The organism is Paenibacillus sp. FSL R7-0189 (genome assembly GCF_037969925.1).
GTDB classification, from domain to species: Bacteria; Bacillota; Bacilli; order Paenibacillales; family Paenibacillaceae; genus Paenibacillus_AQ; species Paenibacillus_AQ odorifer.
In genome coordinates this window covers 3,921,660-4,844,405 of record NZ_CP150223.1, presented here as the reverse complement: position 1 = coordinate 4,844,405, position 922,746 = coordinate 3,921,660, and the positions used below count along the sequence as shown (strand labels likewise).

General features: G+C 44.6%; 800 protein-coding genes, 4 tRNA genes, 1 other RNA gene, 8 pseudogenes, 4 riboswitches and 3 other annotated features (2 of these 820 running past the window's edge). Of the genes and pseudogenes, 180 read left to right on the top strand and 633 right to left on the bottom strand.

Features of this window, described 5'->3' with window-relative positions; genetic code table 11:
• From MKY63_RS21090 to MKY63_RS21055, 8 genes are all read right to left on the bottom strand, one after another.
• On the bottom strand, positions 1-1,185 hold the 5' portion of the coding sequence (locus tag MKY63_RS21090; protein ID WP_076275427.1) for a fibronectin type III domain-containing protein. The gene continues 663 nt to the left of window position 1, outside the view; only the first 1,185 of its 1,848 coding nucleotides appear in the window; its start codon is at positions 1,183-1,185; its stop codon lies beyond the left edge, outside the window.
• Between the two features lie 324 nt (positions 1,186-1,509).
• Positions 1,510-2,118, bottom strand: coding sequence for a 50S ribosomal protein L25 (locus MKY63_RS21085; RefSeq protein ID WP_076275428.1), 609 nt, complete (start codon positions 2,116-2,118; stop codon positions 1,510-1,512).
• Between the two features lie 210 nt (positions 2,119-2,328).
• Positions 2,329-3,294, bottom strand: coding sequence for an oligopeptide/dipeptide ABC transporter ATP-binding protein (locus tag MKY63_RS21080; RefSeq protein ID WP_036685744.1), 966 nt, complete (start codon positions 3,292-3,294; stop codon positions 2,329-2,331).
• Positions 3,287-4,270 carry an ABC transporter ATP-binding protein gene (locus MKY63_RS21075; RefSeq protein WP_036685742.1) on the bottom strand — a complete coding sequence of 328 codons (984 nt, stop codon included), beginning with the start codon at positions 4,268-4,270 and terminating at the stop codon, positions 3,287-3,289. Before MKY63_RS21075 ends, MKY63_RS21080 begins: the two co-directional genes overlap by 8 nt.
• Positions 4,271-4,281: 11 nt before the next feature.
• Positions 4,282-5,205: an oligopeptide ABC transporter permease gene (gene opp4C / locus MKY63_RS21070; RefSeq protein ID WP_036685740.1), complete on the bottom strand. Its 924-nt coding sequence runs from the start codon at positions 5,203-5,205 to the stop codon at positions 4,282-4,284.
• 16 nt (positions 5,206-5,221) lie between these two features.
• Complete coding sequence (locus MKY63_RS21065) at positions 5,222-6,175, bottom strand: ABC transporter permease (RefSeq protein WP_036685739.1); 954 nt, start codon at positions 6,173-6,175, stop codon at positions 5,222-5,224.
• A gap of 64 nt (positions 6,176-6,239) precedes the next feature.
• The gene (locus MKY63_RS21060) at positions 6,240-7,988 is read right to left on the bottom strand and encodes an ABC transporter substrate-binding protein (RefSeq protein ID WP_036685737.1); all 1,749 of its coding nucleotides are present in this window, start codon (positions 7,986-7,988) and stop codon (positions 6,240-6,242) included.
• A gap of 233 nt (positions 7,989-8,221) precedes the next feature.
• Positions 8,222-9,124, bottom strand: a complete 903-nt coding sequence (locus MKY63_RS21055; RefSeq protein WP_076216097.1) for a winged helix-turn-helix domain-containing protein — start codon at positions 9,122-9,124, stop codon at positions 8,222-8,224.
• A 1,736-nt stretch (positions 9,125-10,860) separates the two neighbouring features.
• Between MKY63_RS21055 and MKY63_RS21050 the strand changes: the two genes are divergently transcribed.
• Entirely contained in the window at positions 10,861-11,154 is a 294-nt protein-coding gene (locus MKY63_RS21050; protein WP_036685732.1) for a GNAT family N-acetyltransferase, read from the top strand.
• 82 nt (positions 11,155-11,236) lie between these two features.
• Complete coding sequence (locus MKY63_RS21045) at positions 11,237-12,082, top strand: GNAT family N-acetyltransferase (protein WP_036685729.1); 846 nt, start codon at positions 11,237-11,239, stop codon at positions 12,080-12,082.
• A 97-nt stretch (positions 12,083-12,179) separates the two neighbouring features.
• Here MKY63_RS21045 and MKY63_RS21040 read toward each other — a convergent pair whose 3' ends face one another.
• The 4 genes from MKY63_RS21040 to MKY63_RS21025 form a co-directional block, all read right to left on the bottom strand.
• Positions 12,180-12,947 carry a hypothetical protein gene (locus MKY63_RS21040; protein WP_051491404.1) on the bottom strand — a complete coding sequence of 256 codons (768 nt, stop codon included), beginning with the start codon at positions 12,945-12,947 and terminating at the stop codon, positions 12,180-12,182.
• 1 nt (position 12,948) lies between these two features.
• Positions 12,949-13,401 (bottom strand): flavodoxin, encoded by a 453-nt coding sequence (locus MKY63_RS21035; RefSeq protein WP_076274739.1) that lies wholly within the window; start codon positions 13,399-13,401, stop codon positions 12,949-12,951.
• 171 nt (positions 13,402-13,572) lie between these two features.
• On the bottom strand, positions 13,573-13,938 hold the full coding sequence (locus MKY63_RS21030; RefSeq protein ID WP_076104466.1) for a VOC family protein: 366 nt from the start codon (positions 13,936-13,938) through the stop codon (positions 13,573-13,575).
• Between the two features lie 85 nt (positions 13,939-14,023).
• Complete coding sequence (locus tag MKY63_RS21025) at positions 14,024-14,854, bottom strand: helix-turn-helix domain-containing protein (protein WP_076274740.1); 831 nt, start codon at positions 14,852-14,854, stop codon at positions 14,024-14,026.
• Between the two features lie 231 nt (positions 14,855-15,085).
• Here MKY63_RS21025 and MKY63_RS21020 point away from each other — a divergent pair, with 231 nt between their 5' ends.
• Both MKY63_RS21020 and MKY63_RS21015 read left to right on the top strand, forming a co-directional pair.
• Entirely contained in the window at positions 15,086-15,949 is an 864-nt protein-coding gene (locus tag MKY63_RS21020; protein WP_036685718.1) for a class I SAM-dependent methyltransferase, read from the top strand.
• A 3-nt stretch (positions 15,950-15,952) separates the two neighbouring features.
• A complete protein-coding gene (locus MKY63_RS21015; protein WP_076274741.1) occupies positions 15,953-16,699 on the top strand; it encodes an RluA family pseudouridine synthase in 747 nt (248 codons plus the stop codon).
• Positions 16,700-17,396: 697 nt separating this feature from the next.
• Here the strand turns inward: MKY63_RS21015 and MKY63_RS21010 are convergent.
• The 6 genes from MKY63_RS21010 to MKY63_RS20985 form a co-directional block, all read right to left on the bottom strand.
• Positions 17,397-17,828, bottom strand: a complete 432-nt coding sequence (locus MKY63_RS21010; protein ID WP_036685713.1) for a MarR family transcriptional regulator — start codon at positions 17,826-17,828, stop codon at positions 17,397-17,399.
• Positions 17,829-18,020: 192 nt separating this feature from the next.
• Complete coding sequence (gene gyrA / locus MKY63_RS21005) at positions 18,021-20,462, bottom strand: DNA gyrase subunit A (RefSeq protein ID WP_036685712.1); 2,442 nt, start codon at positions 20,460-20,462, stop codon at positions 18,021-18,023.
• Positions 20,463-20,640: 178 nt separating this feature from the next.
• Positions 20,641-22,623 carry a DNA topoisomerase IV subunit B gene (gene parE / locus MKY63_RS21000; RefSeq protein ID WP_036685709.1) on the bottom strand — a complete coding sequence of 661 codons (1,983 nt, stop codon included), beginning with the start codon at positions 22,621-22,623 and terminating at the stop codon, positions 20,641-20,643.
• Between the two features lie 169 nt (positions 22,624-22,792).
• Complete coding sequence (locus tag MKY63_RS20995; protein ID WP_036685819.1) at positions 22,793-23,782, bottom strand: ABC transporter permease; 990 nt, start codon at positions 23,780-23,782, stop codon at positions 22,793-22,795.
• The gene (locus MKY63_RS20990; protein WP_036685707.1) at positions 23,775-24,755 is read right to left on the bottom strand and encodes an ABC transporter ATP-binding protein; all 981 of its coding nucleotides are present in this window, start codon (positions 24,753-24,755) and stop codon (positions 23,775-23,777) included. Before MKY63_RS20990 ends, MKY63_RS20995 begins: the two co-directional genes overlap by 8 nt.
• 102 nt (positions 24,756-24,857) lie before the next feature.
• Positions 24,858-25,697, bottom strand: a complete 840-nt coding sequence (locus MKY63_RS20985; protein WP_076274742.1) for a GDSL-type esterase/lipase family protein — start codon at positions 25,695-25,697, stop codon at positions 24,858-24,860.
• A gap of 239 nt (positions 25,698-25,936) precedes the next feature.
• Here MKY63_RS20985 and MKY63_RS20980 point away from each other — a divergent pair.
• Positions 25,937-26,009 (top strand) — tRNA-Lys (locus MKY63_RS20980).
• Between the two features lie 133 nt (positions 26,010-26,142).
• On the opposite strand, the gene MKY63_RS20975 is transcribed toward MKY63_RS20980, so the two are convergent.
• On the bottom strand, positions 26,143-26,859 hold the full coding sequence (locus tag MKY63_RS20975) for a CAP domain-containing protein (protein ID WP_036685704.1): 717 nt from the start codon (positions 26,857-26,859) through the stop codon (positions 26,143-26,145).
• Between the two features lie 304 nt (positions 26,860-27,163).
• Complete coding sequence (locus MKY63_RS20970; RefSeq protein WP_339809767.1) at positions 27,164-29,740, bottom strand: WG repeat-containing protein; 2,577 nt, start codon at positions 29,738-29,740, stop codon at positions 27,164-27,166.
• Positions 29,741-30,038: 298 nt separating this feature from the next.
• Here MKY63_RS20970 and MKY63_RS20965 point away from each other — a divergent pair, with 298 nt between their 5' ends.
• Positions 30,039-30,191 carry a hypothetical protein gene (locus MKY63_RS20965; RefSeq protein ID WP_155288159.1) on the top strand — a complete coding sequence of 51 codons (153 nt, stop codon included), beginning with the start codon at positions 30,039-30,041 and terminating at the stop codon, positions 30,189-30,191.
• A 286-nt stretch (positions 30,192-30,477) separates the two neighbouring features.
• A complete protein-coding gene (locus MKY63_RS20960; RefSeq protein WP_076274743.1) occupies positions 30,478-30,723 on the top strand; it encodes a hypothetical protein in 246 nt (81 codons plus the stop codon).
• Between the two features lie 328 nt (positions 30,724-31,051).
• Here MKY63_RS20960 and mglC read toward each other — a convergent pair whose 3' ends face one another.
• The 17 genes from mglC to leuC all read right to left on the bottom strand — a co-directional run bounded on the left by mglC (position 31,052) and on the right by leuC (position 55,914).
• Positions 31,052-32,059, bottom strand: coding sequence for a galactose/methyl galactoside ABC transporter permease MglC (mglC, locus tag MKY63_RS20955; RefSeq protein ID WP_036685697.1), 1,008 nt, complete (start codon positions 32,057-32,059; stop codon positions 31,052-31,054).
• A gap of 92 nt (positions 32,060-32,151) precedes the next feature.
• Positions 32,152-33,663 carry a sugar ABC transporter ATP-binding protein gene (locus MKY63_RS20950; protein ID WP_076274744.1) on the bottom strand — a complete coding sequence of 504 codons (1,512 nt, stop codon included), beginning with the start codon at positions 33,661-33,663 and terminating at the stop codon, positions 32,152-32,154.
• 146 nt (positions 33,664-33,809) lie between these two features.
• Entirely contained in the window at positions 33,810-34,880 is a 1,071-nt protein-coding gene (locus MKY63_RS20945) for a galactose ABC transporter substrate-binding protein (RefSeq protein ID WP_143759021.1), read from the bottom strand.
• 198 nt (positions 34,881-35,078) lie between these two features.
• Positions 35,079-36,101, bottom strand: coding sequence for a substrate-binding domain-containing protein (locus tag MKY63_RS20940; RefSeq protein ID WP_036685687.1), 1,023 nt, complete (start codon positions 36,099-36,101; stop codon positions 35,079-35,081).
• On the bottom strand, positions 36,098-37,927 hold the full coding sequence (locus MKY63_RS20935) for a sensor histidine kinase (protein ID WP_081383399.1): 1,830 nt from the start codon (positions 37,925-37,927) through the stop codon (positions 36,098-36,100). Before MKY63_RS20935 ends, MKY63_RS20940 begins: the two co-directional genes overlap by 4 nt.
• 2 nt (positions 37,928-37,929) lie before the next feature.
• Positions 37,930-39,582 (bottom strand): response regulator, encoded by a 1,653-nt coding sequence (locus MKY63_RS20930; RefSeq protein ID WP_076274745.1) that lies wholly within the window; start codon positions 39,580-39,582, stop codon positions 37,930-37,932.
• 194 nt (positions 39,583-39,776) lie between these two features.
• Positions 39,777-40,241: a GNAT family N-acetyltransferase gene (locus MKY63_RS20925; protein ID WP_232061416.1), complete on the bottom strand. Its 465-nt coding sequence runs from the start codon at positions 40,239-40,241 to the stop codon at positions 39,777-39,779.
• The gene (gene purT, locus MKY63_RS20920) at positions 40,231-41,421 is read right to left on the bottom strand and encodes a formate-dependent phosphoribosylglycinamide formyltransferase (protein WP_076274746.1); all 1,191 of its coding nucleotides are present in this window, start codon (positions 41,419-41,421) and stop codon (positions 40,231-40,233) included. Before purT ends, MKY63_RS20925 begins: the two co-directional genes overlap by 11 nt.
• Positions 41,422-41,570: 149 nt before the next feature.
• Positions 41,571-45,257 carry a dynamin family protein gene (locus MKY63_RS20915; RefSeq protein WP_339809764.1) on the bottom strand — a complete coding sequence of 1,229 codons (3,687 nt, stop codon included), beginning with the start codon at positions 45,255-45,257 and terminating at the stop codon, positions 41,571-41,573.
• 343 nt (positions 45,258-45,600) lie between these two features.
• Positions 45,601-45,867 carry a hypothetical protein gene (locus MKY63_RS20910; RefSeq protein ID WP_036676334.1) on the bottom strand — a complete coding sequence of 89 codons (267 nt, stop codon included), beginning with the start codon at positions 45,865-45,867 and terminating at the stop codon, positions 45,601-45,603.
• Between the two features lie 32 nt (positions 45,868-45,899).
• Complete coding sequence (nth, locus tag MKY63_RS20905; RefSeq protein ID WP_036676333.1) at positions 45,900-46,580, bottom strand: endonuclease III; 681 nt, start codon at positions 46,578-46,580, stop codon at positions 45,900-45,902.
• A 313-nt stretch (positions 46,581-46,893) separates the two neighbouring features.
• Positions 46,894-49,626: an S-layer homology domain-containing protein gene (locus MKY63_RS20900; protein ID WP_339809762.1), complete on the bottom strand. Its 2,733-nt coding sequence runs from the start codon at positions 49,624-49,626 to the stop codon at positions 46,894-46,896.
• Between the two features lie 87 nt (positions 49,627-49,713).
• The gene (locus tag MKY63_RS20895) at positions 49,714-50,373 is read right to left on the bottom strand and encodes a GerMN domain-containing protein (protein ID WP_036676330.1); all 660 of its coding nucleotides are present in this window, start codon (positions 50,371-50,373) and stop codon (positions 49,714-49,716) included.
• 116 nt (positions 50,374-50,489) lie between these two features.
• The gene (locus tag MKY63_RS20890) at positions 50,490-51,929 is read right to left on the bottom strand and encodes an N-acetylmuramoyl-L-alanine amidase (protein WP_038572397.1); all 1,440 of its coding nucleotides are present in this window, start codon (positions 51,927-51,929) and stop codon (positions 50,490-50,492) included.
• Between the two features lie 149 nt (positions 51,930-52,078).
• Entirely contained in the window at positions 52,079-53,671 is a 1,593-nt protein-coding gene (locus tag MKY63_RS20885) for an N-acetylmuramoyl-L-alanine amidase family protein (RefSeq protein WP_081386864.1), read from the bottom strand.
• A 186-nt stretch (positions 53,672-53,857) separates the two neighbouring features.
• Positions 53,858-54,460, bottom strand: a complete 603-nt coding sequence (leuD, locus tag MKY63_RS20880) for a 3-isopropylmalate dehydratase small subunit (protein ID WP_036676325.1) — start codon at positions 54,458-54,460, stop codon at positions 53,858-53,860.
• Between the two features lie 29 nt (positions 54,461-54,489).
• On the bottom strand, positions 54,490-55,914 hold the full coding sequence (gene leuC / locus MKY63_RS20875; RefSeq protein ID WP_036676324.1) for a 3-isopropylmalate dehydratase large subunit: 1,425 nt from the start codon (positions 55,912-55,914) through the stop codon (positions 54,490-54,492).
• Positions 55,915-56,791: 877 nt separating this feature from the next.
• On the opposite strand from leuC, the gene MKY63_RS20870 reads away from it, so the two are divergent.
• On the top strand, positions 56,792-57,703 hold the full coding sequence (locus MKY63_RS20870) for a LysR family transcriptional regulator (RefSeq protein WP_076127566.1): 912 nt from the start codon (positions 56,792-56,794) through the stop codon (positions 57,701-57,703).
• Positions 57,704-57,788: 85 nt separating this feature from the next.
• Here MKY63_RS20870 and MKY63_RS20865 read toward each other — a convergent pair whose 3' ends face one another.
• Positions 57,789-57,986 carry a hypothetical protein gene (locus tag MKY63_RS20865; RefSeq protein ID WP_076192175.1) on the bottom strand — a complete coding sequence of 66 codons (198 nt, stop codon included), beginning with the start codon at positions 57,984-57,986 and terminating at the stop codon, positions 57,789-57,791.
• Between the two features lie 432 nt (positions 57,987-58,418).
• Here MKY63_RS20865 and proB point away from each other — a divergent pair, with 432 nt between their 5' ends.
• Genes proB through proC form a run of 3 tightly spaced genes read left to right on the top strand, consistent with a single transcriptional unit; the run spans position 58,419 to position 61,725 of the window.
• Complete coding sequence (proB, locus tag MKY63_RS20860; RefSeq protein ID WP_076101454.1) at positions 58,419-59,522, top strand: glutamate 5-kinase; 1,104 nt, start codon at positions 58,419-58,421, stop codon at positions 59,520-59,522.
• Between the two features lie 36 nt (positions 59,523-59,558).
• Entirely contained in the window at positions 59,559-60,806 is a 1,248-nt protein-coding gene (locus MKY63_RS20855; protein WP_339809761.1) for a glutamate-5-semialdehyde dehydrogenase, read from the top strand.
• A gap of 49 nt (positions 60,807-60,855) precedes the next feature.
• Positions 60,856-61,725: a pyrroline-5-carboxylate reductase gene (proC, locus tag MKY63_RS20850; RefSeq protein ID WP_339809760.1), complete on the top strand. Its 870-nt coding sequence runs from the start codon at positions 60,856-60,858 to the stop codon at positions 61,723-61,725.
• A 51-nt stretch (positions 61,726-61,776) separates the two neighbouring features.
• Here proC and MKY63_RS20845 read toward each other — a convergent pair whose 3' ends face one another.
• The 26 genes from MKY63_RS20845 to MKY63_RS20720 form a co-directional block, all read right to left on the bottom strand.
• Complete coding sequence (locus MKY63_RS20845) at positions 61,777-62,502, bottom strand: hypothetical protein (RefSeq protein WP_248548501.1); 726 nt, start codon at positions 62,500-62,502, stop codon at positions 61,777-61,779.
• Positions 62,499-63,605 carry a hypothetical protein gene (locus MKY63_RS20840; protein ID WP_036676314.1) on the bottom strand — a complete coding sequence of 369 codons (1,107 nt, stop codon included), beginning with the start codon at positions 63,603-63,605 and terminating at the stop codon, positions 62,499-62,501. The genes MKY63_RS20845 and MKY63_RS20840 overlap by 4 nt, the downstream gene beginning before the upstream one ends.
• Before the next feature lie 15 nt (positions 63,606-63,620).
• On the bottom strand, positions 63,621-64,118 hold the full coding sequence (locus MKY63_RS20835) for a hypothetical protein (RefSeq protein WP_339809758.1): 498 nt from the start codon (positions 64,116-64,118) through the stop codon (positions 63,621-63,623).
• Entirely contained in the window at positions 64,109-64,564 is a 456-nt protein-coding gene (locus MKY63_RS20830; protein ID WP_254924542.1) for a sigma-70 family RNA polymerase sigma factor, read from the bottom strand. Before MKY63_RS20830 ends, MKY63_RS20835 begins: the two co-directional genes overlap by 10 nt.
• A 223-nt stretch (positions 64,565-64,787) precedes the next feature.
• Positions 64,788-65,540 carry a DnaD domain-containing protein gene (locus MKY63_RS20825; RefSeq protein WP_076302747.1) on the bottom strand — a complete coding sequence of 251 codons (753 nt, stop codon included), beginning with the start codon at positions 65,538-65,540 and terminating at the stop codon, positions 64,788-64,790.
• A gap of 31 nt (positions 65,541-65,571) precedes the next feature.
• Positions 65,572-66,870, bottom strand: coding sequence for an asparagine--tRNA ligase (gene asnS, locus MKY63_RS20820; protein ID WP_036676308.1), 1,299 nt, complete (start codon positions 66,868-66,870; stop codon positions 65,572-65,574).
• A gap of 21 nt (positions 66,871-66,891) precedes the next feature.
• On the bottom strand, positions 66,892-68,100 hold the full coding sequence (locus MKY63_RS20815) for an acetate kinase (protein ID WP_036676305.1): 1,209 nt from the start codon (positions 68,098-68,100) through the stop codon (positions 66,892-66,894).
• The gene (locus tag MKY63_RS20810) at positions 68,097-68,969 is read right to left on the bottom strand and encodes a 3-hydroxyacyl-CoA dehydrogenase NAD-binding domain-containing protein (protein WP_036676304.1); all 873 of its coding nucleotides are present in this window, start codon (positions 68,967-68,969) and stop codon (positions 68,097-68,099) included. The genes MKY63_RS20815 and MKY63_RS20810 overlap by 4 nt, the downstream gene beginning before the upstream one ends.
• Positions 68,970-69,102: 133 nt before the next feature.
• Complete coding sequence (locus tag MKY63_RS20805) at positions 69,103-70,605, bottom strand: AAA family ATPase (RefSeq protein ID WP_339809757.1); 1,503 nt, start codon at positions 70,603-70,605, stop codon at positions 69,103-69,105.
• A complete protein-coding gene (locus tag MKY63_RS20800; protein ID WP_076297402.1) occupies positions 70,598-71,140 on the bottom strand; it encodes a hypothetical protein in 543 nt (180 codons plus the stop codon). Before MKY63_RS20800 ends, MKY63_RS20805 begins: the two co-directional genes overlap by 8 nt.
• Before the next feature lie 410 nt (positions 71,141-71,550).
• A complete protein-coding gene (locus tag MKY63_RS20795) occupies positions 71,551-72,069 on the bottom strand; it encodes a DUF5590 domain-containing protein (protein WP_036676299.1) in 519 nt (172 codons plus the stop codon).
• A gap of 172 nt (positions 72,070-72,241) precedes the next feature.
• Entirely contained in the window at positions 72,242-73,543 is a 1,302-nt protein-coding gene (locus MKY63_RS20790; protein ID WP_339809754.1) for an amidohydrolase, read from the bottom strand.
• Positions 73,530-74,183 (bottom strand): redox-sensing transcriptional repressor Rex, encoded by a 654-nt coding sequence (locus MKY63_RS20785; RefSeq protein ID WP_036676294.1) that lies wholly within the window; start codon positions 74,181-74,183, stop codon positions 73,530-73,532. Before MKY63_RS20785 ends, MKY63_RS20790 begins: the two co-directional genes overlap by 14 nt.
• Before the next feature lie 130 nt (positions 74,184-74,313).
• Positions 74,314-77,175 carry an ATP-dependent DNA helicase DinG gene (dinG, locus tag MKY63_RS20780; RefSeq protein WP_076134667.1) on the bottom strand — a complete coding sequence of 954 codons (2,862 nt, stop codon included), beginning with the start codon at positions 77,173-77,175 and terminating at the stop codon, positions 74,314-74,316.
• Between the two features lie 126 nt (positions 77,176-77,301).
• Positions 77,302-77,943 (bottom strand): hypothetical protein, encoded by a 642-nt coding sequence (locus tag MKY63_RS20775; RefSeq protein WP_339809751.1) that lies wholly within the window; start codon positions 77,941-77,943, stop codon positions 77,302-77,304.
• 113 nt (positions 77,944-78,056) lie between these two features.
• Complete coding sequence (gene panD / locus MKY63_RS20770) at positions 78,057-78,440, bottom strand: aspartate 1-decarboxylase (RefSeq protein WP_339809749.1); 384 nt, start codon at positions 78,438-78,440, stop codon at positions 78,057-78,059.
• On the bottom strand, positions 78,433-79,323 hold the full coding sequence (panC, locus tag MKY63_RS20765; protein WP_339809747.1) for a pantoate--beta-alanine ligase: 891 nt from the start codon (positions 79,321-79,323) through the stop codon (positions 78,433-78,435). Before panC ends, panD begins: the two co-directional genes overlap by 8 nt.
• Positions 79,324-80,190, bottom strand: coding sequence for a 3-methyl-2-oxobutanoate hydroxymethyltransferase (panB, locus tag MKY63_RS20760; RefSeq protein ID WP_339809745.1), 867 nt, complete (start codon positions 80,188-80,190; stop codon positions 79,324-79,326).
• Positions 80,191-80,526: 336 nt separating this feature from the next.
• Positions 80,527-81,327, bottom strand: a complete 801-nt coding sequence (locus tag MKY63_RS20755) for a biotin--[acetyl-CoA-carboxylase] ligase (protein WP_339809744.1) — start codon at positions 81,325-81,327, stop codon at positions 80,527-80,529.
• A complete protein-coding gene (locus MKY63_RS20750) occupies positions 81,317-82,678 on the bottom strand; it encodes a CCA tRNA nucleotidyltransferase (RefSeq protein WP_339809743.1) in 1,362 nt (453 codons plus the stop codon). Before MKY63_RS20750 ends, MKY63_RS20755 begins: the two co-directional genes overlap by 11 nt.
• Before the next feature lie 10 nt (positions 82,679-82,688).
• Positions 82,689-83,849, bottom strand: coding sequence for an N-acetyl-alpha-D-glucosaminyl L-malate synthase BshA (bshA, locus tag MKY63_RS20745; protein WP_036676278.1), 1,161 nt, complete (start codon positions 83,847-83,849; stop codon positions 82,689-82,691).
• A gap of 236 nt (positions 83,850-84,085) precedes the next feature.
• A complete protein-coding gene (bshB1, locus tag MKY63_RS20740) occupies positions 84,086-84,778 on the bottom strand; it encodes a bacillithiol biosynthesis deacetylase BshB1 (protein ID WP_038572419.1) in 693 nt (230 codons plus the stop codon).
• A complete protein-coding gene (gene mgsA, locus MKY63_RS20735) occupies positions 84,775-85,197 on the bottom strand; it encodes a methylglyoxal synthase (protein WP_036676275.1) in 423 nt (140 codons plus the stop codon). Before mgsA ends, bshB1 begins: the two co-directional genes overlap by 4 nt.
• Positions 85,198-85,212: 15 nt before the next feature.
• Entirely contained in the window at positions 85,213-86,016 is an 804-nt protein-coding gene (dapB, locus tag MKY63_RS20730; RefSeq protein ID WP_036676273.1) for a 4-hydroxy-tetrahydrodipicolinate reductase, read from the bottom strand.
• Between the two features lie 34 nt (positions 86,017-86,050).
• Positions 86,051-86,572, bottom strand: a complete 522-nt coding sequence (locus tag MKY63_RS20725; RefSeq protein ID WP_036676272.1) for a tetratricopeptide repeat protein — start codon at positions 86,570-86,572, stop codon at positions 86,051-86,053.
• Positions 86,573-86,631: 59 nt separating this feature from the next.
• Positions 86,632-86,961 (bottom strand): nucleotide pyrophosphohydrolase, encoded by a 330-nt coding sequence (locus MKY63_RS20720; RefSeq protein ID WP_036676271.1) that lies wholly within the window; start codon positions 86,959-86,961, stop codon positions 86,632-86,634.
• A gap of 167 nt (positions 86,962-87,128) precedes the next feature.
• Here MKY63_RS20720 and MKY63_RS20715 point away from each other — a divergent pair, with 167 nt between their 5' ends.
• Positions 87,129-87,998 (top strand): YitT family protein, encoded by an 870-nt coding sequence (locus tag MKY63_RS20715; protein WP_076127532.1) that lies wholly within the window; start codon positions 87,129-87,131, stop codon positions 87,996-87,998.
• A 60-nt stretch (positions 87,999-88,058) separates the two neighbouring features.
• Here the strand turns inward: MKY63_RS20715 and MKY63_RS20710 are convergent, their stop codons facing one another.
• The 11 genes from MKY63_RS20710 to MKY63_RS20660 form a co-directional block, all read right to left on the bottom strand.
• The gene (locus tag MKY63_RS20710; protein WP_339809742.1) at positions 88,059-88,961 is read right to left on the bottom strand and encodes a sporulation protein YpjB; all 903 of its coding nucleotides are present in this window, start codon (positions 88,959-88,961) and stop codon (positions 88,059-88,061) included.
• A gap of 155 nt (positions 88,962-89,116) precedes the next feature.
• The gene (locus MKY63_RS20705; RefSeq protein ID WP_051490910.1) at positions 89,117-89,764 is read right to left on the bottom strand and encodes a DUF1405 domain-containing protein; all 648 of its coding nucleotides are present in this window, start codon (positions 89,762-89,764) and stop codon (positions 89,117-89,119) included.
• A gap of 91 nt (positions 89,765-89,855) precedes the next feature.
• Entirely contained in the window at positions 89,856-90,728 is an 873-nt protein-coding gene (locus tag MKY63_RS20700) for a menaquinol-cytochrome c reductase cytochrome b/c subunit (protein WP_076141309.1), read from the bottom strand.
• 26 nt (positions 90,729-90,754) lie between these two features.
• Positions 90,755-91,426, bottom strand: coding sequence for a cytochrome b6 (locus tag MKY63_RS20695; RefSeq protein WP_036676266.1), 672 nt, complete (start codon positions 91,424-91,426; stop codon positions 90,755-90,757).
• A 5-nt stretch (positions 91,427-91,431) separates the two neighbouring features.
• Positions 91,432-91,986, bottom strand: coding sequence for a ubiquinol-cytochrome c reductase iron-sulfur subunit (locus MKY63_RS20690; RefSeq protein ID WP_076127525.1), 555 nt, complete (start codon positions 91,984-91,986; stop codon positions 91,432-91,434).
• A gap of 239 nt (positions 91,987-92,225) precedes the next feature.
• Positions 92,226-92,645 (bottom strand): DUF2487 family protein, encoded by a 420-nt coding sequence (locus MKY63_RS20685; protein ID WP_248548495.1) that lies wholly within the window; start codon positions 92,643-92,645, stop codon positions 92,226-92,228.
• 184 nt (positions 92,646-92,829) lie between these two features.
• Positions 92,830-93,009: an IDEAL domain-containing protein gene (locus MKY63_RS20680; protein WP_036676261.1), complete on the bottom strand. Its 180-nt coding sequence runs from the start codon at positions 93,007-93,009 to the stop codon at positions 92,830-92,832.
• A gap of 245 nt (positions 93,010-93,254) precedes the next feature.
• Positions 93,255-94,340, bottom strand: a complete 1,086-nt coding sequence (locus tag MKY63_RS20675; protein WP_076101463.1) for a hypothetical protein — start codon at positions 94,338-94,340, stop codon at positions 93,255-93,257.
• An 89-nt stretch (positions 94,341-94,429) separates the two neighbouring features.
• Positions 94,430-95,017, bottom strand: coding sequence for a histidine phosphatase family protein (locus tag MKY63_RS20670; protein ID WP_076127520.1), 588 nt, complete (start codon positions 95,015-95,017; stop codon positions 94,430-94,432).
• 178 nt (positions 95,018-95,195) lie between these two features.
• Positions 95,196-95,642 carry a hypothetical protein gene (locus MKY63_RS20665; RefSeq protein WP_051490909.1) on the bottom strand — a complete coding sequence of 149 codons (447 nt, stop codon included), beginning with the start codon at positions 95,640-95,642 and terminating at the stop codon, positions 95,196-95,198.
• Positions 95,643-95,794: 152 nt separating this feature from the next.
• Positions 95,795-96,382 carry a sigma-70 family RNA polymerase sigma factor gene (locus MKY63_RS20660; RefSeq protein ID WP_036676255.1) on the bottom strand — a complete coding sequence of 196 codons (588 nt, stop codon included), beginning with the start codon at positions 96,380-96,382 and terminating at the stop codon, positions 95,795-95,797.
• 921 nt (positions 96,383-97,303) lie between these two features.
• Here MKY63_RS20660 and MKY63_RS20655 point away from each other — a divergent pair.
• The 4 genes from MKY63_RS20655 (at position 97,304) to MKY63_RS20640 (ending at position 100,965) form a co-directional block, all read left to right on the top strand.
• The gene (locus MKY63_RS20655; RefSeq protein ID WP_038572428.1) at positions 97,304-97,870 is read left to right on the top strand and encodes an XRE family transcriptional regulator; all 567 of its coding nucleotides are present in this window, start codon (positions 97,304-97,306) and stop codon (positions 97,868-97,870) included.
• A gap of 217 nt (positions 97,871-98,087) precedes the next feature.
• The gene (locus tag MKY63_RS20650) at positions 98,088-99,392 is read left to right on the top strand and encodes an MFS transporter (RefSeq protein WP_081383403.1); all 1,305 of its coding nucleotides are present in this window, start codon (positions 98,088-98,090) and stop codon (positions 99,390-99,392) included.
• A gap of 380 nt (positions 99,393-99,772) precedes the next feature.
• Entirely contained in the window at positions 99,773-100,090 is a 318-nt protein-coding gene (locus MKY63_RS20645; RefSeq protein WP_036683594.1) for a transposase, read from the top strand.
• The gene (locus MKY63_RS20640) at positions 100,039-100,965 is read left to right on the top strand and encodes an IS3 family transposase (RefSeq protein WP_143758705.1); all 927 of its coding nucleotides are present in this window, start codon (positions 100,039-100,041) and stop codon (positions 100,963-100,965) included. Before MKY63_RS20645 ends, MKY63_RS20640 begins: the two co-directional genes overlap by 52 nt.
• 179 nt (positions 100,966-101,144) lie before the next feature.
• Here the strand turns inward: MKY63_RS20640 and MKY63_RS20635 are convergent, their stop codons facing one another.
• The 39 genes from MKY63_RS20635 to MKY63_RS20445 form a co-directional block, all read right to left on the bottom strand.
• On the bottom strand, positions 101,145-102,239 hold the full coding sequence (locus MKY63_RS20635) for a prephenate dehydrogenase (RefSeq protein ID WP_036676253.1): 1,095 nt from the start codon (positions 102,237-102,239) through the stop codon (positions 101,145-101,147).
• Positions 102,240-102,285: 46 nt separating this feature from the next.
• Complete coding sequence (gene hisC / locus MKY63_RS20630; RefSeq protein ID WP_076141350.1) at positions 102,286-103,383, bottom strand: histidinol-phosphate transaminase; 1,098 nt, start codon at positions 103,381-103,383, stop codon at positions 102,286-102,288.
• Between the two features lie 60 nt (positions 103,384-103,443).
• Positions 103,444-104,268: a tryptophan synthase subunit alpha gene (trpA, locus tag MKY63_RS20625; protein WP_076147359.1), complete on the bottom strand. Its 825-nt coding sequence runs from the start codon at positions 104,266-104,268 to the stop codon at positions 103,444-103,446.
• Positions 104,265-105,464: a tryptophan synthase subunit beta gene (gene trpB / locus MKY63_RS20620; RefSeq protein ID WP_076101466.1), complete on the bottom strand. Its 1,200-nt coding sequence runs from the start codon at positions 105,462-105,464 to the stop codon at positions 104,265-104,267. The genes trpA and trpB overlap by 4 nt, the downstream gene beginning before the upstream one ends.
• Entirely contained in the window at positions 105,461-106,138 is a 678-nt protein-coding gene (locus tag MKY63_RS20615; RefSeq protein ID WP_076147357.1) for a phosphoribosylanthranilate isomerase, read from the bottom strand. The genes trpB and MKY63_RS20615 overlap by 4 nt, the downstream gene beginning before the upstream one ends.
• Positions 106,131-106,961: an indole-3-glycerol phosphate synthase TrpC gene (gene trpC, locus MKY63_RS20610; protein ID WP_036676246.1), complete on the bottom strand. Its 831-nt coding sequence runs from the start codon at positions 106,959-106,961 to the stop codon at positions 106,131-106,133. The genes MKY63_RS20615 and trpC overlap by 8 nt, the downstream gene beginning before the upstream one ends.
• Complete coding sequence (gene trpD, locus MKY63_RS20605) at positions 106,951-107,991, bottom strand: anthranilate phosphoribosyltransferase (RefSeq protein ID WP_170914202.1); 1,041 nt, start codon at positions 107,989-107,991, stop codon at positions 106,951-106,953. Before trpD ends, trpC begins: the two co-directional genes overlap by 11 nt.
• A 41-nt stretch (positions 107,992-108,032) precedes the next feature.
• Positions 108,033-109,598 (bottom strand): anthranilate synthase component I, encoded by a 1,566-nt coding sequence (gene trpE, locus MKY63_RS20600; RefSeq protein WP_036676243.1) that lies wholly within the window; start codon positions 109,596-109,598, stop codon positions 108,033-108,035.
• Positions 109,599-110,030: 432 nt separating this feature from the next.
• Positions 110,031-110,405 carry a chorismate mutase gene (aroH, locus tag MKY63_RS20595; protein WP_036676241.1) on the bottom strand — a complete coding sequence of 125 codons (375 nt, stop codon included), beginning with the start codon at positions 110,403-110,405 and terminating at the stop codon, positions 110,031-110,033.
• Complete coding sequence (aroB, locus tag MKY63_RS20590; protein WP_076147355.1) at positions 110,399-111,502, bottom strand: 3-dehydroquinate synthase; 1,104 nt, start codon at positions 111,500-111,502, stop codon at positions 110,399-110,401. The genes aroH and aroB overlap by 7 nt, the downstream gene beginning before the upstream one ends.
• A 2-nt stretch (positions 111,503-111,504) precedes the next feature.
• Complete coding sequence (gene aroC, locus MKY63_RS20585; RefSeq protein WP_036676238.1) at positions 111,505-112,674, bottom strand: chorismate synthase; 1,170 nt, start codon at positions 112,672-112,674, stop codon at positions 111,505-111,507.
• 192 nt (positions 112,675-112,866) lie between these two features.
• The gene (locus MKY63_RS20580) at positions 112,867-113,028 is read right to left on the bottom strand and encodes a hypothetical protein (protein WP_169744788.1); all 162 of its coding nucleotides are present in this window, start codon (positions 113,026-113,028) and stop codon (positions 112,867-112,869) included.
• Positions 113,029-113,133: 105 nt separating this feature from the next.
• On the bottom strand, positions 113,134-113,937 hold the full coding sequence (locus MKY63_RS20575) for a protein-glutamate O-methyltransferase CheR (RefSeq protein WP_036676236.1): 804 nt from the start codon (positions 113,935-113,937) through the stop codon (positions 113,134-113,136).
• Between the two features lie 27 nt (positions 113,938-113,964).
• Positions 113,965-114,408, bottom strand: a complete 444-nt coding sequence (ndk, locus tag MKY63_RS20570; protein WP_036676234.1) for a nucleoside-diphosphate kinase — start codon at positions 114,406-114,408, stop codon at positions 113,965-113,967.
• A gap of 99 nt (positions 114,409-114,507) precedes the next feature.
• Positions 114,508-115,476, bottom strand: coding sequence for a polyprenyl synthetase family protein (locus MKY63_RS20565; RefSeq protein ID WP_036676233.1), 969 nt, complete (start codon positions 115,474-115,476; stop codon positions 114,508-114,510).
• Complete coding sequence (locus MKY63_RS20560) at positions 115,473-116,333, bottom strand: menaquinone biosynthesis protein (protein ID WP_076101474.1); 861 nt, start codon at positions 116,331-116,333, stop codon at positions 115,473-115,475. The genes MKY63_RS20565 and MKY63_RS20560 overlap by 4 nt, the downstream gene beginning before the upstream one ends.
• A gap of 4 nt (positions 116,334-116,337) precedes the next feature.
• Positions 116,338-116,940, bottom strand: coding sequence for a flavin prenyltransferase UbiX (locus MKY63_RS20555; RefSeq protein WP_036676229.1), 603 nt, complete (start codon positions 116,938-116,940; stop codon positions 116,338-116,340).
• On the bottom strand, positions 116,940-117,812 hold the full coding sequence (locus MKY63_RS20550; protein ID WP_036676227.1) for a UbiA-like polyprenyltransferase: 873 nt from the start codon (positions 117,810-117,812) through the stop codon (positions 116,940-116,942). The genes MKY63_RS20555 and MKY63_RS20550 overlap by 1 nt, the downstream gene beginning before the upstream one ends.
• On the bottom strand, positions 117,805-118,557 hold the full coding sequence (locus MKY63_RS20545) for a demethylmenaquinone methyltransferase (RefSeq protein WP_094901689.1): 753 nt from the start codon (positions 118,555-118,557) through the stop codon (positions 117,805-117,807). Before MKY63_RS20545 ends, MKY63_RS20550 begins: the two co-directional genes overlap by 8 nt.
• Positions 118,558-118,560: 3 nt before the next feature.
• Complete coding sequence (locus MKY63_RS20540; RefSeq protein ID WP_036676391.1) at positions 118,561-119,430, bottom strand: heptaprenyl diphosphate synthase component 1; 870 nt, start codon at positions 119,428-119,430, stop codon at positions 118,561-118,563.
• Between the two features lie 115 nt (positions 119,431-119,545).
• Entirely contained in the window at positions 119,546-120,088 is a 543-nt protein-coding gene (locus MKY63_RS20535; RefSeq protein ID WP_038572433.1) for a hypothetical protein, read from the bottom strand.
• A gap of 92 nt (positions 120,089-120,180) precedes the next feature.
• The gene (gene mtrB / locus MKY63_RS20530) at positions 120,181-120,429 is read right to left on the bottom strand and encodes a trp RNA-binding attenuation protein MtrB (RefSeq protein ID WP_051490908.1); all 249 of its coding nucleotides are present in this window, start codon (positions 120,427-120,429) and stop codon (positions 120,181-120,183) included.
• Between the two features lie 115 nt (positions 120,430-120,544).
• Positions 120,545-120,817: an HU family DNA-binding protein gene (locus MKY63_RS20525; RefSeq protein WP_036676223.1), complete on the bottom strand. Its 273-nt coding sequence runs from the start codon at positions 120,815-120,817 to the stop codon at positions 120,545-120,547.
• Between the two features lie 377 nt (positions 120,818-121,194).
• The gene (gene spoIVA, locus MKY63_RS20520) at positions 121,195-122,673 is read right to left on the bottom strand and encodes a stage IV sporulation protein A (RefSeq protein WP_036676222.1); all 1,479 of its coding nucleotides are present in this window, start codon (positions 122,671-122,673) and stop codon (positions 121,195-121,197) included.
• Positions 122,674-123,124: 451 nt separating this feature from the next.
• The gene (locus MKY63_RS20515) at positions 123,125-123,871 is read right to left on the bottom strand and encodes a DUF3939 domain-containing protein (protein ID WP_256718582.1); all 747 of its coding nucleotides are present in this window, start codon (positions 123,869-123,871) and stop codon (positions 123,125-123,127) included.
• A gap of 30 nt (positions 123,872-123,901) precedes the next feature.
• Complete coding sequence (locus MKY63_RS20510) at positions 123,902-124,270, bottom strand: 2Fe-2S iron-sulfur cluster-binding protein (protein WP_036676220.1); 369 nt, start codon at positions 124,268-124,270, stop codon at positions 123,902-123,904.
• A gap of 34 nt (positions 124,271-124,304) precedes the next feature.
• Positions 124,305-124,484: a DUF2768 family protein gene (locus MKY63_RS20505; RefSeq protein ID WP_036676218.1), complete on the bottom strand. Its 180-nt coding sequence runs from the start codon at positions 124,482-124,484 to the stop codon at positions 124,305-124,307.
• Positions 124,485-124,681: 197 nt separating this feature from the next.
• Positions 124,682-124,957, bottom strand: coding sequence for a stage VI sporulation protein F (locus MKY63_RS20500; RefSeq protein WP_038572437.1), 276 nt, complete (start codon positions 124,955-124,957; stop codon positions 124,682-124,684).
• Positions 124,958-125,023: 66 nt separating this feature from the next.
• A complete protein-coding gene (locus MKY63_RS20495; RefSeq protein ID WP_036676214.1) occupies positions 125,024-126,064 on the bottom strand; it encodes an NAD(P)H-dependent glycerol-3-phosphate dehydrogenase in 1,041 nt (346 codons plus the stop codon).
• Positions 126,057-126,674, bottom strand: a complete 618-nt coding sequence (plsY, locus tag MKY63_RS20490; RefSeq protein WP_036676213.1) for a glycerol-3-phosphate 1-O-acyltransferase PlsY — start codon at positions 126,672-126,674, stop codon at positions 126,057-126,059. Before plsY ends, MKY63_RS20495 begins: the two co-directional genes overlap by 8 nt.
• Before the next feature lie 12 nt (positions 126,675-126,686).
• Positions 126,687-128,012, bottom strand: a complete 1,326-nt coding sequence (der, locus tag MKY63_RS20485) for a ribosome biogenesis GTPase Der (protein WP_036676212.1) — start codon at positions 128,010-128,012, stop codon at positions 126,687-126,689.
• A 176-nt stretch (positions 128,013-128,188) separates the two neighbouring features.
• Positions 128,189-129,511: a 30S ribosomal protein S1 gene (gene rpsA, locus MKY63_RS20480; RefSeq protein WP_170914203.1), complete on the bottom strand. Its 1,323-nt coding sequence runs from the start codon at positions 129,509-129,511 to the stop codon at positions 128,189-128,191.
• Between the two features lie 175 nt (positions 129,512-129,686).
• On the bottom strand, positions 129,687-130,274 hold the full coding sequence (locus MKY63_RS20475; RefSeq protein WP_036676211.1) for a lysophospholipid acyltransferase family protein: 588 nt from the start codon (positions 130,272-130,274) through the stop codon (positions 129,687-129,689).
• The gene (cmk, locus tag MKY63_RS20470) at positions 130,271-131,011 is read right to left on the bottom strand and encodes a (d)CMP kinase (RefSeq protein WP_051490907.1); all 741 of its coding nucleotides are present in this window, start codon (positions 131,009-131,011) and stop codon (positions 130,271-130,273) included. Before cmk ends, MKY63_RS20475 begins: the two co-directional genes overlap by 4 nt.
• A 176-nt stretch (positions 131,012-131,187) precedes the next feature.
• A complete protein-coding gene (locus MKY63_RS20465; protein WP_339809732.1) occupies positions 131,188-131,841 on the bottom strand; it encodes a flagellar brake domain-containing protein in 654 nt (217 codons plus the stop codon).
• Between the two features lie 135 nt (positions 131,842-131,976).
• Complete coding sequence (gene ypeB / locus MKY63_RS20460) at positions 131,977-133,335, bottom strand: germination protein YpeB (protein ID WP_036676206.1); 1,359 nt, start codon at positions 133,333-133,335, stop codon at positions 131,977-131,979.
• A gap of 322 nt (positions 133,336-133,657) precedes the next feature.
• Complete coding sequence (gene prsW / locus MKY63_RS20455; RefSeq protein WP_038572438.1) at positions 133,658-134,353, bottom strand: glutamic-type intramembrane protease PrsW; 696 nt, start codon at positions 134,351-134,353, stop codon at positions 133,658-133,660.
• Positions 134,354-134,506: 153 nt separating this feature from the next.
• The gene (locus MKY63_RS20450) at positions 134,507-135,121 is read right to left on the bottom strand and encodes a genetic competence negative regulator (RefSeq protein ID WP_036676203.1); all 615 of its coding nucleotides are present in this window, start codon (positions 135,119-135,121) and stop codon (positions 134,507-134,509) included.
• Between the two features lie 234 nt (positions 135,122-135,355).
• Positions 135,356-135,727, bottom strand: a complete 372-nt coding sequence (locus MKY63_RS20445) for a hypothetical protein (protein WP_036676200.1) — start codon at positions 135,725-135,727, stop codon at positions 135,356-135,358.
• 94 nt (positions 135,728-135,821) lie between these two features.
• Here MKY63_RS20445 and MKY63_RS20440 point away from each other — a divergent pair, with 94 nt between their 5' ends.
• Positions 135,822-136,718 (top strand): polysaccharide deacetylase family protein, encoded by an 897-nt coding sequence (locus tag MKY63_RS20440; protein WP_076101548.1) that lies wholly within the window; start codon positions 135,822-135,824, stop codon positions 136,716-136,718.
• Positions 136,719-136,869: 151 nt separating this feature from the next.
• Positions 136,870-138,428, top strand: a protein-coding gene (locus MKY63_RS20435; protein ID WP_094903917.1) for an IS3 family transposase whose coding sequence is annotated in 2 segments (ribosomal slippage) — positions 136,870-137,503 and positions 137,503-138,428 — 1,560 coding nt in all. Because the reading frame shifts where the segments join, the coding sequence is not laid out codon by codon here.
• 115 nt (positions 138,429-138,543) lie between these two features.
• Here the strand turns inward: MKY63_RS20435 and MKY63_RS20430 are convergent.
• Genes MKY63_RS20430 through MKY63_RS20420 form a run of 3 tightly spaced genes read right to left on the bottom strand, consistent with a single transcriptional unit; the run spans position 138,544 to position 140,374 of the window.
• Positions 138,544-139,386 carry a metallophosphoesterase gene (locus tag MKY63_RS20430; RefSeq protein WP_052097190.1) on the bottom strand — a complete coding sequence of 281 codons (843 nt, stop codon included), beginning with the start codon at positions 139,384-139,386 and terminating at the stop codon, positions 138,544-138,546.
• Positions 139,380-139,784 (bottom strand): hypothetical protein, encoded by a 405-nt coding sequence (locus tag MKY63_RS20425; protein ID WP_038572439.1) that lies wholly within the window; start codon positions 139,782-139,784, stop codon positions 139,380-139,382. The genes MKY63_RS20430 and MKY63_RS20425 overlap by 7 nt, the downstream gene beginning before the upstream one ends.
• Positions 139,781-140,374, bottom strand: a complete 594-nt coding sequence (locus MKY63_RS20420) for a CPBP family intramembrane glutamic endopeptidase (RefSeq protein WP_036676197.1) — start codon at positions 140,372-140,374, stop codon at positions 139,781-139,783. The genes MKY63_RS20425 and MKY63_RS20420 overlap by 4 nt, the downstream gene beginning before the upstream one ends.
• A gap of 115 nt (positions 140,375-140,489) precedes the next feature.
• Between MKY63_RS20420 and MKY63_RS20415 the strand changes: the two genes are divergently transcribed.
• Entirely contained in the window at positions 140,490-141,395 is a 906-nt protein-coding gene (locus MKY63_RS20415) for a hypothetical protein (RefSeq protein WP_339809728.1), read from the top strand.
• A gap of 110 nt (positions 141,396-141,505) precedes the next feature.
• Positions 141,506-141,736 (top strand) — a binding site (T-box leader).
• A gap of 243 nt (positions 141,737-141,979) precedes the next feature.
• Positions 141,980-143,572, top strand: a complete 1,593-nt coding sequence (serA, locus tag MKY63_RS20410; protein WP_036676193.1) for a phosphoglycerate dehydrogenase — start codon at positions 141,980-141,982, stop codon at positions 143,570-143,572.
• A gap of 354 nt (positions 143,573-143,926) precedes the next feature.
• Here the strand turns inward: serA and MKY63_RS20405 are convergent, their stop codons facing one another.
• Complete coding sequence (locus tag MKY63_RS20405) at positions 143,927-144,760, bottom strand: SDR family NAD(P)-dependent oxidoreductase (protein ID WP_076274147.1); 834 nt, start codon at positions 144,758-144,760, stop codon at positions 143,927-143,929.
• A 159-nt stretch (positions 144,761-144,919) separates the two neighbouring features.
• Between MKY63_RS20405 and MKY63_RS20400 the strand changes: the two genes are divergently transcribed.
• The 6 genes from MKY63_RS20400 (at position 144,920) to MKY63_RS20375 (ending at position 151,299) form a co-directional block, all read left to right on the top strand.
• Positions 144,920-145,876, top strand: coding sequence for a YafY family protein (locus tag MKY63_RS20400; protein ID WP_036676190.1), 957 nt, complete (start codon positions 144,920-144,922; stop codon positions 145,874-145,876).
• 121 nt (positions 145,877-145,997) lie between these two features.
• Entirely contained in the window at positions 145,998-147,248 is a 1,251-nt protein-coding gene (locus MKY63_RS20395; RefSeq protein ID WP_036676188.1) for a HAMP domain-containing methyl-accepting chemotaxis protein, read from the top strand.
• 174 nt (positions 147,249-147,422) lie between these two features.
• Positions 147,423-147,519, top strand: a riboswitch (cyclic di-GMP riboswitch).
• Between the two features lie 155 nt (positions 147,520-147,674).
• Entirely contained in the window at positions 147,675-149,315 is a 1,641-nt protein-coding gene (locus tag MKY63_RS20390) for a thiamine pyrophosphate-binding protein (protein ID WP_141118482.1), read from the top strand.
• A gap of 10 nt (positions 149,316-149,325) precedes the next feature.
• Complete coding sequence (locus MKY63_RS20385) at positions 149,326-149,694, top strand: carboxymuconolactone decarboxylase family protein (RefSeq protein WP_036676184.1); 369 nt, start codon at positions 149,326-149,328, stop codon at positions 149,692-149,694.
• A 207-nt stretch (positions 149,695-149,901) separates the two neighbouring features.
• Positions 149,902-150,252, top strand: coding sequence for a hypothetical protein (locus tag MKY63_RS20380; protein ID WP_051490905.1), 351 nt, complete (start codon positions 149,902-149,904; stop codon positions 150,250-150,252).
• A 54-nt stretch (positions 150,253-150,306) separates the two neighbouring features.
• Positions 150,307-151,299, top strand: coding sequence for a ketoacyl-ACP synthase III (locus MKY63_RS20375; RefSeq protein ID WP_339809727.1), 993 nt, complete (start codon positions 150,307-150,309; stop codon positions 151,297-151,299).
• Between the two features lie 76 nt (positions 151,300-151,375).
• On the opposite strand, the gene MKY63_RS20370 is transcribed toward MKY63_RS20375, so the two are convergent.
• The 21 genes from MKY63_RS20370 to mscL all read right to left on the bottom strand — a co-directional run bounded on the left by MKY63_RS20370 (position 151,376) and on the right by mscL (position 170,495).
• Positions 151,376-151,591, bottom strand: coding sequence for a DNA-binding protein (locus MKY63_RS20370; RefSeq protein ID WP_339809726.1), 216 nt, complete (start codon positions 151,589-151,591; stop codon positions 151,376-151,378).
• Positions 151,592-151,605: 14 nt separating this feature from the next.
• Positions 151,606-153,099 (bottom strand): glycerol kinase GlpK, encoded by a 1,494-nt coding sequence (gene glpK, locus MKY63_RS20365; RefSeq protein WP_339809725.1) that lies wholly within the window; start codon positions 153,097-153,099, stop codon positions 151,606-151,608.
• 118 nt (positions 153,100-153,217) lie between these two features.
• Positions 153,218-154,654, bottom strand: a complete 1,437-nt coding sequence (locus tag MKY63_RS20360; protein WP_339809723.1) for an ATP-binding protein — start codon at positions 154,652-154,654, stop codon at positions 153,218-153,220.
• Positions 154,655-155,371 carry a response regulator transcription factor gene (locus MKY63_RS20355; protein ID WP_036676174.1) on the bottom strand — a complete coding sequence of 239 codons (717 nt, stop codon included), beginning with the start codon at positions 155,369-155,371 and terminating at the stop codon, positions 154,655-154,657. It abuts the gene before it with no gap.
• A 76-nt stretch (positions 155,372-155,447) separates the two neighbouring features.
• Positions 155,448-156,710: a cytochrome c biogenesis protein CcsA gene (gene ccsA, locus MKY63_RS20350; RefSeq protein ID WP_036676173.1), complete on the bottom strand. Its 1,263-nt coding sequence runs from the start codon at positions 156,708-156,710 to the stop codon at positions 155,448-155,450.
• Positions 156,707-158,392, bottom strand: a complete 1,686-nt coding sequence (locus MKY63_RS20345) for a cytochrome c biogenesis protein ResB (RefSeq protein ID WP_076141320.1) — start codon at positions 158,390-158,392, stop codon at positions 156,707-156,709. The genes ccsA and MKY63_RS20345 overlap by 4 nt, the downstream gene beginning before the upstream one ends.
• Positions 158,392-158,913 (bottom strand): redoxin domain-containing protein, encoded by a 522-nt coding sequence (locus MKY63_RS20340; protein WP_038572444.1) that lies wholly within the window; start codon positions 158,911-158,913, stop codon positions 158,392-158,394. Before MKY63_RS20340 ends, MKY63_RS20345 begins: the two co-directional genes overlap by 1 nt.
• Before the next feature lie 120 nt (positions 158,914-159,033).
• Positions 159,034-159,792 (bottom strand): pseudouridine synthase, encoded by a 759-nt coding sequence (locus tag MKY63_RS20335; protein WP_036676166.1) that lies wholly within the window; start codon positions 159,790-159,792, stop codon positions 159,034-159,036.
• Positions 159,793-159,812: 20 nt separating this feature from the next.
• A complete protein-coding gene (locus tag MKY63_RS20330; RefSeq protein WP_036676164.1) occupies positions 159,813-160,157 on the bottom strand; it encodes an N-acetylmuramoyl-L-alanine amidase in 345 nt (114 codons plus the stop codon).
• A gap of 60 nt (positions 160,158-160,217) precedes the next feature.
• Positions 160,218-160,751: a spore maturation protein gene (locus MKY63_RS20325; RefSeq protein WP_036676158.1), complete on the bottom strand. Its 534-nt coding sequence runs from the start codon at positions 160,749-160,751 to the stop codon at positions 160,218-160,220.
• A 7-nt stretch (positions 160,752-160,758) separates the two neighbouring features.
• The gene (locus MKY63_RS20320) at positions 160,759-161,424 is read right to left on the bottom strand and encodes a nucleoside recognition domain-containing protein (protein ID WP_036676157.1); all 666 of its coding nucleotides are present in this window, start codon (positions 161,422-161,424) and stop codon (positions 160,759-160,761) included.
• A 36-nt stretch (positions 161,425-161,460) separates the two neighbouring features.
• Positions 161,461-162,660, bottom strand: coding sequence for a D-alanyl-D-alanine carboxypeptidase family protein (locus MKY63_RS20315; protein WP_175618935.1), 1,200 nt, complete (start codon positions 162,658-162,660; stop codon positions 161,461-161,463).
• Positions 162,661-162,909: 249 nt separating this feature from the next.
• Positions 162,910-163,398, bottom strand: coding sequence for a GerW family sporulation protein (ytfJ, locus tag MKY63_RS20310; RefSeq protein WP_036676154.1), 489 nt, complete (start codon positions 163,396-163,398; stop codon positions 162,910-162,912).
• 89 nt (positions 163,399-163,487) lie between these two features.
• Positions 163,488-164,195, bottom strand: coding sequence for a DUF2953 domain-containing protein (locus tag MKY63_RS20305; RefSeq protein WP_076213565.1), 708 nt, complete (start codon positions 164,193-164,195; stop codon positions 163,488-163,490).
• A 181-nt stretch (positions 164,196-164,376) separates the two neighbouring features.
• A complete protein-coding gene (scpB, locus tag MKY63_RS20300; protein ID WP_036676149.1) occupies positions 164,377-164,979 on the bottom strand; it encodes an SMC-Scp complex subunit ScpB in 603 nt (200 codons plus the stop codon).
• Positions 164,948-165,739 carry a segregation/condensation protein A gene (locus tag MKY63_RS20295; RefSeq protein WP_036676147.1) on the bottom strand — a complete coding sequence of 264 codons (792 nt, stop codon included), beginning with the start codon at positions 165,737-165,739 and terminating at the stop codon, positions 164,948-164,950. Before MKY63_RS20295 ends, scpB begins: the two co-directional genes overlap by 32 nt.
• Positions 165,740-165,875: 136 nt before the next feature.
• Positions 165,876-166,343 carry a 6,7-dimethyl-8-ribityllumazine synthase gene (gene ribE / locus MKY63_RS20290; RefSeq protein ID WP_076104483.1) on the bottom strand — a complete coding sequence of 156 codons (468 nt, stop codon included), beginning with the start codon at positions 166,341-166,343 and terminating at the stop codon, positions 165,876-165,878.
• 36 nt (positions 166,344-166,379) lie between these two features.
• On the bottom strand, positions 166,380-167,633 hold the full coding sequence (locus MKY63_RS20285; RefSeq protein WP_076213568.1) for a bifunctional 3,4-dihydroxy-2-butanone-4-phosphate synthase/GTP cyclohydrolase II: 1,254 nt from the start codon (positions 167,631-167,633) through the stop codon (positions 166,380-166,382).
• A gap of 62 nt (positions 167,634-167,695) precedes the next feature.
• A complete protein-coding gene (gene ribE, locus MKY63_RS20280) occupies positions 167,696-168,364 on the bottom strand; it encodes a riboflavin synthase (protein ID WP_076213571.1) in 669 nt (222 codons plus the stop codon).
• A gap of 54 nt (positions 168,365-168,418) precedes the next feature.
• Positions 168,419-169,519, bottom strand: coding sequence for a bifunctional diaminohydroxyphosphoribosylaminopyrimidine deaminase/5-amino-6-(5-phosphoribosylamino)uracil reductase RibD (gene ribD, locus MKY63_RS20275; protein ID WP_076213574.1), 1,101 nt, complete (start codon positions 169,517-169,519; stop codon positions 168,419-168,421).
• A gap of 218 nt (positions 169,520-169,737) precedes the next feature.
• Positions 169,738-169,911, bottom strand: a riboswitch (FMN riboswitch).
• Positions 169,912-170,099: 188 nt separating this feature from the next.
• Positions 170,100-170,495: a large-conductance mechanosensitive channel protein MscL gene (gene mscL, locus MKY63_RS20270; RefSeq protein WP_036676141.1), complete on the bottom strand. Its 396-nt coding sequence runs from the start codon at positions 170,493-170,495 to the stop codon at positions 170,100-170,102.
• 459 nt (positions 170,496-170,954) lie between these two features.
• Between mscL and MKY63_RS20265 the strand changes: the two genes are divergently transcribed.
• Positions 170,955-171,665, top strand: coding sequence for a response regulator transcription factor (locus MKY63_RS20265; protein WP_076213577.1), 711 nt, complete (start codon positions 170,955-170,957; stop codon positions 171,663-171,665).
• Positions 171,662-172,765: an ATP-binding protein gene (locus MKY63_RS20260; protein WP_339809719.1), complete on the top strand. Its 1,104-nt coding sequence runs from the start codon at positions 171,662-171,664 to the stop codon at positions 172,763-172,765. The genes MKY63_RS20265 and MKY63_RS20260 overlap by 4 nt, the downstream gene beginning before the upstream one ends.
• Before the next feature lie 429 nt (positions 172,766-173,194).
• Here MKY63_RS20260 and MKY63_RS20255 read toward each other — a convergent pair whose 3' ends face one another.
• The gene (locus MKY63_RS20255) at positions 173,195-176,662 is read right to left on the bottom strand and encodes an LPXTG cell wall anchor domain-containing protein (RefSeq protein WP_076213583.1); all 3,468 of its coding nucleotides are present in this window, start codon (positions 176,660-176,662) and stop codon (positions 173,195-173,197) included.
• A 243-nt stretch (positions 176,663-176,905) separates the two neighbouring features.
• Between MKY63_RS20255 and MKY63_RS20250 the strand changes: the two genes are divergently transcribed.
• Positions 176,906-177,661 (top strand): TIGR02206 family membrane protein, encoded by a 756-nt coding sequence (locus MKY63_RS20250; protein WP_036676136.1) that lies wholly within the window; start codon positions 176,906-176,908, stop codon positions 177,659-177,661.
• Between the two features lie 55 nt (positions 177,662-177,716).
• On the opposite strand, the gene MKY63_RS20245 is transcribed toward MKY63_RS20250, so the two are convergent.
• The 12 genes and pseudogenes from MKY63_RS20245 to MKY63_RS20190 all read right to left on the bottom strand — a co-directional run bounded on the left by MKY63_RS20245 (position 177,717) and on the right by MKY63_RS20190 (position 195,560).
• The gene (locus tag MKY63_RS20245) at positions 177,717-178,148 is read right to left on the bottom strand and encodes a peptidylprolyl isomerase (protein WP_036676135.1); all 432 of its coding nucleotides are present in this window, start codon (positions 178,146-178,148) and stop codon (positions 177,717-177,719) included.
• Between the two features lie 145 nt (positions 178,149-178,293).
• Complete coding sequence (gene lysA, locus MKY63_RS20240) at positions 178,294-179,628, bottom strand: diaminopimelate decarboxylase (RefSeq protein WP_036676133.1); 1,335 nt, start codon at positions 179,626-179,628, stop codon at positions 178,294-178,296.
• Between the two features lie 126 nt (positions 179,629-179,754).
• A pseudogene (locus tag MKY63_RS20235) lies at positions 179,755-181,293 on the bottom strand (spore germination protein); the annotation flags it as partial.
• 810 nt (positions 181,294-182,103) lie between these two features.
• A complete protein-coding gene (locus MKY63_RS20230; RefSeq protein ID WP_036676132.1) occupies positions 182,104-182,529 on the bottom strand; it encodes a stage V sporulation protein AB in 426 nt (141 codons plus the stop codon).
• 2 nt (positions 182,530-182,531) lie between these two features.
• Positions 182,532-183,188: a stage V sporulation protein AA gene (locus tag MKY63_RS20225; protein WP_036676129.1), complete on the bottom strand. Its 657-nt coding sequence runs from the start codon at positions 183,186-183,188 to the stop codon at positions 182,532-182,534.
• Between the two features lie 318 nt (positions 183,189-183,506).
• Complete coding sequence (locus MKY63_RS20220; protein WP_076104427.1) at positions 183,507-184,385, bottom strand: carbohydrate ABC transporter permease; 879 nt, start codon at positions 184,383-184,385, stop codon at positions 183,507-183,509.
• A 27-nt stretch (positions 184,386-184,412) separates the two neighbouring features.
• Entirely contained in the window at positions 184,413-185,303 is an 891-nt protein-coding gene (locus MKY63_RS20215) for an ABC transporter permease subunit (protein WP_036676126.1), read from the bottom strand.
• A 233-nt stretch (positions 185,304-185,536) separates the two neighbouring features.
• Entirely contained in the window at positions 185,537-187,255 is a 1,719-nt protein-coding gene (locus MKY63_RS20210) for an extracellular solute-binding protein (protein ID WP_038572454.1), read from the bottom strand.
• 107 nt (positions 187,256-187,362) lie between these two features.
• A complete protein-coding gene (locus tag MKY63_RS20205; RefSeq protein ID WP_076213587.1) occupies positions 187,363-189,003 on the bottom strand; it encodes a response regulator in 1,641 nt (546 codons plus the stop codon).
• 18 nt (positions 189,004-189,021) lie between these two features.
• On the bottom strand, positions 189,022-190,767 hold the full coding sequence (locus MKY63_RS20200; RefSeq protein ID WP_076213590.1) for a histidine kinase: 1,746 nt from the start codon (positions 190,765-190,767) through the stop codon (positions 189,022-189,024).
• Positions 190,768-190,906: 139 nt separating this feature from the next.
• A complete protein-coding gene (locus MKY63_RS20195) occupies positions 190,907-194,359 on the bottom strand; it encodes a glycosyl hydrolase 53 family protein (RefSeq protein ID WP_339809718.1) in 3,453 nt (1,150 codons plus the stop codon).
• A 244-nt stretch (positions 194,360-194,603) separates the two neighbouring features.
• On the bottom strand, positions 194,604-195,560 hold the full coding sequence (locus MKY63_RS20190; protein ID WP_036676118.1) for a DMT family transporter: 957 nt from the start codon (positions 195,558-195,560) through the stop codon (positions 194,604-194,606).
• Positions 195,561-195,686: 126 nt separating this feature from the next.
• Positions 195,687-195,835, bottom strand: a riboswitch (FMN riboswitch).
• Between the two features lie 209 nt (positions 195,836-196,044).
• On the opposite strand from MKY63_RS20190, the gene MKY63_RS20185 reads away from it, so the two are divergent.
• Positions 196,045-197,217, top strand: a complete 1,173-nt coding sequence (locus MKY63_RS20185; RefSeq protein ID WP_036676115.1) for a substrate-binding domain-containing protein — start codon at positions 196,045-196,047, stop codon at positions 197,215-197,217.
• 207 nt (positions 197,218-197,424) lie between these two features.
• Positions 197,425-198,927 carry an N-acetylmuramoyl-L-alanine amidase family protein gene (locus tag MKY63_RS20180; protein ID WP_036676366.1) on the top strand — a complete coding sequence of 501 codons (1,503 nt, stop codon included), beginning with the start codon at positions 197,425-197,427 and terminating at the stop codon, positions 198,925-198,927.
• Positions 198,928-198,975: 48 nt separating this feature from the next.
• Here the strand turns inward: MKY63_RS20180 and MKY63_RS20175 are convergent, their stop codons facing one another.
• From MKY63_RS20175 to MKY63_RS20160, 4 genes are all read right to left on the bottom strand, one after another.
• Positions 198,976-199,380 (bottom strand): VOC family protein, encoded by a 405-nt coding sequence (locus MKY63_RS20175; RefSeq protein ID WP_036676109.1) that lies wholly within the window; start codon positions 199,378-199,380, stop codon positions 198,976-198,978.
• A gap of 23 nt (positions 199,381-199,403) precedes the next feature.
• Positions 199,404-200,876 (bottom strand): carboxylesterase/lipase family protein, encoded by a 1,473-nt coding sequence (locus tag MKY63_RS20170; protein WP_036676107.1) that lies wholly within the window; start codon positions 200,874-200,876, stop codon positions 199,404-199,406.
• Positions 200,877-200,895: 19 nt separating this feature from the next.
• Positions 200,896-202,050, bottom strand: coding sequence for an AI-2E family transporter (locus MKY63_RS20165; RefSeq protein ID WP_036676105.1), 1,155 nt, complete (start codon positions 202,048-202,050; stop codon positions 200,896-200,898).
• A 243-nt stretch (positions 202,051-202,293) separates the two neighbouring features.
• Entirely contained in the window at positions 202,294-202,653 is a 360-nt protein-coding gene (locus MKY63_RS20160) for a (2Fe-2S) ferredoxin domain-containing protein (RefSeq protein WP_036676102.1), read from the bottom strand.
• A gap of 149 nt (positions 202,654-202,802) precedes the next feature.
• Between MKY63_RS20160 and MKY63_RS20155 the strand changes: the two genes are divergently transcribed.
• The 3 genes from MKY63_RS20155 to MKY63_RS20145 all read left to right on the top strand — a co-directional run bounded on the left by MKY63_RS20155 (position 202,803) and on the right by MKY63_RS20145 (position 205,882).
• Positions 202,803-204,389, top strand: coding sequence for an AraC family transcriptional regulator (locus MKY63_RS20155; protein WP_051490902.1), 1,587 nt, complete (start codon positions 202,803-202,805; stop codon positions 204,387-204,389).
• A gap of 103 nt (positions 204,390-204,492) precedes the next feature.
• On the top strand, positions 204,493-205,509 hold the full coding sequence (locus tag MKY63_RS20150) for an ABC transporter substrate-binding protein (RefSeq protein ID WP_339809715.1): 1,017 nt from the start codon (positions 204,493-204,495) through the stop codon (positions 205,507-205,509).
• A gap of 142 nt (positions 205,510-205,651) precedes the next feature.
• Positions 205,652-205,882, top strand: a complete 231-nt coding sequence (locus MKY63_RS20145) for a hypothetical protein (RefSeq protein ID WP_036676096.1) — start codon at positions 205,652-205,654, stop codon at positions 205,880-205,882.
• Positions 205,883-205,888: 6 nt separating this feature from the next.
• Here the strand turns inward: MKY63_RS20145 and MKY63_RS20140 are convergent, their stop codons facing one another.
• The 9 genes from MKY63_RS20140 to MKY63_RS20100 form a co-directional block, all read right to left on the bottom strand.
• On the bottom strand, positions 205,889-206,986 hold the full coding sequence (locus tag MKY63_RS20140; RefSeq protein ID WP_038572462.1) for a GerAB/ArcD/ProY family transporter: 1,098 nt from the start codon (positions 206,984-206,986) through the stop codon (positions 205,889-205,891).
• A gap of 36 nt (positions 206,987-207,022) precedes the next feature.
• The gene (locus MKY63_RS20135) at positions 207,023-208,228 is read right to left on the bottom strand and encodes a Ger(x)C family spore germination protein (protein ID WP_038572463.1); all 1,206 of its coding nucleotides are present in this window, start codon (positions 208,226-208,228) and stop codon (positions 207,023-207,025) included.
• Positions 208,225-209,739, bottom strand: coding sequence for a spore germination protein (locus MKY63_RS20130; RefSeq protein WP_094902289.1), 1,515 nt, complete (start codon positions 209,737-209,739; stop codon positions 208,225-208,227). The genes MKY63_RS20135 and MKY63_RS20130 overlap by 4 nt, the downstream gene beginning before the upstream one ends.
• Before the next feature lie 156 nt (positions 209,740-209,895).
• Complete coding sequence (locus MKY63_RS20125; RefSeq protein WP_339809714.1) at positions 209,896-210,909, bottom strand: iron-hydroxamate ABC transporter substrate-binding protein; 1,014 nt, start codon at positions 210,907-210,909, stop codon at positions 209,896-209,898.
• Between the two features lie 132 nt (positions 210,910-211,041).
• Complete coding sequence (locus MKY63_RS20120) at positions 211,042-212,667, bottom strand: helix-turn-helix domain-containing protein (RefSeq protein WP_339809712.1); 1,626 nt, start codon at positions 212,665-212,667, stop codon at positions 211,042-211,044.
• 144 nt (positions 212,668-212,811) lie between these two features.
• Positions 212,812-213,852 (bottom strand): NAD(P)/FAD-dependent oxidoreductase, encoded by a 1,041-nt coding sequence (locus MKY63_RS20115; RefSeq protein WP_036676089.1) that lies wholly within the window; start codon positions 213,850-213,852, stop codon positions 212,812-212,814.
• A 42-nt stretch (positions 213,853-213,894) separates the two neighbouring features.
• The gene (locus MKY63_RS20110; protein WP_076179717.1) at positions 213,895-215,610 is read right to left on the bottom strand and encodes an ABC transporter ATP-binding protein; all 1,716 of its coding nucleotides are present in this window, start codon (positions 215,608-215,610) and stop codon (positions 213,895-213,897) included.
• Positions 215,611-215,652: 42 nt separating this feature from the next.
• A complete protein-coding gene (locus MKY63_RS20105) occupies positions 215,653-216,690 on the bottom strand; it encodes an iron ABC transporter permease (RefSeq protein ID WP_036676084.1) in 1,038 nt (345 codons plus the stop codon).
• Entirely contained in the window at positions 216,690-217,748 is a 1,059-nt protein-coding gene (locus tag MKY63_RS20100; protein ID WP_036676077.1) for an iron ABC transporter permease, read from the bottom strand. The genes MKY63_RS20105 and MKY63_RS20100 overlap by 1 nt, the downstream gene beginning before the upstream one ends.
• A gap of 213 nt (positions 217,749-217,961) precedes the next feature.
• Here MKY63_RS20100 and MKY63_RS20095 point away from each other — a divergent pair, with 213 nt between their 5' ends.
• Complete coding sequence (locus tag MKY63_RS20095; RefSeq protein WP_036676075.1) at positions 217,962-218,969, top strand: ABC transporter substrate-binding protein; 1,008 nt, start codon at positions 217,962-217,964, stop codon at positions 218,967-218,969.
• 88 nt (positions 218,970-219,057) lie between these two features.
• Here the strand turns inward: MKY63_RS20095 and MKY63_RS20090 are convergent, their stop codons facing one another.
• From MKY63_RS20090 to MKY63_RS20030, 13 genes are all read right to left on the bottom strand, one after another.
• Positions 219,058-219,279: a hypothetical protein gene (locus tag MKY63_RS20090; protein WP_042190339.1), complete on the bottom strand. Its 222-nt coding sequence runs from the start codon at positions 219,277-219,279 to the stop codon at positions 219,058-219,060.
• Positions 219,280-219,325: 46 nt separating this feature from the next.
• The gene (locus MKY63_RS20085; RefSeq protein ID WP_339809711.1) at positions 219,326-221,287 is read right to left on the bottom strand and encodes an ABC transporter permease; all 1,962 of its coding nucleotides are present in this window, start codon (positions 221,285-221,287) and stop codon (positions 219,326-219,328) included.
• 4 nt (positions 221,288-221,291) lie between these two features.
• Entirely contained in the window at positions 221,292-222,059 is a 768-nt protein-coding gene (locus MKY63_RS20080; RefSeq protein ID WP_339809710.1) for an ABC transporter ATP-binding protein, read from the bottom strand.
• 134 nt (positions 222,060-222,193) lie between these two features.
• A complete protein-coding gene (locus tag MKY63_RS20075) occupies positions 222,194-223,609 on the bottom strand; it encodes an MFS transporter (RefSeq protein WP_339809709.1) in 1,416 nt (471 codons plus the stop codon).
• Positions 223,610-223,808: 199 nt separating this feature from the next.
• On the bottom strand, positions 223,809-224,813 hold the full coding sequence (locus MKY63_RS20070; RefSeq protein WP_038572467.1) for a helix-turn-helix domain-containing protein: 1,005 nt from the start codon (positions 224,811-224,813) through the stop codon (positions 223,809-223,811).
• A gap of 165 nt (positions 224,814-224,978) precedes the next feature.
• Positions 224,979-226,082 (bottom strand): chemotaxis-specific protein-glutamate methyltransferase CheB, encoded by a 1,104-nt coding sequence (gene cheB / locus MKY63_RS20065; RefSeq protein ID WP_339809708.1) that lies wholly within the window; start codon positions 226,080-226,082, stop codon positions 224,979-224,981.
• 41 nt (positions 226,083-226,123) lie between these two features.
• Positions 226,124-227,722 (bottom strand): methyl-accepting chemotaxis protein, encoded by a 1,599-nt coding sequence (locus MKY63_RS20060; protein WP_339809707.1) that lies wholly within the window; start codon positions 227,720-227,722, stop codon positions 226,124-226,126.
• A gap of 208 nt (positions 227,723-227,930) precedes the next feature.
• The gene (locus MKY63_RS20055) at positions 227,931-228,593 is read right to left on the bottom strand and encodes a response regulator transcription factor (protein ID WP_076104408.1); all 663 of its coding nucleotides are present in this window, start codon (positions 228,591-228,593) and stop codon (positions 227,931-227,933) included.
• 37 nt (positions 228,594-228,630) lie between these two features.
• Positions 228,631-231,561 (bottom strand): PAS domain S-box protein, encoded by a 2,931-nt coding sequence (locus MKY63_RS20050; RefSeq protein WP_339809705.1) that lies wholly within the window; start codon positions 231,559-231,561, stop codon positions 228,631-228,633.
• 96 nt (positions 231,562-231,657) lie between these two features.
• Complete coding sequence (sigF, locus tag MKY63_RS20045; protein WP_036676059.1) at positions 231,658-232,413, bottom strand: RNA polymerase sporulation sigma factor SigF; 756 nt, start codon at positions 232,411-232,413, stop codon at positions 231,658-231,660.
• A gap of 11 nt (positions 232,414-232,424) precedes the next feature.
• The gene (gene spoIIAB / locus MKY63_RS20040; RefSeq protein WP_036676058.1) at positions 232,425-232,880 is read right to left on the bottom strand and encodes an anti-sigma F factor; all 456 of its coding nucleotides are present in this window, start codon (positions 232,878-232,880) and stop codon (positions 232,425-232,427) included.
• A complete protein-coding gene (gene spoIIAA, locus MKY63_RS20035) occupies positions 232,877-233,230 on the bottom strand; it encodes an anti-sigma F factor antagonist (protein WP_036676057.1) in 354 nt (117 codons plus the stop codon). The genes spoIIAB and spoIIAA overlap by 4 nt, the downstream gene beginning before the upstream one ends.
• Before the next feature lie 175 nt (positions 233,231-233,405).
• Positions 233,406-234,542, bottom strand: coding sequence for a D-alanyl-D-alanine carboxypeptidase family protein (locus MKY63_RS20030; protein WP_235219379.1), 1,137 nt, complete (start codon positions 234,540-234,542; stop codon positions 233,406-233,408).
• 364 nt (positions 234,543-234,906) lie between these two features.
• Between MKY63_RS20030 and MKY63_RS20025 the strand changes: the two genes are divergently transcribed.
• On the top strand, positions 234,907-235,920 hold the full coding sequence (locus MKY63_RS20025) for a serine hydrolase (RefSeq protein ID WP_339809702.1): 1,014 nt from the start codon (positions 234,907-234,909) through the stop codon (positions 235,918-235,920).
• A gap of 110 nt (positions 235,921-236,030) precedes the next feature.
• Here the strand turns inward: MKY63_RS20025 and MKY63_RS20020 are convergent, their stop codons facing one another.
• The 9 genes from MKY63_RS20020 to MKY63_RS19980 all read right to left on the bottom strand — a co-directional run bounded on the left by MKY63_RS20020 (position 236,031) and on the right by MKY63_RS19980 (position 244,312).
• Entirely contained in the window at positions 236,031-237,362 is a 1,332-nt protein-coding gene (locus MKY63_RS20020; RefSeq protein WP_036676056.1) for a pyrimidine-nucleoside phosphorylase, read from the bottom strand.
• Between the two features lie 161 nt (positions 237,363-237,523).
• Complete coding sequence (locus MKY63_RS20015) at positions 237,524-238,342, bottom strand: purine-nucleoside phosphorylase (RefSeq protein WP_036676055.1); 819 nt, start codon at positions 238,340-238,342, stop codon at positions 237,524-237,526.
• A 49-nt stretch (positions 238,343-238,391) separates the two neighbouring features.
• Positions 238,392-239,570, bottom strand: coding sequence for a phosphopentomutase (gene deoB / locus MKY63_RS20010; RefSeq protein WP_036676054.1), 1,179 nt, complete (start codon positions 239,568-239,570; stop codon positions 238,392-238,394).
• A gap of 242 nt (positions 239,571-239,812) precedes the next feature.
• Positions 239,813-240,706: a site-specific tyrosine recombinase XerD gene (gene xerD, locus MKY63_RS20005; RefSeq protein WP_036676053.1), complete on the bottom strand. Its 894-nt coding sequence runs from the start codon at positions 240,704-240,706 to the stop codon at positions 239,813-239,815.
• Between the two features lie 159 nt (positions 240,707-240,865).
• A complete protein-coding gene (locus MKY63_RS20000; protein ID WP_036676052.1) occupies positions 240,866-241,099 on the bottom strand; it encodes a DUF4227 family protein in 234 nt (77 codons plus the stop codon).
• 162 nt (positions 241,100-241,261) lie between these two features.
• Positions 241,262-241,726 carry a Fur family transcriptional regulator gene (locus MKY63_RS19995; RefSeq protein ID WP_036676051.1) on the bottom strand — a complete coding sequence of 155 codons (465 nt, stop codon included), beginning with the start codon at positions 241,724-241,726 and terminating at the stop codon, positions 241,262-241,264.
• Positions 241,727-241,816: 90 nt separating this feature from the next.
• Positions 241,817-242,467, bottom strand: a complete 651-nt coding sequence (spoIIM, locus tag MKY63_RS19990; RefSeq protein WP_036676050.1) for a stage II sporulation protein M — start codon at positions 242,465-242,467, stop codon at positions 241,817-241,819.
• An 82-nt stretch (positions 242,468-242,549) separates the two neighbouring features.
• A complete protein-coding gene (locus MKY63_RS19985) occupies positions 242,550-243,749 on the bottom strand; it encodes an endonuclease Q family protein (protein WP_339809698.1) in 1,200 nt (399 codons plus the stop codon).
• A complete protein-coding gene (locus MKY63_RS19980; RefSeq protein WP_036676048.1) occupies positions 243,740-244,312 on the bottom strand; it encodes an NUDIX hydrolase in 573 nt (190 codons plus the stop codon). Before MKY63_RS19980 ends, MKY63_RS19985 begins: the two co-directional genes overlap by 10 nt.
• Before the next feature lie 77 nt (positions 244,313-244,389).
• Between MKY63_RS19980 and MKY63_RS19975 the strand changes: the two genes are divergently transcribed.
• Entirely contained in the window at positions 244,390-244,563 is a 174-nt protein-coding gene (locus tag MKY63_RS19975) for a hypothetical protein (protein ID WP_155288161.1), read from the top strand.
• Between the two features lie 1,049 nt (positions 244,564-245,612).
• Here MKY63_RS19975 and MKY63_RS19970 read toward each other — a convergent pair.
• The gene (locus tag MKY63_RS19970) at positions 245,613-246,740 is read right to left on the bottom strand and encodes a tripeptidase T (RefSeq protein WP_036676047.1); all 1,128 of its coding nucleotides are present in this window, start codon (positions 246,738-246,740) and stop codon (positions 245,613-245,615) included.
• Positions 246,741-246,834: 94 nt separating this feature from the next.
• Between MKY63_RS19970 and prli42 the strand changes: the two genes are divergently transcribed.
• Positions 246,835-246,936 carry a stressosome-associated protein Prli42 gene (prli42, locus tag MKY63_RS19965; RefSeq protein WP_094872112.1) on the top strand — a complete coding sequence of 34 codons (102 nt, stop codon included), beginning with the start codon at positions 246,835-246,837 and terminating at the stop codon, positions 246,934-246,936.
• A gap of 70 nt (positions 246,937-247,006) precedes the next feature.
• Here the strand turns inward: prli42 and lipB are convergent, their stop codons facing one another.
• The 5 genes from lipB to lpdA (MKY63_RS19940) form a co-directional block, all read right to left on the bottom strand.
• A complete protein-coding gene (gene lipB, locus MKY63_RS19960; protein ID WP_036676046.1) occupies positions 247,007-247,726 on the bottom strand; it encodes a lipoyl(octanoyl) transferase LipB in 720 nt (239 codons plus the stop codon).
• Between the two features lie 54 nt (positions 247,727-247,780).
• Positions 247,781-249,151 (bottom strand): dihydrolipoamide acetyltransferase family protein, encoded by a 1,371-nt coding sequence (locus MKY63_RS19955; RefSeq protein ID WP_076104402.1) that lies wholly within the window; start codon positions 249,149-249,151, stop codon positions 247,781-247,783.
• A 144-nt stretch (positions 249,152-249,295) separates the two neighbouring features.
• On the bottom strand, positions 249,296-250,282 hold the full coding sequence (locus MKY63_RS19950) for an alpha-ketoacid dehydrogenase subunit beta (protein WP_036676034.1): 987 nt from the start codon (positions 250,280-250,282) through the stop codon (positions 249,296-249,298).
• Between the two features lie 3 nt (positions 250,283-250,285).
• Complete coding sequence (locus MKY63_RS19945) at positions 250,286-251,317, bottom strand: thiamine pyrophosphate-dependent dehydrogenase E1 component subunit alpha (RefSeq protein WP_036676031.1); 1,032 nt, start codon at positions 251,315-251,317, stop codon at positions 250,286-250,288.
• A 141-nt stretch (positions 251,318-251,458) separates the two neighbouring features.
• On the bottom strand, positions 251,459-252,880 hold the full coding sequence (lpdA, locus tag MKY63_RS19940) for a dihydrolipoyl dehydrogenase (RefSeq protein WP_038572484.1): 1,422 nt from the start codon (positions 252,878-252,880) through the stop codon (positions 251,459-251,461).
• A 167-nt stretch (positions 252,881-253,047) separates the two neighbouring features.
• Between lpdA (MKY63_RS19940) and MKY63_RS19935 the strand changes: the two genes are divergently transcribed.
• The gene (locus MKY63_RS19935; protein WP_036676028.1) at positions 253,048-253,353 is read left to right on the top strand and encodes a DUF2627 domain-containing protein; all 306 of its coding nucleotides are present in this window, start codon (positions 253,048-253,050) and stop codon (positions 253,351-253,353) included.
• 242 nt (positions 253,354-253,595) lie between these two features.
• Here MKY63_RS19935 and MKY63_RS19930 read toward each other — a convergent pair whose 3' ends face one another.
• From MKY63_RS19930 to MKY63_RS19920, 3 genes are read right to left on the bottom strand one after another with little or no spacing between them, the layout of a single operon-like run.
• Complete coding sequence (locus MKY63_RS19930) at positions 253,596-255,455, bottom strand: ABC transporter ATP-binding protein (protein ID WP_339809693.1); 1,860 nt, start codon at positions 255,453-255,455, stop codon at positions 253,596-253,598.
• Positions 255,436-257,169, bottom strand: a complete 1,734-nt coding sequence (locus MKY63_RS19925; RefSeq protein ID WP_339809691.1) for an ABC transporter ATP-binding protein — start codon at positions 257,167-257,169, stop codon at positions 255,436-255,438. The genes MKY63_RS19930 and MKY63_RS19925 overlap by 20 nt, the downstream gene beginning before the upstream one ends.
• A gap of 17 nt (positions 257,170-257,186) precedes the next feature.
• A complete protein-coding gene (locus MKY63_RS19920; protein ID WP_036676022.1) occupies positions 257,187-257,417 on the bottom strand; it encodes a hypothetical protein in 231 nt (76 codons plus the stop codon).
• A 136-nt stretch (positions 257,418-257,553) separates the two neighbouring features.
• Here MKY63_RS19920 and MKY63_RS19915 point away from each other — a divergent pair, with 136 nt between their 5' ends.
• Entirely contained in the window at positions 257,554-258,123 is a 570-nt protein-coding gene (locus MKY63_RS19915; protein ID WP_036676019.1) for a thymidine kinase, read from the top strand.
• A gap of 64 nt (positions 258,124-258,187) precedes the next feature.
• Here MKY63_RS19915 and MKY63_RS19910 read toward each other — a convergent pair whose 3' ends face one another.
• Positions 258,188-258,706 carry a DinB family protein gene (locus MKY63_RS19910; RefSeq protein WP_076213649.1) on the bottom strand — a complete coding sequence of 173 codons (519 nt, stop codon included), beginning with the start codon at positions 258,704-258,706 and terminating at the stop codon, positions 258,188-258,190.
• Between the two features lie 137 nt (positions 258,707-258,843).
• On the opposite strand from MKY63_RS19910, the gene MKY63_RS19905 reads away from it, so the two are divergent.
• The 3 genes from MKY63_RS19905 (at position 258,844) to MKY63_RS19895 (ending at position 260,490) form a co-directional block, all read left to right on the top strand.
• On the top strand, positions 258,844-259,509 hold the full coding sequence (locus MKY63_RS19905) for a hypothetical protein (protein ID WP_139332061.1): 666 nt from the start codon (positions 258,844-258,846) through the stop codon (positions 259,507-259,509).
• A gap of 504 nt (positions 259,510-260,013) precedes the next feature.
• Positions 260,014-260,133: a cyclic lactone autoinducer peptide gene (locus MKY63_RS19900; protein WP_139329854.1), complete on the top strand. Its 120-nt coding sequence runs from the start codon at positions 260,014-260,016 to the stop codon at positions 260,131-260,133.
• 21 nt (positions 260,134-260,154) lie between these two features.
• The gene (locus MKY63_RS19895) at positions 260,155-260,490 is read left to right on the top strand and encodes a LytTR family DNA-binding domain-containing protein (protein ID WP_036676016.1); all 336 of its coding nucleotides are present in this window, start codon (positions 260,155-260,157) and stop codon (positions 260,488-260,490) included.
• 574 nt (positions 260,491-261,064) lie between these two features.
• Here the strand turns inward: MKY63_RS19895 and MKY63_RS19890 are convergent.
• The 5 genes from MKY63_RS19890 to MKY63_RS19870 all read right to left on the bottom strand — a co-directional run bounded on the left by MKY63_RS19890 (position 261,065) and on the right by MKY63_RS19870 (position 264,738).
• Positions 261,065-261,373: a hypothetical protein gene (locus tag MKY63_RS19890; RefSeq protein WP_036676014.1), complete on the bottom strand. Its 309-nt coding sequence runs from the start codon at positions 261,371-261,373 to the stop codon at positions 261,065-261,067.
• A gap of 122 nt (positions 261,374-261,495) precedes the next feature.
• Complete coding sequence (locus tag MKY63_RS19885; protein WP_036676012.1) at positions 261,496-262,155, bottom strand: helix-turn-helix transcriptional regulator; 660 nt, start codon at positions 262,153-262,155, stop codon at positions 261,496-261,498.
• 918 nt (positions 262,156-263,073) lie between these two features.
• Complete coding sequence (locus MKY63_RS19880) at positions 263,074-263,190, bottom strand: S-layer homology domain-containing protein (protein ID WP_235219374.1); 117 nt, start codon at positions 263,188-263,190, stop codon at positions 263,074-263,076.
• A gap of 99 nt (positions 263,191-263,289) precedes the next feature.
• A complete protein-coding gene (locus MKY63_RS19875) occupies positions 263,290-263,703 on the bottom strand; it encodes a hypothetical protein (protein WP_038572498.1) in 414 nt (137 codons plus the stop codon).
• A 117-nt stretch (positions 263,704-263,820) separates the two neighbouring features.
• Positions 263,821-264,738, bottom strand: a complete 918-nt coding sequence (locus MKY63_RS19870; protein WP_339809687.1) for a LysR family transcriptional regulator — start codon at positions 264,736-264,738, stop codon at positions 263,821-263,823.
• A gap of 164 nt (positions 264,739-264,902) precedes the next feature.
• Between MKY63_RS19870 and MKY63_RS19865 the strand changes: the two genes are divergently transcribed.
• Positions 264,903-265,652 (top strand): SDR family oxidoreductase, encoded by a 750-nt coding sequence (locus MKY63_RS19865; RefSeq protein WP_036676006.1) that lies wholly within the window; start codon positions 264,903-264,905, stop codon positions 265,650-265,652.
• Positions 265,653-265,730: 78 nt separating this feature from the next.
• Here MKY63_RS19865 and MKY63_RS19860 read toward each other — a convergent pair whose 3' ends face one another.
• From MKY63_RS19860 to mobB, 4 genes and pseudogenes are all read right to left on the bottom strand, one after another.
• Positions 265,731-266,021 (bottom strand): MazG nucleotide pyrophosphohydrolase domain-containing protein, encoded by a 291-nt coding sequence (locus MKY63_RS19860; RefSeq protein WP_036676004.1) that lies wholly within the window; start codon positions 266,019-266,021, stop codon positions 265,731-265,733.
• Positions 266,022-266,175: 154 nt separating this feature from the next.
• Positions 266,176-266,661: a molybdenum cofactor biosynthesis protein MoaE gene (locus tag MKY63_RS19855; RefSeq protein ID WP_036676344.1), complete on the bottom strand. Its 486-nt coding sequence runs from the start codon at positions 266,659-266,661 to the stop codon at positions 266,176-266,178.
• Positions 266,662-266,901: 240 nt separating this feature from the next.
• A pseudogene (locus tag MKY63_RS19850) lies at positions 266,902-267,231 on the bottom strand (NTP transferase domain-containing protein); the annotation flags it as partial.
• Entirely contained in the window at positions 267,215-267,886 is a 672-nt protein-coding gene (mobB, locus tag MKY63_RS19845) for a molybdopterin-guanine dinucleotide biosynthesis protein B (protein WP_339813580.1), read from the bottom strand. The gene mobB and the pseudogene MKY63_RS19850, both read right to left, overlap by 17 nt.
• Before the next feature lie 134 nt (positions 267,887-268,020).
• On the opposite strand from mobB, the gene MKY63_RS19840 reads away from it, so the two are divergent.
• Entirely contained in the window at positions 268,021-268,734 is a 714-nt protein-coding gene (locus tag MKY63_RS19840) for a YwiC-like family protein (protein ID WP_169744792.1), read from the top strand.
• Positions 268,735-268,925: 191 nt separating this feature from the next.
• Here MKY63_RS19840 and moaA read toward each other — a convergent pair whose 3' ends face one another.
• From moaA to MKY63_RS19785, 11 genes are all read right to left on the bottom strand, one after another.
• On the bottom strand, positions 268,926-269,942 hold the full coding sequence (gene moaA, locus MKY63_RS19835; RefSeq protein WP_339809683.1) for a GTP 3',8-cyclase MoaA: 1,017 nt from the start codon (positions 269,940-269,942) through the stop codon (positions 268,926-268,928).
• A 25-nt stretch (positions 269,943-269,967) separates the two neighbouring features.
• Positions 269,968-271,218, bottom strand: coding sequence for a gephyrin-like molybdotransferase Glp (gene glp, locus MKY63_RS19830; protein WP_076141338.1), 1,251 nt, complete (start codon positions 271,216-271,218; stop codon positions 269,968-269,970).
• A 42-nt stretch (positions 271,219-271,260) separates the two neighbouring features.
• Entirely contained in the window at positions 271,261-272,751 is a 1,491-nt protein-coding gene (locus MKY63_RS19825; RefSeq protein WP_036675998.1) for a nitrate/nitrite transporter, read from the bottom strand.
• A gap of 261 nt (positions 272,752-273,012) precedes the next feature.
• The gene (locus MKY63_RS19820) at positions 273,013-273,540 is read right to left on the bottom strand and encodes a hemerythrin domain-containing protein (protein WP_339809680.1); all 528 of its coding nucleotides are present in this window, start codon (positions 273,538-273,540) and stop codon (positions 273,013-273,015) included.
• A gap of 23 nt (positions 273,541-273,563) precedes the next feature.
• Positions 273,564-274,211: a response regulator transcription factor gene (locus tag MKY63_RS19815; RefSeq protein WP_038572504.1), complete on the bottom strand. Its 648-nt coding sequence runs from the start codon at positions 274,209-274,211 to the stop codon at positions 273,564-273,566.
• Between the two features lie 7 nt (positions 274,212-274,218).
• Positions 274,219-275,283 (bottom strand): sensor histidine kinase, encoded by a 1,065-nt coding sequence (locus MKY63_RS19810; protein WP_036675994.1) that lies wholly within the window; start codon positions 275,281-275,283, stop codon positions 274,219-274,221.
• Entirely contained in the window at positions 275,283-275,741 is a 459-nt protein-coding gene (locus tag MKY63_RS19805) for a GAF domain-containing protein (RefSeq protein ID WP_036675992.1), read from the bottom strand. Before MKY63_RS19805 ends, MKY63_RS19810 begins: the two co-directional genes overlap by 1 nt.
• 52 nt (positions 275,742-275,793) lie before the next feature.
• Positions 275,794-276,480, bottom strand: coding sequence for a respiratory nitrate reductase subunit gamma (gene narI / locus MKY63_RS19800; protein ID WP_036675990.1), 687 nt, complete (start codon positions 276,478-276,480; stop codon positions 275,794-275,796).
• A complete protein-coding gene (narJ, locus tag MKY63_RS19795; protein WP_036675989.1) occupies positions 276,477-277,043 on the bottom strand; it encodes a nitrate reductase molybdenum cofactor assembly chaperone in 567 nt (188 codons plus the stop codon). Before narJ ends, narI begins: the two co-directional genes overlap by 4 nt.
• The gene (gene narH / locus MKY63_RS19790; RefSeq protein WP_036675987.1) at positions 277,036-278,607 is read right to left on the bottom strand and encodes a nitrate reductase subunit beta; all 1,572 of its coding nucleotides are present in this window, start codon (positions 278,605-278,607) and stop codon (positions 277,036-277,038) included. The genes narJ and narH overlap by 8 nt, the downstream gene beginning before the upstream one ends.
• Positions 278,597-282,271 (bottom strand): nitrate reductase subunit alpha, encoded by a 3,675-nt coding sequence (locus tag MKY63_RS19785; RefSeq protein WP_038572510.1) that lies wholly within the window; start codon positions 282,269-282,271, stop codon positions 278,597-278,599. The genes narH and MKY63_RS19785 overlap by 11 nt, the downstream gene beginning before the upstream one ends.
• A gap of 387 nt (positions 282,272-282,658) precedes the next feature.
• On the opposite strand from MKY63_RS19785, the gene MKY63_RS19780 reads away from it, so the two are divergent.
• Entirely contained in the window at positions 282,659-283,078 is a 420-nt protein-coding gene (locus tag MKY63_RS19780; RefSeq protein ID WP_036675981.1) for a hemerythrin domain-containing protein, read from the top strand.
• Positions 283,079-283,355: 277 nt separating this feature from the next.
• Here MKY63_RS19780 and MKY63_RS19775 read toward each other — a convergent pair whose 3' ends face one another.
• From MKY63_RS19775 to MKY63_RS19760, 4 genes are all read right to left on the bottom strand, one after another.
• Entirely contained in the window at positions 283,356-283,751 is a 396-nt protein-coding gene (locus tag MKY63_RS19775) for a DUF488 family protein (RefSeq protein ID WP_094901922.1), read from the bottom strand.
• A 339-nt stretch (positions 283,752-284,090) separates the two neighbouring features.
• Positions 284,091-284,444: a cyclic-phosphate processing receiver domain-containing protein gene (locus MKY63_RS19770; protein ID WP_076141343.1), complete on the bottom strand. Its 354-nt coding sequence runs from the start codon at positions 284,442-284,444 to the stop codon at positions 284,091-284,093.
• Positions 284,445-284,482: 38 nt separating this feature from the next.
• Complete coding sequence (locus MKY63_RS19765) at positions 284,483-285,259, bottom strand: RNA ligase family protein (RefSeq protein WP_076141344.1); 777 nt, start codon at positions 285,257-285,259, stop codon at positions 284,483-284,485.
• Between the two features lie 418 nt (positions 285,260-285,677).
• The gene (locus MKY63_RS19760; protein WP_094901924.1) at positions 285,678-286,151 is read right to left on the bottom strand and encodes a hypothetical protein; all 474 of its coding nucleotides are present in this window, start codon (positions 286,149-286,151) and stop codon (positions 285,678-285,680) included.
• 386 nt (positions 286,152-286,537) lie between these two features.
• Between MKY63_RS19760 and MKY63_RS19755 the strand changes: the two genes are divergently transcribed.
• Positions 286,538-288,280 carry an ATP-binding cassette domain-containing protein gene (locus MKY63_RS19755; RefSeq protein WP_094901926.1) on the top strand — a complete coding sequence of 581 codons (1,743 nt, stop codon included), beginning with the start codon at positions 286,538-286,540 and terminating at the stop codon, positions 288,278-288,280.
• Between the two features lie 168 nt (positions 288,281-288,448).
• Here MKY63_RS19755 and MKY63_RS19750 read toward each other — a convergent pair whose 3' ends face one another.
• The 27 genes from MKY63_RS19750 to MKY63_RS19620 all read right to left on the bottom strand — a co-directional run bounded on the left by MKY63_RS19750 (position 288,449) and on the right by MKY63_RS19620 (position 311,484).
• Positions 288,449-289,168 (bottom strand): hypothetical protein, encoded by a 720-nt coding sequence (locus tag MKY63_RS19750; protein ID WP_076274221.1) that lies wholly within the window; start codon positions 289,166-289,168, stop codon positions 288,449-288,451.
• Between the two features lie 283 nt (positions 289,169-289,451).
• The gene (gene spo0A / locus MKY63_RS19745; protein ID WP_036682806.1) at positions 289,452-290,267 is read right to left on the bottom strand and encodes a sporulation transcription factor Spo0A; all 816 of its coding nucleotides are present in this window, start codon (positions 290,265-290,267) and stop codon (positions 289,452-289,454) included.
• A 197-nt stretch (positions 290,268-290,464) separates the two neighbouring features.
• A complete protein-coding gene (gene spoIVB / locus MKY63_RS19740) occupies positions 290,465-291,601 on the bottom strand; it encodes a SpoIVB peptidase (RefSeq protein ID WP_036682809.1) in 1,137 nt (378 codons plus the stop codon).
• Between the two features lie 114 nt (positions 291,602-291,715).
• Positions 291,716-293,443 (bottom strand): DNA repair protein RecN, encoded by a 1,728-nt coding sequence (gene recN / locus MKY63_RS19735; protein WP_038572526.1) that lies wholly within the window; start codon positions 293,441-293,443, stop codon positions 291,716-291,718.
• Between the two features lie 46 nt (positions 293,444-293,489).
• Positions 293,490-293,939 (bottom strand): transcriptional regulator ArgR, encoded by a 450-nt coding sequence (gene argR, locus MKY63_RS19730; protein WP_036682813.1) that lies wholly within the window; start codon positions 293,937-293,939, stop codon positions 293,490-293,492.
• A 31-nt stretch (positions 293,940-293,970) separates the two neighbouring features.
• On the bottom strand, positions 293,971-294,444 hold the full coding sequence (locus MKY63_RS19725) for a hypothetical protein (protein WP_232061423.1): 474 nt from the start codon (positions 294,442-294,444) through the stop codon (positions 293,971-293,973).
• Positions 294,445-294,706: 262 nt separating this feature from the next.
• Complete coding sequence (locus tag MKY63_RS19720) at positions 294,707-295,609, bottom strand: TlyA family RNA methyltransferase (RefSeq protein WP_036682815.1); 903 nt, start codon at positions 295,607-295,609, stop codon at positions 294,707-294,709.
• Positions 295,610-295,654: 45 nt separating this feature from the next.
• Entirely contained in the window at positions 295,655-297,559 is a 1,905-nt protein-coding gene (gene dxs / locus MKY63_RS19715) for a 1-deoxy-D-xylulose-5-phosphate synthase (protein ID WP_036682816.1), read from the bottom strand.
• Positions 297,560-297,658: 99 nt separating this feature from the next.
• The gene (locus MKY63_RS19710; protein WP_076098644.1) at positions 297,659-298,606 is read right to left on the bottom strand and encodes a polyprenyl synthetase family protein; all 948 of its coding nucleotides are present in this window, start codon (positions 298,604-298,606) and stop codon (positions 297,659-297,661) included.
• Positions 298,593-298,850, bottom strand: a complete 258-nt coding sequence (gene xseB / locus MKY63_RS19705; protein ID WP_036682818.1) for an exodeoxyribonuclease VII small subunit — start codon at positions 298,848-298,850, stop codon at positions 298,593-298,595. The genes MKY63_RS19710 and xseB overlap by 14 nt, the downstream gene beginning before the upstream one ends.
• Complete coding sequence (xseA, locus tag MKY63_RS19700; protein ID WP_076104386.1) at positions 298,828-300,207, bottom strand: exodeoxyribonuclease VII large subunit; 1,380 nt, start codon at positions 300,205-300,207, stop codon at positions 298,828-298,830. Before xseA ends, xseB begins: the two co-directional genes overlap by 23 nt.
• 11 nt (positions 300,208-300,218) lie before the next feature.
• On the bottom strand, positions 300,219-301,076 hold the full coding sequence (folD, locus tag MKY63_RS19695; protein ID WP_036682821.1) for a bifunctional methylenetetrahydrofolate dehydrogenase/methenyltetrahydrofolate cyclohydrolase FolD: 858 nt from the start codon (positions 301,074-301,076) through the stop codon (positions 300,219-300,221).
• 42 nt (positions 301,077-301,118) lie between these two features.
• A complete protein-coding gene (gene nusB, locus MKY63_RS19690) occupies positions 301,119-301,571 on the bottom strand; it encodes a transcription antitermination factor NusB (protein ID WP_036682824.1) in 453 nt (150 codons plus the stop codon).
• Between the two features lie 257 nt (positions 301,572-301,828).
• Positions 301,829-302,062 (bottom strand): DUF2273 domain-containing protein, encoded by a 234-nt coding sequence (locus tag MKY63_RS19685; protein ID WP_036682825.1) that lies wholly within the window; start codon positions 302,060-302,062, stop codon positions 301,829-301,831.
• A gap of 15 nt (positions 302,063-302,077) precedes the next feature.
• Positions 302,078-302,617 (bottom strand): alkaline shock response membrane anchor protein AmaP, encoded by a 540-nt coding sequence (amaP, locus tag MKY63_RS19680; RefSeq protein ID WP_036682827.1) that lies wholly within the window; start codon positions 302,615-302,617, stop codon positions 302,078-302,080.
• Positions 302,618-302,691: 74 nt separating this feature from the next.
• Positions 302,692-303,108, bottom strand: coding sequence for an Asp23/Gls24 family envelope stress response protein (locus tag MKY63_RS19675; RefSeq protein ID WP_036682829.1), 417 nt, complete (start codon positions 303,106-303,108; stop codon positions 302,692-302,694).
• A gap of 115 nt (positions 303,109-303,223) precedes the next feature.
• On the bottom strand, positions 303,224-304,567 hold the full coding sequence (gene accC / locus MKY63_RS19670) for an acetyl-CoA carboxylase biotin carboxylase subunit (protein ID WP_036682831.1): 1,344 nt from the start codon (positions 304,565-304,567) through the stop codon (positions 303,224-303,226).
• Positions 304,568-304,621: 54 nt separating this feature from the next.
• Positions 304,622-305,131: an acetyl-CoA carboxylase biotin carboxyl carrier protein gene (accB, locus tag MKY63_RS19665; RefSeq protein WP_036682835.1), complete on the bottom strand. Its 510-nt coding sequence runs from the start codon at positions 305,129-305,131 to the stop codon at positions 304,622-304,624.
• A gap of 147 nt (positions 305,132-305,278) precedes the next feature.
• Positions 305,279-306,196 carry a SpoIIIAH-like family protein gene (locus MKY63_RS19660; RefSeq protein WP_036682837.1) on the bottom strand — a complete coding sequence of 306 codons (918 nt, stop codon included), beginning with the start codon at positions 306,194-306,196 and terminating at the stop codon, positions 305,279-305,281.
• Positions 306,197-306,263: 67 nt separating this feature from the next.
• Complete coding sequence (spoIIIAG, locus tag MKY63_RS19655; RefSeq protein WP_036682839.1) at positions 306,264-306,908, bottom strand: stage III sporulation protein AG; 645 nt, start codon at positions 306,906-306,908, stop codon at positions 306,264-306,266.
• A gap of 43 nt (positions 306,909-306,951) precedes the next feature.
• Entirely contained in the window at positions 306,952-307,728 is a 777-nt protein-coding gene (gene spoIIIAF, locus MKY63_RS19650) for a stage III sporulation protein AF (RefSeq protein ID WP_076214487.1), read from the bottom strand.
• A 27-nt stretch (positions 307,729-307,755) separates the two neighbouring features.
• Positions 307,756-308,988: a stage III sporulation protein AE gene (spoIIIAE, locus tag MKY63_RS19645; protein ID WP_036682845.1), complete on the bottom strand. Its 1,233-nt coding sequence runs from the start codon at positions 308,986-308,988 to the stop codon at positions 307,756-307,758.
• Between the two features lie 44 nt (positions 308,989-309,032).
• Positions 309,033-309,422 (bottom strand): stage III sporulation protein AD, encoded by a 390-nt coding sequence (gene spoIIIAD / locus MKY63_RS19640; protein ID WP_036682847.1) that lies wholly within the window; start codon positions 309,420-309,422, stop codon positions 309,033-309,035.
• Between the two features lie 7 nt (positions 309,423-309,429).
• A complete protein-coding gene (spoIIIAC, locus tag MKY63_RS19635; RefSeq protein WP_036682849.1) occupies positions 309,430-309,633 on the bottom strand; it encodes a stage III sporulation protein AC in 204 nt (67 codons plus the stop codon).
• 13 nt (positions 309,634-309,646) lie between these two features.
• On the bottom strand, positions 309,647-310,165 hold the full coding sequence (gene spoIIIAB, locus MKY63_RS19630) for a stage III sporulation protein SpoIIIAB (protein WP_036682851.1): 519 nt from the start codon (positions 310,163-310,165) through the stop codon (positions 309,647-309,649).
• A complete protein-coding gene (spoIIIAA, locus tag MKY63_RS19625; RefSeq protein WP_038572536.1) occupies positions 310,158-311,159 on the bottom strand; it encodes a stage III sporulation protein AA in 1,002 nt (333 codons plus the stop codon). Before spoIIIAA ends, spoIIIAB begins: the two co-directional genes overlap by 8 nt.
• Positions 311,160-311,241: 82 nt before the next feature.
• Positions 311,242-311,484, bottom strand: a complete 243-nt coding sequence (locus MKY63_RS19620) for a YqhV family protein (protein ID WP_036683194.1) — start codon at positions 311,482-311,484, stop codon at positions 311,242-311,244.
• A gap of 322 nt (positions 311,485-311,806) precedes the next feature.
• On the opposite strand from MKY63_RS19620, the gene MKY63_RS19615 reads away from it, so the two are divergent.
• The gene (locus MKY63_RS19615) at positions 311,807-312,673 is read left to right on the top strand and encodes a YitT family protein (protein WP_081382367.1); all 867 of its coding nucleotides are present in this window, start codon (positions 311,807-311,809) and stop codon (positions 312,671-312,673) included.
• A gap of 135 nt (positions 312,674-312,808) precedes the next feature.
• Here the strand turns inward: MKY63_RS19615 and MKY63_RS19610 are convergent, their stop codons facing one another.
• From MKY63_RS19610 to MKY63_RS19590, 5 genes are all read right to left on the bottom strand, one after another.
• Positions 312,809-314,062, bottom strand: coding sequence for an aspartate kinase (locus MKY63_RS19610; RefSeq protein WP_036682855.1), 1,254 nt, complete (start codon positions 314,060-314,062; stop codon positions 312,809-312,811).
• Between the two features lie 193 nt (positions 314,063-314,255).
• The gene (locus tag MKY63_RS19605) at positions 314,256-314,804 is read right to left on the bottom strand and encodes a dihydrofolate reductase family protein (RefSeq protein ID WP_036682857.1); all 549 of its coding nucleotides are present in this window, start codon (positions 314,802-314,804) and stop codon (positions 314,256-314,258) included.
• Positions 314,805-314,951: 147 nt separating this feature from the next.
• Positions 314,952-315,509 carry an elongation factor P gene (gene efp / locus MKY63_RS19600; RefSeq protein WP_038572538.1) on the bottom strand — a complete coding sequence of 186 codons (558 nt, stop codon included), beginning with the start codon at positions 315,507-315,509 and terminating at the stop codon, positions 314,952-314,954.
• Between the two features lie 47 nt (positions 315,510-315,556).
• Entirely contained in the window at positions 315,557-316,627 is a 1,071-nt protein-coding gene (locus tag MKY63_RS19595) for a Xaa-Pro peptidase family protein (RefSeq protein ID WP_036682862.1), read from the bottom strand.
• 74 nt (positions 316,628-316,701) lie between these two features.
• A complete protein-coding gene (locus tag MKY63_RS19590; protein ID WP_036682865.1) occupies positions 316,702-317,193 on the bottom strand; it encodes a YqhR family membrane protein in 492 nt (163 codons plus the stop codon).
• A gap of 156 nt (positions 317,194-317,349) precedes the next feature.
• Here MKY63_RS19590 and MKY63_RS19585 point away from each other — a divergent pair, with 156 nt between their 5' ends.
• Together MKY63_RS19585 and MKY63_RS19580 are read left to right on the top strand one after the other, a co-directional pair.
• A complete protein-coding gene (locus MKY63_RS19585) occupies positions 317,350-318,348 on the top strand; it encodes a DUF1385 domain-containing protein (protein ID WP_036682868.1) in 999 nt (332 codons plus the stop codon).
• A 7-nt stretch (positions 318,349-318,355) separates the two neighbouring features.
• Positions 318,356-318,694, top strand: a complete 339-nt coding sequence (locus MKY63_RS19580; RefSeq protein WP_036682871.1) for a hypothetical protein — start codon at positions 318,356-318,358, stop codon at positions 318,692-318,694.
• Positions 318,695-318,781: 87 nt separating this feature from the next.
• Here MKY63_RS19580 and MKY63_RS19575 read toward each other — a convergent pair whose 3' ends face one another.
• From MKY63_RS19575 to mntR, 3 genes are all read right to left on the bottom strand, one after another.
• Positions 318,782-319,711, bottom strand: coding sequence for a patatin-like phospholipase family protein (locus tag MKY63_RS19575; protein ID WP_036682875.1), 930 nt, complete (start codon positions 319,709-319,711; stop codon positions 318,782-318,784).
• A gap of 88 nt (positions 319,712-319,799) precedes the next feature.
• On the bottom strand, positions 319,800-321,488 hold the full coding sequence (locus tag MKY63_RS19570; RefSeq protein WP_036682877.1) for a family 10 glycosylhydrolase: 1,689 nt from the start codon (positions 321,486-321,488) through the stop codon (positions 319,800-319,802).
• A gap of 262 nt (positions 321,489-321,750) precedes the next feature.
• Complete coding sequence (gene mntR, locus MKY63_RS19565; protein WP_036682880.1) at positions 321,751-322,176, bottom strand: transcriptional regulator MntR; 426 nt, start codon at positions 322,174-322,176, stop codon at positions 321,751-321,753.
• Positions 322,177-322,369: 193 nt separating this feature from the next.
• Between mntR and splB the strand changes: the two genes are divergently transcribed.
• Complete coding sequence (splB, locus tag MKY63_RS19560) at positions 322,370-323,446, top strand: spore photoproduct lyase (RefSeq protein ID WP_076184169.1); 1,077 nt, start codon at positions 322,370-322,372, stop codon at positions 323,444-323,446.
• A 20-nt stretch (positions 323,447-323,466) separates the two neighbouring features.
• On the opposite strand, the gene MKY63_RS19555 is transcribed toward splB, so the two are convergent.
• The 8 genes from MKY63_RS19555 to MKY63_RS19520 all read right to left on the bottom strand — a co-directional run bounded on the left by MKY63_RS19555 (position 323,467) and on the right by MKY63_RS19520 (position 333,008).
• Positions 323,467-324,180, bottom strand: coding sequence for a cytochrome c biogenesis protein CcdA (locus MKY63_RS19555; RefSeq protein WP_036682883.1), 714 nt, complete (start codon positions 324,178-324,180; stop codon positions 323,467-323,469).
• A 191-nt stretch (positions 324,181-324,371) separates the two neighbouring features.
• Complete coding sequence (locus MKY63_RS19550) at positions 324,372-325,175, bottom strand: metal ABC transporter permease (RefSeq protein ID WP_036682884.1); 804 nt, start codon at positions 325,173-325,175, stop codon at positions 324,372-324,374.
• A gap of 310 nt (positions 325,176-325,485) precedes the next feature.
• The gene (locus MKY63_RS19545; protein WP_036682888.1) at positions 325,486-326,235 is read right to left on the bottom strand and encodes a metal ABC transporter ATP-binding protein; all 750 of its coding nucleotides are present in this window, start codon (positions 326,233-326,235) and stop codon (positions 325,486-325,488) included.
• A gap of 34 nt (positions 326,236-326,269) precedes the next feature.
• A complete protein-coding gene (locus MKY63_RS19540; RefSeq protein WP_076274222.1) occupies positions 326,270-327,268 on the bottom strand; it encodes a zinc ABC transporter substrate-binding protein in 999 nt (332 codons plus the stop codon).
• A gap of 199 nt (positions 327,269-327,467) precedes the next feature.
• On the bottom strand, positions 327,468-329,480 hold the full coding sequence (gene metG, locus MKY63_RS19535; RefSeq protein WP_076274223.1) for a methionine--tRNA ligase: 2,013 nt from the start codon (positions 329,478-329,480) through the stop codon (positions 327,468-327,470).
• Between the two features lie 47 nt (positions 329,481-329,527).
• Positions 329,528-329,788, bottom strand: a binding site (T-box leader).
• A gap of 40 nt (positions 329,789-329,828) precedes the next feature.
• A complete protein-coding gene (yidD, locus tag MKY63_RS19530) occupies positions 329,829-330,092 on the bottom strand; it encodes a membrane protein insertion efficiency factor YidD (protein ID WP_036682893.1) in 264 nt (87 codons plus the stop codon).
• A 2-nt stretch (positions 330,093-330,094) separates the two neighbouring features.
• Positions 330,095-330,556: a transcriptional repressor gene (locus MKY63_RS19525; RefSeq protein WP_036682896.1), complete on the bottom strand. Its 462-nt coding sequence runs from the start codon at positions 330,554-330,556 to the stop codon at positions 330,095-330,097.
• Positions 330,557-330,776: 220 nt separating this feature from the next.
• Entirely contained in the window at positions 330,777-333,008 is a 2,232-nt protein-coding gene (locus MKY63_RS19520; protein ID WP_038572549.1) for a stalk domain-containing protein, read from the bottom strand.
• Positions 333,009-333,354: 346 nt separating this feature from the next.
• On the opposite strand from MKY63_RS19520, the gene MKY63_RS19515 reads away from it, so the two are divergent.
• Genes MKY63_RS19515 through MKY63_RS19505 form a run of 3 tightly spaced genes read left to right on the top strand, consistent with a single transcriptional unit; the run spans position 333,355 to position 337,683 of the window.
• A complete protein-coding gene (locus MKY63_RS19515) occupies positions 333,355-335,124 on the top strand; it encodes a sensor histidine kinase (protein ID WP_036682901.1) in 1,770 nt (589 codons plus the stop codon).
• Between the two features lie 12 nt (positions 335,125-335,136).
• Positions 335,137-336,381, top strand: coding sequence for a response regulator (locus tag MKY63_RS19510; RefSeq protein ID WP_076274224.1), 1,245 nt, complete (start codon positions 335,137-335,139; stop codon positions 336,379-336,381).
• 18 nt (positions 336,382-336,399) lie between these two features.
• Complete coding sequence (locus tag MKY63_RS19505) at positions 336,400-337,683, top strand: extracellular solute-binding protein (RefSeq protein WP_076274225.1); 1,284 nt, start codon at positions 336,400-336,402, stop codon at positions 337,681-337,683.
• 74 nt (positions 337,684-337,757) lie between these two features.
• Here MKY63_RS19505 and MKY63_RS19500 read toward each other — a convergent pair whose 3' ends face one another.
• The 19 genes from MKY63_RS19500 to MKY63_RS19410 all read right to left on the bottom strand — a co-directional run bounded on the left by MKY63_RS19500 (position 337,758) and on the right by MKY63_RS19410 (position 368,190).
• Positions 337,758-339,356, bottom strand: a complete 1,599-nt coding sequence (locus MKY63_RS19500; protein WP_038572551.1) for an ABC transporter substrate-binding protein — start codon at positions 339,354-339,356, stop codon at positions 337,758-337,760.
• 94 nt (positions 339,357-339,450) lie between these two features.
• Entirely contained in the window at positions 339,451-340,413 is a 963-nt protein-coding gene (locus tag MKY63_RS19495) for a carbohydrate ABC transporter permease (protein WP_235219483.1), read from the bottom strand.
• A 15-nt stretch (positions 340,414-340,428) separates the two neighbouring features.
• Positions 340,429-341,406, bottom strand: coding sequence for an ABC transporter permease subunit (locus tag MKY63_RS19490; protein WP_235219484.1), 978 nt, complete (start codon positions 341,404-341,406; stop codon positions 340,429-340,431).
• Positions 341,407-342,237: 831 nt separating this feature from the next.
• Positions 342,238-343,029, bottom strand: a complete 792-nt coding sequence (locus MKY63_RS19485) for a response regulator (RefSeq protein ID WP_036682908.1) — start codon at positions 343,027-343,029, stop codon at positions 342,238-342,240.
• Entirely contained in the window at positions 343,007-344,860 is a 1,854-nt protein-coding gene (locus tag MKY63_RS19480) for a sensor histidine kinase (protein ID WP_036682911.1), read from the bottom strand. The genes MKY63_RS19485 and MKY63_RS19480 overlap by 23 nt, the downstream gene beginning before the upstream one ends.
• A gap of 28 nt (positions 344,861-344,888) precedes the next feature.
• A complete protein-coding gene (locus MKY63_RS19475; RefSeq protein WP_036682912.1) occupies positions 344,889-345,719 on the bottom strand; it encodes a carbohydrate ABC transporter permease in 831 nt (276 codons plus the stop codon).
• Positions 345,719-346,603, bottom strand: coding sequence for a sugar ABC transporter permease (locus tag MKY63_RS19470; RefSeq protein WP_036682917.1), 885 nt, complete (start codon positions 346,601-346,603; stop codon positions 345,719-345,721). The genes MKY63_RS19475 and MKY63_RS19470 overlap by 1 nt, the downstream gene beginning before the upstream one ends.
• 128 nt (positions 346,604-346,731) lie before the next feature.
• Positions 346,732-348,138 carry an extracellular solute-binding protein gene (locus MKY63_RS19465; protein ID WP_036682919.1) on the bottom strand — a complete coding sequence of 469 codons (1,407 nt, stop codon included), beginning with the start codon at positions 348,136-348,138 and terminating at the stop codon, positions 346,732-346,734.
• Between the two features lie 437 nt (positions 348,139-348,575).
• Positions 348,576-349,313 (bottom strand): pyruvate formate-lyase-activating protein, encoded by a 738-nt coding sequence (gene pflA, locus MKY63_RS19460; protein WP_036682920.1) that lies wholly within the window; start codon positions 349,311-349,313, stop codon positions 348,576-348,578.
• A 205-nt stretch (positions 349,314-349,518) separates the two neighbouring features.
• The gene (pflB, locus tag MKY63_RS19455) at positions 349,519-351,780 is read right to left on the bottom strand and encodes a formate C-acetyltransferase (RefSeq protein ID WP_036682923.1); all 2,262 of its coding nucleotides are present in this window, start codon (positions 351,778-351,780) and stop codon (positions 349,519-349,521) included.
• Positions 351,781-352,032: 252 nt separating this feature from the next.
• Positions 352,033-354,654 (bottom strand): bifunctional acetaldehyde-CoA/alcohol dehydrogenase, encoded by a 2,622-nt coding sequence (adhE, locus tag MKY63_RS19450; RefSeq protein WP_038572553.1) that lies wholly within the window; start codon positions 354,652-354,654, stop codon positions 352,033-352,035.
• A gap of 406 nt (positions 354,655-355,060) precedes the next feature.
• Complete coding sequence (locus MKY63_RS19445; RefSeq protein ID WP_036682927.1) at positions 355,061-356,527, bottom strand: extracellular solute-binding protein; 1,467 nt, start codon at positions 356,525-356,527, stop codon at positions 355,061-355,063.
• A 132-nt stretch (positions 356,528-356,659) separates the two neighbouring features.
• Positions 356,660-357,532, bottom strand: a complete 873-nt coding sequence (locus MKY63_RS19440) for a carbohydrate ABC transporter permease (RefSeq protein ID WP_036682930.1) — start codon at positions 357,530-357,532, stop codon at positions 356,660-356,662.
• A gap of 1 nt (position 357,533) precedes the next feature.
• Positions 357,534-358,454: a sugar ABC transporter permease gene (locus MKY63_RS19435; RefSeq protein ID WP_076141626.1), complete on the bottom strand. Its 921-nt coding sequence runs from the start codon at positions 358,452-358,454 to the stop codon at positions 357,534-357,536.
• A gap of 117 nt (positions 358,455-358,571) precedes the next feature.
• The gene (locus MKY63_RS19430) at positions 358,572-359,900 is read right to left on the bottom strand and encodes a response regulator (protein ID WP_076141627.1); all 1,329 of its coding nucleotides are present in this window, start codon (positions 359,898-359,900) and stop codon (positions 358,572-358,574) included.
• A 19-nt stretch (positions 359,901-359,919) separates the two neighbouring features.
• Entirely contained in the window at positions 359,920-361,713 is a 1,794-nt protein-coding gene (locus MKY63_RS19425) for a histidine kinase (protein ID WP_036682936.1), read from the bottom strand.
• A gap of 1,221 nt (positions 361,714-362,934) precedes the next feature.
• A complete protein-coding gene (gene pgmB, locus MKY63_RS19420; RefSeq protein WP_051491264.1) occupies positions 362,935-363,573 on the bottom strand; it encodes a beta-phosphoglucomutase in 639 nt (212 codons plus the stop codon).
• Between the two features lie 25 nt (positions 363,574-363,598).
• The gene (locus MKY63_RS19415; RefSeq protein ID WP_076141628.1) at positions 363,599-365,887 is read right to left on the bottom strand and encodes a glycosyl hydrolase family 65 protein; all 2,289 of its coding nucleotides are present in this window, start codon (positions 365,885-365,887) and stop codon (positions 363,599-363,601) included.
• Entirely contained in the window at positions 365,884-368,190 is a 2,307-nt protein-coding gene (locus MKY63_RS19410) for a glycosyl hydrolase family 65 protein (protein WP_076141629.1), read from the bottom strand. The genes MKY63_RS19415 and MKY63_RS19410 overlap by 4 nt, the downstream gene beginning before the upstream one ends.
• Before the next feature lie 422 nt (positions 368,191-368,612).
• Here MKY63_RS19410 and MKY63_RS19405 point away from each other — a divergent pair, with 422 nt between their 5' ends.
• Complete coding sequence (locus tag MKY63_RS19405) at positions 368,613-369,338, top strand: Crp/Fnr family transcriptional regulator (RefSeq protein WP_036682945.1); 726 nt, start codon at positions 368,613-368,615, stop codon at positions 369,336-369,338.
• A gap of 178 nt (positions 369,339-369,516) precedes the next feature.
• On the opposite strand, the gene MKY63_RS19400 is transcribed toward MKY63_RS19405, so the two are convergent.
• The 9 genes from MKY63_RS19400 to MKY63_RS19360 form a co-directional block, all read right to left on the bottom strand.
• On the bottom strand, positions 369,517-370,308 hold the full coding sequence (locus MKY63_RS19400; RefSeq protein WP_036682946.1) for a formate/nitrite transporter family protein: 792 nt from the start codon (positions 370,306-370,308) through the stop codon (positions 369,517-369,519).
• A 52-nt stretch (positions 370,309-370,360) separates the two neighbouring features.
• Positions 370,361-370,681 (bottom strand): nitrite reductase small subunit NirD, encoded by a 321-nt coding sequence (gene nirD, locus MKY63_RS19395; protein ID WP_076104367.1) that lies wholly within the window; start codon positions 370,679-370,681, stop codon positions 370,361-370,363.
• Positions 370,682-370,713: 32 nt separating this feature from the next.
• Complete coding sequence (gene nirB, locus MKY63_RS19390) at positions 370,714-373,137, bottom strand: nitrite reductase large subunit NirB (protein ID WP_036682952.1); 2,424 nt, start codon at positions 373,135-373,137, stop codon at positions 370,714-370,716.
• 231 nt (positions 373,138-373,368) lie between these two features.
• On the bottom strand, positions 373,369-374,079 hold the full coding sequence (locus MKY63_RS19385) for a hypothetical protein (protein WP_036682955.1): 711 nt from the start codon (positions 374,077-374,079) through the stop codon (positions 373,369-373,371).
• A 150-nt stretch (positions 374,080-374,229) separates the two neighbouring features.
• Entirely contained in the window at positions 374,230-374,925 is a 696-nt protein-coding gene (ric, locus tag MKY63_RS19380) for an iron-sulfur cluster repair di-iron protein (protein WP_038574702.1), read from the bottom strand.
• Positions 374,926-375,222: 297 nt separating this feature from the next.
• Entirely contained in the window at positions 375,223-375,948 is a 726-nt protein-coding gene (locus MKY63_RS19375; RefSeq protein ID WP_076098623.1) for a hypothetical protein, read from the bottom strand.
• A 211-nt stretch (positions 375,949-376,159) separates the two neighbouring features.
• Complete coding sequence (locus MKY63_RS19370) at positions 376,160-376,477, bottom strand: helix-turn-helix domain-containing protein (protein WP_036682958.1); 318 nt, start codon at positions 376,475-376,477, stop codon at positions 376,160-376,162.
• A gap of 124 nt (positions 376,478-376,601) precedes the next feature.
• Complete coding sequence (locus tag MKY63_RS19365) at positions 376,602-376,925, bottom strand: hypothetical protein (protein ID WP_036682960.1); 324 nt, start codon at positions 376,923-376,925, stop codon at positions 376,602-376,604.
• A gap of 23 nt (positions 376,926-376,948) precedes the next feature.
• A complete protein-coding gene (locus tag MKY63_RS19360; protein ID WP_036682963.1) occupies positions 376,949-377,884 on the bottom strand; it encodes a Gfo/Idh/MocA family oxidoreductase in 936 nt (311 codons plus the stop codon).
• A gap of 163 nt (positions 377,885-378,047) precedes the next feature.
• On the opposite strand from MKY63_RS19360, the gene MKY63_RS19355 reads away from it, so the two are divergent.
• Positions 378,048-378,668, top strand: coding sequence for a VTT domain-containing protein (locus MKY63_RS19355; RefSeq protein WP_076098621.1), 621 nt, complete (start codon positions 378,048-378,050; stop codon positions 378,666-378,668).
• Between the two features lie 98 nt (positions 378,669-378,766).
• Positions 378,767-379,753, top strand: coding sequence for a peptide-methionine (S)-S-oxide reductase MsrA (gene msrA / locus MKY63_RS19350; protein WP_038572566.1), 987 nt, complete (start codon positions 378,767-378,769; stop codon positions 379,751-379,753).
• A gap of 91 nt (positions 379,754-379,844) precedes the next feature.
• On the opposite strand, the gene MKY63_RS19345 is transcribed toward msrA, so the two are convergent.
• Positions 379,845-380,960 (bottom strand): DUF4349 domain-containing protein, encoded by a 1,116-nt coding sequence (locus tag MKY63_RS19345; protein WP_076141630.1) that lies wholly within the window; start codon positions 380,958-380,960, stop codon positions 379,845-379,847.
• 428 nt (positions 380,961-381,388) lie between these two features.
• Between MKY63_RS19345 and MKY63_RS19340 the strand changes: the two genes are divergently transcribed.
• Positions 381,389-381,541 (top strand): DUF1540 domain-containing protein, encoded by a 153-nt coding sequence (locus MKY63_RS19340; protein ID WP_076098619.1) that lies wholly within the window; start codon positions 381,389-381,391, stop codon positions 381,539-381,541.
• A 146-nt stretch (positions 381,542-381,687) separates the two neighbouring features.
• On the opposite strand, the gene metE is transcribed toward MKY63_RS19340, so the two are convergent.
• The 8 genes from metE to MKY63_RS19300 all read right to left on the bottom strand — a co-directional run bounded on the left by metE (position 381,688) and on the right by MKY63_RS19300 (position 391,099).
• A complete protein-coding gene (gene metE, locus MKY63_RS19335; protein ID WP_076104363.1) occupies positions 381,688-383,991 on the bottom strand; it encodes a 5-methyltetrahydropteroyltriglutamate--homocysteine S-methyltransferase in 2,304 nt (767 codons plus the stop codon).
• 154 nt (positions 383,992-384,145) lie between these two features.
• Positions 384,146-384,352, bottom strand: a riboswitch (cobalamin riboswitch).
• 99 nt (positions 384,353-384,451) lie between these two features.
• Positions 384,452-385,312, bottom strand: a complete 861-nt coding sequence (locus MKY63_RS19330) for an undecaprenyl-diphosphate phosphatase (RefSeq protein WP_036682972.1) — start codon at positions 385,310-385,312, stop codon at positions 384,452-384,454.
• Between the two features lie 50 nt (positions 385,313-385,362).
• On the bottom strand, positions 385,363-385,986 hold the full coding sequence (locus tag MKY63_RS19325; RefSeq protein WP_036682974.1) for a DedA family protein: 624 nt from the start codon (positions 385,984-385,986) through the stop codon (positions 385,363-385,365).
• Positions 385,987-386,004: 18 nt separating this feature from the next.
• Complete coding sequence (locus MKY63_RS19320; RefSeq protein ID WP_076098617.1) at positions 386,005-387,954, bottom strand: FtsX-like permease family protein; 1,950 nt, start codon at positions 387,952-387,954, stop codon at positions 386,005-386,007.
• Complete coding sequence (locus MKY63_RS19315; RefSeq protein WP_036682980.1) at positions 387,929-388,699, bottom strand: ABC transporter ATP-binding protein; 771 nt, start codon at positions 388,697-388,699, stop codon at positions 387,929-387,931. Before MKY63_RS19315 ends, MKY63_RS19320 begins: the two co-directional genes overlap by 26 nt.
• Before the next feature lie 85 nt (positions 388,700-388,784).
• On the bottom strand, positions 388,785-389,792 hold the full coding sequence (locus MKY63_RS19310; RefSeq protein ID WP_036682982.1) for a sensor histidine kinase: 1,008 nt from the start codon (positions 389,790-389,792) through the stop codon (positions 388,785-388,787).
• Positions 389,789-390,490, bottom strand: coding sequence for a response regulator transcription factor (locus tag MKY63_RS19305; RefSeq protein ID WP_036682984.1), 702 nt, complete (start codon positions 390,488-390,490; stop codon positions 389,789-389,791). The genes MKY63_RS19310 and MKY63_RS19305 overlap by 4 nt, the downstream gene beginning before the upstream one ends.
• 162 nt (positions 390,491-390,652) lie before the next feature.
• Positions 390,653-391,099 carry an NlpC/P60 family protein gene (locus tag MKY63_RS19300; protein ID WP_076104478.1) on the bottom strand — a complete coding sequence of 149 codons (447 nt, stop codon included), beginning with the start codon at positions 391,097-391,099 and terminating at the stop codon, positions 390,653-390,655.
• Positions 391,100-391,487: 388 nt separating this feature from the next.
• On the opposite strand from MKY63_RS19300, the gene MKY63_RS19295 reads away from it, so the two are divergent.
• Positions 391,488-392,141 (top strand): hypothetical protein, encoded by a 654-nt coding sequence (locus MKY63_RS19295; RefSeq protein ID WP_339809656.1) that lies wholly within the window; start codon positions 391,488-391,490, stop codon positions 392,139-392,141.
• 354 nt (positions 392,142-392,495) lie between these two features.
• Here MKY63_RS19295 and MKY63_RS19290 read toward each other — a convergent pair whose 3' ends face one another.
• The 3 genes from MKY63_RS19290 to MKY63_RS19280 form a co-directional block, all read right to left on the bottom strand.
• Positions 392,496-392,621 (bottom strand): hypothetical protein, encoded by a 126-nt coding sequence (locus MKY63_RS19290; RefSeq protein WP_339279381.1) that lies wholly within the window; start codon positions 392,619-392,621, stop codon positions 392,496-392,498.
• 117 nt (positions 392,622-392,738) lie between these two features.
• Positions 392,739-392,891 carry a hypothetical protein gene (locus MKY63_RS19285; RefSeq protein WP_339279383.1) on the bottom strand — a complete coding sequence of 51 codons (153 nt, stop codon included), beginning with the start codon at positions 392,889-392,891 and terminating at the stop codon, positions 392,739-392,741.
• 170 nt (positions 392,892-393,061) lie between these two features.
• Positions 393,062-393,856: a TIGR00266 family protein gene (locus tag MKY63_RS19280; RefSeq protein WP_038572584.1), complete on the bottom strand. Its 795-nt coding sequence runs from the start codon at positions 393,854-393,856 to the stop codon at positions 393,062-393,064.
• A gap of 302 nt (positions 393,857-394,158) precedes the next feature.
• Between MKY63_RS19280 and MKY63_RS19275 the strand changes: the two genes are divergently transcribed.
• The gene (locus MKY63_RS19275; protein WP_036682991.1) at positions 394,159-395,055 is read left to right on the top strand and encodes a rhodanese-related sulfurtransferase; all 897 of its coding nucleotides are present in this window, start codon (positions 394,159-394,161) and stop codon (positions 395,053-395,055) included.
• Positions 395,056-395,310: 255 nt separating this feature from the next.
• On the opposite strand, the gene MKY63_RS19270 is transcribed toward MKY63_RS19275, so the two are convergent.
• The 5 genes from MKY63_RS19270 to MKY63_RS19250 form a co-directional block, all read right to left on the bottom strand.
• On the bottom strand, positions 395,311-395,982 hold the full coding sequence (locus MKY63_RS19270) for a YitT family protein (RefSeq protein WP_339279385.1): 672 nt from the start codon (positions 395,980-395,982) through the stop codon (positions 395,311-395,313).
• Positions 395,983-396,297: 315 nt separating this feature from the next.
• On the bottom strand, positions 396,298-396,798 hold the full coding sequence (locus tag MKY63_RS19265) for a Crp/Fnr family transcriptional regulator (protein ID WP_036682996.1): 501 nt from the start codon (positions 396,796-396,798) through the stop codon (positions 396,298-396,300).
• 176 nt (positions 396,799-396,974) lie between these two features.
• On the bottom strand, positions 396,975-398,903 hold the full coding sequence (locus MKY63_RS19260; RefSeq protein WP_339279738.1) for a fructose-specific PTS transporter subunit EIIC: 1,929 nt from the start codon (positions 398,901-398,903) through the stop codon (positions 396,975-396,977).
• A gap of 38 nt (positions 398,904-398,941) precedes the next feature.
• Positions 398,942-399,853 (bottom strand): 1-phosphofructokinase, encoded by a 912-nt coding sequence (pfkB, locus tag MKY63_RS19255; protein WP_339279386.1) that lies wholly within the window; start codon positions 399,851-399,853, stop codon positions 398,942-398,944.
• 117 nt (positions 399,854-399,970) lie between these two features.
• Positions 399,971-400,735: a DeoR/GlpR family DNA-binding transcription regulator gene (locus MKY63_RS19250; RefSeq protein ID WP_305953507.1), complete on the bottom strand. Its 765-nt coding sequence runs from the start codon at positions 400,733-400,735 to the stop codon at positions 399,971-399,973.
• A 251-nt stretch (positions 400,736-400,986) separates the two neighbouring features.
• Here MKY63_RS19250 and MKY63_RS19245 point away from each other — a divergent pair, with 251 nt between their 5' ends.
• Positions 400,987-401,259 carry a hypothetical protein gene (locus tag MKY63_RS19245; protein ID WP_036683002.1) on the top strand — a complete coding sequence of 91 codons (273 nt, stop codon included), beginning with the start codon at positions 400,987-400,989 and terminating at the stop codon, positions 401,257-401,259.
• A gap of 191 nt (positions 401,260-401,450) precedes the next feature.
• The gene (locus tag MKY63_RS19240; protein ID WP_036683003.1) at positions 401,451-402,560 is read left to right on the top strand and encodes an AI-2E family transporter; all 1,110 of its coding nucleotides are present in this window, start codon (positions 401,451-401,453) and stop codon (positions 402,558-402,560) included.
• Positions 402,561-402,670: 110 nt separating this feature from the next.
• Here MKY63_RS19240 and MKY63_RS19235 read toward each other — a convergent pair whose 3' ends face one another.
• The 3 genes from MKY63_RS19235 to MKY63_RS19225 are packed head-to-tail and all read right to left on the bottom strand — an operon-like array spanning position 402,671 to position 404,474.
• Positions 402,671-403,075 (bottom strand): hypothetical protein, encoded by a 405-nt coding sequence (locus MKY63_RS19235; protein WP_036683006.1) that lies wholly within the window; start codon positions 403,073-403,075, stop codon positions 402,671-402,673.
• 30 nt (positions 403,076-403,105) lie between these two features.
• A complete protein-coding gene (gene ung / locus MKY63_RS19230; RefSeq protein ID WP_036683009.1) occupies positions 403,106-403,774 on the bottom strand; it encodes a uracil-DNA glycosylase in 669 nt (222 codons plus the stop codon).
• Between the two features lie 43 nt (positions 403,775-403,817).
• Entirely contained in the window at positions 403,818-404,474 is a 657-nt protein-coding gene (locus MKY63_RS19225) for a ribonuclease H family protein (protein WP_076215337.1), read from the bottom strand.
• A 208-nt stretch (positions 404,475-404,682) separates the two neighbouring features.
• Here MKY63_RS19225 and MKY63_RS19220 point away from each other — a divergent pair, with 208 nt between their 5' ends.
• Entirely contained in the window at positions 404,683-405,276 is a 594-nt protein-coding gene (locus MKY63_RS19220) for a hypothetical protein (protein ID WP_339809653.1), read from the top strand.
• Between the two features lie 65 nt (positions 405,277-405,341).
• Here MKY63_RS19220 and MKY63_RS19215 read toward each other — a convergent pair whose 3' ends face one another.
• The 4 genes from MKY63_RS19215 to MKY63_RS19200 all read right to left on the bottom strand — a co-directional run bounded on the left by MKY63_RS19215 (position 405,342) and on the right by MKY63_RS19200 (position 408,095).
• A complete protein-coding gene (locus MKY63_RS19215; protein WP_038572592.1) occupies positions 405,342-405,914 on the bottom strand; it encodes a type 1 glutamine amidotransferase family protein in 573 nt (190 codons plus the stop codon).
• Entirely contained in the window at positions 405,911-407,029 is a 1,119-nt protein-coding gene (locus tag MKY63_RS19210) for a hypothetical protein (RefSeq protein ID WP_339809649.1), read from the bottom strand. The genes MKY63_RS19215 and MKY63_RS19210 overlap by 4 nt, the downstream gene beginning before the upstream one ends.
• Before the next feature lie 97 nt (positions 407,030-407,126).
• Entirely contained in the window at positions 407,127-407,660 is a 534-nt protein-coding gene (locus MKY63_RS19205) for a hypothetical protein (protein ID WP_339809647.1), read from the bottom strand.
• A gap of 120 nt (positions 407,661-407,780) precedes the next feature.
• Complete coding sequence (locus MKY63_RS19200) at positions 407,781-408,095, bottom strand: hypothetical protein (protein ID WP_036683022.1); 315 nt, start codon at positions 408,093-408,095, stop codon at positions 407,781-407,783.
• A 205-nt stretch (positions 408,096-408,300) separates the two neighbouring features.
• Between MKY63_RS19200 and MKY63_RS19195 the strand changes: the two genes are divergently transcribed.
• Positions 408,301-408,510 (top strand): hypothetical protein, encoded by a 210-nt coding sequence (locus tag MKY63_RS19195; protein WP_036683023.1) that lies wholly within the window; start codon positions 408,301-408,303, stop codon positions 408,508-408,510.
• 77 nt (positions 408,511-408,587) lie between these two features.
• Here the strand turns inward: MKY63_RS19195 and MKY63_RS19190 are convergent, their stop codons facing one another.
• From MKY63_RS19190 to MKY63_RS19180, 3 genes are read right to left on the bottom strand one after another with little or no spacing between them, the layout of a single operon-like run.
• Positions 408,588-409,601, bottom strand: a complete 1,014-nt coding sequence (locus MKY63_RS19190; protein ID WP_339809644.1) for a Gfo/Idh/MocA family oxidoreductase — start codon at positions 409,599-409,601, stop codon at positions 408,588-408,590.
• A gap of 31 nt (positions 409,602-409,632) precedes the next feature.
• Complete coding sequence (locus tag MKY63_RS19185) at positions 409,633-410,646, bottom strand: Gfo/Idh/MocA family oxidoreductase (protein WP_076146737.1); 1,014 nt, start codon at positions 410,644-410,646, stop codon at positions 409,633-409,635.
• 20 nt (positions 410,647-410,666) lie between these two features.
• Positions 410,667-411,515, bottom strand: coding sequence for a sugar phosphate isomerase/epimerase family protein (locus tag MKY63_RS19180; RefSeq protein ID WP_076104352.1), 849 nt, complete (start codon positions 411,513-411,515; stop codon positions 410,667-410,669).
• A gap of 183 nt (positions 411,516-411,698) precedes the next feature.
• Here MKY63_RS19180 and MKY63_RS19175 point away from each other — a divergent pair, with 183 nt between their 5' ends.
• On the top strand, positions 411,699-412,604 hold the full coding sequence (locus MKY63_RS19175; RefSeq protein WP_076098612.1) for an AraC family transcriptional regulator: 906 nt from the start codon (positions 411,699-411,701) through the stop codon (positions 412,602-412,604).
• A gap of 469 nt (positions 412,605-413,073) precedes the next feature.
• Here the strand turns inward: MKY63_RS19175 and gnpA are convergent, their stop codons facing one another.
• The 4 genes from gnpA to MKY63_RS19155 form a co-directional block, all read right to left on the bottom strand.
• Positions 413,074-415,233 (bottom strand): 1,3-beta-galactosyl-N-acetylhexosamine phosphorylase, encoded by a 2,160-nt coding sequence (gene gnpA / locus MKY63_RS19170; protein WP_339809640.1) that lies wholly within the window; start codon positions 415,231-415,233, stop codon positions 413,074-413,076.
• Between the two features lie 26 nt (positions 415,234-415,259).
• Positions 415,260-416,114, bottom strand: a complete 855-nt coding sequence (locus MKY63_RS19165; RefSeq protein WP_081384465.1) for a carbohydrate ABC transporter permease — start codon at positions 416,112-416,114, stop codon at positions 415,260-415,262.
• Between the two features lie 9 nt (positions 416,115-416,123).
• On the bottom strand, positions 416,124-417,065 hold the full coding sequence (locus MKY63_RS19160) for a sugar ABC transporter permease (protein ID WP_244886367.1): 942 nt from the start codon (positions 417,063-417,065) through the stop codon (positions 416,124-416,126).
• A 90-nt stretch (positions 417,066-417,155) separates the two neighbouring features.
• Positions 417,156-418,631 (bottom strand): carbohydrate ABC transporter substrate-binding protein, encoded by a 1,476-nt coding sequence (locus MKY63_RS19155; protein WP_036683041.1) that lies wholly within the window; start codon positions 418,629-418,631, stop codon positions 417,156-417,158.
• A 347-nt stretch (positions 418,632-418,978) separates the two neighbouring features.
• On the opposite strand from MKY63_RS19155, the gene MKY63_RS19150 reads away from it, so the two are divergent.
• Both MKY63_RS19150 and MKY63_RS19145 read left to right on the top strand, forming a co-directional pair.
• Entirely contained in the window at positions 418,979-420,718 is a 1,740-nt protein-coding gene (locus tag MKY63_RS19150) for a sensor histidine kinase (RefSeq protein ID WP_036683043.1), read from the top strand.
• Between the two features lie 4 nt (positions 420,719-420,722).
• The gene (locus MKY63_RS19145) at positions 420,723-422,339 is read left to right on the top strand and encodes a response regulator (RefSeq protein WP_339279389.1); all 1,617 of its coding nucleotides are present in this window, start codon (positions 420,723-420,725) and stop codon (positions 422,337-422,339) included.
• A gap of 92 nt (positions 422,340-422,431) precedes the next feature.
• On the opposite strand, the gene MKY63_RS19140 is transcribed toward MKY63_RS19145, so the two are convergent.
• The 3 genes from MKY63_RS19140 to MKY63_RS19130 form a co-directional block, all read right to left on the bottom strand.
• A complete protein-coding gene (locus MKY63_RS19140; RefSeq protein ID WP_038574709.1) occupies positions 422,432-422,965 on the bottom strand; it encodes a DinB family protein in 534 nt (177 codons plus the stop codon).
• 67 nt (positions 422,966-423,032) lie between these two features.
• On the bottom strand, positions 423,033-423,980 hold the full coding sequence (locus tag MKY63_RS19135) for a YafY family protein (protein ID WP_038572601.1): 948 nt from the start codon (positions 423,978-423,980) through the stop codon (positions 423,033-423,035).
• Complete coding sequence (locus tag MKY63_RS19130) at positions 423,977-425,173, bottom strand: macrolide family glycosyltransferase (protein ID WP_076148253.1); 1,197 nt, start codon at positions 425,171-425,173, stop codon at positions 423,977-423,979. The genes MKY63_RS19135 and MKY63_RS19130 overlap by 4 nt, the downstream gene beginning before the upstream one ends.
• 147 nt (positions 425,174-425,320) lie before the next feature.
• Between MKY63_RS19130 and MKY63_RS19125 the strand changes: the two genes are divergently transcribed.
• The 3 genes from MKY63_RS19125 to MKY63_RS19115 all read left to right on the top strand — a co-directional run bounded on the left by MKY63_RS19125 (position 425,321) and on the right by MKY63_RS19115 (position 428,522).
• Positions 425,321-426,511, top strand: a complete 1,191-nt coding sequence (locus MKY63_RS19125) for a coenzyme F420-0:L-glutamate ligase (protein ID WP_339809639.1) — start codon at positions 425,321-425,323, stop codon at positions 426,509-426,511.
• Between the two features lie 91 nt (positions 426,512-426,602).
• Entirely contained in the window at positions 426,603-427,502 is a 900-nt protein-coding gene (locus MKY63_RS19120; protein ID WP_339809637.1) for a LysR family transcriptional regulator, read from the top strand.
• A gap of 78 nt (positions 427,503-427,580) precedes the next feature.
• Positions 427,581-428,522, top strand: a complete 942-nt coding sequence (locus tag MKY63_RS19115; protein ID WP_038572607.1) for an NAD(P)H-binding protein — start codon at positions 427,581-427,583, stop codon at positions 428,520-428,522.
• A gap of 441 nt (positions 428,523-428,963) precedes the next feature.
• Here MKY63_RS19115 and MKY63_RS19110 read toward each other — a convergent pair whose 3' ends face one another.
• The 4 genes from MKY63_RS19110 to MKY63_RS19095 all read right to left on the bottom strand — a co-directional run bounded on the left by MKY63_RS19110 (position 428,964) and on the right by MKY63_RS19095 (position 431,904).
• Positions 428,964-430,103 carry a 5-methyltetrahydropteroyltriglutamate--homocysteine S-methyltransferase gene (locus MKY63_RS19110; protein ID WP_076098609.1) on the bottom strand — a complete coding sequence of 380 codons (1,140 nt, stop codon included), beginning with the start codon at positions 430,101-430,103 and terminating at the stop codon, positions 428,964-428,966.
• 172 nt (positions 430,104-430,275) lie between these two features.
• A complete protein-coding gene (locus MKY63_RS19105) occupies positions 430,276-431,040 on the bottom strand; it encodes a GNAT family N-acetyltransferase (protein ID WP_176462640.1) in 765 nt (254 codons plus the stop codon).
• A gap of 244 nt (positions 431,041-431,284) precedes the next feature.
• The gene (locus MKY63_RS19100) at positions 431,285-431,476 is read right to left on the bottom strand and encodes a hypothetical protein (protein WP_036683062.1); all 192 of its coding nucleotides are present in this window, start codon (positions 431,474-431,476) and stop codon (positions 431,285-431,287) included.
• A gap of 77 nt (positions 431,477-431,553) precedes the next feature.
• A complete protein-coding gene (locus tag MKY63_RS19095; protein ID WP_036683066.1) occupies positions 431,554-431,904 on the bottom strand; it encodes an MmcQ/YjbR family DNA-binding protein in 351 nt (116 codons plus the stop codon).
• Positions 431,905-432,090: 186 nt separating this feature from the next.
• Here MKY63_RS19095 and MKY63_RS19090 point away from each other — a divergent pair, with 186 nt between their 5' ends.
• Positions 432,091-432,288, top strand: coding sequence for a hypothetical protein (locus MKY63_RS19090; RefSeq protein WP_036683067.1), 198 nt, complete (start codon positions 432,091-432,093; stop codon positions 432,286-432,288).
• Positions 432,289-432,429: 141 nt separating this feature from the next.
• Here the strand turns inward: MKY63_RS19090 and MKY63_RS19085 are convergent, their stop codons facing one another.
• The 11 genes from MKY63_RS19085 to MKY63_RS19035 form a co-directional block, all read right to left on the bottom strand.
• On the bottom strand, positions 432,430-433,005 hold the full coding sequence (locus tag MKY63_RS19085; RefSeq protein WP_038572611.1) for a dihydrofolate reductase family protein: 576 nt from the start codon (positions 433,003-433,005) through the stop codon (positions 432,430-432,432).
• A gap of 199 nt (positions 433,006-433,204) precedes the next feature.
• A complete protein-coding gene (locus MKY63_RS19080) occupies positions 433,205-434,677 on the bottom strand; it encodes an amidase family protein (protein WP_339809634.1) in 1,473 nt (490 codons plus the stop codon).
• A 28-nt stretch (positions 434,678-434,705) separates the two neighbouring features.
• The gene (locus MKY63_RS19075) at positions 434,706-435,164 is read right to left on the bottom strand and encodes a GNAT family N-acetyltransferase (RefSeq protein ID WP_076215349.1); all 459 of its coding nucleotides are present in this window, start codon (positions 435,162-435,164) and stop codon (positions 434,706-434,708) included.
• Between the two features lie 154 nt (positions 435,165-435,318).
• Positions 435,319-436,428 (bottom strand): hypothetical protein, encoded by a 1,110-nt coding sequence (locus MKY63_RS19070; protein WP_038572617.1) that lies wholly within the window; start codon positions 436,426-436,428, stop codon positions 435,319-435,321.
• A 114-nt stretch (positions 436,429-436,542) separates the two neighbouring features.
• Positions 436,543-437,607: a serine hydrolase domain-containing protein gene (locus tag MKY63_RS19065; RefSeq protein ID WP_036683217.1), complete on the bottom strand. Its 1,065-nt coding sequence runs from the start codon at positions 437,605-437,607 to the stop codon at positions 436,543-436,545.
• A gap of 202 nt (positions 437,608-437,809) precedes the next feature.
• The gene (locus tag MKY63_RS19060) at positions 437,810-438,994 is read right to left on the bottom strand and encodes a glycosyltransferase (protein WP_036683080.1); all 1,185 of its coding nucleotides are present in this window, start codon (positions 438,992-438,994) and stop codon (positions 437,810-437,812) included.
• Between the two features lie 308 nt (positions 438,995-439,302).
• A complete protein-coding gene (locus tag MKY63_RS19055) occupies positions 439,303-439,743 on the bottom strand; it encodes a DUF6678 family protein (protein ID WP_051491267.1) in 441 nt (146 codons plus the stop codon).
• A 122-nt stretch (positions 439,744-439,865) separates the two neighbouring features.
• Positions 439,866-440,309, bottom strand: a complete 444-nt coding sequence (locus tag MKY63_RS19050) for a GNAT family N-acetyltransferase (RefSeq protein ID WP_036683081.1) — start codon at positions 440,307-440,309, stop codon at positions 439,866-439,868.
• A 178-nt stretch (positions 440,310-440,487) separates the two neighbouring features.
• Positions 440,488-441,342, bottom strand: coding sequence for a hypothetical protein (locus MKY63_RS19045; protein ID WP_036683084.1), 855 nt, complete (start codon positions 441,340-441,342; stop codon positions 440,488-440,490).
• A 405-nt stretch (positions 441,343-441,747) separates the two neighbouring features.
• On the bottom strand, positions 441,748-442,530 hold the full coding sequence (locus tag MKY63_RS19040) for an SDR family oxidoreductase (RefSeq protein ID WP_036683085.1): 783 nt from the start codon (positions 442,528-442,530) through the stop codon (positions 441,748-441,750).
• A gap of 286 nt (positions 442,531-442,816) precedes the next feature.
• Positions 442,817-443,584, bottom strand: a complete 768-nt coding sequence (locus tag MKY63_RS19035) for a nucleotidyltransferase domain-containing protein (protein ID WP_036683087.1) — start codon at positions 443,582-443,584, stop codon at positions 442,817-442,819.
• 352 nt (positions 443,585-443,936) lie between these two features.
• Between MKY63_RS19035 and MKY63_RS19030 the strand changes: the two genes are divergently transcribed.
• On the top strand, positions 443,937-445,139 hold the full coding sequence (locus MKY63_RS19030) for an IS110 family transposase (RefSeq protein WP_076121959.1): 1,203 nt from the start codon (positions 443,937-443,939) through the stop codon (positions 445,137-445,139).
• Positions 445,140-445,511: 372 nt separating this feature from the next.
• Here MKY63_RS19030 and MKY63_RS19025 read toward each other — a convergent pair whose 3' ends face one another.
• Positions 445,512-446,015, bottom strand: coding sequence for a DinB family protein (locus MKY63_RS19025; RefSeq protein WP_036683089.1), 504 nt, complete (start codon positions 446,013-446,015; stop codon positions 445,512-445,514).
• A 966-nt stretch (positions 446,016-446,981) separates the two neighbouring features.
• On the opposite strand from MKY63_RS19025, the gene MKY63_RS19020 reads away from it, so the two are divergent.
• Positions 446,982-447,440, top strand: a complete 459-nt coding sequence (locus MKY63_RS19020) for a hypothetical protein (RefSeq protein WP_036683092.1) — start codon at positions 446,982-446,984, stop codon at positions 447,438-447,440.
• 1,407 nt (positions 447,441-448,847) lie between these two features.
• Here the strand turns inward: MKY63_RS19020 and MKY63_RS19015 are convergent.
• The 5 genes from MKY63_RS19015 to MKY63_RS18995 all read right to left on the bottom strand — a co-directional run bounded on the left by MKY63_RS19015 (position 448,848) and on the right by MKY63_RS18995 (position 455,079).
• A complete protein-coding gene (locus tag MKY63_RS19015; protein ID WP_036683097.1) occupies positions 448,848-450,023 on the bottom strand; it encodes an MFS transporter in 1,176 nt (391 codons plus the stop codon).
• Between the two features lie 24 nt (positions 450,024-450,047).
• Positions 450,048-450,866, bottom strand: a complete 819-nt coding sequence (locus tag MKY63_RS19010) for a helix-turn-helix domain-containing protein (RefSeq protein ID WP_036683098.1) — start codon at positions 450,864-450,866, stop codon at positions 450,048-450,050.
• Positions 450,867-451,908: 1,042 nt separating this feature from the next.
• The gene (locus MKY63_RS19005) at positions 451,909-452,886 is read right to left on the bottom strand and encodes a phosphotransferase (RefSeq protein ID WP_038572637.1); all 978 of its coding nucleotides are present in this window, start codon (positions 452,884-452,886) and stop codon (positions 451,909-451,911) included.
• Between the two features lie 249 nt (positions 452,887-453,135).
• Positions 453,136-454,059, bottom strand: coding sequence for a helix-turn-helix transcriptional regulator (locus tag MKY63_RS19000; protein WP_076317236.1), 924 nt, complete (start codon positions 454,057-454,059; stop codon positions 453,136-453,138).
• Between the two features lie 318 nt (positions 454,060-454,377).
• A complete protein-coding gene (locus tag MKY63_RS18995; RefSeq protein ID WP_339809626.1) occupies positions 454,378-455,079 on the bottom strand; it encodes a type II CAAX endopeptidase family protein in 702 nt (233 codons plus the stop codon).
• 91 nt (positions 455,080-455,170) lie between these two features.
• Here MKY63_RS18995 and MKY63_RS18990 point away from each other — a divergent pair, with 91 nt between their 5' ends.
• Complete coding sequence (locus MKY63_RS18990; RefSeq protein ID WP_038572641.1) at positions 455,171-455,914, top strand: MerR family transcriptional regulator; 744 nt, start codon at positions 455,171-455,173, stop codon at positions 455,912-455,914.
• A gap of 49 nt (positions 455,915-455,963) precedes the next feature.
• On the opposite strand, the gene MKY63_RS18985 is transcribed toward MKY63_RS18990, so the two are convergent.
• On the bottom strand, positions 455,964-457,136 hold the full coding sequence (locus tag MKY63_RS18985) for an MFS transporter (protein WP_036683107.1): 1,173 nt from the start codon (positions 457,134-457,136) through the stop codon (positions 455,964-455,966).
• A 183-nt stretch (positions 457,137-457,319) separates the two neighbouring features.
• Between MKY63_RS18985 and MKY63_RS18980 the strand changes: the two genes are divergently transcribed.
• The gene (locus MKY63_RS18980; protein ID WP_339809623.1) at positions 457,320-458,180 is read left to right on the top strand and encodes a LysR family transcriptional regulator; all 861 of its coding nucleotides are present in this window, start codon (positions 457,320-457,322) and stop codon (positions 458,178-458,180) included.
• Positions 458,181-458,264: 84 nt separating this feature from the next.
• Complete coding sequence (locus tag MKY63_RS18975; RefSeq protein ID WP_036683113.1) at positions 458,265-458,666, top strand: VOC family protein; 402 nt, start codon at positions 458,265-458,267, stop codon at positions 458,664-458,666.
• Between the two features lie 737 nt (positions 458,667-459,403).
• Here MKY63_RS18975 and MKY63_RS18970 read toward each other — a convergent pair.
• From MKY63_RS18970 to MKY63_RS18960, 3 genes are all read right to left on the bottom strand, one after another.
• A complete protein-coding gene (locus MKY63_RS18970; RefSeq protein ID WP_036683116.1) occupies positions 459,404-460,105 on the bottom strand; it encodes a YetF domain-containing protein in 702 nt (233 codons plus the stop codon).
• Positions 460,106-460,347: 242 nt separating this feature from the next.
• On the bottom strand, positions 460,348-460,701 hold the full coding sequence (locus tag MKY63_RS18965) for a VOC family protein (RefSeq protein WP_036683117.1): 354 nt from the start codon (positions 460,699-460,701) through the stop codon (positions 460,348-460,350).
• Positions 460,702-460,850: 149 nt separating this feature from the next.
• Positions 460,851-461,462: a DedA family protein gene (locus MKY63_RS18960; RefSeq protein WP_076272182.1), complete on the bottom strand. Its 612-nt coding sequence runs from the start codon at positions 461,460-461,462 to the stop codon at positions 460,851-460,853.
• Between the two features lie 54 nt (positions 461,463-461,516).
• On the opposite strand from MKY63_RS18960, the gene MKY63_RS18955 reads away from it, so the two are divergent.
• Entirely contained in the window at positions 461,517-462,962 is a 1,446-nt protein-coding gene (locus tag MKY63_RS18955; RefSeq protein WP_339809621.1) for a hypothetical protein, read from the top strand.
• Positions 462,963-463,208: 246 nt separating this feature from the next.
• Positions 463,209-463,421, top strand: coding sequence for a hypothetical protein (locus MKY63_RS18950; protein ID WP_038572647.1), 213 nt, complete (start codon positions 463,209-463,211; stop codon positions 463,419-463,421).
• An 83-nt stretch (positions 463,422-463,504) separates the two neighbouring features.
• Here MKY63_RS18950 and MKY63_RS18945 read toward each other — a convergent pair whose 3' ends face one another.
• The 22 genes from MKY63_RS18945 to MKY63_RS18840 all read right to left on the bottom strand — a co-directional run bounded on the left by MKY63_RS18945 (position 463,505) and on the right by MKY63_RS18840 (position 491,632).
• On the bottom strand, positions 463,505-463,816 hold the full coding sequence (locus MKY63_RS18945; RefSeq protein WP_036683223.1) for a hypothetical protein: 312 nt from the start codon (positions 463,814-463,816) through the stop codon (positions 463,505-463,507).
• 120 nt (positions 463,817-463,936) lie between these two features.
• Positions 463,937-464,812: a cysteine ABC transporter substrate-binding protein gene (locus MKY63_RS18940; RefSeq protein WP_036683125.1), complete on the bottom strand. Its 876-nt coding sequence runs from the start codon at positions 464,810-464,812 to the stop codon at positions 463,937-463,939.
• A 19-nt stretch (positions 464,813-464,831) separates the two neighbouring features.
• Entirely contained in the window at positions 464,832-465,587 is a 756-nt protein-coding gene (locus MKY63_RS18935; RefSeq protein ID WP_038572651.1) for an amino acid ABC transporter ATP-binding protein, read from the bottom strand.
• Between the two features lie 22 nt (positions 465,588-465,609).
• Positions 465,610-466,287 carry an amino acid ABC transporter permease gene (locus tag MKY63_RS18930; protein ID WP_036683130.1) on the bottom strand — a complete coding sequence of 226 codons (678 nt, stop codon included), beginning with the start codon at positions 466,285-466,287 and terminating at the stop codon, positions 465,610-465,612.
• Positions 466,268-466,933: an amino acid ABC transporter permease gene (locus MKY63_RS18925; RefSeq protein ID WP_339809618.1), complete on the bottom strand. Its 666-nt coding sequence runs from the start codon at positions 466,931-466,933 to the stop codon at positions 466,268-466,270. The genes MKY63_RS18930 and MKY63_RS18925 overlap by 20 nt, the downstream gene beginning before the upstream one ends.
• A 222-nt stretch (positions 466,934-467,155) precedes the next feature.
• Positions 467,156-468,271: a glycoside hydrolase family 88 protein gene (locus MKY63_RS18920; protein WP_076272186.1), complete on the bottom strand. Its 1,116-nt coding sequence runs from the start codon at positions 468,269-468,271 to the stop codon at positions 467,156-467,158.
• Positions 468,261-470,126, bottom strand: a complete 1,866-nt coding sequence (locus tag MKY63_RS18915; RefSeq protein WP_339809615.1) for a DUF2264 domain-containing protein — start codon at positions 470,124-470,126, stop codon at positions 468,261-468,263. The genes MKY63_RS18920 and MKY63_RS18915 overlap by 11 nt, the downstream gene beginning before the upstream one ends.
• Positions 470,127-470,150: 24 nt before the next feature.
• Positions 470,151-471,749 carry a helix-turn-helix domain-containing protein gene (locus tag MKY63_RS18910; protein WP_339809612.1) on the bottom strand — a complete coding sequence of 533 codons (1,599 nt, stop codon included), beginning with the start codon at positions 471,747-471,749 and terminating at the stop codon, positions 470,151-470,153.
• Positions 471,724-473,523, bottom strand: coding sequence for a sensor histidine kinase (locus MKY63_RS18905; protein ID WP_339809610.1), 1,800 nt, complete (start codon positions 473,521-473,523; stop codon positions 471,724-471,726). Before MKY63_RS18905 ends, MKY63_RS18910 begins: the two co-directional genes overlap by 26 nt.
• A gap of 104 nt (positions 473,524-473,627) precedes the next feature.
• Positions 473,628-474,992, bottom strand: coding sequence for an extracellular solute-binding protein (locus MKY63_RS18900; protein WP_339809607.1), 1,365 nt, complete (start codon positions 474,990-474,992; stop codon positions 473,628-473,630).
• Positions 474,993-475,132: 140 nt separating this feature from the next.
• Positions 475,133-475,915 (bottom strand): carbohydrate ABC transporter permease, encoded by a 783-nt coding sequence (locus tag MKY63_RS18895; RefSeq protein WP_052097522.1) that lies wholly within the window; start codon positions 475,913-475,915, stop codon positions 475,133-475,135.
• Between the two features lie 63 nt (positions 475,916-475,978).
• Entirely contained in the window at positions 475,979-476,884 is a 906-nt protein-coding gene (locus tag MKY63_RS18890) for a sugar ABC transporter permease (protein WP_036683142.1), read from the bottom strand.
• A 193-nt stretch (positions 476,885-477,077) separates the two neighbouring features.
• Positions 477,078-478,460 carry an MATE family efflux transporter gene (locus tag MKY63_RS18885; protein WP_339809603.1) on the bottom strand — a complete coding sequence of 461 codons (1,383 nt, stop codon included), beginning with the start codon at positions 478,458-478,460 and terminating at the stop codon, positions 477,078-477,080.
• Positions 478,461-478,478: 18 nt separating this feature from the next.
• Positions 478,479-478,910, bottom strand: coding sequence for a MarR family transcriptional regulator (locus MKY63_RS18880; protein ID WP_339809600.1), 432 nt, complete (start codon positions 478,908-478,910; stop codon positions 478,479-478,481).
• Positions 478,911-479,066: 156 nt separating this feature from the next.
• A complete protein-coding gene (locus MKY63_RS18875; RefSeq protein WP_339809595.1) occupies positions 479,067-481,997 on the bottom strand; it encodes an insulinase family protein in 2,931 nt (976 codons plus the stop codon).
• 71 nt (positions 481,998-482,068) lie between these two features.
• The gene (locus MKY63_RS18870) at positions 482,069-484,210 is read right to left on the bottom strand and encodes an S-layer homology domain-containing protein (protein ID WP_339809594.1); all 2,142 of its coding nucleotides are present in this window, start codon (positions 484,208-484,210) and stop codon (positions 482,069-482,071) included.
• Positions 484,211-484,377: 167 nt separating this feature from the next.
• On the bottom strand, positions 484,378-486,183 hold the full coding sequence (locus tag MKY63_RS18865; protein ID WP_339809592.1) for a glycoside hydrolase family 20 zincin-like fold domain-containing protein: 1,806 nt from the start codon (positions 486,181-486,183) through the stop codon (positions 484,378-484,380).
• 26 nt (positions 486,184-486,209) lie between these two features.
• Positions 486,210-487,370, bottom strand: coding sequence for an amidohydrolase family protein (locus tag MKY63_RS18860; RefSeq protein WP_339809590.1), 1,161 nt, complete (start codon positions 487,368-487,370; stop codon positions 486,210-486,212).
• On the bottom strand, positions 487,367-488,143 hold the full coding sequence (locus tag MKY63_RS18855) for a glucosamine-6-phosphate deaminase (protein WP_339809587.1): 777 nt from the start codon (positions 488,141-488,143) through the stop codon (positions 487,367-487,369). Before MKY63_RS18855 ends, MKY63_RS18860 begins: the two co-directional genes overlap by 4 nt.
• 46 nt (positions 488,144-488,189) lie before the next feature.
• A complete protein-coding gene (locus MKY63_RS18850) occupies positions 488,190-489,752 on the bottom strand; it encodes an extracellular solute-binding protein (RefSeq protein WP_339809584.1) in 1,563 nt (520 codons plus the stop codon).
• Positions 489,753-489,796: 44 nt separating this feature from the next.
• Entirely contained in the window at positions 489,797-490,666 is an 870-nt protein-coding gene (locus MKY63_RS18845) for a carbohydrate ABC transporter permease (RefSeq protein WP_036683160.1), read from the bottom strand.
• 15 nt (positions 490,667-490,681) lie between these two features.
• Positions 490,682-491,632 carry an ABC transporter permease subunit gene (locus MKY63_RS18840; protein WP_051491278.1) on the bottom strand — a complete coding sequence of 317 codons (951 nt, stop codon included), beginning with the start codon at positions 491,630-491,632 and terminating at the stop codon, positions 490,682-490,684.
• 293 nt (positions 491,633-491,925) lie between these two features.
• Here MKY63_RS18840 and MKY63_RS18835 point away from each other — a divergent pair, with 293 nt between their 5' ends.
• Positions 491,926-494,214, top strand: coding sequence for an AraC family transcriptional regulator (locus MKY63_RS18835; RefSeq protein WP_339809581.1), 2,289 nt, complete (start codon positions 491,926-491,928; stop codon positions 494,212-494,214).
• Between the two features lie 75 nt (positions 494,215-494,289).
• Here the strand turns inward: MKY63_RS18835 and MKY63_RS18830 are convergent, their stop codons facing one another.
• From MKY63_RS18830 to MKY63_RS18810, 5 genes are all read right to left on the bottom strand, one after another.
• Positions 494,290-496,293, bottom strand: a complete 2,004-nt coding sequence (locus MKY63_RS18830; protein WP_339809579.1) for a beta-galactosidase — start codon at positions 496,291-496,293, stop codon at positions 494,290-494,292.
• A 26-nt stretch (positions 496,294-496,319) separates the two neighbouring features.
• Entirely contained in the window at positions 496,320-497,762 is a 1,443-nt protein-coding gene (locus MKY63_RS18825) for a family 43 glycosylhydrolase (RefSeq protein WP_339809577.1), read from the bottom strand.
• Between the two features lie 86 nt (positions 497,763-497,848).
• Positions 497,849-499,522, bottom strand: a complete 1,674-nt coding sequence (locus MKY63_RS18820; protein WP_076100980.1) for a hypothetical protein — start codon at positions 499,520-499,522, stop codon at positions 497,849-497,851.
• 41 nt (positions 499,523-499,563) lie between these two features.
• Positions 499,564-500,439: a carbohydrate ABC transporter permease gene (locus tag MKY63_RS18815; protein ID WP_036683169.1), complete on the bottom strand. Its 876-nt coding sequence runs from the start codon at positions 500,437-500,439 to the stop codon at positions 499,564-499,566.
• A gap of 36 nt (positions 500,440-500,475) precedes the next feature.
• On the bottom strand, positions 500,476-501,360 hold the full coding sequence (locus tag MKY63_RS18810) for an ABC transporter permease subunit (protein ID WP_036683235.1): 885 nt from the start codon (positions 501,358-501,360) through the stop codon (positions 500,476-500,478).
• A 300-nt stretch (positions 501,361-501,660) separates the two neighbouring features.
• Between MKY63_RS18810 and MKY63_RS18805 the strand changes: the two genes are divergently transcribed.
• From MKY63_RS18805 to MKY63_RS18795, 3 genes are all read left to right on the top strand, one after another.
• On the top strand, positions 501,661-503,391 hold the full coding sequence (locus MKY63_RS18805; RefSeq protein ID WP_076219545.1) for a histidine kinase: 1,731 nt from the start codon (positions 501,661-501,663) through the stop codon (positions 503,389-503,391).
• On the top strand, positions 503,372-504,727 hold the full coding sequence (locus tag MKY63_RS18800) for a response regulator (RefSeq protein WP_339809573.1): 1,356 nt from the start codon (positions 503,372-503,374) through the stop codon (positions 504,725-504,727). The genes MKY63_RS18805 and MKY63_RS18800 overlap by 20 nt, the downstream gene beginning before the upstream one ends.
• A gap of 75 nt (positions 504,728-504,802) precedes the next feature.
• A complete protein-coding gene (locus MKY63_RS18795; protein ID WP_036683178.1) occupies positions 504,803-505,681 on the top strand; it encodes an AraC family transcriptional regulator in 879 nt (292 codons plus the stop codon).
• Positions 505,682-507,416: 1,735 nt separating this feature from the next.
• Here MKY63_RS18795 and MKY63_RS18790 read toward each other — a convergent pair.
• Positions 507,417-509,606: an alpha-galactosidase gene (locus tag MKY63_RS18790; protein WP_339809571.1), complete on the bottom strand. Its 2,190-nt coding sequence runs from the start codon at positions 509,604-509,606 to the stop codon at positions 507,417-507,419.
• A gap of 235 nt (positions 509,607-509,841) precedes the next feature.
• On the bottom strand, positions 509,842-512,307 hold the full coding sequence (locus tag MKY63_RS18785) for a glycoside hydrolase family 2 protein (protein WP_339809569.1): 2,466 nt from the start codon (positions 512,305-512,307) through the stop codon (positions 509,842-509,844).
• Between the two features lie 134 nt (positions 512,308-512,441).
• On the opposite strand from MKY63_RS18785, the gene MKY63_RS18780 reads away from it, so the two are divergent.
• The gene (locus MKY63_RS18780; protein WP_036683185.1) at positions 512,442-513,293 is read left to right on the top strand and encodes a helix-turn-helix domain-containing protein; all 852 of its coding nucleotides are present in this window, start codon (positions 512,442-512,444) and stop codon (positions 513,291-513,293) included.
• Between the two features lie 69 nt (positions 513,294-513,362).
• On the opposite strand, the gene MKY63_RS18775 is transcribed toward MKY63_RS18780, so the two are convergent.
• The 3 genes from MKY63_RS18775 to MKY63_RS18765 all read right to left on the bottom strand — a co-directional run bounded on the left by MKY63_RS18775 (position 513,363) and on the right by MKY63_RS18765 (position 516,957).
• Positions 513,363-514,976 (bottom strand): extracellular solute-binding protein, encoded by a 1,614-nt coding sequence (locus MKY63_RS18775; protein ID WP_036683237.1) that lies wholly within the window; start codon positions 514,974-514,976, stop codon positions 513,363-513,365.
• 107 nt (positions 514,977-515,083) lie between these two features.
• Positions 515,084-515,974 carry a carbohydrate ABC transporter permease gene (locus MKY63_RS18770; RefSeq protein WP_036683186.1) on the bottom strand — a complete coding sequence of 297 codons (891 nt, stop codon included), beginning with the start codon at positions 515,972-515,974 and terminating at the stop codon, positions 515,084-515,086.
• Positions 515,975-516,000: 26 nt separating this feature from the next.
• Positions 516,001-516,957: an ABC transporter permease subunit gene (locus tag MKY63_RS18765; protein ID WP_051491272.1), complete on the bottom strand. Its 957-nt coding sequence runs from the start codon at positions 516,955-516,957 to the stop codon at positions 516,001-516,003.
• 257 nt (positions 516,958-517,214) lie between these two features.
• On the opposite strand from MKY63_RS18765, the gene MKY63_RS18760 reads away from it, so the two are divergent.
• On the top strand, positions 517,215-518,939 hold the full coding sequence (locus MKY63_RS18760) for a sensor histidine kinase (protein ID WP_162164272.1): 1,725 nt from the start codon (positions 517,215-517,217) through the stop codon (positions 518,937-518,939).
• Between the two features lie 1,591 nt (positions 518,940-520,530).
• On the opposite strand, the gene MKY63_RS18755 is transcribed toward MKY63_RS18760, so the two are convergent.
• The 3 genes from MKY63_RS18755 to MKY63_RS18745 all read right to left on the bottom strand — a co-directional run bounded on the left by MKY63_RS18755 (position 520,531) and on the right by MKY63_RS18745 (position 530,013).
• Entirely contained in the window at positions 520,531-525,525 is a 4,995-nt protein-coding gene (locus tag MKY63_RS18755; protein ID WP_051491279.1) for an S-layer homology domain-containing protein, read from the bottom strand.
• Between the two features lie 382 nt (positions 525,526-525,907).
• Positions 525,908-527,449 (bottom strand): response regulator, encoded by a 1,542-nt coding sequence (locus tag MKY63_RS18750; protein ID WP_036683251.1) that lies wholly within the window; start codon positions 527,447-527,449, stop codon positions 525,908-525,910.
• Positions 527,450-527,691: 242 nt separating this feature from the next.
• Positions 527,692-530,013 carry a glycoside hydrolase family 95 protein gene (locus MKY63_RS18745; protein ID WP_036683253.1) on the bottom strand — a complete coding sequence of 774 codons (2,322 nt, stop codon included), beginning with the start codon at positions 530,011-530,013 and terminating at the stop codon, positions 527,692-527,694.
• A gap of 213 nt (positions 530,014-530,226) precedes the next feature.
• On the opposite strand from MKY63_RS18745, the gene MKY63_RS18740 reads away from it, so the two are divergent.
• On the top strand, positions 530,227-531,096 hold the full coding sequence (locus MKY63_RS18740) for an AraC family transcriptional regulator (RefSeq protein WP_036683254.1): 870 nt from the start codon (positions 530,227-530,229) through the stop codon (positions 531,094-531,096).
• 53 nt (positions 531,097-531,149) lie between these two features.
• On the opposite strand, the gene MKY63_RS18735 is transcribed toward MKY63_RS18740, so the two are convergent.
• The 10 genes from MKY63_RS18735 to MKY63_RS18690 all read right to left on the bottom strand — a co-directional run bounded on the left by MKY63_RS18735 (position 531,150) and on the right by MKY63_RS18690 (position 547,938).
• Complete coding sequence (locus MKY63_RS18735; RefSeq protein ID WP_036683256.1) at positions 531,150-533,204, bottom strand: alpha-galactosidase; 2,055 nt, start codon at positions 533,202-533,204, stop codon at positions 531,150-531,152.
• Positions 533,205-533,452: 248 nt separating this feature from the next.
• Complete coding sequence (locus MKY63_RS18730) at positions 533,453-535,837, bottom strand: glycoside hydrolase family 95 protein (protein WP_036683258.1); 2,385 nt, start codon at positions 535,835-535,837, stop codon at positions 533,453-533,455.
• 11 nt (positions 535,838-535,848) lie between these two features.
• Positions 535,849-536,010, bottom strand: a complete 162-nt coding sequence (locus tag MKY63_RS18725; RefSeq protein WP_178420309.1) for a hypothetical protein — start codon at positions 536,008-536,010, stop codon at positions 535,849-535,851.
• Between the two features lie 13 nt (positions 536,011-536,023).
• Positions 536,024-536,290, bottom strand: a complete 267-nt coding sequence (locus tag MKY63_RS18720; RefSeq protein WP_076099831.1) for a hypothetical protein — start codon at positions 536,288-536,290, stop codon at positions 536,024-536,026.
• Between the two features lie 65 nt (positions 536,291-536,355).
• A complete protein-coding gene (locus MKY63_RS18715) occupies positions 536,356-537,489 on the bottom strand; it encodes an SGNH/GDSL hydrolase family protein (protein WP_076099832.1) in 1,134 nt (377 codons plus the stop codon).
• 96 nt (positions 537,490-537,585) lie between these two features.
• Complete coding sequence (locus MKY63_RS18710; RefSeq protein WP_094903309.1) at positions 537,586-539,211, bottom strand: extracellular solute-binding protein; 1,626 nt, start codon at positions 539,209-539,211, stop codon at positions 537,586-537,588.
• Positions 539,212-539,348: 137 nt separating this feature from the next.
• The gene (locus MKY63_RS18705; protein ID WP_036683268.1) at positions 539,349-540,251 is read right to left on the bottom strand and encodes a carbohydrate ABC transporter permease; all 903 of its coding nucleotides are present in this window, start codon (positions 540,249-540,251) and stop codon (positions 539,349-539,351) included.
• Between the two features lie 15 nt (positions 540,252-540,266).
• Positions 540,267-541,199, bottom strand: coding sequence for an ABC transporter permease subunit (locus MKY63_RS18700; protein ID WP_244886372.1), 933 nt, complete (start codon positions 541,197-541,199; stop codon positions 540,267-540,269).
• 272 nt (positions 541,200-541,471) lie between these two features.
• On the bottom strand, positions 541,472-543,682 hold the full coding sequence (locus MKY63_RS18695) for a helix-turn-helix domain-containing protein (RefSeq protein WP_339809561.1): 2,211 nt from the start codon (positions 543,680-543,682) through the stop codon (positions 541,472-541,474).
• A 338-nt stretch (positions 543,683-544,020) separates the two neighbouring features.
• Positions 544,021-547,938 (bottom strand): X2-like carbohydrate binding domain-containing protein, encoded by a 3,918-nt coding sequence (locus tag MKY63_RS18690; protein WP_143768001.1) that lies wholly within the window; start codon positions 547,936-547,938, stop codon positions 544,021-544,023.
• A gap of 365 nt (positions 547,939-548,303) precedes the next feature.
• Here MKY63_RS18690 and MKY63_RS18685 point away from each other — a divergent pair, with 365 nt between their 5' ends.
• Positions 548,304-549,146, top strand: coding sequence for a DNA-binding protein (locus MKY63_RS18685; RefSeq protein WP_141118619.1), 843 nt, complete (start codon positions 548,304-548,306; stop codon positions 549,144-549,146).
• Positions 549,147-549,241: 95 nt separating this feature from the next.
• Entirely contained in the window at positions 549,242-550,264 is a 1,023-nt protein-coding gene (locus MKY63_RS18680; protein ID WP_339809558.1) for a hypothetical protein, read from the top strand.
• 329 nt (positions 550,265-550,593) lie between these two features.
• Here the strand turns inward: MKY63_RS18680 and MKY63_RS18675 are convergent, their stop codons facing one another.
• Positions 550,594-552,204 carry a mannitol dehydrogenase family protein gene (locus tag MKY63_RS18675; protein ID WP_038572720.1) on the bottom strand — a complete coding sequence of 537 codons (1,611 nt, stop codon included), beginning with the start codon at positions 552,202-552,204 and terminating at the stop codon, positions 550,594-550,596.
• On the bottom strand, positions 552,205-553,281 hold the full coding sequence (gene uxuA / locus MKY63_RS18670) for a mannonate dehydratase (RefSeq protein ID WP_038572722.1): 1,077 nt from the start codon (positions 553,279-553,281) through the stop codon (positions 552,205-552,207).
• A 219-nt stretch (positions 553,282-553,500) separates the two neighbouring features.
• Here uxuA and MKY63_RS18665 point away from each other — a divergent pair, with 219 nt between their 5' ends.
• Complete coding sequence (locus MKY63_RS18665) at positions 553,501-554,154, top strand: GntR family transcriptional regulator (RefSeq protein WP_036683283.1); 654 nt, start codon at positions 553,501-553,503, stop codon at positions 554,152-554,154.
• A gap of 156 nt (positions 554,155-554,310) precedes the next feature.
• On the opposite strand, the gene ascB is transcribed toward MKY63_RS18665, so the two are convergent.
• The 11 genes from ascB to MKY63_RS18610 all read right to left on the bottom strand — a co-directional run bounded on the left by ascB (position 554,311) and on the right by MKY63_RS18610 (position 566,759).
• Positions 554,311-555,771 (bottom strand): 6-phospho-beta-glucosidase, encoded by a 1,461-nt coding sequence (ascB, locus tag MKY63_RS18660; protein ID WP_339279417.1) that lies wholly within the window; start codon positions 555,769-555,771, stop codon positions 554,311-554,313.
• Positions 555,772-555,789: 18 nt separating this feature from the next.
• Positions 555,790-557,088 (bottom strand): PTS transporter subunit EIIC, encoded by a 1,299-nt coding sequence (locus MKY63_RS18655; protein WP_076148309.1) that lies wholly within the window; start codon positions 557,086-557,088, stop codon positions 555,790-555,792.
• 3 nt (positions 557,089-557,091) lie between these two features.
• Positions 557,092-557,397: a PTS sugar transporter subunit IIB gene (locus tag MKY63_RS18650; RefSeq protein ID WP_036683292.1), complete on the bottom strand. Its 306-nt coding sequence runs from the start codon at positions 557,395-557,397 to the stop codon at positions 557,092-557,094.
• 1 nt (position 557,398) lies between these two features.
• Entirely contained in the window at positions 557,399-557,737 is a 339-nt protein-coding gene (locus MKY63_RS18645; RefSeq protein ID WP_038572728.1) for a PTS lactose/cellobiose transporter subunit IIA, read from the bottom strand.
• A 29-nt stretch (positions 557,738-557,766) separates the two neighbouring features.
• Positions 557,767-559,689: a BglG family transcription antiterminator gene (locus MKY63_RS18640; protein WP_339809554.1), complete on the bottom strand. Its 1,923-nt coding sequence runs from the start codon at positions 559,687-559,689 to the stop codon at positions 557,767-557,769.
• A gap of 393 nt (positions 559,690-560,082) precedes the next feature.
• Complete coding sequence (locus MKY63_RS18635; protein ID WP_339809552.1) at positions 560,083-561,513, bottom strand: YfcC family protein; 1,431 nt, start codon at positions 561,511-561,513, stop codon at positions 560,083-560,085.
• Between the two features lie 2 nt (positions 561,514-561,515).
• Positions 561,516-563,096, bottom strand: coding sequence for an amidohydrolase family protein (locus MKY63_RS18630; protein ID WP_339809550.1), 1,581 nt, complete (start codon positions 563,094-563,096; stop codon positions 561,516-561,518).
• A gap of 90 nt (positions 563,097-563,186) precedes the next feature.
• Entirely contained in the window at positions 563,187-563,900 is a 714-nt protein-coding gene (locus MKY63_RS18625; protein WP_339809549.1) for a GntR family transcriptional regulator, read from the bottom strand.
• A gap of 97 nt (positions 563,901-563,997) precedes the next feature.
• The gene (locus MKY63_RS18620; RefSeq protein ID WP_339809545.1) at positions 563,998-564,810 is read right to left on the bottom strand and encodes a fructoselysine 6-kinase; all 813 of its coding nucleotides are present in this window, start codon (positions 564,808-564,810) and stop codon (positions 563,998-564,000) included.
• Between the two features lie 16 nt (positions 564,811-564,826).
• Positions 564,827-565,795 carry an SIS domain-containing protein gene (locus MKY63_RS18615; protein WP_339809543.1) on the bottom strand — a complete coding sequence of 323 codons (969 nt, stop codon included), beginning with the start codon at positions 565,793-565,795 and terminating at the stop codon, positions 564,827-564,829.
• Between the two features lie 445 nt (positions 565,796-566,240).
• A complete protein-coding gene (locus tag MKY63_RS18610) occupies positions 566,241-566,759 on the bottom strand; it encodes a TetR/AcrR family transcriptional regulator (RefSeq protein WP_038572774.1) in 519 nt (172 codons plus the stop codon).
• Positions 566,760-566,912: 153 nt separating this feature from the next.
• On the opposite strand from MKY63_RS18610, the gene MKY63_RS18605 reads away from it, so the two are divergent.
• The gene (locus MKY63_RS18605; RefSeq protein ID WP_038572776.1) at positions 566,913-567,938 is read left to right on the top strand and encodes a 2-dehydropantoate 2-reductase N-terminal domain-containing protein; all 1,026 of its coding nucleotides are present in this window, start codon (positions 566,913-566,915) and stop codon (positions 567,936-567,938) included.
• A 199-nt stretch (positions 567,939-568,137) separates the two neighbouring features.
• Here MKY63_RS18605 and MKY63_RS18600 read toward each other — a convergent pair whose 3' ends face one another.
• Complete coding sequence (locus tag MKY63_RS18600) at positions 568,138-569,730, bottom strand: sensor domain-containing diguanylate cyclase (RefSeq protein ID WP_038572778.1); 1,593 nt, start codon at positions 569,728-569,730, stop codon at positions 568,138-568,140.
• Positions 569,731-570,365: 635 nt separating this feature from the next.
• Here MKY63_RS18600 and MKY63_RS18595 point away from each other — a divergent pair.
• From MKY63_RS18595 to MKY63_RS18565, 7 genes are all read left to right on the top strand, one after another.
• Positions 570,366-571,157, top strand: coding sequence for a ParA family protein (locus tag MKY63_RS18595; protein ID WP_076222712.1), 792 nt, complete (start codon positions 570,366-570,368; stop codon positions 571,155-571,157).
• Positions 571,147-572,166, top strand: a complete 1,020-nt coding sequence (locus tag MKY63_RS18590; RefSeq protein ID WP_076222714.1) for a ParB N-terminal domain-containing protein — start codon at positions 571,147-571,149, stop codon at positions 572,164-572,166. Before MKY63_RS18595 ends, MKY63_RS18590 begins: the two co-directional genes overlap by 11 nt.
• A gap of 19 nt (positions 572,167-572,185) precedes the next feature.
• Entirely contained in the window at positions 572,186-572,614 is a 429-nt protein-coding gene (locus MKY63_RS18585) for a DUF6075 family protein (RefSeq protein WP_042139129.1), read from the top strand.
• 762 nt (positions 572,615-573,376) lie between these two features.
• Positions 573,377-573,751, top strand: coding sequence for a TnpV protein (locus tag MKY63_RS18580; protein ID WP_143760452.1), 375 nt, complete (start codon positions 573,377-573,379; stop codon positions 573,749-573,751).
• A 95-nt stretch (positions 573,752-573,846) separates the two neighbouring features.
• Positions 573,847-579,204 (top strand): N-6 DNA methylase, encoded by a 5,358-nt coding sequence (locus MKY63_RS18575; RefSeq protein ID WP_143760456.1) that lies wholly within the window; start codon positions 573,847-573,849, stop codon positions 579,202-579,204.
• A gap of 249 nt (positions 579,205-579,453) precedes the next feature.
• The gene (locus MKY63_RS18570; protein WP_179087726.1) at positions 579,454-582,072 is read left to right on the top strand and encodes a hypothetical protein; all 2,619 of its coding nucleotides are present in this window, start codon (positions 579,454-579,456) and stop codon (positions 582,070-582,072) included.
• Positions 582,073-582,156: 84 nt separating this feature from the next.
• Positions 582,157-582,630: a hypothetical protein gene (locus MKY63_RS18565; RefSeq protein WP_076222720.1), complete on the top strand. Its 474-nt coding sequence runs from the start codon at positions 582,157-582,159 to the stop codon at positions 582,628-582,630.
• A gap of 235 nt (positions 582,631-582,865) precedes the next feature.
• On the opposite strand, the gene MKY63_RS18560 is transcribed toward MKY63_RS18565, so the two are convergent.
• The gene (locus MKY63_RS18560) at positions 582,866-585,247 is read right to left on the bottom strand and encodes a DUF2726 domain-containing protein (protein ID WP_076222723.1); all 2,382 of its coding nucleotides are present in this window, start codon (positions 585,245-585,247) and stop codon (positions 582,866-582,868) included.
• 116 nt (positions 585,248-585,363) lie between these two features.
• Between MKY63_RS18560 and MKY63_RS18555 the strand changes: the two genes are divergently transcribed.
• The 30 genes from MKY63_RS18555 to MKY63_RS18410 all read left to right on the top strand — a co-directional run bounded on the left by MKY63_RS18555 (position 585,364) and on the right by MKY63_RS18410 (position 609,018).
• Positions 585,364-586,353, top strand: coding sequence for a DUF3991 domain-containing protein (locus tag MKY63_RS18555; protein WP_076222725.1), 990 nt, complete (start codon positions 585,364-585,366; stop codon positions 586,351-586,353).
• Between the two features lie 198 nt (positions 586,354-586,551).
• Positions 586,552-587,034, top strand: a complete 483-nt coding sequence (locus MKY63_RS18550) for a ribbon-helix-helix protein, CopG family (RefSeq protein ID WP_081386843.1) — start codon at positions 586,552-586,554, stop codon at positions 587,032-587,034.
• A complete protein-coding gene (gene mobP3 / locus MKY63_RS18545; protein ID WP_076222729.1) occupies positions 587,015-588,250 on the top strand; it encodes a MobP3 family relaxase in 1,236 nt (411 codons plus the stop codon). Before MKY63_RS18550 ends, mobP3 begins: the two co-directional genes overlap by 20 nt.
• A gap of 35 nt (positions 588,251-588,285) precedes the next feature.
• Positions 588,286-588,453: a hypothetical protein gene (locus MKY63_RS18540; protein WP_179087727.1), complete on the top strand. Its 168-nt coding sequence runs from the start codon at positions 588,286-588,288 to the stop codon at positions 588,451-588,453.
• Positions 588,440-589,090 (top strand): hypothetical protein, encoded by a 651-nt coding sequence (locus tag MKY63_RS18535; protein WP_076222731.1) that lies wholly within the window; start codon positions 588,440-588,442, stop codon positions 589,088-589,090. Before MKY63_RS18540 ends, MKY63_RS18535 begins: the two co-directional genes overlap by 14 nt.
• Before the next feature lie 23 nt (positions 589,091-589,113).
• A complete protein-coding gene (locus MKY63_RS18530) occupies positions 589,114-589,821 on the top strand; it encodes a hypothetical protein (RefSeq protein WP_076222733.1) in 708 nt (235 codons plus the stop codon).
• 33 nt (positions 589,822-589,854) lie between these two features.
• Positions 589,855-590,694 carry a hypothetical protein gene (locus tag MKY63_RS18525; protein WP_076222736.1) on the top strand — a complete coding sequence of 280 codons (840 nt, stop codon included), beginning with the start codon at positions 589,855-589,857 and terminating at the stop codon, positions 590,692-590,694.
• On the top strand, positions 590,691-591,206 hold the full coding sequence (locus MKY63_RS18520; RefSeq protein WP_076222738.1) for a hypothetical protein: 516 nt from the start codon (positions 590,691-590,693) through the stop codon (positions 591,204-591,206). Before MKY63_RS18525 ends, MKY63_RS18520 begins: the two co-directional genes overlap by 4 nt.
• A complete protein-coding gene (locus MKY63_RS18515; protein ID WP_081386844.1) occupies positions 591,163-592,713 on the top strand; it encodes a type IV secretory system conjugative DNA transfer family protein in 1,551 nt (516 codons plus the stop codon). The genes MKY63_RS18520 and MKY63_RS18515 overlap by 44 nt, the downstream gene beginning before the upstream one ends.
• Entirely contained in the window at positions 592,650-593,105 is a 456-nt protein-coding gene (locus MKY63_RS18510) for a hypothetical protein (protein WP_256716987.1), read from the top strand. Before MKY63_RS18515 ends, MKY63_RS18510 begins: the two co-directional genes overlap by 64 nt.
• Positions 593,106-593,170: 65 nt before the next feature.
• Positions 593,171-593,401, top strand: a complete 231-nt coding sequence (locus MKY63_RS18505) for a DUF6133 family protein (RefSeq protein ID WP_076222740.1) — start codon at positions 593,171-593,173, stop codon at positions 593,399-593,401.
• A gap of 54 nt (positions 593,402-593,455) precedes the next feature.
• Entirely contained in the window at positions 593,456-594,292 is an 837-nt protein-coding gene (locus tag MKY63_RS18500) for a conjugal transfer protein TrbL family protein (protein ID WP_076222742.1), read from the top strand.
• 4 nt (positions 594,293-594,296) lie between these two features.
• Positions 594,297-594,506, top strand: coding sequence for a mercury transporter (locus MKY63_RS18495; RefSeq protein ID WP_076222744.1), 210 nt, complete (start codon positions 594,297-594,299; stop codon positions 594,504-594,506).
• 10 nt (positions 594,507-594,516) lie between these two features.
• Positions 594,517-594,855 (top strand): hypothetical protein, encoded by a 339-nt coding sequence (locus MKY63_RS18490; protein WP_076222746.1) that lies wholly within the window; start codon positions 594,517-594,519, stop codon positions 594,853-594,855.
• Positions 594,852-595,292, top strand: coding sequence for an A24 family peptidase (locus MKY63_RS18485; protein ID WP_179087728.1), 441 nt, complete (start codon positions 594,852-594,854; stop codon positions 595,290-595,292). The genes MKY63_RS18490 and MKY63_RS18485 overlap by 4 nt, the downstream gene beginning before the upstream one ends.
• A gap of 27 nt (positions 595,293-595,319) precedes the next feature.
• Entirely contained in the window at positions 595,320-596,072 is a 753-nt protein-coding gene (gene cpaB / locus MKY63_RS18480; RefSeq protein WP_076222750.1) for a Flp pilus assembly protein CpaB, read from the top strand.
• A complete protein-coding gene (locus MKY63_RS18475) occupies positions 596,065-596,931 on the top strand; it encodes a hypothetical protein (protein ID WP_076222752.1) in 867 nt (288 codons plus the stop codon). The genes cpaB and MKY63_RS18475 overlap by 8 nt, the downstream gene beginning before the upstream one ends.
• The gene (locus MKY63_RS18470) at positions 596,928-598,277 is read left to right on the top strand and encodes a CpaF/VirB11 family protein (protein ID WP_076222754.1); all 1,350 of its coding nucleotides are present in this window, start codon (positions 596,928-596,930) and stop codon (positions 598,275-598,277) included. Before MKY63_RS18475 ends, MKY63_RS18470 begins: the two co-directional genes overlap by 4 nt.
• The gene (locus tag MKY63_RS18465; RefSeq protein WP_076222756.1) at positions 598,274-599,212 is read left to right on the top strand and encodes a hypothetical protein; all 939 of its coding nucleotides are present in this window, start codon (positions 598,274-598,276) and stop codon (positions 599,210-599,212) included. Before MKY63_RS18470 ends, MKY63_RS18465 begins: the two co-directional genes overlap by 4 nt.
• A gap of 15 nt (positions 599,213-599,227) precedes the next feature.
• Entirely contained in the window at positions 599,228-599,464 is a 237-nt protein-coding gene (locus MKY63_RS18460) for a hypothetical protein (RefSeq protein ID WP_076222758.1), read from the top strand.
• Positions 599,445-600,194: a JAB domain-containing protein gene (locus MKY63_RS18455; protein WP_076222760.1), complete on the top strand. Its 750-nt coding sequence runs from the start codon at positions 599,445-599,447 to the stop codon at positions 600,192-600,194. Before MKY63_RS18460 ends, MKY63_RS18455 begins: the two co-directional genes overlap by 20 nt.
• A gap of 15 nt (positions 600,195-600,209) precedes the next feature.
• The gene (locus MKY63_RS18450) at positions 600,210-601,085 is read left to right on the top strand and encodes a secretion protein F (protein ID WP_256716988.1); all 876 of its coding nucleotides are present in this window, start codon (positions 600,210-600,212) and stop codon (positions 601,083-601,085) included.
• A gap of 34 nt (positions 601,086-601,119) precedes the next feature.
• On the top strand, positions 601,120-601,512 hold the full coding sequence (locus MKY63_RS18445) for a DUF4320 family protein (protein ID WP_076222762.1): 393 nt from the start codon (positions 601,120-601,122) through the stop codon (positions 601,510-601,512).
• The gene (locus tag MKY63_RS18440) at positions 601,509-602,048 is read left to right on the top strand and encodes a hypothetical protein (RefSeq protein ID WP_076222764.1); all 540 of its coding nucleotides are present in this window, start codon (positions 601,509-601,511) and stop codon (positions 602,046-602,048) included. Before MKY63_RS18445 ends, MKY63_RS18440 begins: the two co-directional genes overlap by 4 nt.
• 117 nt (positions 602,049-602,165) lie before the next feature.
• Positions 602,166-602,741: a DUF6550 family protein gene (locus MKY63_RS18435; RefSeq protein WP_076222766.1), complete on the top strand. Its 576-nt coding sequence runs from the start codon at positions 602,166-602,168 to the stop codon at positions 602,739-602,741.
• Positions 602,742-602,807: 66 nt separating this feature from the next.
• Complete coding sequence (locus MKY63_RS18430) at positions 602,808-604,550, top strand: hypothetical protein (protein ID WP_076222768.1); 1,743 nt, start codon at positions 602,808-602,810, stop codon at positions 604,548-604,550.
• Positions 604,551-604,567: 17 nt separating this feature from the next.
• Positions 604,568-605,248, top strand: coding sequence for a hypothetical protein (locus MKY63_RS18425; RefSeq protein ID WP_076222770.1), 681 nt, complete (start codon positions 604,568-604,570; stop codon positions 605,246-605,248).
• 4 nt (positions 605,249-605,252) lie between these two features.
• Entirely contained in the window at positions 605,253-606,086 is an 834-nt protein-coding gene (locus MKY63_RS18420) for a C39 family peptidase (protein WP_076222772.1), read from the top strand.
• Positions 606,087-606,090: 4 nt separating this feature from the next.
• A complete protein-coding gene (locus MKY63_RS18415; protein ID WP_256716989.1) occupies positions 606,091-607,905 on the top strand; it encodes a DUF87 domain-containing protein in 1,815 nt (604 codons plus the stop codon).
• Between the two features lie 96 nt (positions 607,906-608,001).
• Positions 608,002-609,018, top strand: coding sequence for a hypothetical protein (locus tag MKY63_RS18410; RefSeq protein ID WP_256716990.1), 1,017 nt, complete (start codon positions 608,002-608,004; stop codon positions 609,016-609,018).
• 79 nt (positions 609,019-609,097) lie between these two features.
• Here the strand turns inward: MKY63_RS18410 and MKY63_RS18405 are convergent, their stop codons facing one another.
• The 3 genes from MKY63_RS18405 to MKY63_RS18395 form a co-directional block, all read right to left on the bottom strand.
• Complete coding sequence (locus tag MKY63_RS18405) at positions 609,098-610,723, bottom strand: ATP-dependent helicase (RefSeq protein ID WP_081386847.1); 1,626 nt, start codon at positions 610,721-610,723, stop codon at positions 609,098-609,100.
• On the bottom strand, positions 610,716-612,485 hold the full coding sequence (locus tag MKY63_RS18400) for an AAA family ATPase (RefSeq protein WP_076222776.1): 1,770 nt from the start codon (positions 612,483-612,485) through the stop codon (positions 610,716-610,718). Before MKY63_RS18400 ends, MKY63_RS18405 begins: the two co-directional genes overlap by 8 nt.
• A gap of 276 nt (positions 612,486-612,761) precedes the next feature.
• Positions 612,762-613,508 (bottom strand): hypothetical protein, encoded by a 747-nt coding sequence (locus MKY63_RS18395; protein WP_076222778.1) that lies wholly within the window; start codon positions 613,506-613,508, stop codon positions 612,762-612,764.
• A 486-nt stretch (positions 613,509-613,994) separates the two neighbouring features.
• On the opposite strand from MKY63_RS18395, the gene MKY63_RS18390 reads away from it, so the two are divergent.
• A complete protein-coding gene (locus MKY63_RS18390; RefSeq protein ID WP_076222781.1) occupies positions 613,995-614,372 on the top strand; it encodes a hypothetical protein in 378 nt (125 codons plus the stop codon).
• A gap of 200 nt (positions 614,373-614,572) precedes the next feature.
• Here the strand turns inward: MKY63_RS18390 and MKY63_RS18385 are convergent, their stop codons facing one another.
• The 6 genes from MKY63_RS18385 to MKY63_RS18360 all read right to left on the bottom strand — a co-directional run bounded on the left by MKY63_RS18385 (position 614,573) and on the right by MKY63_RS18360 (position 620,979).
• Positions 614,573-615,451, bottom strand: a complete 879-nt coding sequence (locus MKY63_RS18385) for an NAD(P)-dependent oxidoreductase (protein ID WP_076222784.1) — start codon at positions 615,449-615,451, stop codon at positions 614,573-614,575.
• Entirely contained in the window at positions 615,357-615,761 is a 405-nt protein-coding gene (locus MKY63_RS18380) for a DUF3830 family protein (RefSeq protein WP_076222786.1), read from the bottom strand. The genes MKY63_RS18385 and MKY63_RS18380 overlap by 95 nt, the downstream gene beginning before the upstream one ends.
• Before the next feature lie 194 nt (positions 615,762-615,955).
• Entirely contained in the window at positions 615,956-617,878 is a 1,923-nt protein-coding gene (locus MKY63_RS18375) for a hypothetical protein (protein ID WP_076222788.1), read from the bottom strand.
• Positions 617,879-617,920: 42 nt separating this feature from the next.
• Complete coding sequence (locus MKY63_RS18370) at positions 617,921-618,763, bottom strand: carbohydrate ABC transporter permease (RefSeq protein WP_256716991.1); 843 nt, start codon at positions 618,761-618,763, stop codon at positions 617,921-617,923.
• Positions 618,760-619,641: a sugar ABC transporter permease gene (locus MKY63_RS18365; RefSeq protein ID WP_254924529.1), complete on the bottom strand. Its 882-nt coding sequence runs from the start codon at positions 619,639-619,641 to the stop codon at positions 618,760-618,762. The genes MKY63_RS18370 and MKY63_RS18365 overlap by 4 nt, the downstream gene beginning before the upstream one ends.
• A gap of 57 nt (positions 619,642-619,698) precedes the next feature.
• Positions 619,699-620,979, bottom strand: coding sequence for an ABC transporter substrate-binding protein (locus MKY63_RS18360; RefSeq protein WP_076222792.1), 1,281 nt, complete (start codon positions 620,977-620,979; stop codon positions 619,699-619,701).
• A gap of 220 nt (positions 620,980-621,199) precedes the next feature.
• On the opposite strand from MKY63_RS18360, the gene MKY63_RS18355 reads away from it, so the two are divergent.
• From MKY63_RS18355 to MKY63_RS18345, 3 genes and pseudogenes are all read left to right on the top strand, one after another.
• Complete coding sequence (locus tag MKY63_RS18355; RefSeq protein WP_076222794.1) at positions 621,200-622,726, top strand: response regulator; 1,527 nt, start codon at positions 621,200-621,202, stop codon at positions 622,724-622,726.
• Between the two features lie 6 nt (positions 622,727-622,732).
• Positions 622,733-624,361, top strand: coding sequence for a histidine kinase (locus tag MKY63_RS18350; RefSeq protein WP_076222796.1), 1,629 nt, complete (start codon positions 622,733-622,735; stop codon positions 624,359-624,361).
• 459 nt (positions 624,362-624,820) lie between these two features.
• Positions 624,821-625,460, top strand: a pseudogene (locus MKY63_RS18345) (transposase); the annotation flags it as partial.
• Here MKY63_RS18345 and MKY63_RS18340 read toward each other — a convergent pair.
• Positions 625,454-625,777: a hypothetical protein gene (locus tag MKY63_RS18340; RefSeq protein WP_179087725.1), complete on the bottom strand. Its 324-nt coding sequence runs from the start codon at positions 625,775-625,777 to the stop codon at positions 625,454-625,456. The pseudogene MKY63_RS18345 and the gene MKY63_RS18340 sit on opposite strands and share 7 nt — an antisense overlap.
• Positions 625,778-627,104: 1,327 nt before the next feature.
• Here MKY63_RS18340 and MKY63_RS18335 point away from each other — a divergent pair.
• On the top strand, positions 627,105-627,473 hold the full coding sequence (locus tag MKY63_RS18335; RefSeq protein ID WP_076222802.1) for a hypothetical protein: 369 nt from the start codon (positions 627,105-627,107) through the stop codon (positions 627,471-627,473).
• A 392-nt stretch (positions 627,474-627,865) separates the two neighbouring features.
• Here the strand turns inward: MKY63_RS18335 and MKY63_RS18330 are convergent, their stop codons facing one another.
• From MKY63_RS18330 to MKY63_RS18295, 8 genes and pseudogenes are all read right to left on the bottom strand, one after another.
• Positions 627,866-628,297 (bottom strand): MarR family transcriptional regulator, encoded by a 432-nt coding sequence (locus MKY63_RS18330; protein WP_229696339.1) that lies wholly within the window; start codon positions 628,295-628,297, stop codon positions 627,866-627,868.
• Between the two features lie 103 nt (positions 628,298-628,400).
• The gene (lpdA, locus tag MKY63_RS18325; protein WP_081386849.1) at positions 628,401-630,095 is read right to left on the bottom strand and encodes a dihydrolipoyl dehydrogenase; all 1,695 of its coding nucleotides are present in this window, start codon (positions 630,093-630,095) and stop codon (positions 628,401-628,403) included.
• Between the two features lie 50 nt (positions 630,096-630,145).
• The gene (locus MKY63_RS18320) at positions 630,146-630,586 is read right to left on the bottom strand and encodes an OsmC family protein (RefSeq protein WP_076222806.1); all 441 of its coding nucleotides are present in this window, start codon (positions 630,584-630,586) and stop codon (positions 630,146-630,148) included.
• A gap of 501 nt (positions 630,587-631,087) precedes the next feature.
• On the bottom strand, positions 631,088-631,432 hold the full coding sequence (locus tag MKY63_RS18315; RefSeq protein WP_081386851.1) for an OsmC family protein: 345 nt from the start codon (positions 631,430-631,432) through the stop codon (positions 631,088-631,090).
• 91 nt (positions 631,433-631,523) lie between these two features.
• On the bottom strand, positions 631,524-632,252 hold the full coding sequence (locus MKY63_RS18310; RefSeq protein ID WP_076222808.1) for a DsbA family oxidoreductase: 729 nt from the start codon (positions 632,250-632,252) through the stop codon (positions 631,524-631,526).
• Between the two features lie 24 nt (positions 632,253-632,276).
• On the bottom strand, positions 632,277-632,936 hold the full coding sequence (locus MKY63_RS18305; RefSeq protein ID WP_143760453.1) for a carboxymuconolactone decarboxylase family protein: 660 nt from the start codon (positions 632,934-632,936) through the stop codon (positions 632,277-632,279).
• Between the two features lie 197 nt (positions 632,937-633,133).
• Positions 633,134-633,475 carry a thioredoxin family protein gene (locus tag MKY63_RS18300; protein ID WP_076222812.1) on the bottom strand — a complete coding sequence of 114 codons (342 nt, stop codon included), beginning with the start codon at positions 633,473-633,475 and terminating at the stop codon, positions 633,134-633,136.
• 85 nt (positions 633,476-633,560) lie between these two features.
• Positions 633,561-634,470 (bottom strand): annotated as a pseudogene (locus MKY63_RS18295) (FAD-dependent oxidoreductase).
• 304 nt (positions 634,471-634,774) lie between these two features.
• Between MKY63_RS18295 and MKY63_RS18290 the strand changes: the two are divergent.
• Complete coding sequence (locus MKY63_RS18290) at positions 634,775-635,443, top strand: metalloregulator ArsR/SmtB family transcription factor (protein ID WP_076222815.1); 669 nt, start codon at positions 634,775-634,777, stop codon at positions 635,441-635,443.
• 132 nt (positions 635,444-635,575) lie between these two features.
• On the opposite strand, the pseudogene MKY63_RS18285 reads toward MKY63_RS18290, so the two are convergent.
• A pseudogene (locus MKY63_RS18285) lies at positions 635,576-636,304 on the bottom strand (6-phospho-beta-glucosidase); the annotation flags it as partial.
• A 224-nt stretch (positions 636,305-636,528) separates the two neighbouring features.
• Here MKY63_RS18285 and MKY63_RS18280 point away from each other — a divergent pair.
• Positions 636,529-636,627, top strand: a pseudogene (locus MKY63_RS18280) (helix-turn-helix domain-containing protein); the annotation flags it as partial.
• A 542-nt stretch (positions 636,628-637,169) separates the two neighbouring features.
• Here the strand turns inward: MKY63_RS18280 and MKY63_RS18275 are convergent.
• Positions 637,170-637,541, bottom strand: a complete 372-nt coding sequence (locus tag MKY63_RS18275) for a VOC family protein (RefSeq protein WP_076222823.1) — start codon at positions 637,539-637,541, stop codon at positions 637,170-637,172.
• A gap of 147 nt (positions 637,542-637,688) precedes the next feature.
• Between MKY63_RS18275 and MKY63_RS18270 the strand changes: the two genes are divergently transcribed.
• The 3 genes from MKY63_RS18270 to MKY63_RS18260 all read left to right on the top strand — a co-directional run bounded on the left by MKY63_RS18270 (position 637,689) and on the right by MKY63_RS18260 (position 641,672).
• Positions 637,689-638,102, top strand: a complete 414-nt coding sequence (locus MKY63_RS18270) for an Lrp/AsnC family transcriptional regulator (protein WP_076222824.1) — start codon at positions 637,689-637,691, stop codon at positions 638,100-638,102.
• 71 nt (positions 638,103-638,173) lie between these two features.
• Entirely contained in the window at positions 638,174-640,687 is a 2,514-nt protein-coding gene (locus MKY63_RS18265) for an excinuclease ABC subunit UvrA (RefSeq protein WP_076222825.1), read from the top strand.
• A gap of 202 nt (positions 640,688-640,889) precedes the next feature.
• Complete coding sequence (locus MKY63_RS18260; protein ID WP_076222826.1) at positions 640,890-641,672, top strand: MBL fold metallo-hydrolase; 783 nt, start codon at positions 640,890-640,892, stop codon at positions 641,670-641,672.
• Between the two features lie 31 nt (positions 641,673-641,703).
• Here MKY63_RS18260 and MKY63_RS18255 read toward each other — a convergent pair.
• Positions 641,704-641,799 (bottom strand): annotated as a pseudogene (locus MKY63_RS18255) (IS5/IS1182 family transposase); the annotation flags it as partial.
• A 164-nt stretch (positions 641,800-641,963) separates the two neighbouring features.
• On the opposite strand from MKY63_RS18255, the pseudogene MKY63_RS18250 reads away from it, so the two are divergent.
• Positions 641,964-642,131: pseudogene (locus MKY63_RS18250) on the top strand (transposase); the annotation flags it as partial.
• Positions 642,132-642,351: 220 nt separating this feature from the next.
• Here MKY63_RS18250 and MKY63_RS18245 read toward each other — a convergent pair.
• From MKY63_RS18245 to MKY63_RS18190, 12 genes are all read right to left on the bottom strand, one after another.
• Entirely contained in the window at positions 642,352-645,588 is a 3,237-nt protein-coding gene (locus MKY63_RS18245) for a glycoside hydrolase family 2 (RefSeq protein WP_076222828.1), read from the bottom strand.
• 44 nt (positions 645,589-645,632) lie between these two features.
• On the bottom strand, positions 645,633-647,729 hold the full coding sequence (locus MKY63_RS18240) for a glycosyl hydrolase 115 family protein (RefSeq protein WP_339809499.1): 2,097 nt from the start codon (positions 647,727-647,729) through the stop codon (positions 645,633-645,635).
• Between the two features lie 41 nt (positions 647,730-647,770).
• Entirely contained in the window at positions 647,771-650,560 is a 2,790-nt protein-coding gene (locus MKY63_RS18235; RefSeq protein WP_143760454.1) for a glycoside hydrolase family 2 TIM barrel-domain containing protein, read from the bottom strand.
• Between the two features lie 4 nt (positions 650,561-650,564).
• Entirely contained in the window at positions 650,565-651,413 is an 849-nt protein-coding gene (locus tag MKY63_RS18230; protein WP_076222832.1) for a carbohydrate ABC transporter permease, read from the bottom strand.
• A gap of 5 nt (positions 651,414-651,418) precedes the next feature.
• Positions 651,419-652,324, bottom strand: a complete 906-nt coding sequence (locus MKY63_RS18225) for a sugar ABC transporter permease (RefSeq protein ID WP_076222834.1) — start codon at positions 652,322-652,324, stop codon at positions 651,419-651,421.
• A 65-nt stretch (positions 652,325-652,389) separates the two neighbouring features.
• Positions 652,390-653,733 (bottom strand): ABC transporter substrate-binding protein, encoded by a 1,344-nt coding sequence (locus MKY63_RS18220; protein WP_081386852.1) that lies wholly within the window; start codon positions 653,731-653,733, stop codon positions 652,390-652,392.
• Between the two features lie 158 nt (positions 653,734-653,891).
• The gene (locus MKY63_RS18215; protein ID WP_076222839.1) at positions 653,892-655,451 is read right to left on the bottom strand and encodes a response regulator; all 1,560 of its coding nucleotides are present in this window, start codon (positions 655,449-655,451) and stop codon (positions 653,892-653,894) included.
• The gene (locus tag MKY63_RS18210; protein ID WP_076222841.1) at positions 655,444-657,201 is read right to left on the bottom strand and encodes a sensor histidine kinase; all 1,758 of its coding nucleotides are present in this window, start codon (positions 657,199-657,201) and stop codon (positions 655,444-655,446) included. Before MKY63_RS18210 ends, MKY63_RS18215 begins: the two co-directional genes overlap by 8 nt.
• 428 nt (positions 657,202-657,629) lie before the next feature.
• Complete coding sequence (locus MKY63_RS18205) at positions 657,630-659,060, bottom strand: 6-phospho-beta-glucosidase (protein ID WP_076222845.1); 1,431 nt, start codon at positions 659,058-659,060, stop codon at positions 657,630-657,632.
• Between the two features lie 42 nt (positions 659,061-659,102).
• A complete protein-coding gene (locus MKY63_RS18200; RefSeq protein WP_076222847.1) occupies positions 659,103-661,007 on the bottom strand; it encodes a beta-glucoside-specific PTS transporter subunit IIABC in 1,905 nt (634 codons plus the stop codon).
• Between the two features lie 110 nt (positions 661,008-661,117).
• Positions 661,118-661,960: a PRD domain-containing protein gene (locus MKY63_RS18195; protein ID WP_076222849.1), complete on the bottom strand. Its 843-nt coding sequence runs from the start codon at positions 661,958-661,960 to the stop codon at positions 661,118-661,120.
• Positions 661,961-662,482: 522 nt separating this feature from the next.
• A complete protein-coding gene (locus MKY63_RS18190) occupies positions 662,483-663,805 on the bottom strand; it encodes a 6-phospho-beta-glucosidase (RefSeq protein ID WP_076222852.1) in 1,323 nt (440 codons plus the stop codon).
• Between the two features lie 158 nt (positions 663,806-663,963).
• Here MKY63_RS18190 and MKY63_RS18185 point away from each other — a divergent pair, with 158 nt between their 5' ends.
• Entirely contained in the window at positions 663,964-664,929 is a 966-nt protein-coding gene (locus MKY63_RS18185) for a LacI family DNA-binding transcriptional regulator (RefSeq protein WP_076222854.1), read from the top strand.
• 70 nt (positions 664,930-664,999) lie between these two features.
• Here MKY63_RS18185 and MKY63_RS18180 read toward each other — a convergent pair whose 3' ends face one another.
• Positions 665,000-665,422, bottom strand: coding sequence for an Lrp/AsnC family transcriptional regulator (locus MKY63_RS18180; protein ID WP_076222857.1), 423 nt, complete (start codon positions 665,420-665,422; stop codon positions 665,000-665,002).
• A 163-nt stretch (positions 665,423-665,585) separates the two neighbouring features.
• Here MKY63_RS18180 and MKY63_RS18175 point away from each other — a divergent pair, with 163 nt between their 5' ends.
• A complete protein-coding gene (locus MKY63_RS18175; protein WP_076222859.1) occupies positions 665,586-666,347 on the top strand; it encodes an MBL fold metallo-hydrolase in 762 nt (253 codons plus the stop codon).
• Between the two features lie 134 nt (positions 666,348-666,481).
• Here MKY63_RS18175 and MKY63_RS18170 read toward each other — a convergent pair whose 3' ends face one another.
• The 6 genes from MKY63_RS18170 to MKY63_RS18145 all read right to left on the bottom strand — a co-directional run bounded on the left by MKY63_RS18170 (position 666,482) and on the right by MKY63_RS18145 (position 669,751).
• Entirely contained in the window at positions 666,482-666,817 is a 336-nt protein-coding gene (locus MKY63_RS18170) for a thioredoxin family protein (protein ID WP_076222861.1), read from the bottom strand.
• Between the two features lie 38 nt (positions 666,818-666,855).
• A complete protein-coding gene (locus MKY63_RS18165) occupies positions 666,856-667,422 on the bottom strand; it encodes a TlpA disulfide reductase family protein (protein ID WP_256716993.1) in 567 nt (188 codons plus the stop codon).
• 9 nt (positions 667,423-667,431) lie between these two features.
• On the bottom strand, positions 667,432-668,154 hold the full coding sequence (locus MKY63_RS18160) for a cytochrome c biogenesis protein CcdA (RefSeq protein WP_081386855.1): 723 nt from the start codon (positions 668,152-668,154) through the stop codon (positions 667,432-667,434).
• Positions 668,147-668,830, bottom strand: coding sequence for a hypothetical protein (locus MKY63_RS18155; protein WP_076222864.1), 684 nt, complete (start codon positions 668,828-668,830; stop codon positions 668,147-668,149). The genes MKY63_RS18160 and MKY63_RS18155 overlap by 8 nt, the downstream gene beginning before the upstream one ends.
• Positions 668,831-668,941: 111 nt before the next feature.
• Positions 668,942-669,262, bottom strand: coding sequence for a thioredoxin (gene trxA / locus MKY63_RS18150; RefSeq protein ID WP_076222866.1), 321 nt, complete (start codon positions 669,260-669,262; stop codon positions 668,942-668,944).
• Positions 669,263-669,304: 42 nt separating this feature from the next.
• The gene (locus MKY63_RS18145) at positions 669,305-669,751 is read right to left on the bottom strand and encodes an OsmC family protein (RefSeq protein WP_076222868.1); all 447 of its coding nucleotides are present in this window, start codon (positions 669,749-669,751) and stop codon (positions 669,305-669,307) included.
• Positions 669,752-669,956: 205 nt separating this feature from the next.
• On the opposite strand from MKY63_RS18145, the gene MKY63_RS18140 reads away from it, so the two are divergent.
• A complete protein-coding gene (locus MKY63_RS18140; RefSeq protein ID WP_076222870.1) occupies positions 669,957-670,637 on the top strand; it encodes a GntR family transcriptional regulator in 681 nt (226 codons plus the stop codon).
• A 174-nt stretch (positions 670,638-670,811) separates the two neighbouring features.
• On the opposite strand, the gene MKY63_RS18135 is transcribed toward MKY63_RS18140, so the two are convergent.
• Complete coding sequence (locus MKY63_RS18135; RefSeq protein WP_076222873.1) at positions 670,812-671,711, bottom strand: NmrA family NAD(P)-binding protein; 900 nt, start codon at positions 671,709-671,711, stop codon at positions 670,812-670,814.
• 138 nt (positions 671,712-671,849) lie between these two features.
• On the opposite strand from MKY63_RS18135, the gene MKY63_RS18130 reads away from it, so the two are divergent.
• Positions 671,850-672,191 carry a helix-turn-helix domain-containing protein gene (locus MKY63_RS18130; RefSeq protein ID WP_303396588.1) on the top strand — a complete coding sequence of 114 codons (342 nt, stop codon included), beginning with the start codon at positions 671,850-671,852 and terminating at the stop codon, positions 672,189-672,191.
• Between the two features lie 51 nt (positions 672,192-672,242).
• On the opposite strand, the gene MKY63_RS18125 is transcribed toward MKY63_RS18130, so the two are convergent.
• From MKY63_RS18125 to MKY63_RS18100, 6 genes are all read right to left on the bottom strand, one after another.
• Positions 672,243-673,019 (bottom strand): response regulator, encoded by a 777-nt coding sequence (locus MKY63_RS18125; RefSeq protein WP_076222875.1) that lies wholly within the window; start codon positions 673,017-673,019, stop codon positions 672,243-672,245.
• The gene (locus MKY63_RS18120; protein WP_339809484.1) at positions 672,994-674,760 is read right to left on the bottom strand and encodes a sensor histidine kinase; all 1,767 of its coding nucleotides are present in this window, start codon (positions 674,758-674,760) and stop codon (positions 672,994-672,996) included. Before MKY63_RS18120 ends, MKY63_RS18125 begins: the two co-directional genes overlap by 26 nt.
• Before the next feature lie 117 nt (positions 674,761-674,877).
• Complete coding sequence (locus MKY63_RS18115; protein WP_339809483.1) at positions 674,878-676,479, bottom strand: extracellular solute-binding protein; 1,602 nt, start codon at positions 676,477-676,479, stop codon at positions 674,878-674,880.
• Between the two features lie 43 nt (positions 676,480-676,522).
• Positions 676,523-677,404, bottom strand: coding sequence for a carbohydrate ABC transporter permease (locus MKY63_RS18110; RefSeq protein ID WP_076222883.1), 882 nt, complete (start codon positions 677,402-677,404; stop codon positions 676,523-676,525).
• Between the two features lie 38 nt (positions 677,405-677,442).
• A complete protein-coding gene (locus MKY63_RS18105) occupies positions 677,443-678,393 on the bottom strand; it encodes an ABC transporter permease subunit (protein WP_076222886.1) in 951 nt (316 codons plus the stop codon).
• Positions 678,394-678,519: 126 nt separating this feature from the next.
• A complete protein-coding gene (locus tag MKY63_RS18100; RefSeq protein ID WP_076222888.1) occupies positions 678,520-681,231 on the bottom strand; it encodes a glycoside hydrolase N-terminal domain-containing protein in 2,712 nt (903 codons plus the stop codon).
• A 153-nt stretch (positions 681,232-681,384) separates the two neighbouring features.
• Here MKY63_RS18100 and MKY63_RS18095 point away from each other — a divergent pair, with 153 nt between their 5' ends.
• Positions 681,385-682,269: an AraC family transcriptional regulator gene (locus tag MKY63_RS18095; RefSeq protein WP_256716998.1), complete on the top strand. Its 885-nt coding sequence runs from the start codon at positions 681,385-681,387 to the stop codon at positions 682,267-682,269.
• 270 nt (positions 682,270-682,539) lie between these two features.
• Here MKY63_RS18095 and MKY63_RS18090 read toward each other — a convergent pair whose 3' ends face one another.
• Positions 682,540-682,695, bottom strand: coding sequence for a hypothetical protein (locus MKY63_RS18090; RefSeq protein WP_179087730.1), 156 nt, complete (start codon positions 682,693-682,695; stop codon positions 682,540-682,542).
• Between the two features lie 538 nt (positions 682,696-683,233).
• Here MKY63_RS18090 and MKY63_RS18085 point away from each other — a divergent pair.
• From MKY63_RS18085 to MKY63_RS18070, 4 genes are all read left to right on the top strand, one after another.
• Complete coding sequence (locus MKY63_RS18085) at positions 683,234-683,620, top strand: sigma-70 family RNA polymerase sigma factor (protein ID WP_176462551.1); 387 nt, start codon at positions 683,234-683,236, stop codon at positions 683,618-683,620.
• Between the two features lie 74 nt (positions 683,621-683,694).
• The gene (locus tag MKY63_RS18080) at positions 683,695-683,895 is read left to right on the top strand and encodes a helix-turn-helix domain-containing protein (protein ID WP_076222895.1); all 201 of its coding nucleotides are present in this window, start codon (positions 683,695-683,697) and stop codon (positions 683,893-683,895) included.
• A 575-nt stretch (positions 683,896-684,470) separates the two neighbouring features.
• The gene (locus MKY63_RS18075) at positions 684,471-684,740 is read left to right on the top strand and encodes a helix-turn-helix domain-containing protein (RefSeq protein ID WP_179087731.1); all 270 of its coding nucleotides are present in this window, start codon (positions 684,471-684,473) and stop codon (positions 684,738-684,740) included.
• A 76-nt stretch (positions 684,741-684,816) separates the two neighbouring features.
• Positions 684,817-686,028, top strand: a complete 1,212-nt coding sequence (locus tag MKY63_RS18070) for a site-specific integrase (RefSeq protein ID WP_076222898.1) — start codon at positions 684,817-684,819, stop codon at positions 686,026-686,028.
• 168 nt (positions 686,029-686,196) lie between these two features.
• On the opposite strand, the gene MKY63_RS18065 is transcribed toward MKY63_RS18070, so the two are convergent.
• From MKY63_RS18065 to MKY63_RS18055, 3 genes are all read right to left on the bottom strand, one after another.
• Positions 686,197-686,282: transfer RNA gene (locus MKY63_RS18065), tRNA-Leu, on the bottom strand.
• A 159-nt stretch (positions 686,283-686,441) separates the two neighbouring features.
• Positions 686,442-686,918 carry a WGxxGxxG-CTERM domain-containing protein gene (locus tag MKY63_RS18060; RefSeq protein WP_052097266.1) on the bottom strand — a complete coding sequence of 159 codons (477 nt, stop codon included), beginning with the start codon at positions 686,916-686,918 and terminating at the stop codon, positions 686,442-686,444.
• Between the two features lie 75 nt (positions 686,919-686,993).
• Complete coding sequence (locus MKY63_RS18055; protein WP_076275661.1) at positions 686,994-687,680, bottom strand: M15 family metallopeptidase; 687 nt, start codon at positions 687,678-687,680, stop codon at positions 686,994-686,996.
• Positions 687,681-687,797: 117 nt separating this feature from the next.
• Between MKY63_RS18055 and MKY63_RS18050 the strand changes: the two genes are divergently transcribed.
• Entirely contained in the window at positions 687,798-687,962 is a 165-nt protein-coding gene (locus MKY63_RS18050; RefSeq protein WP_169744799.1) for a hypothetical protein, read from the top strand.
• Here MKY63_RS18050 and MKY63_RS18045 read toward each other — a convergent pair.
• Together MKY63_RS18045 and MKY63_RS18040 are read right to left on the bottom strand one after the other, a co-directional pair.
• Positions 687,959-688,294, bottom strand: coding sequence for a YolD-like family protein (locus MKY63_RS18045; protein WP_036683341.1), 336 nt, complete (start codon positions 688,292-688,294; stop codon positions 687,959-687,961). The two genes, MKY63_RS18050 and MKY63_RS18045, sit on opposite strands and share 4 nt — an antisense overlap.
• 207 nt (positions 688,295-688,501) lie before the next feature.
• Complete coding sequence (locus tag MKY63_RS18040; RefSeq protein ID WP_038572817.1) at positions 688,502-689,062, bottom strand: hypothetical protein; 561 nt, start codon at positions 689,060-689,062, stop codon at positions 688,502-688,504.
• 117 nt (positions 689,063-689,179) lie between these two features.
• Between MKY63_RS18040 and MKY63_RS18035 the strand changes: the two genes are divergently transcribed.
• Positions 689,180-689,668 (top strand): PH domain-containing protein, encoded by a 489-nt coding sequence (locus MKY63_RS18035; RefSeq protein ID WP_036683346.1) that lies wholly within the window; start codon positions 689,180-689,182, stop codon positions 689,666-689,668.
• Between the two features lie 73 nt (positions 689,669-689,741).
• Here the strand turns inward: MKY63_RS18035 and MKY63_RS18030 are convergent, their stop codons facing one another.
• Together MKY63_RS18030 and MKY63_RS18025 are read right to left on the bottom strand one after the other, a co-directional pair.
• The gene (locus tag MKY63_RS18030; RefSeq protein WP_076275662.1) at positions 689,742-691,217 is read right to left on the bottom strand and encodes a glycosyl hydrolase; all 1,476 of its coding nucleotides are present in this window, start codon (positions 691,215-691,217) and stop codon (positions 689,742-689,744) included.
• Between the two features lie 174 nt (positions 691,218-691,391).
• Positions 691,392-691,808 carry a cytidine deaminase gene (locus MKY63_RS18025; RefSeq protein WP_038572821.1) on the bottom strand — a complete coding sequence of 139 codons (417 nt, stop codon included), beginning with the start codon at positions 691,806-691,808 and terminating at the stop codon, positions 691,392-691,394.
• 106 nt (positions 691,809-691,914) lie between these two features.
• On the opposite strand from MKY63_RS18025, the gene MKY63_RS18020 reads away from it, so the two are divergent.
• The gene (locus tag MKY63_RS18020) at positions 691,915-692,346 is read left to right on the top strand and encodes a NucA/NucB deoxyribonuclease domain-containing protein (protein ID WP_036683407.1); all 432 of its coding nucleotides are present in this window, start codon (positions 691,915-691,917) and stop codon (positions 692,344-692,346) included.
• An 81-nt stretch (positions 692,347-692,427) separates the two neighbouring features.
• Here MKY63_RS18020 and MKY63_RS18015 read toward each other — a convergent pair whose 3' ends face one another.
• Positions 692,428-692,577 (bottom strand): hypothetical protein, encoded by a 150-nt coding sequence (locus tag MKY63_RS18015; RefSeq protein ID WP_155288175.1) that lies wholly within the window; start codon positions 692,575-692,577, stop codon positions 692,428-692,430.
• 149 nt (positions 692,578-692,726) lie between these two features.
• Between MKY63_RS18015 and MKY63_RS18010 the strand changes: the two genes are divergently transcribed.
• The 3 genes from MKY63_RS18010 (at position 692,727) to MKY63_RS18000 (ending at position 693,847) form a co-directional block, all read left to right on the top strand.
• A complete protein-coding gene (locus MKY63_RS18010; RefSeq protein ID WP_076098563.1) occupies positions 692,727-692,903 on the top strand; it encodes a YjfB family protein in 177 nt (58 codons plus the stop codon).
• Between the two features lie 164 nt (positions 692,904-693,067).
• Positions 693,068-693,619 (top strand): ImmA/IrrE family metallo-endopeptidase, encoded by a 552-nt coding sequence (locus MKY63_RS18005; RefSeq protein ID WP_076275677.1) that lies wholly within the window; start codon positions 693,068-693,070, stop codon positions 693,617-693,619.
• A 66-nt stretch (positions 693,620-693,685) separates the two neighbouring features.
• Positions 693,686-693,847, top strand: a complete 162-nt coding sequence (locus tag MKY63_RS18000) for a hypothetical protein (RefSeq protein WP_155288176.1) — start codon at positions 693,686-693,688, stop codon at positions 693,845-693,847.
• A gap of 83 nt (positions 693,848-693,930) precedes the next feature.
• Here the strand turns inward: MKY63_RS18000 and MKY63_RS17995 are convergent, their stop codons facing one another.
• Entirely contained in the window at positions 693,931-694,077 is a 147-nt protein-coding gene (locus MKY63_RS17995) for a hypothetical protein (protein WP_155288177.1), read from the bottom strand.
• Positions 694,078-694,186: 109 nt separating this feature from the next.
• Between MKY63_RS17995 and MKY63_RS17990 the strand changes: the two genes are divergently transcribed.
• The 5 genes from MKY63_RS17990 (at position 694,187) to MKY63_RS17970 (ending at position 698,077) form a co-directional block, all read left to right on the top strand.
• Positions 694,187-694,522 carry a hypothetical protein gene (locus MKY63_RS17990; RefSeq protein ID WP_036683354.1) on the top strand — a complete coding sequence of 112 codons (336 nt, stop codon included), beginning with the start codon at positions 694,187-694,189 and terminating at the stop codon, positions 694,520-694,522.
• A gap of 445 nt (positions 694,523-694,967) precedes the next feature.
• Positions 694,968-695,462: a sigma-70 family RNA polymerase sigma factor gene (locus tag MKY63_RS17985; RefSeq protein ID WP_076275663.1), complete on the top strand. Its 495-nt coding sequence runs from the start codon at positions 694,968-694,970 to the stop codon at positions 695,460-695,462.
• On the top strand, positions 695,459-696,448 hold the full coding sequence (locus tag MKY63_RS17980) for a hypothetical protein (RefSeq protein ID WP_081389421.1): 990 nt from the start codon (positions 695,459-695,461) through the stop codon (positions 696,446-696,448). The genes MKY63_RS17985 and MKY63_RS17980 overlap by 4 nt, the downstream gene beginning before the upstream one ends.
• A gap of 25 nt (positions 696,449-696,473) precedes the next feature.
• A complete protein-coding gene (locus MKY63_RS17975; RefSeq protein ID WP_076275664.1) occupies positions 696,474-696,731 on the top strand; it encodes a hypothetical protein in 258 nt (85 codons plus the stop codon).
• Between the two features lie 671 nt (positions 696,732-697,402).
• Positions 697,403-698,077: a hypothetical protein gene (locus MKY63_RS17970; protein WP_036683363.1), complete on the top strand. Its 675-nt coding sequence runs from the start codon at positions 697,403-697,405 to the stop codon at positions 698,075-698,077.
• Between the two features lie 288 nt (positions 698,078-698,365).
• On the opposite strand, the gene MKY63_RS17965 is transcribed toward MKY63_RS17970, so the two are convergent.
• The 14 genes from MKY63_RS17965 to lspA all read right to left on the bottom strand — a co-directional run bounded on the left by MKY63_RS17965 (position 698,366) and on the right by lspA (position 715,484).
• The gene (locus MKY63_RS17965) at positions 698,366-698,869 is read right to left on the bottom strand and encodes a hypothetical protein (protein WP_076098561.1); all 504 of its coding nucleotides are present in this window, start codon (positions 698,867-698,869) and stop codon (positions 698,366-698,368) included.
• A gap of 698 nt (positions 698,870-699,567) precedes the next feature.
• Positions 699,568-699,641: transfer RNA gene (locus tag MKY63_RS17960), tRNA-Ile, on the bottom strand.
• Positions 699,642-699,685: 44 nt separating this feature from the next.
• Positions 699,686-699,762: transfer RNA gene (locus MKY63_RS17955), tRNA-Met, on the bottom strand.
• A gap of 359 nt (positions 699,763-700,121) precedes the next feature.
• On the bottom strand, positions 700,122-701,609 hold the full coding sequence (locus tag MKY63_RS17950) for an extracellular solute-binding protein (RefSeq protein ID WP_076275665.1): 1,488 nt from the start codon (positions 701,607-701,609) through the stop codon (positions 700,122-700,124).
• A 1,061-nt stretch (positions 701,610-702,670) separates the two neighbouring features.
• Positions 702,671-703,309 carry an orotate phosphoribosyltransferase gene (gene pyrE, locus MKY63_RS17945; RefSeq protein ID WP_036683370.1) on the bottom strand — a complete coding sequence of 213 codons (639 nt, stop codon included), beginning with the start codon at positions 703,307-703,309 and terminating at the stop codon, positions 702,671-702,673.
• Positions 703,306-704,052: an orotidine-5'-phosphate decarboxylase gene (gene pyrF, locus MKY63_RS17940; RefSeq protein ID WP_036683371.1), complete on the bottom strand. Its 747-nt coding sequence runs from the start codon at positions 704,050-704,052 to the stop codon at positions 703,306-703,308. Before pyrF ends, pyrE begins: the two co-directional genes overlap by 4 nt.
• 111 nt (positions 704,053-704,163) lie before the next feature.
• Entirely contained in the window at positions 704,164-707,391 is a 3,228-nt protein-coding gene (gene carB / locus MKY63_RS17935) for a carbamoyl-phosphate synthase large subunit (RefSeq protein WP_036683372.1), read from the bottom strand.
• A gap of 1 nt (position 707,392) precedes the next feature.
• Entirely contained in the window at positions 707,393-708,574 is a 1,182-nt protein-coding gene (locus tag MKY63_RS17930; RefSeq protein ID WP_076275666.1) for a glutamine-hydrolyzing carbamoyl-phosphate synthase small subunit, read from the bottom strand.
• Positions 708,575-708,689: 115 nt separating this feature from the next.
• Positions 708,690-709,973: a dihydroorotase gene (locus MKY63_RS17925; protein WP_076275667.1), complete on the bottom strand. Its 1,284-nt coding sequence runs from the start codon at positions 709,971-709,973 to the stop codon at positions 708,690-708,692.
• A 109-nt stretch (positions 709,974-710,082) separates the two neighbouring features.
• Positions 710,083-710,988 carry an aspartate carbamoyltransferase catalytic subunit gene (locus tag MKY63_RS17920; RefSeq protein WP_036683376.1) on the bottom strand — a complete coding sequence of 302 codons (906 nt, stop codon included), beginning with the start codon at positions 710,986-710,988 and terminating at the stop codon, positions 710,083-710,085.
• Between the two features lie 4 nt (positions 710,989-710,992).
• Complete coding sequence (gene pyrR / locus MKY63_RS17915) at positions 710,993-711,556, bottom strand: bifunctional pyr operon transcriptional regulator/uracil phosphoribosyltransferase PyrR (protein WP_036683379.1); 564 nt, start codon at positions 711,554-711,556, stop codon at positions 710,993-710,995.
• A 992-nt stretch (positions 711,557-712,548) separates the two neighbouring features.
• Positions 712,549-713,802, bottom strand: a complete 1,254-nt coding sequence (locus MKY63_RS17910; protein ID WP_038572841.1) for an LL-diaminopimelate aminotransferase — start codon at positions 713,800-713,802, stop codon at positions 712,549-712,551.
• A gap of 205 nt (positions 713,803-714,007) precedes the next feature.
• The gene (locus MKY63_RS17905) at positions 714,008-714,979 is read right to left on the bottom strand and encodes an RluA family pseudouridine synthase (protein WP_076275668.1); all 972 of its coding nucleotides are present in this window, start codon (positions 714,977-714,979) and stop codon (positions 714,008-714,010) included.
• Positions 714,972-715,484 carry a signal peptidase II gene (lspA, locus tag MKY63_RS17900; protein ID WP_036683603.1) on the bottom strand — a complete coding sequence of 171 codons (513 nt, stop codon included), beginning with the start codon at positions 715,482-715,484 and terminating at the stop codon, positions 714,972-714,974. Before lspA ends, MKY63_RS17905 begins: the two co-directional genes overlap by 8 nt.
• Positions 715,485-715,730: 246 nt before the next feature.
• Between lspA and MKY63_RS17895 the strand changes: the two genes are divergently transcribed.
• Positions 715,731-716,453, top strand: a complete 723-nt coding sequence (locus tag MKY63_RS17895) for a TraR/DksA C4-type zinc finger protein (RefSeq protein WP_036683605.1) — start codon at positions 715,731-715,733, stop codon at positions 716,451-716,453.
• Positions 716,454-716,545: 92 nt separating this feature from the next.
• On the opposite strand, the gene MKY63_RS17890 is transcribed toward MKY63_RS17895, so the two are convergent.
• The 37 genes from MKY63_RS17890 to MKY63_RS17710 all read right to left on the bottom strand — a co-directional run bounded on the left by MKY63_RS17890 (position 716,546) and on the right by MKY63_RS17710 (position 759,161).
• Positions 716,546-716,842 (bottom strand): DUF5665 domain-containing protein, encoded by a 297-nt coding sequence (locus MKY63_RS17890; RefSeq protein ID WP_051491300.1) that lies wholly within the window; start codon positions 716,840-716,842, stop codon positions 716,546-716,548.
• 329 nt (positions 716,843-717,171) lie between these two features.
• Positions 717,172-720,264: an isoleucine--tRNA ligase gene (gene ileS / locus MKY63_RS17885; protein WP_036683608.1), complete on the bottom strand. Its 3,093-nt coding sequence runs from the start codon at positions 720,262-720,264 to the stop codon at positions 717,172-717,174.
• Positions 720,265-721,004: 740 nt separating this feature from the next.
• Positions 721,005-721,279: a binding site (T-box leader), on the bottom strand.
• A gap of 185 nt (positions 721,280-721,464) precedes the next feature.
• Positions 721,465-721,977, bottom strand: a complete 513-nt coding sequence (locus tag MKY63_RS17880; protein WP_051491297.1) for a DivIVA domain-containing protein — start codon at positions 721,975-721,977, stop codon at positions 721,465-721,467.
• 227 nt (positions 721,978-722,204) lie between these two features.
• A complete protein-coding gene (locus MKY63_RS17875) occupies positions 722,205-722,987 on the bottom strand; it encodes a YlmH/Sll1252 family protein (RefSeq protein ID WP_036683613.1) in 783 nt (260 codons plus the stop codon).
• Positions 722,988-722,996: 9 nt separating this feature from the next.
• On the bottom strand, positions 722,997-723,212 hold the full coding sequence (locus MKY63_RS17870) for a YggT family protein (RefSeq protein ID WP_051491301.1): 216 nt from the start codon (positions 723,210-723,212) through the stop codon (positions 722,997-722,999).
• Between the two features lie 58 nt (positions 723,213-723,270).
• Positions 723,271-723,711, bottom strand: coding sequence for a cell division protein SepF (gene sepF / locus MKY63_RS17865; protein WP_036683619.1), 441 nt, complete (start codon positions 723,709-723,711; stop codon positions 723,271-723,273).
• An 11-nt stretch (positions 723,712-723,722) separates the two neighbouring features.
• The gene (locus MKY63_RS17860; RefSeq protein ID WP_036683622.1) at positions 723,723-724,409 is read right to left on the bottom strand and encodes a YggS family pyridoxal phosphate-dependent enzyme; all 687 of its coding nucleotides are present in this window, start codon (positions 724,407-724,409) and stop codon (positions 723,723-723,725) included.
• 3 nt (positions 724,410-724,412) lie between these two features.
• Positions 724,413-725,270, bottom strand: a complete 858-nt coding sequence (pgeF, locus tag MKY63_RS17855; RefSeq protein WP_036683625.1) for a peptidoglycan editing factor PgeF — start codon at positions 725,268-725,270, stop codon at positions 724,413-724,415.
• Between the two features lie 104 nt (positions 725,271-725,374).
• Positions 725,375-725,719 carry a YlmC/YmxH family sporulation protein gene (locus MKY63_RS17850; RefSeq protein WP_036683628.1) on the bottom strand — a complete coding sequence of 115 codons (345 nt, stop codon included), beginning with the start codon at positions 725,717-725,719 and terminating at the stop codon, positions 725,375-725,377.
• A 130-nt stretch (positions 725,720-725,849) separates the two neighbouring features.
• A complete protein-coding gene (sigG, locus tag MKY63_RS17845) occupies positions 725,850-726,632 on the bottom strand; it encodes an RNA polymerase sporulation sigma factor SigG (RefSeq protein WP_036683631.1) in 783 nt (260 codons plus the stop codon).
• A 78-nt stretch (positions 726,633-726,710) separates the two neighbouring features.
• Positions 726,711-727,433, bottom strand: a complete 723-nt coding sequence (sigE, locus tag MKY63_RS17840) for an RNA polymerase sporulation sigma factor SigE (protein WP_036683937.1) — start codon at positions 727,431-727,433, stop codon at positions 726,711-726,713.
• A 92-nt stretch (positions 727,434-727,525) separates the two neighbouring features.
• Complete coding sequence (gene spoIIGA / locus MKY63_RS17835) at positions 727,526-728,473, bottom strand: sigma-E processing peptidase SpoIIGA (RefSeq protein WP_036683940.1); 948 nt, start codon at positions 728,471-728,473, stop codon at positions 727,526-727,528.
• Between the two features lie 269 nt (positions 728,474-728,742).
• On the bottom strand, positions 728,743-729,864 hold the full coding sequence (gene ftsZ / locus MKY63_RS17830; protein ID WP_076129065.1) for a cell division protein FtsZ: 1,122 nt from the start codon (positions 729,862-729,864) through the stop codon (positions 728,743-728,745).
• Between the two features lie 61 nt (positions 729,865-729,925).
• Complete coding sequence (gene ftsA, locus MKY63_RS17825; protein ID WP_036683637.1) at positions 729,926-731,188, bottom strand: cell division protein FtsA; 1,263 nt, start codon at positions 731,186-731,188, stop codon at positions 729,926-729,928.
• A 343-nt stretch (positions 731,189-731,531) separates the two neighbouring features.
• On the bottom strand, positions 731,532-732,287 hold the full coding sequence (locus tag MKY63_RS17820) for an FtsQ-type POTRA domain-containing protein (RefSeq protein WP_036683639.1): 756 nt from the start codon (positions 732,285-732,287) through the stop codon (positions 731,532-731,534).
• 64 nt (positions 732,288-732,351) lie between these two features.
• Entirely contained in the window at positions 732,352-733,635 is a 1,284-nt protein-coding gene (gene murA, locus MKY63_RS17815; protein ID WP_036683642.1) for a UDP-N-acetylglucosamine 1-carboxyvinyltransferase, read from the bottom strand.
• A gap of 206 nt (positions 733,636-733,841) precedes the next feature.
• Positions 733,842-734,954 (bottom strand): undecaprenyldiphospho-muramoylpentapeptide beta-N-acetylglucosaminyltransferase, encoded by a 1,113-nt coding sequence (gene murG, locus MKY63_RS17810; RefSeq protein ID WP_036683645.1) that lies wholly within the window; start codon positions 734,952-734,954, stop codon positions 733,842-733,844.
• A 5-nt stretch (positions 734,955-734,959) separates the two neighbouring features.
• Positions 734,960-736,057, bottom strand: a complete 1,098-nt coding sequence (gene spoVE, locus MKY63_RS17805; RefSeq protein ID WP_036683647.1) for a stage V sporulation protein E — start codon at positions 736,055-736,057, stop codon at positions 734,960-734,962.
• A 49-nt stretch (positions 736,058-736,106) separates the two neighbouring features.
• Positions 736,107-737,528 carry a UDP-N-acetylmuramoyl-L-alanine--D-glutamate ligase gene (murD, locus tag MKY63_RS17800; RefSeq protein ID WP_036683650.1) on the bottom strand — a complete coding sequence of 474 codons (1,422 nt, stop codon included), beginning with the start codon at positions 737,526-737,528 and terminating at the stop codon, positions 736,107-736,109.
• Between the two features lie 3 nt (positions 737,529-737,531).
• A complete protein-coding gene (gene mraY, locus MKY63_RS17795; RefSeq protein ID WP_036683653.1) occupies positions 737,532-738,497 on the bottom strand; it encodes a phospho-N-acetylmuramoyl-pentapeptide-transferase in 966 nt (321 codons plus the stop codon).
• Between the two features lie 21 nt (positions 738,498-738,518).
• Entirely contained in the window at positions 738,519-739,925 is a 1,407-nt protein-coding gene (gene murF, locus MKY63_RS17790; protein ID WP_036683655.1) for a UDP-N-acetylmuramoyl-tripeptide--D-alanyl-D-alanine ligase, read from the bottom strand.
• Positions 739,922-741,409 (bottom strand): UDP-N-acetylmuramoyl-L-alanyl-D-glutamate--2,6-diaminopimelate ligase, encoded by a 1,488-nt coding sequence (locus MKY63_RS17785; protein WP_036683658.1) that lies wholly within the window; start codon positions 741,407-741,409, stop codon positions 739,922-739,924. Before MKY63_RS17785 ends, murF begins: the two co-directional genes overlap by 4 nt.
• A gap of 55 nt (positions 741,410-741,464) precedes the next feature.
• The gene (locus MKY63_RS17780; protein ID WP_036683661.1) at positions 741,465-743,390 is read right to left on the bottom strand and encodes a stage V sporulation protein D; all 1,926 of its coding nucleotides are present in this window, start codon (positions 743,388-743,390) and stop codon (positions 741,465-741,467) included.
• Positions 743,391-743,469: 79 nt separating this feature from the next.
• Positions 743,470-745,704: a penicillin-binding transpeptidase domain-containing protein gene (locus MKY63_RS17775; RefSeq protein ID WP_339809459.1), complete on the bottom strand. Its 2,235-nt coding sequence runs from the start codon at positions 745,702-745,704 to the stop codon at positions 743,470-743,472.
• A 46-nt stretch (positions 745,705-745,750) separates the two neighbouring features.
• Complete coding sequence (locus MKY63_RS17770; RefSeq protein WP_036683668.1) at positions 745,751-746,143, bottom strand: septum formation initiator family protein; 393 nt, start codon at positions 746,141-746,143, stop codon at positions 745,751-745,753.
• A 23-nt stretch (positions 746,144-746,166) separates the two neighbouring features.
• A complete protein-coding gene (rsmH, locus tag MKY63_RS17765; RefSeq protein WP_036683671.1) occupies positions 746,167-747,120 on the bottom strand; it encodes a 16S rRNA (cytosine(1402)-N(4))-methyltransferase RsmH in 954 nt (317 codons plus the stop codon).
• A gap of 36 nt (positions 747,121-747,156) precedes the next feature.
• On the bottom strand, positions 747,157-747,594 hold the full coding sequence (mraZ, locus tag MKY63_RS17760; protein ID WP_036683674.1) for a division/cell wall cluster transcriptional repressor MraZ: 438 nt from the start codon (positions 747,592-747,594) through the stop codon (positions 747,157-747,159).
• Between the two features lie 263 nt (positions 747,595-747,857).
• Positions 747,858-749,129, bottom strand: coding sequence for an adenosylhomocysteinase (locus MKY63_RS17755; RefSeq protein ID WP_179087734.1), 1,272 nt, complete (start codon positions 749,127-749,129; stop codon positions 747,858-747,860).
• Between the two features lie 164 nt (positions 749,130-749,293).
• Complete coding sequence (gene bshC, locus MKY63_RS17750) at positions 749,294-750,925, bottom strand: bacillithiol biosynthesis cysteine-adding enzyme BshC (RefSeq protein ID WP_036683679.1); 1,632 nt, start codon at positions 750,923-750,925, stop codon at positions 749,294-749,296.
• A gap of 230 nt (positions 750,926-751,155) precedes the next feature.
• On the bottom strand, positions 751,156-752,076 hold the full coding sequence (locus tag MKY63_RS17745) for an ATP-binding cassette domain-containing protein (protein WP_036683682.1): 921 nt from the start codon (positions 752,074-752,076) through the stop codon (positions 751,156-751,158).
• Positions 752,073-753,068, bottom strand: coding sequence for an ABC transporter ATP-binding protein (locus tag MKY63_RS17740; protein ID WP_036683686.1), 996 nt, complete (start codon positions 753,066-753,068; stop codon positions 752,073-752,075). Before MKY63_RS17740 ends, MKY63_RS17745 begins: the two co-directional genes overlap by 4 nt.
• An 11-nt stretch (positions 753,069-753,079) precedes the next feature.
• On the bottom strand, positions 753,080-754,015 hold the full coding sequence (locus MKY63_RS17735; RefSeq protein WP_036683689.1) for an ABC transporter permease: 936 nt from the start codon (positions 754,013-754,015) through the stop codon (positions 753,080-753,082).
• Positions 754,016-754,018: 3 nt separating this feature from the next.
• A complete protein-coding gene (locus MKY63_RS17730) occupies positions 754,019-754,951 on the bottom strand; it encodes an ABC transporter permease (RefSeq protein WP_036683691.1) in 933 nt (310 codons plus the stop codon).
• A gap of 221 nt (positions 754,952-755,172) precedes the next feature.
• The gene (locus MKY63_RS17725) at positions 755,173-756,882 is read right to left on the bottom strand and encodes a peptide ABC transporter substrate-binding protein (RefSeq protein ID WP_036683694.1); all 1,710 of its coding nucleotides are present in this window, start codon (positions 756,880-756,882) and stop codon (positions 755,173-755,175) included.
• Between the two features lie 150 nt (positions 756,883-757,032).
• Positions 757,033-757,419: a DUF3397 domain-containing protein gene (locus MKY63_RS17720; RefSeq protein ID WP_036683696.1), complete on the bottom strand. Its 387-nt coding sequence runs from the start codon at positions 757,417-757,419 to the stop codon at positions 757,033-757,035.
• Positions 757,420-757,440: 21 nt separating this feature from the next.
• The gene (locus MKY63_RS17715; protein WP_076213938.1) at positions 757,441-758,403 is read right to left on the bottom strand and encodes a 2-dehydropantoate 2-reductase; all 963 of its coding nucleotides are present in this window, start codon (positions 758,401-758,403) and stop codon (positions 757,441-757,443) included.
• A gap of 107 nt (positions 758,404-758,510) precedes the next feature.
• Entirely contained in the window at positions 758,511-759,161 is a 651-nt protein-coding gene (locus MKY63_RS17710; RefSeq protein ID WP_036683702.1) for an RsfA family transcriptional regulator, read from the bottom strand.
• 345 nt (positions 759,162-759,506) lie between these two features.
• Between MKY63_RS17710 and MKY63_RS17705 the strand changes: the two genes are divergently transcribed.
• A complete protein-coding gene (locus MKY63_RS17705; RefSeq protein ID WP_036683705.1) occupies positions 759,507-759,743 on the top strand; it encodes a DUF2626 family protein in 237 nt (78 codons plus the stop codon).
• Between the two features lie 140 nt (positions 759,744-759,883).
• The gene (locus MKY63_RS17700) at positions 759,884-761,011 is read left to right on the top strand and encodes a hypothetical protein (protein ID WP_235219499.1); all 1,128 of its coding nucleotides are present in this window, start codon (positions 759,884-759,886) and stop codon (positions 761,009-761,011) included.
• On the opposite strand, the gene MKY63_RS17695 is transcribed toward MKY63_RS17700, so the two are convergent.
• Both MKY63_RS17695 and MKY63_RS17690 read right to left on the bottom strand, forming a co-directional pair.
• Positions 761,003-762,229, bottom strand: coding sequence for an extracellular solute-binding protein (locus MKY63_RS17695; protein WP_038572874.1), 1,227 nt, complete (start codon positions 762,227-762,229; stop codon positions 761,003-761,005). The two genes, MKY63_RS17700 and MKY63_RS17695, sit on opposite strands and share 9 nt — an antisense overlap.
• A 208-nt stretch (positions 762,230-762,437) precedes the next feature.
• Positions 762,438-763,769: a PhoH family protein gene (locus tag MKY63_RS17690; RefSeq protein WP_036683710.1), complete on the bottom strand. Its 1,332-nt coding sequence runs from the start codon at positions 763,767-763,769 to the stop codon at positions 762,438-762,440.
• 107 nt (positions 763,770-763,876) lie between these two features.
• Here MKY63_RS17690 and MKY63_RS17685 point away from each other — a divergent pair, with 107 nt between their 5' ends.
• A complete protein-coding gene (locus MKY63_RS17685) occupies positions 763,877-764,452 on the top strand; it encodes a YhcN/YlaJ family sporulation lipoprotein (protein ID WP_036683713.1) in 576 nt (191 codons plus the stop codon).
• Positions 764,453-764,508: 56 nt separating this feature from the next.
• On the opposite strand, the gene MKY63_RS17680 is transcribed toward MKY63_RS17685, so the two are convergent.
• From MKY63_RS17680 to MKY63_RS17655, 6 genes are all read right to left on the bottom strand, one after another.
• Positions 764,509-764,961, bottom strand: coding sequence for a pyridoxamine 5'-phosphate oxidase family protein (locus tag MKY63_RS17680; protein WP_036683715.1), 453 nt, complete (start codon positions 764,959-764,961; stop codon positions 764,509-764,511).
• Positions 764,962-765,062: 101 nt separating this feature from the next.
• The gene (locus tag MKY63_RS17675; RefSeq protein WP_036683718.1) at positions 765,063-766,163 is read right to left on the bottom strand and encodes an LCP family protein; all 1,101 of its coding nucleotides are present in this window, start codon (positions 766,161-766,163) and stop codon (positions 765,063-765,065) included.
• Positions 766,164-766,245: 82 nt separating this feature from the next.
• Entirely contained in the window at positions 766,246-766,542 is a 297-nt protein-coding gene (locus MKY63_RS17670) for a YlaH-like family protein (RefSeq protein ID WP_036683721.1), read from the bottom strand.
• 129 nt (positions 766,543-766,671) lie between these two features.
• Positions 766,672-768,513, bottom strand: coding sequence for a translational GTPase TypA (gene typA / locus MKY63_RS17665; RefSeq protein WP_036683723.1), 1,842 nt, complete (start codon positions 768,511-768,513; stop codon positions 766,672-766,674).
• A gap of 205 nt (positions 768,514-768,718) precedes the next feature.
• Positions 768,719-769,228, bottom strand: coding sequence for a hypothetical protein (locus MKY63_RS17660; RefSeq protein WP_076103779.1), 510 nt, complete (start codon positions 769,226-769,228; stop codon positions 768,719-768,721).
• 220 nt (positions 769,229-769,448) lie between these two features.
• Complete coding sequence (locus MKY63_RS17655) at positions 769,449-770,108, bottom strand: TerC family protein (protein WP_036683728.1); 660 nt, start codon at positions 770,106-770,108, stop codon at positions 769,449-769,451.
• Between the two features lie 172 nt (positions 770,109-770,280).
• Between MKY63_RS17655 and MKY63_RS17650 the strand changes: the two genes are divergently transcribed.
• Positions 770,281-770,973: a TerC family protein gene (locus MKY63_RS17650; protein WP_076098540.1), complete on the top strand. Its 693-nt coding sequence runs from the start codon at positions 770,281-770,283 to the stop codon at positions 770,971-770,973.
• Positions 770,974-771,039: 66 nt separating this feature from the next.
• On the opposite strand, the gene thiI is transcribed toward MKY63_RS17650, so the two are convergent.
• The 6 genes from thiI to MKY63_RS17620 form a co-directional block, all read right to left on the bottom strand.
• Positions 771,040-772,320, bottom strand: a complete 1,281-nt coding sequence (gene thiI / locus MKY63_RS17645; RefSeq protein WP_256721462.1) for a tRNA uracil 4-sulfurtransferase ThiI — start codon at positions 772,318-772,320, stop codon at positions 771,040-771,042.
• A 9-nt stretch (positions 772,321-772,329) separates the two neighbouring features.
• Positions 772,330-773,481, bottom strand: coding sequence for a cysteine desulfurase family protein (locus MKY63_RS17640; protein ID WP_076213934.1), 1,152 nt, complete (start codon positions 773,479-773,481; stop codon positions 772,330-772,332).
• 82 nt (positions 773,482-773,563) lie between these two features.
• A complete protein-coding gene (locus MKY63_RS17635) occupies positions 773,564-774,268 on the bottom strand; it encodes a lytic transglycosylase domain-containing protein (RefSeq protein ID WP_038572880.1) in 705 nt (234 codons plus the stop codon).
• A 187-nt stretch (positions 774,269-774,455) separates the two neighbouring features.
• Entirely contained in the window at positions 774,456-774,866 is a 411-nt protein-coding gene (locus MKY63_RS17630) for a hypothetical protein (RefSeq protein WP_036683759.1), read from the bottom strand.
• Between the two features lie 12 nt (positions 774,867-774,878).
• Complete coding sequence (locus MKY63_RS17625) at positions 774,879-775,100, bottom strand: DUF1540 domain-containing protein (RefSeq protein ID WP_036683762.1); 222 nt, start codon at positions 775,098-775,100, stop codon at positions 774,879-774,881.
• A 165-nt stretch (positions 775,101-775,265) separates the two neighbouring features.
• Positions 775,266-775,763 carry a YpuI family protein gene (locus MKY63_RS17620; protein ID WP_036683764.1) on the bottom strand — a complete coding sequence of 166 codons (498 nt, stop codon included), beginning with the start codon at positions 775,761-775,763 and terminating at the stop codon, positions 775,266-775,268.
• A gap of 316 nt (positions 775,764-776,079) precedes the next feature.
• On the opposite strand from MKY63_RS17620, the gene MKY63_RS17615 reads away from it, so the two are divergent.
• Positions 776,080-778,014 (top strand): S8 family peptidase, encoded by a 1,935-nt coding sequence (locus tag MKY63_RS17615; RefSeq protein WP_076213929.1) that lies wholly within the window; start codon positions 776,080-776,082, stop codon positions 778,012-778,014.
• 5 nt (positions 778,015-778,019) lie between these two features.
• Here the strand turns inward: MKY63_RS17615 and MKY63_RS17610 are convergent, their stop codons facing one another.
• The gene (locus tag MKY63_RS17610; protein WP_076275674.1) at positions 778,020-779,450 is read right to left on the bottom strand and encodes a PLP-dependent aminotransferase family protein; all 1,431 of its coding nucleotides are present in this window, start codon (positions 779,448-779,450) and stop codon (positions 778,020-778,022) included.
• Positions 779,451-779,543: 93 nt separating this feature from the next.
• Here MKY63_RS17610 and MKY63_RS17605 point away from each other — a divergent pair, with 93 nt between their 5' ends.
• Positions 779,544-780,764 (top strand): PLP-dependent aminotransferase family protein, encoded by a 1,221-nt coding sequence (locus MKY63_RS17605; protein ID WP_038572889.1) that lies wholly within the window; start codon positions 779,544-779,546, stop codon positions 780,762-780,764.
• A 1,309-nt stretch (positions 780,765-782,073) separates the two neighbouring features.
• Here the strand turns inward: MKY63_RS17605 and rnpB are convergent.
• The 30 genes from rnpB to MKY63_RS17455 all read right to left on the bottom strand — a co-directional run bounded on the left by rnpB (position 782,074) and on the right by MKY63_RS17455 (position 820,518).
• Positions 782,074-782,476: RNase P RNA component class A (rnpB, locus tag MKY63_RS17600), an RNA gene on the bottom strand.
• A gap of 64 nt (positions 782,477-782,540) precedes the next feature.
• Positions 782,541-783,656, bottom strand: coding sequence for a Nif3-like dinuclear metal center hexameric protein (locus tag MKY63_RS17595; protein ID WP_036683794.1), 1,116 nt, complete (start codon positions 783,654-783,656; stop codon positions 782,541-782,543).
• Positions 783,632-784,402 (bottom strand): class I SAM-dependent methyltransferase, encoded by a 771-nt coding sequence (locus tag MKY63_RS17590; RefSeq protein WP_076213990.1) that lies wholly within the window; start codon positions 784,400-784,402, stop codon positions 783,632-783,634. The genes MKY63_RS17595 and MKY63_RS17590 overlap by 25 nt, the downstream gene beginning before the upstream one ends.
• A 5-nt stretch (positions 784,403-784,407) precedes the next feature.
• Positions 784,408-785,232 carry a hypothetical protein gene (locus tag MKY63_RS17585; RefSeq protein ID WP_076141828.1) on the bottom strand — a complete coding sequence of 275 codons (825 nt, stop codon included), beginning with the start codon at positions 785,230-785,232 and terminating at the stop codon, positions 784,408-784,410.
• A 110-nt stretch (positions 785,233-785,342) separates the two neighbouring features.
• Complete coding sequence (gene rpoD, locus MKY63_RS17580; RefSeq protein WP_036683799.1) at positions 785,343-786,476, bottom strand: RNA polymerase sigma factor RpoD; 1,134 nt, start codon at positions 786,474-786,476, stop codon at positions 785,343-785,345.
• A gap of 40 nt (positions 786,477-786,516) precedes the next feature.
• On the bottom strand, positions 786,517-788,337 hold the full coding sequence (gene dnaG, locus MKY63_RS17575; protein ID WP_036683805.1) for a DNA primase: 1,821 nt from the start codon (positions 788,335-788,337) through the stop codon (positions 786,517-786,519).
• Positions 788,338-788,382: 45 nt separating this feature from the next.
• A complete protein-coding gene (locus MKY63_RS17570; protein WP_036683807.1) occupies positions 788,383-788,856 on the bottom strand; it encodes a DUF188 domain-containing protein in 474 nt (157 codons plus the stop codon).
• Positions 788,857-789,018: 162 nt separating this feature from the next.
• Entirely contained in the window at positions 789,019-791,094 is a 2,076-nt protein-coding gene (glyS, locus tag MKY63_RS17565; RefSeq protein WP_036683816.1) for a glycine--tRNA ligase subunit beta, read from the bottom strand.
• Positions 791,087-791,974, bottom strand: a complete 888-nt coding sequence (gene glyQ / locus MKY63_RS17560) for a glycine--tRNA ligase subunit alpha (protein WP_036683820.1) — start codon at positions 791,972-791,974, stop codon at positions 791,087-791,089. Before glyQ ends, glyS begins: the two co-directional genes overlap by 8 nt.
• Before the next feature lie 420 nt (positions 791,975-792,394).
• Positions 792,395-793,150: a DNA repair protein RecO gene (gene recO, locus MKY63_RS17555; protein ID WP_036683821.1), complete on the bottom strand. Its 756-nt coding sequence runs from the start codon at positions 793,148-793,150 to the stop codon at positions 792,395-792,397.
• Positions 793,151-793,186: 36 nt separating this feature from the next.
• Positions 793,187-793,330: a YqzL family protein gene (locus tag MKY63_RS17550; RefSeq protein WP_076098533.1), complete on the bottom strand. Its 144-nt coding sequence runs from the start codon at positions 793,328-793,330 to the stop codon at positions 793,187-793,189.
• Positions 793,331-793,443: 113 nt separating this feature from the next.
• Positions 793,444-794,337, bottom strand: a complete 894-nt coding sequence (gene era, locus MKY63_RS17545; protein WP_036683823.1) for a GTPase Era — start codon at positions 794,335-794,337, stop codon at positions 793,444-793,446.
• Between the two features lie 674 nt (positions 794,338-795,011).
• Positions 795,012-795,431 carry a cytidine deaminase gene (locus tag MKY63_RS17540; RefSeq protein WP_036683825.1) on the bottom strand — a complete coding sequence of 140 codons (420 nt, stop codon included), beginning with the start codon at positions 795,429-795,431 and terminating at the stop codon, positions 795,012-795,014.
• A gap of 305 nt (positions 795,432-795,736) precedes the next feature.
• A complete protein-coding gene (locus MKY63_RS17535; protein WP_339809442.1) occupies positions 795,737-796,063 on the bottom strand; it encodes a diacylglycerol kinase family protein in 327 nt (108 codons plus the stop codon).
• A 68-nt stretch (positions 796,064-796,131) separates the two neighbouring features.
• Positions 796,132-796,629 carry an rRNA maturation RNase YbeY gene (ybeY, locus tag MKY63_RS17530; protein WP_036683829.1) on the bottom strand — a complete coding sequence of 166 codons (498 nt, stop codon included), beginning with the start codon at positions 796,627-796,629 and terminating at the stop codon, positions 796,132-796,134.
• On the bottom strand, positions 796,626-798,881 hold the full coding sequence (locus MKY63_RS17525; protein ID WP_036683831.1) for an HDIG domain-containing metalloprotein: 2,256 nt from the start codon (positions 798,879-798,881) through the stop codon (positions 796,626-796,628). The genes ybeY and MKY63_RS17525 overlap by 4 nt, the downstream gene beginning before the upstream one ends.
• A gap of 14 nt (positions 798,882-798,895) precedes the next feature.
• Entirely contained in the window at positions 798,896-799,867 is a 972-nt protein-coding gene (locus MKY63_RS17520) for a PhoH family protein (RefSeq protein ID WP_036683834.1), read from the bottom strand.
• 15 nt (positions 799,868-799,882) lie between these two features.
• Positions 799,883-801,064, bottom strand: a complete 1,182-nt coding sequence (gene yqfD / locus MKY63_RS17515; RefSeq protein WP_036683842.1) for a sporulation protein YqfD — start codon at positions 801,062-801,064, stop codon at positions 799,883-799,885.
• Positions 801,061-801,354, bottom strand: a complete 294-nt coding sequence (yqfC, locus tag MKY63_RS17510; protein WP_036683844.1) for a sporulation protein YqfC — start codon at positions 801,352-801,354, stop codon at positions 801,061-801,063. The genes yqfD and yqfC overlap by 4 nt, the downstream gene beginning before the upstream one ends.
• Positions 801,355-801,526: 172 nt before the next feature.
• On the bottom strand, positions 801,527-802,105 hold the full coding sequence (locus tag MKY63_RS17505) for a hypothetical protein (protein WP_076098529.1): 579 nt from the start codon (positions 802,103-802,105) through the stop codon (positions 801,527-801,529).
• A gap of 18 nt (positions 802,106-802,123) precedes the next feature.
• A complete protein-coding gene (gene floA, locus MKY63_RS17500; RefSeq protein ID WP_036683849.1) occupies positions 802,124-803,128 on the bottom strand; it encodes a flotillin-like protein FloA in 1,005 nt (334 codons plus the stop codon).
• A gap of 55 nt (positions 803,129-803,183) precedes the next feature.
• A complete protein-coding gene (locus tag MKY63_RS17495) occupies positions 803,184-804,569 on the bottom strand; it encodes an NfeD family protein (protein ID WP_076141827.1) in 1,386 nt (461 codons plus the stop codon).
• A 118-nt stretch (positions 804,570-804,687) separates the two neighbouring features.
• Complete coding sequence (locus tag MKY63_RS17490) at positions 804,688-805,131, bottom strand: GatB/YqeY domain-containing protein (RefSeq protein WP_036683862.1); 444 nt, start codon at positions 805,129-805,131, stop codon at positions 804,688-804,690.
• Positions 805,132-805,146: 15 nt separating this feature from the next.
• Complete coding sequence (gene rpsU / locus MKY63_RS17485) at positions 805,147-805,320, bottom strand: 30S ribosomal protein S21 (RefSeq protein WP_036657994.1); 174 nt, start codon at positions 805,318-805,320, stop codon at positions 805,147-805,149.
• Positions 805,321-805,459: 139 nt separating this feature from the next.
• Entirely contained in the window at positions 805,460-805,819 is a 360-nt protein-coding gene (locus tag MKY63_RS17480; RefSeq protein ID WP_036683863.1) for a histidine triad nucleotide-binding protein, read from the bottom strand.
• A gap of 354 nt (positions 805,820-806,173) precedes the next feature.
• Positions 806,174-809,590, bottom strand: coding sequence for an AAA family ATPase (locus tag MKY63_RS17475; protein WP_339809437.1), 3,417 nt, complete (start codon positions 809,588-809,590; stop codon positions 806,174-806,176).
• Between the two features lies 1 nt (position 809,591).
• Complete coding sequence (locus MKY63_RS17470) at positions 809,592-810,773, bottom strand: exonuclease SbcCD subunit D (protein WP_036683873.1); 1,182 nt, start codon at positions 810,771-810,773, stop codon at positions 809,592-809,594.
• Positions 810,774-810,813: 40 nt separating this feature from the next.
• A complete protein-coding gene (addA, locus tag MKY63_RS17465; RefSeq protein WP_339813560.1) occupies positions 810,814-814,875 on the bottom strand; it encodes a helicase-exonuclease AddAB subunit AddA in 4,062 nt (1,353 codons plus the stop codon).
• Positions 814,876-814,877: 2 nt separating this feature from the next.
• Positions 814,878-818,390: a helicase-exonuclease AddAB subunit AddB gene (gene addB / locus MKY63_RS17460; protein ID WP_339809434.1), complete on the bottom strand. Its 3,513-nt coding sequence runs from the start codon at positions 818,388-818,390 to the stop codon at positions 814,878-814,880.
• 703 nt (positions 818,391-819,093) lie between these two features.
• Positions 819,094-820,518, bottom strand: a complete 1,425-nt coding sequence (locus MKY63_RS17455; protein ID WP_076297524.1) for a class I SAM-dependent rRNA methyltransferase — start codon at positions 820,516-820,518, stop codon at positions 819,094-819,096.
• A 99-nt stretch (positions 820,519-820,617) separates the two neighbouring features.
• Here MKY63_RS17455 and MKY63_RS17450 point away from each other — a divergent pair, with 99 nt between their 5' ends.
• The gene (locus MKY63_RS17450; protein ID WP_036683880.1) at positions 820,618-821,604 is read left to right on the top strand and encodes a Na/Pi symporter; all 987 of its coding nucleotides are present in this window, start codon (positions 820,618-820,620) and stop codon (positions 821,602-821,604) included.
• 54 nt (positions 821,605-821,658) lie between these two features.
• On the opposite strand, the gene MKY63_RS17445 is transcribed toward MKY63_RS17450, so the two are convergent.
• The 4 genes from MKY63_RS17445 to MKY63_RS17430 form a co-directional block, all read right to left on the bottom strand.
• Complete coding sequence (locus MKY63_RS17445; protein WP_036683883.1) at positions 821,659-822,489, bottom strand: energy-coupling factor transporter transmembrane component T; 831 nt, start codon at positions 822,487-822,489, stop codon at positions 821,659-821,661.
• A complete protein-coding gene (locus MKY63_RS17440; protein WP_339809427.1) occupies positions 822,486-824,192 on the bottom strand; it encodes an ABC transporter ATP-binding protein in 1,707 nt (568 codons plus the stop codon). The genes MKY63_RS17445 and MKY63_RS17440 overlap by 4 nt, the downstream gene beginning before the upstream one ends.
• Positions 824,193-824,274: 82 nt before the next feature.
• Positions 824,275-824,835 (bottom strand): ECF-type riboflavin transporter substrate-binding protein, encoded by a 561-nt coding sequence (locus MKY63_RS17435; RefSeq protein ID WP_036683889.1) that lies wholly within the window; start codon positions 824,833-824,835, stop codon positions 824,275-824,277.
• Between the two features lie 151 nt (positions 824,836-824,986).
• Complete coding sequence (locus MKY63_RS17430; RefSeq protein ID WP_339809425.1) at positions 824,987-827,212, bottom strand: hypothetical protein; 2,226 nt, start codon at positions 827,210-827,212, stop codon at positions 824,987-824,989.
• A gap of 209 nt (positions 827,213-827,421) precedes the next feature.
• Between MKY63_RS17430 and MKY63_RS17425 the strand changes: the two genes are divergently transcribed.
• Both MKY63_RS17425 and MKY63_RS17420 read left to right on the top strand, forming a co-directional pair.
• Positions 827,422-828,156 (top strand): AzlC family ABC transporter permease, encoded by a 735-nt coding sequence (locus tag MKY63_RS17425; protein ID WP_076275676.1) that lies wholly within the window; start codon positions 827,422-827,424, stop codon positions 828,154-828,156.
• Positions 828,147-828,473, top strand: coding sequence for an AzlD domain-containing protein (locus MKY63_RS17420; RefSeq protein ID WP_339809422.1), 327 nt, complete (start codon positions 828,147-828,149; stop codon positions 828,471-828,473). Before MKY63_RS17425 ends, MKY63_RS17420 begins: the two co-directional genes overlap by 10 nt.
• 340 nt (positions 828,474-828,813) lie before the next feature.
• Here MKY63_RS17420 and mtaB read toward each other — a convergent pair whose 3' ends face one another.
• The 7 genes from mtaB to MKY63_RS17385 form a co-directional block, all read right to left on the bottom strand.
• Complete coding sequence (gene mtaB, locus MKY63_RS17415; RefSeq protein WP_339809418.1) at positions 828,814-830,157, bottom strand: tRNA (N(6)-L-threonylcarbamoyladenosine(37)-C(2))-methylthiotransferase MtaB; 1,344 nt, start codon at positions 830,155-830,157, stop codon at positions 828,814-828,816.
• A 3-nt stretch (positions 830,158-830,160) separates the two neighbouring features.
• The gene (locus MKY63_RS17410; protein ID WP_076098522.1) at positions 830,161-830,925 is read right to left on the bottom strand and encodes an RsmE family RNA methyltransferase; all 765 of its coding nucleotides are present in this window, start codon (positions 830,923-830,925) and stop codon (positions 830,161-830,163) included.
• A gap of 179 nt (positions 830,926-831,104) precedes the next feature.
• Positions 831,105-831,788: a site-2 protease family protein gene (locus MKY63_RS17405; RefSeq protein WP_036683904.1), complete on the bottom strand. Its 684-nt coding sequence runs from the start codon at positions 831,786-831,788 to the stop codon at positions 831,105-831,107.
• Positions 831,789-831,790: 2 nt separating this feature from the next.
• Positions 831,791-832,843: a 50S ribosomal protein L11 methyltransferase gene (gene prmA, locus MKY63_RS17400; protein WP_036683907.1), complete on the bottom strand. Its 1,053-nt coding sequence runs from the start codon at positions 832,841-832,843 to the stop codon at positions 831,791-831,793.
• Between the two features lie 209 nt (positions 832,844-833,052).
• Entirely contained in the window at positions 833,053-833,631 is a 579-nt protein-coding gene (locus MKY63_RS17395) for a DNA-3-methyladenine glycosylase I (protein ID WP_339809417.1), read from the bottom strand.
• A gap of 104 nt (positions 833,632-833,735) precedes the next feature.
• Entirely contained in the window at positions 833,736-835,412 is a 1,677-nt protein-coding gene (locus MKY63_RS17390; protein ID WP_339809416.1) for a DUF4179 domain-containing protein, read from the bottom strand.
• Positions 835,372-835,932 (bottom strand): RNA polymerase sigma factor, encoded by a 561-nt coding sequence (locus MKY63_RS17385; protein WP_076128962.1) that lies wholly within the window; start codon positions 835,930-835,932, stop codon positions 835,372-835,374. The genes MKY63_RS17390 and MKY63_RS17385 overlap by 41 nt, the downstream gene beginning before the upstream one ends.
• 154 nt (positions 835,933-836,086) lie before the next feature.
• On the opposite strand from MKY63_RS17385, the gene MKY63_RS17380 reads away from it, so the two are divergent.
• Both MKY63_RS17380 and MKY63_RS17375 read left to right on the top strand, forming a co-directional pair.
• Positions 836,087-836,542, top strand: coding sequence for a hypothetical protein (locus MKY63_RS17380; protein WP_339809415.1), 456 nt, complete (start codon positions 836,087-836,089; stop codon positions 836,540-836,542).
• The gene (locus MKY63_RS17375) at positions 836,539-836,667 is read left to right on the top strand and encodes a hypothetical protein (RefSeq protein WP_268748658.1); all 129 of its coding nucleotides are present in this window, start codon (positions 836,539-836,541) and stop codon (positions 836,665-836,667) included. The genes MKY63_RS17380 and MKY63_RS17375 overlap by 4 nt, the downstream gene beginning before the upstream one ends.
• Before the next feature lie 87 nt (positions 836,668-836,754).
• Here MKY63_RS17375 and MKY63_RS17370 read toward each other — a convergent pair whose 3' ends face one another.
• The 4 genes from MKY63_RS17370 to MKY63_RS17355 form a co-directional block, all read right to left on the bottom strand.
• The gene (locus tag MKY63_RS17370) at positions 836,755-837,666 is read right to left on the bottom strand and encodes a methyl-accepting chemotaxis protein (protein WP_036683918.1); all 912 of its coding nucleotides are present in this window, start codon (positions 837,664-837,666) and stop codon (positions 836,755-836,757) included.
• Between the two features lie 756 nt (positions 837,667-838,422).
• Positions 838,423-838,794 carry a hypothetical protein gene (locus MKY63_RS17365; RefSeq protein ID WP_076272672.1) on the bottom strand — a complete coding sequence of 124 codons (372 nt, stop codon included), beginning with the start codon at positions 838,792-838,794 and terminating at the stop codon, positions 838,423-838,425.
• A 96-nt stretch (positions 838,795-838,890) separates the two neighbouring features.
• Complete coding sequence (locus tag MKY63_RS17360) at positions 838,891-839,070, bottom strand: YfhD family protein (RefSeq protein WP_036683923.1); 180 nt, start codon at positions 839,068-839,070, stop codon at positions 838,891-838,893.
• 38 nt (positions 839,071-839,108) lie between these two features.
• Positions 839,109-839,468 carry a hypothetical protein gene (locus MKY63_RS17355; RefSeq protein WP_339809412.1) on the bottom strand — a complete coding sequence of 120 codons (360 nt, stop codon included), beginning with the start codon at positions 839,466-839,468 and terminating at the stop codon, positions 839,109-839,111.
• A 283-nt stretch (positions 839,469-839,751) separates the two neighbouring features.
• Here MKY63_RS17355 and MKY63_RS17350 point away from each other — a divergent pair, with 283 nt between their 5' ends.
• On the top strand, positions 839,752-844,314 hold the full coding sequence (locus MKY63_RS17350) for a S8 family serine peptidase (protein WP_339809410.1): 4,563 nt from the start codon (positions 839,752-839,754) through the stop codon (positions 844,312-844,314).
• A gap of 1,364 nt (positions 844,315-845,678) precedes the next feature.
• On the opposite strand, the gene dnaJ is transcribed toward MKY63_RS17350, so the two are convergent.
• The 16 genes from dnaJ to gpr form a co-directional block, all read right to left on the bottom strand.
• Positions 845,679-846,803, bottom strand: coding sequence for a molecular chaperone DnaJ (dnaJ, locus tag MKY63_RS17345; RefSeq protein WP_036677487.1), 1,125 nt, complete (start codon positions 846,801-846,803; stop codon positions 845,679-845,681).
• A gap of 253 nt (positions 846,804-847,056) precedes the next feature.
• The gene (dnaK, locus tag MKY63_RS17340) at positions 847,057-848,904 is read right to left on the bottom strand and encodes a molecular chaperone DnaK (protein WP_036677488.1); all 1,848 of its coding nucleotides are present in this window, start codon (positions 848,902-848,904) and stop codon (positions 847,057-847,059) included.
• Between the two features lie 175 nt (positions 848,905-849,079).
• Positions 849,080-849,661 carry a nucleotide exchange factor GrpE gene (grpE, locus tag MKY63_RS17335; protein WP_036677491.1) on the bottom strand — a complete coding sequence of 194 codons (582 nt, stop codon included), beginning with the start codon at positions 849,659-849,661 and terminating at the stop codon, positions 849,080-849,082.
• Positions 849,662-849,710: 49 nt separating this feature from the next.
• Positions 849,711-850,742: a heat-inducible transcriptional repressor HrcA gene (gene hrcA / locus MKY63_RS17330; RefSeq protein ID WP_036677493.1), complete on the bottom strand. Its 1,032-nt coding sequence runs from the start codon at positions 850,740-850,742 to the stop codon at positions 849,711-849,713.
• Positions 850,743-850,845: 103 nt separating this feature from the next.
• Positions 850,846-851,337, bottom strand: a complete 492-nt coding sequence (locus MKY63_RS17325; protein ID WP_051490987.1) for an N-acetyltransferase — start codon at positions 851,335-851,337, stop codon at positions 850,846-850,848.
• Positions 851,338-851,430: 93 nt separating this feature from the next.
• Positions 851,431-852,603, bottom strand: coding sequence for a radical SAM family heme chaperone HemW (gene hemW, locus MKY63_RS17320; RefSeq protein ID WP_076105910.1), 1,173 nt, complete (start codon positions 852,601-852,603; stop codon positions 851,431-851,433).
• Between the two features lie 184 nt (positions 852,604-852,787).
• Positions 852,788-855,064: an FAD-dependent oxidoreductase gene (locus tag MKY63_RS17315; RefSeq protein WP_339809407.1), complete on the bottom strand. Its 2,277-nt coding sequence runs from the start codon at positions 855,062-855,064 to the stop codon at positions 852,788-852,790.
• A 19-nt stretch (positions 855,065-855,083) separates the two neighbouring features.
• Entirely contained in the window at positions 855,084-855,911 is an 828-nt protein-coding gene (locus MKY63_RS17310; RefSeq protein WP_076129699.1) for a carbohydrate ABC transporter permease, read from the bottom strand.
• 61 nt (positions 855,912-855,972) lie between these two features.
• Entirely contained in the window at positions 855,973-856,857 is an 885-nt protein-coding gene (locus MKY63_RS17305; protein ID WP_249267723.1) for a sugar ABC transporter permease, read from the bottom strand.
• 91 nt (positions 856,858-856,948) lie between these two features.
• The gene (locus MKY63_RS17300; RefSeq protein ID WP_076141557.1) at positions 856,949-858,253 is read right to left on the bottom strand and encodes an extracellular solute-binding protein; all 1,305 of its coding nucleotides are present in this window, start codon (positions 858,251-858,253) and stop codon (positions 856,949-856,951) included.
• Positions 858,254-858,348: 95 nt separating this feature from the next.
• Entirely contained in the window at positions 858,349-859,116 is a 768-nt protein-coding gene (locus MKY63_RS17295) for a response regulator (RefSeq protein WP_339809404.1), read from the bottom strand.
• Positions 859,101-860,906 carry a histidine kinase gene (locus MKY63_RS17290; protein ID WP_339809402.1) on the bottom strand — a complete coding sequence of 602 codons (1,806 nt, stop codon included), beginning with the start codon at positions 860,904-860,906 and terminating at the stop codon, positions 859,101-859,103. The genes MKY63_RS17295 and MKY63_RS17290 overlap by 16 nt, the downstream gene beginning before the upstream one ends.
• 105 nt (positions 860,907-861,011) lie before the next feature.
• Positions 861,012-862,826, bottom strand: a complete 1,815-nt coding sequence (lepA, locus tag MKY63_RS17285) for a translation elongation factor 4 (protein ID WP_036677511.1) — start codon at positions 862,824-862,826, stop codon at positions 861,012-861,014.
• A gap of 140 nt (positions 862,827-862,966) precedes the next feature.
• Positions 862,967-863,452, bottom strand: a complete 486-nt coding sequence (locus MKY63_RS17280; RefSeq protein WP_339809398.1) for a hypothetical protein — start codon at positions 863,450-863,452, stop codon at positions 862,967-862,969.
• A gap of 35 nt (positions 863,453-863,487) precedes the next feature.
• Positions 863,488-864,828: a stage II sporulation protein P gene (locus MKY63_RS17275; protein ID WP_339809395.1), complete on the bottom strand. Its 1,341-nt coding sequence runs from the start codon at positions 864,826-864,828 to the stop codon at positions 863,488-863,490.
• A gap of 156 nt (positions 864,829-864,984) precedes the next feature.
• On the bottom strand, positions 864,985-865,986 hold the full coding sequence (gpr, locus tag MKY63_RS17270) for a GPR endopeptidase (protein ID WP_036677518.1): 1,002 nt from the start codon (positions 865,984-865,986) through the stop codon (positions 864,985-864,987).
• A gap of 304 nt (positions 865,987-866,290) precedes the next feature.
• Here gpr and rpsT point away from each other — a divergent pair, with 304 nt between their 5' ends.
• Positions 866,291-866,563: a 30S ribosomal protein S20 gene (gene rpsT / locus MKY63_RS17265; RefSeq protein ID WP_036677521.1), complete on the top strand. Its 273-nt coding sequence runs from the start codon at positions 866,291-866,293 to the stop codon at positions 866,561-866,563.
• 158 nt (positions 866,564-866,721) lie between these two features.
• Here rpsT and MKY63_RS17260 read toward each other — a convergent pair whose 3' ends face one another.
• The 6 genes from MKY63_RS17260 to MKY63_RS17235 form a co-directional block, all read right to left on the bottom strand.
• Positions 866,722-867,210 carry a hypothetical protein gene (locus MKY63_RS17260; protein ID WP_038572946.1) on the bottom strand — a complete coding sequence of 163 codons (489 nt, stop codon included), beginning with the start codon at positions 867,208-867,210 and terminating at the stop codon, positions 866,722-866,724.
• Between the two features lie 36 nt (positions 867,211-867,246).
• Positions 867,247-868,266, bottom strand: coding sequence for a DNA polymerase III subunit delta (holA, locus tag MKY63_RS17255; protein ID WP_036677525.1), 1,020 nt, complete (start codon positions 868,264-868,266; stop codon positions 867,247-867,249).
• Between the two features lie 276 nt (positions 868,267-868,542).
• Positions 868,543-869,805 carry a zf-HC2 domain-containing protein gene (locus MKY63_RS17250; protein ID WP_339809392.1) on the bottom strand — a complete coding sequence of 421 codons (1,263 nt, stop codon included), beginning with the start codon at positions 869,803-869,805 and terminating at the stop codon, positions 868,543-868,545.
• The gene (locus MKY63_RS17245; protein ID WP_036677530.1) at positions 869,802-870,350 is read right to left on the bottom strand and encodes a sigma-70 family RNA polymerase sigma factor; all 549 of its coding nucleotides are present in this window, start codon (positions 870,348-870,350) and stop codon (positions 869,802-869,804) included. Before MKY63_RS17245 ends, MKY63_RS17250 begins: the two co-directional genes overlap by 4 nt.
• A gap of 308 nt (positions 870,351-870,658) precedes the next feature.
• On the bottom strand, positions 870,659-870,895 hold the full coding sequence (locus MKY63_RS17240; RefSeq protein ID WP_038572950.1) for a hypothetical protein: 237 nt from the start codon (positions 870,893-870,895) through the stop codon (positions 870,659-870,661).
• 238 nt (positions 870,896-871,133) lie between these two features.
• The gene (locus tag MKY63_RS17235; RefSeq protein WP_038572952.1) at positions 871,134-871,775 is read right to left on the bottom strand and encodes a bifunctional 2-keto-4-hydroxyglutarate aldolase/2-keto-3-deoxy-6-phosphogluconate aldolase; all 642 of its coding nucleotides are present in this window, start codon (positions 871,773-871,775) and stop codon (positions 871,134-871,136) included.
• A 346-nt stretch (positions 871,776-872,121) separates the two neighbouring features.
• Between MKY63_RS17235 and MKY63_RS17230 the strand changes: the two genes are divergently transcribed.
• Positions 872,122-873,072 carry a sugar kinase gene (locus MKY63_RS17230; protein ID WP_036677538.1) on the top strand — a complete coding sequence of 317 codons (951 nt, stop codon included), beginning with the start codon at positions 872,122-872,124 and terminating at the stop codon, positions 873,070-873,072.
• A gap of 476 nt (positions 873,073-873,548) precedes the next feature.
• Here MKY63_RS17230 and MKY63_RS17225 read toward each other — a convergent pair whose 3' ends face one another.
• The 7 genes from MKY63_RS17225 to MKY63_RS17195 form a co-directional block, all read right to left on the bottom strand.
• Entirely contained in the window at positions 873,549-874,565 is a 1,017-nt protein-coding gene (locus tag MKY63_RS17225; protein WP_339809391.1) for a LacI family DNA-binding transcriptional regulator, read from the bottom strand.
• A 72-nt stretch (positions 874,566-874,637) separates the two neighbouring features.
• Positions 874,638-875,756 (bottom strand): hypothetical protein, encoded by a 1,119-nt coding sequence (locus MKY63_RS17220; protein WP_339809389.1) that lies wholly within the window; start codon positions 875,754-875,756, stop codon positions 874,638-874,640.
• Positions 875,753-876,292, bottom strand: coding sequence for an RNA polymerase sigma factor (locus MKY63_RS17215; protein ID WP_052097267.1), 540 nt, complete (start codon positions 876,290-876,292; stop codon positions 875,753-875,755). Before MKY63_RS17215 ends, MKY63_RS17220 begins: the two co-directional genes overlap by 4 nt.
• Before the next feature lie 133 nt (positions 876,293-876,425).
• Positions 876,426-878,489, bottom strand: coding sequence for a glycosyl hydrolase 115 family protein (locus MKY63_RS17210; RefSeq protein ID WP_256719530.1), 2,064 nt, complete (start codon positions 878,487-878,489; stop codon positions 876,426-876,428).
• Positions 878,490-879,355: 866 nt separating this feature from the next.
• Positions 879,356-882,031 (bottom strand): ComEC/Rec2 family competence protein, encoded by a 2,676-nt coding sequence (locus MKY63_RS17205; protein WP_076147689.1) that lies wholly within the window; start codon positions 882,029-882,031, stop codon positions 879,356-879,358.
• A gap of 113 nt (positions 882,032-882,144) precedes the next feature.
• Positions 882,145-882,663 (bottom strand): dCMP deaminase family protein, encoded by a 519-nt coding sequence (locus MKY63_RS17200; protein ID WP_036677545.1) that lies wholly within the window; start codon positions 882,661-882,663, stop codon positions 882,145-882,147.
• 113 nt (positions 882,664-882,776) lie between these two features.
• A complete protein-coding gene (locus MKY63_RS17195) occupies positions 882,777-883,514 on the bottom strand; it encodes a ComEA family DNA-binding protein (protein ID WP_339809387.1) in 738 nt (245 codons plus the stop codon).
• A 187-nt stretch (positions 883,515-883,701) separates the two neighbouring features.
• Here MKY63_RS17195 and comER point away from each other — a divergent pair, with 187 nt between their 5' ends.
• Positions 883,702-884,553 carry a late competence protein ComER gene (gene comER, locus MKY63_RS17190; protein ID WP_036677548.1) on the top strand — a complete coding sequence of 284 codons (852 nt, stop codon included), beginning with the start codon at positions 883,702-883,704 and terminating at the stop codon, positions 884,551-884,553.
• A 61-nt stretch (positions 884,554-884,614) separates the two neighbouring features.
• On the opposite strand, the gene leuS is transcribed toward comER, so the two are convergent.
• From leuS to MKY63_RS17160, 6 genes are all read right to left on the bottom strand, one after another.
• Complete coding sequence (gene leuS / locus MKY63_RS17185) at positions 884,615-887,065, bottom strand: leucine--tRNA ligase (protein ID WP_036677550.1); 2,451 nt, start codon at positions 887,063-887,065, stop codon at positions 884,615-884,617.
• Between the two features lie 516 nt (positions 887,066-887,581).
• Positions 887,582-888,649, bottom strand: a complete 1,068-nt coding sequence (locus MKY63_RS17180; RefSeq protein ID WP_036677553.1) for an AI-2E family transporter — start codon at positions 888,647-888,649, stop codon at positions 887,582-887,584.
• Positions 888,650-888,828: 179 nt separating this feature from the next.
• On the bottom strand, positions 888,829-889,038 hold the full coding sequence (locus tag MKY63_RS17175) for a hypothetical protein (protein ID WP_036677557.1): 210 nt from the start codon (positions 889,036-889,038) through the stop codon (positions 888,829-888,831).
• A 14-nt stretch (positions 889,039-889,052) separates the two neighbouring features.
• Positions 889,053-889,574, bottom strand: coding sequence for a PRC-barrel domain-containing protein (locus tag MKY63_RS17170; RefSeq protein WP_038572961.1), 522 nt, complete (start codon positions 889,572-889,574; stop codon positions 889,053-889,055).
• A 92-nt stretch (positions 889,575-889,666) separates the two neighbouring features.
• Positions 889,667-890,818, bottom strand: a complete 1,152-nt coding sequence (locus MKY63_RS17165) for a cysteine desulfurase family protein (RefSeq protein WP_038572963.1) — start codon at positions 890,816-890,818, stop codon at positions 889,667-889,669.
• Positions 890,819-890,946: 128 nt separating this feature from the next.
• Positions 890,947-891,402: a DUF523 domain-containing protein gene (locus MKY63_RS17160; protein WP_036677566.1), complete on the bottom strand. Its 456-nt coding sequence runs from the start codon at positions 891,400-891,402 to the stop codon at positions 890,947-890,949.
• A 156-nt stretch (positions 891,403-891,558) separates the two neighbouring features.
• Here MKY63_RS17160 and MKY63_RS17155 point away from each other — a divergent pair, with 156 nt between their 5' ends.
• Positions 891,559-892,227, top strand: coding sequence for an SOS response-associated peptidase (locus MKY63_RS17155; protein ID WP_036677569.1), 669 nt, complete (start codon positions 891,559-891,561; stop codon positions 892,225-892,227).
• 113 nt (positions 892,228-892,340) lie between these two features.
• Here the strand turns inward: MKY63_RS17155 and MKY63_RS17150 are convergent, their stop codons facing one another.
• The 3 genes from MKY63_RS17150 to MKY63_RS17140 form a co-directional block, all read right to left on the bottom strand.
• Positions 892,341-893,438 (bottom strand): glycosyltransferase family 4 protein, encoded by a 1,098-nt coding sequence (locus MKY63_RS17150; protein ID WP_036677572.1) that lies wholly within the window; start codon positions 893,436-893,438, stop codon positions 892,341-892,343.
• Between the two features lie 26 nt (positions 893,439-893,464).
• Positions 893,465-894,673 carry a glycosyltransferase gene (locus MKY63_RS17145; protein WP_076105882.1) on the bottom strand — a complete coding sequence of 403 codons (1,209 nt, stop codon included), beginning with the start codon at positions 894,671-894,673 and terminating at the stop codon, positions 893,465-893,467.
• A gap of 159 nt (positions 894,674-894,832) precedes the next feature.
• The gene (locus tag MKY63_RS17140) at positions 894,833-895,207 is read right to left on the bottom strand and encodes a hypothetical protein (protein WP_036677578.1); all 375 of its coding nucleotides are present in this window, start codon (positions 895,205-895,207) and stop codon (positions 894,833-894,835) included.
• Between the two features lie 167 nt (positions 895,208-895,374).
• Between MKY63_RS17140 and MKY63_RS17135 the strand changes: the two genes are divergently transcribed.
• Positions 895,375-896,619 carry a sialidase family protein gene (locus MKY63_RS17135; RefSeq protein ID WP_051490984.1) on the top strand — a complete coding sequence of 415 codons (1,245 nt, stop codon included), beginning with the start codon at positions 895,375-895,377 and terminating at the stop codon, positions 896,617-896,619.
• Positions 896,620-896,823: 204 nt separating this feature from the next.
• On the opposite strand, the gene MKY63_RS17130 is transcribed toward MKY63_RS17135, so the two are convergent.
• Entirely contained in the window at positions 896,824-896,973 is a 150-nt protein-coding gene (locus tag MKY63_RS17130) for a hypothetical protein (protein ID WP_155288181.1), read from the bottom strand.
• 288 nt (positions 896,974-897,261) lie between these two features.
• Between MKY63_RS17130 and MKY63_RS17125 the strand changes: the two genes are divergently transcribed.
• A complete protein-coding gene (locus MKY63_RS17125; RefSeq protein ID WP_036677583.1) occupies positions 897,262-897,705 on the top strand; it encodes a carboxymuconolactone decarboxylase family protein in 444 nt (147 codons plus the stop codon).
• Positions 897,706-897,872: 167 nt separating this feature from the next.
• Here the strand turns inward: MKY63_RS17125 and MKY63_RS17120 are convergent, their stop codons facing one another.
• Positions 897,873-898,325, bottom strand: coding sequence for a MarR family transcriptional regulator (locus MKY63_RS17120; RefSeq protein ID WP_036677586.1), 453 nt, complete (start codon positions 898,323-898,325; stop codon positions 897,873-897,875).
• 128 nt (positions 898,326-898,453) lie between these two features.
• Here MKY63_RS17120 and MKY63_RS17115 point away from each other — a divergent pair, with 128 nt between their 5' ends.
• From MKY63_RS17115 to MKY63_RS17105, 3 genes are read left to right on the top strand one after another with little or no spacing between them, the layout of a single operon-like run.
• Entirely contained in the window at positions 898,454-898,900 is a 447-nt protein-coding gene (locus MKY63_RS17115; RefSeq protein ID WP_038572966.1) for a GNAT family N-acetyltransferase, read from the top strand.
• Positions 898,897-899,541, top strand: coding sequence for a YitT family protein (locus tag MKY63_RS17110; RefSeq protein WP_036677593.1), 645 nt, complete (start codon positions 898,897-898,899; stop codon positions 899,539-899,541). The genes MKY63_RS17115 and MKY63_RS17110 overlap by 4 nt, the downstream gene beginning before the upstream one ends.
• Positions 899,542-899,583: 42 nt before the next feature.
• Positions 899,584-900,039 carry a GNAT family N-acetyltransferase gene (locus MKY63_RS17105; protein ID WP_036677596.1) on the top strand — a complete coding sequence of 152 codons (456 nt, stop codon included), beginning with the start codon at positions 899,584-899,586 and terminating at the stop codon, positions 900,037-900,039.
• Between the two features lie 191 nt (positions 900,040-900,230).
• Here the strand turns inward: MKY63_RS17105 and MKY63_RS17100 are convergent, their stop codons facing one another.
• Positions 900,231-900,650, bottom strand: coding sequence for an Rrf2 family transcriptional regulator (locus tag MKY63_RS17100; protein ID WP_036677599.1), 420 nt, complete (start codon positions 900,648-900,650; stop codon positions 900,231-900,233).
• A 294-nt stretch (positions 900,651-900,944) separates the two neighbouring features.
• On the opposite strand from MKY63_RS17100, the gene mnmA reads away from it, so the two are divergent.
• Positions 900,945-902,066: a tRNA 2-thiouridine(34) synthase MnmA gene (gene mnmA / locus MKY63_RS17095; protein WP_036677701.1), complete on the top strand. Its 1,122-nt coding sequence runs from the start codon at positions 900,945-900,947 to the stop codon at positions 902,064-902,066.
• A gap of 363 nt (positions 902,067-902,429) precedes the next feature.
• On the opposite strand, the gene MKY63_RS17090 is transcribed toward mnmA, so the two are convergent.
• The 13 genes from MKY63_RS17090 to aspS form a co-directional block, all read right to left on the bottom strand.
• The gene (locus tag MKY63_RS17090) at positions 902,430-905,414 is read right to left on the bottom strand and encodes a glycoside hydrolase family 48 protein (protein ID WP_081388133.1); all 2,985 of its coding nucleotides are present in this window, start codon (positions 905,412-905,414) and stop codon (positions 902,430-902,432) included.
• A 32-nt stretch (positions 905,415-905,446) separates the two neighbouring features.
• Positions 905,447-908,179, bottom strand: coding sequence for a glycoside hydrolase family 9 protein (locus MKY63_RS17085; RefSeq protein WP_076214765.1), 2,733 nt, complete (start codon positions 908,177-908,179; stop codon positions 905,447-905,449).
• A 292-nt stretch (positions 908,180-908,471) separates the two neighbouring features.
• Entirely contained in the window at positions 908,472-910,322 is a 1,851-nt protein-coding gene (locus MKY63_RS17080; RefSeq protein WP_036677608.1) for an oligopeptide ABC transporter substrate-binding protein, read from the bottom strand.
• Between the two features lie 19 nt (positions 910,323-910,341).
• A complete protein-coding gene (locus MKY63_RS17075) occupies positions 910,342-911,247 on the bottom strand; it encodes an ABC transporter permease (RefSeq protein ID WP_051490985.1) in 906 nt (301 codons plus the stop codon).
• Between the two features lie 27 nt (positions 911,248-911,274).
• Complete coding sequence (gene opp4B, locus MKY63_RS17070) at positions 911,275-912,237, bottom strand: oligopeptide ABC transporter permease (RefSeq protein WP_036677612.1); 963 nt, start codon at positions 912,235-912,237, stop codon at positions 911,275-911,277.
• A 4-nt stretch (positions 912,238-912,241) separates the two neighbouring features.
• A complete protein-coding gene (locus MKY63_RS17065; protein WP_036677615.1) occupies positions 912,242-913,177 on the bottom strand; it encodes an ATP-binding cassette domain-containing protein in 936 nt (311 codons plus the stop codon).
• Positions 913,164-914,180, bottom strand: a complete 1,017-nt coding sequence (locus MKY63_RS17060; RefSeq protein ID WP_036677618.1) for an ABC transporter ATP-binding protein — start codon at positions 914,178-914,180, stop codon at positions 913,164-913,166. The genes MKY63_RS17065 and MKY63_RS17060 overlap by 14 nt, the downstream gene beginning before the upstream one ends.
• Positions 914,181-914,560: 380 nt before the next feature.
• On the bottom strand, positions 914,561-915,865 hold the full coding sequence (locus MKY63_RS17055) for a replication-associated recombination protein A (protein WP_036677622.1): 1,305 nt from the start codon (positions 915,863-915,865) through the stop codon (positions 914,561-914,563).
• Between the two features lie 295 nt (positions 915,866-916,160).
• Complete coding sequence (locus MKY63_RS17050) at positions 916,161-916,442, bottom strand: CD3324 family protein (RefSeq protein WP_036677625.1); 282 nt, start codon at positions 916,440-916,442, stop codon at positions 916,161-916,163.
• 391 nt (positions 916,443-916,833) lie between these two features.
• Complete coding sequence (locus MKY63_RS17045) at positions 916,834-919,017, bottom strand: UvrD-helicase domain-containing protein (RefSeq protein WP_076214761.1); 2,184 nt, start codon at positions 919,015-919,017, stop codon at positions 916,834-916,836.
• A 1,212-nt stretch (positions 919,018-920,229) separates the two neighbouring features.
• Positions 920,230-921,528 carry an NCS2 family permease gene (locus MKY63_RS17040; RefSeq protein WP_036677630.1) on the bottom strand — a complete coding sequence of 433 codons (1,299 nt, stop codon included), beginning with the start codon at positions 921,526-921,528 and terminating at the stop codon, positions 920,230-920,232.
• Between the two features lie 238 nt (positions 921,529-921,766).
• Entirely contained in the window at positions 921,767-922,522 is a 756-nt protein-coding gene (locus tag MKY63_RS17035; RefSeq protein ID WP_036677632.1) for a tRNA threonylcarbamoyladenosine dehydratase, read from the bottom strand.
• Between the two features lie 61 nt (positions 922,523-922,583).
• Positions 922,584-922,746, bottom strand: the end of a protein-coding gene (gene aspS, locus MKY63_RS17030; protein ID WP_038572979.1) for an aspartate--tRNA ligase. It continues 1,622 nt past the right edge of the window; the window shows 163 of its 1,785 coding nt (coding positions 1,623-1,785); the start codon falls outside the window, past its right edge; the stop codon is at positions 922,584-922,586.

The following is a 922,746-nucleotide window of genomic DNA, read 5'->3' as shown; positions in this document are numbered from 1 at the left end:
CTGCGCCATCACCCAATAACTGTTGCTGGACCCTTTCAGCGAGTAGGGAATACCCCCGAGCGAAGCACCGCTTGTGCCTTGTTTTTTAATAATCTCTGTATTAATGGCGTCTGCCTTTGAGGCATTGCCTTGCAGATAATAAGCGAGTGACATGAATGCGCTTCCTTCAAACCATACGTCAGCACCCGTATTGCCAATTTGATTTCCGTTATCGTCATACGCCGGCAATACTTCGTCTGTCCAGTCAAAATCGTATCCGGTGAGCGTATTCCCAGCATCATTGTAAGTAAGCGTCTGCTTGTAACGCGGATTTGCTAGTGTTCCCGGGGTGCCGGAGGCATTTTCCACATAGGTTAAGCTTGCGCCGTAGTTATGGGCCCCGGATACGCCTAAAGCTAACACTCCCCAAGGGTTCACGTCTAAAGGTATTTTGGGGTCGATCAGATTTGTATCGTTTTTCCAGCCCCCCTTGAAACGTTTGACAGTGTCATCCCACACATAATTATCCAGGAAGGTTTTGACTCCAGAAGCCGCACTGTTATAAGTGGCTGCCTTTGAGGAATCCACCGAAGCATAATACTGCAATACCCGGTAAATATCGATATTGTGCTCGGTTGAGCTCCAAGGCTCATCGGAATTACTCCAACCACTCCATCCTCCTGCAATACTGCCATTAGCCTTTTTATACTGTAAACTCCAATCGAGTGCTTTAAGTGCCATCGGACGATACCGTGTATCATTATATTGCTTCTCATAAGCCATAGCAGCCATTGCCATCCATACAACGGGTCCCACATGTTTACGGATTTCTTCTCCGAAGCCGTTGTTATACCAATAAGAATTCAGCCAGAAGCCGGAAGGATCTTGAATGTCCCGCATTTTGTTCAAAACCTGCTCTGCCCGCGTCCGTTCACCCTTTACAATAAAGGCGATAGCTGCAACCGCTTGATCATACGTGTATACAATCTGTTTGGGGTTGTTTGGTCCCCAGAAATCTTCAAAGCTATCTACCAGTCCCTCAAAAGCATACCCCGCTGTTGCATCCTGCTGGGCTTTCAACCAGATTAAAGCACGATTTGAAGCGTCACTTGCAGCATCTGCATTCGCTTTTCCACCAAAGGGTAGAGCTACCCCAAGCACCAGCAAACTTGTCATTAAGATCGAAAACAGCTTCCTCATCTTCATAACTTTCCTCCTCTTAATCATGATGAACTAGGCAATGAGAGTTCTTTGAAGCATAAAAACTAAAGCGTTTTCAAACAGCAACAACAGGGACTTTTGAATATTTCACCATGGTAATTGTCCTCATTTTCAGGCTTAGAAACCCGTTCGTCAACGATTTTATGTAAATTTTTAACTAAATGAGGCGAAACAACCAAAATTGCCATTTGAGAAACCATACGAAAGACCAGCATATTTTTTATGAATTCATATTTATGAAGGCAAAACAAAAAGAGCAGACAGCTCCTTTATAAGGATTCTATCTGCTCTTTACTATTTATCTCTATACTATTCTGCTTTATCTTCGCCAGCAGTTTCAGCTGCAGCGGGTTCAGCAGTATCTTCTTCTGTTGGCTCTTGCGCTGCTGGAGGTGAAATACGGACAATCAAAGTGTCCTCAGGCGTTAATACTTCCCAGCCTTCATGCTTCGGCAAATCAGATACCAGCAATTGATCACCAATATCTAGTCCACTGATATCCACTTCAAAGGATGCAGCTATTTTATCTGGAAGTGTGCGAATATCCAGCTCATGCAATTCAATTTGTTGCACGCCGCCGCTCTTCACACCTACTGGTTCACCTGTAAAGTGGAACGCTACTTTGGTATCCAATTTGGCCTTCATATCAATCTGCTGAAAATCAATGTGCAGCAGTTGTTTGGAGATTGGCTGACGTTGGATTTCTTGAATAACCACGTTCTTTTTGCCCGCGTCTGGCAATTCCAAAGTAAGAACAGCCCGTGGGTTGCTGGCTAAAATACCTGAAATTGTCTTAGCATCCGCTGTAAAGGACTGGCTATCTGAACCTGCACCGTACACGACTACCGGTACAAAGCCTTTTCTGCGCTGTGAAGAAGTCGAGCCGGATCTTTCTGTCAAACGTACTGTTGTATTCACGATGATTCCTCCTAAGTAGGGATTTTATACTAGACCGATTAGATATGTACGCCTAACCTAACCACTCTCTAATTACCCCATTGACCTGGCTTTGAAACCTCTCAAGACTTTTGAGCCCAGGCAAAAATAAGGTCAAATTGTATTATTATACAATTCAACATTAATTATTCATGTCTTAGGAGTAAATCATTGCTATATTTGTGACAACTATCAAACTAAATGACAAGCTACAAAATGGTTACTGCCAACATCACGAAATACCGGGATTTCAGATCTGCAAACCTCTTGCGCAAAGGGACAACGGGTATGGAATTTACAGCCAGAAGGCGGGTTCACCGGACTCGGAATATCTCCCTTAAGTACAATCCTTTCCCTTTTCAGCTTTGGAATAGGAATCGGAACAGCCGACAGCAGCGCTTTGGTATACGGGTGGAGCGGATTCTTAAACAGTTCATCTCTTGATGCCGTCTCCATCATAGAGCCCAGGTACATGACACCGATTCTTGAACACAAATGCTCCACAACACTCAGGTCATGGGAGATGAACAAATACGTTAACCCTCGACTCTGCTGGAGCTTACTGAATAAATTAATAATCTGTGCTTGGATGGAAACATCCAGTGCTGAAACTGGTTCGTCTGCAATAATCAGCTCAGGATTCAAAACAAGCGCACGGGCGATCCCGATCCGCTGCCGCTGCCCCCCGGAGAATTCATGCGGAAAGCGATCAATATGATAAGAAGATAAACCGCAAGCCGCTAGCGCTTCAAGCACCAGATCTCGCACCTCGGACCTTGAGCATAAACCATGATCTAGTAAAGCTTCACCAATGGCATCACCTATACGAACCCGTGGGTTAAGAGAGCTATAAGGATCTTGGAAGATCAACTGCATTTGGGGTCTAATATTGCGCAATTCAGCGGGCGACAGGGAGTGAATGTCTATCCCTTTGAATTTGATCTCACCTGCCGTTTTATCCGTTAGCCGTAAAATCGTCCGTCCGACTGTACTTTTGCCGCTCCCAGATTCCCCTACAAGCCCAAACGTCTCCCCAGGTTGAAGTGTGATGCTAATATCATCAACAGCCTTCACATGCCCAACGGTTCGATTAAGCAGCCCCTTAGTAACAGGGAAATATTTCTTTAAATGATTGACCTCAAGCAGTGCCTCAGGCATGAACAACCGCCTCCTCATACAACCAGCAAGCTACCTTTTGTCTGCTGGCCACCTCTTTAAGCCGGGGCTGCTGGCTGACACATACAGGCATGCAATGCTCACAGCGGTCATGAAAATAACAAGAGGGCACCAGCTCAAGCGGATTTGGCACTTGACCTGGAATGGAATACAGCTCATCCTGTCGCTGATTGATTACCGGCTTCGATTTGAGCAGCCCTTTTGTATAGGGATGTTTGGGGTTGTTGAACAATTCAACAACTTCCCCCTCCTCCACAATCTTTCCGGAATACATAACAATCACATAATCGGCCATCTCTGCCACTACACCAAGATCATGGGTGATTAGTAGAATGGACATGCCCGAGCTATCTTTAATTTCACGCAGCATATCCAGAATTTGCGCTTGAATCGTTACATCCAGCGCCGTGGTCGGTTCATCAGCAATCAATAGCTTTGGACTGCAGGCAATGGCAATAGCAATCATAATCCGCTGCAGCATACCTCCACTTAATTCATGCGGGTAACTATCAGCAATTTGCTCTGGTCGTGATATGCCTACCTGCTTAATCAGTTCAATCGCCCGGATACGCGCCTGTTTCTTGTTCATCTTCAGATGTACAATCAGCGGCTCCATGATTTGCTCACCGATCTTGATTACAGGATTAAGGGAGGACATGGGCTCCTGAAAGATCATCGCGATCTCATTCCCGCGGATGGTTCGCAGTGTGTTTTTGTCCATTTTCAACAAATCTTCACCCTGAAAATCAATTTTCCCTTGGGCTACCTTGCCCCCTGGTTCCTCGACAAGTCCCATGATGGACATCGCAGTCACGCTTTTGCCGCAGCCTGACTCTCCAACGATACATACCGTCTCTCCCTCGCGAACACGGAAGCTTACATCATCAACGGCTTTCACTTTTCCTTCTTCCGTGAAGAAGTATGTACTTAGACCGTCTATATTCATTAAATCACTCATCTGAGGGTCACCTACCTCTTCTGTTTAGGATCAAGCACGTCCCGGAGTCCGTCTCCAAAGATATTGATCGCGATCACTGTCGCAAAAATCGATAACCCTGGTGGAATCCACAGCCACGGCCGATCCTGAAAGTCGATCATATTATTCGCAGCATCAATCATATTGCCCCAGGTTGGAGTTGGCGGCATAACACCTAGCCCAAAAAAGCTAAGAACCGATTCACTCAATATAGCGCCACCGATGTTAAGTGTAGCCATAACGATCAGTAACGGAACGATATTCGGCAGCAAATGATTAAATAATTTACGTCGGTCACGGAGGCCTAATACTACCGCCGCCTGCATAAACTCACGTTCACGCAGGCTAAGCATTTGCCCCCGTACCATACGTGCCATACCCGGCCAGCTAACAATACTAAGCATCAGCATAACGATATACATCCGATAATCCGTTGGAATCTTCCACTCCGATAATAACGCACCAAAAATAAAGAGCAGTGGCAGACTCGGGACCGTCAATAAAAGATCCGCAATCCGCATAATGATTTGATCGGCAATACCGCGGTAATACCCAGCAATAGCCCCCAAAAGAGCACCGATGAACACCGAAAGAACCATTGATGCTAGTCCTACGGTCAGTGAAATGCGCCCCGCCTGCATTACCCGGGTCAGAATATCTCTGCCCAATGCATCAGTGCCCAGCCAATGCTTCATATTGGGTGCCTTGTTCATCATAGCCATATTAATTTTGTTATCCGTATAAGGTGAGAACAGCGGACCAATAAAACAAAGCGCAAACATAAAGATCACCACCACAAATCCGGATACCGCCAGCTTGTTCTTCAGCAACCTCCGCATGGATTGCCGGAATAAAGAGGATTTTCCTTTGGTGGTCTGCGGCTTCGCGATCCCAGCTACATTACTTTGAACTGCCACGTCAGCTTCCTCCTCTCTATAGCCGAACTCTAGGATCGGCAATCCGGTACAAAACATCCGAAAGCAACGTTCCTATGACGGTAAGTATGGCAATAAACATCGTAAAGCCCATCAGCAAAGGATAATCCCTTAGTCCGAAGGACTGCATATACAGTTGGCCAATCCCAGGCCAATTGAATATTTTCTCAATAATAAGTGATCCACCAAATAGTGCTGGAAGCTCAAAACCAACCAGTGTAATTGCGGGCAGCAAGGCATTACGTAAGGCGTGTGTAAAGAGCACCTTGCGTTCTTTTAGGCCTTTGGCGCGTGCCGTACGGATATAATCCTGTTTTAAGACATCAATCATATTGCTGCGGAAATAACGGGTGAGCGAACCTAATCCCAGAAGGGTCATAACTACAACCGGCAGGGTCATATGCATTACGATCTCCTTAAAGTAAGCCAAACCCGTAGCATTACTACCCGTGGTGATTATTCCACCTGGAGGCAGCCACTTGAGATCGACGGCCAGGATTTTGATCAGGAATAAGCCTATAAAAAATGACGGCAGCGACATTGCTGCAAATATAGCGATCATCACTAGTGTATCGAACCAGGAATATTGCTTATAGGCAGAGATGACGCCAATAATGACCGCAATCACCCACGTTAGAAACGTAGATACGGCAGCCAGCAAAAAGGAATTCCAAATATAATCATTAAAAAGCTGCAGCACAGGCTTTTGTTGAGCTAAGGAATACCCGAAATCACCATGCAGCGCATTCTTCATCCAGATCCCATACCGTTCAAGCACAGGCTTGTTTAAGCCGTAGATTTCACGAAGCTCAGCTTTGCGTTCAGCGGTCAATTTAATATTTCCGGTTATGAAATCACCGGGAGTTGAAGCATACAGACAGAAGATCAATAATGATGCCGCAAATAAGATGATGACCATGTACAACAGTCTTTTCGATAAATAAGCGCTCATGACAGACTCCTTATGATTCGTCCCCTGCCCTTGAATCCAGTCAGGGCAGGGGACACTGGTTTATTTATTTCAGGCTCCAAGTTGGCAGACTGCCAGCAAGACCGATGAACGGGCTGACCGAGAGATTCTCAATACGTCCGTTATAGGCGTATACTGTCTTTTTATAACTTGTAAAAATAATAGGCAGTTCATCATTGAAAAGCTGATACAGCTCTTTATATACCGCTTTGCGTGCCTCAATATCAGTAGTGGCCAAGGCTTTGTTGTACAGCTCTAGGAATTTCGGATTGTCATAATCCGTGATTTCTCCATCGAAGAATTGCATGAACCCGTCAGACGGATCAGTCAACATGCTTGTGGAGAAGGATACGAGATCATAGTCCCCACCTTCTACTTTCGATACCAGTGAGTTAAAGTCTGCGAAAACCTCAGGCTGGAATTCGATACCCAGCGCTTCAAAATTCTCTTTAGCTACAGCGATGAAAATATCTGTGTTTTTGCTCTTCGAACCGAGGTAATGGATGCTCAGCGGTTTGCCATCTTTTTCACGGATCCCCCCCGCGCCTACCGTCCAGCCAGCTTCATCGAGCAATTGTTTTGCTTTTTCCGGATCATATTTGTAAGGATTAATACCTTCCTCAGTGTAAGACCAGGAAATCGGCGATGCCGGGATGTTGGCAATAGAACCTGCACCTTGTGCTGCATCCACATAAATACTCTGACGATCCAAACCGTACACAATAGCTTGACGTACAAGCTTATCCTTGAGCTGCTCATGCTTGAGGTTAACTTGCAAGTAACCATAGGTACTTGGAGTGTATGGAATAATATTCACAAAACCAAGTGCTTTCAGCTTCTCGATATTCTCGTCTGTCGCACTAAAGGAAGCGTAGTCCACTTCACCAGTTTCTACGAACTGCCATACGTCGCCTTCCGTAGTTTTGTAGATGAAATGCTCCGTCTTTGGTTTACCTTTGAAATAATTCTCATTCGCTACAAAACGCACTTCTTGACCTGGAATAAATTTTTCCAGCTTGTAAGGTCCATCGCCAAGTGGCTTCTCATGCAGCTTTTTAATGTATTCAAGATTTCCAATTTTATAGTCCTTGCCATAGTAAGCTTTCGATAGTACATTCGAGCCGAGCTGTACCAGCGCCGTTGCGTTTGGTTGCTCAAGGGTTGCTGAGATCGTCTGTGGATCAATTACTTTAATGCCCTCAACTGTAGGGGATGTACCTTCCTTATAGGCTTTGCCGCCTTTAACATTTAGCGATGGAAGCTGGGAGCTACCGTCATACGATTTGTCGTATTGGATCGTCCATGTAAATGCCACATCATCCGCTGTTAACGGTGAACCGTCGCTGAATTTCAAATCTTTTCTCAAGTGGAACGTGTATGTAAGCTGATCATCTGAAACATCCCAGCTCTCCGCAAGCTCCGGCGTTGGAACGCCTTTGTCATCAACAGTTACGAGAGAAGCGTATAGCAGTGAAGAGACATTGCCATCATAACCACTTTGTTGAAAATAAGGAGTGAACGCTCCGCTTGGGTCCGTAAGCCCGACGATAATGGTATCTGTACGTTTCTGGGCCACCGCTGGAAGTTTGGATAAATCCGTGGCAGTAAAAGGTTCGCTTAGAGCACCCGCAGGAACAATCTCTGGTGCAGTGGTTGCTTCCACATTGGTTGAATTGGAGCCTGCAGCCGCATTATTTGCGGATGAGGATTCGTTATTACTGTTGTTAGCGCAAGCAGAAAGTAACAGTGACCCCGTAAGCAGTAATGAAGTGATTACAATCGCATTTTTTCTCATGTACCTATCTCCCTTTTCTCTCTGATAGAATAATAACTATAATTCCTACCCGTTAAGTATGAATAACATCTGATGTTCATTATAGAAAGGTTTTCGAGTTCTGTAAAGAGAGAACTTCAAAAAAATTCTCCATAAACAGAATTAGGCGATAATTAAAACAAATAAAAAAGCCAAAACCCCTCTCTGCATAAGAGAAGCCCTGGCTTTCAGACGGTTATTTTTTTTCGAAATCATTATTTCAAATACTCGAATAGCTGCTCGTTCATCCGATGAATACCTTCAAGACGCAGACTGTATCCGGTGACATTCTCTCCTTCAATATAGGCATGAAGCAAACCTGCACAACGAAGATTAAAAATATGATCATGCACAATCCCCTTCGAGATCCCCGCATGCTTAACAATTTCGGTAAACGTCTTACGGCCATCACTAAGGGCTTGGAGGATTTTTAGCCGGCTTTTTTCACTCAGACTACGGATCGCTCTGTACATAAAAGGGGAGATTTCCTCATTCTCCATCGATATCCACGCCGCATAATGGCAGATCGTTAATTCCCCATAGCAATAGATAATATTAGCAGGCTGAAAATGATACTGTGGAATCAGTACGAGCTTCTTAAGCCCATCCGTAGGCATGAAGTAAAATCCGTTGGTCGTCTTGTTCACGAAATCCGCAGTGTCCAGTTCATTAAGCTCCGTGTTCTTCGAATCCGCATGCTGCTGCAGTTTGCTCAAAATCGCAGGATTGCATTGGCTAAAGTACTGGCGGTTCCACTCGGAAAGTAAAAATACTACGCGGTTACGGTAATCCTCCATATGGCTTGGAAATACCTTTACATACTTTGATAAGGTCTCATATAACTCACCAACCGATAACCCTTCAATCCATTTCAACACACTGTCTACATCATCTTTAAATGGACAACAGTAAATGAGCAGATTCAACATTTTCCACTCATTGTTTAGTTCGGTTTCTTTCAGACGGGATAACAGCTCTTCACTGAGCGTGCTTTCAATTTCATTAGCCCATGCTACCCCTAAATCAATCTTCTTATAGGATTTTTTGCAGAGATAAGTATGTAAGCTGTTCAACAACTCATAAATCGATCCAAATTCAACCTCAACCTTGTATTCCACAATGATTCCTCCTGCTAGCGGTTCTTTTCAGTAGTGAGATATTCTCTTAATCTTATTGTATTATCCTGAGAATACGCAAGCTACTCTATAAACGGGAGTGCATAAAAATTCATTAGCTGCTATTTCAGCACCGAATTTCCTGTATTGCACGCTGGTTTAGTCGTCATTTCCGCGAGCGTGGGCGCTATCGGATACAGCTGAGCTTGTGCTAATAGCGTTTGCTCGATCCGCAGGCTTCAGCGGGAGATCAGGACTCTGCGCTATCGGACTCAGTTGACCTAATTCGCAGTATTATCTCCTTTTCAGCATGCTATCGGACTCCATAGGCACTATGGGCATTAAAAATACCTATTTCGTGCCTATTCCAAAGGAATAGCTGCTCTGGTGTCCGAAAATTTACTCAAACGGCTAAATATGTGCAAATAGCGTCTGCTGGGTCCGAAAGCATCAGTGAGGAATTAGGATTCTGGTCCGTAAGCTTCTGCGAAGAATTAGGATCCTGCGCTATCGGACTCAGTTGACCTAATTCGCAGTATTATCTCCTTTTCAGCATGCTATCGGACTCCATAGGCACTATGGGCATTAAAAATACCTATTTCGTGCCTATTCCAAAGGAATAGCTGCACTGGGGTCCGAAAATTTACTCAAACGGCTAAATATGTGCAAATAGGGTCTGCTGGGTCCGAAAGCATCAGTGGGAAATTAGAACTCTGGTCCGAAAGGTTCTACGGAGGATTAGTATCGGACACAGTTGACGTTACGCTATCGGACACAGTTGACGTTATTCGCAGTATTATCAAACCTAAATATGTTTTTGGGTCCGAAAGCAATGGGAAATTAGAACTCATGGCGAAAGGCTACGGAGGATTGTACTACGCTATCGGACACAGTTGACGTTATTCGCAGTATTATCCCATTTTTTGTGAGCAATCGGACTCCATAGGCGCTATTGACACTATAAATGCCTATTTCGTGCCTATTCATAAGGAATAGCTGCACTGGTGTCCGAAAATTTACTCAAACGGCTAAATATGTGCAAATAGCGTCTGCTGGGTCCGAAAGCATCAGTGGGAAATTAGAACTCTGGTCCGAAAGGTTCTACGGAGGATTAGTATCCTACGCTATCGGACACAGTTGACCTTATTCGCAGTATTATCCCCTTTTCAGCATGCTATCGGACTCCATAGGCGCTATTGACACTATAAATGCCTATTTCGTGCCTATTCATAAGGAATAGCTGCACTGGTGTCCGAAACTTTGCTCAAACGGCTAAATATGTGCAGATAGCGTCAGCTGGGTCCGAAAGGTTCTGCGGATAGGAAAACCAAGGGTTCGGAAGTTCGGGGGTCGGGGTTACGGGGTTACGGGGTTACGGGGTTACGGGGTTACGGCATTCCAGGGTTACGGGTTCCGGCGTTCCAGGGTTCCGGCATTCCGGGGTTACGGGGTTACGGGGTTACGGGGTTCTGGCATTTCGGGGTTACGGGGGTCCGGGGGTTCCCAGCGTTCCCAGTTTTCAGCTTACCAAAACAAATACTTGAAGTTAGTTAACTCTCACTTGCTATATTCTGCTTGACCAAGTTGCCCACATGAACAAAAAATACAGCGCAGCGATCCACGGGTAACAAGGAAAGCAACATTCAGCCCGAAGAACAATCAATCTGGTTCGTTCCTCGCTTTTTGCAATTCATGGTAGTAAAATATAGGCAATAACTAATTAGGAGTGAAGCCATAAGATGCAAATTCAAAATGAAAACGGACGTTTTTTTGTTGCTAATGACGGTAAGGACCTTGCCGAAATCACATACAGTTTGGATAAAGAAACCGGGGAATTGGTCATTGACCACACTCGTGTCTCCGAAGAACTGCGCGGGCAAGGTACTGGACAAGAGCTTGTACGTGCTGTTGTGGACAAGGCTCGGAATGAGAATTTAAAAATTGTACCCGTGTGCTCCTATGCTGCGCATCAATTTGAGAAGCACCCGGAGTACAAAGACGTGCTGAGCGGGAATACTGGCGGGAGAGCTTAAAACCTGCTCCCGTTTCCGCGAAGCTTTTTTAGTAACTATGCGAACTTATAATAGTTCAAATACACTTTAGGGGGAAACGGGTTTGACGACTGCCGACACTTTTAAGAATATTGAGGAATTGCAACAACGCTGTGAGCAATATGAAGGAATCTCATTAAAACTGAATTGGGATATGCTCCGCCAGCCATCAAGCGCAGGTGATACGGAATGGCTTGTGACTTATGAGGACGAATTACTGGTCGGTTTCTTGGGACTCTATGGTTTTGGAAGCGATATGGAGGTCTGTGGCATGGTTCGGCCAGGCTACCGTCGACGCGGAATCTTCACCTCTCTGTGGAACCGAGCACAAACCATAATCAAACGCAATAAAGTCTCTACTCTTCTTCTAAATGCACCCGCCGCTTCTTCATCTGGAACTGCTTTCCTGCAAACCTTGCCTCTACAGTTCAATCACGCTGAATATCAAATGAAATGGGATGGCAATTCCATGGTTTCTTCTGATGTTAGCTCAGCAACAGGGACTGTGGTCTTACGGCCAGCTCGTGAAGAAGAGGCACATATTCTGGTCGAACTGGATTGTGGAGGTTTTGATATGAAGACAGAAGATGCTGCCGAGCAGTATGAGTTGCACAAACAGGAAGGTATGCAAGAGAATATTATGATCGAGATGGACGGCAGGCCTGTTGGGAAAATGCGAGTGTGGACTGAAGATAATGAATCCTGGATCTATGGATTTACAGTCGACAAAAAGCTACGTGGGCTTGGCATTGGCCGCAGCGCCCTTCTTCAGACCATCGAACGAGAGCGCCAAAATTATAATGGTGTAAATCTGGAGGTCGCACTGGATAATCCCAATGCACTTAAGCTGTATGAGAGCTGCGGCTTTGTCATTCAGAATAAACAGGATTATTACCGATTTATCGGCTAATCCCCCGACCTAACTCTTGAGATTTTAATAAAGCAGTAACAATAAGACCTCCTTACTTGCTGGTGTTCTAACCTGCAGATAAGGAGGTCTATATTTATTATAGTAAATAATTCGCTTCGCCTCTCTCATTTCTACGATCGCTGCAGCTTAAGGAACCGTCAGCTAACACTTCACGCTCAAGAAATACGGATAACAAACGCACATAATCCAGTGACTCCATAAGCGAGATTGCCTCTCCAGCAAAGCAGTATTTACGTCCATCCAGCAGCGAGAAAACTTCCACGGTCTCCGCTGGCTCACCATAAGCATGATGGCAAAAAACATTGGCCATATGCATAAATCCAGTGATGATATCCTCATTGCCATTAACCATAAACTTCTGAATGTTCACGCTCCGGCCACTTTTTGAAGAGTTCCAAGCCAGCTGCGTAATCATCGATAACTCCAAATTCAGCGCTGGAACTGGGACATGCCACTGTTCATATAACATCACTGGAATCTCCTGTAGATGATTGCTTGAAACGATACGCATAAGCTCATCAGCTACACTCGTTTTGATATCCCAATATTGCAAAAGGGAGGGAAAAGCATCTCCCCTAGGAGGCCACCGGCGTTCTAACAGAAATTGTATAGGTGTCTCTCTTCGCACTTCCGGCAGCAGACTATAGAAGTCATTAAGTGTATGCCCCACAGCATATTGAACCTGCTGGCGCCAGCGTGGGAGCCCCGTCGCTGGAGCTCCGCTAGCTAAATTCTCAGTCCCGCCCAGCATAATATGCTCCATGCGATAATCGTGCAGCCGTTTATACGGAGGGGTATGTACATCCCTTGGTTTGTTAAACCAACTTCCCACTGGCCCACCCATCTTAGTTTACCGCCATACAGACTTCGATAAATTGACGGCCGAATTGACGGCAGGCTTCTTTTTCGGCAGCATTAGGGCCATACTCAATCTTTAGGCTATCTTGCAAAATGACTGCTCCACGCTCCTTTAACTTCTCCTCGATAACATCCACTGCCCCACAATAAATGGCGTAGCCTGTATCCCCACTACCAAAAACTGCTGACTTCATGGCAGTCAAATCAAGTTCATCCATCTCCTCATAGAAATCAAGAGATTCATCCGGCAACTCTCCGTCTCCCCAAGTATATGCCCCTAGCAGAACGCCTTCATATGATTTTATCTCAATCGCATTACATTCAGTGACCGACTTCAAAACAGCCTCACCGCCTGCTTGGCGTATTCCTTCTACAATCAATTCAGCCATTTCTTCAGTGTTACCAGTTAAACTAGCATATGCCACAAGCACTTTAGCCATAAACTCCTGTTCCTCCCCTACTAACACCTTAAATTTAAATCATATACGCTTCACCTCATTCTATTTGATAATGATTATCATTGTCAATAAATAAAGTTAAAAAAACGCAAACTCCCCGTTATTACACACGGTTGAAGTTTGCGCTCCGTCTCATTTTTCTTAAAAAGAAGCTTAATAAGCACCTTCCAGCAAGGTTATGTGATTCCCATCAGGATCACGAAAATTCATTTCTTTACCGCCATATTCCATCGTAACAGGTGGCTGACAATCCAGTCCCTTAGCTTTCAACTGCTCGTATGTCTCATCAAGATTATCACAGCCGAATACTAAATTAACAAAACCTGTCGTAAGATTTTCCCACTTTGCAGCATCCCAAATAATAATTCCCGGCTGTTTCTTGTCAAAACCAAGCTTTGCCCCGTCGAAATTACCGTAGCCTTCGAAAGGCATAGGAATTCCCAGTACCTCCGTATAAAATTTAGCTGACGCCGCAGTATCTTTAGTGTAAATGTTAGTCCCTTCAAAAGACGAAATCATAACTTGTCCCCTCTCATTTTCATAATATGTCTCATTTCTTACATGGGTTTAGTCTAACAAGGTTAACACGCTTTGTATTGCAAAATTACGACATTCTTCGGCCTGCATAGACCAAGGCTTCAAGTGGGGTTCTTCCTGCATATTTTTTGAAATTATTGATAAAATGGGACTGGTGACTGTAACCATACGCGAAAATAAGATCCTGCATATTCTTTGTCTGCCCAGGTAAATGACACATCTCCCGCCATACATTCTGAAACCGCACGAGATCTGCTGTTTTTTTGGGCGATACACCTATATATTCTTGAAAAAGCCGTTCAAGTTGTCGTCTGCTTAAATTAGAACTGGTCTCCAAATCCTCAGAGGTCACAATCCCTTTTTGTTTTACCATAGTATAGACTGCGTTCATCATCCGATCGTTAGTCCGCCCTCTACGCTCAAGACGACGAAGCAGATAGGCTTCAGCGGCTGCAATCCTTTCGTCCATCGAGTTTACTTTCTCCAATAGATGACCAAGCTCTTTTTTAAAAGTGCCAAAATAATGTTCTACATCGACATGTGCATTCAAGACATTCCGCAGATGATCATCTGCAAAAAAATGAACCGCCCAGAATTGAAACCGGATACCAAAGGTTGAACTCCCCCCTGGCTTTCCGTCTGAAGAGACTTCAAATGGAGTGTCATTGATACCGGAGAAAAAAGTGTTTGTATTGCCTGATTCTCTATCCAAATCCCAAATAATATCCATACAGGTATCCGGAATTATTGTCTCCGTCTCAGGTTGTTGTATAGACTCCACATCTACAGAACCCCAAAAACAGCGAATAAACGGCTGCAAGGCATGGCTGGGCAGAAACTCACTAGTGTGGTTGGGTTTTGCAGTTATAGGGAAATACAGCGGTGAGAGATTGAACATAGCTTTAGTTCTCCGATCGTAAATAGGGTAAGAACTCTACTATCTGATCATACACAATCAAGTCTTGCAGCACCAGTTGAATAGCCGCATAAGCATGGGAATATTATACACCTCATTAGCATTGGACAAAATAATTGGTGAAGCTGGCTGAGGCGTAATTTGTTTGTAGCAATCAGGTGAAATGTTGTACAATAAAGGCTAAATGAATTTTTTTGAAGGATGGATTAAATCATGTATATAGCGAGCGATTGGAAAGACTATGAAGTAATTGATACAGGCGGTGGAGAAAAGCTCGAACGCTGGGGCGATATTATCTTGCGTCGTCCTGATCCACAGATTATTTGGCCTCTAAATAATGAGACCGCTAAATGGCGTGATGTGCACGGACATTATCACCGTTCCTCCGCTGGTGGCGGACAATGGGAAATGAAAAAAACCATTCCGGACGATTGGAAGATTAGCTATGGTAAATTAAAATTCCACTTACGTCCTACAAACTTCAAGCATACAGGACTATTCCCGGAACAAGCAGCCAACTGGAGCTGGATGATGGACAAGATTGCTGCGGCTAACCGTCCAATCTCAGTGCTGAATCTTTTTGCTTACACAGGTGGAGCTACTGTGGCAGCGGCGAGTGCCGGTGCGTCTGTCGTTCACGTAGATGCAGCCAAAGGTATGGTGCAGTGGGCGAAAGAAAACGTTCAGCTGTCTGGTCTTGGAGAACGTCCAGTCCGCTTTATCACGGATGATGTATTCAAGTTCGTACAACGTGAACAACGCCGCGGCAGTAAATATGACGCGATTATTATGGACCCTCCTTCTTACGGAAGAGGACCTGGTGGAGAAATGTGGAAGCTTGAATCAAGCTTGTACCCTTTCCTTGAGAGCTGTATGGAGATTATGAGCGACAACCCTTTGTTCATGCTCATTAATTCCTACACCACAGGAATTTCTCCAACTGTACTGCGCAACATGTTGTCCATGACCATGGGCAAACGTTATGGCGGAAAACTTACCTCCGGCGAAATCGGTCTTCCGATCACCTCCTCCGGCATGAATCTGCCATGTGGTATCCTGGGTCGCTGGGAGGCGTAAGCCATGACACAACATAGTTCCGGCAACAATGAGGCTGTAAGCGGCGGATCGCAACGCTTTGAAGTGTTGTACGAAGACAACCATCTTCTGGGGATTGTAAAACCCGTGAATATTCCTGTTCAGGAGGATGCAACAGGCGATCCTGACCTGCTGAACCTGCTGAAAGAAGATGTGAAGGAACGTTTCAACAAACCCGGCAACGTCTATATAGGTCTGGTCCACCGTTTGGACCGACCGGTTGGGGGAGCAATGATTTTTGCCAAGACTTCAAAAGCGGCTTCAAGACTATCCGAGAGTGTCCGTACTCACGGCTTTCATAAGGTGTATTTAACAGTCGTGCATGGTAAACCGCCAGCCACTCGTGGCCGTCTTACAGATACGCTGCTTAAAGACGCAAAGAGTAACACCGTCACTGTGGTTCGAAAAGGAACTCCCGGCGGCAAGGAAGCAATTCTGAATTACACAGTGCTTGACAGTGCAGAAGGATACAGCCTGCTTAAGATTGATTTACTTACAGGGCGTTCCCACCAAATTCGGGTGCAGCTGAGTTCGATCGGCTGCCCATTATACGGTGATCAGAAGTACGGGGCTTCAGTGAACAGACCGGGGCAACAAATTGCGTTATGGTCAGCACTTGTAGGATTCCCTCACCCTGTTACTAAAGAAGAAGTGGAACTCATCTCTCTGCCCCCACAAACCCATCCTTGGGATCTGTGGCCGCGGGAAACACTAAAAAAAGGGCTGTTCTAAAGCAGCCGTTTCTAGGCATTGAAACGATAAAAACGAGGCAGTGATTCTCCGGTTAGTGGAGAATCACTGCCTCGTTTTTGGTTCTGCGTCTGCTACTTGAACAGACTATGGGAAGAGGGTCCACGTTGGAGTGTTCTTCCTAGCTCCGCAGGATATGCTTAGTCCGATTATTCCAGCCGGGCATTGAATATCCCTTTGAGATTAAACATCCTTTCGAGATTAAACATCATTTTGAGATTAAACATCTCTTCTACCTTCCAACCTGAACTTAGCCAACTGATCCACCGCTCTGTTTAGCAGTGGATCAGTAGTGGATCAGCAGTGGATCAGTAGTGGATCAGCAGTGGTTCAGCAGTGGTTCAGCAGTGGTTCAGCAGTGGATCCTAGATGGAATCTGAAATGAAAAGTAAGATAACTGCATTCTATACACTTATTCCGAATAAAAAAGCAGTAGATCGGATTTTAAGTGTACTTTTTACAATTAAAAATCAGGGAAACTGCAAAAAGAGAAGTAAATCAAGAAAATAGTTGTATAAAATACAGTTATATTTCATCAATCGAGTAATTAGCAAACAATAGCTGTACAAAATACAACTAAATGCATCTAGATGCATCTAGGTGCCTCTAATTGCTCTAAAACACTCTAAATGCTTCTACATACTCTAAATGCACTAGTGATACAGCAAAGCTATTTGCTTCAAGGTGTTGAGCCCTCCGGTGTGGTTGTAACAACCATTTTGCCCATTAAGTAGAGCAGTAACTGTTGGTTATGAGAGGAGATCGGATCAAGCGCTTCCGCAAAAAAATCACTGCGGATCTTTAGACCACGTGCAGTTTCTTCCTTTCCAGTCTCCGTTATGCTCACCCATACAATCCGCCGGTCCGAAGCATCTCTTTCCCGCACAATAAGCTCATGCTTCTCCATCCGATCAAGTAACATCGTAACCGCTGCAGGACTGGTCGCCAAATGTGGAGCCAGATCAGAAGGCTTCATGGCGTCGCGTTCCTGAAGCAGTTCAAGTACAGTAAGTTGGGCATCCGTCAGCGTTGGAGCAAGATTACTGTCCATATGTAATTTATAATCTTTTAAAATCTTATGCCAAATTTTACTGAATTCAGAAGCATGCACACTTATTCCTTCCTTTCCTCGCGGTTCTATCCGGTATATCTACATTTTCGCGAAACAACTTCCATTTCCTGCAAAAGAAGAAAAAATAAATCTGCCGGACCTTCAGCATAAAAAAATAAAAAACGACGCTTAGTCAACCCTCCAAAAGAGCGGACTAAACGCCGTTATAAAATCACTTGTTAATCGCTAGTTTTAATGAACCGATGGGAAAAGATTTATGATCTCATCCTTTTTCTCCACAGCTACAATCTGTTTGCCTGTAGAACGACGCTCGCCCAGCGGCGCTGATTCAGAGGAGAACGTATGGTGGGCATTCTCACGAGTAACGGCATTCAGTTCCAATGGCTCCTTGCAATAGAAAGCCCCTGCTAACCTGCTGCCATTTGGACGTATTCGTTTGCCTTCCTTGAATTCGAAGGTTGGCATTCCTTTGCCACCACGGCTTTGTGATGGATAATCCACAAGTAATGAACGTTTCGCATAACCAATATCAGAAATAGCAAGGATTTCGCCTTCATCTTCGCTGACCCAGAAGCAGGAAATCACCTCGTCGCCCTCGCGCAGCTGAATTCCTCTTACACCAGATGCAACGCGACCCATAGGGTTAACCTCATTCTCATGGAATCGGATACTCATTCCCTCACGGGTAACCAGCACAATGTCCTTGTCATTCGTACTGGAAGCCACTGTAATGATCTCATCACCCTCGGCTACCTTACAGGCCGCTACAGCTCCAGAACGGCTTGTAGAGTATTCCTTGAGCTCTGTACGCTTCACCTGACCCCGACGGGTGACGAACACAAGACTTTGCTGCGGATCATCTAGATTATTAACCGGAATCACACTAACGATTCCATCTCCTTTAGACAATCCAATGACATTCACAATCGCTGTACCAGGCTCTTTCCATTTAAACTCCGGAATCTGGTGCACAGGAAGCAAGAAGTATTGCCCCTTGCGGGTAAATACCAGCAGACTGTCACGGGTATTCACATCCAGCAGCCTGACGATATGGTCACCTTCTTTGACGCCTGAGGTATGACGCTCCCCACCTGAACGGGTGAAGGAAAGCATACCAGTCCGCTTAATATAACCATCTGCTGAAAGAGCAACTAGCACATCCTCCGCGTTGACCAGAGCTTCAAGGCTAACCTTGAGCTCCTCTACTTCGCCTTGGATCAGAGAACGGCGATCAATGCCGTATTTGTCGCGAATCTCCAGCAGTTCCTTACGGATTACAGAAACTAGCTTTTTGTCGCTTTCCAAAATGCCGCGCAGATGTGTAATCTTTGCCATCATTTCATCTAACTCTTTCTGGAGTGAAGTGATCTCCAGATTGGTCAGACGATACAATTGCAAAGTAAGGATCGAATCGGCTTGGCGTTCACTGAAGCCGAACATCCATACGAGATTGTTCTGAGCATCCTGACGGTTTTTCGACGCTTTGATCGCAGCGATAACCTCATCCAGAATGTTCAGTGCTTTAACTAAGCCCTCTAAGACATGAGCACGGTCTTCTGCGCGTTCCAGATCGAACTGGGTGCGATGAGTCACAACTTCACGCTGATGCGCGATATAAGCTTCCAGGATGGCTTTTAGACCAAGCTGCTGAGGCGCTTTGTTAACAATAGCAACCATATTGAAGTTATAGGTAATTTGAAGATCGGTTTTTTTGAGCAGATAGGCCAACACGCCTTGAGCATCAGCCTCTTTTTTGAGTTCGACTACAATCCGCAATCCCTCACGGCCGCTCTCATCACGAACCTCGGCAATGCCATCGATCTTTTTCTCCAGCCGAATATTCTCCATGGAAGTAACCAGCCGTGATTTTACAATCTGGAATGGAACTTCCGTAATCACTATTTGCTGCTTACCGCCCCGCATATTCTCAATCTCTGTCTTGGAGCGCAGGTAAATACGGCCTTTACCTGTGCGGTAAGCATCCATGATGCCGTCTCCGCCCATGATCGTGCCGCCTGTAGGGAAATCCGGACCTTTCATAAAGGTCATAATTTCTTCCAGCTCAATATTTGGCTTCTGCATCACTGCGATACAAGCGTCAATTACTTCACGCAGATTATGTGGCGGAATTTCAGTAGCAAAACCCGCAGAAATCCCACTCGTGCCATTTACGAGCAGATTCGGATACCGGGAAGGAACCACAACAGGCTCTTTGGCGGTATTGTCAAAGTTATCTTTAAACAAGACGGTCCGCTTCTCGATATCACGCATCATCTCCATTGCAATGGGAGACAGCCGTGCTTCTGTATAACGCATTGCCGCAGCTGGGTCATCGTCCATGGAGCCCCAGTTGCCGTGACCGTCAACTAGCACATGCCCCATCTTCCAAGGCTGTGCCATACGTACCATACCATCGTAAATAGAGGAGTCACCATGTGGATGGTAATTACCCATTACATCTCCGACGGTTTTGGCTGACTTGCGGTATGGCTTGTCAGGTGTGTTGCCGGAGTCGTACATCGCGTAAAGAATCCGGCGCTGCACGGGTTTAAGTCCATCACGGACATCGGGGATTGCCCGGTCCTGAATAATATATTTGGAATACCGACCAAAGCGGTCACCGACGACCTCTTCCAGAAATGCCGGCAAAAATTGTTCTGATAAACTACTCACTTTGCTCACCTTCTGTTCCTCAAACTGCCCGTTTTAAAATAGTGTGGTGATTCTCGGGTACTTCAGGGATTTTTGGAATTCCGGGCACTATCGCTCCTACAGTTCCAAAAATCTTCTAGGTCCCATAAATCACCAAACTCTTAGAAAATCGGGATTATCGTCACTTGCAGCACTGACATTACTCTACAATTTCGGTGAAATCGACATTTTCAACAATCCAGCGTTTACGTGGATCGACTTTGTCACCCATAAGTGTTGAAACACGGCGCTCCGCCTTAGCGGCATCCTCAATCTGTACCTGAAGCAGCGTACGCGACTCTGGATTCATCGTTGTCTCCCACAGCTGATCAGGGTTCATCTCACCCAACCCTTTATAACGCTGAAGCTCGAAGTTTTTGCCGAATTCCTTTAAGTAATTTTGCAGCTCTTCATCACTCCAGGCATACCTTACGGTCTCCAGCTTACCCGTTTTGCGGGTCAACTTATAAAGTGGAGGCTGAGCGATAAAGACCTTGCCTGCATCTAATAAAGGCTTCATATAACGATAGAAAAATGTCAGCAGCAGCACCTGAATATGCGCTCCATCGGTATCGGCATCGGTCATAATGATAATTTTGGAATAATTGCTGTCTTCGACAGTGAAATCCGGACCAATTCCAGCGCCTATCGTAGAAATAATTGCTTTATACTCGTCGTTCTTCAGGATGTCCAGCAGCTTAGCCTTCTCCGGATTCATCGGTTTACCTTTTAGCGGCAATATCGCTTGAATCTTAGAGTCACGGCCCTGCTTAGCTGAACCACCAGCGGAATCACCTTCCACGATGAACAGCTCCGTACGTGTAACGTCCTTTGATTGTGCAGGAGACAGCTTACCGCCAAGATTCGAGCTTTCGCTGCGTTTCTTGCCTGTGCGGATCTCATCGCGGGCTTTACGTGCCGCTTCCCGGGCTTTCGACGCTTGAATCGATTTCTTCAGCAGGCTCTGCGCAACTTGTGGATTTTCTTCCAAGAAACGCGCCATATTTTCAGAAACAATATAATCTACTGCACTACGGGCGGAAGCACTGCCAAGCTGATCCTTCGTCTGTCCAACAAATTCAACCTCGGACATTTTTACACTGATGACAGCCATCATGCCTTCCCGCAGATCATTACCTTCCAGGTTTTTATCCTTTTCTTTAAGCAATTGCGTGCGGCGGGCATATTCATTTAATACACGAGTGTACGCAGTTTTAAAGCCGGTCTCATGTGTGCCCCCGCTGCGAGTTGGAATGGAGTTTACGAAGGAAGCCAAGGTTTCTGTGTAGCCTCCGTTGTATTGAAGAGCTACTTCTACCTCGATATCATCCTTTTCTGCACTGAAATGAATAACATCATGGAGAACATCCTTACCTTCGTTGAGGAACTGCACAAATTGACTGGCTCCACCTTCATAAAAGAACTCATCCTGACGGTTGCTCCGCTCATCTTGCAGTGTAATACGCAGACCGGAATTCAGAAAAGCAATCTCCTGAACCCGCTCTGCCAGCGTGTCATAATTCAGAGCAATTCCATTTGGGAAGACACGAATATCTGGCTTGAAAGTAATTTTCGAACCAGTTTTATTGGTGTTACCCAAGATTTCAAGACCAGTTACAGGTTCGCCGACATGCTCTTTGCCCTTCTTGTCCACCCAGTACTCAAACCGCTGACGATGGATTTTGCCCTCACGATAAATCTCTACTTCGAGCCATTCAGACAAAGCGTTTGTGACAGAAGCCCCTACGCCATGCAAACCGCCTGATTTTTTATAACCCGATCCACCAAACTTACCGCCCGCATGCAAAATTGTAAATACAACTTGCGGTGTAGGTACCCCTGTCTTATGCATTCCAGTCGGGATCCCCCGTCCATTATCGCTAACGGTTACCGAGCCATCCTTGCGAAGCAGTATGTCAATCTTTGTACAATACTTGGCTAAATGCTCATCTACGGCATTATCTACGATTTCCCATACTAAATGATGTAGTCCTGAAGAACTCGTACTGCCGATATACATGCCAGGTCGTTTGCGTACTGCAACCAGACCCTCGAGCACTTGAATGTCGTCAGCATCGTATCCAGTACGGCCATTCTCGCCGTTATTAGAAACTTCAGCAAACATATCGATCTGTTCGAGCATTCATGCTCCTCCTTCTTTTCTCTATACTAAGAAGAAACGGCTTGGCCGTCCTTTTTGTTAAGAACGGTATCCGTTACTGCCAAAAACCTAAGGATAGAATATAACGTGAAATTATACTCTCCTATATTTCTAAGAAATGCAAACAAACGTTTTGGTCACTTTGTTCATTCTAATTCAAAATATCCCTTTTCGTAAAGACGGCGAATGAAATGATCACCGAAGCGGCTCCCCATACAGCCAGCACAGCCATGGAAAATGACAAGGACATCCCTTCAATGGGGGCGGGAGTACCAGACAAATAGCTGGTCAGTCCAAGATTTACCATAAATAAATATTTCGCTGTTGTCCAGGCAGAGGCCATATTGGTCAGTATACTACCTGCAATCAGCGCGGCCATCATAACTACTATACTCGCGGCAGTACTGCGAACAAGCACCGAGATCATGAACGCGAGCAGTGCAACCACTACGCTGACGAACCAAATCAAACCACCTTGCATAAGCATATATTTCCACTGGGGCACTGCATGTACAGTAGACATATCTAGCGAATCACCACTTATTTTAAAGCCTGTGAAAACAGGAATGTTAAAGCCTTTAAAACCAAAGGCGAGACCAGAGATAAAGTAACTGATTGCAAATGTGGAAAGTACGATAAGCGAGACAAACATTAGCAGTGCTGTCATTTTGCTAAAAAGCACCTTCCAACGCTTGACCGGCCTAGTCAACAGCATTTTGATAGTTCCAGTTGTCCTTTCGGCCGAGACCAAATCTGAGGCCACCGCCATAATAAGCAACGGAATAAATAATGTAACCGAATTATCCATAAATTCACGGGTAAAAGTAACCCCGCTAGGTTCATTCGGATTAACGTCATGGTGAAGATAATACTGAAGCTGTTGTACAAATATTCGCCGATAAGTCTTCCATTCCTCTGGAATCCGGTCACTGCCCAGTGAATTTTGATTATCGATAATCTGCTGCTGGATCTCAAGCCGCCAATCGGAATTAAACTTCTCCCGGCTCCGTTCGGCTGAACGCATCTGTGCATAGGTGAACATAGGCACCAGTACAATCAGAATCAGCAGTATAACATAAAACCGTTTCTTTTTTATAATCTTCAAGCACTCATTACGGATTAGCGGAAGCAAGTTACTCAACATTCTCACCCTCCGTTAGTTTCAAGAATAGCTGTTCCAGTGTCGGATTAATTTTATGCACAGCCCTCACCTCGATTTCAGCAGTAACCATTACGGCCACAATCTCGGGGATCAGATCCTGATCCATGATCGTTATTAAAGAATTGGGGCCCATCCCTGCAATAATGGAGTCATCTAATGTGACGTCTTCTAGTTTCTGAATCTGAATATCTGAACGATCAGCCAGCATTTCCCGAGCCTCAGCAAAAGGCTCCAGCTCCCAAAGTACATACGGCGAATTACGAGCGATCAGCTCATCTACCGCACCAACAGCCAATACACGCCCTTTACTAATTATCGCTACACGGTCGCAAAGAAGTTGAATTTCGCTTAGCAAATGGCTCGATACGAACACCGCCAGCCCTTCATCCGCCAGCTTGCGAATGAATTCTCGCAGCTCCTTAATACCTTTAGGGTCAAGTCCATTCGTCGGCTCGTCCAAAATAAGCAACCGTGGACGTCCCAACAGTGCCTGCGCAATGCCTAATCGTTGTCTCATCCCAAGCGAGTATGTACTTACCTTATCATGTATCCGCTGATCTAATCGAACAATATCTACCACTTCGCTAATACGTTCATTGTCTACACCAGGCTGCATCCGGGCAAAATGCTGCAAATTCTCCCACCCGGTCAAATAGGTATATACCTCAGGATTCTCAACGATAGAGCCTACATATTGCAATGCTTTTTCCGGATTTCGGTTCACATTGTACCCACATACTGTAATCTTGCCCTCAGTAGGACGAATCAAATCCACAAGCATGCGGATCGTGGTCGTCTTCCCAGCGCCGTTAGGGCCGAGAAAGCCGAAAATCTCCCCTTTTCTCACATCGAAAGTAACATCATCTATTATCCATTTCCGTCCTATTTTTTTACGTACCCCGTCCACAGACAAGACGACTGTGCCGGAGTCTTCACTATTCGCTTTTGTCATATTTAATTTAGCTCCTTGTGACTGTCATTTTCTCGGTTTGTACTTGCTCAAAGGGCATTTACCTACATGATCTTACTGCAAAATTTAACACTCACCTATATACTACTGCACAGCCTGTATGAACCGTTCTCCGATTCGCTGATAGCCATCACCATTAGGATGAAAATGATCGGTGGATAGATACTTGTCCAAATGTCTGTTAAACAAGTCAAACGTAGGAACCAAGGTCATGTTGCTATGCTTATTAATAATATCCATTGCCGTATTATTCCACTTCGTTACCGCTTGATTGCCTGGTACCAGTAATTCTGGAATATCGCCAAAGGGATTATACAGCCCCATATAGTAAATTTGCGCATTTGGATTGATCTGTGAGATTTTATCGAGAATCTTCTCCAGTCTAGCTGCTGCCTCTGGCAGAGCGGCTAATAAAGACTCTGGAGTCAGCTCCTGCTCAGTGGTTGATGAAGTTGTGTTTCCTTGCTGCGCCCCATTATTCTCAAGAATATCCGAATCCTTAAACAGATCATTTCCTCCGACAGATAGCAAAACAACATTCGACATGCGCAAGGCATACTCCACACCATCTTCGTTCAGTTTGCTTAACAGCCCGGCAGTAGTCAACCCGTTAATCCCCATATTGCCTAAAAAGTCTACTGTGACACCTTTTGCAGATAAACCAGTAACCGTACGCTTAACAAACCCTTCTCCGGTGTTATCACCAGTCCCCTTGGTAAGCGAATCCCCGAGCGCAACAATTTTGAGGAGCTTGACAGTCTCCGTCACCGGTGCGGCTGTTTGCTGAGGCAAGCTGCTCTCGGTAACCTCTCCGACCGGATAGATAATATCTTTAACCGCATAAACTAAACCAACCATCAAAACTATAGTTGTTACTATGGAAATCAAGCTGACGCTGCGCCATGTCCATTTCGAATCCTTCAAAGCTATCCCTCCGTATGCCGTTCTATTATGTATTGTTCCACAATTTACAAAGATCTTAACTATGTTACATAAACATAATTCTTCCATAGAAGTTTTGCAAATGTCTAGCAAAGAAATAAATCCCGCTGTTACAGTGTTTATGCCGAGGAGCGAGTGTGGACTTTTTTGAAAATAAAAAAATACTGGCTTTTTAATTAATGCCATTATATAATATTTCCCGTTGACTCTTTAGACATTACGGGTTATTAGCTTAGCTGGTAGAGCAGCCGACTCTTAATCGGCAGGTCGCAGGTTCGACCCCTGCATAACCCATAGAGCTAGACAGAAGAAGTAAGGACAAGTTCCTTGCTTCTTTTTTTGTTGCATTTTTGATCTTCACCACACAAAAAAAACCGCTCCCCGACTTACATCGGAGAACGATTTCTTCCTGAAGCATCTACTCGTATTATTTACCAATAAACTCTTGAACCCAGTAATTATTATCATAACCTACACCGATATAATTGAAGTTAGCATTCAAAATATTAGCGCGGTGACCTGGACTATTCATCCATGCCTTCATAACTTCTTCTGGTGTTTTTTGTCCCATTGCGATGTTCTCGCCTGCGGCTTTATAAGTGATGCCAAAGGATTTCATCATATCAAATGGTGAACCATACGTAGGTGAAGTATGTGAAAAATAGTTATTCGAACGCATATCCGTAGCTTTTGTAGCGGCAACTTTGTGCAGGCTGTCCAATCCAGCTACAGGTGACAAACCAGCTGCTGCACGTTCTTTGTTTACCAGCGTTACGATTTGCTGAACATAGGTTCCTTTATTGCTCACAGCACCTGTTGTAGTTGTATTATCTGTCGGCTTAGTTACAGTAGTTGTGTCTGCTGGCTTTGTAACCGGTTTTGTAGTTGTAGTTGTGGTCGTGTTGTCTTTGTTTGGTACTGTTCCAGTTTGCGGCTTAGTCACCACGATTGTGCTATTCGAAAAAGGGAATCCCTCAAGATTAGCTTGTTTAAAATATTGTAATATTTGCTCATAACTTGTGCCTTTTATTGTTACTGTCGATTCATTCGATGCCGCATTTGCTTCCAATGGAAGAGAAATACTAAGTGCCATAACAGCTGCCACACTACCACCGATGATTGCTTTTAATGTCTTGTTCTTCAATCTGCCATCTCCTTTTTTCTTGCGTGTAATATATGCTTGTGCCTAGAGTGACCATCTACAAATGTTACAAAGTTGTAATTTGTTCCTCAGTCATTGTAGCATAAATCTCTCAAATGTGCGCTTCTAATTTTTTACATATAATAGTCTTGACTGTAAGATTTCTGATTCCTAGATACATTCGCTTTCTTTCGCTGTTTTCCTGCCTAAAAATACCAATTCATCTATTATTCGCGAAAGAAAGCACAAAAAAAGTCGCCCTCCCCGAAAGGACGGCAACTTCAGCAAACCTATGGATAGCTGTCAATTAATGAAACGACTGCCAGAACTCGCCCTCCGTAGAGATCAATCCCATGATCTCCGCATAAGGAATCCGGAAGGTTGGAAAACCTGCAGAATACGGAGCGATCTCATAAGGTGCGAAATACAGATACAACGCTTCATTATCCACAAAGAAGGGTTGATCCGAGGTAATTCCTTTATACGTATCCGGAAAAACATATGAATATTGTGGATCGTTCTCGATCTGTTTGCCCACAATTTTACTGAGCTTCTCCACATATCTGCTGCCCGGCTTGAACAAATCTCCCAGCTTATAGAACCTGCCGCTGCGCAAATTAATATGCGGATAGATTTTGGTAGGCATTCCATGTGCTGCTCCAAAAGGAAAACGATATCCGGTCAGCTCCAGCACCAGCAGGTTTTTACGGAAGAAAGAGACTGAAAAATCACCATTATAACTAAAGTCCTGGGAAACCCCTCCACTCCCAACGTCTTCAGCAAGGGATAGCTTGCGCAGCTTATCGTTAACCTCTCGCGAAACTTCCGCACTGGCAATCCCTTCAACGACCGGATAATACACCAGATAATCCCTGTTCGGTTTGTATTTCTTCTCCACTACGGAATAGGGAGGTCTCAGCGGAATGACTCCATTTTGGCGCCAAACCTGCTTTCCCTGCCGATCATAATAAGAGGTGCGTTGATCTACATCTGCTCTTATCAAACGTCCGCTAAGGGTGAGTGTTCCTGCACCTGGAATAACTGGAGGCTGGGCTGCCTTTTTTCCACTTCTATCGATAAAATAGGTATCTTTAGCATCAAATACAGACGCCAAGCCTTCCTGATAATTGTTCACGCCAAGCAGGGTGTGATTGCTCAGGACCGCTCCCGTTTCCGCATCTGCAATTACATAACGTGATCCGCGATAAGGCTGGCTGGGGAATACAGGCGTTCCTATGGCTACTCTGCCTTCACCTAGCTGCAATACTTCATAATATTTTGCCGGGATGATCATTTTCCCTTGTTTATCAATCAGCCCATAGGCGTTGCCATAATTCTCAGCGGTATTCACCACCGCACGTCCCTCTGAAAAAGGTAAAGCAGAGGTGAATTGCGGCTGAATAGCTACAGAACCATCCGTATTTAAATAGCCATATTTACCGTTTTCAGTCGCTTGATAGGCGAGTAAACCTTCTCCCGGACTTCCTACAAAAGGATGGTTGTAAGTATGCAGGATGTTCCCAGCCGGATCGATGAGCGCATACTCTCCTTCTTTGATTTTAACCAAAGCCACGCCGTTCATAAAATCATTGGCATCCACATAAATCGCGGGCAGCACCTCTTTACCTTGCGCGTCCACATATCCATATAGCGATTGGCCACCGGTTGTATTTTGTTTTGAAAATAGTGCACGCCCCTCATGTAATGAGTTCAGATAATCATACCGGGCGGACGTCACTTCTTTGCCTTTTTCATCAATAAAAGTGTACCCCTTGGCATCCGACACGACCGCGCGCTCTTCCGAAAAAGGCGCAATAAAGGAATAGATCGGCTTCACTCGTTCTCTTCCAGTGCTGTCAATGAGCCCGCTGCTATTTTTTCGCTGAACTACAGCAAGACCGTTCTTTTGAAAATCCTCAGCATATTCGTACCGAGGTTCAATCTGAACACGGCCTTCGTCATTAATATATCCCCAAAGTGTGCCCTCTTTGAGATTAAACGGCGCCGGATGCAGACCCGTGGTCCGCAGATCGTCCCCCACCCACTCCGGCAATAAGTATGGCGCCTCAAAAGGCTTATTAGAGTAATCTACACGATATAATCCCGCTTCTGCCGGAATCGTGACAAATAACTCCTCTTCCGTGCGTATGAAATCCTCATCCTGCTGAGTAATATATTCGTTCCAGCCAATGCCATCCCATTTCCATACATCCGCCTGTATCAGACCATTGTCATTCCCTTTCCCCAGCTCATTCAACCTAATCCTTAACATCCAGTCGCTCCCCTTTAACAAAGGCATTTGCCTATAGAATATGGGAGAACGTTGGTTTATGTGCTTTTTGATCTTTGGGGTTGGGGGGAGAGGAGCTTTGGTGGGGAATCCGCAGAGGGGGTAGGCGTATTCTAGGGCATTTTCGCCTCTCTTTCGTCCTCTGTATATCATTTCAGCTAATTCTGCGGGATTTTTACCGTTCATTCGCCTCACATAGCTCAGGTCGGATAGTTCTGCGGGATTTTTACCGTTCATTCGCCATACATAGCTCGTTTCAGCCAATTCTGCGGGATTTTTACCGTTCATTCGCCTCACATAGCTCGTTTCAGCCAATTCTGCGGGATTTTTACCGTTCATTCGCCATACATAGCTCGTTTCAGCCAATTCTGCGGGATTTATACCGTTCATTCGCCACACGTAGCTCGTTTCAGCCAATCCTACGGGATTTATACCGTTCTTTTTCCTCACATAGCTCAGGTCGGATAGATCTGCGGGATTTTTACCGTTCATTCGCCATACATAGCTCGTTTCAGCCAATTCTGCGGGATTTATACCGTTCATTCGCCACACGTAGCTCGTTTCAGCCAATTCTACGGGATTTATACCGTTCATTCGCCTCACATAGCTCGTTTCAGTCAATTCTGCGGGATTTATACCGTTCTTTCGTCCCACATAGCTCGGTTCAGCCAATTCTACGGGATTTATACCGTTCTTTCGCCCCACGTAGCTCGTTTCAGCCAATTCTACGGGATTTTTACCGTTCTATCGTCCCACATAGCTCAGGGCGGCTAATTGTACGGGATTTATACCGTTCTTTCGCCTCATGGTGCTTCTGTTCTGTTACTAATATTAGTTTGTTGATATTGTTGGGGAGCTATGATGAATATGATGTGTTTTCGTGGTGCTCCTGATGGCGATGGTCGTGTTATTGCTGCTGATATTGATTTGTGGCCGTGATTGCTGTGTTCATGCTGATAATATTGAGTGGAGTGTGATAGCCGTGTTTGTGTTGATGACATTAATTGGTGATGGTAATGATGCTGTAGATGTTCCGTGGCGGTGAAGGTGCAACTATTGGGTCGAGTAAATCCTATTGGTGGAATATTAGATTTGATGGAGCAAGGGTGGCAATGTTGATTGAAGTTTGTGGTGGTAAATAATGTTGATGTTGATGTTGATGTTGATGTTGATGTTGATTTTAGTGTTGCTGGCGCTGTTTAGTTGTGGTTACATTTTCGCGGGTAGTTTTTGTGGTGTGTTTGTTTCATGTTGGTAGTAGCCATTGTTAATCTGTGTGTTGGTGGTGTTGACGCTATTTGGTCGTGGTGTCATCTTAGTGGGTATTTTTGGTGTTGTGTGTAGTTGGTAGTACTTTAGTTAGTGGTGTTTTGGTTGACAGTCCTGTGGTTGACAGTGCTGTGGTTGGCAGTACCGTAGTTAGTAGTACTTTAGTTAGCAGCGCTGTAGTTAGCAGTGCTGCTAGTGGCATTATTGGTGTAATTGATATTATTGGTGTAATTGATATTATTGGCGTAGTTGATGGTGGTGCCAATGGTACAAGTGGGAGCGGAAGTGGTTTATCCCCAACTAATTAAACCAGTTTTTGTGTGTAGTTTTTCATACATAGTTATGGTGGGTAGTGCTCGTGCGTAGTTTTTCTATGCGAGGAGGAAGGGGGCGACGTTAAGTACTTGTGAATTGGTACTTGTGAATTGGTACTTTTAAATTGCATCTTATGAATTGGTACTTTAAATTGGTTCATATGAATTGCATCTTATGAATTGCTTCTTATGAATTGCTTCTTATGAATTGCTTCTTATGAATTTCTTATGAATTGCTTAATCTCAGCAAGCGAAATGGACAAACCAAAAAGCGTTTGCCATAAATAGCAAACGCTATGATCACCATACATCCAACACGCAACTATTTCTTCGAAGAATACTTCCGCATATCGAACGCGACGGCGGCAATGATGATTAGACCTTTGATAATCAACTGATAGTAAGGGCTGATGCCAATGAAGGTCAGGCCGTAGTTGATTAAGGTAAAGATAATAACACCGACCAGGACACCTGGCACCGTTCCGATACCACCGGTTGTAGACACCCCGCCCACGACGCAAGCAGCAATCGCATCAAGCTCATACATGTTCCCGTAGTTATTGGTTGCGCCACCTGTTCTTGCAGCCTCTAGCACACCCGCCAGACCATAGAGGGCACCAGCAATGGCATAGATATAGATCAAGTTCTTGGAAACATCGATGCCAGATACTTTAGCTGCCTGTATGTTACCGCCGATAGCGTACATGTTCTTACCCAGCTTGGTTTTATTGAACACCACCCATACGATGGCGGCGACACCCAAGGCTATCAGCACAATATACGGGATTGAATATTGCCCCTTGCCAATAAACCCGGAACCGATTGTAGTGAAATCTGGACGCAGACCGCCAATCGGCTGCGATTGGTTCGGATCCATGTCAAAGTACAAGGAATTCAAGCCGTAGACGATAACCATCGTACCCAGTGTTGCGATAAACGGCGGGACGTTCAGCTTGGAGACGACAATACCATTGACGAGTCCGCAGAGAAGACCAGCGATGATAGCTATAAGGATCGGAAGCCACACTTGCACCTGCGGCAGATCAGGAAAAAACCGCCGGGAATAATCCGGAATTTGCAGCATCGAAGCAGAGATTACCGCCGTAAAACCAACCACACGTCCAGCAGACAAGTCCGTCCCAGCTGTGATAAGGATGAAGGCAACACCAAGCGCGATGATAATCCGTGTTGACGATTGAATAAGAATGTCCCGTAAAGTATTTACAGAGATAAAGGCCGGCTCATATAAGGCAATACCCATAATCAGAATTACCAAGACAATATAAATGGCATTTTGAGTAATAAAAGATTGGGCTCTTTTAGCGTTCATTAGTAGTGTTCCTCCTTAAAGTTACGCGAAGAGTAATTCTCTTCGTAAACCAATCTAGTTTCGCCCAGCAAAACTATCATTGAAATCCTATCCTAATGCTGTGCAGCGAGCCGCATAACTTCGGTTTCCGTAGCTTGCCCGCCTTCTAGTATTCCGGTAAGCTTACCTTCCGACATGACCATTACACGGTCAGACATTCCGAGCAGCTCCGGCATTTCTGAGGAGATCATAATGATGCTTTTCCCTTGCTGCGCCAAGTCGGCAATAATCGAATAAATCTCGAATTTAGCCCCTACGTCGATACCGCGAGTCGGCTCGTCCAGAAGCAGGATTTCGGGCTCGGTTAGAAGCCATCTGGCGAGAAGCACCTTTTGCTGATTACCACCAGAAAGATTCATGATCAGCGTTTTGGTTGTTGGAGTTTTGGTCCGTAATTTTTCAATCATTTTATCGACTTCTTCTTTTTTCTTTTTTCCATCTAGTAAAAGTAGTAGTTTCTGGTATCGATGCAGATTAGCGATTGCGCCATTTTCATGAACAGACAAGACTGGAAAAATACCAGTGACACGCCGTTCCTCGGTAAGCAAGGCCATTCCGTGTTTCTTAGCATCCTTGGGAGAATGGATATGAATGCGCTTACCATCGATAGAAATCGTCCCCGATTTAATAGCCCGCAGGCCGAATAATGCTTCAATAACCTCTGTTCTCTGAGCGCCTACCAGACCACCAATCCCTAAAACCTCACCTCGTCTTAATTCAAAAGAAACATCTTTAAACGATCTTTCTTCAGGGGAGGTTAATCCTTCCACCTTCATATATACTTCGCCAGGTACGTTAAAGCGTTCTGGGAAACGATTGGTCAAGTCGCGGCCAACCATTTTGGAAATGATAAGATCTGTGGTCAATTCCGACGCTGGCCAGGTTCCGATTTTTTTCCCGTCCCGCATAATGGTAACTTCGTCAGAAATTTCGAGAATCTCTTCCATTTTGTGAGATATATAAATAATAGCTACGCCTCTACTCCTAAGATCCCGTATGATCCGAAATAAATGCTCCACCTCCACACTGGTCAGGGAGGAAGTAGGTTCATCCATTACAATAACGCGGGAGTGAAAAGAGACAGCCTTCGCAATTTCAATGGATTGGATTTTGGATACAGACAGCTTACCCACTAATGTCTCGGGATTCAGATCGATATCCAGATCTTTAAACAAATTCTCCGTGTCAGTGTACATTTTCTTATGGTCAACAAACTGAAAAGGTCCAATCCCTTTGGTTGGGAAACGTCCTAACCAGATATTCTCCATCACACTTCGGAACGGCACGGGATGCAGCTCCTGGTGAATCATGGATATCCCATTTTTCAAAGCGTCATTTGAGCTTCCGATAGAGGTCTTCTCACCCTCCAAAAAAATCTCACCGGCATCCGGTGAATAAATACCAAAGAGACATTTCATTAAAGTGGACTTACCCGCACCATTCTCGCCCATAAGGGCATGCACCGAACCTGGTCTGACCTTTAAACTAACTGCATCCAGCGCTTTGACGCCGGGGAATTCTTTAGTAATGTCATTCATTTCTAGCAAAAACTCAGCTTTTTCCATGTTGTTACGCCCCCTACGCTTTTTTCTTTTTTCATGAGAGGCACAGCGGTTTCATCCTGTTCCCTGCCTGAAAGAAATCCGAGGAGCGAATATCCGCTCCCCGTTGCTGCTATATGATCATGAATTCCATCTAGATTAGAGCGTTATTATTTGGCGTCATCGATATTATCTTTGGTGATCTTTTTATAGGAAATCCACACGTATTGGTTGTCTGTGATATCAAAGCCTACGTTATCTTTTGTAGGTGTTTCTCCTTTAGCAAGCAGAGCAGCAACTGTGATCGCAGCTTTACCTTGGTTGTTCGCATCATTCAGCACGGTACCAAGCATCGTTCCATCTTGCAGCGCTTGAATCGCAGGAGCAGTAGCATCTACACCTACTACCGGCATAAATTTATCACCCGTGAAGTAACCTGAAGCTTTCAGAGCTTCGATTGCACCGAGAGCCATATCGTCGTTGTTCGCAAGCACAGCTTCAATTTTGTCGCCATGGGAGCCAAGGAAGGCTGCCATTTTTTCTTGCCCTTTTACGCGGTCCCACATCGCAGTATCTTCAGCCAGCTTTTCTACCTTGATGCCGGCATCTTCAATTGCTTGGATGGAGTAAGTAGTACGAAGCTCAGCGTCTTGGTGCCCCGGTTCGCCTTTTAGCATAACGTATTGGAGGACACCGTCGCCGTTTTTATCCGCTTCAGGATGTGCCTTCCAGTAGTCCACGATCAGTTGACCGGACATAGTTCCGGATTCTTCCGCTTTAGCGCCTACATAATAAACCTTATCCCATTTCTTCATATCTTCTGGCAGCGGCTCGCGGTTCAGGAAGACCACCGGAATATTTGCCGCTTTTGCTTTTTCGATAATAACGCCAGCCGCAGTACGATCAACCGGATTGATCAGCATGCCTTTATATTTTTTGGTGATGAACAAGTCAACTTTGTCATTTTGTGTGGGTTGAGAATTTTGGCTATCTACGATATCTACAGTAGCAATGCCTTTGGCAGCAGTGTCGATTGCGTTCCGAACACCTGTCATGAAGGTATCGTCAAATTTGTAAATGGCTACCCCTACTTTTGGCGATTCAGTGGAAGAACCCGCATTTTCAGTTTTTGGAGCATTGGTAGCTTTACCACTGTCTGCATTATTGTTGCTATTGCCACAGCCTGCCAGAGCGGCACCCAGTATTGCGCTTGCTAAAAGAACGGAAGTGATTTTTTTCATTATTCATTGACCTCCTGTTTATACTTCTTTTTTTTGGTTTAACCCCGAATTCTCTCGGGCACATCCATATTATGCCTTAGGTGAAAACGGTTTCGAATATAAAATCCTACTCACTTTTATAAAAATTCTACTGAACCCAAAAAACGAATACCTCCCATTTTAAGGATGGCATTCGTCTTTTCAAAAATAACCCGTCCACTATCTGACGAAGGGAAATAACAATTTTTGATTCTCAGGCCACAGCATATTGTCCAAATCAATGAGTTTAGTGCCCGTATCGACACGTTCAGGAACATCCATTCCTTCGATTACCTCAACGGCATGTTTTACGGCTAAATACCCGTTACTAAAAGGATTTTGGATTACGGTCGCTTGAACCGTCCCCTCCTGCAGCAACTCCATCATTGACGGGGAGCTGTCGAACGCAACCATTTTAATATTATGCAGCCCTCGGCTCTGGATAGCTTTTGCCGCCCCTTGTGAAGCTGTCTCATTCAAGCTGGCGATCCCGCGAAGATTTGGATGTTTCAGCAGCATTAACCGTGTCAGCTCTTCAGCATCACTAATACTCGAAGTGGTATAAGAAATCTCTACTACCTGTATGTTCGGATATCGGGCAGCGTAATTTAGAAATCCCTTTTCCCGTTCCTCTGCATCTCTTGCACCATATTCAATGCCGTTTGAAGACTCCTGCTCCGCCCCCAAAGATGAATTTGTGAAGTTAATGATGCCGACCTCCCCGTATCCATTTAGCAGCTGAATGAGTCTTTCTGCAGACTTTTGTCCTGCTTCATAGCCGTTTGAACCCACATAGGCTCTTACTCTGGCCGAACCGACTTCTGCATCCACAGACAATACGGGAATCTTGGAATATGCCGCCCGATCGACTACTTGTGCAAGTCCCATGTAGCTACTGGCAGCTAAAATAATTACGTCCGCCTTCTCTTTTATGGAGTCTTCAACCATTCTGACCTGTTCCGCAATATCGCTCTCAGCATTCGGAGCTTTGAACGTTAGTTTCACATTAAATTCCTGTGCCGCGGCTTCTGCACCCAATCTAACTGTATTCCAATAGTCGCCTTTGTTCATTTTCACAATAAGATGAATATTGCGGGTTTTGTTCGTATTGATATAATTAGGTGCCGAATTAAAACAAGACGTGATCGTGGTCCATAACACCACACATACCAGCAGGGTTAGCCAAAAACGAACGATTCTCATACCGATGTCTCATCCTCCTCATGTCCAGGATTGCCCTCGCCTGCTGCGAGTGCCGGGAAGATAAGAGTAACCGTAGTGCCTTCTTCAATTTCACTTTCAAAAGAAAGACCATAATCACGCCCATAATACAGCTCAATACGCTCGTTAACATTTCTAACGCCTACCCCGGAGCCATGCATACTCTTACTGCCGCCAGTTAAAAGAACCTTCATAGTCTCCTCGGACATACCCAGTCCATTATCACGAATGCGGATGATGACAAGATCATCCTTCAGCTCCGCTTGGATCGAAATAAAACCTTCATCAGGCATCATTTCAATCCCGTGATACAGGGCATTCTCCACAATAGGTTGTAAAATTAGCTTAATAGTCTGACACTGCAGCACTTCATCCTGAGCCTCGATCTCGTAGCGGAACTTATTTTTGAACCGAAAGCTCTGAATCACAAGGTAATGACGAACATGATCAAGCTCTTCCTGCACGGTAATCATATTATTCCCTTTACTAAGGCTAATCCGGAAAAACTTCGATAAGGACTGAATCATCGTGACTACCTCCTCAGTCTTGCCGCGTTCAGCGAGCCGGATCACAGAATTCAGGGTATTGTACAGAAAGTGCGGATTGATCTGGGATTGCAGCACTTCAAGCTCACCTTTACGTTTGGTTTCCTGTTCATAAATAATCTGATCCATCAGTTGGCGGATACGTTGCAGCATAAGGTTAAACCGTTTGGACAGCTGTTCCACCTCATACGCCCCGCTGACATCTATTCGAGTGTTGAGATCTCCTTCGCCCACCTGCTGAAGCGTCCGTTCCAGCTTGCGGATAGGGCGGGCAATACGTGCAGACAAAAAGACGGATACAATAATTACGCATAAAATGACTACCGCTAAAAACCAGGATAAAAAAGTGTTTAGATCACGTTTGGTGGTTACAATCTCATCGTAATAAGCCACGCCCACGATCTTCCAGCCTGTCTGTTCCAGTGTCCTTACGGTGATAAAACGTTTTTCACCCGTAGACTCATCCAAATAGCTACGAAAAGCATATTCCAGTACTGGCTCCACATTCTCATATTTTAAGCCAGCGTAAATCAGCTGCTGCTGGGGATGGTACACAATATTTCCTAGCTGATCGAGGATGTAAGCGTATCCTCTTTTGCCAAGCTTAACCTGCTTGCTCAGCTCATCAATGGTTCGAAAGTTAAAATCCATCAGCAGGATGCCGGTTTTTAAGACTCCGTTCTCCTTATATTGAATTAATTTGCTGATAGACACGACCCAGATATATTGACCTTTGAATAAATTCTGAATATGAGGTGCGGAATAGGAGAGCTCTGATGTTCTTTGCGCCGTCGTAAACCAGCTCTGAGTCTCCAGCTGTGTGTTGCTGCGCAGCTTCTGACCGGGTGTACCCACGACATATTTCCCCTGTGGTGTAAAAACAGCCGCCGAGACCAGATCCTCTCTGCTCCCCATTAGCATAGCCATTCTTTCCGTCAATAAAGCGGAATCCACGGAAGGGCTATTCGTAATCTGCTCCTCCGCTGTCTCAAAAATATTGCGCATTCCCTTAACATAAAGACCCAGATTGTAATTCACTTGCTCAATGATCTGCTGCATATTCATATTGGCATTCTCTTCTGCGGTCTTGGCAAACTTGTTGTACAGCATAAGACTGACAACGACAGCTACTAGCACGGCAACAGATGTAAAAGTGAGTGTAATCGTAACTTGAATGCTTCGGAGCTTGGAGGACAACCGACGTTTTCCGCCTTTGGGATGCTGCGGTCTTAGAGGAAAGGAATATGGTTTATCCTTCAGCATCTTTACCCTCCTCTGGAGCTGTTTTTATACTCTTTAGGAGATTGGCCATATTTTTTGCGGAAACAAAAGCTGAAATAGTTAGGATCGGCAAAACCTATTTTTTCTGCGATTTCAAAAGCCTTTAGCTCTGTGGACCGCAAAAGTTCCTTGGCTGCCTCTAACCTAATTTGCAAAAGATAACTAACGAATGTCATTTTCATTTCCTTCTTAAAAATACTGCTAAAATAGCCGGTACTTATATGTAAATGCTGACAAACCTTGCCGATGGAAATATCAGATTCAACATAGTGGCTGCGTATATATTCTTTAGCTTCATCAATAAGCAGCTTATAGGAAGATTGACGTTCTAATGCAATCGTATCCATCAAACCGCTACAGACTGCAATAATCCATTGCTTGGCTTCGGCCATACTATTAAATTTATTGATGGCAGTTAGCGACGAAATGCCAGAACCAATATACTTTGCAGCTTCACTGCCGGATTCTTTAGCCACTCGCAGGATAGATGTAAAAATCTCCAGCAAAAAAATCTGATAATCCTGTGTAGACACCTGCTCTGCGTCAAGACCGGCAAATAACTCCTCAACAACCTCTTTAAGTTCTTGCACCGTACCTAGTTTAATCGTCCGGATTAAGGATTGCTGGGTTAGTTCATCATAGGTTAGCAGTGTGCTGGAACGTGACTCAACGTCCTCAATCCAGATCACCCGGTTATTGCCGAGAATAAGCCGATAATCTAATGCCTGCAAGGCATCCCCAAAAGAATTAAATAACAAAGCAGGCGATGAACAGACCGTTCCGGAGCCTGCCGTTACCGTCAGCTTCAGAAAACGCTGTACGTTCTGGCGGATTTCTTCAAGAAGCTCAAAAGTCTTTCCAGTGATATCAGTTTCTTCCCCTTCTTCATGGATTGTGAGCAATACGACCTCATCACGATGAATAAACACCCTTCCAAAACCATGCTTCGAGCATATTTCTTCAGCAATATTCAGCACAGCGAATAGCTGTAAATTCTTTTCACCAGTGTCTCGTAAAGAAATTTGCCTGCCTGTTGCACCCCCAGCAGATTCCCGCTCAGGACGAATATAATCCACACTAATTACCGAAGCCTGAAACCACCGTCCCGTTAATTTTATGCCATATTCAGTGCTTTTCTCAGCAATTTCATCCGTACGCAATCTACGCGAAATAAGGGACGATAAAAATTGCTCCCTTAACACAGGCAGACTTTTCCGGTAATGCTCACTGAGTACAAATACATTTTCTTTTTCTGCAATTTCAGCCTCGATAGTGGCTCTAACCTTAAGCAATACTTCAATTAATTCCTGCGAAGAGAACGGTTTCAAAATATACTCATCAATTTGCAATTTTATCGCCTTCTGAGCATATTCAAATTCATCATACCCAGTCAAAATGATAATCTTAGTGTTAGGATGATGACTACGAATCCATTCAGCCAGCTGAAGTCCATTCATAAAAGGCATTTGGATATCGGTAACTACCACATCCGGCAGCAAACGGTCTATGGCATCCGCAGCTTCCCGTCCATTCTCCGCCTGCTCAACAATCTCAAATCCGTAACGCTCCCAGTCAATCTGCCCGATAACGCCTTCCCTAACGTCTTCTTCATCTTCAGCAAGAACTAACTTATACATGTCTCATCCCTCTTTGGAAACGTTTTAGATGTCATAAATTTTATTGTATATGATTCAAACCAATCCATCTATGGTTAAGTTATTTAAATAGTTTTAGGTATTAATATATTAAATACATATAAAAAAAGAGTCCCAGAGCAAAAAAAAACCATCCCGCCGTAGCTGGGATGGGGATGATCGGTAACCTATAAGTATTATAGCAACGCTTTGTTAAAGCGATAGCCTGCTGTCTTTTCGAAACCGATATGACGATAAAAAGCATGTGCCGGTGCGCGTTCTACGCGGTTGCCACTTCTAAGGAAAAGCTGACAGCAACCTTGCTCACGTGCCCATTCTTCTGCTGCGGCCACAAGTCTTTTACCGAGTCCGTTTCCTCTGAGTTCTTCTGATACGATAAGTGCAGTAATCTCAGTGATACAATCTGTCTGTTTGTAATACGAGCTTACCTGTCTAAGGCCGATCATACCCACAACTTCATTGTTCAGCTCTGCTACAAGTGTGCATTGGAGATTGCTGTTCTCCATGCTTTCCAGTCTCTCTTTCATCACGCTTAGCGTTGTTGGATAGCCGAATTCCCGCAGAAGCGCTGTAACTCTCTCCAGATCATTCAAGCCGCATTTGCGAATTTCCAGTACAGGTGCCATGGTACTACTGTTCATCCTCATATACCTCCACTTTTAGCATAGACGCCGCCTGCTTGGCTATCGTCCGCGCGATTTCCACATCTTCCGCCGCACTTAACGCTACTGCCATCCGCCGACCAGGACGAACTTCCGGTTTACCAAATACGCGAACCTGAGTCCTGGACAGTTCCAAAGCTTCACTAATTCCGGTCACAGCAAAGGCTCGTCCTTCTCCATCAGCCTTCAGCGTAGCTGAGGCACCGGGTGTCAGCAATTGTACTGACTGGACAGGAAAACCAAGAATAGCTCTGACATGCACTGCAAATTGAGATAAATCCTGCGTAGCCATCGTGACCATCCCCGTATCATGGGGTCTAGGTGACACTTCACTGAACAATACGCCTCGATCTGTCAAAAAAAGTTCCACTCCAAAAATACCGAAACCTCCGAGCTGATCCGTTACTGCTTTTGCAATAGATTGCGCTTCTTCAAGCAGCTCTGGCTTCATAAAGTGAGGCTGCCAGGATTCCACGTAATCTCCATCCTTCTGAATATGTCCAATAGGTGGACAAAATACCGTACCAGACACAGAACGCACCGTCAAAAGAGTAATCTCGCTCTCAAAAGTAACAAAAGCCTCCACGATAACCCGTGTTCCTTTAGCTCTCGCTCCATCCAAAGCAGTGTTCCAGCAGTTTTCTGCATCCTCAGGGCTTTTGCATACGCTCTGACCCTTGCCAGAAGAACTCATAATCGGCTTAATGACACATGGAGTGCCTAGCTCGGCTATAGCTTGTTGCAGCTCTTCCAGACTATCCGCAAAACGGTAATCAGCGGTTGGCAGTCTAAGGTCTTCAGCCGCAAGACGACGAATCCCTTCTCTATCCATGGTCAGCCGAGCCGCCCGCGCCGTCGGAACAACGAAAAAGCCTTCTTCTTCAAGCTCTTGAAGAGCATGAGTGGCAATTGCCTCAATCTCCGGAACAATGACATCCGGTTTCTCAGAGCGAATCAGCGCTTTCAGCGCCTCTGCATCCAGCATATCAATTACATGTGAACGATGAGCTACACCCATCGCCGGTGCATCGGTATAACGGTCTACAGCTACGGTCTCTACGCCAAGGCGTTGAGCTTCAATTATGACTTCCTTACCCAGTTCCCCGCTGCCCAGCAGCAACAGCTTGCGGCTTTGAGCTGAAAAAGGAGCTCCCCACATTGTCGATTCCAACCTCTTTCGGCAAATTGACTGTCTCGTTTTTATGAATTTCAGAAAACGTAACAGTTTCATTGTATATTTTCAGGCTTCTTTATTTTCATCCATCATACGCCAGATTGCAAGTGTTCTTCGACATTTTCCTACAAACTTCACAGAACTTTGTCGACTTTATCAACGAAAGTTTGTTCTAGACGTGATAATTGGTGGCTTATTTGGCCCCAATGATCTGCAGTCTCACCCCCTTTAAGGAGATCTAACATCGCTTTCTCTTGCTCCGCAAGCCCTTCTTGCAGGCTTTCGGCAGCAGATTTTAATTCTCTGCTGATATTCTCGACGTAATGAGCAATTAATTTTTCCTTCTGCACTGCCGCTGCAAGATTAACCGCTTCTTTCAAAAGCGGCTCTGCCGCACCTTTGACCAATTCCCGCCCAGTTCCCTCAAAGAAATAACGCGGGGATTTGAAATGGCCCCATAAAGCGGACCACTGCACAGGCTGAAGCTGGCATTCCAGACCCTTAGGAGATGGCCAAGCCTGCTCCTCATTCTCCATAAGATGAAATTCCTCCGTGGAAAAGAGTAGCTCTGTAGCTGCCGCTTCAGCAGCTTCATGAACAAGCCTGCGTCCCGTGCTCTCTAGCCGCAGCGTTGTTGCCCATAGCTCTTGCTCAAGCTCGCGCTGAGTAGTACGCATTAGTTCGGCACCACAGGCAGAGAAAATGGCTTTTAAATTCCCTGCATCCTCACGCAGTAAGGAGGGATGAAAAGATTCCTGAAAATTTCTATTGAAGGAGAAGCTAATCCGCTGGCACACATGATAGATCAGTTCTTCACTTTCGTGAATAAGATCTCTGCTAGGACGTTCCTCAGTCTCCAAAAGAGACAACCGCTTCATGGCGAACTGACGCCGTTCCTGCAGTTCTTTTAACCCGGCTTCACGCTCGCCCGCCGCCTTGGAAGCCAGATTCTGCCATTCCTCAGCCCGGCGCCGAACCGATGCGATACTCTCAGCAGCTGCGTTAAGTGAAAGCTGAGGAAGCTCATCACCAGCAAAGCTGGATAATGCTTGCTCAAATTCATTGAAGCGGGAGGTTCCATAAAGATCGTGATTATGTTGAGTTTTAGCTTCTAGAGCAAGCAAGCTGGACAAAGCATAGATTCTCGGAGACCGCAAACCTCCGGCACGCAGATTTTGAACGACATGTGCTTTAACCTCATCTAGTTCTTCTTCGCTTGAAGCGAGATCGGAGGCATTAATAATAAAGAACATTTTATCGAGAGCAAAGCTGTCTTTAATGCGGCCCAGCTGGGCCAAGAGGCCGCGATCCGCCTTCGAAAAAGCGTGGTTATAATAGGTCACAAAACAGATCGCATCCGCATTTTTCATGTAACTAAAGGTTACGCCAGTGTGACGTGCATGCAGTGAATCTGCTCCTGGTGTATCTACGAGCACAATCCCGCTCTCAGTCAAAGGACAGGCATAATAGAGGTCAATCCCTTGCACAAAGCAAGCTCGGGTCTCTTCCGCAACTAGGTTTCGATATTCTTCCAAATCAACCGTCCGCACCGTTCCTAGCAACGGCTCCGCTTCAGCCCAACCGGATGCTGCGGCTCTTAGAAATCCTGCATGCGGCAGCGCAGAGGGGTGGATTCCCCGTGTTGGCAGGTTCGCAAGTACTGCTGTCCACGTATCCTGTTGCGGCTCTCCAAGCTGCAGCACGCTGAAGGAATGGCAGATGTCATCCCAGAAATCCGCCATGCTCTTCATCGTTACAACCGCGCTGGCATGGCGGAAGTCTCCTTCCGGCGCCAATATGCGGTTAACTGCGGCCGTGGCAGGGTGTGGCGACACGGGCAGCACTTCTTCGCCGAGCAAAGCGTTGGCGAAGGAAGATTTGCCTGCGCTGAACGCACCGAACAGCGCAAGGGTAAAGCGGCCGCCGGCGAGATCCTCCGCCCGTGCGGCCAGACTGCGCGCCGCCGATGCCATCGCTGGCTCGCGGCGCAGCAGCTCTGCCGCAGCCGCCAGCGCGTCAGCGGCTGCCGAGAGCCGGCGGCGTCCGCCCGCCGGCGAAGCCGTTCCCGCCGCCCAGCTTGCGGCGGCGGCACTTCCAGCCGCGGCGCGTTCGCGCGGCTGGGTCTCCCGCGGTGCGGCGCTCTGCGCAGCCGCACGCAGGGTGACCTTCACCTCCGGCAGGATGCCGGGGGTGAGGGTCCGGCGCGGCGGCAGCAGCGCCGCTAGCTCGTGCGCGCGGGCGTCAGCCGCGCGGTCCAGGGCGGCTAGCGCGCGGGCAGCGCTCGCCTGCCGCGTAAGGGCCTGTTCGCGGCGCTGGAGTTCCGCGCGCTGCTCCTCGATAAGCGATGGCAGCTTCTCCAGCAGCTCATCGCCAACTAACAGCGCAGCGCGGCGGAATTGGCTCTTCAGATCTGCCGCAAGTGTGCGGCAGAAATTGAGCAGCGCCTCGCCGCTATACCCCGTTCCCGGCTTAACTGCAGCCGCCAGCCATTCCTGGCTCACCGCCGGGAACCCTTGCTTCAGAGTCGTCTCTGCCTCCTCTGCCCACAGTCCGAGATTCTCCGCCCATTGACGTACCAGCTGAATCAGATGCCATTCCAGCTGTGCGGAAACCTCTCGGACCAGTAATCCTTGCCAGGCATCCAGTCGTTTGTCTTGTTCCTTCTCCCGCCGTCCGGCTGTAGAGAACAAACCTAAGCGGAAGCCTGGGCTGACACTCTCCACATAGCTCCCTGCCGCCTCTCTAACATCCGCAGGCATTAAGTTAGCATTATTGAGTAAGGCATCAAGATCACTTCGCAGGCTAGCTCGTGATTGCTGAGGCAGCTCCTCAAGCAGTGCCTTCTCTTCTTCCAGCGATTTCAGCTCTTCCATCACAACTGTAACCGCTGCACCCTCTAGCTCAGCTAAAAAAGTTTCCCGTTCCTCCTGCTGGTCTTCACGGAACGCGGTTAGCGAAGAATCTGCTGTATGATGAATGGAACGTGACAAGCTATATTGAAGCAATTGTTCCCTGTGCTCCAACAGCTCTGTTATAAGGTTCTGCAGATTATCCCAATGATTCAGTGGGTGCTCTTTCATTTTGAGTGAGGTAAACAGAATCCCCGCACAATGAATCCCCCACTGCTCAAAAGCATTTTCAAGCTGGCGTTTATATTCTTCAATGGAAATTTCTTGTTCTCTGTGCTTGTCTATCTGATTAACAATAAGATAGAGCGGTTTGCCCCAGTCACTAAGATTTTTGGCAAATGCTAAATTATTCTCTGACTGTACATGGTTATAATCCATAACATAAAAGACGACATCAGCTAAATGCAGCGCGGAACGAGTGGCCGCCTGGTGGCCATCATCCGTCGAATCCACGCCAGGTGTATCCAATAGAACACCATGCTTCCCTAGAAGAGGAATCTCATTCCAGACTTCAATAGCGGAATATTCTCCGCCATTTCGACAATATTCCTGTAATCTTTCTGGTGTTGTCTCTACAGGGTCAGGTTCATTTTCACTTCCCTCAACCCTTGGATAGATAAGCACTCGTGGAGTCCCGCTGCGGATTGAAACAATATTGGCACTAGTCGGCACAGGTCCGGAGGGCAACACTGAGCTGCCGCATAAAAGATTAATCATGCTGGATTTCCCTGCCGAAAAATGCCCACAAAAAGCAAGGGTCAGTTCATTCCCACCCTCTTTATTTTGTAAATCTTCATATATTCGTTCAGCGCTCTCATCGCGCCAGTGGCGCATTAAATCTTTCAGTTGGGAAAGCAGCGATGCTGTTTCACTTAATGTCTCTCTCTGAATTCTAACCCGTTCCGCTCCCACAGACATTCCACCTCCACAGTTACCTTCTAATCATGCACTGATCTTAATCCATTCATGAATACTGATTTAAGCTCTTTTTTATGCAAAACTTATATAGGTGCAATTTCTGAAATTTAGCGCGGAACATTTTTATAAATAATAATTACAGTTTATCACCAGTTTGACACAAATTAAATACACACTACTTACAAAATAACCTATCATCTCCTACGAAATGATACAAAAAAAGAAGCGACGTTGTCGTCCTGTAAAGCCAACAGTCGTTTCTCGTAGAAATATAAGGATATTCAATAAAAAAAGGAGCCAGCCCCAAGGGCTGACTCCATTTCAGGTCACTTCTCAATTATGCAGTTTCCAAAACAGGCAACAGAATTTCGAATACTTTTCCGTGCTGCAGAATAGTCAATCCACGAGATTTGTCTCTCATTACGACAACCTCTGGTTTTACAGACATACGCTCCAGATAGTGCTCAGGCACATCACCGGAATGACTGATCGTAATGCCCTCTACTTCTTGCTCTTCATTTTCTTCCAGCGGGCTTTCCACTACGCGGTCAAAAATATCCGAGAATACCTCAAAATTATCTGTGTATACAGAAATGCATTTCATCTCTATCCCATCCTCTTCTTCAACTCTAACTTTTAACTTTTTGGCGTATGATCTTTAGCTTTCCTGACGACAGCCGTTTTCATACGTTTTTTGCCCTCTCGACATACATCAAGGAGCGGACAAACCTGACATTTTGGATTCTGAGCCTTACAGTGATATCGTCCAAAAAAGATTAGCCGGTGATGCGTGAGCGTCCATTCATCACGTGGCACAGCCTTCATCAGCTTTTTCTCCACTTCCAGCACAGAATCTTTCCAGCCTGCCAATGCAAGTCGTTTAGCAACCCGCTCCACATGAGTGTCCACAGCAATGGCAGGAACTCCAAATGCGTTGGACACTACTACGTTAGCGGTTTTACGACCTACTCCTGGCAACGTTACAAGTAAGTCATGTGCCTCAGGCACTTCTCCGCCATACTGTTCTATGAGTATAGAGCACAGGCTTTGGATATGCTTAGCTTTGTTACGATATAAGCCGATGCGCCGGATATCCCCCTCCAATTCCTCCAGCGGCACAGAAATATAATCGATGGGGGCTTTGTACTTTTGGAACAGGTCCTCGGTCACTTTGTTCACCGTTGCATCCGTACATTGGGCTGACAGCAGCACCGCTATTGTTAATTCAAAAGCGTTACTGTGATTTAGCTCGCAATGTGCATCCGGAAACAAATCTCCAATCGTATCCAAAATGTGGCGGACGTCTGCAGCTTTCATAGTGTCCCCTCCACGGAGCAAAAACGCTCAGAAAATTCTAACGAGCGTCTCACCTCAAATGTTAGAAATATAAGCAAAGTACGTATTATAACGTATGGATTCATACATTTCAACACATACGATACTGGCATTATATTTCAAGTATTAACGCCTTGAATGTCCTTATAAGAACAGTAAGCGTTTAAGCGAGAAATATAAGACATACAGTATAGGAGCAATACTTATACTTTCTTATATTTCAAAAAAAACGTCTTGACGCAGGTAAAGCCCCCTGTGTCAAGACGGTGATTCACTCAGAAATCCACCATTGCAACTATTGTTTCACAATTTCAACCAAAATATCATTATTGAAATACATTATAATATTATCATTTTCTTTCAAAGATTGCACGGATAAAGTCGAATCTCCCTGATGAATATAAACATTAGCAGGAACAAAGAATTGATATTTATCGTTCAAATTAGGTCTCTTCGTCACCAATGAGTTTGTTGCACTCTCATAACGTGAGAATGTTCTACTGAGCTGAGACATAATACGAATCGTTGTAGATCCATCCGGATCCTTGCGAATCTCTACTCTGTCCCCTGCTGTCAAGTTGCTAAGAGCAGTCGTTGTCGAACCATCACGAATGATTTTGACTCCTCCACTTACCGCTAAGGTCTGTGCTGCTCCAGCATAATCCTTCACAACTACACTATTCCCCGCGGCATCTACAGAACTTACCTGACCTGTTGTAAGCTTAACTGCTTGAATAGCCAGCGGTGAGCTACCATCAAAAGTCACATTAAGATAATCTCCCGCTTTTAAATCCGTTAGCTTAATGCTCTCACCAGCTTCATTGGTCAACGGGATTGCCAAAGTATTAATATCACTGGTTCCCCCATTCCATTTGATGCCCAAACGGTTGGTTCCAGAATTCACGGTTGCCGCTTCAACTTGCAGCACAGTCTTCACTTTCAATACCGCTATCAGATCCTGACCTGTAGTCAGTGAAGCCGTTACATTGCTTCCAATAGGAATATCACTTAGGGAAGGACTAGTCTTACCAAAGAGATCAACAAGTTGCGGATAAGGCATCGTTAAACTTTGTCCATCATTAAACTTCAAAACAAGAGTTTTCGACGTAGAATTAACAGCTGTTAAAGTTCCTTCGTACTTTGTGACAATTTCCAAAGACAAAGCCCGCTGTCCTATTGCCTTCAGATTAACTTTGCGGTTCTCGATAAGTTTCGCACCCATATTAGTTAAGTTAGGCAATGCACCTTCATAAATCAGCTTTGTTTTCTCATCCAACTGAACCACATGGGCTTTTTTGCTGCTATCCATAACTGTAAGGAGCTGTGTTTTGCTATTATAATCCACAATTGTTGCTCCACTATACTGCTCAATTTGGCGGCTTAACACTTCAATTTTGGTGACTTGATCGCTGCTGTTTAAGGTAACCTGAATCTTGTCCCCACCTACTGCATCAGCAATAAGATCATCAGCTACTGCTCCACTCATGTTCGGAATAACAATCGTCGGTTTAGTGCCAAGCAGTTTAACCTCACGATTTCCGTCTGCTTTTTTGTAAACAACTGTGGAACTAGTCAGCTCGGTAAGTACCCCGTCAACTGTCCGTTCAACACCTTCTGTCACTTCTACAGTGCGGATCACATTATCTTGAATCGTATATTTGACCGCATTACCTGTCTTCAAATCTGCAGGTTTCAGCACTGATGCTTGAGAGCTGAATAATGAAGTCCCATCTTCCCATTTAAAAGTTTCTACAGTACCCGCAGTATTTTTGAAAGTAATGCTTTTACCAGTAAGATCTACACTTTGAATAGTGCCTGTTGTTGTTTTGTTAACAACCCCTGAAGTCACTTGAACCTTTACTACTTTATGTGAACCACTATACGTTTCACGTTGCAGTGAAACTACACTATCTGTTACCAGCGAAGCAGGTTCAATTCCAGCTCCATTTACATCCACAAAGGAAGTAGTCTCATCGTAGTAGTATTCTGTGAACCCTGTTGGTGACTTTAACCAAAGCTTATTACCTGGAGCTACCATGGCGAAGTTTCCTGACAGAGTCTCTACTTGTTGTGTAGGGTCAGTCACTTCAACATAAGCCGCGTTATATGTCGCGCCAATTACAGTAACCTTAGTGTAGGGTTGGACATCACTTAGATTGATTCTGCTTTCAGAAGCACTTGTGTAATAAGCAGTGCTTGCTCCCAGGGTATATGTAGAAGTCTTTCCGTTGTTATAGACGGATAGTTTCCCATCTGCTAATTGACTGATCGTTCCTGATACCGTGTTGTCGTATTCAACCGTATTGTGAGCTTCAGCGCGACTGAAAAAAGTCGCCAATTGCGCACGTGTTACAGCGCCTTGCGGATCAAAACGATTGCCATCAAGTCCATTGGCTAGGCCTAAATCAACGGCAACGTTGATGTAACCACGTTTGTTGGCAGACACTTTGGTATCATCTGCAAAGCCAGTTGGCTCACTAGCAGCCCCTGCTGCATCTGCGCTTTTTCCAAGGGAGCGGATTAACAGCTCCGCAATCCATTCCCGGGATGCTTTACGCTCTCCCCAAGAAGTCTTCAGATTATCTGGAGCCATTTCGGTTGCTTTATCGAGTAATCCTTGTTGAAAAGCCAACACAACATAATCCTTGTAATAATTCGTAACCTTAAAATCGGTAGGCAATGCTACCGCAGAAGAAGCATCCACTTTATCCTGCAACTTCATAAACCGCAGGGCCATAAGCACTGCTTCCTGTTGAGTTACAGAATCTCCAGGACGGAACAATCCATTATTCCCAACCACAATTCCTTGTGAAGCGAGTTTGTAAATATGTTTTTCAGCCCAGAAGCCTGTCTTCACATCGCTAAAAATCCCTACAGATTGAGTAGTGGTTGATGTCGGTGTAGTGGCAGCTGTGTCTGCAAACACTGCACTTGCACCACCAAAAACCATAACACCAGCCATAACAGCCGACACTGCTTTATTAGAATAAGCCTTCAATGGACGTTTTGACCTTTTTTGCGCGGACAATAGATTATTCCCCTCTCTATGACTCAAATAAATAGTATGTTTAAAAATTCGTCAGCTAGATGCCTAATTCCTTTGTTGCATGACCAATTAAGAATTATCTCTAGTCATAGGATGCAATAGGTCCACATGGCCCATCAGACTTTCTACCTTTTCACCATCAACTAAAACTTCGATACTCTTTACTTCCGCAAATTGAAAATAAGTTTTGGCAAGTGAAGTAATGGCAAAGGATTCTCCACCCGCACCAAGCTGAGCTTCATCTGGTTTATGAATATCCATTACGATTTGACCCTCTACGAATTTCAATGATTTCAGCTCAATTTTACCCCATAAAGGTACAAGATCTGTATTCTCATTACTTTGCAGTGCTTTGAACGTCTCTGTATATTTCTCAACATCGTCAGAGTAGTTAATCGTAGTCTTAGCAGGCACTAAATCCATAATTTGCGAATCTGTGTAATAAACTTCAATACTCTGGCTTTGCTTTTGTGTCTCATTTTCTACCGGCTTCGATGACGGCTGTGTTTCTGCATTAGTATTATCTGCTGTCGGTTGCGGAGTGCTAGCCACTTCGCTTTCCTGATCATCAGACGGAGCTGGGGTACTTTCTCCCGCACCACTTACAACGTTTGTAGTATCTTGCTCCACTCCATTAGCAGGAGCTGCAGTAGGCTTATCTCCACAGCCAGCAATCACTAGTAGAAGCAGCGCAGCAACCCCAACCATAGTCCATTTTTGTTTAAACATTAATAAACGCCTCCTCTAGATGAATACGGGCAGACAGGTACCGCAAAACCACTTCTTGCCTTTTTATAGATAAAAGCAGAAAGCTGACTTTGCGGCGCTCGTCTGCCACTGGTCTGTTATTTTATACCCAAATATTCCTTGATTCCACTCACTATTGAAGCAGCAACTTTGTTTTGTAATGCTTCCGTAAATAGCAATGTCTCATCCTTCTTATTGCTAAGGTATCCTACTTCAAGTAGAACAGCAGGCATTTTCGTTTCACGAATGACATGGAAATTCCCGTATCGTACACCGCGATCACTAAGCCCTGTAGCCTCAACTAGATACTTATGCATCACTTTCGCTAAGGCCTTACTGGCTTCCCGCTGATAATACGTTTCTGTCCCGCTTGCCGCAGAAGATGCGGAACTGTTGGCATGTACAGAAATGAATAGATCTGCTTTTAAATTATTAGCCATAGCCGCCCTATCCTTGAGCTCCAAGAATGTATCGTCACTGCGTGTCAGTACGACGTCGATATTACTTTCTTTTTTCAGCAATGCTGCTGTCTTAAGTACTATAGCTAAATTAAAATTCTTTTCGTATTTTCCTGTTACTCCTACTGCACCAGAATCTTTAGCTCCGTGCCCTGCATCCAGTACTACGAGCTTCTTGCCATCATTACCTGGCTGTGTTGAAGTATCATCCGTACTTTCTGCATTCAGGTCAATGATGACCAACTTAGAATCAGTTCCAGATACGCTGATGTTATAATTCTTAGGATAATTCAAATCAATTACAAAACGTACAGTATAAGGGTTGGAGCTATAAAGCGAATACCGTACGCCTGATACATCAGGATAATCCTTCACTTCCAGTTTGCCATTCAGATCAGGATCAAGAACTTGTCCCGTACCAAACAGATCTGAGAAAGTGGCATTAGGAAAATCAATAACTAACCGATCCGGCCCTGTCATTACACTTACTTTTGGCGCTGAATTACCTTCCATCGCAATGCTCAAACGATTCTCACTAAAGCTCAAACCATTTATCATGGTTAAATTCTTAGTAGGATCTACCGGCGGAACAACCTCAGATCCACCATTTCCAGAGTTTCCATCTGAACTTCCGTTTTCATTTGAGGATCCTGGGGTAATAAGGTACACGATCTTCTTTGCATTATCCCAAGTGACGGTGAGACCAAACTGCTCACTTATGAACCGTATAGGTACAAGTGTCGTATCACTCCGCAGGACAGGTGCAGTGGTAAGCTGTACTGTTTTGTCATCAACCGAAGCTGTCTTTTGATTAACAATAAGTTTGATGACCTTACCTTGCTGTTCAATCGTCACCGTTTTGCTTTTTTGATCCCAGCCCACGGTATAACCAAGACTCTCGGAGATCAATCTCAACGGTACCATGATAGTATCATTCACATTTTCAACCGGTACTTTTTGCCCTGCAGTAATCTCTTTGCCGTCCAGATAAATCTTGCTATTCGCGGCAGCAGCATGTCCATGCTCAGGCAAAACCAACACAAAGAGCAACAAAAACAACATCAAACTGAATTTCTTCATTCTTCACCTCTAAGAATCTAGTATTCGCCTGTGAATGGCGATCGTGGTGCCCTGTCTCCGTCAACCTCAGACCTCTATTAGACGCTGGTAATCTATAAAGGTTGCGAATATATTCCATAAAAATTGAGAAATCTCACCAACCTCAAGTCTTAAAGCCCCAGATATTCCTTAATCCCGGCAACAATTTCTCTCGCTAATTTCTCTTGAAGCTGCTCACTATACATCGCCGACTCATTCCCTGAATTTGTAAGATATCCTACCTCCAGCAAGACTGCCGGCATAGTAGTTTCTCGTGTAACATGTAGGCTTTTCGTACGAATCCCGTTGTCTTTAAAACCAGTAGCGGCTAATAAATGCTTATGCATAATCTGAGCAAGAGGCAGACTATCACTGCGAGAATAATAGGTTTCACTGCCATTTATTTTATCTCTATTTGGATATCCAACATCTAGCGAATTCGCGTGCACTGAAATAAAGAGATTCGCTTTAGCAGCCTCCGCAATTTTCACGCGATCCTGAAGCCCCAAGGTAGCATCATCCGTTCGAGTAAAGACCACGTCAACTAATGCTTCCTGCGTTAATAGCGTTTGTACTTTGCGGATGACGGCCAGATTGAAGTCTTTTTCCAGCTTGCCTGTGAGACTGACAGCTCCAGATTGAGTTCCGCCATGCCCCGCATCTAGAACTACAATGGGTTTACCTAACGTTCCATTAGCCCCTGGGGTGTTGCCTCCGCTGCTAGTTACATTCAAATCAATCGTAACCAGCCCGGTGCTTTCATCCGTACTAAGCTGGTACGGTTGATTTCCAACCGTTTGAATTACGAATCTGACAGTGGACGGACTCACACTGAACAGTGCATAACGGATCTCAGAAACGAGCGGGTAGCCGGCAACGTCCAGCTTACCTTGTGGACCGCCAGTGGTGGTAACACCCGTAAGACTTCCAATGAAATCCGGATCGAACGCAGCACCCGGAAAATCTACGACGATTCGATCAGGGTTGCTCATTTTTGTAACGTTTGGCTTAGTAGCCCCCGACACAGCGATAATAAGCCGATTCTCAGTGAATACTGCCCCGTTTACTAGAGGGCCTGTTGGAATTCCTGCTGTGCTTCCTGGTGCCGTAGTTGTTTGTGGAACTGGTGTCGGGCTGGGTGAAGTTACTACACTGCCAGCAGTTGTCCCGTTATCACTTCCCGGCGTAGCACTTGGAGTTGGGACAGGTGTATTAGTTGCTGTTGGATTGGTAGTATTCCCCTCAGGTGTCATTGCAGAATTGCTAACTTGTCCACCTGTCAAATAGACAGTTTTATCAACATTATCCCAGCCCACCTTTAAGCCGAACTGCTCGCTTACGAAACGAATTGGAACGAGTACTGTGCCGCCACTCTGCTTAGGAGCTGCATTTAAATCAAACGTCACCCCATCTGCATCAGCTGTTTTCCGTCCTACCGCCAGCTCAATGCTTTTACCATCCTGGTGAACGGTTACTTTCCGGGTCTGCTGCTCCCATAACACCTCGAATCCAAGATTCTCTACTACCACTCTGACCGGAATCATAACGCTACCATTTACGTTTTCGAGCTTAATTCCTTTTGGCAAAGCAAGTTCCTGATTGTCCATAATAATTCTGCCTGCGCTGCTACCAGCTGCGGCAGCTTCTTGTCCGGTGGATGATAATAATAATAATGGCAGTAACAAAAGCAGCAATATACGAAGCCCAGCTCTTCTCATTCTCATTTTCCGCTCCTTCTGCAAGTAATAGATCCTAGATAAGTATTTAGACGACAGAAATCACCAAATGTTTCCTTAATGACCAATGAATATATCGATTATAGCAAAAAAACTTCCATTTCCGACACCCGGAAATAGAAGTTTTGCGTATTTTTTGTAAAGTTTAAGAATCAGACCAGTTATATCCTCTTTTTAAGAGAATAGCTTGGCAGCATGACGCTCTTCATAAGCAGCAATTTCATCCGCATGTTGAAGGGTCAAACCGATATCATCCAAGCCTTGCAGCAGGAATTGACGACGGTGCTCATCCAGATCAAAGTTGATGCTCAGTCCGAATTCATCTTGTAAAGCGTTGTTCTCAAGATCAACTGTCAGCTTGTAGTCCTCATGCTCAGCTGTCCGTTTGAACAATTCATCCACTTGCTCTTCCGAAAGCTTAATCGGCAGAATGCCGTTCTTAAAGCAGTTATTGTAGAAGATATCCGCATAAGAAGGTGCAATTACAACTCTGAACCCGTAATCCATAATCGCCCATGGTGCATGCTCCCGAGAGGATCCACAACCAAAGTTAGCGCGTGAGATCAGAACAGAAGCCCCTTGATAACGTGGTTTATTCATTTCGAAGGCTGGATTATCGTTACCTTCTTCATCAAAACGCCATTCATAGAACAAAAACTGTCCAAATCCCGTCCGTTCAATCCGTTTCAAAAACTGTTTCGGAATAATCGCATCCGTATCTACATTTACCCGGTCAACTGGTGCAACAATTCCTGTTAATTTTTTAAAAGCATCCATAGTTTTATCCTCCCGTGTTCTCTCTAGTTCTATGAGCTGACGGCTTCCGTCTTATAATTCCAATCACGTACATCAGTGAAACGACCTTTGATCGCAGCTGCGGCTGCCATAGCTGGAGATACCAGATGTGTACGTCCTCCGCGTCCTTGGCGTCCTTCAAAGTTACGGTTCGAGGTAGATGCACAGCGTTGTCCAGGCTGCAGAACATCCGGGTTCATGGCCAAGCACATGCTGCATCCCGCTTCACGCCATTCAAAGCCAGCTTCAGTAAAGACTTTATCAAGTCCTTCTTTCTCAGCCTGCATCTTAACACGGCCCGAGCCTGGAACAACAATGGCAGTAACCTTTTCAGACACCTTATGACCTTTAGCTACCACTGCTGCAGCTCTCAAATCTTCGATCCGTCCGTTAGTGCAGGAACCAATAAATACATAATCAATCGGAATTTCAGAAATAGGTGTTCCAGGAGTCAAATCCATATATTCAAGCGCTTTTTCAGCAGCTTTACGTTCATTTTCAGTGGTGAAGTCAGCCGGATTCGGTACGCTGGAGTTGATGTCAGTACCCATGCCCGGGCTAGTACCCCAGGTCACTTGTGGAATCAATGTTTCCACATCAAATTCAACAACCGTATCGTACTGAGCGCCCTCGTCGCTTACAAGACTCTTCCATGCTTCTACAGCAGCATCATAAGCCTCGCCTTGCGGTACGTATTGACGTCCACGCAGATAATTAAAAGTAGTTTCATCAGGGGCAATCAAGCCAGCTCTTGCTCCACCTTCGATCGACATATTGCAGACAGTCATACGTTCTTCCATCGACAATTCACGAATAGCTTCGCCTGTATACTCAATTACATAACCTGTGGCAAAATCAGTACCGTACTTAGCAATAACACCTAGGATCATATCTTTTGCTGTTACGCCAGGATTACGTTTGCCTGTAAAGCGTACTTCCATTGTCTTAGCTTTGGATTGCTGCAAACATTGCGTAGCCATTACATGTTCAACTTCACTAGTTCCGATACCGAATGCCAGTGCGCCGAATGCACCATGCGTGGAGGTATGGCTGTCGCCGCAAACGATAGTTTTGCCAGGATGTGTCAAGCCGATTTCAGGACCCATTACGTGTACAACGCCTTGATCAATATCATTCAGATCGAACAGTCTTACACCAAAATCAGCACAGTTCTTAGAAAGGGTATCAATTTGTTGCTTGGAGATTGGATCTTTAATGTTAAAACGATCTTTAGTTGGTACGTTATGATCCATCGTTGCGAAGGTCAGCTCAGGACGGCGAACCTTCCGGTTGCTGAGACGAAGCCCTTCAAAAGCCTGTGGAGAAGTAACTTCATGAACCAAATGCAGATCAATATAAATAATGCTAGGTTTACCTTCCTCTTGATGAATAACGTGATTCTCCCAAATCTTCTCAAACATTGTCTTGTTGCTCATAATTTCACCTCATTAATAGAATCGTTCATTGGAAGAGAGCGTGGAGTCTCTCTTGAATGATCTAAATATAACACCCCTATCTTTATAATTCCAAGATATGATATCTATAAAAGTGATAGCCTGAACCTATAAGCTGAGTTAGGGTATGTTGAGGCGCAATATGTAGAAGCGATGCGCAAGCGGGGTATGTAGCAGCGTTGCACAAGCGGGATATGGAGCAGCGTTGCGCAAGCGTAGTGTGTAGGTGCGATGCGCAAGCATAGTGTGTAGAAGCGATGCGCAAGTGTGATGTGTAGGTGCGATGCGCAAGCATAGTGTGTAGAAGCGATGCACAAGCATAGTGTGTAGAAGCGATGCGCAAGTGTGATGTGTAGGTGCGATGCGCAAGCGTAGTGTGTAGAAGCGATGCGCAAGCGTAGTGTGTAGAAGCGATACGCAAGTGTGATGTGTAGGTGCGATGCGCAAGCGTAGTGTGTAGGTGCGTTTAGTTGTATTTTGTACAGCTATATTCCTGTGAATCATTCGTTAATGAATATAAGTGTATTTTGTGCAGCTATTTTCTTGAATTATCGCCCTATAGCTGGGAACTCTGCTTTTTAGTTGTATAGAATACACTTAAAACCAAAATCATCCCTTTTGCATACGAAATAGCTGCACAGAATGCAGTTATCTCATATTTACTCTCAAGATCCGGCGCAATAAATATATTGTGAGAGGATATCGGATACTTCGATCAGTGTAGTAGGGATAATTCTTGAAAACAGGACCGGCAGATTCTGGGGAGTGAAGAAGTGAATGCTCCTTCGGGTTGCCTATACAAAACTATAATCCAATAGGATATACTTATAAGTAAATCATTTCCCTAAGGAGTCCATATATGGAACTGAGACAACTGCAGTATGTGCTGCAAATCGCAGCCGAAAAAAACTTTTCACGTGCAGCGGACAAGCTGCATATTGCCCAGCCCTCGCTCAGCCAGCAGCTTTCCAAACTGGAAAAAGAGCTCGGCGTAATGCTTTTTCAGCGTAATACCAGCTCAGTTGAGCTGACCTACGCAGGTTCTAAATTCGTTGAACAAGCCCAGATTATCATTGACGCAGTGGAGCTGCTGCGACAAGAGATGTCCGACATATCAGAACTGCGCACTGGACGTGTAGTTGTGGGCAGTATGCCGATTACAGGTGCACATCTTCTGCCGCATGTGCTTCCAGTTTTCAAACAAAATTATCCTGAGGTAGAAATTACGCTGCTAGAAGACTCGTCGATGAACCTAGAGAAGCTCACGGCAAGTGGTCAGACCGATTTAAGCCTGCTCTCCTTACCCCTCGAAATTCCTGCTCTAGCTTATGAAGAGCTTGGAGAGGAAAGAATTGATCTTGCCGTCCCTCCTGAACATCCGCTCGCTAAACGAATCATAGATGGAACACGGACCTCACTTGAAGAGCTTAAGGACGAACCTTTCATCGTACTTAAGGAAGGTCAGGGCTTCCGCAAAATGACTGTGGAGCTGTGCCGGAAAGCCGGATTCGAGCCACGAATCGTTTTCGAGAGCAATAATATGGAAACCGTTCAATCCCTAGTGGCAACAGGTATGGGCGTGACTCTTGTTCCTCGTTTTATCGCTCGTGCACCGCGGAGTGAATTTGTTCCAGTCTACTTACCGCTCGCTGATCCGGTGCCTAGTCGTACGCTAGTTGTAGCATATCGACGCGGACGATATTTATCCAAGGCCGCAAAGGCTTTTGTAGAAACATTCAAATCAACCGTGTCTGAATTAACGGAAGAATAGAATATATACAAATAAAGTGCCCCAGTAACCATTCGCGTGGTTGTCGGGGCACTTTTTCAGGTAAACCTCTTTTAACAGTACTAGATTATTTACGCAAATTACGCTGTGTAATCAGGCGGTTCTGATCATCCGACACACGTGCTTTACTTGAATCAGTCAATCCCTTATCAACTGGAGCCCCGGTGTGCTCTTCCACAAATTCACGAGTCACACTATTCTGAAGCTCTGCTACTTCGTTTGAATCTTGATTCTGTCCCTGCTCGGCATTGTTGTCTTTAGTCAATTTAATCCACCTCCTGGTAACAGATTATAAGTTCTTTACCCCTTCTCTTTGAGGTTAAACATAATATATAGAGCTTTCTGCATGAAGAAATATATCCTACGTTTTCCCTTTGCAATGCAACCAGCTCCATGGTATTCTATTGAAAATAAGTGAAACGTGCAGACGGGACCAGTAAGAATGAGTCTAACCGCGCCTAGAGAGTAGATTCCGACAGGCTGAAAGAATTTACCGCGGTTTTCGTTCCGAATCCTACCCCCGAGCGGCCTGTGTCTAACAGGACGGATCCTCCCGTTATGAGAATGAAGTCGGATGATCCCTCATCAATGAAGGTGGTACCGCGGAAGTTTATAAGCTTTCGTCCTTTGCTAAGTCTAAGGATGGGGGCTTTTTGTTGTTTTCAGGACTTAATAAACGAAGAGGATGTGGACAGAAATGACGACGCGAATCGTGGTCAAAATAGGCAGCAGCTCGCTGACCGGACCCGAGGGCGGTTTGAATCGTGAAGCAGTCTCCTTTTTTGCCTCAGAGATTGCCGAGTTGAAGAAAAACGGCTGTGAGGTGTTGTTAGTAACCTCTGGTGCGGTAGCCGCCGGCTTCCGCAGTATCGGTTATCCAGCACGTCCGAAGCTGCTGCATGAGAAGCAGGCCGCTGCGGCTGTGGGTCAGGTACTGCTGATGCAGGCTTATCAGGAAGCTTTTGCCCAGCATGGAATTACTACCGCGCAAATATTGCTGACTCGCACCGATTTCTGCAGCCGCAGAGCCATGAATAACGCTATGATGACTGTAGAAGAGCTACTTCGCCAAGGAGCGGTGCCCGTATTTAACGAGAATGACACTGTCTCCGTAGATGAACTGAAATTTGGCGATAATGATACCCTCTCTGCGCTCGTAGCCAACCTGTTAAAAGCCTCTAGACTGCTTGTCTTAACCGACATGGATGGTTTATACAGTGGAGATCCCCGCAAGCATCCGGATGCTGTCCGTTATCAGTTCGTAGATGACATTACACCGGAGATATATGCTATTGCTGGTGGAGCTGGCTCTAGTGTTGGAACAGGCGGTATGCGATCCAAAATCGATGCGGCCAAAATTGCTACTCGGGGTGGTGTTCCTGTCTTTGTCGGAAGAGCCACCGAACCTGGTGATTTACAGCTTGCTGCAACGGGAGAAGGCAGGGGCACTTATTTTGCAACGAAGCTATCCTCTCTTCCCGTCAAAAAACAATGGCTAGGCTTTATGTCTACCCCTCTCGGCTCCCTATACGTGGACGAAGGGGCTGTAGAAGCTTTGCTACATGGCGGACACAGCCTGTTGCCTGTAGGCGTCAAACAGACAGAAGGTAGTTTTCACGCAGGAGATGTTGTAGAAGTTCTTGGACCCGACTCCAAATTGCTTGGACGTGGGATTGTAAATTACGATGATGCTCAGCTGCGCAGCATTCAAGGTCTGCCAAGCCGTGAAATTGTACCGAAGCTGGGAGAAGTACACCGGCTTGAGGTCATTCACCGTGACGAATGGATTACACTGAGATAAACATTTTTTTCAATTCAAATATAGGGAGGAAACGTCATGAGTGAAGTTATTAATAAGAGTAAATTAGCCAAGGAGACAACAGGAGTTCTAGCAAGCTTAACAACTGGCCAGAAGAATGAAGCACTGCTGGTCATGGCCGATGCACTTCGCCGCGAAGCTCCCGCCATTATCACCGCCAACGCGGAGGATTTGGAACGAGGAAGACTTAATGGAACTCCGGAATCCATGCTCGACCGGCTGGCATTAGATGTTGACCGGATTAACAGCATTGCCGAAGGCTTGCAACAAATCGCTGTATTACCGGACCCTATCGGTGACACGCTAGAAAGCATTGAACGTCCTAACGGCCTCAACATCCAGAAGCTGCGTGTTCCGCTTGGTGTGATCGGCATCATCTACGAAGCACGTCCCAATGTGACTGTTGATGCTGCGGGTCTATGTCTTAAAACCGGCAACGCTGTTGTGCTGCGCGGTGGCTCCTCTGCCCTGTCCTCCAACCGTAAAATTGTCGAGGTTCTGCACAATGCTCTTGCTGAAACCTCAATGCCGCCTAACGCGCTTCAGCTGATTGAAGACCCAAATCGTTCTTCAGTAGATGAAATGCTAAAGCTGAACGGACTTTTAGATGTGATTATCCCGCGCGGAGGCAGCTCTCTTATTCAAAATGTAGTCCTTAACGCAACCGTTCCCGTAATTGAAACTGGAGCAGGCATCTGCCATACTTATCTCGACGCAACTGCCTTGCCAGAAATGGCACAGGACATTAGTTTAAATGCCAAAGCTCAGCGCCCTTCGGTATGTAACTCTATGGAAACACTACTCGTTCATCAGGATTACGCGAGCAAATATCTGTTATCCTTAGCCGAAGCATTCCGTGAGGTTCATGTAGAACTTCGTGGCTGTCAACAAACCCTCTCTCTTGTCCCATGGGTATTACCTGCAACCGTAGAAGACTATGCTACAGAATACAATGATTATATCCTTAATATTAGAATCGTCAGTGATATGGAAGAAGCTATGCTGCATATCGCCCAGTATGGCACGAAACATTCGGAATGTATCGTAACGGAAGATCAGGAGAACGCCACACGCTTTTTACAAGAAGTGGATGCTGCCGCTGTTTATCACAATGCCTCAACCCGCTTCACGGATGGCTTTGAATTTGGATTCGGTGCAGAGATTGGTATTAGTACCCAGAAACTCCACGCACGTGGCCCGATGGGTCTGCCTGCACTAACTTCAACCAAATATAAGATCTTCGGAACGGGACAAATTCGGGGTTAGTATACACGTTTAAGTATTCTATCACACAACTTTTAGGAGGATTTTAGCCATGTGTCAGCAACCTTCAGTTCCACTCATGAATCATAATATTGTTTTTTATGGCGCAGGCTCCATGGCAGAAGCCATCGTTCGCGGGATGATTAGCCGCAATATCGTAAAGCCCGATAATGTCATCATGCTCAATCGCAGCAGCAGTGAACGTCTGGCAGAATTAAAAAGCCGTTATGGTGTAATAGGCACAAATGATCCCGAACAAAAAGTAGAATACTTACGGAACGCACCAGTAATAGTACTGGCAATGAAACCTAAAGATGCTGCCGAATCCTTACGCGGACTAGGCCCGCTTCTTTCTCCGGATCAAATCGTAGTTTCTATCATTGCAGGTCTATCTATTCGAACCATGCAAGGTCTACTTGGCAAAGCACAGCCTATTGTTCGCACAATGCCTAACACCTCCAGTTCCATCGGTCTGGGTGCCACTGGTCTAGCCTTCTCCAAAGAAGTAGACGAAAGAGGCCGTCGCCTTGCTCTTAATATCTTTGAGGCTGTCGGGCTTACAACAGTCATTGATGAGGAACGTATGGAAACCTTGACTGGAATTTCAGGCAGCGGGCCTGCGTATATCTATTACATGATGGAAGCCATGATCGCCGCTGGTATCCGTGGTGGGCTGCCACTTGATCAAAGCACCGAATTAACTGTTCAAACTGTGCTGGGAGCTGCCCGAATGGTACAACAGACGGGAGAAGAACCCGCAGCACTTCGTAAGAAGGTTACTTCCCCTAACGGATCAACACAAGCAGCTATAGAAGTGCTTGAACGAGGGGAATTCTTTGAAACTGTGATTGCAGCAGTTAACCGATGTGCCGAACGCTCACGTGAAATGGGTGCAGCCCTAGAGAAAGAGCTTCGTTCTTAACCAAAAAAAGATCGCAGCCCATCCCCTTAGCGGGTGGGAAGCGATCTTTTTTTATCTTGTTACAACATTTCCATAATTATCTCTTACGATTACCTTTAGATTTACAGGAGCCGCAACGGTCACGTTCAACGCACTCCTGGAGTTATCGAATACTAGATGTCTAGGTATGTCTCCTAAGATGACGTAAAATGTGTCTCCGACTTGCTTAGTTTGCAACAGCCGCTTCTCTTGCTCTTGCTTGAGTTGCCCTTCTGCCGTGGAATAACTCCCAAATACATTCAACTCGTTCCCAGCCGTTCGATCAACCATAATTCCATAAGGTTCGGCAGCCTGGATTATAAGTGTGCCTACACCCTGTGGAACATTCCCCTTCCATTCCGGCAAGGAATAATTCTCCTCCGTAGAGGAGATCACATGTCTAAGTTCCTGTGTTAATCCTAAAGAGCTGACTCCTGCGAATACTAAACAGCACACTGCCAGAAATCCGACGAACAGAACACTTAGCACATCATAGTACATTTTCCCTTTACCACGGAACCATAAGGTGTAAATCACAATTTCTAAACCAAGTAAGATAAAAATGAGCGGCCACCAAGCAAGTGTTGTCTCGAACACATCCGCTCCTTTCCACTGCGAGACCATTATTAATGCCCCGAGAAATAAAAGGCTCAGTCCCATCGACAACGTACCTACACGCCAACTTCTAGACTTCCCTACGTTCACTGGAAACTCGCTAGTTACCATGACTCCCGGCTCTACTTCTATTGGATTATTCAAGATTGACCCCCCGCCCCTTTTCTACTCTTATTATTCTTACTTCCAGTCATCAGCTTCACCCCGCCACCAATCAATAACACGGAGACGACAATGGTCTTAAAATATTCATTTACGCGATATTCCAGCCGCCATTCTGGAAATCTGATATCGATGGCAGGAACTGCGACATTCACAACAATAAAGTATAATCCGAGACACATCAGGACTGCTCCGAGCCAGCCTTGATGATTTAAGAAACCTTCGATAACCGGCTTATCCTGCAAAGGTTCACGTCCATATCGGCTAACTAACTGTAAGCCATCGAATAAGCTATAGAACCAAATGACCGGGATAAGGAAAAAGAGCAATGTTAACCGCAATAGATCCATGACATAAATACTTCCTAAGAAAAGAAGCATGAGCTGGAGCCCTCTTTTTTGCAGTCCCAGATACATCTGTCCAGCACCAGGAAATGCGGATAGTAATGTCGCTAATACTTTGCTGCGTCGTCCTTCCTCACGTCCAGCCTCCATCTCTTCGAATAATGTGCGGTCAACAAGCATTTCTCCTGCTTGTTTACGATGGATCAACTGAACTGCATCAAACATGCAATACAGCCAAATTACTGGCAATACTCCAAACAGCAGCAAAAATGCATCACTCGAAGTAATTCCAGCCAAGAATAACATAACGGTCATGAATCCGAAAAATGAAATCAGAAAGGATAGTCCACGCTGCATCAGCCCCATATGAAAATGACCCAATCCAGGAATGAAAGACAATAAGATGACATGCACACGTTCATTATCCTCCGTCTTTACGGGCATAGTAGAACTAAAATCCAGCATTGATCCATCAGGCGCTACAATTGGAGTGGGCATTTGCAGTAATTTAATCACCAGATGAATCATCGAAAGAATCCATAGAAGTAAGAATCCGATCACTCCCAATGCCAGAATCCCCTCATCCCCTTCAGCCATAGCGATTAAGAATGACATAAATAACACACCAAAGCTTAGCAAAAAATAAACAATCCCTTGTGGGCGTCTTCCCATATAATAATGACCTGCTCCAGGAATCATATTAAGAAAAAGACCCTTAATTTTATTACGCTGCTGTTGCATTGTTCATTTCTCCTCTCATTTCTGTCTTCCGTCCATAATCCGGCTCAACCATCCGCTGGTGGCTTGCATGAATTGTTCGCTATAAGATGGCGAATTATCTTTCTTAGGGACAATAAGCTCCATTTCACCCGTGAGTAACTTATCAAACATCCCGGAAGACATAATCAACAGCGTTAACGAAGCAGCAACGGCATAATGAAAGATTGTTTTATCATACCAGCGATAACGCCGTGATCCTTCTTCTTGCCCCGCTACTTCTTCTATGACTACTGAAGATCTCACCGTAGCCACCCAATCTCCCATAACTCTCTCTGTAAAAGCAGACGAATTCTCCAATGAAGGCAGATCCTCCTTTAGCTCATCCAGCATCTCCATGTATGAAACAAATGTGTCTTCATCCTTGAGCAGCAATTGTTCCCATTCATCTCGCTCTATACTATCTTCTTGCCCTTCAAGATAAGCTTTTGCCTGCTCGCGGCGAATTAGGTTTTCTCCACTCTTCATCATAGCCATTCGTCCTCCTTCCAATGTTTTCGCATCCATTGTCTCGCCCTATATAGTCTGGACTCCACCGTCTTCAGAGTAATTTCATTTTCAGCAGCAATTTGCTCATATTTTTTATTTTCCAGATAATAAGCCACCATAATTTCCCGATGACCCTCCGGTAAATTGTTGATCTCACCCGACAGACGATTCATCCGGTCACGACGGACAACAGTAGCTAGTACATCCTCCTCATTAGAAGGTGTCTGGCTCAGCACAAGCTCATAGTCAACAGGTAACTCTCGTAGCCGATCACGTTTACGTTTGGCATCAATAGCCTTATTTAAGGCGATCCGCGTAATCCATGATTTTAAGCCTTGATAACGGTAGTCAGGGAGAGATTTATACATCTGAAGAAAAGCTTCCTGAGCAGCGTCTTCAGCCCCTTTGACTTCACGTAATACAGAATAGGTGATTTTGTATATGTGCTGACTGTATGTATTTACAAACTGGCGAAACGCGTCTTCGTCTCCTTGGCAAATCCGCTTGATTAATAGCTCTTCCTCAATGACTCTCCCCTCCTTCCCACAGCAATAGACGCTGAGTTCTTCGCCTACCCCTGCACTTATCTAAAAAAATAAAAAAAGAACCGTACAGACTCTAGCATAGCTAAAGCAATACGGTTCTCTCCTAAACGATCTATCTTCCACCATTGCGGAATTTTTGTGTATACGTCTTAACATCCTGAGCGTTCTTGACCCGGTTACGGGCCCATTCCAGCAATATCCGGTCGATATAACGAAAATGAACCTTCCCCGCAAATACGGATTCCTTGAGTGCTAACAGAATCAGCTCCTCAGGATATCGGTCTTGATCCACCCAGCTGGAAATCGTCTCACATTCCATTGGAGACAGCGGGCGCCCGAATTCCTTCTCGAAAATACTGAATAGATTCCGGCTCTCCTCTTTATCTCCAAGTGAAGAAGGAGATGTGGGGGGAGTTCCGAATCCTCCACCTGAAGCAGCAGCCCGGGGAGCTGATGTTGCATATGCTCCCTTGTCCTTATCTTGCTCATTTTCTTGTACAGCTGTCGCAAGATAAGCACCTAGCTTTCCATATAGCCCTGAGAAATTGTAGCGTTCATAATGGATATCTCTTAGTTCATCGTTGTCTCCATCGATGCTAATGAAACCTTCCTTCATGAGCTTCTGCAATTCTCCGGCGAGAACGGAAATGCTACGACCAGTTACGACCTGAAGCTCCTCCAGAGAAGGGAACTCAATCCCTTCCACTTGCCTGAAGGAGAGCAGATGAATCAGCAGCATCGCTTCACTTCCGCTTAAATTCAGCTTCCGGTAATACTTCAGTAAAGCGTAAGGTATGACGGCCATTCCGTTCTCCAGACCGAAGGAGACGCCTTCGCTCCAGGTACTCCATGTCTTGCCGTCCATGTGCTTCCCCCTTTGTTCAAATCCTAAGAACTTATGGGTAGAGGCGGTACAGTGTACGTGGGAATGGAATAGTCTCACGTACATGGTCAAGACCACAGATCCAAGCTACAGTACGCTCAAGCCCAAGTCCAAAACCGGAGTGAGGTACAGATCCGTAAGTACGCAGATCCATGTACCATTTATAAGAATCCATCGAAAGATTGTGCTCTTTATAACGCTCTTCAAGCAGCGCAGGATCATCGATCCGCTGTGAACCCCCAATAATCTCTCCATAACCTTCAGGAGCGATCATATCAGCACACAGTACGACTTCAGGACGATTTGGATCCGGCTTCATGTAGAACGCTTTGAATGAAGCAGGATAATGAGTAATAAATACAGGTTTATCGTATGCTTCAGCGATTGCTGTTTCATGAGGTGCACCGAAATCATCACCCCAAGCAATATCTTCAAAGCCTTTATCATTCAAGAACTTGATCGCATCGTCATAAGTAATGCGTGGGAATGGTGCTTTGATATTCTCCAGCTTGGAAATATCGCGGCCTACCGCTTCCAACTCCGCACGGCAATTCTTCAATACGGATTGTACTACGAAGCTAATAAACTCTTCCTGAACCTTCAAGCTTTCTTCATGATCTGTGAAGGCCATTTCAGGCTCGATCATCCAGAACTCGATCAAGTGGCGACGAGTCTTAGATTTCTCCGCACGGAAGGTTGGTCCAAAGGAATATACACGGCCCAGTGCCATAGCTGCAGCTTCCATGTATAACTGTCCGCTTTGGGTCAGGTAAGCATCCTCATCGAAGTATTTCGTGTGGAACAAGTTAGTAGTTCCCTCTGCTGACGTTGGCGTCAGAATCGGAGGATCCACCTTTGTAAATCCGCTCTCGTTGAAGAACTGTTGGATTGCCCGGATAATCTCCGCACGAATAACCAGAACAGCCCGCTGCTTCGAGGCACGGAGCCAGAGGTGACGGTGATCCATCAAGAAATCAACGCCATGCTCTTTCGGAGTAATTGGATAATTCTCTGTAAGGTGCAGAACTTCAATTCCGGTAACAGTCATTTCAAAACCGGATTGACTGCGAGGCTCCTCACGAATAATACCGGTCACATACAATGAGCTTTCCTGTGTGAGGCTCTTAGCTGCATCCCATACCTCTTCAGGCACTTCTGATTTCACTACAACTCCCTGAATATAACCTGTACCATCGCGAAGCTGCAGGAACTGAATTTTACCACTGGAGCGCTTGTTGTTTACCCAACAACCGATAACAACACTTTCTCCAACATGTTCATTCACGTTCTTGATTACACTCTTGTTAGCCATGCCTTCAATCTCTCCTCTAATTTAGCCGTTAATTCCTTGCACAATACGGTTTGTATCACGTGCGATGACAAGTTCTTCGTTAGTCGGAACTACAAGCACCTGCACTTTGGAATCTACCGTAGAGATACGACGCGGGTCGCCGGAGCGAACTTTATTAGCTTCAACATCCAACTCAATACCCAGGAACGTAAGGTTATTTAGCAGTTTCTCACGTAGCAATGAAGCATTTTCACCAACACCAGCAGTGAATACGATAGCATCTACACCGTTCATAGCAGCCGCATAAGAACCGATATACTTGCGCAAGCGGTACTCATACATTTCAAAAGCTAGCGTGGAATTAGGCTCACCTTTTTCCATACCCTCAATAATATCACGCATATCACTGCTTACGCCCGAAATTGCTAGAAGTCCACTATGTTTGTTCAACATGGAGTTAACTTCGCCTACGGACAATTCTTCCTTGTTCATCACGTAAGGTACAATTGCTGGATCAAGATCACCACTGCGAGTCCCCATCATCAAACCTTCCAGAGGAGTCATACCCATCGAAGTATCCACAGACACTCCATCTTGAACTGCAGTTACACTACCTCCGTTACCGATATGACAAGTAATGATCTTCAGATCTTCCAACGGACGCTCCAAGTACTCCGCAGCAGCTTTGCTTACGAAGTCGTGTGATGTACCGTGTGCGCCATAACGACGAACTTTATATTTATTGTACAGTACTCTAGGAATCGCGTACATATAAGCTTTTTCAGGCATTGTTTGGTGGAATGCAGTATCGAATACAACAACCTGCGGTACACCCGGCATATTTACTTCAGAAGCCGTAATCCCCATCATTGCTGCTGGGTTATGCAGGGGTGCAAGGTCAAACAATTGACGAATTTTAGTCTTGGCATCAGCGTCCACAAGTGCGGAAGCTTTGAAGAATTCACCACCATGTACTACACGGTGACCCACAGCATTGATTTCTTTAATGGATTCAATAACGCCATGCTCTTTATCCGTTAGGCAAGCTAGAACTTTACGAATCGCTGTGTTATGCTCCAAAATTTCACTTACTTCTGTTACTTCAGCTTTACCAGTAGGTTTATGGTTCAGAATGGAGGAATCCATCCCGATACGTTCCACCAAACCTTTAGCCAAAACGGATTCATCAGCCATATTGTACAATTGATATTTTAAAGAAGAACTACCGGAGTTAATTACTAGAATATTCATATACGGTCACCATCCTTGTCGTACTGGAAGAAGCCTTCGCCTGATTTCATACCTAATTGTCCTGCACGCACCATCTTCTTAAGGATCGTGGAAGGACGATATTTCAGCTCACCATATTCACGGAACATATTTTCGAGTGCAGCAAGGACCGAATCCAGACCAAATCTGTCAGCCATTTCAAGCGGTCCATATTGGAATTGATAACCAATACGCATAGCATCGTCAATATCCTGTGCGGAGGCAACGCCCTCTTGCAGTACATGCATAGCTTCGTTGATAAACAAGCAAATGAGGCGTGATGTTACAAATCCTGGGGATTCATAAATCATTACACCTTTTTTCTCAACAATTTCATCAACAAAGGATTTTGTATCTTCAAAAGTAGCATCTGAAGTTTTCAGACCGCGTACAATTTCAACAAGATCCACTTTAGCTACAGGGTATATGAAATGCATTCCGATCACGCGTTCCGGATACATTGTAGAACTTGCAAGTTCAGTCAAGCTAAGTGTTGACGTATTGCTGGCAAGAATAATGTGGTTTGGACATACTTGATCCAGTTGATTCAATATTTTTTTCTTTTCTTCTAAATCCTCAACGATTGTTTCGATAACCATGTCACAAGAGCTCAGCTCTGCGAAATGTGTCACTTTTTGAATGCGGCTAAGAATCAGCTTTTTCTCAGCTTGAGTGATCGCCCATTTCTCCAGTTGCTTATCTAGACTTGTCTCGATCATTTCGTAGGAGTAGTCCAGTTTCTCAGGGGTTTTCTCCACCAGCAATACATCCAGGCCCTTGGCTGCCAGCATTTCGGCAATCCCTTGTCCCATTGTGCCACCGCCGATGACACCAATTTTCTTGAAATTCATAAAAAAGTCTCCATCCTTTCAGGTATCTATACTTTTGTATTGTACCTTGTCTGTCGCAAAAATTTATAAAGCCCGACATATAATGATATCTTAGCATGCCTGAAAAGTAAAAAAAAATAACCAGCATAAATATTTATGCTGGTAAACGCACGCTGTCACGAAATTGACATCGAAATTGCTCTCCGGAGAGCACTTCTTCCTTCATTAAAATGTCAAGGGAGTAATCAAATACATTTCGTTGCTTTTCAAGGTGGTCGTGAGTACGTACTATCAACTCATCCAATATTTTACTGTTTTCCTTCATAAGTTCTTCAGTGGTAACCATTTCCAGCTTGGCGATACCCAACGAAGTCAATCCGGATTTCATCATGGTTTCGACAATATTCAGGGCCTGATCAAAATCGCCACGCGAACCTGTGCTTCGTCCGCCATAATACATTTCTTCTGCAGCCGCTCCACCAAGTGCGATCATAATCTGATCTTCTAAATAATCCTTGGTGTACAGATACTGCTCTTGCTGAGGATTGTGACGTACATAACCAAGGGCTTGCCCCCGCGGAGTCAGTGTAACCTGACTAACACTTCCCGGACGCAGCAGCTCAGCCATAATGGCATGTCCCAATTCATGGATTGCCACCCGCTTTTTCTCTTCGTGGTTAGTTTCTCTGTCCGTTTTTTCCCCCATCATAACCTTGTCAATCGCCATCGACAGATGCCGCTGCTCAACCTCTGTCAATTCCTCACGCATCATATAAATTGCTGCCTCATTCATAACACTTTCGAGCTGAGCACCGGAAAAACCATAGGCTTCTTCGGAAATTTTGTCGAGGTTCACATTTGCATGAAGCGGCTTATTTTTGGCATGCAATTCGAGAATCGATTTACGGCCTTTTTTATCAGGCATGTCGACTTGAATATGACGGTCAAACCGGCCAGGACGCAGCAATGCTGAATCAAGCATTTCTTTACGATTAGTGGCTGCTACCAGCAGAATGCGCGGCGTTTCGTTGTTATAGATCCCGTCCATCTCGGTCAACAGCTGATTCAAGGTCTGATCATATTCTCGCTGCTGTCCGCCTTCACGCTTACCGCCAATTACGTCAATTTCATCTATGAAAATAATAGCGCTTTGCTTGTTTTCCTTAAGGGCGCGGGTACGGGCATCCTTAAACAAATCGCGGATACGGCCGGCACCGACACCTACGTACATTTCTACAAACTCACTGCCTGATGCTGCCACAAATACAGAGTTCGTATAATGTGCTGCTGCTCTAGCCATAAGGGTCTTACCTGTTCCTGGAGGGCCTGTAAGCAGAATCCCTTTCAAAGGCCGAATCCCGAATTTGCTGATTTCCTCATGCCGGATCAAAAAATCCAACGCTTCACGAAGCTCCTGCTTTGCATTGTCTTGCCCGCCAATTTCTTCAAAAGTGAGCTTTGAAGGTCCATCCTTCTTGCGTTTCTTCCCGGCACCTGCATTTACCGCAAGTCCGCCTCTTAAATGAGCAATGATAAGTAAAGCCGTGAGCATCCCAGCAGCAATTACAATCGGGAATATATTAATGCCTAGAAAAGCCATAAAAATAAACAAGACAGGAACAAATCCGATTAGAATTTCTTTAAGGTATTTAGGCATTATTCCATACCCCCAATGTCGCAGGTTTACGCGGCAAAATAATAAATTTGCTTTCTTTTCCATTACTCAAGCTTACATAGACATTATTGTCGTCAATTTCTGTTGAGGCTATCACATTTTTATATTGCGGATATTGCGCTTTGAGTCCATCAAGTTCTGTGGGTATAAGTGTATATTTACGGCTCTCCATGGCTTCAGCTACAGAGAACATCGCTTTATCCCAGTATTCATCCAGCAGTTCACTGGAGTTCTGTTCTACATCAAGTTTCAGTGTACGTCCATCAATCATCGATTTTCCTTCTTTGGAGACGTACTGAACCAGTTCACGTAATTTCGTGCCTGGCTGGAGATCAAGTTTCAAAGTGACCTCATTGCGGTTAATACTGATATGAGAATTATTGACGCCCTCATATTGAGATACAATCTTCTGAAGTGGTTCCTGCATTGCAAACTGACGATACAAAAAGAAGCCACCAAACAATAGAGTAGCCGACAGTAGAGACGTTATCAGCACAGGTACAAGACGTAATTTCAAGAAACGTCCTCCTCTCAAAGATGACAAAATATAAAGCTCATTATAATAATCTATAGCTATTTGAGAGCTCATCAGAGAGACTGAAGTCTCTTATTGCTGTTCTAATTACAAGTAGTAGTATATCACAGGTGTATATACTAATTTCAAAATAAATGTGAATATATTTAAAATTTAATTTTTTAAAAATTTCCATCAATACCAAATATATTCCTCACTTTCGACAAAACCGGCCTTGATTTTTAATCAATCGGCTTATTTTTGTATGTGAATTTAAAAGAATATTCGGTGATAACTACCCATTCAGTATATCACTTAGTATATCACTTTTGTACATCAAATAAATGTAAACAAGCGAACTTATAATAAGTTCGCTTGTTTACTATGCCACCCTTAATTTCCTTATGTTCGGCTTAACTTTTAGGTAAACTGTAACCTTCACCCATTCGGGACCCATCCGAAAACCGATAAAATTGATAATAATACCGACCGCTCTGTTTATAAAAAAGCTGCCAAGCATACTCTCCGTTATATACTCCCGGCAGCAAGCGTTCAATCGTTATGTCCGGAAGATCAGCTTTGATAATGCCGCGTATTTGGGCTTCCGAGGTTCCTTTACTTAGTTCCTCAGCAAACACTGCGTCGTCGCCTTCAGCAAATTTTCCATCTACCGTAAAGCGGACCCAGACCATAAGAGCAGTCCCGGCTTCATTTTTTCCTGTTAAAACCCAGTACACTGCATTTTCATCCCAAACCGATTTTTGTGCTTTGGTTACCTCTGTTAGACCCGCTCTGGTTTTGGCAACATCCTTAGCGATATCACGCTCGTTCCATTGATCTTTCATAATATAGGCATAGAACTGGATAAGTCCAAACCCCAGGAGCAGAATCAGAACTGACCCCAGGAGGATCCATTTTTTCCTTTTCTTCAAGGTACAGCTCCCTTTCTAGTAATATATCTTTTTTGATTATATAACACACCTGCGTGTTTATCCAAAATTTCATAATTTTCTAGCTTTCCCAGTCTTAAAAATGCACAAAAGGCCGCAACTTTTGCTAAAAGCAAAAAGTCGCAGCCTATTATTTATTCGTTATTCTCCAGACTTAACGCTTCAATAAACCTTCGAAGGCTTCTTGCGCTTTACGCCGGATAGCTTCCTCATCCAGGGTTAAGCATTGTCCATGCTTGATGACCTGTTTACCATTCACCCACACATGCTCAACATCCTTAGCGCTAGCAGAGTAAACTGCATGAGACAACAGATCTGTGTGTGGCAGCAAATGCGGCTGATCGATATCAATAGCAATGAAATCAGCTTTCATCCCTACAGCAAGTCTGCCTACATTATTTAAAAAGATGGACTGCGCGCCATATTCTGTAGCCATACGCAGAGCTTCTGGAGCAGGGACAGCCGTTGGATCACCGCTGACACCCTTATGAATGAGAGCTGCAAGCCGCATCTCTTCAAACATATCCAAGTTATTGTTACTTGCCGCGCCATCCGTGCCAAGAGACACCTTCACACCAGCTTTTAGAAGATCAGTAACCCGAGCCACTCCGCTAGCCAGCTTCAAATTACTGCCCGGATTATGAGATACACCCACATTATGGCGAGCCAAGATCTCAATCTCTTCATCATTTAAATGAACACCATGTGCAACTATCGAGGGACGTGTGAACATTCCAAGCTTCTCTAAGTGAGCTACAGGACGCAACCCGTAATCCGCCACATTTTGTTCCACTTCACGTTTCGTTTCGGACATATGCGTATGCATCGGTAAATCCAGATCATGCGCTGCCTGCACGAACTTAACCAGGAAGGCAGGAGGGCAAGTATAAGGGGCGTGTGGCGAGATCATAGTAGTAATTCTACCGTCAGCCTTTCCATGCCAGTTACGGGCAAAAGAAATCGCTTCCGCAAGCTTGTGATTCTGTACATCCTCTGGACATAACCCGATCACACCACGCATCAATACGGAACGGATACCTGATAACTCAGCTACCTCGGCTACTCGGTCCATATGATCATACATATCGAGGAAGGTCGTAGTTCCACCCTTCAGCATTTCCAATACAGATAAGGAGGTTCCCCAGTATACATCATCACCGGTGAACTTTTCCTCCATCGGCCACATTTTCTCCTGAAGCCACACTTGTAGCGCTAAATCATCTCCATATCCACGCAGCAAAGACATCGCCGCATGACCATGTGTGTTTACAAGTCCAGGCATGAACAGCAGACGGCTGCCATCAACCACTTGCACTCCAGCTTCCATCTGAGGCTCTTCTTTTCCTATGTAAGTGATTAAATCATCTTCAATAGTCATATATCCACTCAGAACCGGCTCATCCGTTCCCGGAGTCAGAAAATACCCGCCCTTAATTATCGTTTTATTGTTGTTCATGTTCGCTTTCTTCCTTTCCATCCCGCAAGTAATAAGCAAGACTTTGCAGATCAGTTGTAAAATCAGCTGCATGCACCCGGATATTCGGTGGTGTCTTCAGAATCACAGGGGCAAAGTTCAAAATCGCTTCAATCCCAGAAGAAATGAGGATATCTGCTACATTTTGAGCTTCTGAATCAGGTACGGTAATAATGGCAATGCGAATACCTTGCTCACGAATTGTGCTGCCTAGTTCATCCATCGGTTGCACAGTAAGGGAGTTGATCTTACGTCCAACCTTAGGAGCGTACGAATCAAATATAGCCGTGATTTTCATAGTATCTTTGAGATATGCATTGTAATTAGACAAGGCATGTCCGAGATTACCTGCTCCAACTAAAGCTACATTAAGCTGTTGATCCAGCTTCAGGATATGACGGATTTTCTCAATAAGATACGTTACATCATAGCCGATACCTTTTCTGCCGAAGTCACCAAAATATGCTAAATCCTTACGAATCTGTGCGGGATTAAGATCAAGCTTTTGCCCAAGTTCCTGAGAGGAAACTGTTAATATTTCGCGATTCTGGAGATCATTCAAAAAACGCAAGTACACAGGCAGTCTGCGAACAACGGCTTCTGATATTTTATCCGATTTCATATTTTCCCTCCTAAAAATAGTAATGTTCTTGTGAAAATCCATATTCAAACGTCTACCTCTCCTTATTAAGGACGGTACTGTAACACACCGCCCTTAAGGATAAGGAGGAGCTAAACTGAAGACGAGCGTTTTAAGAAGCGCCGCCATCCTCTAGCCATTCCGCTATGCGAGGGACCATTTGATCAGTAAGCATATGCTCCATTTTGGGACCAGGCAATGAATAAAGGAAATACTTCCCGTAATGAGATTCAATAACCCTCGTATCATAAACAATAACTATTCCGCGATCCTGCGCCGTGCGAACCAGTCTTCCGAATCCCTGCTTAAAACGAATAACCGCTTGAGGAACAGATAATTTCATGAACGGATTCTTCTTCTGGGCCTGCAATAACTCAGACTTCGCTTCCGCCAACGGGTGATTCGGCGGTTGAAACGGAAGTCTCACGATGGCCAGGCAAGTCAGTGCTTCACCTGGAATATCTACACCTTCCCAGAAGCTGCTCGTCCCCAGCAGAACGGATGCTGCACTGTCCTGAAAGCGGCGGATCAGCTTGCTCCGGCTGCCACCTTCCACGCCTTGACCAAGCACCGTAATCTCTTGTGAGGCTAAAGCCTCTTTAAGCGGATCATATACCTGACGCAGCATTTTATAAGAAGTAAACAGAACCAGCATCCGCCCACGTGTTGTTTTAGCAGCTTCCGATAATGACTGTACGAGTGTATCGACAAATCGAGCATCGCCCACACTCCCCTTCACACTAGGAAAATCACGCGGTATAACTAGCAGTGCCTGCTCGCGATACTTAAAGGGGGATGGAAGGAGTGAGGTCATTAGACGTCCCTCTTCCGCAGCTTCGTTAAGTCCGAGATTATCAATCATAAATTGAAAAGATTTATCTACAGACAGCGTCGCCGAGGTAAGCACGATGCTTTTTTTCTTATCGAAGAACAACTCTTTAAGCTGGCTGCTAACATCCACAGGGACGGCATACAGCTGTAGTGATTTGCTGCGGTAATTTCCATTTGCCTCCAGCCAATATACTACATTATCGTCATTCAGCCCCATAAAGAATCTTACTTGCTCACGGATGGAAGCCAAATCCTTAAATAAACCGCTAATATCAGTAACAAGACTGTCTGCTGAGGATTGGCTTTCCTGGTCACGCATCTCGTTAAGCATTTTATCACCCTTACGGATGATATCGCTTAACGTCAGATTCATAGTGTTCTCTAGCGCAACTAATTCATCCCAATCCTTCGGCTTACGGGCGGGAAGCAACCGCATAACCAGTTGTCCCGCTTCCCCCGCCCCTGCATCACTGCGTTCCGGCAAAAGGCTGAACAGCTTGTCGCTGAGTGCATCCCAGGTTTCTTTGACGGTAAGCAGATCCGGGTAAATCCGATCGATGACTCCGCTCCATTCTGAAGCCTCTTCACTGCCTGACGACTGTAATATCTGGCGCAGAGCAGGAAGCTGTCCGTTTCGGCTATCTTTATACAGTCGCGATAACGTGTGTGCCACAGTGAAATGCTTCATATGCATGCCAAGATGTTTACCAGCCACATCTTCTAAATGATGTGCTTCATCAATGACAAGATGCTCGTAAGCCGGAAGCAGCTGGTGCCCAGCCTTAACATCTGCGAATAGCTTAGAGTGGTTTGTAATGACCACGTCAGCAATCCCAGCTTCATGCTTAGCCCTATGATAATAACATTTGCGGAACCACGGACAAGAACGGCCCAGACAGGAATCGGTATCGCTTGCCACCGTCTCCCAGAAATCACCGCCCCGGCCGCTTAAATTCAGCTCTTCATCATCCCCTGATTCACTTTGAGTGAGCCATACGATCATCTGAGCGGCAGTAAGCGCATCTTCCCTTGGGCTTATAAAGTCCTTTTTATTAATTTTATGCTCAAACTTACGCAGACACAAATAATGTCCTCTTCCCTTAAAAATAGCAGCTTTAAACGGAAAAGGAACTACCTGCGTTAACAAAGGGATATCCCGCTCGCGCAATTGGTCCTGCAGATTAATGGTATGAGTGCTGACCATGACTTTTTCATTGGTGCGAACGCTTTGATAAATGGCAGGCAACAAATAACCGAGCGATTTACCGGTTCCTGTGCCCGCTTCAATCAGTAGGTGTTTGTCTTCGGCAAGTGCCGTCATCACCTCATTGATCATAATATCCTGAGCTTCCCGGCTTTCATACTGCGGTAATGTGTCTTTAAGTCGTTTGGTTACTTCGTCCATATAATCAGTAAAAGATAAATTCGCTAGCGGATTCTCAGCATGCTCATCTCTAGGTGGCGCTAACTCCGTCCAGTCTCCTACTGCAAGCGCTAATTGACGATAGAAAGTCAGATCACCTTCGGGCTGTAGCGTCTCCGCTTCCCGCTCTCGCAGCAGACCATCAAAGTACCAGCCCAGATCACTATCCTCTTCGGTAAACAACTCACAGAGTCTCTGGATCGTAAGCAGCGGCAGCTCGTAGAGCTCCTCCAGACATTTCAGCAGCACTAAAGCAGTCGCAAGTGCATCACTATCTGCCTGATGCGGACGATCATGCGTCACTCCAAAATGAGCGCTGACAGAGCCTAGCTGATAAGATGTGAGCGAAGGAAAGCAAATTTTCAGAAAATCAATCGTATCCAAAATCCGCCCTTGAAATGGCAAATAACCACAACGATCTAAAGCATTTTGTAAAAAATGGAAGTCGAAAGCGACATTATGCCCTACGAGCACAACATCATCCAAGAGCGGAACAAGCTCCATCATCATCTCATCCAGCTCAGGCGCATCCTTCACATCATCATCGGTAATCCCCGTCAGACCTGTTATAAAAGGAGGAATCGGCGTTCCGGGCTTGACATAGGAACCATATACCCGGGAGATGGACCGGTCTTCTTCTATAATTGCAAGGCCAACCTGGATAATTTCACCCACGGATTGGGTTCCTGTTGTTTCAAAATCAAGCACGGCAAATTTCATTATAATTCTATTCCCTTTCAATTGAGACTCTTAATCAGCATAACAGAAGTTGCGAAAAAAGGCGATGCACACCACTGGTTCAGGGGATGCATCGCTTGAATGGAAATTTCCAAAACCGTTATTCTTTTACAAAAGGGAAACCAGCTGATTTCCAAAATGCAGCTTCCCTCCACGACGGCGGCATACCTCTAAGTTAACGTTTGGTTCCGGAAGCGCAGGATCATGCTGCAAAGCAAGATCAAACAATTCCTGCGCTTCATTGAAACGTTCCTGTGAGGCTCGTATGCAGCCTAAAGCATTATAAACCATGGCTTTCAGCTTGGTTTCCCGTATCAAGCCCAGCATATGGTTCAGATGACTCCAAGCGGACTCACCGTCACCTTCCTGCAGATAAGAGATGGCCAAATATAATCGAGCAGCCAAGCTATCCGGGTATTGCGCAATAACTTCTTTAAACTGATCAATACACTTTCCATACATCAGCAGCTTATAATACCCCTGACCTCTTACAAAGGAATCCATACACAGCTCTGGTGCTTCCTGTTCCGGCACTTCCTCTTCGACCACTGCTGTAAAATCCGTACTTTCGCGAAAGGAACTAAGCTTCTCAGCAAAAGCGAGCCATTCATCCATCACTTTATCGCTCAGTCTATGCAGCATATTATAATTGCATAAAAGCTCATTCCGGCGGGCACCCTCCGCTGTAGGGTAATCTGTTACGATCTCCTGAAGCACCTTGTTCATTTCAGCAAACAAATGTTGAAACATGGGCTATCCCCCCCCTTACTGAAGATGAAATCAGTTCAGCTTGCCTGACTTCATTTTCTGCGAGATCGGGGTCTTTCATCCCTGCCATTCATTACATGGCGTAAGTCCATACATTAAGCGATTGTAGCATGCAATTCATGATCAGCCAGCTTCACTGGTTTGTTATTCTCATCCACGAATACCACCGTTGGCTTATGTGAATCCAGTTCTTCCGAGGACAACATCGCATACGAAATGATAATTACTGTATCGCCCGGCTGAACAAGACGAGCCGCGGCACCATTAAGACAGATCACTCCGCTTCCACGCGGTCCAGGGATTACATAGGTTTCCAGTCGCGAACCATTATTGTTATCCACAATTTGAACTTTTTCATTCTCAAGAATGTCCGCGGCTTCCATCAAGCTCTCATCAATGGTAATACTGCCCACATAGTTCAAATTCGCTTCCGTTACTGTTGCGCGGTGAATTTTGGATTTCATCATATGTCTAAACAAGTGCAGCAACCTCCTTTGGAATAAATACATTATTATCAATCAAGCGTGTTCTGCCAAACTTCACGGCGAGCGCTATTATAATTTCCCCATCCACTTCTGATAAAAGAGCTTCATCCTCTAATCCTTCAAGATCAGGGAATTTTAGGATCTCCGCATAATCAATCACCGCTAGAGGAGAGCTGGAAATAACCGATGTCAACAATTCCCGCACTTCAGCAACGGTTCTTACTTTTCCTTCTTCAATGGACTGACGTGCTTCACGTAAGGAACGAGATAACACCAATGCCTGACTACGCTCCTCTGGAGACAAGAATACGTTACGTGAGCTGAGTGCAAGTCCATCCCCTTCACGAACGATCGGACAAGGGATAATTTCGACATTCATATTAAGATCGGACACCATTCGGCGAAGCACAGCAACTTGTTGAGCATCCTTCAGCCCAAAGAAAGCATAATCCGGCTGTACAATATTGAAGAATTTATTAACCACTGTGGTTACACCATCAAAATGCCCAGGGCGGGAAGCCCCACAAAGCCGGGTAGTAAGCTCCGAGACCGAGACCGTAGTCCGAGTAGGCTGCGGATACATTTCTTCCACACTGGGGATAAATACAATATCTACTCCCTCACGTTCAGCGAGTTCCAAATCTCGACGCTCGTCACGCGGATAGGAATCATAATCCTCGTTTGGCCCGAATTGCAAAGGATTCACAAAAATGCTCATTACCACTGTGTTGCTCATTTCTCCAGCCCGGCGAAGCAGACTGGCATGTCCGTCATGCAAGTATCCCATCGTAGGAACGAACCCAATCGGGGCGTGCCCGCCTTGTCTCATATACTCCAAAGCTTCGCGCAGCTGCTCAATGCTTCTGACGACTCTCATTTATTTTCCTTCCTTTCTTGCAGCGCCATATAAAGAATCCAAAACCGTTACATCTGCATTAAAAACGTGACTTTCATCTGGGAAGGAACGTTCCTTCACTTCCTTCACATATTGGCTGATGCCCTCACGGATTACATTACCCACATCCGCATAGGTTTTGACAAAACGTTTCTCACGGTAAGGTGAGGCATACCGCAGCAAATCATGGAAAACCAATACCTGTCCATCACAGTAACGGCCTGCACCGATCCCAATGGTTGGGATGCTAAGCGCTTCAGAGATCGCTTGGGCTACTTCTTCCGTTACCAGCTCCAGAACGATTGCAAAAGCACCTGCGGCCTCAAGCGCCTTAGCTTCATCCATCAGACGTTGAGCATCTTTGGCATCTTTGCCTTGAATCCGGTAGCCACCAATCATATTCACGGATTGAGGCGTAAGCCCGATATGTCCCAGTACAGGGACTCCCGCAGCTACAACCGTAGCTACAGTCTCACAAATCTCGAGTCCGCCTTCCATTTTGACGGCATGAGCCCGCCCTTCCTGCATTAATCTGCGCACTCCCCGCAGAGTTTCATCTACACTTCCGTGATAAGTCATAAATGGCATATCGGCCACGATAAAGGTGCTTTGTGCTCCTCGGGTTACCGAGCGGGTATGGTACACCATATCTTCAATCGTTACCGGTAAAGTTGTATCGTATCCAAGGACTACATTCCCAAGAGAGTCACCAACCAAAATAAGGTCGATACCTGCTTCTTCTGCAAGAACTGCAGACGGATAATCATAAGCGGTCAGCATGCTCAGGGGCACACCTTCTGCTTTCATTTTTTTCATTTTTACAATATTTAGCGCTTGTTTGTTTGCCATTTCTCTTTTCGTCCTCCTTTTTTAAGTAACCTGCCCGTAAAAATCGCAACAAAAAAACCTTTTAGCAATCATTTGCTAAAAAGGTCCGAAGGGCAAAAAAGAGTCACTTGCGATCGTCCCTTCTGTCTCGGTCCTTACGGCTCAGAGCAGAATCCAACGTAACCGTCAAACGCAGTTATGAAGGTATTTCCAATAATAAAAATATAAAAAAGTTCTTCAGTTCAAGAGTACAGTTCGTTAAACGATACCGCCTCCGACCCATAGTATAACAAAAAAAGCTCGGAATTACACGAAAAAAATATGACAAGGGATGATACCCTTGTCATATAAAAAATATTATAAAAGTTCAATCTCACCTGAGCATACGTTAGAGATCTCTCCCAAGCTGTTTTTAAGCAGCAGACCACCTATTTCATCCAAACCTACTACCACACCTTCAGAACGCCCCTGAGGGCTATTCAGTGCGATCTGGCGGCCCAAAGTCACTGACATGGACTCCCAGAGCTCTTTGATGGGTTTGAAACCTTGCTTCATGTACAAATTGTAATGCATCTCCAGCTCGTCCAAAACCGCTTTTACCAGCTCAGAACGGTCAACTGGAGCACCACCCCGCTCAATCCGAAGTGAAGTCGCGACCTCCTGCAGATGATCAGGATAATCTTCCTCTGTCATGTTCGCGGAAATGCCAATTCCAGCAATGCAATAATGAAGCTCCCCTTCTCTTAGAGAAGATTCGAGTAAAATCCCACAAATCTTACGACCGCCTGCAAGCAGATCATTCGGCCATTTGATGCCGGCATCTACACCTGTTACCCGTCGAATTGCCTTACAGACGGCAACCCCAGCCAGCAATGTCAGCTGCGGAGTCTCCGACAAGGGTAATTGGGGCCGTAACACAATACTCATCCAAATGCCCTTGCCACGGGGAGAGAACCACTTTCTTCCCATTCGGCCTCGGGCACCCGTCTGTTCTTCTGCGATGACGGTTGTTCCTTCCGGCGCGCCGTTTTCCGCTAAAAACTTAGCTTCTTCTTGTGTGGACACCACAGATTCCAGCAACTGAACGTTGCCTATCCAATTCGAAGCGGAGGTCTCTCGCTTCAGCTCAGTTAGCGACAGCGCTTTATCATCGCTCATGTCCATCCATCCTTTTTGCTTCAAGCAGCAATAATTGTTTATCGTTAGGTAAATCACCTGAAGCGACCGCTTGCAGGAGTCCATTTAACATTTTGCCTAGCCATGGCCCCGGACGTTTGTCCAAAGCCTCCACCAGCTCATTGCCTGTAATCTCAAGCTCTGAAAGGCTGGTTAGCGGCATTTGAGCGATCCATTCTCTTGCCGCTTGTATATTTACAGCGGCAGGTGAGGTTGAGGCCTCTGACGATTCCACGACGGAAAAGGCAGAAGAGGCCGCTGGTGAAACCACAGCGGGAAGCGCAGGTGCGACGGCTGGCAGGATCGCCAGCAGCGAGAGCCACCCTTCGGCAGCTTCCACGCCGAAGGCCAGCACGGCGGCGATCCATTGCCGCCGCAGACCTTCCATGCCGCCCATATCCGGCGGCATGGCCTCTAGCGCAGCGGTCCAAGCTTCGCGGACCCGCAGCACCTGGACGATGCCGGTCCGCATCGTCCCCGAGAACGTCCATGCCCGCAGCAGCACATCGGCCTCTTGGGCCGATTGCTTCAGGGCATGGAGGAGAAGCGCCCACCGCAGGCGGGCGCTCTCCAGTTCCCCGATCCCAGCCGTTGAGGCGGCAGCAGCCGCCATATCGGTTCCGGTCCAGGGGAACGGGGCTTTGCCGCGCGCCAGCAGCTCGCAGCGCGCTAGCATGCCGAGGCCGCGCAGAGGATGCGGCCCCTCGACGATGCGGTCCAGCTCCGCGCGGACACGCTCCACAGCAATATGCGCCAGCTTATCCCGCTGGCGCATCAGGCCCCTCCACGTGTTCTTCGCGATGGAGAAATCCAGCACCGATGCAAAACGAATGCAGCGAAGCATGCGAAGCGCATCTTCGTCAAACCGCTCCTCCGCATCGCCTACACAGCGAATCACCTGCAGCTGTAGATCCTTCTCACCCTCAAAAGGATCAATAAGTTCCCCATTTAATCCACAGCAAATCGCGTTGATCGTGAAATCACGACGACGAAGATCCTCCTTCACATCGTTGACGAAAAAAACATGCTCAGGACGACGGTGGTCTACATAACCACTCTCTGTCCGGTATGTCGTCACTTCAAACCCACAGCCATCCTGTATCACGGTGACCGTACCATGAGCTAATCCTGTTGGCACACTGCGCGCAAAGATAGCTATCACTTCCTCTGGCAGTGCTGAGGTTGTAATATCCATATCATGCACTGGCCTTCCCAATAGCTCATCGCGAATACATCCTCCAACCCAATAAGCCTCGTGGCCATTTTGGGTTAACTCGGAAATTACAATCTCCGCTGCAATTGCCATCGCAGAAGGTGCCATTGTCCATTCCATATATGACTCCTTACCCCCGAACTGGGTCCAGTCCAAGTACCTTGCGCCCCAGCACCCGGTAATAAATATCTTCATATTGTTTCGTTATTGAATCCTTACAGAAATCTTTGCAGGCTGTTTGTAAACAAGCTTCTCTGAACTGTTGCACCATACGTTCATCCGAAAGGAGCTTAACTGCATATTTAGCCATAGCTGTTGTATCGCCAATCGGTGCAAGGAATCCAGTCTTTCCATGCTCTATAAGCTCAGGGATGCCTCCGGTTTGCGAGCCAATAGTCGGTACGCCACAAGCCATTGCTTCCAGAGCAACCAGACCAAAGCTTTCCTTCTCGGAAGGTAGCAGAAGCAGATCAGCTAAAGAGATCACCTGAGCGATTTCATCCTGCCTTCCCAGAAAACGAACTTTATCTTCCAGACCCATTTCGCTAATTTTGGCTTGAATTTTGGGAAGATCCGGACCTTCACCTACAAGCAGCAGGCGTGAAGGCAGTTCACGATTCACTTTGGCAAATACGTCAACAACATCGCTGACTCTTTTTACAGGACGGAAGTTACTGATATGCATCAGAATCTTCTCATCAGGCGCTGCGAAATCTCCCCGCAGATCCGTTACATCACGCGGATAATAAACCCGATGATCCACGAAGTTATAAGTGAGATCAATGTCGCGGGTAATATCGAGTACGTCCCGTGTTTCTCTAATAAGATCCTGAGAGACCGCTGTAACAGCATCACTTTCATTAATCCCCAGACGAATCAAATCTTTAAGCGATTCATCCTGACCAAGCACCGTTATATCCGTACCATGCAAAGTCGTTACAACCTTCATATCGTTCCCAAGCATTTGCTTTGCAAGGAAAGCACACACTGCGTGTGGCACTGCATAGTGGACATGGAGAAGATCCAGATTTTGCATTTTGGCAACCTGAGCCATCTTCGTAGCAAGCGCTAGATCGTACGGGGGATAGCGGAATACATAATAATCGTTTACTTCTACCTCATGGTAAAAAATATTTTTCTGAAACGTTCCCAACCGGAACGGGATACTATGTGTAATAAAATGAACTTCATGACCCTTCTCGGCCAAGAGTTTACCTAATTCAGTCGCAACTACGCCTGAACCGCCAAGAGACGGATAACAGGTAATTCCTATTTTTAGCATACGATCCATCTTCCTGTCTCCTTCTTCTCCAGTATTGATTCGTGTAATGAATCATCTATTGTTTGTCGGCCGCTTTCAAAAAAGCGAAGCGAACACCGTTTCTTTCAAAATCACACAGGACTTCATTTCTCTAAGCTGTTCAAAAAAAGCTCTCAGGAGCGCAATGGCGTATTAATTCCAAGCGCTCCTGGATCAATCATAATCAGCTTATTATATTATCATACAAACTTCGTTATATCCGTTCCTTAAGTAAACAATTCCACCGTATGAGGTACCTTGGTTGCAAACCCTTCTGCATAAGGAATCAGCCTGCGCTGGCCAAGCAGCATATCTCTCGAACGGACTCGTTCAATGTAGCCTTCCGTTAACGGTGTGGATACAGCATCCTCACCCGGAGGTTTGGTGAACTGCGAGCGATAGCAGGACAACGCCTGCTCCTTCAAGCCATATTGCTCAGTAACATCAACAATAAGATCGGTACGTCCTAAATCATTGATAAAATAGAAGTACAGCTGTGGAGCAGGAATTGCCGGCTTGTCCGGCATATATTTACGTAGCTTGGCATTAAAAACAGCCTCTTCCACCAGCTTGCTACAGGCGATATGATCGGGATGACGATCCTCCCAATAAGGAGCAAAAACTATCGTAGGAGAAAAGCGGCGAATTTCAGCAGTCACAGCCGCCACATGCTCTGCTGTAATAAAAAGCCCTCTATCCGGCAGACCCAGGTTTGTCCGCACGGATGCTCCGAGAAGGTCTGCAGCTTGCTGCGCTTCTTGCTTGCGAAGTTCTACTGTACCGTTCGATGACATTTCGGCGGCTGTTAAATCGCAAAGTCCCACCTTAAGTCCCGCAGCGGTATGTTTCGCAATTGTTCCTGCCATACCAATCTCCGCATCATCTGCATGCGCACCAAATACAAGAATGTCCAGCTTCATTCATCAACACCTGGTTTGTATTTGTGAACCAGTGCACGCCAAGCAAAATCACCACGATCAATCGCCTTCACAAGAACCTCCGCTGTGGCAATATTCGTAGCTACCGGTATCCCGTATACGTCACACAGACGAAGCAGAGCTGAAATATCAGGTTCATGTGGCTGCGCCATTAATGGATCACGCATGAAAATAATAAGATCCAGTTCATCCTGTGCTACCATTGCACCGATTTGCTGATCTCCACCTAATGGACCAGACATGTAACGATGAATTTTTAAGTTAGTTACATCCATAATCCGTTGGCCAGTAGTCCCTGTAGAAAAAAGTTCATGACCTTCAAACACATGTTCATAAGCTAGTACAAAATTTACGATTTCATCTTTTTTACGATCGTGGGCAATAAATGCGATCTTTAACATGGTGTTCTCTCCTGTCTATTCTATAAAGTGCTCGAATCCATAGATCAAGCCTGTATATCCCATTACCTTTTCAATACCCATCTTAACGCCTGGCATATATCCTGCACGCTCATAAGAATCATGGCGAATCTTCAAGGATTGTCCGAATCCACCAAAAATCACTTCTTCTTGAGCAAACACACCAGGAAGACGGACACTATGTATCCGGAATCCGTTATAGTAACCACCACGGGCACCTTCAATGGTTTCTTCCTCTTTAGGATTACCTTGACGAAGTTCCTCACGAACTTCCGAAATCATTTCTGCGGTTTTGACCGCAGTTCCGGATGGAGCATCCAGTTTCTGGTCACCATGATACTCTATAATTTCCAGATGCGGGAAGTACTTTGAAGCTTGTGCCGCAAATTTCATCAATAGAATAGCTCCAATGGAGAAATTCGGAGCAATAAGTCCGCCAATCCCCTGTTCTTGACACTGCTTGTCCAGTTCCACCATCTGCTCCGGTGTGAATCCGGTTGTACCGATAACCGGACGCACTCCGTACTTAATAGCTAGCGCTGTATTCGTATACGCTGACTGCGGTGTAGTGAAATCCACAAGGACATCTCCATTGCTTCCCGCGAGGGCGGCCTCAAGATCAGAAGTTACAATAACGCCTGAGTCTTCCAGACCTACCAGACGCCCTGCATCAATATCGCCCGAAGAACGATCTACTGCTGCTGCTAACTCCAGCTCTTCGTCCTGCAATACAAGTTTAACAACCTCTTTACCCATTCTTCCGCCTGCGCCGGATACAACGACCCTGATCTTGTTATTCATATTTTTTCCATCCTCGCTCTCACTAGTTATATAGTTATTGCATATACGATTGTATGGATTTCTGAAGGTCTCTCATCAATTCCCGCAAGCCAGAATCATCCGGATGTAACGAAATCACTTCTTTTAAGGCAGTCATAGCTTGTAAATGTTCATTCACTCGGCTATGCGCGATAGCAAGCCATACATAAGCATCCCCATATAATGGATCAAGGGTAATAGCCTCTTTGAGCAGTGTAATCGGATGATAAGGGTTGCGAGTTTTGTTGTCTTCATCTTCTATCAACCGTTTGGCTTCTTGTACATGCATCATAGCCTGCAAATGCTGCAGATGCAGACTATACTCAGGTTTGCTGGTGTCCAGCTTTACAGCAGCCTGAGCATGAACTAAAGCTTTATCTAGCATACCACTGCGGGCATACGTTATGGAACAACGATATCTAACCTCGGCATCAGCAGGGCTTGCTGCAATTGCAGACTCGAAGCAAACAATAGCTTCGGCAAAGTCACTGCGCAATATCGAGCGGTAAGCCTCTCTTACATAATCCTTATGATCCATATACACACCATCCTCACGGCTAAATCCCGTTCGTTTGGTACAGCATATGTTATAGAGGCCTAATCGGTGTCTTTCGGTGTCCAACGTCCCGCATCACGGGTATTAAATTTATGCATTACCTTATTATGCGCTTCCGTCAGGTCTATCCCTAGAGAATTTGCAAAACAAACGGTAATAAACAGAATATCTCCCAGTTCAAGTTCAATGGAATTCTCAGCTTCATCAGACTTCTTAGGCTTCTCGCCGAACTCGTGATTGACCTCTCTAGCCAGTTCTCCGACTTCCTCGGACATGCGGGCCAGCATAGAGAGTGGACTGAAGTACCCTTCCTTAAACTGCGATATATAAGCGTCTACTTCACGCTGTATGTCACCAAGACTTTTGTCCATAAAATGTAACTTCTCCCCCTCTGTATATCTTGCCTTCTGTTTGCCCCTATGTTATCGTAAAGACGTTTTGAAGACAATCTTTTTTGAATATTTTAACACACGCAAGAAAAGGTATACTTATTATAGGAAAAGAAAAACTGCCTACAAAAGGCCTAACGAGGGATTTCATGAATTCAAAAAAGGTAATTACAATCAGCAAGACAGTCGCTCCCATCTTGCTCGGAGCCGCAGTATATGCCTTCGGGCTACTGTATTTCATCATTCCTAATCAGTTGATGGAAGGCGGCGTAACCGGGATCACACTTCTCCTTAATTATGCCTTTAGTATTCCCATCTTTTTATCCACACTGCTGATCAACCTTCCTTTGTTTCTGCTGGGCTGGAAAGTCCTAGGCGGGCGGCAAATTGTGTATACAGGTGTAGGGATCGGGGCGCTGACCTTTTTCCTGTGGGTTTTCGAACGAATGATTACTGCGGGATGGATTATCCCCTTCAGTACCGAACACGACTTTATTCTTGCGGCACTGTACGCAGGAGTAACGCTTGGAACGGGGCTTGGGCTTGTATTCCGATTTGGGGGTACAACAGGTGGTGTTGATATTGTCGCAAGAATTCTGGGACGGAATTTTGGCTGGAGCATGGGGCAGATTATTTTGGCCATCGACATTATTATTATTGGCTCTTCCATCCTCTACATTCCTAAAGAAAAAATACTTTACACACTCGTCGCAGTTTTTATCTCATCACGAGTGATAGATTTTATCCAAGAAGGCGCCTATGCTGCCAAGGCATTTACAATTATCAGTGATGAAGCACCACAAATTGCCGATCTGATTACAGCCGAAATGGACCGTGGTGTAACCCTCATCCCTGCGATCGGTGCTTATTCCAAGCAAGCCAAATATATGGTGTACTGTGTAGTCTCAAGGCAAGAAATCCGCCGGCTAAGTCTGCTGGTCAAATCCGTTGATCCACGCGCCTTCGTAATTATTAGCGATGTACACGACGTACATGGAGAAGGCTTTCGAGAAACCTAAATAAAAAGGAGTGTAGGCCATTTCAAGCCCACACTCCTTTTTACTGTTTATAATTTCACCCTACGGAATCGGCTTCCAATGCTGATTCTGACCACGGTACTTGCGATAGGCTACATAGGCTAACGCAGCTATAATGAAGCTTGCGGCTAACCCTCCCCAAATCCCAAATTCTTGCGATGCCAGCGGCAAGGACAAAGCAGGTTCATCCTTCTCTTTTCCGAACATTACTCTTACCGCATCCTGACCATAAGATACAATTTCAAGCAGGCGGGCACGTTCAACCTTTTGTGAGGACGAAGGAATGCCGGCCGCATATGAGAGCCAGGAATCAAAAGCATTCACAACTTCAGGCTGGCAGGAGACAATCACTGCCGGCCGGATGTTATCATACCTGCCCTGCAGTCTTTCCAGAGCTGTTTTCCAGCCCGCCAAATCATTTGCAACCGCACTTTGCTCCATCGCATTTAAATCCTCGCGAATCAGCTTGTAGTACTGAAGCCAAATAGGCTGGCGCGGATGATTAAGACTGTTGGCAGCTAGACGTAGCTTGGCGGCTGCCGCTTCCCATTGCTGTGGATTTATTTTCGCGCCTGCCACGGTAGCCTTCAGGTCCATAATGACCCCTGACAATGCATTAATACCCTCCACAGAGGTCATTCCTTCAAAGGATGAGGACACAAAGATCTTGGAGATCGCTTCGGTCTCCTGTCGGACCTTCATTACATCCCCTTCCAAAACATACCCATACAATGCCTCAGCAGCTTGTTCCAGCTGCTGCGCTCCGGTCTTTCCGCTCATTACTGCCAAACCGTTGCCCGAACTAACGTTGGCGCTTTGCTTCGAAGCTTTGCCAGACCCTTCACCAGCATCCCCTAGCGCTGCTGAAGCCTTTACAACATCCATACTGGACAGCAGCCAGCAGAATACTAGAACAACCACTACATAATATCTCCCGCGGAGCATGAGACATCCCCCTCCTACTTAAGAAGAAACGACGTTGTCGTCTTTTAAAGACGATATTCGTTTCTCGTAAAATTATAAGGATAAAGCATAGTATAAAACTTATACTTCTTATAATTCTAAATGTATGGCAGGGGGACAAGGGATAGAACTGCTTACTAACGTCTATTCTTGAACTGATAGATTGACTCTACCGGTCTTTGTCTTCTACTAAACAACCAAGCAGCTGCAACACTAAGCAGCGTAAGCGCCATTGTAAAGTACTGTACCTGTATAACATAATCGTTCAAAACAGAAGGTAACCACGGATAGATTCCGTAAGAATAATCCAGCATATCGTTGGCGAGTGTCCAAAGCAGGGCTAATGGAATCATTTTGCGGAAAGAAAAAAACCTCGCATAAATCAATGCTTCAACTGCCATCCCCGTATGGGAGATTACCAGCATCCAATCTTTCCAAACCAAAACATCACCGTGATAACCCCCGGCAAAAATAATACTCACTGCCCATATCCCGTACTTCACTGACGTAACGACCGCCAAAGCCTCAATAAGTTCCCTTACATTGTTTCCTGTGTAGCTTTTTGGAGGGAAAAGCATCAGCAACAGAGCCAAGGTAAAAAACAAACTTGCGGTTGGACTATCCGGAACAAATGGAAGCAGCCAGTGTGGATAATTAGCCGCAGTGAACTCCAGTTGATTGCCATACCATATGTAACCATAAATTGTACCCAGGAAATTTACGATAAATAACAACCAGATAATTCCCCGGTTCTTAAACAGTTTGTTAAACCAATGAACTGGCATACAGATTATTAACCTCCCCAAGTAATGGCACTTCGCATTTAGACATACAAAAACCTGACCGCATGCACGATCAGGTTGCGTTATCATTATTTTACTGTTCGCTTTTTTGTTTGGCAAGCCAGCCGGCCAAGGTATCAATATCCGCTTCTGATAGACCTGCTCCCAAAGCGGTATCGTACATTTTTGGCATCTGCCCTTGACCCTCTTTTATAATAGTAAGGATTGCTTCTTTGTCATGGGTGTCTCCAACTCCACGAAGTGAAGGACCGCCCGCCCCTTTCAAATCTGCTGCGTGACAGGAGATACAAGTGGCTTGCTTGAAGAGTCCCATAGCAGGATCATCCTTGTCCACAATCGCTACTTCTTTTGACTTAACGGCACTGGAGGTTGGAAGACCCTTAGCCCTGTTCTCCGCCGCCTTTTCTTCCCGTTGAACATCTTCAGGAATCTGACCCGTTTCAGCCATTTCATGTTTGTATTCAGTCCAGGCTGTATTGGTCAAATAAACAATCGCTGCAAGTGACAAGAACATTAAAGATGAAGCAATCGGTCTACGGTAAAAGCGACGCTCTCTACCCGTATCCAGAAAAGGAGCCAACAGAAGTGAACCAAAAGCCACACCAGTAACTCCTAGTGTACCCAGAACGATATAATCGCCTGAAGCATATGGGAGCTTCAAATACTGATAGAGGAACAAGAAATACCAGTCAGGAATCGGGATAACCGTAGCACTAGCATTTGCTGGAAAACCTAGCGGAGCTGGCTCTGAAATAGTAAGGACTAATATTCCTACAAGTACAACGACTCCGACCATCCATTCCTTCAGTAGAAAGTTAGGGATAAAGGCTTCCGATTTGCCGGGGTAAGCCGTGTAGTCCGGAGGTGTGATAAATCCGTTCCCTCTGCGAACTCTGGAATCACCGACATATACAACCTTTTCCTTAGAATTGTTTCCATGCGCCATCCGTATTCCTCCTCTCTCAGATTAACTTACAACGGTCCGGAAATCCCTTGTCTGCGGATCATAATAAAGTGTCCTACGAGCAGACTAAGAAGCACCGCTGGGAGGAAGAATACATGTAGTGCGAAAAAACGAGTTAAGGTTTCGGCACCAACAATCGTTCCACCTTGCATCAGTTCCTTCAGCACCGGCCCCATCACTGGAACAGAATTGGCTATTTCAAGAGTTACCTTTGTTGCAAAATAAGCTTTATTATCCCAAGGCAACAAGTAACCTGTTAAACCAAGTCCCAACATTACGAAGAAAATCAGCATTCCAACTACCCAGTTCATCTCGCGCGGCGCTTTGTAAGAGCCTGTAAAGAAGACGCGCATTGTATGAAGGAACATCATAACAATTACTAGACTTGCGCCCCAGTGATGCATCCCGCGGACAATCTGTCCAAATGCAACACTTGTCTGCAAATACTCAACACTAGCATAAGCATTAATAATGTCCGGAACATAATACATCGTTAAGAACATACCTGATAAAATCTGAATGACAGTGATAAAAAAGGTCAGTCCGCCAAAGCAATACACGAACGCAGAGAAATGATGGGCCGGATTAACATGCTCAGGAACCTCGTGATCGGCCACGTCTCTCCAAATCGGCGTAACATCCAGACGTTCGTCAATCCAGTTATAGACATTTTTAAACATCAGAACTACGCCTCCTCACGAGCTACTGTATTTGGCACAATGTCTCCCAAAAGCACCCACCCGTTATCGAATTTCGTTTTATACTGGTCAAGCGGCTTAGGAGCAACTTCGAGATTTTTGCCAAGCTTTGTATAACGTGCACCATGGCATGGGCAGTGATATTCGTCCGGATGAGCTTTATCGTTGTTCCACCCGACCGTACATCCCAAATGTTTACAGATCGGTGAAAGCGCATAAATATCACCCTTCGCGTCTTTCCGGATCCACGCAGTGAGTGTCGCTGTACTGTCGTACCATCCGTCCTTCTGTTTCAATTCAAAAGTAAATTCCTGGGGCTCTTCGGTGATTTTGCTTATCTCAGCAACCTTGATAAAATCTCCAGCACCCTTCTTATGTAATATCGGATCCACGACAAAACGGACCATGGGGAGAATTGTACCCGCCCCCATAAAAGCAGTGGCGCCACCAAGCGTGTAGGTCAAAAATTGCCTGCGCGACATCTCTTTACGGCTGGGTGGTTGTTCAGGCCATGTCTCCTGTTGTTCATTATGGCTGCTCATACTGTTATATAACCCCCTTCTCAAGATATAAGAAAGTATCTGTGGTGTCCGATCAGAGATGTCTCAATATAAATAATCCGTTTTCAAATCTTTTCAATGAAATACATCACATACCATTTGGATTCAACCTAATAATAGCTTAGGCTCCAAAACCCGTCAAGAATATTGTCTAATTTGTGACAGGCTAAAAAGCGATTTCAACCTATAATTGTTGATTTTCTGTCACATTTATAAGGAGTTCATCTCCGCCACATGTCTTGAATTTTCATCCTAATTTCACTGTCATTCTTCCCTTCATGAGAAGCCTCAATGATAGGCAGAGAGAGAACTAAATCGCTTTCATAGATTTGGCCTTCTTGGAGAGGTACATCCGCTGTCAACACCACTACATGCTGGAAACCACTGGATTTGACTTTTTGGCAAATCTCATTAATTAAATTCACATAGCCCTCTCCAGCGTACTGAATGGCTGGGTAAGTCACGATCCGCCCTTTGAACGGTATTTCCACCATATCCATGAAATTACGTAATCTTTCGAGTGCCTGAACGGTCTCAGGAGGACTCTCAAGTCCACTTAATCCTGTAAAAGGTATGAGACATGTATCATAGAATTTTTGATTTTCTTCCCAAGTGTCCACTTCAAAATCGCTGAATTTCATTCCCATTCATCTCCCTATGTATAATTGTTAATTTTTCCGTACTTTCGCAAAGCTTCCTGAAGTTATAGAACCCATTATATTGAAGGAGGAGGAGGAACGTCCAGATTTAGATTTTATATTTTCGTTCGATTAAGCAAATTGAGTAGATTATAAGCAAAAAAAGAAATGCGCTAAGCGCATTTCTTTATGCCAAACTTTTAAGTTCCTCAGTAAGATTTCGGAAAGCCATCTCATCTCCGGTAGCCAGCGCCGTGTCAATCTCACGGTGCAAGATGTCGGAGCGACGCTTTCGCAGCGCTTCATCCCACACCATTTCTGCCGCAAGTCCTAGCATCACTTCATACGTAGCCTTCATTTTGTCCATTCGATACACCTCCGCTGTTTAAGAGATCCTTTTTTCTTGTTATTTGATATTTTGATATCCATCAAGATGATTATGTTTTCGGTTTCAAGAGAATCGGCACCTACTAAAGCATATTCATCAATCCTGTCTTCGTTCTACATATTTGCCCATTCCGCTCAATACTTCCTCTATTGTACCCATCAGCAACAATAACGGATTCCTACATCTGCGTATGTAATCCCCATAAGCATTTCGCACACGCACCTCTACCGAAGATACTTAGGCACGGCTGTCTCTATCCCCCATGGCGTCATCATCACAGCGAGTCCACCAGAAGTCTCGCCCAATTTAAGCATCCCTAGGTGCACCATCATCCGTATTATACGTTGCTCTAGAATAGAAGCAGCACTGTCATAATAAAACGGTTTAATTAGCCACCCCACACCATCCACTAAAGAAGGTACTGTCACCCAATTACCGGCGCTGATGCTTATCCAATACACAAGTGAAGGTAGATTTGGCACAGCCCCTTTATATAGTCTTAACCAAAAAGAGAATATCTGCATCAACGAATCACATTTTCCATCGTTTAACACAGCCTCACCGGTCGCAGTAAGCCTTAGCCGGAAGCCTTCCTCAGAGATCCAGCGGCGGTGACGAATATAGTCATACAAAAGCGCAAATCTTGGAGGATAATGCTCACAAGCTCTCCCATAACCAAACCTCCAACCGCCTTTGCTAAGAAGCTCCTCCGGAATATGAAGCGCGTTCATCACACCTTGCTGATAACGCCTATACATTGCCCCTTCCTGATTCAGTTCTGGCTCATTGTCCTTAATATATCTCAGCAGCATTACCAGATCACTGATCATTAATTCTCCTTCACTGCGATACATCACAGGTTCAGGGCTAGTTGCGATGCTCTCTTTGATATGCGCACTCATCGTCTCCCGGAAACGCTCTTTTAAATCTTTGGGTACCTGGTACAAATATCTGGTCTGCTGTGAGGAACCACTAAAGAGCCAGCCTCCACTCTTGAAGCGAGAGACCATCTCCCGGAAACCTCCAGTTTTTCCTTCAGGTGCATCAAAAGACGCTTGCCTTGCCACAGCCAACAAATCCTCAAGACTAAAGTAGGTGCGTTCATCAAAAAGCAATGTATTCAAAAACCTTAAATCCTCCGGAGCGCATTCCCGGATATGAGACTCCATAAAACTTCTGCTTCCAAGCATAATCAAAATACTTTGGATCAAGTCGTGTTTGGAATTCTGTTTGCATTCACACCGGTAGCGGCCCGCTATGGCGGTCAGCTGTCCAATATCTGCATAAGTAAGCATATCCGCCAGATTCATGTTTTATCGCCTCACCGTTTTACTACCATTATGGGGAATACTGCCTATTTTATTCCCTTTATTGCAAAAAAAATAACCCGAAGCCCGGGTTAATGCTGATTTTGCAGGATATGGCGAGTACAATTATATAAAATAGGGTTCCATTCCCGCTCTTTCTTCTCCAGAATCGTCAAGGATAGATTGCCAATTCGTTCAGAATACTTATCCTTGTAAAGAGCAGTATACAGCTGAGCAAGAAATCCTCCATGGGATATGACGAGTATATTCCGATTGGGATGCAATGCAGAAATATCTTCCATAAAAGCAAGAGCCCGCGCCTGAAGCTGTTCGTCGGTTTCTTGACCGAGGGAGAGCTGGCTCCATTCCTTACCCCACTTCTCTTCACGTTCTGCGGCAGTAAGCCCTTCTACCTGCCCATAAGCACGTTCCCGGATACGCTGATCAGGTTCTAATAGCGGAATCCCTAACTTGTCAGCAATAATCTTACCGGTCTCAGCAGCGCGGGAAAGATTACTAGTAACGCAGCAGTCCCAGCTGTACGGTTCCTGTAATAAGCGGTCAGCAAGCATTGCAGCTTGCATCCGTCCTTCATCATTAAGTGGAATATCACTTTGTCCCTGTATTTTCCCTATCGCGTTCCAGTCCGTCAATCCATGGCGTATCAAGCCGATTAGCATGTTGCCTCCCCCTTTTCAGCAAAGTATTTGTCTCTTAATGTAACATGGATGAAATAAAAAGTCTTCTTTTTATGAGTTTTACAATGCAAAAAGCCCCTCATTACATTAAGTAAAGGGACTCATTCAATGTTCTGAATATTATAAACAACGGAAGCAAAGACATACGTCTAATAACCCTCTATGATCGGCGATAACGATTCAGCCTAGTTAATGAAAATACTGCAAAGCCTACACCTAACATTGATAACATCATCCAGTATTGAGGATGAGTGGGTCCCATACTTACTACAAGGGGTTCAATGATCCCACCTTCAGAGCCCAAAATTGGATACGTTGATTGCCATTCCATCGAGGATCCAGCGACACCTGTCTCCACAATTCCACTCTGAGCAACAACTGCATCACCTGGAGTTCTGAACATCGTAAAATAAAGAACGCTGGACAGAAATATTGCCAGAAAGCATGCGATCCATAAGCTAAGCCGATGGCGAACAATAGCAGAGGTCCCAGCAGATTTCCCGTCACCGGGCATCAACCATGGACTCTCTAAATAAATCCGCTCCATGACCTTAACATTTATGGCTTCAGCACGCTCTTCACTGATCTCTTCCCTCAAATCTTGCATAAGCAGGCTGCTCTCTTGCCATAGAGCCCATTCTGCAGCGCAGTAAGGACAAGTTTCAATATGTCTTTCAAGTAAAATCCGCCTAGGATGTGTGGGGGGAGCGTCCCACAAGAGCGGAATACATTCTTGCGCTTCCCTGCAATTCATTCGCCTTACACCCTCTCAACCTGCTCTTCAACTTCAGGCTCATTGAAATAGGATTCGAGTTGAAGCTTCACACTACTCCTGGCACGAAACAATAATGATTTCACTGAGCTTACACTCTGATCTAAAATTTCTGCGATTTCTTGATAGTCCATTTGATCATATTCACGTAGGATAAGTGCAGAGCGTTGTTTTTCGGGAAGATTATTTATCGCCTCACGGACCAAATTCATCCGTTCATTGCGCAATGCAGCCTGCTCGGGTGCAACTTCAAACGGTGCTACTGGTGTATATCCACTCTCTTCCAGAGATACATTACCGGCACGGTTCTTGCGAAGCTCACTTAGAACAGTGTTGCGGGCGATAGTGTACAGCCATGTTGAGAATGAAGCATCTACCTCTCGAAAGGAATGCAAGCTACGAAATGCCTTGTAGAAGGTCTCCGAACAAAGGTCCTCTGCGATAAGCTCCATATGTGAATTTCTAAGCATATGATATACAAATGCTAGTATTTTACGTTGATAACGACGCATTAATTCTGAATATAATTCCGTGTTTCCTTGTTTGATTTGCTGGATCAACTGGGAATCCGTCATGGTGAGATTGGCCCTCCTCGCCCTTGCACGTCTTTTCCCATCCGGTCCGTACTTATTATACCGGTTTGGGCTTTAAAAGTTGCGGTGTTACTGCAAATTTTTAGTTTTTTTATGAAATACACCTATGTATATTCAACTACCCGATAATTAAGGCATGATGTATATGAAGAAGACAAAAAGAAATAAGGCATACTTCTAATTTTACATAAATATAGAAACGAATCTAGAAACATACCTGCTCTATTGTACCACATATTCTCATAGGATGACATTAATAGACTTTAGATAGGTCGACTCGCCAGCAAGACCCGACATTGGATTTCTGACTTAGAATCCGGCTTTAAAAATAACACATTTATCAATTTTTAAAAACTGTTGACAAAATGTAAACGTATACATATAATAAAAGTACAGTATGGTTTCTCTCCACTCCTATCCAATACTTAACGGTTCCAATTTATTGTGAACTGTAGCCGCTTACTTTGTAAGCGGTCTTTTTTTGTCCTGAAAGCGCTCTACCTTTTTTTAGATGATCTATATTAGATTATTTTACTATAGCGAGCGAATTAGCTTCCACAAATCCCCACAATTATCTATTACCCCGTCTACGTCCACTTGAAGAGGGATATGCTCATTACATTTCCAAATGTCTTGCAGCCCTGCGTTACGGCTCTCTTGTACGTCATTCATTGGATGATCACTACAAATATAGCCTCCTCTGCGCTCACCCCATTGGTATCCTTCCTTTTGCAAAAATAAAGGATTAAACCGGGGAAGGTGATAAGCCTACGGGCAGGTTCGTTACATAGACGTCATTTGCATAGCTGCGTGTGTAATCCACCCTCTAATCCTAATCGTATGGAAAAGAGTCAGGATAAACAATATACTAGCTATAAAGTTATTTGTTGAGGTGAATTTGAAATGGATGAAATCGATGAATCAAAACAACTGGTACTACAAATCGGCGGTGCCTTGAAAAAGTACAGAAAAGAAAAAAACATGAGCTTAGACGACTTAGCGGAATTAACGGGCGTAAGTAAACTTACTCTGGGGAATATCGAACGTGGCGAGACAAACCCAACTTTGGCGATAATATGGAAAATTTCAAAAGGCATATCTTTGCCCCTATTAGCTTTGTTCAAATCTGAAGACCCTGTTAGTTTGTATCGAGCAGGCGAAGGTCTTCGGTTTTCTAATGATCAAAAGAATTGGATCATAGAACCCGTCTTTAAAAATGTAAGCAACGATATTGAAATGTGTCGGGCTTACTTACAGCCAAATAGTTCGTATCACCCTGAAGGTCATCATGTGAATACAACTGAAATTGCGACAGTAATGACTGGTTCCATTGAAATACGAGTCGATGGAGAGATGTACACATTGAATCAATATGATACGATCAGTTTTCGTGCAGATCGCCCTCACTCTTATACCAATCATACGAATAGCGAAACAGTGCTCCATATCTCCTTAAAATATGGTTTCTAAAAGTCGAAAATTTCACCTATTACATGCAACTCAGTATTCCATTCTAAATGGAAACTCTGAGTTGTATTTTTTTATCTAATATAAGCATTTCAATTTATAGAACCATCTCAATAAAGTAAACTTTAAAATACTTATTGTTAAATTTAATATATTATACTATACTTTCATTGTCCGCGCGGATATTAGTACGCATTAATTCTGGGAGGGAAAATGAAGAATGCCGAATAAAAAATTCGTACCATCATCTTTAGGGCTGCTACTACTCGGCATTATTATTATTGCCGCAAATTTACGTGCTCCCTTAACCTCGGTCGGTCCTTTAGTGGGTCTCATAAGGGATGACGTTCATATTTCCAATACTTTAGCAGGCTTGATCACAACGGTACCTTTACTTACCTTTGCTTTATTATCGCCTCTAGTACCAAAACTAGGACGTAGGTATGGAGTTGAACTTTTAATTTTGTTTGCCCTGATCTTTTTGACTGTTGGAATTGTAATACGTTCTTTATCTGGGGCTGCAAATCTGTATATTGGAACTGCAATTCTTGGATTTGCAATTGCCGTTTGTAATGTATTAATGCCAAGTTTAATCAAACGTGATTTCCCTAATAAAATCGGTGCCATGACTGGTGTATTTGCAATTTCAATGAGTTTATCTGGAGCGATCGCCTCGGGAATCAGTGTACCGCTAGCTGCAAACGCAGGTTTAAAATGGCAGGGTGCATTGGGAATTTGGGGGATCCTAAGCTTTGTATCGATCCTCTGCTGGTTGCCTCAATTAAGGAAGCGTACGAAGCAAACAGCCTCGACGAGTCAACAGATGACCGGCAATGATGTGAATGTTTGGCGTTCCCCTCTTGCCTGGCAAGTAACCTTGTTTATGGGGATGCAGTCTATGATTTTCTATGTGCTGATCGCATGGTTGCCTGAAATTTTAAAACAGCAAGGCATTGACTCAAGCCAATCAGGATGGTACCTCTCAATAATGCAGTTAGCACTGCTTCCATTTACCTTTATTGTCCCCGTTATTGCAGGGCGAATGTCAAATCAACGTTCGTTAGTGTTCATTACAACCATTTTGCTTTTGACGGGAACGCTCGGACTGCTTTACGGAAGCTCCAACATCATTCTGTTGTGGATCATCATACTCGGAATTGGTGGAGGCTGTGCCTTTAGCTTGTCCATGATGTTTTTCGGTTTACGTACTAAAAATGCGCATCAAGCAGCGGAACTGTCTGGTATGGCGCAATCGATCGGATATCTGCTTGCCGCAATTGGTCCTGCCCTTATAGGATATTTGCATGACACGACAAATAGTTGGAACGTGCCACTTTTCATACTGCTTGGAGCTTCGGTCTTACTCTTTATTGTCGGTCTAGGAGCAGCAAGAAATCGTTTTGTAGGTAGCCAAGCTAGTTACGAAGAAACAAACTCAAGTACCAGAGAATTTCTTGGAAGAAATACTGATCGAAATGAAGAAAGCGAGTTGGGGAACAGTTGCAACAAACCAAACCTAAATTAGAGTCTTCGGGTATTAATCCGGAAGCATTTTGCGGCACTCCTTTCTTTGCTTCGTTGATCAAAAAACATTTAGCTTGTACTAAGACGCTATCGGACACAGTTGACCTTAAATGCAGCATTAATCCGCATTTGGGATGCTAACGGACCGCATAGTAGCTATTGGCACGAAAAACACCCAATATAAGCCTCTTTATGTGAAATAGCGTCTGTGGAGTCCGAAAGACTGCTTCAAAGGCAAAAAACGAGCAAATAACGTCATTAGGGTCCGTAAGTACTAGGTGGTACTTATACTGGTACTTATGGTGGTACTTATGAAGCTAGAATAAAAAGTGGACAGTAGTTAACAGACTGGCGATAATGAGTCCACGGAGGTGTGTTCACATGGGAGAACATCGACAACGGTACAACGAAGAATTTAAAAAACAGACAGTGCAGTTCATTCAAGAGCAAACAAAGACAGTGGGCGACTTGGCGGAAGAGCTCAACATCCCAAAAAGTACCCTGCATCAATGGATGAGTCAGTATCGAGAACTAAAGAATGAACCGGCAGCTAGCGTGGATCGAGTACGGGAACTCGAGGCACAGTTGAAAGAAATGAGCCGACAACTTCAAGAAAAAGATAACAAGATTGCTGATGTGGAAGAGGAATTAGCGATCGTAAAAAAAGCAGTGCACATCTTCAGCAAACCAAGGAACTGAGATTCCAGTTTATTGAAAAACATCGCTCCGAGTTTCTCTTGGAGAAGATGTGCATGACCCTACATGTGTCACGGAGCGGGTACTACAAGTGGCGGACAGAAAAAACCAGTACGCATATGCTTCGTAAGGCTGCGATAATGAAGCGAATTCAGTATCATTTTGCAGACCATCAAAAGCGGTATGGGAGTCCGAAGATCACCCGCCTGTTGCATCAAGAAGGTTATACCGTTACCGAACGCACGGTGAGTGTGTACATGCGACATATGAAGCTTCGCTCCATTGTCTCCAAAACGTATCGCGTACAGACCACCGACTCCAATCATGACCATCCGATTGCCCCGAATACGCTGAACCAGCAATTTAAAATACTCAAACCCAATTCAGTATGGGTTACCGACATTACGTACATTCCTTGCCGGGGAGGGCGCTTGTACCTGGCTAGTGTGATGGACCTTTGCACGCGTGAAATCGTGGGGTGGCGCTTGGAGGACCATATGGAAACTAGCTTAATTTCGGGCGCCTTACAAGATGCTTACGAAGCTAAACAACCGGAAAAGGGTCTATTACATCACTCCGATAGAGGTTCTCAATATACTTCTCATGAATATACGAAGCAGTTGAAAGCGTATGGCATGGAGTCCAGCATGAGCCGCAGAGGTAACTGTTATGATAACGCCTGTATCGAGTCGTGGCACAGCATTTTGAAAAAGGAGCTCATTTATTGTAATCCACGATTCAAAACTAAGGAGCAAGCCTACCAGACACTTTTTCAATATATTGAGTTTTATTATAACCGCAAGCGAATGCATGGCGCGCTGGGGTATCTTTCTCCAGTTCGTTTTGCTGAGCAATTGACTAGAATGTCTGTTGCGTGACTGTCCACTTTCTTGACAGAGATCCATTATAGTGATACCGATGGCGATACCGATGACGATACTGACGGCGGCATGTTGAAGTAAGCAGCCAACAAAAAAACAGCGATTCTCTATCAACATGAGGATCGCTGTTTTGCTGTTTATTACGATTTGAAAATGAACCTGAGCGAACCTTAATACTACACGTATACCGTATAATCATGATGCTGCAACAGGATCTTCGCCCGCTCCATATCGTTCTCCTGACGGAAAGAGAGACGCATAATCCCCGGCACATCTTCACGGCTTTCGATAATTTGTACGTTGCTAAGGTTAATTCCTTGATCCCCCAGCTCTGTAGCAATACGACCGATAATCCCCGGATGATCGGGTACATCAATATGTAGGTCAAATAAAGGTGCTATCATACCTTTACGCCGTTCAGGCAATTGACTACGGAAGCCATTAGCTTCATGAAATGCCTCTTCAATCCCAACACCATCTTCACTTTCCAGCAAACGAACAAAAGAAGAAACTTCCTCGTTCCAATCCTTCAACAATCGAAGCATCACTGAACGATTGTTTAACAAGATATCACGCCAAATAATTGGATCACTGGACGCAATCCGTGTAATATCCCGAAAGCCCCCTGCAGCTAACGTACTATACAAGGAGTCAGTATCATCATAAGCTTTAATCTGATTTACCAGTGCAACGGCAATTATATGTGGTAAATGACTAATGGCGCCTACAATCTCATCATGACGTTCTGGATTAAGGCGTACAATCTGCGCTCTAGTAAGGTGGAGTAAGGACTCCAACGCATGATAAGCCTCGTCTGGCACTCCCGGTGGAGGCGTTAATACGTAATAGGCATTCTCAAACAACAGCGATGAAGCTGCCTCAACACCTGAACGCTCTGATCCTGCCATAGGGTGACCGCCGATAAAATGTACTCCAGGAATATCCAAAGAGACCGCGCATGCGGCAATACTAGCCTTCGTACTTCCAACATCTGTAATGATGCAGCCGGGCTTGAGCGGCAATTTGCTTAACTGCTGCAAATAATCCTCTAGCATACCCACCGGCACACATAAAAAAATGAAATCGGCATCGATTGCCGCTTCCTCCACAGACAATGTGGCACTATCGACCACACCTCTGCTAATATACTTACTCGCGGATTCAGGACGGTGGGCATGGCCAACGACGGTCAGGCCCTCCTTGCCTTTAAAGCAAAGGGCCAGTGAGCCTCCGATCAGACCGACACCGAATATTGCTATTTTTGTCGTCATGTTCTTTGAACTACCTGCCTTCTTTAGTCTTGACTTGCTGTTATTACTAGGCGCGTACTCCACTCTCTATAAGAGTTTGTTCCAGCGCGGTGATAAAAGCTGTATTCTGCTCAGCCGAGCCCACAGTAACCCGAATATAAGTCGGATAAACCTGATGACCTGCTCTTACGATGATTCCTTTACGCATCAAAGCATCAAAGACCTCTGCAGCAGGCTTACGAACATCTACCATAATGAAGTTACCGTGTGCCGGGAAGGATTCTAGGCCCAGGCGTTTGAATTCACCTTGCAATTGAACAATACCCGCGCTATTAAGACGACGGCATTCCTGCACATAATCTTGGTCAATCAAAGCAGCAAGAGCTGCAGCTTGAGCAAGACGAGAGGTATTAAATGGCTCGCGTACCTTGTTGATCAACGAAATGATCTCAGGACTCGCAACACCGTATCCAATACGCAATGCAGCTAAGCCATAAATTTTGGAGAATGTACGAAGCACAACCAAATTCTTGTAACGAGTCAGTAACTGGATGCCATTGGAGTATGAAAGATCTGTTACATACTCACAGTATGCCTCATCAAGGACAACCATTACATTGGAAGGCACAGCATCCAGGAAAGAAACCAAAGCTTCCTCTGGTACAATCGTACCTGTTGGGTTATTTGGATTACAGATCCAGATAACCTTAGTACGGTCTGTTATACGGGCCAGCATTCCATCCAGATCATGTGTCCCTTTTACAAGTGGCACCTCAATAGATACCGCACTTTCGATGTCTGCGTTACTCTTATACACGGAGAAGGTCTGGTCCGCCATGATGGTCTCATCACCTGGCAAGAAAAAGGCACGAGCAATAAGTGCAATAATCTCATCTGAGCCACAGCCAAAAATAATATTGTCGTTATTTACGCCAAGACGGCTGGAAAGTGCTGAAGTCAATTCAACGGCTGAGCCGTCCGGATAAAGATAAAGATTCTCAAGTTCTGCTAGAATTGCCTCTTTTGCACTCGGTGAAGCTCCATACGGGTTCTCATTGGATGCAAGCTTAATAACCTCACTTAAGCCAAGCTCCTTCTTGACTTCGTCTATAGGTTTCCCTGGTTTGTAGACAGGGAGATTAACTATATTCGGTTTTGGATTCATTGAATAGTCCTCGCTCTCCATAGTTGATTACTCCACTATACACAGGTCAGAATGACACTGTTATGGTCTTTTTAATTGTGCCACAAATTCTCGAATTTGCAACAGCCCCTCATTCCGCGTAGCAGGATGATCGAGCAGCGGAATTACTTCTTCTATTTTGCGGACAATGGCACTCCCTACTACAACACCATCGCAAATCTGAGCAAAACGGGCAACCTGTTCGCCAGTAGAGATCCCAAATCCTACAGCCACTGGCAGATCCGTAGCTTGACGAACGGAAGCAATAAAGGCTTCTACATCCGCATGGAAAGAGGATCTTTCTCCAGTCACCCCTAATGAAGATACACAATAGATAAACCCGCTCGCACCGGATACAATCTTTGCAATACGTTCGCTTGAGGTTGGTGCAACTAAAGGAATGAGGTTGACTCCAACTTCATCACTACGGCGCCGCATCTCCGCTGATTCCTCAACGGGAAGATCCGGGATAATAAGTCCACTAATTTCATGCTTGTTCAGATCAGCAAAAAACGTATCAAGACCCATTTGCAGGATAGGATTGTAATAAGAAAACAAGATAAATGGCAAACTGCTGCCGGCTTGACGAGCCTTTAGCGCGGTCTCCATGCAAGTGCGCAGGTGAACTTCACCCCGCAGTGCCCGGGCAGATGCTCTCTGAATTACAGGGCCGTCTGCAAGCGGATCAGAGTAAGGTACTCCCAGCTCCAGAATATCTGCACCTGCTGTCTCCAGTTCAGTAATGATGGCAAGAGTAGTCTCCAAATCTGGATCTCCAACAGTCAGAAAAGGAATCAATGCGGTCCGGTTCTCAGCTTTAAGCTTCCGGAATACCAAATCCATCCGGTTTGTAGTTTGGGTTGTCATTCAGTTCCCTTCCCTTCTGTATACGCCATAATGGATTCTACATCTTTGTCTCCCCGGCCTGACAGGCAGATGACAACAATATCATCCTTGGTAAGGGTTGGACCCAATTTCACTACATGAGCTATCGCATGTGCTGATTCTAACGCTGGAATAATACCTTCCGTTACGCAAAGCAGCTTCAGTGCATCTAGCGCCTCTGCATCTGTAATCGGTACATATTTTGCGCGTTCGATATCTTTTAGATAGGAGTGTTCAGGACCCACACCAGGATAATCCAGGCCTGCGGAGATGGAATGTGCTTCTGTTACTTGTCCATGCTCATCCTGCAGGAGATAACTCATCGAACCCTGGAATACGCCATGAGTTCCTTTACTCATTGTTGCCGCATGAAAAGGGGTATCAATGCCTTTACCAGCCGCCTCTACACCAATCATACCGACACTTTCATCCTCAACGAATGGATAGAACATACCGATGGCATTACTGCCACCGCCTACAGCAGCTACGAGCAGATCCGGCAGCCTTCCTTCAGCCTCCAGAATCTGGCGCCGTGTTTCATCCCCAATAACCCGCTGAAAGTTACGGACCATCATCGGATAAGGATGCGGTCCTACAGCTGAACCCAATATATAGAAGGTATCGTCTACATTACTAACCCAGTAGCGAAGCGCTTCGTTGCCGGCATCTTTTAAAGTGCGCGATCCGGAAGTAACGGGAATCACTTCTGCACCAAGCAGCTTCATCCGGAATACATTAAGGGCCTGGCGGCGCGTATCCTCTTCCCCCATAAACACCTTACATTCCATACCTAGCAGAGCTGCAACTGTAGCTGTGGCTACACCATGTTGACCCGCGCCAGTCTCAGCGATTACCTTCGTTTTTCCCATCATTTTGGCCAAAATCCCTTGACCAATCGCGTTGTTAATCTTATGGGCACCTGTATGATTCAAATCTTCACGCTTCAAATATATTTTAGCTTCTCCCAGATGTTTGCTCAGACGTTCCGCATAATACAGCGGGGTCTCCCGTCCGGAATACTGCTTTAATAGATAATCTATTTCTTCCTGAAAAGCTGGATCTGCCGAAAACTTACGGTAGGCCTCCTCCAACTCAATCAATGCATTCATCAAAGTCTCGGGCACGAAGCGGCCTCCGAATGAACCGAAACGTCCATGCTGGTCCGGTACTTGTATCATGATTGCTTCACCCTTTCCACAAAAGCTGTCATTTTTTGAATATCCTTAATGCCGTCAGTCTCTACTCCACTCGATACGTCTACCCCATACGGGACATAGGTATCAAGCAATTCACCAACATTATCTGAATGAAGCCCTCCAGCCACAAACAAGGGCAAGCCATGTCGTACTGCAATTTCTTGGTACTCAGGTAATTTGTTCCATGCGAAGGTTCGGCCAGAGCCGCCGCTCTGCAATGGATCATAAGTATCTAATAAAACCGTATCTACTGCAGCTGCGTAATCTTCCAAGGTATATTCATTTTCAGCTTTATCCCGCTCTTGATCAGCAACGGACAGTGCCTTCCATACCTGAACCTGTGGATAAGCTTGGCGAACCTGCTGGCAAAAAGCCGGGCTCTCCTGTCCATGGAGCTGAATTACATCTAAATGCACCACAGACAACAATTCCTTCAACTCATCCAGCTCCGGATTAACAAAAACTCCTGCAGCCTTAGGAATTTCACCAGTCTTCCAATTTGGAAGTTCTGCAATCAGTTCGGCAGCACGCTCTATGGATACCTTCCGGCGGCTAGGTGCAAAAACAAATCCGATATAATCTAGTGGTAAGTGTAACATAGATTTTAGCACTTCAACGTCCTGAAGTCCACAGATTTTTACTAATGTCTCAGCCATGCCGGACACGGTCCTTTCCGTTAGGAAGCTCACCGAGCAAACCGTTAACCGCATCCTCTACGTTAGCTTGACGCATTAGATACTCCCCAACGAGCACTCCGTGAGCACCAGTAGTTCTTAGGTAGCCGATGTCTTTTGACCCGGAAATTCCACTTTCGCTGATCACTGGAACACCTTGCGGCACAAGAGCTGCCAGCTCGGCTGTTGTCTCCAAAGAGGTCTCGAAGGTACGTAGATTACGGTTATTAATTCCTAGCAGGACGTTAGGTTGGGTTATCTTTTCTGTGCTCAGTACAACCGCCAGTTCATTTCGGTCATGCACCTCAATCAAGATATCCAATCCAAGCCCTGAAGCTATATCTATAAAATGAGACAGTTGTGCCGGTGTCAAAATAGCGACGATCAACAACACGGCATCCGCTCCGAGAAGACGTGCTTCGTAGATTTGCTTCTCATCGATAATAAAATCTTTGCGAAGCAGCGGCAGATTTACAGCTTCCTTCACTTGCTGCAGATAAGCTGCGCTGCCCTGGAAATATTCTGTGTCCGTCAGAACAGATAAACAATCAGCGCCTCCAGCTTCATATCCTTTTGCAATGGAAACAGGATCAAAATCTTCACGGATCAACCCTTTGGAAGGAGAAGCCTTCTTCACCTCAGCGATCAAGCCCATATCTCTGTTCTTCCCTTGGGTCAGAGCCTTACGAAAGCCTCTTGTTGCCGGAAGAAGCGCAATATCACGCTCTGCTTGTGCCAACGAAAAGTTTTTACTGAGCAATTCAACCTCTTTAATCTTAGTCGCGACAATTTTATCAAGATACATAATTAAGTTCCTCCGTCATAGCTACAAGCTGATTAAGCTTGGATAATGCCTTGCCTGAATCCACTACATCTTTTGCTCTCTCTACGCCTCCGGCCATGGTATCTGCCAGACCAGCAACATATATACAGGCTCCGGCGTTAGCAAGAACGATATCGCGATAAGGATTAATCTGCCCTTGAAGGACCGAGGTAATAATCGCCGCATTTTCAGCTGCATCTCCACCCAGCACAGCTTCCAGTGGATGTCTGTTAAGACCTAATGCCTCTGGCGTTACCTCATACGTGGTTACGGTGCCCTCTTTTAGCTCAGACACTAATGTAGGGGCCGAGATGCTGATTTCATCCAGACCATCCAAGCTGCTAACAACCATCGCACGCTTGGACCCCAGCTCCTTCAGTACATTAGCCACCGTCTCTGTCTTATTCCGATCATAAATCCCCAGCAGCTGACGGTCAGCACCCGCGGGATTCGTAAGCGGACCAAGCATATTAAAAATCGTCCGCACTCCAAGCTCTTTACGCGGTGCCGCCGCATGCCGCATCGAAGGATGATAGATTTGCGCGAATAAAAAACAAATGCCGATTCGATCCAAGCATTCCCGAGCCTGATCCGCATTTAGATGAATGTTGACGCCCAAAGCTTCAAGTACATCTGCACTTCCTGCTCTACCGGAAGCTGAGCGGTTGCCATGTTTGGCAACTCGTACAGAAGCCGCTGATGAAATAATCGCTGAGGCGGTAGAAATATTAAACTTATGGATGCCGGAACCGCCCGTACCACATGTATCTAGCAGACGCGCTTTTTCAGTAAGGACAGGTGTGCCGAAACCTCTCATGGCTTCCGCAAACCCCGTAATTTCCTCCACGGTCTCTCCCTTAATCCGTAAAGCGGTCAGCAGTGATCCGATTTGCGCCTGAGAAGCATCTCCCAGCATGATTGCACCCATTATATCCCGTGCTTCTCCACGTGTCAGACTTTTGCCTTCGATTAGTCCAGCGATTCCTGATTGTATCAATTTTGTTGCATCCATAATGTTCATCCTCCCAGCCTTAATGTAATCTTTTATATTAATCAAACCACCTGTTCAGGGGTATATGTGTACATGTAATCTTGATTGATGACTTGTTTCTCTTTTATCTCGGGTGGGAACATAGCCTCTGCCATACGAATAGCTTTTAGCATGCCCTTCGCTTTATTCACCGTCTCTTCATACTCTTTCTCCGGAACCGAGTCCCAAACGATACCCGCCCCAGCCTGCACATATGCTCTGCCCTTACGGAAGATGATTGTACGGATGGTGATACATGAATCCATATTTCCCGAGAATCCCAAATATCCAATCGCCCCCGCATAAGCACCACGGGCTTCTCGCTCCAATTCAGCAATAATCTCCATTGCCCGTAGCTTAGGTGCTCCTGAGACAGTACCGGCTGGCAGACAGGAGAGAAAGGCATCAAAGAAATCTTTATCCTCGCTAAGCGTGCCTGACACATTCGATACCATATGCATGACATGAGAGTATCTTTCAATTTCCATAAAGGAGTCGCATTTTACAGAACCAAATTTGGACACTCTTCCTAGATCATTACGACCTAGATCAACTAGCATCAAATGCTCTGCACGTTCTTTTTCATCCTCCAGCAGCTCCGCGGCGTAAGCACGATCCGAAGCTTCACTTTCACCTCTTGGTCTTGTTCCGGCAATCGGCCGTGTCTCCACACGGTTTCCATCTACCTTTACGAGCGCTTCCGGTGAGGTTCCAACAATAATCTCTTCATCCATTTTCAAATAATACATATATGGAGATGGGTTAAGCGTCCTGAGCATCCGGTATACATGCAGTGGAGAAACCTCCGTTTCAATATGCAGGCGCTGCGACAACACCACTTGAAAAATATCGCCAGCCCGAATGTATTCCTTCGCTTGTTCTACGTTGTTGATATATTGTTCTTTAGTCAGGTTGGAATGAATCTCACCCAGCTCAATATCCTGCGGAATGCTGCGGCGGTTCACATTTTCCTTTGGCCCTTCCTTTTGCAGCTCTTCGGCCATATCCTCAAGCTTACGACTTAAGCTTTCGTAATTAGATTTGATATCTGAGTCCGTATCACCGTCTTTAACATGCAGGTTGCCAACTAGGAGAATTTGTTGTTTCACATGATCAAAAACAATGATGCGATCACAGAACATAAACCGGATATCATCCATTTGGAGATCATCTACTGGATGCTCAGGCAGCTTCTCATAATATTGCAGCAGATCATATCCAAAAAATCCGATAGCTCCTCCAGTAAATGGCGGCATCTCATCCAGCTTAGGGCTACGGTATGAACGAAGCAGTGCTTTAAGCTCCTCAATCGGCTTTCCATGCAGCTGTTTTTTCTTACCGTCGATCTCTACGTTAATTGCACCCTTTTTTCCCGATATCATTAAAAAGGGATCGCTGCCGATGAACGAATACCGGGCCCATTGTTTGCCGCCCTCTACACTTTCTAGTAAGAACGCGCGGTCACGTTCAGCAAAACGTTGGAATAACCGGATAGGTGTTTCCATATCAGCCAGCAGCCGCTTCACAACAGGAATCAGATTATAATCCTGCGACAGCTTTACCACCTCTTGAACACTCGGATTCGTCATTTTTAGATGCCCCCTTAGTTATATAAATCTTTCCGAAACACAGAAAAACCCTCTACCAAAGTAGAGGGTTTGTGTAAGTAAGTATATGTTTTTGAGCAATGATCAGCATCGTTATGTTGTGCCTACAGACTTATCTCTAAATAAGATACATCACGGATGTGAAATAACACTCCAGTACATATCAAAATAAAGACTCTGCGTACACAAAAACTGCTAATCAGGCATAAACGTCTTCAGCGTCCTTATAAGGACGGTAAGCGTATATGCGTGAAATATAAGAATGTATAGAACAAAGCTTATACTTTCTTATATTCGCAAAAATTTCTTGCACTCTGCTCAACTATACTCATCTCAACTCAACTAAACTCTTCTATACTCGGCTAATTACACTATACATGATGACAAGGGTCATTGACAACCCACAACTCAAATTTAAGACTTACTCTGCGACAAATCCGGACGAAGCTTCTGAGCTTCATTCAGATATACATGGCGGATCTCACGCTGTGATTTATCCGTATTAAACTGCACCATTAACCGAATACACATCGGCAGACTGCCTTTAACAGGGATCTCCGTTGAACACATAAGTGGCACCATTTCCCAGCCCTCAATCTCACGAATGGCTCTTGCCGGAAAAGTAGCATCCAGATCATTGGTCATCGTAATCCATACATTGCTAATATCCTCAGCTATAACATCATTACGTTCTACGATCTCCCGCAGCAGCACAACGGTTTCACGCAAAATCTCTGTTTCTTCGTTATTAATCACGGTAGTTGCTCCGCGAATCCCTCGATTTACCACGGTTTCCCCTCCTTTTTAAGCTCTGCGAGAACCTCTCGCACAAGCGATTCCTGTACATCGTTTACAATGCTTACGGCTCCTATGGCATCAGGCACAATAAAAGTCATTCTGCCTTCTTTGAATTTCTTATCATGCATCATTGCTTCCATTAGCTCAGCTTCATCATATTCAGAAGGAAGCTGTATAGGCAATGAAAGTGCAGATAACATAGATACTGTATCCTCATAAATGGATCGATCATGTCCAAGCTTTACAGCCAGCAGCGCCGAACCCGCCATACCAATCGCAATCGCTTCACCGTGCAAAAATACGCCATATCCGCCAACCGCTTCAATAGCATGTCCGATCGTATGTCCTAAATTCAGAATCGCCCGAAGTCCATGCTCACGTTCATCGTTCGCTACGACATGAGCCTTGATTGCACAACCGCGCTCAAGGGCATAGCCGAGTGCTTCAGCATTCAGAGCAAGCAGCTCATCAGCATGTTCACGGCACCAATATGCGAATTCTTTGTCCGTAATCAGACCATGCTTCACTACTTCGGCCAGGCCAGAAGAGACTTGGCGTGGCGGAAGCGTGCGAAGGGTATCCAAATCGTAAAGCACCAGCGAAGGTTGATAGAACGCACCAACCATATTTTTGGCTAGTGGATGATTGACAGCCACTTTGCCGCCTACGCTGCTGTCATGGGCTAGAATCGTCGTTGGAATTTGTAGAAATCCTATTCCGCGCATGTAGGTAGCTGCTACAAAACCAGCTAAATCACCAACAACCCCGCCACCTAAAGCCAACACAGCTGAGTTGCGATCCAGTCCCGCTTGAATCGCGGTCGTCATAACCTCTTCATACACGGTTAATGATTTGGATGCTTCCCCTGCCGGCATAATATGGCTGACTACGGTATAGCCTTGCTGACGTAGAGCTTCTTCAAGCGACGGTAAATACAGTGGAGCTACTTCACTATCACTCACAACCAGTAGTGGGCTGCGAGTGGACAGTCCAGCCTCAGCACAGTACTGGCCAATGTTCTGCAGCAGACCACTACCGATGTGAATTGGATAAGAACGATCTCCTAAATCTACATTGATCGTACGCATGATTAATAACTCTCCAATTGTGCAAGATAGTTTTCATAGTTCGCTTTAATTTCTTCGAGAGAATCCCCGCCGAATTTATCAAGAAAAGCTTTGGCAACTTCCCATGCCACTACGCTTTCCAGAACCACACATGCCGCTGGAACTGCACATGCATCCGAACGTTCTACTTGAGCTGTAAAAGGTTCTTTCGTATCGATATCTACACTTTGAAGTGGCTTATACAAGGTAGGAATAGGCTTCATAACACCACGAACCACTATCGGCATACCATTCGTCATCCCGCCTTCAAAACCGCCTAAACGATTGCTTGCGCGATAGTATCCTTTAGAAGCTTCATACATAATTTCGTCATGGACTTGCGATCCACGCAATTTACCTGCTTCAAACCCAATGCCGATTTCAACGCCTTTGAAGGCATTAATCGACATCACTGCCCCAGCGATCGCACCGTCCAGCTTCCGGTCTGACTGTACATAGCTGCCAAGTCCGATGGGCAGTCCTTCGACGATACATTCAACGATTCCACCGATGGAGTCGCCCTCTTCCTTGATCTGATCTATGTAAGCCTCCATTTTCTGTTCCGTTTCTTTGTCGACAACTCTGACAGAAGACTGTTCTGTGCGTTCAATCAGCTCATCGATAGGCAGATCATTTGCAGGCGCTTCAATTTCACCAATACGAATGACTTGGCCTGCTACTTTCACACCAAAAGCTGCCAGCAGCTGTCTGGCTACAGCGCCACATGCAACTCTGGCTGCTGTTTCGCGGGCACTGGAGCGCTCCAGAACATTGCGAAGATCCGTATGATTGTACTTCAATCCACCATTCAAATCTGCATGTCCAGGACGCGGCCGATTTACCCGGCGTTTTTCTTCATCACTGCCTGGAATAGGTTCAATATTCATTATGTTCTTCCAGTGAGTCCAATCCTTGTTCTCTACTACCAAGGCTACCGGAGCACCTGTAGTATAGCCGTGACGTACTCCACCGACTATTTGTGCCGTATCTTTCTCAATCTGCATGCGGCGTCCACGTCCGTATCCCTTTTGTCGACGATGCAATTGAAAGTTAAGCTCTTCAAAATCCAAAGTTAAATTACTTGGCAATCCCTCAATAATAGCCGTTAGCTGGGGGCCGTGCGTTTCCCCCGCTGTTAAATAGCGTAAACTCATGATGTCTTCCCCCTTTTATACTTTTAAACTGTAAACCGCTAAAATCCTATGATCTTTGCTCATTATAGTATAGGGAATCCGCTTTGACAAGAAAGGGCTCTCCCTAGAAACACTCTATGTATATCGAAATAAAAAGCGCCATCCATACCCTTAAGAGTATGAATGGCGCTCCTCGGCTGGGTCCTCAGCTTGTTAGCTGCCGAGCCGCTGACTTGGTGGAGGGAATGTAGACTTACGCTCTTCCAGCTGCAGAAGGCGCTCCAATTGCATTTCTTCCACACCGAGAATTTGCCCGCACTCACGAACGGTGATAAAGCCTCGTTTGTACGCGGCAATGACCTTGCTTTTGTCCATCGGTTTAACTTTCCTTTCACTTAGCGTACAGATTCTACTATCCAGTATCACTGAACTTTTGCGAAAGTATACCTTTGAAGTTAATGGCGAAGGAGCAAAAAATATTTATTTTTTACGATAGAAAAAAGTTTCCGTCGATTCAAAACCGTATTGAGCCGGTGTAAAGATTTGCTCTGTGCTACCCACAAACAAATAACCACCCGGACGTAAGCTAGCCGAAAACTTATGATAGAGCTTGTTCTTCGCCTCTTCAGTAAAATAGATCATTACATTGCGACAAATAATAAGATCAAAACCTTCGTCGAACTTGTCCAAGAGCAGATTCTGTTTGCGGAAATCTATGTTTTTCTTAAGTGAATCGCTGACCTTGAAAACAGGGCCTTCCGGTGTAAAGTAACGTGCTGCCACGTCTTTTGGCACATCCTTTAAAGAACGTTCCAAATAAAGACCTTGCTTTGCTTTAGATAAAGCGCCATCATCAATGTCAGTGGCAAGAATGCCTGTTTGCGCCAATATATTCTTGTCCGACAAAATCATAGCCAGCGTGTAAGGCTCTTCGCCAGTGGAACACGCCGCGCTCCATAGCTTTAATTTGCGGCCTGACTGCTGGAGGTCAGGAAGGATAATATCCCGCAAAACTTCCCAGCGATTCGGATTCCGCCAGAACTCAGAGACATTGATCGTCATTCGATCTAAAAATTCATAAAATAAGTCCTTATTTTTCATCATCGCTGCAAAAAAATCACTGAAGGTATGATACCCATTCTTCATCCGAAGAGTCGTCAAACGCCGCTTCATCTGCGCTTCTTTATATTGAGCCAGATCAATTCCGGTGCTTTGTTTAACGTTGTGAATAAATCCGCTATAATCCGGATCTGTTGTTAATGCTGCAACATTACGATCAGACATGTTAATCCCCTGCCTCCCACCTGGACCTTACATCCAGACTGCGATGTCTTTGTTATACTGATTCAGTTCATCTGGAGCAAAGAAATTAGCAATTTCCCGTTCTGCACTTTCAGGCGAGTCTGATCCATGAATTAGATTAAGTGGTGTATGGCTGGCAAAGTCGCCACGAATCGTGCCTGGCAGAGCTTCTCCAACTTTTGTCTTGCCTATGAGTGTCCGGGATAACGTTACAACATCATCGCCTTCCCATACCATTGCAAACACTGGACCTGAAGTGATGAAAGAGACCAGCTCCGAAAAAAAGTCTTTGCCTGCATGCTCAGCATAATGTCTTTTCGCTTGATCCTCACTAACTGTAATCAGCTTAGCAGCGACCAATTTAAACCCCTTATCCTCAAAGCGGGTAACAATACGCCCTATTAATCCACGTTGAACTCCATCAGGCTTGACCATCAGATACGTCTTTTCCATAGAAGCACTCTCCATTTTCCCATTTGAAGGGTTGTTTTGACGCTATCTTAACAGAAACATTGCTTTCTGGAAACGTTTAATTTCAATCTCACCAGAAGATCAATAACTTCTTCCTGTTATAAAATAAGCAATATCACGCAGATTGCGCTTAGTCTTATTATTAGGCAATTGTTCCAGCGCCGCCAGCGCCTTGTCAATATAACGTGAAGCGAGCTCCTCAGAGCGGGCGATTCCGTCTCCGGAAAGTATAAGATCAATCGCACGTCCTACCGTGCTATGGCCCTCACGTATAGACTTCAGTTCCTCAAGCAATGACTCGCGCAGCCGCTCATCCTCAAGACTATAAATCACTGGAAGTGTAATGTTTCCTTGACGCATATCACTGCCCGGAGGTTTACCGATCTGTTTCTCTGTGCCTGAGAGATCCAGTAAATCATCACGAATCTGGAACGCCATACCCACGTTATATCCATAATTATAAAGCAGGCGAGCTACTTCTGGATCTGCCTCAGCAGCAAGTGCGCCGAGTTGGCAGCTAACTGCAATCAGCAGGGCTGTTTTGCGGCGGATACGCCGTAGATAATGACGTACACTTTGCTCACTGTTGAAAAAGTCACGAATCTGCTCCATCTCTCCGATCGACATTTCGATCATCGCCTTAGACAGAATTTGATGAATTCGTGGATTCTTCAGCTCCGTAGTCATAACCAGCGCTTTTGCATATATGTAGTCACCAGTGTACATGGCAATTTTATCGCCCCATTTTGCTTTTACGGTGAGTTCACCACGGCGCAATTCTGCATCGTCGATCACATCATCATGGACCAGTGAAGCGCTATGGATCAACTCTAACGGTATCGCTACCCGTTTCAGCTTTTCCAGATCATACTTACCGAATTTCCCGCCCATCAGGACAAATACGGGACGTAATCTTTTGCCGCCTGCCTTTAATAAATGCAGGGAGGTTTCTGTAAGCAGATCGTCATCCCCCTGTACACTGCGGTACAGCTCTTTTTCAATCTGATCCATATCTCTGTTCAGTAATCCGAATATTTGCAGTCGTTTCATTCTTTCACCCGTGTCAACAGTTTATGGCTCCAAATCTCCATCTTCACTTCCTGCGGCAGCAGGCCCATCTCATAGGCATAGCGGAAATAGAGGTTCAAACCTTGCTGCTGCCTTTCTCCAAAATCATAACATAAATTGCGGAAGTACCCTTCCCAATAAGACTTTGTTCCTCCAATGTTAGAACAAGCTGCTTGTACAATAGGATCTAAATCTCTCAATCCCCGCATTTTACTCTCGGCAAAAGCCTCTGCAATCTCAGAAATAGCCTCCGGTTTGTCCTCAGCAGCCTTTCGGTTCACTGCCCAGACCGCAAAGGTCATCCCTAAGCCCGTCCATTCCTTCCAAACCTCAGCTAGATCAGTAACGATATAACCTTGATCCTGCCATGAGGCTTTAATAGCATTATCACCAATTAATAAGCAGGCATCCGCTTCATGCATCATGGCATCCAAATCAGGATTAGCGCTAATATATTCCGGTTTATTGCCAAAAGCTTTTTCCATTAAAATTTTCAGCAAATTTACCGAGGTTGCAGAAGTATTCGTAACAGCAATCTTACCGCTACCAATCTGAGCAAATGGCACCCTAGAAAAAAGGAATATTGATCTCACAGGACCGTCCGCGCTAACCGATAAATCAGGTAGTAGTAATAATTTGTCACTGGCCTCAGCATAAGCAAAAGAGGATAACGCACCTACATGAATAGTTCCACGGCTCATCCCCTGATTAAGAATGGCAGGTACCTCACTCACCATCTCTGCAGGATATTTTAATGCAGAGGGATGAAAATTGTGAAATACCGGCCATGAGTTGGTATAGCTGATTTTGCCGATGATGGTGTGGCTGTTATTGTCCATCCTTTCAATCCCCCCATCTTCGAAATAAATTGTGTTCAATATTAAAGCTGTCAAGCACTTTGCCCACCATGAAATTAATCAGATCATCCATACTTTGCGGCCCGAAATAAAAAGCCGGCATTGCGGGAATCATCCGAACTCCCAGACGGGACAGCTTCAACATATTCTCTAGATGAATGGCATGCAGTGGAGTCTCACGAGGAACAAGCACCAGTGGGCGTCCTTCCTTGAGCATAACGTCAGCAGCACGTGTCATCAGATTATCAGAGGTCCCATTCGCTACCGCGGACAATGTTCCCATAGAGCAAGGCATAATAATCATCCCTTCCACACGAAACGAACCACTTGCAATGGATGCGCCGATATCCGCAACAGGATGATAAAGCAGAGAACCGGGATAGCCTTTGAACCTTTCGTTCAAAAAGCCCTCCCGGTCTGATGCGATATAGCCAAGTTCTTCTTTAAATACGCGCCAGCCCGCATTGCTAACTACCAAATGCACGGAGTAGCCTAGTGACAGCAAGGTTTCAGTTAGACGAACACCATATATCGCACCGCTTGCTCCTGTAATTCCAACCACGATATTTTTCGGTTTAGTAAGCGTCATTAGTAGAACTGCACCACCAAGTCAATCAAAGTGAAAGAGAACACTACGATGCTCAATACGCCGTTCATAGTGAAAAAAGCAGTCTGCAGACGGCTCAGGTCACTCGGAGATACAATGTAATGCTCATAAAAGAGAATAATATATGCGATGATCATGCCTGCTACATACCACCAGCTTAAATCCGTCATAAACAGCAACGATACGAATCCAATCGCCGTGAGAATGTGAAATACGCGGGCAATAATGAGTGCACCTTGAACCCCGAACCGAACCGGAATGGACTTCAAGCCCTCTTTTAGATCAAACTCAACATCCTGACAAGAATAAATTACATCAAAACCTGCAGTCCAAAACACAATAGTGAAGTAAAATACCATTGAAGTCCAATTCACGCTACCGGTCACAGCTACCCAACCGCCTAAAGGTGCAAGCGCAATGGTCAGACCGAGGATAAGATGGCAAGCCCATGTAAAGCGCTTCGTAAATGAATAAATAACAAGAAGGAAAACTGCGATTGGCAAGAGCTTGGCCGACAAAGGATTCAGCTTAAAGGCTGCCCAAAAGAGTAAGAAAAACGAAATGCCAATAAAAATGACGACTTCACCGATCTTCAATAATCCTGCAGGAATAGCCCTTCCCGCTGTGCGAGGATTCTTAGCATCACTTATCCGGTCAATCAGTCGATTCAGCCCCATAGCAGCGCTCCGTGCCCCAAACATAGCCACTACGATCCAACCAATCTGGCTCCAGGAAGGTAGCGTGCCAGACATGACAACGGAACCAAGTAAAGCGCCCATAAAAGCAAAAGGTAAAGCAAATACCGTATGTTCAAACTTGATCATTTGTAAAAAGATACCGATTTTCTTAAACATTCCCGTTCTCCTTGAGCCCAATATGTAATGCCGCGATGCCTCCGGTCAAGGGGAAGGATTCCACTTTTTGCAGTCCGGTTTCACGGAAAATAGCAGCTAATTGCTCCCGGTCAGGGAACAGCGCCAGCGATTCTGGCAGCCATTTGTATTGCTCATACCTTTTAGCGAATAACTTGCCCAGCAATGGAAGTACACGCTGAAAATAAAAGAAATAGATACCTTTAAACGGTTGTTTCATCGGCTTGGAAAGCTCCAGGCAGACCACCATTCCTCCGGGTTTTACCACGCGTTTCATCTCGTTCAGCACTTGAACAAGATCCGGTACGTTGCGGAGTCCAAAACCAATCGTTGCATAATCGAATGCGTTGTCTTCAAAAGGCAACTCCATAGCATTGCCCTGTACGAGAGAGATCCGGTCCTGAAGCTTGCGCTCCTCCACCTTACGGCGCCCCACTTCAAGCATGCCAGCACTAAAGTCAAGTCCTATCACATTCCCTGTCTGTGTGGCTTCTGCCAAGGCAATGCTCCAATCGCAAGTGCCGCAGCATAAGTCTACAGCTGAATCCCCGCGCTTCATGCCCATCTTCTTCATCGTGAACTTGCGCCAAGCCTTATGGCGGCGAAAGCTTAAGATATCATTCATCAAATCATATTTACCTGCAATACTCTCAAACACCGAGTGCACAAACTGTTCCTTCGGCTTGCTGTTATCACCCACAGCAGTTGTAGTTTTGTCCATAGTCATCCACTAACCCTCCACGGCTGCTTGTCCTGAGACTTTCATCTGCAGGAGAATACGATCCAGCGCTATCTCAAGCTCTCTAAGCAGGCTTTCGTCTTTAACGCTTTGTAATAGTCCCTGAATCGACTGAATCGACTGATGGAGCTTGTCCGTCAGCAGAGAATCACATTTATATTTCATCTTCAGCATCTTCCAGTCCTTCTGATCAAGGTTCTGGTCTTGAAGCTGTTTGCGTTCTTCCTCTGTCGCTGACTCCAGCATCTTCCAGTAGCAATAACCATTGCTAGCATTCTCAAGGTTATCACAACGCTGAAGCTCTATGGCAACAGTTTCGCACTGACTGAATTCTGTCAATAACTTCTCCCACAACTCCACTAAGGAATTCTCGATCATGGGTGTAAAAGAAAGGAACAGCCGCATATTGAGCTGTACCATGTGCCGCAAGTATTGTTCAGCCGAAAGACGGATTCCTCTCATCTTCACATAGAGGTTCGCTTTCAAGACATTAAAATCAGCAATCGCCTTACTCAAGATTCCAACCATCTCAATTTGATCACTCTTTGCAAGCAGATGGTAAAACCAGCTACTGAAATAATCGCCAGCCAATACCTTTAATTGACGGGAACGCATAGGATCTCCACCGCGTCTATCATTCGAGCGGTCAATTACCTCATGTGTATCTAGTCCAAGTTGAATAAGTGCTGTTACGAGCGTATACAACTCACCAGCATTTCCTTTAACAGAAGATCCATGGTTTAGAAAAATATATAACAAATGACCCCGGCCATCAGAAAACGGCGGCAAATCCGTATGCTTCTGAATCATGTCGTAGTCGGTGTAGGGTTTTGCCAGTTGCGGTATGCAGTACGGTTTCATTTCAGCCTCCGAAGCCATTGACATTAATAATAATTCCTTTGTTCACAATCTTGTCTATTATATCACATGTTTTTTTGTCACGCACTGTGGTACGACTGAGTTTCTTTTATTCTTCTCAAGGATAAATGAACTGCTTCTTCCAGAGCTCAGTCTCACTAATACGGAAGCCCGTCTTGAGTCGCTCGGATATGGGGAGATTACCCGCAGACTGAAGTTCATTCTGGAGTTCAGCCGACCACTCCGTGCGTCTGATATCCCCTGCTAGCAGCAGCCGGCGGCTATCCAGCCATTTATCCATGACCACGATGCGCAGCAAAAGCTGATCCACATTCGAGGTTTCTTGAAAAGCAAAAGAAATAGCCTGCGCCATATTTCGATAAAGCTCCTGGGGTTCATGATCATTTCCGCTCACTTTTAAATCCAGTGACAGAACGTGATCCTCCCAGCCTACGCTATCAATGGATAAGGTCAATGGAAGTGCGCCAAGAACATCAACAAGATTATCATTGTCTAGCACTGTGTTATGGCCGCCAGTAAAAGTCTCTACTGCACCATTGCGTTGCTGTAAGGTAGAATCCATATCTGCCACTTTGGGCAATATTACAGCAGAGGTTGCAGTCAAGAGTAATACGGCTCCGACCCACCAGGCCTTGTTCATGAACACGCCTCCTTATCCATAATTCCCACTCTTAGCTAATACGATCATTTATCTTTACTATATTTTGAAAAAAAGCAGGCTATGCCTGCTTTTCAGCTTTCACTTTCCAATTGTCCGTGCTTTGTCCATATTTCAGCCTTACCGCGAATCTTCATCGCTGAGGTATGATCAGTAAACTGGGCAATCAATACCTCGCCCTTATCCAGCTTCTCTGTATGATGAAAACGTGTATCTGTACCTCTGGTTAGCCCAATGACCTGAACGCCATTATCTTTAGCTTTAACCACAATATAGTCGCTGCCCGTTGGAAGCGGAGTAGTACCCGTATTTTTATCCATCATCACTCATCCTCCTCTAAACCTATTATACAGTTCATAGTATTTCAAAAAACAAATGCCGCCTTGGAGGGCGGCATAGTTGTTCTTAAAAGACTATGGGATAGGTATGTAGAAATCTTTATTTGATTCCGTCTTTCAGCGCCTTACCGGGTTTGAATGCCGGTACCTTGCTTGCAGGAATTTCGATTTCTTCACCAGTTTGCGGGTTACGGCCTTTACGTGCAGAACGCTCACGCACTTCAAAGTTTCCGAATCCAACCAGTTGTACTTTATCACCGCTTTGCAGTGCTTCTGTAATTGCTTCGAAAACCGCATCTACAGCTTTAGTAGCATCCTTCTTGGGAAGTTCAGTTGCTTCTGTAACTACATTGATCAAATCTGATTTATTCATGTTTTCTCACCTCCCTGAGTAAATTCTCCGGTATCATACACTGTTTCCGTTTCAACGTAAAATATACGTGATAATCCCGTTTAAAACTTAACTTTGGCGCCCTTAGACCTTGAAGCGCAACAAACTTATAGTAATACAGCCCATCCATAAATTCAAGCTGTTACTCAAAAAAGGAGCAGAAATTATCATCTATCCGTGCATATTTATCTAAATTCGATCTAATTTGTTAGACCTATAGGAGCAGTTTAGGTCTTTATTTCATCAGAATAATTGAGTCAGATTCACCGTTATTATAGGAACTAGGAATCAAGTTTTAGGATATATACAAATAAAAAGAGCAGGATTTCTCCCACTCTTTGAATTTATTTATATTCAGCTTAGAGAATAATTGCAATAAGTCCGCCGGAACCCTCGTTAATAATGCGGCCAAGCGTTTCTTGCAGCTTGTAGCGTGCATTATCCGGCATCATAGCTATCTTGCCTTGAATGCCTTCTCTAACAATGGAGTGCAGGGAGCGGCCAAAAATATCGGATTCCCAAATCTTAATAGGATCATTCTCAAAGTCCTGCATCAGATAACGAACCAGCTCTTCGCTTTGCTTTTCCGTTCCGATGATTGGCGAGAATTCAGACTCCACATCCACCCGAATCATATGAATGGACGGTGCAGTAGCCTTTAAGCGAACCCCGAAGCGAGAGCCCTGACGTATCAGTTCTGGCTCGTCGAGCGCCATTTCGGCTAAGGATGGAGCCGCGATACCATAACCTGTAGTCTTGACCATTTCCAATGCTTCTGAGAATCGGTCGTATTCTCGTTTCGCATGCGAGAACTCCTGCATAAGCTGGAGCAAATGATCTTTACCGCGGATCTCAACCCCGACCACTTCCATCAGAACTTGATCGTACAGCTCTTCTGGAGCATACAGGTCGATCTCTGCTACGCCCTGACCCATGTTCATACCACTTAGGCCAGCTTTATCAATAAAGTCATATTCGGTGAACTGAGATACGAGGCGGTCAACATCCCGCAAGCGGCGAATATCTTTTACCGTATCGCGAACGGAGTTCTCATAACTACTACGCAGCCAGTGGTTTTCTCCAAGCACCATAACCCAGCTTGGCAGGTTTACATTTACTTCATGCACTGGGAATTCATAAAGCACTTCCCGCAGCACACCAGTTACGTCATCTTCGCTCATGTTTGCGGCGCTTAGCGTCATAACTGGGATATCGTATTTGATGGCTAGCTCGTTACGGAGCTGCTGCGCTTCCTCACTGCGTGGCCGGGTGGAGTTAATGACAAGCACAAATGGCTTACCCACTTCCTTCAGCTCTGCAATGACGCGCTCTTCAGAGTCCACGTACGAGTTCCGCGGAATTTCTGCAATCGTACCATCTGTTGTTACCACTACACCTAGCGTTGAATGCTCCTGAATAACCTTACGTGTCCCGATTTCTGCCGCTTCCTGAAAAGGAATAGGCTCTTCAAACCAAGGTGTAGAGATCATTCGTGGTCCATTTTCATCCTCGTAGCCTTTTGCACCTTCTACAGCGTAACCCACACAGTCTACCAGACGAACATTAACCTCAAGCCCTTCCGCAACCTTGATTTGGACTGCGTTGTTAGGCACAAACTTCGGTTCTGTCGTCATAATCGTTTTGCCTGCTGCGCTTTGCGGAAGCTCATCCACAGCTCTTACTCGATCAGCCTCATTCGTGATGTTTGGCAGGACAATTGTTTCCATGAAGCGCTTGATAAATGTCGATTTCCCCGTGCGAACCGCGCCGACGACGCCAAGATAAATGTCTCCGCCGGTACGCTCGGCAATGTCCTTGAAAATATCCACTTTTTCCAAAAGAGATCCCCTCCTCATATTACTCCGAAGAAAAAATGCCTGAAGAGCATCGACTTCGCGTTCCGCCGGTAATCTGACCCTTGCAGGACATCAACCGGACTTATCGTATGCCCGCCCGAAGCCTAGCTGCTTTCGACCGGGACGTACTTGCCCCGCGCTAAACTCCGAATGCTCGGACATGCATTTGGACTAGTATCATCATATGTATCCGGAACGAATTTATGACCCGTATTCGCGCATTTCCCAATGTAATTTCAAAAAAGTTAAGTCTGCGCGCCGCAAGGCGTCTGACGCCCGGAAGCTTACTCATCCATCTTATGAGCTAGGATTCTTTGATAGAACTATTTTTAGTGGATGCTGAGATTACAGGACTTGGTGTAAAAGGATATAAACAAAAAAACGCCTAATACCCCGGATAAAACCGAAGCTTAGACGCTCTTAAACTTTCACTCTAACTTGGAGGCTGCGGGATTGGCTGATTGTTAATCCATAGATACGGCAAAGACTTCACGGGAACGTAATATGAAGCTTCCTCCAGATCCAGTCGCAAGTCCTGATTCTTATCGTGCTCTCCACCCTTCTTATCGACGGCAGCCATGATATCAAAAACATAATCTACGTAAACAGTTCCATCCTTATCCATGATGAAATCAAGAACCTGACCGGAATAGACGCTCGTTAATGTTATAGAGCTTGTACCCGCCTGCTTATGATTAATGGTATACAATCCGGGGTATAGCTCATCAAGCACAGGCAGGTTGCCGCCATGAGCTGATTTATAGCGGTTAACCTGTCGTTGCACGTCATTCACCTTTTGAACAGTAACAAGGTCCATCACCTTCACCACAGGATCAATTTCCTCATTCAAAATAAGAAAATAAGCACTTCCACCCTGCTCAAAGGCGGTAGCCGGTATATCATCCAAATACCCCTTATTATTCAGCTTCCCCAGGTCTATACGGAACTTCTCGTACCTTGGAGTAGTTTCATCCGCATTAAGAATGGGCAGTACCCCTTCCTCCTGTTGATAATCATCAACGGCTGCTTGTATCCGTTTAACACTTTCCCGATAATTAACACTGGCCCGCTTCTCTTCACCTGGGTATAGACAGCCCGAAAGCGTAAGCGCGAGCGATACCATCCCTAGCAAAAGCTTGGCCCCTGCCTTCAGTTTCATTTTATATCCTATAAACTCCAACCGAGTCCCTCCCACGGTGACATTCTTACGCTACCACAGCTCATCTTCTTCCCCACGCCGCGCTGCTTCAAGCTTACGGCGCACCGCAGCCTTCAGTGGATCTTCCGGCACCTGAACGGTTACGTCGCTCCATACGGCAGCCTGACAGGCCAGACGCGTTCCTTCTTCTAAGGCCGATCCAAGCTTACGCCGCTCAATATCACCGGGAGGCCTTACTGCAGCAGCCTCTTCCTTCGCGACTGTAACCTTGCACATCAGACAGCCTGCTTTGCCTCCGCATCTAGTTGTTATTGGCACTCCTGCTTTACGAGCAGCCTCTAATAACGAAATGCCACGGTTCACAACAGCTTTACGGCCTTCTGGTTGAAATACAACGGTAACTCCTTTTTGAGATTTCATGATGTTACTTCCTTCCTCAACACTATGTAATTGCTTACATAATTGAAACAACTCCGCCCAATAGGCCCACTAACATGATGACAAAAGCAAGTATAGACAGTACAGCCTTAAGCAAGCCCTTGGTTTTGCTCCGAGCAAAAGTTATAAGAAATACTGATAATCCCATAATCAGCATCGCAATCAGGGATAACCACATTTTTGTCATCGGATCCATGGTCAAAGCCCCCATTCGCCTGTAATTTATTAGGGACTATTATATCATGACCTTATCCTTTTCTGTAAAAAAACATCATTTTTTATGTATTATTTTAAATAAACTACGCTTCGTGAAAATTATCAGGAATATAAAAAAAAGCAAAAGACGACGGAATCATTCATTGATCCGTTTTCTTTTGCTCACCCAACATAAAGCTATTTTTTAAGCATCATTTTCATTAAAGACTCCATTGTGCTGGAACCTGCGCCGCCTTTTTTAACGGCATTGATAATCTCCTGCACAGTAGCTTCACTGACCGGCACTTTCGCCATTGATGACACCTGCTTAATTAACTGGCGGAGCTGGGCTTCATTCTGCGTAGTTCCTGGCTTTACCGTACTGGCTAGCTTTTTGACGGCACTTTCCGTAATGTTCTTGCCCGCCTTTTTGTTAATGGCGTTCAATGCATCCTTGGAAAAATCTCTGCTCACTTTTCATCCCTCCTCCGTCAATCCCCATTACAACATATGAGAATTTGCGGAAAAAGGTGAACAGGATCAGGAATGCCACTGCTCCCAAGTTTCCTGGGAGATCGACTCAAGCTCAGGTTTACGATCACGACCCATCAAGGCTTCAACTGCACTGCGTGGGCTTCTTCCTTGAAAGAGCACATGATAAATCTGATCCGTAATCGGCATCTGCACACCCAGTTTGAGCGAAATTGCATAAGCTGCTTCGGTAGTACGAATACCTTCGACTACCATCCCCATGGATTCCAGCACCTCGGCCAGCGGCTTACCTTGACCAAGCATGGACCCAGCGCGCCAGTTACGGCTGTGCTGACTAGTAGCTGTCACAACAAGATCGCCAATTCCGGCAAGGCCGGCAAAGGTCAAAGGATTGGCTCCAAGCTCAACTCCCACCCGAGAGATCTCAGCGAGTCCACGGGTTAAAAGCGCTGCTTTAGCATTGTCCCCATATCCAAGGCCATCGGATAGGCCTGCACCAAGGGCAATAATATTCTTAAGAGCACCGGCAAGCTCTACCCCAACCTGATCACGATTCGTATATACACGGAAATCGTTGTTGATGAACAATTCCTGCGCTTCGGCGCTACGCTTGTCATCAGGTGAAGCAACTACAACTGTTGTAGGGCACAGACGTACAACTTCCTCTGCATGACTTGGACCGGAGAGCACAACGATCTGCCCTTCGTCACAGCCCAGTTCCTCTGCAATTACGATAGACATCCGCTTATTGCTTTCCGACTCAAAGCCCTTCGTAGCATGGACACATAACATGTCATCCTTCCAGAATGGCTTCAGACTGCGAGCAACCTGCCGCATTCCTGAAGACGGAGCCACAATTACAACCGCCTTAGAACCGGACACTGCCGTTTCCATATCCGTAGTTGCAATAATGTTAGCTGGCAGAGCGATGCCAGGTAGATACTTATTATTCGTATGAGAGCCATTGATCTCGGCAGCTTGATCAGAGTTGCGTGTCCACAGATAAACTTCCGAGTGGTTTGCAGCCAGCACACTAGCCAGCGCAGTTCCCCAGCTCCCCGCTACAAGTACGGTAACTTTATCAGACAACACGATTCCCTCCTTTAACTTTTGAGCCTATCTTGTTCTCACGGCCTTCTACGATCTTTACAATATTCGTCCGGTGCCGCCAGAAGGCGAAGACCGCAATAATAATACTGGTCCAGAGCACAGGTTGTGTAAATCCTGTCAACAATAAAGCCACTGGTGTCAGTGCTACAAAAATTAATGAGCCAAGGGACACGTAACGTGTGATAAAGATAGACAGGATGGCGATGATACCGGCGAGCAGCGCTGGCCATAAACAAAGCGTAGCCATAACACCGATCGTAGTAGCAATGCCTTTCCCCCCACGAAAACGAAAATAGAGCGGCCAATTATGTCCGATGATGGCAGCGATTCCGCAAAGAGCCGGAACCCAGGTTCCCCATCCGCCGACCCAGGTTCCTAACCATACAGCGGCAACCCCTTTCAGCACATCCAGCAACAGCACTAATATTGCAGGACCTTTACCCAATACACGCAGTGTATTGGTAGCCCCCGCATTTCCGCTTCCGTATTGACGGATATCAATTCCCTTTAGCAACTTTGCAAGCAGTACACTAAAGCTGACAGAACCAAGCAAATAGCTTACAACGATAACCAGAAGTTCAAGCGCCACACTTCTTCTCCCCTAACCTTCGTTTTCGGATTTGCGCCGTGTAAAGAGACGGATTGGTGTTCCTTCGAAATTAAACGCTGCGCGAATTTTATTCTCCAGATAACGTTCATAGGAGAAGTGCATCAGCGATGGATCATTCACGAACACCACAATCGTAGGCGGCTTCACCGCAACCTGCGTTACGTAGTTAATACGCAAGCGACGGCCTTTGTCAGTTGGTGGAGGGTTAATCGCGATTGCATCAGATACAACGTCGTTCACCAAATGTGTAGTAATGCGCAGTGCGTGCTGTTGAGATACATGCTGTACAACAGGCAGCAGTTTTTGCAAACGCTGTTTGGTTAAGGCCGACAAAAAGACAACCGGTGCGTAACTCATAAACAAGAAATGGTCACGAATCTTAGTCTCAAAGTTTTGCATAGTCTTATCGTCTTTCACAATGGCGTCCCATTTGTTCACAACAAAAATAGATGCTTTACCAGCTTCATGTGCATAACCAGCAATATGCTTGTCCTGATCGATGATGCCCTCTTCGCCGTTAATTACAACGAGGACCACATCAGCCCGTTCAATCGCACGCATAGCACGCATAACACTGTATTTCTCAATGTTCTCGTATACCTTGCCTTTTTTACGCATACCTGCCGTATCGATAAGCACATAACGTTGCCCATCACGTTCAAAAGGAGTATCGATAGCATCTCTTGTTGTCCCTGCAATATCACTGACGATAACACGTTCTTCGCCCAAAATCGCGTTGACCAAAGAGGATTTCCCTACATTCGGACGGCCAATCAAAGCTACACGAATGACATCCTCATCGTATTCATCATCTATTTTCTCAGGTAGGCGCTCAACTACAGCATCTAGCAAATCGCCGAGTCCGGTTCCGTGACTACCAGAAATTCCGATTGGATCGCCAAAACCAAGGCTATAGAACTCATAAATATCATCCGCACGCTTCATATTATCCACTTTGTTGATGGCAAGAACGACCGGTTTACCTGAACGGAACAGAATCTGAGCTACCTCTTCATCTGAATTCGTCACACCACTCTTTGCCTCACACATAAATACAATAACATCCGCTTCTTCAATCGCCAGCTCCGCTTGAACGCGGATTGATTTCAGAATTGTGTCTTCTCCATCAATTTCAATACCTCCGGTATCAATCACACTGAACGACTTACCGTTCCAATCTGAAATACCATAAATCCGGTCACGTGTAATCCCCGGTTTATCTTCTACAATGGCTAATCTATCGCCAATCAGCCGATTAAATATCGTCGATTTCCCGACGTTAGGCCTCCCAACGATTGCCACAACGGGTCTTGCCATATTCATTCCTCCTGTCATCCTTACGTTACTCATCATAGCAAAAAACATTTAAATTGGCTAACAATCATGTTAACTCTCATCAATCCTGCCGGTTCCGAAAAAAAGACAATCGGCGAACCCCCGTATCGAGGGCTCGCCGATTACTTTACCCGTATATTCAAAAGCTCGTTTAGGGATTAGTTATTACCCTTAAATTTGTCCAGCTTATCACCAAAACGTTCAGCAAGCGTAAAGCTAAGGCCTTCGTTGCTAAGGGAAACGTTAGGGTTGTTCAGAACTTCTTTAGGAGCTCTGTCTCTGCTATTGCTGCGTTCAGGTCTAGCAGATGGAGCTGGAGCTTCTTCAGTTTCTTTGATGCTCAGGCTAACACGTTTCTCGGATGGATTGAAGTCCAGAACTTTCACTTGAACTTCTTGTCCTTCTTTCAATACTTCGTGTGGAGTAGCGATGTGTTTGTGGGAGATTTGTGAGATGTGCACAAGACCTTCCACACCCGGAAGCAATTCTACGAACGCTCCGAAGTTCACAAGACGTTTTACAACGCCTGTTACAACATCACCGATGTTGATTTCGCCAGCAGCAGAGTCCCAAGGACCTGGAGCAGCAGCTTTGATGCTCAGGCTGATTTTTCCTTTTTCAGGATCAACCTTCAATACTTTAACACGTACTTTATCACCTTCGGATACTACATCAGAAGGTTTCTCTACGTGACTCCAAGCGATTTCAGATACGTGTACAAGACCGTCAACTCCGCCCACATCAACAAATGCGCCGAATTGAGTCAGACGTTGTACTGTACCTTCGATGATTTGGCCTTCAGATAGCTCAGCCATAATTTTCAGCTTGTTAGCTTCGAATTCTTCTTCAAGAACTTCTTTAGCAGACAAGATTACTTTGCTGTTCTCACGGTCAAGTTCTTTCACTTTAACACGCAAGGTACGGCCTTTGTAATCGCTGAAATCTTCAACGAAATGACGCTCTACCATGGAAGCTGGAATAAATCCACGAGCTCCAACATCAGCTACTAGGCCGCCTTTAACAACGTCAGCCACAGTAACTTCGAAAGCTTCTTGGGAAGCGAAGTATTTCTCAAGATCTTCCCATGATTTTTCACTATCAACTGCACGTTTGGAAAGAACAAGGCTTTCCTTGTTGTCGTTGATGCTGACAACTTTACATTCTACTTCCTGTCCAACTTCTACTGCTGCAGCAGCGTTGTCCAGTTGTACTGCGGACAATTCGCGAATTGGAATCACACCGTCGTATTTATATCCAATGCTTACATAAGCTTGGTTATCTTCGATTTTGACGATTGTTCCTTTCACGGTATCGCCTTTTTTCAGAGAAATGATTTCCAAGTCAGCTTGGTTAGTCACTTCTTCTTCGTTAACGGCAGCAACTTCTTCTACAGCTCCGTTATTTTCTGTCACAGCGGAATCCACCGCTTCTACGGATTCATTCTTTTCCGCAGCTTCCTGATTTTTAATTTCTTCAGACATGTGATTAGCCTCCTCGATTCAAAACCCCATTTATTTAAACCTGCGTATAGCAGAGTTCAAAACAAGCAATGCTTGATATTGCCACTTACACTTGATGATAGTATGTTCCAAAAAATAGCGGCTATGCCGTTATTTAATCAAAACATTGAGCAAAATTTATTGTTCTGCTCATCCCTTAACTAGCACTTGGTTTACCTGTCTCTTTCATCTCACGGATGCGATCCATAATGACATCGGTAACAGCCTCGAGAGATTCGCTCCCCGCACCGGCAAATTGACTAAGGTCTACAGGAGCACCGTAGACAACGACCATGCGTCGAAAGGGTTTATACTGGCCGATAATAGCCGCTGGAATAACTGCTGCGCCACTTCGAAGTGCAAAGCTAGCAGCACCCTTCTTGGCCACTCCGGCATCAGAGTTACGCGTACCCTCCGGGAAGATACCCATGACATTACCATTACGAAGTGTGTTAAGGGCCGTTTTTATGGATTCTTTGCTTACGCCGCCACGTTTCACCGGAAAAGCACCCAATTTATTAATGAGCCAGCCAAGCACCGGAACCTCAAACAGTTCAGCCTTAGCCATATACTTTACCTGACGGTCCAGCTTAATTCCAATAGTCATTGGATCAAGCAGACTAATGTGGTTAGCGCAGAGCAGTACCCCGCCCTCCTTTGGCACATTTTCTTTCCCCACAATCTTAAGCGGGAAAAGGATTGCGTAAATCAAGCGAAGCAATCCAACACAAATTGCATAAATCATAAATGATTTCTCTCCCCGTCAACATGAGATCTACAGTGGGATACAATGGCCTCCACAACTTGATCGATATTCATTAAGGTCGTATCCAGAAGAATAGCATCCTCTGCACGGCGCAGCGGTGAAATCTCCCGTCCTTCATCCAGACGGTCCCGCTTTGCAATATCGTGTTCAAGCTGCTGAAGCGTCACCGATTCCGCGTCTCTCAGTTCCTTATAACGACGGAGAGCTCGTTCTTCCACACTTGCCGTCATAAAAATCTTTACCTCGGCATCCGGCAGCACGGTTGTACCGATATCGCGGCCATCCATTACCACGCCTTTGCGAAGCGCCATCTGACGCTGCAATTGACTCAGTCTGGATCTTACATCCTCGATCTTCGCATACTGCGACACAAGGCCGCTAACCTGAAGGCTCCGAATATGTGGGGTCACGTCTTCCCCATTAATCAGCACCTTCTGAATGTCTCGTTCCGGAATAAGTTCAATCACCATGTCGCGAACCTTCTCGTTCACTCGCTGCTGATCTTCCGGTTCAATGTCTTCTTGGATCATATACCAGGTGATTGCCCGGTACATTGCACCAGTATCAACATAGATATAAGACAACTTCTGGGCTACCAATCGGGCTACAGTGCTCTTGCCTGCCCCGGCAGGTCCGTCGATGGCGACGTTTATTCTGTCATAAGTATGTGTACCCTGCCTATCCAACGGGGCATTCCTCCTCAAACACTCTTTCATAAAAAAACATCTAGCGTTACGAAAACTATTCCTGCAATATCAAGGAGCACACATAAATTGTTATGCTTGATGATATTATCAAGAAAAAAGCAGGCATTGCCTGCGACTTATAAAATTATACCACAGTTTATACTTCAGTGCAAAATCAGACAGCTTAATAGAGCTGTTAAAAATGCTTATCTGTTGCGGAAATCAAACTGACGTTCGAAGCAATAACGGATAATTTTCTGGCGTTCCAAATCTGAAATAGCGACAAATTTCAACATGGCTAAAAGACGTCCATTCTCAAGCTTTTTAATGCGCACTACTTCACCTTCAAAATTGACATGCTCCGTGCTTCCGTTTCGATAAGGAACCAGTACCCAGCAGGACAATTTATTACCAACCTCCAGCTTAACCTGGTTATCCACCAAAAAGGAGATTCCTCCGCCACCAATATCATCTGTACGAACCAGGAACCGTTTGCGAAGGCTATCCTTCACAGCAAGCTCTAGATCAGCATTCACTCGAAAAAAGCTTCTTCTCTGGATCTTAAATATCGAATCTGTCTCCGGCTTTTGAATCCTGACCATACGAATTACATCTTCTTTAAAGCCCAGCACATAAGTATTAAAGTAATTTTTAATGCCACCCTCAGTTAAAAAATAGACCGAAAGCTCGTCCCCCATAAAGAGCCTTTTTAGACGACCATTGCTCTCCTGCATAGGAATTTCAATCAGAAATGCGTCTTCTTCCGTCTCTGCAATTCTTGATCTATATTCAACTTCTGCTTCAGCAGCGTCACTGGAAGCAACCTGTATGTATAGATATTCGTTAATTTTAGGATACAAAGATGTCACCGCCACATCAGTTTAGTAATTATCACTAAGCCTGATTATAGCATGGGAATATCAGCCAGTCAGATATATTTTATAGATATTGCAAAAAAAAAGGGACGCACCCAACTGCTGGATGCGCCCTCCCTTTTATTTTGCCTCAGACCCCGAAGAAGGTCTGATTTCTTCCACAGACTCTTCAATTCCATCCTCAGCGTTAATATAAATACGATACTTTGAGCCATTGACCCCTCCACCGAACTCGTAAGTCAAGACCTCGACGGAATCATCATTTTTAATCCAGGACAAGCGATTGTATTGCTCCTTGAAATCAGAATTCAGAAATTTTCTCGCCTCAGCAAGAGTAAGCTTTGGTTTTGGAAGCTGACGGTTGTCCTTATGCTCTTTAACATATTCGCTGGCCTCAAAACCGATGGTATCACCTGTATCCAGCCCCATACGAATAGTCATTTTTTCAGGATAAATCAATACATCATTCTGTTTGGTCACAAAGGTCAAATTCCCGATATTATCATAACGATCAGCGCTGACTGCAGTCATATGGGGATATCCTTTTTTCTCAAGAAACTTCTCGGCTTTGGTAACTGCTTCTTTAATAGATACCTTGGCAGGTCCAATCTCACGGTTATCATAATAAGAGATCAGCAATCCGCCATTTTTTGTGAAATCCATACTGATGGTGTGCTTCTCATTCGAACCACTAACTGTTGCCGTATAGGATGGCCATTCGGTGTTCTTCCCATTTTCTTTAACATCGACTTTAGCGTTGGAGCCCGCATCCGCGAACTTCAATGCCTTACGTTTGATGTCTTCGGCAGTCACGGGGTTACCTCCGAGCATTTTGACGGAACGTTTATCGTAGATGCTTGCTACTGAAGGGCCCCAGTCTAGCTCAGGGTATGCGCCAACACGTTTATCCACCGTTTTGAAACCGTCAATAATCGTGTTGTCCTCCGCTTTATTTTCTGTTGCCAATGCCGTTTCAACATCCATCCAGCGCAGCCGGTTGCCAATGACTTTATTCTGTACCTCTTGCAAATCCTTAGAGATTTCTCCCGAGTTCTTATACAATGCTTTTAGATTACTCAATTCTCCATCTGTCAGAGGTTTTTTAGTGAAGTCACGAATCCCGGCTTTATAAGAAAAGTTGGAGATTTTGGACAGAAACTCCTCTGTTTTGCTAAATGGCAGCAAGGTCAGCGGCAGCTGATTAATCTCATTTTGGGCCTCACTGGTCATCCGCCACACATTGACGAGTCCTTTGCGGTGCATCCCGTTAGAAGCAGAATTAACCGCAAGCGTATTTCCAAGCTCACCATGAAGACGGTCCACATGATAGGACAAATCGTGAAAGGCGCGTTGATATTGGTTTTCCGCCTTAATTAGTATTGAATTCTTCTCCTGGTTCTCCTGATAACCCCACACAAGCGCACCAATCAGCAGCAGCGCGGTCAGCGGGAACATTACAGCACTTAATCTTTTGTACATAGGGCTACAAGACTCCTTTCGATAGCTTATTGGCGTTAGTTTGACAATAAACTAGGAGTCTTATGCACTGAAGTTGCTACACCATGTGACTATAACGTCCGCTCATGCTCTTTCTTCAATCTCAAAGCCACTGCTATTACTGCAAAGGCATTGTTTAAAGCCGGTTTGAATGATACCATGCTCTTTAATCCCTCTTAATATGTAGGTCTCACCGCACTGTTTGCAAACGATACGTACTTTTATACGCAAAAAAAGACACCTCTCTCCTCTCTGGAATTCCTTACTAGGAACTGCCCTTCGAATATAAGTGTGTCCATCTCGATTATAGGTTAACCTCTTCTTCACGTTTCAGAAAGCGGAAAGGAGAACGGCTGTTGGCCCTAGCTACCTTTCCCATACCTCCATACCATAGGATAGCCATCAGAGGCACAATAAACCATATCCAATAGTTAGCTGTCGTACTCAAAATAAAGTCATATATCCCATGCCACATCCATGGCAACAGTAGCGAAAAAACCAGAATTCTCCGGGTCTTAACACCTTTTGAGAACTTCGCCCTCCCCATATGGTAGCCCATGATCACACCAAACATAGCGTGTCCAGAAACCGGAAGAAGTGCTCTCAGAAACATTGATCCGATTGAAGCGTTGCTATACCAAGCGTACATTACATTTTCTATTGTTGCGAAGCCGAGCGAAATCGCCACAGCGTATAGTATCCCATCATATGGCTCGTCAAATTCGGTATGATTGTAAATCATATGGTAAAGCACAAACCACTTTAGACATTCTTCCACGCCAGCGGATATGAGAAACGACTCCACATACGGACCGCCATTTAGTCCCAGCATCAGCCCTCTCTGAATGATCATGACAGGAAACACAATCAGAAGGCCGAGCAAGAATACTTTAATGACTACATGAAGCGGTTCTTGATCATACTTGTCTTTCAGATAAAAAAAGGTCAACAGAGCAAGTCCCGGCGCCACTGCCGACGAAATAACCGATAACACGAGCACCGAATAACCTCCCTACACCCCTAAACCCTATTACTGCCGTTACACAGCAAGGTAGATGATAACTTTGATACAAGAATGACCGACATATCACCAACAACAAGACTAGGGCTGATCGGCCTAAACAATGGTCATCAGCCCCTAGATCTTGCCTAATTACTCCTGACGCTTAAAATGAGTGCACAATAACTGGACCGCATTCTCCGGCATCACTGTTTTCCCATATTCATCGAGAACAGCTTCTGTGACCGGTGAGGAATCTCCAAACTCAGCTAGTACGCCAACAAGACCTGACAACGCCGTTTCTTCAAATTCCTTTGGATCGAAATACAGATACCATTTATTGTTATAAGAATACAGTTTCCCCTGGGAAGTAATATTACCGATGAGCACATGGGCCGCTTCAACCAGAACCTCGAAATCGCGGAATGCATATACAATGGAGTCGCTTTGTTCAAGAGTAACTTCCATTTCATAAATCTCTTCTGGCAATTCTTCTTCCCCGGACGCACCGTACTGATGGTGATCATATTTTCCTCGGGTCACTATAACGACCATACCTTGCGCGGGCAATGCGAAAACTTCTACGGCAAGCGGACCCGTGGCATCAAAACCTAGTTCACTATATGCTTGATCCATCATCTCCGTAAACAGGTCATGAACCTTAGGAACTTCCTGCCACATGTCTTCCTTCTGGATGCCCCGCTCGCTCAGGTCGTCAAAAGTGAGGAAAATCCGTATCTTATCTTGACTTAATCGCTCTATTCTCATGACAGGATCCTCCTTTTGCAAGCTCATTTATTATAATGTATGATGAGTCCCGAGTAATGAGCCAAAAATGGTTACTATGTAAGTATGTTATCATTTTGCCGAGATAAATGCACGTAAATAAATATATAAAATCCTCTCTATTGAATAAACCATTTTCAGAGCCCTGAATAATAAAAAAGAATCATTCTGCGGAATATTTCATCCCCAAAATGATTCTGATGGAGTCCTTTACGGTTACAATCCCGGTATGGTTGTATGCGTTTCTTTAAGAATCTGCTCTACTTCGCTCTTCACTTCAGGATTGCTGCGAATGAATTCCTTTAACAATTTAAGATTGGATTCCTTCGACTTCACTGGTGATTCAGTCTTATGCTCAGTGGTTCCGCTACTTGAACCGTTACTTTGAGCATTACTGCTTGAAACAGCAGTGTTACCAAAACCAGTCGTGGCCATACCGATTATTTTTTCTTTTGCTTTATCTGCAGCTCCACTCATGGAACCACCCGATTGCCCTAGCGAAGACATTAAAGAATTCCGCTTTTTGGACATAATCATACTGGCTGCGGCGCCCATCAGCACCCCGCATAAAAATGACGAAGTATTCATATTTCCAGCCTCCTTGTATGGTAAAATCATGTTTAGTGTTCGCGGAAAGATTCCGGCTCATACAACCTAATAACAAGAAAGCGAGTTGAAAAAAGTGGGTAAAATGACATCAGTGCTCCTATTGGCTACCTTGTTGCTTACTGCCTGTGGCAACAGCGGTGCAAATGGAAATACAGCTAAGGAAACAAATGCCTCAAACAATCCGCCCACGGCGGCAGCTACACAAAGCGCAGAAACTACGGCGCCATCACCTGAAGCAACAGCCAGTCCTACCCCTGAAGCAACAGCAGATGGAGGTACTACAGGAAATAGTACAGCCAGTAAGGGCGAAGCATCCGCTGAAATTCCACTGCTGTACCATATGAACAAAAATTACGATATCGTCCCTAATGAGGAAGCTACAAATAAAAAAGTGGTTTTGCTCACCTTTGACGACGGTCCTAAAGATGCGGCAATGATTAACCCTTTGATGGATGTTCTGGACAAACATCAAGCTAAAGCCATCTTTTTCGTGAATGGTTATCGTGTTAAGGAGCATCCTGAGCTTCTGGAGTTAATACATAACCGCGGTGGAATTATCGGCAACCACAGCTGGGATCATATTGTATTGAAAGACAAGTCCTATACTGAGGTTAAAAAGCAAATCGAAGATGTTCAAAATATTGTCAAAGAAACGCTGGGAGAAGCTCCTCACTTTTTCCGTCCGCCACATGGTGCTGGCGGGGATGTTGGCAAGAAGGTCGCTGCCGAGAATGGAATGTTATACATGACCTGGTCTGTAGGCTCTCTTGACTGGGAAATGAAAGAAAAAGAAACGGGTAAGACAGAAAAATTGATCAGCAATGTTACCGATCAGCTGCATTCTGGCAGTAATATCCTGATGCATGAGCTACCATGGACCGTTGAAGGTCTGGATACCCTGCTCACTACACTTGAGGGCAAAGGATATAGCTTTGTTGATCCGCGCAGCATTGAGCTAAAAATGCGTTGATCTCATTATCCGTACATGTCCGATAATTGCTTCGTCAGTGCAAATGTTTCAAATCAAACGAAAAATAGAAGGGGGTTCCAAAAGTGATATGCTCCCCATATAGTAGACAGGTGAAATAATAAAAACCTGTCGCTGTATGGGGAGCATTTTTATGGAACAAAAGAAGTATACAGCACTGGAAAAGTTAACGATTCTCCAAGAAATTGAACGGGGCGACATTGGTTTGAAAGCTGCGGCCCGGAAGTATGGAATATCCAAAAACTCTATAGTGAAGTGGCGGCAACGTTATCAATTGTATGGATACGAAGGGCTGGAAGTCCGAAGCTACAATCGTACGTATTCTGCAGAACTTAAACTCTATGCCGTTAAGGATTATCTCGAGGGAGGATTGTCGCAAAACCAAATCATCTGCAAGTATAAGATTGCAAGTGCAACCCAACTCGCCAACTGGATTAGGAAGTATAATGGTCATAGCAACAGCTTAACAGCTCATTCAGGAGGAACTAAAGCTATGACCAAAGGACGCGTAACCACTTGGCAGGAACGGATAAATATCGTGCTGTACTGCCTTTCGAACGGAGAAGACTATGCGAAGGCGGCAAGCCATTTTCACGTGTCTTACCAACAAGTATATAGCTGGGTAAAGAAGTACGAAGCAGGTGGTGAAGAGGCATTACGAGACGGTAGAGGACGCACCAAAGCGCCTGAAGAACTTACGGAAGCAGATCGCCACAAACTCGCGATGCAAAAGCTGGAATACGAGAATGCACGCCTGCGTGCGGAGAATGCTTTTCTAAAAAAGTTAGAGGAACTCGAAAAGAGGAGGCGTTAAGAACCATTCGCCAGGTGAATATCTACCTGGCCATTCAGGCTGTTCAGCAGGAACAGTCTTGCTCCATTCGGCTTTTGTGTGACATCGCAGGGATTTCACGGTCAAGTTATTACAAATGGTTGAATCGCAAACCCAGTTTTCGAGAGGCTGACAACGAGAAACTGACAGAGGCCATGCTCCTCTTGTATGAGAAGGTGGAACGAACCTTTGGGTATCGCCAATTGACCCTGCATTTGCGCAGACAAATGGATAAATCTATTAACGCAAAGCGAGTGTACCGGCTGATGAGATGCCAAGGTATCCAGTCAGTCATCCGCAGAAAGAGAAAGAAGTATGTAGGCTCCACGCCTCAGCAGGTTGCAGAGAATGTGCTGAACCGTAATTTTGAGGCTGAAGCTCCAAACCAAAAATGGGTAACGGATGTAACGGAATTCAAATACGGCAACGGCAAGAAGGCGTATTTAAGTGCAATAAAAGATCTGTATGACAAGTCCATTGTTGCTTACGTTCTGGGTCATTCCAATAATAATTCGCTAGTTTTTAACACACTGGAATTAGCTTTGCAGGCAGCACCGGAGAGCCGAACCTTACTCCATAGTGACCGTGGTTTCCAGTATACCTCTCTGCATTTTAAGAAGATGCTGGACGATGCAGAACTGAAGCAAAGCATGTCCCGAGTAGGCTGCTGCATTGACAATTCGCCGATGGAATCCTTCTGGGGAACATTGAAATGTGAGAAGTACTACTTACATACCTACCAGACCTTTGAAGAACTCCAAACAGATATTGATACCTACATTCACTTTTATAATAACGAACGGTTACAGGCAAAACTAAACGGCCTCAGTCCCATTGAATTTAGGACTAAGGCCGCTTAAACTACTTTTATTTTTTGTGCTGTCTACTTGACGGGGTGCAGTTCAAAGCCATTTGCATGGCTTTGGACCCCCCTTTTTTTACGCTACCTATTTTTCTTACTGGAAAGAGTAAGCACTATTGGGTTGATTTACGCAGTGTCAGCACATGCATTTCAGCAGGACTACCCCAGCGAATTGGCAGATGTGCTGTTCCAAACCCTCTGCTGATCAGCAGCAGCGCATTTTTTGCAGAACCGTCACCTCTTGGCCAACTAAACTTTCCAGCGTCATATTTATGATAGAAATGCTCAACATGTCTTTGACCCACAAACGGAAGGATCACCTGGCCCCCATGCGTATGACCTGCCAGAATCAGGTCCGCTGGCACACTTTGGCGCTTGGATAACCAAAGCGGATCATGTACAAGAATTATACGACAGGTATCTTCAGCAGAAGTGTTTGTGGTTAATTGCGGAAAAGGACGGTATGGAGTTTTGCCCCCATTTTTCGGAAAATCAATTCCGGTTAACCAAAGTTTAGCTCCCTCACGTTCAAAAGCCACATTTTCATCCATTAACAGTTTTGCACCACTGTCCTGAATAATCTCATCCACCCTTGTAATATTAGCCCGATAATCATGATTTCCATGCACTACATAGGTAGATGCAATAGAAGTAACTAGAGTCATATTATCGACAAGACGATTTAAAGGGCTATCTTTTTCCGTTAGATCTCCTCCCAGAAAGACAACATCTACTCCACCCTTTAATGGCATCAGAAGCGCGGACGGAAGGCGGCGGCGATGGATATCTGTTATAAACAAGATACGAAATCCATCGAACTCTTCAGGTAGCGAATCTAGCATTATTTCCTCGGTAATAATTCTGTTTCTAAACGCGTTGATCACCATGATTATAACAACAGCCGCAGCTATCAATAGAATGGCCAAGACCACTCCCCATGCCCATGTACTCACCATAATGTACTCAGCGGAGGCGCTCCTTCAATTCCCCACCAAAGCAGCCCTATTAGCAAAATAACAAAGATAAAAATCAAAGAGTTCACAAACATCTTGCTTAGACGAACTTTTTCTGAAGAATAAGTATCTGAACGAGAAGGAACAGATTCTTCGTCCTTCTCTTTACTTCCTGTGGAAGAGCGCTTTGCAGAACCTGCTGGGCGGCGAGCTTTTCTTGATAAAGTTGCCGTAGAGACCCGAGCGGTAGCATTTTTCTTTATAGGAGTAGACTTCTTTTCAGGAGTAGCCTTTTTTACAGCCTCCGAAGTCCGCTTCTCTTTTTTACTTTTGCCAGGATGTTTGCTTTCACTTTTGTGTTGTTTTTGTCGAGACTTTACCCGGCTTAATTCCTCACTCATGATTCCCTCCTATAGCGGATCACCAGACCTGAGATCAGGTCGATGAAGAAGTGACATAGTATAGGGGCCCAGAGGCTGCCCGATTGAATGTAAATATATCCAAGACCATAACTGCTTAAGAACACCCAGCCGGTAGGTACAAAGTGACGTAAATAACGGACATGAATAAGAGCAAATACTATACTCGTCCAATAAGGGCCAATGGAATATTGGATGGCACCGCGGAATAAGAGCTCCTCACATACCGATACAATTGCTGCTATGACGATAATATGCCACACAGGGCGATTTCGAAATAAAAGGTCGTTTATTCCACCATCATCCATGCTTTCCTCAGGGACAATATGTGTCAATAAATAGTCAACAATTAGCATTGCAGCAGCAAGTCCGAGGCCCCATGCCACAAAATGTACTTTTTCTGGAATAATTAATAGTTGAAAAGGATTTCTTTTCTGAAATAATATCCATATCAAACCGATAATTAATGTGAGCCCCTGAGTGATATAGAGATTGAGCAGCAGAAGACGGTCTGTCAACTGGCCTGGTTCTACCTTTTTAACCTTAATCTCGCCAAATTTGAATTTTTTCATCGTGACCTGCCTGTTCTTTATTTTTTTCGGGCAGCTCCGAGAGAGAAACCGTCCATAGTGTTGCTATCAATACATAATACATAGGATAATCCCCCCAGAAAAAGGAGCATTTATTATGAGCAAACGTAAGTCCCGCAATCAAATGTTATACACGCTAGTTTTTTTGTTTTTCCTAGTTTGCGCCTTCGCCGCATTTTTTACTGGCGTCAAGGTTGGCGCAGACAAAACTGAAGCCAAATATGACAATCAATCAAGTATGAATGGTTTAGTAGAATTCACGGGCTCTTATCAACAGCAGGATCTGGTTACTTTCTATCATAACGTATTTTTGCCCTATCGGGAATTCAAGCGAAATTGGAACATTCAAGTAGATAAGTTAGCGCGCAGCACAGACGCTCGTATGAATGCGGCAGTAATGAAGAATCTAAGTATTCTAGCAGACCAGCAATATGAGAGAGTTAATCAAGATTCTATTTTCACTAACTCTCCTCTATTACATCAGTCACAGGTCAATGTGCTCAAAAGCTTAACTTTATTTTCTAAGGCCTCCGGCAAAGTCTCTACTAATGCATCTGGTGCAGAGACCGCAAAGTTATTGAAAAATGATGAATTTACAACTGGCGCCGTGAAGTACGGTCTGTTAGCACAAAAGAACTTCTATGATTCTATGCTAAAATGGGGCTCTAAGACAAACCAGAAAATACCTTCTGCACCTGGCGAACTAAAAACGATGTCTTTCATTCAGTGGAAAAAAATGCCCCTTCTTTTGAAGAATGCTTCTATCGCTGACATGATGTTGAATCGCGGAATTTTTGCAGGTTATGATCCTCAGGACATCACTGCTAAAATAGACGATATGATTTACTCAGGCACTGCAAACTCATTAAATCTTTCGGATATCCAGTCCTCAGTAACCTTGTTGATTTCTACAGGTGCTGTGCAGGAACAGGATTTTGTAAAATGGCGGGAACAGTATTATAACAGGGAGACACTTCCACAGCTTCCGTTCTTTTTTGAATAGAACCAGTTATTGAATCATAACGAAAAATGAAGTTCACTTCAAGAAACGCTACTTGTAAAGCCTATTGACACAACTTGCATACCGTGTTACATTATGAAAAAATTAATCATTCAAAACCGATGATGGAACAAAGATCCTGGAAGTCTTCAGAGAGCCGGTGGTTGGTGCAAACCGGTGACGAACAGCTATCTTTAGCGCTCCTGAGATATTGTATCGAACCTTAAAGTAGGTACAATCGGATCAACTCCGTTAACAGTGTGGCCTATGCAGGCCAATGAGGCTGCTTCTTCCAAGTTGCAGTGAATTAGGGTGGTACCACGAAGATAACTCTCGTCCCTTACTACGGCAGTAGTATGGGGTTGGGAGTTTTTTTAATTCCCTAATCCCCCATAAATACTACCTTATGCCCAAAGTTACCGATTTCGCGGTACTCTTGCACGCTGTTTCTTTTGTGCGACACCGCGTTGATCTACTATTATTACATGTTTTTCTCTACTAGTTCGTGAACCTTCTGGTATTGTGGACAGTCCATCAGGGCGTCCTCGACATATAAAGCTTTTCAACTTTAAGGGGGATAAGAAACCATGTTTAAAGTATTAGTATCGGATCCAATCAGTGATTTGGGCATTCAGCAATTGATGGACGCAACAGATGTAGTTGTAGACAAAAAAACAGGTCTCAGTGAAGATGAGCTCGTTGCAATTATCGGTGAATATGATGGTCTACTCGTCCGCAGTCAAACTACAGTAACTGAAAAAATTATCGAAGCTGGAAAAAACTTAAAGGTCATTGGTCGTGCAGGTGTGGGTGTAGATAATATCAAGCTGGAAGCTGCTACTCAACGTGGGGTTGTTGTTATCAACGCTCCTGATGGAAATACCATTACAACTTGTGAGCATGCTTTTGCAATGATGATGGCACTGGCCCGTCACATTCCACAAGCTTATGCAAAAACAATTGGTGGAACCTGGGATAGAAAAACCTTCGTGGGTGTAGAGCTTCGCGGCAAAACTTTAGGTGTACTGGGAATGGGCAGAATCGGTAGCGAAGTGGCTAAACGTGCCAAAGCTTTCGGCATGGAAATCCTTGCTTTTGATCCTTTCTTAACTGCTGAGCGTGCTGAGAAACTGGAAGTAAAATTAGCTTCCGTTGACGATGTAGTCCGCGGAGCAGACTTCATTACTGTACACACTCCACTTACACCGGAAACACGCCATATGATTTCCCGCCCGCAATTTGAAGTGATGAAAAAGGGAATGCGCATCATCAACTGTGCCCGTGGTGGTGTAATTGATGAAATGGCGTTAGTAGAAGCTATTGATAGCGGTATTGTTGCTGGCGCTGCATTTGACGTATTCGAAAAAGAGCCGCCACAAGCAGATCACCCATTCTTGTCGCATCCAAAAATTATCGTGACTCCTCACTTGGGCGCTTCTACAATTGAAGCTCAGGAGAATGTAGCGATCGATGTATCGGAACAAGTACTGCATATTCTGCGTAATGAACCGTTCATCAATGCTGTAAATATTCCTCCAGTTGCTCCAAGCGTAATGAACAAACTCCAGCCTTACTTCACACTTGGTGAGAAGCTGGGCAGCTTTGTTACCCAAATTACAGATAGTGCTATTCGTGAAATCCATGTTGAGTATGCGGGTGATCTGTCAGATGTCGATACCCAACCACTTACTCGCTATATTGTGAAAGGCGTGCTCTCCCGCCACTTCGCTGAGGATGTTAACATCGTTAACTCCATGCACTTGGCAAAAACACGCGACGTTAATGTAGTAATAACTAAAGCTTCCAAAACTAAAGGGTTCACTAATCTGATTACCGTGACCCTTAAAACAGATCACGACCAAGAACGTCTCGTAGCCGGAACATTGCTGCAAGGTTATGGAGAAAGAATTGTTCAAGTGAACAAGTTCCCAGTTGATATCGCTCCTGAAGGACATCAAATCGTCGTATCCCATAACGACAAACCAGGGATTATCGGACTTGTGGGCACATTGCTGGGTGAAAATGATGTCAATATCGCCTCCATGCAAGTGGGACGTAAAATCGTTGGTGGCGAAGCAATCATGCTGCTGACCGTTGATAAAGCTGTACCTACTCATGTGCTTGTGAAGCTTGCTGGCCTGCCAGAAATCAACACTGCCGAAGAAATCATTCTTCTGTAAGCAATAAGATAGAAATCAAACAACAGAGCAGCGACTCTCCCCTTATAGGAGTTTCGCTGCTTTTGTTGTTGATCGTCGACCTATTTCGGCTTCATTTACAACACCGAATCGAGTTCCCCTGGAGACTTACGGACCCAGATGGCCTTATAAGCAATAACTTCACCTTTGAAGCAGTGTTTCGGACTCCAGTGCCGCTATTCCTCAAAAAGAGAGCTAAATCAGGTGTTTTGCCTATCAATAGCGTCTATGGGGACCGATAGCGTCCTAAATATACGAAAATGCTGCATTTAAGATCAGCTCTGTCCTTTACTGCTTCGTACACAGAAATGGGATCAAACAGATCAAGTTTGCTGTTTAGACTAAGAATGCGGGAACAGTCCTCCCATCGATGTCGGTAAATCCATACTTTTCAGCGAGCTTAGCAACCTGCTGCGGTTGACCGGTCATAGACATAACCTCAGGATCGGTTGCGAGAGCAGCGGCTGCCCTACCGATATAGGTTGTGGATTCAGTCATCTGCAATTCTTCAACCTCATGCCAATGCTCCTCATCCGTGTTCATGCTCTCCAACACCGCCTCTGTCCTCATCCAGCCCGGAGTAAGAGGAATAACTGCAATGTTGTCCTCTTTAAGCTCAATCGATAACCCGTAGGCCATGCGCACAAGTGTATTTTTAGAAAGATCATAATAGAAGTTTCCGAGATATTTGTAATGATCCCAAAAGGTTGTGTGGATGATTAGACCGCCAGCTTTTGCCTCGCGCATTAAAGGTATTGCGTAATAATTTGTTACCAACTGTGCCCTCACACCCGCATTAAACATATTGTCCCAATGCGCTGTAGGAAGCTCCCAAAAAGACTTCTGCTCAATAGGCAAGTCATTCCCGCCCCATACATTATTGACTAAAATATCAAGCCGCCCTTGCTCTGAAGCAATCTGGCGAATGACTGCCTCTGTCTCCTGATCTTTTGTATGATCACATCGTATGGCGCTGCCGGACCCTCCCTCTGCTTTTATTTCCCTAAGTACGTTATCAATGCTCCGCTTGCTTTGCCCTGTGCCAGAGGCCTCTGTCGTTCTGCCCGTAATATAAACGAATGCACCTTTCCTTGCCAGCTCCAATGCAATTCCTCTACCAGCACCTCTGCTGCCTCCGGTGACCAATGCTACTTTTCCTTTTAAAGTCATGTTCTCAATCCTTTCTACATTTGTTTTTCTCTAAATGTTCTATATTTAATCCTTACCTTATATAAGTATAATTCTTTAATATGACATCAACTGACATATATAATATAATAATTAATTAAGAACTGACTAACATTTATAAGGAGGAGGAATGTTCCCTTAATGAGAGCCGATCGTTTGTTATCCATCTTACTTTTGCTGCAAAATCGTGGAAAGATGACGTCCCGTGAGCTAGCCCAGACCTTAGAAGTGTCTGAACGAACTGTGTTTAGAGATATGGAAGCCTTATGTACAGCAGGAATACCGATTCTTGCCGAACGGGGACGCGAAGGGGGCTGGATGCTCACGGAAGGATACCGAACCTCGTTAACGGGTATGAAGCCCTCAGAGATTGCTACTCTGCTGCTGTCCGCAGACTCCTCGATTTTAAAAGATCTGGGTATACAAAACGACTTTTCTTCTGCCGTACTCAAGCTGGAGGCTGCTTCGCCATCTAGGACGAATAATCCAGCCAGTTACCTAAGCCAGCGCATCCATATTGATGGTGCCAGCTGGCACCCTTCCGACGAGACCTATCCGTTCCTATCTATCCTGCAGGAAGCTGTTTGGGAAGATCGTAAAGTAAAGATCACTTACCCACGGAATGACGAGACGAAGGAACGTTTTATTGAACCTCTTGGGTTAGTCGCAAAACGTGGAGTTTGGTATGTAGTGGCACGAACCGAGGGTGAAATGCGGACTTTTCGCGTGTCAAGATTAATACAAGCTGAAGCAACTAATGAATCATTTGTCAGACCTGAGACTTTTGATTTAAAAAGCTACTGGGAACAGTCGACTTTAGCTTTTAAAGCAGCTCTGCCAAAATATGTAGTGAAATTAAAGGTGAATGAGTCTATTCTTAAAGAATTACAACGTGAAAGATATGTAACTATAACTTTAGTAGAACCCTCTGCTAATACTGGGTGGATGAACGTAGAGGCCGAGTTTAATACTATAGAATCTGCCTGTCGTATCGTACTCTCTTTTTCTCCTTCAGTTATTGTTTTAGCTCCTACCGAACTAGTAGGGATGGTAAAGTCTGCTATTAAAACAATTTCCACAATATATGAGGAATTTTGACATGAATTCTAAATATCTACTACTTAAAGAAGATTTATGACACTTCTCTATAGACCAATGACCTATAAATCCCCTATAATAACACCATTACATAAAATTTAATAAGGGGGACATTTTACCAATGAGCTGGATGCACAAACTTCCGTTAAAACAAAGAATTGTTGCCGGATGTTACCTCGTTGCCGCACTGTTTGCTATTCCTGTCTTAGTTACGTTAATGATTCTAGGTCAATTTCTCGTAGGAATTATACTAGTAGTTGTTCTTGCAGGTCTGACTTTACCTGTTGCTCGCTTCGTGGAGAGAACGCTTACATCATCTTTTGATGATATTGCTAATGTATCTCACAGTATTTCGAAGGGGGATTTCACTAGCAGAGCGGACGAAAATGGTTCAATGGGTGACGTAAGCCGCTCCTTTAACACAATGATTGATAAGCTCAAGAAGATTCTGACCGATGCATCGCAGATCACCCGTCAAGTAATGGATGCAAGCCGCGGAATCGAAGATAAGAACCAGAACCTGAAAATTGTTATGGCACAAGTAGCCTCTTCTTCTACCGAGCTCGCTCTTGGTGCAAATGAAATATCTACGGATATCGCTGATATGACAGAATCCATTAAAGACATTGAGACCAAAGTATCCAATTATACGAACTCCACCAAAGAAATGAACAGACGTTCAATACATACCTTAGAACTTGTTGAGCAAGGGCGCCAATCCGTAGATACACAGGCTGAAGGCATGCGTAAAAACATAGAGGCTACACAAAAAGTGGCTGATACTATTGAAGCTCTCTCACAAAATGCCCGCGGGATTACGATGATCACCAAGACCATCACAGAGATCGCTGAGCAGACCAACCTGCTGTCACTCAATGCCTCCATCGAAGCTGCTCGTGCCGGAGAGCATGGTCGGGGTTTTGCCGTTGTCGCTCAAGAGGTTCGCAAGCTTGCTGAGGAATCTACGGCTTCCACAAAAGAAGTATTCGGTTTGGTCCGCAGCATTGAGTCAGATATTAAACAAGCCATCGATAATATCGCCATCAATGAAGAGGTTGTGCAGGTTCAGAATGAAATGATCACTCAATCTGCCCATATTTTCGCACAAATTGTACAAAGCGTGCAGTACATTACCGAGCAAATCTCTTCATTCTCTGCGGAGAGTGATCTTATGCTAGAAAGTGCCTTGAAAATTTCCAGTGCAATTGAGAATATCTCAGCAATCACCGAAGAAACCGCTGCAGGCACTGAAGAGGTATCGGCGGCTATGAATGAACAGATTAATGCCCTGCAGTCTGTTGCAGAAGAAACGGAAAAAATGACCCAGGCCGTATTTAATCTGCAAAAAACCATTCATATCTTTAAATTCTAGTTCAAAACTATCAACTGCCACCTAAGCTGAGTCTTAGGTGGCAGTTTTTTTCGCGAGGCAAAACTTCATCTCTTGGACAAGACTTTCGTCAAATTTCGAGTTTTTTTAGCGGATTATGTTGACAAAAATTAATGAGGAATATATTGTAAAGGAAAATTATTCTTATCAACTATAAATTAATATTGGCAAAATCCTCGAAAGAGGATGACGCAAAACCATGGATCTACAGCCTCATTTTTTCGTTTGAGGCCATGATTGCCAGGTTGCAGAGGAACCAGGACGGCTGAACTATTGTTCAGTCTTAGCGGCGCCTTATGCCACCAACCTGTGCTTACTATAGAGCACAGGTTTTTACTTTTTGAGTATATTGATCTATCGTATCTATTCGGTAGATTAATAACTAATATATATCAAAAAACTTGTGAGGTGTTTCTTTTGAAGACAGTCGCAGATTACATGGCGGAAGCACTACGTAACCTAGGAGTCACCCATTCTTTTGGGATCATTGGCAAATCGATTTGTCCAATAGTTCTAAAGATGGTCGATTACGGTATTGAATTTATTCCCGGCAGACATGAAGCAAGCTCCGGATTCGAAGCAGCAGGGTATGCGCTGAAAACGGGTAACCTAGGCGTAGCATTTGGTACTTCTGGTCCTGGTGGAACTAACCTGCTCACAGCAGCAGCTCATGCGAAAGCTAACAACCTACCTGTCCTGTTTATTACCGGCCACCAATCCATTACAGAGCTTGGAATTCCTCAATGTCAGGACTCCACCTCTTTTCTGGCTGATTTAGCTGATATGTTCAGACCTGCCACCTTGTTCAGTAAATTGGTTGAACGTGGGGATCACTTTGGTACTATTTTTAATCATGCGATTTCTGTGGCCCTGGCCAAACGGGGTCCTGTTCATCTTTGTATTCCTTTTGATGTACAAACTGAAGTATTGGAAGAATGCAATATTGTAATCCCTGAAAGAGAGTCTCTAATTAGTCAAGCAAATATCGATAGAGTCATCGATGCTATTCAAGCTGCTAAGAATCCTTTGATTATTGCGGGTAAAGGAATTAACCGCTCCGGAGCACATAAAGAGCTTGTTCAACTCGCAGAAACTTTTAATATTCCTGTAGTAACATCTCCTGGTGGAAAAGGGGCTATAGTCTGGGATCACCCGCTCTATCATGGTCCTATTGGCGTTGGCGGTTCGACCCACGGGGATGATTTATTGAATAAAAGCGATCTGTTTATAGTGCTTGGATCACGTTTAAGTGATATGACCATCTGTAATCTTAAACGGGAGAATCATCCAGCAACTTTAATTCAATTTGATATTGATCCAAGCTTTGTCGGAAAAATCCTATTGTCCAAAACGATACCGGTCACTGGGGACCTGCGCGATAATTTGGTGCACTGCCTAAATCATATTGACCCAAGCACAATCACCAAACGCGAGGCTTTGGCCGATGCTGATTATTCAGAAGAGCTTCCAACCCTCAAGAATCTTTCACTGGCTTCAGTAATGAGCACTTTAAGTGATTTGATCCCTTATAATAATTCAATTTTCGTTGATGATGGAAGCCATGGATTCCACGCTGCAAAATGGTACAAGGTTAAGAAACCGGGCAGCTTTGTTTTTGATGCTTATTTTGCTTGCATGGGTAATTCGATCGGCATGGCTATTGGTGCAAAAGTTGCAGCTCCTGAAGAAACTGTCCTCTGCATTACAGGTGATGGTTGTTTCATGATGCTCGGCGCTGAGATTAACACCGCTGTCTGCAAAGATATCCCTGTCATCTTTATCGTGGTCAATAATAAGCAACTAGATATGGCTCTTAAGGGTATGGAGAAAACCACAGGTCGTATCGATGGAACTCTATATGAAGTACCAATGGACGCCGTGAAATTCGCTGAATCTCTAGGTGCTAAAGGCTACAAATGTGAGACTGCGGATGAATTCACAGCTGCAATTAAAGATGCGGTAGCTCTAAACCATGTTGCCGTTATTGAACTACTAACAGACCGTGATGAAGTCCCTCCGACTGCACACCGTACTTTGAACCTAAACTAGGAGGCTAACCATGAAGGAAAATATCAACAGTGGTCTTAACCACTTCACGAATCTATCAGGAGACTATGGCGCAAAAGCACTAGCTCCAATTAAAGACCACTTCCCTGACTTGGCTGAATTTATTATGGGGAATGCCTATGGCGATATTTTTCAACGTAATACTATAGCCCCTGACTGGAAGGAAATCGCAGTCATTTCATCTTTAATTTCAATGGGCCAATTCGAACAGCTGGGTGTTCATTATGTCATGGCCCTTCGTGTTGGAGTCACCGTAGAACAGCTAAAAGGTATTCTATTACATTTAGTACCCGTTATAGGGGCACCTAGAATCATCACAGCTTTTAATATCCTGCTTGCAACCATAGAAGAAATCCAATAATCCAACAGTTCGACAACAATATACAAAATTCGACTTTATTATTGCATACACTTGAAAAATATGCCTATAATAGAGTCGGAATATCCCAATACTTGCTGTATAGTGTCGAATTTTGACTTTTATAAAACAGCTAAGTGGATATATATATGGCTGGATATTGCAGTCGAACTGTTTTGGACAAATTCAATCTATGGGAGAGATTTAGGCATGGGAAGTTTCGTTTTGAAGACAGACACTGCAAACAAGGTTATTAACATTGAGTTGGATGGAACATTTTCTGAAGAAGATGGTCTAAAATCTATTCAAGCTTATCAACAAACTATCAATCCAATTACTCCAGCTGACTATGAACTAAAAATCGACTGCAGAAAGCTAAATGTAACTGCACCAGATGTTGTACCTCTTTTAGAAAGCTGCTTTGTAATGTTTAAGAATGATGGATTTGTAAAAGTAAATCTAACGCTTGAAAATAACCCGATCCTCAAAATGCAGCTTTCCCGTCTTGGCCGTAAAGCTGGACTCGATAACATCGAGATCATTTCTGCGGTTACAGTCTAGATCTTTTAATCTTAATATGTAGGCCACATTTTACTGCTTTTCAGGAGGCGTATTATGACCGGAATTCGTATTAAAGGCATTGATATCTATCATCCCAGCAATATAGTTGGTAACGACTTTTTCATTAAGCATTTTGACGAAAAAGGCATTGATATTCGAGGTCTATTATCCGTATTAGGTCGTATTACACGGTATAGTATTAGGGATGCGGATGAGAATTCCCTTACGATGGCTTTTGAGGCTGCCCGGAATGTTCTGGAGAAAAGTGGTCTCACAGGTGCCGATATCGACCTTATTGCCTATGCAAGTCAAACTCCTGAGTATATCTTTCCTACCAACTCATTAATGATTCACCGTTTGATCAAAGGCGCATCCCATACAATCTGCATTGACAGCAATGCTAATTGTGCGGGTATGACGGCTTCAGTGGAACAAGTTAGCCGTCAGATGCAAGCGAATCCTAGGATTAAACGAGCGTTGGTAATCGGCTCCGATTATGTAACCCCTCATGCCGATAAGAATGATCCAGTCTACTACGCTAACTTCGGTGATGCAGCGGCGGCAGTCATTCTTGAACAAGCTGAGGATGTAGTCGGTTTCATTGACTCTATCTACCAAACGGATCCTTGTGTTTGCGATAAATCCAAGTTCCCGTGCGCAGGCCTGGCTAAACTGGGTAAACAAGGTGTAGCGGCTGGAGAGTTTAATGTGAAGTTTATTCCTTTTGATGATTCCATTTGCATAGATGCTGCTTCTGAGTCTATTCGTACTCTACTGTCTAACAACAATATCGCGCCTGAAGCCATTAAAGCAGCCTGCTTCTCACAGTTTTCATTGCCTAATATCTTAGAGATGTGTGAGAAAGTCGGTATTGATCGCAATGTAGCGGTATACATAGGGGATGAATTCGGATATACCTCTACCAGCAGCCCATTTATTGCTCTACATAAAGCTGTAACTACTGGAAAGATCGAACGTGGTGATAAAGTCCTGTTCTGGACAGTGGGCGCCGGTTGGCAAAATGTAGCATTTGTTATTGAATATTAGGAGCTATATAACAAAAAGCGGCAAGCTAGGGATTCACCTAAGCTTGCCGCTTTTTGTTATAAATATGAACGCAACATCAGGACTTACTTCCAAAGGTGAGCCCCTTTTCCGCGAGAGCACTCCTCAGTAGAACGATCGCCTTTGGCCCCAATCCATGTAGCTGCAGAAGCTCTGCCTCCGTAAGCTTGCTGAATTGTTGAAGCTGAACATATCCAGCCCCATGCAGGGCTCGAAGCGCCGGCTTAGATAGTCCGCCCGGCAGATCAGATTCGGTTCCGTTAACCATAGACATATACAGCCCCTTTATCACTGATATCCTTCATGCTTCTCCCAACCCATGGTACGCGCTACAGCGTCCTTCCAGGCGTTGTAACGACCTTCCCGCTCAGTTATACCCATCTCAGGCGAGAAGACCCTCTCAGCCTTGTTGAAGCTCTCTAGCTGGGCACGTGTCCAGACTCCGGACGTTAACCCGGCCAGAAGCGCTGCACCTAGCGCTGTTGTCTCCGCATATGTGGTTCTAGTAACCTCACTGCCCAGGATATCAGACTGGAACTGCATCAGCAAATCGTTACGCACAGCTCCGCCATCCACACGAAGGCCGGTCAATGGCATGCCTGCGTCTTTTTCCATAGCTCCTATTACATCTCTAGATTGAAAGGCTAAGGACTCCAATGTAGCTCGTACCAGATGTCCTGAGGTAGTGCCCCTGGTGAGGCCAAATATGGCACCACGGGCGTACATATCCCAATAGGGTGCCCCCAGTCCGGTAAACGCAGGCACAACGATAACCCCTTCGCTGTCCTCTACTTCCCTTGCTTTATCTTCTGAGCCTGCTGGCTCCTCTATAAGACCAAGCCCCTCCTGCAGCCACTGAACAGCCGCTCCGGCTACGAACACACTGCCCTCGAGGGCATAATAGAGTTCATCTCCCATACCCCAAGCTACAGTGGTCAACAAGCCATGGCTGGAGGCTACAGCTTCTGTGCCTGTGTTCATAAGTATAAAGCAGCCCGTACCATACGTGTTTTTGGCACTGCCGGGTTCTAGACAAGTATGTCCAAACAATGCAGCCTGTTGATCTCCAAGTACAGAGCGAATTGGAATATCCGCCCCAAACCACTGTTTGTCTGCTATTCCAAATTCGCCGCCAGACATTCTTACTTCTGGCAGAATGGTACGCGGAATGCGAAGCTCTTGCATTAGCTCTTCATCCCAGCACCGTTCATGAAGATTGAACAGCATCGTACGTGAGGCATTGGTAACATCAGTGACATGTACGGCTCCGCAAGTAAGTCTCCAAATTAGCCAGCTGTCGATCGTACCTGCCAGAAGCTCCCCTCGATTCGCCCGCTCTCGGGCACCATCCACGTGATCCAGTATCCAGGAGATTTTGGTAGCTGAGAAATAAGCATCTACAACAAGGCCCGTCTTGCTCGCAATAACTTGCTCCAGCCCTTTACTTTTAAGTTCTTCACATTGCTCTGCAGTACGCCTATCCTGCCACACGATCGCAGGGTATATCGGTTTGCCCGTTGTTTTATCCCAGATTAAAGCCGTTTCTCTCTGATTGGTTATTCCGATGGCAGAGATCTCCTCAACTGCTATGCCACCCCGCGCAATCGCATCTCTTGCCGCTGCGAGCTGTGACTCCCAGATTTGCTCAGGGTCATGCTCTACCCAGCCTGGATGGGGGAAGGATTGTTTAACTTCATATTGACCTTGTGAGACCCATTTAGCCTCCGTATCGAACAATATGGCTCGTGAGCTGGTAGTACCTTGGTCTAAAGATAAAATCATTCTATGCCCTCCCAAGCAAAACCTACAAGATATGTTCCACGATGAACAAGATTAATGTGTTTGTTTCAACAAAAAGCACCTCTGCTGTCAGAGGCGCTATCACACATTGTGTTTGGAATTACTGTTTTTCGACAGGAAGTCTTAGCGTAAAGGTTGTACTTTCGCCTAGTTTGCTTGAAGCTGAGATGGTCCCGTGATGCGACTCTACAATATTTTTAACAATCGCAAGCCCAAGTCCTGTTCCACCTGATTCTCCCCGTACACGCGCCTTATCAGCTTTGTAGAAGCGGTCGAATATATACGGCAGATCCTCTGGTGGAATTCCAACCCCTTCATCCTGAATTTTAATCTCAAGATAACAACGGCCTTCTAATACACAAGTTCCTGTATGAACTGTGATTTTTTTGCCACCCTGTGTGTGGCGGAAAGCATTATCGAGTAAATTGGTTAGGACTTGTTCCAGTTTATCCTCATCCGCTGCCTTCAGAACAGCAATATCGCTCTCTTGCTGCAAGTGAAGATGGATATCGCGCTCTTTGGCACGTACAGAAAATTTACGGTAGACTCGTTCCAGCAGTTCGTTCATGTCCACCTGAGCTTTCATCATATCCGTATGTCCGGCTTCCATTCGGGCAAGATCAAGCAAATCCTTAACCAGACGCCCCATACGCAGTGATTCGTCATGAATGACCTGGATCAGCTCACTGCTTTCTTCGGGGGATGAAGCCATCCCGTCCAATAAAGCCTCACTGTACCCTTGCATCATCGACAACGGAGTGCGTATTTCATGGGAGACGTTAGCAACGAAGTCTCTGCGCATCTTTTCCAGACGCACCTCTTCTGTCACATCCCGCAGTACAGCAACTACTCCCCGGATGCTGCCTTCAGAATATAATGGTGCCATATGAACAGACCAGACGCCCTGCCGCACATGTACATTGGAGCGGTCATCGCCACCTTGTTTCAGGGTGCTTAAAAATAAAGGACGCAGGGGAGGCGGAACACTGCTCTCAGACGTTTCGGGATGGAGCTCAGCATCACTCGCATGTTCCCACTGCAAATCGCTCCAGCTCTCTAGCAGAGCTTGGCCGTGCGGATTGGTCAAAATAATCTGCCCTTCAATATCAAAGGTGATCACAGCATCGCTCATACTGCGCAGTACGCTAGATAAATGCCCCTTCTCATGATGCAGACTGCGAATATTCTCTTCAAGCTCCTCAGCCATATGGTTAAAGGAAGTCGCCAACTGGCCAATTTCATCACTTGTGACAAGCGTAAGCCTTGTTCCGTATTCTCCCCGGCGAATGTTATTCGCAGCTTCAATGACACGCTGCATCGGCTGAGTGATTTTGGTAAACAAAAATAACGCAAAAAATGTAGTCAAAGAAAATCCGATCATACAAGTATACATAAATAAACGTTTGATATCTCCGGAATTGGCAAAGTTACTGTCTATGTAGGGAAGCAAAAATAACCCCAAGGTAATAAGTACGACAGCGACCAGGCAGATGATCGTAACCCACAGTTTGCCGACAAGACTTCTCCAGAAGTTCACTTATTTAGGTACCTCTAGTTTGTAGCCTACGCCCCATACGGTCGTAATCATCGCTGCGGATTCCGGTGATACTTTATTCAGTTTTTCACGAAGGCGTTTTACGTGAGTATCTACAGTACGCAAATCTCCGAAAAATTCATAATTCCAGACATCCTTAAGCAGTTCTTCACGAGAAAATACTTTATCCGGCGAAATAGCCAAATAATGCAGAAGTTCATATTCTTTAGGTGTCAAACTCACTTCTTCACCACCAGCAGTCACACGGTGAGCATCATGCTCAATAATAAGATGAGTAAATACAATGTTATTGCTGGAATTGCTCTCCTTGGACAAGAAAGCAGTTGCCGAAGAACGGCGCATAATAGCCTTCACCCGGTAAATGACTTCACGTGGACTGAAGGGCTTCACAACGTAATCGTCTGCGCCCATCTCAAAGCCCTGAACACGGTTGATCTCTTCGCCTTTAGCTGTAAGCATTAACACCGGTGTTGACTTCACTCCTCTGAGTCTTGTCAGCACTTCCATCCCATCGATGCCAGGCAGCATAACATCCAGCAAAATTAGACCGTAGTCATTTGCTGTTGCTTTACGAAGAGCGATTTCTCCGTCTTCCGCTTCATCGATTTCATAACCTTCTTTTTCAAGATACATCTTTAGCAGGCGGCGAATACGTTCCTCATCATCCACTACCAGAATTCTGTTTAAATGATCTGCCATTTCACTACAACCCCTTCATCAATACAGTAGAACGTAATCTTTAAACCATTGTGCAACGTTAACAGGTAAACTATGCTCAGTCCGTCCCCGCGTAAGAATGAAGTCCGGCGATGACTAAATTAACGCCAACCAGAGTAAACATTACGACCAGGAAGCCAAGCACAGCCAGCCAGGCAGATTTTCTTCCTTGCCATCCACGAGCCAAACGTAAATGAAGATAAGCGCTATAGAAGAGCCAAGTGACAAGCGCCCAGACTTCCTTAGGATCCCATCCCCAGAATCTTCCCCAAGCGATTTGCGCCCATATCATTGCAAAGATCAAAGCGCCTAATGTGAAAATAGGAAAGCCAATGGCTATCGCCCTATACGTAATCTCATCTAGATCGCCCTCATCAATTCCGTCCATCACTGGGTGTAAAGCAGTGCCCAGCGGTTTACGTACGATCAAGCGAAGAACTCCGTAGAGGATTAATCCGGAAAGGAGTGACCAAATTACAGTATTAAACTTCCGTCCAGCATTTACACCATTCATCCAAGATGGTGCCTCAAAGAGTGGTTCTTTTATGCCAAGAAACGACTGGAAGCTCTCAATTTCGCTATTGTGAGGTGCCACAATCGGCGGCATTCGATAACTCACTTTCTCTATTGTACTATTTTCCTGCCCGGGGCTGTCAATCGTAACGTTCGGACGGACAAAAACAGTTTCGTAGCCTGCTCCGCGGAATGCAAAAACAGAACCCAGAAACCCAATTATAACAATGATTGAAAAGAGAGTAAATTCGACCAGCCTCTGTTGCTTGCGATCCGCCTTCTCTTTACTGGAAAAATTGACTGTTCGCAGCAGATACATCAGTCCCGCCGCAAACCCTACTGCGAAGAAGGATTCACCTAGTGCAGCCAGTGTTACGTGAATCTTTAAATAGTTCGATTGAAGAGATGGAATCAACGGCTGTACTTCCTGTGGAAATACTGCGGCATAAGCCATCACAATAATACTGATTGGAACTGCAAAGAGACCCAAGATTACCTTACGATAAATAGCGTACATCACAGTAAAGGCAACCATGACCATCATCGATAAAAAAGTCATGAACTCGTACATGTTGCTGACCGGAATATGCCCTGAGCCCGCCCAACGTGTAAAGAAATAAATAAGATGAAAGATAAGACCTATTGAAGAGAAAATAAAAGCAATTTTGCCCCAACGTGCGGTATGTTCCTCCGGCTTGCGGCCTGACCACTTGCGACCCATGATGGCGATAGTGAATAACATAAACGAACCGCTGTATAATAAAAATGCGGCAATAAAGACAGCGCTGCTGATGTCGAGCAAGCTCATGAAAGGCCTCCTCCATTATCTAATGATTTTTCATCGACTACCAGATCTACTTTTTCTAAAATAGAAACGATCTCACGGCGGAAACCGAACCAGTTCTTGTTCGTATGTCCTCCGAGGATAAGCTCCCCGTTAGCAACGGTAAGCCAGATACGTCTATGCTGCCAGTAGAAGCCAAGCACTAAACCCAGCATCACGATTGCTGCACCTAGCCATACAAACGGCATTGCACGATCAATACGTATATTCAAGTAAGTAGTCGATTCCGAAAAATCAACGTCGCTCATGTTGTCCACTTCAAGCTCAAGAAATCTATTGCTCCCGCCAAGCTTATCGTTAATGGCAGCCTGTTGAAACTGCGTCTTATCCACCTGTTTAGGAAAATAGAAATACTGCTGCCCTTCCGCCGGGAGATCCGGACCTTGTATCAGGAACAAAAAAGCAGGTGCATTCGGATAAGGTGATTTGGATATCGGCTGTCCATCCTCATTTAGACCAAAATCCATATACTTTTCTTTCAAAGTTAAAGTATAAGGACCCGCCTGAATTGCCCGCGGAGGATTCTTCATGTCCAGCTTAAATTTGCCGAACGCCTCGCCAGTGGTGGAATTCTTAAGCTCAGGCTGTACCGAACGCAGCACCGGGGTCAGATCATAATCAAACTGATACGCTTTCAATCCTTTATAATCCAAAGGTGAATTTACTTGGATATCATGTTTCGTCACCTCGGATAGCTGTGGTTCCTTCGATGGGTCTCCACAATCCGCGGTGCATTCATAAAGCACAGCTTGGGTCTGGAATAGCTTTGGAAGTATTTTTTTGCCACGAAATTCCTCAGGCATCTCTTCCTCCGTATAAAACTCCACGGTGAATTTCTCATTTTTCAAATAATAGGTGGTGTCCGGAATCTGTGTGATCTCCCCTTGCGGGAAAGCAAGATGCTGATCCATGTTCAGTCCCGGCAATCCTCTTGCTAATACAGCAAGTAAAAAAATAATTAAGCCAATATGTATTACATAAGGTCCCCAGCGGCTGAAGCGATGTTTCTCTGCCAGCAGAGCTCCTCCATCCGTCTTCACGCGATAGCCCTTTTTACGCATTGGCTGAATTACCCGGGCTACCCAAGCTTCTGGTTCCTCTTGTACTTCAGTTACTAACACAGCTTTTTGCCGAGTTAAGAACTGACGATGTTTCCGAATCTTCTGCCTGGTTAAGGCCTTATAGAGCGGAAGTACTCGGTCCAAGCTACAGATCACAAGTGAAGCGCCGATCATTACGAGTAGAGTTACAAACCACCAGGATTCGTATGTATGTGAAAGTCCAAGTTTGTGATAAATATATCCGGCTGTTCCGTACTCTTGCTTGTAATAAATTGAGGCATCGATATTAAGAAAAGTACTCTCCTGCGGGAAAATCGTCCCTAACATAGAGCCTATAAGTGTCAACACGATCAGATAGATCGCTATTTTGACGGAAGAGAAAAAGTTCCACACCCGATCAATAATCCCCGGGTTAACGCGCTGAGAACGGCGAGCTACGCCATCGTAACGCATTTCCAAATTCTCGCCCCAGTCTGATTCTTTACCCAACGGCTTCCCGCATGCTTCGCATAAAACAGTGCCTACAGGGTTCTGGTGACCACATTCACATTTGGTATTGGTTATAAATGCCTCGCGTTCACTCATCAATCCACCAGCTTCCCAATTTGATCATCAAGTGAATTCAAATCAAGCTGGCCGATATGAATGTTGTCAATTTTACCCTTGGAATTAATGAATAAGGTAGTTGGCAGCGGAGAAATACCATAACTTCGTACAGCATCACGTCCAGTGTCCATCAAAATCGGAAAATCGATGTTTACTTGCTTCACAAAATTCTCGACAGTCATCCGGTCTTCGCCCACATTAATGCCTAAGACCACTACGTCCTTGTCCTTCCATTTCTCCCATTGCGCTTGGAGAGCCGGCATTTCTTTGACACAAGGTGCACACCAAGAGCCCCAGAAATTAAGCACAATAGTCTTGCCCTTATATTCGTCTAGGGTATGAGCCAGACCGTCAAGCCCAAGCAAATCAAAGGAAGGTGCTTTGCTCCCTTCCTCTGGTTTGCCGCTTCCCCCAAATACAGAGGAACCGATGGCATAACCGCCCACTATAACAATTAGAAACAGAATCACGATTTGAATTGGTTTTCTTGCTTTACCCACACGTAAAGCCCCCTTCTGTGACGCAACTCATACTTATGTTGTAAGGTGTGAACATCCTATGAACATTATAGCGAATTTCGTCACAGCTTTAGGGGGTTTAATTGTGAATATTCTGTGTCTTTATGACTCTTTACGTGGAGTTCTTTCTTTAAGCAATCCTGCTTTGGCAATTTGCTGCAAATGGTTAATTTCATCCTTGGTCAAATGACGGTAAGAGCCACGTTTGAGATTTTGCAGCATAATATCCCCGAATGAAATCCGCTTCAGACGGAGTACGGGGTGTGAAATCGCATCAAACATGCGTCGTACCTGACGGTTACGTCCCTCGTGAATCGTGATGCTGATAACCGCTTCCTTGTTTGCCTCATCAATATCTTTGTACTCTACTTCCGCAGGCGCTGTCATGCCATCTTCCAGCTTAATGCCAGCTTTCAGCTTGTCCAATGCAGTACCATGCGGTATACCCTTGACCGTAGCATGATACGTCTTAGGTACATGATGCTTCGGATGGGTTAGCAAGTTAGCAAAGTCCCCATCATTTGTCAGCAGCAGCAAACCTTCCGTATCGTAATCGAGCCGGCCTACAGGGTAAACCCGTTCAGTAATTCCTTTTAGGTAGTCAGTTACAACCTTACGACCCTTTGGATCGGAAGCGCTTGTGATAACTCCCTTAGGTTTGTTGAACATAATATAGATTTTGTTCTCGCCCCGGATCAGTCTACCGGAAACTTTAATAATATCTGTTGCGGGGTCCACCTTCGTGCCAAGCGTAGTTACGAGTTCCCCGTTGACTTCCACTTTACCGGCCAAAATCATTTCTTCACACTTACGTCTGGACGCCACACCGGCCTGCGCCAAAATTTTCTGTAATCTTTCCATATTCGACTAGTCACCTCAAATCAATGATAACCATCAGAGGGATAAATCACAAGTTCATTCCAAGGAAAAAATGCTCCTGGGCAGGAATTATTGTGGGGTTCGATGATTAAAGGGGAGATTTGGTAGCGTTCTACTAATTCTAAAACGAGTTTAGCCGTTGCAAAAAGCTGCTCCTTCCTTCCGGATATTGGAGGATCGCCCACTTCCTTACCAAAATCACCTTCCAAACAAATATGAATATACTCCGGATCTGTCAGTAGCGGTGCTGCATAAATTGCGCCATCCACTCCTACCCAGAAGTCAAAACCTTTACCGTTAATGGATGTACAGCTAGAATGATGCAGAATAAAACCTTTATAGTTCATTGCGGAATGCCCCCCTCCACATTGCTGCAATAGCATATGTTCAGGGGGGCAATGGGGTGACTATCCAAATAATAACAGACACACAGCGATCGCAGCGACAAAGCCGACAACATCGGAGAACAGGCCGACCTTAAGCGCATAACGGCCATTCCGTACGCCTACAGCCCCAAAGTAAACGGTCAAAACATAAAGCGTTGTATCTGTGCTCCCCTGTATGGTGGAAGCAATCATACCAATTAAAGAATCCGGGCCATGCACACGGATCAGATCCGTAGTGTAGGCAAGCGACCCAGTCCCCGTAAGCGGCCGCAGAAGACCAAGCGGCAATACTTCGGCAGGAACACCAAGCCCACGTAGGGCAGGGGATATGAAACCCATGAAAAAGTCCAGCGCACCAGAAGCGCGAAAAACACTGATCGCAACCAGCATCCCCACAAGATGGGGAATAATCGCAATGGCCGTGCCAAACCCATCTTTCGCGCCTTCAACAAAGGATTCGTAGACTGGCACTTTGCGCGTAAAAGCATAGAGCGGGATGAACGTGATCATGACCGGAATCGCCCATGCCGATATGAGACTGATGAACTGGTACAAATCACGTTCACCCTTTCAATGAGGAATTAGGGAGTGTTGTCTTCGTCAAAGGAGGAACCCCAGACTTTGCTGAAGGGGGCTTCGGCGGTTTGCGCAGTAAAGTCAGCCTTCGGAAAAACCGGTCTGCCGCAATCGCTGCAAGTGTCGCCACGGCCGTTGCTGCAAGTGTTGTACCTACTATGCCTGCGGGATCGGCTGAACCATAGTTTAACCGGATGGCAATCAGTGTGGCTGGGATAAGCGTAATGCTTGCTGTGTTAAGTGCTAGAAGAGTACACATGGCTGGTGTGGCGGTCTCTTTATCAGGGTTGAGCTTTTGCAGCTCCTGCATCGCCTTGATGCCCATTGGCGTTGCGGCATTGCCTAGTCCCAGCAGATTAGCACTCATATTGGAGAGAATATATCCAATGGCAGGATGCCCTTTCGGCACATCAGGAAATAAAAAAGCTACGACAGGGCCAAGCACCTTGGCAATCTTTTTAAGCAAACCTGCATCTTCTGCTATCTTCATGATTCCAAGCCAGAACACAAGCACACTGATTAAGCCAAAACTTACCGTTACCCCACTCTTGGCTCCGTCGAATACGGCGGCTGTAAACTCATCCATTCTGCCGTTAACGGCGGCGAACAGAAAACCGATGATGATCATTCCTAGCCAAATCCCGTTAATCATGGATACGCCTCCTTCTTCATTCATCAGCCCATTTTCTTATTTCGAACTCGCTCCCATTTCAAATAAAGCTTTCAGCGCACTACCCAGCGCCTGGAACCAATTATTTGCCGGATAAGCCTGTGCTAGAGTAGGACTGTACTTTTTCATATAAGCAGATTGCTCAGGAGGCAGGTTCTCAGGAGTATACACCGGCACGCGGCCTATTTCTTTCCCGCCCAGCTCCAGCACAAGCGCCCCTTGCAATCCAAAATTTGCTCGCGTAGCTTCGGCTGAAGCACTTTCCTTCTGATTTAAAACAAGTTTCGTAATCACTCTATTTTGTTCACCTTGTCCAAGTGGATAAGCAAAGGTTTTGGAGGTTACAAAGTTATAGCCCGTCACGGCATCCCCACGTTCGATCAATGTTTTGAGCGGATAGTGATTAAACCCGAAGTTTAGCAGGGAAGCATGATCATTCCAGTCATCGCCGTCATTTATAGTAACTGCGACAAGCTGCTGGCCGTTTCTGGTGGCAGAGCTGACAAGGCAGCGCAGAGCTTTTTTGGTATAACCGGTCTTCACACCGTCCGCTCCCTCGTATAAATACAGCATCTTATTTTTGTTTCTCCATTTGTAATCCCATTTCTCATTTGGATTGTCTGCAGTTTTCTCCTGCGTCTTCACAATTTCTTTAAACACAGGATTATGAAGAGCATAAGCGGTCAGAACAGCCAAGTCGTTAGCACTTGAATAATGCCCTTCCGCGTCAAGACCATGGGGATTAGCAAAATGAGTATGGGTTAGCCCTAGCTCCTCAGCCTTAGCGTTCATCAGGTATACAAAACCTTCCTCAGAACCACCGATATGCTCAGCGATCGCCGTTGCTGCATCATTCCCTGAGCGCAGCATCAGGCCATACAGCATATTTTCCAGCGTCATCTCTTCCCCCTGCTGCAAGTAAATAGAAGAGCCTTCTTTGGCATAGGCATTTTTTCCTACTTTGACTTTAGAGGCTAAATCACCATTCTCAATGGCGACGAGGGCGGTCATAATTTTGGTCAAGCTGGCAATAAGCATAGGCTCATCCCCACGGCTGCTGTACAAAATACGCCCGGATTCCACATCAATCAGTGCCGCTGCTCTTGCATGTGTAGAGATAGAGCTGTTCTCGGCCTGAATTGAAGATAGCGGCGCCAGAAGCAGCAGCGAAAGGCACAATATTAAGGCGAATGGCCATTTACGGGTTATTGTCTTCATGTTCATCCTCCGGCTTCTTATCGGATCTTAAGTAAAAGTGTTTATGTTGTACAAGTGTATGCGGACCAGCCTTAGGGTATGTCCACTCCTTGGGATGTTCCACACAAAATATCCCCACAACGTGAGGCTTTACTTCGATACGTTTTCAGGTACTTTGCGGGGACCCAAAATATACTCTGATACGTCAAAAAAGGGACACCGCCTGATGTATGGCGATATCCCCGAGGCTATTTGTAGAATTATGTGTACCTAATGAGTTGAAGATTGAGATGTACTTGGATCGGTTTTAACAGGTGCTGCTGCTGGTGTGGCGGGTGTTGGCGGCGTTTGAGCTGCAGCATTGCTGGTTTGGAACATGGTTTGAATTTTGTCGATGAGCCCTGGTGTTGCATCGATGATTTTTTCGAACAGGTGAGTTTGATTGTCCAGAGGGACAATATTCACACCATCCTTACCTACCACTAAAAAAGCGATCGGTCGAATGGAGACGCCTCCCCCGCTACCTCCACCAAATGGAAGCATTTTGACTCCACCTTGGGAGCTTGAACCACTTATAGAATCTTCTACTCGATAATCACTACCACCAGCAGCAAATCCAAAGGCAACTTTACTGATAGGCAGGATGATGCTGCCGTCAGGGGTTTGTACTGGATCTCCGACAATGGTATTCACATCTACCATACCCTTGATATTTTCCATCGCTGTTTGCATTAGGCCTTGAATAGGATGGTCGCTCATATTGTTTCCTCCTTTAATTGAGTACGATTTCTCTTTCTTCTACAGCGTATATCATCCCCACATCCGCCCATTTGTATGTAACTTTCATTTTAAACTTTCCCTTGTGGTTCCTGTCGCAACTGTTTCAGCAGATTTCTCCAATGGCCGATCCCGCCTTTTTCACGCAAGACACGCCGAGATAGCCGCATTAAGGCATACAAAGTATAGCCGACTGACATTTCCCCCTTACACACAAACTCCATTGCAAAACAAAGCTCATCTTCAAAAACAGGCTTAACAAAAATTCGAGGGTGCTGCTGCAATTTTACCCACTGTGAAATAAAACCAACAATACTCCACTTCAGGCCCCAAACCGCTCCCGATGCGGTCGCAGTATCTGCTGCATCACCAAGAGAGAAATCCGTAGACCAATCGAGCTTTGATATTTTCACATGAGCTACAGTCTCTTTTAACCATTCCTTCAACCCGCGTGTAGATTTTACAGCTTGGTTAACATTGTCGCGCCAGTGCATTACTCTTTCTTTATCGAATATCTCTTCTTTTACGGTATCTACACCTGTCGTCGCAGTCCCTGTCTCTTTAAACTTTCCCCACACACCCTGCTCCAATCCCTTAAAAACCAATTGGGGAAGTTCATAGTGAAGCTTTATCAGACCAAAAAGAGAGGTAATATCTAATTCGAGCAGGTCATTTTTTCCATGTTTATAACACCGTATGCGGAAATCGATAGATGAAGACAGGACCAGGATCAGTGCCAGTACAAGCAAAACGAGGGGAATTGCAAGCCATAACGTCACGTATTTACCTCCAAGAAACCTTAATAATGGGAACCTTTGGTTTAGTATGGCAATTTAAGCTGGAAAAAATTCGGGGTTTGCATAAAAAATATGAGCTTAAATAAAAATAGGGACTGTCCCAAACCACATAAATGGTTTAAGGGCAGTCCCTTCAATACAATTATTAGCGTTCTCGTACGAACTAAGGCAGCTCGACATCCTCAAACGTCATTTGAGTATCCAGCTTATTGAACAATAGCTGCGTCTCTTCTTCCAAATTATCCGTGGACTCAAAGTTTGTTGGTTCCGGCAGATCCTTTAGACTGGCAAGACCAAAGCTCTCCAAGAAGGATTTAGTCGTCCCGTACAGAATTGGCCGGCCTACCGCTTCCGCACGACCAACCTCATGAATCAAATCCTTGTTATTCAGCGTGTGAATTGCACGTTCCGACTTCACACCCCGGATCTCTTCAATCTCCACCCGCGTAATCGGTTGGCGATAAGCCACGATTGCGAGAGTCTCTAAGGCAGCCTGAGACAAGGTTGATCTGGATGGTGAATAGGCCAGACGCTCAAAATAGTGGGCATGATCAGGCAATGTAGCCAGCCGATAGTTCCCGGCAATTTGCACTACCTGTAAGCCCCGCTCCTGTGCTACATAATCTTCTTTCAGTTCCTCTAATGCTCCGGCCGCAAGCTCTGGGCGCTGTTCCGTAATTTCAGCCACTTGGCGCACAGAGATTCCTTCATCCCCTGATAGAAACAGCAGACCCTCAATAATCGATTTCAGCGTTTTGTAATCCATTGAAGTGTTCTCCTCCTCTCCACTCCATTACGATGTCATCAAACAATTTCTCTTGGTAGCAAAAAATCGCCTTCATTTTCATCAGTTCCAGAATCGCAAGAAAAGTAACTACGATTTCGTGCCGTGCCATTTCATCGTGAAGCAGTGCGGAGAAATGCAGCTTACCGCCTGTTCCTCTGCGCTGCAGCGCATCTGATACATCACGTATACGATCTTTTACCGATATTTCATCCCGGGTGATCCGCTGGTAAGAAGACCTTCTGGCAGCCTTACTTAGCGCTTTACGAAAAGCGGCTATTAAGTCTGAGGTATGTAGTCCTTTTAGCGTTTGATCAATCTCTTCTGGCACGAATGGACCCAAATCCTCAGGCTCCTTCGTAAAAATCAAGCTCCGCTCGCTCTCCATATCCATTAGATGTACAGCAATACTCTTGAACTTACGATACTCAATCAGTCGCTGAACAAGTTCAGCTCGTGGATCAAATTCATCCTCTTCGTAATATTCAAAATCATCGATCTCAATGACCGGTGGTTTGGGCAGCAATAGCTTGCTCTTTATAGATAAAAGGGTAGCGGCCATCACGAGAAATTCACTCGTAATATCCAATTCAAGCTCCTGCATGCTACGCAGGTATTCCATATACTGTTCGGTGATCTCGGCGACCGGAATGTCCTGGATGTCGATTTCCGCCTTATCAATTAAATGCAAGAGCAGATCCAGCGGACCTTCAAACGTCTCCAGCTTGTACAATACAGTCACGAAGCATCCTCCCGCCAAAAAAAGTAAAGTGCAGCGCCCGTCTGGACGCTACACAAGTAGAAAGGGCTCTTATAATCCATGCTTTCTTCTTATACTATAAATAAGCACGAATTCGACTGATTCGTCAATAGCTGACTTACTTAAACAGTTTGTTAAGATTCGCCATTTCAATCGCAGCAGTCGCAGCATCCCAACCTTTATTGCCTGCTTTAGTTCCTGAACGCTCGATGGCCTGTTCAATATTTTCAGTAGTAACTACGCCAAAAATGGTTGGCACGCCGGTCTTAAGATTGATAGCGGCTACTCCTTTGGCAACTTCATTACATACATAATCATAGTGTGTAGTGGAACCACGGATAACCGTTCCTAAGGTAATTACAGCGTCGTATTTGCCGCTTTCAGCCATTTTTTGCGCGATCAATGGAATTTCAAATACCCCTGGAACCCAAGCAACATCCACTTCATCATCACCGGCACCATGGCGTTTAAAGGCATCGAGTGCACCTGACAAAAGCTTGCTGGTAATAAATTCATTAAAACGTCCTACAACAACTCCGTATTTTAACCCCTCAGAAACTAAGTGTCCTTCTAAATATTTCGGCATATCCATCATCTACCCTTCGTTTTTTATAATGTATGGTTAAGCTTTCGAATCCTCATTTTGTTCAATATCGTCAAAAGACAGCATATGTCCAAGCTTCGCTTGCTTCGTGTGGAGATAGTTGGTGTTGTCCTTGTTCTCCGGCATTTGTATCGGCACGCGCTCAACGACTTCCAATCCATAACCCTCCAGCCCTTTGATCTTACGCGGGTTGTTCGTGAGCAGACGGATTTGGCGCACACCCAGATCCTTCAGAATTTGTGCTCCAATTCCATAATCACGCAGATCTGCTGGAAAACCAAGCTTTAGATTCGCATCTACAGTGTCAAGACCTTCCTCTTGCAGCTTGTAAGCCCGAAGCTTATTGATAAGGCCAATGCCTCTGCCTTCTTGGCGCATATAGAGCAACACGCCCCTGCCGGCAGTTTCGATCTGCCGCAGTGCAGCTTCAAATTGCGGGCCGCAATCGCAACGATGGGAGTGGAATACATCACCCGTCAGGCATTCGGAATGAACACGTACAAGTACTGGCTCATCGCCGGAAATATCTCCTTTTACCAAAGCTACATGCTCTTTATCATCCACTTCATTTGTATAAGCTATGGTCTGAAAATCCCCAAAGTCGGTAGGAAGTCGTACAGACACTTCTCGCGTGACGAGTTGTTCTTTTTCATTGCGATAATGAATAAGATCCTTGATGCTGATCAGCTTAAGATCATGCTTGCGGGCAATTTCGATTAGATCAGGTAAGCGGGCCATTGAGCCATCTTCCTTGATAATCTCGCAAATGACACTGGCTGGATAAGCGCCACACATCCGCGCTAGATCAACAGCAGCCTCCGTATGTCCGGAGCGGCGCAGAACGCCACCTTTTTTCGCAATCAGCGGGAACATATGTCCCGGTCTGCGGAAATCAGCAGGTTTCGCTTTTGGATCGATCATGGCCTTAACGGTCAAAGATCTTTCCCCCGCAGAGATCCCAGTGGTTGTATCAATATGGTCAACAGATACGGTAAAAGCCGTACCGTGATTATCGGTATTGTGGGTTACCATGGCTTGCAGTTCAAGTTCTGCCGCACGCTCCTGGGTAATAGGCATACAAACCAATCCACGTCCCTCAGTAATCATAAAATTGATGACCTCTGGTGTCGCCTGTTCAGCAAGGGCTATAAAATCCCCTTCATTCTCACGATCTTCATCATCCACTACAATGATGACTTTACCGCGCATTAAGTCATATATTGCATCTTCAATCGGATCCAAGACACTTTCCTTTTTCGATTGCTCGCTCATGATCCTATCCTCCTAAAAGCTTTACGAAAGATTATTCCCTTCTTCGTAAGCAAACTCTTTATTTAAACAAACCCGTTCGCCGCCAAGAAATCATGACTAATCCCGGAGCTGCTCTCGCCTTCCTCATCCTGGGCGGCTGAGCCATAATGCAACAGATGATCTACATATTTGCCAAGTACATCACACTCGATATTCACACTATCCCCGGCCCGTTTGTGCGTCAGTACTGTTTCCCCTAACGTATGCGGAATAATGGACACTGCCAGCGATGAGGCCGTAGTCTTCACTACAGTTAAACTAATGCCGTCGATCGTGATCGATCCCTTAGGGATAATATATTTAAATAGTGATTTACGATCCGATGCAATCTCGAATACGACAGCATTTTGATCACGTTTTACACTCTTAATAATGCCAGTGCCATCAACATGTCCTTGAACAATATGTCCTCCAAAACGCCCGCCAGCTGCCATCGCTCGTTCCAGATTCATCCGGCTGCCGGGCTTCAGTTCCTTCAGGTTGCTATTCCGGTAGGTCTGTGGCATTACATCCACTGTAAAGGAATGATCGCCCAAAGTTGTCGCCGTAAGGCAAACCCCATTGACGGACACACTGTCACCGATTTTTAGATCATCCATGATGACCGAAGCGGCAATATTCAGCACCATCATTTCCCCACCGGCGGAGACACTGCGCAAAACACCAACCTCTTCAATTAATCCGGTGAACATGATATCCCTCCTAAAAAGCATTACTTCCTCAAATTCACTTCGTTTAAAACTTTTTTAGCGTACCGGAGTACCGCTGATACATACATTATCTCCTAGCACTTTTACTTCCAATCCTTCAAGTGAGATCGCATCCTTCATCAGCTCTACACCCGGGAATACGAAAGTCCCTTTCGCTTCTGCACCACCACCGACAATTTTTGGAGCGAAGAAGAGAATCACACGATCCACTAGCCCGCTTTCCAGCATCGCACCGTTCAGCGTTCCCCCGCCTTCAAGCAAAATAGAGCCAATTTCCATTTCGCCAAGGGATATCATGGCCGCCTTCAGATCCACTCTTGGACCTGCTCCGCACACAACGATTTGAACACCTGCTTTCAGCAGTGCAGCCTTCTTAGCAGGATCTGCAGCATCGGTTGTTACAATAAGAGTAGGCGCTAGGCCATCACATACAACTGCCGAATCCAGAGGAATACGTAGCCCGGAATCAATGATGATCCGCGTCGGGTTAATGCCAGGCACTTCTGTTCTTGTTGTCAGAGAGGGATTATCAGCAATCACTGTATTCACACCGACCATGATGCCCTGATGCCGATGCCGCAGCGTATGTACGATCTCCCGCGCTTCCCCATTCGAAATCCATTTACTGTCACCAGATTTGGTAGCCAGATTGCCATCAAGCGTGCTAGCACTCTTCAGCGTAACAAAAGGTTGTTTTGTCAAAATATATTTGATAAAACGCTCATTCAATCGAAGCGCGCGATCACGCAGCAAACCAACTTCGACCTCAATCCCTTGGTCACGCAGCATTTGGATTCCTCTTCCTGCCACCTGTGGGTTGGGGTCTTCACAAGCAACCACAACTCTAGCTACCCCTTCATCGATCAGCCTTTGGCTGCAAGGTGGAGTCTTTCCATAGTGGCTACACGGTTCTAGTGTGACATATGCCGTACTGCCCTGTGCCTGCCCAGCTGCCATATTCAAAGCGTGCACCTCGGCATGCCCCGTACCTCGCTGTAAATGAGTTCCGAGTCCAATCATTGCTCCATTCTTCACCACAACGCAGCCAACAACAGGGTTAATTCCCGTCTGTCCTTGGGCACGTTCGGCCATGTCCAGTGCTAGCGACATATAAAAATCATCATTCATGTTGTCCATCTCTTCCTCCTATCCACTGCTGTCTATTCTTAAGCTAAAAAAACAGAAAAACCCATCTCATTCTCCAGGAGGAGTTCAAGATGGGTTATGCGAGAGTTAATCGGCAGTCCAAATAAAAGTGTGCTTAAATAGCCGTCAATCGACGGGTATTGTGAAATATCGCACATAATTATATGGAAACACTGCGATCCGCCAGTCCATTGCAGACAAGCGGTCAACCTCTCCTTCTTCCATCCAGACTATACTGTCGGTCCCGGAATTTCACCAGGTCCACCGTTCGCGTCAACAACGCGAGCCGGGTAGCGGACTGAGCACTGTAGATGAACTTAATAAGTTACTTCTACAACAGCATCACCGCCGGTAGGGAATTACACCCTGCCCTGAAGGATTGATCCTTTATTTAATTGAGGTTCAAGTTTTCCTTACTAACAAAATTATCACTTACACCAGCGAAATGCAAGTGCGTTTATTATATTTACTTAAAATTTGTAACTAGATTATAGATTGTACTGAGTTTATAAAAGGAAACCAAGAAGCGCCAGGACAAGGACTCCTGGCGCTTCTTGGTTATATTCCATGATTACAAACCACGTTCTTGTTGTTTCAAAAGATCACGAATTTCCGTAAGCAGCACGATATCCTCTGCAGGTGCTGGAGTCTCTACCACTTCAACTTTAACGGCTTCTTTGCGCTGAAATTTATTGGCCAGCTTGATAACCAGAAAAATGGAAAATGAAATAATAAAGAAATCCACAACCGATTGTAAAAATAGTCCATAAGGTATTTTCAGGTCCGTACTGACTTCAAGCACCCGATCCTTCAAATCTATCCCACCAGTAAGCAAACCTGCAATTGGCATAATAATGTCATTTACTAATGAAGTTACAATCTTTCCAAATGCAGCTCCAATAATGACCGCAACCGCTAAATCAAGAACATTTCCTTTCAAGGCAAAAGCTTTAAATTCCTTCCACATATTCCAAATTACCCCCAACATATTTAATTTGAAATTATTATAGCATAGTAGCTTCCTAATTCTTAAGACTTGTTAAGAAACTATTAAGTTTCCCTTTACTTTTATCTGCCAGCGTTGTTAAGAAGTCTCCTGTTAAATAGAGTTTAAGCACTACAAGAAAGGAAGATTTCTATCATGACAACTCTTAAAAAAGATTCCAGAACTGCATGTTAGGGGCATGGCTGGGAATGTATTATCCACAGATCAAAACATGGATTGAGGCACAGCGATCAGAGCAAGCTAAAATAAAAAACAAACTGGCATAATGCTGTGGGGGATTTGGTCTTTTATTCCACTAATTTATTAGCTGCTATACAGTTCCTTTGCCTTCACTGGTCTTCAAATGAGGCTTCCAAACAAGAAAATGTTGTATACTTCTTATAGCAAGATTGCTTTACAAGCAAGAAAGGACGCTGAGAAATGCACAACGGAACGCTGCTATTGGTGGACGACGAAGCCGAGATTATTAAACTAATGCAGATCTATCTGGAGAACGAGGGCTATCGGCTGTTAACTGCCAGAGACGGGCTGGAAGCACTCGAAATTATCAATAGAGAGACTATAGACCTAATGGTTCTTGATATCATGATGCCTAATATGGACGGCATTGAGGCTTGTATTAAAATTCGTGAAACGCAAAAATTTCCGATCATCATGTTATCTGCTAAAGGGCAGGAACTTGATAAAATCACCGGACTTAGCGTAGGTGCAGATGATTATGTTACGAAACCTTTTAGTCCGCTGGAGTTAGTTGCCCGTGTTAAATCCCAGCTGCGCAGAACTCGAAATTACATGGCAGATCTAAACGCCAAACAGGATGAAATCATCATTGATGGCTTGGTTATTAATTCGGTTACGCATGAAGTTAGTGTGGATGATCAGCCAGTTAAACTTACCCCTCGAGAATTTGCGATTCTAGAGCTGCTCGCCCGTAATAGAGGACAAGTCCTAAGCATGGAGCAGATCTACGCCAAAGTATGGAAAGAACAATTCCTGGAAAGCACCAATACACTCATGGTGCATATTCGTAAAATCAGAGAAAAAATAGAAGAAGATCCGCGTAAACCACAATACTTAAAAACGGTATGGGGCGTTGGCTACAAACTGGAAAAAGGAGGTCCTTCTAGTTGAACTTTAAACGATTCGATACCCTATCCTGGAAAATAGTTGGCTTCAGCTTAACAAGCCTAGCACTCACCGCTTTAATCTTAATGGGCAGCTATTATGGCACTTCACTATTGCTGTGGTTAAATCCTTCGCGCTCCTTTTGGGGAGTCAGACTCATTCTCTGGGTGATCAATACAATTGGATCGACGCCAGTTGTAATTCTTATAGGGATTCCTTTATTTATTTTTTTCATCCTAAAACTGTCCAGAAATACAACTAAGAATCTTCATAACATTACGAGCGGAGTTCAGGCCATTGCGGATGGCAATTTGTCTTTCAAGGTGCCGGTATTAGGTACGGATGAACTCGGAAAGCTCGCTGAAAATATGAACACAATGGCTGGCAAGCTAAAATCTGCTATAGAGGAAGAACGAGCCGCTGCAAAAGCCAAAAATGACCTAATCACAGGTGTGTCCCATGACCTCCGAACCCCACTAACCTCTGTTCTCGGATTCCTTGAATATGTGGAGAAGGATCGTTATAAAAACGAGGTTGAGCTGCGTTATTATGTGAATATTGCCTATGAGAAATCTCTGACTCTTAAAAAGCTAATCGACGATTTATTTGAATACACACGCGTCAGCAGCAGCGGATTACCGCTAAATATTGAGCCTGTAGATCTCGGCAAGCTGCTCGAACAGCTGATTGAGGAATTTGCACCCGTACTGGAACAAGCAGATATGATCTACCGCATTCATACGGATACAGCTCCTCTGATCATCAACGGAGATGCGGACGAGCTGGTGCGATTGTATGAGAACCTATTTACCAATGCCGTAAGATACGGAAAGGAAGGAAAAATTCTAGACATTTCTGTTGTTAGAAAAGACGATAGAATAGTTGCTGTATGTACGAATTATGGTACTCCTATCCCTGCATCCGACCTCCCCCACTTATTTAAACGCTTTTATCGTGTCGATAAATCCCGCTCCCGAGAGACAGGCGGAAGTGGCTTAGGGCTCGCCATAGCCAAGAGTATTGCAGAACTTCACGGCGGAACCATTACAGCCAAAAGCACACGCAAACAAACTGAATTTGAAACCTCTTTCCCTGTGAGCGAATGATGCTTGCAGGGATTTTTTGTACAATCTCATCCATTAAGAAAATGATAAGATTTCATAACATAAAGCCTTAAGATCATTTCATACCAACTCTGCTATAAGTGAGGAATTCCTCTAATATTATTATCCATCTTATTTAACTATGCTAGGGGCCATTTCATTCATACCGCGACAGCTAAGCATCGCCGACCGCTACTGATCTTTAGCTTAAGCACGCCGAGAACACCGTTACTATGACTGTGGGCAGTGTCAAAGCACTCGTGAACGGGAAAGCTCTCACCATTGATGCTGCGCCACTACTGCCAGGAAGAAAAGTTTCAGTCCCGGTACACATAAGAATCAGCCATAAATTTTTCAAAAAAAGCATAAAAGCACCCGGCATTTATCATGCTGGGTGCTTTTGCATAAAATCTTAAATCACACTAGTCTCAATCACTCCGTCTTACCCCTACGTCTAAATACTCGGTTCAAAACAAAGCCTATCGTTATCAACCCAATTCCCGACAGATACAGTGGCATTGGACTATTCTCACCTGTCTTCGGCAGCTGAGGAGCAACCGAAGTGCTATTGTTCACCGTACCCTTTGGTACTTCTTCATCGGCGATATCAACTTCTCCTAAAGGAATTTCATCTTCGGTTATCTCTTGCTCAGGAATTCCCTCATCGGTTGATGTCGCGGATCCTAGATCGGCGGCAATTCTAGGACCAGCAGGAACAGCTGGATCATTAATAATTACCCCTGGTACGGGCGAACTTGTAGACGTGGGTACCACCGAACCTCCAGATGTGCTGCTTGTAGGGATTGGTGTAGGTGCAGCAGTCGCTTCTGGTGATGGAGAAACCGTCGGTTCTGGCGTTGTTGATGGTGCAGGTGTTACGGTTGGCTCTGGTGTTGTTGTTGGAGCATCGGTTGGTTCTGGTGTTGCCGTAGGCGTTGGCTCCACTGCTTTTTGATTCGTAATCACCAGTTGAATCGCTGACGAGGAACGAATCTCCACTGGATGCTCGGATGTATCGAGCACGTAACCATTTGGAGCTGCTGTCTCCACCAATACATAGCTACCCAGCCATATTTTATTGAATGTAGCTGTACCCTCTGCATCTGTAGTTAGACTGTTAATCAATACACGTTCCGCTCCATTTAGTCGATACAATGCAAAAGTCGCATCACCAAGCGCTTTTAAGTTATCTTCAGCATCTAGCTTCTTAATATTGAGGGTGCCTCTAACCCCGCTGCCTGTGCCAGAACCGCTGGAGACCCCGACAATAATTTCTTTGGAGGTCTCTTTACTTATTTCGCTGCCGTTAAAACCACTGAAATGTACAGTATTTATTACTTTGTCTCCAGTGTTAGCCACAATCAGGGATTGATATTCGAGAATGTAAGCCCTGCTGATTTCCTTGGCAAAGCTTAACTCAAAGGATTGTTTTCCATCGGCATCCGTTGTAATAACTACGCTATAATCAATACCCTGAATCAATTCAGGGCCGCTTTTCGTGATATCTCCGTTCACAGCTACAGCCGTAGGATATAGATGGAATGAATTCTGCAGCAAAATTTGATTAGCACTAGGAGTATCTTTGATTAAAGCATCCTTTACAGTAGACTGCCCCCGGTTAATTTGCAGGCTCCAGTCGATTTTATCCCCGTTTTGTGTGCCGTCCTTCAGCACATAATCCTCTCCAAAAGGAATATTTACGGAGGCGGTCAAATCTTTGGAAACCACTTTTGTTCCATCATAGAGATTAGCTTTATTATCAATAGTAGTGCCTATTATTTGCCCTTCAAGACTTGTGTTAAATTCAATGTAGAAAGCGGAGTTAATCGTATCTGTAAAAATGACCTTTAATTCATTATCGTTATTTAAGCTATAGGTATATTTATTACGATTCACTTCTCCACCCTTGGTAGGATCACCATTCTTTGCAATATTCATAGTGTAAACTTTAAGTGAACCAGGAACCAAGGTCTGGCCTGATTTTAAAATATCTGCAAGCGCCGGAGCTTCGAGGGTTTTGCCGTTATAATTGGCGCCTATCGTCCAAGTAATTTCTTTAGTTGAAGCATCGTAGGCTCCCCCTTTAAATCCATTGTTTTTCGCTTCAGGTCTAGGAATGAATAACCCTTCTGCTTCTATCGTGCGTAAGGCTTCAGTAGAGTCCATCCAGTCTAAGCGAACTTTGTTGTTGAAATTTTCAGTTTTAGCCCAAATCCAATCCTTGTTAAATTCTGTAAAATAGCTAATCGTGTAAAGACCAGATATCGGTGAATTAAACACTACCTTGAAGCCTTTATTAGGCTCGACAGGTGAGTTGTATACTAGATTATAGTTATTCGGATTTAAAACATTTCCATTCAGATTTCTAATCACCAGTGATTCCGGAATAAACTTTAGGCCGCCAAATGGGAAGGATTCGGTAACTGCAACATGGCTCATCGGGTAATTGTCACTATTCAATGTGACCTTCCAGCCCAATGTTTTATTCTGATAATCTACGGTTGATAAAGTCTTATAAAGAATGGAAGACCGGATTAATCGGGTAGCCTGATTACTATACGTACTATCGGAGACTGTATTAGTTATGGTGACATCCTCAAACACGCGCTTTATCGCTTTTGTCTTATATTCGATTCGATATGGTGAAGTAACATCGTGTACAAATTGCAATACAAATCCAGCCTTATGAACGTCTGAGGTGGAAACAACCGTGTAGTCAACATCCTTTGTCAAAACATTGCCTAACGTTGCACCACCGGAAGAATCCAGCTGCACAGCATATACTTTTAATGAATCGGCTACCAGCTCTTGAGAATCATCGAACAAATCTGTTAACACAGCGTTTCCTTGCGGGATGTTCTTTTCACTGTAGTTATATTCAATTGCCCAGGAAATGATCTGCTTGCCCCCATCATAGCTTGTGGAATACTTTTTCAAGCTTCCTCCACGTTCTACATTCACTGTGGCAGAGGAGCTGGCAGGCTCTTGCCCATCTCCTGAAAAAGTTGCAGTATTGGTGAAGCTTAGCTGATGGTCATTAGTAATCCCTGTGGAATATACAATACGGTAAGCCTCTTTAATCACAGGCTCCGTAAAACGGACAATCAGTGACCCTCCGGAGAGCTCTGCAGAGTATTTGCTTGTGTCGAGCAATGCTCCTTCCGTTACTGAACCATCCAATTGAATGCTCAGTTGATACACGCTCACAGTGACTGGAGTATTTAATGATAAGCCTGAAGGGATGGGGTCCGTCACAATGGCATTCCCCACGGCTTCCAAAGACTTATTGACATCAACAGTCCATAATATTTGGTTCGCATTGAAGCCTCCGGGAATACCTCTCTTCTCTATAGTCGATCCAACACTTGGTTTAAAATTCACTGTCACTGTCTGAATACCGCCGCTCACGGGAAATAAAATATTCTGAATAGTACTGCCCGAGATTTTCTGTTTATCGAATTTAGTATTTAACCGCAGCGTTCCCTGCACGTCATCATGCGTTTCTATGTAGTCATTAAAAGTCATTATCACTTCATGTGAAATTTGCCTGACTTCAAAGCTCCCTACATCTCCATCCTCAGAGACCAACGGTCCGTTAAAATCATTAAATAGCTGGAACTGTTCTGGAAGCTGAAAAGTAAAAGTGTCACCTTGCTTGTAATTATGATTTTTAGGAAGAGACCAATTATAATCCAAGGTAACATTAGCATCTTGTTCGTATACGCTATTCGTGACTGTGATTCCATCTGGCCCGTAAACAGCCATCGAAACACTGGTGATGATATTTCTTTCGTCATCAATCGCAGCCGCTTTTACTTGCGGAGCAAATCCGATGCCATAGGCATATTGTGCCACAAGCATCAAAATAATGACCATTACACTTATTTTTTTCTTAAACATGTTCTTTTTGCCTCCATTTTCTTCTTCTAATTGTTCTCCACCCCTGTTTGTTCAAAAGCTTCATATGTAATTCCGCACCCAGCGCCCCATCTTATGTTAATATAATGAAAAGTCTTCCTTATGTGGTGGAGTTGACAGAACATATACATATATACCCAATTTATGGATATCTAGAATCAATATTATTAAAATTCTCAAACTTTATTTTTGATGGATGTTTTCACGTTCAAAGGAGGTTTGTCTATGCAGCTTTCATCTTTTTTTGATCGCCAGCACGCGGAGGATTTCATCATGTTCTCATCTTCGCATTGGGTTGCGCTGTCTATCATTACGTTAAGTTGTCTACTGCTCTATGGCTTACGGTTTGAAATTCGTGCAGATTCAAGACTTCGGCAAAGTGTGCGTTTGCTGCTAATCATTCTACTTGTAGTCTCAGAAGCCGGGCTGCAAATGTGGTACATCTCTCAGAACATCTGGCGCTCCAGCTCCTCATTACCGTTCGAGCTCTGTGGAATCACTCTACTGCTGTCTATTATCATGTTAATTTCACGCAGTCGAACCCTTTATTCCTTTCTCTACTTTGCCGGGATCGGCGGAGCATTTATTGCGTTGCTTACCCCTAACCTAGTTTATCCGTTCCCTCATTTCCGCTTTCTCCTGTTTTTTATAGCTCATGGTTCTATTATTCTGGCGTCTCTTTATATGACCTGGATTGAGGGCTACAAGCCGACTTGGAGATCCTTACTCATCACCATGCTTGGCCTCAATATTGTGGCTGCCTGCATCTGGACTGCTAATTACTTCCTAGGCTCAAACTACATGTTCCTATCCCAGAAGCCTAGCACCTATTCCGTATTGGATTATTTTGGACCTTATCCTTATTACCTGCTTGTTGAAGAGCTGTTTGCCTTCACTGTGTTTCTTGCCATGTATTTGATATTCTTCTGGCTGCCAGAACGGCGCAATTCGCGGCGTACACAGGTTAGGCGGATTCTTTAACAACACTAAAAAGCCAGCCCCGATATTCGGAGACTGGCTTTTTAACTATTAAATCTTAAGCTTCGATGATTTCTACCGAAGTCATTTTGTCGCGTCCTTTGAAAGCATCAACAAGATCCATGCCTTCTACTACTTTACCAAACACAGTGTGTACTCCATCCAAGTGTGGTTGTGGAGCGTAGCAGATGTAGAACTGGCTTCCGCCTGTGTTCTTACCCGCATGTGCCATAGCAAGTGTTCCGCGTTCGTGTTTGTTTGGGTTAATTTCGCAGTTGATTGTGTATCCTGGACCGCCAGATCCAGTTCCGTTAGGGCATCCGCCTTGAGCAACGAAACCAGGGATAACACGGTGGAATGTTAATCCGTTGTAGAAACCTTCTTTTGCCAGCTTTTCAAAGTTGGCTACAGTGTTAGGTGCATCTTGATCGAACAAGTCCAGCAGCACTACGCCGCCATTTTCTAGAGTGATTTTCGCTTGCTTTGCCATATGTAAATGACCCCTTTCAAAATTAACAAATTTAGAATACCTCAATTATATTACTATGAAACCACGCACAAAGCAAAGCAAGCAGGAGACTTTCCTGCTTGCTCTGTATGCTGCTCAACCTTACCCACCTTACAGCAGCAGGCTATTACTTAGCAACAACTGTCTGTTTGGCGATACGCTCTGGAACAATATCGTTGGCAATAAGATCAGTATAGCTTTCACGACGCACTACAAGATCGCTTTGTCCGTTCTGTACGAATACTAAAGCCGGACGGCGAAGACGGTTATAGTTGCTGGCCATGGAGTAATTGTACGCGCCTGTGCAGGCTACAGCCAACAAGTCGCCGCTTTCAGCCTTCGGCAGCTCTACATCCCAGATCAACATATCTCCGCTCTCGCAGCATTTACCAGCGATGGAGACGGTCTCAGTTGCGTCTTCGTTAGCACGGTTAGCAAGCAATGCCTCGTATTTAGACTGATACAAAGCAGGGCGTGGATTGTCGGTCATTCCACCATCAACAGCAACGTACTTACGCACGCCAGGAATGTCCTTGTTAGATCCTACAGTGTACAATGTAGTACCTGCATCTCCAACAATACTACGGCCCGGCTCCACCCAAATTTCCGGCAAAGCACTATAAATTCCCGCAAAATGAGTCTTCACTGCATCCGTAATCGCTGCAACATATTCAGAAACATGTAGTGGGGTATCTCCCTCAACATAACGAATGCCGAAACCTCCGCCAAGATTGACTACACGGAAGTCCACTTCCAAGCCTTCTTTAACACTGCGGGCAAAAGTTGCCACACGCTCAACAGCCAGCTGGAAACCATCGGTTTCAAAGATCTGCGAACCAATATGGGAATGCACACCAAGCAGCGTGATATTCTTTTTGCTGACTGCTGCTTTCACTGCTTCATAGGCCGATCCATTACCGATATCAAAACCGAATTTGGAATCCGTCTGGCCAGTTGCGGTATATTCATGAGTATGCGCTTCTACACCTGGTGTCACCCGCAATAAGATGTTCACATTAACTTCTTTACGTGCGGCAATGGACTGCAAAAGGTTAAGCTCTACCAGATTATCGACTACAAAGCAGCCGATTTTGGCATCAATCGCCATTTCAATCTCTTCAGATGTCTTATTGTTACCATGAAAATGAATACGTTCTGCCGGGAAGCCAGCTTGCAAAGCTGTATATAGTTCGCCGTCAGATACAACATCCAGTGACAAACCTTCTTCATCAGCCAAACGAACCATTGCCATTACTGAAAACGCCTTGCTTGCGTAAGCTACTTGGAAACCAAGGCCGGAGGCTTTAAAAGCATCCATATATTCCCGGCAACGTTGTCTAACCAATTGCTCGTCCAATATATATAGCGGGGTTCCATATTCCGCCTTCAATTCAGTTACATCACATCCGCCGATCTCCAAATGCCCAGCATCGTTAATGCGGCTAGTACCGTGTAGAAACATTCTTTAGTCCTCCAATTTCTGTGGAATATCAAGGTTCCACCCTGTCTTAGTGTATTCAGTATAACAGACAGTGGGAACTCCATTGAATGGACTAATTTGCAGTAGTTTTGTATTTTCCTACGATTGTTACTCATTCTCTTGAGATGGCGGCATTCTGGTATTGTCTCTGGTTTTGTTAAAAGACGGCCTTTCCTTCGAACTTAAGACCGGTTTACGCAATAGAATTTCACTCATTGCCTTTGCATTAAAGGGTATAAACGGCCACATATATGAGGAGTTATAGGACCGATGAGTGGTTAAGAAGATAGTCAGTAACGTCGTGCCAATCATAAAGCCTGGTACCTGGAACGCCGCTACGGCAATTAATAACACAAGCCTGACTATACGATTCGCCAGACCCAGCTCATAACTCGGAGTCGCGAACATACCGATTGAGGCTACCGCCATATACAGTACTACTTCGTTTACAAACAGACCGCTCTGCACCGCTATATCACCGATCAATATGGCTGCAATCAGACCCATCGCTGAGCCTAAAGGTGTTGGGGTATGCACGGCGGCCATCCGCAGCAAATCAACCCCAAGCTCTACAATCAGAAACTGAGCGAGAATAGGAATTCTGGCTGTCTTTTGCGGCCCGATAAAATCCAGCATAGCAGGCTTTAACTCAGGATGGATAACAAGCAGCATCCATAACGGCAGCAGGAACATGGAAGCGAAGATGCCGATGAAACGGACCCACCGCAGATATGTCCCCATAAAAGGAGTCTGGCGATTCTCCTCCGCATGCTGGCAAAGATCAAAAAAGGTGGTCGGAAGAACAATTACAATGGGCGAGGTATCCACGAATAATATGACCCGTCCCTCTAATAAATTGGAGGCTACAACGTCAGGACGTTCAGAATAACGCACCATAGGATAAGGGTTCCACCCTCCGCCGATAATCGCTTCCTCCAATTGCTTATCCGCCAGTGGAATACCATCGATATCGATGCTGTTGATTTTATCGATGACAGACGTAACCTGAGTTTTATCAACGATATCATCGATGTAAGCCACACAGACATCTGTCCGTGTCCGCCGTCCCACTTGAAACATTTCAAGCTTCAGCCCCGGATCACGTATCCGTCTTCTTACAAGTGAAATATTACTAAGCAGGGTTTCTGTAAAACCATCACGCGCACCACGTACCACCCGATCAATCGAGGGTTCATCCGGACTTCGCATTGGGTAAGATCGAGTATCCATTAGGATAACTTTGTTCTCACCCTCAATAAATAGTGCGCTCATTCCTTTTAATACTTTATCGAAACATTCACTTAATACACTACCCTCTTCAACTTGAATATGAGGGATGTATTCGTTCATAAAGCTACCTAACACACCTGCGGACAAATTTTCTGAAGAAAGGTAGGTTAGTCGTTTCAGAATTTCATCCGTTACATCTTCGTTGGTGAATCCGCTTAAACAGAGTAAAGCTGTCTTATGTCCCCCAAAGGACATTTCTCTAAACGTCACATCAAAACTTGATCCCAGTCCCATCACTTCGGTCAGCGTGTTTTTTGTTTCTTGTAGAGAACCTGGGATATGATCATTGCCTTGCCAATAAATAACGGATTCCTTTAATGAGTTAGAATGCTCACTATCGCGTTTGTCTTGCAGCTTATTTTTCCCTTTGTTCTGAGTCTGCTGCTTCGCCTGCTTCTTCGAAGGCTTCGGTTGAGCTTGAGAACCCTCCCCGGTTCCGGTACCGTTATCTGTGCCTCCTGCTGCCTGAGCATTCTGATCCTGTGCCTCATCATCTGATTCCGAATCCTCTGAATCCATACCAAATAACCTGGCAAAAAAACCTTTACTCGGCTCATTGGGCTCCTGATTGCCGAGCTCATCCGATGCTTCTGCATTCTGCTGCCCTGTTCCCTGCTCCGCAGTCGCTTCCGCATCTTGCTGCCCTGTTCCCTGCTCCGCAGTGGCATCTGCTGCATCTTGTTGCCCTGTTCCCTGCTCGGCAGTCGCTTCCGCATCCTGCTGCTCTGTTCCCTGCTCTGTAGTCGCTTCTGCATCCTGCTGCTCTGTTCCCTGCTCGGCAGTCGCTTCCGCATCCTGCTGCTCTGTTCCCTGCTCTGTAGTGGCTTCCGCATCCTGCTGCTCTGTTCCCTGCTCTGTAGTGGCTTCCGCATCCTGCTGCTCTGTTCCCTGCTCCGCAGTTGCATCTGCGTCTTGCAGCTCAGTGCCTAATTCGGCTGACGCCTCTGCATCCTGCTGGTCTTGGCTAGTTTCAGATGTTGTAGAATTTTCCGCTGAATCTTCACTTTCCCCGATAGCTGAAGCTCCTACAGGTTCTGTGTGATCTGCAACTAGATCCGCTGCAGTTGTCTTCATTGCTGCAGCAGCTGCAGCATTATCTTCCAGATGGTCATCTTCCGGTGCAGAATCACCGCTGTGAATAAACTTGCTCATTTCATAACCCCCTGTTTACTGTCGGTATACAAACCAGTCGAACAAAGAACCCGCGACCTTCCCACTCACCATCGCCATTAACAGACCGAATAGATAATGTGTCATATTTAAGCGTTTAGCGAGTATCGGCAGCACATTTAATACCTCGGTCAATGCTGCAGCGAGCATCCCGACAAAAATCCCATCAAATAGTCCTACACCAAGTTCAACTAGAGGACCTGAGGTAATTTTCCAATTCCAAAAATCACTAACAGTACCTACTAAAGATCCACCTACCATCGCGCCTTCATACCAATGAACTTTATCGTAAGAAGAGGTTAATTGCGCCAGACGCGGCACCATATCCAGCACAACAAATAGAGCGATCACTCCACCGCCTACAGCAATACCACCCGCAATGCCCAGCAGCAAATTTAGTCCCAGTGCTATGGGTGCCGTCATCTTCAGTCCTCCGTATTCTCAGATTGGTTTTCACTACGGCGCCTCATCTTGCTGTATTCCTCATTGATGACATATTGGTCGATGTTCTTCTGATACAGATACATTTCCACTTCCAGCGGAGTAGGCTCCTCGTTCCACTTCTTTTTAAATAAATGGTTGAAAAAAATGACCATCCCAAACCCGATGCCCAGAGAATAAGCAATCTGAAATATATAGGGATGCTCATCCCGATGACCCGTTAGCATCTCCACAATTCGAATTTGTACCTCCAGCATATTTACATCAGCATGAAAGTTCATAATCGTCAGAGCAGACCCAAAGAAAAGCAGCAGCCACACTAAAACAAACATCGCCACCGAAGGTTTCCGTCTCTCCACCTGACTCTCAATCTGTACAATCGTCCTCCCTTCACCGATCGGTTCAATGTCTGCATTCGGTATAAGTTCATATATCCGGGGGATAACCATCAACAGATCAATCAAAATCAGATTGCCGTCACTTTGCTCCGGCTTCATTAAGAGAATTGTCTCCAACGACTCTTTCAGCTCAGGCTCCGCTATCAAAAAAGCAATATCACCCAATGTGACACCTTTACCCTTGGGAACCATCACCCGATTTTTAAGCTGTATATAGATGGTGGGAGCAGAATGTTGTTTCATCCGCATTCCTCCTAAAGGTTATGGTGAAGCTCAGGTCCAAGATAACGGTAGTATGGGAGTAAAGCCTTATTTTTACTCTTGCTGCTCTGAATCAATTTCCTGAAATACTGAAATGTTGCTTGTTTATAGGTATCAGGAAAGGCCAATCCTTCTTCTGGAAATTAAAAAGAAGACAGCTCAAGGTAATTAACCTTAAGCTGTCTTCTTGTTTCTGCCAATTCATCAGTTAGATCGCAAGTAATCCAACATACCGTGCCTGTTCAATTTCATCCAGAAACGAGATATCCATTCCATTGATAAATGTAGTTGTCATCATTGCTACTCCTTTACAGAACCAAGTGTCATCCCTTTAACAAAATATTTTTGCAGGAAAGGATATACGATCAAAATTGGAGCGGCTCCGATAAATATTTGCGCGGCTCTCACCGTCGTCTGCGAGATCAGCTCCATTTCCTTTGGATTGATGCTCATGGAGCTCATATCCCGTTGAATGATAACCGTCTGCAGGAATGTCGCCAGTGGAAATTGTTTGGAATTATTCAAATACAATAGTCCATCGAACCAGGAGTTCCAATGAAATACCATGCTGAACAAGGCAATCGTAGCGATCGATGGTAAAGAAATCGGCAAGTAAATGCTAAACAACGTACGGAAATGTCCGGCTCCGTCTATAAGCGAGGCCTCCTCCAGATCTTTTGGAATACCACGGAAGAAGTTCAGCATCAGAATCACCAAGAACGTATTTACCGCACCTGGCAGAACAAGTACCCAGAAGGAATCCATCAAACCAATCTTTTGAATCACAATGTAAAATGGAATCAATCCGCCGTTGAACACCATACTGAAAACGAACAACCAAGAGTAGACATTACGGCCCTTGAAGGCTGAGTTTTCTTTGGACAACGGGTAGGCTGCCAGAAAAGTAATTAATAGTGTAAGTCCAGTCCCGAGTATGGTTCTTTGTACAGATACCCAGATGGAGTGTAGGAAGATTGGATTGTTTACTGTCTTTTTATAAGCTTCCAGAGAGAATTGCTTTGGCCATAATCCTACCAAATTGGCATCAGCTGCCGACTTCGCGCTAAAGGATACAGCCAGCACGTGAATCAAAGGTACAATACACATCAGTGCGAGCAGGATTAGAAAGCAAGTATTAAACACATTGAATATACGATAACCTCTTGTTTTGTAATACATAAGTTGTCTCCCTCTTCCTTTGGTAAATTAGAAAATGCGATATCCTGCCCACTTCTTAGCCAAACTGTACGAGACGAGAATTAGGATCATACTAATGGCCGACTTAAACAGTCCGATTGCCGTACCAAAGCCCATCTCACCATTCAGAATAGCCGTGCGGTACACGAAGGTATCAATAATATCGCCTTTCTGATAGACCAGTGGATTGTAGAGGTTAAAAATCTGGTCAAACCCTGCGTTCAATACATTTCCGAGAGCCAAGGTACCTACCACCACAACCATTGGCAATAGAGATGGCATTGTGATAAAACGTGTCTGCTTCCAGCGGTTAGCGCCGTCTATTTCAGCAGCCTCATATAATGAAGGATTGATTCCTGCTAGAGCAGCTAGGAAGACGATCGTATTATAACCAAATTCCTTCCACACATCTGTGAGAATAACTGTGAACCGGAACCAGTTGTTATCCCCTAAGAAAAAGATGGGTTTGAAGCCCATGCTGCCTAAGATCTGATTGACAAAACCATCTGTAGCAAGCAAATCCAGCAATATCCCGCCGAGAATAACCCAAGATAAAAAGTGAGGCAAGTAAACCAGCGTCTGAATAGTGCGCTGTATGTATACCTTGCGAATCTCATTTAACAAAATGGCGAACACAAACGGTACAGCCAGATTGAAAATCATTTTTAGAACAGCAATAATCAATGTATTCCAAATGACCTGCATACTGTCATTACGTTCAAACAGATAACGGAAATTGTCCAATCCAACCCATGCCGAGCCTGAAATTTTCAGCCATGGCTTATAATCCTGAAATGCCATCACAATTCCGCCCATTGGAATAAAGCTGAAGATGATCAGGAATATCATCGCCGGCAATAACATCAAGTGAAAAGGCCATGTTTTTTTTAGTGTTCTCATCCTTGGTCCCCCATATCGTGTCAAGTTCTTCTGTAACCATACTCAAATTATAGCAACGCCCGAATTCCTCAAATAGCGAGCAAAACCAATATATATGGTACAAAAGCAATCTCTTTATCACATAGAAAAAAGAGGACTCCAAACGCAAACAGGGACCCTCCCTAAAGCCTAATACTACGGCTGAAGAGACGGTCCCGTTTGCTGCTTTTACCTAGTCAAACTAAATCCAAACCTTATTTTACGCTGTCATACCATTCGTTAACTTCTTTAGTGATTTGATCGCCACCACCTGATTTCCAGGTTGCTACAAAGGAATCAAATGCATCCAGCGGTTTGTTGCCATAGATGATTTCATTAAACGTTTGGTTCTCAATTTTGTTCAGATAGTCCATCTTCGATTTCATAGTTTCGGTCGTAGGACCTGTGAACATATTCTTAAAGGATTTATCCTCTTGCGCCAGCAGAACTTTTGCAGCAGCTGGGGTATCTTTACCATAATTCACAGCTACGTCTTTCTCCAGGCGGGTTGTTGGCTCTGCGCCATCTGCCAGGTTAAGGAGTGCTTTCATTTGGGCATCCGGAATCCGGGCACCGTCACGAACCAGCATATAACGAACGCTATTCACATAACCGCCAGCAATTTTATCATTTTCGATCATCTTACCGTTCGCATCTAGCTCATAGTCGTATCCTGCAAAAAGGCCGTTATCCAGTTCACTGCCTGGCGTTGGGTTAGCAAAGTTATCGAACAGGTAGTTTTGATAAGTAAAGAAGGCTTCAGGATTTTTCATTTTCGTGCTGATCAAAGTTACACCGTTAGTGAATTGTGTACCATGACGCATAACCTTTCCATCTGGACCCGCTGGAATTTCAATTGGAGCCCATACTGCATCTGGAGAGTTCTTCACGGTATCCTGAAGCGGCCAGCCGCTCATCCAGTAAGGACCCGGGAGAATACCTGCTGTACCCGCAACTGCTGGTTCGGCAGTTTTGTTCTCATCCCAAAGAGCCGCTTCCTGAGGAATATAACCTTTAGCCAACCATTCCTTCAGTTTTTCGAGCCCTTGCTTCATGCCAGCATTTACAGAGCCGTATTCTAATTTACCATCAGCATCTAGATTCCATTGCTGTGGCAAGGTTCCGTAAGCACCAAAGATCCAAGAAGGGTCGCCCATCCAAGTGTTCATCGTTGTTTTAAAGCCGATACTAAGTGGAGTTACCTTGTCTGGTGCCAAGCCATCAGGGTTCTGATTCTTGAACGCATCCATCACTTTTTCCAGCTCATCGATCGTCTTCGGTGCTTGCATATTCAGCTTATCCAGCCAATCTTGGCGGATCCACAGAATGTAATCATGGTTATATGCATAATCGAGAACAGGCAGACCCATTCTTTTTCCATCACGGCTGTATTGGTTCCAAACGTTAGGATCCTGTGCCATCGCTTCTTTCCAAGTATCTGAAGCATATTTATCAAACAAAGTTCCTACATCAGCATACATGCCGGAATCGATCAAATCCTGTGCAATCGTGTTGTCGGCTGTACCGATGGTTACGACATCAGGCATGTCCTGACCTGAAGACATGGATAAACGCAGCTTCGTACCAAATGCGCCGTTCGTATCTGTGATGGACCAAAGGGACTTAATGTTGATGCCGAATTTTTCTTTAGCCCATTTTGTAGCCACGTTATTCTCAATGCTTTCACCGTTTTTGAATTTAAGCTCAGGGTCCACGCCCCATGCGGTTGTAAATGTCACCTCAGGATCGTATTTATCCTTGTAGGCGTTTTCAGAATTGGAAGCTGTATTTGCAGTCGCTTCACCAGCTGTTTTATCTCCAGCAGTGTCTTTACTATTAGCAGCGTTATTGCCTGAACAGCCCGCAAGGCTACCCGCCAAAAGCATGCTCATACACAGGAGCGGCAGCCATCTTTTTCTCTTCATCGCGCTCATTTTGTTCCCCCTTGGATTCCATAAGTGTTGGTTACAATTTAATTATAGGGAACGATTCTAAGCCCGAATACGTCATTTAAACAAGGTTTCTGCACCTTTCTCAACCTCTATCCGTCCCGGAATTCATTTGGTGTCATATGGTAGTGTTTTTTGAACATCTTACTGAAATATTGCGGATTTTGATATCCAAGCTCAGAGGTGATTTCATAGATTTTTTTATTCGTATTTTTAAGCAGATAAAGTGCCCGTTCCATCCGCATCCGAATAATATAGTCCCCAAGCCCTTCCCCAGTCTCAGCCTTATAAATCTTGGACAAGTAGACAGGATGCAAATATACATGATCGGCAATGGTTTTGACGGACAGCTCATGACCCGAATGGTTTCCTACCAGCTCATGGACCTGCTTGATAATATAACTTTTCGTATTCTGATCGCTTTCGGATAGCTCCTTCTGAAGCTTATCGAGCATATCAAACGCCCATTCTTTAAGCTTATCAAAAGAAACAATAATACTCTGCGTCAACAACGGATCTAAAGCGTATTGGTCAATCTTGGAGATGAACTGGCCACTCTTATGCGCTATATACATAAATGCATTCGTTATAGATAGAAAGACCTCGTACAGATGTTCACTAGAAAACCGTGCATTCTCCATATCCCGGAACACGTCAGCAATTTTTTGCCTTGCTGTATCCCATTGTTTGGATTCCAACAGATGAATGAGTGTAGGTGGACGATAAAGACATTCGAGCGATTTGATGCTCATCGTCTCCTGATGCTGGCGATCATCCAAAAACAGCACGGAACTGGATTCATCATGTGCTGCCAAATACATCGAGCTAAGACCGCTTCGATAGGCAGCCGTCATCCCCTCTGGAAAGGTGAACCACTCCGTTACAATCAGTGAAATCTCACCCTTGAGGTAATTGCTTACACTAATTTGGAAATTCGCGATCACCGCTTTTAGGACTTGCTGCCTTGCAGCTTCATAGTTAGCCATTTGCTCCAATTCCTGCTGAACTGCCGGCTTTAATTCAACAAGCAGAATCAAGCAATCATGCGGCGCTTTGCAGAACCAGACATGGAACTGCTCCTTAAAAAGCTCCTCGGCAATGTTACCGATCGCATATTCCATTAGAGAAACCGAATGGTGATCCATGGCGGCATAATGTTTACCAAGCTGAATCAGCAGCATCGCCGCTTCAGCGTCCGGCTGGAAGGAGATTTCATATTCCTTCAGCTTAATGGCCAGCGTCCGCTCGGACAGCACCCTGCCAAGAAGCAATTCGTGCATCAGATTAGCCCGCAAAACACTGTAATCGGCTTTGCGATTATACAGCAGCAAATGATATCTATCATGGGCTTCCCATTCATCTTTCAAAGATTCAATCGCACCGGATACGCTTTTGATAAACTCGTCATCACTTACCGGCTTCAAAATATAATCAAATGCCTGCAGTTGAATAGCTTTTTTCGCATATTGAAAATCGGAATAACCCGTCAATAAAATGGACCGAATATTTGGCCATTTCTCGCCTACGGCTTCAATTAATTGCAGGCCAGTCATTCCTGGCATTGAAATATCAGTAACCATAATATCTATAGCCTGCTGTTCCATAATTTGCAGAGCTTCAGCACCCGATGCCGCTTGATGCACCTGCTTCACCCCGATTTCAGCCCATGGAATAGTACGAGCTAAACTTTCCGTAACATAGGGCTCATCATCAACTAACAACAGCTCTATCATTCTTTCCCCTCCTAGATGTCATTCCATTTCATTGTCTGTGTAGGGCAGCAACCACTGCAGTGTCACCTGTAACCCTCCGAGTGGAGAAGGCGAGATGCGCAAACCAGACGTCTCCCCAAAACGCAGCCGCATTCTCTGATGCACATTCCATAAACCGCAGCCCATTTCTTCATCCATCGCCCTGCTTAGTTTATTTTCCAGTTCTATAATTCCCTCTGTCGTCATTCCCTGACCATCGTCCTCAACCGTAAGCGTCATTTCTCTGCCTACACATGAACCCGTAATCCGCACCAGTCCCTCTTTGGCGATGGGCTCAATTCCATGTATAACCGCATTCTCCACCAGAGGCTGCAGTACGAGCGGCGGAAGCTCTCTTTTGCGCATTTGCGGTGGGATATTGATCTCATAACGAAGTCTGCTCATCCTCATCTTCTGGATCTCCAGATAATGATTCACAAATTCCACCTCTTCAGACAGCGCAACCAAATCACGTTCCTGACGAGTGGTGTATCTGTAATATCGGGACAAATTATGCGACATTCCAACGACCGCACCCATATTATCGAGCTTCGCCATACTTGTAATAAAGGAGAAGCAATTATAGAAAAAATGTGGATTAATCTGTGATTGAAGCTGCTTTAAGCGGGCTTCGCGAACGTGGATTTTCTCCATCAGCACATTCTCGATCAGCATCTGAATCTGTTCTACCATACTGTTAAACCGGCCGGACAGGAAGCTGAATTCATTCTTCCCTTTAATCTCCACTCGCGTAGAATAGTCCCCTTGCTTCAACCGTTGAAAGCCTCCAACCAATAACCTTATAGGTACCTGCACTTGAACATATAACAGATAAGCTACGAGACAGCTCATTAACAACAAAGCACTGATCGCAAAATAAAATAAACGATTAGAGGTCAGGATCGGATGTAAGATTTCAGTTAGCGGCATATAGTCGATCAAATACCAGCCCATTTTGTCCGAATAGACGATATTTACACTGTAGGATTCACCTTCTATTTTGACCGTGCGATTCTCACTAGGCTTCAGTTGGGTCTCTTCCAGCCTGTCTACCAATTCTTTGGCTAACACCTTGTCGGCACTGCGGTTAAAAATAAGTCCTGTTCCCTGCTTATAATAAAAAGGATCTCTTCTGCCATCACTCTTGAATTTATCCAGCATATCTTCTATGTTCCGGCTGTCGAACTCTACCTTCATAATCGTTTTGACTTTTTCCGGAGCGAATTCTGACATAAAAGGTGTAAAAGAGAACCACGAGAATACGAAGCGGTCACCCTCCTGCCCTTCAATCTTCTCCACATGCCAGCCCGACTTCACTTCCCGCTTCAGATCCTCATCTTCGTATAATTTCGCATCATTTTCAGATACCATACGGTGAATGGACGGGGAGTATAAATACAGCTTACTTTTCCAATTGGAGGAGCTTTCTTGAATGCTGATTTTGGTCTGAATCCGTTTGATCAGGTTTATCGTATCCAGATTCAAACGCCCTTTTTCCAGATAAGTATCCTTAAGGCTAAGGATATCAGGATCATGGATCAGCAGAATCGGCCACGAGGACAATAACTCCATATTACTTTCTACCTGATTCTGAAAAAAACTAAGCTGATTATTATTCGAAGTATTTAACTCCGTACGCAGCACATCCGTGGTCGTTTTATTGGAATAGAAGTAAAGGATGGTTATCGGGATCAGCATAATGACCATGATACTCACGATTTTGGTAAATAAATTATATCTATACACGTTCCTTCACTCTCCGGCTCAAATGTCATAGCCCCTATTGTACAAACAATCCCTACTTGCGAAAAGATAAATATCTAAAAAATGTGGTAAAGACAGGCCCTAACTGCCTTTTCGAGCACAGTTATTGCCTGTCTGCCTATTATTGCTGCAAAAGATTGAGTATGATGTAAGCTGCTTCAGCGCGTGTTGTATGGGCTTGCGGGCGGAAATTGCCATCTTCGAATCCATTGATAATCCCAGCCTGCGCAAGCGCTGTTATCCCTTCACTGGCATACATCGAGATCAGGTCTTTATCTTTAAAAGAAATAACGTTCACATCCGTCTGATCGTTCACTTTCTCCACCAACTTAAGCGCACGATACGAAATAGCTGCCATTTCTTCACGGGACAATTTATCATTCGGGCCAAAGGTGCCATCCGCATGTCCTTGTACAACACCCAATTTCCCAGCAGTAATCACAACAGAGCTATACCACGCATCAAGGTTCACATCTTTAAAACTGCCTGTTCCTCTTTCTGCTTTTAGCTCCAGCGCGGACAGCAGCATGCTGACAAATTCAGCGCGTGTAACCTCCCCTTGCGGATTAAAGATCCCGTTTCCTATTCCTTGCACGATCCCTTTAGCCGTCAAGGATTCAATCGCTAACGTGGCCCAATCTGCTGCTTTTAAATCTGTGTACCCCACCTCTGCGTACCCCGCAGCATAAATGCTGAAATGACTTGGATTAAACACAATCTGTTCCGCTGTTGGGTTGTACCGCACAGCTTTGATAACTTCGAGTTTTCCATCAGCAAGTATCGAATAAACAGCAATCCGCTGGCTCTGCTCCCCGAGCTTCAGCTTGTAGTGGAAGGCTACCGATATTGCTCCTTTTTTGAAAACATCGATAGAAGTCCCGTCTACTGACACATGGATGTTATAGGCCGGGTAGTCTTTTGCTCCAGTTGCCAATGGTGAAGGCAAGGTTGGCGTAGCTACCTGAACCAGTGAGAGCGTTAGTTCCTTAGCTCCCGTCTTTATAATTCCTGCACTAGCTTCCGTAGAAACCGTAACAGAGGCCGCACCATATACAATTACTATTTGAGGATGTTTGCCCTGCTCTAGTATAGAACTCAACGGAAGATGAACGACTGCTCCCTTAAGCTCTCCCGTCGATGGCAGAACAGAAATAACCAGTTTTTCATCCGCCGGAAGCGTCGATAGCGCCTTATTGATATCCTCTATACTTAGCGTGATATCAGCTATGCCGGAAATTCCTGCTTGTGCCTTCACCTGAAGTTGTCCTGCCGCTGTATGTTCGACCACTGCTTTATTTGCTGAATTTACAACGCTTGAATCTCTGACCGTGATGACAGGATCAGGATTAACTCCCGTTCCGGGTTCTTCACCAGTGCCAGGATTTCCTCCCGTTCCGGGTTCCCCACCAGTGCCGGGATTATTTCCTCCCGTTCCGGGTTCCTCGCCAGTGTCAGGATTTCCTCCCGTTCCGGGTTCCCCACCAGTGTCGGGATTTCCTCCCGTTCCCGGTTCCTCTTCGCCCCCCTCACCGGCCACCGGGGTTTTGAAGACATTTAATGAAGAGAGTGCATTCCCTGCAAAATCGAACATTGCCTGATTCTCCCAAGCATTTCCTTCGCCTACCTTCCAGCCTACACCTTGCACTGGAATCCAAGCTGGTTCCCAATAGAACAAGCCTGTTCCTTTACCATCGGGTACTTTGGACAATACATTCATTACTGTTTTGACCTCAGCCATTTGACCTGCAACCGTAGCTGGGAAGCCACTGCCGTCTAGCTGATCCTGACGAGCGATGTTATTCTCAAAGTTGTCGCCGTCCTGCAACGTGTAAGGATATGCGGTTTCCGTCACAATCACTTCTTTACCATATCGTTTAGAGATATCGTCCAAGTTAAACTGCAGGCTATCCATCGTTCCGCTCCAATACGGATAAAAGGACGCGCCGATCACGTCATAATCAAGATTCCGCTTCGTTAATTCGTCAAAGAACCAACGAAACATATCATTTTTGCCACCTTCAGCAAGATGGATCATAATTTTGATATCCTGATCTGCACTCTGGCTGTCTCTAACTCCCTTCACTCCACTCTCTAGAAGCGGAACAACCTTCTCAAAAGCATTCTCTTGATCATAGGATTTGCCGTCAGGCCATAACAAGCCACCATTAATCTCATTTCCGATTTGGACCATATCGGGTGAAGCTCCCTTTTCCTTTAGCTCATCCATAACATCTTTGGTATAGTCATATACCGCTTGCTTCAATTCATCATAGGAGTAATCCGCCCATGCTCCCGGCTTGTTTTGCTTTCCGGGGTCAGCCCAGAAATCAGAATAATGGAAATCAAGCAACAGCTTAAACCCTTTGGCTTTGACGCGCTGCGCCATTTCCACAACATGCTCACGGTCATTATAGCCGCCAGCTTCCTGAGGATCATTCCATAAACGTAGCCGAATGTAATTTACACCCCGGCTTTTAAGAATATCCAGCAAATCCTTTTCTACTCCATTGTCGTAATACTTTCCACCGGCATCCTCAATCGCTTCCAGTGTGGAAATGTCCGCACCTTTTATGAACCCGGATTGCAGCACAAGCGGAGTAACCTGAATATCAGCTGTGGGTTGTAGGTCTGTCCCTGCAACTTTCCCCATTACGCTGTAAGTTCCTTCAACCGCGTACTCCGCCTCAGTAAGGTAATCCCAGGTTACAGGCAGCTGTTTGCTTGACCCATCTTCGTATATAGCCGTTACCGCTGATGGCAATAAAGCAGGCACATCCGTAATTGTGCTGACATTTATGCTCTCAAATCCGACAATAGGCGTACTGCTGTCACCTACTACTGTTACCTTCGCCACTGCCTTCTGCACAGTACCTGAGATAGAACCGCTTACTGTAAAGGTTCCGGGACGGGAATACTCTGCTGGCAGGATCACATCCCAAGCAACCTGAGCATCCTCCGTGTCAGAATTGCTATATACCACAGTTACAACACTTGGAAGCTCAGGGGCTTGCCCAATTTCCGTGTCCAACCGTACTGGCAGTACAGTTTGTATTTCACCCTGTGCCGGCTCATGCGGCGCGCTGTCTGCGGGAACACCCCAGACCTTCAGATCATTAATGGCTGCCCATTTTCCGCCGTTGATGCCGGTCAGGTTGACCCTTACATAAGAAACATTCCGCAGCTTGAAAGCATTGTACTGAGTTTGCTCTACACTGCTGCTCTGACTTTTGTCCACAACTGTTGTCCATACCTTATGATCACGTGATACTTCAATCGTATATTGATTAATGTAACTCCATGCATTCCAGATGACGGTTGCACCTGACAAGTCATATGCTCCTAGCAAATCAACTTCCAGCCAATGAGGAAAGCTCCCGTCATTCGCCGTCCAATGTGTGTTCCATTCATCGGAATCTACTGCGTTACCCGCTTCATACCCTGCAAGCTCACTATCGGATATAGCAGGCTTTCCTAGGGCAATATTCTCATCTCCTGCCGCTTGAGCAGACTGCCCAAACGTAAAAGGGGAAATAAGAAAGGTCAGAATCATAAATAATACAAATGATTTCTTCAATGTCTGCTTCCTCCTAAATAATTTAATCATGGATTATGTACTCAGCGGCACAGTCATTTTGTGCACTTCCTAATTGTAAACGCTTTATTAAATCTGCTATATGTTACGTTAGAAACATTTCAGCAGTTTTTGCAGTCGATTTGATCTAAGCAAGGAGTAAAATCACATACAAAAAAAGATGATCCGAAAGCCATACGGCTTCGAATCATCTTTATATAGGTAGAACCATTCCACTACAATCTGCTCAGAGCGTTTGTGGTTTGGACTGTTGATTAGATAAAAAGAATAAAGCGACCCAGATCAAGGCAAATCCGAGAATCTGCGGGATAGTGACCAGCTGTTGGAACACAATCCAGTTGATGATTACTCCCGTCATAGGAAAGCTGAGTTCAGCCAATGTGGCGAAGGAAGCTTTGGTCGTGCTAAGTCCTTTGTAATACAACAACATACTAAGAAGTCCTGGCAGCAAAGCTTGCAGCAATAGATTAACCGCAATAGCTGCCGATGCACCAAACCCGCCATGAATCTGCCACGGGGCACCTTCTAGCGTAGTGATAACGAAAAGTAAAGGAAGCGCAAGGATAAAGCGCAGCGAAGTCACTGTCTCATATTTCATAGAACCGAGCAGATAACGTCCCATGACTGTCGATCCCCCCCACAGTGCAGCTGCTCCCAAGGCCATCAGACTGCTAACCCCAATAAAGTTATTCACATGTCCGAAAGGGATACTCCAGCCAAAGGTCAGCAGATAGGTTCCTACCAGCGCCAACACAATGAGTGGTCCGAAATTTTTTGGCAAACGTTCTTTAAGAATTAAAGCAGCGAGACCGATAGCGAATATTGGCTGAAGCTTTTGCAGCAACAGCACCGCATTCAAATCCCCACTGGAAAGTGCCATCGTAAATAGGATCGTCGCCCCGGCAGAACCTCCCCATGAAACAATCAATAAAGCACCAATCTGGCGAAATCCAATTCCTTTAAGCTCCGCCCGGTGACGCCAAAGAACAGGTGAAGCAGCCAAGAAAAGCACCACATGCTCCAGAAGAACAATTTGCGATGAGGTCAAAGATTTTAACAGGATGATACGAAAGAGCGGATCAACGCCCCATAATGCTGCACCAATCACAACGAGCCAAAATCCACTGCGTAGCGCTGATGTACTGCCAACCTTAGATGATGATGAAGCTGTAACATTACTCATAATTTCATTCTCCTTGTCGATACAAACCCTCGATAAGAGACCAAAAACCCCCGAATTACCAAAAAGGTAAACTCGGGGGCATTATCAATAAAGACGTACAAGGATAGACTCCTAGCGTCTTTATCTTATGATCCTCTCCCATCCGGACTTTACCGTCGGCTCTGGATTTACACCAGATCAGTCACTTCTCTGCAAGCAGAACAAGTGAGTCGCGGGCTCAGTTCGCTTTGAACATTACCGCCGGTCGGGAATTTCACCCTACCCCGAGAATCTTGTATTCCGTTGTTTTTTTCACAATCTCAGAATAAACCTCTTCTCGCCATTCGTCCAGTACTTTATGAAAATGTACACATTACTTTCATGTTTCGCAGCATTTTATTACATGTTTGTTCGTAATTGTCCTACTGCTTCATCCAAAAAACTTCTGTATAATGAAATTATGTTGATTTTTCCATAGTTTAGTAATCATGTCGAGGAGGTTGTTATGAAAGAAGCATTCTGGACGAAGTTATTGTTCTCCATCTTTGCCGTTGGAGGAATAGCCTTTTTAGGATTCATAGGTGCTATAATTACTGCGCTTTACGGAGGACTGCTGTTTTATACCCCACTTGTGGCGATCTTAGCAATCGTATTAGCCATCTATGTTGTACTCATCATATTTAATGTGTTGTCCCGAAGAACAAGCAATATTGTATTGTTATCTATCCTCGGACTTAGTCTGCTCGCGACCGCAGGATATGAGATCAAGCAAGCGTACGTCAACAGAATTGCCATGGTCGATGATCGGGAGGTTAATCTGCTACAGTATGAACCCTTTGCTGAGAAGACCAAAGCAGTGAATCTGGACGAACCTTCTTCCTATCATATCGATAGCGATCTTCCAAGATTGGACGGCGCAACCGCACTTTATCCACTGTATTCAGCTTTCGTTCAAACTACTTATCCTGAGGGTTATTATAATCCGTATGATTTTCAAGCAAGTCAAGTAATTTGCAGCAGCACACCTGAAGCTTACAAGAGATTAATTGAAGGAGAAACCGATATTATATTTGTAGCGGCTCCGTCAATTGCACAACAAAAAGAAGCTAAGCGCAAAGGTGTCGAACTGAAGCTAACGCCGATCGGCCGCGAGGCCTTCGTATTTTTTGTAAACAAACGAAACGACGTAACCGGACTTTCCACCGCTCAACTTAAAGATATTTACGCAGGCAAGATCACAAATTGGAAAGATGTAGGCGGAGCTAATAACCGAATCCGTGCTTTTCAACGACCTGAAGATAGCGGAAGCCAGACGATGTTGCAAAAGTTTATGAAGGACACTCCACTCATGAAGCCGCCTCAAGAAGACGTAGCGGATATTATGAGCGGTATCATTCAACAAACCTCCAGCTATCGCAACTATAAAAATGCACTGGGCTACAGCTTCTTATTTTACGCCTCAGAAATGAATCGAAACGGGGAAATAGCCCTGCTGGCCATCGATGGTATTCAACCAGACAAGGAAAGTATTCGTAGTGGACAGTACCCTTTGGCAACAGAATTTTATGCAGTGACCGCGGGAAGCGACAACCCTAATATTCAGCCCTTTCTGGATTGGATTCAATCTTCTCAAGGTCAGAAATTGGTAGAGAAAACAGGTTATACATCGTTAAAATAAAATCCCTCTATCAAATGAGAGCTATCCCAAATGTTTGGGAAGGCTCTTTTTCTATTTTTATACCGAAAATTTTCCTTTTTATTTGTTGTAGAGCGCAACTTTTGGAAACTATTGTCGTTTATACTTTATACGAGCCTTAAACGGCATCAAAGGAAGAAAAAGTAAGAATTGCTAGAGACCAATAAACGGGGATGGTAGGGATTGCAGATGAAAAAGTTTGGTTTTTTGGCGTTACTGCTGCTTTTGTTGGTGCTGGTTCATCCAGGAACTGGTTATGCCGGCTCTGCGGAAACACACATCAACCTAGACGGCAACGATCTTAAGATTTCAAAAGAAGCACAGGTACAAATTGTAAATGGCAGTGTAATGGTTCCTCTTCGTGTTGTTGCGGAACAGCTTGGTTATACCGTGAAATGGGATAATGTGGCCAAGACGGCGATCATTGAGCAAAAGGGAACTACTTTAAAGCTGATCGTGGATAATACGATGGCAGAAGCTTCAGGGAAACAAGTCAAACTGGACAACCCTCCGTTTCTCAGTGGCAGCACAACCCTTGTTCCTTTAAGATTTGTTGGGGAACAGACAGGAACTACTGTCGGTTGGGACAATGTAACCAAAACCGTATATTTAACCTCTCCAGTACCTGAGATTGGGGGAAGCGATCCGGAAATTACGGTTCCACAACCCACTCCAACAGCACCTTCAGACAACGGATCAAACGGGAATACAGCAACTGAAGGGAATAGCTCAGTAGCTACAGTCACCAATCTTAGCTTCATCGACAACCAGCTGGTTATTGCAGTGAACGGCAGTATAAAACCTACCGTGTTCACTATGACAGACAAAGACCGAATTGTCGTGGATTTACCGAATACTGGCTTTGGAACCGACTTCCATCAGAATCTGTCCGTAGGAAAGAACCAAAGCGGACAGTTAACGGTTACCGACTATCCTAATGTTACTGCCGTTCGCTATTCATTGTTCAGCAGTTCCCCATCGACCATTCGGATCGTCATTGATCTAAACAGCGCTAATAGCTACAGTCTGATAAATGCTAACGATGGACTTATTATTGTGGATCTAAATGGGACTAGCGTTACGCTTCCTGAAACCACCTTACCAGAAGTACCGGTTACAACTCCTCCACCTTCTACCGGCAACACAGACAAGAAGATAATCGTCATTGATGCAGGACATGGTGGGAAAGATCCAGGGAGTTCAAGTGTTAACAAGCTTAAAGAGAAAGATTTCACCTTGCCGACAGCACTGAAAATTGCAGAATTACTAAAGAAAGAACCAAATATCGAGGTTATACTCACGCGCAGTGGCGATACATACCCAACTCTACAGGACAGATCTAACCTCGCCAACAATGTAAAAGCCGATCTATTTATCTCTGTTCATGCCAATAGTATTCCGGCGGGCAGTAAAAGTAATCCTAGTGGCACAGAGACCTATTACACACGTAATGATAGCTTATTATTCGCTCAAACCGTTCACAAATACCTCGCAGTTGCTACAGGACTGCAGGACCGAGGGGTTCGTCAAGCTAACTATCATGTAACAAGAGAAACCAAAATGCCTGCAATATTATTAGAATGTGGTTACTTAAGCAATACCAAGGATGAAGCATTACTCTTTACCCCGGACATCCAGAATAAAATAGCCGAAGCAGTAGTTTTAGGAATCAAAGAATATTTAGGTCGTTAAAAAAATGGGTGTCCCATTAGCCGTTTAGGCTGATAGGACACCCATCTTTTATTCGGTAGCAGTGTTCCAAACACTCATTCGTTCCCGCAGATTCGAGGTATGCAGCTCTAGCTGTATACCATCTGGATCTAGAAAATTGACCGTCCAGCCTATACCCCGTTTGATTGGCCCTCTAATTATGAGCACATTCTGGGTTTGCAATCCTTGGACGGCTTCCTCAAAATGTTCCTCTGCAATACTAAAAGCGATATGGTCTACCCCAACCCCTTTATCTGCAATCGCCATATAATCAGACTTTTCAAGAAGACATATCCAGGCACTTCCCCATTCCAGATAAGCATCAGTTTTACCTCTATGAACTAGCTGAAGGCCCAGAATTCCTGTGTAGAAATTCAGGGAATTTGCTAAATTACTGACATTTACGGTCACATGGTTAAAGCCTTCTACCTGCATTTTTATTCAGCCTCTCAATCTTCTTAAGCCAGCATAGTGACAATTCTTTTGCGTTTCTCTGATTCAGGATCATAAGCTACATGCGTATCTTCATCAAAGATCAAGGTAGCCCGTTCCTCCAGATTGTATTTCGGCCATAACCTCGCAGCTGTAGCCGGATTTCCTTGATGAGCGAAAGCAATCCAAGCGTCATGCATAACCTCAGCCAACTTCTGCATTGTTGGATTAATTTCTGCCCTAAGATGGGTTAGATGAGATAGATTATTAAAGGCATAAACGATTTCTGCACTATGCACAGCTTTATTTAACAAAGGATGACCTGGGATCGTGCCGTCAAAACGGTACATCCAGACAGGTGCATAATTCAATTGGTTTTCCGCTAGAGACACCGAGGCTGCCCAGAAGTAAAGATCCGTTAGAATTTCGGCTTGTCCCTCCCAGGTGGAAGAATAATGGTTAGCAATCTCTTTCAGACTCCCAGTACCCATCATCTGCTCCAGCGCCTTAAGTGATTCGTCAAAGTCTGCCTCAGGTGATTCTTCTCTGAAGAACAAGTTGCCCTCATCACGATTGGTTCCGATCAATAGCGGAATACCATGTGCCGATCCTTCTGCCACAGCCTGTGCAGGTTCTACAGGAAGTGTATCCCCATCAATGACAGGCTGAAATAACATGCCAATTGAGCCACCCGTTAACTTTTTAGTCATTCTTGCGGCTGCATCGATAATTTGTTCAGAAGAAAATGTTTGCAGAAGACTGGCATCTCCATCTGGAGCAATCCCTAATTCAGCTAGCAGTGCCGCTGCAATGTACTTTCCTTGCTCGGAAGGCAGTGTCTGAGCAGCTCCACTTTGCATAATCGCACCAGCGAACAACCCCTTCGCTGCTGGCATGGCCAAAAGAGCTGCGATACTCATACTCCCTGCTGACTCTCCGAATATAGTTACCCGCTGCGGGTCCCCGCCAAAAGCAGCAATATTCAGCTTTACCCATTCCAACGCGGCGATTTGATCCAATAATCCTTGATTAGAAGCAAGCCCATGGCCAAATGGAGACAAATTCATGAATCCAAATGGACCCAGCCGATAGTTAATGGTCACTAAAATTACTTTGCCGCGCTCAGCGAAGCTTGTGCCGTCAAACTGCGGCTGACTTCCAGCCCCGGTCACAAACGTCCCCCCGTGAATCCAGAACATAACAGGCAGGGGCTCATCATGAACTGCTGGCGCCCAAATATTTAAATACAGACAATCCTCGGAATGAAGCGGCGTCTTGCCACCGAACCGAGTACCTCTCGTATCCGCTGGCTGATGACTAACCGGACCAAATTCAGAAGCATCTCTAATCCCATCCCAGGCTTCTGGTGGCTGTGGTGCACGAAACCGAAGTTCTCCAACAGGTGGAGCTGCAAAAGGGATCCCGCGCCAAATGTTCACTTCCCCCTCCTGTATTCCTTGAAGCTTACCATAAGAGGTTACTGCTATTGGTGCTCCCATTACATTTCACCCTTCCACATTATTCCTTATTCTCTTCAATCTGTTTATATAAGCCGGATCGAAACCGGAACCATTCAAAAAGATGTGTAAATACCACCTTAAGTACCGCATAACCCGGAACTGCAAGGATAATCCCCAGAATTCCAAACATTTTACCTGCGAATATAATTACAAAAATAATGGTTATCGGATGAATCTTCAACGTCTTGCCCATGATCTGTGGTGAGATAAATTTCCCTTCAATCAGCTGAACAGCTGTCCACACGATAATCATCTTCAACAACATAAATGGAGAAGTGACCATCGCCACAATTAGGGCAGGTGTAATCGCGATTGCCGGGCCCAGATAAGGAACAACTGCTGTACAAGCAGCAGCAATAGCCAGAACGAGAGAGTATTCCAAACCAATGATTAAATAGCCAATATAGAGCAGCAGACCAATACAGCAGCTGACAATAATTTGCCCGCGTATGTAAGAGGATACCTGACTGTTCATCTCCGACATGACCATACGAGTCTGCGGCTGCAGAGAAGTAGGTACAAACTTCAGAATATAATCCGGCAATTTTTTTCCATCGCGAAGCAAGTAGAACAAAATAAATGGCGTCGTTACAACCGCCAAGACAATCTCTGTAAGGGCTCCTACAAAGCTGCCAACACCCGTCAAGGCATTATTCAGAAAAGAACTGCCCCACGCCGTAATCTTAGATGTTATCTCACTAAGGTTCGTTCCGATACTATCTTGAACTTGCCCAAAGAACTCCGTTCCGGTCAGATCCATAAACCGTTCTTGAATTAATTCACTATACCTTGGAAAATTGTCGATCAAACCTGATAGCTGAGTCCGTATAATTGGAATGACCATAAACAAAACCAGCGTGATGAGACCAGCAATCAACAAATATAGGATGATTATTGCATATACACGTTTTATTCGGGATCTTTTCTCCATCCGATCTACCAACGGATTCAGCAAATAATAAGCTATACCTGCCAGTAATAATGGTGCGGCCACGGTGTGCAGCAATACTGATATCGGCTTAAAAATAAACGGTATTTTGGAGAATACCAGAATATTAATTCCAACCAGCAGCATAATGAGCAGCACTACTACAAATTTATTATTCAGAAAAAATTTTTTGAACTTCTCTGGCCACACCTGCAGCCTCTCCATCGTACCCTCTCCCCTATAAACCATCATATATACTGTGTTATTTCATTCACTTTTTAATAGCATAGTCAACGTTAGCCCTGCAAGTCAAATTTGATGTCCTTAATTAAGCACACAGTCCTATTACGAGTCTGGTCATGATCCGATTCAATCATAATCCTCCCCTGTTTATAAATAAATAACCCTGCACGAGATATTCCTCTGTACAGGGTTAGAACCGCAGCTAAAAGGTACTTACAAGCCTTGCTATTTTTTCTTTTTCCCTTTAGCGCCCTTTTCATTTGAAGCAATCAATTGTCCATCATAGGTGTATAACAAGTGATCTTCAAGCTTCTCCCCCTGCAAATGTTTCCGCACTAATGATTTCGCCAGCTTAGGTGTAATCTCTTTGTACCACACACCTTCGGGATAAGCGATCACCACACAAGCATCTGAACATCTTCCATTACAACGGGTCACAGTCGTATGTATAAGACTTTGTGCGCCCTGCTTCTCAATCTCGTCTTCTATCGCTTCAGCTACCTCTTCACCTTTGTGTTTCTTGCAGCTGCTACCGTTACATATTAATAAGTGACTTACAGTTCCTTGTAAATTCCAGGTCGTCATGGATGACTTCAACCCCTTCTTATCAGCTAACCCTATTCCGTTCGTGGATTATTTTAAACACTATCATAAGCATCATTATAGTCAATAGTAAGAAAGACTGTTATACTATAAATGAGAATGATTATCAATGAAAAGAAGGGGATTACTACATGCAGATCCAATCTGACGGGATGCCTTATCCATCCCATCCTTTTTATATGCCCCTTCGGGTCATCAGCTTATCGGGAATAACCAACTACTCAGCCTCAAACATTTCTTCTACTAATTCCAGCCTTATGATGATCTGGGATGGGAAAGGTTTTCTTGAAATAGACGGTAAGATACACAAGGTCATGGCCGGAAGCTTAATAGCCCTTAGTAGTTCTTCTTTATTGAAGATGGAACCTGAATTACAGTTAAAGGGGATATGGATTGAGTATTCCTGTATACCCCAGAGTAAAAATGAGGACATTTTTATAAATGACAACTCCCCTGTCCACCATGCCTCCACTCGTTTGATAGCCTTGGCAGGTGAGCTTTACAGTGCCTGGATAGACGCTGATAAACAAAAGCCGTTTAGGGTCCAGCAGCTATTCACCCAGTTCATCGTGGAGCTTCATGGTGAACTGACATCCCATAAAGAAAGATCAAGCAGTTGGATGGAACGGGTGACTGAGTATATAGAAGCTCATTACAATGAAGATATCACGCGGGATCAAATGGCTGCTTTAGCTGAAGTGAGCCCCGAGCACTTTTCGCGAACCTTTCGCAAATCAATAGGTCTATCCTTCAGTGCTTATATTACACTACTAAGAATCCGTAAAGCCCAGCAACGAATCCTCACCAGTTCTCCCAATCTGACAACATTGGCACATGAGGTTGGTTACGAAGAGGGAACTTATTTGAGCCGAAAATTCAAGCAGCTTGTTGGCGTTTCACCTACAGCCTACCAGAATAAGAATAAACGGGTCGTTGCCCTGAACTATAATCACACCGCTAGCCTGCGAGTACTGGAAATCATGCCTCAACTCGGGGTTTATTCCGAATGGCAACATAGCTTGGAACAAGTTCCCGCTTCCAAACAGCTTCAAATGAGCGAAGGTAAATTTTCATTACTCTATGACTCAGTAGCTGCGGTAAAACCAGATGTCATTATCGGCTACAGTCTACCCGACAATAAGATTCTGACTCCTGTTGCTCCGGTTATCGAGCTGCCCTTTATGCAAATGAGTTGGCGAGAGCAATTTGCTCTGATTGCCGAGGTTGTGAATCGACGACAGCGTGCTGAACAGTGGCTAAGTCATTATGACAGACTTTGTCTTACCGCCAACGGGTTATTAAACCATGCTATAGGAATGGAGAGAGGTACGGCTATCGTGTGGGAGGTTAGCTCCCGATCCGCCTACTGTTTCAGTAGCAGCTTCGGCAGAGGTTGCCAAATTCTATACGGTGATCTTGGCTTCAAGCCCCCCTCCGTAATTATTGAAAAAGGGATCACAGATTCCGGGTACTTAGAGGCATCTATTGAGGATATCGTATCGTTTCCTGCTGACCATATTATTATCACTAGCATCCCTTCATCATCTGAGGGAAGACAACGTTTTACTCGCCTACTACATTCTAAAGCTTGGAAGCAATTAGATGCAGTCCGAAACGGACGGGTATATATTCTGAACCAGGCTGATATGTTCTACGGATTTGACCCACTGTCCTCACAGGCACAGCTTCAAGAATTGCTACGGGTAATGACATCATAAATTTGCATAAGCTGAGATCATATCCGTCCATAGTAAATACCCGGTGAAGCTTGTAAAGTTCTTATTGAGAATGATAATCAATATACATAGGGGGAACAACAAATTGCATAATCCAGGAAAAAATAGCTCCAAACAAACCCATTGGCTTCTTTTTCCCTTCATGCTGGCATTAATTCTAGTCATATCAGCTTGCGGGAATTCCAATAATTCTGTGGGGAATACAGGCAGTAACACCAGCAACACATCATCGGCAACTGCAGTACCTACCGAAACTAGTCAACCAACAGAAACTACGGAAACAGCTGCTCTTAAAAAGGTCACTACTATAAATGGTGATATTGAAATCCCTGTTCAACCTAAAAGGATTGTCGCTGAGGAATATCTGGGCAGTCTGATTGCGCTAGATACCATTCCTGTTGGTGCTCCCGGATTAACACTGGAGAATATGTATTTTAAGGAGGCACTTACTGGAGTTGCAGACACTGGAACTTACGGCAAAATGTCACCTGAAAAAATCATCGCACTTAATCCTGATTTGATTATTTCTGGACAAGCTGAAAGCTATGAAGCACTAAGCAAAATTGCTCCAACCATCGTTGTGCCATATGGTGATCTGAAAGATGCTCATGCCGAATTAACCTATTTCGGAGAACTCCTTGGTAAGGAAGAGGCAGCCAAAAGCTGGCTTGCAGATTACGACAAACGGATAGCTGAAGCTAAAGCCAAAGTAGACAAAGTAATCCCTGCAGATGCAACATTTTCCATCATGGAAGACGGCGAAAAATCCATTTGGGCCTATGGCGATAACTTTGGCCGAGGCGGACAGCCTGTCTATCAGGCGCTGGGTCGTAAGCCCCCTACAGCTGTGGCCGCAGAAATTATGGAGAAGCAATGGGCGGAAATCTCTACAGAGGCACTCGCTAAATACGCAGGAGATTATATTATCTTAACTTCCAATAACCGTACAGAAGCTGATTACAAAGCTGATCCAATCTGGAGTAGCCTACCCGCTGTAAAAAATGGCCATCTCTATGTATGGAAAGAAGAACGGTCTTGGTACTATGATCCAATTGCCGTGTTATCCCAGACCGAAGAACTGGCTGCTTGGCTTATACAATAAAATGCGCTTAAATTAGAATCCCCTACTGCTTCCAACAACGTTGGAGCAGTAGGGGATTTGTTATTTCTTTTGACTACAAACACACTCAAGAGGTAATAATACATTTAGCCTAAGGTTAATCTAGCAAATGGAGTTGATCAATATGAAATTACTATTACTATATTTCATGCTTGCTTTTATGGGGTTGCTGATGGCAGTAATCATCGACCTTTTATCAGGAGAAAACCTCACCGCTTCAATGCGGACGATCTATGACTCCTTTGCAGCTACAAGCATACAGGAATCAATAACTATGCTCGTTTTTATCTCCTTACCTTTTGTTATTACAATTACATCCTCTATCCGAAATAGAAGCAATAAATCCATCAAATAAAATAAACTAACCTATGCTCCCTAATTTTCTGCGGATGTAATGAACGATGCACAAGAGAATAGGTACAGCGGCACAGAAATACGGCAAAATATATTTCAGAAATATCCTTCCTTCGTCCATATGTATCGGATAATTCGCTGAACTAATAAAAGCCCCGAACAAAACAACAATACCAACGGGAACGGCGAGCTTTCTGCTGTCTTGCACCTTGAATAGATCCGCGGTGACTACCATTGCAGCGTAGCAATATACTGACATTTTAAAAAAGACTCCAATGATTAAGGTTAAGAGCACAAGCGCGTCCAAACGTTGAATGAAATTGGCCAGGTTTACTAACGTTATCGTAGTGAACATCGGAAAATTGGCTCTACTGTAGATTTCTGTTCCTAGAACGGATATTTCGATGGCATGGGTAAAACTGAGTAATAATCCGCATAAAGTAATTGCGATGATTCCGGTTCTTTTTGCTACCTTGGTTTTTTTGATATGAGGTAAAATCGTAGTGAAACATACCATCTCCCCGAACGGAAATAGCCATATATTTAGATAGGCTGATTTCAATGCATTCTTCCAATCCGAGGCCTGTAACGGAAACAAGTTATCTAGTTTTACAAGTCCGGCGGCAATAACCAAAAAGCAACTGGTCAAGCCCAACAATATTATAATCAGCATATAAATCTCAGCCGCCCGCGCAAACACCTCAATCCCCTTATTTAAGATGTAAATTACCGCAACAACCATCATTGCATAAATGATGAACACGGGTGTTCTGTCGTAAGAAGCAGCTATTAACAACTCACCTGATTCATGCAGATTTCGGGAGCCATTGAAGAGAAGGATTGGAATATATGTTAAGCTTAACGGCCAGCCTATAACATTGCCCAGTATCTTTCTTGTATAACCGCTAATAATCATGCCCGGATATTGCCGGTATAAATAAACATAAATCAAATACAAAAGAAGTCCACCGGGCAAAGCTAACAGAATAGCAATCCAGACAGCATGGCCACTTTCAAGTCCAATCGGTACCACAAGGGCCGTTCCCAATTCAAACAAAAAAATCAAAGCAAATAATTGACTCGCGCTGATGGTTTCTTTTTTCATAAAGTGGCCTTCTCCCACCTTTCTCACTGAACACTTTCATTTTTCCTTTAACAATTTCGGCTCTAATCTCATTCCAACACTGCGAATATAGGCTTCTACAGAAACATCCACTTCCGCTTCCGCGAACACTGACTCCCAATCGTCCTTAACAGTCTCCCATGCTTTTGGATTTGTGCGCTTCAGTTCATTCCCGAAATTGAAAATATCGCATTTCATAGTTTGAGCAGCCTGTAAGGCTTGGGTTATTTCCTGTTTAGTTTTAAGAGCCACTTGTTGTTCCAACTGAACGATTACCTCTCTATCACTTAGCTCAATATAACTCTGTGCCTCACTAAGCGTCCCCTCTTCCACAACATTTACATGAATGACGGGTACTTTATTGCGGAGTTCAATCTTAATTTTTGTTTTTGAATAATTAATGTTAACGGCTATCGAATCTTTAACCTCATTTGAATCTACATTAATACTGGTTTCATTAATCTCGTTCTGTACCCATAGTGCCCCCCGAGCAAGAGGGCCATCCAGCCACCCCTGAAAAACCCCTTTTTTCAATACGCTAAGCCCGCTCATTGTGACAAGTGCTTTTACTTTAGTTTGCTCCATCCCGGATTTTTTAGTTCCTTCTTCAGCGTCTCCAAGAATTCTGGCTCCGGATATCACCACTGACCCTTCTCCACTGAGACCATTAATTAGCTCAAAAACATTGATATCCCGGCTTTCTCCATATATTCTAGCGGTATTTTTACTCTTTTTAATAATCCCAATTGCAGGCAGGCTTTCTACGGGAAGCAATAGTTTCAGAATAGAGGATGCTTCCGTATCTCTGGCTACAATAACATTCGTGTTGAGCCGCAGCTCATGGGACCTTTCAAAGATGTCAAAAATCCCATCAATACCGCTCTTCACTGTAGATTCGCCTAAAACTAATAGCTGCGTGTGTGCAAAAAACATCTGTCTTGCCGCCTTTTTTGAAGTCTTGCGAAAAGCGCCAAAGATCGTACGGTCCGTAGAAGAATAAATAGTGACCGTGGGTTGTCCGGTGCTAGCTCCTGCACTTGTGGCTGTTGAGGATGGATTCACAATCTGAAAAGTAACATGATATTCCTCTTTATTCGGCACCTTATCCACACCTATACCAGTCACAATGCCTAAATTGTTTAATTCCCGACTGTTCCAGCAGCTTGTCAGCAACATTAAGCAGCATATACAAATAAATGAACGCATCATCCATCCGACCTTCATTTGCCACTCCCCGGCTTCCCATCATTCACCTTAAGTCGAGTATTATTTTTTTGGCTAACAAGACGCGGCCGAGTTTTCATATATTTCAAGGGCACACGCAAGATCGAGTCCTTCTGATTCTCAGCGATAAAAGGACCAAATGGAGACATATACGGAAAACCCAACGATTTCAAGCTACACATATGAGCAACCAAAATAAAAGTAAAGATCGTTATTCCATAAAGCCCCATAAAGGCTGCGATAAACATAATGATGAAACGCAAGATACGTATGGAAAGAGCCATATTAAAAGCGGGAGTAGCAAAGCTGGATATTCCTGTAAGTGAAACTACAATAACCATTGCAGGAGAGACAATACCGGCTTGTACGGCTGCCTGTCCTAACACTAAGCCCCCAATGATCGACACAGTTTGGCCTATAGGGGATGGCATACGAATTCCTGCTTCACGTATAATCTCAAAGGTAAATTCCATCAGCATAGCCTCAATAAAAGCCGGAAATGGAACCCCCTCCCTTTGTGAAGCAAAATTAATAAGTAAGGCCGTTGGGATCATTTCTTGATGAAAGTTTAGAATTGCAATAAATAACGCTGGGCCAAATAACGAAATAACAAGGCAAATAAATCTCAATAATCGGATCAAAGTCGTAATATCATAACGCTGGTAATAATCTTCTACGGCATGTAAAAACATAAAAAAGGTTGTAGGTGCAATCAGCACAAACGGGGTCCCGTCCACAAAAATAGCAACTCGACCTTCTAAAAGATTTCCTGCAACACTGTCAGGACGTTCCGTATTATATAATGTTGGGAATGGAGAAAAGGGAGTATCTTCTAAAAATTGCTCAATGTATCCAGATTCCAGAATCCCGTCTATATCAATGCTTTGCAGCTTAGTTCTGAGCTCCTTTAAGGTATTATCATTGACGATTCCATGAATATACATAATAGATACATTCGTTTGCGTGACGTCACCTATCTTCATCGACTCCACCCAGAGATTAGGGCTTTTTATTTTCCTGCGCACCAGAGAGATATTCGTCCCAATAGATTCTGTGAAGCCTTCCTTGGAGCCACGAATGGCTACTTGAGTTGTAGCGTCCGATACCGCTCTAACCTCACCGCCGCTTGTATTCCCTCTGATAGCTGCCCTTATCCCGTTGACCCAAAGAATGGTATCACCAGAGAATAAAGCCTCAAAAAGCACATCCCAATCTTCAAGTGTCTGTTCTTCTCCGATCCCTCTCGCCACTTCTTTCATATACAAAAAGATATCTTCAGCGGATGTTACCACCGGGTTTTCTTCACTTAGCTTATCGAACGACATCGCATGCTCCACAAACTCGTTGACCATTAATTTTTCTATTAATCCCTCAATATATACAGCAGCTACCTCAACCTGTGTGGTAGTGGATTTAATTCTACGAATAACAATATCAGGGCTATGGCCAAGCCTTTCTTGAAGCTCTTTAAGATTATCGTCCAAAATAGTAGAGTTAAAGGGGTCCATCATTAACACCTCCTGCTCATACTATTTGTTCTACACCGCTTTTTTATGCAACAAATGGAATCTATAACCTCCCTTAACTTGGAATATAAATACGCAAAAGGGATGTCCTTGAGCTACTATAGCTCAGCGAACATCCCCTTTTACTCTTTTGAAATTAACTTATTGAAGAGACTTCAGCAACGTAACTATCTCATCCAGCTGCTTGTCCAGCGCATAAGCATCGGATAGATAATAAGTTTTTAGATCGTAGGTGAATACATGACCCGACTTGACAGCAGGTAGGTTCTGCCAGAAGACACTGTCCAGAATGTCCAGCTTATCCTGCTCCACACCACGGCTGAAGCCTTGGAAGATATAATCAGCTTCACCTAAGTACTCGGGCAACGCTTCAAGTGAGAGGGAAGCCCAGCCTTCTTTAAAGGCTGCCTCTTGGACAAGATCAGGTGCATGCAGCCCCAATCCGTTATATATAATCTCTCCACCGCGCCCATATGACGAACCGTATAAATACAGCTCTTTACCGGCAATTTCAAAGATCGCCACCTTTTTGTCAGCTGCGATCAGATCAGCCAATTCCGCTTTTTTCGCTTCCAGCTTCTGATTGAAATCCGCCACCCACTTTACAGCCTGCTGCTCCTTGTTCAAGATTTTCCCGATCTCGATCAATCGTTCCTTATAGTCGTATTTGCCCCAAGGAATAAAGACAGTCGGAGCAATCTTAGAGATTTGCTCATAGGTATCTTCCTGATAAGTGATAATCAAGTCCGGTTCGAGGCTCGTTATTTTCTCCAGGGACACCGTCATGTCATCGCCTACTACTTCTACACCTGTCAGCGCCTCTTTGAAATATGGATGGTTCAAGATGTCATTCCCGGCAACGGCAATGGGCGTCACGCCAAGCGTCAGAAGATCACCAATAAAGTCTTGTACCGGAATCACAACTCTTTGTGGATTGCGTGGGATCTGCACCGGGCCTTTGTCGCTTTCGTACGTCCAATACTCTGCATCAGCAGCCGGCTCCGTGCTGGCAACTACAGAATCATTATTAGTAGCCGACGTGCTAGCTGGAGCATTCCCCTGATTAGCAGCTTGTCCGCATGCGCTCAACAGCAGCACCAGCGTAAGCATAACAGCTATCATGCTTGTTTTTCCTAACGATATAATTCTGTACAATGTAAATCCCCCTTGAGACTTTATATTATTATGATATTGATAATCAATATCATTAAGATCTTTGTTTAATATACCGTCTCCGCGGAAAAACATATATACACGCTAATACATCAATTTAGCTATGGACGATTGTCAGCTTAATTTATGGCCGGTTAACAAATCTGTCTGTATTTCCAGCTGGCGTTCGAGCGCAAGCCCTTCGCTGCCCCAAAATTCCTCAAGCTTCAGGTAATATATGCATTCATTCCTGAATGCTGGAAGATTGCGCCAAACCGCGCTTTTACTAATCCGTTTACGTGTTCTCGACATCCAGTCCTCTTGTCCTGATACAACCACAAACATATGGTCAGCCGCGTATATTGGCAATTCCGACAGTGAGATGCATAAATGATCATCCCGCTCTAGAACATCTGACCTTACCTTGTCCGGTGGAGTTAACCCCAGCATTGGATACAGATTGTACACCCCTCGGGCTGTATAATTCCAGATATAAATACTGTTATCTTGCCTAATCTCATACACCGCTACCGTTTCACCAGATTCAATTAATGAGGACAAGCGCTGCTTGGCCAAATCTATTTTCAAATGATAGTGCCTTATCCATGCCTCTGCCCGCTCCTCTTCTCCCAGCAGTCTGCCGAATAAACGAATCTGTTCCAGGCGGTCCATTTTATCACACTCCACAGTAACTAGTGGACCCAACTTTTCCATGCATTTAAGCTGACGAGGGCTCAGATAGGTCGGTGCAATAACTAGATCGGCTTCTAGCCCAGACCAGTCCGCTTCCGCCGGACATCCTTGCAACTCAAATGATCGCACACCCGCCAGTTCCGGCAGCAAAAGCAATGAGTAGTTCATCACATCTTCTTCAACCGCGACAGGCTTCACTCCCAGCGCAAGTAAATCCCCTAAAAATTGTAACGCTACTATCCGCTTCGGTTTGGGACGTAAACGGAATTCTGTTGGGGTCATCCCGGTGACTTGCTTGAATTTGCGGCTCAGATATAGTCCATCTGTATAGCCAACTTTTTGCGAAATTTCCTGTATTGTTGCTTTGCTGGACATCAAGTGTTTTTTCGCTTTATTTACTCTTAAATGAGTTACATATTCGGTGAAGCTCCAACCCGTCTGCTTGCGGAACCATACTGAGAAATAACGAGGATTGAAGCCCATCATTCGAGACATCATCTCCCGCGTAATCTCCTTTTGGAAATTCTGGTGGATATAAGCGAGCATTCTGAAATATGAACTATCCGTAATGTCTGCTTCAGCGTCAGCCTCTACGACCAGTTGATGTAGCTGATACAGCAAGGATTGAATTCTATCTGCCTGTGCTTCTAAATTATTGGCAGCAACATCTTCCAATTCGCTGAATAAACGGGTTATTTTATTCGTCGTACGTATAGGTAAAATCCCATTGACCGGAAAAATTTCACGGCAAAGTCCATAGACCAATTCTTGCTCCGTGCTATTGCTTAGCCCATATACCTCATAGGAGATTGCTAGAACAGAGATAACAGTCTCTAATGGAGCATTAATTTGATAAGTCACACCTGTGCTTAGAAAAAGAATTTCACCATTTTTAAGAGCTACTGTCTCTCCTTCTATGGTTATTTGAACGATAGCTTCTATTGGTGTCAGGAAGAGTGGGGACTGGGCAATCTGGGGTTTATTGATGTGACCGCCGCCGCATTGGCGTTTCCCTGCCTCTTTTAACAGATAAATTCTATGAACCGGGTTATTATTTGATAGCTTCATTCCTGCTCCCTTCCAGACTGCTAGACTTAATAACCCATAAAATAGAAAGCAAGCGTATAAGGGTTCTCTCCGCTCGAAATGGATAAGATCCCCTATACGCTTTATATAAAACTTCAGATTTTATGGTTTGAGAAGCCTCTATCCTTAGTGGTCGTCAACGACTCCAAGCGCTTTATTCTTCTCTTTGAACCGTTCATTGTGAGAAGATACGTAAGCGACTTTGGCCGCGGTCGGGTCAATGTACAGCTTTGCGCTATTAAGCGCCAGAGCCGCATCAGTGAAAGCGCCTGCGATCAAACGAACCTTGCTCGCATAATCCACAAAGTCACCTGCTGCGAATATACCCGGAAGATTGGTCTCCAGCTTATCAGTTACATTCGCACACCACTCGCCCATATCAAGGCCCCATTCTTTTAACGGACCAAAATCGCTCTTCAGACCATGATTCACAATGACAGCATCCACTTCAAACTGCTCTGTTTCACCTGTCTCTATATGGCTGATCGTAACCTGATCTATCGTTTCACCATTACTGCTGTGTAATTGGCTTACTGCATATGGCGCACGGACATTGACTGAGGATTCCTTCATCCGCACAATGTTTTTCTCATGTCCGCCAAACTGTTCGCGGCGATGCGCAATCGTCACACTTGCAGCGATGGGTTCCAATTCATTCGCCCAATCTACTGCGGAGTTGCCTCCACCGGAGATTAGCACTCTTTTACCGCGGAACGGCTCCAGCTCTTGAACGGTATAATGAAGATTCGTCACCTCATAACGATCTGCACCTTCAATTTCAAGCTTTGCCATCTGTAGAATTCCGTAACCAATTGCCAAAATGACTGTGCGGGTCCAATGTTGTTCCCCAGTAGAAGAGGTCAAGATGTACGTCCCATCTTCTTGTCTCTCTTGATTCATAATTTGCTGACCCAGCACAATAGTCGGATCGAAGGTTTGAGCTTGCTCCTTGAGCTGACCGATCAGTTGATGGCAAAGAGTTGGGGTTACGCCTCCTACATCCCAGATCATTTTTTCGGGATAAATAAGCATTCTTCCTCCGAGCTCATCCTTCGCTTCAATTAACTTTGTCTTCAAGTCTCTCATTCCACTATAAAAAGCTGTATACATCCCAGCAGGTCCGCCACCAATAATGGTTACATCGTATAATTCCAGTTGTTTATTCATCGTGTCCCTCCAAAATTATATTCTAGTGATCCCTTCAGCTACTTAAGCTCCAAACTGCGCTTCATGCAATCGGCTGTAAATTCCGGCAGTCTGCAGCAGTTCCTCATGCTTACCTTGTTCTGCGATGCCGCCTTCCGCAACGACAACAATACGGTCCGCATTTCTGATCGTTGCAAGGCGATGAGCAATAACAAGTGTTGTTCGTCCTTCAGACAACTCGGCGAGGGCCTCTTGTATAGCGGACTCCGTTTCAGTATCCAATGCAGAGGTTGCTTCGTCCAAAATGAGAATCGTCGGATTCTTCAAGAACATCCGGGCGATGGACAACCTCTGCTTCTGGCCGCCAGAAAGCTTGACGCCTCTCTCACCGATCATTGTATCCAGCCCGGCAGGCTGAGATTTGATCAGTTCTTCCAGCTGAGCGCGTCCCGCAGCCTCCCAGATTTCTTCATCGGAAGCTCCCAATCTGCCGTAAGCAATGTTCTCACGGATGGTTCCGTCAAACAGGAATACATCTTGTTGTACAATCCCGATATGGGAACGAAGTGATTCTAACGTCATGGAGCGAATATCTATTCCATCAATAGAGATGTTGCCTTCGCTTACATCGTAAAAGCGTGGCAGCAAGCTGCAAAGTGTTGTCTTACCAGCACCGGATGGACCCACAAGTGCAACCGTCTCTCCTGCCGAAATCGATAAGTTCACATTGGTTAGCACCTTTTCTTTATCACTATAAGCAAAAGCTACATCCTGGAAGGTTATATTCCCTGACAGATGAGACACTGGCTTAGCGTCTTTTGCGTCATCAACATCTGGCTCCGTCTCCAGCAGTTCAAGATAACGTTTGAAACCAGCGATCCCTTTAGGATAGGTCTCAATGACCGAGTTAATCTGTTGCAAAGGTCCTAAGAAGACATTAGACAACATCACAAAAGCAATAAATTCACCGTAAGTCATTTGCTTCTGGATTACAAAATAGGTTCCGCACACGAGTACGAATAATGAGACCAGTTTCATAAGCACAAAGCTAAAGGATGAATTCCAAGCCATAATTCGATAGGTCATAAGCTTCGTAATACGGAAGCGTTCGTTATTAACTGCAAAACGGGAAATTTCATGATTCTCATTAGCAAAAGCTTGCACAACACGGATCCCACTTACATTGTTTTCTACGCGTGCGTTATAGTCAGCAATGTCCGCGAACATGATGTGGAACGCTTTGGACATTTTGCGACTGAAGTACATGGATAAATAAATCATCAGCGGGACAATTACAAAGGTTAGAATAGCTAATTTCCAATTGATGCTAAGCATGATACCGAATACACCAAGCAGCGTCATCACTGCTATGAATAAATCTTCAGGACCATGGTGGGCAATCTCACCGATGTCCATCAGATCATTTGTCATCCGCGAGACCAAATGGCCTGTTTTGTTATTATCGAAGAAGTTGAAAGAGAGCTTCTGCACACGATCAAATAGCTTTTTTCTCATATCCGACTCGATATTGATCCCCAGCTTATGCCCCCAATAAGTAACGACAAAATGCATAAAGGCGCTGACGATATATATCCCCAGCAAACCGAGGCAAGAATAGAGAATCCATTTCCAATTCCCACTTGGCAGCATATCATCCACTACCCGGTTAACCGCCAGTGGGAAGACTAGTTCCAGCAGTGCAGCAGCAATAGCACAGGAGAAATCAAGAATAAACAATCCCTTATAGGGTCTATAGTAAGCAAAAAAACGACGCAACATTGTAAAAATTCGCTCCTTCCGGTGATTGACCATCCTCTTTCATCAAGATTTAGTACGGGCTAGCAAATACAAAAAGTATGGCGCTCCAATTACAGCAACAACAATTCCAGTGGGGATCTCAGATGGCTGTAAGATCCAGCGCCCAATGGTATCCGCTATAATGACTAGCAGTGAGCCGAGCAGCGCTGAGGTTGGCAGCATGAGCTGATGTTTGGGTCCAACTAGTCGTCTCGCCAAATGGGGGCCGACAAGGCCGACAAAGCCAATCCCACCACTCACAGCAACACTTGCCGCAGCTAGACCAACCGCAGCCGCAAGAAGCCGGAATTGTTCTTTCGTTACAGCAGCCCCAAGTCCTACAGCTGTCTGTTCACCCAAATTAAGGACGTTCATTACCCTTGCTTTATAGATGACATACGGCACGAGAATTACGATCCACGGTAGTAAAGAAAGTACAAACTTCCAGCTTGTGCCCCAAATACTTCCCGCAAGCCAAGTAGCCACAAACTGATACTTCTCCGGATCCAGCCGAAGAGTCAGCACGATCATCGCTGCACTCATTCCAGCTGCAACCGCTACACCGGTCAGCAACAGTCGCATGGGTTTTATTCCTTCATGCCGTTTATAAGCTAAGACATAGATCAAGGCAGCAGTAATTCCTGCACCAACAAACGCCACCATAGGCAACAGATACACCGGAGCCGCGGTTGCCGTCGGATAAAAAGATATTAACAGCATAACCATAATTCCTGCACCAGCGTTAATCCCTAAGATGCCGGGGTCGGCCAAAGCATTACGAAAGACGCCCTGCATCACAGCTCCGGATACAGCCAAACCTGCGCCTATCAGAACGGAGATCACAATACGCGGTAGCCGAAATTGAAACAAGATCAACTCTTGCTTATCCGTCCCTTTACCGAATAACGTATTAAGCAGCTCCATAGGTGTCAAACGTATGTATCCTGTATTCATACTAATAATAAAAGCAATAACAATCAGTACAGCTAAAATAATCATTATAACTAAGCCACGTTTATTTTTGGCGGCTTGGAAGGAATCGAATGAAGTTTTCTCTATCATTACAGTTCCCTCCTTTCTTTACGTGCAAGATAAAGGAAGAAAGGTACACCGATCAGTGCAATAATTGCTCCAAGCGGCGTTTCATTAGGGGGATTAATCATCCGTGCTGTTAAATCTGCAAATACTGCAAGCAGACTGCCAAGAATAGCTGAACATGGAATGATCCATCTGTAATCCACACCTACAAAAAAACGGGTCAAATGGGGAATAATTAGTCCAATGAACCCAACGGCTCCTACTACTGCAACTGATGATCCAGCCAGAATCAATACGATTAAAGTCCCTGCCAGCTTAACAAGCCCTGTGCGCTGGCCTAGCCCTTTAGCAACATCGTCACCTAGGCTGAGCATTGTAATCGATCGGGATATTACCATAGCCCCAATTAACGCTGCTCCTATCCAAGGGAACATGACTTTAAGCTGAATCCATTTCGTCCCAGCCACGCCTCCCGCATACCAGAAAGCCAAATCTTGCCCAATGTGAAAATATAAAGCTACCCCTTCACTCAGCGCTGACAGCAGTGCACTAAAAGCAGCACCTGCCAGCACCAGACGAGCAGGAGTCAGCCCTCCCTTGGCCAATGATCCGACCCCATACACAACCCCAGCCCCTACTCCGGCACCAATGAAGGAATATAGGATTAAATACATAAACGATAGATTCGGGAAAAATGCAAAACAAAGCGCCAGCGCAAATCCTGCGCCTGAGTTGATGCCCATCAAACCTGAATCTGCGAGTGGATTTCGGGTCATTCCCTGCATAATGGCACCCGCAACTGCAAAGCTGGCCCCTATCATTGCCCCGCCAAGTACACGGGGTAATCGTAATTCTCTAATAATCTGATGATCCATGATCTCCGGATCAAAGTGAAACACAGCTGCCCACACCACAGAAAGTTTAATATCAGCCGCTCCAAAGGAGACTGAAACAGCGATACCTAGTGCTAATAGTACCAGACCGCCAACCAAGATTAACGTGGCAGCCCAAGGACGTGAACGGAACTCTTGTATGGCTGACCCTTTATTAGGTCTAATCTTGGAAGATATCTGTTGATTCATGAATGCCACCCTATTTCTATGAAATTGATTCTCATTATCACTATGCTATTGTAAATGAGCCTTCCTAGGTTTGGCAATAGATAGATTTAATAGGAGGCATTTATTTTATTGCATTGACAGGAATTCTAGGATTTGATAAAGTTCAAATTGAAAATAATAATGATAATGATTCTCATTATTATTTGTTGGTACACATATATAGGGAGGTTTATCATGCTAAAAAGAAAGACCCTCTTCCCCATCCTGGCACTCATAATGTTATTGTCTGTATTTGTGACAGCTTGCGGGGGAACAAACAATGCTTCATCTAATAAACCAACAGAAACAACAGAAGCAACTACAGCACCGAGCACAGAGCCAACGACTGCTCCTGAGGCTTCAGCTGCTGAAATGCGTAGCTATGAAACCACTAAAGGTACTGTGCAAATACCTGTAAAACCACAGCGGATTATTACAGATTATTATGGTGGGGAGTTGCTCTCCGTAGGAGCAAATGTTGTAGGTGTCGAACCTAGTACCTTTGATAATCCCTTCTTGAAAGACCTGCTCACAAACACACAAGATGTCGGTGCTCCAGTTAACGCCGAGAAAGCTCTGGAACTTACACCTGATCTAATCGTCGTTATGTATGATGATAACTACGATGCTTTATCCAAAATTGCTCCAACCATTCATATTCCATACGGAACTGCTACAAATATCTATGAAACTGTTAAACTGTTCGGTGACATTGTAGGTGTGCCTGACAAAGCTGAACAATTTATTGCTGACTTTGAGAAAAAGGCTGCTGAAGGCCGCGAGAAGCTTAAAGGTGTCGTAAATGAAAATGATACTTTTGGAATCTATGAGCTGACTGATAAAGGTGAGCTATGGACCTTCGGAAATAATGCCGGCCGAGGTGGACAAGCCCTTTATAACGCACTTAAGCTAAAAATGCCTACTAAGAACAGCAATGACAACCAAACGTTGCAGCTGTCCATGGAGCTATTGCCAGAATATGCAGCTGACTACATGTTCCTCACCACTTATGATCCTGACAAAAAAGGAGATAAGCTGAAAGAACTGAAGGAATCTCCAGTTTGGAACGGACTTGATGCTGCGAAGAACGATCATCTATTCTACAATGATTTTGATACCTACTACCGCTATGATCCGATTGCGATTACCGCACAGATTGATCTGTTCGTAGATATGATTCTTGAACGCAACGGTAAGAAATAAACATAGGCACATACAAAAACACCCTACTTTAGACACTGTCTAAAGTGGGGTGTTTGGCTATACATAATAAGCTTCTGTTAAATTTATATCATCTAGTATATTCATTATACTCATCGGTGTTATTTAATTTTTTGTACATATACTCATCATTTTTAAGCTTATAGAGCTGCCCCATCCCCGCAAATACGAAAAACAGCACCAAAATTAATCCATACGCATAGGTGAATTCACCAATATAAAAGCAAGTGACTATCGCAACAAGGGTCAAGATCATTAATGCGACTGCAATTCTGGAAAAAATCTTTTTCAAATGGAATCCCCCCACGTTTTGTGCACCAATATTATCATATTTGGGATTAAATTGAAATCTCATTTTGTTCTATTAAGGGAATATCGAGTAGCTTAATATGTGCCAGCATATTGTGAGTGTATATTTTGGTGTATATACGATAAAAAAGGACTTGAAATAAAAGATACGCTCCGCCTACTAACAAACAAAACCACATCGGCTCCAGAGCTGTAGACATTTCAACCCTGGAAGAACCAACAACATAAAAAGAAGACAATGCAATACCTAATGCATAAGGGAGAAAAAACAGCACTTTTAAAGGGCCGCCTATAATACGAGCCACGTCCTTAGTAGTAATTCCAATCTTGTTCAGCTTCCTGAATTTGATCCGCTCACGCTCTAAATCGGTCTGAATACTGAAATGCAGCACTATCCCGGAGGCGCCGAAAAATATTAAACCAACAAATGAAATTACGAAGATTCCAAATCGGCCAGACTCCTGTAACTGTAGATAGTCACTTATTCTAGACTTCGTAGAGAATACGAGGGCCTCTTGCCGCTCATTGCCATACCAGGACTCTGTATTGTCTTTGTTATATTTGGCTAAAGCGGCATTTAACTTAGCATCTATATCCGCAGTTTTTTTCCAATCCTTAAAATTCAGGAGCTGAAGGATACCGATCGCTTTTTTATTTTCCGCTTTCAGCGCCATATAATCCTCTTCGTTTACAATGATATGAAGACCATTCATTAAATTCGGCACAGGGTTAAATACCATGTTAAATAGGATACCTTGTGAATACAGCGTATGCTTCCCGGAAGCAAGCGTCAGGTCAAAGGTGGGCATTTCCGGTCTTTGATTCTTCCACTCTTCTCCTTGTGCAACTGTGGCCAGATTTAGAAAGTGATCTTTCTCCACATGATAATCAGAGCCGATTAATGCGTTTATATTCTGGTCCAGAAATATTTTAAAATTAAACAAGTCGATATACTCCAGCTTTTGGTGTGAAAGCAGCGGCGTAGCGCCATGATCCGTGATCTCACTTAGTATTTTTGGTGAGATGCTATTTTTTCCGAATACTTCTGAATAGGCAATATCATATGGATTGTTTGCAACCGGAATTTCCTCAGCATTCCAGGTCAAATAAAAAATAATCCCGCTTAGAGAAATCGTGATGAAGACGAGAAAGGTGATGAGAGAAAGCACTACTTTGGAGCGACCAAGGGTATAGATCAAATTGGAACTAAACAGCAGGTGCTTGTGATATGCTCTGCTTGATCGCGATATAAAAAGTTTCATCCAGTCCCCAAGTCCTGACAGCAGCAAATAAACGCCCAACATACTAATTCCCAGATTTATTAACATCATGCGAGCATCGGAAGGGTTGTAATGAGTGAGCATATTATAAACGGAGATTCCCAACAGTAAAACTCCGATGACTCCGGTGATTTTCCCATGAATCAGGTTGCGTTCTGCGGTTCTGGATTCTTTTAAAAGACGTAAAATGCTGTATCTCAAAGTGAATAGCAAATTGATTGCAATCACAACTATGTAAATCACCGCGAAGAATTTAATGGTATACAGATAACTATCCAGCGTCAGTATAAAAGCACTGTCCCCAATATCAACTAACAGCGAAACAATGAAGAAAAAAATACCGGAGAAAACCGTCCCTGCACCTAAACCAGTGAGAATCGAGGCTAAAGCGATCATGCTATTCTCGAACAAAATGATTTTGCGGATATTGTGGCTTGTCATTCCAAGTACCATTAATAGCCCAAAGTCGCTTTTTCTGAATTTCAAAAAGGCCATCTGCGCATATACAATAAACAGAACAGCAAACACTCTTATCACCAAAAAAGGAGCATATAAATTACCTGACACCATCCCATTCACTTGATAAGGGTCATTAAAATCAGGATTACTGTACAGCGAATAAAATGTAAAAAAGATCATGACTGTAAAGCTGCTGCATAAGAAAAACAACAAATATCTTCTAAGATTCGCCTTAAATATCTGAAATGCCATTCTCCTAAAGGTCATCTTCTCCCCCTCCAATAAAGGCCAGGTTCTCCAGAATCAGATCAAAAAATGCTCTGCGCTCTTTATTCTCTCTAGCAATCTCTAGTAGAGCCTTCCCATCTTTGATAAAAAGCACGCGATTACAATAGCTGGCCGCAAAAGGATCATGTGTGACCATCACTATCGTTGCTCCTTTTAGAGTGTTGAGCTTGGCGAAGGTTGCCATCACCGTACTCGAGGATTTAGAATCCAAATTCCCTGTCGGCTCGTCCGCAAAAATCACATCTGGATGATTAATAATCGCCCTGCTGATCGCCGTCCGCTGCTGTTGCCCCCCTGAAACCATATAAGGATATTTGTCCTTCACCTCATCCAGATCAAATAGCGATAACGTCTCATCTGTCTTGGCATTGATATCTTCTACCTCTTGATCATCCAGCACCATGGGCACCATGATATTTTCCCGTAGGGTCAGACTATCCAGCAGATTGTAATCCTGAAAAACGAATCCCATACGCTGCCGGCGAAAAAGCGCAAGCTCGTTCTTGGACATCTCACTTATACTAGTCTCTGCAATTCTTACAACCCCACTATACTCCGTATCGATTCCGCTTAGTATATTTAAAAATGTCGTTTTTCCGCTCCCCGAGGGTCCCATAATCGCCACAAACTCGCCACTGTCCACACTAAGACTAATTCCGTTCAACACTCGAAACCGATTCGTTTTGCCTTTGCCTTTATATTCTTTCGAGAGATTCTCTACTTGCAGTATGGACATCCTGGCACCTTCTCATTGATAGGTTTGGATTGAGTTACATTAAATGGAATTCAATCACTCGGTATTACTATAAAGCTAAGAAGGGCGTTCGTTTGTTAGATTGCTCACAGCGCAAAAAAAGCAGGATACCTCCTCTATAATTTCCGCTCCCGCAAAAAACAAAGGCAAAGAAAACCAGTAAAAGCAAGTCCTCCGATTGCTGCTAATGAGAAGGAAAACGCCCTTACATAATCCGCTAGATCTGCTTCCAAAAGAGAATGCTTTAGCGAAGCGGAGAATAAAATACCGATTAACGCCACTCCTAACGAATTCGCAAAATACATAAAGGTAGTGATCAAGCCTGAACCCGTGCCCGTGATCTTTGTGGGTACTGAACTAAGCGTGACGTTAACTAGGGGCGTAGTAGCCATTCCAAGACCGAAACCATATATCAATAATATTAGGATATTACGAGGGTCTAGCAGCTGCGTAACGTCCACATTTAGCTCTAACATAAGCAGCAGGCTACAGCTCCCCATCATCAGCGCTCCTATCTTAAGTACACTCATCCCCCATCTTTTGACCATTCGAGAAGAGATTAGGGAAGTCATAAAAAAGCCTATCCCTATAGGCAAAAAAACCATACTCGTATCTTGAACACTATAGTGCAAACCAAATTGCATATAATAGCTCAAAATAAAAAAGAAAGAGAACATACTTAGATAAAGGACAAGAACGGTTGCCAGACCAGCGCTAAATGTTCGATCTCTGAAAATAGACAGATCGACTAACGGTAACGCCCCCTGCTTTCCCTTTCGATTTTCAACCCAGATAAAAGTAAACAACACGAAAAGAGCTAACATTAGACAGCCAAAAATCCACAACGGCCACCCTTGTTTTTGTCCATCTGACAACGGATAGATCAGCAGGAACAAACCGATCAGCAGAAGGAAGCTTCCAGTCCAATCAATACTGTGCGCCTGCTCAGCCCGTGTTTCAGGTACAATCGGCATTAACAGCAGGACGAGAAGTCCAAATGGCACATTGAAAAAAAATACCGTCCGCCAACCGAGATCGAACGGATTCCAATTCACAATAGTGCCTCCGAGGATGAATCCGAATGCAAATCCAAAACCAATCATGGCGCCGTAAATGCCGAAAACAAGCCCTTTTTCCTTTGGCAGAAAGCTGACCTGCAGCGTAGATAGAACCTGAGGTTGAATAAGCGCCGCAGCCAATCCCTGCACAATCCGAATAACAATCAGAAGAGCCGGATCTGAGGTCAATCCGCCCAATACTGCCATGACCGTAAACCCGCTCACCCCGATCAGCAACATCCGTTTCCTGCCGTATATATCTCCAAGCTTTCCACTAATAATCAACGCCACAGCTAATCCTAGCGAAAATCCGGTAACGATAAGCTGTGCTTCCGAAAAGCTTGCGTTCAAGCTATATTGCATAGATGGAAGCGCAACTTGAATCATATAAGTATTTAATGAAATAAGTAATGTTGGCAGTAAAATAACCCCCAGCGCATACCACCGGCGCGAATCTACTTGTTGTTGTTCCATTGTATAACCACCTTTTTATCTGCAATCTATGTAATTATTATCATTTAGAGTGGTCTTTTTCTCTACCTGTTAAGGGAGGTGCACTCCTTGATAAGGGAGCAAACACAAAAAAACCTCAAGCAGACAGAAAATAACGTTCGATTCCGAACCCTATGTTCTAACACTTGAAGCTTTAAGCTTTCTGCATTTACAAATCTTCCTACAGCCTGTTTCGTTCCAAACTCTGTTGTTCGATACGTTTTAAGTATTCGCTTGGATTGCAGCCATAATGCTTACGAAAGGTCGTCGTGAAATTGCTGACATTGCTATATCCGACCGAAACAGCTGTTTTCCCTATATTCAAACCTTCAACCTCCATATACCAGAGCGCTTTCTCCATCCTTTTTATACGTACTAGCTCGAAGATCGTCATGCCAAATAATTCGCGGAAGCCTTTTTTTAGCTTGAATTCGTTGATACCTACCCGCTTAGCCAACTCACGTATAGATAACGGTTGTTCGAAATGGATTTGCACCAATTCATGTACCCGCTTCAGATTAGTAATATCATCATGCCGCAGTGTCATACTATCGCTAATAGAACCGTAACCATCAGACTCACCAAACAAAGCAATAAATTCAAGGGCTTTGCTCTCCATATATAAACGTCTCAATGTTCCATGATAGGTACAGTGGATTATTTCGGAGACACATTTTCGGATTGCCGCAGTATCTGGATAACGATCAATATTGCCACGATGATGTCTAAGCCAGGTTTCCATTTGCTGTGTCTCCGATAAATCTCCGGCGTAATTCAGCAGTTCACTAGGAGCTAACCGTATTTCCAGCAATTGATTGGGGACACCTGCTTTTTTCTCTTCATACACCTGAACATCCTCTAGAAAAAGGACATTGCCCATTTGTTTATCCGTGTAACTTTCCTTGCCGTTCCATTCGCAATAGATTTCTCCGCTTAGATTATAGCTTAGTTCAAACAACGGACAAGCTTCTTGAATGTAGAGCTTCATATCTTGTTCGTAAGTTATGTCCGTATACATAATCTCCATACCTGGACGAATCCGTGTACGGGTGACAGTTCCCTTACCAATATGTGAAGGAATAGTAAGCCGTTGTTCCCATTGGTTATGCTCAACATGCCCCTCTATCCGTTCTGTAAATTGATCAAAAAGATCATGAATTTCCATATTCAATATATTTAAAGTCATCGCAAACCTCTCCTTCTTCGCTCCTTGTATACGATGAGTTACATAATCTCTACTCTAGCTCCGTAAATGATAATTGTTATCACTTGAAAGTGTCAACCTGAAATACAAAAAAGCATTGGCGGATTTTATCCTGCCAACGCTTTTTCAGAAGTAAAATAAGACCGTTCAAACTGATGGAAATGTGTCCCTCCGGTATCTCAGCTCCCCCGTAACCTCCATAATCTTCGAGGCTAACAAATGCGAGGGCAGCTCGTAATCCACACAACCCAGCTTCGCCGCTGCTTCAGGCATTTCACTTTCAATAGAAGTTTCTTGCGATTCTACAAGCGTTGATTGGGCACCAGCATGTTTGGCAGCTAGCATCCCTTTAGCGCCATCATTTCCCATTCCGGTCATTAGGATTAAATGCTGCTGCAGACCAGTGAGTGCAGATATAGACTCAAACAAGACATCGACCGAAGGACAGTGCCCATTCACTGCAGGCTTTTTCATAAGTTTTATTCTGAGATCCTGCTCCTCCCGAATGATGGTCATATGAGAATTACCTGGAGCGATATAGACGGTTCCCCCGAGCACCGATTGCTTGTCCTTGGCTTCCACCACCCGTACACTTGAGAACCGATTCAGTCGTTCCGCCAATGCTTTTGTGTACTTAGGCGGCATATGTTGCACAATTAGCAGGGGATACGGGAAGCTCGCTGGAAGTGAGGTAATTAAGATTTCTAATGCCTTCGGCCCTCCTACTCCACATCCAATTCCCACGATCTGCTCAATGACTTCTGTACATCCACTCTTATCGTTTTTTTGTTTCTCTTGTCGAGCTTTCACTTTGGAGATGTTTATATTGTTAAGAATAAGAGTTCTTAAAGGAATTTCAGCGGCTTTCTTAATTTTGAATAATAACTCATCTTTTATGCTGTATAGACCAGGTCCATAAGATTGAGCCGGCTTGGAGATGAAATCCACTGCACCATTTTGTAGAGCAGTAATGGTTGCAGTTATACCTTCCTTTGTAGCTGAGCTCAGGATAAGTATAGGTGTTGGCCGCTGTGACATTATGCTTGTGAGTGCTACCAAACCGTTCAATTCCGGCATTTCTATATCTATAGCCACGACATCGGGCCTGAGTTTTTGAACCATGCTGATCGCTTCGGATGCATTTCGTGCTACTCCAATGACCTCGAGGGTTGAATCCTCCGAAATTAGGTTCGAGATCTGTTTACGCATGGTTACTGAAGCAGCTACAACGAGCACCTTTATTTTTTGCACTACTTCTCCTCTCCTATCAATGATAATACCCCTGACACTGTTTATTTAACTTTAAAAATTGATACCAGACTATTTAACTCTTCTGCTAGCTGAGCCAAAGCATTGGCCGTCGTTGCCGTTTCACTGCTGCTTGCCGCCATTTCTTCAGTTGCGGCGGATATGCTCTCAATTGAGAACATCACCTCAGACGATTGTGCAGCCTGTTCTTCACTGGCAGCCGCAATTTCTGTTACTTTATGAGCGGTATCGTTCACCATCGTAAGGATATGTTCAAAGGCTTCTCCATTTTTTTGTGAAAAAGCTACTCCTTCTACTACGGCATTTACACTATGCTGCGTATTCTTCTGCATTTCTTTGATAATGCCCGTGATTTGTTTCGTAGCCCCACTGCTCCGCTCAGCTAACTTTCTTACTTCATTCGCAACAACGGCAAAACCTCGACCTTGTTCACCTGCGCGGGCCGCTTCTATCGCTGCGTTCAGGGCTAGCAGATTTGTCTGTTGGGCAATATCTTCAATCACCGCAATAATCTCACCAATCTTATCGGAATCTTCCGCAAGTCTAGACATTTGAGTATCCAGTACTGCCATTCCTTGTACGGAGTTCTTAACCACGATCCCTCCATCTTGAGCGATACGCATCGTTTGATCTGACAGCTCAGAGGCCTGTTCAGCACTCTGGGCTACTGAATTAATCGCCGCAGATAATTCTCGGAACAACTCATTCATCGTTTGCGCTGCACTAGCTTGACTCATACTTCCACTAGCTACTTCCTCTGTACTTGCTGAGATTTGCTGCGCAGCAGCTGAGACACTTTCCGCAGAAGACGAAATGCCGCTCACAGTACGTCTTAGGTTCAGAACCATCTCATTAACGGAAAGAGCTAGCATTCCAATCTCGTCCTTGGATTCCAGATTCGACGTTTCGCTTAAATCACCGTTTGCCACTTTACCTAGCAAGCGCATTACTTGATTTAGAGGCCGTGCTATGATCTGCGATATTAGAAGACCCAGACCAATACTGATGAGCAGCGCAACAATAGTAACGCTAAACGTAATCAAACGAGAGGACTGATAGAGTTCATTGGCGCTAACAATCGAACCTTGAGCCTGCATCATATTGATGTCTATTAAATTTTGCAGAAAGTCAGTCAGCTCTGTTGTAGCTGTTTGCAAATCACTTACAAGCAAAAAATTTGTATATTTCTCATTACTAATATTTGTATTATTTAATTCAATAGCCTCATCCAGGCTTGTGATATACCGTTTCCAGATCTCAGGATAATCCTTCATTATGGCTAATTCTTCAGCTCTCAACGCAGTCTTGCTATATTTACCCATGATCTCTTCAATACTTTGAACGTTTTTATGTATTTTATCTTCGTATTCTTTCTTTTCTGCCACTGTTTTAGCCATCGTGTTTATGTCACGGATATTGATTCTATTTGTTAAAAATAGTTCATTCGCTTCTCCTAAATAAGCTATAGGTGTTAAGCGGTTTTCGTACATGTCCACGATAGACCGGTCCAACTTACTCAAATTCGTAATTCCATAGAATCCTACAAAGCACAATATTGCGGATACTAACAGAAATGCGGAGATTAACTTCACTGCTGTTCTTAAATTATAAAACCACTTCATTTTCCTCAGCCCCTCATTGGCGTTAGTCATTTTTTAGTAATTCTTAGGAACTATTTCATCATATACGGTAAGCAGATTAAGGTAACCGAAAAAAAATAGCGCGACCACGCAAAAATATTGCGTCATCCCGCAAAAAAAGCGCAGACCAAAAAATCCCGCCTCACAGAACCGTGAACGGGATTTTGATCTATTTGTTTGTTACGAATTTTCATAGTGAATTGTTGAAATCGGACTCCTTCAATATGCCCAGACGTTTAGCTTTTATTGCCGCTTCAATTCTCGATTTCACATTTAGCTTTTGGAACAGACTCGTTAAACTGTATTCCAGCGATCGTTGACTCATAAGTACAATCTCTGCTATTTCTTTGTTGCTTTTTCCTTTTGCAATCTCTGTCAGCATTTCATGCTCTTTTTTACTGATCTTCGGATTTGCTTGGTCAACATTAATCTCCATTCCTTTAGGTGATACTTTTCTTAACTGTTTAACTAGGGCATGAGGCAAAATGACATCTCCCCTTAAAGCACAACGCACTGCTGCAACCAACTGCTCTCTATTGGTCGTTTTTGAAATAAATCCAAACAAACCCGATTCGATCATCAAGTTAAATTTGTTAGTAATTTCGTATCCGGTGTAGATTAAGATAATCGCATCTGCGCTTATATTTAAGACTTCCTTCGCCAAATCAATCCCATTTCCATCAGCGATATGAAGATCAAATAACATTACGTCAAACGTATGGCTACCCACCATGTTAAGCGCCTCATGGGCTGAATTGGCTAGGGTAACCTCCATATCTCCCTCTTGTTCCAGTATCATCTTAGTCCCTTCCATGACAGAGGGATGGTCGTCCACTAACAAAATTTGAATCATGCCTAATACACCCCTATCCCCTTATTATGCCCCATGATTAATCTGCAGGTATGGATATAAAGACAGCTAATCCCTTATTCTCTGGCGAAAGAAATCGTATGGTCCCATCCATACTGCGAACCCTTTCTTTCATCCCATAAATCCCCATACTCTTAATAGAATCCTCTCCTAAAAGGCTCATTCCAATTCCGTTATCTTCATAATCCAAAAGCACCTGTTGCCCTTCACTAGCTAAGGAGATACGTACTTCTGTGGCACAGGAATGTTTAGCTGCATTAGCCAAAAGTTCCTGCACAATACGGTACAGACCTATTAGAATCTCGTCTTTTAACTTATGCCTGAAAGCGTTTGACTCAAAATAAATCTGATAGTCGTTCCGCAACTGAGCAAATTCAAACAATGTCTCAAGTGAGGAAGCAAGCCCCTCATTGATTAATGCTGGTGGTCTAAGCTCATTGCAGATAATCCGCAGTTCATAGATAACATCGAGTAAACCTTCTGTGATCTGTTCTAACTGCTCCTTTAGTTCCCCCGTAACGGATTTATCACTTAAAAAATTATCAAGCTTACGATACCAGATGATCTGTTCTTGAAGTGCTGAATCATGTAAATCTTGAGCAAGCCGTTTGCGTTCATTCTCGGATAAATTAAACATAAAGCGTAGTAACCATGTCGGAGCTTGCTCGGAAGCCGCTAACTCAAGGTCCTTAGTTAGATCTTCTATGAGCAAAAAATTATCAAATAACACACTAACATAACGGGTAATCGTCTTCAGCCACACTCGAACAGAACTTATTTCTAATAAAATAGACTTCTCATTAATGGATAGAATATAGCTTTTTCTTCGGAACTCTCCGATCTTAAGTGAATAGCCCTGCTCGGTCTCAATAATCTCGCATATTTTATCATGGTTATCTTCAACTTCAACCATACAAATATTGGTAACCCGCAAGACCTCTCTAACTTCTTTTAGTAATCGTTGTTCCATGTGACTGATCTTCATCGCACCAAACAAATCTTGCGAGAATTGATCAAGACTCATCTGTAAGTTGAAATACCTTTCCTCGCTGTTCCGAATGATCTGCTCTGTAAGCTGTCTTTCCACCTCAATTTTTTTCCGATCACTGATATCCCTAAAGATAGAGATACATGCAACCTTACCCTTATATAGAATTGAGCTAGCTGTTACTTCTACATCGATAATAGATCCATCTGACCGCACGACCTTTTGTTCAATAGGAGCTAATATCCGATTGGGTCCATAATAGATTTCACGCATCCGATCTCTAGCCAGCGTTATATAGTCTGGGTGGGCCCAATTAAAAATAGAGGTGCCAATCAATTGATCCTCACTGCAAACTCCAAACAATCCTAAACAGGAAAAATTCACATAAAGGAATTTATATTCACTATGGAGTACTACCGCTTCAGGTGACATATCAATAAGCAGCCGATTGAGTTCCTCGCTTTCTCTAAGTTCACTCTCCATCTGGACCCTTTTTGTAATGTCTCTCGCTACAATCACAATACTAACTACTTCTCCATCCTCACCAAGAACAGGTGTACCCAAGCATTCCAGATCTATAATGTGACCTTTGATGTGAATAAACCGATTGTAAAACATCTTACATACTTTTGTCCGAAAAATATCCAAGATCTGTTCCCGCAACACTTCTTGTTCATCAGGATGAATATACTCCAAAATGGTTGTGTTCTTTATTGAACCAACAGGAAGACCAATAATTTTCTCACAAGAGGACGAAGCAATAATGAAGTTCCCTTGCTGATCCAGAACCCCAATCATATCCTCCATATTCTCTGTAATAAGCCTGTACTCCGCCTCCCGCTGAGCCAGCCGCTTTTCCACCTCCACAGATGCAGTGATATCTCTTGCGATAACAAAGGTACCCACAATTTGATTGTTTTCATGTACAGGGATGTTTTTCATCGACCAATGGTTAACTAATCCATTCTCGCGGACAGAAGTAACCGTGTAATGCTGCAGAACTCCGCCAACCGTTTTCTCAAAATAATCAGACATCATATACGAATTCTCTGCACCAAATAAATTCACAATGGATAAGTTTTCTCCGAATCTATTAAAAGCTTCTCCAGTAATTTGATCTGCCGCTGGATTGATAGCTACAATGCTGCCCTGCAGATCCAATTCACACACGATATCTGGGTTATGGTCAAACAGGGATTTGTAGCGCTGCTCGCTTTTTAATAGAACCTCTTGCATCTGCTTTTTTTCCGTATGGTCGATTAAGATCCCATTGAGCCGTACCACTGCCCCTGTCTCATCCATACTGGGAATGATCCTGACTTGGACCCATCGGAGTTCACCGCTGGCATGGATGATCCGATATTCACTAAGATTGCTTATTCCTTGCCCCACTGTAGTTATAATCTTCTGAATTAAAGGCCGCTCTTCTTTAGGAGCAATTCTTAGCCAAAAGTCATCTTCCTTCGCCTGTTCTGGTGAATATCCCGTGATATTGAAAATGGCATCCGATATGAATAACATTTTCCGTGATACGTAATCGTAAGACCAAATCGCCACATCGATCGTAGCAAACATCTGCTGATACAGAGAAAAGCTACTCTCTAACTGGGCTTGAGCATTTTTTTGTTCCGTGATATCTATGATTACGCCATCTATTCTACAAACCTTATGCTCTTGATTAAAAACGGGCGTGCCTATACTTTGAACCCACTTCAGCGCTTTTGCAGGTAACTGCATACGATACTCAAGATTACATAGGTGACCAGAGTATAATTTATCTATATACGCATCAAACCGTTCAAGATCCTCACTGTACACATATTCACGTAAAAAATTGGGGTTATGCGGTAAAGCATGATCTGAACAGTCCACCCAATTCTCCAAAACATTCGACATTGTCAGCAAATTTGCTTCCATGTCAATAGACCATGAGGTCATATCCTTGTCGCCAAGTGAATGCATATTGAGATTCCCTCCACATAAAAAGCCCCCCCTTTTCGGGGCGGCTTTTTCTTCCTATTCGCTATTTCGCAAGCGTCTTTACATTTTAGCCATTATCTACTGAGCAATCTGCTCGCGGATATTCTGCAATATTTTCTTCTCCAGCCGGGATACCTGCACTTGAGAAATCCCAAGGCGACTAGCAACCTCTGACTGCGTTTGGTCACGGTAATATCGAAGATAAACAATCAGCCGTTCACGCTCGCTGAGACCTCCGATAGCCTCATTCAGTGCCAGCTTATCAAACCAGCGTTCCTGTGATTCGTCAGCGATTTGATCAATCAGAGTGATCGGGTCACCATCATTCTCGAACACAGTCTCATGAATCGAGGTCGGTGGCTTGTTAGCTTCCTGAGCAAATACCACTTCTTCAGGCGTAACTCCCAGTGCCTCAGCAACTTCACCGATGGTAGGCAGACGGTCCAGCGTCTTAGACATTTCATCCTTCATCTTGCGGACCTTATTAGCCATCTCCTTAAGAGAACGGCTAACTTTCAAGGTTCCATCGTCGCGAAGGAAACGCTGAATCTCGCCAATGATCATCGGCACGGCATAAGTGGAGAATTTGACCTCATAGCTGAGGTCGAACTTATCAACGGACTTCAAGAGCCCGATGCAACCGATCTGGAACAAATCGTCAGGTTCATACCCGCGGTTCATAAACCGCTGCACTACCGACCAGACCAACCGGATATTGCAGCTAACTAGTGTGTCCCGGGCAAGATTATCTCCGGCCTGACTGAGCGCGATAAGACGTTTGACCTCCGCATCGTCCAAATAGGTCGGCGGAGCTTTTTTTGACTCTGCATCCATGGCTCCAACCCCTAATTGTATAAAGCTTTTTTCGAAACGATGGTTTTCTTCATTGAGATCGAAGTGCCGTGTCCCGGTTCACTAGTGACTTCAAATTCATCCATGAAATTCTCCATAATGGTAAAGCCCATGCCCGACCGCTCCAGCTCTGGCTTTGAGGTATATAGCGGCTGTTGTGCCAGCTCCAAATCCTCAATGCCCCGTCCCTGATCCTCAATGGTTAAATGTACCGTTTCGTTGTCCAGCGAAGCTGAAATAGTCACAATACCTTCCGGATCACTATCATACCCATGAATAATACAATTGGTGACCGCCTCCGACACGACTGTCTTCAGATCATTCAGCTCGTCCATTGTAGGATCAAGCCTAGAAACGAACGCCGCTACAACTACACGCGCGAATGATTCGTTCTCCGAGAGTGCAGCGAACTGCACGTTCATGAAGTTACCAGCCTTACCATTTGTCATAACGCAACCTCCAAATCCGAGAGTGCAGTGCTCTCGTCGTCATATAGGGGCATGATCTTGAACAGGCCTGACATTTCCAGAAGTCGCTTCACAGGTGCCGTTGCATCACACACCACCATTTTGCCGCCTTTACTATGGATCAGTTTATACCTTCCCAGAATTACGCCGAGACCCGAACTGTCCATAAACTGCAGATGCTTAAGACTAAGGATCAAATGCGATACCTGACCCCGCATAATCGCTTCATCCATATCCATTCTTACAAAATCGGCGGCATGATGATCGAGTTCCCCAGATAAACGGACAATCAGCACACCCCTGTGATGCTCCATTTCCACATTAGAATTCATGCTTGCCACTCTCCTCTTCGTTGCTTTGAAAACTTGGCCTTAAGAGACAGTACCCATTCTCTTCAAGGACAAGGTTTCTACGTGGCAAATCAGGAATCCTGCCTCACGACAAAACTAGAAGAAAACCCCTATGAATCTACAAAGCACATGGGCGCAATCTACAAAAAAGCTCTTTTTAATCCATGCCGAACATCGAGCCTGTTGTACGTTTAAAGAGCTTCCACCAGCCTGCTTTTGCCACAGCTTCCCCTGCTTTAAGTTCATACTCTTTAATCACTTGGGTTCCTTGGTAGACAACCAGCTTGCCTATGGACTGGCCTTCAGCCACTGGTGCCTTCACGCTTTCTGGAAGTACTAGTTCGTGACGAATGCCTTCTTGCGTCACACCTTTTTTCAAAAGAACACTATACGTCTCTTTCGCCGTAATCGGCAGCTCGGACTTCACACCCTTCTCAATCTTAAGGGTACCAATAGCGTCCCCTTCTTTGTGAATAGTGTGGATCTTATATTGCGAAAAGAGATAGTCAAACATGCCCGACACTTCACTGTTACGTGTCTTCGTGTTCGGCTCACCCAGCACAACAGCAACAGCACGCAGACCGTCTCTTGCAGCCGTAGCGGATAAGCAGAATTTTGCTTCAGCGGTATATCCTGTTTTCAGTCCATCAGCACCTGTATAGAAACGTACAAGCTTGTTCGTGTTTACCAACCAGAATGGTTTGGTGGAATCCTTACGCAGATAATCCTGATAGGAACCGGTATATTTGATAATTCTATCATGCTTTAAAAGCTCCCGGCTAATTACCGCAATATCGTAGGCTGAGGAATAGTGATTAGCAGCTGGAAGACCGTTGCAATTGGCAAAGTGGGTATCTTTCAGACCCAGCTCTTCCGCTCTTTTATTCATCAGATCGACAAAAGCGCTCTCCGAACCCGCTATTTTCTCTGCCATCGCCACAGATGCATCATTACCGGAGGCCATAGCGATGCCTTTGAGCATCTCATCCACCGACATTTCTTCACCAGGCTCCAGGAAAATTTGCGATCCGCCCATCGATGCGGCATATTCACTCGTGCGCACCTTATCCGTCAGTTGCAGTCTTCCTTCATCCAGTGCTTCCACCGTAAGCAGCATCGTCATAATCTTCGTAATACTTGCGGGAGGCAGCTTATCATGGCTGTTCTTTTCATAAATAATAGTGCCGGTGCCTGCATCCATCAAAATCGCAGAACGCGCACCAGGCGCAAGATCTACAGCGGCAGCATTACTGCCAGAATCCTTGCTTTTTTCCTCAGCATAAGCACCTGACATCGGTCCTAGAACCGACACAACGATACAGAGCACAAGCACAGCAAAACGCATTTTTCTCACAATGGTTCCCCTCCTGAACGTTAACCTTCATATCACAGGTACTGTGTTCCAGTTTCGTCAGAAAGGGTGGAAATTATTCCATTTCTAAGTAAATAACTATAATAATTTATCCCAAGAAGTAATGTTGTTGTCAATTAAAAAAAGCCCAGCAGTAGTTGCAGAGCATTTTTATTATAGGGGAGATCAAAAATTATTTCAAATTTTAAGTATTTCCAATTTTTTCGTATTCACTTTAAAGGAAAATGGAATATTTTAACGAATGCTATTTAAGAACTTAACTGCTTATAGAGGAGTGAATATACAGATGAACCACCTTGCAGATTGTATTGAAGCAGAAGCTACACAGAACAATTTCTCTGGTGTAGTGCTGGTACAACAACATGATAAAGAAGTCAGCAGCAGCTGTTACGGTTATGCCAATAAGTCGGATAAGCGCGAAAACAATATTCATACCCGGTTCGGCATTGCTTCCGGATGTAAAATATTTACCGCGATTGCTGTCTGCCAGCTGGTCGATCAGGGATTGATTTCTTTTGAAAGTAAACTAATAGATTATCTTAAAAAGGTAGAGTTCCCTCTCTTTAGTCCTGACATCACCATTCATCAGCTACTTACGCATAGCTCTGGTATTCCGGATTATTTTGATGAAACAATTATGGATGATTTCGAGGACCTGTGGAAGGCACGGCCTATGTACACCTTGCGACAGCTTGAGGATTTTGTGGCGATGTTCCGAACCCTTCCCATGATGTGGACCCCGGGCGAACGTTTCCACTACAACAATGCCGGCTATATCGTGCTAGGCCTTCTGGTGGAGGAACTGAGTGAAATGTCTTTTTCCGATTATGTAGAGCATCACATCTTTAAGCCTTGCGGAATGGAGCAATCCGGTTACTTCACGTTAGATGCCTTACCTGCCAACTGTGCACTAGGATACATAGAGGAAGAGAACGGGAACTGGAGAACCAACATCTACTCAATCCCGGTAAAAGGAGGCGCTGACGGTGGAGCTTTCGTCACTGCCCCCGACCTGCAGCTATTCTGGAGCGGGTTAATGAACCATACATTATTGAGTCCAGTACTCACTTCATTATTGCTTACTCCCCATGTACATGTGGATGGCGAAGGCTATTATGGTTATGGTGTATGGATTACCCTCCGCGAAGAAAAAGTGTTCAAATTTCACATTATGGGCTATGATCCCGGTGTTTCCTTCCGGTCGGCTATCTATCCAGCTAGTGGCGAGACTGTGGTCGTATTATGTAATACAAGCAGCGGGGCTTCGCAGATTTTCAATAAGATCAATAACCAGTTATAAATATTGCACCATTGAGCAAAACGCAAAGCAGCGACCTTCCCGTTATGGGAGGATCGCTGCTTTGTTGTCTGTTTACGGCCATAGCCATGACAATATTTATATTACCTTGACTAGTACCGTGTTACCCCATCTTTAGTAACAAGTGCAAATACCAAAGGTTGGGCAGGAACAGGTTCAGAAGTGATACGGTAGGCTTCTAACACCTTACCTTCAGCTTCCTCAACTTTCTTCTCACTGGCATCGTTGATATGCAAGACTGCAAGCGTCTCGCCGATCTCTACAGCATCTCCAACCTTTTTGGAAAGTTGAATCCCCACAGCCAGATCGATTACGGATTCCTTAGTTTCACGTCCAGCTCCAAGCAGCATAGCCGCAACGCCAATTTCCTCGGCCTGAATACCTTCTATGAACCCTTTGGTTTTTGCTTTCACTTCAATGAATCGCTTAGCAGTAGGGAGCTTCTCCGGAGAATCAATTTGCGATACATCTCCACCTTGTGCCTTCACGATTTGTTTGAACTTCTCTAGCGCACTGCCATCTTCAATATGCGTCATAAGAATCGAACGTGCCTCCGCTTCATCCTTGGCTTTGCCGCCAAGAACAAGCATCTGGCTGCCCAGAATAAGACAGACCTCCTGTAGATCCTTTGGACCATGACCCTTCAAGGTCTCGATTCCTTCCTTAATTTCCAACGCATTTCCGATCCCGTAACCAAGCGGCTGGTCCATATCACTGATGATTGCAACGGTATTGCGACCCAGATGCGTTCCAATGTCAACCATCGCCTGAGCGAGTGCTATAGAATCATCCAGCGTCTTCATAAAAGCACCGCTGCCTGTTTTGACATCCAACACGATCGCATCCGCACCTGCTGCAATCTTCTTGCTCATCACAGAGCTTGCAATAAGGGGGATGGATTCAACTGTTGCAGTTACATCCCGAAGGGCATACAGCTTTTTGTCTGCGGGTGTAATGTTGCCCGACTGACCGATCACGGCAGCCCCGATCTCCCCTACTTGGTCAAAGAAACGCTCACGAGCCATCTCGATAGAGAAACCACTGATTGACTCCAGCTTATCGAGCGTGCCTCCAGTGTGCCCAAGTCCACGACCGGACATCTTCGCTACCGGTACTCCAGCAGAAGCTACCAAGGGTGCCAATACTACAGTTGTTTTATCGCCCACTCCACCTGTGGAGTGTTTATCGACTTTAATACCTGCGATTGGGCTAAGATCTACTTGATCGCCGGACATCGCCATTTCCATCGTTAGATCGCCGGTTTCCCGCGCGTTCATGCCTTGAAAATAAACAGCCATTGCCCAAGCAGAGAGCTGATAATCAGGCACTTCACCTTTACTGTAGCCCTGAATTAGAAAGGAAATTTCCTCACGACTCAGCTCTCCGCCATCTCTTTTTTTCTGAATAATATCGACAGCTCTCATATTACACCTGCACTTCACGGACAATTGCGCGAGCAAGTCCAATAAATTTTGGTCTAGTCAAATTAGTTACCTTCATTATCTGTTCAAACGTCAATGGCTCAAGTTCATTCACTTGTGTCATAGATTGGACCTCCCAAAAATTCAAAATGCAGTACCCGAAATTACATTTTCGGAATAAAGCCCAACACTAGCTTCAGGAAACGCTCACGCACACGGTCTGCAGTTTCCATAACCTCTTCATGGTTGAGAGGTTGATCCAGAATTCCCGCAGCCATGTTAGTAATACAGGAGATACCCAATACCTCGATACCTGCATGACGGGCAACAATGGTTTCCGACACAGTAGACATGCCCACAGCGTCAGCCCCTAGATGACGAAGCATTACGATTTCAGCAGGTGTTTCGTAGCAAGGTCCCAGCAGACCTGCATATACGCCTTCTTTGAATTCGAAATTCTGCTGCGCTGCCGTTTCCTTCGCTACCTTGATTAGGCGGCGACTATAAGCGGTTGACATATCCGGGAAGCGCACGCCCAGTGCAGGATCATTAGGTCCTATTAACGGGTTCCGCCCCGTCATATTAAGATGATCCGTAAGGAGCATAAGATCGCCCGGCGTGAAATCTGTGTTCACTCCACCAGCAGCATTAGTTACTAATAGGCTGGCTATACCAAGTTCTTTCATAACCCGAACAGGGAATGCCGTTACCTCCGGTCCATATCCTTCATACATATGAAAGCGGCCCTTCATCATCACGACACGGCGTCCTTCAATCATACCGATCAGCAGTTCTCCCTCATGCCCTTCTACAGTGGACACAGGGAAGTGAGGAATCTCATCATATGGAATGCTGATTCCATCGGTGATCAGGTCTGCCAGCACACCGAGTCCTGAACCAAGGATCAATCCAATTTCCGGAGCCACCGGACATTTGTCTTTTATATAAATGGCTGCTTCTTGAATTTCTTTTTGAGTTAACATGCTATGGATGATCCTCCTTAATGAATGTTGTGGCGCAACCCACATCCTTTTATTGCAGTTTCGCTAAAAAGCTTGTCCCATACTGCGGCGCCTTCGCACCGAAATTATCAGCAATGGTTGCGGCAACATCCGAGAAGGTCTCACGAATACCTAAGCTATCTGGATGCTTAAGGCGTGGGCTGTAAATAAGCAGTGGCACATATTCACGAGTATGATCTGTTCCGCTATGGATTGGATCATTCCCATGATCTGCTGAAATAATCAACAGGTCATCTTCACCAAGCGTGGATAGAATTTCAGGCAGCGCCTGATCGAATACTTCCAGTGCATGACCATATCCTTCCGGATCGCGACGGTGTCCATATAAAGAGTCAAAATCCACCAGATTCGTGAACAGCAAGCCATTGAACGGTTGGCGAAGTTGCTCAATGGTGACTTCGATACCATGTTCATTGCTCTTCGTAGGGTAAGAAGCTGTAACCCCTTCACCTGTGAAAATATCGTTGATCTTTCCTACCGCGATAACATCTTTTCCGATATCAGCCAGCGCGTTCATTACCGTTGGTTCCGGTGGTTTCACGGCATAATCATGGCGATTTGAGGTCCGTACGAACTTTCCTGGTTCGCCAACATATGGACGAGCAATAACACGCCCTACGGAGAATTCTGGAGCCATAGTTAGCTCACGGGCGATTTTACATGCGCTGTATAGCTCTTCCAGTGGAATGATATCTTCATGTGCCGCAAGCTGGAATACACTGTCCGCAGAGGTGTACACAATCCAAGCTCCGGTCTTCATCTGCTCTTCGCCATATTCAACTAGAATTTCCGTACCGGAAGCTGGTTTATTACCGATCACTTTCCGGCCAGTTGCTGCTTCGAATTTTTCAATCAATTCTGCCGGAAATCCATCCGGATACGTATTGAATGGAACCTCGATCTTCAGCCCCATCAGCTCCCAGTGCCCGGTCATCGTATCCTTACCGACAGATACTTCCTGCATCTTGCCATAATATCCTGTTGGTGAAGCTACAGGTTCAAGCGGCGGCAGCGGAGCAATATTAGCTAATCCTAACTGCTGTAGGTTAGGGAGTTTCAATCCGGGAACACGGTTCAAAATATGACCAAGCGTATGTGAACCCGCATCACCAAAATTCGCAGCATCTGGAGCTTCTCCGATACCTACACTATCCAGAACAATAAAACCAATTCGTTTAAATGAGGACATATTGTCTTCACTCCTTTTTTAATATAGATCGTTAGTTCATTCGTTTGCACCAACAAGAAGAAACGGCTGTACCTTCTCCCGGAAGTCAGATGCTTCCGTAGCTAGCGATACAATGTATCGCCTGTCAGGTATCCGTTTCTGCCAAAGGATAACCTGTGGAAAATTACCCATTCCCCAGTCTATCCTATAAGTATGATTCCATCATAACTATCTTACTCACAAAAAGCATCTTTGAAGCATGATCAGCGAGCTCTGGGATGATGGCTCTCATATACTTCCTTCATATTCTTACGGGCGATACCGTTATAAATCTGAGTCGTCGAAATATCAGCATGACCCAGCATTTGTTGTACGGAACGCAAATCCGCTCCACCTTCCAGTAAATGGGCGGCGAAGGAATGCCTAAGCGTATGCGGTGTAATATCCTGCTCAATGTTTGCTTCCCGTGCGTATTTTTTTATGATTTTCCAGAACCCCTGGCGGGTTAATCGCCCACCTAGGCTATTCAGGAACATGGCCGGCTCCTCCTGATGATCACGAAGCAGCTTGTCCCGCATAAGAGAAGTGTAAGCTGCTACACTCTCAGCAGCAATGGTTCCAATGGGAACCACTCGTTCCTTGCCCGAAGTCCCTGTACAGCGCGCAAACTTCATGTCCGTATGCACATCGTCTACGTTAAGAGAAATCAATTCAGAAACCTTTATCCCCGTTGCGTAGAGCAATTCCAGCATTGCCTTATCGCGCATCCCTTGTGCTGTACTCACATCTGGAGCAGCCAGCAGCCGCTCAACCTCCGAAACCGCAAGCACCATAGGCGGCTTCTTATCAGGCTTCATGGTTTCCATGTCCAGTGTTGGATCCTGCTCAATTAAACGTTCCTTCAACAAATAATGAAAAAAGGCCCGCAGGGACACCGCGTTTCTGTTGAGCGTTGCAGTGGCTCTTCCCGCTCCGCGTAAGGAGCCAAGATATAACATCACATGAGATCTTCGGATTTCTTCAGGCTGTTCAGCCCCCCGCTCTTCAGCAAACTCTAGAAACTGCGATACATCCCTACCGTAAGATTCCAGTGTATTCGGGGACAAGCCTTTATCTCCGGACAAATAATGTAAAAAAGGCTGCAAGTGTGACTTCATTATTTCACGCTCCTGTCCTGGCGCAGCTACTCTTAGTGTCTTCCTGCAGCACATTCAGCATGAGGCTTCAGCAGATGTGTACACAACTCTTACTCTGCATAAATCCACCCTAGCTTTCTTCGACATTCTTCTCGCTTGTTCCTGCTTCCTGCGGAGCTTTCATTCTCCGAACCAGTAATAGAAACGTAAGCGCTGCCTTGCATCCAGACCATCATCACCAACCTCGGCGTGATCAAATGCCCGAACAGCGGTGCCTTCAGGAATTCCATAGTTCTCTATCGGACTAAGCCATTCCCCTAGCCAGCTCATAGCATAGTAGAGTAAATAGCTTAGAGCCACAAACATGATCATAAAATACAGCTTGCGCACTGTTTTGGGCACAGAAACAATCATAAGGACGCCTCCTATTACATATAAATGAATTCTGCTCGTCCTTCATTTTATGCTCCAAAAAAGGCTGATATGTATAGCTCTAATAGACTAATCATTTAAAAAGCCCCCTCCGGTATAGGAACCGGGGAGGACTTGTGAAGTTAATTCTTAATATAAGATAACTTAGGATGGATTTCCGTCTGTATTGTTCTTATCAGTACAGCGGTAGCAAATCCCATGGAAATCAAGTCTATGATCAAGCACTGTGAAATTAAACTCTTTCTCCAGTCGCTCTTCCAGCGGACCGAGCCAATCCTCGCGAATCTCATCCATACTGCCGCATTGCACACAAATTAAGTGATGATGATGATGCTTCGCAGTATCTGTTCGCAAATCATACCGGGCTACACCGTCGCCGAAATTGATCTTTTCTACGACATGTAGCTCACTGAGAAGTTCGAGGGTACGATACACAGTCGCAAGACCGATCTCGGGAGCTTTCTCCTTCACGAGCATAAATACGTCTTCCGCGCTAAGATGATCTTCCTCATTCTCCAGCAGCACTCTTAAGGTCGCTTCCCGTTGGGGTGTAAGCTTGTATCCTTGGGATTGTAACTGTTGCTTAATCTTGTCTATCCGTGCTTCCACCTGTCTCCCTCCCCCTTGGATAATTACCGCACCGGTCTTCAAACCACTTCTTCCATTATAGGGGGTGTCGCTTTCAGAAGTCAAACGCTTTTACTGCACAGTCAAGGTCGTCACCGCTTGTACAAGTGAAGGCGTGACCCAACGCATCATGGTTGGTGTAACCCAGGTCTCAAAACATGAAATACCCAGGATCAAAAGCGCCATCACAAATGACAATATAGTGTACATGGTAAAAGGACGAGTCACTGGCGTCCGGCGTTGTCCCATCACCCGGCTGCGGATCATCTGCAAGGAAAAAGCTATCGCAGCTGCACTGCTAACCAGCAGCACAGGGATCAGCACCAGATTATGTGGAGCCACAGAAACTAACGCGAACAACATCCCATGCCAAGAATATTGACTGACCAAACAGCCAACCGTAAAACCGATCAGTACCCCTTTTAAAAAATCAAGAATCAAAATTCCCGGCAGCCCAATGACCGACAACCCAAGAATCCAGATCAGTCCGATCCATTTCAGATTCAAGGCTGCTATACTCCAGTACGAATCAGGTGCGGCTGGCAGACCTTGCTGATCAACCGTAACAAAGAAATTCCCCAGATAATCCCCCAGCTCCTGCTGCTGATCCATCGTAAGCGCACTAACGATAAGAGCTCCAAATACAACACCTACCAGAAATAATACGCCGACAAAAATATACAGAGGCGTCTGTTCCTTCATCATCAGCCGTAAATTACGCATTTGGGACGTTCCCCTTTCCGGTTACATGTTACACCATATGAGAAAACGTCCCGCGATATGACTTGTCCTTTAGGTAATGACTCTACTTTCTGGGCTGTACCACTTTACCGTACGTCCCGCCACCGCCTGCTGATAGCTCCAAAATGCCAGAGCGGGCCTGGACGATCATCGACGCCAGATCCGCACCTACAACGCTGGCAATTTCCGCTTCACCACAACCATGTAAAATGTTCATCTCAGTTCCAAATGCTTGCAGTAACGCGTTCATCTTCGCCTTCCCTAACCCCGGGATAAATTCAAGCGGAACCTGATAATGATAGGGTGGACGGTCAGCAGGCACTATCGGCGTCTTGCGGTCAGCAATATCTAGGATCCGGTCGAAGACACCTCTAACCAGCTTAAGACTGCCGCAATATTGGCAACGATCCGCGTTGACATAAGCCTCATCAATAATACTGCCGCAGCCCCCGCAATAGCTCCGGTGGTATTTGCCAAGCCGTGGATTAAGTCCGAAATTTGCACTTACCTTCCGTCCATCTTTACGTTCCAGTGCAAGCCGCAGTTCAGCGAACGAAGGCTGTGCCAGCTCCATCACATTATACTCACGCCCTAGCTTACCCAGTGAATGCGCATCTGAGTTGGTTAGAAACGTGTAATTATCAAGTTCAGAAAGATATCCAGCCATTTCGGAATCCGCACTCAGCCCGAGTTCAACCGCAGCTATGCGGTCCAGATCAAAGATGTCCGCCATACGCTCTGCAGCACAGCCGTACAAGCCCTTGTGAGGCGTGAAAATATGTGCAGGAATAAGAATGCCTCCCCGCCCGTAAATCTCATCCTGAAGCTCCCTAGCCGGAGCATACAGGCGCTGGGAACTTAGATTCACATTCCGCATATAGCGGCTCATCCACGCACTAAAGTCGGTCATGCGTTCCACGTCCGGCATGTAAGCGAGCACATGGCACTCTTTTCGCCCAGGCTCGCGGATTTCAATCTCTGTCCCCAGAATGATCGTAGTCCCTCGGTAAGCAATCCCTCCACCTTCAGCTAACGTCATCTCTCCAGATTCCAAAGAGCGCTGAATATCCCGCAGTACGCCAGGTGAATGACTGTCTATAATACCGATCATTTCTAGTCCCTTGCGCTCTGCAGCTTCTTTGGCAATGCCCGCAAAGGTAAGCTCGCGGCTGCCGCTAATTTTGACAGCCTGACCTTCCGACGTTCGTCCAATATGAACATGCAAATCGCAATAGAAACTCTTCAGTCCAGTTGTTAATTCCATTGGCCTGTCAGCGTGTATAGATGCCAAGCGTATACTGCCATCATCGTTTTTGCATCCGCGATGCGCCCGTCAGCCATATATTGATACGCTTCCTCCAAGGTAAGCTCCGAAACCTCTAGGAATTCGTCCTCGTCCAGTGACATATCCCCTGGTTGAGCGTTAGTAGTCACATACAAATGAATAATCTCATCGGCGAAGCCGGGAGAAGTATAGAAGGATTTAAGCAATTTCAGATCTCCACTGTGAAATCCAGTCTCTTCCTGAAGTTCACGACCAGCCGCAACTAATGGATCTTCACCTTTATCCAGCTTCCCAGCCGGAATTTCTACCTCAGTGCGTTGCATGGGCTGACGGTATTGCTCTACAACAAGCATTTTGTTGTTGTTTAAAGCAAGCACCGCTACGGCGCCAGGATGCTTCACAACTTCACGTGTCGCAGTATTTCCATCAGGCAGTCTCACTGTGTCCACCTGCAAAGATATAATCTTCCCATCAAAAACAGGCTGTGTAGACAATGTCACTTCATCAAGCTCGGGTTTGCTGTGCAAATGTTGTTCTCCCATAAAGTTTCTGGTCTCCTTTTTCTCTATTGTGCATACGGTGTATTATAGCAAACTTAAAGGGAAAGAAGGAATTTCAGATGAACGAAATCTTCAGCCGTACAAGCTCATCCGCAGTTATGATGGTAGGTAAGCCGGAGGAAATAAAGGCCATCTTGGCTGGATGGATCCAGCAGTATGGGCGCGATATGCCCCTGGCATACATTCTTTCCCTGCACGATCAATCTACAATCCTTCCGTCCAAGGCAGGATGAATTCATCCTCTCCTTTGGGACTTAGCCATACATGTTCACACAACTATAGGGGTGTCTCAAAAGCCATGAAATGGCTGCTGGGGCACCCCAGTCTTTTTGCGTTGCCCCCGATTATGGGGGATTGTGCTTAGGATGCTGGTAATGGGCACAGGTTGTTTGATTAAGCGACTATGCGCTTACGATGCTGATATCAGACACAACTTGTTGATCGCTCACGATGCTGATATCTAGCACAAGTTGTTTGATTAGGTCGCTATTGCGCCTACCTTTGTACGCTGTCGGACTCAGCTGCACTTAAACACACCTTTTCCCCACTTATGCTATGCTATCGGACCCCAGTGACGCTATCGGCACGAAAAACACACTATATGCTCCTCTTCCTAAGGAATAGCTGCGCTGGTGTCCGAAACTCTGCTCAAATGGCGATAAATTTGCTTTTAGCGTCATCTGAGTCCTTTAGCCTCAAGAGAGGGGGCGGACTTGACGCTATCTGTTGTGTCTCGGTGCTATCGAATGTGACTCGTTGCTGTGTGATGTGTCTCGGCACTATGTGATGTGACTCGCGCTGTCGGATGTGTCTCGCACTATCGGATGTGACTCGTGCTATCGGACTCAGTTGACCTTAAACACACCTTTCTCGTACTTTTGCGATGCTATCGGACCCCAGTGCAGCTATCAGCACAAAAAACACACTATATACTCCTCTTTATAAGGATTAGCTGCGCTGGTGTCCGAAACTCTGCTCAAATGGCGATAATATTGCTTATAGCGTCATCTGGGTCCTTTAGCCTCAAGAGAGGGGGCGGACTTGGCACTATCGCTCTCTGTACATCGATATGCCTATGGACCCCAGTGTAGTTACTGGCATGAAGACTTCATCGGAGCATTCCGAAAATTTCTACTTCGAGACTCGCCAAAAGCGGCGTTAGAGGTCGCATGACTTTTTTTGGATTTACCTTGATATTGCTACACTATACTCCCCATAAAAAAATGCAGAGCAGCAATCCTCCGTTACGGTAGGATCGCTGCTCTGCTGTTTTATAAGGCGATTAGCCCTTTGCGCTCTCTTTTACAATATTCACAACGAGTTCAGCCACTTTAACGATATCTTCGGCTTTAATCCGTTCCTTGGTAGTATGGATATGTTCATAACCCACTGCAAGGTTAACAGTCGGAACATCTAGACCGTTGAATACATTAGCGTCACTACCTCCGCCAGAGTGGAACAGACGTGGAGTAAGCCCCATAGAAGTAATGGCCCGCTGTGCAAGCTGCACTACTGCATCATGCTCATTAAAGCTAAAAGCAGGGTAGATGATTTCACTGCGGAATTCGCATTCTGCGCCGTATTCCCGCACAGTTGTCTCGAGCGCTTCGCGCATCGAAGCGATTTGATCGCCAACCTTCTCCTGCACAATACTGCGTGCTTCTGCATCCAACTGAACGTGATCACACACTACATTCGTTGGGCCGCCGCCAGCGAACTTTCCAATATTCGCTGTGGTTTCATTATCAATACGACCCAGCTTCATGGCTGCAATCGCTTTGCTAGCGACTTGAATTGCGCTGATGCCGTCCTCAGGGTTCACGCCAGCATGAGCCGATTTCCCAAAGATTTGCATCGTGATTTTAGCCTGTGTCGGTGCTGCCACCGCAATCGCTCCAACTTCACCATTGGAATCAAGTGCAAAGCCGAAGTCAGCATCCAAGTTACTTGGATCCATCGAACGTGCGCCCAGCAATCCAGATTCTTCACCCGCTGTAATCACGAATTGAATCTGGCCATGCGGAAGCTTTTGCTCTTGGATAACACGAATGGCTTCGAACAACGCAGCAAGCCCTGCTTTGTCATCAGCTCCAAGAATTGTAGTGCCATCACTTGTAATCCATCCATCTGAACCAAGTGTAGGCTTGATATTTTGTCCGGGAACAACCGTATCCATATGGCAAGTGAACAGAAGCTTTGGAGCAGCTCCTCCATTCTCAGCTGGCCAGGTAATGAATAGATTGCCTGCTCCATGTCCGGTTCTTTCTTGGGAATCGTCTTCGAGCACTTCTAAACCCAGTGCGTTAAACTTACTCTTAAGGACATCGGCGATCTGCCGTTCATTTCTTGTTTCACTATCAACTTGGACAAGTTCCATAAACTCCTGAATCAATCGGTCTTGTGAAATCACTGGACTTCCCTCTCTTTCGTGAATACGGTACAATGGTTGTACGGCATTACCATCTTCATGTTAATAACTTAAACTAAATCTAAAGGAGTTACCCATGCAACGTAATAAATGGTTCAAGATCTTCATCTACGTCATGTTGTTTGCCATGATTGCCTCTACGCTATTTATGGTTATCGAGCCGTTCCTTGCAGGTTAAACATTGCTCAGGAAGCATTAATAATAGCGGCTAGGAACACCTTGCCGCTATTTGGCCTGCACGTTTGTTCTTAATCAGCCTTTGCCATATCACAGAAAGTATCCATCAGCTCTTCATATGGAAAATGTTTCAAGAAATATGGGACCAGCTCTCTAGCCACCTCTTGAAGCTCAAATCGACGACCTGCACATTCCTCTAGAGAAGTTATTCCAAAATCGGTGATCCCGCATGGAATAATCCCTTGAAACCCGCGCGCCGCAATCCCCTCAGAAATGTTAAAAGCAAAACCATGACTGGTAATAAAACCTCTTCGAAATTTACTCTTATTAAACTTCACACCAATAGCACAGATCTTCTCATCGCCAACCCATACTCCGGTATACTCCGGTTTACGATCTCCGACAATTCCGTAGGATGCCAAATAATCAATAATAACAGCCTCCAGACTGCGCAAGTACCCATGCAAATCCACTTTGCCATCCTCTCCGAGCTTAAGGATCGGATAACCTACAAGCTGACCTGGTCCGTGATATGTAATATCTCCTCCGCGATCGATTTCAAACAGCGCGATTCCTTTTTCTTCGAGCTGCTCTTGATCCAAGAGAAGATGTTCAGGATGATTTTGTGAACCGATAGTATAGGTAGGCGGATGCTGCAAAAGAATAAGTCGCTCCGGCTGCTCGCCAGAATCAATGGCATGCACACTTTCTTTTTGCAGCTCCCAGGCCGTCCCATACTCCATAATGGGGTCATATGAAATCTGCAGCTTACGAAAATCCGTATTTTTCATACCGTCAGGTCCCCTTTTCCAGTCTCCTGCCTGCACAGTTTGGCTAGTTATTCATTAATAGAGCTTAGTGTCCGGTGTATATCCTTCTATATTATCCTTGACGCGTTGCAAGAAACGGCCACAAATGACTCCGTCCAGAATCCGGTGATCCAGGGACAGACAAATATTAGCCATTGAGCGAACAGCAATCATATCATTGATGACCACAGGCTTTTTCACAATCGATTCAAAGGTCAGAATCGCTGCTTGTGGATAGTTAATGATTGGATAAGAAAGAATGGAGCCAAACGAGCCTGTATTATTTACAGTGAAAGTCCCTCCCTGCAAATCTTCCAGACTAAGTTTGCCTTCGCGTGTTTTTTGTGCCAATTCATCAATCTCACGAGCCAACCCAGCGACATTTTTCTGATCAGCCTTCTTAATCACAGGAGTGATAACCGAATCTTCTGTACCTACCGCTAACGAGATATTGATATCACGTTTGACAATAATTTTGTCTACAGCCCAGACAGAGTTCATAATCGGGTAATCCTTAATCGCACTCACAACAGCCTTCATCATGAAAGCCAGATAGGTTAGATTGATGCCTTCCTTGCGCTTGAATTCTTCCTTATGTTTATTGCGCAGCGCTACCAGATTAGTCACGTCCACCTCAATCATCGTCCAAGCATGTGGAATCTCCGAGACACTCTGGCGCATTCTTGTAGCAATTGTGTTTCGGATTGGTGTTACATCAATCAGATATTCCGAACTGCTTCCTCGTCCACCCTCAACCTCTATCGTTGGAATACGCGGAGATTCGCTCAAATGTAGCCCGGAATGGCGAAGAGGCTCTTCCGCTTTCTTCACTTCGGTTTGAACAAACTGTGGAGCTGGTGGTTGTGATACAGACGGGGCAGGCTGACTAGCAGGAGTTGAAGCTGCGGATGTAGCTCCACCTTTTTCTAAGAAGGTTAGCACATCTTTACGGGTAATTCTGCCACCCATACCTGTACCAGTAACCAACGATAGATCAATGTTATGCTCAGCAGCCAGTGTCTGTACTGCAGGAGAATAACGAGCACGCATCGAATCGCCAGCATTTGCAGTGGACTTCTGCCCTGCAACATCATTAGAAGCATTCGATGCAATTGTCGTCTGATTCGTACTTGGAGCAGCAGCAGAGGCAGCCACAGGAACTGCAATACGGCAAATCACTTCGCCGACATTAACAACCTGACCTTCTTCCGCCAAAAGCTCACCCATAACTCCATCTACAGTCGAAGGCAATTCCGCATTTACTTTATCAGTAATAAGCTCACATAGTGGTTCATATTGCTCTACCGGTTCACCCGGTTTCTTCAGCCATTTGCCGATCGTCGCCGATACCAGCGATTCTGCCAGCTGCGGCATGATCACGTCAGTCAACTTTTGGTTGTCAGACATCTTTTCACTCCTTAAAAGTTTTACGAAGCAATGACTCTTAGAAAGACTACGCAGTAAAACTTGCTTCGTAAGCATATTCTTAAAGTTTACGAAGCTTCGTAAGCATCACTTGAGTTTTAGGAAGCTTCGCATCTACTTAACAAATTAATATTGTGCTAGCCGGAGCATTTCCGCCTTCACTTTTTCTTTACTTAGCATGAAAAACTTCTCCATTGGCGGGCTGATTGGCATCGCCGGAACATCGGGACCACAGAGACGGAAGATCGGTGCATCCAGCTCGAACAGACAATGCTCAGCGATAATGGCCGCCACTTCGCCGCCAATTCCGCCTGTTTTATTATCTTCATGCACAATCAATACCTTACCGGTCTGACGGGCAGCAGCAATAATCGCATCACGATCCAGCGGTTGCAAGGTACGCAGATCAAGAATATGTGCTGTAATTCCTTCCTCGCGTTCCAATTCTTCCGCAGCCTGCATAGCAAAATGCAGCGGAAGACTGTAGCCAATCACCGTAATATCCGTTCCCTCACGCAACAGATTAGCTTCGCCAATTGGAACGGTGTAATCCCCTTCCGGCACTTCTTCCTTGATCAGCTTGTAACACTTTTTGTTCTCAAAGAAAAGAACCGGATCAGGATCACGTACGGCTGCCTTCAACAAACCTTTAGCATCATAAGCGGAGTAAGGCGCTACAATCTTCAATCCAGGTGTACCAAAGAAAATCGATTCTGGACACTGTGAATGATACAAACCGCCGAACACCCCGCCGCCAATAGGGGCACGAATGACAACCGGGCAACTCCAATCGTTATTTGAACGATAACGGATTTTAGCCGCTTCACTAATGATTTGATTCGTCGCTGGAAGCATAAAGTCGGAGTATTGCATTTCAGCAATTGGTTTCATTCCGTACATAGCTGCTCCGATGGCTACACCAGCAATCGCTGATTCAGCGAGGGGTGTATCCATAACCCGCTCTTCGCCAAACTGTTCCTGTAGACCTTTAGTTGTGGTAAATACGCCGCCTTTGAGACCAACGTCCTCACCAAGCACGAACACGGAATCATCGCGCTCCATTTCTTCCTTCATCGCGAGCCTGATGGCATCGATATATTCCATTATAGCCATGGTTTATGCCCCTCCTTTGAGGTCGGAATCACTGTATACATGCAGCAGTGTGTCTTCCGGTTTCGGGAACGGAGCATTATCGGCATACTCGATAGCCGCTTTAAGCTCAAGATTGCATTCAGCAGCAAGATCTTGTTCTTGCTCGTCACTCCACAATCCCAGACCGATCAAGTAATTACGGAATCCTGCTACGCCGTCCTTCTTCCAGTTCTCATCAACCTCTTCTTTGGTCCGGTAAGCCAGATCATTATCTGAGGTGGAGTGTGGAGACAAACGGTACATCATCGCTTCAATCAGCGTAGGACCTTCACCCGCGAGGGCTCTTTCCCGCGCTTCCTTAACGACACGATAAACCTCAAGCGGATCGTTTCCGTCTACACGCACACCAGGAAATCCATAACCCAGCGCACGGTCGCTAACCTTGCCGCCTAACTGTTTATGAACAGGAACAGAGATTGCGTACTGATTGTTCTGGCACATGATAATAACCGGCAGCTTATTCACTCCGGCAAAGTTACAAGCTTCATGAAAATCCCCCTGATTGCTGGAACCTTCACCGAAGGTTACAAAGGAGACGAATTTCTTCTTCTGCATTTTGGCCGCCAGAGCAAAGCCAACCGCATGAGGGACCTGCGTGGTTACAGGGCTTGACCCTGTCACAATACGCAGACGTTTACTGCCAAAGTGACCCGGCATTTGCCGCCCACCACTGTTTGGATCTTCTGCCTTAGCGAATACGGACAACATAAGTTCGCGGGTAGTCATACCCACTGAGAGCACGAAAGCATAATCGCGGTAATACGGTAAAAAATAATCATTTTGCCGGTCCAGCGCGAACGCCGCCGCCACCTGACCCGCCTCCTGGCCTATGCCGGAGACATGAAAGTTGATCTTGCCAGCGCGCTGAAGCAGCAGACTGCGCTCATCGTATTTACGAGCGAGCGACATATATCTGTACATATCGATGACCTGGCCGTCACTAAGTCCAAGCTGCTTATGTCTGTTAATCGTTTCTACAGTACCTTGGGATTCCATAAAGAGATACCTCCTTATTCATAAAGCCTGAAGTCTTACAGGAATTAAGACCAATTGTGCCCTGATCTTAAAACCTGGTACTAAGACTTGACTTGAGTATATTATAATCCCTTTCTACCCAAAAAGAAAAGCTAAGAAAAACTAAAATCCAATAGATCTTCCATCCACAGCTAACATTGCTTCTCCGATAATCTCCGAAAGGGTAGGGTGAGCATGTATAGCTTCACCAATCTCCCAAGGTGTTGCATCCAGAAGCTGTGCCAAGGCCGCTTCTCCAATTAGATCCGTCACATGAGGACCAATCATCTGCACACCAAGAATATCTCCACTGCTACGATCGGCAACAACTTTGACAAATCCGTCCTTCTGGCCATATACAATTGCCTTGCCAATGGCCGAAAATGGGAACTTGCCAATCACTACATCATGTCCAAGCTCTTTAGCTTCCTTCACGGTGTAGCCCACACTTGCTACCTCAGGCCGAGTATAGACACAACGTGGTACTAAATGTGTATGGTAAGGATGTAGCTTCTCACCAGATAGATGGTTAACCGCCATAATCCCTTCATGACTGGCTGCATGAGCCAATTGAAGCCCGCCGATGCAGTCACCAATCGCATAAATATGCGGTTCTGCCGTCTGCATACTAGCGTTTACAGCAATAATCCCTTTGTCAAAGCGAATATCTGTGTTTTCAAGACCAATATTCTCGATGTTGGCCACTCTGCCTACGGATACAAGCAATTTTTCTGCGGATAGGCTTTGACTTTGCTCTCCCTTACGGGCTTCGATCGAAATTCCATCCTCCGTTACCTGGCAGGTTGCAGCATCCACTGTAGTTTCAGTCAGTACCTTAACACCACGCTTTTTCAACAACCGTTGCAGTTCCTTAGCTATCTCTTCATCCTCTTGAGGCAGTAACTGACCTGCCGCTTCAACCACAGTCACCTGCACTCCAAAATCAGCCAGCATTGAAGCCCATTCGACACCAATTACACCGCCGCCCACAATAATGATAGAAGATGGCAGCTCTTCGAGCGTGAGCGCTTCATCACTGCTAAGAATCACTTTCCCGTCTGGTTCGAGACCAGGCAATACTCGTGGGCGTGAGCCCGTAGCGATAATAAGATGGCTGGAAACTACTGTTTCCATCTCCCCATCTTCCAGTTCCACAGCTACAGCACCGCTGCGCGGAGAAAAAATAGAAGGACCCGTTACGCGCCCTTTACCTTTGACAACTTGTATTTTATTTTTGCGCATCAAATATTGTACGCCTTGATGAAGTTGCTCAACTACAGCTTCTTTGCGTTTCTGTACCTTTGGGAATACCAGCTGTACACCGCTTGTCTCAATGCCATAGCTCTCACTCTCATTGATTTCAGCATATACCTCTGCACTACGGAGCAGTGATTTACTAGGAATGCAGCCCCGATGCAGACAGGTTCCTCCCAGTTTGTCCATTTCGATGACGACAACGGACTTTCCAAGCTGTGCAGCGCGAATAGCCGCCACATACCCTCCAGTACCTCCGCCAAGTATGGCCACGTCACATGAAATTGTCATGATATGTATCCTCCAGTCATTACACGTAAGTTCATTTTACTTAGTATATTGTACTCTCTTTTTGCTCTATTACAAAACTTATAAACGTCATATGCAAATGGACTTTTTCTTGCTAAAGCGTTATCATATGGGTGAATCTAAAGGGCTAAGAGGGGTAGGAGACACTTATGAAACTGTTAATTTCACGCTTCATTGCCATCCTTATTCTTGTGTTTCCGGGCTTAATAGCAATGAAGGGCTTCCTTATGATGAAGGATGATATTTTTGATTACATATCCATGCATGGTGATGATACCGTTGTGCCCCACTTTGCTTGGCTGCATTTCGGTGGTGGATTGCTGCTCTTCGCAGCTGGCATGACTTTCCTTGGTGGCTGGATTCTGGCTAGGGACCGTAAGAAGAATTACGTAGGTCCAAGGTTCAAGGAGAAGCAAAAGGTGAAACAAGCCGGAACGCAGGAAACGATCTCTTAAGATGCTATGTTAAACTTAGAATCAGCTTTTTCATCTCATCATTTGTTCATCTGATCATATGAATCTCGAATCGCACACAATCAAGCCTTATTACCCTGCTGATTGTAATTTGTACAATAGATTTCCCCACATTCAAACCCTCCCAGCTCACCCGATCTGGTGCTCGTTATCTATCACAAATAACATAAAGGCGAGAACTTCATGGACGCAATCTGCGCTCCCTGAAAATTCTCGCCTTTTTCTTAAATACCCGCCTTATCAAGCGCCTCTTTCCGCCGCCCCTGTACCAACTCACTGTACAGTCCGCTTTGCTTCAGCAGCTCTTCATGAGAGCCTTGCTGCAATAATCTGCCGCCCTGAAGCACAAGAATTCGATCAGCCGCACGAATCGTGCCAAGTCTATGAGCGATGACGAAGCTCGTTCGCCCTTTCATCAGCGCCTGCAGCCCTTCCTGAATCTTGATCTCGGTCACTGTATCAATACTGCTGGTTGCTTCATCAAGCACAAGCATAGAGGGGTTAGCAAGAATCGCTCTCGCAATGGAGAGCAGCTGCTTCTGCCCTTGGCTTATACCGCTGCCATCCGCCGAGAGCATCCGTTCATAACCTTCGGGCATTCGCATAATAAAAGAATGGGCATTGGCCAGTTTAGCCGCCTCTTCAACCTCTTCATCGGACGCATCCAGCCTCCCGTACCGGATGTTATCGCGGATACTCCCTTTGAACAAAAAGGAATCCTGCAATACAAAGGCCATATGACTTCTCAAGCTTTCCCGCCGAATCGAAGTGATATCTAAGCCATCCAGCGTGATTTTCCCCTGATTAGGATCATAAAAACGGGATAACAGCCCTATTAGCGTTGTTTTGCCTGCACCGGTAGGTCCAACTAAAGCGATCATCTCACCAGGCTTCGCTTCAAAGCTGATATCCTGCAGCGTGTTAGAACCTCCATCATAAGAAAAAGCTACATTTTCAAACTTCACCGCACCCTGTACAGTTTCAAGTGATATGGCTGCACCTTCATCTTTAGCCTCGGTCTCTTCGTCCAGCACTTCAAACACCCGTTCTGCCCCTGCCACCGCTGAAAGCAAGGTATTCCACTGATTCGCTAAATCATTAAGCGGACGAGTAAACTGGCGGGTATATTCAACGAATACGATGATCACACCCACTGTAATCGACCCACGGATCGCAAGCAGACCACCAATTCCTGCAACAATGGCGAAGCTGAGATTATTAAGACCATTCATAAGCTTGGGGATGAAACCAGAAATGGACTGCGCCCAGTAACCTGACAGCATAATTCGCTTGTTGCGTTCATGAAAACCGGAGATGACCCGTTCCTCTTGTGAAAAAGCCTTGATAATCCGTTGTCCGGATAAGGTCTCCTCAATATAACCGTTAAGCTCCCCTACATTGCGCTGACGTTCTTTAAATAGTGGACCTGTACGGCGTGTAATCCAGCGCATGCCTAACAACATCAAAGGCACGACGAGGAATGTGAGCAGCGTCAACAAGGGACTAAGCCACAGCATAACCCCTACGGTTCCCAGCAAGGTTAAGACACTTGAAAATATCTGAATAGCCGAGCTATTCAACGTAGAGCTGACGTTCTCGATATCATTGGTAAGACGGCTCATAATTTCTCCCTGCTGTCTCCGATTAAAAAAGGAAATGGGCAGACGGTGTAAATGGGAGAATAGCTCCGTACGCATCCGTAATACAGTTTCTTGAGCAATTTCGATCATCCATATGTTTTGCAGCCAAGAAGTCAGAGAATAAAAAATGTACACACAAGCAAGGCTTGTCAGAAAAACAACCCATGAGCGCCCGCCGGTACCTTCCAGATAATTATCCACCGCTCTGCCAATCATGTATGGCCCCATCAGCGCTAGCGCTGAGCTGAAGACAACCATGATCAGTACAAGAATAAGCTTGGCTTTACGCTCAGCTAGATAACTCCAGATCCGGATCAGCGTCCCTGACCAATCCTTCGCCTTTGCTTTGGGTTTGCCGCCAGATGCTGTCCCTAGACTTCGTCCCACGCCAAGTTCAAAGTTCGGTTTAGGATGACGAAAAGGTTCAATTAATGCTTTGAACATGCTGCTTCGCCTCCTCTACCTGTGATTCATAAATCTTGCGGTACAGCTCGGAGCTTGCCATAAGCTCCTTATGCGAGCCTTTGCCAATTAATCGTCCCTCATCCAGCAACAGGATCAAATCGGCTGATGCCGTTGAACTGATTTTCTGAGTAATCAAAAAGGTTGTACAGGAGATATCCTTTAGCGCCTCCAGCAAAAGCCCTTCCGTAACCGCATCAAGTGCACTGGTGCTGTCATCAAGGATCAACATAGCCGGTTTCCTAACAAGTGCGCGGGCAATCGTTAACCGCTGCTTTTGTCCGCCGGAGAGATTAACCCCTCGTTGACCAAGCATCGTGTCATAGCCATCCGGCAACCCTTTTACCGTCTCGTGAATTTGTGCAGCCGCCGCTGCTTGTTGGATTTGTTCCAGTGTGGCGTGTTCATTGCCCCATGCAATATTATTGCGGATTGATCCGCTGAAAAGCTGCAATTCCTGAGGCACATAACCTATCGATCTCCGCAGTCTGAAAATATCAATATCAGCACTTTTTTCACCGTCAATCCAAATGGTGCCGTCAGTCTCTTCATACAAGCGCGGAATCAGACTCACGAGTGAGGATTTTCCAGATCCGGTCGCCCCCATAATCGCTACTCGCTCACCAGCAGCTACTTCAAAATGAATGTCCTCCAGGACAGAGATATCACTATTAGGATACTTAAAGCAAACGCCTTCAAATTTAACGTGGCCCTGAATCGGTTCGCCTTGCAAAGTCCCGCCTTCATGAACTCCAGCTCCCGCTTCCATAACTTCTGAAACACGCTGAGAGGAGGCCCGAGCGCGGGAAAACGTTACAACAAGACCAGATATCGCTGATAGTGCTCCAATCGTTCGCAAGGAGTAATTAATAACAGCAACAGTCTGACCCAAAGTAGCATCCCCATTGGAAATGGCTATCCGTCCAAACCATAAAATCGCCAAAATCGCCGCATTCACAATAAGCATAACAAAAGGCATCGTCGTCTCAGTCAAACGCAAGGCAGACACCGTTGATCTCATCAAATTCCCGCTAAATACCGTGAAACGTTCAATCTCATACCCCATACGCACAAATACGCGGATCAAGCGAATACCCGTAAGATTCTCCTGAATCACGCCATTAACTCCGTCTAAACGCTGCTGGACCGTACGAAATAACAAGGAAGCTTTTCTCATAATCCAGTAGAGGAAAAAAATCAACAAAGGTAACGCCACCGTCAGCAGTAATCCCAGCTTCACATGAACAACTAACGCCATAATCACACTGCCTACCACAACAAGTGGCACCCGTGTCATAAAGCGCAAGCTCATAAAAATAGTATCCTGCAGCTGTGATACATCACCAGTCAGACGGGTAATCAGTGACGAGGTAGCAAAACGATTGAATACTTCATACGTAAAAGACTGTACCTTTTCGTACAATTTGTCCCTAAGATCGAACGCAAAGCTCTGACTTGCATGGGCAGCAAAAAAAGAACTGAGTACCCCGGCTGTAAACGCAACTACCGCGCTGCCGATCAATATACTGCCCCACAGCCATACTACAGAGGTATCTTTTTCTCGGATCCCCAAGTCAATGATTTTGGAAATGATCAAAGGCTGTGATAATTCTACCGTCAATTCAATGAGCATCATTACAAGGGCAGCTATTGCAGCTACCTTATATTTTTTGAGATAAGAGAAAATCAAAGCCATTCGCATACCCTCTTTTTCTATTCGTACAGTGCATCCCTTAACCGAGTTGACATCGTGGAAGCCTGTCCAGTTTTCAGAATTGCTCGACGCAGTGCTTTATTACTCCGATTCAATTCCACCAAATCCGCCATCATTTCTTCCAGCAAGCTTTCAGTGTCACTGGATAAATCTCCATTCTGCTGCAAAAGAGCTAACCGTTCCTTATATTCGTCTAATCTTTCAGTCACACTTATTACTTCCTTTCCCATCTCTTATTACCTCTTATCATACCACATCCAATCAATCGCAATGTTTTCACTGGATACATCCGATCCGAATATGATACTCTAATATGGTCGCATTTTTAAGTTATAATCAATGGTTTTTACGAAAGGATAGATGGAAGTGGCACAATTGTTTTTCAAATACGGAGCAATGAACAGTGGTAAATCTATTGAGATACTCAAGGTTGCACATAATTATGAAGAGCAGGGGAAATCGGTGCTTATTTTCACTCCATCCATAGACGACCGGGACGAGGTTGGTTTTATTTCTTCTCGTATTGGGCTTCGGAAACAAGCGATCCCCATCGATGAGAACACAGATATTTATAATATCGTCAGCAGTAACCAACCTAAACCACACTGTGTACTTATTGATGAATGTCAATTTCTAAGCAAGGAATGTATTCTCCAGCTAGTGCGTATCGTTGATGAGCTGGGCATTCCGGTAATGGCCTTCGGACTTAAAAATGATTTTCAGAATCAGTTATTTGAAGGCAGCAAATATATGCTGATCTACGCTGATAAAATCGAGGAAATGAAGACGATCTGCTGGTTCTGCGAGCGCAAAGCTACTATGGCTCTAAGAGTAGAAAACGGCAAGCCCGTATATAGCGGCAAGCAAATCCAGATTGGTGGCAATGAAGCTTACTATCCGGTATGCCGTAAATGTCACAAGAATCCACCGCTATAGCCGTGTATAAAAAGCATCCCAAAGCCATAAAGGCTGATGGAATGCTTTTTTGATTAAGAAGATATTACCCTAAATATCTTTCTTTAAGAATATTCAAATGATGATGGTCATGTCCAATCATAATGCAGGCCTGAGCTCTCGCAGAAAGAGTAGTCTCGTTAACCGTTCCCTTCCGGATCCATGCTTCCTCCGGCAGAGTTTCCATTAGGAGTAATGTCGATTCTCGAACAAGCTTGTAATGGGCCAGCAATACTTTTAAAGTGTGCGCTTCGAAATTGGCGGTAAGTACGTAGTCTTTCTCTTCAAAACCCGGCAGTGGAGTCGTATCCCCTCTGGCGATGCACAATAAACGGTAGGACATGATTCTTCCGGTATCAGCCAGATGTCCGACCATTTCCTTGATACTCCATTTCTCCGGAGCGTAACGATAGTCCCCTTGTTCTTCCGTTAGATTCGAAATAAAAGTGCAAATCTCATCCGTCTGCTCTCTAAAAATAGTAATGATGTCTCCTTCAGCTGGCACTAAATCGACATATTTTGATAATTCTTCGAGATACTCACTGCTTTCTGGACGTCGACCCATGTCTAAACCCCTCTCATTTTGAATTTTTTTGAAAAAATAGGAGGAAAATTATACTGTAGTTGTTGTATTTTAGCTCATTTTATACGATACTTGCAATAATAGGGTTGGTTAAACTAGAAGTCATCGGGAGTGTCGGCATGCTAGATTTTATTCTTTTTATGATATTTTCAATACTAGAGACTTATGCAATGTTTTTTCTGGCTTTCAAAATCTTCAAAATTGATCTATATCATAAAGAGATGGTGTTTGCTAGTTTTATTATGGGCTTTTCTTCTTATACAATTAGGATCAACTATGGGATGTTTCCATTAGATATTTTCTCACAATATGCACTAATGTTTTGTTTTATGTGGATGTTATTCCGGATTCATCCCTTCTACGCTTCTATATTAACCGGGATGACCTATCAAGCATACTTGGTGATTCAGACCAGTCTTATGTATCTATTAAACTCTGTAATCATCATGCCTCTAAATATCTTGAACCCGATTACCAAAAACATGATCACAATGCAGGTTTTATCAGCATTAACCGCGATTCTCATTGGTATGTATGTAGGTCATAAACGTATTGGATATGACTTTGTACCTGATAAACCCGATGTAAAAATTAAACCAACGACTAATGAAAAAATATTATTCGCTCTTAATCTTCCTACAATAATTGTCGTTACTTCACTCAACTACTTTTTTGAATCTCGTTTCTTTTTCATAATCCCATTTCTCTATGGAATACTATTATGGGGATATCTATATTTCTCATACAAAAAGGACAGAAATAATTATGAATCATTTATCTCTTAAAATTGTTGAGTTCATTAAGAAAAGTAATCCAGAGCAAACGCATTCTATTGAAATCATGCATTATGCCCTTAGCATTATTCTGAATACTTTATTAATTATTATGACTTCATTATGCATTGGCGGGCTCACTGGACAGCTAAAAGAAACATTCTTAGCCTTATTCAGTTTCATACTCCTAAGAATGTCATCTGGTGGTGTGCATTTAAAATCCGCAAGGTCCTGCAATATTGTATCTATCTTTATCTGTTCACTTATCCCTCATATTACCTATCTAATACATAACCATTTGATTTGGATTAATCTTTTTTCTTTACTTGTAATGATCTTATGTGCTCCGAATCCTGATGCTAATGCTCAAATCCCCAAAGAATGGTATTTGGGTTTAAAGATCATTTCCATAATTCTGGTTTCTTTGAATTTTTGGATCCATTCGTCTGTCATTGGATTGGCATTTTTAGTTCAATCCTTTACAGTTATAATCCCATTACAAAGGAGGTCAATCAGATGAAAAAAACCTTAGCTCGTTATGCTTCTAACCTACTGGGTACTTCTGCTCAAGTTTTCACAAAAATTCTAAAACCAGCAGCTTACAGCCCTGAAATTCCAAAAGAACTGCGCAAGTAATTAAACAAGGATGGGGAAAAGATGCGTGTCTTACAGAAAGACGGTTCCTCTAGTGATATTCTAGAGGAAGATATATTGTATTTCTCGAATTATAAAAATACAATATTCGTCCATACGAAAGAAGGCGAATTTATTCTCCCCACCACGCTTTCCGATCTTTCCGTAGCGTATGAGGGTAAGGGATTCGAACGCCTTGACCGCAGCAATGTCGTCAATATCAACAACATAGAAGGCTATGATCCCGGGCGGAAGATTGTATGCTTTAATCAAGGTACGCAGTTCACTACTGTTTCGGAATCCAATGAACCGCGCCTTAAGAAGTATCTTGCTTCACAAAAGAAAAAACCGTCAGAATAAAATTCAGTTTTTTAATAATCCCGGCATGTTCACGCATGCCGGGATTATTTTATTAAAAATTGAAACTTTTTAGCAATTTCCTCAAAATCGCACATTATGCCATAATAATCCTCAAATGTAAAGATAAATTCGTAGGATGAATGACAGGAGACGGATCCTATTCCAAATGATACCATATAGATAAACCTATAATAAAAACAATTAATGATGGAGGATCATAATGAATTACTATTTTCATCCCTCTCCACGGCCCTCATCTCTGGAATCTATATCTGACGAGGATTTACTAAGAATCTATGAGCTAGCGGTTGATGCCCATGCGTTACCGGATTTCATTGAAATTATTAAAGATATCATGAGAGGTAGAAATCTCATAGATTCTGAAAGTATATAACATCCCCTTCCCCATTAAATTCACACTGCGCATGGTACACATTATTCTCCAGCTTCAACCAACAATAAGCTCCTTAGGTCGCCTTAAGTTAAGTACATAAACATAAAAAAGGTAGAGCCTCCGCGGCCCTACCTTTTTTATATGCACATATGATGGTTAATCTCAGATAAAAATAATGCTCTATTCTGTAATTTCTGTTTTGAAAACATTCTCCAATTTGCCGCCGAGTCTTTTCTTCAAAGGAACTTTAATATCTCTGCCCAATTCTTTAAAGAAAGTTTCAACATCACATTTCACATTTTTTGCAGTTGCGATTACCGCACCATCACCAACAATGTTTTGATTCGCTTCAAGAGGAACATCAACTTCGATGTCATACTTTTTGGATAATGTCTTGATGTAACGTGCGAAGATCTCCAGCAATTCCTCGTTATTAAAATTCTCTATAGCGACTTTGCCCTTGCTGGTAAACTTCATGTTAATTTTCATTATTAATATCCCCTTTTCTGTCAAACCATTTTTAGTTGTTAGTTTATGGATCAAGATGAATAGATGGCTGCAAGAAAGGGCAACATTCATTCATTTTTGAGATCATTAGCAAAAGGCATACATTATTTATAAGCACCCTTTATTTGTTGTACTTTAAACTGAGTAAATTCTTTAAGTGCTTGTATGACCTGATCCTGTTCCTCTTCCTTCAGTTCATAAACGCACTCCCGTAGCCACTCGCCAAATAGAAAGGCTTGACGCCCTTTACGGGGGCTCTTTCTTAAGGAGTCGAGGTTACCCTCAAACTTATCGTTCAGGACATCGGTCAGATTGTATTTCTCAATCTTCTCTATTACCATTCCTGCCCCATATTCCGTTTCGTAAACTATAACTTCATTCGAATCAAAGGAAACGTACGATGTTTCTTTCCCTTCCTTCGCTCTGAATTCCTTAAGCTTGTTAAAGGCTGTCTCGTAGATGTAATCTTGAGACTGTTTGAGCTGTGGCAGCTCATATCCTTGCTTCAAGGTCTTGATATATTCAATATCTGGCATATAATCTGCCAAATGGTACATCCGATTCTTCAGATCCGTTCCAAGCGCTTCAATGATCTTGTCCAGATTGTCTTTAAGCGGAATGCTCTCTCCACGTTCGATTTTGCTGAGCTGTGAGTAACTTATACCGCTCTTTTCTTCCAGTCCTCTTAAGGTTAACCCTCTCGTCTTTCTGATGTGCCGAATGAAATTACCCAGCTCATCGGGATAGTTCTCAAAATCATTCATGGGAGTCACCTCCCTACTATCATAACACAACATAACAATTTGTGTTGGCTAATAACAATTATTCCTTGTTTTTACTTGCCTCTGAAGAGTAATTCCCAGTATTCCACGCCCAATATAACCCTATATTTACAAAATACCGGAAAAAGACTCGGCGCTCGTCTGTAAGGATTTGGAATATGCTCGATACTCGCCTCAGTTTTACTATACGCTTAAACCCCATCTGTATTCTGCATCTTATCTTCCGTTTACTGACTCAGTTTACTTACTTTACTCATCTAGCTCACCTTCTCAACTTGCTCACTTTACTCACTTGACTTACCTAGCTCACTTGGCTCACATAGCTCACCTTACTCACCTTATTAACTCAATTCTACTTCATCGGACCGAGGAGACCTTATTAAGCTGATTTCTGCCATTCTGCTCAGCTATCGGACTCAAATGCAGCTATTCATTAAAATATATTACGATTCCGTGCAAAAGTATGACAATAAGAGCTATGGAGTCCGAAAAATTGGAAAAATAGACCAAAAAGTTAAAATAGCGGCAATACAGTCCGTTACGATCCCAAACCATCGAGGCTATCTGTTAAAACAAACTTTCTTGATAAAAGTAGCTCGTCCGAGCCAAACTTACCAAGTGTGCATCGCTGTTGGCGCACTTTAGCTTTAGCGTACCTCAGTGAGCGTACTTTAGCTTTAGCACACCTCAGCGAGCGTGCCTCAGCTTTATCGTACCTTAGCGAGCGTGCCTTAGTTCTCTGTTCTCCATATACACTTACCTTTTGTGTCTCACCCTTATTTTTACTTTTACTCCGCTTCCCCCTCAGTGTATTCATGCGTGCGTATCCTGCGTATATCCCACTAATCCAATTATCAAAAAAACAGCCAGTCCCCATAAACCTGAGACTGGCCATAATCATTACTCCATAACACTCAGCAGGTTGAGGATCATCTGTGCACTTTCAGCACGTGTTCCGTTTTGGTCCGGTGCAAATTGCCCTTCAGCACGTCCTTGCATCAAACCAAGTCTGTACACTTCACTGATTGCCTCTTGAGCCCACTGTGGAGCAAGACCAATATCATTGAATGCCGAAATGTTACGGCTAGCTACAGATACACTACTCTTGGTGTAAGCTTAAAGTCCATTGGGAACACCCGTAGCAAAACCGGGGATTTCATAGAAATCACCGTTGATCCCTGCGATCACTCGGTTTCCAGGCGAATCCGCATACATGGCCATTTCGGTAACGCCCTTCATACCGTATACCTTTCCATCCTTCGTACCTGCCCGCAGCTCCAAATTTCCTTGTTGCGGGTTGAACTCCACTGCATGTATCTTTTGTAAACCACGTTCATTCTGGAGATCTATCCAGGTATACATCGCCCCGGGTGCAAGCTCTGTTTGGCGAACATCAATAACGGTTCCGTAATCTGTTGCTGGTAAATATAAATCAGAAATGGAAGCGCGAACAATTGCACCCGGTTGTAACAACGAAATCAACAAAACAAAGATAATAACAACATTAATTTGCCTAAGATACCATCTCACTGTGTTGACATCCTCCCCACTTGGCTGTCCTAATATCGATCTGAGCTTGGACAACATCATAGGGTTAATATTAACTAGGAAGCGTAAAGGTTAGATAAAATTTACCAAGGCATACTGTTAACTTCGTCTAATCATTTCATCAAATTCATGCTTTAGCCTGTTGATAAATCTCCGGGCGGTCTGGGAGGTCTGTTTTGAAGCAGAGACAATAGCTCCTGAATATTTCGCACGGGTATCTGGTGATCGTAACTCGATGGTTTTCATGAAGGCAGAAGTCATCTCTGATATTTTAAGAAACGAATAATCCAGACCAATTGTGATGGCCAGTCCTTCTGCAACTGCATTCTCAATCGCCCGTGTGTTGTTACTTACAAAAAGCAAATTGATCGGCCCATAGCCAGATAAATATCGCTCTACATAGTCCTTAATGTAAGAATCATCGTATAAAACCAACGTCTGCCCCACTAACTGAGCAGGTGTAAGGATGGAATTCAGGGCAAGCGGTGAGTGTGGATGTACACCAACTACAATCTTTCCTTCCACTAACCGTTCAAACTTAACCCCTTTATATTTGTCAGGCATTCCTTCCGGCGAGACCATAAGTCCAATGTCCATTTCATCCTGAAGTACATTATCCAGAATTTCTTTAGGTCCCTTTTCAAAAATCTCTATTTTCACTTTTGGAAAATCTGCCTTAAAGCTAGAGATTACCTTCACCATCAAATGCATGGGTCCAGGTATCGTAGCAATTTTCAAATGACCACTTAACGTATCGCTGTAAATCTGTGCTTCTTCTTTTAATTCATTTACTTTCATCAGGACTTCATTTGCTTTGCTAATAATGGCATTTCCTTCTGCTGTGGGAACCGCCTTTTGCCCGCGCGAACGGATGAACAAAGTAACTCCCAGCTCAGCCTCCAGCATGGTAATGGACTGGCTCATTGCGGATAGAGTGATATGACGATTCTGAGCTGCTTTGGTTAAAGAACCAATCTTTGCGACTTCTACGATATTCTCGCACTGCTCCAAATTCATTTGAATCACCCCTTAAGTTAATCTTTACTTAATAACTATTAAATTTACTTAAATTTTAATTAATTTAGACAAGTGCTACAATGTAAATAAGTTAGTAAGTAACCATTTTTACTATATCAACTTTCATTTCTAGTATAACTATATTGCTCGAGGAGGAAACTCAAATGACAGACAAAAGAGTAGCCGTAATAACAGGTGGAGCCAGTGGAATCGGGAAACAAACCGCCATTAAATTTGCAAGTAAAGGTGATCAAGTTGTCGTTGCCGATTTCAATCAACAATTAGGTGAAGAAACGGTAGCACAAATTATTAAAGATGGTGGCGAAGCTATTTTCGTCAAAACTGACGTCTCAAAATACGAAGAAGTTGAAGCACTCGTTCAGAAAACTGTAGATACTTATGGAAGAATTGACGTAATGTTCAACAATGCCGGCATCGGCCGCGTCACTCCTGTACTAGACCAAGACCTTAAGGATTATCATAGTGTCATTAATGTCAATCAGCATGGCGTAGCCCATGGGATTATCGCTGCTGGTAAAAAAATGCGTGAGCTCGGCATTAAAGGTGTGATCATCAATACAGCTTCTGTATTTGGATTCCTAGCTTCCCCAGGTACATTCGCATATCACGCTTCCAAAGGTGCGGTCATTATGATGACTAAATCCGCAGCACTAGAACTTTCCGTCCATGGTATCCGCGTGCTTGCCGTTGCTCCAGGCGCTGTAGATACGCCAATTATCCAAGGATATAAAGATCAAGGAATGGTCGACCAAATGAAGAGTAAAGTAATGGGTAACAAATTAACATTGCCTGAACAAGTTGCAGACACTGTATACTTGCTCTCCTTACCAGAAGCTAGTGCAATTAACGGTAGTGTTGTAATGGCTGATGAAGGTTATGCTTCATTTAAATAAAATTTCGGGTGAAAAAAATCCAAGGCTTCCCACAGGGGAGGTCCTTGGATTTTTTTTATAGTATTCAATAGGTACACCTTACTCCCAAGTCCTCTGTTCATTAATCTCCAGCTTACGTTTAAAAGCCTGCTCCAGATCAATGCCAAGTTTATTGGCCAGATCAAAAATATTCCACACCACATCGTACATCTCGTATCCCAAGTTTTCTTTCCGCTCTGCATCTGGATGAAAAGATACGGACAAAACTTCTTTGGACAACTCCCCAACCTCAGTCATTAAGTACAGCATTCTCTGCTCAATGGTGCTGGTATCAAACCCTTTGATTTCACTGAACTCCTTAACATACTGTTGAAACTCTGCTGCATTCATTTCCTTACGCCTCGCTTTTTGGGTAAAAATCCCTATGTTCTATTGCTGCCTTAGGTTTAGATGGCTTGAATTGATTTATATTATACTACAAGGCAATTCGAGCAGTACTCATTTATGTTCTTTGCTTCCTCCCCTGCTTCATTAATAGCCGCCTCTACTTCTTATCTTCTGCAGGAACATCCGGAAATAATGGCCGCCCTTCCGGATAGGTTAATTGATTCAGCTGATCGCCAACCCATGCTTCGCCGTCTTCGCCCATTTCTTTTTTCCAAATAGGCACGATTTCTTTAATCCGGTCAATCACATATTCATTCGCTTCGTAAGCGGCCTTACGGTGCGGCGAGGATACAGCGATCACAACGGCGATATCAGTGATTTCAAGTTTTCCTATCCTATGGGTTACAGCAACCATAGTATTTGGCCAACGCTCATTCACTTCCTGCCCGATTCGTTCCAATTGCGCTACAGCCATGAGCGGATAAGCTTCATATTCAAGATATAATGTCCGCTTACCCTGCGTGAACTCCCGTACAGTGCCTAGGAATAAGGTAATCGCTCCCGCTTCTCTACGCAGGACTTTATCAGATACCTCCGCTGGTGTGATCGGTCCGTCTGTAATTTCAAATAATGAACTGCCCATGTGATCACTCCCTTTCGATAGATGCAGCAAATCCTTATATTGCTCAGGTGTATCTACATCTGCAGTGAAATCCTCATATATACCAGCACCAGCAAGGTCGCCCTTATCTACCCCTAACCAATGCATCGAATCTAATAATCCTGATAGCCGGTACTGTCGTGTTTCCAGTCTATCAATGATACTTGGCAAAATCAGGTGCGGCCGATATACCCCATGGAGCATCTGATGCTTACCGTTAATGATGGGAAGAACAGCATCATAGTCGCCTTCCTTGAACCGGGTGAGCATCCACGAAGCTGCAGGGGCTGAAATATTAGGACTATCGCATCCGACAACCCAAGCATAATCCGTTTCCACCCTGACAAAAGCGGCATGAAACCCGCTTAAGGGTCCATGCCCTTCATAGATGTCCGGTAGAAAAATGATACCGGATGGAAGACAATCCTCATACAGGGATGCATCATTCGTAACAATAATGATCTTGGAGCAAAGGGTACGCATCTCCTTCACCTGTCTAACAATAAAATGCTCCCCGTGATAGGTCAGGAGCGCTTTATTCCGACCCTTCATCCGGGAATTCTGTCCCCCTGCCAGTATTATTCCAGTCAGCACAATGTGCACCTCCTGTAAGGGAATCTCCTTCTCTTATGTCAGGGATTCCCATACTAGATTGAAGCAGCGACAAAGCCAGGTTGAGGACCTCCTGATCTATAAGAGCTTGATCCCTTAAAAGTAGTACAGGGGTAGTATTCTTGCTTACCACAGACGTTACACTTTTCATATTAGCGTCCTCCTCCCAGCTTAACCACATATAAATATTCGTTGCTTGACTTCGCAGATTTATCATTTCATTTACATTGCGGATCAAGGCGATTTTGGGATAATCTGCAGATTTGAACCCTTCAGCAATCAGCAGATCAACCTTACCATACATAGACTGTACGATTTCTTCTAATGAAGTCTCGGACTTCCGCATTATTCTTGTAGCCTCAGACGATGTCAGTACGGTTTCAATCGCACCGTGCAGCAGATGCCTGCTGCTGTCTGTACCCGGATCATCTAATTGAAAATGGTGAGCATCGTGTTTAGCAGACCCGACGCGTATACCTTGAGAAGATAGAGCGCGAATTAAACGGCAGGCAAGTGTTGTTTTTCCGCTATTCTTGTACCCGACAATTTGTAATACAGGAACCGGACCCTGTACTGTTGCATGATGAGATTCCATACTCACGATGTTTACTCCTTTTCTTAAAATGATTAGTGCTTCAAATCACCCGGGTCCCCTCAAGGAAAAACGTATAGTTAAAGAGTATGGCATCCTCGCATGCCATGATATTTCAGGGTAGGAGGATGTTTACTATGAAGAAGTATATCCCTAACCAGCACGGCGCCTGGGCGATGCTCGTCCTTCCCTTTCTGTTCGGGGTAGCCGCATCCCAGGGGCAACCGATACATATTCCGCTGTTTGCTTGCTGGCTTCTGATCTATTTGTTCAGTTTTCCTTTACTGCAGGGGGTGAAGACAGGAAGATTTAAACGCTATGCCCAGCCCTTGAAGGTATATGGAATTCTGCTACTCCCTTTGATCGTCTATCTGGTAGTAGCCGAACCTAAGTTGTTATGGTTTGTTCTACCGCTCGTGCCTTTGTTCGCTGTAAATCTCTATTATGCAAAAACTAAAAATGAACGTGCCCTGCTCAATGACATCTCGGCCATTTTGGCATTTTGCCTGATCATTTATCCGGTCTTCTACGTCGGTCAGGGAGAAAGCTGGCGGACAGCGACCGAGTTGTTCCTGCTGGCTGTCCTGTACTTTGTCGGAACCGCTTTGTATGTCAAAACCATCATCCGTGAACGAAATAATATTAGCTTCTATTACGGATCTGTTCTATATCACCTGCTGGTTGCAGCAGCCGGGCTGTTCCTGTTTCCATCTCTGCTTGTTCCGCTGCTCATCCTGCTTGTGCGGGCAGCTGTCCTGCCAAAGACGGGCATCACAGTAAAACGTACCGGAATCATCGAAATTGGCTTCTCCTTTATGTTATATGTGTCTGTGCTCGTGTTGTACTTCTAGTATACAGTTGTAAAAAACCAGAAAGCTCATCTGCCGGTAATCCGGGTAGAGGAGCTTCCTTGTTGTTGCGTTAGTCTATTCTGCGATCATTTCCGGATTGCTCGATCCTGGAGGTACAATAAGGATACATTGCTCAGCCAAAAATGATCTGCCATCCGGCTCGATCAACAGCTGAACTTGCATTCTGCTCTTTAACCTCCAATATAGGACATGCCGATCTTTGTTCTGTTCTTCACGGTTTGTTCTGTCCGCTCATCGGAGTAACGGTCTGTCCGCTGCTCCCATACATCCCTAATGGCTAGCAGCAGGCTTTGGTCACTCGCCCCGCTGCGGAGCATTTCCCTGAGATCAAAACCGTCTGATGCGAACAGGCAAGTGTATAATTTGCCGTCGGAAGACAGCCGGGCACGTGTACAGGAAGAGCAGAACGATTCAGATACGGAAGTAATAAAACCGACCTCGGTACAGCTACCCTTGTACCGGTACCTTTTGGCTACCTCGCCAAAATAATTATGGTCCTGTGCTTCCATTTCAAATGAGCCTTGGAGGCGCTCCAGTATTTCCCGTTTGGTTACAACCTTCTCATAGCTCCAGCCGTTATCGTTGCCGGCATCCATAAACTCGATGAACCGCAAAGTTATATTCTTATCCTTGAAATAGGCAGCCATCGGTACAATCTCCGATTCGTTCACACCTCTTTGTACCACCATGTTTACTTTGACCTCAAACCCGGCTTCTACGGCATGATCAATATGATGCAGAATTAATCCAGACGTAAAGCCCCGTCCGTTCATTTTTCCAAACCGCTTATGCTCCAAAGCATCCAAGCTGACGTTCAGTCTGCGGAGTCCCGCAGCATACAGTGGCGCTGCCTGCGCACCGAGCAGTACCCCATTCGTCGTCAGTCCCATATCTTTTACACCGCCGATAGCGCGGATTCCCGCAACAAGCTCAGGCAGATTACGCCGCATAAGCGGCTCGCCACCGGTCAACCGGATTTTGCTTACTCCAAGGGATACGAACAGCTTCGTCAGCCGGCAGATTTCCTCAAAGGTTAACAGCTCGCTTGTGGGGAGGAATGCATAATCATCACCGAACACTTCCTTCGGCATGCAGTAGGAACAGCGGAAATTGCACCGGTCTGTTACCGAAATCCGCAAATCATGGATAGGCCGTCGCAATTGATCCTGTAGTGGATGTGCATTCATGACTCTTATCTCCCTTCCGGTAGGCTTACAGTACCCATTTATCCGTACCTTCTTCAACACCCAGAAGCAGTACATCAACAAGATCACCTGCGGCGTAACCTCTTGTCCCGCCCGGCAGCACAATCAGCGAATTCCCGCGTGCGATGGAAGATACGGCATTAGATTTATTGAAACCGGCAGGACGCACCGAGGTGCGGTCATGAACGGCCCGGATAAACCGGGTGAACGGATTGGCCTTTGGGTAATCTTCTGCCAGTACCGCCGTCGTGCGCGGCAGATAAATTTTATCCGCTCCCATCATTTTGAGCAGGGCGGGTCTAACAAACAGCTCGAAGCCTGTGAAGCAGGCAGAAGGATTGCCGGACAGTCCGAACAAGTACGTATCCCCGGCAACCGCAACTGTGGTCACGCTGCCCGGACGCATCGCCACCTTGTTGAACAGCACATCAGCCCCGAGACGGTTATATATTTCCGGCAGGTAGTCATAATCACCGACGGACACACCTCCCGTTGTGATCAGGCAGTCTGTTTCTGTCATTGCCTTCCGCACCGTCAGCAGGCATGCTTCCAGTTGGTCTGCGGCTGTATCATACATCCGGTAAGGAATACCCATCCGGGCGAGCTGGGCTGCGATCATCGGTCCGTTACTGTTGCGGATTTTGCCGGGTGCAAGCTGTGCTGTCACCTCCAGCAGTTCGGTTCCCGTAGACAATATCCCTACTACCGGCCGCTTACCGACCTGAACATACCCATAACCGAATGTAGCCAGCAGCGCTACAATCCCGGGATGAATGAAGCTGCCGGCCGGAACGATCATTTCTCCTGACCGCATATCTTCACCCTTCAGGGACAGATTCTCCTGTGGCGCAAAAGCTTTACGGATTGTAAACGTATGACCTGCTGCTGTGGCCTGTTCAAACATAACTACAGCATCCGCTCCTGACGGCAGCGCCGCTCCCGTCATCAGACGGACAGCTTCGCATGGCCCAATTGCAATCTGAGATACTGCCCCTGCGCCGATATGATCTACTACAGTAAAGCTGATCCTGTTATTACCGGAAGCACCGGCAGAATCTGCCGAAGAAATTGCATATCCGTCATAGGGTGATCGGGTAAAATGCGGAACATCATGGGTTGCCGTCAGCGGCTCCGCCAGGATCCGTCCATAGCTTTCAGCAAGTGGAATCCTTTCTGTACCTATGCAACATGCTCTTTCAGTTACCCGGAATACAGCTTCGGCAACGGTAACCGGAGTTCTGGTCTTTTCCACCTTCATCTGCTCCTAACTTAGTGCCGTACTAAAAAACGGTTCATCCGGTTATTTCTCCGTAATATCGCTGAATGTGCCTACATACCGGACATCTTCGCCGGTCTCATCCTTTACAGCGCTGATATTCAGCCACTGCAAATACTCTTCCCCGCCCTTGCGCTTGTTCCAGATTTCACCCTGCCACATCCCCTTCTCCCTGACTTCGCTCCACATTAAGCGGTAGAACTCCTTGGATTGGCGGCCTGACTTCAGAATGCTGGGCTGTCTGCCAAGAACTTCGTCTTCCGTATAGCCGGTGAGCTTCGTGAACGCCGGATTGACGGTCTTGATCAGACCGGAGACATCCGTAACCAGAATCCCCTGTCCGGTAGAATTGAACACTTCAGAGGTAAGCGCAAGCCGGTCCTGAAAATAGATCCACACTACCAGCACCAGACTGGCCAGCGCTACCTGAGAGAGCAGCATGAACCCGATGGAATATTGCCCTGTAGCCGAATAAATCACCGACAGCATAATGGGAGGGAAAAAACCGCCCAGACCGCCCATCATCGATACGATCCCGTTGGCGACACCCGCCTGCTTATTGAAGTACAGTGGGACTAATTTGAATATGACTCCGTTACCGATTCCCGCACTGAACGCAATAGCAAGGCAACCTACTGTATATAAGCCCATGTCAGGCATAAATGCCAGGATGATTGCTGCAACCGTATAAATACTGAATGTGCCGGTAAGCAGAAACAAAGGCTGGAACTTGTCGGCAAGCCAGCCGCCTATCGGCCGGAAGAAGGTCGCAACGGCAATGAAGCCGGCTGTGCGCATCCCGGCATCCACTTTTTCCAGACCGAAGTTCGAAACTAGAAAGTTCGGCAGATAAATAGTGAAGGCAACGAAGGAGCCAAAAGTAATGAAATAGAACAAGGAGAAAAGCCAGAGCTTTTCATTTTTGGACACGCCCTTGATCTGTTCAATAATCGGCGTTTTGAGTTTAGGCTCATGACGATCCCCAAAGAAGAAATTTAATGCGATAAATACCAGTAACAGGATCAGATACATTTTAACCGCGGGTGCCCAGCCAATCTGTGCTGCCACAATCGGAGCCGAGAAGGTAGTGACAGCTGTTCCGATATTCCCGATCCCGTAGATTCCGTTGACCAGACCATGCTTATCTTTGGGGAAATACTTCGGCAAAGAGGTTACACCTACCGAAAAAACGGCTCCGCCGATTCCCAGGAACAAACCTCCGATAATTAAATGAGTGACCGAGGATGCTTCACTGATGAAATATACCGGAAACAAAAGCAGGATAAAGCTGAACATAAAAATAATGCGTGCTCCCAGAATGTTTGCATAATAGCCTAAAGGAATCCTGAGAATAGAGCCGAGCACCACCGGAATAGCCGTGACCATCGCTAGCCGCCCCGGAGGAATGCTGATATCCTCGGAAATAAAGGGCATCAGGGAAGAGATGATCACCCACACCATGAATCCAGTAATCAAGTTTAATGTTTGTAGCGGCAATTGCATTTTTTTAATCATTCGACTCACCTTTTCGCCGTTTATTCTCTTGATTATTCATACCAATACTTCCTGTACTCATTGTATCCGCCGATCCCCCGGCTCAGATATAGGGGAGTCCCCTTTCCCTGACAGGGGAAACCCTAAAAATAAAATAACCCCACATAGTGGGGCCTTGCTCCAGAACTTATTCACTCCTATCACAAATGAAACATAATACCTTATCTACTCTCTTAATAAGACCCAAAAAAGCCGCCCCAAGTAGGAGCAGCCTGTTCATTATCACGTAATGAGCGTATTCAATTGCTGGCTTAACCATTCTTTGTCTTTCGCACTCAGCTGATGCTCGGCCATCGGGTAAATGACAGTCTCTTCTTTGACAAAGTGTACCGTCAGAACCTCAAAAGCCTCCCCTGCATCCTTAACAGCTGCGCGGATATCCTCAAGCGGCAGCATATCTATATTGCCCTCTGTGTAATGCAGGAAATGCCCTATATATCCGTCAATCTCGCGGTGCTCCTCCTGGATGCCGACCAGTGGTCCTTGTTCAAAGCCGATATAACTGCCAAGCAGCGGGAAAAAAAACGTTTCTTCCTTCACAGTATGCTTCTTCAACGGACCAGTAAACTCCAGAATCGCCTTACGCAGCTTATGCAGCTGTGTCCTAGATTCTTCCAGAACGGGCTGATCGTGTTCAAACCAGAGTACAAGTGCATGCCATTCTTCCATCAGAAATGATAAATAGCGGTGTTCATTCTCAAGAATACGCATGGCGGGCATCGTAAACTTGAGCCCTGTATTTTCCGGCATCCTGCTAACCCTCCATTTGCAAATCAGAAATCCAGCATTTTTTTCCTTAAAGCATACTCGACCAGCTCCGGTCTGCTTTTAAGGTTTAACTTCTCCATAATTTTCGCTTTGTGGGCTTCCACCGTTTTTACCGAAATAAACAGCTTCTCTGCGATTTCCTTGTTCCCGTATCCCTTGGCGATAAGCGGCAGGATCTCCAGTTCACGTTTGGACAACAGCTCAAACAGATCCTCTGTACCGCCGGATTTGTCCTGCTTAATAAATTCACGGACCAGTGAGGTCGCCATCTTAGGATGGATATAAGTGCCGCCTTCATAAATGGTCCGGATGGCCAGCAAAAGCTCCTCGTCCGGAGCGCTTTTGAGAACATAACCGGAGGCCCCGTTCTTCAATACATGAAAAAGATATTCATCATCGTCATGCATCGTCAGAATTAGGATTTTGGTATCGGGATAATCCTCTTTAATCTTCCCGGTTGCAACCAGCCCACTTTCGCCCGGAGGCATGCTTAAATCCATAATCAGAATATCCGGCCGGAATTTGGCAACCATTATATAAGCTTCCCTCCCGTCTGCCGCCGCTCCGATCACTTCTATGTCATCCTGAAAATTGAGAATCATGGAGAATCCGCTCCGTACGATCGCATGGTCGTCTGCAATGACGATCTTCATCAGAAGCTCATTCCTTTCCTCGGGATAATCCTACTGGCACCTGTAAAATAATGGTTGTGCCCCTACCTATCCCTGAATCTACGGTGAAGGTGCCACCCACCAGCTCCGCCCGTTCCTGCATGCCAAAAAGACCAAGTCCGGTTCCATTGGGTTCGTCTCCCTGAATGAAGCCTGTTCCCTCATCCTTAATCAGAAGCCGCAGCACGCCGTCATTTTCTGTAAGAGATACTTTGACGCTGTCTACCTGGGCATACTTCAGGGCGTTCAACACAGCTTCCTGGCATACACGGTACATGACGGTTTCAATCTCACTCTCATACCGTTTCTCCAAAAGCCGGGACTCATATTCAATTATAAGTCCGTAGCTTTGTTCCATCCGCTTGAAGTGTGACCGGAATGCAGCCTCCAGCCCGAAATCATCAAGTGCAGCCGGCCTGAGCTCCACGGAAAGGTTGCGGATATCATTCAGAAGTCTTGTCATGGATACTTCGGTCTGCTTCACCTTCTTCAGCAGCTGTTCATCAGCTGTCATATATTTGAGCACACGCAGATCAATCACGGCACTCATCAGCTCTTGGGCAACGCTGTCATGCAGTTCACGGGATATCCGCTTGCGTTCATTCTCCTGCGCCTCAATGATATGCTTCATCATCTTGTTCTGGTAGAACTTCTCTTGTGTCGTGAACTGTCTGCTCAGATCCCTGAGCATAAACACTCTGATACCATTCTCGTCATCTATCGTGTGAAAGGTGGCGGCATAAGGGACAATCCCTTTATCTTTCGTCTCCAGATAGACTTGATAAGAGGTAAATTCCTCTGAGTCCGGTGTATGAAAGTAACAATTAAGGCATGTGCGGAGCTCCGTCTCACTAGTGTATCCCCGGCAGGTCCCGCATAGTGCCTCAGGATTTCCCTGATACAACTGCTTCAGGATATCCTGGTCAACGATGTTCTCGGCAGCCGGATTCATCGCCAGGGCTTTCCCTTGCCGGTCAAAAAAGAACATCGCCTCCGAGCTGTTCTCGAACAGCTTCGTCATGAGCAGGCTCCGCAGATCCATTCCGGGTGTCATCAACTGAGCAACAATTCCTTCCCGTTCAAGTCTCCAATCCCCTTACGTGCTACCCTGTCCAGGTCTCTCAGCATTTCAGCGGTTACCTGCCGTTCACCCCTGAAACCGCCTAGAAGCACGCCTGCGACGCGGGCATCATTCCACACCGGTACAGCACCAATACTGTTCAAATTCTCCATCTTAGTAATGGGATAATTAAACAAGGTATCAGGCTTCACATCTGTCTGCACAGAAGGGATTAAGAACGGTTTTCCGGTCTTGAACACGATCCCTGCAATCCCTCTGCCGGATTGAAGTACAATCCGTTTGTAACGGTCATTAGTGTTCCCTGAGGCGTATTTCCACCGGATTACATAGTCATATTCCGCAGGTTCAGCAAGAGCCAGCGACATGAAGTCATATCCTAGAGCTGCGCGGATCCGGTCAAGCTCGATTTGATAATCCACCTTATTGTTCATCGTTTTCTCTCCTCGATTAGAACAGGAAAAGAAGTCCACGCAACTCTTTCCGTTAATTCGATTTATTTCTTCTGTATAGGATATAACTTCTGCCTATATAATTCAACGGAACACTCCATACATGGACCAACCGGGTGAACGGCCAAAAGGCAAAGATGGCAAACCCTGACAAGATGTGAAGCTTGAAGGAAAACGGCACATCACTCATCAGTGACGGGTCCGGACGGAACATGAACAGGCCGCGGAACCAGACAGAAATCGTATCGCGGTAGTCAAACTCAGGTTGTACGGCATTCGTTACAATGGTAGAGTACATCCCCATAAACACGATAAACAGGAGGAGTGAGTTGACTATCAGGTCCGACGCACTGCTGAGACGGCGGACATTCTTAAGCGTAAAGCGCCGCGAAGTCAGAATCAGCATCCCGAGCAGTGTGGCTGCACCGAAGATGCCCCCGATGTATACCGCGCCGATGTGGTAAAGATGATCACTTACGCCGATGGATTCCAGCCATGATTTCGGAACAGCGAGCCCGCCAATATGGCCCAGGATAACCGGCATAATTCCGAGGTGGAACAGAATGCTGCCGAATTTCAGTTGTTTCTTTTCAATAAACTCACTGGATTTGGCCGTCCAGTTAAACTGATCCTTACGATAACGAAAAATATGTCCGCCGATAAAGATCACCATACACATGTAGGGAAAAATGACCCATAAAAACTGACCCAGCATATTCATTGACTCAGGGCCTCCTGTTCAGCACAAGCTTTTAATGTTTCGCGCAATCCCTTGACCAGATGGAAATAGGGACTTTCATTTCGTTCCAGAGCCTTGAGCAGATGATACGTACCATCCTCAAGAATCGCTATCAGCATCCGGAAATTCTCCGGCGCTCCCGGGACTTCCAACCACTGCGCGGCATATAGAAATTCACACATAAGCGGCAAATAATCAGGTAGTTCTTCCTCCGGCATTTCCAGACCGAACATTTCGTACAGAAGCTTCAACTTGGCGAGCATTTGCCCCCGTTCCTTGGCCTCCTCAAATTTGAAATAGGTCATATACAAGGCGCAGTCCTTCTGAAAATCAAATGTAGCGGCATAACTCTCCTGAATCTCATCCAGACTGAAGCTCTGCATTTGCTTCCAATAGGTATGCACATGGGCATAACCCGGATGAGTGCTGTCAAACGCCTCTTCCAGAAAAGCCGGATGAAAGTCCAGCTTCTCCGGGTACATGAGCTGCAGGGCGAAATAACCGAAGGATTCCTTGTAATCATGCAGTTTGATCAGATCAATCACGCCAAATCCCCCCGTAGAAATTCTCTTCATACATTTCCTTGCCGGTCTTCATCGTGTCGCCGGCAGAGCTGGCAGGTCCGCAGCCGTCACAACCGGAGCCGGAGCCCATATCGCCCATCCCGTTTCCGAAACCGGTCGAGCCCTGGGCACGGTAAGGGTTCATGTGCTGCTCCTTGTGGGAGGTTGGGATCACGAAACGGTCTTCATATTTGGCAATCGCGAGCAGCCGGTACATTTCCTCTGTCTGCTGTGCTGTCATACCGACACGTTCAAGACGGCTAGCGTCAAACCCTTGGCCTGAGGATTTAGCGCGCATGTAGGAGCGCATCATGGCCATCCGCTGCAGGGCTTCTTTGACGGTCTCCGTATCGCCTGCGGTCAGCATGTTCGCCAGATACTGGATCGGTGTGCGCATCTCTTCGATAGCCGGGAAAATCATATCGGGATTCTTCAGCGAATCTTTACCTTCAAAATAATTCATGATCGGGCTAAGCGGCGGCACATACCACACCATAGGCAGTGTGCGGTATTCCGGGTGAAGCGGGAAGGCAAGCTTGTGCTCAATCGCCAGTTTATAGACCGGTGAGTTCTGGGCTGCCTCCAGCCAATCCTCAGAGATACCATCTTTTCTCGCCTGGGCAATGACTTCCGGATCATGCGGATTCATGAACAGATCACATTGTGCTTTGTACAAATCTTTCTCGTCCGGGGTGGATGCGGCATCAAGAACCTTGTCGGCATCATACAGCAGAACCCCGAGATAGCGGATTCGGCCTGTACAGGTCTCGGAGCATACCGTAGGCAGTCCTGCTTCCACACGCGGGAAACAGAAGGTGCACTTCTCCGCTTTGTTGGTCTGCCAGTTGAAATACACTTTTTTATACGGACAGCCAGTCATGCAATATCTCCAGCCTCGGCAGGCTTCCTGGTCGACCAGAACAATCCCGTCTTCATCCCGTTTGTACATCGCACCTGAAGGGCAGGAGGCGACACAGCTTGGGTTGAGGCAGTGTTCACAGAGGCGCGGCAGATAGATCATAAACGATTTCTCGAAGTTGAATTTAATTTCTTCCTCGATCTTCTGGATATTCGGGTCAAGCGGGCCGGTTACATGCGCTCCCGCCAGATCATCCTCCCAGTTAGGCCCCCATTCCAGATCCATCTTCTCGCCTGTTACAGCAGAATGAGCCCGCGCCACCGGGGAATGCTTTTGCTCTCCTGCATTCGTCAGATGCTCATAATTGTAAGTCCACGGTTCATAATAATCCTTCATCTCCGGCATGTCGGGGTTGTAGAAGATTTTGCCGAGCGCAATCTTGGACAGCTTATTGCCGGATTTCAGCTCCAGCTTCCCCTTGCGCAGCTGCCAGCCGCCCTTGTAGAGCTCCTGGTCTTCCCAGCGTTTCGGATAACCAATCCCCGGTTTCGTTTCCACGTTATTGAACCACATATATTCCGCACCTTTACGGTTCGTCCAGGTCGTCTTGCAGGTCACGCTGCAGGTGTGGCAGCCGATGCATTTATCCAGATTCATTACCATTGCAACTTGCGCTTTAATTTTCAAGCCAGTTGACCTCCTTCATTTTGCGGACGGCTACGTAGACATCACGCTGGTTGCCGATCGGACCATAGTAGTTAAAACCGTAGCTGAGCTGTGCGTATCCGCCGACCATCTGGGTAGGCTTCAGATGAATCCGGGTAGGCGCATTGTGGCTTCCGCCGCGCGTATCCGTAATTTCAGAGCCCGGTACTTGAATGTGCTTGTCCTGGGCATGGTACATAAACATGGTGCCTCTCGGCATCCGGTGACTGACAACCGCGCGTGCAGTTACGACACCGTTACGGTTGTAGACTTCGAGCCAGTCATTATCCTCAATGTGATGTGCCGCAGCATCCTCATTATTGATCCACACGGTTGGACCGCCCCGGAACAACGTCAGCATGTGCTGGTTATCCTGATAGGTCGAATGGATATTCCATTTCCCGTGCGGTGTCAGATATCTCAGAACCAGAGAATCCTGTCCACCCTTCACTTCCTTGTCACGCGGCCCGAAGACCATCGGAGGCAACGTTGGCTTGTAAACCGGCAGCGCTTCGCCGAACTGCTGGAAGATTTCATGGTCAATGTAGAAATGCTGTCTTCCGGTCAGCGTCCGGAACGGAACGAGACGTTCAATGTTCGTGGTGAACGGTGAATAGCGCCGTCCCTGCTTGTTCGACCCGCTGAATACCGGTGTCGGAATGACTTCCCGCGGCTGTGCGGTGATGCTCTGGAACGTAATCTTTTCTGCGGCCCGGTCCGCCGAGATATCTCGCAGCTCTACTCCTGAATCCTTCTCCGCTGCAGCGTAAGCCTTCTGGGACACGCGCCCGTTGGTAGCCGAAGACAGGTGAAGAATCGTATCTGCGGCCTGGCGGGCAGTCTGCAGCTTCGGCAGTCCGTTTTTGATCGTTTCATCGAAATAAATACCGCTGAGCTTCTTCAATTCCTCATATTCTTCGGCGACAGAGAAGCTGATGCCGTGCGCGCCTGCTTTGCCGATTGCGAGGTTAGGTCCGAGTGAAATGTATTTGTCATGAATTTTAGTATAATCACGCTCTACAATAGTAAAGTTCGGCATTGTTTTGCCCGGGATAGCCGGAACTTCGCCTTTGGTCCAGTCTTTGACAAGACCCATCGGCTGTGAGATCTCGCTTACCGAATCATGGCCGAGCGGTGACATCACAACATCCTTATAAACGCCAGGCAGATGCGATTTTGCCATTTCGGAGAATACCTCAGCCAGCTGGCGGTAAATATCCCAATCTGACCGGGATTCCCACAGCGGGTTAACTGCCGGATTGAACGGATGAACAAACGGATGCATGTCAGTCGACGACAGATCTGTTTTCTCATACCAGGTTGCGGCCGGCAGCACGATATCTGCATAGAGGGGTGTTGTCGTCATCCGGAAATCCAGGGCAACCATCAGATCGAGCTTACCTTCGACATCCTCACGCCAGATAATCTCTTCCGGTTTCTGTTCTTCATTCGGCTCGGCCAGCAGACCGTCGGAAGCTCCGAGCAAATGCTTCATGAAGTATTCCTGCCCTTTGGCAGAGCTTGAAATCAGGTTCGAGCGCCAGATAAATAATGAACGGGGAAAGTTCTCCGGTGCGCCGGGATCTTCCACGGCAAACCGTGTTTTCCGTGATTTAATCTCTTCCACGGTGTGACTGATAATCTCGCTGTTAGTCTTCTTGCCTTGCTGTGCGGCTTCCTCGGCGAACAGAAGACTGTTCTTGTTGAATTGCGGGAAGGATGGCAGCCATCCGAGACGGGCAGCCAATACGTTATAGTCAGCCGGATGTTGGTAAGCTACATCCCCTCCAGTCGGCGATTTCAGTGAATCAGTGCCGCTCTCCTCATAACGCCATTGCTCTGTTGCGAAATAGAAGAACGAAGTCGCGTTCTGCTGACGTGCCGGACCCTGCCAGTCCTTGGCAAAAGCAACCGTTGACCAGCCTTCAATCGGACGGCATTTCTCCTGACCAACATAATGCGCCCAGCCGCCGCCGTTAACACCTTGGGAAGCGGTCAGCACCACTAGATTCAGAATGGAACGATAGATGGTATCGCTGTTGAACCAGTGATTAATCCCTGCGCCCATGATGATCATAGAGCGTCCACCCGTATCAATCGCATTCTGGGCAAATTCGCGGGCAATCTGAACTACGACACTCGCCTTTACCGTCGTAATCTTCTCTTGCCATGCCGGGGTGTAATAAGAGGATTGATCCTCATATCCCTTTGCGTTAAGCGGACTTTCTGTACGTGCGACGCCATACTGGCTCATCATCAGATCATAGACTGTGGCGGCATAACGTTCTGCACCGTCGGCAAGCCGTATTTTGCGGGCCGGAATCACCCGCCTGAAGGTGCCGTTGCCGGCATTATCGAAGTACGGGAACACGATTTCCGTCCACTCTTCTCCGTGGCCTTCGATGGTCAAGGCGGGTTCTACTTTACTGCCGTCTTCCCGCTCGAGGATCAGATTCCATTTCTTTCCTTCCTCCCAGCGCTGCCCCATGGTACCGTTCGGAACCATCATCTCACCAGCCACCTCGTCAAAGATTACCGGTTTCCAGTCTGAGTGCTGGGAGTTATCTCCAAGATCACTCGCCCGCAAGAAACGTCCGCCTTTAAGGGCATCCTCATGAGGGTCAAGCAGAATCAGGAAAGGCATATCTGTATATTGCTTCGCATAATTCAGGAACATCGGCTCCTGGCGTTCCTGGTAGAACTCTTGCAGGATGACATGCGTCATGGCCTGGGCAAGCGCAGCGTCCGACCCTGGATTCGGGGCCAGCCAGTTGTCGGCGAATTTGACGTTCTCTGCGAGATCCGGTGCCACCGACACGACTTTGGTTCCCTTATAGCGTACTTCAGTCATAAAGTGGGCATCCGGCGTCCGAGTTAGCGGTACGTTAGAGCCCCACATCATCAGGTAACCGGCGTTGTACCAATCCGAAGATTCTGGAACATCCGTCTGCTCGCCCCAAATTTGCGGGGAAGCCGGAGGAAGATCAGCATACCAGTCATAGAAACTGAGCATTTGACCGCCTAGTAGTGATATGAATCGCGCCCCCGATGCGTAGCTGACCATGGACATGGCCGGAATCGGTGTGAAGCCGGCGATGCGGTCGGGACCGTATTTCCGGATCGTGTAGATCAGCTGGGCCGAGATCAGCCGCAGCGCGTCGTCCCAGGCTACACGTATATGTCCACCTTTACCGCGCGCCTTCTTGTACTGGCTAGCCTTCTCGGGGTCTTCAACAATACTGGCCCAGGCATCGATGTAATTGTCATGCTCCTTCAACGCCGTTTGCCACAGCCGCCACAGTTTCCCTCTGATATACGGGTATTTCACGCGCAATGGACTATATTCGTACCACGAGAAGGTAGCTCCGCGGGGACAACCGCGCGGTTCAAACTCCGGCATATCCGGTCCGCAGGAAGGATAATCGATCTGCTGATTTTCCCAAGTAATGATTCCGTTCTTCACAAACACCTTCCAGCTGCAGGAGCCTGTACAGTTGACTCCGTGAGTGGTACGCACTACTTTATCGTGAGACCAGCGCTGGCGGTACATATTCTCCCAATCTCTATTTTTCTCTTCAAGAATGGACCAGTTTCCGGAATAGCTTTCAACCGGTTTAAAAAAGTTAAGTCCGAATTTCTTCTTCATCGATCCAGAACACTCCCTTTAAAATTTATTCAATTAATACCATTATGGATCTACCCGGCCGTGCTTCCCATTAGGGAAACACCTATTGAACCTCGGGAATTCCCTCGATCTGAATAAAAAGCAAAAAGCCTTTCCCACTGAGGAGAAAAGCTGTGTTCCTGCCGTTTACTTCCCGGGCAGAGGATCCCATTAGGGACTTCCCTCTTTTTGGTCCGGGGAATTCCTTAGCGGGAATTCCTCTGCAAATTCGTGTGCTATACTGGCAAGTGGAAACGGCTTTACCGTCCTTTTTTGAAGACGGTACCGTTTCAGCGAGAAGTAGAATGATCATTATCATATGAAACATATAGATTCTTATATTTTCGAAAAACGGGAGGATGAAGCAACATGCCAGGACCCTCACTACGCCAGTTGCATGCCCACCATGCCATTCATCAGGGCGGGCTCTCCGGCGCTGTAGCCAAGACCGAAGAAGTGGAAGAACTGCTGGAAGCGAAGGAATTTGAAGTGGCGCATCAGGCCGCCGAACATCTAATTGAGTACTGGGAGACGCGGATTATCAGCCATGCTGACGCGGAGGAAGACGGGTTCTACCAGGAAATGGCCGGGAAGAATCCTAACCTGCAAGACGCAGTTCTTGGGCTTACACGTGATCATGAATTATTGCGGATTATAGTAAAAGATGTCAAAGCATTGCTTGCGGAAGAAGGCCTCACTCCGGAGGTGCTTCACCAGTTCCACGCGCTGCTGGTTGTGAACGCGATTCATAGCCGGGATGAAGAACGTCTTCTGTTTGAGGAGGCGTGACCTCATTTCTAGCTTGCATGATGGCACGCAAATCAGCTTTGTTAATCAGTAATTCTTGCAGCGTGTATTCGCCCAACAATGGAAGCGATGATTGGCGAACTGCCCAGGCTCGGGATGAAAGAAGAGCAAATTCATTATGAGTTTTTCGGACCGGCACTCCAATTGAACAACAATTTAATTATGAATCTATTCACCCAGCATCTAATTTTATTTATTAAAAAAAGCACACGGGCCTCCCTCGAAATCCTTAACGATTCGGGGGAGATCCGTGTGCTTTTTATCTGGAAAGCAGCCATTTATATAATACATTCGCATGATTATGTATTGGGTCTTTCGCGGCATATACCAACGTAACATCCTGTTTCAGCACCCGTTCACGGATTGTCGCTGCAAGTCTCACGCGCGTCGGATCTTCCTCCAGTTCCCGGATATAACGGTCACTAAATGCCGCAAAACGCTCCGGCATGTGGTCAAAACATTTGCGCAGCTCCGGGCTTGGAGCAATCTCCTTCATCCATTCGTCTAATGCCGCCTGCGGTTTCGTAATTCCGCGTGCCCACAGCCTGTCCACCAGTATCCGGTACCCGTCCTCCGGAGCCGCCGGCTCATAAATCCGCTTCAGACATATAGAGTACTGATGTTCATCTAAATTGCGGCAGGTATTCACCAACATGTAGTCTCCCTCCTGGTATCCATACTGGAACGGACCGTTGTCCAATTGCTGTATCGAACGTGCGGTCAGCTATTCCAAAAGAGCGATTTCTTAGTACACTGAATATACCATGGAACAAATTTTCCTGCCAAGGACAGTAACTTGGAGGGAATGTGGTACCGTAAACAGGTTGATTGCCGATTAAATCCTAAACCATGTAGAAGAGCCTCACAGAATTGCATTTACTGGTCAGAACTATTATCATATCCATCGTTGCTAAAAGAACTAATAATATTATTCCACTCCGTTTTTTTATTGTTTCGTACTAATAGCTTCATTCCATAATAAAGAATCCTCTTATTAATCTCCACTATATTTATTAACGGTTACGGGATAATAGTAAATTTCTATATCTTCATTTATAAAACCTCTACGTTGAGCAGCCAATAAGGTCTCGTACATATTCCTTCTTCCTACAGGATTATCCGTATGATGATATATCTTATTCGCCCTTAAACCATGCTCACAAAAGTATTTTACGAAATCATACCCATTCTTTAGTTCAATTCCATCGGCGCCTTCACCTAAATCATGGTCAAGAGTTAGGATATTCACTTCATTATTTTCAAATAGTTTAACAGCATCTTCAAATGTCCTTGCCAAGGTGAATCCTTCTGGACAGTCTCGTAAGTCATCAAGATAAACATTTATCATATCGAACCTCAATTTTTGGCAAAATGTTTATTTTTCTATTACTTTCTAAACGTTCTTTCATAATCTTCAAGCCGTATTTTTCTAATTTGTTTACGATCCGTTGTTCTAACAATGATTCCTTCTGATTTGCCTGTTGCGTCGATTCCTACTTGAGTATTCTCGAATCTTTTTAAATAAGAATATGTACTCTCAAGAGAAGTTGGAAACTCGGAACCCTTTATGGTTTCAAGAAGTGGTGCGGACTGCAAATCCATGCTTTCAATAAATCTCTTCTTCTCAATTTCATCATAAAATGGTTGATTTCCGTGATCACGCCACACCGCAATTTTCTCCTGCGATAACTCAAGAAGTCTATATAATTCATCCTTATTCAAGGAGAACATATCAAATACACGATACCCTTGAGTTTTTCTGTCAGAATAGTTCTTGGATGCTTTAGTTTTTCCTCCATAAGATTCCTGATAAATTACGGTTAATGCCCAGTCAGCCTTAGGAAAGATATCTGCAATTACTTTTTCTGCTAACGGCTTAAGAAATTCCGCAATGTTCCCATAAGGATTACCGATTCTATCTCCTTTTGCATATAACAATTCTTCTCTGGAACCAATTAGATAATCAACTTCATTAACATCATTTTTTAATAAAATGATCCTTGAATTTTCACCATCAACTTTTTCGTAAACAAAAATATCGTCTAATTCTGCGAAGCCTCTTGACTCCGTTAAAACATCATTTAACCGACCTCGTTCACCTAATTGATGATATGTAAGAATGCTAGGGTACTTTGTTAAAGAATTAATTTTCTTTAAATCCATAAACTATTCTCCCACTTTCAAATTCAGTTTATATGACTCTTGCTCTTATAAACATAAACCAAAGATAATCAAGGAATATTTTACCACTGATTACGTGTTCACATGTTATTCCTGATGGGATTGTCATAAAGAGTTCTCCTTATTTGTTTACCAATTTAATTTTGAAGATAGGTATCATCAGAATCTACGAAATCACTTTGTGGTTTACGCATGAGGTTCATACCTTCAATACGTTACATTCACTAATACGACAAATTAATATTTTCATAATCTTCTACCCATTCTTTTCATCATCCGTTAATGGTAATGTTGGAGCAGCAAAGAGGGTTCTTATATGTATTTTCAAGTGATACTCATGTAATAGAAAATCAGCAAAATAAGAACATGAAAATAGTTGTAAAAAACTAATAAATCTTCTTTAATAATCTGATTCAAATATTGTTTCGTTTTTATCATTTGAGAAAACAATTTTTAATTGAGCAGTCGGATTCCAAATTCTACTATCTTTTATAATTAGATATTTTCCACCTGTATATTCATACTCACGAGTTTTACTGTCAATCACTACTGAAAATGTTTTAGCATCTTTTAAAACTTGCGTATTATTAATTACAAGTCCAATCGAACCTTTCTCCAAACCACCAATAACTATCTCATCTCGTATCATACCCGTAGATTTAGTATAGTCAGAAGCACTACGATAAATATAAATATAGGGCAAGCTAAAAATGTAATATTCCTCGTCGTTTAACTTTTGTATAGAAACATAATCCAAATTTTCACGTTCGATAAATTTATCTAATTCTTTTTCAGTGATTGCATTCCAGCTACATCCTGACAAAAAGAATAGTACACAAAAAGATAGAATTACATATCTCAAATGAAATTTCATATTCCCTCCATAATTTTAATATTACACTTAAGTTATTTACATCTGTAGCTATGATTCTCCTTAATAAATTCAAGCATGTACGTATCTTAAAAAAAACAAAGGATTTATTCTTACTAAATCCACTATAACATTAAATGGAATATTTTCCGCAGCTTATCTTCTACCAAGGCAATAAATTCCGAGTTGTAGCCATAAGGTATTTATAGGTTTTATGACCATAATTTAATAGTCTGTAAGATTGTATTATCAGATGATTTTAACACCTTTAATGCGAAATGATTGAAGTTGCTTGTAAACAGTGTTACTCTATCAACGGTAAACTCAAAATCTGTGCTCTTCAATACATCTTATAATAGTCACTATTTTTAGTTAAGAAAGGTAACACTATGATAAAAGTTGATAACTTATCCTTCGCATTCCCGCAAAAAGACCTATATAAAAACATTTCATTTACGCTTGAAGAGGCACAACATTGCGCTTTTATAGGAACAAGCGGCAGTGGTAAAAGTACACTGATCGATATACTAATGGATCCAGAAAAATATTTGTTCGAAGGCAAGCTAGAGATGGACCCAACCTGCAAAATTGGGTATGTAAGTCAGTTTTCGCAACTAGACAAATCTAAAGAAACAACCGTTTTTGAATATATAGGAGAAGAATTTATTAAGATACAAAATGAAATAACAGCTATTCTCACTGAAATGGAAACATCATCAGATATTGATTCATTACTCGAAAAGTATCAATTAGCTCTAGATGCCTTTGATTTAATGGATGGAAATGATTTTGAAAGCAATATTAATAAGAAACTAAATTTAGCCAACCTCTTGAAACTAAAAGATGCTAGGGTATCCGACCTAAGTGGTGGGGAATTCAAGCTTATTCAAGTGATGAAGGAAATGCTGACTAATCCAGACTTAATGATTATGGATGAGCCCGATGTATTTTTAGATTTTGAAAACCTAAATGCACTTAAAAATCTTATTAATGCTCACAAAGGAATATTGCTAGTGGTTACGCATAACCGTTATCTATTGAATCATTGTTTTAACAAAATTATACACCTTGAAAATATGGAGATCCAAGAGTTCGATGGGCGATATATTGAGTATAACTTCTCATTACTTCAGACGAAAATTGAGTTACAAGAAATCGCAGTCGCTGAACAAGAAGAGATAGAGAGATACGATAACATTATTGATAATCTTAGAGCGATCGCAACCTATAATTCAGAAGCATCTAGAGGGAGAGCGTTAAAAGCTAGGGTTAAGTTTCAAGAAAGATTGGAAGCGCGAAAAATTAAAGCGCCATTCGTTGATATTAAGCAACCAAAAATCAGTTTTGGTGTGGACAATGAATTTGAAGAAGACATCACTGTTTTAAATGTGAATAATTATAGTGTTTCCTTTGATGAGTTGATTTTAGAAAATGTTAACTTTGAGATGAAACCTACAGATAAAATAGCCCTTATCGGTCCAAACGGTACCGGGAAAACGACTTTACTCCGAGATATCTTTAAAAATAATCATGATTCAATTAAAATGAATTCTGATATTAAAGTGGCTTATCTTTCTCAGCTTCAAGACGAAGTGCTAAAGGATTCTAATACCATACTAGAAGACTTCATCGATGCCGGGTTTGCAACTTATGACGAGATTAGAGCACATCTTTCAAACTATGGCTTTGAAGGAGAAATTCTTAATCAAAAGATAGAATCTTTATCTGGTGGCGAAAAAAATATACTGCAATTGGCAAAAGTTTCTGCTAGCAAAGCAAACTTATTGCTTCTTGATGAACCGACAAGCCATTTAGACACCTATACACAAATCGCACTGGAGAAAGCCATTGAAGACTATAAAGGTGCGATACTCATGATTTCTCATGATTTCTATTCTGTAGTAAATGGGATGGATTATGTACTAATCATTGACGAGAAGACGATTAGAAAAATGAGTATGCGAAAATTCAGAAAGATGATTTATGCTAGTCATTTTGATAAAGATTATTTAGAAAATGAACAAAATAAAAAAGCAGTTGAAATGAAAATAGAATTAGCTTTAAAAGACAATAATTTTGAACTTGCAAAAGGTATGGTTGATGAGCTAGAAGAGCTGATTAAGTTGCTTTAAATTCCAACCCTCTGAATGAAATGATTACAAGAACGATGAAATAAAATGTTGGTGGAAAAGTATCCAAAAAAAAGACACTGATGAATAGATCTCAGTGTCTTTTTACTGCATTGATTTATTGATAGCTCATGCCGCGGACACTCTGATTGATATAACTATAATGAAGTATCATGAGAAATTTTTATCAAAACAGTCTTTAGTCTCGCATTTAATTTTATACCATTGATAACCATAATCCGATAAGTTTGGTAGGATCAATAATTTGTTACCACAGCGGATACAATTATTTTCTGATAAATTTCCGTTCTTATAGTCCACTAAGTAACCTTCTGCTAGTTCTATTTCCTTAATGATATTTTCTAGAGCAACATCGCTTATATCAAAAGGGGTCATATCTCCTCTATTTGCATGGATAGAGCGTGAAAAAGCTCCAAATCCACCAACCAGTTCGTGGTGATGGGTATTAATCCGTCCCCCACCTCTCTCAAATAATTTGATCATCGGTTCATATATATCTGGAAACTGTACTGCGATATTGTCGCGCACATCAAGCAAAGAACACCATCGTAAATAATGTATACTTATTAATTTCATAAGCATAATATCAATTTTATTAAAATTCGGACACGTTTCTAAGAAACTGTCCCACTCATTTTCCTCCATCTTAAAACCTAATAACATATCCATTCCTATGTATATACTTGCTGCTTCCTTTGAGATAAACCGCAAAAACACGCCGACTCTACGGTAATACTCTGCAATCAAATTAGCATCTGCTTCATATTCACCCTTAGATCTTACTTCTTCGTATCTTTTTTTTGAAATTCCAATGTATAAATTCGCATCAATATTCCTAATTCTTTCAACACCTGATTCGTAATAATTCATGAAGATTCCTCCGACTTAACTCATAAATGTAGTTCTCTATATCTGATAGAAGATTGGTTTATTTAACCAGCTCGCCCGATTGTTCTAAGCCCCTGCTTGAGTTTCACCATTTATAAGATGGCTAATCTTTAAATAAAAACAAAACCCAATAAACCAAAAAGGTTTATCGGGTGAGATGGAAAAAGTTTATCGGCTTCAAAACAAGTTTATCGGCTTTTATATACTGACTGTAAACACCTACCAGCAACCCACAATCCCTTACCACACACTACCCCTAACCCTTTCAACTAACCTTATGCTCAATCCGCAGCTTGTCTGCTACCATGGCAATAAATTCCGAGTTAGTAGGCTTAGATTTGGAGATATTAATGGTGTAACCGAATAAATGGCTGATGGAGTCGATGTTCCCACGTGTCCAAGCCACTTCAATCGCATGGCGAATCGCCCGTTCTACACGTGAAGGCGTGGTTTTGAACTTCTCAGCGATTGCTGGGTAGAGCGTCTTCGTAATCGCACCAAGGATCTCGATATTGTTATATACCATGGTGATCGCTTCACGCAGGTACTGATAGCCCTTGATATGCGCTGGGACACCGATTTCATGGATGATCGAGGTAATGTTAGCGTCGAGGTTCTTGCCCTTAGAGAGCGGCACTACATTCGATCTGGACGTCGACGAATAATTGTACATGTTGGAGGAAGAGCTCATGCTGCCTTGAGAGCCGACAAGCTGACGTACACGATTTGCCAGGACCTCCATATCGAACGGTTTCAAAATATAATAGGATGCACCAAGCTGTACAGCTCTTTGAGTGATGTTCTCCTGACCAAAAGCAGTCAGCATGATGATCTTCGGTTGAGGATTCAGATCCATATCACGTAGACGTTCCAATACACCTAGGCCGTCTAAATGCGGCATGATGATATCAAGAATAAGAACATCGGGAATTTTACGCGCTTCGCTAAGCATTTGAAGCACTTCTTCACCATTGTAGGCGATACCCGTTACGGTCATATCTTCTTGCTCAGAAATGTACTCGGAAAGCAAATTCGTAAATTCCCTGTTATCATCGGCCAACAACACTTCAATATTCTGCACTGGCTGCTTCCTCCTTAATTATATCTGCTATTCGAAAATAACATTTTTTTCTTGTCTCTTACGTTTTCGACATGGAGATCGAATTCCCTTCTGTCGAAAATTATTTTTCTTTATTTTTTTTCTGCGTTGGATTATAATTAAATATTTTATCTCAATGTTCGAGGTTCTTCGTAATCGTTCGACAAAAAATCTTAAGGCTAAACCGCCTTAAGATTTAATGAATACCTATTCTCCTGTTTGGTCACACCTGAATCTTGAAGCATCCATTCGATGAAGCACCCATAACCGGACTTAGGATCATTTACAAATACATGAGTTACGGCCCCGATGAGACGGCCATCCTGTACGATAGGACTTCCGCTCATGCCTTGAACGATACCGCCTGTCTTATCGATAAGACGTGGATCGGTGATTCGCAGCACCATTCCTTTAGTGGCTGGCGTTTGCTGATGTGCTACATGAATGATCTCAACCTTAAACCGCTCCACCTGCTGTCCGTCAACTACAGTTAGGATCTCAGCAGGACCTTCCTTGACTTGATCACTCATCGCCACGGGAATCGGTTCTTTGTAAAGACTGTGCTCGGGATTGGAGCTCATTTTACCGAAGATGCCAAAGTCAGTATTGCTCTCCACATTTCCAAGCACTTGGCTTTCTTTCAAAAAATGCGCTCGCTTCTCGCCCGGATCGCCATCCTGGCTTTTGGATATGGAGGTTACACTGGACTGAACAATATGACCACTGCCTACAACAATTGGGGTACCGGTATTCATGTCTGTAATCACATGTCCCAAAGCTCCATATACACCTTGCTCGGGAGCATAAAAAGTTAATGTGCCGACACCCGCTGCTGAATCCCGAATGTACAGGCCTAACCGCCACACTTTGTCATGAATGTCATACGCGGGCTTTAGCTTAGCTGTATGCTCTTTACCTCCGCGTTTGAAGACAATGGTCAAGGGGTTATTCGCTTTACCAGCGCGATCCACCAGCTTGGCCACCTTGGACAACTCATCCAATTTCTCACCATTCATGGAGATCATCAGATCACCCGGCACTAAACCGCTGACCTCTCCTGGGGAAAGCTTAGATTTCTCGGATACTTCAATCAGATGATGACCAACAACCAAAACACCTGCTGATTTCACTTTCACACCGATCGTTTGACCTCCCGGGATCACCTTAAGCTCGGAATGAATTCCTTGTGCAGTCACCTTGGCTGGTTCACCATGCAGTGGTGCAGCAGAACTTAGATTTGTTCCCGTTATGCCCGATAAACTAAGAAAGAAGGCAAATAAAAGGCCTGGCATTAACTTCCTGAGGTTAGGCTTCAATGGCTGTCACGCTCCCTTTTGCTTCTTTCGCTTGACGAAAAAGGTGGTCGCCAATTGCGTACCTATAAGATAACCTTGCCCCCAGGCTTTTATTACTGTCAATCATTGCTCCGCTTAGCTTGTTGCAGCCTTACTTGCCTCGGCCAGATTAAGCATTTCCTGCGAGTGATGCAATGTTTTTTCGGTAATTTCTACGCCACCCAGCATCCGGGCCAGCTCCATTACACGTCCATCGTTCGTTAGGGATTCCACTTCAGTCATGGTTCTTCCATCCTCAACCTTTTTGCGGATTAAGTACTGATGGTCAGCCATACAAGCCACCTGCGGCAAGTGAGTAATGGAGAACACCTGACAGGTAGAGGATAGCTTAAACAGCTTATCTGCGATGGACTGAGCGGCTCTGCCGCTGACACCGGTATCCACTTCGTCAAAAATCAGAACTGGAATTGCATCATGGCGTGCAAAAATACTTTTCATTGCCAGCATAATACGCGACAGCTCACCACCAGAGGCGATTTTGCCAAGAGGTCTCAGGGGTTCGCCCGGGTTAGGGGATATCATAAATTCTGCGCTGTCTATCCCTTGTCTTGTGAGGCGAATACGCCGACCATTGTATTCCACTCCACGGGGGTCCTCCAGCGTGTCTAATTTGACCTGCAACGAGGTTCTTTCCATTTGAAGGTCTTTAAGCTCACCCTCCACTTGGGTGGCCAGATCAGCAGCACAAAGCTTGCGTGCTTCACTTAATTCCGTAGCTGCTTCCATTAATACAGACAGCAGCGAATCGCGCTTCGCCGTCAGTTTCTCCAGATATTCATCTTTATTCTCAAGCAAATCAGTTTCCCGGTGAATTTGTTCATAATAAGCCAAAATCTGTTCTACACTCTCTCCATATTTACGTCGGAGTCCAGTGATCAAATCCAGACGATTCTCGATTTCTTCAAGTCGCATCGGATTGAACTCGATATTTTCCCGGTAATCACGAAGCTGAAAAGCAGCATCCTCTAGCTGGTAATATGAGGACTGCAGCTGTTCGAGCACTGTTCGCAGACCCTTCTCATCGTAACGAACTGCATCCTCAAGTCTGGAAATGACATTACCGATCGATTCCAAGCCTTGTCTGTCGTAAAGCAGCTCATATGCACCCGATACGGAATCCATCATTTTCTCACTGTGGGATAGTTTGACCCGTTCTTCGGTAAGTAATTCATCTTCTCCCGGTTTTAATCCGGCGGATGAAATTTCTTCAAGCTGAAAACGATATAAGTCGAGCATTTGGTATGCCTTCTGGCTGGATTCCTGCAGCTCTCGCAGCTCTTTCTCCACCTTCGCGAAGGCAGAATACCTTTCCTGAAAAACTGCCTTTAGCGGACCAATAATCGGTTCTCCGTATGTATCCAGCAGTCCCAGATGCCGTTCCGCCTTCAGCAAGTTCTGGTGCTCATGCTGGCCGTGTATATTAACCAGCTGCTCGCCGATCTCGCGAAGCATGGTAAGATTGACCATCTGTCCATTTACACGTGATGTACTTTTACCTTGAGAGGTAAGCTCGCGTCGTATAATAAGATGCTCCTCGCGCTGGGCCTCAATGCCAAGACGCTCCAAAGTCTCCCAAACGGGATGACCGCTGGGAAGACTGAAGAGCGCCTCCATCTCCGCTTTTTCACAACCATAACGAATGGAATCCGCTGAACCGCGGCCTCCAACAATCAATCCAAGCGCATCAATAATAATGGATTTACCTGCCCCGGTCTCCCCCGTAAGCACGTGGAAGCCAGGATAAAAATGCACATCAACCGCCTCAACGACGGCAAGATTGCGTATAGACAAGGTTTCTAACACTAATAGAGCACCTCCGAGAAGATGACAGGCATCTGATTAATTATAATTAAGAAATATAACCCATGATTTGTGAAATTACAGTCTTACTGTCCTCAGGTAAACGGCAAATAATAAGGATTGTATCATCACCAGAAAGGGTTCCCATAATTTGCGGCCAGTCAATATTATCAATCAAAGCAGCGACAGAGTTAGCCGTACCTGGTAAACATTTCATCACCACAAGATTAGCCGAGGAATCGATCTGCACAAAATTATCCACAAGAACGCGCTTAAGCTTCTGAATGGGATTGTACCGTTGATCCGTTGGAAGTGAATATTTATATCTTCCATCATCCATGGGTACCTTGATGAGCAACAGCTCTTTTATATCTCGAGATACTGTGGCTTGAGTAACTTGAAAACCTGATTCACGCAAGGCTTCCACAAGCTCGTCCTGTGTCTCGATATCCTTTTGTGTAATAATTTCACGAATCTTAATATGTCGTTGTCCCTTCATTGTTGCCTCCTGGTATATAAAAAATATGGACTCAGTTTGATTCTCCGTCGTCTTTGCCAAGCTTAATTACATGGATCGATGCTGTTGCTACATTAACATATAGAACGCCGCTGCATTCCGGATAGATCAGCAGGTAGGGAAGCAAGGTATCACGTAAGCCGCTGCCAGTGAAATCCAAAGGCTTGCGTGGTCTCGAAAGGATAACCAAATATAACGATCCTTCCTCTTTTGTCGCCACATAATCTATAAATAACCGGCTATACATCTGCGCCCCATTTACGTTGAAAGACAAGGGGATTTTTAATTTCCCTCCAACGACCTCATATCCTTCATCCTCAAGTATATCAATAGAGGGATGTGGAATAATCACTTTATTGAACGGAATTTGATCCTTCATAAAAGAACGCGGAGAACTCTGCAGCCATACATATATCCGATATATTATAAAAATCGATAATGCTACCCCAATAAACGCCATAACGACCTTGTCAGAGCTACCCGCCACTATCAATCACCTCGGTGATTTATTCGCGTGAGGCCCTGGTAAATCCTGCTTCTAAGCTGTCTTTTTACGAGCTTTCCGCATAATTGATATTATTCGCTAATTCAGCATTTTACAATTACAACGAGCACAGTAAATCCAAAAATTCAAAATATAAAGACCCGGATTTTATACCGGGTCTTTATTTTAATAAATTCAATCCATTTGAGCAAATCTGCAAAACACCCCGCTGACCATTTGAGGTTGACGGGGTGTTCATAAAGCTCTAGCGGCGCGGGGAGTTTCCATGAGTAGAACTCACATTAAAAGTACTCGTAGCCTGCTTAATCACTTCATCAGCAAGGGAAGCGAAGTCCTCCACTGGAATGACTGCTGCAACAGCAGCTGCCGGCTGTACGGATACTTCTTCGCCTTCCACCACTTCTGGCGTCAGTCTCCAGTGAGCAAGAAACTCAATATTGCCTTCTCCGCCTGTAATTGGTGAAAAGGTTAATCCATGTAGACCGAATCCTAACTCTGCAGCCATAGTCAGTACATTAATCAATACCTCTTTATGGACCGCGGAATCACGAATCACACCTGATTTTCCAACCTTCTCACGCCCAGCCTCAAATTGCGGCTTGATGAGTGCAGCGATATCTGCTGGACGTTGCAGCAAGGCTTTGAGGGGTGGGAGAATTATTTTTAAGGATATAAAAGATACATCAATACTGGCAAAGTCCGGAACAGGACCCTGCAAATCTGAAGGTGTCATATACCGGAAGTTCGTACGCTCCATGACGCTCACTCGCTCATCATTACGCAGTGACCAATCCAGCTGGTTATAGCCAACATCAATAGCGTACACATGGCTAACGCCATTCTGAAGCGCACAATCTGTGAAGCCGCCAGTGGAAGCACCAATGTCCAGCATGTTCCGTCCCGTAAGATCAATATTAAATTGGCGAAGAGCCTTCTCCAGCTTTAGGCCCCCACGACTGACATACGGATGCACAGAGCCTTTAACCTTAAGGGTAGACTCCCGCGAGACCTTCATGCCAGCTTTTTCAATACGTTCCTCATCCGCGAGCACCAACCCTGCCATAATAGCAGCTTTAGCTTTCTCCCGGCTTTCATAAAAACCTTGCTCCACAAGCAGTACATCAATCCGTTCTTTACGGTGTTCCATGGTCATCTCCCGATCGTTCAAGGGTTACTAATTTCCGGCTTCCACTTAGGAAGACGAAGTTGTTTTGTAATTATAAGCACTTAAAGCCATCATGGACTTGATACGTGCACATAACGCTTCTACGGTAAGGCCTGTTTGCTGACGTTGTTCTTTAATGGAGCCATGCTCCACGAAGATGTCGGGCACACCCATCAGATGTACACGCGCGTCATAAATTTCATGCTCCGCGTAGAACTCCAATACCGCACTGCCGAGACTTCCCGCTTGGCAAGCCTCTTCAATAACAACCATATTGGTCCCAGCATGAGCCAAATCAAGAAGCATGGAGTTATCAAGCGGCTTCAGGAAACGCGCATTCACAACGCCCACCTGAATCCCTTCCCGCTTCAGCAAATCAGCGGCTTCTTCAGCCACTTGAACCATAGGACCACATGCCACTACAGCATATCCTTCTCCTGTACGCAGTCGTTCCCATGATCCTATAGGAAGGGTATGCAGTTCAGCATCCATTGCCACGCCTGTTCCGTTAATACGCGGATAGCGGTAAGCAATTGGACCGTCATTATATTCAAGTGCCGTCTTCATCATATGACGCAGCTCATTTTCGTCTTTTGGCATCATCATAACCATATTAGGGATATGGCGCATAAAAGCAACATCGTACACACCCTGATGAGTCTCACCATCCGCACCCACAAATCCAGCACGATCAATGGCGAACATAACATTGGCGTTATGGCGGCAAATATCATGGACGATCTGATCATAGGCACGCTGCATGAAGGTAGAATACACGGCGTATACCGGCTTCATCCCTTCCATAGCCAAAGCTGCACACAGGGTTGCTGCATGCTGCTCGGCAATCCCGACGTCAATCATGCGATCCGGAAATTCCTTCGCAAAAGGAAACAACCCTGAACCGCCTGGCATCGCAGGGGTAACTGCAATCAGGCGCGAATCTTCACGTCCCAGCTCAATCAGCGTACTGCCAAATACTTCGGTATACATTGGAGGACCTACAGCTTTAAGTGCCTGACCCGACTCAATTTTGTAAGGGGAAATGGCATGCGATTTATAGAAATCAGTCTCAGCCGGTTTGTAGCCCTTGCCTTTGGTCGTCAGCACATGCACAAGCACAGGACCCGCCACGTTATCTGCTTGATGGAAGGTGTCGATCATTTTCTCCAGATCATGTCCATCCACTGGCCCAAGATACGTAAAGCCAAGCTCTTCAAACAATACTCCGGGTACCATCATATATTTAAGACTGTTTTTTAACTGTTCAGCGGTTTTCGCTAATCGTCCACCGATGGCCGGAATCTTCTTAAGCAGCCCTTCAACCTCGTCTTTAGCACGCAAATAATGGCGGTCCGAACGAATTTTGCTTAAATAATTGTGCATCGCCCCTACATTCGGAGCAATCGACATTTCATTATCGTTCAAAATAACCATCAGCTTACGCTTCTCATGGCCAATGTGGTTAAGCGCTTCAAAAGCCATCCCGCCGGTAAGCGCACCGTCACCAATCACGGCAATTACCTTGTTGTCTTCGCCTTTAAGATCACGAGCCATAGCCATCCCCATCGCTGCCGACAAAGAGGTGCTGCTATGTCCAGCTTCCCACACATCATGTTCGCTTTCAGAGCGCTTAACAAAGCCGCACAATCCCTGATATTTGCGCAGGGTATCAAAGCGATCTTGACGGCCGGTCAGTATTTTGTGGACATAGGCTTGGTGGCCAACGTCGTAGATCATTTTGTCACGAGGACTGTTGTAGCAATAATGTAAGGCCAGCGTGAGCTCCACCACCCCCAGATTAGAACCGAGGTGCCCGCCGGTTGCTGTAAGCTTCTCAATCAGAAATCGTCGAATTTCCTCTGCAAGAGTAGTTAATTCTTCGACTGACAGTGATTTCAGTTGTTGTGGATCATTTATTTGTGGAAGCAGCACGAATAGTTCCCCGCTTTCCTAGATGTTGTAAAATATATAAAAACCATTATAACACAAACGAAACGGCTGTCGAAATACAGCCGCTTCGAAAGTTCATACTTAGTGATCACGTGCCATTAAATAATCTGCAATTTCCAGCAGGCGCTGGTTGTCGTAAAAACCGCCATTCAGCACAGCATTTTGAGCTGCTTCTGTAAGCTGCTTCACCTCAGCACGAGATTCCTCTAACCCAATAAAATAAGGGTAGGTTACCTTCTGCTGTTTGATATCGCTGCCTGTTTTTTTACCAAGCTTGCCTTCATCTCCAACCAAATCAAGAATATCATCCTGAATTTGAAAAGCGAGTCCGATGCTTGTGCCAAAATCACGCAGAGCTTCAAGCTGCTTCTCTGTTGCCCCTGCGATACGTCCGCCGGCTAACAACGAAAAGATAATTAAATCTCCGGTTTTATGCAGATGAATATACTTCAGCTGTGCAAGATCTGTTAGTCCTTGCTCGCCTTCCATATCTGCAATCTGACCGCCGACCATGCCGCGTGGACCCGCCATTTCCGCCAGATCCTCCACTATGGATAAAACATTATCAGCAGGGATGCCAAATTTACGGGAGGCTTGTACCACACTGTAAAAAGCATGGGTCAAAAGCGCATCACCCGCAAGAATAGCTGACGCTTCACCAAAGACTTTATGATTCGTCAGCTTACCGCGCCGATAATCATCATTATCCATGGCAGGCAGATCATCATGAATCAACGAGTAGGTATGTACCATCTCAATAGCAGCAGCAACAGGCAAGGCTGCTTCACGGCTGCCTCCCAGTGATTCACAAGCAGCGATCACAAGCAGCGGCCGGAGGCGTTTGCCCCCTGCCATTAGCGAATACTTCATCGCTTGCTGTAAATTTTCCGGAACCGTCCATGCTGCGGGAAGAATAGTCTCAAGCTCCTGTGAGAGCAAATCACTTATCGATGCGATGTAATCCTCCAGCGGCTGCCGCATGCTTTCACTTGCGGAGCTTCCCTCCAGATCATTCTCAAAGCGATTCATCGGCGTCCCCTTCCAGACGTGCACCAAACGGCTTTTTGCGCAGTTCTCCGTCCTCTTGGGTAATCATTTCGATCTTACGCTCTACTTGTTCCAGCTTGCTGCCACAAAGCTGCGACAGCTTCATGCCCTGCTGAAATAAATCGATGGCCTTCTCCAGAGGAACGTCGCCGTGTTCAAGCTCACGAACGATTTCCTCCAGTCGGTCCATAGCGCCTTCAAAATCAAGTTCCGCTTCCTTCGTCATCGTCTTTGCCATCCTCCTTCATCCCCCATACTTGGCAGTTCAGCTGTCCGTCATTCATCTTTATCACCACAAGATCGCCAAGCTGCACTTCGGTCAGCGATTTGATTAAATGTTCTTCCGCCTCGTCATACACTAAGCTGTAGCCGCGCGACATTACTTTTAGCGGGCTCAGCGCATCCAGGTGACGAATCTCTGCCACATAGCGAGATCGCTTCTCCTGCAAACGAGCCTGCATAGCGCCCATTAACTCACGGCGCATGCTGTCCGTGCGCTGACGTGCTGCGGCAACACTGTCGCGCGGATGGAACCGCTGCAGACTGTGATGCAGCACCGCCTTACGCTCGCGGGAACGGCTGAGCCGTGCATCCGCTGAGCGCTGGAGCCGCTCACGCAGCATGTCCAGCCGCTGCGTGTGCTGAATCAGCGTCCGGCGCGGGCCTGCCAGCGCCAGCGAGCGCTGCAGCACCGAGTGGCGCTCGCGTCCACGCTGGGCGCGTTGTTGCAGCGCTTGGCGCAGCCGCTGCTGCAGCTGGCGAAGCTGCGCAGCTAGCTCGCCGGCGTGAGGCACGGCCAGCTCAGCGGCCGCTGTGGGCGTAGCCGCGCGGAGGTCGGCGGCGAAATCGGCAATCGTGAAATCGGTCTCGTGGCCGACGGCCGAGATGACCGGAATCCTTGATGCCGATATCGCTCGTGCGACTTCCTCCTCGTTGAACGCCCACAGCTCCTCCAGCGAACCGCCGCCGCGGCCGACGATAAGCACGTCGGCTTCACCCATGGCGTTCAGCGCGCCAATCGCCTTCACTATCGAAGGCGCAGCGCCTTTGCCTTGCACCAGTACGGGATAGATTACAATAGCTACCTGCGGAAACCGCCGCTGAAGCGTAATCACAATATCTCGTACAGCTGCTCCTGTTGGGGATGTAATCACACCAATACACTTCGGGAACCGCGGCAATGAACGCTTGCGAACTTCTGCAAAAAGGCCTTCTTTTTCAAGCTTGCTCTTCAGCTGCTCATAGGCCAGATATAAACTGCCAATCCCATCAGGCTGCATATGTGTGGCATAGAACTGGTATTGCCCATCCCGTTCATAAACGGTCACATTGCCTCTGGCAATTACCCGAGCGCCTTCTTTCGGAATAAAGGGCAGCCGCTGGTTATGAGAAGCGAACATAATCGCTTTAATACGGCTGCTCTCGTCCTTAAGTGTGAAGTACATATGCCCGCTGCCATGATGTGTAAAGTTGGAAATCTCTCCGCGAATCCACACATCCGAAAGTAAATTATCCGAGTCTAGCTTCATGCGGATATAACGGTTGAGTTCTTTTATCGAATAAACCTGCCGCTCTGCCGCCATGAATCTTACCCCTATTCCAGGCCGTGACGGCGTTTAGCCGCAATCAGCGTGTTGCTCATCAGCATTGTAATAGTCATCGGTCCAACCCCGCCTGGAACAGGCGTGATGTATCCGGCAACTTCTTTTGCACTTTCATAATCAACGTCACCTGCGAGTTTACCGTTATCCAGACGGTTCATGCCCACATCGATGACAACAGCACCCGGCTTCACATAGGAAGCATCAATGAAATTAGCTCGTCCGATCGCTACAACCAAAATATCCGCTTGACGGCTAATCTCTTGCATATTAGCTGTACGGGAATGGCACATAGTTACGGTAGCATTTTCGCGTTGCAACAAGAGGGAAACTGGCTTTCCTACAATATTGCTACGACCAATTACAACGGCATGTTTACCTGCCATACCTGTTCCTGTACGTTTAATCAGTTCGATTACTCCTGCAGGAGTACATGGAAGAAGACTGTCGGCACCGATGACCAGGTTGCCTACATTGACAGGGTGAAAGCCGTCTACATCCTTTTCCACGGAGATTGCATCAATAACAGCCTTCTCCTCGATATGCTTAGGCAATGGGAGTTGAACCAGAATTCCGTCGATATCATCGCGTCCGTTTAGCTCTGCTACCAGTGCCAGAAGTTCTTCTTGAGAAGTGGATTCATCCAATTTATGCACTTCCGAATGGAATCCTAAGCTGATACAAGATTTCTCCTTATTGCGAACATAAACCTGAGATCCCGGGTCTTCACCTACTAGAATAACAGCCAAACCGGGCTTTACGCCGCGTTTCGCCAGTTCAGCAACCTCTTGGGCAATGCTAATACGAATTTCCTCGGATACTTGTTTACCACTGATGATTGCTGCTGTCATGTTAGTCTCTCCCCTTTTATATACTTTACTATGGTTTATAAATTAAGAATGGTCAGCTTTAATAGTATCTATCTCTTGGATCATTTTGCCGAGTACTCCGTTAACAAACTTCCCGGAATCATCCGTTCCAAAATGCTTGGCCAAATCGATCGCTTCATTCACCGCAACCTTCGCAGGCACATCATTAGCGAACACCATTTCATACGCTGCTAAACGTAGAATCTGACGATCCACACGTGACAGACGGCTCATTTGCCAGCCCTTCAGGTAATGTTCAAGTATATCGTCGATCGCTACCTTGTGCTCCCATACCCCATTCACATGCTCTACCACATAGTGTTTAAGCTGAATCTCGTCCGTGATTACACGTTCGGTTTCATTCTCTTCTGAAGCTTCCTCGAGCAGCATTTCTACGGCTTCCGCGCTTTCCACATCGTTCATTTCCATCTGATACAGGCTTTGGACAATAATCTCTCTAGCTATACGTCTTTTCATGTGTTCCTCCTAAAATCTTATATCGCATTAAAATATTCACTTGTACTGCAACAACGTCTACGACCTAAATATCGCTTCACACTTATTCATTCTTTCCCTAATCCTGTGAGGATTATTGCACAAAGCGAAGATACCTTCAGAGGAAGCTCGCAAATATACCTATCCCTTGTCGCAAAAAAACCGCAATGCCTTTCTTCCGGGGGCAACGGACAACACAAACTTACGGTTTCCTGCTCCGGGAAAAAGACTATCGCGGTTCACTTAAAGGGACGCCAGCGTCCGGATAATCGCGAAACCAACTCCTGCCATTGAAACAGGGGCGCTTGCGCGGTATCCTTTCTTTTGCCGAGCGTATATCCGATGAACACTACCAGTGCAAAGAACAGCATATCCCAAAAACCGCAAATTAAATAAATCAAACCCAGACCAATGCCGAAAGTCACTCCGGCGATTCTACCCCCGTGACTTTCCCATACTTCTTTCCAAGACATAAGGGAAACTCACCTCTATTCCACTCGACTTTTGAAGCTTGGAGACTGCGTGAGGTTAGCAATATATACAGACACATCAGCAACCGGAATGCCGGTTGTCTCCTGCACGAAATCATGCACCTGACGTTGTACTTCTGTCGTAAGCAGCGGTAATGAATGCTCACCGTCCACTACTGCACGAATTGTAATTTCAAGGCCAGCCTGAGAGACACGAATACGTGACTTGAGATCTCTGATTCCCTTCACTTTACCAGCAGCCTTAAGACTCAGATTCTCAATAGTTTCCATTGAAATCTGGATATCCCCATACTCTGTACGCTGATCGACCGAAGGCAATGAAGCGCGATCACGGCGCAGAGAGATGTAGAAAAATCGGATGCTCAGAAGGAACAAGACAACTGCTACTATTATTGCTGTAATATAAGCTGCTGGTCCATTCTCAATCTCCAAAGTTCTAGGAATCGCACCGCTTAAGAGGAGGATGGCAATAACAGATAGTATTCCGATACTTAAGCTGTAGACAAACAGCAAAAGTCTGTCCAAAATTTTTGCCACGAGTCTCATAACCTCCTTAAATTAGAGTAAACCCTCGACTTTGCTGTCGGGGGTTTATGGAAGAACGATGACTGCTATTTCACACGAAGAATCGTTTCAGCTTCTTCGTTCTTGTCTACAGTGTTGTTGTTCTTGAATTGCACATCATGAATATGCACATTCACTTCCACAACAGTCAGACCAGTCATAGTCTCGATGGAGCGCTTAACATTGCGTTGAATTTCAGCAGCCACTTCAGGAAGGCGATTGCCATATTCAATAATTACAGAAACATCCACCGCAGCTTCACGTTGTCCAACCTCTACTTTAACTCCTTTGGATAGATTCTTACGTCCAAGAAGTTCAACAATACCACCGGCGAATCCGCCGCTCATACCTGCTACACCTTTAACCTCAACGGTCGCCAGACCTGCAATAACCTCGATTACTTCAGGAGCAATCTGGATTTCACCGATTTCCGTCCGTTCGTATTCTGTCGGCAATGTACTCATTTTAGACTTCACACCTTTCAAGAAAGATTGTTCATGATTTCAAGCGTAAAGCACGTCTCTTATTAAACATACTATATCATTTGACGAACTTTATGACAAACAAACTGAAGTCGTCCTAAATTTCATACTCTTCAAGAAACTTAATGTCAAAGTTACCATCCAAAAATACAGGATGCTCCAACAGTTTCTGATGGAAAGGGATGGTAGTATGAATGCCTTCCACGGCGAATTCAGCCAAGGCGCGCTTCATCTTCGCAATCGCTTCCTGACGTGTAGGAGCCCATACAATCAGTTTTGCAATCATAGAATCATAGAAAGGGGAAATCGTATATCCTGGGTACGCCGCACTATCTACACGAACGCCAAGGCCTCCGGGTGGCAAATAAAAGCCGATTTTTCCTGGTGAAGGCATGAAATTACGCTCTGGATCTTCAGCATTTATACGGCATTCAATCGACCAGCCATTAATCACGATATCTTCCTGAGTGAATGACAGCGGATTGCCTTCTGCTACAGAAATCATTTCCTTAATCAAATCCACGCCTGTAACCATTTCCGTTACTGGATGTTCGACCTGAATACGAGTATTCATCTCCATGAAGTAAAACTGTCCATCCGGTCCAAGCAGGAATTCAAGTGTTCCGGCTCCCGAATAATTCACGGCAAGTGCTGCTCGAACTGCTGCATTACCCATTGCTTCACGAATTTCAGGTGTGAGCACTGAACAAGGTGCCTCTTCAATCAGCTTTTGGCGACGACGCTGCACGGAGCAGTCCCGTTCGCCTAAGTGCACTACATTGCCATGTTTATCTGCAATAATCTGAATCTCCACATGCTTCATGCCTGTTAGGAATTTCTCCAGATATACACCAGCGTTACCAAACGCCTTTTGTGCTTCCTGTTGTGCAGCAGTGATCTGCTTCACCAAAGATTCCTCGTCCTCAGCAATCCGTATTCCCTTACCCCCGCCACCCGCAGTAGCCTTAACGATGATTGGGTAACCAATATCGCGGCCCAGCATGACAGCTTCCTCTACATCGCCTACAAGACCATCTGAGCCCGGGATAATCGGAACTCCAGCCAGTTTCATGGTTTCCTTCGCCACAGCCTTGTCACCCATACGGTTTATGGCATCTGGAGAAGGTCCTATGAAGATAATATTGCAAGATTCACAAATCTCTGCAAAATCCGCATTTTCAGCTAAAAATCCATAGCCAGGATGGATGGCATCACATTCCGTTAAGGTGGCTACACTCATAATATTTGTAAAGTTCAGATAGCTGTCCTTGGCCGGCATCGGACCGATGCAGTAAGCTTCATCAGCCAACCGGACATGCAGTGAATCCCGGTCGGGTTCCGAATAGACCGCGACGGTGGAAATGCCCAGTTCACGGCAGGCCCTAATAATGCGGACCGCGATTTCGCCGCGGTTGGCAATCAACACTTTTTGAATGTTCATGCGTTTCCTCCCAAAGTTTTGCGAAGCTTCCGCTCCTTAAGTAGTCTGCGGTATTTATTCCGGTTTAACCAAGAATAGTGGTTGACCATATTCTACAAGCTGACCGTTCTCAGCAAGTACAGACACGATTTCACCTTTGATCTCCGCTTCCAGCTCATTCATCAGTTTCATCGCCTCGATAATGCAAACCGTTGATTTTTCACTTACACGGTCTCCAACATTAACAAACGAAGGCGTTTCCGGAGAAGCGGCACTATAAAAGGTCCCCACCATTGGAGACACAATTTTATGTAGTTTGCCTTCATCAGCTGCTTGTGGCTGCTGCGCTGGAGGAACTTCACCAACTACCGGATAGGATACTTGCGGTACGCTCTGCGGCTGCGGGGCAGGCGTAAAGGGATAGGCAGCATAAGGAGTCGCCTGTACTGCTGTTCCATCAGCTTCAGGGCGATCCGGTTTGCGAATTGCAAGCTTCATTCCTTCGCTTTCGATCTCCAACTCATGTACAGAGGAGGTCTGGTCCAGCAATTTAATCAATTCCTTAATTTCGCTCAACTTGAACATATATCAGTTCACTCCTTCAGCTTTCTCTCGAAGCCACTTCTTAAGCGGACAAGATAACTTTATGTATTATATCACAATCGGTAAAAATGGAAAGAGCCCGGGGCAACCCGAGCTCTTTCGTCATTTTTCTTTTAATTTTACAGCTTATTATTGCTCAGAAACGTATTGTACACTAATTTTATCTTGAGATACACTGAGTTCCTTCATTACGAGATCCACGATACTAACCGCTTGCTTTACATCCAGTTTGTCGCTGAGAACAACCACTTTGTAGCTGTCTCCAGCTTCTTCCTTTACAATCGCTTCTCCATATTTTTGTTGAAGCTGTTCTTCGATACCGGTAATTTTGGATTCTTTTTCTTCAAGATTAAGAAGTTGTTCTTGAGCGACTGCGTTATCAGCAGGTGTTTTATCCATGTCATTAATCAAAGCAAGCAAGTCTTGTTGGTTCTTAAGATTCTTTTGCTCACGTTCATAAAGGTAGTTAGTGAACATGCTGCTCGCCGATACACTTTGAGAAGCTACTTCATCGAGAATTTCTTTGTCATTTTTGGCTGGAGTCTTGGTGGTTGTATTTGCGGCTGTATCTTTAGCAGATGTATCTGTTTTCGCGGCATCTTTAGCAGCAGTGTCGGTTGTTGCCTTCTCTGAGTCACTGCTATTTGCGGCAGCTTTACTGCTATCGTCCTTAGCAGCTGTAGTTGTACTGTCGTCCGTTTTAGCAGTAGTAGTGCTATCATCCGTTTTAGCGGTAGCAGCACTGTCATCCGTTTTGGCGGCAGTAGCGCTGTCGTCCGTAGTAGCGGCGCCAGTAGTGCTATCTACAACGCCTTCATCAGCAACAACATCGCCTTGACTAACAACTTCGTTCACAACAACACCTTTGTCACCAACCGTGGGCAACGCTGCACCTGCTGTGTCTTTCAGGGAATCAACCTGCATTGTGCCAGCCGTGTCTTTTGGAATCGAAGCACCTGAGTCTTCAGTGAATAAATAGTATGCAGAGAGGACCACCATCAAGCTGAGCATAGAAACCAACCATATCGTTTGTCTTTTGCCGTTCATTCCATATTCCTCCTAAAATTTAATCTAGTGGCTGCTTCGGAAGCACTCACTTATTGACTTTCTCCTGCTACTCTTGTTTGCGTGGTACTACTGAAATGCGCTGGATCGGGACGTTCAAGCCTTTTTCTATAGCCTGCTCGACGAGTCCACGAACAACCTTGTTCTCTGCCCCTTTGGCAACTACCAGTACGCCGCGTACCTGAGGTTTAATCCGCTTCGTCACAATGGGTGTTTCGTCCCCTGATTGCGAGTAGGTTACGATTTCGCCATCCCTCGTATATTGTGTCGTATGACGTTTCCCCCCACTGGCATCCGTCTCTTCACTAAGCTGCTGGGAGTCATTCATATTACGAACCACGACAATTTCTTCTGTAGACTCCACTGTAACCATGATATCGACCGTACCGACGCCAACGATTTTCTCCAAAATCTCCTTCATCCGGTTCTCCATCGCTAGTTCGATGCTGTCGAACGAATTGGTTGTTGTGGTTGGATCACTCTGCACCAGCGCCGTTTGAGAGGACTGATTCAGCGGCGGCTCACGCCCTGTATTCTCGTTATCAATCCTCTTCACATTGACGAAGGAATTGAATAGCATGATCGCTGCGCCCAGCAGACCCAGAATGATCAGCCAGCGAAAGGTATGGCTTCTCTTTGGACTGCCGGCCCCACCCCCAGCCCACTGCTCAAGCTTTTTCAGCCAATTGCCCACTCCCATCCCTCCTAAAAATTATAGTTATTTAGAAACTGCAAGCTCATGATTTGACGTTACTAGCCACGCTGCCATCCACCTGAATGACTTTGGGATCCAAATCCCACTTCAGCTCCAGCAGCTTTACAATGGACTCCATTTCACTCGAGGACGCGCTGTCTTCAGCTACAATTCCGTTCACTGCTTTATTAGGTTCAGCTGATGATGTCGCTTCACTCTCTACGTTATCTCCCGGATTAGCGCCAATTTTAACTTCTACAGGTGCTACAGGAGAGATTGTAATGGGTGCTGTAGTCGCTGGGCTGGAAGCTCCGGAAGTATCCGGGGAGTTAGCCGTTGTCTGAGGCATAGAGACCCTTACATTAGAAATGACAGGGACGTCTTCGTTACCGGTGCCGCCAGACTTCTCCATGCCCAGCGTTACGGTGACATTAACCCCGCGTTTGCCGGTTTCGCTGATAATCTGCTCTTTCATCTGACCCGCCACCTCTTCGGCAGCGAGCTGCAGACTCTGTTCCTGACGGCCTTGTGCAAGCTTTTGCCCATCTGCCAGAATCTGTTCCAAGGATGGGTCTCCCTTCCCTCCGCCAGTGAACAAACCGCCTTCTTTCTCTTGCTGTCCCATAGCGACACTCAGTTCGGAGATTGCATCACCTTTCAGGAGAGAGACGATAGGGCTGAGCATCGTGAGCAGGATTAGGAGACTTAGCACCAATCTTGCATAACGCTCCATGGATTTGCTTGGGAGCAGCAATTCAACAAATGACGCCAACAGCACAACCAGGATGATCTCCCGCAGCCAATCGCCCAACCAGCTCATGGTTTCCCTCCTAAAGGTTTTGTTGCTTCACCTCATCATTACGGTCAAGTTGCCCGCAGTCAGCATGATCGTAACCGCCATAAAAAACATTAAGGAAACAGCAGCCAAAGCAGCGAATACGTACACCATGCTTTTTCCAATCGTCTGGAGACAGACCACAATCGGTGTCTCTCCCAGCGGCTGCATCACAGCGGCGGCTATGTTGTAGATAAGGGCAAGCACCAGGATTTTGATTGCCGGAAAAGCACACAGGAACAATATGATAATGACACCCGATAAGCCGATCGCATTCTTCACCAGCAGTGAAGCTGAGATTACTGTGTCTGTGGCATCCGCGAACATTTTGCCGATGACCGGAACAAAATTCCCTGTAATATATTTAGCGGCCCGAATGGTGACCCCATCCGTTACTGAGCTTGTTATCCCTCGAACGGAAATTACACCTAGAAACACAGTTAGCAGTACACCTAACAGTCCAGCACCGATGTTTCGCAGCAGGTTAGCCAGCTGGGTTAGTTTATATTTCTCCGACAATGCGCTGACCAGATGCAGCACAGCCGAGAAGAACAGAAGCGGAAAAACAAGGGTGTGGATCATGGTGCCAACCGTATGAATCATAAAAACAATTAACGGATGGGTGACGGAGACCGTAACGATATTCCCCATCGAAGCCAGCAGCGCGAACAGCAGTGGAATCATCGCCATCATGAAATCGATCATCCGGTCGATAGCGTCCTTTGCATAACCAATAGCGATATTGAAGCTGTTCACAGCAATTACCAGCACCACCATATAACAGAGCGTATAAGCGACCTTACTGACCGTTTTTCGCTCAAAAGCGGTTTGCAGCGTCTCCAGAATCATGCTGAGCACACTGATCATCACAATCGTCACGAGCAGCTTTCCGTTGTACAGCACCTCATGCCACATAAAGCCTAGAAGCCCAGATAACACACCCTTCAAGCTGAGCCCCTTATCTCCTGGAAGCAGCATGTCCATTAGCGTAGGTGTGGCCCCGTCCGGGAAAAAACCACCATAATCCTTCATCAGCTGATCCCAATACGACTCCACTTTATCTTTTGGCAAATTATTCACCTGGCTCTTGACCCACTGGTCTACCGGGGAAGAACTGCCGGATTCTGGTGTTGAGGAAGCTTGCACACTCTGAGCTGTACCTGCAAACCATAGAATGAAAAAGAATGGAAGCAGCAGCAGTATTATTTTTAGTTTTGGAGGACGGAAAACACTGCGCTCTTGCATAATTTCTCCTCCCGATTCGTTGCTCAGCTCTCTTTACGATTGCTTTAAGCAGGCAGTAGTTTCATGACGGTTTCGATAATGATGCTGATGATGGGTACGGCTAGTACCATAATTAGCACTTTGCCGGCGAGTTCTATTTTGGAAGCAATGGATTCCTGACCAGCATCTCGTACAATTTGTGCACCGAACTCCGCGATATAGGAAATGCCGATGATTTTGAAAACAGTCTTCAAATAAATCATTTCCATCCCCGATGACTCAGCCACCCGCTCCAGTGTAGAGAGGATCATTCCGATCTTGCCGATCAGAAACATAAAAATTAGAATTCCTGTTGTAGTAGCAAGAAGAAAGGCGAACATCGGTTTTTGTTCCTTCAGTACGAGAATCAATATGGTCGATATCAGCCCAATCCCAACAACTTGAATAATCTCCATAGCACGCCTATTGAAAAAGAAAGATCGTTTTTATTTCCTGCAGCAACCCGTCCAGCATACGAATCACCATGAACAGCACGACTACGAACCCGATCACGGTGACCCAATGTGCGAAATCCTCTTTTCCCATCTGTTTGAGCACCGTGTGTATCATGGCGATAATTATGCCAATGCCGGCAATTTGAAAAATCGCATTGACTTCAATATTCATTCCTGGCACCTCGCTAAAAGATCAAAATGACGATCAGTACTCCAAGCAGCAGACCCAGGCTTTTACTTAACTTTTCATATTTGCCTTGATCCTCTCTGGCCACCGACTCCTCCTGCTTCAATTGCTGCAATGCTAACGCGATATGAGTGCTCTGATTCGACCTATCGCTTGTGCCGAGAGTACAGCTGAGCTGGCGAAGAATCTCTTTTTCTGTCCCCTTCATAGCGGTAGACTTCCAATATGCTTCCATCGCCCGCTGGATGGCATCCTGGGCGCTTCTGTCATAGGGAGGGCTCATCTCCTCCGCTGTTTTGACAAACAACGATTTCAGCGGGTCCTTAGACTGATTCCCAATCCGCCGCATGGCTTCCGGCAGTGGGGTGAAGCCGTACATGATCTCTGTTTCCAACCGCTGTAGTGCTGCTATTAAACCTCTGATATGTCTGGGCCTGTCTGCATATTGACGAGCAAACTGGAGACCTGCAAGTGTACCAGCCACCACAATGAGCACAGCACCGAACAGCTTAAGCATGCAAATCACCACCTAGTCGATCCCCGGGAGAGATAAGCAGCATTCCTCTTTTCTGGCCATCCAGAATACGAAACGTGAGGCCTGCTTCTGAACGATGGAGTATGACATATCTCTCGAACATCTTTTGTTCCAGCAGTCCTCCAAGACCCGGCCTACGAGCCAACTCTGTTACATCTTTTCCGTGAGCGGAAGCAATGACAGATATTCCGGCATGCAGTGCCTCGGTAACCGCTTCGGCATCTTCAGGACGGCCAATCTCATCCGCGATTAATACATCTGGAGATAGCGACCGGATCATCATCATCATGCCTTCTGCCTTGGGACACCCATCAAGAACGTCTGTCCGCGGACCCACGTCAAAGGCGGGAACACCACGCCGGCTGCCAGCAATTTCAGACCGTTCGTCAACAATTCCCACCTTCAGCCCCGGTCTATTCCCTTCGCGCTTGCCCAATTCCCCTAAGGAGATTTGTCTTGCGAGATCGCGGAGTAGGGTAGTCTTGCCATGTTGTGGAGGGGAGAGAATCAAGGTGTGCATCATTCGCTGCCGCCCCTTGTCCAGTAAATAAGGCAGCACTCCATCTGCGATTCCAGGTACTTCACGAGCAATACGGACATTAAAGCCAGTGATATCACGAAGATGTTCTACACCTCCACCACTCAGTACTGTCCGACCAGCAAGTCCTATCCGATGACCGCCGGGAATCGTAATAAATCCTTTTCTCAGCTCTTCTTCCATCGTATATAGCGAATGGTTGCTGATCAGATCTAGCAGTCGATGAGTGTCTTCCCGATCAGGCTTGTAAGCTTCTTCAGGCCTCTGCGTCAAACTGCCATTCACTCTTAGAAAGTGATATTTACCAGAGTAGTTAATTTCCAGCGGACGACCTTCACGGACACGAATCTCCTCCACCATTCCTAGCAGCGGAAGGGGAAGGCACTTTAACAGTGCTCTTACTTTTTCAGGAAACAATTGCAGCCAGTCATCTGCCATACAAAGTACCCCCAAGCTGTCCTCTACTTAATTGCTTTATTCCATATTTATGCTTGTACGCGCCTAATATGCCTATCATCTATCATTTTTTCAAAATCCCGATTAAGAGAAAGGCTACACCGCAGCCCACCCAGCCTAATTTGCTCCATGACAGCTGCTGCGCCATCCCAGTCAGGCCAATAGCTGTCGTCAATATCAATATGGTCGGGCCTACCAAAGCCAGTCCAGAATTGACAGCCAGCGCCTTATCGACCTGATTTAATCTGAGCATTATCAGCGCAGCTATAATCTCTGCACTGCCCGAGAACAACCGCAGAGTCGCCATCCAGCTTACATACTTGTCCAATCTACTCCACTCCTTTTACTAATTCATTCATACCAAAAGACATCTGAGGCTTGTTTAGCTTTCTATTATTCATGGATATGCGTGGCTTTTTCACTTTAGACAATGAGAAATGACAGATTTACAGATCAGACTGTGAAAGAATTCATAGTGAGTGGGTTCATAAATAAATATAATCAGTACGATAAAATAATTTTTACGAACGCCTTCATCTGTGGTATCCTTTTTAATTGGAAATATAGTGAGTTTATATTTTCAAAAAAAGCAAACTAAAAAGACATAAGAAAAAGAGGGGATTTGTGTCATGCACGTTCGAAATTACGGGCTACCGCTCAGCATGCGGTCCGTAGTCAGACCAGTAAGAGAAGCGGCAATCATTATTTTTTCAGCTTTTTTAGTCGCCGCAGGGATGAGATTATTTCTAATTCCTCATCAACTGCTAAGCGGCGGGGTAGCGGGGGTGGCTTCAGTCATCGGGTATGTAACTAATCCGAAGTACATCTCAATCATTTATTTTGCGATAAACCTTCCTGTTCTGATCTGGGGATTTATTGCAGTGGGGAAAAAGTACATCTTACTAAGCATGCTTTCCGTTTTAGCTACCACCTGGTTCATGACAATTATTCCTGCGGTGAAAGTGACCAAAGACCCGATTTTGGCTAGTATTTTTGGCGGCGTAATTATTGCTGGCGGGGTTGGATTTTCTCTCCGTGCCGGGGGCTCATCTGGAGGATTTGATATATTAGGCTCGATTATTACACGTAAGCGGGATATTCCTATTGGGAATGTACTCTTCGTAATGGATGGGATCGTTATTCTGAGTTTAGGCTTCTTTAAAAGCTGGGACTCAGCCTTATACGCTATGCTCTGTATTTTTGTGAAAAGCAGAGTGGTTGATATGATTCATATTCGTCATGTCAAGCTAACCTGCTTCATTGTTACCAAGGAACGGGATAAAATGCTGAATCGTCTTAGAGAGCTGCCTCATGGCATCACAGTAGTCAACGCAGAGGGCGGTTACAGTCACGAGGGCAATACAATGCTGATGACCGTAACGACCCGCTATGAGCTGTCAGAGCTGCGTAAGACTATCCTTGAGACGGATCCAAGCTCTTTCGTCAATGTACTTGAGACTGTTGAAATTCTAGGCCGATTTAGACGTTTAGGATAAATACCCATATAGATGTAAAAAGGAACGCTGCATTCAAACCTGCAGCGTTCCTTTTCATTTATAGCTGATGCCCAAAAAGGAGACCCCGTAGCTAAATAGCTGTAGGGTCTCCCATTTTTATTTATTGAACGGCTCTTAACGACGATCCTTAGGACCACCAACAAAGGCCTGCTCAGTTGTATCCAGATTATAAGCGGTGTGAAGCGCCTGAATGATCGATGGCAAATTGCCGGATTCGATTACACAAGAAACCTTAATCTCTGACGTGCTGACCATCTTAATGCTTACGCCCTCTTGGGAGAGTACATCAAACATTTGAGCTGCAACACCAGGATGGCTAACCATACCCGCGCCAACAATAGAAACCTTCACGAGGTTATCCTCGGACGTTACTTCACGGTAAGGTAAAGTTTTATGGATTTCTTTAATTACTTCCTTCGCACGATCCAGTTCATCAAGTGAAACTGTAAATGAGAAGTCAGCCTGCTCATTCTGCACACCACTTTGTACAATGATATCTACGTTTACGCCTTCTTCAGCCAGCTTGCCGAAGACTTGAGCGAGTACACCCGGTACATCAGGTACTCCTAGAATACTGACACGCGCTACATTCTTATCATAAGCAATCCCACTAACTACGACACCTTGCTCCATGCTTGCTTCCTCCTTCACAACAGTACCTTCATTATGATTAAAGCTCGATCTAACGACCAGCTTAACTTGATGACGCTTAGCATACTCCACTGCACGCGGATGTAGTACGGCCGCTCCCAGATTGGCAAGCTCTAGCATCTCATCGTAAGAGATTTCGTTCAGCTTGCGGGCTGTTTTCACAATGCGTGGATCTGTAGAATAAATACCATCAACGTCGGTATAAATCTCACATACATCTGCTTGAATAGCAGCAGCAAGGGCTACAGCTGTCGTGTCCGATCCTCCGCGGCCCAGGGTAGTGATCTCACCATCCAAAGTCATCCCTTGGAAACCGGCAACGATAACGATCTGTTCGCGTTCCAAAGACGCTACTACACGGTGTGGATCAATATCATTGATACGAGCTCTACCGTGAGTTTCGTCTGTACGGAACCCGGCCTGCCATCCTGTATAAGATACTGCATTCCGCCCGATCCCATGAAGAGCTATGGACAAAAGAGCAACGGAAATCTGCTCTCCTGTTGTCATCAGCATATCCATTTCACGTGCAGGCGGCTGCCCGTTTAATTGCTTCGCCGTATCGATCAAATCATCTGTTGTATCCCCCATAGCAGATACAACTACAACGCAGCGATGTCCCTCATCCTGCTTGTCTGCGATGCGCTTGGCAACACGTTGCATGCGTTCTGTGTCGCCGACGGAGCTGCCTCCGAATTTCATAACATAAAGTGACAAAGTCCCACTCACTCCCCATATCGGTCTATGTAGTTGCTTCTAATCGGTTTCCCGCTTTAAACCAGTATAATACGAAAATAGCGTAATGCGTTAATGATTTCATTAAAAAATTATTGATTTTCCAGAAGCTAACAAAAAGATAAGGTCAGCTTCAAGACACTAGCTGACCTCATTTCACCCGTCTTCCAGTTTTTTATTGAGAAGCAGGTCGATAAGTCAGGGCCATCACTCCAGAGCTGAATCTTTTGGAGTCCACTAGCTCCAACGTCTTCTCTTCACCAACGTTATCGAACAGGCGCTGACCACTACCCAGCAGAATCGGGAAGACCAGAAGCTGATATTCATCGACAAGGCCAAGCTGCATGAGGCTCTGCGCAAGCGTACGACTGCCAAAAACGAGAATATCTCTCCCCGGCTGCTCCTTCAGCTTGGACACCTCCTGAACAAGATCGCCCTTGATCAAGCTTGAATTGCTCCATGTTGTTTCTTCGAGAGTTGTGGAGACTACGTACTTAGCGTATCCATTCATCATTTCACCGTACTCACCCGTCTGCTCAACCATATTTGGCCAAGCCTCTGCAAAACCTTCGTAGGTTGTCCGTCCTAACATTAGAGCGTCAGCAGCTTTCAGTTCAGCAAATTTGAAATGCTCCTGTTCTTCACTTCCGAATGAGAAGGTCCATTGTGGATTTTCCATAACACCATCAAGGGATATGAACTGAGATATAATTAATTTTCTCATATGCGCCTCCTTCTAATCCTTTAATTCGTAAGTATAATATCCCACACCTATACTGTTCCTCATGCATCCTCGTTTATATACCAAAAACCCCCCACCGTAATAACGGGGGAGGCTGATTGGTTATAAGTTCAGCAAGTATGATGCTTCCTACGCGCGGGAGATATATTTACCTTCGCGAGTATCAATAAGCAGCACATCTCCTTCATTGATGAACAAAGGAACTTGTACAGAATGACCTGTTTCAAGCTTGGCCGATTTAGTAGCACCTTGAGCTGTATTTCCCTTCACACCTGGCTCAGTTTCAACAACCTTCAGCTCTACGCTGGTAGGCAGGTTGATCCCAAGGATTTCACCTTGGTAACTGATGATGTTTACAGTCATGTTCTCTTTAAGGAAGTTCAATTCCCATTCAAGCTGCTTGCTGGACAATTCGAATTGGTCATAGGTTTCGTTGTCCATGAAAGCATGCTCAGATCCGCTTGCATACAAATATTGCACGCCACGGTTCTCAATAATAGCACGGCCAATAGTTTCACCTGCACGGAAAGTACGCTCTACAGTGTTACCATTGCGCAGGTTTTTCAGCTTAGAGCGAACGAACGCTGCACCTTTACCTGGTTTAACGTGCTGGAAATCAAGAACGGTAAAAATATCACCGTCCACCTCTACGGTCAAGCCTGTCTTAAAATCGTTTACTGAAATCACTAAAAATCCCTCCTGAATTCGATAATTAAACCACTACTTTTTCTTACTTACAGTACTGTATATTCTTTGGACGAATGGGTCAGCAGCGATATTCCGCTCTCGGTGATCACAATATCGTCTTCAATACGTACTCCGCCAATCCCCGGCAAATAGATACCTGGTTCCACAGTAACCACCATTCCCGGCTGCATGATATCGTCACTCAGCTTGGACAAACGCGGCCATTCATGAACTTCCATTCCAAGTCCATGACCCGTGCTATGTCCAAATTGATCACCATATCCGTAGCTAGCGATGATATCACGTGCCAGTGCATCACATTCCCGTCCAGTCATACCCGGTTTGATATGTGCCAACGTATGTAGCTGAGCTTCCAGCACAATATCATAGATTTCTTTTAGCTTCGGATCTGGAGCTCCGAGTGCAATGGTACGAGTCACATCTGAGCAGTATCCATCGAGTAATGCGCCGAAATCAAGCGTAATAAATTCATTACCTTGAATTACACGGCTGCTTGCTACGCCATGCGGCATGGACGAACGTTCACCTGAAGCAACAATCGTATCAAACGATGACGCAGTTGCCCCGTGGGTACGCATATAGAATTCCATTTCCAAATCGACGTCTCTTTCAGTCATGCCTGGTTTGATCACATTCAGAATATGATTGAATGTAGCATCAGCCAGATCAGCTGCACGTTGCATAACAGCAAGCTCTTCAGCATCCTTGAACATACGGAGGTCTTCCACGGCTTTGGAAACTGGAACTAACACTGCCGGCTTAAGGGCTTCCGCATATGAGGTATAAGCGCTGAATGAGACATCATCCTGTTCGAAACCAACACGTACCTCACTGCCTGTTGGCAGCAACTCGCGTACTGTATCAATAAATTTAGGACCATGCTCTACAACCTTAACTCCTACCGCTTGATCCGCAGCCTGTGTCATGTACCTGAAGTCAGTTAGCAGATAACAATCATCGCTTGTCACCAATACATAACCGGACGATCCGGTAAATCCACTTAAATAGCGGCGGTTATAACCGCTGGTTATCAACATTGCTTCCAATCCTTTATCCTGCAAAACCTTACGCAGCTTGGAGACGCGCTCGTTACCCATTTTCATTCTCCTCTCGAAATAGCCACATTGTATTTTAACATAGGGATATCCCCTTGAGAAGTTTTTTCGAGCCGTTAGGCAAGTGCAGTCGCTTGCTCACGCTTTCGTTCGTCGGTATACTCAATCGCCGCTGTGTATCCAATGAACATCCCCCAAAGTAAAAAAAGGCAGAACTCACTAATCACAGTGTTCCACGGCAGCTTAAAAGGCGGCTGCATAAGAAACATTTGCGAGCCGGGAATAAATATAACTACCCACCACAAAACACCATAAACCAATCCTGGCCAAGGTCCCTTCAGCTTGCGCAGAATAAGCACATATAGCAGTGAGGCTATCACTGAAAATAAAATGAAAAACAAATAACCCACGAGATGTCCATACATTGTTGTCAGAAAAGTATGTTTAAAAAACGGCTCTGCTAAATAACCAGGACTAACCTTGGTAAAGCTGAACCAGTAGATTAACCAGTGCAGCCCTCCCCAAATCAAACCTGCGAAAAAACCTAATTCGAGCGCAAAAAACCAAATATTAGTATGATCTGATTGTTGTTGATGTGATTTGCTCATAGAATTGCCTCTCTTTCCGTATTTTTAATAACGATTTGTCTCTCCTTGTCCATATAAGGTAGTATGTGCAGCAAAAGGCGATCCAACTAGTAATGTCTTCAAAAATTAGTTACAATGTATTATATAAATCATATTAATTACGGGAAGGTGAATTGGTTGTCCCAGGAAACTCCCAGCTATGGCGGCCAAGCCGTCATTGAAGGCGTCATGTTCGGCGGCAAGCATATTAATGTAACAGCCGTGCGACGAAAGAATCAGGAGATTACATTTTTGGAGGTGCCAAGAAGCGATAAGAGCTGGGTCACTAAACTGCGCAAGATTCCGCTGCTTCGCGGCCTTGTCAGTATTATAGATGCCAGCGCCAAAGGCTCTAAGCACTTGAACTATTCGGCTGAATCCTATGCCGAAGATGAATTGGAACCCGAAGAACTGGCGAAAGAGAAAGCTAAGCCGAAGAAAAAGGACGAAGGCTGGAGCCTCGGAATGATTTTTGGCGTTGCTGTAATGGGTATTCTCTCCTTCTTATTCGGAAAGCTCATTTTTACGCTTGTACCAGTATTTGTCGAAGATTTTTTATTCAAGAATGCATTTGATAACTATGTACTGCACAACCTCATAGAAGGCGGCATTAAAATGGTTCTCTTGCTGGTCTATTTATGGGCGATTTCGCAAACACCTGTGATCAAGCGGCTATTCCAGTATCACGGTGCGGAACACAAAGTCATCAGCGCCTTTGAAGCAGGCGAAGAGCTGACTGTCCAGAACGTTCAGAAATACAGCCGTCTGCATTACCGCTGCGGAAGCAGTTTTATGATGCTGACGATTATCCTCGGCGTTATTATTTACTCCGTAGTACCATGGGATAATCTTTGGGAACGTGTGATCCAACGGATTATTCTGTTGCCTGTCGTAATCGGTGTTTCGTTTGAGGTTCTGAAGGGTACCAACGCAGTAAGAGAAATTCCAGGTCTCAAATACTTGGGATACCCTGGACTATGGCTGCAGCTGCTCACTACCAAAGAACCAAAGGATGATCAGGTAGAAGTATCCATCGCCTCTTTCAATCGTATGCGTGAGCTTGATGCAGAGATTGAAGCCAGAGGATATACGGAGGCAAGTGTGTCAGGCGGCATATTGGATCCTGCGAAAGGATGAGTGTCCTATGATCAGGCATGCTTTAATTTTTTGGATTTCAGTAATTCTTGCAATATTCGGTTTTGTGATTGGAGTCTTGACTGAGCCTTTCTACACGCTGTCGAAGCTGATTCTCCCCTTAGTATTGTTAGCGATTATCTATTATGCTTACAAAATGGGACCAGGGAAATACGCTCGCAGCAGTAATGGATCTAGAATCAAAGTCAAACCTTCGCAGAAAACCATGACCAAGGTAGCTGGGATTCGCAAAACACAAGCAGCACCAGGCAAACGCAAAAGTTATCCCTTCCAAGTCATCGAAGGAAATAAAGGGAAAAACGATGATCAGCTTCCGAAGTACCATTAACTAAATTATGACAAACACCAAAAAGCATCCCCACGTTTCAAAATAACGTGCGGGATGCTTTTTTTCTGATATTATGAAGCTTGCTTGTTATCGGGGGCGCCATTCCTTAAAGAAGTCTTCCCCTGCTTTCAGTCCGGCGGCATACAATTCGTCGCTTTGCATCTTCGTAATATTAAATTGGGTCGTGCCGATACCAAGCGTTGGGATGGTTACTGTGCGGACATATTTATCATTTTCAATATATTTCTCATCATGAGCAGACAGCATGGTACTGACCATAGCTTGCAGCATACTGAATGGTCCCCTAATCCTGTGGGGCTGCGGGTCGGTTTTACCTACTGTTTGATACCCTACGGTAGGGATTCTTTTCCCCGGCACTTTACTATTCTCATTCATCCCGTCAAATAGCCATAAAGGAAAATTGCTTAATAATCCTCCGTCCACAACGTATACAAATTGCTCAATAAAAGACTTCCCTCTAGCGGACTGTCCATTTAACCTGAGCATCACTGGATCAAAAAAATAAGGAATACTGCAGCTCATACGGACAGCCTTAGCCACCTCAAAATGTTCAGGAGAGATTCCATACTGTTCCAACCCATCTGGTAAGACCAATATCCGGCCATTGGTAATGTCAGAAGCAATTATAGATAGTTTGCCTGGAGGCAGATCACGAAAAGTGATAATTCCCTTTTTAAGCAAAAGCGATCTCATCCACGATTCCAAGGCTTCACCCGAATACAATCCCTTCTTCAATAACACTCGCAGTGCAGGACCTACCCAAGCCGTATTATAAATGGGAGCTCGCTTCATAAACGATGAAAAAGAAGTTCCTTGGATAATCCGACTCATTTCCTCACCTTCATAACCCGCAGCCAGTAAAGTCGCTACAATCGCGCCTGAGGAGGTTCCAGCGACCTTTTTAAAGGTTCGCCCCGCCCTTTCTGTGGCTTCAACTGCTCCAGCGAGAGAAATCCCTTTTACTCCCCCTCCTTCAAACACAGCGTTAATCTCCATACACGAAAATCCCCCGTTTCCCATAGATTCTATTGCTTATCTATGAGCACGGGGGAGCATTCATGACTCCTTATCTAGAACAGTTATCTTATTTGGACTGAAAATAAAAGGTCAGCAAATTTGATAATCCAAACGGATTGCGGACTACAATGTCATTTGCTCTGAACATAATACTGCCTGCAACCTCTTTATATTTCTCATTATATTTAAGCTGGTTGATGATTTGGTCGCCACTTTGCCATTCTGCTTTCTGGTCACTTGCTCCAACCTTATAAGCGGCTTGCCCAATATAGAGCTTAACATTCGTATTCTCTACCTCTTTAACCCACCAATCTACTAGCTTATCGTAGCGGGCAGTGCTAAAGGACAGACTCCAATAAATTTGCGGTGCGACATAGTCAATCCAGCCTTGCTTGATCCATGTCCGAACATCGGCGTACATATCGTCATAAGCGGTAACTCCAGCTGTGGTATCCGAACCTGTGCTGTCTTTTTTGATATTACGCCATACACCAAACGGACTAATTCCATAAGAAACCTTCGGTTTCACCTTATGAATCTGTTCTCCCAATTGACGGACGAATTCATTGATATTATCGCGGCGCCAATCCGCCTTAGAGGACAGGTTCTTCGTGTTATAAGTCTTATAAGCAGTATCATCGGCAAAAGATACACCTGAAGGATAGAAATAATCATCCAAATGGACACCATCTACATCATAGCCTTTGACGACCTCCAACACTGAATCGATAATATGCTGGCGGGCTGCTGGGATCCCTGGATTGATGTATTTTTTACCTCCTGCGTCTACAATCCATTCCGGATTTGACTTAGCCACATGATTACTTGCTAATGCGGATGTAGAAGCATCCGTTGTCGCGCGGAATGGGTTGAACCATGCATGGAACTGCATACCGCGTGAATGTGCAGCGCTGACCATATAGCTCAACGGGTCATAACCCGGATTTTTTCCTTGTGTGCCGGTCAGCACCTTAGACCAAGGAACTAGAACAGAAGGGTATAGGCTGTCTGCTGAGGTTCTAACCTGTACATAAACAGCATTAAAACCAACAGCTTTTAGCTTGTCCAGCAGATTATCAAATTCTTGTTTTTGTTTCGCTTCGTTACCTGCAGAAGCTACTGAAGGCCAGTCCAGATTAAATACTGTAGAGATCCAGGCTCCCTTCATCTCCTTGTTAGCCGACGCACCAGGGATACTTGGAACTGTTGGCGAGGTCGGTTTTGGAGTCGCTGTAGGGGCTGGGGTCGGCGTTGGCGTAACGACTGGAGTCGCTGTAGGTACTGCTGGCGTTTCCGGATCAGCAGCCTGCGGCGGCTCTGTATTAGAGTACAAAGAAATATGTTTGGTAGCCTGATCCCAGATAACCTGTAACCCCAATTGCTCACTTACAAAACGAAGCGGCACCATAACCCGTCCCTGCTTAATCTGTACTGAGGTGTCGAGGGCTACAGAAGCATTATTAACTAATGCACTTTTCTGGCCACTGGTCAGCTTGATCTCTGTATCTCCTTGCGTGATTGTAACTGTCTTACTGCTTTGATTCCAAACTACTCCAGCACTCAACCCTTTACTAATGACGCTAATTGGCACCATCGTTACATTCGAAGCTGTGATATACGGCGGCACATCGCTTGCCAGCGCCTCGCCATCCAGTTCAATGGTAATCTGCACAGCTGCCGCACGTGCCCCAGGAGACCATAAAGGCAGAAACAATACTAATACTAGCAATCCCAACATCCATTTACGATAATTCATAATTCCTCCCCAAATCTAAATAATATGTATCCTATAAAAAAAGAAAAAACGGATCAATCCTCCAAGTTGATGTACCGATTCCACCCTTCAAAAGAGCGGTATCAGTCTCAGCCAGAAAAAGGACTTATCCGTTTTGACGCTAAAAACTGGGAAAGGTTGCACTAAACAAAATAGAAACGGCTATACCATCAAGTAGTTTATGCTCACCAAAGCCTTGCTGGGCATAACTTTAAGGACGGTATCCGTTTCGGGAAAAAACATTTCAAGAATCGCTTGCCAGTTCATTGTGAATAGCATATAAAGTCTGCAGACGTTCTTCATCGCGGCGGAAATATTCCACCAACGTTTCGATACGTGTAATCGAATCCCAACTCAGGTGGTGCTCGATCCCTTCAACATCATTATAGATAAATTCCTGCTGTACTCCGATCAAACCGAGGAATTCTTCCAATAGTTGATGACGATCAACAAGACGTTTCCCTACTTTTTTCCCTTTGTTGGTTAGGACAAGCCCACGATATTTCTCATAGATGAGATATTCGTCCTTATCCAGTTTTTGGATCATCTTGGTCACAGAGGAGGGGTGTACTTCCAGTCCCTCGGCAATATCCGAGACCCGCGCATAACCTTTCTCATCAATGAGCTTATATATGCGCTCCAAATAATCCTCCATGCTGGGTGTTGGCATTAAAATTTACCTCTTTTCTATAATGAACCTGGCGCCGAGCCAAACCTTGCTCTAACAATGATACATGTTTCTAACGCCCCTTGGCAAGTCCTTCAAGAGAACATGGGGAGGAGTTACCCATGATTGCCATGCTTCTAATGAGACTCAGTTAGGCATAATAAACGTACTCATCTTTCAGAAGGAGCGTGAATTCATGACTATAGTGACACCTGAGACCCCTCCCGTAAAGAGAACCAGAAAAGCTACAGCCCTTTTTGTCCCCGAGCTTGTTTTCTTCGAGCCGGATGCTTTAAATTACCCGAAAGGTGAACGAATCATGGAATGGGTGAAGGCTAACAATATTCCCTATCGCATGACTACATCGCATAACCGTATAATGAATTTCCCGGGTGACACAGAGGTCGAGCAATATAAAATTGCCAAAAGAACACTTGTAGTCGGCCTGCGCAAAACCTTAAAGTTTGACCAATCCAAACCCTCCGCAGATTATGCAATTCCGATCGCAACTGGCTGCATGGGCCACTGCCATTATTGTTATTTGCAGACTACTTTAGGGGCAAAGCCTTACATTCGTGTATATGTAAACACCGATGACATCATTGACGCCGCAAAAAAATATATCGAGGAGCGCAGCCCTGAAATCACGACTTTTGAAGCAGCCTGTACCTCAGATCCGTTAGGACTGGAGCATATTACCGGGTCTCTGTCAGAACTCATCACATTCATGGCAGCGGAGCCCCTTGGCCGCCTGCGCTTTGTGACCAAATACCAACATGTTGAACCCCTACTCGATTTGCAGCATAACGGACATACCAGAATTCGTTTTAGCGTGAATGCTGACTATGTGATCAAAAATTTCGAGCCTGCTACCTCGCGGTTTGAAGAGCGAATTGAAGCGGCTGGAAAGGTTGCCCGCGCCGGCTATCCACTGGGCTTCATCATTGCCCCAATTATTTGGTATGACGGCTGGCAGGAAGGCTACGCGGAGCTGCTGGCCAAATTAGCCAAGACCCTCCCGCCGGAAATAGGAAAAGGTCTAACCTTTGAAATGATTCAGCACCGATTCACCAAAACAGCCAAGACTGTAATTGAGAAACGTTACCCGAAATCTAAACTAGAAATGGACATGGAGAAACGTAAAAAGAAATGGGGCCGCTGGGGACAGAACAAATATGTCTATCCGGATGAACAGCAAACCGCCCTGCGAGAATTTATCACAGAGCGGATTTTCGAGCATTTTCCTGAAGCAGGTATTGATTACTTCACCTAAGCTCTAAAAATTCTTGTATTTTAAAAAATTAGCCAATCCGGCGTTATTCCTTGTAGCCACACTGTTATCCGGAACATTTGATCCGTGAACAGCAAAACACCCATAAATACCATTAGGACGCCGCCAATCTTCATCAGCAGATTCGAATACTTGAGGATACGCTTCACTCCGCCAAGGAAAAAGGCTAAAAGAAAAAATGGCAAAGCAAATCCGATGCTATACGCGGTAATCAATGTAAACCAAGTGCCTGGATCGCTTGCCGACAGTGCAATAATTGCCGTCAAAATCGGTCCGATACAAGGTGACCAACCAGCAGAAAAACCAATCCCGAAAATAAAGGAGCCCACATAACCCGCCGGTTTCCATTTTAAATCAAGCTTCCGTTCGCGAAGTAGAAACTGGGGCTGAAAAATCCCAAGCAAAAATAAACCCATTACAATAATTAGAATCGCCGACAATTGCCGGATCAGATCACGCTGGCCATTAAAGAATTGCCCGAATAACCCAGCCCCAAAACCAAGTGTGTAAAAAACAGCAGAAAAACCTAATATAAATGCCAATGTATGAGTCAGGGTGCGTATACGAACCTCTTTAGAGTTGCTGCCTGATTTTAATTGTTGAACGGATAACCCGGTAATATACGATAAATAAGAGGGGTACAGCGGTAAGCAGCATGGCGATATAAACGATGCCACCCCTGCAGCTAAAGCAATTCCTGCATTGATATTAGACAAAATAGCGGCTCTCCTTCCGGCATTCGAGTCACTTCATGGAGCTGCTTATGGCTCCTTTTTTTAATATAAGAAAGGATTAATTTCTCATTATTACTTTTCTTATATTTCACACCTAAACGCTTATCGTCCTTACAAGGACACCGAAGGCGTTTACGCTTGCCTAATGCGATACCGATTACTTAATTCGCTGTTTATGCTGGCAATCCCTTTTTACCGATCAAGGTTAATACCAATAATGATATGAGCAAAAGCACAATAGTTGCACCGGGAGCCAAATTCCACACTCCAGCTACTACTAGTCCTCCTACAACGGCAATCTCCGAAATGATAACCGCCAGGATGACCGAGGATTTAAAGCTACGAGATAGCAATAAGCTGATTGCGACCGGAATAGTCAACAAAGCAGATACTAATAGCGAGCCCACAATCTTGATCGCTGTGCTAATCACAAGTGCTGTCAGGATGGTGATCAGCATGTTAAGCAGCTTCACCGGCAGCCCACTTACACTTGCCGCATCCTCTTCAAAGCTAAGCAAAAAGAACTCTTTAAAGAACATCGATACTACTACTACAACAGCTATAGTCACAATGCCTACAACGATCAAATCAGTATTATCGAGCGTATAAATGCTGCCGAACAAATAACTCATTACGTCCGCATTATACCCTTTTCCTAAGGTGAAAAAGAGTGAAGCCAACGCCACTCCGCCCGACATTATAATGGCAATCGACAGCTCCGCATAACTCTTATAAGCCTTGCGAAGCTTTTCAATCGCGAAGGACGCTACCACTGCAAAGATAAGGCCTGCGCCCAGCGGATAAAATCCTGTTAGAAAACCGAGTGCCACCCCCGCTATAGTAACATGAGCCAGCGTATCACCAATCATGGATAATCGTCTAAGCACAAGAAAAACGCCTATAAGCGGCGCTGTTATACCAATCAGCAGTCCGCCCGCAAGCGCCCGCTGAAAAAAATCGCTAAATAGTATTTCCAACTTAAACTCTCCTTCATACAAAACTCAAACCTTTTCGATCCCTCCCAAACCCTCCCTTCCAAGGGAGGGCCCCAAGGGCTCTGCCCTCTGGACACCCGTTAAGTGCAACTAGCGTAGGAGTTAGTGTTACTGAACATAGATAGGTCGGGGAAAGATCGCTTTCGTCCCTAAAGGGACACGCTTGCAGACTGGCGGTGCCTAGATACGAGAAAGATTAAGATCAACTAGCATTGAGTCCCCGACTTCCGCACTCGCACACTATGTATAGCTCTAATCGCAGAGAAAGTGCGATTCAGAGTTCAATTATGACTTAAGAGAGCGTGTGCTGCAGGTTCTCTTCTGTGCAATTCTGGAGATCATGTGAGTGGCGGGAGTAAAAGTTGATTTTACCATTTGTCTGCACGGGCTCATGACCTAAATAATTTTTAATCATGTCGATATCATGCGACACCATCAGGAAGGTCATATGATGATGAGCATGCATATGCGTAATTAATTCAAAGAATCCCGCTTGTGATTCGGCATCAATACCCACCGTAGGTTCGTCCAAAATCAGCAGGTCAGGATGGTTAATCAGCGCCCGAGCCAGAAAAACACGCTGCTGCTGACCGCCTGACAGCTGGCCTACTCTTTTCTCCGCAATATCTTGTATCCGCATGACTTCAAGTGCATCCTCACATTGACGATGCTGAGCCTTAGATACTCTGCGGATCAGATTCTTGTTATTATATAGACCTGACAGAACTACTTCACGCACCGTTGCTGGAAACAATGGGTTGAAGGCATTTTTTTGCGGAACATATCCGATCCGTTCCCAGTCTTTAAACTTGCGGACAGGCGTTCCGAATAATTTAATTTCACCACTGCTCGCCGGAAGCAAGCCGACGATCATTTTCATCAATGTTGTTTTACCAGCACCATTAGAACCAATGATACCAAGGAAATCTCGTTCTCTTACACTATAGTTAAGATTCGATATCACCTTCTGTTCCCCATATGAAAAAGAAAGATCCTGTATATCGATGATATGCTGATGGCAGTCCAAGGATACCGATTGCATGCTTAAGTACCGCCTTTCCCTTATACTTTCCTTATTATTGTAAGGCCATAATCAGATTTTGCAAATTTTTCTCCATCAGAGTGAAGTAATTATCTCCGTTCTTCTCTTGCTCCGCAGTAAGTCCCTCTACCGGATTAAGCACCATAGTGGAAACGCCCGCTTCGGCTGCAAGTGTCTTAGCCAGTTTATCGGAGACAAGCTCTTCAAAAAAGATATACTTAATACCTTCATCTTTTACCATTTTCGCAAGCTTCACTAAATCCTGTCCGCGCGGCTCGGCGTCCGGCGAAAGTCCCATAATCGCATGCTGATCCAATCCATAATCACGGGCAAGGTAAGAGAAAGCCTGATGTGATACTACGATCTTATGGTTGGGCAGCTTAGCAAGCTCCTCTTTGAATTTACTATCTAATGCCTGCAGACGTTCAGCAAGCTTATTGTAACGCTCTTCATAACCTTCTTTATGCTCAGGATCCACGGACTGAAGGCTTTCTTTAATATTCTGAGCCATAGTAATGGCTGATTTTGGACTTACCCAAGTATGCGGGTCCGTATGCAGGCTGTCTCCTGAGGCATTACTGTTATGATCCGTATCCTCATTTTGATGAGACTCTTCCTCACTTGCCCCATGATCATGCCCGTCATCTTCATCGGTCATGATATAATCAATACCTTGGCTTACTTCAACCGCCTTAACTTTACTGCTGCTATCAAGGCCTTTTAAAAAGTTAGGGACCCAGCCTTCTAAGCCTGCACCGTTATATAGAAATAGCTGTGCCTTAGAAGTGTTGATAATGTCTTGACTGCGCGGTGTCCAATCATGTGGCTCCACACCCACTGGAAGCAGGTTAATAGCATTGATATCTTCCCCGCCAATCTCCTTAGCAAACTCGTAAATAGGATAAAAGGTTGTAACTACATTTACTTTCCCTTCAACTATACTTCCACTGCTCTTAGGTCCGCATGCACTTAGTGTAAATACCAGTACCAGTGCAAGGACGAGCAAACTTATACGCGATTTCATTGCTGCCATTATATTGATCTACCCCTCAAATCGTAAATTTTACTATTAGTAGTATAATAGTAATCGTTACGATAAGTCAACAAAGTATCCAAAAAGAAACGGCAATATCGCCTTTAATAAAAAAGGAATGTTCCCTCAGCCAACCCGGCTGAAGAAGCATTCCCTTGATCAAACAACCTCATTAAAAAATTTCTGCAACAGTATTGTCTTATTTCACTACTGCTCCGTTTGGCATGCTGTCCGGCACGGTAGCGATCGTTAGCTGGTCACCTTTAGAAGCCGCCAAAATCATCCCTTGGGACAACTCCCCACGTAGCTTCACTGGCTTAAGGTTTACGATACAGATCACTTTACGTCCTACCAGCTCTTCCGGTGTATAGAATTTCGCGATACCAGAAACCACTTGCCGTTGCTCATAACCCAGATCCAGTTGCAGCTTCAGCAGCTTGTCAGCTTTTTTCACTGGCTCTGCAGCAATAACTTGAGCAACACGCAGCTCTGCTTTAGCGAAATCGTCAATGCCGATTTCCTCTTTATGCTCTTCCACTGGCTCGGAGTCCGCAGCAGCAGGAGCAGCCGCTTCCGCCACTTCAGCCGCAGCTTTGCCAGCGCCCATAGCCTCGGCAATATAAGCTACCTCTTGCTCCACATCCAGACGCGGGAAGATTGGATTGCCTTTCACCAGCTTTGTTCCCGCCGGAATCAGGCCAAAAGTCTTACCGCTATCCCAAGTCGTTAACTCACCAGGCTCAATACCCAGCTGTTCCCAGATCTTCGCTGGTGTTTGTGTCAAGAACGGCTGCAGCAGGATTGAAGCAGTACGCAGACCTTCCACAAGATGTCTCATCACAGAAGCCAACTCGGCAGTTCTATTTTCATCTTTGGCAAGTACCCAAGGTTGGGTCTCATCGATATATTTGTTGGTGCGGCTAATGAATGTTCCGATAGCTGTCAGCGCCACGGAGAACTCCATTTTTTCCATAGCTTCTTCTACTTTGGCATAAGTATTCTCAGCTGCAGCTTGAAGCTCACCATCAAATGCTGTTACATTCCCGTCATATGCCGGAATCTCGCCTGCAAAATACTTTTCAACCATAGCCCCTGTACGGTTCAACAGGTTACCAAGGTCGTTGGCAAGGTCATAGTTAACCCGGTCTATAAAGCTTTCCGGTGTGAACGTGCCATCAGAACCAAACGGTACTTCGCGCAGCAGGTAATATCGTAATGCATCCAAGCCATAACGATCAATCAGTGTCACAGGATCAACTACGTTACCTTTAGATTTCGACATTTTTCCATCTTTCATGAGCAACCAGCCATGGGCAAATACCTTTTTCGGAAGGGGTTCACCAAGCGCCATCAGAATGATCGGCCAGTAAATTGTATGGAAACGAACAATTTCTTTACCAACGATGTGTACATCCGCGGGCCAGAACTTGTCATACAAGGTGCGATCCTCGGAACCATAACCCAGAGCAGTAATATAGTTAGTCAAAGCATCAATCCACACGTACACGACATGCTTCTCGTCGCCCTTAACTTTTACACCCCAATCAAAGGTTGTGCGGGAAACTGCCAGGTCTTCCAGTCCGGGCTTGATGAAATTGTTAATCATTTCGTTCTTACGGGATTCCGGCAAAATAAACTCTGGATTCTCCTCGTAAAATTGCAGTAACCGATCCGCATATTTACTCATCCGGAAGAAATAACTTGCTTCCTTCACCAGCTCAACCGGGTGGCCGCTGTCTGGGCTTTTTGCACCAGTAATCACACCGTTATCATCACGCACAATATCAACTAATTGCGTTTCTGTGTAAAAGGTTTCATCTGGGATACTATACCAGCCCTCATATTCACCTTTATAGATATCTCCTTGCTGCAGCAACCGATCAAAAATATCCTGTACCACTTTTTTATGACGCTCTTCCGTAGTACGGATGAAGTCATCGTTCGAAATGTCCAGCTTGCGCCATAGCTCCTTAATACCAACAACAATGTCGTCTACGAACTGCTGAGGGGTCTTTCCTGCTTCCTCTGCCTTCCGCTCAATCTTTTGTCCATGTTCGTCTGTACCGGTTAGATAACGCACTTCGTAGCCGCGCAGACGTTTGTAACGGGCCATTGCGTCTCCTGCCACGGTTGAATAAGCATGTCCGATATGTAGCTTGTCACTCGGATAATAAATTGGTGTCGTTAGGTAAAACGTTTTTTTCTCACTCATTCGGTAATCATCCTTTCTTATTAAAAAACAAAAAACTCCCGTCCCCATAATGGGGCGAGAGTATAACTCACGCGATACCACCCAAATTTCCTGTCTCTTCACAGAGCACAGGCTTCGCCAGTTCCCTCGCGGGAACTGTCCATTAACGCTGGATCACGCTGTTATCTTACGTGAACCTCAATTGCAGTCCCCGCTCGAACACAGTTCCTCCCGGACCATATTCAATCTAACGCTCCATACCGGCTTTCAGCACATTCCGGCTCTCTGTAATGGACGTAACGATTTACTTATCCGTTCTTCGGAATTCATACTATTACTTGTGAATATACCCAAAGGTAAGGCACCATGTCAAGTCGCAGGGGCAGAATCCTTCTCAGCAGATTCATCTTGAAGCGGCGGCACAGGATCAAGTCCTCCAGGATGAAAGGGATGACATCTGGCAATCCGCTTAGCTGCAAGCCATGAGCCTTTCAGTGGACCATGGACTTCAATGGCTTCCAAGGCATAGGCAGAGCAGGTTGGATAGAAGCGACAGGTTGCTGGTTTAATAGGGGAAATGTACCTGCGGTACACCCGAATAGGCGCCTGAATCGTTCTGCGTAGGGTCACCATTTCTAAAGTCCCTTTTGTTTATCTGATGCTGCAACTAGTTCTTCTTCCCGGTTCTCTTCACATTCTTTGCAATAACCGAACACCTCAAATTTATGCTTGACTACCCGGAATTGATCGGGTGTATCCGTTAAATTCATCGGGCAGAAATTAATCGGGTAGGTCTTTTGGCATTGAAGGCAGATCATATGATGGTGATGATCCTGATGATTGCAGCTTCCCTTGAACTTCACTCCGTCTTCAAAGACAATCTGTTCAAGCACACCAAGCTCTTCCATTACACGAAGATTGCGGTACACCGTATCAAAGCTAAGCCCGCTATACTTGCGGCCCATATGCTCATATACATCCTTCGCTGACAAATATCCCTTATTCTCGCCGAATAACTGGGCAAGCGTTTTGCGTTGGTCGGTGATTCGCAGTCCTTGCCCCGACATGACTTCTAATATTTGTTCTGTCGACAGCATACGCTCATCTCCCATAAGATCAGTTCATTTATATTTCACTCTCTTAATAATGCCCCAAAATAAATGCCCCGTCAATGAAGCACAATGAAGCACCCCTACATAACCAATGAATTATTATATTTAAACAAAAGCCCGGCTGCGTATTCCTTTACGGAATATTCAGCCGGGCCTTTATTGTAGATAATTCCCCAATAGAGCTTATAGGGATATTCCTATTCTGTTATTTCTTTGCTGGAAGTGGAGTGATGAGGAAATTGACCGGCAAGTTACTGCCTGAAGCTGCTGTGAACAAAATCTCCACACTGCCGCCATACTCACCACTACGATAAACCACACTGTTCATATCAGCATTAGCAAGACTTCCCACGCTTGGCATATGCACGATTTGATTATTAACCATAACCGGCCCCATATAGTTACCGCCACGTGGATTAAACGTAATCAAGGAGTTTGGTGCAACATTTTCGAATCTGATCTTGTATAATACCCCGAAATTACCGGCATTGGATGCTTCCGTACCTGCCATTGGGTCTACGCCAGCCAGGTTCTTATCACTGGAATTATCGCCTAGCAGAAGTTTTGCAGGGGTTTTTCCTACCTCATCGGTAACCGTGATAATACGAGTAGAATCTTCGTAAGTTCCCCGATTATGCACTCCGTCTTGATCCAGAACTGGAAGTGTTGGAAGTGTAGTCAGTGGATCTTTATTCGCATCAATTAACATGACATTATAATCGATTGGATAATCACTAAATAAGTCCGCTTGCAGTGAAACAATTTCACTTGGTTTCATCGCAATTTGGTTTAGATCCGTCAGAATTGAGACGCTTTCCCCGGGTTGCAGAACAATCGTTTTATAATGCTCATTTGTAAGCATAGATTTCCAATAACGTTCTACAGACATTTTACCTGTACCTTCAGGATATGTGCTTGGGCCTGCAAAGCCAACATATTCTGTTGTAAGCGTAGTTGGGTAAAGATTGTTATTCGTAGCAATCACATACACTTTAGCTTTAATATTCAGGTTATTCTTGTGGTGAATCAAGAAGCGGGTTTTACCTAATGAAGTCTCACGGTAAGTAACACCTTCTGTATACACCGTTTCTGGGCTGTTGCTGCGAATTAGTTTATAAGGCTCGGAAGAAAGATTATAAGCTACTTGCTGCCAAGTAGGAACCATCGATCCATCGATGCTAAACACACTGCCCGGAGATGCAAATAATCTGTTGAAATCTTCTTTACTGTACAAGATTTCATCCGAAATATTAACGGTTTTCTCAAAGGTACTGATCGCGCCATGTGAATCTTTTACTTGGACAGCAATTGTCGCTGGACCCGGAGTAAAGAAAGCTTCTGCTTTGTTCGTCCAAGTTACGGTAATTTCATCACCATCAGGATCGTTACTTAGATCGGTATAAGTAATCATTTCACCCATCTTATATGAATCCTTGTCTGTAGTGAAATTAGCAACTGGAGGTGTATTAGGTTTAAGCACTGTGATGGTCATGGAGTAAGGATCACTCCACTGTTGATTCGCATCCATTACGGAATAGGTTACTACATAATATCCTGGTTGATCATAGATATCCTGCTTGTTACCTCCCCAGCTTTCATCCACAATAGCTACACCATTTGGTGACGAGCTGGAGGTAACGAAGGTCACTGGTTCGCCGGCGTAAATTTCAGTTGGCACTGTGAAAGAAGCTTTAGGTTTGTTGTTTAATGTAAGGATTACCCGCTTTTGTACATTATCAACGGTGTAAGGAATGCCCAGTGCCCCAGTTATGGATGTCAATGGAACCATGAAAGTACCCTTGTATTGGTAAGCTGGACCTTTCATTGTCTTCTTTTCACCATTAACTGTATAGACCTTGCTGTCGGTCTTAAAGCGCATAACGTCGCTTCCCTTGGTAACAATGGTTTCTTTCGTTTTATAATCATAAACGTATTTCACACCTACACGTTCTACCATAGCCCGGATCGAAACGTAGGACACGCCGTTTTTCACTGCCATAGGCTGATTAGCTAAATATTCCTGGCCGTTCTGATACATTTTGTTGCTGTTCATCATAAGGATAAGCTGATTGCTAGCCGCAGCACGAGCACCATCTGTTGTTGTAGTAGGTTCTGTAGTAACTCCAGGTGTTGCAGTTGGAAGCGGTGTTGCAGTAGGTTCAATTGTTGCTGTAGGTTCAACAGTAGTCGTAGGATCAACTGTCTCTGCAGGAATAGGAGTTGGTGTTGGTGACACTACTCCTCCTGGCGTCTCCGTCGGCAATGGCGGCAATGGATCGGTAGATTCTGGCATTACCTCCGGCGCAGCTGAAACAACTGTCCCTATTACAGTAGTATTACTTGGGGTATTATTGACAGCTTCAGCAAAAGCCGGCACTGCCGAGGCGGCCTGAGATACAGCCAAAACAGCAACTAACGTTAACTTTTTCAAATCCATGATATAACTCCTCTGCTCCTATTTGTAAATATAAGTAGGACTCTATCTTTTTCATACTCCTCTTATATTCCCCGCAAAATGCTACCACCCACGATAGGGCGGCAAAAAGCTTTTGCCACGATCGTCATAACAAACATAGTATTAGACGCATGCCACCATAAAAAGTTTCATTATTAAGTAAAGAAAGATTAACGCTGTATTAAATAACATTCTACAACCACGCTGTTTCCCCTGAAAAAAATGAGATTTTTTCTATAAATATGTTTATTTTTCGTCTGACTATATTCGCTTTCATTTGCTTTTGTTACAATGTATGGAAGAATATCTTTTACATGCGAGGGATAACATGTCCAAAAAAATCTCCATCCTCGTTCAATTAATCATGGGCTTCTCTCTAATCATCTTCACCATCGTAGGATTCACCATTTTTTTGTCCTACCGCTCTTCCTCTCAAGCTGTTTTAAACCGCTCCAACCAATATATCCTGGAATCCGTCAAGCAACTTCAAGGTAAAATGGACGCAATTCTTCAGGATAACGATAAGCTTTCTTCTACGATCATGTTCAGTCCCTTGATTCAAGAAACCTTGGGAGACTTAGCGTTGTCACGTTCACCTCGTACAGACGCCATGGAAATTACTCGTTACATAGATCAACAGACACGTTCCATAAACTCTGACATCCAGTTCAAGCTGCTCGGGCTGTCCGATGATCAGGTGTATACCAACAGCAGTTCCTTAAAGGTCATCTGGGACAGCGAAAAGGAAATCCGTGATGCTTATTGGTTTCCGGCTATAGCACAGAATAAAGGCCGAATGGTCTGGTTCGGTGTAGATGTATGGCAGAACGGTAATATCCCTGTGGTGATGGGTGCCAGACAAATTAATGATTGGAATGATCTAAACCGGTTAGGAACCCTGTTTCTTGTCCTCCCTGTCGAGGTTATCCATAACGCTGTCAGCCAATTTCACCTCGGCAAAAATGAGAAAATCCAAGTTGTTGATTCATTTAATACCATTGTCTATTCCACAGATCCAAAAGAAATTGGACTCTATATGAACGACGGGCTTCTAAAACAATTCAGCAATCATAAAGCCAGAATCATTCCACAAAAAATAAACTCACGCAATCTATTCGTATCCTATGCCTATTCCGACTATAGCGAGTGGAGCGTTTTTGCTTACATTGATTCTAAAGACGCTGTCAAAGATTTAAATACGATTCGCCGGAATATTATTTTAATTGGCCTGCTGGGGATGGGCGCTGCCCTACTATTCACTTTCTTTTTCTCTTGGACCCTATCCAAGCCCCTTCGTAATCTGGCAACCAAGCTGAGCAATGTCGAACGGGGAACTACTTTACCTTTTGTAAAAACAACCATGAACAAAGAAATGGCTATCCTTTATTCAAGCTATAATTCGATGCTCCAAAACCTGGATCATACTATCGCTGACCTATCCAGCAAGCAGATCAGTGAAAAGCAAGCTCAGATCGTAGCACTCAAAGCGCAATTCCGCCCGCATTTCCTTTATAACACTTTGAATACAATCTATTGGTCGCTCGCCAACAAACGCATGCAGGAAGAGTCCCAAATGGTACTCGCTCTAAGTGACCTGCTCCGCTATAGCATTGACCGCGGATCCGAATTCGTTACAGTTGAGGAGGATTTAAAGCAATTAGAACGGTTCATTTTTCTCCAGAAGCTGCGCTACGAGGACAAATTGCAGATTGATCTTTTTGTAAATCCTGAGGTTATGAATGGCCAGCTTATGAAATTAACCCTTCAGCCACTTGTCGAAAATGCCATTACTCATGGACTTGAACCCACACTTCGGGAAGTATGGCTAATTCGCATACGTGCCTATAGTGAAGGAACATCTCTGGTGTTAACTGTAGAAGACAACGGGGACGGCATGAGCGAGGAAAGTATGGCAGACGCATTAGTCGGCGGTGAGGTTAATCCGGAGAAGCTGCTTCATACCGGAATTGGACTATCCAATCTAAATCATCGCATAGAGCTGATCTACGGACAGGAATTTGGTCTACAGCTATCAACAAGCGAGCTTGGTGGCTTATTTGTGAAAGTCACTGTTCCATTACAGTATGATCAAAGTTAAGGAGGCACAACGATGAATGTGTTAATCGTGGACGACGAAAGTTTTGTTCGCCGTTCTCTGTCAGAAATGCTGGGAAGTGCGAATCATAACTTTAGCATTATTGGCTCGGCAGAGAACGGTTTAGAAGCTGTGCAACTGTTAAAAGAGCATATGGTTGATCTGGTGATATCCGATATACGAATGCCCGGCATGGATGGACTGGAACTTGCAAAGCATATCCATGAATGTTATCCAGACACTGAAACCGTGCTGCTCACAGGTTATCAGGATTTCACCTATGCTAGTCAAGCCATCCGTTATGGTGTAAAGGAATATTTGGTTAAACCAAATTCAGTAGAACATATTCTTGAAGTCGCAACAGGCGTATATGAACGTCTTCAATTGAAGAAACAGCAGAGGCAATTAACGCAGCTGAGAGAAAAAAACCTTCGGGAGAAACGCTTATCTGATCTTCTTTACGGCATCCCGTTACCCTATTTTGAAGAACAACTTATTCCTCCTTTTCATTCCTTTGTAGTCATAACCGTAAACCATCTTGGAGTAGGCATGCCGCAGAACTGGTCGGAACAAGCCATGTATGCAGCGGTCGTTAATATATTAGAAGAATGTTTTGCGCTGTACGCCAATGTTGTTGGTATTCAAGAGGAGCAGGAAGCCATCATGCTATTATTCTATCCTCTTGAGCAGCCTAACGGCGTGGATGAGGTATTGACACAAGAGCTGTTGCATAAGCTATCGGGTATTCTGAAATCGCCATTCTGTGCAGGGGTCTCCAATCCTCACTATCAATTGGGGGCACTCGCGACCGCCTATCACGAGAGTCTGGAAGCTTGTCAGCAGGTCAAAAAAGAGAGTACGCCATCCGTTATCTTTTTCAGAGACCTCACCATACATTCGGCTTCTCCACAGCTCGCTGAACACTTACAAGTAAAGGCAACGCGCAGGGTAATCTCTATGATGATTGAGGTTATGAATTCCCGGCTCCAAGAGAATCTCTCCCTCAAAATGATCGCAGATGAACTGTATATGAATCCTACCTATCTCGGCCGATTGTTTAAAGATGATGTAGGGGAACCTTTCTCTAGCTTCCTTACCAAACTTCGTATTCAAAAAGCTACTGAATTATTAGAGAATGTTACTCTCAAGGTGTATGAGGTTAGCGAATTAGTAGGCTTTAAGGATCCTGCGTATTTCAGCCTTATTTTTAAGAAATACATGGGGATGACTCCTCAGGAATTTCAGAAGCACAACAAATAAAGTAGAGGTGTGTTTCTCTTGAATGTAAATGGTAAGTTGATTACTGTCCTATTAACATTTGGCTTATTACTTAATACAAGTGGTTGTCAGCTCTCCCCTTCCAAGGAAGATACCGCTTTACAAGACCCGATACAGCTGAACATCTGGCTCACTGCCGGATCAGGTCTTGAGTCGCTCATTGACCAATATCAATCTCAACATCCCGAGCTAGAGATTCATATTCAAACCTCCACCTCCACGCAGCTTCCAGCCAAGCTACAGACTTCATTCGCAGCAGGTTATAGTTCCCCGGACGTGGCTGCCATTGATATTAGCTATTTGGATCGCTTCAAACAGTTCCCTGATTATTTTTATAACCTAAAAACTTTTGAAGCTGACAATCTGAAGGACCAATTTCTGAATTGGAAGTGGCAGGAGGTGCTGGGTAATGATTTTATTTTCGGATTACCAACGGAAATTGGACCCTATGCCATGTTATATCGAACGGATATATTCGCATTATCAGGTCTCCCTACTAAACCAGAGGAAGTGGCTAAAGAAATCCAAACTTGGGAGCAATTCCTTGAAGCGGGCACCAAAGTACAGGAGAGAACAGGAAAAGCTTTTGTAAATGACTTAGAGAACCTCTATCTCACCCTTCTACGTCAGTCCAAGCTTCAATATTACAGTCCCACAACGCAAGAATTGATCCTCGACAATAATCCAGCGGTCAAACGAGCCTGGGACTTCTCAATTCAAGCCCTTAAGCTAAATCTGTCCGCCAGTATTGCAGTGGATACGCAACGCTGGGGTGCAGGCCTGCTCAACGGAGATTTTGCAGTCATGCTCTGTCCGGCTTGGATGATTGGTCATATCAAGAGCAGTGCTCCAACTGCCAGCGGTTTATGGAATGTAACACAAATCCCAGAAAACAGCGCTAATCGCGGAGGCTCCGTTCTGACCTTACCAAAGACAGGTAATCATCCTGATGAATCCTTTGCTCTTATTAAATGGCTAACCGAACCAACGCAGCAATTGGTTTCTTTCAAGGTACAAGGGGCTTTCCCTTCCACCCCCGAAATCTATGATGACCCAGAGATCCACGATCTGCATGATCCTTATTTTCCTAATTCAGAGCTTGGTCTGACCCTTTCGTCAGCAGCAAAAGCAGTAATTCCGACCTATTACGGCCCTCATCACGCTGACGTGGAGACAAGCATGCTCGAATACTTGACCAAAGCTGAAAAAGGCGAGCTAGCTCCTGAACTGGCTTGGACCCTTGCTGTTCAAGCCGCAAAGCAAATAGACAGCTCCTTCCGCTAAGTAATATCATAAAAAAGGCTCTCCCCGGCTAAATTAGCCTGCTGGGGAGAGCCTTTTTTTAAATCATTTTCGCTTTATTTTTGCGCAGCCAGGAAAGCATCCAGCTGTTTTTGTTTCTCTGCAATAATCTTATCGAGCCCTGCCTTTTTCAGCTTATCAGCATACTTAGTCAGTACGGTATCAGGATCAACAGAACCCGTATCCAAACTGATGTCGTATTCATCCATTACAGCTTTACAAGCAGCCATTTCAGTCTTCATCGCGGAGGCGTCGAAGTTGAAACCAAGCGCTACAGAAGCTTTACCTTTAGAGTTAAAGGCTTTGAATTGTTCCCATTTGTCTGGAGCTTCACTTTCCCACACGGGGTTCAGGAATTGACTTCCAAGCATCCAAGCTGCAGCCGTATTATAATCAGCTGTTTTATCTGTAGCTTTGATCGTATCACCACTTACGACTTCATAGTGCACACCTTTTATACCGAAAACAAGCAGATTGTTGATATCTTTATCTGTGTGCAGAATATCTAGCACCATCATAGCCCGGGCCGGATCACCAGAGGAAGCAGAGATCGCAAGCATAGATCCAGCAGCATCACTTGTAGAAATCGTTGGATCATTGAATGCAATTTGTTTCAGCTTGCCAACCAAGCCGGTAGCATTCGCCAGCTCACTATCTTTACCTGGTTTAAGCGATTGCACTGTCATAAAGACATTGCCAGCCTTCATTGCATCCTGAGTCGAATTCGTAGCAACTGCGGCGTCTTTGTTAATGTAACCCTTTTTCATATACTCACGAGTAAGTTTAATGATTTCTTTATAACGATCCATCTCAATCATCGATTGAATCTTAGTATCTGAGGAATCTTTAAGCAGAACACCAGGAATGGCAGCATCACCAAGGGTATCGTATTGTGCCATGTACTGTGAGTTAAAGGTCTCACCTTGTTTGAAATACAATGGAGTCAGGTCAGGTCTTTTCTCCTTCACTACTTTGAGAACTGCATCCAGATCTTGAATGGATTTCACATTCGACATATCGATGCCCAGTTCATCCGCAATATCGGAGCGATAGACAACCCCACCTTGTGCAGCCAGCTCCTTGTTTGTAGGAACAGCATAATTCACACCATTGATCGCTGAACCTTTTAAGAATTGTGGATCCAGATTTTTTAGAATCCCTTGGCCGTATTCATTTAGGAGATTACCATATTTGCCGCTATCGTCATTAATCGGGAGATAAGCGCCTTTAGCTGCATTCGTTACGTAGTTCTTCCATTGAGCTGTAAAGATGATATCGAATTTTTCCTGACTCGCAATTTTCAGATTGACATCATTGTCCCATGGACCCCAATCGATCGGTGCGATATCCAATTTGGCGTTGATTTTAGGTTCCAATAACTTATTGATTTCATCTTCTACTGCTTTTTCATCCTTTTGCACTGCACCGACATAGATTAACTTGACGGTATAAGGCTCCAATTCTTTTGCCGGTTCGGCAGTAGGATCTGCGGCTGGCTCATCCGTAGCAGCAGCATTGGTAGCGGTTGCATTTTCACTTGGAGCAGGTGAAGCTGCTTCATTATTCCCGTTATTCCCACCGCAGCCTGCTAAACTAAGACTCAGTACCATCGTTAGCAATAGTGTCATTAGTGCGCTTTTTCTAACAGCTTTCATATACACCATAACCTCCCTCAAAATATTTATATATGCTGAATCGGCCGTTCACACCTTAGCATAAAGCGGCCGAATTAAGCCATGACAATCGTCCTTAACCTTTGACAGCACCCACGGTAAGCCCTTTAATAAAATACTTCTGGAAGAAGGAATATACAAACACGATAGGTCCAATACCAATAACAGCCATCGCCATTCTTACCGTTTCTGTCGGAATATTGATCTCTACACCTTGTGCAGCTAAGGCAGCCATCGCCTGAGGACTTGCAGTCAGGAACTGAACATTCAGCATCGTCTTATACATTAGGTATTGTAAATTGACATGACCTTCGGGTGAGATAAAGATCAAACTAAGGTACCAATCATTCCAATAGGCCAGGGTCTGAAACAAACCTACTGTAGCTAACACTGGCATAGACAAAGGCAAAATAATTTGAACGAAGATCCGGAATTCTGGTGCCCCATCGATCTTAGCAGATTCGATTAAAGCTGGTGGTATGGTATTGGCAAAAAAGGTCCGTAAGATGATAACAAAGAAAGCAGAAACCAGCAGCGGCATAATTAGAATCCATAACGTATCCTTCATATGCATCATTCGCGTGTAGACCAGATACCAAGGCACAAGGCCACCATTAAACAACATTGTAAAAAACATAAAAAATGAGAAGAAATTACGATGTGGAAAATCTCCACGTGAGATAGGGTAAGCGTACATAGCCATAATGATAAGACTCAGAATCGTGCCCACCACAGTCACAAATAACGAAACGGAAGCTGCATCGATAATTTGCCAATAATCTTTTAACAGAAATTCATAAGAAGAAATATCCCACTTGTTAGGAAAAAAGCTGTACCCGTTCTGAATAACGGAATTCTCGTCCGAAAACGATACAATAACTACGAGGATCAGCGGCACCACACAAATCGCTGTGTATATCCAAAAGAATATATTAATTAGCAAATTAGATATATTAGATATTTCATTGGGTTGTCTTTGCCGTTTTGTGCGCTTTCCTGTACGCCGTGACGACCCTATTGCTGTTTCTGTCTGGCTCAACACTCCCACCTCCCTTTAAAATAAAGCATCATCTTTACTGATTCGCCGCACTGCTAGATTCGCCAAGAAAATCAATAGAAATCCTACAACAGATTGAACGAGACCCGCGGCTGAAGACATTCCTATATCACCGATTGCAAGGAAGGTCTGATATACATAAGTGTCGATAACCTGCGTCGTCGAGTATAACGCTCCTGCATTTCTCGTAACCTGAAAGAATAATCCGAAGTCTGCGTTAAAAATCCTACCTATCTGCAGCAGCGTCATTACTATAATAACTGGACTGATCAGGGGCAGCGTGATTTTTCGAATCTGCTTCCATTTAGAAGCTCCATCAATAAGTGCCGCCTCATAATATTCATTATCTATTCCAATGATAGCGGCCATATAAATAACCGTTGTATACCCAATCTCTTTCCATATCTTCACAATTACAAGAATCCCAGGCCAATATTTAGACTGTGAATACCATTCGATAGGATCTACCCCAAAGAACGGGAGTAATGTCTTGTTCATGAACCCATGCTCTGCACTCAGAAAGCCGTATACTAAGTAACTTACGACGACCCAAGAGAGAAAATAAGGGAGAAACATAGCGCTTTGATGGAATTTCGATAGCCATCTGCTACGCATTTCGTTAAACATAATTGCGAAAGCTAGCGAAAAAAATAGCGTCAGTATAATAAACGCCGTATTATACAATAACGTATTCCTCGTAATGATCCAGGCCGTCTCCGTCGAGATTAAATATTTGAAGTTTGCTAACCCGACCCAATCACTACCCAGAATCCCTTTTTGGTAATTGATATCCTTAAATGCAATTACCGTTCCTAACATCGGTATGTAGTTATTGATGATTAGAATCACTATCGCAGGTAACATCATCAAATAGAACACCCAGTATTTCTTCATTACTCTAAGAAAATTCGGCGTTCTTCCCCTGCCTGGTTTCTTTACTTCTGACAAGCTGACGGAAGGATTCGTCACACTCATTTTTGGTTCCCCCATTCTCCATCATCCCATTCTTAAGCCCCAATTACTCTTGCTTGCCTAACGTTTTGTGTATCCTCCTTACACTCTAATTAAAACATATGATAATTTATGGGAGTATAGGGAACATATTATATTTCTATAAAAAAAGAGACGATTATCCTCGAAAATCGAGGATAACCATCTCTTCAGCCTCTAAATAGAGGCAAAAAATTTAATTAATCATAGCTTATGTACCTTAATCGCATTTATCACAGCCAAGAACTGATCGATAATCTTTGCTCTTTATCACAGCCAAAGGCTGGTTGATAATCTTCGTACTTTATCACAGCCAAGGGCTGGTCGATAATCTTTGTACTTCATCACAGCCAAGGGCTGGTCGATAATCTTTGTACTTCATCACAGCCAAGGGCTGGTCGATAATCTTTTCTCTTCATCACAGCTAAGGCTGGTTGATAATCTTTTCTCTTCAGCACAGCGCCAAGGGCTGGTTGATAATACCTGCCTGCCTTAGATTAACTAGGCAATCAGCCCTTGTGTTCCCAGAAAGGCCCACATCCGTAGGTGTGGGACGGCCCCTATACTACTACGAAGAGGGGTGAGGGAGAAGGAACGGAGAGGAAGTTTGGAACTGTAGGAGCGTAGCGTTCGCCTTTATCCTCGGATTTCAACCGCTAATAGCGGTTTCTAATCAAGAAATCTGAGGATAACAGCGACCGGAAGTCCAAACATTCCTTGGAGCGACGCTAACCTCGCCACTCAGCAACAAACATTCCTTGGAGCGACGCTAACCTCACCACTCAGCAACAAACATTCCTCAGAGCGACGCCGACCTCACTGCACTTCGGTCCGGCATCGGTCGCGATACTCCTTAGGCGACATCCCCGTCTGCTTCTGAAATACCTTGGTAAAATAACGCCGCTCCTGATAGCCAACTCCGGAGCCAATCATCGTAATACTCTTATCACTGTTAGTTAGCATAAACTTAGCAGCTTCAATTCGTTGTAGGGTCACGTATTCCACAAAAGTCATAGCAAAACGATTCTTAAATAAGAGACAGAAATAACTGCCACTAATCCCGATCTTATTCGCCACTTCCTCAATCCCAATATCAGAATGGAGATGTTCTGTGATGTACTTAGCTGCTTGGTTCATCAGCTGATCCGGTGTTTTTTTGCCAGAATCATCTTCACCTTCAGGGATTTCCTGAAAAATTGGAATGCTATTATACAGTTTATTCTTAAACTGCTTACTACGGATCTTAGCCCCAATTTCCCGTACCTTATTGCCAAGCTCTTCATAATGTATCGGCTTACAAATATACTCTTTAACACCTAGCCGAATCGCTTCACGTGCATAATCAAACTCCTGATATCCGGTAAGAAGCAGCACCTCGCTATCCAATCCCATCTCCCGCAACTTACCGATAAAAGTTAACCCGTCCATCACTGGCATACGGATGTCACATAACACAAGATCAGGCTGTTTCTCCTCGGCAATACGCAAAGCATCCATTCCACTTCGCGCCATACCGACAACCTCCATCCCCATCTCCTGCCAAGGCAATACCCTGTTCAGATTATTCAGAATTGGGGCTTCGTCATCAACCAATAATACTTTTAGCATAATGATCTTCCCCCTGCTCGTATTTAGGTATGACACATTGGATAATAGTACCATGACCTGGACTAGAACAGATAAATATTCCGTACCTGTCACCGTATTCAATGCGGATGCGATCTGCTACACTGCGAATACCAAGACCTCTGCGTTCAAGATTCATCCGGTTATCCCGTTCAACCTTAACTTCTTGCTCCACAGGATCATTCACAATATATTGAAAAATAGCTAACTGAGAAGGTGTAATACCAATACCATTATCTTCAATACGTAAAATCAAATCCCCCTGCTTCTCCCAAACTTTCACAGAAACATGACCTTTGTAATCAATGCCCTCAAATCCATGTTGAATACTGTTCTCTACAAGCGGTTGTAAAGTGAGTTTAAGGATACCGCAACTCATCAATTCATTCGGAATATCGATCTCATATTCGAACAAATCTTCAAAGCGGAATTTTTGTATATCCAAATAATTGCGCAAATGTTTAACTTCTTCATCCAGCGTAATCTCTTCCCGATCCTGAATGCTAATTCGCAAAATACTGGCCAGCCTGTAGACCATCTCACTAACTTTTTTACCTTCATTCTGTATAGCGAGAACATTGATTGATTCTAATGTATTGAATAAAAAATGTGGTTTAATCTGTGCCTGCAGAACACGCATCTCAGCTTGATTCTTGCGACGCTGCTCCACATGAATTCTGTTAAATAACCCATTAATTTTATCCATAAGATCATTAAATCCCTTAGCAAGCAGCGTTAACTCATCATTTCCTTTAACTTCTACCCTAGTGGTCAGATCTCCGTCTTCAACCCGGCGCATAAAACGAACAATGACGGCGATGCCGCCGGTAATCCGGTTCATAAAAAATAAATTGAAGATCACAGCTGCCAATAAGCAAAGGAAAATCACAGCGACGAACCAGCGAGCAAATACTGTAACTTCGTGAGACAACGTATTCCAAGAAGTCACAGATACCAGACTCCATGGATAGTCCTTCAAGTGATACATGGAAAGAATGCTTTTCTCCCCGTTGTACTCTGTTTTGAAACTCTGAAACCCTTTTTTAAAGGTAATCTCTTTATCCGCGAAAGACTGGAAGTCCTGTCCATCCAGCTTTTGATCTGGGTCAAAAAGAATCATTCCATCATCATTTACAAGCATAAAGGAAACATCCTGATTGCTATCCCCAATTTTTAGATTGCGAAATATGGATTCGAACTCCCAATTCTTGATCTGCACAACTAGGATACCTATGTTCTGAAAGAAGCTCAATTCCTTCACTAAGCGAATTTGTGTAAACACAGGTTCAGTACCCGTAAGCTCGGGATACTCGTGAGGAGCCAGCCATTTCGGCACACCATTCAAGTCCATAACTTCCTGGTACAGATCACTTTTTTTGAATGTATCATAGGGTAGCGTTCGGAAATTTTCCTTGTTAAAAAGCGACACGATTTCAGAGTTACCTCTACCGTTAAAATTGTACAAAAACGCATAACTGATCGATGGATGATTAAACAACAGACTACGGAAATTGCGCTGGCTCGCATTCAGATTCAGTTGCTCAGCATCAGTCAAATCCTGATTGGTAGGATCATCTGCACTAAGGGCCATATGAAATACCGAGGTAGCAATTCCGTTGTCTGTAACGTTATCCATATCTTTTAGTACATTAGAAATACTGTAGCTAATCGCTTTAAGTGAGTATTCCGACTGCTGGCTGTACTTTTTCTCAATAGAATTATAAGTCACAAAAAACATAAGCATGCCTAGAATAAATAAAGGAATGATAATCAGGCCCAAAAATGCCGTAAATAATTTATAGCGCAAATTCATCGGCTAGTGCTCCTGACTGAGAATAAAGTTATCCTTTTACGCCGCCCGCTGTTACACCTTCAATAATCTTCTCCTGCAGAATAGCATAAATGATAATTACCGGCAGGACGCTGAAGACGATACCGGCTGACATTTGTGCATAGTTCATCTGGTATTGATCACGGAATTGGACCATACCTACTGGAAGCGTTCGCAGCTCGTCATTTGACAGGAAGTAGTTAGCTAGCAAGAACTCGTTCCAATTTCCCAGGAAATTAACAATGAATACAGTAACCATAGCCGGAACCGTTAGAGGTACAATAATTCTAGCAAAGATACCCGGTGCCTTCAAGCCATCCATGACCGCAGCTTCTTCTATTTCTCTAGGTAAATTTCGCATAAATGCTGCTAAAATAATGATCGTAAACGGAATCGCATTGGCGATATAAGGAATGATCAACGCCCAGTGGGTGTTCAGTATTCCTAACTTACGTACAATCGTATAAATCGGCAGCATTAAAGCATTATTCGGAATGAGCATTCCTACTAAAACCAGTGAGAACAAAATAGTATTCCATTTCCCCTGACGCATCCGCGTAACCGCAAAAGCAAACATAGACGCAAGCAGAATGGACACTACAGAAGCAAGTATCGAAATGTACAAACTGTTGAAAAAGTAAGTACTGATCTTGGCATTTACCCAAGCTTCGACGTAGTTATTGAAGACGAATTCCTTTGGAATGCCAAAAGGATTAAGCGCAATCTCATTATTATCCTTTTTCACAGATGAGAATAATACGAATAGGAAAGGAAACAGGATCACTAACAAATAGAATAAAAGGGCAATATGTGGCAGACTCTTTTTCAGGGCGCGTGGCATCAGTATTCAATCCTTTCTGTACGACGTGCAATCAGCAGCTGATAAAGGACTGTAACCACCAGTGTAAACGCAAAGATCAGGACAGCGATGGCATTTCCGTATCCATACTTAAAGTTCGTGATCGCATATTTAATCATGTATGTTGCCATTACATCGGTTGAACCTGCAGGTCCCCCCTTAGTCATAACGATGACAATATCCGCCGCTTTCATTGCTCCAGCAATGGATAGCATAATTACAACCGAGATGATCGGTACGATTAGTGGGAGCGTGATACGGGTAGCGCGTTGAAATCCGGTTGCGCCGTCAATGGCTGCAGCTTCATCCAATTCACCAGGAATAGCTAGAATCGCCGCTAGGACCATAACGATATAAAATCCAGTCCACTGCCAAGCATTCGTCAACAAAATAGAAAGCATTGCAAATCTCTCATCTGACAGCCAGTAAATAGGATTAATTCCTACTAGACTAAGGAGCTTATTAAAAAGTCCAATGTTGGGCTCATAGATAAACCCCCAGAGAATACCGATAACCGCTGTAGACATAATGGAAGGCATAAAGACTGCTGTCTTATATAAGCCTTTTAACTTCTTCACATTAGAAATCAATAACGAGAAGAATACGATCAACGGTACCTGGATACATACGGAGAAAAGAATAAACCAACCGTTGTTTTTAACGGATATCCAGAATCGTTCATCTCCTAATGCTTTCTCATAATTACTTAATCCGGCTGATTTAACCGTCTCCGATACACCGTTCCAACTGGTAAAACTGTAATAAATAGAACTGAAAATGGGGTAAATGAAAAACATCGTGAACAATATCAATGCTGGAAGAACGAAAAGGAAAAATACCACTGGATTTCTTAATGCTTTATTCATGACTACCTCCGGTTGCTTTGACATCTGGCGAATAGTGAATGCTTCAGATCAAGTGCAAACACATATTTTCTTTGATTTTAAAAATGTACCCTGGATTTAGCACCAGGGTACATTCAGTTTGCAGCTATTTATTCAACTGCTGCGTTTGCTTCTTCTTGTACCTTTTGCAAAGCTTCGCCCATTTTCTCAGGAGTCGTCTGATCGCCAATCAGTTTTTGAATTTGAATGTTACTGATTTCTGTAGTTACATCAGCTTGAACAAGAGAGTCAAATGCTGGGAACGAAGATTGTGAGTTGTTAAGTACACCTACGATTTCGCTCATCAGATCATCAGTAATATTCTCATTCAATACGTTTTGGTCAATCTTCATTGCTGGCAATACACCATCTTCAACAAGTCCACGCAATTGCATTTCTTCATTAAATAAGTTTTTAATAAAAGATTTCACAGCAGCCAATTGACGTGGATCTTTCTCAGCAGATGCAGAGAAACCATAACCATTGTTCACATCGCGCATCAATGCAGTTTGGTCGCCCGCTCCGCCTTCAACTGCTGGGATATTGAAGAAGCCAACTTTACCGATCAAACCTTCGCCAGATTGGCCAGTTTTAAATACGGAGGATTTCCAAGTACCATCATACAGCAGGATCGCTTCACCACTAGTAAATTGTGTTGTGTATTCAGCATATTCAAAGCCAAGTTCGCCTTTTTTGAAGTAGCCTTTATCAACCCATTCTTTATATTTCGCAAATCCTTTTACTACATTTGGATCAGACCATTTAGCTTCGCCTGTTGCAAATTTAGCAGTTACATCTGGACCTGCATAACGTGACCACAAGTGGTTAGCTAACATAAGTGGTACCCAACCAGCTTTGGATGCACCAGCCAAAGGTACTTTTCCATCAGCCTTGATATCAGCCAATTGTTGTTCCAATTCGGCAAACGTTGTTGGAGCCTTCCAGCCCTTGCTTGTATAGTATTCTTTGTTATAGAAGAAGCCTTCTCCAGAACCACCGATAGGCAATCCATAGATTTTTCCTTCATAAGTGAAAGGATCAAGATTTGAGAATTTATCCTTAATTCCAAGTTCCTCAAGAATTGGAGTCAGGTCAAGTAATTTACCTTCTTTAGCATAGATCTTGGAGTCAGGACTACCGAACAGATCGAAGATTTCCGGCGGATTACCCGCAGCCATTTCACCACGCAATTTTTCTTTACGGTTTACATCTGAATCTACCCCATCGAGTTTAAAGGTCAGACCCGGTACATCCTCTTGTACCTTGTTAACTACTTCTTCGAGAATAGCCAGACGTTTCTGCTTGTCTGCACCGATTTGAGTGTGACGAATCGTCATTTCAAATGGCTCGTTATTTACCGGTTCTTCTGTTGCAGGAGCATTTGTAGCGGCTGAATTAGTCGCGGTAGCGTTTCCATCTCCTTTGTTAGAAGACTCATTGTTGTTGCCTCCGCAACCAGTCAGTAAAGCTGATGATACGAAAATCAGGGACAATAGCAAAGTCATACTTTTTTTCATTTCTTGTGACCCTCCCTATATATTGATGTGCTTTACACTTCTTATTATAGAAAACAGACTTCATTATCGTAAGGTTAAGATTCATCCACTATAGGGATAAAAATCTCTAATGTAAGCGGAATCAACTACATTATAAGTTATATTACATAACACAAAAATGTTAAATCGCTTAATTTATTTGTTTTTCTCATCACAAAACTTTGTTTTCACTCTAGAAACAATTAATAAAACATCCAAATAGTCACATTACCTGACATATTCATTTATTATCCATCCCATTAACCACGTGTAACTATAGCATGTCTTTATTAGGAATAGTATAAAACTACCCCCTCAGAGGAGCTTTATCCCCTCCCTTTTTACTTCCTCATAACAAAAAACCGCACCTTCAGTGATCAACCACTGAGGGTACGGTCTCTCTTAAAAATATATATCTATTATACCAATGCCGTTTGCTTACGACCTTCTTCTACCAAGCGATATGCCCGTTGCACTTCTTCTTCTGTTGGAGAAGGTACTCCATCCAGTTCATAAGCTTTGCCGAGCATTTCCCATTTATAGATACCCATCTGATGATAAGGTAAGATTTCGAATTTCTCGACGCCATTTAAGGTTCCAATATAACGACCTAAGTTAATGAGATCCTCTTCACGATCATGAATACCAGGTACATACACATGTCGGATCCACATCTTACGATTATGGTCTGAGAGCCAGCGTGCAAGCTTCAAAGTTCGATCATTGGATTTACCAGTTAACTTGATATGCGCTTCTTCATCAATATGCTTCAGATCAAGCATAACCAAATCTGTAACGTCCAATAAGTCATTAATCTTGTCACCTTCGTTGTAGCCATTACTATCTAATGTGGTATGCAGATTCCAACGTTTTTTCACTTCCGTGAATAACTGCTTTACAAATTGCGCCTGCAAGGTTGGTTCTCCACCGGATACAGTTAACCCGCCACCGGATGAACGATAGTAGTTTATATATGGCTCGATCTCCGAAAGCACTTCTTCTAGAGTCATTTCTTTACCTTCATCTAAAGCCCAAGTATCAGGGTTATGGCAATACTGACATTTCAGCAAGCAGCCTTGCATAAACAAGACAAATCGAATACCAGGTCCATCAACGGTTCCAAAGGTTTCCAAAGAGTGTATGCGACCTTTAATCATAGGATGTCATCCTTTCGCCACGACAGACTAACAGTCCCTCTTTCAACGATGAAGCTTCCTGTCTTTGAGACTGTCATATCCCTAAATCGCGGCTATAAAATTTAAAATTTTAACAATTCTCAAACAAGATATTACCGCCCTTGAGACAAGGGCGGTATCTTCCTTGCAATTATTTCAATGTAGTACTAATTCAAAGAGAAACAAATTACATCGAACCGTGGAATGTACGGTTGATTACATCCATTTGTTGTTCGCGAGTCAGCTTGATGAAGTTAACTGCATAGCCGGATACACGAATAGTCAATTGTGGATAGTTCTCTGGGTGCTCCATAGCGTCCATCAGCTGTTCACGGTTAAATACGTTAACATTCAAATGCTGAGCGTTGTTATGGAAGTATCCATCCATCATGTGTACCAGGTTAGACTTACGGGAATCCTCGTCTTTACCAAGTGCCTTAGGTACGATGGAGAACGTGTTAGAGATACCATCTTGTGCATCGGAGTAAGGCAGTTTAGCTACAGAGTTCAGGGAAGCCAAGGCGCCTTTCTTGTCACGTCCGTGCATTGGGTTAGCACCCGGTGCGAAAGGTTCACCTTTCTTACGTCCGTCAGGTGTAGTACCTGTCTTCTTACCGTACACTACATTCGAAGTAATGGTCAGTACCGATTGAGTTGGCACAGAATCACGATATGTTTTGTTTTTACGGATCATAGTCATGAAGGTTTCAACCAATTCTACTGCGATGCTGTCTACAGCATCGTCATTGTTACCGTAGCAAGGGAATTCGCCTTCGGTTTCGAAGTCGATCGCAATACCTTGTTCGTTACGAATAGGTTTTACTTTGGCGTATTTAATTGCGCTTAGTGAGTCAGCTGCAACGGACAGCCCAGCAATACCACAAGCCATCGTACGCAGAATGTCACGGTCATGCAGCGCCATTTCGATACGTTCGTAAGAATATTTGTCATGCATATAGTGAATGATGTTCAAAGTGTTAACATAAGTTTTAGCCAACCACTCCATCATCGGTTTGAAACGTTTCATTACTTCGTCATAATCCAGATATTCAGAAGTGATCGCTGGGAATTCCGGTCCAACTTGTGCTCCGGATTTTTCGTCTATACCACCATTGATAGCATACAGCAATGCTTTTGCCAGGTTGGCACGAGCGCCGAAGAACTGCATTTGTTTACCGATACGCATTGGAGATACGCAGCAAGCAATCGCATAATCTTCACCCCAGTATGGACGCATTACATCGTCATTTTCATACTGAATTGCACTAGTTTCAATGGAAACCTTAGCACAATATTTTTTGAAGGCTTCAGGCAATTTTTCGGACCACAGTACAGTTAAGTTTGGTTCCGGAGCTGGACCCAAGTTGTACAGGGTGTTCAAGAAACGGAAGCTGTTCTTGGTAACACGAGTTGTTCCGTCTTCAGCCATACCACCGATGGATTCAGTTACCCATGTTGGGTCACCGGAGAACAGATCATTATAGTCAGGTGTACGCAAGAATTTCACGATACGCAGTTTCATTACGAAATGATCGACGATTTCTTGTACTTGTTCTTCAGTCAAAGTACCTTCAGCAATATCGCGTTCTGCATAGATGTCCAAGAAAGAGGACACACGGCCTAGGGACATCGCTGCACCATTTTGCTCTTTAACTGCTGCAAGATACCCGAAGTATACCCATTGAGTAGCTTCTTTGAAGTTGGTCGCTGGTCTGGAAATATCCATACCATGAGCGGCTGCCATTTCTTTCAATTCGCCAAGTGCACGAATTTGCTCGGACAGCTCTTCACGCAAACGAATAATATCTTCAGTCATGGAATCAACTTCAAGCTCAGTTTGTTGTTGTTTTTTGTCTTTAATGAGGAAATCAATACCGTACAGAGCAATGCGGCGGTAGTCGCCGATGATGCGTCCGCGGCCGTAAGCATCAGGAAGACCTGTAATTACGCCGGATTTACGCACAGCTCTCATGTCTGGTGTATATGCATCAAATACGCCTTGGTTATGCGTTTTGCGAATGTTCGTAAACATGTCAACGATGTTTTGTGGAAGCTCGAAGCCGTAAGCCTTCGTAGCATCAACCATCATCTTGATCCCGCCAAATGGCTGGATGGAACGTTTGAAAGGAGCGTCAGTCTGTACGCCTACAATTTGTTCCTTGTCTTTGTCAATGTAGCCTGGAGCATGTGAAGTGATTGTGGAGACAGTATCTAGGGAAACATCCCATACGCCGCCTCTTTCTCTTTCTTCCTTGCTCAATTGGGAAATAATCTTCCATAGTTCAGTTGTGTTACTAGTAGGTCCTACGAGGAATTCTTCGTTTCCTTCATAAGGCTTAATGTTACTTGCGATAAAGTTGTTAACGTCAACTTTTCTGGACCATTTACCTTTTGTAAAACTTCTCCAACCGGATTTCACTTCTTGTACATCTTTTTCAATCACCGACATGCTAAATCCCTCCATCTATATTTATAATATTTGTAGAGATCGCGGGCTTGAAGGTTGATCCCGTGTCTCGTGATCCCAAGAAAGATATGGTTGTTCGAAAATTCACAATCATTGTTCCATGTATGGGACCGTTGTTTATATAAACATTTTAGTTTATTTTCTATAAATAGACTGTGACAAATATCACCTTTCCGGTGATATTTGTCACTTATATCTAGTCCACAACCATCCTATTATCTACTTAACCAAATATTAATTATCAAATCTTCCGTAGAAAGCATTACGGTACACATCTGCAAGTTCAGATACCAGTGGCAGCTTAGGATTGGCAGTTGTACATTGATCTTCAAATGCACGGTCAGCCAAGTAATCTACACGGGATTCAAAATCCTTAGGATCAAAGCCCAGTTGTTGGAAGGATTCTTCGATACCCAGTTTTTTGTTCATATCGCGAATAGCATTGATCAGGCTAGTTACACCTTCTTCAGTTGTGCGAGCTGGCAATCCCAGAATACGGGCGATTTCTGCATAACGCTCGTCAGCTACGAAGTGTGAATATTTAGGGAACGAAGCGAACTTCGTAGGTTTCTTAGCATTGTAACGAATAACGTGTGGCATAAGGATCGCATTAGTACGACCGTGAGCAGTGTGATATTGACCGCCCCATTTATGCGCCAAACTGTGGTTAATACCCAGGAAAGCATTAGCAAAGGCCATACCAGCAAGTGTTGATGCGTTATGCATTTTCTCACGGGCAACTCTGTCGCCTTCAAGCGCCGATTTTTCAAGGTATTGGAATACCAATTGGATTGCTTTAATTGCCAGACCATCAGTGTAGTCACTCGCCATAACAGATACATAAGCTTCGATGGCATGTGTCAATACGTCCATACCTGTATCAGCTACAGCAGTTTTTGGCAAGCTATATACGAACTCTGGATCAATGATAGCTACGTCTGGAGTTAGCTCGTAGTCAGCCAAAGGATATTTAGTGTGTTGTTCAGTTGTTTTATCGGTAATAACTGCGAAAGATGTTACTTCCGAACCCGTACCCGAAGTAGTTGGAATCGCTACAAACTTAGCTTTGTTTCCAAGTTTAGGAAATTTGTAAACCCGTTTACGGATATCCATGAATTTTTGTTTCAGACCGTTAAAGTCTGCGTCTGGATGTTCATAGAATAACCACATTCCTTTTGCAGCATCCATTGGGGAACCACCACCAAGTGCGATGATGCAGTCCGGTTGGAATCTGTTCATCATTGCTGTACCTTTTTCAACTGTAGTTGTCGATGGATCTGGTTCAACTTCCGAGAACACTTCTATCGCTACAGGAGTTTGGCGTTGACGCAGGTAATGTTCAACTCTCTCAACATATCCGAGCTTAACCATCATTGGGTCAGTGATAATTGCGACACGTGTGATATCAGGCATTTTGGTCAGGTACTGAGTAGCGCCTTTTTCGAAATATATCTTGTCAGGTACTTTAAACCATTGCATATTCACGGTACGACGATTCACCCTTTTCACGTTGATCAAATTAATTGCTGTAACGTTTTGCGACACGGAGTTACGACCATAAGATCCGCAGCCCAGCGTCAACGAAGGGATGTTAGTGTTATAGATATCGCCGATCGCACCATGAGTGGAAGGCGAGTTAACGAGAATACGTCCTGTTTGCAGACGGTTGGAGAACTTCATGATTACTTCTTCGTTGTTGGAGTGGATAGCCGAACTATGGCCCATACCACCAAATTCAACAACTTGTGCTGCGCGTTCGATACCTTGATCTGCGTTTTTAACTTTGTAGCAAGCAAGCACAGGACTCAATTTTTCAGCGGACAATGGATATTTAGTGCCTACACCTTCAAGTTCTGCTACCAGAATCTTAGTGCCGGCAGGAACTTGAATGCCGCACATTTCAGCAATTTTCACTGCGGATTGTCCAACGATTGCTGGGTTAACCGCACATTTATCAACGTTCATAGCGCCGCTAGTAAGTTTGGCAGCTTCTTCTTTGTTAACAAAGTAGCAGCCATTAGCGATCATTTTCTTTTTCACTTGATCAAAGATTGGTTCTTCGATAATAACAGCTTGCTCGGAAGCACAGATCATACCATTATCAAATGTTTTGGAAAGAATGATGTCCGTTACGGCTTGATCGATATCCGCGCTCTTTTCGATGAATGCAGGTACGTTACCAGGACCTACGCCAAGAGCTGGTTTACCACAGCTATAAGCTGCTTTTACCATTGCTGAACCGCCTGTTGCGAGAATAAGTGCAACGTCAGGGTTGTTCATCAAAGCGTTTGTTTTGTCCATTGTTGGCATTTCAATCCATTGGATACAATTCTCAGGTGCGCCAGCTTTTACAGCCGCATCATGAAGAATTCTAGCAGCAGCTGCACTACACTCTTGCGCAGATGGGTGGAAACCGAATATAATAGGGTTCCGTGTCTTAATCGAAATCAACGCTTTAAACATCGTGGTGGATGTAGGGTTGGTTACCGGTGTGATACCCATTACAATTCCGACGGGCTCAGCAATTTTTTGGAAGCTTTCATAAGCATTGTCTTCAATAACGCCTACTGTTTTATCGTATTTAATTCCGTGCCAGATATATTCTGTCGAGAAGATGTTTTTAGTAATTTTGTCTTCGTAAACCCCGCGGCCAGTTTCTTCTACAGCCAATTTAGCGAGGTACATATGTTTGTCGAGTCCAGCCAACGCCATTGCATGAACGATTGTGTCAACTTGCTCTTGATCCAGCGCCATGAATGCCTCATGTGCTTTTTTCGCTTTATCCACTAAAGTCTGAATATACTCTTCAGCGGTAGTTTGTTTAACTTGGGCGGCGACTTCGTTCTTAACTGCCATCTCCCTCGTCCTCCTGTCAATTTTTAGGTTGTTTTTCTCTACACATTTATCTTATCACATCATTTCCACCTTGTATAGTGAAATCTTTCACAAAGTATAAAGTTTTTTTGATTTGTTTTCAAAGCGCTTTCATTCGATCATATTATAGATTTTTTACCATTATTTATGCTTTATTATTTCTTAAATTTAAAGTTTATGTTTAAAAAGACAAGAACTGATACCCATTTTCTACCTTTCCGCTCGCAAAAATATTTTAAAAAAGCAAACCTAATTTTGTTGACACTCTATTTTTCCATTGGTCTCTAAAAAATAGTGGGATGCCCCCCCGTCGTGTTGATTTATAAAAATATCAATAATATAAACATAAAAAAACCGACTCCTATGGAGCCGGTTCTGTTCTTCCTAGCTATTCTACTTTAATTGTGTCGAAGAATTTCTCTTGCACTGTTTTGGCAGCAGCTTCAAGCTGTGTCTTGGAATCTGTTCCTTTTTTGGAGAACAGCTCTTGAATTACATTGGACATGGTTGCGTAGTAGTCCTGTGTATTGTATTGCGCTTCCGGTTTACCGTCCAGCAAACCTAAAATATCAGGGCTGTATTGATATACATTTGTATATTTATCATACACAGCTTTCGTTTTCTTGCCGAAGTCAGAATCTGCAGAATAGTAATCTAAGAGCGGCGGAATAAAGTATTTACCATCCGTTGTACGTTGTTGCAGAACCGCATCCAGTGCTTCTAGACCTTTATCGGAGAAGTAATCAAATGTAATATAACGGAATGCCATTTCTTGCTCGTCTGGTGTTGCATTTGGATTGATTACAAGGTAGTCACCACCAAGTACCCCGGTGTGTTTTCCGCCTTTTTCCATTGCAGGCATTGGATACGTAAGTACATCTTCTGGTTTCAGACCGCCTTGATTCAACGCTTGCTCAATAACACCGTCAGATCCAGCCATTACCATTGCTGTACGACTTTGTTGGAATGCGCCTACAGCATCACCCCAGCCCAGTGCCCAGTCCTGAGGAATCGCGTTTGCTTCCCATCTAAGTTTCTTGTAGAAATCCAGCGCTTTAATCCCAGCCTCAGAATTAAAAGTAGCTACAACCTTACCGCCTTCTATCTTCTGAATTTCACCGCCAGCTTCGAACAGGAAGTTGGTCCAGTTCCAGCCTGCTTCATTCCCTTTACCCATTGGAGCAATACCGGAAATACCTTTTTTGGTATCAGCTACGCCTTTCGCGGTATTCAGCATATCATCCCAAGTCCAATCCATAGGTGGAACAGCAACGCCTTTTTCGTCCAGCATTTTTTTGTTGATCATTGTGGTTGTTACATAACCCTTTTGAGTTACGCCGAAGACTTTACCGTCAATGATAAATTGATTTTGGAGAACCGGGTTAATTTGATCCTTAAATTCGTATTTATTCCACAGATCCGTAATGTCAGCTACCCAGCCTTTTTCAACTAGGAATTTTGCTTCTGTAGCGTAGGTGTTAAAGAAGGTTGGAGCTTCATTCGCTGCCATTTTGATGCCGATTTCACTTACATTGTACTGCCAATCGTCTTTGACGATTTCAACATTCGGATATTCCTCTTGGAAACGTTTGATCTTGTCATCTTCCTGTGCTCTAACTTCGGTTAGGTCAGGGGTTGGATAGTGAATTTTGATGGTCACTTTTCTTTGTGTGATATCATCAGTTGGCGCTGCTGTAGCACTGCCAGCATTATCTGTTGCAGCATTCGTTGGCGCAGTAGTCGCTTCCCCTTCCTTGTTTCCTGTCGTGTTTCCGTTATTGTTATTACCGCCGCAAGCGGTTAACAACGATCCGGCCACAAGGAGGCTTAGTAGCACGCTAGAGTACTTACGCATTGAAACTCCCCTTTTCAATTCATAGTTATCTTACATATCGATCATAAAAGAGAAATCGTTTACAAACGAGGTGCATTTATATTCCTTTCATGTGCATGTTTACGATCCGTGACTAAATCCGTCGATCCTTGCTTATCCCTTAACTGCTGATAATGCGACGCCACGCATAATGAACTTTTGGAAGATCAGGAAGACAAGGATCGGCGGCAACGATACGATAAATAGGATGGCGAATTTAATATTCGTATTAAGTGCCTTTACATTAATAACGTATTTATAGATTGCTGTCGCGAGCGTATATTTCTCTTCACTGTGCATAACCAGAGATGGCCAGAACCAGTCATTCCATGCTGTAGAAAAGATAAAGATCGCCAGCGTAGCAAAAATCGGAACCGACAATGGCACTGCAATGGAGAAAAAGCTTCTCGGCTCAGAGGAACCGTCAATCCGCGCGGCTTCAAAAATTTCAGGATGTATCCCATCAAAAAAGTTCTTTAAGAGTAGAAAATAGAATGTATTCGCACCAGCCGGCAGCCAAAATGCTGCGTACTGATTTAGTAATCCAAGCTCTTTTAGATTGACAAAGTTGGGAATCATATAGCTGGTCGCCGGAATAAACAATGTCATCAGGAAAAAGAAATAAATTGCCTTTCTGTAAGGGACATTCATACGAGAAATGCTGAAAGCAGACATTCCCAATACTACTAGTGTCACGACCATATTCCCCACAAAAATATAAATGGTGTTTTTAAGGAACATCAGCAGATCAATGTAATTCATCGCTTCCTTAAGGTTGCTGAAGTGCCATTCCTGCGGGAAAAAATGCGGTGGGAATGAGTTCACCTCTTGATTCGATTTCAGTCCGTTAAATAACGTCATACAGATCGGATACAGCATGCTGAACACCATAATCAAAATAACCACGCACATCAAGCCATAAACGATCTTATTGCTTGTTTTTTTCAAATCATGTTCTGAGAGAATCCCTCTATCTGCGCTCTTCATCTTAGTTGTCCTCCTTGTTAAGCTTGAACTGTAAAATGCCCAAACCACCTAGGACAATGAACATTAGCATGCCAAGCGCAGTCGCTGTTCCATAATCGAGTCGCGTAAAAGCATATTTTACGATCAGCAGCGCATAGGTAAGCGTAGTATTATTCGGCCCACCATCAAGCAGCGCCATTTGTGACTGATACCCTTGTGAAGTCCCGATAATCTGTAATATCAACATCAAAATGATCAAATTACGTAGCGAAGGCAATGTGATGTACTTTATACGTGCCCACACACCAGCCCCATCAATCTCAGCTGCTTCATACCAATCCCGCGGAATGCTGAGTACAGCAGCCAAGTATATTAACATCCCTGATCCAAACTGCTGCCACGTCTCCATAAAAACAAGAGAAATCATCGACCACCTTGTATCTGTCAGGAAGGCAACCTGGTCCACACCAAGCGAGCTTAATACCGCATTGATTGGGCCCACCGGATCATAAATCCATCTCCAGAGTCCATATAGAACCACACCAGGCATAACGAAAGGAAGGTAAGCCGCTACCCGTACAAAGCCCCCAAACCTTCTCAGCTCCGAGATCATAATGGCAAAAGCAATCGGAACCCAGAACCCGATAATAAGACATAGAAGCATGTAATACCCCGTATTTTTTAACGCGGTCAAAACATCTGGATCACTAAGGGCTCTAGCGTAGTTCTCAAAGCCAACAAAGCTATTCCCTTTTACAAAATCAACATGGTAGAAGCTGTACAACAAGCCTTTAAAAATTGGCACCCACAGGAACATTACAAAAATAATCACAGCAGGTACGAGGAACATATATCCCCAAAAGTTTTTCTTCCAGCGGTTTTGCTTGTAAGGTGTACCCTTCAGCGCCGGCGGATTTTCGGATACAACTGCGGTTTGATTCATCAGGCTCCCTCATTCCATTTTTCTTTCAGCATTTTTCGCAAAATGCTTCCTACCTTAAATTGTAGAAAATGAGGGTTGTACTGAACATGTCTAAATCTACCGAAGTAGTATGTGTTTTTACTTCTTCAATTCACTGGGGCTAATCCCATAATATTTTTTGAAAATTTTACTAAAATGCTCCGGTGATTCATAACCTACACGCTCGGCAATTTCGTATCTGCGAAGATCAGTGTTCAAAATCATGTCCCGGCTTTCTTCCATCCGCAGCTTAATTACATATTCCCACAGGTTGTAACCTGTATTTTTCTTAAACAAATAGCTCAAATAATTAGGACTGACATGGTTTTTCTTAGCCACTTCATGGATGGTTAATCCTTTTTGCGCATAGTTCTCGTCAATATACTCTCTTGCTTTCTCTACAATCAGATTGCTGCGTGTATGAAGCTCTTCTACTGAAGGATCGGTTGTGTAGCTGTTCCAATTAAAATCCCCGTAGTAAAACACATAATGGTCATTATGTTCATTATTCCAAAGAATGGCTTTGGAGGCTTGACGGTTCAATACAGCCATAAATGATAGACCCTTGAGAATCTGGCTGATGCCGATGACTGCATTTAAGTGCAGATATTTTTGAATATTAAAATGAAGACTGCGGCCAAGAATATCTAGCCTATTGATTTGACTGGCAGACGAATCTTCATAGCTTTTTTCATCCCATTGAATAATGATCGTTATTTCTTCATCCTCTGCGTAAAAGCCTGTCGAGTTCCACTCCTGATCCATCAGCTCTTTGGCGATATTCAGCGCGGCATAACAAAGAAGCCGTCTGTCCCGCAGGGTGTAGTGCTTCTCCTGATTCATTCCAGCCAGAGGCACCTTAATTTTTAAGACGGAAAAATACGGCCCTTGCAGCTTCAGGTTATCCAGCTTTTGTAAGCGTTCTGCATCACACAGTACACCTTCAGGCTCATTGAGCAGCTCATTTAATAACTTGCTGTATTCCGGAAGCGGCTCTTCCAGCCGAAAGCTTTCGTTAATCCCTGACATGAAAATGTCCAATTCTGGTGATGGTTTGCCCATCTTAAGCAGCACATTTCGCACCGAATCCAGAAATTGCTCACTGTTCAAAGGTTTGATCAAATAATCCTTCGCGCCAAGCCTAACCGCCATTTGCGCATATTGAAATGTCTCGTGTGCAGAAATCACGATGGTCTGTACCCAGGGTTTGGCCAATTTTGCATGCTGCATTAGATCAATCCCGCTCATTGCGCCCATCTGAATATCAGTAACGAGCAGGTCTATTTCCTCCATCCGAATGCAGTCCAGCGCTTCAAAACCACTGTTTGCTGTATAAATATGGTCTATGTTTAACCCCGAAGAAGCTAATAAATTGCTCAGCCCTTTACAAATCAAAGGTTCGTCATCCACAACTAATATATTGAACATATCTGTATGCTCCCCTTCCTTAGTCCTGATTCTCTGATTTCGGAAGCTTAACCGTCACCAATGTACCGCCCTCTTTACGAGGCGTATAGCTGATGCCATAATCAGAGCCAAAGTGTAAATGTATGCGCTGGTTAATGTTGCGAATCCCGTAACCGCTGGCCGGATTTGGACTGTCGTCATTCAGCACAGCTTCAATGGCCTGATAATCAACAGACTTATATCCGTTATCTTCAATAGTGATCTCGACGGTATCGTCCACACAAACTGCGCTAATGATGATTTCCCCATCCTCGCCCATATTTTTGACACCATGAATAATAGCATTCTCAATTAACGGCTGCAGGGTAATTTTAGGAATTAGATTTCTTTTCGTATCTGGGTGAATCTCCATTACAACACGAAATATATAATCATACCGGTGCTGCTGCAGCTTGATATAGGCCGTTGCATGCTCCAGCTCTTCTTCAAGGCTAATCAGCTCCCTTCCCCGACTGAGGCTAATCTTCATAAGCTTGGATAATTCCTTGATCATCTCGGCGGATTCAACGTTGCCTTCCAGCGAGCTTTTCCAGTAAATACTCTCTAAAGTGTTGTAGAGCAAATGCGGATTGATCTGCTGATAGAGCAGTTGAAGCTGTGATTCCTTCTGTTTTAGCTCCATCTGATATTTATAAGTAATTAGTCCATTTAGCCTGCGGGCCATGTCATAGGTAGATCCAATCAGCACACTGACCTCATCGTTACTCCCTCTTTTTGGCGTCTCAGGGACACGATTGCCTGGCTCAAACTTTCGGACGAAAAAGGCTAACTTTTGCAAAGGCGTCATTAATGAACGCCAGAAATAAGTAATCATGATTAATCCAAAAACAGCATAGGCCACAGTTATGTATTGAATCACACTTTTCATTTCGTTTTGTTGCTGCAGCAGTGCTTTTACGGCGATTTTGTAGACTAGCTTCTGTCCTAAGGCGTGGTTATTATTGACCACATAAATAAAATCCGAGGTAATAACATCCACGGTACCTTCCAAATCCTCAGCAATGACCGTTTCCGGCAACGTAATGATCTCACCAGTATTATTCGTAGTAGAAGCGAGTACACGATTATCCAGATCCGTTAAGTAAATATCACCATCAGGCAACGATATGGATTTGAGGGATTCTCCGATTTTCGCGTCCATCTTGGTAATGACTAAGACCCCAATAGTCTCAGCTTTCCTGGAGATGTTATTGACAGCTCTCATATAGGTAAGAGTCTTCAAGTTTTCCGCTTGCGCACTTAGCTTCCCTGTGAATTTTAGAGATCCGCGGCCCTTTTTCTGGACAACCTCCTCGAACCAATATGGCTCTTCCGCTTTGGAAAAGAAATATACCCCCGCCTTCTTAACCTGTGGGAAATTGGGTGCAAAAAAATAATAATCCTCGGGATCGTATATATAAAGGGAATAATAGATGCCGTCCCCACGCTCAGCTCCCTGCGAGTAACTGACCAACAGCTTCTCTATCGTCTCATAGCGTTTAACCCGCTCCAGGATGGTATCCGAACCCGTCATATTAATCTGCTGAATCAGAGGGTTTTGAATTACAGTGGTAGTAATTTTATTTACGGTATCGATATCTCGGTTAATGATGGTGAAGTTTTGCTTGTTCAGCTCTACATAAGCATTCGTCACATGGCGCTTCAGAATTTGCTCAGCCTTCATATTCCCGTAAATGTTCAAAAACAGAATGGGCGAGATCATAATCAGAAACAGCAGGATAAGCTGCTGTTTGACGTTCAGCTTCAGAATCGGCCGAATCAGCCTAGACAACATCGAGATGCACCTCCGGGTTCAATAACTATATCAAAGTGATAAACGCTTACATATGTTTATTTTAAAGTTTTTTATGTTCATTTGTATGTAGTTTTTTCTGTTGGACGGATAAAAAGAGCACGATGATATGTTCGCCACTACGTGGAGCGTTTGGGCTTACGATCGCTGTTATCCTCAGATTTCCTGATTTTATACCGCTGAGCGGTAGAAATCCGAGGATAAAGGCGACCACTGGCGTTTCTCCAGCTCCAAACCTCCACTTCGCAACTCCATCAACGAACTCTTAAAAACCGCAAACAGAAAAAGGGGCGGACGGCGTAAAGACCACTGCGTGGGGCTAGGAGGAATGAACTCTATATGGAAGAAGTGCGATGTATGTTCTTGAACACTTGAACACTCAAGTACTTCAATACTTGAATGTGCTTTGCTGTTGGGCGTCTGGATTACTTGATGTGCTATTTAGCTGCTTGTTGTGCGTTAGGATTACCGGATGTGCGGCTTTGCTGCTTGTTGAGCGTTTGGATTACTTAATGTGCGACTTACTACTTATTCGGCGTTTTGCATTCCCATACGCCCTCTTCACGATGAGCTATAGGACTCAGATGCAGCTATTTGGCTAATTTTTGGCTTTTACGAGGAGTTTCGGACTCCAGAGGCGTTATTCGTTCCAAACTACGCGATATGTGGGCTTTTCGAACCAATAGCGACTATGGAGTCCGATAGGTTCGCATATGAGCCGAATTATTACTTATAGAGACTATGAGGTCCGATAAACTGTTGAGCTTTTTGACTAACCTTCTGAATTATTTACTATACGGCTAATAGCGACTATGGGGTCCGATCACCGTCTGAGCTTAATACTAACCTTTTGGATTACTTAATGTGTAGCTAACTACTTATTCGGCGTTTTACATTCCCACACACCCCTTCACGATGAGCGATCGGACTCAGATGCTGCTATTTGGCTGATTTTTGGCTTTTACGAGGAGTTTCGGACTCCAGAGGCGTTATTCGTTCCAAACATACGCGATATGTGGGCTTTTCGAGCCAATAGAGACTATGGAGTCCGATAGGTTCGCAAATAAGCCGAATTTTGGCTAATAGCGACTATGAGGTCCGATAGACAGTCTGAGCTAGCTAAATACAGAGACTTTGCACAAAAAAAGACCGCCCCCAAAGTCATCCGCTACTTTGGAGTCGGTCCCTTGTTCATTTAGAAATTTAGTCTGTCAGCAGCTCATACAATCCTTTTACGACCAGATCAGCTTCTTTCAGCACCTCAGGTTTGCCGATACCTACAACCTTCATTCCAGCAGCTTTACCTGCTTGAACGCCTGCCTCAGCATCTTCAAACACAACACATCCATCCGGCTGCAAGCCTATCTCTTGAGCCGCGATCAGGAATACCTCTGGGTCAGGTTTGGCTAGTGACACTTTGTTGCCGTCAACAACTGCATCGAATAAGTCTGTAATGTTCAGCTTATTCAAAATAAACTCAGCGTTCTTACTGGCTGATCCTAGCGCAATCCCAATCCCACGTGATCTCAATCCTGTTAGGTATTCTTTCACTCCAGGCAGCAGCTCCGATTCCTCGAGTCGAGAAATGTATTCTACGTACAGGCGGTTTTTCTTCTCCGCCATTGCCTGCTTCTCTGCTTCCTCAAATTCCAGGCCACCCACTTCCAGCAGGATATCAAGCGATCTCAGCCGGCTCACACCTTTAAGCCGTTCATTATCCTCCTCCGTGAATTTAAAGCCAAGCTCATCTGCAAGACTCGCCCACGCCAAATAATGATATTTGGCTGTATCTACGATCACGCCGTCCAGATCAAAGATGGCGCCTTTCATATTTTCCAACATTGATTTGCTTCCTCTCCGTTGTGTATTAATATTTATACTCCTGTTTCGACAAAGCCAGTCGAAGGTTCTCACCAGCAGAGCACGACTTGCCTTCTCCGCCTTGCACCGAGAATACTAAGTCTCCACTGTAATCAGCAGCTGTGATCACAGTGACTTCATCCTTACTGATCCGCAGTTGGATGGCATCGCCGCGCAGTGTAACCGGAAGCTGAACGGACTGCCAATGTTGCGGCAGAGATGGATTGATGTGCACAACCCCTCCGTCGTAGTCCAGCCCAGCAAAGCCAAGAACCGCAGCCATCCAAGCACCACCATTCGCAGCTGGATGAGTCCCTCCGATGTAGAGATCCCCTACATATTGCTTAGATTCGCCGGTGAGATCGACGGTAGCCGTACGCATAAAATACGGATAGCCCCAATCCGGTGAACCAATATCAGCAGCTACCAAAGCGTAGATACAAGGGCTTAAGCTTGATCCATGTTCCGTACGCGGTTCGTAAAATCCCCAGTTCGCTTGTTTCACTTCCTTGCTAAAGGAGTGTTTAAACAGATTCAGCATCAACACAACGTCTGCTTGTTTAAGTATGGTTGTGGTGGTAGCTAAGCCATTGCCGCCGCCAAAATACTCATTTTTATTAAGCACACGTGATTTCAGTTCTGTTAGTTCTACATCCTCCAAGGTGAGGTACCGGTCGAATTGTTCAATAACAAGACTGGCAGGATCAGGCTGTGGAACATAAAAGCTATCCAGCATCGTTTTGAACTCCTTCAGGAATGGCCCTGAGCTAAACGGAGCGGACAATTGACCGTAGGCCTCAGGATACTTCTCTTGCAGCAAAGCTGCCGTATGCAAGGCAATCTCCAGCGTCTCTTTAACCAGTGCATTGGTAAAAGCATTATTGTTCACACGCTCATGATATTCATCCGGACCTGTTACATCCAGAATCTCAAACCGCTGTTTAACCGAATTATAGTAAGCGTAAGAGTAGAAAAAGCGAGCGCATTCCCAGATCACCTCAGCTCCTCCACTAGTAAGCAGACTTTCATCGCCTGTGAATTGAACATACTTCCAGATCCCATGCACAACGTCACCACTGATATGAACCTGCTTATCGCGGAAATAGGTCCGCATCGGCCGGCCTGTAAATACATCGTTCACATTAAACAGCGTACAGGCATCGTCTCCCGTATCCTGACTTTCCCAAGCATAAAATGCGCCCAAAAATCCATATTCCGCTGCCTTACGGCGAGCACCATCCAATGTATGAATCCGGTACATCATCAAGTTCCGCGCTACCTTAGGATCACTGTGCAGGAAAAACGGCAACATAAACATTTCCGTATCCCAGAATACAGCTCCCTTATATACCTGACCCGATAATCCCCGGGCTGGAATAGACACCTTCTCCGAAACTGTAGGGGCAATGATTAACAGCTGATAGATACTATATCTCAAGGCAAATTGGGCAGCTTCATCACCTTCGATGATTACATCGCTGTGTGACCATCTCTCGTCCCATAACAGACGATGAGCCTTAAATAACGCCTCATAACCCAACGCCTCAGCAGCATGGACAGATTTAACAGCTTCCGTCTCCGGCTGATCCGCATCAAGTCCAGTATAGACTGCTACATACTTAAACCATTCATACGTCTCACCCGCACGGGCATCAAAAGAAATCCGGCGAACAGCAGCCCCATCTTCCAGTAGCTCCTCACCAAAACTGAAATACGCCCTCTCCGCCACAACAACCGGAATCTTCAATTCTCCGCTAACAGAAGAAGAGATCAGCACCTCGTCCTTGAGCTGTACCTTTTGTCCGTAAAGATGAGGCCCATTGATATCCCACACATCTACGTCAATTCCCGTCTCAATCGCTACTCGGCAGTCTTGAGTACTGCGAATAGAGTATTTACTAACGAGCAAGTGAAGATTATCCTGGCTTACGAAACGATCTGCGGTAAACGTCAACGCCCCACCGTCAGATACAGCATATTCAGTGCTCCGATGATGAATGGCATTTCGGATATTCAGCTCCTGAGTATGAACGACCGGTTCACAGTCAAGCACACTTAAGAGCTGATCATTACAGAAAACTTTGGTCAACAATCCATTAGGGGCATTAACTGGTTCTCTCCATTTGTCCCCCTCTTTGTCATATAGTCCTGCGAGGGTGACAGCTACTAGCTCAGTTTTACTGAATTCCTCCAGTGTGCCGCGATACCCCATGTAGCCGTTGCCTAACATATATTTGTTACCGTTCGTCGTCACAAGCTGTTTATCAAAACAACTCTCCTTTACGATCCAGTTCATCCTGCCAGCATCCCTTCGCCTAGCGGAAGCGTCTTCCCGGAAGCATCCACTGTAATCGACTGTCCGTACACTATAATTTCGGTACTTCCACCATTAACCGCAGTGATTGTTACTGAATTTTTGTCGACCGCAATTCTCAGAAGCACTCCTTCATACAATACTTGGAAGCTATATTCATCCCAGCGTTCTGGCAGGGTTGGCTGAAAGGACAGACGTGCTCTATCCGAACGCATTCCACCAAAGCCGTAAACAATATTCATCCAAGCAGCTGCAATTGAGGTAGTATGCAGCCCTTCACGGGTATTACGGTTATAGTTGTCTAAATCCAGTCGAGTAGCAAATTCAAAAAACGAATATGCTTCCTCGGGTTTGCCGATTTCACTCGCCAAAATGGAGTGGATCGAAGGTGACAGCGAAGACTCATGAATACATCTAGGCTCGTAATATTCATAGTTCGCCAGCTTCGCTTCTTTAGAGAATTGTCCGCTGTACAAGAACATAAACATAAGTACATCCGGCTGCTTAATCATGTCATAGCGATATAAACGATCATATGACCAGTTCGAATATAACGGGAATTCTGTAACAGGAATCGAATGAATATCAATATGTGGCATATCGAAGAACCCATCATGCTCTTCATAAACTCCTGTCACTTCGTCAACCGGAATCCGCATATGCTGCGCCTTGTTTTCCCAATCGGTGAGTTCCTCGTCATGAAGTTCTGTTTTCTCTACCACAGCTGCAAAAGCAGCAGGAGCCTGTTCTTTCATCTCCCGAAGAGTCTCTAGGGTGTATTCAAAAGATTGTTGAGCCATCAGATTAATGTAGCAGTTGTTATTGACCATCAATTGGAACTCATCAGGGCCCATAACGCCAAAATAACCATATTCCCCGCTGCGTTGCCCCCATTGGCCACGTGTAGCATAGAATCTGCTGATCTGAATCAGCATCTCAGCCCCTTTACTGTGCAGGAAGCTTTTATCACCGGTATTTTTGACATAATGCCAAATGCCATAAGAAACAGCAGTCCCTACATGAAGCTGAAGATTAGAGTGCTGCCAGAGATCACAGCTTTCTGTTCCATCTATAGTAGCAATTGGATAGCAGGCTCCCTCACAATCCACCTCTTTAGCGCGCTGCATAGCCTGCGGCAATGTTTTATATCTGAATTCCAATAAGCTCCGGGCAGCCCTTGGATTATTGAACATATAGAACGGTAAGCAATAGGATTCTGTATCCCAAAAAGCCAACCCACGATATACTTCACCCGTCAGCCCTTTGGCACCAATATTAAATCCGGGATGATCGCCATGATAGGTCTGATAAAGCTGGAAGATACAGAAACGAATACCCTGCTGATTCTCAGGATCGCCCTCAATTCGGATATCACTTGTCTCCCAGATGCCCTTCCAATAAGCTGTCTGATCAGCGATTATTTGGGTATCTGTCAATTGGCTTGCTGTTTCAGCAAGAGACAGACCTTTGTTCCACAGTTCTTCAGCTGTATGGGCAGAATCACTATCCGAATAGTTCATAACCAGTTTGGTAAAATAGGAAACTTCTCCTTCCGTAAGGTCCAGAGTGAAATTTTGTCCAATAAACTTATCACTCTCAGTAGCAGTGAGCTGCAACGGCTGCGAGGATTGTAAGGTAAAGCTTGAGAACAGCTTATTCCCAGTGTTCACTGTACTGGCCATAATAGCAGAGGACGCTCCACTTACTCCGCTGCGGAGACTGTTCCACATACATTCGCCGCGTTCTTCATGAATAATGCCGAAATCAAGACCTGCACAAATGTCCACGCTCCCTGAGAAATTAAGGGGTTCAAACTCCACCCGCTGCAACCCCAAATGAGACATAGTCATGCTGACCAGACGTGTAAAGACTACTTTTAGCGACTTGCCATCGTTTAGATGCCAGATTAGCTCTCTCCGATACGTACCCTTACGAAGATCCAGCTTGCGCACATAATCTGTTACGTTGCTTTTTGCTAAATCAAGCTGTTCACCATCTACAGATAGACGTGTATACAGCCAGTCCACCGCATTCACCATATATCTCAGCGAGCGAATAATCCCTTTATAGTGATTGCCAATATCCAATTGTTCATTTAATCCATTAAAATAACTTCCTTGCAGGGTGTCACCTGAATACCCTTCCTCTGCATATCCGCGTACACCCATGTATTCATTACCCAATGAAAAAATAGATTCCGAAGTCCGATTTCTTTCTGGATCAAAGCCCTCTTCAATAATTGCCCACGGATCAACCTTAAGATATTTGTCTGCTACTTTAGCCATATATGATTTCTCCTTCTCCTGATTTTTGCTCCAATTTCAGGATATCGCTGCATAGCAATAGAGCCAATGTCCGACCGTAATGAAGATGTGTGCATTTATACGGAGTTGAGATAAAACTAATTTCTTTAACATGAATTTCAACTGTGTTATATGTTACAATCTAACGGGGACGCAAAAAAACAGCGATTAACCCAGTATTTGAGAATAATGGATAGCCGCTGTTCATATATCATAAACGTGAGATCACTTACTCTTTTTTAGTTAAAAAGAATATTACATCGAACACTTTAGAAGTGAAATTTATCACAATGTTGAAAATTCGACACTTTTAAACGATTTTTTATAACCAATTCGAGGGATTTTCAAGGTATAATTAATTTAAAATTTACTGAAAAACTGAGGGAATAAAGGGGATGTCGATTATGCTAAAAGAACATTACAATGTTATCGAAGCCCACGGAAATACAAACTGTTTCTCCGAACAGAATTTCAACAGACTTCTAGTTACAATGAAAGAGCGCATAGTTCCAGAGGGTTCACATCTATTCTGGGAAGGCGACTACTCGGATAAATTGTTTTATATCAAACGTGGACGTGTGAAATTAACTAAATCTACTGATGAAGGTAAAGAACTCATTCTTTATATGTATCAAGCTGGCGATATGGTAGGTCAAGCAGATCCATTCTTCAGCACTAAGCATAGCTTTACAGCCGAAGTGATTGAAGAAAGTGAAGTTGGCGTCATCGAACAAAAGGATCTAGAAATTCTCATCTGCCAACATTGTGACTTTGCTATCGACTTTATGAAATGGATGGGTATTCATCACCGTCTCACCCAAACTAAATTCCGTGATCTAATGATGTACGGCAAACCTGGTGCACTATGCTCCACGCTCATTCGTCTTGGCAATACCTATGGTGAGAAGAGCAGCGATGGTGAGAATATCCTTATCAACAAAAAAATTACGCATACAGATTTGTCCAACATGATCGGTGCCACTCGTGAAAGTGTTAACCGGATGCTGAGCGACCTGCGTAAAAAAGATGCTGTTGAGTATGAGAACGGTATGATTGTCATCAAGGACCTTGGCATGCTGCAAGAAATTTGCCACTGCGAACTGTGTCCGAACGAAATCTGCCGGATCTAATTCCGTTATAATATACCCTCTATTCACCTCAATGAAACATACATGACCCAATTATTCTGCATAATATAAAATAGAGTGGTCCAAGGCGCCTAATGCAGGTGTCTTTTTTTTATATTCAACAAAAAAAGAGCTAAACCCAAGATCGGTTCAGCTCTAATATAGTTAATTAAAAATGGATTTAACGGTTATTGCGAGTACCACGCACTGGTGAGATCAGCCAATAGGCCATGCCGACAAATACGCCCCCACCAATGATATTCCCCAAAGTTACAGGGATCATATTATGCAGCCATCCAGCTATCGTAATGGTTTCCGGATGATTCGGGAGCAACACAGCAACACTAAGCAGAGTCATATTAGCCACACTATGCTCATATCCGCTTGCGATAAAGGCGAACAGACACCACCAGATTAAAATTAGCTTAGCAGATTCACTTTTAGCACGTGAGGACATCCATAGCGCTAAACAGACCAGCCAGTTACATAGGATTCCACGAAAAAACAGCTCAGAGAACGGGAGACTCATTTTTTTAGCAGCGGCTGTAAAGATCAAATGCTCTGGCGGCGCAGCACTGAACAACCCAGTCCCACGAATTAAAAGCGCTAAAATCACTGCACCTACCACATTTCCGATGAATACAAGAATCCAGTTCTTAACCGTATCCCAGATACTGGTTCTGCCTGCCAGTGTACTTACAGTAAAAAACATATTATTCCCAGTAAACAGTTCTGAGCCTGCAAATACTACAAGCGTCAAGGCGATGCCGAAGGATGTACCCATAATAAGCGGTTGGAAAGGAGATTTAGCAGCTGCTAGCGGTGCTCCTAGAGAGAAAATAAGGATAATCCCAATGCCTACATATGCACCTGCCAACAGGGCTGCTAGAAAATATCTTGGTAAGCTTTCATTCATTTTGTCCCGCTTACTGACTGCCGTTTCTACGATGCTCTCCACACTTTGCGTAAACATAACACTCCACCCCACCGTTTTCTATTAAATCTATTACTACCAGCTTCGGTGTCTACACGCTTACTGTAACTTTCTCTCCGTCCAGAGTGACTGGATAAGTCACAACACTACCTTGGTCAGGTGCCTGCACCTCGCCCGTGCGCAGATCGATTTTCCAATCGTACAGCGGATCGTACAGATAGTGACCTGACACGATCCCTTCCGCAAGCGGGCCACCCTTAGGATGAGGACTACGATTCTCTACTGCATAGATGGCTCCGTCAGAGGCACGAAATACAGCCAGTTCAACATCTCCAGCTATCACTACACGGCCAATCTGCAGCAGGAAATCCTGTACTGAGCCTATTGCATACGTTTGTGTGGTCTTATTCATTGGTCTCTCCCCTTCTGTGTGCGTTATATCCGCTAGACTCTTGTTTCTTCAAAAAGCGCAGTACGAGTGCTACTGTCATTGAGCATTTTTTTCCAAGGATCCGTCACCTGAGTCAGAGCAAAGTCAATCCGTGCGGCCAGCTCTTTGCGGTTATCTTCATTATTCAAAATGACCATTTGAATCTGCTCAAGTCCCATACGCTCAACCCACTCGGAGGTTCTCTCCAAATAATTACCGGTCTCACGATAATATTGCATCACAGCGGAGCACACTTCGATCAACTCTTCATCGGTCTTAATTTTGCAGAAGGAATCAGCAATCCGTGGTTTGATCCCACCGTTACCACCGATAAATACTTCCCAACCGCCGTCATTACCGACGATGCCAATATCCTTCGTGCAGGATTCCGCACAGTTACGTGGGCAGCCGTTGACAGCTATTTTAAACTTGGCAGGAAAATCAAGACGTTCATACTTACGTTCTATGAGCGCGCCCATTCCCAGCGAATCCTGTGTGCCAAAACGGCAGAACTGTGAGCCCACACAAGTCTTAACCGTACGTAGCGATTTGGCATAACCATAACCTGATGGCATATCGAGCTCTTCCCATACCTTCGGCAGATCCTCTTTTTTCACCCCGATTAGATCCAGGCGTTGCCCACCAGTCACCTTCACAACTTTTACATCATATTTAAGGGAGACATCAGCGATTTTCTTCAAATCCTCTGGTGTCGTTACCCCGCCGTACATGCGTGGAATAACGGTATAGGTTCCGTCTTTCTGAATATTGGCTCCCATACGTTCATTAACAAAACGTGATTCCTTCTCATCTTGATGTGTATCCGGATTTAGCATCCCCAGATAATAGTTAATCGCCGGACGGCATTTAGAGCAGCCTTCCTCTTGTTTCCAACCCAGTACATGCATAACCTCTTTAGTAGTACTAAGACCTTTAGCTGTAATCTCAGCAACAATCTCATCCCGGCTAAGCGTTGTACAGCTACAGATACCTTGCTTGGCAGACTGCTCAAAACTATCACCCAGGACAAATTGTAAAATTTGTTCTACAACCGGTTTACAACCTCCGCAAGAACGCGTCGCTCCTGTACATGCTTTGATCTCGTCCACAGTAGTAAAACCATTTTCTATGACCGCATCCACAATCGCTTTTTTAGTAACCCCATTACAGCCACAAACGATTTCTTCGTCCGCCATAGCTTCTACAGATGTGCTCTTTTTGGCTCCGCTTCCGCAGCAGCCCGTACCCATGACCTCTGTATAAATCTCATCAGTCATTACAGCACCTTGTTTTACTAACTTTTGCAGGTTAGCCGATTCCGTCACATCCCCGAACAGGACTGCACCAACAATGACATTGTCTTTGAGCAGAATTTTCTTATAGGTTCGCTTCCATTCATCTTTGCTTGAGATTACAGTGTGCTCAGGGGAATCCATAAACTCACCTGCAGAAAATACATCCACACCGGAAATTTTTAATTTGGTGGAGACAACAGAACCTTCATATGGATTTGTATCGCTTCCGCAGAGATGTTTAGCTAGAACCATACCCTGCTCGAAGAGCGGCGCTACTAATCCGTAACAAACTCCGCGATGTTCGGCACATTCGCCAATGGAATATACATTCTGCATAGAGGTCTGCAAATAATCGTCCACTACAATTCCACGATTAACAGCAATTCCGCTTTCTTTTGCCACAGTTATATTCGGTTTGATGCCTACAGCCATAACTACAAAATCAGCTGCAAGTGTAGTGCCATCACTAAATTGTAAACCACTTACTCTCTGTTCCCCTGTCAATTCTACTGTTTGTTTGCCCATGGCAAATTTCACGCCTTGACGCTCTAGCTCAGCTTGCAACATAGAGGAGGCATTACGATCAAGCTGGCGCTCCATTAGATCTTCCATCAGATGCACTACAGTAACGTCCATGCCAAGGTTCACAAGACCCTTTGCCGCTTCCAATCCAAGTAAGCCTCCGCCGATTACCGCCGCTTTGTTGTATTGTTTAGCCGCAGCTAGCATCGCATCACAATCTGCAATATCCCGGAAACCCACTACGCCTTCCTTATCACAACCAGGTACAGGTAAAATAAATGAATTCGAACCCGTTGCAATAATCACTTTATCGTAAGAAACAGCCATACCGTTATCCGCAATTACTTGCTTGGAATGCTCGTCAATTCGCGTAACTGTTGTTCCTGTATGCAAGGTAATGTTGTTATCTTCATACCAGTTCCAGTCGTTTAGGATGATATCGTTGATGGTTTTGCTGCCTTCGAGAACATAGGACAACATGATCCGATTATAATTGGGGTGAGGTTCGCTTCCAAAGACCGTAATGTCATAAGCTCCACCTAGCTTCAATATTTGCTCTAGCGTACCTATGCCTGCCATACCGTTGCCGACTAATACTAATTTTTCTCTCTTCGCTGCCATAGTTAGGTGCCTCCTCAGTCTTATCCGTTCTTGTTGAACTTTGCTTCAACTTATCTTCTACATAATGAAATTATACATTTCAAAATTTAAGAGAGATTGTGATTACAGTCACATTAAATGTGAATATTTTCACATAAAAAATAAGACAACTTTGTTAGGTTCTAAATTCTAATAAAAAAAGCCAGATCACAGGTTCTGAATAACCGTAGATCTGGCATTTATGTACTTTTTTTAACGTATAGCCAATAAAATCTCCAATTCATCCTGCACTCTAAGCTTCATGTCCATTCCATTCTCAAGCAGCTGCTTCCCATTCACCTTCATCTTCCAAACTTCATTGCTAAGAGGAGTATAATCACCAATGGATAACACCTTTTTGTTGTCTTCGGTCAACTGCACCACACTGCTGTTCTTCAACAAACCTCTCACTGTTAAATCTTCAGTAAATCCCATAACATATGAATGATTCAAATTCACTTGCTCACTTCCGCCATTCACGGTCAACAACACAATTTGAAGGGGTTCCTCTTGTTCCTTAGACATCGCCGTAATTACTAATTTTGATTCATGCCCGACGGTTCGACCCCAATCCTCAGATCCAATGGTCTCCCCATCCATTTGCAGCTCCCAATTCATTCCTGGACTGAGTGAAATATTATTTACCGTTAGAATGCTTGTGTTATCCTCAGAAAAGGTGGCCTTCCCACTACCTTTCAGTAGGTCAAAGATCGTTATCCCTTTTCTGTAGCTCTCGCTAAGCTGCTTGTCCAAAGGGTTGGTCAGCAAGTCATTTCCCGCAACGATAAGCGAAAGCGTAGGCCCGTCTGATCCTGCTAAGCCATTATTCCCTTCATTATTAACGTCAGCAAGAGTCGAACATCCACCTATTATGAATACGATGACTAATCCTAGTAACAACCTCCACATATATTTCGTGGGCATAGTGACACCGCCTTGTCCCGCCTAATGACCACACAGCGTCTCAGGCTTGTAGTAAGTTATGCATACTGTCTATTTAAGAATAACGTAAATAAGCTTTGTTCTCAAATATAAAAAAAGTCCCCTAAGGGACTCTTTGAAAACTCATTTTTTCTACTGGAATCTAGGGAACAATATATTATTCTCCAGATGAACATGTTCAAAAGTCATGCTCTCCAGCTCCTCTAGCCGGGCATAAGTCAAACGATAGGTTGTACAAGCATGAGCCGGTGGGGTGAAATCATCTGTTATTTTGCGTATTTGTCTCAATATATCGCCTGCTGTGTCATGTTCACTCTCAAGTTCAAATAATGCCTCGCGAAGTGTGGTCAGCCCTTCTTCACTTGGATTGGCATCATACGCTAATAATTTTGGAAACTCATCTTCCTCTTCTTTAGCTGTATGCTGAAGCAGATCTTCCTTGAGTGCATTAAACAAACTATATAACTCTTCTAAATGAGGTGAATCTCCGCCATGAACCCGGTATACCTTAGTTACATTTTGGCTAATCAGGGGCAGTTCTTCCCGCAGGTAATGGTGATGTTTACTCACAATATGGTCGATTAACTCTGCAGAAGGTGCTGTGTTCCATGCGAGTTCTTCTTGTGGTACCGGATATTCCTCGAACAGCTTGTTGAGATCACTAATGATCATCTCTTGATCTAGTCCACGCTCTACAGCTGCTTCAGCAAGAGGTTTGGCGCCTCCACAGCAGAAATCAATCCGTTTAGACTTGAAATAATCCGCAGCTTTTGGGAATTGCAGCACAATATCTTTTACCAGGGCATCTGGAGTAAATCCAGGTTGCACCGATTGCTTATGCTGTAAATCCGAAATTCTATCATTAGGTTGTTTAGTTTCCATAATAGTTCCTCCTCGGGATATGTGATCAGGTTCTGAAAAAATCTTTTCTACCTGTTCACCTTAACCCTGAAAGGAGTTTTGACTTGTGATTGTACTCACGAAAATTGTATCTCTTTGTTGAACGAAAAAGGTCAATCATGGAGATAAATCCCCACAATCGACCTGTCTTTTGTTAACCACACGGGCATCAGTAATGTTATTTGTCTTACATTTATCTATTCGGTCACACCAAATCTGTATCTTTTATTGAACATAAGCCTGCATATACGTTCGTTTACCCTTTGCGTCCTTTAAATAAGGTCCTAAACCAGCAAAGCGTGAGTGATCCATATAAACACCGGTCATCCATCTGCCTTCTGTCAGGCCACCATTCCATTTGAGGACAAGGTCAGGGGCGGATATCCATTCCTGATAAATCTGTATATTCTGATCTTTGTACTCTTTACAAGGCTTAGACTGCTCCAGTAGACGTAGATCGTTAAGATAAGTTGGCACGAAATAAGAGGATATCGTATGCAAATCATCTTCATCAAAAAAGGGCTCATCCCCTAAAAAGGGTTTAAATAATACGGTATTCTCGTACATGGACCAAATTAAGGCTTGTAGCACCATGCTCTGGCGAATGCCATTATGAAACTTATATTGTCGTTGATTACCTGCCATATTCACTTCTTGAAGAGGTTCCGTCGACTCCAGGCAATGCCGTTCACAGCCGATACATTTCCAGCCAGAAGGACTTTGAATCCATTTTTGAAAAATAGTTCCGCTATCATTGTTGCCTTTGTAGAGTGAAGAGATAATGCTGTAAGGCACACCAATCCACGCATCCCATAAGGAATCTGGAAGATGGCTATGCAGCATGAACAACGTCTTGTCATAGATGAGCTGTACTTTGATCGAAGCGTTCTCCAGCTCAGCAACATCCTTTTTTCCATACGTTATTTCCCGGGAAAACAGGGTGGTCTTCATCTCCCTCGCCTCCTAATAGTTTTGCTATGCCTGTACTCCAGCTGAGTAGATTTGAGCAAAAACCAATACTGCAAGCGTTTCCATTCAAGGAACATACAACGTTTTTTCTATTATATTACAGATTTTTTCGATCTGTGCAAGGTTTTTATTTAAAAATTGAAAAGCCCTCCTCCGTTCTTCAGGAAAAAGGGCCACAACACGACTTTGATTTCTACTCTACCCAGCTCTCAGCCCAAGACTGAATCTGCTGCATAACAGGCTCCAGCGCACGGCCTTTGTCTGTTAGTTCATATTCAATACGTACAGGTGTTTCCGGGTATACATGTCTAACCAGGATACCCTCACCTTCCAAATCCTTCATCCGCTCGGACAGCATCTTATCGCTCATTGAAGGAATGAGGCCGGAAATATCTTTAAACCGCTTCGGTCCACTCATCAATGTCTGAATAATAAGTCCATTCCAACGTTTGCCTAAGAAAGAGAAGGCTGTCTCAAATCTGGGACACATCGAAATTTGATGTTCTTCCATTGTTCTCACCTCTCACTAGCGAAACTTACTATTAGTTAGTATATATAATATTAACACATTTCATCCCTGATGAACATCGTTTACTAAAAAAAGTTCATCTGACATTATCATTATATCCTCGTTGTCAATCCCCTGTATGTGCTTTAGATTCCCTTTGAGCAATCGCTTCTGTCACGATTTGCGCCAAGTCATCATTTCCGAATAAGGAGAGTACGCCGAGAACTGTGTCATCGGAAATATCCCCTGCTTCCTCCGCAGAAACCGTTAGGGCAAGCGCTTTTCGCAAGGCTTCATTCCCTTCTTGCTGTGGATAAGCCTGCAAATATAAACTGTGCGGGTCGAGTCCTTGATTCACGCACCACTGGGCGAATACAAGGATCATCATCTCTTCCTCCCGCTTATAGCTTTCGATGATTTGTTCCTCCACTAATTTACGGTTGTCTTCCATATTTTACTCCTTTCTTAGAGACCTCATTCAGCAAGCTGAGCTGCCAATCTATGACTAGGCAGAACTGCTGAAGCAGCAATACTGCATAACTCTGGTGTATTTATATTGTTCAGAAAATGATCTACCACTCCACCGAAACCTCTTCTATCCAGCACCGTATCCCAGCTTCCAAAGCTCTGGGTCCGTGGCAAAGCATTTTTTTCATATAGGATGGCTTGGTCCAGATCTGCCACTTCCACCGAACGGCCATTACCGTGCAGCTCCAGCTTCTCCAAATCAACACCAGCCTCACGAACCATGCTATACATCCCCACTGAGCCTTGCTCCCAACCCAGCATTCCAGATGCCTGGACAAGTCGCCCCTCTCCATTGGATTGAAGATTACTGCGAAGCAGCTCATACTGATCTCCACATAACCATAACAGCAGATCAAGCATATGAATCAAGTCGTCATGTACAGTCTCACGGCTGCTGCCTAATTGCAGCTTCGTGCGATGTTTAATCGCGTGGCAATGGCTAATGCCTCCAGCTTCCTCGAGCCAACTCTTGGCGGTGACATACATTGGGGCAAAACGCCGATTAAAGCCCACTCCTAGCAGCAGCCCTTTATTTTCTGCCAGCTCTGCCATCCTTCTGGATTCTTCCAGATCATAGGACAGCGGCTTATCTACATACACCGAAATCCCCTGTTCGAGACATTTTGTTACTATATCATAATGGGTCGTCGTTGGGCTATGCACAAATACTGCATCCAGATCCCAAGACAACAGCTCGTCTAAATTTGTCGTACCTTTAGGAAAGCGATAGGCATTAACAGCTTGCTCTACTGTTGTGGATGAGTGACTGAGAACCCCCACTACCTCAACTTGTCCATGCTGAGAGAGCAGTGGCAAATATACTTTGCGGGCGATATTGCCAATCCCGATGATGGCGACTCTTTTGCGTACAGAAACGATCACTGATCTAACTCCCCTCTTTATAATTCAAGAATTTATCTCTCTCTTTGTTCTCTATAAATGCTATTATACCTGCTTGGCGTTCGCCGACAATGATCTTCACTTCAAAATTTACTTTTTATCCCGTATGATGAGATGAATGAGTGGAAGAAAGGGTATATTAGCTATGAGAAAATGGTTCTCGATTATTCTTTATGTTTCGGGCACAATCCTTGCGTTTATCTACAGATATGACATCCTTAGCTGGATGAAAGAGGATCATAATCTTTTCGGCTCTATAGGGATCGCAACTTTACTGGCTCTCTTTCCAGTTGTACCGTACAAAGCGGTCATCGGATTTTTTGGTTATGCATACGGAAGTTTGGCTGGTGCTTTAATTTGCTGGGTAGCTACAACCCTTGCTGCCGCATTCCTTTTCGGCGTAGTGAAGTTCTTATTTCAAGATCAAGCGAGAGCTTATCTGACTTCTATTCCCCTACTTGAAAAATTCACAAAAGGCATAGAACGGCGGCCCTTTGCTTCTATTGTCTTTGCACGTCTCTTGCCGATTATCCCGCAGACAGCAGTTAACATCTATGCCGGAGCAGCCGGGCTGCCCTTCTGGAGTTATCTAGCTGCCTCAGCTATTGGAAAAATCCCAGGCATCGCCTTGTATGCCTTCCTTGGGGATCAACTGTTCCAGAACCCTGGAAATGCGATTATAGCCATCGTTGTTTATGCCATTGTGCTTATTATAGCCGGACTAAGCTTTCGTTACAGTTCACAGGAAGTAAGAAACACTAGGTAACAGAGAGCTTATTTGGCGGAAGCTGGCAGGCTGTGGTTATTTGCTTTATAATTAGATTGTGATCTATTTAATTGCATTACATGAATGGAGGGATATTAATGAGTGAACATCAGACTAACCATATAAATTCCAAGGCGGAAAAAGCAACCTTTGCAGGTGGATGCTTCTGGTGCATGGTCTCGCCGTTCGAGGAATTGCCAGGCATTATTAGTGTCGTCTCCGGCTATACTGGCGGGCATACAGTGAATCCTACCTATGAAGAGGTATGCTCCGAAACCACAGGACATGTTGAAGCGGTACAAATTACGTTCAACCCAGAAATTTTCCCTTATAGCAAGCTGCTTGAGTTATTCTGGCAGCAAATTGACCCAACCGATGCGGGTGGACAATTCCATGATCGCGGCACCTCTTACGGAACGGCTATCTTCACCCATTCTGAAGAGCAAAAGCAACAAGCAGAGGCTTCCAAGGCAGCTTTGCAAGAAAGCGGACGATTCGCTAGCCCGATTGTTACCCCGATCCTCCCGGCAGCAACCTTCTATCCTGCCGAAGAATATCATCAGGGCTACCATCGTAAGAACCCGGGCCACTACAAACGTTACCGTAAGGGTTCCGGCCGAGAGGATTTTATCGAAACCCACTGGACACATAAAGAAGATAAACTAAGCTTGAAAGAACGTCTGACGCCACTTCAATATGAAGTCACTCAGAATAGCGCTACAGAGTCACCTTTCCGAAATGATTTTTGGGATCACCACGGAGAAGGCATTTATGTAGATATCGTATCTGGTGAAGCATTATTCAGTTCGCAGGATAAATACGATTCCGGTTGTGGCTGGCCCAGCTTTACACGTCCAATCCGCGATTACGCCGTGAAGGAAAAGACGGACCTCAGCCATTTGATGGTTCGCACAGAAGTGCGCAGCAAAGTAGCAGATTCCCATCTAGGTCATGTCTTCGACGATGGTCCAGGGGAAAACGGCCTGCGCTACTGCATTAATTCAGCGGCACTGCGATTTATACCGAAAGAGGATCTGGAGAAAGAGGGCTATGGCGAGTATCGTGTACTCTTCCAGCCTGCCTAATCTTCGATAACGTGCGAAACTGTACTGTCTTATAGAAAAGCCTCCAATTCACGGTATACCATGAATTGGAGGCTTTTTAATTCATAGGAGCTTATTCTTTATTCTCGTCCTCGTTCGCTTTCTTATCCTTTATTGAGGTTGTCACCTTTGGCTCTGCTGGTGCAGGGAGTACCTCCTTGTTCAGCTCCCGATTTTCCTGCCGTATCCGCTGGGTCTGCTGCTCCCGTCGTACGCGGATATTTTTGCGGGCAAACCAAACGATGGCTAAAATAATGCCCACACCGATTAGAATCGGCAATGCGCCTGCAAGAATTACAAAAAGCCACTGAAACATAACAGATAGTGCGTTCAGGCTTCCTTTTAAAGCATCTGATGCGCGTTCCAGCAATGGACCTTGCTCTGCCTTTTCCTTCACAGCTAAACTCTCATCCGTCTGGTACACTCTAAGCTCTACCGTTGAAAAGGATACGTTCTGATCTATATATCGCATTCTGCCTTTGATCTGCTCAATCGTTTCTTGAATCGAACCAAGCTCGTTTGCAAAGGCGACCAGATCACTTGATTTCGTTGCTTTTTTCATAAACTCAGTATATTGAGCTTCCATTAACTGCTTTGCCTTCAGACGCGACTCTAGATCAATATACTCCTCCGAGACATCCTGACCTTGAATGCTGCGCTGTAGCGATTCGTGTTTTACTTTTTCCAAATTATTCAGAAAAGGAGAGAATCCGGAGGCTGGCACCTTAAGGATAAACGTCCCCCCTTGCTCATATTGCGACATGTTCTCGTTAAACTCTATAATATATCCTTTAGCCATCGTTACCATGTTTCGAATTTCAGTCTGAGCTTTACCGTAGTCTTCTACTTCCATAGTCAGATTGGCATGATAGATAAGCTTCTTGTTCAATCCTTCCACGACATCACTGCCCGTAAATCCCGCGTTTGCTTGATCCGTGTTCTCTGATGTCAAACCTTTTTCAACTGGGGCTTCGTTGCCTCCCGCTGCTGTCTCAGCCTCTGCTGAGGTGTTCTTATCCGCTAATGTAGCTTTTGAAGATTGCTCAGTTGTTGCTGCAGCAGAATTACTCGTATTTCCGCCGTCACTAGCTAATTTGTCAGCTGCCGAATTGTTATCACCCGAGCCACAACCTGCCAATACCACCGCAAGAATTAATAAACATAAGTAATGCAGACCCCATTTGCGCATTCTCATTCCTCCAAAAATGTAGTGGTAATCCCTAGCATTGTAACGTTACGGAATGTCATGTTCTATACAGATCTCTTCCGTCTCTCATTTCTTTGACGCCCCAAAACTTGGAAGGTTGCACTGGAATATGGAATTTCGGTAAATTTCTTTTGGTTTTTCTTGTTGAAATACACAAAAAGCCGCATTTCTGCGACTCTTATTGGACATATTTTTTATATGGGAGGGGTCCCGAAAGTTAAAGAACTCATTTGCTTACAAACTCATTATTTGGTACAATTACCACGTCTAACCTAGTAAAAAAATCCAAATACCCTCTATTCATAATGAATGAGGGCGTGACACGGCTTTGCTGAGACAAGCTCCACCTTGCTGAACAGAGCCGTTCTTTGAATGATACTGTCAATTACTAAAAGGGGAGGTGAACCCTCATGGCAAAAGACGTAGTTTGTGAAGTTAACTCCTGCACCCACTGGGCAGAAGAGAACAAATGCAGCGCTGAATCGATCTTCGTAGCTTTCCACAGCTCCCAAGAACCAAAACGCGCAGAAGAAACAGATTGCAAAACTTTCGAAAGTAAATAAGTAAATGCCTAAAGGGACCCTCCACGGTTCCTTCTTTTTCTTTTTCATTCTAACAAGATTGAGAATTATTATCAAGTAGCTGATTACAAAAAAATAATTGAACTAAAAAGCCAGGGTAAATTACCCTGGCTCTAATTTATTTAAGTCTATTTAGAAGCAATAACCCCTGTCTTTTCCCTCGCAATAGCAGCAGCTCTTACCATGTTACGTAGTGCATCCTCTGTCTCCTGCCAGCCCCGCGTTTTCAGACCGCAATCCGGATTAATCCAGAACTGTTCAGGGTCAAGCACCCGCAGCGCACGATCGATATTCGCAGTCATTTCTTCGACAGCTGGAACCCGCGGGCTATGGATGTCGTACACTCCAAGACCGATTCCTTTATCATAGGCCTGCTCCTCAAAGCTGATAATCAGCTCACCATGGCTACGTGAAGTCTCAATGGAGATTACATCAGCATCCATAGCCGATATTGAATCGATCATGTCATTAAATTCGCTATAGCACATATGCGTATGAATTTGTGTCGTAGCCTTCACATGGTTCGTGGCAACACGGAACGACTTCACTGCCCAGTTCAGGTAATGCTCACGGTCTTCTGCCTTTAGCGGAAGTCCTTCACGAATAGCCGGCTCATCCACTTGAATCATTTCGATGCCTGCATCTTCCAACGCTTTTACCTCATGGCGAAGGGCAAGAGCAATTTGATTGGCTACCTCTTCCCGGCTGAGATCATCACGTACAAATGACCAATTGAGGATAGTAACAGGGCCCGTCAACATTCCTTTAACCGGAAGCTTCGTCAACGATTGTGCATAGACGCTTTCTTTAACAGTCATAGGCTGTATAAATGCAATATCCGCGTAGATCACCGGCGGCTTAACGCAACGGGAACCGTAGGATTGAACCCAGCCATTACTAGTAAACAAGTATCCATCCAGCTTTTCTCCGAAAAACTCCACCATATCTGTACGCTCGAACTCGCCGTGGACCAGAACATCCAGACCTAGCTTTTCTTGGAAGGTAATTGCATCCGCGATCTGCTCACGAACAAATCCATCATAACGCTCCTGATTCCAGACCCCTTTACGCCATTTCAATCTCGCCTGGCGCACTTCGACTGTCTGCGGAAAGCTACCAATTGTAGTGGTTGGCAGAAGTGGAAGCTGCCATTTCTCTTGCTGCACCTTTAAGCGCTCAGCAAAAGGCAGACTGCGTTGGTCTGGTAGAGCTGCAAGTGCAAGCACTTGCTCCGCCACATCCTTACGGCCACGCTCAGGTAGTGCGCGGAACGCTGCAATAGCTTCACGACTAGCGGCCAGCGCTGCTTGAGAAGCTTCTCCTTTATCTGCGACGGCTGCTCCGAGCAGACTAAGCTCTTTAAGCTTCTCATCGGCAAAGGCTAACGCATTCTTAACTGTCGCCTTCAGCTTCACTTCACCTTGAACGGTGACTGGGACATGCAGCAGGCTGCAAGAAGGCTGAAGAATAAGACGATCAAGCGGTACATGAACGCTGAGCTTTTCTACCAGTTGCAGCTTAGCGTCTAAATCGGAACGCCAAATGTTCCGTCCATCAATAATTCCGGCACCCAGCCATTTGTCCTTCGGCCAGCCAAGACGTTCGATGGAAGCCAGATTCGTTCCACCATCGTGCACAAAGTCAAGACCCAAGCCTTGAACAGGCAGCTCTAGCAGTGCCTCCAGCGGCTCAGCAGCTTCAAAATACGTCTGTAAAATAATATTCAAGCCCGGCACGGAGCCGGCAATGTCTGTGTATATCGAGTTAAGCAGTGTTAATTCTTCTTTACTTATGCCTGTAACAATCGCTGGCTCATCGATTTGTACCCAGCTTACCCCTTCTTGCTTCAGTTCCTGTAGCAGTTGAACATAGACTGGAACAAAACGTGCAGCAATCTTGGCGATATCTGCCGCTGCGTAACCTTTGGACAGCTTAAGGAAGGTATACAGACCTAAAAGTACCGGTTTACCTTCAATCCCTGCCTGCGATTTAGCAAAACGATAAGCCGCTAGAGGTTTGTTTTCAGTCAGGCGTGGTGTTTGTGTGCCGATCTCTGGAACGATATAGTGATAGTTCGTATTGAACCATTTGGTCATCTCGCAGGCAGTAGCCTCAGCATTACCACGGGCCATTGCAAAATAAAGATCAAGCCCGATGTCGCCGCCATCATACGCATACCGTGGAGGTACGATTCCAAACATAACAGCCGCATCCAACACATGATCATAAAATGTAAAATCATTTACCGGAATAAGCTCAATTCCTGCTTCTTGCTGGGTCTTCAAATGCTGCAGCTGGATTGCTGCCATTTCGGAGCGGAATTGCTCCTCATTTATTTTCCCCTGCCAGAATGCCTCCAGTGCCTTTTTCCATTCGCGGTTCTTTCCGATTCTCGGATATCCAAGATTGCTTACTTTTACCTTATTCGTCATTTCGATACACTCCCTCTTCAATCTCTTATTTCAAACTCCAAAACTACTTGCTTTCCTATAAAAAAGAGCGCCCTTCCCTAAAAAAGTCAAAGGGAAAGACGCCCATGATATACCCATGGTTAACGTCTAACACCTCCCTATCTTCCGTAGGTGAAGCAGTGCTGTTGAAACAGGCAGGTCTCCTGGCTAGCGGCGTCAACATCTTGAGCAGTCTTCCCAGCAGTAGTAAATTGCCAGTGACCTCTGTTGCTCGAGATTCTTCCGTTACAGTGGCGGGACCGCATCGGCTTCGAACCGAATTTCCCTATTAAGCCTACCGAATTACTATTTTCCGGTCAGCACCTGTCTCCGATATCATTCATCATTTGAGTGTCTTAATCTGATGTCATCATACGTGAAAGCCCCAGCAATCTGCAATAGATTACTGGGGCTTCTGTTATATCGATTCCTTATAACGGACTTAGAAAAATACGAAATATACTACAGCAGCAAGAATTATACGGTATATAGCAAACGGTAAGAGCTTGATACGATTGATCAGTTTTAAGAAGAAACGCATCGATAACAGCGCAAATAGGAAGGCACTAATAAAGCCTGCAATAAAAAACGGCAGCGCGTCCATGGTGAAATATTGCCAGTTCTTCATCAGTGACAACAGACTGGCACCTGCCATGATGGGTACTGCCATAATAAACGTAAAATCAGCAGCGGCACGATGGCTCATCCCGAGGATTACGCCACCAGAAATCGTCGAGCCCGAGCGTGAAAATCCAGGCCATAACGAAAAACACTGTACAAGACCTACACCAAGTGCCTGTTTGTATGTAATCTGATCTACACTCTCAGTTCTGATCTTCTTCGGCCCAAACAGATCCGCAATAATCATTAATATAGCCCCGATCACTAGACCAATTAACACCGTTGAGGTAGAGAATAAATGCTCATCAATATAATCATTAAACAGAACACCTAACACACCTGCAGGCACTAACCCTACCAGAACCTGTGTCAGCTTGAGGTGCCCGCCCTGCTCTAACTGCGGTAGCTTCTCTGTTACAGGGTCCAACTGCTTACGGCTGAAACGCCTTAAGCCCAACAGATCAATGAATCGATTTCTAAAAATCACAACAACCGCTAATATAGAACCCAGTTGAATAACTATTTTGAAGGTATTTGCCGTATATTGTCCAAATAACTCCTGTGATTTCAGCCACATATCATCAACAATAATCATATGACCCGTGGAGGATACTGGAGCAAATTCGGTTAAACCTTCAACAAGCCCCAAAATAATGGCTTTAATAATCGTTAATAGCTCCATGTGTTTCCCTCCTTTTTAATAGTCATTTCTATTATCAGTCCTCCACCCGCTTAGCCCTCAGTGTTCATTCTCCGGCTGCGTTTGCGGAAGTACAGAAACCCAAGAATAACTAATCCGCCAGCAATTAGTACATAGACCACATTGGAGTACACATCCATGTACATGGCAATGTCTTCCCAGGATTCGCCCAAAGCCGCGCCAATAAGCACAAGCAGCAAATTCCATCCCAATGTGCCAATCGTTGTGAAGATCATAAATACTCCAAATTTCATACCTGACATTCCCGCCGGAATCGAAATCAGACTGCGGACCAGCGGAACCATCCGACAAAACAATACAGTCCAATAGCCATATTTATCAAACCAGGCGTCAGCCTTGTGGATATCTTTTTTAGTAACGCGAATTAGACCCCCCCAGCGTTCAACCAGTTTCTCTAACCGGCTCACATCCAATAATCGGCCAATATAATAGAGAATTACTGCACCCAGTAGTGATCCAGCAGTGGCAGCAATGATTACACCAGGGATCGTTAAGCTCGTCGTAGTGGTCATAAATCCTCCAAAGGGCAGGATCACTTCTGAAGGAATTGGTGGAAATATATTTTCAAAGGCCAGCATCAGAAAAATACCGAAGTAACCAAACTGCTCCATAAAATCTGTAATCCATGCTTGCATTCTTGTTACCCCCATTTCTCATATCAAGTTCTTCTTCAGGTTGCGTAAATAGCGGCTGCGAATAAAAAAGAAGTATAGTCCTTGAACAGCCAAATATCCGAGTAACACCGCGCCTGTCTCCGTTGCGATAGATAAGTAGAACAACCGTTGAAGCGCAATAAAGGCAAACACACTGTGTAAAATAGCTATTCCGACCGGCACAAAAAACAATAGAGCGAGCTGAATTGTGACTATTCGATTGAGTTCTTTATCCGTAAGCCCCATCTTGGACAAAGTGGAATATTGATTGCGATCATGATCAAGATCGGTATATAACCGGAAGTAAAGAAAGCTGCCTGCCGCGATAAAAAAGACAGTACCCACCAGCAATGAAGCAAAAAGCATTGTGTTATACAATGTTTTCTGAAGTTCAAACAGCGTGCCGCTGATCACAATCGCATACGGAGAATCACTTTCATAGGACTGTTTGCCTTTATGGGCAAGATCATCTGCGATACCTACCGTCTGTGGAAAATCCTCTACATAAAAACCTGTATAAAGATCCGTCTGCACGGGATCAATAGCGCTGTAGAGCTCATCACTGATCACGACACCACTAAAATCCCCGCCATCTCTACCATCCAGCTCCGGCAATAAATATTCAGCAATGGGGACTTGCGCGGTATAACCTATTTCTTTAATGGCAAGTCCTTGCTGCAAGGAATAGACCGCTTTTACTCTGCCTTCTGTTAAACTGCGATCCCGCTGTGAACCAATCATCACCAGACCTTCGTTGCCCACCAGAGCACGCTCAGCCGTTGTGAAACCTGCACGCTGCAGGGCGAGATTATAATCACTAAAAGCAATCAAGGGAAGGCGTAAAGTGCGATCGGGTCCAGTCTGAGCTTCGACCTCAGCATATTTAATCGGGATACTAAGCGCTTCATAAGGGAGTCCGTGCGTCTTGAGCTCTTCCTTAATTTCGTTCAGATGCTGATCAAAGGGTTCATCCGCCTGATTTCCTTTAGCTACATAACCCACTGCTGCAGGATAATCCAATTTCAGCTCTCTGGAAAGTGTATGTATCGATGCAAATACCCCTACTGAAGTGAAGGAGACTGCGGATACAATCGTCACCATAAAAAACATTCGGCCATTCTCTTTCCAGCGGTAGGACAAGCCCGATAAAGTGATGATATTCGTACGATGCCAATACAAGCGCCGAATGTCCTTAAGCAGCTTAACCACACAAATACTTAGCTGGGTATAAAAGAGATACGTCCCGATAACCGTAATTGCAACGACCGGAAACATGACTTTCTCTACGGAAGCAGCTTTTGCAGTAGCCGCCAAATAATAACCACTAATCAGCAATACAGCAGTAATAATAGATAATACAAAGGATACTTTGGGTTCTTCTTCTGCCTTACGCTCTCCCTGAAACAGACGCATCAGTGACTCATTGCCGATAAAAACAAAGGTGCAAAGCGATATCAGAAAAAACAATAACACGAAGCTGCAGATCGTAAGCACAAGTGCCTGCCATGGGAGATGAAAGGTTAACAGGGGAATTCCCAAAAAAGTGGATCCGATCATCAGAAATAATTTGCCCAGAAGTAACCCGAGAAGGGTACCCGTCAGGATGGCAGAGGTGCCGATCATCATATTTTCCAGAAAAACCATGGTGTTTAGCTGTCTCTTCGTCATTCCATGCATCAATAAAATTCCGAACTCCATCTTCCGCGACTGCAGGAAGGATCCAACGGATACGAGCACGAACAAAGAACAAAAGACATAAATAATTGCCTCTGCCACCATCATCGTATGAGCCGCCGTACTATAAATTAAGCTCTTTGAAATATCCGGATGGTAAATAAACAAAGCGCACACGAAAAAGATCATCACCGAAAAAGCACTGACGACAAAATAAGCGGCATATTTGCGTTTATTACGTGTTACATTCCTATAAGCGAATTGCCGAAAGGTCATGGCTGGTTCCCCCAAGCAGAGACAACATATCAATAATACTTTGGAAGAAAGCGCCTCTATTACTGCCTTTGTACATTTCACTATAGAAACGTCCGTCTTTAATAAAGATGACCCGGTTGCAAAAGCTTGCAGCCACTGCGTCATGCGTGACCATCAGCACCGTAGCTCCTTCTTCCTTATTCACCTCTGTCAACATATTCATGACTTCCCCTGAGGCTTTGGAATCCAGATTGCCTGTGGGCTCATCCGCCAAAATTAACGCTGGACGATGAATCATCGCCCGGGCGATAGCCGCCCGCTGCATTTGTCCGCCTGAGACCTCATACGTGCGCTTCTTCAGTAAATGTTCGATACCAAGCAAGGTAGTGACCTCTTTTAGCCTGCTCTCCATCTCTGGGACACGGGCACCTGCAAGCGTTAAAGGTAATACGATGTTCTCCTCTACAGTGAGCGTATCCAGTAGATTAAAATGCTGAAAGACGAAGCCTAGCTCATGACGGCGAAAAAGTGCCTTTTCTTTTCTGCTAAGCAGATTAGGATCTCGGCCGTTGATCAGAATCTGACCGGAGGTCGGTTGGTCGATGGTGGCAATCGTGTTGAGCAGCGTTGTTTTCCCGCTCCCTGATGGGCCCATTATGCCAACGAACTCCCCCTTTTCTACAGAAAAGCGGATATGATTCAGCGCCTGAGTGGACACTTTACCCTCATATATTTTTGATAAATTATGAACATCTAGAATGGGCAAGTGTTACCTCTCCTTCTTTCGACTGGATTGCCTTCATTATACAAAGTGTACACATGGGCTGCTATTTCTGAAACTTACAATGCCCTTACACATTTGTAAGGTTTGTTATATGCTGCTCCCTAAATACAATCCGCACGGTGGTCCCGCTTCCTTCTTCGGAACGGATACTCACCTCATGTCCAAGCTTGCCGCAGATCTGCTTCACGAGATATAAACCCATCCCCGTAGATTCCTGGAAGGTTCGTCCATTCACCCCGGTAAAATATGCATCGAACACGCGCGGCAGATCTCCTGCTGGTATGCCCACTCCTTCATCCCGGATCTCAAGCACAGTCTGCTTATCTTCCGTGACCATCCCTTGAAAAAAAACATGTTTGCCCTCTTCAGTCGTATAACGTACAGCGTTCGTAATCAGCTGCGTAAGGACAAAAGTGAGCCATTTTTCATCCGTAGTTACGGTAATCTGCTCATCTATTTGTATAGCTGGAAAAACTCTTTTTCGAATAAAAAGCCGCTTCTGCTCAGAGGTCACACCACGCACGATTGTCTCCAAATTCAGCCGTTCCACATAGAAATCGTGTTCAAAAGTATCCAGACGGGCCGTATAAAGCACGGTATCCAGTCCTTTTTTCAGACGATCCAGTTCATCACCAATTGCCGTAAAAGGAGGGCCATCCTTATCCTGAATGATCAGATGAATGACAGACAACGGCGTCTTCATGCCATGTACCCATTGATTAATAAAGTGAATATGTTCTTCTAATTTGTGGCGGTAGCTGTGCAAATCATTTTTGTAGAGGCGGAATTGCGACCCCAGTAAACCTCGCAAGCTTACGGCTAGCGGAGAATCCTGTGCAGGGCCACCTGCCTCATCGAGAGAGGAGGGCGTAGTCTCCAAACGTTCGTAGAACGTGCGATTGGTGACATAACGGTAAGCGAGGTAGCCAATCAGTAGACAAGTGCTGAGCAGCGCGGCATATAAACTTACATTCAGACCGCTGCCTCCATCCAGCCGATACACTAATGTGATCAGGACTAGCTGGGCTAGATAAACCACGATCAGGGGGAACTGTTCCCTTAAAAACAACTTCATTCCTCATCCCCCCAATTCGGAATCAAACGGTAGCCTTGACCGCGCACGGTTTGTAGTCCATCTGTGATAGCGAGAGCAGCAAGTTTTTTGCGTACACGGGTAACATATACATTTAATGTATTTTCATCCACGAAGGCTTGATCATCCCAGATTTTTTCGAGCAGCCTGTCCCGGGTAACGATGACTCCGGACTTTTGCATCAGCTCATCTAGTATTTTGGCTTCCGTGTGGCTTAAGTCCACTTTAGCTTCGCCTCGGGTAAGGATTAGCCGCTCTACATCCAGCGTCATTCCCGCAACGTTCAGTGTGCGTTCATTATTCCCTCCGGCATAGGTGCCGTAGGCGCGCCGCAGCTGACTTTTGATTTTGGCCATCGCGATTTCGTAATCAAAAGGCTTAGTGATATAATCGTCGGCTCCATTTTCCAGCGCCATTACTTGGTCCATTTTGCCATCGCGGGCAGATATAAAAAGAATAGGGCAGGTTGAAATTCCGCGAATTTGGCGGCACCAGTAATAACCATCGTATTTTGGCAAATTAACATCAAGGAGCACCAGATGTGGCGCGAACGCCTCAAACTGAGTGCGGACCCGCTCAAAATCACTCACCGCCTGCGTATCATATCCAAACTTATGTAAATAATCCTGCAGCAAAGCCACAAGTCCACGGTCATCTTCTATAATAAATATTTTAAACATATCATACCTCCGGTCCAGCCTTAACAATATAAGGGGGTCTGCCAAATAATATATACACCGTGCATAGGGTTAGTCAAATCAGAAGGAAGAAAAAAGAACCCATGAAGCACCTATTTACGGCACCTTCTAGGTTCTTGGATAAGTTAGGTTTGCGGATATCAACTAGTCCCATTGTTTCTTCTGAATCCCGGCAAGAACTCGCTCTACAGGTGCCCAGCCGATAAGTTCTGGTTGGCTCCAGCCTGGAGCAGCTTGCAGATGGCAAATTTCCATGTAGTGATCTATCCTTACTTTATCCCAGGCATGAATGGCCTCGCCATTCCCAAGGGCCAAAGCTACATGCCCCCAATCCTTAAGCTCACCGTCCACCAAACCTGAGCAAGTATAAAAAACAAACGCGCCAGCTGGCGGAGCCCCGGTGTTCTTGTGCGCATCGTACAGCTCAGCGGATTCACGTGCATCGCTGCCTCCCCACATTTCGATCCCATTGCTTCTTTCATATGCATCTTCAACAAAAGCAAGACAACGCAGCGGATACTCCTGCGACCCCAGCCGCTCTTTAGCCCAACTAATAGCATTCTCAATTTCCTTGCCAAATTCCACGTCCATTACCAATATACATTCCTCCAAAGTACGATTTAGTGTTGAACACATCATACCTGAACCAGCTACTCATGAACTGGTATTATATAGTTATTAATTAAACTATCCCAATCCTACCTGAGTGGTCATCAACTTCGGCCAACCATTACTTACAAAAACATAAAAAACCGTAAATGAGCATAGCCCATTACGGCTTTAACAAACTATAAATTGGTTTAAGAATACAGTAGTGGTGGTGGCAGTGGTGGTAGCGAGGTAGCGGTGGCAGCGATAACGGTAGTGGAGGACAATTTAGAGTTGATATTGCAGACGCCGAACGGTGATATCCCATCGAACATAAGTAACTTATTGCTTGTTGAAGTAACTTATCTGTGGATATATAGCGCTTATAGAGATGTATACGCTCGATCGGCTCCATTCTATGGGATTATACCGCTCCTTTGGCCGCAACTACTCCATCCGCTCCATTCTGCGGGATTTATACCGTACATTTGGCTATAGGTGCTCGATCGGCTCCATTCTACGGAATTTATACCGTTCATTTGGCTATAGGTGCTCCGTCGGCTCCATTCTACGGGATTTATACCTTACATTTGGCTATATATGCTCCATCGGCTCCATTCTACGGGATTTATACCGTTCATTTGGCTGTATACGCTCGATTGGCTCTATTCTTTATACCGTACATTTGGCTATAGGTGCTCGATCGCCTCTATTCTGCGGGATATATACCGCTCATCTGACCGTATACGCTCGATCGGCTCTATTCTACGGCATTTATACCGTACATTTGGCTATATGTGCTCCGTCGGCTCCATTCTACGGGATTTATACCGTACATTTGGCTATATGTGCTCCGTCGGCTCCATTCTACGGGATTTATACCGTTCATTTGGCTATAGGTGCTCCGTCAGCTCCATTCTACGGGATTTGTGCCGCTCATTTGGTCGCAACTGCTCCATACGCTTCATTCTGCGGGATATATACCGTACATTTGGCTGTATACGCTCGATTGGCTCTATTCTTTATACCGTACATTTGGCTATAGGTGCTCGATCGCCTCTATTCTGCGGGATATATACCGCTCATCTGACCGTATACGCTCGATCGGCTCTATTCTACGGGATTTATACCGTTCATTTGGCTATGGTGCTCCGTCAGCTCCATTCTACGGGATTTGTGCCGTTCATTTGACCGTATACGCTCGATCGGCTCTATTCTACGGGATTTATACCGTTCATTTGGCTATATGTGCTCCGTCGGCTCCATTCTACGGGATTTATACCGTTCATTTGGCAGTATCGAGTAAATCAAAGGCACTTTTACCCTTCTTTCGCGTCACACTAGCTCATTCGAGCAAATCAAAGGTACTTTCGCCCTTCTTTCGCGCGATACTAAACCTTTACAGCAAAACAAGGGCATTTCTGCCCTTGTTCCCCCCTAAAAGCACCACCGCTGAAACGATGCGTCCTCTTGTAATGTTGTATACCTCATATGCTCCATATTTCGTACGCTCTTTGTTCCACATTTCGTACGCTCTTTGCCTCATATGCTCAGTATTTCCACGCTCACTCCATATTTCGTACGCTCTTTGCTACATATGTTCAGCATTTCCACGCTCACTCCACATTTCGTACGCTCTTTGCTACATATGTTCAGCAATTCCACGCTCACTCCATATTTCGTACGCTCTTTGCTTCATATGCTTTCCACGCTCACTCCACATTTCGTAAGCTCTTTGCTTCATATGTTCAGCATTTCCACGCTCACTCCATATTTCGTACTCTCTTTGCTTCATATGCTTTCCACGCTCACCATATTCCGTGCGCTCTTTGCCTCATATGCTCAGCAATTCCACGCTCACTCCACATTTCGTTCGCTCTTTGCCTCATATCCTCAGCAATTCCACGCTCACTCCACATTCCATATATCCTCTACTTCCACACTATGCAATGCGCTCACGCAGACTTATCTGCCATCCAGCAAATTACCAAGCCCACCAAGCACGCTTCCTTCTTCTTTCCGACCGCTGTTGCCGGCAGCGGACAGGATGCGATCGGCCATTCGGCTGAATGGCAGCGATTGTACCCACACCTTGCCGGGTCCGCGCAACGTTGCGAAGAACAGGCCTTCACCGCCGAACAGCGCGGTTTTGACCCCTTTTACAAACTCAATATTGTAATCCACCGAAGACGTCATAGCGACTAGACAGCCAGTGTCCAGCTTAAGCGTCTCTCCCGGTTGAAGTGTGCGTTCCATAACATAACCGCCAGAGTGTACAAATGAAAGTCCATCACCCTCCAGCTTTTGCATAATAAAACCTTCCCCACCAAAAAAGCCAGTACCCAGCTTACGCTGAAATTCAATACCGATTGAAACGCCCTTTGCCGCGCAAAGGAACGAATCCTTTTGACAGATGATTTTTCCACCGTATTGCTGCAAGTCGAGCGGGATGATTTTGCCTGGGTACGGAGCAGCAAAGGTAACACTTTTACGCCCATAAGAACCACTGTGTGTGAAGACAGTCATAAACAAGCTTTCACCTGTCAACAGACGTTTGCCCGCGCCCATCAGCTTCCCCATCAAGCCACTTCCACGCGAGCCTCCGCTGCCGTCACCAAATATCGTCTCCATTGTTATTTCCTGATCCATCATCATAAAGCTCCCGGCTTCGGCAATTACACTCTCTCCTGGGTCAAGCTGCACCTCTACACACTGTATTTCCTCACCCATAATGGCATAATCAATCTCATGAGCACTCATCCCGCAGTTCCTCCTTATAATTAAAGTCATCATGTGACTTATGAATGAAAATATATACGTGCGTTGCGATTCACGGTTTCGCTAATCATAACTATCCATGAAAACCGCCTATATCCTGCAGAAAAAATCAACCAGAGGTTCTGGCTGACCTTAATCCTGGTATCCCTGAAAAATGATATTTATACCAGCTTTCTTCAGGTTACTGTACCACATCTCTTGTCAATACTTGATAATATGTTACAATACTTTTTATACTTAAATGTTTATTTAGTAGTCTAATTCTAATGATAAAGGTGAAATGAATGAATCCACAATCGGAATATGCAATTCTGCTATACTATAAATTTGTAAAAGTGCCGGATGCAGAACTATTCGCCCAGGAGCATTTGGCTTACTGCAAAGAGCTTGATGTAAAGGGACGAATTCTTATTTCTGATGAAGGCATTAACGGAACACTATCAGGTACGGTTGCCCAAACCGAGCAATACATGAAGGATTTGCGCGCAAACCCTCTGTTTAGCGATATCGTCTTCAAGATCGATGAGGCTGATGCTCATGCCTTCAAAAAGATCTTCGTTCGTTATAAAAAGGAACTCGTGACGTTCCGGGTCGAGGATGAACTGGACCCTAACGTGATTACCGGAGAGCATCTGGCGCCTAAAGATTTCTACGAAATGATGCAGCGCGACGATGTGGTGATTCTGGATGGTCGTACCGGCTACGAATTCGATCTTGGTCATTTCCGCGGCTCCATCCGCCCCGAAGTAGACAGCTTCAAAGAATTCCCGGACTGGATTCGCGAGAATATGAGTGACCTTAAGGATAAACCAATCCTGACCTACTGTACAGGCGGGATCCGCTGCGAGAAATTAAGCGGGTTTATGATGAAGGAAGGCTTTGAGCAGGTGTACCAGTTGGATGGCGGCATTGTGACTTATGGTAAAGACCCTGAGGTACAGGGCCAACTGTTTGATGGAAAATGTTATGTCTTCGATGAGCGGATCTCCGTACAGATTAATCATACCGACGAGGATATCGTTGTCGGACGTTGCCATCACTGCGGTCAGCCAGCTGACCAATTTATCAATTGCGCCAATGATGCTTGTCATCTTCAGCATATTTGCTGTGAGGACTGTGAAACACAGCACAGTGGTCATTGTTCGGACGAATGCGAAGCTATCACGAATACCGTGGGCTAAATAAAAGACAAGCTGGTCGCAAATGTCTCTACACGATTCAAAGACGAGCACAAGTGAGTCTTAAGTTAACTAAAAGATGGCGTACAGGATTTTCACTGTACGCCACCTTTTGTTATGAGCGAAACGTCCGAACAACGCCCCTAGGGACTGCACCCTTTAAAAATACGTCATATCCAACAAAAAAAAGTCAACCAGAAATTCTGGCTGACCTTAAATGTAGTATATCCCCGAAATAAGCTGTTTATACAGCCTTATTCACATTACCGTACCATCATGAGGTTTACGCAAAGTAGATTGAATCTTTGGCGACTTCACTAGCTTTGGTTTGCCTAAAGAGGTTGTAAAAGTGATTACATAGCCAGCTACGACTACAGCCATCACTGTATACATCGTTTCTTTAACAGGCATATAAAAGAGTGATAGTGCCAGAACGATTACATCCATCATGATGAATACCGTACCTACTTTGATTCCCTTCCATTCACTAACCAGCAGCGACAAAATATCGTCTCCACCGCTAGCCCCGCCACTCCGCAGGATAATTCCCGCTCCTAAACCTGTCAGTACGCCGGACAAAAGAGCTGCTAATGCCAAATTGTCCTGCAAGTTGATGACCAAACTGGAATAACGTTCCATGAGACCATAGAAGATTGTAAAAGCTCCTACAGAAACAAAAGTGTTGCACACGAACGCTTTCCCTTTGAACATCCATGCTATCAAGAGTACTGGAACGTCTAGAAGCAGAGTTGAAATCGAAGGTGAAATTCCTAATACATATTTGCCAAGCAGCGATAATCCTACGAATCCGCCCTCTGACAAATGATTCTGAAAATTGATGTGATAATAAGTAAATGCAAGCAAAAATGTTCCAAACAAAATGACTGTCAATCGGAGCAGTACATTCACTCCGTAATTGTGGTTCCTCATACAGGTCTCCCCTTATCGTATATGGCGGCTAGACGTCCCACCAACCTCTACGACGGGTAAAACCGGAGGTATTGCTCCTTCGCATATATATACTCCTTCCCCTCGCAGAGGCGGTTCGTCAAGTAACAACGGTTTACGCACCTTCTACAGGGAAGCTAAGTATAAGACAGATCATAACGTTTCCAAATCGTCCTTTGGGGAATCGTCCTTCGGGGACACATGGTATCCTGATCCTTTCTCTAATTTGATAAGTTCTGTTTACATTATACCACGGAGCCACCCTACTCTAAACAGTTTGCCAGAAAAAAGCAGGAATCACTCTGTACTCCGCAGCAAACGGTTGATTGTTTCACGTCTTACACCGATCAATTGCCCTATTTCTTCCTGGGTCAATAACTCTGTTAGCGCTGCGCCATGAGAATAGTCATTAAACCAGCGGGTTAGCAATTCCATACGTTCTGCAGGTGTACCTACAGTAAGATGATCCAGCCGTGTCTGCATAAACCGTACCTTCTCCTGAAGCAGTCTGGCGATTTCCATCGCTTGACCAGGATCATCCCGCAGCTGTTGATACCATTCTGCTGATGGAACTGCCTCCACCTCGCTCTTCATCATCGCAACTGCAGTTCCATGCGCCTCCTTTGGCGAAATGAGTGAATGATGGGGAACCATCTCACCAGGATACAGGATGTTAAATAACACCATGTTCCCATTCTCATGAAGTCTTGTGACCTTGAACAGCCCGCTTTTTACCTTAAATAAAAAATCACAGCTGTCTCCTTGGCGGAACAAGACTTCCCCCTTATGTAATATCATCTCGCTCGCTCCTTTTCCTTCTGATTATATATATTTTCAATTATATAAAATTAAACCTCATTTATGGAGATAAATCTACCTATGGGCGAGGAAAGGGGTAGATTAAAGTCCATGCAAAAACTGCTGGACACCAGAATGAAAATTCTGGCACCCAGCAGTTCAATTTACTTATAAAGTTACTTTGCTTCAAGCGGTTTCTTCCATAATCCGAGCATCAATCCGGAGATGACCGAACCGATCAGAACAGCCAACAGGAACAACAGCGCGTGGCTTGAAAGGGCAGCTACAAAGATCCCGCCATGCGGAGCAGGCACGTTGATATTCCAAAGCTGTGTAAGACCTCCAGCAACGGCCGAACCAAGAATACAAGAGGTTAGGACACGAAGCGGATCGGCTGCGGCGAATGGAATGGCCCCTTCCGTAATGAACGACAAGCCCAGCACATAGTTCGTTAAACCTGATTTACGTTCTTCTTCCGTGAATTTATTCTTAAAGAAAGTAGAAGCCAGTGCTATTGCAAGTGGAGGCACCATCCCCCCGGCCATTACAGCAGCCATCATGAAGCCGTTGGTATTACCACTGGTAGTGAATACACCGATGGCAAAAGTATAAGCAGCTTTATTGAAAGGTCCACCCATATCTATGGCCATCATGCCACCGAGAACCAGGCCCAGAATAACAGCATTAACAGTTCCAAGATCATTAAGCCAATCAATCAGTCCTACATTGATCCAGCTAAAGACCGGATCGAACAGGTAATACATCAATCCACCGGTAATTAGAAGCCCGAATACCGGGTATAACAGGATCGGCTTCAGTCCGTCAAGTGTTTTAGGCAGACCTGCAAATACTTTACGTAGTCCGATAATTACATAACCCGCCAAGAAACCAGCAGCCAGCCCGCCGAGGAACCCAGCGTTGGAATTCAAGGCCATGTAACCCCCAACCATACCTGGCATCAGAGCCGGACGATCACCAATGCTGAGCGCTATAAATCCAGCAAGGACTGGGATTAGGAAATGGAAGGCACCATCTCCGCCACCGATTGTCTGCAGTAACTGGAACAGCGGGTGATCTGCTCCACCTACTTGTTCAATCAGGAAGGAGATTGCTAGCAGTATACCGCCACCGACTACAAACGGAAGCATGTGGGAGATCCCATTCATTAAGTCCTTATATATTTTACTGCCGATACTGCCAGATTTCTCTTTAGACCCTTCGTCATTGCCACCGCGACCTTCATTGTGATAGATCGGCGCTTCCCCATTCATAGCTTTACGAATAAGCTCTTCCGACTTACGGATGCCATCACTTACCGGTCTTTGCAGTACAGGTTTACCGTCAAAACGGGCCATTTCCACCTTTTTATCAGCTGCAACAATTACACCGCTTGCACGCCGAATCTCATCAGGGGTGAGTACGTTTTTGGCCCCTTCTGAACCATTCGTCTCTACACGGATATTAACTCCCATTTCTAGAGCTTTTTTCTTAAGGGCATCTTCAGCCATAAAAGTGTGCGCAATGCCTGTAGGACAAGCAGTTACAGCTACGACAAAAGCTTGGGAATCCGGGTTGCCCACGATTACACGTTCAGGCTCTGACTTTGCGGCAGTTTCAGCGGCTTCGTTCTCTTTCTCCTTATCTTCGCCTTCCGCCTGCTTGGCATCAAACAAAGCTGATACCTCATCCGGAGTCTGAGTATTCATAAGCTGTTCAATGAACTCGCTATCGATCAGTAGTCTGGACAATGAGGCCAGTGTACGAAGATGCACATTGCCTGCTCCTTCTGGAGCGGCAATCATAAAGAAGATACGTGCTGGCTCATCATCAAGGGATTCAAACTCCACTCCCTTTGCGCTCTTAGCAAATACAACCGTCGCTTCATTTACCGCTTTAGTCTTAGCGTGCGGCATCGCGATACCGCCACCAATCCCAGTACTGGATTGCTCTTCGCGCTTCAGAATCATCTCTTTAAAAAGGATCGGATCATTAATTCGGCCACTAGCAGCAAGACTAGCAATCAATTCATCAATTGCAGCTTCCTTAGTTGTAGCTTTTAGATCCATGATCATAGTTTCTTTTATCATTAAATCCGTTATTTTCATCATGTTCAACTCCCTTAAGTACTTTGAATGCTGTCGGCTTACACTTCTGAGATTTGGATCAGCGGTCTCAGCTGTTCAATGAATTCTCTGTCCGCTAAATCATCAGAGAATGCGGTTGCACTGCCCGAGGCAACGCCTGCACGGAACGCCTCCAACAAGTCTCCTGTCAAAGACAGTGTCCCTACAAAACCAGCGATCATGGAATCCCCTGCACCTACAGAATTTTTCACTTTACCTTTTGGTGCGTTGGCGTGGTATACCCCTTGCTCCGTAATGAACAAAGCCCCTTCACCCGCCATGGAAACCAGTACATGTTTCGCTCCTGCATCCAGCAGCTTGCGTCCATAAGTAATAATCTCTTCCCTCGTGTCTATTGTTACGCCGAATAGCTCTGCAAGCTCATGATGGTTCGGTTTAACCAGCAATGGCTGATTAGCCAGCGCTTTTTGAAGTGCAGCACCAGTAGTGTCAATGACGAATTCCGCTCCACTCTGTTTGCACACAGATATAAGCTTGTCATAGAAATCTGCACCCAGTGATGGGGGAACGCTTCCCGACAAAATCACTACATCCTCCGCGTTCAGAGCAGCCAGCTTTTGCAATAGTGCATCGGCTTCCGGATCAAGAATGGCGGGTCCAACACCGTTAATCTCCGTTTCTTCTCCATGCTTGAGCTTGATGTTAATCCGCGTATCATCAGAAACAAACACGAAATCGCTTGAAATTGATTCTTCGTGTAACCAATCCTCAATATATCGGCCGGTGAAGCCGCCAAGGAATCCCATAGCCTTATTCTGAACCCCAAGCTGTTTAAGCACTCGGGATACGTTAATCCCCTTCCCTCCGGGAAGCTTCAAATCACGTTTCATCCGGTTCAAGTCACCCAGTCTCAAATCTTCCACTTCCACGATATAATCAATGGAAGGATTAAGCGTTACAGTATAGATCATGATTATCCCTCAATTATGTTGGTTTTCTAAGCCATAGATTACCGATCAAAAATACGGCATCTGTAATTTCTCCAAACGATCACACGGTAATTCATAATTGCTTATCCTATATAGAATTTATACCAGCGTGAAATCCACACCCAATTGCGTGATCTCACGGATGAATTTGTCAGACGCTCCTGAATCTATAATGCAATGATCCATTTCCGTCACATCAGCAACCTTGCTAAAGGATACCTGCCCCAGCTTACTGTGATCTGCCAGTAGAATAACTTGCTTGGCGACTGCGATCATTTTGCGTTTTGTAGCTGCCTCTAACATGTTCGGGGTTGTGATGCCTTCCCGCAAATCCAGTCCATTAGTAGCAAGAAAAGTTTTATCCACTCTCACCATATCTAAGGAACGTTCTGTCATCGGTCCAACAAAAGCCATCGTATCCGGGCGAAGCATACCACCTGTAATTGAGACTTCGATATTGCGGCAATCCCGCAGCTCATTCAGCGCCATAATCGAGTTCGTAATGACTTTGATATTCGAAAAGTTCTTCAGCTCTCTGGCAATCTGCAGTGTTGTTGTTCCTGCATCAAGCAGTATAGCGTCACCCTCCTGAATCATCTCCACTGCTTTGCGGGCAATCCGTTGCTTCTCATCCAATAAATGATCTTCCTTATCAGGATAAGCCGCCTCAAAATTGACACTCTGCAAGGAAACCGCTCCGCCATGAGTACGCTTTAATAGCTTGGCTTCTTCCAGCTCCTTCAGATCACGGCGCACAGTAGACTCGGATACGCCCATTTCCTGACTTAGCTCCTGTACAGAAGCTCTTGAGTTTTTTTCCACAAAAAGCACGATTTTTTGTTTTCTCTCTTCCTCAAACATCATCGTGGCTCGCTCCTTTATGTGAGAGCGCGACCTGTGCAATTCCTTGCGCTCATCTATGAATTTTCTTGACCGTTAATTGATTATATGTGACCGTTATTGATCGTTTGTGCTCGTTTATGATTTTAACAGCGTTTTCATCCTATGTAAAGTGCTAAAAAGAGACAGTGCAAAATTACATCCCAATTGCCTATCTCATATACGGCATTTATAACATATTAATAATACATACCGGGAAAAGCGGGTGATCAGAAATGGCCAATGGAAGAAACCGTGGGAGAAATAACGGTAACAGCAATGCTAATAAGAATGGGACCACCAATAACACTAATCCAGTGGAATCCGCAGAACTTAGCGCTGAGGATTATGAGATCATCGCAGCTGGACTTGTAGCATTAGGTGAGATTTTTTCCTTTTTATCTCTTGTTAAAGCAAGACAAGTTACCAAAGAAACTGGAGGCGAGGAGGTAGTTCCTGAAATCTTCACTTTATCCACTAGAAAATCTCATAAACGAAAGTCAAGATAATCCACGAAAAAAGCAGCGAAGTAGTGATATACCCTTGTTATATTGCGATCTTTTTACTTGGCGTAACCTTTGTAACTAGAACCTCTATATGGGTATGCCAAGAACTACCTATAAGGAATTACACGCTTTTGAATCAATACTTGTAAATTAGGGTTATTAAACTACATAGATATAAATTTGAATTTTGGGGGATGTTTTTATTGCCACAACAGAAGTATTTTCGGACAAGCCTTGCTATTATCGCCTTTTTACTGATTTTGTACTTAGGCTCCAAAGTAATGTTTCTCTTCGCGCCACTAGGTGCCATTTTCAAATTATTACTTGTTCCCATGATGTTATCAGGGTTTATGTACTACCTGCTGCGTCCATTAGTAAGAATCCTAGAGAAAAGAAAATTAAACCGGGCGTTCTCCATCCTGCTCATTTATTTTCTGATTGCGGGCTTGTTCGTTCTCTTCTGGATTCTAGTCTGGCCGACACTGCAAGAACAAATTCAGAACTTTATTGATAACACTCCCTACCTCGTGCAAGGTTTGCAGGATCAGTTCAATGCATTGAGGGAGAATCCGACACTGTCACGTTTTTTCAAAGGGGATTCTGACGTCGCGGCCCGTTTATCAGAATTTCTTAGCGATACTATTACCTGGGTTACCAATTCCATGTCCAATTTGATTGGCGTTGTTTCCAGCATTGTAGTGTTAATCGCCACTTTGCCCATCATTCTGTACTACATGCTAAAAGATGACTATAAGCTATCGCCTAAACTTCAAGGCTTAATTCCGAGAAAATATCGGAAGGAAGGCCAAGAGATGCTTGGAGATATCGACAGCGCCTTAAGCAGCTTCATCGTCACACGTGTGGTGCTAAATGTCGTACTCGGTATTATGTTATATATAGGATTCCTTATCATCGGACTGCCTTACTCCCTGTTGCTCGCCGTAATTTCAGTGCCTCTTAACTTCATTCCATATGTGGGTTCATTCTTAGCAGCGATTCCGGTAATAATAGTAGGTTTCATTGAATCACCGACGATGGCCATATGGTCTCTAGTCATAATTTTCATTGCCCAGCAGATCCAGGATAATGTACTCTCACCGATTATTTACGGAAAATCATTGGATGTTCATCCACTGACTACGGTCATCCTTGTCCTTATAGGTGGAGACTTCTACGGTATTATCGGAGTTCTTATTGCGCTCCCTGTTTATATGATTATAAAAATTGTTTTCCTGCGCGTGTATGAGATTATTATTGCAGACCGTAAAGATGAAGCTGAGCCTATCAAAAAAGAGGAGCTATAACGGTTGTGATCTACTTCGTGAACGGGCGGAGCTTAACTATAAAATAAAAAAGGGTACGTCTCCAATCACTCGGAGTCGTACCCTTTTTTATTCTTTACAGGTTCCTGAAATCACCCTCGTAAAGAACGAACTACAAAGATGTGATTGCCCTTCATCAGGTTTTGGCCGTTCTGAAGTGTAACTGAACCTTTCGTATGTGAGGTAATAATCGTATTAAAGGCAATAAGCTGATCCTCTTTCCAGACGCTGACCGCCGATTTAAAATACACTGCATTGTCAAATTGCTGCCGATCCCTCATCACATAACCCACGGAATGGAGAACTGGAGGCAGAGCTCTTTCTTTTGGAGCCAGAGCCTTAATAACAACAATATCCCGAAACGGCACAGCAATTTCCTGATGGCCAATGACCGCCACCGATGCGGAAAGGTCCCATTTGCGCAGGATTCCCTTCATAATGGTATAAGGTTTCTCTCCGCAGTACATTATAACGGGTTTACCTACCCAATGCTTCATAGCTACCTCCCCTTCGCATCACTCCATAAATTATAAGTCCGGAATGAACCAATCTATTCCTTCCATACCCTGCGACTCTAGAAATTGATTGGCCTTCGAGAACGGACGACTGCCAAAGAATCCACGATGCGACGAGAGAGGGCTTGGATGAGGTGATTGCAGCACCTTATGCCGGCTTTGGTCGATGAAAGCACCTTTTTTCTGCGCATGACTCCCCCATAATATAAATACCATGGGCGTAGTTCTTTCATTCAGCTTTTGCATTATGGTGTCTGTGAATGTCTCCCAGCCCAGACCTTTATGTGAACCCGCCTCACCCTCACGTACCGTCAGTACGGTGTTCAGCAACAACACTCCCTGCTCTGCTAAGTGCAATAAAGAGCCGTGGTTCGGAACAGGCACACCGACGTCCTCCTTCAGCTCTGCATAAATATTGCGCAGTGACGGAGGGATACGTACCCCCGGATTGACAGAGAAGCTTAGTCCGTGAGCTTGTCCGGGACCATGATAAGGATCTTGACCTAAAATAACTACACGAGTCTCCTTATAAGGCGTTAGTTTTAATGCTGTGAACAATAATTCTTTTGGCGGATAAACGGTATGTTCCTTATATTCTTCTGTTAGTACATCCATTAATTTTAAAAAATAAGGCTTTTGCATTTCATCCTGCAATACCTCATCCCAATCGTTGCCAAACATCCCCAAACTCCTCCTTTAACCGAAACCATAGCGATATAGTTTTTTATTTCCGACCATAATCCGCTTTGATCTCGCCCCACTCTTTTGTGTGCCACTTGAGCACCTTATTGTCATATGTATTGGTTTGCAACCAACGCTCTGCCCGATCAATAAGCACCCAAATTTCCTCTGTTGAAGAATCGCGCGGCAAGGTTGTTGCCACCTTCTTCTGCTTCACCCACTTCATTGCATTTACAGAATCACTGTAAACCGTTTTATCGCTTCCCTCTTTCTTCAACAACGCCAAGGCATGGACAATCGCTAAAAATTCACCTAAATTATTAGTGCCCTTTTTGATCGGACCACAGGAGAAAATGATATCTCCCGTTTGTGTATCTACACCCTTATATTCAACAGGCCCCGGATTACCACGAGTCCCCACATCTACTGAAATACTGTTGTAATCAATCTCCTCAGAGTTCTCTACTGTAGCACTGCGTTTAAAAGAACTTGTCCCCTTAGACTTTGCTGCACCAGCTGCCCCTGTTCCCCAATTCCCCTTCCAGCCCGCTTTATATGCCGCATCAGCTGCTGCTTTGGATTCATAGGATTTATATTTTGCACCGGTATAATGATCTGTCTGTGCCTGGCATTCTGCCCAAGTGCTATAGACTCCCGGTTGTTTACCTTCCCAGACTACATAATATTTCTGCTTGGCCATGGATAATGCTCCTTTTCTACTGCCTGTACTTATTGTAATCCATATTGCTCGTGAATTCATCGGATAAATCACATTTTTCAGGTCATACTATACGCCAGAGATGTCCAGGCCTATATTACCATTTGTAGATTGATTGGTAAATTACTAACTAATCACTCTATAGTAAGCTCGAAGGATATCAGTACAATTACTTAGGGAGGTTATACAGATGAGAAAGATAGCAAGTGTTGCTGCGGTATTTGCTTTTGTGTTAATGGTCGGATGTGGAAATGCAACAGATAATGCTAATAATGCTACTGCAACAAGCACTTCTGAGAACACAAATAACGCGGGTACCACTAATAATGCAGGCACCGCTAATAATCAAAATAACACCACAGATGCTGTAACCTCAGCTTCCGTAGTAGATAATGAAGAAGCCTTCAAACGCGCCATCAGTCCAGAGGGAACCTGGATTGCTGCCACACTTAAAGACTTAACCTTCACCGAAGATCTCGTCGTGGATGGAGAATTCATGAATAAAGAGGAACCCGCCAGAAAAATTGCTCTATACACACAAGATGCGGATCACAACATCACCAACTCCTTCAAACTGACTGCTCCAAAATTGACCATCAAGAGTAAAAACGCCCGTATTCAAGGCGGCACTTTTATTGGAGATGTATACGTAGAAGCGGATGGTTTTACCCTGGTGAACGCAACCGTTGAAGGCAATGTCTACTTCGCAAACGATCAATATAAATCCACCTTTAATTCATCCGATCAAGGAAAAGTAACTGGTGTTACAGAAGTGAAAAAATAAGCTTCAACCCCAAAAAGGTGATCTGAAGTCGTTAAGACTTGAGACCACCTTTTTTATATACATTTTTATTCTTGATAAAAACCATCTTTGAAAAAATTGTACCATCCCTCGACGGTTTCGATTGGGAAACCCTCTAACTTCTTCATAACTTCCCTTGCAAATTCTAAAGCAGCCGTACCATTAGCAGTAATGATATGTTCACTCGAAACTGCCTGTTTTTCTATATAATTTGCATCTCCTTTATAATTAGGAGCGTTTTGTTTTAAATAATCCAATGAATTTCCGGTATGCGGTATGTTGTCTAAATAGCCATGTTCAGCCAAAAAAGTTGTAGCGTCACATATAGCGGCAATAGGTACACTCTCCTGCAAACATTTTTCAATCACTGGAGTAATAGCTGAATTATCTTTCCAGCCTGTGCCCCCGATTAAAATTAACATTTCATACTGAACAGGTAAACTGTCTAAAGTATAGTCAGGTACAACAGTAAATCCACCCATAGATTTGACATTGTCGCTAGTTAAAGCAACTGTGCTTACTTTAAATTCACTCTCCGGCTTATTTAGTTCGGCACTAATATATCCGCTTTCCCAATCAGCGTAGCCATTGGATAGAAACATCAAAACTTCTTTTTTCATATATTAGCACTCCCTTTAAGTTCTAACGCCACTTCCGCCACTTCTCGCCCATTTACCAGCAGCACAATCCGGTGCTCTCCTGGATAATGACGCCGAGTTGTTAAATCAGCCCAACGATGTGTCCGTTTACCAGACAGAATTGTACCTCCAGGTACGGTCTTATCCGATAACAAAAAAGATTTACGAGAGGTTCGACCTGCCGCTTTCACGAAATAGATTCCGTATTCAATCCGAATCCGTGCCGGAGCCCCCTCACGAACTTGAAGCTTATACTGTAATTCAGAGCTTTCGCCAATGGTCAGGATAGAAGGTTCCAATAGAATTGAAGCACTCGTTATAAGTGGAGTAGCTCCGTCTGTCTGCTCTGCGTATCCGAATAAAGCCATAATCTCTGGCTCAGCTTTACGAATCAAAGAACGGCAGCCGTGCCGCACAATCCAGTCTGTATCGGGATGTGTTCCCTTCCAGCGCCGAGCGGTATCGAGCACCACTTCCGGATGATCCTTCGCAATATCATTCAAATTATTAGCGACACTTTTACGCACATACAGGGATGTATCCGCCTTAAGCTGCTCAAGTACAGGTAATACCGGAGCTGGGTCAAGCTTGAACATGGGGAGCGCCTGTCCCCAAGGCAAACGAGGCCGACAGCCTTCACTAGCCAGCCTACGTACATGCTCATCAGGGTGCTTCGCCCATATCTGCATTTGAGCCATCATCCGCTCTGGTTCCCGCAAAAGAAACGGCCTAACTGCAAATTCAGCCGATGATTTCGTTGTGAATCTTTCCAGCGCCTGCATAGACAACTCCCAATGTTCGTCTCCTTGGCCATATACCTCAACGAAATCCGGAAAAATTAAATACGGAAATCCTACACATTCCTCAGCAATGGCGAATAGGATAGCCAGCGCTTCCTCATAAGGAAGCTGTAAGTGGCTGCCCAACGTCTCGGTGATCCGCCGCATTCTTGCCTTCAGCTCAAGCGTATCCCACGGTTCAGTCATGGCTGAGCTTACAAATGCCTCAGTATCGAAGACACTATGTACGCCACGAATCTTTTCGGCGAACTCACGCAGAAATTGTTCATTGTACATTGCTTTTAAAGGTTCAGCCATTCGATAATCCCTCATTTTCATCTTTAGATCAGCAAACGTGATTCTGTCAGGAAATCGTAGCACACCCAATTTGACAACAGTATGTCAACTTTGGCAGCTAAGAATTAATTAGTACCTTTACCTCTTCAATCCCTTGTTGGGCTCGACTGTTTAACGCACGTTTATCTTTAAGGTTATGTTCTTTAAGTTCGTGTCCAGGATCAATGACCAGCGGCTGTGAGATTACATCCTCGAGGATTTGAACAGCAACCTTACATCCTTGAAATAACAGTTCTTTTGTGATCACTTGATTATGAGAACGAATGATTTCAAGCATTTTTTCCGCATAAATCAGTCTAACCAAACTATCGGCGCTCATTATATTCCGCGAAGCAAAAGAAGCCACTTTTTCCACAATCCAGCTATCCTGATAATTCCGCGAGATGGATTCCAGTATCGTAATCGCATCCCAGTCCCGTATCGACAACTGCTTGACTTGCTCCGTGGCCCATTCCTGCAGCCATTCCAGCTCCACTTCTCTTGGAATTTCAAAACTCTTGTACTCCTTAAGCACTCCTGCTTTATGCATATTTAAAAAATGACCCAAAAACTGAATGTACAGCTCCTTGGCTCTTTGTGTCTGTTCCGTCATCTGGCAATCATCCTTTCATTATCCAAATCATATCCATTCCCCGGTTTCTTTTCAAATTAAAAAGATAAAAAAGGACAGGTAGCGAAATCATCGCAATACCTGCCCTTTAATAACTTCGGGTTATGGTAAATAGTTTGCTTCAACCGGAGGGTTTTTCTCCACTATTTTCAATTCTAGACCTCCGAATCTCTTCGCCAGCTTGTTATATACCAGCGCTACCAGCATACCCACCAATCCATAAATGAGTATCAAAATAACCGGCATAATCAAATAAGGGATACCCATAACAACCATAAACGTCTCTTTAATGATAAGCCCGATCACCACCATCCCTAAACCTACTATAAACAATAGCAGTGTAGGAATGATCATAAAATAGATAGTCGTTTTAAAAAAACTCTTTTTGTTAATTTCCAGCACTTCATAGTCTTTCATTATGTAATCCCCTTAATTTATTTAGAGTGGTAAAATTCCCCTCTTTGTTTCATTAAAGATGATCTTAAATACAATTTCAACCAAATTTCTCATATTTTCGACTTTTACCAAAGAATTCTTCCTAAAACTCAACGATAAATCATGGTAAAATAACTCCTATGGTTTAATATATCATCATGTACAAGATGTCACCGGAGGGAATAACATGCCACAAACACTAGTGAAAAACATTGATTTTTTTATAGCTGCCTTATCCCAAACCTATATTTCTGCGCTACAGCTTGATCCTGATGGAATGTATTCAGAGGTTGCTTCAGGAATTGTTGAACTGTTCTCTGATGAACAAGTACGGCTGAGAAGATATGACGGATCAGTATCCCATTATGCAAGAGACAATACCAAATTTCAGCGATGACAAAAGGACGTGAACTGGAAAAAGGTCATTGTGAATGATCCTCTTCCAGCTCACGTCCTTACTCACTCTGCACACAACTAATCTAGCACGATCCATTCGCCTTCAGCATCCGCTGACTTCATTTCTGCTTCCACGATTCTTAGAGACTCCGCTGTACTCTCTGGCGTACAAATAATGATAGGCTTATCCTGGATAATGACATTCAGAAAATATACAAGCTCTCTATAGTAGCCAACATCCGGCGAAAGTTCCGCTATATAGCCTGCCCTGTCATTCGGATTGACCTTGACCTCGCTGCCGTCAAACACTATATTTCCTCGTTCAAAATTAACCCGATACCCCATGTAAAACCCAAAATCACCTTCCAGCGTCCAATCCACCTGAGCATTAATTACTTTTGCATCCTTATAAAAATAGTGAGTCGATGCGATATCATATCCGCTTCCCGGAAGGACATTACGTCCTAAGGATGATACTTTATCCGGTCTGCCGAACAGATAGTTAATCATATCCGTATCGTGAATATGCATATCCATAATGCCTCCACCGCTTAGTGTCTCATCAAGAAACCAATCCTTAGGAGCACCAGATCCCCTGTAAAAACACCCTTCCGTGACCTGACCGAACTGCCCGCTCTCTATCACTTCTTTTAAATATTCATACCCCGGCCAAAAACGGAGACAATGTCCGATCATCAGTTTTTTCCCACAGCGGACTGCCGTCTCCACCATTTTCAGCGCTTGTGCGGAAGTTCTGGCCATCGGTTTCTCACAAAATACATGATATCCACGTTCCAGCAGCGAACAAGTCATTTCCGCATGCAGATAAGTAGGAACCGCAATGTCGATCATATCCAGTTCCTCACTGGCTATCATTTTCTCCAGATCATCGTATAGATTGTAAGCTGACAAATCATAGACTTCCTGGGCAGTGCTCATATTCCCGGCTGCTTTTCCATCCTTTAATTCCTCAATTCGCAAATCACAGATGGCTTTAAGGGCAATGGGCTGCCCCTCTTCCGTTAAGCGCACATAATTATCAAAATGCATCCGGCCCATAAATCCAAAACCGATCAAACCTATTTTCAACATCGTGAAGTCTCCTTTACTAAAAATATGGCACTTAACGTATCCGTATCCAGGTACCTTCCTGATCAGCCGATTGGATTTCAGCCTCGATGATTTCTATGGACTGAGCCGCACTTTCAGGCATACATAGGGTCACTGGCTCATCGTTCTGAATGACTTTTAAGAAATATACCAACTCTCTGTAATATCCGGTATGCGAAGAAAGCTTCGCAATGAACCCCGGTTGACAATTAGGATTCACCTTAACTTCCGCGCCATCGAAGACTACATTCCCCCGTTCAAAATTAATCCGATAGCCCATGTAAAAACCAAAGTCGCCTTCCAGTGTCCAGTCCGCTTGGGCATTGACCACTTTTCCATCCTGATAAAAATAATGAGTGGAGACGATATCATAGCCACTTCCCGGTAAAACCTTCCGCCCAAGCGTTGATACTTTATCCGGTTTTCCGAATAAGTGATGGATGATGTCCGTATCGTGTACATGCATATCCAGCATACAGCCACCACTTAGCTCATCATTGACCAGCCACCCTTTAGGAGCACCGGAACCCCGGTAAAAATAAGCCTCTGTCACTTCACCGAACTCACCGCTAGCTATGATCCCCTTCAAATATTCATATCCCGGCCAGAAGCGAAGACAATGGCCAATCAGCAATTTTTTTCCGCTGCTTTGCGCCGCCGCTACCATCTTCCAAGCTTCTGCGGAATGTCTCGCCATCGGCTTTTCACAGAACACATGATACCCTCGTTCCAGCAGCGAACAAGCCATTTCAGCATGCAAGTACGTAGGTACTGCAAGGCTAATAGCATCTAGTTCTTCTTTTTCGAGCATATGCTCCAAATTCTCATAAAGGTTGTAAGGGGATAAATCATATACCTCGTGGGCCGTGTCCATATTTCCCGCGGATTTAGTATGTTTAAGGACTTCAATCTGGGGGTCACAAATGGCAACCAGAGAAATCGGATGGCCGTCTTCCTGTAATTGAACATACTGATCAAAGTTCATTCGGCCCATAAATCCAAAGCCCACCAGCCCCACTCTGAGCACAGCCTTCACCTCTATTAAACTTAGTAACTAGTGCGTCCTAAAATAGCATCCATCGCTGCAGAAGTATTAAAAATGATTTGCTCCGAATAATGCGTGTATGGCGGTATCATTTCTCCAGTAACATAATTGCTGTAGCCGATCTCTTGCAGTGCTTCCATAACAGCAGGATAATCCACATCCCCAGCAAGTAGATCAACAAATCCATGAAGTCCTCCCGCTGCCCGGCGGTAATCTTTGAAATGCACCTTCTTGATTCTATGGCCTAGAATCCGTATCCACTGCTCTGGATAACCAGAATGAACGATATTCCCTACATCCAGATAGGAACCTACATAATTGGAGCCTACAGCATCTATAAAAGAACGTAATTCGAGCGGAGACAGCAGGAATTTATTCCACACATTTTCAATCCCAATAGAAACACCCGCCATTTTTGCATCCTGAGCTAGATCACTGATCGCCTTCAAGGCTCGATCATAAGCTTTTTCATAATCGACTACTTCACAGCCCTCAATAAAATCCACACCAACCGCACCAGGAATGACAAGAATCGTATCTACGCCAAGTGTTGCTGCCAGCTCCAATTGTTTTTTACATACATCGATAGCCTTCGTCCGGTTCGCCGCGGATTCACTTGTCATGGCATATGACCAATATAGTCCTGTCGCCAGTCCTGCAATTTCTAACCCCATCTCCTGAATGGAATTTCTGATCTTAATAGCTTCTTTCTCAGTGGTTTGCAGGCCAAGTTCACCCGATTCATTCAAAGACAATTCAATTCCATCGAACCCCGCCGCTTTAGCCAGACGTGCACATTCTTCGATCTCAGTACCTTCGCGAAACGACCAAATGTTTATTCCCTTTTTCATCTGAATCCTCCTCAAATTTGTTATTTTCCGTCTTTTAAGATCCTGCCCTAAATACCCTTATATCCTTGATTTATTTATATTATAATAGATTGTAAGTTAGATTTATTTAGGTGAACAAGAGATTTTTTGCACGATTCCGGTCTATTTGAAAAAATCATTTTATACTGTATGGGAGGTTTATTCGTGGCTGAAAAAGAACCCCGTTATCCCCTGAGAAAACAGGTCCCTTCCCGGGAGTGGTCACCTGGCATTCACTACGCACAATTCCAAACCCTCTCACCTTGCCTCTTTCCAAGAAGAAGATTGTATGATTTCGAACTGCTATATGTTCGCCAGGGGAAATTATCAACAAAAATGGATACGGAGGAATATATCCTGAATTCAGGACAACTGATATTCCTTTCTTCCGGGGTATATCATCAGAATGCGATTGTGTCAGATTCGGAAACCAAACTCATTGGGATCCATTTTGATTTTTTTGGGGAATCGATTATTACAAGCGATGAAGACATGCTGGTCAATGAGGAGGAGGTTATGGCCGAGAAGTTTGCCTTGGAAGCTGTGACCGCTCCTTTTATGCCATTGTCACAGGAGCCCATTTATACCCCGCCACCCGAATGTATTCATGCGATGGAACAGCTCGTGCATGAATTTACGATGCGGCCTGCCGGTTATGAATGGGTCTGTCGGGGGTTACTGCTCGGCATTCTAACCTCGCTGCTCCGAACACAAAGCTCCCGAAATGCAGCCAAATCTTCCGTTCATACCGGGCGGATCAGAGCTTTAATCGACGAGATGGATTCAAAGCTAGCAGACCGCTGGAGTAATAAATTCATGGCTGGTGCCATGAATATGCATGAAGACCATTTCTCCAAGCTATTTCGTGAGGTGGCTGGCATGCCTCCTGGTGAATATCTCCGTTCCATCCGGCATCGGGAAGCACGCAAGCTGCTGCGCGAAACGGATTGGCCGATTGAACAGGTCGGTGATAACGTTGGTTATCCTGATATCCATTATTTCAGCAGGGTATTTACCGCGAATGAGGGGATTTCTCCGCGGGCTTATCGCAAGTTGTCCCGGATACTCTAGATACGGAAACCCCAGAATATCTCAATCCAAGTGAGAAAAACCTGCCAAAAACATTGAGGGGGATGGATCATCTGCTTTGTATGATACCTGTGGGGGCCGATAAACAATATACATTGTACGGTGAGATGTGCAATATGCGGGGCGGCGAACGTTCGTGTTTTCTGCGTTAATGCAGTATGCGGGGACGGCTCTAAAACTAATTAGGGAAAAACTCCCTGAAAATAATCAATATTCGCTCTAAATGAACGAAATCAGGGAATTCCTCCCTAATAATAAGAGGAATTTCTATAATTGCTATCAAATCAGCTAAACTTTAGGGAGATTTTCCCTGATTATTAGTCTGATGACCAAAAATCCCGGAATTTCAGGGAGAAATTCCCCAATCACTCCATCGAAGCGGTACAATTCAGGAAAGTTGGAGATAACAGCGGCCGGAAGTCTAATTATTCGCCGTAGTTACGGCTGACTCCTAATGTGTGATCTCAAATTGAAACCACACACTTTCCATTCCACCCAACTCTATTTCTTGGATCACGGCATTGTCCATCAGGATCGTCGTCTTTTGGATCTCGGAAGTGTTATTTACGGCACAATATCGACCCGTCTCAGGATACGCATGACATTCAACATTCGGATTCACTGAGAACCATGAATACAACTGCTCCTCTTGATGTGCAGCCCAAAAGATCGCTCGGCTGAGTAGTCTGGTATTCTGAATACTGTACGGAAGTCCAGCGATATAAACGCCCCGACCCTGACCAAATGAATTCACGGCAAGATTGCAGCTGCCTTGGTGCACATCCAATATTTCTGCTCCGGCCTCCGCTTGATAAACCATGGTCATCCCTTCACCATAATCGATCTCACCTTCCAGATCTTCCGTTATGAAATGATCCTGCACAGGCGTTACCTTGGGCTTATTGATGCTTGCTGTAAATCCAATCTCCTTCTGAACCCCTAGAATATCCGCTAGTTGAAAAAGAACCCCTTGATGTTCATAAGCTGATGGATCACCAATCCCAATAAAACCGCCCCCTTGATCCACCCACTCACGAAGTGTTGCCACAACTTGCGGATCGCTCCATTGATCTCCACCGCTCCAAGAGGTATGGACATCACCCGCGTTAATAATCACACCGATACTAGGATCAATCCCACTTAACCTGATGTCATCAAAGCTTATAAACTCAATGTCGAACGGCAAGCCCGCCAATGACTCTAATGCCCCTATGTAGGAATAACATCTTTGATTCCATAAAGAATGAGCCACTTGATGTGTCTGCCAGCTTCGAAGGGAACCCCAGGTATTCAGAACCGCTACTTTAAAAGGAGCTTTAAAAGGCTGTGTCCCTTCTGCATTAGCATGAATCCCTTTGAACTGCGTCGCAATCTCTGTCACATGATCAATAAAATCCGGGAATTGATGCGCTAGACTCAAATATCCGCCATACCCCATCCTGCCAACTGGTTTGCGCATGAGCGCACGCCGGCATTTGATCCAGATCGGCATGGACTCTCCGACAGGGTCTCCCCCTTCAAAAAAGACATCTGGAAAGAAATAAGGATAGAAACGTGCCTCGGTATCCTTAATAGGTATATCCGCAATCATACGGGTTGTAACGCCATCTCCTGCTGCCCCAACCACTGCGTCGAGCCCGATCTCCGGAAAATATTTGCCATAAGGCTCTGTGCCCGCCCAGTGATCTCCAAAAAACATAATCGCTTTCTTCCCGAAATCATGCACCATATCTACACATTGTTTCGCATAACCTGCGATGAATTTCTGATTGAAGTCCATCCAGTCCAGATATCTTTGGGTCGGGTTCTTAAATGGTGTGTTATATCGCCCCTGATCCACAAAATCTTCTGCAGTCAATCGGTACCCATAAGCTTGTTCGAATTGCTCTAACGCAAGTGGACTTACACAACTGAGATAGCCAAACCAATTCACTTGTTTCTCCTTACCTTCCTTGTTAAAAATCAAATCAAAATTATAAAAGAAGGTAGTAAAACGTACGATATCTGTCTTGGGATGTTTCTTCAGCCAATCTTCCAGCACCCTCAATACATGTTCTTGAGCCTCGGGATAACGAATATCCAACGGTAAACGATGCTCCTCATCCCAATCATTCGTGATGTGGTTGTACATGGAGACCGGCTCCCATTTCTGGTAGGCCAAGAAACTGACCGTATATTTGTGAAATTGTACCGCCTGCTCAAGTGTGACAATCCCCTCTGCATAACTCCAACATTCAGAAGGTAATACTTCTCCTGTAGTCCGGTTTACAACCTGCCAATATTTTTTTATATCCACATCTGTGTTAGGACTAAATTGATCGGCAAAATAATCAGCCATAATATCGATGGTCTTCACCTTTGAAGTTACTATTACTGGAGCAGACATCAGATAAATCTGCTGTCTATATTGCGGATGCTGCTTCGCCCACTCGTTGTCCTCACGGACGAGACAAAGCGTTGAATAAATTTGCAGACCCATGTCGAGAATGTCCTGCGATAGATTCGTGCCATCACTGTCACGTACGGCATCTACACCCCATCTTTCGACGAGATCACCTATGACCTCTTCCATCCCTGTTTCACCAGGCAGTGTAAATCTTCCTTTGTCCACGTAACTTCCCTCCATGTCTTTGTTGTTCAGCCCTTAATTCCGCCTGCGCTTATTCCTTGGAGCAATTGCTTTTGTCCTATCACATATAAAAGAATTGTTGGAATCAGCACTAGGATCAGCGCGGCAAATAGTGCACTCCAATCTGTAGCATAACGTTGAACCTCAAAAAGATTGGCTAAACCTACTGGCAATGTTTTTTTGCTATCACTTTGAATTAAGACCAATGCCAGCGGATACTCATTCCAAAAGCCCATCGCTGCCAGCATACAGACCGTCACAATGCCCGGTTTAGCAAGCGGCGCAACAATTCTGACGAGCACTCCTGTGTTGCCACAACCGTCAATCTTAGCGGCTTCTTCATAATCTCTAGGGACGGACCGCAGAAATCCACTTAATACAAAGATGGCAAAGGGAAACTGCAGAACAGCATAGATTAAACTGAGCATCCCGCGATTGTCCAACATCCCGAATGAATTCACCTGCAGAAATAAAGGAACCATAATGTAGGAGGCTTGCAGAAAGATACAGGCCATATAAAGGTTAAGGATTAGTTTGGAGCCCCAAAACTTAAATCTCGTTAAGACATAAGCCATAGGAACTACAAAAATAACTAGAATCGCCGTGGATAACATTACAAGAAAGATAGAGTTCAGGAAATAACTCCCCATCTTGGATTTCTGAAAAGCGCGTACATAGTTATCAAAGTGTAAGGCTTGTGGTAAGGAGAAGGGGTCGGTTAGAAATTCCGTATTGCTTTTAAATGAAGCTAAGAGATTCCATACAAACGGATATAACAAAACAATGGTGGCTACAATCAGAAACAGCCGCGTGATCCAGTTGGCAATATTCATTTTTATAAGACTCTGTTGATTGCTCGTCATCCTTCTCCCCTACCCTTCTGCTCGATTTGTAAGTAGTCTGGACAGAAAAGAAAGCACAAAGGCGAACACCAGCGTAAAAATAGCAATAGCCATGGCATAACCAAAGTTCGCATTTTGGAAAGCTTGCGTGTACATGTAGTGGAGTAAAACAGTAGTTCCACCTGCCGGACCACCGCCAGTCATTACAGTTACAACTATAAAACTTAAATTAATCGTACCTGCCAGGGACAACACAAACGTAATGCCAATAATATCTTTTAGCAGAGGGATCGTAATGCTGGTAAGCTTCCGGAAATATCCCGCACCATCAATAGTCGCCGATTCAAACACATCCGCAGAAATCCCGTCAATCGCAGCGATATACATGACCATATAATAACCAACCGCTTGCCAGATCAGTGTAACGGCTACACACCACAATGCTGTTCGGCTATCTCCAAGCCAAGGTCTGCTCAGTTGATCTAATCCGATGCTCCCCAGAATATTATTCAAAATGCCCATGTTGGGATGAAACACAAAGGACCAGATAATTCCGACTACCGTCAAAGAGATGATACTAGGGAAAAAGAATACGGTTCGGTAAAATCCTCTTTCCTTCAGCTTCGTCTGCGTTAATAGAAAAGCAAGCACCAGCCCAAAAATCAATGTAATTACTGGCACAACCAGCATCAGTTTAAATGTATTGCTCAGAGCTTTGAGGAACATCTCATCTTGAAACATATATTTATAGTTATCCAAAAAGATAAACTTGTTCTCATCACTCATCCCGGTGGCATCCGTAAAAGACATAAAAAATGCCCGAAAGGTTGGAATAATCATAAATACGAGGGTTAACAAGAGCGTAGGAATCGTGCATACCGCTATGAATAGCTTAGGATTTCTGGTTTTCGCTGTCCTAATCTTTGATTTTCTCTGTCTAGGAGCTACTTCTGCCAGCTGCATTTCAGACATCTTTCTCACTCCTCTTCATACAAAATGCATCCCGTTCATAGATAACCTTATCCATTCCTAACAGGATGCATTTGCATGAGATACTATAGATTATTTACTAGCCGCTTTCTCTTTACGAATCTGTGCAAAAGCTTTTTCCACATTATCCATCCATTGATCCGTGGTCATCTGGCCTGTCATCACTGGTGTGACCGTATTCTTGAACATTTCAGTGACTACACTAACCTTGGAACCCTTCGGTAACGATTGCCAGCCCTGTAGAATAGAAATGGAACCATTATAAGCCTCAAACATGTCATAGACACCTTTAGTTAAAAATGGCTTAGACAGCTCCTTCGCATCGTTAAGCGCATACGCCCCATTCGCTTTTTCCGCGAATAGTTTCACAGACTCATCGGTATATAGGAACTTCAAGAATTCCTTAGCGAGCTCAGGATTTTTAGCCTTAGCAGGGATGGAGAATTGCTCGTAGCTGGAAAGCACATACTTCTGATCACCTTTATTGAACACAGGTACTGTTGTCATCCCAAATTCAAACCCATTTTCTCTAGGTGAATCCTTCATTTCATTTTCCATCCAGTTGCCGTTTACGATAAACAAAGCTTTACCCATCATCATATCGGTCTGCGACTGTGTATGGTTCAAGGCAACCGTGCCGTCCATCAGATAACCGTCTTTAGAGATTTTATAGAAAATATCCAGTACTTTTTTGATCGTGTCGTTCTTAAATGAACCTTCTTCATATGCAAAGACTTTATCCAGCGTTTCTTTCCCCCCCGCACTGGCAATGGCCGGGTAGAGAATTTCCTCCAAATAATCCGGATAGATGCCTTGATAAGTGAATAAAGCCCGCTTCGTTTTAGTTCCATCTGCATTAACCAGGTAGTTCTCCTCTTTGTTCAGCTCATCACCTAAAGCAAAGAACTCCTCCCAAGTCTCAGGAACACTCCAGCCTTTTTCTGCGAACAGTGTTTTATTGTAAATCAAGCCCATCGGTCCAGCATTAAAAGGTGCGAGATACGTCTTTCCATCTTGATAAGGCTGAAATCTTGTACTGTCCAGCATCCCCGGAAGAATCATGTCCTTAAGTGTCTCCTCTTTATCAAGCGCTTTGCTTTCAAATACATCGCTGATATCTAGCAGTCCTTTTTCTTTAATTAATGAAAGCACGATGCCACTTTGCTCTGTATCTGTAACAGACAGGAAGTCGGGAGGATTACCCGCAACAATCTGCGGCCGGATTACTTCACCAACTTTTGGATTAATCGTCATGTTCACTTTCACACCTGGATAAGTACTTTCGAATTTGCTGACAATTTCATTCCAATAATCCGCACCATATCCCCCTTGGAATACAGCAATACTAAGTTCCTTGTTATCAAAATCTTTAGCAGGTTCTTCTTTAGTATTCTCGGCGTTCGTTGTACTTGTAGCTTGCGCTGTGCTCGCAGCTTTCGTTGAATCCGATTCATTAGAGGCAGCAGGTTTATTATTGCTGTTCCCGCAGCCGAGCAACCCCACACCTAGCAGCATTACTGCTAATAATGTACTCATAGTCTTTTTCATAAACGCCCTCCTTAAGATATTCTTGTAAACGCTTTTTTAATAATCTAAGTATAGAAGGATTTACGCTATATTTACATTTACAATACAAACCTACCTATGTATTATCTTATCCATCTTCCAATGCGAGCTCGTATAAGCTTATTCATCAGGGTCACATAACCTGTAAACTTAGCCGTTAACGGAATGGATAATATTATCCATTCCATAGATTATTCTCACTTTTCGCCGCTGCATATATATTCCATTGTTCTTTTTATGTTAACTTGTAAGTAAAAGATAGTGAATGGGAGGTCATCCACCTGAGTCGACGTAAAGGGAAGCTGCATTTTCCTAATCCTCCGCAAATCATGCGCAAGGTTAAAATTCAAAATCGCTTAACCGTCATTTTCTTAATCGTTTCTGTGATCCCAATCATCTTTATAGGTTTCTACTCCTACACCATTTACTCCAAATCCATTAACAATAAATTAAGTAAATCCACATTTCAGGCTTTAACGCTGCTTAATCGAACGATGTTAAGTGAACTTAACAACTATCAATATCTTGCAGGCTCTGTTTCTACCAATAGTATTATTCAGGAGCGTTTATCGGCAGCACCAAATGAACCCGCTCCTAGCAATGCTGCCATTAATCATGCCATGGACAATTTATATAGAACCATCTACCCCGGATATGTCCAGAACGTTCGGGTCATCGACGCCAAGAACCAACCTATCTATGAATTAGGCTACGACGGCATCCCCAATCCTAAGTATGAAGAAATTATGAAACAAGTAGAGCTGAATGCCCCTTATGACAGTCTTAACTACGTAAAAAGCTATCGCGCTTACAATACCATTGTCCTGGGCCGGAAAATTTTTGATCAAGATGACATTGGCGTTCCCTTAGGTCATGTGTTTGTTTTTATTGGTGGGGAGTTATTTTCAAAAGTCATTCTTTCCAGTGTGGATTTAGGTACAGGTTCCAGTCTCCTTATTATGAATAGGGAGGGAAAAGTAATGTCCTCGAATCAAAAGGATACTCCGCTAGGAGAACCCTATTATAAAGATGAGCTTTTTAAGCAAATCAAGACACAAGAGGCAAAGAAAAACCATTCCTTCCAAGGCATGGTCAATGGAAAAATGCAGCAAATCTCTTATATTAACAATAATCAATTAGGCTGGTACATGATTTCTACCGTCCCCTTCTCTTATATCAATTCAGAGACAAGTAAAATCACCACTGGACTACTTATTGTTGTCAGCATCATTGTAGTCGTGTGTATTCTAATTATTATCGTATTGTATAAAAGCATCCTGAAACCAATCAAACAAATCATCGTCTTCTGCAACCAAATTTTTTATGGTGATCTATCGAGTCGGATCGAAGATCACAGCAACGATGAAATGGGCGTGTTGGCCAATAGAATTAACAGCATGGTCAGTAGAATGGAACAGCTGATGAAGGATCAAAAGAAAGATCTGAAAAGAAGACGTTCGCTCGAATTGCAAATGCTGCAATCGCAAATTAATCCTCACTTTCTTTTTAATACACTTAACTCCTTACGATGGCTGGCGATGATTAACCAGGTTCCCGTCCTTAGCGACGGCATCTCCTCACTAGCTGAATTGCTGCGTAGTACCATTATCGATCAAGATGAGCAAATCACCATCAAGCAGGAGCTGAACAATCTGGATCATTATTTTGCCATTCAAAAAATACGTTATGCCGACAGGTTTGACATTGAATATGACTTGGATGAGTCTTTATTACAGAGCATGATCCCCAAGCTCATCCTGCAGCCGATCGCAGAGAACGCGATTCTTCATGGGGTTACAGATATAGGAGGAAAAGTTCTAATCCAAATTAAGGTATACGCAAAAAATGAATATACCCTTATTATTGAAATCATCGATAACGGAAAAGGGTTTGACACCACCAAATCAGAAAAGGCTGACAATCTGTCGGGTATCGGAATTTCAAATGTGGCCGATCGCATTAAACTTCAATACGGTGAGAGTTACGGGCTGTTCATCACAAGCTCTATGGGTCATGGAACCTGCTGCCGCCTGATTATCCCTATACAAACATACGAACTTAAGGGGTGATACTATGTATCCTATGTATAATGTAATGCTAGTGGATGACGAACCTATTGTTAAAGTTGCGCTCAGAACCATGATTCCATGGGAAGAGCTTGGATACATGATCTGTGCTACTGCCTCTGACGGAGTTGAAGCCTTAACACTTGTAGACAAGTTTAATCCCCATATCATCATTACAGATCTCAAAATGCCTAATATGGATGGTTTACAGCTGATAAAAGAACTGAATAACAGAGGGTTTGCAGGAAAAATTCTGGTGGCGAGCAACCACGGGGAGTATGAGTTAGTTCGTGAAGCCCTAGTGCTTGGTGCTGTAGATTATATGCTGAAGATTAGTATGAAAACGGGGGATCTGATCTATTTGCTGGAGAAATCTACGAAGCTAATTCAAGAGCAGCTTCAATCTAGGCAGCAGCAGGAGACCCAAACTCAGTTATTGCAGCACAATTTAAAAAGTGTGAAAAATGCGCTTCTAAAAGATTATTTCACCGATCCTTATTACGATGTGCGGCAGCTTGAGCAGCATGATGCTATAACGTTCGCTTTCAGCGAAAGCAGCTGTTATTTATTCTACATTACTTTTGAGCAGAATAACGCCACCCATAACGAAAGACAAAATCACATCTCCGTATCCTTTATTGAAAACATCATCTTAGATATCTTGGAGACCGTAGATCAGTTGGAAATTATTCAGCTTGAATCTAATGGGCTGCTGCTTCTAATCTCCTGTGATACCTTAGACGATCATCAAATTATCCGCACAGACTTTATCCAGAGGGTCATTCGGTTAATCAAAATGTATATTTCTATCACCCCTACCATTGTTTTTTCTGATCCTGTACGGGGATATGCTGAAGCAAAACGAACCCTAGAACGATGTAAAGAATCCTTGCTAATTCAATTTTACAACGAAATAACGATTATAGATCCAAAGGATGTCCATTTAAAGGATACGCTGGACTTCGAGGATGTACATGATTTCTCAACGCAATTAATTCAGAACTGGAAGCTTTCAGGGGTTGAAGCCGTTACTCAAGCAACTCAGCAATTTCTTGACATCTGTAAATCCAAGCAAATTAATCCTGCTGAAACCAAAAAGTTCATTGTAAATTGTCTGCATTATCTTCCCTTATGCGATGCCCATCTCATTGTCGAGGATCCAAAGCTTTTGAAGAACTATATAGAAAATATCGCCAGCAGTAAACGTACCACTGACGTTCTATCTATAATGGAGCTTGTGTTCCAATTATTCTCCCATCAAAAGCAACAGATCGTAACTACACACAATAGAGATGTTAAACAAGCGATTGACTATATCAACACACATTATCAGAAGAAGCTGACCTTATCTCTGATTGCCAAGCATGTCAACTTAAGTGAGAACTATCTGTCCAGAATCTTCAAAGAAGAAGTGGGGCAAAGCATCATTCACTACATTAATACTGTGAAAATGGAAAAAGCCGCAGATTTAATACTTAAAGGGAATCCATACATTAAAGAAATTTCCACGCAAATCGGTATACACGATCAATTTTATTTCACCCGGTTATTCAAAAAACACTTTGGTGTTAATCCTAGTGAATATAAGAATCACGTTCAGGCCACGCTTGGTTCAGGAAATTAAGACCATTCCAACTCTTTTTATTGGAATGCGGTTCCTGATTTTATGATCCTTTCACAACCTGAATGAACCCTTCTTTAGGTGCAAATATGGAATTAAACAACAATTCTTTTGTTTAACCGCTCCAGCTGCAGAAGATGATGACGATAGTGCATTTCAATAAGTAGGAACCATTCCTCCGCGCATAATCCACCGAATCGCGGGTGAGAAACGGTATTTTGTTTGGATGCTTTCTCAAGAGAGGGTTCGATCTCTCTCATTCTTTGGATGACTGTACGTAACCCTTGAATTAATTGTTCTTTGCTCTCCGGCTGCTCCGGCGTATATTGGGCGGAAGGCGGAACCTGAATACGAATGGGCGGAAAGCTTCCTTGCGCAAATATAGCCGCACCATCCTCAGTTTTCCCCACATGAGCTACTAAGGGATCTTGGTCGAGCACAAGGCATTGATCAATATTACGAAGCTGCATATACAGCGCCGAGTTAATGAGATGCTGAAACATCTGTCCGATGGACCACTCGTTTTCACTCGGCTTTTGCTTCAGCTGCTCCAGATTGAATCGCTCCAATTCTTGAATATAGTATGTCGCAGTTTCTTCAAATCGTTGTAAGGCTTCTTTTGTTGTAATCATCATATATCAGCTCCTGTAGTCATTGATGGTCCAAGTATACAAAAACGCTACTGACAGCGTTATGTCAGTAGCGTTTTAACATTATTTCTATTTCATTTCTAACCTGATCACGGAAAGATTCGGGCTCCAGCACAACCATACCGCCTCCCCAGCCAAGCACCCATTGCAGCAATTCCCCTGGCTCGCGAACGCGAAAAGTAACAAGTAACCCCTCCGCATGCTCCTCAATAGTTTCCATATAGAAATTATTTGATTCCCTTACCTTATCGGCTATGTCAGCTTGGACTAAGATAAGCACATGAACGTTGCGATCATCAGGAGGTTGGTATACCTCCAGATGAAAATCTGCTGGCAGTATAAATTCATCTTCCAGATTAATAAGCTCCCTCATTCGGGATAACCGGAAATGACGGATGTCTTGACGCAATTCACACCAGGCGATGAGTACCCATGACCCGTGATGAAGCACAAGTCCATAAGGAGCAACCGTACGAACACTTTGACGGTTCCCATCGGCTTCGGCGATTCTTTTGGAATAACGAAATCTTATTTTCCTTCCCTCCAATATCGCTCCACGAATGGCTTCCAAACATGCCTTCTCTTGTATGGGTGCTATATCTTCTACGGATGCAAATAAACGAAAACTTTTGCGAATCTGTGATGCTTCACTGCGGATGGCTTCCGGCAGGATAGCTTCTATCTTTGCTTTAGAACTTCTAGCCTTATTACCATAGTGTGCATCAAACCGCTGCTCGATAAAATCAGTTCCGATAAGCAATGTCACTGCTTCATCCAGCGTGAAACTAACGGGTGGCAGGAAATACCCCTCGATTAAGGAGTAACCCTGCCCTGGCGCTCCTATAATGGATACGCCCGCTTCACTCAGTGCCTGAATATCCCGATAGATCGTTCTTACGCTCGTTTCAAACCTAGCAGCCAAATCCTCCGCCCGCAACATTTTGTTACGCTGCAGTTCAAGCACTATAGCTAACAACCGGTCCATTTTGTTCATACGACTCCCCCTCCCCGAACAATCTCATCAACAGCTCGTCGATACCCACCCGAGTTCCGAAACGATTCACTGATATTGGAGACAGCTTTTTTATAAGATAAATCGCTTAATACATGATCTACGGCTTCTCGTAGGTGATTTGCAGTTAAACTTTGCATTTGTAACTTAATGCCTGCTCCGACATGGACGACTTGCTTCGCAATTATTGGCTGATCCGCACTTTGTGGAATTACAATTAGCGGAACCCTGTAATAAAGCCCTTCATTGATACTGTTCATTCCACCATGTGTAATAAATAACTTTGTGTATTGCAGTATATCCGTTTGTGGAACATAATTTTTCACGAAAAAGTTTTGCGGAATTTCCCCTAAATCAGTGATTTGGACTTTATCTCCAATTGACATCACAATAGTGTGCTCCGTGTTCCCCAATGCTTCAAAACAAAGTTTATAGTATTCAATGGCTTGGTTAAAAACTGTGCCGAGTGAAATGTAAATTAGACTTTTCCCCTTAATTGCCATGAGATCGAATTTTTCTGGAGCTAATCGTGAAGAGATGGAGGGTCCTACAAAGATATAAGACGGGTCAAAAGCTTCTCCCTCAGGTTGAAACTCCCTAGTTGTATAAACGATAGTAAGTGGGGCAGGATTACAAAACACTTCATAAGGGGATTGGATGTCCACATCATATTTGCCCTTCACCATTTGCGTCAAGCTTTGGAATTTATCCTTTATAGGATTAGTTACTTCTGCAGGGACTGTAGTATAAAATCGTTCTAACATGTCATCGAATGCTGCTTTTGTCTGCGCAAAAGAAGTACAGGAGCTAATGGCCGGAAGCTTAAGAATTTGAGCTAGCAAACGTCCACAACCAAACATAGAATCATGGATGATGTAATCAAAATGCTCCCCTTTGATCTGTTCAAGAACGCTTGGAATAACTATATCTGCCGTAAGTAAAAGGCCGTTGATTCTTTCCAGTACATAATTTCTTCCACCTGAGATAAAAGCTTGTATAAATTTCTGATCGTCAAATGTTCGTACTGTAGCCCCCGTCATTTCCATACGCTCTCTGTAAGCTTCTATACAAAAGTACACTACCTCTTCGCCACGCGAAATAAGCTCTTCCACAACGCCAATCGTGGGATTGATATGTCCCTCTGATCCACCATTAATAAATAACACACGCGCCAATTGTAATCCTCCTTAACTATAAATCATTTTTATATTAGATATTATAAACATTAATTTTACTTATATCGCTCTAAAAGGGTATAGTAATATAGGCTTTAAAACCATTTTAATAATATAGAGTATACCCTTATTAGAGGAGAGATCATATTGGAAAGAGTAGTTGGAACAGTTGTACGTGGACTTCGCGGACCTATCATTAACAATGGGGATAATATTGAAGAAATCGTAGTTCAGACGGTATTGAATGCAGCAACAGTCGAGGGTTTTTCGATCGAAGATCGCGACATTGTGACCGTAACTGAATCCATTGTTGCTCGGGCACAAGGAAACTATGCAACGATCGACAATATTGCTGCTGATATAAAGGGGAAATTCGGCGAAGAAACCGTAGGGGTCATTTTTCCAATCCTTAGCCGTAACCGGTTTGCTAACTGCTTACGCGGTATTGCCAAAGGGGCACAAAAAGTAGTCCTAATGTTAAGCTATCCAGCTGATGAAGTAGGAAACCACCTTGTAGACATCGACGAACTAGATGCTAAAGGTATCAATCCATGGACAGATGTATTAACAGAAGCTCAGTTCCGTGAGTTTTTCGGCTATATTAAGCACCCATTCACAGGGGTTGACTATATTGAATATTATAAAGGTTTAATTGAAGCTGAAGGTGTGGCTTGTGAAGTCATCTTCTCCAACAACCCAAAGACCATTTTAAACTATACAAAAAATGTATTAACTTGCGATATTCACACTCGCTTCAGAACCAAACGCATTCTCACAAACAATGGTGCTGAAAAAGTATTTGGTTTGGATGATATTCTTACACAATCAATCGATGGCAGCGGCTTTAACGAAGCTTATGGTCTGCTAGGATCAAACAAAGCTACAGAAGAAAGTGTAAAGCTATTTCCAAACAACTGCCAGCCTATCGTGGATGGTATCCAAGCAAAAATCAAAGAAATTACAGGTAAAACTGTAGAAGTTATGGTTTATGGCGATGGAGCATTCAAAGATCCAGTCGGAAAAATCTGGGAGCTCGCAGATCCAGTTGTCTCCCCTGCTTACACTGCCGGACTTGATGGAACACCAAATGAAGTAAAATTGAAATACTTGGCCGATAACAACTTCTCTCATCTTCGTGGTGAAGAGTTAAAACAAGCCATTTCTAACTACATCCAGAATAAAAATGATGATCTAGTTGGTGCGATGGAAGCCCAAGGGACTACACCTCGTAGATTAACTGACCTGATTGGATCATTATCTGATTTAACTTCTGGTAGTGGCGATAAAGGAACACCAATGATTTATATTCAAGGTTATTTCGATAACTATACAAAATAAGAGTAGTACAACAAAGGGGGTCTCTAAACGAGGCTCTCTTTTTCACTTTCTGGGTTATAATAAAAGCAAACAGCGGCAGGCGGAGGATACTATGAACATAAGAAGGATTAAATATTTTATCGATCTCGTAGAATGCAGAAATTTTACGGAAACAGCTAAAAAGAACTATGTATCGCAGACCACCATTAGTCAACAAATCGCCGCGCTTGAAGAGGAATTCAACATTCAATTGATTGACAGAAGGCAGATCCCTATTGAGCCAACCAAAGCCGGATGGCTTTTCTATGGCGAAGCCCTCATCCTCTGGAAGCAATATAACCATATGAAGATGAGCATGGAAAACTTTCAAAAGTATAATACGCAATCCTTGAGTATCGAATATGCGGCGATGACGGATATCCAAAGTTTGTTGAAATTGATTCCCTCGTTTCAGGATCATCATCCGAATATTAAGCTGGAACTGAATAAAGTATTGCTAAAAGATATTGCAGAATACTTGCAAAAAGGGATTTACGACGTGGCTATTGCCTTTGATTCCGAGTTTCAAGGAAAAGAGGACATTGTAACCTATCCCTTGTATAAGGGACGTTATTGTGCGGCTGTGAGTCACCACCATCCCCTGTTTCATCATGAATCGATCGCCAAAGAGGAGTTATATGAACATCCACTAGTCATGCTGAATCCAACAGCTATTGGAAACTCTTATCATCTAATGATCCAGCATGCAATTGAAGACGGCTATCAGCCGAACATTCTTCGAACCGCAGACGATGTGGAGACAGAATTGTTTTATATCATCACGGAGAATTTGATTGGCTTTTTCCCGGATAACTATCAGCTCGCTTATCTTCAAGATGAAGTCCGGCTAATTCCCTTAGATGATTCACACCATACCTTTGCAATCGAAGCAGGTTATCTCAAAAATAATACAAACCCGGCCTTGCCTTCCTTCCTGCAACAAATCCAAATTGGATTTAGCAATCGACCATAAGTTTTATGTGTTAGACTATGTTACTTTTTTCACATACTATAAGGGTATAATTCATTTCAACAAGGAGTGACAACGATCATGGGTAAATTATTGTTGACTGGTGTCGATGGAAATCTAGGGAAGCAAGCTGCGGAATATTTGTTGGAGCTGGTAGATAAAGACCAAATCATTTTTTGCGCTTACGATCCAGCATGTTTGAAAGAATATGCGGAACAAGGGATTGAAACACATGTGACCAACTTTAATAACAAGGACGGCCTTGCCGAAGCTTTTGCTCATGCCGATAAACTCGCTCTAATCTCCATGCCTTTTGTTGGAGAAAAACGCCAAAATGCACAAAAAAATGTGATCGATGCTGCCAAAGAAGCTGGAGTCAAACAGATCATTTATACTTCTCTAGTAAACGCAGCCGATGAAAGCAATCCAAGCGTAGAAAAAATCGACCATGTGTATACCGAACGTTATATTCAAAGCGTTGGGCTAGATTATATCTTCCTTCGGAATTCCCAATACGCGGAAGCCATGATTACCAATTACTTCACGTATGTGAAGGGTGACGGGGTATTAACAAACAATCAAGGTGACGGTAAAATGGCTTATATCTCGCGGAAGGATTGCGCAAAAGCCGTTGCGTATGCCCTAGCCTCCAATAATTATCAGGAAGCGATTCTAAATATCAACGGACTTGAATTGATGACAATTACCGATTTCATTAAGATTGGTAATGAAGTAACGGGCAATCATATCACCTACAAAGAAAACACGGATGAAGAAAATTATGCCGTATTCGAAGCAATGGGCGTGCCTAGAACCACCGACGGTGCATTTAAAGAAGGCTCCGAAGCACCCTTTTCTTCAGAAGGTATGGTTACTTTCGGACAAGCTATTCGTGAAGGAAAAATGGATGTTTATACAGACGACTTCAAACAACTTACTGGTCATGACCCTCTGACCGTGAAATATATGTTTGAACATGCCGATGAATTCCAGGTTGGCGAAAGACACTCTAAAGACAATTAAAAGCTGACACTCTTACTTCTTAGGCTAAATCACCCTCGTTTATTAAACGGGGGTGATTTCTTTTATACTGAGCGTGGCAAAAAAACTCCGTAAAGCTCAATCATATGCTCGCCCTGGAGATAATTAGGGGATTCCTCCCTTATTACCAGAGGATTCTGGTCATCAGACTAATAATCAGGGAATTCTTCCCTGAAATTTAACTGATTTGGCGGTAATTCTTGATATTGCTCTGTTTTTTAGGGAGTTATTCCCTAATTTCATTCATTTAGAGCAATTATCGGCTTTTATTAGGGAGGTTTTCCCTAATCCTCCGTCACGGTATAGATAGAACTGGCCAAGTATATCGGTATGCTCACTGTAGAACAAAATACACCTTTAACCGAACGGATGAACATCCGAATGGCTAAAGGTGTATTGTCTCTGTCTACTTTTTAATTAGAGTTAGTTCCAGATCTCTTCAGCAATTTCTTTAATATAAGCAAGCTTACGCCATTGCTGCTCTTCTGTCAGGTGGTTGCCTTCTTCCGTAGAAGCAAAGCCACATTGCGGGCTAAGGCAAATCCGGTTTAGATCAACGTATTGCTTCGCTTCCTCAATACGCTTCAGAATATCTTCCTTGCTTTCAAGCTCACCAAATTTGGATGAGAACAGACCTAACACAACCTGCTGATTGTCTTTCAAGAAACGCAATGGCTTGAAGTCACCTGCACGTTCGGTATCAAACTCCAGATAATAACCCGAGTAGTTATTGATATTAAGAAGCGTTTGCGCGATAGGCTCGTAGCCTCCACCTACTCCAGCATAAGTCGAAACATAATTGCCCCGGCATACATGGGTCGTTACAACAAGGTCTTCCGGCAGACCAGTTACAACTTCCTCATTCAATTTTGCAAGTTCGCTTGCATATTCAGCTACGTTCACGCCAATCTGATTCATAAATGCTATAAACTGTTCGTCGCAAAGCGCTCCCCACGTACAATCGTCGATCTGAATACTGCGGCAGCCCGCTGCATAGAAGGCCAGAATCGATGCTTTGTATGCTTTGGCAATATCCGAGATAAGCTCTTCGCGATTCGGGTATAATTCATTTGTGCTTTCCTTGTTTTCCGCCCGATCTAGCTCGAACAGGAATTGTGCAGCCGCAGGAATCGATTGACGCGCAACAACGTCCTCACCAGCAGCACCTTTTAAAAATTCATAATGCGAAACAAAAGGATGGCTGCTGTAGCTTATTTTCCCGGTCAGTCGGGCTGTTTCTGGTCTGGACTCTGCACCGTTAAATTGGTAACCTTGGTCAATAATTGTCCGATCTACACCGTCAAGTCCCCAGAAGAAGTCGAGGTGCCACCAAGAGCGGCGGAATTCGCCATCGGTTACTGCTTGAAGACCCACCTCTTTTTGTTTCTGCACGAGCTTAACGATTTCGTCGTTCTCTACTTCCTTCAACTGCTCGGCAGTAATTTCACCATTCTTGAATTTTAATCTAGCATCTTTCAACGCTTGGGGGCGCAGGAAGCTGCCCACGATATCATATCGAAATGGAGTAACGGTTCGTTTTTGGGGTACGGTTTGAATGCTCATATATTAATCTCCTCGTAAACAAATTATTAGAATAAATATAGCATAACCGACTGACTAAACCGATCTACCAATGAGCTATGACAGGTTATAAGTATTAACTATAGCTAGATTCAGCGTGATAATTAGAAGGGCATGATAAAAAAAGAAGAGGCGCATGAGTAGCGCCTCTTTCTTAATAAATCATATCGACGGATATTACATAGTAATTAGACTCCGCAGTCACCTCAAACCCAATCGACTGATAGAGGGATAATGCCTTTCTATTTTGAGTGACCACGCCAAGACGAATCTGGAAATCCCTCTGATCTCGCAAGATTTTAACTACCTCTGAAAGAATTTCACGTCCGTATCCTCTGCCTTGACACGAAGGAAGCACACAAAAATCATGTATAACCGCTGTATTTGTATCTAAATAATTGACTCTGATCATCCCAACCGGAATCATGTTGTCCACAGCAATGTAAGTAATCCGTGCCGGTTCTCTTGTACGAGTTAAATAATTCCTAGTCCAGGACTCTGAATCACCAAAAGCTTGTGATGAACATTTAACCATGAACTCTAAATCCTGATCTTCTTCTAATCGCACAGCTAAACCGGAGTGGCTTGATCCAGCGATTTGTGCCCGATTAAAAACCATGAGGAATTCAGACGGTGCAGCACTTGCCCCTAAATACCGTATATAATCCATCCCTGATTCAGAATTAGAAGGTATCCTAAAACGGCAAGTTTGTATGCCTTGCATTTGCATATCTGATGCGGCACTTTTCAGTAAGTCGTGGAATACACCTTGGCGACGAAAGTCCGGGTGAACCATTCCGTTAATATTAGCTTCGATGCCATCCGAAGTATACCAACTGAGAAATCCGACTAATTGGTTATCGATCTGGCACAAGAATGCCTCATCTCCGTCTATCTCCTTAAGGCTTTCTATACCCACCCTCAAACTTGATCTGTCGGACGTCTTGCAAAGATGTTCTAATATGCGGATTTGATCAATCGATTGCTTTGAATAGTCTTTCATTGTACTAATTTTATATTCTTGCATCTAGTACCCTCATTAAGAAGGAAATACGCAGTTTATGGACGAGTAGGCGTTATCCTTCTAAATTCTGTCCACCTAATGATAGTTACCAATGGAACCGCCTCCTAAAAGTCAATGTCTTCACTCTAAACCAGGGTAATCATAAAACAAACCTTATAACTAAAAAAATGATAGCAATTATAGCCACAACGATCAACAGATTGGTTACCTCACTCCAGAATCCTGGAACGCCTTCAGTATGATATTTTTGCGCATTTACATCATGGTTTGCTTTATGGCCTGCAGGGTCCGACAAATTGGGATTAGGTCCTGAATTAAAAAAGTCAGACATAAATACAACTCCTTCCCATGAATATAAACCATATTATACCAGTTCATTGCCATTTTAACGACAACTTAATGCCACCTTCAATATATCGTTTGTCGGAGGCTCTTAGGGAGATTTTTGACAACCATATCGTAAGAATGATCAATCATTAAATAGATATCCGACTCTGGTAAGGAGCCATCCAAAACAATCGTATTCCAGTGTTTTTTGTTCATGTGGTATCCTGGCCGAACGCTCTCATGCTGCTCTCGCAAGTTCCCTGCAATCACCGGATCACATTTTAGATTTATGTAAGCATAATTCCCCTTATTCTCAAATATAAGCGCGAACATTTTACCGGCAATTTTGATCACCATTGGATCGAAGCCGAAAGGAAAATCCTTTGTTGCTCCATTCTTTTGTAAACAGTATTCGATAATATTATGGGTCAAAATCAGTCCCTCACCTTCTTCATTAAAACGAATCCTGTATACCTTATATCAAATATTATAACTGAAATAAACCTAACACTCTTGCCCTTGGCAAAATGAACTCGTGAGTAATCCTTTCAAGTGCACGAAACCTGAATAACCTTAAATACGTTAAAGTAATATACAAATCTACAGGAGGTTTTTATAATGAGATACAGTGCTGCAGGCGCACCAATAACCTGTCCTTGCTGTCAAAACGATACCTTTGATCTGGATTATAAACTGCTTAACACAAGCGGCGCATCATTTTTAGGCTTTGACTGGGCGAACAAAAACGCTGCCATCCTTATTTGTAAGCGATGCACCCATATTTCATGGTTTATGAAAGAACCAACATCTGATTAGTGTTTGGTAAAAATAAAGTATTAGACTGGATCCATTAAAACAAGCAGCGGCGGACCAAGACTTGATAAATAAAGTCTTAGACTGCCGCTGTTGTCGTTCCAATAACGTTCCTCGTGAGCGTAATCACCTTAAGTGACAAGGTCATCTTACCGTCTGGTAAACGAGACCTATGGCTCCAGAATCAAAGGTCTTGTTTTCGATTAGCTTAAGATTTCTCTTCTCCTTGAGACCTTGGAATAATGGCAATCCCTTACCGATCAGGACGGGAGAAACCGTAATTTTATACTCATCAATTAAATCAAGCTGCATAAGGTGGTGTGCGAATCTAGGACTGCCGAGGATGACCATATCCTTGCCGGGCTGCTGTTTGAGGTTATTGATCTCTTCCTCGACAGCTTCTTTCACGAGTCTGGAATTATTCCATTCGACTTTCTCCAGCGTCGTGGAAAAAACGATCTTAGCTGTCTTTTCGATCCACTCGGCATGATTCCGTTCATGCTGCGAAGCTGATGGGTTCGAAGGGACAGATGGCCAGTAACTGTGCATCATCTGATAAGTCCCACGTCCCCAAATGACAGTGTCGGCAGTACTCAGAATTTCTTTCGCATGGTTCTCCAAATCAGCATCGTAGGAAACCCAGCCAATGTCCATTTCACCATTCGGCCCTTCTACAAAACCGTCAAGCGATGCGTGAAGAAATAGAACGAGTTTTCTCATTTTCAGTTCTCCTTTGTTCATGAGGGATATCTACATTAGACATTAACTACATTTTAGCAGAATTCAACTTGGGTTGTTTCTTATGGATTGCTAATCTCAAACGCTCTTTTCTTCACTTTGGTATTTTTATCCACATCAACATTTTAGCAAACATACGTTCGTTTGTAAATGCACCTTTTTCTAATTTTCAAATCATCTTTCATTTCTTTAGAGCCGGCATTTTTCTGTGTTTCGTTTGTTGTTCGAATGCAAATGCAATCCGAATGAGTGTCGGTTCACTAAATGCCGTTCCTGCAAATGTGATCCCAAAGGCTCTTCCATTCTCTTGAAAGCCTGCGGGCACTGCTATAGTTGGATAACCTGCTCTAGCACTTAAATCAGCTCCGACATAAGCAGGAAACAGGATTGCATCCAATCCATACTTTTCTAAAGCATGATCGATCCCTATATTTTGCGAATAATATAAGTCAGAGATAGACTCTACAATATATTCCGAATGATTCAACGGTTTATCTAGCTGTGATCGATAGTTCAGCATATCTTGTCCATATTTCAAAGCCTTTTCCGAATTCCGCTCGTTCCATTCAATCAATTCATTTAGGTTATGGACAGGAAGTTGAGCCGGAAGGTTATATAAGTAATTTTCAACGGAATGCTTAAATTCAAGATTCATTTTGTTATATTTCCACTCTCTATGGAACGATGGAATATCTATATCTTCTATTATGTTGGCTCCAGAATCTTTTAATTTAGCCACAGCATCATTAAATAAATGTTCATCATATTCACCCATGTCACAATAATTCTTAGGTAGAGCATTTCTAAAAACGCCTATGGTCGCTTTATTTAATCCGTCTTTATCCAAAAATGCTGTGTAGTCCATAGTAGAATATTCATTTTTACAAGTAGCAGGATCACTTTCATCTTTTCCCGTAAGTGCATTTAATAAGATCGCAACATCTGTCACATTCCTTGCCATAGGTCCAGCTGTATCCTGAGAATATGACCATGGAATTATGCCTGATCTACTTATTAGACCTACAGTTGGCTTTAAACCAACAATTGCGTTTTGCACAGCTGGACTTAAAATAGAGCCAGACGTCTCTGTCCCCACGGCTACTGTTGAAAAATTGGCTGCAACAGAAGCGGCAGAACCCGTACTGGAACCCCCCGGAAAATGATCCCCGTATGGATTTTTGGTTTGTCCTCCTATTGAGCTATACCCAGCCCACATGGATGATGACATCCCATTTGCCCATTCCGTCATATTTGTTTTTGCAAGTATAATTGCCCCAGCATCCCTTAGTTTTTGGACAAGAAAAGCATCGTTTGAGCTAACATGGTTTTCCAAAGCTAATGCGCCAGCGGTTGTATGCATTTTATCATTCGTTTCAATATTTCCTTTCAATAATACAGGCACACCATGTAAAAGACTTCGTGCTCCGCTTAATTTTCTCTCCTGATCTAATGCCTCGGCAATAAAAATCGCATCTGGATTCATTTCCATAATAGAGTTTATCATGGGACCACTCTGGTCAAACGTTGCTATCCGATACATGTAATACATAACAAGTTCCCTAGAACTATCATCCCCTCTATCCATTGCATCCTGCAGTTCGAGTATCGTTATTTCTTCACTCTTTATTTTTGCTAATTCGAAGATATGCTCCATGATAACTCCTGCTTTCCATTTGGGTCATTTATGTAATAGTGTCATGTTCATATATTTTGGTGGGCCGTCCCCACTCGAAGTTATCCAGACCTATCTCCTTAAATCCATATTTCTCATAATAAAGAATATGATCCGTCGCCAAGTAGACTTTTGCATAACCTAGTTGTCCAGCTATTTTTCTGGCATGCTCCAACAAAACGGATCCTAGTGCTTTGCCTCTCTCACTTTCGTCAATAAACAATGGCGCAATCCAAGGTGATAAATCTTTTCGAGTTATAAATTCCTGCTCAATTAATTGATAAAACCCGATGATTACATCATGTTTCAACAGCAAAAATGTAAAAGGAAACTCCTCATCTTTTGAGATTAAACTTTCTTGTATATTGGGGAGCACAACTTGTTGTACTTTTGGCCACCGTTCTTTGACATACTCAATAAGCTCATTTTGACGAAGAGGACATTCTTGTAAGGATTTAATATCTAGCATCTAACCATCCCTTCTTGTAAAAAGAAATTCCTATACCCATGTCTGCTCTCACAATAGTCATCCACCAGCTCTCAAAATGCATAGCAGCAAGCCCCGAGTGGGGCTTGCTGTAGGTTGTAAATACTAAAGTAGGTTATAACGCTGGTTCACTTCATTACTTGGAAACCGGTGTATAGATCAGGCAGCGCAGCGTCTTCTCGGGATAGCGCAGCTCTGCCGTGTAGGTGCTACCGTCTTTCAGTTTGACCAAGACCGCTACCACTCCGCTTTTGTCATATGCACTGTCTTTAATGATAGAGGAGCTGGTTATCGCACGGGTCTCGCCCTGCTTGTCCACCACAATGGATTTAGCGGCTTGAAGCCAGCTGGAATCCTGGCTAATCTTTTTATTTATAGCTGCTGTAATCGGAGTTCTCTTGTAGGACAGATCCACTATCGTGGTATCAAGTACGGTCCCGCTCTTTGCATCCACGAAAGTATTATACATGAAATAAGACTTATCCTGAGCCCGCAGTGTCTCTGCCCGGTAAGGTAGAAAATTAACGAACCATTGCCCTTTCGAATCAGGAAAAGGCTTATGATATGAGGTCTGAGCCTGCAACTTTGAGAGATCGACACCGAATAGACGGCTTACGCTCTCTTTTGCTCTGCGTAGGGCTTCATCCTGACTGATGTCCTTCTTATCTGGCTGTGCCACGACAAGATTGAGGCTTACCACATAATTAAAACGGTAATTCCAGTCGATCAATTGCAGCATTTCTTCATCGGTCAGTTCGCGCTTAGGAAATACATAGGTAAATTTGCTTTGATCCAGATAAAATTCGGAGCTCCCTGATTTCAAAGGTAGCTTCTGCTTGGGCCGTAAACCATCGTACTTGTATTGATCATCCAATAACATCCGCCGCTTATTCTCCTGATCCGTAAATTGCCGCGTAAGCTGTTCATCCTTGCCGGTGAGCCTGGCCTTCTCTGCATACTCATTAATCTGCTTAATTTCTTCAGCGGTGACTGTGCGCTCAAAATACGACTTGATCGTCGAGACTGGTGTTTTGGTTGCAACCTTAAGTACCGGGATCTGGCTGCTCGCCAGTTGAACAGCAGGCTTCTGGTTGAGTTCTTGCGTGTAGGAAACGTTCGCTTGAGACACATTCTGGTTCACTGTAGTGTAAGCGACGATTTTGGGCACTGCCAAAGCAGTGAGGGCCAGCAGACCACCGGATATCGCGATCACCCCGAGGGCTGATTTCACATCTTTACTCTTCATTTCTTATAACCTCCATAGTGTAAGTGGGCTTGACTTACATGTACTTTAAGATACGAATGTTATAAAGTACGAAGCCCCTTGTTATGAAGTTGTAAAATCAGTTACAGACTCGTTCTAAATATTGGAGCCAAGCAACAGATCAAGAATTGGGAAGCATACGCTGCCCATGTTGACATAGTCACAATTACTCATAACAGAAATAGCGATTTTTTTATCGGGAAGCAGGAACAAATTGCTCAAGAATCCAGTATCCCAGCCGGAATGTGAGAGAATACGAGAACCTTTATATTCTCCTAGAAACCAGCCCAATCCTATCTGTGCATTTTCCGGATCATAGCCCGTTTGTGCATGAGGTTTCCACATTTCATCATAGCTACCTGGCTGGAGGATTTCATTGCCGTTCCCGGCTGTTCCACCGTTGAGATGCATCAACAGATATTGGCACATATCTTCGGCATGGGTATATAAAGTGGAGCTAGGGGCATGGGCCCTGTTATATGGAAAAACACTACTAACGCAGCCACCACATTCATGGGTAGCTCCAAGCACATGAGGTGCAGCAATATAAGCTTCAACCTCCTGTTTAAGAAAAGAACTGGACTGCATTCCTGTTGGTTCAAGAATATTTTTTTCCATATACTGCTCGAAGCTCATATCGCTGACTTTTGCTATCATATCTCCCAATATCTCATATCCTATATTACTATAGGCAAATTTCTCTCCCGGTTGGCTTAACAGCTTGTGGTGACCTATCCCTTTTACATATCGTTCAAGACTTTGCTCGTCGTATTCAGGGCGATCCCACGCATAATCTTCCTCATCAGGCATACCGGAGGTATGATTCATAAGCTGTCTTATTGTTATATTTTGATACCGCTCATCCTCTAACTTAAAATATGACAGGTATTTAGTGATGGGGGCATCCAATTCTACCTTACCACGCTCAACTAATTGCATAATGGCGGTTGCTACGAAGGTTTTGGAGACAGAGGCTTGGTGAAACAAAGTGCCACGAACTACAGGATCACCCGTCGATAAATTTGCCGTCCCATATTCACCAGTAAACAGAACTTGGTTGTCCTTTACGATTCCGGTCGCTAATCCCGGAAACTTTTCATTTTCCACAAACTTGATTAGCATTTCATGCAAAATATCCTCTATCTTCTGATTCTTGTACATTTTGTCCTCCCCAATGACAATAAAGCACCATTTTCAATAAATTCACCCATACAAATAATAACATCTTATCGACCCTTTATCTGGTAATAAATAATTATAATCAAATAAACAGTCGCTTACTTGAAAAGGCAGCAATTCATTTTCCGAGCTTCCGAGCCAGCCTCCAATTAGAGGACCCACAACGCGTGGTCTTTCTACCTTGCTAATAATATCCATGAATCGTCTTCGCCTGCCCTTCAACAACCATAGATTTTACGGCTGAAACAGACGGCTGCCGCAGCTTGATAACCTCTAAAGCCTCAGTAACGATAGCATCCGCGGCTGATTTCCGGGAAAAGTTCTTCATATCCTGCACCTTTCCATCCCTGTACCCCAGATGCTCCAATCTCTGAAGCTGCTCTACTAACTGCTCCTCGTTTCGGGCAATCTCTATTAAATTGTGCTCAGACAACCATTCTGCATTGCCTGCCTCCTGACCGGGGAGCGGACGATAGACAATTACAGGAAGTGCTAGAGCCATCGCCTCAGTCAAGGTAATCCCCCCTGCTTTGGTCAACAGACAGGAGGATATGCACATTAGCTCCTGCATTTCTTCTGTATAACCCCGTATGTGAACCCGAGGATTCTCTTGAAAAAGCTCTTCCGTAGCCATCTGGAGCTTATGATTATTCCCGCACAATACCATTACATCGAAGTTTGATTGCTGCAGCGCCCTTATTATTAAATGGTTAATATCACTCAACACGCCGTAAGCCCCTGCCGCAAGTAATAGATAATGTCGATTTCCATCTAGTCCATGCTTACGTAAAAGGCCTTCACGTTCCTGAGTCTGTTCAAAAGCTTCACGAATCGGAATCCCGCTAACCACAAGCTTTTCTTCAGCAATACCTAATGACATCAGTTCTGCTTTCATACTTTCCGTAGCAATAAAATACTTCGAGGTTTGTGGATGAAGCCACCTGCCATGAACCACATAATCCGTCATGACAGTGAAAAGGGGGATTCGTCTTCCCTTTGTTGATGCAAGCTCAGCAGCGGCCAAATAGGGAAAGGTATGAATGATAATATCCGGTCCAATCTCGTCGATGATCCTTTGCACTTTCCGCTTGCCCATAGAATGAATCCATTTACCCATGAACTGGTCTGGTTTAATCTTGCTCGTCAACTTGTACACTAATCCATAAAATTCTTGAGTATAACCTGTGCTGTTCAGATAGAATCTGCGGGACAGCTCATTCAGACTAGGGTAGACTGCAGCGAAAAGATCCAAGGTAACAATCCGGCTGATCCCTCTACGTCTAAAAGAATGATCAATTGCTTCTGCTACTTTGATATGCCCGTCTCCAAATGCCGAAGTTACAATAAGTACTTTAGGATCTGTGTTCATGAGAAAGCTCCTTTTTCGCTTGGCCTTCTCTAACTCTAACTCTGAATCGTAAACAGATAGTGATGAGATCCTCAACTGAATATTAACTTCATGATTTTCTATAGAGCGAAGCAAACGAAGAAATCCGCAGAAAAAAACACAGTGCATCAACCTCCAGTAACGATAGGATTAATGTTCTGTGTTTAGTTAAAGGCAAACTGTGTCCGAAAGCATCTTCGAACGTGTAATATGATCAAATTAAATGAAAGTTGGTGTCTGAGTAAATAAAGTTTTAGACTGCCGCTGGTTTATTGAACTAACGTGTCCCGTTAGCTCAATTGATTACCTTTGAAAAGTGAGTCTGTATTTGATATATATCCATAAATGAAAAATGTATTATTTTCTTCTCTATACGGAATTCTTAATTCATGTAAAATCGAAAGAAATTCTTTACTTATGTCAATTAATTCAGGAGGAAGCAGATTCCCCTTGTGCTTCTGATACCTTGGTCTAACCCGTATCCATTCTACAGAAAAAAAAGGTGAAAGTCCTTCTATCCAATCCCCTAAATACCAGACGTCGTTTTCGAAGTTCTCTGGATAAAGTATATCGTCTAATACATACTTAGCTTGATATGGAGGGGTAAAAGGTAGTTTATTTAGTACATCACTTTGTAAGTTTCCCCACTTAGTGTCATTCATAACTGAACATAATTGTTTCTGTGTAATAACTTCATGTACCCTTTTTTTAAAATCCTGTTCAAAACCCACAATTAAAAATCCTCCTGAATAAAAACATAAATCCCAAGCTGACCTGCCCGTGTGTCGTTATTGAGTTATCGTTATCCGTTAACTTAATACAAAATGGCTGCTCGGCTATTACATATTCAAAATTAGTCAAGTTTAATAATCTTATCAAAGCAGTATGAATCTTTGTCATAGCCACTATGCACATAGAAAGCATGGGCGTCGGTTCGCTTAAATCCGCTACATAAAATAATACTTGATATTTCCATTTCTTTAGCGTAATTTTCAGTGTATCTTAGTAGTTCTGTACCTATCCCACTATGCTGTAATTCCTTTTTAACAGCAAGCCCTTGAATATGTAGATAACCATTCGAAGACCCTACGGATAACGCCTGAACTATAGTGACAAAACCAACCACATCATTTTCAAATAATGCAACGAATGTTTTGTAATTTCCAGCCTTATTCATGTTTTCCATAGTAACTCGAAAGTTTTCAATATTAACATTGCGAACGCCAAGTACATCATTCCATAAAAAAACAACTTCAGTATAATCATTTGCTACAACTTCTCGTATTTTAATTTCCATCCCCCCCTTTATAGAAATATTCAAGCAAAGGATTCGACAATTGATGAAGCAATCCTGCCCGTAACTTTAACAAATAAAAGAGGAGCATTGTCATGGCAATGCTCCTCAGCTATCGTTTCCCGTAAGCTTTATAGATTGCCTCTTTTTCAGCCTGCAATCATTAGAATCCATTCTCTCATTAGTTTGTTGTTTTATAATATTCTGATAAAATGCCCTCTAAAACTTGCTTATAATCATTTTTATTATAAGAAGAGTTATCAACTTTTATCTTGGTAATGTTTAATCTGTTAAAAATTTCTTCTTCCAGTTCCCTTCTTGCTTTAAGAACCTGCAGTGTTCCATCTAACCCTTTATAATTTTGTTCTTTTCCATACCCTTGGTTCGTGTAATATTCAATAAATCCCTCTGACCATTCCTGAGGTCTTTCCTTTACAGCCTTTCTGAAAGAATGATCAAGATCATTCTGCTGTACATATATCAACAATGGATTCAATCGCTCTACAATTGTTGCCAGTTCAATAACATAACTTATAACGTCTTCCTTCTTCGCACCATGTTTAATCATGCCTATAGTTACAGGGTTTTGTATAAAACAACAATCAAAAACAAAGGTGTCTGTGCCATACAAAACACGATCCGCAAACTTCTTCCATCTTTCTGTTATCAGTTTCCTATTTTGATCTAGCGGCAATTCATAAATATCATGTTTAAAAACTGCGTGATGCAATTCATCTGGAAAACTTGACCAGACTTCATTTTTTATTTTCCGATATTCCAGGAAGTAATCGTTACCTTGTTTAATCATTAGATTACTCAACAAATCTTTAAACTTTTTACGGGTATTCAATAATTCATCGCATTCGGTTTTCTTAAAGAAAGCGACTCCATCATAATCAGCAGGATGTTCCAGATTTCCTTCTAAAAAAAGCTGGGATGTAATGTTCACTTCCGTAAGAATTTCATGAACTTGCTGAGCAGTTGTTGTTTTACCAGATCCTGGCATTCCCTCAATCAAGACTAACTTCGATCGCATAACAAAGTTCCTCCACTCGCTAGTAGAAGGATAAACAGGTAGGAATCAATAGAGATGCTGTTATGCTGTTTCCCACGAATAAAAGCGGATACCATCAGGTATCCGCAGGATGGGTATATGATACACCTTTTCCTGCATACCCTATAAGATTAAAGAAAAGCATACCTAATAAAATAGTGTAGTCACTATTTCAGGCATCCTTTCAAATTGTTAATCTTTACAGAGTATTCCACATGATAAGTTTATGCTCCTTTGTTTGCATCTCTATTGTTTAGATTAACAGTAAGCATAGGTAAATACAATCAGGGACTTTCTAAACAATCCTGCCTGTTAGCTTAATAAAAAGAGCAGGATACCGAAGCACCTGCTTATCAATGTAATGTATTATTCAACTATCGTTCTCCGTTAGTTGAATCCACCCGTGGAATGTAAAACTTGGCCGGTAATCCACTCCCCATCATCGGTGGCTAAGAATGCAACCAGACGAGCTGCATCCTTAGGCAATCCTACTCTACCTGTTACAAATTGCTTAGATAACTGCTGTCGTAGGTCAGGAGTCATCCAGCCGGTGTCTGTGGGTCCAGGATTTATCGCATTTACGGTGATGCCTTTCGGTCCCACCTCTGCTGCAAAAGTTCGTGTGAAAGCATCTATTGCCCCTTTCGTTGTGGCATAAGAGATTTCACCAGCCATGGGACCTAGTGATTGGCCCGATGTCATATTAATAACTCGACCACCTGCCGATTGCGTAAACCGTCTAACGAATTCCACACTAAGCATAGTTACCGCCCTAACATTAATTGCGTAGTGTGCATCCAAAGACTCTGGGGTAATCGTGGTTAAGTCATCGTTAACCGAATAACAAGCATTGTTAACAAGAATGGAAGGTTCTCCTAGCTTCTGCTCAACGTTATTTATTAAATCCACAAAGCTTTCAGGTACAGAAAGATCCATCATTAGGTGTTCGCAACGAACGCCCATGGAACGTATTTCCTCACAAAGTTGCTTTTGCTCCTCGTTATTGCTACCCCAGGGCATCTGTTGATCGTAACTAACCCAGTGTGTAAAAAATACATCAGCGCCTAGATAGGCCAACTCTTTGCACACTGCAGCACCGATTCCTGTGCTGCGACTTGCACCTGTTACTATTGCGATTCGACCTGTTAATCTGCCAAGTGTAGTATTCATGGGTCTTTTCTCTCCTTTTTATTTTGAAGTCGCATTAAACTGCGGTGACTATTGTGCAAATCTGCCCGTTACTTCAATAAAAACAGCAGGCTACCGTAGCGCCTGCTCATTAATGTGTAGTATTCAACTAAAGTTCCCGTTAGCTCGATAGTCATATGTTTTAATTAGAGTCGCTGCTTATAGTTGTGAGGCTTGCCAAACACCTAACGCAGTGACGTCCCGACGGGCTTAGGGGGCTGGATGTGGTCACTCGCTTCTCAGAGTGACCCGGAGCGTCAATATGGTGTTAGCCGAAGGAAGTTCTGGAAGCAGCCATTGCATTTAAGACGTTCTCAAAATAGCTACATACTTCATCTGCAATTCCCAGAAACTCTTCAACAAGTACATTACTATCCAAGTAACAAGCATACAGATAATCAACTAAAGCGGAGTCAATCTCACAATAGTTTAATAGGGCATTCTTCATCTTAATAATGTCATCTTGCCATACACCTGTATCTTCTAAAACCAAAGAGTATAATGCACGAATTAATCTCTTAGAGTAACCTTTAATATATCTAGTTTTCATTGTGTTATCACTAGCATTAGAAAGTAAACTATGTATACGATCTATTTCCTCCTTGGTCTCTGTATTTAAGTCTAAAATGAACTCTGGAGAAATAATTATCGGTGGTACTTTTTCACCAACGTCATGACCATATATGGAAACACAAATTATCTTTACCCAAAAACCCCACTCATTTGGTTTACTTAATACATCGTCAATCGAGCAAATTATCGTATCAATCTTAGTTACTATTGGATATTCTTCCAAAAGCCTGTCTTTAATATTTGACAATCTTTCGTAATCAATATCTTTGGGATTTACACATACAATAGTAAAGTCTGCATCTGACTTAAAAGGTTTAGCAGTTCCTTTTGGAATCGAGCCACACATATAAATGCTATGAATCTTACCTTTGAATTCGGTAAGTATATTATCTATATACTTATCAACAAAATCCTTATATTCACTTTGTATTTCAATTCTATTTATAACTTTTTCTAATATCATATAGACTCCTCCTAAACTAAGAACTTCTTTCGGCTAACGCCTTTTTGCGAACTTCGTAAATTCGTCATGACTTAAGTTATTCGCGAAATCATTCAACTATCCTGCCCGTTCGTATTATGAGGTCACCAGATCTTTCTGGTCGACCTTTTTTTTGTATGGTCGTAAGATAGCGGTAGCCGGGGATCGAACGTTTCTGCCCGTGGGACTTGGATCCCGAGAGCTATTCTGTTCATCCCCCCTACTTGTTCAACCATGGTTAGGCTGGTTGGGACGTTGATCCCGTATCACATGCGATAGTGTGGAAGACAAGAAGGTTAGGGGTTGCCGGTGAAAATACTACAGGAGTGATGTCATGAATCCAGTCATTGGTTTGGATGTGTCCAAGGGAGAGAGCCATGCACAAGCTTTTTTAGACCGTGGAGTACCTCATGGGAAGATCTTTAAATTTAATCATGATCTAGAGGGATTATCGTCTTTTCTTAATTATGTTAGAGCAGTGGAATCAGCTGCTGGGGTGAGCCCTTGCATTGTAATGGAGGCAACAGGTCATTATCATAGCCCTGTTGTTCAGTTTCTGGATGAGCACCAGTATCTATACATCGTCATTAATCCGTTAATCTCATATGAGGCCAAAAAAACTAATTTAAGACGGGTCAAGACGGATGCTGCTGATGCCTATCAACTTGGGGCACTGTTCTATAAAGAAGAGTTTGAACCCATCAAAAAACGGGGTCAGCATCTCATGAATTTACGCTATCTAACACGACAGTATGAATCCCTAACGGGTATGTATGTTCAAGCAAAACTACAATTCCAGGCCATTCTGGATCAAGTTTTTCCCGAATACCATGGCGTGTTTGGTGACCTTTATTCGAAAGTTTCACTTCGATTTCTAGCCTTACACCCGACGTCTAAAGAAGTCCTGGGTATGACTGTGGAAGAGATTACAACAACAATCCAACGTCTTACTGGACGCGGAAGATCCGTCTCATGGTGTTTGGAACGCGCTCAAATCCTAGCGGCTGCAGCAAGGCGAAATCCCTTTAAGGAGACGGCTTTTCCAAGTCATTTGATCTCCATGCAGCTGCTCATCAAATTACTTCTTCAATACCAGGACCATCTATCAGACCTTGATAAATCGATAGAGACCCTGGCTGAAGAGTTACTTGAATATGATTTAATCCAATCGATACCCGGTATCGGCACGAAAATTGCTGCAACAATTTTGGCTGAGATTGGAGAAATCGATCGGTTCGATCACGCAAAGAAGCTGGTGGCCTTTGCTGGTGTTGATCCCAGTGTATTTGCTTCAGGTAAGTTTGTGGCAACCCAAAATCGAATCACGAAACATGGCTCGAGAAGGCTTCGTACAGCCCTGTATCAAGCTGTGCGCTGTGGTATTCGTAGTAATAGAAACAAGAAATTAAGAGCTTACTACGATAAAAAGCGTGCGGAAGGAAAGCTGTTCAAAGTAGCGGTAATTGCTTGTGTAAACAAACTCATCCACTGGATTTTTGCCATCTTAACTTCAAAAGAAGCATTTCGTCTAGAATGAGCAGCATGAAATAGAAAAAGATGAAATATATTCCTGTGCCGAAGGGGACGGTTATTTGTCATATCTTTTTTTAAGTATACCACTTCAGGAATCGGCCATTAATAATTAAATATTGACAAGCTATTAGCTGGAATAGCTTTAATGAAAAAGCAGCCGGTTGTTTGAGCGGCTGCTTACATGTTTTTATTAAATTAACGTTTCCAGTTAGTTCAATAAATCTTAACCTCAATCCGCGTGGCTCAACTTACCCGTTAGTTCAATAGAATCAACAGTTTCAGTCCGATGGTATCCTCTTGTCTATGATTCAAGCCACCACTAAAATACTTATAAATCCCACTATAGCCAAACGGCCAAAGCGGATATAATCTTACTCTAAATTACTGGAGGTAGCGCTCCGTACTCTGCCCACTGCTCTTTTGTCGGGCCGTAAAGATCCGGCACACGAAGGCCTGCCTGACGCATCAGGACTGTCATCTGACCACGATGATGAATCTCATGCTTTACGAGAATATCCAGCATTAAGCCGTTTGGCCATTGATCACCATACATATCGCTCATGATAAGCAGATTCTCATCTTTCCAACTGGACTGTATAGCATCAAGGAGCGCTTGTGAGGTCCTCTTATAGACTGACGCGATGTCTGCTGCCGAAGCTGGCACCGGCATATCTTCGCCCGGTCCTTCGAAAGACAGTCCCGTCCGAGATGGCATTTCGTGCAACGTCTGTACAAGGTGCCATGCAACACGTCCAAGCGTTCTATGATCGCTTGTTATCTGTTGGCCAAGAGACTCGTCGGTCAGCATCTCCAGTGTCCGCATTGTTGCTTCCGTTTCATTCTGCCAAGTTGCGGCAAAATCTTTAATGTGTTTATACATATCCAACATCTCCTTTTTGTAATGGAATCAAGTTTATTGTATCGAACATTAGTTCGCAAGTAAATATTTACATTTACTTAAACTACCCCCGTTAACCAAACGAAACTGCCGAAAATCATTGCGCTAATCCCGAAATGTAATTAACTACGTATGGTTAATACTTTGGATGATTTTGTTTATACTAGCCTGCCTGTTAGCTTAATAAAAAGAGCAGAATACCGAAGCACCTGCTTATCAATGTAATGTATTATTCAACTATCGTTTCCCGATAGTTGAATGCTCAAAAAAAGGGTTCTTTTTCAAATAAAAGACGGTCAATTTCTCGCTGGTTCAGTTTCTCCTTTAGCTCAGGTAAAGTGACATCGCGGAATTGTTTTTGTTCCTCTTGTTGTCTCATACCAGCGTATAGGTGGCTTTTGTATAGCTAAAACCAAGCCGTTCAGCATTCTAGGGATTCCTTTTAGGGTATATTTCTCGCCGAACTCGCGAAGGACCCATGCACGAACGTCCAAGTGCATTTCGCTTCGAATCTAGCATCCACCGTTCTTTGCTTGGCAATGGTCTCCTTCAGCCGTTCTTCTTGTTCGTCAGAAAGTTTTCGGATTCCTCCAGGATACACACCAAATTCAAGGCCTAAGTCCCAGCTTGCGTTAAGCGTTCCAAATACCCGCTGAGGGCAGGAAATAATTTGTCCAAAATGTCTACAATTTCGGTTAACGCACGTCTTTCCAAATGCCACCGGAAATACATAGAGAAGAATTGGAGATTTAATGCATAAGGAAATTAATATTATCGTAAAATGATGTTCACATGTACTTTAAAAGGTATTATTATAAAATTAGGAAAATAGAACATTTTATAGTGGGATCTTTTCCTTTACGAACCTTATCGATTCGTTCAACATTTTTGTGAATATAATGTTTTAAAGTAGGACATATTTACTGGTAAAGAAAGGTTGGGGATAGTATGTTTAAAAAAATAGGCTTAATAGCCTTTGCAGTGACTATTATTTCAGGAGTGGTGTTAATATCCAATTCAAAAGCAGACACCTATCCAGAAATGGTAACCGTAAATAAGACAGATGAACATCCTGTTAACACTAATTTTTCAACAAATAACGTGGAATCCGTAGAATCTGTAAAAGAATCCGTAGAATCAAAAATCGCAAAAGGGTATTATAGTCAACTATATACACCTCAAGGCATGTTCTTGCGAGCAGATAAACAAAGTATCTTTAAGGAATCGGAGATAGCAAGAAATTTAGATCAAATCGGACCTAATACGAATCAACTAATTTTTGAAGGCAAGTTTTTTTTAAAAGTAGATGAATCAACATTTTCGAAATTTTATCCCAATTCGTTACTCATAAATGAAACAAATGAAAACCCGACTGATGCTCATATTCCAACAAGTTCATCAAAATAGCAAGTCATAAAGAAGGAGCCGTTGTTTTTCGACAATGGCTCCTTCTTCGCTTTCATGTTTTACTTAATTATTGATAGATCCATAACCACTAACATCCGTATTCCCAATATTTTATATTTGCGTCTCTCTTCCCTTATAAAGTATTTTCAAGTTCAATATATATAGCTATATTTAAAAGCTCCGTTTCAGTCACGTCCATATCTATTTTCCTACGTTAATCTGCCCGTTAGCTTAACGGAACTTCGATATTATTGTTATTATCTGATTTAGGATGAAGACGATTTTCTATTACAAAAAAATGATTGAAAATACCTACTACTCGTATTTTATTATCTGCCTCTCCAAAAATTTTTGTTTCTGCTGTCATAAAAATAATCTGATGTGTGAGACTTGATGATTTCAAGTCATTAATAGTATGAAAGCAATTTGAGCTTTCGGAACTGTCACATTTAAGACCATGAACCTTATGGAGGTAATTATCATAATATTGACTACTTGGTTTTGTATAAGCCATCACAAATAATAATATGGAAACGATTAGAAAAGCATATTTCTTCTTGATAAAGGCACCTCATCTCTTATGGATAATCGTACCATATAATACCGCATTTAACTGCCGAATAGTGCTTTTGAATACACTTATATTCACGTTTGAAACGATTTATTGACCATCTTAACATTGTTCATTTTTGCCCAACTCTTTAAATCCGAGATACCTCTATCTTCATCCTTTAAATACCTAAATGCCATATCCAATGGGACGATCTTCCTCCTGTAAGGTAATATCCCAATAACAGGTTTAAAGTACCCCCTGGTCATTATCACTTTAATATCCTTTGAATTAATAATATTTCCATTTAATTAAATTTGCTCATTGGATAGGCATAACTCCGTTGGTTTCTTAAAAAATGTTCTGTACAATGCGAGTAACAATAAAACTAAACACAAAAGAACCACAGTTAACGAAGCGTAGAATCCCCCCCTCTGATTCCATAATCTCAATACAAGAATAGATTGACTCGATATAATAGCAATCATGCCTATAATAGTTCCAATTCTTGATGGATTCTTAACTGGATATTTTATTTCCGTCAACATGGCTCCCCCCTGTTCAAATCCCATACCTAAGAATACCACATATTGGAAGTATCCTGCCCGTTAGTTGAACATAGGCAGCCGATCCATTGACCGACTGCCTGTGTGTCGTTATTGAGTTATCGTTTCACGTTAGCGTAAAGTTAAGGTAATGAATCGACATGTGATTCGACTTCAAAAATAAATTCTTCGAGGTTATCGCAGTCAAACCAACCACTTTTTTCATTAATTTCATATAGCCCTTGAAAACCATGATAGGCAATTAATTCTATCCACCCGGCTCTCGAAATCATCAGCAGTTCGATCCATTTCTTATTTAATAGCCATAGTAGTTTTAGTCCTACTGCTCATTTTTTTAAATAGTAAGATGGCAAGAAGTAAAGCTATGCATACAGCGGAAAAACCCAGCCAATTCAAATATAGGACAGATGTACGACTGATAACTAACCCGCCTAATCCAGATCCCAGTGCAAAGCCAAATTGGATGAACGAAGTATTTACACTAAGAGCAATGTCCGGATTTCTAGGCGCCAGAGTAACCAGATATAGTTGCTGGGCCGGGGAAATACTCCACGTTGCTAACATAAAAATCATTAATACCAAGATTAATACCAAGAGATTCACTCCGGCTAGAGCGAATAAAAGCAAAGTCGCCCCTTGTAACAGGAGCCCGAGACAAATGGTAAATTCCGATCCTTTTGCATCTGCCAATTGTCCGCCTAATCTGGATCCGACAAAGCTGCAAATGCCCGCCAAGAACAGAACACCGCTGATTTCGGTCATGGAAAGAGAGGATGTTGCTTGCAAGAAAGGCGTAATATAAGTAAACAGTGTAGAATAGCCGCTGACATAAAATAACGTAATAACCAAGGCCATCAGAATGGTTGGATTTTTTAAAATAGAGAGCTGCATTCTGAGAGTAACCTTTTCCTCTTCTTTGATTGCCGGAACCTTTTTATAGATGATAAGTAATGGAAGAATACTTAATAATCCTATTAAAACAAATAGCACTCTCCATCCAAACATCTCACTAAAAAATGTGCCCACAGGAACACCAAGCACTAGCGAACTGCTAAGCCCCATCAAAATGATGCCGATGGCATTGCCCCTTTTTTCTTTTTCAACAAGACGTGTCGCTATTGCCATGGCCACAACGGTAGCAATTCCTCCGCTAGCCCCTTGGATAATACGTAACCATAGTACTGTTTCATAAGCAAGATCTACAAACATAAGTCCGTTGCTGGCAATAAACACACCTAAGGTGGTCATTAGTAGTTTTTTGCGATCTGCATTGATCGTTAATGCAATCAAAACCGGAGCGACAATGGCTGCGGAGAGGGCAAACACAGTCACCAATAATCCAACTTCTGAAGTAGATACTCCCAAGTCCACAGCGATCATCTCAATAACTCCCGTAATAATATATTCAATGGTTCCAATCAGAAAAACAGCCAGTGCCAGAACATAAATGATCCGTTTATTTTTCAATTTCCCCCACTCCACCTTCTTCAGTTATCTATTTATAATGGGAATTTGTATTTCTATGAATTGTGCATCTCGTTCTGGAGATAACGGTAAATATAACTCCCTGCCCGGTTCGTTCTCCTTGATCTGATAGTTGTTTTTCTCAATCCATTTAGCTAAATGAACACAGGCCGCACAATCAAAATTAGTATTTGAATGAAAAGCCATTGTGGCCATCATCGGTTCAGGAGGAAGAGTCCGTAGCTGAAACGGTTCTGGGAATGTTCGCAGCTCACAGGTTAAAAAATACCCGACTTCAAACTCAAACTCATCCTCTTTTCCTTCGACTTCTTTCCACAAAACAACCTGAGGACCTTGAATTAATTGACGATTTTCCGTCGTTATAAACTGATCAAATTGACGAAGCAAATCCGGAATGTCCTCTTCTTTCCCGCATGCTTTCTGATAAAGAAACAATTGAGCAGCCTCTGCCTTGACTCTGATTTCTTGACCCGTTTCGAATTGCCCCTCTTTTTCTATAAGCTGCATACGCTCCTCAATCCTGACGAGTTTAGCTTGTTCCGTATCGATGATATGCTGGATTTCGCTTCTTTTCAGCTTAAACATGCCTTGAATATTTTCTAATGAAATATTTTCCTGAAGCAGCTGTTTAATTTGGGGCAATGTAAAACCCAATTCCTTATAGATTAAAATTCGGTTGAGCTCTAGAAGCTGATCTGCGGAATAGTAACGGTAGCACGTATCCTGATCCACTTTTTTCGGCCTAAGTATGCCAATCTGGTCGTAATAACGCAGTGTTTTTAAGGACACCTTGCTTAGCCTAGAAAATGCACTGATTTTGAACAAAATATCATCTCCAATCTATAACATAATGTGAGTATACAGCTTCCCGTGCAGGGGAAAGTCAAGGATGCCTTTATTTATTTAAGAAATTACTCTTAGATGAACAAAAGCAGCTGATCGTGTTGATCGGCTGCCTTCTTGTTTATATTATGCTTCTTTCCAATGTTTAATTGGTGCGTAATAAGCCAATAAACGTTTTCACCTTTGCCCATCCTTAAATTATCGCACGGTGCAGCTAGGTTGGGCTATAGGTAGCCTAATTCTGCGCACGGTGTAGCTAGGTTGAGCTATAGGTAGCTAATTCCGCGCACGGTGTAGATAGCTTGAGCCATAGACGGCTAGTTTAAGCACTGGGTAGCACGTTTAGGAGCAAATTTGGCAGGCGGCGTTCTTTTCACCAACTGTTCGGACTCAGTTGCTCTTATTTCCATAATTCAGCTCGTTTTGCCACACTATCGGACTCAGTTGCAGCTATTCGCTCAAATGTACTTCTTTTCTACGCAAATCAAGGGCAATAAGAGCTATACAGTCCGAAACCTTCGCAATATGAACCCATATGCTGGAATAGCTGCAATACGGTCCGATACGATCAAGATCGAGCAAAAGGCAGCTAGTTTCGAGACATAGGCGGTTAGTTTGCTGCGCACGGTGCAGCTAGGTTAGGCTATAGGTAGCTAATTCCGCGCACGGTGTAGCTAGCTTGAGCTATAGACGGCTAGTTTAAGCACTGGGTAGCAGTTTAAGAGCAAATTTGCAGGCGGCGTTCTTTTCACCAACTGTTCGGACTCAGTTGCTCTTATTTCCATAATTCAGCTCGTTTTTCCACACTATCGGACTCAGTTGCAGCTATTCGCTCAAATGTACTTCTTTTCTATGCAAATCAAGTGCAATAAGAGCTATACAGTCCGAAACCTTCGCAATATGAACTCATATGCTGGAATAGCTGCAATACGGTCCGATACGATCAAGATCGAGCAAAAGGCAGCCGACCACGCAGCTGCCTGATCGTGATTCTTGAGCCATCGTTTCCCGTTAATTAAACAAACTACTCCCAGTAAGGAGTCCCACTGAAGAGAAATTCTTCTTTATTTACATATAACTTAAATTCCCGACTTGCTAATTTACTAATATGACTGGGCAACCACTCATTAGAATCAGGCAACCCAAGCCAAAAATTCATTGTTTCGAGTTGGGCCGCCACAAAGAAGCCTTCTAACTGTTGAACATAGTTATGAGGCAGGTCGAATTGTTTTGCGTATGATTCTAGCAACTGGCTTCTGAAAACTGGATGGATATAAGAAAGTGTCCAACCTAAATCGAATAAATAATATCCGAACCCGCAAGCTCCAAAATCAATGGCTCTAGCTTCTTGTTTATGAAACACATAATTACTTGGAATCAAGTCTGCGTGAATTACCCCCCAGTTGCTAGGTGTTCTTTCTATATCGTTCATCATTAAAATTGCACGCTCTCCTGCCAATTGCAGAATTGCCACATCATTTTTATTGAGCTCACCACCGTCAGCAAGCTGTTTGAGCTTTTCTAATGATTGTGAAATTCTAGTATTATCAAAGGATGGTCTAGTAAATGATTGCGGAACCTTCCAAATAGATGATTGTTTATGAAGCTTTCCGATCAATTTGCCTACGTACTCGGCATCATTGACTGTTGGAACAAATTGTTTTTGCTCACCCTCTACCCATTTTACCAATGTACAGTTCATGTCAGCTATCTTAGTAACATATTCACCAATGTTATTTTTTATAGGTGACGGTAACACCAAATCAGTATCATTTATTAATGATTCCAGCCAAATCATTTCTGAATGAATGACTTTTTCCTCAGACCAAATCCTTTCCATCGAATCATTTTTTGATAGATGTATCCGCAAACTATAGCAGTTACTTTCTTCATCTGTCACTTTATAGATAGTGTTTGCATTTTGACCAATATGATCTATTGATTGATAAGTAATTGAATAACAAGTTAATGCTTCTATTGCAACATCATGAGTATTTAACATGTTCTCCTCACTCCCCCTGAAACAACCGAATAAGGACATCGTACCATGACTTTTTCTAATAGTTCGGGAGAGAACTCTTATATTTATATTTTATGCACCACTTAGTTTATTAAGGTAACTTGCCCGTTAGTTGAATAAAGGCAGCCGATCACATTTACTGACGGGCTGCCTTTATCGTGTTTATTGAACTAGCGTATGATGTTAGCTTAACGCCATTGCCTATGCATCACCAATCTCCGATATACGTGTCTACTTTACTTTATTTAATAAGTTTGTCACCATTCTGCTCAATGTCCCTTGATCAACGAAAGGAGCAAGGCTTGCCAGCAGATCTGGGCTAAGATGTTCAGCTTCGACTCCACTAATTAACTTCTCGAGATTTTCCCTGTCCAGAAAAGGTACGAGGCTAATGATCCGGTTCGCATCAATAGTGCCATCTGCAACCCGGTCTACCAAGCGGCTTAACGTTTCTCTGCTAATAAAGGGTGCCAACCCTTGAACGGAATTCCAGCTCAAGCTACCCTCTTCTGCTTGTTGTACCAACCGATCTACATGTTCTTTTTCAAGAAATGGGGCAATTCCAACAAGATTGTGCACTTCTAAGGAACCGTCAATTGATTTATCTACCAGTCGGCTTAATGTGTCGCTGCTGACGAACGGAGCGAGTCCAGTAATGGTATTCCACACAATTTCGCCCTCTTCTGCCTGACGAACCAGTTCATCCAATGTATCTGTTCCAAGGAACGGAGCCAGCCGCATGATCATGTCTAACTTAAGGACGCTGCTGTCTAATCGTTCTGTAACCTTATGCAGAGCACTTGCTTTTACAAACGGCGCTACTTCTACAAGCTCTTCCACCTCCACCTCACCGGTATTGACCATCTCTGCAACTTGGTCCGGCCTGTTCTCTGCGATCTCCTCAACGATCGTTCCGAGGTGCGGGTGCTCCCGATTTTCTGCGTTGTCTCCTGCATTTAAAATGTCGTCTACCGTTTTGCCGAATAACCTCGCAAACTGCGGAAGCGTTCCGATATCCGGTAGCGAGTCGCCCCGTTCCCATTTAGATACCGCTTGATGACTTACATTCAGTTGGTCGGCAAGTTCTAATTGGGTCAAATCCTGGTCTTTGCGAAGCTTCGAAATATAAGCTCCAATTTTACGCAAGTCGAGCATTGTATACCTCCAATAAAACAAAATGTACAGTGCGCACTGTCGAAAACAGCATAGCATTTCCTCAAACGCAATCCTATCAAGCGGTGGTTGAATTATCCCAGGCGCTTTATTCAACTGCCGGTAGAATTGTCCACTTTTGTCACTTTCATTTATAGGTTTTTTTCTACAAATCATTTCCATTATCCTACCCGCTAGTTGAATTACACCCAGGCCTTTGGTCAGTACCGAAGTCTTAAATACGTTGCTCTCTCGTCCAATTAATGCAGAAACCCTGAGGCTCATCAGCGCTCATCGTTTATACATAATATAATCATCACTCTAACTCATCGCTGTTAACAACACCGCAATCGTATTAAACACACCGTGAACGATCATACCAGGCACGACCGATCCCGTACGTTCATAGGTCCATGCAAGGACAACTCCACTAATAAAATTCACGGGCATGGCATTCATAGTGGGAAAATGTGCAAGCGTAAAGATTAGCGAACTAATCACAATCGCCCAGCTCATACTAACACGAGTCCGTAACCAACGATATACAAATCCACGGTAAAATATCTCCTCATAAAATGGTGACACGATCCCTGCCGACACAATACCAATAATTATAGTAAATAGAGTGACATTTTGCTTCAGACTCTCTGTTTTGCTATTGTCCACCGTATTCCCAAGAAAACTAGTGAGATAGAGAGTCACCACACTGAATACGATAAGAATTAGTGTCCACAGCGCAATCCTCCACCAATCTTTCGCAGAAAATCTCTTTACTCCTACCTCAGTCCAAGGCATTTTCTTCGGTCGTAAAGCAATAAAATATAAACCTAACAAAAGTACAATTGCTATGGTAAGCCCTGTAAGAGTCCCTGAATAAAGAGTATTCCCCAACCATTGCTCATACATTGACTGTACCGCATATTTGATAACGAATATAACGAATACAAATTCAAGCGCAAGTAAAGCAATAAACTCACGCCATGTCCACTGATCAATCTTCTTCCACATTTCCGTGCTGGTCATCCTTAATCCCTCAATCCTCTGTGATATAATTTAATGATAATAGGTGACGTTACGTCACCTGCAAGCATTATTTTTGGGAGGAAAAAGAACCATGAATAGATGGACAACAGGACAAATATCCAAACAGCGGAACATTTCGGTTCGAACCCTACGTTATTACGATCAGATCGGTCTACTTACACCGAGTTATAAGGAAGATAACGGCCGCCGTTATTATTCAGAAGAAGATTTATTCACTCTCGAAAAGATAACGTTGCTTAAATCACTATCACTACCGCTTGAAGACATTCAAAATGTAATGGACAAGCTATCCTTTCGTCATATTCTAATCGCACATCATAATCATCTTCAGGAGCAGCTTGCTTCTCTTCAGGGCAGTATTGCAAATACTACTTCTTTGATCAACATGATTGATCTAGAAGGTACACTCTCCTGGGATCGGGTTTCTCATCTGGTCCAGAACGTACAACCCATTTCTAAACAATGGATCGATTACTTCAACGATGACGAAAGTACCTTTCTACAAAATGCACTACCCAATCTCAGCAGTAATGACCAGACCACTCAGCAATATGCCTCTTTGCTGCGCCGGATTGAGTGGTGCATACAACAATCTGTTCCACCTGAATCTGATGAAGGTTATTCCATTGCCTGTGAGTTAATAAAGCTATCACACGAAACCTTTAATGGAGACGAGGAATTGATGGAGAAGTTTTGGGAAGTGAGGAAGCTCCCTACATCAGAGTCAGGACTATATCCCGTTTCCGACGAAGCGCTGAACTTTGTGGAGCTTAGCATTGCTCACGCTCTAGAAAAAGAGACGGAACAGAAATAGGAGATTTCATCATATTGATAGATTTCTTTATACACCAGGTTGCGGTTTATCATAACTCGCTGGAGAACTTTTTTTTATTTCCTATAGCCATTTGAACGATAATCTGAAGCACGATGATTACAGCCAATCCATAAAATGCTTGAACGAAGCTGCCTGTTGCATCGTGCAGCCAGCCAATGGCTAGCGGCCCAAGCGCTCCGAGAATGTAGCCACCAGATTGGGTCATTGCGGACCAGCTACTGGCTTCTTGAGCACTGCTTGTTTCATCAATGGGCAACATCAGTGCAATCGGGAACAGCCCACCCGCTCCAATACCGAGCGGAATCGCCGCGAGCCAGGGGCTAACGGTTAGGTTCAGCATCAGGACACCCATCAACTCCAATAATGCACACCCGACAAGCCAGAATACACGTCTTTGGTAACGATGTACAAGCATGGGAATGAACAACGTAGAGGGCAGCGATATCAATGTAAATAAAGTTTGGATTTTGCCGGCCGTCTCTTGACTATACCCCTGGCTTTGGATTGCTGGTGCAAGCCAAGCGGTCAATGAATAGAAGATCGCTGCCATCAGCCCGAAGAATAATGTCAGCACCCAGGCACGTTTGTTGTTCACCGGAAGTGGTGCATTAAGTACACTGGAGATTTTACCGGATTGTCGATCTGCGTGCGCAGACCAGGCTAATCTCAACCATATCGGCAATGCAATGGCTGCGAGTAATGCCCATACAGCCAACGAGCCTCTCCACGAACCACCCAGCGTATGCTGTAGCGGAACCGATAGTCCCACACTAATGCTGGCCCCCATCACCATCGCTGTAGAGTAAATACCCACCATGGATGCCACTCGGTCAGGGAAGTACTGCTTAATGAAGCTGGACAACAGCGGCCCTGCCAATGCAATCCCTACACCGGACAGAAAAGAAGTGAACATCATCAAAGGAGTTGTACCAACAAACCATCGTAATCCCGTACCTAACCCAATGAGGATTAAAGCCAGAACAATTGCACCCTCATTTCCCCACCTTCTGCTTAATCGTACGGAAAACGGAGCAAATATACCCATACATAATACCGGAAGTGTGGTTAACAGACTGGCGGTAATCCCGCTTATACCAAGATCATTCTGAATGGTGCTCATGAGAGGAGAAATGGATGTAATGGGTGGCCGTAAATTCAGTGAAGCCAGAATAAGCGCCAAGACGATATAAAAAAGTTTCATTATGAATCACCTCATGGTAGTAGTATCGATGCATTCACCCATGATCCTATTTGTTAATAACAGATCTTTGGATGGTGCACGATTAAGTATAGAATCATTAGAATGATTGAACAATACTATAGTTTCTATTAAAATGATTACAAAAACCAATGATTAGAGGTCATTCATATGGAGATTCGTCAGATGGAAAACTTCATTGCTGTGTGTGAGGAGCTTCATTTTACACGAGCAGCTGAGAAGCTTGGCATATCTCAGCCTACGTTGAGTCAACAAATACGCGCGCTCGAGGATGAACTCGGAGTTCCCTTATTTGACCGAGTCGGCAAAAAGATTGTGATGACTCAGGCCGGAAATCTCTTTCTGGAGCACTGTGTACAGATGATTCGGCATTTACAGAATACCCAGGATGCGTTAGCTGAATTACGCAATGATCAACGAGGGCGGTTGGTAATTGGTGTTCTCCCTTCCGATCTGGACTATCGGCTCACCCCATTACTCGTGAATTTTCATACGCGATTCCCTAAGGTGCAGCTGAAGGTTATCTCTTCGATCTACGTCTTGAATCAAGTACTGGATAATGAAGTAGACATCGGGATCGAGATCATTTCCGCTCCTGATGACCGGCTTGTACGCATTCCTTTGTGCAGTGAAGAATATGTACTTGTCGTTTCCGAGAAACATGATTGGGCTGAACGAAGCACAATTGGAATCCAGGAACTGCGTAATATCCAAACTGTAATGTTCCCCGAAGGATTTACAGGCAGAGAATTGGTTGATGGCTATTGCCGTAAATATGGCTTCAGCTTAAATACGATCATGGAGACCAGTTCGGCAACTTCCATTATTAGCTTGGTTAAAGCCAACGTCGGAGGAACATTGCTGCCTTATCCTCTGATCCAAGCGATGAATGAACCAACACTACGCTGCATCCGAATTACAGACGATCCGCCATATCGTCACTTTGAGATCATTCATCGTTCCGACCGTTTTCTGACAAAATCGGCCAGGGCATTTATTGAGAAAACTATCGAGTATTTCAATTAAAGGTGAGTTGCGAAAGAGATCGCTTCTGCTGCCAGAAGTAGAGTATAGTAGGAAGAGTTGAAAATATATTAGGAGGCTACAGCCATGTCACAGGAGATTTGGATTAACCTGCCAGTCAAAGATGTTGAGAGGTCAACTGCCTTTTTCAATGAGATTGGATTCCAAGCGGTGAGTGTTGGTAACGAGAGAGCCAAGCTTGTTATAGGCCAAACAACAATTCTGCTGTTTCCGGATGCGGCGTTTGAGAAATTCACAGGTTCAAAGACCGCAGATACTTCCCATAGCGCTGAAGTAATATTCTCCATTGGTGCTGAAAGCAGAGAAGAAGTAGATGCCTTTATCCAAAAAGCAGAGTCTGCCGGAGGAAACATCTTTGGCAAGCCAAGTGAAACTGACGGCTGGATGTACGGCGCAGGATTTGCCGACCTGGACGGTCACCGCTGGAATCTGCTGTACATGGATGAGAGCAAAATGCCAAAACGCTAATATAAAAACGCAGGTCACCTGCATATTTGAACTAACCTTCCGTTAGCTAAACAAAGGCAGCCGCTCCATTGACTGGCTGCCTTTGTGTCGTAATTGAGTTTTTTAGGAGTGAAATTTGAAGCGAAAAGCCAACACCGACAAATCCAAGATATGGTGTAAAAATTTTGCTTATACGTTGATGAAAAGAGCTGGGAACGGAATGAATAAAGAAAATAGGGACTTCGCTGAACGAGTTCGATGATTTAGCTGGTCAACTGTACCTGAACATTGAATCAAAGTGGACTATATTTGATTCAGTTCCCTCTCAATACCCTAGTAATGAAAGTCAAATTGCAGATGTCTCAGAGGAAGAAAAGTACAGTCAAATAATAAAGCTGAGACGTGAAAAAATTACAGATATAAAATTGGGAGACGTTACTCCACATTTAATTATAAACTTGGAATCAGGAAGCCTATTATTTGTTAATGGTTTTCATGAGAAGTATGAATGTTGGCAGGTGGGAGTAGAATTTGATAATTGGCTGGTTGTTGCATGTCCAATGAATGGAATTGCTACATGGACCTCAAATAAATTTGAATAACAAAAAACACTCCATTGTCAGGAGTGTTTTTTGCTTTATATACTGATATACATTTTGTGGTCAAACTGTACTTTGTATTTGGAAGCATTACGGTGAACCGTATTATATATTCAAATTTCATGGCTACGCGATTACACTTTCGGAGGAAACATACGTTTATGGACCCTCAACCACATGTACCTGCACTGTAAGCTTACTATCTACGGTTGCCAAGATGACATTGTTCAATAAGTGGGGCTGTATTACCGTTTCCAGCCATTCGCGGTTTTTGCCGATTTCGCGTAACAGTGCATGTTCAATGTGGCCATCCACAATAATCGGTTTGGTCAGGTTAAATGGTTGTGTGGCCAACTTCAGATCAGCCGGAGTTACAGGCTGATAAGCCGTATTTACGAAGACAGAAAGAGTACCGCCTGGCTCCCATGAAGCAAAGGCAACCTTCGAGATATCCTCTACGCTCGACTTTCTCAGCTCTGCATACAAAAAATCAATAGGTAACTTTGCCTTCGATAGGTTCCGGTAATTAAGCTTCCCTTCCTGAATAAGAGTAATCGCTGGAGGATCGAAAAATTGTTTTAACAGTGGGATCTTTAAACTGAGCCAGATCGCGACTATGTATAGGATCACGAGCGAAAGAGTCGTAATCATGGAACCCTTCAGGCCAAGTTGCTCGTCCGACAGTGGATGCGCAATAATATTTCCCAGCGTCAGCGCGATGATGAAATCAAGAAACCTAAGCTGCGATATTGAACGCTGACCCATCATTTTGGCAGCAATTATAAGGAATACAAATCCGACAATCGAGCGTAAAATCCACCCTATTGCCGACAATGACTCTTGGCTCTTAAAAAAATCCACGCGCTCTTTTCCTCCGTTATCTTATTTTCCATTAATTAGGTTGCCCTATCTCTACCCAAGACATACAATTCGTAGCAACACTCTATGTAATGTTAGTTTTTTGTATCAGCGACATTACGCTCTACTGCCCGTTAGTTGAACAAAGGCAGCCGATCCCCTGACCGGCTGCCCCTATGTCATCATTTAGCTATCGCTATTCGACAGTTTAACAATCAAGATTTCTGCACGCCGTGACCACTCTTCTAATGTCTATGTGCAAGAATATTAATAAGTTTGCCAAACGGGTCGCGGACATAGAATCGCCGAACGCCCCAAGGCTCATCAACAGGCCCATATTCTATCGGAAATCCAGCTTTCTTCATGCTTTCAAATGTAGCATCGACATCATCGACTTCAATTGATAGATCAGGCGTAGGCGTTTCTGAGCCACCCTGTGAGGCAAAACTAATCTGAATGCTCATCTCCTCGTCTAAACCATAAGTTCTAATCCAACCATGATCCATCATTAAATCAAGACCGAGCACATCCTCATAGAAGCATTTAGCTGCCGTGATATCCTTCGTGTTTATATTGGCGACGATTCGTTTGACCTTCATTTCAAACCTCCCAGACATAAGTAGATTAATCTTGAATATAGAATACATTCAACATATAACAGTTAATTCTAGCACCGACGTTCCTAACCTTAATTTATCCATAATAAGCTGTGAGGCTCACCGAGCAGAAAACACCCGAAGAGTTGGCATTAAGTCTGGTTACGAAATCTCCGTACTAACCATCTCAACACAAGAAGCACCACGATTCCGCAAATGGTATAACTGATTGGGCGAATAAATTGCTCCACGATACCCCAGTTGTCACCTAAGCGGTATCCCAGATAGATCAAAGCTAAGTTCCACGGGATACAGCCGAGTGCTGTAAATGTTATGAATCTCCAAGCTTTCATTCCAGCAATCCCTGCGGGCAGTGAGATAAAAGTACGAATAAAGGGCAACATACGAGTAAAAAATACGGTACTCTCGCCATAACGCCCGAACCAACGCTCCGATTGCTCCAAATGATGCTCATTCAGGAGAATATATTTTCCGTATTTCTCTAATAACCGGCGTCCACCAGCCTTACCAATATAATAGGCAATGATGGAACCCAGTAGGTTTCCGAATATCCCAGCAACAGCAACTTCCATAAAAGTAAGCGAACCTTGCGCAATCAGCCAGCCACCGCTGAGCATAATCACTTCGCTGGGAATGGGAATACAGGCACTCTCTAGAATCATCCCTAACCATATGCCCCAAATGCCCATAGAATTAACAAGGTGAAGCGCGGATTCAGATATCCACGCAAATAGTTGATGCATGAGTGTTCACTCCGCTTCATAAATTTTCTATTATATAAGAAAGGAAACAAAATAATGGTGAAATTCAATATACACAAACTATTGTACGGCATATTCGTTATAGCCGCTATCTTGCTGATGTTCCCTAAATTTTCTTACAATGATCCCGATACCTTCTGGCATATAGAGCTAGGACAATATATGATCGAGCACGGACAAGTTCTACATCATGCCATACATACTTTTTACGGAAATAAGCTGCCCTACGTCCCTCATGAATTCGGATTCCAGCTGCTCGTTGCCCCGCTTTATGCAGCGTTTGGATGGCCGGGTGTGTATATTTTGACCGCTGTATGCTTGTTCTTTTTAGTGCTCGGATTGCTTCGGCTGGGTAAGGTTTCACGCAAAGAACTGGGACTTCCGGAAGACCATGTTCTCCTGCTCCCTTTTGTGCTGCTAATTTCTTGCTGGATTTATTATAATTATTTCAAAGGCCGTCCACAGATGATCTCTTCGTTTATGATTGTCTGGTTTTTCGTATATTTGCGTGAATATCAAATGAGTGCTCAAAAGAAATATGCCGCTGCGATGATTGCCCTTTCTATTGGCATTGCCAATTTCCATGCAGGAGTATGGCTTGTAATTGCTGTATTTACAGGGATGGCCTTGCTTGAATCATTGATCCAAAAAACGCTGAATGAGCGTAAAATTATAGTCTTCGGTCTCATCTGGTTAGTTGGCATTCTAAATCCAGGCGGCGTAAAAAGCCTCTTGTTTATTTTGACAGTAACGAAAAAGAACTTTAACCTGCTGATTAATGAATGGCAGCCGATTCGGTTCAATAGCTTGGATAATTTGCCCATTCTACTGTTGCTTTTGTTCTTTGCCTGCACACTTCCTTTTGCACTCCAGCGTAAACCGTTCCGTTTTTTTCTTATGCTTGGGATTCTATACCTCGGTGTATCAAACTTCAAGCAAAACCTGTTTATGTGGCTGTTCATTCCCTATTTTGCGGCTGTATTTTTTGATGCGCTTCCTGAGTTCACCAAAACAGGTATTCTAGTCCGACAAAGTACATTACGAGGGTTACTGGCAGTTGGTCTGCTGCTAAACATTGCTTATCTATTCCTTGTACCACCAGTTATTGACGCTAAAAAATATCCTGTAGATGAAATGGACTATATTCTGCAGCATACACCTGAAGGTACACGTCCCAAAGTTCTCGCCCACTACGGTTCATCCGGCTATGTCATGTTCCGAGGGGGAGCTGTGTTATGTGATGGCAGACAAGATCCCTTCGTGACAAAAGATTCTCTTGGCGTATTGGGTTGGACTGCTTTTGAACGCTCGATGCACGGATTCTCTGAATACCTTCCCGAGATCGTTAATTACGATCATCCCGATTATGTAATTACGAGCAAAAAGGTCTCATATAAGCTACTCAAGGAATGGACACAAAAATTCGGTCAGCCCGTATTTACAGGGACCTATGGCAGTGTCTTCTCGTTTATCCCAGAGTGATGATCCAGCTCGTTAATTCCTCACTCTGTAGAACGCAAAAAAAACGCTGACCTGAGGCAATCTAGCCAATAGTCACCGATCCGCAATTAAGTATTCTGATTAATAACATCCACATGGTAAGGATATACATAATTACGACAAATAAGAAAAATAAGTTAGTAAAATATCAAATCTAGCGTTGATTGTTCCGAAATTGTATAGTATTTTATGGAAGAAAGGTAATTTAAAAGAAGGGAGGAATTAAAAATGGACAAGATGTGTATGGAAATGATGATGAACATGTGTATGGATGATATGATGTCTAAGATGAACTGTATGAAGATGGGCATGGAAAAAATGTCTGAAATGGGCATGATGGATATGAACATGGATATGATGATGAAAAAAATGCAGGACTGCGATGAAATGATGACTATGTGTATGACAATGATGCGCGAAGGAATGCAAATGTCTAAGTAGCCTATAGACCATCGTAAGTTTGGCAGAGCAGACTAACTGCATGCCTTTTTTTATTTTCTTTTTTATCACAATGTGGGCTTAAATTATATCCTGATATATCTACTCTGAATCTTCTTCGATAGATTAATCCGTTCCTGCTTTAACTCCCAGATTTTCTCTTTCCACCGATACTGCTCTACTGGATCCACACTTTCTCTCAGCTTATTAAATAAATCCATTAATATTGCATTTATATCGTCGAATTGAATCCACAGCTCGTTCACACTTTGTTCTGTTGTCTCAGCATGAGAAGCCTTACTCAGCTTATTCAAACGGTCTATGATGTCAGCTTGCCACTGTCCATCGTTAATTGCTTTGGCGTAGTTTAGAAGATCCAGATAATCATCGACAGACATTTTCACCGACTCCTTATTCTTTGTATACCCAGTATTATACTCGGCATTATAGAAATTGCAATAGTCTATCAGCAGAAAAGGCATCTTCTCAGATGCCCCCGCAATGTTATTCCTAATCTGTTACTGGATTTTCCCGCCTTCAACAACAAGCTCATCGGTATATCCTTCACCGTAAATTTCATTTAAGGTTTCTTTATAGGCTTGATGGATAAATTGTTCTTTACCAAGGGTATCAAGTTCTGTATTAATCCAGTCCAATAATTCCTTATTCCCCTTTGCCACTGCTGGAGCAATTGTATCCTGACCCCCGAAAGCAGGAATGCTGACCGTAAATCCAGGATTCGATTTAGCCCAGGCAATGAGTTCTGTATTATCGTTAGCAATTGCCGCCCCCCGACCATCTTTAAGCGCTGCAAAAATCTCGGTGTACTGATCAAATTTGAGCAATTCAATATCCGGATATTCTTTGGTAAAATAGGTTTCCGCTGTCGTACCTTTAGCTACAATGAGCTTTTGCTTGTTCCCTTTTAATTGATCAATGGAAGTGATTGGAGCACTGTCTGGGGATACGATCCCAAAGGATAATTTCATGTACGGATTAGCAAAATCCACTTTTTCTTTTCTTTCCTCGGTGACCGTAAAGTTAGCCATAATGATATCAACCTTACCCGATTCAAGATAAGCCACGCGGCTGGCAGCATCAACTAACACAAATTCAACCTTCGATTCATCCCCCAGCAGATCCTTGGCAAAGCGTTTGGCAATATACACATCAAACCCTTGGTTTTTACCCTCAGCGTCCACATAACCAAAAGGTGGTTTGTCTGCAAATACGCCGATCTTAATCTTCCCTTTCTTCTTTAGCTGTTCAATAGAAGTGAATTTAGAAGATGCTGAGTTTCCATTGTTATCCGAACTATTGCCGCACGCAGCCAATCCCATCAATAATATACTTACACCTACCAGCATCGTTAGCCATTTCAAACTTTTCTTCATTTCTCTTCCTCTCCTATTTCTATAATTTTTCGTACTGAAATATATCCAGAAAATGCTGGGCACGTTCTGTCGCAGGGTGGGTAAAAAATTGTTGCGGGGCAGCGATCTCACATATCTTGCCTTGATCCATAAACACGATCCGATCCCCAACCGATCTGGCAAACCCCATTTCATGAGTCACGATGATCATCGTCATTCCTTGCTGAGCAAGCCCTAAGATCACATCAAGCACTTCCCGAACCATTTCCGGATCCAAGGATGCCGTCACTTCATCAAATAACATAATCTCCGGATTCATACATAAAGCTCTTACTATAGCTATTCTCTGCTTTTGTCCACCGGAAAGCTGCCGTGGATAGTCAAGTTTACGCTCAAGCAGCCCAACCCGCTCTAAGAGCTGTTCCGCTTGCTGCGTTGCTTCTTTGAGCTCTCTCTTTTGTACTTTCAGAGGACCTAAAAGAATGTTATCCATAACCGTCATATGCGGGAATAACTCATAATTTTGAAAGACCATTCCGATATGCTGCCTAACTTCACGCCAATCTACAGCAGCCCCCGCAAGGTTCTGCCCACGATATTGTATCGCCCCTTCCTGAACCGGCTCCAAACCGTTAAGACAACGCAGGAACGTACTTTTTCCACAGCCAGAGGGACCGAGAATAACGATTACTTCTCCTTTTGCCACCTGCAATTCAATGCCGTCCAGAACCTTTCGCTCTCCAAAATATTTGTGTAATTGTGTAACCTCCAGCAGGAGTTCTCCGGAATCTGCCATTACAACCGTTCCTTCCTAAGCCTTAATTTTGCCATCTGCTTTCAACTTTTTTCGAAAGTCTGGATAACGGAAAACATACAGAAAAATATAATATAAAGATAAAGCCGTATACCCAGAAGGAAGCGGTGGGCGCTTTTATCACGCCGAGTTCAATAATCTGCTGCCCGATCTTTACCACCTCAATCACTCCAATCAGCACCACCAGTGATGTTGTCTTGATCATTCGTGTGGCAAGATTAATCATTCCCGGCAGCATTCTGCGTACAGCCTGCGGAATCAAAATATGCCGATAAAGTTGACTGCTGCTCAGACCTAGCGCCCTGGCAGATTCCACCTGATGTTTTGGCATAGATTGCAAAGCTCCACGAACAAGATCCCCAATCTCCGCAGCTCCCCATAAGCTGAACACCAATATAGAGGTAGCCTCCCCGCTGATATCGATATGAAGTAATGGAGAGAAACTGAAATGTACTACATACAGCCACACTAGAATCGGAATAATTCTAAAGGTCTCCAAATAAAGACGTAATATAAACCTTAAAGGCCTCGATCCCAGCGTCCGGAGCAATCCCATAAGGATACCTAATAACGTACCGATTCCAATAGAGAGGAATGAAATTTCAATCGTTACAAGTAAGCCCCCTAATAATCGTTCGAAATTAGAACCTTCAAAAAGCACCTCAATCCCCGAATTCTGCATATCTCACCTTCCTTTCCACCCAAGTCAATAAAAGCGATAAGGGCAGGACTAACACAAAATAGGCGAGTACCAGAAGGAGCAGAGACTCCGCTGTTTTGTAATGCATGCCGATCAAGTCTTTTGCCACATTCATCAAATCCATTAAAGCAATGGCACCTACAATAGAGGTCTCCTTCAGAAGAAAGATCGCATTTGCCCCTAAAGAAGGAATACTTATCGCAAAGGCTTGGGGAAAAATAACATATCTGATCAGCTGCAGCTTAGACAGTCCAATGCTCTGACCTGATTCAATCTGCGATTGGCTAACTGCCTCGAACCCACCACGAAAAGCCTCCGTCATATAGCTCCCGCCCAAAAATGTCATGCCTACAATCGCACAGGTCATCTCACTAAAGTGAATTCCGATCTTAGGTAAGCCATAGTAAAGAAAAAAGAGCTGCACAAGTAAAGGGGTGTTCCGTGAAAGCTCAATGTAGATCTTAATAACATCACTAACGATTTTGACTTTATAGTACAAGACGATACTGAACAGTAAGCCAATAAGGAGTGAGAAGACAATAGCTAACAACGCTAGCTTCACTGTCAGCCACATCGCCTCACTATAAAGCGGCAAACTCTCATAGATAAACTTCCAGTCTAAATTCATATCTGAGTAACCCGATCCCCTTTTCTTAATTTCTAATAATTATCAAAATCTTACATTAAACCTTACGTGTGGTGATATGATTTTATTCATACTATTCCAAGTAAATAACTACGTTTTAAATTTCTTGTATAGTAGTCCACAAAAAAAAGAAAACCGCTAAGAGATTAGTCTTAGCAGTTTCCTTTTTCTATAGGCTAAACCTTTCCACATTCTAACATCCCACTACCAATAGCCTCGGATGCCAGTCTGCAAGCGGATCAACGCTTCCAAATAATAATAATCTCCCCAAATCATATGACCATCAGGCACACGTCCACCTCTCACATGATAAGAACCATGCTCTAAAAGTCCCTCTGCTTCCGGATTTCCAGATGTCGCATAATGTTCCACTAGGGATTTCATGCTACGGTGTAAAGCAACTTCATAAATGGCCCGGTCCGGATCATCTACGCCTAGGTGATCGAGCAGTTCCAAAAGACCGGCCGCAGCAATCGCCGAAGCCGAGCTGTCGCGAGGGGTATCCGCTCCCACTGGCACATCGAAATCCCAATAAGCCACACTGTCCTCCGGTAGATGGCTGATAAAATAATCCGCTAGGCTCTTAGAGGTCTTAAGAAAATCCTCATTCTGCGTATAGCGATACGCCAGAGCAAAACCGTATATTCCCCAAGCTTGACCCCGTGTCCAGGTCGATCCGTCCTCATAACCTTGATGTGTTCCTCCACGAATTGCATTTCCGGTAGCCGGATCAAAATAAAAAGTATGGTAAGAGGAGGCATCCCCACGCACAAGAAATTTCCGGCTCTTAAACGCATGTTCGAGCGCTATTTCATAATAGCGCTTATCTCCTGTTTCCTCCGCTGCCCAGAACAATAGAGGTAAATTCATCAAGCAGTCAATAATAATACGTCCCGCATTCTCCGGGTCACTCTCCAGTCCCCAGGCCTGAAGAATCCCTGCTGGTTCACGCCAGCGCTTGCACAGCGTGTCCGCAGCTTGCAGGCCGACAGCTCGCGCCGCTTCGCTGCCCGTTATTTTCCACTCCGCTACTGCAGTCAGTGTATACAAGAAACCAATATCATGATGGTCCAGGGCAATGTGCTGATCCAGACGATGCTTGAAGTCCCCTAACCAAGAGGCTGCCGCCTCCTTATAGCATGAATCCTTACTATATTCATAAGCAAGCCACATCATCCCAACATAGAAACCCTCTATCCAGTCGTCGTTGTCTCCCCATTCGTACTGTTGCCCCTCAGCGATATGAGGCAGTTTGCCCGGATGGTTAGCAATATTGCTCCCAACTTTGTGAATCGCATCCTCAATAGCCTTATTCCACATCTTTGTTTCTCCCTTCCCTTAAATCAACAGTATGCAAAAGTGTATCGTTACTAGGTTCGTATACAGCAACCCTTCCGTCCGAGTGCCATTGAATAAGCGGTGGTGAAGAAAGACTTGCCTGGTTCTCCGGAGTATTCGTCGCTCCGAAGACAGCAGATATCAATACTTGATCTCCCGGTTCCAGTCTGGAGCACAAGCTCGGAAGAAGTGTCCGCGGCTTCAGCAGATTGGTATTCGGCTCGGGATGTACGCACTCTCCCCGATCAAAGCCGCTTAGCCTATGTATGGCACTGATTCCCCAGGGCAGCTGCACCGAAACAGCAGTGTTTGATACCTTAATGGTTTCCCGTTCACTGTGCGAGAAGCCAGCTGACTGGCCAATGGCAAATCCACCCTCCGCTACATCCAGCCGCCGGGCAGTATGAATGCTGTGAACACGAACATGCCATAGACCTGCCGGAATAATCCATGTCTCCACGTGTACATCACTCCAGGGATGCCAGCGGGAATATACATAGCTGTCTCCGATTTCCCAGGTCTCGCAGAATCTGCGTACCCGATAGTGTTCATCACATTCGCATAGTGCGAGTGTAGAATCGTAAGCGCCTTGAACCAACCCGTAACCCGCTTTCGGGACACTAAAGCCAAACAGAGTGGAATATGCAAATTTAGAATATTTGGCTGCGCTATGGGCCATATCAAAGTTAGCCATCTGGCCAGAGGTATAGGCAATAACATGCCGATTTGCTTCCGGGCGACTCACTAGCATACGCGCCTCTTGGAGAGCCCGTACCTCTTTCAAAATAGGCAGCGGCTCTTCCTCCGCCTGCCAAAAAGGATGATCATCTGGCAAGGCAAGAATAAGCATAGCTTTAAAGGCCCAATACGGAGATCCGGGGGCGTTGTAGCTCTCTGTCATGACTAGATTCGGATAAGCATATCCGATGCTAAGCAGTCCGTCTAATCCCATAATAGGTTGTTCAAACCACCAACGAAAATGACGCATAATGATTCCTTTAAGAACGCCATATGAAAAAGGAACCACTTCTGCATACACCAGCGCACTCCAGAAAGAAACCTGTGCAAAACGATAGGTCAGGCTACGACCAAAAGGAAGTGCACTTCCGTCCTCAGCGAACCAATAAATGAAATCCTCGGCAAATCGTGCGGATCTTTCCCGATAAACAGCAGCTCTCTGAGGATCATCATCCGCCATCAGCTTAGCGTATATCAGCGTATAATAATGCATAGCAAAAGCAATATAATAATCCCTCTGATCGGTCAATCCATCGGAATACCAACCGTCACCAAGATAGTAATTATCGATCTGCGCTAGATAATCATCCATTATGCTCTGATCATAAGGTAATCCGACTTTCTTGAAGCCCACATTCACAAGAACCGTGAACATCAGCCAGTTATTCGGATTGGAACGATCCACATGATTAATCTGATTCAGCCAGTTATATACATTCATTTTCTGCGTGTCGCTCAGCGGCTCCCACATTTTATGTGGTGCAAGAGCAAGCCCCAATCCCAACACGGCCTGCTCTACCATACGCTGATCTTTGGTAGTAAATCGCCCCCAATATTCTTCATGCTCCGGGTCTGTTCCGTTGATGATCCCTTCCAGAAACATCGGCCAAAGTGCACTTTCCCCTCCACCGCTGGCATGGGGAACAAGGCCCCATAGAGGACGGGCGAAAGCTTCCATAAGCGCCGTAGCCTCATTGTAAATCGATCCTGTAGCGCCCATATTAATTCCTGCACAACCAGAGGTAAATCTGCTCTCCAGTGGAGTATATAGTTCATTTAGGAACATCTGTAATTCATTTCTAGTGCCCTTTATTTCCACAGCAATGTTTCCTCCTGTCCACACTTAATGCCAAGCCGCATATTCACTAGGCCTCATGCCCATTTCCCGTTTAAACAGCTTGATGAAATAACTTTTGTTGGCATATCCCAGATACTCGGAGATCTCTTCCACTGTCTTTTCAGATTGGTTAAGCAGCTCCTTTGCCTTCTGAAGCTTTAGCATATTTACATATTCAATGAAGTTCTGGTTTGTTTCCCGTTTGAATAAGCGGCTGAAATAACTGGCATTTAAGTTAAGGCGGCCTGCCATGTCCTCCAGTGTTATTTTCTCTGTCACATGACTAATCACGAACTGCTGGGCTTTGATGACCTCACTCCGTTTAGACTTGATGGAGAACATACTTATTTTCCGCGCTAATTCCTCTAAGTACTGCACCAGCCATTGTTCCAAATGCTCCAGAGTTTCAATGTCACCAACCACGCTAAATAGCTTTTCTTCGGTTATAGGCAATGGAGATTGCAGAAGCTGTTTCGTCTTCATCTGCAAGTCCATCAGCAAGCGAAGCACACATTCCTTGACTTCATTCGGATGGAATTTTTGCGAGGCCACCCATTCTCTCCATTCCTTTACATGAACGCGAAGCTCCGTGTTCCTGTTCAAGGCAATATCATCATTGATAACAGCGTATAAGGTTCCATATTCAGCATAAATATCTTCTCCGGAAAAGCAGACTTCTTCAAAACGGTGGATTCCCGCCGCAGGGAGATAAAAGCGCTGTATTTTCTCCCTCAGCATCCGCTGCAATGTTCCGCGAATTTCCTCAGGACTGCGCGCCTCAGCGCCAAATAAGCAAGAGACAGAGAGTTTAAGATATTTCTGAACCGCAGAGGCTGCATTTTGAATGGAGTGATAGATTGCCTGGTGATCTTTGGAAGGCTGGTCGCTACAAAAGAGAATGACAATCTCCTTATGGCTGTATCTCGAAATAAACAGACTGTGATCAGCCTCAAGCACTTCCTGCATAATATTCTCAACCGCAAAAGAAATCGTATATTCACTCATCCGGCGCACCCTTGAAGCTTCCTCTGGACGGTCAATTACAATAACCAGCGGGATATAGTTTTTGGCATGGATCATAATTCCGTTTGAGCGGGCCTGCTCGATCCAAGTCCCCTTGTCCCAGGATTGATACAAGGTATCTTTTAGAAACTTTTCCTTCAGCGCGGCGCGATTTTGAGACTGCTTTTGCTTATAAACCAGCATCTCCGTATGCTGCTGCCTATTCAGTCCCACTTCCGCCACAAGGGTTCTAATCGCTTGCTGTAACTGCTCAATATCCAGTGATTCCTTTAAAATATATTCTCCTACGTTTAATTTCAGCGCTTGCTGGGCGTATTTGAATTCGTTGTGGCAGGAGAGAATAATCGCACGGATTCCGGGCTGCACAGCTCTGAATAGCTCCAGCATCTCCAGCCCGTTCATCTTGGGCATGCCAATATCGGTAATAATGAGATCTGGTGGACTCTGCTGTGCTTTTTCCCAAGCCTCGAGACCGCTATAATAACATCCGGTGAGTTCAATACCGAGCTCGCTCCAAGGTACGGCCTGCGACAAATAACGGATAACCGGATAGTCATCATCCACCAATATTGCCGTCAGCATTCTCCACACCCACCTTTCCGTAATTCAGAGGAAACTCCAGACAAATCTCCGTGCCCACATCAGGTTCACTTTGAATATTCAGCTTAAAAGAAGCGCCATAAATCATACTGAGGCGTTGGGCCACATTGCGTAAACCTATGCCGGAGAACCCTTTTCTGTCCTCCTCTGTAATTTGTTCGCTGCTGTATGCGGTTTCACGAAGTCTTGTTAAATTTTCCGGTGACATCCCGATCCCATTATCCTTAATGGTGATAACCAAGCTTCCCGTAGTTGCAACAATACGAGCTTCAATAAAAATCTCGCCACCAAACTGCTCGAAGCCATGGATGATGGCATTCTCGATCATGGGCTGAATCATAAATCGAGGCACCAGTGCTTCAGCGCTCCCGTCCGCTAAATTCATTTCCAGCCTGACCTGATTGGCATGGCGGAAATTCATTAAAGTGACATAATGCGATATCGTATCTGTCTCCTCACAAAGCGGGATAAACTCATTGTCCCTGTTAAAGGTCATACGGAGCAAAGACGACAGCGAACCAATCAACTCAGCATTCTCCCGATCGCCTTGCATCAGAATATTTAAGCGAATCGAATTCAGCAGATTAAACATAAAATGTGGATTGATCTGCGCTTGTAGCATCTCTAGTTCGGCTTTTCTTTTTCCCGTCTGTTCATAAGTGATTTGTTCAATCATAGACTCGATCCGATCCAGCATCTGGTCAATGGTGCGGGCGAGCTGTGCTGCCTCATTATTCCCTCGAATGAACGAACGTTCATCTAACTGACCACGACCTATTCGCTTTACAAAAGCGCTTAATTTTACGATAGGCTGAGTCAGCTTTGAGATTAGAACGGTTAAGAGAACGGAAAACAAGGTAAAGAAAAGAATCTGCACCGCCAGGCTGATAAATAAAATCTGCTTATTTTTTGACAAGGCTGCCTTCAGCGGGATAATGCTGACCATCCGCCATTTGTTGCTGCTCAGCTCCTGATCAACATATAAAAACTTTTCTCCGTCGATTTCCACAGTGTCAAGCTCGCCATCCTTTTTCAACCACGTCATCGTCTCTCCGATTCGGGCCTTATCAGCATGGGAAACTACAGTTCCCTTGTCATCCAAAAGCATCATCTCTTTATCATTATCGTTATTTAGATAAGGACGGAGCTTGCGCTCATTGATATTAATAATTAAATATCCGATGGTACTGCTAGAGGTCGATTGAATCGGCCTTGCAATGGTTACCCAATCAGCTGAGCCTTTATCAGAATAATTGTAGTACGTATCGTGCTCCGCTCTCCAATAAGTCGAGATGGGTTGAATTTGTTTCAGCAACGATGTCCAATTCTTGTTGTAGAAATTTTTCGGGTTAAAGTCACTGTAAGGATAGCTGGTATAAATAAGACCATTTTTTCCGATTAACGTCACCTTCAAATATTCTGTTAAAACAAACATATCATCCAGCATCCGCGACATACGGTTATACTGAATGATCTGCTTTGGTGCACGGAGCGACTCTGAATCGGCAGACATCATCTGCCTGATCTCGCTGTTCTGGAGCACAAAGTTGGACTGTTCCAGTGTCTGTTCAAATATGGCATTCATATTGGCGCTGGCTGCATTTAAAGATTCTCTTGCGCTACCAACCGCTTTCTCCAGAATGAGATCCCGGGTCAAATAATCAGTAACCATGTAAATGCAGATCAGCGGGATCAGGACGCAGATCAGCGATGACCAGACAAGTTTCTTACGGAGGGATTGATGCTTTCTAAACACGGATTACAGGCCCCACATCTGTTTGAATTTGGAGCAGGAGGCAGAAATGCTTTCCTGCCCCCACATTATAAGCCCCCTTTGAAAAGCGTACAATCAGCCTCCGCTTACTTTCCGCTATTGTTCTGAACAACTTCCGTTATTTTTTTATCGATATTGGCAACTGTGACATCCAGATCCTGTTGGCCTAGGAGATACATCTCCGCTTCTGGAATAACGTTGTTCTTAGCTTCATCCGCATATTTAGCCGGAACTTGCGTTGCACCAGGTGTCGAGTTCTCCATCGTATATTTCAGAGAATCGACATCAATCTTAGAGGCATCCTTAGAACCACTCACAATTGTATCCACTAATTTGTTCGTATCCGATTTGGCCCAGCCAGAGAAAACGCGTCCACCGATTTCAAGTCCTTCTGAGGTATACCAGCGCACAAAGGTATAGGCAGCCTCCTTATGCTTGGATTTAGCGGCTATTCCCATGTAGGTCGGCTGTACGGGTGAGTAGTGTTTGCTCTCACTCTCAAGTCGGGGAATCGGCGCAAACGCGGTAACAAAGGTTGCCGGAATGGCATCCGTTCCACCCGATTCCGCAACCATCCAGTCGCCCATCGGAAGCATCGCTGCTAAACCGTTAAAATACTGATTCCGGTAAGCTAGTTTTTGCGAAATAATATCCTCATAAGGAGTGGCACTCTTATCTTCGTACATCATTTTCTTCATCATCTGCAGATTAGCCTTAAATTGCGGGTCAAGTGCATTGGAGGTTCCATCAGCTTTTAGAAAAGTATTATCCGTAGACTTGCTCATCAGTTGGAGCTGGAAATAATCCGGCCAATTATGCAGATACGCGCCAAAACGTTTCGTTGCGCCCTCGCCCTTGGTCAATTTCTTGGCATACTCTTCGAAATCCGCCCATGTCCAATCTGTCGGAACCGGAAGGCCTGCTTCATCTAACATTTCTTTGTTAAGGAGCACGAACCAGCGCTGCATGGAAGACGGTAACGCATAGATTTTGCCATTGACCGTAGTGTCCACCAGATATTCATCTGCGAGCTTATAACCTTCCTTCTGAATATAGTCATCCATCGGTTCCAATAACCCGATATCTGCACGCTGTGAATAGTTGGTATAAGGCAGTTCGACAATATCCAGCGGATCGCTCGCAGCCGCCATCAAATCCAGCTTCTGCATAGAGGCAACCGAATCACCTTTTTCATTCAGCAAATCTACTTCCACATGAATATCGGGATGCGTCTTCTCAAACTCCGTGATAATCGTGCTCCATTTCGCTTTGGCTTCTGTCTGCCAGGTGCTCAGCTTCAGGGTAACCTTCTCTGCTGCAGGCTTTGAATTTCCACCAGCATCGGGTGCATTAGTCGCTCCTGCATTATTGGTTTTCGCATTTCCGCCGCAAGCGGCCAATGATAACGCCATCGATGTGATGATGAATGCAGATAATAATTTCTTTTTCATTTAGACCCTCCTATAAATGTGTTGGGCATCACTCGCTTAATAACCAGTGACTATGTAACTGCTTACAAGAACATCCTAACATGCAGGATTGACGAGGAAAGTTCTCATATTCTACCGAAGAGAAACTATTTTGACTTTTATTATCCTTTCACACCTCCGAGGGCAATTCCCTCAATAACCTGCTTCTGTCCGAGTGCAAAAATGATGAGCAACGGCAGAATTGCAGATACCGCACCAGCCATCATGAGTGAATAGACATCCCCGTATTGATCCCCGAACAACCGGATCCCCAGCTGAATCGTAAACAACTCTTTAGATTTCAAAAAAATGAGTGGATATTGATAGTCGTTCCAGGTCCAAATAAAGCGCAAAATAGCATAAGTAGCTACAGCGGGACGGATCAGCGGAAAGGCAATCTGTAGAAAAGAGCGAAAATGCCCTGCTCCATCCATCCGCGCCGATTCAAGATACTCGTTGTTTACCCCCATAAAAAATTGCTTGAGCATAAACGCTCCAATAATACTAAAGCTGTTAATCAGGATCAATCCCAAATGTGTGTCAATTAAATTCAGCCAGTTAAACAGTAGAAACTGTGGAACCAACGAAGCCTGCGGAGGAACCATATAAAGTGCCAATACAACTATAAACATCGCATCCCTGCCCGGAAAACGCAGCTTGGAGAACCCATAAGCAGCAAGTGCGCATATCAGCACATTAATTATAGTCGTAGCCAGCGTAATATAAATGGAATTTCCATAATAGCGAGCGAAGTCACCCGACCATACCTGTTTATAATTTTCAATGAGGTTCCACTGCTGTGGCAACCATTGAATCGGAAAGTTAAACACATCTTTCTCCAGCTTAAAGGAAGTGGATAACATCCATAGGAACGGTAAAAGAAATGCGATACCTAGCAGTCCCATGGCGATGGTCCAGAAGGTTCTGGATAGAAGCTCTTTTTTCACTGTAATTTCTCCTTTCCGCCTTTAATAGTTGACCCATTTTTTTTGCGCCAACATCTGCAAGGCTGTAATGATCAGGCAAATAAGGAACAGAACGAGTGCCATGCTAGAGGCGTAACCTGTCTTCAGCTGATTGAAGGCTGTATCATATAACTCGTAGACGATAACGGTCGTGGAGTTAGCCGGTCCACCCTGGGTCAATACTTGTATCAGATCAAAGATTTTAAATGAGCCGATAACCCCTGTTACCAGCAGGAAAAAGGTAGTTGGCGAAATGCAGGGAACCGTGATGTTGCGGAATTTGCGCCAGACGTTGGCACCATCAATATCAGCTGCTTCATAAAGATCCTTTGGAATACTCTGTAAACCTGCAATAAAAATAATAATGTTGTAACCGAGCTGAATCCAGACTTGAATCAACATCAGCGACGGCAGAGCATAATGGATATCAGCTAACCATTTGGGTGGGTTGTTCCACCCCAGTGACATCAGGAATTGATTGACGGGTCCCAGCGAAGGGTGAAACATAACCTGCCAAACCATAGCGATGGCTACTACACTGGAGATATAAGGAAGGAAATAAATCACTTTAAACAAATCCTTCAGAAAAACCTGTTTATCAATCAGGATAGCCAGCAGCAGGGCAACGATGATCGTAACCGGTACTGTGATAATAAAGAGCAAATTGTTCAGCAAGCTTTTCATAAAAGCATCATCATGAAACAGCCTGATGAAATTATCCACGCCCGCGAACTTAATCCCCCCTAACCCAGCCACAAAGTTCCAGTCCGTGAAGCTTAACAGCAGTGAGCCCAGCACCGGGATCAACGTCAAGATGATCAGCCCAAGCATAAGCGGTGCAACGAATAGATACCCCGCCATCGCTTCGCGTGTGTCCATGTTAAGATGAAACCTTTTTTTGCGTATCATAGTTCTCCTCCTTTACTTATCCATAATTGTAGAAAAAGTAAGCAGTCATCATAAGAACTAGAATTGTTCATTTTGGAACGAATTTTACCGATCCAGCAGTTTTATATTCCTTTTGCACAACGCAAAAAAAAAGCGCGAGCTAAGCTCCCGCAGCAAACAAAATCCATATTGAGTTTTACATAAAGCAATCGCGTTATCCCGGCGTAACCTCTACAGCGCCTTTTCCATCCCCGCCCGCACTATTCAGTTTTTTCCGAAAAATCATAAACAAAACCACACCCATCACACTCGTTATTACCTCAGTCACAGTCATCGACCAAATCACACCGTGCAGGCCAAAAATAGAATGCAATACGATAATCATCGGTATAAATAATACACCTTGGCTTATTGCCATAATAGTAGTGGGTGTGCCTTGCCCCGTTGCTTGAAAAATGCTCATAAATAATCCTGTAAATCCATTAAATAAAGCGGAGATCAGCATAGCTGCCAAAATATAAGTTCCCATGCTTAACACAGAAGGATCGCCTGAGAACCAATGAAGAATCGTTCCTCTAAACACATATACTAGACTCACAAAAACAACTGCAATGCCGCCTATATATGCAAAAGCGTATTTGATGCTGGATTTAAGTCTCTCCGTATTTTTACTAGCAAAGTTAAAAGCAAATAGCGGAATCAATCCCAAAAATAAACCCATCGATAAAAATTCTGGAATCTGCACAATTCTTAAAGCCACACCAAATCCGGCGACCACACTCTCCCCATATTGAATGGAATAGTTATTTAACAAAAGCGTGCTGACAATTAAAAAACTGGCTTGCAATAGCTCGGCTGTACCTATTTTATAAACCTCAAGCTGATCTCGTACAGATATCTTAAAATGCTTCAAAAATCCTCTTAAATGCTCACTTTTCGTTTCCAAAAAGTAAATATAATAAATAGCAGAGCCCAAATTTGCTAAAACCATAGCCAAAGCAGCCCCGGCAACATGCCAATTCAGCACGAGAATAAATATAGGATCAAAAATCAAACTTAAAGCCGTACTGATAAAAATACCATACATTGATTCCTTCGAGGCCCCTTCCGAACGGACCAGTTGTTCCAATGCAAAATTAAGCACAACAGCAAATCCGCCTGCAAAAAGAGTGAGCGCGTAAGACTTCGTAAAGTCTAAGGTAGCAGCATCTGCACCAAGCATTCGCGTGATCGGATTAATAGCTAACCAAGCGATGAGCGCGATAAGAAGCCCCACTACAATACTCCCGTAAAAAGTATATCCGGCAACCTTTTTCCCTTTTTCCGTCTCTTTTTGCCCCGCCAAGCGGGTTACAAATGTTCCTCCGCCTACCCCCAATACATTTCCAAAAGCCATTAAAAAGGTAAAAATAGGCAGGCCCAGCGTGATTGCGGTCAGCATACTTGTATTGTGCAATAAGCCGATGAAGTAAGCATTGATTACATTATAAATAGTACCCACAGACATCCCAATCATCATGGGAATCGATAAATGAGCGATCGCTTTTTTCATGGGCGCCGACTCTAAATAATATTGATTTGAGAACTCATTTGTCATAAGTGAACCTCCGAACGTTTATAAACTTGAACTAACTTTTTGAAGTAAAGACTTTAGGGTTGCAGTTTCTTCCGGACTAAGCGTCTTAGTAATGCTTGCTTCTACCTCAGAGAAAATCTCATTGAACTCTTCCACTAAAAGAGCACCTTTTTCCAATACAAAAATACTCTTTTGACGTTCATCATTTTCAGGAGTGACACGCTGGATATACCCTTTCTTCTCCAACCCCTGAAGCATACTGGTGATGCTCGCCCCCTTCCTGTTAAAGACCTCCGCTAAATCCTTCTGAATAACCCCTTCTGCTTGATTCTCAAAAATATAGCCGATCATGCGGCCTTGTTGTGAGTTCAGACCTAACTCATTTAACCTGGTGTCAGCTGTACCTTTTATTTTTATCCCAATCTCTCGTATTAAATTAGAAAATGGTGTGTCTACAACGGGTTTGTTCATTGTTATTTCCTCCTCTTGCGGATTAGTTAGAACTCTAAGTAACATCATTATCATAATAGTTAGAGCTCTAACTGTCAAGGTTCTAACTAAATACAAAAAAACTCCTCTCCAGCACTTGTCGGCAGACAGGTACTGAAGAGGCGTTTATAGAGAAAATTACATTACTAGTTCTTCTAGGTTTCCGAATAAGACTTTTTTCGATTCCAACTTGGAGGCATTGCCGACAACTGTGAAATAATTTTGTTCCGTCACAGCCTTAAGCAAATCGGCATACTGTCTGATGTCTTCCGGTGTGGTCGACAAGATTTCATCCCGTTCCTGCTGCAGCTCGGCCCCGGTTACCTGCTCAAAATAATGCCGGTCCGCCCGCCGTCCCTGAGCGCTTGGGCTCAGCGGCTGGTCCAGCATGGATAGGGTGCCGATAACTGCTTTGGTCATCTCGTCGGCATCCGCTTCATATCCTTCGGTGAATCGGTACGCCTGATCATAAACCTCCAGCGTCTCCTGCAAATTGGGATCACGGTAGGAAGTGAACATCAATATCCCATCTCTGCGCAGCATCAGGCTTCCGCCATAAGCTCCGCCCTTCACGCGCACGGCATTCCACAGATAGGTGAGGCTCATGATTTTTTTGAGCACCTGCATTTTGCCGGAATACGTAAATCCCAGCTTGTTGAAGTCGTAGCCTTTAACCACATATTGCACCTGGCTGGAAGACATAAAACCTTCATTATCCGCATGCCCCTGCGCCGTAATCTTAGGTTTATTCACCACTGGCCGATCCTGAATATCCAGCTTCGCTACATTAGCGGCAAATTCTTCATACAAATCAGGGGTACCCGTCACGCTGATGATTAAATTCTGTTTATTGAATAAAACCGCACAGATATCCTTCAGCGTGTCTGCCACCTCAGCTCCCTGCTGATCGATCTTCTCGGCAAGCTCACGGATAAAGCGGTAATAGGCCACACCACCCTGTTGTTCCTGATACGCTCCCATGTCCGAAAAATAAGACATCAGGCGGCTGGCCGCAATTTCATTGCCTTTTTGATTCAGAACTGATTCCATCTGCGAAGCTTCCCGGCGCACGATTTCCTGCAGCTTCGTCAGATTATCAAGCGCGCTGGTATAGAGCAGCTCGCGCAGCAGATCCAGCGATTCGCCAATATGCCCCGCCATCACCTTAACCTGCGCAGTGAATTTAGGCTGATAACTGGCTCCAGTATCTTTTGCAGCGCCAAAGATCTCATTTTTGAAATGAATGCCTCCGGTTTTGATCCCAATTTCACTAGTGAGCTCTTCAATGCTGTAAGAAGCTGTCTCCATTTGGCCCAATACCTCTGCCAGCAGCACAAGATAAGGAATTTGCTCAGGAGCCACAACACTCGTATCCCAATAAAACTTGCAATACGCAATCTTTTGAGTAGATACGTCATGATGGATCAGCTTTAGACCCTCAAGGTTATATTCATGGGATGGCACCTGAGGTTCAGCACTGCGGTTAATGTCCTGTAGAGATAAACTTGGCAGCTTCTGCAAATCCTCGGCAGCATCTGCACGGCCTTGCCGCGCCAGAAGATGCTGTGTACTCTGCACAAGCTGCTCCAGCTGGTCTGGTTGCTGTGATGATTTGTATTCACTTAATTGACGCTGGGTGCTCGCTTCCTTGTCGGCTGCAATCGTCTTGGACGGGTTCAGCACCACCAGACTGCAATGATCACTATTCAGTAAGTAGACCTCAATCAGATTCTCAAAATAACGATCCGTTATTTTTTCCCGAATGGTAGTGAATACCTCTTCATAAAGCATATGAGTAGACGGCTGACCGTCATAGAGCCAGGACTTCATCACTTCGATATTGTAAGTAAGTCCCTTTGGATATCGGCTAAAGTCCGCTTCCCGCAGTTCAAATTCCTTGCTGTTGACCGCCGCCAGCACCAGCTTCTCATCCAGCCCGTTCTTAACCAAGCTGCTTAATGTGGTCTTCACCAGCTCCACGAAGGCATCTTTGGCGGAGGCGTTCGAATGTGTCAGGGTAATGCCAAGCAGCGGCTGAACCATACTGTCGGAATAAAAAGCAAAGGCATCTTTACCCAGACCGCTTTCCAGCAGGGCTTGCTTAAGCGGAGCTGCATTGCTGTCCATCAGCATGCTTTTCAAAATATCAAAAGCCAGATTCAGTTCCCGATCCGTAGAGGTTCCAATTACATAGTTCAGACTCAAATAAGTTTTGTCGTCGGCCGTTTCTGCTTCCAGAATCGGATAATCCGCTACCAGCTCCGTCATTCCGGTAGGCTGTTGTAGGGGAATGGAGGTATCAAAGCTGTTTTTTTCATAACGGCTAAGGTATTCCTGGTCTATAAATTGCAGCTTCTCTTCAATAGAGACGTCTCCGTACAGATAAAAATAACTGTTGGACGGGTGATAATAATTGCTGTGCGCCTTAAGGAATTGCTCATACGTAAGCGCAGGAATCTCCTGCGGATCTCCACCTGAAGAATGGCGGTAAATCGTGTCTGGATACAACGACTTTTTGATCCTGTCCATCAGCACTGTAAACGGCGAGGAATAGGAACCCTTCATCTCGTTGTAAACCACGCCTTTATAGATCAACTCGTCTTCTGTTTGCTGAAGCTCGTAATGCCAGCCCTCTTGCTCAAAAATCTCCTTTTGCTTATAAATATTCGGCTGAAATACACTATCCAGGTAGACCTCCATCAGATTGGAGAAATCCTGCTCATTCCGGCTCGCCACCGGATACATCGTCTTATCCCCAAACGTAAATGCGTTCAGGAATGTCTGCATCGAGCCCTTTAGCAATTCTACAAAAGGTTCCTTCACCGGATATTTCTCCGAACCACATAATACAGAATGCTCCAAAATATGAAAGACCCCTGTACTATCTTCAGGAGGGGTCCTGAAGCTCACGCTGAATACCTTGTTGTCATCCTGATTCTGCACGAAAAGCAGCCTGGCGCCGCTCTTCAGATGTTCCATCGTGAATACGGCGGAATCGATCTCCCGGATAAATTCCTCATTAACGACCTGAAATCCATAATATATGTTGCCTGTGATCAAGCGGCTCATAGATTTGCCTCCTCTGCACTGGATGTGATAACTCTATCTGAAGCTTATCATATCCCTGGACGTTTATTCCATTAATAGAAGGCTTCCGGGATTAATTTCTGCAGTCTGACTAAAATTGCCGCTGCCTGCTCACGCACCAGAATCTGCTTAGGATCGAAACGGCCCCCGCTGCCGGTCATTACTTCATGTTCATTCACGGCCTGAATCGCCTGGAGGCTCGCCTCTGACAAACTGGAAGTATCGGCAAACTTCACACGGTCCGGGCTGCCGTACGTAGACAACCGGGCAGCTTTGGTTATCATATCCGCCGCTTCTTCCCGCGTAATACCGCGGTCCGGTTCGAACTTGCCGGCTGAAGAGCTGATAATGCCCAGCTCCTCAGCCTTGGCGATGGTACCGCTGTACCATTTGTCCGCCGGAACATCCTTAAAGCTAGAAGTGGCCTTGGCATCGGGGAACTCATGCAATAGCCGCAACAGCAGGGTCAGAAATTCAGCCCGGGTCAGCTTCTGCTTAGGAGCCAGCACATTTCCGCTGGCACTCACGCCCTGAATATATCCGCTGCTGAGCGCTGTTGCGATATCCAAACGTGCCCAAGCTGCGACTTTATTGGCATCCGTAAAGCTGGCCAATTCCGGGGAAGAGACATGCAGCGCAAACGTCCGTTTGGAAAGTGCTGGAGCGGCATCTTTACGGTATTTGGTGACTTGCACAGGATAGACACCGGGCTTCATCCCGGCAAAAGACACCTTTCCCGTGCTGTCAGCCACTACGCTTTTTCCTTGAAGTGTCACTGTAGCGCCGAAAGCCGGAAGACCGCCCAGCTGACCGTTTGACTTGGTGATATGGAGGGAAAACGGCATATTGGCGCTTGCGTATCCACCCATTTCCTGGCCGTTTTTATCTTTCCACTTCACTTCCATCCGGTCAAGCAGTTCTGTGCCGTCCGCGTAGTAAACGAGCAGCTGATCCCCATTGCCTATCGTCAGTCTGTACGGGCTATTCTCAGGATACATCCATGCACTGCCCCCGCTGAATACAGCAATCTTCCATTCTCCGCGTCCATTGTATCGCCCGTTCTGAATCCCTTCTATAGCTGTGAAGGCAGGTTTAGCTGCATCCGCATTCAACTTATACGCTAAACCCTTTGCCTGTAAAAAGGCTGCCGCTGCCTTCACAGCATCTCCGCCAACAATATGCCCCCCGGCAAGGGTGCCACCGGGTCCTTCGACCTGAATCGTTGCCCGGTCAAGTCCAGCATGATGTAGTCCGCTATACAGCATGCCAGCCTGCTTGGACAGCAGCTTATAGGAAGTCAAGGCAAGGTAGGCTTGCACAGTAGCGGGACTATCGTTTCCTCCGCCTGCTGTCTGCGCAAAGCCGCCACCCGGAAGCTTCCGCGCCAGCAAATGGTCCAGCAACGAGGCTCCGCCTTCCTTGGTGAAATCTGCTGCATCAACTCCCTGCGAGGATAAAGCAACAATCACCTGCGCTGTCGTCGTAGTTTTACCATCGAATCCTCCGTCTAGCTGCTGCTTGCTCTTAAGCCACTGCAAAGCCTTCTCAATCGGCTGAGCAGGTTGTTCTGAACTCACTTCCGAAGCAAGTGCCGTCAGTACCCAGGCAGTAGCTACCAGATCTCCTTGCTTCTGTCCGGCCAGCGGCCAGCTGCCATCCGCTAGCTGCATATCAAGCAGCTGATAAAACAGCAAATCGGGGTAACGGTTTGTCCGCTCCAATGAATTTGAAATGGAGTTCTTCGAGGTAATATAGGCGGCTGCTACCGCTGCTGCCCCTTCCGAATCAATTCCGTCATGGTTCATCAGGAATGGATAAAGATCAATACCCGCGATGTTGTTGATGTTGCCCCCCGCAGCACTGTAAGCCAACGCTGTTCGAGTTAGCTCTGCCACCTTGGTGAACTTGCCCCGCTGTTCCAGAATCTTATCGGCAGTCTGCTCCAGATATCCCTTGGGCAGACTGCGCCCATTCTTGAAGAAACCTACGGCTGCTTCGTCCGGGAATGGCTGTATCGTAAGCAGCACATTCTGCGCCCCTTCCAAGGTACTCTGCATCTCCGCTGTGAATACCGCGGTTGTCTTTTGTGCCGGAGACGGCTCCGCCATTACCCTGCCACTCAGCAAAACAAGCAAAATACATAATGCGGTAAGTGTAACCTTCCTTATCGTCCTGTTTATGGGTGTTGCTCTCATATTCATTCTCCTCCAATGTAGTTTGCTAGAACTTTATAAGGTTAGACGCAGCGAAATGGGATTTTGTTCCTGACTATGTTTCAATATACATTTTTATCCAGATAAGAATAACAAAAGACCGCACAGCTACCCGCTTACACGGTAGCCGTACGATCTTTTCAAAACCTTTATTCAGCCTGACCAAACCCCAGCTCACGGTATAATGTCTGCTCCAGATAATCGTGAAGATAGAACCGGGATTTCACAAAATGCTCCGCCATATCGGATGGCTGGTAACGCTCCAAAACCGCTTTCATGCGAGGCAAAACGTTCTCACGTCCACGGCGATTTCTCATGTAATTGTTCAGCAGCGAATGCCATTCCGCATCGTCTCCCGGATAGAGCTCCCAGCGGTAGACATATTTGTGGATCGCCCGCGAACGGTCCGTCGCCGCTTCAAAATCATGCATAATGGCAATCAGCTCTGCTTCATCCTTATGATCCTTCACCTTGTCCAGCAGCTTCCAGATAACATCATAATAATCTTCCAGCTGATAATTCCCGAGCTGAGCATGACCTGTTCTAGGATCAATGCCATGAAACCGCTCCATGAATCGATCGATAAATGTTGAGGCGTCCGCTTTGCGGTTCCAGGCCAAATCGGCGTGCAGCAGCATCGGATACCACGTTGTCTCGAAGATACCATAAGGAACGCCAAGGCTGAACGGCCCCGTCCAGTTCGTGGCGACGATGCAACCGAGGTCCAGCTTCTCCGCTGTCTCCGCCCATTGGAGCAGATTATCCGTCCGGTTCAATAGTACCGGATAATTCTGATGTTCAGCCCAGTCAAAGCTGCGAACCGCCGGTGCTCCCATAACCTCGATACCTAGTGACCTGAATTTATCCGCAAGAGAGGAAACCTCAGCTTCGATATTACGTCCGTTGTATATCCAGATCATCGCCGCACTCCGCTTATCCAGCTTTGCCAGTTCTTCCGGCGGGCATTTGTCCAGCATGTCATGCCAGAAAATCGCTTTTTTACCACGGCTGGCTGTAAATTCAATCAAAGTGTTCAAAAAAGCGATAAACGCCCGCTCCCGTACCCCTCCGAACAACGTTTTACAGCGTTCGCATTCACATAAGCTGTACACCTCGTCGCAGCCGAGGTGAATATAACGGGAATCAGGATGGGCATCCATCATCCCCTGTAACAGATCGGTAATCAGCTCGAAGGATTCCGGATGCGACGGGCAGATCTCCCCGAGGGATAACTCCGTTTCGCGCAAGTGCCGCCAGGTGTCGTGGCGGAGCACATACTCCAGATGCCCAAAACTCTGCTGCAGCGGAATGATCTCAATAAAATTTTCATGGGCTGTGCGTTTCAGCTCCTCTAGCTGTGTGAGGCTTAATGAATGCTGTGGATGCACGAATTCCGGGTACTTCTGGAACGGGAATTTATCTTCGTATTCAATCAGAACCGCATTCGTTTTATACCGGGCAAAATCCGCCAAATACGATAGCAGCAGCTCTGGCTTGGAAAATGTCTGGCGAAGATCAAAGTTCATCGCCCGCAAAGTAGTGTCAGGCCAGTCCGCGATAGACACGGCAGGAACTTCCCCTACTGACTTACGCAGTTGTAGTAACGTTTGCAGCCCGTAAAACAGACCCAGCGCATCCAGTGCACGGATTACCACCCGGCGCTCCGACACCTCCAGCCTGTACCCTTCCGCCCGGCCGTTAAGCAATTTCAGATCCACTTCATCTGGCTGTGCTCCTTCCGTTTCTGGCTGCGAGAGACTCTGAAGAATAAGTGAATATCCTTTTCCCGAGATAACATGTGTACATTCCAGCTCCGGAAACGAGCGGCGGCAATGAACCACCAGTCTCGGATCATGCCGCTCCATGTAGAGGCTCAGACTTACACCCTCGCTGAACAGAAAAGCTTCGCCCTCTTTCACTTGGATCTGCTTCGGTTGCGGTATCAAGCTCTGCATCGTTCTCCTCCTAATCTTTGCTGTAATTAATTACTGCAAGCCCTGCTATGACCCTTTTTCCAGCATTCCAGCACGGTAAGTGTCCTGTCTTCATAGCAGAAGCTCACGAGATCGGCAGGCGCTCCAGCCCTTAGCCCTATCGCCTGTTCCAGCCCCAGCAGTGTGGCCGGATGAGCAGAAGCACAATCCCAGGCTTCATCCAGCCGGGCTAATCCAGCCTCCGCAAGATAGGCTACCTGATCTGGAAGCATCATGGCGGAACCTGCAAGCAGCTGCTGATTGCCAGCCAGATGCAGCCGCCCTTCTGCTGTTAATACAACCTCTCCACCAATGTGCAGGTGATAAGTTCCCGGCGGCATTCCGCTCAGTGATACAGCATCGCTGACCAAGATGGTGCGGCTGCGCTTCATCCGTAGGATTACTTTCAACAGAGCAGGTGGTAAATGTTGGCCATCTGCAATCATACAGCCGTATAGTTCATCCGCCGCCAGCTGCTCCCACAAATAGTTGGGATGACGGGGCAGCGTCAGATGTGTGCCATTGCCGAGATGCGTAGACATCACCGCTCCTGCGGCAACCGCCTCCCTTATCTGTTCGGGAGAAGCTGCTGTATGCCCGATGGAAACAAGGATGCCTGATTCGCTGCACCGGGCGATAAATGCAGCGGCGTTTGGCCATTCCGGGGAGACGGTGAGGATACGGATAAGCCCTTCAGCCGCTTCCTGCCAGCGGCACAACATATCCCAATCCGGCGGGCCAATATGTTCCCTTGAATGGGCGCCGCGTGGACCCTCTTCTGCTGATAGAAAAGGACCTTCCAGATGAATTCCTACAATCCCCCCAGCATCTTCCGGATACAGCGAAGCGGCTTCCGCAATGGCGGAGACCGCTTGAGCCAGCGCTTCTTTGCCATTAGTAATCAGAGTTGGACAATAGCTGGTTACCCCGTTTCCTAGCAGAAGTCGGGACAGTTCCAATACCGTAGCAGGCTGCAAAGGCAACGTGTTGAGATCCAGCCCCCAACCCCCGTTCACTTGCAGATCCACCAACCCGGGTGCCAGCCAGGGCCAATCGGCCATGGCTGGACTCTCCGCAAGTTCGGTGACCGAAGTGATTTGCCCGTGCTCGACACTCACCTCAACCGGCAGCCCAGTCTTGTAGTGCTTTCCTTTAATTGACACGTTCATAGGCCGAAGGCAGCCCGATCCGTGAACATCGTGATCTCCGGATGGGTTCGCAGAATAGTAGCTGGACATGCCGTGCTGATCGAATCATGGAGCGCCGCCTGTAAAGCATTGCGTTTGGACACCCCAGGAACAATTCCGTACAGGTGACGGCCAGCCAGCAAGGCTGGTACCGTAAGCGTCAGCGCATGGGTTGGCACCTCGTCCAGCCCGGTAAAACAACCGTCATTCACCTGCTGGCGGCGGCAGGCTTCCTCCAGTTCGACTGCTTTGACCAACTGCGGGTCGGTAAAATTAGCAACTGGCGGATCATTAAACGCGATATGCCCGTTTTCCCCGATCCCGAGGCAAACGATATCAATAGGAGCCTCGCTCAACAGGGCCGAATATCTCTGGCATTCCTGCACCACATCAGCGAGACCATCCAGCAGTTCTACCCGGCCAGGGTTAACCCGACTATATAGCCGATCTGTCAAAAAACGGCCGAAACGCTGGGGAGCCGAAGCCGCAAGGCCAATGTATTCATCCATATGAAAAGCATTGACCCGGGACCAATCAATTCCCTGCTCCCGCACCAGCCCCTCGTAAAGTTCATTTTGCGAAGGTGCGGCAGCAAACACGATTCGGACCTGACGCGCGGAATCTTGAAGCAAAGTTCTAATTTTCTGCGCAACCTGCGATGCCGCCGCAGCGCCCATTAGGCTACGATCTTCATAAACCTGAACGGACATCTGCTCTACTTTGTGTGTCTCTAACGGTTTAATGATGTCATTCATCCCGTTCATCCTTTCCGGGCAACTATTGTCCTTGGCACCAGACAGATTAATTCCCGTTTAACTGAATGTTCTGAACACGCTCGTAAGCTTCCTTATAAGTGCTCAACAACTTATCCACGCCGAGATTGTTCATCTCCTCCACATATTTGTCCCAGTCGGCCAGCTTTCGGGAGCCGGTTACAAACTTGGCAAAGCTTTCATCGCGGTGTTTTTGGATCGCCTGGCCGGTAATCGCAATAATTTCATTCTCTTTCTCCGTAAATGCAGGACGCGGCTGCATCATGGACGGATCATATTTCGTTGCTTCTTCAAAGGCATACTTCAAATTGTCTGAGAACAACGACAGATGTGAGCCAAAGTCGATCCATGTGTACGTTCCGCTAGTCTGAAGTCCTGTCTGCTTCCGCATTTCGATCACATCGTTGTACTCTGGTTTGAACTTAATCGTGTCGCCTTCCTTCACATACGTCTCGCCCTCCACGCCCCAGCTGCTGAGCGTACGTCCCTCTTCGGAATAGAAAAAGTCCATATAGCTCATCACATCATCGATGTTCTTTGAGGTTGATGCCACGGTTAGGCCACCTTCCATATAATGAAAATACGGGTTCAGTTGCTTGCCGCCGGCAATGCCCGCTGGAGGAGCCATAAACTGCATGTTGAAGTCCGGATTTTCTTGCTGCATCGCATTGTTGAAAAAATCGATCCGGCTGATGTAATCAATGGTCACAAACGATTTGCCCGTGGACACCATGTCCTGCCATTGCTTAGTTTGCAGAGATAGAAAGTCAGGCGGAATCAGCCCTTCGTCATAAAATATTTTCCACATGCCAACCATTTCCTTGTAACTATCTTCCGTAGGCCCAAAAAGCCACTCTTTTTTATCAAAATCATAATAAGCCCCTTCACCTGTCCCGTAATTCACAGTCATATTGGCATTCATTTCATCAGGAATTTGACCGTAACGGATCGAGAGCGGATAGCTGTCCGGATATTTCGCCTTCAAGGTTTTTAGAGCTGTATGCAGCTCCTCATATGTGGCTGGTGCCTGGATTCCTTCTTTGTCAAAAATGTCTTTACGGTATAACCAGATCATGCGATTCGTCTCGCCAAAGCCCTGATTCGGGAACATATACATTTTGCCATCAGCAGACAGTGCAGCCTTCGCTTCCTCTGGATACTGCTTTACCCAGGCGGTCAGATTCGGCATTTTGTCCATATACTCCATCAAATCCACCAACGCACCCTGTTGCCCGAATTTATTCGATTCTTTGCGGTTAGGCATATACATCAGATCCGGCATTGCCTTCGAGGCAATCGCCAGGTTCAAGCTCTCTTCAAGCTTCCCTGAAGGGGTCTGCACCTCGAGTGTGACACCGGTTTTCTCCTTCAGCCAGCTCCAAATGGGCCAGCTTTTCGAATAAGGGAACGTAGCATTGTTGTCTAAGAGCGCAGTGAAGGTTTTTTCCGTTTTGGACGAATCAGTAGGTGAAGCGGTACTGCTGCCCTGAGTATTACTCTGCGGCGAGGTGTCATTGCCCCCTCCGCTGCAGCCAGTTACTACGGTTGCTGCAATTACCAGTGGCAGCAGTACAGATTTCCATTTGTTCATTACGATCTCTCCCTTATTCTGAATTTGTGACGGTTCCACCCACCTCAGCCTTTAACCGCGCCAATCATGGCCCCCTTAACGAAATACTTCTGCACAAATGGATACACAATCAGAATCGGAAGCGTCGAGACCATAATCGTCGCGTACTTCAGCGATTCTTCTATCACCATGTTGTCACCTCCAATGCTAGTAACATCTCCCGAGCTAGCACTGCCAGCCAGCACCAGATTGCGCAGCAGCACTTGCAGCGGGAACAAATCCGGTGAGCGCAAGTAGAGCAGCGGGTAAATAAAGTTATTCCACATGCCAACCGCGTAAAAGAGTGCTATGGTGGCGAAGGAAGCCTTGGAAAGCGGAACAATAATACGGATAAATATGCCGATATCATTCAGTCCGTCGATGCGGCCTGACTCCTCCAGCTCTTTAGGAATGCCGGAGAAAAAGGTCCGCATCAGAATCAGATTCCAAGTGCTAACCGCCCCCGGCAGCACCATGCCCCATACGGTATCGACCAGATCCAGGGAGCGAACCACGAGGAACGTAGGAATCATCCCTCCACTGAAAAACATCGTCACCACAATCAACAGGGTGAAGCTCTTGCGCAGCGCCATATCACTGCGTGAGAGTGCATAGGCACCCGTGGAGGTGACCACCAACGAGATAAAGGTGCCAAGCACGGTGTAAATGAGTGTATTTTTGTAAGCCACCCAGATTTGCGAATCTCCGAGTACAAGCTTATACATATTCAGGTTAAAACCCTTAGGCCAGAAAGAAACTGTATTCTTCATGACATGCACATCACTACTGAGAGAGACAGCGAGCATATGCAGGAACGGATAAAGCGTGACCACCACAACCACGAGAAGGATAAAAGTGCTCACGACATTAAACCAGGATAAACGGGGTGATCTCATCACCACACCTCTTTTCTACCATAAACTTGTCTCGCTTACACGACGGCTGATGTAATTTGCTGTATAGATGAAGATCAAGCTAATCACGCCCATGAAGAGATCAATAGAAGCGCCATAGCTGAAGTTCCCCTGCACCATACCCACCCTATAGACATAAGTACTGATAATATCCGCTGTGTCGTAGATCGCCGGGTTCTGCATCAGGAACACCTTCTCGAAGCCAATCTCGAGCACTTTACCGATATTAAGAATCAAGGTGATCACGATGGCGGGTGAAATGCCGGGCAAGGTGACATGCCATATTTTACGCATGCGGCTGGCTCCGTCCATATCAGCAGCTTCATACAGCTGCGGGTCGATAGCGGTCAACGCGGCCAAGTAGATAATGGTCTCCCAGCCGATATGCTGCCAGATCTCCGACAGGACATAAATACCGCGGAACAATCCAGGTTCGTTCATGAAATTGATCGGTCCAATCCCTATGGCACCAAGCAGATTATTAATCAGCCCTCCGGTTGGGGATAAAAACATGATCACCATACTGGCTACAATGACATTTGAGATAAAATGCGGAAGATAGCTGACGGTCTGCACAACACGTTTGAAAGCAGCCTTGCGCACCTCATTAAGCAGAATCGCCAGTAGAATTGGTGCCGGGAAGCCGAAAAACAGCTTATATAAACCAAGCAGAAAAGTATTTTTCATCAGCGGCCAAAAATCGGGATTCTCAATAAACATCCTGTAATATTTGAGTCCCACCCAATCGCTGGCCCAAATTCCTTTAAAAAGATTGTAATCCTTGAAAGTGATAACTAATCCAAACATCGGTGCATAGCGGAAGATCAAATAATACAACAGGCACGGCAGGAACAGCAGCCAGAGCGCCTTGTTTTTATTCCACGTTCGAAGGATTCCCGCTTTGTGGCGTTGAGGTCGTTGGGGTCGCCGGTGCACTTTCTTTCGCATTTTGTCCTGCACTACGCTAGCTTGAGCCATATGCATGTCTCCTCTTGTTAAAATGATCATAAATCATATAGATGTCAGATTACTTCCCCCTTTTTTCTGGGATTTATCTCCGAATTATAGCTGCATTTCTTTGGAAAGCGCTATCTACATGTTATATAACATTTCGCCTTAACTGCGGATTTCCATAGAATAGCGTACAAATCAGCAAAATTGCATATTGTTGGTGTTAGCTTTTTGCCGCTATGATAGAATTAATCCAATTCATTTACGGGTGCATCCAAAGGGGGCTACATATGAAGGGATCCGTTACAGGCAAATTTGCGCTGAATGCCCTGTTCGTTAAGCTGATGCTAAGCTTCCTCAGTGTCATCTTGATTTTGGCATCATTTAATCTGTTCTCCCATCTGTATTTAAGTGGAAAAATCTATAAGGAGATGATCCGTCAAAATGAGCTTGGACTCGCACAAACGGTCGAAGGCTACGAAAATCATTTCCGGTTGACCCAGAACATGATTCTTGCCCTCACCCAATCCGATTCATGGACCGCCAATCTGGGCATTTTAAGCCACCTCAAAGAGAACCGTCGATATGATATCCCGGCAGAAGTGACATCGGATCTCTCAACTTTGTATGCTAATCCTTTTCTGCATATCGAAAATTTCATTCTTTATTTTAAAAAGGAAAATTATGTACTGGAGAGGGAGGGCCTAAGCAGCGCCGCAGATATGTTCGGTAAATACTACTTCAGTGCAGAATACCCTCCGGAGTACTGGAGCCGGCAAACGATGGACAATCAATTTTTAAAAGTCATGCCCGCCGTAACCTTTACCGAGAAAACTATACATTCCACCCGTACGCTCGGAAGGTTAATGCCAGTGCTGGTCAAAGCGATTCCTTATGAGGAAGTGTATGGGATTGTCATGCTGAATCCGCAGCTGATGCAGGATACCTACGGTGATGCCGGCAATACCCCATTCTATATTCTGGATGCACAAGATAATTTATTGTTCTCTACATCAGATGTTAAACTGCAAACAAGCCAGCTTCCGGAAAGTAGCAATGCCCATGAGCGGGTCGGAGATCAATATTACTTCTATGAAAAAGGTAAACAAACCGGATTCACCTATATCCGAGTGACCGAGGTGGCGGCTATTGCCGCGGAAATGCGTGGTATGCAGCTATTGCTGGCTGTGTTACTCTCTGCGGCAGTACTGATCAGTGTTCTCTCATCCCTGATCTTCAGCCATCGGCTTAACCAGCCGCTCCAGCGCCTGATTGGTGCCTTGGACCGTAAAGCGGGCAGCCGGCCAGAAAAATTGAGCAGTGTGAAGGAATTCGCCATTATCGGCGACCGCCTGAGCTCCATTTTGGAGAATAACCGATTCATCCAGACCGATCTTGATCATAAGAACTCACTGGTACGCCAATATGCCTACACTCATAAAGTGAAAAATATCCCGCTGAGTAAAAGTCTTGCGGAGCTTGAAGATGTCCGGCAATCCGAACTACCCTATGCCTCCATTCTGTTCAAGGTCAGCTTCAAAACCTTGCCGGACGAATTTGAGAAACACACACTGATGTTATGGAAACTAATCCAAACCTTGATCACCGGAGGTGAAAGCGACAGCGTCGCACTCCAGCCGGAGCAGGATCAGCTCTTGCTGCTCCTGTTCAACCCCGGACCGCAGAGCAGTTTTCTGCAGGCTCTTGATACACTGAAAGAACTGCTGGATTCGGAGACATCCTTATACCTGACTATTGCTGTAAGTCCGGTATATTCAGGCGAAACCTCATTTACCGATGCCTACAATAATCTATCGATGTTGTTAAATGAGCGTAGATTGAACGGGGAAACACAAATTATCGTAGAACCTAGAGCCTCGTCCGCCAAATCCTTTCATTTAAAGGTGACCCACGGAGAGGAGCTGCACAATCTGCTGCAGTCTGGCAATGAGGAGGCTGTATTCGTTTGGCTGGATCGTCAGCTGGAGCAGCTGCAGCACAAGGACGCAGCGGCGGCGGATTTTCGGGCATTTGCCTTGGGAGCAGCGGAACAGACGAGCAAAACGGTGACGAAGCTGAATCTGCCCCAAGCGGAAGCGGAGCGTCTCTTACCACCCCGACTAGAGCCATTTAACGCTTTCCACTCAATGGATCAATACAAGGAATGGCTGCGTGATCTGGTTCGTCCTGTGCTCGTGGTCATCAGTAACCGCTCGGAGTCGCGCGACCCCATTATCAGCTTTGTGCTGGATTACTTAGACAAACATTACGGCGAGGACATCAACCTCAACCTAGTAGCAGACAAGTTGAATTTAACTCCAGGTTACCTGTCCAGCATTTTTAAAGAGAAAACAAACATCAACTTCAGTGAATATCTGAACAATCTGCGGATTGAGCGGGCCAAAGAGCTGCTAATGAATCTGGAACTGCGGATTCAGGATATCGCGCTTCAGGTTGGTTATCAGAACGTAAATTCCTTCATCCGTATGTTCAAACGTTGTGCCGGAATAACTCCGGGGGAATACCGCAAGCGCTATTCCCGTGATGATTCACTCCCCTCCTCCGGCCTTGGCTTATAAAGGGGCTACATTGCAGAGGAGAGGACAAAAAAGGCCCCCATTGGCTAGGGGCCTTTTTGTTGTAAAGATTTGCAATCAGAATCCCGTTTTCGGAATCTCTATTGGCACAATATTATAGGGTGCTGTCCTCCCCGTCCGCACCTGATACATCTGGTCATGGGCCTTTTTCGCTGCTTGCACGAAAGGTTCATATGGACGGTTGCAGACATCCACTACGCCGATTTGATAGTTTTCTCCGTCATAACGTCCAAGCACAGGCTGATCATTCCATTGAAAATAATGAACTCCGATCAGCTGCGGGATGGCTGCCCCCTGCTCTACATAATAACGGTAAGCTTCACCGCGCTCCTTCTGAGTTGCCACCGCACGGATCCCATAAGCCAACATGCCGCCTTCAGCCGCACCAAAATGATATTCCCCAATCATGACTGGTTTGTTCAGTCGTCCGCTGATCTGGGCGATCTGTTCCTTGTCAGGACTGAACTGATAGCAATTCATAGAGAATACATCAAACCATTCGCAGCCCTCCAGCACTTCATCACTGCCAACCCAGGCATAACGCATTCCCAAATTCAGATGATTCGGATCCGTCTGCTTGCAAAGACGGGCTGGCACTTCTACATACCGCCGGATCATGATCCGGTTGAACAGGTTATAATCCACTTCTCGGGCAGAAGTGAGATTATCCCCGGTTACATTCACATTCGATACATCGTATAAATCCTCGAATTCTTCAAAAACGCTATCCCACGCCATGTTTAATTGCTCCACTGTTTTGTACTTTCCTGCAAGGCAGCGAATGAATTCCTTCTTACTGGCATAACGGACCGGAGATTTCAGCATCTGCCCGGTCAAATTCAACCCATCCACGAATGCCCAATGCGGCTCATTGCGCATGAAATAACCGACCATTCTCTGGTCTTCCCTTAATGGAAGAAGCTGCTCCGCAAAGCTCCCGGCATTCCGCTCATACTCCGGGCTAAACACATCCGGGAAGTCCCGGAAAATAGATTGCTCCGTCATAGGAAAGTCCACTAGAGGATAAACATACGGAAGCTGAGATTCCTTAATGAAAAGATCATTGGACCAGTTACCGATGGTGTTGAATCCCCATTGTTGTAAGCGGAAATTCGTCATAGCCACCCAGTTAGAACGCCACTCCGCCCCAAAAGCAGTGATCAGATTAGCAATCTCGAAGCTGAATTCCTCGCCATCCTGTGACCAAGCTTCTTGATAGATTCCTTCCCGCTCCGGCAACGAGGGTATCAAGTGTTCCATGCCAGTTACATGCATAGAACAGGCTGGACCCACACAGTCCATCCCCGTACTAAACAGGGCATAACCCTCTGGATCAACGAACCACCAGCGGCTGCCGTCAAACTCCGTGCGGAAATATCCAGTTTCCGCAAATCTTAGCGCCCTACAACCCCCGTACCTGCTGAGGTCACCTCCACTGTGATCAACTTGTGCCGCAAGTTGCCGCTCTGCGCGCAGCCGTTCCGTCAACGCTTCTGCATCAACCGTTTTCCCTGGCCAATCCCTTCCCTTTAATTGGCCCAGATCATCTATATATGGTTGCTGTTCATACTCAAAGGCAGGCTCAGTTAAACTTAGAGCCAAGCCACTAATTTGCACAGCTCTACTTGTTGTTGAAGGGAGAGTAGCGATAGAGAATCGGGTGATATGCTTGCGATCGATGCCTGCATCTCCCCGCAGTACTGTCTGCATCACACCCGGATAACGGGGAAGGAACAACTTCTCCCCATTTAAATGAATCAAGGGTAAACAAATTTTCGTACGCACACCAGGTAAAATTCCTACATGATAAGTAATGACGCGATGATCCCGATCATAAAAACTGAATAACAGCACCAGAACATCATGGCTTTCATGGTAAACCTCCGCATTAACGAAACCATAATCGCACCAAGCGGCGGATTCCAGCTGCCCTGGCTGAAGCTCAAATCCACCACCTTCTGGTGTAGTGATTAACTGAAACGCCTCAGAGGAAGTCGCAGTAAGTTGTGTATGAGGGGCACTTTTAAACCATTCCATAGGGAAGGAGACAGATAAACTCATCGGTATACCTCTTTTCTCTAAACTGTTTACCTTACTGAAATCAGTTGAAAAAGCTGCGGGTCTGCACCTATACGGGGATCATGGCAGCGTTTGGATTCAAGAAACACACAACCCCAGCCCCCATGCTGTTCTCCTGCTACGGTAAGAACTCTTCCGTCATTGCTCCCAATAGTCAGTGAACCTGCTTCTGTCTCTGTAAGCAACCATATAAACTGATCTTCGTTGTCCCGAATAGGCTCCAGCAGCAAGGAATTCAACGGGCCAATAGATAAGACCTTTACATTGTTTCGAATTCTTGCCCTGCCCTTCTCCCCGTATTCAACCGTCCATCTCTGCTGCTGATCTTCATACGAAATCGTACGGACTTCGACGTTCAGGGTCTCCTCATGTTCAATAGATTGATTTCCCGCCGCCAGATAAAGCCCCATTCCTAAGCTTTTCAATCTGAACAGACCACTACCAGAGCCGCATTCCACAGCTACGATTCCCTTCCTAAGGTCAATCACGGTTCGCTCTGCCCAGTCAAGCTTCATTTCCCGGTCAAGCTTCATTTCCCGGTCAGAAGGAAAGCTGAGCGGCAGAAATACATAGGAAGAGGCATAATAATCCGCAGGGTCCCAGCGATCCCCAACATACAGGTAGGAGCACTGGTCATTGTCTGTTCCTACAATAGGAACTATAAAAGCAGGCTGGCTGTCGTATGTAGTGATGTCGCCCAAAGGCAGCAAGGGTGACCAACGACCAAATAATTCCTCGGACCAGGCATAGGTTCCTTGGTTAGGCAACCAGCCCGTACAGGCGGACGAGATGAGGAAATATACACCCTGACGTTTCATTAATGCAGGTGCTTCACGCGCTTGTCCGGGCCACAAGGTCTTGACCTGTTCTTCTATGCTGAGGTAATCAGGTGACAGACGATACATAATAAGATCAGCATTTTCCCTTGCCGCGGAGATAAAATAAGCCGTCCCATCGTCATCCTGGAACAAGGTGCAGTCACGAGACATGTTACCTATCGGATTAAAGCTGCCCCGGTAAACATAATCCCCATCTACCGTCCCGCAATCAGCGATCGCGCAGCGCGCATCAGAGTAGTCGCGTCCATTTTCCCAATGCATCCACATAACAAATCTCCCTGTAAGTTTGTTGTAAAGTACTTTTGGGCGCTCAATTACCGCACCCGTTTGGCGACCCTCCCTGTCCAAGGGTTCAAGCTCTAATGTGGTGCGATGATAAATCGGCTGTACCGGTGAATCGAGTGTGAGCACATCATTGCGCCATTCCCAATTCACTAGATCCACAGATCGGTAGCAGCTTACTCTCCGCCGATCCATCCGGTTCTCACCAAACCAGTAATAATATCCATCCGTATAGAGCATATGTCCACCATGTGCATGTACAGGATTTCCGCTCATATCCAGAAGTGGAGCGCTATTTAGTAGGGTGACTGTATTCGCGTTTCCGTCCATGATTATCCTCCAGAGGATCAGATTTTTATACAAAAAAGCAGGTTCGGCCAAGGATGACCTTAACTGAACCTGCTGTTCTTGCGAACTTATTTCAATCCCATCTGAGACATCACATCCACCTTGCTAGCATTGTTATACCATTCGTTGATTTCTTCGGAAATTTTCGTACCGCCTTTGTCATGCCATTGCTTCACGAAGTCATCGTACGCAGTTAGCGGCTCTTTACTGTAAATAATTTTGGTGAAGGTTTCCTTTTCCATCGTATTCAGTTGTTCCCAGGTTGTCTGCATAGTCTTGGTAGGAGGACCGTTAAATGCATTTGGAAGCAGCGACTCTCTATTCTCATAGGAAATCACATATCCCTCTTTGGCTGTTTCATCATTTGAAGCCGATCTGATCAAGACCCCATTCTCGGCTTTTGCACCTTTGGAAAGATCATAAAAAGATTTACCTGGACCATCAACACTAGGTGTATTTTTGGTAAAAGCCATTTTCCCTACACCTTGAGCGGCATCCAAAGGAGTGTTGAATTTTTTTGAATCGAATACCACTTCATCGCCTACGATGTCATAATCATATCCCTGAGCATAACCATATTTGAAATCTCCGGTACCAAATGCTGCATCGTAAAGCTTGTCATAATACAAGAAGAAAGCTTCCATATTGTTGAAGTCTTTATTAAACATAAAGACACCATCGTTCTGTTGACCGGATTGGTAGGTTCGATCCCCACTTACACCGTTGATTGTTGGGTAAGCTTTGATTTTAGCCCCTTTTACGTTAGTTTCCACATCTTTAACACTGCCGTACAGCCAAGGACGGCCAATAATAATCCCTGCTTTACCTTCAGTGAAATCCGCCAGTGCATCCCATGCACCCTGTGTAGCCAACTCTTTATTTAAATACCCTTTCGAGTACCAATCGCGTAGTTTAGCTAACGCATCTTTTGTCCCATCAGCGACGGAACCGTAAGTGAGTTTACCATTGTCGTTATACCATTGGCCGGGGAGACTCTTCCCTGTATAAGCACTAAAAATCATTACAGAGTCGCTTACCCAGCCCGTGTTGTATGAATCTTTTCCCGAGAAATCAAATCCATAAGTATCATTTTTTCCGTTACCGTCCGGATCATCATTCGTAAAGGCAGCGATAACCTGTTCAAATTCATCTATATTTGTTGGCGCTTTTAAATTTAATTTATCTAACCAATCTTGACGGATAAGCATAACTTCACCTTCAGTAAGATTGGGCGAAATCGCCATCCCATAAACCTTGCCATTCTGGATAACCGGGTTGAACGTTGTTGGATATTGTTTATATATTTCTTTCAGACGCTCAGGCATGTATTTGTTTATGTCTTCCGCAATATCTTTTACAAGTCCTGATTGAATCAAATCATTTTCTAGTGAGGTGTCATACACTGGCAAAACATCTGGGAGCTTCTCGGAACCAGTGAGCGCTAAACGAAGTTTCGTATTATATTGGGAGGCATCACCGCCCAAAAGAGTAGTTTGGATGTTAATCCCTAGATTCTCGACACCCCAGCGGGTCAACACATTATCATTTAAGCTCTCCCCGTTGATATATTTACCGGCATTCTCATCTTGTTGCTTGGCGATGTTGATAGTAATAGGAGGATCGTATTTGCCGTCTTTGAGAACCGCTTCTGCCGCATTAGATTCTTTACCGTTTGAGCCGCAGCCCGCTAGCAATCCTGCCATCAATACTGTAGTCGTTATTAAGGCCCCTGTTTTTTTCATCAATAAGCTCCTTTGAATTTAAGTTTTATATGTTGGTCACGTTATTCTTTTACAGCACCCAGAACGATGCCTTTGACAAAGTACTTCTGTAGAAATGGGTACACAAGGATAATGGGCAGTGTGCTAATAAAAATTTGCGCAGCTTTGATACTCTGTTCTGACAACGCGGCTGCTTCTGATTGACTAAGTGCCATACTCTGCGCTGAACCTTGTACAACTACAGTCTGTAAGAATGAAGCTAACGGATAGTCCGTTGTATTCGACATATACAAAATCCCATCAAACCATGCGTTCCAGCTCCCTACCATGATAAACAATCCGACGGTTGCTAGACCGGGAAGGGAAAGTGGAAGATAGATTTTCCGGAAAATGACGAAGAACGAAGCCCCATCGATAAATGCCGCCTCTTCAAGCGCCTTAGGGATTGTTTTAAAGAAATTCATAATCAGAATCAAATTGTAAGCTCCGAAGGCACCGGGAAGAACGAGCGACCAGATCGTATCCTTGAGCCCAAGTTTCGTAACCAATATATAAGAAGGAATCAATCCACCGGAAAACAACATCGTGAATATAAAAATCCACATTAAAGCATTACGCCCACGGAAATCTTTGGACAAGGCATACCCTGCCGTTGTAATAATAAACATGCTAATTAACGTCCCCAGCACCGTCCGGACCACTGAGATTCTCATGGAGCCTGTAAAATTCGTGTTTTTAAAAGTTTTCACATAGGCTTCGATATTAAAGTCCACCGGCCAAAAGGATACCAAATTCCCATTTACCGCTGTCTTACTGCTAAATGATTGTGCTAGCAAATGAAGCATAGGCAATAAACACGATAAGGCTACTAGAATCAGGAGGATATGATTGAAAATCGAAAATATCCTATATCCCTTGGATTTATAATACACTCCCATTCCTCCTAACTGTTTTGAAAGCTTAACAACTTCGACTTAAAATATTTTGTAGTTAGCTACCTTGTAAGCAATTCGATAGGAAATTACGATTAAAATGAAACTGATGCCAGATTTAAACAACCCAACAGCGGTACCAAAACCGTATTGGCCATTCAATAAGGATGACCGGTAAACATAAGTATCGATGATATCTCCCGTACTATATACGAGTGGATTGTATAAGTTAAAGATTTGGTCAAATCCTGCATCCAAAATATTTCCAAGGCTTAACGTCGCAATTACGATGATCATCGGCATCATACTCGGTAAGGTAACATGTCGTATTTGTTGGCGGCGTGACGCGCCGTCTATCTCGGCGGCCTCATAATAAGAAGGGTCGATCCCTGTGATCACCGCTAAGTAAACAATCATGCCAAATCCGAAGTTTTTCCATAAATCACTGATGATGATCGTCGGTCTGAACAGCGTAGGATCGCCCAAAAAGAAAATGGGTTTTAGTCCGAGGAAATTCGTAAGAAAATGATTTATGCCCCCGTCAAGACCCAGGATATCAATCATGATTCCGGCAACGGTTACCCAAGAGAGGAAATGCGGTAAATAGACCAAGGTTTGAATACTCTTTTTAATCCCCATGTTTCTAATCTCGCTTAGCAGAATCGCCATAAAGATAGGAACGATAATTCCCACTATAATTTTGATTACAGCAATAATGAGGGTGTTGATAATAGATTGTGTCGCCTCTTTATATTGAAAGATTCTTGCGAAGTTATCCCAACCAATCCAAGTTGAACCTGTAATTCCAAGCCAGGGCTTGTAATCCTGAAAGGCCATCACTAATCCGACCATAGGACCGTAGGCAAAAATTAGAACGAATACCAAAGCTGGGATACATAAAACATACAATGGCCAATTTTTTTTGATTTCCTTTTTCCAAGGATTTTTTCTGCTTTTTTTAACGTTGGCTTTCTCACTCCATTTGAGCTGGGTATTCATTATCTGTGCTATTGTGCTTACCCCCTTTTACATTCTTGGCTGCTAATTTCTTTCTGGTTTAATGTTAACAAAAGCGCTTTCATTCGAAAATGTCTCAAATTAAATATCATAACCACTCGCTAAACATCTTTATAAACGCTTTCATTTTGCGAGAGCTCTTCCCTTTTTCTTTTGGAATATATGGCTTATGATGAATTCACACGAGTCCTAGCGACAGGAGTAATGCTTATGATTAAAAAAGTAAATATGAAACGATTCATATATTTTTTCGTTTTTTTCCTTTTACTGACCTTAAGTTTGTTTTTCGTAATGAACTCCCTAGGTTCCAAAACCATTCAAGAGAGCTTGGTTAACTCCTCCAAAAATCAGCTAGCTTATACGGAAAGCATACTGGATGGCATCATCTCTGAGGCAAGTTTGTATGGCATCCAATATACAGCCGACACCTCCGTACGTTTCTATCAAAGCAAAATACAAGAGATGAACAATTACGATGCCCAGATGAAAAAAAACGATATCTATGACCGCATATCAGCACCACTTCTCTCCAGTCAGGCGATTGAATCTATCGGTATCTACTGGAAATCGGACGGCACTTTTATTTTTACGGGTCATGATTCGCTTGCCAAACAGCCCTTTCAGAAGGTCACGCAGCGAGGCTGGCAGATTGTTAATAATAATTTGTATTATTTTTCAATCTACCCTTATATTCATGAGCCTAAGAATCCTGCCAATATTCAATACATTGTGGGCGTTAAGCTGAAAAAGGAGTATTTAACAAGTCTTTTAGAAAAAGCAGTGAGTGGCGGTGAGAGCTCCAATGCCTTTTTGCTTGTGAACAAGAGTTTGATGATTAGCAATAAAGCGGTGGATATTCGAATCGAGGAAAAAGCCAAGGAGACGATAACACCCAATGCACATGAAATTCTAAAGTTTGACTATCATATCAACGATGACGATTATTATGTTTTATCAAAGTATATTGAGCCGATTGATACGTATCTAGTTACCTATACGCGAATGAGTGATTTTTTGAATCCGCTTAACCGGAATAAACAGGTGTTTTTTGTCAGCATCTTAATGATCTTGATCATTGGCCTTATCGTGATTTTTATGTTCTATCGAAACTATTATCGCAATGTATATCTGCTCGACAAGAAATTCTACCAAGTGGAACAAGGGAATTACAGCACCAGAATTAGTGAGAACCCGGACAATCAATTTTATAGTCTATTTAAAAGCTTTAACCACATGGTCGCCAAAATACAGGCTTTATTCGCTTCATTAAAAATAGAAACCGAGCTGCGCAGAAACGCGGAAGTGAAACAGCTGCAGGCTCAGATCAATCCACATTTTCTTTACAATAATCTGTTTTTCATTATGGCTGTGGCAAAAACTTCACCGGAAGCCGTAATGCAAATGAGCAAACATTTAGCAGAGTACTATCGTTATTTAACAAAAATGAATTCAGATAATGTTACGTTGGCTTCTGAATTGCAGCTTGCCGATCATTTTTTATCCATCATGTCACTTTCCAAAAAAATAAATTATGAAATCAACCTGCCCCCTGAACTGGGAGAGCATCTGATTATGCCACTGATTATCCAGCCTATGGTCGAGAACGCGATTCAGCATGGGATTGAAGAACAGCAAGGGGCTTATCGCGTTACTATAGATGTAAAAGAACTTGATACTGGAGCGTTAATTATTGTTGCCGATGACGGTAAGGGGCTTACTGCTGAGGAAATACACCAGCTAATGGCCAGACTTGAGAATGAATCCCCCCCTGAAGGATCAAGAGGAATTGGTCTTTGGAACATTCATCATCGCCTCAAAAATGCTTATGGTGAATTAAGCGGGCTGCGGTTCTTCATCAATGACTGGGGCGGTTTATCCGTGCTGGCATTCATAGATTTCTCGCTGGATGAAGGAGGTCAATATGCGATTATTGATAGTTGATGACGGGCATTACATCGTTGAATATTTAAAACACCTGCTGGATTGGAACAAATTTGGGATTGAGCATATTGAGACGACAACAAATTCGATTGAAGCCAAGGAGCTATTGAATCAGAATCATATAGATATTCTTATTACAGATATTCGTATGCCCGAGGTATCCGGCATTGATTTACTGCATCATGTTCATGAAAAAAAGCTCAAAACCAAGGTGATTTTTCTTTCCGGTTATTCTCAATTTGATTATGCACAGCAAGCCATCCGTCTGGGCGCTTTGGATTATTTACTCAAGCCGGTAGATAAAGAGGATATGGAAAAAGCCATGAGTCAAGTTATTAAGAGTATCGCTGAGAAACCCTCAAAAACCCCAGTGGCAGAGAAAAAGATAGATGGGCTAGGTTACCTGCTTTCTGTCATTAGCGAATCTTCCCCAATACGTAATGATTACAGTACATTCGATTCTACCTTCCGGAATGAGCATTTTTGCTTTTTTCATGTCTCAGGGGCTAGTGGGAAAGATGAAATGATGTTAAAAGATCATAATGGTGGACGAGACTTTATTTGGACCACTCCATCAGCCATTACTGGAATTATTCCAGAATCAAATATCGAAACTGTGGCAAGCAGCGTCGATTCCATTTCTTTTTCCGAGCCGTTTGAATTTTCTCAAAAGCATGCTGTTCGGCATATTTTTTATCATTTCTTTTTTAATGAAAATATAGGTACCAGTGACTTTACTATGCTGCATGACTCTAGTGCTCTCCCTAAATTAGAGCTTGGAGAATGGGAGCAAACCAGAAAAAACATTTTAAAAAACTTTGCCAAGCTCACTGTCAAAAAACAAAAGCTCCTCTACCTGCTCGAATTCATTAATTTGCTGTATTCCACAACCGCTAAAATACAATCAGCTGAGGCCGCAGACTGGATTTTCAATCAATTATCAGAGCCAAATACGGCTCTTCAATCCATCTTGCAGAGCCTCACCCAATTAGATAGAAGCGCTAAATTTTCCAATCAAAATATTGTTCATACCATTCAAGCCTATATCTCCAATCATATTAGTGAATGCTTGAGCCTGGAGGACTTAGGGAAAATTGTTCACCTCCATCCTGTTTACCTGTCCAAATTTTATAAGCAGGAGACGGGCGAAAATTTATCGAGCTACATTTCTTCTAAACGCTTGGAAAAGGCCTCCAAGTTATTGATCGATTCCAACTTACATGTGCTCGATATTTCACATCTAGTCGGCTACAAAAAGCCACAATATTTCATTAAGCTGTTCAAAGATCAGTATGGCATTACGCCTTATCAATATCGAAGACAGCAGATTAAATGAAACAAAAATTGAACAGATCAGCAAAAAAGTTTACACTTTGAATGAAGTAACGAACCATGGAAAGGAAACCTGCTAATGTTGCGCTCCTCCTACACCATTCGCTCGGAAGAACAAGCTTCTATGCTTCTGTTTGATTCAATTGGCTGGGAACAAGCCGAGACTCCGGCATATTCATTCAACGGCCAGAACCGGACGGAGAGAAGTTGTGTTATTTTTCAGTACACCTTATCTGGAGAGGGTAGAATTGAAATAGACGGGGTTGTTCACCCATTAACGAAGGGCAAAGCTTTCCTAGTGACTGTCCCCAGTATACACAGATATTATTATCCGGAGGAAGGTACAGAGCCTTGGGAATTTATTTGGCTGAATGTACGAGGACCTCTAGCTATTTCACTCTGGAACCAGCTGATCGCACATGGCGGTCCCATTATAGAACTCCCTCAGGAATCGGTTCCGATGGATTTATTGTGGAGTATGTTCAAGGACATACAGGTTGATGAGGAAAGAGATTTGCATTTTCTAACGGGGAAAACCTTTCAGTGGATATTGTCCATGGAGAAATACCTCAAGAAACCGAATTTGTTAACCACCTATATAAAAAATGACAAACTTCATGCTGCTATACAATTTATGAAAAATGATCTGCACAATAATAACCTTAGCTTAGACGATGTCGCCGCACATGTTGGAATTTCCAAACATCATCTTTGCAGGCTATTTCAAAAAAACATCAATCTCTCGCCTTTTGAGTATTTAAGAAGGAGACGGATCGAGCTGGCAGCATCTATGCTGAAAACAACAGATCAGACGATCTACCAGATCGCTGTGGACACCGGGTTTGACAATGCCAGCTATTTCGGCAAAGTCTTTCGTTCCTATTTTGGAGTCAGCCCCTCCACTTACCGTGAGCAGGATCTGGAGTTCCTGTCCAAACATGTGTTTTTTGAAAATTGATGTTGCTCGGCATAACCGTTCGGCTTCGATAGAGCTGAGTGGCATGCGTGGCGTGCTAATTCGGGGCCGGTGGATGCAAGTAGTAACCATTCAGATTTGGTAGCGCCAACTCAAAACCATCCCCCACCGCTTTCGGACTCAGATGACGCTATTTGCTAATTTTTCGCCTTTTGAGCACAGTTTCGGACTCCAGTGCAGCTATTCCTTCGAAAGAGGTGCATATTAGGTACTTTTCGAGCCAATAGCGACTATGCGGTCCGATAAAACTCCAAATGTGTGGAAAGAGAGCGGTTAGCGGCATTTGAGTCCGATAGCACCTACTCGCAACCATCCCCCGACGCTTTCGGACCTCAATGACGCTATTTGCCAATTTTTCGTCTTTTGAGCACAGTTTCGGACTCCAGTGCAGCTATTCCTTCGAAAGAGGTGCATATTAGGTACTTTTCGGGCCAATAGCGACTATGCGGTCCGATAAAACACCAAATGTGTGAAAAGGCTGCGGTTAGCGGCATATGAGTCCGATAGCACTGTGTTGGACGGGTAAGCAACTTGCATGTCGTACTAGTTCGCGTGCAGCAGTCCCCGGCTAGGTAAGCATCTTGTTAAACACCCTAATTCGCGTCCGAAAGCACCGAGTCCCCCCTCCACCGCCGCTTTCGGACTCAGATGACGCTATTTGCCAATTTTTCGCCTTTTAAGCACAGTTTCGGACTCCAGTGCAGCTATTCCTTCGAAAGTTGTGCATGTTAGGTACTTTTCGAGCCAATAGCGACTATGCGGTCCGATAAAACTCCAAATGTGTGAAAAGACTGCGCTTAGCGGCATTTGAGTCCGATAGCACTGTGTTGGCTGGGTAAGCAACTTACATGGTGCACCAATTCGCGTACGCTAGCCCACGGCTAGGGAAGCATCTTGTTAAACACCCTAATTCGCGTACGGCAGCACCGAGTCACAACCATCCCCCGACGCTTTCGGACTCAGATGACGCTATTTGCCAATTTTTTGTCTTTTGAGCACAGTTTCGGACTCCAGTGCAGCTATTCCTTCGAAAGAGGTGCATATTAGGTACTTTTCGGGCCAATAGCGACTATGCGGTCCGATAAAACACCAAATGTGTGAAAAGGCTGCGGTTAGCGGCATATGAGTCCGATAGCACTGTGTTGGACGGGTAAGCAACTTGCATGTCGTACTAGTTCGCGTGCAGCAGTCCCCGGCTAGGTAAGCATCTTGTTAAACACCCTAATTCGCGTCCGAAAGCACCGAGTCCCCCCTCCACCGCCACTTTCGGACCCCAATGACGCTATTTGCCAATTTTCCGCCTTTTGAGCATAGTTTCGGACTCCAGTGCAGCTATTCCTTCGAAAGAGGTACATATTAGGTACTTTTCGAGTCAATAGCGACTATGCGGTCCGATAAAACTCCAAATGTGTGGAAAGAGAGCGGTTAGCGGCATTTGAGTCCGATAGCACTGTGTTGGCTGGGTAAGCAACTTACATGGTGCACCAATTTGAGCCCGCCGGCTTCAGTATAAACAATCAGCTCCAGTGGCGCCAAGCTACTTGCAAGTAGCACTAATTCACGTCTGGTAGTCCCCGGCCAAGTAAGCATATCTCGCAAAGCGCCTCATCCAATAACAGCTTCGGGCGCGCAGCTAGTCACAAAAGAACTCAAAAAAGGAGAAAAAAAAGGAAGGTGCCCAGCAGCCAATGGCTTTCGGGGCACCCTCCTTTTTTGATTAAACTTCTCTAAGCACGAAAAGTAGGCTTCTGAAATCGCCCTCGAGCTGTGGAATCGTGAGTCCGAAGTGCATCAGCTCATCCCCTCTGTATACTCCGCCGTTAAGCTCAAGCTTATACGATTTTGCAGGGTCGAGTCCTTTCAGACGTAATCTGCGCAACGGTGGATTAGGCCCGGCCAGAACTTGGAAGTAGGTGGCGAAGGCTTCTTTTTTATCAGCGGAAACAAACATCCATGCCGTCTCGTTTCCTTCAAAAGGACTAAGCAGTCGATAGAAATCACCGTACTGAATCAGCATTCTCAGTTCCTTGTACTCCGAAACCTGCTTGCGGATATCCTCGCGTTCAGCTTCAGTAAGCTTGGTCAAATCCAGCTCGTAGCCGAAATTACCCGACATCGCGACATGACCACGTGTCTCCAAAGGAGTAATACGATGTACCTGATGGTTAGGAACAGCCGACACATGCGCACCCATTGAACTCGCAGGATACACCATACTTGTTCCGTATTGGATCTTCAATCTTTCCACTGCATCCGTATCATCGCTAGTCCAGGTCTGTGGCATATAATACAGCATCCCCGGATCAAATCGTCCGCCACCACCAGAGCAGCTTTCGAACAAAATATGAGGGAAACGGGAAACGATACGTTCCAGCACATCATAAAGTCCAAGGATATAACGGTGTGCCGTTTCGCGTTGACGTTCGGCTGGAAGAAGCGCTGATCCAATCTCCGTCATATTCCGGTTCATATCCCATTTCACATAAGTAATCGGAGCGGATGATAATACCGAGCTAACTGACTCGACGATATAATCACATACATCCTTGCGGGATAAATCCAGCACTAGCTGCTGGCGGGCTAATGAACTTTTATGCCCAGGTACATGGAGACACCAGTCTGGATGTTCACGGTAAAGATCACTTTCAGGCGATACCATTTCTGGCTCGAACCATAATCCGAATTCCATGCCCATTGCCGTGATATCTTCGCCTAGCTTTCCAAGACCTTCAGGCAGCTTGCGACGATCCTCTACCCAATCTCCCAGGGAGCTGTCGTCGTTATCACGTTTGCCGAACCAGCCGTCATCCAGCACGAACAGCTCCAGGCCTAGCTCTTTGCCTGCTTTAGCAATTTCTTTGATTTTATCCGCATTAAAATTAAAATAAGTCGCTTCCCAGTTGTTGATCAGAATAGGACGCTTGCTATCGCGGAATTCACCTCTGCATAATCGGGTCCGATACAGACGGTGATAGGTTCTCGATAATCCACCAAGCCCTTCACTGGATCTTACCAATACGGCTTCTGGAGCCTGAAAGGATTCGCCCGGTTCAAGCAACCACTGAAAGTTAAAAGGTTGAATACCGATCCCTACTCTGGAAATTCCGTATTGATCCACTTCTGCTTGGGCAAGGAAACTTCCGCTATACACAAGGCTGAACCCGTAAACTTCGCCATGATCCTCTGTTGCATCTTTTGCAAGCAAGGCCATAAAAGGATTCTGCTGATGGCTGCTGGAGCCGCGTTTGCTGTCAATCCGCTGGATGCCAGGAACGAGTGGTCTTTTGTGAATATGGCGTTCTCTAGTCCAAGTACCGGATAATTGCAGCATGTCATAGTCAGAATCATGGAAGTCAACATTCGCGCTTAATACTCTTTTCAGAACCAGATTGTCCTTACCCAGATTCTCAATCCGCACGGAACGTGTTATAACATCCTGATTGTTAAATACGGTATAGCTCAAGGCAGCGATCAATCCTGTTTTATCATCTTGCAGTACAATTTCCAAGGTCTCTGCTTCTTCATCACTTTCAACATAAGTAGCAGGCAGACCCTTGAGTGCAGGTTTTCCTTTATTAATGGTGTGGCTCTTATAACGGAAATCCGTTACGGTCGTGCCATCTACTAGGTGAACCTCAAGTGCCGGCTCGCGGAAATCACCGTTTCCATAAGAAGGGAATTCGCTTGGCAAGGTGTCGAGGGAGATATTCTTATCCTCCTGCAAATAAGTTGGACTAAAAGAGCAACGTTCCACCAAATTCAACGGATGTTGAAATTCTCTCCCTGCCAATTTTGGGCCCCAGTAGACATGCGCTGGAATAACACCTTTGATCAATTCAATAATATAGCTGGATTTCTCAGACTGTAAATGAAACACCTTGCGGTTGTCATCATAATAAATACCCATAATATGTTTGCACTCTCCTTAAGGTAGCTCAATAGAACGTTTATTGTTTGTAATTAATGCTTCTTCGAAGTCTATTTTAGAGTGAAATGGAAGGGTATACAATCTTAATATCTATACCTATTATAGTAAAATATTGATCTAGCTATACGCAGGATCTAAACCACTAGAATATATATCATCAAACTGTCATTTGGAGATTGACAGCCTAGGATATAGTAGGAAAATAACCTTTTTCTTAAATATCAAAGACGGACCGTACAGTAAGCTGGGCACGCAGTTCCTCAGCCGTAGCTGGTTTATCGAGATCTTTTTTAGCAACCGTAACGGTTCTTGAAACGCCAGCTGACAGGTCGAAATAGTTATCACTGAAAATCGCATCTCTTTCCTTGAAATCAAGTCCGACGAAACGGGCATATGCTTTTGACTTCACAGTAATAACGAATTGTTCTGCTTCCTCAGTGAGTACGGCTTCAAGCTCAGGATCAACAAAGCTGAAATGTTTCGGCTTAACGAACAAGACGGTTCCCCCGCTTATCGTCTCCCCCTCTACCTCAAATACATATTCCAGATAGGCTTCACGTTTCTTCTCTTTTGTATCCAAGACATGACCAAAATCAAGCCGATCGAACTCGGCACTGCTTAAAGCCTCAATCTTCACCGACTTCGCACCTTCCATTAGAACCTCTGATGTCGGAGTAAGCAGTCTCCATCTTAATTCACCGCTCACCTTCTCTCTGCTCTCATTAGAGACATGCAGGGAAACTACGGTTCCTTCGTCATGTGCAGAAGCAAGAACTGGAGCAAAAAAACGTCTAGCTGTATAATGCATTGCTTTCCACCGGCCATAATAATCGATGCTAGACCAGGAAGCAACCGGCCAACAATCGTTCAACTGCCAATACAATGCGCCCATGCAGCGCCCTCTATGTCTACGCCAATGCTCTACGCCACAGCGCATGCCTTCGGCTTGGATAAGCTGGGACGCATAGAGAATAGATTCAAAATCCTTCGGATATTTGTAGGTCTCGCCGATATAATAGAGAATTTTCTCATTTCCGGTATTGTTCTTCTGGTGGGACTCCATGACATAGGAGAAAATATTGCGATCCTCCGGCAACGTAAAGGATTCAATCGTCTTCAAGCTTGGGAAGGATTGCAGGCCAAACTCAGACATATAACGCGGATAGAGCTTCCGGTAATCGGTAAAAGGCTCCTTGCCATGCCAAACGCCCCAGTAATGCATGTCTCCATAGTTCTCGTCATTCGGTTTATCAAAGCTTCCTTTAGAGGAAGGAGAGGCACGCCAGTAGAAGGTATTGGGATCAACTTCCTTAGCGATAGCCGGCAGAAGCACTTCATATTGCTTGATATAGTCGGCCTTTAGCTGGAGCGAATAATGATTCTCCCAATCCCAATCGACCCAAGCCATCTCCTGTTCGTTGTTACCGCACCACAAGCCTAACGATGCGTGATGGCGCAAGCGCTTCATGTTGTCGATCGTCTCATGTGTGATATTGTCCTCAAAAGATTCTGTCAGTGCATAGATCCCGCAGGCATACAGATGATCCTGCCAGACGATAAGCCCATATTCATCGCATAGATCATAAAAATAATCGTCAGGATAATAACCGCCACCCCATACACGAATGGTATTAAAGTTAGCAGCCACGCAGCTTTGGAGCAGGCGATCCGTGCGCTCCTTAGTCACGCGAGGTAGAAGATTATCTTCCAGAATATAATCGGCACCTGTAGAAAAGATAAGTACGCCGTTGATTTCAAAAGCGAATGATTGTCCCCACTGGTCTTCTTCCTGCTTCACAGAAATCGTTCTTAATCCAATCCGCAGTTCTCGACGATCCAGCTCCTGTCCCTTCTGCAACAGTACAACCTCGACGTTATACAGGGGTTGTGCACCCAGATTATTCGGCCACCAAAGCTCTGGCTCCATAATTTCCAGTGTAATATGATGATCTTCTCCCGCAGTTTCGGACACACGACGTTCAACGGCCACACCTGCTGGAGTGTGAACGCTGACTACGATTTCCCGTTCAACCTCCTGCCAGCTCTCTGTTCTTACCCGAACATCCAGAGTAACCTTATCCGGCTCGTGAAATTGTGTAATATAAACATCGTCAACACGGGCACTGTCATACCCCTGAATGGAGAGACTTCTCCAGATTCCAAGATCGGGCAGCTTCGGACCCCAGTCCCAGCCGAACATGGAATGTGCTTTGCGCAGATGGGATATTCCCTCCACTGCATCAGCACAACTGCTAAGCGGCAGCTCCGCTTGCTTCCGCAGAGCAAATTCCACTGGGGAACGAAAAATCGCGTGAATGGTGTTATCGCCTTGCTTCAACACTGACTTAATGTCCACTTCATACGTCCGGTGCATATTATCACTGTTCAGAATGTTAGTTCCATTCACAAAAAGCTCGCATAACGTATCCAGCCCCTCACACAGCAGAAATACGCGGTCATGCTGTAACACTTCAGCTTCCACTTGAAAGCAACGCTGATATTCGTAATCGTAATTGGATAATTCCAGAACCTCATATTCCTGCTCACGATAGAACGGATCCGGCATTTCTCCGGCATTCAATAAATCGTGATAGACAGAACCTGGCACACTAGCCTCCAGCCAGCTCGGCTCATGCAGACGTCTCATTTTCCATTTTCCATTTAGATCTACAAGATGCATTTTCTACCGCCTCCAAAATGTGCTATTTTGCCTTCTTATAGATCAAGTCTATCAATAATATCTTTTTATTTCTTGTGTTGTGTTCTCGAGATTCATGTGCTATTTTAACATCATTAATACACTGGAGGACGAACATGCTCAAATACACCGAGGCAAGCCATATGAATCCTGAACTACTAGCAGACCCTTTCTGGGTGGAGTCCTTAAGTCAGGTATCTCCAGAACATACGCATGATTTCTATGAATTTTTCATTCTCACAGAAGGCAGATGTCAGCATATTGTTAACGGGACAGCGCAGCTGCTTCAGACTGGCTGCCTTGTCTTTATTCGGCCCAGTGATACCCACAGATATGAAGCAGATGGTGATAGCGATTGCCGTTTCCTGAACATTCCCTGCCGCAAAAGCTTCATTGAAGCTGCTTTAACTTATCTGAATGAAGAGGAGTTTTTGCACGGATTGCTGAACACGCCTCTCCCCCGAATCGCTATGTTATCTCAGCTGGAAATGGCTAATTTCGTCCGTTCTATGGAACGCATTCGCATCCTATCAACCCTAGACAAGGTTAAGTCCCGGATTTTTCTAAAAGGCCTGCTCGTCGATACACTCACCCAGCATTTTTTCTCCGCAGAGACAGTCGCTCAACCAGAATTCCCGCTCTGGCTAGAGCATGCCATAACCAAAATGCACTTAAAGGATAATTTGCACCGTGGACTTCATGCCTTGTACGAGCTGTCAGGGAGAAGCGCCGGCCATGTGAACCGCGCCTTCCGGCAATACTTGAACCAGACACCTACGGAATATATCAACCAGCTAAAGCTCAATGTAGCCCGCAACCTACTGCTCACTACCGAGCTGCGTGTGGTCGATATCGCTTTGGAATCCGGCTTCGAGAATGTCAGTCATTTCTATCATCAATTCAAAAAATTCTATCATCAAGCCCCGCTTGATTTCCGCAGGAATGCACATGTTAATCGGCTGGTTTAGCTTTTTTATACAACAAAAAGCTTCTCTCTGCTGAAATGCAGAGAGGAAGCTTTTACATAGATAAACATATTATTTTGAGTTCCACAATTCCATACGTTCGCTATACTTCTGATTGAAGATTTCTTCTACTTTTTCATCCCCAGCTTTTTTCATATCCGCAAGCATCTTGTCGAATGTAGAATTGGCTTCGGCTTCAGAAGGAGCGATGATTACTCTCGTAATGCTTTGGTCCATAATATCTTTTACTTTTTGCGCTGTCAGCGCTTCAGGCGTTCCGCCGTCAGGGCCTAAGTTATCAAATTCTGCTGTATCCCATACGGAATCTCCAAGGCTCTTAATGGCCATTTCGTCAATTTCACTACGTTGGTATTTAACGGCCATATCGTATGGCTGTTCATTGGCATCCAGACCATTTTTAACAAACCACAACCATTTACGAACACCGCTCTTCTTCACAGCATCGTCCCAGTTATCCTTGAAGCTTTGCAGGAATGCAGGGTCTGGTTGTCTCTTTCCATCCACCATGGTGTACTGCTCGCCTTCCTTACCCCATAGCAGCAAATGTTGTCCTTCGTCACTCGCTAGGTAGTTGAACAGCTTGATAGTTTCTTCAGGGTGTTTGTTATTTTTCGTAATGGCAATAGCATCCCATCCAAGTGAGCTTCTTGGTCCGAATGTTGTTTGGGAGGTCTCTGTGCCTGGTGCTACAACCTTGTACGGGAAGAACTGATTATCATCTCCGCCATCCTTCTTCAGAGTACCATTTGCATTACCTGGGTCCCAGTATGCGCCTGGTGTGGAGAACACTGCGCCGATAGCCAGCTTTTGAATCCAGGTTTGTGTTTTGCTGATGGCAAACTCTTTTTCGATTAGACCTTCTCTATACAGACTGTTCACATAAAGCAGCATCTCGCGATACTTTGGATCCTTAACATCATATTGTAATGTTCCATTATTATCATAGTAGGTTCTCAGACCCCACATCCCTTTAAATGTACCGAGGTTGGCGCCCATATTCTCACCGTTCATCGTCATTGGAACAGTTTCTTTTCCATCAATTGTCCTGTTTTTCTCTTTAAAATTCTTTAAAAGTGCTTCAAACTCATCCGTTGTGAGTGGGGTGGAGCCATCTGCCTTATCTGGAGCTAGGTCCGCAACCAGATTTTTTCTCATCAGCATACCGAAAACAGGATCACTATCCAGGCCATACCAGTTAGCTAGGTAATAGTTTTTCCCATCCTTATAACGTGTTTTGATCAATGTGTCGCCGTACATTTCTTTAATGTCTGGTCCACTTTTCTCAATTAACTCATCGAGCGCTATAAATGCGCCACTTGTAATGTATTTATCGAGGGAAGCATCGCCCCGGCTCATTACAACCACATCTGGATAGTCACCACTGGCAAGCATCAAGCTCAGCTTTTCCGTAGGATTACCCGTTGGCTGCTGGATTGAGATCGAAATGCCTGTTTTTTTGGTGATTTCCTGCGCAATAGCATCAGTGAAAGGTTCTCCCTTGGTATTTGAATCAAACCAGGTCAATGTAATCGGCTCTTGTTTTTTATCGTTTCCGGCCGTTTGGTTTGTATTGTTTTTTCCATCATTTGAAGCACAACCCGCTAATACACCAACGGCTAATGCGGCAGTAATACTCACGTTCAACCATTTATTTTTCTTTATCATAGACACCCTAATTCCTCCCATTAAGTAAGTTACTTCATAAGTCTATCAAGCAACCAAGCAAGTCTGCCCGTTCACCCCCCTTCAGGGCCGCTATTTATTTAATCATATTAACTCTTAACCGCTCCCAAAGTCATACCCTTAACAAAGTACTTTTGCAGGAATGGGTATACCAGTACGATAGGCAATGTTGCCACCATCGTCGCTGCCATCCGGATAGTATCACTTGAAACCGCATTCCGCTTAGCCGAGTTAGCTAGCATTTGCGATTGCGATACCATGCCTCCGGTCTGGAATTGGCTTAATATTTTCACGAGTACGGCTTGTAAGGTCTTTAAGTCAGAACTATAGGTAAACGCATAGGAGTCAAACCACGAATTCCAATGTGAGATTGCCTGAAAAAGTCCTACAGTCGCAAGCACGGGTGTGGTCAACGGTAGAACAATTCGGAAGAAAATCGTCAGGTCATTCGCCCCGTCTACCTTCGCCGACTCCTCGATCTCACCAGGCAGCCCCTCCATAAAGGTACGGACAATAATCATATAGAAGACATTCATCAGCCCTGGCAAAATAAATACGGAAAACGTGTCAATCATATTCAGCGCTTTAAGCACCATGTAATAAGGAATCAGTCCGCCTCCAAAATACATCGTGAAGACAAAATATAGATTCCATCCTTTACGTCCCATCAAATTCCGGCGGCTTAGCGGATAAGCAAGCATCGTAATGACAAGGACAGATAGCGGCGCGCCAATTACGGTACGTTTGACAGTAACCCATAAGCCATTCAAAATCTCGCTATCTTTTAAGATTTGACTGTAGCTATCAAAGGTGAGGACTCTGGGCCATAAATAGACGCCACCACGTACGGTATCCTCAGCAGCATTTAATGAAAGAACGAGAATATTCCAAAAAGGGAGAAAGGTAACTAGCAACACAAGTATAAGAATGAAATAAACTATAAATTTAAAAATATGATCCCCGTATCTATTCGAAATCATCACAAGCGCTCCTCTCTTTTTCGGGTTTAGAACAACGCTTGGTCGTTCACTTTTCTAGAAATTCGATTCACAATTACAACAAGTATGAAGGCAATCACGGATTTAAATACCCCAACGGCCGCCCCGTAGGAGAACATGCTGTTTTGTAGCCCGTATTTATATGCATAAATATCGATAACCTCTGAATACTCAAGCACTGTATTATTTTGCAGCAGGTATTGTTGTTCAAAGCCCGCATTCAAAATGCCTCCGACGGCAAGAATCCCTAAAATAACAATGGTTGGACGCAAGGCTGGCAACGTAATATGCCACATTTGCCGGAAGCGACTGGCTCCATCCACTCTAGCTGCTTCGTAGAGCTCTGGATTAATAGCGGAAATTGCAGCAAGATACATAATGGCGCTGAAGCCCATTTCCTTCCACATATTGGACAAAGCGATAATCCACCAGAATAGCGGTCCATTTTGTAGAAAAGCAACCGGTTCCTGAACAATGCCCAACGTCACCAATAAATTGTTAAACATCCCATCGGAAGCCAGCAGTGTAATCACGATGTTTGCAGCGATAACCCATGAGATAAAATGCGGCAGATAAGAAACCGTCTGTACAAATCTTTTGAAAAATCCCTGTCTAGCTTCATTCAGTACAAGTGCGAGGATGATCGGTGCTGGAAACCCGAATAACAAGGTCAGCAAGCTTGTAGCAAGCGTATTGCGCATTACACGGTAGAAATCTCCGGTAGTAAAGAAATACTCAAACCACTTGAATCCTACAAACTCTGCATGGAAAAATTGTTGAAAAAATGTTCCTCCGCCCGGCTGATAATTCGTAAACGCCATATACATCCCAAACATAGGACCATAAGAAAATAGCAATGTCGCAATTAAGGCAGGCAGCATCAGCAAAAATAACCATTTCTGCTCTTTTAATCTGTACCACAGATTATTGCCTCTGACTGTTTTGATAGCGCTTGCTTTATGCATCAAATACCCTCCCTTTTTATTTAGTGCAGCATGTCGAGCCACATCTCGATTCAACTTCTCTCCTATTCATCTTAAGTCCGCAACAGGTGGCTTTCTATACTTCAATCCTCCGAATGATAGCGCTTTTTAAAGGAGTTTCGGCAGATTCGAGCATTGGATTTCGATATTCAGTCTGCTATGATGAACATGGCAAACAGCGAATTTACAGTAAAGAAGGGACTTCTTCTATGCGCCATATATATAGGAAATATATTTATATGCCTTTTATCGATTTGAGCTTTCGCTCCAAGCTGTTCAGCGTATTTGTGCTAGTGACCATTGTTCCGATGATGCTTTTCGCCTACCTTTCCTACGAATTAACAAAATCAAAATTAACGGATCAGATTTACAGCAATATGATGAATTCAACAGCTCAGATTAATAAAAATTTGGAAAACAAGCTGGACAGCTATGAACATATTTCAGCTTCCATCTACCTGGATAACAGACTTGCCAGCTACCTCACGAGTGAATACCAGGATGATCCTTCTTATCTGGATGTCTATCAATACATAGGCAACCGCATGGACACGATAATGACTGCCTATCCTGATTTTGATAGCGTTTTCATTTATTCGGACAATGAATCACTTCCCAAAGATGATTACTATATCAAGCCGGTAACAGCTGAGGTTAAAGAGACCGAGCTGTTCAAGCAGCTTCAGCAGTCACATGGGAATATCATTCATCTATCCTCACCGCAGACCGAAGATAGTCCGGCCATGTTTACCTTAGCAAGATTTTTGAACAATAACCGCAATCAATATCCCTACGGTATTCTGGTCTTCAGAATCTCCGAATCGGTCATCTATTCTTTAATGGAGGAAGAAGCGGGCGGGAAAGATATTTTTATTATTAATGACAAAGGGCTTATTCTCTCAGCAGCTGACAAGCACTTATTAAATACGAGCCTGCCGGAATTGCTTGATCAGAAATTCGATGAGTCACCATCGGGCAGATTTGATACAACTTACAAAGGGGTAAAGGCATTCGCGGTCTACAACACGCTCAAAAATGGATGGAAAACTGTATCTATCTTCCCCTATGACAGCATCATTCAGGACGCTAAATCACTCTCAGATCTGATTATCAAAATCTCACTCGGCTTTATTGGCGTGGCCCTCCTGCTGATTTACATTACGGCGTCGCTGTTCAGCAAGCGTATCCGTACTTTAATCCGGATGATCCGCCGCCTGGAACGGGGGGATTTCAATCATAGTACAGAAGAACATTTGGGGAATGATGAGATTGGCCAGCTGCATTTTGCCTTCAAGCAAATGACCACCCGGCTCAAAAGTCTCATTACTGAGGTGTATCAGAAGGAGCTGCAGAGTAAGGAGGCCGAGCTTGACCTGCTGCAAGCGCAGATCAACCCTCATTTTCTGTACAACACACTGGGCTCCATCTCGTCGCTTGCCCTAAAACATCAAGATACGCGTATACAAGATTTGGTGCTTCATCTAGCCAAGTTTTATCGAATCTCCTTAAATAAAGGGAAAAGTATATTGACCATCCACGAGGAATTAAAGCTGACCCAGAGCTACAACGCCATTCAGCTAATCCGCTTTAAAGGCCAACTGAACATTACCTACACAGTAGATGAAGCGATCCTGCCCTACTCTACTGTCAAGCTTGCCTTACAGCCTTTTGTGGAGAATGCAGTGCTGCATGCCGTGTGGAGCCAAGAAAGTCCGCTGAACATTCATATCAAAGGTGTCATGGAAGCAAACGATATTATCTTGTCGGTAATCGATGATGGCATGGGGATGAGCCGCGAGACGCTCAGTTCTTTGCTTGAGGATAAGCCTGGACGAGGGTATGGAATCACTAACGTTGATCGTCGCATCAAACTGAAATTTGGTGAGCACTACGGCGTTAAAGTGTTTAGCAGACTAGGAATAGGCACCACCGTGCAGATTCGTTTACCGCAAAAAGAGGTGTAGGAGCGGTGACGAGGGGATTCTCCATTGCGAGAATCCTTTGGCTTGCTTCTCCTTGGATTTGATGGGATCGATGGGATCGTTTAGATCGAAGGGATCGTTTGGATCGTTCGGCACTATTTGCTCCCTCCTCATTCGTATCGGACCGAGGAGACCTTATTTCGATGATTCGGGGCATTTTGCTCGACTATCGGACTCAGATGCAGCAATTGACTCGTTTGTACACTAATTCTGGACAATTTTATAGCAATAAGAGCTATACAGTCCGAAATCTTTGTAAAAAGACTCAAATATCCGAAATAGCTGCAATACGGTCCGATGTGTTCTACTTTGCGCGAGAGATTCTACTTTACTGAGATATGTTCTACTTTTGCGCGGGATTCTACTTTGCTGAGGAGTGTTCTACTTTTGCGCGAGATTCTACTTTTCTGAGGTGTGTTCGACTTATATTCCCTCCTCATTCCTATCGGACCGAGGGGACCCTATTTCGATGATTCGGGGCATTTTGCTCGACTATCGGACTCAGATGCAGCTATTGACTCATTTACGTAGTAATTCTGGACAATTTAATAACAATAAGAGCTATACAGTCCGAAATCTTTGTAAAATGACTCAAATTTCCGAAATAGCTGCGATACGGTCCGATGTGTTCTACTTTTGCGCGGGATTCTACATTGCTGGGGTGTGCTAGACTTTTGTGCGGGATTCTACTTTGCCAGAGTGTCTTAGTGTGTTCCAACTTATACTCCTTCCTCCTACGCATCGGACCGAGGGGACCTTATTTCGATGATTCGGGGCATTTTGCTCGACTATCGGACTCAGATGCAGCTATTGACTCATTTACGTAGTAATTCTGGACAATTTAATAACAATAAGATCTATACAGTCCGAAATCTTTGTAAAATGACTCAAATTTCCAAAATAGCTGCAATACAGTCCGATGTGTTTTACTTCGCGCGGGATTCTACTTTGCTGGGGTGTGCTAGACTTTTGTGCGGGATTCTACTTTGCCAGAGTGTCTTAGTGTGTTCCAACTTATACTCCTTCCTCCTACGCATCGGACCGAGGGGACCTTATTTCGATGATTCGGGGCATTTTGCTCGACTATCGGACTCAGATGCAGCTAATGACTCGTTTACGCAGTAATTCTGGACAATTTAATAACAATAAGATCTATACAGTCCGAAATCTTTGTAAAATGACTCAAATTTCCGAAATAGCTGCGACACGGTCCGATGTGTTCTAACTATGATCTACTTTGCCGATGTGTGCTCGACTTTTGCGGGGGATTCTACATTGCCGATTTGTGCTCGACTTTTGCGGGGGATTCTACATTGCCGGAGTGTGTTCGACTTTTGCACGGGATTCTACTTTGCTGGGGTGTGCTCGACTTTTGCACGGGATTCTACTTCGCTGGAGTAAGTTCCGATAGATAGTAAAGTGCGGTTTTAGTAACTGCCGAACAGCAATGTACCTAATAGTAATGTAGTACCTATTAGTAAAGTTCGATAAAGTAGCTAATTTCATCAACTGATCTATCAAAAAAGCCGACTCTCCGGTTAATGGAGAGTCGCTCTTTTGTAGTGATTTCAGCTTACTTCAAAATCAAATTATAGATCACTTGAGCCGCTTCTGCGCGCGAAGCGATTCCTTTTGGTGCAAACCGTTCATGACTTTGACCTTGAATCAGTCCTAGACTGGCCGCTTCATTAACAGAAGCAGTGGCCCAAGCAGACACCTGATTTATGTCGGTGAACGCTGCGGCAGTTGCGCCGTTAGTTGTTGCACCGTTGGTTGTTTCACCATTGGTTGTTGCGCCGTTGGTTGTTGCACCATTGGCTGTTACGCCGTTGTTCAGCTCGTAAGCCTTCATTAGCATCACCGTGATTTCTTCACGGGTGATTTGTGCTCCCGGCTCAAACTTGGACGCACTTCTACCACTCACGATTCCCGCCTTGTAAGCGATTGAGATAGGCTCCGCATACCAGGCAGATGGAGCAACATCAGCAAAGCTTTCTTTTCCTGTCGCGGTCAGTCCAAGGGCATGAACAAGCATCGAAGTGAACTCGGCACGTGTAACTGCCCGGCTTGGTTCAAACTTTTCTTTGCTTGTGCCCTGCACATATAGCTTGGACGACAGCTCTTGGATTACTGGGTTAGCCCAGTGATTGGCCGGCACATCGACAAAGATGCGGTTCAACTCCAGCACAGCATATTTGCTGAAGTGGCTGACCTCAGCTTTTAATACACCGTTAGCATAATCAGCTTGAATATATTCCAGCCTGCCATTGTCCGCGATATAATAAACACCGCCTCGTTTAGCATTGAAGCCTTCTGCCACTGGCATGATGAGTGTTATTGGCTTATCAAATGTAGCGAGTGTGTCTGTAATGCCTGACTTGGTGGTAATAGAAAGACTAAATTCATAGATGTCTCCCTTGAGTACAACAGCCGCATTAGTAGAACTAGCCACTGTAGCAACTAACTCATCGGCCTTGCTGCTGAGGTTCACCATCTTCAGGGCAATCGTGCTATCTTCCCGCTGTCCCTCTGGCAGCTTGTTTTGTAGCTGGTGAATTAGCTCCGCTGGTACCTGCAAGGAGAGCTTACCCGCATTCAAAACTAGGGTGTGGTTCGCCAACTGTCGGACTACAGCAGAGGATAACTGAAATTGTTGGATGTCCCCTTTAATCTCAACCACTACCTGGCCAGTAGAACTGTCCAATTCCAGCATATCTGGCATGAGAATCAAAGTGCCCGCAACATTCTCTTGACCCGAAGTACTGCCAGAGGTACTACCAGAGGTACTACCAGAGGTACCGCCATTGTTTCCTGGATTCCCAGGATTACTAGGCTCTCCAGGATTACTCGGTTCTCCCGGACTGCTCGGTTCTCCTGGATTACTAGGCTCTCCCGGATTACTAGGCTCTCCTGGATTTCCTGGCTCTCCCGGATTTCCTGGATTGCTCGGTTCTCCTGTAGAGGCCTCTTTGACCGTGATTTTTGCCGATGCTTTGAACCCACCGTCTACCGTTTCCACAGTAATGGTGGCCTTTCCAGCTTCTACAGCGGTTAATGTTCCGTAGACTACGGTAGCTACAGAGGTATCGCTCGAAGTCCAGAGGACTGCTTTATCCGTCGCATCTTCCGGCGATACCGTAGCCGTCAATTTGCCGGTTTCACCTGCGGTCAACGAAAGCTCTTTCTTATCCAGTGTTATACCGGTTACTTGCTTAGGTGCAGCCGTCAATTTTACCAATTTCGACTCTGTCGGCTGCAAGGACAATTTCATAGTTCCTGTGACAGAGGAAACTTCTCCTGTCCAGAGATCTTGCGTAGTATAAGTCTCTGCAGCATCCAGTCCAGCGCGGCCAAGATCAACTTGCTTATCTGCCGAAGCAGATGCACTGTAATTGAATACGGCCAGATAATAATCATTGCCATCCTTCATAACAAAAGTATCAGCGGCATTGGCGTTTGTATTTCCTTCAAGTGGCTTGAACACTTTTCCTTTTAAAGCTAAATCGAGAACATCCTTGTTGTTGAACAAAGCGGTCATGTACTCCTGTGCTTTTGAGTCGTTAACATTGTCAGAGCCAAGCAGTACTGTTCCAGCGATAACGCCAGAGTTCATACGGCTACGCGCTTCAGTCAAGCTGGTAGCACGGGCCAATGCCAAATGATCAGGATCGGTGTAGGTGTAGATCGTGCCATTTTGCCAAAAGCCATAGGTTAATGAATTCAGCATATATTCGGTTTCATTGATCTTGCCGTATGTGTCGCAGGAAATTCGTCGGCTATGCGCATATTGGCTCGGGAAAATAGGCGCAATTGATGCGCTAATGAACATTTTTCCATCCAGACGTTCTTTCACATAACGCATTCCTTCATTATAAGCTTGGATTCCTGTCGTTATAGTTGGATCGAAATGTTGCCCCTCAAGCGAACCATGCGTTAAAAAATCTAATTTGATGAAGGTGAAGCCCAGACCTTTAAATTTGTCCAAAAAATAGTTCATGCGCAATTGGGCACCAGGATGTGTTACATCCAAAGGAAAAGCCCCGTCCAGAGTTGGCAGCGGTTGACCCGCGGCATCCTTAAGGACAATATCGCCGTAAGTATATTTATTGTCAGTTCCCTCTACAATCTGGTTCATATTGTTGCCCCAGTATACAAACGGTGCCCAATAAATACCCGCATGCTGGCCATTGCCTTTAATTACCGATACGGCGTCAGCCAGCTGCTTATCATTCAGATTATCCCAATAAGAATCCATATTAATAAAAACATTGCCGTTATTATTGAAATTTTGCAGATTCTCTTTATAGTAATTGGAGACATCCACTACATCCTGATAGGAAAGCGTACCCTCGTAAGCTCCCCAGCTATTAAAACCAACCGGTACGCCTTGTGGCAGCTCGGGGTTTAGCTCAAGTGCAGGTGTAATGATCGCATTAGCTTTACCATACTCCTCAAGCCCTGTACGGTAATCACTGAAAGCCCCTACCATGATCATAGGTGAGGATAAGTTTGTTCCACTTAAGCTGCCATGAGGCTGGGTATCGCGTGTGACATCACTAGCTGCACCGCCATATACGACCAGTTCATTCAGCCGATTGGCGGAACCTTTCCAGTCGATGCCTGTCTTCCAGGTATCATGAGTTACAGAGCCAAGCACAAGGCCGCTGCGTGTCGAGTTGTTAAACACAGTAGTCACCTCATAGCTGGTATCTGCACGGTTCATAGATTGAGATTTATAACGAATCCAAGCATCGTTGTCAAAAGGAACTGTAAGCACACGATTATCCGCACTAGCTCCGATATCCACACCACCTGTACGTTTTACGGTAATAGGTGACATATAGTTGGTCTTGACCGCTGTATCGCTGGCGACATCCAGACGGGTCAGAAAATACTTTTGATCGTCATAAAACTTGTAGACCTGCTTTAGCGTCGGTTTTCCTGTGGAAGTGTGGACAAAAGTTAGCTCCACGCCTTTGCCGAAACCATCCTGAATTTCTACCGGAGCACCAACAATTGTATGACTCTCATAGCTTGTAGTCTCAACGAGCGTATCGCCGATTTTGATACTGCTATAGATCCCATGCAGCTTCTGTCCGTCAGCCCAGTTATAGCTTGCATATCCAGACTTGGTATTATAGGACACTTCATATTGGCCATTTGATACAAGCAGTCCGTAAGTATATTCGGTAACTGTGATAGCTCCGTAGTTCTTCGAAGCGCCCGGTGTTCCTAAATCACCGTCTTCCTCCACTGGGGGATTAGGATCCACACCCATGGCTGGCTCAACTATAATTCGGTCCAGATCTGGCGCATACCAGTTGCCATCTGTAAATTTGATTGTATTCTCGCCTTCGTTCAGTGGCAGTGTAAGTTCATACATTCCAACCGTATCCCAGTCCGGTGTCTTGGGCAGCTCATAATACTGTTCTGCACCACCATTCGCACTAACGTAGAAGCTGCGTGGGTCACCTGAAATGTAGGCGACTGTGATTCGGTAATCACCAGTCATAGGGGCTGTAATCTTGTTGAAGGTTATGGAGCTGCCGCTATTCAAGTACCCTACCTTCTGGCCACCCGAAGCATTCGGGCTTTCGGAAACTTGGGCCTCACCTGTCAAAACATTGAGCGGAGATTCTGCTTCATAGCTGAGGGTATAAGGAATAATTTCTATCCGGTCGAAATCTGGAGAATACCAATCATGATCTGAGAAGGTGATAGTATTCAAACCCTCTACCAAAGAGGCCTCCACATCATAGGTTCCCACGGTGCTCCAGCTTGCCGTCTTTGGCAGGTCGATCATTTCATCCATTCCATCGTTAACCTGCATATAGACAGGACGTTGATCGCCGGAAATATAGGAGATGCGGATTAAATACGTTCCCGCTACTGGTACTGCAACATTTGTGAACTGTAAGGAACTGTTTTTGTTCAGATCCGTTACGATTTTACCGCCAGAGCCCACACTGCTGTCCGCCACTTTGGCGTTGCCTGTAAGCATATTCTCAGTAGCCTCGGCTTCCATGATCACACCATGCAGCTTCTCCTTCCAGTCACCTCCGGGTCCTTCACCTGGATCGCTGTCGTCTAGTCCACGGATTACGATCTTATCGATGTCTGGAGAATACCAGTTGTTGTCATCGATCAAGATGTTATTAGCACCCGCGTTCAGCGGAAGCGTCACATCATAAGTGCCTACCGTATCCCAGTCCACAGTCTTGGACGGTTCTTCAAATTGCTTGTCACCGCCATTGGCACTGATATTAAACGGGCGCGAATCGCCAGAAATATAATACACTGTAATTTTATAATTCCCTGGCTCGTTTACGGTCACATTATTGAACAACAAGGAGCTGCCTTGATACATGCCGCCCACTTTTTTCCCTCCGGAAGCCGCTGGGTGGTCAGAAATTGACGCATTACCCGTCAGAATATTCCCATCCGCTTCAGCTTCATAGCTATTTGTATCCTCGGCGTAAACCTTGCCGGCAAACTGACCACCGCTGCCTAACACTAAGCTGATCATAAGAAAGAACAAGAACCCTCTTTTCATTACACGTCCAAACATTTAATCCCTCCATTTAACTTTCTGATATAAGAAAAGCCTTCCGGTTGCAATTCATCAGTTGTTCCTTTTTCCAAATAACGTCTTCAGAACTCCTCTCCTTGTTGTAAGTAACGTCATGTAAGGAATGAACGGCCCGTACCGATTACTCTCTCAAGAATGCTGTATCCAACTATTGCCGTCTGGATTTCTTGAAAGCGCTATCGCAATTAGATTTGTAAAAAAGCTTCCTTTAATCGCAATAATGAATCAAGCCCCTCACATGTGCTGAGTTGTAATACATGCTTATTGTAAAAAGCAAAGGGGCATCTTTCCATATCGCAAGTTTACAATTCATAAAGGAAAGCGACTTTTCTTTCTATTCAGTAAGCAGAAGTGCGGAAGGTTAAATATTTTTCCTATACTCGTTAGGTGTGACCCCAAGGTTCTTCAGAAATAGAGAAATAAAATAAGACGTGCTTTCGTAACCCACTCTCTGGGCAATATCTTGAATCTTCAGTGACCCGTCTGCGAGCAGCTCCTTAGCCTTATCAAGCCGAATACGGGTTAAATAATCGTGGATCGTGATGCCTGTTTTATCCTTAAAAATAGATCTTAAGTAGTTCGGTGACAGATAAACCTGATCAGACAGACTATTAATCGTAATCGGCTGATCGTAATTTTGTTCGATCACGGTGCGAACCTTGTGGACGAGCTTTGTATTTTTATCCATAAGTCGCTCACCTAGCATGCTCACGGCATCACCCGCAGTGCCCAGGATTAAATCCTCGATCTCATGTAAAGTCAGCGCATTATAGATGGAATGATAGAGCTCCGCCCGCTTAAAGCCCTCGGGAACCGACTGATGCAGCTGCTCTAGCAGTTCATCAACAAGATCAATCGCCCAATTACAGATGATTTTTTTCTTGATTCTCAGCGTGGCCAATCCCACGAAATATTGATGCAGCTTTTGTGCGGCCTGCTCGAAGTCCAGCTGATTGATAGCTTCAAACCACTCTTTTCTCTCAAAAGGTGGCATATGTTCACTGTCGAACTGATTCGAAATAGCCGCGGCATGAATAATTAAGCCCGTGCCTTTATAAAAACGTTCATTTAAAATCACACGCGTCTGCTTATACAGATTATGGACCAGCGCTAATTCTGCTGCCAGCGCCCCGACTGCTGCCGTCACCGTAAAATCCAGCGCACTACGAATAGCCACAGCTAAATCCTCCCAAGCATAATAGCCAGGTTGTTGAGTTGCTTCCATAAACACACCTGTCTCGCCATCCTTGTAAGGAACAAAAACAACCTCTATATTTTTCGCCTTAAAAAAGTGATCCAGATAAGAGATCAGCCGGCTCATACACTCTTCCAGACTCTGCTGCTCACCCTCCGCCTCTTTGGGATCGATGCTGAACAGTGCCATGGTATAACGATTACTCTCTGGGAGACGTGTCAGCCTGTTGAAGTTATTTGCCAGCTCTGCGGCTTGCTCCGCATTTTTTTCAAAAGAAAGTTCCTTAAGAATTTTAGTTTTAGCAGCCTCCATAGAACGTTGTTTCATCTGAACCTCTTCGCAGCGTGCTTTAACCTTTTCGATAACGCTTTCAATTTCAGTCAAATCTAGCGGCTTCAGTAAATATCCGACAGCTCCTACATTAAGGGCCGATTTAACATAGTGGAATTCATCATGTCCGGTGAGGAACATAATTTGCATATGGTCATAACATTCATGTATTTTTTTAGCCAACTCAATTCCATTCATTATCGGCATCTGAACATCTGTAAGAATAATATCCGGTTGAAAAGCCTCTATTTTCTCCAAAGCTTCTCTACCATTGCTCGCTGTTCCAACGACATAGATGCCCATCTCTTCCCAGCGGATATAATCTCTCATCATCTCAAGACCCATTTCTTCATCATCTACCAGAAAAATACTATACACCTGAGGTTTCCTCCTACTTGTTGTCTGTATTTGCTCCTATTATATTCTTTTCCCCTTAGGCGATCATCGACCAAATTAATGTAAGTCATTTTCAGGCATGAATCGTTACTTTGTAAGATCTAATCCCAACGTGCTTGTAAAAAGGCTATCGGGTCCTAAGCAGACCAGATAGCTCTTCGATACCTACTCATCATTATTCGGACGCATAATGAAAACGGAGGCTCATCGCCCCCGCCGAATCATTATAACAGCTCCAATTGGCTGTTGAAATAGTAGCTTCCTCCTGTTTCTGCTTGGAAGGTATTTCTCTGATCTCCCCATCGAAGGGTCACCGTTCCCGGTGAGTAGGTGCGAAGCGTAGCTTCCGTCAACTGCCCCTTCTCCCAAACTATGTCTACCTCTACCTTTCCTTTGGCTCGTAATCCAGACACCGATCCTGTATTCCAGGCTTGCGGGAGCGCTGGCAACAGATGAATTTCATCCGCGTGGCTTTGCAGCAGCATCTCTGCAATGGTAGCCGTCCCGCCAAAGTTGCCATCCACGACAAAGATATTGCACTCTGCTCCACCAATCCCTGATTTAGAGAAACTGAACAGATTATCGAAGCACAATCCGCTAATCAAATGAGAGATATGCTTATACGCCTTCTCCCCGTCATATAGTCTGGCAAAACTAAGGCCAAATAAGGCGGCGGTGAACTCTACATCCTCCAGTTCTTCCTGAGCCATCCGGTTCTCCAGCGTTACCCTTGCTGCCGCACTTAACTCCGGTGTTCTGTCCGGTGTAATCTGGTTGCTTGGATACAAAGCGAACAAATGAGCCAAGTGTCGATGCTCAGGTTGTGCTTCCTCATAATCTTCAAGCCACTCCTGCAGCTGACCTCTTTTGCCAATCTGTAGCGGGGGTAACTTAGCAATAGCTTCCTCTAGCTTCAGCTGAAGCTCAACATCTGTATCAAGTAACACCGCAGACTTCAGGCAGAACTCGAAAAGATCCTGCACGAGCACTTGATCCATGGTCGAGCCCATAGACAGCTGCTGTGCACCCTCGCTGCTATCTGCGGGATAGAAGCTGTTCTCTGGCGAGTTCGAAGGCCCCGTCACCAGCCAGCCATATTTCGGATGAATCGTCATATAGTCGAGGAAGAATTCTGCGGCTTCTTTTAGAACAGGATATGCCTGGCGCTCTAGAAATACACGATCCTGACTATATTCATAATGCTCCATCAGATGGGTTGCAATCCATAATCCGCCTGTGACATTGAGCCCCCATGAGGTTTCCCAGCCCGGAGCTGTAAACCCCCAGACGTTAGAGAATACATGCGCCACCCATCCTTTGCTGCCATAAAAATCGCGTGCAGTTGATCTTCCCGCCTGAGATAAATCTTCAATATATCGCATCAATGGAAGATGGCTGTCCCCAAGGTTCACGACTTCTGTCGGATAATAATTCATCTGTGTATTAATATCGAGATGATAGTCGCAGCTCCAGCCCATACGGCAAGCCTCACCGTCATTCCAGATTCCCTGCAAGTGCAGTGGAAGAGGTGAATCTTCCCGTGATCCGGCAATGGTCAGGTAGCGGCCATACTGGAGGAACAATGCGAACAAATGAGGGTCCTCCACCTGATCCTGTGCCAGCAACCTAATCCGCTGATCGGTAGGCAGACTTTCTTTCCCGGAGCTTCCCAATTGAATATCCACCTTTTCATATTCCTGACGGTAATCTTGAATATGATCTTCTTTTAACTGTGCATAACCTTTGGTTAAAGCCTGCCGTAGGTTGCTGTAGCTCTCCGTCTCCCAATCCTGGTTGCTCCGGCGATAATCGGTACTGACCCCAAAATAAATCCGGGCCTCATTAGCTCCGGAAACTCTTAATCGGCCATCCCCCCTGTAGATCGTACCGCCGGATAGACTTACTTTGAGCTGCCCTTTTGCCCATACCCCGCATTTACCATTACTGTGCACCTTTTCTGTAGCTTGCCCCTTGAATTCAATGGTGTCGCCATCCACAACCTCAGTCGTAAACGATTCTGTGCCACCTTCGATGGCAAGCGTAAAGGATACACCTCCAGGCTTATCGCTCCAAATTCTTGAAACTACCAGATCATCGGCATGTGAAGCGAAGACCTCTCGATGGATGGTTGTTTCGCCGCTCTCATAGACCGCCCCAGCCACTGCACTTGTCAATTCCAGCTCCCGCCGAAACATACCGCCTGGTTCAACATCCACATCCTGGGCAAAATCAATAACAACCTCGCATAATCCCAGGTTCGTACCGAAATTTTGTTTTTTAGGCTGTAGGTACTGTTTGGCTAAACGATCACCGCTGTCATAATCGCCGGCAAAAAAGTGACTTTGCGCCTCTTCAAGCGCAGTTCTACCTCCGGCAGGAGCAGGGTCGGGATCCTTTTGCCCAGACCAATAGGTCACCTCGCTCATGCTCCAAACCTCACGATGCGGCGCCGCCATTATAACAGCACCTATTCTTCCGTTGCCCAATGGCAAACCTTGCGACCAGCTTGTTGCAGGGGTTGAATACCACAATTTAAAATCGCTCATTAGATCGTCTCCTGTCTGTAATAGACCTTCGAAATTTGTTGTTAATTAATCCGCTTTTTTTGTTATTAACATTGTGTATTTATCGCATTTATCGTAACATCATCAGTACTAATAGTCTTTGTTGACTCGTTCATTCATTTGACAATTTATCCGTTATCCCAACATTTAACTACAATCCAGAATTAAGAAATACTTCTAGACAAGGGGTATAGTATGAACAAACTATCTGAAATCACACCGTATGTTGGAGCAATCATGCCTTATCTGTACGACGGCAGCAGCAATGAGCATCTGCGCGTCGGCAATGCCTACGCTTTTCATCTGTTTACCGATGGCCCCGGTGAGATGGAAATCGACGGAATACGTTATCCGATTGAGCGTAGAACACTGGTGTTTCTCCGTCCCGGCCAGCCACATGCCTTTCATATTTCCCCTTCTCATCCACTCTCGTCCTACAATGTCTATTTTGATCTGTGGGACAAGCAGTCACCTATGTCTACTAATCTTTCTTTTATCCATGCGCCTGAACCCTTTAGGCTTGAGAAAAAGGCCACCGAAGCCCCCTGTGCCGAGCTGAACGAATTGCCTTGCGTTTTCCCGCTAGCTAAATATCCACAGCTATACGATAGTCTTGTGATGATTGCCAAAATATACAATGAAGCGATATTCTACCGGAATGAAGCGGTCCATAGCTTGTTATACGGTTGGATATTAAGCTGGTATAATGCCCTCCATCAGCATCAGCCAAGCGATTATCGGATTGTCCGCCTGTTGGAGTATTTGAACACTCATCCCGAACGTGGTAAATCTATCGAAGACTGGGCACATCTCTGCGGACTCAAGCGAACCTATTTTCATGAGCTGTTTCTGCGAGAAACCGGGATGACGCCGCGCGCTTATCATCATAATCTCGTTATGCGACGGGCGGCAGGTCTGCTTCTGGAGAGCGAGCTAAGTGTTACTGCCATTGCTGAGAAATTAGGCTATCCTTCGATCCATCCCTTTTCCAGACATTTCAGTGCCTGTTACGGCATAAATCCCACACAATACCGCCTTAATCCGCTAAGCCGAATACAAATATAGGTTATAAAAAAAATACGCGCTATCCGCAAGAAGCAGAGGGCGCGTATTCTTTTTTATTTTGCGGTCAATTTGAAGATTTTAGATTCTGCGGGTTCAAGCGTAACTTCCAGCTCTCCTGAGGTTTCCCCTTCCACACCTTCCCATAGGTCCAGCAGCTGGTAAGCACCTTGAGCATTCAGCCCTGCACGTTCTAATGAGATAGATCTAGGAGCGGATTTCACGGCATCGTAATTGAAGACGGCTATATAAAAAGCATTTTCTTCTGCAGATTCGAGCACAAAAGTATCACAGGATTGCTTGCCTAGGTCCCCTTCTATCGGTCTGAAGGTTTTGCCAAGACGAGCAACATCCATAATGTCCTTATTGCTCAGCCAAGCTTTGGCCCGGGCGGCGGCTTCCTCTTTTCGGAAGTCATCTCCTAGCAGCAGCACCGTTCCCACGATCACCGAAGCGGTTAGCCGGCTGCGACCTTCATGCCAGCCCGTGGCTTCCTGGTTATGGCTCTTGTACAGTACGGAATGGTCAGGATCATTGTAACGGTACAATGAATCGCTCATCCACCAGCCATGGGTTAAAGAGTTGAGCATGTATTCTGTATCCTGCAGCGTGCCAAAAACATCACAAGAGACACGCCGGCTATGTGCAAATGCATAAGGGAACAACGGTGCGATGGACAGATTAATAAAGAACGGTCGACCAATTACCTCTAGAGACAGCTTGTTCTGCAAGTAGGACATACCGTAGTGATACGCCGCAATGCCCGTCGTAATCTCCGGATTGTGATGCTGCCCTTCCAGTGCGCCATGTGCTAAGAAATCCAGCTTGATATACTCGAATCCTTCCGAGATGAATTTATTTGTATACCAATCCATTCTTTGCAGGTTCCCCGGATGTGTGGGGTCAATGGCTAGCCCTCCATCAACATCCGGCAGAATCTCTCCTTCGCTGTCCCGAAGCAGGATATCGCCATAGGTGTATTTACCGTTCGTACCCTCCACGACATCTCCGAACTGAGAAGGACTTCCCCAGAAAGCGAAAGGGGTCCAGTAGGTTCCCGGTCTATGACCATTCTTCCGCACTAGCTCAAGTGCATTTTTCATCTCTTCTGCTGTGAAATTATCCCAAAAAGCGTCAAAGTTGATGTACAGCGTATCCTCATTCTGGAATCCTAACGGCTGCACTTCTTTTTTCAAAAACTCACTGGTCGACGTATACAAATCATAATCGAGTTCAGCCATTGCGGCAGACCAGCTATTCCAGCCAACAGGAACGCCACCCTCCCAAGCCAGCGGAGCTTCAATCCATGTATTGGCCCGGCCGTAAGCTTCAAGACCTTCTCTGTAATCGTCATAAAAACCTACGAATACGAGCGGTGACTCCACTCTTTTGCCTTTTACATAACCGTGCGGCTGAAAGTCGCGGGTTAATTCACTCACAGCCCCACCGTAAAGATCCAGCTCCTCGATCTGGCCGCTTCGCTCGCTTTTGATACGGATACCCGTTTTCCACACCTTATGAGTTATGGAACCCATGATAATCCCTCGCCGGCTATCCGGCGCGAACACTGCTGTTACCTCGTAGCTCTCTGTATCCATAGGTGGCTTCACCACTGTATATCTGACCCATTTATCGTTGTCGTAAGGCACACGCAGGATGCTTGGTTCATCCGGTTGACCTGACTCGCCGCCGAGTGATACCGATTTGCTCTGAATGACCGCCATGCGGTTCGCTTTGATATCCTCATCGCTTGCGATCGCACTTTGCATCAACACATATGAGGATGACTCATAAATATAAAAATGCTGCTCCAGCTGTGGCAGCAGGGATGTTTCATGCACAATCACTAGATGAACACCTTTGCCAAAACCTTCACGAACAACCTCTTCCTGCAACTTCAGCACATGGCTCTGATAGTGTTCAGTATTATATTCCCGGCCCTGCCAGCGAAAGGCGCTGCGAATCCCCTTTACATGTGCAGAAGTCCCGCCGACAACGGATGACTCACCTGTTCCGAGATCAATCTCCAGATTCACTAGGCCATTGGTTACACGGATAAGAGACGTTGTGTCTGTATTCACGTTTACGGTTGTATTACTGTCAGTTAGCATAATTTGCCTCCTTGTTGCTGCATTTTGGACCTTGAAGGCGGCAGTCTCAGTAGCTGTATCCCCCAAGTATGACCTCATTATAAAGAGCGGATAAAGCGTTTTCTATACAACGATCTTCCGATCCATACCGCGATCTAACACATCTTACCTAAACACTGCTGGTCCTGAAGATTCATGCAGCAATACAAAAAACAGCAGCAGGACCAGACGTTCAGGTCCTACTGCTGTTCATACGCTTATAAAACAGATTATTGCTGATCACCAATGATAAGCTTGTAGGATTGTCCCGCGGTTGTAGCGAAGCTTACCCTTCCTTCGGCAGAATGTTCACACTGTAAATCGTGGCTGCCACAGGTTACCTTAAGTGGAGTATCCATGCGGATCACACATTCTGTGCCCAGCAGGGAAGTGATCTGCGCTTCCACTAGCTTGCCGTTGTCCCACTGAATGCTGACTTCAAAGCCACCGCGGGCACGTAAACCTGCAACGCTTCCCTCCTGCCATTCATTTGGCAATGCAGGCAGTAGTTCGAGATAGCCGCGGTGAGATTGCAGCAGCATTTCGGCAATCCCGGCGGAGGCTGCGAAGTTGCCATCAATCTGGAACGGCGGATGCGCGCCGAGCAGATTGGCATAAACTCCGCCGTGATTATACTGCTCCGACTCCCCGTCCTTCACCAGCCGCAGCATGTTGGAGAGCAGACGCAGGGAACGGTTTCCATCCCGGAAGCGGCTCCATAAAGCGACTCTCCAGCCCAGACTCCAGCCTGTGCTTTCATCCCCGCGCCGCTCCAGCGAGGTTCTTGCCGCAGCAAATAGCTCAGGGGTCTCTTCTTCTGACAACTGGCGGCCCGGATAAATACCAACCAGATGCGAGGTATGTCTGTGATACATGTCCTCATCCTCAAAATCAGAGGACCATTCCTGCAGTTGCCCGTACTTGCCAACCTGCAGTGGCAATAGACGCTCACGGGTACTTTTCAGCTCTTCACGCAAAGCTTCATCCGTTCCAAGAATCACAGATGCCTCGATACAGTTCGTGAACAACTCCCAGATCAGCGATATATCCATTGTGGCACCCGGGCTGACCGCAGCCACACCTTCCGCTGTCCGGAATTTATGCTCTGGTGAAGTGGACGGGGAGGTCACAAGATTGCCTTTGCCATCGTCAATTAGCCAATCCAATGCGAACAGAGCCGCCTCTTTCATGACAGGATAAGCCGAAGCCCGCAAGTATTCAGTGTCTCCGCCAAAAGCATAATGTTCCCAAAGATGCTGAGTCAGCCAGATACCCCCCATTGGCCAATAAGCCCAGCTTGGATCTCCATCGCCATAATCACCTACCGGTGCAGTGTGTGCCCAAAGATCCGAGTTATGATGAGCTACCCAGCCCCGGGTGCCATAGTTGGTCCGAGCGGTATCCGCCCCTCTCTTCGCCAGATTGCCGACGAAATCCAAAAGTGGCTCATGACATTCTGCCAGATTGCAAATCTCAGCGGGCCAATAGTTCATTTCTGTATTGATATTCAGTGTATAGTTACTGCTCCAAGGCGGACGAGTAGAGGCATTCCATATTCCCTGAAGATTGGCAGCCTGCGTTCCGGGGCGCGAGCTTGCGATCAGCAAATAACGTCCGAAATGGAACAGCAGCTCAACTAGACCCGGATCTTGCGCGGAGTAAGTCGTAATCCGCTGCTCGGTTGACATTCCTTCTGGTGCCAGCGGCTTGCCCAGCCGAAGCTTCACCCGATCGAAAAGTGCCCGGTAATCAGTGATATGGGCTTGAAGCAGGCTGGTGTAAGACTTGCCTTGAGCACTTGCCAAGAAAGAAGCTGCAATGGTGGAGGCATCTTTTCCTTCAATTCCCGGGATTAGGTCATACCCTTTAAAACCTGTAACCGCACTGAAATAAAAGGTTGCCGCTGTCGCACCCAGCAAATGAATCCCACTGCCATCAACCGTTACTTGGCCGTCATCCGCCGTCACGGAGAGTTGTCCTTCGAAAGCCATTCCCTTGCTGCTGCCTGATTCACCGTATCGGATGGGATTGTCGCTCCCGAAATAGCTTGGATCTACATGCTCCGGTGCCGTTCCCGATAGAACATAGCTCTCACCTTGCAAATAAAGGTTGTGACGAAGTGGACTTTCCAGCGTGGCATGCACATTCAATGCGCCTGGCACACTCGCGGTCAAACGAAGTACAAGCAACTGATCAGGATGAGAAGCGAACATCTCACGGGTATAAGTAACATTGCCAATCTGATATTCAATGCGATGCAGCGCATTTTCCACATCCAGTGTACGCTGATAAGAATGATAGACGTTGCCATGTTCAAAACGAAGCAATAGATCACCAAAAGGTAAATAAGATTGAGTATACGGCCCCATCATTTCTCTGGTCAGCGTGTCCGCCTCAACATAGCGGCCTTCTTGAATCAGCTGTCGCACCTTTGGCAGAACATTCTTAGCACCGGGATTGTCACCGTCCTTTGGGTATCCTGACCAAAGCGTATCCTCGTTCAGACTAATTTTCTCCTGCTCCACACCACCGAAGATCATACCGCCCAGACGTCCATTCCCAATTGGAAGACCTTCCGTCCATACATATGCTGGCTTGTCATATTGAAGTTTCATACGCGCTCTCCTCACCATCTGTCATTTAATAAATTATCAGCAATTTCAACCTCATTGCAGGCATTTAATTCAATCGCATCATCAAGATTCGAAAGACTCGCCTCACCACTGCCTGCCGGAATTCCATTGCACTTAAAGACCAGTCCGCAGGTGCTCTTGGTACTAAGGGCCAACGCATCAATACTCTCAAACTTGGATTAGTGACATCCCGGTTCTCTTCCTCGCTGGCAGTATTCGAGATAAAATAAGGTTTCCGGATGGCCTCGTCCGGATAGAAATGATAGCAGCCCTTCGGCAATCCAGTAGTCCCGGGCCGGGAATTTCAGCGACAATCTGAATAGCCCGAACCATGGCTGGCTGCGCGTCTAAACCAGAATCCGGCAGTACTCCATAATCCGTCAGGCGGATTACACTAGGAGTAATTAAGGCATTATTCTCGGCAGAAGTGATCATCGGCACCGCCTTTCTTTTTTGTAAACGCTTAATATTTGGCAGTATAATATCTCCGCTTAAAATAATCAATTGTGCAGCAGTTTCAGAATACGCAGGCTGGTACCTTTACTCTGTTCGTCCTTCAGCCCCGTAATGCGTACTGTAACCCGCAGTTCTTGACGTTGTTCCTGGATCGGAAACATGGCGATAATAGGCCGAAAGGCAAGCGGACACCATTCATCGAATAAGTTCACAGCTTTATAAGAACTGCCATTAAGCGAATATTCAAAAATCCCGCTGTCCGGTCCGTAGAGCAGCATCAAGCCTGCGCTTTGCCCGGTTACGGTAAAAGAAAACATAGCCTCCTTGCTATGGGTATACAGATGCTCTGTTCCAAAACGCCAGTTCATCAGCGGATCTCCTGCAGACAGTTCGCGAAGTTCGTAACCGTTCACATGATCAGCCGCGCGGAAATCAAGCAAACTGCCATATTCATAATTTTGCACCGCCAAGGGTGGAATATCTAAAGAGCTTTCGCTGCTCAAATTCGTCTTGCCAGGAACAAGCGCTGTCTCCAGATACTCTCGCAAAAAAGAAGCATACAGCGCATGACCGTCATCATTGGGATGATATCCATCCGGTGCCAGCTTAGTCCACTCCATTTGTCCCGCCTCTAGCTGCGCATAGACTCTAGCTGCAAAATTAACAGAGGGAAGCTTATAATGCTCAGCTACTTCTTCATGGACAGCGATATTAAAGGGATTGCTCCCGGAGAGATTCTTCTCTGCTGCCGTATACAAAAAGCAAATATCAGTGCCCGGTGACAACCGTCTGCATTGGCGGACAATGCCCTCCATCCCTCTAATGGATTCTTCCCGGTCACTGCCGTCATTGACGCTAAATTCAACGAATAACAAATCAATTGTGCCCTGCTGCAGGACATGCTCCTGTAATCGATGAGCACCTAAAGTTGAGTTCGTTCCCCCCACTCCTGCGTTGATGAAGCGGAACTCCTGATCCGCAAACCGTTCCTGAAGATACTTACCGGTGAGCGCTCTCCAGCTATATGTGTCTGCTTCGGATGCACCTGCCCCCTCCGTAATTGAGCCGCCTAAAAAGGCAACGGTCACAGTCCCTTTTTCCGTAAGCCTGCCGCTAATTTGAGGTAGTCCACGGCGCGGAACTACAAATGAATGATTGCAATGTTTCTCGTCTGTCATAACTCAACCTCCATCCATAAAAAACCATATTTCTCCTTGAAATCAAGAAATCAGGTGCGGGGTCTATCATACAGCACCTGATTCTGATTTCAATATTTATTTTTTTGAAGTATCATAAGCCTTTTGTAAAATTTCGAGATAACGGTCAAGCTTCAAGTTCTGCAATCCCTTTACATAAGCGTCCCAGTCCTTGTTCAGATCCTTGTTGCCTGTGATGAATTGCAGCTCATTTTGTTCGATGTAATTTTTCAAATTTGTCTGCAGCAAGCTGGCTTCATCAATCTCACTTGGATCAATCCAGATCGACCAGATAGGGAACAACTCTTTAGGCTCATGACCTTCGTATAGCAGAGTCGCATCATACAATCTACGTTCGTAACCATCAGAAGCAAAGATGTCGGTACCTTGAACGTAAGTATCACGGTATTCTTTAGGCTCATAGAAGTGAGCCATACCACTCCAGCCCGCATTACGTGGTGCTGCGCCTTCTTCACCTGGAATTAATTTGATCATCGGTTTAACATCTTTACCCAACGCCACATCGCCTTCAACCGGATCGGTCCAATCGGTTCCCTTCAGGCCAGCTGCGCCATTCGTTTGGCCTTCTGGTGTGAACATATAATCCACCATCTTGATCAGTGTAATTTGCGCTTCTTCACTTGCTTTGTTTGTGATCACGAATTTTGCACCCGGGACTACGCCGCCTCCATCATGAGTCGCATAAGAAATTCCTGAAGGTCCCGAAATCGGAGGAAGCGGGTTGTAATGTGCTGAGCGGGTATTCCCCGGGTCGATGTTTACGAAGATCGCTGGGTGCATACCCGCACCGGCACCTAGAATTTCTGCATCAGCATTTTCACCGATTTTCTTAAAAGCTTCCGCGTTTTGTGTAAAGGCACCCGGATCAATCAAACCTTCGTCAAACAGAGATTTAATATAGGTCAATCCTTCTTTCCACTCCGGGGTAATGGCAGCAGATTGGACCTTTCCATCCTTCATGTTCAGGTAATTGCGATCATCATCATAAACAAATGCGTTCATCAAGAAAGGAACGATGCGTACGCCGAACTCCTCGATGGAACCGCTTAGCGGCACTTCATCCGCTTTGCCATTGCCGTTCGGGTCTTGCGTTTTAAAGGCTTTCAATACATTTTTGAATTCCTCAGTGGTCTTCGGCATCTCCAAGTTAAGCTTTTTCATCCACTCAGTATTCAGCCACATTTTGCTAGGATAGGAACAGTGGAAACATTCTGTATAAGCTACAAGTCCGTAAATGTTGCCATCAGGTGCAGTATTAAACGTTCTTAGGTCAGAGTTCTTTTCCATGGCTGCTTTAATATTAGGAGCATATTTATCAATCAGATCATTTAGCGGAATGAGTACACCTTGCTTGCCGTATTTCAGTAGATCGGCCTGTGAGAATTGATCAATATAGTGAGTAAGCAGGTAGGCATCTGGATAGTCGCCACTCGCCAGTGAGATCTGGCGTTTTTCCTGAGCACCATCCGATGGATTGATCTGCCAGTTGAATTTGAAATTAAATTTCTCTTCTACATGTTTTGTGAATTTATTGGTCGAAAGGTCGATGCCGGATTCCTGAACTGAGAACACGCTGATCTCAACCGGCTTGCCAGACGACCCCGAACCAGAGCCCTGCTGCGTGCTGGATGCGTTACCTGTATTTTTATTTGCACATCCGCTAATTACAACCGTAAATGCCATGACCAGAATTAGTAAAGTTATCAAGCTTTGCTTCTTCAAATATTATCACTCCCTTTTGTAATTTAGCAGGTGATACGATGATACCTTAAGTGTGTACTCCGGGCATACCTCCTTTCCAAAAAAAGAGATTCCTAAGATCAACCCTTGACGGAACCAACAAGCATCCCCTGTACAAAATAACGCTGTACGAAAGGATAGATAACAAGTACCGGCAAGGTGGCAATCACAATTAAGGAATACTTCAGCAGCTCGGAAAGCTGTTGTTTCTCGACCAGTTTCCCCACGTCCATAGCCCCACCAGCGCTGTTGTTCTGAATGATGATGCTTCGCAAGACAAGCTGTAAGGGGAACAAATCTGCTGATTTCAGATAAATCAACGCATCGAAATAGGCATTCCATTGACCTACCGCGTACATAAGCACCAACACTGCGAGAATCGGCTTGGATAACGGGAGCACCACGCTCCAGATGAATCTCATATCACTACAGCCGTCGATTTCACTAGCTTCCAAAAGCTCCTCCGGAATCGAGGATTGAAAGAAGGAGCGGGCAATAATGACCTGCCAGACCCAAATGGCGTTCGGAATCAGCAGCGCCCACCGAGTGTCGATCAGATGCATCTCCTTCACTACCAAATAGGTGGGAATTAGCCCCCCACTGAAGATCATGGTGAAGGTAATGATCATCATCAGTGTATTTCGTCCGAAAAAACCTTTTCGAGACAGTGGATAAGCAATCATAACCGTTAAAGTTATACTAATCAGCGTTCCCGCTGCGGTGTAGAAAATTGAGTTTCCATAACCGGTGATAATCTCAGGCGTATTCAGCAACACTTTAAAACCTTTGAAGGATATATCTACAGGCCAGAGCCAGACACGACCAGAGGTTACGGCTGCCGGACTACTGATTGAGCTGCTGATGATAAAAATAAGCGGATAAAGTACAGCGATTACCACAAGAGTGAGCACAATATAGATTGTGATCAGGAACGCTTTGTCGCCGACGGATTCTTTAATCTTTTTTTGAACTGCTGCTGCCATAGATGAGCTCCTTTCCTACCAGATGCTGTTCTTCGTGATTCTTTTCGCCAGACCGTTTACTGTAAATAAGAGAACCAGGTTGATGATGGAGTTGAACAGGCCCACCGCAGTTGCAAAGCTGTAATTGGCATTCAACAGACCGACCCGGTAGACATAAGTGGCAATGATCTCAGAATTAACGAGGTTAAGCGGGTTCTGTAGCAGGTAGACTTTTTCAAAGCCGATCGCCATTACATTCCCTACATTCAGAATCAAAATGATAACAATAGTTGGCACAATCCCTGGCAAATCGACGTGACGGATTTTTTGAAACCGCGAGGCTCCATCAACTTTGGCAGCTTCATAAAGTGTTGGATCTATCCCTGCAAGCGCTGCCAAATATACGACTGCACTGTAGCCCGCTGTCTGCCAAATATCAGACCACACATAAATCGAACGGAACATGCCGGGTTCACCTAGGAAGTTAATAGAATCCAGTCCGAAGAAGTTGAGTGCAATGTTGGCAAAACCGAGCCGTGGGGCCAGAAATAGCATAACGATTGACACCATGACAACCGTCGAGATGAAATAAGGAGCAAACGATACAAGCTGAACGAATTTCTTAAACCTTCCTCCCCGTACCTCATTAATCATGAGCGCAAGAATAATCGGGATTGGAAAACCCGCCAGCAACTGATAGCCACTAAGCATAATAGTATTCTTGAGCAGCGTCCAAAACTGCGGATTCTCAAAGAAGAGCTGGAAGTTTTTAAATCCGACCCATGGACTTCCCCATATCCCTTTTATGACGTTATAGTCCTTAAAGGCTAGGACAGTGTTCAGCATCGGATAATACTTGAAGATGATAAAAAACAGCAAAGGCGGAATCACAAGCAGATGTAACTGCCAGTGCTTTTTTATGCTTTTGCGAGCATTTTGTAAGAATGCGGGGCCTTTGCTTTTCGGCAACGACTTGCGATGTAATACTATTTCTTTCTCCAGAACAATTCCCCCTAAGCAGATGTCTGTGATTTTTGATAGCGCTTTCTACGGATTGATCATAGATGACTTTTATCTCCAAAAGAAAGGTACACTTGGGGACTTCAGCGTACAAATCGCCTTATCTGAGGAGCACAAAATAGCAGTAGAACAGCCATTTTTCCGAATTGCAGGGTTGAAATCAGAAAAAAGACTGCATCGTCCAAAGTGGACAGTGCAGCCGTATGTTATGGCATATTTTTTTATTCATCCACAGATTGTCTATAGGTACTCGGGGAGACACCCATCAACCTTTTAAATGCGCGTCTGAAGGAATGTGAACTGTTGTAGCCCACCCGCACGGCAATCTCATCCACCGTTAATCCATTCTCTTTGAGCAGGATAATGGCTTGATCCATTCTGACTTTTATCAAATGGTCGGAGAAGTTGACACCCGTTACCTCTTTAAACAGCTGGGAAATGTATTTTTCCGGCCGCTCCACCTGTTCCGCCACCCGGTAGAGGGTCAGTTCCGTATCCGAATAGTTTTTTGCTGTGTAGTCCTTAATCTGCTTGATGATTTGAATATGAATATCTTTCTTTTTATTCGCAATGAGTCCGCACAGCTCTTCCATAATGTCAAAAAATTCGTTCTGGATCGTCTCAAGCGACTCTGATGAGCCAATGTCTATGACCCGCCGTTTGACACTCTCGATATCTGAATATTCGGTAAATGCCTTTTGATCCAATAGCTTGAGAAAAGTCCCCTTCATTTCCCCGACAAGCTGGTGCTTCATTTCGATGGATAATTCTCGCTGCTCCATATTCTGGGCGATAATCGCACGCACAATCCGTTCGGCTTCTTCTAGCTCTCCGGCTCGAATCGTGCTGATTAACCGTTGCTCCGAATCCAGCGGATAATAATAAGTTGTATTCTCGATCTGAGCTTCGCTACTCCAGATAATTCCTTTCTTATTCATGTAAACTGCATATTCCAGCGCCTGCTTCGCTTGATCATACGAAAGGCTAACCTCCGTTACCTCTGTGAATAGATCCCCGAAGCCCGCCAGAATGGTAATGCGGTACTCATTAAAGACATTTTGAGCGAGCTCCTCCATCGTCTGGGTGATATTCGCTGCTTCCTGTTCCTTGTCAGCTCCTTTTTCCCTAGAAAAGAACAGCGTTACAACTTTATCAGAGCCCATATCCGTCATCAAGACATCCACGCCAAGATCAGCCAAGGTCTGTTTCAGCAGCAGCCGGGAAGCGCTCAACTCGTTCAGAATTTCAACACTGTCCATACCCGCATAACCGTTAATTTGAACAATTCCTACGTAGCCAGTATCCTGATTCATGCTGATATCCGCCTGCTTGGCTGCAGAGATAATTTCATCCCGCGTCTTGAATTCACCGGCAATCAGCCGTTTCAGGAAGGCATCTCGGACCAGAGGAAGCTGGCGGTTAAGCTCGGACTCGAGCAGCTTATTTTTGGTAATCATATCGGCAATATTTCCGCTCAAAAAGTCAAATTCATTCCTCTCCGAGGCTTCTTCTTTACCGAATTGCTCCTTCATGACGCTGAGCATACGATTGATTGGCGCGCTGTTACGGTAAGCTAATACCAGTCCGGCAATCAAACCGATAATTAGAGTGCCTCCCGTAATTTGTATGGAGATTCTTTTGATCTTGTTAGCATTCTCCATCAAAATATCTTGAGGAATCCCGGTCTGATAAACCCAGCCATTGGAATCGGAACGGGTAGTAACCACCAGATCATCCTTGTAGAACTGACTGACCTTATTCTTATCAAAAGCTGGATCGTCGAGCATTTTGACCATTTTCTGCTCATCGCTTCCTTGCAGAACAATCGTATTCCCTTTAGCGTCACTAATATGCACCCAGCCCCCGTATCGCTCGGTCAGGCCTGAGAGCAAGCTGGAAATATTTTTTTCATCAATAATCACGACTGCGACGGCCGGCGAGGAATCATTAAAGCTATCCAAGGGGAGTGACTGCATATAGGTAATGACCGAGGTTTGCATCCCCCTGCTGACAAAATCACTAAGTGGCTTGATCTCGCTGCGGTGGGTTGTCTCAAGCACTTCTTTTCTCCAATCCTGTAACGAAAGATCCTTATAGTTGAAATTAGAATAGTAATGCTCCGGACGATAGGTCGAACCTGGGGTTAGGATAAGATTATAGTTGGCGAGGTAAATATAATAGTTTTGCAAAAAATCATTAGTCTGGCCGAAGGTCAAAACATTCCGCATCGTTTTCCAAATCCCATACACATTCGTCTCATTTTCACTTTCATTCATAAGAACATTTAGCTCCTGGTTGACCGCCAATTGCCTGGTAAAGCCTTCAACCTCCGCCATACGGCGCTCCAATATCTCCTGACTTTTCTGAAGCTGAGTGACTCCATTCTCAATCGAGATGGACTGTGTCACGGAGATCGAGGTTAGATAGGACATGTACCCGCCAATGCTGGGTATGACCAAAATGACCACATAAGAGATTAGAAATTTACGAAAGATATTGGAATATTTCAGCGTAGTTAGCCTCCCTCAATATGACATTTCGATAGCGCTATCATTACCATAGATTAAAACATTTTGCTTCATAGTCAAGGGTTTGAACTCACTTCACCCTCCTGCACCTCTTCAGAAATGGAAAAAAAACAGCGATCTACGCCGTTATCACTGCCTTTTATCGGCAATTCCGATATTTTATCTATAGTGCGTGGCCCTCCTGTCATTTAGAAAAAAGGGGCCAGTAACGGCCCCCCTTCTTCAATGCTTTGGCTAGACAATCAGTTCTTCTTCTGATCTCTGGCCTCTGATCCAGATGTAAAGACATGATCCGTCGAAGCTTCTTCAATGTCGCCGAAGGCCCAATGCGTTGCCGGAACATCTGCCCACTGTGGATTTGTTACATTGGTTAGAGGACCTCTGCCCAAAGCCCTATTCATAGCCACAACAGCTTCGGCACGAGTAAGCTTGGCATTAGGACGGAAAGTCCCGTCATTATAACCAGTGAAAATGCCAGTACCTTGGGCTTGCAAAATCGCCACCTGTGCCCAATGTCCAATGATGTCAGAGAAACCGGAGCCCTTCTGCGTCGAATCCGTTCTAAGCAGGGTCACCAGACTGGCCATTTCTGCACGCGTCAATGGTTGATTAGGTTTAAAGGTGCCATCGCTGTAACCCTTCATTAGTCCCATCTTCGCTGCTTTAGTTATGGCATCAGCACCCCAGTAACCAGAAGGCACATCACTGAACACAACCCCTGCTCCAGTAGCTCCCTTCTCAGCAACATTGGCAAGAATCGTTGCCATCTCAGCACGCGTAATTTCGTGCTCCGGCTGGAAGAACCCACCCGGATAACCTTTGATATATGCGGTATGACGGATCGGATTAGACTCGCCATTCCCTGCAGATCCATCCTCGTTTCCAGTTGCCGGAGTTGGCGTCGGTGTCAGGGCAGGTGGTGTAGAAGATGGCTGAGCTGGAATGTACGAGCCACCTGAGTCCGTTGATGTTGGTGTTGGTGTCGGTGTCGGACTTGGCGTTGGTGTTGGACTTGGCGTTGGTGTCGGAGATACAGCAGGACTCGTTGAAACTGTGAATTTCATTTGATCCGTCAGCATGAAATCACCAGATTTCTTCACAGCTTTAAGCGTGTGTATCCCGCCTTCCAATCCCGAAATACTATAAATTCCCTGACGGGTCAGGCGGCTCTGACTATACGCATTTACGGTTTGGACCCGTTGTCCATCCACATAAATATCCATATCACCTTGCTCTGGACCCATAGGTGTGATCAGGCTGATTCCGGTACCCTTGAAGGTATATTCAAAGAAATCACCGTCCACTGATGTGGAGTGAACATCGTTAAGATAATCTCCCTCCACAGTAAACTTAAGGTTCAGCGTCCCCACTGGCTGTGCAGCAAGATAAGATTTATTCAGTGTAACACGGTTACCTGCTACTGAATAATCAGTCCCGAGAACCAGATCATATAATCCGTTAGTAATACCGGCAAAGCTTTCCGCTTGCTGCAGCAATGTCACCTCAATATCTTCCTGAGCGGAAGCAGCTTTATCAAAGCTGGCAGCGATCGGATTAATCATATTCGGAATTTCTACCTTAAGCATATCAAGGAGCATAAATCTGCCTGATTTCTTCACAACCTTGAGCGTGTGCATTCCATCCGGTAAGCCAGAAATGCTGTAAAGGTTCTGAAGTGACATTTGTCCATGATGATAGGCACTGACGGTTTCCTTAAATTGATCGTCAACATATATATCCATATCACCCTGTGACTCATCTACCTCTGTGAACAGCTGAATCCCCGTTCCTCTGAAGGTATATTCAAAAGAATCACCATTCTGCTCCGTATATTGCACATCGTCTTTATAGTCACCCAATCCTCTGCCACTGCTGCGGTTCCAAGTGCCATTGTACTTAACTGTTGAATCATCGTTATTAATCATCACATAACGAATGCCTGTAGAATCACTAATTTGTATCGACAGGGTCTGTGGATCACCAGTGTTAAAAATGAAAATCAAGTCGGTTGTGCCTGCCGGCTGCTGCGCAAGGTATTGCTTATGAATGGTCAATTTATCATTCGTCACCGTAAAATCGTCTTCCGATAGTGCCTCGCCATTATTTTCAATACCGCTCAGTGTATTACCATTCAAATTCAGAGTGACAGTAACATCCTCTTGTTGTTCTATTGCTTGGTCGAATCGAGCAGATGTCGGAGTAATGGTACTATTCTGTTCTCCTGCTGGAGTTTCTGTAGTCACCTTAAATGCGTCAAGCAGCATAAAATCACCTGAGCTTTTGACCACTTTAAGCCTGTGAGAGCCGTTAGCCAGTCCTGAGACACTGTACAGATTTTGCTGTACCTCTCTTGATCCTGTTTTATAAGCACTAACGGTCTGTGCAGCCTCATTGTCCAGTGTAATAATCACATCTCCCTGAGATTCATGCTTTTCGGTCAGCAGGTCAATGCCAGTGCCCGTAAAGGTGTACTCAAAGGAATCCCCGTTCTTCTCGGAATAATGCACATCGTCTTTATAATCACCCAATCCTCGAGATGAGCTTACCTGCCATGCGCCATTATATTTAATGCCGCTGTCATTATCATTAATGTAAACTACATTAGTGACCGTTGCCTTGTTCGCAGCAGACGAATTCTCAGACGGGTCAGTCCCATAGTTCGTAATATCCGATTGTGAAGCCATCAACGGAGCAAACGAGGAATCCTTGATCGTAATGCTCAAATCCTGCTTTCCTTCTAGCAGCTCTTTGCCGCCATTACGCTTCCAATCCCCGCTGTAGCGCATACCTGTATCATCATCATTGACTGTAGAGGTGCCACCTAATGCTGTAACTTTAAGCATCCGTGACGCATGAGGTTCAAGTATGCCTCCGCTAAATTCCTTCTCAAAGTCTCCCAGCTCAGTGTGACTCCATAAATCGCGAACAGATGCCGGGCCTTCAAGGCCGAGATCACTCCATTTGACTTTCACCTCCGCACTCCGACTGCCCAGATTGAACAGAGCTACGCTGTAAGTGCCATCTCCATTATTGGCATACCAAACCTGCTGCTGGGTATCCATAGATACCGGATGGCCTGGACGTCCTGCCTGATTTACGGCAATTACCTCATCATTGGTAAGCAGTTCTAAACCATAGCTGTCTAGCCTAGTCATGTCATTCCCTGTATACAGTGGCACGGAAGAGATTGACCAGAATGTCATCGCGGATTTCCGCTCGTCTTTGGTTAGACCATCCATAGATCCGTTACCAACGTTCAGCGAATCAAAATCATTCCAACCCCCAGGACCTGCATCCCTCCACCAAAGTGCTGCTTTGGGGAACAAGCGGGAAATACTCGGCCAGGCTGTCAGCCCACTGCCATCGTAAGCTTCCACATCCCAGTCAATTCGCCAACCGTTGGCATACTTTTTCCAGAAATCCACGTAATTGTGATCGAGCGCCCAGGACAGCTCAAACCAGATGTTATTTCTGTCAAAAGCCTTAGACCATGCCTCAACATCGCCGCGCGCATCACGGCTCAAGTTATCAATCCCCGAGCCAGGAGTCACGCTGTCAAATTTGACGAAATCAATGCCCCACTCGCCAATCATATCCGCAATAGAATCCACATACTTCTGGGCACATGGATTCGTGAAATCAATTTTATAAGTGTAGGAATTCCAATAATCCATAATGGTAAGCGGTTTGGCTGTAATGTCCTGTATACGGCATTGGCCACCCGTTCCGTAAATCTCTAGATTCTGATTATAGGCATCGATGGATACCCCCGGAATCATATAGATTCCAATTTTCTGTCCATTATTATGAACATAGTCGATGACCTCTTGAAATCCGTTAGGATATAAGGTCTCACTTGGAATCGGTCTGCCGTATTCATCCATGCTGCCATTCCAGCCCGCATCAATATTGATGTATTCATAGCCATGGGCTTGCAACTTCTCATGCATAACATCCGATTGTTTTTTGATGCTTTCGGCCGAGGTCCAGTTACCTGCACCGTCGTACACCTGCATGCTGTAACTGCTCCAGCCCATATAGGGCTTTTGCGCCATACTCTTCTCAGCTGCTAGTGCCACATTGCCCTGTGTTCCTGTGAAACCGAACTGCGCTGCTGCAATTATAAATACCAACAGACTCATTCCCAGTTTTTTTCCCATTCGCTTCAAATCATCCTTACCCCCTCATAAAATGTGGTTAAAATTTCTTTGATAGCGCTTTCTTTACGGGATGATCATAAAGGAAGAACGAGTTCCACGATAGGTACATTTCCGCATTTTACGTACAAATAACCCAAAAACAAGGGGACAAATGAACAACAGAACAAACATTATTCCTCCAACAATAGAAACTTAAGGAAGATAATATGGACTGGATCTATTTTGAAAATTATTAATAAAGACCCTTTTGACCTTATGTAACGTGATGGAAATCACATGATTTAATGTAAAATAAATGAATAATTTAGAAATGAAATACAATTATCTTAATCGATGCATGATATGCTCTAGAAAGGGAGATAGGATTGAAGTTGGATTTGGAAGGGTTGAATGTGGATTCCTTGATTCAGATGCTTAAGGCATCATTTTCATTTGAGAATTGGGATGCCATGATTGAAATTGCAGACAAGCTACACGAACAAATTTCCGTCATATATGAAAACAATAGTAACCTCATAAGAGGTCCTAAACTGAAACGGAGTATCCCCTATTATTTTGGATATAGCTCATGCGCAAAAGGTATAGCACTACAAAAATCCGGTAAGTTTGACGAGGCAAAAATATGTATTCAGAAGTATGCTGACCTGGGCTGGATAGTAGGTTTAGATGAAGAGGGTATTAATGAAGTCGAATATTACCGCAATATAGCAAAAGCCAATTCATACGTTATCGATCTGTTGGAAGGCAAAATGGGAGTCCTACATAAATACGTTGAGTTTATTAGAAAAAGTGATGATGAAGAGTTATTGCCGGGACTCATTACAATCTTAGAATCTTCGATAATACATGATTATTCCGTTGATTGGATTCTGAAGGAATTCAAAATCAATGTTGATGACATAGGAGAACATGAGACTATTGTGAATATCAGATACCATGAGGATTACATTTATCTGCTGGCGATGTATTACTATAAACAAGAGAATATGTACGATACAATCAACACTATTCTAGAAATCTTATTATTAAGCATCAAGCTAGACGATGATACAGGCTTCAAAAAATCAGCAGCGCTCTTTGAACTCCTTAGAGACCACGCCGATCAATCACAACTCAAAGTACATCACAATATCATGAAAACAATAATCGAAAAAGAGTTTACTAGGTCCTTCAGCTCGCGAATCGAGTTCAGCAATTTACACAGTTAACGATCACGGAGGTCGTCGTTGATTGGATTATAAAGTTGGCTATAAAAAAGGAGTGGTTCTCCGGTTAATGGGCGGAATCACTCCCTTAAGGTGTATTGATCCGGACCGGACCGGACCGGTCCGCTCGATCCTTTGCTTTCTGCGGGATTTATACCGTTCATTTCACCATATTCGCCCGATCCGCTGCATTCTGCGGGATTTTTACCGCTCATTTCTCCGCATCCGCCCGATCCGCTGCATTCTGCGGGATTTATACCGTAGATTTCACCGTATTCGCTCGATCCGATATATTCTGCGGGATTTATCCCGTTCATTTCGCCACATTCGCTCGATCCGGTACATTCTGCGGGATTTATACCGCTCATTTCCCCGTATTCGCCCGATCCGCTGCATTCTGCGGGATTTATACCGTTCTTTTCGCCACATCCGCTCGATCCGGTACATTCTGCGGGATTTATACCGTTCTTTTCGCCACATTCGCTCGATCCGGTACATTCTGCGGGATTTATACCGCTCATTTCCCCGTATTCGCCCGATCCGTTGCATTCTACGGGATTTATACCGCTCATTTCGCCACATTCGCTCGATCAGCCGCATTCTGCGGGATTTATCCCGTTCATTTCCCCGTATTCGCTCGATCCGGTACATTCTGCGGGATTTATACCGTAGATTTCACCGTATTCGCTCGATCCGATATATTCTGCGGGATTTATCCCGTTCATTTCCCCGTATTCGCCCGATCCGGTACATTCTGCGGAATTTATCCCGTAGAATTCTCCGTATATGCTCGATCCGGTACATTCTGCGGGATTTATACCGTAGAGTTCTCCGTATATGCTCGATCCGGTACATTCTGCGGGATTTATACCGTAGATTTCTCCGTATATGCTCGATCAGCTGCATTCTACGGGATTTATACCGTAGATTTCTCCGTATGCTCGATCCGTTGCATTCTGCGGGATTTATCCTGTCCATTTCTCCACATCTGCTCCATCCGCTGCATTCTAAAGCAATTATCCCGTAGATTTCTCCGTATTCGCCCGATCAGCTGCATTCTGTGGGATTTATCCCGTTCCTTTCGCCACATCCGCTCGATCCGCAACATTTTAGGGCATTAATGCCTCTATTGTCTCCGCAACCACTCCATCCGCCTCATTCTACGGTATAAATCCCGCTTCCTTTTCGCCGCTTCTACTTTGCCGGCCTTTCTGCCCGCCTCACAACATAGTGTTGAACCCCCTCAAAATTCGTCGCTCAGTTGACGAACACCGGTTATTCGCCATGTTTTTAGTTTAACTTTCGTTCTTCTCATTTTACATAAGATTCTTTTCACACTTTGTTTGGATTTTTTAAAATCATACAAAAAAAGCCCCGATTGATTACCTCGGGACTTTTTTTTGCTTTATTTTCTCCTATATTAAAACAAATCTACTTAACTGCCTAGCTTTCACTTCAAATAGTTCTCTAATGTTCTCCGTACCGCTCCTGGGCCTGCCATCATTTCCTGGAACATAACCTCAATCTTATCGCCTAGACCAATTGCGTACAACGGAACCCCAAAAAGTCGCTCATCTTCAAGAATGGGGCGCACACTTGCGGTTTGGTCTCCAAGCGAAACTCCTTGCAGGTAACCCTGCAGTGTTTCTAGTAACGGATCTGAACTCAATGTGAAGACCTCTCCAGCATCATTCACTCCTAGTAAGTAACGACACCACACCGCGATAGCCAGTGGAATCGCTGTTAGCTGCGCTGGATCGAGCTCCTCCCGTCGAATATAGGATTTAATAGTTTCACCGAACCGTATACCCACCTTCTGCGAAGTGTCTGTAGCAATCCGCTGTGGAGTATCGGGGATAAATGGATTGGCAAAACGCTCCGTAAGGACTTCGTCCAGGAACTGCTTTGGACTGAGAATCCCCGGGTCCACTACGACGGGCAGACCTTCTTTGTAACCGATTATCTCCACAAACCTCCGCAAAGTATCGTCCTTCATCTCATCCGCGATCAAGGTGTAGCCAAGCAGACAACCGGAAACAGCAAGCGCCGTATGCAGCGGATTAAGGCAGGTCGTTACTTTCATCGTCTCCACCTTGTTGACTGTCTCCCGGTCCGTAAAAATAATTCCGGCTTCCTCTAGTGGTGGACGTCCGTTCGTAAAGTTGTCCTCCACTACAAGGTATTCGCTAATCTCGGCATTTACGAAAGGAGCGGTATATGTGTTTTTGGAGGTAATGATTACATCCATATCACCAATTCCCTGTTCCAGAAGCGCGGCCTGTACACTCTCCGAAGGACGTGGTGTGATTTTATCGATCATGGACAATGGAAAGGTTATTAATCGTTCATCTTCCAGATAGCGCACAAAGTCTTCCACAACAAGTCCTCTTTGGGCCCATTCCTTAGCGATGGACACAACACCGTTCTTCAACTTGTCGCCATTGTGTGAGCAGTTGTCCATGCTGACAAAGGTCATCGGATATTGGCCTTTCAGATATCTTCGATAAGCAAGCGAAGCTACAATGCTCATGACATGAACAGGATGCTCCGGTCCGCTCTCGATATCCTTTTTCACAATGCCAAGATATTTATCGTGTGGATCCGTCAACGAGTATCCCTTCTCCGTGATGGTGAAGCTGGCCATTTGCAGGCTCGGATTCTCGAACACCTCGATCAATCGGCGGTACTCCGCTTCACGGTTTTTGTCCGCTGCGATTCCCTCCACAATACTGCTGACTACTCTTTTCTGAAAATCACCACGAGCATTCATCAGCACTAAAAGGGTCAGATTGTCGTAGGGCTTGTAAACTTTATCAATCATTTCGAAATCAAAGGTTTCCACCGCAATAATACCTGTATCCGACTTCCTGCTATCCAGCAGCTTCTGATGAGCATTTGCCACGAATCCCCTGAAAATATTACCTGCACCGAAATGAATCCATTCCGGTTTAAGCTGTGTATTGTTTGCTACCTGCTCATAGTCGAACTGTGGAAGCTCCACTCCAGCAGCTTTCCAAGCTGCTTTTTCCCCTTGGATACTGCTTCTGGTCAGATGCAGCATTTATTTTGCCTCCTTGACGTTGTCCAAGCTATCCCAGACACCAAGCAAATACATGATGCCCATAGCTCTATCATACAAACCATAACCCGGGCGGCAGTTCTTCTCTTCCCCCCAAAGATGACGCCCGTGATCCGGACGTACATAACCAATGTATCCGTTCTCATGATAGGCTTTGACCACCTCGGCCACATCAACGCTTCCGTCACGCCCACGGTGCGACACCTCAATGAAATCACCGTTCTCAAATACCTTCACATTGCGGATATGTGCAAAATGAATACGGTCATGGAACTCGCGGATCATCGCTGGCAGATCGTTATCCGGATTCGTGCCGAGTGACCCTGTGCAGAACGTCAAACCGTTGTACGGGCTGTCCACCAAATCCAGAAAGCGGCGGATCATATCCCGATTGCGGATAATACGCGGCAGTCCAAAGATCGGCCAAGCCGGATCATCCGGATGAATAGCCATCTTGATGTCCACTTCCTCGCATACTGGAATAATGCGTTCCAGGAAATACTGGAGGTTGTCGAACAGTTTATCTTCTGTCACATCCGCATAAGCCGCAAACAGCTCATCTAGCTTCGCCAGCCGCTCCGGCTCCCAGCCCGGCATCGTGAACTGTCCAGCTCCCTTCAGAATCCGGTCCACCATCTCACGCGGATTATCGGTAATGGCAGCCTTTTCATAAAAGAGGGCATTCGAGCCATCAGGCAACTCTTTATACAGCTCTGTGCGGGTCCAATCGAAAACAGGCATAAAATTATAGCAGATCACCTTAACGCCAACCTTGGCGAGTTTACGAATGGTGTCGATATAAATATCGATATATTTATCACGGGTCGGCAAGCCGATTTTGATATCATCATGAACGTTGACGCTTTCTACTACAGCCGTGCTGAAACCCTTGCTGGTGATTTGATCCGCCACTTCTTGGATCCGTTCCATTTCCCACACTTCTCCGGCTACTTTCTCGTGCAAAGACCAGACAATCCCCATTACACCCGGAATCTGCCGAATATGATCCAGCGTGATATTGTCATTGCCCTCGCCGTACCATCTCCACGTCATGTTCATTGATAAACCCTCCTGTGAATTCGTTTTCATCTATCTTGTATACAAGATTTACTTGATCATAGAATAAGAACAATTCTTTGTCAATCACAAATTCATCAGGAATTTTATCATAAAAACAAGGAATTTCCACCCTATTTTCATCTCGATGATTTTAATGAACGAACTTATCATGTATACTAGTACTGTATCTGTCATCAACAATTGAAAGCAGGAACAGAAATGTCAATCAAAGCTGAAATTCTAAACACACTGAAGCAAGAAATCCTCACGCTGGCGTTAAAGCCAGGTACCATTCTAAGTGAAACAGCCTTGTCTGAGCGGTTTCAGATTTCACGTACGCCGTTGCGTGATGTTCTCAAACAGCTTGCACTGGAATCTTATACCGATATCTACCCGAAAAAAGGTAATATTGTGTCCTTTATTGATCTTGAATCTGTTGAACAAATCACATACTTGCGTTGCACACTGGAAAAGGAGATCCTCAAGGATCTTTCTGCACAGCTTTTACTACCCGGGGTGCACGAACTGAAGGAGATTCTTAAGAAACAAAAAGAGGTCATCGGGCAGGAGAATGCTGTAGATTCTTTCCTTAATTTAGACGACGAGTTTCACCGGGCCTTGTACAGGCTTGCTGGACGTGAGTATCTGTGGACTCTGATCCAGCAGTCGAATGTACATTATCTCAGGTACCGCAGACTGCACATGCTCAAGACCGACAAGCTGGAAGAAATCTGGAGCGAACACCAATCCATTCTTGAGCTTATGGTGCAAAAGGAAACCACCAATATCGGTCCGCTAATCCACCACCATCTTCGGGAAGATATTCATTCACTGGACTTTCAGGAGAACTTCTCGGAATACCTAAAAAAATAGTGCCAAAAAGCGGCTTGCCCATAAGTTAAGTGCCTTCCCGGATAAAACTTCGTGATAAGAAGAAACACATAAAATTTCTATTCCCTATTAAAAAAACAAAAAAACCTTGATTTCTCAAGGTTTTCGTAAAAAATGAACAAGGACTATAACGCCGCACTAATAGCTTAAATTTGCTCCGTTAGAGGTTATGACCTTTTTGTACCAGAAAAAGCTGTCCTTACGCAGACGCAGCAGCGTTCCATTGCCTGCATCATCCTGATCAACATAAATGAAGCCGTACCGCTTGCGCATCTCCGAGGTGGAAGCCGAGATCAGATCAATACAGCCCCAGCTGGTGTAGCCCATCAGCTCCACGCCATCGGCAATGGCTTCCGCCATCTGCTCAATATGCTGTGCCAGATACTCTATCCGGTATGGATCACGGATAGTGCCATCCAGTTCGAGTACATCTGCAGCACCCAGACCATTCTCTACTACAAACAAAGGAAGCTGGTAGCGGTCATGCATCTCCTTGAGCACAAACCGCAGCCCCTTTGGATCGATCTGCCAGCCCCAGTCGGAAGTTTTCAGGAAGGGATTCTTCAGCCCTGAGGACAGGTTACCTTCCGTGGTGGCCGTGATGCTCTCATCCACACTGACTACTGAGGACATGTAGTAACTAAAGGAAAGAAAATCCACAAGATTGTCCCGCAGCAAAGCTTCGTCCCCCGGCAACATGGTTATTGTCACTCCATGCTGCTCCAAATGCCGGCGGATATAAGAAGGATAATAACCTCTAACCTGAACATCGGAGCAGAACATTGCCATTTGGTTCTCCGCTTGCGCTTTCAGTACATCACCGGGATGACAGGAATATGGGTAGAGCAGCTTGCGGGCCAGCATGCAGCCGATCTGGAACTGCGGATTGATCTCCCGGCCCCGCTTAATCGCAAGCGCACTGGCTACGAACTGGTGATGCAAAGCCTGAAAAGCAACCTGCTTCTCATTTGACTTGCCATCCAGAATAATCCCTGCGCCCAGAAACGGCGCTTTGAGCGTACAGTTGATTTCGTTGAAAGTCAGCCAATACTTCACCTTATCCCGGTAACGGGTGAACACAGTTTCCGCATAACGGACGAACAGTTCAACCAGTTCTCTGGATTCCCAGCCGTTGTATTTGGTGACCAAATGCACAGGCATTTCATAATGGGAAATGGTGACCAGCGGCTCGATATTATATTTGCGCAACTCATCAAAAACATCGTCGTAGAAACGCAGTCCTGCCTCGTTAGGTACCTGCTCATCGCCATTCGGATAAATACGTGGCCAGGAGATGGACATACGGAATACCTTAAAACCCATCTCAGCGAACAAGGCGATATCTTCTTTGTAGCGGTGGTAGAAATCAATCCCTCTGCGTTTGGGGTAATTCCCCTGATTATCATCCTGTATGGCCTCTTCTAGCTGTGGGCCGGACATGGACAATAGCTGTTCCAGGCTCTGCCGTTCCTTAGGAGGACAATATTTGACTACATCAGCAGTGGACAAACCCTTGCCGCCCTCATTATACGCGCCTTCGACCTGATTGGCGGCTACCGCACCGCCCCACAGGAAGTTTTCCGGAAATGGATAAGTCATCGGTTGAGCCTCCTTTTATTAATTGGCGGCAGCGGTTGCTGCCGCTTTAGCTTCAGCCTGCTGCTCTTGCTCCAGCGCTTCGGCATCGGCTTTTTTGAAGAATGGATAGTAGATCATGAAGCTTGCACCAATCATAACCAGCTGGAACGCACTTACGCGCCAGCCCCCGTTCATCCAGCCATTAACCAGCACCGGAATGCCCAGCGGTACCTGAATCCCGTGCAGCACAGGAAGGATACCCAGCGTCGTCAGAAGAATCGCCAGACCACTACTCACCAGCGGAGTCAGGATAAACGGAATCATAAACCGAACATTCAGCACCAATGGCATCCCGAAAATCACCGGCTCATTGACACCGATCAGACTTGGGATAATTGCCAGCTTGCCAAGTGTCTTATAACGTGTGGATTTGGCAAACAACATCGCAATAATGAGACCTAACGTTGCCCCCGCACCACCGATCAGTACATAAACCGGGAAGAACGGTGAACCAATGATATGCGTACCTTCCACACCTCTTTGGTAAGCGTCCAGATTCTCAAGTCCCAAAGCCACCCAAATCGGGCCGACAACGGAATAGACTACCAAGGTGCCGTGAACTCCAAAGAACCACAGCAGGTGAATTACGAAGATGCAGATCAGCATCGCCCACCAGGTACCACCCAGACTAGTCAATGGCAGCTGGATGATCGAGAAGACAAACTCGTGCATATTGCCATATTTCGTTGCGGCGAAAATCGCCGTCAGCACTAGCATCAGAACCGCTACGATAAAACCAGGCGTAAGCGCGGCAAAAGATTTCTCGACCGTGGGCGGAACACCCTTCGGCATTTTGATATAGAATTTCTTTTCCAATACAAAGGTATAGATCTTACCTACCAGCAGTGCCAGGATGATTGCCACAAACAATCCCTTGGCGCCCAACCAGGAGTAACCAAATGCTTTGGTCACACCGTCATCCAGCAGTCCTTTTGGTGTAACTAGCAAGAAACTCATCAGCGCCAAAATCCCTGCCGAGAAGCCTTGCTGCTTATGTTGGGTAGCAAAATTGTAAGCGATGGAGAACACCGCGTAGAGTGCGATCAAATCAGTGGTTACTGTTGCCGGAATCGAAGTATAAGTTTTGAGTCCAGTGCTTTCCAGGAAATTCTGATAAGGATCAAGCTTGAGTGCATTAATCAGGGAAAAAATAGCGCCCAGAATCAATATTGGCATCAAGGCCATCAGACCGTTGGAAATAGCGCTGATATAGGTGTTTTTTTGGATTTTCGTGCTGACTTTCTGGATCTTGGCTCTCCATTCTGCGCCGCCTGCCATGACTTAAGCCCCCTTCTCCATCAGTTCAAGTGCTGTAGCCAGCACCTTGTCCCCATCCATCATGCCATAGTCCATCATATCGATCGTAGTTACTGGAATGTTCGGATATTCTGCGGCCAGATCGCCTTCGGCGTGTCCCATTTGTGGTCCAAGCATAATGATGTCAAAAGGCTTTTGATCGGCGATATCACTCTCCGCCACTGCATCAATAACCACTTCAACCCCTTGTGTCCGTGCCGATTCTTTCATCCGTTCCACCAGCATACTTGTCGAGAATCCGCCTGCACAGGCGAGCAATATTTTTTTCATCTTAGTTCACCGATCCTTTCAATTCTAGTTCGAGTGCTTTGCGTTCTTTGATTTCTTCGATCAATTCCACAGCCAGTTCTCTAACCGTCAGGGCATTCATCAAATGATCCTGCGCGTGAATCATCAGCAGCGTAATTTCTGTCTTTTCGCCCCGGCCTTCAGCCTGGATCAGCCCCGTTTGCACTTTGTGTGCTTTGGTCAGGCTGGTCTTGGCGTTCTTAATCATCTCGCCCGCTTCTTCCAGGTTTCCGGCGCGCGCGGTTCTTACCGCTTTTAGGCTAAGGCTTCTAGCCTCTCCGCTGCTGGCAATAATCTGCATAATCGTTTGTTCATAATCCATGGGTTCTCCACTCCGTATCGTCATTTTATTTATAGTAGGTTCTCTATCTCATTCATAAATTGCTCATAACTATTCGTGTTTAGCAGCCGGTTACGGCTGTCTTCCTTCTCCATTAGAACCAGTAGCAGCTTGCTGATCTCTTTGTGCAGGAACAACTGCCCCGGACCCAGATTGATCAGAAAAATCAACTGGACCGGCTTACCCTCATAGATCAGCGGTTTCTTCAACACGGTTACACTGATACAGTCGCGGATCGCGCTCATCCGCATCGGATGCGGGCCGGCCACCCCATTTTTGTAAATGGTGGTGAATTTCTGCTCTCTGAGCAGCACTTGTTCAGGGAAATCGTCAGCTGCATAATGATTGCCCACGATCTCCCGGCAGCGCTGCTTTAACAGCTCCATGTAATCTTCGTCCGAACCAGACAGATGGAACAGCTCCCTGCGGAACAAATCCTTGAAATCCATCAGCTTGTAGGACGGTTCTGTACGATTAATCTGCAAAGACAATATTTCTTTGATCCGCTGAATCTCTTGATCATCCAGCAGCTGTTTGATATGGATCACCGGTTTTTCCTTAATCTCTGTTGCCAGCGGTACAGTAGAGAGAATCAGATCCACAGGCTTGCTGCTGATCTCCTCCACCTCCGTAATGGAGGCTGTGATCACCGATGCTTTGGGGAATACCGCTTCCAGCTTCAGCCGGATTAACTGGGCACTCCCCCCTCCCGTCGAGCAGATCACGGCAATCCGCTTGAACTTCTCCAGATTGCGCTGCTGCATCCGTTCCAGATGGGTGGCAAAATGCAACGCGACATACCCTGCCTCATCGCGCGACATCCGAAACCCGTACTGCTCCTCTACAATCTCAGCGAAGCGGAAGGAAATGACGAACACATTGGCATACTGGCTGTAAACATCCTCCACCAATGGGTTGCCGAGCTGAAGATTGTAATACAACCGGTTCAGCAGCGGGAACATATGCAATAGAAGCGCTTCGCGCAGCTCGTGATCTTGAGTGAATCCAGTGAGGAACTCGCGGTCCAAGCGCTCCAGAATAGCCGTAATTCCCTCCCGCAGATGCGATTTGGTCTCTTCCGACATCCGCTCCATAATGGTCTTACCAGAAATGTGCAGCGCCAAATAATCAATCTCATCCGCCGGAAGCTTAATCCGGTAGTGAGAGGAGATAAAATCTGCGATGCTCCTAGCAATATCCTGATACAGCGGCTCAGGTGTTCCCTGCAAGGCTTGACCAGCCACAATGAAATTGTGCTTGGAAACCCGGTATAGAAGAATGAACAGATGGGTCAAGATATTATCCAGAAACACATCTGAGATCTTCAGTTCTTTTTCCTTGAGGATTTGCAGTAGAAATCCCTTAAGCTGCTCAGCATCAAAGTCCTGACTGAAGGCATGAAAATCCTCCGTATGCTGCAGCGTATGACCCGATAGCAAGATAAAGTAAGAAAAGGCTTTGCGGAAGTCTTGCTCTTCCCCCTCGATTTTCATGCCATAATGAGCCCGACGTTTCAAGCTAAGCCGGAAAGCGGCCAGTCGCTGCTCTACTTCCTTCAGATCAGAAATAATGGTAGAACGGCTGACGCCGATTTCTTCCGCCATGTTATCCATAGACTGATAGCCATCATTCTGTAAGAGATAAAATAGTAAATACTGCTGGCGTGACTGCTTATTATCGAGATCCACCTGATCCAGCTGCAGCATGCCTTTTTCCTGGTAGCTACTGAATTTGGCTTCATCACCAATCTCCAGTAGATAACCCTGGCCGCGGATCATGCGTATACCAAAACCATTCGCCTCTCCTGTTTTGTCGAGTGCACGGATTACGTCACGGAGAGTCCGTTCGGACAACCCCACTTCGGCAATCAGCTCACTCATGCGCACAGGACTCTTGCGGGTATATAAAATATTAACAATCGTATATTCTCTCACCTTAAATTCCCTCATTCGTGATACTAGTATCGGATGAAGCACTCAGCTGGTTATGAATACATCATACGTGGAAGCGTTATCTTCTGAACAGTTTATATTCTGCTGTTTGGAACGGCAGAAACTGACGGATAGGTAAATAACGGATTAAATTCTTAGCATACATTATTTGTGGCCACAAATCAGGAGGAAATATACAACAAAGTGGAGAGTGCCGATTGATTGTTAAAATAAACAAAAATAGATTAGTTAGGAGGACGATTCATCTTCTACAGATGGGATGTGAGGGGAATAGGATTAATATATAGAGTCAAAAATCCCAAGGTCAGTATGACCTTGGGATTTTGATTATCTTCTGCGGGGAATCCCGCATGGCTTTGCAATATTTTTTATCCACTACATGCCTACAGCTGAGGAAACTGCGGCAAAGATTGCCGCCACCAGCCAAAGAATCGGAAACAGCTTGAGAATTACCTTTAACCATTGTCCAAAATTGATCCGGGCGATGGCCAAACCTGCCAGCAGCACACCGCCTGTTGGCGAAATGAGATTCGTTAATCCATTTCCAAATTGGTATGCGGTTACTACTGCTTCGCGGTTAACACCCACAAGATCGCCTAATGGTGCAAGCACAGGCATCGTCAAGGCCGCCTCTCCTGATGAAGAAGGAACCAAGAACGTAATAATATTATGCACGACCAGCATGATGGTGGTGAACAAGTAATTCGGCAAGCCCTCAAGCATAGTAGCCAGCCCATTCAAAATGGTATCGATAATCATCCCGTTCTCTGCAACGACGAGGATCCCCCGGGCCAAACCGATAATCACGGCAGCGTAGATAAATTCTCCGCAACCTTTAACAAAATTCTCGGCAATTTCCTTCTGACTCATCCGGGTGACAATCCCCGAAAAAATCCCAAGTGCAAAGAAAAGCGCTCCGATCTCGGTCATATACCAGCCTTTGCTCAGTATTCCCCAGACAATTAGCCCCAAGGTAAAGATGAAGCCTCCAATAATTAATTTATCCCGGTTCGAGAAACTTACATCTATCCCTTCGTTCTCCTTGATGAAGTGTTGGCGGTTTAGAATATCATTTTGGAATACCGCTGATTTCTCCGGATTCTTCTTCACCCGCTGCGCATACCACATCGTAAAACCAATCGATATCGCAGTAAAAACAACCCATTCAATAAATCTGAGCCATAGCTGTGGATTTCCCTGCACCCCTGCTACGCCTTGCGCAATCAATACAGAGAAAGGATTAACGGTTGATCCGACATAGCCGATCTGTGTTCCGAGAAATAGAATGAGAATCGCCGTCATGGAGTCAAAGCCCAAGGCAAACATTAACGGTATAAAAATGGCATAAAGCGGAATGATTTCTTCACTCATTCCAAAGGTTGAACCCCCCAGACTGAAAATCACCATGGCTATCGGAATCAGTAATATCCCTTTACTTTTGAGTCTTCCGGCTAGAGCCATCAGTGCCCGGTCAATCGCCCCAGTCTGAAGAATAATTCCAAAAGCTCCCCCTACAATCAGGACGAAGGCGACGACATCAGCAGCATTGATGATTCCTTCTAACGGCGCACTGGCAATTTGGGCAAATCCTTGTCGCAAATCCCCTTGCTCACTGATTTTGGGAACGATATGATAGGTTCCCGGGATGATGGCTGTTCTGGAGGAACCATCCACCAGCACTTCCTGACGGTCAAATTGGCCGCTCGGGACAATCCAGGTTAATCCGGCAATAGCCACGATAATCAGAAAAATCAATGTATAACTATGAGGAAGGGACCATTTTATTTTACGTTTAACCGTTTCCATTTCTACCCCTCGTTCCTGGCAGCATCATAGGTGATTTGACCGGCGGTAATTGTCAAAATCACACGTGCATCTCTAATCTCGGTTGCAGCTGTATCCAGAAGATTACGGTCAAATACAGCGATATCAGCAGCTTTTCCAACTTCCAAGGTTCCTGTACTTTCCATACCGCAATGTCTGGCCCCGTTAATCGTCCAGGCCTTTAGGACTTCTGATGCCGGCATCCCCTGCTCGGAATTCCAGCCTCCCGGAGGGGATCCATCAGGGAACAACCGAAAAGAAGCCGCATACAGCGAATCAGGAACACTGGTGAGGAAAAGCGGCAAATCTGTACCTATCGTAATCGGTACATTGGCCTCAAGCATGGACTTGTAATTATAAAACCGGCTTTCATTCTCTTTTCCGGCCACAGCAGCCATATAAGCATCCTCATAAGAAGGATTTAAGAGCAAGATCTGGGCATATACCTCGGCAAAAATCCCGTTCTCCCCCATCCTCTGAATGTCTTCGGGATGTGGATATTCCAAATCGCTGATTGAATGCCTAATCCGCTGTGCTCCCCGGTTACGATTGCAATCTTCGATCATGTCTACTGCCTTACGAATTGCTGCATCCCCCTCAGCCGTTAGACAGCATTTGATTCCATGGCTGTCTGCTGCCCGAAATGCCTCTTCTAACCCTTCGTAGTCAACTGACTGCAAGTTTGTAACACCGGGCATATCCGCATAAGGCTCCAGCATATCTCCCGTATGATCAGCTACCACACCATCCAACATCAGCTTATATCCCTGAAACCGAAGAAATTCTCCTTGATAACGCTCTTTGTACTGCAAACCCGTGGAAATATCAAGCGGCTGCAATACAGGTTCAAGCGCAAAATGGACCCGCAACGGCAGCTCTCTCGCTGCTTCCAGCTCTTCAAGGACCGGCAGCAAAGCGCTATGCCTGTCAAAGCCTATATCTTTTATCGAAGTGACACCCCGTTTAGCAAGCACTCGGGCAAAGTCCAAAAACTCTTGTCTGACTAATTCCTGATCCTGCATCATGTCATGAAGGAGGAGGGCGCGTGATTCCGCGCTGCATTGGTCAGGGAGAAACTGATACTTATCCTGAGCAAGCTTGTTCATCCAACAATAGCTTTTCGTCAGATTAATGGCGATTACAGCCCTTTCAGTAAAAGCTTCGTCTAATAAGCTTTGCCCCGGAATCTCGCCCCAACAACCTTCACTCCACCCGTAAGCGTATACATTTTGCTTTGAGGGTATTTTTTCTGCTTCTTGTTTAAGCAACTCTAAAGCCTCTTGAATTGTAGCGACATTCGTCAGATCCACTCCACGGTGCATGGACATGTAACCGGTAAAAAAAACATGGTTATCATGTATACCAGGCATAATGAACGCATCCTTCAGATGATGAACAAATGTTGCCGGTCCTATCCATTCCTCTGCTTCTGCCGGGATTCCAACCGCGACGATTCGCTCCCCTTGCAGGGCAATAAATGCCGGTGAAACGCCATCTTCTATTCCTGTAAATACTGCATTAGACAACAGTACCCGATCTGCAAAACCATGTTTAACTGCTTCCATGATTTCAACGCCTTTCTGCCGATTAATAATACGACTTATAACGTTATATCGAAGCTTCTGCTTCCCGCTTACCGCAAGAAGCAGAATGAATTATAAAGTAAATTGATAACGGTCACCGATAATGTACTGCTTGCCTACATGAACCGGCTGACTGTCCTGATCATAAATAATAGTGTTCATATAGAACAAAGGATCACCAATGGGAATCTCCAGTAATTTTGCTTGCTGTTCATCAGCCAAGGTGATTTGCAACACCGTTTCTCCCGGCTGATTGGGATCAATATGATAACGTTTCCGCAGCAGCTCATATACCGATCCTTCAAGCTTTTCATCCATTAAGAAAGAAAAACGGTCATACGGATAATAGTTATTTTCCAGCATTAGGGGTCTTTCGCCAGCATATCTTTTACGTTGAATATATAACACCGGTTCACCCTGCTGTATTTGCAGCCGCTCCGCGGTTTCCTGATCGGCTTTAAGTTTAGTTCTCTCCGTAACGACGCTGTGTGATGAAACACCATTGGCTTTGCAGGCCGCCGTAAAACTGATGACATGCTCAATCTTGCGGCCGATCTTTTGTGCGTTGACAAAAGTGCCCTTGCCCTGGCGTTTCGTCAGATATCCCTCATTCACCAATTCCTCTATAGCTTTCCTAACAGTAATTCGGCTGACATTATATGTTTCACTAAGCTCAATTTCAGTAGGAATTTTATCTCCTGAACTAAAGGCACCGTTCGCAATGGCGGATTGGACCGCTTTTTTCAATTGAATATATAATGGCTCTGCCTGCTCTGAATTTAACATGATTTACCCTCACTTGTTATATAACGTTATATTACTCTATTGTTAGAGTAACAAACGATCCTCTTTTTCACAAGCAAAGATAAGTACGCATCCGTTGTTAATAAGAAGCCCCGAATCCAAAGGAACCTTCCACCATACAGCTCTTGGCAGCTAATCTGGAGCCTTCCCGCATAGCAGCTTGAATATCACCATCCTTAATCATACTCATTAAAAAGGCAGTAATATAAGAGTCGCCTGCTCCCATCGTATCAACAGCCTCAATAAGCTCAGGGGTCTGATAATAAAAGCTTGCTCCATCATAGGCAATGGATCTGTCTCCCCCGCGTGTTGCCACCAATACTTGGCCTTCTCTTCTGCGTTTAGTCTCAATAAAATTCTGCGTCTCTTCATCCGTCATATGGCTGCAGGAAAAGAAAGCAAAATCCGCATTGCCAATATACCGTTCTACCTGCGCATCCTCGAAGTCATCGGAGAAATCAAAAGAGAGGGGAATTCCCAGTTCATTCAGCTCCGCAAGCAAATGTCCGGTGTGACTATAAAGCCCTGTATGGAGGATATCAAACCCGCGGATATATTCTCTGTCGGCTTCACTCAACGCTATTGGATTCAGTCTCGTAACCCCGCCTTCGTTGCTGCCCAGAAATACCCGTTCCCCATTCTCTAAGGTTACCCGTGCACATCCGTTCTCTCCGCTATGATGTCTGCAATGTGAGATATCGATTTCCAGCTGCTGCAGCGTATTTTCCACAAGACGTGCCTCGTCATCATCGCCGAAAACACCGAGGAAAGCCGCGACAGCTCCTTCACCTTTGGCGAAAACACTAAAGTTGAGCGCATTGCCGCCGGGATACATCGTACGCTGATGAACATACTTGTCTACCACATTATCGCCAATACCTAGAACTTTCATGGTTTTATCCTCCCGATTAGTAGGCTACTTTCCCCATATAACGGCGGGTTTCTAGCGGATGATTTCTCACCTCGGCAAGAGCCTCGCGATAGACACAAATGATACTGTAGAATAATACCGGATTAAAGAATTCCACAACTTCATCAGCAATTGTACCAATTCCCAGCTCTTTAGCATCAATCACTTCGACTTTCTCTGCATACTGATTCAGGAAAGTCCGTGCCCGTTCATCCAGCTCACGGGTGCGCCCTTCATTAATCATTAGGATGAATGGGGTTTCTTTATCCGTCACTTCAAAAGGACCATGGAAGAATTCACCGGAGTGAATCGCCGCAGCATGCAGCCATTGCATTTCCATCAATGAACAGATTGCAAATCCATAAGCATGTCCATACGAAGCTCCACTTGTCAAGATATAATAAAGCTCCTCATTACGGTATTTGTTGGCAAACACACGGGCACGTGGAGCGACCTGCTTTTTACCCTGGTTAATAATGCCATCGATGGCTTCCAATCCTTTTTGAAAAGCTTCAACATGCGCATACCCTTCAGCCGCATCTAACAATTGAGTAGCGAGATCCAGAATGATAGCCATCGGGTTATTTTTCACATTGCTATCATCTCCCCATTCATACAAGAAAGAATAATCAGAGTAATTCAGCAGCGCAGCTTCCTTGTTATGGGTTAGGCCAATGGTGTGCGCTCCATGCTGTTTGGCTACTTGCGCCGCAGCTACCGATTCCGGTGTATTTCCGCCATGGGAACAAACGATTACTACCGATTGTGTGCCCAGACGTTTAGGCAATGCATGAACAAACTCATTCGCCGTATAGAGCCCTGCTACCAGTTTCTTCGCTTCACTATCCAGAAAATATTTCGCGGGATACATATCAACCAGTGAACCCCCACAAGCTACAAAATATACCTCTGAAATCCCCTCTGCCACTTTTTCACGGATACTTTGAACAACCTGATTTGCATTCATTTGATTCTCTCCTTTGACATAACGTTATATAACGTATTGTTTACGAGATAAATATAACCGCTTTCAAAAATGCTGTCAACTATTAATTTATTCAGAATTCAACTCCAAAATATCTTCGGCAGCGACGATCTGTAATGCTCTGATTTTTAAAATAAAAAAATCGCATGACCTCAATATTTCATGAGAGTCATGCGATCTTCTGGTCAAGGATGATAAGGACGGGGGTAGAACTCCTACGGTACTCACGTACCTCAGAATTTCAAGTCAAAGCTCGACAACAAATCCTTTAACCACATTGTTTAAAGGCACTTTTTTATATTATAAATCCTCTGGGTTCAGAAATTTGGAGATATGGCATGTTAACAGACTGTTGATATATAGTACATTATTACAGTAATTATTATATAGCTTCCTAAAATGCCACTCTTAGCGTGTTTTTTTCAAACTATTTGTTCTGATGACCCAAAGAATAAATTATATTAGCAATGGATTGCGGACTTTCTCCACCATTGGACTCGAGCCACTGATTAATGACTCCAATAGATCCATAAACCTTGTAAGTGAAAGAATAGTCCCTTAGAAAGGGTTCGTTCCAATTTTGTTCAAGTAAAACTCGTGTTAAAAATTCACTTTTTCCACTCTCTGAAATTAGAAGCTGATACATGGTTTTCTTATCTTGAATGATGTTTAACAGTTTGACCATGGATTCTTCAGATGTGCAAGGACTGCCTCCTTCTTGTAATGCTTCCACCAATTCTTTATTAAATTCATTCTGCATCACTTCAAATAATTCAAAAGGATCTTTGTAGTGCAAATAAAAGGTGCCACGGTTGATATCAGCGTAGTTACATATTTCAGTGACCGTTATTTGAGGTAACTTTTTGGTTTCTAATAAAACCAGGAAGCTCTCTTTAATGAGATTAATCGTATATTTAGTTCTTCTGTTATTCTTGGTTCCAACCATATGCTCCTCCTGTTCTATCCTTTCAACATAATAGATGTAATCTGTTTACTTCATAACATTTACAAAGGTATTGATTATTGTGATTGTTCAGACGTGTAGATTATACTGACAACACGACATTAAATCAACACATGTCAAGGAGATGAACTAACCATGACAATCACTTCAGATAAAACAAACATTCTTATAGTAGGTGCAGGAGCAGTAGGTTTCTCTGTAGGTTACCATCTACATTTATCAGGCACCGATGTTACCTTTCTTGTACGAAAAGGACGAAAAGCAGACTTCGCTCCTCCTCAAAAACTATATTGCTATGACGATGATACATTGAAAGAATTTAGCAACTTTAATGTCATAGAAGATATAGAAGAAATAAAACCTCAGCAGTATCAATTTATTATTATTACATTGGACGGAAATGTGAGCCGTTCACCAGAAGGCGTAGCTACGTTATCCAAATTGGGAGGTGTCGTTCGTAATTCTAAAACTACGGTGATTATGAGTGCGTTTGGAAGCGGGATTCGTGAACATTACATTCAGTATATGAGAATTCCGGAAGACCAGCTGTTAAGAGGAATACTGGGTACGTTAAGTCATCAATCCAAGGCTGATTTGCCTGTGCATGCACCAACAGACCCCAAACTCATTAACCAAGCCATTGTCTGTTACAAACATCCGGCGAACAAGGTCGGTTTCCAGGTCGAGAACAATAATAAATCAGCTGCCAAACAATTTAGCGCACTGTACAATAACTCTGGGGTCTCACGCTGTGGTCAAGTAAGTCCGGCGATGTTCAATATTTACTCAAGTATCGGTTTTCCTGTGTACGCTGCTTGTGATATCGTAGGTTGGCCGAAATTCTCAGTCGTTATTGCAAATAAAGATCTTTGGCAGCTCGCTTGCCGTGCTCAGGGTGAAATAGCATCCCTGCCCAAGCATGGTCTAATCGGTAAGATTATGAGTTTTGTGATGGGGCCACGCATGACAGCAAAAATACATCTCAAAATGGAACAAGATATGCTGCCGCTAGATTATCAAGCATTCAATCGTTTCCATCATGGGGGTAAAGTGAAGGCTCAGGATGTAGAATCTCTACGGAATTCGATTGTAGAGGGAGAACTTCAAGGCCGGCAGATGAAGGCTTTAAAGGAATTATTGCAACGTGTTGAACATAATTAACATCCGCACAAAAAAACAGTATTTCATCAAAGATGAAATACTGTTTCCGCTCCGAACATTCATAATAGCGAATAACATTTTCCTTGTTCAGCTTGGAAGGTTACACTTTCGTCCTTTGCTGCCCGCTGGCTTCGTGCCACCCGTGCTGATGTGCAGCATTCGGTCAGCCCACATATGGCAGGTCTGCGTAGCCATTGTTTCAAACATCAGCGACCATCGTCCGGTTTCTTCCCCTGCTCTTGGCCAGGTATAACGCTTGATCCGCCTTCTCCAGCAGCCCCTCCCGCTCCAATGCATGAATAGGATAATGGGCGATTCCTAGAGAGATCGTAACCTGTGTCGGGATTGGCCCCCTGCTTTGTTCCATTGCCCGCCGGACTCTTTCAGCTATGGTGAAGGCTTCCTCGGGTCTAGTGTGGGCTAGCAAGATGATGAACTCTTCACCGCCGTAGCGGTGGCAAACATCGTCTGGACGAAACGAGGTAACTATAACATTGGCTACATGTTTCAGCACTTCGTCGCCGATGAGATGGCCGTAGGTGTCGTTCACGAGTTTGAATTTGTCTACATCCAGCACAATGAGCGAAAACGGTTGTCCTGAGTCAATCCACTGACTCATCGTATACTCTAAGGATCTTCGGTTCATTAAACCGGTCAGAGCATCCGTCGTAGCCTCTTGGGTCAGTTGATCCGTCTGCTTCTGAATATCCGTCACGGCAAGCAACACAGCCTTGGTCAGCAGATCTGCCTCTCGGCTCCATTGCGGCTTCGCTTCTGGCAATTCAATCTTCTCCTTGCCCATCCTGCTCACCAGATTTGCCAGGTACACAAAAGGCCGGGCCAGCTTGCGTGCTACGAGAATGACGCCCATCAGGAGTATAATGAACGGAAACAACGAATACCAGAGAATGGTCCGAAGGTGCCCCATCAGTTGATGATGGATGACACTAATCGGCGAAACGACCACAATTCCCCATCCGTTGGCTGGAACGCTGGAGTATCCGGCAAGCATTTCAACGTCACGGGTGTTACGCACTTGCTGTTCCCCACTCTCCCCATTCATGAGTTTCTGCACAACCTTGTTATTGCTAACATCCTCCCCAATGAGCTGCTTATCCGGGTGGTACAACAGATGCCCGCTTGAATCCACAATATAATAATAGGAGCCAGAATCGTCCACGTTATTATCGCCAAAAATCATAGACAAAATATTGTTCTCCTGCAGATAAAATGTGCCGCTCAAAATACCGCGATATGTACCATTCTTGCTAAAAATCGGCTGACTCATAAAAACGATTAGTCTCTTGGTGGTTTGGGTCATGTAGGGGGAGGATATGTAAGGTTTTTTTAACGCCAGAGCTTCCAAACCGACCTTAGAAGTAATATGGTTTCCTACTGACCCCAAACTAGCCGGTACTACATTGCGGATCAGCCCGTCGGCATCGAGCACGGCGATAGAATTGAAGTAATTGCTACTATTGCGCATCAGTTCCAAATTATCATCCACTTGCTTGGGCGTTAAGGTTTCGTCATCGGAGAGTGTGTCAGCACTGTATTCCAGACTGCTGCGCATGGACTGAAATAAGGAATCCATTGTTTTGGTCATTCGGTCAGCGTTGTAGTAATTCAGATGGAGTGTAGTCTCCATCAATGACTGTTTTTTGGACTCGTAAGAGCCAATCAGAAGAATGCTTGAGGTTAGTAGAACCACCAGCGTGACCAAGCCCGTAAGCAGCGATGTGAGACTGAGCTTTTTACTTTGACGCGGCTCGGCTCTTCTCAGTGTAAGCAAACTTTAACCCTCCTTGGTTCTTGAAAACTAGCTTAATCAATAATACAACAAATTAAGATGTTATTCGACAGTAATCAATGGGCTCGGATCTCTCATACCACTGTGCGTACCGTTTGATATACGGCGGTTCATGAAAACTTCCATGCTAAAAACTCCCCTCCAGAGCTTGCGATTAGACAAGCACTAAAAAGGAGTGTTATCACCCTGATTCTGTGTGCTCGGATGTGATTCCAAGACACACAGAACCTTTAGTTTTTGATGGAAGTTTTACTCAAGAAAAACAAAAAAACCTTGATTTCTCAAGGTTTTCACTGTGATGCCGAGGACGGGGGTCGAACCCGTACGGTACTCACGTACCGCAGGATTTTAAGTCCCAGAAGTCATTTGGACTTTAACGCCCTGCAGTGGAATATAAGGGAACCTACAATCCGCAAAAAACCTTGTAGAATCAAGGATTTTTACGGTTTTTAGTGTTTTCCTAAGAGCCACAAGGGTTTCCGGCAACAAGCAACAGGAAGCGCAAATTTAGCCTTTGGAGAGAACTGCGAGAGAACTCGGAGAGAAAAATGAGAGAACCAGCCCGCTCCCTACCATTGACAATATGTTCGGAGCAAACCTCCGGGGAGGTTTTCATAATGAGACAAACAACCGTTATCACCATTGCCAATCAAAAAGGTGGCACAGGCAAGACGACCACCGCCTACAATCTGGCGTGCGCCTTGTCCCATGAAAATAAAAAAGTGCTGCTGGTTGATTTCGATCCACAAGGCAATTTAAGTATGTGCTTTGGAATTGAAAATCCAGACCAGCTTAAGTTTTCAATGTTCAATATTATGAATGCCCTCATGAGCGACGAACCACTGCCGGATCCTAAAGAATACGTTCATAATCATAGCAATATAGACCTTATCCCCAGCAATATTGAACTTTCCGTTGCTGAGATAAATTTAAGAGATGAATTGGGTGGTGAAAAGACTCTCACCACATTACTGGAACCCATGAAGCAAAGATACGACTTTATCATTATAGACACAAATCCCTCTCTTGGTCTACTAACTATAAACGCCCTTGCGGCCAGTAACAGTGTATTAATTCCGGTAAACCCTCAACTGTGGTCAGCAACAGGCCTAACTCAGCTTCTGAAAATTATCATTAAGGTAAAGAAACGAATTAATCCGCGGATTAACATTGCGGGTATTTTAATGACCATGTGTGATACACGAACCAATTTATATAAAGAAGCCTTTCGGTTGGTAAAAGCATATTACCAGGAAACCGTCCGCATTTTTGATGTTCAAATCCCTCTCTCAGTCAAAGTCGGAGAGGCGAATTTCTATAGTCAAAGCATTATTGAATTCAATCCTAAATCGAAGGTAGCCACAGCTTATTGCAGTTTAGCAAAGGAGCTGATGCAAGATGAGCAGTAAGCGACCTACGCCTAAGCTATCAAGCATTGATGAGCTTTTACTTTTGTCTGAGGGACCAGACCATACAACATCATCTCCTGAAAATTCAGGAGTCACTTCCCTTCTACTCTCCAGCCTTATTCCCTTTCATAAACATCCATTTAAGCTGTATGAGGGCAAAAAACTGGATGACTTAATCGAAAGCGTCCTAGAGAACGGTGTGCTAATTCCCGTTATAGTCCGTCCAATGGAACAAGATTCCTATGAAATTCTTTCTGGGCATAATCGCGTCAATGCCGCTAAAGCTGCGGGGTTACTTTCTATCCCTTCCATTGTTAAAGAACAATTGACGGAAGCAGAAGCTGTAATTATCGTGGTGGACACCAATTTTCATCAACGTTCCATTCAGGATATGTTGCCCAGTGAACTTGCTCGTGCCCTGGAGATGCAGCTTGAAGCTTGCAAAGAAGCTAAGCAAAAACAGAGTAAATTAAGCGAAATTGAAAAAGCTCAAATTACCAGTAATGACAAGGAAAATGATGAACGTGTCCCAGTGGGGCACCCAGGAAAAAGTGTGGATGAAGTTTCCGAGAAAAACGATATGAGCCCAACCAATATCAAACGATATTTGCGCTTGAATCACCTTCTACCAGAACTCATGGAAAGAGTCGATCAAGGTGAAATTAAGCTTCGCCCGGCCGTCGATCTCTCTTATCTGAAGCGGGAAGAACAACAAACCGTGGAATCGTTAATACATGTACAGGGTTACAAAGTAGATATGAAAAAATCCGAGCTGCTTCGAGCGAAATCAGAAAACCGTAATTTAACTGAGCAAGCCGCATCAGCGATCCTTTCCGGTGTGTCTAGCCGGAAGCCAAAAAATATGGTTCCTGCTCCATTCAAGCTAAAGCATAAAGTATATGCCAAATATTTCTCTCCTGAGAGTAAAGCCGCAGAAGTTGAGGAAATCATCGATAAAGCTTTAACCTTATATTTTTCGCTCCAGTCAGAGCCTGAACAACATCCTTAATTGAAGAGGAGGAAATTTAATGATATTCAAAGATCTGGCTCATGAACAGTTTTATGAAGGTAATGTAATTCGTGCTGAGCGTCAACACGATCCTTACCGATCCGCTCTGTTTTATCTATTAGGCCTTACAGAAGATACTCGCCGTCACATTAATGATCTTTATGATTTCAGAGAAGACAGCATTAGGCTAGAGGGCTTAAACAACGGCTGGCAGACAGGAACAACGGTCCGTCTTTCCCGCCTCGCATTTAACCTTTATTCGGGCTATACGGGAGAACATGAAGAAGAGACCCACTCTTTCAGCCCCTATTATCTGTTCGATAATGGACTCATGCCATATTTCTTTGAAGGGATCAAGCTTCGCTATCCAGCCTATGCCGTGGATATTAAACGAGATTGGCTTCCCTTTGTGCCAGACAAAGATATCTATGATGAGTTGGAACAGTAAGAAGCACATTTCATCCATTGGAAGGGAGGATAACCATCATGGCTCGTGTAACAACACTAAGAGCCATCTATCAGTCGGCTGTATCACAAATTTCGCAGTCACCACAAGACTGGATGGATTATTTAAAATTCGCTTCTGGTATTTATAAGTACTCTTTTGATAATGCTCTTCTCATATACATGCAGAATCCAGAGGCTACCATGTTGGCCTCCCTTCCTCTTTGGAACAAACTGGGCCGGTACATCAATCGAGGAGAAAAGGCCATTGGTGTCAGTAACTTTCAGGAGAATAGGCCTCATATAGACTATTTATTCGATGTCTTTCAAACTCATGGGAGAGTCCCTCCTCAATCCTGGAGTTTACAGGGACTAGATTTGGTTGAACTCACTCATAGACTATCCTCCAATGAAACAAATGATCTAGGGTTATGTATTACACAGCTGGTTAAACAGCATATATCATCTTTTGACTTATATCAGGATATAGAGCTGGATATGGTAAATCATCCTTTTGCCACATTTCCTATTTCCGGCGTGCAAGAACAAATGCAGGAATTAATTGCCGCCAGCAGCACCTACTTCATTCATTCTCGGTGTAGGCTTCCAGAGCCAGATTCAACTCCGGTGTTCGATACTATAAACGACTGGAACAATGTACCGCTAATGTCCCGACTGGGCGGCATTCTAACTGAGATTTCCAAAGAGATTTTGCTCGATATCGGTAGGCATATCAAATTAATGCAACAAGAAAGGATGGTTAATTATGAACAAAGAGAATTTGAATCTCAACTACAGTCAGCAGACAGACGGACTTTTGTATCCTATGATACAGATCTCCAGTCAGGCGGAGGCCGACCAACAGCCATTAGGCAAATACGGAAGGATGAGCTTAAACTATCTCAGAAATCATCATCCCCATCGATTAATGAGCTTGAAGATGCAGGGCAATCTGATGGAGAAAATGCACCAAATCGACCAGGAAGCGAACGAGAGAATACAACAGCTGACGGACCAGTTACTCCGACTACAACCGCTACCTCAGACCGAAGATACTCTAGAACGGACACGGCACTTGAACCAGATCAAATCAACCGCGGAGGAACTGGTACTGAACGAGATCGTCTTGAGACCCAGATAACTGCAACTTCAAATACATTGTCCTTAGAACCGCAGATTAGCGGTTCTTTTTTATTGCCTGAAAAATCTGAAGATATCATTTTATCGGAACAAGAAATGTTAGAATACTTGCTCCGCAGCGGTATGGGTTCAATGCAAGGAAAACAAGTCATCTATTCTTACGTAGTCGAACACTCAATTACAAAGGCTCATGACCTCATTCCGATGCTTAAAAATCGATATGGGACTGGTGGAGCCAGAGGCGATTTTGGCAATGGCTTGACCGGATATACTCACTCTGGAAAAGGAATTGAACTACTATGGTCTGACAGTGAAGGTGCCCATGAGGTCCTTATCAACTGGAGAACGATAGCCACTACCCTCCTGCAGCTCATTCAAAATGGAAGCTATGACGGTAGCCTATCTGTCTTCCCTCCGCAAGAAGAGGAATGGACATTATTTGATTACGTTCAGCAGGCGGAAGACAATAAGAGTCAAGCCGGTACTCTTGGAGCTCCTATACAACGTGAGCCTATAGGAATTGAATCCGCCGAGAATCAGGAATTCCAAGAAGAGACTAAAAGTACTCTTTCTGTTACTCAAGAACCTCTTGATCACCCTACTTTCACACCTCAAAACTTCCATTATAATACGGAAGTATCCCTTTATCCTTCCGGAGCTAAAAGCAAATACAAACGAAATATAGAAGCAATCCGTCTTCTGAAACTGCTTGAATCTGAACGTCGTGTTCCCTCGCCTGACGAGCAAAGGATATTAGCTGGTTATGTGGGCTGGGGTGGACTAGCAAATGCCTTTAATGAGAATGCAAAAGATTGGGAGTATGAAGCTGCGGAGTTAAAGCATTTGCTGGATGATAGAGAATATGCTGAAGCACTGAACTCCACGATTACAGCCTATTACACAGAGCCGGAGTTAATTCGTTACATCTACCAAGCACTCGAGCGCTTTGGCCTAAATGACGGAGAACACCGTAAAATCCTTGATCCTGCTATGGGTACCGGAAACTTCTTCTCCGTACTTCCTGACACCTTACAGCAAGCAAAGCTTTTTGGCGTTGAACTGGATGGAATCACCGGTAGGATGGCCAAGCAATTATACCCCTCTGCACAAATCCATGTTCAAGGTTTTGAGACAACCAACTTTACTCCAAGCAGTTTTGATGCTGTTATAGGCAATATCCCTTTCAATAACATCCAAGTCTTCGATCATCGCTTTAAAGAGAGCTACTTGATCCATGATTACTTTTTCATAAAATCAATGGAATTGGTGAAGCCGGGCGGGATCATAGCCTTTATCACCAGTAAAGGTACATTCGATAAACAAGACTCTTCGATCCGAAAAGAGTTAGCAGAACAAGCTGATCTCATTGGTGCTATTCGCTTACCGAACACTGCTTTCAAAGCAGTTGCCGGTACTGAAGTAACTACCGACATGGTATTCCTGCAGAAACTGGATCAGCCCCGGCAACTGGACACTGAACAATTTCCAGATTGGATTTCGGTCTCCCGCACATCCGATGGCATTCCAATCAATACTTATTTTGTTCATCATCCCGAAATGGTGCTCGGAGATATGAACTGGGATCGTAGCATGTATGGTTCAGAACGAACTACTGCTTGCTTTCCAAAACCTGCCCAGAATCTATATGCCGAATTAAGCGTCGCCCTTCATTTTTTAAAAGCTCAATTTTCAGCCTTACCCGATGACATTCAAATTGAGGACTTAGAGGATGGACAGGAACAAGCGCAACCAGCCGATGCAGGAACCAAGAATTTCACTTACGTGATCAAGGATAATCAGATCTATTTCTGCGAGAATGAATATTTGCTTTTCCAAGACATCAAGGGCAAAAAAGCAGAACGCATTAAAGGATTATGCGACATTCGAGATGCCCTCAAAACAGTGATTGACATTCAGTCCCGAGAATATGGTTATGACATCTCTGAACTCCAACAGGGACAGCAGCGACTAAATGAGGTCTACGATCAATTTGTCAATAGATACGGGCCCATTAATGATCGAGCCAATACTGCCGCTTTTTCAGATGATGATCAGCTCCCACTACTACGCTCCATTGAGGATATGACACCCGAGAAGAATTGGGTAAAAGCTCAGGTGTTCACTAAACCCACGATTCGTCCGAACCGCATGCCGGTACATGCTGATTCAGCTTTACAAGCTCTTCAAATCTGCCTGAATCAGAAGCTCAAAGTAGATCTATCCTATATGTCGAGATTATATGGCAAATCAACAGAAGAGATCTTAGATGAACTTGGAGACCGACTGTTCCTTAATCCCCAGAAATATGTTGGCAATCAAGACGAAGGCTGGGAACTGGATGAAGAATACTTATCCGGAAATGTAAAAGACAAATTAGCCTATGCCAAGCTGAAAACATCGGAATATCCCGAGTTGTTTGAGCGTAATGTAATCGCCCTAAGTGCTGTGCAACCTGCTCCACTATTACCGGGTGATATTGATTTTCGGATTGGAAGTCCGTGGATTCCAATCAAGTATTACCGTGATTTCATGTATGAGACATTTGGAACGGCAGGATATCATCAATCTGCTGGAAATATCAATGTTGAGTACATGGAATATGCGAACTCCTGGCGCGTCTCCGGCAAATCATTGGAACGGGAATCAATAAAAGTAAACCGCACTTTTGGTACATCACGAGTAAATGCATACGACATTTATGAAGGCAGTTTGAACCTGCAGAGTATTACTGTTCGTGATCTGGTAACCTACTTCGACCAAAATGGAAATGAACAAATCAAATATGTGGTGAACGCCAAGGAAACGATGATTGCCCGCGCCAAGCAGCAGCAAATCAAAGAGGCCTTTTCATCTTGGCTGTTCAAGGACAAAGACCGGGCAGATATATTACTGGGTATCTATAATGAGAAGTTTAATACTCTCCGTCCACGTACTTATGATGGCAGCCATCTTGTGTTTCAGGGTATGAGTGAAGAAGTGGAGCTCCGGCAACACCAGCAAGACGTTGCAGCAAGAATTATATACTCAGGGACCGCCCTTATGGCTCATGAGGTGGGAGCCGGTAAGACCGCTGCTATGATTGCTTCAGGCATGTATTTAAAGCAGCTGGGAGCCATTCAAAAGCCAATTTATTGTGTTCCCAACCACTTAACTGAACAATGGGCCAATGAGTTTATGCGCTTCTTCCCTGCTGCCAACATCCTGGTAACCACAAAAAAGGATTTCAGTATTCAGAACCGAAATCGCTTTGTCTCTAAAATCGCCATGGGTGATTACGACGCAATTATCATCGGCCACAGCCAATTCGAAAAGATCCCTATATCTCATGAGCGTCAGGAACAATTACTGCAAAATGAAATCAATGGAGTTACCCAGATGATTGATCAGGTCAAAAGGGAAAAGGGTGACAACTGGACTATTAAACAGATGGTCATTTTTCAGAATCAACTAAAGCATCGATTGGAGCGTTTGGTCAATGAGGATAAAAAAGATAACTTGCTCTACTTTGAACAGCTTGGCGTTGATATGTTATTTGTCGATGAAGCGCATGCCTACAAGAACTGTTTTACTTTTACCAAAATGCGCAATGTCGCCGGTATAGGTAAAACAAGTAGTCAGCGTGCCATGGATATGCTCTTAAAATGTCAATACATCCAGGAAATAAATCAAGGCAGAGGTGTGGTATTCGCTACAGGGACACCGATAAGCAATAGCATGTCTGAGATGTATGTGATGCAGCGTTATTTGCAGCCAATGGTTTTAAAGCGACTCGGGTTGGACTTTTTCGATAATTGGGCAGCCACCTTTGGAGAAGTTGTCTCCTCGCTCGAGATGACACCTGAAGGGAGTGGGTATCGCATGAAGTCCCGGTTTGCCAAATTTCATAATCTCCCGGAACTCATGAACATATTTCGCACCGTTGCTGATATTCAAACTGCCGAAATGCTCAAACTTCCGGTTCCCGAATTGAAACATGGGAAGCCGGAGATTGTCGTCACTGAATGCTCTCCTTTTCAAAAGCTTATGATGGATAGCTTTGTCGAACGTGCAGAGAAAATCCGTAACAATGATGTACTAGCTACCGAAGACAACATGCTGAAATTAACAAATGAAGCCAAGCTTATGTCCATTGATCCCCGTCTGGTAGATCCTGAAGCTCCGGTTGAATCGGATTCTAAGTTAACTCGATGTATCAGCAACGTTTTTGATATCTGGGAACAATCCAGATCTGATCGACTTACTCAAGTCATTTTCTCCGATAGTGGCACACCCAAGCCAGGATACTTTAATGTCTACGATGAAACCAAAACACAACTAATCAATAAAGGAATTCCTGAACAAGAGATTGCGTTTATCCATGATGCTAAAACGGATATACAACGCGAGGAATTATTTGAACAGGTTCGCCGCGGTGAAGTAAGTATCTTGCTCGGATCAACACAAAAGATGGGAACTGGAACGAATGTTCAGGATCGACTTATTGCAGCACATCACCTTGACTGTCCCTGGCGTCCGGCGGATATTACTCAACGTGATGGACGTATCCTTAGGCAAGGTAATAAAAACAATATGGTCCAGATCTTTCGCTATGTAACCAAAGGGACATTTGACAGTTACCTCTGGCAGATTCAAGAGCAGAAGCTCCGATACATTTCACAAGTAATGACCGGCAAAAGCATATCCCGTTCCTGTGAGGACGCTGATGAAACGGTTTTGTCGGCTGCCGAGGTAAAGGCTATCGCTACAGCTAATCCCCTTCTTGCAGAAAAGATGCAGGTAGATAATGAGGTGATAAGGCTGAAGTTGCTCAAGGCCAATTGGAACAATGAGCGTCTAATAATGGAAAGACAGATTTCACAGCAATATCCGCGGGAGATACAAGCTTGTGAACAACGGATTGAGCGTCTGAAAGTTGATCTAGCTTTGGTTGATCAAACGCGAGACGACGAATTTCTAATTGTGCTTGAAGGGGAAATCTATAATGAGAAACCACAGGCTGGAGAGTTGCTACTCCTTCTTTCGAAGGTGAATGAGTTTAACAACGGAGATTCAATACATGTTGGAAGATACCGTGGATTTGAACTTTATTTAAGTCGATCTGCATTTAATATTATCTCTATTAAGCTCAACGGAGCCGAGACATATTTTGTTGATTTAGGCGATTCGCCTATCGGGAATATTACTCGATTGGAGAATGTTATTGAAAAAATACCAGTAAACCTCCATTCTGCTGAACAGAGGTTATGTGAAATTCAAACGCAATTCGCTGAAGCCACTATTGAAGTAGGTAAGCCATTCGAATTTGATCAAAAGTTGCAGGAAATGCTTACTCGTCAGGTAGAGCTTAACTCACAGTTAGAATTCCAAGAATTGAAAGATCAAACATTAATGATAAACATAAATAACGAAATATCGGAAATAGAACAATCCGATAAGTGGGAATACGAATCGTAGAAACACATTTAAGTAACTATGAATACTTGCAAATTTTCCGACAAAAGTTCTTACATTATCTTAAAATTATAATTTTGAATGATCAACTTTAGAAATGATAACCACAGACGATCTTTCTAATACTTTTGCCCTCCCCCAAGAATTAATCACGACAAATATATCAGTAGTTTATGACAAATCATCTATTCCCTATAGAAAAGCATTTCCTTCTTGTTCAATCGACAATACTAGATTTATAATAGAAGGAACATGTTGGAAAAAACCTCTTTAGAATATGGGGGAATAGGACTTATGTCGTATTCGACAAGATATACTACATTATCAGATGTCACAGATGAATACTGGGACGAGTTATTAGTTAATCATGAAAAAATAACTGAAGGTTATTCTGATACTACCAGCGCTGTCTTTATTGCATCATTAAATGAAGAAGATAAACCGTATTTGCAAAAGATCTTAAAACTTGCTGATTATGAAGATGAAATTAAGTGGAATGAACATTTAAAGACTCACAAAAACTTTATGGATTTCTTGTTTCTCAAAGAATTTCTAAAAAGAAAGAAAAAAGCTATAGATGAAATATTCGATAAAAAGCTTCCGGATAATGAAGCAACCAAAATATCAACTGTAGTAAAGTCAATAAAATTATTTCTCACTAATCCCTCTTGGCTTTTTGAAGTTTTGGTTCTTCATGAATGGAGGAACAAAGCTTCAGGCGATGTTTTCACTTCAACTAAAAAGTTCACTTCGAAAATAGTAAATAGTTTAAGTACAGAAAAGGGATACCAAGACACCATTGCAAATGTTTTATACAATAATTCCGGAAGAAATAATGATTATAGAATAATTGCACACTGTCAGCTTGGAGAACATTATTTTTTGTATATGATATACAAACTAACTAAAGATACTAAAAGACCTGGCTATGATAAAGCCAAAAGAGTAAAAGATAGAGATCAAGTTATGTTTGCAATTCAAACAGAAGAAAAAACACTTGAAATTAAAGCAATGAAAACTGATTTACGCGGTATAAAAAAATACTTCACTGATGAATTGGGATTAACTCTTAATGAGATTCAAAGAGAAGTATTCACAGAATACAAAGTTAAAGATATCGTTCGGCTCTTTGAAGAAGGAACACCAGTAACTAACGAAAATCCAGAAGACTTTGTCATCGATCGCATTTCTTTTTCAAACTCTTTATTAAGTAAGTCTCCTGATTTAATTCTTCAATTGAACGGAACTGATATTTGGCCAAGCGTGATGGACGCTTTTCAGCGTAGAGTAGTTGACTTAAACAGTCTCAAGGATATAAAGAATATTTCATTTCATTCAAGCAAACATTCAAAATCAATACGATCAATTTCACTAGAAAATGGAGACGTGGTTTTCAAACTAGACGATAGTAATTTGAGTACAGCAACTAAAACATTAATCAACAACAATTTTTTCAAGAAATTCGGATTTCCTCTGGATCGCCCAATTAAAAATAAATTCACTGGTGGTCGCGCTCTCAAAATCGATCAGATCTTTAGATTTTCGAGACAGGATCAACTTGAAAATGATCAAAAGCAAATGTTCGATGAACTTATTACTTTGAAACTTCTAGAGTTAAAGCAAGACGATAAATATTCGTGCAATAACTGCAACTTCTATACAATTAATAAGAGTGAAGTGATTGTAAATACTCATGACAAATTAGAGTGCCCAGAATGTCATAATGATATAAAAGTTACTCCGGAAGAAGAAATAATAGCTAACAATGAAGTTATGGAAAAATATATTTATGATTTGTTCGATACTCTTCTAGAAAGAGATTCTCGATTAGAAACTAAAGGTTATTCTCAACAAACTATTAGAAAGAAAAAATTTAAATTCAAACGTTTTTTATTTGAAAATCGTTTATTTCAAGTTCTTGTGACGAAAAATGTGCTTTCAAAAAGAACGCTGGAGAATATTGAAAGGAAATTAATTCCTACTATAGTGATATGTTACGGCGTAGATCAGCAAACAAGTGACATCTACTCACTTGATACAATTGAGCAGCTAACATTCGGACAAATTTATGTAAATAATGATCAACAAGATTTTAGTGTATTTATGGGGAAATATATAGAAGATCTAAATAAACGTACGCATCATTTGGTAGTAACAGCCGCTATGAAGGCTGTTAAAAATCTCAATTTTATTAGTGGAAAAACAACTGAGTTAAAAGACAAATATGACGATAGTGATCTTGAAGATGATGTTTTCCCAGTTATAAAAGATATGTTTCCCAATTCTGAAAAGTGGGGAAAAGAATTAATTGGTAAACCAATACCTGAAGGACTTTTTGCAATTCAGTACAAGGAAAATGCCCCTTTAAACTCTTCCGAGATGAAATATGCCTTTACTTATGATTGTAAATTCACTAAAGATCCAGCTGGATACACATTAGGGTCAGGTGAACATCGTAAGGCCTTGCATTACGTCAAACAACTAAATAGTTTAGTTGATATCTCAACTTATTGTACTCCTCATGAAGTAACATCACATATTTTCATAGGAAATAAATTTAGAAAACGTCAACTTTTTGCAATGGCTGACTTCTTTAGAAGAGAGATTGTTAAAGGATATACAACAAAACCAGTTTTTATAGACTGTAAAGATTTAGCTTATCTCCACGAACAGATAAGTAGCAATAAGGAAAAAATCCAAAGAGTTCCTGACATATTCTTCAAACAGATGGTGGCTATTTTTACAACGGATGAAGTTCTGATAACAAAGGAGTATATTGACGACCAGTTTCGGGATATTGGAATTGCAGCCAGAAGTTATTCACCTCTTGATACAACAGAACTAACTATTAGCCTAACAAAGAAAAAATAACAATTTTCCTGTAGTTTATGATAAAATGGACACATGCGAACATATATTCGCATGTGTCCATTTGTTATTGGAGGTGCTCCTTTCATGGAGTTAAAAATCAATAAAAATATTCAAACCAATCATAAGCTTTTCATTGAAAACAGTATTAGCCAAATTCTTCTAGAACAGTTTAACTACAGTCAAAGAATAAAGGTGCAAGAATATTGGATTGGCTTTTGTTTTTATTATGAATATGCTTTTATTCTTATCACTAACAAAGAAGATGAAATTAACTTTTATGATCAAATTAATTACGATACCATGATTCCTGATTCCTTTTTAAACAGTCTATATGAACACACTTCATTACTTCCGTTCCATTACAAAAATTGGTTAGCAGATTCCTATGTCGAATTAATCCGTAAGGATATTGCCCAATCTTTATTATTTAATCGGCTTAATCTTATCCATGACCCTTCAAGTAGTTCTATTCACTGGAATTGGAAAAGTCATAACATATCACTTCAAATGAATAGCTCATTTGTATTTGAAGATATCGGAGGTTTTATAAAGAATTAATAATGTTATTATTTAGTTTTTCTTAACTTACTCTATATCCCCTCTCTCATCCTAGTTTACGATCCTGATAAACGAAAATGCTGTTGGTTCAATTATGTGTTAATTATTTGTATACTGGCACAAACAAAAAAAGGCACGCCTTTAGACATGCCAGAATTTCCTCTCTTGAAGTTCTTCGTTTAAATGATCATTTTAAACATATCTAATCCCATATGTTCTCTTACCATTAGTATTTTTAATAATAATGATATGTTATTTCACTAATTAACGGATGCGCTATTTTAAATTTCTTTTCAATTTGCTCCTTACTCATGGAGATAATCGCTTCCAATTCACTAGATAGTAAGACACTAACCGTACGACCCTCAACGTTGTCTATCTTAGATTTTTGTGCGATACCACTTCCAACAATTTTTGCCCAATCCTCTTGTAATTCATCCAAATCATAATCCGATTTCGATAAAGCACCGAAGTTTCGAACATCAATTTCATGAAGTAAACGGACATCTTGTTCGTCACTTTTCAATGTGTTTATTAACTCCTTTGTTACATCACGCACTTGCTTCTTTAGTGACTCTAGAGTTACATTACTATTGAATTTCACTCTAACTAATGGTATTCCGCTCATTTGAAAAATCAGGTTCTTTCGTTCATCGCGAATAGCCGCAGAATCAGTTTCATGATATGTGCTATCTTTCTCAATTGCAAGGACTGGAGTATATGTGGTTGTACTAATAATGGCATAGTCAACATGAGCCATAAATAGATAATTAACATGCTCTTGTGAAACAAGTTCTTTTATTTTCTCAACATCAATAATTGTTTTCAAACTAATGTTTGGGAATATAAAGTGTTGCGGAAATAAATCAATTAATGCATGATACAAGTTAATCTCAGATTCATGATAAAAAATAGGCCTATATAAGGACGCCTTATCAACTCGAATTATCTGACGTTCTAACTTAGGTTCAACGTAATTAGATACTAATTCTTCAATAATCGGTTCTAATATATAGGAATTATTATTGGGAATAATTAATTCCAAATTCAATAATTCTTCCAAATTTTTTTTGACATAAGACTCTTTTTGTCGCGTAGCCTCTGATAATTCATTAAATGTGGGTTGTTGGTCAGATAAACGATAGAGAGCAAATAATATACTTTTTTGATATTTTGTTGTTTTCTTAAAATAGATGTCTTTCAAAGTCTGATTTTTGTTCTTTTTTTCTTTAATTAGATTTTCAATTCGCTTTTTATTATTTTTATGCAATACTTCATTAGGAGCCAAAGAGATTGCTCTTTCAAACAGGGATAGGGCTGTTTCGTATTCTTTATCATGCTCTTCATAGATTACCCCTAAATTATTGAAAATCGCATTTGTTTCTTTTCCGTTCTCAATAGCCTGTGAATATACTTTTTTAGCCTCTTCAATGTAACCACTCTTTTTTAAAGAAAATGCAAACTCAAAGTAGTAACCTTCTATTGAAAGATGAGAAAAGTAAATCTTTGCTATAGTTCCGTATTCACTCTGCTCAAATAAAAACTTCATTGGATCAAATGATTTAAATGCGTCACCTGCTATTTTATTAATGATTTCCTTGTCTCGTATCTGAGTTAATTTTGAACAAAATTCAATTAAAAGTGCTGTTTTTTTAATGTCGTTTATATTTTTTATTAAATCCCAATATTCTTTGATAATACCTGGAATTGAGTTTTCGCTAGACCATTTCAGCACTTTATTGGCACATTTAGCAAGATTCTTGATTTCTTTGTCTGATAAAACAACTTCGTTAATTGCATACCCCTCTGCATTAAACTCACCTAGATTAAGCTCTATCATCCAACGAGTTAAGAAAATCAAATCTTGAACATCAGTATTCTGTTTTAATATTGCCGAAAGCTTTTGCAATAGTAAAAGGTATGAACATTCCTCTGATGAAAAATACTGAACCTCGTCTAAGATTAGTTTAAGGCAGGCATGTATATGGCGATTGAACTGTTTGCGTGGCACATTCATGTCCATGATAATTTTTATTATCTCAATATATGCCTTTGTAAATTCAAAGACACTAGGAATATGATAAAAGACACAATTGTTTATATCGCCTATATTCCAATCTTTACTTTCATAAATTATATCAACTGGAAAGATAATCGTGTGTATTAACTCTTCAGGAGATATAAACTTCCACATGTTTAATAATGAATTCGAGAATGAATTTAGATGATTGTATTGAATAATAGCTTCAATAGCGATATGCATTAAGTTATAACTATAGTCGAATCCTTCTACTGATTTAGTTCTTTCATCATCTAAATATGATACTAATTCTTCTTCCATTTCATTATGAAAAATTTGGTAGGCATATTTATAATGCCCGCCTTTCACTAGTCCATATTTGATTATGTATTTAATATGAAGTTCCCAGCTATAAGCCTCTGATTCATCTAATAAAGTCAGAATACTATGCATCTTCTCAATGACATAGTGTACCCTAGGAAAAAAGTTTTCTTTTGAATAAAACTCTTTTACTTCTCCGTCTAAAAGGGCCACTCTATACTTCTTGGGAATCTCTATCAAATATATTAGTTCTTGCGGAGTATTTGCTTCAAACAAAGGCGTCGCCTCCAAATGCTTATTAGTAACTGTATTATATCATCTAATGATCCATTAATTTGATACTGATTTCATCACTTTTTCGATTCCAAATCATATTTAAAAAAGGGGTAAATATGAAAAACAATCTCTTTTCAGATAAAAATCAAATCATCCAAGCCAGTATCACGAACCTAGTACAATTCGCCAAATCCAATGGTTACACTCTCGAAAACGGAGGCCGCCGCGCACTTCACGCGGAGCAAAGTGGCGGTCTTTACTTTTTCAAAGACAGCAATAAGTACTATCACTTTTCCACTGATACCCACGGCGGCCCAATTGACTTTGTAATGCAATTCTGGAATATGAATTTCAAAGAAGCTGTAGCTTTTCTGCTGGAGAGCGAAATCCCACGCTTCACTCCTCTGCTCCATTCTCCTCAAACAGCCGGCCAACTCACCCTTCCAGACAAGGCATCCAACTATAGGCGAGTCGCTTGGTATCTCGTACACGTTCGAGGAATTGACTCCGAAATCATGTCCCAACTCATGCACGATAAAAAGCTTTACCAGCAATCCAAAACCGGAAACTGTGTTTTCATCGGATACGATCCTGATGGAATTCCTAAGTACTGTTCGATGAGAGGTTGCAACCCTAATCGCCCTTTTAAGCAGGATCGAATACATTCAGATAAAAGCTACCCCTTTCTCATTCCTGGTAGCAACAACAGTTCGCGGGTTTACGTATGTGAAAGCCCCATCGACGCCATGAGTCATGCCACCCTTACCAAGCTGAAGGGGCTGGACTGGCGAGAAGATCATCGAATTTCTCTCGGCTGTTTATCAGATAATGCCTTAGAGCGCTTCCTATCCCAACACACTATTCATGAAATCATCTTTTGCTTAGACAACGACTATAACGCCACTTATCGCGATGGCAGCCCGGCTCCCAATTGGGGACAAGAGGCTGCCTTTAAATTTGCCCATAAGTATGATGAGTTAGGATATCAGACCAGTATCCAGACGCCACATAATAAAGATTTCAATCTAGATCTGGTTTCTATGCGTCAGCCCACAACCGAAGCGGAATCACCTATTCATGAGGAGGATTGTGATTATGAACTATAGACTTTTTTCTCATTGGATAAAAGAACTGCCGTCCCACCACCAGAGGGCACCGCCCGATGGTGGTGGTGTAAAGGCAGGAATAGCAAAATGTCATTTTGCGAGAAAACAGCGTGGAAGCAGAGCTCCCACCGACATTTTTAGTGATTTTCACCCGGCAAACGAATGTCACTTAAGTACATCAAAGGGAAGGAGAGACCATTGGCACAAGCTGAGAAAACCGTACAGATCACCGTCAAGCTCCCAAAGAAACAATATGAAGCGTTGAAAAAGTACGCGGCCACCAAGCATCTCAGTATGTCAGATATCGTACGTGCCTTTATTCAAAAGGGGATGTCTGTAGATGCCTATACCGAAGAGATTGATTTCATCACTACTATTATCCGCCAGGAGATCACCATTGCCATCAATGGTTTGAGCAACCGGTTAGCCGGACTGGCTAGCAAAGACCTCATCATGTCCGCCGCCTCTTATTACTCCACCATTGCTATCATTGCGGATTTAATAGATGTGAATCGTTATACAACTTTTCGGGAGATTGAGAAGAAGGCTCGGCAGCTTGCAGTGGAATACATGAAGATGAAGCTCACTGATGTGGAGAAGCTATTCCTCTCCGGTGATGGTTTTGAGCAGGATGCTGAGCGACTGCGCGGAGGCGATATCGATGTCGGCTCTGATCTATAAGCAACGCTTCTTCCATCCCAATAAGCCCAAAACTGCAGTCAGCAATTACTGTCATATTGGTTATATCGCCACCCGCCCAGGTGCAGTTCGGCATGATGCGAAAAACCATGGTCTATTCGGAAAACTAAAGCCCGGCGAGATGCAGATATTTGATTCCTGGCAAGAAGTCGCACGAACTGTCCGAGATATTTCGCAGCAAGGCAAAAACATGTTTCGTGGCATTATTTCTTTCCGCAGAGAAACTGCAATGGAACTAGGACTATCAAACTTCACAGTATGGCAGCAGTATATCGAGCAGCACATTGCCACACTTGCAGCCCAAAACCAGATTAAAACAGAGAACCTTTGTTGGGCTGCCGCCTTTCATAACGAAATAGATCATCCTCATCTTCATGTAGTATTTTGGGATAAGAAACAAGAAATCATGAAGAACTTCACTTCCCCCGAAATCCCCAATCGTATTCGCAAACAGCTGATTAAAGACACGTTCGCTTATAAAATCAAACAATTTATTGCCAAGCGGGATCAGGCCAAATCTGGAGTATCCGAAATTACCGATCAATTGGTAGCAGAATTTGAGAACTATCTGAAGCAGTTGAATCCAAAAGCATTTCGAGCATTCCAGCAGCGGTTCGAAATTGACGATGAAGACTCTCTTCTCCTCTTTCCTAAACATCATTTGGTGGAGCCCTCTTCTGTCAAGAAGTTGGCTGAACAGCTTTTTCAATTGCGTCAACAAATGCCGAAATCCGGACGACTTGCGTACAAGCTGTTGCCTCCTGAATCGAAAACACTGCTGGATAAGTTTGTACAGAACATCTTGCAAGAGAATCGCTATCTGGCTCAGATGGTAGATGATTACGTTGAGGCAAAAATGAACCTGGCCATGCTTTATGATTCTAATCCAAATCATTTGAACAGGCAGCGTGCGAAGTATCAAGCTGAAGCAGAGAAACGTATCGCCAACCGCATCCTCTCCACAGTTCGTACCATCATCCAGCTTGAGAAGGATGTCAATTATAATACCAAACAAGCTAATTGGCAGTATGCCATGACAGAGCAATTAGTGCTTGAGCTGCTTAACCTGATGGAAGGTTTGACGATGAATGCCCAAATGGATTACGACGACAAAAGCAAGCTAATGGGCGGTGACTTATCGAAGCAGGCTAAGAAAGAATGGCTTCTTCGGAATAAGGATAAAGGATTCGATAGGTAAAGTGAGTCTCCAACCACTTTGAAAGGAATGATCAAATGTTTTTTACCAATGGAAAGCTGCAATCGTTTGAGAAACTGATGCGTCAAACACCACGGAAACATCGACCACCTTCAGAAGACAAACCGAATCAACAACCTCAAGTAATTCCTTCTCAGGAGAGTCCATCTCAGCTCAAGGAGCAATCGGCCAGTGGAGATCAATAATCGAATGAAAGAGGTGCTGGAAGCAGAACTCTCCCGTTTGGGTTTGAATATCCAGCGTGAATCATCTTCTATTCTCTCCGTTCTTCAAAAGAACGACCCTATCGCATTTATTCATCAGAATGGTGAAATTCATTATCCAGCTAATGCCGAAGCTGAACTCGCTCACCAGATACCGAGCATTGTCGGAAAGGTCTGGGAGATAGAGCATAGCTATCGTAATGCTACCCAACTTGGAATCTCCAGTTTGAGCAGTTACCGCAGTATGCTGGAATATAACCATCATGTATTAGCAGGCCGTTACGATGGGGACGGTGAGTTTCGCTTTGTTACCTGGGAGATGAACAGCGAGCGGACTGGATTTGCCATGGGGCATTATTTTTATCGCAACGAGTATGAGAAAGCAAAGGATGATTTTCTAATGCGGAGTGGATTACTCGACAAGGGTAGATTGTTTGAAACCGATCAGCTTAGTTCGCTTTACGCTGCCCTTCTCTATCGTAGTATTAATGATTCCACACTTGGGTATAACGAAAAGCAATCCGTTGACCATCTTCTACAGAAAATCGAGTCATTGACTCCCCCTTCTCCCAGTCTCCTCTATTCCCAAATACAAGCCGAAATGGATCACGAACAGTAGCCTTCTTGAAAGGTGGTCCTCAAATGAAAAGTAAAAGCGAATTTTATAAAAACTTCTTTGCTGCCCTATCCTTGCAAGGGATTGAGGTTCGGCGTTCCACATCCGCGGACTATTTAGCAGATTTGTATCTGAAGGATCAGATCATTGCCTTTTATACACGGATGGATAGCATTGAACGCAATCCTTTTGTCACTGTCCCGGATCGGCTTATGAGCAGCATTTCAGACCTGGCACGAAAAACAGCCCTGCAGCTGGGTGTTTGTACCGAAAAGCCATACACCGATAAGGATGAGAAGATCACAAACGGTGTCTACAAGCTTAGTGAATACGGGGATGTCATTCTTGCTTGCAAACATCATCCTCTATTCGAATATGTGTTTTCGACCTACCGTCTTGCTCCAGAGAATGGAATACCGGTACAACGCCAATATTTTTATGACAGAAATGAAGCAATGGAGAACTTTGCAGTCCGCAGCGGCCTGGTAGATGGTAAGAAACTATTCAGCGAGAATGAGCTTATTCTCATTCATGATGAGATGGTCAAATTCCTTATCAGTCCCAATGACAAGACGATGGACCAATTCGAACAGGTCCAGATCCTGATTGACCGGTTGGAGGAACTACTGCCCGAGCTTAAAGATCGGGAAATCCAGCTGAATTACGAGCAAGAATTTAGTCATGATTTTGACGGTAACTCGGAGACGCTCGAAATTACCGAAGAAGGTCGGTAACAACTCATATTTATTATAGAAGGAAGTGAGTCCATGCCTCAGCCTGAAAGCTCGATATGGGGGAATATTTTGACCTGCGCGGAAATTGGCCTGCATGTGTACGGCATGATGGCCGAACACAATAGCGGCATTGTTGTGGATGCTGATTATGCCAAAGAAGTACTCAGTGAAGAAGCGTTGCAAGCTGGAGAGTCACAAGGTGATCATATCTATTTCGACGATGCCAAAAGTATCATCCCTTCCTATGAACTGCTCAAGAAGGATGCAATTACGGATCCGGAATTCAAAGAATGGTGCGGCTCGCCAGAAAAACTGGCCCAGGATGGAGAGTTTTTTGCTCCGGAGTATTTTGGTGGAATGACCCCACCAGCAACTACACCTTGGGGAGACATTACGGAAAGCCAAGAGTTCTACAATGGTATTTCCATGGTGAATCATGACGGAGAGTGGGCACTCGCTATACATCAAACGATCGCAAAACACTGTCTGTCGGAGATGGCACAGGAAGTAGCAGCTGGTCAAATAAACTATCTCTTTTATCCACTCGATGCTTGCTCTATTCCGGTTTATGAATTGTCCGCTTCTCACCCCGCTGTACTGGAACAAATTATAAACGAGGATAGTTTGCTGCACACCTTATGTGAGGACCATCCCGTATATGTAACGATGCATAATCTTCATGTTGAAGAATGGAGCCGTATTTATGATCAGCCGGCACCCAGATCACTCTTTCTACAAATACAGCTAGATCAGGAAGCTCGCTTTCCTGCTACAGAACAATATGATAACTTCCCACAATCCCCTCAAGACTCTATCTCCCTGAGAGAACGGCCTGATAATTTTTTTGAACCCACAGAGGAGCCTGAGTGGTGAAAACGAAACAAAAGCTGCTGCTTTGCACGCTTTTAATAACCATCGGTTCCATCTTTAATCTTTTCTTCTCTACGGCCCTGCATGGTGCCTTATCCGGTTCAACTTCAACTCTCACTGTCCCCTCCCTAAATACAAGCCTAGGTAGTCTTATTTCTAGCAGAGTTCACTTTCTGCTCTTTCTTTGTCTTCAAGGATTTACTCTACTCCTGTCCGCTCTCTTTATCGCCTCCAATAACCGGCCTTATCAAAGCAAACTGAAGCAAATTGCACCCGGGATTGAAACACCTGTGGTGGTGGGACAAAATCAGCATGGTTCTGCACGTTGGCTGCTAGAAGAGGAATGGTCTCATACCTTCGACTGCGAATTGCTCGATCTGCATCATCCCTATATTCGCCAATTGATTCAATCCGGTTACGACGACCTGCATTTCCGACGAACCGATCTGAAGGAGGACTTTCACCGTGAGAATGCTTCATCCGAAGTCTATTCCGAAAGTGAACACTGCGATTAACCATCCTCGCCGAGCTGCAGCACCACCTCTGATCCAATCGGGTGGTATTGTCCTAGGATTACAACAAGCACGAAACCAGGAGCGTCTTTTCTTTATAGGGGACGATGTTCATTCTCTCTGTATCGGCGCGACGCGCAGCGGGAAATCTCGAACAGTGGTCCTTCAATCCATCGGACTCTTGGCATTAGCCGGAGAGTCATTGGTTATCTCTGATCCGAAAGCAGAGCTATTTCATTATAGTAGCGTCCTGCTGGAGAAGCTGGGTTACGAAGTATTTACTCTCGATTTCCGCCATCCTGAAAAGAGCCACCATTACAATCTGCTTCAGCCTATCATTGACGCGACGCTGGCTGGAGACCAAGAGCAAGCAGAAATGCTCGCTTGGGACATGACGAACGTGCTGGTAGGCAAAGCTCAGGGTGAAAAAATCTGGACCAACGGAGAAATGTCGGTCATCGCCGCCTCGATCCTCAGTGTCGTGTGGGATAACGTCAAGCGCCCGGAGTTTCAAAATATGACTAATGTCTACTGGTTTCTAGCGGAGATGAACAAACAAATCGGTAACAAAACACCGATGCAGGAGTACATTAAGCGGTTGCCTCAGAACCATCCTGCTCGGGCTCTGCTCAGCATCTCCGACATTGCTCCCTCCCGCACCAAAGGTAGTTTCTATACCTCAGCGTTGACCACATTGCGCCTCTTCACCTCCAAATCCATTTATGCCATCACTCACAAAAGCGACTTTTCTTTAGCCGACATCGGCAATAAGAAACAGGCGCTTTTTATTATCCTCCCTGATGAGAAGACAACCTTTTATCCTGTGGCTTCGCTTATGGTATCCCAGTTGTACGAACTGTTAACTACCGAAGCAGACAAACGTGGAGGACGCTTAAAACAACGGGTCAATTTTATCCTTGATGAGTTTGGTAACTTTACGCCCATTGCCGATTTCACAAATAAGTTGACGGTCGGCGGAGGGCGTGGAATGCGCTTTAACCTATTTCTACAGAGTTTCGAACAATTGAAAGAAAAATACGACGACCATGTAGCCAATACGATCAAATCCAATTGTCAGACCTGGATATATCTGCAGGCTGACGATTTAGAGACGCTGCGGGAAGTCAGCGAGAAGCTCGGAACATATACAACGTCCAGTTACCAACTTTCTGCATCGCATGGCAAATATTCGACGCCCAGCACTTCACACAGCTTAAACCTGCTTGAGCGCAAGTTGTTAACGGTAGATGAGGTGCACCGTGTCTCACGCCCTTATCAGATTGTACTTTCTCGTTCTCATCCCGCAATGATGTATTCTCCCGATTTATCCTCCTGGGCATTTAACGCAATGATGGGCCTTGGAGACAAGGAGCACAATCGCCAAGTAAGGGAAGAACGAGAAATGCGGCGAATCGTACGAACGAATACGAATGAGGAGGTGAAACTTTGGAACATTTGGATCTACTATCAGAAAGATATCACCCGGCAGATGGCCGAACATCGGCAATAAGCAGCCGCTCAAAGCGAATTCTTTCCTCCGGGTTCAGACGACGATTAAGGTCAGGCCGCTTCTCTTCGGTTATACGAACTGCAGCAGCCTTACTATTTACGCTTTACTACAATTGGGTTGAATCCACATCCGTTTATGCTTCCGGCGACATTAAAGGTAGCAAGCTGGTGACTGGGACCGAGAAATTAATCGGCGATGTGACAACTTGGCTGATGATTCTGGCTCCGGTAGTATCCGGTTTACTCATTGTTTATTTTAGTATCCGGCGCTCTGCCGCTGATGAGATGGATACCAAAAAGTGGAACAACCGTATCATTGTTGCCATTGTATCCTGCATTGGTGCGGTACTCGGCGCAGCCACCCTTAATATCATTATTGGCTACTACAAGTAAAAAGAGCTTGCTGACCATAGCAGGCTCTTTTCTATGCTCACATTGAATTCTGGAGGTTATGAATAATGAAAAAATGGATGCAGGTTGTACCGAAGAAATTCGCTCACATGAGGAGCAATGCAAAGACAGTAATTAGCAACCATAGCGGGGAAGGTTTCGTGGATACGGCTGTAAAGATCCTGATGGCGGTTGTAATTGGTGCACTAGTGCTAGGCGGTCTGTATCTGCTGTTTGAAGGAACCATCCTGCCCACACTTACTCAGCGTATCAAGGAAATGTTCAACTACAAAGGTTAAGCAGCCTTCAGAGGAAGCGGCGGTCACGCCGCTTCTTTTAGAAAGGAGGAACAGATGGAGAAGATCTTACTGCTGCTCGTCGTTGCTCTGCTTAACGGGGCGCTAATCTATATGGACACCTTGTTAAAAGACATCCTTCCCATCTCCTTATATGCAGAGAAATACATGACCCTCACAACTGGCACGAATCTACTGGAAAGCTTGTACGATATTTTGTTTGGCTTTGGAGTTGCAGTGATGATTCTCAAATTTCTGAAAAAGGGCTTTGAGATTTATGTACTGTGGACCGATGGGGATCCGGATGAAGAACCGCTGTTTCTACTGACCAATTTTTTCAGGGCAATGGCTGTTGCCATTTGTTTCCCCACCATCTATACCTGGATCGGTCAAATGGTCGAAGAGCTAACCAATCAGTTAATGGTCGTCATCGGACAATCGACCGACTACAACTGGCAGGCATGGGTTAACAGTATCAGCTCACTCGGACTTGTGACCGCACTATTCGGATTGGTCTTCGTGGTTTGTTTCTTCATCCTGTATTTCCAGTTTCTCATGCGCGGACTCGAAATGTTCATCCTTCGTGTTGGTATTCCGCTAGCCTGCGCTGGATTACTGGATAATGACCGTGGTGTGTTCCGTGCCTATACCCAGAAATTCATGCAATCCATGTTGACGGTAGTCATTCAAATCGCTTTAGCCAAATTAGGTGTGGGGTTGATGTTGCAATCCCATGTCTTCTGGGGACTAGCCTGTATGATGCTCGCGATCAAGACACCACGTTTCCTCTCCGATTTCTTGATTACATCAGGTGGCGGTGGCGGGGTTGTAAACAATGTCTATCACTCCGTCAAACTCTTAGGGATGGCCCGCAAAATGACGAAGGCCGGGTGAGTGAATGGATACATTGGAGGAGTTGGCACAAGCTCTTATCGCCTTAATCCGTCTTGGCTGCGCCTGTCGCTTGGTGTATTGCATGGTACGTCTGGCTGGAGCTGATGATGAAGCGGCGAAATACAAGAAACGCAGCCGGAACGTAGTACTGTTTTACATTCTTGCCGAAAGCATCTGGCAGGTAAAGGATATCATTTTGTTCTATTACCAATAGGAGGTCTGAGATGAATCAAGAATCGCAAACGTTATATATTCCGATGGGCGTGAAGCCAGAAGCCGAATGGTTTCCCGGTTTTGGCAAACAGCAATTAGGTCAGGCTTTTATCAGTTCATTGCTCACTGTACTTCTGGCGCTATTACTCTGGTTGATCAATGGCAGCGTGCCGATGGCCTTGGTTACTTTCTTAACCGGCGTTTCCGCCTCAGTGATGATGACCACGAAAGACCGAAATAATCTGTCCGTTCTCGATCAAGTACGCTTTATGGTTCGCTTTGCCAAAAGCCAAAAGGTATACCCCTACAGAAGTCTACCTGAATGGCCGTGGCAGGAGGAGCAACCTTGAGTCTGTCCCTAAATATCATCCTTCTGAAAGGTTTACTTCTCACCTTGCTCCTGGCTTGTGCCAGCATTCAAGATGTGAAAACTCGCGAGATTCCTGATTCTCTTTCCGTAGCTATTACCGCTCTAGGATTCATTCACTTCTCTCCTCTTTTCTCCTTATCTGGGATGCTCCTAACTGGCTTACCGTACTTTGTTGCCGCTGTGCTCTCTAAAGGTAAGCTCGGAGGCGGTGATATCAAACTCATGGCAGCCTGTGGCTTTGTGCTAGGTCCAGTAGGTGGCACCATTCAAAGCATCATTGGGTTAACACTAGTTCTATTCACTGCTGTAGCAATTGGTTTTAAAACCGGGTACCAATCTGCTAAACAAACGTCTCTGCCACTGGCACCCTTTTTATCTGCCGGTGGCCTTTTTGCATTTATCATGCTCCAACTCTAAACCCTTCCTCAGGAGGTCTTGTCTTTTATGCGCAGATTTAAAAATCGTTCTGTATTAGGAGCAGCTTGTATTCTACTCTCTCTCATCATTTGTTTTGGTATTGCACCACTCTTAAACCGTTCAGCCAGCGATACCACTCAAATCATCCGTATTACCAAGGATGTTGCCAAAGGCTCGATAATTCAGTCAGAACAGGTAGAAACCGTCGAGGTAGGAAAGCTCCACTTGCCTGAATCTGTTCTCAAAGCAACGGAGGCTGTTGTTGGACAATATGCGGCGGTGGATCTCAAAAGCGGCGACTATTTGCTCCCTGCCAAGTTATCTGCTGTTCCACTAGATGCTTACCTCGATCGACTGGATGGGCACAAACAAGCCTTGTCCGTCACAATTAAAAGCCTTGCAGCAGGATTATCCGGGAAACTTCAACCTGGAGATATAGTGACCCTAATCGCTTCGGATTGCGGAGAAATGCGTACGACTACGATGCCTCCAGAGTTGCAGTATGTTGAAATATTAGCTGTCACTGCAAGCAGTGGGTTGGACGCGCAAACAGGAAATAACGGCTCCACTAAAGACGACGATGAGGACAATGAACTCCCTTCAACCTTAACGCTACTCGTTCAACCAGAGCAGGCTCAGCTTTTAGCCGACCTTGAGAATAAAGCCAAACTGCATACGTCCCTCGTATACCGCGGCGACCCTGTAACTGCCAAATCTTTTACCGACAAACAAGATGCTTACTTTACAGCTCAGTTAAAGAAAGGGGATGCCGATGAGTAATAAACCATTGATCGCTGTTTGGGGCAATCCCGGTAGCGGCAAGACCGTAACAACGATCAAGCTGGCTAAAGCCTTTGCCGCTAAAAAGAAAAATGTTCTGATTCTTTGCTGCGATGCCCTTTGCCCTTCCGCTTCCACAATCCTGCCGCAAGCCGCCAAGCAACAACTATCCCTAGGCGAACTGCTCAGTCTGCCTGCACTAACTCAAGAAGAATTACTACGGTTTGCTCTACCACTGGATGGTTCTCCTCATATTGCTCTGCTTGGATACAAAAAAGGGGACACCGCTTTTACGTATGCTTCTTACGATAGAGAACGTACTGTCGATCTCCTAACGTTAGCAAGACATCTGGCAGATGTGATATTGGTTGATTGCTCCAGCTATCTGTCCGCCGATCCTCTTTCCACGGTAGCCCTAGAACTGGCCGATACCGTCTACCGGTTACACAGTTGTGAGCTGAAAAGCCTGATGTTCTATGCTTCCTATTTGCCACTGTTGACGGATATACGTTTTCGCCATTCTTTGAATGTTTCTGTACTATCCAATGTTAAAGCAGGGCAAGACGAACGGGAATACAGTCAAGTTTTCGGAGGTATTGAGGTAACCCTTCCCTATGTGACTGAGCTAGAGCAACAAACGTCAGATGCACGGCTGCTCGATGATTTGGCTAGCAAAGAAGCAAAGACATATCTCAGTCGCGTTGAACATTTAATTCAACTGGCTTTACCGGAAGAACATCAGCACATTGCGAAATCAAAAGATAAATCTTCTACAATTTCAACCCGTAATGCGACGATCTTAAATCTCCTCGATTGGCTGAAATCATTCCTTCCAAAGCATCGAGGTGATGGTCAATGAATCAAGCTTCTTCTCTATTTTTCACTGCGAATCAGTCTAAGTCCTTTGCGGATGTGCTAAAGGAAGTTCAAACTTATCTTTCTGGGAAATACGCTACACTGATGAGCCGCCACCCTGAGGAACAAAAACAGCAAATCATTTCCTATATGAGTCAATATCTAACCGACCAACGGCTACATGTGCCTGGACTGACATTCGATGAACTAATCAATCGACTGTATGCCGAGATGGTGGAGTATTCCTTTTTAACCCGTTACCTTTTTTCAAGAGATGTCGAAGAAATCAATATCAACAGCTACAATGACGTGAAAATCAGCTATACGGATGGACGCATACTCCCAGCTGAAGAACAGTTTTCTTCTCCAGAGCATGCGGTGGATGTCATCCGGCGGCTACTGCACCAGTCTGGAATGATCCTGGACTATTCTCAGCCCATTGTCCGGGGCCATCTGGCCAACAATATTCGCATTACCGTGTTCGGTGCTCCCATTACAGATAAAGATAAAGGGATTGCTGCCTCCATACGGATCATTAACCCGCAGAAGCTAGCCCGAGAGGATTTTATTCAGAATGAAACAGCGACCGCAGAAATGCTGGACTTCCTTTGCATCTGTCTAAGGTATGGGTTATCCATGTGCGTCACTGGAGCCACCGGCAGCGGGAAAACAACCTTGATGAGCTGGCTGCTCTCTACGATCCCCTATGACAAACGTATCTTCACTATTGAAAATGATTGCCGTGAGTTTGATCTGGTCATTACCGACGAAAACGGCCGCGTTCTGAACAATGTGGTGCATACGGTGACACGCTCCAGCGAAGATCCCCGCCAGCATATCGATCAGGAAAAGTTATTGGAATTTGCGCTGACTGCCAACCCGGATATTATTTGCGTCGGGGAAATGAAATCGGCTGAAGCTTTTGCCTCTCAAGAAGCAGCTCGAACCGGTCATACCGTGATTACCACTACCCATGCGAATTCTTGTTTTGCTACCTACTACCGGATGGTGACGCTCTGTACCCAAAAATATGATATGAATGATCAGACCCTGTACAACCTGGTAACAGAAGCTTTTCCACTCATTTTGTTTGTGAAGAAACTTGAGGACAATACCCGCAGGATGATGGAAATCACAGAATGCTGCATACTCCCAGATGGTCAGCGTGTCATTCATACGCTATTCCGGTTTGCCGTCCATGCTACTTACGAAGAAGCCGGCCGTATTTGCATCGACGGCGCTTATGAGAAGGTTAGTGACATTTCCATCGGCCTACAGAAACGGTTGCTCGAAAACGGTTTGCCCTTGTCCTCATTGCAACGTTTGTTATCTGGAGGTGAAGCCTCATGACGTTTATGCTGCTGTTAGCCTCTATCGGTTTAACTGCAGGCTGCATGTTGATCCTTCAACTCACTCCTTACACATTAGCCCAAGAACTCTCCGAACTACTCTCCCACTTGTCTATTCGAAATCCATCATTAGCAAAACGGATCCGGGCTGTTCAGCACCCAAAGAAACTTAAAGGCTGGCGTGCTACAGTACATGAAGCCCGAGCCATTCTAGAACAGACGGGTCATAGTCAACGGTTTGGTTTGCTTATCGCCGGTTCCCTATCCTTAGCAATTATAGGAGCTATGCTAGCAATCCTCATGAACAACTTGTGGTTGTTGCCCGTAATGGCTGGGGGATTTGCCCTACTCCCTTTTTGGGGTGTCTTATTCAGCTCTACATTCTACAAGAAGCGGCTTGGTAGTGAACTAGAAACGGCTCTCTCCGTCATTACCACCTCCTACCTGCGTAACGAGAATATTCTGGCAGCGATTGAAGAAAATCTCCCTTACTTGAATCCTCCCGTAGCAGACGTATTTCAAGCGTTCCTAGCCGAAACGAAGCTGATTCATGCCAACCTCAGGCTAGCAACTCAACAGCTTAAAGGCCGAATTAATAACACTGTTTTTCAAGAGTGGTGTGATGCCCTGATTGCCTGTCAGGATGACCGAACGTTGAAATCCACACTCATGCCCATTGTCGCCAAGTTGTCCGATATGCGCGTTGTCTCGGCGGAGCTTGACTATTTGCTCTATGAGCCCTTAAAAGAATTTCTGACCATGGCTATTCTACTCGTCGGCAATATTCCCTTACTTTATTTTCTGAATCGCGACTGGTTCCATACATTGACTACCAGCACTCCTGGGCATATCGTGCTTTCAATCTGCGCATTGGCATTGTTTGTCTCACTGGCAGCAGTGATCCGGCTTACACGTCCTCTGGAATACAAACGGTAAGAAAGGAGAATTCAAATGCACGATTCTATTCGGTTACTAGGCAATTTGATTGAGGCATCCCCGCAAGAGCAGATCATCTTACAATCCCTGATTGAGGAATACGGGTTCGATAACTTTTGGGACCGGTTCGAGGAAGAGGAGCTGTCTGGCGATTTGAAAAGCAAGCTGCATGCAGTAAAGAAGATCTTACATGCCTTGGAGCCAGTCCCATCTCCTGAAAGGAGCGAATTCGATGGGCCAAGACTCTCTTGATAAGAGAATGGTCAAGGAATATATCCAATCCCTTCATCAGTTAACGGGAATTCCACTCGAAAAATTAGAGAACTATGGAAATACCAATAACCTAATGAATGCTCTGGAGCATCCCCATTCCCTGGAACTCACTTCAATACAATTACAAAAAGTTGAGCAGCTTAATGAATTCCTCATCTCTCACCGTGTTCTGCAGTGGGAAGTCGAGAATACACAGCGAAAAATCACCTCTCCAGAGCTGGCAGGAAGCTACTTCTCCGCATTTTTACATGGGCTACGGGACCGAGAACGCTTCATGGTCGCCTTCTTAGATAATGGTAACCATGTGATTGAAACACGGATTATTTCTGAAGGTGGTCTCACTGAGGCTCCTGTGTACCCCCGCAATATTTTAAAGACTGCGCTAAATTGTGACTGTACATCCATCATTATGGCGCATAACCATCCGGGCGGGAGCCTGAAGCCATCCTGGGAAGATATAGAGATGACCAAACGAATGGTTGCGATCTTTGAACCGCTTCATATTAGTATTTTGGATCACATCATTATTGGTAATGCAGGCTTTACTTCATTGACACAGATGGGGAAATTACCAAAATCAGCTGAAGAGGCGATTAGTTATGAGGCCATCACCCTCAAAAGTCTGGAGGAAGTCGAACCGTATATTCACGCTCCTTACCATGAGCCTGTATGGGATGGTGTAGTGCGTGAGGAAGAATGGGAGCGCTAATGGAGGTGATTGTCTATGATGTCCGGATTACTAATGTTCATTGGTTTGTTTTTCGCTGCTGGATCTTATCTCATTATCGCGGACCTGATTAAACTTCCTACACTTGCTGCCTCAAAGGCAGTCATTCAGGTCGCACGAACTGGGAAGAAAAACAGTTCTACCTTCGATGCTCTCATCTTTCGTATGTCTTCCTGGCTAGCTCCTAAACTTCGACTAAGCGATTACTATAGACGTAAAACGGCTGCAACCCTTCAGTCAGCTGGAATTCCACTAACCCCACAAGCCTATGTAGCTCATTCCATTGTAAAAGCGGGTTTGATTTTTGGTGGAGGATTAATGAGTCTGCCAATTTTACCGCTGATTTCACCTCTCTTTATCTTTTTAGCAATCGCTGTATTCTTCAAAAACATAAGTGCGGCAAGGGAATCCGTTCGCAAAAAAAGAGAAGAAATTGAAGCTGAACTCCCCCGGTTTGTGACCACTATCGCGCAAGAACTTAAAGCAACCAGAGACGTGCTGCGGATGCTTGAGGTATACGCCAAAAATGCCGGGAGCAGCTTGCAGAGCGAATTATTTATTACTATTGCGGATATAAAGAGTGGCAATCAGGAGACGGCACTGCTGAGGCTCGAGACACGTATTGGCAGCACGATGTTATCAGATATTGTACGGGGGTTGCTAGCCGTATTGCGCGGGGATCAGGGAGTTGTCTATTTTGAAATGCTCGCACATGACTTCAAATTGATAGAAATTCAACGACTCAAGCTTATTGCAATGAAACGTCCAGGCAAAGTACGCAAGTATTCATTCTATATGCTCGGATGCTTTATGTTGATGTACATTGTCATTTTGGGCATGGAGATCATGAGGGCGATGGGCAAGTTATTCTGATGCATACCATCCAGAAGGAAGGGAGGAATGCTAGGTGTCCATCCTCCGAAGTAAGCGCGGAGAAGGTTACGTCGATGTGGTGGTGCTAGTATTGGCTGCCATGTTATGCGTAGCTCTGGCGATCAAGGTGTTTCCAGTCTTTGTTGTAAAACATCAACTAGACACTTTCGCCGCGGAACTGGTACGAGAAGCTGAGATATCCGGCAGAGTTGGCAATGAGACTACAGAGCGAGCTAATGAATTACAGACACAAACTGGTCTCTATCCTACAATAACGTGGAACAGAAGCGGACAAATTCAAATTAATGAAGAAGTAACGGTAACTTTGAAAACCACTGTTAATATCGGACTATTTGGGGATTTTGGCTCCTTACCCATTGAACTCTCCGCTAGAGCTCAAGGAAAGTCTGAGGTGTATTGGAAATGAAGTGGCTGACTAACAAATCTGGTAATGGTTTTCCGTTAGTTGTTGCCATTGTGTTGGCAATACTGATGTTTTCCTGTGTAATTTTTGAATATATGCGACTAACAATTATCGCCAGTGGTGTACGTGATGCCGTGCAAAGCTCCATTATTGCCGTGGTTGCTGAAAACTACAGTTATGTATACAGTAGCCTGCGGCAAAGTTACTCCGGCGGTTATTTACGGTCTGGAAACGAATGGCAGGAGCAGGTCTCCACAGGACATATCTATCCTCGGCTACAAGAGAATTTGGGACTGGCCCAACAAGGAACAAGATATACTAAACTGATTGGAGATCAGGTGGAATATAGTTTATCCGGTTTAGTAGTAACTCTTATCAATGCACCGTTCGCTCCTTCTTCTCCGAACACCATAGAGCAATTCACAGCCGAAGCAGTAATACAGCTAGAGGTGCCACTTTCCTTTGGCTGGGGTCATCTACCTTCTATGAAGGCAGAATTACATGTTAAAGCAGTATATATGCCTCGGTTCAGCTCATAAACTCATAAAAAATTATTGTGTAAGCTGATTTAATTGGATTTTACAGAATTATACAGTAAAATAGAAGAATGGGATCCTCTTGTAAGAACACAAATATGCTATAAGGAGTCGAAAAAGATGAAGCGAAAGATATGGGCTTTTGCTGGAGGAATTGTGATTATTGGGCTTATAGTTACTTGGGCGGCATGGCCACATAAAGACAGCAGTCAAATAACTGATCTAGCAAATACGATAACCGCAGCAATTCCTTCTAAAATCAATGTTTCTGAAATAGAGCCAAGCCCTACTAACTCCCCCCAGAATCCAAGCCCAAGCCACTCCCCCATCTCTGTTGCCGAAATCACCCCTCAGCCTACTATATCTGAAACTCCCATACTTCAACCGGAAAAGGAAAAGAAGAATGTTGAAGTACCTATTACCCAACCTGCCAAAACACCAAAACCTACCCAGCCACCTAAGCCCAAAGTTAAGGCATCTACAAAACCACAATCTCCTACTTCTACTCCAGCTTATGAGGAAAAGACAACTCAGCCTAATAATCAAAAAGATGAACCAAAGGCTGGAGCTAAAAATAATGATGGGAAAGTGTATGTTCCTGGTTTTGGATGGGTTGAGGATCAAGGCGGTGGAACACAAGTTGTTAAAACGGGAACTGATGGTGATTTGAATAAGCAAGTTGGAGACATGGATTAAAATCACTAAAACATGAGAAAAGGCGCGGCGTGTTGCTGCGTCTTTTTCTTTTGGGAGGCATTGGTTATGAGTCGATTTTTAAAATGTATGTTTATACTTTTACTTACGATGACCATCTTCATGCCGTATATTACAAATGCTGATGGTACTGGTGATGGGAATATTGACATTGGTGGTGGTGGTCTAGGTAGCGGTAATGGGCAAAACTTTTGGAATACAAACGATGAAGGAGTCAGGGTCACTGTAATAAGATCAGATGATCAGATTGCGGTATCTACCCCTATTGATTTTACGAATCGCACTCCTCCAAGCTCACTTATTCATTTCGGAAAAATCAGTAAACTACAGTATAGCAAAGGGACAACTTTAAAACCGTCAACTGCCCCTTACACATATGTACAGCCTGGAGAACGTCTACCTTTCATTATTAAGTCGAGTAAAGCTGAACCGAATTTAGAGCTCATCAAAAGATATTTTTGTTCTGAGTACATGGCAATGCGCATTGCGAACGCAACAAATATTGACTACGAGACTTTAATAAACGGTAACTACAAACTTCTTATAGAACCCATCGCTTATATTACCTTTCAAGGTGTGCAGATGGCGATGACTGCCCATGAGGCCGCTTTGTACGATCAAATTCTAAATGGCGGTTTACGTTCAAAAATGGTCAGCCTCACTCATCAAAATCTACCATTATCCATATTTCTAGAGACCTCCGACCTTGGCTTCCCCGCTTGGAATGGTTCTACCAGTAGTCGTGTCAGTAACGATCAAATAATTACTTCACTTGGTTTGGGCATCGTTCGCTTTAATAACGCCCCTACCACCCCTTCCCCCAGTCAGGCGAGCTATCAATACCGAACAGATACCGATGTGATTACCTCCGTGCGTCTTTCCACCGCTGCTGAAATCACACCTGATAATCCGGCAAGCGTTACATTTGCGATTATGGGCAGCACTTACACGGTGACGAATATCGTCATTCCGGAAGGCGACAGTCAGTTGGTTTGGATAAAATGGCACACACCTAGCTCACCACAATCAATCTCTATTCAGGTGCGCTCAACAAACGGCTCTCTTAATGTTTCTTCTATAACAGCTTCTATTGTCGATCTAAACCAGAATCCCCCGCCCAATCCTACTGCCACAGATCGTAACGATTCATTTCATCTCCCATCAGTTCCTAACTATCCGTCAAAAACTACTGCCTCCTGGGGAATCTGGTCGGCTAGTTGGCATGAATACTGGGTCTGGATTTCTAACTGGCAATGGCACAGTACCGGAAAGGATACGGGCTATTGGATAGACTATGGATATTGGAAAGATCGAGGCTGGTGGGAATATATCTGGACTAGTTATTTCGCTTCCCTCTCTGCCACTCAATCAGTCGTCCCCGATACTAAATCACCATCTCTTTCCTCCAGTAGGATGAAATCAGGATATGGCATTGAGATAACCAGCAACAGCACTACCTCTTCTAATGCTCCTAGTAGTCACTTCACCGGTGCCCAGCACGCCGTTACTTATTTCCCGGAGTTTTCTTATCAAGCATACTGGCGACTTCATGACCTTAAATCAGGTGGAGTGAACGCCAATTTTTGGTTGAAGACTAATGAATATTCAACTTACCAAAGTCGAGTTCACTTTACGCCGGTTTGGTTCCCTGATGGACCGTATATTCCAATTACACGCATTCTGGATGTCTGGACACCTGCAGGCATGCTAACCCTTCAATTACAGGGAACGATTACGATCTCCGGGAACCTATTCTCTGATTGGCATATTGCACCGAAAAAAACAAAATAGAAAGTGGTGCTGCTTTTATGCTGCTGCCCATCATTGTGCTGCTCCTCTGCCTTCTTGGCGGAGGAGCTGTTTTATTTCACCTCATGAAAAGTAAAGCAAAATCCAATATCACCACAGATCTTGCCATGCAAACAGCACAAGAATTCGTCCAAGTACAAGACATTCATGGGAACTTCCTTCATACACAAGACGGTTGGCTGATGAGCTATGTACGGATCTTCCCGATTAGCCTGGATTTATTGAGTACCTCTGAAAAACGGATGCTTATTAGCAAGCTGACAGCCGAATTATCCTCTTTCAACTATCCATTTAAGTTTCTTGCGGTAAGCCGCCCTGTAGATATTTCTCCTCTAATTTCAGAACTCAGTGCCTTACTCTCTACCGCAGACCCTAAGCAAAAAGAACTGCTCCGGAAAGAAATGCTGGAGATGAATACGCTCACTCTCTCAGGTGAAGTAGTTGAGCGACAATTTTATTTAATCCTCTGGCAGCGACAAAATGACGGGACTGAACGGGACCTCTTGGACAAAACTAAACGGCTTGCTCAGCATTTTGAAGATGGCCAAGTGCAAACTCAACTTTTAAAACAGCAAGACATCGTTCAGTTATGCAACCTAGTTAACAATCCCTCCTACACCCACCTCGAAACGACAGAACCTGAAAATGTGATTCCTTTTCTTGCGAAGTTGGAGGTGTAAGAATTTGGACCCCTTCACTGCGAAGTTACTTTCCAAAATAGCCCTGAAAATTGCTTCCGACGAACAAGCTCGCAAACGAATGCTGATGCTTACTTTAGTTCCGGCAGCCACCTTGTTAGTTCTCATCGCTATGGTTCTACAACTGCTTACCTCCCCCTTAGAGTCACTCAAAATATGGCTCTCGGCTGATGAAACACCCATTGTAAATGAAATGCGTATCGACTATGGCTTCACCCAAGTTCTACAAAATACCGACGAAGGATATGTGGAAAGTCAGGGACAGCAATATGAGGGAGTAACGTTTAAGGATGGAAGTCGTGAAGTTGTCTATTACAACCAAATGGACTCCCGTTGGGCAGATAAACCTTATGGTCCCAGGGACACCATTGGCGTATCCGGTTGCGGTCCAACTTCCTTATCAATTGTCGTTTCGACCCTCACGAGTAAAATGATCGATCCAGTCACTATGGCTAATTGGGCATATAGCAACGGTTATTTGGCAGAAGGAACCGGTAGCTACCATAGCTTAATTCCTGATGGTGCTCAGCATTTTGGATTAAATGTTCAAGGAGTTGCTCAAAAAGACCAGCAAACCATCATTAATGCCTTATCTAGTGGAAAACTAGTTGTTGCCATTATGGGTAAAGGTCACTTCACTTCTTCAGGGCATTTCATGGTCCTTCGAGGCGTCACATCTGAAGGCAAGATTCTTGTCGCCGATCCAGCCAGTCGAAAGCGAAGCGAGCAGGAATGGGATTTCTCCATTATTTTAAATGAAGCCCGAAAAAATGCAGCAGCAGGTGGCCCCTTCTGGATCATAAGCGGAAAGGAGAACTGATATTTTGAAACCCACATCTCCATCTTTATCTGTGAATCCATCACTTCTAAACGCAATCACTCCTATGGGCCTGGAGTTTTTTCGGAACGGCCTTGTGATTGGTGAACAAACAGCTAAAATGTATGGCGTCATTAAGTATCCTCACAAAGCCGATGTTGGTTGGCTCTCCACTCTAACCAATATGCCATCTACCATGGTATCCATTGGTTTTCAACCTATAGACAATAGCGCCTTAATCTCCGCAATATCCAAATCCATTACACAAAACCGCAGCATGGCCGACAGTGCTAAAGATCCTCTCACCCGTCAACGAGCAGACAAGGCGGCTACCGATGGTGAGAACATTATGATGCAGATCGACCAAAACGGTGAAACGGTTGGCCTTATGAATGTAATGGTCATGCCATTTGCGGAAGATGACAAGCAGTTCACTCGTGTGTGTAGACGTGTAGAAAATACCTTAAGTATGATGCGGTGCAAAATTCGTAACCTGGCCCATCTTCAAAAAGAGGGCTTTCGTCACCTATCCCCCATGTACCCGGCACAAGATCAAATGGGGGATATCCTAAATAAAATCATGCCGATGAGTACCTTCGTTGGAGGCTTCCCCTTTGCAAGCTCTGGCTTCAACGACGGAACGGGCTATTACTTCGCCAAGGACGCTAGCGGTGGCTTGGTTATCGTCGATACATGGAAACGCGGCGGCGACCGAACCAATTCAAACATCGTCATTATGGGCGTGGCCGGCGTAGGTAAATCTACAGCTGTAAAGCATGTGGCACTTAGTGAATACATGAAGGGTACCAAAATTATTTTTATTGATCCAGAATCGGAATATAAGGAGCTTTGCCAGAGGCTAAATGGCGACTGGATTAACGCCGGCGGTGGATCTAATGGTAGAATCAATCCACTGCAAATTCGCCCCGCTCCACGCGATGAAGAGGATGAGCAATTTCCGCTTTATAAAGATGAAGGTCACGGTATGTCCGAAATGGCGCTTCATCTGAAGAATCTGGAAATCTTCTTTAACCTCTACATCCCTGACCTGACCATGATGCAAAAAGCCGTCCTTAAGCAATGTTTGATTGAGTTATATAATCAGTTTCAGATTACTTGGACCACAGATATTGCGAAACTTTCCAGTACTGACTTCCCTACTTTTTCTGACCTCTACGCTCTGATTCATGGCAAGGAAAAGGAATTTGGAGATGATGCTTATAAAGAGTTGTCCCTACTACTGCATGATATTGCACATGGTGGGGACTCTTTTTTATGGAATGGTCACAGTACCATCCAAACCCATAGCCGCTGCATTTGCTTGGACACCCATACTCTTCAGAATACATCTGAGAATATCAAGCGAACCCAATACTTTAACCTTTTATCCTGGTGCTGGGAGCAAATGTCTCAGGACCGAACAGAACGGGTTCTGCTGATCTGTGATGAGTGTTATTTGATGATTGACCCAAACGTCCCACAGAGCCTAGTATTCTTACGAAACGTAGAGAAACGCGCTCGAAAGTATGAAGCAGGCCTTGCGATTATCTCTCATAGTGTCGTCGACTTTCTAGCACCTGAAGTCAAGATGTATGGGCAAGCGCTTTTGGATATTCCTTGTATTAAAATACTGATGGGGACAGACGGGAAGAACCTTCAAGAAACACGTGAGCTTTATAACCTAACGGACGCAGAGGAAGAACTTCTTGCCAGCAAGAAGCGGGAACATGCTTTATTGATGATTGGATCTAAAAGGTTGCATGTCCACTTTGATATCCCGGAATATAAGTTTGCTTATATGGGAACAGCAGGAGGACGATGAGCATGGACAAAAAGAAGCAGCTCATTGAGCTTTTCTTCTACATCGGTCTGGTGGTCATCGGGATCATTTTGTTATTCAAGAAGGAAGGGTAAAATCATGATTCTATATCTGACGAGTACTAATAAAGTTAATCTGCTTGATTTTATTGAGGAAGAATTGGAACTGCCAGTAAAGAAGCTAATCGGGTCGTTTTCTCTCAATGCGTTTGTAGTCAAAGATATGCGGTTCTATAGTCATGTTCACTATTTAGCAATTGACCGTGAAGCCATAAAAGAGACTGACGAAGAAATGGTACAAGCACTTCTATCTTTTCAGATGATGTATGAAATGCGAATTATTATGATTAATGAAGGACTGCCGGAGAGCAGCCCTTTTTTACTAGAACTGATAAAAGCAGATATTCAAAATGTGGTTACTGCCGAAACAATAGAGATGATTCAAGATGAGCTTCGAGAGTGTTTTTCAGAAGTGGGAATGCTTCGACGTAATCCTGCTAAAGAATCTGTTTCAATAGAGGTGGTACCTCCATCTTCAAAAGTGGAAGAAGTAACTCAATTCCAGTTTAAATGCACTAATGTTGTAATTGCCATAGCTGGATGTGACCGGAGAGTAGGCGTCACCACTACGGCATTTAATTTAGTTTGTTGGATTAATGCTCATGGTGGGACTGCCTGCTATTTTGAATCAAATACCAGTAATCATCTGGCCCATATCATTCAGTTGTTCAAACCAGATAAAAATGGAAATGCCTATTCAATAGAAGGTTCTGACTTCTATATGATGAAAGAATTAAATCAGGACTATAACTTTTATGTAGTTGACTGTGGAGTAATAGGAGCCTCTGAACCTCATGTGGATTTCATTAACGCTAATTTAAGGGTACTTTGTGGATCAACATTGCCCTATGAGATACCAATAGTCTATAGAGCTATGGAGATTTGTAAAGGCCTTGAATTTTTAGCACTCGTTTTATTCGCTCCGATTTATATGAGGTCCTATATTAAGCGTATTTTCAATGAAGATGTTTTTTTTGGCGAAGCATCGCATGACTTGTTTGATTCATCAATAAATAACTCATTTCACGAAAAACTACTAAAGAATTATATTTATTAATTAGTGTTATTCTTGTAATAAAATAGAGCAAGGCTACTTCTCGTGAGAGAATGCACCTTGCTCTGGTACTAGTTTTTTATTATAGCTCCCATTCTAAAGCTCCCCTTAAATTAGAAACGTTATTAATAAATAAAAAAGGTGAGCCCTCAGTTGACCAATAATCACCTTGTCTTGATCTATATCTTTTTGTACCCTGCATAATATAGCAAGCCTCTATTGCTCTAGTTATTCCGACATAATGAAGATTTAAAGATTGAGTATAGTCTTCTTCTGTGAGCCAATTTCCTTCAGCTGGTAATATCCATCTGTAAACATCTAAAAGAAAAACACATTTAAACTCAAGTCCTTTAGACTTGTGTAATGTCATGATGTTTACTTCTTTTTCAGTCGCAGGTTTAAAACTATTACGATTTTCTTTATCCCCTAATACGGTATTTAATTCCTTAGATATCCCATTATCTATCTCTTCTGGATAAATAAGCTTAGCAAATTTCACAAAAGACTCCAGGTGTTCAACTAATTGATCTTCATTTAATAAAAAAATACTACTAATAATTATTAATCCGCTTTCAAACCCTTTTATATCATATTCTTCATTGAAGTAGTTTTCGACAAACTCTAAAATGGTAGTTAAACCAACTTTATATGAGAAATACGAAGTTAACATATCATTAAAAAGCATACCCCAATTCGTATTACTTCTGTCTAGTGCAGTATCTACAAATAGTTTGTTTTCAATCTTAAGAAATTGAGAAGCTCTTCTCGCATTTTCATTACTTCTACATAAAATAGCAAAATCATTATTATTCACTATTCCATAATTCATTCTAATCATCTGCATATTACGTTCAATCGCACTTATAACTGCTTCATCGCTTCCTATTACATCAACTTTAAAAACTCTCGGTTCATCTGTTAATACAATATCTGGAACTCCCATGAGCGCTAACGAATATTCTGAAATTGACTTATGACATCGATGGTTTCTTGTGATTTCTAAGTGATCAAATTCTTTATTAGACATTAATGAGAATAAAAATTTGGAGTATCTATCACTGAACGCGTAAATTGCCTGATCTAAATCTCCAACCGCAATTCCTATTATGCCTTGATCTACTAATTTCAAAAATATATTGTGTTGAATTTCACCACAATCCTGGTATTCATCAATAAAAACATGTGTATATTTTGATTTTAAGTATAATAAGCATTCTGGAACGGTATTCAAAATATAGAGTGCAGTTTCACCACAGATTTCCAAAAAAATATGTCCATTTAATAAGGATTCCCTCAACAAAAGTAGCAATTCTTTATTATTCGAATCATCTTTTAGACCTTTTAATCGTTGGTATTCAGGATAATCATCAATATTATCTCTAACTTCTAAAGGAATTATTTTACTCACAAGAATTTTTGTAAATGGGACAATTATTTCAGATATATAAAACTTGTCAATTGTCCCCAAAAAATTCGATTTACTTTCAATACCTTTTCTTTTACAACGTATTTTTAATTCTTGACTTGCCTTTCTAGTAAAAGATATAGCAATAACTCCTTGGAAATCTAATAGCTTTTTTGATATGAATTTAATCTTTTCCACCACAGTAAATGTTTTACCACTTCCTGGTTTTGCCGTAATCACCAGGTTTCCCTGCTTCTCAATAATCCTCAGTTGCTCATCACTAGGTTCTATTAGCTTACCCATTATTTAATACAACCCTTTCAGCTAATATTTTGATTTGCTCTAAGGGCTCTGCAATTTTATCTCCCTTTAAAACTTCCAAATTGTTTATATTACTTTTCAAGAAACTAAGCATATTTTCCGCCTTAGCTTTTTGCATTTTCTTTACTGTACTTTTTTTTGTAGTTGTATTATAAAATTTCTTCAAAAAGCTGTATAACTTACTTTCCACTAAATCATTTTCAAGGTCTTTCATAGATAAATAAATATTATCCTTCTCAATTGCCTTAGTAATATACTCTGATAAAAGTTTAGCTTTTTCTGGTATACTTACTTTTTCCAACCATTCATTATCTTTCTGATTTAACTTCCAGTATTCGAGTAGGGCTTCATTTCCCCTTTCAAGCAATTCTTCATAAATCCCCATTACTCGAGATATTCCTGCTTGATACGATAACTCTATAGAAACAGAAGGCGAGACTTTATGTGATTTGTTAAAAATATCATTATCTGTTCTCAATACAAATGGAATATCTAACGCTAGGCAAATTTTCACATATGGTTTAAACCCTATACCATTAACGGAAATAATAGAGACATTTAGATAATCCAAATCAATATTTAATTTCTGTGATAAGGCTGTATAAAAAAGCTTCTCTGAGGGACCCTCTACTAATAGAACTGCATTTACAAAAAAAACATCTGAAGTTATCGCATCTAACCTATATCCAAAGTCATCAAAATCCAGTTTTATTGCTTCACTGCATCCACCTCTAGCAACTTTAGTCAACTTATGTTTCTGATAAAGCTTTACGATTTTGTCAGGACGAAATTCAGATGCAATATGAGGAGAATGTGTAGTTATAAATACTTGTTCTGCGAAATTTTTCAATAAATAATTCGAGAGTTTTCTTTGTTGGTGTGGATGTAAATGAGCTTCTGGTTCTTCAATAGCAAAAAAAGTAACTTTCTCTAGGGTTCTTCTATTTTTCTGTTTTGCAACCCATGTCGCTATAAATATTTGATTATTTCGACCCTCTCCACCTAATGTAAGCGTTTCATTATCTGAAGCATAAGTTAGCTCGAGATTATCCAGCATTTGCACTATATCGGAGTTAGCATTTTTAAAACTTAATATTTGGCTTTTATTATGTATGGCTAGATCGCCTAATTCAGCGTTTACATTCTCCAAAGACTTCTTAATATAGTTTAAATTATCTATCTTGGAGTTCATAGTATTCAAGTCCACTTTCATTTCTCCTATAGATTTTTCATCCGCTTCCATTAATTTTTCTGCTAGGGATAATTTCGAATCATTAAGAATTTGATTTCTTTCTCTTTTCATCAATGATGTTAAGTTACGTGTTGTATTTACACATTCCATATTAAGTCTTTTTATATAAAAACGTGATTGTTTGACTTCTAATGTTTCTTCAGAATGTCCGGCTAATATAGTATATTCACCACTTTTCGAGTTTTTATATTGGATATACACTACTCCACTCTGGAGGTCACCTTTAAATGTACTGATTAAACAGTCTTCTTGTATCTCCGTGATTTTTACTGTTATCTCCATATTTTTTGCTTTAGTAATAACATTATAATCACTGTCGTATAACTCCAAATCCTTCTCACTTAGGCTCCGGTCAAATAAAATTCTCAAAGCATATATTAAATTAGTTTTCCCTACATCATTAGCTCCAATAATTAATGTTTGATTTGCAAGATTTATTGTTTCATTATCGAAGTTTCTAAATCCATTAATCTTTATCCATTCAATTAACACTATATCACTCCTTTAATGTGTGTTTCTGATTGTAGACAAACGTAGTTCTTAATGCGAAGTAACAACCTCATATCTATGTTTCAAAATTAAGTCCACACTAAAATTCTCCCCAGACTTAGTTCTAATTATATATTTCTCTGAAAAATCTATAAGCTGTAACTTCAGCAAATATTTTAAGCTTCTAAGGTGAATTCCCCTCAAGACTTTTGTACTCCTTGTCATTAATCTACTATGTTTTTTGAATATATACGTTTGATGAAAATTAGACTTTAACTTCTAATCATTCATTTGATACAAAATATTCTCAAGTGTTGTTATTAAACCATTTCTTATAGGGCCATCTTTATCCATAATCATTTCTTTGATATCTTCTTTAACTTTATTCAACATTGAAATACTTGTTGCTATAAGTAAAGAAACAATAAACACCACAAAGAACACCGTCGTATTTATTGTAATTTCAGGTGAATCCATATTTTGAATGTTTAATGGTACATTATCTAATGCATTAAAATAGGCGTATATATGTGTTAAGAGTTGGGTGAGATTAGGAATCGATATAGCTAAAATAATACTTGGAGCTACTAAAGGAGAAAGTTTCCTCCTCTCATTATCTTTTGTATAAGAATCAATAAGTTTCTCTATCTTCCACTTCACATACACATTATTATCAAGAAGATATTCTGAGATGAGATGAAACTGTATATCGGATTTTGATTTTCTCCATTTTTTCGGATTTGAGATAATAGAATGATGTTTTTTTAGTACTTTCATCGCTTTCTTATCAAATACTTTATTTAGTGCATGCAAGAATACAATTAAGAGAAGTGTACTTGGAAGTGAGATAATACACCACCATGGATATGATGCTAAAAAAAGTATAGAAATACCACTTGAAATTGCCATCAACATAGAAAAATAAATTAGGACTATATAAAATTTATGAAAATAATACATATGTGAATAAATCAACGCTTTATTTGAAGCTTGATCATTATAATAAGTAAAAAGATCTTCCTTCAAAAATTCCACTCCCCATAACTTAAATAACAACATTTAAAAAATTAATATTTTTCTATTAGAACTATATAAGGTTTTTATCTTCACTACCTAGAAAGGTAGTTCTTGAAAAGTGAAAATGTGTTAGTAATATTTCGACAAACCTTTTCCTTCTTCCTTCCAAATATAAGATAAACCCGCAATTCGTTTACACTTATGTCGAATGATTGAACTTTGACCTATTTACATAAAATGAAAAATTCGAACTAATAAAAACAAAGGCTGCAACTCATCTGCGAGTATACAATCTTTGTTTTTAGGCAGCATACTTAACCTTTTTGATGGTTCTATACTAAAGTATTTTTAAAATATTGTTTAAAATATTCGCGGACTAGTAGATTTATTGCCGATATTATTCACTACACGATATTAAAATTAAAGTAAATGATCACCTCAGTAAGATGTGCTAATCTATAATTGGAAACTATTTAAATAAATAGGAGGTTCGAAATGTGGAATAGAAACAAATATAACGGGCCCGGTGGGGGGCTTTACAATGGACCGGGAGGCGGACTTTATAACGGGCCTGGGGGCGGCGCTTATAATGGGCCCGGCGGAGGACTTTATAATGGACCTGGGGGTGGACTTTATAATGGGCCCGGAGGCGGTCTCTATAATGGGCCCGGGGGTGGACTCTATAATGGGCCCGGAGGCGGTCTTTATAATGGACCAGGTGGAGGACTTTATAATGGGCCGGGAGGCGGTCTTTATAATGGCCCTACTCCCTATATGAGTAATATTCCTCCATGGCAGGTATTTGTGCAGGAGTTGGAGAGACGCGGAATGAATAGACATGCTGAACTTATTCGAAAATATCATTTGAATTGACACAAATTCCTATTCAAAAATTAAAAGTGAGATTATCGTAATTAATTGATTCGTTATTCGCGCTAGCATCAGCGTATCTTAAAAACAGCGTATAATTAATCTTAGGCGCTGTTTCTTATAGAAATCTAATTACAAGTGTAATACAACACTCTTTACAAATTGATTAAAGTACTAAATCAAAGGATTTTCGGCTAATTGTCTTACTTTTCCGAAAGCTCCTTAATGTGCAGAAAGATCGCCGCTACGTCTAAATCTCCCTTTCCCCGGGCTATGGCCGATGTATATGTAGCTGCTGCATTTGCAGCCAAAGGCAGGCTACTCTCCAGTGCTTTTGCCGTTTCCATCGCCAGATTCAAGTCCTTCTCCATCCACTTCAAGGCAAACGCAGGAGGAAACGATTCATCCATTAAAGCATTTGTTTTGGCTCCCAGCATCGGTTTGTTTACAGCAGATTCAGTCATCATCTTGATCACCAGTTCGCGATCCAACCCCATCTTCTCGGCGAGAATCAGTGACTCCGCAATACCCTGCATGGTGATTCCCAAGAGCAGGTTAACTACCAGTTTGGCTTGGCTTCCCGAGCCGTTTTTGCCAAAATGCAAAGTTTCTTTACCTAACACATCAAAGATTGGCCTACAGATATTAACAACCCCTGTTTCCCCTCCAGCCAAAATGACCAATTGGCCGGCTTCCGCCGGTTTCACTGAGCCGGAAACGGGTGCATCAACGAATCGCACCTGCTTGCTGGATAATTGACCCGCTAGATTCAGCGCAGCTTCGTGGCCGATCGTGCTCATATCGATTACAATTTTACTACTGTCCACACCGGACAGCAGACCTGCGTCTCCATGGTAGAAATCTTGCAAGGCAGAGGCATTCGATAGTATGGTAATGATAATATCGCTTTTTTCAGCAACGACTTTGGACGTTTCGGCGTATTGGGCGCCTTGTTCCACCAGGAAGTTCGCTTTTTCGGCTGTGCGATTATGAACCCAAAGCTGATACCCTGCATTTACAAGATTTTGAGCCATAGGTTTGCCCATATTCCCTAAACCAATCCATCCAATTGTAGGTTTCATTTGCAATACTCCTTATTCTGATTTTATATCGCGGTGCCCTTATGATATATTTCCCTGTGCTTCCCATTTCATCTCCCGGATACAGGAGAATTTCGCCCGGAAGCGGATAGCTTGTGGGGTGTTCGAAGACAACGCCTCGGCCGATGCCGTGGAGGTCAGCAAAGACGGCTCTGCCGCTCCATGCCCCCTGAATCATTGTGACCGTAAGCGGCAGCTGCTCAAGCAGCCAGCGGCTGGATTCTGGTGTCTTCTCTTCCTCAAGCCTGGCCAGAAAAGTAAACTCTCCGGAAGTCATTTTAATTGTTGTCATATTCAGCTCTCCTTTAGTGGTTGGATTTAGATATTGGATGATGGCGCTGCAGCCGGTACCCGTAAAAGCTGCAGGCCCTAGGAATGGTTAGATAATGTTAAGTTGTAACAGAATAGCACCTCTTTTGCTTCCCACCGAATGTTTCCGGATTGAGCATAAGAGGTGCTAATGTTTTTGTGTACGTAACCTGGATCTTACGAAATCATGAAATAAAGTGCCCAATCCTGATCGTTAGCCCAAGGATCATCGTATTTACCTGGCTTATCGTTCACCTTGAAAGGAAACAATCTAGCACAGGAGGCTTGACCATCTGCTCTGAAAAGACTGAGTACACCGCGTAGGGAAGCTTCCCCCATTGTCTCATACTGCTCCTCGCCAGTCAGCTTAGCATACTCCAGATAGACTCTCCCAGACAATCCGCTCCAGTAGTGCGGAAACGTATCGCCTAACAGTCTTCTTTTACCGAACCAATATCCGTCCCAGTGACGAATCGCCACTTCATGCAGGTTGTAGTCGGGTTGCCTTCCATTGAAGAGCTCCAATATGTGCAGATGCTCACGGAATGCGGTCAAATATTTCTCATTCTTGGTCAGAAGGTACATCTGAATCAGCACATTCGCAGCAGGAGCCACAATACTCTGCTCATAATTCACTTCGCTCGGAGGATAGGAGATTCCGCATTCAAAGATAGTCTCTGCATGCTTACTGAAATGCGCGTACAGGGAATCAGCTTCCAGTATCAGCTCATTGCCTCTCAGCAGGCCGATCATATCATTCATCGGCAGTTCAATCGGATAGAATTTGTAGCCGCCATTATTATAGAATCCGTGCATAATCTTCGACATCTTGACTAGATAGGCCTTGTTCTTATATAGGTTAAACAATTCCATATACAAAATGGCCAGCCACGAATAATTATAGAGCCTATGGATGTCATTGTTGCGGCCGATATCATTAAATACAGTACCACTCACCTCATCGAATAACTCACGTTCAATATAATCCACATATTTTAGCAGGCTTGCTTCCAATTCATCTGAAGCAGTGGTCTGTAAGTATCTGGCGATGAGCACCCCCATGCCGAATCGTTCTCTTCCGCCGTTATGATCATGGTAATGGGAATAATATCTGCTCTGCTCTTCATTATCATAGACGAGGAATGCACCATCCAAGCGGCTTCCCTTGTCACGACATTGCTGTTTTCGTGCAATAAAGTGGCATCTGGCCTCGATGAGTTGATTAAGCGGAGGCAGCACGAGAATATTGCAGATTGTACTGATACCGTTGATATCAATTGAATAGCTATACTCACCTGATGTTTCGTATACCGCTTCTACGATAATACAATTACCCGTAACGGAATAAGGGACCTCTTCACCCTTGCAGATAATATCAACTAGATCCAGTTGTGGGAAGGCATGCGATATCTTCAGCCGGCACTTTTCCCCTGCAAACAGCACGTACTTGTCCGCTTCGACGTGAATGTATCGTGGGTAAGCTTGTAGTTGCTGGTAAAAGTCTTCTTTCCCTTCATGCCAGAACAGTTCCCAAGTCAGTGAGATGGATGCCCCGGGTATAAGAACAAAGGGGGCAGGATGGAGGATAATCAAGCCACGGTTATTGCTGCTCTGAGCGGCATCCCTTTCAATGCTATATTCAGTGATACTTCCGTTCGTTAGTACTAGACCCAGATGGGGGGCAATTCCTCCCATGCGCAGCCCCATAATATAACTGGCCTCCCCACCGCACCATATGTGTGCATGGCTTCTTTGCGTCATACATATATCCGCTGAATCATATTGATCAGGGAAGGTAGCGTGGATTCCAATCTCGCCCTTCTGTGTGTAAATGTCATAAGGGGTATTATTGGTGAATATATAGGTTTCCTGCAGTCTGCCACTGGGAAGCACCTGTCTCTCTACAGTCAGATCAACACCAGGCTTCAGACATACTTCCCCCCATCTTCCGGATTCTCCAGCCCAGTTCATTCCGTGAGGATCGTCCGGGTGACTTAAATGGGATATATGATTTTTATCCGAAATTTCAATGTTATACTTACTCAAATTGCTTGTTAAACGAATTATTTGTTTTTCTGTATAATCCATCTTCTCTCTCATAAGTCGCTCCGCTCCCGTTTAAATATTCTTGTCATTCTTGTACTAGCCTTTCAGAGCACCGTTCATAACACCGCCGATAATATACTTTTGCATAAACAGATAAAAAATTAATAGCGGCAATACACCCAGAACCATCATCGGGAACATGCTGTTCCAATCCGTAGAGAACTGACCGACATTGCGGTATACCTCTTGTAAAATTACGTTTTTCTCTCTGGATTGAAGGAAATATAGCGGCCCCATGAAGTCGTTCCAAATCGTAAGTGAATTCAGAATAGCGACTGTAGCAATAATTGGCTTCATCAGTGGAAAGGTAATTACCCAGAATACCCTATAGAATCCTGCCCCATCAATCTTAGCGGCTTCTTCCAGTTCACCGGGAATCGTAGTGATGAAAGAGCGGAACATAAAGGTAGCAAATGGAATGTTCACAGCGATATTAATAAAAATCACAGCCCATAATGTATTCATTAGATGCAGGCTTTGCACAACTTTATACAAGCCTAAGACTGACATTTGATAAGGGAACATAATTCCTGCCAGAATCAGAACAAACACGATTTTGGCAGCTTTACTATCACCCTTACGGTTCAACACATATCCTCCCATGGATGCACAGAGAATTACACCGATGACTGAAAGCGTCGTAATGATAAAGGTATTCATAAAGGCCCGAGGGTACTGCATCTTCTGGAAAGCATTAATATAAGATTCAAAGCTGAGCGAGCTTGGCAAGGCCAGAGGATGAACTCCCGCTTCATAGGAGCTTTTAAAGGTAGTGACCACCAGATAGTATAATGGAACCGCCACGATTAAGGCCAGAATGAACATCAGCAGGAATGACAACATATGCAGAAGTCTGTTTTGTGCAGATTCACTTTTCAATTGATTCGGTCCTCCCATACTTTGAAGCTTCGCAGCAGAACGCCGGCCAGCAGGATGCTTACCACAAGGAAGACGATCCCAAAGGATGCCGCATACCCGTAATTCCCTTCAGAGAATTTGGAGAACATCAAGGTTAGGATGGTTTCCGTGGAATAACCCGGTCCGCCCTTAGTAAGCGACACTACAATATCAAAGACTTTAAGTCCGGAAATCATCCCGGTAATCAGATTAATTTTGATTGCAGGTGCTAAGCCCGGCAGTGTAATATGGAAAAATTGTTTCCAGCGGTTGGCACCGTCAATACGTCCAGCTTCATATAAGTCCTCACTGATGCTCTGCAGGTTAGCCAGATAAATAACCATTGACCATCCAAACCACTGCCATACCTGAGTAAGAATAATCGCAGCTAGTGCCGTCTTCGGATTACCCAGCCAATTAATCGGTTCCATACCGACAGCACCGATCAGCTTGTTCAGCATTCCATAATCCGAGGAAGACAGAATATAGCTCCACAGAAAACCCACAACAAGTGTACTAAGCACTGCAGGACTGAAGAATAAAGCCCGGAATCCGTTTCGGAATTTCAGTTTGGTGTTCAGGAGTACTGCTACCGGCAACGAGATGACATTTGCAAGCAGCACATTAACAACTGCATAGATGAGTGAATTTTTGATACCTATACCTAAAGTGTTATCTTCAAATATCCGCCGGTAATTATCGAGTCCCGTAAAGGATATGGAACTGGAATAATTGCTCCAGCTTGTGAAACTGTATGCTGCTGTGTAGATCAAAGGAACAATATAAAAAATTGCGTAGATCACCAGCAGAGGAAGCAGCATCAGCACATAAGGTGAATAGACTCTGATTTTGTTTTTCACGTGTGTCCTTCCTTTCAAGGTGACTAGAGAGAGGGACCTGCTAGAGGTCCCCGGCCATTAATCTTGATACCTGATTAGGTTTGCTTTATCATCCATCGCCTTGAGGAACTGCTCTGTGGTCGTTACTCCAGCTACCATTCCTTGTAACTGTTTGACACCTTCATCAATCAAAGATTGTGCAGGCATATTGGTGCCCCAACGATCCCAAGCAACACCGACTCTTCCTGCAGCAAGAATATCTTTGACTTCACTGTACTCCTCAGGAAGTTCACTATTCAGATCCTTATAGTAGCTAAAACCTCCGACGTTACTCGCCAGGATAGTCTTCTGCACATCCTCGGAAGCAAGTAAGGCCAGCACTTTTTTAGCGCCTTCCTGGTTTTTACTATTCTTGTTGACACCGAAATTTGCAGCGGGCCCGCCTACCAGCCATTTTTCAGCACCATTTGTACCTACATGCGAGAACAAACCGAAATTCACTGAGCCCTCTTTCAACTTTTCATAGTTCCAAGGCCCGCCGTAGAACATCGCAGTTTTGCCTTCAAGGAATCCCGGGATAACTTGCTCACCGGAAATACCCAACATGTTATCATTGATATATCCCTGTTTGATCATTTGCGCCCATTCATCGACTGCAGTATTCAGATTGCCGGAAAGAGTCACTTCACCTTGGGCGAATTTTGTATCAAAAGCTGGTGTTTCATTACCATTATTATAGTAAGAATTCTCAAGGTATCCGACCAGTGAATGCCAAGCTGTATCGCTGTCGGATAGGCCGAAACCAAATGGCTGTACGCCGTTGTCTGATAGCGTCTTGCAGATCGCAAGCAGGTCCTCAAAAGTTTCTGGTGGCGTCAGGCCATACTGTGCAAAAATATCTTTGTTATACCAAATCCCTGAATACCAGCCATAGGAAGGGATACCATATACCTTGTCTTCTGTAGTGGACAGAGCCAGCCCTGCTTCATTGAAGTTGCCGACGAAATCTTCACCGGTAATATCCAGCAGATTATCAGCTTTTATACGAGCCGGGAATGATGCCCCGTCCATAACAATGTCAGGCCCTTCTCCGGCCGCAAGCTGTGTGCTCAAGACATTGTTGTATTGCTTCAAGTTAATAAATGTATATTCTAATTTATATCCTTCATCCAGATTCTCATTAATCTTATTAATGGTGTCAGTCATTATATTGTCTTCGTACCATCCGATCATCGAAATCGTTGTAGAGGATTTCCCGCTCTCTGCTGTATTGTTTTCTCCGCCGGAATTTGAAGAACAACCACCTATAACTAAGAGTACGAGTGCCGCTGCTGTGATTAGTCTTTTTCTTACTTTCATGGAATACTTCCCCCCGATTTTATAATGTAGCTCTTGCAAGTTAGCTTACTTAAATTATAGGCTTATTAAGAAAGCGCTTAAATGCAAGAAATTATAGATTCATATCGTTTTTTTCGTTTCAGCTCCCGCCGCATAGCCTATATTAGTTAAACAGGATACAATATAACTTGTTCAAGTGATGTAACCACGTCATCTTAATTCTAATAAGGAGGAAGCTAACTTGTACAACATACTTATTGTAGATGATGAAAAAAATGAACGTGACGGTATTGAAACGCTCCTCCGCAAAGGCAGCTTTGGACTGAACGTTTTGAAAGCGGGTAATGGCGAGGAAGCACTGTCCGTACTATCTAAGCAGTCTGTAGACATTCTATTAACGGATATCAAAATGCCATTCATGGATGGAATCAGCCTAATACGAAAGATTGAGTATCGCAAAGAGCTGTTTCTGATTCTCTACAGCGCCTATGCCGATTTCGAATATGCACAGAATGCTATTTCGCTTGGAGTCAGCAAATACTTACTCAAACCGATTAATGTTGGAGATTTCAATCAGGTTATAACTGAAGCGATCACCTGGTGCAATGAGAAGGAACTGCAGCGCTCAGAGGCGGTACAGCTCCAGAAAATAATCGAGTATTCTAAATTCTACACTTTAGAGAAGCAACTGCAGCTATTGCTTACTTCCACTGCCACAAGTGACAAAGCAGTGCACACCATCCGGGAGCTAGTACCAGCGTTTGAATCCACCCCGTTTATTCCACTACTTGTAACCTGTGAAGCGGGAGAATTCATAGAAGTCATCGAAGCAATAGGCAATCACGATACCCAGCCGTTTGAGTTCGTCTATGGACTCATGGATGCTAATACGTTTCTCATTATTCTGTTTACCAGAGCAAACACACAACATGTAAGCGCTTTTTGTGATCTTCTATTACTGACAATCCGACAGAAATTTCAGTCTGTGGTATTTGTAATCGCCGGAAGAGAGTTGCACAAGCTATCAGGCTTAAAAGCTGAATACGATCACATGAGTAAATATACCGATTATTATTATTTTATTTCTTCCAGCACCGTAGTGTATGTACAGAAGGATAATCATATCCAGTCCAGTTATGACGTTACACAAATTTCCACTGATAAAATCACAACCTGTATAAAAGCCGGTAATTATTCTGAAGCTTATTCGGAGTTGCAGCGGCTGCAGTCCCAAATCCATAATAACAGGTCATATAGCCCAATGTTCATTAAATACGTGCTGACCGAAATGATTAAGAAAATCTCCAAAAATACAACTCTGCAGTTAAAACCAACCGATCTTGTCAATGAAATCTATGCGACGGATAATCTCAATCAGACAATGGATGTCATTGTGAATATTCTAAAGCGGATCGAACAAAAAGAGTATACTAATCATGATCAGAACTGGCTTATCCGAAGTGTTAAGGACCTAATTTCCCGTGACTACAACAGCAATGAGATGGGACTAGCCTATCTGGCCGGACAGGTGCAAGTTACCTCTGCCTATCTCAGCACATTATTCAAAAAAGAAACAGGACATAACATCAGCAAATTCATAGCTGAATATCGGATTGAACAGGCTAAACATCTATTGAAAACGACCCATCTTAAAATAGCTGAAATCGGTGAGCAAGTGGGATTTCAGACACCATCCTACTTTATTTCTATTTTCAGGAGTAGGGAAAATGTCAGTCCGGCACAGTACCGGGAGAGAGAGGGGATTTAAGTACTCATGCAACGTTATTGGAGGGATTTATCTTTTACACACAAGCTAAGATTATCCTACGTGCTTGTATTCATGATCCCTCTACTGCTGCTTGGAGGGTATTCTTATCGGTCTTCGCTTTCATTTGTACATTCCCAGCTCAAACAAGAGACTGATACTGCGGTAGAACGTGTAGGCAAGGAGATTGAGACGAAGTTATACCAAGCCGAGTCCTCACTATCCCTGGTGGCTAACAACTACAGCTTCCAGGAGTTTCTCCTGCCGTCACAGCAGTTATCGGCACTGGAAACCAACCGGATTGCAGATATGTATATCGCTCCCTTCCTATACAATGCAATGCTGTCCAACCTATATATCGACAAACTGGAAATCTATACAGTGAACGATGTATTTGTATTGAAAGATTTAATACGCTCCACTAAAATGATTCAAAATGCTGACTGGTTTCAGAAGATTTCCTCATCAAGTTCTTTTTACTGGTGGCCGGAAGAAGATCATCTGTATGTAGGCAAGGCAATTAAGAATTCAATTACCGGCAGGTTTCTCGGTGTGGCCCGGATGCGTGTCAAGGAGGATTTGTTTACCCGAAGCTTCGAATCCTTCGTTATTGCTCCGGCAAATATCACGATCTCCGACAGTACAGAAGTCATCTATACTTCTAATCCTGAGTCCAGGCTTGTTCACGCATATAACATTACTAGAACATTAACACCGCTGGATTGGCAGATCTCCTATGACTTCAACCGCCAGAATATCTCTTCATTTTCAAACCGCCAGCTGCTACTCAATCTTGTGATCATTTTGATTTGTCTGGTGCTCGTTGGCCTGATCATAGGCATTCTCTCCCGTTCCATGATTAAAAGAATCTTTATCCTTACCCATCAAATGCAGCAAGTACGCGAGGGGGATTTAAGCATCCGTGTGGACACCTCTTATAAAGATGAAATCGGAAGTCTGGCCTTGTCATTCAAGCTGATGCTCACCCGGCTAAACCACCTAATCGAGGAAAAATATGCTGCAGAACTGCGTCAGAAAGAGCTGGAACTGCGGCTACTGCAAGAGAAAATCAATCCCCATTTCCTATACAACATCTTGTCTACCATCAACTGGATTGCAATCGAGAATGATCAGCTGAAAATTTCGCAAATCACTAACGATTTGGCTACCTTCTACAGGACTGCCCTGAATCAAGGCAAGGAGTACAGTACTCTGCAGACGGAACTCGCAAATATAAAGTCTTATATTGCTCTGCAGCAGACGGCCCGCGATGAGCCTTTCGATGTCATTTACGATATATCGCCACAATTACTTGAGCTCCAGGTCCCTAACTTCATCTTCCAGCCGCTTGTCGAAAATGCCATTGAACATGGAATCAATACCCTGCGTAGAGACAAAGGAAGTATAACTATCCGCAGTCAAACCGAAGCAAGGCATTTTCTAATTTTCATTGAAGATAATGGAAAAGAGATGTACAACAAGTACGGGGAAGGCCTGTTCGACCAGCAATTATACGGCTACGGATTACGCAATGTTCATGAACGGATTCAATTGAAGGCTGGCTACCAGTATGGTATTCGTTTATTCAGCAATTCTGCAGGTACACATACAGTTGTTACTTTACCTTTATTAGAATAAATAAGCGATTTCCCTCATTCCAACATTACTAATGCAGTATTACAGATAGTTCTAATAAAGTTGGCAACGTATAAATGATCTTCGTGCATTTCGGAAATTAGCCACTGTTCTATGATTGCTATACTTCCATTTACAATGTACTCATAAGTGAACTGAAGCTGTTTATTGGTAGCTTTTGGATATTGTTCTCTCCAATTTGGAAGGCTTGATTCACGGCCTATTCCAGCAATTTTTTTTTACAAATAGTTTATCAGCGTTTTCAGAAAAGAGAATTTTACATAAATCGCTATTTTCATTTATGACATTGAAAATATTATTTACTCAACTTTCGCACCTAGAAAAATGGCCTAAACCCTTGAGAAGAATTCAGTAGATTCACTCGTATTGAAAAAACACCTCACTTGTTTGGTATCATGGAAGTGTCGAGCAACCATGCCAACAAGAAAGGTGCGTAACCCTATGTTACAACAACATTCCCTGTCTGAACAGTCTCGCTTTTTCAAACTTTTTGCGACCCTTCATAACGGAAAAACCTTGCGACAAGCAAGTATTTCCAAATCGTTCGGTCTTTCGAGCCTAGCGATTTTTCAAATCGTGTTCTCTTTGGTCTTCGAAGGGAAGAACTGGTTTCGCCTTCTGGAAAGTGACCGCGCTGCAGATCTTCCCGGTAAAGATGTTATCTACCGGTTTTTAAATCAAGCCTCTTTTGCTTGGCGGCGCTTTTTGCAGGCCTTAAGTCTTCGCATCGTGCGCCATTTCGAATCGCTCATTTCATCGCACCGGGTACGTGTGTTCATTATCGACGATTCCGTTTTGAGCCGGAACCGGAGCAAAAAAAGCAGAGTTGTTGGCACGAGTTTTCGACCATTCCACGGGCGAATTTATCAAAGGCTACACCATGCTAACCCTAGGCTGGTCGGACGGGTTTAGCTTTGCTCCACTTGATTTTGTCATGCTCTCTTCTGCCAAAATCACCAATCGGTTGTGTGAAATGACCTCGAATCTATCCAAACGAAGTCACGGCTACAAACGCCGGATGGAGGCCTTTTCCCGGAAGCCCGATGCGGTTGTAGCTTTACTCCATCGCGGCTTTCAGGCAGTAAGTTCCTTTTCCTTAAATTCATTGGCTTGCGCCGTAAGCACATGTGGTATAACCAGTACCAGCGGATTGTCGTACAGGCCGATATTCTTAACCGTCAAGAAGTACGGAATGAGCGGTGCCTTGAAGACCATCGTAACTACAGCAGCGATCATGAGGACTTTGCCCAGTGTGAACTCCTTTTTGGTCAGCGGATAAGCCATCATGGCGGTAATCAACAGACTTAGAACGGTTCCGATAACTGTCGTGGATACTGTAATGCCGAAGGACTTCCATAAGTCAGGCCGGTTGAGCAGGTATGAACTAACGTTTATCAAAAGTCAACACCTAGAAGTGTTTCCGCATATACATACGTTTCTATCTTTCGATTTATGGCTTAAGTCCAAAATGGCACTTGTTTAAGATGTGCCTGCATTATTTGGGAAAAATACCAAGTTGGATTGTAGCCTTCTCCTTTGTCGGTTACTTCACGTATGAATATTCCCGCAATTTGCGCGATATCGGTAAGCTGTGTAGGATGACGCTACTCAATCAAACCCCCATGGTTATGATTTTCACTGTTTTCGATAGGTGTAATCACATTTGTCTCTAGCTATGAACCTAAAGTGTTTTTTCGTCTTTGCGTCATTTATATATATCTACTAACGTTCGATTATGCATTAATATTGGTTTCCATTCCTATGACAGGACTGTTTCACCCTGAATTTATGTTCCCTAAACTGAAGAATGATCTTAAGCCAGTTTGGGACTCTGCAATTCCGAAAATTGTTTTTTTCCATTTGGACAAGTCGTCCTTTTTCTGTGTTCTTTAAATATGCACCAAAAGGTAAGAAGCTTGGTAAAAGTAGCATCTCCACTTACATCGTTGTATCACTAATGTTGACCCTACTGAATCAGACGGTAATCCTTGTCTTGAATCCTGAAGTTGCTGGTCTCACCACCTATCCGTTGCTTACCGTTGTTCAAATGATATATGCAGCCCAAATTTTCGAGCGGGCCGATGCGTTCTTTACACTTATTTTGTTTATTGGTTTAGATGTGAACCATGTGCATCTTTTTTATAGGCTACCATCGGGATGCAAAGACTCACTACAATTAGATATAAAATATGGCTAATCCCTTTGGCTCTAAGTGTTCTTGTCCTCTCTTTTTTATCACCGACGTATACAAAATTTATGTGGGAAGGTCATCATTATGCAAAAGTTAGGATATTTCCTATTTTCTGAGTTGCCCTCCCTGCTATACTGCTCATCACCATATTGATACGAAAAAGAAAGACAAAACATCAAAGATAGTTAGTGATCAGGCATCAGCTTGATTGCGAATGAGTATTTTCTATCGCAAAGTGGTCCTTGTGCCCGATTATTTCCCATACTTTCTTTACAGCTTCTCGCCCGGCAGACAGTTCCATGGCCTTCGCCCGATTGTTCAGAGAAAACATAGTATTAGACTAGCAGGCTTTCTAAGCTAACAAGCAGGATAGTTTGAACATTTAGATAAATTATTCTCATAAAAGGTAATTATATACAAAACTTTTTAGAAGAAAGAGGTGTCTGAATCCGAATCCATATCATTGGCGGCGCTGGAAGCGAAAAATCCTATATCGCAACGTTATTGAGCCATAAACTCCGGATTATGATTTAGATGATAAATTTTTGGGATCCACAATCGAATGAATATGGCGTAAAGGCACCGGAAGATGAGCGCGACCGCCGGCTCAGAGAAATTATCGGTCTCGATTCGTGGATCGCAGAAGGCGTATACAGGTCGTGGGTAGAGCCAAGTTTTGCCGCTGCAGATAAAATCGTCGTACTGATAACGCCGTTGTCCGTTCAGGAGGAACGAATCTGGAAGCAATATGAAGAGCGTATTGCCGGTAACGCCCCAAACAAGAATCGCGAGACACTCGAAGGCATCCACAACATGTTAGCCTGGAATAAAGACTACAATCTAACGAAACTGCCTAACCTAATTGACCATTGGGACTATTTGTATGTTAACGGGAAACATTAGTTTAATAACAGCGACAGTCTAAAACTTATTTTTCAAAAAGAATTCACTTCATGTTACGGCCTGCTGCTTTGCTAGTTCCCCTCTCAGGGCTACTTTGTAACAGGGCTTCAACCTTAGAATCTCTCCACCAGTTGCCTGTTAGCTACGAGGCGACTTGGCTCTTACCTCGACCGGAGTTTCACCGGTTAGCTGTGCCTAGCTTGGCTAGGCGCGCAACGAATAAAAAAAGACTCTTTCGTCTTCAAAAACGAAAGAGTCTTTTTTTTGTTTTGTTCTATAAAGATCCATTCAAGAGTAACGTTTGATCACCTAAACTGATGTCTTTTTCGTTACCTCTGACTTACGAGAATTTATTTTAACTTTATTTTTAAAATAAAGTCAAAAGATTTTCACTATTTTGTATTCTCAACCATAATACTCAACACATGTTTGAATGTCTCAAGATCGTCCTTGGAAATACCTGCGATTGTATCGTTTTTGAACTTTTCGGCAATTGGCATTAAGTCGAGACATACCTTTACACCCTTATCAGATAATTCTAACTGCTTGACTCGTTTATCTGAATTCGTAGCAGAGCGATATATAAGCCCATCGTATTCCAGTTTTTGAAGCAAACGGACCACGCTCGGTTCTTTAATCGACATTTCTTCTGCTAATTCTCGCTGGGTAATGGATTCTTGAATATAGATGTAATACATAGCGATCCATTGGCTCCTGGTGATGTGGTAGGGACGAAACTCTTTCTCCAATGCTTCTGCAAAGATTTTCCCACTACGGTTTGTGACAAAAGCAAGGCAATCCTCTAAATTAAACAATAGACACACCAACCAATCCCAACAGTTTTATCTCCGTGTATTTCTCCTCTATTCATAATATGATAGCAAACATTTCACTTTTTGTGAAATGGTATGGCTACATCAGCCTGTTTTATGCTTGATGAAGTGCCCCAATGCTAAAGCCGAAAGCAGCTTCATGAATCACTTCTCCTGTAGTCGGGTGAGCAAAAACGGTGTGCATGATTTGTTTCTCCGTCAGCTCATTGGCAATCGCAAGCGTTAAGGTACTGATCAGGGATGACGCATCGGGACCAATAATCGCCCCTCCAACTATTCTTTCTGAGCGATTATCCTTAATCAATTTAATAAAACCTTCAGGTTCATTCATTGTTAACGCCTTACCATTGCTGGCAAAGGAAACCTTGCTCACGCTGTAATCCATCCCTTGCTGCTTACATTCATCCTCTAATAGACCTACACTGGCTATTTCAGGTGAAGTGAAAATCACGTTCGGGATTGCCGTATAGTGCATGCCTCCCGATTCGCCTATTATCCCATCAATAGCTGTAGTACCTTGATGTGAAGCGACATGGGCAAGCTGCATTATATTTGTAACATCGCCTATCGCATAGATATGATCGACGTTTGTACGCATGTTTTCGTTCACGGTAATGCCTCGTCCACGTTCATTGAGCTGAATTCCAGCTCGTTCAACTTCCAAACCATCCAAGTTAGGCTCCCGTCCAATAGCCACCAGCACTTTTTCACTAACAAGCAGATGCTCACCTTGGGAATCCTCATAATTTACAATCGCTTGTCCTTCTTCAGCACGCTGGATTTTGACTACCTTCGAGTTCGTATGGATATGAATTCCTGCTTGCTCCGCCGAATGTTTAATTTCTTCAGAAATGTCGCTATCGATCATGGTCAACAGTCGGCTCATAAATTCGACTACATGGACTTCAACACCCAGATAACGATAGATGAAGGCAAACTCCATACCAATGACGCCCCCGCCGATAATCGTGATGCTCTTCGGCAGCTCAGTGCATGCAAGCGCATCAGTGCTGTTCATCACAAAAGGAAGATCAATGCCAGGAATATTCACCTTGGAAATTTTGGAGCCTGTAGCTACGATGATGTCGTTCGCTGAAATATGGTAGTGGTTCTGTCCTTTTACACTCACTTCATGTGCAGATATGAAAGAAGCTTGCCCGCGGATAACTTCTATATTATTCTTCTCCATCAAGTAGTCAATCCCGGAAATTAATTTATCCTTGATTTCATCTTTACGACGAATAATCTGCTTCATATCGACCTGAAGGTCCGTTCCTGTGTGGATACCAAATAAAGACGATTGTTTAACATAGTGACAAACTTCAGAAGACTTAACCAGTGATTTGGTTGGAATACAACCTACATTTAAACATGTACCGCCCAGTTCTTCTTTTTCAACTAATGTAACTTTAATCCCTTTTTTGGCGGCATAAATGGCGGCCACATACCCACCTGGTCCTGCTCCAATAATCAATAGTTCAACTTTCTTAGCTATGGCCGGCTGATCCATACCCGCAGGCTGCGGTTCAGATGATACACCGGTGTCTTCATCAGCAGTTTCCAATGTAAACAAAACTTGGTTGGAGGAAATTTCTCCACCTTCTTCAAAAAGAATCTCGTTGATGGACCCCGCTGCGGGTGCTGTAATTTCTCGATTGCCTTTACCCGTCTCAACCTCGACGAGTATGTCTCCGATAGAAACCTTCTCCCCAAGCTGCACATTGATTGTTCCTGCTTTTCCCTTTTTTCCCCCAGCAATCATAGACATTTTAATATCCAAGATATTCATGCTCCTTCACTACTAAAAAGCGCAAAGCCGCACCGCTTTTAGCGAATAGTTTAGTGTCTCACTACACCTGATTGTACCAATTTAACCCCATTCGCCAAGCAGTCTCCAACCGGGCAGGTCTTCTCAATGAATGCCGCAAAAGCTTCTGCTTTTTCTTGGCTTTCTGTCGTTTTGAAGTGCATCACAAAACGAATTTCCTGGAAACCGCTTCTCACATCCGCCAGCCCCATGAACCCATCTGGGTCCAGATCCCCTTCAAGCTCAACGTACAACTCTTCATACGAGAATCCATACCCATCCGCAAAAGCAGCAGCAACGATGGACTGACATGCTCCCAGCGCACACAGAAGCGCTTCAACCGGATTCATCCCTTTATCTGTTCCACCTAAATCTTCAGGTTCATCGATCAAGATTTTAAAACCTCTGGATTGAGCCTCAACCTGCAAACCTCCTGGCAATTTTGTGGCAGTAGCTTTAAACGTAGTTAACATAATATAACCTCCTTTTATTTTGTGAAAAAAATAACTTACTCTCGTGAAAATAGTAACAATCTTTTAGTCCAAAGTCAATAGTTAGCTAAGTAAGTATAATTATTCTTTTCAAGAAGCTTAAATGAATGACATTTCAGGAGTGAGACCAGCACACTTTTGTGGATCTAGGTAGGGCGTTTGCCAAAAGGAGTCACCTACCTTATCGATGGAAACCGTCTGTGGGTTACCCATCTCGCAATATTCAGCTATCAATATAGCCGACTAGGGGACGGGCCCCTAATTCTAAAGAAAGTAGACATTATGCTATGTGTTCCTCGCATAATGTCTACGCTTCTAGCAAAACAATCAAGTATTCCTGGTATTAATGGATAATTGTATACGTCGAATTCACTTTAACGTTTCTTTCAATTGTGTTTCTCACCGGTGATAGTTTCATGGCTTGTGCCACCAACTCATTTACCTGTGTTTCATTTGCGTTACTGTCCACATTAAAACGAACGTTTATTTCATCAAACCTGAATCCCCTTCTCTTAAGCCTAAGAAAACGTTCAGATCTATTTCGCCAGTAACATCAACTTCTACCGAATATACTTTAATAACCATACCACTAGCTGTTGCAATGAATCCAACACCTACACAAGCGCCAAGTGCACTTAACAAAAGCTCAACCGGATTAGGCCCTTTTCCAGTTCCGGATAGCCACTCTGGTTCATCAACGGATACCGGCTTATAGTCTCCAACCTCGGCCTCCGAGTAAAACCCATCTTTCCATTTAACTGTAGAAGCAAAACTTGTAATCGCCTCCTCAGGGTTTTTCTTATATTTTTCTGCCAAGCTTCCGAGCATATTTACATCTACCCGTTCATTTTACCCATGTTTAGGACTCCTCTATTTTACAAATTCATAGACCGATCTTAAGTGAATACGCGCATGTCCTTTATGACTTTTTAGGCGGGATCGCGCAACCTTCATCAGTACATAGTCCTGCACTAGAGGTTTCATCAGAAAGAATTTCAAACTTAGCCGCCGGATGCTCTTCTTCCCAGACTTTCTCCAACACTTGAGAAAAAGATCCTATCGGCTGTGCCCCTGAAACTGCATATTTTTGGTTGAATATAAAGAACGGTACCCCGCTAATGCCAACGCGACGAGCTTCATCTTGATCATTTCGTACTTGATCTGTATAGAGATCCTTAGTTTTCAATACTTCAAGAGCTTCTTTTCTGCTTAATCCAACCGCTTCTGCAATATCGGCCAGTGTATCATGATCTCCTACATCCCTTGATTCAGTAAAATGAGCAATAAGCAATTTTTCATTCAATGCTTTTTCTTTATCATTCGTTTTTGCCCATTTTAATAAACGATGAGCATCCAGTGTATTTGTGGGTTTTAGGCTATCTAATTGAAAGGATAATCCCACGTTCTTGGCTTGTTGAGTTAAGTGGCTAAGAAATTCTTTCGCTTGTTCTCTTCCGCCAAACTTAGAGGTTAATTTTTCCACAAAACTTGTCCCATCATATGAAGAAGCTCCCGGATCAAGCTCAAAGCTTTTGTATTCAATACTTATTTCATCTTTATATGATAATCCTTCTAAGGCTCGCTCCAGATTTTGTTTACCAATATAGCAGAATGGACATGCAATGTCAGACCATATTTCAATTTTCATATGTCTACCCCTTTTCAGTATTTGTTATTCGTCATATGCAACCAGTGCATTCACTCCATGAGCAAGAGCAGAACCAGCTTTTAAAGCAGTGGCTACCATAATCGACTCTGCCAGCTCTTCTTTGGTTGCTGCGGATTTTTTGGCTGCTTTCGTATGAATATCAATGCAATACGGACACCCAGTAGTATGTGCAACCGCAACCGCAATCAATTCCTTTTCCTTGCTACTGAGTATACCGGCTTTCAACGCCTTCTGATCAAAAGAACCAAAGGCTTTAAAAGCATCACCGCTTAATTGGGTAAACTCCCCCAGCCGATTGATATAAGAGGCACTGTACAGCTCGTCGTCTTCGGTTTCATCATATGCATTTAATGCATTAACGCCATGGGCCATCGCCGAACCAGCTTTGAGGGCGGTTGCAACCATAATCGATTCTGCCATTTCCTCTTTCGAAACACCATTTTTCTTAGCTTGTTTGACATGAGCCTCAATACAATAAGGGCATCCCGTGGTGTGGGCTATAGCAATTGCAATCAGTTCCTTAAATTTAGCTGTAAGCTTACCTTCGGCCAATGCTAACTTTTCAAAGGATACAAACGCCTTAAATATTTCTGGAGAAAGTGAGTTGAATTCTCCAATACGTTTAAAACTCGATTTTTTAAATAAACTGTCCTGATGATTCATATAAACCCCTCTATTCATTAGAAATTTTTAGTTAATATAATATGCTCAGTGCCTCACTTGTAAACGGAAGTAATTCTTATATAAAGAGGCAACTCCTTGACTCCAACCTCTTGTTTCTTTTCCATTTGTACGTTTATCCATGTAGTTAATGATCGTACTCTTTAATAAGACCTTCTAAGTTGGTGTCGTACCGTTCCTTATGAAAGTTTGTTATATACCTCAACAGCACTCTGCAGAAAATGTTCAATCTCTTCGCGTGATTTACGGAGCTTGTTGACATATCGAGTAAGCTCTTTACCATCGGCATAGGCTACAAAGCTTGGAATACCCTTAATATTTTGTTCTTCACTCACAGTGCCAACATTATCTACATCCACCTCAATGAGATCCAGATCATTCGCAAATTTCTCTTCAACTTCAGGCATGAACGGATCAATGAATTTGCAGTCGGGACACCAGTCTGCTTTAAATACAGCAACTGTGATTTTGGGTGAACGGATAGCTGTATCAAAATCTGATTTAGAGGAAACTTTATTCATTTTAATATCTCCTTTTTATAAATGTATTGGTTTACCATTCCATTAACTTTCCCATATTTCCAAACTTTCTATCGGTTAGGACATTTTAATTATTTTCCAAAGAATCAATAAACTTCTCGCTATCCATGGCTGCCATGGCTCCGGTTCCTGCTACAGTAATAGCTTGACGATAGCGAGCATCCTGTGGAAGCAAGCTCACCTGGAATATTTGTTATTGATGTACCGGGTACTGTAATGATATAGCCGTTCTCATCCGTATCAATTTGACCATTTATAAATCCAGTATCTGGATGATGGCCGATGGCTACGAATACACCACCTGCATCTAGGATCTCCTCTTCACCGTAAGCATTGTTCCGGACTTTCAACCCTGTCACTCCACGCTCTCCCACAACCACCTCAAGAGGGGTCTTGCTCAAAGCCACTCAATTTTAGGATTTGAACGAGCGCGACCTTGCATGATTTTTGAAGCTCTCAGTTCTTCTCGACGATGAACCACAGTAATTTTGGAAGCAAATCGTGTTAGAAAGTTTGCCTCTTCCAAAGCTGTATCGCCTCCACCCACTACGATGAGTTCCTTATTTCTAAAGAAAAATCCATCACAAGTGGCACAAGTACTAACTCCCCGGCCTACATTTTCTGTTTCGCCTGGTATTCCTAAATATTTAGCGCTAGCACCGGTTGAAATGATCAGAGTTTCAGTAATGATCTTGCCTTTTCCATCGACTTCCAGTCTAAATGGTCGTTTATCCAAATCGATCTTCTTTACCCAACCATTAATAAATGTAGCCCCAAAACGCTCTGCTTGTTTACGCATATTATCCATTAATTCAGGGCCCATTATGCCATTTGGGAATCCAGGATAATTTTCAATTTCGGTTCTTGTTGTAAGCTGTCCTCCGGGTTCAAGTCCTTCAATGATGAGTGGATTCATATTAGCACGGGCCAGATAGATTGCTGCGGTCAGCTGTTCCTACTATTACAGATATATATATACTATCCCTCTCAATTTATTAGTTTTCACAGTACTTAAGAATAATATTATTTACTATTCAATTGATTGATTGAACTATAGCATCGGAATCCCTCTCCGTCAACACATAAATAAGCCGACAGAGCAGTTGCTTGGTATCCCCGAATGATGACAACGGATTGGCACCTTTAATGCATATGCTTTGTTCTTCAAATTACATTCTTTTGACTTGACTCTACTCGGGAGGTTTATGTTAAAATTCTAATAATCAATTGAATTACCATAAACTCAATTAGGTAAGTTAATACGAAAAGAGGTTGATAATAATGGAGGAAGAGCTGAACTCTGCTAAAATTTTCAAGGAAGATCTATATAAGCAATTTGCTAGAATCGGAAAATGTTTATCCAGTGATAAGCGCCTTGAGATCTTGAATGTACTATCCAATGGTTCCAGAACCGTAGAAAAAATAGCTACTTGTACAGACATGAATATTGCGAATGTATCCCGCCATCTTCAAGTTCTGCTCGATGCAAAACTGGTTAAATTCTCGAAAAAAGGAACATACGCGATTTATTCTTTGGCCGATTCAGAAATCATCGAATTTCTTTCCTCTTTATGGCGGATCAGTGAAAAACAGCTCCCTGACATTAGCAGACTGAAAGATGATTTCTTAAACAATCTTGATGATGTTCATACGCTTACAATGGATGAGGTTAGGGAGAAGCTTAATAATGATTCAATAATTTTGGTAGATTTACGTCCTAAAGAAGAGTATGAAATGGATCATATTGCTGGAGCAATTTCGATACCAATGGGAGAGTTAGAGATATTTATAAGAGATATACCGAAAAATACAGAAGTCATCGCATATTGCAGAGGTCCGCTGTGTGTCTACTCAGCTCTGGCCACTCAAAAACTACAATCTGAAGGATTTACAGCTTTTCGGATGGAAGAGGGCTTAAATGAGTGGCAAGAACATTTTCAAATTCATTAAGCTGACTTCTTAGAACCGACGAAGAACAATTTATTCTATACTTTTTTTCATAACTAAAGGACTTCAAGGCCATATAATTGGTCTCTGAAGTCCTTTTTAAGTAGACAAAATTTTAAAACGAATTGGTACTTTTTAGAATACTATCTTCTTTCCGGTGAAACTGCGGTAATACTGTTTATGAGCCTCAAGTAATTCATCCAACAACGCTTTAGCCGAGTCACCGCTTTGAACCAGTGGATTAGACGTAAATGCTTGCAGAGCCGTTGCGTAGTTCCCCGTAACAGCGGCTTCAATCGTTAATTCCTCCATGGACTTCATTAATTGTAATAAACCGCGTTCACTGATCGTTCCCTTATTGCGTGTACTTACAACCATCTGAGTTCCTTTGTTGTTATGAATGGAGTTAATGATCTCACAGGAAGCATCACTATAGTAGGCCCCTCCTCATTTCGCAAGTTCTTCTGGCTTATGATCCAAATTTGGATCTTTGTAAAGTTCAAATAAACGCTCCTCTAGGCGCTTCACTACTTGTCCACGAGTCCCTTCTCCCTCTGCTTCTTCAAGTTCCTCTTGGATCATCGCATCTGTCATGTAATAGTACCGATGATATGGGCATGGTAGCATGTCTAATTGGACAAGCTGTTCATGCAGGAATCGCATGTTTTTAATATTTTCAACGATTTTCTCTGTTTTCGCATCAGGACCATACAGTTTTTCAATCGCTTGGAGAGTAAGATCTTGGCCGTCGTCACCATAAATCTTATGCCAATGCAAATGATTAATCCCCGCGAATTTAAAAAATAATTCATTTCCATTCTTCTCGAGCACTGCAGATTCATTTTTCACAGCCACAATGGGGACTTAAGTTATATCCTTTAAAATTAACTGTAGGTAAAATCTTTAAATGTTATTTTCTTAGCTAATCATTATTCATTAACATCCGATCTACAGTGTCTCAGAATTTACAAAAACTTCGCAGCTTCGGCATTGTCAAAATTGAAGTCAACTACACCATTGCTGATGTCAGAGTGAAACAATTAATTCAAGTACGCGATGAACCGGCACGTCCTTCATCGATCACCGGTGAGGTGGAAGCCCGAATTATTGCGCTAGCTTGTTCCGAGCCTCCAAAGGGGTACGCTCGCTGGAAAATTCGTTTGTTGACGAGTCGAGTCATCGAACTGAATACTTGGATCTTGTCGCGGAATGGTTAAAGCGAGAGTTTGGCGTTTCGATGAGTGTGCTTGTAATCAGTGCTATGCTCAAACTGATAAAATTCATTTATACGAAGGCTACTTAGACGCTTACTAAGGCTGATGAAGAAGCCCAAGCATATTATCTTAGAATGCCATACGTTTGCTCTGCTCAAAAAGCAGGTAGAAAATGAAAAAATCAAGTTTGAGGATGAATCGTTCTTACTAAGGCCTGCAAGAAGATGTGACTAAAAAAACAAATAAGCAAATCACAATTTTATTCAAACACAACTCTAGCAATTGATTGAGGGCCTGCCCATTTATATCAAGGCTTATCTGCCGAATTTAAGCTGCGAAAATTGAGTTGCTAATCTCTTGAGGTGACTTAATTTTCGATAAAGGTAGCCTTTTTATGCAAAAAAACACTGAAAGCCAGCGGATTTTTACTCGCAGTAAACGTCCACTGGCTTTTTCACTTCAGAGGAGGAGAATGTTCCGGATTATATTTATCAAAATTTTTGAACGACATTCAGTTACATCGAGAAAATCCCAAATTGGTGTCCAGTATTGTCACTTAATCGTGCAAATGTAACATTGGACGCATCCGTAACCGGTCCCCAGATAACTTTCCCACCATTTGTCTTGGCTTTTTCAATCATTGCCACAACATCTTCTACTATCACATAAAATGTTGAGTATTCTTCAAGCTTGTTTGCAGTGTGCAGAATACCGCCTGTTGGCATTTCCCCATCTCCTTGAAGCACTGCATCATAATTCACACCAGGCAGATCATTGTTTGCTTTAAACTTCCAACCAAACATCTTGCTGTAAAAATCTTTTACCTCTTCAGGTTGGTTTGCTCCAATTTCGAACCAGGCAACGCGATTAAATTGTGGTTTGTCCATGTCATAATCTCCTTTAATTATAAAAATTATAGTTTACCATCTGCTAACATGGTATGTGTATACTTTACTCGTAAATTTGTATATAGTAATTTAAAAAATTAGGTATATCCCATCTTTTCTTTTAAATAATAAGGAGTGTATAACTTAATGGACAATACCGATATTGAGATATTAAAACAGCTAAAAAAAAATTCCAGAATTCGCGAAAATAAGTTAGCCCAATTGATTCATATGACACCACCATCGGTTTCTGCAAGAATAAAACAACTGGAGGATAAAAACGTTATAAAAAAATATACAATTGAAGTTGATCCGTCTAAGCTTGGGTATACCCATCAGGTGTTTATCGAGACTGAAATGACGCATCTTAGTCATAAAAGATATTTAGAGTTTATTCAATCCAAACAACAATTTATTCTCCACCATTATAGAATTTCTGGACAAATGAATTATATGATCCAAGGTGGATTTCCTTCTAATGAAGAGCTGAATAACTTTTTGGAACTATTAAACGAATATGCGAATTACAAAGTCCTACACATTATCTCTGAGCTAATTTAAACCGATTAAACAACGAATTAGATGCTATAGACTATAATTGACAATAAAAAAGCGGATAAGAGGTTATAACAATGCAGGATGAAATGAACTATATTCCAACGCATATCAATGTACAGGGAGCCAATGCGAATAACTTGAAAAATATTAATATTGATATTCCTTTGAATCGTTTAGTTGCGATTACTGGGGTATCAGGATCAGGCAAATCGTCTTTAGCGATGGACACGATCTATGCTGAAGGAACAAGACGATACTTAAATGCCTTGTCCACATACACACGGCGTCGTATTAAACAGGTGGGACGTTCAGATGTGAAAGCAATTAAGAATCTCCCTTCAACGATTGCCTTACGCCAACGACCAGACACACCCGGCATTCGCTCAACAGTGGGAACGCTGACCGAAACCTTGAACATTTTACGGTTGATTTTTTCACGTTTAGGTTCTCATGTTTGTCCAAATGGACATCGTCTTGAGCCGACACTGCGAGTAGCAGAAGTCATGGATTTCATGGGGACAGATGAAAGAATGGGGATTATTAACTGCCCTACGTGCGAAGTCCCTTTCATGGTCTATGGTGCGGAAAGCTTTGCATTCAATTCAGATGGAGCTTGTTCAACTTGTCAAGGAACAGGAGAAGCAAGAGAAATTCAGTTAAAAAAGATTATTCCAAATCCTGATTTAACTATTAAAGAAGGTGCCGTGGCATCCTGGCGTTTACCGGGCAGAACGCATATGCATTTACTAGCGGAACAGCAAGGTGTTCGCTTAGATCTTCCCTTTAAAGAACTAACGGATAAAGAGAAAGAAATTGTTCTTCATGGACCAGAAGTAAAACGAGTCATTGTGGTTCCAACTTCAACTGGGAAATCTTTTGAACTTAATGCCAAGTACGAAAACGCTTTTGTAGCAGTAGAAAACAGCTTTAATACTGCCAAAAATGAAAATACCATCAAGCGATTAAATCGGTTTTATGATGTAGGGTGTTGTTCCAGATGTCATGGAACTCGCTATAATCCCGAACTATTTTCGACGCTTATTATGGGCAAAAATATTGCAGAAGTCAGCCATTATGATTTATTACAGCTAGAAGAGTTTTCAGATAAATTAGTTAGCTGGGTACCTGCCGAAATGAAAAATATGGCTGAACAACTTTCAAAAGAGTTGAGAGAACTTATAGAACCAATTGTCGCGCTAGGTCTGGATTATTTAACTTTAGATAGAGCAGGGAACGGCCTCTCAACAGGAGAATTGCAGAGAATTCAACTAGCTCGTACGATTCGCAATCAAATGACAGGGATTTTATATGTTTTGGACGAACCAAGTGTTGGTCTCCATGCAGAAAATGTGCAAGCTTTAATACAGATTATTCGGCAGATTATTAGACAAGGTAATTCGGTTCTCGTCGTTGATCATGATGTGGCCATCTTAGAAGCAGCGGACTATTTGATTGAAATAGGGCCTTTATCTGGTGAAGATGGTGGAGAAGTTATAGGTGCAGGAACTCCAAGTGAACTATCTACTAATGATCAGTCGGTTATTGCTGCTTACTTAAATAAATCAGCAGAGCTTGTTGTTCGTAACATTCAAGATGCTAACCAGCTGGATAAGATGATAGTTACAGTTAAAGGTAAAAACAATATTCATGAGGTTCGTGCGGAGTTTGTATTGAACGGTCTCAATGTTGTGACAGGGATTTCAGGATCAGGCAAGACCACATTAGTATTAGACAGTCTCGTCCCCGCTATGAAAGCCAGATTGGCAAAGGAAAAACTTCCCGACCATGTTGCGTTAACAGGCGAAGGAAAGATCAAGCAAGTCGTAGAAATTGACTCAAATCCAATTGGGAAAAATATTCGTTCTACAGTATCCACTTACTCTAAAATTATGGACAAGCTGCGCAAACTCTTTGAAACGGAAGCGGATCAGACACATGCATTCAAGGCAACTGATTTTTCCTATAATAACAATTCAGGAGCTTGTACTTATTGTGAGGGTACAGGAAGTGTAAATCTAGATATTCAGTACTTACCAGATATTGTTGAAGTCTGTCCACAATGTCAGGGCAAACGATATAAAGATGAAATATTAGATGTTACTTTGCAAGGAAAGAATATTGCGGAAGTACTGGAATTGACGGTTGCAGAAGCACAATCTTTCTTTGAAAATCAATCCAGTATCTCTAAAACATTGAAAGTTTTAAATGAATTAGGTCTTGGTTATCTACATCTAGGCGAAAGCACGCCAGCACTTTCTGGTGGAGAAGCACAACGATTAAAGCTGACTTACTATTTAGAGAAAAAACAAGCAAACTACTTATTTATCTTTGATGAACCAAGTATTGGATTGCATCCTCGAGATGTTGCTACATTAGTGGGTGTATTAGATAAATTGGTGCAAAGTAAAGCAACAGTAATTGTAATTGAGCATGACTTAGATGTGATCGCTAATGCTGACTACATTGTTGATATGGGGCCAAATGGGGGACGCTATGGAGGTCAATTAATGGCAAATGGTTCTGTAGAACAAATTTGCAGAACAACATCCAGTGTTACTGGAAAATATATGAAGAATTATCTTGCATGAATCAATTATATCGTTCCTACATTCTTTAGATATTAAAGTAATTTGGCTGTTTTCCTTTTTTAATAATGTAATGATTTTTTATTACACGATAAAATTATAATATAAACCGATTAGGTTATTAAGAATGAGCAAGTGGTACTTTGATTCAAATTGGGAAGTTACAGAGCTCAAATAACTTGATAAATTTAAAGGAGGATTTTCGATGTATATTACACAAATCAGGAATGCAACGTTAAAAATAAAGTATGGTAAAAAAATCTTTTTAATAGATCCTATGCTCTCTAAAAAAGGTGAAATTCCTCCATTTGCACCACCACATGCACCGATGCCTATGTCTGGAAATTTGGAGAGTAATCCTCTAACTGAATTGCCAATGTCAGTTAATGAAATTCTAGAAGGCGTGGATGCATTGATTGTAACGCATTTGCATCCAGATCACTGGGATCCTGCGGCAAGTGAACAAATACATAAACAAATTCCTTTATTTTCGCAAAATGAAGATGATGCAACTACACTTCGTGAGCAAGGGTTTAAGAATGTTTATGTAATAGGTGATAAGACACATTTTGAGGGAATTTCTTTAACTCATACCAATGGAAAACACGCAAGTGTTGACGAGATGCTAGCAATATCAGGTCCTGCTTGCGGTGTTGTCTTTAAGCATGAAAGTGAGAAGACTGTTTATTTATTAGGTGATACCGTTTGGTATGACGAAGTGGAGAAAAATCTACAAAAATATCAGCCGGATGTTGTAATTATTAACGCAGGTAACAATCAATTTGAAATTGGTGGGCCGTTAATTATGGGGGCAGAAGGTGTATTAAAAGTACATCAAACTCTTCCAGAAGCTGAATTGTTTGCAACCCATATGGAGGCAGTTAATCATGCTTATCTAACACGTAAAGAGTTAAAAGACTTTGCAAGAGAGCACGGATTTGACGCAAAGTTTTCAGTTCCGGAAGATGGGGAGAAATTAGAGTACTAGGTCGTGTCTGAAAACTCTTCATTGAGTCAATTTAGAATGACTTGGCCAACTTGTCGTAACGAGTAGCCACATGGCGAAAGTGTTTAATTTTATTGAAAAAGCACTCCACTAAGTGGCGTTCTTTATACCGATACCAATCGACGTTCCATGGGTTTGGACTATTCGCTTAGGCGGGATGGTGTTGGATGCCTGCTTAGCTGTAATCCAATTCCGAATCGCTTCGGAGCCATAGGCTTTGTCGTCAAGAATATGACCGAAAGAACGCGAATGGATCGAACGGGTTCGGCTGGTGTGGACAACTTGAATACCCATACGATCTTGTCCTTGTATGAAACCTTTACACCTGAACACGCATTAGCCTTGGCAGAACGGTTGGAAATCCATTACACCCCTAAGCATGGCAGCTGGTTGAATATCGCAGAAATTGAACTCAGTGTTCTGACGATTCAATGCCTGAACCACTTGCTTAAATTCATGTGTTAAAAATACAAAATGCCGGAAGTACAACTTCCGGCAAAAAATATCCTCGATTAAGATCAAAACAACCGCAAACAAGTGACTTCGACGCACATAAAGATTCTTCATTGGTAAAATATGCGCTTATGAATGGATCTTCCTTACTTTCTTCCAGCCTTCTTTTAAATTCGAAAAAAGTCCTATACGCTTCATAAGCCCAGCATTATCGCCCAAGTTTGGTGTAAATACAGCGTTTATATCCGGACGAGACGACAATTGGAGGTTTGGTATAGTCTCCCCAGGAGAGCTCCGGATAATTGAACTCGCTGTTGATCACAAACCGGGTATCTCCGATCTCATTTCCATCCATCACAAGAAAATGATCGATATTCACGTAACTGTTGTTTGAGCCAGCTGCCTTTTCGCCTGTCACCTCAATGCGAAGGATGTGCTTGCCCATAGGCAAGTCCTGAATGGAGTATACCAATTGACGGTAATATTTTGTGTAGCCGCGGGCGTTTTTACCGGCGCGACTAACCCCTAAATCAATCTGGGCGTCTTTGAGCTCGCCATCAATATACACTCTGGCTATGCCGCAAATCCGGTCCAGACTGGAAATCCAGGCAATTCCGGTCCCCGTAAACGTATATTCACAGCTATCCCCCGCTGTTTTGGACCACATCTCGGTTCCTCCCAGACTACGGTGTCTGGTGTCCTGCCTGAACCATCTGCCTTTGTATACGATAGCTGAATGCTGGTCTGATATGATATGCTCCGGCTTGAAGTCCACCTCCATCCGTACAGAATCACTCCCGTCAGAAAGCGCGGTAAAAGCCGAGCTGTCATTCCCGATAGTGGCATAGACAATAGATGGCTTCATGCTTGCAAAATCGCGGGTGCCCCGGCGGCCTATATCATATTTGCCGAAAAGAGCTGTGTCTTTCTCATCCATCCGCCAGTCCCAGCCAGGAGGACTGGCGATGTGGTTCAACCCTTCTGGATTGAACTTGGCCGTAGTCCCCTCCAGACGGGCCAGGTGCGAGTCTGGATAAACATTCCACAAGCCCATTTTCCTCCAGCTCAAGGTATTCAAATCCCCAGATACAGTAAACGAGACTCCAACCTCGTCATACCCGCCGGAATGGGACGTAATACCGCTGCCAATAGCAATTTCCCAGGGACTTGCATAAGGCATATTCTTAACCTTATAGACGGTTTCCATAAGTCCGGATGCATCCACAGATATTACAAAGCATACCTGTACTTCTCCATAAGAGCCATTCAATGTAATCCTGGCATTGCCTTCAGCCGGACAGACATCCATAGATTCTAGCTTCCACGGGCGAAGTTCCAATCCAGTCAAGGTCAGGAATGGTCCTCCGGTGAGCAACAGCGTATTCCCATGGTATCCTTCGGTGATTAATCCGGTCTCGACCGAAAATGACAAAGAGAAGTTCAGTCCGCTAATCCGCACAAACTTCTCTCTCCATTCAATGGTGGGTTCTCCCCCACTTAGACAAGGCAGCCGGACCGGCTGCGCATCCAGCAAATACATGGCTTCGTCCACCTGATATCCGAAAGGATCGGTAAAGGTCAGTTCCAGCTTCGCCCCCGGCCGGAAAGGGGATGGGATAACCAGCAAGCCTTCGCCCCGGGGGGAGATGGCCGGTCCCTGGATTTCTCCATACTCTCCTTCCAGTTTCCAGCCGATGCGAATTTCACTTAGACAGGTATGATTGAACCGGTTCTGAACCATTTGGACGATATGGCCGTTCTGACTCTCAGGTTCACCTAACAGAACAATCGGAGAATATCCTTTGCGGGTATGCCAATATTCCGGTTTTGTTCGCCGCCAGCCGTCAATAATTCCCCAGGGAAAAGTGAATGAATTCTCGTCCTTCACCCAAATATCATCAACCCCTGCCCAAATAGCACACCCCAAAGCCCCGTCGGTCTTCCACAGTCTGTCCCAAAACCGGTAAATGGTCTCCCCCCAGAAATCGCGGGCTCCCGGGTCCCGCTGAAGCTCTCTTCGGTTATAGCAAGGAATATGAGTCGATTCATCGTGAAGCACCGGCCAGTCGCCTGGCTCACGGTGACTCCGGCGGAAGCAATCCGTTAAATCGGCAAGATCTCTGTCCCATCTATCATAATGCACACTCCAGATATCCACCGGAAGGTCATCTTCCATTTGCGTAAGGGGATAACTGAAGATAGTTAAGCGACCTGGGTCTTCCTTGTGGGCATATGCGTTCATCAGTGCCAGATTGTCTCCCCAATAACTCTCGTTGGCCAGTGACCAGATGATTACACTGGGGTGAGAGCGGTCCCGTTCAATCATTTCCGCAAACTGTCCCATAAAACAAGAGATAAACTCAGGGTCACTCTGGCTATACCAAGTGCCATAGCCCAGGAAAGACACCGCAATTTCATCTTCTACATACATGCCATATTGATCGCACAAATCTAAAAAATAGGGACTGGGCGGATAATGGCTTGTACGGATAAAGTTAATATTGGCTTCCTTAAACAGACGTACATCTTCCTCCATCAGCACTCGGGGAAGTGCTCTGCCCGTTACAGGATGAATGTCGTGACGATTGATACCTCGAAGCTTAAGCAGTTGCCCGTTAACAAACACTTCGTTTCCTCTGCGTTCAATCTGACGGAAACCTATTTTCTTGACAACTACTTCAACACAACCCTCTTCTGTGATTACCGAAGCTGTAAGGGTATACAGATAAGGATGCTCACTGTCCCATTTCAGTGGACCTGTGATGGGATAAGTGCCGGACAAGTCAATTCCAGCGTTCCCGGCAAGAGGCGGAAGCGGCAGTTCCTCGCCGTCTGGAGAAGTCAGCATTAGCTCCACTGTTCCGTTTCCTCCTGCAATTATAGTTGAGACGGTAAGAGTTGCATCTGAATAGTTTCCGTCAAACACAGTCTCGGCATGTAGACGGGCAAGATAGGTCTGAGGCACGGTGTAGAGAGTCACTTCACGGATCAGCCCTCCCCGATGAAACGGATTCACCTCAGATGACTTATCGGTAATCCCTACTACAAGACGGTGTGCCTGTCCGGGAAGGATGTAATCGGTAATGTCACAATCCCATGTGACAAAACCTCCATAATGATCGCGAACAAAACTGCCGTCGATGAACACACGCGCATAACAGTTAGCTCCGTCAAAACGCAGAAAAATTCTGTTCTGCTCCCATTCTGCAGGAATGTATAACTCGCGTGCATATGCGTACTCCTCTTCACCCGCATCAATTTGCAGAGGAACAGAGGTATTTGACCAACCGGAAAGGTCTGCGGCTGGATCAAAAAAGTCTTCCGCAGGGGATAAATTTAATTTCCAGTCTCCCCCGCAAAGGCTTACCAGGAACTTTTCCGTGTTACTTATCCGATGCGGCAGAGGGTTGAGGCAGGGCCGGGGCCAATTGATTTCGTTATTCATGCTGCTCGCTCCTTGACATTAAAATTGAACATTCAGCCGCCGCTTCATTCATTTCCTTCTTCCCCAAAATGATCCTTCAAACGCAAGCCCAGATCATCATCTGACAGCGGCTCACGGTGCGTATTCTCGAGATAAATATACTTCTCCGTTTCCGGCATCAGATAAGCTTTATACCACAGGAAGAAATCCGGGCTGTCGCCGTGCATGCGGAGATAACGCCTTAGAGTATCCACATTGTAGATTGTGTTCTCCATATTGGTCAGCCAGTTCGCCCGGTAGAAATCCTTCCATATGCCGTGCTCGGACTGGCGCAGCACATCAAGCCCTTCCCGGTAAGACCACAGCGATTCCGAAGCATGGACAAAAGCCTGCGGATACTGTTCCTTGCGGTAGGCATCGTAAGAACGGCACAGCCAGTAAAAGCCCTCACAGCCTGACAGATGGATAGCTCCGTGAAAGCGCAAATGATCATGCGCTCTTTGTTTGTCTTCCGGACCAAGCTTACCGATGGTTTCATCACAGTGGTCAAGCCATGTTCTCCAAGTCTTGGCTCCGGATGCCAGTTTTTCCTCGAACCTGCTTACCTGCTCTGAGAATGGCGCTTCCCCCACCGCCCACACCAATTGCGAAAGCGGCTGTTCGCCTTGTCCAGTCAGCCAGTGTCCGATGATTTTGCGTGCCGGGTGATGATAATATTCGTCGCCAGCCAGGTCGTCGTTATGTGTACCGTACACAATGGCCGCATCAGCATAACTACGATATAGTGCTGCCAAATCCTCATGGTGATCTGAATAATAACAGCCAACGAATTGCCGCAAATGCCCATTAACATTGATGCTTCCAGAGCTCCACAGTTCCCGGATAATATCTAGCGTATAAACATGCGGCCTGATGTTTCCGCAATTCAGCAGCACATACTCGTCTGCACCGGACTCGAACGCTGCTTCCACCTCTTGTTTCAGGAAGGCAGCAGGCCCCGGATACATTGTAAGATGGTTGGAAGCCTGCAGATCATGAAACGTCACGTGATAATAAATCCCGTGTGGCCCCAGGTCATGCGCTTCCGGGAGAGAAGACACGCGCTGGTTCAGATTACCGTGCCTGCGCGAGACCATTTTGCCATATCCGTTATCCGCCCATACCTTGATGACATCATCAGGAAGTTTAATATATCCGCCTTTATACAGTTCGGCAATTTCTCCGTACAAAGCTACGCTGCACACCGGATTCTGGACGGCGCTTCTGATCATGTCGTACTGTTTCCGGATCACCTGCGCGATCATTGCGCCGCGTTTCTCAGCCGTGTCGAAGTAGGGGTCCAGTTCCCAGAAAGGCTGATCTCCTTGTCCTCTGAAGGAAAGTACCCAGACGACCTTCTTATCTTTTTGCTGCTCAATTGCCTCTGCCCATAACGCTTCGAACAACTCCGGATGCTCCTGGTAGCTAGCTTGTTTGCCGGGATACGCCCGCAGGAACATCTCCGCGCCGAGCGGCTCGGCATGATGATGCGTTAACCACAAGCCCATCTCAGCGGCCACCTCGTAGTGAATGCCTTGCCGCGGCAGATCCGTGCCCGGAATGACCATATTGCCTCCGCAGCGCAGCAGCGCTTCAAATACCGGTTCCCACACCTCACGCCCAGGAGGATACGGCTCCTTCCAGCCAATCAGACAGACCTCATCGTTGACGAACCAGCCGCGGAAGCGCACCTTGGGCGGCGGAGAGTGATAAGCTTCGCAAGGAATCTCAATCTCTTCCCGCCGGGCAATCGGCTGGTCTGCCCAGAACCAGAAGGGCTCGATGCCCAAGAACCTGCGACTGAATTCCAGGATACCATAGACAAGTCCAAGGTCATCATAACCGGCAATGCTCATCCGCCCCTTGCTATCCTCCGGGTGAAAATAAAATGCATAGGATTCCGGACGCTGTACTCTCTCATCCAGAGCTGTGGCATAGCGAATCTGAAGGTCCGACCGTTCCTTGGTCCCTGTGACGAGTTGAGGGCTGTCGCCCAATACTGTTTCCACATCCCGGGCCAGCATACGAAGAACGTGCCGGACCGGCGCAGAAGGCTCCCCGGGAATCTGAATCCGCAGTTGTCCCTTTAACCGCAGTACATCTGCAGAACCGTTCATCTTCATGTTCCTGTTCTCCTTCATTCAAAGTTTCTTCTGCATTCCTGTTACCCGTAGTTATCCGCATTCGGATTGGCGGCAACCTCGGATATTTCTTTGGTGACGAACAAGCTGTCCGTGAACGCCTCCGTCCATTCCTCTGCGGGAGCGAAACGGTCCGAAGCGCAATAGTTCAGCAATGAACGCATAAACTGCCTGGCTTCCGGCCGGTCCTGCTGACTCCAAAGGTCGATGGAACAAATCAGCAGCTGTCCGTTTCCCACCTTTGCTTCGAAAACAACACCGAGCTTATGCTGTCTCGCCACATTATCGATCACCTGAACGATGGGCCGGTATTCCGTTGAAGTATTGTCCAGCACCATGGCCCGGGAATGCCTCATCAAGTGCCACCAGTGCCACTCTGCATGCGAAGACGTCGGAAATTCCGCCAGCGCCGGATGATCGGCAGCACAATAGATGCCTAACGTTCCGGGAGGATCGTACTTCTTGAACATGGGATAACACCAGAAGTCGGGAATGAACGTTCCAACAGGACCGTTACCAAACGACCCGCCCGCCGGAGGAATCAGTAGCACATTCCTGCCGCTCTGCAGTTCACGCCGCGTATCCGCGTCAAAAGCATCCGATACCACAACCGAGGAGGGAATCTGTACCCCGGCGTCATCCGGGTATACCCACAGCCTATATTCGTTGCTGTAGGGCGTTCCGGCAATGTTGATTTGAAGTGTCCAGTTGTCCGCTTGTGTCATTGCGGGAATCCGGTATTCAAGCTCCCCGGCGAGCCACAGCTCGCCTTGGGGAATGGTGGCTGCCGGATAACTCCCTTCTCCGATCGTACGGCCACAACCATCAGTGATCGACCAGACTACTTCGACATCCGTAAGCGGGCCCGGCCCATAATTTGCAATCTCTATCTGCCCCAGAATACTTTCGCCTTCGGTCCACACATACCGATGAAGCCGGGCGAGAGGAACCACTTCGCAGCAGAAACGCCGCCATTCCTCAGGAACAACAATCCCCTTGGATTCCATAAAAGCATCCAACATGCCGACCAAGGCTCCACCCTGGCCGGGGAAATCCTGCAAATCCAGCAGTTGAAAACCGGCCATCCTCGGGGTCCGCAGAGCCGCCTCAATCTCCTCGCGGTAGCATAGAGCGGCAAGCTGTCCAGAAGCGGCATGGAGCTCATCTGCCTGCTGGAGCAGTCCAGAAGCAGCCGCCAGATTGCGGAATCCTATAAGATGTCCCGGCTCCAGCACCCCCAGGTATTTGTCAATCTCCCTGAAATCGGGGTAAACCTGAAATTGTCCGACTTCATGCCCGATCACTGGGACCGGAACCCCCCGGATTTCTTCGTGGTAATCCTTCCGGCCTGAAGGGGGACTGTTGTTAATAAACCCGCGTGTCGGATGCGGTGTCGCTCCGCGGACATGCTTCCCTCCGTATCCTGCCTTCTTCACATTCCAGACCCCTTCGGTCCAGAAGGTGGTCCAGTAATCCGAGTTGCCAGGCAACCCCGCCTGGAGGAAAAAATTATTGGAGCCGATAGCATATAGTTTGCCTGGGTCCCAACCGCGGGCCTTCTCTACGAGCGCCTCCATCCGTTCCATCGAACCCGACAGCTCATTCCCCCAGGCAAACATGACAAATGACGGATGGTTGCCATATGCTTCAATAATCCGGAAGGCCTCATCCGAGAAATAGCCCCACTCCTCATCATTCTGAAACGCCATCCCGGGGTCCCAAAACGGAAGCTCCGGCTGCAAATAAATGCCTGTCTCGTCGGCTGCTTCAAAAGCGGCCTGCGGCGGACACCATGAATGAAACCGATAATGGTTAATACCGTAAGCCTTTGCCGTCCGGAAAACCTGAAGCCAGGACTCCTTAACCATAGGGGCATATCCCGTTAACGGGAATACACAGCCATCATGTTTGCCACGCAGGAACGTCTTGTTGCCATTCACTATAAATTGGGTTCCTGATACACCAAAAGTCCGAATTCCCAGAGGAACGGTGAATTCATCTTCATTTGACCGGTCCTGGTACTTTCCCTCCAGCACAGCATGTACCGTGTATATGTTAGGGTTAAATTCATCCCATAACTGTAAAGCATCGGTTGCAGGGATCAGAAACGGAATTTCTCCACCTGAGGAATCCGTTTCAAGCTGGAAAGGAATTCTCCCGCTATCGTACAGCTTCTGACCGGCAGAATCCTGGACCTGGATGGACACATATCCGTCCGCAAAGCCCTGGTCCGGTTTGCTTACCGCAACTCTGCCTTTAACCGTTCCTCCCTGTTGAGGATATAGGCGAAGCTGCCCGATCCGCAGCGGATCGGTTGCGGTAAGCTCGATGGCTCCAAGGATACCGTTCCAGTTCGTCTGGGTATGATCCGTCGCCATATGCGAGTTGCGGATACTTCTCCAGCCCATAATTCCGGAGCTGTTATCCACGATGACCGAGAGAACATGTGGTCCCGGCTCAAGATAACCGCTCACATTATACAGCTGAGGTGTGGACAACGTGTTGCTGCGTCCTACCTGTACCCCGTCGATCCAAAGCTCCGTTTCCCGCGTCCGCTCCATTCCGAAGAAAAGCACTTTGTCCCGCCATTCCTCTGGAATCATCACCCGGCGTTCGTAACGGGCACGCCCTTCATACGCATGCTTACGGGTCAGATGCTCAGAGGAAGTGTCCGGTACAGGCCCCAGCCCATGCTCATCAAGCGTTCCTGGTAATGTAATTTCCCTGGATATGGTCTTTCCCGGTTCATTCCAGTCTTCCAGCGTGGCGCTCCAGCTGCCGTTCAAACCTATTATTTGCCTGCTATTCATCATCCACTCATCCTTTCAATCCCGTCGTGCTAATACCTTCTACGATATAACGCTGGAATACAAAGAAGATAAGGATAGGCGGAATAAGCGATAATGTAGCCATTGCAAACATGGCTGACCAATCCGTACCGGAGCTCGGATCTGCGAACAGACGGAGTGCAACACTGATCGTATACAACTGCGGTTTGCCTAAATAAATCAGCGCGCCGAAGAAATTGTCCCAGGACCAATAAAATTCGAAGATGGCGGTTGTCACCAAAGCCGGCTTAATCAGCGGCAGAATGACCCGTGAGAAGATGCCGAACCGGCTGCAGCCGTCGATTTTGGCCGCTTCATCCAGCTCGTAAGGAATGGTGCGGATGAACTGCAAGAGCAGGAAGATAAAGAAGGCAGATCCGAAAAATGCCGGGACAATCAAGGGCAGGAATGTATTGACCCAACCCATTTTATGAAAAATAATATACTGCGGAATTTGCACAATCTGTCCCGGCAGCAGCAGAGTCAGCATCACGGTTCCGAACCAGAAGCCCTTCAGCTTAAACGGTATTCTCGCGAATCCGTAAGCAATCAACGAACAGGAGACAAGGGTTCCCACTACCACTGAACATACGATAATGATTGTATTTTTGAAAAATGTCCCGAAGGTGATTCCCGCAAACCCCTGCCATCCGGTTGTATAATTGCTGAAGTCCCAGCTTCTAGGGATCAGAGATTGCGCACTCACAAAAACTTGGGAGCTCTCCTTAAACGAGCTGGTGATCATCCAGACCAGCGGGTATAGCGAGACGATCCCGATGATGAGACACACTAGCTGGATCGTCAGCTTACCCACACTAAACTTTGAAATTTGTATCATAATGACTATCCTTTCGACTCGTAATGTACCCATGAGGACGACGATTTAAAGACAAGCGCGGTCAGTACCGCAACAATTACCAGCAAGAAGCAGGACAGCGCCGCAGCATATCCCATATCCAGGAATTCAAAGCCCTGACGGTACACATAGAGCTGGTAGAACAAGGTCCGGTCCAGCGGTCCGCCTGACGTAATGATAAGTCCCTGTGTAAACGTCATAAATCCGCCGATGATTTGCATTACAAGATTGAACAGGATGACCGGAGTCAGCAAAGGAAGCGTGATTTTTACAAACCGGTGAAACGCATTCGCGCCGTCAACTACCGCCGCTTCATAATAGGAATCCGGAATGTTCTTCAGCCCGGCAAGAAAAATAATCATGGGGGAACCGAATTGCCAAATGGCCATCAGGATGAGTGTCCACAGCGCCGTATCGGGATTGGCAATCCATGATGTGTTCGGGGTGGTGCCGGTTAAAACTCCAATGATTCCGTTGACAGCCCCGTTTAGTCCAAACAGCTGGCCCCACATAACCGCCACAGCTACACTGCCTCCGATAATGGATGGTACGTAGAAGGCGGTTCGGTATAGTCCCACAAGCTTAATCTTCATATTCAGCAGCATGGCAATGAACAAAGCGAAGATGAGACGAAGCGGGATCGCTGTCAGAACATAGAAGAACGTGACTTTAAGACTGGTTACGAATTTCTCGTCCACGGTGAACATGCGGATAAAATTATCCAGCCCGATCCACTTGGGTGTCGATATGAGGTCGTAATTCGTAAAGGAGAAGTAGAACAATGCCACGAACGGAATGGCCGTAAACGCGATAAAGCCAATAATCCAAGGTAAAATAAATAGATAGCCGACTCTGTTCTCATAACCGCCTGCTTTTGCGACTTTCTGTGCCATTATCTTCACCACACCTATCTACGGCCGGCTGCTTAATCGTAATCAAGAGCCGGCCGCTTTGTTTGTCACTGCTTATGCTTGGCCACTATAGCTGCGGCATCCTTCTGCAGCTTCTCATATGCATCCTGGATCGAAATCTGATCGTACATAATCTGCTGTTCCAGATCAACCATGAGCGTATCGATTTCCGTAGCCCCGGCCGGAGCTGGCAGGTCGAGCGGGCTGCTATGCTCAGCTACAGTTTCCATATAATCGGCTACATCCTTCATTTCAGGCTCGAACTGTTCCATTAAGGCAGCGCGTACGGTACTTGAAATCGGCATCCCTCGGTTCGCATTCAGCACTTTGTTCGCTTCAACATCGTTAATGAAGTAACTGATAAACTTTGCCGCTGTTTCTTTGTTGGCGGAATTGGCAGCGATGGAGAAATGCAGACCCGGCCGTACATCCATTGCCTTCTCAGAATTCGGTCCAGGCATAAGAATCATCTTAAGCGGACGTGCTGCCGCTTTTACAATTCCGGGATACTGGTTTGTATAACCAACCATCACAGCAGATTGGCCCTTCACGAGGAACGACTCCTCCGGATTTTTTACTGACATGGAGGCGTCCATCTTCGGAATAAGGCCTTCCTTAGCCCATTCCTGACGGTAAGTAAAGAAATCAGTGTATAATTTTTCATCAAAACCGATTCCTGTATCCTCAGCATTTACGGTCTGATCAAACTGTCGGGCATAATAAGGCAAAGTGAAGGCGATGTTGAATAGGTCGTCTGCCCCATATGCACCGGTGATCTCCTTCAGCTTTTTCAAATCTTCATACAGCGCTTCCCAGTTCGCGTAACCGTTTTCAGGAACGGTCAGGCCCGCTTTTTCATAAGCAGCAGGGTCAACGATCATGACTCTGGCATTGACACCGAGAGGAATCCCATACATCTTGCCGTCCGAGCCTATACCGCCGGACAGCGTGCTTTCCCCAATCTCCGAAACATCAATCAGACCTTTCTCGATATAAGCGTCCAATGGCTCAACCAGCCCTTTATCAACAAACTGATTCGCATCGCTGGCGCCTACATAAAACTGAAAAATATCAGGCATATTGTTGGAAGCGGCAAGGAGCGTGAGCTTTTGGTAATACCCGTCGAATCCCTGATATTCCGGCGTGAAGGTTACTCCAGGATTGGCTTTGGAGTAGAGGTCGAGAACCTCGGACGTTAAATTATGCCGATCCTGATTTCCCCACCAGATCACACGGAGATTGCCTCCTGCTTCCTGCGTACCGCTGCTGCCTGTTTCTTGTGTAGGTTGTGTTGTTCCGCTTGGCTCAGCCGAGTTGCCTCCTGAACATCCGGCAAGAGCAAGGATACAGGCCACTGCCAGGATCATCGTCATGGAAAAGCGTCTCTTCATTAGTTAGCGCCCCTCTAATTGTTGTATTGGTGAACGTATTTGTGTTGTCCGGGCCCGGATAGGTACAAACCGTCTCTATATTTAAAATACATCTCTTTGCTAATCTCCAACATGGAAAAAACAGAGGTTTTTCTTGAACTAAATCGAGGTTTTGCAGATCACCGTTCCAGCGACTCCCTGCTGCGCACATACTCTGTTGGCGTCATGCCAGCGTATCTCTTGAACAATTTGGAAAAGTATTGGGCATCCTCAGGATACCCCATCATCACGGCAATATCGTAAATTCTCAGATCCTTGTCCTGCTCCATCAGCCTTTTGGCCGATTCCATCCGCAGCCGAACCAAATAATTTGAGAATTTGCTGCCCATTTTTTTGGTGAACATTTTCCCAAGATAATCTACATTCACATACAGCAGCTCATTTCCGATCCACTTTAACGATAAATCAGGATTGCCCAGATTATTTTCTATAATCCGAAGCACCGAGTCGATTAGATCATTCTGCCGTTTGGCCGCCCAGCCGGAATTCCGTGCAGCCAGCTCCAATGCCGTTTTCTCCAGCAGCTGAAAAGCCCCGCGAAGGGAGGCCATATTGTACAGCTTCGGAATATCGGTCACATATTCGTCCAGTCCCCCGTCGCTCTGGCGGATCACGGTCAGGAACAGATCGAAGCATAATTTCCTGGCTGCAGCCGCATCGAATAAGCCGTTCTCCAGCCATCTACCCGCTTCAATAATGGTTTCCCTCACCTCTGCGGGATTGCCTGTACGGACTGCCAGCGCCAGCCGATCCGATACATTTGCCGTGTCCGCGGGAAGCTCCCGTTCGGCATCCAGCACATCCTGCGGAGTCACGATATATCCTTCTTGAAAGGATATGCCGAAGCTCAGACAGCGCCTCACCGTTTCGTACATCGACCGGATGGCGGTGAATCCCCCTTCGTTGCTAATGGCAACAAATATTTCAAACTTATAGTACGCTTTGTAAATCCGCTGAACCTGCTTGACCTTCTCTGATAGCCGTGTGAAATCAACCGCCTTTACAAGTAGCAGAACCTGGTCCCGCACCACTGTCGTTAAATAGGCTCCCTCATCTTTGAACATTTCTTCCGCAATGTTTCTAAGCGCGAATTTGTGAATATACTCCGTTTCTTCATGGAGCGTAAATAACACCAGCTTGAACATTTGCTGCTCAATCATGAACAGGTCCATGAAATAGTCACAATCCTGCTTTTTGTACATTCCGGTGAGCACAATATCCCGTAACAGCTGCTCTTTTACGTGAGGCAACACTTTCTTGAAATCATTCTGCAGCCGTTCCACAAAATGCGCATGCTCCGCCCGCCCTCTCAGTTCAGCGGCTACTTTATGAAGCACTTCCAGAATCTTAGTCTCATTGGACGGCTTCAGCAGATAATGCTTAACTCCCTGAGCCATTGCCTTGCTCGTATAGTCATATTCACCGTAACCGGACAAGACAATGTACTCAGTGTACGGCGACTCCTCCTTAAGCTCCCTGATTAATGACAGTCCGTCCATGAGAGGCATGCGGATATCCGTAATCACAATGTCGGCAGGCTCACGGCGGAACCGCTCCAAGGCCTCCACCCCGTTGTATGCGGGCTCAAGCAGCTGAAACCCGTTATTCTCCCATGGGATCAGGCTTGAGATTCCCTGTACTACCAGTTCCTCATCATCGACAAGCAGTACTTTATACATATGTGTTTCCTCCCCTTGGTATCGTGATCCAGACACTGGTTCCTTTGCCAATCTCACTTTCAATGCCGATGCCATACCCCTCTCCAAAAGTCAGCTGCAGTCTCTCGTGGATGTTCCGCAGTCCTATCCCTGTTCCTTTCGCTTCATAATCCAGACTTCTAAGGCTCTCCAGATAAATCTTGTCCATACCGGGACCGTCATCACTAACCACAAACACAAGCTCTTCCCCGTTTCCAGTGATTTCGGAGTGAATCATAATATGGCATACCCCGGCCATCTGGTCTACGGCATGATACACCGCATTCTCCACGATCGGCTGCAGCGCAAACTTCGGGATCTGGCTGCCCTGCGCATCGCTTGGTATATCCACACTGAAATCGATCCGCTTGCCATAGCGTACTTTCTGGATATACATATAGCTGTTAATCAGCTCAATTTCCTCGCGTACGGTCACCATGGTCCGTTTGTTATCCATGGCCCCGCGGAGGAGCAGGCTCAAGGATTCCACCATAGTTGAGATGACCTCATCGCTGCGCATGCGGGCCATCCAATTGATCGAATTCAGCGTATTGTAGAGGAAATGAGGGTTGATTTGCGCCTGCAGCGCCCTATATTCCGTATCTTTAATCACGATTTGCTTCTTGTAATTCTCATCAATCAGCTGCTCGATATTGCGGATCATGCTGTTAAATCTTTTATGCAGATAGCCGATCTCGTCCATTTGAGAGGCCGCGGGGATATCCAGCAGGGAAGCGCTGAAATCGCCTTTTTCTGCGCTGCGCATCTGCCTGGCCAGCTGATTAATCGGCCGGGTGAACCTCTTGGCGAATAAATAGCTGATGGAGCAGGCGATTACAATTAACAATGCGGCAATAAGCAAAATCGTGTTGCGCAGCGCTTTTTTCTCCTGAAACACATCGTCATAGGGAATAAGGCTGATATATTTCCACCCCGTCGCCTGAGACTGCTTGTACGCGAGAAAATAAGATTTGCCGGCGATTTGCTGAACAAAAGAGCCGTAATTGCCTGTCAGTGCAATTGCTCCCACATCAAAGCTTTGGAAGCTTTCTGCCGCAGGCCGGTACAACACACCATAATCGGAAATAACGAACAGCTCTGTCGCTGTACTTGATGCCGGCCGAAAATGGCGCTCCACCAGCTTTTGAAAATCAATCTGAAAAATCAGCGTTCCCAGCGGATCCAGAATCGGTTCAAAAATAGAACGGACTTCTCTTGCCAGAGTCAGTCCTTCATTTTTATTCTCCGGTTCGATCCAGACGCCGGAGCCTTCCCGTTCGTGTGCAGTACGGACAATCCCTGCAATTTGTTCCTCCTGATTGGTCACTCTGTTCTGCCCGACAAAAAATTCGTATCCGCTCGTATTCAGGAACCTGATGGAGGCAATACTCTCTTCCGAAAACATATACTGCATTATCTTATTCTTGAAATCTATCGTTCTGACCGAACGCTCGTACGAGGAAATCCCTCCCTGTATGCTGATCAGCTGCTCCTGAATTCTGGAGTCAAGCGCCATATTCATTGACAGCTTCTCGATATTGCCGATCTCATTTTCAATACCGGAGACCGACAGATTCATGGCGCGGGAAGCCTGCTCGTACAGCATCTCATCATAGGTTTTAAAAGAGAGAGTTGTGACCACCAGAAATCCGGCGCACACGAGCGAGATCAGCAACAGCATAAAAAGTACCAGTCGGTGAAAGATTTTCATTCGTTTGATCATGCTATGCATGGAAGTATCTCCTTTGCAGTTGTCTTTTAAAATAGCGCTTTCACAAAAGTGAAACTGATTCTCTTTAATGTTAACTAAGAGTATGTGAAGCGACAAAGACTTTGTCAATAAACTCATTATAAATTTGCATCCTTATTATCCAATGCCTTTTTTAAAGGGGGCACTTTACGAATGTCCCAACGGCTTTTAGTCAAGAAGAAGAAAATCTTAAAAAAGTTTCGGTTTAAGGGAAGATATTCTCCCCGATTAAACCGATAAATCATGTGCCTAATATATTCGCCCGAGATAATAAATTCATGTAAAAAAAGTTCATTAAAATGTACAAAAAAATCTCCACAACCAAGCCACAGAGAGATTGTCCAATCCCTAGGAGGTTGCGGAGATATATGGAGTCCATGCTACTGTATAAGAGTTCTTTAAAATGCCAATCAAAAATCCAGATCTTCACCGTTAGTAGCAATAACCTTCTTATACCATTCAAATGATTTCTTTTTGGTTCGTTTAAATGAACCCTGGCCACGGTCATCCCGATCAACATAGATAAACCCGTACCTTTTTTTCATCTCACCTGTACTTGCACTTACAATATCAATAGGTCCCCAAACAGTATAGCCCAGCAGATCTACGCCGTCGTATTCTACCGCATCCCTCATCGCGCGAATATGCTCGCTTAAGTAGGATATTCGATAATCATCTTCAACATAACCATTCTCGTCAGGAATATCCACTGCACCTAGGCCATTTTCCACAATAAACAATGGCTTTTGATAGCGATCATAGATGTTGTTCAGCGTAATTCGTAGTCCAAGCGGATCGATCTGCCAGCCCCAATCACTAGCTTTCAGATATGGGTTAGGCAAGCTTGGAAACAGATTTCCTCCAATTGTATCTGTTAATTCAGGATCTGCACTTACGACGCTTGATGAATAATACGAGAAGCCGATAAAATCTACAGTATGCTGTTTCAGTAATTCCTTGTCCCCTTCTTCGAACGGAAGCACAATATTTTTGCGTTCCAAGTCTTTGAGTGTATAAGCCGGATACTCCCCTCTTACTTGAACGTCTATGAAGAAATAACTCTGGTTCTCTACCTGCTTGGCTTTCCAGATATCTTTCGGATCACATGTTCTCGGATATGGAGCGTTGGCTGCCAGCATACACCCCACTTTATTCTCTGGATCTACTTCGTGGGCAATTTTGGTCGCCAGAGCACTGGCCACCAGTTCATGATGACTTGCTGCATATTTTACAGTTTCTGCATCCTCATTGTCCTCAATAAATAGTCCAGCTGCCAAAAATGGAGCTTCCAGAACCATATTAATCTCATTGAAGGTAATCCAGTATTTAACCAAACCTTTATAACGATTAAAAATGACTGTGCATAATCTTTCATAAAAAGAGACTAGCTTTCTATTTCTCCAAGAACCATACTCTTTAACCAGGTGCATTGGAACATCAAAGTGCGTAATCGTTACGAGAGGCTCTATGTCATACTTGTGGCATTCCTTAAACAACTCCTCGTAAAATTGAAGTCCGGCTTCATTCGGTTCAGTTTCATCACCTTCTGGGAAAATTCTGCTCCAAGCAATCGATAACCGATAGACCTTGAAGCCCATTTCGGCAAACAGGGCAATATCTTCTTTAAAGTGATGGTACATATCAATGCCTTCTTTAGCCGGATAATAGTAGTTATGATCATAATCAAACATTTTTAGTTTTCCCATCAAAACGCGCTCCCGATCTTCGCCTGTAGGACTCAAATCCACGTTTGCAAGGCCTCTGCCATCCACATCATAAGCACCTTCGGACTGATTGGCTGAGGTTGCACCACCCCATAAAAATCCTTCTTTAAAACCCATATACATCGTCTCCTTCAAACATGTGTAATTGTAGACCGCCTCTTAGAGCAAGCCTGTCAGCAGAACTTCGCCTGCATTCACCTTGGATTCTTGTGTCTCGATAATTTCCAGATAACTATCTGTATTCGTAACGATCATTGGTGTCTCAACCGAAAAACCTGCTTTTTCGATTTCTTCAATGTTGAAAGTAACCAGTCTCTGACCTTTTTGAACTGTATCACCTTCCTGTACAAACGCTTCAAAATGTTTTCCTTTTAATCGTACAGTGTTAAAACCAATATGAATCAGTACTTCCATTCCCTCATCGGATACCAGTCCAACAGCATGCTTCGTAGGAAAGAGTGTGACAACCTTGCCATCAAATGGGGCAACCAGTTCACCTGTTGAAGGACGAATTCCAATCCCTCTGCCTAAAACTTCTTGTGAGAATGCTTCATCTTTTACTTCTTTAATAGAAATAACCTCACCGCTCATCGGACTGGACATGACATGTCTTTTGTTCAGTCCGGATTTTGGAGTCTCGACTTCTGCTGTTTCATCTTTGAACATTACAAATGTTAGAATAAATGAAATGATCATGGCAAAAACAACCCCAATAATGGCAATTATAATGTTGGCTGTTCCAGGATCATTAGGATCAATCATTGTAAAAAATTCAAATATTCCTAATCCTCCGAAAGTAAACTCCCTCAGGTTGTATAGCCCGTAGAATCCTCCTGCAACCCCGGAAACAATACAGCTCATGATAAAGAGTTTTTTTCGCGGAAGCGTAATTCCGTAAACTACCGGCTCGGTTATGCCAAATAGTGCTGAAATAGCCGCAGGTATCCCTAATGCTTTCAAATTTTTATCTTTGGTTTTGATGATAATCGCAAGCACAATGGCCATTTGGGAAAAAGAGGTCGCAAAGACAGAGGCCATAATAGTGTCATAACCTAGCGTCGTAATATTATTTATATAAAGAGGAATTAGTCCCCAGTGGAGTCCGAAAACAAGAATGACTTGCCATAGAAACCCTAATAGAAAACCTGCAAGTAATGGACTTGCGTCCCGTGCAACAAGTATTCCTTGCGCAATCAATTCAGAGGCATAGCTTGCTACAGGGCCTATTATTAAAAATCCCAGAGATAAAGATACCAATACCGTAACCATCGGTACCATAAAAAACTTGACTACATCCGGAACAATTTTATCAAGCACGCGTTGTACTTTAGAAGCAAAGTAGACAACGATGATGACCGGAAGCACGGTGGACGTATAGTTCATGCTGATTAGCGGAATACCAAACAGATCCAGATATACAGGGGAGCTTAATGCTGTACCACTGAACAAGGTATATAGTGGCTCTTTGGAGCCAGCCAAAGCATCCAACTGGATCGCAGGATAACACATGGCCAAGCCAATTAATATACCAATAAAGGGCTGAACTTTAAATTTATTGGCGGAAGTATAGCCCAAAAATACAGGAAGGAACATAAATAAAGCGTCTCCCATAGCATTGATGAGCGTATAAGTTCCACTATCTAAAGAGTATACGCCCAAAACGTTTAACAACGTATTGAGGCCTTTAAGCATTCCGGCTGCTAATAAAATACCAAGAATTGGCTGAAACAAACCGGATATGATATCAATGAGGGCATCTAGCGGCTTTTTCTTTTTGACTACCGTCTCTGCCAAAGGATCCGATTGACCATGATTAAGTTTAGCGAACGATGTAACCTCGGAATACACCTCTGTGACATGATTACCAATAACGACTTGATACTGACCACCGGAGCGTATGACAGTAACTACACCCTCTATTTTTTTCAAAACTTCATCATTTGGCAGTGAGTCATCTTTCAGATGAAATCTTAATCGCGTAACGCAATGTGTCAGATCACTAATGTTTTCTGATCCCCCTACATGGTTCACGATCTCTTCAGCTAACTTTTGATATTTACCCATAGTTTATTCTCCTCCATAACTATTATATAAATAGATCCTGAAGGGTCTGGCCAACTTAATGTCACCATCCTGTCTTGCGTGTAACATCTCACCCCCTTAAAGGAATTATTTTATGAATTTGTTTTGTAAACTACTCTTTGGATATGGACTGTTAGATACAGTTTCTCTTCATTTGTAAGATTGTAACTATAATTAGCTTCGATGTACTTTTCTATTTTTTCAACGCACAAGAAAGCGTTCTTATACTTTGATTTAATTACATCTAGCAGATCCTGATCACTTTCATTTTCATGCATGTTCCCGCTAACTAATCTTTGGGCAAAAAATTTCAGATGTGAAATAAAGCGATAAAAATAAACTGATTTTTCATCAAAATTAATCTGAAAATAAAGCCTTATAATATTGCTTATTTCTTGAATAATTTTAGTTACACGATAGATATCTTGGCTCTCTTCTCTTTCTTCAGCATTCACTATATGCAGAGCAAGGAACCCAGCCTCATCGTCAGGGAATTGAATATCTAGATCTTGACTGATATATTGTAGAGCCTTAACACCAACCTCATATTCTTCAGGATAAAAGCGCTTAATATCCCAAAGTAGTGCATTTTTTAAAATAATGCCATCCCGAAACCGATTCACAGCTGTAAATATATGATCACTTAAAGAGATGTACATACTATCATTCAATTTTTTCCCTAGAGTCAACTTTGCGTAATTTATTATTTGGTCGCTTACATTAAAATATTCAATCGGAATCTCTGTTAAAAGATCCTGTAGTTTAATAAATGATTCCTTAGTTGACAATGAGTAAATCTTTTCAACGACTTGCTCATCAATCAGATCCCCAATTTTTTTTTGATATGCTATTCCTTTGCCCATCACAATAACTTCTTGGTCGAATTTATCCCGTATTACCGCCACGTTATTGTTAAGAATTTTACGTATGATCATGTTCTGCCCTCCTTTATACAAATAAAGACCCGCCCGCACATAATGAAATTAACGTTCCGAAGAAACGTCAATCAAAATGTGCAAGCAGGTCTAGCTTGTAATTAAACAATCACTATCCTTAACTCGCACTTTAATTATATCTATGAATAGTTAATTATTCAATATTTTTTTATTGAGAGAAGATTTCCATAAGGTTGATGCACTCATCATTATTTCCGATATTCCTTTTATTAATCATCCAGTGTCTGGCCTACGGCACCAACAAGTGTTTTCACTTATGGAAAGTGGTTCCATCCGAATGCTGCAGGTAATTCGGATGTATTCTTTCGAACAGAATACAAAACGAGCCAGAGAGTCAACTGCCCGGGCTCGTTCTTGTAAAATCCACATAAAGGGAAAGCTCAGCCGTACCGCTTTGGCGATAGCACAACCGGCTATCTAACTCCAAAAATATGGGCCGTCCCAGCCATTTCATAACTTATGGGACAGCCCCTTCGTAATGAATATATATTTAAAACATACTCACTTATAGAATTGAGGAAGGTATTCGCGATGGGCCTCCAACATCTCATCCAGAACAATTTTTGCGGCATCTCCGCTCGTTACAAGAGGATTCAATGTGAAAGCCTGCAGGGCGGTCGCATAATCTCCCGTAACCGCGGCTTCGACTGTGAGCTCTTCCATCGACTTCATTAACTGCAGCAGCCCCCGCTGGGCTGGCGGGAACGCTCCGAAGTGGACCGGCTCCGCCCCATGCGCCGTGATAATACTCGTTACTTCGATGGCACTCTCGTAAGGAAGATCGCTGATCGTGCCTCGATTCCGGGTATTGACCACCATTCTTGTGCCTTTATTGTTGTAAATCGAATTGATGATTTCACAGGCCGCATCGCTGTAATAAGCCCCTCCGCGTTTCTCCAGCTCCTTGGGCTTATAGTCGAGGTTTGGATCTTTGTACAGTTCAAACAAACTCTCCTCCAGGCGCTTGACGACCTGCCCACGGGTTCCTTCTCCGTTTGCCTCTTCCAGTTCCTCTTTCAGCATACTGTCGGTCATGTAGTAGTAACGGTGATAAGGACAAGGCAGCATCTCCAGATGGGCAATTTGTTCAGACAAGAACCGCATTTCTTTAATGTTCTCAACCAATTTTTCCGGCTTGGCGTCCGACCCGTACAATTTATCTATAACCTCGGCCGTAAGCTCTTCGCCGTTTTGGCCATAAACTTTATGCCAATGAAGATGGTTGATGCCGGCAAATTTGAAGAAGAGGTCCTCTTCCTCCTTCTCGATTACAGCTGCCTCGTTCTTGACCGCCATGATCGGAACATTGCATAACCCGATAACTTTCTCCCACTTCCCGTACCGAAGCACAGCTTCCGTAACCATACCTGCAGGATTAGTGAAGTTGATTAGCCAGGCCTCTGGACACAGATCTTTCATATCTTCGACGATCTCAAGAACGACCGGAATGGTACGGAACGCCTTCAGCATGCCACCCGCTCCGTTGGTTTCCTGTCCGATCATGCCGTGTTTAAGAGGAATCATCTCGTCTTTAATTCGCGCTTCCAGCAGCCCTACCCGGAATTGGGTTGTCACGAAGTCAGCATTCTCAAGCGCCAGTCTCCGATCAAGGGTCAGGTGAATGTCGCATTCGATCCCCGCAGCCTTTATCATCCGTTTTGCCATGGCACCTACAATTTCAAGCTTATCTTTACCAGCCTCTATGTCCACCAGCCATAGTTCGCTGACCGGGAGTTCATGATGCCGTTTAATAAATCCTTCGATCAATTCCGGTGTGTAGCTGGAACCGCCGCCGATGGTCACAATCTTCAATTTTTTATTCAATGAGAACGCCTCCTGTATGTGTTAATTCTACTACTCCTCCACATTAATTTATGGAATGCATTACAGGTCAAGCCCACTTTCCTTACATATTGAAGCGGTAAGAAAATTCGATTCTTATCCACTGAATATGCTATCCTTTGATGAAGAGGTGAGAATCCATGACCAATATTCAGGAAATCGCGCGTCTTGCTGGCGTGTCCACAACAACCGTCTCTCGTGTCATCAATCAACACCCTTATGTAAGTGAAACCAAACGTCAAAAAATTCTCGAAATCATTGAACATCTGGATTATGTACCCAACTCCAGTGCCAAGTCCCTTAAAAAAGGAATGACCCGGATTATTGGTGTTTTGACTGGGACGTATACGACCTTATCCACATCATTCATTCAAGCTTTTAACACCATCGCTCAAAAGCATGGGTTCAATGTGATGTTGTTTATTACAAACGGAGATCCTCAGCAAGAACTCGTAGCGCTTGAAATGCTACGCAGTAAGCAGTTGGATGCCTTGGTTTGTCTATTTCGAACCAATGAATGGAATGTAATCGAATCTTATGCCAAGTACGGTCCGATTGTGACTTGGCAGCGGCTTGTGAGCGATACGATTCCCTCAGTCTTCATGGATCAATATCAGGGTTATATGCTAGGACTTGAGTACCTTTACTCCAAAGGATACCGCAGAATCGCGAACGTATTTTCATCAAAAGGATTAAACACTCCGGAACGGATCAGAGCCTATAATGATTTTGCAGCTAAGTATCAAATAAAATCCAATGACTTTCCAGACTTCCACTATAAGCTCAGCATTTTTGATGGAGAAGAGGTTGCAAGATGGTGGATAGAACAGACGAACAGACCGGATGCTATCGCCTGTTCGAACGACAATGTGGCTGCCGGACTTCTCACCGAGCTTCGGCGTGCCGGCTTCACCGCTCCGGTTGACGTCGGCATATTGGGATTCGACAATTCCGAGCTTGCTCATCTGTTAGACCTGACAACTATCCACTATCCTGCAAATGACCAGGCAGAGAATGCCTTTTTGATCATTCTGGATATGCTGGGTCAGCCTGCTCCTAAACCCCGCCTTTTAGAATTTGAATTGATTGAGCGAAAGTCCACCTGAGTCCAATAAACCATAGGCAAAAAATCGGCGTCCTGTCCCCAGCAGAATACGTAGGGGAGCTGACCGCCGATTAATTATCTAACACTCCTTTTTTAATAACCATCGACACTTTGTAGTTCGCATATTCACTCACCTCTCCCAAGAATTCATCTACATGTTTATTAGATGGAAATCTGCACTCCAGAAGATAACACCCATCCCCGCCAATTTTATAATTGTTCAACACAAAGGGCTCTTTCATTTTAATAAAGGCCAACAGCGGTTGGTGATTATGCGTATTTGTATAGAGTGTAATAAAAGCGTGAATAAAACACCCTAATTTGGAATGATTAACTTTTATCGTATACCCTTCAAGCACTCCATTATCCTCCAGTTTCGCAACACGGATTGCGGCTGCTTGCCCGGTCATATGCACTTTCTCCCCTAATTCTTTCATGGTGATACGGCTATTTTTAGATAATTCAGACAGAATAAGAAAATCGGTTTGATCCATGGTAATCCCTCCATTGAAATACGTGAAAATCAAAGCAAGCGTATTTGATATCATTTTCTTTCAAAATTAAAGTTAAATCATCCAAAGACTTGATTTTATATATGTAAGTTAAATGGTCTCCTAGGTACAATAATAATATAACAAAAGAAAAGGAGCTAATTTTATGAAAGTTAGATTGATAAGAAATGCAACTTTGGTTGTTGAATATGCAGGCAAGAAATTTTTGGTTGATCCATTCCTGGCAGAGAAGGGAACTCTTCCGCCATTTCCTGCTTTCACTAAAAATGAACAATATAACCCTTTAGTTCAGTTACCGATATCGCTTGAAGATTTAATTAAGGATGTAGATGCGGTCATTGTTACTCATTTACACTATGACCACTTCGATGAAGCTGCCAAAGAAGTGCTGCCCAAAAACGTGAAAATGTTTGTACAAAATGAAGAAGATGCAACAGAAATCAAAAAAGCCGGCTTCCAGGACATTGAAGTTTTATCGGAGAGCACATCCTTCGAAGGGATCCAATTAGTGAAAACGAAAGGCGAACATGGAAGAGGAGAGATCTTAACCCTGGCGGGAGTAGTTTGTGGTGTTGTTTTTAAACATCCGGATGAGAAAACGTTATATGTCGCCGGAGACACCGTATGGTACGAAGATGTTCAGGAAGAAATCGAAACACACCAGCCGGAAGTCATTGTGGTTAATGGAGGAGATGTCCAGCTCACAGAAGGCGGCTCTTTGATTATGGGAAAAGACGATATTTATGAAGTGCATAAGGCTGCACCTAACGCGGTGATTGTTTCAGTTCACATGGAAGCAGTAAATCACTGGACCTTGTCAAGAGCAGAGTTAAAAAGCTTCCTAAATGAAAAAGGGATTACTTCTAATGTATTCGTGCCGGATGACGGCGAATCTTATACACTATAATATATAGGGATTACTGTTCATTATAAATTCAAATAACAGCAGCCGGAGGTTCCGGCTGCTGTTATTCTTTTGCCATAGCCCCCACCGTATTCAAAAAACGACTCAGCCTTGGCTGAAGCGTCACCATTAGTGAACTATTCATTATAAATCTGATAAATATAGTCCAGCTTTTCCTTCAACAGTGATAAACGAACAAATCGATCTTCTCTCAAATACTCTTTTTGTTCGATGAACAAGAGCATCATCGGAGCACTCAGAATAAGAAACTTTCCTGCTACCTCTTCTACTTTGCTGGCATCAATATGCCCGAGACGGATAATTGGATAATGGGACAGGAGTTCTTTGAGTTTGGGCAACAGTGCATGACAGATGCTGCAATCGGGCTTAGAAATATATAAAAAGCTCAGTTCGTAATCCTTAAGAAAATTCTCGATTTCCCGTAGCGTAGTTAATTCATATACTTCTTTCATTATGAAACCTCATTTCAGTTAACCAAATAGTTTTTTTCTTAACGGATTCTGGATATATATTTTTCCATTATTTCATAGCTGATCGCCCCTTGAAATTTTTCCAGGATGACTCCTTCGGTGTCCAGTAAATATGTTGTGGGGTAAGCAACAACTTGATAAGTTTGCACAACCTCATTCTTCTCGTCCGTAACAATTGGAAAGGTGAGTTGTTGTTCATTAACGAAGGTCTGAACGACTTCCAAATTCTCTTCTGTAAGCGTCATGTTGACCCCCAGAATGACAACATCTTTTGCCTTGAAATCCTGAAAAATATTCTGCATATGAGGCATTTCCACCTGACATGGCGGACACCAGGTAGCCCAAAAATTAATCAATACGATCTTGCCCTTAAAATCAGACAACTGAACTGTAGTCCCCTTTAAGTCCGTAAGCGCAAAGTCCGGCGCCAGCTGTCCCTTCAGGATCCCCGTCCTCAACTGCTTGTTTTCTGACTTCGTTATTTGTATTGTTTCAGAGGGTGATTTTTTGAAATAATCGTAACCGCCATAAACGACAAGTCCTATCAAAACAAGGATTGCAATCAGGTTTTTTCTCAACTGATTCATCACCATCCACTAAAAGTTGATATCCAAAAGTGTGTATTGGGCCAGCCAGGCACTAATTCTCTGCAGTTGTCCGTTAAACAACAAAAATCCCAGACCTATCACTAACCAGCCGTTCAATTTGGACAGAAAAGGAACCCATTTGTTGATTTTTTTCATTAATTGCAGAGAATAAGTCAGTAACCATGAAATCAGCAGGAACGGTACTCCCATTCCAAGGGAATAGACGGTAAGAAGCCCAACGCCATTCCACAGCGTGTCGCTGGACCCAGCCAGAAGTAAGATAGCTGACAATGCCAAGCCCACACAAGGGCTAAAGCCCGCACCAAAGGCCACACCAGTAAACAGTGAACGCACTGCACCATATCTTCTTTTCGTCTTGAATTCTCTTGTCTTACCGGACATCAGTAACCGGAGATTTAGAATCCCCGCCATTTGCATGCCAAAGATAATAATCAATAAGCCGCTTATTTTTTGAATTACATCGCGTTCCCGGGCAAAGAAATGGCCTATAAAACTTGCCGACGCTCCCAGCGTAATAAAAACAAGGCTGAAACCTACTATGAAAAAAAAGGATAGAAAAATCATCTTCCCCCTATTTACAACCAGTTTGCCATCTTGAACGGATGAACCGGTCAATTGAGAAATGAAACCGGGGAGTAACGGAAAAACACAAGGAGATAAAAAGGATAGTACACCTGCGGCAAAGGCCGAGAAAACATTAATATTATTCATCTAACCCTCTCTTTTGCTTGTTATCGGTCAGCCCGCCCATTCCGGCAAGACCCGCAGCGGATATAAGGAAGAATACCTGTTGCTTGTTGAATGATAAAAACCACGTTTGCCGTTCGGAAATAAAAAACCAAAGTACAATATGTCCGATACAGAACCAGACAACGTAAACGAACCTTCTGGCGGCAGGCAAATTTGCTGCTCTTGTAGTCTGTAGAAGTATAAGAAGTACAAGAGCTAGTACTAAGCTTGTCAAATGAAACCATATGTGTTCCACTCCGGTAAGTAGCAATAATATCCTTGAAGCTAAGTAACCCGCCAGCATATATATAATCAAGCCGTCGACCAAAGCCATAAATATTATATTCCGCTTTGAGGCTGCCCTCCAGATATAGACCACTGCTGCCAAAGCTGCCAGCCATGCCCCGCGTTCCCCGCCATCATAATACAGGAGAGAGATCGGACGTCGAATAACCTCTACGGGATAAAACAGCAAATAACTTGCTTTCCAGATAACCATCCATAACCAGAACGCGTTAGTAAGGAGGGGCAACACTTCCTCTTGTACCCTTTGATTCCGATTTTGGTAATGCAGCATCAACCAGCCCGCTGCCCCAAACCAAAAATAGAATATCAGTTGTCCATTTAAGACTAAAGAGCCAACTTGAATATTATGCAATTAGCCACCCCTTTGTTTACAAGCGATGTCAGGATAACAAACATTAATTATTAATAAGGAACCACTGAGTGGCTCCTTTATCTAAAAATGCTCCGTTGGTTTGTTTAAAAATTATTTTCCTGCCGCATTTAGAATTTTATCCTTCAGTACAGATTTCGGATTTATACCGACCATTTGTTCTACCAGCTTACCTTCATTAAACAGCAACAAGGTCGGAATGCTTCGAACGCCAAATTGTATAGCTAATTCCTGCTCATCATCAACATTAACTATAGCGATATTAGCTTGATCCTTTAGCTCATTTGCCAATTCTTCAACAATGGGGAGTTGAACTCGGCATGGCCCACACCAAGGTGCCCAAAAATCAACCAGTGTAACTCCTGATTTAATATGATTTTGAAACGTATCTTTCGTTAAAGCTGTTGCACTCATATGACTTCCTCCTCAAAATGGATAAGTGATTAATGAAGGCTATTAAGCATTTATTGATAATGAGACATCACCGGTAATGGAGATTTGAACTCCGGCTTTTTTAAGCATATTTCCAACCTCGCAGTTTCGGTCGGCCGCTGCAAAGGTTCGATCAACAGATTGAATTTCCTCTTCAGTCCCACCCGCAGGCAGCACAATTACTGGGTAATGGGTGATCTTGAACCCTTCTTCTTTGGAGACACTTGCTTCCGAATGCATTTCCAGACTTTCTACAGCAAGATTTCTTGCCTCTAGCATGCTTACAAGGGTCAACATAAAGCATGTTGCAGCGGAAGTGACTAGCAGTTCCTTCGGCTCAGTACCTTCACCAGTACCGCCGAAGGATTGGGGAACAGCAATTTCTGTTTTTAGATAGCCTGCTTCGACTTTCCCACTCCCACTTTTATTCCCGTTCCATTCCATTTTGAGTGTCGTTTTTGTCTGATCCATAACTCACCTCTCCTTATTTTTAGTTAACTAGTTAAATAGTTAATTAGTTATTTATTATTAAAGTAAATCTTTCTCTGTGATTTGTCAAGCCTTCTCCATCAACTAGTAATCCAGAGCTTGAATGCTTGATTTTTATCATTTTCTTCATTAAGCTGTAAATATCCAAATCCATAGACAACCAACCAAGAAAGCGGGTCGTATAAAGATGGAAAACTCAGGCTTGCTTTTTAATATCGATCCCGATTCTCCCTTGCCGATTCATATACAGATCAAAGAACAGATCAAATGGCTTATAGGGAAAGGCCTACTCCATTCGGGAGATGTGCTTCCTTCCACCAATCAATTGGCCGAGCAGTTGTCGATTAACCGGAACACTATTCAAAGTGTATATACACAATTGAAAGAAGAGGGACTTCTGCTGATGCAAAAGGGGCGGGGAACGCAAGTTGCCGACGAAGAACACATCCAGCGCTTTAAAGCTAATAATCTTCATTTTTCCTTTGTGGAGCAAATGATTGACGAAGCCCACAAAATGAATTTTTCAATAGACGACCTGCTGCTGTCCGGATTCGCTTATGTACATTTGTTTGGCCAGCATCAAAAAAGGAAGCGGCGTTTTCTTTTCATTGAATGCAAGGCAAGCTCCTGCATCTTTTATCTGGATGAAATCAAGAGATTAACTTCTGCCGAAATTCACACGATCGATATTTCATCGGTCCCGAACGAGGACCTGATTCAGGCTGTTCAACAAGCGGATGTGATCATTACAAGAAGCGACCTGGCTGAACAAATGAGAACCTTTATTGATGATGCCCAAAAAACAGTCATTTCCGTCGGCTCTACCAATGACGTCTCATTACTGCTTAACATGATAAGACAGCCGTGACCAGATCTGCATTAATTGACAAAATTCAGCCAAATCACAAATAACCACTACTCTCGTAGTGGTTATTGTTACGCTATAGCTCACTTGCTGATCTCGGCGATCGTCTGTCTCCCCTCCCGGTATAGACAGAACTTGCTTTTCTCTGCAAATGGATTGCCCTCGAATCCTATGTTGTTATTGTGCGAAAAATCCATTCTGCACAGCTTGTTTCACCCACTCTTGGAGCGGAGTGCCCGGTGTAGCAGAACGCAACTCGTCGCTGACTTGGTCTGGCTTGGGAAGTAATTGAAAATGAGAATTTAATCCAAGCCATTTGTAGGAGTCGGCGAGGCCTTTTGCTGTTTCCTTGCCTAGCATTGGAGATAATGCTTCTTCGAACGCTTCCACAGGGAGCGAGTAAAACTGTATTTTTCGATTTAATGTGGCACTAAATTGCTCTGCCAGCTGATTTCCAGTTAGCGCCTCAGGTCCTACGATAGGCAATGTCTTCCCCGCCAGTTCTGGGTGGTTAAGTGCATATACGCTGTAAGCGGCTGCATCCTCCATACTAATCCATGCGACTGCAGAATCAGCAGGTACAGGGTAAGCCAGTGTTTGGTTGTCTACAACGCCGGGGATAAGGAAGTTTTCCATATAAAATGTAGGTTGAAGGATGATAGTCGGAATGCCACTTTGCTTCACATAAGCGATCAATTCCTTCTTAATATCATAAGCAGCAACACCTGTAACATCATCTGTAAAGAAACCGCTGGTATTAAAAACAAGGAGTTTAACATTGGCTTCTTTGGCAGCATCGACGGTATTACGGATGAATTGTCGATTACGCTCCAAGTCGTAGTCCACCGGCAGCACCAGGAATACTTTGTTGACACCGTGATGAGCAGGAGTTAGGCTGCTAGCATCTGTTAGATCGCCAACAAAGGCAGTAATGCCCTGCTCTTGAAGCTGAGCGGCCTTGTCCGAATTTCTTACGATTGTATGAACGGCGTGTCCTTCTTTCAGAAGCTTGCTGGCGACAGCCCCTCCTTGTACGCCGCCTGCTCCATATACTAATATCTTATCCTTAGTTGTCATTTTTTCATCATCCTTCCGTTTACTAAAAGTAATTTAGTGACTATAGTTAAATAATATAGGTTTAAATTCAATAATGTAAGTACGCACATGAAGGATATATAGTATCCTTAAGGATACCTAAAAAAGGAGATAATCAGAGTGGATAATCAAGACTCACATTGCTCACAATGTCCGGTTGAATTTACAGTCAATATGATTGGGGGCAAGTATAAGCTGCTCATTCTGCACAAGCTTTCGCTTCTCGGCGTGCGACGGTTTAATGAATTAAGAAAAGAATTCCCCAATATTACGCAGCGCACACTCACTCGCCAGCTGCGTGAGCTCGAAAACGATGGGCTGATTAACCGGCAGGTGTATTCTGAAATTCCACCCAAGGTAGAGTATTCTTTGTCAGAGACCGGGAAGAGCCTTCATTCTATACTGTATCAGATAGAGGAATGGGGCTTGAACTATATGGCAAATAATCCAAAAGAATCATAGGCCATGGCAAGAATGTCTCAGTGCTCATCTTATCCATGGTCTGCGTCTCCTTTAAAAAAATAGAGAATTTGAGTCTGATTGCATTTTCCGGTCCCTGAACTGTCCCGGAGTTTCATCATTAAATTTGCGAAACACTTTATAAAAAGTCCGCTGGTTCTCATACCCTACCATTCTGGCTATCGTATCCAGCGACAAATTCTTCATGCTAGCCATCATAACCTTAGCCTTACCTATCCTTACCTGGTTTATATATTGCACGAAAGTATTTCCGGTTTCCCGCTTAAACATCTGTCCAAGGTACACTGGGTGCAAATTCAGGTATGCCGCCGCATCAGATAAAGAAATATCCTTCATGTAACTTTGCTCTATATAGGCTTTTAGCAATTTAATATGTTCGTTCTGCGAGGTGCCCATTTCTTCAAGAGGATTTCCAGATACCGCTATAATTTCACGTTCTTGAATCAGTTCACATGCTGTTCTTCTTAGAATCTCAGCTAATTCCACCTGTTTAATTGGCTTAAGTAAGTACTCTATTACCTGCAATTTAACAGCTTTGCGTGCATAGTCGAATACATCGTGCCCAGTCAGGATAATGAAGCGCTTTATATTCTTTTGCTGCGCTCGCCGAATTAGCTCCAGACCGTCTATTTCTGGCATATGGATATCTGTAATGATTAAATCCGGACGGGCAAGTTCTATTCGTTCCAGCGCTTCGATGCTATCACGAGCCGTTATAATTTGCCTGAACGCTGTCTTTTCTTCCTCAATCATATCTCGCAAACCTTCCAGAATGATTGGCTCATCATCCACAATCAGTAGTTTGAGCATTGAAGTATTCCTCCTTCAGCAGCAGTTTAAGGCAACAAACCGTCTCTTTGCCGGGAGTACTTATTATTCCAAGCGATGATTCTTTACCGTAATACGCCTTGACCCGTTCAGCCACATTACTAAGCCCGATGCCTGTCGTCTTATGCTTCGCTTCATGCTTGGTGATACTGCCCTCCAGCAACCGCTGAAGAGACTTCAACTGCTGCTCCGATATCCCGGAACCGTTGTCGGCTACCTCAATCCACACATATCCATGTTTTCTTGCTAGCCGCAACGCAATCCGCTTACTTCCCCTGTTCTTGGACAAGCCATGGATCATACTGTTCTCGACAAGCGGCTGCAGGATAAATCTGGGACAAGGCAACGATAATAGCGTCTCCTCTACCTGGAGCTCCACCTCAAGGTCACTCATACGGATTTGATGTATTGCGATATAGGTGCTTACATGATCCAACTCATCTCGAAGCGTCGTATGTTCCGACTTTGACAGACTGTAGCGGAACAAATTGCCGAGAGAAAGCGCCATCTCAGCTACTTTATAATCCTTATTCGACCTGGCAAGCATTCGCATCGTTTCCAGGGTATTATATAGAAAATGAGGTTGAATTTGTGCCTGCAGCATTTTGAAATCTGCTTCTTTCTTGAGCATCTCCACCTTTTGAACATGGTTTACTAATTCATCCATGCGGCTGATCATTTCATTATAGTTCGTGATCAGGAAGCCTATTTCGTCTTTCCCGGCTTTCCCCTTAACGGGGTTGTTCAGGAACTCTGGCTCCACTCTGCGCATATGACGTGAGAGCCGGACGATTCGCTTGGTTAGCGAAGAGACGATCCAAAAGTACAGAGCGGACAACAACGCCAGCAGCGCCAAACCGCAAGCTACCCATAACTGTTTTACCCTCAGAAATTCGAATAAAGCTGCCCGTTTATTCACCTCGATAATCGTCAGCCCCAGCTTTGGAATATGAACGGAATTAATCAAAAGTCGATCATGGTCGGCAAGAAATCCTCCCAAGGATTCATTTCCAAACGGCTGGACAATGGAGCGTATTTGCTCATCTGACAGCTTCGTATTCATGACATAGCTAATCATCTTTCCTTGACGATCAAGCACCATTATTGCATTATTCGGATGTACTTGAGTCAAGGCCGACACGAATTGATCTAACATTGCAGGGTCGACACTTATCTGAATAATACCTAGATCAGTAATATAGGAATTACTGTACAGCTTCTGGAAATAACTCAGTGTCGGGGCGGCAGGATCGAAAGAATGCTTCCATAGTCCCTGGGCCGGACGCAATTCTTCTACTTCATCAGGAGTTAGAAATCCCCCTATATCACGATAGTTCTGAAAACCGGGAGCCCCGAGTAGCCGTTTCTGAGATTTGGGATAGACGGTAAGATTTTGTACTAAAGGATCTGCCAGATAAGCAAACGAAAATGCCGGATTAATTTCTTTTAAATACGAGTAGATCAAATCACGGTCATCCACAAACTCTCCTTGCAAAAAATCAATTAAAGCTGCATTGTTTTGATAAATCGAAGTAAGTGATTCCAGCTTAGCCAGGCTTGAATCCAGATTGGATGCAGTTTGCTCCAAATTTTGCTGGTTTACAAGTTGATATTGGGTGAGCATTTTGTCATACAGCTGAACATAGGAGAAAAGAGCAAAGAACAGAAATGGAAGCACAATGAGGAGAATGTAACCTAAGTACATTTTTGTACGTATACGCATATCACATACCTCCCCGCTGTCTATTATGATATTTTAACGCAATGAGCTCATACAGGATTAGCACGGCACCTTGAGCCTGCATCCTGTATGAGCGGTATAGTGACTGTATGTTACTAATTACTTCGTTAACTGATCATACTTCTGCTTAAGAGGACCGTACTGCGCAGTTGCCCATTCTTCAAGCTTGCTCATTCCGATTTTTTCGGCTTTTTTGATCAGCTCGTCGAAGGCAGCCTGAGCTTCAGCTTCTGTAGCAGCCAGATAGATCTTAGTGACCTCCGTTTTCACCATATTATCAATATTCGTGCGGATAATCTGTTCAGGTGAATCCGTGTCAGGATTAATCATACCTATCGCCGGATTAAACTTAATTATTGGTGAGTACTTCTCTCCCTGCCGTGTCGTTTCCGAGCCTTCTTTATAAGATGTCAATGCCATTCCTACACCAGTCTCAGTAGGCACCCCCCACCAGTACACCCCTTTTTTCTTCAGTAGCTCGAGGTCGTTAATATCATAATTGAATTCCGGATACCCGGCTGCGTTCCAGCTCCAATCCTTGCCCTCTACGCCCCACTCTGCTGTTCTCCAACCTTCCTCTGAGAATAGATATTTCAAAAATTTGACGGTCGCTTCCACATTTTCATTACTCTTGGTGACATACATTCCCAGCCCGCCGGTTCCTGAGCTTAGAATGGAAGCCTCTGGTCTAAGCGGTTCGGCCAATTGAACAAAGCTGATACCGTTGTCTTTGTTATCCGCATTGAGGCGTTCTGCCCCGGAATAGGTCCAGGTATAGGCGAAGCCCTTCCCGGCCGCCATCATTTGCTCTGTCTCCGTCTCATTCTTATAGGCAAAATTCTCGGATGTTATATATCCGTTCCGATATAGGCTATTCATATACAGCATCGACTTGCGTACAGCATCTTGTCTCAGGTAGTAAACAATCTTCCCATTCTCGTCCACAAAACCTCCATAAGCACCGAATTGTGCATCGAAATATGGCCTTTGCCAGTTAGGATTAAGAATTAAAGGCGTCATCTCAGGGTATTTCTCTTTGACAGTTGCAAACACATTATCAAGATCTTCCAGCGACTTAATGGACGGATTACCCATTTCCTCCAGAACATCCTTGCGCATAGCTAACCCGGGAACCATCATATGGGCATAAGGGTTAGCCTTCCACTCTGATTCAGGAGAAAAGTCATTGCGAATGGCGTAATAATTCCCGTCACTCACAGTATTCACAAGTTCCTTTACTGGATCGAACTTCACATCAGGAGCATATTTAGGAAATATTTCATTATACGGCCAGCTTAGATTACCATCGGACATTAGCTTGAAGTTAAAAGAAACAATGATATCCGGGAGATCCCCTGAAGCTACCATCAGTGCCAATTGCTTATCGTCCGTGGCAACCGTAATTTTCGGCTTCACTCCAATAGCTTTAGTGATCATTTCCGGGATTTCCCCGGACCAGTCCTGAAAAGGATACCATGTTGCATCAACGAACATAGTCAGCTCCACCGGCTGATGGTCGCGCCCTTTGTCAGTACTGGAATTTGTTGAGTTCTGATCACCTGCTTCTCCGCTATTCTGTCCATTGTCGGTCGATGATGCAACACCACTCAGATCCCCATTTTGGCTGCATGCTGAAAGTACGCCCGCTACCAAAAGTACCGCCAGTATCAGCTTAAATAGCATACGTGAGCTTTTCTCCATCTTTCTTTCCCCCATTCATGTAATTTTGGAAATTACCGGATGTTTAACCTTTTACCGAGCCGAGCATCATCCCCGAAACAAAGTACTTTTGCAGAAACGGATAGACCCCGAGAATTGGAATAATAGACACCACCATTGCCGTCGCCTGAATAGAGAAGGGAGTAACCTTAGCTCTGGACATCGAAGCCGCTGCGGCATCCCCCGTGGGTACCATGGACTGATTGATCACCTGCATCATCCGATAAGTAAGCGTTCTCAAGTTCTCGTTCTGAACGAAATATGCAGAGTCGAGCCAGGAGTTCCACTGTCCGGAGCCAATGAATAAGCTCATCGTTGCCATCAGCGGCATGGAGACAGGTACAACGATGCTGATGAATATCCTCAGTTCGCTTGCTCCGTCAATCCGTGCAGATTCTCCTAGTTCATCTGGAATTTCACGAAAGAAAGAGATGGCTATCAGCAGGAAGAACAAATTCAGCATGCTGGGAATCACGTATACCCCGAATGTGTTAATCAGCCCGAGGCTTTTGAGCACAATGTAGAAAGCAATCAGTCCGCCCGAGAAATTCATCGCTACTACCACGATAAAAAAATACGTTTTTCTAAACATCAAATCGCGCTTCGCAAGCCCATATGCAACCATACTGGTGAAAAACACTGCGAGCACCGTTCCCACTATCGTCCGTAGGATCGAAACCAGAAAAGCATTTACCCATTTTGGATCTTCAATAAAGTAGATGTAATTCCCCAGGGTGAACTCCCTCGGCCATAAATACATTCCTCCTAGATTAGAATCAGATCCTGAATTAAACGTAATGATAAGAATGTAATAGAAGGGGTACAGCGTAATAAACACAATGATTAATAAAATGGCCGTAATCAGAATGTCCAGTATCCAATCCTCCATCGTTCTTTTCCTGCGCATGGCTTCACTGCCTTTTCTGTTTGAGTAATGACTCTAGGCTAGAACAAACCGGTTCCCGAGAACCGCTTGGCGATAAAGTTGCTGGTGAAGATCAGGAATACCGAGATTACCGACTGCATAAGGTCAATCGCTGTGGCAAAAGAGAACCGTCCCTGGGCTAGACCAACCGAAAATGCATAGGTCTGGATAATCTGCGACTTCTCATTGTTGAGCGGATTCCCCAGCAGCATTGACTGTTCGAAATTTGACCCTACCAATCCGCCTCCCAGAATACTGCCGATGGTCAGAATGAGCACTACTATGCTGGCACTTTTAAGCCCCGGCAAGGTAATGTACAGAATTCGTTTAAGTCTGCCAGCCCCGTCAATCTCCGCTGCCTCATACAATGCTGGATCAATGCCAGCCAAAGCTGCCAGAAAAATAATGGTCCACCAGCCTGCCTCCTTCCAGATCGCAGTCATAACCGCCAAGCCATAGAACGAATCAGGATCGGTCAGGATTTGTACAGGTTCCTTGATAATATGCAGCGATAGCATCAACTCATTAAAAATTCCAAAACCGGATGAAAAGAAAGCGTATGCAATGCCAGTTACTACAACCCAGGAAATGAAATGTGGCAGGTAACTTACGGTCTGTACAAACCTTTTAAAAAATACGTGTTTGACCTCGCTAAGCATAATCGCAAACAGAATCGGAATCGGATACGAAAAAATCACTTTCAGTACACTGAGTATTAACGTATTGCGCACCAGGCTTGGAAAGTTGTAATCGTTAATCAACTCTCTGAAATGCGATAATCCTGCCCAGGAACTGGTGAAGATACCTTCAATACCAGTAGAAATTTTGTAATTCTTGAAGGCGATGATAATGCCGAACATCGGAATGTAACTGAAGACCAGCAGAAACAGAATCCCAAGTCCTACGAACAAATGAAAGGGTAGCTGTTTGTGTAAACGTTTTAGAAATAGCTCTTCTTGAATGATGTCCACCTCCTTGACGGCTAATAGATTAACTCGCTTTCTAGGTTAAATTATAGGTTCCTCATGCCGTCATGAACACAGTTCATTTCCAATAAAGAGATGTCCATTTTCAAGGTGGTCACAGTTGGACTGGTCCTACAATTGAAATGCCACTGTAACCTCGGTACCTTCACTAAGTGTTAACTGAATATATTTCCCGCGTAAGTCCTGTTGTACATCCGCTTTACTTCCGTCGATCTTGGCCTCAGTCCAAGATAGTCCCACCCTTATTCGGATGGTATTTTCATTCTTGCTGGAACGCAGTAATACATGCACCGTTTTGGCGGAAAGATTCCAGGATAATGCCTTGACTTCGACCCAGGTTCTTGCCATAAGCCCATCTATAGAACCCTTTGTCCAATCGGATGGCAATGCCGGAAGAACCTCTATTTCACCCGTATTCGAGAATAACAGCGCTTCATTAATGGCTCCCACAGTACCGAAAGAGGTATCTGTGCAATAACAATTGCATCTTCTGTTTGAATCATGATCTGTCATTAAGGAGCTGTAATAACCCGCATCCCTCATCATGGGAAGAAATGCCGAGAGCACTCCGTCACCATTTTTCAGCCTAGCTTGAACTAGCGCCTTATGCATCCAACCATGCCCGGCGGTATCGTCGACAGTATTAAATCGGTCTCTATTGTCAATCGCTATCTTTGCTGCCCGCTTTAACTCCGGATCGGTTTGTGTTTCATAGGCTGGCCATGCCACATAAAGATGGCTCAAATGCCGATGATTGTTATTTTCCGTGTACTCACTCATAGCCCATTCGCGCAAAGCACCATCATAGTCATATTTATAATTTGGCAGCAACTCAAGCAATGCTGTCCACTTAGCTATGGCTGTTTCATAACCATCGCGCTTGACTGCCTTTTCCATGGAGATAACCATAGATAGACCATCCCGTGCAGCTGAAATGTCCATGGTGGCATTCGCCGTGATTGTACTGTTATATCCGATGGGGTGATTCTCTGGAGAATATGTGGGAATAATTAGGTATTTCTCTCCTGAATTCAAAGTCTTTTTGTCACACTGGTAGCATGCCTTGCCGTTGACATCCATGTAATATTCCGGTGTACAGATCTGCTGCCAAAAGTTTGCCTGCTTGGTAAGCAAGGGAAGCAGGATATCTTCCGCAAGATCCAGATAGCCTTTGTCTAACAGCTGTGTGAACTCCTCATCGCTCATGCCTCCATCTTGTACACTCAGAATAGTCTGCAGTTCATGAATCCGCATATTCTCATGAAGCGGTATCTTTGGGTTGCCGTAACACTGCCAGTATTCATAAATGGGCAGAAGGCACCAGCTTGCCCCCGCGTTCCAGTATTCAAACGGATAATCATTGTCATATTCCACATGCATCCCGCGATCGCCGTCAGAGTTAACTGAAACCTGCAGTGCATCGTGCATTCCGTACGCCATCCGCGCATTGTATTCAAAGTCGGGAGTATTTCTCAGGAAAAAAGTAATATATCCGAGCTGTGCTTGAGTTAAATGGCCTGTATTCATGGAGGCAACCTGCAGATTCACATTAGCATCAAGCGTATAAATCCCCCGCCAGCCAGGATTCCACTCCCCGGTCCACATTCCATATAAGCGTGGTGCACTGGTACCGCTGCAACAGATCATGGCATACCGTCCCTGGTTATACACCTGCTCCATAAAAGCATGATTGACTCTTCCCGGAGTTGATTTCTGCGTAGTGATTAAGGTCTGGTTATCTGAATTTTTGTAGTGGTCGTCGCCATTAATACTGAAGCTCACTGCATTAAACTCTACTGAATGCTTCCTCGTATGGGCAGCTAGAGCTGCATCATAATTGAATTGACCGTCTGAGGCCAAATATTTTTGCACAACCGCATTTATATCTTGATAGAGTTGGTCTACGATATTGTATTGTGTCATTTCAGCAAATTCTTCGATTCTCCCCATAGAATGAGTTCTGCTTGAGCGCGTAATTAAATATACGGCATCAGCGTCCTTAATCTGAATGACCGGATTTGGTTCTCGCCCAACATTGATCCGTTCATGACTGCCAGCCATCAGCATTCTCTTCTTGGTTCCGTTTACAACAACAACCTGAGTCAAGCCAGCGTATCCGCCGTAAGCTAGTTCACTTCCCTGATACACGGGATAATGAGCAACCTGGGCGAGATAATTCGCAACGGAGTCCACCAGCTTCTTATACTGCAGCTCTCTCAGCTCGATGTGGCCTTCGTTCGCTCCGCTTATTGTGGAGATGTCATCAATGGAGAGGGTTATATTAATTTTTGTGCCTGTAGAAGATGCTGTGATCTTGGTAAAAGTTACATTATCCTCACGGGACGTAAAGGAGGTGCGGACCCATTCCCCATTCTCATCGCTGTATCGTACCCCAGTCTCTGCTGTTTCATAATTCGTCCATCTCTCATAACCACCCAGATTTCCTTGGGAAGGTATACTGAATCGGAGTTGGTGTCCAGGATGGTAGCTATAATAAAAGGTTCTGATCCTTGTGGAACCGGTTTTATTCGTAATCTTCCATTTATCGTTCTGCTTAAAAACATTTTGTCTGGCATCAGTCAGCTGCTCCGTCAATTCTTCGGGAATCACTCTTGGATCTTTGGAAGGATAGTTAAAGGACATATTCTGAAAAATAAAACTGTCCGCATACGGCGAACCTGAAGTAATATATCCGTTCTCCCCGTTTCCGCTAACCATACCCTCCCGCCATGCATTTCCGGGATTAACAGCGGGAACTTCCGTGTAGGTGTTTGCATAATTTCCTTTCTTATACAAACGTATTGTTTCCGGTAAACTGGTCATAAGATCTCCTCCTGATCTGTTTGGGCTGCAGTTATTAACATTGCGTCGAATTTTAGTAATAATTATATCAATGTAGACTGGGATTCGTTATCCTGGGAGATGACAAGGAAGAGGGAAGCATGTCGCATTTTTACAAGGGGAGAGTTAGATCGCATGAAATTACCTAATATTAACATCGGAAATCTAGATATCAAGCTGACTCTTGGCGAGGTAGTATTGAACGTATTGTATGTTAAGTTCGGGTATTTCCACATTCCTATGCCTGAACACAGCCATAGCCAGGGAAGCTACGAGCTGCATTTTATTCCAACCGGCCAAGGTATTCTGAATGCACAAGGAAACCGTTACGCAATCACGCCCGGCACGTTATTTGTAACCGGTCCAGATGTCGTTCACGAGCAGATTCCGGATCTGGAAGACCCGATGGCTGAATACTGCATTTTCTTTGAGATTTTGCCCGGCAATTCTATATCTCCCAATGTCAAACGTTCCTTCGTAAGAGAGCCGTCTCTCCCCGAATTGCTGGTATCCACCCCCTTCTGGATTGGGCAGGAGGATGGGAAAATGCTCGAATTGTTCCAAATGCTTGCTGAAGAGCTTTCCCTTCAACAAATCGGCGTCCATCATATGGCGACCAACATTCTTGAGATGATTGTGATCTGTTTGTTAAGACATTACAGAGAGAATCATACCACCGTACCGTCCCTTCCCCTGAAGACTCTTGATGATAGCAGACTGCTTATGATTGAGAATAGCTTTTTATACCATTACAGCTCCATTAGCCTGCAACAGCTTGCTAACGAATTGGGGCTAAGCACAAGACAGACGGAACGAATGGTTCATAAGCAATACGGTATGTCCTTCAAAGATAAGAAGCTGCACGCACGAATGGCTGCAGCTTCAAGGCTTCTACTCACAACGGAAACTTCCATCGGCCTAATCGCAGCACAAGTGGGTTTCGCAACACCGGAACAATTCAGTAATGTATTCAAAAAATATTTCGGGATGACAGCCACTAAATACAAAAAGAAGTGTTGAAACGAAGCTAAAACCATTTAGAATAAAGCCTCCTTTGTTTACACTGGAGAAATCCGGATGGAGCAACGAAGGCACTATGTGCTTCATGTTACATTTTAGATTGTTCATTATCGTATAAACAGTAGTTTTCCACTAGTGGAGACAGACCACGTTCATTCTCAAAACCGTAGAATTCAACAGAGCAGCAATTCTCCTGTTATTGGAGGATCGCTGCTCTGCATTTTTGGTCATTTGCAGCTTGCTTCAGTAGATTATGAGCAAGTGAAAGAATTACTTCGCAGGATTTCCTGAGCCTACTTCTGGTAACACAGCCATTCCAGACTTACAATCACTTCCAGGTTTCCGGCTGCCTTCGTACAGTGTTCTGTTAGTGGACAGCCTTCGCAGCTCTGGCTCGGTAATGACGTTTGTGAATTTTATATCCACTTTGTAGAGTCTCCTTGCTCTCTTGTGCAAATGCAGCGTTTCTACGTATAGCTAATTCTTATTTTGATAGTATGTACTTTAAAGGGGTGGCTGAGCAATTAAATATGGCGAGTACACCGTCCAAAGGCAGCCGAATAATAACCACGAATGAAGATTGCACAGATCGGTAACTTAATTTAAACTTACAAAAAACGCCAAGGAGGTTCAGACACGGTTCAACTGACAATTCTAAACATTATGTAACAAATTTCAACAATATAGTTCGACTTCAATTCCATAGGAGCCAAGTTGTGCACTCAAAGAAAGTCCAATTCTATTGAACACGTTCTAACCTTACTTCTTTGTTGACAAAGATTAAGTTAACGCGAGCGACTTATATGTTGATACGAACAGTTGAGCAGGAACAATAAACAAGATTACGTATACGTAAAGTTGTTTATCACCAAAAATCAACAAAAAAACTGATTATTATTTACAATATTATGTCAATAGTTGTTTTTTGGGATCTTTTTCCCTATTTGAGAATGAGGAGATGATCATGATGAACAATCGACGAAATATTCATTCTGATGTTGAAAAAGGATTTAGCCGTTACATTCAAATATGCCTCTATCACTCCAGTCGTGATTTTTTCAGAAAATTAGATTTTGAATACCGTTATACTGAGCCATTAAATGAAAATATTGAAAATGTACAGCTTACAATAAATTTTTTCTCTGCTCCTATAGGACAGATAGAGGTTCAGGAATACTTGAGTTCTGTCATCAAAGCATTAAATCCGATGGAGAAAAAACTATTGGCTTATAAATTTTACGATGAAAAGACAGATTCAGAAATCGCTAATTTATTGGGATTAACTCAACAAGCTGTGAGTAAGGCCAAAAGATTATTATTGGAGAAACTTAAGCAACAACTGGAGGTGTAGAATTAAGCTTTTCACCCGCATTCGTTCCCCTCCTTTTCTACAAAATGTGTATCCCAGTAGAAAGGAGGTTTCTTATGCGGGAAGTAATGGAACTTATCGAATTAGCTCAAGGTGGGGATAGACTTGCTGAAGAAGAGTTGATCTCTCGATATGAACGATTAATCTTTAAACATTCATGGCACAACGGCCACTATAGCGAAGACTGTAAACAACAACTAATTATCACTTTTATCTTGGCTGTCCGCCGATTTGATATCAACCGTTATCTCTCTTAGTTGATCTAATTTAGTATGCTCTTTTATGGCTATTTAATTGCCACCTATAGATTGAAACATAACTTTTTTTTGTATTTAAGTTGTATTTCAAATGATAAAGCCCATTTTAATACAGAGGATTAATATAATGTCTTTAAGAATTAATTCTCCGGTTTTTTCGTTAGGCTTGTAGCTTTGGATGTCCTTTGACAATAACATACGTCTAGTATCAAGTACGTTCTTATTTGCTCTGTATAAACACAGAAGCGACGAAGCGGAGACGCCAAGATGAGCTCTAGCGATCTAGATCTATATAGAACCTAGAGTTCGGAGCGACAATCTTCTGGCTAAAATCAATCTATGGTAGATTGAATCGCCACAACCAGCAAAAAGATCCTGATACTTCTGCCCGGCCAACGTCACTGTATTGGGGGTAGCTCGCTCTGATGAGGGGGAACTTTGGTATTAACAAAGTTATGATGCTGCAAACCAGCAGCAGCTTGATACGGACACTTATCTTTATTATGAATATTTGAATTATTCTATAGTTTATTGGCTCCTTGTTGGTAATTATGTTTATAAAGGAGGTCCTTTTAATGACTACTGACTTTTGGCTGCCCACAGGTTTTCAAGATATGTATGGTATCATATATCAAGAATATCCAGATATTGTAACTGTTATGCAGATGTGTGAAATGCTTGGAGGTATTAGTAGCAAAACCGCTTATAAGTTACTCCAAGATAATAAAATCTGTCATTTCAAAATTGGCAGAGTTTATAAAATTCCAAAAATAAACATCCTACTTTATCTTAATATGTTTGCATTTACCTTCGACCTTCCTCACTGTGACGCTTTAGTGCATTGAATCAATACTTATATACGTGTTATAATAAAAGCGTCAATGGTAGGGTCAAGCGGGCTGCTATGAAGGAGGTTTTTTCATGGTAGCAGGCCACCTGCAAGAAAAAAAAGGTCTTTTTTATATGGTCTTGAATTGCAAGGATGAAGAAGGTAAGAGAAAACCAAAGTGGATTCCTACTGGTCTTACGGTAAAGGGAAACAAAAAAAGAGCAGAAGCATTGCTATTAGAGACAAGGAGGGAATTTACACTTCTTTTAAATGTTACTGAGGAAGAACCGGTAGTTGAAGAAATTATCGAAGAAATGCCAGCCGAAGAGCCAGTCGATCAAGGACCACTATTTTCTGTCTTCATGCTTCAGTGGCTAGCAATGATGAAACACAAGGTTGAATTTATCACTTACGCATCTTACCACAATGTCATAACTAATCATGTAGCACCTTATTTTGAAGAAAAAGGCCTCCGTCTCAAAGAATTATTACCAATTCATATTCAGGATTATTATCAGTATGAGTTAGAGGAAAATGGAGTAACAACCAACACGGTTCTCCATTATCACGCTAATATTCGCAAAGCGCTAAAACATGCTCTCAAAAATGATTTAATTAACACTAATCCTGCAGATAAGATTGAAAGACCAAAGAAAAATGATTTTGTAGGCAGTTTTTACAACAAGCAGGAGACAAATATTCTGTTTGAAAAAGTTAAGGGCGAGCTGATAGAGCTAGCAGTCATTCTTGCTGCTTTTTATGGATTGCGCCGAAGTGAAGTAGTTGGGTTGAAATGGACAGCTATAAATTTTGAAAACAAAACGATTAGTATTAGGCACACTGTAACTCCGGTTTATTTTGAAGGTAAGGAACACATCATTGAAAAGGACCGGGCTAAAAACAAGCCGAGTCGCCGCACCTTACCTCTTGTGCCAGCCTTTGAGGATCTACTGCTGCGTATTCGTGAGCTTCAAGCTCTTAATAAACTCATATGTGCTAACTCTTACTGCACTGATTATGAGGAGTATGTATATCTAGATAAGTTGGGACAACGTATTAAACCCGGCTATATCACACAGAACTTCACTAGAACTCTTAAAAAAAATGGTCTTCGCCATATTCGCTATCACGACCTGCGTCATAGTTGTGCAAGCCTCTTACTCGCCAACGGAGTCAGTATGAAAGAAATTCAGGAATGGCTGGGACACAGCAACTATTCTACAACAGCCAACATTTATTCTCACTTGGAATACAGTTCCAAAGTATCTTCAGCATCAACAATGAGTGGTGTTTTGGTCTTTTAATAAAAAAGATCGCACTGCCCTCAATATTTCATGAGAGTCATGCGATCTTCTCCTCGTTCTCTCCTTCGGAAAAAGGAGAGAACTGCAGGAGAGAACTATATAAAAACTTCTCTCCTAAGCTGTTTTAAAAACCAAGGTTTTTCGGAAAAAACCCTTATAAATCAAGGATGCCGAGGACGGGGGTCGAACCCGTACGGTACTCACGTACCGCAGGATTTTAAGTCCTGTGCGTCTGCCTGTTCCGCCACCCCGGCATATTATGTGTTGAAGCTTCATACGTTGTTCACATATAACGCGACAAGAAATATAATATCATGAATATCGATAACGCGCAATCCTTTTTCGAAAAAAAATTATTTACAATAAAAATAACCCGTTCAGCCTAAACCGACACGGGTTATTATAGACGTGGATTATCTACGCTCGTCACTTCTGCTTCTCATTCCGGCAAGACCCAAAAGTCCAAGCAGACCGAGCCAGCCCCAGTTAGATCCTTTGTTAGTCGCAGCATTCGTTGTTGTACTAGTTGCACGGTATTTACCGGTCTGTGTAGTGTTGGTTGCCGGGTTAACAGTGCTGTTGGTTCTGTAGTTATTGCGGGTGTCATTGTAGTTATTGGTGTTGTAGTTGTTAGGTCTGTAATTATCATCGATGCGGATCTTATCTTTCATAATGCTCTCATGCTGATTCATTGTTCCCGTGGTGCCATTCATTAGATTGCCTTCCGTATTCATCATCCGAGTGTGTTCCGCAGTGCCATCCATTCCGGTATTCGCGGCTGGGATACCGCCCAATGCTGCTGATCCAACGGCATTTGATGCATAGCTAGCTCCCATTAGACTCATTGACAGTACAGTACCGCATGCAAGGCTTGTTATCAGCTTGTTCACAGTGTTATGCCTCCCTTTAAGGTTAGTTATCACTGATAATTTCCCCTTGGACGGCACTGTCTATGCATGATGATTTTACTCTTTTACTACATTAACTGTCTTGGTCACAGCATCATAAGTAACCTTTGCTCCAAGTGCCTCAGCCAGCGCACGTATGGGCACATAGGTTATTCCGGTATCGAGAACGCCATCGGTAAGCTTACGGCCGTTTAGGTTAATGGTCACTGTAACGTCTTTGTTCACCTGATCATCCCCTCCGGTAATCTTTTTTAAAGCCTCTTTGGCTTGGTCCGTCGTTGGACGTTTACCTGCCCGAAGTTGATCTATAGTTAAACCGAAAGTCATTTGCAGATGTGAATAATCTTTAAAAGAGGTCCAGTCCCCGCCCCATTCTAATCCAAGCCGCTTAGCCTCCTGTACAACCTCTTGCCAATCCGCAGTCTTATCTTTATCACCATCACGATTGATATCCCAAGAAAGGCTAGTGCCATTCGGCAGCAAAAGCGCAAAATCAAACGCAAGACCATAATTATGATAGCTGGTACCGCCTTTAGCATTGGTAACTATCGGTCCCGGCTTACTTCTACCCTGCGCATACAAAGCATTTTGTTCAGCAATGGTCCGTAGACCCTGAGTAATAACGATAGGGACTCCTCTCGCATGGCTTTGCTGAATCAAAGCATTTGCACCTGCCGCCAAGACAGGGTGAAGCCCGACCAGACGCGCCGCGGATTTTTCCCTCAATTGCTCCAAAGTCAGCATAGAATCACCCCTTTGGTATATTCAATGATGCCCCTGCCCTATTTGCCTGTACCCCTGTCCCCCTTAGGATGATTTCCACAAAAAAGGACAAAATATTTAATGAAAGGTGGGAGACATATGGATATTCATAGCGATAGCTATAAAGTTGCAGCCCTTAGTGAACAGGAAGAAGCACTGGAAATTATTCGGAATGCTGAAGCTTCCATTGCACATCTGACCGGTAACCCTACCGTTACCTTAATCGCTTATGAGAAAAGCGAAGGCAACGGTTCTCAGCATTAAACGATATAGACCTCGACAATATCATCCACATCGATCCACTTCCATTCCTCCGCCCACTGCAGCTTAAACTCACGCGAGTGGGTGTGAATGGAAGTCACAAAGCCACTTAACATCGTATTTTCAAAAGGTTCAAACAGAACAACTGTCACTCGTACATGACTCCGCAACGACAAAGCCAGTGTACATTCGATCTCCTCCAGCTTTTGCTCATCCAGAATAGGCTTGATGCGGCGCAGCGTCTCCCGTTCATCTCTTATAATTCTTGTCTTATGCTCCGGCAGCATCATGCGGCTGCTTTCCCACAGCCCGTTTTTTTCCAGCTTTTTGCCCATGGTAACCCCTCCCTTATAATATATCTATTCTTCTGAACACGAACGTATGTTTGTATTATATCCGCATCTTCGCATATTAATCAATAATCAGGAAAAAGATACCTTTTTGAAGGAGCGCTTTTTATCCAAAAGATGTATATCAATGTATATCCATGTAAGCGCAGCAAAAAGACGCTGACAGATAAACTGTGCAGCGCCTGATTTGATTTATTCTTGAACAACATCTCCAGATACTGAGGTAGCTTCACCTTCGGAATCTATAAGTCCAGTTGCTTCTCTTGCCTCATTAAGCTTGGAGATACCGAACAACATCGCTATATCAGCTTTTTGATTCAATTCATTAAATTGCTCAGCCGTAACATTTGCGGAATCTGCGCCCTGAGAAGCCTCTTTTTTTAAAGAATAAGCACTTTCAAAGGAAATTTTAGACTCTTCAAGCAACTTACGAATGTCTTCAGGCAAGCTGGAGGAAATTTTTACTTTCTCGGCTTGATTCGATAAATCAATTGCGGTACTCTGAAATTGCTTAATTTTCTTCTCCAACTGCTTGTCCGTGAGTTCTCCTGCTGAATAACCAGCAATGGCTTCGTTGAACTCCGCTAAAGAAGATTTTCCCGACTCTTCAAGTTTAGACATTTCATTGTAGAAGTTTTGCACAGTCTCCTGCACTTCTTCTTCCGTGGCAGGTGCCGATGAAGTTGAATTATTGCTGCAGGCGCTAAGGATGACAGTCATCATCAGCATTCCTATTAGTAAAGCTTTTTTCATTATTTATCCCTCCACTTAACAGGATAATGTCGGTTTGTGTAAAGCGCAAATGAAATATATGTAAAATGACTGTTATGTTATAATTATTTTAATTGTGATCAGAAAAGGAGGGTATTTATGCCTTATTGCACCACCTGCGGAGCGGAATACAAGCAGGGCGCTAAATTTTGTGGAGAATGTGGAACCAGCCTTAACGGTACCGCTCCAGTGACCGCCCATCGACCAGCAGAAGATAATCATGTCAATCAAGAAGTTGTGCTCTGGAAAGGCAAACCTGCCGGCATCTCAGATCGACTTAAAGGAATTATAGCTCTTAACACAACTTCATATACCATTACAAGTCAGCGCATTATGTTAAAGACCGGACTTATCGGTAAAAATGTTGAAGAAATCGAATTGCTGCGCGTACGCGATTTATCCGTGAAACAGTCAATAATGGACCGGATGCTTGGCATCGGGTCATTAACTGTATTTTCTGATGATGCCTCAGCGCCTCAGCTTCTTTTTCGAAAAATCCATGATGCCCAAACCGTCAAAGATGTTCTGCGCAAAGCCGTTCGTGACGAGAAGATCGCCAACAACATTAGCTACCGCGAACAAATTTAAGACGCTCATACGTAAAAAGGCCCCGGAAAACCGGGGCTTTTTGCTTGCGCTTGTACACTTGAAGTACTCTTTTTTAAGGAAGATAAAATGCCCCCGCTGGGATAACCCCCTTGATCTGGCTAGGACTCTCCCACTGCAAAACAACCCGGGCGTCGCCCGCATTCTCATAATACTCCACCTTTATTTCATACGGCTTACCTGCTATCAGACTTATGCTTCCTTTTCGTTCCTGGCCGCTCTGATTTACCCAACTATCAATGACTAGCCCGCCATCAATCCATACCCGTATCCCATCATCAGAGTAGGAATAAATGGTATAAATCTCGCTAAAAGCAGCCGTCAGCTTCCCACTCCACCGCACAGAAAACGCATCTACACGAATGGCAGGATCAGGCGAACCTTGTCTCCATGAAAAGTTAATATTGGCATCCGTACGCAAAAGTGCAGGTGTGCCGCTAAGCGTCATGTTATTGTAGTATTGCCCACAGAGTCCACTCTCCAGCACACTATCCCCGATAGCAGCGAAAGCGGCGGCCTCAGCAGCATACTCCTCTCGTGTGAATACCATTTTGTCGTTCATAAAAGCTTTTATCACAGCATCGGTATTCTTCTCATAGAGGAGTTTCCCCCAGGTCAGCTGATAAGACCATTTGGGCTGCGTTTTGGACAACAGTTCAGCAGACGGAAGCTCTCCATTCTCACCAATCGCAATCAGCTTGCCACGACCCAGATCCCATAAATTATCATAATGGCTAATCTTGAAATCCGCGTCATAAATGTCGAGCGCCAGCACATCTACCTTATCACTGCCCGGATAGTATTCTGCCGGCTCATCACACCACTGATTTTTTGCATTTGGACTCCAAACCCACAATAAATTATGCAGCTTATGATAATTGGTAAAACGATCGAACATAAGGTTCCACAATGCAACGTAATTGCTCTTTTGCCCCCACCAAAACCATCCACCATTCATTTCATGATACGGCCGCCAAAGTACAGGAATCCCTGCGTCATTAAGCTTTTTCAGCGACAAGGCTATCTTATCCAGATCAGCTAACAGCGCATTATACTGGGTGGTACCTGGGGTTATATATTTATCAAAATCAGCATTGCTTAGGCTCGTATTTACATTCCCCCAAGTTGGCGCTGTCCCCGGTAATGCAGCGTGATAACACATCGTTACGATCCCGCCGGACCTAGACCAGCGTATCGCACTGTTGACGACCCAATTCCGCTGATTGTCAATTAGAGCCTGGGACTGATTATTGATTGCGCCCAGCTCGTAGCCATGAAGCGCAGCATATTGCCCACTGGTATTTTTAAGCTTCTCCATAAGCTCGTCTGCACTTTCCAAATAATCATGTTGGCCGCTTATCACACCCTTTCCCTGCAAGTAATAGAGGGTATTCAGCAATAGCTGAGCCGAGGACGACAGTCCCGAATCCGCCGGAGCCATTTGTAATCTGCGAAAAGCCATCTGCCACTGCACATCGCCCACGAACCTTGATGCTGAATCAACCATCTGACGAATAATCCGCTGCTCCATCTATTCTCACCATCCTTTTAAATCTTTTTAAGTTATAGTATGGGGACAATAGTGACATGAACTCAGCGAATGGACATGAAGTTGTAAAATAAGTTGGGACGATATAAGGAACTGCTGAATAATTTCACGGCTCAACAAAAAAAGGAGCTCAGCGGCTCCTCATTACTTTTTTTCTTATCTCGTGTACCTTAAAGGCAATAGCTCAGTGATTTCATATTTAGCTAATCGGTCATCCTCCGATACAATTATCTTGCAGTCTATTCCGTAATCCGCAATTAACTCTCGGCACATGCCGCAGGGAGAGACTACTTTAATCTCTTTTTCCTCGCTGTCTGGATCAGAATGCCTTACCGCAACAATCGTATCAAATTCCTTATAACCTTCGGATATCGCTTTGCCAATCACCATCGCTTCTGCACAGACTGTAATCCTCCCCATGCTGGCTTCCACATGTACCGCTGTAAAAATCTCTCCTGTTTTAGTACGAAGCGCTGCACCCACATGATGACGCCCCCATTCATAACGTCTGGTAATTATATCTTCGGCAGCCGTAATAAGCGTCTGATCCTCAATGGTAATTATGTACTCCATATCCAGTTCCGTCCTCCTTTATTTTCCCTAATTATATTAAATCGCACTGAATTATGATATAAGATATACTATTTTAAGTGCCAAAAAAGGAGGAGCAGAATTGAAAGTGAAAAAATGGATCTCCAGTCTCATCATTGTTGCATTACTTGCTTTGGCTAGTTACTGGTTTGAACAAAACGGAGAGCCTACAGACCCCTCGTCTCCATCCAATTCGAGTGTTGTTCAGCTAACCTTCCCATCAGACCGCTATCCTGAGACCGCCAAGCATATTCAGGATGCCATTGCGAAAGGTGAATCCGCCACATGTACGATTAACCGAGAGCAGGCTGAAGAGAACCGCAAAGAGTCCTTAAAAGGGATCCCTACTAAAAAGGGATATGACCGGGATGAATGGCCAATGGCTATGTGTGAGGAAGGCGGCGTTGGTGCCGACATTGAATACATAACGCCAAGCGATAACCGCGGGGCAGGAAGCTGGGTTGGCAATCAGCTGGAGGATTATGCAGACGGAACCCGGGTAGAATTTATGTTTAAATAACGATCTGTCTGACCATCCCCAGGCAACAGAATAGCCCCACCTGGCATTCGCCAGACGGGGCTATACTTCACATCAGCTAACTTAGAATAAGCAAGCTTTAGTGATGATAACCAGCAAGATGAAAAGTACCAGGATTGCTCCTGTAGAAGTCCAAGGACTACACACCGGACCTACTGATGCTGGACTTACTACCGGACCTACGTTACAACCACAACCATGTTCCATACCCATTTTCAATTCCTCCTAATGATTAATGACTACAGCACAAGATATGTAAAAAGGAGATAAGCCGTTTGGGCGAATTGGCAAACAAATGCCAATCACCTAATGAATTGAAGGCGGACAGTCGATAAACAGGATATACACAAAGGAGGTGCAATATGGATATAGCTGCATTATCAATGGCAATGAGCCAAGCATCCTTAGCTCAAAATGTTGGGATACAGGTCATGAATATTGCCAAGAATCAGGCTGAAACCCAGAGCCAAACTATGGTGGAAATGCTGGGCAAAAGCGTTGCTCCGAATTTGGGAAAAACACTTGATATTAGTGTGTAATTGCTTTATGCTAAGGATACATGAGAACGAACGTTCCTATGTATCCTTAGACTTTTTTTTACTCTACATAGCCCTTCGGGCTTTTCTTTTGCACATTTATGCGAACATACGATCCCATTAGTGATTTATTAGTGATTTTAAACGAGGTGAATAAGTTGGAGAACATGAAATCATATTATCAAATGACTGTGCTTGAGAAATGGACGGAGGATTTATACAAGCGATTAAATCTTCATCAGCCTTCGCAAATTTCAATATCGTATATTGCAGAGCGGCTTAATATCTGGGTTCATTATTTGGATGTGAGAAGCAAGAGCATTGAAGCGTCTGCAGGGATGTACAGCCTGTTTATCGACAACCGCCTTCCAGCCAATCTTCAACGGCTAGAGTTTCTTCATGAACTGTGTCATCTACTTCGCCATGGCAGCGATAATCAGACCTTGATGCCAGAGCATTTCACGCGGGCACAGGAGGACGAATCCGAGCGTTTTATCTTGTATGCGGCGATGCCTTACTCCATGATCTCCCGCATGACATTGCCTGAGCAACGGGAAGATGCCATCTCCTATCTTGCAGCAGAATTCCAAGTACCTGCCGAGCTGGCCTTACAGCGGATTGATCAGATCCAAAGACGTGTGTTCCAAGGGCAATTATTGGCCGTGATGGGAAGAAACGAAGAACGACAGACACATATTCGCAACGGATCACGGAGATAATAAGCTTAGTTGCAGTAGTTCTCTGCATATTCATTTATGGTGGAATTTCTCGTGAGGGGGAACGACATGGAAGCCATTAAAGTAATTGAATTATTACTGACTCATCCGGATTATAATGTAGATGCAGTACACCCCGAAATCCCGGATTTTGTGGGCATTGAGACGATTGAGGTGGATCACGAAACGGGGACCTTCTCCATTTTATTGCAAGAACCCAAAGAAGACTAAAAGAGAATCATTATTCTTCATAAGTTAAAAGGCAGCAAATATAGTATGTCCCGGCAATTCTTCGTTCGCCTACGCCTGGATTACTATCGGTATTTGCTGCCTTTTTGTATTACACAACCCCAAATTAAAAACCATAAGATTTTCATCCCCGGCAGCCTCGGACTTGCCTGGTTTTCCAGCACCTTAATTCGCTGCTCCAGCTCCAGTATTTTCTCTTCTTCCTGCGTCATATTCTTACCTCCTTTCTTATTTGTACATTTACAAGATATCTATGAATGACATAATAGTCTCTGTATATTATCTTATACTATATACAAATTATCTATATGGAGGGAATTAATGAAGAAAAATACAAAATTAATCTTCATCGTTCTAATCCTGTTAATCTGTGGAATAACATCCTTAGCCCTCCACTCCTTCCGAAATCATATGAACAGAGAAGTCATTCATTATCTAATAGAGACAAGAAATTATAAGAAGGAAGATTTTTATAAAGTATACACCCAGATTGCCAAAGCTCCCCTCGTAAGTACCACGGTGATTTTTGCAGACGAACCCTACGCAAGATACTTTTATCGAAAAGAAAATGGAAGGATCTATCAATACAGCAGGGCTCCTGTTAAAGGTAATGATCCTAGCTATACATATAAACATATCGAAGAGGATCTCCAGTGAAGGAGTCACTCTATTAAAAAGACGCGTTTGTCCAGCAGTCAGCACTTGGTGCTTGGGCAAATGCGTTTTTTTTGATCTCCTCTGTTCTAAATAAGTAACCATCGTTTGCGTAGACAATATTGGCGTGCTGCTTAGCAGCTATCGGACACAGTTGATCTTATGCGTAGCATAACCCTCCATTTCGAAGTGTAACGGACCCCATCGCCTTTATTGGCATGAGCAACACCTTACAAGGCCCACTTTTTAAGGAATAGCGTCACTGGGGTCCGCGAACTTGCTCAAAAGTCTATTTATATGCAAATAACGACTTCTGAGTCCATAACCCTCTGGCGATAATTTATGAATAGGCATCCTCTACTCTCAAACACAAAGAAATTTTCTCAGGAACAAAATGTGACCTAATGCCGTCCTAAATGGTGTTATAGGTAAAGGGGGGCACAGTATCATGCAGCGATCCATGACCCGGCCGGGAAATCATGTGATGAAGAGTTACGAAATCTACGCAGATATGCTGTTCCGGATCGCTTTGGTCCATCTAGGCAGCCGGCAAGATGCCGAAGAAGCCACTCAGGATACCTTCATCAAGCTAATAGAAAAAGCGCCAAAGTTCAAAGATGCCGAACATCAGAAGGCATGGCTGATCCGGGTAATCACCAATCATTGTAAAACACTACTGGGCAGAGGCTGGCGCAAGCGCGAGGTTAAGCTGGAGAGCGCTGAGCCAATTGCGGCAGACAGCCCCGAGGATTGGGCTCTGCTGCAGTTAGTTATGGCGATGCCCATGAAGTATAAAACCGTAATCCATCTTTATTATTACGAGGACTATCCCATCCAGGAGATCAGCAAGATTCTGCAGATTAGCCAGTCTGCCGTGAAGATGAGACTTCAGCGGGGACGGCAACTGTTAAAACTGGAGCTGGAAGGAGCGGAACCACAGTGAAGGAAGATCAGTTTCGAACAACATATAAGAAAGCGGTGGATTCGATGAAACCAGGTGAAGAAATGAAAAAAGAATTGTTCGACAAAATGGAGCAGCGGCAGGAGCGGAAACGTCCGCGCAAGACGGTTTATATCGCGGCAAGTGTCGTGCTCGCCGCAGGAATCGGTCTGGCTGGGCCTAGTATATGGCAGCAGTTGAACAGTCAGAGCTCCCCGGGGCAGGTTGCCCAGGTAACTCCGGGTGTAAGCAATGCTGGCAATTCGGGCACAGCTACATCGGGCAGCATTGTCATTCCCAAGCTGAAACTGCCAGATAAGGAATCTGGCGTGAAGGCAGATATGATCGCCTTGGTCGTGTATAAAAATAATATTTACACACAGTCAGCGACTCGCATCGACGCTGCCGATGCTGCCGCTCTGCGCGGTGACAAGTTAGGACGCACTACAGGCGGCATCAACGAATGGAGCGGTAACGACGAATATATTGAGTTAGCCTCGAACATCGGCGAAACGGATCTCTATTCCGTGAAGGGCTATGATTCCAGCTTCCTGATTATGTCCTATTCGGAAATCAACGGCGAGGTATTCGCTGAACTGTATGAGCACACGAACGGCATCACCATAAACAGCGGCGCCGACCTATTCGGCAAGCTGAATCTTGAAGGCCGAGTTACTTCAGCTCAGTGGGAAAGCTTCAACAGCTGGAACAACGGCCTCCAGCAGCAGGCGCCAATCGCCAATGGCGAGGCGCTTGAAGGTTTTCTTACAACACTTCAAGCGGCTAAACCACTGGCAGCAGAGCCGCTGATCGAACAAGGCATCTACGACAGCGAGGACCGCAAGATCATCTATTTGCAGCTGGAAGACAATGCCCGAGTAGAGTTGACGCTGTTCGGTCAAGGCCTTGTACGCTACGGTCTAGCACCGGTATTCTTCGATGTCGAATCCGGGGCATTCCAGCAGCTGTGGGACAGCATGAAACTTTAGGGATGTTGGTGGATACCCAGGGCCTGTGGTTGGGACTGCGGTTGGGATCGGGATTGCGACTGAGATTAGGACTGTGATCGGGACTGCGATCGGGATTGCGACTAGGGCTGCGGTTGGGATCGCGATTGCGATCGGGGCTGCAACTGCGGTTGGGATCGCGATTGCGATCGGGACTGCGATCGGGACTGCGATCGAGATTGAGATTGGGACTGCGGTCGGAAGCAATTGGGTACATCGTTTCGATCGCCTTGCTCTCCATTGGAGGAATTTAGCTGACTGCTAACAAAAACGGCGCTGCTTCCAAACCATTTCATGGTTTGGAGCAGTGCCGTTTTGTGCTTTACTGTATGGTTTATGAGCCCGCATACTAGATATGCTGGTTGTAGAGGTGAAACTACTGACTGTTCCTTTATAGGCTACTTCTCATTGTAATTTCTGCAACTACATCTGCGAGGAGCATGGCACTAACGAGCTAACGAACTAACGAACTAACATCCTCCACCTCGAGCTATCGGACCCAGATGCCGCTATTTGCTGATTTTCAGCCTTTGGAGCATGGTTTCGGACCCCATGGTCGCTAATGCCTAGAAAGAGACTCAAATGCGGTACTTTTTATGCCAATAGCGACTATGGAGTCCGTTAGAATTGCAAATGTGGAGAAAAACCTCTTTAAGGGTCAGCTGGGTCCGATAGGAGCCTCATACCAAAAATGCTCCCTAATCAAACGAAGTTTGGTGTTTAGTATAAGTAAGTTTGCAGCAAGAAAAAGTGCCCCAACAGCTATTTTATCGGATACTGGATAACTCTTTCTTTTTTTCTGTCCATAACAAATCTTTCATACTCCAGAGTCCTTATGTTACTAATCCTCAGTCAAATACAATTCAAATTTCCTCACTATTAAACTATTTCACATGGTAAAATAAACCTGATTTAAATAAAAGGAGAGTACATAATATGGGATTTTTCAAAGGAGTATTACAGGGTCTTCTTACAATAATAGAAGATAGAGAATATCAGAAACTTTCGGAATCAAATACTATAAAAATCGATAATAAATTAACTTATACTCCAACAGTAAACAGACAATTCGCCATCATTGAAATTAAAGGTAATAATTATCTGCATAAAGATAGCATATTGAGCATGAAATTGAGTTCAGGATTTTTATCCATTGGAAACGTTATGATAAGTCGTTCATTAGTGTCAGGAAATCTTGATATGCTTAATTTATCGCAAGATGACTTTAACAATGGCGTTAACCTATATGGAATGATTTCCGATGAACGACAGAATGTAACAGAGATAGTATGTTGCTTGAAAAATGATATTTCCTTAATTCAAGGGTACGTTCAAGAAGCGCTCGCTATTAAAAAGAATGAAGCTGAAAGAAAATTCATAATTCAACAAAATGAACAACTTAGGAAAGAAGAGGAAGAAAAACGAAAAAAATCACAAAAAGAATACTTCCAAACGCATATCAAAGAAAAACAAATTATGAAATATGGAATACGTCACACTAAATGCTGGAGATGTCATGCTCCTTTAGGCACTGAGACACACCCTATTCATTATTCTTGTGGTTGGCTCCAGTGTGACTGCGGTGCATGTAAATGCAATTATCACAGATAGTAAAAGAGTATTTTCGTTTTCATCGGTTACTTCTCCTTAGTGGGTACTTGTAAACTCAACCGCGGTGACCGGGGGCTAGAGTTATTGCTGGATTAATTCTTTAGGAAGCAATTCGCCCCAAAGGCAAATCAAAAGTACGCAGTATTTAGAGCATGCTTCTACATTGTGCGTTCAGTCATTCGCGAGCATCTCCTGTTGAGCATTATAATCCGACTACTACGACATAAAAAAGGAACGCCCACCATGGACGCTCCTTTTTTTCTTATTCGTCTACAAAATTCTAGCTAGTTACGCATTTACACTTTCCGTTTTTCGATCCTGTCTTGCGTGTAATGTTTTCATCGCAAATCTTGCTATCGGCTGCGCAACCAACAGTTCAATCCAAAATGCTATACCAAAGTTTCTTGGCCAGATGTGAAGGAAGTTTTTAAGTGGATCCAGGCTTATTTGTTTCGTCCCAACCCATGTGCCAATAATTGATAGTAAAATAGATAACACCGTGACATTCAATAAAGTATTCAACAGAATCCTTGCATTAAATCCATCTGTTTGTCCCATGAATTTCGGCATCACTTTCCCGACAATCGGTCCTGCAACTAATCTTACAGATAAAACTACGATCATCCACATAAACGGAATAACCTTTAGTGTATCTATATACACTTCCTTACTGAAGCCACGTTCCAACCCCACAATAATAGGGGCAATAGTGTTTACTGAAATGATTGAAATAATGAGTAAAAATAGTATACCTTCTTTTCCGTTTCTGGGCAGTCTTTTGTCTCCATGCATGTTTGTCATCTCCGTGAATAATATTTCAGATGGCAGACGTATCATGAGACATATATTTTTGGCCCAACAAAAAAGACCAATATCTCTACACACTGATTTAATAATTATAACATTTATTTAAAATGAATGTCAGAACTTCTACTAAAATTTATTAAATCCCCCTACTAACAAAGAACAGCTACCTGCATGCGCCTTAACAAGAGCGGCAGTGGCAGAGAAGTAAACTGCCGTACTCTACAAATGACACTAGAAATATTCTAGATTGGCTACAATGATAACCAGTGGTACTTTGCAAGGTTTTTCAGAATATTATTGATGGTCTTAAGGAACGCTATACGCAAATCGGGGCTAAAAAAAAGAATACGAGGACTCATACAAGGAAATTGACTTAGTATGTTGCTACTCTGGTCGGAACTATATAAAGCTAAAGGTAGCTGCTGAACGACTGGGTATGACTCCAGCGATGTTCAACGAATAATACTCACACCTACTCCCAATCATGCAAGAAGAGGCCGTTGATAAAATTGAAGCAGAACTGAATAAATACGCTGAAAAACAGCTCGAAACTGCAGAAAAATAATTCCCGTTAGCAAATCCGTTAGCAAACTCAAAATTCTGTTCTTTATCCATTCTACTTTCTTATATTGCTAAGCTTATAGACAGCAAAAAACCCTTACAAAGTAAGGGTTTTTGATAAGTGGGCCCTGAGGGACTCGAACCCCCGACCAATCGGTTATGAGCCGACCGCTCTAACCAACTGAGCTAAGGGCCCGGATCTAAAAATATCCGAATGTACAATTGCTGTTGTAATAAAATTGGTTGCGGGGGCAGGATTTGAACCTGCGACCTTCGGGTTATGAGCCCGACGAGCTACCGGGCTGCTCCACCCCGCGTCAGAAATAATATTCAAACAGCGACAATAAATAATATACAGTACAAAATGGGTCTACGTCAAGGATGAATTTGTAAAAGTTCTCAAGGCAAAAATCTAACCCCATATCTTCCTTTGCGGGATCGATAAATTTCCACAAAACTTGGGTCATGGTAGCCATAAATCCAGCCATCTTGCTCCAACCTTTTTGCTAAACAACCTGCTTGAAATCTCGTTCTGAACAGTTTCGCGAAGTATATCCAATTCATGATGCCCTCTTCTCCTTTTTGCAAATTAATCTCACGCTGCTCTGAACTTATCATGCCCAAGTTCCACAAAATAAGCCACCGGAAATCCGGTGGCCGCTACATATTCCAAAACTTAATCCCCTATAGAGTCGAAATAATATGTGGGATCTTTTTCGAGCGTACCCAGCATGGTATTCCCTTGCTTCTCCCAAGCTTTGAGGGCACTCTCCACCGTTCTTTTGCCCTGATAAACTTCTGTGAATAGTTGGCGCCCAACATCGTTAATACGGCTAATTCCAGGCTTCTGTGTTTGTAGGACGTTCATCAAAGGATCATTGGCTGGTAATGGTTTGAGCGTATAGAAGGATTCCAGATTTACTGAAGGTACCTTCGTGGTAATGTAATCCTTACGGGAAGTTAGTTCCCCGCGGGTATGAGCTTTAATTTTGGCTACCTCATTACTGTTGACGAACTTGATCAAATCCCAAGCATCTTCCTTATTAGCAGCCATAGTGTTGATAGCCATCATATTACCTACCCAAGTACCTACAGCCACTCCTGGTTTCTCCTTAAAAGTAGGTACGGTAACGAAACCCCAATCGACGGGACTGTAATTTTTAATTTTTGCTGCATTGCGGCTCACACCTGCAAGCTCATTAAGATAATCGTATTCTCCAATTACCATTGCAGCTTTTCCGGTAAGGAATAGATCCCCTTGGACAGGACTATAGGTGCTCCGTTCTGTTTCTATAAAATCCATACCGTTTAACCCAGGTGTAATTTGCTTTTTCACCAATTGGCTGTAGGTCGTCCAAGCTTGACTCCACTGTGTTTGGTTTACCTCCATCTTATGTCCCTTGTTGTCATACATAGCAAGCTCAAGCGGTGAGACATAGGTCTGCATATCCCAGAAAGGATCGCTCATATAACGGTTCATCGAAAATCCATATATACGCTTATCTTTATTTGTCGATTTCTTGGTCACCTTTTCGGCCAGCGCGAACACTTCATCCCAAGTCATTCCGTCCGTCGGATAACCTACACCAGCAGCATCAAAAATACCTTTGTTAAAATATAACGCACTCGACATAAAGGTCGGCGCTAACGCGTAAAGACTTCCTCCACCCAGCTCACGTACTCCATTTAACATTGTAGGTGCCATATTGCTTAAATCATATTGATCTCGTGCGATAAGCGGCTCCAGCGATTGCACCAGATTATGCTTCACCAAACTCTTCACCAATGTACTATCACCGACGATTACATCAACTGGCTGTGCACCGCCCATAATTGCTCGGATATTCTCCAGATTATCTGGGTTAACCTCTGGATAGGTGCTGTCAAAACGAAGCTCATTCATATTGATGGCTGGAATAATCTCAAGTTTGATTTCAGGATGCTGCAATTCATACATATCTGTAAACTGCTGACGAAAAGAAGAATCGTCCTCTCCAGACCAGAGGCTGCCAATACGTAGTACACGCTGTTCTGTAGATGGCTTAGAAGCCTCCGCCCAAGCTGTGTGCCTGCTTTCAGAAATTAAAGGCAATAGCAGTGCAGCACATACTCCAAAGCTTAACCAGCGCCGCCATAGCCTTCTATTATTATTTATATGATTCATTCTTGAACCCTCCCATAAAATACTCAATCCATCCACCTTATGAATAATTACCCATAATTCTAGTAACAGTATATAGCTTTATTCAGGAGGGGAAGTTACAGGCTGTTTAAAGTTATGCTACGATTTCTTCATATTATTTCTATAAAAAACATTCCGGGAGTTTTCTGAGGATCCTGATATGCCTTTCTACGGTAAGATAATTGCACTTTGTGCAACTATTACAGCTGTGTGTGTTGCGCTTCTCCTTTTAATTGCACTATGTGCAGTTAAAAAATGTTACTAGGTGCTTTCGGCGGATTTCTGGCGGATATAATTGCACAAAGTGCAACTATATCGCCAGATCTTCTAAGGAAGGTTAGTTTAAGTGCACGAACTGCAACTATTCTGCGTTTGAGACGACAGTGCGATGAAATCACCGGGTGTCAGTGCTAGTGTGACAGAGCGCAATATACCAGAGCGACAGAGCGTAATATACCAGAGTGACAGAGCGCAATAAACCAGAGTGACAGAGCACAATATACCAGAGCGACAGTGCGCAGGTCAGCCAAATGTCAGAATGTGAATGTGAATGCAAACACCAAAACCCTACTCTCCACTCCACTCCACTCTACTTTTCCTTTTACCAATACAGCATTTGCCTTCCCTACTAACTAACCTACTAACTAACCTGCTGCCTTTCCTATGACCGGCACAAATCGCCCCTTCTACGCAGGATAATTGCACTTTGTGCAACTATTAAAGCCGAATGTATTATGCTTCTTCCTTTTATTGCACTATGTACAGTTAAAAAACGTTATTAGGTGCTTTCGGCGGATTTCTGGCGGATATAATTGCACAAAGTGCAACTATATCGCCAGATCTTCTAAGGAAGGTTAGTTTAAGTGCACGAACTGCAACTATTCTGCGTTTGAGACGACAGCGCAATGGAATCACCGGGGCAAAGTATAGTATTCCAGAGTGTCAGAGCACCTTTTCCTTTTAATTGCACTCGGTGCAGTTAAAAAGAAAAGCCTCCCACCAAAATGTGAGAGGCCCGTCCAATCTATACTCAAATATTTAGTTTAAACGCCAAATGCGGAAGGATCTTTTCTCCAAGATTTCAGCAGTTCCACATCCGTAGCTGCGATCTCGCCTTGTGTAAGAGCCACATCAATCAATGTGCTGTAGTTGGACAAGCTTTGTAATGGCATTTCAGCGGCAGCAAAAGCATCGACCGCACGATCCAGCTCGTAGCTGAAGATTGCCAATACAGCCAACGCTTCTGCGCCTGCTTCTTGCACAGCTTGTGCTGCTTTGATGGAGCTTCCACCAGTGGAGATCAAGTCCTCGATAACGACTACCTTTTGCCCTGGCTTAATTAGGCCTTCGATCTGATTCTGCTTGCCGTGACCTTTAGCTTTATCGCGGATATAAGCCATTGGCAGATTGAGTTTATCAGCTACCCAAGCTGCGTGAGGAATGCCTGCGGTTGCTGTACCTGCGATCACCTCTGCATCTGGATACTGGCTTTTAATAAGCTCAGCGAAGGCATCAGCAATATAGTTACGTACCTCTGGGTAAGCCATAGTCAGACGGTTATCGCAATAGATCGGGGACTTAATACCAGAGGTCCAGGTAAAAGGCTCCTGCGGTCGCAGTGCCACCGCTCCTATCGTAAGCAGATAACTTGCTACTTGTTCACTTCTATTTAATGTACTCATGCTAGGGTCATCTCCTCAATAATATTTAGTGCTGCTTGACGTGGATCAGCTGCAGTTGTAACAGGACGGCCCACCACCAGGAAGTGGCTGCCTTGCTGAATGGCTTTGCCCGGCGTCATCACCCGGGACTGGTCACCTAGGGATGCACCTGCTGGGCGGATACCAGGTGTAACTGTGCAGAATGCGGGCCCACAAGCCTCTGCGATCGCTGAAGACTCTTGCGGTGAAGCCACTACCCCATCCAGACCTGCAGCGGCTGCCAGCTTAGCGTATCTGACTACAGTATCTGCTACGTCTCCTGCGATTCCAATTTCGTTATTCATCACTTCTTGGCTCGTGCTGGTTAGCTGTGTAACTGCGATAATCAAAGGCATTTTAAGCGTAGCATTCCCATTAACTACTGAAGCAGCGCCTTCACGGGCTGCAGCCATCATTGCCGAGCCTCCTGCGGCATGTACGTTAAACATATCTACACCGAGGTTCGTAAGGCTTTCTGCCCCGCCTTTTACCGTGTTAGGAATATCATGCATTTTGACATCTGCAAATACAGAATACCCCCGAGATTTCAGTTCATTAATGAATTCCGGTCCTGCTGCATAGAAGAGCTGCATTCCCACTTTCATATAACAAGGAATCCCTTCCAGCTTGTCAATCAAGGTTCTTGCCCCAGCAACATCAGGGTAATCCAAGGCGATCATCAAGCGATTCGCCATTTCATTCCACTTTGCATCTCCCTGTCCCATAACCGTTCTCCCATCCAGTGCAGACTTAAATCCACACTCTTCATTTATTAGCCCCTAGGCATAGCGGAACGGTCTGCGTAAACGCAAACCGCCCTATGCATCTTTATGAGATTAGTTTAATTGTCCGACAAAAGCAGGCATGGACTGTGACGAGAAGTTGATCGTCTGCAGCATTCTGAGCAGTGCCGTTACTGTATCGAGTGATGTCATACATACGACGCCATTCTCAACCGCTTCACGACGGATACGGAATCCATCACGCTCTGGTGTTTTCCCTTTAGTCAGTGTATTAAAGACGAAGTTGGCTTGCCCACCACGAATCAAGTCGAGAATGTTCGGTGCACCTTCATCCAGCTTGTTCACGTTCATTACGTTGAGACCTGCTTCTTCAAGCGCTTGAGCGGTGCCTCCGGTAGCAATGATCTTGTAACCCAGCGAGTGGAAGCCTTTCATAAGCTCCACAGCTTCTGCTTTATCTTTATCTGCCACTGTAACGATGATAGCGCCAGTTGCTGGAATTTTCATTCCTGCTCCGATTAGACCTTTATACAAAGCTTTTGCATATAATTTATCGCGGCCCATAACCTCACCCGTCGATTTCATTTCAGGTCCGAGTGTTGGTTCCACTCTACGCAGCTTGGCAAAAGAGAACACCGGCACTTTAACCGATACATAATCACTTTCCGGCCATAGACCTTCTGTATAACCATCATCTTTCAGCTTGCCGCCGAGAATGATTTTGGTTGCCAGATGCGCCATTGGAATTCCAGTTACTTTACTCAAGAATGGAACCGTACGCGATGAACGCGGATTTACTTCAATTACGTACACTTCATTCTGATAGATGACGAACTGGATGTTGACCAGACCAATCGTTTTCAGTTCCTTAGCAATCTTGATTGTGATCTCAGCAATTTTTGCTTTCAGACCTTCATCCAGATACTGCGGAGGATATACAGCGATGGAGTCACCGGAGTGAACGCCTGCACGCTCAACATGCTCCATGATCCCTGGAATAACTACCGTCTCACCGTCACAAATTGCGTCTACCTCAACCTCTTTACCTAACATGTAACGGTCAATCAATACCGGATGCTCCGGATTCACCTTAACCGCTTCTACCATGTAGCTAAGCAATTCCGCATCATTATATACAATTTCCATTGCGCGTCCACCAAGTACATAGGAAGGACGTACCAGCACCGGATATCCAAGCGATTGTGCAGTTTCTACTGCTTGATCTACGTTGATAACCGTCTTACCTTTTGGTTGGGCAATATCCAGACGAGCCAGCAAAGCTTCGAATTTCTTCCGGTCTTCAGCTTCGTCAATACTGTCTAGGCTAGTTCCGAGAATCTTAACGCCAGCCGCACTTAATGGTGCAGCAAGGTTAATGGCTGTTTGGCCTCCGAATTGTACGATAACTCCAATCGGATTCTCTTGCGCAATTACGTTCATTACATCTTCAAAGAATAAGGGTTCAAAATACAACCGGTCCGAAGTATTAAAGTCCGTAGATACAGTCTCAGGGTTATTATTGATAATAACCGCTTCATAACCTGCCTTCTGAATCGCCCACACTGCATGCACAGTGGAGTAATCGAACTCAATCCCTTGACCGATCCGGATTGGACCCGATCCAAGTACGATAACCTTTTGTTTATCGGAATGAATGACTTCATTTTCAGTCTCATAAGTAGAGTAGTAGTAAGGTGTAGAAGCTTCGAACTCAGCCGCACAGGTATCTACCATTTTGAATACAGGCGTTAATCCTCGCTCTAAACGAAGCGCGCGTACATCAGCTTCTTTGATGAATTTAACGTTCGCTTGTCCTTCTGCACGAATCTCAGCAATCGCACGGTCTGTAAAACCTCTGCGTTTAGCTTGATACAGGGTTTCTGCTGATAAGCTTTCATCCCCACGGATAACCTCTTCAAAGTTGATCAATCCCTCGATCTTGGACAGGAACCACCAGTCCACGTTAGTGATATCTTGAATCTCTTGCAAGCCAAATCCGCGGCGGAAGGCTTCCGCGATCAAGAACAACCGCTCATCATCAGGTTTTGCCAGACGTTCACGCAGGACGCTTTCTTCCAAATCTTCAGCGCCCGGCAGGCGGAAACGGTGTACACCGATTTCCAGGGAACGAATTGCTTTATGAATGGACTCTTCGAAGGTACGACCGATGGCCATAACTTCTCCAGTTGCTTTCATTTGTGTGCCCAGCTTACGGTTCGCATGAATGAACTTGTCGAACGGCCAGCGTGGGATTTTGCTTACGATATAGTCAAGTGTAGGCTCGAAGCAAGCATAGGTCTGTCCAGTAACTGGATTGACGATTTCATCAAGTGTGTAACCAAGCGCGATTTTGGCAGCCATTTTGGCAATCGGATAACCGGTTGCTTTCGAAGCCAAAGCCGAAGAGCGGCTGACACGTGGATTTACTTCGATTACATAATATTGATAGCTTTGCGGATCCAGTGCGAACTGCACGTTGCAGCCACCCTCGATATTCAGCGCACGAATGATTTTGAGTGAAGCGCTGCGCAGCATTTGATATTCACGATCGGATAACGTTTGGCTAGGTGCCACAACGATACTGTCACCTGTATGCACACCTACCGGGTCGAAGTTCTCCATGTTGCAGACAACGATACAGTTGTCGTTCGCATCACGCATAACCTCGTATTCAACTTCCTTCATGCCGGCAATACTTTTCTCCACCAAACATTGTCCGATCGGGCTATAACGAATACCTGCTTTGACAGTCTCAAGCAGCTCTTCTTCGTTGTCGCAGATCCCGCCGCCGGTGCCGCCAAGCGTATAGGCCGGGCGTACAATTAGAGGGAAACCAATTTCCTCAGCGAATTTCATCGCTTCATCTACTGTGGTAATAATAGTGCTCTCTGGTACAGGCTGTTCCAGTTCGCGCATCAGATCACGGAACAAATCGCGATCCTCTGCTTTTTCGATGGACTCAAGCTGGGTACCTAGAAGCTTAACATTCTCTTGCTCTAGTACTCCTGCACGAGCCAATTCTACAGCCATATTAAGACCTGTCTGTCCTCCCAAAGTTGGCAACAAGCCATCTGGGCGCTCCTGACGGATGATGCCAGTTACGAATTCAAGGGTAATCGGCTCGATATAAACTTTATCAGCCATATTGGTGTCAGTCATGATAGTCGCTGGGTTACTGTTGATCAGCACAACTTCGACGCCTTCTTCTTTCAGGGCCTGACAGGCCTGCGTTCCGGCATAGTCAAATTCTGCGGCTTGCCCGATAACAATCGGTCCAGAACCGATTACTAATATTTTTTTAAGCTTTTCATTCTTAGGCATGTTATAGAGCTCCTTTCACGGCTTCAAGCTGTTTTACTGTAGGTTTTGGCGCCGTGATTCTGGCGTTTGCCGCAAGCTGCGCCTGGCGCGAGCTTACAGGTGTGTTAGCTTTATGATCAGCGATCATCTGTAAGAAACGATCGAATAAGTAGCTGCTGTCATGAGGTCCCGGTGCTGCTTCTGGATGGTACTGTACTGAAAACGCAGGATAACGGGTATGTTTAAGTCCTTCAACGGTCTTATCATTATTATTAATGTGAGTAACCTCTAGATCCGTGCTCTTCACAGAGTCTTCATTCACTGTGTAGCCATGGTTCTGAGAAGTAATGAAGCAACGTCCGCTCTCCAATTCTTTAACCGGATGGTTACCGCCACGGTGTCCGAATTTCAGCTTCTCTGTATCCGCGCCACAAGCCAGTGCAAACAGCTGGTGACCTAAGCAGATACCGAAGATTGGGTATTCACCAAGCAATTCTGAGATCGCCTTCACTGCGTGTGGAACGTCTTTCGGGTCCCCAGGGCCGTTGGACAGCTGGATACCATCTGGATTGAGGCGACGAATCTCATCAGCAGTTACGTCATGAGGTACAACTACAACATCACAACCGCGATTGTTCAACTCGCGTAAGATACCAGCCTTCGCTCCGTAATCTACCAGCACGATGCGTTCTTTAGTTCCTGGGCTATTGTACATGCTTGGAGTAGATGTGCGTGCTACCTGATTGCGCAGTTCTTCAATTGAAGTGTCGCCCATCATTTCCATCAATTCCTCTACACGTTTATTAGAGGTAGTCAGAATCGCCTTCATTGTTCCGTAGTGGCGAATAATCCGCGTCAACATCCGGGTATCAATCTCGCTGATTCCAGGAATATCATATTCTTTCAGCAGGTCGTCCACACTGTATTCTGCGCGCCAGTTACTTGGAACTTCTTCATGACGACGCACTACAAAACCGTGTACGAAAGGTCGAACAGATTCGAAATCATCCCGCGTAATCCCGTAGTTCCCGATCAATGGGTACGTCATGGTAACGATTTGCCCGCAATATGAAGGGTCAGACAGCACCTCTTGATATCCTGTAATTCCTGTGTTAAAAACAACCTCGCCTGTCTTTTCACCTTCAGCGCCAAATGCGGTACCTGTAAATAAAGTTCCGTCTTGAAGCAGCAATCTCGCCTGCATTCCCTTCCACTCCTTCATGTTCTGTAGTCTAATACGTATGCCTTGCATGCCTTCCGGAGTGTACGCGCTCAAATTGCTGATCCGCAAAGATCAGCAATTTCGCCTCACCAGTCCGCTAGTTTTTCTCAGTCCATACGGCTTTGCCGTCCACCCAAGTTTTTACCGGCCAACCCTTAAGCTTCCAGCCGCCAAAAGGAGTGTTACGTCCTTTGCTTGCGAAGGAACTTGGGTCTACTTCTTTTTCCTGCTCCAGATCGATCAGTGTCAAATCTGCAGGAGCTCCGATCTCCATAACCCCGGTGTTCAATCTGAATACCCGTGCAGGATCGGCAGTCATTCTTTGTACTAGTAAGGATAAATCCCATTTTCCGGTTTCTACAAACGCTGTGTATAAGAGTGGGAAAGCTGTCTCGAATCCAACGATACCAAAAGGTGCCAGCTGCATTCCTTTTGCTTTCTCTTCCTCACTATGTGGCGCATGATCTGTAACAATCATATCTAGTGTGCCATCAAGCAACCCTTCGATACACGCCTCAACATCGCGGCGGGAGCGCAGCGGCGGGTTCATTTTCCAATTGGCATCCAGGCCTGGAATATCGTCTTCAGCAAGAAGCAAGTGATGCGGACATACCTCAGCAGTTACTTTAATACCGATCTCTTTTGCTTGGCGAATCAGCCGCACCGACTGTTCAGTACTGACATGGCATACATGGTAATGAACGCCTGTCGCTTCTGCCAGCAAAATATCGCGTCCAACATGGATCGCTTCTGACTCATTCGGAATTCCTTTGAGGCCATGCTTCTTAGCGAACTCACCTTCAGCTACACAGCAGCCCTCAACCAGCGAGTTATCTTCGCAGTGAGCAATGACTGGCATATCGAGCGATGCTGCGATGTTCATTGCATCTTTCATCATTTGAGCACTTTGTACGCCCACACCGTCGTCTGTATAACCAATAGCTCCAGCTTCTTTGAGCGCCGCAAAATCCGTCAACTCACGTCCGAGCTCATTTTTCGTAATGGCTGCATAAGGAAGCACTTTAACTAGTCCTGCTTCACGCGCCTTGTCTTTCACAAATTGCACGATCTCCGGGCTATCTGTCACCGGACGAGTATTTGGCATACATGCAATGGTTGTAAATCCGCCTTTAGCAGCTGAGCGACTTCCGGTTTCCACTGTTTCCTTGTGTTCAAATCCCGGTTCACGCAAGTGCACATGCATATCAATGAGTCCCGGAATAAGCAGCTTACCTTCAGCATCAATGATCTCCGTGGCTTCTCCGATAGCTTCATTTCCGTCGATTATAGCCGAGATCACACCATCCTGTAGTTCGATGTGTTTGCGCTCAAGCAAGCCTTCCTTATTCAATACGCTGGCGTTTCTAATAATCACTGTCATGATTCTACCTTTACCCTCAGATCACAGCTGCGGGCCCTCTCGTTATTATATAATAAAAATTCATCTTTGTGTATATTTATTAGTCTCTATACGTTAGCATTCTGTAAGCTTATAGTAAAGCTCTTTCGAGAACCGCCATCCGGACCGGTACGCCATTAGACATTTGCGGGAAAATCCGCGATTGACTGCACTCTACTACTGCATCATCAATCTCTAGATTCCGGTTAACCGGAGCTGGATGCATAATGATTGTGTCTTTGGCGAGCTTAGCTGCCCGCTCTTCTGTTAGACCATAGTGGCTACGGTAATCTTCAGCAGACAGCTTAATGCCGGAAGTATGGCGCTCAAGCTGTACTCGAAGCATCATTACTACATCCGCTTTAAGAGCTTCTTCCATAGTTACGTAAGGCGCATACTCCATAAGCTCAGGAGCCTTCATATTATCCGGTGCGCAGAACTGCACCTTGGCTCCCATTTTCGTAAGCCCCCAGAGATTAGAACGCGCTACGCGGCTATGCATAATGTCCCCAATGATGGAGACTGTCAGGCCTTTTAGTTCCCCAAAGGTTTTGGTCATGGTGTATAAATCAAGCAGCGCCTGCGTAGGATGTTCATTGTTACCGTCGCCCGCATTGATAAGCGGTATGGACACCTTCTCAGCTAACTGCTGCAGCACACCTGCAGGCTTCAAACGCACAACTCCGGCATCGATCCCCATCGATTCCAGTGTGCGCACTGTATCGTAGATCGACTCCCCTTTTTCTACACTAGAAGCTGCAGCCGTAAAATTAAGTACTTGCGCACCTAGTCGTTTCTCTGCCATCTCGAAAGAGAAGCGTGTGCGTGTGCTGTTCTCAAAAAACATGTTAGAAATAAAATGGGAGTTCAAGATGGGCGTCAGCTTTTCACTTTGATTGTCCCAAAATGCTGTTCTGTCAAGCAGTTGGATAATTTCCGACCGGTCAAGCTCTTTGATTCCCAGCAGACTACGTTCCTTTACCTTGGTAAGTGTCATGATGTTATCGTTCCTCCCGGTTTGAAATAATGTAGACCTCATCTTTGCCGTCGTATTCCTTCAGCGCCACTTCAATCTGCTCGTGCTTTGAGGTAGGTACATTCTTACCGATGTAGTCCGGCCGGATCGGCAGCTCGCGGTGTCCGCGGTCAGCCAGTACTGCCAGTTGAATCATTCGTGGGCGTCCGCAATCCATCAAAGCGTCCATCGCCGCGCGGATGGTGCGTCCGGTGTAAAGTACATCATCGAACAAAATGACTTTCTGATCATGGATGCCAGCACTTCCTGAAGTAATAACGACGTTACTCTTCACTACTGCTTCACTGCCTTCCACTTCACGATCATCCCGGTAATGTGTGATATCCAGCTCACCGTATGGAATCTCGACGCCTTCAATCTCCTTGATGCGCTCAGCGATACGCTGTGCCAGATACACACCTCGTGTCCGAATGCCGACCAGCAGACAATTTTCGATACCTTTGTTCTTCTCCAAAATCTCATGAGCAATACGCGATAAGGCCCGGCGGATCGCCGTTTCATCCATAATGACATTTTTCTCAGTAACCATAATCTTGTCACCCTCCAGCTTGTTCGCCTATTCAAGTTCCCGGAAATCAAAAAACTCCTTGCCTATAACAGGCAAGGAGTGAAATCCGCAGATGAGGAAGATGACGGCCGCGCGCATAAAAAGACAGTTCCGTATTTACACACGGATACCTTTCTAAGAGTCGCGAACCTCGATTCACGTTACCTTGCCAGCCTCACAGGACTGAATTAAAGGCGCTATTCATTTAACAAGAATTATGACAGAACAACCCCCTCATGTCAACTTTCTCTGCCTAAACTTTTGCACTTCTCTTCCTTACTTCTATTAACAACAAGGGGAAAGCGGTACTCAGTATATCTGCATAAAAAACGAGGCTGAACCCAAATAGCCGTTTCATCGCTTTTTGGACAGCCTCGTTTATGTTCTTAACACTACTTGATGTCCAAATGGTTCAAGAGGCGCACCTAGTAATGCTGAAAATGATGCAATTGGTGAGGTTCTTATATAGTAATTAGGGAATTTCTCCCTGAAAGTCAGTGATTTCTGTTCATCAGACTTGTAATTAGGGAAAACTTCCCTAATTGTTGGCCGATTCAGTGATTAATATAGAAAACCCCCTGATTATTAGGGAGTTTTTCCCTGGTTTCGTAAATTCAGAGCGAATATCGGCTAATTTCAGGGAGTTTTTCCCTAATTAGTTTATAACCCACTCTTTACTTCGCACAAACACAGAACGCATATAGCTCACCACACAAGTCCACCACACAAGTCCGCCACACAAGTCCACTGCACAAATTCCACCGTCACAGCTACCACAAATCATCTACTGCAAGCTGTACGAAAATCACACACAGCCATTCATCCACCACCCACCCCAATAGTACAGAACACGACACGCGGCTTATAGTCATAAGGCACAGCAACATCCACATTTCCTATTCCATAAAAAAGAAGCTGCCCCAAAGTAGAATTCACTACTTTTCGGACAGCCTCATTAATTTCAATAACAATGCTTAAAACTCAAATTCCACATCGCTAAGACGTCTTTGAATTTCAGAGATGACACGTCTCTCTTCCTCTTCACCTTTAGCAATAAAGGTAACGGAGAAACGAACAAACGGACCTGCATCATCCCAAGGCACAGTGGAGATCAGCTTCTCACGAATCAGGAATTGGGAGAAATCTTCACCGGATTCAAAGCGACGGCCGTCTTTGATTCCCTTAGGTGCAGCGACATACAGGAAGAAGGAACCTTTTGGCTTCTCAGCTTTAAAGCCGAGGCTGTTCAGTGCATCAACCAGCAGGTTGTGACGACGGGAGTATTTATCCGCAATCGCTTCAGTAATCTCCGGATGAGCAAGACCATAAGCCGCTGCTTTTTGAATCGCGATAAATTGGCCGGAATCGTTATTATCCTTCACATCGCTGAAAGCTTTAACCACTAGCGGATTGCCAGCCACAAAACCAATTCTCCAGCCCGTCATATTGTAAGACTTAGAAAGAGAATGCAGCTCTACACCCACATCCTTTGCACCTGGTACGGAGAGGAAGCTAAGTGGCTTCAAACCGTCATAGGTCAAGGCAGCATAAGGAGCATCATGAATAACCACTACATCGTATTTTTTCGCCCATGCAACGACCTCAGCAAAAAACTCAGGAGTGGCACTAGCACCCGTTGGATTGTTTGGATAGTTTAGATAAAGAAGCTTAGCTTTACGAGCAATGTCTTCCGGAATTTCATTCAGATCTGGAAGAAATTTGTTCTCCTTCTTCAGCTCCACCGTAAATACTTGTCCACCCAAATATTTAGTATGTGTACCCAAGACTGGATAACCCGGCACGGTCATAATCGTGATATCACCTGGATTGATGAAACAAGATGGCAACATAGCCAGCGCAGGCTTCGATCCGATGGAGTGAACTACCTCCGTATCTGGATCAATACCTTCCACCCGGAAAACTTCCCGCAAATATTCAGCAGCAGCAGTCTTGAATTCGGCAATTCCGTTGTCCGCATATCCGCGGTTTTCTTCCTTCGCTGCTTCTTCAGCAAGCTTAGCTACGATACCCGCATCAGCCATCTCATCCGGCTCGCCTACGCCCATATCAATTAGTTCAATGTTTGGAAAATCCTGTTTTGCGGATGCTTTAGCACGTTTGATTTTCTCGAATTTATAAATCGAAGTGTCTTTGCCATAATCGGCACCGCCGATGCGGTCTGCAAAATTAGTCTGAATGAAGCTATCTTGGTATTGTTCAATACTCATACTGTCATCTCATCTCCTGAATATCTATTCTACTTTTAAAAGAAACGGCTTCGCCGTCCCTTGGATGGCGTATGTTTCCGGATATCCGTTTCATTATAAAAATAAGGATAAAGAATAAGGCATTACCCTTTCTTTATCCTTATGTTTTTAAATATGCCGTAAAGTAGTGTTCAATACCATAGACTAATTATCACTTCATTTGTACTTATCTGCTGCGTAGTGTGAACAGGACTTCTTCCATGTCCTCCGGAATAGGTCTGCTGAATTCTTTATATTCACCTGTGGTAGGATGAATAAATCCGAGCACCGCCGCATGCAACGCTTGTCCATTCATCGTAGTGCCCTTGCTGCGTCCATATATCGGATCGCCTACAAGTGGATGGCCAATGAACTTCATATGTACCCTGATCTGATGCGTGCGGCCAGTCTCCAGCTGCAGCTCCAGCAGTGTACAATCTCCGAAGCGTTCCATTACTGTAAAATGGGTCACGGATTTTTTGCTGTTCTTTTCGGTTACTGTGTATAGCTTGCGATCATGTGGATCTCTGCCAATCGGTGCGTCAACAGTGCCCTTATCATGCGACAAGTTGCCGTGTACGACTGCAATATATCGGCGCGTAACACTATGCTCTTTAAGCTGTGCGGCAAGTGAGGCATGACTGGCATCATTCTTAGCCACCATGATAAGACCAGAGGTATCCTTATCGATCCGATGTACAATGCCTGGACGAATCTCACCGTTAATGCCGGACAGATCCTTACAGTGATACATCAGCGCATTTACCAAGGTGCCTGCCGGATGTCCCGCAGCTGGGTGCACAACCATGCCCCGGGGTTTATTAATCACAATGACATCGCTGTCTTCATATACAACTTCAAGAGGAATGTTCTCCGCGATCAAATCCGTTACTTCTGCTTCAGGGACAACGACGCTAACCACGTCGCCTTCCGATAGCTTATAGTTGGCTTTCACTGGCTTGCCATTAACCGTAACGTTACCGCCGCTGATCCACAGCTGCACCTGAGAACGGGAAATTTCTTCTTCCCATGATTCCGTAATATATTTATCGATTCGCTCCCGCGCGTTCTCTGCCGAAACGGTCCATTCCGTGACGTCCCTCTCTTCTTCGCTCGTAGATGCCGCTTGGTGATTGACGTCTTTATTCAAATCATTCATTCCCTTCTCTTACTTCCTTTGCTTCTTTTACTTCTTTTATTTCTGTAATTTCTTCGCCGTTTTTAAGGTCACGAAAAGAATCCAGAAGAATCAATCCAACCCCAATGACGATACAAGAATCCGCCACATTAAAAATCGGGAAGCTATAGCTCCCAAAATTGAACAGAAGGAAATCAACAACCTCACCATTGATTATCCGGTCCAGGAAGTTACCGATAGCTCCACCCAGTACAAGCCCTAGGGCAACAGATAACAGCTTCCGCGAGTGTCTAGTCTTGTTCAAATACCAAACGATACCACTAACCACTACAACCGTAACTAGAAAGAAGAACCATTGCTGACCTTCGAGAATCCCAAAAGCAGCCCCGCGATTGCGATGAGAGGTAATCAGGAAAAAATCTCCGATAACAGAAATCTGTTCTCCGATCTCCAGACGTGTAGCAATGAGATACTTTGTCCCTTGATCCACCAAAAATACAATAAGAGCAATCAAATAGTACACCACAGAAGTTGTCACTCCGTTCTTATTTTTCCCGCTAAATGCGGTACGAATACTGTTTAAAGACTTGTATATTGTAGCACAGCCCTTAAAGAATCGTCTATTGCGGGACATCCGCTAAGTTCAATCTTGGGGACTATTTTCCAGCGGTAAAATCCCTGCTCTCCGGTCAACCTAACAGAAGAACCATCCGGTGTTATCCGGCAAGTCGGAATGATTCTTATAAAAGGTACAGAAAGGAGCTTTCTCATTATGACGCACCTGACAGTACAGCAGCTCTCAGAGCTACGTGCACGATTGGAAAAAGATCGGGATACGATTCAGCGCAGGCTTCAGAATAATGAGCATTACGGCTTAGATGAATCCATGCGGGATGGTTCCGGAGAACTTTCCGAGAATGACAACCATCCAGGAGATGCAGCCACCGATTTGTATAATCGCTCCATGGACATTTCACTGTTAGAACGGGACGAGCATGAGCTGGACGATATTGAAGCTGCTTTATCCGCTATGGATAATGGCACTTATGGGATATGCAAGGCTAGTGGTGAGCCGATCCCTTTTGAACGTTTATCTGCCATCCCTTCCACACTTTATTGTAAAGAGCACAACCCGCGGCAAAACGCACCTTTCACTCGTCCAGTGGAAGAGGAGCTGTTATCTCCACCTTTCGGACGCACCAGTCTGGATGAGCGCGACGATCAAAACGGTTTTGACGGCGAGGATGCCTGGCAGATTGTTGAAAGCTGGGGTACCTCGAATTCTCCCGCCATGGCGGAGGGCAACAATATTGATTCTTATAATGATATGGAGATTGAAGCCGATGAGCTGGAAGGCTGCGTAGAGCCTTGGGAGAACTTTATCGCCACTGATATCACGGGCAACAATCTGATTGTAGTGCCGGGACGGAGCTACCAGCGTTATTTGGACAGTGACGAGGCAACCCATAGTCTTGATCCTCTCGAGGAAGACTAAACACAGATGTCCCATACACAAAATCATTTAAACGGCGTACTGTTCCAGTTTTAAGGAATGGTTCGCTGTTTTTAATCTTAACGTTTCGATGGCTATTTGAATTCTAGCTGACGCTGTACGATCCGCACAATATCCGCAATATAATCCCCAATGATCGGTAGATTGAGCGCGCCTAGTCCCTGAAGGATGTAAATAATCGTTGCCGCAAAAAAAGTAAAACCCAGTGCGATCCCAACTCCCCGAGCTGCTCCAAATAAAATATTTCTCCAAATCAACCGCCAAGGTGAATATAGCAGATCCGTATATTGATAAATTCGGGATTTTTCCAAAATATGAGCCCACTCAAAGGTCAATCGGTACATCGTATTCATTTTTTCTTCCAGCGGAATATCCTCGGGATTACGCGGATCTGCTGTTAGATACTCAGGATTAACTTCAGGAAAAGCCTTATTCTCCTTTTCCTTGTCTGGGTTATTCTTATTGCCGGATGTCTTAATGGAGATTCTCCTCTTGTTTCCCTCCACAGCTACGGCTCCTCTCCTATGTCTTTCCTTCGCTACAAAGTAAACGAGCCCGGCCAAAGAGAATTCATCTCCTTAAGCTCGGGACTCGTTAGTTTTGCGCCGAAATATAAAGACTATATTTCCCGCATAAACGGAAGATCTCCGTTTACACTTATGCCGCTAGTATATGCTGTTTTGGGACAGGTAATGCAGAATTATGCTTCGATATGGATACCGATGGATTTATCACCGACTTCTACCGTCTCAAAAGCATGTTCTCCATCAAAATCAACCGTAGTCACAAGTACATTGTCTCGCAGTACATTGTCAAATGCTGTAACAGCTGCTTTTAGCTCATCGTCTAACTTCAAAGTGAGTGCGATCCGTTTCTCGATCGGCAGATCCAGACGTTTACGGTAATCTTGAACCGCACGAATGATCTCACGAACCCAGCCTTCTTGTTCAAGCTCAGGCGTGATTTCGGTATTGAGCGCAACCGTAACTCCATATCCGGAAGCTGCGGCGAAACCTGCTTTGGCTTGTTTTTCAACAAGCAGCTCTTCAGAAGTGATTACAAGCTCTTCACCTTCAGGTGTCGCAATCGCGATTGAGCCGTCTTGCACCGCTTTACGGGTAGAGTCACTATCCATAGCTTTCAGAAAGCCTTGCAGGAAGCCTACGTTTTTACCGTATTTTTTACCGGCAACCTTAAGATTCAGCTTGAGTGTGAAATCAACAAATCCGCTGTCACTGTTCTCCAGCACGATGTTCTTGATGTTGATCTCGTCTTTGATGATCTCTTCATACTCAGACAAATGGAAGTCACGGTTCATCGAAACGATCAGCTCGGACAGCGGTTGACGATTCTTAATGCCTGTTTCGTTACGTACGTTACGCGCCAGCTCAACGATCTGTCTTGCACTTTCCATATCCTCTTCCAGCTCTTTATCGATCAAGTTCTCGTCAGCAACCGGGTAGTCTGCCAAATGCACACTTTCTCCGCCGCCAAGGTTCGTGAAGATATCTTCGGACAACATCGGTGTAAATGGAGCCATCAAAGTCGCTGTCGCCAAAAGCACATGAGTCAACGTACGGTAAGCATCCAATTTATCTTCACCTAGACCACTACCCCAGAAGCGGTCACGGGAACGACGGATATACCAGTTGCTCAGCTCATCCACAAAGTTCTCAATCGCTCTAGACGTATTCACGAAGTCATTTACCGCAAGTCCTTTATCCACCAAAAGAATCAAGCTGTTCAGACGGGACAGGATCCAGCGGTCCAGCTTATGTTTTGATACCTTAAAAGGATGATCGGCTGGGTCGTATCCATCGATGCCCGCATAAAGCGTTAAGAAGGCATGTGTGTTCACCAGCGTATCCACTACTTTAGATTTTGTCTCACCTACAAGACCACGCGAGAAACGTTTATTATTCCACGGTGCACTGTCGGACAAAATAGCCCAACGGAATGCATCCGTGCCGTAATCGTTCATGATTTCCCAAGGATCAATAACATTGCCTTTGGATTTGGACATTTTTTGACCATTCTCATCGAGGATATGACCGTGAGCAATAACTGCTTTATATGGAGCTTTACCCTTAAACAAGGTGGATACTGCAAGCAAGCTGTAGAACCATCCGCGGGTCTGGTCGATCCCTTCACAGATCATATCTGCCGGGTACTGATCATTCAGCTTATCCTCGTTCTCAAATGGATAATGGCTTTGTGCAAAAGGCATTGAGCCACTGTCGAACCATACGTCGATCACTTCCGATGTGCGAACCATCTCTGCACCTTCGCTAAACGGACTGCGCAGCTTGATCTTATCCACGAAAGGTTTATGCAGCTCGATATCTTCCGGAACATCACCAATCGCCATCGCTCTTAGCTCTTCAATGCTGTGTGGTGCAAACTCTTTGCCCGTTTCTTGACATACCCAGACGTTGAGGGGTGTACCCCAATAACGGTTACGGCTGATATTCCAGTCAACCAGTTCATCCAAGAACTTCCCGAAACGACCTTCACGTACATGCTCAGGGTACCAAGCCACACTGTTGTTGTTAGCAATCAGCTGATCTTTGATCGCTGTAGTGTTGATGAACCAGCTGTCTGTTGCGTAATACAAAAGTGGTGTATCACAACGCCAGCAGAACGGATAGCTATGCTCGTATTTCTCTTTACCGTAAAGCAATCCTTTTTCAGACAAAACCTTAATGATATCCAGATCGCAATCCTTAACAAAACGTCCCGCAAAATCAGAAACTACATCCGTATACTTACCGGAATTATCAACCACATTTACGAAGCTGATGCCATTCTCACGGCAAGTCTTGTAGTCATCTTCACCATGTGCTGGTGCCATGTGTACGATCCCTGTACCACTGGAATCTGTAACGAAAGAAGCACCTACGATAACATTACTTTTCTCTGCCTTAATATATCCGAATGGAGGTGCGTAAGTTTTACCGATAAACTCGGAACCTTTATGTGTAGAAAGGACTGTGTGCTCGCCTTTCATTACTTCTTCGACCAAGTTTTTAGCAACGATGTACACACCATCTTCTTGTTGCACACGTACATAATCCATGTCCGGGTTCATAGCTAGCGCCATATGGGCTGGCAAGGTCCAAGGTGTTGTCGTCCAAGCCAATACGTAGTCTCCGCTGTCATCCAGCTTGAACTTCGCAGTTGCACTGAGATCCTTAACGGTTTTGTAGCCTTGGGCAACTTCATGCGAGCTTAATGTAGTCTGGCAGCTCGGGCAATACGGGCTAACACGGTGTCCGCGGTAAAGCAACCCGTTCTCATGCACTGTAGCCAAGATGTTCCATACACTTTCGATATAGGTGTTATCCAAGGTTACGTAAGGATTATCTAGATCTGTCCAGTATCCAATCGCTTCTGTAAATTCACGCCATTGCTTCTCATAACCGAAGACGCTGTCTTTACATTCCTGGATGAATTTTTCTACGCCATATTCCTCAATCTCTTGTTTACCGGAGATGCCAAGCTTCTTTTGTACGCCTAGTTCTACTGGCAGACCGTGTGTATCCCAGCCTGCTTTACGTACTACGCGGTAACCTTTCATTGTCTGGTAACGACCGATGAAATCCTTGATTACCCGTCCCAGCACGTGTCCGATATGCGGCGCACCGTTTGCTGTTGGCGGACCTTCATAGAATACATAGTTTGGACGTCCCTCACGGTTCTCCATGGACTTGCGGAACGTATTCTCTTCGTTCCATTTCTTCAATATGCGGACATCTCTTGCCCGCGCCTTTTCTCTGACATCTACTTTTTGCATGTGATGGTCAATCCTTTCATGGATTAGTCTATAAAGCTCTTTTCGATCCTTGGGCGATCCTGGCAGCAGCTGCCACTTCTTTGCCCTGGCACCCGAGCTGCGATCCCGTAGGGCAGCAATCGCTCGGGGCGCCATTTCGCGACCTTGCGCAGCTGGTCGCGCACCGCTCTTGCCCTGGCTCCCGAGCCGCGATCCCGTTAGGGCAGCAATCGCTCGGGGCGCCAATGAGCGACCTTGCGCAGCTGGTCGCTCACCGCTCTTGCCCTGGCTCCCGAGCCGCGATCCCGCAGGGCAGCAATCGCTCGGGGCGCCAATGAGTGACCTTGCGCAGCTGGCCGCTCACCGCTCTTGCCCTGGCACCCGAGCCGCGATCCCGTTAGGGCAGCAATCGCTCGGGGCCATACGCGACCTTGCGCAGCTGGTCGCACACCGCTCTTGCCCTGGCTCCCGAGCCGCGATCCCGCAGGGCAGCAATCGCTCGGGGCGCCATTTCGCGACCTTGCGCAGCTGGTCGCGCACCGCTCTTGCCGTTAAGGCCCCGCAGGCGAACCCGCCAGGGGAGCCTAAGAAGGGCCGCTCGTTCAGCCACATGAGTCCGTTTGTTTCCACCACCGTACCTATTTGCACGAGGCTTTACTTTGCGGGTGTCCAGAGGGCGGCAGCCCTTGGGGTCCCCCTTAGAAAGGGGGATTTAGGGGGATGGCCGCCCCGGAACAACAAAATAAGCGTCATCCCACCCCCAAAGGGGCGAGACGACGCTCGCGATACCACCCTAATTCTGCGCATGAGCACATCCTTAAGGGGAGTGTATTCAGCACAATCTCAGTCCTGCGCGTAAATCTTGTGCACAGGTCCGGTGTAACGTCCGGCAGACGGTTAGGCTTACGCACGATCAACGCTTCAGCTTAACTTCTAGGGGAAGATCTTCCGGCAGGGTTCGAACAATCGGCTCGCAGCAATCGCCGACTCTCTGGAGAACGTTACCTTGTCGTACTTGTCCCGTCATCGAATACATATAAACATTATACAGATATGTTCTATTTATAGACTTTTTGAATCTAAATGTCAACAACCATTCGCCCAATCTAGCTATTATGAGCGTACTTGCACATGGAGTTCACTTTATTATGGTCTATTTTATCGGAAAATAAAAATAGAGGGAATAGCTCCCTCTATTTAGCCAATTATCGTCTGAAACCTTTAGATGCGATGAAGAACATCATCCTTGAAAGCTACGTTCTCGCTCGCCTCACGACTCTCTAAGGCATTCCAGTCATCCTGTGATAACAGCTCCAGCTGAGCTTCCACTAATGTCCGGAAACGAGTGCGATAGATCGAAGCTTGCTTGCGCAATTCTTCAGTCTCAATAGCAACCTTACGGGATTTGGATAACGCTTCGTTAATAATACGATCGGCGTTTTTCTCCGCTTCCTTGATAATGAGCTGGGATTCCTTCTTGGAGTTGTTCTTCACATCATCCGCCGCTTCCTGAGCGACTAAGATCGTCTTCGATAAACTTTCTTCAATATTCACAAAATGATCCAGACGCTCTTGAATAGACAAAAGCTGATTCTGCAGTTCCTTGTTCTCACGGATGACGCTTTCGTAATCCTTGATCACTTGATCCAGAAATTCGTTGACCTCGTCCTCATCATAACCGCGAAGTCTCCGAGAAAACTCCTTGTTATGTATATCGAGCGGTGTTAATGGCATGCTGTGCACCTCCTAGAAATTTCGGACCTTCTTTATCTCTAAATCGCAACTAAGCGGCAGACAAAGAAGAAAGACTGTACTTCAAGTAAAGGCAGAAGGTGTTCCTGTGTTCCGCCTGCCATTCATGGTCCGCCTCTTCTTAAAAGTATCGGCGTCCAGCTTTAAAAATGTTTGATTCCCTCGAAATAATCAATTTCGACAAGTAAGACCGTATTCCTGCAAGGGATTCACACAAATTTACCAATCTGAACACGGTATCGGCCCTTTTTCGTCAAACTGCCGACCTCTAGAACCTTGAAGCGACCAAAGCCTTGAATAGATACCATGTCACCATCCTTAAGACCGCAGGATGGGTCTTCCTCCACTTTCCAGTTTACCCGAACACGTCCAGCCTTGATGGGAGCAAGAATTTTGCTTCGGCTAAGCCGTGTTACATCTGCGGCAATGCCATCCAATCGCAGGGATGCTACAGTCAAATCCATCAATTCCAGCTTAACCTCACTATTACGCAAGGCGGAAAGGGGTAATACTTCCGTACTTACCTGTATCCGGTGCACTCCAGTTAAATTCATAGCTAAATAATCTGCAATATCAGCAGCGACTACAACATGACAACCATCGTCCAGAACATGAATATCACCGATTTTGCCTCGTTTAACGCCCAGCCCCAGAATAGAACCCATGTAGTCCCCATGCTCCAGAGCCAGAAACTTCTGCTCCCCTGAGGTTATTGCAAGCACCTTCAGCTCCATGTCTTCCTGATCCAGGTCACGATAATCAGGAGCGACAAGCGCTCGCTTCCGCTCTGCCTCAGCATGTCCACCTTCCCATTTAACAATCACATCAGGATGGCGGTTAACTAAAGTTTGCAGAATAAAACCTTGGCGGGGATCGAGAAATTCAGTTAATTTAGTCTCATGATATTCTCCAGCGTTGGTAACCCATTCGAAGGCCTTGTCCACAAATTGACGTTCATCGGGATGAAAATGCCCGTAAACTTCGTTCTTCATCACAATTGCCTAAAAAATCAAATGCAGGATAGATTTAAGTCCGCCTGCAGCGAATTCCAAGACAAGTAATGCAATAATTGGAGAGATATCAAGTGTACCGAAGAGCGGTGGAATAAACCGTCTGAAAGGTGTTAAATACGGCTCTACGAGTTTGCTTAGCAGTTCTCCAATGAAGTTATCACGAACGTTGGGTAACCAGGACATTAGCACATAGAAAATAATCATGTAAAAATAAATGTTAAACAAAATATCGATAATGTAATCAATTTGAAGCAAAGCCCATTCACCTCATTCTGTTATAGTCTTGATCGTCACCTAGGATTTCTGTAATGGAGCCTTGAATTTCAACAGTATCTGGAGTGCACATAAATATATTGCCCCCAATTTTAGAGATTCCTCCCCCAAGGGCATAAACAGTTCCGCTGAGAAAATCAATAATTCGCATTGCTTGATCATTGCGAACACGCTGCAGGTTAATTACTACCGTCCGATGCGAACGGAGATGATCAGCAATCTCCTGTGCCTCATCATATGAACGTGGTTCATATAATACAACCTTGACATTTTTTTGCGAATGGATACTGACAACGTTGCCCCTCTGATTTTTGCGGGTTTCTACAGGGGCCGGCTCATACTCATCCTCTTCGTGGATTTGCTCCCGCTCCACAACTTCCTCTTCCTCCTGCAAGCCCAAAAAACTCATAAATCGGTTCATAACGCTCATCACGATCCCTCCTAATGGCCTACTAACACCGTACCCAGGCGTACCCAGGTGGCTCCTTCCTGTATCGCCACTTCAAAATCATTCGACATTCCCATGGACAGCTCCGTAATCGGCTCAGGTGTCAAAGCAAGTTGATTAAGCTCATCGCGCAGCTCACGAAGTCCGCGAAATACAGGACGGGTAAGCTCCGGATCACCTTCTAAAGGTGCCATCGTCATAAGTCCAATTACCTTAACGCGGTCCAAACTAGCGATTTCACGTAAAAATCCAGGTACTGCCTCAGGTGACAGACCAAACTTCGTATCTTCGCCAGAGATATTCACTTGAAGAAACACATTCACTTCCTGATCAGCAGCAAGCGCCTTTTTGTGTAATTCTTGCGCCAGAGACATCCGGTCCAAAGAGTGTATATATTGAAATTTGCCAATAACGTCTTTAACCTTATTGGTTTGCAAATGCCCGATAAAATGCCATGTCCCTTTGTCCCCTAAAACCTTCCATTTGTGCTCAGCATCCTGCCAGCGACTCTCAGCAACATGCTCTAGGCCTGCCTCCAATACGGAGGATACCATTTCCAGAGAAACATATTTCGTCACTGCAATTACCTTGACGTCATTACGATCCCGGCCGCTTGCCGCGCAGGCACGTGCTACACGTTCCTCTACCTCAGCAATCCTCTCCTGCAGTGTTAAAGACAACTTTCAACTCTCCTTTATTCCGATCCAGCTCGTCATTCTGCCTGTAATACCGTTTTCTTTACGATAAGAAAAAAACAAATCACGATTACAGCTTGTACACCATGTTGTACATTCGATATGAGTCGGCAATATTCCTGCTTTTATCATAATGCGTCGATTCATTTCTTTCAAGTTTAGCAAGTATTTACTCTGATCAGTCTCTGAGGCTCTGTAAAGCTCCACAGCATCGAAAGTTTCTATCCCCTCATTCAAGCTGCCCTCCAGCTGCCGAACATGCTCCATCACATAATCATCCACCTCATAACAGCAGTCGCCAATGGATGGACCGATCGCTGCCACAATATCATGTGGATGGCTGCCGTATACCGTTTGCAGCTTACTCACCATAGCTGCGGCAATCTGAGCCACCGTTCCTTTCCAGCCTGCATGCGCAAGACCGACGACTCTACGCACGGGATCATAAAAATAAAGGGGCACACAATCCGCATAAAAAGAAGTCAACAAAACCCCAGGCACATCCGTCAGCAGACCATCCGTAGCTTGAAATGCCGATGCTCTGTCCTGTTGTCCCCGCCCACGGTCTACTTCCCTTACTACAGCTATCTCTGCCCCATGAGTTTGTTCTCCACAGGTCCATGCTTCCGGCTTGAAATCAAGAGCTTCGGCAAGCGCTCTCCGATTGCTCAGGACATCTTCAGGAGCATCCCCAACGTGAAACGCACAATTCAGGCTGTCATAGGGCGCCTTGCTAGCCCCTCCCTGTCTACCAGTAAACCCCGCTGTAATTTCGTTATGCTCCACTCGCCAAGGCTCCAGATGGAGCAGCATAAGCATTTCTTTCCCCTGCACAAACGGTTCCATTTCCTCACCTCCGCCTTAGTGTACCACATGTAAATACCCGTACAAAGTGACGGTTAAGCCTGATCGCCTAAATTCTTAAATAAAAAAACAAAAAACGCACCTAATTAATAAGTGCGCCGTTCGCTGCGATCTCCCCGTTCCAGATACATCGTTTCACGCTCTTCCTGTCCCGGAGACATCCGCGACTCTTCAATCTTCACGAGTACTACATCGGACCCGATCTTAACTATATTCCGCCATGGAATAATCAGATCTGTCCCGCCTCCGAACAATCCCATAAACCGAGTGTATCCGGGTATAACGATGGCATCAATGACACCACGGCGCAAATCAAGCTCCAGATCACTAATCTGCCCCAGCCGCTTGCCATCTACAATGTTGATAACATCCTTCGTCTGAAAATCTGAGATTTTCATTTTTTTGGCAGACCCTTGATAATCCTCGTTCATCTCACCACCCCTGTACAATCCGACCTATAGTCCAATATATGATCCGGAAGCTTGTCAACATGCATTAAAAAGAGGAGACAACCCAAAATCCTTAACCCGGATTCTGGAATATCTCCTCATGGCTACTGCTCTAAGATTTCACGTGTTTTTGCATTTGCTGAATCGCAGATTTCTCCAGACGTGAGACCTGTGCCTGTGAAATGCCAATCTCGTCTGCGACCTCCATCTGTGTTTTCCCTTCGAAAAACCGCATGGATAAAATTCGTTTCTCCCTTTGTCCTAACTTACGCATCGCTTCACGTAATGCAATTTCTTCGATCCACGACACATCCTTATTCTTATCGTCGCTAATCTGGTCCATTACATAAATAGGATCGCCGCCGTCATGATAGATCGGCTCGAATAAGGACACTGGATCCTGAATGGCATCAAGAGCAAATACAACATCTTCCTTCGGCACACCCAGCGCTTCTGATATTTCGAATATCGTCGGTTCCCGCGAGTTCTGATTGGTCAGACTATCACGTACCTGGAGCGCCTTGTAGGCGATATCTCTGAGAGAACGTGATACCCGAATCGGGTTGTTATCACGCAGGTAACGCCGAATCTCACCGATAATCATCGGAACTGCATATGTGGAGAATTTAACGTTTTGTGATAAATCGAAATTATCAATGGCTTTCATCAGACCGATGCAACCCACCTGGAACAAATCGTCAACAAATTCTCCCCTATTATTGAACCTCTGGATAACGCTTAGAACAAGTCTAAGATTACCGTTTACCAATTTCTCTCTGGCGGATCGCTCGCCCTGCTGCTGCAGCGAAGTGAACAGTTGCCGCATTTCCACATTCGTTAGAACAGGCAGCTTAGCAGTATCCACACCGCAAATCTCGACTTTATTACGGGTCATGATGATTTACCTCCCAAGGAGAAACATTACTGTACATTATCTCCCGGGCTCGCCATTTTATTCCTTGCTAATTTCACCTTACACCATCTTGTTAAACTCCTTGCGCAGCCGCTTGATAATTCTTTTCTCCAGCCGCGAAATATAAGATTGGGAGATGCCAAGCAGATCGGCCACATCTTTTTGTGTCTTTTCTTCGCCTCCGCGCAGGCCAAATCTCAGCTCCATAATGAGTCTTTCCCGGTCACTCAGCTTTTCCAGTGCCTTTTGCAGCAGCTTGCGATCAACCTGTTCTTCTATGTTCCGATAAATGGTATCATTTTCCGTTCCTAATACGTCAGAAAGCAATAATTCATTGCCATCCCAATCAATATTAAGCGGCTCATCAAAAGAAACCTCACTCCGTGTCTTGCTGTTCCGCCGCAGATACATCAAGATTTCATTCTCTATGCAGCGGGATGCATAAGTAGCCAGTTTTATTTTTTTCTCAGGATCAAAAGTGTTCACAGCCTTAATTAAGCCAATAGCGCCAATCGAAACCAGATCCTCGATATTGATGCCGGTATTCTCAAATTTACGAGCGATATATACTACCAAGCGAAGATTGCGCTCAATCAACATCGCACGAACAGCTGCATCGCCGCTAGACAGCCGCTGAAGCAGATATTCTTCTTCTTCCCGTGTCAGCGGTGGAGGAAGTGCCTCACTCCCACCAATATAATAGATTTCCTGACTCTTCAGCCCTAGTAGAAACAGCATGCGGTAATATTGCAGCTGCAGAGCAATTTTCCATTTGACCATTATTTGTTCCTCCTCCAAGAAGTGCACGGTTCGCGTGTGAAGCTTTCAAATCCCGCTTTCAGCCATCAGAAGTTTGGTTCAGCTAGCTTTAAAGATTAGGAAGGCAGTGCTGCATCAATAGCGCTCTCTTTTTGAGTCAAATCAGGATGTATTACAGCCCGATAGGCTCCATCCCCCGACAATGTCCCACCATCCAGCCCGATCAAGACTCTTTTACAATAAAAGATATCTTCACCAAGCTTTATCGTCACCTGATCAGGCTTCAGTGCAAGCATAAATGATGCCCCCCGGTTAACTCCCCTGTAAGGCACCAGTCGCATCCTGTCCTGCCAAGCAAACGACTGCCCGTCCGTTTCTAGTAAAAGTTTGTCCGCTCCGTCCTGAGTGAGTCTACCTTTCCATGTTTCAGGCAGATGTCCCTCCCAGAGCGAAGATTCCATAACCATCACCGGTATGCGGGTCAAAGGATCACAAAGCCGGTTACCTGTGTCTAGCAGGCCGGGACAGGAAACAGTCACTCCATCAATTTCTACTACCACCTCACCGATATAGGTTTCAAGCTGCTCCCTTCTGATTCGTGAGGAGTGCACTGCCTTGAAGCAGATTAACACCAGGGGAAATACTGCAATTACAAACCAAAAACCAATCTTTAGGCGGTAAGCATGCCCTCCTGAAGCAGTGAACATAATACCATTCCAAATATCACCGGAGCTCTGCAGCAAATAGTGAATACCTACAATCCCACCAGCAGCTGCGAAGTTGATAATATAAAAAGCTCCCATAGTGCGAAGGTAGCTTTGCAGACTCCCAAAACCAAAGGCAATCCATAGCATAACCACCGACAATCCAAACTTAATGAGGAAGGTATACATGAAAGACAACTCCGGCACAAACATCATCACCACATAGAGCGCACCAACCAGAGCTGAGAGGACTAGCCGCCACCATGATATCCTCAGCTTGACCATCCAGCCTGTCAGCCACAAAAGAATTCCGTCGATCACTAGATTGGCGGCGAATATCAAGTCAATATAAACAACCAGTGCATTCACCTGCTTACTATGGCGGAATCTATCCTGTAGCCAAAATGGATCAGGCTCTGTTTTTTTGGACGATATGATTAGTATAAAAAGTCTCGCTTTCAAAGTCTGTCTAAACTTGGGGGGCATTCTTAAGGTTTTTTTGTCGAGTTATAGCGCGGGAGGGTTTTATTCCTACTGAACAACATTTCACATAAAAAAAAGCACCGCATTGCCCTAGCTCTATTAGCTGGGGAATACGCTGCTTCATATCTCTTAATAAAAATATTTAATTAGTCATTGTTGCCACGATTACGGTTACGCAGGAACGTCGGAATATCTAATTGATCTGACGTATTCTGATTCCCGAACGGACGCAGATTAGCAGCGTTCTTATCCGGTGCTGCCGCTGGCTCGTTATTCGTCGAGACCGGACGGCGTCCTGGTGCTTCAGGTGATGGTTTATGTTCAAAGCCAGTAGCAATTACTGTTACTTTGATATCATCCTTCAGGCCTTCATCAATTATCGCACCAAAGATCATATTCACTTCAGGATCAGAGGCGGATGTAACGATCTCAGCCGCTTCATTGACTTCGTATAGGGAGAGGTTAGATCCTCCCGTAATATTCATGATTACGCCGCGGGCGCCTTCAATAGACGTTTCCAAGAGTGGGCTCATGATGGCTTTACGTGCTGCTTCAGACGCACGGTTCTCACCATTTGCTATACCAATTCCCATAAGCGCTGAACCGCGCTCTGTCATGATCGTCTTTACATCCGCAAAGTCAAGGTTAATCAGACCAGGAACCTTAATTAGGTCAGAGATACCTTGAACAGCCTGCCGGAGAACATTATCTGCTTCACGGAAAGCTTCCAACATCGGTGTTTTCTTATCAACGATCTCAAGCAAACGGTCATTTGGAATGACGATTAGCGTGTCGACTTTTTCTTTCAAAGCTTCGATTCCAAGCATTGCCTGGTTATAACGTTTTCTTCCTTCAAAAGTGAACGGGCGAGTAACTACACCCACAGTCAGGGCTCCACATTCTCTAGCAATTTCAGCTATAACTGGCGCCGCCCCTGTACCTGTACCGCCACCCATTCCTGCAGTAACAAATACCATATCTGCACCTTTAAGGGTATTCGAAATCAGATCACGGGATTCCTCCGCTGCTTTCTTACCGACTTCAGGGTTGGCGCCTGCACCCAAACCACGGGTCAGCTTGTCCCCAATCTGCAGCTTGTGCTCCGATTTGGCCATATGCAACGCTTGGGCGTCTGTATTAACCGTAATAAATTCTACACCCTGAACGCCGTTTTCAATCATCCGGTTGACAGCATTACTACCTCCGCCGCCCACGCCGATGACTTTTATTTGCGCCAAGCTCTCCATTTCAAAATCAAATTCTAACATATTGTTCCATCTCCCCCTCAATGTGCTTGGATGGCCGGTCCAAGTATATCTGGACTTACACTTATATAAACTCGCTAAACATATTTTTTAGACGCTCCACAAATCCGGGCTTCTGAACAGTTTCCTGACTCGGAGTGGCGTTCTGCTTGCTCCGGTTGACCGTCTTTTTGTTGCTGCTTCCACCACTGTTTCTTGCTCGGAAACTACGGACAACATTATGCAGAATACCGACACCGCCGGTAAACCCAGGGTCCCGTACACCGATATAATCCGGCACGGCGATGCGTACAGATGCAGCCAGCTCGGTCTGAGCAGCTTTCAATACACCCGGCATCGAGACAGTCCCACCTGTAAGTATATAACCTCCAGGCAGTTCACTGTAACCAAGCCGTTTAACTTCTTGACGAATCAGGTGGAATATTTCTTGCACCCTTGGCTCGATAATTGCCGCCAGATCCTCTTGGTTAAATTCCTTCTCCACGTTACTGCCAATGCGCAATACCTTGAAGACAACGTCTGAGGCTGCATCGTCAATCCATGCGCAACCATATTTAAGTTTTACCTTCTCCGCTTGATCAGTAAGTGTCCGAAGTCCGTAGGCAATATCATTGGTTACGAATTCTCCTCCGATCGGAATCGTGGAGGTTGCACTAAGAGAACCCTCTTCGTATATGGCTATTGTTGTTGAGCCCGCACCAATATCAACCAGAACAGATCCCATCGATTTCTCGTCCTTGGACAGCGCCAATCCACCAGCTCCAAGAGACATCAGCACAAGATCCTTTACCTTCAGCCCTGATTTCTCAACACAGCGTAGTAGATTATGTATTGGCGTCTTAGCACCCGTAATGATTGTTGCCTCAACTTCCAGACGAACACCAATCATTCCGCGCGGGTCTTGAATTCCTTCAAGACCATCGACGATAAATTGTTTGGGAACAACATCAATCACTTCACGCTCCGGAGGCATAGCAATGACTTCCGCAGCTTTAATTACGCGATCGATATCATCATCGCCGATTTCACGATCCTCATTCTGAACGGCCACAACACCGTGGCTGGATTGCAGGCCAATATGATTACCGGAAATGCCTACATAAACCTCTGATATTTGAATACCCACCATCTGCTCTGCATGATCTATAGCACTTTTGATCGATTGCACAGTTTGGTCGATATCTACAATCGCGCCTTTACGTATTCCTTCCGAATCAGCAGATCCAACGCCAATAATATTAAAGGTTCCATTGGTAACTTCCCCAATTATTGCCCGAACTTTGGATGTACCGATGTCCAAACTAACAATGATGTCATTGTTGCTCAAGTCCTATGGCACCTCCTGTTATAATCATAATTAATTGCATTACCTTATCCCGGTCCCGGGAAACTTCTCTGTACATATTCAACATACCTAATCCTTTCCCTCTTTTTTCTACAAATTTTTTGAACGGAATAATATTCCAACATCCCCAAATGTGAATAGTTACTCATATGTTATTGTAAAAATAGCAATTATCACAAGAAATATCGGCCTAATTGGTCATTTCAACCAAATATAGTACTATATCTCAAAAAAATCGAAGAAAAAAGAGGGATATAGCTTCTTGCCCGTAACTCCGATTGTAGCATTTTTTTAACTCTATTAGTAGGGACTATTTACCTCCACACTAATCTTGCGCAACATCTTCTTCATCGCTTTCCACCTGAAAAGGAACATATGAATCGGCTTCTAGCATTTTAATGAGTCCAGGCTGTTCAGTCTCTATAATCTGATTCAAATAGGACACCTTGCTCTTTAGCAAAGAGATGGCTGTAATCACCTCAAAACGGGATCTAGTATAGAGCTTGATCCGGTCTGGAAAAGACAAGGTTGGCGAGGGAACAATCTCAGAGATATCACTTGTCAATTCATTAGGAATGCTTGCTAATGCTTGACAAAGCTTAGCCTTATTCGGATCTTCCGGGTCCCAGTTCGTTAATATAGGTTTCTCAACAGCAATTCCAGTCTCATTAACAGGCACTGCAGCTCCACTGGACAGAATCGCCTTTAAGAGGCCTCCCTGTTCCAGTTCATAAGCTACCGCAGGGAATTCCTCAATCTTTACTGTGATCACCCCGGGGAAATTCTTCTGCACGCTGACGTCTTTAATCGTCTTAAGCTTCAGCAGAGATTCTTCCACAGCTTTAGTTGATACAGCAAAGAATTGCCCACCTATTTTAATTCCACTTTGTGAGAGTAACTCTTCACTAGTAGAATACTTGCTACCTTGAAAATCTATCACTGTAATATGGCTAATAGACGATCTGAAAAAAATCACAGCAAGAAGCGCAGTGAACAGCAGCAGCAGGATCGCCGTAATCTTACGGCTCATTTTTTTCTTAGGCTTGTCCTCTTTAAGAAGAGGTAATCGGGTTGTAGTCATTCTCATATCTCCGTAATAAGGCCCTGTCTCCTTCTCTGAGAGATCTGGAAGGAGACAGGGAGCTTTAATTGGCCAAATCAAGTGGATCCGTTACAGGCACCTTACGGCTTATACGCGCGCCAAGCTTCTGAAACAGCTTCTCTATTCCATCATAACCACGGTCAATGTGATGCGCTTGCTCAACGACCGTAGTCCCTTGTGCAGCAAGCCCGGCAATGACCAGAGCTGCACCCGCCCTCAAATCAGTAGCTTCCACAGTAGCACCATACAATCTCTGAACGCCGCGAATAAACGCACGATTCAAATCGATAGAGATGTCAGCACCCATCCGGGCCATTTCTTCCACATGTTTGAACCGTCCCTCAAACACCGTTTCCTTGATCACACTAAAACCATCGGCGAGCGACAGCAGCACCATGACCTGAGATTGCAGATCCGTCGGGAAAGAAGGATAAGGAGAGGTTACGATTCTCTCAACCGCACGCGGACGTCCCATGCAGCTGACATTAATTATATCATTGCATACTGTGATTTGAACACCAGCCCGCTTAAGCACATGAATAAGCGAAGTCAGATGCCCGGCGTTCGTATGTGTCAAGGTCACATTCCCACGTGTAGCTGCCGCAGCAATCATTACAGTTCCAGCCACTATCCGGTCTGGGATTACCTCGTACGTACAGGGATATAAGTTTTTGACACCCTGGATCGTAATGGTATCCGTGCCTGCACCGATAATCTGAGCACCCATACTATTCAAAAATTGCTGTAGATCCTGTATTTCCGGCTCTCTTGCTGCTCCCGATATCGTCGTTGTCCCCTCTGCCTTGGCGGCAGCCATCATAATATTCTCCGTGGCTCCAACACTTGGATAGTCGAGATGAATATCACTCCCTACAAGCTTTGAGCCCCGACAGGATATTCGTCCGTTGCTTTCCTCGATCTCCGCCCCCAGTGCTTTAAGACCCTGCAAATGAAGATCGATTTTACGCTCCCCGATCGCACAGCCACCAGGCTGATAGATCGTTACCTCACCAAATCTGGATAACAGCGGTCCCATTAAAAAAATGGAAGATCTCATCTGCCGCATCAAATCCTCAGGTACATGAGATGTCCCCACGGCTGACGTATCTATCGTCACCGTATCCTCTTGATGCACGCACCTGCAGCCCAGCCGATCCAAGATGTCTAGCATAGTCTCGATGTCCAGCAGCTTCGGCACATTATGCAGTGAGTGAACTCCTTCGGCCAGCAGGCTTGCCGCTAGAATCGGCAGCGCCGCATTTTTTGCTCCATGGATACGAATGGTGCCTGACAGGGGACTTCCACCCTCAATCACCAATTTGTCCAATGTATCACCTCCGAGATTACCGCTCACCCACCACAAACACTTCCGATACAAGGTCATATGAAATGTACAAGATTATCCTGCACTACCTTTCAGGTTAGGAAGTGTTCTGGGTGATTGTCACGATTATAGGATTATCCTATGTTCGTTCCTCCAAGTGTGTGACAGAGAGCTGCCAATAAGGAAAATACCTCTCAAAGGTAAATGGCTTAAGACTGTTTACCGGCTAGTCTTCGGAGTTCGTTAGTGACAATGGCAGCAGAATCCCTTTTGCCCAGTCGTTTGGAAGCCTCGGACATTTTTTGGCGTACAGCTTCAGTTCCAATGATTGCTTGCACAGCTTCATAAAGCGCCTTACCATTCAAATCCTTCTCAAGCAGCACCACAGCGGCCCCTTCGCGTTCCAGCTGTCTTGCATTCGCCTCTTGGTGATTGTTCGTCACATTAGGAGAAGGGATAAGTACAGAAGGAATACCCAGCGCTGTAATCTCAGCGAGAAAGGATGCCCCCGCCCGATTTACGATTAAGGAGGTACAAGCCAAGACCTCCGGCATATTGTGAACATAAGGTAGGACATGCAGCCAGTTCGGTGTGCTACCCAGCTTCTGACGCAATTCAGCACGGGTATCCTCAAAATAAGGCTCACCTGTAACGTAAACATAATGAACACCATTACCCTTACCCACAAATGGGGCCATTTCAATCATGGCTTTATTAATAGCCTTAGCCCCTTGACTGCCGCCAACAACCAAAACAACCGTGCTGTTATCCGGAATGCCCAGCGAGGCAAACCCCCGTTGTGGACTAGCCGTAGTAACCGTCGTTGCCCGAGGATTACCTGTGTAGATTACGTGCTTGCTCCCCGGAAAAGCAGATTCTGTCCCTTCAAAGCTTACGGCCACTGTACTCGCGTAACGACTTAGAAAACGATTTGTTAAACCAGGGATAGCATTTTGTTCATGGATCAAAGTTGGGATACCCAGCCGGGATGCAGCGTAAACGACTGGACCACATACATAACCGCCTGTACCAATTACAACATCAGGCTTAAACTCTCTTAACATTTCTTTGGAAGCCTTAACGCCCTTTAAAAAACGCATCACCGTCTTGACGTTGTCCATGGACAGCTTGCGCCGAAAGCCAGTGATGTCGATAGATTTGAAAGGGATATTCTCTTGGGGAACAAGCTTGCTCTCTAAGCCACGCGTTCCACCAATATACAGGAAGGTAGATTCACTATCTTCTGCTTCCAGTTGTCTAGCAACAGCGACTGCGGGATAGATATGACCACCCGTGCCTCCGCCGCTTAATACGATACGCATGTCTTTCACCTCGCATAACGGGATAAGTTCAATAGAATGCCCAGGGAGGTTAACATCAGTGTAAGCGAAGAACCTCCATAGCTAATCAGAGGAAGTGTGATGCCTGTTACAGGCATTAGACCGATGACCACACCAATATTAATAATGACTTGCACAGCCACCATACAGACGATGCCAACGGCCAAATAGCTTCCAAAACGGTCAGGCAGACTCATCGCCACCTTCATTCCGCGCCAGATTAGAATAAGAAACAGGATCAACACAGCCAAACCACCGATAAACCCCAGTTCCTCGGCCAATATAGAAAAAATAAAATCGGTCTGCGGCTCAGGTACATAACTGTACTTCTGCCGGCTCATTCCAAGTCCGAGACCCCCAAGCCCTCCAGGGCCAATCGCGTAGAGCGACTGAATAATCTGGTAGCCTGCACCGAGGGGATCGGACCAAGGATCAAGAAAAGCGGTTATCCGCTGCAACCGGTAAGGTGCTGCGGCAACCAAAGCAACAAACCCAGCCACGCCAGCTACTCCTAGTGAGAGTAGATGTTTCATTCTTGCCCCAGCTGTAAAGACCATCATCAAGGCTGCGCCAAACATAACGGTACCTGTACCCAGATCCGGCTGGAGCATAATCAGTGCAAAGGCTGATCCGATAAGCGCTAACGGTGGAAGTAAGCCACGAGTGAAGGAGGTGATATCATACTCTTCTTTTCCCAGCCAATTCGCCAGAAATAGAATCATCCCCATCTTCATGAACTCGGAGGGCTGAATCCCGAAGGAGCTGATTCCGAGCCAGCTGCGCGCTCCCCCGCGAACTACACCAATGCCGGGAATAAGCACCATAACGAGCAGGATAAAGCAGACAATCAGTGCCGGCTTAGCCAGCTTTTTTAACACTTTGTAGTCTGTATTCGCTGTAACAAACATTGCAACAAGTCCCAGTCCTGCAAACAAAAGCTGCCTCTTTACAAAGTAAAACGAATCTCCATAATTGCGGAAGCCCAAGACAGATCCGGCGCTGTATACCATCACCATGCCGATTACCAGCAAAGAAAGAATGGGAATCAGCAACCAAATATCGGGAGCATGACGAGTTTTGTTCATCAGGAGCACACCTCTTGCATCCGTAGTAGGGGCTTATCCACCCCCCTACTTAAAGGTTATGCACCGCCTCTTTAAAAATACACCCGCGCTCTTCATAGGATGTAAACATATCCCAACTAGCACATGCAGGAGACAGGAGAACGATATCTCCTTCTTCCGCCAGAGCGGAAGCTTCCCGCACAGCTGCTTGCAGCACGGCGGCGGCGCTCTCCCCATTATCGACGGAGATAATCTGCTTTAATCCTGCCAGCTGTGCTACATTTATTAGCTTGTCCTTGGTTTGTCCTAACGCCACCAAAGCTTTGACGCGTCCGCTCAGGACAGGCAGCAGCTCCATATAATCGGAGCCACGGTCTAATCCGCCAGCGATCAATACCACCGGACGCTGAAAAGATGTCAAAGCCGTAATTGTCGCTTTGGAGTTCGTTGCTTTGGAATTGTTGTAATAAGCGGCTCCAGCCTTATCAGCTACATACTCCAGGCGGTGCTCCACACCACGAAAAGAAGAAAGCACTTCGCTTAATAGAGAGGGGTCAGCTCCAGCGGCAATAGCAATTCCACAGGCAGCCAGCGCATTCCCCACATTAAAGCGACCCGGAAGAGCGATGGAATCCACATCCGCGATTATCGTTTCCTTGTCCGCAGATTCGCGATAGATAATGTGGCGCTTCAGCTCATCATCTTGCCCCGTAATATAGGACGGGCTAACAAATACTCCATGAGGCAGCTCCTCAAACAAGGAGAATGGAAGAATCGAAGCCTTCACATAGGGCACAAGTTCCCGGCAGACAGGATCATCCCAGTTCAGCACTGCTGTATCCGTAGCTAATTGATTAGCGAACAGCTTGGTTTTGGAATCCACATAATCTTTCATGCTTCCATGATAATCCAGATGAGTCTCTGCAATATTCAGCAGACAGCCTATCTTTGGCCGGAAGGTCTCCGTACCTTTGAGTTGAAAGCTGCTAAGCTCGACCACCATCCAGTTATCCTCTGTAGCCTCTTGTGCAGCCTGACAAAGAGGCGTACCAATGTTGCCCGCAACTATAGGGTTCATTCCCGCAGCTTCCAGCATATGGCCTACCCAGGTCGTCGTTGTCGTCTTGCCATTGGAGCCTGTGATGCCGATCATCGGCGCTGCACAAAGTCGATAAGCCACCTCTACCTCTGTGACCACTTCAATTCCAAGCTCAATTGCCTTTTGTACAGGGGGCGCAGAATAAGGAATGCCTGGATTTTTGATTACCAGACTTACACCTTCATGAATAAGTCCTTCCGGATGCCCGCCGCATATAACACAAATTCCCAAAGATTCCAATTCGGAAGCTTCGGGACTTTGATCTCTTTCCTTTTTGTCGTTAACCGTAACTATAGCGCCGCGTTCATGCAGCACTTTAGCCACCTGGACACCGCTTTTAGCAAGCCCAAGAACCACAACTTCTTCACCACGATACATATCTGGATGTTTCATTCTCTACAACCCCTTGCTAATAAATAGTCCCACAGCAGCCAACACCAAACTAACCGCCCAGAACGAAATTACCACACGCCACTCCGACCAGCCACCAAGCTCAAAATGATGGTGAATCGGGCTCATTCTGAATACACGTTTGCCACGGGTTTTAAATGAAACCACTTGAATCACAACGGATAACATTTCAATTACAAAAACACCGCCAATGATGAGAAACAGCAGTTCACTCTTCGTGACAATAGCAATTGCACCTATCGCACCACCAATACCAAACGAACCCGTATCCCCCATAAATACTTTAGCAGGGTGGGCATTAAACACAAGAAAGCCAAGTACAGCCCCAATCATTGCCGCAGCACATACACCTGCCGCAATAGACGTAGCCTGCATTGCCACCACCGCGTATGCGGCCAAAGCAATGGCACTGACACCAGACAACAGCCCATCGACTCCATCTGTAAAGTTAACGGCATTCGTCACTGCCATCATCATAATAATGATGAATGGATAATAGAACCAGCCACCCCAATCAAAGCTGAAATCCGTACCTGGTACGCTGATACTTGTACTGTGTCCGGCATAGATCAAAAGACCGCACATCAAAGCACCAACCAGCAGCTGTCCAAATAACTTTTGACGTGCTGTGAGCCCTAAGGAACGCTTAAACACAATTTTGATATAGTCATCCAAAAATCCGATCAATCCAAAACCAAGCGTAGCTACAAGCAGTACATAAAAATCTGTATTCACCACAGAAAATTTCAGATAAGACAAGGTAAAAGCTACGATAATCACGATACCGCCCATAGTCGGCGTTCCCGCTTTCTTCAAATGGGTTTGCGGTCCGTCATCTCGCACCTGCTGTCCGAATTTCATCCTGCGCAGAAGCGGAATGAAGAGCGGAGCGGCAATGACCGCAAGGATAAAGGAAACAGCAATAGTCAATAACAATAGTTGATAATCCATGGGTACACCCCCTCCAATGATTTAGGTCTGTTGAATATCTTTATTTAGGCTCTGAAGCACTTCCTCAAGCTTCATCCCTCTTGATCCTTTAAATAGAACAATATCCTTAGCGCTGCATTTCTCTAGAAGGACAGCGGTTAGTTCCGCTTTATCTGTAAAAGCTTTTACGCGCTCTTTGCCGAATTTCTCTTCTGCTGCTTTGGCAATATGAACGGACAATGGTCCGTAAGTACATACAAAATCAGTTAAGGAAGGGTCAAGGTAGTAGCCTATTTCTTGATGAAATTCTACTTCCTCCGGCCCAAGTTCCAGCATGTCCCCGAGCACAGCGATTTTATTGCCACTGCATTTCATAGATTGCAGGACATCTATAGCCGCCTTCATAGAAGTAGGGCTGGCATTATAAGCATCGTTTAAAAGCGTAAGTCCGGAGGAAGTCCGAATCACTTCAATCCGCATGCCCGTCAACTTGAGCTTGCTCAGACCGTCCTTCATATTCTGCTCCGTAACCCCAAAATGACGAGCAACCGCTAGTGCAGCCAGAGCGTTAACAACGTTATGCTGACCTGGCAGCGGTAATGTAAAAGCATGTTCCTTATGACGGCTTGACGTAAACGTCATGCCACCAGTATGGGACATCATCCCTGTTGGATAATCATCATTATCCTCATTTAGACCAAATCGGAAGGTTCTCATCCCTTCTGGAGCCTTAAAAGTGGACTCTTGCATTACCTCAGTCAGCAGCGGTTCGTCACCGTTATAAATCAGCAGTCCCCCCGGCTTCAGCCCCTCAGCAATCTCCAGCTTGGCGCGGGCTATTTCTTTACGTGACCCCAGCTGCAGTAAATGCGACTCGCCTACATTAGTAATTACCGCTACGTCAGGTTCAGCCAAAGAAGCCAGCAGAGCAATTTCTCCCCGCGAGCTCATCCCCATTTCAAGTACAGCGATCTCTGTATCCTCAGCCATGGATAAAATAGTAAGCGGAAGACCGATATGATTATTGAAATTCCCCGCTGTCTTGTGCACTTTGAACTGCACTTCAAGCAGAGACATAATGATATCTTTTGTTGTTGTTTTCCCGTTGCTGCCCGTAACAGCGACAACCTGCGGAGCCACTTCCTTCAGATAAGCAGCGGACAACTTCTGGAGAGCCTCCAGCGTATCTTCAACAATAATAACTCCGCCACCTTCAGGTACCGGTCCTTTATCGCGTTGCCACAAGGTTGCGCCAGCACCAGCAGCCAGTGCTGCGGCAGCATAGTGGTGACCATCGAATTTGTCTCCAGATAGAGGCACAAACAGGCAGCCGGGTGTGATCTTACGGGAGTCGGTAACGACTCCCGTAAGGGTTGTATTCATAGCTTCGACAGCAGCAGGTTCCCCTGCGCACATGGCAGCAATATTTTCAAGCGTTCTTGTAATCAATAGTTTCGGCCCCTTATAACTTCTTTAGCGACGATGCGGTCATCGAAATCATGAACCACTCCGCCAATCAGTTGATAGGTCTCATGACCTTTCCCCGCAATCAATACTACATCGCCAGGGCTTGCCATTTCAATAGCCTTCCCGATAGCTTCTCGGCGATCAACAATCATATGATACCGGTCAGAGGTGACTCCATCCTCTACTAGTCCTGCTTCTATATCCTTCAAGATTAGTTGAGGGTCCTCCGTCCGAGGGTTGTCAGAAGTTACGAATACCATGTCGCTATATCGTGCAGCGATCTTCCCCATTAATGGACGTTTCGTCCGGTCTCTGTCTCCGCCACAGCCAAACACTGTAAGCACTTTGCCGGTAGCAAATTCGCAGACCGTCTTTAATACATTCTCTAGCCCGTCTGGTGTATGTGCGTAGTCAACGATAACAGCAAATTCCTGACCTTCATCCACTGACTCCACCCGTCCAGCTACACCATCGATTGCCTCAAGACTAGTCTTGATATCAGCCAGAGAGACATCTTCCAATAAAGCAGCTGTAATCGCCGCGAGTGCATTGTAGACATTGAACTTTCCAACCATACGGAGCGAAATGTCCGTCTTCCCCTTAAACGTATCCACATGGAAAAAAGTTCCTTTTGCAGTGATCGATATTTGCGAAGCTCGGACATTAGCGTTGTTATCAATGCCATATGTAATCACTTCCGCCGCAGTTTGGGCTGCAAAATAGTGACTTGCTTCATCATCCGCGTTCAACACCGCATATTTGCGTTCTTCCTTCCACGGAGAGATCACATTTCCTAATCTGGAGAAAAAGAGCCCTTTAACCGCCCGATACTCCTCCATTGTATGATGATAATCCAGATGATCTTGGGTTAAGTTCGTAAAAATTGCCGTACGGAAGTCCGCACCCTTCACACGTCCTTGCTGAAGTGCGTGAGAGGATACTTCCATTACGCAACACTCCACACCTTTGGAAGCCATATCATGAAGGGACCGCTGCAGATCTAGCGACTCCGGAGTTGTGCCTGACATAGGGTAGCTTTTGCCGTCATAGCGCATTTGAATCGTTCCAATCAGACCTGTCTTCATATTCTGATCCTGCATAATCCGCTCAATGAGATAAGTCGTTGTTGTTTTGCCGTTTGTGCCCGTCACCCCGATCATTCTCATCCGGCTGCTAGGTGAGCCAAAGAAAGCATTCGACATGACAGACATCGCAAACCGGCAGTCATCCACAACAATCTGCGGGATATCAAGCTCCAGCTTGTGCTCACATACAATAGCCGCCGCTCCGGAGGCTACTGCTTGCGGCGCATATTTGTGCCCGTCCACGGTGTGGCCAGGCAAACAGATGAATAGATCTCCCGGGCCTACACGGCGGGAATCCGTCTGAAGATCAGTAATCTCCACATCTCCATCCCCGTATAGTTGCGAAGTAGCAAGACAAGCAGATAATTCGTTAACTTTCATAGTAATCCCTCACTCTACATTTTCGGATACGAGCTGAAACCTTATACCTTAATCATTATTCACTAGATGCTCCCATATAAATCCTGATGGTTGAGCCCTGTTCTACTCTGGCCCCAGCCTTAGGAGCTTGATTGATGACCGTATTTCCTGTGCCTGAACGTGCAAGATTAAAATTCATATTTAAATCCTCATAGATATCCTGCACCGTTGCTCCGGTAAGATCAGGTACGGTCACTATCGGAGTTTCGCCATACTTATAAGTTTTGGGAAGCTGATCACTGCGCTCCGGAACCTTCATATAGTGCAGTGAGTCTTCCAAAATATTTTGCACGATTGGAGCTGCAACCACACCCCCAAATTGAATCCCTTTCGGATTATCCACGGCAGTGTACACAACGATCTGAGGATCATCCGCTGGCGCAAAGCCAATAAAAGAAACAATGTGCTCTGTTGGAGAATAACGTCCATTTACAACCTTCTGTGCAGTACCCGTCTTGCCACCTACACGATAGCCGTCAATAAAAGCCGGCCGTCCTGTGCCTTTGGCAACCACGCTCTCAAGTGCTGCCCGCACCTTCTTGGATGTTTCCTCCGAAATGACCTGCCGCACAAGCTCTGGCTTCACCTCTGATACAGTCTCTCCAGTAACCGGGTTAACCCATGCTTTTGTTACATGCGGTTTATAGAGATTACCGCCGTTGATAGCCGCGGATACCGCAGCAATCTGCTGAATAGGCGTAACCGAAACCCCTTGGCCGAAGGCTGTAGTCGAAAGCTCTACCGGACCTACTTGACTGAGCTTGAACAGAATGCCATTAGCTTCCCCATTCAGATCAATTCCCGTTTTGCTGCCAAAACCAAAATCACGAATATATTTGAAAAGTGATTCTTTTCCCAGCCGTTGCCCTAAGGCGACAAACCCAGGGTTACAGGAGTTCTCAACTACCTGTAAAAAGGTTTGACTACCGTGGCCGCCCTTTTTCCAGCAGCGCAGCTTTGCGCCCGCTACCTCGATAAAACCCGGATCATAGAAATGATCGTTCTGAAGATCTACTTTACCTTCCTGCAGCGCAGCAGCCAGAGTAATGATTTTGAACGTTGAACCAGGTTCATAGGTCATCCAGATAGGCAGATTCCGGTTGTAAATCTGCGCATCATATTCCTTGTATGATGCTGGTTCATACCCCGGTCTGCTAGCCATGGCTAGTATCTCACCATTCTTCGGATTCATAGCTATAGCCCAAGCACCCTGCGCCTGATATTTTACCATAGCCTGATCCAGCTCACGTTCCATAATGGACTGGATCTGTTTATCAATCGTCAGCTCCAGATTAAGTCCGTCTTGAGGGGCAGAATATTTCTCAGATGAGCCAGGCATAAGTCTTCCGCCTGCATCAGACAAATAAGAAATATTGCCGGCTATGCCTTTGAGCAGATTGTCATATATACTCTCTACTCCTGTAATACCCTGGTTATCTATACCTGTAAAGCCTAAAATATGCGCGGCTAAATCGCCGTAAGGGTAATATCTTTTGCTATCCTCAGCGACAACGATGCCCGGCAGCTGCAAATCACGGATGCTCGCGGCAAGATCCATCGTAATTTTGCGGCCGCCGGGCTGAAGTTTCACCGACATTTCTTTTTTGGACAGCAATGTCATCAGCTTCTCCTCAGTCATCCCAAGCAGTGGAGCTAATTGCTGTGCTGTCTTTTGCTTCTCTTTTACCTGCACCGGTACTGCATACACTGTAGGTGTGGTGATATTAGAAACGAGCGGCACACCTTCACGATCCATAATTTCACCACGTTTAGCGGTAAAAGGAATATTGCGGCGCAAGGAATCTTCTACCTTCGCAGTCAATTCCTCGCCTTGAGATAATTGCACATACGCAAGACGCACGACCAGCGAACCGAATAACACTGCCAGTCCCAGCAATGTCCACAGCATTCTCCGCCGTGTTACGACTTTGGAAACCTTCATTCCGTTCTCCCCCACTTTCAACAATAGACATGAGCTCTTATCTTCATGACTATTCGGGACAAACAGGGGTTAGAACAAGCTATGTTCCGCTCTCGGGATCTGTCCCCTCATCAGCAGGCGGGGCCACGGGAATATCTTCGCCATAATCATTTAATGGCTTCATTTTCAAAGTGACCAAGGTCTTGCCATTTTGCGTTCCTACAATCTGTTCTGAGACGTAACCTTCTCCGTCTACCGCAATCTCTACTTTTAGTAGAGTTAGAATTTCAAGTGCATCACGCAGGGATTCCCCTTTTAAATCTGGAATGGTAGGCTGAGCCCCCTGCGGACTTAATAAATAGATCCGTTGCCCTGTAGCAAGCTTCGTACCTGCCTCAGGATATTGACTCTCTACAGCAGATCCTTCTCCGACCACTACATAATCGAAGCCTTGATCCAAAAGTGCTTCTCTTGCTTCCTTCATCGTCTTGTCTGTTAGATCTGGTGTAGTCCGAAGTGCGACTGTTTCAGTCTTAGCCGGCTTTTTGCTGCTGCTATCACTAGCCTCAGACGCCAGCTTAGGTACTCCCATGTATTGCAGAGACTGGGATACAATCTCTTTAAATACTGGAGCAGCTGCCTTACCGCCGCCAACCTCAACGTTCGGTTCATCAATAATGACAATAACAGCGATCTTTGGATCATCAACAGGAGCATAACCAATAAAGGAGACAAGTACTTTGGATTTCACATAATCCTTACCTTCAACCTTGATAGCCGTTCCTGTCTTTCCTGCCACGCGATAGCCGTCAATATAAGCGTTGCGGCCTGTTCCTTTTACTTGGTCAGCAACAACCTGCTCCAAATATTCACCCGTTTTCTTGGCGCTTTCCTCATCAATCACCTGACGCACTACACTAGGCTCAGTAACCTTTGTCTCACCAGTGTTAGGGTTTGTGACCTCCTTAACTACATACGGAGTCATCAACTTCCCCCCATTAGCGATAGCAGATACGGCAACGAGCTGCTGAAGTGGGGTTACTAGCACTTTTCCGTGTCCATATGCGAGTGTCGCAATTTCTATAGGACGTCCAACATTAGGGTTAACGACCCCGCTTGCTTCTCCTGGCAGATCGATTCCCGTTTTCTCATTGAAGCCAAAATCATTGATATACTGTAATAGCTTGTCCTGTCCGAGCATTTCATATAGCTTAACGAATAGAACGTTACTAGAACGTTTCACACCTTCAAGAAAACTGATTTGCCCCCATCCAGCATGATTAATATCATGCAGTGCCTTACTATATCCCTTTATCCGGATGGACCCGGACAAAAATGTCGCAACAGGATCAAAAAGCTTCTCTTCTACTGCGGCGGCAAGCGTTACAATTTTGAAGGTGGAACCAGGCTCATAAGTAGATTTAATAGCATGATTATAGAATCCTGCCCCTTCAGCCCCGGTCTTCCAAAATTCATTTGGATTATAGGTAGGCATGTTGGCTAATCCCAAAATCTCCATCGTGTTCGGATCAGCAGCAATGACACTCATACTTTTTGGCTTATATTGCGCATACGCCTTTTGCATGGCCTCTTCTATATAATGCTGGATCGTACTATCGATTGTAAGCTTGAAATTACTTCCATTTACTACTGGCTTATAGGTATCTTGTGAATCCGGCAATTTTACCCCTTGACCGTCACTTTGATAAAGCAGCTTGCCATCGGCACCCTTAAGCTCCGTATCAAAGTATTTTTCCAGTCCCATGATAGCATTGCCGTCCCTATCTGTATAACCTAAGATATGTGCAGCTAATTCATCTTTTGGATAATATCGTTTCTGCTCTCTAACAAGCCCAATACCGGTCTCTTGAATTTTATGTTCTTTACCTAGGGCTACATAAAATTCTTTCACCTTATCGGCAAGCTCCTGATCAATCTTCCAGCCTTCATTACGTATTTCACGGTTCTTGAGGTAAGCACCCGTCTTTTCGTCCTTGGCTTCAACCAGCTTACGCAGCTCATCCTCTGGTTTGCCTAGCAATTCGTGTAATCCTGTGATGACCTCTTCCCCGATGCCTTGTTGTTGAATCACTTCAGGATTCACCACCACGGTATAAGCAGGGACATCGCTAGCAAGCACACTCCCGTTACGGTCAGAAATCGTACCTCGCTCCGCTTTGATAGTTGAGGTATGCGCCCAAAGTGTGGCGGCCTTTTCCTGCCATTCCTCACCTTGCATAACTTGAATCCAGAACACTCTAACGATCAAAACAAGAAAAAAGAGGGTAATACACCCTCCTATAAACAGCGTGCGAAGTTTTATTCTTTTCAGCATAAGCGAACCTCACAACTTTTTTTATTGCGATCTTGCCAATCGCTCACTAATTATCACCTGGAGTCGTTGCCGAGCTTGCCGGAATATAGATTGTTGCATTCTCATCCGGAGACACATAACCAAGATCCCGTGCTTTTTGGGCGACTTTCTGCTCTAGATTCTGCTTTTCCATCTGATACGTAGAAATCTGCTTCTTAGCTGTTGCAATATCCTGATCTAATTTCTGAGCCTGCAAGTTCAAATCATAAATTTGGACGTAACGTGAAATCAGGGTGATCGCCACCAGAACGCATACTCCTAGCGTCAGCATATACAAAAGTTTCTCTTGCAGCGGAAGTACTCTTCGTCTGGTAACTACTTTTGTCTTCTCGCGGTAAAGGGGGTTTACCTCTTCTTTTCTTTTGGGCTGAACTGCTAAATTGCCGCGGGTATAGGCCATCTCTGACTCTCCTTTATCGTCAATTACAATTTTTCTGCAATGCGCAGCTTAGCTGAGCGGGCTCGGGTATTAAGCTCAAGCTCTTCTTCAGAAGGCACAAGCGGTTTACGATTGATTAACTTAAGCGTACCTTTCGCGCCGCATACGCAAAACGGAAAGTCAGGCGGGCATGTACATCTGCTTAAATAGCTGCTAAAAATTTGCTTGCAAATTCGGTCTTCGAGCGAATGAAAGGTGATGACGGATACTCTGCCTCCTGGTGCAAGGCAACGTACTGCACTATGTAGCCCTTCTTCAAAAGCACCCAATTCGTCATTCACAGCAATCCTTAATCCTTGAAAGCTACGTTTAGCGGGATGCCCTCCTGTTCTTCGAGCAGCTGCCGGGATACCTTCCTTGATCAGTTCTGCTAATTCTCCTGTTGTCTCAATAGGAGCTTCTTCTCTTCTGTCAACAATTTTTCTAGCGATTCTCCGCGAGAATTTCTCTTCTCCATATTGGAAAAGAACACGGGCAATCTCCTGCTCGGACCATGTATTCACAATTTCAGCAGCCGTCAAAAGTGCTGACTGATCCATGCGCATGTCCAGCGGAGCATCATGATTGTAACTAAAGCCTCGTTCCCCTTCGTCAAACTGGGGAGAGGATACGCCAAGATCAAAGAGCACTCCATCTACTTGGGGAATACCATCTGTTTGTGGCACAAAGGGCACATCCTTAAGTACACTCTCCAGATCACGGAAGTTAGTCTTAATAGTCACAACCTTGTCTCCGTATTCCGCTAATCTTTCTTTGGCGTTCTCCAAAGCCCAATCATCTTGATCCAAACAGATTAAACGGCCTTCGCCGCTAAGCTTGGAAGCAATAAGTGAGCTGTGTCCCGCCCCACCGAGAGTGCAATCTACATAGATTCCGTCTTTTTTGATGTGCAGCCCTTCTGTCGCTTCTTCCTTAAGCACCGTGATGTGGTGAAACAAGCTGCATCCCTCCAGGACAGTATTCGTTATTGTGTTTTATAGATCAAAATTGAAATCCACCAATTTCTCAGCGATTTCGTTGAACGATTCCTCGGACTGTTCGAAGTACTGTTCCCAAAGCTCTTTGTTCCAGATTTCCACCCGGTTCGAAACGCCCAGAATGACACAGTCTTTGTCCAGTTTGGCATACTGCCGTAAATTGGCCGGCAGATTTACCCTTCCCTGCTTATCCCAAACACATTCAGTTGCACCTGAGAAAAAAAAGCGGCTAAATGCGCGGGCATCTGATTTCATCAGCGAAAGGCTTTTAAGCTTTTGTTCCATGATTGCCCATTCTTCCATGGGATAAACAAACAGGCAGGAGTCTAGGCCGCGGGTCGTCACGAAGGAGGTTCCGAGCAATTCACGGAGTTTAGCCGGAATAATGATTCGGCCTTTGTCGTCAATGCTGTGTTGATACTCTCCCATGAACATCCTTTTTCCCACCCCTAATCCCCGAATCCCCACTTTACCCCACTTTTCACCACTTAAGCATAATAGATTCGCCATTAAAAATCAAAAACCTTTTTCTGGCCAAGGAAATTTTTCCTAAATCAGATAGATCGTTTCCCGAAAAACATTTCTCCACAGAAAAAAGCCATACAATCGGAATCTTGTCCGTTGCATGGCTTTGTTAAAAAAGTTGCTTCAGTTCAAGGTACACTGGTTAATACACTTTATTGTTATGCGTTCAGTTATTAATCGTTCAAATTCCAGCTGTCCAAATAATCCACTTGCGCCGGAGTCAGGCTATCGATGTTAATGCCCAGACTTTCCAGCTTATAACGTGCTACTTGCTCATCCAGCTCATAAGGAACATTTTCAACTTTTACGCCAATGCTCTTATAATTATCATTTACATATTTCAGCGACAGCGCCTGGAGCGCAAAGGTTGTATCCATAATTTCAGCAGGGTGACCATCAGCAGCACCCAGATTTACAAGTCTGCCTTCGGCAAGCAGATATAATTTACGTCCGTCACGAAGCTGGTACTCTTCGATATTTTTGCGAACGGTACGTTGGGATACGGATCTTTCCGACAACTCAGGCTTATTCACTTCAACGTCGAAATGGCCCGCGTTGCACATGATCGCTCCATCCTTCATCACATCATAATGTTCACCGCGAATTACATAACGGTTACCAGTTACTGTAACGAAGAAATCACCAACCTTAGCTGCTTCCAGCATTGGCATTACTTCAAAACCGTCCATATGTGCTTCAACGGCTTTAATCGCATCAACTTCTGTGACAACCACTTTTGCTCCAAGCCCTTTGGCGCGCATGGCAACACCTTTACCACACCAGCCGTAACCGACAACAACTACTGTTTTACCCGCTACGATAAGGTTGGTTGTGCGAATAATTCCATCCCATGCCGATTGGCCAGTGCCATAACGGTTATCAAACAAATATTTGCAGTAGGCATCATTAACCGCGACCATTGGGAACTTCAATACGCCTTGCTTTTGCAGAGCTTTTAGACGAATAATCCCGGTTGTTGTTTCTTCAGCACCCCCGCGAATATTCTCCATCAGATCAGAACGCTCCGAATGCAGCAATGTAGCAAAATCCCCACCGTCATCAATAATCAAGTCCGGTTTGCTCTCCAGTGCCTTGATATTAAGGGCTTTAAATTCTTCAGGAGACGGATTGTATTTAGCAAATACTGTGATTCCATCCTCCACAAGCGCTGCACATACATCATCCTGTGTAGAAAGTGGATTCGAACCTGTAATGGTTACATCTGCACCACCAGCTTTGACAACCTTCGCCAAATACGCGGTTTTAGCTTCCAAATGCAATGTAATCGAAACTTTTAGACCTTTAAATGGCTGTTCTGCTTCAAACTGCTCACGAATACGGTTCAGTACCGGCATATGCTGGCGAACCCAGTCGATTTTCAAATGCCCTTCCGGTGCGAGTGACATATCAGCCACGATACTATTTTGTTTAGATGAACTCATTATGAAACCTCCTAAAAGTTTGTGAGCGTTACTACATTGAATCTACTTCGTACAAAACTTGCTTCGTAAGCATACGCTTTGTTTTGTGAGCGTTACTACATTGATCTACTTCGTACAAAACTCACTTCGTAAGCATACGCTTTGTTTTGTGGAAAGCAATACTTCCATTACATATAAATGATGCGATGTGTTCCACTGTAATCCGGTTCAACCGTCATTAGCTCATCCAGCCAAGCAAGCCCGTACCGGTTCAAGTAATACATGATATTGTACACTCTTTCCTGCAGTTTACCCAGTGGCATTAATGACAGCTCGATTCGCTCCCATTGCCGGATTGCAGCTTCGTTCTGTTTTGCCATTGCATCTTGGGCTTTCGCCTGTAAAAAAGTAATCTGATCTAGAATCTTCTCTTTATTGTTATTCCCCAGCTTAAGCAGACCGGCCTGAACCGTTCCAAGCTGCTCAATCAGCGGTTCGTACATGGCGGCAAATGAGGTTTTGGTTTCTTCAAAACGGCGTTCAATCCCGAGCTCATCCTGTGCGGCCAGCCATTCATGTCTTTTATGATCCAGTCCTTGTCTTACATCCTCAAAGCTAAGTTGATATTTGTCCATATGCTTGTGCAGCGTACCTTCTACGACAGTAAAAGACATTCTAGGGATAATTAACGGCATTTCTCCCCCAATGGTCTCAAACGCACGGCGCGGAATGGCCCAGTAAGCAATCTCACCTTGACCCAGCACCGTTGCCAGAACAGGCAGCACATAATCCTGCATAAGTGGACGTGTCAGCACATTGTTGCTAAAGCGTTCCGGATGTGCCTGCACCTCCTCAAGTAATTCATCACGGGTAAAGGATACCTGACCCTTGCGATCCGTAAAGATTCCGTCCTTCTTGTGAAGCAGAAGCCGTGTACCTTCATGAATATAAAAGAGGTTGGCATTGCCAGCTGTAACATCAGCCTGAAGCTCATATCCAGCGCCCACAATATCAGAAGCAGAATTCATATACGCTGTTTCCAGTGCATCATTCTGCATAATTAGCGAAGTGAAAAATGGCTGTTCTAACTTACGTAAGTTGGGATCAGCAGAATCAAGCAGAATCAGACCAAATTTACCAAATAATGAACCCATCAGCTTGGCAAATGCATCCGTCATACTATCAGCTCTAAAAGAAGAAGTGCGAATGAATTCCATGATCTGCGGCTTAAAGTCGCTTTCCTGAAGCAGACCGTCTAACTGTTCTACTACCTGCTGCCAGCTTTCCTCTTCTACACGAATATCACTTACTGAGGAGCGTTTCTCTTCTGACTTTTCTATCTTAATCTTAGTAATCTCCTGCGTACGATTCAGTACATACGTATGATTCACTTCATCCCAGTCATGATCTTCACCTGCAATCCAGAATAAAGGAACTACAGGTCGGCCGAGTTGTTCAGCTGCTTCTTTTGCCGCCATAATGGTAGTTGCAGCTTTATATACCACTAACAGGGGTCCAGTAAATAGTCCGCTTTGCTGCCCACCTGTCACCACTAATGTCCCCGGCTGCTCTAAGAGCGCCAGCGAAGCCATCACCGCATCATGCGAATTATGCTTTTCATTATATTGTCGTAGACACCCAGCAATCTGAGTCCGGTCGGCACGAAGGCTTTCTCTGCTATCTAGCCAATCGGCCCGTCTACTTCTACTTTCTTTATTGCGGAAATCCCCACCGTACAAATGACTAACCTTTTCAAAATGATCTATATAGTCGCGCGAGAGTGCAGATCCACCCTTGAGCGGTTCCGTTACAATATTCATTCGCTAGTGCCTCCAGTTCTACTAAGCAGTTATATGTAAATCCAAGTTCGTAAAAACTCTCTATGATTGTATCCAAAGTCAGGAGCCGCGTCAAAGCAAAACATGTCTTGATATCAGCAACACAGGTACAGCCAACTGTTCAATTATACTATAAAATCATTAAATAATATCCTAAATACATACAAGAGGCGAGAGCATAATGCTCCCGCCTTTGAAAACCTAAGTATAAATTATGCGAATTTTTTGCTGACAAAGTGGCCTTTAGATACTTCTACTAATTCAAAGTCACTGTCATTGGTCTTATCGTTAGCAGAATAAATAGGGCTGCCAAGCTCATCATGCAAGTGAATACGTTTTTTGTTGACTTCAATTTCCGGGTCCGGAACTGGAATAGCCGACAATAGGGATTTAGTATAAGGGTGGATAGGATTTGCATATAGCTCTTCACTTTCCGCCAACTCAACCATTTTACCCAAGTACATAACTGCTACGCGATCACTGATATGTTTAACCATGGACAGATCATGCGCGATGAAAAGATAAGTCAATCCCAGACGATCTTGCAATTCTTTAAGCAAGTTAACGACCTGAGCTTGAATGGATACGTCAAGTGCGGAAATCGGCTCATCACAAACGATGAACTTAGGATTAACCGCTAACGAACGGGCAATCCCGATACGTTGACGTTGTCCACCGGAGAATTCATGCGGATAACGGGTTGCATGGTCATGATTAAGACCAACCATATCCAGCAGTTCTTCAATCCGTTTCTTACGTTCTGCACGGCTGCCAGCCATTCCGTGAATGTCCAGTGCCTCGCCGATGATATCAGAAACCGTAAACCGCGGGTTAAGCGATGCGTACGGATCTTGGAAAATCATTTGCATGTCACGGCGCATAGCCTTCATTTGATTTCCAGGTAATTTATAAATGTCTGTACCATTATATTTCACACTTCCAGCAGTTGGCTCATACAAGCGAAGAATCGTACGTCCAGCAGTAGTCTTACCACAACCGGACTCACCTACCATCCCAAGTGTCTCGCCCTCACGGATCGTGAAGTTAATATTATCAACAGCCTTAAGAACCTTACCTTTACCTACATTAAAATATTTCTTAAGACCTTCTACCTCTATTAGGTTCTTACTCAAGAGTACTGCACCTCCTTGGCCATCGAATGCAGATTCCAGCAACGCGCCATATGCGTTTCGCTGAATTCTGTGGCGCCGGGATCGATTTGTTCGCACACATGCATCGCTTCATTGCAACGAGCAGTGAACGGACAGCCGATCGGCGGCTTGATCAGATCTGGCGGTGTGCCGATGATCGGAATAAGCGGCTCGCCTTTCTTTTGGTCCAGACGCGGCATTGAGCGCAGCAGACCTTTGGTGTATGGATGTTGTGGATTTTTAAAGATTTCCCATCTTGTTCCGGTCTCCACAACCTCACCTGCATACATTACAATCACCCGATCACACATGCCAGCAACTACGCCGAGATCATGTGTAATCAGAATAATGGAGGTACCTAGTTTTTGCTGCATCTCTCTCATAACTTCCATGATCTGCGCCTGAATGGTTACATCTAGAGCCGTTGTAGGCTCATCCGCTATCAGCAAAGCCGGACGGCAAGCTAACGCGATTGCGATCATTACACGCTGGCGCATACCGCCTGAGAATTCGTGGGGATATTGGTTAAAGCGAGCCTCCGCATTTTTGATGCCTACTAATTTCAACATCTCCATACCTTGCTTTTTCGCTTCGGCCGCTGACATTTTCTGATGTTTAATCAAAACTTCAGTGATCTGTTTGCCCACTTTGATGGTTGGGTTCAGAGAAGTCATCGGGTCTTGAAAAATCATGCCAATATCTTTACCGCGAATAGATTCCATTTCTTTCATGCTTTTGTCTAGCAGATTCTGTCCTTGAAAAATAATTTCTCCCTTTTTCACTTTAGAAGGTGGAGAAGGGATCAAACGCATAATCGATTGAGCAGTTACACTCTTACCGCTGCCGGACTCGCCGACGATGGCAACCGTTTCGCCTTTGCCAATTTCAAAATTCATACCACGGACAGCTTGTACTTCTCCGCCCTTAACAAAAAAGGAAATATGCAAATCTTTGACTTGTAAAATAGGTTCCATCCATATTCCTCCTATTTCTTCAGCTTAGGATCAAGCGCGTCACGAAGACCATCACCGAAAATGTTGAAAGAAAGCATTGTTAAGCTGATTAGGATCGCAGGGAACAAGAAGCGCCATGGATAGTACAGCCAGCCGGTGAGTGAGTCATTGATCATCGATCCAAGTGAAGCAACAGGAGCTTGTACACCAAGACCCAAGAAGCTTAGGAAGGCCTCAGCAAAGATAGCATTTGGTACAGACAGTGTAATGGTTACGATAATCGGACCAACCGCGTTCGGCAGAAGGTGCTTGAACAACAGTCTCGCAGAACCAGCACCCATGGAACGGGACGCCAATACGAATTCGCGATTCTTGAGCTGCATAATTTCTCCACGCACAATCCACGACATCGTAATCCAGCCTGTAATGGTTAGAGCTAGGATGATTGTTCCAAGACTTGGCTCAAGAACGACCAAGAGCAAGATTACAACCAGCAAATATGGAATAGAATACAAAATTTCAGAGAATTTATTCATAATATTATCTACACGGCCGCCGAAGAAGCCCATAATGCCTCCGTAGATAACACCGATGAACAAGTCGATGGCTGCCGCAGCAAGACCAACGATCAAGGAGATCCGTGCACCGTACCAAGTACGAACAAAGATATCACGACCAAGATCATCCGTTCCAAACCAGTGATCGGAGGAAGGGGGCTTGTTGGTGCTCATCAAATCATTAGAATAATAGTTATATTTCGAGATAAAAGGTGCAAAAATCGCTGCAAGTACAATCAAACCCAGGATACCGAGCGCAGTCATCGCCATTTTATTTTGACGCAACCGTTGCCAAGAGTCTTTCCAAGCAGAGAGACTCTCACGCTGGATAACTTCGGCTTCTTTTTCATCCACACCGACTTTTTGAAAATCTTCCGGTTTTAGATTTAGCAAGTTATTTTCAGTAGCCACTCTTTAGCCCTCCTTTCCTCCACTTAATTTCATACGTGGGTCAATCAATACATAAGCAATATCAGTAATAAAGCGGGCAACCATGAGTAATACACCATAGAAAATGGTTATCCCCATAATAACGGTATAGTCACGGACACCAATCGCTTCCACGAACTGTTTACCAATACCCCCAACACCAAAGATCTGCTCGATAACAACCGAACCAGTTACGATGTTAGCTGTCATTGGACCCATATAAGTAACAACAGGTAGAATTCCGTTACGAAGTACATGACGGCTCAGAATAGCCATCCAGCTCAATCCCTTTGCTTTAGCCGTTTTGATATAATCCGCATTCAAAACTTCAAGCATGCTTGAACGGGTCAAGCGGGCGATAAAGGCGATCGGCTGTGCCGAGAGCGCGGCCACGGGTAAGAAATAATAGATTGGCCCTTTAAAACCTGAAACCGGTACCCAACCCAGTTTGAAAGCAAATACGTACTGCAGTAATGACGCGACTACAAAGCTCGGAACCGCAATCCCCAGAACTGCCAGCACCATAGCTGCGCTGTCAATAAACTTTCTGTGATAGAGTGCCGCCAACATGCCGAGAAATACTCCGACAATAACCGCCACAACGATTGCGACGAGTCCCAGCTTCAGCGACGCTGAAAAGGTTTGACTGATCAAATGTGATACATCTTGATTTAGGCGTTTCATTGAGACACCTAGGTCACCTTGGATAATATCACCTAAATACTTAAAATACTGATGAGAGAGCGGCTTGTCCAGACCATATTGTTCCATCAGACGTGCTTTAATTTCTGGCGGTACCTTCTTTTCAGAAGTAAACGGATCCCCCGGAATAGCTTTCATCAAGAAAAAGGTAGCTGAAATCAATACAAATAGAGAAACCAACATATAGAAAAACTTATTTGCGACATAACGAACCATCCCCATCACACCTCCTCCGACAATTTTTGATACACATAATAATGATTTTATGAAAAAAACGGATTTTTGTCTATTTTCTATATATGTTATTAATAACATTAATTAACAAATAGACAGGAGTACAAAAAAAAGGGATATATATGGAATTCCACATATATATCCCGAAGTATTCTGCAACTTCAGTCAACTAACTATTCTGTTGTAATTACTAAAGCAATATCTTAGTGCTCAAGCAAGTATCCGCGAGTCAAGTCAATTGCACCACTAAAGTCAAGAGTAACACCTTTAAGGTACTCTTTAGTCAGGGAGTTGTTAGTGTAGTAGTACAAAGGAATCAGAACCATATCTTGCTCGATGAGCAATTTTTCAGCTGCAGCAAACTTTTCTTGACGTACTGCCAAGTCAGTGCTTGTTTTAGCTTCGCTGATCAATTTGTCATACTCAGGGTTAGCGTAACCAGTATCATTGTTACCGCCACCTGTTACCCACATATCAAGGAAAGTCATTGGATCATTGTAATCCGCAGTCCAACCAGCACGAGCAACTTGGTAGTTCAGGTTTTGACGGTTTTCAATAAATACAGCCCACTCTTGGTTAACGGTTTGTACGTCGATACCAAGATTGTTTTTCCACATATCAGCAATCGCCAAAGCGATTTTCTTGTGACCTTCACTTGTGTTGTAAGTCAGGGAGAATGTAGGCAGTTTATCCATACCTTCTTCTTTCAGACCTTCAGCAAGCAATGTTTTAGCTTGTTCTAGATCTTCAGTGAAGTAGCTATCTTTAACTGCTGTACGGTATTCACCATCAGCACCAGCGATACCTGGAGGTACAAAACCGAATGCTGGGAATTGTCCACCTTGAACTACATTGTCAATCAAAGCTTGGCGGTTAAGCGCCATTGCAAGAGCTTTACGGATTTTAGCGTTTGTGAATGGTTTTTCAGTGATATTGAATTCGTAGTAGTATACGGAAGCAATACCTTTACGGCTGAATTCGTTAGGAAGTTCTTTTTGTACGATTGGAATTTGTTCTGATGGAATTTCACCAGTTGGTCCGCCCGCACGATCATATTCACCGTTCTTGTAGCTGAGCAGTTCAGTTGCACCGCTGTTTACAAGGGAGAAATCGATAGCGCTAAGTTTAATGGAATCTTTATCCCAGTATTTATCGTTTTTAGTTACAACAAGAGTTTGACCAGTAGTCCACTCAGTAAGAGTGAAAGCACCGTTAACGATCATAGAATCTTTGCTTGTTGCCCATTTAGGATTACTCTCAATGGATTTGTGTACAGGGTAATAAGTGTAGAAGGAAAGCAATCCAAGGAAGTAAGGAGTGGAGGATTCAAGAGTAACTTCAAGAGTTTTCTCATCAATCGCTTTGACACCTACTTGACTGAAATCAGTAATTTCCTTGTTGTAGTACTTTTCAGCATTTTTGATGTAGTACAATTGATAAGCGTAAGGCGCAGCAGATGCAGCAGCAGGATCGAGCACGCGTTTCCAAGCGCGAACGAAATCTTCTGTTGTTACAGGATCGCCGTTACTCCATTGTGAATCACGGAGTTTGAAAGTATATACCAGACCGTCAGCGGAAACTTCCCAGCTTTCAGCAACACCTGGTTCAGCTTGACCTGTTTCATCATTCATGCGAGTCAAACCTTCGTACATTGTTTTCAGGACAGTGTTAGCTTGGCTATCTTGCGCCAATCCTGGGTCAAATGTTGGAGGCTCAGAACTAAGGTTAATTCTCAATGTTTGGTCAGCAGCCAATTTTTCTTCTGTAGCTGCATTACCAGTTGCCGTGTTACCAGTGTTAGCATTGTTACCTTTATTGCCGCTGTTTGCATTGTTTCCGCCGCAGCCAGCAAGCACTGTGCCGATAACAAGTACTAATGCAATCATTAGCAATAGACTTTTACTCTTCTTCATCTAGCAGTTCCCCCTAAATAGAATGTGGTATATGGTTTATGATTATACAACCAGTGGTCAAAAAAATCTAGTGCAATGTTTTCAGAAAATATTTTTTTTTTAAAACTTTAAACTTTTGTGACGTTGACGCTTCACCGAAGCAGTGGAACGTTACATCGCTTGTGATATGTAGGTAATTAGCCCAACAAACATAAATAATAAATATCCGACGCTCATAAAAAAGAACGAAAGTCTCCAAACTGCCCGAAATAACCGCTTCCCATCTACCTTTCCTTTCATCCGATTTTGAGCTCCGCCAATCAGTCCAGCGGATATTAATACAATAATTAGTATAAGGTAAAACCCAAAACCGGAATTAAAGATGTTATTAAACAATGCGGAGACCGACAATAATAAAAAAAATGTGGTCACGTCCATAGCGAGCATAAAAGTTTTCTTTTTATCTTTTTTTAAGCCTTTTCCAATGAAAAAAACAATCAAAAACGGCACAATCGGAATAACGCTTAAAGTAATAACCGAATCCATCAGCAGTCCCATAGCTTCACCTCTCCCCAGAGATCATACCCCAATACCTTCTACTAATTGGCAGAGCCAGCGATTTAATGGTGCCGACACTCCAGATCGTTCTGCCATTTCTACAAGACTTCCATTGATCCAACGAATTTCTGTGGTTCTTGAAGCAAGTACATCTGCCAGCATAGATGAAATATTGCCAGACGTTAACCGGCATACCTGAAGGATGTTATCCCAAGCATCCTTATCATAAGTAATTTCACAGAAATCATACACCATTGTTGCTTCTTCAAAAACTTCCTTCATTAATTGGAGGCGTTGCTCTGAAGACAGCAGCTCCCCATTTGGAATACGCCAAATCGCCGTGAGTGGATTAATAACGGCATTGATCAAGAGCTTCCGGTAAATCATGGTATCCACTTCATTCGACAAAAAGGCTGCGAATCCTGCCATTATGAGAACTTCTATTAAATTATTCGCTTTTAAATCATTATGTATGCTATGAGCTTGTCCATCCCCTGAGCTCCATTTTCCTATCCACACCTCCCCTGCTCCTGCATGAATGACCTCAGTTAATGATTTGCGCTTCGCAGCCTCCGTAGTCACAGCTACATATAAATTGGCGTCCGGCAACAAGCCCCCCAACATCTCCATATGTCCTGTACCATTCTGAAAACATATCATATGTACTTGCTCTTCCTTAAGTAGGGATAGAAATTCAGGCAAATCATTATGTAGAGTATTCTGTTTAACCGTCACCACGATCCAATCACTCGGCTCTTCCAGATAAGCACCAGCGAACTCCCCTATTGGCGCGGATACAAACTGATCTTCCGAAATTGTTATCGGCTCGCGTTCATCCTCGTAGGTAACCGTTAAGCCATCACGCCCTAATCGTTGGCATTGTTCTATCCCTCGGCCCCACAGTCTCACATCATTCCCGGCTTGGATCAATCTCCCTGCCAGCAGCAGCCCGAGTGAACCTGCACCAATTATATCAATTTTCATATAACCCTCCTGCTGATCTTAAGCACAATTTTTCTAAGTATACCAAAAACCCCGCAAGTGGTGCTTAAAAAGCAGACCACTTGCGGGATTGTTAGTTAACCTATCGTTTATTCAATGCGTTCTAAATTTCCGTTACCATCCATTTTGAAACGAGTCTTCATTTCTTCTTCTTCTTCATTTAAGAAAGCAAGCCTGCGAGCACGATCCATAATCTGAATTAAAGCTTTGTAATCATCGTTGACTACCCGGTAGTCGCTTTGAGCAAGATTAACCTCTTTAGACAACCGCTCATTCTCAGATCGTAATTCTGTTAATTCATCTTCCTTCTCGCGCAGGTCTCTTTCCAGCATTTTCAGCTGACGTCCTGCTTCCTGGATCGTACCCTTCCATTGCCTTAAGAAACGAATGACCGCATCGATGGATAATGTGTTTTCACTTAATCCCTCACCGCGTCCAAATTCCTCATCGACATCACCCAGAATCAGACCAGCTACTTGCGCTCCTCTTACTGACGGCTGCTTTTTCAGGTAGCTACGCTTTTGACGCTGCCCTTTAGCAATACCGATTGCACCTTCATAACTTTTCCGAACACAACTGTTCCAGCGGAATCCGCAAGCGGCCGAAGTTCTGCCGATTTTTTCACCCACCTCTTCAAAAGCGGCAAGCTGTGTGCTGCCCTCCCGAATGTGTCGCAAAGTTACTTCTGCCAATATTAGATCATCTTCTGCACTCCAAGCGTCCTGTCTAACGGCTGTCATAAAGCCAAACCTCCTAACAACGTCATGAAATAACCATCTCCATAACCGGCAGTTCTGCCGGGTAGTGAATAGGGATAAAAGCTGCTTACTCCATTTCTATGCTTCTCATAGAGTTCATAGAATCTATTTGATACTAATTTGTATTTCCATTATCTGCGTACATCATACGCATAAAACTATAAATTCTCTTTTTTAAAGCGCTAATCACTCAGGTCAATTATAAAAATCACATTTTTTGAAGATTAGTGCATTTTTTTCAATGAATTCGTTTACACATAATTATGTTGAGGGTATAATAAATCGAAGGAATATTCGTGAGATACATACTGGAAGGGGGACTCTCTCTTGGACCGCATGTTTCGGGTATTAGGTTTTTTCACATTAGCTATTGGATTGATGGCTTTCGCCGGAGGTCTAACAGAAATGGCCTTGCTTTTCTTTTTGCAAACAGCATTTTTCGTAATACTTGGCTATATGAAATTTACTGAAAAAACTTATGTTCTTCTCTTCTGGGCATACATGATTCTGACTTTCACCGGATTTAGTTATTGGACGATCTTTCAAATGGGTCTTCCACTATAAATTGCAGTACTCTTTTAGAGCGGATGAGGTCCTTATCTTATAAGGATCACTTCCGTTTTTTTGTTTGTATGCTATTTTAGAAGGGTTAAACATATTATTAGTACATACATATATCATTTCAAAAAAAAGGTGGTGGTGTGGTGCGCTCCCGCAATTTACAAAGCCGCATGATTGCAACCATACTAATTCTCTTCTGCTGTACTTTGTTTCCGTTACAACCTGTGAAGTACTTGTCTGCCGATCCTAGCGGTGATTTTTTCAACTCTGCTATACCAGATAATGAAGAAACCCGTAAACTACTTGAACAGACCTTGTCTTCTGCAGAAATTGAACGTGAAATCATCAAGATTACAGCCGAACAAAAAGCGCTTGAACAAAAGGTAGAAAGCTTGAACAGACAAGCTACCCAGAAAAAAACAGCCATTGCGGACCAACAGGAACGGGCAGGTGCAGTTGTGCGTTCTTATTATATGGGGGATAGAGATAATCTTCTGGTCGCGTTTTTTTCAGCAAAAAGTATCAGCAGATTCCTGGCTCTGTTCGATTATTATGAGATTATTATTGGGAATGACCGCGATATTCTCTCACAATATGAAGAACAATATAAGGATTTGAAGGATACCATTCAGACTGCGAAGCGAAACTCGGAAGAGCTCGCCCGGCTGCGCACGGCTCTGGAGGAACAGCAAGTTCGGGTAAACGCGCTCAACAAGGAAATTGAGGGTGGGATTAAAAATAGCAGCGATCCTGAAAATATGAGTACTCTACTTAAAGAATTCACATTATATTGGGAGAATATCGGCCTGCACGAGGTAAAAACATATTTCAAGGCGTTATCCTCCGCAATGAATAAACTACCACAGTTTGTTCAGAATCGAGAGGGTGTACTGACTCGAAAGGGAATGACTTATGAGCTAAACCTGAAGGAAGAGGATTTGAATGAATTTTTGCAATCACAGAATTCGCTGTTTAAAGACTTCGCCTTTCATTTCAATGACGGTTCAATTACTGCCACTGGAAAAAGCGGAGCGCTAGCTCTTTCACTGACCGGTCACTACACCATTCAGGAAGAACCGATCAACGGCCTTATATTCCAAGTCGATCATATTGTATTTAATGGTCTTGAATTGCCTGACACGACAAGAAAAACGTTGGAAGAAGAATTTGACTTAGGCTTTTATCCTGGAAAAATAGTATCTTTCCTTCGTGCCACGGCAGTAGATAGCCAAGAGGGCGTCTTGCATGTTAAGCTTTCCATTTCATTTTAGACCTTCTTTTAGATATTCTTTGTAGCCTTCCGCATCTATCTGCCCTGTTAATAGTAATGATACAGCTTCAACAACCTTACTCCAGCCGCCCTGTGACTCATCCTCCGGGGCGGTTTCTTCTGTCAGCAATAGCTCAACATCGAAAGGAAGTTTGTATTTAAAAGCATGCTCCGAACGATAAAGAACATCAAGCGCCGGCAAGCTCCCCGTATTCTCCAACCATTCCAGCTGAGCATCCTCTGAGGTGATAAAAGTCAGCCAATTCACAGCTTCCTTTGGACTTTGAGATTGAGCTGGAAGGGCAAAAGATCGACTGTAACAGGATTCAAACCCACCTCCGTTATTGGCAGTCAGCGCCGGAACAGCAGCAAGGGATGAATTACCATGCTTCTGCCACTCGGATAACGGTAAAGAAGCAACCGCGACACTACCTCCTTGTAGCATATCCCAGACATCTTTATTGTAGCGGCTGGTGAGATAAAAATAACTGCGGGCGTTCTGAGTCCAATTCAACACTTCTTGGTTATCTGCTAACAAGCTGCTATTCATGCTCTCCATTACCGCTGACAATCCATAAGGATTACGGGTATCCATCGCGAGTAAATATTTTCCTTGCTCTTTAAGCACATTCTGAAGCAGGATATTCCACTCTTCGAGGCTTTTGGGTAATGCATTAAAACCCAGCTCCGCCAGCCGTTGTGGGGAATAAACGAGCACGTAAGGATCTATATCTAACGGGACTCCCCAATTATATCCATTCCACTGCATCAAGGGGATCAACTGTGTTAACGGTGCACTCCCCGGAACGCTCTGATACACATCCATCGGCAATAAATATCCACGTGTGGCCCAGTCCAGTATGCTTCGTCCATCTGCCATGACTATATCCGGGCTGTCCCCGATCGTTAAATCATGCTTCAATACCTCATCGGCATCCTCAATATCCACATTGCTTAAAATAACCTTTACTCCACTTTCTAAGGTATAACGGTTGCTAAGGAGCTCCAGTTCACTAAATTCTTCGCTATTTAACGATACTCTTATATGTAAGCTATCTATAGTTCCCTCATCTCCGGAAGAGGGATTGGTCGACTGACTTTGCGGTCTTTTCATAGGACGTGGATCGTTACTGGTACTCAATTCCATACTGGGCGACAGGCTTGTCAGCGATAGTAGTAAAATTGCAAAAAGCAGCCAATAATTTTTGCGTTTCAGCACGATTTCCCACCTTCCCTTTTGATTGGTCTCCCCTATTTTACCAAACCCTCCGGTGCTTGTCTTTAGTTTGTGAAACCGTTCTCTTTCTATTATATGGGTGAAACGCTCTAAGAACCATAACCTCCTAAATTCCTCTGCCGTTTCCGAGCGGGCAGGAAAAAGCCGGGAGTGTTTGCTTCTCCCGGCTGAAAATTGGATTCATGAACGGCTAGAGTAGATCCGCGGCCAATTGCGCCAAGCGGGAACGTTCACCTTTTTCCAAAGTAATATGTCCGCTAATCCCTTGCTGCTTAAACTTCTCCACGATATAGCTCAGTCCGTTGCTCGCAGCATCCAGATATGGATGATCGATTTGCTCCGGATCGCCCATTAGAATGACTTTACTTCCTTCTCCCGCTCTGGAGACAATGGTCTTCACCTCATGACGGGAAAGGTTCTGCGCCTCATCAATAATAATGAACTGTGATGGGATTGAACGGCCGCGAATATAGGTTAAGGCTTCTACCTGTATACTGCCTAACCCCATTAAGATTTTATCGATATCGCCAGCTTTTTTGGTATCGAACAGGAATTCCAGATTATCATAAATAGGCTGCATCCAGGGTCTAAGCTTCTCATCCTTCTCACCGGGCAAGTAACCAATGTCCTTACCCATAGGAACAACCGGACGGGCGATAAGCAATTTTTTGTATTTATGTTCATCCTCCACTTTGAATAGTCCGGCTGCAAGCGCCAATAACGTCTTCCCTGTCCCAGCCTTACCCGTGATCGTTACGAGCGGGATTTCATCATTTAGCAGCAGCTCCAGTGCCATTCGTTGTTGAGCATTACGGGCGCTGATCCCCCAAACCGAATCATTGCCCAGATAGAGTGGCTCCAGACGTGTGGCATCACTATTCACTTTTAGAAGAGCTGATTTGCCAGTGCCAATCTCATCCTTGAGAATCACAAATTCATGAGGGTACAACGGATACGACAACGCGAGCTGTTTTACCGTCAGAGAGCGGTGACTATAATATTCATCAATCAATGCGGGATGCACCTGCAGAGATTGGTAACCAGTGTATAGTTCATTTAAGTCTCCAGTACGATCTGACAAATAATCCTCTGGCGTAATTCCAAGTACATCCGCTTTAATACGAACCAGTACATCCTTGCTCACAAGCACAACGGGACGCGGATCAGGCTTCTCATTCTCTTCATTCAAATAATTGAGCGCAACAGCCAAAATCCGATTGTCGTTAGACACCTCACCAAACATTTCCTGTACCTTCACAAAACTGCGATGGTTAAGTTCTACCTTCAGCTTGCCTCCATGCTCCAGTTCCACACCGCTATGCAGATGACCTAGTTCCCGGAGTCCATCGAGCAATCGGGATACCGTACGGGCATTCCGACCGATTTCGTCAGCATTGCGCTTCTTGGAGTCGATTTCTTCCAGCACAACAGCCGGAATAACCACCTCATGCTCCTTGAAAGAGAAAATTGAATTGGGGTCGTGCAAAAGCACGTTGGTATCTAGCACAAATATCTTGTTCATATTATCCCCTCCACAGCGCCTGGTTTGATTGATCATACATAACTCTTTCCGCCAAGGGAAAAGATAAGGTACAGAAACGATTCATTGGCTGAAAGGAGTAATCACATATGAGAAAATCAATATGTCTGTTGCTGGTACTGCTGCTACTGACAAGCTGCGGTATCGCTAATAAAAAGACATCACCCTCTCCTCAGAATAAACAATCTGCGAATGCTGTAAAGGGTACGGGGAACCATGAGGTTCGGCAATTGTCCAATGATGGTGCGACTAATCCTAAAGCCACCTCAAAAGCTGGTCAAGCCGTCAATGTTAATGGAGAAAATGAAATTGCACTTAAGGATCATTTTGAACAGTTGGCCAAAAGAGTTCCCGGTGTAAATGGCGCACACTGTGTAGTCATGAACAAAGTTGCCATTGTTGGTCTTGATGTAGAAGGTTCTCTAGGCCGCTCACGTGTAGGAAGCATCAAATATTCTGTAGCAGAAGCTATCCGCAAAGACCCAAGAAGTGTACGGGCGCTTGTCACAGCGGATATGGATCTCTCCAGCAGATTAGCGGAAATGAGCCGCCATATCTCCAAGGGACATCCGATTTCCGGATTCTCATCCGAGCTGGCTGATATTATCGGACGAATCATGCCACAGCTGCCAGAGGATACCAAGCCGCAAAGAAATGCACAGTAGTGGATAAAGGACAAAAGAAGTCCTTAGAATTCAAAAAAAGCCCAGTGATATTTTCACTAGGCTTTTTTCATGGCAGCAAATACTTGTCCGTCCAACTTCTCAGCGGCACGTCCATCATAAACTTTCGCATATCTTGGGGCGGAGTCAAGCTGCGCGCCGTAAAAAAGCGCGTTGCGGACCGCTTTAATTTCAACATCAAAACAGCACATCTTAAAGGGAACATCCTCTAGCGGGTCCTGCCTTACAGCAGCACTACCGTTAATGGCATAGACAGTTCCTTCACCAAACACTGTTATAGTTATTAATGGATTAACCTTCATATTATTCACAAGTCTTGAACGATGATCAATAGCCAAACGCACAGTACTAGGACTAACAGCATAAAGCCACGAAATAGCTGTGGATGTAGGACCGCCTGTCTCCGCATCAACTGTGTTTAGAAGAACAAAGGTTTCCGATTGCAGCATCGATAGCAAAGTTTCATTCAGCTGAGCAACGGCTTCGGACATAAGTACTGGCCCCCTATGCGACGTTAATTCATTCGATTTATTATATTATAGCACAGGCTGAAACTTGCATTCAATTTTAGCTATGGAAGATATTAAGGTCCTCAAGGCGCCTCAGCAGTTGTCGAATCAGCTCCAGTGGAAATTCCTGCAATTCGATCCTGCAAGCTTTTCTTAGCGGCCTCCAACTCCTCATCATTAATATATACATATGGACTTCGCCACGTACCAGTAACCGGCTTGAATTCGATATTCTCTTTGGAAATCTTCCAATACGTCGCAATCATATCTTTGATTTGCGAATTTTCGATATCTGTCTTCATGTTACTGTCCACTGCATCAAGCACCTTGCCGATTTTCAATACGCCACCAAGCGATTGCATCTGATCCACCAGACTGTTCAGGACTTCGTTCTGGCGTTTGTTGCGATCAAAATCATCTGAAGCGTTAGTCTTAGGCTTGCAATTGGATTTACGATACCGCACATAGTCCAATGCATTTTTTCCATCCAGCTCTGCCGGACCCTTTTTCAGATTGATATTCGTGCCGTCCACAGTGTCTGTATAACACATATTTTCACTAATATTTACTTCGACTCCCCCAAGCTCGTCCACCACATCCCGGAAGCCCTGAAAATCAAGAATCGTTGTATAATCTACATCAATGTCCAAATACTTACCCATCATCGTCTTCATCTCGTCTTCAGCCAGTAGACCGGAGGATTTCTCCTTACCCTTGAAGCGAGCATAAAATTCATTAATCTTCGTTTTCTTATAGCCGCTTAGCTCCACATAGGTATCACGAGGAAGCGAAACTATGGTCGCTGATTTGGTCTTAGGATTAAGTGCTGCAACCATGATTACGTCAGTCAAATAAGACTCGTGTTTAGGTCTGTTATCCGTTCCCAGTATAAGCATCGTCAGTGGCTTTTCTGAAGCGGATTGCCCTGGAGCAACCGTACCCTCAACCCCTGCATTAAATACGCCATGCTCAAGCTTCCAATACAGATAACCGCCATAACCCAGCACGCCGAGGATCGCAATAATTAGCAAAGTTAACAATACTCTAACTAATCTGCCAAAAAAACCTCTCTTTTTCACTTTCTTTTTCGTTTTTTTCTTAGAAACACCCTTCACAGGCTGTTTTCTATTAGTAGGTTGTTGCCCGTTTGCTCTTGGAGGTAAACCGCTGTTTCTTGTACTCATAATAGAATAAAGTCCTTTTCATTTCATTTAGAATTAGAATTGCTACATTAATTAGACGATCCTTAAGGTACAAAAGTTGCGATTACGATCTCTTCGCTGCTGCTGCGGCCTTTCTCTTCTGTCGAGCTTCTACTATATAACGTATCCGTACCATCAGCATTAATCCGACAGCAACCAACAGACATTGGATAATCGGAAGCTTATCATGTTGGAAAATTAGGAGCATGCCAGAGCCAATCGCCATCATTATGTAGAGCATGATTTCCTTGCCAATCGATAACTTTTGATTCACACGAAAGACTTGATTATAAACAAAAGTAAGCAATATAAAGATAACAATATAAGCGACGATTGGATGCTCAGCGAACCACACCTGCATAGATAACCGCACTCCTCCCAAATTTAAGATACGTTTACATTATATCATCAGTAGGGGAATTTTTTGTTTCTTATATTAAAAAAAGCCGCCGGATGCAATAATCCGGCGGTCTTATTCAAAAGCATGTGTTTACGCGTTGGCTTGTGCTGTTTTACGTTGTTTCTCTACACGTTCGCGTTCGCCTTTGTTCAGAATCTTTTTACGCAAACGAATGGATTTAGGTGTAATTTCACAATATTCATCATCGTTCAAATATTCAAGTGCGCCTTCCAAAGAGAAGGTGCGTGGTGTCTTCATTTTTACAGTATCATCTTTGCCTGAGGTACGCATGTTGGTAAGTGCTTTTTCCTTACAGATGTTAACGATAATATCGTTATCACGGGTATGCTCACCTACGATCATACCTTCATAAATTTCTGTACCTGCATCCAAGAAGAGAATACCACGATCCTCAACACCCACGATTCCGTATTGAGTTGTTGATCCAGTCTCACTTGCTACAAGCACACCTTGATGACGTCCGCCAACTTGACCAGCAACCAGTGGAGCATAGCTGTCAAAAGCATGGTTCATAACGCCGTAACCGCGTGTCAAAGTCAAGAAGTAAGTGTTGTAACCAATCAAACCACGTGCAGGAATCAGGAACTCCAGACGTACTTGACCCGTACCGTTGTTAATCATATTCACCATTTCGGCTTTACGAGTACCCAGACTCTCCATAACAGAGCCCATGCTTTCTTCTGGAATATCAATCATTAGACGCTCAAGCGGCTCCATTTTGACACCGTCGATTTCTTTAATGATTACTTGTGGTTTAGAAACTTGCATTTCGTAACCTTCACGACGCATATTCTCGATCAGAATACCAAGGTGAAGCTCACCGCGTCCAGAAACGATAAATGCGTCAGGACTATCAGTTTCTTCCACTCGCAAGCTCACATCTGTTTCAAGTTCTTTAAAGAGACGCTCACGTAGTTTACGGGAAGTTACCCATTTACCTTCTTTACCAGCAAAAGGACTGTTATTCACTAGGAATGTCATTTGCATGGTTGGCTCGTCAATCTTCAGAACTGGAAGTGCTTCAGGGTTTGCAGGATCAGCAATGGTCTCACCAATGTTGATGTCCTTGATCCCTGCAATAGCAACGATATCCCCTGCGCCCGCTTGCTCTGTTTCAATACGTTTCAAACCTTGGAAGCCGAACAATTTCTCGATACGTGCAGTTTTGCTCTTACCATCACGCATAATAACTGTTACAGATTGACCTTGTTTGATCACACCGCGGTTAACACGTCCAATCGCAATACGACCCAAGTATTCGTTATAATCCATCAACGTTACGAGGAATTGAAGCGGTTCTTCAACACTTTCGGTTGGAGCTGGAATATGTTCAACGATGGTTTCGTAGAGCGAAAGCATCGTTTCATCTTGTTTCTCAGGATCCATGCTTGATGTACCATTAAGAGCAGATGCATAAACAACCGGGAATTCCAATTGTTCGTCATTTGCTTCAAGTTCGATGAACAAATCGAGCACTTCATCAATAACTTCCTTAGGACGAGCAGCTGGACGGTCAATCTTGTTCACGACAACGATCGGTGTAAGTTTTTGTTCCAATGCTTTACGCAGAACGAATTTCGTTTGCGGCATGCAGCCTTCATAAGCATCAACAACCAGCAATACACCGTCAACCATTTTCATGATCCGTTCTACTTCGCCACCGAAGTCAGCATGTCCCGGTGTATCCACAATGTTGATCAAAAACTCTTTATAAGTAATTGCTGTATTTTTAGCTAGGATTGTAATTCCACGTTCCCGCTCGATATCATTAGAGTCCATAGCACGTTCTTGCAAGTGCTCATGGGCGCTGAAGATCCCCGATTGTTGAAGGAGCTGATCGACGAGTGTTGTTTTGCCATGGTCAACGTGGGCAATGATCGCAATGTTGCGAATATCTTTTCTTGAATGCATGATTTGTATCCAAATCCTCTCATTTATCAAATTAAAACTGTTAAAATTCATAGCATGTCACGGCAGTCTCACAAAAGAAGCGCCAGGCAGAAAGCCGACGCTTCAACATAACATTAATATTATAGTGAAAGTACCATGAAAAGCAAGTCTTTTTATGAAAAAACAGTTACCAATTTCCGTTTTTTTTCACAAGATCCTACAGCAATTAACTTCGGTACCATCTATTCCGGCCACGTGCTCTGCCTCGACCGGTAATCAGCCAAATTCCTGCAGCTATTAATACAATCCCGATCAGGTAGATCGCGCCGGTACCCATAAGGCTGAAAATACAAAGTACAAGGCTTAGTAAGCCTAATGTTACAGCAATTGCTGACAGTCCACCCGTCCGTCTTGGTTCATAGATAGAATATTCATACAAGCCCACGGCAAGACCAAGCAACAGCACAGGCCATAAGTTACTCATAAGCCCCCATCCCCAAATATTGCAAAGGCCAAACAACAAACCGTACACCGTTAATATCCCAGCAGGAACCAATACCGAGGCCGAAGCACGACGGCTGAAAAATAACATGTGCAGCACTATTCCTGGAATTAAAATCACTAGAGGCCAAAGCGCGCGGCCCAAAAATCCGAAGACGCCCAGCTTACCTAATAAAATCACGATGCCAGCAGCAACAATAAAAATTCCTAGCTGTATATCTTTCTTTGAAGACATCCTTCACCCATCCCTTCAATTTCACGTCTACCTCATTTCCTCGTCACCTTATAGCCTGAAAGCGACAGGATTCTTACTCATATATTATCCGAAACATACACAAAATGCCATCACTCCCTGTGATTAATCAGTGTCTATAAGCACTTCTGATCGCGCAAAAAAAACGGACAATTCCAATTTATGGAGATGTCCGTTTAGTATTGCCTTTTATTGCAATTTATTAACCTGCAGATGTTTTTCTGCGTTTAATTGCTCCCGTAACCACAACTAATATGCCTAAGGCAATGGGCAAAAAGGAATGTAAGGAGGGGAATAAAAAGGAGAGCATTGTCCCTAATTTTGCATCCTGAAGCAACATATCCCCTGCTGTAAACGCCAGTATATAAGCACCGATAAATACGAGCACTGGAAACCGGTGCAGCCAGCCTACAATGATGCCGCTTCCCCACACTACTATCGGAATGCTGAGAGCAATCCCGATGACAATTAAAGCTAAATCTCCTTTAGCTACTCCCGCAATGGCTAGTACATTATCCAGGCTCATAATAAAGTCCGCTACAAGAATCGTTCGGATTGCTTTCCAGACTGAGGAAGATTCCCTTACTCTGAGATCCTCCTCTTCCTCCAACAGCAGCTTGAACGCTATCCATAGCAGCAGCATCCCCCCTCCAGCCTGAATATAAGGGATTTTTAATAGCAATACCGCAACAAAAGTAAGCAAACACCGCAGAACAACTGCGCCTGCTGAGCCCCACCATACCGCAGTCTTTCGGTGCTTCGCCGAAAGATCCTTGCTGGCCATTGCGATAACCATTGCATTATCTCCGCTCAGCACCAGATTGATCATCAATATTTCACCAAGGAGCAATAATGAATCCATTCGCACTTACCTCCCCGAGTCACATGTAACTACTTGTATGTTCGGAAATGACAAGCTATGCTTCCTGTCCAACTTTTTTTGAGCGTGAACGCATGTTGGCTCCTTTTTTTGCGTATACAAAACTAAGCATATTTTGCAGCTCAATCTAACAAAACTTGGGAGTGACTTCGCTTTGAATACATCCATCTGGGAGTTTATATTATCGCTGCTCAACATTATTTTTCTAGATCTTATTCTGGCGGGAGATAATGCCATTGTGATCGGACTTGCAGCGCGTAATTTACCGTCCGACACGCAAAAAAAGGCTATCGTATTTGGAACAGCAGGCGCTGTAGTGTTGCGGATCTTCGCAACGATTCTGGTCGTATGGCTGTTGAAAATCCCCTGGTTACTGCTTGCCGGAGGGATTTTACTCATTCTGATTGCCTATAAGCTGTTAACCAGTGAGAACACTTCAACAGATATCAAGGCAGGTCAAAGCTTGTGGTCCGCTGTAGGTACAATCATTTTAGCTGATGCTGCCATGGGCCTTGATAATGTGATCGCCATTGCCGGAGCTGCCAAGCATAATATCTCACTGGTTATCATAGGACTGCTGATCAGTGTTCCCATCGTGGTGTGGGGAAGTACCCTTTTTATTAAATTAATCAACAAATATCCATGGATCATTTATATTGGTTCTGCTGTCTTAGGCTTTACTGCTTCAAGTATGATGACAGATGAACATCAGCTTGCGCCATTTTTTGATCATCATCCGCTGCTCAAATATCTGTTTATAATCGTGATCATTATAGGTATCTTGGCAGCGGGACATTGGAAACGCCAATCAAAACCAGAAGAGCCTCAGGAGGGCACAATCGTCTAAACCACAAAAAACTGCCTCAGAACGTAGATTTCACTACACTCCAAGGCAGTTTTTTGGTTTATTATTTTAGAACCATTCTTCCTGTAATCCCGCCTCGACACTTACAACATCACTAGGCTTCTCATCTCCATAAGGAGTGATTAACACGGTCTCTGTGGCTTCAATCGCCGCTTCCAGAAGTTCAGAATATCCCGGAAGCGTAGCCTCTATCTTATCCACAATCCGTAAATTCGGATTTGTTGTAGGTGATTTTGGAACAAATAAAGTACAACAATCCTCATAAGGAAGGATAGACAACTCATAGGTGCCGATGTTCTTCGACAGGTCCACGATATCACTTTTGTCCATCATTACCAGCGGACGCAGAAGGGGGAGGGTTGTCGCCCGGCCAATCACGTTCATGCTTGGCAAGGTCTGGCTAGCGACTTGTCCCAGACTATCCCCGGTTACAATCGCCAATGCACCTTCGCGCTCCGCAAGCTGGGTAGTAATTCTCAGCATTGCCCGCCGCATCAGTGTAATAATCAGATTATCCTGGCCGATGCCGGTAAAGGAAGTCTGCACTTCTGTAAAGGGTACCAGATGCAGCTTGATTACACCCGCATAGCGTGACAATACTCGCGCAAGATCCACAACCTTTTGTCTAGCAAGCTCGCTTGTATAAGGATAACTGTAGAAATGCACGCACTCCACTTCAAGTCCGCGCCGCATGGATGACCAGCCTGCTACGGGACTATCAATGCCACCGGACAGCAACAACATCGCTTTTCCGTTAGTGCCTAATGGAAATCCACCTACACCGGCAATATTTTCACAGAAAATATAAGTATGTCCCTGACGAATTTCGACCCTCAGCTCTAATTCAGGCGATTTAACGTCTACGGTGAGGCCAGGATATCCTTGCAATAGTGGTGTCGCGATCAGTTTATTCATCTCAATGGAGCCGTAAGGGAACTCTTTCCATACCCGCCGAGCATTAACCTTAAATCTGGTGCCCGGAGCAGGCGCGATTATCTCCAAAAATTGACGGCTTACCGCTACAATATCCTCAAGCTCTGACTTAGAAACCTTCACTGGACTGACAGAAGCAATGCCAAAGACATTCTTCAGTGCTTGTACCAATTCAATCGCAGATTCCCCGTTCAGTTCCACGTAAATTCTTCCGAATTCCTTGCTCAGAACTACGTTTGGATAAGGCTTAATCAATTCCTTCACATGACGCAGTACGGTTTTTTCAAATCGGGTACGATTTTTGCCCTTTAAAGTAAACTCCCCAAAACGCAGGAGCAGCATATCAGCGTATTCTATACTATGGGCTCTGCCTTCTGCAGATTCCTTGTTCATCATGCTCATTTGTTACTTCATTCCTCCTTCAGCAATCTTTAAAGCTTGTACCGCAGTGGTTAATGCTTGCTCAAGCGCAGAGACATCCTCATCTGTATGACTGTCGCCAAGGCTAATACGAATCCCACCTAAAGCACTGGAGACATCTTTACCCATAGACAATAACACACGACTAGGCTCAGCCAGTCGTGAGGAGCAAGCCGAGCGGGTGGAGACTACCATCCCCAGTTCCTCCAGCTTGCGGGCGAATACCTCTCCCTTCATGCCAGGGTAAGAGAAATGCACAATATGGGGAGCTCCATCCTCTCTGCTGTTTATAACAAATTCAGGAACGGTGCGCAAGAAGCGTAATAATCGATCTCGGAGTGGAACCAACTGGGCAACGAAGGGTTCGCGCTGCTCACCACTCATGCGGATAGCTTTGGAGGATGCGACAATCGCAGGTACATTTTCAGTTCCAGCGCGTTGTCCTTCTTCATGAGAGCCCCCTGTAAGCAATGGGAATAGCTTAATTCCATCTTTGATATACAGTAATCCCACTCCACGTGGGCCTCGAAGCTTATGAGGAGACAGGCTATAAAGATCCACCTGCCAATCCTTTAGATCAACTGCAAGCTTACCATATCCCTGAACACCATCTACATGAAATAAGGTTCGCGGATTCACAGCTTTAATCAGCTTACCCATCTCTTTAAGCGGTTGTATCGTTCCAATCTCGTTATTGACATGCATCACACTAACAAGCACTGTGTCGCGCCGGACAGCAGCAGCTACGCGCTCAGGATCAACAACGCCAGTGCTATCGGGTGCTACAAAAGTAACCTCCCAGCCCATTCGCTGCAATTGCAGGAAACTCTCATATACAGAGGGATGCTCTATTTCTGTAGTTACCAAATGGCGGCCTCTAGTCTGATATTGCAGAGCAGCGCCTTTTATCGCCAAATTATTGCTTTCCGTTGCACCAGAAGTAAATAGAATCTCCTGCGGTTGTACAGATAAAGCAGCAGCGCATACTTCACGCGACCGTCTGATCAGCTTACCCGCTTCACTGCCCGCACGGTGTAAAGAGGAAGGGTTCGCATAATGCAGCTTCATAATTTGTTCCATCGTCTGCACCACTTCTTCATAGGGCGGTGTAGCGGCGGCATAATCCCAGTAAAGCATATGTCAAATGTCTCCTTTACTTCGTTGAGTGAACTTATTATCGAAAAAGGATCAAACGGTGTTTCCCGTTTGATCCTTTTTATTATACCGCGTATTGAGCGCGAGCGCGTTCTATTTTGAAGATATAAGACTGTGTCTCTTTTGGAAGCAGGCTAAGTTTCTCCAATAATTCCTGATCATTGGTTACTCCAAGATCTGTTACCCGTCCCGGCCCTGCGTTGTACGCTGCAAGTGCCATCTTTTCCTCTCCGCCAAAGCGTTTCAGTTGATAAGATAAATAACGTACGCCGCCATCAATGTTTTGCGCCGGATCGAACGAATCAGTAACCCCTAAGCCGCTCGCGGTGCCATCCATAAGCTGCATTAAACCTTTAGCCCCTGCCGAAGAGACCACATTAGGATTAAACGAAGATTCAGTATCAATCACTGCTTTGATCAGATCAATCGGCACGCCATATTTAGCACTCGCCTTCTGGATGAGATCATCATAGCTTGTAGGTGTAGAACCCGTTATTTCCCCGGAAATTATGTTATTGAAGGTTTCTGTTGTCCCACCTATCTGCTGCCATAACAAGCTGCTGACTGAAGTTGCATCCGGGAGAGAGGTCAAATAGCTTGAACTTTCACTACTCGTTGACATTGCCTGAAGCATTGTCGCAAATCCAGAAGCTGAAACCCCCGTTGACCGTTCATTTCCATTCGCGGAGCTAGTTTTTTCGGTTGTAGCCTTAAGGTTGATCCATTTAAGCTGCCCTAACCCGTCGGTTACAGCGGGATTGATCTGCATGCTGGCGCACTCCTTTTTTTGTCCTACTCGAATCATATATAAGGTTTCGCGTTGAAATTTCGATGAATTACGGCTTAATCTTACATTTTATCTGAGATTATTGCTATATGTTGGAATGAAAAAACAGACTTCAGACCCTGATATTTAGGTCTAAAAGCCTGTTTAGATCAAAGCAATTCAGTTCTTTTTAGCGCGCAAAGGGAATCATCACGAAGTAGCTTAGTGTCGCAACAATCCCTAAGCCCATTGCCCATGCCCCAAGCGTTTTTTGCTCTTTGACATAGGAATAATAACCAACTACGGCAGCGATGGGTCCGAGAATAAAGGACCAGATGAACAATGAGGCGATTCCCATCCCCAGTCCAACATACCCCATTACCCGGCTTCCACTATATTCCGCTTCACTGTCCTTGCGCTCTTCCACTATACGCGGGGCATCCCGTACCTGCATTGGAACCGGATTTACCTCAGCAGCGTATTCTTCGCGATGCTCTCTGTCCCGACGAGGATAGTCCACTCTCCGCGGACGAAGAATGACTTTTCTCGGAACGGATTGTTCCCGTGATGAGCTTGATTCATTATCCTTTTCTGTGTCCATTCTGGCGGCCTCCTAAGCGTTCGGCTTAAACGTCAGACAACATGTTGCAGATGATGTACTGGCATGATCGCGGTGACCTTCATTCGTCATTTCTTCAGCATATTCTTCCTTATAACCATTGCCTACGTGCTTATCGATCTCAATGACAATTTCTTCAGCCCGGCATAAATTATGCTCGCCCCAATAATGACAATTGCTCACGCTACATTTTACTAATGGTTTTTCACTCGACATAATTATCACCTCGGCTTCATTATGTCCGCTCCATTTACCCGCTATTCGACAGAGTGGTTTCCAGTTGATGTATCGAGACAGGCTTTCAATCCACGCAAAAAAGGACCAGCTCATCGTCATTACAAAATGACAAAGTGCTGATCCCTTTAGATCACTATTTAGAAGTTAAACCTGATTTTGCATACGTTTCTCGGTCAAATAGTCGTTCTCATAATAAATGAGATCATCGCGAAGATCTTCATACGTTTTGGTGATTTCTAGGATGATATCACGTGCGGGACGTACTGGCTTTTTGCGGAAACGGATTGCATCCTGACCAGTATAAGCGTAACGGCCATCTTCAGAATAGCTTTCATTTTTCGGATAAAAGAAGTTGTTCACGCCATAGTGATATACATTATAAAGCGCTTTCTGTGCAAAAGATTCATCGAATGTCGCACGACGCAGCGCAACGCCTAATTTCTCATATGACATTTCCGAGAACACTAATAGATGACGAAGATCGGACAGAAAACCTTGGTAAAATTGTACAGTTTCCTCATCTCCCTCAACTACAAGCTGAGGCAATGCATGCTCATTTAGAAATACTTCCATTTTGTCGATTACCACTTTAAGTTTATCTCTCGTCGATTCACATAATTTCTGCACATTGGCTGCTGACATAGCGGTTGCTCCTCCTTATTATTCCCTGCTCTTGTAGTCAATAAAGTTAATCCTCTGAAAGAAACCGCCCTAAGGACGTATCTCTTTATTCTTGCAATATCAGGATGTGAACACAGAGAAGTCTAACCTTCTGAACAATTATTAAGAACAACATCTAATGAGGTATCTCTTACAAAATCAAGAAGACAATTCGAGATACTTATTCTCTCTGATATTATCATAAAAAACGTTAGGAAGGTATCCTTTTCTAAGATGCATAAAAGATACGCTCTCTTCTAAACCTATAGACATTACATTGCATAGAGGAGCGGAAATCATGTCACGAAAAAATCTAACAGTTGCAGGTTTGGTTACAGCAGCTTTTACAGTTGGGTTACTTACCTTTGCCCTGCGGCCTGCCACTAATGGGACGACCAGAGATGCCGCTAAAGTCGCTGTTCAGAATCCGGCTCCAACTTCAGCTTTGCATTCACCTCCAAATCCCTCTCAGGAAAAAACATTAAAGAAAACCTCCTTAAGCCAGGATGTGGAGGCGACAGATCATCTGAATAGAGTCGATGTCAGTAGACATTTAACTAAACTCCTGTCTGAAACAGACGGGATGTCTTCGATTCATGATAAATCAGTGTATGCGAAACGATTGCAGCAAGACCACGGGTTTATCTCCATGCTGATGTGGATCGATTTTCGCACACAAAAGACTGAGACCTTTAAGTCATCTTTTCCAAAAGGAACCGAACAGGAGAACAAGCAGCTTCTAAAATATCTCAAAACGGCAAAATCAGCAATCCACGGTCATCAATCCTATGAATCTCCAACGTTTACAATCGGTAAAGAAAAATATTACTTTATCGCTCAGCGGAACAAACAGAAAAATGTAGGGATTATTGCTCTTATCAACCAAAAGGTGCTTGGGCGTGTGGCAGACCATCAGCTGAAGAACCTGCGTCTCATTCCGTATCCTAAGGAAGGCAAATACCATGTGGAATCAGTCCATACCGATAACTTAAAGGACATTACGGTCAAGACCGGCCATGATAACGAAAATGCCAGCCATTTTTATGAGAATGAAATTGTAGTCCGTTTTCAGGGAAATGCTCCGACTCAAGGACAGCTCCAGACGATAACCGCCGATATCCACTGCAAGCAGCCACGCAAGCTGGGATATGCCTATATCTTTCGCTCTGAGAAGATGACCTACTATCAGCTCAAATCCTATTTCACCAACAAATGGCATCCCGAATATACGGAACCTCACTATATGTATTTAACCAATGATACCATCACTAAAAACGCTGAAGGAACTGTCACTCCTAACGACATGTTATTCTCCACTTACCAATGGAACCTCCCGGCGATTGAAACCGAGCTAGGGTGGAATCTTTCCAAAGGCAGCAAAGAAGTGGTTGTGGCCGTGGTGGATACGGGAGTACAGATTAATCATCCTGATTTACAAGGTAAGCTTTTAACTGGTTATAATGCCATTACCAATGGTTCCACACCCGAGGATGATGTAGGTCACGGTACACATGTATCTGGAATCATTGGCGCACTTGTTAACAACGGGGAAGGTGTAGCTGGCATCAGCTGGTACAATAAGATCCTCCCTGTAAAAGCGCTAGATAACTCAGGTGCCGGAACGACTTATTCCGTAGCAGAAGGTATCATATGGGCAGCTGACAATGGTGCAAAGGTTATTAACTTAAGTTTAGGGAATTATGCCGACTCTCAGTTCCTTCATGATGCGATTAAATACGCCTATGACCGGGACATCGTGCTTGTGTCTGCAGCAGGCAATGATAATACAGAGCGGCCTGGATACCCTGCAGCTTATCCCGAAGTGATTGCAGTGGCTGCTACAAATGCTTCAGGGGAAAAAGCCTCCTTCTCCAACTACGGCGATTATATTGATGTCGCTGCACCCGGAGAAAGCATCGCAAGCACCTATCCGGACAGTCAATATGCCGCTTTATCCGGCACGTCAATGGCCAGTCCCCATGTCGCTGCGCTGGCGGGTCTGGTACGTTCACTAAATCCTAATCTGACGAATAAGGAAGTTATGGACCTTATGACCAAAAACGCTGTGGATCTGGGAACTTCCGGCCATGATAAATATTTTGGCTGGGGTCAGGTCGATATTTATAAAACGCTACAAGCGGCAAGCGGCAATCAAGTCCCATTGCAGCTTTTCCCTCAACATGTACGCCAGCAAATGAATCAATTAAAACAAAGAACAAAGAACACCCCTTAACCGTGTCATTGCAAAAACCGGCCAAGTAAGTGAAGAAACCGCTGCAACCCTTCCTCCATCTCCGGTTCCTTCATTTGAGAATAGCAAAGACGGATGTGGCGGGAAGGCGTTTCCGCAGAGTAACAGACATCACCGGGTAAAAAAGAAATGCTCTCCTGTTCCGCCAAGTCATGCAGGCTTGCGATATCAGGAGAAGGGGGCAGCTCCAGCCAGAGATTAAGTCCTCCCTCTGGTAGCATATAGTTCACTCCAGGCGGCGCGTACAGCTTCAGAAGCTTCGCCGCCTTTTCCATACGACCACGCAGTGTAATTCGTAGCTGTGCTGCGTAGGCGTCGTATTTTTCAGCGATGAAGGGTAATACAGCCTTCTGTGTCAGCAAGGGACTTCCTAGGTCACTCGCAGATTTAGCGGCGATCAGCCGGGACAGAATATTTCCTTCTGCTGCTACACAGGCGATTCGGCAACCAGGAGCAAGTACTTTGCTAAAGCTTTTCATATAGACTACATGTCCATCGGGATCCATTGATTTAATCGCCCTGGGTGGAGGTGCATGGAAATATAAATCACTAAATGGGTCATCCTCAACAATGAGGCAACGGTAGCTGCGCGCTAATTCCAGCAGTCGTTGCCTTCTTGTGATGCTCATAGTTACGCCGCTTGGATTTTGAAAAGTAGGGATGGTATAAATTAGCTTTGGGGGTCTTTGATCACACATTTTTGTAAGAACATCCACCCGCATCCCTTCACTATCCGTAGGTACAAAAATCATCTCTGCACCTCGTCCCGCAAATACATCAATAGCACCAGTATAGCTAGGCGCCTCAAGATAGACTGTATCTCCAGGACCAACAAATGTACGAGCCACCAGATCAATGCCTTGCTGGGTCCCGCTGGTTATCATCAAATCGGAAGAAGTGAGTGAAACCCCACGCGATTTCAAATGTTCTCTCATGACATTCCGCAGCTCAAGATCTCCCTGAAAATTCCCGTAGGTTGCCATAAGCTCCGGTTGCTCTTTGACCAAGGAGGTGTAGGTGTCACCGATATCGTGAAGCGGCAGCAGCTCACTGTGGATGGCGGCTAAATGAAAGGGATATTTCACTTCCGAAACATCAAAATTCCGCCAAAGCTGAGCCCGCGGCAAATAATCATCATATAAATCCTGCCAGCAACCCTCTTCGTGACGTCTATTATGGGTTGGATCGGCTACAAAGCAGCCTTTGCCCTGTCTGCAGTAAATAAGTCCTCGTCTCTCAAGCATATCGTAAGCCTTGCTCACTGTAACCTGACTCACGTTCAATGTTATAGCTAGACTTCTAACGGAGGGCAGCCGGACACCTTGCTGAAGCAGTCCTGATGAGATCCGCTGACTGAGGGTTTCACTGATTTGATGGGGCAGAGTTTTGCTGCCGCTGCGATTCAAATCGATATGCATGAACCCTTCACCTCCACTGTTATATTCAACGCTTTACTGTTATACAGCGCTCCTATTATGATAGCATCAAATCGAAAGGTGGAGAACTAATTTATGGATATCAAATACTCAACGGCAGCCAATCATCTAGGGTCATCAGCAGTTCGGGAGATTCTAAAAGTTACACAGGGCAATGACATCATTTCACTTGCAGGCGGGCTGCCTGGGGAGGATTTGTTTCCCTTGGAGGCCGTACGCGATGCCTATAATCGTGTGCTCTCCAGCGATACCTCAGCGCTTCAATATGGGCTAACCGAGGGTTTTACTCCACTACGTGACAAAATCGCTGAAAGACTTACCCGGCAAGGCATCCCGGTTACATCCTCTGAGATGGTGCTGACTACAGGCTCACAGCAAGCTATAGATCTGTTATGCAAAATATTGCTGGATCCCGGCGATGCAGTTTTTGTGGAAGCGCCCACCTATCTGGCAGCACTACAGGTACTCGGTTCTTACCGGGCTGCTATTCATACGATACCAAACGACGAACATGGCATTCTGCCAGATCAATTGGAGGAGCAGATTCGGGTACATCGGCCAAAACTGCTCTACGCAGTTCCGACCTTCAACAATCCGTCTGGAGCAACCTGGAGTAAAGAGCGCCGCGAGCAGGTGGTTGAAATCTGCCGCCGTTACAGTGTTCTTATTCTAGAGGACAATCCCTATGGAGAAATAACCTTTGATGAAGATAAAACTCTATATCCCCCCTCACTAGCCTCCATCGATAGAAGCTTCGGCGGGGATTATTGTGTAGTCTACACAGGGACCTTCTCCAAAATCGTCGCCCCTGCCCTGCGCACGGGTTGGATTATCGGCGATTCCGAACTAATCAAGACCATCGCCAAGGCGAAGCAAGCAGCCGATCTGCATTCCAGCACCATCGACCAGCGTGCTTTAGATGAACTGCTGTTACATTTTGATATTGAGCAGCATATCCGCCTCATCTCAAGAGAGTATCATTCGCGTATGAAGCTCCTGTCCGCGGAGCTCAGATCACATAACTGGGAAGGAGCATATTTCCTTGAACCAAGAGGCGGCATGTTCCTATGGCTTACACTTTCCGAAGAGATTAACACTAAGGAATTACTCCCGCTGGCAGTGGAAAACGGAGTAGCGTTTGTTCCAGGAGAGGTATTCTATTCAGCGGAGCCTCACAAAAGCAAAATGCGCCTTAACTTCACGCATACGCCACCCGAACTAGTTCCTGTTGCTGTTCAACGTCTAGAGAAAGCATTGGTTCAATGGCAGCAAAATCAAAACATCGTTCGGTCGTGAATAACTGCTCATAATCAATAGCCACGATAGCTAATTAAAACGGCTTCTCCATCCTTTATTGGACGGAGAAGCCATTTTTTGTGAGCAGATTTCTGCGTTTTCACTTTTGCGCATTTGCAGAATGTTACCTTTACGCATTTCTGCAAATCAAATTTTCGCATTTCTACTTTTAGCATTTTTGCAAATCTCATTTCGCAATTCCACATTGAGCGTTTCTGCTCAGCTTATTTCGTATCTTCACATTTCACATTCAGCGATTTTCACACGTCATATTTCTGATTTCCACATTTCAGCGCCTCTACAGATCACATTTTCCTATTTCCACATTCAGCAATTTTTGCTCGTCATATATCGCATTCCACATTTCAGCCTCTCTACACATCTCATTTTCGTATTTCCCCATTCAGCAATTTTTACACATCACATATCGCATTCCCACATTTCGCCGTCGGCATCACCAAAAACATCCTTTAGTTACTCAACACATCTGCCATTCAACTAATCCGATTTCACAGCGAAGTTACAGCCAGAGGTTACAATTGATATTTTGCTACTAACTCCAATCTTCCCGCAGAAGATTAGCCAAGCTCCGCATTGCGCAGTTTGCTAGCTACTAATCTAATTCTGGCGTCAAAGTAACTATGGAGTTCTGGAGTTCTGGAGTTCTGGAGTTCTGGAGTTCTGGAGTTCTGGAGTTCTGAGTTCGGGAGTTCGGGAGGTTCGTATCGGACCCCAGCGCTCTTATTTGCATCAATTCCGCTCATTTAGTTTGCTATCGGACTCCATAGTCACTATTGGATTCAAAACGCCCGATATCCACCCTGTTTATGCCGAATAACGGCTCTCCAGTCCGAAACTCCTCCAAAAAGGCATAAAATACACAAATAGCTGCATCTCGGTCCGTTAGCATATCAGCCCATCAACCATCTGCCATCTGCCATCAGTCATCAACCATCAACCATCAGCCATCAGCTCATCAACCACCAGTCATCAGCCCATCAGCTCATCAACCATCTGCCATCTGCCATCTGCCATCTGCCATCAGTCATCAACCATCAGCCATCAGCCATCAACAATCAGCTCATCAACCATCAGCTCATCAACCATCAGCCATCAGCCCATCTGCGGCTAGCAATTCTTTTAAAAAATCCAATTTCTGCATATCACGTTACTAAACACCTGCATTTTCACGCATTCACTGCTTTATATATTTGCCTTATCCGCATTTGTTTGCAACAAAAAAGGCGACGTAGCCGGGTTACCGGGATACGTCGCCGTTTGTATGGTGTTGTTATTATAACGTTGCAGTTAGGAAAGTTTGCCGTAAGCCGGGTTCTGTGCTCGTCGTGGTTCGATCGGGAACTACCCTCCCACCATAAGCGACAATCATCTATCTAGGCCATACATTACTGCACAGCTCCAGCGACCAACCTAGACGCGCCTCAGGCTAAGGCTGCTTATTCAGCTGCGTCTCATTAGGTCTTGCTCCAGATGGGGTTTACCAGGAACGAAGTCACCAGCGTTCCTCGGGGTCTCTTACACCTCGGTTCCATCCTTGCCTGTGCCGCCCTAAGGCGGCCATCGGCGGTCCATTTCTGTGGCACTATCCTTCAGCTCGCGCCGACTGGACGTTATCCAGCATCCTGCCTTATGGAGCCCGGACTTTCCTCCCGTGACGTCTTCACGTCACCGGCGATTGTCTGTCAAACTTTCCGAACAACATTATATATTATACAGACATCACATGTCTGGCACAAGCATTATTAAATGGCAATTTTATAGGAACTTAAATGGCTCCGTATTCACCTGCGAAGCATGTACAGCTGTATCATACTTATGCTCGGCCAATTTTCCAGCCATCCACTCCGCTACTTTCTCTTTCATGATCTTCTCCGCATTATGTCCCGGATCAATCAGAGTGATTCCGGCGAGCGCAGCATCCTGAACTGTATGATAATCCAGATCCCCAGTAACCAGGACATCCGCACCACGGAAAATAGCACTGTTATAATACTTTCCACCCGAGCCACCGAGAACAGCGGCTTTACGAATCGGACGGTCCAAATCACCAACAACCCGTACATGGTCTACCTTCAGACCTTTTTTTACCGTCTCCACGAATTGTCCAAGGGTTGTAGGCTCTTTGAGCTTTCCTACCCGCCCAAGTCCTAAGCTGCGGCCCTTAAGATCCATTGAATATAAATCATAGGCAACCTCTTCATAAGGATGGGCCTTAAGCATAGCCTGCACCACTTTATTGCGGATGGAGTGCGGGACGATCGTCTCAATACGAATTTCCTCGGCACGTTCCATCTTACCTTTTTCCCCGATATAAGGATCCGTGCCTTCTCCTGGAATAAAAGTACCGTATCCCTCGATATTGAAGCTGCAATGACTATAGTTGCCAATTGCACCGGCTCCAGCATTCAGAATAGCATCCAGAACCTTCTGATGATGATCCTTCGGCACAAATACTACCAGCTTTGATAATTGCTCTGAATGAATGTCTTTGATGGGTACTCCGTTTTCTATGCCAAGAGCTTCAGCCATCCAATCATTCATTCCACCCTCGGTAACATCCAGATTCGTGTGGCTGATGTACACCGCAATGTCATTCTTGATTAATTTTTCATACATTTTGCCCGTCGGTGTGTCTGTCTGGATTCCTTGCAATGGACGGAAAATAATCGCATGATGCGCAATAATCAAATTGCAGCCTAGACGAATCGCTTCTTCAACTACCTCATCATTCACATCTAAAGCAACTAATACATTAGTTATTTCTTTTTGCAGCGTGCCCAGTTGAAGGCCAATTTTGTCCCAATCCTCAGCTAAATGCTTAGGAGCCAGTTGCTCCATATACTGAATTACTGTTTGTCCCTTGGCAAACATTGTAGCACCTCCGTAATTTCCCTGATCTGACCTTGAATCTGTTTCCGTTTATTCTCAGCAGATTCTAGTTCTGAACGTGACAACGATGTTAAAATGCCTTCCAATTTCTGAATCTCACCCTGCCACTTAACAAAAAACACAGCATTTGGCGCTTGAAGCAACCATGGTCCCATTTGCAGCAAGGCCTCTTGCCCAAGGACCTTAGTGGAATCCCCCAAGGTTAAGTCACGATATACACTTTCATTTGTAATTCCAGCGTCCGCATTTTCTGGTACAGCCGTCAATACTTCATATAGCTTCCCGTCTTCTTCCAAAATTCTCTCAGCTACGAGTACCCATTTATTATTTAATAACCAGCGGCGCAAAATATCCTCGCCTACATTCGGCTGAAGTAAAAGGGTTGTAACATCTTTTAGCTTACCTTGGCTTTGACCCCGGTCCAGAATCGCGGCAATTAATGCGCCTCCCATGCCAGCAATCGTGATACAATTGACTTCACCAGGTTCCAGAACCTCAAGGCCGTCTCCTCGGCGCACCGAGATCACCTTCCCTAGTCCAGCCTCTGCAACGCCCTTACAAGCAGCATCAAAGGGACCCGGGTTTACTTCACCTGCAATTGCAAACACAGCCTTACCGCTTTCGACAGCGGCCACAGGAAGCAAGGCATGATCGGAACCAATATCTGCTAATCTGCTTCCTTGCGGAATTTGCTCCAGCAATTGCTGAAGCCGATCTGATAATTTCACATTGTTCATGTTGCCACCCACGTTATCCATTTTTTTCGAAACCCGAACAACAAAGCTAACCCTGCTGCAATCTTTAGGATCAGCATCAATGAAATCCACTGCGGATAATCCTGTCTTAATAAAAGAGCGTCAAGCTCTGGCATGATCCAAAGCGATACTCCCACTGCAAAATAAACACTGGCAACACCGCTTACCTTATGATGCAAAAGCCAGCTTAACCATACCATCAGCACACACAATGGCAGCCATAGGAACTCCAGTTCAAATATAGAGGCCTCCGGGCTTCTTCCACCGAAGAACCCTGCATACAGTAATGCCCAAAAAGCAAAACCACAGTACTGCAACAAACCTATCCGGAGTAAAAATCCCAAAATACACCATAACAAGCCGCAGCACCCAATTAGAATAGGCCTCCAGAGCTGAGGATCCAGATCATGCAAATCAATCAGCCATAGCCCAAAACCAAGCGTTAAAACACTGCCCAGCCCCGCTAGGATAAGACTGATAACATTGTTCCGGTCCTTATAAACGGCGGAGTATCCATAACAAATAATTAATACAGATAGTGCGGTTGCAAGTTGCAAAGGCCAAGGAAAAACGCTAAAATAAAGACTAATCAAGAAAATCAAGGAAATAATTCCAAAAGAAAACAGCCAAATTTTGATGCTTCCCTGCTGTAAATTTCTCAGCGAAATTGGATTGTTATCCTTATTCGCATCCTCATCGTCATACAGATTGGTTAAGAAATCGCAATACTGCTCTGGCAGCAACCGGCTTTTTCTCCAATACTGAATCTCTTTTATAATGATGTCGCGTTTTTCCAAATTCACTGGTTCATCCTTCTTTCCAGATACACAAGGTCAACACATTTTTTACCAGCGTAAATTCAAATAAAAGAACCTCCTGCCACTGAGCAGCAGAAGGTCCAGTTCATGAAATACTATTCAAGGAAATCCTTAAGCCGTTTACTGCGGCTAGGGTGACGAAGTTTGCGCAATGCTTTGGCTTCGATCTGGCGAATCCGTTCCCGGGTAACACCAAACACCTTGCCGACTTCTTCAAGCGTTCTTGTCCGTCCATCATCAAGGCCAAAACGCAGGCGAAGTACATTCTCTTCACGCTCCGTGAGCGTGTCCAGCACATCCTCCAGTTGTTCCTTCAGGAGTTCATAAGCCGCTGCATCCGCAGGAGCCAATGCTTCCTGATCCTCAATGAAATCTCCCAGATGAGAGTCATCTTCTTCACCAATTGGTGTTTCCAAGGATACAGGTTCTTGGGCAATCTTCATGATCTCTCTAACTTTCTCAACCGTCAGTTCCATCTCAGCCGCAATTTCCTCTGGGGAAGGTTCGCGTCCCAGTTCTTGCAGCAATTGGCGAGAAACCCGAATCAGCTTGTTGATCGTTTCCACCATGTGTACAGGAATACGAATGGTACGCGCCTGATCCGCAATCGCACGAGTGATGGCCTGGCGAATCCACCAAGTAGCATACGTACTAAATTTGAATCCCTTATTATGGTCAAATTTCTCTACTGCTTTGATCAGACCCATATTACCTTCCTGAATCAGATCCAGGAACAGCATACCGCGTCCGACATAACGTTTCGCGATACTTACTACGAGACGCAGGTTCGCTTCTGCAAGACGGCGTTTAGCTTCTTCATCGCCATTCTTAATCCGCATAGCAAGCTCAACTTCATCGTCAGCCGACAACAAAGGAACGCGTCCGATTTCTTTTAGATACATACGGACAGGGTCATTAATCTTGATCCCTGGTGGCAGTGACAGATCGTCATCAAAGCTGAAATCATCGCTGTCTTTATCCTCATTATCCTCACTTGGTCGGAGGCTGTTAACCTCTTCATCGTTCTCGTTTACAACCTCAATTCCCAAATCACTGAGTTGCTCGTAGAACTCCTCCATTTGCTCGGGGTCTTGATCAAACGGCGATAATTTCTCCATAATATCTTTGTAATTTAATGATGATCTTTTCTTACCTTGCTCAATGAGCTGATCCTTCACCTGATCCAAAGTAAATTCTGCTTCCAATTCAGTATGCTGATCGTTCGCCATAATTCGACTCCCTCCTCCCTAGGTACATCCTGTCAACATGTCATTGTCTCTCTAGGGCTATAATCTCACTTGCTATTTGTGCCGCACGCAAAAAGTCACCTGACTTTTCAGCCTGAATCATCTCTTCACGCTTCTGTTCCATTTTGCGTTGCAGTGGGTATTTCCGCACTTCACGAATACAATCATCTAGAACCTGCATATTCCAGTCCGGAGGGGTATCCATCATGGATATTGATGTCGCAGTTTTCTCCAGACGATCATCCTGAAGTGATGATAGAAACCGACTAATGCCGGGTGGTTTGCCTTGCGCGTAATAGGCATATAGATAAGCAGCAATTGCCGCATGATCAACGATGTTGAAATCTTCTCCGAGGCGTTCGCCCACATACGTGGCGGCTTCCGGGTCCTGAATCATAAAGGACAATAGACGCCGTTCCGCGACATGATAAGCGGGTAGTAAGGTCGGTGTCTGCACCTGCCCTTTTTTATGCCTACCATTATTCCACCTTTTGTCGTTATTATCCCCTTCAGGGATGTTTTTTTGCATCGATGCCCTAAGTAAATTACAATCCTGCTTCAAACTATCATATGAAAGTTCGAGTTCAGCAGCGATTTCCTTCAGATAAACCTCTCGCTCTGTTGAGGAATGCAGTGAAGCAATAACTTCTAAGGCTTCCTTGACATAGGCGATTTTGCCATCTTCCTCTAGGAGTATATGGTTTTTTTTCAGATATATAAGCTTAAATTTTATGGATGAAACTGCTGAATCAATAACCTGATCTTTAAATCTTTCTCCTCCATGCTTGGAGATAAATTCATCCGGATCTACCCCGCTTGGCAGTAAGGCGATCTTTACACGCAGGCCGCTGCCTTCAAGCATCGGAATGGCCTTCATGGCTGCTGCTTGTCCCGCCCGGTCACCGTCGTAAGACAGTATAATTTCATCAGCCAGGCTCTTCATAAGTGCCACATGACCCTCCGTCAAGGACGTTCCCATCGTTGCTACGCCGTTATGCACACCCGCTTCCCAGGATGAGATGACATCTCCGTATCCTTCAAACAGGACGATTTGTCGAGTTTTGCGAATGGATGCTTTGGACTGGTGCAAATTGTACAATATCCGGCTTTTGTTAAACAATCTACTCTCCGGAGAATTTAAATACTTAGGTTGACCCTCTCCAAGTATTCTTCCGGCGAATGCGATTACCTTGCCTGTACGGTTGGCAATCGGAAAAATAATCCGGCCACGGAAACGATCCAAATAGCCTTTGCCCTCACCGCGGGCTGACAGAAGTCCGCCTTTCTCCATTTCCGCAAGGTCAAAATTTCGTTTCTCCAAAAACTGCAGCAAAGTATCCCAGCGGTCCGGAGCATATCCGATCTGAAACTGGTCAATCATTTTATCACTGAAGTTCCGGCCTCTTAAATAGTCCATAGCGGCTTTGCCGTGTTCCGTATTCTTCAGCAAGTAATGATAGAACTTTGCCGACCATTCATAAGCTTGAATCAACCGGTCGCGTTCCGGATCAGGGGGAGACATCATACCTCCCTTACCTTCTGGAACGGGAATATCACTTTCTTCAGCCATTATTCTGACAGCTTCGGGGAAGGTTAATCCTTCGATTTCCATCCTAAATTTGATGGCATTTCCACCCATACCGCAGCCAAAGCAATGAAATACTCCCCGGTCGGGGGTAACAGTAAAGGAAGGGGTTTTCTCCGAATGGAACGGGCAGAGGCCCCATAAATATTTCCCCTGCTTGGACAAATGAACAACCTTACCGACTGTATCGACTATATCATGACGCGCAAGCACGCTTTCGATAACCTCTTCCGGAATATTGCCGTGTCCGCTAGCCACTTCAACCACCTTCATCTCTTAACAAATAAATATAATTCGCTATTGCTACACATTCTCCTGCAAAAGTATTAAAAGTTTTGTCAGTTTATGTTGAAAATAAGTTTTTTCTTCTGCCGTTATGGGTTTTGGACCCTTGGAATAATGTCCCCGTCTTCGTTCCACGGCCCTGGCATGTCTTCCCTCCAACATAAAATCCATCTTGGAATTGTCGTATTCCTGACCACGAAATGAAAGCACACTGCATCGTTTACCTAGTGCAAGTGCCGCAAGACCATAATCTTGAGTCAGTACCACATCTCCTGCAGTAATATGATTGGCAATATATAGATCGGCACTCTGATCTCCTCGATCCACCTGCACAACCGTTACACCCTCTTCAGCTTTCAGTGCATGGTCATAAGAAGATACCATAAGTACCGGAACACCAAAGGTGCGACCTACCTCAGCGATCTCTTTTTTGACCGGACAAGCATCCCCATCCACCACTATCGTTCTAGACTGGGACTTCTCCATGATCATCACCAATTTCCCGTGTAATATATATACGCCCTCTCCGCAAGAAATCCTTCTTTCTAAGCATAAATACGGAACGGATGTCAAATGACGCATTGGCACCGTTCCGTATATTTATACCCCAAACCAACATTCTATACCATAAGATTCAAATTTTCTTGATTAAAATTACCAGACAAGCTTCGCGAAATCAGCGAACGACTTGGAGTCAGCATCAATACCAGCAAGCAGAGCCAAACGGTTAGCACGCACTTGCTCGTCCTCAGCCATAACCATAACGGAATCAAAAAATGTTGTAACGGCGTCTTTTAGACCCGAAAGAATCCGAAGTGCTTCTTCGGCATTTTTTGCCGCCATAGCTTCAAGGTAAGGTGTGTGAAGCTCCTGCCATGTATTGAAAAGCTGCATTTCGGCATCTTCTTTAAGTAAAGCAGGATCAATCACTTCACTAGTTGCTTTACTTGCCAAATTACTGACACGAGTAAGCGAATCCACGGTAATCTTGAAATCTGCTTGGTCGGACACAGCAGCCATAAGAGCACGACTTCTGCCCACAACATCTACTACGTCGTCAAAACCAGCCGCTGTAACAGCGTCCACAACATCATAGCGTACATTGTCAGATAAAAGACGTTTTACACGCAGACCGAAGAACTCGTACAGGTTTATACGTAGTTCATCTCCAGAATGTTTCGTATTTCCTGAATTTTCATGAATTTCAATCGCCGCTTCAAAAATTTCACGCAGCGTAATTGGCAATTTATGCTCAAGCACAATTTGAACAATTCCTGCAGCCTGACGGCGCAGCGCATATGGATCCTGAGATCCTGTCGGGATGATGCCGATGGAGAAGCAGCCAACAATCGTATCAATTTTGTCTGCTATGCTGACTACTGAACCCGCTTCTGTTGAAGGTACAGCATCTCCTGCAAATCGTGGCTGATAATGCTCGAAGATCGCTTTTGCCACAGTCTCAGGCTCGCCTGCTTTACGTGCATAATCTTCACCCATTGTTCCTTGCAGCTCAGGAAATTCATAAACCATTTGAGTTACAAGATCAAATTTACAAATATCCGCAGTGCGACTTACTTCGGACACAGCAGTAGCTGACAGTCCAAGCTTCACAGCCAGACGATCAGAGATTTGGCGAATACGGCGCACCTTATCCCCTACGCTTCCCAAATCTTCATGGTAAACAATGTTCTCAAGCTTGGCTAACGCATCGTCAATCTTCATCTTTTGATCTTCTTGATAGAAGAATTTGGCATCTGATAGACGAGCACGAAGCACTTTTTCATTTCCCTTAGCGATAACATCCAAGGATTCTGCATTCCCGTTACGTACCGTTACGAAGAATGGCAGCAGTTTGCCAGCTGCATCAAAAATAGGGAAATAACGCTGATGCTCACGCATCGAGGTAATCAGCACATCCTGAGGAATCTCTAAGAAAGATGGATCAAAGGTTCCAAAGAGCACGGTTGGTGTTTCTACCAAGAACAGTACTTCTTCCAAAAGATCTTCTTTAATCGCAATTGTCCAGCTTTTCTCTTCAGCCAATTTGTTGATTTGATCCAGGATGAGCGTTTCCCGTTCCTTCACATCCACAAGTACATGCTGCGCACGCATGCTCTCCACATATTGTGCAGGCTCCGAGATTACAGTCTCTGTACCCAGAAAACGATGTCCACGGCTCACATTACCCGCTTTTACATCCGTAATCTCCAAATCAATGATCTCTTTACCAAAAAGAGCAACCATCCAGCGAATCGGACGAACGAATTTAAAATCGTAAGCTCCCCAGCGCATGTTTTTCGGGAAAGTCATCGCATTTACAATACCCAGAAGTCCTTCTGTGAGCAAAGAAGCAGTCTCTACACCCGCACTATTTTTTGTGGCATAAATATATTCCACGCCAGCTAGCTCTTTAAACGTAAATTGCTCTGGAGATACACCCTGACTGCGGGCAAATCCTAGTGCAGCTTTACTCCAGTCGCCGTTAGCATCCAGCGCGATTTTGCGTGAAGGTCCTTTGACCTCTTCACTAATATCCTCTTGCTTCTCAGCCGCATCCTTAACAAATACAGCGAGACGACGCGGCGTAGCATATGCAGTAACTCCAGCATGGTTTATACGTGCAGAATCCAACCACTTGGACATTCTATCCTGCAGCTGTTCCATCGCAGCACGGATAAAACGTGCAGGAATTTCCTCCAGACCGATCTCAAACAGGATATCTTTAGACACGGTCAGCACCTTCTTTCTTCAGCAGCGGGAAGCCAAGCTTCTCGCGTTCCTCAAGATATGTTGCCGCTACGGAGCGGGCAAGATTACGCACTCGGGTAATAAATCCAGTCCGTTCAGTTACACTAATTGCTCCACGTGCATCGAGTAGATTAAAGCTATGTGAGCATTTCAACACATAATCGTAGGCTGGGAACACAAGATGCTTCTCCATCGCTCTACGCGCTTCCTCTTCATACATGTTGAACAGCGAGAATAACATTTTTACATCCGATACTTCAAAAGTGTAGGTAGAATGCTCAAACTCCGGCTGATGAAAAACATCACCATAAGTCATACCGCTTACCCATTCAAGATCGAACACATTTTCTTTATCCTGAATGTAAGAGGCTAAGCGCTCCATACCGTAAGTGATTTCTACAGCAACAGGGTTAGCTTCGATGCCACCTACCTGCTGGAAGTAAGTAAATTGAGTGATCTCCATACCGTCCAGCCATACTTCCCATCCCAGACCTGCACAGCCCAGTGACGGATTCTCCCAGTTATCCTCTACAAAACGGATGTCATGCAAGAGCGGATCAATACCGAGTGCTTTCAAGCTATCCAAATAGATCTCTTGAATGTTATCTGGTGAGGGTTTGATGATTACTTGGAATTGGTGATGCTGATACAGACGGTTCGGGTTCTCTCCATAACGACCATCGGAGGGACGACGTGAAGGCTCTACGTAAGCCACTCTCCAAGGCTCAGGACCTAGCGAGCGTAAAAAAGTCATAGGGTTCATCGTGCCGGCGCCTTTTTCTGTGTCATAAGGCTGTACGATGATACAGTTCTGTTCAGCCCAGAACTGCTGCAGTGTCAAAATCATCTGCTGGAAGTTCATAATACCGTCTCCTTCGCTTTACAAGTTTTTTACAACAGCTTGCCTAAAACTTTCTACCATGGAGGCGGCACTTTTAGCTCCTGACAGCAACAAAAAGCCCCCGCCCCCATGCCTGATTAACAGACATAGGGACGAGAGCTTAACTTATTCTCCCGCGGTTCCACCCTACTTGATTTCATACCTTGTATGAGCAAGTTTGCTGCCAAGACAAGAACGAAATCCACTTTCATTCGCCGCATCCGTACTCCCGGGTGCCATGTTCATGAACGTTGTCCCGCCAGGCTTCCACTGCCCCCAGCTCGCTGAATAACGACAATACAGTCCACTACTTTCCCGATCAATGCACGCCTCTCCCCAATTGGAGCATAACGACGATCATATAATAAACTGATCCTATAGTAACGGAAAAATCAGCTTTCGTCAAATCTTGTACTTGTCGAGCTGGTCTAGGAAACTTTGTGACTTCAGCTTTAATCCGAGTTGTACATCCATAAAGGCCCGCATAATTTTTTTCAGCTCATCCCGGCTGCTTTCCTTTACATCCACATTGCCTAGTCTAGTTAGGTCAAGTCTGGCGAATAATCGCAGCAGCTTCAACGCACGAGCAGAGACCTCCATGGCTGGAGGGTCATTATGTTTACAACTGCGGCACAGTGCTCCTCCAAGGCGAGGGCTGACCAGCAGTTGATCATCCGGCTTCTCGGCACCACAAATTACACAAGAATCGAATTCAGGACCATAACCGGCTGCCTGTAAGATTTTCATTTCAAAGACATTTATGATAACGCCGGGTTCCTTGTCCTCTTCAAGTGCATTAAGACAGGCCGTAAGCTGGCGAAACCAGAAGCTTCCCGTTTCCTCATCATGCAGAACACGATCAAGCAGTTCACACGCATAAGACGCATAAGCAGCTTTGATCAAATCCTCACGCAGCGGATGGTGAGACTTCGTAATTTCGCCAGAATTCAGTGTCCCAAGTCCTCCATTATTTCTAAAAAAAACAAATTCCCCAACGGTGAACAGTTGGATCAATGCAGCATGGCGGCTTTTGACCTTCTTTGCGCCACGCACCAGAACCCCTACTTTTCCCGCGTTCTCGGTGCAAAGCGTAATAATTGCGTTCCCCTCGCCGTAGTCCATGCTGCGGATGACGATCCCTTCCACCCTGTGTAGCATGCCTCTTCCCCCAACCATTCGGCAAGCAACCAGTCCTTATTGCGCTTCTTCATCACAGGCCTTCTCTTCCTCCACTAGCTGTAATCCACTATCTTCAAGCGGATGGCCAGCTTCCTTATACAGCAGGTAAGCATCGACGTCTCCTGTCATTGCAAAATACTTCCACGAAAAGTTTCGCATTCGTATTCATCCTTTCTTGGGAAAGACGATGTCTCTTATCAAGAATTAGGATGGTGCGATGGAGCAGGTTCTATCCTTGCAATTCCTACCAAACGAGGAATAACGGAATTAACTTAAAGGTCTTTATGGAAGCCCAAATCCCGCAGAACGCGGTCCTGATTGCGCCAATCTTTTTTCACTTTTACCCATAGCTCCAGAAAAATCTTCGAACCCAGCAGGTTCTCAATATCTGTCCGAGCCCGTCTGCCGACCTCTTTCAGCATTGCCCCTTGCTTGCCGATAATAATTCCCTTTTGGGAATCACGCTCAACAAAAATAACAGCTGAAACATGTACTACTCCATTAGGCTCAACCTTCATATCTTCGATGGCTACAGCAATAGAGTGCGGCACTTCTTCACGAGTCAAATGCAGAATTTTCTCCCGGATTAATTCCGCGCAGACAAATTGCTCGGGGTGATCCGTGATTTGATCTTCCGGATAATACTGAGGGCCTTCCGGCAAGTACTTGGCAACCTGCTCTAACAGCGTGTTAACATTGCTGCCCATCTTCGCAGAAATCGGAATAATTTCGGCAAAATCATGCAGCTTGTTATATTGGGCCATAAGCGGGAGCAAAGCTTCCGGCTCTATTTTATCGATCTTGTTGAGCACCAGAATCACCGGTGTCTTCAGACCATTTAATTGCTCGGCAATGTAACGGTCTCCACCGCCCAAGCCCTCTGACGCATCCACAAGGAATAACACAGCTTCTACTTCACCCAGTGTACTCATTGCAGTCTGGTTCATGTAGTCGCCTAGCTTGGACTGTCTTTTATGAATCCCCGGTGTGTCCAGGAATACGATTTGTGAAGTGTTTGTTGTGTAAACACCATGAATTTTGTTTCTGGTTGTCTGTGGCTTATCCGACATGATGGCAATCTTCTGGCCAATGACCTGATTCATGAGTGTTGATTTACCTACGTTTGGTCTGCCGATAATTGCGACAAAGCCTGATTTGAATTTCATATTATCTTCCTTCCATACTTACCTTCTAGTTCAATCTTTTTCAATCATTCAATCTTTTTTTAAAAGCTTTTTCGCTCCCCCTGAATCTCCCTCAGCCAAGGGGGACCCCAAGGGCCCCGACCCTCTGGACACCCGAAAATAGGCGTACCTGCAACGTTCGACCGGATTAGAGGGACGGTTGTGCATGAGCGCTTTTGTCCCCTGTTGGGGACACGCTTCACTGTCGCTTATTAACACGGTTCGCATTAAGCTCACCATGGAGAAAAATTACTGAGATGCAGCTTACAGGCAGGGTTTCAAGTTACGATGGGCAAAGAATCGCTGGCGGCTTTTGCCGCGGCGCTTACCTCGTAATATTACTCTAATAACACATAGTTTGCACCAGTTTAGCCTAACTTGGTAGAACTAGAACACTTTTAATTGTATTTTGTACAACTAATTTTAGTTTGAGTTTATGTTTTGGTGCTTTAGTTGTATTCTGTGCAATTAAATCCTGTCTTAAGAGCCTAATATGGACTTTATCATAAATTTAATTGTACTATCTGCAACTAAATTCATTTTTGTGGGAAAGAGTAGCAATTTAACTGTACATTGTGCAATTAAAGTAGCAACCTTCGTCTAACTATGCCTAATTTGCCTTTATACGGGCACAGGCATTAAATCAAAACCTCATTTTATTCTGAAGCTTGTCCTTGCTTTAGATCTACGGGACCAAAAGCGCCTGGAAGCAATTCTCCCACCGTAGTCTCAACGATATCACCCTTCATGTTTCCAAGAATAACCTTCATATCTGGTGAACACAACTCAATCATTACTTGCCGGCACACACCGCAAGGTGAAACGGGGCCGTCAGAGTCAGCTACTACGGCAATTGCTTTAAAAGAACCAACAGCATGTCCATCCGCAATCGCACGGAATAATGCTGTCCGTTCCGCACAGTTGGTTGGGCCAAAAGCAGCATTTTCCACATTACAGCCGTGGTGAATATGACCATCCTGATCAAGAAGGGCAGCTCCCACTCCGAATCGGGAATATGGAATGTAAGCTTTAGCTCGTGCTTTAATCGCCTCTTGCATAAGAAGAGTAGAATCCATATTTTGTCCTCCTAAAGTTTTGTGAGTATTGACTTCGTTGATTTTTCTTCGCACAAAACTCACTTCGTAAGCATACGCTCTGTTTTGTTTATCGTAACTTCCTGTTATCACTTCAACAAAACTCACTTCGTAAGCATCTAATTAGTTTCGTTTATCGTTATTTTCTCAGCATGCACTAAATTTTATCAGCGTACTTCATCAGATATATTCGGGTACATAACTCACTTCAAAATTATTCAGTAACGAAAGAGGCGGAATCGCAAAACGCGGGTCCGCCTCTCCCCTGAATTGATTTTGTATCCTGATTATGACATAAGTCCGCTAATCCAGTCCATCACAGGCTGGTAAAAAACATAGATCCCGACTAAGACAGCAAACACCGCCGTGAGAAGCACAGCTCCTGCGGCGGTATCTTTTGCTCTCTTAGCCAGTGGATGAATCTCTGGCGAGATCAGATCAACCGTCGCTTCAATTGCCGTATTGAGCAGTTCGGCAGTTAGGACAAGCGTGATCGAGAACAGCAGCAACATCCAACTGGCCAGCGGAAGTCTGAACACGGCAGCGGCAACTAGCACAACCACCGCTAAACAGCAATGCACCTTCATGTTAAGCTCGGATTTGAATGCCGACACTAAGCCTTGCGATGCAAACCGAAAAGAGTGCCAGAACTTCTTGTGCCCTACCGCCGTGTTCTTCACCATTAGCGCGTCAACCCAACCTGAGATAGTACTTTTTCTTGCTTGGACATCATTTCTGCTTCTGAGGCTTCATCCTGATGATCATATCCTAACAAATGCAGAAATCCGTGAACAAAAAGAAAACCAAGCTCTCGTTCCAGTGAATGACCGTATTCCAGCGCCTGCTCCTGCGCACGAGTTACGGAAATGATTATATCCCCAAGTACGTCTGGGACATCTTCCAGCGCCTCGCCTTCCTCTACCTCGTATATAATGTCCAGCTCGTCCTCTCCGCTTTCATTCATAGCAAAAGAAAGCACGTCCGTCGGACGGTCAATTCCCCGATATTCTAAATTCAACTCATGTATACGAGCGTTATCGACAAAAGTAAGAGCTACCTCGCCCCGATCGATCCCTTCCGCTTCACCTGCTTTTTGCAAAATACTCTCCAGCAGCGTAATGAGATCGTCCTTTATCTCGTATTCTTCTTGCTCGTTATCCCAAACGATCTCCAAACTCATGGGTTAGGTGCCCCTTCCTCTTTTTTCGGCTTACGCACATCTTCTGGGTATTCGATCCGTGAATGGAAAATTCCCATAACCGTCTCCTTCAGAGTCCGTGCAATAATATCCAATTCTTTAATCGTCAAATCACATTCGTCAAACTGATGATCATCCAGTCGACTTTTAATAATCTTCTCAATCATCGTTTCCACCTGCAGAACAGTTGGCTTACGCAATGATCTCACTGCAGCCTCGACACTGTCGGCAATCCCCACAACGGCTGCTTCCTTCGACTGGGCTTTCGGTCCAGGATAACGGAAATCTTCCTCGGTAAAATCAGCCTCGACACCTTTTTCTTCAGCCAGCTTCAGTGCCTTATGGTAAAAATAATGCAGGAACGTTGTTCCATGATGCTGCTCCGCAATGTCACGGATTGGTTTTGGCAGCTTATATTCTCGTTGCATTTCCACCCCGTCACGGGCGTGGGCAACGATGATAGATTTACTAAGCTTCGGTTCAATAGAGTCATGTGGGTTTTCCATATTATTCTGATTCTCGATAAAATAAAACGGACGTTTTGTTTTGCCAATATCATGATAATACGATCCTACCCGGCATAATAAGCCATCTGCTCCAATTGCTTCCGCGGCAGCCTCCGACAGGTTACCTACCATTACACTATGGTGATAGGTTCCCGGGGTTTCGGTAAGCAGCTTGCGCAGCAGCGGGTGGTTTGGATTAGACAATTCTACCAGCTTCAATGCTGATAGAATACCAAAGGTTGCTTCGAAGAAAGGCATTAGCCCAATCACAAGCACAGCCGTCAATAGCCCCCCTGCAAAAGCAAAACCAACCGAATACAAGGTACCTACCTCTTTCCATGCCCCTCCACCTAGCAGTATCTGCATAAAGACTGTCAGACAGCCAAAAAGCGATACCATAATCCCGCCTTTAAGGAGCGTGGAGCGTTGACCCGCACGGTGAGTCGCAAAGATAGCCACGTAAGAAACCACAATGGCAAAGAAACCAAAGTTAAAATCAAAGATTGAGTTCTGCTGCACATTCAAAATAACACTTGCCAGTACACTGAATAGAATGGAGCAGAAATAGGCCAAAGGCATGTCCAGAAGCATTGCAATTAACATTGCGCCAATCGCCACCGGTGCCAGGAATCCGATATAAGATCGGACATCGGTCTGCAAAACAGCGGCCAACCGCATAGAGATAATAGTTATAACAAATACAAGCACCAGCATCAATAGCTGAGAATTGTTGTACTTAAAGCCTGAGGTACCGCCAGAATAACGAATGAACGCAAGCAAACCGACGGAAAGCATCGCAGAGAGTATCAATAGGCCTAATTGGGGCCAGTAATTCACCTCATTGCTTAGTAGACCATTCTCATCCAAAAGAGTGTAGAGCTCTGGAGTAATTAGCTGCCCCTTAGCAACAAGCGTGTCCCCTTGCTCGATGAACACATCAGGTGTGTTCTCCCGGGCTTGTACCTTCGCTTCCTTGGTAGCATCCTCATCGTAGAACTTGTTACTTGTGATCACAAGACGTACAAGCTCCTGAACAACCTCACGCGCTGTACGCTGGCTTAGAGAACTAATACTGACCTGTTCCGCTACCTTGGCGCGAGCAGTCTGCGCATCCGTAATCTGATCATTCATCAGCCTAGTTACAATATCTCGGGCGACAGGCTTCATCTCGATAATGTCCTGAGAGGTCAGGCGCGGAATCTTAATGTAAGTCTCTTCCGGAATGACATAGGTCTGCTCTTTGATGACAGATTGCATTTCATCCAGAAGGTGATCTGAATAAGTAGCGCTGCCTCGATTGGAAGCTACGAAATTCAAGATGAAGTCGCTGGCTCTCTGCGGAATCTCATCACGATAAATCCCCGTCTTATCGCTTTGCGAAATCAGATCATCCTGATTGAGGCGATCTATCCGGTCCAGCAGTGAGGTCACAAGGTTGTCCGCCCTCATCGGGATAATTTTGTACTTGGGAGATACGCTTTCAGCCGCTTCCTCAGCCGCCTTTAACGTAGCTTTGGTGTCCTTAATTTGTTTCGGTGCCGTTATTTCCTTTGCACTGTAAGTATTCTCTTTAATATCATATTTCTTAGGTAGCAATTCTGGCGACAAGCTGAAGTAGAACACTAGGCCGAGTAACAGGAAAAGAGCATAGCGTGTCACTGCGCTATACTTCCATCCGTTGTTCGTATATACAAATCCGCTTAATTTAGATGGTTGCTTTGAAGCCATGAAGACAATCCCCTTTATTGGAGGTTTTCGGCAGAGCGGTCATAGGCAACGATAATTTTCTGCACCAGGGAATGCCGTACAACATCCTGTTCCGCGAAGTAGACAAAGCCAAGTTCTTCTATGCCGGATAAAATCGCTTTGGCTTCAATCAAACCGGATTTCTTGCCGCGGGGCAGGTCAATCTGGGTAACGTCACCTGTAATCACCATTTTGGACCCGAAGCCGAGTCGAGTCAGGAACATTTTCATTTGCTCAGGTGTGGTATTCTGTGCTTCATCCAGGATGATAAATGAATCATCCAGTGTACGTCCGCGCATATAAGCCAGCGGAGCAATCTCAATCAATCCCCGTTCAAGCGCCTTAGCCACCTGATCGGGTCCCATAACGTCGTATAACGCATCATAAAGCGGACGCAGATATGGATCTACCTTTTCTTGCAAATCCCCTGGAAGGAATCCTAGACTCTCTCCTGCTTCTACTGCGGGACGCGTAAGAACAATACGCTTAACCGAACCCTCTTTCAGTGCCGTAACTGCAAGCACCACTGCCAAGTAGGTCTTCCCCGTTCCTGCAGGACCGATTCCGAATACAATATCACGCTTCTTGATCGTTGTCACATAATGCTTCTGGCCGACCGTTTTGACACGGATAGGCTTTCCGCGAAAAGTTGTAGTAATTTCTCCTTTGAACAAATCGAGCAATTGATCAGCACGAAAATCTTTCGCCAGTTCCACAGCGTACTGCACATCACGTTCAGTAAGTATGTAACCGCTACGAATGAGGGACAGTAGCACATTAAACAATTGCCCCAGCATGTCTACTTCCCGCTCAGCTCCACGAATCGTTAGCTCAGCTTCACGCGAATCAATAATGGCGGGAATTTCACTCTCGATGATTTTTAAGAATCCATCCTGCGGGCCAAACAGCGATTGCGCTTCTCCCGCATTTTGCAAAGATATACGAATGCTTGCAGTCTGTTCTGACAAGTAGCCTCATTCTCCTCAATTGTTTACTATTGGCAGTTCTTCGGAAATTTTTTCTTCTACTTCAAAGATCACTTTCATATAAACTTTACCATTCTCTTTCTTCTCATGCAAAACTTTTTGACTTTTGATGACGCTATCAACACCATATCGAGCTAAAATATCATTCTTAGCCCGCTCAATCCCCCTCGCAACTCCGGCTTCTGGAGTTATCGTATCCTTTGTTTCATTGATCTCCATTTCTTTCTCAGTCATCAGGCCCAGCGGCAGCTCAATAGAGCGCCAAGACAGCGGATCATGCTCTGTGAGCGTCTTTGAATTCTCAAAGGCGGATTTGCCATAACCCCACAGCTGAATAGCCCATTTCCCCAACACAAGATAAGTGCGATCCTTACGCTCCCCAGTATAGGTACTATTTGTTGTTTTAAGAGGGACCTCGATATTGTACTCATGCCAAACCAAGCCCTTAACCTCACCCTTGGCTACCACATACTCTACATTTTCTTCGTCTCCAAGAGCACCGGAAATCAGGATATCTCCTTTTTTCACACGCGAATTACGCGCAACTACCGGTCTGCCCTGTTCCGCATATATTTCTGTTACCACCGCATCTGTTCGGCTAATTAAATGGCGCTGGCTAAGCAAAGGTTTGATGTCGGGCTGTTTAGCCTCTACAACCTGAATTTTGATGCTCGTCCCCGTCCGTTGCAGCCCTATCCAAGAAACACCCGGTAAATGGGCCAGCAGCCCCTTAGAGAGCTTGTCCGGCTCCTCCAGACGCCATATCCACTGAAAAGGGTACACCCCCTCCTGGCGAGCAGCAGCCAATATATCCTCAGAGGCAATCTTTTCATTTCCTTCGACTCTAATACTCCATACCATCGTAGATAACATAAAAAGTGTAATTCCAAACATTAAAATACCTATGCCAAAAAATTTCCTTTTCCACAGCCGTGCCATAAGAAATGGAAGTCCGCTTCTACCGGTAACGTGCATACGACAGCCTGTCTTTTTTAAAATCGGCCGGAGGACATAAAAATCATCCAGAAGCAGCTTAAGGGAAGCGCCGCCCTCAGCGGGCCTCACATCCCAAATCATGATTCCTGCTTCAGAAATGAAATTAATAAATCGCTCCACCTGAGGTCCCGTCACATGCAGTGTAACGAACCCCCGCAGTGATGACAGAGGTGGCTCCTTCATGATCTCTCCTCGCTTTCGTTATATCTGATCTCCCCGATAACGCCTTCTACAGCCAATTCCTGGCCTAGAATATTTCGGATGACAAGTCCCTCGCCTGTGATTTCAAGCGATCCTTTAGCTAACGCGAGCTTAAGCTGACCAGAGGAAAAATGCAGCACGCCGCGATGGTTCTCAATATGCAGTTCCTTATTGCCGATCAGGGTGATCCGGGGCATTTCCTGTAATAAGTCCTGTGGTAGATCCAGTACCCCGTTTGTCCATCCCCGCAGCCTGCGGCCAATACGGGTCATAAGTAGACGTTCCCCCTTCCTGCCTTCTGTACACCTTATGCGGCAACGCTTTTTTTTATGAGAAGAAGTAACAAAGGAGGACCCTTCTAGTGTGAAAAAAGCAAAAAAAGCCCCGGCAACCTATCGTAAAGATAGGAAACCGAGGCTTTATTGTTACTATGATCCGTAAATATTATCTTCGGGTAGAATGCGGCTGACGAGAACGCGGTGGTCCCAGAATCTCTGCCCAGACTACACCATTGCGCAGGTCGTCACGACTCCCTGTTCCATGTGTCTGGTCTGCCGCAGAGGGTGAGTTGGTGTTCTTAGTCTTATTTGACCTTTTGGAATCTGCACCCGCTATCCCGTCAAAAGCAGATTGAAGACGCCGCACCTCTTCTTGCATTCTTTGTGTGCGTAATTCAACTCCGTCATCGGCATGCTCCAAAGACATTCCTTCTCCAGTAGAATAATCTGGAGTTGGTATATACGCGGGTTCTGGAAAGGCAGGAGAGGCATCATACTCCCGGTTATCCTCTGACATCGACTGCCGGGAAGAGGTGTTAACAGGAGCAGGAAATCCACTGCCAGACTCCGCTTGGCGCCCTCCATCGATATCCGGGCGCTTTACCCGGCGGAGCGGAGAATCCTCTCCGCCCCCAAAAGTGGGCATCCCCCCGCGAGGAGCTCCTTTGGGCTTGTTTTTAGTTGCTTTATTCACATTGGATACGATCGCGAATATAATAACCGCAATAATATAGATCCAGCTCATGGAGATTCACATCCCCTTTTATTTATTATTGTTAGGACGGTTATTGTCGTCCTGATCATTCATTTTGCCGAGAGATCCCCGCATTTGGGTATCTGCCTCGATGTTTTTGATATTCATATAATCCATCACGCCGATTTGGCCATTTCTGAGCGCCTCAGCCATCGCCATAGGCACCTGAGATTCAGCTTCTACAACAAGAGCCTTCATCTCTACTACGCGCGCCTTCATCTCTTGCTCGTGAGCGACAGCCATCGCTCTGCGTTCTTCCGCCTTGGCTTGGGCAATACGTTTGTCCGCTTCTGCTTGCTCAGTTTGTAGATAAGCACCGATGTTCTTGCCTACATCGATATCCGCAATATCAATGGAGAGGATCTCAAAAGCAGTACCTGAATCCAGACCTTTGGACAATACCGTCCGCGAAATCAAATCCGGGTTCTCAAGGACATCTTTGTGGGAATCACTCGAACCTACTGTCGTTACAATCCCTTCACCAACACGGGCAATAATCGTTTCTTCACCCGCACCACCCACGAGACGGTCGATATTGGCACGAACAGTTACGCGCGCTTTTACCTTAACTTCAATCCCGTTCTTAGCAACAGCCGCAACAACCGGTGTCTCAATTACACGAGGGTTAACGCTCATTTGCACAGCCTGCAGCACATCACGTCCTGCAAGATCAATGGCTGCTGCGCGAGTAAATTCCAGAGGAATATCTGCACGTTGTGCTGCAATAAGCGCATTAACCACCCGGTCTACGTTACCACCTGCGAGATAGTGACTCTCCAGTTGATTAATGTTCAGTCCAAGACCTGCCTTGGTCGCTTTAATCATTGGGTTAACGATACGACTTGGGGTTACACGACGCAGTCTCATCGCCACCAGTGTAATAATACTGATTCTAACGCCCGACGCTAATGCAGAAATCCAGAGCATAACCGGGAAGAAACTTAAAAACACGCTTAATACAATAATCACCACTACCGCGATAAACAGAATAGGAATCAAAGATGCTTCACCCATACTATATAACCTCCGTAAATTTATTCTAGAACTGTTATTGGTTCCAGTGTTTACCTTATTCCTTGATTTCTTTCACAACAATCCGTCCGCCCTCTACTTTAATAATAGAGACCGGTGCATTAGCACTAATAAAACTACCTTCTGTAACAACATCCACACGTTCGCCGCCTATCATAGCCGTTCCTGATGGACGAAGCGGAGTAATACTGGTTCCTGTAGCGCCTAATAAGCTAAGCTTCTCTTCTACGGGCACAAATCCCTGATCTTTAGTAAGGCTTTCCTTCAAAATAAATCTGTTCCAGATCCCTCGTTCTTTAAAAATGACCGCAACAATTACTACAACTATAGTCGCAGCTACGAAAGAGATACCTAGACTGAGAAGTGCATGCTTATAGCTGTAAGCAGCTCGTACGACACCCGCTACAAGGCTAACAGAGCCGAGCAGCCCCAATATTCCGAAGCTAGGCACAAAGAGCTCCAGCACAAGCATGACAAGCCCAATGATAAACAAGAGCCAAGTTTCCGCTCCGGCGAATCCTGCAACATAGTTGCCGAAGAAATATAGCACAAAAGCCAATGTCCCGATAATTCCTGGCGCACCAAAGCCTGGAACAATCAGTTCAATTACAACGCCTGTAATCCCAATGAACAGCAGAATCGTCATAATAATCGGATTGGTCAGAAATTGCGACATTTTTTCCGCACCGGTATGCTCTACGCGAAAGATGTCGTCTGTAGTATATCCAAGCCAATGAATTGCTTCTTCAGGGGTATCTGTAATTTGATCAGCGTAACCAGCTTTTAAAGCTTCTTCACTAGACAAGGCAATGATTTCTCCCTGTGTCTTAGTCACACCAAGCTCTGGCTTATCCACGACCAAATTACTATCCACCATACCAGCGGCAATGTCTGGATCACGATCATTCAGAGCAGCAGCGCCAATCATTTTAGATCTCCAGTAGGATATCATTTTGGCATCATCGACTTTTTGACCATTCATGTCTACCAAAGAAGCAGAACCGATCATACTGCCCGGCTTCATGATTATTGCACCTGCATTAAGTGCTATGTAACTGCCTGCAGAAGCGGCATCACCTTTAATATAGGCAGCTGTTGGTATTTCACTCTCTCTTACCATCGTCCCAATCTCTTCTGCCGATTTCACCAGCCCTCCAGGTGTATCGACCTCTAGTAGAATAAGGACTGCTCCATAATTAGCGGCTTCTTCAAATCCTCTTTCCAAAAAGCTTTGCAAACCCCGTTCAATCTTTTGATCTACCGGAATAATAAACACGGGACCTTGTTTCAGCTCACTGTTCGTAACCCCCGGTGTTTTCGGGGCTGTCCCGTCAGCGCTTACATTCGTTGCAAAGGGTGTCAGGAGGAGTAACAGCAGGACCACAGGAATGCTAGCTAACAGTATTTTCCGTAATCTTCTCAATGATTTTACCTCCCTTCTTTAGCTTGACCCAGAACTCATAACCCTTAATACGCTGAAATTGGATTTACGTTTCATAACATAGAAAAGCACCCCTTTTACAAGGGGTGCTAGTGCTATATTATTGCAGAAATTGCAGAACCGCCTGGTTCACGAGTTTACCATCAGCGCGACCTTTGACCTTAGGCATCAGTGCGCTCATGACCTTCCCCATTTCGCTCTTCGAAGAAGCACCGGTTTCCTGGATGGTCTGCTGTACAATTACTTTAATTTCTTCTTCGGAAAGTTGCTCGGGAAGATATTTAATAATAATCTCGATTTCTGCTTTTGTACTCGCGGCAAGCTCGTCGCGACCCGCTGATTCAAATTCTTGGAGGGCATCTTTGCGCTGTTTGATTTCACGACTAAGGATATCAAGCACTTCGTTGTCGTCCAATGTTCTCTTCAGATCTATTTCAAGATACTTTATTGTAGAACGAACCATTCGAATCGTGGAGAGCGTGAACTTGTCCTTACTCTTCATCGCTTGCTTCATATCTTCGTTCAATCTCTCGCTAAGATTCATGCGTGGGTAATCCTCCTAAAACTTTCTCTTACGAGCAGCCTCAGACTTCAGCTTTTTCTTAACGCTCGGCTTTTCGTAATGTTTGCGTTTCTTCACCTCAGCCAAGACACCATCTTTTGCGATGGAACGTTTAAAGCGACGAAGTGCAGCATCAATTGTCTCGTTTTTGCGAACTTTCGTTTCAGACACAGGTTTCCCCTCCCTCCGACCATACCGTCCAAGAGCATAACACGGTTTATCAAACTCCATTATAGGTCAAACGGAAATAACGTGTCAACCTTCGTGCTATTCTTTTTTCTGGCAAGTTCTTCAACATTAAATGATTATGCTATGCGTGGGAAGCTGAGTTTCCAGTGAGCGCACCCAGCTTGGCTCCACCCAGCAGGTGATAATGAAGATGAGGCACAGCTTGTCCACTATCAGGCCCGCAATTATTGATTAAACGATAACCAGACTCAGCAATCCCAAGGTCTTTGGCGATCTGTTGGGCTACACTGTGGATTTCAGCAATTAGCGGAAGATCCTCAGGTGTAACATCATTCATTGAAGCAATGAACTTCTTGGGAATGATCAACACATGTACCGGTGCAGCCGGCTCGATGTCGTAAAATGCAAGAATACGTTCATTCTCAAATACTTTTTTGGAAGGAATAGTACCCTCAATAATTTTGCTAAACACGGTCTCCATAGAGTGCTTGCCTCCTAAAAATTGGTGAAATTCCACTTCATCATAAGATAATCATACAGGATAATCATCAATTACGAAAGCAGCAAGCAAACTCAGTATAATCAGCACCAAACTGTATCTGTTACAGAATGAACCATTAAATAAATATATCAACACCGTTAGGCCTAAAAAAGACAAAAAAAAGAGAAACACCCTTCACAGCTTATAAAGCTGATTCGGCGGCGGACGTATGAAAAGGAGTTCATTCCCTGCCATACGTCCGCCGAGGTGTTTCTAAAGTAATGTCGGCTTAGCTGTATTATAACAGCGCGTTGATACTGTATCTGTGATAAGAATCACACACATTGTAGATCTTCACATTTTTTCCAAAAGGATCCGAGATCCCCCTCCACCCTGTTCAGCAGGTACTACTACCAGCTTGCGTGGCAGTCGTGCCCGAAGCTCTGGAACATGGCTGATAATGCCGACAGACAGTTGGTCGTTATGCAGTCTTTCCAGTGAGGTAATTACCGTATCGAGCAATTCCGGATCCAGCGTACCAAAACCTTCGTCCAAAAAGAAAAATTGCAATGGATACTGCCCCCGCAGCTGAATCTGTGCCGAAAGAGCAAGTGCAAGTGACAAGGAAGTTAAGAACGTCTCTCCGCCGGAAAGCGTGGAGACCGGTCTTCTTACACCACCGTTTCCATCATCACGGATTACAAAGCCACCGCCCGAATCAACCTCCAGCGCATAACGCTGTTTGCTCAGGAAACGAAGCCGCTGAGAAGCAGACTGGCACACCTGCATCAATTGTTCCTCCGCAATATACTCAACAAAAGCATTTCCACGTAAAACCGTCTGCAATTTGGACAAATGATCCTGTAGGGAAGCATGTTCTAGCCGCTGGGCTTCAAGCTCCATCCAGCGAATATGCCGATGCCGCAGATCCTCTAGATCTCGCTCTGCACGCGCTCTTGCTTGCAGAGACATTTCATCCTCTGACTTACACGCGCTTAAGCTCTCCTGGCTAACTTGCCATTCCTCTTCACTTAAGCTGGCTCCATCAAGCTTCTCTTCAATATTGCGCAGCTGCAATGAGACTTCAGCTTCTTCAGCACGATGGGCACGTACCCGAGAAGATGAAATTTCCCGCTCTTCAGGTGCGAGAGCTGCTCCTTCAACCTCAGCGGCCGAACTAAACGGTGAAGAGGTTAAGCTTTGCTCCCACAGATGGCTTGAAGTCACATAATGCTCTCGAGCAGATTCTGCAGCCTGGCGGGTAATCGCTGCCTCCTTGATCTCATGCTGCGCTTTTTCCGCTGCCGTGAGATGTAATCGTTGGCTGGTCTCCACAGCTGCTAACAATTCCTGCAGACGACGCTCACACTCTGCTAGAAGTGGGGCAGCAGCGCGGCCATTAGTCCACTCTAGAAGACGCCGTTCTTTTTCACGCTGCAATTCTTCTTTGCCTTCCATCTGTGTATTCCACTGAGTAAGCTCTTTATCGAGTCCGGTGATAGTTTCCTGAAGATTCTGTACCGAAGCGCTTTTCTCATCCAGAAACTTGACACTGATTTCCAGTCGGGATCTAATTTCCTCAGCTTGAGCATCCTTGGCTAACAGCTCACGATAAGCTTTTTCTACCTCTTCCGGTGCCAAATCAGGGAACTGCTGTACCCAGTTCTGCCGCAAAGCGGTTAGTTGGCCACTCAGTTCCTTGGCTTTGGCGGTAAGACCTTCTACCCAGCTTCGCTCACCTTCGGCACCTGCTGCTTCTTTGAGGCATAGCTGCTGAACTTCCTGCATCGATTGCTGCCACTGTATCGCTGTACGGCGCAGTTCTCCAGACTGGCTTTTTAATGCTAAAAATGCAGCATCAAGTTCTGCCAAAGCTTTTTCATCTGGGATGGACATATCGGTAGAGGAAACCTCTGTAGTACTGACTTCTGAACCTGCCGCTGCAGGATGATTTACCGTATCAAAAGCTCCATCACCAAACACCTGCTCCAGCCAAACCAGGTCCTGCTCCCTTAAACCACGGAACATATGGCGTGCTTCCAAAGCACGTCTGGACAACACCCGAGCCTGTTGAAGCTTTGACTCCAGTTCCTGTTGCTCTAGGTTATCCTGCAATACAGCAGGGGCCGGGTGGTGTTCGCTGCCACATACAGGGCAAGGTTGTCCTGCTTCCAATTCTTTAGCCAATCCAAGCGACAGTCTGTGCAACTCATGCCCCTTGAGGGCTGCTTCCAAAGAACTGATATGTTGCTCCAGGCTTTCTGCTGCGGTGCGCGCAGCTTCTTCTGTCGCTAGCAGCTTCTCTTGATGCAGCGCCGCCTCGCGGATCAGCTGCCCGCGAGAAGCTTCCTGCTGCTCGCGACGGCCCTCGGCCTCCGCGAGTCGCGCCTGCGCAGCCGCGAGTGCAGCGGCACGCTCGCGGCGCTCCTTCTCCGCCTTATCCCACTGGGATTCGGCGGAGTGCAGCCCTTGCAGTCTCTGCATCGCTTCTTGCAGAGACTGCCGCTCCTGGGAGCGGACACCGAGCGGCTGCAAGCTCTGCTGCAGCTCTTGCTGGCGCTTTTGGCCCTTGGCCAAAAGCTCACGCTCCCGGGCCATGCCCTCCCGCAGCTCCGCCAGCTTGCGGGAGGCCTCTTCGCGGCGCTCGCGCAGAGCCGCGAGTTCGCGCCGCAGGGCGCCGAGCTCGGACTCGAGCTCGAGCGCGCGGCGGTAGGTGTCGGCCCCCTGCCGGAGGGCCGGCTCTTCCGCCGCAAGCGCGGCCTGCGCAGCAGCCGCGGCCGCAGCGGCATGCGCCGCCTCCTGCTCGGCAGCGGCGGCCAGCACCTCTTGACCCTCCGCGCGGGTCAATCGGCTCTTGAAGGCTTCTTCCGCGCTTCGCCATGCTTTCAGCGCGGGAAGCCTAGCCTCGGCCTCGTCAGCTTGGCCGAGCTTCCGTTCAAGGAGGAGAATCTCCTCCTCCTTGGAGAGCAGTCCCTGCCGCTGCAATTCGCGGCGGGTCCGTTCCTCTTGCAGCTCGCGAATGCGCGTGAAACGCTCCGCGACCTGCAGCGCCGCCTCCAGCTTGCGGCGGCATTCCACAGCATGTTGGGCTGCTTGTTCGAGGCGCTCCGCCGCTGCCTCTACATCCTCTTTGCCTGCGCTGCCAAGCCCCTGCTGCTCCGCTTCGAGCGCGCGGAGCGCAGCCTCATTCTCCTTCACCCGCCGGCTAAGCTTCAACGCAAGCTGATCGCCATACTGTTCCAAATGGAACAGGCGCTGCAGCATTTGTCGGCGGTCTACGCCCCGAAGCGATAAGAATTCGGCGAATTTCCCCTGCGGCAATACAACTGCTCGCGTGAAGTCATCCATTTTGAGTCCAATATGCTCTTCCACACAACGTGTAACATCTGCGAGTTTATCCGCCATAACGTTATCCCCGTCAGGTGTGACTTCAATGAAACGGCTAATGGTGTTGCTGACTGTTTGCTCACCTGTCCGCTTGAACTTACGTTCAACACGATAACGATGTGCCCCAGCAGAGGAAGTGAGCTCGAAGGTAAACGCCACGCTGAGTGAATCCTCAGAGTGATTCATAATCCCCTGTGTCCCGTTAACGGCGCGCTCTACTTTCCCGTACATCGCCAAAGTAATAGCATCCAACAAACTGGACTTGCCGCTGCCCGTAGGTCCAAAAATCCCAAACAGCCCGGTCTCACACAGACTTTCAAAATCTATTTCCTGCATTTCTCTATAACTCTGCAATCCTGCAACTTTTAATAAAATAGGCTTCACCTTAGTTCTCCTCTCCTTCCTCCGGCTGCTGCCGTTCTTCTTCGGTTAGCTGTAAGAACAGCTCAATCAAACGATCCTCCGGCTCCGCCCCGCCCGTCTGCCGCTGATAGAATTTACGGAACAATTCTTGTACAGGCATACGTGAACGGGAAATCTGTTCGAGCTCCAGCTCCATTTGCGGATAAATCGGACGAATATGAATGATCCCCTCACGTGATTTACGCAGGCGCTGAATATCATTCATCGACATAGCTTCACTGAGCCGAATCTCCAAATCTATAAAAGCAGAAGCATCTCTACCTTCATCCAACCAGTTATATACCTCTTGCAATCCACCCGTAGAGCTCCATCTTACAAGTGGACGCCCACAGCGTAGATAGATTTCTTCGAAGGTCGGCTCACCGCCCGGCGCGACATCAATCAGCGTCACCGACTTGGCTTGTCCTGCTTCCGAAAAGCTATATGCCAACGGGGATCCGCTATAACGGATCATCCCTTCCCCTTTAACACGCTGAGCGCGATGAAGATGGCCTAGGGCAGTATATTGCGCTCCACAGGATAAAGCAGAAGGATCTACAGTGTAAGCCCCACCCACTTGAATCGGGCGTTCCGAATCACTCTCTACACCACCCAGCACATAAATATGGCTCATCGCCAAATTTACGGTTTGTCGGGTAAATTCCCTTCCCAACAGCTGCATGAGTTTGCCTACCCGTGCGCTGTAAGCCAGTCGAAGCTCCTCTTCCCCGCTGTCCCCAGCAAGCAGCTCACCAAGACGTGCCTCTGAGGGATAGGGAAGGGCTGCGATTTTGGCAATCTCACCCGTGCGCGCAGCATGAACTGTCACTGGCTCTGAGGTTGGAAGTCCTACCAAGGTAATCCCCTGCCTTAATACAAGCGGGGAGACTGAAGATACGCGCTCCGGTTGGTCATGATTGCCGGCAATCACCACAAGGGGCCTGCCCCCTGAAGATAGCCTGGCAGCAGCCTCATAGAATAATTGCTCCGAAGCCGCTGGTGGATTAACGGAATCGTACACATCTCCCGCCATCATAATCAAATCCACCTTATGAAAATCGGCGATCTCCACCAATTCATCTATGAACTGCTCTTGCTCCTTCTGGCGGCTTCTTCCCTCCAGCGTACGGCCCAAGTGCCAATCCCCCGTATGCAATATCCGCATCTTCGTCCTCTTTCCCCGCTCCTATGCGGCAATGAATAATTTATAATTTCACAGCATGATCGCCGTCAAAAAAGTACAGCCAAATCTCGCTGATCGGTTCTCCCAAAATATCATGTAATGCCTTGCTGTATAACTCTAGCTGAAAACGATATTTTTCCTTAAGTGCTTCTAGGCCGCCCTGATGTTCTAATACAGAGTCCGTCTTATAGTCTAGCAGAATAATCCGGTCCTCTTCTCGGAACAGGCAGTCAATGACCCCTTGAATTAGCACAGCCTCACTAAAGCCTTCCTTATTGTTCTCAGGGGTAAGCTCCGAGACGGCTTCATTCATATAATCGAGCCCTCGATAAGCCTCACCTGCGGGAACCATATAACTGAATGGCATTTCTCTAAGCTTCCAAGAAGAAGCTATTAATCTACGTCCAAGTTCATTATTATAAAAAGCTTCTATCTGATCGGGAGCTACAGCCTCCACCTGCTCAGCAGTTAGAATAGCCACTCTCTGAAGTCGGGCTAAGGTTTCTTCCACAACCATAGGATCAACTGAACCCTCCAGCGGAATATGCTGCATGACTGTATGGTATGCTGTCCCGCGTTCCGCTGGGGTCAGACTGCGTTTTTCCATAAATTTCGGACGCCGCAAATGAAGACTGTCCGCACCTGCAACACTTGGACGTTTATCGTTTTCTATTGAGGTTGTAGAATTGCCTTCTTCCAGCAGATCAAAAGAGGGCTGCTCCTGTAATGACAACAACGCTTTTAACTCCGTAACAGAAGTTTTAGCCGGAATACCTGAGGCTGCCGCATACGGATAATTCCATTCCAGTCTTCTAGCAATTTCATCGCTAGTCTCTGTTTCATATATATTTACAGATTCACCCTTATGCAGTGCTTCGAGTACAGCTTGCCGTTCCTCTACCTTATCTTCAGTCTGATCCGTTGGCAGGAACGCCCCAGAATTAAGTTCGGAAGCATTTTGCACACTGATGCTCCAGTTGGAGACATCGTTGTGCAGCACCGTGGAGACGGTACCTTCTGAACCGCCCAGCTTACGAAGAATCGCCGCAGCAGGGTGCCGGATCAATGCCGGTCCAACCCAATCCAAATAGCTGCGCCCTCGGGCCAGCAGATGGTCTGCAAGCAGCAGCTCATCCCGGTTCTGTACGCTGCTCCAGCTAGCGATTTTGCGTGGCAAATCTCTTACGGTGCCCACTAGAATCATTTTATCTCTCGGACGAGTTAACGCCACATATAATACACGCATTTCCTCAGCTAATAACTCAAGCCGTGTACGCCGGTTAATAGCCAGATAAGGAAGTGTTGGGTAACTAACTCGCGTTTCCCGTTCCACAAAACGTGGCCCAAAGCCAAGCTCTTTGTGCATAAGAAATGGCGAATGCAAATCTTGTCGATTGAACTGTTTTGCCATCCCGGCTACAAAAACAACAGGGAACTCCAGACCTTTGGATTTATGGATGGTCATGATTCTGACGCCATTGCCTTCTTCACCGCCACCGCCAGCTACACCCAGATCTCCGCCATTCTCACGAAGCCGTGAAATGAACACCAGAAAACGGAACAATCCGCGTGCTGCGGTATCATTCTCAAATTGCACAGCCCGATCATACAAAGCTTTAAGATTGTTCTGGCGCTGCGAGCCTCCAGGCAGTCCTCCAACCCATTCCAGATAGCCGCTCTCCCCATAGATACGCCAGATCAGCTCACTGAGACTACCTTGTCTAGCCGCATTTCTCCAGCTTTCCAGCTGTTCTAGGAAATGTTTAAGCTTGCGCTTCAGTTCTGGACTGATCTGCGGCAGATCTTTATCAGGTAAAACATTATTTTCGACGGTGCTTGCGGATTCAATCACATGAGCCGAGAAGAGGTCATACTCTTCTTCAGCCTCTTTTGCATCTTGCATATCCACCGCCATCTGTACTGCTTGAAAAAAAGGACCCTGACTACACATACGCACCGTAGCCAATTCTTCTTCCGTTAATCCGACCACAGGTGAACGAAGTACGCCAGCCAGCGGAATGTCCTGCTGAGGATTATCAACTATTTTTAAGAGGGAAAGTGCAATTTCCACTTCTGTAGCTTCAAAATAACCTTTATTCAGATCACCATAAGCAGGGATTCCTTCCATCCGAAGCTCTTCGATGATTAGAGGGGTCCAGATTCTTGCCGAGCGAAGCAGGATCACGATATCACCGTAAATAACCGGACGCATAATCTTGAGTCCTTTATCGTAGATAAGCAGTGGCGATCCACCGGTCATCCCCGTCATTTGTGAAATACGCCGGGCAATTGCCCGCGCTTCCAGCTGCGCCGTCTCGCTCTCAATGGCTTCACTCTCCTGAAGTGGCGCCTCACCGTCTTCAGAGGTCTCTTCTGACTTCCCTGCTGCCGAACCACGATCAATCAATAATAACTCCGGTGCAAAAAAGGTATCAGGACCCTTCTCTGCTGCACCTGGGAAATTCGCTCCGTAAACAAGCTCAGCGCGTTCATCATAATTAATCTCCGCTACCGTCTCATTCATAATCTGCCGGAAGATCATATTCACGGCATTTACAACCTCCATGCGACTGCGAAAATTACGGGCCAGATCGATGACCGAACCGCTAGATGATTCATTACCGCTAGATGATTCATTAGTAATTTCAGATAGATCATCGATTTGGTGTGAGCCAAAGCTGCGGTATTTATCCAGGAATAGCCCCGGCTCCGCCAGACGGAATCGATAGATACTTTGCTTCATATCTCCGACCATAAACCGGTTACCGGGTGTTTCACGGGATATTAGCCGCACAATCTCCTCTTGCACGCTATTCGTATCCTGATACTCATCCAGCAGAACCTCATCGAATTGAGCACGGTACTCCATAGCTGCATCAGAAGGCAGGGAATGACCGGGCGTAGAGTCCGGATGGCGTAGAATTTGCAGACAATAATGCTCCAAATCACTGAAGTCGACTAGACCTCTTCCGGCTTTTTCAATTCTATAACGTTCACCGAATGCTATCACTGTCTCTGCAAGCTCTGCCATCAGTGGAGCCGCTTCGTTCAGCTCTTTCAAAAAAACCTCAGGCGGACGGCCAAACAATGCTTTCTGAAGATCTAAAATACTCTTCTTCACACTGTCGCGCAGTTCCTTCACCATTTCCTGCAGTCCAGGATCTGTCGAATCCTTCTTACAAGCCTTTAATTTCCCAAAATATACTTCCATGAAAATATCATATAATTCTGCCCAAGGTCGTTCGTTTACGGCATCCTGCAGTGCATTTACCATCTCAAGATCAGCGGTTAAATTCTCAGCATAGGGTGCCGGACCGCCCGGCTGCAGTGCAATCTCCCGGCCTTGAATCAGCTGACTGGCTGCGCCCGCAAGTGTCAGCTTCGCTTCTTCAAGAATGCTCAGCACCCATGGCGTTCCACCCAGACTTTCGGTGTCTGGCAATGAGAAATCAGCTGCAGTATCACGGAGCCATTGCGCAGGCCAAGGATGGCTGCGGGCATAATCATGCAATCGCTGTATGAGCGCATGCACTGCATCATCACTGCGTTCACCACTGAACCAATCAGCGAGCTGCACAAATATACTATCCTCGCCATCCGCACCTGCTTCACCGTACTTTTCCTCCAGCAACTCTTCGAGCAGCTCCTGCCGCATCATCTCCGCTTCATGCTCATTTAATATGCGGAAACCCGGATCAATCGGAATCATTTGATAATAACGCCGGATCACTTCCAGACAGAAGGAGTGCAACGTTGTAATCGAAGCTTTGCCCAGCAGGGATAGCTGACGGCGCAAATAGACGTTCTCCCCATTCTCCTCCAGCTCCCGATCAAGGGCTTCCCTGATCCGCTGCCGCATTTCGGCAGCCGCAGCTTTGGTAAACGTAGCTACTAATAGCCTGTCTACACTGAAGCCGTTCTCTTCCTTACTGATTTTTCGAATAATCCGTTCTACCAGCACCGCCGTCTTACCGGAACCTGCTGCCGCAGCAACGAGGATGTCATCACCGCTCTCCGCAATGGCGCGCCACTGGTCATCACTCCATATACTTCCTTCCGGTTTCGCTTCTATTTCAGCCTTCATACTCAAGGTGTAGTTCCTCCTTTGCGGGACAGCAGATCCCATATAACGTCCTTCCCTGGCTTACCCAGATTGTTATAGCTGTTGCCTTCCACAGCTTCATCGAACTGGCAGACAGGTCTAAAGGAACAGAATGTGCAGGCGGTCTCCTGCCCAATTCGGTACGGCTCAATCGCCACATCACCTTCTGTAATCCGTGTCCCGATATCCGAAATTGTCCCTCTAACGGAGGATAATAGATGACCCCACTGCTCTGGTGTAGCTACTGAAGCACTGCTATAAAAGCTGCCGTCAGCTTTTACTGCTACAGGCACGATAGAAGAATACCCTTTGTCTAAAGTGGTATCCATCAGGGAGACAACCTCACGATCTGCTGTAAGCAGTCCTTTCATCTTGAAGCGTTTCAACAGCTCTTGCTCAGCCTGTTCCTTGTTCATCCCATTGGATGAGGTCAACAACGGATCATGCACATGGAAATAAAGTGTGCCGGCTGGAAGTGCCGGCTGCCCCAGCCATTGCTCCGAATATGTTAGCAGCACATCCAAATAAGTCAGCATTTGCAGCGATAATCCATAATACACCTCATGCAGCTTGAGATCCTTTTGGCTCGATTTATAATCAATTACCCGCAGAAGAATTCCGTTCTCTCCACGGGCCATATCTACACGGTCAATCCGGCCAACAACCTCCATCACGCAGCCATTTGGCAGCGTAATCCTTAAAGGCGGCAACTCCTTATCCGGTCCAAAGTCCAGCTCCAGCCCTACTGGCTCAAAGCTGCCCCGGCGGGCGTGCTCGCCCAGAATCACAGAAGCACGTCCAACAATATTCTTAAGTTTACGGGAGATGTACCCGTAACGTTTGGAGCTCATTAGGATTTCACCCTGCAACATCGGAGATAGCCGCTCTACTGTCTCACTGGCCTCACGCCGACATTCATCCGGAGACAAGCTGCCCCAGCCCCGTCCCTCTTGTTTCAGTCTTATCGCCATATCACTTAACGCAGCATGGAACAGCTGTCCAATATCAGGTGCTTGCAGCTTATATAGCTGACGCTCCTTCAGTCTTAGTCCGTAGGACGCAAAATGGGAAAATGAGCACGCAACAAATTTCTCCATCCGGGACACACTGCCCCGCAGTGTTGAGCCACCATACAATCTGAGGCTTGTGCCACGCTTTAGCTTCGTTCCCTCATTACGATAGAACAGTGAGCTTAGCAAACGTTCCAGTTGAAATTTACGATTTTCGTTCTTAGTAAACCAGTTATACACATCCCACCATAGCTCCGGAATTTCTGTCCCCTGGCGCCACTGCCGCAGCTGCATAATCAATGCGCGAAGACTCTGTTCTGGTTGACCAATGAAACCGAGATGAATAGGATTTCCGACTTCTGCCGGTAGTCCCGCAGGGGGAAGTGCTGACAAACTATGCTCTTGAACCCTTGGGAACATTCTATGCAAATGCCGGATAACCTCAGAGGGAAGGAGAGCTTTGCCCTCATCATCCGCTGTAGCGTAGCTAATCCAGAGCTTTTGACTTCCTGTCGTTAGCGCATTATAGATCAGAAACCGCTCGTCCAGCAGTTTACGAGAAGCGCCGGGAGCAAGCTCCATTCCAGCATTCTCTAGTACGGAGCGTTCACCTTCCGAGAGAATTCCATCTTCCTTAAACTGCGCAGGCACAACACCTTCATTAAATCCAAGCAAAAAAGCGTATTTAACCCCTGTTGGGCGAGTCCGATCCATATTGCCGACCAATACTTGATCCAGTGCGGGCGGAACTAGTCCCATTTTAAGCTCAGCAAGTCCTGTCTCTAGAACTCCGGTGAACACTTCAAACTCAAGTCTTTCATTGCCCATCATTTCTACTATCTGATCTAGCAGATCAAGTACCGCACCCCACAACTGGCTATGTTCCCTAGCCTTCTCGGGTTGGCCCTTCTCCATAGACTTAACACTGAGTTTCTCCAGCTTTTGTGCAACATCCGTCTCTTCAAGCAGCTTGTACATTGCCGTACATAGTTCAAGGCCGCTTCGGCTTTTCTGGATTCGTTTCTCAAAAGCAAATAATGGACCTGTTATACTAGCACGGCATCGTTCCATAGTAGCAAGCAGTTCATCATCCATCTGTCTGCCGCCTTCCAGCGACAAGCTAGGAATACCTTTCCATGAGCGGCCATCCGTCCAGCGATACCCTTGAATCCCACAAGCCAGCACATAGTTTTCTAAAGCATCCATATCCTCACGTGTAATACTACCGTCTAGCGGAAGCAAAAGCTCCGTCTTTACGCAACGGAATACATCCTCGTAACGCCAGCGACGACGCACTACATCCAGCGCGGAACGTATAAATTCCACTAGCGGATGATGCAGCTCATTTACCTTCTGGTCCAGAAAAAATGGCACTCCGTAATCTTGGAACAACGGTTGGATCAGCTGCTCGTAATCGCCAATATTGCGCATCAATACAGCCATTTCGCCATATTTTGCACCTTCATCACGCGCCAGTCTAGTCATTTCGCGCAGTGCTCCCTCAACCTCTGCTCTGTGCGAAACTGCGGCGCCTATGGATATAGCCTCTCTTGCCAGTTCATCCGCACCTATCCAGGCCTTCCGGCGATCATATCCCCGTTCAAGGTGAGCAAGTACTGGACTTTCTTCAAAACGTGGAAGAACCGTTGGCTCCAGCAGCTCGTCCCACACATCAATGCCCAGCTCTTCAGCTATTCCACGCAGTTTAATGTAAGTAACCGCAGTGGGGTGAAACAATTCAAGCTCATTCAACTGATCTCCATATGGGTAAGGACGATCAATTGTAAGCGAAACGGTCAGCTGCGAAGCTTGCTGCATCAATTCTCGAAGCACTACGAATTCCTGCGGAGTAAATCCATGGAATCCATCTACCCAAATCTCCGCCCCGCGAATATAGGAGGAATCAGGAATATGCTCAGCCAGTTCTGCTAAACGATCCTCTTCATCGATATAGAGACGTGACATTTCCTTCTCTAAATCGCTGAATACCAGCTGCAAATCATCCAGCTTACCCTCAAGAATAGGACTTCTTGCAATAGCTCCTCGCATAGCGGACAACTGCTCTTCTAAATCAGTGGAACCCAAACAGCAACGCTTCATCTCCGTGTGCAGTTGGTTCAGACGTTCCACAAAACCCGGTCTGTCTGCTGAGGCACCGAACAATTTCAGTTCCTCTTTGCGACGACTGATGATTTTGTAAATTAACATTTTCTTACCTTCATCACTGATTGGCAGACTTGCACTGCCACCAGTTTCCTGCTTCACACGATAGGCAAGCCGCGAAAAACTCAGTGTCTGCGCCCGAAGGCTTCCCTTCACATTCCCTACGGTCAAAAGCCCCCGTTCTGCTCCAAAAGAACCTTGCTCTGGCACAAGAATAATAATCGGCGCACCAAGCGGTTCCTTCTCTAAGGAAGAAGAGATAGATTCCCATATTTTTGTTGTCTTGCCACTGCCCGAGCGGCCTAGTAAAAAGGTTACCGACATAAATGATAGACTCCTTCCGTAGCGGAGAAAATATATAAATTACAAGGTGAAATATCCACCTATTGATTACACTCCAATTAAAAAAGTTCAGTGATTCCTCGTCCCTTCAGTATATCATAACCACACTAATCGGAACATGTGTTTGCTAGTATTTTCTAATGTTTTACAAAGGATAACAGCTACGAGTACAAATAAAAAAAAGCAAACCTCCGGATTTTGGCGGCTTGCTTTTTAGAGTGTTTAGTTTGTTTTTAATGCCAGATGTGCAACGTTAGATAGGAGCTGCCAATGTCAGAGCATATGGTCAATGTTAGACTGTTCGGCGTTCAGTGCTCAGCGTTCAGCGTTCAGCGTTCGTCATTCGGCATTCGGCATTCGGCGTTCAAATTGCACATTTTCGGCTAGGCTTGTTTCATTAATTACTTACGGACCCAGGAGCCGTTATTCGTGGATTCAGTGATGTTTTGGCAACTTTTCGGACCCCATTGATGCTATTCTTCGAAAATGTGTTGCATTACGGGTGTTTTAAGAGCAATAGCGCCTTTGGGGTCCGTAAGAATTCAATAATAGGCTGTTTACGCTAAATAGAGTCATCTGAGTCCGTTGGCAACTACTTGCCTTACAGTCGACTCACGGCCACCCTACGTCCAGCCCTTTTATCCTATTTGTTACTTGGCACTGTAAACCTTTTTGACCTTCAGGCTTATTTTTTACTCCGCACTTCAAAAATCGCAAACTTCAGATAGTGTCCTTCATTAACGCCAAGTATTTGTGGGTGGTCTTTGCCTGCGGCCCGCCATTCCACAAGTCTCAACACCTTGCCAGCATCTTTAGCTGCATCGGCAATCGTTTCGAGGAACAGATCTGGCTGCATATGGTAAGAACAGCTTGCGGTAACCAAATAGCCGCCTTCGTTCACCAGCTTCATCCCGTGCAGATTGATATCCTTGTAACCACGGCAAGCGCCAGCTACTGCACTTTTGGTTTTGGCAAACGCCGGAGGGTCCAGGATGACTACATCCCAAGTTCTTCCTCCACCTGCCGTCATCGGCTTGGATGTGTCGGTTTTGGCTGTTTTGCCTCCGGATTTAGGATTTGTAGCAGCTGCTGCCGTCTCTGTTCCACTTGCAACTGTCGCCCGTTCAGAACGTTCCTCTAGTCCTTTAACCTGATTCCGTAAATATGCAAAAGCATCATCCACTACGAATTCAACACGATCGCTAAAGCCGTTCAGCTCCACATTCACTTTGGCACTCTCAATGGCATGCGCTGAAACATCGAGGCAGGTTACTTTTTTCGCGCCATACTTGCAGGCATGCAGCGTGAAGCTGCCCGTATGTGAGAAGCATTCCAGCACTGTCGCACCGTCCCAATAAGGGAACGTTACATGTTTACCGCTCTTATTAACTGGCAAGGTCTGTAGCGAACCCTCCTCAGTTTCGATTTCCTGCAGCGTAATGCCGCTTCGTCCCCCCCAGCCTTTCATGAGCGGAGCAATAGAAGCTCTATTCTCACGTTGGTCAAAGAAGTAGCCAGTCTTCTGGCCTTCTTCAATATCAACGACCAGCTTCAGGCCATTCTCACTCACAGTTACATGCCGTGGACACTCCCCATACAGCAAACCCGTTGTCTGCTCCATACCTTCAAGCTCGCGCACACTAACATCACTGCGCTCATAGATTCCGCGCGGTGCCATAACCTGCACCAATGCTTCGACGATTTCTGCACGCCGCTTGTCCATTCCGAGCGTAAGCAGCTGCACAACCAAAATATCTCCGAATCGATCTACAATAAGCCCCGGCAAAAAGTCCGCTTCACCATAAACCAAGCGATAAGCATCCGCACCCGGAAGGAACCGATTTCTGTGTTGCAGACAATTCGCAAAACGTTCTGCAAAAAAGGCTGTATCCATGATCGCAAGGGGTCCCTGTGATACAATTCTTACCCGAATCTGTGACGCTGGATTGTAATATCCCACGGCCAAAAATCGCCCCTGATGATTAAGGACATCTACTAATCCCCCCGCTTCCGGATTTCCTTCTACCGATGCGACTTCACCTGCATAGACCCATGGATGGCCCTGTTCCAGTCTTTTTTTGCGATTGCGTTCTAAAATAACCGATGGCAATGACTTCAACTCCCTGTTTTTCTAAAAATGTTTTTATACATGTCCCATGCAATACATTCATATATTGGTGTACAACCCTCGTCCAAAGGAGTATGCCCTATGTTCAGTGATTTGCTGTTCCCTATCATATATGGTCTTGTTATCTTTCTAGCCGGCATGAAGCTGATGGAAACGGCGTTGTCCAAGCTAGCAGGCCCTCTATTAACTACAAGCCTAAATAGAGCTACCTCAACACCTATTAAAGGAATGATTGCCAGCAGCCTGTTGTCCGCCTTACTCCAGAGCAGTACTGCTGTAACGGTGTTGACTATCGGCATGGTCAATGCCGGCCTGCTCACCTATGCCCGCACACTTGGCATTATCTTGGGCAGCAACATCGGCACCACATTAACTACAGAATTGATCGGACTTCAGATCAATACCATGGCCACGCCCTTGCTGGCAGCCTCGCTCAGTCTGTGGGCAGCGGCAGTTATTGCAGGCGAACTGCCGCCTACATCGCGAGTGGCAGAGCTCTGCCACAAAATATCCCCGCCACTGCAATTTATCAGTCTGGCTGTATCAGGCTTCGCCCTCGTCCTATGGGGGATCGCTGTCATGCAGTCTATCGGCGGAATACTTCAGGAAAGTGGCTTATTCCTCTGGTTCCTAAACCATGCCGCTACAAGTGCCCTATGGGGGCTCGCCGCTGGAGCGTGCCTAACAGCCCTGCTCCATAGCAGCGCTGCTGTCATAGCTATGGCTATGAGCATTGCCGCCTCGGGTGCCATGCCGCCTGAGCTAGGTATAGCCATAGTGCTAGGCGCCAACGTAGGCACCTGTGTCACAGCGGTCATCGCTTCCATCGGCGGCACGCCATCCGGCGTCTTCGTCGCTTGGTCCCATGTTGCGCTTAATGTAGGCGGTGCACTACTATTCTTGCCCATGATCGGGCTGCTACAAGCAAGTGCAGCATGGATTGGTGGAGGCCCTGCTTCACAAATCGCCCACGCCCAGACCATTTTCAACGTAGTCTGCTCACTTCTAGCACTGCCATTATGTTACCTGCCTATATGGACAAAACTGGAAAAACGTCTTCAGTCTTAGCTTAAAGGTACCGTTTTTTTATACCCCAGCTTTCCACAACTGTACTATTATACTTCAATCGAAAATATTATAAAACCGCGAACCGTCGTAAAAAGTGATCACCGTCGAGAAAATTCCAATCAGCGCAAACAAAGCCAATGCAAAATAATCGTCTCTCGTGAACGGGCGACTGCTATACCAAGTTCGTTTTGTCTCAGTGCCAAAGCCGCGCAGCTCCATAGCGGTACTGATATTTTCAATTCGCTCGATACTAGTCAAAATTAGGGGCATCAGAATCGAAATGATATTTTTTAGCCGCTTAGGCAGCCTTTCTTTTCTGGAAAGATCTATTCCCCTTGCTTGAGCAGAAAACGATATATTCTCATAATCTCGTTGAATATCCGGAATGTACCGCAGAGCCAGCGATACAGAATATGCAATTTTATAGTTCACTCCAACTCTGTTTAAGGATGCTGCAAATTCACTGGGATGGGTCGTTAGAAGAAACAATAGTGCCATTGGAATGACCACTGCATATTTGAGGGCAATATTGAATTGATAGAATAGCTGCTCCCAAGTTAACGTATACCGGCCTGCAATGTGCATAATATCATGACGTGTACCGTAAACACGTACGCCCTCCAAAGGAGAAAAGATAAAGATAGCTATATGATTAAGCAAAAAGAAAATCAAGATGAAATATAATACGAAAGCATAATCCTGAAATTGGACTTTGGAAATTCTAAAGGCAAGCAAACTAAATAACAGCATCACAATTAGACATCTTGTATCATATGTAATCATCCCCGTCACAGACCACACTACAAATAAAATCAACTTAGTAGCGCCGGTAAGACGGTGAATAGGTGAATCCTGCTTCGTAAATGTTAACATTTTGGCCTTCATCCGCCTCGGCTCCTCCTATCATACGCAATGAACCTTCTAACGAACTCCTCAGGTTGTTTCAGTTCAGCTTTTACAGCTAGGGCAAAAAGCGAGGTTTCTTTCAAGTTCGCTTTTTTTACCACATCAGTATTCGTTAATATTCTCTCAGGGCTATCATCCGCAAGCTTCACGCCATCAGCTAACACTATAGCTCTATCGGCATATTCCAGCATCAAGTGCATATCATGCGTGATCATAATGACCGTCATCCCCTGCCCCCGCAGCATCAAGAGAAATTCCATCATTTCGTTATAATGCCTGTAATCCTGAGCAGCAGTCGGCTCATCCAAAATGATCACTTCCGGCTCCAGTACCAGAATGGCGGCAATCGTGACCCGTTTCTTCTGGCCATAACTAAGCGCCGAGATAGGCCAGCTGCGAAAAACATAAAGTCCGCACACCTTCAAGAGTTGATAGACACGTTCACGAACTAGCTCCTCAGAGCAACCTCGGAGTCTAAGTCCTAGAGCGACCTCGTCATATAAAAGTGTCTTAGAAATCATATGATTGGGATTTTGCATGACAAAACCGATCCGCTCTGCCCGCTCCTTAATCGTGTCCTGAGCAATATCGCGCCCATGCATCCGTATCGATCCGGAAGTAGGTTTATAGAAGCCACAAATAAGCTTGGAAACTGTAGATTTTCCAGCTCCATTTCGCCCCGCTATACAGACCATCTCTCCTTTATGAACACAGAGATTGAGCTTATCTAGCACCTGCTGATTTTTTTCGTATCCAAAAGAAATATCGCTAAGCTCAAGGATGGGTGGGCTATCCAGCTTATCCTGGCGTGACTGATTGCACTCATACCAGATCTTTAGTTTATTAGAACACGCCTCCAACTCTATATCGTTCACATGCTGCGGATTCATATTTGCTGTAATCGAACATCCGGCATACTTTAAAGCCGTTAAATAGAGAGGTTCCCGAATGCCAACTTCTGAAAGTAGGGTTGTGCTCAACAGTTCTGCAGCCGGCATATCCGACACAATACGTCCTTCATGGATCACAATAATACGATCCACTGCCCGATGCAGCACCTCTTCAAGACGATGCTCGATCATAATAACGGTTTTACCTGTCTCTTTATGCACTCGATCAATAAGCTCAATCGCTTTTATACCGGTATAAGGATCTAAGCTTGCCAGCGGTTCATCAAAGAGCAGGATGTCCACATCACCTACCAGAACACCTGCCAAGGTCGTTTTTTGCTTTTGTCCACCCGATAACTCCTGAGGAGAAGAAGCCAGAAATTCATGGATATCCACCGCTCTTGCGGCAGCCGCCACTTTACTCTTCATTTCTGTCTGCTGAACCACATGGTTCTCTAGACTGAAGGCGATATCCTCACCAACCGTTAATCCTACAAATTGTCCATCCGGGTCCTGCAATACGGTACCCACCTGATTGGACAGCTCTGCAATACTCAGATCCTTCTGCTCCTGGCCCATAATCCGTAATGAACCTGATATTTCCCCACTGTAAGCAAAAGGAATGAGACCATTAATACAATGAGCAAGTGTACTTTTCCCAGAACCTGAAGGCCCCACGATAAGCACCTTTTCCCCTTCAATAATCGTTAAGTTGATCCCCTGCAGTGTGGGTTCCTGCTGCGCCCGATATTGAAATCTGAAATCCTTAAATTCAATCATTACTTTTTTCATCCGAGACCTTCCTCTGGGTTAATGTGAAGAGAAAAAAGCCGGTGATTTCCACCGGCTTTTTTAGCTTGGATTTGTATTCCACTCAAGCTTCTCTAGTTAAGCTGCCCTGTTTTGTTCTTGTCTTAGCATACGCAATGGCTAGTAAAGATCCGATCACTGCCACCGAAGCTATATTTAATGCACCTGCGGTCAGTCCTTGCGTAAATACTTTATTTACGGGTTCTGCATAGATCAGAATATCCAACACCGGGGCTACAAGGAACCATGCTACAGCATTCGCTGCAATCTGAGCCAGATTAAAGCGTATTATTTCCTTTCGTCCGAATTCCCCGTCATGAATAGCGATTCTAGCTACTAACAAGCCAATAACCAGCCCTACAATGCCAGATGATATGACCCAACTGAACCATGGCGATCCATAAGATATCGTATCCTTCAGGGTATGCCCGATCAGGCCTATAAATAATCCGGCAAACGGACCGTACAATAGGGAGAACAATGCCAGTAATGCGTATGTAGTCTCGATGTTAGTGTTTGGAATACCCGAAGGAATCGAGCCGAATCTCCCCAATATAACGAATAAAGCAGAACCAATACCAATCGCTACAATCGTCTTGATCGACAACACCTTTTGTTTTGCCATGTTCTCATCTCCCCCAACGCATCTATTATGTTTTATGTGATTATACATCGGAATAGTCGGAATTACTATAGAATCCAAATAAAAAAATCTGCAAAGCAACATAATGTTGGCTTTGCAGATTCATAGTTGATTATTCAGATCCTATTTTCTATTACTTCACTGTCACTGATACCGTAACTGTCTTGCCGCCTAGCCTTCCTTTAATGGATGTCGTTCCTTTACTCACAGCTACAATCTGACCGCTAGCAGATACTCTCGCTACAGAAGGCTTGGAGCTGGTCCATACCGCACTTCCAGTAACAACAGCAGTCTTACCAGTATCATACTGTGCAGTCACGACTACATTCTGAACGGCTCCCGGAGCCATTTTCAGTCTGCTTTCATTAACGGTTAGCTTTGTCAGTTTAGGAACTACAGTAATTTTGACACTAGCAGCAATCCCTTGGTAAGATCCTGTCAGCGTAGCAGTACCTTCTGTTACTGCTTTAACGGATGTAGCTTTAACCGTAGCAACCGCCTCATTCGAGGACTGCCAATTCATACTGCTGGAGACATTCCCCGTTTTACCATTAGAATAATAAGCCGTTACCTTTATCGCTTTAGAGCCTTTAATGTTCATTTCGATAGCAGTAGGTTCTACAACAAGCTTAGTAACCTTTTGTTCAATGGTAACTGGGATACTGATGGTTTTATTGGCGTAAGTTCCCTTTAAAGTAGCAGAACCCTTCACCAGTCCTTTGATTACCTTACCGGAAGTTGTTGTCTTGATAATTGCATTCGTACCGGTAAGCTCCCATTCCATAGTTCCAGTAGCATCAAGTTCACTGCCGTTTTCCATCACAGCTTTCACTTCAGGAACAGCCTTCTCTTCACCAGTAACAATCACCAGATTTTCTTCTGGTCCAAGCAAGACAAGGACTTTATCTTTCACTGTAACCTTTACTTCAACACTTTTTTCTCTTACAGCTGTTTTTGAAGTCGTTGGGTTTTCTGATTTTATTTTACCGATAACCTTCACAATACCTGCCGATTCAGCTACAATTTTACCGTCTTTAATGGTGGCAATCTCATCATCCGCAGAGGTCCACTCGATATCACTGCTAAGATCTAGCTTTGTTCCGTCAAGCTTTGTACCGTTTACTTTTGGAAGGCTTACGGTGTCATCTGTGTAAAGCTCCAGTTCCGTCTTGTCGGCTTCCAGTTCTGTAATCGTAGGATAAACTGTCAGCTTAAAGCTTTTATTAATTCCTCTGTACTCTGCTTTAATAACCGAAGTTCCCACTGCTTTAGCAGTCACTGCCGCGGTATCGCTACCAGGCGTAACGGTTGCCGCCAATTGGTTATCCGAAGTCCATACTGCGCTGCCTGAAATATTCGGAGTAGAATTCGCAGCATCGCGAACCTCAGCCTTAACGTTCAGGGTTTCACCCATAAACAGGAATTGATCTCCTGTAGGAGTAAGTAGTAGCGCTTCATAAGGAGCACGTACATATACGTCTACAGTTTGTGTAATCCCCAGATAGGATACTGTAATTACAGCTTTACCAGCAGACAACACTTTGATCTCGCCTTTGTCTACTGTAGCTACACTAGCACTAGAAGAGGACCATTCCGCTTTCGCTGAAATATCATTTGCGCTGGATTTTGTAGTTTCTTTAGTCTCTGCAACCAATTTCAAAGGTGCATCTCCAACTAGCATCTCTAGTTCTTTAACGATTTTGTCGTCATGTTTAAGCTCAATTTCAGAATAAGGCAATTTCACTACAGCCTTAAAGGTTGCTGTTAAGGTCTTGTATTTGGCAGTGATCGTTGCTGTACCTTCACCAGCCAAAGTGATCTTACCTTCTGCAATGGTCAATACGCTTGTGTTGGAGCTGCTCCAAGTAGTATCAGCCGTTACATCCTTAGCAGAAGTCGCTGTTTCTCCACCAATCGCATTGGCTTTGACCAGCAGTTTATCCTCATCATCACCCAATTTGTAGTTCCCTTCAGAACTATATTCGAGCTTCAGTTCTTTAACAGGATGTGCTACCTCAACTTCAATGGTAGCAAGTGCATGATTATAAGTCGCTGTAATAATAGCTTTTCCACTGTCTATCGGAGTCAGCAGGCCATTTACTACCTTTACAGCGTTTGTGTTAGAAGAATTCCATACCACTGCACCTGTCACATCTCTTTTAGATGAGGACCCTTCCACATTCGCATATACCTTAAGTTGCTTTGGCGTTTGTCCAACCGTAAGCTCTACTTTAGCTGAGCTTTCGAATTCAATCGAGTTGATATCGCCGGTCGCTGCAAAGACACTTACCGGAAAAACCGCAGTAGCTAACAATATCATGATGAGGAGCATTTTCGTCATTTTCCTGTACACAGTCATTTGTTCTCTCCCTTAGGCTATAATGTCGTTCGGTGGTTTATCCCCACACTCTTTTACTTATATCGACAATTGTACCCTAAGTGTTTACCCCCTGGCTCTATAAAGCGAAATTCGGGACTTTCAGACTAGATAATACGGTAAAGGTTGATCAAAATATTAGGAAGTAATATGCTAACTACTAAATTCTTTCTTGAAACAAGGGGGCTACGATGAGTGCAGAGAACGTCCAACTAGAAGCAATCCCGTCTCCTAAACAGGAAGATAGCTTCCTTAAAGGGGTAAAAGATTGTATTCCCACACTACTAGGCTACTTAAGCATCGGACTTGCAGCAGGCGTTGTTCAAAAGACAGCCGGACTCAGCATTGCTGAGATTGCCTTAATCAGCTTGATTCTTTACGCGGGCTCAGCTCAGTTTATAGCTGCTGGAATGATAGCCGTTAGCAGCTCGCCTGCGGCCATTATCATTACGATATTTATCGTGAATCTTCGCCATATTTTGCTTAGTGCAGCTCTTTCTCCTTATTTCCGCCATCTTTCCCCACTGAGAAATGTGCTGGTTGGTTCTTTATTGACTGATGAGACCTTTGGAGTTGCCATCAATCAAGCTTTGAATAAGCAGCAAATCAGTGAAAAATGGATGCACGGTCTAAATCTCACAGCATATTTAAATTGGTTTCTTGCGAATGTAGCGGGAGCTTTTTTAGCCCAGTGGATCTCAGACCCTGATCAATTCGGTTTGCAGTTTGCCTTACCTGCGATGTTTATTGGCATTCTTGTAATTTCCATGATTGACCGTAATAAAATCAAACTAGATTTGGTTGTCGCAATCCTTGCCGTAATCATAGCAGTAGGAAGCTCTTTCCTATTCTCCAGTAGTGTTGGAGTGATTATCGCTACAGTTATTGCGTCAACGATAGGGATGGTGTTTGAAAAATGGAAGTGAGATGGGATGTATTTCTGATCATTCTAGGAGCAGCTTTTGTGACCTTTATTCCCAGGGTGGTTCCGCTTATGATCCTTAGCCGGTTTGAATTGCCAAAATGGGGAATGCGCTGGTTAAATTATGTTCCTATCTCTGTTATGGCGGCATTAATAGGTCAGGAGATATTTTTGAATGATGGAGAATTTTCGTCTTTAGCTAATAACATTGAGCTTTTTGCGGCATTGCCTACTTTTTTGGTTGCGATAAAAACCCGGAGCTTGCTAGGCACTGTACTGGCGGGAATTGTTTCAATCATGATTCTACGGATGTTTTTTTGATCCACTTCTACGCATATGAAGTCACTATCGGACACAGTTGACCTTATTCGCAGTATTATCCCACTTTTGGAACACTAACGGACCCCATAGTCGCTATTGTCATGAAAAACACCTATTATGAACCACTTTCTAAGGAATAGCTGCACTGGAGTCCGAAACTAAGCATAAAAGGCAAAAAAAATGCAAATAACGCCATCTGGGTCCGAAAGCATCAGGAGATTGTTATGAATTGGTGGTCTAGGCAGCAATAACTAAAACAGAGCAGCCCTTCCCCGCTAACGGGAAAATGGCTGCTCTGTTGTCTTTTACTAATATCAATTGCTTAACGGATATCAATTGCTTAACGGACAGCCTGCTGAAGCCCAGACTGACTAACCCCGATCAACTCACCACGGCATTCGTTCACGCCAGCTTCCGTTATCTTCACCTGACAAAGCTCTCCTTGGAGTGAATCTTCTCCATCGAAGAACACCTGCAAATAGTTGTCGCTAAATCCATGCTGGATATTGCGGCCCGGAGCACCTTTGGCGGCTCTTTCCGGAATCACACTAAGCGTCTGGCCTACAAATTTGCGAGCATAAGCTATTTGCATTTCTTCCGAAAGATCAATCAATTCCTGCACGCGTACATTTTTGATTTCTTCGTCGATCTGATTCTCCATCCGCGCTGCTGGAGTGCCCGTCCGTTTGGAGTAAGGGAATACGTGCATCTCGGAGTAATTAATAGCTTTCATGAAGTCGTAGCCGGCACGGAACATTTCATCGGTCTCCCCCGGGAATCCAACGATAACATCCGTAGTAATCCCGACATCCGGCATCGCCTGACGGATCAGCTGCATTTTGGCGTAATATTCTTCTGTCGTATATTTACGGCGCATCGCTTTCAGCACATCATTATGTCCGGCTTGCAGCGGGATATGCAGATGACGGCACATTTTAGAGGAACGGTTCAGCACCTCCAGCAGCTTCTCATCGATCTGGCTAGCTTCGATAGAACTGATACGTACCCGCTCCAGTCCATCCACCTTATCCAGATCCCACAGCAAATCGGCTAGACGGTAATTATCAAGATCATCACCGTAACCGCCGGTATGAATACCCGTGAGAACAAATTCCTTATACCCTGCTTCTACTAATTGATGTGCCTGGGTTACGATACTTTTGGGATCACGGCTGCGGGAAAGTCCACGCGACCATGGAATGATGCAGAATGTGCAGAAGTTGTTGCAGCCATCCTGAATCTTCATAAAAGCACGCGTCCGATCCGCAAAGCCAGGTACATCCATCTCTTCGAATTCACGTGTCTTCATAATATTACGAACAGCGTTGACCGGCTGACGTGAGGCTTCAATGTTTTTCACATGCGTCATGATCTGATCGCGGTCCTGGTTACCAATAACAAGATCGACACCAGGAATATCAAGAATCTCACCAGGAGAAGTCTGCGCATAGCAGCCAGTAACCGCCACGATAGCCTCCGGATTGCGGCGAACGGCACGACGAATCATTTGACGGCTTTTTTTGTCACCTGTATTAGTTACAGTACAAGTATTAATCAGATATACATCGGCGGGTCCCTCGAAATCGACCTGCTCGTAACCTTCATTTTTGAATAGCTGCCAGATGGCTTCGGTGTCATAAAAATTCACTTTACAACCTAAAGTATAAAATGCTACGGATGGCATCTCTTAAGCTCCTCCCATTTCTCCCGATTCATATAAAATACAAGCAGCGGCAACCATACCCGCTGTCTCACAGCGCAGAATACGCCGTCCTAGTCCTACGGAAACCGCACCAGCTTCTTCTGCCTTTTGGCATTCCTCTGGTGTAAAGCCCCCTTCAGGACCTACCACAATCAGTACCTTCCCACCAGCCTGCGGTGAAAGTGAGGATAACCAAGGGGCAACACTGCTGCGAAGCTGCAAGCCTTCTTCTTTTTCATAACAGAAATAAATTGCATCATACTCACTAAAAGTCTGTAGCAGCTGCTTCCAGGATAACGGTGAGCCTACAGCCGGAACGATGTTCCGGTGTGCCTGCTCAGCAGCTTCTTTACAAATTTTACGCCAGCGGTCCAGCCGCTTACTTTCCTTGCGTTCATCGTATTGTACAATCGTGCGCTCCGACAGAAAAGGAATAAAACCAACGGCTCCAATTTCTGTACACTTTTGAATGACAGTTTCCATCTTATCGGCCTTGGGTAAGCTCTGAGCCACTGTGATTTTTATCCGCGGTTCATGCGTCATCTCCAGAGTTTCCAGGATGTTCACTGTCACTTCCCCTATTTCGATCTGAGCAATCTCCACTAACGCTTCACGGGAGACGCCATCGCTGACAATAAGCTTGTCCCCAGCCTTACCGCGCATCACTTTGGCAATATGCCTTGCATCTTCCCCGTCAATTCTAACGTTATCTGCACCAAACTGCTCCGGTGTAACAAAATATCGCTGCATCTCTTCATCATCCTGTTCATGAATTCAGTAAGAAGAAACGGTAAAGACGCCTTAATAAAGACGTCACCCGTTTCTTAGAGAAATATAACTATGGATCAGGCGAAATTTAACTATCCTATTTTTCAACAAATTACATAATACAATGTTTAAGCAGGGTTGACCAGACTTTAGTCCCTACCTTAGCTGCCAAACATTCTTAGGAATAGCTGCACAAATGTTCTCGACATTTCACTAGCCCAGTGGCCAAGAGGATCAATGGTATAGGTTCGTAACCCTGGAATAAACAGAATTAATAAAAAGATAAATACAGCCCATTGCTCAAATTGCTGTAATTTGCCCCGAATGGAGCGAGGAGCAATATCCTCCACAATCCGGTAGCCATCCAGCGGAGGCAATGGAATCAGATTGAACAAGAATAAAAAGAAGTTCCATTGAATAAAGGTGCCAAAGAACAGATACACAGCCTCTAAAACGCGATCATTGGAGATCGACTCTAATACACCGGTTGCCGCAAGCACCCCATATATTAAAGCACCAATAATCCCTAGTAACAGGTTACTGATTGGGCCCGCAGCAGACACAATGACTCCCATCAGACGGGGGCGGCTAAAGTTATCGCGGTTTACAGGAACCGGACGCGCCCACCCGAAACCAGCAACCAGCAGCAGTAAAATACCAAAAAAATCGAAGTGTACAGCAGGGTTAAGCGTCATGCGTCCTAATAATCTAGCCGTAGGGTCACCGAACTTATTTGCGAAATAAGCATGACTGAATTCATGTACTGTAAAAGCAATTAAAATCGTAATGAGCAGAAAAGGAAGCTGATCCAAATCTACACGTATTATACTTTGCAATATATCCATTTTTACCTCTTTCCGGCTGTAAATGCCACCCAATCTTCTTCACGGGATACTTCCATAATCTCAAAGCCGGACTCTTGTAGTGCGTTAGCCACAAGCCCTTCTTTATCCTTGTAAATACCAGAGGTAATATACAAGCCTCCTGGCTGAAGTGCACGATACACATCATCCGTAAACAATACGATGATTTCTGCCAAAATATTCGCAACTACAATCTTCACTGGGAGTGTAACGCCAAGACTATCCTCTGTTACTTGCTCAGCAGGTGTTCCCTCAAGAGTGTGACCCGGTCTAGCGGATGGCCACATTTCTCCAGCAGCCGTGTCAGCCACACCTTCACCGCCTAGCAAGGAGAGCAGGTCGCTTTCTTTTACCGTAATGAACTTCTCAAGTTTGTTCAGTGCTACATTCTCGCGCGCACTTTCAACAGCTACAGGGTCCAAATCTAACGCCAGCACGGATTTCGCACCGAGCAGCATCGCACCTACAGCCAATATTCCTGAACCCGTACCAACATCGATTACTTCTTCGCCGCCGCTAATATTCTTCTCGAGCGCGCGCAGGCACAAAGCAGTTGTAGGGTGAGTCCCTGTACCAAATGCCATACCAGGGTCCAGCTCAATGATTGCTTCATCTGGGCTCTCAGGCGTATATTCCTCCCAAGTTGGTTTAATCGTGAGACGCTCCGATACCCTGAGCGGTTTAAAATATTGCTTCCAAGCATGCGCCCATTCGTCTTCATCTACGGTTTTCCAAGAAATCAGCGATTTGCCCGGATCAATACCATACTCACGCAATTCTGCTACCCGTGGAGTCAGTTCTTCTATAACAGCATCCATATCCGTGGAATCGGCATAATAACCTTTGATTACCGCTTCCCCTTCTGGAATATCATTCAAGGGTTGGTCGTATAATTCACCGTAACGCGTATTCCGCTCTTTACTGAGTGTTCCGGATTCTTCAATAGAAACCCCACCCGCTCCTGCTTCATATAAAAAATTCGAAATCATTTCTTGTGCATCTTCTGTTGTATGTATCGTCACTTCATGCCATAACATCTTTATGTGATCCTCCTAAAGTTTTGTGAGCGTTAGCTTCATTGATTGACTTCGTGCAAAACTTACTTCGAAAGCATAGGCTTAGTTTTGTGAGCGTTAGCTTCATTGATTGACTTCGTGCAAAACTGGCTTCGAAAGCATAGGCTTAGTTTTGTGAGCATTCGCTTCATAGTATAACATTTCTTCTTGGGGTAACGCCAAACTACAGATCAACGCTCTGCCATGCCCGGGCTGCTCCTGCAAAAGCAATCGAGCGAATGATCATCTACCATCCCCGATGCCTGCATAAAAGCATAACATATGGTAGAGCCGACAAACTTCATACCTCGCTTTTTTAATGCTTTACTCATTGCGTCAGACTGAGCCGTCGAAGCGGGGACATCCGCACGTGTCTTCCAATGGTTAATCGCAGGTGCGCCCCCCACAAAGCTCCAGAGATAATCTGCAAAGCTGCCTGTTTCCGCACTAATTTGCAAATATACTTTTGCATTACGAATGATAGAATCAATCTTTAAGCGATTTCTAATAATCCCAGGATCGTTCATCAGCTCAGCAATTTTCGGCTCATCATAATGCACAATCTTTTCCGGATCAAATCCATCAAATACCTCACTGTAATGTGCCCGCTTTTTTAAGACGGTGTACCAGCTTAACCCTGCCTGCATGCCTTCGAGCATAAGTAATTCAAACAGCTTCCGGTCATCATACAGAGGTTTACCCCACTCTTCATCATGGTATGCGATATATAAAGGATCCTCATTAACCCAAGCACAGCGAGTGATTTCCATCCTTTTCTCTCCTTTACACTAATCCTCGCTGAGTCCACTCAGCATCTATTCACTGTAAACGAAAAAAAGGGAAGAACACAAGGTTCCTCCCTAAAAAAGATTTTCTATGGCCGCAGCTGCACTCTTGTTTCTTTATCCGGATCGTCAGTTGTATAGAAGAATATATAAATAGAAGCTTCTGTACCTTTGAAACCCTTGTAAACATCAATGGCCTTATTGTTTCCATCCCCCGTGAAATTAACGGTCAGAGGTTTACCTAAAATACGCTCTTTCCCCAGTCCGATATGGGTCTGGTTAATTCCACCGAAGCGAGCATCTTCACTTTCAGTCTCTACATAAAGATCGGCACCCTGCATATAGTACGTCCATTTTACCGGATATCCGCTAAGCTGCTGGATAAGCGTCTGTTTCTTTTCAGATATATTCGTCAACAGAAGTGGTGTTTTTTCGTCCTTGTTAATTTTATAGCTGCCGTGCTGAGTCACCTTGTATTTAGCAACAAAGGTAATTGGCGTCTCTTCTGTGATTTCAAGGTCAACTGGCCGCTCAAAACGAAGCACTGTTAATTCCGGCTCGCCTTCTGGAGATCTCCAGAAATTGCCCTCCAGCGTCTTGCCTGCTACTTCAAGAGTAGACTTTTGATACGGGAAATTGTTGCCTTTCTCTTTACTTCTAATAGCGATTCGAATTTGAGTAGGCGTCACTACCATTTTCTCCAGCGTGTAATTAGATTCGCCCTCTTCTAGCGGCAGATTCAATGAGGTATTTATGGTCCCGCTCTCCATCTGCTTTTTGCTTAATTGAAGATCAAAAGCTAGGGGCCCCTCAACCTTTTTTTCTTGTTTCATGTACTGCAGCTTGTAATTCACTTCTCCGCTGGAAATATCAGCCGCCTTAAAATATTGCTGGGACGTATATTCCCCTTTTTCTCCCGGTGTACCGAAAGCACCTCCAGCCAGCGAATTTATGAGCGTTCCGTTTTTGTAAGCGACTATATTTGGAAAGGCCCATTCTTTTGTTTCTGGCTGATCAAAAATGATCGCTGAAGAGAATAATATTTTTTCTTGTCCTTGGGTAAAAGGTTTCACCTCTATGCTGCGCATTCCTTCCTGTCCAATAGGAAACTTTTGTGTCTCCTGCGATTGGATATCCAGCGGTAAATCTAACTCCTGTGTGCTAAAGGCTTGCAGATTATCTGCAACTAATTGCACATTCACAGTATCCTTTTTCGGTGTCCAATCACTCTCGAAATATCCGTTGTAATGTTGATTTTTCTCATCCCATAACACATAACTGAACTCACTGGGACCATTTGCCCCATCTGCGCCCTTCAAAGTCATTCCTTTAACATTCCAATTTTCATTTTCCAAGCGTTTTCCTACATCCAAAGTGAATAAGATAACCGTCCGATTCTCATCCACAATCGCTGTATGTAGCTTCAGAGTTACTCCATCCTGCGTCACCGACTGGTTCAGTTGTTGTCCGAGATTTTGGGCCAGCGCTGCTTGAACGCCTCCTCTCCCATGGAGCAAATTATCCCAATCATAATGCACTGCCGCATATACGGGTGCCGCTGCAATAAGTACTGAAAATGAAGCCACCACAGCTATTTTACTCCAGTTTCTCCCTCTGTTCCCGCTACCATTGGCCATACGAAGTTGTAGGGGAGTCATTGTACTGTTTTCTTGCTCTAAACGTCCCCACATGCGTTCAAAATCTGGATAAGGCACGCCTTTATCTTCATTTAAACGATGCTCCAGCATATTTTCTAACTTTTTCAAAAGCTTCGCCCTCCTTTAGTTCAAGTTGAACCCCAGCCTCCTGCAGGATTCTCCTCATTACCGTTAGCCCTTTATGCAGCCTTGATTTGGTCGTTCCAAGTGGAATGGACAGCAGATCCGAAATTTCAGCCAGACTGAAATCATGCATATACCTAAGTGTGAGCACCATCCTAAGTTTGATAGGGACCTGGCTCATATATTGCGCCCACTCGACCTCCGTCTCACGCTGCTCAATCTGCTGCTCCACAGCTGTTTCTGCCGTTTTATTAAAGAAATGAAGGTTGTCCGTAATCTTCTGTTGTAATGTCCGTTTTCGTTTCAAATGATTGAGGCAATGGTTGACCGTTATTTTCATAATCCAAGCCTTGATATGCTCCACGTGCTCACGATTACTGCGAAATACGGTAATAAAGACATCCTGAGTCAAATCCTCTGCATCCGCCGCGTCATGCACCATATAGTAGCAAGTCCGGTATACATCTTTATTGTAGGTTTCAAATAACTCCCGGTTACTCTCCAAATTTTACGCCCTCCTTTCTTGACTGAGATATCTATATGACAACCAATCCTTGGAAAAGGTTCGTTTTTCTGAGCATAAACTATCGCTACTCTTAAAGACATAGAGAAAATCAAACAGGCTTAATAATCTGAATGAAGCAAATGGAGGAAGGACAATGACTCTTTTAACTACTGGTCCGATAGAAAACAATGTTAACTCAGAAAACAACACAAGACTTACACAACAGGTCACGGTCAAAATTGCTAATGGTAGCGGTCAGATTGCTTCCACAGTTCTGATCGAAGGCTACTACATGAATGAAGAAAGAATTCAATATGTATGCGATCTGCTAGATGTGATGCCAGATCAAGTAATAACTAAAAATTATTTTGCGGATTTTGATACTTTCGAATTTTTTTTCACAACTGCTAGTTTGCCAGATCATCCAATTCAACTCTCATTTTGGGGTAAAGACAGTGCAGAAAGATTAGTAGCCCCGCATCGATTAGTTACAGCAGAATTACTTGGGTATGATGGGGCAACTGGCGCGACAGGCGCTACTGGGGTGATGGGGCTAAAGGTGGGACTGGCTCTGATGGGGCGATTGGGGACACGGGATTTACTGGAGTGACGGGAGCTACGGGCGCGACTGGAGTCACTGGCACGACTGGTGCTTCTGGTAACACCGGAGTTAACGGAGTCATCATAAATCATAGATATATGATTCCTACCTTGATTGTTAACAAAATCGGATAATACCAACAATTAAAAGGGTCTATCTCTCGCAAGTAGGAGACCGACCCTTTTTTGCTGATATTCAATCTATCAACATACATACTGCTGCTAGAGAATATCCATAACTTCACGCGCTTGTGTGTCGAGATTTTGTGCAGATGAAGCAATCTTCGAAAAATCCTCCAACGCCACCAGAACCTGCTGCTGACTATCTTCTATATTTTCTTGCACTTGATTTGTACCTATAGAGATCTTTCCAATTTCCAGCGTGATCGCATCCACACTATCCCGTACCTTTATGATCGAATCTTGTACCATGGAAGATAACTTTCTTACTTCTTTTGCCACCACGTCAAAACCTCGGCCATACTCCCCGGCATGCGCTGCCTCAATAGCAGCATTTAGGGCTAATAATTGCGTTTGCGAAGCAATATCACGAATCGTTTGCACGATGCTATGAATCGATACAGCTTGCTTTTCAAGATTAGCTAGAGTATGTGTATTTTCTATCGATACTTCGGCGATTTTGTTGATGCTTCGTAATAATTCTTGACTGCGCTCAATACCTAAATCTGCTCTTTGATTCAAGCTATCTGCCATCTCTTGCATCCGTAGTACAACATTACTCATGTTGCTTTGTCTTTGGGTGATATTAGTTGCTATTTTAGATACTCCGATGACTTGTTCATTGCTTTCATCAAACACTGGCATGTAGGTGGCTTCAAGCCAAACCGCATTTCCTTTCGAATCCATTCGTTCGATCTTATCCTGAAAACTCTTCCCTGTAAAAAGATCCTGCCAAAACCGTTCGTAACCTGGGCTATCTGCGAAATGTGGAAAACAGAACTCTTTATGATGCATTCCGTACATTTCATCTTTTTTATATCCCATGGAATTTGCAAAAACCTCATTCACATAAGCAACTCGGCGATCAAGGTCAAACCGGATAATGGCTAAATTTCTTTCTAAAGATCTAACAACAAGCTCATCAGTAACTCCTTGAGAGTGTACCAGCCCCATTCTAATTCCCCCTGAAAAAATTCATTACTTGATTGGTCGTAGTTAGTATATTCGAACAATTATACATCCTTAATTTGTAGTGTGATATTAGCTATTTTACTTAAAATATTTATAACATCTGCAGACGTTAATATAATTGAAAATAATGATAATTAGGGAAAACTTCCCTAATGATGTGCAAGATTCGAAGGTTGATCTATCTTTTAGGGAAATACTCCCCAAAAACTCATGAAATCAGGCTTTTTCTATCTTTTCGAGCGTTTTTCAGGGAGGTTTTCCCTAATTAATCATTTTCCAACCTCAATCATGCCGAAAATTATATCCAATTCCAACAGAAATGCATCTACAGCTACGTCGACTATGAGACGCCCAAATTCTTCTTAGCGGTAGCCTTACTTATAAGCTAAAAGCTTGCCCTAATTTAGTTCATTTTTCTGATCTCATAACAAAAAAACCCAGCTGCAAATATCAGCTAGGGTTCAACTCTCAATTTCATTTTCAAATTCTATCATTCTCAATCCCGTTACTAATTTCAATTTTCAGATTCCAACCACAAATCAACTTTATTTTACCACTATTTCAGTCGTTCCCTCGTTACGAGCACGCAGCAAAATATGGCAGTTCATCCGAATCAAATGCACTCCAGCCAGGCTGCGGTGCAGTAAGCTACGTCTACCTTCGCTTCATGCAGCAGTTGTCTGCGACCTGTGCGAATATATTCCTTCTCCCATTGTACGTACAGTCAAAAGTATCTTATTAATTGGATTTATAATCTTTTATTTTAATCCCCAAAACCATATCCTTCTGATATGCGTCAGCTTGCTTCAAACCAATAATCCTTGGGTCTGAAGGGTAGTGACGTTCAAGATATAACAAAAATGCGTGATGAAACCTAATTTCAGCATCCAATTTATTCAGTTCGTTCGGATGATTCTCTAGTTCGGTTAATTCTGCTTCCCATCGATACAAATCGCTCGCCTCAGAGCGCTCCATACGAACCTTCTCTGTCAGCTCCCGCAACTCACAATAGGCCCGTTTTACTTTTGGAGAGTACAACTGCTTCTGGTTCAAATAGGTTAATAATGCGATCAATAAGGCTAATCCTGTCCACAAAATAACGTTATCCATCTTCTCCCCCCACATTTAAGCTCCTCGCCCTAATTATACATGCCCAAACGCAAAAATACCCCACAAAGTGAGGTATCCGCCTTAGCTTTTTTGCTGCTATTCTTTCTTCATAATCTCATTCAGCTGACGTTTGTCCGCTTCTTGTGCGCGATCCTGAGCTTCAATATCATCAAGATCGGCTTCCGCCGCCGAGAATTCTACATCCTCCGCTTTAGCTTCATATAACATTTTCAATTTCTCCGTCTTGGAGAAGATTTGTGAGTTCTCTCTATCCATTGTTCGTCTCCTTTCTTCTTACTTAATGAAGTGCCTGATCAGACCATCCCGCCTGCTTCTTCAATTAAGCGCAGAGCCTGATCGTAGGAATCCGTATGCACAATAACCGTAAGCAAAATATCTCTCCCCGTTGGACCTCCGTTACCACCATGACTCATCCCGCTAGAGCTGGTGTCCGCAGCTGCAAGTATGCCTATGTGTGCATGCTCAGCAGTCATGGAGTCCATTCTGGCCACATTGCCTGTCACCGGATTTACCCCTGAGCTAAAGCTGGTACCTCCATATCTACTGAAGCGATCAATAGAAACTTCAATGGCCCGAAGTGCACGAAGCTTGCGCGCGACGCCTTCGGCTTCCTCTGGACTTTTAAAATATGCCAAAATATATCTTTCCGACATCTTATCCCCGCTCTCGCTTGAAATTCAGATATCTGTTGCATTCATTTATATTGTCTTAATTTCACTTGTTTTATGCTCTGATTTTCTTATATTCCACTTATCTACTGGGAATTCGACATTTTCCTCAACGCTTCGCTGCAATATGGTACTAAAGTTGTATATTCGATTTGAAGTTATAGCTGTAGAATAAATTTAATTTTCATAATTTTTTACATTTTATATTGAGGAGGAGAACCACAGACACATTGCAATACAAAAAATTCATTTGGGAGGATGAACTTATTTGAAACGTACCTTTAAACACTCTATTCAAAGATTCGGTATTGGAGCGGCAAGCTTCGGACTGGCTGTGTCTGTTCTTTTTCCATCAGCTGCATTTGCGAACTCATCCCTTGAATCTCCAACCCTGGTTACGGATGTACAGTCTCAAAGTGTAACCCCTCATAACTATGCTGGAGTACTCAAAGGTTCAGCACCAGTTTCAGTAATTGTGGAATTGACTAATAAACCAGTCAGTGTGTATGTAAATGAGGCAAAAACTTATTCTTTACGATCCTCAGTCTCCTCACAACGCAGTAAAATTATCTCAGAGCATAAAAGCTTTATTTCCTCAACACAGAAAATCGATGCCGATATCGGTTTTGAATACAGTGAGATCTTTAACGGGTATTCCATTACGCTGCCAGCCAATCAAGTAAACAAGCTGTTAGAGCTTCCAGGCGTTGCGGCTATCTATCCAAATGAAGAAGTACATGCACTAGCAGACAGTGTTGAAGTGGCGACATTACCTGTTACACGTTCCTATTCAGACAGCGGTAAGCTAATAGGCGCGGACAAACTACATGATTTAGGTTACACAGGCAAAGATATACAGGTAGCTGTTGTCGATACTGGTATTGATAAGAATCACCCTTTGCTAAAAGATAATTATAAAGGCGGCTATGATGTATATGATCAGGATGACGATCCGGCTGAAACAGCCCCTGATGCTAACTTCCCTCCAAGAGCAGGTACTCCTTACGAAACCTCGCATGGTACACACGTTGCCGGGACAATTTTAGATGTGGCACCTGAGGTAGAATTGTATGCGTATCGCGTACTTGGTCCCTATGGATCTGGTTCCACAGCAGATGTAATTGCGGGTATTGAGAAAGCGGTCGATGACGGAGCAGATGTTATTAACCTTTCTCTAGGCTCTAGTGTCAACCAAAGCTATTCCGCGAGTTCAATCGCGATAGACAATACCGTAAAATCGGGCGTGAACGTTATTGTTGCCGCCGGTAACGCTGGACCGGATGCAGGAACACTGGGCGAACCCGCTGGTGCCCAACTCGCGCTTAGTGTTGGAGCTTCTACTACTCCGATAAATACCCCTTTCTTTGATATTGGCGATGTTAAAAAGATTCCCGGGACATTAGCCAGTTACTCCCCAGATTTAATCGATAATATTGCTGGCAGTAAGATCGTTTTCGCTGGTCTTGGGAGTCCTTCCGATTACAAAAATCTGGATGTCAAAGATAAGGTAGTGCTTGTTGATCGGGGTTCGCTGAGCTTCTCAGACAAATCTCTTAATGCCAAAGCTGCTGGTGCGAAGCTTTTGCTGATTGCCAATAATGAGCCTGGTGAAATCAGCCCCACCCTTGGTGCGCCTGGGGATTACATTCCTACCTACGGAATCAGTCAAGCCGATGGCAAAAAAATAAAAACTCAGATGGCTGCGGCTAAAGATATAATCAGTTACTATATAGCGCTTGAAGTAAATCAGTTAGCAAACTTCAGTTCTATGGGTCCGGGGATGCCCGATTATCTAATAAAACCTGATGTTGTAGCGCCCGGAGTCAATATCAACTCGACGATCCCTAGCTGGGATGGGAACTATGACCATGCTTTCGGCTTAAAAAATGGCACTAGCATGGCAACTCCACACGTTGTAGGAGCTGTGGCCTTGTTACTGAGTAAAAACTCTGATCTAAAGCCAAATGAAATTAAAGCCCTGCTGATGAACAATGCTGATCCTATCTTTAACCGTGATGGGAATTCTTACTCCTTGTACCAACAAGGTGCAGGTTTAATTAATCTGGAGAAGTCGATAAACGCTAAATCCATTGCTAAAGTCGGTGAGATCCTTAATAGTGGACTTCCCGGTACTGTTGAAATCCCTTATTACACAGGTTCCTTATCCTTCGGCTTACAGCCAAAGGGTGTTACCGTAACGAAAGCTGTCTATGTAGAGGACTTTAAAGGGAATGGAGAAATATACACCCTTTCCACCAAATGGCTGACAGAAGCTCCTACTGATATTAGTATTGATTTTGCACCACACAGCGTTACCTCAGGGGCAGATCAATATGCACAATTCACACTCAATGTATCTAAAACAGCAAAAGAGGGCGCATATGAAGGCATCCTGTTACTTACCTCTGATACAGAAACCCTTCGTCTGCCATTTAACGTTGTTGTAGGTGACCAATTTAATGTAGCACCTATTAATCAGCTTTCTTTTGAAAGTCCACAAATTTCACCTAATGGGGATGGTCGCTCAGACGACACCACCTTTACCTTTTCTGTCAATGAAGAGCTGGAAGGCATAAGTTTCGTTGCCTCTTCAAAAGATGCTCCTGCAACAGTTTTAGGTGAAGTTTATGCGATCGATGAGAAGATCTATCGTGGTGTATACGAAGTTCCAAATTGGGATGGAACATTAACAGACCTGGAGACCTCCGCCAAGTCTGCTTTAGCAGATGGTCACTACTACATCATTCCTGTGCTTCCCAATGGGCAACTGCTCGAGAAACAAAAGGCCGAATTCACAATTGATACCGAGAAGCCGCTAGTTTCCGGCATCACCATTGAGGAGTATGAACGTGAAGCGCCAACCGATCCTGGCGTGGCACAAATTAGTGGTTTCATTGATGATGACCTAATGGCCTATTATATTTCTAATACAAACCCTATTGGAAACTGGTTTACCGTATATGCCGAAGGCAAACATTATGATGGGAATGCTTATAAATTTGGCGGTGTGATTGCAAATAACGGTGCCTTTACCATTGATGTTCCTGTTAACGAGGGGCTAAATGAGTACAAAGTCCATGTTGTCGATAAAGTAGGCAATGGTGCAGACGACGATGATTACGTTCAGCGGCTGCTTTATAGCACAGGGGACGGTACTTTCACAGTAACTCCGGCTCTTTCTGCATCCACCATTGAAGTAGGACAATCTGTGACCGTTGATTTAGATTATTCCGTGACAGACGAGGTTTATGGCGTCTATGGGGCTTCATTCGATGTCATATACGATGATTCCCTTGAAACACCGGTAATCCAGCCAAGCGTACAGCTGGTTACGTATCAAGAGGAGCATTTCTCTAGTGTTCCACTTACAGAATATTCACAAACGTATGATCTTGGAGACGGCCACAAACTGACACAATATAGTGTCAATCTGTCAGGAGGTGCTTATCACGGCTCTGGCTCACTAGCCCAAATAACCTTCGAACCAGCAACAGCAGGAGATTATTCCTTTGAGCTATATGATGTCCAGATTTGGAATGATGCCACAACATCAACTATCCCATCTGGTTTGAGAACAGTAAGTGTAACTGTAAACACACCTGAAAAACCTACACCTACACCAACGCCGACACCGACACCGACGCCAACGCCAACACCATCAGCAACGCCAGATCCAACAGAAACACCAACACCGACACCAACACCATCGCCTACATCACCTCCATCTTCTGAGTCGTATGTACCTACAGCAACCAGCACTCCCACTCCTGGACCTTCTTCGAAATCCGGGAAGCTAGTAGAGACAGCCGATCCAGCTGGTGGTAAACCTTCAGCGGTGTTTAACATCTTAGATGCTGCATTAACAAATTCGATCCAGAATGCAAAAGATAAGACTTCTGTACTTGATCTTAGCGATGTGAATTTCAATAAGTATAGCCAAGTTGTTATTACGCTTACCCCGGCGCAAGCTGAACAGTTGAAGAAATCGGAGAATGCACTCAGCCTTAACGGTAATGGGTTCAATGTTCTTATTCCAGCAGCAACCCTTCCGGATTTCGTTAGCAGCAGTGGTTTGTTGCTTACGATAAGTCTGGCTGATGCTAGTGATGCGGCAGTGTTATCAGGAAGCTCAGCTGCGATCAATATTGGTTCTTCCATTCTTACCATCAAAAATGGTTGGACAACCGGAAAACCGGTTACCCTTCAGCTTAATCTAAAAGACAGCAGTCTACGTGATGCTCGAAAAACTGCCGCCTATGCAGAAACAAAGGATCATAAATGGTCCTATCTGCAACCTGGATCTTTCTCTAAAGAAGGTATTCTACAGTTTGCAGTTACTGGTGACGGCTCTTTTAGCGTGGCATCCCGTAATGTAAGCTTCAAGGATATCGGCACACACTGGGCTAAAAGCGATATAGAAGTTCTTGCTGCTCATGGCATCATTGCCGGCAAAGGAACCGATGGCAGCTTCAAGCCTGCTGACACCTTAAATCAAGCGGAACTGCTAACGCTCTTCGACCGTCTACTCGGAAAAGGTGACACTTGGAATACTCGTATCAAACAAAGTGGTTCACGCGATGTGCTGACTCGCGAAGAAGCAGCCCTTATCATTGCTGAGGCCCTAGGCGCTGATCTTACAGTAGCTAAGACTCCTTTGAGCTTTAAGGATGCCGACAACATCGCTGCAGAAGCACGTAACGCCGTAGCCTATGCTGTAAGCAAAGGTTATCTCAAGGGCGTTGGTGCGGACAACTTCAATCCACAAGGCACTCTGACTCGTGCACAAGCAGCAACGATTCTGAGCCGCGTGTTCGAGGACCTACGTTCTTAAACAGTATCTAGTTGAACTCTCAAAGAAAGCCCCAGCAGCCATTTGGCTGCTGGGGCTTTCTCGTCTTAATGTCACATCTGCGGTGTATACGAGGCAACTATCGGACACAGTTGCACTTAAATGCTGAATTATGCGACATTTGCCATGCCAACGGACCCCATAGTCACTATTGGCACGTAAAACACCAATCATGGGCGCTTTTCTGAGCAATAGCTGCACTGGAGTCCGAAACTTCGCTCAAAAGGCGATAAATTTGCAAATAGCGTCAGCTGAGTCCGTATGCCTCAAGCGTCTTCTGGGTCCTATCCACGCAGATGATTATTCTCAGCGCTTTCGGACTCAGTTGCACTTAAACACTGGATTATGCGCTATTTGCCATGCCAACGGACCCCATAGTCGCTATTAGCACGAAAAACACCAAATATGAGCACTTTTCTAGGCAATAGCTGCACTGGAGTCCGAAACTTCGCTCAAAAGGCGATAAATTTGCAAATAGCGTCAACTGGGTCCGTATGCCTCCAGCGTCTTCCGGGTCCTATCCACGCAGAAGATTATGCTCGGCACTATCGGACACCGTTGCACTTAAACGCTGATTTATGCGACTTTTGCCATGCCAACGGACCTCATAGTCGCTATTAGCACGAAAAACACCAAATATGAGCACTTTTCTAGGCAATAGCTGCACTGGAATCCGAAACTTCGCTCAAAAGGAGAAAAATATGCAAATAGCGTCAGCTGGGTCCGTATGCCTCCAGCCTCTTCTGGGTCCTATCCACTCAGATGACTCAGCGCTATCGGACTCAGTTGCACTTAAACACTGGATTATGCGCTATTTGCCATGCCAACGGACCCCATAGTCGCTATTAGCACGAAAAACACCAAATATGAGCACTTTTCTAGGCAATAGCTGCACTGGAGTCCGAAACTTCGCTCAAAAGGCGATAAATTTGCAAATAGCGTCTTCCGGGTCCGCAAGCCCACGTAGATAATTCAAAGCATATAGTGTGTTTAAAAAAGCTGGAGACCAGTCGGGTGTTCCAAGGTTAAGGGTTCGCGGTTCGCGGTTCGCGGTTCGCGGTTCGCGGTTGCCGGGCTTGTCGGGGTCACCGGGGTCACCGGGGTTACCGAATTTACCGGGGTTACCAGGTTTACCGAGGTTACGGGATTGGCCGAGTTAGCCAAACACGCAGAATTTCGCAGGTTCAAGCATCACAGCTCCTCCAAAGATTTGCATGAGGTTAGTTAACTGGCCCTGCCCTAATCTCATGCTAAACAAAAACGCAGAGCAGCGATCCCCCAATAACGGGAGGATCGCTGCTCTGCTGTCTTTTTCTATTCATTTACTGAATGAATGAGTTAGGATATCAGTCCCCGCGAAACGCACGTTTCACACGATCAAAGAAGGACTGCTCGTGCTCATGTGTGTTTTCTCCGTTCAGAGAAGCGAACTGGCGTAGCAATTCTTTTTGCTCTTCATTGAGCTTGCTAGGTGTCACAACAATTACCCGTACATGCTGATCACCTTGGCCAGATCCACGCAGACGTGGAACACCTTTACCTTTGAGGCGGAAGAAAGTGCCTGTTTGCGTTCCGGCAGGAATCTTCAGCTTCACTTTTTCGGTTAAGGTTGGAATTTCAATCTCATCACCAAGTGCTGCCTGTGCAAACGTAAGCGGAACCTCGCACATAATATCATCGTTCTCACGCACGAAGAAATCATGCGATTTGACACGGATAACAATATACAAGTCTCCAGCAGGACCGCCGCGTAAGCCGCCTTCGCCTTCGCCAGTCATGCGCAGCTGTGCACCGTCATCAACACCGGCCGGGATACGCACATGGATCTTGCGTTGCTTTTTAACCTTACCCTGTCCGGCGCAAGTCGTACATTTTTCCTTAATAATCTTACCTGTACCACTGCAATGTGAACAAGGACGACGATTACGCATCTGTCCAAGTGGTGTATTCTGTACGAATTCCTGTTGTCCACTACCATGACATACGGAACAAGTCTCTGGTTTAGTGCCCGGTTTAGCCCCGGAGCCGTAGCAGGTATCGCAAGTTTCTGTGCGTGGAATAGTAATATCGGTTTCTTTGCCGAATACCGCTTCCTTGAATTCAATGGTCATGGTATACTGCAAATCCCCACCGCGCTGCGGTGCGTTAGGATCACGGCGTCCGCCGCCTCCAAAGAACATATCAAAGATATCGCCAAGCCCTCCGAAGTCGCCACCACCGCCGCCTCCGAAGCCGCCCATACCTTGGTTAGGGTCAATATGGCCATATTGGTCATATCTAGCTCGCTGTTGTCCATCACTAAGAACATCATAAGCTTCTTTTACTTCCTTAAACTTAGCTTCAGCGTCATCTGCTTTATTCACGTCTGGGTGATATTGGCGCGCCAATTTCCGGTACGCTTTTTTCACCTCATCGTCTGAAGCATCTCTACTAAGGCCAAGCACTTCATAATAATCGCGTTTATCTGCCACTGCTTTCACCTCCGTGCATACATACTCAAATTCCTTATTACCTGTCAAACAAACCATTATACGATAAACCCTCAGGATCTGACCATCCAGATTCAGCGATGTTTATTCTTACAATATCAGAAGGCGCATTCGCAAAGAGTGTGCAATCTGATATTACAAAAGGAAAGTCAAAACACGGGATGACCCGGTTTTGACCTTCCCTTCTTAACTATATAAGAATTTATCAGTTTCCTATTACACTTATCGTATAAGGTTACCCTTGATTCTTATCTTCGTCAACAACCTCATAGTCAGCGTCAACTACATTATCTTTTTTAGGAGCGCCTTCAGCGGCTCCAGCGCCACCTTCAGCACCTTGCTCAGCTTGAGCAGCTTGTTCGTACAGCTTCATGGACAACTGTTGTACAATCTCAGTCAATGCTTCTGTAGCTGCATTGATTTCTTCAAGATTGTCAGTTTCAAGTGCTGCTTTAACTTTATCTTTAGCTTCATTTGCTTTTTCAACATCAGAAGCATCAGCTTTATCGCCAAGGTCTTTAATTACTTTTTCAGTAGAATACACGAGTTGGTCAGCACCGTTCTTCGCTTCCACCAGTTCTTTACGCTTACGGTCTTCCTCAGCGTGAAGCTCGGCATCCTTCATCATTTGTTCTACTTCTGCGTCGCTCAGGCCGCTGGAAGAAGTGATAGTGATTTTTTGGCTCTTGTTCGTGCCTTTATCTGTTGCAGATACATTTACGATACCGTTGGCATCAATATCGAAAGAAACTTCGATTTGTGGCACGCCACGTGGTGCTGGTGGAATCTCGTTCAGCATGAAGCGTCCCAGTGTCTTGTTGCCATTTGCCATTTGACGCTCACCTTGCAGCACGTGAATCTCTACGCTAGGTTGGTTGTCAGCAAAGGTTGAGAATACTTGGGATTTGCTTGTAGGAATCGTAGTATTACGCTCGATCATCTTCGTGAACACGCCACCTGCAGTTTCAATACCCAGGGAAAGCGGAGTTACGTCAAGCAATACAACGTCTTTAACATCACCAGTCAATACACCCGCTTGAACAGCAGCACCAAGAGCTACTACTTCATCCGGATTCACACCTTTGTGTGGTTCTTTGCCAGTAAGCTTTTTGATAGCATCTTGTACAGCTGGGATACGTGTAGAACCACCAACCAGAACGATTCTAGTAAGGTCTGCAGGGGTCATGCCAGCATCAGACAATGCTTGACGAGTTGGTCCCAAAGTACGTTCTACCAGACCAGCAGTCAGTTCATCAAATTTCGCACGAGTCAAGTTGATCTCTAAGTGCTGAGGTACGCCGTCAACCACAGTGATGAACGGAAGCGATACAGTTGTTGTCAGTACGCCTGACAATTCTTTTTTCGCTTTTTCAGCTGCATCTTTCAAACGTTGTACAGCAGATTTATCTTTGCTCAGATCAATGCCTTGCTCTTTTTTGAATTCGGATACCAGGTAATCCATAACCACTTGGTCAAAGTCGTCGCCACCCAGCTTGTTGTCGCCGCTTGTAGCTTTTACTTCGAAGAAGCCATCACCAAGTTCAAGGATGGATACGTCAAAAGTACCGCCACCAAGGTCATAGACTAGAATGGTTTGATCTTCGGATTTCTCCAGACCATATGCCAAAGCTGCTGCTGTTGGCTCGTTCACAATACGCAGAACTTCCAAACCTGCAATTTTACCTGCATCTTTGGTAGCTTGACGTTGGCTGTCATTAAAATAAGCAGGAACAGTGATAACTGCTTGAGTAACAGTTTGGCCAAGATAAGCCTCTGCATCGGATTTCAGCTTTTGCAGAATCATTGCCGAAATTTCTTGTGGGGAGTAGTCTTTACCATCAATGCTTTCTTTATGGTTAGTACCCATGTGACGTTTAACAGAGCTGATCGTACGATCAGGGTTAGTAATCGCTTGGCGTTTAGCCGTTTCACCGACGATACGCTCGCCGTCTTTCTTAAAGCCTACAACCGAAGGGGTTGTACGCGCGCCTTCTGGGTTTGGAATTACTACGGCTTCGCCGCCTTCCATAACGGCAACGCAAGAGTTCGTGGTTCCTAAGTCAATACCGATAACTTTACTCACAATAATTTGCCTCCTCTAAAGTTATATGGAGCCTAAGCTCAATAAATTTATAAAAATATCAAAAAAATTCGATTGATAATAAACTATCCGGGCAACAGCCTGCAATCGGATAAATAGTAGGCAAAAGCACTGCTGCTTTATGGCGAGCAGAAACTGCCCGTCCTATATAGACAGACTACATGCTGACTTTGACCATGGCCGGACGAAGAACTCTATCTTTCAGAAGATATCCCTTTTGAACCTCTTCTGTAACGATACCCTCTTCGTACTCCTCGCTCTCAACCTGCATAATAGCCTGATGGTATTCAGGATTAAAAGGCTGTCCTACTGTTTCCATAGCTGTAAGCCCCTCAGCCTTCAATACCCCATCCAGCTGACGGAAAATCATATTAACGCCCTTCGCGAAAGCTTCGGATTCAGGATTAGCTGGAGTAGTGACTAACGCACGCTCGAAATTGTCCAGCACGGAAAGCAATTCCGTCAGGAGCTTGGAGGTAGCATATTGAGCCAACTCTTCTTTTTCCTTCTGGGTACGACGACGGAAGTTATCAAAATCAGCTTGTGCACGCAGTGCACGACCTTGATATTCATCAGCAAGATCCTGTAGGCGTTTCACCTCAGCACCTGTATCTGAAGCACCTTCACTAACGTTTTCAGCTGTAAATGAGTCGGCATCTGAGACTACTTCAGCCACAGGCTCCTCATTGATCAATTCCTCTTTGAATTCATTAGAATCTTGAACTTGTTCCTTTTTCAAGTTGTCTTCACCTCCTTAAAATCATTCACGAAAATCATGTTGACTCTGTTCACTTATACCAGTGCGCCAGCATCGCTGTCAAATCTCGGGATAAAATGCCCAAGATCCCCATCACTCTTGCATATTCCATACGGGTCGGCCCAAGGATCCCAATGCTTCCTAGTGCCTGCCCATCAAGTGAATAAGTGGCGGTGATCAGACTACAGTTAGCGAACGCTTCGTGATTGTTTTCTGTTCCTATTCGTACTTGAATACCTGTGCCACCCACTGTAGGGGCCAGCATTTTGAGCAGTGTCGGTGTCTCTTCCAGCAGATCAAGAATACTCTTCACCTTGTCTACGTCTTTGAACTCAGGCTGTGTCAGCATATTCGTTGCTCCGCTGAGATAGATGCGCTGCTCTTGATCGCTTTCCAGCGCGGTGTCCAGCACCTGCATTAATTCTTCATAATGTGAGATGTGACGCTGCATTTCTTCGCCAAGCTCGGAATAGAGCCGGGTCTTCAGCTTATAGAGTGGTACATTGACCAGTTTACTATTCAGTAGGTTAACCACTTTCTCCATCTCGGAAACAGAAATCTCCGGCGGAATGTTCACCGTACGATTCTCAACTTGCCCCGTACTTGTGACGATAATGGCCACAGCGGTTGTATCATCTAATGGTAACAACTGAAAATGACGCAATGAAGTATGAAAAACCTCCGGTCCCAGCAGGATGGAAGTATAATTCGTCATATTGGAAAGAATCATCGCCGCATGTTGGATTACCTGCTCCATTGCATTTAGCTTCTCGGCAAAAAAAGCGCGGATCGTGCCCATTTCTGCCGTTTCGGCGGAATTCCACGGTACCAAATGATCCACATAATATCGGTATCCTTTATGGGAAGGAATTCTTCCCGCCGATGTATGAGGCTGCTCGAGATAACCTAAATCCTCTAGGTCAGCCATTTCATTTCGAATCGTAGCCGGACTGTATCCTACATCTCCCCGTTTAGAAATGCTGCGAGATCCTACTGGCTCTGCCGATGAAATATAATCATCCACAATTGCATTTAGTATCATTCTCTGGCGATCAGTTAACATGTTATTCCCTCCTATCGGCTGTGGCTCCGATTCGTTAGCACTCGACTCAGATGAGTGCTAACCACTAATACAAAAATACCAAACTGACATTGACATTGTCAAGTCAGTTCAGTATCTTAAGTACTGCTATTTCATCGCAGGCATGCTGCTTTTTACAATTCACGCAATCTGTCCATACTTTTTCAGGGAAAATCTCTTTCTGGACGACTTCAAATCCATTTCTAAGAAAAAAATCAACAGCATAGGTTAGTGCCATAACCTTTGGGATTTTCTGGTTCCTAGCTTCCTCGACCAACTTCGCCAATATCATGGAGCCTACGCCTTTACCCTTACCTTCATCATTCAATCCAATTGAACGAATCTCTACGAGATCATTCCCGAGCTTGAAAAGTGAACCACAGCCTACGAATCTGCCTTCGATTTCGGCAACTACGAATTGATCGATCTGGCGTGTCAGCGCCTGCCGGGAACGGGGCAACATGATGCCGCGCTGGGCATACTCTTCTATCATTAGATACAATGGCTCAACGTCTTCTACCACAGCATTTCTACAAATCACCTGTGCGTCTCCCGCTGGAGACGAATGGCGAATCATTTCCGTCTTGGCAAGCACTTTGGTTCACCCCTCTGTTGATAATATGAATAAATATACAACAGAGTGAATTACAATTCAAGGGGTATTTTAAAATTAAACTTCTGTCAGGGCGCCTACAAATTCAGCAAAAACATCGTTCCCAAACAAGATTCCTTGCTTGCTGAGTCGGTAAACCCCTGCTTCTTGTTCCAACAGCCCTGCATGCAGCATTTTATGCAAGGATTTCTCGAATACTTCCTCTATTGAACGCCCGAATTGCGCCTGAAAAGCTTCATTAGAGACGCCCTCATGCATACGCAAGCCGACCATCATAAAGTCTTCCATCGCTTCTGCTTCTGAGATTGGGTATGCATCCAGTCGTGGCAGCCCTTTACGTGTGGCTTCTACATATGGATTTACGCCCTTAACATTAATATGCCGCTGACGTCCCACATATCCATGCGCTCCTGCTCCTAGACCATAATAATCTTCATTACGCCAGTAGGTGATATTATGGCGGCTCTCCATTCCTGGTTTCGCGAAGTTACTGATCTCGTATTGATTGTAACCCGCTTCCTTCATAGAGGACATCAACAGGAGGTACATTTGCAATTCATCTTCTTCATTAGGAAGAGGAAGCTTGTTCTTATTAAACAGCGTGTGAAAAAGAGTATTCTCCTCCACCTTCAAGCTGTAAATAGAATAGTGGGGTAGATCCAGCTCCAACGCCTTGCGGATACTTTCGCCCAACATCTCAACAGTTTGATTAGGCAACCCAAACATCAGGTCAACCGAAAGATTATTTAGTCCAACTGCACGTGCATTCTCTAGGCTCCGGTATACATCATCTACATTATGAATCCGGCCGATGCCTGTGAGCAGCTCGTTCTGAAATGCTTGAACACCAAAGCTCACCCGGTTCACGCCGCCTTCTTTCATAACCGTCAGCTTGTCCAGATCCGTTGTTCCAGGGTTAGCTTCCATAGAGAACTCAATATCTTTATCCCAGTTGGGGAAATGCGTGCGAACAGACTTTAAGAAATAAGCCATTTCATCAGGTTTTAAAACAGTGGGTGTGCCTCCGCCGACGAAGATCGTTTTGATAACACCCGGAGGGGTGTTCTTGACGGTCTGCTCCATCTCTCGATCCAAAGCTTCGAGATAATCCATAACTGGCTGATCCTTGAGTACATAGGAATTGAAATCACAATAAAAGCACTTATTGGTACAAAAAGGGATATGAATGTATACAGCCTCAGGGGGACGGCCATTAGTCTTCGTTGTCATTAGCTGTCTCCTTTATATAAAAATATCGTTTGAATAGTGTAATCTAAAAAACAAGAAAAGGGAAGCCTGACGGCTTCCCTCCGAGGGCGTTCATTTATAAATGAACTCTATTTTATAATATAAGAAAGTATAAGTTTTACGTTATCCTATATATTTTGTATTTCCGCAGAAACGGATACCGTCCCTATAAGGACGGCAAAGCCGTTGCTTCTTGATAAATCCGCATTTCCACAAGTTCGGCATGTACTCCACCGTTAGTTTCATGAATAACGATCCGGACAGCATCTGTAAGGACAGGCTTCTCTAATCGATGAACATTCTTCCGGCGATGGTTATCTTTGACACGGAGCATGACTTGCCACGTGCCATCAATGAGCAGCTCTACATCATAGTTCTTTACCAGTTCAGGAATCACTAGAAATGGCGTTTCATGGTGATGTAAGTTGATGAGATCTTCATTGACATCATCATTAAAGGTGAAATGGATTTCGGAGACTGGAGCAGCATCCGGGAGACGCGCCTCTACCCACTCCGATCTACCCGCGGTCATCGGCTCAGAAACCCAGCTATGTGGTCCCGCGAAAGGTCGAACATACCCATCAATGACTTTAGATGCAGCATATGCCGATGTTTCTACTGCAAAGCAGAAATGCCTGCGTACAAGTTGTTTCATGCTCCACTCTATCACCGGCTGATCTGGCTGATGATCCTCCAGCGCTGAATCAACAACGGATTTAGCACCTCGCTCAAATGTAATGACACCAGTGATTGGGGTTTCTGAAATATGCAATTGAAGGTGTTCATTAGCTCGAATAATAGCGAAGATATTACATTCACCGATAAGACTACATTTCTCCTCTTGTATCGGTACTTCAATCCATTGCTGCTCTCCAGCCTGTACTGTTATAACATCAACCTGTTTGCACTCCGCCGGCACGTAATTTTCCGCGCGTCCAGTCGTCCAGATCTCCACGGTCAGCTGCGTCTGAATACTTGCTGACACAAGCAGCCTTAACCCACGGATACTTCCTTCAACCGGAAACAAAATCCCTACATCATGAGAAAGCTCATAAGCTTCGGCTGGACGATCCAACAGGATACCATTCAACGTGCTGGATGCATGAATCTCGCTTTTTCTGGCGAGATCCAGTGGATCTTCGTTACGTAATCCAATAATCGAAGCATCTTGCTTTAACATCACCTGTTGCAATTCATGCATATGATGCTCGCGAATTTCACGTGGGGTCACACCTTTGATGACGGATAAAGCTGCACCTGCTCCAGCTGCTTCACCCATGATCGCACAGGTTGCCATAACGCGTGTTGTTCCAAAAGCCACATGAGATGCACTGATATTACGACCCGCGAAGAATAGATTCCGCACATTCTTCGAATATAGCGAACCAAATGGAATATGGTAGATCCCGTCCGCATGCAGATGCTTGGAGCCACTCTCTTGTGCGTACATCCCTTGCGGTGGATGTAGATCAATCGACCAGCCACCAAATCCAATACGGTCTGCAAATTCACGCTGCGCGAGAATATCATTTTGCGTTAGAATCGTATCACCAATAAATCGTCTGTATTCACGTTTACCCGGAATCGAGCCAACCCACTCAAGCGTCATATTCTCGGCATCAAAATGGCCTGAGTTTTTGATATAATCCCAAATCCCATAAATAACAGAGGATAGTTCATCACGTATACGTTCATTCTCATCCACCGTATCAAGCTCGCCGCCCCACTCAATCCACCAGTAGTGACAGCCTGAATCCCCACTCCGAATGACCCGGCGGATCGGGATAGACGTTGTTGTAATATCCTTCGCGAATGAGGGTGCAACATAACGTACCGGTTTTCCAGTATCCTGTGTATAGAATAATAATGTACTGCCTAATGTAATATTATCAGGCACTTCTGGTGCCCATTCCTCATTAAATTCATGACGGGCTTCACGTCCTAATCGGAAATCCGCTCCTGCTAGGAAGCCCACTAAACCATCACCCGTACAATCGATGAAAGCATCGCTCTCGAACGTGATTAAACGCTCAGATCCCATCATCCAGCCGGTCACACTCTGAATCGTACGTTCCTCTGCCTCACCTTCCGCTTCCACTTCACGTACATCGGTATTTAGGAACAAGCTGATATTCGATTCTGCCTTCACCGCTTCGAGCAAGGTTAGATCCCATAGATATGGATTCCCTTCCGGGTTCCGGTATTGATTCTCGATGAACAGCTCACCCATAATGCCTGTCTCACGTGCATAGCGATTTACACCATGTCCTGTTGCACCACATACCCATACCCGAACCTCTGAACTCGAGTTACCACCAAGTACAGGACGATTCTGTACCAGTGCTACCTTTAACCCAAGACGGGCTGCAGCAATCGCCGCGTTCATCCCTGCAAGTCCACCCCCGACCACTGTCACATCGGATTTAACCGTTTCTGTTCTCATGTCAGTATCCCTCCTATAGTTAGCCTTTCACAGCCGAGCTAGAAATTCCTTGAATAATATATTTCTGACCTATGAAGAAGATAACAATCATTGGAATGATCGCAGCCGACGAAGCGGCCATCATCCCGTTGTAATCCACATTGTTCTCAAGAATAAAATTCTGCAATCCAAGCGGAATGGTATATAGCTTAGGGCTCTGCAAAAATACAAGCGCATTCTCATAATCATTCCATTGCCAGGAGAAATCAAGAATAGCAAACGTAGCGATTGCCGGCTTCGCTAATGGCAGAATTAAGCGGAAAAATATTTTGTAATGACCGGCTCCATCCAGAAAAGCAGATTCCGTAATTTCCTTAGGAATGCCCATAAAGAACTGCCGAAGCATAAATACACCGAAGATCGAGAACATGGCTGGAAGGATTAGGGCCAAATGCGTATTGTAAATCCCAACCCAGTTAAACATGATAAACTTAGGAACAAAAAGCACCTGCGGTGGAACCATCATCATGGATAGATATATGACAAATAGGCCATCCCGCCCTTTAAACGAAGTACGTGAAAATCCGTAAGCGGCAAGGGCAGATAGAAACACAGCTCCCGCAGTTCCAATAATCGATATCTTAAGTGAATTTAAATAATACGGAACAAAATCATAACTTCCTGTCCACACCCGAATATGATTGCTCCAGTTGAGAGATGAAGGCAGCCATTCGTTAAACACCTCGGCAGGTGTCTGAAAAGATGTGCTGAGCATCCATAGAAAAGGCACAATCATAAATAGTCCTAGAACAAACATGATGATCGTTACTGGCAGCTTCACCTTCATGTTTCCTGCTTTTTCATTCATACCGCCTGCTCCTTTAATTTATGGTTTCGGGGTCCCGCAAAGCACCACTTTGTAGGGTTATTTAGTAATGAACCCAGCGCTTTTGGCCGATCCACTGAATGACTGTAATGACGAGAATGACGGCGAACAAGAACCATGAAATGACTGAAGCGTATCCCATATCGTAATAACTGAATGCTGTTTTATAAACGAATAGTGATAAGACCGTCGTACTTCCGCTAGGTCCTCCAGCCGTAATGGCTTGAATAATCGAGAACGATTTCATCGTCATAATTAATCCGGTAATCATTAATAAAAAAGTTGTTGGACTAACAAGAGGCCATACAATTTTCCATGTTGTTTTGAATGTGCTTGCACCATCGATCCGGGCAGCTTCCAGCTGTTCTGTCGAAATTTCCTGTAGTGCTGCTAAATATATGATCATATTGTAGCCAAGCATCAGCCAGATCTGTACGATATCAATGGCATACATTGCGGTTTCCGTATCCGCAAACCACCCTGGCGGCGATGTTATGCCAATCCAGCGAAGCAGTTCATTGATGGGTCCCTGTGAAGGCTGAAATAGCAGCATCCAGACAAATGCAACGGCTACTCCACTAGAGATATACGGCAGGAAAAACATTCCACGCAATAATCCTTTAAGATACACACTGCGGTTTAGAAATAGCGCCACAATAAAAGCGAGCACCATCGATACTGGAACCGATATCAGGAATATCACCGTATATTTGATCGAGGCATAGAAATTATCGTCATGGAACAACCGTTTGAGATTATCCAGCCCGGTAAATTGCCAATTCGGATTTGAAAATTGATAATTCGTAAACATCAGGACAAAGGAAAAGATTGCAGGAATCACAAAGAATAAGAGAATACCAATCATATTCGGGAGAATAAAAGTCATGCCGATCCAGCCTTGTCTGTCCATCCAGCTTCTCCGCTTCACGGTATCGCCGCCTTTCGTATGCTGAAAAATGGGTACACGAAAGAGAAGAACGAAGAATTCTTCCTCCTTCTCTTTTGTGCCAGCTAATTCTTTATTTCATTAACTCTTGCGAACGGGTTTGCATATTTTTCATCGTGGTATCAATATCTTGCTTATTTAAGAAGTATTTTTCATACTCTTCTTTACGTGCATCAATGGCTTGTTGAGGTACATTTAGCTGGAAGGATGGGAATTTGCCGAATACAATATTATTCATTGAATCTGTATCATATTTGTCTTCTACACCATTCAAGAGAAGGCTCATCGCTTCCTTACTGTCTACACTCTTAGAGGCTGGAATACGACCCCCGCTTGCCATTGGCAGCATACCGCCATCCGCATACCATTTTGCGAACTCCCAAGCCGCATCCAGGTTCTTGGACTTTGCATTAAGAGCAAGCATGTCGCCCACACCGCCCGAATATTTATAATCCTTTTGATCTTTATTCACTTTTGGAATAGCGGCGAACGCGGTTTTGAAATCATGCGGATAGTCCTTCAAGTTGTTCGCATTGCGGAAAATAAACTCACCGGCTGCCAGCATTGCCGCTTTGCCTTGCAGGAACATGGTGTCAACCGGCATTTTACTGGTCAGCTGCTCCCCATATTCCGGTGTGGATTTGTCCACGAACATCATGTTATGCAATATTTCCAGTTGCTGTTTCCAGAGATCATTTCCAAAGTTTGAAGTACCATCCGCCTGTTTCACACCCATTCCAGCAAGCGTACCGTCCATCGTTGTTGCGAAGGAGGAATCTGCCTGCAATAATCCGTACACACCAGGTTTCGTTAGCTTCTTCGCATACTCCTCAAGATCTGACCAAGTCCAGTCCACCGCAGGAATCGGTAATCCTGCTGCATCCAGCATATCTTTGTTCAACCATACAAACGCCATGTTTTTCTTTGTAGGAATCCCATAGTATTTATCATTGATTTTCCACATCGCTGCGTCCTCGCCGATCTGGCTGTCGATATCATAATCTGTTTTCGTGCTTAGATCCAAGGCAACGCCTGCATCCATACGTTTCTGTAAATGAGCAAGATCGTAGTTCATGAAAAGGTCTATGTTTTGATTGGTCATCAAAGCAGTGTCCAGCTTTAAGTTGCCTGCATCGTCATTTACATTACGGATATACTCGACTTGAATATCTGGATGATCTTTATTCCAGTTATCAACTACAGCTTGAGGCCCGGCTTCTGCAGGAACTGCCCCCCACATCGTAAGCTTTATTTTCTCCTTTGCTGGTTCTCCATTTGCACTGCCCTGCGATTCATTACTTCCACCACTCCCACAACCAGCCAGCATCGTACCTGCTAATAAGACAGAAAGCACTGCAGGATACCACTTTTTCTTCATAGATAGCTTCCCCCTTGGAAGGATTATGTGTTGTGCTCTACATCTATAACTTTATCATCAGAGCGGATTCTGGGGGATGAACTACATTTGGGAACTTATAGAACGTTTTTTGGTTCTTTACGGAATTCATTTGGCGTGACACCACACCACTTTTTGAAGATTTTTATAAAATAATTATCGTTCTCAAAGCCTACTTGCTGCCCAATCTCGCTAATTGTTAGCTTCGTTTCTGCAAGCAGCATTTTCCCAGCCTGAATCCGACGCTCTTGAATATAATTGGTCAACGTTTTCCCTGTCTTTTTCTTGAATAAGTCACTTATATAGCTGGCATCCATCCGGATCAACTCTGACATGGATTTGAGCGAGATGTCCTCAGCATAATGTTCTTCAATATAAGCTATAATTTTGTTCATCTCCACATGATCTGTCGGTCCCGTTTGTTGCTTCTCAGGAAACCATTTATCGGCTTTCTTCATCTTCACCATTCGCTCCAGCTCGGCCTGAACCTTACCCATCGTCTGCTTCAAACCTTGGAGATCTAAAGATAACTTCAAAATGTAGTCCGAAGCCCCAAATACGAGCGCCTGCCGGGCGTATTCAAATTCACTCAATGCAGTTAACATTACAAACCGGCAGTCGAAGCCTTCCTCTCGCGCAATTTGAAGAAGCTTCACCCCATCTATCACTGGCATATTGATATCCGTCACTACCACATCAGGCTGCAGCTCACGAATCATTTGCAAGCCTACTTCTCCATTCTCCGCCTCACCTATAATTTCAAACGGGATTCCAGCCTTTAAGAATAGCTTCCGTATACTTTTAACCGCAGGTTGTTCATCATCCACAATTAACGTTCTCCACATGTGAGCTTACCTCCATCGTAAGGTTTTGAAATAAGGAATGGAAAATGGATGATCACTTCAGTTCCTGTGTCTGATGACACAATGTCCATACCTGTCCGTTGATTCTTGAACAACAGTTCTAAGCTCTCCCTAATATTCTGAACACCGATTCCTTTACGTTTCCGTATAGCCTTATTCAGCTGTGCTCTTTCTATCCCCATGCCGTTATCTCTAACCTTTAGATACAGCTGTTGCTCAGTCACTTTAGCGGAGATATCAATTCTCCCTTGTTTTACAGACTGACCGAAGCCGTGAATCAAGCTATTTTCAATTAAGGGCTGCAGACAAAATTTAGGGATTAATGCGTATTGCAGTTCCTCGTTGATATCATATTGAATTTCAATCCCATGTCCAAAACGTTGCCGCTGTATCTCCATGTAAGATTCTATTAGTACGATTTCATCCTTTAACAGGATCAAATCGACTTCAGTATTTAAGGTTGTCTCCAATATTTTTCCTAGTGCAACACAAATTCCATAAATTTCATCATCATCTTTATCTAAGGCAATGCTCTTTATCGTATTCAATGTATTTAGTAGAAAATGCGGGTTCATCTGCGAAAGTAATACCTGAAATCGAACGAATTGCTTCTGTTTTTCTTCAAGCTGAAGTCGCTGCAACAGCTCATTTAAATCATGGATCATGATATTGAAACTCTGAGTCAGGGCAAGAATCTCTCCCCGTCCCTGTTCGGGTAATTTCATTTTGAGATTCGTCTTAGCGGTCATTTCCATCTTCTTCTGTAGCTTCTTAAGCGGTACTGTAATCGTCGATGATATGAAATAAGTTAATAGAACAAATAGCAGCAGAATGATTCCAAATCCACCAAAAAACCGTCGTTTCTGCTTGTCTACTTCAAGAAAAAGCTGTGCTAGCTGCACCTTTTTAACAACATAGCCATTTAACTCCTCGATGTAGCTGTATGTGTATAAGCTTTCCTCCTTCGGGTTGACAATGGATGCAGCACGCCCCGTCTGCCGCTGGTTGGCACTCTTCACAATACTCTGCGCAATATCAGAGGAAAAAGCCTCATCCTTAAGGGGATTAAGCATCACTCCCCCCAAGGCATCGAGTAGAAATAAAGCCCCTTCCTGTTTACTCCCTAACGTTGATCTAGTAAACCACTCCTCATAATCGATACTTAATCTTGCATAGGCATAAATATTCAAATCATTGTCACGCATAACTTCATAGAGACTAAGCATTTTCTTACTTGTTGTACTTTCCCGGACCACATTATTCTTGTCATTCGGATTCCATATATATCGATTCGTTCCTTCTCGCTTCAATGCTTGAACCCAATCCTCCGATTGGATTTCGTCGTAGCTCAAAGTTTCCTTTGGCATAAAGGAAGTGTATGCGTTTCCATGAAGGTCGATTAAAGTATAATACACCGTCGCTCCACTCATGAAGAATGTATTTTCAATCGCTCCAAACTTGTTTTCAACGAGTTTTTTTCTCGTGATTTCATCAGATTGCTCGGGATTCTTCATTATCGATAAAATCGTCGTATCTTGTTCGAGTAATGACCCTGTTTTCATCACGAGACTCATGAGATCAACAAAACCATTCTTAATACCAATAAGCTGCTCTATGTTCTTCGTTTCCGCATTATCCTGCAGCATTCGTTCTGTCTCTTTAAAGTTATATAGAACGAGTATGGCAATGGGTGTTAGTACCAACAGCAAGAAAGCTAATAAAATCCGATTCTTAAAGGTACTTGGCGTAAGTTTCAAATATATTCGCTTCACGAGGACTCCCCTCACTTTGTATGTGCTTACAATCCTTCCCCCTATTGTAATCTGCTCCTGCTCAAAAAAATAGAGCCGGGATATTCTCCCGGCTCTACCTATTTTTTACTCGTCGATCTTCAGTACTGCCATAAACGCTTCTTGTGGTACTTCTACACTACCCACTTGCTTCATGCGTTTCTTACCTTCTTTTTGCTTCTCAAGCAGCTTCCGTTTACGGGAAATATCACCGCCGTAACATTTAGCAAGTACGTTTTTGCGCATCGCCTTAACGGTTTCACGCGCAACTACCTTCGTACCCACAGAGGCTTGAATCGGCACTTCGAACATTTGACGAGGGATAATCCCACGTAATTTCTCACAAATGATACGTCCGCGGTTGTAGGCACGATCGCGGTGAACGATAAAGGACAAGGCATCGACCTGCTCATTGTTAAGCAAGATATCCATCTTGACCAGATTCGAACGACGGTATCCGCAAATTTCATAGTCGTAAGAAGCATATCCTTTCGTACCGGATTTCAACTGATCAAAGAAATCATAAACGATCTCTGACAGCGGAATCTCGTACGTAATCGTTACACGATTAGTATCTAGATATTCCATATTTACGAACTCGCCGCGTTTGTTCTGGCACAGCTCCATTACAGTACCCACGAAGTCGTTAGGCACAATGATCGCTGCTTTAACATACGGCTCTTCAATATAGTCAATCGTACCGATCTCCGGATAATGTGACGGGTTGTCGATTTGGATCATTTCGCCATTGGTCAGCATAATTCGGTAAATAACACTCGGCGCTGTTGTGATTAGCGGCAGATTGAACTCGCGCTCAATCCGCTCTTGAATGATCTCCATATGCAAGAGTCCAAGGAAACCGCAACGGAAACCAAATCCAAGCGCGCTTGAGCTTTCCGGCTCAAAGCTTAGCGAAGCATCATTTAGCTGGAGCTTCTCCAAGGCCTCACGAAGATCGTTATAATCGGAGGTCTCAATCGGATACAACCCGCAATATACCATCGGGTTGATCTTACGGTAACCCGGAAGCGGCTCAGCAGTAGGATTCTTTGCGTCAGTGACAGTATCACCGACACGGGTATCTCCAACATGCTTGATCCCAGCTACGATAAAGCCAACATCACCGATGTTCAATTCATCGACAATGGTCATACGCGGCATAAATGCGCCAACTTCAATGACCTCGAAGGTCTTCTCAGTTGCCATCATCTTAATCTTCGAACCCGCACGGATCTTCCCGTCCATTACGCGCACATAGACGATAACGCCTTTGTAAGGATCGTAGTGAGAGTCAAAGATCAATGCTTTAAGCGGCTCTTCTGAATTACCGGATGGCGCAGGAACCTGCTTCACCACCTGCTCCAGAATTTCCTTGATTCCGATACCGGCTTTGGCAGATGCCATAACCGCTTCACTGGTATCCAGCCCGATAACATCCTCAATCTCCTGCTTTACCCGGTCAGGGTCAGCGTTTGGCAAATCAATTTTGTTGAGCACAGGTAGGATTTCCAAGTTGTTATCCAGTGCTAAATACACATTGGCCAGCGTCTGTGCTTCAATTCCTTGAGCCGCATCCACGACCAGCAGTGCGCCTTCACATGCTGCAAGACTGCGGGAAACTTCATAGGTGAAATCGACGTGCCCCGGTGTATCAATCAAGTTGAGATAATACTCTACACCATCGTCTGCACGATAGGTTAAACGCACGGCTTGCAGCTTTATTGTGATACCACGTTCGCGCTCCAGATCCATCTGATCGAGTACCTGTTCCTGCATTTCACGCGTGGTTAGTGCCCCCGTGTATTCCAAAATGCGGTCAGCTAGTGTCGATTTACCATGGTCTATATGTGCAATAATCGAGAAATTGCGAATTTGTTGTTGTCTTTTCTGAACGTCAGTCATTCCTTACCCCCACAGACAGCCTGATATTAATCCACTTATTATAACAGTACAAGCTTACTCCATCAATCCCGCGCTGGCCCAAAACAAAAGAAACAGCTATACACGATCCCGTGAAATAACCGTTTCTTCTAAATTTGCTGTTAATTTTCTGCCGAAGCGAACAATGAAACTACCCAGCGGATTCCCTTCTGGGAAGCCTGCTGCAAGAGACCTGCCGTCTTATCTGCCAGAACATCGACTGTAGGCTTTTGCTCCTCAGGAATTAAAATTTGCTCCGGAGATTTCGTACTATAATCATCCACAACTTGCTGAGGAGGATCTGCGGCTGGCGTTGTATTGCTATTTTGAGGCAAAGGAGAAACAGCCGTATATGCACCTGTGACAGGATCGATTACCATTGGCACATATACATAAGTCTGCCCACCCTGTGTCACACCATTCTTTTGCAGTTGTGGCTGTGGCTGCATGCCTGTTACTTGACTGGTCTGCGTAGTCGGGCTGGCATTCCAGCCGGGTAGAATCTTAGAGACTGTTGACTCACCGCTTCCGCCGAACTGCATCCCTAAGAGGATGCCAATCCCTGCCCAAATCCCAACCATAACCAGTTTTTTTCCGAAACGCGACATGTACACCACTCCTTTTTGATCCTTGGTAATTTATTTTACGAAGCTCCGTTTGATTTCTTTGGTGTTGTAGTGGGATTCGCCACTTTTTCAGGTGCGTTCACCTTCTGAGCGTCATGACTGCTCCAGTACACATCAGCGATAGCATCTGCCAAAATATCAGCCGTCCGCTTTAATTCCTCAGCCGAGTTATCAATTCCGCCCACTTCAATCAAAACACTATTGGGAGACAGGGTCTGATTGTACTCTCCGTTGTTGCCTTTACCCGCAGCTTTTCCCCATATCCCACGAGATATTCCCGGGTAATTCTTTTCAAGCTGTTGATGAATCTTATTGGCAAACTCTTCGTTCTTCTTCCAGTCTTTATTTGCATGTCCAATGATAAAATAGACCTGTGCATAGCTTTTCCCGTCAATAACAGCTGTTGTTTTGCTATGACGCTGCGAATCACGGTGAATGTCGATAAAACTATCCATTTCCTCATTTGCGCTGAGTGCTGATTTAACCAAGATCCGGGAATATTTATAGGAAAAGTTCCAGTTATAGTCGGTGACTTTGGTCGGAAAATCTTCTTTGGCATGAACCGTACCAATCCCGAGCTGTTCCAGTCTTTTCGTAATATATGATCCTACCAGCATTACATTTTTAGTTGAAACTCCGGAGCTGGGATTTTCATTTGCTGCCCCTAACAGAGGATTGTAGGCTTCTCTAGGATGTGAATGATAGATTAGAATCCGTTTGATCGAGGTATCCTTAGTGCTGTCTGTACCGCTTTGCGGATTACTCTTATCCGTCCCTTCCTCCGCCGCTGATGGATCAGGAGATGGTGCAACCGTCGCTTCAGGCTGCTGTGTTGTAACATCTTCTTGATTGTCCCCTTCGTCCGGAACAGAAGTTTCCGCATCTCCACTACCCTCAGCCAGCTCATCAGTCCCAGGATGATAATCCACTGGTGCTCCTGTAGATCCACCTGAACCTTTCCGCAAAAGAAATGGATCATCCGCCGCCATCCCCGGCACTTCACGAGAGACTAGACTCTTAGGGTCGCCTGGATTCACGCTGGTCAGCAACTGAAATACGAAAGAAGTTACCTTTTCACCTGAAAAAGCGGATGGCTCTTTACCCTGCGGTAAATGCGGCACCTCCATCCCCAGCAGCTCCATGAAAAAACCACTAGACAGGGAGGCGGCAAGCCCCTTCATTGAAGGAATGGGTGAAGAGCTAAGCTTCTGTCCGGCCAATCCACCGGCTCCAAGCAGCATAAAAAATACTAGTGAACCTCCGGCCAACAGCAGCATCGTTCTCCCCAGCGATAAAACATCCAGCATTTTTCCCCTTAAACGGCCGATGTTCCAAAGCTGAAACCATTTTTTATTCATTGTAGTTATGTCCTCCTCCAGCCCTCTGTAATCTCTTATACTCCAAATCTATGAGTGCAAGAGCAATACTAGAACCGAAAATGAGAGAATAGACATAAAGCCCGTACAGGATACCTTAATTCAGCATCCCGCCGGGCTTAACAAACCATAATTCAGTTAGTGGGTATACGCGCCAACATTCTCAGGATCAACCGCATCATGTAAAGCCGCATTCAAACCACTGGCCACGATATTCGCGATCCCTTCAATAAATTCATCGATTTCCTTGGGAGTGACGATCAAATCGTGCCCCAGGGGTTCAAGCACTTCCTTCACTAATGACAAGCGTTCCTGCTCAGAGATATCGTCCAGCATTCCCATGATTTCCTTAGTATGGTTTGCTCCTTGCCCGAAGTGATTTTTCATCATCTCCAGCACATTATTCACAATAGTTGAGGCATAGCAGACAGTGGGCACTCCGATTGCGATACAAGGAACACCCAGAATTTCTTGGGTCAATCCACGTCGCTTGTTGCCAATCCCCGAACCGGGATGGATCCCAATGTCCGCAATTTGAATCGTCGTATTGATACGCTCCAGTGACCGGGATGCCAACGCATCTATGGCGATAATAAGCTCAGGTTTCGTGCGATCCACGATTCCCTGCACGACCTCACTCGACTCAATTCCAGTCAGCCCAAGCACTCCAGGAGCAATAGCGCTCACCTTACGATAACCAGGGGAGATCTGATCCGGAACCAACTCATAGAACTGCCGTGTAATGAGTGAGTTCTCCACCACTAAAGGACCCAGTGAATCCGGTGTAACATTCCAGTTACCAAGACCAACAATCAACACAGATGCATCCTTGCCAATCCCAATTCTGATCAAAAAGTCCTCAAATTCGCGGGCAAAAACTTCTGCCACCTTTTGCTGCAAGCCTGTATCTCCGCCACGCAGAGCGGGTACCTCAAGGGTTACATAGTTGCCAATTGCGCGTCCTATTGCCTGTGATCCGGCAGCATTAGCTACACCAAGACGGGTCACTTTAATCCCATCAGACTCTTCCACTTCTTCGTTCACACCAGGGATTGGCGTTCGTTGTGGGCCTTGAGCCATTTCCTTTGCCTCTAACGCCAAATCGGTGCGCACAGAATATAGCTGCAGATCCGGTTCCATTGTGTACCAGCCTCCTAAAAGTTTTGTAAGCATACACTTCCATGAATTACTTCGAACAAAACTCACTTCGAAAGCAGCTGCTTAGTTTTGTAAGCATACACTTCCATGAGTTCATCCTCATTTGGCAAGCTTCTGCCTATGCTCTTTTGTCGATAGTGTGCGAGAGAAAGCCAATGTTTATGCAGGATACGGAGGTTTAATTTGAAAGCTTTAAGTATTGCTTTTTGCTACCGGTCATGCTAAACTATTTTAAGTTGTGAATCATTTGATAATGATTTCGAATGTCTTACAGGAGGTGAATGCAATGCCAAATATTAAATCCGCGGTTAAACGCGTAAACACGAACGAAAAACGCCGTGCACTGAATGCTTCCCAAAAATCCGCGCTTCGTACAGCTGTGAAAACTGCTGATGTAGCTCTGACTGGTACGGAAGTAGAAACTGCTCAAGCTGCTTTCCTAGCTGCTTCCAAAAAGCTGGACAAGGCCGTAAGTAAAGGTCTGGTTCATAAAAATGCGGCTGCCCGCAAAAAATCCCGCTTGGCGAAGAAATTGAACGCTCTTACGGCTCAAGCCTAAGACGACATTCATAATGAGCAATTGAAGAACCTGACCGCTATGCTTCATACGGTTAGGTTTTTTTGTGTCTATTAATTAATAATAAGTAGTGTTAGTTACTTTTAAGAGATGTGTGTTAAATGAAAGAAGACCACCTTAGAGAGGCGGTCTTCTTTCATTTATTTTTTCTCTTTTTTCATTTCATAATAGTTACCATCCCATAAGAAAATCATCGTTTGATCGTCTTTAACAATAAAACTGCTGCCGGGATTCGTCCAATTATTTATAGATACCGTCTTAACCGATTCCGTTTCGATCCCAAGGTCACTTAATTCATTTCTGTATTCGTTAAAATAGTCATCCTTAGTGATGTTCTCTTCCTTATATTCAGGGCTCATAATTTCATCTTTATCAAAAGATGCTTTTTCTATCGAATAAGTTACTCGCATGCCAATAAGCTTTTCATCCTCCGCTGCCGAGACAGGTGTAGAACCTACTATACTTTGTACACTCCATTCCCCAAAATAAGAAGGTGCATCTGCAGAGGTATTCGTATTCGCAGGCGAATCAGAGGCAGATCCTGACGGTGAATTAGTATCCGTTTTGCCACAGGAACTAATTAGTAGAACGAGTAAAAGCAGTGCCGAATATTGAAATATTCTTTTCATAGTCAGATCATCTCCAATACTCTTTCCCTTCTTAGCTCAGACACCTAAACGCAGCATGAACAGCTCCAGCCCTAGCACTTTGTCTATAGCCCCTGTTTTCATTTTATAATCCAGATCCGCCAATGCACTTAAGATTTGCCGCAATCGTTCACTGGAGAACTTATGGGCCTGCTCCCCAGCAAGCTTAACCGCATAAGGATGCAATCCGATCTGTGACGCAATCTGTCCCTGCGAATAACTATGTGCTGATAAATCCTTAACCTGCAAAATAATGCGGAACTGCCGCGCAACCAGCGCTGCGATCTTGATCGGTTCCTCACGCTGCTTCAGCAGCTCATATAATGTATCAAGCGCCTTATCAAGACGCAGATTAGCGATATCCTCAACAAGCGTAAACACATTTTGTTCTGTTCCACGATGTACCAGACTCTCTACGGCCCCCGCATCCACAGTGCCGCCCTTACCAGCGAATAAACAAAGCTTGTCCATCTCTGCAGATAAACCTTGCAAGCCGGTGCCTGCATTCGTTATAAGAATTTCTGCAGTGCCAGGTGCCATTACACAACCACGCTCACGAATTCCTTTTTCCACCCAGCGCAGCAGCTCTTCTGCTCCCAGCGGATTAAAGGCTAATACTGTGCCCACTGATTTGACAGTCTTCACAATTTTTTTACGCTCATCCAGCTTATCATTATTCACCATAAAGACGATCACACTGAAGTCTACAGGATGCTGCAAATAGTCACTTAAAAGATCTATACGATGCTCCAGTTTGGCATTTTCTTTGCCCGCTGTAAATAACGAGGCATCCCGCACCAGCAATAGTTTACGTTCTACCATAAATGGCACAGTCTCCGCTTCTTCTACCACAGCCTGCACCGGCGTCTCAGAGAGATCAAAGGGAATAACTGCGAAATCACGATCCTCTTTAGCAATCAGCTGTTCTTCCAGCAGTGCCGTGAATTCATTCATTCGAAATTTCTCACTGCCATATAAAACATACAACGGTGAGATCTTCCCTTGTTTGATTTCTTTTATCGCCGTTTTGGCATCCATCCCGCCACTTCCTTTTCCATTCATCTAGCCCATTTTGTCCAGAGTTCTATTGTAGCAAAAAAAACTACAAAAATGCATGCAAAAACGGAGAAACTCTGGCAGCCATGGCCAAAGCCTCTCCGTTTAAGCGGCGCATCTATATAAACGACGGAGTGCGAAGCTCTAGAAACTCCACATCCGGCGGTCATACCGATGTTCTGCAAAACCTATACTTTCTAGTTCCTGTCCTGTTGATATAGTATATTCAGAAACTTCGAAAAAAGTTCCAACCCCACTTTAATTTGTTGAAGATGAGGTTGGAGTGTTCGTTGGGGTCGCTCCAGGGGATGCAGCCGGACTTGAAGAAGCAGTAGCTGCTTCCTGTACAGTGAACACCTTGGTTACATTCACACCATCTTTTTCTGTCACGTACGTAAACTTCGAGCTGTCCGCGGACCATTCACCAGAAATCCAATTTCCTTCTAGCGGATAAGAGTTTACGGCTAACCGTTCTTCCGCTGAGCCCTCTGGCGACTTCTTATAAATTACAAGCTGCAACCCAACAAATTCTATAGCATACTGACCATCAGGAGAAGTCCAGGTCTGCACATTAGGATCTTCAGAACTGCTTAAGCTCATAACTTCCCGTCCGTAGTCATATGGAAACTTTAAAGAATCCTCCATCGGTGGAGCAGAATCGGCTGCGCTGTCTGAATTCATATCAGCAGTTTGCTCCTTATTATCCACCTTTAGCTGATTGCTACTGGCGTTGCTAGAATCTGAATTTTGAGATTTCGTGGCGACATCCTGCCTTGGCGGAGCAATCTTCTCTGTCGGCTTAGGATCTGCGCTTTGAGGCGGTTCAGTGATCGACCGCCCTCCAGCTCCCGCTCCCGCATCAGCTGCATCCGCCGGTGCACTTGGCATCGAGGCAGGGTCCACTGGTCCCGTCGCTCTATCTAAAGCGGCGTTATCTTCGTTCATCTCCGGTGCATCCATCTTAAACTGCGCAGCGCCCTCGTTCTCTCCACCAGCGGCAGGAGAAGCTCCATCAGAGTTAGCAGTAATAGAAGCTTGCGATTCAATTGCTGTATCCTTAGTATCATCGCTGGCTGTTTTAGCACTATCCTGCATCCTTTGTTCTACTTCTGCCCCAGGCATTTTATCGGGCATATTAAATATTGCGATCCCTAATAGAACGGCAGCTGCAATAGCTCCAATGCCTGTCCGTGTTGCTATAGAGGTTCCCTTGGCAGGTTTACCGCGGGAGCTTTCACGTGAAAATGGGACAACAACCGGCTCCTCAGATCTCACAGCACTCTGTTCACGACTGCTTCGATCCAATTCTGCAAGCTGAGGTAAAATAGAGTCAACCAGACTAAACGGGGGTTTCACGTCTGGCAACTGCTCCAATTCATTGGAGAGAAGTGTCAGGCGCTCAAAGACTTCCGCGCAGGAAGGACAATTATCGATATGACGGAACATCTCAACAATCTCATCTTGACTCAAATCTTTGTCTAAATAGCGGTGCATCCATTCCATCACCTCCGCGCATTTCATCCCGATACACCACCTTTCTGGTACTCCTGAAGTCTATTCTGCAGTTGCTGTCTAGCCCGAAATAAGTATGATTTCACTGTATTCAAGGGCAAATCCAGACAATCTGCAATCTCGTTGTAAGAAAAATCCTGTAAATAGCGCAGGACAATGACTGTCCGATGATGCTCGGGCAATTGATCAATTGCTTCACGTATATCCTCAGCTAAATAAGAGGATAGAACCTCACGTTCCACATTGTGTTTATCCTGAAACACCATTTCATGTTCATCAATAGAAACTGTAGGTTTAGTTCTTCTGAATTTATCAATGCAAATGTTAGTGACGATTCGCTGAACCCACGTTTTGAACTGGGCCTTCTCCTCATATGAGCCGATTTTTGTATAAACCCGGATCAAGGCTTCCTGAGATGCATCTAACGCATCTTGTTCATTATGCAAAATGTAGAAGGCCGTTTTATATACATGTCCTTCAATTTCTCGCAATAGGGTGATTAGAGCGTCGCGATCGCCCGCTTGAGCGGCTCTGATGAGTCCCTGCTCCACCACGAAGGTTCCCCCTCTCTATGCAATCTTACTGACGCGCAAGACTGCGAATTTGTTGCAACCGTGTAATTAATATTTTTAGAATACCAAACTTTTCTTAGAACGTCATGTTAAGCCAGCCGTTACAACGCGCTATCCCGCATTGCACAGCCAATAATTCCTACTAAGCATACAGGGGAAACAACAATCATTCAAATACTCTTTTTCACTATCTTAGTAACAAAAATGACATCAAAAGAAACGGCCTATCCCCTTGTCGGAAATGAAGCCGTCTGTCTTAAATATTACCCTCTGGAATCGGGCAAGAAACTCTATTTATAGAGCGCAATTTTGCAGAGCATGAAGACCGCGTAGTTTTCCCTAGTCTCATCATCCACCACATAGGCTTCTCCATTCTCAAATAATTGAGGGTTATTGTAATTGCGCTCTAATCTGTAGATCTGCCCTTCCGTCACCTTACAACCATGGAATGCCGACTCAATTTCTACGTACTCAGCATCATCTTCATCCGCTGCTTGATACAGCTTTTTGTCATTATAAGCAGGCATATACTCACTCCCGGCTGGATAATAGATCCTGACGTTCAGTCCATGTATCACTACTCTTCTATTATATAGTTTATTATCTTTATCCCGATTCTATACTTTCTAAAAAGCATAGAATAAAAGGAATATGGACAGCTCAAAGAAAATCAACATAAAAAGGCTGCATGGCCAACATCTGTCAGCCACACAGCCTATAAATAAAAACGCGAATCTGGATTTCAATCTTCGTTCGAACTATACATTAAATCCCTTTTATCTCTTTAAACTTCGCCACATATTGGGCAGCAAGATCGGTAATCTGATCGTATCGGCCATTCTTCGCCGGTGCAGTCAAATTCCCCCCAATGCCCACAGCCATGCAGCCGTTTGCAATCCACTTCTCCATATTGTTCAAATCCACGCCACCGGTCGGCATAATATTCACATGTGGCATAGGACCTTTAACCGCTTTTACATAATCCGGACCGAAAGCACTGCCAGGGAATAGCTTCAGCACATCCACGCCGTACTTCAGCGCTTCCTTCATTTCATTTAATGTCATGCAACCAGGCATATAGGGAATGCCGTAAAGATTACACATCTTAGCTGTCTCCACTTCAAAAGAAGGACTAACCACAAACTCCGAGCCTGCAAGAATGGCTATTCTAGCTGTCAATGGGTCCAAGACAGTTCCGGCGCCGATCACCGCACGACTTCCGTACTCTGCAACCAATCTCTTAATCGCCACGTCCGCGTCTGGTGTAGTAAAAGTTACCTCAATATTATTTAGACCGCCTTCTATACAAGCAACGGACATCTTAAAAGCTTCCTCAGCACTATCTGCTCGAATAACCGCTACAACCCCGACGGATGCCACATTCTGCAATACTTTCATTTTCTTCATCAGTAGACTCCCTTTCTCTTGGTACGATCATAGATAAACAGGAAATACTTTTTTAGATAAACTTTTTTATTAAATTTACTAATTATTGCGTTTTGTTCTATAAGGAAATAGTAATAACAATACGATTAACAGTCAATACATTTTTATTACATCAGGTGAAAACAAGTAATAAAATCTAATACAAACCTTTATACAACAAGGGTTTATGGAGATATTATTTTCTTTTCACAAAAAAAGTTTTTTGGTTAACAATCATTCTTTTATTGTACAAAACCGATTTATGTGATAATTTCAAATTACAAATCATTATACTGGGATAAAATCATTACCCTAGGAGGAACTAAAAATGAGTAAACAGCTGGATGCCGTCACTTTCGGGGAGCCGATGGCGATGTTTTATGCGAATGAGGCCGGTCCTCTGCATGAAGTATTTTCGTTCTCCAAAGCATTAGCAGGTGCAGAAAGCAACGTGGCTACAGGCTTGTCGCGTTTGAATCATCCTACAGGTTATGTTACGAAGCTTGGCGAAGATAACTTTGGCACATTCATTGCTCAGGCGATGAAGAATGAGAACATTAATACGGACAATATTACTTTTACTAAAGAGTATTCAACAGGTATGCTTATCAAATCGAAAGTGGTTACCGGCGATCCAAAGGTCGAATACTTCCGCAAAAACTCCGCGGCCTCCACGCTTAGTCTGGAGGATTTTGACGAGGCCTACTTCAATTCCGCAGGACATCTGCATGTTACAAGTATCTCCGCCGCTTTGTCCAAGAACTGTCTTGAATTTTCTATTCACGCTATGGAATTTATGAAGAGTAAAGGAAAGACGATCTCTCTGGATCCTAATCTGCGTCCTAGCTTATGGCCGGATACAGAAACAATGGTGAGTACCATCAATGATCTGGCTACACGCTGCGACTGGTTCCTGCCGGGACTCGGTGAAGGTAAAATCCTTACCGGACTGAGCACACCCGAAGAGATTGCTGACTATTACCTGGAGCGTGGCGTAAGCTTAGTCGTCATCAAGCTTGGCCCTGAAGGCGCTTACTATAAATCCTCTGCTGGGGAAGGTTACGTGGACGGATTCAAGGTGGAGCAGGTTGTTGATACGGTGGGTGCAGGTGATGGATTTGCGGTTGGCGTAATCAGTGCGATGCTGGAAAAGCTTCCGATTGCTGAGGCCGTCAAACGCGGCAATGCGATCGGTGCGTTAGCCGTCATGTCGCCAGGCGATATGGACGGACTTCCCACCCGTGAGGAACTTGCGAAGTTTATGCAACAAGAAGTCTAATAATCGCAAAAGAGCAGCGATTCTCCGTTATTGGAGGAGCGCTGCTCTGCTTTTTGGGTCGCTGATTGGCTGCTATGGCTATGCTATTGCTACTGCTATTGCTATGCTATTGCTATGCTATTGCTATGCTTCAGCAGTGTAATCACGTACCCCTGGGGCTTTCGGACCCAGAAGACGCTATTTGCGATTTTTTTACCTTTGCGGCGTAGTTTCGGACTCCAGTGACGCTATTCCTTATGAAAAAGGGCATTTAGCATGTTTTCCATGCCGATAACTGCGATGGGGTCCGATTGTACTCCAAATATGGGATTATACTGCTTATAAGATCAGCTGAGTCCGATAGCGACTTCCTGCGCGAAAATATTACTCAATCAAACCCAAGTTTAGTGTTTAGATAAAGTTAGGTCCAATAAAAGAGGGAGTGCTCAACAAGCTAAGAAATAGCTGCTGGGCACTCCCCTTTTTATAGTTCAAACTTATTTGTAAGACTTCACCGACTGCCCTTGCTGCAAGGTCGGCGGGAAACGATATGTAATTGGAACAGAAGCTCCCTTATCCTCGATACAAGAGAGTATAATCTTGGCAGCCTGCATCCCCATCTCGTAAGCAGGCTGTCGGATTGTCGTAATGACCGGATTATATATTTGCGCGAATTCCGCATCATCTATCCCGATGACCGACAACTGTTCTGGAATAGAGATGGCATTTCGATTCGCATATTTCAGAATTTCCGCTAGTGTGATGTCGTTCGTAGCCAGCAACGCTGTCGGAGGCTCCGGCAGTGCTAATAAGTGTTCCAGCCCCGAAGCTAATTCCTCTTTGGATACACTGCAAATATACTCCTCACGCAGCGTTATGCCCGCTTCTTCCATCGCTTTTTTATAGCCACTAATCCGCTCTTTCCGAGGGGTAATCGCATGCTCCCCAATTGGGAGGGACACCAGAGCAATCCGCTCATGACCTTGCTGTATTAGCTGCCCTACGCCTATCTTTGCCGCCATTTCATTGTCCAGCAATAGACTCTGCGTGGTGATTCCATCTACCAGACGATCCATAAAGACTAGCGGAAAATCAGCCTCTATCAGCTTGCTATAGGCAGACGGGTTATTCCCTGTAGGAAAAATAATCAGCCCGTCCACCTGACGTGCGATTAAGGTTTCTACATACTTGCTTTCTTTCTCCGCATTCTCATCCGCGTTGCATATGATCACTTGGATTCCGTGATGCTGCAGCTCATTCTCAATCGCCCGGATACATTGGATTGACAGCGTATAGTCAATATTGGCTACGATGATCCCGACCGTATGCGTCCGATTCTGCTTCAGACTGCGCGCCAGACCATTCGGCTGATAATTAAGCTCCTCAATTACTGCCTCAATCCGGTTTTTCGTCGCTTCACTCATATATTTAAAACGTTTGTTCAAAAATTGGGAGACCGTACTTTTCGAAACTCCCGCTTTTTGAGCCACATCATCAATCGTTAACTTCTTCATCGCTTCGGCTCCACTCTTCTCAAAAGAAAATACTTTATCAAAAAGTATAGCTTTTATTTAGTGATTTATCTACTAGGGAGTATTGTTCATATAATCCATATAAAGCTTATTTTGTTGCTCTTCGGATAAAAAAGCCCAATTCTCATCCAGCCACCCCAATCCAGCTTTCGTAAGAATATCCGCTTTACGTTGTTCCCCACCCACTTTATAATCCATAATTAATGTTTCTCCCTTAATCTCTTTAAAACCAATTGCTGTAGCAGGTGTTGGAATGCTCATGGTCTCCATATCATAAAGTACGGTTTTCTCTTTGTACTTTTTATCCCCTGCATGTTCTAAGTAACTAAGTACGAGTTGTCCATGCTCCTTATCAACAGCGATTAATGACTTGTATTCTAAAAGTGTATTATCGAAGGATGCAAGCGCTATTGGAACTACAGATTCTCCTGCCGCTGCTTTTTTAACATTAAGCATTGAAAATTTAACATCCTCATACATTCCTACACCAAGAGTCATTTTGAAGGAAATTAACAGGACGTAATCGCCTGCTCCAAAAAATCCACTCAAATATTGATACGTACTTGCCCCTCCCCCATAAAGAGGAAAAGTATAAATCCTAGTAGCCGAAGAAGCCGATAGCTCCGTCTGGTCCTTAGAGCTCAGGTAAAGAGTGAACGGTTCTGTAGGATGTGTGTACTTTGGCTTCTTGTAGTCAACCATCGGGGGTGGCGGCGACCAAAGAATTCCCGCTGTTGTCTCAACGGCATACGCTTTGCTCTTATCTCTGTTCATTGGCAAAGGCATGTAGTATTTCTTACCGCTAATCTCAAATTCTACTGGACTTGTCGGAGGCCCTAACGCTTTATCATTAGTTGCAGAACTAGAAGAAGGCAGTATGCCTGCGCCTTGTGACTGAACGGATGGCGAATGGATTGGCCCTGTGTTTTTCCATACACCCATAGGCAAGGTAAGCGCACCTATCAACAAAACCGTAGCCAGACTGGTTAGAAGCACATTTTTATTCATCCAATAACGTTTGTAACCTGAACTTTTATTCACAGCAGCCTGTTCGATCCGCATCATTAACTCAGGCGTGAAACCATCTTCAATGAAAGGTCTTTTGCCTGCTTCCGCATACCAATCCGTCTGCCCGATCATCACTGGATTACTATCATCCGCGTTGCGTTTCATTCCCTCTCCTCCTTCTGGATAGCCTCTTTAACCTTCTCTCTCGCCCGCGCGAGCCGAGATTTCACGGTTCCTTGTGCTACATTCAGCAAATCTGACATTTCGGCAATGGATAATCCATGTTGAATATCTAGCACAAGCACCTCTCTGTTCTTCTCTGGAAGGGTCATAATAATTTCCCAGATACGGTTCGCATACTGATTGCCGAGAGCTTCTTTTTCCGCAGAAGGAGCATTAACAGTAGTAGGTTGATCGCCCAAAGCAATGAATCTGCGCCAAAAGCTATTTTTGCTCCAACTGAAGGCCGTATTTCTGGTAATTGTAAGCAGCCAGGTTTTCATCGAAGATTGACCCCGGTATTTCCCAACATTCTTATACGCCTTCAAAAATACTTCTTGGCTGATATCATTTGCCTGCTCTCGACTTCTAGTTAAGAAAAAAGCATAATTCCACACATCCGAGCCATGCGCCTCCATCATTTCCCGCAAACTCATTGCGGGCGCGTACGCTGCTGTATATGGTATATCTTCGCTTAGCATGTTTCGCCTCACCCCTTGCCTAATAAGACTTTCCAAACTTGAAAAAGTTCCCTCTAAAATAAAAAAATAGGTCATTCATTAAAAAACACCACCGATGAACGTTTTAAGCGTTCACTAGTGGTGTGCGGATATTTTAAAGAGAGCTGAATTTCTCCTCCAGCCGCCGTGCAAGCTCATCGTCCGGTAACGGATTACGATGCGTATTTTCCAGATAGATATGCTTTTCAGTCTCGGGCATCAAATATTCCTTATACCATAAAAACATATCCGGACTATCCCCCTGAATCCGCAAAAATTTGCGGGCTGTTTCTACATGATCTATAGTGTTGGCAATATTGGTCAACCAATCAGCCCGATAAAAATGCTTCCACTGACCGATCTCTACCCGTAAAAGAGCCTGCTGGCCCTCCTTATAATCCCAAACCGCATGTGAAGCTTCGATAAACGCCTCTGGAAATCGCTCTTCTTGGTAACACATATACGCCTGGCAAAGAGAGGATAACCCTCTGCACCCGCTCCAATGCAGCTCAATTTGAACTAGCAGTTGAACATGCAGCCTGTTTCGCTCTTTTTCGGGTAAAAGTTCCATCACCTCTAGGCACTGCTTTCGCAGCAGATACCAGACTAGTACAACTCGCTCAGCTCGATCCCTGAACCATCGAACCTGCTCTACAAAAGGAACATCCCCTGCGGCCCAGCACAGACGTTCATCGCTCTCCGTCTTATTTTGCAGCCAATGCCCTATAATCTGCCTTGCCGGATGATGATAGAATTCATCGCCTGCGCGGTCGTCAGCATTAGGACCATATACTATGGTGTTTTTGAAGTAGCTTTTGTACAATTGGGCAATTCGCCCCTGCTGCGCTGTGTAGAAACGGTTAACGAAGGTCTGAAGCTGTTCATCAGCATCTGCTGTTCCATCCATCCACAACTTTGCTGTCAGATCTAATGTATAGAGATGAGGCAAAATATTCCCTGAATTCACCAGCAGATATTCACTAGCCCCTGCCGAAAATGCACCCTGTAATTCCTCCACTATAAAGGACGGATCCGTAGGGAATTGTGTTAGATGATTGGAGGCCTGCAAATCGTGGAAGGTGACGTGGTAATATACCCCGTTTTTGCCTTGATCACCTGCCTCGGGTAGAGCAGGCACGCGCAGATTCAGATGGCCATGTCGTCGCGACACCATTTTGCCGTATCCGTTATCCGCCCATATTTTAATAACACCTTCTGGAACTTCGATCTTTCCCTGTTTATACAGCTCCGCAATTTCTCCGTACATCGCCATACAGCACACAGGCTGGTCCACATATTCACAGATCATATCGTATTGCTTGCGAACCACAAATGAGATCAAATCGCCCCGTTTCTCCGGAGTATCAAAAGAGGGGTCATTCTCCCAAAAAGGTTTATCGCCCTGTCCGCGGAAGGAGAGCACCCAGAGTGTTTTTTCACCTTTTTGCCGCTCGATGGCTTCTCTCCACAGCTGTTCAAACAATTCTGGATATTCTTTATAGCTAGCCTGCTTGCCCGGAAAAGCACGCAGGAACATTTGCGCGCCAAGCGGCTCCGCATGATGATGTGTGATCCACAGTCCCATATCTACCGCAAGCTGATGATGAACTCCGTCTCTCGGCAAATCCGTCCCCGGGATTACCATATTTCCACCACAGCGCAGCAGCGCTTCAAAAACAGGCTCCCATACCTCCGCCGTCGGAGGATAATCCTCCTTCCAGCCGATAAGACACACTTCATCATTCACGAACCAACCTCGGTAACGTACCTTTGGCTGAATGCTGTTGTAGTCAGAAACAGGCAGATTGATCGCATCTTTCTTAGCAGGAGGAAGCTCCGCCCAGAACCAGAAGGGATCGACACCAAGCACGTGGCGGCTGTAATGAAGCATCCCATAAATAATGCCCAATTCATCACGGCCGATAATATGCAGGACCCGATCCTCTTCACTACCTGCAAAATGCAAACAAAAACCCTCTGCCCATTCCGGGCAGCCATCATCCTGTGTTGCATAACGAATAATTACAGTAGCTGCTGCTCCTTGTAACGGAGCTTTTCCGAACACCTGCTCATGATCTCTGGCGATCATTCGCCAAGCATGTCCAATTGGATTACTACATTCCACTTGAACATCGTATACACTTTCCGCTGTGACTCTAAATTCTGCATATGTATTCACTATCGCTTCATCTCCTAATTCGCTACAAAACACGGAGGACATAAGCTTCTCACCACCGGGCTTTGAAACATAGTTTAAATAGGCATAGAGTTTACCAGAATCTTCTATCTCTATTATAAAGCGTTTACATAGATTGTGCATGCACGCGTAATAATTACTGGAGGAGGACGGCGGTTACTGGAGCTGGAGCTACTGCATTAGAGCAGTTGGTGCTAGACAGGACAACAGTTACGACAGTTACTGCAATAGAGCAGCTGGTGCTAGAAAGGGACTACAGTTACTGCATTAGAGCAGGTGCTAGAACAAATGGACTGGGATCATCAGCAAGTAATCGGAATTTGGGTGGAAGTTAACATCGTTACAACGATAATATGTAACAGAAGCGCTTTGGTATGTTCATATGGAGCGTTCTATTGCACTTTGTGCAACTAAAAAAGATCTTTCCAGCTCATAAAGTGATTTAGTTGCACTTCATGCAACTATTTCTGCTCAAAATTAGAGAAATAGGCATTTTTCCAGATTCCAAGTGTACAAAGTGCAACTAAATGAAGATCCAGCTACTTTAAAGTGCGATCTATTGCACAAAGTGCAACTAAACGAGTTTTTAGGTTCTATGGTGTCTATGGGGAAGAATGCAACGGAAGGAGCTACATAGATTCTGCGATATTGATACATGATGACCTACTCTGCACTAACGCGACAGAAGGAGCTACTTGAGCTGTCTACTACCTAAATTAATTCGGATAGGAGCAACTTTGCCCGCTTACACAAACCGCAACAGTAGAAGTCCGTGTGCACTCACAAATCCCTCTTTCATACCCCAGCACTCAATCACATTACTCTACTACCTTCCTCTACTACCTTCCTTAATCCGCTCCCTCCGCCAACTTATGACGCACCATAATCCCGTCGGCCCGCACACGCATCTGAATCTCCCCCTGCCGATCCGTTCTAAAAATAGCAGCATGATTAACTTCCAAACGTTCCAATACCTCAGCTTTCGGATGACCATATAGATTATTTACTCCCGCAGAAATCACCGCAGCCGATGGATGCCAGAACTGCAGCCAAGACTCGCCTGTTGAAGTTTTGCTCCCATGGTGAGCTACTTTTAAAACGTCAATGGCAGGTCCTGCGTTAATACCCTTTTGCAGTGCTTGCTGCACAATCTCCTCCTCGGCTTCCAGATCCATATCTCCGGTAAATAGAAAATTCCTTCCGTTCATCTCTAAACGAAAAACTACAGAATCGTGGTTCTGATCCTCTAGCATTGGGATGCCATTCAGCATAGAAGAACCTGACGCTGCTCCCTCTCTATCTTGTTCCTCCGGCCATAAAAAGGACAGCTTTGTCTTATCATCCGGGGAAAGCCTCATTTCCTGATGCACGGCATACAGTTGAACATTGTTCTCCAGCGCAGTCCGCATCATCTCCATATAAGATTCACGGTCAGCGAGTGTGCCATTAAAAAGCAGTGCCGAAACCGGAATCGCCTCCATAACGGCTTGGAGTCCCCCGGCATGATCCTGATCCCCATGAGTCAAAATAATCGCGTCCAGACGGTGGATCCCACGTTTTTTAAGCAAAGGCACCAACACTTTAGCCCCTACCTCGAACGGGCTGCGGCGAATGCGCCATTCTTCTTTTTGCCCAAAATTTAACGTTCCTCCACCATCTACAAGAATATGAGCTCCTTTTGGTGTAGTGATGAGGATACTGTCGCCTTGCCCGATATCCAGATAACTAATCGTCCCTTTACCTTCCATTCTTTCTGACTGATAACCCTTGTACAGCATTAGGCCCAGTCCAACCGCAGATAGTAGAACAATCGCTCCGCTCCAACGTACAAACATAGGCGCATCCAAAAAATACTGTGCGCTCCCCGCTCCCCCAAACCCGCCGTGCTTGTTCACAGGTAAACCAATCTCAGCTAACGGCTTCGTCTCATCCTCCATATACTGCGGTGTTGCGCGGGCTTCCATTCTTAGCTTGGCAGCATACAACAGCCCGTACAACAAGACATAATACACTCCGATCCACAGCAGTGAAGGCGAGCGCCAAATCAAAACTCCACCAGCAAAACCATTGATCCATTCAACCGCATAAAAAGTAACGTTATTCAGCAGCTCCGTAATATGTGCCAAAAAAATTGCAGCATCTCCCCACAATCGTCCAAGCAGTAGCGCCAGCGTTCCTAAAGGCAATACAATAAAAGTAATAAAGGGCACAAAAACCAGATTAGCCACTAAAGACAGCAGCGAAAATTGATTAAAATAATAGATCGTCAATGGAAATGAGACCAACTGGGCAACTAGAGTCACAGAGACGGCGCTTTTAAGCCAGCGTGGCAGTGCCCTCAGCAGAGGGTCCATAAGCGGAACGTAGACCATTAATCCTAAGGTCACCAGAAATGACAACTGGAAACTGACACTGAGCAGCATGTAAGGATTCCAAATCAGCATAACCAGTGCCGCTGCAGCCAAAATATTCAGTCCATCCTTCAGCATGCCAACTCGTGCAGCGAGCAATGCAATCATACTCATTAATCCCGCACGTACGATAGACGGACCCGCACCTGTCAAAAGGACGTATATGGGAACGAGCACTAAGGTGACTGTTAGCGTGGTCTCTTTTGTCATCCGTAAGCGCCTGAATATAAATAAAAGAACACCAACATACACTGCAACATGCATGCCTGAAATGGCGAGGATATGTGTCAACCCAAGTTGTGAGAACTGCTTAAAGGTATCCGGATCGAGATCATCCTGCATCCCAATCACCAAACCCTTCATATATCCAGAGTGGCGCTCTTGAAACAGCCGATCCGTCTCTGCTCCAAGAACTGCCCGCGCTTTATCATTCCAGCGTAAGATCATTAACGGACGCCATGAATCTGGAGCCGTTGCTTGCACGTTCTCTGCCCCCTGACCCTTTAGAAGCCAGTGGATCTTCTGCGTATGTAAATAGGCTCGATAATCAAACCCTCCGTAATTCCGCGCTGTCGCTGGCTCTTCAAGTACACCGTTTAGCGACACCTGATCCCCTCTGCGCCACTCCGCGGCAATAGCGATTTCTTGCTCGGCAAGAAGTTTGATCTGCACCATAATTAACTCCCCATGCCCCCTTTTATCTTGTTCGTCCCGCGGATCAGGCGAAGCGGCCTCTTCCTCAGTAATCAACGATAACTCTGAGAGCTTCATCGTGAAATCAACCCGGTCCCCGTCCCGTTCCACAACGGAAATAATCGTCCCCTTAGCCTCCACGGCAGTCTCATTCAACTCCGAAAATAATTTCCCCAGCACTTCAGGCAGGTGACTTACATTGCGGCCTTCATTCCATTCCCAATATCCAGCGGATATAATAATCGCCAAACAAAATACCGCCAGCTGTTTCCAGCTCATGTTCACCCAAACTCTCATACTAACCAGTAACAATAGTAATCCAGCCCCCGCCAACCACAAGCTAATCCCTGAGTATAAACACGCTGCTGCACTTCCAGTCACCCAACACACTGTAAAACTTAATAAGGGTCTCTCCTTCACGCCTCCATTCTCCTCCTTTCGCAAGATAAAAAAAGAACCTCTGCATACGCCATAAAAGCGTACGAGAGGTTCTTCCTCAAGTCATCTTATTCAATTAGGGTTGTACAATACAGCTAATCCGCTACTTTAATCATCGTTTCACTTGGCGGCTCATAATTTTCCAATTGGCGAAATACGATGCCTTTGGCAGCCATCATTGCCTCTACCTTTTCCATATCCTTACGGTAAGGACGATAATACACAATCTCCACAATACCGCTATTAGCCAGCATATTTGCACAGGTCCAGCAAGGCTCATCCGTCACATAGACGGTGCTGCCTTCCCGGTCAATCCGGTCTGTGAATAGCAAAAGATTCTGTTCCGCATGAATCGTGCGAATGCAGCGCTGTTTCTTCACCATAGTCTCTACGCCATCCACGATCTCCATCTCATATTGCTCCGAGAGCATACAACCTGCCTCTGAGCAATCAGGTACGCCCATTGGCGCCCCGTTGTACGCGGTACCAAGCAGCTTTTTGCCTTGCACCAGCACAGCACCTACATGTCGTCGTGAGCAGCGTGAACGAGTTGAGACCATACAGGCAATGTCCATGAAATAAGTATCCCAGTCTTTACGATAGGCAGTAGTCATAATCAATCTCCATATCCTTCTAAATAGTTGTTAACTATTGTAGCACATCCCCGCAAGTTTTCACTAGGACAACGGTTGTGGCACTTCCAACGATCTTCATTTCCTATTTATCTTCAAAATATTACTAAAGCTTTTAACTTCTCCAGCATTTTAGGTCCTATCCCCTTTACCTTCCCCAGATCAGATAGGCTGCGAAAGGTGCCTACACGGTTGCGGTAATCCATAATTGCCTGAGCCTTCTTTTCTCCGATGCCCGGAAGATCCATCAGCTCCTTAACACCCGCAGTATTCACATTTACTTTACCTTCCTGTGAAGCTGCTGATGCGGAAAGCTCAGTCGCCTCCTTAGCCGCAAAAGCTTTATCCCCTGCCGACGTTTGCTTCCCTGCAATGTTTGGCGTTTGAACTTCTGCCCCTGTTGGTGTTTGACCTTCTGCCATTGGCGTTTGGCTCGCTCCTTTTGCTCTCTCCCCCGCAGCGGCTGCCGTAGCTTTTTCATCTGCCGAAGTTTGGACAGCTTGTTCTGCTTGTTCAGCTTGTTCTGCTTGTTCAGCTTCTTCTGCTTGCGCAGCCTCCTTAACCTTCTCACCGTCTTCAACATTCCCAGCAGCTTCAGCCTGCCCTGCATCTTTCTCTAAATGTTGCTTATTTCCTTTCGTCTGATGACCTCCCTCACTGCCCCCAGCAGCTGGAGCGTCACCAGACTCAGCGATTCCAACAGCTTGCTCCATACCAACATTCAAAGTCTCCCACCCGGCAATCCCGGAATCGCCCTTGCTTCCCGCCGCCCAGAATAGCCCACTTCCTATTACAGCAGCAGCCACTCCGAGCACGATACTCCCTTTATTCATATCACTTTCCTCCTCACAAAAATTCTTCTTATGCCTTTTTGTGAATCTTCATACATTCCTGCGGCTGGAAACTCCTTTAATAATTCATACAAAACCTGTCATCTGTCCAAGTCTATCCTGCATACATATAACGAAGAGCATTCATGTCAGTTAGTAAAAAAGCAACGCTAGAAAGGAGGAACCACAGGTGAAAGTAGGATTTATCGGAACAGGCAGCATGGGCAGCCTGCTGATTGACGCCTTTCTTTCTTCCGGAGCCCTGAATCCGTGCGATGTACTCGCCAGCAACCGCAGTCTGAATAAACTGCTGGAGCTAGAAGATCGTCATCCCGGCATAAACTTATGCGGAAGCAATAGTGAAACAGCGACTGGAAGTGACATTGTTTTTTTATGTGTAAAACCGCTGGAATTCAAAACCTTAACAGATGAGATTGGCCCTTATCTCCGCAGCGATCAAATCGTCGTATCCATTACAAGTCCCGTTCAATTGCAACATCTGGAATCCGCTTTGCCGTCCAAAATAGCCAAGATCATCCCCAGCATTACACACTGTGTCAAAAGTGGGACATCACTGTGCATATTTGGCAGCAGGCTTAATAAAGAAGACAGGCTTGTGCTGCTGCAGCTGTTGTCTTTCATAGGTGTTCCTTTGGAAATTCAAGAGGCCCATACCCGAATCGCTTCTGATTTCTCCAGCTGCGGACCTGCGTTCTTGAGCTATTTCATTGAACGCTGGATTGAAGCTGCGGTGGAAGTTACCGGGATTGAAGAGACGTTAATCAGCCGGCTTGCAGGTGAAATGCTGCTTGGAACAGGCAAGCTGTTAACAGAAGGAGAATTCACCCCGCAAGAGCTCCAAGAACGTGTAGCTGTCCGTGGCGGGATTACCGCAGAGGCACTGAACCATCTTCGCATTAGCCTTGAGGGCGTATTCGAACGTCTCATCATGACTACGCATGATAAATACGATGAGGATGTCACCAAGCTGGATGCATTATTTGGGCATGACGGTATTATTCAAAGTCCTGTAGACCGTTAGAAAACAATAAAACCCGCAGCACGGAATTCTCCGTTGCTGCGGGCATTATTGCGTTCTTCGCTTAACCCACTACGATATTTACAAGCTTGCCAGGAACCGCAATGATCTTGCGTACGGTTTTACCTTCTACTGCTGCACTCACATTCGGGAGTGACAACGCATGAGCTTGCATCTCTTCTTGACCCATATCCTGCGGGATCAACGCGCGTTGTACGATTTTACCATTTACCTGAATAACGATTTCAACCTCAGCATCCACCGTCCATGCTTCATCATACGTTGGCCAAGCCACGTAGCTGATACTTCCTTCGTGACCGAGCAGCTGCCACAGCTCTTCAGCGATGTGAGGCGCCAGTGGTGACAACATTTGTACGAAGTGTTCAGCAGCTTCTTGGGACAAAGTTTCTTGCTTATAAGCATCGTTAATAAAAATCATCAACTGGCTAATTGAGGTATTGAAACGCAGATGCTCGAAATCATCAGTGACCTTCTTAATGGTCTTGTGCCAAGTGCGTTTGAACTCGTCAGTGCCACCGTCTGCTGTGATTTTGGTGCTCAGCTTACCATCTTCACTCACGAACAGGCGCCATACACGGGACAAGAAACGGTGAACTCCTTCTACACCCTTTTCATTCCAAGGTTTGGTTGCTTCCAGAGGGCCCATAAACATTTCATACACACGTAGTGTATCTGCACCAAAAGCTTCCACAATCTCATCCGGGTTGATGACATTTCCGCGTGATTTACTCATTTTTTCATTATTATTTCCAAGAATCATACCTTGGTTAACCAGCTTATGGAAAGGTTCTTTTGTTTCAACAACGCCGAGATCATAAAGCACCTTGTGCCAAAAACGTGCATAGAGCAAGTGAAGCACGGCATGCTCCGCTCCACCAATATACAGATCTACTGGAAGCCATGCTTTTTGCTTCTCAGGGGAGCACAGCTCTTGATCGTTTTTCGGATCAATATAACGCAGGTAATACCAGCAGCTGCCCGCCCATTGCGGCATGGTGTTCGTCTCGCGGCGAGCCTTCATGCCAGTCTCAGGATCAATAGTTTCCACCCACTCTGTTACATTCGCAAGTGGAGATTCCCCTGTACCCGAAGGTTTAATCGCATCTACATCCGGCAGTACCAGCGGCAGCTGATCAACCGGAACAGTCTTCATTGTGCCATCTTCCAAATGCAGAATTGGAATGGGCTCTCCCCAGTAGCGTTGACGGCTAAACAGCCAGTCACGCAGACGATAGGTTACTTTGCCTTTACCTACGCCCTTTTCTTCCAACCAAGCAATCATCTTCGCAATCGCTTCTTCATTCTTGAGTCCATTCAGGAAATCAGAATTGACATGCGGTCCATCTCCGGAATAAGCCTCTTCTTCAACGTTGCCGCCTTGAACGACTTCCACGATATTCAGGCCGAATTGTTTAGCAAATTCCCAGTCGCGTGTATCGTGACCCGGAACTGCCATGATTGCTCCCGTTCCGTAACCAGCAAGCACATAATCTGCAATCCAGATTGGCGCCTTCGCACCATTCACAGGATTAATTGCATATGCGCCTGTGAAGACACCGCTCTTCTCTTTTGCCAAATCCGTACGCTCCAGATCGCTCTTACGAGAAGCTTTTTCACGATATTCTGCCACAGCAGCACGCTGAGCTTCAGTGGTAATCACATCAACAAGCTCATGCTCTGGTGCCAGTACGCAGTAACTTGCTCCGAACAGTGTATCTGGACGTGTAGTAAACACGGTCAGGTTAGCCTCGTGACCTTCAATGTTAAAGTTCACTTCTGCACCTGTTGATTTCCCGATCCAGTTGCGCTGCATATCCTTGATGCTTTCGGACCAATCCAGTTCTTCCAGATCCTCCAGCAAACGCTCAGCGTACTCTGTAATTCTCAGAATCCATTGACGCATCGGTTTGCGCACGACCGGGTGACCGCCGCGCTCACTTTTACCATCGATAACCTCTTCGTTGGCAAGTACCGTACCCAGTGCCTCACACCAGTTAACAGGTACTTCTGCTACATAAGCCAGGCCTTTGTTATACAACTGGATAAAAATCCATTGTGTCCATTTATAATAATCCGGATCTGTCGTGCTGATCTCGCGGTCCCAATCGTAGGAGAAACCCAGCGATTTGATCTGACGACGGAAATTATCGATGTTCTTATCGGTAAAATCACGTGGATGCTGGCCGGTATCCATCGCATACTGCTCTGCCGGAAGTCCAAAAGCATCCCAGCCCATCGGATGCAATACATTGAAACCGCGCATCCGCTTGTAGCGAGAAACGATATCAGTCGCTGTGTAACCCTCTGGATGACCTACGTGCAGTCCTGCACCTGAAGGATACGGAAACATATCCAGTGCATAAAAATTGGGTTTTTCAGGATCTTCTCCTGTCTTAAAGCTTTTGTTCTCATCCCAGAACTTTTGCCATTTCGGCTCAATAGTCTGCGCCCGGTAACCACCAGCGGGTGTGCTATTTGTTTGATTGTCGCTCATTGTCTGCTCCTCCTTGGAGTGTTACTTCTTAGATTTCTTATTTCTTAACCAAGCATATACACCTTCGGTGTCCTTATAAGGACGGTAAGCGTTTATGCGGGAAATATAAGACATGAAGTATTGCGTGAAACGTATACTCTCTTATATTTACAAAAAAACCTCCCATCCCTAGCGTATTATCGCTAGGGACGAGAGGTTATAATTCCCGTGGTACCACCCTAGTTAGCGGCGAATATACTTTATTCTGCCACTCACTTTGCACCCTTTAGCGGGGGTGAGGCGACGGCGGTTCATTCATGACATCCATTATCTCTTATGGATATCCTGTAAACTTGCACCGTTACTCCGAGGTGAGTTCACTCTGTTCCGTTAACCGACTCGCACCTTAGTGTCGGCTCTCTGCAATAACGGTATAGAATTAATACTCCTCATCATCGAACAACTATATACTGAGTCATCAGTAATATTCCCCAACATTATATACAAAACTGTTATCAATAGTCAATGATTATCCCTTTATACGGGCTTTCGTTTGATTAAAAACGCCATAAAGTGTTGAATTACGACTTTTGCAGCTGCAAAGAACGGTACAGCAAGGATAAGTCCAATCATCCCTGCCAGTTCACCACCTACCAGCAATGCGAAGATAATAAGCAGCGGATGCAAATGTAGCGTCCTGCCTACGACCTGTGGAGAAATAATATTGCTCTCCACAATTTGGCATAAAGTGTTTACCACAGCAACCAGTAGAACTAATCGAAAAGAGACGGTCGAAGCCATCACAATGGCAGGTGCAGCCCCTAGAAAAGGACCCATATACGGAACAATATTAAATACTGCCACCACACTGGCGAACAGTAAGGCATAAGGCATTCCGACGATGGCATAGCCGATATAGGCAAGCACACCTATAATGATGCAGACCAGAAATTGTCCGCGAATGTAATTGCCGAGCGCAGCATCGATATCTTTTAACAAAGTAACAATAGACTTGCGGCGTGCGCGGGGCAGACAAGAGACCACCGTCCGTTCAAATACGTCAAAATCCTTCAAAATATAGAACACCAGAAACGGCACGATAAAAGCATTGAACAGCAAGTTAATCGTTGTCCCTATATTATCGAGAAAATGCGAAATCCCTTCGGCCAGACGATTCTCCAGTTGAAAAAACCAGTTGTTCATCCCCATTTCAACCCCAGGCGGTATTAGCCTTGTATTCATATGGCTCATCAGCCCCTGGGCTTGCAGTGTGATCTCAGGCAGATGTTCATTTAATTCTTCAAGCTGCTCAATAAACATCGGGATAAGGTTGATGGCGATCACGGTAATCGCCGTTAGAAACACTGCATATATAAGTAGAACAGCTACGCTACGCGGCATCTTCCGTCCGGCCAGCATACTAACCACGGGATTCAGCACATAGGAAATAATCATAGCTGCCAGAAATGGAGCGAGGATTGCCTTTAAAAATACAAAAATCCCCTGCAGCATCGGACGAAGCAACCAAACAAAATACAAAATGATCAGGGATAGCAGCACTCCGATCATCCAGCGGAACCATTTACTTTGGGACCATTGTTCCATGAGAGTACCCTCCTGCGGTAGAGCCTGGACTAGCTTCGTAAATAAGTATATGTATGGCCGCAGCAAAATAACCATCAAACACACAAAAAAGCGTCAATAACCTTGCAACTGATTTCAGCTGAAAGGAAATTGACGCTTAAGTACATAGAGCAGTCTTGCTTACAAAGCAAGATTCATAGTTAAGACGACGCATGAATTTGCGGGAAATCCTGAGTCATATCATCCCCGGAGAACAGGTCGTCCAGCGAGCTTAGTGTGCCGTCTTCTTCAACTTGATAAACCGACATTTTTTCGCCATTTACCGTCAATTCGATGAAACAGCCCCAGCAATAAAACTGGTGGGAACCGATCTTTCCGATATCTTTGGAGTTGCAGTTTGGACACTTCATATAATACATTCCACCTATCCGTTAACAATATTAATGGCTTTTTGTAGCCGTTCTTCGCTCATCGCAGGAACCATTAATGCATTCTCACCAATGGACATCTCGTCAGAACAAGGCAGCCATTTGCGGCCTTCGATCAAATCAGTGACAAGCCCGTCACTAATTTCCAGCGCTCCTATTGTGTTTCCCAACTTTTGGTCAAAATAAACATCAGATATTCGTCCGAGTATAGTTCCAGTTGTAGTTAGCACTTTCAAATCCTTAAGTTTGTTCTTTCCAAGTAGAAAAGTACAAGGTATATGATCGGCATCTATCTTATCAATCGACTCTTTATTACGAATCATGACAGCATCCTCGCCGTAGGCCACAATATCTTCCCATGCCACAAATTTCACATGGCCACCAAAAAAAGATTTGCTTTCCAGTTCAATACCCGTAATATTCCAGTTTGAATCGAGCAAAATATCGACAATTTTGCCGATTGCGTTACCCTCTTCAACTTCATATACAGCCAAGCCGATCAGATCTTGAAGTTTCATGGCTGCTCGGTCTCCTCACTTTGAGTGTAATTACGAGTTCTCAAAAAGTGAAAGCCCGAATGATCAGGATACCTACCATAGCCTAGAAGTAACTAGTCTCTGATACGCAGCCGATTCAGAATGGTTTCAACTTTTCGAGCAACGTACTCAATTTCTTCAGTAGTATTACCCAAACCCATGCTAAATCGAATCGCTGACCCTAAAATATTTTCTGGAAGCTCCATTGCTCTCAGAACATGGGATATTTCCAGTGATCCTGACGTGCAGGCTGAACCGCTTGCTGCCGCAATCCCGTCCATATCCAGGTTCATCAGCATAACATCTGTTCTAGCTCCCGGGAAGCTCAAATTCAGTATACTTGGCAAAAAATGCTCGGTATTGCCGTTAATTGAATAACTTTCCCGTCCAATCAGCGCATCCAGCTCTTCAAGTAGTCTATTGCGCAGGAGCTGCACTTTTTGTCGACGTTCTGATAGACCTGTAACTGCTATTTCAACAGCCTTGGCAAATCCAGCAGTACCTGCTAAATTTTCTGTTCCGGCTCGTCTGCCGCGCTCCTGAAGGCCACCGTGGAGTCTTGGATGCAGCGGTGCTCCACTCCGCACATAAAGGCCACCGATCCCCCCAGGTCCATTGATTTTGTGAGCTGTAAAGCTCATGTAATCTACCGGAAGCTCCCGCAGTGTGATCGGTAAGGCACCAAGAGCTTGTACAGCATCAACATGGAACAGAATACCCCGCTCTCTGGCAAACTGGCCAATTTCCTGAATCGGCTGAACGGTTCCTACCTCATTGTTGGCATACATTACACTGATTAGCACTGTGTCTTCCTGCACCGCTGCTTCTACATCTGCAACGGATACTCGGCCTGTAGAATCCACAGGAAGATAAGTAACCTTAAAGCCTTCCTTCTCCAGCTCTTCGCAGGTATGTAGCACTGCATGATGCTCTATCGCAGAGGTGATAATATGATTGCCTTTCTGGGCAACAGCAGCGACAGCTCCATAGAGTGCTAGATTGTCACTTTCGGTTCCGCCGCCAGTGAACACCCACTCTTCCGGCGAGCAGCCTAAAAAGGCGGCGATAGTATCGCGCGCCCCATTTAATATTTTCTTGGCTGAACGTCCGAACTGATGTACACTGGACGCATTTCCATATTGTTCTGTCATTATATTCAGCATGACCTTGGCCACCTCCGGATGAACCGGGGTTGATGCGGCGTGGTCCAAATAGATGGTTTTCATCATTCATTTCTCCACTTCTAGGGTATAGGAAAACAGTTCGTTTTTAAGAACTATTAAATTATACCGCGCGAAAAGTTAGTTTTCCACAAACTAAAGAACACAATATTGTAATCAATTCCCTGCACAGGCTAAGGTAATGACAGCCAATTCTCTTCAGAGGTAACTTCTATGCCGTTTTTTCTAAGTAAAGCTGCAGTCACGCCGTTCCCAGCGATCTTCTTCCCTTTGAACTCTCCGTTATAAATCATGGTGCTGCCGCAAGAAGGACTGTTTTCCTTGAGGACTACCATCGTAGCTGAAACTTCTTGAGCTTTCTCAAGCGTAATATAAGCCCCTTTTAAATATAATTCTGTTACATCTATGCCCGATCGGTCCACTACTTTAGCCGTTCCTGCAAGCACAGCCTCACCATCCCCGCCGACAATTTCAGCTGGCTCTCTAGGCGTAGAGAATCCCCCTAATAATTCCGGACACACAGCAATAGCTTGATTCTCATTCAAAAGCTTCTGAATTTTCTCATCCAAACAATCCGTGCCATTATATCTTACCTTCATACCAGCTAAACAAGAGCTTACCAAAATCACCTATATGCACCGCTTTCTTCATTCATTGTGCTTCGTTTATAATAAGATACAACCCTTAACAGCCGTTCAAGCTAAGAAATATTTCGAGCATAACATGCTGATTACAAGCTGTAAACAAATCCAGCCTCAAAAACGACCGAATGGGAAGTGTATAAAATGTGCGGACGATATACGATAACCGTCACCATGGAAGAGCTGATGGTCAGATATTTTGCGAATGATTCAACCATTATCCACTATGCTCCAACATATAACGCAGCACCCATGCAGCAAATTCCGGCAGTCATTAACACAGGATCCAGCAATAAACTTGGGGAACTGCGCTGGGGTCTGGTTCCTTCATGGGCCAAAGATGACAAAATCGGCAGTAAAATGATCAATGCCCGGGCAGAGTCACTCCTTGAGAAGCCTTCTTTCAAGCGATTAGTAAGCTCCCGCCGCTGCATCATTCCATCTGATGGCTTCTATGAATGGAAGGTTCAGGGCAATAGCAAACAACCCATGCGAATCGTGATGCGCGATGGGGGTATTTTTTCAATGGCCGGATTGTATGATATTTGGATGGACCCTGAAGGTAATAAATTAAGTACCTGCACGATTATAACGACTACCCCAAATGAACTTATGGCTGAAATCCATAACCGTATGCCAGTTATTTTGAAGCCTGAGGATGAGCCAGAATGGCTGAGCCGGGACAATCAGGACGCAACTTCGTTAATAAAGCTTCTTAAACCCTATGATCAGCATCAAATGAGAGCCTACCCGGTTTCTACTGCAGTGGGAAATGTTCGGAATAATACGAAGGAATTAATCAATGAGATATAGAAAACAATATTATTCAAATGGTAGGAATGATTATCACCCTTTTATTGACACTAATTCTGACCTCGTTGTTTATCCATGAAAAAACATCTTAACCCTGCGGATTAACCGCAGAGTTAAGACCAGCGCCGCTCAATATGAATTCTGCGTCCCATCAATTGATGATACATCTGTAGAAATCTGTCTGCATACAGCTCAGAGGATAGGTTAGTCCGGATATGCCATTCTCCATTCATCCTGATTCTGGCCCGTAGTTCTGGATCATTCATTAAGGATAGAGCAGCAACCACAGCTTCATCCAGCTGCCCTCTAGTGTATATTTTTCCAGTGTGATTGTTAATGACGAGTCTTCGAACGCCGTCTGAATCTGTAGTAAGTACAGGACAACGGCACAACATCGCCTCAGCAACCGCGTATCCAAACCCTTCCAAAATAGAGGTAGAAAGGAGCAAACCTCCCGAATCACCAATAATACTCATATAATCTGCCATTTGCTCATGAGGAATATTGGAATACGAAATCAACCGTGAAGAAATCCCCGTCTCAGCTACAAATTGATCAAAGCTTTCTTTTTGCTCTGGATCAAACAAAGTATCATCCTGAAAAATCCATAAATAAAGTTCGGGATGGATCGCCAGCAGCCTTTGCCCGATTTGCAGAAATTCCCGCCAATTCTTATTCGTTTGAATGCGTCCTACCCAGCCGAGGATAGGGAAACTTTTCGCGGGATAATTGGTATATCCAAACTGATCGCAATCGATCGGATCATCAAAACAATATTGTGGAATGGTTGGAAATCCGCCTTTGAAAAGCGCCTGCAAATGGGTTGTTTCTGGATACAGCAGTGCATCGGTGAGCCTGTAAATGCGCTCTGTAAAATTATTAACGACCTGCTCAGCTTCATCTAAGGTGCCTAAACCCTGCACTTCAAAAACAAGCGGCCCTTTATACCCGAACCCTCGAATCCGCTCTGCTAAGTTAATATCCGTACACACTACAATTAAGTCAAAAGCTTCACGAGCAAGCATTGCCCTGATCTCGTCATCGCTATTGGTAATATGCGTTTGAATGTTACGGATATTCTGCTGTCCTTTTCCATGGTGTGTATACAGTAAATGGCACTCTACACCGCGAGCATGTAACGCTTGGCAGCGAACTCGGTTCAGGGTTTGCATACCTCCACTCGGGTTATAAAAAGTGAACAAAATCTTCATTATGATCACTCATTCGCAAATTATTTTTAGGTAAAAGAGGTCTTCAACAAATCATACAGATCTGCGCTGCGAAACAGCTCATTATAATAGTGGCCTTTGGTCGATGGGACATGTCTGTGTCGAAATCCAATCAGGCTATGATCATCCGTATAGTAATTGGAAATCGTATCCCCGCCCGTAGTTACCAAAGCTTCCAGCATGTACTCAATATCGAGCGCTCCTATAAAAACTTTTGGACCTAAAACTATCGTGAATGGAGTGGATAGTTGTTCTATAGCACTGCAAATCGCGTGTGACTCCACAGCTCCAGGCAGCCAGGCGAACGCTGTCGCAGGATGAGGTATGGTTTCCAATAGAGCCGATGGCTGACGCGTAGTTGATAAATCCAACACCCGGCATTCATAATTGCTATACGTTTGTTCGTACAGATTCTCTATCCGCGTTATTTCATCCGCACAAGCATTCACTACAGGATATAGAACGGTAATCATCGCCGGAATTCCTCTGCGAAACCGTGCCTGATGGCGGGTCAAATGATAGGCATATCTCCATCTACGATGATTTTCAACCGAATGTAATTGGGCAGATACACTAAAGGTAGAATCCACACGATAATTCACCAGTTCCACCGGTATAAAGCGAATTTCACAATGTTCAGCCAGTCTCAGCCAGTAATCATAATCCTCCACCGGTTCCATTCCATAAGCTCCAACAAGCTTCGCAATCTGTGCTTTGTACATAAAAGAAACGCCAATAAGCGAGTAATCCAGCAATCTCTCTTTAGGCTGTGACTGATAATTACGCTGAGTAGCTAATTGATGTTCGTTATGAAGAAACCTTCCCTCGTTATCGATGCTTTGAAAAGAACTGTACACGATGCCTAACTCCTGTGGACCTCTAACTAGCGCCCCCCGAAGGATTTCGAGGAAACGGGGTTCATAAACATTGTCGCTGGAAACCCAACTTAGATATTGAATACTAGGCTCACTATACAAAAGATCAAAGCCGGTATTCAGTGCATGTGCTATACCCCTGTTCTGTACGTAAGAGATAACCGTTACCCTTGGATCTTCGACAATAATGGATCTCACGAGCGGTTCCATTTCAGGTGCACCATCGATCACAACAACCAGCCGAAAATTGGTAAAAGATTGGTGTAGAACAGACTGCAGAGCTTGCCGTAAGAACTCCGGCTTTTGGGTATACACAGGCATAACTACTCCTACATCCGCCATGATTTTTTACCTCTCTCTACATTGGAGTATAAAAACAGTATATTTTGATTCCTCCCATCTGACTGTGTGAATGCCCTTAAAATACTTTATTACGCCTAAAAAAGCAGCAATCGCCCTATTTCTTTCAGCGACTGCTGCTTAATGGTCTAAATATTACTATTATACAGGTATAGAAAGAGCGGTAATCTCCGTCATTTCAGATTGAAGCACCCGCTGATCGGTAACTAGATTTCCGAACTCATCCAGCCCATAAACAGAGGTGACTACTTCTGCCAAAGGATAAGGACTACTAATTTGCACCTCGTAAGCCAGATTCCCCCCAATGAAAAACTCTCTAATATCAGAACTCTTTGCAGGAACGAAATAACCTGTGACATAAAGCGGGGTAAGAGCTGGCAAGGAATATGGAACACCGAAGACTTCGACAATCATCATTGCACTCGCATTACTTGTGTTACGAACACTGACCACTACATTACTCGCTGCAGTACCAGTTGCTCTCGTATTCGTAATAAGACCTGTTGTATAAGGCATTTTCTCACTCCTCCTCTTGGTTTCTATCAACTTATTCAACAGCTAGCTTATAGTTGTGAGGCAAGAGGAGGGGTTAACACGTGGAATAATAGCCAAATAGACAGGTATACAGTTCCTTTCCCGCTTTTTTCATAACATAGATTAAAGATGAAAAAGGAGAGGTGACAATGACCAATTTCAATTTTCAGGTCACTACAGGTTTGCCACCAAAGTTTGAACCCTATGTTGCTGTGAATCTGCTTATTCCCGGGATCATGATTGCTGTAGCTGTAGACACTACAACCGGAGTTCCATTAATAGGGATGTATCGCTCGTTAGATGGCGGTGCCAACTGGTCACAAGCTTTACTACCTCTGCCTCCAGGATTTACAGGGGCCGAAGCACCTGCTGTTGCGTACTCCTTTCCGAATACATTTGCCATTTCTGCACATGCTTTTCCAGGCGCTTCAGACGGAACAACTATATTCTATATTTCCACCAACAATGGTACTAATTTCAGCAGCCCTGTAATTGTAAGTAGCGGGTATGGAACCTACATTAATAATGACGAAACAAATATCACAATCGATGTAGGACAATCTAGCCCATATTTAGGAAATATCTATGTTTCTTACAATCATCAGTTCAATGTAGCTAACGGAGGTAACTCGACAGCTTTTCTTAGTCGATCTCGTGATAATGGAGCCACATGGGACACTCCCATCCTGCTTTCCAGTGAAGCTAATCAGGTAGAACGTCCCGATGTGGCTGTGGATTTGATAGGCAGCGTGTATGGAGCATGGATTACGACAAATCCGGAATTCCGATTTGTGATCAGAACTTCTTTGGATGGTGGAACAACGTTTGGCGCCCCTGTTCTTGTGTCCACGATCGTACCTGTGCCCATAGTCCTGCCCGTTCCCGGCTATGCTTTTCGGGTCTTAACATTTGCGAATATTTCAACCGATCGATCAGTCGGACCCTTTACCAACCGTGTGTATACCATCTGGCAGGATTTCCGCCAAGGGTACTCTGATGTATTCATGTCCATTTCAAACGACAGGGGCATGACTTGGAGCACTCCCGTTAGTATTACCGGTGCACCCGCGGGATCTCAGAACTTTTTTCCTGCGATCGATGTCGACCCTTTGACGGGCGTAGTAAATGTGATCTATTACAGCAATCAGGTTAACGGATTTTTGCTAGATGTATATGTTGCGCGATCCATTAACGGTGGACAAACATTTACCAACACTAGAATAACTAACGTTTCCTTCGATCCGAATGCTGGAGGTACAGGACCTGTAACCTTAATAGGGGATTATATTGATATCACTTCCGTTCCGCCTGGAGGATATATCGGCGTATGGACAGATACTAGTCCGGGAACACAGACTATTTTTGCGGGATATTCCGATGTAGTTATTACTTGATTGGGGCTGGCTGCCCACATCATAAAAAGTCTATTGCCGGGGATTAGGCGATAGGCTTTTTAGTGCAGGTAATGAAAAAGAAAATATTTTCATGAACTTGAACGCTGTTACGCTGAGCTTTCGCATCCGCATCATCGCCGATTCCCACTCTGGCAAGATCCATAGCATACTGGGCTTTGATATTACATATGTTCGATTTTTCAGTTAAAAAACCTTCTCTAATAAAGATCCAAAAGCATAACCAAATTCATATGTATTTCTTACCAGACTCTCCATTCCCTGAACCAATAACGTGACGCCCTTAAGCATTAGAGTAAAAATAAATATCACACCAAACATTCGAAATACTCCCATTCCTTTCTCGTGCCTCCAACGATAATTCTTGCCCATTTTAAAACACCTCATTTTGAGTATTATTATGTTAACTACGTCTCATTACGGGCTCCTATGTATTTCACATCATCCGTATAAAATCTTCTTACTAGAATACTAGATTTGGAACATTATGTATACCAATGCAGAGGTCATCGGTGATTTCTGCCTTCTCATAAGTAAATAAGCACAAATGTTCGCATATAAAGAATAATAGTGTTAAAATAAAGTTATACTATTCCTAAACTAAAGCCTAAGGAGTCTTGCCAAATGAGTCAAAGAGTTGCCTACAATGAAGTTGCACCTGAGGGTATGAAAATCATGATGGATATGGAGATGTACACCAAAAAATCTACGATTAATCGGACTACAAGAGAACTTATCAAAATCAGAGTTTCTCAAATTAACGGATGTGCTTTCTGCATAGATATGCATACATCCGAAGCTCGTAAAATGGGTGAAACCGAACAACGAATTTATTGTTTAAATGTTTGGGAGGAATGTACTTTTTATACACCTGAAGAGAAGGTTGCTCTCGAACTATCTGAGCATATTACGCTAATCCCTTCCAAAAGAGTTCCTGATGAGCTATATAAACGAGTACGTGAACAATACGATGAGAAGCAATATATTGATCTTGTACTGGTCATTAATCAAATCAACAGTTGGAACAGAATTTCTATTGCAATGGGAAATACACCCGCAGAACAATAATTACCCTCAAAGAACACCTTAGGGTGTTTTTTTTATTCTCCGCTCCGCACGTTCCACGGCTCCGTTGATATATAGATCATCACATTAACATGCCCTGCCAGTATTATCACTAGCAAGGCATTTTTTCATGCGATCGCGTTGGGTTAGTTCAATAACAATTGCTGATTTTAGTACTCTCTTTTATTTCCCTTCTTTACGTATTCCCACTCAACCTCAACATTTTTCCTAACCCTTTGCAAGAGTTGAAACAATACTTCCGTTTCTTTTTCAGATAATCCTGCTAACGCAACCAAGTCGGTATGTTCCCCTTCTCTCTTCAGAAAAGAATAGGCTTGTTTACCTTTTTCAGTTGTGAATAACCTTTTTATTTTTTTGTTGGTTTCATCGTCTTTCTTTTCAATAAAACCTTGGATTTCAAGTTTCTGAATCGCACGCGCTGCTGTTGTTCGGTCCACCTTTATCATTTCCGACAGCTTTTCTTGAATAATACCTGGATTCTCATATATCCGGACCAGATATAAATACTGCCCCTTTGTAAGCTCTAATTCCTTGAACTCTATATTACTTATGGAATCTAATGCCCTCGCTATCATTCCAACTTCACGAAGTATCTCCTTCATTCAATCACCTACCACTTCCAATAATGTTGTATTTACAACAATATTGATTATATATATACTTATAATTGTCGTTAATTCATTATGACGTTTTTCCTAAAAAAAACAAATACAGAATGGAGTAAGCAAGAATGAATCTTAAAAGAATTACACTAATCGAGGAACTTGAAGCTGCATTTTCAATAAGAAAAAAAGTATTTGTTGAGGAACAAGGCGTACCCCTTAATGATGAATTTGATGAATTCGATACGCTGAATGGAGAATGTGAGCATGTTCTCGCCTATTATGATGGGCAACCAGTTGCCACAGGAAGGATCCGCTTTCTTGATGGATTAGGTAAGTTAGAGCGTATTTGCATCCTAGAACCTTATCGTAAATTTGGAATTGGGAAAAAAATTATTTCTGCATTAGAAGAGATCGTGGTTGAAAAGGGGCATCAAAAGGTTAAATTGCACGGGCAAACTCAGGCAGAGGGGTTCTATAAGAAACTTGGTTATCGGGCTTCATCTACTGAATTTATGGAGGATGGCATCCCTCATCTTTTAATGATTAAAGATCTTTCTGCTTCAATAGAATGAAGAAGTTTAGTGTAACTACGTTTTCCATTTTCACTTGCGGAATTTTCATCTTAACCCTAGGCGTTTCACTAACAATAATCTCCGATCTTGGAGCGTCCCCTTTTGATGCACTTTTAGTCGGTCTATCCCAAAATGTCGGTCTTACAGTAGGCAGTTGGGAGGTGCTGATCGCATGCCTATTGATTGGATGTAATTCATGTTTATCCAAGCAAAGACCAGAATTATTAGGGTTGGTAACTGCATTTATAGCAGGCATTGGTATCGATATGTGGCTTTTTTTGTTAAACAATCTGATCGAGCCTAATCTGTGGATCAGTAAAATCGCCTTTTATGGTTTAGGATTAATCGCAATTGGATTAGGTACATCCATTTATTTGTACGCAAATTTCGCACCGATTCCAGTGGACCGACTAACATTAGTACTGCAAACGATAACTAGGCTTAGTATACTATTTACTAGAACAATCATTTATCTGGTTTTCTTATTTGCCGCCATTATTTTCAATGGGCCTATTGGGATTGGCACTCTACTTACCATTTGTTTAGGCGGCTTAATTCTTAATTACTTTATGCCACTTATACAGAAAGCCTTGGACCGATTGCTACAACATACAACAGCGGACTCCGCTAAAGAAATATGATATATAGAGCAAACCATAATCTTATCATTGGGAGTGAATAATATGGAGATTAGAATCGATAACTTAACCGGAACCGAAATCATAGCATTGATCAGTGAACATCTGCAGAGCATGTTTGAGCAATCCCCGCCAGAGAGTGTACATGCGTTGAATTTAGATAAATTAAAAACACCTGAAATTACCTTCTGGAGCGCCTGGGAGCAGGGCGAACTCTTAGGTTGCGGTGCTCTTAAAGACCTGGGTAGCCATCATGGTGAAATCAAATCCATGCGTACTTCTACCAAGCATCTTAGGAAGGGCATTGCATCTAAAATGCTTGCCCATATCATTAAGGAAGCTAAGCAACAAGGCTATCGGCGGCTGAGCTTAGAAACCGGATCCACTGAAGGGTTCGAAGCAGCTAGAAAATTATATGAACAATATGGATTTGAATACTGTAGTCCGTTTGCAGATTACATTGAAGACCCCTATAGTGTTTTTATGACGAAAGAATTATAAGCACTATGGAGATGCTAATTTGACTACTAATCAATGGATACCGATTCTCGCAGCGTTCATCGGAGCCTCTTGCTGCTGGATCGCGCTCTTTAATAAGCGTAAGAACAAATAGAATCGCAGATAAAAAAGACTCCCAAATGGGAGCCTAAACGTTGACACATTATTTTTTTGGAATATCTTTCATTCGAGGACTAAATATAAAACATGTAATTGTCAGCCAAACTCTCTTCTTTGTAGTTAATCAAATCATAAAGTGTTGTGGAATCCAGCACATCGGCAATGCTGTCACGAATACGCAACCATAAATCCCGTTTCGCTGCATCGTCCTCTTCCGTGAAGTCTACAGGAGAGATAGGGCCCTCCAGCACACGGATGATATCACCGGCAGTGATAGCGTTCGCCTCACGCGACAAAATGTATCCTCCATATGCTCCACGAATACTTTTTACAAGTCCTGCATTGCGCAGAGGAGCTATTAGTTGCTCCAGATAATGCTCGGAAAGACCATTTTTCTCAGCGATACTCTTAAGTGAAGTTGGTCCTTCACCAAATTTCAGTGCAAGCTCCATCATAATTGTTAGTCCGTAACGACCTTTGGTTGATATTTTCAAAGGGGCACCTCTTTCAGTTTAATGTCTGATTATTGTATACTATTGATTCGGCAAGTCATTTTGATTGTCATATCAAGGTATTCCGATAATTACTCTCAGTTTATGTTATCATATCCGAAGTCACAAATGAAATGGTAAACGAAACATTTTACGAGAATGTTCACCCCAGGTGGACATTTTGTTGTTTCCAGTCTCTTATTTCAGAGGTTTAGAGTAGACAGGTATGTTATAATACATTTTGAGCCGGGTGTTCCATGAATGACCGGTATTTTGGGTACAGAAATGGTGATTACGATGACAAAAGCAAAACAAGACACCCGTGTCGTCGTCGGCATGTCCGGAGGGGTCGATTCCTCCGTCACGGCGCTTCTGCTCAAGCAGCAGGGCTATGACGTCATCGGCATCTTCATGAAGAACTGGGACGATACCGACGAATTCGGAGTATGTACGGCCGAAAGCGATGCAGAGGATGTTCGCCGCGTATGCGAGCAGATTGATATTCCTTACTATACCGTTAATTTCGAGAAGGAATACTTTGATAAGGTATTTTCTTATTTTCTCGATGAATATAAGGCCGGCCGGACGCCAAATCCTGACGTCATGTGCAACCGCGAGATTAAGTTTGGAGAATTTTTGAACAAAGCTCTTCAGCTTGGTGCCGATTATGTCGCAACTGGACATTACGCACGTGTTATAGAAGAAGATGGTGTGTACAAGCTGCTCCGCGGCGTAGACAACAATAAGGATCAAACCTATTTCCTGAATGCACTGGGGCAACATCAACTCTCTAAAACAATGTTCCCTATTGGACATCTGCCGAAACCTGAAGTGCGGAGAATTGCTGAAGAAGCAGGACTTTACACTGCCAAGAAAAAAGATAGCACAGGCGTCTGCTTTATCGGCGAGCGCAACTTCCGCGAATTCCTCAGTCAATATCTCCCGGCACAAGCTGGCGATATGGTTGACATAGTAACTGGAGAGATCAAAGGCCGCCACGACGGACTTATGTATTACACGTTAGGCCAACGCCAAGGCCTTGGTATTGGTGGCTCTGGCAACGGCGAACCGTGGTTTGTAGCTGAGAAAGACCTTAGCCGCAACATTCTTTATGTAGTACAAGGAGACAAGCACCATAGCCTGTACTCCACTAGCCTGATTGCTTCCGGTGTTAACTGGATTGACGGTCAAGAGCTTGGGCAAGAGCCGCTGAAATGCACCGCCAAATTCCGGTATCGCCAGCCAGATCAAGGCGTGACCCTTACAGCGCGTGAAGATGGAACAATAACTGTAGCCTTTGATGTTCCACAAAAAGCTATCACACCTGGTCAAGCTGTTGTCTTCTATCTCGGCGAACAATGTCTCGGCGGCGGAACGATAGAATATGCGGAGAAGGTTGTTCCTTCAGCACAAGTGTGAATGTAAACCAAGCTTCTATAAAAGCTTGATCTACAAGTAATCGTAGTAACTCACAATATCTAACAAACGTACCAAAGCACGAAATAGTTGTATTTAATACAGCTATTTCGTGCTTTTTTATTTCTTTTTGGGTTTTAGTTGTATATTGTACAGTTAAACTGAGCTTATACCTCAATAAATACCCATATACTGATAAATAGTTGTATGAAGTGCAACTAAATTACGTTGGCGCGGCTAGGGTGTATTTTAGTTGTAAAAAATACAATTAAAATGGATATGAAGCCACATTTAGTCGCAGTCGCTAACTAGCCAATTACTAAAAAAAGCCCCAGCCAAATGGCTAGGGCTTCCCTTATTTAGACTTTAAGGCTCAAGTCCCCATGCTAGATCACCATTCAAATACAACGGCACATGATTCCATTCCGTGTACGATGTTTTGGCAGGATCATAAGAGTAGTCTCCAACCTCGTTGTAATTGCTCCAATCCGTTTTGTTGACCCGGATCTGGATATCACCCGTGTTGGCTCCCGGTGCAAGACTGCCTGCACCTGCGCCGAAGGAGATTTCTAAATAATAATCCGCTCCAGTTTTGGCAGGGTCCACCTTCACGAATGTTCCCTGTATATTACTTCCACCGATGTTAGCATAGTCAACATTAAATTGTTGAGGTTTATCGCCATCAATCGTGTAATAATACCGCAGCTTTACATCGCTAAGCGCTACAGCCGTATCCCCATTGTTAACAATTTGCAGCTGCGGGCGGAACTGATTATCTCCCGGATTGGTATCACTTGTCCGGTATTTCACCAGCAAATCTCCTTGTACCGGAATCGGCACATCAATAGGCTTGGCGTGAACCTCAAGCGAATTTGGGCTCTCTCCAACCACGTTGGAAGCACTAACTACGTAGTAGTAATCCGTACCGTTAACCACTGAAGCGTCATTGTAAGTCGCCTGAGTGACAACAGCCACATCGCTGTAAGGGCCACCAGTTGTCGCAGCTCTTTTCACAGTGTAGCTAGTAGCTCCAGTTACGTTGTTCCAACTAAGATCTACAACTTTGTTACCAGCGACCACACTTGGTTTGGAAGGTGCTTTTGGAGCTACTGGCTCAGTAGGCACACTGCTGTTGATCAGTCGATCGTATTCAGCATAAGCAGTTGCCATATCTACTTGCGACCAGAAGCGATGGTAGGTAAATTCAGGGGCTCCATTGTCCCAAGTTTTAGTCACTTTATTAAAAGAAGTATTGTATTTGTCCAGCAAATATTGCCACTTGGAGTCATTCACGATATTTGGACGGATATCGGTATAGCTTGCGTATACCCCGTTTCCGCCTTTAGCTGGATCGGAAGACACTGTAGATGAACCAGGGATCGTATTTCCTTGGCCGAATGTACCTGTCCAACCGCTTGGGAAATAGACTTCTTTAGTGAAATAGCGAGAATAATCTCCACGGCTTTCGGTAGTTGCAATACCAACTCCATCGTTATAACCCCATGCCGTGTCTAACAAAGATTTAGCCAGTACCTGAGCCTCTCCTCCCAGAGTACTGTAGCTGCCATTTTCAGCTTTGGTGCCAGCCGCATAGAAGGTAAGTGCCTTAATATAGCTGCCCAGTACACCTGTATCTTGGCTTGGACTCTTAGTTACGGCTTTCAGGTTACTGTTTGCTGCAGAACCACTGAAGCCATTCCACGTATTAGGTTGTCCTGTCCATTCCACATTACCTGGAATCCAGAACTCTCCTGGTGCAGAGACTGTTGCCACTTGTGGGTTGTCTCCTCCAAGAATTCGATTACCTTGACTGTTCAGGTAGTAACCTTCAGCATCCGTAACTGGACGTTTGTTGGCAAAGGCATAATCTTTAGACCAATCTACCCAATTTTCTATAACTTGTTTTGCCATTTGAAAGTTTTCAGATGTAGTGTCTCCGTTAGAAGCAAGGATATAGTACAGCTCTGCTACCCGCTCCACACTCCATGCCTGCATCCCGAACCAGTTATTGGATGGAGGATCGTGGTAGACTGGAGCTTCGTCATATGCCATGCCATAAAAAGTACTGGTTCCGGCTGGATAAGCCTTGTAGGCGCCTTGATAACTATTGGTCGCTCCTCCGGCAATTGCCCCTTCAGAGGACTGCAGCCAAGTATAGAATTCCAATTGACGTTTCAGAGAATTTTCCCAATCCTGTCCAGCTGTAGCTGATGACGGGATCAGACCACCATCCGAATCAGAAAGTGCGTAGGCAGCCACGACATTCTGATACCCTTGGTGGGCATGGCTCGCCCCGATTCTCCAAGCCCAGTTTCCTGTAGCTCCAAGTCCACCGCCCCATGCGGTATACCAAGCCAGAAGATATTGATTGGAATCTTTGCCAGTCCCGGCATCAGGTGTGCCGTCAGTAGCTGCACTTCCTACTTTTTGGAAGTATTTATCATACATACCGTACCGCAGGAAATCGCCCATTTTCTTAGCTTTATTCAAATACACTGTATTGTTGTAGCCGAGCTCTTTAGCCCAGTACATTGCTTGTACTGCCCGTGCATCGGCATCTGTAGCATTCGTGTAACGCCATTGAGCGGAAGGCACGTTAGCTTCTTTTGTGAACAGGCTCATGAAGCCTTCGTTTGCTTTTCCGAACGTTTTGTCATCTTGAGACGGGTGAGGGACCGCCTCCCAAACGGACTCTTGTTCACCCCGTTGGAATGTATTCACATAAGCGGCTGTATGCGTAGGATTCAGCAAGTTGCCGAAGCCGTACCAGTTGTCCACGTCTACCAGCCAGTGCATCAAGTAGGTCTGGTTGTTGCCATACGTCGCCTTCAATTCAGCATCTAGCGGATCTTTACCTGCTGCATACTGGCCACCTAGCTGACTTGGATACTGATCCGGCTGAGCATGCTCCGCTGCATACGTAGCCGGGCTGTTCGGATTGTAATAACTCATGGTTGGCTGCTCTTCCTTGCCATCACCTTCGTTAATAGGGATGATATACTTCTCCATGTTGTCCCAAGCTGATTCCAGCTTAGTCCAGTCCCCTGTGTGATAACCATAGAGTACCTCAAGCCACATCCAATAACTGTAAGCTTCTGAGGTCGTCATATGTCCGTAATCAGGGGCTTCACTCATCAAGGTCTCTACCGCATGATAAGGTACTCCTTCAGCAGAGAAATAACCATTTGCGGGGTCTTTTAGCTGCGCATATAATTGCAGAAATCGCGTCTGCTCCGTAGTAGAAGCGTGAGCAGTCTGAGGTCTAAAATTAAATAGACCGGTCATGAGTGAGAGAAACAGGACTGCGGCCATCATTACAGAAACAGGCTTCTTTATTAAGCTCAATTTCATCATCTTAGGCAAGCTCCCTCTCTTGGATATATTTATGGTTCTAAGCCCCATACAAGTGTTTCACCTTGATAAAGTGTAACTTTATTCCAATCGGCAAATGTCTGCTGAACCGCGCTGTAGGAATAATCATCCGTTTCATTGTAAGCCGTCCAGTCCGTCTTATTGGTGCGAGCCTGAATCTCGCCGCTATCTCCACCAGGCGCTACGCTTCCAGCCCCTGCACCAAAAGAAATCTCCAGATAATAATCCGCGCCCGTACTGGCGGGATTCAGCTTAACAAAACTGCCGCTTAAATTACCACTGCCCACTACAGCATAATCACAATGAAACTGTTGTGGTTTATCCCCATCCACAGTGAAATAATAACGCAGCTTCAAGCCGCTAAGTGCCACAGACTCGGTTCCTGTATTCATAATTCGGAACTGAGGGCGCAGCTGTCCATCACTGGCATTCGTATCATTCGTACGATATTGCACCTTCAAATTCCCCGTTGTGGGCTGTGTTGTTTCTTGGGGTTTGGCACTAACCTGTATAGATGGCAAGCTCTCCCCTACACTATTCGTGGCAGTGATCACATAATAATAAGTGGTTCCGTTCACCCGTCCACTATCCATGTAATCCGTTCCCATGACATTCTCAAGCACCGTATACGGGCCTCCACTCACTTCACTGCGTTTAACGGTATATTCACTAACCCCGCTAATGGCATTCCAAGTCAAATGGACAGTCCCATTACCTGCTACTGCCTGAACATTAGTCGGACGTGCAGGGACTTGAGGTTCTCCAGGTTGTCCACCACCCGCTGGAAGTTCTCCATACATGTGCACACCTGCATCAAACACCGGAATGTTCGCTGTTTTAACAGGAGTTGCTCCTTGAGCTACCACACCTTGGAATGAAAAATCATTAGCATTATTCCAGAAGTTAGTGTTCAGCGGGGCTGCAATTCGGAATTGAATCTCCTTACGATGAGCAGATTGTCCACCCGGATAAATTAAAGTACCTGTAAAATCAACCTTAGTATAGTAGATATGGTTAGCTGCATCGTAAGGCTGAAGTGCAGACACCGTTCCACCCTGATTGTAGCCTCCCGCCGTAACCGTAATATCCTCAGGAGCATAACCAGCCGCTATCGCTTCACTAAGATCCACATAGTAGTTAAAAGACATCTCTTTACTGGCCCGTGCCGGCCAGCCCGTACGGTTATTCAGCAATGCTCGAATCTCTACGAAGTTGCTGCCACTAGCATTCACAGAGGCTTCGACAAACATCTCATCTTCACGTGTCTCTGCAGGTGGAAATTGCGCAAGCGGCTGTTGCCCTTGTCCATGCAGCAGCACCATTTTTGCAATAGCTCCTGTAAAAGCTGCATTGTAATCGGTTGCAACTTCATTCGAGACATAATCGTTAATGGAGTCGGTGTAGCTGTCTGTTTTGGACGGGCCTCCAACTAGCGCTCCGTACAAGACATGGCGATGATTTACCGGAACGGTCTGACTATCATTCCATGATCCATGTGAGGTTCGATGATGGGGATGCTGAGGAGAATTATTACCATAACCGATAACATAACTGCTGTTTCGTGGATTGTCGCCAAGCATATACGTAATTTGTCTCTCCGCGAAAGAACGCGCCGTATCTTTCTTCACCGGATCGCTCACCCAGTCCGAGTAAACGAAGGCCATAAAAGCCTGATTGGCTGCATAACGCAATGCGCCCCATTGATCCAGATGGGCTAGTCCGCCAGGTGTATAGGCAACACGGTCACTTGTTCCACCCACTCCAGTCGTCCAATACTGCATATTCCGTTCAGTGGATTGAATGAACTTGGTCTGCCCGGTGATTCGTGCCAACAGTAATTGAGCGCCATAATGCTTGTCGTCCCAAGACTGCGTCCACTGATAACCCCAGTTTCCAGCCTGATTCGTTCCCCATTGATCACTTGCTGCAATAGCCTTATTGAGATACTGCTGATCGTTAGTCGCCAAATACAACCAGACAGCCCCCCAGCTCAATTCATCCGCATAACCGCTCCAAGAATTATAATATTGTTTGGCATCGGTAATGCTGTCGGAATAGGAGCCGCGGTAAGTGTCAGCAAAATTGTAAAGCTGTTTAGCATGCAGCAGCAGCTTGTCCGCATATACGGCATCCGTATCCCTGAAAATAATGGATGCTGAAGCTAACGCTGCAGCTGTTTCTGCGGCAAGATCTGATCCGGGATGAGTGGCATCAATTTTGTAGGAAGGTCTCTGCATCTGCATGACTTCTGCGGGTCCCCACCAATTATGATCGGTTGTTCCATTACCAACTTGTCCCCACAGCTCGTTAGGAGCGGTATGAGCTTTTACAAAATAATCGGTTGCCCAGCGAATATTGTCTAATATTTCCTCCAGCTGCCCAGACCCCTCATATCCTTGCTTGTACTCATAAACCGACCACGCCAGCATCGTCGTAGAATAAGCCATAGGCAGACCGAATTTAACGTGATCACCGGCATCATACCAACCACCAGTCAGATCATGTCCCACATCCGCCCCGTCCAAAAGACCGGAATCGCCCCGCCATTCCACCCGATTGTTATCTGGCAATTCACCAGACCGCTGGGTTTCGTAGAAATAAATAGATTTTTGAAGAACCTCCGCATAGTTGTAGTCTCCGGCCGCCGCCTCTGCTATCGCCGGTTGAAATGCAGCATTTGAACAAAATGTAAGCGTAAACAACAAACTGAACACCAGTCCTTGTTTCCTATACCTCTTGATCATTTCTACTGCCCCTCTCTTCAGTGAATGCCACAAGAAAGATTACACCTCAGTCCCGTAACACCTCCCTCACTTGAATCAGGTACCCGTCATTGAGATCATCCACTCACCTCTCTCTAAGAGCTATATTTAAGCGAAAGTTTCGCTCTCACCCAAAATATACCATATCTTTCATTAAAACACTATATTTTTACAGTAAATAATGCACAAAATATAGGAATTATTGTTAATTTAATGAAAAATAAAAAACAGCAGCTCAGGATCTCTCCTTGAACTGCTGTTCATTAATACCCTCTTACTGAGCTACCGCAGCTTTATCTGCAGAAACCGCAATGTCGTTATAATAGATTTCAACTCCATCACCAACAGCCCAATAATTCAGGACGCGGTTATTAACCGGCACTATTACAGCACGATAAAGTGTTGGGAATACTGGAATCTCATCAACCATAAATTGTTGCCACTCTTTATAGATTTCTTTACGTTTGTCTACATCAAATGCAGCCTCGGAGATCCCTTCGGCGAGCAAACGATCGTTCTCTGCACTCGAGTAACGCGGGAAGTTATAGATTGCATCTTTGCCATACAGACCTGATGGGTCAACGTCAATCCCTACACCCCAAGCGCCTTGGTACACATCAACAGTAGGATCATCCTCACCATTTTGACCTATGCGATCATAGAAGGTATTAAACTCTACCATTTCCAAAGTTACATTCAGACCAATCGCTTTCCAGGATTGTACATAATATTGAGCCAGCGGCTCAGCAATGTCTCCACCAGTCATCGAAATGAAATTAATCTTCAGCTCGCTGCCATCTGGATTCGTTCTAAATTCACCGTTTAGTTTGTAACCAGCGTCATCCAGGATCTTCTTAGCTGCTTCTGGATCATAAGCTACACCTGGATTGGAAGCATCATGGAATTCAGGATGGGAAGGTGGGATCAACGTAGTCGCATTCCAGCGAAGTCCATTATAAAACTTCTTACCGACAGTATCATTATCTACGGCAGCCCACATGGCTTTACGCAGATTTACATCCGCCATTTTAGCTTTAGGATCTGTTGCAACAACCTTTTTCTCTGCATCCCATTTACCAAGCTTAAAGCCTATATACGTATAAGCACGATCAACCGCACCGAGGAATTCAACGTTTGACATCTTTGCATTATCCGGGAATTGATCAATAGGGAAGGAATCCACCAAGTCAACTCCGCCAGATTTCAGTTCTTGTACAATCGTTGTTGGGTTGATAACCTTCAAAATTACTTTATCCAGTTTTGGGGCTCCGCGCCAGTAATCTTCATTCTTAACAAATACTACAGACTCACCAGGAACGATGCTCTCTACTTTAAAAGCTCCGAAGCCAATTGGCTTTTGGCGGACTTCAGGGGAAGAGGAGATTTTGGCAACATCCATGCCGCCAAAGATATGTTTGGCTAATGGATAAATCCATACGCTACCCGTTAACAAGGAAGGTGTAGATTGCTTATAAGTAATCTGCAGTTTCTTATCACCCAGCACTTTAATCCCGGATATGGTCTTGGCTTTACCGGAATGGTACTCATCCATGCCTTCAATATTAGTGAAGTCAGAACCATAACGAGGACCATCATAAGCAGGATTACCAATAACTTCATGGGCGAACAACCAGTCTTCAGCCGTTACTGGCTTACCATCCTGCCAGTTTACATTGTCGCGAATCGTAAAGGTAAAGGTCCGTCCATCTTCTGCAACTTCATAAGTAGCCGCACCATCATTAGTATATACATAGTCTTTATCCCAAGTTAACAAACCTTCATCAAACCAGTTCAGAACTTGAGCATCTGGATCTCCAGAATAGAAGTTCCAGTTCAAAGTACCTTCAAATGGACTATCGGAAACAAGTCCAAATGTAATTGTCCCTCCGTCAATAGCTTCACCTTGGTTAGTCTTAACGTTACTAAAATCTTTAATGTTATAAAGTCCGTCTTCTGCCTCAGGCGCGGCCGTTGCTTCTGCAGTTGCCGCAGGTGCGCTGGCGCTAGGAGCTGCTGTTGATTCAGCCGCTTCGTTGTTGTTCTTGGAGCCGCAAGCCGCAAGAGCGAACAACATTACAAACATTAATGAAACTAGTAAAGCTTTTGAACGAATGGCTTTTCTCATTTAATCATTTCCTCCCTTATTATCCTTTTCTTTGTCTTGCGTCGGTCGCACGTTTAAGCGCTTGACCCACATTATTTATACTCAACATCAATACCAGGATCAGCAATGATGCGGGTAACCAGATCCACCATCTGAACTCAAGGGTCTGCGGATTTCTCGCATAGCTTACTAGAGTACCCAGACTGGGTGTACTTTCTGGAAAACCAAAACCTAGAAAGGATAGGCCTGATTCCAATCCAATATTAGCTGCCAGATTCAAGGTCATCGTTACGATAATGATAGAGCTTAAGTTCGGCAGAACTTGCGTGAACATAATTTTTAGATTGGAGGAGCCTAGGGTCTTAGATGCCTGAACATAATCCAATTCCTTCTCTTGCAATGTCTTGGAACGAATTAGCCTGGCAATCCCCATCCAAAGAAATGCTGTCATGATAAAGGAGAAGGTCAATGTATTGTACTTAGGAACTGCGCTGACAAAAGCTATAACAATCATTAGAAAAGGTAGAATCATGAAGAAATCCACAATACGCATCGCGACATTATCTACCGTTCCCCCAAAGTAACCTGAGACTAAACCTACCAGAATACCGATAATTCCCGTAAAAAAAGTAACCATAAAGGCAATAGACATGGAATTTCGTGTTCCTATAATTAATTGACCGAATACATCCCGTCCTCCATAATCAGTCCCCAGCCAATGCACAGCCGAAGGCTTCTCATATAGGGCGAACAAGTCAACCGTGACAATTTCTTTCTGATCTAAAAATAAGGAGATCCCATATACAGCAGCAATAATCGTAAATAGGAAAATCAATGAGATCAGTGCCAGCTTATCCCGCACCATCTCCCGCCAAACAATTTTGAAGCCCGATGGACTTTTATCAGTTTCCTGCAGCAGAGCTATCTCTGCGCTCGTCTTTGCCATTTCATTCACCCCAAAGTGTTCATCTTCTTATTTAATCCGGATACGAGGATCTACGATACTTAAAATAATGTCTGATAACAACGCACCGACGATGGAAGCAACCCCATACAGAAGAACAAGAGCTGTTACCACGCTGAAATCCCGAATCGTTATCGAACTTAGAAACAGCAAACCCATTCCTGGATAGCTGAAGATCGTTTCAACGAACACCGTACCACCGATTAGCCCAGTGATCTCATATCCAAAAAATGCAGCGATCGGCAGCAAGGAGTTTCTCAAAATATGACGATTGTATACGCGTGACTCCGAAGCCCCTTTAGCTCTAGCAGTGAGAATGAAATCTTTTTGCTTCGTATCAATGATCTCATTTCTCAGATATTGTACGGTCCCAACCGTTGCAATTAGCGCCATAGATAGCGCAGGCAGAAGCAGATGGTAGAATTTACTCCAGAAGTGACTTAGTGTACCTGGAACTTCCCCGGGACTGACACTGCCGCTGGTAGGAAACCAATGAAAATGAAATCCGAAAACCCATACCATTAAGAGTGCAAAAATAAACAACGGTGCAGCAAATCCAATATAGGTATAGCCAGTTATCAAGCGATCCAGCCACGAATCGTTATAACGTCCGCTGGTAATACCAAGCGGGATAGCAATAAGGTATGTAAGAATCAGCGTAACAATGGCCAGCCAAAGGGTATTCATCAGGCGTTGACCGATTAGCTCTGAGACCGGCATTTTGAAACGGAAGGACTGGCCGAAATCCCCTTGTATCGCTTTAGTGATCCAATCCCAGTACTGGATGTACCATGGATCATTTAAACCGAGCTTTTCTCTCATCGCATCAATGGCCGCCGGGTCAATATTCGGATCAAGCATTCCTGAAAGTGCGTCACCAGGCATCGCCTTCGCCATAAGAAAAACAAGAATACTTAATAGAACTACTTGAGGGATCATTATAAGAATTCTACGAACGATAATCTTCCACATATTCTCAACCTTTCTCAGGCAAGGCTACCAGATGAGTCTCGGAAATTGATTTTAATGGATAAGCCATGCCTTCTTCATCAAAATAATTCCGGTGCGCTTGTTCATATTCCTTGCTTACTGATTTTCTAAACTCCGTCTGCTTTTCTCTCTGTTTCGGATCAATATCAGGAATGGCGGCAATGAGTCGTTTGGTATAAATATGCTGAGGATTGTCAAAAATATCTTTAGCAGTCCCTTGCTCCACATGTCGTCCTTTATACATAATCCCTATGTGATCGCACATATGCCTGATGATCCCGAGATCATGACTGATAAATAGAAAAGTAAGATTCAGCTCTTTTTGAATGTCCTGCATGAAGTTAAGCACTTGTGCCTGTACTGAGACATCTAGCGCAGATACCGGCTCGTCAGCAATAATAAGCTTTGGCTTGAGTGCAATTGCTCTGGCAATTCCGATCCGCTGCCGCTGGCCGCCAGAAAATTCATGCGGATATTTCAGGATGTTCTCAGGACTTAAGCCTACCTGTAAAAGCAATTCCTGCACCCGGCGTTTTTCTTCCCCTGGAGACATTTTTTCGAAATTACGCAACGGTTCTGCAATAATATCGAGTACACGCTTCTTAGGATTTAAGGAAGAGTACGGATCCTGAAAGATCATCTGAATGTCTTTGCGGACATTTCTTTGCTTACGTACACCCCTCAAGGCCAAATCTTGCCCTTCAAAAATCACGCTGCCGCTAGTAATAGAATTAAGACCTATAATCGCGCGACCCGTTGTCGTCTTTCCGGAACCAGATTCACCAACCAGACCATAGGTTTGCCCAGCTTCAATGGTAAAATTAACATTATCGACAGCCTTAACTACGCCAACTTCCCTTCGAAAAACACCGCCGTGGATCGGAAAATGTACTGCTAAATTTTTAACCTCAAGAAGTCCCATTGTGGATTGCCTCCTCGTTAGTATCAGGGAAATGGAAATTGTTATAACAGGTGCAGCGAACGAAATGTCCGGGTGCGACTTCATGCAGCTGTGGGTTCTCCTCATGCTCCGATTCAGGAATCCAAGGCGTCCGTGCCGAGAAACGGCAGCCCTTACGCGGAAGGTTTTGCAGTGGTGGAACAATCCCCTGAATCACATGCAATCTGGATTTCTCTTCTTTTGCCGTTGGAATGGAGTTTAATAAGGATCTCGTATACGGATGTTTCGGATTAGACGTCAACGTAAAAATATCTGCGATTTCGACGATTTGTCCGGCATACATCACCGCAACACGGTCAGCCATTTCGCTTACAACCCCTAAGTCATGAGTGATTAAGATAATGCCTGCTTCCATATCGTTTTTTAATTTTTTAATAAGTTCAAGGATTTGTAATTGGATAGTCACATCTAGTGCTGTAGTAGGTTCGTCGGCGATCAAAAGCTTGGGTCCATTGGCTATCGCAATGGCGATAACCACCCGCTGCCTCATGCCACCGGATAATTCGTGGGGGTACTGCTGATATGTATGCTCGGGACGGGAAATTCCAACCTTGGTCAAAAGATCAATGACCTTCTCTTTTCTCTGTTTCTTAGAAAGCTTGGAATCGTGTAGGATAAGTACTTCTTCAATCTGTGAGCCGATGATCATTAGCGGGTTTAAAGCGGATAAAGGATCTTGAAAAATCATAGACATTTCTTGGCCGCGCAGCTTGTTTAGTGCAGCAGGAGACATGGTAACGATGTCCTGGCCCTTGTATTTGATTTGTCCGTCAATTTTGGCTCTGGTGTGCAGCCCCATAATTGAAAAGGCGAGCGCACTTTTTCCTGAACCAGACTCTCCAACGATAGCCAGAATTTCATTTTTGCGAACAGACAGGGTAACATCATCAACCGCAGCATAATAGTCGTCTGCAATTCTGAACGATGTCGACAAATTTTTGATTTCTAGTAGTTCTTCGCCCATATTCATCACCCTAACGACAAGGATTTCAAAATTAACACAATGAAAATATTATGTAAATTTTGATATAAATAGTGTTGATTTTCATGAAACATTTTGAAATAACCAATGTAATGATAATTAACACCATTAAGAATACTACCAGTAGTTCAATCGGAAATAAAAATGAACATCTCGTAACTTTGTAGTTCATTTTAATTAACTTATGGTAAATTATCAATCTTTTCCTATAAAAAATTTTCAATCGATGTGATTAAAAGTAACGTAGGCAACAAAAAAACGGCTCTAGGCCGCCTTTTTTTGGGAATTATTTAGTTCGTCTGAAAGTTAAAATCTTTTGCTTTCCAGCATGAAATTGGAAGGTATTACAGTCGCTAGCTGGGTTACTGCTCCCGCCGAAGCTTTTGATTATGACGAATCTTAATCTCGTTGCCTTGCTCAGTTGCTTGATAAAAAACACGCTGAGAAATCTCCTTAGGCAAATACTCCTGCTTTACATAATGCCCCGGAAAATTGTGCGGATATTGATATCCTTCATGCCCTAACGCAGTTGCGCCTTTATAGTGCGTATCACGCAGATGCAGCGGTACCTCCGCTGATTTGATCTCATCCATACTTGCCATTGCATTGGAAATAGCCATAACCACAGCATTAGACTTCGGACTCTCCACGGCAAAAAGAATAGCTTGGGCAATGTTCAGCTTCGCCTCTGGCCAACCATTGTTTCGATAAGCATCCAGCGCACTCACCGCTTGAACCATAGCTTGGGGATTAGCCAGGCCGATATCCTCACTGCTGGCTGCAATCAGGCGCCGAATAAAAGTCATAGGGTCCATTCCAAGCTTTTCTACCGCATACAGAAACCAAAACAACGCGGCGTCGCTGGAACCGCGGATACTTTTATGAAAAGCGGATAGCACATCATACTGCGTAGATTCATCAGCCTTCACAATGGGGCGCCGAATGGATTCCTCCGCCACCTCCAGCGTAATATGAACACTTCCATCAACTTGCGGCGCGGTAGTCAGGGCTGCCAGCTCCAGCGCATTTAGTGCCCGGCGAATGTCTCCATTAGCCATAGTTGCAATATGCAACAAAGCCTCTTCATCGACCTGAAGCTCCATAAATCCAAGACCTTTATCTTTGTCCGCCAAGGCTCTGCGCATCGCGATCAGACTGTGTTCACTCGTTAATGCCTCCAGCTGAAATAAGGTGGAGCGGCTCATAAGCGCCCCATTAACATAATGGAACGGGTTCTCTGTAGTCGCTCCAATGAAGGTGATGGTCCCTTTTTCTACCGCTGGCAAAAGCGCATCTTGGCGTGAGCTATTAAATCGATGCACCTCGTCCAGGAACAGGATCGTCTTTGTGCCGTACAATGTTTGATTGTTCTGAGCTCGCTCAATAACCTCCCGTACATCCTTCACGGTAGCTTCCACCGCATTCAGACGTACGAATTCCCCTTGTGTGTGATGAGAAATAATATGCGCGAGTGTCGTCTTACCGCATCCCGGGGGACCATAGAGCAAAATCGAAGAGACTTGATCCGCCTCAATCGCTCTTCGCAGCAGCTTCCCCCGACCTATGATATGCTCTTGACCAATATATTCATCAAGATTCTCCGGTCTCATCCGGTCCGCAAGCAGCCGTCCGCCCCCGGTGTCCTCTCCGAAAGAAAATAAATCCATAACTCCACTTCCTTGCTATATTCTTGTAAAAGCTCAATATAAATCCCTCTCTATCATACCATATCACAGGGAAGGATTAGGATGTCCTGCCGGTTCAAGGTAACAGTATCAGCATAGACTTATTTTACGCCAAAATAAAAAGAGCATGATCTCGTCTTAGAAAGGCGGGAGCCATGCTCTTTTTTCAAAATATAAGAAAGTATAGGTTTCACGCTATACTTTATCCTTATGATTTCTCGCATAACGCTTACCGTCCTTATAGGGACGCCAAAGGCGTTTATGCTTGAATTGCAAGCTAGCAATTTACTGCCAGCCGCATTTTTGATATGATTTTACGAATGCTTTCTTCCGATAGATGGTACTTCTTCTGAAGTTCCGCTACGGAATCACCGCTTCGATGACAACTGAAAATTTCCTTGTTCCGGTTCGCTATTTCTTTCCTCGAACCGCTGTTCTCGCCCCATCGAACCCGCTCTTCCGTCCTCTTTGGGATGTAGAGCAGTTCACCTTGGATGTATCCCTGAAGCTCTTCGAGCAAGCCAGGGGGGAGCACATCCTTCCCATTTACATAACTCAACTTGCATTTCCTCCTTCAACAGGTGTGTCCCTATGCGTCGGTCAACTAAGTTTTTAGTTATAATCACGTCACCTGCCTCCTTTCTTCTCCTCATATTTGGAAAAATCCGTAATTTCATTATATAAAAACCTTTTGGTAGCGTCTACATTCGATTTCATAAATTTCGTTCTTATGGATAAGTGTGGTACTTCTTATGTTAGTAATAAGGAGGCCATAAGGCCTCCTCGCTTTAAGCAGGTTTCCGTCTTAAACGGAAACCACCTCGTATACTGAAATCATTTCAATCAGCCTCCTTCCAGAAGTGTTCTTGCCCGGCCGGACACTTATTATTAAGCCATACCTATGGGGGAGTTACAAGACCAAGAACAGTTATAACCATTCTCCACCAGTCTTACTCCCCCTCAGAATCGCTTCCAGCCGCCGTTTGCACATAGGAAGGAACTTCCCCATTATGGAGCAGCCACAGCTCATGGAGAGCACGTGTACAGCCGACATACATCAGCTTCGCGTCCCAAGCCGTCGCCCCGTAATGGTCTTGATCGGCATCTGCTAAGATCACTGCATCGAACTCCAAACCTTTTGATAAATAGACAGGCAGCACCGATAGCCCACCCTGATATTGGGTCATACTGCCATCAATCAGATGAATATCTTCAAAATGCTGTGCCAGCTCCGCATATAGTTCTGCAGCCTCATGAAGATTTCTTGTTAGGACAGCCACCGTACGGTATTCCCTTCCTGACAGAGACTTCAGTGCAGAGGTTATTGTCCGCAAGCGAGCTTGCTCATCAGCCACCAGTTCCCCGTTATCCTCACCGTAGGCGATCATACGCACGGGATCTCCACTACGAAACACAGGAACAGCCAGCAATGAGCTCTCCACACCTGAAGATAGAATTCCATTAGCGAAGTCTATAATTTCCATAGTAGAACGATAGCTGCGTGTCAGCGCGTGATAAGCCGTGTTCTCAGGGGCAAACAACGTCTGCATCTCTTCCCACGCGTGTACGCCTTTATAGGCATGTATACCCTGCGAGAGGTCACCCAGGATCGTAAAGGAATGGCCTCGCACATATAAATCCAGAACGGCAATTTGGAAAGGTGAAAAATCCTGAGCCTCATCGATTACTACATGGTCAAAGCGAGTAACGCCCTCATCACCGTTCAAAAGATAATGGATATACAGCAGCGGAGGTAAATCCTCTTCACGTATGATGCCTTTTTTCAGCTCTTTTGCCGTTTCCTTCAGTACAGCTGCCGGAATTTCCTCAGGCGGTTCAATCGGCCAATCCTCAGGAAGTTTAGCTGCTCGGAAAATTTGCTTATAGATCGTTAATGGATCATATTTAGGCCATTTGGCACTATAAGCCTTCTCTCGCTGCGCGCCTTTTTTCTTGCGATCCTTCATAGCAGCAGCTGAAGGGCTCTTCTTCAGTTCCATCTCAATCCAGCGATGAATCCGCGCCATTACCCGTTCCTTGCGCTTAGCTGGAGGATAGGGAGCATACTCCTCATTATGCCAGCGCAAAATCATAAAACGGCGCAGCACCGCACCCTCCCACGGGCTAAAATCACCCTCAGGTACAGAGCTGCTTTCCAATAGCTTGATGCTGGACTCTATGATTCCCATCAGCACCGTGGAACCCTTGAAGCGCCCTGGTGTCTCTTCTGTAATTACCGGCATGCCCCCAAGGGTTTCGAACCAGCGGTTCATCGTCTCCGTCGCATCCTGTTCCGGCAATTCCAGTCCTAGTACATTAGCTGCCCAATCCGGAAATGTACTTTGAGCAATATTACCTACCCCGAGCTCAGGCAATACATCCGAGATGTAATCTAAAAACATCCGGTTTGGTGCAAAAATGATCATTTTTTCCGCAGAAACCTGATCCTTGTATTGATACAGCAGAAAAGCAAGCCTGTGCAGTGCAACGGTTGTTTTACCGCTTCCTGCCACGCCCTGAATGATCAGCGCTGTATTCTTGGCAGCACGGATAATCTTGTCCTGCTCCTCTTGTATGGTCGATACGATATCCCGTAGGCGATTATCCTTATTCTCCCCAAGTCGATAGACGAGAAACTCATCTGATACTATCGGTGCATCGCTTTCCCGATTGTACGTATCCGCGACCCGCTCCAGAATTTGCTTCCGAATCACGACGTTGCGTTTGAGGTATACCAGCCCCTCTATCAATCCCTCAGGAGCTTCATAGGAGGCTGGCTCGGTACCGCCGGTAAACGAATAGAACAGGCTTGCTACCGGTGCGCGCCAGTCGATGACTAGCGGACGGTCGCTTACCTGCTCACGGTCTACGCCGATTTTGCCTATATAGAGTGCCTTCCGTTCATTCTCATCATTGCCTTGAAAATCAAGCCGTCCGAAATAAGGCTCCTGCCTAAGCTTGGCAAGATCTTTGCGCTTCTGATCACGGTTCGCTTCCAGCACCTGTTCCGTATAGTCATGTCCCGTGTACACTGGTGTCTGCTGGAGCTTCTCCAGCAAAGTGTCAATTTCAGTAAGCGCTTGATTCAGCCTGTCTTCTTCCTCTTGATAGGCACTTTGAAAGTTGTCTTCCAATTTCAGTTACCTCCTAAAAGTTTATCGAGCTTAAATTTTCATGCTCCTACGCCCATTTCTCACGCAAAAGGATACCCATTGTAGCACAATCAGCGCCTAAATACCAAATCTTTCAAATGATTTGACTAAACTTATAAGTTCTCCAACCTAAAACCCTTTGGTGCTCCTTAGCTCGCACAAGCGTCGAATATTTAGGACACACCAAAGGTGTTTTTGCCTTTGGTTTCGGCGCTTACATACATTTAGCTCGGATCAAAGGCATTTTTGCCTTTGGTTTCGGCGTACACGCACATTTAGCTCCAATCAACGGTGTTTATACCTTTGATTTCTTTGTCTATGCGCTTTTAGCTCGAATCTACGGTATCTATACCTTTGATTTCGACATCTACGCGTATTCGGCTCGAATCAACGGTATTTATACCTTTAATCTCGACGTCTACGCGTATTCGGCTCGAATCAGCGGTATTTATACCTTTGATTTCGTCGTGTACGCGCATTTAGCTCCAATCTACGGTATTTATACCTTTGATTTCGACTTCTACGCGCATTTAGCTCCAATCTACGGTATTTATACCTTTGATTTCGTCGTCTACGCGCATTGAGCTCGAATCTACGGTATTTATACCTTTGATTTCGTCGTCTACGCGTATTCGGCTCGAATCTACGGTATTTATACCTTTGATCTCGACGTCTACGCGCATTTAGCTCCAATCTACGGTATTTATACCTTTGATTTCGTCGTCTACGCGCATTTGGCTCGAATCTACGGTATTTATACCTTTGATCTCGACGTCTACGCGCATTGAGCTCGAATCTACGGTATTTATACCTTTGATTTCGACTTCTACGAGCATTTAGCTCCAATCAACGGTATTTATACCTTTGATTTCGGCGTCTACGCGCATTTAGCTCCAATCTACGGTATTTATACCTTTGATTTCGACTTCTACGAGCATTTAGCTCCAATCAACGGTATTTATACCTTTGATTTCGGCGTCTACGCGCATTTAGCTCCAATCTACGGTATTTATACCTTTGATTTCGGCGTCTACGCGCTTTTAGCTCGAATCTACGGTATTTATACCTTTAATTTCGGCGTTCGCACGCATTTGGCTCCAATCTACGGTATTTATACCTTTGATTTCAACGCTGGCTAATAGAGCTGATTAGTGAACAACAGTTCCCTCGCAATTAAAGAAACTGGATGCCGCACTATAGCACAGCCTGCAAAATAAAGTTAGCTACAAACAAACCAGCAATCCCATACAGCGCAGGTGGCACTTCCTTCCCTTTGCCCAGCGCCAGCTTCACAATTGGGTAGGTAATAAAACCAAAAGCCATACCATCCACAATGCTATAGGTGAATGGAATCATAACCATGATTAGAAAAGACGGGAACAGCTCGGTCAAATCACTCAAGTCCATCTCACGCACATTCTGTACCATAAGTCCGCCGATCACAATCAGGATCGGTGCGATCGCACTATCGGGAATATAGGATAACAACGGAAGGAATAAGAAGGTCGCCCCGAATAGAAGCCCTGTCACCAGCGAGGTGAGACCCGAACGCCCGCCCGCAGCTATTCCTGCATTGGATTCTGCAGCGGCCACGACTGGACTGCTTCCGAAAAGACCCGCGGCGATATTGGCAAGCGAGAGCGCACGCAGGCTGCTTTTGAAGCGTTCTGGACGGCCTGCCATCATCGTCTGTGAGGCTACAAGACCGATATTTTCAAATACAACGATTAACAATAACAGGAATACAGCAATCCAGAACACAAGGCTCACAATACCGCTCCAGTCCATTCCGAAAAATAGGCCGCCATAACCTGAGAATACATGCCCTGAAGCTTGTTTTTCCGGTGCATGTGCAGCTCCCAGAAGATAGGCTAGTCCTGTACCAACCAGCATACTTATCAGCAGGCCGCCGTTAGTTCCCCGGATAAATAACACTAAAGCCAGCAATAAAGTCACACAGGATGTAATAACTGCAGGATCACTAAAATGTCCTATGGCAACAAAAGTAGTCTGATGGGCAATCACTATCCCGCTCTTTTGCAGCCCTATAAAAGTCAGAAACAGCCCTATACCCACTGTAATGGCATGCTGCAGGTTTTGGGGAATTGCCTCACTAAGAATACGATAAAGTGATGTGAAGGCCACGATAGCGAATAACACGCCTGTTATAACGACTACAGTAAGTGCCTCTCTCCAGTCCAGTTTCATGGAATGAACAAGCGTATAAGTGAAAAATGCGTTAATCCCCATCCCGGGAACCACGATGATAGGCGTCTTCCCGCCAAAAGCCATCAGCAGACAGCCGGTAATTGCGGTCAATAGTGTAGCCACCATTGCCGGTCTAAGCGGCATCCCTGCGTCATGGAGAATCGTCGCATTCACCATAACAATATAAACTGAAGCAAAATAGGAGAGAATCCCTGCAGCCCATTCCCGTTTCCAGTCATTCTCAGGCGCAAGCCCCACACTATTTCGCCAAAAATTCGATTTCATGTACAAAAACCTCCACTGATATTAAGTTCCGCAGGCGGATATTACCCGGATTATAAATCTTATAATCAGCCGTTCATCCCGGTTCAGCTATTATGCCTATTTATGGCCTGCTTATTGCAGAGCCCGCCTGTTAACGACAACAAAAGGGCGTACGCAGCCGGATTCCAGCTACTCGCCCTTTTGTCCATTACTCTAATCCTATAACTATAATTGAAACAGCCTCAGCTCAGCGATTCACTTACAAGCTGACGCCTCCAGCCTCAAGCAAATCACGCACGGCAACGCTGACCATGATTAGGCCGGCTACCGGTGGAACAAATGAATTGCTGGCTGGCGGTTGTTTCGCTTTACGTCGATCCGGCGCATTCTCCGGAACAATCTTGTCCGTAACATCCTGACGTGGCTTCATTGGCGGCTCCGTAGAGAAGACCACCTTCACGCCTTTCTTAATCCCATCCTTACGCAGCTTCTGGCGAATGACACGGGCAATCGGATCATACGTTGTCTTGGAAATGTCCGCTACCTGGAATCTTGTAGGATCCATTTTGTTGGCAGCGCCCATGCTTGAGATCATAGGAATTCCACGTGACAGACATTCTTTAATCAAATGGACCTTGTAGATAATCGTATCCGAGGCATCAATCACATAATCCGGTTTCAGCTTGAACAGTTCCTCATAGGTTTCTTCCGTATAGAACATGTTCAGCGCAATCGCTTCACATTCCGGATTAATCAGCTTCACGCGATCCACCATCAGTTCGGCCTTCTTTTGCCCAACCGTAGTAGTAAGTGCGTGAATCTGCCGATTCACATTGGTAATGTCGACAGAATCCTTATCAATCAGAATCAGTCTGCCGATCCCGCTACGAGCCAATGCCTCAACAGCCATACCGCCAACACCGCCGATACCAAGTACCGCTACTGTGCTGTTCTTCATAATCTCCAGACCTTCCGGTCCGATCGCCAGTTCCGTACGTGAGAACTGATGCAGCATGAGGTCAGCCTCCTTCAAAAGCTATGGCGAAGCAGAAATCTGCCTCGCCCGCTTTATTTAATTATTCTTTTTCTTTTTCTTTCTTTGGTTTAAGAGCCAGCTTAATATGCAGTTGCTCCAATTGTGAACCGTCTACTGGTGCAGGTGCATCCATAAGCAGATCCGTTGCACTTGCCGTTTTCGGGAATGCGATGGTTTCGCGCAGATTTGTACGGCCCGCCAAC

What these genes read in the sequence shown, in the direction of transcription:
- MKY63_RS21080 (WP_036685744.1), bottom strand. Translation starts at nt 3,294, where the DNA reads ATGCCTGAGGCACTGCTTGAGGTCAATCATTTAAAGAAATATTTCCCT.
- MKY63_RS21075 (WP_036685742.1), bottom strand. Translation starts at nt 4,270, where the DNA reads ATGAGTGATTTAATGAATATAGACGGTCTAAGTACATACTTCTTCACG.
- MKY63_RS21065 (WP_036685739.1), bottom strand. Translation starts at nt 6,175, where the DNA reads ATGAGCGCTTATTTATCGAAAAGACTGTTGTACATGGTCATCATCTTA.
- MKY63_RS21060 (WP_036685737.1), bottom strand. Translation starts at nt 7,988, where the DNA reads ATGAGAAAAAATGCGATTGTAATCACTTCATTACTGCTTACGGGGTCA.
- MKY63_RS21050 (WP_036685732.1), top strand. Translation starts at nt 10,861, where the DNA reads ATGCAAATTCAAAATGAAAACGGACGTTTTTTTGTTGCTAATGACGGT.
- MKY63_RS21040 (WP_051491404.1), bottom strand. Translation starts at nt 12,947, where the DNA reads ATGGGTGGGCCAGTGGGAAGTTGGTTTAACAAACCAAGGGATGTACAT.
- MKY63_RS21035 (WP_076274739.1), bottom strand. Translation starts at nt 13,401, where the DNA reads ATGGCTAAAGTGCTTGTGGCATATGCTAGTTTAACTGGTAACACTGAA.
- MKY63_RS21030 (WP_076104466.1), bottom strand. Translation starts at nt 13,938, where the DNA reads ATGATTTCGTCTTTTGAAGGGACTAACATTTACACTAAAGATACTGCG.
- MKY63_RS21025 (WP_076274740.1), bottom strand. Translation starts at nt 14,854, where the DNA reads ATGTTCAATCTCTCACCGCTGTATTTCCCTATAACTGCAAAACCCAAC.
- MKY63_RS21020 (WP_036685718.1), top strand. Translation starts at nt 15,086, where the DNA reads ATGTATATAGCGAGCGATTGGAAAGACTATGAAGTAATTGATACAGGC.
- MKY63_RS21015 (WP_076274741.1), top strand. Translation starts at nt 15,953, where the DNA reads ATGACACAACATAGTTCCGGCAACAATGAGGCTGTAAGCGGCGGATCG.
- parE (WP_036685709.1), bottom strand. Translation starts at nt 22,623, where the DNA reads ATGCTCGAACAGATCGATATGTTTGCTGAAGTTTCTAATAACGGCGAG.
- MKY63_RS20990 (WP_036685707.1), bottom strand. Translation starts at nt 24,755, where the DNA reads ATGACAAAAGCGAATAGTGAAGACTCCGGCACAGTCGTCTTGTCTGTG.
- MKY63_RS20970 (WP_339809767.1), bottom strand. Translation starts at nt 29,740, where the DNA reads ATGAACGGTATAAATCCCGTAGAATTGGCTGAAACGAGCTACGTGTGG.
- MKY63_RS20965 (WP_155288159.1), top strand. Translation starts at nt 30,039, where the DNA reads ATGGCGATGGTCGTGTTATTGCTGCTGATATTGATTTGTGGCCGTGAT.
- mglC (WP_036685697.1), bottom strand. Translation starts at nt 32,059, where the DNA reads ATGAACGCTAAAAGAGCCCAATCTTTTATTACTCAAAATGCCATTTAT.
- MKY63_RS20950 (WP_076274744.1), bottom strand. Translation starts at nt 33,663, where the DNA reads ATGGAAAAAGCTGAGTTTTTGCTAGAAATGAATGACATTACTAAAGAA.
- MKY63_RS20945 (WP_143759021.1), bottom strand. Translation starts at nt 34,880, where the DNA reads ATGAAAAAAATCACTTCCGTTCTTTTAGCAAGCGCAATACTGGGTGCC.
- MKY63_RS20940 (WP_036685687.1), bottom strand. Translation starts at nt 36,101, where the DNA reads ATGAGAATCGTTCGTTTTTGGCTAACCCTGCTGGTATGTGTGGTGTTA.
- MKY63_RS20935 (WP_081383399.1), bottom strand. Translation starts at nt 37,927, where the DNA reads ATGCTGAAGGATAAACCATATTCCTTTCCTCTAAGACCGCAGCATCCC.
- MKY63_RS20930 (WP_076274745.1), bottom strand. Translation starts at nt 39,582, where the DNA reads ATGTATAAGTTAGTTCTTGCTGAAGATGAAGAAGACGTTAGGGAAGGC.
- MKY63_RS20925 (WP_232061416.1), bottom strand. Translation starts at nt 40,241, where the DNA reads ATGAACAGTAGTACCATGGCACCTGTACTGGAAATTCGCAAATGCGGC.
- purT (WP_076274746.1), bottom strand. Translation starts at nt 41,421, where the DNA reads ATGTGGGGAGCTCCTTTTTCAGCTCAAAGCCGCAAGCTGTTGCTGCTG.
- MKY63_RS20910 (WP_036676334.1), bottom strand. Translation starts at nt 45,867, where the DNA reads ATGAAATGCATTTCTGTATACACAGATAATTTTGAGGTATTCTCGGAT.
- nth (WP_036676333.1), bottom strand. Translation starts at nt 46,580, where the DNA reads ATGAAAGCTGCAGACGTCCGCCACATTTTGGATACGATTGGAGATTTG.
- MKY63_RS20895 (WP_036676330.1), bottom strand. Translation starts at nt 50,373, where the DNA reads ATGTTTAAACAAAAATGGACTATGGTTGGGGTTGCTGCGCTGCTTCTA.
- MKY63_RS20890 (WP_038572397.1), bottom strand. Translation starts at nt 51,929, where the DNA reads ATGAAGAAATTCAGTTTGATGTTGTTTTTGTTGCTCTTTGTGTTGGTT.
- MKY63_RS20885 (WP_081386864.1), bottom strand. Translation starts at nt 53,671, where the DNA reads ATGAGAATGAGAAGAGCTGGGCTTCGTATATTGCTGCTTTTGTTACTG.
- leuD (WP_036676325.1), bottom strand. Translation starts at nt 54,460, where the DNA reads ATGGATGCTTTTAAAAAATTAACAGGAATTGTTGCACCAGTTGACCGG.
- leuC (WP_036676324.1), bottom strand. Translation starts at nt 55,914, where the DNA reads ATGAGCAACAAGACAATGTTTGAGAAGATTTGGGAGAATCACGTTATT.
- MKY63_RS20870 (WP_076127566.1), top strand. Translation starts at nt 56,792, where the DNA reads ATGGAACTGAGACAACTGCAGTATGTGCTGCAAATCGCAGCCGAAAAA.
- proB (WP_076101454.1), top strand. Translation starts at nt 58,419, where the DNA reads ATGACGACGCGAATCGTGGTCAAAATAGGCAGCAGCTCGCTGACCGGA.
- MKY63_RS20855 (WP_339809761.1), top strand. Translation starts at nt 59,559, where the DNA reads ATGAGTGAAGTTATTAATAAGAGTAAATTAGCCAAGGAGACAACAGGA.
- proC (WP_339809760.1), top strand. Translation starts at nt 60,856, where the DNA reads ATGTGTCAGCAACCTTCAGTTCCACTCATGAATCATAATATTGTTTTT.
- MKY63_RS20840 (WP_036676314.1), bottom strand. Translation starts at nt 63,605, where the DNA reads ATGCAACAGCAGCGTAATAAAATTAAGGGTCTTTTTCTTAATATGATT.
- MKY63_RS20835 (WP_339809758.1), bottom strand. Translation starts at nt 64,118, where the DNA reads ATGGCTATGATGAAGAGTGGAGAAAACCTAATTCGCCGCGAGCAGGCA.
- MKY63_RS20825 (WP_076302747.1), bottom strand. Translation starts at nt 65,540, where the DNA reads ATGGACGGCAAGACATGGAGTACCTGGAGCGAAGGCGTCTCCTTCGGT.
- asnS (WP_036676308.1), bottom strand. Translation starts at nt 66,870, where the DNA reads ATGGCTAACAAGAGTGTAATCAAGAACGTGAATGAACATGTTGGAGAA.
- MKY63_RS20815 (WP_036676305.1), bottom strand. Translation starts at nt 68,100, where the DNA reads ATGAATATTCTAGTAATTAACTCCGGTAGTTCTTCTTTAAAATATCAA.
- MKY63_RS20810 (WP_036676304.1), bottom strand. Translation starts at nt 68,969, where the DNA reads ATGAATTTCAAGAAAATTGGTGTCATCGGCGGTGGCACAATGGGACAA.
- MKY63_RS20805 (WP_339809757.1), bottom strand. Translation starts at nt 70,605, where the DNA reads ATGCCTAAATACCTTAAAGAAATTCTAATCGGATTTGTTCCTGTCTTG.
- MKY63_RS20790 (WP_339809754.1), bottom strand. Translation starts at nt 73,543, where the DNA reads ATGAACAACAATAAAACGATAATTAAGGGCGGGTATTTTCTGACTCCG.
- MKY63_RS20785 (WP_036676294.1), bottom strand. Translation starts at nt 74,183, where the DNA reads ATGAAATCGGATAAAATATCAGAAGCCGTTGTTCGCAGACTGCCTGTG.
- dinG (WP_076134667.1), bottom strand. Translation starts at nt 77,175, where the DNA reads ATGAAATTTGCCGTGCTTGATTTTGAAACAACAGGAACCCAATCCGTG.
- MKY63_RS20775 (WP_339809751.1), bottom strand. Translation starts at nt 77,943, where the DNA reads ATGTTTCAACATTTGTTTGCTGAAATGAACAAGGTGCTTCAGGAGATC.
- panC (WP_339809747.1), bottom strand. Translation starts at nt 79,323, where the DNA reads ATGAGAGTCGTCAGAAGCATTGAGCAGCTGCGCGAAGCTTTGGAGTAT.
- panB (WP_339809745.1), bottom strand. Translation starts at nt 80,190, where the DNA reads ATGGCAAACAAACAAGCGCTAAATATTGTAAAAATGAAAAAAATGAAA.
- MKY63_RS20755 (WP_339809744.1), bottom strand. Translation starts at nt 81,327, where the DNA reads ATGAGCGATGATAAAGCGCTGTCGCTAACTGAGCTGAAGCGAGAGACC.
- MKY63_RS20750 (WP_339809743.1), bottom strand. Translation starts at nt 82,678, where the DNA reads ATGGAATGGACAATGGCACCTTCTGCGATGGCAATTGCAGCGGAGATT.
- bshA (WP_036676278.1), bottom strand. Translation starts at nt 83,849, where the DNA reads ATGGATCGTATGCTAAAAATAGGAATTACCTGTTATCCGTCTCTTGGC.
- bshB1 (WP_038572419.1), bottom strand. Translation starts at nt 84,778, where the DNA reads ATGAAGCTGGACATTCTTGTATTTGGTGCGCATGCAGATGATGCGGAG.
- mgsA (WP_036676275.1), bottom strand. Translation starts at nt 85,197, where the DNA reads ATGTTAAAGATCGCATTTATTGCCCACGATCGTAAAAAAGATGAAATC.
- dapB (WP_036676273.1), bottom strand. Translation starts at nt 86,016, where the DNA reads ATGAATAACAAGATCAGGGTCGTTGTATCCGGCGCAGGCGGAAGAATG.
- MKY63_RS20725 (WP_036676272.1), bottom strand. Translation starts at nt 86,572, where the DNA reads ATGGATCATAAGGATTATGTAAGAGAGGCTTACCGCTCGATATTGCGC.
- MKY63_RS20720 (WP_036676271.1), bottom strand. Translation starts at nt 86,961, where the DNA reads ATGGACAAAAGTCTTGGTGACATACAGCGTGAAGTAGACGCTTATATA.
- MKY63_RS20715 (WP_076127532.1), top strand. Translation starts at nt 87,129, where the DNA reads ATGAATTCAAAAAAGGTAATTACAATCAGCAAGACAGTCGCTCCCATC.
- MKY63_RS20710 (WP_339809742.1), bottom strand. Translation starts at nt 88,961, where the DNA reads ATGCTCCGCGGGAGATATTATGTAGTGGTTGTTCTAGTATTCTGCTGG.
- MKY63_RS20705 (WP_051490910.1), bottom strand. Translation starts at nt 89,764, where the DNA reads ATGCCAGTTCATTGGTTTAACAAACTGTTTAAGAACCGGGGAATTATC.
- MKY63_RS20700 (WP_076141309.1), bottom strand. Translation starts at nt 90,728, where the DNA reads ATGGCGCATGGAAACAATTCTAAGGAAAAGGTTGTATATGTCGGTGAT.
- MKY63_RS20695 (WP_036676266.1), bottom strand. Translation starts at nt 91,426, where the DNA reads ATGTTTAAAAATGTCTATAACTGGATTGACGAACGTCTGGATGTTACG.
- MKY63_RS20690 (WP_076127525.1), bottom strand. Translation starts at nt 91,986, where the DNA reads ATGAGCAGCCATAATGAACAACAGGAGACATGGCCTGAACAACCACCC.
- MKY63_RS20685 (WP_248548495.1), bottom strand. Translation starts at nt 92,645, where the DNA reads ATGAAATTCAGCGATTTTGAAGTGGACACTTGGGAAGAAAATCAAAAA.
- MKY63_RS20680 (WP_036676261.1), bottom strand. Translation starts at nt 93,009, where the DNA reads ATGGACAAAATGAAGGCTACGTATGAAGTGATGCTAGGACTTGCGGCA.
- MKY63_RS20675 (WP_076101463.1), bottom strand. Translation starts at nt 94,340, where the DNA reads ATGAATCTGGCGGATATGCTTACTTATGCAGATATTGGACAGCTGACC.
- MKY63_RS20670 (WP_076127520.1), bottom strand. Translation starts at nt 95,017, where the DNA reads ATGCTAATCGGCTTGATACGCCATGGATTGACGGACTGGAACGCGATA.
- MKY63_RS20665 (WP_051490909.1), bottom strand. Translation starts at nt 95,642, where the DNA reads ATGCAAGATTTGAGGGAAGAGATCAGTGAAGAGCGTGCTGAAGCCATA.
- MKY63_RS20660 (WP_036676255.1), bottom strand. Translation starts at nt 96,382, where the DNA reads ATGACGGATTCCCAGTTGATCCAGCAAATCAAACAAGGAAACACGGAA.
- MKY63_RS20655 (WP_038572428.1), top strand. Translation starts at nt 97,304, where the DNA reads ATGGATGAAATCGATGAATCAAAACAACTGGTACTACAAATCGGCGGT.
- MKY63_RS20650 (WP_081383403.1), top strand. Translation starts at nt 98,088, where the DNA reads ATGCCGAATAAAAAATTCGTACCATCATCTTTAGGGCTGCTACTACTC.
- MKY63_RS20645 (WP_036683594.1), top strand. Translation starts at nt 99,773, where the DNA reads ATGGGAGAACATCGACAACGGTACAACGAAGAATTTAAAAAACAGACA.
- MKY63_RS20635 (WP_036676253.1), bottom strand. Translation starts at nt 102,239, where the DNA reads ATGACGACAAAAATAGCAATATTCGGTGTCGGTCTGATCGGAGGCTCA.
- hisC (WP_076141350.1), bottom strand. Translation starts at nt 103,383, where the DNA reads ATGAATCCAAAACCGAATATAGTTAATCTCCCTGTCTACAAACCAGGG.
- trpA (WP_076147359.1), bottom strand. Translation starts at nt 104,268, where the DNA reads ATGACAACCCAAACTACAAACCGGATGGATTTGGTATTCCGGAAGCTT.
- trpB (WP_076101466.1), bottom strand. Translation starts at nt 105,464, where the DNA reads ATGATACAAGTACCGGACCAGCATGGACGTTTCGGTTCATTCGGAGGC.
- MKY63_RS20615 (WP_076147357.1), bottom strand. Translation starts at nt 106,138, where the DNA reads ATGGCTGAGACATTAGTAAAAATCTGTGGACTTCAGGACGTTGAAGTG.
- trpC (WP_036676246.1), bottom strand. Translation starts at nt 106,961, where the DNA reads ATGTATCTTGATAAAATTGTCGCGACTAAGATTAAAGAGGTTGAATTG.
- trpD (WP_170914202.1), bottom strand. Translation starts at nt 107,991, where the DNA reads ATGGATGCAACAAAATTGATACAATCAGGAATCGCTGGACTAATCGAA.
- trpE (WP_036676243.1), bottom strand. Translation starts at nt 109,598, where the DNA reads ATGACGAATCCGAGTGTTCAAGAGGTGGTAAAGCTGTCGCAGGATTAT.
- aroB (WP_076147355.1), bottom strand. Translation starts at nt 111,502, where the DNA reads ATGCGTACGATCAATGTAGATTTAGGAGATCGTTCTTATCCAATTCAC.
- aroC (WP_036676238.1), bottom strand. Translation starts at nt 112,674, where the DNA reads ATGAGTTTACGCTATTTAACAGCGGGGGAAACGCACGGCCCCCAGCTA.
- MKY63_RS20580 (WP_169744788.1), bottom strand. Translation starts at nt 113,028, where the DNA reads ATGGACAAAAGCAAGGTCATTGCCGCGTACAAACGAGGCTTTATCACC.
- MKY63_RS20575 (WP_036676236.1), bottom strand. Translation starts at nt 113,937, where the DNA reads ATGTCTGATCGTAATGTTGCAGCATTAACAACAGATCCGGATTATAGC.
- ndk (WP_036676234.1), bottom strand. Translation starts at nt 114,408, where the DNA reads ATGGAAAAGACGTATCTGATGGTCAAGCCTGATGGAGTTCAACGTGGA.
- MKY63_RS20565 (WP_036676233.1), bottom strand. Translation starts at nt 115,476, where the DNA reads ATGAAACGACTGCAAATATTCGGATTACTGAACAGAGATATGGATCAG.
- MKY63_RS20560 (WP_076101474.1), bottom strand. Translation starts at nt 116,333, where the DNA reads ATGGACAATAACAGCCACACCATCATCGGCAAAATCAGCTATACCAAC.
- MKY63_RS20555 (WP_036676229.1), bottom strand. Translation starts at nt 116,940, where the DNA reads ATGACGCTTACTAAACCGAAAAATATCGTGGTTGGAATTACAGGAGCA.
- MKY63_RS20550 (WP_036676227.1), bottom strand. Translation starts at nt 117,812, where the DNA reads ATGTTTAAGAAAATCGGTATCTTTTTACAAATGATCAAGTTTGAACAT.
- MKY63_RS20545 (WP_094901689.1), bottom strand. Translation starts at nt 118,557, where the DNA reads ATGACTATGGACAAAACTACAACTGCTGTGGGTGATAACAGCAAGCCG.
- MKY63_RS20540 (WP_036676391.1), bottom strand. Translation starts at nt 119,430, where the DNA reads ATGAAACCGTACTGCATACCGCAACTGGCAAAACCCTACACCGACTAC.
- MKY63_RS20535 (WP_038572433.1), bottom strand. Translation starts at nt 120,088, where the DNA reads ATGAACAAGGCCTGGTGGGTCGGAGCCGTATTACTCTTGACTGCAACC.
- mtrB (WP_051490908.1), bottom strand. Translation starts at nt 120,429, where the DNA reads ATGATGGATAAAAATACGGGTACTACTCCGCTTCCAACGGGCAGCGAC.
- MKY63_RS20525 (WP_036676223.1), bottom strand. Translation starts at nt 120,817, where the DNA reads ATGAATAAATCAGATTTGATCAATGTAGTTACAGAAGCAACTGAACTT.
- MKY63_RS20510 (WP_036676220.1), bottom strand. Translation starts at nt 124,270, where the DNA reads ATGAAATCTCAAAAAGGAGTTACCGTTGTATTTCAACCAGAAGGCCGT.
- MKY63_RS20505 (WP_036676218.1), bottom strand. Translation starts at nt 124,484, where the DNA reads ATGGATCCGATGACAAAAATGTGGTTATCCCTGATTGCGATGCTGATT.
- der (WP_036676212.1), bottom strand. Translation starts at nt 128,012, where the DNA reads ATGGCAAGACCCGTTGTGGCAATCGTTGGGAGGCCTAACGTCGGGAAA.
- rpsA (WP_170914203.1), bottom strand. Translation starts at nt 129,511, where the DNA reads ATGTCTGAAGAAATTAAAAATCAGGAAGCTGCGGAAAAGAATGAATCC.
- MKY63_RS20475 (WP_036676211.1), bottom strand. Translation starts at nt 130,274, where the DNA reads ATGATTTATGCAATTTGTGTTGGATTGCTTCGCTTGATTTACGCAATC.
- cmk (WP_051490907.1), bottom strand. Translation starts at nt 131,011, where the DNA reads ATGAAAGAGTGTTTGAGGAGGAATGCCCCGTTGGATAGGCAGGGTACA.
- ypeB (WP_036676206.1), bottom strand. Translation starts at nt 133,335, where the DNA reads ATGTACAAAAGATTAAGTGCTGTAATGTTCCCGCTGACCGCGCTGCTG.
- MKY63_RS20450 (WP_036676203.1), bottom strand. Translation starts at nt 135,121, where the DNA reads ATGAGAATAGAGCGATTAAGTCAAGATAAGATACGGATTTTCCTCACT.
- MKY63_RS20445 (WP_036676200.1), bottom strand. Translation starts at nt 135,727, where the DNA reads ATGAATACTTCGTCATTTTTATGCGGGGTGCTGATGGGCGCCGCAGCC.
- MKY63_RS20430 (WP_052097190.1), bottom strand. Translation starts at nt 139,386, where the DNA reads ATGGTGAGTACATGGGCATGGGGAGTGGTCTTGGCCATTCTATTGATA.
- MKY63_RS20425 (WP_038572439.1), bottom strand. Translation starts at nt 139,784, where the DNA reads ATGAGTGAGGAATTAAGCCGGGTAAAGTCTCGACAAAAACAACACAAA.
- MKY63_RS20420 (WP_036676197.1), bottom strand. Translation starts at nt 140,374, where the DNA reads ATGAAAAAATTCAAATTTGGCGAGATTAAGGTTAAAAAGGTAGAACCA.
- MKY63_RS20415 (WP_339809728.1), top strand. Translation starts at nt 140,490, where the DNA reads ATGAGCAAACGTAAGTCCCGCAATCAAATGTTATACACGCTAGTTTTT.
- serA (WP_036676193.1), top strand. Translation starts at nt 141,980, where the DNA reads ATGTTTAAAGTATTAGTATCGGATCCAATCAGTGATTTGGGCATTCAG.
- MKY63_RS20405 (WP_076274147.1), bottom strand. Translation starts at nt 144,760, where the DNA reads ATGACTTTAAAAGGAAAAGTAGCATTGGTCACCGGAGGCAGCAGAGGT.
- MKY63_RS20400 (WP_036676190.1), top strand. Translation starts at nt 144,920, where the DNA reads ATGAGAGCCGATCGTTTGTTATCCATCTTACTTTTGCTGCAAAATCGT.
- MKY63_RS20395 (WP_036676188.1), top strand. Translation starts at nt 145,998, where the DNA reads ATGAGCTGGATGCACAAACTTCCGTTAAAACAAAGAATTGTTGCCGGA.
- MKY63_RS20385 (WP_036676184.1), top strand. Translation starts at nt 149,326, where the DNA reads ATGAAGGAAAATATCAACAGTGGTCTTAACCACTTCACGAATCTATCA.
- MKY63_RS20380 (WP_051490905.1), top strand. Translation starts at nt 149,902, where the DNA reads ATGGGAAGTTTCGTTTTGAAGACAGACACTGCAAACAAGGTTATTAAC.
- MKY63_RS20375 (WP_339809727.1), top strand. Translation starts at nt 150,307, where the DNA reads ATGACCGGAATTCGTATTAAAGGCATTGATATCTATCATCCCAGCAAT.
- MKY63_RS20370 (WP_339809726.1), bottom strand. Translation starts at nt 151,591, where the DNA reads ATGTCTATGGTTAACGGAACCGAATCTGATCTGCCGGGCGGACTATCT.
- glpK (WP_339809725.1), bottom strand. Translation starts at nt 153,099, where the DNA reads ATGATTTTATCTTTAGACCAAGGTACTACCAGCTCACGAGCCATATTG.
- MKY63_RS20355 (WP_036676174.1), bottom strand. Translation starts at nt 155,371, where the DNA reads ATGGCAGATCATTTAAACAGAATTCTGGTAGTGGATGATGAGGAACGT.
- ccsA (WP_036676173.1), bottom strand. Translation starts at nt 156,710, where the DNA reads ATGAGCTTGCTCGACATCAGCAGCGCTGTCTTTATTGCCGCATTTTTA.
- MKY63_RS20345 (WP_076141320.1), bottom strand. Translation starts at nt 158,392, where the DNA reads ATGAGTGAACGCGAGGCATTTATAACCAATACCAAATGTGAATGTGGT.
- MKY63_RS20335 (WP_036676166.1), bottom strand. Translation starts at nt 159,792, where the DNA reads ATGGAAAGATTACAGAAAATTTTGGCGCAGGCCGGTGTGGCGTCCAGA.
- MKY63_RS20330 (WP_036676164.1), bottom strand. Translation starts at nt 160,157, where the DNA reads ATGAACTATAAAGGTTTTATTCTGCATCATTCTAGCTGTACATCCATT.
- MKY63_RS20320 (WP_036676157.1), bottom strand. Translation starts at nt 161,424, where the DNA reads ATGATTAACGGGATTTGGCTAGGAATGATCATCATCGGTTTTCTGTTC.
- MKY63_RS20315 (WP_175618935.1), bottom strand. Translation starts at nt 162,660, where the DNA reads ATGAAGACAATAACCCGTAAATGGCCATTCGCCTTAATATTGTGCCTT.
- ytfJ (WP_036676154.1), bottom strand. Translation starts at nt 163,398, where the DNA reads ATGAGCGACCATCCTATTCAAGGCCTAATGCAAACAGCGATGGAAAAT.
- scpB (WP_036676149.1), bottom strand. Translation starts at nt 164,979, where the DNA reads ATGGATTACAAAACGCTGAAATCGATTATTGAGGGTCTGCTGTTTCTA.
- ribE (WP_076104483.1), bottom strand. Translation starts at nt 166,343, where the DNA reads ATGCCGAAATATTTAGAAGGACACTTAGTTTCTGAGGGGTTAAAATAC.
- MKY63_RS20285 (WP_076213568.1), bottom strand. Translation starts at nt 167,633, where the DNA reads ATGAGCGAGCAATCGAAAAAGGAAAGTGTCTTGGATCCGATTGAAGAT.
- ribE (WP_076213571.1), bottom strand. Translation starts at nt 168,364, where the DNA reads ATGTTCACCGGATTAATTGAAGAGGTTGGTGTTTTGCGCAGTGTCTCC.
- ribD (WP_076213574.1), bottom strand. Translation starts at nt 169,519, where the DNA reads ATGGACAACATGAATGATGATTTTTATATGTCGCTAGCACTGGACATG.
- mscL (WP_036676141.1), bottom strand. Translation starts at nt 170,495, where the DNA reads ATGTGGAAGGAATTTAAAGCTTTTGCCTTGAAAGGAAATGTTCTTGAT.
- MKY63_RS20265 (WP_076213577.1), top strand. Translation starts at nt 170,955, where the DNA reads ATGCACAACGGAACGCTGCTATTGGTGGACGACGAAGCCGAGATTATT.
- MKY63_RS20255 (WP_076213583.1), bottom strand. Translation starts at nt 176,662, where the DNA reads ATGTTTAAGAAAAAAATAAGTGTAATGGTCATTATTTTGATGCTTGTG.
- MKY63_RS20250 (WP_036676136.1), top strand. Translation starts at nt 176,906, where the DNA reads ATGCAGCTTTCATCTTTTTTTGATCGCCAGCACGCGGAGGATTTCATC.
- MKY63_RS20245 (WP_036676135.1), bottom strand. Translation starts at nt 178,148, where the DNA reads ATGGCAAAGCAAGCGAAAATCACTCTAGAAAATGGCGGCGTAGTGCTG.
- lysA (WP_036676133.1), bottom strand. Translation starts at nt 179,628, where the DNA reads ATGTTTCTACACGGTACTAGCCGCATTAACGATGCTGGGCATTTGGAG.
- MKY63_RS20230 (WP_036676132.1), bottom strand. Translation starts at nt 182,529, where the DNA reads ATGACGGCACCCATAGCACTGGGACTAAATTTGCTGCTGGGCATTGCG.
- MKY63_RS20225 (WP_036676129.1), bottom strand. Translation starts at nt 183,188, where the DNA reads ATGAAACAACATTCTGCTCCCACCATCTATATACAGCTTAAAAATCGG.
- MKY63_RS20220 (WP_076104427.1), bottom strand. Translation starts at nt 184,385, where the DNA reads ATGTATTACAAAACAAGAGGTTATCGTATATTCAATGTGTTTAATACT.
- MKY63_RS20215 (WP_036676126.1), bottom strand. Translation starts at nt 185,303, where the DNA reads ATGAGAACACTAAAAAAAACATGGCCTTTTCACTTGATGTTATTGCCG.
- MKY63_RS20210 (WP_038572454.1), bottom strand. Translation starts at nt 187,255, where the DNA reads ATGAGCGCGATGAAGAGAAAAAGATGGCTGCCGCTCCTGTGTATGAGC.
- MKY63_RS20205 (WP_076213587.1), bottom strand. Translation starts at nt 189,003, where the DNA reads ATGATAGAGCTGTTGTTAGTTGATGATGAGCCCTATGTTACGGAAAGT.
- MKY63_RS20190 (WP_036676118.1), bottom strand. Translation starts at nt 195,560, where the DNA reads ATGAGTAATGTTACAGCTTCATCATCATCTAAGGTTGGCAGTACATCA.
- MKY63_RS20185 (WP_036676115.1), top strand. Translation starts at nt 196,045, where the DNA reads ATGAAAGAAGCATTCTGGACGAAGTTATTGTTCTCCATCTTTGCCGTT.
- MKY63_RS20180 (WP_036676366.1), top strand. Translation starts at nt 197,425, where the DNA reads ATGAAAAAGTTTGGTTTTTTGGCGTTACTGCTGCTTTTGTTGGTGCTG.
- MKY63_RS20175 (WP_036676109.1), bottom strand. Translation starts at nt 199,380, where the DNA reads ATGCAGGTAGAAGGCTTTAACCATGTGACCGTAAATGTCAGTAATTTA.
- MKY63_RS20170 (WP_036676107.1), bottom strand. Translation starts at nt 200,876, where the DNA reads ATGGGAGCACCAATAGCAGTAACCTCTTATGGTAAGCTTCAAGGAATA.
- MKY63_RS20165 (WP_036676105.1), bottom strand. Translation starts at nt 202,050, where the DNA reads ATGGAGAGGCTGCAGGTGTGGCCAGAGAAGTTCAAAAAATTTTTTCTG.
- MKY63_RS20160 (WP_036676102.1), bottom strand. Translation starts at nt 202,653, where the DNA reads ATGACGACCTGGAATTTACAAGGAACTGTAAGTCACTTATTAATATGT.
- MKY63_RS20155 (WP_051490902.1), top strand. Translation starts at nt 202,803, where the DNA reads ATGCAGATCCAATCTGACGGGATGCCTTATCCATCCCATCCTTTTTAT.
- MKY63_RS20145 (WP_036676096.1), top strand. Translation starts at nt 205,652, where the DNA reads ATGAAATTACTATTACTATATTTCATGCTTGCTTTTATGGGGTTGCTG.
- MKY63_RS20140 (WP_038572462.1), bottom strand. Translation starts at nt 206,986, where the DNA reads ATGAAAAAAGAAACCATCAGCGCGAGTCAATTATTTGCTTTGATTTTT.
- MKY63_RS20135 (WP_038572463.1), bottom strand. Translation starts at nt 208,228, where the DNA reads ATGAAGGTCGGATGGATGATGCGTTCATTTATTTGTATATGCTGCTTA.
- MKY63_RS20130 (WP_094902289.1), bottom strand. Translation starts at nt 209,739, where the DNA reads ATGATGGACCCCTTTAACTCTACTATTTTGGACGATAATCTTAAAGAG.
- MKY63_RS20120 (WP_339809712.1), bottom strand. Translation starts at nt 212,667, where the DNA reads ATGAAGCTATCAAATAATAACCCGGTTCATAGAATTTATCTGTTAAAA.
- MKY63_RS20115 (WP_036676089.1), bottom strand. Translation starts at nt 213,852, where the DNA reads ATGAATAAACAACTGGAATTATACGATGTAACCATTATTGGTGGCGGA.
- MKY63_RS20110 (WP_076179717.1), bottom strand. Translation starts at nt 215,610, where the DNA reads ATGTTGCGTCGTTTTTTTGCTTACTATAGACCCTATAAGGGATTGTTT.
- MKY63_RS20105 (WP_036676084.1), bottom strand. Translation starts at nt 216,690, where the DNA reads ATGATAGAGAAAACTTCATTCGATTCCTTCCAAGCCGCCAAAAATAAA.
- MKY63_RS20100 (WP_036676077.1), bottom strand. Translation starts at nt 217,748, where the DNA reads ATGAATCAACAGATATCTTCCAAGATTAGACCTAATAAAGGGTCAGCC.
- MKY63_RS20095 (WP_036676075.1), top strand. Translation starts at nt 217,962, where the DNA reads ATGCTAAAAAGAAAGACCCTCTTCCCCATCCTGGCACTCATAATGTTA.
- MKY63_RS20085 (WP_339809711.1), bottom strand. Translation starts at nt 221,287, where the DNA reads ATGGCATTTCAGATATTTAAGGCGAATCTTAGAAGATATTTGTTGTTT.
- MKY63_RS20080 (WP_339809710.1), bottom strand. Translation starts at nt 222,059, where the DNA reads ATGTCCATACTGCAAGTAGAGAATCTCTCGAAAGAATATAAAGGCAAA.
- MKY63_RS20075 (WP_339809709.1), bottom strand. Translation starts at nt 223,609, where the DNA reads ATGGAACAACAACAAGTAGATTCGCGCCGGTGGTATGCGCTGGGGGTT.
- MKY63_RS20070 (WP_038572467.1), bottom strand. Translation starts at nt 224,813, where the DNA reads ATGACTTTAAATATATTGAATATGGAAATTCATGATCTTTTTGATCAA.
- MKY63_RS20060 (WP_339809707.1), bottom strand. Translation starts at nt 227,722, where the DNA reads ATGAAGTGGTTTTATAATTTAAGAACAGCAGTGAAGTTAATCTCCGCA.
- MKY63_RS20055 (WP_076104408.1), bottom strand. Translation starts at nt 228,593, where the DNA reads ATGATTCAAATTTTGTTAGTGGACGACCATCCCTCTGTCATGGAAGGG.
- MKY63_RS20050 (WP_339809705.1), bottom strand. Translation starts at nt 231,561, where the DNA reads ATGCATTCACTTGGCGACAAGGATATGACCTCATGGTCTATTGACATG.
- sigF (WP_036676059.1), bottom strand. Translation starts at nt 232,413, where the DNA reads ATGGATGCAGAGTCAAAAAAAGCTCCGCCGACCTATTTGGACGATGCG.
- spoIIAB (WP_036676058.1), bottom strand. Translation starts at nt 232,880, where the DNA reads ATGACAAATGGTAAGGCTGGTAACTTCATGAACGTGCAGTTCGCTGCA.
- spoIIAA (WP_036676057.1), bottom strand. Translation starts at nt 233,230, where the DNA reads ATGAATTCTAATGTGGAAATGGAGCATCACAGGGGTGTGCTGATTGTC.
- MKY63_RS20030 (WP_235219379.1), bottom strand. Translation starts at nt 234,542, where the DNA reads ATGTCAGGTGCTTATGCTGAGGAAAAAAGCAAGGATTCTGGCAGTAAT.
- MKY63_RS20025 (WP_339809702.1), top strand. Translation starts at nt 234,907, where the DNA reads ATGAACCACCTTGCAGATTGTATTGAAGCAGAAGCTACACAGAACAAT.
- MKY63_RS20020 (WP_036676056.1), bottom strand. Translation starts at nt 237,362, where the DNA reads ATGAGAGCTGTCGATATTATTCAGAAAAAAAGAGATGGCGGAGAGCTG.
- MKY63_RS20015 (WP_036676055.1), bottom strand. Translation starts at nt 238,342, where the DNA reads ATGTTAACTCAAAAAGAAATTCAAGAAGCAGCCATTTATATAAAAGAC.
- deoB (WP_036676054.1), bottom strand. Translation starts at nt 239,570, where the DNA reads ATGTCCTCATTTAAACGAATTGGTTTTATTGTTCTGGATAGTGTAGGT.
- xerD (WP_036676053.1), bottom strand. Translation starts at nt 240,706, where the DNA reads ATGAAGTCACACTTGCAGCCTTTTTTACATTATTTGTCCGGAGATAAA.
- MKY63_RS20000 (WP_036676052.1), bottom strand. Translation starts at nt 241,099, where the DNA reads ATGATTGTTTCTGTGCCCAAAACAGTGCGCAAGCTGTATTTTATGATC.
- spoIIM (WP_036676050.1), bottom strand. Translation starts at nt 242,467, where the DNA reads ATGCGTAATTTACGGCTGATGATGAAGGAACAGACGCCTCTGTATATT.
- MKY63_RS19985 (WP_339809698.1), bottom strand. Translation starts at nt 243,749, where the DNA reads ATGGAATTAACAACTGGACTGAAGAGTTTCTATTGCGATTTGCATGTT.
- MKY63_RS19980 (WP_036676048.1), bottom strand. Translation starts at nt 244,312, where the DNA reads ATGGGAGAACAACATTTGCACAGCAAACCCGAGCTTGATGAAGTGACA.
- MKY63_RS19975 (WP_155288161.1), top strand. Translation starts at nt 244,390, where the DNA reads ATGAACGAAATCTTCAGCCGTACAAGCTCATCCGCAGTTATGATGGTA.
- prli42 (WP_094872112.1), top strand. Translation starts at nt 246,835, where the DNA reads ATGCAACGTAATAAATGGTTCAAGATCTTCATCTACGTCATGTTGTTT.
- lipB (WP_036676046.1), bottom strand. Translation starts at nt 247,726, where the DNA reads ATGAAAAATACGGATTTTCGTAAGCTGCAGATTTCATATGACCCCATT.
- MKY63_RS19955 (WP_076104402.1), bottom strand. Translation starts at nt 249,151, where the DNA reads ATGTCTGACAACCAAAAGTTGACTGACGTGATCATGCCGCAGCTGGCA.
- MKY63_RS19950 (WP_036676034.1), bottom strand. Translation starts at nt 250,282, where the DNA reads ATGGCTATAATGGAATATATCGATGCCATCAGGCTCGCGATGAAGGAA.
- MKY63_RS19945 (WP_036676031.1), bottom strand. Translation starts at nt 251,317, where the DNA reads ATGGAATCCCAAGGTACTGTAGAAACGATTAACAGACATAAGCAGCTT.
- lpdA (WP_038572484.1), bottom strand. Translation starts at nt 252,880, where the DNA reads ATGACAATTTCATGTGACGTGGCCATACTTGGCGGAGGTACTGGAGGG.
- MKY63_RS19935 (WP_036676028.1), top strand. Translation starts at nt 253,048, where the DNA reads ATGAAACTGTTAATTTCACGCTTCATTGCCATCCTTATTCTTGTGTTT.
- MKY63_RS19930 (WP_339809693.1), bottom strand. Translation starts at nt 255,455, where the DNA reads ATGTTCAAAGCATTAATTGAACCTTTTCGTCATCCTAAACCGAACTTT.
- MKY63_RS19925 (WP_339809691.1), bottom strand. Translation starts at nt 257,169, where the DNA reads ATGGCTTTGATTTTCTCTTATCTCAAAAAATATAAGGTAGCTGCAATA.
- MKY63_RS19920 (WP_036676022.1), bottom strand. Translation starts at nt 257,417, where the DNA reads ATGGGAAAGGAAGTAATAAGTGTGACTGAAAGATTAGACGAATATAAG.
- MKY63_RS19910 (WP_076213649.1), bottom strand. Translation starts at nt 258,706, where the DNA reads ATGGGTCGACGTCCAGAAAGCAGTGAGTATCTCGAAGAATTATCAAAA.
- MKY63_RS19905 (WP_139332061.1), top strand. Translation starts at nt 258,844, where the DNA reads ATGCTAGATTTTATTCTTTTTATGATATTTTCAATACTAGAGACTTAT.
- MKY63_RS19900 (WP_139329854.1), top strand. Translation starts at nt 260,014, where the DNA reads ATGAAAAAAACCTTAGCTCGTTATGCTTCTAACCTACTGGGTACTTCT.
- MKY63_RS19895 (WP_036676016.1), top strand. Translation starts at nt 260,155, where the DNA reads ATGCGTGTCTTACAGAAAGACGGTTCCTCTAGTGATATTCTAGAGGAA.
- MKY63_RS19890 (WP_036676014.1), bottom strand. Translation starts at nt 261,373, where the DNA reads ATGAAAATTAACATGAAGTTTACCAGCAAGGGCAAAGTCGCTATAGAG.
- MKY63_RS19885 (WP_036676012.1), bottom strand. Translation starts at nt 262,155, where the DNA reads ATGAATGATTTTGAGAACTATCCCGATGAGCTGGGTAATTTCATTCGG.
- MKY63_RS19870 (WP_339809687.1), bottom strand. Translation starts at nt 264,738, where the DNA reads ATGAATTTGGAGCAGTGCGAGAATATCGTAGAAGTCGCAAAGATTGGT.
- MKY63_RS19865 (WP_036676006.1), top strand. Translation starts at nt 264,903, where the DNA reads ATGACAGACAAAAGAGTAGCCGTAATAACAGGTGGAGCCAGTGGAATC.
- MKY63_RS19860 (WP_036676004.1), bottom strand. Translation starts at nt 266,021, where the DNA reads ATGAATGCAGCAGAGTTTCAACAGTATGTTAAGGAGTTCAGTGAAATC.
- MKY63_RS19855 (WP_036676344.1), bottom strand. Translation starts at nt 266,661, where the DNA reads ATGGGCAGTTCATTATTTGAAATTACAGACGGACCGATCACACCAGCG.
- mobB (WP_339813580.1), bottom strand. Translation starts at nt 267,886, where the DNA reads ATGGAATCTCATCATGCAACAGTACAGGGTCCGGTTCCTGTATTACAA.
- MKY63_RS19840 (WP_169744792.1), top strand. Translation starts at nt 268,021, where the DNA reads ATGAAGAAGTATATCCCTAACCAGCACGGCGCCTGGGCGATGCTCGTC.
- moaA (WP_339809683.1), bottom strand. Translation starts at nt 269,942, where the DNA reads ATGAATGCACATCCACTACAGGATCAATTGCGACGGCCTATCCATGAT.
- glp (WP_076141338.1), bottom strand. Translation starts at nt 271,218, where the DNA reads ATGAAGGTGGAAAAGACCAGAACTCCGGTTACCGTTGCCGAAGCTGTA.
- MKY63_RS19825 (WP_036675998.1), bottom strand. Translation starts at nt 272,751, where the DNA reads ATGATTAAAAAAATGCAATTGCCGCTACAAACATTAAACTTGATTACT.
- MKY63_RS19820 (WP_339809680.1), bottom strand. Translation starts at nt 273,540, where the DNA reads ATGCCGGAAAATACAGGGCTCAAGTTTACGATGCCCGCCATGCGTATT.
- MKY63_RS19815 (WP_038572504.1), bottom strand. Translation starts at nt 274,211, where the DNA reads ATGAAGATCGTCATTGCAGACGACCATGCGATCGTACGGAGCGGATTC.
- MKY63_RS19810 (WP_036675994.1), bottom strand. Translation starts at nt 275,283, where the DNA reads ATGACACCCGGAATGGATCTGCGGAGCCTGCTCATGACGAAGCTGTTC.
- MKY63_RS19805 (WP_036675992.1), bottom strand. Translation starts at nt 275,741, where the DNA reads ATGAACAATAAGGTGGATTATCAAATCGAGCTTGACCGGATCCGCGCA.
- narI (WP_036675990.1), bottom strand. Translation starts at nt 276,480, where the DNA reads ATGAATATGCTGGGTCAGTTTTTATGGGTCATTTTTCCCTACATGTGT.
- MKY63_RS19785 (WP_038572510.1), bottom strand. Translation starts at nt 282,271, where the DNA reads ATGAAGAAGAAATTCGGACTTAACTTTTTTAAACCGGTTGAAAGCTAT.
- MKY63_RS19780 (WP_036675981.1), top strand. Translation starts at nt 282,659, where the DNA reads ATGCCAGGACCCTCACTACGCCAGTTGCATGCCCACCATGCCATTCAT.
- MKY63_RS19775 (WP_094901922.1), bottom strand. Translation starts at nt 283,751, where the DNA reads ATGTTGGTGAATACCTGCCGCAATTTAGATGAACATCAGTACTCTATA.
- MKY63_RS19770 (WP_076141343.1), bottom strand. Translation starts at nt 284,444, where the DNA reads ATGATAAATGTTTATCTTGATGACTTACGAGACTGTCCAGAAGGATTC.
- MKY63_RS19765 (WP_076141344.1), bottom strand. Translation starts at nt 285,259, where the DNA reads ATGGATTTAAAGAAAATTAATTCTTTAACAAAGTACCCTAGCATTCTT.
- MKY63_RS19760 (WP_094901924.1), bottom strand. Translation starts at nt 286,151, where the DNA reads ATGAAATTTCATTTGAGATATGTAATTCTATCTTTTTGTGTACTATTC.
- MKY63_RS19755 (WP_094901926.1), top strand. Translation starts at nt 286,538, where the DNA reads ATGATAAAAGTTGATAACTTATCCTTCGCATTCCCGCAAAAAGACCTA.
- MKY63_RS19750 (WP_076274221.1), bottom strand. Translation starts at nt 289,168, where the DNA reads ATGAATTATTACGAATCAGGTGTTGAAAGAATTAGGAATATTGATGCG.
- argR (WP_036682813.1), bottom strand. Translation starts at nt 293,939, where the DNA reads ATGAAGGGACAACGACATATTAAGATTCGTGAAATTATTACACAAAAG.
- MKY63_RS19720 (WP_036682815.1), bottom strand. Translation starts at nt 295,609, where the DNA reads ATGGAACACCGTAAAGAACGGATTGATGTACTGCTTGTGGAGCAAGGT.
- MKY63_RS19710 (WP_076098644.1), bottom strand. Translation starts at nt 298,606, where the DNA reads ATGAATCGCTTTGAGAATGATCTGGAGGGAAGCTCCGCAAGTGAAAGC.
- xseB (WP_036682818.1), bottom strand. Translation starts at nt 298,850, where the DNA reads ATGACGAAGGAAGCGGAACTTGATTTTGAAGGCGCTATGGACCGACTG.
- xseA (WP_076104386.1), bottom strand. Translation starts at nt 300,207, where the DNA reads ATGGCGGCAGAGCGGCAGGTTTATTCGATAAAAGAACTCAACCGTTAT.
- folD (WP_036682821.1), bottom strand. Translation starts at nt 301,076, where the DNA reads ATGACAGCAGCAATCATCAGTGGTAAACAAGTATCCGAGGAAATTCGT.
- nusB (WP_036682824.1), bottom strand. Translation starts at nt 301,571, where the DNA reads ATGAAAAGACGTATAGCTAGAGAGATTATTGTCCAAAGCCTGTATCAG.
- MKY63_RS19685 (WP_036682825.1), bottom strand. Translation starts at nt 302,062, where the DNA reads ATGTCTTGGAAAGAAGTATGGGAAAGTCACGGGGGTAGAATCGCCGGA.
- MKY63_RS19675 (WP_036682829.1), bottom strand. Translation starts at nt 303,108, where the DNA reads ATGAGTACATTGCCGACAGAATACGAACGGACGGAAATCGGTGAAATC.
- accC (WP_036682831.1), bottom strand. Translation starts at nt 304,567, where the DNA reads ATGAACATTCAAAAAGTGTTGATTGCCAACCGCGGCGAAATCGCGGTC.
- accB (WP_036682835.1), bottom strand. Translation starts at nt 305,131, where the DNA reads ATGTTCAAGTTGAGCGAAATTAAGGAATTGATTAAATTGCTGGACCAG.
- MKY63_RS19660 (WP_036682837.1), bottom strand. Translation starts at nt 306,196, where the DNA reads ATGAACGGCAAAAGACAAACGATATGGTTGGTTTCTATGCTCAGCTTG.
- spoIIIAF (WP_076214487.1), bottom strand. Translation starts at nt 307,728, where the DNA reads ATGAGCTGGTTGGGCGATTGGCTGCGGGAGATCATCCTGGTTGTGCTG.
- spoIIIAE (WP_036682845.1), bottom strand. Translation starts at nt 308,988, where the DNA reads ATGCAAGAGCGCAGTGTTTTCCGTCCTCCAAAACTAAAAATAATACTG.
- spoIIIAD (WP_036682847.1), bottom strand. Translation starts at nt 309,422, where the DNA reads ATGGAGATTATTCAAGTTGTTGGGATTGGGCTGATATCGACCATATTG.
- spoIIIAC (WP_036682849.1), bottom strand. Translation starts at nt 309,633, where the DNA reads ATGAATATTGAAGTCAATGCGATTTTTCAAATTGCCGGCATTGGCATA.
- spoIIIAB (WP_036682851.1), bottom strand. Translation starts at nt 310,165, where the DNA reads ATGCTTAAGCTGTTCGGTGCTGTGCTCATTGTGGTGGCTGGTACACTT.
- spoIIIAA (WP_038572536.1), bottom strand. Translation starts at nt 311,159, where the DNA reads ATGGCAGATGACTGGCTGCAATTGTTTCCTGAAAAAGTAAGAGCACTG.
- MKY63_RS19620 (WP_036683194.1), bottom strand. Translation starts at nt 311,484, where the DNA reads ATGGCGACTCTGCGGTTGTTCTCGGGCAGTGCAGAGATTATAGCTGCG.
- MKY63_RS19615 (WP_081382367.1), top strand. Translation starts at nt 311,807, where the DNA reads ATGCACGTTCGAAATTACGGGCTACCGCTCAGCATGCGGTCCGTAGTC.
- MKY63_RS19605 (WP_036682857.1), bottom strand. Translation starts at nt 314,804, where the DNA reads ATGAGAAAATTAATTATATCTCAGTTCATATCCCTTGATGGTGTTATG.
- MKY63_RS19595 (WP_036682862.1), bottom strand. Translation starts at nt 316,627, where the DNA reads ATGGGTAACGAGCGCGTCTCCAAGCTGCGTAAGGTTTTGCAGGATAAA.
- MKY63_RS19590 (WP_036682865.1), bottom strand. Translation starts at nt 317,193, where the DNA reads ATGAGCAAATCACATCAACAACAATCAGATCATACTAATATTTGGTTT.
- MKY63_RS19580 (WP_036682871.1), top strand. Translation starts at nt 318,356, where the DNA reads ATGATCAGGCATGCTTTAATTTTTTGGATTTCAGTAATTCTTGCAATA.
- MKY63_RS19575 (WP_036682875.1), bottom strand. Translation starts at nt 319,711, where the DNA reads ATGGAGATTAACGCTGTGTTTGAAGGAGGGGGAGTAAAAGGGATTTCT.
- MKY63_RS19570 (WP_036682877.1), bottom strand. Translation starts at nt 321,488, where the DNA reads ATGAATTATCGTAAATGGATGTTGGGATTGCTAGTATTAGTATTGTTT.
- mntR (WP_036682880.1), bottom strand. Translation starts at nt 322,176, where the DNA reads ATGCCAACACCCAGCATGGAGGATTATTTGGAGCGCATATATAAGCTC.
- splB (WP_076184169.1), top strand. Translation starts at nt 322,370, where the DNA reads ATGACTATAGTGACACCTGAGACCCCTCCCGTAAAGAGAACCAGAAAA.
- MKY63_RS19545 (WP_036682888.1), bottom strand. Translation starts at nt 326,235, where the DNA reads ATGCAATCGGTATCCTTGGACTGCCATCAGCATATCATCGATATACAG.
- MKY63_RS19540 (WP_076274222.1), bottom strand. Translation starts at nt 327,268, where the DNA reads ATGGCAGCAATGAAATCGCGTATAAGTTTGCTCGTCCTTGCACTGGTA.
- metG (WP_076274223.1), bottom strand. Translation starts at nt 329,480, where the DNA reads ATGAGTGAGAAAAAAACGTTTTACCTAACGACACCAATTTATTATCCG.
- yidD (WP_036682893.1), bottom strand. Translation starts at nt 330,092, where the DNA reads ATGGTGACCCTACGCAGAACGATTCAGGCGCCTATTCGGGTGTACCGC.
- MKY63_RS19525 (WP_036682896.1), bottom strand. Translation starts at nt 330,556, where the DNA reads ATGCTGTCGACAGAACAAATATTAGAAGTCATGTCGGGGCAAGGACTG.
- MKY63_RS19520 (WP_038572549.1), bottom strand. Translation starts at nt 333,008, where the DNA reads ATGGATTTGAAAAAGTTAACGTTAGTTGCTGTTTTGGCTGTATCTCAG.
- MKY63_RS19515 (WP_036682901.1), top strand. Translation starts at nt 333,355, where the DNA reads ATGTCCAAAAAAATCTCCATCCTCGTTCAATTAATCATGGGCTTCTCT.
- MKY63_RS19510 (WP_076274224.1), top strand. Translation starts at nt 335,137, where the DNA reads ATGAATGTGTTAATCGTGGACGACGAAAGTTTTGTTCGCCGTTCTCTG.
- MKY63_RS19500 (WP_038572551.1), bottom strand. Translation starts at nt 339,356, where the DNA reads ATGAAAGCTGTTAGAAAAAGCGCACTAATGACACTATTGCTAACGATG.
- MKY63_RS19490 (WP_235219484.1), bottom strand. Translation starts at nt 341,406, where the DNA reads ATGAGTGTGACGAATCCTTCCGTCAGCTTGTCAGAAGTAAAGAAACCA.
- MKY63_RS19485 (WP_036682908.1), bottom strand. Translation starts at nt 343,029, where the DNA reads ATGCTAAAAGTATTATTGGTTGATGACGAAGCCCCAATTCTGAATAAT.
- MKY63_RS19480 (WP_036682911.1), bottom strand. Translation starts at nt 344,860, where the DNA reads ATGAATTTGCGCTATAAATTATTTACGGCATTTTTGGGCCTGATTATC.
- MKY63_RS19475 (WP_036682912.1), bottom strand. Translation starts at nt 345,719, where the DNA reads ATGCCACGCGCCCTGAAAAAGAGTCTGCCACATATTGCCCTTTTATTC.
- MKY63_RS19470 (WP_036682917.1), bottom strand. Translation starts at nt 346,603, where the DNA reads ATGAATAAAGCATTAAGAAATCCAGTGGTATTTTTCCTTTTCGTTCTT.
- MKY63_RS19465 (WP_036682919.1), bottom strand. Translation starts at nt 348,138, where the DNA reads ATGAAAAAAAGTATGACTTTGCTATTGTCCCTGATTTTCGTATCATCA.
- pflA (WP_036682920.1), bottom strand. Translation starts at nt 349,313, where the DNA reads ATGATTAAAGGTCGCATACACTCTTTGGAAACCTTTGGAACCGTTGAT.
- pflB (WP_036682923.1), bottom strand. Translation starts at nt 351,780, where the DNA reads ATGTCGGTGATTGAAAAAGATGTACAAGAAGTGAAATCCGGTTGGAGA.
- adhE (WP_038572553.1), bottom strand. Translation starts at nt 354,654, where the DNA reads ATGGCAGTTAAGAACGAAGTCGCCGCCCAAGTTAAACAAACTACCGCT.
- MKY63_RS19445 (WP_036682927.1), bottom strand. Translation starts at nt 356,527, where the DNA reads ATGCGTAAGTACTCTAGCGTGCTACTAAGCCTCCTTGTGGCCGGATCG.
- MKY63_RS19440 (WP_036682930.1), bottom strand. Translation starts at nt 357,532, where the DNA reads ATGAAGAGCGCAGATAGAGGGATTCTCTCAGAACATGATTTGAAAAAA.
- MKY63_RS19435 (WP_076141626.1), bottom strand. Translation starts at nt 358,454, where the DNA reads ATGAATCAAACCGCAGTTGTATCCGAAAATCCGCCGGCGCTGAAGGGT.
- MKY63_RS19430 (WP_076141627.1), bottom strand. Translation starts at nt 359,900, where the DNA reads ATGTTCAATATATTAGTTGTGGATGACGAACCTTTGATTTGTAAAGGG.
- MKY63_RS19425 (WP_036682936.1), bottom strand. Translation starts at nt 361,713, where the DNA reads ATGTTGTCTAGGCTGATTCGGCCGATTCTGAAGCTGAACGTCAAACAG.
- pgmB (WP_051491264.1), bottom strand. Translation starts at nt 363,573, where the DNA reads ATGTTGGAAAATATGAAAGGCGCCATCTTTGATCTGGACGGCGTGATC.
- MKY63_RS19415 (WP_076141628.1), bottom strand. Translation starts at nt 365,887, where the DNA reads ATGAACTGGATCGTAAAGGAGAGTTGTTTTGATAAACAGCTTGTGACG.
- MKY63_RS19410 (WP_076141629.1), bottom strand. Translation starts at nt 368,190, where the DNA reads ATGGCTAAAGTAGCAGACAAATATCTTAAGGTTGATCCGTGGGCAATT.
- MKY63_RS19405 (WP_036682945.1), top strand. Translation starts at nt 368,613, where the DNA reads ATGCTAAAAGAACATTACAATGTTATCGAAGCCCACGGAAATACAAAC.
- MKY63_RS19400 (WP_036682946.1), bottom strand. Translation starts at nt 370,308, where the DNA reads ATGTTTACGCAAAGTGTGGAGAGCATCGTAGAAACGGCAGTCAGTAAG.
- nirD (WP_076104367.1), bottom strand. Translation starts at nt 370,681, where the DNA reads ATGAATAAGACCACACAAACGTATGCAATAGGCTCAGTACAGGATTTC.
- nirB (WP_036682952.1), bottom strand. Translation starts at nt 373,137, where the DNA reads ATGGCAGCGAAGAGAGAAAAATTAGTATTAGTCGGCAACGGTATGGCA.
- MKY63_RS19385 (WP_036682955.1), bottom strand. Translation starts at nt 374,079, where the DNA reads ATGCCCACGAAATATATGTGGAGGTTGTTACTAGGATTAGTCATCGTA.
- MKY63_RS19375 (WP_076098623.1), bottom strand. Translation starts at nt 375,948, where the DNA reads ATGAAGACCACCCTGTTTTCCCGGGAAATAACGTATGGAAAAAAGGAT.
- MKY63_RS19370 (WP_036682958.1), bottom strand. Translation starts at nt 376,477, where the DNA reads ATGGAAGAACATCAAATTTCGATGTGTCCCAGATTTGAGACAGCCTTC.
- MKY63_RS19365 (WP_036682960.1), bottom strand. Translation starts at nt 376,925, where the DNA reads ATGGAAGACAACCGTAAATTAGTGGAGGAACAAATCATCGAAAGCTAT.
- MKY63_RS19355 (WP_076098621.1), top strand. Translation starts at nt 378,048, where the DNA reads ATGAGAAAATGGTTCTCGATTATTCTTTATGTTTCGGGCACAATCCTT.
- msrA (WP_038572566.1), top strand. Translation starts at nt 378,767, where the DNA reads ATGAGTGAACATCAGACTAACCATATAAATTCCAAGGCGGAAAAAGCA.
- MKY63_RS19345 (WP_076141630.1), bottom strand. Translation starts at nt 380,960, where the DNA reads ATGCGCAAATGGGGTCTGCATTACTTATGTTTATTAATTCTTGCGGTG.
- MKY63_RS19340 (WP_076098619.1), top strand. Translation starts at nt 381,389, where the DNA reads ATGGCAAAAGACGTAGTTTGTGAAGTTAACTCCTGCACCCACTGGGCA.
- metE (WP_076104363.1), bottom strand. Translation starts at nt 383,991, where the DNA reads ATGACGAATAAGGTAAAAGTAAGCAATCTTGGATATCCGAGAATCGGA.
- MKY63_RS19330 (WP_036682972.1), bottom strand. Translation starts at nt 385,312, where the DNA reads ATGGAGCTATTAACGATTATTAAAGCCATTATTTTGGGGCTTGTTGAA.
- MKY63_RS19325 (WP_036682974.1), bottom strand. Translation starts at nt 385,986, where the DNA reads ATGCAAGCATGGATTACAGATTTTATGGAGCAGTTTGGTTACTTCGGT.
- MKY63_RS19320 (WP_076098617.1), bottom strand. Translation starts at nt 387,954, where the DNA reads ATGACCTTTCGGCAATTCGCTTATAGGAATGTAACACGTAATAAACGC.
- MKY63_RS19310 (WP_036682982.1), bottom strand. Translation starts at nt 389,792, where the DNA reads ATGAAGTTGTTTTTAAGGGAACAGTTCCCCCTGATCGTGGTTTATCTA.
- MKY63_RS19305 (WP_036682984.1), bottom strand. Translation starts at nt 390,490, where the DNA reads ATGTTTAAAATATTTATTATAGAAGATGACCGTGGACTTGTGGCTTTG.
- MKY63_RS19300 (WP_076104478.1), bottom strand. Translation starts at nt 391,099, where the DNA reads ATGGACGTGGAATTTGGCAAGGAAATTGAGAATGCTATTAGTTGGGCT.
- MKY63_RS19295 (WP_339809656.1), top strand. Translation starts at nt 391,488, where the DNA reads ATGTATACGCTCGATCGGCTCCATTCTATGGGATTATACCGCTCCTTT.
- MKY63_RS19290 (WP_339279381.1), bottom strand. Translation starts at nt 392,621, where the DNA reads ATGTGGAACAAAGAGCGTACGAAATATGGAGCATATGAGGTATACAAC.
- MKY63_RS19285 (WP_339279383.1), bottom strand. Translation starts at nt 392,891, where the DNA reads ATGAAGCAAAGAGAGTACGAAATATGGAGTGAGCGTGGAAATGCTGAA.
- MKY63_RS19280 (WP_038572584.1), bottom strand. Translation starts at nt 393,856, where the DNA reads ATGAGTGCTCATGAGATTGATTATGCCATTATGGGTGAGGAAATACAG.
- MKY63_RS19275 (WP_036682991.1), top strand. Translation starts at nt 394,159, where the DNA reads ATGAATCCACAATCGGAATATGCAATTCTGCTATACTATAAATTTGTA.
- MKY63_RS19270 (WP_339279385.1), bottom strand. Translation starts at nt 395,982, where the DNA reads ATGAGGAACCACAATTACGGAGTGAATGTACTGCTCCGATTGACAGTC.
- MKY63_RS19265 (WP_036682996.1), bottom strand. Translation starts at nt 396,798, where the DNA reads ATGATATTACATAAGGGGGAAGTCTTGTTCCGCCAAGGAGACAGCTGT.
- MKY63_RS19260 (WP_339279738.1), bottom strand. Translation starts at nt 398,903, where the DNA reads ATGAAAATAACGGATTTAATGATAAAAGAAACTATGATCATGGATCTA.
- pfkB (WP_339279386.1), bottom strand. Translation starts at nt 399,853, where the DNA reads ATGATCTATACTGTAACGCTTAATCCTTCCATTGATTATATCGTGGAA.
- MKY63_RS19250 (WP_305953507.1), bottom strand. Translation starts at nt 400,735, where the DNA reads ATGATGTTTGAGGAAGAGAGAAAACAAAAAATCGTGCTTTTTGTGGAA.
- MKY63_RS19245 (WP_036683002.1), top strand. Translation starts at nt 400,987, where the DNA reads ATGGCCAATGGAAGAAACCGTGGGAGAAATAACGGTAACAGCAATGCT.
- MKY63_RS19240 (WP_036683003.1), top strand. Translation starts at nt 401,451, where the DNA reads ATGTTTTTATTGCCACAACAGAAGTATTTTCGGACAAGCCTTGCTATT.
- MKY63_RS19235 (WP_036683006.1), bottom strand. Translation starts at nt 403,075, where the DNA reads ATGAAGCATTGGGTAGGTAAACCCGTTATAATGTACTGCGGAGAGAAA.
- ung (WP_036683009.1), bottom strand. Translation starts at nt 403,774, where the DNA reads ATGTTTGGCAACGATTGGGATGAGGTATTGCAGGATGAAATGCAAAAG.
- MKY63_RS19225 (WP_076215337.1), bottom strand. Translation starts at nt 404,474, where the DNA reads ATGGCCAAGCAGAAATATTATGTAGTCTGGGAAGGTAAACAACCGGGA.
- MKY63_RS19220 (WP_339809653.1), top strand. Translation starts at nt 404,683, where the DNA reads ATGAGAAAGATAGCAAGTGTTGCTGCGGTATTTGCTTTTGTGTTAATG.
- MKY63_RS19215 (WP_038572592.1), bottom strand. Translation starts at nt 405,914, where the DNA reads ATGAAAAAAGAAGTTTTGATGTTTCTATCCAATGGCTACGCTGATTGG.
- MKY63_RS19210 (WP_339809649.1), bottom strand. Translation starts at nt 407,029, where the DNA reads ATGGCTGAACCTTTAAAAGCAATGTACAATGAACAATTTCTGCGTGAG.
- MKY63_RS19205 (WP_339809647.1), bottom strand. Translation starts at nt 407,660, where the DNA reads ATGACGGAACAGACACAAAGAGCCAAGGAGCTGTACATTCAGTTTTTG.
- MKY63_RS19200 (WP_036683022.1), bottom strand. Translation starts at nt 408,095, where the DNA reads ATGAAAGACTATGAAGTGCTGGAAATTAACAAAAAGAGTTTTTTTAAA.
- MKY63_RS19195 (WP_036683023.1), top strand. Translation starts at nt 408,301, where the DNA reads ATGCCACAAACACTAGTGAAAAACATTGATTTTTTTATAGCTGCCTTA.
- MKY63_RS19190 (WP_339809644.1), bottom strand. Translation starts at nt 409,601, where the DNA reads ATGTTGAAAATAGGTTTGATCGGTTTTGGATTTATGGGCCGGATGCAT.
- MKY63_RS19180 (WP_076104352.1), bottom strand. Translation starts at nt 411,515, where the DNA reads ATGAAAAAGGGAATAAACATTTGGTCGTTTCGCGAAGGTACTGAGATC.
- MKY63_RS19165 (WP_081384465.1), bottom strand. Translation starts at nt 416,114, where the DNA reads ATGACGAGCAATCAACAGAGTCTTATAAAAATGAATATTGCCAACTGG.
- MKY63_RS19160 (WP_244886367.1), bottom strand. Translation starts at nt 417,065, where the DNA reads ATGTCTGAAATGCAGCTGGCAGAAGTAGCTCCTAGACAGAGAAAATCA.
- MKY63_RS19155 (WP_036683041.1), bottom strand. Translation starts at nt 418,631, where the DNA reads ATGAAAAAGACTATGAGTACATTATTAGCAGTAATGCTGCTAGGTGTG.
- MKY63_RS19150 (WP_036683043.1), top strand. Translation starts at nt 418,979, where the DNA reads ATGCGCAAGGTTAAAATTCAAAATCGCTTAACCGTCATTTTCTTAATC.
- MKY63_RS19145 (WP_339279389.1), top strand. Translation starts at nt 420,723, where the DNA reads ATGTATCCTATGTATAATGTAATGCTAGTGGATGACGAACCTATTGTT.
- MKY63_RS19135 (WP_038572601.1), bottom strand. Translation starts at nt 423,980, where the DNA reads ATGAACAAAATGGACCGGTTGTTAGCTATAGTGCTTGAACTGCAGCGT.
- MKY63_RS19120 (WP_339809637.1), top strand. Translation starts at nt 426,603, where the DNA reads ATGAACATAAGAAGGATTAAATATTTTATCGATCTCGTAGAATGCAGA.
- MKY63_RS19115 (WP_038572607.1), top strand. Translation starts at nt 427,581, where the DNA reads ATGGGTAAATTATTGTTGACTGGTGTCGATGGAAATCTAGGGAAGCAA.
- MKY63_RS19110 (WP_076098609.1), bottom strand. Translation starts at nt 430,103, where the DNA reads ATGAGCATTCAAACCGTACCCCAAAAACGAACCGTTACTCCATTTCGA.
- MKY63_RS19100 (WP_036683062.1), bottom strand. Translation starts at nt 431,476, where the DNA reads ATGTCTGACTTTTTTAATTCAGGACCTAATCCCAATTTGTCGGACCCT.
- MKY63_RS19090 (WP_036683067.1), top strand. Translation starts at nt 432,091, where the DNA reads ATGAGATACAGTGCTGCAGGCGCACCAATAACCTGTCCTTGCTGTCAA.
- MKY63_RS19085 (WP_038572611.1), bottom strand. Translation starts at nt 433,005, where the DNA reads ATGAGAAAACTCGTTCTATTTCTTCACGCATCGCTTGACGGTTTTGTA.
- MKY63_RS19080 (WP_339809634.1), bottom strand. Translation starts at nt 434,677, where the DNA reads ATGGAGCATATCTTCGAATTAGCAAAAATAAAGAGTGAAGAAATAACG.
- MKY63_RS19075 (WP_076215349.1), bottom strand. Translation starts at nt 435,164, where the DNA reads ATGCTAGATATTAAATCCTTACAAGAATGTCCTCTTCGTCAAAATGAG.
- MKY63_RS19070 (WP_038572617.1), bottom strand. Translation starts at nt 436,428, where the DNA reads ATGAAGAGTAAAGATGTGAAATCAGCCCTCGGGGTGATCGCGATATCC.
- MKY63_RS19065 (WP_036683217.1), bottom strand. Translation starts at nt 437,607, where the DNA reads ATGTACAAGAATCAGAAGATAGAGGATATTTTGCATGAAATGCTAATC.
- MKY63_RS19060 (WP_036683080.1), bottom strand. Translation starts at nt 438,994, where the DNA reads ATGAACACAGATCCTAAAGTACTTATTGTAACTTCGGCATTTGGAGAC.
- MKY63_RS19050 (WP_036683081.1), bottom strand. Translation starts at nt 440,309, where the DNA reads ATGGAAATTAAAATACGAGAAGTTGTAGCAAATGATTATACTGAAGTT.
- MKY63_RS19045 (WP_036683084.1), bottom strand. Translation starts at nt 441,342, where the DNA reads ATGCGATCGAAGTTAGTCTTGATTGAGGGAATGCCAGGATCTGGTAAA.
- MKY63_RS19040 (WP_036683085.1), bottom strand. Translation starts at nt 442,530, where the DNA reads ATGAATACTACACTTGGCAGATTAACAGGTCGAATCGCAATAGTAACA.
- MKY63_RS19035 (WP_036683087.1), bottom strand. Translation starts at nt 443,584, where the DNA reads ATGATATTAGAAAAAGTTATAAATAGAATTGAAATACAAAGTGAATAT.
- MKY63_RS19030 (WP_076121959.1), top strand. Translation starts at nt 443,937, where the DNA reads ATGAATCCAGTCATTGGTTTGGATGTGTCCAAGGGAGAGAGCCATGCA.
- MKY63_RS19025 (WP_036683089.1), bottom strand. Translation starts at nt 446,015, where the DNA reads ATGTATAAACACATTAAAGATTTTGCCGCAACTTGGCAGAATGAAACG.
- MKY63_RS19020 (WP_036683092.1), top strand. Translation starts at nt 446,982, where the DNA reads ATGTTTAAAAAAATAGGCTTAATAGCCTTTGCAGTGACTATTATTTCA.
- MKY63_RS19005 (WP_038572637.1), bottom strand. Translation starts at nt 452,886, where the DNA reads ATGTTAAATACTCATGATGTTGCAATAGAAGCATTAACTTGTTATTCA.
- MKY63_RS19000 (WP_076317236.1), bottom strand. Translation starts at nt 454,059, where the DNA reads ATGCTCGACTTGCGTAAAATTGGAGCTTATATTTCGAAGCTTCGCAAA.
- MKY63_RS18995 (WP_339809626.1), bottom strand. Translation starts at nt 455,079, where the DNA reads ATGACCAGCACGGAAATGTGGAAGAAGATTGATCAGTGGACATGGCGT.
- MKY63_RS18990 (WP_038572641.1), top strand. Translation starts at nt 455,171, where the DNA reads ATGAATAGATGGACAACAGGACAAATATCCAAACAGCGGAACATTTCG.
- MKY63_RS18985 (WP_036683107.1), bottom strand. Translation starts at nt 457,136, where the DNA reads ATGAAACTTTTTTATATCGTCTTGGCGCTTATTCTGGCTTCACTGAAT.
- MKY63_RS18980 (WP_339809623.1), top strand. Translation starts at nt 457,320, where the DNA reads ATGGAAAACTTCATTGCTGTGTGTGAGGAGCTTCATTTTACACGAGCA.
- MKY63_RS18975 (WP_036683113.1), top strand. Translation starts at nt 458,265, where the DNA reads ATGTCACAGGAGATTTGGATTAACCTGCCAGTCAAAGATGTTGAGAGG.
- MKY63_RS18965 (WP_036683117.1), bottom strand. Translation starts at nt 460,701, where the DNA reads ATGAAGGTCAAACGAATCGTCGCCAATATAAACACGAAGGATATCACG.
- MKY63_RS18960 (WP_076272182.1), bottom strand. Translation starts at nt 461,462, where the DNA reads ATGCATCAACTATTTGCGTGGATATCTGAATCCGCGCTTCACCTTGTT.
- MKY63_RS18955 (WP_339809621.1), top strand. Translation starts at nt 461,517, where the DNA reads ATGGTGAAATTCAATATACACAAACTATTGTACGGCATATTCGTTATA.
- MKY63_RS18950 (WP_038572647.1), top strand. Translation starts at nt 463,209, where the DNA reads ATGGACAAGATGTGTATGGAAATGATGATGAACATGTGTATGGATGAT.
- MKY63_RS18945 (WP_036683223.1), bottom strand. Translation starts at nt 463,816, where the DNA reads ATGTCTGTCGATGATTATCTGGATCTTCTAAACTACGCCAAAGCAATT.
- MKY63_RS18940 (WP_036683125.1), bottom strand. Translation starts at nt 464,812, where the DNA reads ATGAAGAAAAGTTTGAAATGGCTAACGATGCTGGTAGGTGTAAGTATA.
- MKY63_RS18935 (WP_038572651.1), bottom strand. Translation starts at nt 465,587, where the DNA reads ATGGCAGATTCCGGAGAACTCCTGCTGGAGGTTACACAATTACACAAA.
- MKY63_RS18930 (WP_036683130.1), bottom strand. Translation starts at nt 466,287, where the DNA reads ATGCAGAATTCGGGGATTGAGGTGCTTTTTGAAGGTTCTAATTTCGAA.
- MKY63_RS18925 (WP_339809618.1), bottom strand. Translation starts at nt 466,933, where the DNA reads ATGAATTTAGACTGGAAGTTTATCTATGAGAGTTTGCCGCTTTATAGT.
- MKY63_RS18920 (WP_076272186.1), bottom strand. Translation starts at nt 468,271, where the DNA reads ATGTGGAATAAGGCTATTGAGGATGCGATTCACAAAGTTGGGAGCAAT.
- MKY63_RS18910 (WP_339809612.1), bottom strand. Translation starts at nt 471,749, where the DNA reads ATGCTGACGGCAATATTGGTGGATGATGACTATCCGGTTATCCGTTAT.
- MKY63_RS18900 (WP_339809607.1), bottom strand. Translation starts at nt 474,992, where the DNA reads ATGAAAAAGAAATTATTATCTGCATTCATCATCACATCGATGGCGTTA.
- MKY63_RS18895 (WP_052097522.1), bottom strand. Translation starts at nt 475,915, where the DNA reads ATGGGACTGCTAGGTATCGCATTTCTTTTACCGTTCCTATGGATGTTA.
- MKY63_RS18890 (WP_036683142.1), bottom strand. Translation starts at nt 476,884, where the DNA reads ATGATACGCAAAAAAAGGTTTCATCTTAACATGGACACACGCGAAGCG.
- MKY63_RS18885 (WP_339809603.1), bottom strand. Translation starts at nt 478,460, where the DNA reads ATGACAAATGAGTTCTCAAATCAATATTATTTAGAGTCGGCGCCCATG.
- MKY63_RS18880 (WP_339809600.1), bottom strand. Translation starts at nt 478,910, where the DNA reads ATGAACAAACCCGTTGTAGACACACCATTTTCTAATTTAATACGAGAG.
- MKY63_RS18875 (WP_339809595.1), bottom strand. Translation starts at nt 481,997, where the DNA reads ATGAGCCGCTTGATCACAGGCAACATATATTATGGATTTCAGGTCGTT.
- MKY63_RS18870 (WP_339809594.1), bottom strand. Translation starts at nt 484,210, where the DNA reads ATGAGAGCAACACCCATAAACAGGACGATAAGGAAGGTTACACTTACC.
- MKY63_RS18865 (WP_339809592.1), bottom strand. Translation starts at nt 486,183, where the DNA reads ATGCAGAGCTTGATACCGCAACCGAAGCAGATCCAAGTGAAAGAGGGC.
- MKY63_RS18860 (WP_339809590.1), bottom strand. Translation starts at nt 487,370, where the DNA reads ATGAACGTGTCAATTAAAGGAAAGCACTACAAGACTGGGCTGCCGGTT.
- MKY63_RS18855 (WP_339809587.1), bottom strand. Translation starts at nt 488,143, where the DNA reads ATGAATGACATCATTAAACCGTTAGAGACACACAAAGTAGAGCAGATG.
- MKY63_RS18850 (WP_339809584.1), bottom strand. Translation starts at nt 489,752, where the DNA reads ATGAACAAATGGAAATCTGTACTGCTGCCACTGGTAATTGCAGCAACC.
- MKY63_RS18845 (WP_036683160.1), bottom strand. Translation starts at nt 490,666, where the DNA reads ATGAGATCACCCCGTTTATCCTGGTTTAATGTCGTGAGCACTTTTATC.
- MKY63_RS18840 (WP_051491278.1), bottom strand. Translation starts at nt 491,632, where the DNA reads ATGCGAAAGAAAGTGCACCGGCGACCCCAACGACCTCAACGCCACAAA.
- MKY63_RS18835 (WP_339809581.1), top strand. Translation starts at nt 491,926, where the DNA reads ATGAAGGGATCCGTTACAGGCAAATTTGCGCTGAATGCCCTGTTCGTT.
- MKY63_RS18830 (WP_339809579.1), bottom strand. Translation starts at nt 496,293, where the DNA reads ATGAGTTTATCTGTCTCCTTCCCTATGGAATGGTTTAAAAGTGCCCCT.
- MKY63_RS18825 (WP_339809577.1), bottom strand. Translation starts at nt 497,762, where the DNA reads ATGGACGGAAACGCGAATACAGTCACCCTACTAAATAGCGCTCCACTT.
- MKY63_RS18820 (WP_076100980.1), bottom strand. Translation starts at nt 499,522, where the DNA reads ATGAAAAAAACAGGGGCCTTAATAACGACTACAGTATTGATGGCAGGA.
- MKY63_RS18815 (WP_036683169.1), bottom strand. Translation starts at nt 500,439, where the DNA reads ATGGGAGTGTATTATAAATCCAAGGGATATAGGATATTTTCGATTTTC.
- MKY63_RS18805 (WP_076219545.1), top strand. Translation starts at nt 501,661, where the DNA reads ATGATTAAAAAAGTAAATATGAAACGATTCATATATTTTTTCGTTTTT.
- MKY63_RS18800 (WP_339809573.1), top strand. Translation starts at nt 503,372, where the DNA reads ATGCGATTATTGATAGTTGATGACGGGCATTACATCGTTGAATATTTA.
- MKY63_RS18795 (WP_036683178.1), top strand. Translation starts at nt 504,803, where the DNA reads ATGTTGCGCTCCTCCTACACCATTCGCTCGGAAGAACAAGCTTCTATG.
- MKY63_RS18790 (WP_339809571.1), bottom strand. Translation starts at nt 509,606, where the DNA reads ATGGGTATTTATTATGATGACAACCGCAAGGTGTTTCATTTACAGTCT.
- MKY63_RS18785 (WP_339809569.1), bottom strand. Translation starts at nt 512,307, where the DNA reads ATGCATCTTGTAGATCTAAATGGAAAATGGAAAATGAGACGTCTGCAT.
- MKY63_RS18780 (WP_036683185.1), top strand. Translation starts at nt 512,442, where the DNA reads ATGCTCAAATACACCGAGGCAAGCCATATGAATCCTGAACTACTAGCA.
- MKY63_RS18775 (WP_036683237.1), bottom strand. Translation starts at nt 514,976, where the DNA reads ATGATAAAGAAAAATAAATGGTTGAACGTGAGTATTACTGCCGCATTA.
- MKY63_RS18770 (WP_036683186.1), bottom strand. Translation starts at nt 515,974, where the DNA reads ATGATTTCGAATAGATACGGGGATCATATTTTTAAATTTATAGTTTAT.
- MKY63_RS18765 (WP_051491272.1), bottom strand. Translation starts at nt 516,957, where the DNA reads ATGCATAAAGCAAGCGCTATCAAAACAGTCAGAGGCAATAATCTGTGG.
- MKY63_RS18760 (WP_162164272.1), top strand. Translation starts at nt 517,215, where the DNA reads ATGCCTTTTATCGATTTGAGCTTTCGCTCCAAGCTGTTCAGCGTATTT.
- MKY63_RS18755 (WP_051491279.1), bottom strand. Translation starts at nt 525,525, where the DNA reads ATGTTTGGACGTGTAATGAAAAGAGGGTTCTTGTTCTTTCTTATGATC.
- MKY63_RS18745 (WP_036683253.1), bottom strand. Translation starts at nt 530,013, where the DNA reads ATGAGCGATTTTAAATTGTGGTATTCAACCCCTGCAACAAGCTGGTCG.
- MKY63_RS18740 (WP_036683254.1), top strand. Translation starts at nt 530,227, where the DNA reads ATGAACAAACTATCTGAAATCACACCGTATGTTGGAGCAATCATGCCT.
- MKY63_RS18735 (WP_036683256.1), bottom strand. Translation starts at nt 533,204, where the DNA reads ATGCTAACTGACAGTAATACAACCGTAAACGTGAATACAGACACAACG.
- MKY63_RS18730 (WP_036683258.1), bottom strand. Translation starts at nt 535,837, where the DNA reads ATGAAACTTCAATATGACAAGCCAGCATATGTATGGACGGAAGGTCTT.
- MKY63_RS18720 (WP_076099831.1), bottom strand. Translation starts at nt 536,290, where the DNA reads ATGATCACTTCTGCCGAGAATAATGCCTTAATTACTCCTAGTGTAATC.
- MKY63_RS18715 (WP_076099832.1), bottom strand. Translation starts at nt 537,489, where the DNA reads ATGACAGACGAGAAACATTGCAATCATTCATTTGTAGTTCCGCGCCGT.
- MKY63_RS18710 (WP_094903309.1), bottom strand. Translation starts at nt 539,211, where the DNA reads ATGGCATTTACGGTTGTAATTAGCGGATGTGCAAATAAAAATACAGGT.
- MKY63_RS18705 (WP_036683268.1), bottom strand. Translation starts at nt 540,251, where the DNA reads ATGGCAGCAGCAGTTCAAAAAAAGATTAAAGAATCCGTCGGCGACAAA.
- MKY63_RS18695 (WP_339809561.1), bottom strand. Translation starts at nt 543,682, where the DNA reads ATGTCCTATCTAACCTCGATCTCCGTGACACAGTCCATCTCGATTGAG.
- MKY63_RS18690 (WP_143768001.1), bottom strand. Translation starts at nt 547,938, where the DNA reads ATGGGAAAAAAACTGGGAATGAGTCTGTTGGTATTTATAATTGCAGCA.
- MKY63_RS18675 (WP_038572720.1), bottom strand. Translation starts at nt 552,204, where the DNA reads ATGCTGCATCTGACCAGAAGCAGTATCCAAGGGGAAAAAGCAGCTTGG.
- uxuA (WP_038572722.1), bottom strand. Translation starts at nt 553,281, where the DNA reads ATGAACATGACGTGGAGATGGTACGGCGAGGGCAATGACAATATCACG.
- MKY63_RS18665 (WP_036683283.1), top strand. Translation starts at nt 553,501, where the DNA reads ATGTCAATCAAAGCTGAAATTCTAAACACACTGAAGCAAGAAATCCTC.
- ascB (WP_339279417.1), bottom strand. Translation starts at nt 555,771, where the DNA reads ATGACTTATCCATTTCCGGAAAACTTCCTGTGGGGCGGTGCGGTAGCC.
- MKY63_RS18655 (WP_076148309.1), bottom strand. Translation starts at nt 557,088, where the DNA reads ATGGCAGGCGGCGCAGAATGGAGAGCCAAGATCCAGAAAGTCAGCACG.
- MKY63_RS18650 (WP_036683292.1), bottom strand. Translation starts at nt 557,397, where the DNA reads ATGAAAAAAATATTGCTCGCCTGTGCAGGCGGATTCTCGACAAGTATG.
- MKY63_RS18645 (WP_038572728.1), bottom strand. Translation starts at nt 557,737, where the DNA reads ATGGATTATGAACAAACGATTATGCAGATTATTGCCAGCAGCGGAGAG.
- MKY63_RS18635 (WP_339809552.1), bottom strand. Translation starts at nt 561,513, where the DNA reads ATGGAAACGGTTAAACGTAAAATAAAATGGTCCCTTCCTCATAGTTAT.
- MKY63_RS18630 (WP_339809550.1), bottom strand. Translation starts at nt 563,096, where the DNA reads ATGGAAGCAGTTAAACATGGTTTTGCAGATCGGGTACTGTTGTCTAAT.
- MKY63_RS18625 (WP_339809549.1), bottom strand. Translation starts at nt 563,900, where the DNA reads ATGTTAAATTCAGAGCAGGCAGAGCCATTATATATTCAATTGAAAAAA.
- MKY63_RS18620 (WP_339809545.1), bottom strand. Translation starts at nt 564,810, where the DNA reads ATGAAAGTTCTAGGTATTGGCGATAATGTGGTAGACAAGTATGTTCAT.
- MKY63_RS18615 (WP_339809543.1), bottom strand. Translation starts at nt 565,795, where the DNA reads ATGAATGCAAATCAGGTTGTTCAAAGTATCCGTGAAAAAGTGGCAGAG.
- MKY63_RS18610 (WP_038572774.1), bottom strand. Translation starts at nt 566,759, where the DNA reads ATGGTTGGAACCAAGAATAACAGAAGAACTAAATATACGATTAATCTC.
- MKY63_RS18605 (WP_038572776.1), top strand. Translation starts at nt 566,913, where the DNA reads ATGACAATCACTTCAGATAAAACAAACATTCTTATAGTAGGTGCAGGA.
- MKY63_RS18595 (WP_076222712.1), top strand. Translation starts at nt 570,366, where the DNA reads ATGAGACAAACAACCGTTATCACCATTGCCAATCAAAAAGGTGGCACA.
- MKY63_RS18590 (WP_076222714.1), top strand. Translation starts at nt 571,147, where the DNA reads ATGAGCAGTAAGCGACCTACGCCTAAGCTATCAAGCATTGATGAGCTT.
- MKY63_RS18585 (WP_042139129.1), top strand. Translation starts at nt 572,186, where the DNA reads ATGATATTCAAAGATCTGGCTCATGAACAGTTTTATGAAGGTAATGTA.
- MKY63_RS18580 (WP_143760452.1), top strand. Translation starts at nt 573,377, where the DNA reads ATGAACAAAGAGAATTTGAATCTCAACTACAGTCAGCAGACAGACGGA.
- MKY63_RS18575 (WP_143760456.1), top strand. Translation starts at nt 573,847, where the DNA reads ATGTTAGAATACTTGCTCCGCAGCGGTATGGGTTCAATGCAAGGAAAA.
- MKY63_RS18570 (WP_179087726.1), top strand. Translation starts at nt 579,454, where the DNA reads ATGTTGGAAAAAACCTCTTTAGAATATGGGGGAATAGGACTTATGTCG.
- MKY63_RS18565 (WP_076222720.1), top strand. Translation starts at nt 582,157, where the DNA reads ATGGAGTTAAAAATCAATAAAAATATTCAAACCAATCATAAGCTTTTC.
- MKY63_RS18555 (WP_076222725.1), top strand. Translation starts at nt 585,364, where the DNA reads ATGAAAAACAATCTCTTTTCAGATAAAAATCAAATCATCCAAGCCAGT.
- mobP3 (WP_076222729.1), top strand. Translation starts at nt 587,015, where the DNA reads ATGTCGGCTCTGATCTATAAGCAACGCTTCTTCCATCCCAATAAGCCC.
- MKY63_RS18540 (WP_179087727.1), top strand. Translation starts at nt 588,286, where the DNA reads ATGTTTTTTACCAATGGAAAGCTGCAATCGTTTGAGAAACTGATGCGT.
- MKY63_RS18530 (WP_076222733.1), top strand. Translation starts at nt 589,114, where the DNA reads ATGAAAAGTAAAAGCGAATTTTATAAAAACTTCTTTGCTGCCCTATCC.
- MKY63_RS18525 (WP_076222736.1), top strand. Translation starts at nt 589,855, where the DNA reads ATGCCTCAGCCTGAAAGCTCGATATGGGGGAATATTTTGACCTGCGCG.
- MKY63_RS18515 (WP_081386844.1), top strand. Translation starts at nt 591,163, where the DNA reads ATGCTTCATCCGAAGTCTATTCCGAAAGTGAACACTGCGATTAACCAT.
- MKY63_RS18505 (WP_076222740.1), top strand. Translation starts at nt 593,171, where the DNA reads ATGAAAAAATGGATGCAGGTTGTACCGAAGAAATTCGCTCACATGAGG.
- MKY63_RS18500 (WP_076222742.1), top strand. Translation starts at nt 593,456, where the DNA reads ATGGAGAAGATCTTACTGCTGCTCGTCGTTGCTCTGCTTAACGGGGCG.
- MKY63_RS18495 (WP_076222744.1), top strand. Translation starts at nt 594,297, where the DNA reads ATGGATACATTGGAGGAGTTGGCACAAGCTCTTATCGCCTTAATCCGT.
- MKY63_RS18490 (WP_076222746.1), top strand. Translation starts at nt 594,517, where the DNA reads ATGAATCAAGAATCGCAAACGTTATATATTCCGATGGGCGTGAAGCCA.
- cpaB (WP_076222750.1), top strand. Translation starts at nt 595,320, where the DNA reads ATGCGCAGATTTAAAAATCGTTCTGTATTAGGAGCAGCTTGTATTCTA.
- MKY63_RS18475 (WP_076222752.1), top strand. Translation starts at nt 596,065, where the DNA reads ATGAGTAATAAACCATTGATCGCTGTTTGGGGCAATCCCGGTAGCGGC.
- MKY63_RS18470 (WP_076222754.1), top strand. Translation starts at nt 596,928, where the DNA reads ATGAATCAAGCTTCTTCTCTATTTTTCACTGCGAATCAGTCTAAGTCC.
- MKY63_RS18465 (WP_076222756.1), top strand. Translation starts at nt 598,274, where the DNA reads ATGACGTTTATGCTGCTGTTAGCCTCTATCGGTTTAACTGCAGGCTGC.
- MKY63_RS18460 (WP_076222758.1), top strand. Translation starts at nt 599,228, where the DNA reads ATGCACGATTCTATTCGGTTACTAGGCAATTTGATTGAGGCATCCCCG.
- MKY63_RS18455 (WP_076222760.1), top strand. Translation starts at nt 599,445, where the DNA reads ATGGGCCAAGACTCTCTTGATAAGAGAATGGTCAAGGAATATATCCAA.
- MKY63_RS18450 (WP_256716988.1), top strand. Translation starts at nt 600,210, where the DNA reads ATGATGTCCGGATTACTAATGTTCATTGGTTTGTTTTTCGCTGCTGGA.
- MKY63_RS18440 (WP_076222764.1), top strand. Translation starts at nt 601,509, where the DNA reads ATGAAGTGGCTGACTAACAAATCTGGTAATGGTTTTCCGTTAGTTGTT.
- MKY63_RS18435 (WP_076222766.1), top strand. Translation starts at nt 602,166, where the DNA reads ATGAAGCGAAAGATATGGGCTTTTGCTGGAGGAATTGTGATTATTGGG.
- MKY63_RS18430 (WP_076222768.1), top strand. Translation starts at nt 602,808, where the DNA reads ATGAGTCGATTTTTAAAATGTATGTTTATACTTTTACTTACGATGACC.
- MKY63_RS18425 (WP_076222770.1), top strand. Translation starts at nt 604,568, where the DNA reads ATGCTGCTGCCCATCATTGTGCTGCTCCTCTGCCTTCTTGGCGGAGGA.
- MKY63_RS18410 (WP_256716990.1), top strand. Translation starts at nt 608,002, where the DNA reads ATGATTCTATATCTGACGAGTACTAATAAAGTTAATCTGCTTGATTTT.
- MKY63_RS18405 (WP_081386847.1), bottom strand. Translation starts at nt 610,723, where the DNA reads ATGGGTAAGCTAATAGAACCTAGTGATGAGCAACTGAGGATTATTGAG.
- MKY63_RS18390 (WP_076222781.1), top strand. Translation starts at nt 613,995, where the DNA reads ATGTGGAATAGAAACAAATATAACGGGCCCGGTGGGGGGCTTTACAAT.
- MKY63_RS18385 (WP_076222784.1), bottom strand. Translation starts at nt 615,451, where the DNA reads ATGAAACCTACAATTGGATGGATTGGTTTAGGGAATATGGGCAAACCT.
- MKY63_RS18380 (WP_076222786.1), bottom strand. Translation starts at nt 615,761, where the DNA reads ATGACAACAATTAAAATGACTTCCGGAGAGTTTACTTTTCTGGCCAGG.
- MKY63_RS18375 (WP_076222788.1), bottom strand. Translation starts at nt 617,878, where the DNA reads ATGAGAGAGAAGATGGATTATACAGAAAAACAAATAATTCGTTTAACA.
- MKY63_RS18360 (WP_076222792.1), bottom strand. Translation starts at nt 620,979, where the DNA reads ATGAAAGTAAGAAAAAGACTAATCACAGCAGCGGCACTCGTACTCTTA.
- MKY63_RS18350 (WP_076222796.1), top strand. Translation starts at nt 622,733, where the DNA reads ATGCAACGTTATTGGAGGGATTTATCTTTTACACACAAGCTAAGATTA.
- MKY63_RS18335 (WP_076222802.1), top strand. Translation starts at nt 627,105, where the DNA reads ATGATAAATTTTTGGGATCCACAATCGAATGAATATGGCGTAAAGGCA.
- lpdA (WP_081386849.1), bottom strand. Translation starts at nt 630,095, where the DNA reads ATGAATATCTTGGATATTAAAATGTCTATGATTGCTGGGGGAAAAAAG.
- MKY63_RS18320 (WP_076222806.1), bottom strand. Translation starts at nt 630,586, where the DNA reads ATGTTAACTACGTTTAAAGCTACTGCCACAAAATTGCCAGGAGGTTTG.
- MKY63_RS18315 (WP_081386851.1), bottom strand. Translation starts at nt 631,432, where the DNA reads ATGCTCGGAAGCTTGGCAGAAAAATATAAGAAAAACCCTGAGGAGGCG.
- MKY63_RS18310 (WP_076222808.1), bottom strand. Translation starts at nt 632,252, where the DNA reads ATGAAAATTGAAATATGGTCTGACATTGCATGTCCATTCTGCTATATT.
- MKY63_RS18305 (WP_143760453.1), bottom strand. Translation starts at nt 632,936, where the DNA reads ATGAATCATCAGGACAGTTTATTTAAAAAATCGAGTTTTAAACGTATT.
- MKY63_RS18300 (WP_076222812.1), bottom strand. Translation starts at nt 633,475, where the DNA reads ATGAATAAAGTTTCCTCTAAATCAGATTTTGATACAGCTATCCGTTCA.
- MKY63_RS18290 (WP_076222815.1), top strand. Translation starts at nt 634,775, where the DNA reads ATGGAGGAAGAGCTGAACTCTGCTAAAATTTTCAAGGAAGATCTATAT.
- MKY63_RS18275 (WP_076222823.1), bottom strand. Translation starts at nt 637,541, where the DNA reads ATGGACAAACCACAATTTAATCGCGTTGCCTGGTTCGAAATTGGAGCA.
- MKY63_RS18270 (WP_076222824.1), top strand. Translation starts at nt 637,689, where the DNA reads ATGGACAATACCGATATTGAGATATTAAAACAGCTAAAAAAAAATTCC.
- MKY63_RS18265 (WP_076222825.1), top strand. Translation starts at nt 638,174, where the DNA reads ATGCAGGATGAAATGAACTATATTCCAACGCATATCAATGTACAGGGA.
- MKY63_RS18260 (WP_076222826.1), top strand. Translation starts at nt 640,890, where the DNA reads ATGTATATTACACAAATCAGGAATGCAACGTTAAAAATAAAGTATGGT.
- MKY63_RS18245 (WP_076222828.1), bottom strand. Translation starts at nt 645,588, where the DNA reads ATGAATAACGAAATCAATTGGCCCCGGCCCTGCCTCAACCCTCTGCCG.
- MKY63_RS18240 (WP_339809499.1), bottom strand. Translation starts at nt 647,729, where the DNA reads ATGAAGATGAACGGTTCTGCAGATGTACTGCGGTTAAAGGGACAACTG.
- MKY63_RS18235 (WP_143760454.1), bottom strand. Translation starts at nt 650,560, where the DNA reads ATGATGAATAGCAGGCAAATAATAGGTTTGAACGGCAGCTGGAGCGCC.
- MKY63_RS18230 (WP_076222832.1), bottom strand. Translation starts at nt 651,413, where the DNA reads ATGATACAAATTTCAAAGTTTAGTGTGGGTAAGCTGACGATCCAGCTA.
- MKY63_RS18225 (WP_076222834.1), bottom strand. Translation starts at nt 652,324, where the DNA reads ATGGCACAGAAAGTCGCAAAAGCAGGCGGTTATGAGAACAGAGTCGGC.
- MKY63_RS18220 (WP_081386852.1), bottom strand. Translation starts at nt 653,733, where the DNA reads ATGAAGAGACGCTTTTCCATGACGATGATCCTGGCAGTGGCCTGTATC.
- MKY63_RS18215 (WP_076222839.1), bottom strand. Translation starts at nt 655,451, where the DNA reads ATGTATAAAGTACTGCTTGTCGATGATGAGGAACTGGTAGTACAGGGA.
- MKY63_RS18210 (WP_076222841.1), bottom strand. Translation starts at nt 657,201, where the DNA reads ATGCATAGCATGATCAAACGAATGAAAATCTTTCACCGACTGGTACTT.
- MKY63_RS18205 (WP_076222845.1), bottom strand. Translation starts at nt 659,060, where the DNA reads ATGGGTTTTAAAGAAGGATTTTTATGGGGTGGTGCAACCTCAGCCAAT.
- MKY63_RS18200 (WP_076222847.1), bottom strand. Translation starts at nt 661,007, where the DNA reads ATGGGTAAATATCAAAAGTTAGCTGAAGAGATCGTGAACCATGTAGGG.
- MKY63_RS18195 (WP_076222849.1), bottom strand. Translation starts at nt 661,960, where the DNA reads ATGATCATACGTAAAATTCTTAACAATAACGTGGCGGTAATACGGGAT.
- MKY63_RS18185 (WP_076222854.1), top strand. Translation starts at nt 663,964, where the DNA reads ATGACCAATATTCAGGAAATCGCGCGTCTTGCTGGCGTGTCCACAACA.
- MKY63_RS18180 (WP_076222857.1), bottom strand. Translation starts at nt 665,422, where the DNA reads ATGGATCAAACCGATTTTCTTATTCTGTCTGAATTATCTAAAAATAGC.
- MKY63_RS18175 (WP_076222859.1), top strand. Translation starts at nt 665,586, where the DNA reads ATGAAAGTTAGATTGATAAGAAATGCAACTTTGGTTGTTGAATATGCA.
- MKY63_RS18170 (WP_076222861.1), bottom strand. Translation starts at nt 666,817, where the DNA reads ATGAAAGAAGTATATGAATTAACTACGCTACGGGAAATCGAGAATTTT.
- MKY63_RS18165 (WP_256716993.1), bottom strand. Translation starts at nt 667,422, where the DNA reads ATGAATCAGTTGAGAAAAAACCTGATTGCAATCCTTGTTTTGATAGGA.
- MKY63_RS18160 (WP_081386855.1), bottom strand. Translation starts at nt 668,154, where the DNA reads ATGAATAATATTAATGTTTTCTCGGCCTTTGCCGCAGGTGTACTATCC.
- trxA (WP_076222866.1), bottom strand. Translation starts at nt 669,262, where the DNA reads ATGAGTGCAACAGCTTTAACGAAAGATACGTTTCAAAATCATATTAAA.
- MKY63_RS18145 (WP_076222868.1), bottom strand. Translation starts at nt 669,751, where the DNA reads ATGGATCAGACAAAAACGACACTCAAAATGGAATGGAACGGGAATAAA.
- MKY63_RS18140 (WP_076222870.1), top strand. Translation starts at nt 669,957, where the DNA reads ATGGAAAACTCAGGCTTGCTTTTTAATATCGATCCCGATTCTCCCTTG.
- MKY63_RS18135 (WP_076222873.1), bottom strand. Translation starts at nt 671,711, where the DNA reads ATGACAACTAAGGATAAGATATTAGTATATGGAGCAGGCGGCGTACAA.
- MKY63_RS18125 (WP_076222875.1), bottom strand. Translation starts at nt 673,019, where the DNA reads ATGCTCAAACTACTGATTGTGGATGATGAGCCAATCATTCTGGAAGGT.
- MKY63_RS18120 (WP_339809484.1), bottom strand. Translation starts at nt 674,760, where the DNA reads ATGCGTATACGTACAAAAATGTACTTAGGTTACATTCTCCTCATTGTG.
- MKY63_RS18115 (WP_339809483.1), bottom strand. Translation starts at nt 676,479, where the DNA reads ATGGAGAAAAGCTCACGTATGCTATTTAAGCTGATACTGGCGGTACTT.
- MKY63_RS18110 (WP_076222883.1), bottom strand. Translation starts at nt 677,404, where the DNA reads ATGCGCAGGAAAAGAACGATGGAGGATTGGATACTGGACATTCTGATT.
- MKY63_RS18100 (WP_076222888.1), bottom strand. Translation starts at nt 681,231, where the DNA reads ATGACCAGTTTACCGGAAACAATACGTTTGTATAAGAAAGGAAATTAT.
- MKY63_RS18095 (WP_256716998.1), top strand. Translation starts at nt 681,385, where the DNA reads ATGAAATTACCTAATATTAACATCGGAAATCTAGATATCAAGCTGACT.
- MKY63_RS18085 (WP_176462551.1), top strand. Translation starts at nt 683,234, where the DNA reads ATGATGAACAATCGACGAAATATTCATTCTGATGTTGAAAAAGGATTT.
- MKY63_RS18080 (WP_076222895.1), top strand. Translation starts at nt 683,695, where the DNA reads ATGCGGGAAGTAATGGAACTTATCGAATTAGCTCAAGGTGGGGATAGA.
- MKY63_RS18075 (WP_179087731.1), top strand. Translation starts at nt 684,471, where the DNA reads ATGACTACTGACTTTTGGCTGCCCACAGGTTTTCAAGATATGTATGGT.
- MKY63_RS18070 (WP_076222898.1), top strand. Translation starts at nt 684,817, where the DNA reads ATGGTAGCAGGCCACCTGCAAGAAAAAAAAGGTCTTTTTTATATGGTC.
- MKY63_RS18055 (WP_076275661.1), bottom strand. Translation starts at nt 687,680, where the DNA reads ATGCTGACTTTGGAGCAATTGAGGGAAAAATCCGCGGCGCGTCTGGTC.
- MKY63_RS18050 (WP_169744799.1), top strand. Translation starts at nt 687,798, where the DNA reads ATGGATATTCATAGCGATAGCTATAAAGTTGCAGCCCTTAGTGAACAG.
- MKY63_RS18045 (WP_036683341.1), bottom strand. Translation starts at nt 688,294, where the DNA reads ATGGGCAAAAAGCTGGAAAAAAACGGGCTGTGGGAAAGCAGCCGCATG.
- MKY63_RS18040 (WP_038572817.1), bottom strand. Translation starts at nt 689,062, where the DNA reads ATGAAAAAAGCTTTACTAATAGGAATGCTGATGATGACTGTCATCCTT.
- MKY63_RS18035 (WP_036683346.1), top strand. Translation starts at nt 689,180, where the DNA reads ATGCCTTATTGCACCACCTGCGGAGCGGAATACAAGCAGGGCGCTAAA.
- MKY63_RS18030 (WP_076275662.1), bottom strand. Translation starts at nt 691,217, where the DNA reads ATGGAGCAGCGGATTATTCGTCAGATGGTTGATTCAGCATCAAGGTTC.
- MKY63_RS18025 (WP_038572821.1), bottom strand. Translation starts at nt 691,808, where the DNA reads ATGGAGTACATAATTACCATTGAGGATCAGACGCTTATTACGGCTGCC.
- MKY63_RS18015 (WP_155288175.1), bottom strand. Translation starts at nt 692,577, where the DNA reads ATGGGTATGGAACATGGTTGTGGTTGTAACGTAGGTCCGGTAGTAAGT.
- MKY63_RS18010 (WP_076098563.1), top strand. Translation starts at nt 692,727, where the DNA reads ATGGATATAGCTGCATTATCAATGGCAATGAGCCAAGCATCCTTAGCT.
- MKY63_RS18005 (WP_076275677.1), top strand. Translation starts at nt 693,068, where the DNA reads ATGAAATCATATTATCAAATGACTGTGCTTGAGAAATGGACGGAGGAT.
- MKY63_RS18000 (WP_155288176.1), top strand. Translation starts at nt 693,686, where the DNA reads ATGGAAGCCATTAAAGTAATTGAATTATTACTGACTCATCCGGATTAT.
- MKY63_RS17995 (WP_155288177.1), bottom strand. Translation starts at nt 694,077, where the DNA reads ATGACGCAGGAAGAAGAGAAAATACTGGAGCTGGAGCAGCGAATTAAG.
- MKY63_RS17990 (WP_036683354.1), top strand. Translation starts at nt 694,187, where the DNA reads ATGAAGAAAAATACAAAATTAATCTTCATCGTTCTAATCCTGTTAATC.
- MKY63_RS17985 (WP_076275663.1), top strand. Translation starts at nt 694,968, where the DNA reads ATGCAGCGATCCATGACCCGGCCGGGAAATCATGTGATGAAGAGTTAC.
- MKY63_RS17970 (WP_036683363.1), top strand. Translation starts at nt 697,403, where the DNA reads ATGGGATTTTTCAAAGGAGTATTACAGGGTCTTCTTACAATAATAGAA.
- MKY63_RS17965 (WP_076098561.1), bottom strand. Translation starts at nt 698,869, where the DNA reads ATGCATGGAGACAAAAGACTGCCCAGAAACGGAAAAGAAGGTATACTA.
- MKY63_RS17950 (WP_076275665.1), bottom strand. Translation starts at nt 701,609, where the DNA reads ATGAATCATATAAATAATAATAGAAGGCTATGGCGGCGCTGGTTAAGC.
- pyrE (WP_036683370.1), bottom strand. Translation starts at nt 703,309, where the DNA reads ATGAGTACATTAAATAGAAGTGAACAAGTAGCAAGTTATCTGCTTACG.
- pyrF (WP_036683371.1), bottom strand. Translation starts at nt 704,052, where the DNA reads ATGGGACAGGGAGATGCAAAGTGGAATGAAATGGCGAATCGCTTGATG.
- carB (WP_036683372.1), bottom strand. Translation starts at nt 707,391, where the DNA reads ATGCCTAAGAATGAAAAGCTTAAAAAAATATTAGTAATCGGTTCTGGA.
- MKY63_RS17930 (WP_076275666.1), bottom strand. Translation starts at nt 708,574, where the DNA reads ATGCAGGCGAGATTGCTGCTTCAAGACGGAACTTTATTTACAGGTACC.
- MKY63_RS17925 (WP_076275667.1), bottom strand. Translation starts at nt 709,973, where the DNA reads ATGACAGTGATTATTAGAAACGCCAGCGTATTGAATAAGGAAGGCTTG.
- MKY63_RS17920 (WP_036683376.1), bottom strand. Translation starts at nt 710,988, where the DNA reads ATGACACTTACCAAGGTAAAGGAACGTAGTCTGCTGGGAATCAAAGAG.
- pyrR (WP_036683379.1), bottom strand. Translation starts at nt 711,556, where the DNA reads ATGGTTACTGAGAAAAATGTCATTATGGATGAAACGGCGATCCGCCGG.
- MKY63_RS17910 (WP_038572841.1), bottom strand. Translation starts at nt 713,802, where the DNA reads ATGAGTATTGAACAATACCAAGATAGCTTCATTCAGACTAATTTTGCA.
- MKY63_RS17905 (WP_076275668.1), bottom strand. Translation starts at nt 714,979, where the DNA reads ATGAATGATTTGAATAAAGACGTCAATCACCAAGCGGCATCTACGAGC.
- MKY63_RS17895 (WP_036683605.1), top strand. Translation starts at nt 715,731, where the DNA reads ATGACGCACCTGACAGTACAGCAGCTCTCAGAGCTACGTGCACGATTG.
- ileS (WP_036683608.1), bottom strand. Translation starts at nt 720,264, where the DNA reads ATGCAAAAAGTAGATGTCAGAGAAAAGGCGCGGGCAAGAGATGTCCGC.
- MKY63_RS17880 (WP_051491297.1), bottom strand. Translation starts at nt 721,977, where the DNA reads ATGCCATTAACACCGCTCGATATACATAACAAGGAGTTTTCTCGGAGA.
- MKY63_RS17875 (WP_036683613.1), bottom strand. Translation starts at nt 722,987, where the DNA reads ATGAAGAACGAAGTTTACGGGCATTTTCATCCCGATGAACGTCAATTT.
- MKY63_RS17870 (WP_051491301.1), bottom strand. Translation starts at nt 723,212, where the DNA reads ATGATTATTTTCTATGTGCTAATGTCCTGGTTACCCAACGTTCGTGAT.
- sepF (WP_036683619.1), bottom strand. Translation starts at nt 723,711, where the DNA reads ATGAGCGTTATGAACCGATTTATGAGTTTTTTGGGCTTGCAGGAGGAA.
- pgeF (WP_036683625.1), bottom strand. Translation starts at nt 725,270, where the DNA reads ATGGAACCGTTTGTGCAGGGGAAAGAAATGCTTATGCTGCTCCATCTG.
- MKY63_RS17850 (WP_036683628.1), bottom strand. Translation starts at nt 725,719, where the DNA reads ATGAACGAGGATTATCAAGGGTCTGCCAAAAAAATGAAAATCTCAGAT.
- sigG (WP_036683631.1), bottom strand. Translation starts at nt 726,632, where the DNA reads ATGACCCGTAATAAAGTCGAGATTTGCGGTGTGGATACTGCTAAGCTG.
- ftsZ (WP_076129065.1), bottom strand. Translation starts at nt 729,864, where the DNA reads ATGTTAGAATTTGATTTTGAAATGGAGAGCTTGGCGCAAATAAAAGTC.
- MKY63_RS17820 (WP_036683639.1), bottom strand. Translation starts at nt 732,287, where the DNA reads ATGACTACAACCCGATTACCTCTTCTTAAAGAGGACAAGCCTAAGAAA.
- murG (WP_036683645.1), bottom strand. Translation starts at nt 734,954, where the DNA reads ATGCGTATCGTATTAAGCGGCGGAGGCACGGGTGGTCATATCTATCCC.
- spoVE (WP_036683647.1), bottom strand. Translation starts at nt 736,057, where the DNA reads ATGAACAAAACTCGTCATGCTCCCGATATTTGGTTGCTGATTCCCATT.
- murD (WP_036683650.1), bottom strand. Translation starts at nt 737,528, where the DNA reads ATGAAACATCCAGATATGTATCGTGGTGAAGAAGTTGTGGTTCTTGGG.
- mraY (WP_036683653.1), bottom strand. Translation starts at nt 738,497, where the DNA reads ATGGATTATCAACTATTGTTATTGACTATTGCTGTTTCCTTTATCCTT.
- MKY63_RS17785 (WP_036683658.1), bottom strand. Translation starts at nt 741,409, where the DNA reads ATGAAAGTTAACGAATTATCTGCTTGTCTTGCTACTTCGCAACTATAC.
- MKY63_RS17780 (WP_036683661.1), bottom strand. Translation starts at nt 743,390, where the DNA reads ATGAAGGTTTCCAAAGTCGTAACACGGCGGAGAATGCTGTGGACATTG.
- MKY63_RS17775 (WP_339809459.1), bottom strand. Translation starts at nt 745,704, where the DNA reads ATGCTGAAAAGAATAAAACTTCGCACGCTGTTTATAGGAGGGTGTATT.
- MKY63_RS17770 (WP_036683668.1), bottom strand. Translation starts at nt 746,143, where the DNA reads ATGGCCTATACCCGCGGCAATTTAGCAGTTCAGCCCAAAAGAAAAGAA.
- mraZ (WP_036683674.1), bottom strand. Translation starts at nt 747,594, where the DNA reads ATGTTCATGGGAGAGTATCAACACAGCATTGACGACAAAGGCCGAATC.
- bshC (WP_036683679.1), bottom strand. Translation starts at nt 750,925, where the DNA reads ATGAATATTGTAACGGAACCGCTCAAGGGTGGATCTGCACTCTCGCGC.
- MKY63_RS17740 (WP_036683686.1), bottom strand. Translation starts at nt 753,068, where the DNA reads ATGGAACCTATTTTACAAGTCAAAGATTTGCATATTTCCTTTTTTGTT.
- MKY63_RS17730 (WP_036683691.1), bottom strand. Translation starts at nt 754,951, where the DNA reads ATGGTTCGTTATGTCGCAAATAAGTTTTTCTATATGTTGGTTTCTCTA.
- MKY63_RS17725 (WP_036683694.1), bottom strand. Translation starts at nt 756,882, where the DNA reads ATGAAGAAGAGTAAAAGTCTATTGCTAATGATTGCATTAGTACTTGTT.
- MKY63_RS17720 (WP_036683696.1), bottom strand. Translation starts at nt 757,419, where the DNA reads ATGGGACTGCTGATGGATTCGGTTATTACTTTAAGCGTTATTCCGATT.
- MKY63_RS17715 (WP_076213938.1), bottom strand. Translation starts at nt 758,403, where the DNA reads ATGAAAATTGATATAATTGGTGCAGGTTCACTCGGGCTGCTGCTGGCA.
- MKY63_RS17710 (WP_036683702.1), bottom strand. Translation starts at nt 759,161, where the DNA reads ATGACAGCCGTTAGACAGGACGCTTGGAGTGCAGAAGATGATCTAATA.
- MKY63_RS17690 (WP_036683710.1), bottom strand. Translation starts at nt 763,769, where the DNA reads ATGAACAAGATATTTGTGCTAGATACCAACGTGCTTTTGCACGACCCC.
- MKY63_RS17685 (WP_036683713.1), top strand. Translation starts at nt 763,877, where the DNA reads ATGAGAAAATCAATATGTCTGTTGCTGGTACTGCTGCTACTGACAAGC.
- MKY63_RS17680 (WP_036683715.1), bottom strand. Translation starts at nt 764,961, where the DNA reads ATGTCCGAAGCCGTTGCTCAGCTGAATGAAACTTTGCTATCGATGCTG.
- MKY63_RS17675 (WP_036683718.1), bottom strand. Translation starts at nt 766,163, where the DNA reads ATGAGTACAAGAAACAGCGGTTTACCTCCAAGAGCAAACGGGCAACAA.
- MKY63_RS17670 (WP_036683721.1), bottom strand. Translation starts at nt 766,542, where the DNA reads ATGCAGGTGTGGTTCGCTGAGCATCCAATCGTCGCTTATATTGTTATC.
- typA (WP_036683723.1), bottom strand. Translation starts at nt 768,513, where the DNA reads ATGCATTCAAGAAAAGATATTCGCAACATTGCGATCATTGCCCACGTT.
- MKY63_RS17660 (WP_076103779.1), bottom strand. Translation starts at nt 769,228, where the DNA reads ATGTCTTCAAAGAAAGATATACAGCTAGGAATTTTTATTGTTGCTGCT.
- MKY63_RS17655 (WP_036683728.1), bottom strand. Translation starts at nt 770,108, where the DNA reads ATGGATTCATTATTGCTCCTTGGTGAAATATTGATGATCAATCTGGTG.
- thiI (WP_256721462.1), bottom strand. Translation starts at nt 772,320, where the DNA reads ATGATGAACAAGGAATCTGCAGAAGGCAGAGCCCATAGTATAGAATAC.
- MKY63_RS17640 (WP_076213934.1), bottom strand. Translation starts at nt 773,481, where the DNA reads ATGCTTTACTGGGATTATGCCGCCGCTACACCGCCCTATGAAGAAGTG.
- MKY63_RS17635 (WP_038572880.1), bottom strand. Translation starts at nt 774,268, where the DNA reads ATGCAGATCAATCCCGCTGTAACCGACGGGTTAGGGCAGCTTAAATGG.
- MKY63_RS17630 (WP_036683759.1), bottom strand. Translation starts at nt 774,866, where the DNA reads ATGGACACAGAAAAGGATAATGAATCAAGCTCATCACGGGAACAATCC.
- MKY63_RS17625 (WP_036683762.1), bottom strand. Translation starts at nt 775,100, where the DNA reads ATGTCGAGTGAAAAACCATTAGTAAAATGTAGCGTGAGCAATTGTCAT.
- MKY63_RS17620 (WP_036683764.1), bottom strand. Translation starts at nt 775,763, where the DNA reads ATGTCAGCAGCCAATGTGCAGAAATTATGTGAATCGACGAGAGATAAA.
- MKY63_RS17615 (WP_076213929.1), top strand. Translation starts at nt 776,080, where the DNA reads ATGTCACGAAAAAATCTAACAGTTGCAGGTTTGGTTACAGCAGCTTTT.
- MKY63_RS17610 (WP_076275674.1), bottom strand. Translation starts at nt 779,450, where the DNA reads ATGCATATCGATTTGAATCGCAGCGGCAGCAAAACTCTGCCCCATCAA.
- MKY63_RS17605 (WP_038572889.1), top strand. Translation starts at nt 779,544, where the DNA reads ATGGATATCAAATACTCAACGGCAGCCAATCATCTAGGGTCATCAGCA.
- MKY63_RS17595 (WP_036683794.1), bottom strand. Translation starts at nt 783,656, where the DNA reads ATGTTTGCCAAGGGACAAACAGTAATTCAGTATATGGAGCAACTGGCT.
- rpoD (WP_036683799.1), bottom strand. Translation starts at nt 786,476, where the DNA reads ATGGCGAACGATCAGCATACTGAATTGGAAGCAGAATTTACTTTGGAT.
- MKY63_RS17570 (WP_036683807.1), bottom strand. Translation starts at nt 788,856, where the DNA reads ATGATCATGGAGAAGTCCCAGTCTAGAACGATAGTGGTGGATGGGGAT.
- glyQ (WP_036683820.1), bottom strand. Translation starts at nt 791,974, where the DNA reads ATGAACTTCCAGCAGATGATTTTGACACTGCAGCAGTTCTGGGCTGAA.
- recO (WP_036683821.1), bottom strand. Translation starts at nt 793,150, where the DNA reads ATGCTACACAGGGTGGAAGGGATCGTCATCCGCAGCATGGACTACGGC.
- MKY63_RS17550 (WP_076098533.1), bottom strand. Translation starts at nt 793,330, where the DNA reads ATGCGAAACTTTTCGTGGAAGTATTTTGCAATGACAGGAGACGTCGAT.
- era (WP_036683823.1), bottom strand. Translation starts at nt 794,337, where the DNA reads ATGAAATTCAAATCAGGCTTTGTCGCAATTATCGGCAGACCAAACGTA.
- MKY63_RS17540 (WP_036683825.1), bottom strand. Translation starts at nt 795,431, where the DNA reads ATGGATTCTACTCTTCTTATGCAAGAGGCGATTAAAGCACGAGCTAAA.
- ybeY (WP_036683829.1), bottom strand. Translation starts at nt 796,629, where the DNA reads ATGAGTTTGGAGATCGTTTGGGATAACGAGCAAGAAGAATACGAGATA.
- MKY63_RS17525 (WP_036683831.1), bottom strand. Translation starts at nt 798,881, where the DNA reads ATGGCTTCAAAGCAACCATCTAAATTAAGCGGATTTGTATATACGAAC.
- yqfD (WP_036683842.1), bottom strand. Translation starts at nt 801,064, where the DNA reads ATGAAGGAGCCACCTCTGTCATCACTGCGGGGGTTCGTTACACTGCAT.
- yqfC (WP_036683844.1), bottom strand. Translation starts at nt 801,354, where the DNA reads ATGACCCGTATTGGCCGCAGGCTGCGGGGATGGACAAACGGGGTACTG.
- MKY63_RS17505 (WP_076098529.1), bottom strand. Translation starts at nt 802,105, where the DNA reads ATGAGCTGGATCTATATTATTGCGGTTATTATATTCGCGATCGTATCC.
- floA (WP_036683849.1), bottom strand. Translation starts at nt 803,128, where the DNA reads ATGGGTGAAGCATCTTTGATTCCTATTCTGTTTATCGCGGTAGTGGTG.
- MKY63_RS17490 (WP_036683862.1), bottom strand. Translation starts at nt 805,131, where the DNA reads ATGAATCTTAGCGAGAGATTGAACGAAGATATGAAGCAAGCGATGAAG.
- MKY63_RS17480 (WP_036683863.1), bottom strand. Translation starts at nt 805,819, where the DNA reads ATGGAGACCGTGTTTAGCAAAATTATTGAGGGTACTATTCCTTCCAAA.
- MKY63_RS17470 (WP_036683873.1), bottom strand. Translation starts at nt 810,773, where the DNA reads ATGCGGATATTGCATACGGGGGATTGGCACTTGGGCCGTACGCTGGAG.
- addA (WP_339813560.1), bottom strand. Translation starts at nt 814,875, where the DNA reads ATGAAGGCTGAAATAGAAGCGAAACCGGAAGGAAGTATATGGAGTGAT.
- addB (WP_339809434.1), bottom strand. Translation starts at nt 818,390, where the DNA reads ATGTCGGTAACCTTTTTACTAGGCCGCTCGGGCAGTGGCAAGACAACA.
- MKY63_RS17450 (WP_036683880.1), top strand. Translation starts at nt 820,618, where the DNA reads ATGTTCAGTGATTTGCTGTTCCCTATCATATATGGTCTTGTTATCTTT.
- MKY63_RS17445 (WP_036683883.1), bottom strand. Translation starts at nt 822,489, where the DNA reads ATGAAGGCCAAAATGTTAACATTTACGAAGCAGGATTCACCTATTCAC.
- MKY63_RS17440 (WP_339809427.1), bottom strand. Translation starts at nt 824,192, where the DNA reads ATGAAAAAAGTAATGATTGAATTTAAGGATTTCAGATTTCAATATCGG.
- MKY63_RS17435 (WP_036683889.1), bottom strand. Translation starts at nt 824,835, where the DNA reads ATGGCAAAACAAAAGGTGTTGTCGATCAAGACGATTGTAGCGATTGGT.
- MKY63_RS17430 (WP_339809425.1), bottom strand. Translation starts at nt 827,212, where the DNA reads ATGACTGTGTACAGGAAAATGACGAAAATGCTCCTCATCATGATATTG.
- MKY63_RS17425 (WP_076275676.1), top strand. Translation starts at nt 827,422, where the DNA reads ATGAGTGCAGAGAACGTCCAACTAGAAGCAATCCCGTCTCCTAAACAG.
- MKY63_RS17420 (WP_339809422.1), top strand. Translation starts at nt 828,147, where the DNA reads ATGGAAGTGAGATGGGATGTATTTCTGATCATTCTAGGAGCAGCTTTT.
- mtaB (WP_339809418.1), bottom strand. Translation starts at nt 830,157, where the DNA reads ATGCCATCCGTAGCATTTTATACTTTAGGTTGTAAAGTGAATTTTTAT.
- MKY63_RS17410 (WP_076098522.1), bottom strand. Translation starts at nt 830,925, where the DNA reads ATGCAGCGATATTTTGTTACACCGGAGCAGTTTGGTGCAGATAACGTT.
- MKY63_RS17405 (WP_036683904.1), bottom strand. Translation starts at nt 831,788, where the DNA reads ATGGATATATTGCAAAGTATAATACGTGTAGATTTGGATCAGCTTCCT.
- prmA (WP_036683907.1), bottom strand. Translation starts at nt 832,843, where the DNA reads ATGTTATGGCATGAAGTGACGATACATACAACAGAAGATGCACAAGAA.
- MKY63_RS17395 (WP_339809417.1), bottom strand. Translation starts at nt 833,631, where the DNA reads ATGGAAATCACTCGCTGTGCTTGGGTTAATGAGGATCCTTTATATATC.
- MKY63_RS17380 (WP_339809415.1), top strand. Translation starts at nt 836,087, where the DNA reads ATGACTCTTTTAACTACTGGTCCGATAGAAAACAATGTTAACTCAGAA.
- MKY63_RS17370 (WP_036683918.1), bottom strand. Translation starts at nt 837,666, where the DNA reads ATGGGGCTGGTACACTCTCAAGGAGTTACTGATGAGCTTGTTGTTAGA.
- MKY63_RS17365 (WP_076272672.1), bottom strand. Translation starts at nt 838,794, where the DNA reads ATGGATAACGTTATTTTGTGGACAGGATTAGCCTTATTGATCGCATTA.
- MKY63_RS17360 (WP_036683923.1), bottom strand. Translation starts at nt 839,070, where the DNA reads ATGGATAGAGAGAACTCACAAATCTTCTCCAAGACGGAGAAATTGAAA.
- MKY63_RS17355 (WP_339809412.1), bottom strand. Translation starts at nt 839,468, where the DNA reads ATGTCGGAAAGATATATTTTGGCATATTTTAAAAGTCCAGAGGAAGCC.
- hrcA (WP_036677493.1), bottom strand. Translation starts at nt 850,742, where the DNA reads ATGTTAACTGATCGCCAGAGAATGATACTAAATGCAATTGTGGATGAT.
- MKY63_RS17325 (WP_051490987.1), bottom strand. Translation starts at nt 851,337, where the DNA reads ATGATTCGCCATTCGTCTCCAGCGGGAGACGCACAGGTGATTTGTAGA.
- hemW (WP_076105910.1), bottom strand. Translation starts at nt 852,603, where the DNA reads ATGACAACGAAGACTAATGGCCGTCCCCCTGAGGCTGTATACATTCAT.
- MKY63_RS17315 (WP_339809407.1), bottom strand. Translation starts at nt 855,064, where the DNA reads ATGAGAACAGAAACGGTTAAATCCGATGTGACAGTGGTCGGGGGTGGA.
- MKY63_RS17310 (WP_076129699.1), bottom strand. Translation starts at nt 855,911, where the DNA reads ATGAATGAAAAAGCAGGAAACATGAAGGTGAAGCTGCCAGTAACGATC.
- MKY63_RS17300 (WP_076141557.1), bottom strand. Translation starts at nt 858,253, where the DNA reads ATGAAGAAAAAGTGGTATCCTGCAGTGCTTTCTGTCTTATTAGCAGGT.
- MKY63_RS17295 (WP_339809404.1), bottom strand. Translation starts at nt 859,116, where the DNA reads ATGTGGAGAACGTTAATTGTGGATGATGAACAACCTGCGGTTAAAAGT.
- lepA (WP_036677511.1), bottom strand. Translation starts at nt 862,826, where the DNA reads ATGACTGACGTTCAGAAAAGACAACAACAAATTCGCAATTTCTCGATT.
- MKY63_RS17280 (WP_339809398.1), bottom strand. Translation starts at nt 863,452, where the DNA reads ATGTCGCGTTTCGGAAAAAAACTGGTTATGGTTGGGATTTGGGCAGGG.
- MKY63_RS17275 (WP_339809395.1), bottom strand. Translation starts at nt 864,828, where the DNA reads ATGAATAAAAAATGGTTTCAGCTTTGGAACATCGGCCGTTTAAGGGGA.
- gpr (WP_036677518.1), bottom strand. Translation starts at nt 865,986, where the DNA reads ATGGAACCGGATCTGCAGCTATATTCTGTGCGCACCGATTTGGCGTTA.
- rpsT (WP_036677521.1), top strand. Translation starts at nt 866,291, where the DNA reads ATGCCAAATATTAAATCCGCGGTTAAACGCGTAAACACGAACGAAAAA.
- MKY63_RS17260 (WP_038572946.1), bottom strand. Translation starts at nt 867,210, where the DNA reads ATGAAAAGAATATTTCAATATTCGGCACTGCTTTTACTCGTTCTACTA.
- holA (WP_036677525.1), bottom strand. Translation starts at nt 868,266, where the DNA reads ATGGATGCCAAAACGGCGATAAAAGAAATCAAACAAGGGAAGATCTCA.
- MKY63_RS17250 (WP_339809392.1), bottom strand. Translation starts at nt 869,805, where the DNA reads ATGAAATGCGCGGAGGTGATGGAATGGATGCACCGCTATTTAGACAAA.
- MKY63_RS17240 (WP_038572950.1), bottom strand. Translation starts at nt 870,895, where the DNA reads ATGCCTGCTTATAATGACAAAAAGCTGTATCAAGCAGCGGATGAAGAT.
- MKY63_RS17235 (WP_038572952.1), bottom strand. Translation starts at nt 871,775, where the DNA reads ATGAAGAAAATGAAAGTATTGCAGAATGTGGCATCCGTCGGGGTTGTA.
- MKY63_RS17230 (WP_036677538.1), top strand. Translation starts at nt 872,122, where the DNA reads ATGAGTAAACAGCTGGATGCCGTCACTTTCGGGGAGCCGATGGCGATG.
- MKY63_RS17225 (WP_339809391.1), bottom strand. Translation starts at nt 874,565, where the DNA reads ATGAAGAAGTTAACGATTGATGATGTGGCTCAAAAAGCGGGAGTTTCG.
- MKY63_RS17220 (WP_339809389.1), bottom strand. Translation starts at nt 875,756, where the DNA reads ATGAAACGCAACGCGGATGATAGTAATCCAGTGATGATCGGGCAGACG.
- MKY63_RS17215 (WP_052097267.1), bottom strand. Translation starts at nt 876,292, where the DNA reads ATGCTAAGCGAAGATATACCATATACAGCAGCGTACGCGCCCGCAATG.
- MKY63_RS17200 (WP_036677545.1), bottom strand. Translation starts at nt 882,663, where the DNA reads ATGACTACTGCCTATCGTAAAGACTGGGATACTTATTTCATGGACATT.
- MKY63_RS17195 (WP_339809387.1), bottom strand. Translation starts at nt 883,514, where the DNA reads ATGAATAAAGGGAGTATCGTGCTCGGAGTGGCTGCTGCTGTAATAGGA.
- leuS (WP_036677550.1), bottom strand. Translation starts at nt 887,065, where the DNA reads ATGAGCGACAATCAAACAAATAGCACACCCGCTGGTGGTTACCGGGCG.
- MKY63_RS17180 (WP_036677553.1), bottom strand. Translation starts at nt 888,649, where the DNA reads ATGGAACAATGGTCCCAAAGTAAATGGTTCCGCTGGATGATCGGAGTG.
- MKY63_RS17175 (WP_036677557.1), bottom strand. Translation starts at nt 889,038, where the DNA reads ATGAAGTGTCCAAACTGCAACTCCAAAGATATCGGAAAGATCGGTTCC.
- MKY63_RS17170 (WP_038572961.1), bottom strand. Translation starts at nt 889,574, where the DNA reads ATGAAACTTCAAGATCTGATCGGCTTGGCTGTATATGAAGTTGAAGAG.
- MKY63_RS17165 (WP_038572963.1), bottom strand. Translation starts at nt 890,818, where the DNA reads ATGAAAACCATCTATTTGGACCACGCCGCATCAACCCCGGTTCATCCG.
- MKY63_RS17155 (WP_036677569.1), top strand. Translation starts at nt 891,559, where the DNA reads ATGTGCGGACGATATACGATAACCGTCACCATGGAAGAGCTGATGGTC.
- MKY63_RS17150 (WP_036677572.1), bottom strand. Translation starts at nt 893,438, where the DNA reads ATGAAGATTTTGTTCACTTTTTATAACCCGAGTGGAGGTATGCAAACC.
- MKY63_RS17145 (WP_076105882.1), bottom strand. Translation starts at nt 894,673, where the DNA reads ATGGCGGATGTAGGAGTAGTTATGCCTGTGTATACCCAAAAGCCGGAG.
- MKY63_RS17140 (WP_036677578.1), bottom strand. Translation starts at nt 895,207, where the DNA reads ATGCCTTATACAACAGGTCTTATTACGAATACGAGAGCAACTGGTACT.
- MKY63_RS17135 (WP_051490984.1), top strand. Translation starts at nt 895,375, where the DNA reads ATGACCAATTTCAATTTTCAGGTCACTACAGGTTTGCCACCAAAGTTT.
- MKY63_RS17130 (WP_155288181.1), bottom strand. Translation starts at nt 896,973, where the DNA reads ATGGGAGTATTTCGAATGTTTGGTGTGATATTTATTTTTACTCTAATG.
- MKY63_RS17125 (WP_036677583.1), top strand. Translation starts at nt 897,262, where the DNA reads ATGAGTCAAAGAGTTGCCTACAATGAAGTTGCACCTGAGGGTATGAAA.
- MKY63_RS17120 (WP_036677586.1), bottom strand. Translation starts at nt 898,325, where the DNA reads ATGAAGGAGATACTTCGTGAAGTTGGAATGATAGCGAGGGCATTAGAT.
- MKY63_RS17115 (WP_038572966.1), top strand. Translation starts at nt 898,454, where the DNA reads ATGAATCTTAAAAGAATTACACTAATCGAGGAACTTGAAGCTGCATTT.
- MKY63_RS17110 (WP_036677593.1), top strand. Translation starts at nt 898,897, where the DNA reads ATGAAGAAGTTTAGTGTAACTACGTTTTCCATTTTCACTTGCGGAATT.
- MKY63_RS17105 (WP_036677596.1), top strand. Translation starts at nt 899,584, where the DNA reads ATGGAGATTAGAATCGATAACTTAACCGGAACCGAAATCATAGCATTG.
- mnmA (WP_036677701.1), top strand. Translation starts at nt 900,945, where the DNA reads ATGACAAAAGCAAAACAAGACACCCGTGTCGTCGTCGGCATGTCCGGA.
- MKY63_RS17090 (WP_081388133.1), bottom strand. Translation starts at nt 905,414, where the DNA reads ATGAAATTGAGCTTAATAAAGAAGCCTGTTTCTGTAATGATGGCCGCA.
- MKY63_RS17085 (WP_076214765.1), bottom strand. Translation starts at nt 908,179, where the DNA reads ATGATCAAGAGGTATAGGAAACAAGGACTGGTGTTCAGTTTGTTGTTT.
- MKY63_RS17080 (WP_036677608.1), bottom strand. Translation starts at nt 910,322, where the DNA reads ATGAGAAAAGCCATTCGTTCAAAAGCTTTACTAGTTTCATTAATGTTT.
- MKY63_RS17075 (WP_051490985.1), bottom strand. Translation starts at nt 911,247, where the DNA reads ATGGCAAAGACGAGCGCAGAGATAGCTCTGCTGCAGGAAACTGATAAA.
- opp4B (WP_036677612.1), bottom strand. Translation starts at nt 912,237, where the DNA reads ATGTGGAAGATTATCGTTCGTAGAATTCTTATAATGATCCCTCAAGTA.
- MKY63_RS17065 (WP_036677615.1), bottom strand. Translation starts at nt 913,177, where the DNA reads ATGGGACTTCTTGAGGTTAAAAATTTAGCAGTACATTTTCCGATCCAC.
- MKY63_RS17060 (WP_036677618.1), bottom strand. Translation starts at nt 914,180, where the DNA reads ATGGGCGAAGAACTACTAGAAATCAAAAATTTGTCGACATCGTTCAGA.
- MKY63_RS17055 (WP_036677622.1), bottom strand. Translation starts at nt 915,865, where the DNA reads ATGGATTTATTTTCTTTCGGAGAGGACACCGGGGGCGGACGGCTGCTT.
- MKY63_RS17040 (WP_036677630.1), bottom strand. Translation starts at nt 921,528, where the DNA reads ATGAAATCGAATTTTTGGCGAAATAGTGTGGGGCTTGCGCCTGAGAAT.
- MKY63_RS17035 (WP_036677632.1), bottom strand. Translation starts at nt 922,522, where the DNA reads ATGCTGCATCAGTTCTCACGTACGGAACTGGCGATCGGACCGGAAGGT.